This window comes from Corynebacterium ammoniagenes DSM 20306, from assembly GCF_001941425.1.
Lineage (GTDB): Bacteria > Actinomycetota > Actinomycetes > Mycobacteriales > Mycobacteriaceae > Corynebacterium > Corynebacterium ammoniagenes.
Window position 1 is genome coordinate 1,318,385 of record NZ_CP009244.1, and the last position, 922,746, is coordinate 2,241,130.

Annotated in this window: 815 protein-coding genes, 20 tRNA genes, 6 rRNA genes, 1 other RNA gene and 4 pseudogenes (1 of these 846 running past the window's edge); 337 read left to right on the forward strand and 509 right to left on the reverse strand. The window is 55.2% G+C overall.

Annotation, left to right across the window (positions count from 1 at the left end; all coding sequences use genetic code 11):
* Positions 1-115: 115 nt before the first annotated feature.
* The gene (locus CAMM_RS06045) at positions 116-1,531 is read right to left on the reverse strand and encodes an RNA polymerase sigma factor (RefSeq protein WP_003845565.1); all 1,416 of its coding nucleotides are present in this window, start codon (positions 1,529-1,531) and stop codon (positions 116-118) included.
* A 310-nt stretch (positions 1,532-1,841) separates the two neighbouring features.
* Positions 1,842-2,594 (reverse strand): polyphosphate--glucose phosphotransferase, encoded by a 753-nt coding sequence (gene ppgK / locus CAMM_RS06050; RefSeq protein WP_003845569.1) that lies wholly within the window; start codon positions 2,592-2,594, stop codon positions 1,842-1,844.
* A gap of 25 nt (positions 2,595-2,619) precedes the next feature.
* Here ppgK and CAMM_RS06055 point away from each other — a divergent pair, with 25 nt between their 5' ends.
* Together CAMM_RS06055 and CAMM_RS06060 are read left to right on the forward strand one after the other, a co-directional pair.
* Positions 2,620-3,477, forward strand: a complete 858-nt coding sequence (locus tag CAMM_RS06055) for an inositol monophosphatase family protein (protein ID WP_003845571.1) — start codon at positions 2,620-2,622, stop codon at positions 3,475-3,477.
* 254 nt (positions 3,478-3,731) lie between these two features.
* Positions 3,732-4,022 (forward strand): DUF4193 domain-containing protein, encoded by a 291-nt coding sequence (locus CAMM_RS06060; RefSeq protein ID WP_040354428.1) that lies wholly within the window; start codon positions 3,732-3,734, stop codon positions 4,020-4,022.
* Between the two features lie 66 nt (positions 4,023-4,088).
* Here CAMM_RS06060 and CAMM_RS06065 read toward each other — a convergent pair whose 3' ends face one another.
* Positions 4,089-4,655 carry a DUF3093 domain-containing protein gene (locus CAMM_RS06065; protein ID WP_075761583.1) on the reverse strand — a complete coding sequence of 189 codons (567 nt, stop codon included), beginning with the start codon at positions 4,653-4,655 and terminating at the stop codon, positions 4,089-4,091.
* Between the two features lie 194 nt (positions 4,656-4,849).
* On the opposite strand from CAMM_RS06065, the gene dut reads away from it, so the two are divergent.
* The 5 genes from dut (at position 4,850) to dxs (ending at position 10,968) form a co-directional block, all read left to right on the forward strand.
* Positions 4,850-5,332 carry a dUTP diphosphatase gene (dut, locus tag CAMM_RS06070; protein ID WP_040354482.1) on the forward strand — a complete coding sequence of 161 codons (483 nt, stop codon included), beginning with the start codon at positions 4,850-4,852 and terminating at the stop codon, positions 5,330-5,332.
* A 224-nt stretch (positions 5,333-5,556) separates the two neighbouring features.
* Positions 5,557-6,585: a DUF3710 domain-containing protein gene (locus tag CAMM_RS06075; protein WP_003845578.1), complete on the forward strand. Its 1,029-nt coding sequence runs from the start codon at positions 5,557-5,559 to the stop codon at positions 6,583-6,585.
* Positions 6,586-6,676: 91 nt separating this feature from the next.
* Entirely contained in the window at positions 6,677-7,513 is an 837-nt protein-coding gene (locus CAMM_RS06080; protein ID WP_003845580.1) for a DUF3159 domain-containing protein, read from the forward strand.
* Between the two features lie 12 nt (positions 7,514-7,525).
* Positions 7,526-8,842, forward strand: coding sequence for a class I SAM-dependent RNA methyltransferase (locus CAMM_RS06085; RefSeq protein WP_003845581.1), 1,317 nt, complete (start codon positions 7,526-7,528; stop codon positions 8,840-8,842).
* Between the two features lie 224 nt (positions 8,843-9,066).
* Entirely contained in the window at positions 9,067-10,968 is a 1,902-nt protein-coding gene (gene dxs, locus CAMM_RS06090) for a 1-deoxy-D-xylulose-5-phosphate synthase (RefSeq protein ID WP_003845583.1), read from the forward strand.
* Between the two features lie 70 nt (positions 10,969-11,038).
* Here the strand turns inward: dxs and CAMM_RS06095 are convergent, their stop codons facing one another.
* Complete coding sequence (locus CAMM_RS06095; protein WP_003845585.1) at positions 11,039-12,274, reverse strand: HRDC domain-containing protein; 1,236 nt, start codon at positions 12,272-12,274, stop codon at positions 11,039-11,041.
* A gap of 93 nt (positions 12,275-12,367) precedes the next feature.
* Positions 12,368-12,931 (reverse strand): DUF3000 domain-containing protein, encoded by a 564-nt coding sequence (locus tag CAMM_RS06100; RefSeq protein WP_147581116.1) that lies wholly within the window; start codon positions 12,929-12,931, stop codon positions 12,368-12,370.
* 235 nt (positions 12,932-13,166) lie between these two features.
* Here CAMM_RS06100 and hemQ point away from each other — a divergent pair, with 235 nt between their 5' ends.
* Entirely contained in the window at positions 13,167-13,868 is a 702-nt protein-coding gene (gene hemQ / locus CAMM_RS06105) for a hydrogen peroxide-dependent heme synthase (protein ID WP_003845588.1), read from the forward strand.
* A gap of 163 nt (positions 13,869-14,031) precedes the next feature.
* On the opposite strand, the gene msrB is transcribed toward hemQ, so the two are convergent.
* Genes msrB through CAMM_RS06120 form a run of 3 tightly spaced genes read right to left on the reverse strand, consistent with a single transcriptional unit; the run spans position 14,032 to position 16,578 of the window.
* Positions 14,032-14,487, reverse strand: coding sequence for a peptide-methionine (R)-S-oxide reductase MsrB (gene msrB / locus CAMM_RS06110; protein WP_003845590.1), 456 nt, complete (start codon positions 14,485-14,487; stop codon positions 14,032-14,034).
* Between the two features lie 10 nt (positions 14,488-14,497).
* Positions 14,498-15,811, reverse strand: a complete 1,314-nt coding sequence (locus tag CAMM_RS06115; RefSeq protein ID WP_232051045.1) for a glycosyltransferase family 87 protein — start codon at positions 15,809-15,811, stop codon at positions 14,498-14,500.
* A gap of 11 nt (positions 15,812-15,822) precedes the next feature.
* A complete protein-coding gene (locus CAMM_RS06120; RefSeq protein ID WP_003845593.1) occupies positions 15,823-16,578 on the reverse strand; it encodes a dihydrofolate reductase family protein in 756 nt (251 codons plus the stop codon).
* Between the two features lie 206 nt (positions 16,579-16,784).
* Here CAMM_RS06120 and CAMM_RS06125 point away from each other — a divergent pair.
* The 15 genes from CAMM_RS06125 (at position 16,785) to CAMM_RS06195 (ending at position 26,664) form a co-directional block, all read left to right on the forward strand.
* Positions 16,785-16,857: transfer RNA gene (locus tag CAMM_RS06125), tRNA-Gly, on the forward strand.
* A gap of 30 nt (positions 16,858-16,887) precedes the next feature.
* Positions 16,888-16,959, forward strand: a tRNA-Val gene (locus CAMM_RS06130).
* 52 nt (positions 16,960-17,011) lie between these two features.
* A tRNA-Gly gene (locus tag CAMM_RS06135) sits at positions 17,012-17,084 on the forward strand.
* Positions 17,085-17,132: 48 nt separating this feature from the next.
* A tRNA-Cys gene (locus tag CAMM_RS06140) sits at positions 17,133-17,203 on the forward strand.
* 32 nt (positions 17,204-17,235) lie between these two features.
* Positions 17,236-17,307: transfer RNA gene (locus CAMM_RS06145), tRNA-Val, on the forward strand.
* Between the two features lie 52 nt (positions 17,308-17,359).
* Positions 17,360-17,432: transfer RNA gene (locus tag CAMM_RS06150), tRNA-Gly, on the forward strand.
* 338 nt (positions 17,433-17,770) lie between these two features.
* The gene (locus tag CAMM_RS06155; protein WP_003845618.1) at positions 17,771-18,400 is read left to right on the forward strand and encodes a copper resistance CopC family protein; all 630 of its coding nucleotides are present in this window, start codon (positions 17,771-17,773) and stop codon (positions 18,398-18,400) included.
* 83 nt (positions 18,401-18,483) lie between these two features.
* Positions 18,484-19,134: a copper chaperone PCu(A)C gene (locus CAMM_RS06160; RefSeq protein WP_003845620.1), complete on the forward strand. Its 651-nt coding sequence runs from the start codon at positions 18,484-18,486 to the stop codon at positions 19,132-19,134.
* Positions 19,135-19,194: 60 nt separating this feature from the next.
* Complete coding sequence (locus CAMM_RS06165) at positions 19,195-20,547, forward strand: Dyp-type peroxidase (RefSeq protein WP_003845621.1); 1,353 nt, start codon at positions 19,195-19,197, stop codon at positions 20,545-20,547.
* A gap of 72 nt (positions 20,548-20,619) precedes the next feature.
* Positions 20,620-22,695, forward strand: a complete 2,076-nt coding sequence (gene thrS, locus CAMM_RS06170) for a threonine--tRNA ligase (protein ID WP_003845623.1) — start codon at positions 20,620-20,622, stop codon at positions 22,693-22,695.
* A gap of 112 nt (positions 22,696-22,807) precedes the next feature.
* On the forward strand, positions 22,808-23,419 hold the full coding sequence (locus CAMM_RS06175; RefSeq protein WP_003845625.1) for an HIT family protein: 612 nt from the start codon (positions 22,808-22,810) through the stop codon (positions 23,417-23,419).
* On the forward strand, positions 23,412-24,059 hold the full coding sequence (pgsA, locus tag CAMM_RS06180; RefSeq protein WP_003845627.1) for a phosphatidylinositol phosphate synthase: 648 nt from the start codon (positions 23,412-23,414) through the stop codon (positions 24,057-24,059). The genes CAMM_RS06175 and pgsA overlap by 8 nt, the downstream gene beginning before the upstream one ends.
* Positions 24,059-24,994: a phosphatidylinositol mannoside acyltransferase gene (locus CAMM_RS06185; protein ID WP_040354629.1), complete on the forward strand. Its 936-nt coding sequence runs from the start codon at positions 24,059-24,061 to the stop codon at positions 24,992-24,994. The genes pgsA and CAMM_RS06185 overlap by 1 nt, the downstream gene beginning before the upstream one ends.
* 9 nt (positions 24,995-25,003) lie before the next feature.
* The gene (locus tag CAMM_RS06190; RefSeq protein WP_040354511.1) at positions 25,004-26,164 is read left to right on the forward strand and encodes a glycosyltransferase family 4 protein; all 1,161 of its coding nucleotides are present in this window, start codon (positions 25,004-25,006) and stop codon (positions 26,162-26,164) included.
* 5 nt (positions 26,165-26,169) lie between these two features.
* Positions 26,170-26,664 (forward strand): hypothetical protein, encoded by a 495-nt coding sequence (locus tag CAMM_RS06195; protein ID WP_003845634.1) that lies wholly within the window; start codon positions 26,170-26,172, stop codon positions 26,662-26,664.
* A gap of 64 nt (positions 26,665-26,728) precedes the next feature.
* Here CAMM_RS06195 and CAMM_RS06200 read toward each other — a convergent pair whose 3' ends face one another.
* Both CAMM_RS06200 and CAMM_RS06205 read right to left on the reverse strand, forming a co-directional pair.
* Entirely contained in the window at positions 26,729-28,246 is a 1,518-nt protein-coding gene (locus tag CAMM_RS06200; protein WP_003845636.1) for a hypothetical protein, read from the reverse strand.
* Between the two features lie 69 nt (positions 28,247-28,315).
* A complete protein-coding gene (locus CAMM_RS06205; RefSeq protein WP_147581117.1) occupies positions 28,316-28,795 on the reverse strand; it encodes a DUF3817 domain-containing protein in 480 nt (159 codons plus the stop codon).
* Positions 28,796-28,924: 129 nt separating this feature from the next.
* On the opposite strand from CAMM_RS06205, the gene CAMM_RS06210 reads away from it, so the two are divergent.
* The 13 genes from CAMM_RS06210 (at position 28,925) to CAMM_RS06270 (ending at position 45,152) form a co-directional block, all read left to right on the forward strand.
* A complete protein-coding gene (locus tag CAMM_RS06210; RefSeq protein WP_171974889.1) occupies positions 28,925-29,767 on the forward strand; it encodes an acyl-CoA thioesterase in 843 nt (280 codons plus the stop codon).
* Between the two features lie 113 nt (positions 29,768-29,880).
* Positions 29,881-30,636 (forward strand): YebC/PmpR family DNA-binding transcriptional regulator, encoded by a 756-nt coding sequence (locus CAMM_RS06215; RefSeq protein ID WP_003845641.1) that lies wholly within the window; start codon positions 29,881-29,883, stop codon positions 30,634-30,636.
* Between the two features lie 178 nt (positions 30,637-30,814).
* On the forward strand, positions 30,815-31,381 hold the full coding sequence (gene ruvC / locus CAMM_RS06220; RefSeq protein WP_040354514.1) for a crossover junction endodeoxyribonuclease RuvC: 567 nt from the start codon (positions 30,815-30,817) through the stop codon (positions 31,379-31,381).
* A 124-nt stretch (positions 31,382-31,505) separates the two neighbouring features.
* Complete coding sequence (gene ruvA, locus CAMM_RS06225; RefSeq protein ID WP_003845644.1) at positions 31,506-32,141, forward strand: Holliday junction branch migration protein RuvA; 636 nt, start codon at positions 31,506-31,508, stop codon at positions 32,139-32,141.
* Between the two features lie 39 nt (positions 32,142-32,180).
* Positions 32,181-33,260: a Holliday junction branch migration DNA helicase RuvB gene (ruvB, locus tag CAMM_RS06230; RefSeq protein WP_003845645.1), complete on the forward strand. Its 1,080-nt coding sequence runs from the start codon at positions 32,181-32,183 to the stop codon at positions 33,258-33,260.
* Between the two features lie 101 nt (positions 33,261-33,361).
* Entirely contained in the window at positions 33,362-33,799 is a 438-nt protein-coding gene (yajC, locus tag CAMM_RS06235; RefSeq protein ID WP_003845647.1) for a preprotein translocase subunit YajC, read from the forward strand.
* 304 nt (positions 33,800-34,103) lie between these two features.
* The gene (gene secD / locus CAMM_RS06240; protein ID WP_040354515.1) at positions 34,104-36,089 is read left to right on the forward strand and encodes a protein translocase subunit SecD; all 1,986 of its coding nucleotides are present in this window, start codon (positions 34,104-34,106) and stop codon (positions 36,087-36,089) included.
* Between the two features lie 2 nt (positions 36,090-36,091).
* Positions 36,092-37,228, forward strand: a complete 1,137-nt coding sequence (gene secF / locus CAMM_RS06245; protein WP_003845651.1) for a protein translocase subunit SecF — start codon at positions 36,092-36,094, stop codon at positions 37,226-37,228.
* A 152-nt stretch (positions 37,229-37,380) separates the two neighbouring features.
* Positions 37,381-39,108, forward strand: coding sequence for an ABC transporter substrate-binding protein (locus CAMM_RS06250; protein WP_232051046.1), 1,728 nt, complete (start codon positions 37,381-37,383; stop codon positions 39,106-39,108).
* Positions 39,109-39,225: 117 nt separating this feature from the next.
* A complete protein-coding gene (locus CAMM_RS06255) occupies positions 39,226-39,774 on the forward strand; it encodes an adenine phosphoribosyltransferase (protein WP_003845654.1) in 549 nt (182 codons plus the stop codon).
* A 95-nt stretch (positions 39,775-39,869) separates the two neighbouring features.
* Positions 39,870-42,170 carry a RelA/SpoT family protein gene (locus CAMM_RS06260; RefSeq protein ID WP_040354519.1) on the forward strand — a complete coding sequence of 767 codons (2,301 nt, stop codon included), beginning with the start codon at positions 39,870-39,872 and terminating at the stop codon, positions 42,168-42,170.
* A gap of 171 nt (positions 42,171-42,341) precedes the next feature.
* Entirely contained in the window at positions 42,342-44,441 is a 2,100-nt protein-coding gene (locus CAMM_RS06265) for a bifunctional metallophosphatase/5'-nucleotidase (protein ID WP_003845658.1), read from the forward strand.
* 147 nt (positions 44,442-44,588) lie between these two features.
* The gene (locus CAMM_RS06270) at positions 44,589-45,152 is read left to right on the forward strand and encodes a DUF421 domain-containing protein (RefSeq protein ID WP_003845659.1); all 564 of its coding nucleotides are present in this window, start codon (positions 44,589-44,591) and stop codon (positions 45,150-45,152) included.
* A gap of 168 nt (positions 45,153-45,320) precedes the next feature.
* Here the strand turns inward: CAMM_RS06270 and CAMM_RS06275 are convergent, their stop codons facing one another.
* Together CAMM_RS06275 and CAMM_RS06280 are read right to left on the reverse strand one after the other, a co-directional pair.
* Positions 45,321-45,701, reverse strand: a complete 381-nt coding sequence (locus CAMM_RS06275) for a hypothetical protein (RefSeq protein WP_003845661.1) — start codon at positions 45,699-45,701, stop codon at positions 45,321-45,323.
* A gap of 260 nt (positions 45,702-45,961) precedes the next feature.
* Positions 45,962-46,813: a peptidylprolyl isomerase gene (locus CAMM_RS06280; RefSeq protein WP_003845662.1), complete on the reverse strand. Its 852-nt coding sequence runs from the start codon at positions 46,811-46,813 to the stop codon at positions 45,962-45,964.
* Positions 46,814-47,054: 241 nt separating this feature from the next.
* On the opposite strand from CAMM_RS06280, the gene tpx reads away from it, so the two are divergent.
* From tpx to hisS, 3 genes are all read left to right on the forward strand, one after another.
* On the forward strand, positions 47,055-47,549 hold the full coding sequence (tpx, locus tag CAMM_RS06285) for a thiol peroxidase (RefSeq protein ID WP_003845665.1): 495 nt from the start codon (positions 47,055-47,057) through the stop codon (positions 47,547-47,549).
* Between the two features lie 125 nt (positions 47,550-47,674).
* On the forward strand, positions 47,675-48,322 hold the full coding sequence (locus CAMM_RS06290; RefSeq protein ID WP_003845666.1) for an MBL fold metallo-hydrolase: 648 nt from the start codon (positions 47,675-47,677) through the stop codon (positions 48,320-48,322).
* A 5-nt stretch (positions 48,323-48,327) separates the two neighbouring features.
* The gene (gene hisS / locus CAMM_RS06295) at positions 48,328-49,611 is read left to right on the forward strand and encodes a histidine--tRNA ligase (protein WP_003845668.1); all 1,284 of its coding nucleotides are present in this window, start codon (positions 48,328-48,330) and stop codon (positions 49,609-49,611) included.
* Between the two features lie 85 nt (positions 49,612-49,696).
* On the opposite strand, the gene CAMM_RS06300 is transcribed toward hisS, so the two are convergent.
* From CAMM_RS06300 to ypfJ, 5 genes are all read right to left on the reverse strand, one after another.
* Positions 49,697-51,109, reverse strand: coding sequence for an L-serine ammonia-lyase (locus tag CAMM_RS06300; RefSeq protein WP_003845670.1), 1,413 nt, complete (start codon positions 51,107-51,109; stop codon positions 49,697-49,699).
* A 192-nt stretch (positions 51,110-51,301) separates the two neighbouring features.
* A complete protein-coding gene (locus CAMM_RS06305) occupies positions 51,302-51,958 on the reverse strand; it encodes a CE1759 family FMN reductase (RefSeq protein ID WP_003845672.1) in 657 nt (218 codons plus the stop codon).
* A 76-nt stretch (positions 51,959-52,034) separates the two neighbouring features.
* Entirely contained in the window at positions 52,035-53,156 is a 1,122-nt protein-coding gene (locus CAMM_RS06310) for a CE1758 family FMN-dependent luciferase-like monooxygenase (RefSeq protein WP_003845674.1), read from the reverse strand.
* A gap of 108 nt (positions 53,157-53,264) precedes the next feature.
* Positions 53,265-54,038, reverse strand: coding sequence for a CBS domain-containing protein (locus CAMM_RS06315; RefSeq protein WP_003845675.1), 774 nt, complete (start codon positions 54,036-54,038; stop codon positions 53,265-53,267).
* 83 nt (positions 54,039-54,121) lie between these two features.
* Positions 54,122-55,021: a KPN_02809 family neutral zinc metallopeptidase gene (gene ypfJ, locus CAMM_RS06320; RefSeq protein ID WP_075761527.1), complete on the reverse strand. Its 900-nt coding sequence runs from the start codon at positions 55,019-55,021 to the stop codon at positions 54,122-54,124.
* A gap of 264 nt (positions 55,022-55,285) precedes the next feature.
* Here ypfJ and aspS point away from each other — a divergent pair, with 264 nt between their 5' ends.
* The 16 genes from aspS (at position 55,286) to CAMM_RS06400 (ending at position 73,388) form a co-directional block, all read left to right on the forward strand.
* A complete protein-coding gene (aspS, locus tag CAMM_RS06325; protein WP_040354524.1) occupies positions 55,286-57,097 on the forward strand; it encodes an aspartate--tRNA ligase in 1,812 nt (603 codons plus the stop codon).
* Positions 57,098-57,225: 128 nt separating this feature from the next.
* Entirely contained in the window at positions 57,226-58,458 is a 1,233-nt protein-coding gene (locus CAMM_RS06330; protein WP_003845682.1) for a hypothetical protein, read from the forward strand.
* 69 nt (positions 58,459-58,527) lie between these two features.
* Positions 58,528-60,000 (forward strand): replication-associated recombination protein A, encoded by a 1,473-nt coding sequence (locus CAMM_RS06335; RefSeq protein ID WP_040354526.1) that lies wholly within the window; start codon positions 58,528-58,530, stop codon positions 59,998-60,000.
* A gap of 195 nt (positions 60,001-60,195) precedes the next feature.
* Positions 60,196-62,871, forward strand: a complete 2,676-nt coding sequence (alaS, locus tag CAMM_RS06340) for an alanine--tRNA ligase (protein WP_040354528.1) — start codon at positions 60,196-60,198, stop codon at positions 62,869-62,871.
* Between the two features lie 17 nt (positions 62,872-62,888).
* Entirely contained in the window at positions 62,889-63,416 is a 528-nt protein-coding gene (gene ruvX / locus CAMM_RS06345; protein WP_075761528.1) for a Holliday junction resolvase RuvX, read from the forward strand.
* Between the two features lie 238 nt (positions 63,417-63,654).
* Entirely contained in the window at positions 63,655-64,812 is a 1,158-nt protein-coding gene (gene mltG, locus CAMM_RS06350; RefSeq protein ID WP_003845689.1) for an endolytic transglycosylase MltG, read from the forward strand.
* A 35-nt stretch (positions 64,813-64,847) separates the two neighbouring features.
* Positions 64,848-65,708, forward strand: coding sequence for a shikimate dehydrogenase (locus CAMM_RS06355; protein WP_003845691.1), 861 nt, complete (start codon positions 64,848-64,850; stop codon positions 65,706-65,708).
* A gap of 66 nt (positions 65,709-65,774) precedes the next feature.
* Positions 65,775-66,227: a prepilin peptidase gene (locus CAMM_RS06360; RefSeq protein WP_003845693.1), complete on the forward strand. Its 453-nt coding sequence runs from the start codon at positions 65,775-65,777 to the stop codon at positions 66,225-66,227.
* Between the two features lie 59 nt (positions 66,228-66,286).
* Entirely contained in the window at positions 66,287-67,510 is a 1,224-nt protein-coding gene (aroC, locus tag CAMM_RS06365; RefSeq protein ID WP_003845695.1) for a chorismate synthase, read from the forward strand.
* A 2-nt stretch (positions 67,511-67,512) separates the two neighbouring features.
* Positions 67,513-68,064 (forward strand): shikimate kinase, encoded by a 552-nt coding sequence (locus tag CAMM_RS06370; RefSeq protein ID WP_050759797.1) that lies wholly within the window; start codon positions 67,513-67,515, stop codon positions 68,062-68,064.
* 60 nt (positions 68,065-68,124) lie between these two features.
* Positions 68,125-69,195 carry a 3-dehydroquinate synthase gene (gene aroB, locus CAMM_RS06375; protein WP_003845698.1) on the forward strand — a complete coding sequence of 357 codons (1,071 nt, stop codon included), beginning with the start codon at positions 68,125-68,127 and terminating at the stop codon, positions 69,193-69,195.
* A gap of 28 nt (positions 69,196-69,223) precedes the next feature.
* Positions 69,224-69,673 carry a type II 3-dehydroquinate dehydratase gene (aroQ, locus tag CAMM_RS06380; RefSeq protein ID WP_003845699.1) on the forward strand — a complete coding sequence of 150 codons (450 nt, stop codon included), beginning with the start codon at positions 69,224-69,226 and terminating at the stop codon, positions 69,671-69,673.
* Between the two features lie 137 nt (positions 69,674-69,810).
* Entirely contained in the window at positions 69,811-70,902 is a 1,092-nt protein-coding gene (locus CAMM_RS06385; protein ID WP_003845704.1) for an aminopeptidase P family protein, read from the forward strand.
* A 125-nt stretch (positions 70,903-71,027) separates the two neighbouring features.
* Positions 71,028-71,591: an elongation factor P gene (gene efp / locus CAMM_RS06390; protein ID WP_003845706.1), complete on the forward strand. Its 564-nt coding sequence runs from the start codon at positions 71,028-71,030 to the stop codon at positions 71,589-71,591.
* Between the two features lie 98 nt (positions 71,592-71,689).
* Positions 71,690-72,412 carry a transcription antitermination factor NusB gene (gene nusB / locus CAMM_RS06395; RefSeq protein ID WP_075761585.1) on the forward strand — a complete coding sequence of 241 codons (723 nt, stop codon included), beginning with the start codon at positions 71,690-71,692 and terminating at the stop codon, positions 72,410-72,412.
* Positions 72,413-72,533: 121 nt separating this feature from the next.
* Positions 72,534-73,388: a PPK2 family polyphosphate kinase gene (locus CAMM_RS06400; RefSeq protein ID WP_003845709.1), complete on the forward strand. Its 855-nt coding sequence runs from the start codon at positions 72,534-72,536 to the stop codon at positions 73,386-73,388.
* 83 nt (positions 73,389-73,471) lie between these two features.
* Here CAMM_RS06400 and CAMM_RS06405 read toward each other — a convergent pair whose 3' ends face one another.
* Genes CAMM_RS06405 through CAMM_RS06415 form a run of 3 tightly spaced genes read right to left on the reverse strand, consistent with a single transcriptional unit; the run spans position 73,472 to position 75,320 of the window.
* Positions 73,472-73,984 carry a hypothetical protein gene (locus CAMM_RS06405; protein ID WP_003845712.1) on the reverse strand — a complete coding sequence of 171 codons (513 nt, stop codon included), beginning with the start codon at positions 73,982-73,984 and terminating at the stop codon, positions 73,472-73,474.
* Positions 73,977-74,474: a YbjN domain-containing protein gene (locus CAMM_RS06410; RefSeq protein WP_040354535.1), complete on the reverse strand. Its 498-nt coding sequence runs from the start codon at positions 74,472-74,474 to the stop codon at positions 73,977-73,979. Before CAMM_RS06410 ends, CAMM_RS06405 begins: the two co-directional genes overlap by 8 nt.
* Positions 74,475-74,513: 39 nt before the next feature.
* Positions 74,514-75,320, reverse strand: coding sequence for a class I SAM-dependent methyltransferase (locus tag CAMM_RS06415; protein ID WP_003845715.1), 807 nt, complete (start codon positions 75,318-75,320; stop codon positions 74,514-74,516).
* 36 nt (positions 75,321-75,356) lie between these two features.
* Here CAMM_RS06415 and CAMM_RS06420 point away from each other — a divergent pair, with 36 nt between their 5' ends.
* The 3 genes from CAMM_RS06420 to CAMM_RS06430 all read left to right on the forward strand — a co-directional run bounded on the left by CAMM_RS06420 (position 75,357) and on the right by CAMM_RS06430 (position 79,681).
* The gene (locus CAMM_RS06420) at positions 75,357-76,793 is read left to right on the forward strand and encodes an ABC transporter transmembrane domain-containing protein (protein WP_040354540.1); all 1,437 of its coding nucleotides are present in this window, start codon (positions 75,357-75,359) and stop codon (positions 76,791-76,793) included.
* A 2-nt stretch (positions 76,794-76,795) separates the two neighbouring features.
* The gene (locus tag CAMM_RS06425; protein WP_003845720.1) at positions 76,796-78,544 is read left to right on the forward strand and encodes an ABC transporter ATP-binding protein; all 1,749 of its coding nucleotides are present in this window, start codon (positions 76,796-76,798) and stop codon (positions 78,542-78,544) included.
* A gap of 69 nt (positions 78,545-78,613) precedes the next feature.
* Positions 78,614-79,681: a CE1 family esterase gene (locus CAMM_RS06430; protein ID WP_003845722.1), complete on the forward strand. Its 1,068-nt coding sequence runs from the start codon at positions 78,614-78,616 to the stop codon at positions 79,679-79,681.
* A gap of 6 nt (positions 79,682-79,687) precedes the next feature.
* Here CAMM_RS06430 and CAMM_RS06435 read toward each other — a convergent pair whose 3' ends face one another.
* A complete protein-coding gene (locus tag CAMM_RS06435; RefSeq protein WP_040354542.1) occupies positions 79,688-80,899 on the reverse strand; it encodes a site-specific DNA-methyltransferase in 1,212 nt (403 codons plus the stop codon).
* Positions 80,896-82,146, reverse strand: a complete 1,251-nt coding sequence (locus CAMM_RS06440; RefSeq protein ID WP_050759799.1) for an SLC5/6 family protein — start codon at positions 82,144-82,146, stop codon at positions 80,896-80,898. Before CAMM_RS06440 ends, CAMM_RS06435 begins: the two co-directional genes overlap by 4 nt.
* A gap of 433 nt (positions 82,147-82,579) precedes the next feature.
* On the opposite strand from CAMM_RS06440, the gene CAMM_RS06445 reads away from it, so the two are divergent.
* Together CAMM_RS06445 and nrdF are read left to right on the forward strand one after the other, a co-directional pair.
* Complete coding sequence (locus CAMM_RS06445) at positions 82,580-82,774, forward strand: Rv0909 family putative TA system antitoxin (RefSeq protein WP_003845730.1); 195 nt, start codon at positions 82,580-82,582, stop codon at positions 82,772-82,774.
* Positions 82,775-83,189: 415 nt separating this feature from the next.
* The gene (gene nrdF / locus CAMM_RS06450) at positions 83,190-84,176 is read left to right on the forward strand and encodes a class 1b ribonucleoside-diphosphate reductase subunit beta (RefSeq protein WP_003845733.1); all 987 of its coding nucleotides are present in this window, start codon (positions 83,190-83,192) and stop codon (positions 84,174-84,176) included.
* A gap of 152 nt (positions 84,177-84,328) precedes the next feature.
* Here the strand turns inward: nrdF and CAMM_RS06455 are convergent.
* The 3 genes from CAMM_RS06455 to CAMM_RS06465 form a co-directional block, all read right to left on the reverse strand.
* Positions 84,329-84,402: transfer RNA gene (locus CAMM_RS06455), tRNA-Pro, on the reverse strand.
* A 71-nt stretch (positions 84,403-84,473) separates the two neighbouring features.
* Entirely contained in the window at positions 84,474-84,908 is a 435-nt protein-coding gene (locus CAMM_RS06460; protein WP_003845735.1) for a YchJ family protein, read from the reverse strand.
* 3 nt (positions 84,909-84,911) lie between these two features.
* Positions 84,912-86,063, reverse strand: coding sequence for a bifunctional alpha/beta hydrolase/OsmC family protein (locus CAMM_RS06465; RefSeq protein ID WP_003845737.1), 1,152 nt, complete (start codon positions 86,061-86,063; stop codon positions 84,912-84,914).
* A gap of 99 nt (positions 86,064-86,162) precedes the next feature.
* On the opposite strand from CAMM_RS06465, the gene secA2 reads away from it, so the two are divergent.
* The 5 genes from secA2 (at position 86,163) to CAMM_RS06490 (ending at position 91,604) form a co-directional block, all read left to right on the forward strand.
* Positions 86,163-88,454, forward strand: coding sequence for an accessory Sec system translocase SecA2 (secA2, locus tag CAMM_RS06470; RefSeq protein ID WP_003845739.1), 2,292 nt, complete (start codon positions 86,163-86,165; stop codon positions 88,452-88,454).
* 102 nt (positions 88,455-88,556) lie between these two features.
* Positions 88,557-88,991 (forward strand): oxoglutarate dehydrogenase inhibitor Odhl, encoded by a 435-nt coding sequence (gene odhI / locus CAMM_RS06475; RefSeq protein WP_003845740.1) that lies wholly within the window; start codon positions 88,557-88,559, stop codon positions 88,989-88,991.
* 196 nt (positions 88,992-89,187) lie between these two features.
* Entirely contained in the window at positions 89,188-89,925 is a 738-nt protein-coding gene (gene ftsR / locus CAMM_RS06480) for a transcriptional regulator FtsR (RefSeq protein WP_003845742.1), read from the forward strand.
* Positions 89,926-90,012: 87 nt separating this feature from the next.
* The gene (locus CAMM_RS06485) at positions 90,013-90,747 is read left to right on the forward strand and encodes a bifunctional nuclease family protein (protein ID WP_236163706.1); all 735 of its coding nucleotides are present in this window, start codon (positions 90,013-90,015) and stop codon (positions 90,745-90,747) included.
* A gap of 284 nt (positions 90,748-91,031) precedes the next feature.
* On the forward strand, positions 91,032-91,604 hold the full coding sequence (locus CAMM_RS06490; RefSeq protein WP_040354651.1) for a MerR family transcriptional regulator: 573 nt from the start codon (positions 91,032-91,034) through the stop codon (positions 91,602-91,604).
* A gap of 73 nt (positions 91,605-91,677) precedes the next feature.
* Here CAMM_RS06490 and CAMM_RS06495 read toward each other — a convergent pair whose 3' ends face one another.
* Both CAMM_RS06495 and CAMM_RS06500 read right to left on the reverse strand, forming a co-directional pair.
* A complete protein-coding gene (locus CAMM_RS06495; protein ID WP_075761529.1) occupies positions 91,678-95,058 on the reverse strand; it encodes a hypothetical protein in 3,381 nt (1,126 codons plus the stop codon).
* A 182-nt stretch (positions 95,059-95,240) separates the two neighbouring features.
* The gene (locus CAMM_RS06500) at positions 95,241-97,220 is read right to left on the reverse strand and encodes an FAD/NAD(P)-binding protein (RefSeq protein WP_003845747.1); all 1,980 of its coding nucleotides are present in this window, start codon (positions 97,218-97,220) and stop codon (positions 95,241-95,243) included.
* A gap of 170 nt (positions 97,221-97,390) precedes the next feature.
* Between CAMM_RS06500 and CAMM_RS06505 the strand changes: the two genes are divergently transcribed.
* From CAMM_RS06505 to CAMM_RS06525, 5 genes are read left to right on the forward strand one after another with little or no spacing between them, the layout of a single operon-like run.
* The gene (locus CAMM_RS06505) at positions 97,391-99,070 is read left to right on the forward strand and encodes a TIGR04028 family ABC transporter substrate-binding protein (protein ID WP_003845749.1); all 1,680 of its coding nucleotides are present in this window, start codon (positions 97,391-97,393) and stop codon (positions 99,068-99,070) included.
* Positions 99,071-100,009 carry an ABC transporter permease gene (locus CAMM_RS06510; protein WP_003845751.1) on the forward strand — a complete coding sequence of 313 codons (939 nt, stop codon included), beginning with the start codon at positions 99,071-99,073 and terminating at the stop codon, positions 100,007-100,009.
* Positions 100,010-100,885: an ABC transporter permease gene (locus CAMM_RS06515; protein ID WP_003845753.1), complete on the forward strand. Its 876-nt coding sequence runs from the start codon at positions 100,010-100,012 to the stop codon at positions 100,883-100,885. It abuts the gene before it with no gap.
* 4 nt (positions 100,886-100,889) lie between these two features.
* A complete protein-coding gene (locus CAMM_RS06520) occupies positions 100,890-102,503 on the forward strand; it encodes a dipeptide ABC transporter ATP-binding protein (RefSeq protein WP_003845755.1) in 1,614 nt (537 codons plus the stop codon).
* A gap of 12 nt (positions 102,504-102,515) precedes the next feature.
* Positions 102,516-103,775 (forward strand): alkylhydroperoxidase domain protein, encoded by a 1,260-nt coding sequence (locus CAMM_RS06525; RefSeq protein WP_003845757.1) that lies wholly within the window; start codon positions 102,516-102,518, stop codon positions 103,773-103,775.
* Positions 103,776-103,863: 88 nt separating this feature from the next.
* Here CAMM_RS06525 and CAMM_RS06530 read toward each other — a convergent pair whose 3' ends face one another.
* From CAMM_RS06530 to gndA, 5 genes are all read right to left on the reverse strand, one after another.
* Positions 103,864-105,519, reverse strand: coding sequence for an HNH endonuclease signature motif containing protein (locus tag CAMM_RS06530; protein WP_003845759.1), 1,656 nt, complete (start codon positions 105,517-105,519; stop codon positions 103,864-103,866).
* 250 nt (positions 105,520-105,769) lie between these two features.
* A complete protein-coding gene (locus CAMM_RS06535) occupies positions 105,770-106,639 on the reverse strand; it encodes a hypothetical protein (RefSeq protein WP_003845760.1) in 870 nt (289 codons plus the stop codon).
* Between the two features lie 20 nt (positions 106,640-106,659).
* Positions 106,660-107,535 carry a hypothetical protein gene (locus tag CAMM_RS06540; RefSeq protein ID WP_040354550.1) on the reverse strand — a complete coding sequence of 292 codons (876 nt, stop codon included), beginning with the start codon at positions 107,533-107,535 and terminating at the stop codon, positions 106,660-106,662.
* Positions 107,536-107,537: 2 nt separating this feature from the next.
* On the reverse strand, positions 107,538-108,890 hold the full coding sequence (locus CAMM_RS06545) for a DEAD/DEAH box helicase (RefSeq protein ID WP_003845764.1): 1,353 nt from the start codon (positions 108,888-108,890) through the stop codon (positions 107,538-107,540).
* 35 nt (positions 108,891-108,925) lie between these two features.
* A complete protein-coding gene (gndA, locus tag CAMM_RS06550) occupies positions 108,926-110,386 on the reverse strand; it encodes an NADP-dependent phosphogluconate dehydrogenase (protein WP_003845766.1) in 1,461 nt (486 codons plus the stop codon).
* Between the two features lie 81 nt (positions 110,387-110,467).
* On the opposite strand from gndA, the gene CAMM_RS06555 reads away from it, so the two are divergent.
* Positions 110,468-110,935: a PaaI family thioesterase gene (locus CAMM_RS06555; RefSeq protein WP_003845767.1), complete on the forward strand. Its 468-nt coding sequence runs from the start codon at positions 110,468-110,470 to the stop codon at positions 110,933-110,935.
* Between the two features lie 32 nt (positions 110,936-110,967).
* Here CAMM_RS06555 and corA read toward each other — a convergent pair whose 3' ends face one another.
* Positions 110,968-112,041, reverse strand: coding sequence for a magnesium/cobalt transporter CorA (gene corA / locus CAMM_RS06560; RefSeq protein WP_003845768.1), 1,074 nt, complete (start codon positions 112,039-112,041; stop codon positions 110,968-110,970).
* A gap of 134 nt (positions 112,042-112,175) precedes the next feature.
* Between corA and CAMM_RS06565 the strand changes: the two genes are divergently transcribed.
* A complete protein-coding gene (locus CAMM_RS06565; RefSeq protein WP_003845770.1) occupies positions 112,176-112,778 on the forward strand; it encodes a class I SAM-dependent methyltransferase in 603 nt (200 codons plus the stop codon).
* A 123-nt stretch (positions 112,779-112,901) separates the two neighbouring features.
* On the opposite strand, the gene CAMM_RS06570 is transcribed toward CAMM_RS06565, so the two are convergent.
* Positions 112,902-114,257 carry an NAD(P)/FAD-dependent oxidoreductase gene (locus tag CAMM_RS06570; protein WP_003845771.1) on the reverse strand — a complete coding sequence of 452 codons (1,356 nt, stop codon included), beginning with the start codon at positions 114,255-114,257 and terminating at the stop codon, positions 112,902-112,904.
* A gap of 237 nt (positions 114,258-114,494) precedes the next feature.
* Between CAMM_RS06570 and CAMM_RS06575 the strand changes: the two genes are divergently transcribed.
* Together CAMM_RS06575 and CAMM_RS06580 are read left to right on the forward strand one after the other, a co-directional pair.
* Entirely contained in the window at positions 114,495-115,787 is a 1,293-nt protein-coding gene (locus tag CAMM_RS06575; RefSeq protein WP_003845773.1) for a class I SAM-dependent methyltransferase, read from the forward strand.
* A 259-nt stretch (positions 115,788-116,046) separates the two neighbouring features.
* Positions 116,047-116,628 (forward strand): SRPBCC domain-containing protein, encoded by a 582-nt coding sequence (locus tag CAMM_RS06580; protein WP_003845774.1) that lies wholly within the window; start codon positions 116,047-116,049, stop codon positions 116,626-116,628.
* Between the two features lie 111 nt (positions 116,629-116,739).
* Here the strand turns inward: CAMM_RS06580 and CAMM_RS06585 are convergent, their stop codons facing one another.
* Positions 116,740-118,119 (reverse strand): MFS transporter, encoded by a 1,380-nt coding sequence (locus CAMM_RS06585; RefSeq protein ID WP_003845775.1) that lies wholly within the window; start codon positions 118,117-118,119, stop codon positions 116,740-116,742.
* Between the two features lie 998 nt (positions 118,120-119,117).
* Positions 119,118-119,828, reverse strand: a complete 711-nt coding sequence (locus tag CAMM_RS06595) for a YceI family protein (RefSeq protein ID WP_003845781.1) — start codon at positions 119,826-119,828, stop codon at positions 119,118-119,120.
* Between the two features lie 559 nt (positions 119,829-120,387).
* Between CAMM_RS06595 and CAMM_RS06605 the strand changes: the two genes are divergently transcribed.
* A complete protein-coding gene (locus tag CAMM_RS06605) occupies positions 120,388-120,774 on the forward strand; it encodes an RNA polymerase-binding protein RbpA (RefSeq protein WP_040354553.1) in 387 nt (128 codons plus the stop codon).
* 74 nt (positions 120,775-120,848) lie between these two features.
* On the opposite strand, the gene CAMM_RS06610 is transcribed toward CAMM_RS06605, so the two are convergent.
* The 4 genes from CAMM_RS06610 to CAMM_RS06625 all read right to left on the reverse strand — a co-directional run bounded on the left by CAMM_RS06610 (position 120,849) and on the right by CAMM_RS06625 (position 125,361).
* On the reverse strand, positions 120,849-122,024 hold the full coding sequence (locus CAMM_RS06610; RefSeq protein WP_003845787.1) for an ABC transporter ATP-binding protein: 1,176 nt from the start codon (positions 122,022-122,024) through the stop codon (positions 120,849-120,851).
* Positions 122,025-122,059: 35 nt separating this feature from the next.
* On the reverse strand, positions 122,060-122,956 hold the full coding sequence (locus tag CAMM_RS06615; RefSeq protein WP_003845788.1) for a polyprenol monophosphomannose synthase: 897 nt from the start codon (positions 122,954-122,956) through the stop codon (positions 122,060-122,062).
* An 80-nt stretch (positions 122,957-123,036) separates the two neighbouring features.
* On the reverse strand, positions 123,037-124,623 hold the full coding sequence (gene lnt, locus CAMM_RS06620; RefSeq protein ID WP_003845789.1) for an apolipoprotein N-acyltransferase: 1,587 nt from the start codon (positions 124,621-124,623) through the stop codon (positions 123,037-123,039).
* A 63-nt stretch (positions 124,624-124,686) separates the two neighbouring features.
* Complete coding sequence (locus CAMM_RS06625; RefSeq protein ID WP_040354555.1) at positions 124,687-125,361, reverse strand: FxsA family protein; 675 nt, start codon at positions 125,359-125,361, stop codon at positions 124,687-124,689.
* 83 nt (positions 125,362-125,444) lie between these two features.
* On the opposite strand from CAMM_RS06625, the gene CAMM_RS06630 reads away from it, so the two are divergent.
* On the forward strand, positions 125,445-126,227 hold the full coding sequence (locus CAMM_RS06630; RefSeq protein WP_003845792.1) for a cobalamin biosynthesis protein CobG: 783 nt from the start codon (positions 125,445-125,447) through the stop codon (positions 126,225-126,227).
* 4 nt (positions 126,228-126,231) lie between these two features.
* Here CAMM_RS06630 and CAMM_RS06635 read toward each other — a convergent pair whose 3' ends face one another.
* Positions 126,232-127,011: an SDR family oxidoreductase gene (locus CAMM_RS06635; RefSeq protein WP_003845794.1), complete on the reverse strand. Its 780-nt coding sequence runs from the start codon at positions 127,009-127,011 to the stop codon at positions 126,232-126,234.
* Positions 126,998-128,131, reverse strand: a complete 1,134-nt coding sequence (locus CAMM_RS06640) for a M24 family metallopeptidase (protein ID WP_003845795.1) — start codon at positions 128,129-128,131, stop codon at positions 126,998-127,000. Before CAMM_RS06640 ends, CAMM_RS06635 begins: the two co-directional genes overlap by 14 nt.
* Positions 128,132-128,278: 147 nt before the next feature.
* Between CAMM_RS06640 and CAMM_RS06645 the strand changes: the two genes are divergently transcribed.
* On the forward strand, positions 128,279-128,878 hold the full coding sequence (locus CAMM_RS06645; RefSeq protein ID WP_232051048.1) for a serine protease: 600 nt from the start codon (positions 128,279-128,281) through the stop codon (positions 128,876-128,878).
* On the opposite strand, the gene CAMM_RS06650 is transcribed toward CAMM_RS06645, so the two are convergent.
* The 10 genes from CAMM_RS06650 to CAMM_RS06695 form a co-directional block, all read right to left on the reverse strand.
* Positions 128,875-131,682, reverse strand: a complete 2,808-nt coding sequence (locus CAMM_RS06650; RefSeq protein WP_003845799.1) for a DEAD/DEAH box helicase — start codon at positions 131,680-131,682, stop codon at positions 128,875-128,877. The genes CAMM_RS06645 and CAMM_RS06650 overlap by 4 nt on opposite strands.
* 86 nt (positions 131,683-131,768) lie before the next feature.
* A complete protein-coding gene (tatC, locus tag CAMM_RS06655; protein ID WP_077715837.1) occupies positions 131,769-132,797 on the reverse strand; it encodes a twin-arginine translocase subunit TatC in 1,029 nt (342 codons plus the stop codon).
* A 256-nt stretch (positions 132,798-133,053) separates the two neighbouring features.
* Positions 133,054-133,548, reverse strand: a complete 495-nt coding sequence (tatA, locus tag CAMM_RS06660; RefSeq protein WP_003845803.1) for a Sec-independent protein translocase subunit TatA — start codon at positions 133,546-133,548, stop codon at positions 133,054-133,056.
* A gap of 55 nt (positions 133,549-133,603) precedes the next feature.
* Entirely contained in the window at positions 133,604-135,631 is a 2,028-nt protein-coding gene (locus CAMM_RS06665; protein WP_003845804.1) for a helix-turn-helix transcriptional regulator, read from the reverse strand.
* 44 nt (positions 135,632-135,675) lie between these two features.
* A complete protein-coding gene (pafA, locus tag CAMM_RS06670) occupies positions 135,676-137,115 on the reverse strand; it encodes a Pup--protein ligase (RefSeq protein WP_003845806.1) in 1,440 nt (479 codons plus the stop codon).
* Positions 137,116-137,121: 6 nt separating this feature from the next.
* A complete protein-coding gene (locus CAMM_RS06675) occupies positions 137,122-137,313 on the reverse strand; it encodes a ubiquitin-like protein Pup (protein WP_003845807.1) in 192 nt (63 codons plus the stop codon).
* Positions 137,314-137,358: 45 nt separating this feature from the next.
* Entirely contained in the window at positions 137,359-138,927 is a 1,569-nt protein-coding gene (gene dop / locus CAMM_RS06680; protein WP_003845808.1) for a depupylase/deamidase Dop, read from the reverse strand.
* A complete protein-coding gene (gene arc, locus CAMM_RS06685) occupies positions 138,912-140,513 on the reverse strand; it encodes a proteasome ATPase (RefSeq protein ID WP_003845809.1) in 1,602 nt (533 codons plus the stop codon). Before arc ends, dop begins: the two co-directional genes overlap by 16 nt.
* 91 nt (positions 140,514-140,604) lie before the next feature.
* Complete coding sequence (locus CAMM_RS06690) at positions 140,605-141,441, reverse strand: tRNA (adenine-N1)-methyltransferase (RefSeq protein WP_003845811.1); 837 nt, start codon at positions 141,439-141,441, stop codon at positions 140,605-140,607.
* Positions 141,442-141,507: 66 nt separating this feature from the next.
* The gene (locus CAMM_RS06695) at positions 141,508-142,758 is read right to left on the reverse strand and encodes a M18 family aminopeptidase (protein WP_003845813.1); all 1,251 of its coding nucleotides are present in this window, start codon (positions 142,756-142,758) and stop codon (positions 141,508-141,510) included.
* Positions 142,759-142,804: 46 nt separating this feature from the next.
* Between CAMM_RS06695 and CAMM_RS06700 the strand changes: the two genes are divergently transcribed.
* Positions 142,805-143,689 (forward strand): RecB family exonuclease, encoded by an 885-nt coding sequence (locus CAMM_RS06700; protein WP_077715803.1) that lies wholly within the window; start codon positions 142,805-142,807, stop codon positions 143,687-143,689.
* 97 nt (positions 143,690-143,786) lie between these two features.
* Here the strand turns inward: CAMM_RS06700 and CAMM_RS06705 are convergent, their stop codons facing one another.
* The 8 genes from CAMM_RS06705 to CAMM_RS06740 form a co-directional block, all read right to left on the reverse strand.
* Entirely contained in the window at positions 143,787-145,451 is a 1,665-nt protein-coding gene (locus tag CAMM_RS06705; protein ID WP_040354560.1) for a formate--tetrahydrofolate ligase, read from the reverse strand.
* Between the two features lie 119 nt (positions 145,452-145,570).
* Positions 145,571-147,184: an aspartate ammonia-lyase gene (gene aspA / locus CAMM_RS06710; RefSeq protein WP_003845822.1), complete on the reverse strand. Its 1,614-nt coding sequence runs from the start codon at positions 147,182-147,184 to the stop codon at positions 145,571-145,573.
* A gap of 163 nt (positions 147,185-147,347) precedes the next feature.
* Positions 147,348-148,193, reverse strand: coding sequence for an ATP phosphoribosyltransferase (hisG, locus tag CAMM_RS06715; RefSeq protein ID WP_003845824.1), 846 nt, complete (start codon positions 148,191-148,193; stop codon positions 147,348-147,350).
* 75 nt (positions 148,194-148,268) lie between these two features.
* Positions 148,269-148,532, reverse strand: coding sequence for a phosphoribosyl-ATP diphosphatase (locus CAMM_RS06720; protein ID WP_003845826.1), 264 nt, complete (start codon positions 148,530-148,532; stop codon positions 148,269-148,271).
* Between the two features lie 51 nt (positions 148,533-148,583).
* Positions 148,584-149,273 (reverse strand): HAD family hydrolase, encoded by a 690-nt coding sequence (locus tag CAMM_RS06725; RefSeq protein WP_147581051.1) that lies wholly within the window; start codon positions 149,271-149,273, stop codon positions 148,584-148,586.
* Between the two features lie 150 nt (positions 149,274-149,423).
* Positions 149,424-149,804, reverse strand: coding sequence for a hypothetical protein (locus CAMM_RS06730; RefSeq protein WP_003845828.1), 381 nt, complete (start codon positions 149,802-149,804; stop codon positions 149,424-149,426).
* A gap of 21 nt (positions 149,805-149,825) precedes the next feature.
* Entirely contained in the window at positions 149,826-151,088 is a 1,263-nt protein-coding gene (gene mshC / locus CAMM_RS06735; protein ID WP_003845829.1) for a cysteine--1-D-myo-inosityl 2-amino-2-deoxy-alpha-D-glucopyranoside ligase, read from the reverse strand.
* Positions 151,089-151,121: 33 nt separating this feature from the next.
* On the reverse strand, positions 151,122-151,949 hold the full coding sequence (locus tag CAMM_RS06740; protein ID WP_171974903.1) for an undecaprenyl-diphosphate phosphatase: 828 nt from the start codon (positions 151,947-151,949) through the stop codon (positions 151,122-151,124).
* Between the two features lie 108 nt (positions 151,950-152,057).
* Between CAMM_RS06740 and CAMM_RS06745 the strand changes: the two genes are divergently transcribed.
* Together CAMM_RS06745 and CAMM_RS06750 are read left to right on the forward strand one after the other, a co-directional pair.
* Positions 152,058-153,101 carry an NHL repeat-containing protein gene (locus CAMM_RS06745; RefSeq protein ID WP_040354565.1) on the forward strand — a complete coding sequence of 348 codons (1,044 nt, stop codon included), beginning with the start codon at positions 152,058-152,060 and terminating at the stop codon, positions 153,099-153,101.
* A gap of 95 nt (positions 153,102-153,196) precedes the next feature.
* Entirely contained in the window at positions 153,197-154,339 is a 1,143-nt protein-coding gene (locus tag CAMM_RS06750; RefSeq protein WP_003845832.1) for a quinone-dependent dihydroorotate dehydrogenase, read from the forward strand.
* Between the two features lie 75 nt (positions 154,340-154,414).
* Here the strand turns inward: CAMM_RS06750 and CAMM_RS06755 are convergent, their stop codons facing one another.
* Together CAMM_RS06755 and CAMM_RS06760 are read right to left on the reverse strand one after the other, a co-directional pair.
* On the reverse strand, positions 154,415-154,831 hold the full coding sequence (locus CAMM_RS06755) for a hypothetical protein (RefSeq protein ID WP_003845833.1): 417 nt from the start codon (positions 154,829-154,831) through the stop codon (positions 154,415-154,417).
* 24 nt (positions 154,832-154,855) lie between these two features.
* A complete protein-coding gene (locus CAMM_RS06760; protein ID WP_003845834.1) occupies positions 154,856-155,392 on the reverse strand; it encodes a YbhB/YbcL family Raf kinase inhibitor-like protein in 537 nt (178 codons plus the stop codon).
* Positions 155,393-155,695: 303 nt separating this feature from the next.
* On the opposite strand from CAMM_RS06760, the gene CAMM_RS06765 reads away from it, so the two are divergent.
* The 3 genes from CAMM_RS06765 to CAMM_RS06775 all read left to right on the forward strand — a co-directional run bounded on the left by CAMM_RS06765 (position 155,696) and on the right by CAMM_RS06775 (position 157,303).
* Positions 155,696-155,781: transfer RNA gene (locus tag CAMM_RS06765), tRNA-Leu, on the forward strand.
* Positions 155,782-155,957: 176 nt separating this feature from the next.
* A complete protein-coding gene (locus tag CAMM_RS06770) occupies positions 155,958-156,698 on the forward strand; it encodes a TVP38/TMEM64 family protein (protein ID WP_003845835.1) in 741 nt (246 codons plus the stop codon).
* 5 nt (positions 156,699-156,703) lie between these two features.
* Positions 156,704-157,303: a hypothetical protein gene (locus CAMM_RS06775; RefSeq protein WP_040354569.1), complete on the forward strand. Its 600-nt coding sequence runs from the start codon at positions 156,704-156,706 to the stop codon at positions 157,301-157,303.
* Between the two features lie 3 nt (positions 157,304-157,306).
* On the opposite strand, the gene CAMM_RS06780 is transcribed toward CAMM_RS06775, so the two are convergent.
* A complete protein-coding gene (locus tag CAMM_RS06780) occupies positions 157,307-158,158 on the reverse strand; it encodes a DUF3097 domain-containing protein (RefSeq protein ID WP_003845837.1) in 852 nt (283 codons plus the stop codon).
* A gap of 47 nt (positions 158,159-158,205) precedes the next feature.
* On the opposite strand from CAMM_RS06780, the gene CAMM_RS06785 reads away from it, so the two are divergent.
* Positions 158,206-159,006, forward strand: a complete 801-nt coding sequence (locus CAMM_RS06785; protein ID WP_003845838.1) for a hypothetical protein — start codon at positions 158,206-158,208, stop codon at positions 159,004-159,006.
* Here CAMM_RS06785 and CAMM_RS06790 read toward each other — a convergent pair.
* The 3 genes from CAMM_RS06790 to CAMM_RS06805 form a co-directional block, all read right to left on the reverse strand.
* Positions 159,003-160,097 (reverse strand): ferrochelatase, encoded by a 1,095-nt coding sequence (locus CAMM_RS06790; protein ID WP_003845839.1) that lies wholly within the window; start codon positions 160,095-160,097, stop codon positions 159,003-159,005. The genes CAMM_RS06785 and CAMM_RS06790 overlap by 4 nt on opposite strands.
* 79 nt (positions 160,098-160,176) lie before the next feature.
* Positions 160,177-161,997, reverse strand: a complete 1,821-nt coding sequence (locus CAMM_RS06795; RefSeq protein WP_040354572.1) for a DIP1281 family NlpC/P60 protein — start codon at positions 161,995-161,997, stop codon at positions 160,177-160,179.
* Positions 161,998-162,710: 713 nt separating this feature from the next.
* Positions 162,711-163,175, reverse strand: coding sequence for an Rv1476 family membrane protein (locus CAMM_RS06805; RefSeq protein ID WP_003845842.1), 465 nt, complete (start codon positions 163,173-163,175; stop codon positions 162,711-162,713).
* A gap of 305 nt (positions 163,176-163,480) precedes the next feature.
* On the opposite strand from CAMM_RS06805, the gene can reads away from it, so the two are divergent.
* Positions 163,481-166,297 (forward strand): aconitate hydratase, encoded by a 2,817-nt coding sequence (gene can, locus CAMM_RS06810; protein WP_211206299.1) that lies wholly within the window; start codon positions 163,481-163,483, stop codon positions 166,295-166,297.
* A 169-nt stretch (positions 166,298-166,466) separates the two neighbouring features.
* Positions 166,467-167,054: a TetR/AcrR family transcriptional regulator gene (locus tag CAMM_RS06815; RefSeq protein ID WP_003845845.1), complete on the forward strand. Its 588-nt coding sequence runs from the start codon at positions 166,467-166,469 to the stop codon at positions 167,052-167,054.
* A gap of 105 nt (positions 167,055-167,159) precedes the next feature.
* Here the strand turns inward: CAMM_RS06815 and CAMM_RS06820 are convergent, their stop codons facing one another.
* Entirely contained in the window at positions 167,160-167,837 is a 678-nt protein-coding gene (locus CAMM_RS06820) for an SDR family oxidoreductase (protein WP_040354579.1), read from the reverse strand.
* Between the two features lie 184 nt (positions 167,838-168,021).
* Between CAMM_RS06820 and CAMM_RS06825 the strand changes: the two genes are divergently transcribed.
* Both CAMM_RS06825 and CAMM_RS06830 read left to right on the forward strand, forming a co-directional pair.
* Positions 168,022-168,291: an ACT domain-containing protein gene (locus CAMM_RS06825; protein ID WP_040354580.1), complete on the forward strand. Its 270-nt coding sequence runs from the start codon at positions 168,022-168,024 to the stop codon at positions 168,289-168,291.
* A 17-nt stretch (positions 168,292-168,308) separates the two neighbouring features.
* The gene (locus CAMM_RS06830; protein WP_003845850.1) at positions 168,309-169,667 is read left to right on the forward strand and encodes a PFL family protein; all 1,359 of its coding nucleotides are present in this window, start codon (positions 168,309-168,311) and stop codon (positions 169,665-169,667) included.
* Positions 169,668-169,702: 35 nt separating this feature from the next.
* Here CAMM_RS06830 and CAMM_RS06835 read toward each other — a convergent pair whose 3' ends face one another.
* From CAMM_RS06835 to CAMM_RS06845, 3 genes are read right to left on the reverse strand one after another with little or no spacing between them, the layout of a single operon-like run.
* Positions 169,703-170,923, reverse strand: a complete 1,221-nt coding sequence (locus CAMM_RS06835; protein ID WP_003845851.1) for a glycerate kinase family protein — start codon at positions 170,921-170,923, stop codon at positions 169,703-169,705.
* Positions 170,924-170,962: 39 nt separating this feature from the next.
* The gene (locus CAMM_RS06840) at positions 170,963-172,456 is read right to left on the reverse strand and encodes an SLC13 family permease (RefSeq protein WP_232051050.1); all 1,494 of its coding nucleotides are present in this window, start codon (positions 172,454-172,456) and stop codon (positions 170,963-170,965) included.
* Complete coding sequence (locus CAMM_RS06845; protein ID WP_003845853.1) at positions 172,407-173,717, reverse strand: HAMP domain-containing protein; 1,311 nt, start codon at positions 173,715-173,717, stop codon at positions 172,407-172,409. The genes CAMM_RS06840 and CAMM_RS06845 overlap by 50 nt, the downstream gene beginning before the upstream one ends.
* A gap of 919 nt (positions 173,718-174,636) precedes the next feature.
* On the opposite strand from CAMM_RS06845, the gene CAMM_RS06855 reads away from it, so the two are divergent.
* The 8 genes from CAMM_RS06855 (at position 174,637) to CAMM_RS12875 (ending at position 182,322) form a co-directional block, all read left to right on the forward strand.
* Positions 174,637-175,209, forward strand: a complete 573-nt coding sequence (locus CAMM_RS06855) for a hypothetical protein (protein ID WP_040354583.1) — start codon at positions 174,637-174,639, stop codon at positions 175,207-175,209.
* Positions 175,210-176,064, forward strand: a complete 855-nt coding sequence (locus tag CAMM_RS06860) for a PrsW family intramembrane metalloprotease (RefSeq protein ID WP_003845859.1) — start codon at positions 175,210-175,212, stop codon at positions 176,062-176,064.
* A gap of 312 nt (positions 176,065-176,376) precedes the next feature.
* Positions 176,377-177,012 (forward strand): ABC transporter permease, encoded by a 636-nt coding sequence (locus CAMM_RS06865; protein WP_040354688.1) that lies wholly within the window; start codon positions 176,377-176,379, stop codon positions 177,010-177,012.
* A gap of 3 nt (positions 177,013-177,015) precedes the next feature.
* Positions 177,016-178,212, forward strand: coding sequence for an ABC transporter ATP-binding protein (locus CAMM_RS06870; protein ID WP_003845863.1), 1,197 nt, complete (start codon positions 177,016-177,018; stop codon positions 178,210-178,212).
* On the forward strand, positions 178,199-178,951 hold the full coding sequence (locus CAMM_RS06875) for an ABC transporter permease (RefSeq protein WP_003845865.1): 753 nt from the start codon (positions 178,199-178,201) through the stop codon (positions 178,949-178,951). Before CAMM_RS06870 ends, CAMM_RS06875 begins: the two co-directional genes overlap by 14 nt.
* Positions 178,948-179,904 (forward strand): glycine betaine ABC transporter substrate-binding protein, encoded by a 957-nt coding sequence (locus CAMM_RS06880; RefSeq protein ID WP_003845868.1) that lies wholly within the window; start codon positions 178,948-178,950, stop codon positions 179,902-179,904. The genes CAMM_RS06875 and CAMM_RS06880 overlap by 4 nt, the downstream gene beginning before the upstream one ends.
* 635 nt (positions 179,905-180,539) lie before the next feature.
* On the forward strand, positions 180,540-181,265 hold the full coding sequence (locus CAMM_RS06885; protein WP_040354584.1) for a hypothetical protein: 726 nt from the start codon (positions 180,540-180,542) through the stop codon (positions 181,263-181,265).
* Between the two features lie 766 nt (positions 181,266-182,031).
* Complete coding sequence (locus tag CAMM_RS12875) at positions 182,032-182,322, forward strand: hypothetical protein (RefSeq protein ID WP_147581052.1); 291 nt, start codon at positions 182,032-182,034, stop codon at positions 182,320-182,322.
* 29 nt (positions 182,323-182,351) lie between these two features.
* Here CAMM_RS12875 and CAMM_RS06895 read toward each other — a convergent pair whose 3' ends face one another.
* The 8 genes from CAMM_RS06895 to CAMM_RS06930 form a co-directional block, all read right to left on the reverse strand.
* A complete protein-coding gene (locus CAMM_RS06895; RefSeq protein ID WP_003845875.1) occupies positions 182,352-183,983 on the reverse strand; it encodes an ABC-F family ATP-binding cassette domain-containing protein in 1,632 nt (543 codons plus the stop codon).
* Between the two features lie 112 nt (positions 183,984-184,095).
* Positions 184,096-184,512 carry a metal-sulfur cluster assembly factor gene (locus CAMM_RS06900; RefSeq protein ID WP_003845877.1) on the reverse strand — a complete coding sequence of 139 codons (417 nt, stop codon included), beginning with the start codon at positions 184,510-184,512 and terminating at the stop codon, positions 184,096-184,098.
* Positions 184,513-184,962, reverse strand: a complete 450-nt coding sequence (sufU, locus tag CAMM_RS06905; protein WP_003845879.1) for a Fe-S cluster assembly sulfur transfer protein SufU — start codon at positions 184,960-184,962, stop codon at positions 184,513-184,515.
* Positions 184,962-186,212: a cysteine desulfurase gene (locus tag CAMM_RS06910; protein ID WP_003845880.1), complete on the reverse strand. Its 1,251-nt coding sequence runs from the start codon at positions 186,210-186,212 to the stop codon at positions 184,962-184,964. Before CAMM_RS06910 ends, sufU begins: the two co-directional genes overlap by 1 nt.
* Positions 186,213-186,220: 8 nt before the next feature.
* On the reverse strand, positions 186,221-186,976 hold the full coding sequence (gene sufC / locus CAMM_RS06915) for a Fe-S cluster assembly ATPase SufC (protein ID WP_003845881.1): 756 nt from the start codon (positions 186,974-186,976) through the stop codon (positions 186,221-186,223).
* 61 nt (positions 186,977-187,037) lie between these two features.
* The gene (gene sufD, locus CAMM_RS06920; protein WP_003845882.1) at positions 187,038-188,222 is read right to left on the reverse strand and encodes a Fe-S cluster assembly protein SufD; all 1,185 of its coding nucleotides are present in this window, start codon (positions 188,220-188,222) and stop codon (positions 187,038-187,040) included.
* A 5-nt stretch (positions 188,223-188,227) separates the two neighbouring features.
* Positions 188,228-189,673, reverse strand: a complete 1,446-nt coding sequence (gene sufB / locus CAMM_RS06925; protein WP_003845883.1) for a Fe-S cluster assembly protein SufB — start codon at positions 189,671-189,673, stop codon at positions 188,228-188,230.
* Entirely contained in the window at positions 189,670-190,386 is a 717-nt protein-coding gene (locus tag CAMM_RS06930) for a helix-turn-helix transcriptional regulator (protein WP_003845885.1), read from the reverse strand. The genes sufB and CAMM_RS06930 overlap by 4 nt, the downstream gene beginning before the upstream one ends.
* Before the next feature lie 229 nt (positions 190,387-190,615).
* Here CAMM_RS06930 and mptB point away from each other — a divergent pair, with 229 nt between their 5' ends.
* The 5 genes from mptB (at position 190,616) to CAMM_RS06955 (ending at position 196,220) form a co-directional block, all read left to right on the forward strand.
* Positions 190,616-192,343 (forward strand): polyprenol phosphomannose-dependent alpha 1,6 mannosyltransferase MptB, encoded by a 1,728-nt coding sequence (gene mptB, locus CAMM_RS06935; protein ID WP_003845887.1) that lies wholly within the window; start codon positions 190,616-190,618, stop codon positions 192,341-192,343.
* Between the two features lie 6 nt (positions 192,344-192,349).
* Positions 192,350-193,282: an ABC transporter ATP-binding protein gene (locus tag CAMM_RS06940; RefSeq protein WP_040354587.1), complete on the forward strand. Its 933-nt coding sequence runs from the start codon at positions 192,350-192,352 to the stop codon at positions 193,280-193,282.
* A 5-nt stretch (positions 193,283-193,287) separates the two neighbouring features.
* On the forward strand, positions 193,288-194,097 hold the full coding sequence (locus tag CAMM_RS06945) for an ABC transporter permease (protein ID WP_003845889.1): 810 nt from the start codon (positions 193,288-193,290) through the stop codon (positions 194,095-194,097).
* A 78-nt stretch (positions 194,098-194,175) separates the two neighbouring features.
* Positions 194,176-195,231 (forward strand): COX15/CtaA family protein, encoded by a 1,056-nt coding sequence (locus CAMM_RS06950; protein WP_003845890.1) that lies wholly within the window; start codon positions 194,176-194,178, stop codon positions 195,229-195,231.
* A gap of 20 nt (positions 195,232-195,251) precedes the next feature.
* On the forward strand, positions 195,252-196,220 hold the full coding sequence (locus CAMM_RS06955; protein ID WP_003845892.1) for a quinone oxidoreductase family protein: 969 nt from the start codon (positions 195,252-195,254) through the stop codon (positions 196,218-196,220).
* 160 nt (positions 196,221-196,380) lie between these two features.
* Here the strand turns inward: CAMM_RS06955 and CAMM_RS06960 are convergent, their stop codons facing one another.
* Positions 196,381-197,325: a heme o synthase gene (locus CAMM_RS06960; RefSeq protein ID WP_040354589.1), complete on the reverse strand. Its 945-nt coding sequence runs from the start codon at positions 197,323-197,325 to the stop codon at positions 196,381-196,383.
* Between the two features lie 468 nt (positions 197,326-197,793).
* On the opposite strand from CAMM_RS06960, the gene tkt reads away from it, so the two are divergent.
* The 5 genes from tkt to pgl all read left to right on the forward strand — a co-directional run bounded on the left by tkt (position 197,794) and on the right by pgl (position 204,465).
* Positions 197,794-199,872, forward strand: coding sequence for a transketolase (gene tkt / locus CAMM_RS06965; RefSeq protein WP_003845895.1), 2,079 nt, complete (start codon positions 197,794-197,796; stop codon positions 199,870-199,872).
* A 12-nt stretch (positions 199,873-199,884) separates the two neighbouring features.
* Positions 199,885-200,970, forward strand: a complete 1,086-nt coding sequence (gene tal / locus CAMM_RS06970; protein ID WP_003845897.1) for a transaldolase — start codon at positions 199,885-199,887, stop codon at positions 200,968-200,970.
* Positions 200,971-201,226: 256 nt separating this feature from the next.
* Positions 201,227-202,678 carry a glucose-6-phosphate dehydrogenase gene (zwf, locus tag CAMM_RS06975; RefSeq protein WP_003845899.1) on the forward strand — a complete coding sequence of 484 codons (1,452 nt, stop codon included), beginning with the start codon at positions 201,227-201,229 and terminating at the stop codon, positions 202,676-202,678.
* Between the two features lie 25 nt (positions 202,679-202,703).
* Entirely contained in the window at positions 202,704-203,624 is a 921-nt protein-coding gene (locus tag CAMM_RS06980) for a glucose-6-phosphate dehydrogenase assembly protein OpcA (RefSeq protein WP_040354603.1), read from the forward strand.
* 73 nt (positions 203,625-203,697) lie between these two features.
* Complete coding sequence (gene pgl, locus CAMM_RS06985; RefSeq protein WP_003845902.1) at positions 203,698-204,465, forward strand: 6-phosphogluconolactonase; 768 nt, start codon at positions 203,698-203,700, stop codon at positions 204,463-204,465.
* Positions 204,466-204,542: 77 nt separating this feature from the next.
* On the opposite strand, the gene secG is transcribed toward pgl, so the two are convergent.
* From secG to pyrR, 29 genes are all read right to left on the reverse strand, one after another.
* Positions 204,543-204,776, reverse strand: a complete 234-nt coding sequence (gene secG / locus CAMM_RS06990; RefSeq protein ID WP_003845904.1) for a preprotein translocase subunit SecG — start codon at positions 204,774-204,776, stop codon at positions 204,543-204,545.
* Positions 204,777-204,963: 187 nt separating this feature from the next.
* On the reverse strand, positions 204,964-205,746 hold the full coding sequence (tpiA, locus tag CAMM_RS06995; protein WP_003845908.1) for a triose-phosphate isomerase: 783 nt from the start codon (positions 205,744-205,746) through the stop codon (positions 204,964-204,966).
* Positions 205,747-205,788: 42 nt separating this feature from the next.
* Positions 205,789-207,006: a phosphoglycerate kinase gene (locus tag CAMM_RS07000; RefSeq protein WP_003845910.1), complete on the reverse strand. Its 1,218-nt coding sequence runs from the start codon at positions 207,004-207,006 to the stop codon at positions 205,789-205,791.
* A 139-nt stretch (positions 207,007-207,145) separates the two neighbouring features.
* Positions 207,146-208,153, reverse strand: a complete 1,008-nt coding sequence (gene gap / locus CAMM_RS07005) for a type I glyceraldehyde-3-phosphate dehydrogenase (RefSeq protein ID WP_003845912.1) — start codon at positions 208,151-208,153, stop codon at positions 207,146-207,148.
* 364 nt (positions 208,154-208,517) lie between these two features.
* Positions 208,518-209,504, reverse strand: a complete 987-nt coding sequence (whiA, locus tag CAMM_RS07010) for a DNA-binding protein WhiA (protein WP_003845913.1) — start codon at positions 209,502-209,504, stop codon at positions 208,518-208,520.
* 97 nt (positions 209,505-209,601) lie between these two features.
* A complete protein-coding gene (locus tag CAMM_RS07015; protein WP_003845914.1) occupies positions 209,602-210,564 on the reverse strand; it encodes a gluconeogenesis factor YvcK family protein in 963 nt (320 codons plus the stop codon).
* A gap of 202 nt (positions 210,565-210,766) precedes the next feature.
* Positions 210,767-211,648, reverse strand: coding sequence for an RNase adapter RapZ (gene rapZ, locus CAMM_RS07020; RefSeq protein WP_003845916.1), 882 nt, complete (start codon positions 211,646-211,648; stop codon positions 210,767-210,769).
* A gap of 91 nt (positions 211,649-211,739) precedes the next feature.
* Entirely contained in the window at positions 211,740-213,791 is a 2,052-nt protein-coding gene (gene uvrC / locus CAMM_RS07025) for an excinuclease ABC subunit UvrC (RefSeq protein WP_040354605.1), read from the reverse strand.
* A 58-nt stretch (positions 213,792-213,849) separates the two neighbouring features.
* Positions 213,850-214,404 (reverse strand): PH domain-containing protein, encoded by a 555-nt coding sequence (locus tag CAMM_RS07030; RefSeq protein WP_040354607.1) that lies wholly within the window; start codon positions 214,402-214,404, stop codon positions 213,850-213,852.
* A 15-nt stretch (positions 214,405-214,419) separates the two neighbouring features.
* Positions 214,420-214,911 (reverse strand): 6,7-dimethyl-8-ribityllumazine synthase, encoded by a 492-nt coding sequence (gene ribH, locus CAMM_RS07035; RefSeq protein WP_003845922.1) that lies wholly within the window; start codon positions 214,909-214,911, stop codon positions 214,420-214,422.
* Positions 214,912-214,923: 12 nt separating this feature from the next.
* The gene (locus tag CAMM_RS07040) at positions 214,924-216,195 is read right to left on the reverse strand and encodes a bifunctional 3,4-dihydroxy-2-butanone-4-phosphate synthase/GTP cyclohydrolase II (RefSeq protein WP_003845924.1); all 1,272 of its coding nucleotides are present in this window, start codon (positions 216,193-216,195) and stop codon (positions 214,924-214,926) included.
* Positions 216,196-216,206: 11 nt separating this feature from the next.
* On the reverse strand, positions 216,207-216,821 hold the full coding sequence (locus CAMM_RS07045) for a riboflavin synthase (RefSeq protein WP_003845926.1): 615 nt from the start codon (positions 216,819-216,821) through the stop codon (positions 216,207-216,209).
* Between the two features lie 86 nt (positions 216,822-216,907).
* Positions 216,908-217,975: a bifunctional diaminohydroxyphosphoribosylaminopyrimidine deaminase/5-amino-6-(5-phosphoribosylamino)uracil reductase RibD gene (gene ribD, locus CAMM_RS07050; protein ID WP_003845928.1), complete on the reverse strand. Its 1,068-nt coding sequence runs from the start codon at positions 217,973-217,975 to the stop codon at positions 216,908-216,910.
* A 58-nt stretch (positions 217,976-218,033) separates the two neighbouring features.
* Entirely contained in the window at positions 218,034-218,717 is a 684-nt protein-coding gene (gene rpe, locus CAMM_RS07055) for a ribulose-phosphate 3-epimerase (RefSeq protein ID WP_040354611.1), read from the reverse strand.
* Positions 218,718-218,727: 10 nt separating this feature from the next.
* On the reverse strand, positions 218,728-220,341 hold the full coding sequence (locus CAMM_RS07060) for an RsmB/NOP family class I SAM-dependent RNA methyltransferase (protein ID WP_040354613.1): 1,614 nt from the start codon (positions 220,339-220,341) through the stop codon (positions 218,728-218,730).
* Positions 220,338-221,312 (reverse strand): methionyl-tRNA formyltransferase, encoded by a 975-nt coding sequence (gene fmt, locus CAMM_RS07065; RefSeq protein ID WP_003845935.1) that lies wholly within the window; start codon positions 221,310-221,312, stop codon positions 220,338-220,340. Before fmt ends, CAMM_RS07060 begins: the two co-directional genes overlap by 4 nt.
* Positions 221,313-221,328: 16 nt before the next feature.
* Positions 221,329-221,838 (reverse strand): peptide deformylase, encoded by a 510-nt coding sequence (gene def, locus CAMM_RS07070; protein WP_003845937.1) that lies wholly within the window; start codon positions 221,836-221,838, stop codon positions 221,329-221,331.
* Positions 221,839-221,917: 79 nt separating this feature from the next.
* Entirely contained in the window at positions 221,918-223,975 is a 2,058-nt protein-coding gene (locus CAMM_RS07075; protein ID WP_003845938.1) for a primosomal protein N', read from the reverse strand.
* 15 nt (positions 223,976-223,990) lie between these two features.
* Complete coding sequence (metK, locus tag CAMM_RS07080; protein WP_003845940.1) at positions 223,991-225,214, reverse strand: methionine adenosyltransferase; 1,224 nt, start codon at positions 225,212-225,214, stop codon at positions 223,991-223,993.
* A 119-nt stretch (positions 225,215-225,333) separates the two neighbouring features.
* A complete protein-coding gene (coaBC, locus tag CAMM_RS07085; RefSeq protein WP_077715805.1) occupies positions 225,334-226,656 on the reverse strand; it encodes a bifunctional phosphopantothenoylcysteine decarboxylase/phosphopantothenate--cysteine ligase CoaBC in 1,323 nt (440 codons plus the stop codon).
* A 118-nt stretch (positions 226,657-226,774) separates the two neighbouring features.
* Positions 226,775-227,080 (reverse strand): DNA-directed RNA polymerase subunit omega, encoded by a 306-nt coding sequence (gene rpoZ, locus CAMM_RS07090; protein WP_003845944.1) that lies wholly within the window; start codon positions 227,078-227,080, stop codon positions 226,775-226,777.
* A 42-nt stretch (positions 227,081-227,122) separates the two neighbouring features.
* Entirely contained in the window at positions 227,123-227,692 is a 570-nt protein-coding gene (gmk, locus tag CAMM_RS07095) for a guanylate kinase (protein WP_040354615.1), read from the reverse strand.
* 6 nt (positions 227,693-227,698) lie between these two features.
* Positions 227,699-228,019: an integration host factor, actinobacterial type gene (mihF, locus tag CAMM_RS07100; protein WP_025387580.1), complete on the reverse strand. Its 321-nt coding sequence runs from the start codon at positions 228,017-228,019 to the stop codon at positions 227,699-227,701.
* A gap of 377 nt (positions 228,020-228,396) precedes the next feature.
* A complete protein-coding gene (gene pyrF / locus CAMM_RS07105; RefSeq protein ID WP_003845951.1) occupies positions 228,397-229,287 on the reverse strand; it encodes an orotidine-5'-phosphate decarboxylase in 891 nt (296 codons plus the stop codon).
* Positions 229,268-232,612 carry a carbamoyl-phosphate synthase large subunit gene (gene carB, locus CAMM_RS07110; RefSeq protein WP_003845953.1) on the reverse strand — a complete coding sequence of 1,115 codons (3,345 nt, stop codon included), beginning with the start codon at positions 232,610-232,612 and terminating at the stop codon, positions 229,268-229,270. Before carB ends, pyrF begins: the two co-directional genes overlap by 20 nt.
* A gap of 30 nt (positions 232,613-232,642) precedes the next feature.
* Positions 232,643-233,797, reverse strand: a complete 1,155-nt coding sequence (gene carA / locus CAMM_RS07115; RefSeq protein ID WP_003845955.1) for a glutamine-hydrolyzing carbamoyl-phosphate synthase small subunit — start codon at positions 233,795-233,797, stop codon at positions 232,643-232,645.
* A gap of 142 nt (positions 233,798-233,939) precedes the next feature.
* Positions 233,940-235,280, reverse strand: a complete 1,341-nt coding sequence (locus CAMM_RS07120; RefSeq protein WP_003845957.1) for a dihydroorotase — start codon at positions 235,278-235,280, stop codon at positions 233,940-233,942.
* A 33-nt stretch (positions 235,281-235,313) separates the two neighbouring features.
* A complete protein-coding gene (locus CAMM_RS07125) occupies positions 235,314-236,282 on the reverse strand; it encodes an aspartate carbamoyltransferase catalytic subunit (RefSeq protein WP_003845959.1) in 969 nt (322 codons plus the stop codon).
* Between the two features lie 9 nt (positions 236,283-236,291).
* Complete coding sequence (gene pyrR, locus CAMM_RS07130; RefSeq protein WP_003845961.1) at positions 236,292-236,924, reverse strand: bifunctional pyr operon transcriptional regulator/uracil phosphoribosyltransferase PyrR; 633 nt, start codon at positions 236,922-236,924, stop codon at positions 236,292-236,294.
* A gap of 298 nt (positions 236,925-237,222) precedes the next feature.
* Here pyrR and CAMM_RS07135 point away from each other — a divergent pair, with 298 nt between their 5' ends.
* Positions 237,223-238,620 carry a TIGR01777 family oxidoreductase gene (locus CAMM_RS07135; RefSeq protein WP_040354622.1) on the forward strand — a complete coding sequence of 466 codons (1,398 nt, stop codon included), beginning with the start codon at positions 237,223-237,225 and terminating at the stop codon, positions 238,618-238,620.
* A 112-nt stretch (positions 238,621-238,732) separates the two neighbouring features.
* Here CAMM_RS07135 and der read toward each other — a convergent pair whose 3' ends face one another.
* From der to CAMM_RS07245, 23 genes are all read right to left on the reverse strand, one after another.
* Positions 238,733-240,352, reverse strand: coding sequence for a ribosome biogenesis GTPase Der (der, locus tag CAMM_RS07140; RefSeq protein ID WP_003845964.1), 1,620 nt, complete (start codon positions 240,350-240,352; stop codon positions 238,733-238,735).
* Complete coding sequence (gene cmk / locus CAMM_RS07145) at positions 240,342-241,040, reverse strand: (d)CMP kinase (protein ID WP_003845966.1); 699 nt, start codon at positions 241,038-241,040, stop codon at positions 240,342-240,344. Before cmk ends, der begins: the two co-directional genes overlap by 11 nt.
* A complete protein-coding gene (locus tag CAMM_RS07150; RefSeq protein ID WP_003845968.1) occupies positions 241,041-241,967 on the reverse strand; it encodes a pseudouridine synthase in 927 nt (308 codons plus the stop codon).
* Positions 241,968-242,047: 80 nt separating this feature from the next.
* On the reverse strand, positions 242,048-242,626 hold the full coding sequence (gene scpB / locus CAMM_RS07155) for an SMC-Scp complex subunit ScpB (RefSeq protein ID WP_003845969.1): 579 nt from the start codon (positions 242,624-242,626) through the stop codon (positions 242,048-242,050).
* A gap of 10 nt (positions 242,627-242,636) precedes the next feature.
* Positions 242,637-243,458, reverse strand: coding sequence for a segregation and condensation protein A (locus CAMM_RS07160; RefSeq protein WP_003845971.1), 822 nt, complete (start codon positions 243,456-243,458; stop codon positions 242,637-242,639).
* A gap of 12 nt (positions 243,459-243,470) precedes the next feature.
* Positions 243,471-244,343 (reverse strand): ParA family protein, encoded by an 873-nt coding sequence (locus tag CAMM_RS07165; protein ID WP_003845973.1) that lies wholly within the window; start codon positions 244,341-244,343, stop codon positions 243,471-243,473.
* A gap of 171 nt (positions 244,344-244,514) precedes the next feature.
* Positions 244,515-245,765 (reverse strand): hypothetical protein, encoded by a 1,251-nt coding sequence (locus tag CAMM_RS07170; protein WP_149027158.1) that lies wholly within the window; start codon positions 245,763-245,765, stop codon positions 244,515-244,517.
* A 140-nt stretch (positions 245,766-245,905) separates the two neighbouring features.
* Positions 245,906-246,874 carry a site-specific tyrosine recombinase XerD gene (xerD, locus tag CAMM_RS07175; protein ID WP_003845976.1) on the reverse strand — a complete coding sequence of 323 codons (969 nt, stop codon included), beginning with the start codon at positions 246,872-246,874 and terminating at the stop codon, positions 245,906-245,908.
* On the reverse strand, positions 246,875-247,513 hold the full coding sequence (locus CAMM_RS07180; protein ID WP_003845979.1) for an NUDIX domain-containing protein: 639 nt from the start codon (positions 247,511-247,513) through the stop codon (positions 246,875-246,877).
* A 15-nt stretch (positions 247,514-247,528) separates the two neighbouring features.
* Positions 247,529-248,482: a copper transporter gene (locus CAMM_RS07185; RefSeq protein ID WP_003845980.1), complete on the reverse strand. Its 954-nt coding sequence runs from the start codon at positions 248,480-248,482 to the stop codon at positions 247,529-247,531.
* 3 nt (positions 248,483-248,485) lie between these two features.
* Positions 248,486-249,667 carry a putative cytokinetic ring protein SteA gene (gene steA, locus CAMM_RS07190; protein WP_040354624.1) on the reverse strand — a complete coding sequence of 394 codons (1,182 nt, stop codon included), beginning with the start codon at positions 249,665-249,667 and terminating at the stop codon, positions 248,486-248,488.
* 50 nt (positions 249,668-249,717) lie between these two features.
* Entirely contained in the window at positions 249,718-251,436 is a 1,719-nt protein-coding gene (gene recN / locus CAMM_RS07195) for a DNA repair protein RecN (RefSeq protein ID WP_003845984.1), read from the reverse strand.
* 114 nt (positions 251,437-251,550) lie between these two features.
* Positions 251,551-252,471 carry an NAD kinase gene (locus CAMM_RS07200; protein WP_003845987.1) on the reverse strand — a complete coding sequence of 307 codons (921 nt, stop codon included), beginning with the start codon at positions 252,469-252,471 and terminating at the stop codon, positions 251,551-251,553.
* Entirely contained in the window at positions 252,468-253,283 is an 816-nt protein-coding gene (locus CAMM_RS07205; RefSeq protein WP_003845988.1) for a TlyA family RNA methyltransferase, read from the reverse strand. Before CAMM_RS07205 ends, CAMM_RS07200 begins: the two co-directional genes overlap by 4 nt.
* Complete coding sequence (locus tag CAMM_RS12935; RefSeq protein WP_168938517.1) at positions 253,283-253,450, reverse strand: hypothetical protein; 168 nt, start codon at positions 253,448-253,450, stop codon at positions 253,283-253,285. The genes CAMM_RS07205 and CAMM_RS12935 overlap by 1 nt, the downstream gene beginning before the upstream one ends.
* Positions 253,450-254,433, reverse strand: coding sequence for an HAD-IIA family hydrolase (locus CAMM_RS07210; protein ID WP_003845991.1), 984 nt, complete (start codon positions 254,431-254,433; stop codon positions 253,450-253,452). Before CAMM_RS07210 ends, CAMM_RS12935 begins: the two co-directional genes overlap by 1 nt.
* Positions 254,434-254,440: 7 nt before the next feature.
* Complete coding sequence (locus CAMM_RS07215) at positions 254,441-255,724, reverse strand: hypothetical protein (RefSeq protein WP_075761531.1); 1,284 nt, start codon at positions 255,722-255,724, stop codon at positions 254,441-254,443.
* Between the two features lie 202 nt (positions 255,725-255,926).
* A 5S ribosomal RNA gene (gene rrf, locus CAMM_RS07220) occupies positions 255,927-256,045 on the reverse strand.
* Positions 256,046-256,200: 155 nt separating this feature from the next.
* Positions 256,201-259,279 (reverse strand): 23S ribosomal RNA (locus CAMM_RS07225).
* Positions 259,280-259,797: 518 nt separating this feature from the next.
* Positions 259,798-261,323: ribosomal RNA gene (locus CAMM_RS07230) — 16S ribosomal RNA — on the reverse strand.
* Together the 16S, 23S and 5S rRNA genes form the textbook arrangement of a ribosomal RNA operon.
* 667 nt (positions 261,324-261,990) lie before the next feature.
* Complete coding sequence (gene tyrS / locus CAMM_RS07235) at positions 261,991-263,256, reverse strand: tyrosine--tRNA ligase (protein ID WP_003848988.1); 1,266 nt, start codon at positions 263,254-263,256, stop codon at positions 261,991-261,993.
* A gap of 74 nt (positions 263,257-263,330) precedes the next feature.
* Entirely contained in the window at positions 263,331-263,510 is a 180-nt protein-coding gene (locus tag CAMM_RS07240; protein ID WP_003848986.1) for a Trm112 family protein, read from the reverse strand.
* A 124-nt stretch (positions 263,511-263,634) separates the two neighbouring features.
* On the reverse strand, positions 263,635-264,486 hold the full coding sequence (locus CAMM_RS07245; RefSeq protein ID WP_003848984.1) for an SDR family oxidoreductase: 852 nt from the start codon (positions 264,484-264,486) through the stop codon (positions 263,635-263,637).
* A 106-nt stretch (positions 264,487-264,592) separates the two neighbouring features.
* On the opposite strand from CAMM_RS07245, the gene CAMM_RS07250 reads away from it, so the two are divergent.
* Complete coding sequence (locus tag CAMM_RS07250) at positions 264,593-264,994, forward strand: winged helix-turn-helix transcriptional regulator (RefSeq protein WP_003848982.1); 402 nt, start codon at positions 264,593-264,595, stop codon at positions 264,992-264,994.
* Positions 264,995-265,056: 62 nt separating this feature from the next.
* Here CAMM_RS07250 and argH read toward each other — a convergent pair whose 3' ends face one another.
* The 17 genes from argH to uvrA all read right to left on the reverse strand — a co-directional run bounded on the left by argH (position 265,057) and on the right by uvrA (position 284,831).
* Positions 265,057-266,502, reverse strand: a complete 1,446-nt coding sequence (gene argH, locus CAMM_RS07255) for an argininosuccinate lyase (RefSeq protein ID WP_003848980.1) — start codon at positions 266,500-266,502, stop codon at positions 265,057-265,059.
* Between the two features lie 75 nt (positions 266,503-266,577).
* Entirely contained in the window at positions 266,578-267,801 is a 1,224-nt protein-coding gene (locus CAMM_RS07260; RefSeq protein WP_003848979.1) for an argininosuccinate synthase, read from the reverse strand.
* A 142-nt stretch (positions 267,802-267,943) separates the two neighbouring features.
* A complete protein-coding gene (locus tag CAMM_RS07265) occupies positions 267,944-268,438 on the reverse strand; it encodes an arginine repressor (protein WP_003848977.1) in 495 nt (164 codons plus the stop codon).
* A gap of 19 nt (positions 268,439-268,457) precedes the next feature.
* Positions 268,458-269,468: an ornithine carbamoyltransferase gene (argF, locus tag CAMM_RS07270; protein WP_003848975.1), complete on the reverse strand. Its 1,011-nt coding sequence runs from the start codon at positions 269,466-269,468 to the stop codon at positions 268,458-268,460.
* A gap of 12 nt (positions 269,469-269,480) precedes the next feature.
* A complete protein-coding gene (locus CAMM_RS07275) occupies positions 269,481-270,674 on the reverse strand; it encodes an acetylornithine transaminase (protein WP_268906650.1) in 1,194 nt (397 codons plus the stop codon).
* Complete coding sequence (argB, locus tag CAMM_RS07280; protein WP_003848972.1) at positions 270,671-271,612, reverse strand: acetylglutamate kinase; 942 nt, start codon at positions 271,610-271,612, stop codon at positions 270,671-270,673. The genes CAMM_RS07275 and argB overlap by 4 nt, the downstream gene beginning before the upstream one ends.
* 10 nt (positions 271,613-271,622) lie before the next feature.
* Positions 271,623-272,816, reverse strand: coding sequence for a bifunctional glutamate N-acetyltransferase/amino-acid acetyltransferase ArgJ (gene argJ / locus CAMM_RS07285; RefSeq protein ID WP_003848970.1), 1,194 nt, complete (start codon positions 272,814-272,816; stop codon positions 271,623-271,625).
* A gap of 28 nt (positions 272,817-272,844) precedes the next feature.
* A complete protein-coding gene (gene argC, locus CAMM_RS07290; RefSeq protein ID WP_003848968.1) occupies positions 272,845-273,888 on the reverse strand; it encodes an N-acetyl-gamma-glutamyl-phosphate reductase in 1,044 nt (347 codons plus the stop codon).
* A gap of 139 nt (positions 273,889-274,027) precedes the next feature.
* Positions 274,028-276,514, reverse strand: a complete 2,487-nt coding sequence (gene pheT / locus CAMM_RS07295) for a phenylalanine--tRNA ligase subunit beta (RefSeq protein ID WP_003848966.1) — start codon at positions 276,512-276,514, stop codon at positions 274,028-274,030.
* Positions 276,515-276,538: 24 nt separating this feature from the next.
* Positions 276,539-277,585: a phenylalanine--tRNA ligase subunit alpha gene (gene pheS, locus CAMM_RS07300; RefSeq protein WP_040356221.1), complete on the reverse strand. Its 1,047-nt coding sequence runs from the start codon at positions 277,583-277,585 to the stop codon at positions 276,539-276,541.
* Between the two features lie 138 nt (positions 277,586-277,723).
* On the reverse strand, positions 277,724-278,527 hold the full coding sequence (locus tag CAMM_RS07305; RefSeq protein WP_003848962.1) for a TrmH family RNA methyltransferase: 804 nt from the start codon (positions 278,525-278,527) through the stop codon (positions 277,724-277,726).
* A 132-nt stretch (positions 278,528-278,659) separates the two neighbouring features.
* Positions 278,660-279,148, reverse strand: a complete 489-nt coding sequence (locus CAMM_RS07310) for a TM2 domain-containing protein (protein WP_075761532.1) — start codon at positions 279,146-279,148, stop codon at positions 278,660-278,662.
* Positions 279,149-279,345: 197 nt separating this feature from the next.
* Positions 279,346-279,729 carry a 50S ribosomal protein L20 gene (rplT, locus tag CAMM_RS07315; RefSeq protein ID WP_003848956.1) on the reverse strand — a complete coding sequence of 128 codons (384 nt, stop codon included), beginning with the start codon at positions 279,727-279,729 and terminating at the stop codon, positions 279,346-279,348.
* Between the two features lie 55 nt (positions 279,730-279,784).
* Positions 279,785-279,979 carry a 50S ribosomal protein L35 gene (gene rpmI / locus CAMM_RS07320; protein WP_003848954.1) on the reverse strand — a complete coding sequence of 65 codons (195 nt, stop codon included), beginning with the start codon at positions 279,977-279,979 and terminating at the stop codon, positions 279,785-279,787.
* 84 nt (positions 279,980-280,063) lie between these two features.
* Complete coding sequence (infC, locus tag CAMM_RS07325) at positions 280,064-280,615, reverse strand: translation initiation factor IF-3 (protein ID WP_147581056.1); 552 nt, start codon at positions 280,613-280,615, stop codon at positions 280,064-280,066.
* Positions 280,616-280,885: 270 nt separating this feature from the next.
* A complete protein-coding gene (locus CAMM_RS07330) occupies positions 280,886-281,947 on the reverse strand; it encodes a hypothetical protein (protein WP_232051051.1) in 1,062 nt (353 codons plus the stop codon).
* Positions 281,948-281,987: 40 nt separating this feature from the next.
* Positions 281,988-284,831, reverse strand: coding sequence for an excinuclease ABC subunit UvrA (gene uvrA / locus CAMM_RS07335; RefSeq protein ID WP_003848948.1), 2,844 nt, complete (start codon positions 284,829-284,831; stop codon positions 281,988-281,990).
* 73 nt (positions 284,832-284,904) lie between these two features.
* Between uvrA and CAMM_RS07340 the strand changes: the two genes are divergently transcribed.
* The 3 genes from CAMM_RS07340 to CAMM_RS07350 all read left to right on the forward strand — a co-directional run bounded on the left by CAMM_RS07340 (position 284,905) and on the right by CAMM_RS07350 (position 288,980).
* Positions 284,905-285,507, forward strand: coding sequence for an MBL fold metallo-hydrolase (locus CAMM_RS07340; protein ID WP_003848946.1), 603 nt, complete (start codon positions 284,905-284,907; stop codon positions 285,505-285,507).
* A gap of 138 nt (positions 285,508-285,645) precedes the next feature.
* On the forward strand, positions 285,646-286,623 hold the full coding sequence (locus tag CAMM_RS07345; RefSeq protein ID WP_171974890.1) for a DoxX family protein: 978 nt from the start codon (positions 285,646-285,648) through the stop codon (positions 286,621-286,623).
* Positions 286,624-286,709: 86 nt separating this feature from the next.
* A complete protein-coding gene (locus CAMM_RS07350; RefSeq protein ID WP_040356094.1) occupies positions 286,710-288,980 on the forward strand; it encodes a HelD family protein in 2,271 nt (756 codons plus the stop codon).
* 2 nt (positions 288,981-288,982) lie between these two features.
* On the opposite strand, the gene CAMM_RS07355 is transcribed toward CAMM_RS07350, so the two are convergent.
* From CAMM_RS07355 to CAMM_RS07380, 6 genes are all read right to left on the reverse strand, one after another.
* Complete coding sequence (locus CAMM_RS07355; protein WP_003848941.1) at positions 288,983-289,816, reverse strand: MurR/RpiR family transcriptional regulator; 834 nt, start codon at positions 289,814-289,816, stop codon at positions 288,983-288,985.
* 21 nt (positions 289,817-289,837) lie between these two features.
* The gene (gene phnE, locus CAMM_RS07360; protein WP_003848940.1) at positions 289,838-290,587 is read right to left on the reverse strand and encodes a phosphonate ABC transporter, permease protein PhnE; all 750 of its coding nucleotides are present in this window, start codon (positions 290,585-290,587) and stop codon (positions 289,838-289,840) included.
* Positions 290,584-291,306: a phosphonate ABC transporter, permease protein PhnE gene (phnE, locus tag CAMM_RS07365; RefSeq protein WP_232051052.1), complete on the reverse strand. Its 723-nt coding sequence runs from the start codon at positions 291,304-291,306 to the stop codon at positions 290,584-290,586. Before phnE (CAMM_RS07365) ends, phnE (CAMM_RS07360) begins: the two co-directional genes overlap by 4 nt.
* Before the next feature lie 80 nt (positions 291,307-291,386).
* Positions 291,387-292,181, reverse strand: coding sequence for a phosphonate ABC transporter ATP-binding protein (phnC, locus tag CAMM_RS07370; RefSeq protein ID WP_003848938.1), 795 nt, complete (start codon positions 292,179-292,181; stop codon positions 291,387-291,389).
* Positions 292,178-293,149: a phosphate/phosphite/phosphonate ABC transporter substrate-binding protein gene (phnD, locus tag CAMM_RS07375; RefSeq protein ID WP_003848937.1), complete on the reverse strand. Its 972-nt coding sequence runs from the start codon at positions 293,147-293,149 to the stop codon at positions 292,178-292,180. The genes phnC and phnD overlap by 4 nt, the downstream gene beginning before the upstream one ends.
* A 6-nt stretch (positions 293,150-293,155) precedes the next feature.
* Complete coding sequence (locus CAMM_RS07380; RefSeq protein WP_003848935.1) at positions 293,156-293,806, reverse strand: HAD family hydrolase; 651 nt, start codon at positions 293,804-293,806, stop codon at positions 293,156-293,158.
* Positions 293,807-293,989: 183 nt separating this feature from the next.
* On the opposite strand from CAMM_RS07380, the gene CAMM_RS07385 reads away from it, so the two are divergent.
* Positions 293,990-295,018 (forward strand): App1 family protein, encoded by a 1,029-nt coding sequence (locus CAMM_RS07385; RefSeq protein WP_003848933.1) that lies wholly within the window; start codon positions 293,990-293,992, stop codon positions 295,016-295,018.
* Positions 295,019-295,065: 47 nt separating this feature from the next.
* Here CAMM_RS07385 and CAMM_RS07390 read toward each other — a convergent pair whose 3' ends face one another.
* From CAMM_RS07390 to rpsA, 7 genes are all read right to left on the reverse strand, one after another.
* Complete coding sequence (locus tag CAMM_RS07390) at positions 295,066-295,506, reverse strand: universal stress protein (RefSeq protein WP_003848931.1); 441 nt, start codon at positions 295,504-295,506, stop codon at positions 295,066-295,068.
* A gap of 53 nt (positions 295,507-295,559) precedes the next feature.
* Positions 295,560-296,009 (reverse strand): universal stress protein, encoded by a 450-nt coding sequence (locus tag CAMM_RS07395; protein WP_040356213.1) that lies wholly within the window; start codon positions 296,007-296,009, stop codon positions 295,560-295,562.
* 54 nt (positions 296,010-296,063) lie between these two features.
* The gene (uvrB, locus tag CAMM_RS07400; protein WP_003848927.1) at positions 296,064-298,151 is read right to left on the reverse strand and encodes an excinuclease ABC subunit UvrB; all 2,088 of its coding nucleotides are present in this window, start codon (positions 298,149-298,151) and stop codon (positions 296,064-296,066) included.
* An 18-nt stretch (positions 298,152-298,169) separates the two neighbouring features.
* Positions 298,170-298,769, reverse strand: a complete 600-nt coding sequence (gene coaE, locus CAMM_RS07405) for a dephospho-CoA kinase (protein ID WP_003848925.1) — start codon at positions 298,767-298,769, stop codon at positions 298,170-298,172.
* A complete protein-coding gene (locus CAMM_RS07410) occupies positions 298,766-299,587 on the reverse strand; it encodes a BglG family transcription antiterminator (RefSeq protein WP_003848923.1) in 822 nt (273 codons plus the stop codon). Before CAMM_RS07410 ends, coaE begins: the two co-directional genes overlap by 4 nt.
* Positions 299,588-299,598: 11 nt before the next feature.
* Positions 299,599-301,569 (reverse strand): glucose PTS transporter subunit IIA, encoded by a 1,971-nt coding sequence (locus tag CAMM_RS07415; RefSeq protein WP_003848921.1) that lies wholly within the window; start codon positions 301,567-301,569, stop codon positions 299,599-299,601.
* A gap of 262 nt (positions 301,570-301,831) precedes the next feature.
* Positions 301,832-303,301 carry a 30S ribosomal protein S1 gene (gene rpsA / locus CAMM_RS07420; RefSeq protein WP_003848920.1) on the reverse strand — a complete coding sequence of 490 codons (1,470 nt, stop codon included), beginning with the start codon at positions 303,299-303,301 and terminating at the stop codon, positions 301,832-301,834.
* Between the two features lie 205 nt (positions 303,302-303,506).
* On the opposite strand from rpsA, the gene CAMM_RS07425 reads away from it, so the two are divergent.
* Entirely contained in the window at positions 303,507-303,965 is a 459-nt protein-coding gene (locus tag CAMM_RS07425) for an RDD family protein (protein WP_003848918.1), read from the forward strand.
* A 73-nt stretch (positions 303,966-304,038) separates the two neighbouring features.
* The gene (locus CAMM_RS07430) at positions 304,039-305,187 is read left to right on the forward strand and encodes a hypothetical protein (RefSeq protein ID WP_003848916.1); all 1,149 of its coding nucleotides are present in this window, start codon (positions 304,039-304,041) and stop codon (positions 305,185-305,187) included.
* On the opposite strand, the gene polA is transcribed toward CAMM_RS07430, so the two are convergent.
* The gene (polA, locus tag CAMM_RS07435; protein WP_003848914.1) at positions 305,184-307,778 is read right to left on the reverse strand and encodes a DNA polymerase I; all 2,595 of its coding nucleotides are present in this window, start codon (positions 307,776-307,778) and stop codon (positions 305,184-305,186) included. The genes CAMM_RS07430 and polA overlap by 4 nt on opposite strands.
* A gap of 100 nt (positions 307,779-307,878) precedes the next feature.
* On the opposite strand from polA, the gene CAMM_RS07440 reads away from it, so the two are divergent.
* Positions 307,879-307,955: transfer RNA gene (locus CAMM_RS07440), tRNA-Leu, on the forward strand.
* A 47-nt stretch (positions 307,956-308,002) separates the two neighbouring features.
* On the opposite strand, the gene CAMM_RS07445 is transcribed toward CAMM_RS07440, so the two are convergent.
* The gene (locus tag CAMM_RS07445) at positions 308,003-309,205 is read right to left on the reverse strand and encodes an amidohydrolase (protein WP_003848912.1); all 1,203 of its coding nucleotides are present in this window, start codon (positions 309,203-309,205) and stop codon (positions 308,003-308,005) included.
* Positions 309,206-309,283: 78 nt separating this feature from the next.
* Between CAMM_RS07445 and CAMM_RS07450 the strand changes: the two genes are divergently transcribed.
* The 5 genes from CAMM_RS07450 to CAMM_RS07470 all read left to right on the forward strand — a co-directional run bounded on the left by CAMM_RS07450 (position 309,284) and on the right by CAMM_RS07470 (position 313,067).
* On the forward strand, positions 309,284-309,610 hold the full coding sequence (locus CAMM_RS07450) for a hypothetical protein (RefSeq protein ID WP_003848910.1): 327 nt from the start codon (positions 309,284-309,286) through the stop codon (positions 309,608-309,610).
* A gap of 76 nt (positions 309,611-309,686) precedes the next feature.
* The gene (locus tag CAMM_RS07455) at positions 309,687-310,526 is read left to right on the forward strand and encodes a DUF368 domain-containing protein (protein ID WP_003848908.1); all 840 of its coding nucleotides are present in this window, start codon (positions 309,687-309,689) and stop codon (positions 310,524-310,526) included.
* Positions 310,527-311,393 (forward strand): ABC transporter substrate-binding protein, encoded by an 867-nt coding sequence (locus tag CAMM_RS07460; protein WP_003848905.1) that lies wholly within the window; start codon positions 310,527-310,529, stop codon positions 311,391-311,393.
* Positions 311,390-312,307: an amino acid ABC transporter permease gene (locus CAMM_RS07465; RefSeq protein WP_003848904.1), complete on the forward strand. Its 918-nt coding sequence runs from the start codon at positions 311,390-311,392 to the stop codon at positions 312,305-312,307. Before CAMM_RS07460 ends, CAMM_RS07465 begins: the two co-directional genes overlap by 4 nt.
* Positions 312,300-313,067, forward strand: a complete 768-nt coding sequence (locus CAMM_RS07470) for an amino acid ABC transporter ATP-binding protein (protein WP_003848903.1) — start codon at positions 312,300-312,302, stop codon at positions 313,065-313,067. Before CAMM_RS07465 ends, CAMM_RS07470 begins: the two co-directional genes overlap by 8 nt.
* Here the strand turns inward: CAMM_RS07470 and CAMM_RS07475 are convergent.
* From CAMM_RS07475 to CAMM_RS07505, 7 genes are read right to left on the reverse strand one after another with little or no spacing between them, the layout of a single operon-like run.
* A complete protein-coding gene (locus CAMM_RS07475; protein WP_003848902.1) occupies positions 313,059-313,799 on the reverse strand; it encodes a sulfite exporter TauE/SafE family protein in 741 nt (246 codons plus the stop codon). The two genes, CAMM_RS07470 and CAMM_RS07475, sit on opposite strands and share 9 nt — an antisense overlap.
* Complete coding sequence (coaD, locus tag CAMM_RS07480; RefSeq protein WP_040356089.1) at positions 313,796-314,272, reverse strand: pantetheine-phosphate adenylyltransferase; 477 nt, start codon at positions 314,270-314,272, stop codon at positions 313,796-313,798. The genes CAMM_RS07475 and coaD overlap by 4 nt, the downstream gene beginning before the upstream one ends.
* The gene (gene rsmD, locus CAMM_RS07485; RefSeq protein WP_003848898.1) at positions 314,265-314,834 is read right to left on the reverse strand and encodes a 16S rRNA (guanine(966)-N(2))-methyltransferase RsmD; all 570 of its coding nucleotides are present in this window, start codon (positions 314,832-314,834) and stop codon (positions 314,265-314,267) included. Before rsmD ends, coaD begins: the two co-directional genes overlap by 8 nt.
* 26 nt (positions 314,835-314,860) lie before the next feature.
* On the reverse strand, positions 314,861-316,957 hold the full coding sequence (locus CAMM_RS07490; RefSeq protein ID WP_003848896.1) for an ATP-dependent DNA helicase RecG: 2,097 nt from the start codon (positions 316,955-316,957) through the stop codon (positions 314,861-314,863).
* A 6-nt stretch (positions 316,958-316,963) separates the two neighbouring features.
* Positions 316,964-318,286, reverse strand: coding sequence for a DAK2 domain-containing protein (locus CAMM_RS07495; protein ID WP_040356207.1), 1,323 nt, complete (start codon positions 318,284-318,286; stop codon positions 316,964-316,966).
* Between the two features lie 11 nt (positions 318,287-318,297).
* Complete coding sequence (locus tag CAMM_RS07500; protein WP_003848891.1) at positions 318,298-318,924, reverse strand: uracil-DNA glycosylase; 627 nt, start codon at positions 318,922-318,924, stop codon at positions 318,298-318,300.
* Complete coding sequence (locus CAMM_RS07505) at positions 318,924-319,895, reverse strand: thiamine-phosphate kinase (RefSeq protein ID WP_003848890.1); 972 nt, start codon at positions 319,893-319,895, stop codon at positions 318,924-318,926. The genes CAMM_RS07500 and CAMM_RS07505 overlap by 1 nt, the downstream gene beginning before the upstream one ends.
* Before the next feature lie 28 nt (positions 319,896-319,923).
* Between CAMM_RS07505 and CAMM_RS07510 the strand changes: the two genes are divergently transcribed.
* From CAMM_RS07510 to CAMM_RS07520, 3 genes are all read left to right on the forward strand, one after another.
* Entirely contained in the window at positions 319,924-320,829 is a 906-nt protein-coding gene (locus CAMM_RS07510) for a DUF3515 domain-containing protein (protein ID WP_003848888.1), read from the forward strand.
* A 176-nt stretch (positions 320,830-321,005) separates the two neighbouring features.
* Positions 321,006-321,599, forward strand: coding sequence for a TetR/AcrR family transcriptional regulator (locus tag CAMM_RS07515; RefSeq protein ID WP_003848886.1), 594 nt, complete (start codon positions 321,006-321,008; stop codon positions 321,597-321,599).
* Positions 321,599-322,564, forward strand: coding sequence for a DMT family transporter (locus tag CAMM_RS07520; protein WP_003848884.1), 966 nt, complete (start codon positions 321,599-321,601; stop codon positions 322,562-322,564). The genes CAMM_RS07515 and CAMM_RS07520 overlap by 1 nt, the downstream gene beginning before the upstream one ends.
* 24 nt (positions 322,565-322,588) lie before the next feature.
* Here CAMM_RS07520 and CAMM_RS07525 read toward each other — a convergent pair whose 3' ends face one another.
* Together CAMM_RS07525 and CAMM_RS07530 are read right to left on the reverse strand one after the other, a co-directional pair.
* Positions 322,589-323,671 carry a D-alanine--D-alanine ligase family protein gene (locus CAMM_RS07525; protein ID WP_373871629.1) on the reverse strand — a complete coding sequence of 361 codons (1,083 nt, stop codon included), beginning with the start codon at positions 323,669-323,671 and terminating at the stop codon, positions 322,589-322,591.
* Between the two features lie 12 nt (positions 323,672-323,683).
* Positions 323,684-324,685: an NAD(P)H-dependent glycerol-3-phosphate dehydrogenase gene (locus CAMM_RS07530; RefSeq protein ID WP_003848881.1), complete on the reverse strand. Its 1,002-nt coding sequence runs from the start codon at positions 324,683-324,685 to the stop codon at positions 323,684-323,686.
* Between the two features lie 152 nt (positions 324,686-324,837).
* Here CAMM_RS07530 and CAMM_RS07535 point away from each other — a divergent pair, with 152 nt between their 5' ends.
* Positions 324,838-325,812: an NUDIX hydrolase gene (locus tag CAMM_RS07535; protein WP_003848879.1), complete on the forward strand. Its 975-nt coding sequence runs from the start codon at positions 324,838-324,840 to the stop codon at positions 325,810-325,812.
* Here the strand turns inward: CAMM_RS07535 and CAMM_RS07540 are convergent, their stop codons facing one another.
* The 3 genes from CAMM_RS07540 to leuC all read right to left on the reverse strand — a co-directional run bounded on the left by CAMM_RS07540 (position 325,813) and on the right by leuC (position 328,963).
* Complete coding sequence (locus tag CAMM_RS07540) at positions 325,813-326,745, reverse strand: SLAC1 family transporter (protein ID WP_077715806.1); 933 nt, start codon at positions 326,743-326,745, stop codon at positions 325,813-325,815.
* A gap of 122 nt (positions 326,746-326,867) precedes the next feature.
* Positions 326,868-327,455, reverse strand: coding sequence for a 3-isopropylmalate dehydratase small subunit (gene leuD, locus CAMM_RS07545; RefSeq protein WP_003848874.1), 588 nt, complete (start codon positions 327,453-327,455; stop codon positions 326,868-326,870).
* Between the two features lie 59 nt (positions 327,456-327,514).
* The gene (leuC, locus tag CAMM_RS07550; RefSeq protein ID WP_003848871.1) at positions 327,515-328,963 is read right to left on the reverse strand and encodes a 3-isopropylmalate dehydratase large subunit; all 1,449 of its coding nucleotides are present in this window, start codon (positions 328,961-328,963) and stop codon (positions 327,515-327,517) included.
* Between the two features lie 49 nt (positions 328,964-329,012).
* Between leuC and CAMM_RS07555 the strand changes: the two genes are divergently transcribed.
* Positions 329,013-329,696, forward strand: coding sequence for an IclR family transcriptional regulator (locus CAMM_RS07555; protein WP_040356205.1), 684 nt, complete (start codon positions 329,013-329,015; stop codon positions 329,694-329,696).
* 87 nt (positions 329,697-329,783) lie between these two features.
* On the opposite strand, the gene CAMM_RS07560 is transcribed toward CAMM_RS07555, so the two are convergent.
* The gene (locus tag CAMM_RS07560) at positions 329,784-331,232 is read right to left on the reverse strand and encodes a GntP family permease (protein ID WP_003848867.1); all 1,449 of its coding nucleotides are present in this window, start codon (positions 331,230-331,232) and stop codon (positions 329,784-329,786) included.
* A gap of 357 nt (positions 331,233-331,589) precedes the next feature.
* Positions 331,590-332,168, reverse strand: a complete 579-nt coding sequence (locus CAMM_RS07565; RefSeq protein ID WP_003848866.1) for an HD domain-containing protein — start codon at positions 332,166-332,168, stop codon at positions 331,590-331,592.
* A 286-nt stretch (positions 332,169-332,454) separates the two neighbouring features.
* Between CAMM_RS07565 and CAMM_RS12780 the strand changes: the two genes are divergently transcribed.
* Complete coding sequence (locus CAMM_RS12780) at positions 332,455-333,111, forward strand: hypothetical protein (protein ID WP_050759887.1); 657 nt, start codon at positions 332,455-332,457, stop codon at positions 333,109-333,111.
* Positions 333,112-333,196: 85 nt separating this feature from the next.
* On the forward strand, positions 333,197-333,670 hold the full coding sequence (locus CAMM_RS07575) for a hypothetical protein (RefSeq protein WP_147581057.1): 474 nt from the start codon (positions 333,197-333,199) through the stop codon (positions 333,668-333,670).
* A 12-nt stretch (positions 333,671-333,682) separates the two neighbouring features.
* Here CAMM_RS07575 and CAMM_RS07580 read toward each other — a convergent pair whose 3' ends face one another.
* Together CAMM_RS07580 and CAMM_RS07585 are read right to left on the reverse strand one after the other, a co-directional pair.
* A complete protein-coding gene (locus tag CAMM_RS07580) occupies positions 333,683-334,840 on the reverse strand; it encodes a winged helix DNA-binding domain-containing protein (RefSeq protein ID WP_003848862.1) in 1,158 nt (385 codons plus the stop codon).
* A gap of 29 nt (positions 334,841-334,869) precedes the next feature.
* Positions 334,870-335,253 (reverse strand): cupin domain-containing protein, encoded by a 384-nt coding sequence (locus CAMM_RS07585; RefSeq protein WP_040356200.1) that lies wholly within the window; start codon positions 335,251-335,253, stop codon positions 334,870-334,872.
* A 133-nt stretch (positions 335,254-335,386) separates the two neighbouring features.
* Between CAMM_RS07585 and CAMM_RS07590 the strand changes: the two genes are divergently transcribed.
* Entirely contained in the window at positions 335,387-335,923 is a 537-nt protein-coding gene (locus CAMM_RS07590; protein WP_003848860.1) for an HdeD family acid-resistance protein, read from the forward strand.
* A 124-nt stretch (positions 335,924-336,047) separates the two neighbouring features.
* Here CAMM_RS07590 and CAMM_RS07595 read toward each other — a convergent pair whose 3' ends face one another.
* Positions 336,048-336,500: a hypothetical protein gene (locus tag CAMM_RS07595; protein WP_003848859.1), complete on the reverse strand. Its 453-nt coding sequence runs from the start codon at positions 336,498-336,500 to the stop codon at positions 336,048-336,050.
* 3 nt (positions 336,501-336,503) lie between these two features.
* Complete coding sequence (locus tag CAMM_RS07600) at positions 336,504-336,851, reverse strand: hypothetical protein (protein ID WP_147581058.1); 348 nt, start codon at positions 336,849-336,851, stop codon at positions 336,504-336,506.
* A gap of 268 nt (positions 336,852-337,119) precedes the next feature.
* Here CAMM_RS07600 and CAMM_RS07605 point away from each other — a divergent pair, with 268 nt between their 5' ends.
* Positions 337,120-338,034 (forward strand): cation diffusion facilitator family transporter, encoded by a 915-nt coding sequence (locus CAMM_RS07605; RefSeq protein WP_003848855.1) that lies wholly within the window; start codon positions 337,120-337,122, stop codon positions 338,032-338,034.
* On the opposite strand, the gene CAMM_RS07610 is transcribed toward CAMM_RS07605, so the two are convergent.
* The 12 genes from CAMM_RS07610 to CAMM_RS07665 form a co-directional block, all read right to left on the reverse strand.
* Entirely contained in the window at positions 338,031-338,339 is a 309-nt protein-coding gene (locus CAMM_RS07610; RefSeq protein ID WP_003848853.1) for an META domain-containing protein, read from the reverse strand. The two genes, CAMM_RS07605 and CAMM_RS07610, sit on opposite strands and share 4 nt — an antisense overlap.
* Positions 338,340-338,405: 66 nt before the next feature.
* Entirely contained in the window at positions 338,406-338,663 is a 258-nt protein-coding gene (locus tag CAMM_RS07615; protein ID WP_003848851.1) for a helix-turn-helix domain-containing protein, read from the reverse strand.
* Between the two features lie 9 nt (positions 338,664-338,672).
* Positions 338,673-340,166, reverse strand: a complete 1,494-nt coding sequence (locus CAMM_RS07620) for a hypothetical protein (RefSeq protein ID WP_147581059.1) — start codon at positions 340,164-340,166, stop codon at positions 338,673-338,675.
* 224 nt (positions 340,167-340,390) lie between these two features.
* Positions 340,391-340,463 (reverse strand) — tRNA-Glu (locus tag CAMM_RS07625).
* 632 nt (positions 340,464-341,095) lie between these two features.
* Entirely contained in the window at positions 341,096-341,872 is a 777-nt protein-coding gene (locus tag CAMM_RS07630) for a thioesterase family protein (protein WP_003848845.1), read from the reverse strand.
* A 58-nt stretch (positions 341,873-341,930) separates the two neighbouring features.
* Positions 341,931-343,163, reverse strand: coding sequence for a benzoate/H(+) symporter BenE family transporter (locus CAMM_RS07635; protein WP_075761535.1), 1,233 nt, complete (start codon positions 343,161-343,163; stop codon positions 341,931-341,933).
* A gap of 39 nt (positions 343,164-343,202) precedes the next feature.
* A complete protein-coding gene (locus CAMM_RS07640) occupies positions 343,203-343,832 on the reverse strand; it encodes a class I SAM-dependent DNA methyltransferase (protein WP_003848841.1) in 630 nt (209 codons plus the stop codon).
* A 162-nt stretch (positions 343,833-343,994) separates the two neighbouring features.
* Positions 343,995-344,834, reverse strand: coding sequence for a cutinase family protein (locus tag CAMM_RS07645; protein WP_003848839.1), 840 nt, complete (start codon positions 344,832-344,834; stop codon positions 343,995-343,997).
* A 129-nt stretch (positions 344,835-344,963) separates the two neighbouring features.
* Positions 344,964-348,065 (reverse strand): type I restriction endonuclease subunit R, encoded by a 3,102-nt coding sequence (locus CAMM_RS07650; protein WP_003848837.1) that lies wholly within the window; start codon positions 348,063-348,065, stop codon positions 344,964-344,966.
* Entirely contained in the window at positions 348,062-349,177 is a 1,116-nt protein-coding gene (locus CAMM_RS07655) for a restriction endonuclease subunit S (RefSeq protein WP_003848835.1), read from the reverse strand. The genes CAMM_RS07650 and CAMM_RS07655 overlap by 4 nt, the downstream gene beginning before the upstream one ends.
* Entirely contained in the window at positions 349,174-350,730 is a 1,557-nt protein-coding gene (locus CAMM_RS07660; protein WP_003848833.1) for a type I restriction-modification system subunit M, read from the reverse strand. Before CAMM_RS07660 ends, CAMM_RS07655 begins: the two co-directional genes overlap by 4 nt.
* A 420-nt stretch (positions 350,731-351,150) precedes the next feature.
* Positions 351,151-351,894 (reverse strand): GntR family transcriptional regulator, encoded by a 744-nt coding sequence (locus CAMM_RS07665; RefSeq protein ID WP_003848832.1) that lies wholly within the window; start codon positions 351,892-351,894, stop codon positions 351,151-351,153.
* Between the two features lie 123 nt (positions 351,895-352,017).
* Between CAMM_RS07665 and CAMM_RS07670 the strand changes: the two genes are divergently transcribed.
* From CAMM_RS07670 to CAMM_RS07685, 4 genes are read left to right on the forward strand one after another with little or no spacing between them, the layout of a single operon-like run.
* On the forward strand, positions 352,018-353,295 hold the full coding sequence (locus tag CAMM_RS07670; protein ID WP_003848830.1) for an MFS transporter: 1,278 nt from the start codon (positions 352,018-352,020) through the stop codon (positions 353,293-353,295).
* A 10-nt stretch (positions 353,296-353,305) separates the two neighbouring features.
* Positions 353,306-355,351, forward strand: a complete 2,046-nt coding sequence (locus tag CAMM_RS07675) for a hydantoinase/oxoprolinase family protein (protein ID WP_040356076.1) — start codon at positions 353,306-353,308, stop codon at positions 355,349-355,351.
* Between the two features lie 6 nt (positions 355,352-355,357).
* On the forward strand, positions 355,358-356,950 hold the full coding sequence (locus CAMM_RS07680) for a hydantoinase B/oxoprolinase family protein (RefSeq protein WP_003848826.1): 1,593 nt from the start codon (positions 355,358-355,360) through the stop codon (positions 356,948-356,950).
* A gap of 39 nt (positions 356,951-356,989) precedes the next feature.
* Positions 356,990-358,147, forward strand: a complete 1,158-nt coding sequence (locus tag CAMM_RS07685; protein ID WP_003848825.1) for a tyramine oxidase subunit B — start codon at positions 356,990-356,992, stop codon at positions 358,145-358,147.
* A gap of 228 nt (positions 358,148-358,375) precedes the next feature.
* On the opposite strand, the gene CAMM_RS07690 is transcribed toward CAMM_RS07685, so the two are convergent.
* The 3 genes from CAMM_RS07690 to CAMM_RS07700 are packed head-to-tail and all read right to left on the reverse strand — an operon-like array spanning position 358,376 to position 361,333.
* Positions 358,376-359,674 carry an SLC13 family permease gene (locus CAMM_RS07690; RefSeq protein WP_003848823.1) on the reverse strand — a complete coding sequence of 433 codons (1,299 nt, stop codon included), beginning with the start codon at positions 359,672-359,674 and terminating at the stop codon, positions 358,376-358,378.
* Positions 359,671-360,615: a 3-hydroxyacyl-CoA dehydrogenase gene (locus tag CAMM_RS07695; RefSeq protein WP_003848821.1), complete on the reverse strand. Its 945-nt coding sequence runs from the start codon at positions 360,613-360,615 to the stop codon at positions 359,671-359,673. The genes CAMM_RS07690 and CAMM_RS07695 overlap by 4 nt, the downstream gene beginning before the upstream one ends.
* Positions 360,608-361,333 (reverse strand): SDR family oxidoreductase, encoded by a 726-nt coding sequence (locus CAMM_RS07700; RefSeq protein ID WP_040356071.1) that lies wholly within the window; start codon positions 361,331-361,333, stop codon positions 360,608-360,610. Before CAMM_RS07700 ends, CAMM_RS07695 begins: the two co-directional genes overlap by 8 nt.
* 187 nt (positions 361,334-361,520) lie before the next feature.
* Between CAMM_RS07700 and CAMM_RS07705 the strand changes: the two genes are divergently transcribed.
* Positions 361,521-362,462: a LysR family transcriptional regulator gene (locus CAMM_RS07705; RefSeq protein ID WP_003848816.1), complete on the forward strand. Its 942-nt coding sequence runs from the start codon at positions 361,521-361,523 to the stop codon at positions 362,460-362,462.
* A gap of 60 nt (positions 362,463-362,522) precedes the next feature.
* On the opposite strand, the gene CAMM_RS13110 is transcribed toward CAMM_RS07705, so the two are convergent.
* Positions 362,523-363,260, reverse strand: coding sequence for a dihydrofolate reductase family protein (locus CAMM_RS13110; RefSeq protein ID WP_040356068.1), 738 nt, complete (start codon positions 363,258-363,260; stop codon positions 362,523-362,525).
* Between the two features lie 197 nt (positions 363,261-363,457).
* On the opposite strand from CAMM_RS13110, the gene CAMM_RS07715 reads away from it, so the two are divergent.
* Positions 363,458-365,944: an excinuclease ABC subunit UvrA gene (locus CAMM_RS07715; RefSeq protein WP_003848813.1), complete on the forward strand. Its 2,487-nt coding sequence runs from the start codon at positions 363,458-363,460 to the stop codon at positions 365,942-365,944.
* A 162-nt stretch (positions 365,945-366,106) separates the two neighbouring features.
* On the opposite strand, the gene aldA is transcribed toward CAMM_RS07715, so the two are convergent.
* From aldA to CAMM_RS07740, 5 genes are all read right to left on the reverse strand, one after another.
* Entirely contained in the window at positions 366,107-367,549 is a 1,443-nt protein-coding gene (gene aldA / locus CAMM_RS07720) for an aldehyde dehydrogenase (protein WP_040356064.1), read from the reverse strand.
* A 30-nt stretch (positions 367,550-367,579) separates the two neighbouring features.
* Positions 367,580-368,467 (reverse strand): 4-hydroxy-tetrahydrodipicolinate synthase, encoded by an 888-nt coding sequence (gene dapA, locus CAMM_RS07725; protein WP_003848808.1) that lies wholly within the window; start codon positions 368,465-368,467, stop codon positions 367,580-367,582.
* Positions 368,468-368,469: 2 nt separating this feature from the next.
* Positions 368,470-369,273 carry an amidohydrolase family protein gene (locus tag CAMM_RS07730; RefSeq protein ID WP_040356190.1) on the reverse strand — a complete coding sequence of 268 codons (804 nt, stop codon included), beginning with the start codon at positions 369,271-369,273 and terminating at the stop codon, positions 368,470-368,472.
* A 10-nt stretch (positions 369,274-369,283) separates the two neighbouring features.
* Complete coding sequence (locus CAMM_RS07735; RefSeq protein WP_003848804.1) at positions 369,284-370,078, reverse strand: SDR family oxidoreductase; 795 nt, start codon at positions 370,076-370,078, stop codon at positions 369,284-369,286.
* Positions 370,079-370,179: 101 nt separating this feature from the next.
* Positions 370,180-370,971 carry an IclR family transcriptional regulator gene (locus CAMM_RS07740; RefSeq protein WP_003848802.1) on the reverse strand — a complete coding sequence of 264 codons (792 nt, stop codon included), beginning with the start codon at positions 370,969-370,971 and terminating at the stop codon, positions 370,180-370,182.
* 209 nt (positions 370,972-371,180) lie between these two features.
* On the opposite strand from CAMM_RS07740, the gene CAMM_RS07745 reads away from it, so the two are divergent.
* From CAMM_RS07745 to CAMM_RS07760, 4 genes are all read left to right on the forward strand, one after another.
* Complete coding sequence (locus CAMM_RS07745; protein WP_040356057.1) at positions 371,181-372,464, forward strand: enolase C-terminal domain-like protein; 1,284 nt, start codon at positions 371,181-371,183, stop codon at positions 372,462-372,464.
* A 48-nt stretch (positions 372,465-372,512) separates the two neighbouring features.
* The gene (gene fucP / locus CAMM_RS07750; RefSeq protein ID WP_003848797.1) at positions 372,513-373,847 is read left to right on the forward strand and encodes an L-fucose:H+ symporter permease; all 1,335 of its coding nucleotides are present in this window, start codon (positions 372,513-372,515) and stop codon (positions 373,845-373,847) included.
* The gene (locus tag CAMM_RS07755; protein WP_003848794.1) at positions 373,840-374,262 is read left to right on the forward strand and encodes an RbsD/FucU family protein; all 423 of its coding nucleotides are present in this window, start codon (positions 373,840-373,842) and stop codon (positions 374,260-374,262) included. Before fucP ends, CAMM_RS07755 begins: the two co-directional genes overlap by 8 nt.
* Before the next feature lie 236 nt (positions 374,263-374,498).
* Positions 374,499-375,089, forward strand: a complete 591-nt coding sequence (locus CAMM_RS07760; protein ID WP_003848792.1) for a VanZ family protein — start codon at positions 374,499-374,501, stop codon at positions 375,087-375,089.
* A gap of 442 nt (positions 375,090-375,531) precedes the next feature.
* On the opposite strand, the gene CAMM_RS07765 is transcribed toward CAMM_RS07760, so the two are convergent.
* The 3 genes from CAMM_RS07765 to gltX all read right to left on the reverse strand — a co-directional run bounded on the left by CAMM_RS07765 (position 375,532) and on the right by gltX (position 377,376).
* Positions 375,532-375,604 (reverse strand) — tRNA-Glu (locus CAMM_RS07765).
* 41 nt (positions 375,605-375,645) lie between these two features.
* Positions 375,646-375,717: transfer RNA gene (locus CAMM_RS07770), tRNA-Gln, on the reverse strand.
* A gap of 162 nt (positions 375,718-375,879) precedes the next feature.
* Positions 375,880-377,376, reverse strand: a complete 1,497-nt coding sequence (gene gltX, locus CAMM_RS07775) for a glutamate--tRNA ligase (RefSeq protein WP_040356055.1) — start codon at positions 377,374-377,376, stop codon at positions 375,880-375,882.
* 160 nt (positions 377,377-377,536) lie between these two features.
* Here gltX and CAMM_RS07780 point away from each other — a divergent pair, with 160 nt between their 5' ends.
* From CAMM_RS07780 to CAMM_RS07790, 3 genes are all read left to right on the forward strand, one after another.
* Positions 377,537-378,646 carry an isochorismate synthase gene (locus CAMM_RS07780; protein WP_003848788.1) on the forward strand — a complete coding sequence of 370 codons (1,110 nt, stop codon included), beginning with the start codon at positions 377,537-377,539 and terminating at the stop codon, positions 378,644-378,646.
* Between the two features lie 262 nt (positions 378,647-378,908).
* Complete coding sequence (locus tag CAMM_RS07785) at positions 378,909-379,502, forward strand: TetR/AcrR family transcriptional regulator (RefSeq protein WP_040356052.1); 594 nt, start codon at positions 378,909-378,911, stop codon at positions 379,500-379,502.
* Positions 379,503-379,506: 4 nt separating this feature from the next.
* Positions 379,507-379,866 (forward strand): DoxX family protein, encoded by a 360-nt coding sequence (locus CAMM_RS07790; RefSeq protein ID WP_003848784.1) that lies wholly within the window; start codon positions 379,507-379,509, stop codon positions 379,864-379,866.
* Positions 379,867-379,958: 92 nt separating this feature from the next.
* Here CAMM_RS07790 and CAMM_RS07795 read toward each other — a convergent pair whose 3' ends face one another.
* The 5 genes from CAMM_RS07795 to CAMM_RS07815 all read right to left on the reverse strand — a co-directional run bounded on the left by CAMM_RS07795 (position 379,959) and on the right by CAMM_RS07815 (position 386,212).
* Entirely contained in the window at positions 379,959-380,771 is an 813-nt protein-coding gene (locus tag CAMM_RS07795; protein ID WP_003848782.1) for a fumarylacetoacetate hydrolase family protein, read from the reverse strand.
* A gap of 111 nt (positions 380,772-380,882) precedes the next feature.
* Positions 380,883-381,521: an exonuclease domain-containing protein gene (locus CAMM_RS07800; RefSeq protein WP_003848780.1), complete on the reverse strand. Its 639-nt coding sequence runs from the start codon at positions 381,519-381,521 to the stop codon at positions 380,883-380,885.
* An 18-nt stretch (positions 381,522-381,539) separates the two neighbouring features.
* Positions 381,540-383,396, reverse strand: coding sequence for a DUF294 nucleotidyltransferase-like domain-containing protein (locus CAMM_RS07805; protein WP_003848779.1), 1,857 nt, complete (start codon positions 383,394-383,396; stop codon positions 381,540-381,542).
* Positions 383,397-383,406: 10 nt separating this feature from the next.
* Positions 383,407-385,038: a cell wall-binding repeat-containing protein gene (locus tag CAMM_RS07810; protein ID WP_147581062.1), complete on the reverse strand. Its 1,632-nt coding sequence runs from the start codon at positions 385,036-385,038 to the stop codon at positions 383,407-383,409.
* Positions 385,039-385,195: 157 nt separating this feature from the next.
* Positions 385,196-386,212, reverse strand: a complete 1,017-nt coding sequence (locus CAMM_RS07815) for a 3-isopropylmalate dehydrogenase (protein ID WP_040356049.1) — start codon at positions 386,210-386,212, stop codon at positions 385,196-385,198.
* A gap of 148 nt (positions 386,213-386,360) precedes the next feature.
* Here CAMM_RS07815 and CAMM_RS07820 point away from each other — a divergent pair, with 148 nt between their 5' ends.
* Complete coding sequence (locus CAMM_RS07820; RefSeq protein WP_003848776.1) at positions 386,361-386,897, forward strand: hypothetical protein; 537 nt, start codon at positions 386,361-386,363, stop codon at positions 386,895-386,897.
* Positions 386,898-386,977: 80 nt separating this feature from the next.
* On the opposite strand, the gene serA is transcribed toward CAMM_RS07820, so the two are convergent.
* The 6 genes from serA to CAMM_RS07850 all read right to left on the reverse strand — a co-directional run bounded on the left by serA (position 386,978) and on the right by CAMM_RS07850 (position 395,419).
* Positions 386,978-388,564 (reverse strand): phosphoglycerate dehydrogenase, encoded by a 1,587-nt coding sequence (gene serA / locus CAMM_RS07825; RefSeq protein WP_003848774.1) that lies wholly within the window; start codon positions 388,562-388,564, stop codon positions 386,978-386,980.
* Positions 388,565-388,714: 150 nt separating this feature from the next.
* Positions 388,715-389,632 (reverse strand): hypothetical protein, encoded by a 918-nt coding sequence (locus CAMM_RS07830; protein ID WP_003848772.1) that lies wholly within the window; start codon positions 389,630-389,632, stop codon positions 388,715-388,717.
* A 172-nt stretch (positions 389,633-389,804) separates the two neighbouring features.
* Positions 389,805-391,589, reverse strand: coding sequence for a GmrSD restriction endonuclease domain-containing protein (locus tag CAMM_RS07835; RefSeq protein WP_003848769.1), 1,785 nt, complete (start codon positions 391,587-391,589; stop codon positions 389,805-389,807).
* A 172-nt stretch (positions 391,590-391,761) separates the two neighbouring features.
* Positions 391,762-392,778 carry a ketol-acid reductoisomerase gene (ilvC, locus tag CAMM_RS07840; RefSeq protein WP_003848767.1) on the reverse strand — a complete coding sequence of 339 codons (1,017 nt, stop codon included), beginning with the start codon at positions 392,776-392,778 and terminating at the stop codon, positions 391,762-391,764.
* A 251-nt stretch (positions 392,779-393,029) separates the two neighbouring features.
* Positions 393,030-393,551 (reverse strand): acetolactate synthase small subunit, encoded by a 522-nt coding sequence (gene ilvN, locus CAMM_RS07845; protein ID WP_003848765.1) that lies wholly within the window; start codon positions 393,549-393,551, stop codon positions 393,030-393,032.
* Positions 393,551-395,419, reverse strand: coding sequence for an acetolactate synthase large subunit (locus tag CAMM_RS07850; RefSeq protein WP_075761536.1), 1,869 nt, complete (start codon positions 395,417-395,419; stop codon positions 393,551-393,553). Before CAMM_RS07850 ends, ilvN begins: the two co-directional genes overlap by 1 nt.
* A 414-nt stretch (positions 395,420-395,833) precedes the next feature.
* On the opposite strand from CAMM_RS07850, the gene CAMM_RS07855 reads away from it, so the two are divergent.
* The 3 genes from CAMM_RS07855 to CAMM_RS07865 all read left to right on the forward strand — a co-directional run bounded on the left by CAMM_RS07855 (position 395,834) and on the right by CAMM_RS07865 (position 399,998).
* On the forward strand, positions 395,834-396,511 hold the full coding sequence (locus CAMM_RS07855) for a PH domain-containing protein (RefSeq protein WP_003848762.1): 678 nt from the start codon (positions 395,834-395,836) through the stop codon (positions 396,509-396,511).
* Between the two features lie 151 nt (positions 396,512-396,662).
* Positions 396,663-398,516 carry a dihydroxy-acid dehydratase gene (gene ilvD, locus CAMM_RS07860; protein ID WP_003848760.1) on the forward strand — a complete coding sequence of 618 codons (1,854 nt, stop codon included), beginning with the start codon at positions 396,663-396,665 and terminating at the stop codon, positions 398,514-398,516.
* Positions 398,517-398,627: 111 nt separating this feature from the next.
* On the forward strand, positions 398,628-399,998 hold the full coding sequence (locus CAMM_RS07865; RefSeq protein WP_075761537.1) for a glycosyltransferase family 87 protein: 1,371 nt from the start codon (positions 398,628-398,630) through the stop codon (positions 399,996-399,998).
* A gap of 113 nt (positions 399,999-400,111) precedes the next feature.
* On the opposite strand, the gene CAMM_RS07870 is transcribed toward CAMM_RS07865, so the two are convergent.
* The gene (locus tag CAMM_RS07870; protein WP_075761538.1) at positions 400,112-401,653 is read right to left on the reverse strand and encodes a DoxX family protein; all 1,542 of its coding nucleotides are present in this window, start codon (positions 401,651-401,653) and stop codon (positions 400,112-400,114) included.
* A gap of 175 nt (positions 401,654-401,828) precedes the next feature.
* On the opposite strand from CAMM_RS07870, the gene CAMM_RS07875 reads away from it, so the two are divergent.
* Entirely contained in the window at positions 401,829-402,917 is a 1,089-nt protein-coding gene (locus CAMM_RS07875; RefSeq protein ID WP_003848749.1) for a glutathione S-transferase C-terminal domain-containing protein, read from the forward strand.
* Positions 402,918-403,001: 84 nt separating this feature from the next.
* On the opposite strand, the gene CAMM_RS07880 is transcribed toward CAMM_RS07875, so the two are convergent.
* A complete protein-coding gene (locus CAMM_RS07880) occupies positions 403,002-403,883 on the reverse strand; it encodes an ArgP/LysG family DNA-binding transcriptional regulator (RefSeq protein WP_003848748.1) in 882 nt (293 codons plus the stop codon).
* 78 nt (positions 403,884-403,961) lie between these two features.
* On the opposite strand from CAMM_RS07880, the gene CAMM_RS07885 reads away from it, so the two are divergent.
* The gene (locus CAMM_RS07885; RefSeq protein WP_003848747.1) at positions 403,962-404,681 is read left to right on the forward strand and encodes a LysE/ArgO family amino acid transporter; all 720 of its coding nucleotides are present in this window, start codon (positions 403,962-403,964) and stop codon (positions 404,679-404,681) included.
* Here CAMM_RS07885 and CAMM_RS07890 read toward each other — a convergent pair.
* The 6 genes from CAMM_RS07890 to CAMM_RS07915 all read right to left on the reverse strand — a co-directional run bounded on the left by CAMM_RS07890 (position 404,678) and on the right by CAMM_RS07915 (position 413,398).
* Positions 404,678-406,057, reverse strand: a complete 1,380-nt coding sequence (locus tag CAMM_RS07890; protein ID WP_003848746.1) for a benzoate/H(+) symporter BenE family transporter — start codon at positions 406,055-406,057, stop codon at positions 404,678-404,680. The genes CAMM_RS07885 and CAMM_RS07890 overlap by 4 nt on opposite strands.
* Positions 406,058-406,409: 352 nt before the next feature.
* Positions 406,410-407,807 (reverse strand): YkvI family membrane protein, encoded by a 1,398-nt coding sequence (locus tag CAMM_RS07895; protein ID WP_003848744.1) that lies wholly within the window; start codon positions 407,805-407,807, stop codon positions 406,410-406,412.
* Between the two features lie 340 nt (positions 407,808-408,147).
* Positions 408,148-409,653, reverse strand: a complete 1,506-nt coding sequence (gene gatB / locus CAMM_RS07900) for an Asp-tRNA(Asn)/Glu-tRNA(Gln) amidotransferase subunit GatB (RefSeq protein ID WP_040356179.1) — start codon at positions 409,651-409,653, stop codon at positions 408,148-408,150.
* Between the two features lie 69 nt (positions 409,654-409,722).
* Positions 409,723-410,769, reverse strand: a complete 1,047-nt coding sequence (locus CAMM_RS07905; RefSeq protein WP_003848741.1) for a bile acid:sodium symporter family protein — start codon at positions 410,767-410,769, stop codon at positions 409,723-409,725.
* A gap of 151 nt (positions 410,770-410,920) precedes the next feature.
* Positions 410,921-411,952 (reverse strand): 6-phosphofructokinase, encoded by a 1,032-nt coding sequence (locus tag CAMM_RS07910; RefSeq protein WP_040356046.1) that lies wholly within the window; start codon positions 411,950-411,952, stop codon positions 410,921-410,923.
* A gap of 63 nt (positions 411,953-412,015) precedes the next feature.
* Positions 412,016-413,398: a DHA2 family efflux MFS transporter permease subunit gene (locus tag CAMM_RS07915; RefSeq protein WP_003848736.1), complete on the reverse strand. Its 1,383-nt coding sequence runs from the start codon at positions 413,396-413,398 to the stop codon at positions 412,016-412,018.
* 78 nt (positions 413,399-413,476) lie between these two features.
* Here CAMM_RS07915 and CAMM_RS07920 point away from each other — a divergent pair, with 78 nt between their 5' ends.
* Positions 413,477-413,800 carry a hypothetical protein gene (locus tag CAMM_RS07920; protein WP_003848734.1) on the forward strand — a complete coding sequence of 108 codons (324 nt, stop codon included), beginning with the start codon at positions 413,477-413,479 and terminating at the stop codon, positions 413,798-413,800.
* Between the two features lie 109 nt (positions 413,801-413,909).
* On the opposite strand, the gene CAMM_RS07925 is transcribed toward CAMM_RS07920, so the two are convergent.
* The 3 genes from CAMM_RS07925 to gatC form a co-directional block, all read right to left on the reverse strand.
* Positions 413,910-414,767, reverse strand: a complete 858-nt coding sequence (locus CAMM_RS07925; protein ID WP_003848732.1) for a siderophore-interacting protein — start codon at positions 414,765-414,767, stop codon at positions 413,910-413,912.
* Positions 414,768-414,973: 206 nt separating this feature from the next.
* Complete coding sequence (gatA, locus tag CAMM_RS07930; protein WP_003848731.1) at positions 414,974-416,458, reverse strand: Asp-tRNA(Asn)/Glu-tRNA(Gln) amidotransferase subunit GatA; 1,485 nt, start codon at positions 416,456-416,458, stop codon at positions 414,974-414,976.
* Positions 416,459-416,755 carry an Asp-tRNA(Asn)/Glu-tRNA(Gln) amidotransferase subunit GatC gene (gatC, locus tag CAMM_RS07935; RefSeq protein WP_003848729.1) on the reverse strand — a complete coding sequence of 99 codons (297 nt, stop codon included), beginning with the start codon at positions 416,753-416,755 and terminating at the stop codon, positions 416,459-416,461.
* A 198-nt stretch (positions 416,756-416,953) separates the two neighbouring features.
* On the opposite strand from gatC, the gene CAMM_RS07940 reads away from it, so the two are divergent.
* Complete coding sequence (locus CAMM_RS07940) at positions 416,954-417,619, forward strand: ACT domain-containing protein (RefSeq protein ID WP_003848727.1); 666 nt, start codon at positions 416,954-416,956, stop codon at positions 417,617-417,619.
* 202 nt (positions 417,620-417,821) lie between these two features.
* On the forward strand, positions 417,822-419,264 hold the full coding sequence (locus CAMM_RS07945; protein ID WP_415270372.1) for an MFS transporter: 1,443 nt from the start codon (positions 417,822-417,824) through the stop codon (positions 419,262-419,264).
* Between the two features lie 62 nt (positions 419,265-419,326).
* Here the strand turns inward: CAMM_RS07945 and ligA are convergent, their stop codons facing one another.
* Complete coding sequence (gene ligA / locus CAMM_RS07950; protein WP_003848723.1) at positions 419,327-421,429, reverse strand: NAD-dependent DNA ligase LigA; 2,103 nt, start codon at positions 421,427-421,429, stop codon at positions 419,327-419,329.
* Positions 421,430-421,516: 87 nt separating this feature from the next.
* Between ligA and CAMM_RS07955 the strand changes: the two genes are divergently transcribed.
* The 4 genes from CAMM_RS07955 to CAMM_RS07970 all read left to right on the forward strand — a co-directional run bounded on the left by CAMM_RS07955 (position 421,517) and on the right by CAMM_RS07970 (position 424,166).
* Positions 421,517-422,188, forward strand: coding sequence for a 3'-5' exonuclease (locus tag CAMM_RS07955; protein ID WP_003848721.1), 672 nt, complete (start codon positions 421,517-421,519; stop codon positions 422,186-422,188).
* 123 nt (positions 422,189-422,311) lie between these two features.
* On the forward strand, positions 422,312-422,854 hold the full coding sequence (locus CAMM_RS07960; protein ID WP_050759884.1) for an ArsR/SmtB family transcription factor: 543 nt from the start codon (positions 422,312-422,314) through the stop codon (positions 422,852-422,854).
* A 23-nt stretch (positions 422,855-422,877) separates the two neighbouring features.
* Complete coding sequence (locus tag CAMM_RS07965) at positions 422,878-423,867, forward strand: serine hydrolase domain-containing protein (protein ID WP_003848717.1); 990 nt, start codon at positions 422,878-422,880, stop codon at positions 423,865-423,867.
* Complete coding sequence (locus tag CAMM_RS07970; protein WP_003848715.1) at positions 423,867-424,166, forward strand: hypothetical protein; 300 nt, start codon at positions 423,867-423,869, stop codon at positions 424,164-424,166. The genes CAMM_RS07965 and CAMM_RS07970 overlap by 1 nt, the downstream gene beginning before the upstream one ends.
* Here the strand turns inward: CAMM_RS07970 and CAMM_RS07975 are convergent.
* Together CAMM_RS07975 and mnmA are read right to left on the reverse strand one after the other, a co-directional pair.
* Entirely contained in the window at positions 424,140-425,090 is a 951-nt protein-coding gene (locus tag CAMM_RS07975; protein WP_003848712.1) for a uroporphyrinogen decarboxylase/cobalamine-independent methonine synthase family protein, read from the reverse strand. The two genes, CAMM_RS07970 and CAMM_RS07975, sit on opposite strands and share 27 nt — an antisense overlap.
* A gap of 11 nt (positions 425,091-425,101) precedes the next feature.
* Positions 425,102-426,187, reverse strand: coding sequence for a tRNA 2-thiouridine(34) synthase MnmA (mnmA, locus tag CAMM_RS07980; RefSeq protein WP_003848710.1), 1,086 nt, complete (start codon positions 426,185-426,187; stop codon positions 425,102-425,104).
* Between the two features lie 27 nt (positions 426,188-426,214).
* On the opposite strand from mnmA, the gene CAMM_RS07985 reads away from it, so the two are divergent.
* A complete protein-coding gene (locus CAMM_RS07985; RefSeq protein WP_003848709.1) occupies positions 426,215-427,090 on the forward strand; it encodes a spermidine synthase in 876 nt (291 codons plus the stop codon).
* Here the strand turns inward: CAMM_RS07985 and CAMM_RS07990 are convergent.
* From CAMM_RS07990 to CAMM_RS08020, 7 genes are all read right to left on the reverse strand, one after another.
* On the reverse strand, positions 427,071-428,273 hold the full coding sequence (locus CAMM_RS07990; RefSeq protein WP_232051054.1) for a glycoside hydrolase family 25 protein: 1,203 nt from the start codon (positions 428,271-428,273) through the stop codon (positions 427,071-427,073). The two genes, CAMM_RS07985 and CAMM_RS07990, sit on opposite strands and share 20 nt — an antisense overlap.
* A gap of 243 nt (positions 428,274-428,516) precedes the next feature.
* Positions 428,517-429,644 (reverse strand): cysteine desulfurase family protein, encoded by a 1,128-nt coding sequence (locus tag CAMM_RS07995; protein WP_003848705.1) that lies wholly within the window; start codon positions 429,642-429,644, stop codon positions 428,517-428,519.
* Positions 429,644-430,585: an electron transfer flavoprotein subunit alpha/FixB family protein gene (locus CAMM_RS08000; RefSeq protein WP_040356042.1), complete on the reverse strand. Its 942-nt coding sequence runs from the start codon at positions 430,583-430,585 to the stop codon at positions 429,644-429,646. Before CAMM_RS08000 ends, CAMM_RS07995 begins: the two co-directional genes overlap by 1 nt.
* A gap of 13 nt (positions 430,586-430,598) precedes the next feature.
* Entirely contained in the window at positions 430,599-431,402 is an 804-nt protein-coding gene (locus CAMM_RS08005; RefSeq protein WP_075761539.1) for an electron transfer flavoprotein subunit beta/FixA family protein, read from the reverse strand.
* Between the two features lie 108 nt (positions 431,403-431,510).
* Positions 431,511-432,698: a THUMP-like domain-containing protein gene (locus CAMM_RS08010; protein WP_003848700.1), complete on the reverse strand. Its 1,188-nt coding sequence runs from the start codon at positions 432,696-432,698 to the stop codon at positions 431,511-431,513.
* On the reverse strand, positions 432,683-433,558 hold the full coding sequence (locus CAMM_RS08015; protein ID WP_003848698.1) for an NUDIX hydrolase: 876 nt from the start codon (positions 433,556-433,558) through the stop codon (positions 432,683-432,685). The genes CAMM_RS08010 and CAMM_RS08015 overlap by 16 nt, the downstream gene beginning before the upstream one ends.
* Before the next feature lie 145 nt (positions 433,559-433,703).
* Positions 433,704-434,573, reverse strand: coding sequence for an ABC transporter ATP-binding protein (locus tag CAMM_RS08020; RefSeq protein WP_003848697.1), 870 nt, complete (start codon positions 434,571-434,573; stop codon positions 433,704-433,706).
* A gap of 79 nt (positions 434,574-434,652) precedes the next feature.
* On the opposite strand from CAMM_RS08020, the gene CAMM_RS08025 reads away from it, so the two are divergent.
* Together CAMM_RS08025 and glgB are read left to right on the forward strand one after the other, a co-directional pair.
* Positions 434,653-436,665, forward strand: coding sequence for a maltotransferase domain-containing protein (locus tag CAMM_RS08025; protein ID WP_003848695.1), 2,013 nt, complete (start codon positions 434,653-434,655; stop codon positions 436,663-436,665).
* Positions 436,666-436,706: 41 nt separating this feature from the next.
* Positions 436,707-438,827, forward strand: coding sequence for a 1,4-alpha-glucan branching protein GlgB (glgB, locus tag CAMM_RS08030; RefSeq protein ID WP_003848693.1), 2,121 nt, complete (start codon positions 436,707-436,709; stop codon positions 438,825-438,827).
* An 81-nt stretch (positions 438,828-438,908) separates the two neighbouring features.
* Here glgB and CAMM_RS08035 read toward each other — a convergent pair whose 3' ends face one another.
* The 19 genes from CAMM_RS08035 to rho form a co-directional block, all read right to left on the reverse strand.
* Entirely contained in the window at positions 438,909-439,847 is a 939-nt protein-coding gene (locus CAMM_RS08035) for a tetratricopeptide repeat protein (RefSeq protein ID WP_003848691.1), read from the reverse strand.
* Between the two features lie 33 nt (positions 439,848-439,880).
* Positions 439,881-440,195: a thiamine-binding protein gene (locus CAMM_RS08040; RefSeq protein ID WP_003848689.1), complete on the reverse strand. Its 315-nt coding sequence runs from the start codon at positions 440,193-440,195 to the stop codon at positions 439,881-439,883.
* Positions 440,196-440,247: 52 nt separating this feature from the next.
* A complete protein-coding gene (locus CAMM_RS08045) occupies positions 440,248-440,586 on the reverse strand; it encodes a hypothetical protein (RefSeq protein WP_075761540.1) in 339 nt (112 codons plus the stop codon).
* A gap of 29 nt (positions 440,587-440,615) precedes the next feature.
* A complete protein-coding gene (gene nucS / locus CAMM_RS08050; RefSeq protein ID WP_040356038.1) occupies positions 440,616-441,308 on the reverse strand; it encodes an endonuclease NucS in 693 nt (230 codons plus the stop codon).
* A 92-nt stretch (positions 441,309-441,400) separates the two neighbouring features.
* A complete protein-coding gene (locus tag CAMM_RS08055) occupies positions 441,401-441,916 on the reverse strand; it encodes a DUF2550 domain-containing protein (protein ID WP_003848685.1) in 516 nt (171 codons plus the stop codon).
* A 379-nt stretch (positions 441,917-442,295) separates the two neighbouring features.
* Positions 442,296-442,667: a F0F1 ATP synthase subunit epsilon gene (locus CAMM_RS08060; protein WP_003848683.1), complete on the reverse strand. Its 372-nt coding sequence runs from the start codon at positions 442,665-442,667 to the stop codon at positions 442,296-442,298.
* 10 nt (positions 442,668-442,677) lie between these two features.
* On the reverse strand, positions 442,678-444,123 hold the full coding sequence (atpD, locus tag CAMM_RS08065) for a F0F1 ATP synthase subunit beta (RefSeq protein WP_003848682.1): 1,446 nt from the start codon (positions 444,121-444,123) through the stop codon (positions 442,678-442,680).
* Positions 444,124-444,126: 3 nt separating this feature from the next.
* Positions 444,127-445,110, reverse strand: a complete 984-nt coding sequence (locus CAMM_RS08070) for a F0F1 ATP synthase subunit gamma (protein WP_003848681.1) — start codon at positions 445,108-445,110, stop codon at positions 444,127-444,129.
* Positions 445,111-445,173: 63 nt separating this feature from the next.
* On the reverse strand, positions 445,174-446,814 hold the full coding sequence (gene atpA, locus CAMM_RS08075) for a F0F1 ATP synthase subunit alpha (protein ID WP_040356036.1): 1,641 nt from the start codon (positions 446,812-446,814) through the stop codon (positions 445,174-445,176).
* A 64-nt stretch (positions 446,815-446,878) separates the two neighbouring features.
* Positions 446,879-447,694 (reverse strand): F0F1 ATP synthase subunit delta, encoded by an 816-nt coding sequence (locus CAMM_RS08080; RefSeq protein WP_003848679.1) that lies wholly within the window; start codon positions 447,692-447,694, stop codon positions 446,879-446,881.
* 6 nt (positions 447,695-447,700) lie between these two features.
* Complete coding sequence (locus CAMM_RS08085) at positions 447,701-448,270, reverse strand: F0F1 ATP synthase subunit B (protein WP_003848678.1); 570 nt, start codon at positions 448,268-448,270, stop codon at positions 447,701-447,703.
* A 46-nt stretch (positions 448,271-448,316) separates the two neighbouring features.
* On the reverse strand, positions 448,317-448,556 hold the full coding sequence (locus CAMM_RS08090) for an ATP synthase F0 subunit C (RefSeq protein ID WP_003848677.1): 240 nt from the start codon (positions 448,554-448,556) through the stop codon (positions 448,317-448,319).
* A gap of 103 nt (positions 448,557-448,659) precedes the next feature.
* Positions 448,660-449,457, reverse strand: a complete 798-nt coding sequence (gene atpB / locus CAMM_RS08095) for a F0F1 ATP synthase subunit A (protein WP_003848676.1) — start codon at positions 449,455-449,457, stop codon at positions 448,660-448,662.
* 720 nt (positions 449,458-450,177) lie between these two features.
* Positions 450,178-450,618, reverse strand: coding sequence for a Cg1360 family ATP-synthase-associated protein (locus tag CAMM_RS08100; protein WP_040356032.1), 441 nt, complete (start codon positions 450,616-450,618; stop codon positions 450,178-450,180).
* Between the two features lie 97 nt (positions 450,619-450,715).
* The gene (locus CAMM_RS08105; protein ID WP_003848672.1) at positions 450,716-451,876 is read right to left on the reverse strand and encodes a glycosyltransferase family 4 protein; all 1,161 of its coding nucleotides are present in this window, start codon (positions 451,874-451,876) and stop codon (positions 450,716-450,718) included.
* A 3-nt stretch (positions 451,877-451,879) separates the two neighbouring features.
* Entirely contained in the window at positions 451,880-452,587 is a 708-nt protein-coding gene (locus CAMM_RS08110; RefSeq protein WP_003848670.1) for an L-threonylcarbamoyladenylate synthase, read from the reverse strand.
* Positions 452,588-452,682: 95 nt separating this feature from the next.
* Positions 452,683-453,555, reverse strand: coding sequence for a peptide chain release factor N(5)-glutamine methyltransferase (gene prmC, locus CAMM_RS08115; RefSeq protein WP_003848668.1), 873 nt, complete (start codon positions 453,553-453,555; stop codon positions 452,683-452,685).
* Between the two features lie 6 nt (positions 453,556-453,561).
* A complete protein-coding gene (prfA, locus tag CAMM_RS08120; RefSeq protein ID WP_003848665.1) occupies positions 453,562-454,638 on the reverse strand; it encodes a peptide chain release factor 1 in 1,077 nt (358 codons plus the stop codon).
* Positions 454,638-456,854 carry a transcription termination factor Rho gene (gene rho, locus CAMM_RS08125; RefSeq protein ID WP_040356027.1) on the reverse strand — a complete coding sequence of 739 codons (2,217 nt, stop codon included), beginning with the start codon at positions 456,852-456,854 and terminating at the stop codon, positions 454,638-454,640. Before rho ends, prfA begins: the two co-directional genes overlap by 1 nt.
* A gap of 315 nt (positions 456,855-457,169) precedes the next feature.
* Here rho and CAMM_RS08130 point away from each other — a divergent pair, with 315 nt between their 5' ends.
* Complete coding sequence (locus CAMM_RS08130; protein ID WP_003848659.1) at positions 457,170-458,963, forward strand: long-chain fatty-acid--CoA ligase; 1,794 nt, start codon at positions 457,170-457,172, stop codon at positions 458,961-458,963.
* A gap of 85 nt (positions 458,964-459,048) precedes the next feature.
* Here the strand turns inward: CAMM_RS08130 and CAMM_RS08135 are convergent, their stop codons facing one another.
* Positions 459,049-459,537 carry a molybdopterin-binding protein gene (locus CAMM_RS08135; protein WP_147581064.1) on the reverse strand — a complete coding sequence of 163 codons (489 nt, stop codon included), beginning with the start codon at positions 459,535-459,537 and terminating at the stop codon, positions 459,049-459,051.
* A gap of 242 nt (positions 459,538-459,779) precedes the next feature.
* Between CAMM_RS08135 and CAMM_RS08140 the strand changes: the two genes are divergently transcribed.
* The 10 genes from CAMM_RS08140 (at position 459,780) to mobA (ending at position 473,104) form a co-directional block, all read left to right on the forward strand.
* On the forward strand, positions 459,780-461,138 hold the full coding sequence (locus CAMM_RS08140) for an MFS transporter (RefSeq protein WP_003848652.1): 1,359 nt from the start codon (positions 459,780-459,782) through the stop codon (positions 461,136-461,138).
* 47 nt (positions 461,139-461,185) lie between these two features.
* Positions 461,186-464,959: a nitrate reductase subunit alpha gene (locus tag CAMM_RS08145; protein ID WP_003848650.1), complete on the forward strand. Its 3,774-nt coding sequence runs from the start codon at positions 461,186-461,188 to the stop codon at positions 464,957-464,959.
* A complete protein-coding gene (gene narH, locus CAMM_RS08150) occupies positions 464,959-466,578 on the forward strand; it encodes a nitrate reductase subunit beta (protein WP_003848648.1) in 1,620 nt (539 codons plus the stop codon). The genes CAMM_RS08145 and narH overlap by 1 nt, the downstream gene beginning before the upstream one ends.
* Before the next feature lie 5 nt (positions 466,579-466,583).
* Positions 466,584-467,477 carry a nitrate reductase molybdenum cofactor assembly chaperone gene (gene narJ / locus CAMM_RS08155; RefSeq protein WP_003848646.1) on the forward strand — a complete coding sequence of 298 codons (894 nt, stop codon included), beginning with the start codon at positions 466,584-466,586 and terminating at the stop codon, positions 467,475-467,477.
* 43 nt (positions 467,478-467,520) lie between these two features.
* Positions 467,521-468,336 (forward strand): respiratory nitrate reductase subunit gamma, encoded by an 816-nt coding sequence (narI, locus tag CAMM_RS08160; protein WP_003848645.1) that lies wholly within the window; start codon positions 467,521-467,523, stop codon positions 468,334-468,336.
* A gap of 225 nt (positions 468,337-468,561) precedes the next feature.
* Positions 468,562-469,323 (forward strand): helix-turn-helix domain-containing protein, encoded by a 762-nt coding sequence (locus tag CAMM_RS08165; RefSeq protein ID WP_003848644.1) that lies wholly within the window; start codon positions 468,562-468,564, stop codon positions 469,321-469,323.
* Between the two features lie 120 nt (positions 469,324-469,443).
* Positions 469,444-470,637 carry a GTP 3',8-cyclase MoaA gene (gene moaA, locus CAMM_RS08170; protein ID WP_003848643.1) on the forward strand — a complete coding sequence of 398 codons (1,194 nt, stop codon included), beginning with the start codon at positions 469,444-469,446 and terminating at the stop codon, positions 470,635-470,637.
* A 13-nt stretch (positions 470,638-470,650) separates the two neighbouring features.
* A complete protein-coding gene (locus CAMM_RS08175) occupies positions 470,651-471,910 on the forward strand; it encodes a molybdopterin molybdotransferase MoeA (protein WP_040356021.1) in 1,260 nt (419 codons plus the stop codon).
* Positions 471,911-471,956: 46 nt separating this feature from the next.
* Entirely contained in the window at positions 471,957-472,433 is a 477-nt protein-coding gene (gene moaC, locus CAMM_RS08180; protein WP_003848641.1) for a cyclic pyranopterin monophosphate synthase MoaC, read from the forward strand.
* 44 nt (positions 472,434-472,477) lie between these two features.
* Complete coding sequence (gene mobA, locus CAMM_RS08185; protein ID WP_003848640.1) at positions 472,478-473,104, forward strand: molybdenum cofactor guanylyltransferase; 627 nt, start codon at positions 472,478-472,480, stop codon at positions 473,102-473,104.
* Here mobA and CAMM_RS08190 read toward each other — a convergent pair.
* Complete coding sequence (locus CAMM_RS08190) at positions 473,101-475,983, reverse strand: FAD-binding and (Fe-S)-binding domain-containing protein (protein ID WP_003848639.1); 2,883 nt, start codon at positions 475,981-475,983, stop codon at positions 473,101-473,103. The genes mobA and CAMM_RS08190 overlap by 4 nt on opposite strands.
* Positions 475,984-476,223: 240 nt before the next feature.
* Between CAMM_RS08190 and modA the strand changes: the two genes are divergently transcribed.
* Both modA and CAMM_RS08200 read left to right on the forward strand, forming a co-directional pair.
* Positions 476,224-477,003, forward strand: coding sequence for a molybdate ABC transporter substrate-binding protein (gene modA / locus CAMM_RS08195; RefSeq protein ID WP_003848638.1), 780 nt, complete (start codon positions 476,224-476,226; stop codon positions 477,001-477,003).
* A gap of 20 nt (positions 477,004-477,023) precedes the next feature.
* Positions 477,024-478,967: an ATP-binding cassette domain-containing protein gene (locus tag CAMM_RS08200; protein WP_147581065.1), complete on the forward strand. Its 1,944-nt coding sequence runs from the start codon at positions 477,024-477,026 to the stop codon at positions 478,965-478,967.
* Between the two features lie 125 nt (positions 478,968-479,092).
* Here the strand turns inward: CAMM_RS08200 and thrB are convergent, their stop codons facing one another.
* The 4 genes from thrB to argS all read right to left on the reverse strand — a co-directional run bounded on the left by thrB (position 479,093) and on the right by argS (position 484,693).
* The gene (gene thrB / locus CAMM_RS08205) at positions 479,093-480,022 is read right to left on the reverse strand and encodes a homoserine kinase (protein ID WP_003848636.1); all 930 of its coding nucleotides are present in this window, start codon (positions 480,020-480,022) and stop codon (positions 479,093-479,095) included.
* A 30-nt stretch (positions 480,023-480,052) separates the two neighbouring features.
* Entirely contained in the window at positions 480,053-481,387 is a 1,335-nt protein-coding gene (locus CAMM_RS08210) for a homoserine dehydrogenase (protein ID WP_075761541.1), read from the reverse strand.
* 310 nt (positions 481,388-481,697) lie between these two features.
* Positions 481,698-483,035, reverse strand: coding sequence for a diaminopimelate decarboxylase (gene lysA, locus CAMM_RS08215; RefSeq protein ID WP_003848634.1), 1,338 nt, complete (start codon positions 483,033-483,035; stop codon positions 481,698-481,700).
* Between the two features lie 5 nt (positions 483,036-483,040).
* On the reverse strand, positions 483,041-484,693 hold the full coding sequence (gene argS / locus CAMM_RS08220; RefSeq protein WP_003848632.1) for an arginine--tRNA ligase: 1,653 nt from the start codon (positions 484,691-484,693) through the stop codon (positions 483,041-483,043).
* A 211-nt stretch (positions 484,694-484,904) separates the two neighbouring features.
* Between argS and CAMM_RS08225 the strand changes: the two genes are divergently transcribed.
* From CAMM_RS08225 to CAMM_RS08250, 6 genes are all read left to right on the forward strand, one after another.
* Positions 484,905-486,575 (forward strand): L-lactate permease, encoded by a 1,671-nt coding sequence (locus tag CAMM_RS08225; RefSeq protein WP_003848630.1) that lies wholly within the window; start codon positions 484,905-484,907, stop codon positions 486,573-486,575.
* Between the two features lie 231 nt (positions 486,576-486,806).
* Positions 486,807-487,592 carry a (Fe-S)-binding protein gene (locus CAMM_RS08230; RefSeq protein ID WP_040356018.1) on the forward strand — a complete coding sequence of 262 codons (786 nt, stop codon included), beginning with the start codon at positions 486,807-486,809 and terminating at the stop codon, positions 487,590-487,592.
* Entirely contained in the window at positions 487,592-489,124 is a 1,533-nt protein-coding gene (locus tag CAMM_RS08235; RefSeq protein WP_003848626.1) for a lactate utilization protein B, read from the forward strand. Before CAMM_RS08230 ends, CAMM_RS08235 begins: the two co-directional genes overlap by 1 nt.
* A 2-nt stretch (positions 489,125-489,126) precedes the next feature.
* Positions 489,127-489,756, forward strand: a complete 630-nt coding sequence (locus CAMM_RS08240) for a LutC/YkgG family protein (RefSeq protein WP_003848624.1) — start codon at positions 489,127-489,129, stop codon at positions 489,754-489,756.
* A 253-nt stretch (positions 489,757-490,009) separates the two neighbouring features.
* A complete protein-coding gene (locus tag CAMM_RS08245; protein WP_003848622.1) occupies positions 490,010-491,524 on the forward strand; it encodes an alpha/beta hydrolase in 1,515 nt (504 codons plus the stop codon).
* 81 nt (positions 491,525-491,605) lie between these two features.
* A tRNA-Arg gene (locus CAMM_RS08250) sits at positions 491,606-491,679 on the forward strand.
* 150 nt (positions 491,680-491,829) lie between these two features.
* Here CAMM_RS08250 and CAMM_RS12940 read toward each other — a convergent pair.
* The 8 genes from CAMM_RS12940 to CAMM_RS08285 all read right to left on the reverse strand — a co-directional run bounded on the left by CAMM_RS12940 (position 491,830) and on the right by CAMM_RS08285 (position 501,643).
* Entirely contained in the window at positions 491,830-491,997 is a 168-nt protein-coding gene (locus CAMM_RS12940; protein WP_003848620.1) for a hypothetical protein, read from the reverse strand.
* A gap of 118 nt (positions 491,998-492,115) precedes the next feature.
* Positions 492,116-492,430, reverse strand: coding sequence for a hypothetical protein (locus tag CAMM_RS08255; RefSeq protein ID WP_003848618.1), 315 nt, complete (start codon positions 492,428-492,430; stop codon positions 492,116-492,118).
* Positions 492,431-492,495: 65 nt separating this feature from the next.
* Positions 492,496-492,720 (reverse strand): PspC domain-containing protein, encoded by a 225-nt coding sequence (locus CAMM_RS08260; RefSeq protein ID WP_003848616.1) that lies wholly within the window; start codon positions 492,718-492,720, stop codon positions 492,496-492,498.
* Positions 492,721-492,888: 168 nt separating this feature from the next.
* Positions 492,889-493,365: a MarR family winged helix-turn-helix transcriptional regulator gene (locus tag CAMM_RS08265; RefSeq protein WP_003848614.1), complete on the reverse strand. Its 477-nt coding sequence runs from the start codon at positions 493,363-493,365 to the stop codon at positions 492,889-492,891.
* 178 nt (positions 493,366-493,543) lie between these two features.
* On the reverse strand, positions 493,544-496,213 hold the full coding sequence (locus tag CAMM_RS08270) for an AAA family ATPase (RefSeq protein WP_003848611.1): 2,670 nt from the start codon (positions 496,211-496,213) through the stop codon (positions 493,544-493,546).
* Between the two features lie 2 nt (positions 496,214-496,215).
* A complete protein-coding gene (locus CAMM_RS08275) occupies positions 496,216-497,379 on the reverse strand; it encodes a metallophosphoesterase family protein (RefSeq protein ID WP_003848610.1) in 1,164 nt (387 codons plus the stop codon).
* 46 nt (positions 497,380-497,425) lie between these two features.
* Positions 497,426-498,529 carry an SWIM zinc finger family protein gene (locus CAMM_RS08280; RefSeq protein ID WP_003848608.1) on the reverse strand — a complete coding sequence of 368 codons (1,104 nt, stop codon included), beginning with the start codon at positions 498,527-498,529 and terminating at the stop codon, positions 497,426-497,428.
* Positions 498,530-498,532: 3 nt separating this feature from the next.
* On the reverse strand, positions 498,533-501,643 hold the full coding sequence (locus CAMM_RS08285; RefSeq protein WP_003848605.1) for a DEAD/DEAH box helicase: 3,111 nt from the start codon (positions 501,641-501,643) through the stop codon (positions 498,533-498,535).
* A 433-nt stretch (positions 501,644-502,076) separates the two neighbouring features.
* On the opposite strand from CAMM_RS08285, the gene putP reads away from it, so the two are divergent.
* The 3 genes from putP (at position 502,077) to CAMM_RS08300 (ending at position 505,029) form a co-directional block, all read left to right on the forward strand.
* Positions 502,077-503,633, forward strand: a complete 1,557-nt coding sequence (gene putP / locus CAMM_RS08290) for a sodium/proline symporter PutP (RefSeq protein ID WP_003848600.1) — start codon at positions 502,077-502,079, stop codon at positions 503,631-503,633.
* Positions 503,634-503,743: 110 nt separating this feature from the next.
* Complete coding sequence (locus tag CAMM_RS08295) at positions 503,744-504,508, forward strand: HNH endonuclease family protein (RefSeq protein WP_003848598.1); 765 nt, start codon at positions 503,744-503,746, stop codon at positions 504,506-504,508.
* A 74-nt stretch (positions 504,509-504,582) separates the two neighbouring features.
* Positions 504,583-505,029, forward strand: coding sequence for a hypothetical protein (locus CAMM_RS08300; RefSeq protein WP_003848596.1), 447 nt, complete (start codon positions 504,583-504,585; stop codon positions 505,027-505,029).
* Positions 505,030-505,248: 219 nt separating this feature from the next.
* Here CAMM_RS08300 and CAMM_RS08305 read toward each other — a convergent pair whose 3' ends face one another.
* Positions 505,249-507,225, reverse strand: a complete 1,977-nt coding sequence (locus CAMM_RS08305; RefSeq protein WP_003848593.1) for a DEAD/DEAH box helicase — start codon at positions 507,223-507,225, stop codon at positions 505,249-505,251.
* A 404-nt stretch (positions 507,226-507,629) separates the two neighbouring features.
* On the opposite strand from CAMM_RS08305, the gene CAMM_RS08310 reads away from it, so the two are divergent.
* From CAMM_RS08310 to CAMM_RS08320, 3 genes are read left to right on the forward strand one after another with little or no spacing between them, the layout of a single operon-like run.
* Positions 507,630-508,106, forward strand: coding sequence for a hypothetical protein (locus tag CAMM_RS08310; protein ID WP_003848591.1), 477 nt, complete (start codon positions 507,630-507,632; stop codon positions 508,104-508,106).
* 45 nt (positions 508,107-508,151) lie between these two features.
* Positions 508,152-509,576, forward strand: a complete 1,425-nt coding sequence (locus CAMM_RS08315) for an ATP-binding protein (RefSeq protein ID WP_003848588.1) — start codon at positions 508,152-508,154, stop codon at positions 509,574-509,576.
* Positions 509,573-510,259, forward strand: coding sequence for a response regulator transcription factor (locus CAMM_RS08320; RefSeq protein WP_003848586.1), 687 nt, complete (start codon positions 509,573-509,575; stop codon positions 510,257-510,259). Before CAMM_RS08315 ends, CAMM_RS08320 begins: the two co-directional genes overlap by 4 nt.
* Here the strand turns inward: CAMM_RS08320 and CAMM_RS08325 are convergent.
* The 5 genes from CAMM_RS08325 to CAMM_RS08345 form a co-directional block, all read right to left on the reverse strand.
* Positions 510,256-511,476: an amidohydrolase family protein gene (locus CAMM_RS08325; protein ID WP_147581067.1), complete on the reverse strand. Its 1,221-nt coding sequence runs from the start codon at positions 511,474-511,476 to the stop codon at positions 510,256-510,258. The genes CAMM_RS08320 and CAMM_RS08325 overlap by 4 nt on opposite strands.
* Positions 511,477-511,548: 72 nt before the next feature.
* Positions 511,549-513,228, reverse strand: coding sequence for a urocanate hydratase (locus CAMM_RS08330; RefSeq protein ID WP_003848583.1), 1,680 nt, complete (start codon positions 513,226-513,228; stop codon positions 511,549-511,551).
* Between the two features lie 213 nt (positions 513,229-513,441).
* The gene (gene hutH / locus CAMM_RS08335) at positions 513,442-515,022 is read right to left on the reverse strand and encodes a histidine ammonia-lyase (RefSeq protein WP_003848581.1); all 1,581 of its coding nucleotides are present in this window, start codon (positions 515,020-515,022) and stop codon (positions 513,442-513,444) included.
* 142 nt (positions 515,023-515,164) lie between these two features.
* A complete protein-coding gene (locus CAMM_RS08340; RefSeq protein ID WP_040356014.1) occupies positions 515,165-515,830 on the reverse strand; it encodes a GntR family transcriptional regulator in 666 nt (221 codons plus the stop codon).
* Between the two features lie 10 nt (positions 515,831-515,840).
* Positions 515,841-516,635 carry an IclR family transcriptional regulator gene (locus CAMM_RS08345; RefSeq protein WP_050759883.1) on the reverse strand — a complete coding sequence of 265 codons (795 nt, stop codon included), beginning with the start codon at positions 516,633-516,635 and terminating at the stop codon, positions 515,841-515,843.
* A 52-nt stretch (positions 516,636-516,687) separates the two neighbouring features.
* On the opposite strand from CAMM_RS08345, the gene hutG reads away from it, so the two are divergent.
* Entirely contained in the window at positions 516,688-517,647 is a 960-nt protein-coding gene (gene hutG, locus CAMM_RS08350; protein ID WP_040356012.1) for a formimidoylglutamase, read from the forward strand.
* Between the two features lie 4 nt (positions 517,648-517,651).
* Here hutG and CAMM_RS08355 read toward each other — a convergent pair whose 3' ends face one another.
* Together CAMM_RS08355 and CAMM_RS08360 are read right to left on the reverse strand one after the other, a co-directional pair.
* Positions 517,652-519,013: a YjiH family protein gene (locus CAMM_RS08355; RefSeq protein WP_040356010.1), complete on the reverse strand. Its 1,362-nt coding sequence runs from the start codon at positions 519,011-519,013 to the stop codon at positions 517,652-517,654.
* Positions 519,014-519,229: 216 nt separating this feature from the next.
* On the reverse strand, positions 519,230-520,486 hold the full coding sequence (locus CAMM_RS08360; protein WP_003848572.1) for an MFS transporter: 1,257 nt from the start codon (positions 520,484-520,486) through the stop codon (positions 519,230-519,232).
* A gap of 133 nt (positions 520,487-520,619) precedes the next feature.
* Between CAMM_RS08360 and CAMM_RS08365 the strand changes: the two genes are divergently transcribed.
* Positions 520,620-521,171 carry a hypothetical protein gene (locus CAMM_RS08365; protein WP_075761593.1) on the forward strand — a complete coding sequence of 184 codons (552 nt, stop codon included), beginning with the start codon at positions 520,620-520,622 and terminating at the stop codon, positions 521,169-521,171.
* 73 nt (positions 521,172-521,244) lie between these two features.
* On the opposite strand, the gene CAMM_RS08370 is transcribed toward CAMM_RS08365, so the two are convergent.
* Complete coding sequence (locus tag CAMM_RS08370) at positions 521,245-522,204, reverse strand: hypothetical protein (RefSeq protein WP_003848570.1); 960 nt, start codon at positions 522,202-522,204, stop codon at positions 521,245-521,247.
* A gap of 139 nt (positions 522,205-522,343) precedes the next feature.
* Entirely contained in the window at positions 522,344-524,104 is a 1,761-nt protein-coding gene (locus tag CAMM_RS08375) for a carboxylesterase/lipase family protein (RefSeq protein ID WP_003848569.1), read from the reverse strand.
* 194 nt (positions 524,105-524,298) lie between these two features.
* On the opposite strand from CAMM_RS08375, the gene CAMM_RS08380 reads away from it, so the two are divergent.
* Both CAMM_RS08380 and CAMM_RS08385 read left to right on the forward strand, forming a co-directional pair.
* On the forward strand, positions 524,299-525,072 hold the full coding sequence (locus tag CAMM_RS08380; RefSeq protein WP_003848568.1) for a hypothetical protein: 774 nt from the start codon (positions 524,299-524,301) through the stop codon (positions 525,070-525,072).
* A 202-nt stretch (positions 525,073-525,274) separates the two neighbouring features.
* Positions 525,275-529,048: a multifunctional oxoglutarate decarboxylase/oxoglutarate dehydrogenase thiamine pyrophosphate-binding subunit/dihydrolipoyllysine-residue succinyltransferase subunit gene (locus CAMM_RS08385; protein ID WP_003848567.1), complete on the forward strand. Its 3,774-nt coding sequence runs from the start codon at positions 525,275-525,277 to the stop codon at positions 529,046-529,048.
* A 73-nt stretch (positions 529,049-529,121) separates the two neighbouring features.
* Here the strand turns inward: CAMM_RS08385 and CAMM_RS08390 are convergent, their stop codons facing one another.
* The 3 genes from CAMM_RS08390 to CAMM_RS08400 all read right to left on the reverse strand — a co-directional run bounded on the left by CAMM_RS08390 (position 529,122) and on the right by CAMM_RS08400 (position 532,438).
* The gene (locus CAMM_RS08390) at positions 529,122-530,465 is read right to left on the reverse strand and encodes a hypothetical protein (RefSeq protein WP_236163767.1); all 1,344 of its coding nucleotides are present in this window, start codon (positions 530,463-530,465) and stop codon (positions 529,122-529,124) included.
* Positions 530,466-530,871: 406 nt separating this feature from the next.
* Positions 530,872-531,543 carry a DUF3558 family protein gene (locus CAMM_RS08395; protein WP_003848565.1) on the reverse strand — a complete coding sequence of 224 codons (672 nt, stop codon included), beginning with the start codon at positions 531,541-531,543 and terminating at the stop codon, positions 530,872-530,874.
* Between the two features lie 211 nt (positions 531,544-531,754).
* Positions 531,755-532,438: a hypothetical protein gene (locus CAMM_RS08400; protein ID WP_147581068.1), complete on the reverse strand. Its 684-nt coding sequence runs from the start codon at positions 532,436-532,438 to the stop codon at positions 531,755-531,757.
* A gap of 65 nt (positions 532,439-532,503) precedes the next feature.
* On the opposite strand from CAMM_RS08400, the gene CAMM_RS08405 reads away from it, so the two are divergent.
* Positions 532,504-533,640 carry an Mrp/NBP35 family ATP-binding protein gene (locus tag CAMM_RS08405; protein ID WP_003848563.1) on the forward strand — a complete coding sequence of 379 codons (1,137 nt, stop codon included), beginning with the start codon at positions 532,504-532,506 and terminating at the stop codon, positions 533,638-533,640.
* A 9-nt stretch (positions 533,641-533,649) separates the two neighbouring features.
* On the opposite strand, the gene CAMM_RS08410 is transcribed toward CAMM_RS08405, so the two are convergent.
* The 3 genes from CAMM_RS08410 to sigE are packed head-to-tail and all read right to left on the reverse strand — an operon-like array spanning position 533,650 to position 535,281.
* On the reverse strand, positions 533,650-534,243 hold the full coding sequence (locus CAMM_RS08410; RefSeq protein ID WP_003848562.1) for a twin-arginine translocase TatA/TatE family subunit: 594 nt from the start codon (positions 534,241-534,243) through the stop codon (positions 533,650-533,652).
* Between the two features lie 9 nt (positions 534,244-534,252).
* The gene (locus CAMM_RS08415) at positions 534,253-534,687 is read right to left on the reverse strand and encodes an anti-sigma factor (RefSeq protein WP_003848561.1); all 435 of its coding nucleotides are present in this window, start codon (positions 534,685-534,687) and stop codon (positions 534,253-534,255) included.
* A gap of 6 nt (positions 534,688-534,693) precedes the next feature.
* Positions 534,694-535,281 carry an RNA polymerase sigma factor SigE gene (gene sigE, locus CAMM_RS08420; protein ID WP_003848560.1) on the reverse strand — a complete coding sequence of 196 codons (588 nt, stop codon included), beginning with the start codon at positions 535,279-535,281 and terminating at the stop codon, positions 534,694-534,696.
* A gap of 120 nt (positions 535,282-535,401) precedes the next feature.
* On the opposite strand from sigE, the gene CAMM_RS08425 reads away from it, so the two are divergent.
* Positions 535,402-536,043, forward strand: coding sequence for an O-methyltransferase (locus CAMM_RS08425; RefSeq protein ID WP_040356134.1), 642 nt, complete (start codon positions 535,402-535,404; stop codon positions 536,041-536,043).
* A gap of 629 nt (positions 536,044-536,672) precedes the next feature.
* On the opposite strand, the gene glgC is transcribed toward CAMM_RS08425, so the two are convergent.
* Entirely contained in the window at positions 536,673-537,890 is a 1,218-nt protein-coding gene (glgC, locus tag CAMM_RS08430; protein WP_003848557.1) for a glucose-1-phosphate adenylyltransferase, read from the reverse strand.
* Between the two features lie 110 nt (positions 537,891-538,000).
* Here glgC and glgA point away from each other — a divergent pair, with 110 nt between their 5' ends.
* Both glgA and CAMM_RS08440 read left to right on the forward strand, forming a co-directional pair.
* Positions 538,001-539,155, forward strand: a complete 1,155-nt coding sequence (gene glgA, locus CAMM_RS08435; RefSeq protein ID WP_003848555.1) for a glycogen synthase — start codon at positions 538,001-538,003, stop codon at positions 539,153-539,155.
* 42 nt (positions 539,156-539,197) lie between these two features.
* On the forward strand, positions 539,198-540,604 hold the full coding sequence (locus CAMM_RS08440; protein ID WP_040356131.1) for a GH32 C-terminal domain-containing protein: 1,407 nt from the start codon (positions 539,198-539,200) through the stop codon (positions 540,602-540,604).
* An 87-nt stretch (positions 540,605-540,691) separates the two neighbouring features.
* Here the strand turns inward: CAMM_RS08440 and CAMM_RS08445 are convergent, their stop codons facing one another.
* From CAMM_RS08445 to dapE, 7 genes are all read right to left on the reverse strand, one after another.
* A complete protein-coding gene (locus CAMM_RS08445; RefSeq protein ID WP_003848549.1) occupies positions 540,692-541,561 on the reverse strand; it encodes a methyltransferase domain-containing protein in 870 nt (289 codons plus the stop codon).
* 46 nt (positions 541,562-541,607) lie between these two features.
* Positions 541,608-541,775 (reverse strand): DUF3117 domain-containing protein, encoded by a 168-nt coding sequence (locus tag CAMM_RS08450; RefSeq protein ID WP_075761542.1) that lies wholly within the window; start codon positions 541,773-541,775, stop codon positions 541,608-541,610.
* Between the two features lie 205 nt (positions 541,776-541,980).
* Positions 541,981-542,313 (reverse strand): DivIVA domain-containing protein, encoded by a 333-nt coding sequence (locus tag CAMM_RS08455; RefSeq protein ID WP_003848543.1) that lies wholly within the window; start codon positions 542,311-542,313, stop codon positions 541,981-541,983.
* On the reverse strand, positions 542,310-543,086 hold the full coding sequence (locus CAMM_RS08460) for a glucosyl-3-phosphoglycerate synthase (protein WP_003848542.1): 777 nt from the start codon (positions 543,084-543,086) through the stop codon (positions 542,310-542,312). The genes CAMM_RS08455 and CAMM_RS08460 overlap by 4 nt, the downstream gene beginning before the upstream one ends.
* Positions 543,083-543,907 carry a dihydropteroate synthase gene (gene folP, locus CAMM_RS08465; protein WP_003848540.1) on the reverse strand — a complete coding sequence of 275 codons (825 nt, stop codon included), beginning with the start codon at positions 543,905-543,907 and terminating at the stop codon, positions 543,083-543,085. The genes CAMM_RS08460 and folP overlap by 4 nt, the downstream gene beginning before the upstream one ends.
* 25 nt (positions 543,908-543,932) lie before the next feature.
* On the reverse strand, positions 543,933-544,670 hold the full coding sequence (locus tag CAMM_RS08470) for an LOG family protein (protein WP_003848538.1): 738 nt from the start codon (positions 544,668-544,670) through the stop codon (positions 543,933-543,935).
* 115 nt (positions 544,671-544,785) lie between these two features.
* Entirely contained in the window at positions 544,786-545,919 is a 1,134-nt protein-coding gene (gene dapE, locus CAMM_RS08475; RefSeq protein ID WP_003848536.1) for a succinyl-diaminopimelate desuccinylase, read from the reverse strand.
* 96 nt (positions 545,920-546,015) lie between these two features.
* On the opposite strand from dapE, the gene CAMM_RS08480 reads away from it, so the two are divergent.
* Positions 546,016-547,344: an amino acid permease gene (locus CAMM_RS08480; RefSeq protein WP_050759881.1), complete on the forward strand. Its 1,329-nt coding sequence runs from the start codon at positions 546,016-546,018 to the stop codon at positions 547,342-547,344.
* A 58-nt stretch (positions 547,345-547,402) separates the two neighbouring features.
* Positions 547,403-548,374, forward strand: coding sequence for a 2,3,4,5-tetrahydropyridine-2,6-dicarboxylate N-succinyltransferase (dapD, locus tag CAMM_RS08485; protein ID WP_003848534.1), 972 nt, complete (start codon positions 547,403-547,405; stop codon positions 548,372-548,374).
* 348 nt (positions 548,375-548,722) lie between these two features.
* Here the strand turns inward: dapD and CAMM_RS08490 are convergent, their stop codons facing one another.
* The 7 genes from CAMM_RS08490 to typA all read right to left on the reverse strand — a co-directional run bounded on the left by CAMM_RS08490 (position 548,723) and on the right by typA (position 556,094).
* The gene (locus CAMM_RS08490) at positions 548,723-549,277 is read right to left on the reverse strand and encodes a GtrA family protein (protein WP_003848531.1); all 555 of its coding nucleotides are present in this window, start codon (positions 549,275-549,277) and stop codon (positions 548,723-548,725) included.
* Between the two features lie 160 nt (positions 549,278-549,437).
* Entirely contained in the window at positions 549,438-550,559 is a 1,122-nt protein-coding gene (gene dapC, locus CAMM_RS08495; RefSeq protein WP_003848529.1) for a succinyldiaminopimelate transaminase, read from the reverse strand.
* A 25-nt stretch (positions 550,560-550,584) separates the two neighbouring features.
* Positions 550,585-550,908, reverse strand: coding sequence for a ferredoxin (gene fdxA, locus CAMM_RS08500; protein WP_003848528.1), 324 nt, complete (start codon positions 550,906-550,908; stop codon positions 550,585-550,587).
* Between the two features lie 51 nt (positions 550,909-550,959).
* A complete protein-coding gene (locus tag CAMM_RS08505) occupies positions 550,960-551,352 on the reverse strand; it encodes a hypothetical protein (RefSeq protein ID WP_003848525.1) in 393 nt (130 codons plus the stop codon).
* Positions 551,342-552,319, reverse strand: a complete 978-nt coding sequence (locus CAMM_RS08510; protein ID WP_003848523.1) for a PIG-L family deacetylase — start codon at positions 552,317-552,319, stop codon at positions 551,342-551,344. The genes CAMM_RS08505 and CAMM_RS08510 overlap by 11 nt, the downstream gene beginning before the upstream one ends.
* A 61-nt stretch (positions 552,320-552,380) precedes the next feature.
* Complete coding sequence (locus CAMM_RS08515; protein WP_003848521.1) at positions 552,381-554,177, reverse strand: ABC transporter family substrate-binding protein; 1,797 nt, start codon at positions 554,175-554,177, stop codon at positions 552,381-552,383.
* A gap of 6 nt (positions 554,178-554,183) precedes the next feature.
* Positions 554,184-556,094 (reverse strand): translational GTPase TypA, encoded by a 1,911-nt coding sequence (typA, locus tag CAMM_RS08520; protein ID WP_003848519.1) that lies wholly within the window; start codon positions 556,092-556,094, stop codon positions 554,184-554,186.
* A gap of 393 nt (positions 556,095-556,487) precedes the next feature.
* Here typA and CAMM_RS08525 point away from each other — a divergent pair, with 393 nt between their 5' ends.
* From CAMM_RS08525 to CAMM_RS08535, 3 genes are all read left to right on the forward strand, one after another.
* Entirely contained in the window at positions 556,488-557,249 is a 762-nt protein-coding gene (locus CAMM_RS08525; protein WP_040356005.1) for an Rv1157c family protein, read from the forward strand.
* A 1-nt stretch (position 557,250) separates the two neighbouring features.
* Positions 557,251-557,787 carry a ribonuclease FAU-1 family protein gene (locus tag CAMM_RS08530; RefSeq protein ID WP_075761543.1) on the forward strand — a complete coding sequence of 179 codons (537 nt, stop codon included), beginning with the start codon at positions 557,251-557,253 and terminating at the stop codon, positions 557,785-557,787.
* A 112-nt stretch (positions 557,788-557,899) separates the two neighbouring features.
* On the forward strand, positions 557,900-558,841 hold the full coding sequence (locus CAMM_RS08535; protein WP_003848513.1) for a DUF808 domain-containing protein: 942 nt from the start codon (positions 557,900-557,902) through the stop codon (positions 558,839-558,841).
* On the opposite strand, the gene zupT is transcribed toward CAMM_RS08535, so the two are convergent.
* Positions 558,838-559,638: a zinc transporter ZupT gene (gene zupT, locus CAMM_RS08540; protein ID WP_040356113.1), complete on the reverse strand. Its 801-nt coding sequence runs from the start codon at positions 559,636-559,638 to the stop codon at positions 558,838-558,840. The two genes, CAMM_RS08535 and zupT, sit on opposite strands and share 4 nt — an antisense overlap.
* Positions 559,639-559,701: 63 nt before the next feature.
* Between zupT and CAMM_RS08545 the strand changes: the two genes are divergently transcribed.
* The gene (locus CAMM_RS08545) at positions 559,702-560,607 is read left to right on the forward strand and encodes a hypothetical protein (RefSeq protein ID WP_050759880.1); all 906 of its coding nucleotides are present in this window, start codon (positions 559,702-559,704) and stop codon (positions 560,605-560,607) included.
* On the opposite strand, the gene selB is transcribed toward CAMM_RS08545, so the two are convergent.
* The 3 genes from selB to CAMM_RS08560 form a co-directional block, all read right to left on the reverse strand.
* Positions 560,604-562,379, reverse strand: coding sequence for a selenocysteine-specific translation elongation factor (gene selB / locus CAMM_RS08550; protein WP_003848510.1), 1,776 nt, complete (start codon positions 562,377-562,379; stop codon positions 560,604-560,606). The genes CAMM_RS08545 and selB overlap by 4 nt on opposite strands.
* Positions 562,380-563,684 (reverse strand): L-seryl-tRNA(Sec) selenium transferase, encoded by a 1,305-nt coding sequence (gene selA / locus CAMM_RS08555; protein WP_003848508.1) that lies wholly within the window; start codon positions 563,682-563,684, stop codon positions 562,380-562,382.
* A gap of 19 nt (positions 563,685-563,703) precedes the next feature.
* Positions 563,704-563,798: transfer RNA gene (locus tag CAMM_RS08560), tRNA-Sec, on the reverse strand.
* A 28-nt stretch (positions 563,799-563,826) separates the two neighbouring features.
* Here CAMM_RS08560 and selD point away from each other — a divergent pair.
* The gene (selD, locus tag CAMM_RS08565) at positions 563,827-564,822 is read left to right on the forward strand and encodes a selenide, water dikinase SelD (RefSeq protein ID WP_003848506.1); all 996 of its coding nucleotides are present in this window, start codon (positions 563,827-563,829) and stop codon (positions 564,820-564,822) included.
* Between the two features lie 100 nt (positions 564,823-564,922).
* Here selD and nrfD read toward each other — a convergent pair whose 3' ends face one another.
* The 4 genes and pseudogenes from nrfD to CAMM_RS08590 all read right to left on the reverse strand — a co-directional run bounded on the left by nrfD (position 564,923) and on the right by CAMM_RS08590 (position 571,329).
* Entirely contained in the window at positions 564,923-566,029 is a 1,107-nt protein-coding gene (gene nrfD, locus CAMM_RS08570) for an NrfD/PsrC family molybdoenzyme membrane anchor subunit (RefSeq protein ID WP_003848504.1), read from the reverse strand.
* Positions 566,030-567,106, reverse strand: a complete 1,077-nt coding sequence (locus tag CAMM_RS08575; protein WP_003848503.1) for a 4Fe-4S dicluster domain-containing protein — start codon at positions 567,104-567,106, stop codon at positions 566,030-566,032.
* Positions 567,107-567,327: 221 nt separating this feature from the next.
* Positions 567,328-570,495: pseudogene (gene fdnG, locus CAMM_RS08580) on the reverse strand (formate dehydrogenase-N subunit alpha); the annotation flags it as partial.
* A gap of 138 nt (positions 570,496-570,633) precedes the next feature.
* Positions 570,634-571,329, reverse strand: coding sequence for a PIG-L deacetylase family protein (locus CAMM_RS08590; RefSeq protein ID WP_040356103.1), 696 nt, complete (start codon positions 571,327-571,329; stop codon positions 570,634-570,636).
* Positions 571,330-571,707: 378 nt separating this feature from the next.
* Between CAMM_RS08590 and CAMM_RS08595 the strand changes: the two genes are divergently transcribed.
* The 3 genes from CAMM_RS08595 (at position 571,708) to CAMM_RS08600 (ending at position 574,672) form a co-directional block, all read left to right on the forward strand.
* Positions 571,708-572,763: a hypothetical protein gene (locus CAMM_RS08595; protein WP_003848495.1), complete on the forward strand. Its 1,056-nt coding sequence runs from the start codon at positions 571,708-571,710 to the stop codon at positions 572,761-572,763.
* Between the two features lie 12 nt (positions 572,764-572,775).
* A complete protein-coding gene (locus CAMM_RS13115; protein WP_003848493.1) occupies positions 572,776-573,075 on the forward strand; it encodes a hypothetical protein in 300 nt (99 codons plus the stop codon).
* 226 nt (positions 573,076-573,301) lie between these two features.
* The gene (locus CAMM_RS08600) at positions 573,302-574,672 is read left to right on the forward strand and encodes a dicarboxylate/amino acid:cation symporter (protein ID WP_003848491.1); all 1,371 of its coding nucleotides are present in this window, start codon (positions 573,302-573,304) and stop codon (positions 574,670-574,672) included.
* A gap of 206 nt (positions 574,673-574,878) precedes the next feature.
* Here the strand turns inward: CAMM_RS08600 and CAMM_RS08605 are convergent, their stop codons facing one another.
* Positions 574,879-575,958, reverse strand: coding sequence for a PRC and DUF2382 domain-containing protein (locus CAMM_RS08605; RefSeq protein WP_003848488.1), 1,080 nt, complete (start codon positions 575,956-575,958; stop codon positions 574,879-574,881).
* Between the two features lie 280 nt (positions 575,959-576,238).
* On the opposite strand from CAMM_RS08605, the gene CAMM_RS08610 reads away from it, so the two are divergent.
* Both CAMM_RS08610 and CAMM_RS08615 read left to right on the forward strand, forming a co-directional pair.
* Positions 576,239-576,886, forward strand: coding sequence for a mismatch-specific DNA-glycosylase (locus CAMM_RS08610; protein WP_040356000.1), 648 nt, complete (start codon positions 576,239-576,241; stop codon positions 576,884-576,886).
* Entirely contained in the window at positions 576,883-577,872 is a 990-nt protein-coding gene (locus CAMM_RS08615) for an arsenic resistance protein (RefSeq protein ID WP_003848483.1), read from the forward strand. Before CAMM_RS08610 ends, CAMM_RS08615 begins: the two co-directional genes overlap by 4 nt.
* On the opposite strand, the gene CAMM_RS08620 is transcribed toward CAMM_RS08615, so the two are convergent.
* A complete protein-coding gene (locus tag CAMM_RS08620) occupies positions 577,823-579,751 on the reverse strand; it encodes an MFS transporter (RefSeq protein ID WP_232051056.1) in 1,929 nt (642 codons plus the stop codon). The two genes, CAMM_RS08615 and CAMM_RS08620, sit on opposite strands and share 50 nt — an antisense overlap.
* 337 nt (positions 579,752-580,088) lie before the next feature.
* A complete protein-coding gene (locus tag CAMM_RS08625) occupies positions 580,089-581,330 on the reverse strand; it encodes an MFS transporter (RefSeq protein WP_040355997.1) in 1,242 nt (413 codons plus the stop codon).
* A gap of 155 nt (positions 581,331-581,485) precedes the next feature.
* Here CAMM_RS08625 and CAMM_RS08630 point away from each other — a divergent pair, with 155 nt between their 5' ends.
* Positions 581,486-581,983, forward strand: coding sequence for a MarR family winged helix-turn-helix transcriptional regulator (locus CAMM_RS08630; protein WP_050759879.1), 498 nt, complete (start codon positions 581,486-581,488; stop codon positions 581,981-581,983).
* 75 nt (positions 581,984-582,058) lie between these two features.
* Positions 582,059-582,460 carry an OsmC family protein gene (locus tag CAMM_RS08635; RefSeq protein ID WP_003848473.1) on the forward strand — a complete coding sequence of 134 codons (402 nt, stop codon included), beginning with the start codon at positions 582,059-582,061 and terminating at the stop codon, positions 582,458-582,460.
* Between the two features lie 122 nt (positions 582,461-582,582).
* Here CAMM_RS08635 and dapA (CAMM_RS08640) read toward each other — a convergent pair whose 3' ends face one another.
* The 8 genes and pseudogenes from dapA (CAMM_RS08640) to CAMM_RS08675 all read right to left on the reverse strand — a co-directional run bounded on the left by dapA (CAMM_RS08640) (position 582,583) and on the right by CAMM_RS08675 (position 590,693).
* Positions 582,583-583,473 (reverse strand): 4-hydroxy-tetrahydrodipicolinate synthase, encoded by an 891-nt coding sequence (dapA, locus tag CAMM_RS08640; RefSeq protein ID WP_003848471.1) that lies wholly within the window; start codon positions 583,471-583,473, stop codon positions 582,583-582,585.
* 28 nt (positions 583,474-583,501) lie between these two features.
* Positions 583,502-584,908, reverse strand: a complete 1,407-nt coding sequence (locus tag CAMM_RS08645; RefSeq protein ID WP_003848470.1) for a flavin monoamine oxidase family protein — start codon at positions 584,906-584,908, stop codon at positions 583,502-583,504.
* A gap of 339 nt (positions 584,909-585,247) precedes the next feature.
* Entirely contained in the window at positions 585,248-585,916 is a 669-nt protein-coding gene (locus CAMM_RS08650; RefSeq protein WP_003848466.1) for a GntR family transcriptional regulator, read from the reverse strand.
* A gap of 74 nt (positions 585,917-585,990) precedes the next feature.
* Positions 585,991-587,564 (reverse strand): annotated as a pseudogene (locus tag CAMM_RS13230) (alanine/glycine:cation symporter family protein).
* Positions 587,565-587,853: 289 nt separating this feature from the next.
* Positions 587,854-588,345, reverse strand: a complete 492-nt coding sequence (locus tag CAMM_RS08660) for an SRPBCC family protein (RefSeq protein WP_075761545.1) — start codon at positions 588,343-588,345, stop codon at positions 587,854-587,856.
* A 113-nt stretch (positions 588,346-588,458) separates the two neighbouring features.
* The gene (locus CAMM_RS08665; protein WP_040354847.1) at positions 588,459-589,223 is read right to left on the reverse strand and encodes an isocitrate lyase/PEP mutase family protein; all 765 of its coding nucleotides are present in this window, start codon (positions 589,221-589,223) and stop codon (positions 588,459-588,461) included.
* Between the two features lie 103 nt (positions 589,224-589,326).
* A complete protein-coding gene (locus tag CAMM_RS08670) occupies positions 589,327-590,034 on the reverse strand; it encodes an SCO1664 family protein (protein WP_003846199.1) in 708 nt (235 codons plus the stop codon).
* 5 nt (positions 590,035-590,039) lie between these two features.
* A complete protein-coding gene (locus CAMM_RS08675; protein ID WP_003846200.1) occupies positions 590,040-590,693 on the reverse strand; it encodes a histidine phosphatase family protein in 654 nt (217 codons plus the stop codon).
* Positions 590,694-590,743: 50 nt separating this feature from the next.
* Here CAMM_RS08675 and CAMM_RS08680 point away from each other — a divergent pair, with 50 nt between their 5' ends.
* Positions 590,744-592,150: a sigma 54-interacting transcriptional regulator gene (locus tag CAMM_RS08680; protein WP_003846201.1), complete on the forward strand. Its 1,407-nt coding sequence runs from the start codon at positions 590,744-590,746 to the stop codon at positions 592,148-592,150.
* Between the two features lie 15 nt (positions 592,151-592,165).
* Entirely contained in the window at positions 592,166-594,139 is a 1,974-nt protein-coding gene (locus tag CAMM_RS08685) for a vWA domain-containing protein (protein ID WP_050759824.1), read from the forward strand.
* Here CAMM_RS08685 and CAMM_RS08690 read toward each other — a convergent pair.
* Positions 594,136-594,798, reverse strand: a complete 663-nt coding sequence (locus tag CAMM_RS08690; protein WP_232051058.1) for a MerR family transcriptional regulator — start codon at positions 594,796-594,798, stop codon at positions 594,136-594,138. The two genes, CAMM_RS08685 and CAMM_RS08690, sit on opposite strands and share 4 nt — an antisense overlap.
* 126 nt (positions 594,799-594,924) lie before the next feature.
* Here CAMM_RS08690 and CAMM_RS08695 point away from each other — a divergent pair, with 126 nt between their 5' ends.
* The 4 genes from CAMM_RS08695 to CAMM_RS08710 all read left to right on the forward strand — a co-directional run bounded on the left by CAMM_RS08695 (position 594,925) and on the right by CAMM_RS08710 (position 598,051).
* Complete coding sequence (locus CAMM_RS08695) at positions 594,925-595,365, forward strand: anthrone oxygenase family protein (RefSeq protein WP_003846205.1); 441 nt, start codon at positions 594,925-594,927, stop codon at positions 595,363-595,365.
* 220 nt (positions 595,366-595,585) lie between these two features.
* Complete coding sequence (locus tag CAMM_RS08700; RefSeq protein ID WP_003846206.1) at positions 595,586-595,951, forward strand: DMT family transporter; 366 nt, start codon at positions 595,586-595,588, stop codon at positions 595,949-595,951.
* Positions 595,948-596,265: a DMT family transporter gene (locus CAMM_RS08705; RefSeq protein WP_003846208.1), complete on the forward strand. Its 318-nt coding sequence runs from the start codon at positions 595,948-595,950 to the stop codon at positions 596,263-596,265. Before CAMM_RS08700 ends, CAMM_RS08705 begins: the two co-directional genes overlap by 4 nt.
* A 268-nt stretch (positions 596,266-596,533) precedes the next feature.
* Positions 596,534-598,051, forward strand: a complete 1,518-nt coding sequence (locus CAMM_RS08710; protein ID WP_003846210.1) for a SulP family inorganic anion transporter — start codon at positions 596,534-596,536, stop codon at positions 598,049-598,051.
* Here the strand turns inward: CAMM_RS08710 and CAMM_RS08715 are convergent, their stop codons facing one another.
* The 3 genes from CAMM_RS08715 to arsB are packed head-to-tail and all read right to left on the reverse strand — an operon-like array spanning position 598,052 to position 600,882.
* The gene (locus CAMM_RS08715; protein ID WP_147581069.1) at positions 598,052-599,308 is read right to left on the reverse strand and encodes an MFS transporter; all 1,257 of its coding nucleotides are present in this window, start codon (positions 599,306-599,308) and stop codon (positions 598,052-598,054) included.
* Positions 599,309-599,344: 36 nt separating this feature from the next.
* A complete protein-coding gene (locus CAMM_RS08720; RefSeq protein ID WP_003846214.1) occupies positions 599,345-599,761 on the reverse strand; it encodes an arsenate-mycothiol transferase ArsC in 417 nt (138 codons plus the stop codon).
* Positions 599,758-600,882: an ACR3 family arsenite efflux transporter gene (gene arsB, locus CAMM_RS08725; RefSeq protein ID WP_003846216.1), complete on the reverse strand. Its 1,125-nt coding sequence runs from the start codon at positions 600,880-600,882 to the stop codon at positions 599,758-599,760. Before arsB ends, CAMM_RS08720 begins: the two co-directional genes overlap by 4 nt.
* 85 nt (positions 600,883-600,967) lie before the next feature.
* Here arsB and CAMM_RS08730 point away from each other — a divergent pair, with 85 nt between their 5' ends.
* From CAMM_RS08730 to CAMM_RS08740, 3 genes are read left to right on the forward strand one after another with little or no spacing between them, the layout of a single operon-like run.
* Complete coding sequence (locus CAMM_RS08730; RefSeq protein WP_003846217.1) at positions 600,968-601,315, forward strand: ArsR/SmtB family transcription factor; 348 nt, start codon at positions 600,968-600,970, stop codon at positions 601,313-601,315.
* A 50-nt stretch (positions 601,316-601,365) separates the two neighbouring features.
* Positions 601,366-601,911 (forward strand): hypothetical protein, encoded by a 546-nt coding sequence (locus CAMM_RS08735; RefSeq protein ID WP_040354854.1) that lies wholly within the window; start codon positions 601,366-601,368, stop codon positions 601,909-601,911.
* A 27-nt stretch (positions 601,912-601,938) separates the two neighbouring features.
* A complete protein-coding gene (locus tag CAMM_RS08740; protein WP_040354856.1) occupies positions 601,939-602,697 on the forward strand; it encodes an amidohydrolase family protein in 759 nt (252 codons plus the stop codon).
* A 98-nt stretch (positions 602,698-602,795) separates the two neighbouring features.
* Here CAMM_RS08740 and CAMM_RS08745 read toward each other — a convergent pair whose 3' ends face one another.
* The 4 genes from CAMM_RS08745 to CAMM_RS13185 form a co-directional block, all read right to left on the reverse strand.
* Positions 602,796-603,341: a DUF488 domain-containing protein gene (locus tag CAMM_RS08745; protein ID WP_003846225.1), complete on the reverse strand. Its 546-nt coding sequence runs from the start codon at positions 603,339-603,341 to the stop codon at positions 602,796-602,798.
* Positions 603,338-603,565 carry a hypervirulence associated TUDOR domain-containing protein gene (locus tag CAMM_RS08750; protein ID WP_003846227.1) on the reverse strand — a complete coding sequence of 76 codons (228 nt, stop codon included), beginning with the start codon at positions 603,563-603,565 and terminating at the stop codon, positions 603,338-603,340. Before CAMM_RS08750 ends, CAMM_RS08745 begins: the two co-directional genes overlap by 4 nt.
* 28 nt (positions 603,566-603,593) lie before the next feature.
* Positions 603,594-604,100 (reverse strand): hemerythrin domain-containing protein, encoded by a 507-nt coding sequence (locus tag CAMM_RS08755; protein ID WP_003846228.1) that lies wholly within the window; start codon positions 604,098-604,100, stop codon positions 603,594-603,596.
* Positions 604,101-604,189: 89 nt separating this feature from the next.
* The gene (locus tag CAMM_RS13185) at positions 604,190-605,941 is read right to left on the reverse strand and encodes an FAD-dependent oxidoreductase (RefSeq protein WP_003846230.1); all 1,752 of its coding nucleotides are present in this window, start codon (positions 605,939-605,941) and stop codon (positions 604,190-604,192) included.
* Between the two features lie 49 nt (positions 605,942-605,990).
* Here CAMM_RS13185 and CAMM_RS08770 point away from each other — a divergent pair, with 49 nt between their 5' ends.
* A complete protein-coding gene (locus CAMM_RS08770; protein ID WP_003846232.1) occupies positions 605,991-606,569 on the forward strand; it encodes a helix-turn-helix domain-containing protein in 579 nt (192 codons plus the stop codon).
* A 6-nt stretch (positions 606,570-606,575) separates the two neighbouring features.
* Here the strand turns inward: CAMM_RS08770 and CAMM_RS08775 are convergent, their stop codons facing one another.
* The 12 genes from CAMM_RS08775 to ychF all read right to left on the reverse strand — a co-directional run bounded on the left by CAMM_RS08775 (position 606,576) and on the right by ychF (position 615,428).
* Positions 606,576-606,833 carry a toxin-antitoxin system YwqK family antitoxin gene (locus CAMM_RS08775; RefSeq protein ID WP_147581070.1) on the reverse strand — a complete coding sequence of 86 codons (258 nt, stop codon included), beginning with the start codon at positions 606,831-606,833 and terminating at the stop codon, positions 606,576-606,578.
* Positions 606,834-606,910: 77 nt separating this feature from the next.
* Positions 606,911-608,608 carry a SulP family inorganic anion transporter gene (locus CAMM_RS08780; protein WP_003846236.1) on the reverse strand — a complete coding sequence of 566 codons (1,698 nt, stop codon included), beginning with the start codon at positions 608,606-608,608 and terminating at the stop codon, positions 606,911-606,913.
* 167 nt (positions 608,609-608,775) lie between these two features.
* Positions 608,776-609,567, reverse strand: coding sequence for an NAD(P)H-dependent oxidoreductase (locus tag CAMM_RS08785; RefSeq protein ID WP_003846237.1), 792 nt, complete (start codon positions 609,565-609,567; stop codon positions 608,776-608,778).
* Between the two features lie 228 nt (positions 609,568-609,795).
* Positions 609,796-610,308 (reverse strand): 2'-5' RNA ligase family protein, encoded by a 513-nt coding sequence (locus CAMM_RS08790; protein WP_003846239.1) that lies wholly within the window; start codon positions 610,306-610,308, stop codon positions 609,796-609,798.
* 5 nt (positions 610,309-610,313) lie between these two features.
* Positions 610,314-610,685, reverse strand: a complete 372-nt coding sequence (locus CAMM_RS08795) for a carboxymuconolactone decarboxylase family protein (protein WP_003846241.1) — start codon at positions 610,683-610,685, stop codon at positions 610,314-610,316.
* A 109-nt stretch (positions 610,686-610,794) separates the two neighbouring features.
* On the reverse strand, positions 610,795-611,235 hold the full coding sequence (locus CAMM_RS08800) for a YtoQ family protein (protein WP_040354858.1): 441 nt from the start codon (positions 611,233-611,235) through the stop codon (positions 610,795-610,797).
* A gap of 82 nt (positions 611,236-611,317) precedes the next feature.
* Positions 611,318-612,166, reverse strand: coding sequence for an aspartate dehydrogenase domain-containing protein (locus CAMM_RS08805; protein WP_003846245.1), 849 nt, complete (start codon positions 612,164-612,166; stop codon positions 611,318-611,320).
* Positions 612,167-612,348: 182 nt separating this feature from the next.
* Positions 612,349-612,702, reverse strand: a complete 354-nt coding sequence (locus CAMM_RS08810; RefSeq protein WP_003846247.1) for a DUF1801 domain-containing protein — start codon at positions 612,700-612,702, stop codon at positions 612,349-612,351.
* A 250-nt stretch (positions 612,703-612,952) separates the two neighbouring features.
* Entirely contained in the window at positions 612,953-613,252 is a 300-nt protein-coding gene (locus CAMM_RS08815; protein ID WP_003846250.1) for a HigA family addiction module antitoxin, read from the reverse strand.
* A 554-nt stretch (positions 613,253-613,806) separates the two neighbouring features.
* Positions 613,807-614,142, reverse strand: a complete 336-nt coding sequence (locus tag CAMM_RS08825) for a HigA family addiction module antitoxin (RefSeq protein WP_003846254.1) — start codon at positions 614,140-614,142, stop codon at positions 613,807-613,809.
* A complete protein-coding gene (locus tag CAMM_RS13235; RefSeq protein ID WP_373871625.1) occupies positions 614,091-614,309 on the reverse strand; it encodes a type II toxin-antitoxin system RelE/ParE family toxin in 219 nt (72 codons plus the stop codon). Before CAMM_RS13235 ends, CAMM_RS08825 begins: the two co-directional genes overlap by 52 nt.
* Before the next feature lie 33 nt (positions 614,310-614,342).
* On the reverse strand, positions 614,343-615,428 hold the full coding sequence (gene ychF / locus CAMM_RS08835; RefSeq protein ID WP_040354941.1) for a redox-regulated ATPase YchF: 1,086 nt from the start codon (positions 615,426-615,428) through the stop codon (positions 614,343-614,345).
* A 211-nt stretch (positions 615,429-615,639) separates the two neighbouring features.
* Between ychF and CAMM_RS08840 the strand changes: the two genes are divergently transcribed.
* The 3 genes from CAMM_RS08840 to CAMM_RS08850 are packed head-to-tail and all read left to right on the forward strand — an operon-like array spanning position 615,640 to position 619,680.
* Entirely contained in the window at positions 615,640-617,100 is a 1,461-nt protein-coding gene (locus CAMM_RS08840; RefSeq protein WP_040354943.1) for an AI-2E family transporter, read from the forward strand.
* A 34-nt stretch (positions 617,101-617,134) separates the two neighbouring features.
* Positions 617,135-618,388, forward strand: coding sequence for a DNA recombination protein RmuC (locus tag CAMM_RS08845; protein ID WP_003846260.1), 1,254 nt, complete (start codon positions 617,135-617,137; stop codon positions 618,386-618,388).
* Between the two features lie 35 nt (positions 618,389-618,423).
* Positions 618,424-619,680: an MFS transporter gene (locus CAMM_RS08850; RefSeq protein ID WP_003846261.1), complete on the forward strand. Its 1,257-nt coding sequence runs from the start codon at positions 618,424-618,426 to the stop codon at positions 619,678-619,680.
* 108 nt (positions 619,681-619,788) lie between these two features.
* On the opposite strand, the gene CAMM_RS08855 is transcribed toward CAMM_RS08850, so the two are convergent.
* On the reverse strand, positions 619,789-620,769 hold the full coding sequence (locus CAMM_RS08855; RefSeq protein WP_003846263.1) for a 4-hydroxy-3-methylbut-2-enyl diphosphate reductase: 981 nt from the start codon (positions 620,767-620,769) through the stop codon (positions 619,789-619,791).
* An 84-nt stretch (positions 620,770-620,853) separates the two neighbouring features.
* Between CAMM_RS08855 and xseA the strand changes: the two genes are divergently transcribed.
* From xseA to CAMM_RS08870, 3 genes are read left to right on the forward strand one after another with little or no spacing between them, the layout of a single operon-like run.
* Positions 620,854-622,095 carry an exodeoxyribonuclease VII large subunit gene (gene xseA, locus CAMM_RS08860; RefSeq protein ID WP_003846265.1) on the forward strand — a complete coding sequence of 414 codons (1,242 nt, stop codon included), beginning with the start codon at positions 620,854-620,856 and terminating at the stop codon, positions 622,093-622,095.
* Positions 622,096-622,148: 53 nt separating this feature from the next.
* The gene (locus tag CAMM_RS08865; protein ID WP_003846267.1) at positions 622,149-622,475 is read left to right on the forward strand and encodes an exodeoxyribonuclease VII small subunit; all 327 of its coding nucleotides are present in this window, start codon (positions 622,149-622,151) and stop codon (positions 622,473-622,475) included.
* 18 nt (positions 622,476-622,493) lie between these two features.
* Entirely contained in the window at positions 622,494-622,880 is a 387-nt protein-coding gene (locus CAMM_RS08870; RefSeq protein ID WP_003846269.1) for a hypothetical protein, read from the forward strand.
* Here the strand turns inward: CAMM_RS08870 and CAMM_RS08875 are convergent, their stop codons facing one another.
* A complete protein-coding gene (locus tag CAMM_RS08875) occupies positions 622,881-623,495 on the reverse strand; it encodes a DUF4245 domain-containing protein (protein ID WP_003846272.1) in 615 nt (204 codons plus the stop codon).
* A 240-nt stretch (positions 623,496-623,735) separates the two neighbouring features.
* Here CAMM_RS08875 and glpX point away from each other — a divergent pair, with 240 nt between their 5' ends.
* From glpX to CAMM_RS08900, 5 genes are all read left to right on the forward strand, one after another.
* Positions 623,736-624,764: a class II fructose-bisphosphatase gene (gene glpX, locus CAMM_RS08880; RefSeq protein ID WP_003846273.1), complete on the forward strand. Its 1,029-nt coding sequence runs from the start codon at positions 623,736-623,738 to the stop codon at positions 624,762-624,764.
* A 167-nt stretch (positions 624,765-624,931) separates the two neighbouring features.
* A complete protein-coding gene (locus tag CAMM_RS08885; protein ID WP_040354861.1) occupies positions 624,932-626,332 on the forward strand; it encodes a class II fumarate hydratase in 1,401 nt (466 codons plus the stop codon).
* Positions 626,333-626,463: 131 nt separating this feature from the next.
* Positions 626,464-627,102, forward strand: coding sequence for a lipase (locus CAMM_RS08890; RefSeq protein WP_147581071.1), 639 nt, complete (start codon positions 626,464-626,466; stop codon positions 627,100-627,102).
* An 89-nt stretch (positions 627,103-627,191) separates the two neighbouring features.
* Complete coding sequence (locus CAMM_RS08895; RefSeq protein WP_003846279.1) at positions 627,192-627,851, forward strand: TetR/AcrR family transcriptional regulator; 660 nt, start codon at positions 627,192-627,194, stop codon at positions 627,849-627,851.
* On the forward strand, positions 627,845-629,494 hold the full coding sequence (locus CAMM_RS08900; protein WP_003846281.1) for an MDR family MFS transporter: 1,650 nt from the start codon (positions 627,845-627,847) through the stop codon (positions 629,492-629,494). The genes CAMM_RS08895 and CAMM_RS08900 overlap by 7 nt, the downstream gene beginning before the upstream one ends.
* Before the next feature lie 123 nt (positions 629,495-629,617).
* On the opposite strand, the gene CAMM_RS08905 is transcribed toward CAMM_RS08900, so the two are convergent.
* The 3 genes from CAMM_RS08905 to CAMM_RS08915 all read right to left on the reverse strand — a co-directional run bounded on the left by CAMM_RS08905 (position 629,618) and on the right by CAMM_RS08915 (position 632,654).
* On the reverse strand, positions 629,618-630,214 hold the full coding sequence (locus CAMM_RS08905; protein ID WP_003846282.1) for a GNAT family N-acetyltransferase: 597 nt from the start codon (positions 630,212-630,214) through the stop codon (positions 629,618-629,620).
* Between the two features lie 81 nt (positions 630,215-630,295).
* Positions 630,296-631,699 carry a PhoH family protein gene (locus CAMM_RS08910; RefSeq protein WP_003846284.1) on the reverse strand — a complete coding sequence of 468 codons (1,404 nt, stop codon included), beginning with the start codon at positions 631,697-631,699 and terminating at the stop codon, positions 630,296-630,298.
* 211 nt (positions 631,700-631,910) lie between these two features.
* On the reverse strand, positions 631,911-632,654 hold the full coding sequence (locus CAMM_RS08915) for a LysR family transcriptional regulator substrate-binding protein (protein ID WP_003846285.1): 744 nt from the start codon (positions 632,652-632,654) through the stop codon (positions 631,911-631,913).
* A gap of 20 nt (positions 632,655-632,674) precedes the next feature.
* Here CAMM_RS08915 and CAMM_RS08920 point away from each other — a divergent pair.
* A pseudogene (locus tag CAMM_RS08920) lies at positions 632,675-633,082 on the forward strand (DUF5997 family protein); the annotation flags it as partial.
* Positions 633,083-633,335: 253 nt separating this feature from the next.
* On the opposite strand, the gene glyA reads toward CAMM_RS08920, so the two are convergent.
* Positions 633,336-634,637 (reverse strand): serine hydroxymethyltransferase, encoded by a 1,302-nt coding sequence (gene glyA / locus CAMM_RS08925; protein ID WP_003846289.1) that lies wholly within the window; start codon positions 634,635-634,637, stop codon positions 633,336-633,338.
* 165 nt (positions 634,638-634,802) lie between these two features.
* Here glyA and coaA point away from each other — a divergent pair, with 165 nt between their 5' ends.
* A complete protein-coding gene (gene coaA / locus CAMM_RS08930) occupies positions 634,803-635,729 on the forward strand; it encodes a type I pantothenate kinase (protein ID WP_040354864.1) in 927 nt (308 codons plus the stop codon).
* Positions 635,730-635,799: 70 nt separating this feature from the next.
* On the opposite strand, the gene CAMM_RS08935 is transcribed toward coaA, so the two are convergent.
* The 4 genes from CAMM_RS08935 to mca form a co-directional block, all read right to left on the reverse strand.
* Positions 635,800-636,570 carry an isoprenyl transferase gene (locus tag CAMM_RS08935; protein ID WP_003846292.1) on the reverse strand — a complete coding sequence of 257 codons (771 nt, stop codon included), beginning with the start codon at positions 636,568-636,570 and terminating at the stop codon, positions 635,800-635,802.
* Between the two features lie 9 nt (positions 636,571-636,579).
* Positions 636,580-637,662 (reverse strand): 3-deoxy-7-phosphoheptulonate synthase, encoded by a 1,083-nt coding sequence (locus CAMM_RS08940; protein ID WP_040354866.1) that lies wholly within the window; start codon positions 637,660-637,662, stop codon positions 636,580-636,582.
* Between the two features lie 382 nt (positions 637,663-638,044).
* The gene (locus CAMM_RS08945; protein WP_003846295.1) at positions 638,045-638,374 is read right to left on the reverse strand and encodes a hypothetical protein; all 330 of its coding nucleotides are present in this window, start codon (positions 638,372-638,374) and stop codon (positions 638,045-638,047) included.
* Positions 638,374-639,315: a mycothiol conjugate amidase Mca gene (mca, locus tag CAMM_RS08950; protein ID WP_003846296.1), complete on the reverse strand. Its 942-nt coding sequence runs from the start codon at positions 639,313-639,315 to the stop codon at positions 638,374-638,376. The genes CAMM_RS08945 and mca overlap by 1 nt, the downstream gene beginning before the upstream one ends.
* 87 nt (positions 639,316-639,402) lie before the next feature.
* Here mca and CAMM_RS08955 point away from each other — a divergent pair, with 87 nt between their 5' ends.
* The 3 genes from CAMM_RS08955 to CAMM_RS08965 all read left to right on the forward strand — a co-directional run bounded on the left by CAMM_RS08955 (position 639,403) and on the right by CAMM_RS08965 (position 641,127).
* A complete protein-coding gene (locus CAMM_RS08955; protein ID WP_003846298.1) occupies positions 639,403-639,897 on the forward strand; it encodes a DUF4307 domain-containing protein in 495 nt (164 codons plus the stop codon).
* 200 nt (positions 639,898-640,097) lie between these two features.
* Positions 640,098-640,616 carry a transcription elongation factor GreA gene (gene greA, locus CAMM_RS08960; RefSeq protein WP_003846300.1) on the forward strand — a complete coding sequence of 173 codons (519 nt, stop codon included), beginning with the start codon at positions 640,098-640,100 and terminating at the stop codon, positions 640,614-640,616.
* A 46-nt stretch (positions 640,617-640,662) separates the two neighbouring features.
* Positions 640,663-641,127 carry a hypothetical protein gene (locus tag CAMM_RS08965; protein ID WP_003846302.1) on the forward strand — a complete coding sequence of 155 codons (465 nt, stop codon included), beginning with the start codon at positions 640,663-640,665 and terminating at the stop codon, positions 641,125-641,127.
* An 840-nt stretch (positions 641,128-641,967) separates the two neighbouring features.
* On the opposite strand, the gene CAMM_RS08970 is transcribed toward CAMM_RS08965, so the two are convergent.
* The 4 genes from CAMM_RS08970 to CAMM_RS08985 all read right to left on the reverse strand — a co-directional run bounded on the left by CAMM_RS08970 (position 641,968) and on the right by CAMM_RS08985 (position 644,736).
* Positions 641,968-642,777, reverse strand: coding sequence for a Bax inhibitor-1/YccA family protein (locus tag CAMM_RS08970; protein ID WP_040354869.1), 810 nt, complete (start codon positions 642,775-642,777; stop codon positions 641,968-641,970).
* A 264-nt stretch (positions 642,778-643,041) separates the two neighbouring features.
* Positions 643,042-643,114: transfer RNA gene (locus tag CAMM_RS08975), tRNA-Leu, on the reverse strand.
* A gap of 96 nt (positions 643,115-643,210) precedes the next feature.
* Complete coding sequence (locus tag CAMM_RS08980) at positions 643,211-644,173, reverse strand: Ppx/GppA phosphatase family protein (RefSeq protein ID WP_003846307.1); 963 nt, start codon at positions 644,171-644,173, stop codon at positions 643,211-643,213.
* A 17-nt stretch (positions 644,174-644,190) separates the two neighbouring features.
* Positions 644,191-644,736 (reverse strand): DUF501 domain-containing protein, encoded by a 546-nt coding sequence (locus CAMM_RS08985; RefSeq protein ID WP_003846308.1) that lies wholly within the window; start codon positions 644,734-644,736, stop codon positions 644,191-644,193.
* A 188-nt stretch (positions 644,737-644,924) separates the two neighbouring features.
* Between CAMM_RS08985 and CAMM_RS08990 the strand changes: the two genes are divergently transcribed.
* On the forward strand, positions 644,925-646,580 hold the full coding sequence (locus CAMM_RS08990; RefSeq protein WP_003846310.1) for an HNH endonuclease signature motif containing protein: 1,656 nt from the start codon (positions 644,925-644,927) through the stop codon (positions 646,578-646,580).
* Positions 646,581-646,689: 109 nt separating this feature from the next.
* Here the strand turns inward: CAMM_RS08990 and CAMM_RS08995 are convergent, their stop codons facing one another.
* The 3 genes from CAMM_RS08995 to CAMM_RS09005 all read right to left on the reverse strand — a co-directional run bounded on the left by CAMM_RS08995 (position 646,690) and on the right by CAMM_RS09005 (position 649,887).
* Positions 646,690-647,400 carry a septum formation initiator family protein gene (locus CAMM_RS08995; RefSeq protein ID WP_003846312.1) on the reverse strand — a complete coding sequence of 237 codons (711 nt, stop codon included), beginning with the start codon at positions 647,398-647,400 and terminating at the stop codon, positions 646,690-646,692.
* Between the two features lie 212 nt (positions 647,401-647,612).
* Positions 647,613-648,890 (reverse strand): phosphopyruvate hydratase, encoded by a 1,278-nt coding sequence (eno, locus tag CAMM_RS09000; protein WP_003846315.1) that lies wholly within the window; start codon positions 648,888-648,890, stop codon positions 647,613-647,615.
* A 181-nt stretch (positions 648,891-649,071) separates the two neighbouring features.
* Positions 649,072-649,887: a lytic transglycosylase domain-containing protein gene (locus tag CAMM_RS09005; RefSeq protein ID WP_075761546.1), complete on the reverse strand. Its 816-nt coding sequence runs from the start codon at positions 649,885-649,887 to the stop codon at positions 649,072-649,074.
* Between the two features lie 266 nt (positions 649,888-650,153).
* Here CAMM_RS09005 and CAMM_RS09010 point away from each other — a divergent pair, with 266 nt between their 5' ends.
* Positions 650,154-650,528, forward strand: a complete 375-nt coding sequence (locus tag CAMM_RS09010; protein WP_232051059.1) for a hypothetical protein — start codon at positions 650,154-650,156, stop codon at positions 650,526-650,528.
* Between the two features lie 11 nt (positions 650,529-650,539).
* Here the strand turns inward: CAMM_RS09010 and CAMM_RS09015 are convergent, their stop codons facing one another.
* The 4 genes from CAMM_RS09015 to CAMM_RS09035 form a co-directional block, all read right to left on the reverse strand.
* The gene (locus CAMM_RS09015) at positions 650,540-651,196 is read right to left on the reverse strand and encodes a MazG nucleotide pyrophosphohydrolase domain-containing protein (RefSeq protein WP_003846321.1); all 657 of its coding nucleotides are present in this window, start codon (positions 651,194-651,196) and stop codon (positions 650,540-650,542) included.
* 47 nt (positions 651,197-651,243) lie between these two features.
* Positions 651,244-654,915 (reverse strand): transcription-repair coupling factor, encoded by a 3,672-nt coding sequence (gene mfd, locus CAMM_RS09020; RefSeq protein ID WP_003846323.1) that lies wholly within the window; start codon positions 654,913-654,915, stop codon positions 651,244-651,246.
* Between the two features lie 29 nt (positions 654,916-654,944).
* Complete coding sequence (locus CAMM_RS09025; protein ID WP_050759829.1) at positions 654,945-655,592, reverse strand: TetR/AcrR family transcriptional regulator; 648 nt, start codon at positions 655,590-655,592, stop codon at positions 654,945-654,947.
* A gap of 260 nt (positions 655,593-655,852) precedes the next feature.
* Entirely contained in the window at positions 655,853-656,701 is an 849-nt protein-coding gene (locus tag CAMM_RS09035; RefSeq protein WP_003846327.1) for a trimeric intracellular cation channel family protein, read from the reverse strand.
* A gap of 152 nt (positions 656,702-656,853) precedes the next feature.
* Here CAMM_RS09035 and aztD point away from each other — a divergent pair, with 152 nt between their 5' ends.
* The 9 genes from aztD to CAMM_RS09080 all read left to right on the forward strand — a co-directional run bounded on the left by aztD (position 656,854) and on the right by CAMM_RS09080 (position 667,073).
* Positions 656,854-658,152 carry a zinc metallochaperone AztD gene (gene aztD / locus CAMM_RS09040; RefSeq protein WP_003846329.1) on the forward strand — a complete coding sequence of 433 codons (1,299 nt, stop codon included), beginning with the start codon at positions 656,854-656,856 and terminating at the stop codon, positions 658,150-658,152.
* Positions 658,153-658,182: 30 nt separating this feature from the next.
* Positions 658,183-659,463, forward strand: coding sequence for an MFS transporter (locus CAMM_RS09045; RefSeq protein ID WP_003846330.1), 1,281 nt, complete (start codon positions 658,183-658,185; stop codon positions 659,461-659,463).
* Between the two features lie 82 nt (positions 659,464-659,545).
* Positions 659,546-661,033 carry a bifunctional UDP-N-acetylglucosamine diphosphorylase/glucosamine-1-phosphate N-acetyltransferase GlmU gene (gene glmU, locus CAMM_RS09050; RefSeq protein WP_040354873.1) on the forward strand — a complete coding sequence of 496 codons (1,488 nt, stop codon included), beginning with the start codon at positions 659,546-659,548 and terminating at the stop codon, positions 661,031-661,033.
* A gap of 126 nt (positions 661,034-661,159) precedes the next feature.
* Positions 661,160-662,134, forward strand: coding sequence for a ribose-phosphate diphosphokinase (locus tag CAMM_RS09055; protein WP_003846333.1), 975 nt, complete (start codon positions 661,160-661,162; stop codon positions 662,132-662,134).
* Between the two features lie 27 nt (positions 662,135-662,161).
* The gene (locus tag CAMM_RS09060; protein WP_003846334.1) at positions 662,162-662,944 is read left to right on the forward strand and encodes a DNA alkylation repair protein; all 783 of its coding nucleotides are present in this window, start codon (positions 662,162-662,164) and stop codon (positions 662,942-662,944) included.
* Positions 662,945-663,257: 313 nt separating this feature from the next.
* Positions 663,258-664,607 carry a YkvI family membrane protein gene (locus CAMM_RS09065; protein WP_003846335.1) on the forward strand — a complete coding sequence of 450 codons (1,350 nt, stop codon included), beginning with the start codon at positions 663,258-663,260 and terminating at the stop codon, positions 664,605-664,607.
* A gap of 271 nt (positions 664,608-664,878) precedes the next feature.
* Positions 664,879-665,526: a 50S ribosomal protein L25/general stress protein Ctc gene (locus CAMM_RS09070; RefSeq protein ID WP_003846337.1), complete on the forward strand. Its 648-nt coding sequence runs from the start codon at positions 664,879-664,881 to the stop codon at positions 665,524-665,526.
* Positions 665,527-665,645: 119 nt separating this feature from the next.
* The gene (gene pth / locus CAMM_RS09075; RefSeq protein ID WP_003846339.1) at positions 665,646-666,179 is read left to right on the forward strand and encodes an aminoacyl-tRNA hydrolase; all 534 of its coding nucleotides are present in this window, start codon (positions 665,646-665,648) and stop codon (positions 666,177-666,179) included.
* A gap of 36 nt (positions 666,180-666,215) precedes the next feature.
* Entirely contained in the window at positions 666,216-667,073 is an 858-nt protein-coding gene (locus CAMM_RS09080; RefSeq protein ID WP_003846340.1) for a fumarylacetoacetate hydrolase family protein, read from the forward strand.
* Positions 667,074-667,099: 26 nt separating this feature from the next.
* Here CAMM_RS09080 and CAMM_RS09085 read toward each other — a convergent pair whose 3' ends face one another.
* The 4 genes from CAMM_RS09085 to CAMM_RS09100 all read right to left on the reverse strand — a co-directional run bounded on the left by CAMM_RS09085 (position 667,100) and on the right by CAMM_RS09100 (position 671,122).
* Positions 667,100-668,035: a hypothetical protein gene (locus CAMM_RS09085; RefSeq protein WP_003846341.1), complete on the reverse strand. Its 936-nt coding sequence runs from the start codon at positions 668,033-668,035 to the stop codon at positions 667,100-667,102.
* A complete protein-coding gene (locus CAMM_RS09090) occupies positions 668,016-668,450 on the reverse strand; it encodes a hypothetical protein (RefSeq protein WP_040354877.1) in 435 nt (144 codons plus the stop codon). Before CAMM_RS09090 ends, CAMM_RS09085 begins: the two co-directional genes overlap by 20 nt.
* 121 nt (positions 668,451-668,571) lie before the next feature.
* A complete protein-coding gene (locus tag CAMM_RS09095) occupies positions 668,572-670,023 on the reverse strand; it encodes a glyceraldehyde-3-phosphate dehydrogenase (protein WP_003846345.1) in 1,452 nt (483 codons plus the stop codon).
* 85 nt (positions 670,024-670,108) lie between these two features.
* Positions 670,109-671,122, reverse strand: a complete 1,014-nt coding sequence (locus tag CAMM_RS09100; RefSeq protein WP_003846347.1) for a nitronate monooxygenase — start codon at positions 671,120-671,122, stop codon at positions 670,109-670,111.
* Between the two features lie 83 nt (positions 671,123-671,205).
* Here CAMM_RS09100 and pth (CAMM_RS09105) point away from each other — a divergent pair, with 83 nt between their 5' ends.
* The 6 genes from pth (CAMM_RS09105) (at position 671,206) to CAMM_RS09125 (ending at position 676,435) form a co-directional block, all read left to right on the forward strand.
* Positions 671,206-671,868: an aminoacyl-tRNA hydrolase gene (gene pth, locus CAMM_RS09105; RefSeq protein WP_003846349.1), complete on the forward strand. Its 663-nt coding sequence runs from the start codon at positions 671,206-671,208 to the stop codon at positions 671,866-671,868.
* Positions 671,869-671,914: 46 nt separating this feature from the next.
* Positions 671,915-672,739: an SDR family NAD(P)-dependent oxidoreductase gene (locus CAMM_RS09110; protein WP_050759840.1), complete on the forward strand. Its 825-nt coding sequence runs from the start codon at positions 671,915-671,917 to the stop codon at positions 672,737-672,739.
* A gap of 6 nt (positions 672,740-672,745) precedes the next feature.
* Entirely contained in the window at positions 672,746-674,377 is a 1,632-nt protein-coding gene (locus CAMM_RS09115; protein ID WP_003846352.1) for a peptide chain release factor 3, read from the forward strand.
* Positions 674,378-674,657: 280 nt separating this feature from the next.
* Entirely contained in the window at positions 674,658-674,828 is a 171-nt protein-coding gene (locus CAMM_RS12955) for a hypothetical protein (protein ID WP_168938790.1), read from the forward strand.
* Between the two features lie 70 nt (positions 674,829-674,898).
* A complete protein-coding gene (locus tag CAMM_RS09120) occupies positions 674,899-675,423 on the forward strand; it encodes a GNAT family N-acetyltransferase (protein ID WP_003846356.1) in 525 nt (174 codons plus the stop codon).
* A gap of 25 nt (positions 675,424-675,448) precedes the next feature.
* Positions 675,449-676,435, forward strand: a complete 987-nt coding sequence (locus CAMM_RS09125; RefSeq protein ID WP_003846357.1) for an NADPH:quinone reductase — start codon at positions 675,449-675,451, stop codon at positions 676,433-676,435.
* Between the two features lie 31 nt (positions 676,436-676,466).
* Here the strand turns inward: CAMM_RS09125 and CAMM_RS09130 are convergent, their stop codons facing one another.
* Complete coding sequence (locus CAMM_RS09130) at positions 676,467-677,390, reverse strand: patatin-like phospholipase family protein (protein ID WP_050759831.1); 924 nt, start codon at positions 677,388-677,390, stop codon at positions 676,467-676,469.
* A 205-nt stretch (positions 677,391-677,595) separates the two neighbouring features.
* On the opposite strand from CAMM_RS09130, the gene CAMM_RS09135 reads away from it, so the two are divergent.
* Genes CAMM_RS09135 through CAMM_RS09145 form a run of 3 tightly spaced genes read left to right on the forward strand, consistent with a single transcriptional unit; the run spans position 677,596 to position 678,877 of the window.
* On the forward strand, positions 677,596-677,898 hold the full coding sequence (locus tag CAMM_RS09135; protein ID WP_232051060.1) for a hypothetical protein: 303 nt from the start codon (positions 677,596-677,598) through the stop codon (positions 677,896-677,898).
* A 15-nt stretch (positions 677,899-677,913) separates the two neighbouring features.
* Entirely contained in the window at positions 677,914-678,285 is a 372-nt protein-coding gene (locus CAMM_RS09140) for a hypothetical protein (protein ID WP_003846363.1), read from the forward strand.
* 22 nt (positions 678,286-678,307) lie between these two features.
* Positions 678,308-678,877 carry a gamma carbonic anhydrase family protein gene (locus CAMM_RS09145; RefSeq protein WP_003846366.1) on the forward strand — a complete coding sequence of 190 codons (570 nt, stop codon included), beginning with the start codon at positions 678,308-678,310 and terminating at the stop codon, positions 678,875-678,877.
* Here the strand turns inward: CAMM_RS09145 and CAMM_RS09150 are convergent, their stop codons facing one another.
* The gene (locus CAMM_RS09150; protein ID WP_040354971.1) at positions 678,878-679,534 is read right to left on the reverse strand and encodes a hypothetical protein; all 657 of its coding nucleotides are present in this window, start codon (positions 679,532-679,534) and stop codon (positions 678,878-678,880) included.
* 185 nt (positions 679,535-679,719) lie between these two features.
* Between CAMM_RS09150 and CAMM_RS09155 the strand changes: the two genes are divergently transcribed.
* The 5 genes from CAMM_RS09155 to CAMM_RS09175 all read left to right on the forward strand — a co-directional run bounded on the left by CAMM_RS09155 (position 679,720) and on the right by CAMM_RS09175 (position 686,626).
* Positions 679,720-682,164: an MMPL family transporter gene (locus CAMM_RS09155; RefSeq protein ID WP_232051061.1), complete on the forward strand. Its 2,445-nt coding sequence runs from the start codon at positions 679,720-679,722 to the stop codon at positions 682,162-682,164.
* Positions 682,165-682,221: 57 nt separating this feature from the next.
* A complete protein-coding gene (locus tag CAMM_RS09160) occupies positions 682,222-682,827 on the forward strand; it encodes a TetR/AcrR family transcriptional regulator (RefSeq protein WP_003846371.1) in 606 nt (201 codons plus the stop codon).
* A gap of 124 nt (positions 682,828-682,951) precedes the next feature.
* Positions 682,952-684,202 carry an NAD-dependent epimerase/dehydratase family protein gene (locus CAMM_RS09165; RefSeq protein WP_040354879.1) on the forward strand — a complete coding sequence of 417 codons (1,251 nt, stop codon included), beginning with the start codon at positions 682,952-682,954 and terminating at the stop codon, positions 684,200-684,202.
* Positions 684,203-684,207: 5 nt separating this feature from the next.
* On the forward strand, positions 684,208-685,332 hold the full coding sequence (locus tag CAMM_RS09170) for a glycosyltransferase family 4 protein (RefSeq protein ID WP_003846375.1): 1,125 nt from the start codon (positions 684,208-684,210) through the stop codon (positions 685,330-685,332).
* Between the two features lie 25 nt (positions 685,333-685,357).
* Complete coding sequence (locus CAMM_RS09175; protein WP_147581073.1) at positions 685,358-686,626, forward strand: DUF6882 domain-containing protein; 1,269 nt, start codon at positions 685,358-685,360, stop codon at positions 686,624-686,626.
* Here the strand turns inward: CAMM_RS09175 and CAMM_RS09180 are convergent.
* Positions 686,623-687,327 (reverse strand): DUF1648 domain-containing protein, encoded by a 705-nt coding sequence (locus CAMM_RS09180; RefSeq protein ID WP_147581074.1) that lies wholly within the window; start codon positions 687,325-687,327, stop codon positions 686,623-686,625. The two genes, CAMM_RS09175 and CAMM_RS09180, sit on opposite strands and share 4 nt — an antisense overlap.
* Before the next feature lie 59 nt (positions 687,328-687,386).
* Positions 687,387-688,433 (reverse strand): 3-hydroxyisobutyryl-CoA hydrolase, encoded by a 1,047-nt coding sequence (locus tag CAMM_RS09185; RefSeq protein ID WP_040354882.1) that lies wholly within the window; start codon positions 688,431-688,433, stop codon positions 687,387-687,389.
* A 36-nt stretch (positions 688,434-688,469) separates the two neighbouring features.
* Here CAMM_RS09185 and CAMM_RS09190 point away from each other — a divergent pair, with 36 nt between their 5' ends.
* Positions 688,470-689,306 carry a Cof-type HAD-IIB family hydrolase gene (locus tag CAMM_RS09190; RefSeq protein WP_003846382.1) on the forward strand — a complete coding sequence of 279 codons (837 nt, stop codon included), beginning with the start codon at positions 688,470-688,472 and terminating at the stop codon, positions 689,304-689,306.
* A 133-nt stretch (positions 689,307-689,439) separates the two neighbouring features.
* Here the strand turns inward: CAMM_RS09190 and CAMM_RS09195 are convergent, their stop codons facing one another.
* The 12 genes from CAMM_RS09195 to rsmI form a co-directional block, all read right to left on the reverse strand.
* Positions 689,440-689,763, reverse strand: coding sequence for a putative quinol monooxygenase (locus CAMM_RS09195; RefSeq protein WP_040354974.1), 324 nt, complete (start codon positions 689,761-689,763; stop codon positions 689,440-689,442).
* Between the two features lie 118 nt (positions 689,764-689,881).
* Positions 689,882-690,424: a hypothetical protein gene (locus CAMM_RS09200; RefSeq protein WP_040354977.1), complete on the reverse strand. Its 543-nt coding sequence runs from the start codon at positions 690,422-690,424 to the stop codon at positions 689,882-689,884.
* Positions 690,425-690,566: 142 nt separating this feature from the next.
* Positions 690,567-691,124: an SRPBCC domain-containing protein gene (locus CAMM_RS09205; RefSeq protein WP_003846387.1), complete on the reverse strand. Its 558-nt coding sequence runs from the start codon at positions 691,122-691,124 to the stop codon at positions 690,567-690,569.
* A gap of 70 nt (positions 691,125-691,194) precedes the next feature.
* On the reverse strand, positions 691,195-693,054 hold the full coding sequence (locus tag CAMM_RS09210) for an ABC-F family ATP-binding cassette domain-containing protein (RefSeq protein ID WP_003846390.1): 1,860 nt from the start codon (positions 693,052-693,054) through the stop codon (positions 691,195-691,197).
* 30 nt (positions 693,055-693,084) lie between these two features.
* On the reverse strand, positions 693,085-694,056 hold the full coding sequence (locus CAMM_RS09215; protein WP_040354981.1) for a 4-(cytidine 5'-diphospho)-2-C-methyl-D-erythritol kinase: 972 nt from the start codon (positions 694,054-694,056) through the stop codon (positions 693,085-693,087).
* A 43-nt stretch (positions 694,057-694,099) separates the two neighbouring features.
* Complete coding sequence (rsmA, locus tag CAMM_RS09220; RefSeq protein ID WP_003846393.1) at positions 694,100-694,942, reverse strand: 16S rRNA (adenine(1518)-N(6)/adenine(1519)-N(6))-dimethyltransferase RsmA; 843 nt, start codon at positions 694,940-694,942, stop codon at positions 694,100-694,102.
* A 33-nt stretch (positions 694,943-694,975) separates the two neighbouring features.
* Positions 694,976-696,142: a resuscitation-promoting factor gene (locus tag CAMM_RS09225; RefSeq protein WP_040354886.1), complete on the reverse strand. Its 1,167-nt coding sequence runs from the start codon at positions 696,140-696,142 to the stop codon at positions 694,976-694,978.
* A gap of 317 nt (positions 696,143-696,459) precedes the next feature.
* Complete coding sequence (locus CAMM_RS09230; RefSeq protein ID WP_040354890.1) at positions 696,460-697,290, reverse strand: TatD family hydrolase; 831 nt, start codon at positions 697,288-697,290, stop codon at positions 696,460-696,462.
* A gap of 79 nt (positions 697,291-697,369) precedes the next feature.
* Positions 697,370-698,614, reverse strand: coding sequence for an MFS transporter (locus tag CAMM_RS09235; protein WP_040354893.1), 1,245 nt, complete (start codon positions 698,612-698,614; stop codon positions 697,370-697,372).
* A gap of 273 nt (positions 698,615-698,887) precedes the next feature.
* A complete protein-coding gene (metG, locus tag CAMM_RS09240) occupies positions 698,888-700,732 on the reverse strand; it encodes a methionine--tRNA ligase (RefSeq protein ID WP_050759841.1) in 1,845 nt (614 codons plus the stop codon).
* Between the two features lie 65 nt (positions 700,733-700,797).
* Entirely contained in the window at positions 700,798-702,654 is a 1,857-nt protein-coding gene (locus CAMM_RS09245) for a BCCT family transporter (RefSeq protein WP_003846399.1), read from the reverse strand.
* 212 nt (positions 702,655-702,866) lie between these two features.
* Positions 702,867-703,706 (reverse strand): 16S rRNA (cytidine(1402)-2'-O)-methyltransferase, encoded by an 840-nt coding sequence (gene rsmI, locus CAMM_RS09250; protein ID WP_147581076.1) that lies wholly within the window; start codon positions 703,704-703,706, stop codon positions 702,867-702,869.
* 13 nt (positions 703,707-703,719) lie between these two features.
* Here rsmI and CAMM_RS09255 point away from each other — a divergent pair, with 13 nt between their 5' ends.
* Positions 703,720-705,279, forward strand: a complete 1,560-nt coding sequence (locus tag CAMM_RS09255; protein ID WP_171974907.1) for a dolichyl-phosphate-mannose--protein mannosyltransferase — start codon at positions 703,720-703,722, stop codon at positions 705,277-705,279.
* 121 nt (positions 705,280-705,400) lie between these two features.
* Here CAMM_RS09255 and CAMM_RS09260 read toward each other — a convergent pair whose 3' ends face one another.
* The 4 genes from CAMM_RS09260 to CAMM_RS09275 form a co-directional block, all read right to left on the reverse strand.
* Positions 705,401-706,159 carry an SDR family NAD(P)-dependent oxidoreductase gene (locus CAMM_RS09260; RefSeq protein ID WP_003846404.1) on the reverse strand — a complete coding sequence of 253 codons (759 nt, stop codon included), beginning with the start codon at positions 706,157-706,159 and terminating at the stop codon, positions 705,401-705,403.
* A gap of 24 nt (positions 706,160-706,183) precedes the next feature.
* The gene (locus CAMM_RS09265; RefSeq protein ID WP_003846406.1) at positions 706,184-706,966 is read right to left on the reverse strand and encodes an SDR family NAD(P)-dependent oxidoreductase; all 783 of its coding nucleotides are present in this window, start codon (positions 706,964-706,966) and stop codon (positions 706,184-706,186) included.
* A gap of 107 nt (positions 706,967-707,073) precedes the next feature.
* Complete coding sequence (locus CAMM_RS09270) at positions 707,074-708,414, reverse strand: MFS transporter (RefSeq protein ID WP_003846407.1); 1,341 nt, start codon at positions 708,412-708,414, stop codon at positions 707,074-707,076.
* Positions 708,415-708,773: 359 nt separating this feature from the next.
* Complete coding sequence (locus CAMM_RS09275; RefSeq protein WP_003846409.1) at positions 708,774-709,799, reverse strand: LacI family DNA-binding transcriptional regulator; 1,026 nt, start codon at positions 709,797-709,799, stop codon at positions 708,774-708,776.
* Between the two features lie 255 nt (positions 709,800-710,054).
* Between CAMM_RS09275 and CAMM_RS09280 the strand changes: the two genes are divergently transcribed.
* The 4 genes from CAMM_RS09280 (at position 710,055) to CAMM_RS09295 (ending at position 713,809) form a co-directional block, all read left to right on the forward strand.
* The gene (locus CAMM_RS09280; RefSeq protein ID WP_003846411.1) at positions 710,055-711,068 is read left to right on the forward strand and encodes an asparaginase; all 1,014 of its coding nucleotides are present in this window, start codon (positions 710,055-710,057) and stop codon (positions 711,066-711,068) included.
* A gap of 31 nt (positions 711,069-711,099) precedes the next feature.
* Positions 711,100-711,984 (forward strand): polysaccharide deacetylase family protein, encoded by an 885-nt coding sequence (locus tag CAMM_RS09285; protein WP_003846413.1) that lies wholly within the window; start codon positions 711,100-711,102, stop codon positions 711,982-711,984.
* Between the two features lie 49 nt (positions 711,985-712,033).
* A complete protein-coding gene (locus CAMM_RS09290) occupies positions 712,034-712,525 on the forward strand; it encodes a hypothetical protein (RefSeq protein WP_003846415.1) in 492 nt (163 codons plus the stop codon).
* 129 nt (positions 712,526-712,654) lie between these two features.
* Positions 712,655-713,809: an MFS transporter gene (locus CAMM_RS09295; protein WP_003846416.1), complete on the forward strand. Its 1,155-nt coding sequence runs from the start codon at positions 712,655-712,657 to the stop codon at positions 713,807-713,809.
* Between the two features lie 28 nt (positions 713,810-713,837).
* Here the strand turns inward: CAMM_RS09295 and CAMM_RS09300 are convergent, their stop codons facing one another.
* Positions 713,838-714,527, reverse strand: coding sequence for a zf-HC2 domain-containing protein (locus CAMM_RS09300; protein WP_040354900.1), 690 nt, complete (start codon positions 714,525-714,527; stop codon positions 713,838-713,840).
* Complete coding sequence (locus CAMM_RS09305) at positions 714,514-714,927, reverse strand: DoxX family protein (RefSeq protein WP_003846420.1); 414 nt, start codon at positions 714,925-714,927, stop codon at positions 714,514-714,516. The genes CAMM_RS09300 and CAMM_RS09305 overlap by 14 nt, the downstream gene beginning before the upstream one ends.
* 108 nt (positions 714,928-715,035) lie before the next feature.
* Between CAMM_RS09305 and CAMM_RS09310 the strand changes: the two genes are divergently transcribed.
* Positions 715,036-715,593, forward strand: coding sequence for a DNA-3-methyladenine glycosylase I (locus tag CAMM_RS09310; RefSeq protein ID WP_003846422.1), 558 nt, complete (start codon positions 715,036-715,038; stop codon positions 715,591-715,593).
* A 131-nt stretch (positions 715,594-715,724) separates the two neighbouring features.
* On the opposite strand, the gene sepX is transcribed toward CAMM_RS09310, so the two are convergent.
* The 4 genes and pseudogenes from sepX to CAMM_RS09330 all read right to left on the reverse strand — a co-directional run bounded on the left by sepX (position 715,725) and on the right by CAMM_RS09330 (position 720,422).
* Entirely contained in the window at positions 715,725-717,200 is a 1,476-nt protein-coding gene (gene sepX / locus CAMM_RS09315) for a divisome protein SepX/GlpR (protein WP_040354903.1), read from the reverse strand.
* Between the two features lie 305 nt (positions 717,201-717,505).
* Positions 717,506-718,213, reverse strand: a pseudogene (locus CAMM_RS09320) (GNAT family N-acetyltransferase); the annotation flags it as partial.
* A 16-nt stretch (positions 718,214-718,229) separates the two neighbouring features.
* Positions 718,230-719,495 carry a molybdotransferase-like divisome protein Glp gene (gene glp, locus CAMM_RS09325; protein ID WP_003846427.1) on the reverse strand — a complete coding sequence of 422 codons (1,266 nt, stop codon included), beginning with the start codon at positions 719,493-719,495 and terminating at the stop codon, positions 718,230-718,232.
* 3 nt (positions 719,496-719,498) lie between these two features.
* Entirely contained in the window at positions 719,499-720,422 is a 924-nt protein-coding gene (locus CAMM_RS09330; RefSeq protein ID WP_003846430.1) for a UTP--glucose-1-phosphate uridylyltransferase, read from the reverse strand.
* A gap of 56 nt (positions 720,423-720,478) precedes the next feature.
* Between CAMM_RS09330 and CAMM_RS09335 the strand changes: the two genes are divergently transcribed.
* The 3 genes from CAMM_RS09335 (at position 720,479) to mscL (ending at position 722,455) form a co-directional block, all read left to right on the forward strand.
* Positions 720,479-721,024, forward strand: a complete 546-nt coding sequence (locus CAMM_RS09335) for a 5-formyltetrahydrofolate cyclo-ligase (protein ID WP_003846431.1) — start codon at positions 720,479-720,481, stop codon at positions 721,022-721,024.
* A gap of 63 nt (positions 721,025-721,087) precedes the next feature.
* Positions 721,088-721,792 carry an SAF domain-containing protein gene (locus CAMM_RS09340; RefSeq protein ID WP_075761548.1) on the forward strand — a complete coding sequence of 235 codons (705 nt, stop codon included), beginning with the start codon at positions 721,088-721,090 and terminating at the stop codon, positions 721,790-721,792.
* Positions 721,793-721,972: 180 nt separating this feature from the next.
* Entirely contained in the window at positions 721,973-722,455 is a 483-nt protein-coding gene (gene mscL / locus CAMM_RS09345; protein ID WP_003846434.1) for a large-conductance mechanosensitive channel protein MscL, read from the forward strand.
* A gap of 102 nt (positions 722,456-722,557) precedes the next feature.
* On the opposite strand, the gene CAMM_RS09350 is transcribed toward mscL, so the two are convergent.
* The 5 genes from CAMM_RS09350 to CAMM_RS09370 form a co-directional block, all read right to left on the reverse strand.
* Positions 722,558-722,779: a hypothetical protein gene (locus tag CAMM_RS09350; protein WP_003846435.1), complete on the reverse strand. Its 222-nt coding sequence runs from the start codon at positions 722,777-722,779 to the stop codon at positions 722,558-722,560.
* 95 nt (positions 722,780-722,874) lie between these two features.
* Positions 722,875-723,462 carry a MogA/MoaB family molybdenum cofactor biosynthesis protein gene (locus CAMM_RS09355; RefSeq protein WP_003846436.1) on the reverse strand — a complete coding sequence of 196 codons (588 nt, stop codon included), beginning with the start codon at positions 723,460-723,462 and terminating at the stop codon, positions 722,875-722,877.
* Between the two features lie 55 nt (positions 723,463-723,517).
* Positions 723,518-724,942, reverse strand: a complete 1,425-nt coding sequence (locus CAMM_RS09360; protein ID WP_040354908.1) for a S1C family serine protease — start codon at positions 724,940-724,942, stop codon at positions 723,518-723,520.
* Positions 724,943-725,164: 222 nt separating this feature from the next.
* A complete protein-coding gene (gene rpmF, locus CAMM_RS09365; RefSeq protein WP_003846442.1) occupies positions 725,165-725,338 on the reverse strand; it encodes a 50S ribosomal protein L32 in 174 nt (57 codons plus the stop codon).
* 15 nt (positions 725,339-725,353) lie between these two features.
* The gene (locus CAMM_RS09370; protein ID WP_003846444.1) at positions 725,354-725,620 is read right to left on the reverse strand and encodes a type B 50S ribosomal protein L31; all 267 of its coding nucleotides are present in this window, start codon (positions 725,618-725,620) and stop codon (positions 725,354-725,356) included.
* Between the two features lie 492 nt (positions 725,621-726,112).
* On the opposite strand from CAMM_RS09370, the gene rpmB reads away from it, so the two are divergent.
* From rpmB to CAMM_RS09400, 6 genes are all read left to right on the forward strand, one after another.
* Complete coding sequence (rpmB, locus tag CAMM_RS09375; protein WP_003846448.1) at positions 726,113-726,349, forward strand: 50S ribosomal protein L28; 237 nt, start codon at positions 726,113-726,115, stop codon at positions 726,347-726,349.
* 2 nt (positions 726,350-726,351) lie between these two features.
* Entirely contained in the window at positions 726,352-726,516 is a 165-nt protein-coding gene (gene rpmG / locus CAMM_RS09380; RefSeq protein WP_003846451.1) for a 50S ribosomal protein L33, read from the forward strand.
* 3 nt (positions 726,517-726,519) lie between these two features.
* A complete protein-coding gene (rpsN, locus tag CAMM_RS09385; protein WP_003846453.1) occupies positions 726,520-726,825 on the forward strand; it encodes a 30S ribosomal protein S14 in 306 nt (101 codons plus the stop codon).
* 14 nt (positions 726,826-726,839) lie between these two features.
* Positions 726,840-727,088: a 30S ribosomal protein S18 gene (gene rpsR / locus CAMM_RS09390; RefSeq protein ID WP_003846456.1), complete on the forward strand. Its 249-nt coding sequence runs from the start codon at positions 726,840-726,842 to the stop codon at positions 727,086-727,088.
* Between the two features lie 198 nt (positions 727,089-727,286).
* The gene (locus CAMM_RS09395; protein ID WP_050759833.1) at positions 727,287-728,105 is read left to right on the forward strand and encodes a putative nucleotidyltransferase substrate binding domain-containing protein; all 819 of its coding nucleotides are present in this window, start codon (positions 727,287-727,289) and stop codon (positions 728,103-728,105) included.
* A 62-nt stretch (positions 728,106-728,167) separates the two neighbouring features.
* Positions 728,168-728,845: a TetR/AcrR family transcriptional regulator gene (locus CAMM_RS09400; RefSeq protein WP_003846458.1), complete on the forward strand. Its 678-nt coding sequence runs from the start codon at positions 728,168-728,170 to the stop codon at positions 728,843-728,845.
* Between the two features lie 6 nt (positions 728,846-728,851).
* Here the strand turns inward: CAMM_RS09400 and CAMM_RS09405 are convergent, their stop codons facing one another.
* Entirely contained in the window at positions 728,852-729,544 is a 693-nt protein-coding gene (locus CAMM_RS09405) for a GntR family transcriptional regulator (protein ID WP_003846459.1), read from the reverse strand.
* A gap of 125 nt (positions 729,545-729,669) precedes the next feature.
* Between CAMM_RS09405 and CAMM_RS09410 the strand changes: the two genes are divergently transcribed.
* Both CAMM_RS09410 and CAMM_RS09415 read left to right on the forward strand, forming a co-directional pair.
* Positions 729,670-730,938 (forward strand): MFS transporter, encoded by a 1,269-nt coding sequence (locus CAMM_RS09410; protein WP_050759842.1) that lies wholly within the window; start codon positions 729,670-729,672, stop codon positions 730,936-730,938.
* A gap of 46 nt (positions 730,939-730,984) precedes the next feature.
* Positions 730,985-732,262 carry an alpha-hydroxy acid oxidase gene (locus CAMM_RS09415; RefSeq protein ID WP_003846462.1) on the forward strand — a complete coding sequence of 426 codons (1,278 nt, stop codon included), beginning with the start codon at positions 730,985-730,987 and terminating at the stop codon, positions 732,260-732,262.
* A gap of 111 nt (positions 732,263-732,373) precedes the next feature.
* Here the strand turns inward: CAMM_RS09415 and purH are convergent, their stop codons facing one another.
* The 3 genes from purH to CAMM_RS09430 all read right to left on the reverse strand — a co-directional run bounded on the left by purH (position 732,374) and on the right by CAMM_RS09430 (position 736,265).
* The gene (gene purH / locus CAMM_RS09420) at positions 732,374-733,930 is read right to left on the reverse strand and encodes a bifunctional phosphoribosylaminoimidazolecarboxamide formyltransferase/IMP cyclohydrolase (RefSeq protein ID WP_003846463.1); all 1,557 of its coding nucleotides are present in this window, start codon (positions 733,928-733,930) and stop codon (positions 732,374-732,376) included.
* A 39-nt stretch (positions 733,931-733,969) separates the two neighbouring features.
* Positions 733,970-734,575 carry a phosphoribosylglycinamide formyltransferase gene (gene purN, locus CAMM_RS09425; protein ID WP_075761549.1) on the reverse strand — a complete coding sequence of 202 codons (606 nt, stop codon included), beginning with the start codon at positions 734,573-734,575 and terminating at the stop codon, positions 733,970-733,972.
* 88 nt (positions 734,576-734,663) lie between these two features.
* Positions 734,664-736,265, reverse strand: coding sequence for a cell division protein PerM (locus CAMM_RS09430; protein ID WP_147581078.1), 1,602 nt, complete (start codon positions 736,263-736,265; stop codon positions 734,664-734,666).
* A gap of 792 nt (positions 736,266-737,057) precedes the next feature.
* Between CAMM_RS09430 and CAMM_RS09435 the strand changes: the two genes are divergently transcribed.
* Both CAMM_RS09435 and CAMM_RS09440 read left to right on the forward strand, forming a co-directional pair.
* Positions 737,058-737,834, forward strand: a complete 777-nt coding sequence (locus tag CAMM_RS09435) for a M23 family metallopeptidase (RefSeq protein WP_003846472.1) — start codon at positions 737,058-737,060, stop codon at positions 737,832-737,834.
* 730 nt (positions 737,835-738,564) lie between these two features.
* Entirely contained in the window at positions 738,565-739,317 is a 753-nt protein-coding gene (locus CAMM_RS09440) for a M23 family metallopeptidase (protein WP_003846474.1), read from the forward strand.
* Positions 739,318-739,321: 4 nt separating this feature from the next.
* Here CAMM_RS09440 and pcrA read toward each other — a convergent pair whose 3' ends face one another.
* Entirely contained in the window at positions 739,322-742,036 is a 2,715-nt protein-coding gene (pcrA, locus tag CAMM_RS09445) for a DNA helicase PcrA (RefSeq protein WP_147581079.1), read from the reverse strand.
* Between the two features lie 177 nt (positions 742,037-742,213).
* Between pcrA and CAMM_RS09450 the strand changes: the two genes are divergently transcribed.
* The 5 genes from CAMM_RS09450 (at position 742,214) to CAMM_RS09470 (ending at position 748,269) form a co-directional block, all read left to right on the forward strand.
* The gene (locus CAMM_RS09450; RefSeq protein WP_050759844.1) at positions 742,214-742,537 is read left to right on the forward strand and encodes a chorismate mutase; all 324 of its coding nucleotides are present in this window, start codon (positions 742,214-742,216) and stop codon (positions 742,535-742,537) included.
* Between the two features lie 255 nt (positions 742,538-742,792).
* A complete protein-coding gene (locus CAMM_RS09455; protein ID WP_075761550.1) occupies positions 742,793-744,226 on the forward strand; it encodes a Na+/H+ antiporter family protein in 1,434 nt (477 codons plus the stop codon).
* 158 nt (positions 744,227-744,384) lie between these two features.
* The gene (gene pgi / locus CAMM_RS09460; protein ID WP_003846483.1) at positions 744,385-746,019 is read left to right on the forward strand and encodes a glucose-6-phosphate isomerase; all 1,635 of its coding nucleotides are present in this window, start codon (positions 744,385-744,387) and stop codon (positions 746,017-746,019) included.
* Positions 746,020-746,127: 108 nt separating this feature from the next.
* Positions 746,128-746,799: a DedA family protein gene (locus CAMM_RS09465; protein ID WP_003846485.1), complete on the forward strand. Its 672-nt coding sequence runs from the start codon at positions 746,128-746,130 to the stop codon at positions 746,797-746,799.
* A 9-nt stretch (positions 746,800-746,808) separates the two neighbouring features.
* The gene (locus tag CAMM_RS09470) at positions 746,809-748,269 is read left to right on the forward strand and encodes a phytoene desaturase family protein (protein WP_003846487.1); all 1,461 of its coding nucleotides are present in this window, start codon (positions 746,809-746,811) and stop codon (positions 748,267-748,269) included.
* A gap of 41 nt (positions 748,270-748,310) precedes the next feature.
* On the opposite strand, the gene CAMM_RS09475 is transcribed toward CAMM_RS09470, so the two are convergent.
* From CAMM_RS09475 to CAMM_RS09485, 3 genes are read right to left on the reverse strand one after another with little or no spacing between them, the layout of a single operon-like run.
* Entirely contained in the window at positions 748,311-748,724 is a 414-nt protein-coding gene (locus tag CAMM_RS09475; protein WP_003846489.1) for a YccF domain-containing protein, read from the reverse strand.
* A gap of 10 nt (positions 748,725-748,734) precedes the next feature.
* Entirely contained in the window at positions 748,735-749,610 is an 876-nt protein-coding gene (locus CAMM_RS09480) for a DNA-formamidopyrimidine glycosylase family protein (protein ID WP_003846491.1), read from the reverse strand.
* Positions 749,611-749,637: 27 nt separating this feature from the next.
* Positions 749,638-754,686: an Lhr family ATP-dependent helicase gene (locus CAMM_RS09485; RefSeq protein ID WP_003846493.1), complete on the reverse strand. Its 5,049-nt coding sequence runs from the start codon at positions 754,684-754,686 to the stop codon at positions 749,638-749,640.
* A 35-nt stretch (positions 754,687-754,721) separates the two neighbouring features.
* On the opposite strand from CAMM_RS09485, the gene CAMM_RS09490 reads away from it, so the two are divergent.
* Genes CAMM_RS09490 through CAMM_RS09505 form a run of 4 tightly spaced genes read left to right on the forward strand, consistent with a single transcriptional unit; the run spans position 754,722 to position 757,165 of the window.
* A complete protein-coding gene (locus CAMM_RS09490; protein WP_171974891.1) occupies positions 754,722-755,480 on the forward strand; it encodes a 3'(2'),5'-bisphosphate nucleotidase CysQ in 759 nt (252 codons plus the stop codon).
* A gap of 39 nt (positions 755,481-755,519) precedes the next feature.
* Complete coding sequence (locus tag CAMM_RS09495) at positions 755,520-756,332, forward strand: thymidylate synthase (RefSeq protein WP_003846497.1); 813 nt, start codon at positions 755,520-755,522, stop codon at positions 756,330-756,332.
* Positions 756,333-756,341: 9 nt separating this feature from the next.
* A complete protein-coding gene (locus CAMM_RS09500; protein ID WP_003846498.1) occupies positions 756,342-756,878 on the forward strand; it encodes a dihydrofolate reductase in 537 nt (178 codons plus the stop codon).
* 2 nt (positions 756,879-756,880) lie between these two features.
* A complete protein-coding gene (locus CAMM_RS09505; RefSeq protein ID WP_003846499.1) occupies positions 756,881-757,165 on the forward strand; it encodes a mycoredoxin in 285 nt (94 codons plus the stop codon).
* On the opposite strand, the gene CAMM_RS09510 is transcribed toward CAMM_RS09505, so the two are convergent.
* Entirely contained in the window at positions 757,162-757,458 is a 297-nt protein-coding gene (locus CAMM_RS09510; RefSeq protein ID WP_003846501.1) for a cg0963 family protein, read from the reverse strand. The genes CAMM_RS09505 and CAMM_RS09510 overlap by 4 nt on opposite strands.
* Before the next feature lie 174 nt (positions 757,459-757,632).
* Here CAMM_RS09510 and CAMM_RS09515 point away from each other — a divergent pair.
* A tRNA-Arg gene (locus CAMM_RS09515) sits at positions 757,633-757,705 on the forward strand.
* Positions 757,706-757,792: 87 nt separating this feature from the next.
* On the opposite strand, the gene CAMM_RS09520 is transcribed toward CAMM_RS09515, so the two are convergent.
* Together CAMM_RS09520 and CAMM_RS09525 are read right to left on the reverse strand one after the other, a co-directional pair.
* On the reverse strand, positions 757,793-758,293 hold the full coding sequence (locus CAMM_RS09520) for a nucleoside deaminase (RefSeq protein ID WP_040354918.1): 501 nt from the start codon (positions 758,291-758,293) through the stop codon (positions 757,793-757,795).
* Positions 758,294-758,517: 224 nt separating this feature from the next.
* Entirely contained in the window at positions 758,518-759,189 is a 672-nt protein-coding gene (locus tag CAMM_RS09525; protein ID WP_003846505.1) for a DsbA family oxidoreductase, read from the reverse strand.
* A gap of 46 nt (positions 759,190-759,235) precedes the next feature.
* On the opposite strand from CAMM_RS09525, the gene CAMM_RS12890 reads away from it, so the two are divergent.
* Together CAMM_RS12890 and CAMM_RS09535 are read left to right on the forward strand one after the other, a co-directional pair.
* Positions 759,236-759,484 carry a hypothetical protein gene (locus CAMM_RS12890; protein ID WP_155803955.1) on the forward strand — a complete coding sequence of 83 codons (249 nt, stop codon included), beginning with the start codon at positions 759,236-759,238 and terminating at the stop codon, positions 759,482-759,484.
* A 108-nt stretch (positions 759,485-759,592) separates the two neighbouring features.
* Positions 759,593-760,549, forward strand: a complete 957-nt coding sequence (locus CAMM_RS09535) for a DUF1906 domain-containing protein (protein ID WP_050759835.1) — start codon at positions 759,593-759,595, stop codon at positions 760,547-760,549.
* On the opposite strand, the gene CAMM_RS09540 is transcribed toward CAMM_RS09535, so the two are convergent.
* The 6 genes from CAMM_RS09540 to CAMM_RS09565 all read right to left on the reverse strand — a co-directional run bounded on the left by CAMM_RS09540 (position 760,546) and on the right by CAMM_RS09565 (position 767,122).
* On the reverse strand, positions 760,546-761,457 hold the full coding sequence (locus CAMM_RS09540; RefSeq protein ID WP_003846510.1) for a hypothetical protein: 912 nt from the start codon (positions 761,455-761,457) through the stop codon (positions 760,546-760,548). The two genes, CAMM_RS09535 and CAMM_RS09540, sit on opposite strands and share 4 nt — an antisense overlap.
* A gap of 116 nt (positions 761,458-761,573) precedes the next feature.
* Positions 761,574-763,223 (reverse strand): solute symporter family protein, encoded by a 1,650-nt coding sequence (locus CAMM_RS09545; RefSeq protein WP_003846512.1) that lies wholly within the window; start codon positions 763,221-763,223, stop codon positions 761,574-761,576.
* A gap of 5 nt (positions 763,224-763,228) precedes the next feature.
* Positions 763,229-763,573, reverse strand: a complete 345-nt coding sequence (locus CAMM_RS09550) for a DUF485 domain-containing protein (RefSeq protein ID WP_003846513.1) — start codon at positions 763,571-763,573, stop codon at positions 763,229-763,231.
* A 478-nt stretch (positions 763,574-764,051) separates the two neighbouring features.
* Entirely contained in the window at positions 764,052-764,921 is an 870-nt protein-coding gene (locus CAMM_RS09555; RefSeq protein ID WP_003846515.1) for an aldo/keto reductase, read from the reverse strand.
* Positions 764,922-765,075: 154 nt separating this feature from the next.
* Positions 765,076-765,435, reverse strand: coding sequence for an FKBP-type peptidyl-prolyl cis-trans isomerase (locus CAMM_RS09560; RefSeq protein WP_003846517.1), 360 nt, complete (start codon positions 765,433-765,435; stop codon positions 765,076-765,078).
* Positions 765,436-765,829: 394 nt separating this feature from the next.
* Positions 765,830-767,122, reverse strand: coding sequence for a citrate synthase (locus CAMM_RS09565; RefSeq protein WP_003846519.1), 1,293 nt, complete (start codon positions 767,120-767,122; stop codon positions 765,830-765,832).
* Between the two features lie 334 nt (positions 767,123-767,456).
* On the opposite strand from CAMM_RS09565, the gene serC reads away from it, so the two are divergent.
* The 3 genes from serC (at position 767,457) to CAMM_RS09580 (ending at position 771,005) form a co-directional block, all read left to right on the forward strand.
* Positions 767,457-768,599, forward strand: coding sequence for a phosphoserine transaminase (serC, locus tag CAMM_RS09570; RefSeq protein ID WP_003846520.1), 1,143 nt, complete (start codon positions 767,457-767,459; stop codon positions 768,597-768,599).
* A gap of 156 nt (positions 768,600-768,755) precedes the next feature.
* A complete protein-coding gene (gene sepH / locus CAMM_RS09575) occupies positions 768,756-770,033 on the forward strand; it encodes a septation protein SepH (protein WP_003846522.1) in 1,278 nt (425 codons plus the stop codon).
* Positions 770,034-770,117: 84 nt separating this feature from the next.
* Positions 770,118-771,005 (forward strand): DUF6928 family protein, encoded by an 888-nt coding sequence (locus tag CAMM_RS09580; protein WP_003846523.1) that lies wholly within the window; start codon positions 770,118-770,120, stop codon positions 771,003-771,005.
* 12 nt (positions 771,006-771,017) lie between these two features.
* Here the strand turns inward: CAMM_RS09580 and CAMM_RS09585 are convergent, their stop codons facing one another.
* From CAMM_RS09585 to CAMM_RS09595, 3 genes are all read right to left on the reverse strand, one after another.
* Positions 771,018-771,818, reverse strand: coding sequence for a TrmH family RNA methyltransferase (locus CAMM_RS09585; RefSeq protein ID WP_003846525.1), 801 nt, complete (start codon positions 771,816-771,818; stop codon positions 771,018-771,020).
* Between the two features lie 34 nt (positions 771,819-771,852).
* A complete protein-coding gene (locus CAMM_RS09590; protein ID WP_040354921.1) occupies positions 771,853-773,256 on the reverse strand; it encodes an NCS2 family permease in 1,404 nt (467 codons plus the stop codon).
* Between the two features lie 293 nt (positions 773,257-773,549).
* Positions 773,550-774,170 (reverse strand): DUF3027 domain-containing protein, encoded by a 621-nt coding sequence (locus CAMM_RS09595; RefSeq protein ID WP_003846527.1) that lies wholly within the window; start codon positions 774,168-774,170, stop codon positions 773,550-773,552.
* A gap of 135 nt (positions 774,171-774,305) precedes the next feature.
* Here CAMM_RS09595 and CAMM_RS09600 point away from each other — a divergent pair, with 135 nt between their 5' ends.
* Both CAMM_RS09600 and CAMM_RS09605 read left to right on the forward strand, forming a co-directional pair.
* Positions 774,306-775,157 (forward strand): glutaminyl-peptide cyclotransferase, encoded by an 852-nt coding sequence (locus tag CAMM_RS09600; RefSeq protein WP_003846528.1) that lies wholly within the window; start codon positions 774,306-774,308, stop codon positions 775,155-775,157.
* Between the two features lie 54 nt (positions 775,158-775,211).
* Positions 775,212-775,778: a DUF2771 domain-containing protein gene (locus CAMM_RS09605; RefSeq protein WP_003846529.1), complete on the forward strand. Its 567-nt coding sequence runs from the start codon at positions 775,212-775,214 to the stop codon at positions 775,776-775,778.
* A gap of 108 nt (positions 775,779-775,886) precedes the next feature.
* On the opposite strand, the gene CAMM_RS09610 is transcribed toward CAMM_RS09605, so the two are convergent.
* A complete protein-coding gene (locus CAMM_RS09610; protein WP_003846530.1) occupies positions 775,887-776,270 on the reverse strand; it encodes a cold-shock protein in 384 nt (127 codons plus the stop codon).
* A gap of 501 nt (positions 776,271-776,771) precedes the next feature.
* Between CAMM_RS09610 and CAMM_RS09615 the strand changes: the two genes are divergently transcribed.
* Positions 776,772-777,395, forward strand: a complete 624-nt coding sequence (locus CAMM_RS09615) for a resuscitation-promoting factor Rpf1 domain-containing protein (protein ID WP_003846537.1) — start codon at positions 776,772-776,774, stop codon at positions 777,393-777,395.
* Positions 777,396-777,581: 186 nt separating this feature from the next.
* Here CAMM_RS09615 and CAMM_RS09620 read toward each other — a convergent pair whose 3' ends face one another.
* A complete protein-coding gene (locus tag CAMM_RS09620; protein ID WP_003846539.1) occupies positions 777,582-777,767 on the reverse strand; it encodes a hypothetical protein in 186 nt (61 codons plus the stop codon).
* A gap of 65 nt (positions 777,768-777,832) precedes the next feature.
* Here CAMM_RS09620 and CAMM_RS09625 point away from each other — a divergent pair, with 65 nt between their 5' ends.
* From CAMM_RS09625 to CAMM_RS09640, 4 genes are read left to right on the forward strand one after another with little or no spacing between them, the layout of a single operon-like run.
* Positions 777,833-780,052, forward strand: a complete 2,220-nt coding sequence (locus tag CAMM_RS09625; protein ID WP_003846541.1) for a helicase-associated domain-containing protein — start codon at positions 777,833-777,835, stop codon at positions 780,050-780,052.
* Positions 780,053-780,096: 44 nt separating this feature from the next.
* Positions 780,097-781,728, forward strand: coding sequence for a DNA repair helicase XPB (locus CAMM_RS09630; RefSeq protein WP_003846543.1), 1,632 nt, complete (start codon positions 780,097-780,099; stop codon positions 781,726-781,728).
* Between the two features lie 57 nt (positions 781,729-781,785).
* Positions 781,786-782,427: a DUF3239 domain-containing protein gene (locus tag CAMM_RS09635; RefSeq protein WP_003846545.1), complete on the forward strand. Its 642-nt coding sequence runs from the start codon at positions 781,786-781,788 to the stop codon at positions 782,425-782,427.
* 5 nt (positions 782,428-782,432) lie between these two features.
* Positions 782,433-783,578, forward strand: a complete 1,146-nt coding sequence (locus CAMM_RS09640; protein ID WP_003846547.1) for a pyridoxal phosphate-dependent aminotransferase — start codon at positions 782,433-782,435, stop codon at positions 783,576-783,578.
* Between the two features lie 549 nt (positions 783,579-784,127).
* On the opposite strand, the gene rrf (CAMM_RS09645) is transcribed toward CAMM_RS09640, so the two are convergent.
* The 9 genes from rrf (CAMM_RS09645) to CAMM_RS09685 form a co-directional block, all read right to left on the reverse strand.
* A 5S ribosomal RNA gene (gene rrf, locus CAMM_RS09645) occupies positions 784,128-784,246 on the reverse strand.
* Between the two features lie 155 nt (positions 784,247-784,401).
* A 23S ribosomal RNA gene (locus CAMM_RS09650) occupies positions 784,402-787,480 on the reverse strand.
* 503 nt (positions 787,481-787,983) lie between these two features.
* Positions 787,984-789,509 (reverse strand): 16S ribosomal RNA (locus CAMM_RS09655).
* A gap of 731 nt (positions 789,510-790,240) precedes the next feature.
* The gene (locus CAMM_RS09660) at positions 790,241-790,996 is read right to left on the reverse strand and encodes an iron ABC transporter ATP-binding protein (protein WP_003847469.1); all 756 of its coding nucleotides are present in this window, start codon (positions 790,994-790,996) and stop codon (positions 790,241-790,243) included.
* Positions 790,993-792,006: an iron chelate uptake ABC transporter family permease subunit gene (locus CAMM_RS09665; protein ID WP_003847468.1), complete on the reverse strand. Its 1,014-nt coding sequence runs from the start codon at positions 792,004-792,006 to the stop codon at positions 790,993-790,995. Before CAMM_RS09665 ends, CAMM_RS09660 begins: the two co-directional genes overlap by 4 nt.
* A gap of 25 nt (positions 792,007-792,031) precedes the next feature.
* The gene (locus CAMM_RS09670; RefSeq protein ID WP_003847466.1) at positions 792,032-793,027 is read right to left on the reverse strand and encodes an ABC transporter permease; all 996 of its coding nucleotides are present in this window, start codon (positions 793,025-793,027) and stop codon (positions 792,032-792,034) included.
* Positions 793,028-793,195: 168 nt separating this feature from the next.
* The gene (locus CAMM_RS09675) at positions 793,196-794,227 is read right to left on the reverse strand and encodes a siderophore ABC transporter substrate-binding protein (protein ID WP_003847464.1); all 1,032 of its coding nucleotides are present in this window, start codon (positions 794,225-794,227) and stop codon (positions 793,196-793,198) included.
* A 295-nt stretch (positions 794,228-794,522) separates the two neighbouring features.
* Positions 794,523-795,899: a M20 family metallopeptidase gene (locus CAMM_RS09680; RefSeq protein ID WP_003847462.1), complete on the reverse strand. Its 1,377-nt coding sequence runs from the start codon at positions 795,897-795,899 to the stop codon at positions 794,523-794,525.
* Positions 795,900-795,901: 2 nt separating this feature from the next.
* Positions 795,902-797,617: an AbgT family transporter gene (locus tag CAMM_RS09685; RefSeq protein ID WP_003847460.1), complete on the reverse strand. Its 1,716-nt coding sequence runs from the start codon at positions 797,615-797,617 to the stop codon at positions 795,902-795,904.
* Between CAMM_RS09685 and CAMM_RS09690 the strand changes: the two genes are divergently transcribed.
* Entirely contained in the window at positions 797,616-797,798 is a 183-nt protein-coding gene (locus tag CAMM_RS09690; RefSeq protein WP_003847458.1) for a hypothetical protein, read from the forward strand. The two genes, CAMM_RS09685 and CAMM_RS09690, sit on opposite strands and share 2 nt — an antisense overlap.
* Positions 797,799-797,856: 58 nt before the next feature.
* On the opposite strand, the gene CAMM_RS09695 is transcribed toward CAMM_RS09690, so the two are convergent.
* From CAMM_RS09695 to prfB, 6 genes are all read right to left on the reverse strand, one after another.
* Complete coding sequence (locus tag CAMM_RS09695; protein ID WP_003847456.1) at positions 797,857-798,219, reverse strand: DUF488 domain-containing protein; 363 nt, start codon at positions 798,217-798,219, stop codon at positions 797,857-797,859.
* A gap of 144 nt (positions 798,220-798,363) precedes the next feature.
* Positions 798,364-798,744: a transfer-messenger RNA gene (ssrA, locus tag CAMM_RS09700) on the reverse strand.
* A 108-nt stretch (positions 798,745-798,852) separates the two neighbouring features.
* Entirely contained in the window at positions 798,853-799,362 is a 510-nt protein-coding gene (gene smpB, locus CAMM_RS09705) for an SsrA-binding protein SmpB (RefSeq protein WP_003847453.1), read from the reverse strand.
* A 95-nt stretch (positions 799,363-799,457) separates the two neighbouring features.
* Positions 799,458-800,360, reverse strand: a complete 903-nt coding sequence (gene ftsX, locus CAMM_RS09710) for a permease-like cell division protein FtsX (RefSeq protein WP_003847452.1) — start codon at positions 800,358-800,360, stop codon at positions 799,458-799,460.
* Positions 800,361-800,363: 3 nt separating this feature from the next.
* On the reverse strand, positions 800,364-801,053 hold the full coding sequence (gene ftsE, locus CAMM_RS09715; protein WP_040355427.1) for a cell division ATP-binding protein FtsE: 690 nt from the start codon (positions 801,051-801,053) through the stop codon (positions 800,364-800,366).
* A gap of 84 nt (positions 801,054-801,137) precedes the next feature.
* A complete protein-coding gene (gene prfB, locus CAMM_RS09720; protein WP_003847448.1) occupies positions 801,138-802,241 on the reverse strand; it encodes a peptide chain release factor 2 in 1,104 nt (367 codons plus the stop codon).
* Positions 802,242-802,311: 70 nt separating this feature from the next.
* Here prfB and CAMM_RS09725 point away from each other — a divergent pair, with 70 nt between their 5' ends.
* Both CAMM_RS09725 and hisN read left to right on the forward strand, forming a co-directional pair.
* Positions 802,312-803,145, forward strand: coding sequence for an inositol monophosphatase family protein (locus CAMM_RS09725; protein WP_040355425.1), 834 nt, complete (start codon positions 802,312-802,314; stop codon positions 803,143-803,145).
* Positions 803,138-803,920, forward strand: a complete 783-nt coding sequence (gene hisN / locus CAMM_RS09730; protein ID WP_003847444.1) for a histidinol-phosphatase — start codon at positions 803,138-803,140, stop codon at positions 803,918-803,920. The genes CAMM_RS09725 and hisN overlap by 8 nt, the downstream gene beginning before the upstream one ends.
* A gap of 93 nt (positions 803,921-804,013) precedes the next feature.
* On the opposite strand, the gene CAMM_RS13130 is transcribed toward hisN, so the two are convergent.
* The gene (locus CAMM_RS13130; RefSeq protein WP_040355423.1) at positions 804,014-805,234 is read right to left on the reverse strand and encodes a S1 family peptidase; all 1,221 of its coding nucleotides are present in this window, start codon (positions 805,232-805,234) and stop codon (positions 804,014-804,016) included.
* Between the two features lie 512 nt (positions 805,235-805,746).
* Here CAMM_RS13130 and CAMM_RS09745 point away from each other — a divergent pair.
* Positions 805,747-806,883, forward strand: a complete 1,137-nt coding sequence (locus CAMM_RS09745) for a YkvI family membrane protein (protein WP_040355421.1) — start codon at positions 805,747-805,749, stop codon at positions 806,881-806,883.
* Positions 806,884-806,943: 60 nt separating this feature from the next.
* Here the strand turns inward: CAMM_RS09745 and CAMM_RS09750 are convergent.
* From CAMM_RS09750 to CAMM_RS09760, 3 genes are all read right to left on the reverse strand, one after another.
* A tRNA-Met gene (locus CAMM_RS09750) sits at positions 806,944-807,020 on the reverse strand.
* A gap of 296 nt (positions 807,021-807,316) precedes the next feature.
* Positions 807,317-807,393 (reverse strand) — tRNA-Met (locus CAMM_RS09755).
* A 196-nt stretch (positions 807,394-807,589) separates the two neighbouring features.
* Positions 807,590-810,544, reverse strand: a complete 2,955-nt coding sequence (locus CAMM_RS09760) for a UPF0182 family protein (protein ID WP_003847434.1) — start codon at positions 810,542-810,544, stop codon at positions 807,590-807,592.
* 123 nt (positions 810,545-810,667) lie between these two features.
* Between CAMM_RS09760 and CAMM_RS09765 the strand changes: the two genes are divergently transcribed.
* Both CAMM_RS09765 and CAMM_RS09770 read left to right on the forward strand, forming a co-directional pair.
* Complete coding sequence (locus CAMM_RS09765) at positions 810,668-811,198, forward strand: PPA1309 family protein (protein ID WP_040355419.1); 531 nt, start codon at positions 810,668-810,670, stop codon at positions 811,196-811,198.
* A 58-nt stretch (positions 811,199-811,256) separates the two neighbouring features.
* Positions 811,257-811,916 (forward strand): hypothetical protein, encoded by a 660-nt coding sequence (locus CAMM_RS09770; protein ID WP_003847428.1) that lies wholly within the window; start codon positions 811,257-811,259, stop codon positions 811,914-811,916.
* A 22-nt stretch (positions 811,917-811,938) separates the two neighbouring features.
* Here the strand turns inward: CAMM_RS09770 and CAMM_RS09775 are convergent, their stop codons facing one another.
* Positions 811,939-813,006: a YlbL family protein gene (locus CAMM_RS09775; RefSeq protein ID WP_040355417.1), complete on the reverse strand. Its 1,068-nt coding sequence runs from the start codon at positions 813,004-813,006 to the stop codon at positions 811,939-811,941.
* A gap of 81 nt (positions 813,007-813,087) precedes the next feature.
* On the opposite strand from CAMM_RS09775, the gene CAMM_RS09780 reads away from it, so the two are divergent.
* Positions 813,088-814,536, forward strand: coding sequence for a zinc-dependent metalloprotease (locus CAMM_RS09780; protein ID WP_003847424.1), 1,449 nt, complete (start codon positions 813,088-813,090; stop codon positions 814,534-814,536).
* Positions 814,537-814,539: 3 nt separating this feature from the next.
* Here the strand turns inward: CAMM_RS09780 and CAMM_RS09785 are convergent, their stop codons facing one another.
* A complete protein-coding gene (locus CAMM_RS09785; RefSeq protein ID WP_040355415.1) occupies positions 814,540-815,061 on the reverse strand; it encodes a M48 family metallopeptidase in 522 nt (173 codons plus the stop codon).
* Between the two features lie 66 nt (positions 815,062-815,127).
* Here CAMM_RS09785 and CAMM_RS09790 point away from each other — a divergent pair, with 66 nt between their 5' ends.
* Complete coding sequence (locus CAMM_RS09790; RefSeq protein WP_003847420.1) at positions 815,128-815,994, forward strand: TOMM precursor leader peptide-binding protein; 867 nt, start codon at positions 815,128-815,130, stop codon at positions 815,992-815,994.
* Here CAMM_RS09790 and CAMM_RS09795 read toward each other — a convergent pair.
* Genes CAMM_RS09795 through CAMM_RS09830 form a run of 8 tightly spaced genes read right to left on the reverse strand, consistent with a single transcriptional unit; the run spans position 815,991 to position 828,363 of the window.
* The gene (locus CAMM_RS09795) at positions 815,991-818,069 is read right to left on the reverse strand and encodes an ATP-dependent DNA helicase UvrD2 (protein WP_003847418.1); all 2,079 of its coding nucleotides are present in this window, start codon (positions 818,067-818,069) and stop codon (positions 815,991-815,993) included. The two genes, CAMM_RS09790 and CAMM_RS09795, sit on opposite strands and share 4 nt — an antisense overlap.
* Entirely contained in the window at positions 818,066-818,794 is a 729-nt protein-coding gene (locus CAMM_RS09800) for an NAD(+) diphosphatase (RefSeq protein ID WP_003847416.1), read from the reverse strand. Before CAMM_RS09800 ends, CAMM_RS09795 begins: the two co-directional genes overlap by 4 nt.
* Positions 818,795-819,901, reverse strand: a complete 1,107-nt coding sequence (locus CAMM_RS09805) for a potassium channel family protein (protein ID WP_050759858.1) — start codon at positions 819,899-819,901, stop codon at positions 818,795-818,797.
* A 59-nt stretch (positions 819,902-819,960) separates the two neighbouring features.
* Positions 819,961-823,224: an ATP-dependent helicase gene (locus CAMM_RS09810; RefSeq protein WP_003847413.1), complete on the reverse strand. Its 3,264-nt coding sequence runs from the start codon at positions 823,222-823,224 to the stop codon at positions 819,961-819,963.
* Positions 823,211-826,384 (reverse strand): ATP-dependent DNA helicase, encoded by a 3,174-nt coding sequence (locus CAMM_RS09815; protein WP_003847412.1) that lies wholly within the window; start codon positions 826,382-826,384, stop codon positions 823,211-823,213. Before CAMM_RS09815 ends, CAMM_RS09810 begins: the two co-directional genes overlap by 14 nt.
* A complete protein-coding gene (locus tag CAMM_RS09820) occupies positions 826,381-827,148 on the reverse strand; it encodes a hypothetical protein (protein ID WP_003847411.1) in 768 nt (255 codons plus the stop codon). Before CAMM_RS09820 ends, CAMM_RS09815 begins: the two co-directional genes overlap by 4 nt.
* A gap of 21 nt (positions 827,149-827,169) precedes the next feature.
* On the reverse strand, positions 827,170-828,117 hold the full coding sequence (locus tag CAMM_RS09825) for a DUF3152 domain-containing protein (protein WP_003847409.1): 948 nt from the start codon (positions 828,115-828,117) through the stop codon (positions 827,170-827,172).
* Positions 828,118-828,138: 21 nt separating this feature from the next.
* Positions 828,139-828,363, reverse strand: a complete 225-nt coding sequence (locus CAMM_RS09830; protein ID WP_003847408.1) for a DUF3107 domain-containing protein — start codon at positions 828,361-828,363, stop codon at positions 828,139-828,141.
* Between the two features lie 103 nt (positions 828,364-828,466).
* Here CAMM_RS09830 and CAMM_RS09835 point away from each other — a divergent pair, with 103 nt between their 5' ends.
* On the forward strand, positions 828,467-829,690 hold the full coding sequence (locus CAMM_RS09835; protein WP_003847407.1) for a DEAD/DEAH box helicase: 1,224 nt from the start codon (positions 828,467-828,469) through the stop codon (positions 829,688-829,690).
* Positions 829,687-830,925 carry an Rv3212 family protein gene (locus CAMM_RS09840; protein ID WP_003847405.1) on the forward strand — a complete coding sequence of 413 codons (1,239 nt, stop codon included), beginning with the start codon at positions 829,687-829,689 and terminating at the stop codon, positions 830,923-830,925. The genes CAMM_RS09835 and CAMM_RS09840 overlap by 4 nt, the downstream gene beginning before the upstream one ends.
* Here the strand turns inward: CAMM_RS09840 and CAMM_RS09845 are convergent.
* Entirely contained in the window at positions 830,915-831,358 is a 444-nt protein-coding gene (locus tag CAMM_RS09845) for a hypothetical protein (protein WP_171974894.1), read from the reverse strand. The two genes, CAMM_RS09840 and CAMM_RS09845, sit on opposite strands and share 11 nt — an antisense overlap.
* Positions 831,359-831,829: 471 nt before the next feature.
* Here CAMM_RS09845 and CAMM_RS09850 point away from each other — a divergent pair, with 471 nt between their 5' ends.
* The 3 genes from CAMM_RS09850 (at position 831,830) to CAMM_RS09855 (ending at position 833,557) form a co-directional block, all read left to right on the forward strand.
* Positions 831,830-832,090, forward strand: coding sequence for a WhiB family transcriptional regulator (locus CAMM_RS09850; RefSeq protein ID WP_003847401.1), 261 nt, complete (start codon positions 831,830-831,832; stop codon positions 832,088-832,090).
* Positions 832,091-832,176: 86 nt separating this feature from the next.
* Entirely contained in the window at positions 832,177-832,251 is a 75-nt protein-coding gene (locus CAMM_RS13240) for a 50S ribosomal protein bL37 (RefSeq protein ID WP_095066802.1), read from the forward strand.
* 151 nt (positions 832,252-832,402) lie between these two features.
* Positions 832,403-833,557: a hypothetical protein gene (locus CAMM_RS09855; protein ID WP_003847400.1), complete on the forward strand. Its 1,155-nt coding sequence runs from the start codon at positions 832,403-832,405 to the stop codon at positions 833,555-833,557.
* Here the strand turns inward: CAMM_RS09855 and CAMM_RS09860 are convergent.
* Positions 833,554-833,826 (reverse strand): hypothetical protein, encoded by a 273-nt coding sequence (locus tag CAMM_RS09860; protein ID WP_003847397.1) that lies wholly within the window; start codon positions 833,824-833,826, stop codon positions 833,554-833,556. The genes CAMM_RS09855 and CAMM_RS09860 overlap by 4 nt on opposite strands.
* Positions 833,826-834,428 (reverse strand): sigma-70 family RNA polymerase sigma factor, encoded by a 603-nt coding sequence (locus tag CAMM_RS09865; protein WP_003847396.1) that lies wholly within the window; start codon positions 834,426-834,428, stop codon positions 833,826-833,828. The genes CAMM_RS09860 and CAMM_RS09865 overlap by 1 nt, the downstream gene beginning before the upstream one ends.
* Before the next feature lie 18 nt (positions 834,429-834,446).
* Here CAMM_RS09865 and ybaK point away from each other — a divergent pair, with 18 nt between their 5' ends.
* Positions 834,447-834,926, forward strand: a complete 480-nt coding sequence (ybaK, locus tag CAMM_RS09870; protein WP_003847395.1) for a Cys-tRNA(Pro) deacylase — start codon at positions 834,447-834,449, stop codon at positions 834,924-834,926.
* Here ybaK and CAMM_RS09875 read toward each other — a convergent pair.
* Entirely contained in the window at positions 834,895-835,545 is a 651-nt protein-coding gene (locus CAMM_RS09875; protein WP_003847393.1) for an SOS response-associated peptidase, read from the reverse strand. The two genes, ybaK and CAMM_RS09875, sit on opposite strands and share 32 nt — an antisense overlap.
* 9 nt (positions 835,546-835,554) lie before the next feature.
* Between CAMM_RS09875 and aroA the strand changes: the two genes are divergently transcribed.
* Positions 835,555-836,829: a 3-phosphoshikimate 1-carboxyvinyltransferase gene (gene aroA, locus CAMM_RS09880; protein ID WP_003847390.1), complete on the forward strand. Its 1,275-nt coding sequence runs from the start codon at positions 835,555-835,557 to the stop codon at positions 836,827-836,829.
* Positions 836,822-837,811 (forward strand): ribosome small subunit-dependent GTPase A, encoded by a 990-nt coding sequence (gene rsgA, locus CAMM_RS09885; protein WP_003847388.1) that lies wholly within the window; start codon positions 836,822-836,824, stop codon positions 837,809-837,811. The genes aroA and rsgA overlap by 8 nt, the downstream gene beginning before the upstream one ends.
* Here rsgA and CAMM_RS09890 read toward each other — a convergent pair.
* On the reverse strand, positions 837,808-838,314 hold the full coding sequence (locus CAMM_RS09890) for a DUF6912 family protein (protein ID WP_040355411.1): 507 nt from the start codon (positions 838,312-838,314) through the stop codon (positions 837,808-837,810). The genes rsgA and CAMM_RS09890 overlap by 4 nt on opposite strands.
* Before the next feature lies 1 nt (position 838,315).
* On the reverse strand, positions 838,316-838,726 hold the full coding sequence (locus tag CAMM_RS09895; protein WP_003847386.1) for an HAD family hydrolase: 411 nt from the start codon (positions 838,724-838,726) through the stop codon (positions 838,316-838,318).
* A 119-nt stretch (positions 838,727-838,845) separates the two neighbouring features.
* Here CAMM_RS09895 and CAMM_RS09900 point away from each other — a divergent pair, with 119 nt between their 5' ends.
* Positions 838,846-839,229 carry a hypothetical protein gene (locus tag CAMM_RS09900; RefSeq protein ID WP_075761553.1) on the forward strand — a complete coding sequence of 128 codons (384 nt, stop codon included), beginning with the start codon at positions 838,846-838,848 and terminating at the stop codon, positions 839,227-839,229.
* Here CAMM_RS09900 and secA read toward each other — a convergent pair.
* From secA to CAMM_RS09940, 8 genes are all read right to left on the reverse strand, one after another.
* A complete protein-coding gene (secA, locus tag CAMM_RS09905; RefSeq protein WP_003847382.1) occupies positions 839,226-841,772 on the reverse strand; it encodes a preprotein translocase subunit SecA in 2,547 nt (848 codons plus the stop codon). The genes CAMM_RS09900 and secA overlap by 4 nt on opposite strands.
* A gap of 152 nt (positions 841,773-841,924) precedes the next feature.
* Complete coding sequence (gene hpf, locus CAMM_RS09910; protein ID WP_003847381.1) at positions 841,925-842,578, reverse strand: ribosome hibernation-promoting factor, HPF/YfiA family; 654 nt, start codon at positions 842,576-842,578, stop codon at positions 841,925-841,927.
* A 139-nt stretch (positions 842,579-842,717) separates the two neighbouring features.
* Positions 842,718-843,245, reverse strand: coding sequence for a ComF family protein (locus CAMM_RS09915; protein WP_248620600.1), 528 nt, complete (start codon positions 843,243-843,245; stop codon positions 842,718-842,720).
* A 78-nt stretch (positions 843,246-843,323) separates the two neighbouring features.
* Positions 843,324-845,015: an MtrAB system accessory lipoprotein LpqB gene (gene lpqB / locus CAMM_RS09920; RefSeq protein WP_003847377.1), complete on the reverse strand. Its 1,692-nt coding sequence runs from the start codon at positions 845,013-845,015 to the stop codon at positions 843,324-843,326.
* A complete protein-coding gene (mtrB, locus tag CAMM_RS09925; RefSeq protein WP_003847375.1) occupies positions 845,012-846,559 on the reverse strand; it encodes an MtrAB system histidine kinase MtrB in 1,548 nt (515 codons plus the stop codon). Before mtrB ends, lpqB begins: the two co-directional genes overlap by 4 nt.
* Before the next feature lie 81 nt (positions 846,560-846,640).
* On the reverse strand, positions 846,641-847,339 hold the full coding sequence (gene mtrA, locus CAMM_RS09930) for an MtrAB system response regulator MtrA (protein ID WP_003847373.1): 699 nt from the start codon (positions 847,337-847,339) through the stop codon (positions 846,641-846,643).
* Positions 847,340-847,341: 2 nt separating this feature from the next.
* Complete coding sequence (locus tag CAMM_RS09935) at positions 847,342-847,956, reverse strand: dTMP kinase (protein ID WP_003847371.1); 615 nt, start codon at positions 847,954-847,956, stop codon at positions 847,342-847,344.
* Positions 847,956-848,309, reverse strand: a complete 354-nt coding sequence (locus tag CAMM_RS09940) for a DUF4259 domain-containing protein (protein ID WP_003847368.1) — start codon at positions 848,307-848,309, stop codon at positions 847,956-847,958. Before CAMM_RS09940 ends, CAMM_RS09935 begins: the two co-directional genes overlap by 1 nt.
* Positions 848,310-848,637: 328 nt before the next feature.
* On the opposite strand from CAMM_RS09940, the gene CAMM_RS09945 reads away from it, so the two are divergent.
* Entirely contained in the window at positions 848,638-849,372 is a 735-nt protein-coding gene (locus CAMM_RS09945) for a hypothetical protein (protein WP_003847366.1), read from the forward strand.
* Here CAMM_RS09945 and manA read toward each other — a convergent pair.
* Both manA and CAMM_RS09955 read right to left on the reverse strand, forming a co-directional pair.
* On the reverse strand, positions 849,356-850,576 hold the full coding sequence (gene manA, locus CAMM_RS09950) for a mannose-6-phosphate isomerase, class I (protein WP_003847364.1): 1,221 nt from the start codon (positions 850,574-850,576) through the stop codon (positions 849,356-849,358). The two genes, CAMM_RS09945 and manA, sit on opposite strands and share 17 nt — an antisense overlap.
* Positions 850,576-851,598 carry a hypothetical protein gene (locus tag CAMM_RS09955; protein WP_003847363.1) on the reverse strand — a complete coding sequence of 341 codons (1,023 nt, stop codon included), beginning with the start codon at positions 851,596-851,598 and terminating at the stop codon, positions 850,576-850,578. The genes manA and CAMM_RS09955 overlap by 1 nt, the downstream gene beginning before the upstream one ends.
* A 54-nt stretch (positions 851,599-851,652) precedes the next feature.
* Between CAMM_RS09955 and cobA the strand changes: the two genes are divergently transcribed.
* A complete protein-coding gene (gene cobA, locus CAMM_RS09960; RefSeq protein ID WP_075761554.1) occupies positions 851,653-852,408 on the forward strand; it encodes a uroporphyrinogen-III C-methyltransferase in 756 nt (251 codons plus the stop codon).
* Here cobA and CAMM_RS09965 read toward each other — a convergent pair.
* The 6 genes from CAMM_RS09965 to CAMM_RS09990 all read right to left on the reverse strand — a co-directional run bounded on the left by CAMM_RS09965 (position 852,405) and on the right by CAMM_RS09990 (position 858,187).
* A complete protein-coding gene (locus tag CAMM_RS09965; protein WP_003847360.1) occupies positions 852,405-853,355 on the reverse strand; it encodes a sulfite exporter TauE/SafE family protein in 951 nt (316 codons plus the stop codon). The two genes, cobA and CAMM_RS09965, sit on opposite strands and share 4 nt — an antisense overlap.
* Positions 853,356-853,364: 9 nt before the next feature.
* Complete coding sequence (locus CAMM_RS09970) at positions 853,365-854,135, reverse strand: sirohydrochlorin chelatase (protein ID WP_003847358.1); 771 nt, start codon at positions 854,133-854,135, stop codon at positions 853,365-853,367.
* Positions 854,132-854,371: a hypothetical protein gene (locus CAMM_RS09975; protein WP_075761555.1), complete on the reverse strand. Its 240-nt coding sequence runs from the start codon at positions 854,369-854,371 to the stop codon at positions 854,132-854,134. Before CAMM_RS09975 ends, CAMM_RS09970 begins: the two co-directional genes overlap by 4 nt.
* Positions 854,368-856,047, reverse strand: coding sequence for a nitrite/sulfite reductase (locus CAMM_RS09980; RefSeq protein WP_003847353.1), 1,680 nt, complete (start codon positions 856,045-856,047; stop codon positions 854,368-854,370). The genes CAMM_RS09975 and CAMM_RS09980 overlap by 4 nt, the downstream gene beginning before the upstream one ends.
* A gap of 230 nt (positions 856,048-856,277) precedes the next feature.
* Positions 856,278-857,645 (reverse strand): phosphomannomutase/phosphoglucomutase, encoded by a 1,368-nt coding sequence (locus CAMM_RS09985; RefSeq protein ID WP_003847352.1) that lies wholly within the window; start codon positions 857,643-857,645, stop codon positions 856,278-856,280.
* Positions 857,646-857,734: 89 nt separating this feature from the next.
* Positions 857,735-858,187, reverse strand: coding sequence for a DUF3499 domain-containing protein (locus tag CAMM_RS09990; protein ID WP_050759856.1), 453 nt, complete (start codon positions 858,185-858,187; stop codon positions 857,735-857,737).
* 161 nt (positions 858,188-858,348) lie between these two features.
* Here CAMM_RS09990 and CAMM_RS09995 point away from each other — a divergent pair, with 161 nt between their 5' ends.
* A complete protein-coding gene (locus CAMM_RS09995) occupies positions 858,349-858,819 on the forward strand; it encodes a metallopeptidase family protein (protein ID WP_040355463.1) in 471 nt (156 codons plus the stop codon).
* 119 nt (positions 858,820-858,938) lie between these two features.
* Here the strand turns inward: CAMM_RS09995 and CAMM_RS10000 are convergent, their stop codons facing one another.
* The 3 genes from CAMM_RS10000 to CAMM_RS10010 all read right to left on the reverse strand — a co-directional run bounded on the left by CAMM_RS10000 (position 858,939) and on the right by CAMM_RS10010 (position 861,678).
* The gene (locus CAMM_RS10000; protein WP_147581137.1) at positions 858,939-859,187 is read right to left on the reverse strand and encodes a WhiB family transcriptional regulator; all 249 of its coding nucleotides are present in this window, start codon (positions 859,185-859,187) and stop codon (positions 858,939-858,941) included.
* A gap of 440 nt (positions 859,188-859,627) precedes the next feature.
* The gene (gene manB, locus CAMM_RS10005) at positions 859,628-860,752 is read right to left on the reverse strand and encodes a mannose-1-phosphate guanylyltransferase (RefSeq protein WP_003847343.1); all 1,125 of its coding nucleotides are present in this window, start codon (positions 860,750-860,752) and stop codon (positions 859,628-859,630) included.
* Between the two features lie 89 nt (positions 860,753-860,841).
* Positions 860,842-861,678, reverse strand: a complete 837-nt coding sequence (locus tag CAMM_RS10010; RefSeq protein WP_276326356.1) for a glycosyltransferase — start codon at positions 861,676-861,678, stop codon at positions 860,842-860,844.
* A gap of 374 nt (positions 861,679-862,052) precedes the next feature.
* Between CAMM_RS10010 and CAMM_RS10015 the strand changes: the two genes are divergently transcribed.
* Together CAMM_RS10015 and CAMM_RS10020 are read left to right on the forward strand one after the other, a co-directional pair.
* Positions 862,053-863,705, forward strand: coding sequence for an LCP family protein (locus CAMM_RS10015; RefSeq protein ID WP_003847340.1), 1,653 nt, complete (start codon positions 862,053-862,055; stop codon positions 863,703-863,705).
* A gap of 85 nt (positions 863,706-863,790) precedes the next feature.
* Entirely contained in the window at positions 863,791-864,507 is a 717-nt protein-coding gene (locus CAMM_RS10020) for a TIGR03089 family protein (protein WP_003847338.1), read from the forward strand.
* A gap of 24 nt (positions 864,508-864,531) precedes the next feature.
* On the opposite strand, the gene CAMM_RS10025 is transcribed toward CAMM_RS10020, so the two are convergent.
* Positions 864,532-865,197, reverse strand: coding sequence for a DUF1801 domain-containing protein (locus CAMM_RS10025; protein ID WP_003847336.1), 666 nt, complete (start codon positions 865,195-865,197; stop codon positions 864,532-864,534).
* A gap of 129 nt (positions 865,198-865,326) precedes the next feature.
* Here CAMM_RS10025 and CAMM_RS10030 point away from each other — a divergent pair, with 129 nt between their 5' ends.
* A complete protein-coding gene (locus CAMM_RS10030; protein WP_003847335.1) occupies positions 865,327-866,064 on the forward strand; it encodes a sulfite exporter TauE/SafE family protein in 738 nt (245 codons plus the stop codon).
* Positions 866,065-866,165: 101 nt separating this feature from the next.
* Entirely contained in the window at positions 866,166-867,641 is a 1,476-nt protein-coding gene (locus CAMM_RS10035) for an NAD-dependent succinate-semialdehyde dehydrogenase (protein ID WP_003847334.1), read from the forward strand.
* Between the two features lie 89 nt (positions 867,642-867,730).
* On the opposite strand, the gene CAMM_RS10040 is transcribed toward CAMM_RS10035, so the two are convergent.
* On the reverse strand, positions 867,731-868,345 hold the full coding sequence (locus CAMM_RS10040) for a DedA family protein (protein WP_003847332.1): 615 nt from the start codon (positions 868,343-868,345) through the stop codon (positions 867,731-867,733).
* A gap of 453 nt (positions 868,346-868,798) precedes the next feature.
* On the opposite strand from CAMM_RS10040, the gene CAMM_RS10045 reads away from it, so the two are divergent.
* From CAMM_RS10045 to CAMM_RS10065, 6 genes are all read left to right on the forward strand, one after another.
* Positions 868,799-869,554 (forward strand): TetR/AcrR family transcriptional regulator C-terminal domain-containing protein, encoded by a 756-nt coding sequence (locus CAMM_RS10045; RefSeq protein WP_075761556.1) that lies wholly within the window; start codon positions 868,799-868,801, stop codon positions 869,552-869,554.
* A 58-nt stretch (positions 869,555-869,612) separates the two neighbouring features.
* Positions 869,613-870,233 (forward strand): VOC family protein, encoded by a 621-nt coding sequence (locus CAMM_RS10050; protein ID WP_003847327.1) that lies wholly within the window; start codon positions 869,613-869,615, stop codon positions 870,231-870,233.
* 9 nt (positions 870,234-870,242) lie between these two features.
* Positions 870,243-870,500 carry a VOC family protein gene (locus tag CAMM_RS13135; protein WP_003847325.1) on the forward strand — a complete coding sequence of 86 codons (258 nt, stop codon included), beginning with the start codon at positions 870,243-870,245 and terminating at the stop codon, positions 870,498-870,500.
* Positions 870,501-870,510: 10 nt separating this feature from the next.
* Positions 870,511-870,753, forward strand: coding sequence for a hypothetical protein (locus tag CAMM_RS10055; protein WP_003847322.1), 243 nt, complete (start codon positions 870,511-870,513; stop codon positions 870,751-870,753).
* Between the two features lie 31 nt (positions 870,754-870,784).
* Entirely contained in the window at positions 870,785-871,045 is a 261-nt protein-coding gene (locus CAMM_RS10060; RefSeq protein WP_003847321.1) for a glutaredoxin, read from the forward strand.
* Between the two features lie 123 nt (positions 871,046-871,168).
* Complete coding sequence (locus tag CAMM_RS10065) at positions 871,169-872,542, forward strand: NAD-dependent succinate-semialdehyde dehydrogenase (protein ID WP_040355406.1); 1,374 nt, start codon at positions 871,169-871,171, stop codon at positions 872,540-872,542.
* A gap of 15 nt (positions 872,543-872,557) precedes the next feature.
* Here CAMM_RS10065 and CAMM_RS10070 read toward each other — a convergent pair whose 3' ends face one another.
* Positions 872,558-873,769, reverse strand: coding sequence for a hypothetical protein (locus CAMM_RS10070; RefSeq protein ID WP_003847319.1), 1,212 nt, complete (start codon positions 873,767-873,769; stop codon positions 872,558-872,560).
* Between the two features lie 77 nt (positions 873,770-873,846).
* Between CAMM_RS10070 and CAMM_RS10075 the strand changes: the two genes are divergently transcribed.
* Positions 873,847-874,320: an S-ribosylhomocysteine lyase gene (locus tag CAMM_RS10075; protein WP_003847317.1), complete on the forward strand. Its 474-nt coding sequence runs from the start codon at positions 873,847-873,849 to the stop codon at positions 874,318-874,320.
* A 31-nt stretch (positions 874,321-874,351) separates the two neighbouring features.
* On the opposite strand, the gene CAMM_RS10080 is transcribed toward CAMM_RS10075, so the two are convergent.
* The 10 genes from CAMM_RS10080 to CAMM_RS10125 form a co-directional block, all read right to left on the reverse strand.
* Positions 874,352-875,263 (reverse strand): 2-dehydropantoate 2-reductase, encoded by a 912-nt coding sequence (locus CAMM_RS10080; protein WP_003847315.1) that lies wholly within the window; start codon positions 875,261-875,263, stop codon positions 874,352-874,354.
* 79 nt (positions 875,264-875,342) lie between these two features.
* Entirely contained in the window at positions 875,343-876,626 is a 1,284-nt protein-coding gene (locus tag CAMM_RS10085) for a glutamate-5-semialdehyde dehydrogenase (RefSeq protein ID WP_003847314.1), read from the reverse strand.
* Positions 876,627-876,735: 109 nt separating this feature from the next.
* On the reverse strand, positions 876,736-877,320 hold the full coding sequence (locus CAMM_RS10090) for a DUF1707 SHOCT-like domain-containing protein (RefSeq protein WP_003847312.1): 585 nt from the start codon (positions 877,318-877,320) through the stop codon (positions 876,736-876,738).
* Between the two features lie 138 nt (positions 877,321-877,458).
* Positions 877,459-878,385 (reverse strand): D-isomer specific 2-hydroxyacid dehydrogenase family protein, encoded by a 927-nt coding sequence (locus CAMM_RS10095; protein WP_003847311.1) that lies wholly within the window; start codon positions 878,383-878,385, stop codon positions 877,459-877,461.
* Positions 878,386-878,387: 2 nt separating this feature from the next.
* On the reverse strand, positions 878,388-879,323 hold the full coding sequence (locus tag CAMM_RS10100) for a D-isomer specific 2-hydroxyacid dehydrogenase family protein (protein ID WP_003847310.1): 936 nt from the start codon (positions 879,321-879,323) through the stop codon (positions 878,388-878,390).
* Positions 879,324-879,374: 51 nt separating this feature from the next.
* Entirely contained in the window at positions 879,375-880,532 is a 1,158-nt protein-coding gene (proB, locus tag CAMM_RS10105) for a glutamate 5-kinase (RefSeq protein ID WP_003847308.1), read from the reverse strand.
* Between the two features lie 9 nt (positions 880,533-880,541).
* Complete coding sequence (gene obgE / locus CAMM_RS10110) at positions 880,542-882,071, reverse strand: GTPase ObgE (protein WP_040355403.1); 1,530 nt, start codon at positions 882,069-882,071, stop codon at positions 880,542-880,544.
* 127 nt (positions 882,072-882,198) lie between these two features.
* Positions 882,199-882,477 (reverse strand): 50S ribosomal protein L27, encoded by a 279-nt coding sequence (gene rpmA / locus CAMM_RS10115; RefSeq protein ID WP_003847303.1) that lies wholly within the window; start codon positions 882,475-882,477, stop codon positions 882,199-882,201.
* Between the two features lie 36 nt (positions 882,478-882,513).
* Entirely contained in the window at positions 882,514-882,819 is a 306-nt protein-coding gene (gene rplU / locus CAMM_RS10120; protein WP_003847302.1) for a 50S ribosomal protein L21, read from the reverse strand.
* Positions 882,820-883,181: 362 nt separating this feature from the next.
* Entirely contained in the window at positions 883,182-887,306 is a 4,125-nt protein-coding gene (locus CAMM_RS10125) for a translation initiation factor IF-2 N-terminal domain-containing protein (RefSeq protein WP_003847300.1), read from the reverse strand.
* Positions 887,307-887,586: 280 nt separating this feature from the next.
* On the opposite strand from CAMM_RS10125, the gene CAMM_RS10130 reads away from it, so the two are divergent.
* Positions 887,587-888,417 (forward strand): hypothetical protein, encoded by an 831-nt coding sequence (locus tag CAMM_RS10130; RefSeq protein ID WP_003847298.1) that lies wholly within the window; start codon positions 887,587-887,589, stop codon positions 888,415-888,417.
* 130 nt (positions 888,418-888,547) lie between these two features.
* On the opposite strand, the gene ndk is transcribed toward CAMM_RS10130, so the two are convergent.
* Positions 888,548-888,958 carry a nucleoside-diphosphate kinase gene (ndk, locus tag CAMM_RS10135; RefSeq protein ID WP_003847296.1) on the reverse strand — a complete coding sequence of 137 codons (411 nt, stop codon included), beginning with the start codon at positions 888,956-888,958 and terminating at the stop codon, positions 888,548-888,550.
* 253 nt (positions 888,959-889,211) lie between these two features.
* On the opposite strand from ndk, the gene CAMM_RS10140 reads away from it, so the two are divergent.
* Positions 889,212-890,705, forward strand: coding sequence for a purple acid phosphatase family protein (locus tag CAMM_RS10140; RefSeq protein ID WP_003847295.1), 1,494 nt, complete (start codon positions 889,212-889,214; stop codon positions 890,703-890,705).
* Here the strand turns inward: CAMM_RS10140 and CAMM_RS10145 are convergent.
* The 5 genes from CAMM_RS10145 to CAMM_RS10165 form a co-directional block, all read right to left on the reverse strand.
* A complete protein-coding gene (locus CAMM_RS10145; protein WP_003847294.1) occupies positions 890,677-891,009 on the reverse strand; it encodes a hypothetical protein in 333 nt (110 codons plus the stop codon). The two genes, CAMM_RS10140 and CAMM_RS10145, sit on opposite strands and share 29 nt — an antisense overlap.
* 2 nt (positions 891,010-891,011) lie before the next feature.
* Positions 891,012-891,455 carry a DUF4233 domain-containing protein gene (locus CAMM_RS10150; RefSeq protein WP_003847293.1) on the reverse strand — a complete coding sequence of 148 codons (444 nt, stop codon included), beginning with the start codon at positions 891,453-891,455 and terminating at the stop codon, positions 891,012-891,014.
* A complete protein-coding gene (gene folC, locus CAMM_RS10155) occupies positions 891,452-893,020 on the reverse strand; it encodes a bifunctional tetrahydrofolate synthase/dihydrofolate synthase (protein ID WP_040355450.1) in 1,569 nt (522 codons plus the stop codon). The genes CAMM_RS10150 and folC overlap by 4 nt, the downstream gene beginning before the upstream one ends.
* Before the next feature lie 101 nt (positions 893,021-893,121).
* Positions 893,122-895,854: a valine--tRNA ligase gene (locus tag CAMM_RS10160; protein WP_197736775.1), complete on the reverse strand. Its 2,733-nt coding sequence runs from the start codon at positions 895,852-895,854 to the stop codon at positions 893,122-893,124.
* Between the two features lie 21 nt (positions 895,855-895,875).
* On the reverse strand, positions 895,876-896,877 hold the full coding sequence (locus CAMM_RS10165) for a malate dehydrogenase (RefSeq protein WP_003847289.1): 1,002 nt from the start codon (positions 896,875-896,877) through the stop codon (positions 895,876-895,878).
* A 392-nt stretch (positions 896,878-897,269) separates the two neighbouring features.
* On the opposite strand from CAMM_RS10165, the gene CAMM_RS10170 reads away from it, so the two are divergent.
* Positions 897,270-898,007 carry a TetR/AcrR family transcriptional regulator gene (locus tag CAMM_RS10170; protein ID WP_003847287.1) on the forward strand — a complete coding sequence of 246 codons (738 nt, stop codon included), beginning with the start codon at positions 897,270-897,272 and terminating at the stop codon, positions 898,005-898,007.
* Positions 898,008-898,085: 78 nt separating this feature from the next.
* Here CAMM_RS10170 and clpX read toward each other — a convergent pair whose 3' ends face one another.
* The 7 genes from clpX to CAMM_RS10205 all read right to left on the reverse strand — a co-directional run bounded on the left by clpX (position 898,086) and on the right by CAMM_RS10205 (position 905,354).
* The gene (gene clpX / locus CAMM_RS10175) at positions 898,086-899,390 is read right to left on the reverse strand and encodes an ATP-dependent Clp protease ATP-binding subunit ClpX (RefSeq protein ID WP_040355398.1); all 1,305 of its coding nucleotides are present in this window, start codon (positions 899,388-899,390) and stop codon (positions 898,086-898,088) included.
* A gap of 337 nt (positions 899,391-899,727) precedes the next feature.
* The gene (locus CAMM_RS10180) at positions 899,728-901,230 is read right to left on the reverse strand and encodes a peptide MFS transporter (RefSeq protein WP_077715841.1); all 1,503 of its coding nucleotides are present in this window, start codon (positions 901,228-901,230) and stop codon (positions 899,728-899,730) included.
* A gap of 478 nt (positions 901,231-901,708) precedes the next feature.
* Positions 901,709-902,332: an ATP-dependent Clp protease proteolytic subunit gene (locus tag CAMM_RS10185; RefSeq protein ID WP_003847281.1), complete on the reverse strand. Its 624-nt coding sequence runs from the start codon at positions 902,330-902,332 to the stop codon at positions 901,709-901,711.
* Positions 902,333-902,353: 21 nt separating this feature from the next.
* Positions 902,354-902,953 (reverse strand): ATP-dependent Clp protease proteolytic subunit, encoded by a 600-nt coding sequence (locus CAMM_RS10190; RefSeq protein ID WP_003847280.1) that lies wholly within the window; start codon positions 902,951-902,953, stop codon positions 902,354-902,356.
* Positions 902,954-903,261: 308 nt separating this feature from the next.
* Complete coding sequence (gene tig / locus CAMM_RS10195) at positions 903,262-904,656, reverse strand: trigger factor (RefSeq protein ID WP_003847278.1); 1,395 nt, start codon at positions 904,654-904,656, stop codon at positions 903,262-903,264.
* A gap of 144 nt (positions 904,657-904,800) precedes the next feature.
* Positions 904,801-904,874, reverse strand: a tRNA-Pro gene (locus tag CAMM_RS10200).
* Between the two features lie 405 nt (positions 904,875-905,279).
* Positions 905,280-905,354, reverse strand: a tRNA-Gly gene (locus CAMM_RS10205).
* Positions 905,355-905,616: 262 nt separating this feature from the next.
* Here CAMM_RS10205 and CAMM_RS10210 point away from each other — a divergent pair.
* Positions 905,617-906,438, forward strand: a complete 822-nt coding sequence (locus tag CAMM_RS10210; protein ID WP_003847277.1) for a hypothetical protein — start codon at positions 905,617-905,619, stop codon at positions 906,436-906,438.
* Positions 906,439-906,561: 123 nt separating this feature from the next.
* The gene (locus CAMM_RS10215; RefSeq protein WP_003847276.1) at positions 906,562-907,425 is read left to right on the forward strand and encodes an aldo/keto reductase; all 864 of its coding nucleotides are present in this window, start codon (positions 906,562-906,564) and stop codon (positions 907,423-907,425) included.
* Positions 907,426-907,516: 91 nt separating this feature from the next.
* On the opposite strand, the gene CAMM_RS10220 is transcribed toward CAMM_RS10215, so the two are convergent.
* On the reverse strand, positions 907,517-907,999 hold the full coding sequence (locus tag CAMM_RS10220; protein WP_040355444.1) for a ribose-5-phosphate isomerase: 483 nt from the start codon (positions 907,997-907,999) through the stop codon (positions 907,517-907,519).
* 94 nt (positions 908,000-908,093) lie between these two features.
* Positions 908,094-908,723, reverse strand: a complete 630-nt coding sequence (locus tag CAMM_RS10225) for a mycothiol-dependent nitroreductase Rv2466c family protein (protein ID WP_040355395.1) — start codon at positions 908,721-908,723, stop codon at positions 908,094-908,096.
* An 89-nt stretch (positions 908,724-908,812) separates the two neighbouring features.
* Between CAMM_RS10225 and pepN the strand changes: the two genes are divergently transcribed.
* Positions 908,813-911,365, forward strand: coding sequence for an aminopeptidase N (pepN, locus tag CAMM_RS10230; RefSeq protein ID WP_003847273.1), 2,553 nt, complete (start codon positions 908,813-908,815; stop codon positions 911,363-911,365).
* Positions 911,366-911,461: 96 nt separating this feature from the next.
* On the opposite strand, the gene CAMM_RS10235 is transcribed toward pepN, so the two are convergent.
* The 3 genes from CAMM_RS10235 to CAMM_RS10245 are packed head-to-tail and all read right to left on the reverse strand — an operon-like array spanning position 911,462 to position 913,780.
* The gene (locus CAMM_RS10235; protein WP_003847272.1) at positions 911,462-911,857 is read right to left on the reverse strand and encodes an SdpI family protein; all 396 of its coding nucleotides are present in this window, start codon (positions 911,855-911,857) and stop codon (positions 911,462-911,464) included.
* 18 nt (positions 911,858-911,875) lie between these two features.
* Positions 911,876-912,595 (reverse strand): SDR family oxidoreductase, encoded by a 720-nt coding sequence (locus CAMM_RS10240; protein WP_003847271.1) that lies wholly within the window; start codon positions 912,593-912,595, stop codon positions 911,876-911,878.
* A 21-nt stretch (positions 912,596-912,616) separates the two neighbouring features.
* Positions 912,617-913,780, reverse strand: coding sequence for a cystathionine gamma-synthase (locus CAMM_RS10245; protein WP_003847270.1), 1,164 nt, complete (start codon positions 913,778-913,780; stop codon positions 912,617-912,619).
* 328 nt (positions 913,781-914,108) lie between these two features.
* On the opposite strand from CAMM_RS10245, the gene CAMM_RS10250 reads away from it, so the two are divergent.
* Both CAMM_RS10250 and CAMM_RS10255 read left to right on the forward strand, forming a co-directional pair.
* The gene (locus CAMM_RS10250) at positions 914,109-915,161 is read left to right on the forward strand and encodes a mechanosensitive ion channel family protein (protein WP_003847267.1); all 1,053 of its coding nucleotides are present in this window, start codon (positions 914,109-914,111) and stop codon (positions 915,159-915,161) included.
* Positions 915,151-915,558, forward strand: coding sequence for a globin (locus tag CAMM_RS10255; protein WP_003847265.1), 408 nt, complete (start codon positions 915,151-915,153; stop codon positions 915,556-915,558). Before CAMM_RS10250 ends, CAMM_RS10255 begins: the two co-directional genes overlap by 11 nt.
* Positions 915,559-915,623: 65 nt before the next feature.
* Here CAMM_RS10255 and ald read toward each other — a convergent pair whose 3' ends face one another.
* The 6 genes from ald to CAMM_RS10285 form a co-directional block, all read right to left on the reverse strand.
* On the reverse strand, positions 915,624-916,709 hold the full coding sequence (ald, locus tag CAMM_RS10260; protein ID WP_040355393.1) for an alanine dehydrogenase: 1,086 nt from the start codon (positions 916,707-916,709) through the stop codon (positions 915,624-915,626).
* A 125-nt stretch (positions 916,710-916,834) separates the two neighbouring features.
* Positions 916,835-917,509 carry a DUF8185 domain-containing protein gene (locus CAMM_RS10265; RefSeq protein ID WP_003847263.1) on the reverse strand — a complete coding sequence of 225 codons (675 nt, stop codon included), beginning with the start codon at positions 917,507-917,509 and terminating at the stop codon, positions 916,835-916,837.
* 104 nt (positions 917,510-917,613) lie between these two features.
* Positions 917,614-918,096, reverse strand: a complete 483-nt coding sequence (locus tag CAMM_RS10270) for an acyl-CoA thioesterase (RefSeq protein ID WP_003847262.1) — start codon at positions 918,094-918,096, stop codon at positions 917,614-917,616.
* A gap of 196 nt (positions 918,097-918,292) precedes the next feature.
* On the reverse strand, positions 918,293-919,963 hold the full coding sequence (gene ettA / locus CAMM_RS10275; protein WP_003847261.1) for an energy-dependent translational throttle protein EttA: 1,671 nt from the start codon (positions 919,961-919,963) through the stop codon (positions 918,293-918,295).
* Between the two features lie 216 nt (positions 919,964-920,179).
* Positions 920,180-920,740, reverse strand: a complete 561-nt coding sequence (locus CAMM_RS10280) for a single-stranded DNA-binding protein (protein WP_003847260.1) — start codon at positions 920,738-920,740, stop codon at positions 920,180-920,182.
* Between the two features lie 270 nt (positions 920,741-921,010).
* Positions 921,011-922,746, reverse strand: partial view of a bifunctional copper resistance protein CopD/cytochrome c oxidase assembly protein gene (locus CAMM_RS10285; RefSeq protein WP_003847256.1) — the 3' portion only. It continues 331 nt past the right edge of the window; 1,736 of the gene's 2,067 nt are visible here — the last part of the coding sequence; the start codon falls outside the window, past its right edge — the gene reads right to left on this strand; its stop codon occupies positions 921,011-921,013.

A 922,746-nucleotide genomic window follows, 5' to 3' on the forward strand; every position in this document is an offset into this window, starting at 1 on the left:
CACTTATGTTTTCACCCTCCACACACTCGGTGCCATAGAACGCCACAACGATAAAACGGCACAAGGGGCAGCTTCCGTGAAAGTGGAAGCCGCCCCTTGAAAGCGAGACTGTTCATTAGTCCAGGTAGTCGCGCAGAACCTGGGAGCGTGATGGGTGACGCAGCTTAGACATCGTCTTCGACTCAATCTGACGGATACGCTCACGGGTAACACCGTAGACTTGACCGATTTCGTCTAAAGTCCGTGGCATGCCATCGGTCAGACCAAAGCGCAGACGAACTACGCCAGCCTCGCGCTCTGACAGGGTAGTCAATACATCCTGGAGTTGATCCTGCAACAAGGTGAACGAGACGGCATCGACAGCAATAACTGCCTCAGAGTCTTCGATGAAGTCACCGAGCTGCGAGTCGCCTTCATCACCAATGGTCTGGTCCAAGGAAATGGGCTCACGAGCATACTGCTGGATCTCCAGCACCTTTTCCTCGGTGATGTCCATTTCCTTTGCCAACTCCTGTGGGGTTGGCTCGCGGCCCAAATCCTGAAGAAGCTCGCGCTGGATGCGGCCTAGCTTATTGATGACCTCAACCATGTGGACCGGAATACGAATAGTACGAGCCTGGTCCGCCATAGCGCGAGTAATAGCCTGACGGATCCACCACGTAGCGTAAGTCGAGAACTTGTAGCCCTTGGTGTAGTCAAACTTTTCTACCGCGCGGATAAGACCCAAGTTGCCTTCCTGGATCAGATCCAAAAAGGCCATGCCACGGCCGGTGTAGCGCTTTGCCAGGGAAACAACCAGACGCAGGTTAGCTTCTAGCAGGTGGTTTTTAGCCTTGCGGCCATCGCGCGCAATCCACCGCAGGTCACGCTTTTGCGCCGGCGACAGCTTCGCAGCTGCATCACCTTCTGCGGTCAAACGCTCCATTTCGTCCATGCGGTGTTGGGCATACAGGCCGGCTTCAATACGCTCTGCTAAAGAAACCTCTTGCTCGGCGTTAAGAAGCGCGACCTTACCGATTTGCTTGAGGTAGGCGCGAACGGAGTCAGCGGAAGCAGTAAGCTGCGCATCCTTGCGAGCTTGACGCAGGGTGGCAGACTCATCTTCGTCCCAGACGCTGGCACCAGCGTCTTCTTCTTCCTCTTCGTCTTCTTCCTCGATGTCCTCATCGGGTTCAACGAATTCTTCGTCGTCCGCTACCGCTGGATCGAAGTCAGCCTCCGGCTGCTCTTCATCCTCGTTAGCGTTAACATCCTGCTCTTCTAATGCTTCCTCATCGCTGGAGTCCGAGGAAGCCTGAGCAGGAGAGGTCGCCTTCTTTGCTGCCGACTTCCGGACAGTCTTTTTGGCGGTCTTTTTCGCTGCCGTCTTCTTAGCGGTCTTCTTCGCTGTCTTTTTGGCCGTTTTCTTCGCCGTCTTCTTAGCGGTTTTCTTGGCCGTTTTCTTCGCGGTCTTCTTGGCAGGGGTCTTTACCGCAGGATCTTCCTCTGCGCCCTCGCCGAAAGCCTGGTCTGAAGATTCAGTGGCTGCCACGTACGCCCTTTCGCCTAGACATGATTTGTTTGAAACTTAACACGCATCAGTTGTAAAACCTGGATATACACCCTCAAAGTGCGGCGAGTCAGTAAAAGGCCAGCATTGACGCTTTCATTTCCTTCGTCGGAAGAGGGGCTGCAGCATGAACTGCGCATCCACCACGTGCATAGTTGCTCAATATTGAACGGTCGACCTCCCAGTATAGATGATTATCCATCGCCACTGCTAGAACGGGTCGGCATTGGCTCTATTATAGAGAGCTTTTATTATTTTTGTGTTTAACACTCACAGGTAAATTTCAGCTGAATTAAGGAGCAATGTCTTTGGTGACAGCCATTGCGGCTCCAATGATTCCTGCCTTATTGCGCAGATGAGCAGGGATAACTTCAGTCTGAACCGTAAGATACGGCCCCCACTTGTCAAAGCGACGTGAGATTCCGCCGCCAATGATAAACAAGTCGGGGTTAAATAAGGCCTCATACTCATGAAGAGCGCGGTCGACGCGCTGTGCCCATTTTCTAAACGATAACCCGAAGTCGTCTTTTGCTGCCGATGAGGCTTGGTGTTCTGCTTCGTCACCATCGACTATCAAGTGCCCAAGTTCTGTATTGGGCCACAACTTGCCGTCCATGAGGAATGCGGAGCCGATCCCCGTGCCGAGCGTGAGGAAGATGACCTGTCCATTCTTTGCCTTGGCTTCTCCAAAAGCTACTTCAGCAAGGCCCGCAGCATCTGCGTCATTGAGAATGGAGATATGCCGCTCGCGCCCGAGGTGACGATGGAACAACTCATATGCGTCCGTGCCAATCCACGACTTGTCGATATTGGCCGCAGACAGCACCATTTGTCCCTTTACGATAGAGGGCACGGTGATGCCGATCGGGCCGTCCCATTTCGCTTTCTGGACTATTTCTAACACGGTTGCTGCAACCGCTTCTGGGGTGGCTGGCTTAGGGGTAGAGATTTTGATGCGCTCACCAACGAATTCGCCGGTGTCTAAATCAACGATGGCGCCTTTAATTCCTGAGCCGCCCACGTCAATGCCGAAGGAAGTGTTCATGCGCACGATCTTATAGAAGTGCACAATGGTTGGTATGACTGAATTCGATGTGCGTGAATTTCGTGACTACGCCGCTGATCTGGCACAGCAGGCAGCGTCTTTAATTTCGACCAAAAGGTCCGAGATTACGGCCACGGGTGATATCCGTGCTCACAGCCAGACGAAGACTTCCGCGGTAGACCCCGTGACTGAGGTCGATACCGCAGCTGAAGAGTTCGTGGTGGGAAGTATCCGTCGGGACCGGCCAGACGATGGAATCATCGGGGAAGAAGGCGCCAATGTAGCCTCCTCGTCCGGTGTTTCCTGGGTGATTGACCCGATTGATGGCACCGTGAACTTTATGTACGGGTTGGGGGAGTACGCAGTTTCCTTGGCGGCCATGGTTGATGGCCAGTACGTCGCCGGAGCGGTCATCAATGTTGTAAAAGGCACGTTGTATTCCGCAGCTGTCGGCCATGGAGCTACCGTGACATTTCCGGACGGTACCAGCACAACTTTGCGCTGCCGGGAAGAAACTGATCCAGGGCTGTCCCTCGTAGCCACCGGCTTTGGCTATACCGAGACGCGTCGCGCAGGCCAAGCCAAGATTTTGCAGGAGCTGCTGCCGCAAGTGCGCGATATTCGCCGCATGGGCTCAGCAGCACTTGATTTGTGCCGTGTTGCCGAAGGCACGGTGGATGCCTACTACGAGCATGGCGTCAAGATTTGGGACGTTGCCGCCGGAGTGGTGATCGCGCGTGAAGCTGGTGCGCACGTGTATGTGCCTAAGCAGTGGGAGACCGGTACGGATCGCGGTTCACTAGTCTGGGCTGCTTCGGCTGAGCTGGCACCGGCTTTTGAGCGGCTTTTGGCGTCGGCGGGCGCGGCTGAAGTTATCGACTAAAACTGCCTCGTTTGCACTGTGCATTCTTTGGGCAAATCGGGGGTCTGTACAGCCGGAGTAGGGGTAAAATCACAACCCCGTTCGCTATCAGAGAATGTGCAGGTAGTAGCCTTAAAATTGCGGAAGATATACGCTATGGGGGTAAAAAATTCTCATTCTATTGAGGACGAGAATGACAGATGGACAAATGTGCCTTAGTATGCGCGATCGACGAAACGTAAACCGTATGTAAAACCCTATTTAAGGACATATCTATGGCAACCGATTACGACGCACCCCGTCGCCGAGTCGAAGACGAGCTGGAGACCGATTCCCTCGAAGGTCTTAAGGCTGCTGAAAACGAAAACAACGGTATGGACGATGACGGCGAAATTGTTGAGCCGTTTGAACCGCCAACAGTGGATCTCACTGGTGAAGAGCTTAACGTCACCGTAGTTCCACGCCAGGAGAACGAATTTACTTGTTCTTCGTGCTTTATCGTGCAGCCAAAGCGACGCCTTTCCCATGAGGAAGACGGCCAGCCGATCTGTCTCGATTGCGCTTAACCCCAATACGCAAGTGACGGCACCTTCATTGCGAAGATGCCGTCACTTTTTAATGTTCTGCTCGCACTAGGAGTCTAAGTCTTTAATGGCTTGGTCTGCTTGCTCAGGCACAAATGCGCGGAGAAGAGCTTCTGGGTCTTTCGAGCTGACCAACCAGTAAGGCGTGGGATCTTCTGGGTCGTCGAGCACCAACATCACCAATTCATCGACCCACTGGTGGGTCACAAGAAATGCAGCAGGGTCTAGCTGTGGCCCTAAAGCACTGCGTCGCGCCGACTTCGGTACCGCCAAGCTGCGCGCGACTACATCGCTTGGCAACTGGGCACCTTTGACCAGTAACCAGCGCGTGTTATCCGGATCCTTTTCAACGCGGATGATGGTTTTCGACATGGACACCAAAGCCCATGCGATCAGCGCGAAGACAATAAGAAAGGTGATGACCGGCAAAATGCCCTGCCGGTTTAGCCCCACCGTTGCAGCAGTCAATCCGGCCACAAAGGCAGCTCCTAGCCACCAGTACCACGGAACCCATTGTCGTTCCCGGTACAAAACCTCGGCAGGTGCGGCAGTACCACCACCCGCGTTGCCATTAGCGGGGGTGCTGTTTGGAGTGGAATTAGCAGATGAAGTCACAAAATATAAGTGTACTTGTTCCATGTTTTTTCGCGAACTACCTTGACTTAGACCACACACCGAAGCGCGTGTCGTCTTTGGTGGCATCAACGCAGCGAGATGAGAAGATGCCTCACTCGTGCTTTAAGTGCTCCTTGAGCATTCCTTGCGTGGTTGAGGGCGGTATGGTGTGGGACGTGAATGCGAATAAGAATATGACTGACAATCTCAATGGCACGTCGGCTGCTGCGGAACTTGCTCCGCTAGCCGATGTAGCTATCAAGCGTCTGGATAAAGAGCTGCCGCTGCCACATCGTGCTCATCGCGGTGACGCCGGTGCGGACCTCTACGCTGCCGAAGCGGTCACGCTGCAACCGGGCGAGCGTGCTTTGGTGGGAACAGGCATCGCCATTGCTTTACCTTTGGGCACCGTCGGGCTTATTCACCCTCGTTCTGGGCTTGCCGCCAAGCATGGCTTAAGCGTGGTTAACACCCCAGGAACCGTCGATGCTGACTATCGCGGCGAGATTAAGGTGTGCTTGATCAATCATGATCAGCATGAAGCAATTGAGATTACGCGCGGAATGCGTATTGCGCAGCTGGTGATCCAACGCGTAGAGCTCGTTGATTTTGTCGAGGTAGAAGAACTCGATGACACCACGCGTGGAGCTGGTGGATACGGCTCTACCGGCGTTTAAGCCTGCGCCAGAGAGATTTAATCCACTCCTCGACGTGAGAAAAAGTGCATGATTTTATCGTCGTGTGCCTGAAGAATTCTCCAGCTTCGTTAGGCTGGTAAGAAATACTTTCAATTCCGTAGCCCACCAGGCCCAGGGTTGTCTCCAGCGTCTGGTCCGAGCGGAAGTAATAAAAATGATGAAAATCAGACCGATATTTTCGTCTGAAGGGATGATGACACACCATGGCACTTTGGCCTTTTGGTAAGAAAAAGAAGAAAGATAACGCGGATGAAGCAACATCCGCTGAAATCCCAACGCCGCCCGAGGCGAGTGATGCTACCGAACCGGCACAGCCAGCCGAGTCGGACAATGAGCAGACCTTAGGCGTTGATACGCCAGCTCCAGCAGATACTCCTGGTGATGCAGCAGCCGCTTCGGGGCTGAACGTTACCGTGAACCCACATGATGCCATCAATGGCGATACCGGCCCATTTGATGGTGACTCAGTGGATATTGAAACTTTTGATTTCTCCGAGTTTTCCACCGGCATCTTGGACTTGAAATCAATGAAGATTCCACTGCCTAAGCGCTCTCAGGTGCAGGTAGAAATGGGTCCGCAAGGGCCAAAGATGTTGCATATCATCACGGAATTTGGGCGGATTACCCCAGTGGCCTTTGCCGCCCCTCGCTCCAGCGGCCAGTGGGAATCATCCGTTGGCGAATTGGTAGAAAATATCCATCGAGATGGCATGCAAACCGACCTGGAGGAAGGGCCGTGGGGAACTGAGATCGTCGCGCAGAATGCCAATGGCATGATCCGCATTATCGGAATCGAAGGCCCACGGTGGCTACTGCGGCTAACTCTAGCTGCACCCACAGGCAAGGAAGAGGGGTTGACCGAGCTTGCACGTGAAGTCGCCTCCCGGGTATTTGTCTACCGCGGCGACGAACCAATTTTGGCTGGCAACTCACTTCCGGTCACTATGCCACCGCAGCTGGTCAAGCAGGTGCAAGACGAGATGGAGCGTCGTAAAAACGAACAGAGCCAGACCCAGGCGAATCCGCAGCAAAACACTAACGCTGCGAATAAGGCTGCTCAGGAAGCGGCCGCCCGGCAGCTGTTTCAGATGCTTGGTGGAAATTCCGCAGCTCAAGCTGCAGCCAAGAACTCAGAGAATCATCCGGAAAATGACCCCGATGATGCCGATCAGCGGCCCGAATCGGATGACTCCTCGGAAAATGATTCCGATGGAGGCTCTACCTCCAAGTAGAGTAGAGCTATCGCAAGCGCCCAAGCACCAATACCCGTGCGTGCTGTGGGCGCTTATTTCTCAGTACGATGTCAAAGGCAATATTTAAACGGTGAATGACCTGAATGACCCAATTGGAAAAGACAGCGCAGGCTCGGCCGCTGCGCATCCTAGTGGTGCGCAAGACTCAGCACAGTCCAAGGTAAAAGCGGAACGAAAGCCCATTGAAGAGCAGACATTGCTCGAGCAGATGGGCGGGTGGCAGGGCCTGGTCTCAACCACGTTGCCAATTGTGGTGTTAGTGCCCGTCAACAGTAAGTGGGGGCTCGGTCCGGCGCTTATTGCTGCATTGGCGGTGGCGCTGGTCATCTTAGTGTGGCGCGTGGTGCGTAAAGAAACCATTCAGCCAGCTATCTCGGGCTTTCTGGGCGTAGCGTTTTGTGCCGCCATTGCGTGGTTTACCGGCGATGCCAAAGGATATTTCCTCTACGGAATCTGGGCATCATTAGTCTTTGCCGTGGTCGCTCTGGCATCAGTGCTATTCAAGTGGCCTGCTGTTGGTGTGATCTGGAAGGGCATCAACGGCGAAGACATGATGTGGCAGCGAGTTACCCCTGCTCGTCGCGCGTATGCAATCGCAACGCTGGGCTGGGTCGTTATTTTTGTGGCCCGCTTTATCGTGCAAAACAATCTCTATAATTCTTCCGATACCACCACGCTGGGTATCGTGCGCATCCTGATGGGCTGGCCTTTAACCGGAGTCGTGACAGCCTTGACAGTGTGGATGGTTCGGCGCGCAAATAAGGCAATCGAGGTCGCCGTCGAGCGCGGGGACATTGTCCCGAAAGCAGAAAAACCAACCGGCGACTCTGAGGCCTCGGATGCCAATTCCCAAGAATCTGCAGATCACGCTGCTGAAACCATCAATGACGGTGACCAAAACCAATAGGAAGGAGTGCCCATGAGCACACCAGAAAAATCACAGCGGACAGAACAAGAGGGGGCGATTAAAGTCGGAGATACTTTTGCGCTGACCGTTGACCGCATGGCGCACGGCGGGGAAGGCATTGGCAATGCACCCGATGGCCGCATTGTCTTCGTCCAAGGCGGGTTCCCCGGAGACGAGGTCGAGGTCCGCGTGACCAAAGCTAAGAAGTCTTTTGCGCACGCTGAGCTTGTAACGGTGCTGCAGGCAGGTCCGCACCGAGTAGCATCGTCATGCCCTGCCGCGGAATTGGGCGCCGGCTGCTGTGATTTTGCCGAGCTCAATCCCGCGTCAGAAGTAGGGATCAAGCTGGACATTTTGGTTGACCAGCTGCATCGTGTAGCAAAAGCAACCGACATTCCGGATATCGAGACGATCAACCTTAACCCACAACGCGGATGGCGCACCCGTGTGCGTTTGGGAGTAGATGAGCAAGGCCGTGCAGGCGCGCGCAAGCGCAACTCCAATGACATTGTGCACGAGGTAGCGTGTTCGCAACTAGTGCCAGGGCTTGTCGATGGCCTGGTGGGCGCAGATGCTCGCCGTTTTACCCCGAACTCGGAAGTCATCGCGGTTATCGATAGCAAAGGTGACCGCCACGTGGTGGAATCTTCCAAAGCACCTCGCGGACGCCGCGTGGAAAAGGTCACCACGGTCATCGAAGGATCTGGTGACGTTGTAGAACAAGCAGACGGCCATGAGTTTAGCTTTCCAGCGACGGCATTTTGGCAAGCACATATCGCGGCACCGGAAACTTACGCGGAAGTGATTCGGGAGTACCTCAAAGACTGCCCACACACCGTCGGACGTGAGCCTTTGGGCTGGGATTTATATGGCGGCGTAGGCGTCTTCGTTCCCGCTATTGCCCGCAGCCTCGGCTCGCCGCAGAAGCCTGCGCGCGTGATTTCCGTGGACTATTCACCGGCCGCAACCGCGCTAAATCAATCAGATCTTGAACAATATGAGCTCGATGTCGTCTCCGACCGTGTGGAAAAGGTTGCCGCGCAGCTACCTGGCCCAACCGCAGTGGTCTTGGATCCGCCGCGCACGGGTGCTGGCTTGGACGTCGTTTCAACCGTGGCGTCAGTAGCCCCACAGCGCGTGGTGCACGTGGGTTGTGACCCAGCGACGTTTGCGCGCGATATCAACTATTGGAATGAGCACGGATTTCAGGTTCAGCGCTTGTCTTTGGTCAACGCTTTCCCCGGAACCCACCATTTTGAGGTTATTGCGCTACTAGAACCTGGAATCGCGGAAGAAATGTTAGAAGTTTCAGAATCCGAAGACGTCTAATTCGGCTTTTCTTCACGCGTTGAAAGGATTGTTCGCAAGCTCAAGTATCCTGCGGGTAGGCATTCACGCTTTGCGTACTTTGCGGGGTACGGTAGATCCTAAAATATCGCGCTCGATGTCACCCTGAAACGCTGTCTCAACTCCGCCGCAGGAGCGCGAGCAACGTGAAAGTTTCACAACAAATTGTCATGCCCCGTCGTTAGCAAAGGGATTCTAAACACTCCATGGGAATTCTTAATAAGGTGTCCTCACCGCAAGACCTGAAAAACCTGTCCGATGACAAAGTAGAGGAGTTGGCTGCCGAGATTCGCCAATTCCTCATTGATAAGGTTTCAATCACTGGCGGACACCTGGGCCCAAATCTCGGTGTGGTGGAACTGACCATCGCGTTGCATCGAGTCTTTGATTCTCCGCGCGATCCCATTGTCTTCGACACCTCGCATCAGTCGTATGTGCACAAGATTTTGACGGGTCGCGCAGAGCAGTTTGATTCCTTGCGGCAAAAAGACGGCTTGTCGGGCTACACCGACCGTGGTGAATCAGAACATGACTGGACTGAGTCTTCCCATGCTTCGGCCGCAGTTTCCGTTGTGGACGGGCTCAGCAAAGCGTTTAGTATCAAGGGCGAAGCAGGGCGTAATGCAGTCGCGGTCGTTGGCGACGGTGCGCTGACCGGCGGCATGTGCTGGGAAGCTTTAAACAATATTTCTGCTGATAACGAGCGCAATGCCGTTATCGTGGTCAATGACAATGGACGCAGCTACTCACCAACCATCGGTGGTCTATCCGCAAACCTCAGCCGTATCCGTGCCCAGCACGGCTATGACGAGTTGATGGAGCACGGCAAGAAGACCTTGAAGTCTTTGGGCTGGGTTGGTCACCGTACATTCGATGCATTGCGTGCGGTAAAAGAAGGCGTGAAGTCGTCGATCTTACCGACGGAAATGTTCCCTGAACTCGGAATGAAATACATCGGCCCCGTCAATGGCCACGATTTGGAAGCTTTGGATCACGCACTCAGTTATGCGCGTGATTATGACGGGCCAATCATTGTCCATGTGGTCACTGAGAAGGGGCACGGCTTCGCCCCAGCCGTTAATGAGCCACAGGATCAGATGCACTCTACCGGCGCGATTGACCCAGTAACGGGCGTGCCCAAGGGCAAGAGCCAGCCTGGATGGACCGCAGTATTTTCGGAAGAACTCATTGCTGCTGCGGAACAGCGCGACGATATTGTGGCTATCACTGCTGCGATGGCTGGGCCTACAGGCCTTGTTCCATTCGCACAAAAGTTCCCAGATCGATTCTTCGATGTTGGAATTGCAGAACAGCATGCAATGGCTTCTGCGTCGGGGCTTGCTCTCGGCGGAATGCACCCTGTCGTGGCTATCTATTCGACGTTCTTAAACCGTGCCTTCGATCAGCTCCTCATGGATATTGCACTGCTGAAGCAGCCAGTAACTATCGTCTTGGATCGCGCAGGGGTCACAGGGTCTGATGGTCCAAGCCACAACGGCGTGTGGGACATGTCCTTAACGACGATCATTCCCGGCATCCACGTTGCCGCCCCACGCGACGGGCAGCGCCTGCGTGAGCTTTTCCAAGAATCCTTGGACATTAAATCCGGCCCCTCGGTTGTCCGCTTTCCAAAGGGTAACCTGCTCGAGGATATGGACGCGGTAGCAAGCACCGACGATGGTGTCGATATCCTATTTGAGTCTGAGCAAGAGCGCTTTGCTGATGACACCACCAAGAAGGTTTTGATTATCTCCGTCGGTGCGATGTCGGCACGCTCTTTGGGTGCTGCGGAAATTCTCGAAGAGCAGGGGATGGCTGTGACCGTCGTTGACCCGAGGTGGCTGTGCCCAGTGGCACCGTCATTAGTGGAGATGGCCGATGAACACGAAATCGTCGTTGTTGCTGAAGACGGCATGATGCGTGCTGGCGTTGGCTCGCTTTTCGATGAAGCCTTCTCCGCCGCGGAAGTTGATACTCCGCTGCGTCGCGTTGCTTTCCCCAGCATTTTCCCTAAGCACGGCTCTCGGGGTGAAGTGCTCGAAGAGGTAGGAATGGACGCCGACGGTATTGCCGCCGCAGTAACCGAGTGGGTCGACAACCTGCACTAAGCTGCAAAAATTACGACGGGCACCCGGCCACTACGGTACGGGTGCCCGTTTGGATTTGAGAGGCGTTGGGCTAGAGAAGTTCTAGTTCTAATACCGGTATAAGCTGCTCAATCTGCCAATTACGCAGCCCTTCATCGTGTAAGAAATCTGCAAGCTCGGAGGTTGTGGAAACTGTTTGAGCGCGGCCTCCAAAGTACGGATTCTTAACATCGCCTCGAACAGCCCACACAGCATTACGCAAGACCGTAACGCTTACGATGGAATCAGCCACTACAGCAATGTCGTCAGCTAATTCATCGCGGCGCTCCCGGAGAATATTCGCAAGCTCTAAAAGGTCGGCGTAATTGTTTTTCAAGAACTGCTTATTCGGAAATTCCGGATGCGGATCCGGCAGCGCAGGCCAACCTTGAGGGTCGGAATCCGCAGCACTACGAATAATATGGGCCCACGCGTTGAGCTCATCGGAGGACCGTTTCCGCAACTGCGGAATGCGGCGAAGCTGATTGACAGACCGCGGAATGCGTTTGGCCAGTTCTACCAATGTGGTATTAGAAAGAATCTGTCCAGGGGCAATATCAGAATCTAAGGCTTCCTTTTCACGTTCTTGCCAGAGCGCTTTGGCGACCGCCAAACTCTGCGGCTCATAAATTCCACGCAGGCTTCGGGATTCATACCAGTGCCGGGGAGCAGGGGCTGAAATATTGGCAAACTGTTTGACGATTACCGCGAATTCTTCCTGTGCCCACTCTGTTTTATCTTCTTGCTCAAGTTCATAGGCCATCTCGTCTGCAAGCTCCAAGAGAGTATCCACGTCTAAGGCAGCGTAGATGAGCTGAGCCTTTGATAGGGGAAAGCGGGACCAATCGGTGGCCCCGTAGCCTTTATCGAGTTCAATGCCTAGAAACTCTTCCGTGACGGAAGCGAGGTTAGGGTTTTGAATTCCTAAAAGCCGTCCCGCTACTTCCGTGTCAAACAAGGAGCCGGGGTAAAGACCTAGCCAGGCCAGGCTCGTTAAGTCCGTGACTGCGGCGTGAACAACCCACTTTTCGCCATTGACAACGGGGGCTAACACCTCGCGCACATCATCGCGAATGCCCTCGGGTGCAACGAGAAAAATCGGAGTATCAGCTCGGCGGAGCTGGATGAGAAAGGCTCGGTCATCGTAGCGAAAAGACGACGCACGTTCAGTGTCGATAGCGATGGGACCCGAGCCTTGAGCGAGGATGCGTGCGGCATCCTCAACTCCGGCGCGCGTGGATACTACGGTGGGAATTCCACCTTCAGGAACACGGCGCGGAGAAGTCATAGGATAAAAGAGTAGTCGACTGATGAGATAAACCTGTGTATATCGCGTGCCTGTTGTGCAAGTACTTTGCTTCCTTGGCATGCGTACACAGATTTAGCGGGACAGCTCAGTCACACCTTCCGGAGGAAGCCCGGCAACGTTGGCCAAAACTCGCGCAAAGGCCTCAACATGCTTGGTTAAATCAATGCCAGACGCGGTCCATGATGCACGCATCTCCATTTGATGTGCACGCGGTGGTCCGCCGATTTCGCCGAAGCGAACTGACGCTGTTGCAGTCACGGTTCCGCCGAGGTTGGTGTGGGTAGCGCCGAGCTCTTCTAACGACTCCGTTAGCCATTCCCACGCCACATCGGGAAGCAGCGGGTCGCCTGCTACATCGGAATCCATGTCGGCCTGAATATAGGCGACAAGGCGCATGGCGCCTTCCCAGGCTTCTTCAGCTCCGGGATCGTGGAGAAGAATCAGGCGGCCGAAAGCATCACCATCGGTTTCAACAGGGATGATGTCGTCAGCGCTATGATCGCCAACCTCAAGGCCAACCGCGTGGCTAAAGGGTGCTAGCTTTTGCGGCGGGCGAATGGTGCCCAAGGTGATCTCTGAACGAAGCTGCGCTGCGTGCATTGATTCAACAGCTTGAGAAAATGCAGGTGGTGTCATGTTTTCTGAATCTCCAGCGGTGTTGTGCGCTCCATTTGTATCGCCGGAAATCGGCGTAGGGGCGCCAGTTGCGTGCTGGGTAGGTGCGTCGGAAATGCTCACGAGTCTCAACCTATAGTTTAAAGTTCGCCATTGCATTTAGGCGCGCCGTGTCACATTTGGTGCAATTCGTCATCATCCAACTTATGATGGATATCGTAGTTATTTGGATTGATGAAAGGTTGGGCCAAAGCAAATGGCAAAGCTCGATTACAAGGCGCTGAACGAGAAGCAGCAGTACTCACAACACGCGGTCTTTAAGGTGCCAGCGGGCGCTTTGGGTACGGAGCGCGCAGAGATCATCGCTGAGGCTCAGCAGTTCTTCCAGAATGTCGAAGAAGCGGGTGTCGTAACCATTCGCGGCATCTACGATCTCACCGCCATGCGCGATAGTGCTGACTTTATGATCTGGTGGCACGCAGAGGAATTTTCAGATATTCAAAAAGTATTCGCGGACTTCCGACGTCTCACCGTGCTTGGCCAGGTCTCTGAAGTCACGTGGATTGGCAATTCCTTGCACCGTCCAGCAGAGTTCAACAAATCTCACTTGCCGTCATTCGTCATGGGCGAAGAACCAGAAGAGTGGATCGCTGTTTATCCATTTGTGCGTTCCTATGACTGGTACCTACTGGAAGACGAAAAGCGTCGCAAGATTTTGATGGAGCACGGTATGGCCGCACGTGACTATCCAGATGTTCGCGCGAACACCGTTCCCGCCTTCGCGCTCGGCGACTATGAGTGGGTCTTGGCTTTTGAGGCTCCGACTCTCGACCGAATCGTGGACCTGATGTACGTCATGCGCTACACGGATGCTCGTCTGTATGTTCGCGATGAGATTCCATTCCACACCGGCCGTCGAGTCAAGGACGTTTCCGAACTGATTGAAATTCTGCCCTAGGGTGAAAACTTTCACTCGTGAGACAAGCGAGGGTATAAGTACATAAATGCATAAGTGCCAAGTGGTGGCACACAAAAGCGGTGGCGCGAGCAAATGAATATTGCTCGCGCCACCGCTTTGCTATGAAGTTTTCTAAACTAACGCCGTAGCTTAGCTATGCGGGTTACTTGTCTGAATCTGCGCCTTCGAAGTTCATCGAAATAGAGTTGATGCAGTAGCGCAGATCGGTTGGGGTGTCGTAGCCTTCGCCAGCAAAGACGTGGCCTAGGTGGGAATTGCAATTGGCGCATAGAACCTCGGTGCGAACCATGCCTAAGGAGCGGTCCTCGCGCTCAATAATGTTGTCGCCTGCGAGCGGGGAGAAGAAAGAAGGCCAGCCGCAGTCGGAGGCAAACTTCTCAGTGGAGCGGAAGAGCTCAGCATTGCAGGCGCGGCAGCGGTATACGCCCTCCGCGGTGGTATTGGTGTATTCACCGATATGGGGACGCTCGGTGCCCGCTTGGCGCAGAACCTGGTATTCCTCAGGGCTGAGGCGCTGACGCCATTCGTCTTCGGTGAGCTTGCTAAAATCGACGGCTGTTTCGGCAGCAGTTGTTGCGTTTACAAATTTATCGGACATGTCTTCTAGTCTACGCCGGATTTTTTACTTGTAAACGCCACCATCCCAGGGCTGTTGCTGCTGTGACCACAATGAGCAGTACCCAGCCAAGGGTGCCGATGTAAGTGCCCATCCACCTGCCGAAATCCGGCCACAGGGTAGATGTCCAGCTATTCGGGATAAGGAATAGAGTTGCTGCCAACCATGCGGGCCACGAATGGAATACGCTGCGTGGGAGAAATACGGTGAAGATCATGGGAAATAGCCACATGGAGTAGTACTGCTGGCCTAAAGAAGACAAGGTGAAGACTCCGACCATGAGCAGGCCACTAGTGGTCAAAGCCCACAACATGACATCGGTTGTACGCCACCGAAGCAGCACGATGGTGCCGATTGCTACTGCTGCTGCAACCAATAACCACACTGGCCAGTACAAGGCGTCAGAAATATCGAAATAGGCTTGCCATCCAGCAAGCGAAGAGTTTGCATAATCACGAGGCTCACCAAGGTATGGCATCAGCTTCGTGAAGTAGTCTTGCGCGCCCGGGATGATCTGCCAAGCAACCACGTTTAGTGCCACCGGGATCGCAATTCCTGTGACGGTGGTGCGCCAGTCCAGTCGTACTACGGAAAGAAATAGCAGGGGTGCAAACTGAGGTTTAATCACGATCGCAAGCCCAATCGCAATGCCAGCGACAAAGCGCTGGGTTTTCGAAGTCCGCGATAGTGGATGTATCTGATTCGCAGCAGGGGCGAAATCGAATGACCTCACAAAGGCGTAGAGAAATACTGCGAGAAGTAGCAATAAAACGCCATTGATATTCGAGAAAGTCAACGTATTAATGACACTCTCAGTGGAAAAAGCCACGGCGATAGATGCCGGCAGAACTGGGCCGCGCAATGATTGACCCACGAGGTGAGTCAATAGCGCCAACGCGGCAACGATAGCGAGGCTATTGACAGTGATAAACAGGTATCGCGCTACCTCAAAGTCATCTATCGCAGCCATCGGCATAAGTAATAACGTTGCCCCGGGGTTATAGAGATACAGCGGGTCAACGTGGTTATAGGCCTGGTCATAGACTGGAAGTCCAGTAAAGGCTCGCGAAAGCGCGTTATACACCGTCGAGAAATCATCTGTCGCTGTTCCATTAAAAGCGGTGACGACAGTACGGTGCAGCGCGAGCACGATCGCCAAAGGCCACGCCGCTGCAGTCAGAACCTTTGCGATCTTTGGTCCGTTTGAAAAACCATCCCGTGGGCTCGCATGGCTCTGGGGCCTCGGGCTGAGGGGTGCGGAGGCGGAGCCTAGAGACTCCAATCGGTTCTGAAATGCAGCTGTCACATCGGACGATATTACGTGGTCGGCACGACTGCGTACCGAAGAAACACCGTCGAGTCGGTATCTACCGCGACCTTTTCTAAGGTGAAGTCGATGGTGCCTTCTGAAGAGCCGCCAATGGCAGAGATAGCTTTGTCGGAGACCAGGGTCCTTTCGACATTGCCCGTTAGCTTCGGGTCAAGCGTCAAATACATCTGGTCAACGGCATGATCGGCAATGAAAAGACCGAAGAGCCCTGGGCCGCCCTCGCACACGATCTTATTGAGGCCCTTGGCACTTAACGCTTGCACAATCTCATTAGCGCTTCCAGTGCCACTATTAATAAATTCCACACCGGCCTGTTTCAACGCTTCGCGCTTTTCAGCGTATTCCGGGGAATTCATCGACTTATCGTTAGCGATGACAAAAGGAGGGGTGATTGCTTCTGTCACAAACTTTGATTGTGGATCCACGTTGAAGGAGTTGGTCACCACAGCGATAGGGGCGGGCGTTGGACGTTCCTTGGTGGGTTGAGCCCCGCCGTAGTCTTCTATCGAGACAGTGCCGCTGCCGACGACGATGACATCGGCGCGTTCGCGAAGACCGAGGAACAATGCGGTGTCGGCATCGTTGCCCATGGCTTGGCTATTGCCGAAGAGCGTTGCCGAGCCAGATAGTGTCGAGACCTCGACAAAGCGAACGTGAGGCTTGTCGGATGATGGGTCGGGTCCGATGATGTCACTTGCGTCAGGGGAGGTGTCGGGCAGCGGGGTAAAAGATTGGTCAGTCATGACACCAATTTAGCCCTGTGCGGCGGGAGAGTAAATTACATCGGCGTAATTAGCATCTGAAATTCCTACTATTGAACTGGTGCGAAAGCTGGAGTGAGCGGGGGATTTGGAAACTACGGCCGCAAAGGATAAAGTTTCATATCGCAACACAGCACGAGTGTTTTTAACTAATCTTCTTCAGAATAGTTCTCGTGGTGAGAAGCAGTGCGGATGTAGCGCAGTTGGTAGCGCATCACCTTGCCAAGGTGAGGGTCGCGAGTTCGAGTCTCGTCATCCGCTCAAAGTTTCATTACGATGAGACTTGGTTTAGCGCGATTAGCTCAGCGGTAGAGCACTACCTCGACACGGTAGGGGTCACTGGTTCAATCCCAGTATCGCGCACACGGATATCCACTTCGGTGGTAAATCCTAGAAACCGGGCCTGGTTTCGTTTGCGGATGTAGCGCAGTTGGTAGCGCATCACCTTGCCAAGGTGAGGGTCGCGAGTTCGAGTCTCGTCATCCGCTCTGGTTCTTTTACGGTTTGCCGTCAAAGTTCCTGAGGCGGTTCGCCACGGTGGAATGGCCGAGTGGTGAGGCAACGGTCTGCAAAACCGTGCACACGGGTTCGATTCCCGTTTCCACCTCAATTTGTGCTGTCTGTAGAGACAGGTACAAGGCGCGATTAGCTCAGCGGTAGAGCACTACCTCGACACGGTAGGGGTCACTGGTTCAATCCCAGTATCGCGCACACGGATATCCACTTCGGTGGTAAATCCTAGAAACCGGGCCTGGTTTCGTTTGCGGATGTAGCGCAGTTGGTAGCGCATCACCTTGCCAAGGTGAGGGTCGCGAGTTCGAGTCTCGTCATCCGCTCAACCCAAGGTGGGTCACTCGGAGTTTAGAGTGACCCACTTTCTGTATGCCCAGATCTCACGGCCATCTCAAAGCTGAGAAATGACGGCGCCGTCGAGCTTCGTCTTGTGTTTGATGTCACCTTTGATAGCGTGGCAACTCCCGTCCGTTCAATAAAAGTAATGGTTATCAATAGCATCCGTCTTTCGGATGAACTTGTTGCGACTTTTACGAAGTGACGCCATGGAACTAATGTGAGCATCGATGCGACTAAATCCTTAGTACATCTATTGTACGTCGAACTTTGTCTATCACATGGGCTCACCACAGGAATTGTTCCTGGGGCCAAGGAGTGAAAAATGATTCAATCACCAATCCGCCTGAAAAGGACGCTTACCGCCGGTGCAGTCGTTGTAGGTCTTGGCGCATCGTCTGCCTTTTTGGCACCACTTGCTTCGGCACATGACTCTGCGATTGGCGGCAGCATCACCGAAGGCGATGTATTGGATGAATTCCCTGAAGAAATCATGATTGAATTCTCGGCAATCCCACGCAATGGATTTAATAACTTCGCTGTCACGGATCAGGACACTGGCGAGGTTCTCTTTTCTGAGGAACCTGAAATCAATGAACGCGAACTGACTATTACCACCCCGGAAGGCCAGGACCCGGGCGATGGTGATTACATGCTGGGTTTCCAGATCACCTCGTCTGACGGTCACGCTACCCGCGGTGGCATTTCATTTAGCGTTGATTCCGGTGAAGGTGCCGGCGCTGCAGAAGACGGCCAAAGTGAAGAATCTACCGAAGCATCCGGCGCGGCCGGTGCAGATAATTCCGATGATTCTTCTACGTCGACCGCCGCAGAAGAAGCCAGCGAAGGTCTGAGCACCCCATTGAAGTGGACTCTTGCTGGAGTAGGCGTTCTTGCCGTGATTGCCGTCGCTGCCGTGATGCTGGTCAAGCGTCGCGGCTATGACGCCGAGTAAGGCCGAATAAGTCTGCCTACGCAGAGATAGTTTCATTTTTACTATTACCCCGTCAGTTCGCTGGCGGAGAAAGTCTGATTTTCATGCTTAAGCACTCCCGTATTCTCGTTTCTGTAGTCGCTGCGTCCGCGCTGGCGTTGGCAGGCTGCTCCAATTCCGAGCAGGAGTCCACCCAAGGCGACACTGCTGCTGAAACCGCAGCGAACACGCCAGCGGAATCGGATGACAATGACGCGGCCACGGAAGACGCTGAAGACTCTGAGGACGCAGCGGATGATGTACTGGAGTTTGAAGATGGTGTGGTCCGTGCGATGGCTGAGGATGCTGATATGACCGCCATCTTTGGCACCTTGGTCAATGAATCTTCCGAAGATATTGAAATCACGGGCTTTAGCTCCAGCGTTGATGCTGGCGTCAATGAGATTCATGAGACCGTTGATGGCCAAATGCAGGAGATGGAAGATCCTCTCATCATTCCTGCCGGCGAGTCTGTCACTCTAGAGCCGGGCGGCGCACACTTTATGCTCATGGAAGTTAAAGAACCAGTGATGGCAGGCGACGAAGTCACCGTGACGGTTGAGCTAGCCGATGGCTCCACGGAAGACTTTGATGATGTCCCAGTACGCAATATTGGCGCCGGTGATGAAAACTACGGCGACCTCGGCCATGACGACCACGGCGATCATGGTGATCACGACGATCACGACGGTCACGGTGACCAGGACGAGAGTTAAGTTTCGCTGCGGTGCCTTTCAAAGGCACCGCATTCACGGGTGAAGTAGGAGAAAAATTTCATGGTTGAGCTCGACCGACGAACACTGTTAGTTCGCGGTGGACTGGCCAGCGGTCTCGCAGCTACCGGCGCGATTATCGCTGGATGTAGCAATTCAGAGGTAACAAATAACGCTGCAGCTGGTGCTGGTGTTGATGCTGGTGCGGGAGAGGGAGCATCGACAAGCACTGCGAATGCCGACCCTGCCGATACTGCTTTGCGCGATGCCATGGTGTCTTTCGACGGCGACCACCAAGCCGGAATTACTGCTACTTCCCACGCAGTATTGAACTTGCTGGGGTTCAACCTCAAAGACTTTGTTGGCAAAAAAGAATTCGCTAATTTGATGCGGCTGTGGACGGCCGATGCGCGCGCTTTGTGCACGGCCGAAACCCCCGCTGGTTCCTTAGAACCGGAAATGGCTGATACCCCAGCTAACCTCACCATTACTTGCGGGCTCGGCGAGCGGGTCTTTGATGTCATCGGTGCATCCGAACTGCGACCGGATTGGCTTCGGGATGTGGAAGCTTTCGACCGCGATAAGCTTTCCGATGAGTGGGCCCAGACCGATATCGTCTTGCAAATCTGCTGCGATGACCCAGTGACCGCAGGTCATGCCATGCGCCATATGATTCGCGCGGGGCAAGACTACGCGGAAGTCGCGTGGTTGCAGCAAGGCTATGGCCATGCCTACGGGGCCGGTGCGAAGGGCGCCACCATGCGCAATCAGTTTGGGCAGCTCGATGGCACCGTCAATCCCCGCACTGCAGGAGAGATGGACGAGCAGGTCTGGATTGATGAGGGGCCCGAGTGGGCCCGCGGTGGAACATCCATGGTGGTGCGCCGCATTCGCATGAATCTGGATACCTGGGAAAAACTAGACCGCAATTCGCGCGAGAATTCCATTGGTCGCACACTCGATAACGGGGCACCGTTGACGGGTGAAGAGGAATTTGATGAGCCGGATTTCGATGCCGTGGATAAATACGGGCTTCCGACCATTGACCGCAATTCGCATATCGCTCGGGCACAAGCTCCCGAGGGTGAACCAGAAGAACACATGCTTCGCCGCGCATTCAATTATGACCTGCAGCCGGACTATGCGCCGATTTCAGAAACCGGCTTTGTTGCTGACGATGAAGAAATCTCCGGCACGGATGTCCAGCTGTCCAATTCCGGACTGATTTTCATCTGCTTCCAAAAGGATATGACCAAGGTTTTTGAACCCATGCAGCGGCGGATGGATGAAGTGGATTTACTCAATGAGTGGATCACTCACATTGGCTCTGCCGTGTATTTTGTCCCGCCGGGAGTGAAATCAGGCGCCACCACGGGGACCTTTTGGGCGGAAACCCTACTGGACGCGGTAGGATAGCGAGGTTAGATCTTGTACATCAGGGTGGCGGCCAGGTAAGCCGTTTTTCCCACTAGCGCAAAAGGAGCGCACATGTCAGAAGCAATCGCCGCCATTTCGGTCAATTACGAGCCGTTTTCCTGCCCCGCAGGAACAGCAGTGGGCGCAGCAATGAGGGAACTGGGCTTGCCCAATAAAGGCCCAGAGGCGGTTGTGGTGGTTCGTGATACTGAGGGCACACTCAAAGACCTCGCGCACGTTCCTACCGAAGACAGCGTATTTACTCCAGTTGCCGCATGTGAAGAAGATGGCCGCGCCGTTATCCGCCACTCGTGCGCGCATGTTTTGGCACAGGCAGTGCAGGCAGAATTTCCTGGCACCAAGCTAGGCATTGGCCCTGCAATTGAAAACGGCTTCTACTACGATTTCCAAACTGAGGAGCCGTTTACGCCTGAGGACCTCAAGGTCATCGAAAAGCGCATGAAGAAGATCATCAAAACCGGTCAGCGGTTTGAGCGCGGTGTGTTTGCCTCGAATGAAGAGGCCGCTGAGGCGCTGCGCGATGAGCCTTTCAAGCTGGAACTGGTGGAAGATAAGGGCAACGTTGACCCGAACTCTGATGAAGCCACCGAGGTGGGCTCTGGTGAGCTGACCTATTACGATAACGTCAACCCACGTAGCAATGAGGTGGAGTGGTCAGACCTATGCCGCGGTCCACACATTCCCACCACCAAGTACATTCCAGCGTTTACGCTGACCCGTTCTTCCGCTGCGTACTGGCGCGGCGATCAAAACAACGCTGGCCTGCAGCGCATCTACGGCACCGCCTGGGAATCCAAGGAATCCCTTGAGGCGTACCAGATGATGATGGAAGAGGCCGAAAAGCGCGACCACCGTCGTCTAGGTGCTGAGCTTGACCTGTTTAGCTTCCCCGATGACCTAGGCTCCGGCCTGCCGGTATTCCACCCCAACGGTGGCATCGTGCGCACGGAGATGGAGGAGCACTCGCGTCGTCGTCACATCGAAGCTGGCTACTCCTTTGTCAACACCCCGCACATCACCAAACAAGACCTCTTTGAGCGCTCAGGTCACCTGGGCTTTTACAAAGACGGCATGTTCCCGCCGATGCACGTCGATGCCGAGTATGACGCTGAGGGCAACGAGACCAAGCCAGGGCAGGATTACTACCTCAAGCCCATGAACTGCCCGATGCACAACCTCATCTTTGACACCCGTGGTCGTTCCTACCGCGAGCTACCACTGCGTCTATTTGAGTTCGGGAATGTCTACCGCTATGAAAAATCTGGCGTTATCCATGGCCTGACCCGTGCACGTGGCTTTACCCAGGATGATGCGCACATCTACTGCACCGAAGATCAGCTCGAAGAAGAACTCACCTCAGTTCTAGACTTCATTATTTCCTTGCTGCAGGACTACGGCCTGGATGATTTCTACCTAGAGCTGTCCACCCGCGATCCCAATAAGTCCGTGGGTTCGGAAGAAATCTGGGAGCGCTCGACCGCGATCTTGGCGCGCGTGGCAGAAAAATCTGGCCTGGAGCTCGTGCCTGACCCAGAAGGCGCTGCGTTCTACGGCCCGAAGATTTCCGTGCAGGCTCGCGATGCCATTGGTCGTACCTGGCAGATGTCCACTGTGCAGCTGGACTTCAACATGCCGGAGCGCTTTAACCTGGAATACACCGCATCCGATGGCTCAAAGAAGCAGCCAATCATGATTCACCGCGCGCTGTTTGGTTCCATCGAGCGCTTCTTCGGCGTCCTGCTGGAGCACTACGCCGGTGCATTCCCAGCATGGCTGGCACCGCACCAGGTCGTGGGCATTCCAGTCTCCGAAGACAACGTTGGCCACTTGGAGCAGGTGATTGCGAAGCTGTGTAAAAAGGGTATCCGCGCGGATGTTGATACCTCTGATGACCGCATGCAGAAAAAGATTCGCAATCACACCACCGGCAAGGTGCCGTTCATGCTGCTCGCCGGAGCCCGTGACGCGGAAGCAAATGCGGTGTCATTCCGCTTCCTCGATGGATCCCAAGCCAATGGCATCGACGTGGATGAAGCAGTTGAGCTGATTGCCAACTGGGTTGCCCAGCGCAATAACGCCCAGCCCAACCAGGAAAATATTGAGGCCTACCGCAGCCAGAACGCCTAGGCAGCGTGCTTTGCTGGTTTAAGCTGTGCCTTAATCCAGCAGGCTCGTGCCTGACCCCACCCAGAGTTACTCACCGCTGTTGTCGGTGAACAGAAAGGACACCTCCTCCGTCATGGCCAATTCCTCCGCACCACGTGAGCACGAAGGACACGAGGGCTCCGATGTATATGTGGACTCGGGGGTGGGGGAGCCAGACCGTTTAGAACGGATTTGGGCGCCATTTCGCATGGCGTACATCAATAAACGCACGAAAGATCCGTTTGTTGAAGCACCGAAAAAAGACGATGAAGAGGCATTAATCATCGCCCGCGGGGAGTATGTCTACGCCCTTTTGAACCTCTTTCCCTATAACGCGGGCCACCTCATGGTGGTGCCGTACCGCAAGGAATCCAATTTCGAAGATCTCACCGACGACGAGACTGCTGAGCTGATGGCCTTTGTGAAAAAGTCCATTCGCGTGCTCAAAAAAGTATCTCGGCCCGAAGGAATCAACGTCGGATTTAATCTCGGCAAGGCTTCAGGCGGGTCTGTGGGAGACCATCTTCACATGCATGTCGTGCCGCGCTGGTCTGGGGACAGCAATTTTATGACTATTCTTGATGGCACGAAGGTCTTGCCGCAGCTATTAAAAGATACGCGGCAAGTCCTTGCCGATGGCTGGCAAGAAATTGAGTTGGAGGATCAGCGGATGGAGACGTCAAGAATGGAGAACCCCCGTGCTTAGCGTCCATGGGCGCAAGCCCGCGGCAGTGTTTGTTGAACCTGTCGCCCGCACCTTCCTGAAAATAGGTCTCACGCCCAATGCAGTCACGCTTATTGGCACCTTTGTCACCATCGCGATTACCGTGACGCTGATTCCGAGTGGGCATCTTTTTGCCGCAGCGGTCTTTTCCGGTATCTTTGCCGCTTTTGACATGGTCGACGGCACCATGGCGCGTTTAAGCGGCGGCGCAACGAAGTTCGGCGCGACGCTGGATGCCAGCTGCGACCGGATTACCGATGGCGCGCTGTTCGCTGCCATTATTTGGTACCTGATTTACCAGGACCATGCACACCCCGCCACCATCTTTGCGGCCCTTGTCGTACTCGTGACCTCCCAGGTCATCTCGTACGTCAAGGCGCGTGGCGAAGCCTCCGGCTTTTCCATGATCGGCGGGCTTATCGAACGCCCTGAGCGTTTGATCCTCGGTCTCGTTGGCATTGGTCTGGAAGGACTTGGCATTCCGTATATCCTCCCCATCAGCCTGTGGCTATTGGCGGTTGGTTCTTGCTACACCGTATACCAACGCTTAATGCAGGCTTATAAGCAAGACAAAGAGGCAACAAGCACCGCTAAAGGTGCGCAGCCAGCATCAGGGGGATGATGGTGAAAAAGGAAGATCTTTCCGCCGCAGGCTATTTCGCCGGCTGGTCCGTAGTCAAGCATTTACCCTTGCCTATTGCGAGATGGCTATTTACCAAGGTCGCAGACAAGGTCTCTGACAACGGCAAAGGTATGGAGCAGCTGCGCCGCAATCTCATGCGTGTGGTGGGGCCAGAAAATGTCACGCGAAAGCTAGTGCGTGATTCCATGCGCTCATATATGCGCTATTGGATGGAAGCTTTCCGTCTGCAAAGCATGCAGAAAGATCCAGGTTTGCACAGCCAACTACTTGCAGGTTTAGAGGGCAAGGAGCTTCTCGATGCCTCCTTGGCCTCACCACACGGCACTATCCTGGCGCTAACGCATAGCGGCAACTGGGATATGGCCGGGGTGTTTTTGGTAGGTTATGACGGTCCTTTTACCACGGTTGCGGAACGGGTAAAACCGGAAAGCCTTTTTGAAGCATTCGTGGACTATCGCGAATCTTTAGGCTTTCGAGTCATCGCCTTGACCGGTGGGGACCAACCTCCCTATGAACAACTGAAAAAGGCCTTGGAAGCTGGGGAAGTGGTGTGTCTGCTCAGTGAACGAGACCTCACCCGCAGTGGCGTGGAAGTCGATTTCTTTGGCGAGCCCTGTTCGATGGCCGCGGGCCCAGCACTTTTAGCCCAAGAAACCGGCGCTAACCTCCACGCTGTGCACTGCTTTTTTACCGATGAGGACGAAGGCGTACAGCCTGGGTGGAAAATGACGGTCTCAGAGCCGCTTGCGGTGACAGACACGCAAGGCACCACGCAGCGCATCGCGCAACAGTTTGAGAAATTTCTGCGGCGCCGTCCGCAAGATTGGCACATGCTGCAGCCGCAGTGGACTGCTGACATTGAGGCACGTCGACAACGCCGCGCTGCTCGCAAGTCCAAGCAGCAGAAAGAATAGGGGCGAGGTATGCGTATTGGTTTAGTCTGCCCGTATTCTTTTGATGAACCGGGGGGCGTTCAAGCCCACATGCTTGATTTAGCAACCGTGTTTATTGAACAAGGGCACTTCGTGCAGGTCCTTGGCCCGGCGTCAAAAGACACTGATGTCCCAGATTTCGTTGTCAAAGGCGGCGGCGCTATCCCGATTACCTACAATGGCTCGGTCGCGCGCTTAGCCATTGGCCCGCACGTGACCCGACATGTGAAAAAGTTTATTCGCGATGGCAACTTCGATGTCTTGCACATCCACGAGCCCAATTCACCGAGCTACTCCATGCGCGCCCTAAGCCTGGTCGAAGGCCCGATCGTGGCAACGTATCACGCCTCGGCAGCCAGTTCACGCGTGCTGCAAATTTTTCGCCCCGTGCTCAATCCCATGCTGGAAAAGATTCGCGGTGGCATCGCCGTCTCGGAAATGGCCCGCCGCTGGCAGGTAGAACAGCTCGGTGGAGATCCCATTCTCATTCCCAATGGCGTGGACACCTCGGTGTATGCGGCAGCGCGCCAGCACCATGTCAGTGCCAGCGCGGAGCTAACCGCGCCAGATGTTGACGGAGGCACCGTAGACACTGAGGGCCACGACCAAGAGAACAACCGTTTAGAGATTGTATTCCTGGGCCGCCTGGATGAGTCGCGCAAGGGACTGGACGTTCTCCTCGATGCGCTTGAGCATATTCATCGCCCCATCCGGGTGACGATTATGGGTGGCGGCCACGCGCGCTCGCGCCCTGGTGTGGATTTTGTTGGACGCGTATCTGATCTAGACAAGGCCACCATCTTGGGGCGCGCGGATATCTATGTTGCGCCGAACCGGGGTGGTGAGTCTTTCGGCATCGTGCTGGTGGAAGCCATGGCTGCGGGATGTGCCGTGATTGCCAGTGACTTGGAAGCCTTCGCCGCAGTCTGTGACGCCGATTCTGAGCAACCCGCTGGGTTGCTGTTTAAAAATGGCGACTCCCGGGACTTAGCTGCAAAAATCACGCACCTGATCGATAATGAACACGAACGCAAACAACTTATTGCGGCTGGTGTCGAACGAGCGCAGCAATACGATTGGGACCACGTGGCCGCTGCGGTGATGCAGGTGTACGAAACCGTCCAAGACGGCACCAAAGTTCGGATCGGTTAATTGCTATGACTACTTTTTTGCTCGTTCTCGGCGCGGTCATCATCACCATTGCTGCGCTGTGGGCGGTTTTTACAGCACAGCGGCTGAATACTTTGCATATTCGCACTGACGCTGCTTTGGCGCAATTACAAGCGATGTTAGACCGTCGCGCGGCGGTCATTGGCGCATTGATCCCGTCCCTGGCGCCAATTACTACGAAGACAGAAGCCGTTCCGCTTCGGCACGGGAAACTAGGGGAGCGCTCGCAATTAGAACGCGAGCTCAATGTCCAAGTGCAGCAAGCTGTAGCCTCCGATGAGAGCCTTGTGCACACGATTTCTTCTAATGCTCAGTTAGTCGATGCCGAAACTCGCGTGCAATTGGCGCACCGCTTTTACAATGAAGCGGTGGCTGATACCCGAGCCCTGCGATTGCGCCCAGCCGTGCGTCTATTTCGCCTCGGCGGTACCGCACCGCTTCCTGATTTCTTCGAGTACTCTTTTCAACTCGATTACTCATAACACTGTCCAGCAGATTGCTGCCCTGCATAACTCCGCCCAGCAGATTGCTGCCCGGGATAGCGATTTACTGCGGCGAGCTCTGCGAAGATTCGGCTGATATAGCTTGCGGCGAGGCCTTGGGCCTGGAAGCAGTGTCTGGGTGTGCCGAAGCGTCGCGAGCAGATGCTTCGCTAGTCGATGCCGTGTCCGTGTCTGGCGTACTCGGCGTTGCCGTGCTCGGGTTTGCCGCGCTTGGCGACGCCACGCTGGCAGGTACAGCGTCTTCAGTATCAGCACCTGGGGTCGGTGCTAGTGGGGTCGACGCTGGCGAGGATTCAGCTGACGGGTCGTGCTTGCTCATTTTCCAATCGCACCAGGTTTCCAACGCGAGCCAGATAAGCGCGAGCACCGCCATGACCACGATGAGAATATTGCGCAGCCCGAGTGCTGCAACCGGAGCATATTCAACTCCGACGTCTTGCCAAATAAAGTTGTAGTTGGCCGGATAGACAAAAGAACCCAAGCCCGCGCAGACCAACGTTAGCAGCGCTAGCAGCGCCAAGAGCACGCGTATTACGATGCGGGTTTTAGGCGTTCCCGCCATCTTCGGCTGACGGATGGCAACCGCAAGCAGCGGGCCGAACCACACGATGTACTGCGGGGAAAATACCTTATTGGTGGCAATGAGCAATAAGACCATCACAGCAAAAAATGCAATGGTGCTGCGTGGGTGCCACGTGCCCACGAAAAAGCGCCATAATGCCCACAGCAGGGCAAATGCGATAGTCGCAATCATGGCGCAGATGGACCACGTAATCGCCTGATCCACACCTGGCCCGGAGATTTCAAAACTCTTGGAGCTGGCGTATCCCATCTCCCAACGCTCAGGTTCAAAAAACGCTTGATAGATAAAAGGCGTCGCGGGGATGGATTCAATCTGCAAGCCGCGGTTTTCTTGATACGTCAACGGACTGATCAAGCGATCCCAGCCGCGGGTGAATACCGTGACGGCACATAGGGCAATCAGCGCGCCGAAAAAGCTTAATAAGCGCAGCCACGTCTTACCCTTGGTTAAACGTCCAACGAGTCCCGCGGCTAAAACTCCCGGCCACAGCTTCATGGTGGTGGCAAAGGCAAGCAGGGCGGCGGCAATATTAGGCCAGCGTACGATGCAGGCGGCCGCTGCTGCCACGGCAAGAGCTGGGAAGATGTCCAGGCGCATATAAAACACTTGCCCGGTTAATGTGCCAAAAAATACCCACAACCAGCCGGCGTAATATACCCGCGAATTGTTTTGATGTCCGCGAAGAACAAAGGCGAGGAAAAGTGCATCGAAAAGCATGCACATCAACACAAACGCGATATAGAAAGCGTCTATTCTATTGCCGATTAAAAAGGTCAGTACCTCAACCGGCCACGTGCCGGCATGCGGATACTCCGTCATCATCGTGGGGTCATCGCCGAATTCCCCGTAGAAGTAGTAGGCGACATCGCCGCGCGGAGAATAGTCATTCAAAATGATGAGCCCGAGGAGGATCCGGGCGATCACCCAAGCTGTCCACACCGCCGGAACGGTAGCGACAAGTCGCTTTAAAATTGGCATGCGTCCATGGCCTTTATGTGATTGAGAAAACAACGGGGAAGAGGAAAGGGTTCAACAATCCAGCGTAGGTTAGCTGGTCTGTCCTTCAATAGCTGATTCCACATCCACAGGTGGGCCAAGCATCAATAGCACGCTAAAGACGATGACAACGAGGATGAACACGATAAGAATGGAACGAACAGGGTGGCGTACCACCTGCGCCAAAATCACGTCGAAGAAACCTTGTGGCTTTTCATCGCGGTTGGTGTAGCGCCAACCACCTTCCAATAGTCCCTTGCGGTCAGCCCAGATAGCAAAGGGCAACGCGGCCCACGGAATAACGGAAACAACAAGACCCAGAATGCCGATGCCAAAGGGCCAGCGGTTGTTAATCCAGACCAAGACGGTGATGAACATAAAGCATAGGAAGCCAAAACCGTGGATTCCGCCGGCGATGGGAACGACGGCTTCGGTAACTCCTGAGTACTTAAGGATCATTCCCACAATGAGGAAGGTCCAGGTAAACATTTCCAGATAAGCGACTACTCTATGCAGCTTCTTCGGCATCATATCCAACATGGTAACCAATGAATGTGCATATTGATGCACTGGACAGGCTGCCAGGGGTTTAGGATTGCTCACATATGATTGCTGGATTCATCTACCGTGGATCATTTCAGGAAACCTAAGGAGTATTAAGTGTCTGCTAGCGCCTCTCAGTCAGTTCACGACGTAGTGGAGATGAAACCCCTCGGCGAGGACATGTACCAGGGGCCGGCTATCCCTACTGCGTTTACCCGCACTTTTGGCGGCCAGGTGGTGGCCCAGGGGCTGCGTGCGGCGCAGCTGACCGTGGATGGGAAAAATACACACTCGCTGCACTGCTATTTTCTCGAAGGTGGCGTGGCTGCCCAGCCGATTGATTTCCGGGTTGAGCGCGTTCGCGATGGTCGCTCTTTCGCGGCACGGCGCGTGGAAGGGTACCAAAACGGCAAACGCATGATGATTATGACGGCGAGCTTCCACCATGACCAAGATCGTGGGCCTGAGCACGCCACACAGATGCCACAGGTGCCCGGTCCCGAAGAATCCATTGATCACTTGGAAATCCGTCCCCAGGCAGCGAAGAAGCGCGCGTTAGATTGGATGGACTGGGATATCCGAGCGGTACCGGAAGACAAGCTGAGCCACGAGCAGATCCACCCGGCCGGGCAGGGGACTCATCAGTATCTCTGGTTTAAAAACACCAGCGACATGGACTCTGACCAAGCAGTGCACCAGGCGGCGCTGGCATATCTTTCGGATATGACCTTGCTCTACACCGCTTTGTTGGATCACCCGGCCCAAGAGTTGCAAGTAGCGAGCTTGGATCACGCCATGTGGTTTCTACGCCCCGTACGTGTCGATGAGTGGCTCTTGGTGGATCAATACTCCCCATCAGCCGGAGGTGGCGTGGGCTTGACCAAGGGAAATGTGTTTAACCAAGCTGGGGAATTAGTAGCCGTGCTATCTCAGGAAGGCCTGCTTCGCGCCAAGCACTAGCTGCACGAGAGATAAACCCATCACTCGTTTTTCCGTGGGGCACAATACTGAGAACACAAGAAGAACGTATAGTTGATACAGAGCTAAAATTTCACGTACGAAAGGTAACTTGAATGGCAGGCCACTCAAAGTGGGCAACTACGAAGCATAAAAAAGCAGCGAATGACGCTAAGCGCGGCAAGGAATTCGCAAAGTTAGTCAAAAATATCGAAGTTGCAGCGCGAACCGGTGGCGGTGACCCGGCAGCCAACCCAACCTTGGACGACATGATCAAAAAGGCCAAGAAGGCCTCCGTCCCCAACGACAACATCGAGCGCGCGCGCAAGCGTGGCTCCGGTGAAGAAGCCGGTGGTGCTGACTGGGAAAACATCATGTACGAAGGCTATGGCCCGAACGGTGTCGCCATGCTGATCGAGTGTCTGACAGATAACCGCAACCGCGCGGCAACTGAAGTCCGCACCGCGATGTCCCGCAACGGTGGCAACCTTGGCGAATCTGGCTCGGTGTCATACATGTTTACCCGCACCGGCGTTGTTGTGGTGCACAAGGGCGAACTGGACGTCGATGACGTAATGATGGCGGTCTTAGAGGCAGGCGCCGAAGACGTTAATGATTTGGGTGAGGTCTTTGAGATCACGTGCCAGCCAACCGACATTGGCCCAGTCAAAGAAGCCCTCGCTGCAGCAGACATTGAAGTCGAGGACTCTGATCAGGACTTCCGCGCTTCCGTCGAGGTTCCCCTTGGTGTGGAAGAAGCGAAGAAGGTCATGCGCTTGATTGATGCTTTGGAAGATTCTGATGACGTTCAAAACGTCTACACCAACATGGATCTCTCTGATGATGTCATCGCTGCTTTGGATGAAGACTAGCTAAAACAAACCTCATCTCGGTGCACCTACGTCCCACGTCATGGGCATAGGTGCACTTCTTTGTTTGCTGGGTATGGTAGAACATATGTGTGAGGAAATGGTGTGCGCGAAGGAAACTGGCATACCTTCTCTAAAATCAGCACCAAAAAGATCGCGGCGGTAAAGGACGGTACGGCAATTGAACCTTGAGGGTTTGCGTGTCATGGGCATCGACCCGGGATTGACCCGCTGTGGTTTGTCTGTTGTGCAAGCAGGTCGAGGTCGCGCCGTCATCCCGATCTCAGTGGGAGTTGCTCGGACCCCGCCAGAAGAAGATCTAGCAAAGCGCCTGCTGCGACTTTCTACTGCGGTCGAGGAGTGGATGGATGACTACAAGCCAGATGTGGTCGCCATTGAAAGACTTTTTGAACGCGGCAATGTCTCAACCGTGCTGCACACTGCACACGGCGTTGGCGTGTTGATGTTGGCGGCCGCCAAGCGGGATATTCCGGTGTATATGTACACCCCGTCTGAAGTGAAAAAGGCGATCTCCGGCAATGGCCGGGCAGATAAAAAGCAGATGACCGTGATGATTACACGCATTCTCGGATTAACGGAGGCTCCCAAACCAGCCGATGCCGCCGATGCTTTAGCGCTGGCAGTATGTCACTGTTGGCGCGCCCCAGTTATTCAGCGTGCAGAAATTGCCCAACAGCAGTTGAAGAAATTGGACGAAGAACGCCGTAAACAAGCGTTAAAGAAATAGTTGGAAATCACCTCGCTGTAGCTATTTCTAAACCACAGCGAAACCACCAACCTTTGAATAAGGCAGTAAAATACAACCCGAGTCTTCGGGGTGGAATAGATAATGAAACGGAGCTAGAAATCACGTGATTGCATCATTGAGCGGCGAGGTTTTATCCATCGCATTGGATCACGCTGTCATTGAATGCGGCGGAGTCGGCTACCAATTCTTAGCCACACCGAAAACTTTGGCAACCTTGATCCGTGGGGACCATGCCCGGGTCATGACATCGATGACCGTCAAGGAAGATGCCAGGACTTTGTATGGCTTTACCAACGATGAAGATCGCGCGATGTTTCATCAGCTACAGGCAGTGTCTGGGCTTGGACCCAAACTTGCCATCGCTTGTTTATCAGTTCTTGATGCTCGTGAAATTGCCGTGGCGATTAGCAACGGAGATGCCAAGAAACTGCAGACCATTCCGGGTGTTGGCAAGCGGATGTCAGAGCGTATGGCGCTGGAGTTAAAAGATAAGGTCAACAACTTTATTGGCACACCGGATGCAAGTGATAGTGAAACCACCGCCACGCAGACGGGGCTGCCGGTTGGCAGCGGCGCGATTGTCGATACCGTCGTCGAAGCCCTAGTTGGATTGGGCTTTACTGAAAAGGCCGCGCGTCCGGTAGTAGAAAGCCACGTGGCAGAATCGAAAACTCCAGAGAAATTGGAAACTGCCACCGTGCTGCGCGCCTCGCTGTCCGCTTTAAGCGGTAGTAAATAAGGGCGAGGAAAAGAAAAACAGGGAAAGTAAGGACACCACATGTCGGATGTAGAACGCACTGAGTTCCAGCTTCCGGACGACGCTGCGCGCCCGATGCCATTGCAACGCAATGAAAATGTTGAGGCAGAAGTCCAAAACGGTGAGCATGATGTTGAACGCTCACTACGCCCGAAAGGTTTGGACGAATTCATCGGCCAGCCCAAGGTGAAAGAGCAGCTTTCCCTGGTTCTTACCGGTGCGAAAAATCGTGGGGTAACCCCAGACCACGTCCTGCTATCGGGCCCACCAGGTTTGGGTAAAACCACCATGGCCATGATTATTGCCCAGGAAATGGGCACGAGTTTGCGCATGACCTCCGGCCCAGCACTCGAGCGTGCCGGCGATCTGGCAGCGATGTTGTCGAATCTGATGGAAGGCGACATTCTTTTCATCGACGAAATTCACCGCATCGCGCGTCCGGCAGAAGAAATGCTGTACATGGCGATGGAAGATTTCCGTATCGACGTCATCGTGGGTAAAGGCCCTGGCGCAACCTCCATTCCTTTGGAGATTCCGCCCTTTACCCTAGTGGGTGCAACCACCCGTGCCGGCATGCTGACTGGTCCGCTACGTGACCGTTTCGGCTTTACTGCTCAGATGGAGTACTACAACAACGACGACTTGGAGCACGTGGTCACACGCGCGGCCCGGATCCTGGGCGTGGAGATTGATAATGACGCGGCCGTCGAGATTGGCTCACGCTCACGTGGCACCCCGCGTATTGCCAACCGGCTTTTGCGCCGTGTGCGTGACTTTGCTGAAGTAAATGGTGATGGGCATGTGGATATGGCAGCAGCGCGCGGTGCATTGGAAGTCTTTGACGTTGACCATATGGGCCTAGACCGCCTTGACCGTGCGGTGCTGACCGCACTGATTAAAGGCCATGGTGGTGGGCCGGTAGGCGTTAATACTCTTGCGATTGCCGTGGGTGAAGAACCTTCGACTGTCGAGGAAGTGTGTGAGCCGTATTTGGTTCGTGCGGGAATGATTGCACGCTCTGCTAGGGGACGTGTGGCCACTCGTTCGGCTTGGGAGCATTTGGGTATGACTCCGCCTGACACGGCCGCCGGGCTTTTCTGACGTAGAGTCCGACCCAGATAATCAGACTGGATGTTCGCGTGTAGAGAACAAGCCTGCGCGGGACAGAGACTTTGGCAAAGTTCTGGCAGGATGGAAATATTATGGAATTAATCTTTCTTGCAGTAATCCTTGTCCTTTTCCTTCTCCCTAGTATCCTGATCGGACGCAAGCAGCGCCAGCGTCAACGCCAGGTCGTTGAGTTTCAGCAAAGCCTGGTTCCAGGCCAGCGTGTAGTAACCGCCGGTGGCATTGTCGGGACTGTGGTCTCCACCAATAACAATGCTGTGGAGCTAGAAGTAGCGCCGAATGTCATTATGACTTTTGAACGCATGGGTATCCTTCGCAGCGCAGATGCACTGGAAACCGCCGGAGGAACCGGGGGAGCAGCTGTCGATAATCAGCAGCCAGCCGGTGAATCTATCCCTAACTCTCAGTCTTTTGATGATCGCGGAACCCATCCTGAAAATTATCCGCAGAATCCAGAATCTGGTCATTCCGATGATGGCGACTATGGCACGTTCCCAGAATCGAAGAACTAGCAGATAATAAGCATATAAACGCACCCGCGTGCCGTTCCTGTTTGGAATGCCGCGGGTGCATTTGTGATCCATCAACGACATTCCTTGCAGAAGTCCCTTGGTTGCTTACCTGCGGGGATTTGTGGTTAGGGCGTAGCGCTTCTCACATGCTCCTCAAAATGCCAAGGTCGGGTGCGGCATTGCCAGAATAATGACGTACGATGATGGTTTGTATTTGGTCATCATGACGCGCAGGAATATTTGCTGCACGCGCAAGGGCCACAAAGCTAGATAGTCAATAAAGTCAATCAGTGGGAGATTAGCCTTGTCCGCTCCTCATCGCGGCGCGATCAGTAACAAAAGTCGCACCTGGCCGAAACGCGCATTGGCGCTTTTCGGCCTCATAGTGATCGCTCTCTACGCATTAGTGCTTTTTACTGGTGATCGTTCGCTAAGCCCCAAGCTTGGCATCGATCTTCAAGGTGGTACGCGCGTAACGCTGGTACCTCAAGGTGAAGAGCCCACCCAGGATCAGCTGTCACAAGCGCGCAATATCTTGGAACAGCGTGTTAACGGCATGGGCGTCTCCGGCGCCGAGGTTGTCACCAACGGCAACACCCTGGTGATTACCGTGCCGGGTGAAGACACCACGCAGGCGCAAGCTGTAGGTGCGACTTCTCAGCTGCTGTTTCGCCCCGTAGCTGAGCAGCCAATGCCAGACCCAGCAGCGCTGGGAGAGACCATCGAAGACATGGCTAATCGATGGGTCGAATATGACGTGCTGTCTGTGGAGAGTGCGAATGAAACCCTCAAGCAAGTTGATGATGCCGTAAGCCCAACCACAGAAGATGAAGGTGCGGATGCAGACGATGCTGACTCTGATGCACCGACGGTGACCGCCGAGCCGATGCCAGAACCGGAGAACTCTCTGGAAGCTGCTGAACGCCGCGATGAGATGACTGAGATGTTGTTGAAAGACCGTCAGTCAGAAGACCCGACTGTTCAGGCCGCGGCACTGTCATTGATGCAGTGTGATGCAGAGACTGACCCGCTGGCAGGTGCAGATGATCCTGCCTTGCCGTTTGTCACCTGTGACTACGCCAACCAAGCTCCGTACCTCTTGCACCCAGCACCGTTGCTCAATGGCGTCGAGGATCCAGCAGGGCCACGGTTGACCGGTAATGAAATTGATACCGACTCGCCAATTAATGGCGGTCTTAACCCCCAGAGCGGTCAGATGGAGATTAGCTTCTCCTTCCAGACCGGTGATGGTCCTTCCGGTTCGGACACGTGGGCGAAGTTGACCGAAGAGTACTTGCAGCAGCAGATTGCCATTACCTTGGACTCCGAAGTAATTTCCGCACCCGTTATTGAAGGTGTTACGCCATACGGTTCCGCGACATCTATCACGGGACAATTTACGCAGGAAGAAGCCCAAAGCCTGGCTAATAACCTGCGCTACGGTGCGTTGCCACTGTCCTTTACCGGCGAAGACGGAGAATCCGGTGGTACCACCGAAATCGTGCCACCATCCTTGGGCAAGACCGCTCTTGAAGCCGGCCTTATCGCCGGTGTAGTCGGCCTGATTTTGGTCGCTGCGTACTCCATCTACTACTTCCGTGCACTGGCCGGGGTTTCCCTGATTACCCTCGTAGGCGCAGCCATTTTGACCTACGGCTCCATCGTCTTGTTGGGTCGTTGGATTGGCTACTCCCTGGACTTGTCAGGTATTGCCGGTTTGGTCATTGGTATTGGCGCCACAGCAGACTCGTTCGTTGTTTACTTCGAACGAATTAAGGACGAATTGCTGGATGGCAGAACCTTCAGATCCGCGGCAACCAAGGCCTGGGAGCGAGCTCGCTCCACCATTATTACTGGTAACGCCGTTACCTTAATTGGTGCCATTGTGGTCTACATGCTGGCTGTCGGTGAAGTTAAGGGCTTTGCCTTCACCCTTGGTCTGACCACCGTATTCGACATTATTGTCTCCTTCCTCATCATGGCTCCATTGATGCAGTTGGCTGCGCGCCGACCAGCATTTGCCAAGCCATCGATGAACGGCTTGGGCGGCATCTTTGCACTGGCCGAAGAACGCCGCGAGCAAGGCTTCTTCTCGTCGGCGCATAAACGCCCAAGCACCGAGGAAGCCGCTGATGATGCTACTGAAGACGAAGAACCAGTAAATAAACTTCGAAGCGTTGTAGGACCTGCATCCACGAATGCGGGGGCGTCTGAGGCATCCGATATACCCGAAAGCGGGGATTCGAACTCCGCCAAGCCCTCGGATCAGGACTCCCAGGAGGAGAAATAATCATGGCTGCAAAGAAAACTAAGATTTCCCGCATGGATCGCCTCTATCTCGATGAGGGCGGATTTGATTTCATCAGCCGGTCCAAGACGTGGTACTCCATCACCGTTGGTCTATTAGTAGTAGCGATTGCCGCTATCGCTATCCGCGGGTTTACTCTCTCGCTTGATTTTGAGGGCGGAACTAAAGTCAGCCTGCCTGCAGCTGATCTCAATGAGCAGGCCGTTTCGGAAGTCTTCCAGGAATCAACGGGCGTGGAGCCAGAACAAGTCCAAATTGTTGGCAGCGGTGACTCTGCGACTTTGGAAGTTAACTCAGAGCGCTTGTCAGAAGAACAAGCTGATGCTGCTCGTCTAGCTATTTATGAAGAGTTTGAGCCGGTAAACCCATCAGGTGAGGCCACTCCTGATGCCGTGGGCGTGTCCACTGTCTCTGAATCGTGGGGCTCGACCATTACCCAGCGCATGGTCATCGCGATGATCGTCTTTCTCGTCATCGCGACCGCATATGTTGCATTCCGTTTGCAGCGGACCATGGCACTCGCAGCAATTATTGCGTTGATTGCGGACGGCATCATCATCGCCGGCATCTATGCGCTGTTTGGCATGGAAGTCTCGCCCGCAGTAATTATTGGTCTGCTCACGGTATTGACCTTCTCCATCTATGACTCCGTGATTGTCTTTGACAAGGTCAACGAGAATACGGAGGGGATTACGGGGCAAAGAAGCCGAACGTATGCCGAGCAAACAAACTTGGCGATTAATCAGACAGTGATGCGTTCAATTTCGACCTCTGTTATTTCGGCGCTGCCAATTATTGCGCTGTTTGTAGTCGCTGTCTGGATGATGGGCATTGGTACACTACGTGACCTTGCATTGATTCAGCTCATCGGTGTCATCGAAGGTATCTTCTCCTCGATCTTCTTGGCGTCACCACTGGTGGTGACCTTGGCTAATCGCAGCAAGAAGATTAAAGCGCACAATAAAGAGGTCGCGGAATACCGCGCAAACGCGCAATATAGCGATGAGGATGCAGATGCGACCGGCTCCAAGCGACAGGTGGTTTCACCGACCACGCCAGCAAGCAACTTGGAAGGAACTCAAATTTCCAATACTGGTTCTTCCTGGCGTCCAAGACGCTAGAGCCAAGCTATAGCTTGCTCACGAATTACGTACAGCACCGCTTTCCGGCGGTGCTGTTGGCTTTATAGCTGCTGTATTAGCCGAGATCATTTTCATTGGTTATTGCAGGGCTGCAGTAGTAAAATTCCTGCTTTGTGAAGGAGACATGTGCCATGACTAAAAAAGCGGTATCGGCGCTAGATTCATCGGCTACACCACCGCACCGCCCGCGTGCGTGGCGCAGCCGGGCTGGTGTAGCAATCCTGGCTGCATCAACAATGCTTTTAACAGCATGTTCCTCCGGCGAGGAGCAACCAGGCGATCAGGAGCTCGGGCCTGCGGAAAAGAAGGCCTCGGAGTATCCGGGATACCTTGCTAACTCCGAGCTGACTACCGCTAACGCTGGAACCGCGTTCGGTACCGCATCCGTGGCATCACAATTGTCAGCGCGCTTATACCCCGGGGCATTCGTCTCTGGTCCCACGGGCCAATTCGTTCCCAATTCAGATTTGGTGACCACCGAAGAGTGGATGGAGGGGGACCAGCGCAATGTTTTGTACACGATTGCTGAAGACGCCAACTACTCCGATGGCACGCCGGTAACGTGTGATGATTTCTTGCTGTCGTTTACAGCGGGGCAGATGCAGGAATTATTTGGCTCGAATATGCCCATGATGGACCAGGTCGAATCCGTTGCGTGTGCGCCTGAGAATAAGAAGTTCTTAGTAAAGTTTCAGCCGGGCCAAGGCGGACAGTGGCGGTCCATGTTTGGCCCGGGAACTGTTATGCCAGCGCACAAGATTGCTGAGCGTGCAGAAATCAGCAGGGAAGAATTGGTCAACGCCTTATATTCCCAGGATCCCAGCCAACTTGGGCGCATCGCCGAAATCTGGCGCTTCGCTTTTGGTCTAGAGCATTTCACGCCAGAAATGCATGTCTCGTACGGGCCTTTCGCCATCGACAGCGTGGGCGAGCAGGGAGAGGTTCTGCTCAAGCGCAATGAGAACTATTACGGGGACCCAGCTGCGCTGGAAAACCTGGTGGTATGGCCAATTGACGCGGATGTAGCAGAAGTAACGCAGCAAGATAACTTGTTGGTTGCTGACGCAGCAGTGTCTAAGCCCAAGTGGTTTGATAGTGAAACCATGTCAGATGACTTCGAAATTGAAGACGTCGTTGGCGATCTGACAGACTCACTTATCTTTTCTGACTCGGGAGTCTTTGAACAGCAGTGGGCACGCCAAGCATTTGCGGCCTGCATCGACCAAAATGAGATTGCAAAGGTCAGCTCCGATGCTTCTGGAGTCGATGTCCCGCCGGTATATACCCACGCCGTCAACCACAATGACCCCATGGCGCGAACCTTGTCTTCTGTGACGGAAGAGCACAAAAAGACAGACCTAGAAAAGGCCGGCCAGCTGTCGGGAATGACCATTCGCATTGGCTATCTCGGCGAAGATGAGCGCCTACAAGCCATGGTTGATTCCATTCGCCAGCAGTGTGAGCCCGCAGGTATCACCGTGGAGGAAGTATCCGGTGGCAATGTCTCTGCTGCATTCCTTGAGATGGACCCAGAAACCTGGCTTCCCAGCATTGATGCCTTCTTAGGGCCTATCGATGCGCGCACGCAGTACGGAGTCAACTCCGCGAGCTTGGCGCGCGTTGATGAACTCCGCGATGAAGAACGCCACCTCTGGGAGGACCTGCCAGGGCTTCCTCTATCCGCAGAGCCACACACCTTCTTTATCTCTCCGCGTTTAGCTAATGCGGTGCCATACACTGGCAGCACAGGCATTGGCTGGAACATGGACCGCTGGTATGTCCAAGATGTTCCAGAGTCTGAACAACCATCGGGAGATGATTCAGAGGGGGAGAGCTCTGAAAGTTCTTCGGCCAGTTGATAGTCTGCTTGTGCAGCATTAAGTCTCTTAAAAGCAATCCAGGAGGCTTCATGCTTTTATTTTGCGCAGACACCCCGCGTTTCCCCTCTCAGAGATTAGGTCCTAAGGTTTAACACCGTGAACTCAAAGTATTCCAATGCCATCGAAGCCATCCAGGATAAAATCCGCTACGTTCAAGACTTCCCGGAAAAGGGTGTGCTCTTTGAAGACCTCACTCCGGTCTTAGCGGATGCGGATGCATTTTCCACCGTTATTGATGGCCTCGCAGATGCATGTGAAAAGCTCGGCGCTGACCTAATCGCCGGGTTGGATGCACGCGGGTTCCTTTTGGGCTCGGCTGCTGCCTACAAATTGGGCACCGGAGTGCTTGCTGTGCGCAAGGCTGGCAAGCTGCCGCCACCAGTTCTGCACCAGGAGTATTCGCTGGAGTACGGATCAGCAGCGTTGGAGATCCCCGCAGACGGGGCAGTCATTAAGGGCACCAAGATTGCGCTTGTCGATGACGTCTTGGCCACCGGCGGAACCCTTGCCGGGGCACGCCAGCTCTTGGAAACTGCTGGTGCCGAGGTCGTAGGTGCCGTCGTGGTCTTGGAAGTTGATGGCCTGGGCGGCCGCGAGAAGTTCGGCGACCTTCCAATTAGTGTGCTGAATGCCACAGCAGATTAAGACGCGCTAAACTAGATTCATTAGGATTCGGTATAGGGCCTGATGTTTGCATCGAAGCATCGCCAGCCGAAGAAGTAGTGAGTGAAAGGGCGCACATGACGAACAACAAGTCGACGAAACGCCCAGCCGGAAGTGGCGTTCGCAGTATGTCAGCCCGCCTTGCGCGCTCGCTGACAGGGGGTCGCGTCAAGGTAAATCCGGTCTTGGATCCGTTGCTGTCTATCCACCGGCAGTTTCATCCTCGCGCTGATGTTGAGTTGCTCAACAATGCCTATTCGACAGCGGAGACTTTACACGAAGGAGTCTTCCGCAAGTCCGGTGAGCCGTACATCACCCACCCGCTGGCAGTAGCTACCATTACGGCCGAAATCGGTATGGACACCACCACCGTGGTCGCAGCATTGCTGCACGATACGGTCGAAGATACCGATTACTCGCTGGATGATTTAACTGCGGATTTTGGTCCAGAGGTCGCCCGCTTGGTCGACGGGGTGACCAAGCTGGACAAGGTCGCGCTTGGCGCGGCTGCGGAAGCAGAGACAATCCGCAAGATGATTGTCGCGATGGCTCATGACCCGCGTGTATTGGTCATCAAGGTTGCCGACCGGTTGCACAATATGCGCACCATGCGCTTCCTTCCGCCCGAGAAGCAGGCAAAGAAGGCTCGTCAGACTCTCGACGTCATTGCACCCTTGGCACACCGCTTGGGCATGGCAAACGTCAAATGGGAGCTGGAAGACCTTGCTTTTGCCATCTTGTACCCGAAAAAGTACGACGAAATTGTGCGCATGGTCGCAGACCGAGCGCCCTCGCGTGATCGGGCTCTAGCGGAGATCAAGGAGCAAGTAAGCTCCGCGCTAAAAGACAATGGCATTGACGCCGAAGTTATGGGCCGGCCAAAGCACTATTGGTCTATTTATCAAAAGATGATCGTGCGTGGCCGGGACTTTGCAGAAATCTTTGACCTCGTCGGTATTCGTATCCTGGTCGACGATGTCAATAATTGCTACGCCGCCATCGGTGTCGTCCACTCTCTGTTCCAGGCGCTACCTGGCCGGTTCAAGGACTATATTTCCGCTCCACGGTTTGGTGTGTATCAGTCTTTGCACACCACGGTGATTGCTGGCGAATCCACTCTGGAAGTGCAAGTACGTACGCACGAGATGCACTACAACGCCGAATTCGGCGTGGCTGCTCACTGGCGCTACAAGGAAATGAAGGGCAAAAACTCCGGCAATAGCGAAGAGATCGATCAGATGGCGTGGATGCGCCAGCTGCTGGACTGGCAAAAAGAAGCTGCGGATCCCAATGAGTTTTTGGACTCGCTGCGCTATGGCCTGACCTCCCAGCAGATCTTTGCATTCACGCCCAAAGGTGATGTCGTCACGCTGCCTGCCGGTTCAACTCCCGTGGATTTCGCGTATGCAGTCCATACTGAGGTTGGCCACCGCTGTATCGGCGCGAAGGTCAACGGCAAGCTGGTGGCTTTGGAATCGGAGCTGAAATCCGGTGACAAGGTAGAAATCTTTACCTCCAAAGATGCCAACGCCGGCCCATCCCGCGACTGGCAGGAATTTTTGGTCTCGCCACGCGCTAAGGCCAAGGTGCGCCAGTGGTTTGCCAAGGAACGCCGTGAAGAGCACTTGGAAGCTGGCCGTGATGCGCTAGCGTCCGAGGTACAGCGCGGTGGTTTGCCCATGCACCGCCTATTTACTGCAACGTCAATGAAGCAGGTGGCGGAACAGCTGCATTTCGACGATGTCGATTCTCTGTACACCGCGATTGGTGCAGGGCATGTCTCTGCTCAGCATGTTGCTAACCAGCTCATGGCGCTGTTTGGAGACCAAGAAGACGCTGTCGATGCATTGGCGTCTCGCACTCCGTTGTCGGAGCTGGAAAGCTCGCGTGCGAAGCAAAGGCAACAAACTGCGGATTCCAGCAGCGGCACCGGCATTTTGGTCGAAGGTAGCCCAGACATCCTGGCTAAGCTCGCGAAGTGTTGTCAGCCCGTCCCCGGAGACGAGATTTTCGGCTTTGTCACTCGTGGCGGTGGCGTGTCGGTGCACCGAGCCGATTGCACCAATGCGGAAAAGCTCAAGAGCGAGCCGGAACGCATGATGCAGGTCGAATGGGAGCAGGGCAAGTCTTCCTCGGGTGCCTTTGCTGCGACCCTGCAACTAGAAGCGCTGGATCGTCAAGGCCTGCTCTTTGAGGTTACGAAGGTGTTTACCGAGGCGAAGCTGAACGTGTTATCGATGAGTTCGGTCAGGGGAGAAGACCATATTGCGACCTTGCAATTTACCTTCTCCGTATCGGATACGAAGCAGCTCGGTTCGCTGATGACGACGCTGCGTAACACTGAAGGCGTCTTTGATGTCTACCGCGTCACCGCCTAAAAAGGGGTAGTAATACCCCCGCGGGGTGGCAGGTAGATGACGACTCGGTGAACTGTTTCAATCTGTGAGGTAAAAGCACAGGTGGGGCTGAAAAGTTGGGCTGCCGAGTTGTTTTAAAGGCGATATAAAGACTCCTGTAAGTAAACTCTTATTATTCTCACAGGAGAACTCGTGTCTAAGTTCCGTCGTTTCGGCCGTCTACTCGCCGCAACCACCGTTTCCGCCACCCTTGTAGTTGGCGCCCCAGTGGCCTTGGCTCAAGAAGGTAATGTTGTTGATTTCTCGGTCACCAATATCACTGACTTCCATGGTCACCTTTCCGCTCAAGAACTGCAGGATAATCCTGCTGATTCCGAAATGGGTGCAGCCAAGCTGAAGGCACTGATTGACTACGTCAATCAAGACCAGGAATACGTCATGACCACCTCCGGCGATAACGTAGGCGGCAGTGCATTCGTCTCCGCTATTGCAGACGACGCGCCAACCTTGGACATCCTCAACATGCTTGGTGTGCAGGCCTCGGCTGCCGGTAACCATGAATTTGATAAGGGTTACCAGGATCTGACCGGTCGCATTGCGGAAGCGTCAGATTATCCAATCCTGGGCGCCAATGTGACCCTGAATGGTCGGCCTTTATTGGATGCCTCTGAGGTCGTTGAAGTGGACGGCGTCAAAGTTGGTTTTGTCGGCACGGTAACAACCTTGACCAAAGATAAGGTTTCTCCCTCTGCGGTTGAAGGCGTGGAGTTCTCCGATCCAGTTGAGGCTACTAACCGTGAAGCAGACCGATTGACCGAATCTGGTGAAGCCGATGTTGTTGTCGCGCTGATGCACGAAGACGCTGAGCAATACGCTGCTGGTTTTAACGAGAACGTGGATATCCTCTTTGGCGGCGATTCCCACCAGCGCAGCAGCGGGGAAGTGCCACGTGAAGGAGCGCTACCGCTGTATTGGGCGCAGGGACATGAGTACGGCAAGGTCTTGCAGGATGCGGACATCTCCTTTAACAAGGACACGGGCGAAATCGAGTCGATTGATATCACTCAGTATGACCGCAGCATGCCCGAGGTCGAAGCACTGGAACCAGATGCTGAAGTAGCAGCGCGAGTAGCTGCTGCGGAAGCAACCGCGGAAGAGCTCGGTGCTGAGGTCGTTGGGCACATGGACCGAGCGACCTACCGTGGCCAAGACGAAGGCGCGGGCTCTGGTTCTAACCGTGGCGTTGAATCTACGTTGAACTCTCTGATCGCGGATGCCAACCGCGCTTCGGTGGAAAAGCAGGTAGGCGCCACGATTGACTTAGGCATCATGAATGCTGGTGGCGTCCGTGCAGACCTTCCTGCAGGCGACGTTACTTTCCAAGACGTGTTGACCGTTCAGCCCTTCGGTAACTCCATTGCCTATGGCACGCTAGCGGGCCAGGACATCTTGGATGCTCTGGAAGCACAGTGGCAGCCTGGCAATTCTCGTCCACGCTTGGCCCTCGGATTGTCGGCAGGCTTTGAGTATGCCTATGACCCAACGGCTGAACAGGGCCAGCGCGTTCTTTCTGCCACTCTGGATGGGGAAGAAATCGATCCGGCTGGAGAGTACACCGTGGCAACGTCCACCTTCCTCTTCGACGGTGGCGACAGCTTCCAGTCCCTAGCGAATGTCCAAAACCTCACTGATGTGGGCTACATGGACTACTCGGTGCTCAATGATTACATTGCGGATGGAGCTGAGGTTCAGGAAGGCCAGTCCGATATTGGTATCACGACCGAGGGAACGCTGGCTGCAGGCGAGGACGTGACGTTTAACCTCACCTCGCTGAACTACACCATGGCAGAAGATCCACAGGCGACTACTGCAACCGTCAAGGTGGGAGACATTGAGGAAACCGCTGCGATCGACACTGCTTGGAATGCCGACGAAGATGGCCAGAAAAATGAGTTTGGTCGCGCCACAGTCGAATTGACCCTGCCCGACAATGTTTCGGAAAATGATCTTGTCACTGTTTCCACCGACGCTGGCACTGAGGTCACCGTGCCACTGAGCGCATTGGACGGCGAAGGCGCCCCGGTAGGTGACGGTAATACCGGAACGTCCTCCGGCACCTCCCAGGGCTCGTCTGCTGCGGCTGGCATCGCTGGAGTATTAGCAGCAATCGCTGGTATCGCGGCGTTTGTTGGCCTAAGCGGACAGTTTGATCAGTTTGTTCCTGCGAATTTGCAGCGTGCCCTCGATGATCTGCGTCGTCAGATTGATCAGCTCAACCCCATCAAATTCTAAAATCACGATATGACAAAGACGGCGCGTAGCTAATCAAAGTACGCGCTGTTTACGGGCGGGTGGATCTTCCTTACCAGGGGAGAACCACCCGCCTTAGGTCTGTGTCCAGCTGGTAGGGTAGATAGCGTGAGTTGGACAGATGCGATTATGGACCAGGCCCGACAACAGCTTTATATCGACCCAGCCCGCATTCCCATCGTCATTCTCGCGGCTGTAGCGATTTACCTAGTCTTCTTAATGCTAGTAAAGATCTTCGGCTCGCGCGTCCTTGCATCGATGTCAGCGTCTGATGCCGTCGTCATCATCATGTTCGGCGCTGTGGCCGGTCGCGTACTGATAGGACATCCGCCGACGCTTGCAACGGGCATCATCGGTCTTGCTACCTTGATGGCGCTGCAAGCATTCTTCGGCCTTCTCCGCGAAAAGATTGGGATCGGCCATATCATTGACCGCGATCCGATCTTGTTGATGTTTGACGGAACCATTGTCAGCAACGGTCTGCGAAAGTCTCACTTTTCCTACGATGATGTCCGAACTTCGATCCGCAATGCCGGCCTCGGAAGCTTCACACAAGTACAAGCAATGATCCTCGAGCCCTCCGGCGATGTCTCTATTATCCGTGTCGGTACGAAACTCGACCCGGAGATCTTGCAAGATGTACGCGGAGCTCAAGAACTTCTACAAGCACCCAAGCAGGAACCGCACCCTTAGACCCTGCGCCGCTAATGTGCGGAATCTTTTACCTTTGTGAGGTTGGAATTCGCGTTCTCCGCTGGCTGGGACAGGGACAATGGCCAAGTGATTTTCATGTTGCGGGCCCTTAAAAACGAGAAAAGCTGCCATGGGCAATGCCCGGGCAGCTTTATCAGTACCTAAAGATTATTTAAGGTACTTACCAGCGAAGGAGAATACTGCTCCCAATGCGCCGACGATAGCGGTGAAGACGGAGATCCATGCGGTAATCTCGCCGGCATCCAAGCCTTCGGAGGAACTCTTCTCTTCTTCCTTGTTTTCGCCTTCGCCGTCGTTGCCTTCAGGGTTTTCGGCGTCGGTTGCGTCTTCGCCGTCCTTGTTCTCTTCAGGGTCGGCCTTCTTCTCGTCTTTAGACGAGTTGCCGAATGAGCTGCCCTGGAAGAGGTCGCCAACGCTGGAGGTTGAATTCTTTGGTGCTTCTTCAGCGGATGCGACGGAGGTGCCTGCGAAGGCTACTGCTACTGCGGTGGCGCCGGCAACAAGTGCCTTGCGGGGGAAAAGCTTCATGATGAAATCCTTCAGAGGGGTGAAAGTTCGATAGACGTCCTGATAATATCCCGGCGTTCAGGCTTCTGCAACAAAACTCAAAGGTTTTATCAAGAGTGTGATTTGCCACATAAACGCGTGGGGCGCATGTGAAAGTTGACTGGTAGTGGAACTAATTGGTGAAGAATGAAACTACTGAGGGGGTGAATGAAAAATCTCCGTTGGGGGAGTCCAACGGAGATCTTCAGAGAAGCTATTGTGACGGTGTGTGGCTCTAAGCCTTAGACAACGGTCGCGGATTCAATGCGAACTTCTTCGGCAGGAGCGCCGTCGGCGCCGCCGCCTTCAACGCCCTTTTCAGCAATGGCATCGAGAGTTTCCAAGCCTTCATCGGTGATGTTGCCGAAGTAGGTGTAATCAGGAGCCAGGGTGGAATCAGCGTAGTTCAAGAAGAACTGCGAACCGTTGGTATCAGCGCCGGCATTGGCCATGGCGATAGAACCGCGTGGGTAGATGGTTTGAACAGCGGTGTCGTCCATCTCATCGGTGGGGTACTCGTTGGCGAACTGGAAGCCAGGTCCGCCGGAGCCAGAACCGGTTGGGTCACCACACTGCAGCACAGCAAGGCCGCCGGTGGTCATACGGTGACAGATGGTGTCGTTGTAGTAGCCCTGATCAACCAAATCAGTAATGGCGTTGACCGTACAAGGTGCCAGCGAGCGGTCTAATTCCATAGGGATTTCGCCCTGGTTGGTCGCCAAGTTCACGGTAACCGTGCCTTCATTGGAGATATCGTCACCGTTAGGTACGGTGGCATCCTTAGCTGCTTCGCCGGATTCGTTGTACTCACACTGCACGGTAGGCTCCAGTGGTGTTTCACGCTGGCCAGCAAGAGTGATTGCTTCCTGCTCTTCAGGCGGAGTATCCGTCTCCGTGGCGTCTTCAGCGACAACGTCTTCCTCGCCGCTTTGGGTGGCGAAGTAGGTGATGCCACCGCCGATGATCAAAATGGCGAAGACAGAGGCAATAACAACGCCAAACGGGCGCGCCTTTTCTTTGCGGTCGCGAGCTTTAATCTCACGCTCGAGATGGGTGAGGGCTTCTTCGCCACGCTTTTTATTACTACTAGTCACCGGGTGGTCCTTAGCTAGTGGTTGAACAGGTGCAACTGACGCAGAAATTCCTCACTCCATCGACGGGAAAGTGCCATGATGTGCAAGATAATCTGCGCCAAGTATCTCGCACTGATTCTAGCGTGAACCCACCTGGCTAGTTGAAACACCCCGGGGCATGGCGGGAAGTCACCGTGACTATTTGTGGGGAGAGAAAAATAGTTGATGGCGAGGAAGTAAAAACGCCAGTATCGTTTGTGGCATGGCTAATGTAACTTTTCAATCCAATCCAGCACAGACCGCAGGCGACCTTCCAGCAAAGGGCGAAGCGCTTCCAGACTTCACCGTGGTAGGCACCGACCTGTCCGATATCACCCCAGCAGACTACGCAGGCAAGCGCCTGGTACTTTCCCTGTTCCCATCGATTGATACCGGTGTGTGCCAGGCACAGACCCGTGCTTTCAATGAGAAGGCAAACTCCTTGGACAACACCGTTGTTCTTTGCATCTCCAAGGACCTTCCTTTCGCTCTGGAGCGTTTCTGCGCCGCAGAAGGCCTAGACAATGTGGTTGCAGGCTCCGCCTTCCGTTCTTCCTTCGGTGAAGACTTCGGCGCCACCTTGCAGGATTCTCCACTGGCTGGCCTTTTGGCCCGTGGCGTTGTGGTCACCGATGAAGACCACAAGGTCGTCTACGCAAAGTTCGTGGATGAGGTCACCGAAGAGCCAAACTACGATGAGGCATTGGCTGCGCTTTAAGCAACAGCCAACACCAGGCCCATAGCTTCGGCTTTTACTCCGGTTACTCGCTTCGTGCGGGGAGCCGGAGTTTTTCATTTCGCTTTATTTTCTGCTCTGCGCAGGCACAAGATAGGGTAGAGAACATGCAAATTCTCGGTTTTGGGGCAGGTCCATATAAGACGAATACCTATATCGTCGAGCACGATAGCCGTGCGTTTGTTGTCGATCCCGGAATGCACACGATGAATCAGGTCATCGAGCTAAGTCAAGAACATGGCTTTGATATTGAGGCCATCGTGTTATCGCACGGGCACCTAGACCACACCCGGGAGGCCGGGGATTTAGCCAAGCGGTTGAACATTCCCGTTTATATTCATCCCGAGGATGAGTTTATGTTGGACGATGGCACGGGAGCAACGCCGCAGACGCTATTGCTTTTCGATGCCACGTCGATGACCCCCATTGACGATATTCGCCATCTGCACCAAGGTGAGACGCTGAAGCTCCTCGGATTCGAATTCGATGTGCACCATTGCCCGGGACATTCTCCCGGCAGCGTGGTGATCGTCGCCGAGGATTTCGCGTTGACTGGAGACGTCCTGTTTAAAGGCTCCATCGGGCGCACCGACCTGCAGCACTCTGACCCGCAGGCCATGCAAGAGTCCTTGGGTCGGTTGCTAGAAATCTTGGAAGATAAGTTGACGCTGCTGCCCGGTCATGGTCCAACGACGACGATGCGCGCGGAAAGAAAGACCAATGGGTTTCTTCTCAACCTGGGCGATGTAATCTAGAAGCCGTGAGTGATAAGAAGCAGTTTCAAGCCCTCAAGGCACCCAAGGGCGTGCCTGATTACGTTCCGCCGCAGTCCGCGACTTTTGACGCCGTGCGCTCCACTCTTGTGGGACAAGCGTATTTAGCGGGTTATTCACATATTGAACTGCCGGTGTTTGAAGACACCACGCTTTTTGCACGCGGTGTCGGGGAATCCACCGATGTGGTGTCCAAGGAAATGTATACCTTCGCTGACCGTGGCGAGCGTAGCGTGACCTTGCGTCCTGAAGGCACCGCGGGCGTGATGCGCGCTGTTATCCAGCACAACTTGGATCGTGGACAGCTGCCAGTCAAGCTTGCTTATTACGGCCCCTTTTTCCGCTATGAACGTCCGCAGGCAGGCCGCTACCGTCAGCTGCAGCAGGTGGGCGTCGAAGCCATCGGCGTGGATGATCCTGCCTTAGACGCAGAAGTCGTTGCTTTGGCAGACCGCGGGTACCGTGCCTTGGGACTGAGCGAATTCCGCCTCGAGATGACCTCGTTGGGCTGCGGCAACTGCCGTCCGGCCTACCGCGAAAAGCTCCAGGAATTCCTCTTCTCCTTGGACCTGGACGAGGAAACTCGCCACCGCGCGGAAATTAATCCGCTGCGCGTTTTGGATGATAAACGCCCAGAGATGCAAGAAGCGACCGCCGATGCTCCACTCATGCTGGATTATCTGTGTGAAGACTGCCGCGAGCACTTTGAAACCGTGAAGTCTTTGCTCAATGACATGCAAGTGCCGTTTGAGATCAATCCTCGTATGGTGCGTGGCTTGGACTATTACACCAAGACCACCTTCGAGTTTGTTCACGACGGCCTGGGCGCCCAGTCGGGCATTGGCGGCGGTGGCCGCTACGACGGGCTCATGGCGCAGCTAGGCGGTCAGGACCTGTCTGGCATCGGCTTCGGTCTCGGTGTGGACCGCGCCGTGCTGGCCCTGGAAGCAGAGGGCAAGTCCATTCCCGTCGTCGAGGAGCGCGCAGCAGTATATGGCGTTGCCTTGGGCGGCGAAGCTAAAAAGAAAATGGTTTCCATCGTCAACGACCTGCGTCTGGCGGGCATTAGCACCGATATGTCCTATGGCGACCGTGGCTTAAAAGGCGCGATGAAGGGCGCCGACCGTGCGGGTGCGCGTTTCGCTTTGGTCCTTGGTGACCAGGAGTTAGAAAACGGCACCGTGGCACTGAAGGACTTGGTTGCCCATGAGCAAGAAGATATTGCGCTAGACAATATCGTGGAGACCTTGGCCAAAAAGCTTCAGGCCTAGCTCTGAATAAGCTAAGCGCCGTGCTGGTTCAAAATGACAGGCACGGCGCTTTTTGCTGTCATAAGCGTGTGAGCTCAGCCCACGCTTAGCACTCCACGTGGGAGACAGAGATTCCTAAGGTCTTTGCCAAACCACCAAGGGAGGTTTCTTTGTACTTGGTGTGCATATCGCGGCCGGTTTCGGCCATGGTCTGCACGGCATTATCTAAGGTGACGTGGTGTGTGCCTTCACCCATGCGTGCCAAGCGCGCGGAATTAATAGACTTCACAGCACCGATCGCATTGCGCTCGATACACGGAATTTGCACCAATCCACCGACGGGATCGCAGGTCAGGCCTAAGTTATGCTCCAGGGCGATTTCCGCCGCGTTTTCAATCTGGGCAGGCGTTGAACCCAAAATTTCTGCCAAACCGGCAGCCGCCATGGAAGAAGCAGAGCCGACCTCGCCTTGGCAGCCGACTTCCGCGCCGGAAATAGACGCATTTTGTTTGATGATCATGCCGACGGCACCAGCGGTGAGCAGGAAGCGACATGCAGTTTCGCGCGTGAAATCGGGCAGGAAATCGCGCGCGTAGTGTAATACCGCGGGGATAATGCCGCAAGCACCATTGGTCGGAGCGGTGACCACGCGGCCGCCGGCAGCATTTTGCTCATTGACAGCAAGGGCATAAAGGTTGACCCATTCCATCGCAGAAAACCCGGATGCCGGATCATCGCGGTGATCGAGTAATTGGGCATAGAGCTGTGGCGCACGGCGGCTAACCTGCAGGCCGCCAGGCAGAATTCCTTTCGCAGAGATGCCATCGGTCACGCACTCGCGCATAACATCCCACACCAGATCTAAGTGTGCGTTAACTTTCGCAATACCGCCGTCGTCGCGGTGGATGAAGTCTTCATTCGCGGCGACAATCTCCCAGATGGTCTTATCGTGTTCGTGACACAAGGCCAAGAGCTGATCACCAGTGGTGAAATCATAGGGCATGGCATCATCGTTATTTTGTGCTGCGGCCATGCCAGCGGGGACCTCTTGAGTTTCTTGCAGCTGCGCATCTAACTCGGCACGGGAGAGCACGAAACCGCCACCGACGGAAAAGTACTCCATATTGCTGGCAAGTTCATTACCGTCTTTATCCCAGGCACTAAAGATCAGGCAATTGGGGTGTTCGGGAACGGGCTTGTTATTAAACGCAATTGAGTAATTCATACTGCCCGCGGGACCAGAGATCGAGCCTTCGCGGGCAATCAGACTGCCAGCGCGGGGTTCGGCATCGACGGGAACAGTCAGCGGCGTCCAGCCGGCTAGTCCTAAAATGACGGCGCGGTCAGTGGAGTGGCCTTTACCCGTAGCGGATAAGGAACCGCGCAGCTCGGTGTGCACGGTGGCTGGTATGTGGGGCAAAGACTCCACAAAGGTCTTGGCCGCACGCATGGGGCCGACGGTATGTGAAGACGATGGCCCGACGCCGATGGAGAAGATGTCAATGACGCTAATAGTCATCTCAAGACTTCCTTCCTTGTGCAATAGAAGATGAAGCAGGAAAGTAAAACAGCGCAAAACTAAAAAATGCGCACGTATCTATGTGACAGTCTAACGCCCATGGCAAGAATTAATTCGCCATTGGCACTAGATAAATATTCACATCAACGTGCGCATGCTGAGTCAGCGTATTAACGCTGCTCAGCGTCGTGTTTACTTTAGTAAGTCAGACATCGGGACGAAATCATCAGTATCAATTCCCACCCCAGACTTGCGTTTTCTGCCAGTGCTGTGGGAGAAGTCCTTGGCAAGACCTTCGACATGGTCGGGGTTAGCAACGATGAAATTCGCTAATTCCTCAGCGGCGCGAGTAATACGCTGTTCGATGCGTGTGCCTTCGGGAGTGCCAAAGTCCTCGGTCGCCTGGAATACGCCGGTGGGCATCACCATCGCGTGCAAGAACGTCATCAAAGGTCGCAACGCAAAGTCCAGCACCATGCTGTGGCGTGCGGAACCTGCGGTTGCCGCGATGATAGTCGGCATGTCATTGATGCTTTCGACATCCAGGGAGTCGAAGAACATCTTAAACAGCCCGGAATAGCTGCCTTGGAAAATCGGGGTCACCACGATGAGGCCGTCGGCTGCAGAAAGCGTCTTTCTGGCATCGTCAAGCAATGGCGTCTCCGCAGCCATGTTAACTAGTGATGCTGCCAATTCTTCGGCGTAATCACGAGCTTCAATATAGTGAACTTCAATGGCCTCACCGCGCGAGGTAACGGCGCTATCCACGGCCGCGGCAATCTTTTCGCCCAACTGGCGAGTCGATGACGGGGTGGACAAGCCTGCGGTGACAACCGCCAACGAACGCATTATCTATTCAACTCTTTTCATTCAAATAAAGCTGTAGGTCTATCCAGCCTACCCGGTAGAGATAGGCACGATTGTCCTAGGATTCCTCTGCTACCTTGCCCGGTGCGACCTGGAAGTGCGGGTTCTCGCGGTTGGCCTTCAGCGATGCGTGTGACGGTGGGTTGGACGGCACGTGCTCAGGGCGACGTTCTTCCATGCGACGACGCAGCTCCGGAACGATCTGGGTGCCCAGGATTTCGATCTGGTTGAGCACAACTTCCAGTGGCAGACCGGCGTGATCCATGAGGAAGAGCTGGCGCTGGTAATCGCCGACCCAGTCGGCAAATTGCATGGTGCGGTCAATGACCTGCTCCACGGTGCCGACGGTCAGTGGAGTTAGCTCGGTAAATTCTTCCAAGCTGGGGCCGTGTCCGTAGACCGGTGCGACATCGAAGTAAGGGCGGAACTGCTTCTTTGCTTCTTCTTCGGTGTCGGCGACGAAGATTTGCCCGCCGAGGCCGACGATGGCTTGGTCCGCGCGGCCGTGGCCATAGGCTTCGAAGCGGCGACGGTACATGCCGACCATTTGCGCGACGTGTTCTTTATTCCAGAAGATATTGTTGTGGAAGTAGCCATCGCCATAAAATGCTGCTTGCTCTGCAATCTGTGGCGAGCGGATGGAACCATGCCAGACAAATGGTGGGACATCATCGAGTGGGAACGGCGTAGAGGTATATCCCTGCAGCGGGGTGCGGAATTTACCTTCCCAAGAAATGTTCTTCTCGCGCCATAAACGGCGCAGCAAGTGGTAATTTTCAATCGACAAAGGGATACCTTCGCGGATGTCCTTGCCAAACCATGGGTACACCGGACCGGTGTTGCCGCGGCCCATCATCAAATCCACGCGCCCGCCGGATAGGTGCTGCAAGAAGGCGAAGTCTTCGGCGATCTTCAGTGGGTCATTGGTGGTAATCAACGTAGTCGATGTCGACAGGATGAGATTTTCTGTCTGCGCTGCGATATAACCCAAGTGCGTGGTGGGCGAGGAGGGCACAAACGGTGGATTGTGGTGCTCGCCCGTGGCAAAGACGTCCAGCCCTACTTCCTCGGCCTTAAGCGCGATCTGGGTCATGGAATTAATGCGCTCGTGCTCGGTCGGGGTCTTGCCGGTTAGCGGGTCTTGGGTGACATCGCCAATGGTCATGATTCCAAATTGCATTTTCAGAGTCCTAACTTTGGGTGCGCGGAGGAGTTTAACTTCAAGCTTTAAGTGTTTACGAAGTGTAGCTTAACATATCTATGACATGTCAACAAGAAGTGGCGGAATCTATTCCATACTTAAAGAATCAATTAAAACCGCGAGGTCAGATGAGGTGATGATCCGTAATGGGCGTTGGTTGCGATTGCCTGTCTCCGTGACGATGGCCGCGTAGGGGAGCCGGCCATTCTTATCGGGACTAATCAAGGCATCGACTGCTTCTTGCGCTGTAGTTTCGCGCGCTAGAAATACCGCCTCATCGACTTTGTCCACCATGGCTAAAACATCACCGATGGTGCGCGCATCTAGCGTGTTATTATCCGCCAGATCACGAGCCACCCACCGGGAGATGGTGTTGGTGGTCAATAGCTGGACAAATTTATTGTCCTCATAGACGGGGATCTGCGCATAACCTTGCTTGCGGATTACGTGCAAGGCCTCGGAAATGGCTGAAGATGGAGTCAGACTCACGACGTCAGTGGGCTGAAGGATGCTGAGTGCAATGGGTGGGTCCATTAATATCCCGCGCAACATTTCAATATCTTCCACGACCACCGGATGCGGCTCGGCTATCGGCTCGCCATCGTGGTAGCGGCCGTGGGAGATGGCGTTGCGAAGATTTCCATAATCTTTGAGCACTTCGCCCTGCCGGCGTGAGAGCAGGTGCTTGTCCACGGCGCGGTCGACCATCCACCAAAAAGAATCAGAGCGCTTGGCATCGAGCGTAATACGCAAATGCGTTTCAATATCATTAAATGCGGCCAAGAAGGGGATAGCCCGGCTTTGATAGTCCGCGGCATTAGTCCGGGACGGGAGTTCTTGCTCTTGTGAAGAAGGCGTCATGGACTTGAGGTTACCGATATTTCCTCGTGCTGCGCCGGCGTCGAACTACTGGTGAGGTGGACTTATGTAGCTGTTTTGACGCTTTAGGAGTTGTAAACCCCGCGCTCGAGGAAGTCGCATGATGCCATGGAACCTTCGTTATAGCCGGTCAGGAAAGCATCCTGGCGTTGCTGGGAGCTGCCGTGAGTAAAAGTATCGGGACGAATCTCCCCGCCGGAGCGTTGCTGGATATTGTCATCGCCCACCGCGCGGGCAGTATCTACTGCTGTGGCTACTTGCTCCGGGGTGATTGGCTCCAATAGTGCATCCTCGCCCTTATCAGCGTGCGATGCCCAAATTCCGGCGTAGCAGTCTGCCTGCAACTCAATTTTGACAGCGTTGGAATCTGCACCGGGGTCGTTATAATTCGACAACCCTAGGGTGCCTTCAAGCTGCTGCACGTGATGGCCAAATTCGTGGGCAACGATATACATCTGTGCCAATGGCGCATCGGAGCCGCCTAATTGCTCGAGCTGTTCAAAGAACGAGACATCAAAATAGGCAGTTTGATCGCCGGGGCAATAAAACGGGCCGGTGGCTGAGGATGCCGCACCGCAGCCAGTCTGGGTGGCATCGCGGAAAATATTGCGACCCGGTTCCGTGTAGTCAATGCCAGCCTGCTGGGGAAGTACCTCGGCCCACACGTTATCGACGGAAATGCCGGTGTAATCAACGCGGCAATCGGCATAAGTATTGCCATCTTCCAAGGTTTGGCAGTGTGCCAAGGCGTCGGTGCTTTCCTCGCCGCCTTCGATCGCCGGCTGTGACTGGTCTTGTCCGCCGAAAACGTCATCGATTTGCGACGGGCTACCGCCCAAGAGAAGGAAAAGACCGACCAACAACACTGAACCAAGACCACCGCCGGCAGCGATCATGCCCCCGCGGCCTCCGCGACCGGACGAAGCGCGTCTGCCCTGCGGAACGGAACCCTTTTTGAATGTCATGAGCTGATCATGCCACAGCAAAGGACGAGAAATATGGTGACGCAAGAAGATTTTTCAAAGCTGTGACAAAGAAATTGCGGCCTGGTTGCTCGAACACAGGCTCGTGGGCGAGCGTCGAAGAAGATTGACCCCCTTCGGCGCTGGGGACAACGAAGGCGAGTAGACTTGGGCCGTTCATGTCTTCTTCGAGCTTGTCGCGCGCGCTGTCTACGCAAGGCGATGCTCGGGGAAGTGGTTGCATATCTGAAAGGAATGAACACTAACGTGTTGCGTACACACCTAGCGGGCGAACTCCGCAAAGAGCTCACCGGCGAAACCGTCACCTTAACCGGTTGGGTTTCCCGACGTCGTGACCACGGCGGCGTTATCTTTATTGACCTGCGCGACCGTTCCGGTCTCGCCCAGGCAGTATTCCGCGAATCTGAGGTAGCAGAGCAAGCTCACGAGCTGCGCTCAGAATTCGTCGTGAGGGTAACTGGCGTTGTGGAAGCTCGTCCAGAAGGTTCTGAAAACCCGAATCTGGCATCTGGCGAGATCGAACTCAATGTCACCGAGCTTGAGGTGTTGAATAAGTCAGCAGCACTGCCATTCCAGATTGATGACCCATCGACCTCTGGCGAGGTGGGTGAAGAAGCACGACTGCGCTACCGCTACCTCGACCTGCGTCGCAAGGCACAAGGCGATGCATTGCGCCTGCGTTCTGCAGCGAACCGTGCTGCCCGCCGCGTGCTCGATAACCACGAGTTCACCGAGATTGAAACCCCAACGCTCACCCGCTCGACCCCAGAAGGTGCGCGTGACTTCCTCGTGCCAGCACGGCTTAAGCCAGGTTCCTGGTACGCGTTGCCACAGTCGCCACAGCTGTTTAAGCAGCTGCTCATGGTCGCCGGCATGGAGCGTTACTATCAGCTAGCGCGTTGCTACCGCGACGAAGACTTCCGCGCGGACCGCCAGCCAGAATTTACCCAGCTGGATGTCGAGATGTCCTTCGTGGACCAAGAAGACGTCATTGCCTTGGGCGAAGAGATCATCGCTGAGCTGTGGAAGCTCATTGGCTATGAAATCACCACGCCAATTCCACGGATGACCTACGCCGATGCCATGAAGTACTACGGCAGTGATAAGCCGGACCTGCGCTTTGACATCAAGCTTGTAGAGTGCACCGACTTCTTCAAGGACACCACCTTCCGCGTATTCCAAAATGAATATGTCGGCGCTGTTGTGATGGAAGGTGGCGCGTCCCAGCCACGTCGCCAATTCGATGCTTGGCAAGAATGGGCAAAGCAGCGCGGTGCAAAGGGCCTTGCTTATATCACCGTTGCAGAAGACGGCACCCTCGGCGGCCCAGTGGCGAAAAACATCACTGACGCTGAGCGCGAAGGAATTGCAGAGCACGTCGGCGCAAAACCTGGCGATGCCATCTTCTTCGCCGCAGGTGATACCAAGTCGTCCCGCGCGCTGCTGGGTGCAGCACGTGGTGAGATCGCACGCAAGAATGACCTCATTAAAGAAGGCGACTGGGCATTTACCTGGGTTGTCGATGCGCCAATGTTTGAACCAGCAGCAGAAGCAACCGCATCTGGTGATGTCGCACTGGGCAACTCCTCCTGGACTGCCGTGCACCACGCGTTTACTTCTCCGAAGCCTGAGTGGTTGGACTCGTTTGATGACAACCCAGGTGAAGCAACCGCATATGCCTATGACATCGTGTGCAACGGTAACGAAATCGGTGGCGGTTCCATCCGTATCCACAACGCTGAGGTGCAAAAGCGCGTATTCAACGTCATGGGTATCGGCGAGGAAGAAGCACAAGAGAAGTTCGGCTTCTTGCTGGATGCATTCCAGTACGGCGCACCACCACACGGTGGCATCGCCTTTGGCTGGGACCGCATTGTCTCCCTGCTCGGCGGCTTTGACTCCATCCGCGATGTCATTGCCTTCCCGAAGTCGGGCGGCGGTGTCGACCCACTGACGGACGCGCCAGCTCCAATTCCTGCACAGCAGCGTAAGGAAACTGGTGTTGACTTCAAGCCTGAAAAGGCTAAGTCCAAGGAAGAAGACAAGGCGAAGGCCTAAACAAACCCTCTCCCGGGCACCGGTTTCTACCCGGTTGCCCGGGCGCTGAATTTAGCAGTCGAAAACACTATTTTCCACCACAAAGCTATTACAGTGGTAGTAGTGGTTTCACACCCAAGGAGAAGACCGTGAATCTGGAACAACAACAAGTCGTCGACATTGCTCAGGACTTGCTGTCGCGGCGATTTGGCGGTCAACAAAAACTCTCCGAAATTGAGCGGCTTTCTGGTTCCGGTCACGCGATTGTCTTACGCGCTCGCGTAGCGTCCTCGCCATTTCTGCAGCAGCGCACGGTGGTGCTCAAGCACAACCCGCCAACCGGGCACGCCATTGATGATGTGGCCTTTATTAGTGAAGTCGTGGCATATCAATTCACCACGTCACTGTCGGAGGACACTCGGCCCGGACCAGTGCTGCTAGCGCATGATATTGATCAGCGTATTTTGGTCCTGACAGACTTGGGCGATTCCAATACTTTGTCGGATACTTTGATCAAGGCTGATGATGAAGAACGCATGCAGGTAATTCGCGCCCTGGGCACCGAATTAGGGCAGATGCATGCCGATACGGCAGGACGTGAGCCGGACTTTGAAGCATTAGCTAACCGGGTAATCCGCAACCAACCGGATATTGTCAATCACCAATTGCGTGCAGAAGCGCTGCACAACTCCATCTACTTGGGCTTGGAAGTCCTAGAGCGCGCAGGGCTTACCCCACCCGAGGAAGTCACGCAGTATGCCAATGCTTCGGCCGCGACATTGCTCAGTGGGAATGAACGGGCGTTTACACCCTTTGACCTGTCCCCAGATAACATCATTGTCTCGCAGAAGATTTCCTTTCTTGATTATGAATGGGCGGGCTTCCGCAACGTCGGTTTTGACGTCGCTTGCGTGATTGCTGGATTCCCACAATTTCTCTTCGCACGTCCCATTTCAGATGACGAGGCCGATGTCTTTGTGCACGCATGGGCGCGCGAGGTCGTGGAAACCTGGCCACGTTTCGGTGAAAGTGAAGAGCTTAACCGCTTGATTGTCCGTTCACTGATCGGCTGGGCGTTATCGAGCGTTGCTACGATGTACACCGGTGGAATCGAAGAACTCGCAGCTTTTTCTTCCGAGAACCGGGAAATCGATGACCGGATCGCCAACTCTTTGTTGCGTCCGAGCAGCGACACTCCGTTTAGCGAAGATGAGCTGTTGATTCGCCGCGATCTCTTTGAGACTTTTGAATCTCTGCATCGCTTTGCAGCTCGGCGCGGACGCGGTACGTATGCTGAGGAATATCAGATCATCGGAGATTTCAGCCAGCAAGTGGCAGAACGACTTCAGGAAATTTATCCCGGAAATTATCACCAGATCTAATCGTTGGGCTCTCGTGCTGGCCGAAGCGCTTAGATTGTTGGATTCTCGTCTTAAGGTTAGTAGGTAGACATGGCCCAGGACTCGCTATTTCCCACGAGCTCTTCTATCGGCTCGGAGGGCGAATCTGCATCTGGCATCACTGGTCGCGGTGGATCGATGTTTGCATCCCACAGTGGCTCGCCGCTGGCAGCACGCATGCGCCCGCAACAATTGGACGAAGTGTTGGGACAAGACCATTTGCTTGCTCCCGGAAAGCCCTTGCGCCGATTGGTGGAAGGCTCCGGTGAAGCCTCCGTTATTTTGTATGGCCCGCCCGGTACGGGCAAGACCACCATCGCGTCGTTGATTGCCTCAGCAATGGGGCAGAACTTCGTGGGCCTATCAGCGCTGGATTCTGGTGTGAAACAAGTCCGTGAAGTCATCACGCATGCCCGCCAAGAAGCTATCCGGGGTGTGCGCACGGTGCTTTTTATTGATGAGGTCCACAGGTTTTCTAAAACCCAGCAGGACGCTTTGCTGGCTGCTGTTGAAAACCGCACCGTCTTGTTGGTAGCGGCGACGACGGAGAACCCGTCCTTTTCGGTGGTGGCACCACTATTGTCGCGTTCTTTGTTGTTGCAGCTTAATTCTTTGGAACCGGAACACATCAGTGAACTCATTGATCGCGCCATCGAGTCCCCACGAGGATTAGATGGGCGCATCACGATCGCTGATGATGCAAAGAAGCAGCTGACGATGCTCGCTGGTGGTGATGCCCGCCGGGTGCTGACTTACTTGGAAGCTGCCGCGGAAACGGCCGAAGATGCTGCAAGCGAAGATACCGCCACCGACTCCGAGGCGGAGGACCACACTGGCGCGGAGACAGAGCAGCCAGAGGCTGCGAAGCCGGTGTTGACCTCGGAAATCTTGAATGCCAGCGTCAATCGTGCGGTGGTGCGCTATGACCGCGACGGCGATCAGCATTATGACGTGGTCTCAGCGTTTATTAAATCTATTCGCGGATCGGATGTAGACGCGGCGTTGCACTATCTAGCCCGCATGGTCGAAGCAGGGGAGGACCCTCGCTTTATCGCGCGGCGGCTGATCGTGCATGCGTCAGAAGATATTGGCATGGCGGATCCCACGGCCTTGCCCACCGCAGTTGCAGCCGCACAGGCGGCGCAGTTGATCGGGCTGCCGGAAGCGCGCATTCCGCTTGCCCAGGCAGTGATTCATTTGGCCACAGCACCGAAATCCAATTCAGTCATGCAAGCAATCGCTGCCGCACAAGAAGATATTGCTCGCGGGAAAATTGGGCATGTCCCACCGCACTTGCGCGATGGGCACTATGAGGGCGCGCAGCGCTTGGGAAGTGCCGTGGGCTATCAATTCCCGCATGATGATCCACGCGGTGTGGTCGGGCAGCAGTACTTGCCAGAAGAGCTTGTCGATGCCCAGTATTACCACCCCACGAATCACGGCGCGGAAAAACGTATTCAGGAATACCTGCCGCGTCTGCGCAATATTGTGCGCGATGATAAAAACGCTGGTCGGGGCAAATAAGATTTTCTCGTCTGAAAATCCTGCCCCGTATTCCGAACTAGCGCACAAGGCGGGTAAAGTCTTGTGTGTTAAGTCCGCGCTGTATAGAGACTGATAGAGTGCGGGCGAAAGATTTAGTTCAGTAGTAGTTGTTTTATCGCTGCCAATTGATACAGCAGATAGATGCAACCGATAGATATCAAAGGACACTGCACAGTGAAGACTCATGAGATTCGCGAACGGTTTACCCAACACTTCGTCAATAGTGGACATGAAGCGGTACCGAGCGCCTCATTGATTCTGGATGATCCGAACCTGCTGTTCGTCAATGCTGGCATGGTTCCTTTCAAGCCTTATTTCTTAGGTCAGCAAAACCCGCCTTATCCCAATGGTTTGGCAACCTCTATCCAAAAGTGCGTGCGCACCTTGGATATTGAAGAAGTAGGCATCACCACTCGCCACAACACCTTCTTCCAGATGGCGGGCAACTTCTCCTTTGGCCAGTACTTTAAAGAAGGCGCCATTAAAAACGCCTGGGCACTGCTGACCAATTCCGTTGACGACGGTGGCTTTGGCCTAGAGCCAGACCGCCTGTGGGTCACCGTCTACCTCGATGACGACGAGGCAGCTGATATTTGGCACGACAAGGTCGGTGTACCCAAAGAGCGCATCCAACGCATGGGCATGGAAGACAACTACTGGTCCATGGGCGTTCCAGGGCCTTGTGGACCGTGTTCAGAGATCTACTACGATCGCGGCCCAGAATATGGTGTCGAAGGCGGCCCAGAAGCGGATGATAACCGCTACATGGAAATCTGGAACCTCGTCTTTATGCAAAATATCCGCGGCGAAGGCGACGGCAAGGGCAATTTCGAGATCCTTGGTGAACTGCCCAAGAAAAACATTGATACCGGTATGGGCGTCGAGCGCGTGGCCTGTATCTTGCAAAATGTCGACAACGTCTATGAGACCGACCTTCTGGCACCGGTAATCGCCGAGGCAGAAAAGGTCACCGGCGCGAGCTACGAAGACCCAAAGGCAGAGCGCATCAACGATGTGCGCTTCCGCGTGATTGCAGACCACTCTCGCACCGCCATGATGCTGATTTTGGATGGTGTTACTCCATCCAATGAGGGCCGTGGCTATATCCTGCGCCGTTTGGTTCGCCGCATTATCCGTTCCGCACGTCTGCTGGGAGCACAGGCAGAGGTCTTGGAGCGTTTCATGAACACCATCATGGACACCATGGAGCTGTCGTACCCAGAGATCGCGCAAAACCGCGAGCGCATCTTGCGCGTTGCTCTCAATGAAGAGAAGTCTTTCTTAAAGACCTTGGAGTCGGGTACCCACCGCTTCGATGAGGTCGCTGCTGCAGCGAAGTCACAGGGCAAGACCGTGGTTAAAGGTGATGAGGCTTTCGAGCTGCATGACACCTACGGTTTCCCGATTGACCTGACGTTGGAGATGGCTGCCGAAGCCGGACTCGACGTTGACATGGATTCCTTCGATGCTGCGATGGCGCAACAGCGCGAGCGCGCTAAGGCGGATAACCGCGCGAAAAAGCACGGCCATGCTGATGAGACTTTGTACCGCGAGTGGGTAGATAACCAACCCACCATCTTTACCGGCTATGAAGAACTGGCTTCTGATGCCAAGGTCATCGGCCTAGTTCGCGATGGTGAAAAGGTCACCTCTGCGGGTGAAGGCGAGCAGATTGAAGTCATCTTGGACCACAGCCCGCTGTATGCGGAATCCGGTGGACAGATGGCTGACCGCGGTCGCATCTTTACTGGCGGTACCGTCTTGGACGTCAATGACGTGCAAAAAATCGGTAAGAAGCTGTGGGTGCACAAGGCAACCGTGGCATCCGGTGGTCTGGATTTGGGCTCGGCAGTAACCGCTGAGGTCGATCAACAATGGCGCCACGGTGCGACCCAGGCGCACACCGCAACGCACCTAATTCACGCTGCGCTGCGCCAGGTTCTTGGCCCAACGGCTGTGCAGGCTGGTTCGTTGAACCGTCCGGGCTACTTGCGCTTTGACTTCAACTACACCGAGCAGCTCAGCGCGGATCAGTTGGATGAGATTGCTCTTATCGCCAACCAGGCAGTCGACTCCGACTTGGCTGTCAACACCATTGAAACCTCACTCGAGGAAGCCAAGGCCATGGGCGCAATGGCTTTGTTCGGTGAAAACTACGGCAACAATGTCCGCGTAGTGGAAATCGGTGGACCATTTTCCATCGAGCTGTGCGGTGGTACCCACGTTGCACATTCTTCCCAGATTGGTCCCGTATCCGTGCTGGGTGAATCCTCGGTGGGCTCAGGCGCGCGTCGTATTGAGGCCTACTCCGGCATGGATGCGTTTAAGTACTACTCCAAGGAAGCAGCGCTTGTCGATGCCGTGTCGAAGGACCTCAAGGTTCCTTCCGATGACCTGCCGGGCCGTATCGCAGCGCTGACCGACAAGCTCAAGCAGGCCGAAAAAGAAATTGCCAAGCTGCACCAAGCTCAGCTGCAGGCCAAGTCGGCGGAGTTTGTCGCTCAGGCCCAAGACATCAATGGCTTTAAGGTGCTGACCTTGGATCTGCCACAGGGTGTTGCTGCCGGTGACCTGCGCACGCTCGCCACTGACTTGCGCAACCGCATGCAAAACGAGGATGCGATCATCGTTCTCGCAGCAGCTAGTGGTGACAAGTTGCCATTTATCGCAGCTGCGACGAAGTCCGCTGTGGCACGCGGTGTGAAGTCCGGGGACATCGTCAAGCTCTTTGGCGAATATGTCGATGGCCGCGGTGGCGGCAAGCCGGATATGGCTCAAGGCGCTGGCAATAATCCTGGCGGTGTGGAACAGGGCTTTGCAGCTGTTCGTGACTTCGCCGACAAGCTATAACGAAAGCCAATAGACCGATGGCGAAAGTTTCACCAGATTCCCCAGGCGTAGATGATCCCGGCTCCGGCCGGCGTCTTGGCTTAGACGTCGGTACGGTCCGCATCGGCGTCGCTGTCTCGGACAGGGATGCGCGCTTGGCGATGCCCGTGGAAACCGTGCCCCGGGAAACTGGACTGAAAGACTCCGACAAGGCGGACATCGATAAGCTGCTGGCGATTATCTCGGAGTACGCCATCGTGGAAATTGTGGTGGGATTACCCCGCGATTTGCAGGGCAACGGCTCGGCGAGCGTGAAGCACGCCAAAGAGATTGCTTTTCGTCTCAAACGCCGTTTGAATAAGCCTTTTGCGACCGATCCCACCCCGCCACACCCGGTGCCGGTGGTGCGTATGGGCGATGAGCGACTTACTACCGTCGCAGCGACCACGGCGCTACGTGCGTCGGGGGTAAGCGAAAAGAAGGGCCGCGCGGTAATTGACCAGGCTGCAGCGGTAGAAATCCTGCAATCCTGGCTCGATGGGCGAGTAGTCGCCTTGAAAGATTAAGGTGGATAAGTCACTACGCCGTTTCCCAGCGTTATCTCAGAATTGACGCTAGGATATCTCAAAAAGGTAACGATTTATCGGTATGCCTGCTCGCTTAACGAACATTGAGCGACTACTGTGGTGGCGTTAATACTTGTAGATGGCAACATTGTGAACCACCGTCAGGCATTTACAATGCAAACGACCCCAAGGAGCCGTAACCTTCGTGAGCCACAAAGATCCTCGACTGGCCAAATCCATGAAGCCAGTTCATGTCAAGCGCCGCCAACGCGGACTTGCGGTACTGATCTCTTCTTTCGTGTTGATCATCGGAGCCGTGGTCTACATTGCCATCCGCGTGATAAGCGGTAGTGGTGGCGAATCAGACGGTAACGACTACCAAGGTGACGGCAATGGCACCGTGGAGCTCGTGCAGATTCCTGAGGGCTCGTCGATCTCACAGCTGGGCCCGGAGCTGGAACAGCGCGATATCGTTAAATCAGATGGCGCCTTCCAGGCTGCCGCAGCTAGCAATATGGATGCCGGCAATATTCAGCCCGGCTTTTACCGCCTGCAGGGCCAGATGAGCGCCAGCTCAGCTGTGGAGGCACTGCTGAACGAAGAAAATCGCGTGGACATGCTGGAAGTTCAGGGCGGTTCGACGCTGATGGATATCAACGTCCTGGGCGGCGATACCCGCTACGGTATCTACTCCTTGATTGAGGCGGTGACCTGTAATGATGGTCAGTGCGTGAAGAAGGAAGAGCTCGAAAACACCGCTGCCACGGTTGACCCTGCGCAGTTGGGTGCTCCCGAGTGGGCTTTGGACGATATTCGTGCTCGTGGCGATGACCCAAAGCGTATCGAAGGTCTGATTGCTCCGGGACAATACGTTTTGGATCCGCATATGAACGCGGAAGAAATCCTCACCGACCTGATTACTCGTTCCACCGAGCGTTACAACGAGACCGGTATTGAAGACCGTGCCCGCGCTATCGGCATTACCCCGTATGAGCTTTTGACCTCTGCCTCTTTGGTTGAGCGCGAAGCACCAGCCGGTGAATTCGATAAGGTAGCGCGCGTGATTTTGAACCGCTTGGATGAGCCCATGCGCTTGGAATTCGACTCCACGGTTAACTACGGCCTCGAAGATGTTGAGTTGGCGACCACCGATGAAGACCGCGAAAAGGTCACGCCGTGGAATACCTACGCGATGGATGGACTGCCTGAAACCCCAATTGCATCGCCTTCCGAGGAAGCCATCACCGCGATGGAAAACCCAGCGGAAGGCGAGTGGCTCTTCTTTGTCACCATCGATGATCAAGGCACCACGGTCTTTACCAATACCTTCGAAGAGCACCTCGAGCAGGTAGATCGCGCCATCGATTCTGGCATTCTAGATACACAACGCCCATAGTTTTATTTCCGGTTTACAAGGAGCTTTGAGGTTTTATGCCACGCGCAGCGGTCTTGGGTCAGCCCATTGCCCATTCCATGTCCCCAATTCTGCACACCGCAGGGTATAAGGCTCTAGGGCTGGACGATTGGTCCTATTCGCGCATTGAAACCGATGCGCAGACGCTGCCCGACATCGTGGGCGAAGTCGACGATGACTACCGTGGCTTTTCGGTCACCATGCCAGGAAAGTTTGCGGCGCTGAACATGGCGACCGAGGTGACAGACCGTGCGCGGCTGATGGGCTCCGCTAATACGTTAGTGCGCATCGACGGCGGCTGGCGCGCGGATAATACTGATACCGAAGGTGTTGAAGGAGCGCTGACGGAATTGCTCGGCCGAGCAGATGGCATGCGCCTGCTGGATTCTTTCAAGCCTGCACCGCGTGCCTTGCTTATCGGCTCGGGCGGAACGGCACGGCCGGCCTTGTGGGCCTTGGCCCAGCGCGGTATTAAGCACATTGATTTGCTCAACCGCACCGACCGTCGCGAAGAGCTCACGCACTTGATGGACGAGCTCGACCTGGAGATTTCCCCGGTCACCTATGATGACAATATTGCAAGTATCGCGCAGCGTGCAGAAGTAATTGTCTCTACCGTGCCCTCACCGGCTTTGGAAGGGCACCACAAAGCGCTGGCGTACGCGCCGATTCTGGATGTCATCTACGATCCGTGGCCAACGCCGCTGACCGTGCATGCTGCCGCCGATGGCTACCCGACGGTGGGTGGGCACCGCATGCTGGCCTATCAATCATTTAGCCAATTTGAGCAGTTCACGGGCCATAAAGCTCCCCGCGAGGCCATGTTTGATGCCTTGCATCACTACATGCGCGATAGAAACGTCAATAGACTGTACTAGTAACAAGCTCGGGTACACGCCTCGTACCGTAGGAGCACTGGGCAACATACTTGGGGGAGTGTGTCTGTGACTAGCTGGTTCTCGTCGTTTCTTTTACTCATTGCGCTTGTGTGGGCGCTTGTACTGTGTGTTTATGATATCCGGCAGCGACGGTTGCCGGATTTTCTCACGCTACCGGTCGGGGGCCTGGCCCTTGCGTGGATTTTATCGACCCTGCAGTGGGTGGGGCTCTGGGGGCTTATCTGGCCGGTGCTGTATCTCGTGCTCGCGGTGATAAGTCACGGCCACGGCATGGGCGGCGGCGATATCAAGTTGGCGGTGCCCTTGGGCATCGTTATTGCCGTTTACGCGGGCGTCGTTGCCGTGATGGTCGCAATAGCCTTAACCGCTGTTGTGGCCGTGGTGTGGGGCATGGGTCTGCGATGGAAGGGGCATCGACAAGCACTGCGATTTTCTGACCCACCGAACGGTCCGGCCATGCTTTTAGCCACCGCGGTGGTGATTTTTACACCACTGTAGGGGGAGTGCTGAATCAAACCTGGAGGCAAATGGTTCATTGCGGCTGCCCCCGTGTGATAATGGTTGGCATGCTTCGTTGGACTACTGCAGGAGAATCCCACGGCCAGGCGCTCATTGCGATGCTTGAGCATATGCCGGCTGGTGTACCCGTTGACCGTGATGAAATTTCATTCCAGCTCGCTCGTCGTCGCCTCGGCTATGGCCGCGGTGCGCGCATGAAGTTTGAGGCGGATGAATTGACGCTGCTGACAGGCATCCGTCATGGCTATACCCTGGGCAGCCCGATTGCCATCATGATTGGCAATACCGAATGGCCAAAATGGACCACCATCATGTCCCCAGAAAAGTTGGACATGGATGATCCCGAGGTCGCTAAAGCCATGGATTCCGGACGCGGTGCACCGTTGACCCGTCCACGTCCCGGCCACGCGGACTTTGCGGGCATGATCAAATACGGACATTCCGAAGCGCGCCCTATTTTGGAACGTTCCTCGGCGCGTGAAACCGCTGCACGCGTTGCTGCCGCCACCGTCGCGCGCAGCTTCTTGCGCGAGTGCCTGGGCGTCGAAGTGCTCTCGCATGTGATCTCCATTGGCCGCTCGGAGCCTTATGAAGGCCCAGCGCCGACCTTTGATGCATTAGATGCCATCGATGAATCCCCGGTGCGCGCATTCGACCAGGCCGCAGGCGAGTCGATGGTCACCGAGATTGAAAAGGCCAAAAAGCAAGGCGATACCCTCGGTGGCATCGTAGAAGTAGTTGTAGATGGCCTGCCGATTGGCTTGGGCTCACACATCTCCGGCGATGACCGCCTCGATGCCCAGTTGGCTGCTGCGTTAATGAGTATCCAAGCGATCAAGGGCGTAGAAATCGGCGATGGCTTTGAAGAAGCACGTCGTCCAGGTTCCGAAGCTCATGATGAAATGGTGCGCACCGATGATGGCGTGGACCGCTTGAGCAACCGCGCCGGCGGGCTCGAAGGTGGCATGACCAATGGCCAGCAGCTGCGCGTGCGCGCGGCCATGAAGCCTATTTCCACGGTGCCACGTGCGCTGAAGACCGTGGATATGGCAAGCGGTAAAGCTGCAACCGGCATCCACCAGCGCTCTGATGTCTGCGCTGTCCCCGCTGCCGGCGTGGTTGCCGAGTCCATGGTGGCTTTGGTGCTTGCGCGTGCCGTGCTGGATAAATTTGGCGGCGACAGCCTTGCTGAGACCAAGCGCAATATTGCTGCTTACCAGGAATACGTCGCAGAACGTTTGGCTTTCGACCAGGACAATTGATCATGACTCTTACCAATATTCCACCGCAGCCAACTGCTGAAACGCGCCCGCGCGTTGTGTTGGTCGGTCCTCCCGGTGCTGGCAAATCCACCATCGGCCGGCGCTTATCGCGTGCTTTAAATGTGGGTCTCGTCGATTCTGACGAGCTCATCGAAGAAGCTGAAGGCACCTCCTGCGGTGAAGTGTTTGCCGGTTTAGGCGAGCCGAAATTCCGAGAGATTGAGGCCGAGCACGTCGCCGAGGCGCTGCAATCTGACGGCGTGGTTTCGCTCGGCGGCGGCGCAATTTTAACGGAATCAACCCGGCAACTCTTGGTCAACCACGTGGTGGTGCTCGTTGATGTCTCCGCAGAAGAAGGCGCACGCCGAACCGCCCGCGAATCCACCCGCCCGGTGCTCGCAGCTGATGACCCTGCTGAACACTACCGCCAGTTGTTGGAAGAGCGTCAGCCTTTATACCGGGAGGTGGCGAATTTCCGCGCGCGCACCGATGACCGCACGCCACAGCAAGTAGTCGGCGATATCCTCGGGTTCCTCGAGACCGTGTGCTCCTAAGAGGCTTACACCTACCCGCCACAATGGATTACCCAGTTTGAAAGAAAGGCTTTGCCCACCATGACCACAATCGCAGTGAACGGACCTTCGCCCTACGAGGTGGTCATTGACCACGACCTCAACGCGGGCATCGCTAAGCATGCGAAAGCAACCGGTGCTGACAAGGTGATGGTGGTCCATCAACCCGCCATTGCTGAACCAGCCGCTGAGCTTGCCGAGCAATTGCGCGCGGAAGGTCTGTACGTCGTGGTGGAAGAAGTACCTGATGCCGAGGCCGGCAAGCAGGTGGAAACCCCGATTAGGCTATGGGACCGGTTGGGGGAAGAAAATTTCTCCCGCACGGATGCCATCGTCGGCCTCGGCGGCGGAGCCGTAACAGATATGGCAGGTTTTGTGGCTGCTACCTGGATGCGCGGCATTAAAGTCATCCAGGTGCCCACGACCTTGCTGGCGATGGTTGATGCCGCAGTCGGCGGCAAGACCGGTATTAATACCTCGGCTGGTAAAAACCTCGTGGGCGCATTCCACGAGCCATCGGCCGTCTTTATCGATTTGCAGCGACTGCGCACGCTGCCGGCGCAGGAGATTGTTGCCGGCTCTGCCGAAATTATTAAGACTGGTTTCATCCTCGACCCAGTTATCATCGAGCGCTATGAACAAGACCCCGCGGCGTGTATCGACCCGGAGGGATTCCTGCCTGAACTTATTGCGCGCTCTGTCGCGGTCAAAGCCAAGGTCGTGGGCGAAGACCTCAAGGAAGCCGGCCTGCGCGAAACTCTAAACTATGGCCACACCTTCGGCCACGCGGTGGAGCTACGCGAGAACTACCGGTGGCGCCATGGCAACGCGGTTGCGGTGGGCATGATGTTCATCGCACAGCTTTCTTACGCACAGGGGCTTATCGATGCCGACGTGGTCGCTTTGCATGAGCGAATCCTGCGCAATATTGGCTTGCCCACCACCTATGAGCCAGGACATTTTGACGAGCTTTACCAGGCTATGACGCGCGATAAGAAAAACCGTCACGGCAACCTGCGCTTTGTGGCGTTAACCGGTGTGGGAAACACCACCCGTTTAGAGGGGCCCAGCGTGGAGAATCTGCGTGCGGCCTATGATGTGATCTCGAGCTAAAAAATTCACCCAAGAAAGCGGAAATAGTATGAAGATTGTTGTAGTCAACGGCCCAAACTTGAACCGACTGGGAAAGCGTCAGCCGGAAATCTATGGCTCGACCACCTTGGCCGATATTGAACAGCTCGTGCGCAAGCATGCGGATAACGCCGGTGTGGAATTAGATTTTGTGCAGTCCAACCACGAAGGTGTGTTGCTGGATACCGTGCATGCCGCCGCCGATGAGGGCGCAGCGGTAATTATCAACCCCGGTGCCTTTACTCATACCTCAGTGGCCTTGCGTGATGCCCTAGCGGAGATTGCCGATGGCAAGGGCTTTGTCGAGGTCCATATCTCCAATGTGCACGCGCGTGAAGAATTCCGCCAGCACTCCTACCTCTCCGATAAAGCAGTCGGTGTTATCGCAGGTCTGGGAGTCTACGGCTATGTGGCTGCGCTGGGATATTTCACCCAGGATTTTGCACCGAAAAAGGCCTAGGCGGCTAAGCTACACAGTAGTGGACAGCAGACCCCGCAGGTGGGTCATTGGTACTGGTCTGGTGTGCAGACCAGGTGGATCATGGCCGGTGTATAACGGCACGGCGATGACATGAGAGAAAAGGAAGAATAGCAATTATGGGCTTGGCAGATACTCGCTTTAGTGACCGGCGCCGCGCGCTGGCGGCAACGTTGGCAGCGCAGCGTATCGATGCAATTTTAGTTACTGACCTGACTCACATGCGCTACCTGACGGGCTTTTCTGGTTCCAATGGCGCGCTGCTGTTGCGCAAGGATCTCTCTGCGGTAGTGACCACCGATGGTCGGTACACCACTCAAATCGCTGAAGAAGTACCTGATATCGAAGCCATGATTCAGCGCAGGGTAGGCCCAAACCTTTTGGAAACACTGGAAGGACCACAGCGCGTCGGCTTTGAAGCTGCGTATGTCTCTGTTGCAGAGTTTAAGAAATTTGAGGAAGCCTGCCCAGCCGATGTCACGCTCGTGCCAGTGACCGGAGTGATTGAAAAGCAGCGCGAGAAGAAGGACTACTTCGAGCTGGAGCAGCTCGAAAGCATTGCGCTGCTGGCCAATAATGCCCTAGAAGATCTGCTGGACGCAGGGGAGTTGGCCATCGGTCGCACCGAGCGGCAGGTCGCAGCGGATCTGGAATACCGCATGCGCAAAGCCGGTGCAGAGCGCGTGAGCTTTGACACCATCGTGGCATCCGGGCCGAATTCCGCCAAGCCGCACCACGGCGCCGAAGACCGCGTGATTGAACAAGGTGATCTCATCACCATTGACTTTGGTGCGCATTTGCGCGGCTTCAACTCCGATATGACGCGTACTTTTGTCGCCGGTGAAGTTACTGATTTTGCCAAAGAAATCTACGATATTGTGCTCGAGGCGCAATTAGCTGGCGTGGCGGCAGCGACCCCGGGCACTGCGTTGTACGACGTCGACCGGGCATGCCGTCAGATCATTGAAGATGCCGGCTATGGTGAATACTTTGTCCACTCCACCGGTCATGGCATTGGCCTGCATGTCCACGAAGGCCCTTCAGCTGCGGTAACCGGCAAGGGACATCTGGAAGAAAATATGACGCTGACTATTGAGCCTGGTATTTACGTTCCAGGTAAAGGTGGCGTGCGCATTGAAGACACCTTGATTATTACCTCGGGCGTGCCGAAGATTATTACCCCGTCCTCGAAGGAGCTGCGCATTATCTAGCAAAAGCCTAGACTGCGCACATAGAACCTTATTTAGCCGCAAGACTTAGTCCAGTAACGTGTGCACACGCGGCTGTAGTAGGATAATAGACCGTACTTTTACACGAACCATCACAGGAGATTCTCGTGGCAGATACCAGCGACTTCAAGAATGGGCTTGTTTTAAAAATTGATAACAAGCTTCAGCAGATTATTGAGTTTCAGCACGTTAAGCCGGGCAAGGGCCCAGCTTTTGTGCGCAGCAAGCTCAAAGATGTTGTTACCGGCAAGGTAACCGATAAGACTTGGAGTGCAGGCACCAAGGTTGAAACCGCTACGGTTGACCGTCGCGATATGACGTACCTGTACAACGACGGCACCAGCTACGTTGTCATGGATGACACCAACTACGAGCAGGTCGAGCTGCCGGAAGAAAAGTTCGGCGACTCCGCGAAGTTCCTCCAGGAAAACATGCGCGTGCAGGTTTCCTTCTATGAGGGCGACGCTCTTTTTGCTGAGCTTCCTATCTCTGTTGAGCTCAAGATTGAGCACACGGAGCCAGGTCTGCAAGGCGACCGCTCATCGGGCGGCACCAAGCCAGCAACCTTGGAAACCGGCGCGGAGATCCATGTTCCACTGTTTATTGAAATTGGCAACGTAGTCCGCATTGATACCCGCACGGGCGAGTACCAGTCTCGTGTGAGCAACTAATCGTGACTGAAGAACACTCCAATAACGCGCCGGAAACGCCGGAAACACCTGAAGCACGGGCTGAAGCATCGGCTGAATCCACAGCCACTTCTCAGCGTGTGCCCAAGCTGCGCCGTCATGGTGCACGGTACCGGGCACGCCGCCGGGCGGCCGACATCATGTACGAAGCGGAAAACCGCGACATGGACCCGGTGGCTATCGTGGAAGACCGCATTAAGCTGGCGCGCGAAGATGAACACGGCGTGGCTCCTATCGCCGAATACACCAAGGTGCTCGTCACCGGGGTAGCAGAAGAGCTGGACACCATCGATAGCACCATCGAGCGCTATTTGGCCGAAGATTGGGAGCTGTACCGAATCCCCGCCGTTGACCGCGCCATTATGCGCGTGGCGGTGTGGGAATTGCTGTACAACTCCGAGGAAATCGATTTGGCAACCGCAGTGTCTGAAGGCGTGGAGCTCGCTAGCGAATACTCCACCGATGCCGCAGCGCCGTATATCAACGCTGTACTTGATGACGTCGCGCATTCCCGTTCCGAGGACAACCCCATGAACGTGGAAGCAGAAGCTGAGGAGCTGGCGGAAGCCGATGAGCCAGCTGACGCAGATGAGCTCGATCCCATCGACTCAGGTTTCGAGGAGACGCCGGAGGAACCGGAGGAACCGGCAGTTTCAGAGGAGCCACGAGAAGCTGATTCCGAGAACTCAGTTGCTCCTGAAGGCTCCGAGGAGCCGGGGGAGTCCGAGGTTCCCGAGACCCCTGAAACTCCTGAGACACCTGGAACGCCACAGGCTGGCACTGAGAGTAACTCTCAGCAGTAGTCTTGAGCCCTTGAGCTTGTTGAGCCCGTTGAGACGCGTGCTTTAGTTGAAGCCGCCTCGCCCGTCCACCCTGAGTGGAATTTGGGCGAGGCGGTGTTGTTTTCTGAGTAGGGTAGGAAAGATGAGCAAATTCAAAGTCAAAGATGCCCTGAAACTTCGCGTGGACAAACCCTTTGATTTCACCGACTATGATCCGGCTTCAACACCTGGGTTTACTGGCGATAAGAAAGATCTGAAAAAGCAGGCCAAGCGCTTTGATGATGAACTAAGCGAGCTTCAAGAACTGCTCTTTGCCAATGGGCGTGCACTCGGTCCTGATGCTCCAGCCATCCTGGTCATCTTGCAAGGCATGGATACCTCCGGCAAGGGCGGGGCGGTAAAATCCGTCTTCTCCGTCTTTGACCCGCAAGGTACGACCACGGTGGGGTTTGGAAAACCCACTGAAGAAGAACTCGAGCATGACTTCTTATGGCGCATCCGCAACCACGATCCGCGCCCGGGGCAAATTGTGGCCTTTGACCGCTCGCATTATGAAGACGTTGTTACCCAACGCGTGCACGGCTGGGTGGATGAGAAAGAAATTAACCGCCGCTTTGATGCGATTCGTACCTATGAGAAAGAGCTCGCCGACCGTGGGGTGCGCATCGTCAAGGCATTTTTGCATATTTCCAAAGACTTCCAGGTAGAAAATCTCTTGGAGCGCGTCGACGACCCGAAGAAGTACTGGAAATATGATGAATCTGATGTCACCGAACGTGGCTTTTGGCAGGATTACTCCCGAGCCTATGCTGACGCCATTAACCGCACGGACGAAGATCATGCGCCGTGGTACATTCTGCCTTCTGATAATAAGAAATATGCGCGCATGGCATTGAAGTTTCTGATCCTCGAGGCGTTGCGGGAGATGGACCTATCGTGGCCCGAGGCAGACTTTGATCCCGAGGTTGAGCGCCAGCGCATCCTGGCTTCGAAATAGCAGCGAAGACACCGTCGCAGACACAGCCGAAGACAACGAAGCGCCCACTCCCGAGCAGGAAGTGGGCGCTTAGTGATGGCGGCTTAGTTTGCGCCAGTTTCGTCTTGTGCGGATTCAGATCCGAGCTTGGCCATCTCTTCAGCGGCAGTGACAAGCGCGTCCTGGGCAGCCAGCACGCCGTCCACGGCGACCTTGAGGGACTGCGCCAGCTGGTCATCGTTAAGCCCAGCGAGGTGAGTAAATTCGCGTTCGGTGCGAACAATGAGTTGGTCTTCGTGTTCGGTAATTACCGCACGCGCACCGAAAGAGACGGTGTTGATCTGACCGGCGGCCAAAAACAGACCAGCATCAGCATTGGCAAAGGACGCATCAGTGCCCACGTCAGCGCGAACAATGATGACCGACGGCAACACGGCAAACATAATGTTTAGACCGTTGAGGTTTGCCATCGCCACGGCATCAGCGCCCTTGGCCTTTTCCAAGGTGATGTCGAATTGCGTCATTGCGTTGATGACGCGGTCAATATCTACGCCGGGAAGGGCATTGTCCAGGGAAGATTCGGTGCTTGCGTTATCAGCGTTATTGGCATTAGTCATGGTTGTGGTCGCTCTCCCAAGTCACAAGGTCAGGGTGCTTTTGTTCGATCCATTCGAAAGAACCCAAGATGGCATCGATGGTGGTCATGATGAAGGCATCGAGTTGGTTACGCGAGGCTCCCGCACCAACATGCAGCTCACGGAATGCAGAGACCGCGAGCTCTTCTGCGCTGCTGTCGAAAAAGCGCAGCGTTGGAGCGAAATTGTCCTGATTCCACTGGTTAGTCAGCATGAGAACCTGGGGGCCCTGCGTGGTTGGAAAAGCACCGCGCCACAAAGAGTCAATGACTAAGGTGTTGTCACGGATTTGCATAGCGATGGCTGCATTGGAAAACCCGGTGCGCAGAATAGACCCGGTTTCTCCATCCGGGGTTTCTACGTCTTCCATGCGGTAGACCAACTGCTTGTCGTCAAAGATTTCCGCCACTCGTGCCAAAGTGACATCTTCGACTGGTGTATCCGGAACAATGGTAGGTTCTTCGGAGCTCACTTCATCAGTCCTTAGATAAGATTGGTTAATGTTTTCGTCCTACCCAGCATAACGGCTTAAAACAAATGCGTCCGTTCGGTAGGGTATTTCTACCTTCATCCCAGGTTGAAAGCCCATGTGCTCATACAGGTACCAATTAAGGTTGCCGGTCATGCGCTCGCGAGTGGTGTCATTGGCGCGCAACCAATACGAACGAGAATGCATCAGCGTGTGCAATTGCTCCACGTGCAGAGTTTGGCTCCAATAGTCGTGGTACTCCTCCGCGAGGTGAAACGGAGCGTGGACTTCTGGTTTGAAATCAGGACGTTGGATATCGCCGGAGTGCATGATGCGGGTAAGACGCAGCACCCAGGGATCCGCGTGCACGTCGATGGTATTCCACACCAACACGGCTTTGCCGCCAGGGGCTAAAACGCGGTCTAGTTCTTCACATGCAGCTTTGGCGTCCATCCAGTGCCACGCTTGGGCGCAAAAGGCAGCATCGACGGAAGCATTGGCCAAAGCTAGTTCTTCGCCGGTTCCGCGCCAGCATGGAATGCCACGAGCTTTTAAAACGCGCACCATATCGGGGGAGGGATCGCAGGCTACTACTACGGAGTGCGGCAGACTTAGGGTAAGCTTACCTGTTCCGGCGCCGATGTCGACGGCCACCAAGCCGGGCGCGAGCTGCCCGATAAATTCAGGATAGGACGGGCGAATTTCATCGTAAAGCTCTGCGCCGTGATGAAAAGCCTGCGCCGCGGCCGCCTTGTGTTGCGCGGTGGCAAATTTCGGCCCCTGTTTGCGTGAGGGAGGCCGATAGCTGGGGTAATGCTCTGGGCTAGGCTGGGGTGGTTGTTGTGTCATAGAGTTTTCGAATGTCAAAGTGGGTGAGGTGAGGTCGTGGCAGCGCTTCCACAGGCAAGTGATCCGCGGTGGTTAATTAAAACATTATTCTCCCGCAAGGAACGCACCATCCCTGCTGCAATTTTAATGTCCATTACTTTTATCTGTAATGGTCTATCGCCAGTAATCGTTGGGCAAGCCATCGACCGGGCAATCGCTACTGGCAGCTTATCCACATTGTGGCTGTGGGTTGTCATCCTGCTGTCTACATTTTGCATTAACGCCGCAGCCGGCTGGTTTGCTCGCTCACTATTTCAGCGAGCCGCCTTAGAAATCGGACACGAGCTGCGCATGACGGTCACTGACCGCATTTCGCACCCCAAAGGTATGGCTGGAAAGCCACGCACGGCAGGAGAGCTGCTGTCGATTGCCTCGGCAGATACCCAACGCGTCTCGGATGCCGTGATGATGACGGTGTTTCCAGTTGCAGAGATTGTGTCAATTATCTACGTTGCCGTCATGGTCTCCAGCGTTAATCTCGCTCTGGGCTTGGGAGTGCTCCTAGGTGGGCCGATCGTGGTGATGATTTCGTTGAAATCCGCCACCCCGCTGCGCAAGCGCTCGGCGAAGCGACAAAGTGCTTTGGCGGCAGCATCAGCGACCGCGACTGATGTGGTGCAAGGACTGCGCATCTTAAAAGGTCTGGGTGCGGTGGATACGGTCCGGTCGCGCTATCACGCGGTGTCGGATAATGCTTATCAGAAGACGGTGGACGCCAATGGCGCCCAGGCACGTCTGAATGCCATTACGGAAACAGCGGGTGCCTTCTACGTCATCATCGTCGGCATTAGCTCGGGGTTGATGGCGCTCAATGGCCTAATGTCGGTAGGTGAGCTCATCACCGTGGTCGGGCTGACGCAGTTCATCATCACTCCGATGACGATGTTGGGCAAAAATATCGCATCGCGCTGGGCCACTGCGCAGGCTTCCGGTCGCCGCATCCAGGAGCTTTTGCTTAGCGATGCCTCCTTCACGACCACCCAACCCACCCTTCCCGCGTTGCGGCCGGGGATAACGGTGGTGACGCAGTCACCACCGGAAGAACTCGTTAATCTGCCGCGAGAAAGATATATCGTGGCACCGCATGATTCTCATATGTTTGAAGGAACCGTGCTTGAAAATGTCCATCCGGATCGCGAGCGCGCCTTGTGGGCACTCGATGTTGCCTCCGCGGAAGATATCCCCGGTGGCCCGGACCGCCAAGTTGGGGAAAACGGTGGGCACTTATCCGGTGGGCAGCGCCAGCGCGTCGCTCTAGCGCGCGCGATTGCTGCCGATGCCGACGTGCTCATTCTTCAAGATCCCACCACCGCGGTGGACTCGGTAACAGAGCAAACCATCGCTGAGCGCGTGGCTGCAGCACGTGCTGATAAACCCACCATCGTCTATAGCAATGCACCAGCATGGCAAGCCGTCGAAGTGGAGGCGAAGTAGCAATGAGTATGCGTTTTCCTACCGCCACGTGGCCGGAAACCCGCAAGGTTTTAGCGCGGCATCTACGTCAGGTTCCCCAAGCGCGACAGCAGTTCTTCTTCGCCATTGTCCTATTAGCCATCGGCGCTGTGGCCAATATTTGGATCCCGATTCAATTAGGACGCATCGTCGATGTTGTCATTGACTCCACCGATGCCAGCGTGGCGCGCATTAGCGTCGAGCTGATTATTGCAGCATTGATCGCCGCATCGTTTTCGGCGTGGGGCTTTTTCGTTCTCTCGCGGCTGACCGAACGAGTCATCGCCAACTTGCGCGAAGACATGGTCGGTACCGCACTGGGACTGCCTGTACACCGCGTCGAAGATGCCGGCACAGGTGATTTGGTGTCTCGTTCTACCGATGATGTCGCAGAACTATCGAAGGCAGTGACCGAAACCGTGCCTATTTTGGCTAACTCCGGTTTCGCCATCGTGACCACGGCACTAGCCCTGGTGACACTGGACTGGCAGTTCCTCTTGGTCATCGTGGCAGCGACTCCGATTTATATCATCGCCGCGCGCAGGTATCTCCGCGTAGCTCCCGGCCGTTATGCAGCCGAGCGTGCATCGATGGCCGATCGTGCCCGTCGCGTCTTGGAAGCTATTCGCGGGCGCGGCACGGTGCGCGCATTTGGCATGGAAGAGTCCATGCACAATCGCATTCACGCGGCATCGTGGGATGTCGTCGAGCACGGCTATTCTGCACGTCGCACCATGTTTGTGCTGCAATTGTGGATGACCTCCGTCGAGTTTGTCATGCTGACAGCCGGACTAATCGTTGGATTTATCACCGTGCAATCAGGAGCCATGACCGTTGGTGCGGTAACTGGTGCCATGCTCATGCTCATTCGCCTTCGTGGTCCATTGATGGGGCTGATGCGCGTGCTCGATACCATCCAATCTGGCTACGCATCGCTCGCGCGCATTGTTGGCGTGGTCATCAACCCACCGCAACCCACCACACCGGCGGGCGCCCCACCAAAAGAAGGACACGTGGAGGTTAACAACGTTTCCTTTTCCTATGGTCAAGGCTGGGCGGTAGAAAATGTATCGCTGACTATTGAGCCGGGTGAAACCGTAGCGATGGTCGGGGCATCGGGTGCCGGCAAGACCACCGTCGCAGCCCTTCTCGCAGGCCTGCGCGTGCCGGATTCGGGCAGCGTGACCATCGATGGGGTAGAAGTCACCACCTTGTCAGATGCAGAAAGAGTTGCTCGCTTAGCGATGATTTCCCAAGACGTCCATGTATTCTCCGGAACCTTGCGCGAGGATTTGAGCCTGGCTAAAGCTAATGCGACCGATGCGGAAATGATTGACGTGCTCCACCGAGTGCATGCCGAATGGTTTGACCACCTCGCCGATGGTCTTGATACCGTCGTGGGCGCGCAAGGCGTGCAATTGGAACCGGTCGCTGCGCAACAACTCGCGCTCGCCCGCATGCTTTTGCTCGATCCACGCGTGGTGGTCATGGATGAGGCCACCGCCGAGGCTGGCTCCCAAGGCGCACAGGCGCTGCAAGATGCCGCGGAAGAACTCACGAGAGACCGAGCCGCACTCGTGGTGGCGCACCGCTTGGATCAAGCCTCACGCGCGGAAGAGATCTTGGTCATGGATAACGGACGCGTTGTCGAGCGCGGAACTCATGAGCAATTGTTAAAATCGGACGGGCGTTACCAGCAGCTGTGGACAGCATGGATGCGCGGGCGGGAATAGAATTGCGCTAACATCGTTGAAGGATGCGCGTGACCATTAATTGCCCATGAACAATAGCGAGGAGCACAGGTGCACACAATCAACCGTATCGGGCGTGCTGTAACCAAAAAGATCACAACTCTCCTCACTGCGGTTGTCGTGGGCACAGGGCTGGCGTCCTGCGCAGAATTTCCTTCGCGTGGAGAGACGTCCTCTTTGTCGGAGGAAGGCTCGGCGAATATGGACAGCCACCCGACCACCGAAGCAGATACCAAAGACTTAGGACTTCCCACCTCAGCGCCCTTGGTCGGGCCCGAGCCCGGGAAGTCATCGATTATTAATCTTGCCTCCGGCCGGAAGTTTATTTTGCACATGCCCGCCAGCTATCAGCCGGGCAAAAAGTGGCCGGTCGTGCTCGCGTTTCACGGCTGGAAGGAAACAGCCGGCATGATGGAAGGCTATACCGAAATGGATGCCGCGGAGGCCATCATGGTCTACCCCTATGGGAAAGATGGGGCGTGGGCACCGGCCCCGTATGCCAAGACCACTGGAACAGAAGATATCCAGTTTGCGCGCGACATAGTGGATTCTTTGCGTGCGACCTACGCCGTCGATGATGACCGGATTTTCGCCACCGGCATGTCCAACGGTGGCGGCTTCGCAGCTTATCTCGGCTGCCAGATGCCCGATGTATTTACCTCCGTGGCGACGGTCTCGGCAGCGTACTACAAACCGATCCACGAGTCGTGCAAGGACGAGCCCGTGGGCCGTTTAGATATGCATGGCACCCTGGATCCTGTTGTTGGCTATTACGGCGGTACGCGACACAAGGAACCTTACGAGTCAGTTCCCGACGTAGTCACCTTGGATGCCAAACGCAACCGTTGTGAAGGTGAGCTAACTACGGAACGTCTGGCCAATAATGCGCTGTTGATTCAGTGGGAGCTGTGTGAAGATCCTGTTCAGCACATCCGCATTGGCGGCGGCCGCCACGTGTGGCCAGGTGGTACCTACGATAATGCCAGCGAAGTGGGCAAAGGTTTTGCCACCGATAAAGTTCTCGACTTTTTCGCCATTCCGGGACGCCCAGCGGATATGGAAGAAGCTCATACGGTAGAAACCGGAACCCTGGATGAAAACGAGTTCAGCCAAAAATAGCTGAGCTTACTTGTCTAACTCGCCAGCTGGAACGTCAACTCGCTGTGCATCTAGACCCGCAGCCTGAATGCGCGCCCAGCAAATATCCGCAATTGTTGTATAACCCGCCTGAAAGGCCGCGCTGCGAGGCGCGGTGGGCTCCGGCAACTGGATTAATTGCACGGTGCGGGTGCCGCCATCGGCAGCATTGAGCTCTGCCACGGCTTGCGCGGTTGTGCCTGAGCCCGCAAAGAAATCCAACACCCGAGCATTGTCCGGCCCACCAATGCCCACGAGGTACTTAATTAATTGCACGGGCTTGGGAAAATCAAAGATACCCGGGATCCCCAGGGCTGCCTCGGCATCGCGACGGCCTGAACGCGTGACCCCAAAGCGTGCTCCGTCGAGAATGCTGCGCGGGCGAGCACCTTGTTTCTGATAATTTTTCGTATACACAAAGCCGCGGCGAAAAACGAGGTCATCATAATTTTCCGCGACCTTGTCCCGGCTCCACCGCCAGCGCGCCACCTGGGATTGCCCGGCAGGTTGGTGCGGCCAGTACTCCTTGCCCTGCTCATCATGGATAGCGAAGTCGAGCGACGGCAAATAGCCCAAGGTCTTGGAATCAAGCCGCACCAGAGAATAAGCCCCATGGTCATCGCGGAAGTTGTACTTGGTTGTGGTATACCCTTGCGGGTCGATATTAAAGCCCGGGGACTCGGCGGAGCGGGCATACGCTACGACATATTCATGCTCAGCGACGGCAAAACGCGAATCGTTCTTACCGGTACCGCCCTTTTTCCAAATGAACTGATTGGCAAAATTAGATTGCCCGAAAAGTTCATCGGTCAGCATTCGAAGCTGAGCTACCTCATCTTCGCCAATGGAGATAAAAATATGCCCGGTGGGCGCCAATAATTCCCACGCCAATTGCAACCGGGGCGCCATCATCGACAGCCACTGCGCATGCCACTGCCCGTGGTCGGTGGACTTATGTTCACGGCGATTGCGGTAGTTGTCCCGGTACAGGAAATCCCGGCCAGTGTTATAGGGCGGGTCGATGTAGATGACATCCACGCTTGCTGGGGTTATCTCACGCAGGGACTTCAGCACATCCAAGTTATCCCCGGCATAGAGCGCATTGCCCACGACTGGAGATACCTGTGCGCGGCTAGGAGAAGACGCTTGGTCTAAGGCTTCTTGTTTGCCAGGCCACTGAAGTCCAAAGCTAGATGTCACAAAAATAGTCCTACGATTGCTGCGGAAATGGTGGCAATACCGGTGACCACGACGAAAATGGTGGTCCAGCGGTTGCGGAAACGCGCAAGCGCAGGGATTTTATACATCGCGTACATCGGCATAATGTACAAAATCATAGCAATAAATGGCCCGCCGATGGACTCGATCAGGGACAAAATCGACGGGTTAGCAATCGCGGCGAGCCAGGCAGTTAAAAAGATGAAAGCATTGACGACCATGGTGATGGTTGCCGCCGACATCTTCGACGTTACGCCGGGAGCAAGCTTTTTGACGATGAAGCGCGCACCTTCCGCGGCACCCAACGCATGGCCAAAATAGGAGGACACGATGGCCAAGATAGCCACGATGGGAGAAAGCAAGGCCATCACCGGCACGCCGGTGGTATTGGCGATATAGGACATGACGGGGATGTTTTGCTCACGCGCCTCGGCCAGCCCGTCGCCGCCGATTGCTAAGGCACAAGACCAGACAAAGAACATGGTAAAGACCGTGAGCAAGACAGCGGTGATGCCTAAAACCTTGGAGGCATTCTTTTCGGCATCCCGTCCCCACGTGCGCTGCATGGCGAGCGAGAATTGGGAAATGGCCGGCGAGTGGTTGAAGGAAAAGACCAGCACCGGCAAGATCATGACCACTGCCCACAGCCCGGACGAGGTGCCTTCGGCCATGTAGAAGCTTTCAAAATCCCACTGTGGCACCAGGTAGAAAGATACGGCCGCGAGGAAGAGGATAAGCGGGTAGACGATGATTTGGGTGACAATGAGCATCAGTCGCTGCCCAAATGCGAATACCAGCGTCATGCCACCAACCAGCAGCAGGGACAGTAGCCAGCGGGGGATTTCCGGCCCGCCGAGCTGATTGACGATGAAACTATCGACGGTGTTGGTGATCGAGACACCGTAGATGAGCACAATTGGATAGATCGCGAAGAAATACAACACTGAGATAACCGTGCCGGCGCGCTCCCCAAAGTAGTTGGTGACAACCCCGGTGATATCAGCGCCCGCTGTCGGAGAAGCCGACATCATCCGTGACAGCGCTCGGTGCGACAAGAAAGTCATGGGACCGATGAGGGCAGTGGCTATCAACAGTGGCCAAAAGCCGAACCCGCCGGCGTTAATGGGCAAAAAGAGGATGCCGGCGCCCACGGCGGTGCCAAAGAGGGATATCACCCAGTTGGTATTGACGGCATTCGGATGGTGCTGCTGGTTCACGGATTGCGTCATGAGGCTGGGGTGCTCCTTGAAGTTTTCTTTCACGTAGGGCTCAAAATCCAGCAGCCCTGACAACGTTTCGACCACAGCCGACGCGAGATGCGCCGACCACAGTGAAGATCAGTCATGTTTCAGGAATAAATTCCTATTGAAATAAATTCGTAATAACCGGCCACTGAACGTGATTATTTGACCCTATCACCGCGATGGGTGGATCTAGGGCATCGATCCATTGCAATCGTGGTTTTATGGGGGTAAATCGAGGCACGATAATCCATTCGCGACGTGTGTCACAAAAGTGTTAATACTGTGCCATTTAGGCAATTATGCGGAAGTTTTGGGCGAATTTTCATGGCGAGATTCCGCAGCTCTGTTTATCGTGGGGAATTGTACGAGGCGCTAATGATTGGGCGCACAACGAAGTTTGAATTAAGGAGAATTTTTCATGGGTATTTTTGATAAGGCAAAGGACAAGGCATCCGAGGCTGCACAGGACGGCAAGCTCGACGAGCACTTGGACAAGGCAGAAGGCGTCGCTAAGGACAAGGTTGGCGAAGAGCACGCCGACAAGGTCGACACCGCGCGCGATAAGCTTGACGATGCCCTGGGCTCCAACCAGGAAGACAACGACCAGCGCTAAACGTTAAAAGTGAAACGCTTAGCGTTTCACGCAGTTTCAGGGCTGCACCTACGTTCCCACTGTGGAACCGGGTGCAGTCCTTTTTCGTGGGTGGCCTATGGCCCCACGTGCACGATCAGGCAGGTTGGAAGGAAGGGTATCTGGCAAGGTAGTATTCGCTCTAGAGTCCAGTTTTTGACGTGCTCCTTTCTGAAGAATTGCCACGCGCGCAAGCCTCCCAGTTCCACTCCTTCGTGGCGGGAGAAACACAGTTCCACCACACCATGAGCGATACCGAGGGTGTGCGATTGGTTGCGGTAGCTTGCGACCCGATGAGCGAGACAAGAAGGGGGCCAGTACAGTCAAAGAACTAGATAATGGGGGATGCCCCGGGCTAGCAATGGCCGCTTTTCGAGACCTACTTAAGGAGTAGATTGTGTTAATTAACACTCCTGTCAACGCTATTAATAATGATGCCCCTTTGGAAGGTATTAACTGGAACGACATCGGCGATTCCATCGATAACGATATTTGGGATCGTCTCACCACTAACTTCTGGCTCCCAGAAAAGATCCCGGTGTCTAATGATGTCCAGTCCTGGCGCAACATGACGGCGCAGGAACAAGATGCGACGTTGAAGGTATTTACTGGCCTTACGGTTCTAGACACCCTGCAGGGCACGGTTGGTGCGGTCTCGCTTATCCCGCACGCTGTTACTCCGCAAGAAGAAGCGGTGTACACCAATATCGCATTCATGGAGTCCGTCCATGCCAAGTCGTACTCGAATATTTTCATGACTTTAGCGAGCACTCCGGAAATTGATGAAGCGTTCCGGTGGGCGCGTGAAAACGAACATATGCAGTACAAGGCGCGCAAGATCTTGTCCGAGTACGCTTCCGGCGAGCCGGAGAAGATGTTTGTCGCATCAGTGATGCTGGAATCCTTCTTGTTCTACTCCGGCTTCTACCTGCCGCTACGCATGGCCTCGACCGGCAAGATCACCAACGCTGCAGATATTATTCGCCTGATTATTCGCGATGAAGCAATTCATGGTTACTACATCGGGTACAAGTACCAGAATTATTTGAAGAACGATAAGGCACGGCACGCGGCTAACCAGGACGAGATCGTCGACCTGCTGCTGGACTTGTACGACAACGAGTCGCACTTTACTGAAGCTGTCTATGACCAGATTGGCTGGACCGAAGACGTCAAGGCGTTCTTGCGCTACAACGCCAATAAGGCGATGAATAACCTTGGATACGAGGCGATCTTCCCGCAAGAAGAGTGCAAGTTTAATGCCGGCGTAATGACCTCCCTGGATCCTTCAGCTAATGAGAACCACGACTTCTTCTCCGGCTCCGGTTCTTCTTATGTCATTGGTAAGGCAGAAGAGACCACCGACGACGACTGGGACTTCTAAACCAAGGCCCCGCAGTACAATGCTGCGGGGCCTTTCTGCGTCTTTGATGACACCCGTCTGCGACGAGACCCGTCTGCGACGACATCACGTGGTGAAACGACAAACACTCCGTTCGACCGGCAATATTGCGGTTAAACGGAGTGTTTCAATTGTCGGACTAACAGGATTTGAACCTGCGACCCCTACACCCCCAGTGTAGTGCGCTACCAAGCTGCGCCATAGTCCGCCATCGGCTGCTGACAGCCAATGAGAATAGGTTACATCATTGACATTTCGAAGCGAAAACGGGGGTTAGAATTAGTTCACATCACCGGTGGAGTAGACCCATTCGCGCTGGTGGCCATCGCGAAGCTGCATGCGTCGGAAGGTGGAGCGCTCACGCTGGGAGCCTGTGGCAGCGCCTTTATAAAAGGCTTCAAATTCCACCACGCCAGTGTCATCGAGTGGGCCACCGGCGACGGTGTCAATGATATCCAGGCGGTAGAAGCGAATGCCCGTGTCAGTGGCAAAGGACTCGGCGAGGTTGAGCGATCCGGGGCGGGTATCGGGATCCCAGGTGCGCAGCAAATAGGCCTCATCGCCGGTGACAAAGGCGCTAAAGCGCGAGCGCATCAGTGTCTCGGCAGTCGGGGCAGGGGCGCCGTCGTGGTATTTCTGACAGCACTGACCAAACGTTAAGCCGGTGCCACATGGGCAGCGAACATCACTGGGCAGGGGATTGAGAATATCCATGGCTTAAAACACATCCACGATATGGGCAGAGGAGATCAGGGAGACGATTTCGGCGTTTTTTCCGGCAGCCAGCAGCGTGGATTTTTCGCCGGCGTTTAAAGAGCCCTCTAGCTCGATGCGGCGTTCAAAGGTGGCTTCGTGGATGTGGGTGACGGTGACGTTGACATCGTCAAGCGACATGCCCTTGGCTGCAGCCTTAACGGCCTGTGCCGTGCCGGAAGCCAAAGCCGACATCAACAACCCTTCGGCGGTGTGGCCGCGGCCGCGCCCACCGTCTGCTTTGGCGCGGTCGGTGGAAATCGACAAGTTATTATTGCGCACCACCACGCCATACCTGGTGCCGGTGGCAAGATGCGATACCGCTGCATCGGGGCCGACGTCCTGTGGGACTTGGTCAGGCACGATGTATTGTTCGGCCCACGCGCCGATGAAATCCGCGGCTCGCTGCGCGGCACCTTGGCGGGTCAAAAGGTGGTCTGCTTTATCTAATGCAACCAAGGACTTGGGGTAGCGGGTTACGCGGAAGATGGTTTGAGCATTGTCGATACCCACGGTCTGATCGATGGGGGAATGCACCAGCAACAACGGCTTGCGCATGCCGCGCAGGTACACCTCGGGGTTGGTCTCGGCGAGATCTTCTAAAAAGTGCCGGGAGATGGTCAAACGTCGGCCGCCGAGGACGACCTCGACGGAGCCGTGCTTGTCCACGTCACTGATTTTATCGGCGTAGTGCAAAACGGAGTGAGCGGGATCGAAAGGCGCGCCGATGGTGGCCACAGCCTTGATGGAATCGATGGTTCCTGCCGCCGCCAATGCCGCCGCGCCGCCAAGGGAATGGCCGACAAGGAGCTGCGGGGCGTTATATTCTGTGCTCAACCACGTTGCGGCGGCGCGGATGTCGGCAACATTTTCGCTAAAAGAAGTATCGGCGAACTCACCTTCGGATTGGCCTAAGCCCGGAAAATCAAAGCGCAAGCAGGCAATTCCAAAGTCGGTGAGCTGTTTGCTCACCCGCGCGGCACCCGGGGTATGTCTGTGCCCGGCGAAGCAGTGCGCAAAAAGTGCGTACGCTTTCGGCGGGGAGTCAGGAAAGTCAATGGTGCCGGCAATGTTGAGACCGGTCGAAGACGGAAACGTGACATTCACGGAGTGCATGACTCATACAATAACGGGCTTGGTGTTCCAGGGGTTAGCTTGGCCTACTACAGTCAATAGAAATCACAGGAACCGCTAGAGGGAGATGGAATAACACTCATGGCAGCATTTGATTGGTTCTGGAAGGCAATGGGCTCATCGTCCGAGCGCAACAATAAAAAATCCAAATCGCTCGTGACAGATTCCGAGCGGTTGATCACGGAATTAAACACGTTGGATGATGCGCAGCTGGCCGACCGCGCCCGGGAGTGTGCGTCGGGGGGAGAGTTAAAAGACAAATCCACCTTCCTGGCGTGTTTGGCCGTGGCCGCCGAGCGGAAATTGGGGCTGTCGCCGTATCACGTGCAGTCCCAGGCGGTGCTGCGCCTGTTAGAAGGTGACGTTATCCAAATGGCCACCGGCGAGGGCAAGACCTTGGTCGGTGCCATGGCCGCAACCGGTTTTGCGCTCACCGGCAAGCGCGTGCATGTGGTCACCGTGAATAACTACTTGGCCAGCCGCGATGCCGAATGGATGCGGCCGTTGGTAGAAACCTTTGGGCTGACCGTGGCTAGCGTGACGGAAAAGCTGACGGCGCAGGAACGTCGACAAGCATATGGCAGCGATATCATCTACGCTCCGGTCAACGAACTGGGCTTTGATGTCCTGCGCGATAACCAAATCACCTCGCGTGAGCAGACCGTGCAAATCCCAGCGGATGTCGCGTTGGTGGATGAGGCTGACTCAGTGCTTGTCGATGAAGCCCTAGTGCCTTTAGTCCTCGCCGGGTCCCGGAAGGGGGAGGCGCCGACGGGACAGATTACTGATGTGGTCTCGCGCCTGCGGGAAGATATTGACTATGGCATTGGCCAAGATGGCCGCACCGTGTCTTTGACGGATGAAGGCGCGCACCGCGTGGAGCGCGAGTTGGGTATTGATTCGCTGTATTCGGAAGAAAATATCGGCAGCGTGCTGGTCAAAGTCAACCTCGCGCTGCATGCCAAAGCGCTGCTGATTCGCGATATTCACTACATCATCAACGACGGTGAGCTTCAGCTCATTGACGCCGCGAAGGGCCGGGTTGCAGATTTGCAGCGCTGGCCAGATGGGCTGCAAACCGCAGTCGAGGCCAAGGAAGGGCTGGAAGTATCCGACGGCGGGCGCATCTTAGACACCATTACTTTGCAAGAGCTAATGCGGCGCTATCCCATCGTGTGCGGCATGACCGGCACCGCGGTAGAGGCCACCGATCAGCTGCGACAATTCTACGACCTGCATGTCTCTGTCATCGACCGCAATAAGCCTTTGCGGCGCCTGGATGAACAAGACCGCGTGTATGCGACGCGGGCGGAGAAAAACCGCGCCATCGTCCAAGAAATCCAAACCCTGCATGCCACTGGCCAGCCGGTGTTGGTGGGCACACATGATGTGGCCGAATCAGAAGACCTCGCCGCAGCTTTAGAAGAGCTCGGCATTACCGTCAACGTGCTCAATGCGAAAAACGATGAGGAAGAAGCGCGCATTATCGCCGAAGCTGGCGATGAAAATCGCGTGACCGTGTCCACCCAAATGGCTGGTCGCGGCACCGATATTAAATTGGGTGGTGCCGATGGTGCCGACCGCGAGGCCGTGGTCGAGCGCGGCGGGCTGGCGGTACTGGGCACCTCGCGGCACCGCACCGCACGTTTGGATAACCAATTGCGCGGGCGCTCAGGCCGCCAGGGGGATCCTGGCTTATCGCTATTTTTCGTCTCGCTCGAAGATGACGTGGTTGTCCACGGCGGAGAAGATAGCTCCTTGGTGGTCCAGCCCGGTCCCGATGGCCGATTGGAGGCCAAGCGCGTCTATGACTTCATTAGCCATTGCCAGCGCGTCAGCGAAGGCCAGTTGCTCGAGATTCACGCGCAGACTTGGAAATATAATCAGCTCTTGGCGGATCAGAGAATAATCATCGACAAGCGCCGTGCGAACCTGCTGGATACCGAGCAAGCCTGGCAGGAACTAGCCCAGCGGGCGCCGCAGCGTGCCGCAGAGCTTGACGATGTCCCCGCCGATGCCAGAGTCGCCGCCGCGCGCGAAATCATGCTCTTTCATCTCGACCTGGCGTGGGCGGACCACCTCGAATTGATGGACGATGTTCGCGAATCCATTCACCTGCGCGCGATTGCTCGGGAGGCCCCCATTGACGAATACCACCGTATTGCCGTTCGGGAGTTCAAGGAGCTAGCGCAGCGGGCTGTCGATGACGCCGTGGAGACTTTCCTCACTGTAAAAATTGATGAATCCGGTGCTCACATGGATGATTCGGGACTAGCGCGACCCTCGGCGACGTGGACGTATATGGTCTCAGATAACCCGCTGGCTGGGTCTGGCAACTCTGTCATCGGGGGGATTGGTAATCTCTTTAGATAAGCAAATTCCCATGCGACTGCCCGCAGGATGTGAGAAAGTCGCTATTATGAAATTAGTCAAGCAATATAGTCAACATTGCCCAACCCAACGGAGGTAAACATCATGGCCGAGAACAATGGCACTCCAGAACCCCAGGTTGAAACCACCTCGGTTTTCCGTGCAGACCTGCTCAAAGAAATGGAGAACTCCGCTGCTTCGAGCGCTGATGCCTCCACCGCGGGCGCAGATAACTTGCCTGAAGGACAAGCCCTCCTCGTGGTCAAGCGTGGACCTAACGCTGGTGCGCGGTTCTTGCTCGACCAGCCCACGACCACCGCTGGTCGCCACCCCGAGGCAGATATCTTCCTCGATGACGTCACCGTTTCGCGCCGTCACGCGGAATTCCGCGTTGATGGCGACAAGTTCGAGGTCGTCGATGTGGGATCTCTCAACGGCACTTATGTCAACCGCGAGCCACGCAACTCCCAGGAGTTGGAAGTGGGAGATGAGATTCAGATCGGTAAGTTCCGACTAGTCTTCATCGCTAACAAGAAGTAGAATTTAGAAGTTCTTGAACAAAACAGTCTCTTAATGTGAGAGACTGTTTATTAGTAAATGACATATCTGTGGTTTACCCGCGGTTGGCTTAAAGTTATTTTCATGAGCTAAGGCCGCAGGGGGAGCCAAGCGAGAGCTATAAAATCTGTTAGGCGGAGTCATCCGCCGGGGGATTTTTGGAGAGAACAACAACATCGTGAGCGCAGCGAAGCAACAGGCAGCGGCAGTAAATTCCGCACCGAAGACACCGAAGAAAAAGACCATGTCCATCGGCGTGGTTTTGGAGAACCTGCAGCAGCAGTTTCCTGATGTCACCGTGTCGAAGATTCGCTTCTTGGAATCTGAGAAGCTGATTACGCCGTCACGTACTGCTTCGGGGTACCGCCGGTTCACGGAAGAAGATGTGGAGCGCTTGCGCTACATCTTGACCCAGCAGCGTGATAATTACACGCCGTTGAAGGTCATTCGTGAACAGCTCGACGCCATGGATTCTGGCCAGGTCACCGCGATTGTCGGTGCGGGGCAGACCTCCACGTTGGTATCCGCGGATAAATTCCGCGCACCCGTTATTACCCGGTTGACTGGAGAAGATGTCGCCGAGCAGGCGGGAAGCACGGAAAAGACCGTGATGGCTTTGATCAAGATCGGGTTGATCAGCCCGGATACTTCTGGTTTCTTTACTGCCGACGATGTCACGGTGGTCTCGGCTGCTGAAGCGCTGAAGGCTTTCGGTTTTGATGAGCGCCGGCTGAAGTCGTTGCGTAATAATGCCCGCCGTCAGGCGGATTTGATCGCGCAGGTTGCAACTCCGGTGGCAACTTCGAAGTCAGATACTGCGCGCCAGCAGGCAGAAGAGATGTCCTCGCAGATGGCTGCGCTGGTGGTTTCGTTGCACGCGACTTTGGTCAAGACCGACCTGCGTAACGAGTTTTAAATAGCGCATAATTTTTAAAGCACCACCCTGATTGTTCTGCACTTATTAGGTGAAGACATTAGGGTGGTTTCATACTTTAAGATAAGGGTGGACGAGAAAGAGATGACCATGAATGCGGTGGAGTTAGAATTTTTGGGCGTGCACATGATGGAGCCTGAGGATTTTTTGTGTGCCCTCATGGCCCATCCGGCGTCCCACAAAGTGGTGCCGGTGTGGATGTCTCTGGCCGACGGCGCGCGGTTGAGCTCTCGGGCCGATGGTTATAGCCCCGCGCGTCCGGATACCCATGACCTCCTGGTCGATCTTGTCGAAGATCAAGGCGGGGTCATCAGCATCGTGATCAATAACGTGCATGAGGGCGCCTTCTTCGTAGAAATTACCACCGGGGCCGAAAAGACTCTCGATGCGCGCTTGTCGGATGCCTTAGTTCTATCCCTGCACTTTAATGTTCCCATCACGATGGATGAAGAAATCTTAAGCAAGGTCGGCGTCTTTGTTACCGAAGATGACCTGGATCAGTACTTCGATATCGACTATGCGGACACATCCTTCATTCCGGGCCAGACCTCGCGGCCGTCGCCCGAGGAGAGCGATTCCACCTCGGCCTCCGGCGACGCGCAGGCCGATGCAGACTTTAGCCAGCTGATGCAATCGATGGGGCTGACCGAAGATGAGCTGCGCTTGGACGACGAGGACGAAGACGGCGAAGGCGGGGATGACTCGAGCGACGGAAGCGACTCCGGTGACGTGAGTGGTTCGAGTGATTCCAGTGACTCAAGGGACTCCAAAGAGTCCGATGATGATGGTGAAAACCCGCAATAACCACGGGGTTTGTAACTCACGGGGGTGATGGTGGGGGTGTTAAGGAAGAAAATTCTGCTGAAAGAATGACACGCGTGTGACTAATGATGGAACTCGGATCTCCACGGGTTAAAGTTAAAGTAGAGATTGAGACTTTGCAGCAGCTGCGAGGTCGCCGGGGTTGACGTATGTCAATCCATGGCAAATAATGAACCTATGGCTTTAGAGCTAAACATCATTGGAGTAATTACGTGTCTAAGAACGGCAAGAACGAAGAAGTCCTCATCACCGGCGATAACACCCACATCGAAAAGGCTGCCCAAGAGGTAACCAAAGAAGCCACTGAGCCTTATCAGGAATCTCTTTTTGATGTCGGCCCAGACGAGCAGGTTGGCTACCGCGTACCCATCGCATGCCAGGTCGCTGGTATTACCTACCGCCAGCTGGACTACTGGGCGCGCACCAATCTGGTGAATCCGTCCATCCGCACTGCGCGCGGTTCCGGTTCGCAGCGTCTGTACTCGTTCCGTGACGTACTGGTTCTTAAGATCGTTAAGCGCCTGCTGGATACCGGCATTTCCTTGCAGAATATCCGCCTTGCGGTCGATTCCCTGCGCGACTTGGGTGTTAATGACATCGCGGAGCTTACGCTGGTCTCCGATGGCACCACGGTGTATGAGTGCCGCTCTAACGATGAGGTTATTGACTTGCTCGCCGGTGGCCAGGGCGTATTCGGCATTGCCATCCCAGGCATCATGAAGGAACTGTCCGGTACTATTTCTTCCTTCCCATCCGAGCGCATCGACTTTACCGAGGGCGAAGCCACCGTCGTGGGCATCGACGAGCTGGCGCAGCGTCGCGAGCGCAAGACGTCTTAACGTTTCGAAATTACTCCAAGAAAAATCCGCTGACTTCCCAAGTTGGGAGCCAGCGGATTTTTTATGTCTCTACCTAAATGATGCCGTGGGCGCGCACCAGTTGGCGGGCTTCTTCCATCACCAAGTAATAAGTGGTCATGGTGGGAGCCAGTTGCGCGATATCGGCCCACGCCTTCAAGTGCTCAGACTTGATAGGGGTGAAGAACTTCGCGATGCCTTTTTGTTCCGCGGCAGCCGCGCGTGAGACATGCGCGGCAGCGACAGAGATATATGGACCCCACGCCCACCAGTTCTTTTGGCGCTGGCCATAGGTCGCACCAAATTTGCGCAGCAGCACCAGGTGGCGGCGGATATCATCGCCAATAATATTGGCCTCTTGCTCGAAGAGTTCTTGGCGCAGTTCGACAAAACCCTCGATGTCTTCGAATTTGCGGCGGCGGCGCAACAGCTCAAACCATCCGTGGCGTAGAGCTTTGGCATCGACAATGCCGCGATCACCGGCGATGTCGTTGAGGGCTTCCACGGCATCGGATAGCGCATTCGCCTGAGCAGCGCTGACGACTTCCTTCATGATCTGCTGGGTATCGCGCAGCGGGGACAGCACCAACGACGTCGGCTCAGCGGTCTTCGGTGGCAGGTCGGCCGGCACGGCGCCGGTCAGCAGACCAGTGAGATAGTCTCCGCCCGCGTGGTCAATAAAGTCCATGGCGTCGCGGGCGGCATCGCCGGTGAGGTTGGCATCGATAAGCTCATTGAGCAGCTCCAGCGCATAGACCCAGGCGGTAGCCCGAAAATCGACCATGCGCTCGCCATTGGAATGGAAGTCGAAATTAACCAGGCCGTGATACACCGTCAGCGCGGGCTGGTCGCCAACGCGCACATTGGAGCGTCCCAGCGCCTCCAGCATGTGCCGAGGGTCAGAGTTCACAGTGCGGCGCACCGCAGCGCGCAGGGGACTTAGCAGCGGGTCGTCGACGTTGCGCAGGGCGTACAGGTGGCGCCACAGCGCCGATTGCAGTTGCTTGTCGATGCGCTCTTTCTGATTACTCTTCGACAACTGCCACGACAACTGCGCGCCATCAGCGGTGTCAAAGTGGCCTTCCTGGTTGACCACGATGGCCGAGAAGGTCGGGCGCTTGGGAGCCTTGGGGATAAAGCCGGCATAAGATTCCACGACGTCGAGAACCAACGGGCCGGCGTCTTGGAGTTCTTCGGGCACAGGGCAGCTAAGCCCGGCGTCAAACTCCACGCTCCAGGGCTCAATATCGGGCCGGGTGGCAGGCCATAGGAATCCGGCGAGGTCCTTATCGCTGGAATAGCCTGAAAGCCGCAGGCGTTCCCCGACGATATTGGCGGTGATTTCTGGCACTGCCTCGGTAAAGCGTGCCGTGGTGGCAATGATGACATCCGGGGTGGCGTGCGCGGCGTAGGCCTTTTCAAATTCTAATTCGGATTCATAGGCCTTGGTCTTGCCGGCGGAATCGAGCTCATCCCAGGTGGCCGCGGCGTTGTGTGGGTGCCACGCAAGGGTTGCCAGGATCGAGGCGTGCGCTGATTTAAAGGCGGAGCGGATGGCGGCGTTGGTGGTGCTAAAGATCGCGCCGCCGCGCTTGCGCTTGAGCTGGATGACTTTGACTTTGCGGGAGATCTCATGGGTCAGCAGCAGGGAAGCGGTGCCGCCGATGCCGCCGGGGAAGTTGACGCGGAACTCGCCGTTCTTGGATAAAGAATCCAAGGTGATGGTATTGGGGAAGTAATCCCAATCCGGTTGCTCGCCGCGCTGGTCGACCGAGTAGGCCAAGGCCTTGGGCACCACGACGACATCCAGGTGGTAGTCGGCGGGGTTGGAGATAACGAAGGACTGGGAGCGCTCATCGCGGTCGATGGGCTGGGCGCGATCGAAGGGGAGCTCGATGTATTTTTCCGAGGTATTGCGCGGCGCGAAATAGGCCTTGGTATAGGCGTTGGCGTCACCGGTTTGGTCGGGGTGGCGGAAGTTTGCGCCCGAGTCGCCGGTATAGGACACACGCAGGTTAAAACCCTCGGCCATGTTGTAGGTGCGGCGCTCGACAAGCTCGCCGTCGCGCAGCACGTCGATTTCGTAGTGGCCGATCCAGGTATCTTCAAAGACGTCATCGAATAGCAGGAAGGGCTCGCCCCCGTACTGGTCGAGCTCGATTTTCTCTTCGACGAGCTCGCGCTCGGGAAGCTCGCCAGCTTCATAGGCTTCGGCGGTGGTGTCGAGGTAGTAGAGCTCGACGGTCCATTCGGCGCTGTCGTGCACGGGAAGCTGCAGCTTGGGCGAGACGGTGTAGATGGGGTTGCCATCAACGCCTTCAGCATCGCTGATGCGCCCGGCCGCGTCATACCAGCGCGGGGCATAGAGGTTGCCGATGTGCACCTGCTTGGCGGTGTGCGCCTTCGAGGTGGAATTGGCGGCGCCGTAGCTTAAGAGCAGCACGCTGGTGATATCGAGGTTGCGGAATTCAAACAGGGACCACTCCGGCCAGGAGCTGAACTTCAGCTCATCGGCGGGCACGGCGGTGCGGGTGGGAAACGCGTCAGCTTCCTCGACGCGTGCTTCGGGTGCTTCGGCTCCTTCGGCTTCCTGCGGTTCTTCTACCGGCGCGGCTGCCGCCTCCTCGGCGTCTTCCACGGCATCGGCGGGCAGCTTAAATTTCGTGCCGGTCGGCGCGAGGAAAAGCGCAGTTGACGAGGTAATCCGGTTCTGATCCTCGGCGCGGGTGAGGTCGGGATGAAACAGCACCGAGGGGAAGGTGGGATCCACCACGGGAAGGCGGTGGCGTTCGCCGGTGGCAGAGTTTGTCACCGTGATGCGCGCGGTGGGCTGCACGATGCTTACGCGCTGCGGTTGCGGGCGGCCTTCGTCGTCGAGGGCGGCGGGGATGCGAAAGCTGTCGAAGCCGGCATCGATAAGCCACTCGATGCGCTCATCATCGCTGGGCATAATGGCAGGCAGGATGAGGTAGAGCTTGCCGGTGTCAGGCTCCAGCTGCAGGCGCGGGGCATCGGGCAGCACAGGAGACACGCCATCCAGGGTGACTTCCGCGGGGGTAAGCTCCGCGACGGCATTGATGGCGTCCTTGTTGCGCGTGCCCAACTGATCCGCAAGGACAGCTTTCAGGGTCGTTTTATTCCGCGAGTGCGCCGCGCCGTTAAAGCGCGCCACTGCCGATACAGCGGGATAGGTTGCCAAGGTATCGGCGACAGATTCTTGAGCGGCAAGCGCAGCGGTTAGTCCGCGGCCTAATTCCGTGGAGCACCAGTCCAGCTGAGCCTGGGTGAGGTCTAGGGACTCACAGGCAGCAAGGGCTTGATCGGCCGTCGCCAAGCGCTGTGCCGTATCCGGATAGCGCTGTGCGGCCTGGATGAAGTCTGCAGCAGCAGGAGCAGTAGGAGCAGGGAACGAAACTGAATTCTGTGAAGTAGTCAAAAACCTAAAATCCTGAAGTTAAACGCGTGGATAGTGCTCTAATCTGCGGACCGGATGTGCGCATACTTATGGTAGCTGGGCATGCGCACAGGGGCATTAGGTCATGGTTGCGGCAGATTCGATTGAGAGTTTAACTATTTTGCCATACTTCGCGGCCAAAGCAGATATATGCAGTTCGCAGCTTAAATTTTCACACCCGCGGTTAGCAGTAAGCTGCGCGCGACCTTATCGGTTTCTTGCAGCATGAGCGGATTCGTTCCCGGCATGGGAGAGATAGTGGTGTCTGGCCACTGGGAATAGGTCGGAATGCCGGCCACGTGCAGGCGGGGATCCAAAGATCCATCGCCGTGGATGGTGCGGCGAGTGGCGTCATCGGTGGCGGGGGAGCCGGTGGGGTTTCCACCGTCCAAAAATGGCGTGAGGCGCTCGGCAATAGACTTTGCCAAGCTATCGCCGGGGCGACGAACATCGGGCTTGTGCATCCAGGCATCAATTAGCACGGGGGAGTGCACAGCACGCGAGCCAGAGGTCATGATGAACTCCTGCTGCGAGCTCTGCGGCGGGGTGCCAATGGTCACGGCGGTGCGGTCGCCGACGAAGGTGACGAGGCCGGCGTCGACCAAGGCGAGCAGTTGGCGGGTACGAAACAGCGGTGGGCCAGAGCCAGCCATTTGGCCCAAGGTCATAAATTCCTTGTACGCGCCGGTGCGGGTCTCCCAGATGAAGCGTCCATTCGAGCCCAGGATGGAGGCCGGTTTCCGGGCGGCTGAGATGGCCCACAACCCGGCCTTTAGCGGCGAATTGCGGGCGGCAACGGCCTCGCGGATATCGCGCTCCAGGCGGCTAGCGATGCGCGTGGTCAGCTCACGGGTGGTGAATTCTGCCACGCCCACGCCCTTTTTGGACAACGGTGCAATCCAATCATTGAGCTGGAAAGGTTCGGTTGTCTTTTCTGCCAGCGACGCGGTGAGCGCCGCCGGCATGGAGCTTGCATCATTGCTGGCAGAGGGAATGGGGGTGGCGTCGATGATTCGTAAGATCTCGTCTAAGTCCACGTTAAGGCTGTCTGGGCGCACGCGCGCCAGGGTGGTGTAGTACTCCGAGTAGGAATCGCGCACAATGGCAGGCCAGACGATATTGGCGAAATCGATGGACTGCTCAGCCGCATCTTGGTGCTGCGCGATCACTTCTTGCAGGCGGGCAAGGTTGGCCTTGGGCGGGAGCGAGTGATATTCCGATTTCGGCAGGTAAGGATAGCCGCGGCCGGAGCCGACATACAGGTGCGGTTCGCGGCCAGAGGAAACGTAGCGCAGCCCGGCGCGCGCGGAGTCGTCGTCGATGAATTCGCCGCCGCGGTCGATGGTCAGCAGCGCCATGACATCGAAAAAGCCCATGCCCAGTCCACGGACGAGCACGTCGGCTTTATCGGGAACAACGGTCAGGTCTTGCTCGACGGGGTTGCCGGGTTTTACCCAGGTCAAATTCGAGTTGTGGAAGATTTCTTCTTCCGCATTGGCCGCCGGCTCGGTCCACCCAGAAGCCAGCACGGTGGCGTGTGCTGTGACTTCCTCGCCGGTCGATAGCCTAATAACATCTGCTTCGTGGCCTTGGTCGATGTGCTCGGCGCGGGCTTGGTGGTTGATAACTTCGGTGCCCGCGGACAGTTGCGCTAGGGCAACACGCAACACCCAGCGCAGGTAGGCGCCGTATAAGGCGCGGGAGGGGTTGGATTCGGGCACGGTGGCGGCAATTTCTTCCGCAAAGTCCTCGGCGATGGAAGGGTGCGGCGGGAAGGCATCGAAAAGCTCTTGCTTTGGCTTGTTGATGCCCTCGCGCTCCCCACGCAGCAGCTGAATCCACTCGTATTGAATCGGCCCTTCGAGCACGGGCGCGCCGACGGTGGCACCGGGTTCGGTAAACAGGGTGACCGCACCGGCGAGGGTATTCATGCACAGGGTATGCGTCTGGTCGGTTTCCCAAATGCGGCCGGCGCCGTGCTGGGCATCATCGATGAGGTGGATGGTCAGCGCAGGGGTGTGGCCGGCTTGGTGCAGGTAAGAAGCGATGCGCTCGATAATGGAGATTCCGCGGGGTCCTGCACCCACTATGGCAATCGAGGGGTGTGTTGCGAAGGTATTGCCGCTAGTGGGGGTGGAAGGCATGGAAATATTCGCTCGGCTTTCTTTGGTTTTGGGTGGTGAGGTGCTAATTTGAGAATCTATAGACAGTGTAGTCTACCCAAAAAAGACAATCCAGTTCGGTATCTGTTAAGTTTTCTACATCGAATAATAACAACCCATTCAAATCAGCTATAAGAAAGTGACGCGGATTAGTGAAACGCATACATCGCCCCGGGAATGCACGTGTCCTGGGCGCCTTTGCGGTACTGCTGGCTACCAGTTTGGTGGCCGCATGCACCACAAACGCAGAAAGCGAAGAAGGTGACGTTACGGATACGGCCGGCATTGAGGCCAATGAAATTACCTACCTCGAGCCTCAGTTTTTCCGTACCTTGTACCCACCGGCGGCGGGCTTTTATCCCAATGGCGCAGTAGTCAATCAGATTACGGACCGTTTGTTGTACCAAGACCCGGAGACCTTGGAGCTTTCTCCGTGGATTGCTACCGACCTGCCGGAGATTAACGCCGACGCAACGGAATTTACCTTCGATATCCGCACCGATGTCACCTATTCCGATGGCACGCCGCTAACAGCGGAAAACGTGGTGCGCAATATCGACCTGTACGGCCAAGGCGATGATGAGCGTCTGCTGAATGTCTCCGAGCAGATTTCCAACTACGAGCGCGGCGAAGTCGTGGATGAAGACACCGTGAAATTCTATTTCTCGGAACCTTCCCCGGGCTTTGAGCAAGCAGTATCATCCTTCAATGCTGGCTTGCTGGCTGATTCGACGCTGGAATTAGACAATGAGGGCTTTGGCCCCGGCAACGCCGAGGCGATTATTGGCTCTGGCCCCTTCGTCATCGATGGCGAAAAGCTGGGCACGGACCTGCACCTGTCGGCGCGGGAAGACTACGACTGGGCACCGCCGGCGCACGAGCACCAAGGCCGGGCGCGCCTAGATGGCATTAACTATGTGCTGGCGGCGGAAGAATCCATGCGCACGGGTGCGATTACCTCCGACCAGGTGCAAATTGTGCGGCAGGTATCCGCGCCGCAGGAATCTCACCTGAACGATGCCGGCATCAACGTCGTCTCTCATGGCACCAATGGCATGAATAACCAGCTGGCGTTTCGCTTTAACGCTTGGCCCTTTGATGACAAAGCCGTGCGTGAGGCCGTGATCCATGGTGTGGACCGCGAGCAGATTATTCACGTGCTCTTTTCCGAGTCTTACCCGCTGGCCACCTCCACGATGGCCGAAAATGCGCTGGGCTATAAGGACCAGGGCGATGCCTATGAATTCGATCCAGAGCGCGCAGCACAGCTTCTCGATGACGCCGGGTGGGAGCTCGGCAGCGATGGCGTGCGGGTTAAAGATGGCAAACGCTTGAGCATTACCGCCAAGCTCGCGATGCCGCAGCCCCGCTCGCGCGAGGTGATCACCATGATTCAGGAGCAGCTGAGCAATATCGGCATTGAGCTGCACCTCAACTCCGGTGACCAGGCGACCCAGGATGCGGATTCCAAAGACCCCAATAAAATCCAGGTGGATCACACCATGGTCGGTCGCGCCGATTATGACGTGATTAAGTCCCACTATTCAGTTGATAACCGCGATTCCTTCATCAACCAAGACGACAACGGCAATGTCTTGGACCAGCACTTGGAAGACCTCTTGAGCAACGTGGTCTCTACCGCAGGCGATGAGGGACGTGCGGAGGCTGCTGCAGCAGTGCAGGACTATGTCACCGAGCAGGCCTATGCCTTGCCCCTATTTGAAGAGCCAGTGGTCTATGCGGTCCAGCCGTATCTCAAGGGCTTTGCCCCGGAGGCCATTGGGCGGCCCAGTTTCTATGGTGCGTGGATCGACCACGAGGAGGCACAGTAAATGACTACCGGAGCATTAGCTCGTCGCATCGGGCAATCCGTCCTGGTGCTATTTATCACGTTCACCGTGGCGTTCTTCTTACTTTCCGCGCTGCCATCCGATGGCGTCATGGCGCGCTACGGCGCACCGGCGCTGGGACTTTCCCAAGCAGAAATCGATGGCATTCGCGAGGAGATGGGCATCGATAAGCCCATTCTGGTGCAATTTTTGACCACCCTGGGCGGATTTGTGACCGGCAACTTTGGTACCTCCGTGCAATCGGGCACCGCGGTATCGACGATGGTGGCCGAAAACCTGCCTTATACCTTGGCCCTGGCAACCACCTCGGTGGGCCTGGCCATTATCCTCGCGCTGATTGTCGCGTACCTGGCGACCGTGCCGGGGCTGGGCTTTATCGGAACCTTCTTCCGTAGCCTGCCTTCGCTGCTGGTTTCTTTGCCCGGCTTTTGGCTGGCGATCCTGCTGCTGCAGTTTTTCTCCTTCCGGCTAGGTTGGGTCTCGGCGATTAACCCCGGCCCAATTGAAGGTCTTATCCTGCCGACGCTGACCTTGGTGGTGCCCATGGCGGCCCCGCTGATTCAGGTGCTGATTCGCTCCATCGACGAGGTCAACCAGCTGTCGTTTGTGCAGGTGGTGCGCGCCAAGGGTGCCTCGGAAGCATGGATTTTCTGGCGCAATGTGCTGCGCAATGCCATTTTGCCGGCGCTGACCATGGTGGGCTTGCTCTTTGGCGAGCTCGTAGGCGGCGCCGTGGTGACCGAAACCGTCTTTGGCCGCGCGGGCCTGGGCAATATGACCGTGCAGGCGGTGTCCAACCGTGACACTCCCGTGCTGCTGGCCGTGGTCGTTATCGCTGCCACCGCGTATATCATCATCAACCTCATCGTGGACCTGCTGTATCCAGTCCTTGACGTGCGCTTGCGCAGGAAGGCTCAGTAAATGACTAATCAGACGTCTTCACCCAAGCACGAACAATCCCGGCTGAACTCGACAGCAAAGCGCCCCAAAGCGCACAAGGGACACAACCCGTGGACAACTCCCGGCTCGATCATCGCGATCATCATCCTTGTCATCGCCTTTGCCTGGGCGCTTTTCCCCAGCCTGTTTACCAACTCTGACCCGTATGCCGGTACCGACGTCGCGCTGCAGGCACCCAGCGGCGCGCACTGGATGGGCACCGATGCCGTCGGCCGCGATGTCTACACCCGCATTATCTACGGTGCGCAGCAATCCTTATTCGGCGCACTAATCGCCGTGGCCGTGGGTCTGGTGCTGGGCACCTTGCTCGGCCTTATCGCCGGCACCCGCGGCGGATGGGTTGACTCCGTCATCATGCGGCTCGTGGATGTCCTGCTGTCCATCCCCGGCATCTTGCTGTCGCTGTCGATCATCATCATCCTCGGATTCGGATCGACCAATGCCGCGTTTGCGGTGGGTATGACTTCGGTGGCTACCTTCGCGCGCTTGGCGCGTTCGCAGGTGATGTCGGTGGCCAAGTCCGACTTTATTGAGGCCGCCTACGGATCCGGCGCCTCGAGCGTGCAGGTGCTGTTTAAGCACATCCTGCCCAACTCGCTCACCCCGGTGATTGCCCTGGCTACCTTGCAATTCGGCAGCGCCATCTTGCAGCTGGCCATCCTTGGATTTTTGGGCTACGGCGCACCGCCACCAATCCCCGAGTGGGGCCTGATCATTGCCGATGGCCGCGACTTCGTTGCCACCGCCGGGTGGGTTGTAACCTTCCCAGGTTTGGCGATTATCGCCGTGGTCATGTCCGCCAACCACCTCTCCCACAACATCCACACGGAGGCCTAAGAGCATGTCAACCCCATTGCTACACATTGACAACCTGGCCGTGAGCTACCAAACCCGCAAGGGCGATATCCCCGCCGTGTCCGGGGTGAGCCTGGAAGTCCTACCCGGCGAGATCACGGCTATCGTGGGTGAGTCCGGCTCCGGCAAATCCACCACCGCCATGGCAGCCATTGGGCTCTTGCCGCGCAACGCCAGCGTGGATACGGGCGTGATGCATTCTAAGAGCCGCGATATTACTAACCTGTCTAATAGTCAGTGGCGCCAGCTGCGCGGGCAGCAGATTGCGCTGATCCCGCAGGATCCGAATAACTCTCTCAATCCGGTCAAAACCATCGGCGCCTCGGTTGAGGAGGCCATGGTCATCCACCGGCAGGGCACCGCCGAAGATCGCAAGCGACGCGCCATTGAGCTGCTGGGCACCGTCGGTATTGACGATCCCGAGCGTCGCTATCACCAGTACCCGCACGAATTATCCGGCGGTATGAAACAGCGCGTGCTCATTGCCGCCGCGTTGTCGTTGGAGCCGGACCTGATCATCGCCGATGAGCCCACCTCCGCGCTGGATGTCACCGTGCAGAAAGTTATTTTGGACCTGCTGGATCGGATGCGCGCGGACTTAGGCCTGGGCATTTTATTTATTACCCACGACCTGGCGGTGGCCGGTGACCGCGCCGATCGCATCGTGGTCATGGAAAAAGGCCAGGTGCGTGAGGCGGGACTAGCGGCGAATGTGCTCACGGACCCGCAGCACGACTATTCAAAGCGCTTGCTTGCCGATGCCCCCTCGCTCGCCACCCCAGAGATCCGCCGCCAGGCACCAGCAGATACCACCAATGAACCATTGGTCAAGGTATCTGGCCTGACAAAAACCTATGGCGATTTCACCGCAGTGGAAGATATTTCCTTTGAGGTGCGCCCGGGAACGACCCATGCGCTGGTCGGGGAGTCAGGCTCCGGCAAGACCACGACGGGGCGAATGGTTTCGCTGTTTGAAACCCCAACGGAGGGTTCCATCACCGTCGGTGGGGTAGATATCCTGGCGACCAAGGCTTCGGAACGCAAGCAGCTGCGCAGCAATATTCAGCTGGTGTATCAAAATCCGTATTCCTCCCTTGACCCGCGCATGCGTATTGGCGATATCATCGCCGAGCCGTATCGAAACTTCACCGGCGCTTCCAAGTCGAAGGCGCAGGCCCGCGCACAGGAGTTTTTGGAGCTGGTGTCTTTAGATGCAGATATGTATTCGCGCCGGCCACGGGAGCTTTCGGGAGGCCAGCGCCAGCGCGTTGCGATTGCCCGGGCGCTTATCGTCGAACCGGAACTCGTGATTTTGGATGAGGCTGTCTCCGCTTTGGATGTCACGGTGCAAGCCCAGATCATCCGCCTGCTGGATCAGCTGCAGAAGGATTTGAGCTTGACCTATATCTTCATCTCGCACGATCTTGCGGTGGTACGCCAGATCTCCGATACCGTCAGCGTGCTGCGCCGCGGCGAACAGGTAGAGCACGGCGTGACCGAAGAGGTCTTCCGCAATCCGCAGTCCGAGTTCACCCGCGAGCTCATCGGCGCTATCCCGGGGCACCGCTACCGCGCTGGTGACCTAAACTTGGGGCTATAGAAAGAGGAGATCATGACCGATATTATTAACCAACTCGCTGGCATCGATGATGCCGAGATCATCGCCCTGCGCGAGCGTCGCCCGGATGCCGTAGCTAATGCACAAATCAGCTTTGAAGCTTTATTGGAGCCGCAGGATCCAGGCACGTTTAGCTACGCGGAGCGCTATGCCGTCGCGGCATTTGTCGCCGGGGTGGCACAGTCCGGGCGCGCTGCTACCTTCTACCTCGACTTGCTTGCCGATGAGGCCGAGGACGACCTCGTTGCCGCCCTCCAGCAAGCCATTACCGCCGGCACCACCACGGGCCCATTCCACGGCGGCGAGTTCACCGTGTTTGACCCGCAGTCCGCGTTGGGGCAACGCTTGGCCGCCGGGCTGGATTTCGCGCACCTGCTGACCTTCCACCCCAAGGACGCCAGCCCCGCATCCATTGGCCACTTGGATGCGGCCGGCTGGTCCGCCGATGACATCGTATCGTTGAGCCAATTGATTGCTTTCCTGGCTTTCCAGCAGCGCGTGGCGCACGGCATTCAGGTGCTGGCTGGGACAGGAGCGCAAGCAACGGCCTCCGCTTCAGCAGGCTCTGCTTCTACAGGCAGTGTGGCATCGCAAAGCACTGGCTCAGCGATTGCTACCACCGTCGCCGATCCCGGCTGGGCACCGACGGACAACACCTTGCTTCCCGACGTGGTCAAGCCGACCAAGTTTGTCAACCACGCCCTGGGCTGGGAACCCTGGGTGCCTTCCATGGCCAAAGAGGATCTCACCGACGTCCACATCGACGCGCTCATTAAGCCCGAGCGCAAGGACATGCCCTATTTCCGCCTGCTGGCGCGTGACCCCGCAGCACTCAAGGCGCGCACGTTGACCGACCTGGACATTTTCTACAATACCGAGGGCGGTCTCGGGCGCGCGGAGCGCGAGCTCGCCGCAACCGTGGCCTCCCGCTTCAACGGCTGCGAATACTGCGCCTCGGTGCACCAGGCCCGCGCGAAGGAAGAAGGCGGCGATGCCGACGCCATCCACCGCTTACTCGATGAGGGCATTGACGCCGACCTGGGCACCCAGGACTGGTCCGCCATCCGCGACGCCGCCGTGGCACTAACCGCGACTCCCTCCGCTTTTACCGAAAAGCATGTTGCGGCACTGCGGGAGGTCGGCTTGGATGATTTGAGCATCATTGATGTCATCAACTCCTCGGCCTTTTTCAACTGGGCCAACCGGCTGATGCTTACCTTGGGTGAGCCCAACGTGCCCGAGCGCTTTCGCTAATCAGTAGCTAACCAAGCACCCACATAAAGCAACCACGAAGAAGATCCCCGAAACTGCACACGCTGGGGATCTTCTTCGTGGTTTGGTTTTAGGCGGGAGAATTCACGTCATCATGTCGAGGACTATCAGTGGGAGAGGATCCTGGCCCCGGCGGATCCTGCGTCTTTAATTTGTGGTGGGCCGATTGCTGCGCTGCAGTGGAATCATTAAACCGCAGACCATCGCTATATGGATACTGGGTACCCGCGCGGCCGGTTTCGGAACATCGCGCAGCATGCGCCATATTATGCCTGAAATCTCGGGCATCATTATTGTCGCCGTGGTGCCTGCGACATCGCAGCGTCAGATTGTGTAAATCCGTCACACCTTGATAGCTCCACGCCACAATATGGTGGACATCGCAGTTCGTTGCCGGAACCTCACAGCCATCGTGCGAGCACACCATTTCGGCAGCTACCAGCGCTATCTTTTGCGCTAAATTAGCATTTCGGCGGCTACGTCCTAACGCCAGCGGCTGGAAATTAGTGTCATCCATGATACACAAGTAGTCACTTCCGGCCGCGCCGAGCCTGACGAGGTCCAGCGGGGTGAGGAAGATGCCTGTATCGGTCGGCAGCAGGGTGTCAGGGGAGAGGTTCTCCAACTCCTGACGCGTTGCAGAGACCACGATGGTACCCAAACCGGAGTCAGGGTGACGGGTGGACATGAAATTCGAGCACAGCTGCGTGAGCTGGTCACCGCGGCGCTGTGCCAGGCTACGAGTATCCTCATAACCCGTTTCCTCCTTGTCGAAGCCCGGACGCGCGGCAGGAGACATTGCCTTCATGAAGATTGCCGCCGAGGCAGGGTCGAGCTTGCCGCGGAAAGAAACCATGCCCTCGGCATCGGGTTGAGAGATATGCAATTCCCGCTTTTTCAGCAGTGCGGTGTTATCCCGCTCGCCATTGGGCATCACCGCTTTGGCATTGGCGTGCCGGATGGCTTTGCGCAGCCAGGTCTTCAGCTGCGACTTGGATAGCTCGCGCGCCTTGTCTATTGCCTGGGAACGCAATTCGTGCCTTCCGGGCTGTGCATAGCGATCGAGCTGGCGCAGCTCAAAGTCGATCATGCGCAGCACATCGGCAGGAATGGAACCGCTTCCGAGCTTGTCACGGTTTCGTGCCTTGGCTTCATTTTCGCGCTCTGCGCGCTCATCGGCCTCACGCTGACGAGCCTCTTGTTCCTCGCGCTCCCTACGGCGTTGACGCTCGCGCTCTTCCTCCGCGCGCTTTTTCTTCTCGGCCTCGGCTTGCGCGTTTGCCTGCACGTCGTCTTCCGCGGAACTGTCCACCGGCTCCTCTTCCGGTTCTGGTTCCGGCTCCGGGGTAGGAGGTGGGCCCGGATCAGGCTTTACATCTTCACCGAAAATAGTTTCAGCATTGCGGAGTCGAACCATGGCCTCGCCATAGGACAGCTTCATGCGCTTGATGAAGTACTCGGTGGCATGCGAGGACGAGACCATGCGTCCGGCATCGTCGCGCTCGGCAAGGTGTGCGAAGGCGGCATCGATAAAAGTCTTTTTGCCGAAAGATTCCTCGAGATCTTCCATCAGGAGGTAAATGTCGTGAAATTTCAAGGTATCCACGGAATGCATGGCGGCCTGCAGATTGGTCAGATCCGTGGTGATATGTGCGATAGAATCTCGAATAATTCCATGCGCAATCTGACGGTCCTGCCGCCGTGATTCCGGATGATATCCCTTCATGACATTAACCCCCTTTCGCTGTTCACCGCCGTTTCCGGCTCACCATTCATTCGATGCTGTCTTGCCACAAATCATAACCCACCTCCCGGACTTTGTCGCGCCTATTTTCGAAAACAAATAGCCCGCGAATATTACTTCAACCTTGAAATATGCTCTTGCGAACTGGCGAAAGAAGCGATTAGAAGGCATAAAAATAAGGGCCTAATCTCGCAAGATTAAAGCCCTTATTTAGCCCGCTAACGGGGGTAATTTATGCTCCGGCAGCAGCCTTCAAAGCATCAGCGACAGCACCGGCATCCGTCCCGTCGACTGTGGTGAACTCGGTTGCCACATTTTCGATAGCAGCATCTGGCTCGCCTGGGCCTACGTGAACCACGGACAGCTCCACGTTATCGCCCGCAGCCTGCTTAAAGGCCTCAGTAAAGGCAGCATCATCCATATTGGTGACTGTGCCGGTCGTGACCACCAAGACGCGCACAGGGCCATTAATATCAGCGGCGCGGTCAGCTGCGGTATCGGCCGCTGCGATAATCGCTGGGCGCGACTGTGGCTCGCCGCCCGTGCCAAATGCCTTGATGGTGTCGGCGGCTTCGTCACCGTTGCCAAAGCCCAGGTTGTCGCGGTATCCCACGGTCACGCCGGGGTTTAGGGGAGAGGAGTAGTTCCATAGGGCAACAGCTTTGCCATCGGCGCCCAGAGCGTGCGCGGTGTTGGCCAACGCACCGGTAACCTGGTCAAATTGTCCAGCAAGGCCGGCAGAAGTATCCAGCAAGATGAGGGTATCGGCGGAAGCAGCAGCGGGAGCGGGTGCCTTCTCCGAAGGAGTCGCAGGCTCCGAGCTCGCAGCTTCCTTGTCCTCAGATTCAGCAGCCTCGGAAGTCTCCGACGTTGCAGACTCTGCAGAAGGCGCAACCGACTCCGACTCCTCAGCTACCTCGTCAGTTTCCGCGGGCGCCTGTGCGCTGGTTTCGGAGTCTGCAGCGTTATTGACGTCGTCGTTGTCGTCACCGCCTAGGAGGAAAAATAGCAGCGCGATGACGGCCACGATGACAGCGATGGCCACAGCGATGACCCAGCCAGCGGGCTTGTAGTTCTCTTGTCCATTTGAGTGCCGAGCCATTCTGCAGTGCCTTTCATTTCCTACGCCACAGTATTACCGGGCTTTAGATTAGCGCGTTTAGCGTCCTCAATCAGTGCGACAAGCCGACTGCGCATTGGCTTTGCGCGATCGGCAAGATTTCGTTGACGGCGCACATATTCAGCCTTGCCCTCAAGCGTTTCGATGGCCACCACCGAAAATCCAAGCTCGCGGCAATCATAGGGCGAGGCTTCCATGTCCAAAATCCGTGCATCGACAGCCAGCTCGAGGGTGTCCAAGAAAAGCTCGCCTGGCACCAATGGTCCCATCTTCCACGCCCATTTGTACAGGTCCATGGTCGCGTGCACGCAGCCGGCTTGCTCCACGTTCACCTGGTCTGTGCGCTCCAAAACCGTCAGGTTTAAAGACCGCGCAGGGGGAGTGAAAAATCGGAAGGCATCGTAGTGGGTGCATCGGATGCGGTGGGTTTCTACCACCTCATCGGTGCCTTCCTGCCCCAGCCGTAACGGCAAGTCGTGGCGGGTTTCGGTGGATTGATACAGCATCGCCCACTCATGCAGCCCAAAGCATTCAAAGCGGGAAGGATTAGCTTCAGAATTTACTAACAGCCGATGGATATGGTCCATGGCATCGCCGCGTCGAGACCAAAATGCTGCAAGATCTAGCCCAACAGCACCGTCAGCGGTCACATAATCGCGCCAGGTCGCATGGGGTGCGTCGGAGGCATCGGCAAGCAGCGTGCCCACGCCGGGGTGCCATTGGCGCAGGTGCTTAGGGCGCACCGGGTAGTAGTTGAATAAAAAGTCAAAAACCGGGTGCTTTTCATGCCGGTATCGGTAGGTTGCCAGCAGCTCATCCGCGCGGTGCTCATGCGCAGCCATGCGCGTTTGCCATTCGGAACGGGGGAGAACAGACATATTTACCGTGAGCGGCGCCGTGAGTTGGAGTTGCGGGAGGGCTTATTGCTTGACGATGCACCCCTGCCCCGTTGGCCACTGCGCGCAGAGGTAGACCGCGACTTGCCACGAGGTTGCTTTGACTGCGGCTTCGCGGCTGATTGTTGTTGCTGTCCGGGCTCCGGAAGCGCCACGCCGGTGGGCGACTGGGCGCCCGTGATGGTGGCTAAGGTGCGATTATGCGCGGGGCTGGAGTCGGTGGAGATATCAATCGTTTCTGCATCCACGCCGGCCTTGTCAATCAGCTTGGCCACTTCATCGCGTTGTTCATTCATCACTAAGGTGACTACGCTGCCTGCTTCGCCGGCACGGGCGGTGCGCCCAGCGCGGTGCAGATAGGCTTTGTGCTCGGCTGGTGGGTCAACGTGGACGACCAAGGAGACATCGTGGACATCGATGCCGCGGGCGGCGATATCGGTAGCAACCAGCACGGATACGCTGCCATCGGCAAAACCTTGCAGGGTAGTGGAACGAGTATTTTGGCCCTTATCACCGTGCAGCCCCATGGCGGGGATGCCCGCGCGGCGCAGTTTCTTCGCCTGGCGGTCCACACCGTGTTTGGTGCGCATGAACATGATGGTCTTGCCCTCGCGGGCAGCAATGCGAAGCACGACCTTATTGCGGTCTTCGCGCTCACCGACGAAGAATACGTAGTGCTTCATGGTGTCCACGGAGGCCTGTACCGGCGCTGTGGAGTGGGTGACGGGATCGTGCATGAAGCGGGAGACTAACTTGTTAACATCGCCGTCCAAGGTGGCCGAAAACAGCAGTCGCTGGGCGTTGTCTGGGGTCAGGGCCAGAAGTTTTTTGACCTGGGGCAAAAAGCCCATGTCAGCCATTTGGTCGGCTTCGTCGAGGGCGGTCAAGGTGGCATCGGAAAGCGAAAGCTTCTTCTGGTTGACCAAGTCCTGCGCGCGACCTGGAGTGGCTACCAAGATGTCTACGGGGCGGGCGAGCTGACGGATGTGGTTGTTGATGTTGACGCCACCGACCACGGACAACACCCGCAGGCCCATGGCGTTAGCGGGCTCATCCAAGCGCTGCTGAATCTGAATGGCCAATTCGCGGGTTGGCGCAAGCACCAAACCACGCGGGCGACCAGGCTTGGAGGCACCGGAACCGGCGAGGCGGGCGATCATCGGCAAGCCAAACGTAAACGTCTTGCCGGAACCTGTGGGGCCGCGGCCAAGGATGTCCTTTCCGGCCAGAGCGTCAGGAATCGCCGCTTCCTGGATAGGAAACGGCGAGGTGATGCCCTGCTGTGCGAGGACGGAAACAATGGGCCGGGGCAAGCCGAGATCGGCAAAAGTAGTCATTGCCTTCTACTTTAGCCGCCGAACTAAGCCAGAAGTTAATCCATCTTGGTAATCGAACGGTCCGCCGACCACTCGATGTGATAGGTGCCTTCTTTATCCACGCGCTTAAAGGTGTGCGCGCCGAAGAAGTCACGCTGGCCTTGTACCAATGCTGCTGGCAGACGTGATGCACGCAGGGAATCGTAGTAGGAGAGCGAGGAGGCAAAGACCGGTGCTGGCAAGCCTAGTTGCGTTGCGGCGATAACAACGCGGCGCCACGGATCGATGAGATCGGCAAGCTCATGCTTGAAGTAAGGATCCAAAATCAGCGCTGGCAGCTGCGGATTGGTGTCGTATGCTTCGCGGATGCGGTCGAGGAACTTCGCGCGGATGATGCAACCGCCACGCCAGATGGTGGCCAGATCGCGCGGATCCACGTTCCAGTTGTGCTCATCGGAGCCGGCCTTGATGAGGTCAAAGCCTTGTGAATACGCAATCAATTTGGAGGCATACAGCGCGCGGCGGACATCTTCGATGAACTCCTCGCGGCTGATACCCAAGGCCTCAAAATCAACCGCGGTGCCGGCTGGCAGGTCGCCCTCTTGGGCAGCGGAGCGCTGATCGGCGGAAGAGGACAGGGCACGTGCAAAGACAGCTTCGGCGATAGCGGTAATCGGGATGCCAAAGTCCAAGCCGCTAATGGCGGTCCAACGGCCGGTGCCTTTTTGACCGGCGGCGTCGAGGATGACATCGACAAGCGGCTTGCCAGTGTCTGGATCCGTGGTGCCTAGTACTTCTGCGGTGATTTCAATGAGGTAGGAATCCAAGTCGCCGGAATTCCACTCCTGGAAGACTGCGGCAATTTCTGCTGGCTCCATGCCCGCGCCGTAGCGCAGCAACTGGTAAGCCTCGCCGATAACCTGCATGTCAGCGTACTCAATGCCATTGTGAACCATCTTGACAAAGTGCCCCGCGCCATCAGGTCCAATGTGGGTCACACATGGAACCCCGTCGACGACAGCCGCGATGGATTCGAGGATCGGGCCCAAGGTCTTCCAGGACTCCGCTGGACCACCTGGCATGATCGACGGGCCATTCAACGCACCTTCTTCACCACCGGAAATGCCAGCGCCGACGAAGTGACGGTTGCGCTGTGCCATCTCCTTTTCGCGGCGGATGGTGTCCGTGTACAGCGCATTGCCGCCGTCGATGATGATGTCACCATCATCCATCGCGTCTGCCAGCTGCTCGATAACGGCATCGGTCGCAGCGCCCGCTTGAACCATGATGATGGCCTTGCGGGGGCGCTCTAAGGACGCAACGAAATCCTCGATGGATTCAGAAGGAATGAAGTTTCCTTCCTCGCCATGATCCTGGATCAGCGCGCGGGTGCGCTCCGGGCTGCGGTTGTAGACGGCGACGGTGTTGCCATTGCGGGCGAAATTACGGGCTAAGTTGCTGCCCATAACAGCCAAGCCAACAACACCAATGTGGGCTTGATCAGTAGATTCACTCATGCCCGGTATTTTACGCACACTCTTGCACGCGGTGCCGCTTAGTGGCTGCCAAAGCCTCCGCGGTGCCTATGATTAAGGGTTATGAACTCCTCCCACAACGCGGATAAAACCCGCGACAAGCTCGCAGAACTGCTCAAACTGGCGCATGAACGGCCGCTGGACACCGAGGAGCTTGCGCTGCTTAATGAAAATGCCGTCGGCTTCGATGCGACCTTGGGTCTGCGTTATACCCACATCGCCCGCGGGGAGGTACGCGCTGAGGTGACTGTGAACCCGGCGCTGTTACAACCCTGGGGCTTGGTTAACGGCGGGGTATTTAGTTCCATTGCGGAATCTGTCGGCTCTTTGGCCGGGGTCGTCCAGGCTGGTGAGGTAGTCGTCGGTGTCAACAACAACACCGACTTTCTCAAATCCGTTAAGGCGGGCGTCATCGAAGCGCGTGCCACACCCATCCACACGGGGCGGCGTAGTCAAGTGTGGAATGTTGAATTGCGCCACGACGGCCAGCTCGTTGCGCTGTCCAAGCTGCGGACGATGACGCTGGGGTAGCAGATAGATAGTCAGCTATCTATCTATTTATGCTAAAGCCAGTTATTTTTGCGGAACCACCAGAAGATCACGCCCACGGTGATGATCATAAACGCGATGGAAAAATAGTAGCCATATTCGGTGTGCAGCTCGGGCATATTATCGAAGTTCATGCCATAAATACCCGCGATGAGCGTGGGGACCGCGGCCATACCAACGACCGCGGAAATAGTACGCATGTCGGTATTTTGTTGCATGGATACTTTGGCCACGGAGACATCGAGAAGCGAGGACAGGCGTTCATCGAAGCTTTGGATGTGGTCTTTGACCACAGATTGGTGGTCATTGACATCGCGCAGGTAGGAGCGGATTTGCTTGTCGATGAGATCCTTGTGGTTTTCTACCAACGCCTTCAACGCCGCGGACAGCGGCTCGATGGCGTGCTTCATCTCTAAAATCTCGCGTTTATACAGGTAGATGCGGTTGACATCGAAGCGAACGCCGGGTTCAAAGACTTCCTCTTCAATGTCATCAACCTCAACCGCCAATAGCGCGGAAATCTCGGAGTAACGGTCAACCAGCATGTCCAGGATCTTCCAGACCATCGCCACGGGGCCAATTTCCACCAGGGCTTGCTCATCGGCGACTGTATAGGCCAAATTGGGCAACTTGGCTTTGTGGCAGACGGTGATGATGAAGTTTTTGCCCATGATCATCTGCACCTCACCGGTGGAAATGACGTCGCGGCGGTCTTTGACCTCGTCCGAGTCGCGGTAGTTGACAGAGCGTGCGACGACAAAGAGCTGGTCATCGTAACGCTCAAGCTTGGGACGCTGATGCGCGACAACGGCATCTTCGACGATGAGCTCGTGGATGCCAAATTGCTCTGCGATGCGCGTCATGTGGTGCTCCACGGGTTCCACCAAACCTACCCAGACAAACCCGCGGCCATATTCGGCGACGGTCTCTAGCGCTGAGTGGGGAGTAAATTCACCGGGCAAGGCTTCGCCATCGACGAAGACTCGGCAGTGTTCGATAGCGCGTTCCACCGGCACATTCACCTTGGACTGTGAGGGAGGCTCCACCTTCGGCTTGCGTGGCCTAAACGGCGACGGTACAGCGGGCATATCAGCCTCCTTATCCCAGGATTGAATGTGAACGTGGCACAAGCGGCCACAAAGCGCCAGGCACGGTGTCCTGATGGCGCTGGTATTAACGCTAAGGAATCATACCCGCAAGAGGAACACCTATACTCATTGTCATGGCTACTTGGAAAGAAATCACAGACGCAGACCCCTCACACTCACACAACTACGCTCGCCGCTGGAAAGTCATGGAAGCCGAAGGCAAAGATATCTACGGCGAGGCCCGCACCGCGGATGCCATGCTGGAGCGTGGTTCGAAGGTGCTGGACGCCGGCTGTGGCACCGGTCGAATTGGGGGCTATTTGGCGCGTCAGGGCCATGACGTGATGGGCATGGACATTGACCCCATCTTGATTGATTACGCGCAGGAGGAGCATCCTGATGTGCGTTGGGAGGTCGGCGATCTCTCCAATGATGAGATTCCGGATTCCGGTTTTGACCTAGCAATCTCCGCCGGCAATGTCATGGGCTTTTTAGCACCCGAAGGCCGCGAGGGCGCCCTGCGTAATATCTTTGAGGCCCTAGAACCAGGCGGGCGCTTCCTCGTCGGGTTTGGCGAAGGCCGCGGCTGGAGCTTTGACGAATTTTTGAACGATGTAGAAAAGGTCGGTTTCCACATCGACTTCAAGTTCTCCTCGTGGGACTTGAATACTTTCAGCGCCAACTCCACCTTCCTCGTTGCCGTGCTTTCACGGCCCGGAAGTTCCCTGTTGGGATAAAACCTCTGGCTAAGACCTCTGGGGTAAGTCCCGCCGAGACAACCCTGAAATAGACACAGCGAAGCGCCCGTAACCGCTAAGGAAAGTGGTTACGGGCGCTTCGCTTGGTGAAGTAGTGAAGTCTTATTTCACTTCTTGCTTTTTGGAGTTATCAATGATGTTGCGGGCATAAGCCTGCTGCTTGGTAATCTCCACGTTGCCGCGCGAGCGGGTGAAGAAGTTCTCTACCCAGTTGATGAGAGAGACCAAACGGTTGCGGAAGCCCTTGACGTAGGTGATGTGCAGGCCCAACCACGCCAACCAGCCGATGAAGCCGGTCATTTCGGTCTTGCCCATCTTGACCACGGCGTAGCCGCGGGAAATGATGGCCATGGTGCCCTTGTCGAAGTAGTCGAAAGCTTCGTTTTCATTGACGGTCGATTCTTCATCAACCTTGGCGCCAATCAACTTCGCGGCGTGAGCGCCACCCTGCATGGCAACCTGTGCCAAGCCTGGCAGACGCTTCAGGCCCATGAGGTCGCCGATGGCGTAGACGTTGGAGTATTCGCCAACAGTCAGGTCGTCGTTGGTGGACACGCGGCCAGCACGGTCGACCTCGACGCCCGCCTGCTCACCGATGAGACGTGCCAGTGGGGAAGCAGCCACACCAGCGGACCAGATCTTGGTTGCACCGGTGAGGGTGTGCTCCGAGTCGTCCTTGGTGTTTTTGTAGGTGACAGATTCTTCCGTGACATTCGAAACCATGGCGTTGAGGCGGACATCAACACCGAGCTTTTCCAGGGCACGCTGGGACTTGCGGCCCAAACGCTTGCCAAATGGAGGCAGAACCTGAGGTGCACCATCCAAGAGGTAGATCTTCGCGGTCGAAGTGGAGTAGTTGGAGTACACATCGGTCAGGGTGCGGTTTGCCAGCTCTGCGATTTGGCCGGTCAGCTCCACACCGGTCGGACCAGCACCAACGATGATGAAGGTCAAAAGACGCTCGCGCTCTTTTGGATCATCAGTCATCTCAGCCTTTTCGAATGCTCCAATGATGCGTGAGCGAAGCTCCAAAGCATCGTCCAAAGACTTCATGCCAGGTGCGAACTCTGCGAAGTGGTCATTGCCGAAGTAGGACTGGCCAGAGCCAGCAGCAAGGATTAGGGAGTCGTACTCAAAGACGCGAGTGAACTCATCATTGACTGCAGTCACGGTCTGAGCCTTGAGGTCAATATCAGTTACTTCGGCGTTGACGAAGTTGGCATTGTCCTGGTTACGCAAAAGCTGACGCACAGACGGCGCAATTTCGCCAGCAGAAATCATGCCGGTGGCCACCTGGTACAGCATCGGCTGGAACAAGTGGTGGTTTTTCATGTCAATCAAGGTGACATCAACGTTGTCACCCTTGAGCTTTTGTGCGGCAGCAAGCCCGCCCATGCCCGCACCGACGATCACGACGTGGTGGCGGCCACCGGTTGGACGAAATGGAGCATCAGTCATTGCGAAGGAGCACCCTTCCTATAGAAATAATAAGTAATTTTTCGACGTAAATAGTCTAGATCCGAAAAGGCTGAAAGACTAGTTGTTAATCCCTGTGGCTCACCACTTATGCGGCCAGCCTGATATTAAACCCAGCGATTAATCACTAATATCGGACGTTGAATTAAACGATAGTTCGTTGTCGAGGATTCCGCTGGGGGTATCCCTAATGTTTCCTCAGGGATTAGAAAGGCAGAAATGGCCGCAAACCAACATTTGTCTAGCATTGACGCTGAGCAATGGCCCGGAATTGCCACCTGTCCCAGCGGAATTCTAACCGCAGCCCGCGCACGCCGCGCAGAAGCAGAGTTTGCTAGGGCATGCTCGAGTGCTGGGCTTTCATTGGAAGGCGAGCCGGATCTCGTTGTGCATCACGACGCCTTATTCGCGCGGATTGCACACAGCGGATGGCTAGGGGTCGCAGAGTCCTACATGGCAGGAGAGTGGTCTACGCCAGATTCTTCGACTTTGGTTAAAGTGCTCACTCGGCTCCTGGAAGTTGGTTACAACCCGGCCACGAAGCCTGTTCCTATTTCTGAATCTTTCGGCGGCGAACTTCCCGGAGATCTAGTCAGTTTGTATTCCGGTGATGGGCTGAGCCATCACGGCGGACTATTTACCTCCGGGGTGCCGACTACGGTCCGCGAGTCATGGGAGTCTTTTACCCGTGGACCGGGCGCGAAAAAGCCACACTTTGTTGATGTCACCACCGTGCACGAACCTGATGACACCGTGGACCGTGAAGATTTAGGAGATGCGCAGCGTCGCTGGGCTAATGAGCTGTGTGACCTTACCAAAACCGGAGTGGGCACGCACATGCTGGTCTATCCGGCCTCGGGTGCCCAGGTAGGAGTGCAGGCCGCAGCGCGGCGAGCCACGGTAGATATTGCCTCAGCTGACGATGCCCACTTGAAATACCTGCATGAGCAATTGGTCTTAGAAGGCGTCGAAGACTCCGTGGCGTGCATTCCGCTGCAAAAAGGAATTCCGAACCGCACGGAATTGCGCAGTAGGTATGAGGCGATTGTAAGCATCGAAAAGCTCGAAGCTTTAAGCCCCAAACAACGCCAAGCTTTTATCGAAGCTCTCGGCAGGCTGCTCGTTGGAACCGGGCGTGTGGTGCTGCAATCGATGGTGGCTACGGAGACGATGACAAAGGCGGGGCGCAACGCTATGCAACCGCTGCGCGCTTATATTTGGCCAGGAATGGAGCTGCCTTCTGTCGAAGACGTCCATAAGCTCGTTGAACGGCATTCCGGGCTGCGCGTAGTAGAGCACCTGCACCTGGGAACGCACTATAAAGCGTCACTGCAATACGAGCGTTCTTTCTTTGATGGCCGACTCCGGGAGGCTGCAGCGGCTGGCTTTGACCAGGTATTTCGCCGTTTGTGGTCTTATCAATTCGCCTTGCGTGAGGCCCTGCTGGCCTTAGGCATGATTGATTCCGTAGCGTTTGCCGCCACCCATCGTCACCGCGGTGGAAAGCGCTAGAATTGGGATCAAAACCGCTGGTGAGAATAACTTTTGCCCCCTCCAATCGGGGGTGAAGTACATTTTCGTTACCACCTTCTGAAAAAGGAGGGCTATTGTTGTGAGTTGCTTAAAAGCAAACGTTCTTTTTAAGGGTCTATTAACTGCTAATGGGCCCTTTCTTGGTCCTTGATTGTCTTGCGGTCAAGTCCATAAAAGATATTCGAGTTTCTATCTCATCAATACCAAAATGCAGTATCTACTTAAGGAGACTGTTTAAGTGTCTGAAAAGCGTGCTTCGCAGCGCAAGGGCGGCGGAACTTCCGTAGCTCTCGCGGATGCAAGGGATGCACTCGATGTCGAGAACTTCGAGCCAACCGGTGATATCGAAGAGACTGACAACGGACGTCAGATCGTTATTTCGCGCGAGCTGCCACAAGCTCCGCAAGTTGTGTGGGGTTACTTGGCTGATGCCGCGCGCATCTCGCGCTGGTTTGGCCACTGCCACACCATGGATAACCCATCGCACATGACCATGGTTTCTGAGGATATTGAATCCAGCTATGATGTGACCATCGCTGAGTCCATGCCACCTCACTACCTGCACTTGGATGTCAATGACCACCAAGGACATGACCTCAAGCTGCGTTTTTACCTGGCTGAGGAAAATGGTCAGACCTATCTGGAGTTCCACCACAGCGTTGAGGGCGTTGAAGACCAGCTCGGGCTTATCGCCCCGAAGTGGGAGCTGATTTTAGACCGCCTTGAGATTGCGCTGGACGGCGGCAATATCAATGATGTGCGCCTGGCTAATTACTCCTCACAAATCGAGCACTACAGTGGCGCGGCTACGCTGCGCTAGCAATTGAGGGTATAATTACATAAATACATAATCCCACCCAGACCAACGAATCACTAGGTCTGGGTGGGATTTTTATTGTTGTGGTGGGGTAGCGGGACTAACCCGCAAGCTTTAGACCTCGTTGAGGTCGTGCTTCGACAATTCCTTCATGGACAAGACGGCAATCAACGAAATCGCGGACACGATGGCCAGGTAGATGCCCACTGCGTGGACGCCAACTTCTGCAACCAACCAGGTGGCAATAAACGGCGCGATGGCCGCACCCAAAATGGAGGAGACGTTGTAAGAGATACCGGAGCCGGTGTAGCGAACGTTAGTAGGGAACAGCTCTGGCAAGACCGCGGACATCGGGCCAAAGATCAGACCCATCAAGAACATGCCGATGGTCAAAAAGAGCAGCACGGAACCTTCGGTTGCCGAATCAATGGGTAAGAATTGGGTAAACGTAAAGCCAAAGACGATGATCAGCGCAGAGACCGTTGCCAAGATTGGCTTACGTCCGACTTTGTCCGCCAAGATGGACGACACTGGAATGCCGACGATGAAAGCGAAGATAGAGATCAACTGGATTTCCAGGAAGTCGGTGTAGGCGATGCCCAGTCCCAGGCCCTGGGATGGATCACCGATACCGAAGGACAGGATCCAGGTGGTAACCAGGTAGAACAGGGTATAGCAACCGACCATGACGAAGGTGCCGATAAACATTGGCTTGGCGGCGACCTTAAAGACCTCGGTTACTGGTGCCTTGACCTTCTTGCCCTGATCTACCGCATTTTGGAAAACCGGGGTTTCTTCCAGCTTCAAACGGACGTACAGACCGATGAGGACCATCACCGCGGACGCAAGGAATGGAATGCGCCAGCCCCATTCCATAAATGGGCCGGTGGTATCACCACGGGTATAGCCCAGTGCCGAAACCAGGATGAGGAACAAGCCATTGGCCAGGAAGAAACCGAAAGGCGCACCGAACTGCGGCCACATTGCCGCGGACGCGCGCTTGCCTTCTTCCGCAGTCTCAGAAGCCAGCAGTGCCGCGCCCGACCATTCGCCGCCTAAGCCCAAGCCCTGGCAAAAGCGCATGAGCGCCAATAGCGCCGGCGCAATGATGCCTGCCGTGGCATACGTAGGCAACAGGCCGATGATGAACGTGGCAATGCCCATGGTCAGCAAAGCACCCACCAGGGTCGCCTTGCGCCCGATGCGGTCGCCGAAGTGGCCAAAGATCACCGATCCCAGCGGCCGAGCCACGAACGCCAAACCAAAGGTCGCAAACGACTGCAGCAATGCTACCGTCGGGTTCTCAGTGGCAGGGAAGAAGAGTAGCGGGAAGACAGCTACAGCCGCAGTGGCGTAGATATAGAAGTCATAAAACTCAATGGTGGTGCCGATGGTTGATGCAAAAGCCACGCGACGGCGGTCTTTGGCAGTCAGTTTCGGCGCTACCGAGCCAGCAGCTGGCGTGTTGCCGTCTTGGAACACTGAAGTAGTCATACTACGGCACTTTCTAATAGATATTTCCGATGATGGGACATGCGCGCTATAAAGGCACGCTGAGCGCATGCTCTAATATTTCGTCATAAAGATAACTTTCTCACCACGTGACAATCATATTCCACTTAGTGAGACTTTTAGGTTAACGCGTTTCAGTTCATAAATCAACGCTGTATACAGACCCATCGGATCTATTGCGGACTATTACCGCCATATGGCGCCATATCATCATGTAGATGCATCGAACCAACGGCAAACGGTGCGAAAGCTTCACGAGTCTACAATGGGGGATAATCCTCCAACCGACATTCCATAAGGTGAAACGACTAGGGCTTCCATAGGGCTGGCGATAATCTACGACCTAGTTCAGGCAACCTAAGCCGAGCGACCAGACGTTACGGTCGCAATAGGCCGGGTGATCAGGCAAGGCATGAGGAGGGTTCACGATCCTAGATTGATGGATATGACAGATATGGCGGGCTGGGTGGATTAAGGTCATGGCGCAAAGCTTTAAGGGGAGCACCATCCAAATGTAAAATGACATAATGTACATTATCGGACAAAAGGGGCATTGAATATCATCTATCTCGAACGCTGCTTATGTGCTGTACGATTCGATGTTCGGCACCTGCCTGCCATTTACCGCCATTGCAATGTGCGCGCTTAGCCTTCCGCCTGGACTCACATTCACGTCGTGTGACGCTGCAGCTCTTTGTTCGTCTTGTTGCGCGAACTCTGCCATGAACTCTATCGGCAGTTCGACTGGATCGTCTATCGTTGACACTCACGGACTTCCTGCGGAATTCATTTAAGCTCTGTGCTGCCGATGTTCTATCGGTGTCCGATTAATGCATGCGAGGCCGTTTCGGCGCGCCTTCAAACCGCTACCGTAGCTGCTGTGCCGAATATGGCGAAACAGCTCTATGTACGTATAAACCCCTAATAACGTCACTGTGACGTTATTAGGGGTGATTACTCGCTTTTGGCTAACGTGCGATCTAGTCTTCGTTTTTGATCATCGTGAGCCGAATATCGACGGTACCTTCTTCAGCAATCTTGGCGGCGATCATATCGGGCGTGATGACGTTGAAGTCCAGGCGGTTAATGGGAATGTTCCCGCCGAGCAAGATAGTCTCGCCATCGCGCGCAGCTTGGAATGTTTCAGTGACGGACTTGGTCTCACCCTTGATGGTCAAGTCGCCAGTCAGCTCGACATCGCCTAAGCTGCCGTCTTCGGGCAGGCTGCTGATATCAACTGGCTCAGTAAGCTCAAAGGTTGCTTCAGGATATTGAGCGGTCTCAAAGAGCTTGGTCTTCATGTTCTGATCACGAACCTGCTTGTCAGTCGTGAGCTCGTCCATGTCGACCGTGATATGTGCTGAGTTCACCGTGCCATCTGAGATTTCTGCTTGTCCGGAAACATTATTGGTTGAACCTGAGGTCACAGTTTCCTCCGCAGGAAGAATCTCCGCAAAGGTAAAACCAACTGAGGTGTAGTTAGATGGGTTCCCTTTGACAACTTCCCAGTTACCATCCAGGTCAGTTGACGCAGGTTCGGTCTTGTCAGCGTTGATGGGTTCGGTAGTAACACCCGGACCGGTAAAAATTGAATACAACATCGGTGCGAACGCTACAAGCGTAAGACCCACGATGATCACAATGAAAATTGGGACCATGATCTTGCGGTTGTAGAAAATCTTTTTCAACATTAGGTTTCTATCTCAACTCTTCCACTCGGCGGGCGATGCCTACCAATTCTTCGACCAATGACCGTATCTCAGATGCCGGTGCTTCTTCCTGCACGGCGGTGGCTATATCTTCGGCGGAACAACGAAGTTCGAATAACCCGTCATGCAAATTAACCGCACGCTCAGGCGATAGTATCAAGGCTTTGTCGTTGTCCGAAAAACTGCGAAGCGCCACGCGTTTTTCATAAGCCCGTTGCTTACATGTCGGACTGCAATACTTCTTTGGCCTGCCTCTACCCTGGTTTATGATGGATTTACCACACCTCAGGCAGGACGCTTCCTCGCTTTTACCACCGGACGTATGTATCACTGTCACTACCTTAGTACATGTTTGCGGAAACTCGTAGGCCACGCAGCGTTGGCGTCTGGTGTCTAATCCACAGGGATCTTTGAGTCTTTGGCGGGGCCGGGAACAAATTGGGCCGTTTGTTCGTTATACTTATAGCTCTGTTAATGAGAAGGTCATGTGGGTGTTCTTGCCCGCACTCTCCTATCCCTAGATGTAAAGGATGATGTCGCAATGGCAGATCGCGTACTCCGTGGCAGCCGTATGGGCGCTGTAAGCTACGAAACCGACCGCGACCACGATCTCGCACCCCGCCAGATGGTCAAGTACCGCACGGCAGCGGGTGAGATCTACGAAGTTCCTTTCGCACATGATGCAGAAGTACCTGAGGAATGGCTGTGCAAGAACGGCCAGTGGGGCACCTTGGTAGAAGGCGAAGGCGTTGAGTCCAAGCCTGTTAAGCCACCACGTACCCACTGGGATATGTTGCGTGAGCGTCGCTCCATCGAGGAGCTTGATGAACTGCTCGAGCAGCGCATTGACGCACTTCGTAAGCGTCGTCGTTCCGCAGCGCGCATGCTGAAGGAACAGCAGGAAGAACAAGCTAAAAACGCTAAGTAGATTTTAGTCCTGCATTAATTAAAGGGTGGGCTTAACGGAGAAACCCGTTAAGCCCACCCTTTTTCTATGGTCAATTAGTTGAGACGCTCACCATTGGACGATGAGAAAAGGTGCAGCCCGCCGGCCGCAACTGCCGCGTAAATGGTCTCTCCTACTTCCACATGCTCTTGAGCGCTGATACGCATGACGATTTCCGCCGCATTGTTGGTGGCAACAGAAACGACGCTTGCAGCAGGGCTTGCAGGATTGCTTGTCGATGCCGCGCTGCCCTCAGCCATGTGGCCGTACAAGTAGGTGTCGCTGCCGAGTTCTTCAGTGAAGTCCACGGTAAATGCGATGACCCCGTGGCTATCCGCCGGCAGCTGATCCCGATTGGAGATGGGCTCAAAGCCCTCGGGGCGAATTCCGACTACTATTGTCGATTCCCCTGACGCTTGCAGCGCGGCCCGCGTGTGGTCTGGCAATTGAATATGTGCCGTGCCATTGCTGGCGGTGCCCTGGGAGTCTACGGTAAACGTCGATAGATTCATCGCAGGTGATCCGATGAAAGAGGCTACGAAGGTGTTGCGCGGGGCATCGTAAAGCTCTCGCGGCGTGCCAACCTGTTGCAACTTTCCATCCTTGAGCACGGCGATGCGATCACCCATGGTCAAGGCTTCAGTCTGGTCATGGGTGACATACACGGTGGTCACACCGAGTTTGCGCTGCAGGGCAGCGATCTGCGTGCGGGTTTGCACGCGAAGTTTCGCATCTAGGTTGGACAAAGGCTCGTCCATCAAAAAGACCTGCGGGCTACGTACGATCGCACGTCCCATCGCTACGCGCTGGCGCTGGCCACCTGACAGCGCTTTCGGCTTACGGTCCAAAAACTCCGTCAGCCCCAGTGTCTCTGCTGCCTCTTCGACGCGCTCATTGATTTCTGCTTTGGTCTTGCCCGCCATCTTGAGCGCAAAGCCCATATTGTCGCGCACGGACATGTGCGGGTACAAGGCATAGTTTTGGAACACCATGGCAATATCACGGTCACGTGGCTCGGTATTGGTCACGTCTTTGCCACCAATAGAAATAGAGCCCTCCGAGACCTGCTCTAGCCCGGCGAGCATCCGCAATGTCGTGGACTTACCGCAACCAGATGGGCCCACCAAGACTAAAAATTCGCCATCGACGATGTCTAGGTCGAATTTGTCTACGGAAGGTTTATCCGCCCCGGGATAAATGCAGGTGGCGTTCTCAAAAACTACGTAAGCCATGACGTTCCTAATCAGAGATAGAGGTTGCTAAAATCCTAGCGCTTTGCGTCCGAGATCTTTTCTTGAACCGTGAATTTCGCGACCTTCCACAGCTCCTCTGTTAAGTTGCCAACATAGGTTGCGGCATTGCCGATCTTGGAAGGAACCTTGGTGACGCCGGTGTCCTCCACCAAGCGGGCAACCACGGGAGTGATATCTTCCACGGCATCTTTTGCTTGCTCGCTGCGGTGTTCAACGCCCCACTTGGTGACTTCAAAAAGCGAGTCCTTCACAAAGGAACCGTCCAACTTGGACTCACCGTATTCACGCTCCGTGAAGGTGATTGGTACCTCGCGGACATCAAAGCCGTCTTTGACCGCGCGGAATGCGAGATCGACCTGGAAGATATAACCGGCATCTGAGAGCTCATCAAAATCGATGGACTCGAGTAGCTCGCGGCGAAATGCGCGGTAGCCAGCGGTCATGTCAGACAAACCAGCGCCCAAAGCCATGGAGATGTAGATATTGCCCAGGCGAGAGAGGTACTCGCGCGAAGCTGGCCAATTCACGGTCTCCCCACCAGGTATGTAGCGCGAGCCAATGACGAGGTCAGCGCCATCTGCAATCTCTTCTAAGAGCAAGTGCAGCTGTTCTGGAGCATGGGAGCCATCCGCATCCATTTCGCACAGGACTTGGTACTCGCGCTCCAGGCCCCACTTAAAGCCCGCAATATAGGCGCCGAGCAGACCGTCTTTGCTCTGGCGGTGGATGACGTGGATGTGGTCATCCTTGCTCGCGTATTCATCTGCCAACTCACCAGTGCCGTCCGGAGAAGAATCATCCACGATCAAAATGTGTACCCCAGGCGTTGCTTCACGCACGCGTTTTGTAATCAACGGCAGGTTTTCAATTTCATTAAAAGTGGGGATGATCACCAAGGTGGTGTCAGACATGACGGTCTGTGGAGAAGTCACGGGCGTTGGTACTCCTTATTCGACGAAAGAATGGGCGTGGCCTAAAAAGATCTTAACCACTACAGTCTAGAAGCTTCGGCAGACTTGGCCGACATTGCATGGCGCGGCTGACGCTTTACCCACCAAGCATACCCTGCCCCGGCCACGCCGAAGAGGGTTAGGACGAGTTGAATCCACCAGCCGAAGCGCACAGCAAAAGTGACGGAGTCACGCAGTGGAAGCTCTTCTACGAGGTACCCTGGTTCGAATATCTCAGTGCTCTGCGAGACCGTGCCGTCAGGCTGCACGATGGCGGAGACGCCTGAGGTCGCTGGAACCACCATCGCGCGGTCTGTTTCAATCGCGCGCATTCGGCTCATCGCTAGCTGCTGATAGGTCATGTCAGAAAAGCCGAAAGTCGCATTATTGGTTGGGCTGGTGAGAATCTGCGCGCCGTTATCAATGGACGTTCTAAAGGCGTTGTCGAAGCTAACCTCGTAGCAGGTGGCCACACCCACCACCGTGTTTGCCATGTTCACGACACCGGGGCCTTCACCGGGTTTGAAATCACCCGCGAGTTCCACGTAGTCCGAAACGTGGATCAAAATATCGCGCAATGGCATGGTCTCGCCAAAGGGCTGCAGGTACTTCTTGTGGTGGTAATCCCCTGGCTCACCATTTTCGTCAAAGACCTGCATGGTGTTGCGCTCGCCGACCTCATCGACTGTTAATGTGCCCACCAAAATCGGCACGCCCACGGAGTCGACAGCCTCCTGAATCAAAGCGCGCGCTTGACGGTCACGAAAAGGATTGACGTCGGAGGAATTTTCGGGCCACAAGACAATATCGACGTCTTCACCCGATGCTGCCAGCTCATTGGTGACATCGACATGGTTTTCTAATACCGCGCGACGCTGCGCATTAAAATCCAGCCCTAAACGCGGCACGTTGCCCTGGATCGCAGCCACATCAAGCGTCTCCGTGGTGTGCTGAGGCTTGTTCACTCCTAGGTGAGCAAGATAGGTCAGCCCGAAGGGAATTAGTGCCGCAATGAGCGCTACCCCACGTATTCCACGATCCGGAAAAAGCGAAGCATGAGCGCTTCGAGGCGTATCGACCCGTGTGGTAGCGATTGGCGCCGTACCGAATAGAACAGCTGCGATGCTAGTACCCACGGTTGCCGCAGCGACCGTGACCAATGCTGGTCCACCCCACGCAGCAAGCCACGCCAGTGGGCCGTCGACTTGTCCCCAGCCCAAGCGAACCCAGGAAAATCCGCCAAATGGTGCGGACGAACGTAGTAGTTCCACCGCGAGGTAGAAGCTAGGAAAGAGGAGAAAACCAAAGCGCAGGCGCGCGATAAAGACCCCGAATACGCCTAAGAGCAGTGCATACAAGCTTAAGAATAAGCCCAGCGCGATATAGGGCATCGCTCCGACGAGCTCCCCGATCCACGGCAAAAGCAGCAGGTAAGAAACCAGCGCATGCACAAATGCGACCAGCGCACCGGACTTAGCGCTAAGAAAGCTGCCACGCCATGGCATGAAAGAAATATACAGCCCGGTGATCCCCAAGATCCCGAGGAACCAGTAGCCGTGCGGTTCAAAGGAGAAATAAACGCCGGCGCCGCTAATGCCAGCGAGCAATAGGCGAAGCAAAAGTAACACTACTAATTACTATCACTTTCTAACCGTCCAGCTCGCACCGAAGCTCGGAACGAACTTCCACACCTACTTGTCGCCGCGTGAAGAACCATCGGAGCCAGAGTCATCAGACCCTTGCGAACCATTGGAAGATCGAAAATCTTCCGGGGAGATGGACTCGGTCCAACTACGGATTTCTTCTTCATCAATGACTTCATGGTTATCCGGCTGCGAACCCGTTGATTGCGCGGAGGGATGGGATCCAGTAGCGCGTGAGGCACCAAAGCCGCCAGCTGGGCCACCAGGATTGCCAAAATTTCCAAAGCTGCCGTAGCTATCGTGCTGACCAGCCATCGGAGAGGCATCATAAAAACGCACGCCGAGATTTTCTACAGACTTAAAGAGCTTGGCGGATAGCAGAGTGCGCAACAGCGCGCGGGTCGGCGGCAAGATGAGAAAGACGCCAATAATGGTGGTGATAAAGCCGGGAAGAGACAAGAGCACGCCGCCGGCCAAGGTCAATCCGACATTGCCGGCAGTACGCCCAGGCGTGGCATCTTCCATGATGACTGAGCCATCCTCAGTACGTTTGGTTTTACCGCGCATAATGCGGCGTACTTCCAAGCTGGCGATGGTCATTCCGAAAAGCATGGTCGCAAGCAGCACCAATAAGGTCCAGCCCACACCAATGAGTTGTGACACCCCGACGAAGGCAAGGCCTTCTAGGACGATATATACGAATAAGACAAGCATGAACGGCATAATAGAGCCCATCCTACAAGCTATGGTTGGCGTTGACGTGTACGCATGCTGTGTATTGGCCACCAGGTAGTAGAATCTGGCGCATGCCACGACCAATTATTTCCACCCACTCCGATTCCACCGCGCTTCGTCTTTTCCCCGCAGGTGGGATTACTAGCTCGCAGGATTGGCTCGAATTGGCTGAGACCGCTCGCGCTTTCGCTGATGCCAACGTGTATCTGACAGCGCACAGCACGGTGGAATTGCGCAATATTACCCAGCTCGACCAGGCCGTTGAGCGTTTAAGCGCCACCTCCTTGCACACATCGTCGTGCCGGGTGGTCGCTTCCCCACTCAATGCACGTGCCCGTCAACTTGCGCACTCCATCGGCACCGCGGTGCCGGATTCTGCGGCGGAAAATCTCGTCGTCGGCGTCGATGCCGGGGATGGAACCATCGAAAGCCAAGGCCTCGACGTCTGTGTTTATTTGGCCGAAAGCTCCTCCGAGGTGCGGGTGAGCACAGCGGAGCAAGAACTGAGCACCACCATCACTGAGGCTCCGCAAGCGGTAGCTCAGCTTCTTCACAAGCTTGGCTCCAACAACGACGCAGAGCTTTTCGATGCCACCTTGCCCACCACCGAACTGCCCATTGGCTGGTTAGCCGAGCATATGCCCGAAGGGCGGGTGGAACTTGGCGTAGGCCTTTACCAAGGCGTCATGCACGCGGATATCGCAGAACTCGTAGGCCGCATGGAAGTCCCCGTTACGATTACGCCCTGGAAAGGTCTTATCTTTCATGACCTCGCGGAAGCCGACGCTGAGGTAGTCGTGCGCGTGCTGGCACCGCGAGGTTTAATCTTCGATGTGAACTCGCCGTTTCTCTAAGGATTTACCGCGGCATCTTTCGCCAAATTGGCCGCGGCACCAGCCGCATGACAAATGCGAGCAGCGCTAGCTGAGCTGGGATCCACAAAGTTTTGCTTCGTGGTTTTGCACCATCTTGCTTGTGTATCTCCTTGACGATGGCCCCGGCAACAATCTCCGGGGTCACGGACATGGGCGCGGGCTTCATCCCTTCGGTCATGGAACCAATCACAAACCCGGGACGTGCCGTAATCAGAGCTAGATCCTTTGCGCGATCGAGTTCAAATTTATCGGCTAGTCCCTGGCAGAACGCATCCAAGCCGGCTTTCGTGGAGCCGTAGACGTAGTTAGCGCGCCGAGCCCGCCACCCCGCGATGGAAGAAAAGGCAATGATATATCCGGACGCCATGGCATCGGAAAGCACTGTGAGCATGGAGACCTGGGCCAGATAATCCACCGTGGCGATCTCCACCGCGTGGGCTTCCTCTTCTTCTGCCCGCTCTTGCTCTCCTAAGATGCCAAAGGCAACCACCGCGCACGAGATTTCTCCCGCCAGCTGGCGTGCGTGATTGACCACCTCACGGTGAGAATCAATAGCCGCGGCATCAAAATCGATCTGGTGTACCTTTGTCGCGCCTAAAGCTTCAAGCTTGTGCGAGAGATTATCCATGCCATGTGTGCCGCGTGCAGCGAGCACTACCTCTCGCCCTGGGCACAGCTTGCGCGCAAGCTCACCGCCGATATCGCTGCGCCCGCCCAGAATAAGAAGAGCTCCCTGCCCTGTGGCAGACCTAGCGGAGCTCACGTGGCACCTGGTTCAAAGACTCAATGCCCTCTGCGGTGGTGGTGACGATATCTTCGATACGCATTCCCCACTTGCCTGGAATATAAATTCCCGGTTCGATGGAAAACGCCATATTTTCCTGGATGACCAAGTCATTGCCCGCGATGATAAATGGCTCTTCATGCCCGCTTAAACCAATGCCGTGGCCAAGGCGGTGAGTGAAGTATTCACCGTACCCGGCCTGGGTAATTGGGGTGCGTGACGATGCATCAATTTCTTCCGCTGTGCGCCCGGGCTTTGCAAAGTCCAATGATGCCTGCTGTGCATCCTTGAGTACCTGATAAGCCTTAAGGAAATCCTCGGGAGCTTGGGAGATGTCTCCGCCGGCGACATAGGTGCGGGTGCAGTCGGAGTGGTAACCGCTTGCCAAAGTGCCGCCGATATCGACGACTACGGGATCGCCTGCATTGATGACGCGATCGGAGAAACTGTGGTGTGGATTAGCGCCATTTTCCATTGAGCCCACGATGACAAAGTCCACGCTCACGTGCTCTTGGAGGATCAAGTCAGTTAGCTCATCTGCCACTTCTTTTTCGGTGCGACCTGGTTGAAGCAGTGCCGGTACCTGTTCGTGTACGCGATCGATGGCTTGCGCTGCCTTACGCAGCTCATCAATCTCTGCCGGGTCCTTGGAGGAAAATAGCTCCGCCAGCGCAGTGTTCGCCAGCACCCATTGTGCGGAGAGCAGGTTCTGCAACTGGAATAGGTGATCTGCTGTTAGCGCTGCGGTTGCCGCTACCTTCGCAGAATCACGGCCAATGACATCAGCTACTTGGGCGTAGACATCATCGCCATCATTCCATCCATGCACCTCGATGTTGAGTTCCGGTACCGGAGACAGATTCAGGTCCAAAATATCGGTACCTGGTGCAAAAAGCTGCGGCTTTCCTTCCGCAGGGATGATGAGCGCGGTCAAACGCTCATGCGAGGACAGCATGGAACCGGTGAGATAAAAGAAGTCTTCACCGGTAGCGACCACGACCGCGTCAATTCCATCGGCCTTCGTGATCTCCTGGGCGCGCTGCAAGCGCTGTTCATAAATTTCAGGTGCAAACGTCGTCAATAAACTCATACTTGCCATGATAACCCCGTATATCGCGGCACCTCTGCCCCGCCCAGTTTGTCTATGGTGGGCGGGGTGAACCTACAAACCTGGCTTAACGGATCTGCAGCTAACCTTCTCGAACAACCAGTCCGGATCTCCAATGGGGGCAGATACTGCTCAGGCATGCTCATTGCTCCTGATTTAGAAGCCACAACGGAAGATATTTCCACGCCGCTGGTTTTAACCTGCGCGCATTTTTTCCGCACAGCTCCGCTTGGTGCGTTTAACGTGCGCGGCCACAAGCTACGTCAACGCCTTGCGGCCGTGCGCGTCATCGATGGCACGGACATTGCAATTGCGCTCCTGCAAGGCTCAGCGTCCCAGCGCCAGCTGCTCGGCGTGGGAAACCAGTTCTTTTATCCGGGGAAGAAAACTGCCACTTTTGGCTTTGGCGGAAACTCCACCCACGCTGTAGTCAAAGCAGGCACGGTCATCACACCGAGCCCGATTTCTTTCTCACGCGGCGGACACACCCGTGTGCGCCCAGCGGCAATTCAATTCAATACGCCCAAGGCCATCAAAGGTGACTCCGGCGGCGCCGTTTTATCCATGCGGGCACACGATTCACTGCCGACCATCAACGCCGTGCAATCGCTCATCCTGGACCCATTCGGCTTCAATCTTGGACTCGCTACCGTTGCCCAGCTTCGTCCACATAAAAAGGCCCTGCAACAAGCAGCGCAGAGCCTTTTAGCTATAAATCAAGACACCAAGCAGGACTAGGCGCCGATAGCGACCACGCCGCGCTGGATGGCATCCACCGCGCGCCGGGCATTGGCCCGAACGTCATCGGTATATGCCGTCTTGGCTACCTGCTGGAGCAAGTCGATGGCTTGACGGCATTGACGAACAAAATCGCCAGGGGTGAGCTCGGCACCAGATTCTGCAGCCGCCGACATGCAGTATCCCAATGGTGCCCCAGCGGCCCATTGGTGCAACGCCAATGCGAATCCAGCATCAGGTTGCCGTGTTAGAGGCAGCCTGTGGAGCTGTTCATCAGTGATCAATTCCGCGTGAATCCGTAACGTTGCATTCATCGCATCCGCCATGCGATCTGTCGCGGCGTCTGGAGACCCAGCGGTTTCCTTGCGGTTTTCAAAAGAGCACATGGATACCACGCCAGCAAGCTCCGCCGGGTCGAGGTCATCCCAGATTCTGCGTTTGAGGCACTGGGCTACCAACAGGTCACAGTCGTTGTGAATCAGGGCTAAGCGTTCACCCTCATCGGTAATGACCGGGGTGCGGTCCTCCCCCAAGCCTTCAAACTCCACGTAGTCCATCTGCGCGAGTAGATCCACAATCCGCTCAAAGGTCTTGCCCAGGGTATCCGTGGCGCGTTCGACCGTAGTGGTGAGCTTTTTCAGCTCCCGCTCGCGACGTGCAAGCTTTTGCGCCAACCCTGCTAATTGCTCCCGATCGGTTGCTGGCCACTCATGGACTGGGTGCAAGCGAATGGCATCGCGCAAGATCCCAATCTGTGGATTCGGCCGCGACCGCGGTTTAGCCTTCATGCGCTTTGGACGGTCAAAGTGCTGACGACGGAATTGATCCTGGACAAATTTCGCGTTGCGGCGCGGATTCTTTTGCACCGAACGTGGCAACTTCATGCGCCCAGTTACGATCGGCGGATTTTGAATACCGCTGGCATCAATCCGGCCCGACCATCCGGTCTCGGTGGTTACCCACGGACGCGGATCAGCAGTCTGATTAGCAGGCGTTGCTACTACCGCGAGAGTTGGACGCTTTTTACCTGCCAAGGCAATAACGTCACCGACTTGCAGGCGGGACAATACCTTCGCCACTTCTTTGGACCGCTCGTGACTCTTCGATTCCTTAGAGCGACGCTCTTCATCAGTAAGCTCTCGGCGCAAGTCAATATAGTCCAGCAACATGTCCGTGGCGTCGTCATCGTCTGGCACTGGTGGTGCCAGCATGCGCAACAGCTCATCTAACTGTGAGCGTAGATCTTGAACACGATGTTCCGCCCGCTCGATTTGGCGTGATTCCTCCACGACTGAATCGTCGGCCTGGAACTGTGCGAAAGACTTTTCCAACAGGCGCAACGAATCCTGATAGCCCAACATGCCCAAGAGGTTGATAGCCATGTTGTAGCCAGGCTGAAATGTGGAGATCAACGGGTAAGTACGAGTCGATGCAAGGCCCGCCACTTGGCGTGGGTCCATGGCCGGTGCCCACATCACGACTGCGTTACCGAGGGTGTCAATGCCACGCCGACCAGCGCGACCGGTTAGCTGCGTGTACTGCCCCGGGGTGAGATCAACGTGCGCTTCGCCATTGAACTTAATCAACTTTTCTAACACGACGGTACGGGCCGGCATGTTGATTCCAAGCGCGAGGGTTTCTGTCGCAAAAACTGCGCGCACCAACCCCTTCACGAAGAGGTCCTCGACGATATGCCGGAATGCCGGCAGCATCCCTGCGTGGTGAGCTGCAAAACCACGAGACAGAGCCTGTCGCCACTGGCGGAAATTCAATACCTGGAGGTCTTCTTCAGGGATGCCTTCCACACCAGCATCGACGATGTCCTTAATCTCTTCGGCTTCCTCTTCAGAGGTCAACGTCATGCGTGACCGCAGGCACTGATACAGCGCGCCTTCACATCCAGCACGAGAGAAAATAAAAGTAATTGCTGGGAGCATATTCTGCCCCTGCAGCACTTTGAGGACATCAGGGCGACCTAGTGGACGGTAGCGATCCTGTGGACGTTGCGCTCCTGAACGGCCTCCGTGGTTATCTCGCGGCTCACGGCTATGGTGGCGGGCACGCGCTCTAAAGCCCTTTCCGGACTTATAATCTTCGCGCCCCTCATCGCTGGAACCTGCCTCAAGGCGTGCGATCTTGCGTTCCAGTTCGGAATTTACTTGCCCGCCAGAAGCCGGTTCAAACAAGGGAAAGAGCTTTCGGCCCAGCATCATCCACTGATCCAAAGGCACGGGGCGATGCTCAGTCACCACGATTTTGGTATCGCCGCGAACTGTTGACAGCCAGTCACCGAATTCCTCTGAGTTGGACACGGTGGCGGATAACCCAATGATGGACACCGATTCATCAAGATTGAGGATTACTTCTTCCCACACCGCACCGCGTGAAGCATCTGCGAGGAAGTGGATTTCATCCATCACGACGTGGCTCAGCCGGTGCAGCGCCGGGGAGTCTGCATAAATCATGTTGCGCAGCACCTCAGTGGTCATTACCACGATCTCTGCGCCACCATTAATAGAGACATCGCCGGTTAATAGACCAACGGCTTCATCGCCGTGCTCGGCGACTAAGTCATGATATTTCTGGTTGCTGAGTGCTTTAATTGGCGTTGTATAAAAGCACTTCGTGCCCTGCGATAACGCGAGGGATACCGCAAATTCACCGACGATTGTTTTACCTGCACCAGTAGGTGCACAAACAAGGACGCCGTGGCCATCTGCCACGGCTTCGCAGCCCGCAATCTGGAAATCATCCAGCGGATGCGACAATTTTGATCGGAATTCCTCAAAATGCGGGTGATTCATAAGTGCCCACACTACCTGCTACCAGCAGTTAGTGCGAATGGGCCAACGTGATTTTCAGTCAGAAAAAGTTGATGTCTTTCGGAAGCCTAAAGCACGTCATCAAAAGGATTAGGGTTGTTCCGCTGACCCGGGGATTGATTGTTTCCATTACCCGCGTTGCCAGAATTTCCTGCAGGTCTGGTCGGTGGATTAAACCCTGCGAAGTTCTGCTGCGGATGTTGTTGGTAATTGTCGTAAATAGGCTCGGCTGGCGTAACCGGCTGGGCTGGAGCGATACCGCCTTCAGCTCCGATTGGTCCAGATGGCGCAATCGGTCCTGATGATTCTTCATCATCTAAATCCATCCACTCTGGGCGTTCGACCCCACGTCGCTTGTCGTTGATCCGGCAAAACTGGAAAGCCAGCTCTACCAATATGGTGATCGCAGCCGACAGAATCATCATTGACATTGGGTCGCCGCCAGGCGTCATGAACGCCGCGAAAATCATGATCCCGACGATGATCATGCGGCGCTTGTCCGCGACATGGTGGTACTGCAAAATACCGACGATATTGAGCATGACCAGAATCAACGGCACTTCGAAACTGACTCCAAAGATCACCAAAAGCGCCAGCATGAAGTTGTAGTATTCATTACCCGTCAGCGCAGTGATCTGGAATTCATCACCCATGCTAATGAGGAATTCCAAACCGAAGGCCACGATGTAGTACGCCAAGACGGCGCCAGCAACGAACAACGTCACCGCGAGGGTCACGAAGGCGATGGTGCCGCGCTTTTCATTCTTGTGCAGGCCTGGGGTGATAAAGCCCCAGATTTGGTAGAGCCACACTGGTGAGGAGAGAACGACCCCGGCCAGAGCGCCGACCTTGAGTCGCAGGATAAACATCTCAAATGGTTGGGTCGCCAAAAGTCGACATTCGCCACTCGGAGTAAACGATGCGCGCTGCTCTGCCGGCAATGAACAGTACGGCCCGCGCAAAATCTCTCCCAAGGGCGCTAATCCGAAAGGAGACGACTGGTACCAGATAAAGCCAAGTACAGTACCCACAGCGAGTGCGAGCAAAGAGACGACGATGCGTCGGCGTAACTCTTTAAGGTGCTCAACGAGGGTCATTTCCCCGGTTTTATTCGCCCTTTTAGCACGTCGCTTTGCTTGCGATTGCTGGAGTCGCTGGATCACTCCACGATTGCCGGCCTTCGCAGGCACGGGATTCCCAGAAGCGGCAGAATTTATGCCTGAGTTCTGCGGTGGCATGCCGTTGGCCATAATCTACTTATCCCCTACCCAAACTTAAACAGCCTCAAAGTAAGCCTCACGACAAAAACGACCGTGAGGCAAGAGGCGTTTCAGAAACCTTATTCGACAGCTTTTACTGCTGCTGTTGAGGAGGGTAGTTGTATCCCTGCTGTGGTTGCTGAGGGTTGCTCCAGTTTTGCTGCTGTGGGTTCGGTTGCTGATCCCAGTTCTGTGGCTGCTGTGGTTGCTGAGGGTTCGGTTGCTGTCCCCAGTTCTGCTGGTCCCACCCCTGCTGTGGTTGCTGCGGCTGCTGTGGGTTGGGCTGCTGTTGCCAAGCCTGCTGAGGCTGCTGTGGCTGTTGAGGTTGAGCCTGATTTTGAGGGTTCTGGCGTGGCTGCATAGTTGGAGACTGCCAGAACTCATCGTTGTCGTCGCCTTGGTTGAGCGCAGCCTGTGGCTTGTTTTCACCGCGTGACTGAGACTCATTGGTCATCTCGGTTACTTCAGACTTGAAGATGCGCATGGAACGGCCGACCGAACGTGCCAAGTCTGGCAGCTTTCGGGCTCCGAACAGCAATACGATCACTACGATGATGAGGATGATTTCTACGGCACCTAGACCAGGCATGAACTAACTCCAGAGATCGGGCGGGTGGTTGAATTTTCAGGCACTCGCAACCTTATTACTTACTATCGCTTTGAGTATAACGAGCCAAAGCCAATTTCGCGTTTTCCACAATGGTGCGCGCGATGTTTTCTGGGCCACTAACGCGGAGCCGGTCAGCATTGCTTAAAGCAAAGCGGACAAACCACGAATCCCTGCCAATTGGCATAGAACCCTCAATCCAGCCATTACGCGCAGTTTCTGCCAAAACAATGTCATGATATTCGGCCAACCAGCTGGCATCTTCATGCAGAAGTAACGTCGCCTTTTCACTAGAACCAAAGCCAAATGGGTCTGTGGGATCGATCTCAGTGACCGCTGATTTGGGGGTGGCATCGATTTTCAGTACTTCAACGTCTCGCATCCGGTCCAAACGGAAAGTTCTTTGAGCATCCCGTGCTTCATCCCAAGCATTGAGGTAAAGCTCCGAATCAGCAAGGAAGACCCGAACGGGATCTACCGTTCTTGAGGTCGATTCGTTTGAGCCCGGCGACCAATACTCAAAGCGGACCTTTCTATTCTCGTCGATCGCAGTGGCTAGCGATGCCTGGATCTTTGATTCTTCGGGTGGTGTTGTTGCCAAAGAATCATAAATACCTTCAGTCTTGGTATCCATAATCCCGCGAATCTTAGAGGCGGCGGACTGTACGGCTTGGGGATCAATAAGACCTGGCATTGACTCAAGCGATTCCAATGCCAACAACAACGCACTTGCCTCCGTGGGAGTCAAGCGTAGAGGCTTATCCATTCCCTGGCTGTCGATGATGTTCACCTTGCGAAAATCCCACGACAAATCGATGAGATCTTCGGTGTTTTGGGTTGCACCGGAGACAAAAAGCGTGTTGAGCGCAGCCGTTAGCTCTTCATAGGTCATGTCTAAATCAGCAGCCGCTTCCATCATGGATTTATCCGGATGACGCCGAAAATATGGCAAGACATTAGTCAAACGCACGAGACGGTGAATGCGCGGGCCTAAAGCGGAAGTTTTCGGCGAGGTTGCTTCGCTCTCTTTGTCGTGGCGCCACTTTGTGGGGGTAGCATTCAAATCGACAAGATTGTCATCGAGTGCAGTGCGTGCGAGTTCAACGATGTCATGACGGATGTCGGCAGGACTTAAGACCTCTGCCGAATCGGCATAAGACAATGCCGTCCGCACCAGCCAATCTGAAGAGACGTTGCTCAGCACATAAGTGCCATCGCCCTTACCCTCGGCTTGCTCAATAAGTTCGTAGGCTTTATCGTCCTCCACCTGCAGAACCGCTGAGGTTTGGCTTCGCTGTAAAGCATCATTGACCAGAGTCTGCAATGACTCCTGAACTGGTGGATGCGTTGCTTTTTCCTCACGCGCTTTTACCTCCGATACACGGAGGATACGAAATACGCGTGGGGCGTCTTTGTGGACGTCGTAACCGACTAGGTACATGCGGTTGTGGTGGATGACCACTCCCCAAGGGTCCATGACTCGTCGCTCGGCTGCGACCCCTGGTTGACGTTTGTAATCAAAGGACATCCGCAGGCCATTGCGAATGATCGTGTTGATATCGCGGATGATGACCGGCTGCACCAACGTCATATCGGATACAGCGGCAAGCACTGGGCTTGGTTTATGCGCGCTGGTCGCTCCAGATGCTGCGAGCTTAGTCAGACCAGATTGCGAAAAAGCGCCCAGGCCGCCGGTATTCCCGAATCCCGCGGCGACGCTTAAGGCCATCGCCTCTTCTGGGGTGAACTGAATATCCGGCAGTGCATATTGTTCGGTGTGCAGTTGATAGTGAGTCAGCCCCGAAGAATCACGCGAATGCGAAATCGGAATGCCAGCATGCCGCAATGCCTGGACATCCCGACGCAGCGCCTTATCAAATGCCTCGTCAGACTTATCCTTATAGTCCTGAACGCTTCGACGAATCCACTCAGCCGTGCGTGTTGGATTACCACCGCTGGTAGCAGCACCTAAAAGAGCTAAATATAAGCTGATGTGCCGTCCCAGTGCGACGTATTCTTGTCCGGCTGAGCCATCCATTGGCTTATCCGCTGAGCCAATTCCCATTCGGTGTGACCTTTCCGCTGAGGTTATAGCAGTCCCACTAACTATTAATCGCGCTTATGTTCCACGATGTAGTCTATCAACCCAGCTAGGCGTTCATCCTCGGAAATGAATGGATCAGAAAATTCCACCACCTGTGGCTCCGGGCGATTAACCTTGAGCCGCGTCCAATCGACGGTGAAATCCGCACCATACTTGCGAGATTCCACGAGGAATTCACCGCGCAACTTCGCGCGGGTCGTTTGCGGCGGAACCGAGACAGCTGCCTCGATTGCGCTGTCTTCTGTCCAGCGGGAAATCAACCCCTTGCGCATAAGCACGTCATACAGGCCGCGACCAGGCCGGATGTCATGGAAAGCCAAGTCAATCTGAGCCAGCTTGGGATGTGACCAATCGCTTCCGAGACGCGCACGGTATTTCTCAAGCAACTCTTTTTTAATGACCCAATCGATTTCCGTGCTGACCTGAGAAAAATCCTGAGTGCGAATGGCTTCTAAGGTGCGCTTCCATAAATCCACGACCTTAGCCAGTTCAGCTGTTGGGGTGCCTTCATCCGGCCGGTGCTCTAACCACGCCTCTGCACGTTGGCACAGCACAGTCTGTATTTCTAATGCGGTCATGACTGACTGGGACGTGGTGGCATCGACAAGCTGTACTTGCGTCTGCCCCGTGGGGTCTAGGGAAATATCGCGAATATGCGCAATCGGATCCTCTACTTCCAAGGAAGGAAGATCGAACTCCGCTTCAATCATTTCCAGCATGAGCACGGTGGCGCCGACTTTCAACGCAAACGTCGGTTCGGCCATATTCGAGTCCCCGACGATGACATGCATGCGCCGGAAACGAGAAGAATCCCCGTGAGGTTCATCGCGGGTATTGATAATGGGGCGCGAACGCGTCGTAGCCGACGAAACCCCTTCCCACACCTGGTCAGCGCGCTGCGAGAGCACAAAGCGCGCTGGAGTTGTCGCCTTTTCCGGGCTGATCATGCCCGCGCCGCAGATCAGCTGACGGGTAATCATAAACGGCATCAACTTCCGGGATATTTCCCGCAAGACCATGTGCCGAGAGATCAAGTAATTTTCGTGGCAACCATAGGAATTGCCCTGACTATCCACATTGTTTTTAAACAAGATGAGAGACTTGGCCAACCCCATGTCGCGCAGCGTCTTTTCGGCCTTTACCGCTAAGTCGTTGACGATGGCATCCCCGGCCCGTTCATAGTTCAGCAACTGGGTAAGGCGATCGCACTCCCCCGTTGCAATTTCGGGATGAGAGCCTACATCCAAATACAGACGAGAAGCATTATCCGTAAAGATATTGGTGGCTTGATGCTTTTCGACGACGGGACGGAACAGCTCCCGCGCTACTTCATCGGGTGTGAGCTGGCGCTGATGGGGCTCGGCTAAAGCCGTGATGCCATATTCGGTTTCTATGCCCATGATACGGCGGGCATAGACCGGGGATTTTTGTCTCTGGAAATTCATGAGCCCTTACTGACCGCCCTTTTGGACGTACGAGCTCACATACTCCTCTGCATTGGACTCGAGCAAGCCATCAATCTCATCCAATAAATCATCCGTGCCCGTGGTATTAATTTGTACTTGGCCAGCAGCCTGTACGTCATCGTCATCCGAATTATCTCCGGAGCCGGAACCTTGAACCTGTGATTGTTTATTAGACATTATTTCTCCTTAATACGTGCTCATTGAAGTGCTTAATTTGAGCCCCTAATGTCGTACTCTAATCGGTTTAATTGTCCGCTGTATAGCAATTCCCTGCTCTTCCAGCTGCTTTACCAGCTCGGAGACCGAGGAAGAAGAATCAATCAACTCTCCTACCTCGTCCTGGTTGAAGCGGTCTACATCGTCAAAGCGAATGTGTGCCAGGGAGGAGGTGGTATCAGCACCATCTTTGTTTTGATGTTCCTGCACCGACATCATTTGCCAGTTCGTGGCTAGAACGTCCTTGCCGAACTTCTCCGTTACGCGGCCGCGGAAATAGGCGCGAGAATCTGACGGCGGAGCAGTCTTTGCCGCGTCGATGACTTCCTTGTCAACCAAGGTTCGCATCTGGCCCTTGCGTACTAAGGCGTGGTAGAGCGACTTGGCAGGGTCAATATCGGTGTACTGCAAGTCGATCAAAGCCAGCTTGGGATCATCTAACCCGACACCGCGATCAATAAAGCCCTTGATGAGGCGATATTTGGCGACCCAGTCCAGCAAGTGGGCGGCGGACATGGGGTCATCGGCAAGCAAGCTAGTTACTTCATCCCATGCCTCAAGGACCTTTTCGTCAACGTCGGTGTCAGCGTGTACGCGCTCGCGATAGATCGCTAAAATCTCCAGCGCGGTCAGCTCACGGCCATCGTGAAGCTGCAGCTTATGGCGTAGCGTGAGATCCCTGCTGACTTTCTTGATTTCTGCAACGGGGTCCGCGAGTCGGAGATCGCTAAAATCTACACCCTTTTCAATCGCGTCAAGCACCATCGATGTCATGCCGAGCTTTAACAGGTTCGAGGTCTGCGACATATTGGCATCGCCCACAATCACGTGCAGGCGGCCCCACTTTTCCGCATTCGCATGCGGCTCATCGCGGGTGTTGATAATGCCGCGATTCAACGTGGTTTCCAGGGTGATTTCCTGCTCCATGTAATCCGCGCGCTGCGAAATCTGAAAGCCTGGTTCCGAGCTATCCTGCTCTAAGCCCACGCGGCCAGCACCGGTGACCACGATGCGGGAGACGAAGAAAGGAATCAGCGTCTGGGCTAGAACCTCAAAATCAGTCTCGCGCGAATACTGATAGTTTTCATGCGAGCCATATGATGCGCCTTTGCCGTCGACGTTGTTTTTATAGAACTTCAATGGCGGGCAGGGCTCATTATTGGCGAGCACTGACCTATTTTCCTTGGTCAGCGCAGCAACTGCGGCACCGGCATCGAGCAAAACCCCATCGCCAGCAGCGTCATAGACCATGGCATCCCACGCATTGGAGCACTCCGGTGAAGAGTATTCCGGGTGCGCATGATCCACATAAAAGCGCGCGCCCGCTGGAGTAATCACGTTTGCCACGCCAATGGCATTGGGATCCACAACCGGCACGGTGCTGTAGCGCTTTAAGTCAAAGCCGCGCATATCCCGCAAGGGATGTTCCTCGGCAAAGTCCCAGCGCGACCTAGCCGTTGTAAACATCGCACCGTAGGCGACCACCGCGTGGGTGGAGGTAATAATCGGCGAAAGCTCCGGCCAGTCCGGGGTGGAAATACCGTACTCGGTTTCGGTGCCTAGGAAACGTGCCATGTAGAACTCCTAAAACCTAAAAACTCAATCTGCACAATTTGCTGACCTTGGCCTAAAGTGCCGCCGGAACCACCATCGATGGTCTTGACCCACTCATCGGCATTTGTCGTGGTGGGCAGGTGCTCACTTTCCGCCTGCTCGGCAGCGATAGCCAGCGAAAGGTGCGAGCGGTCAATGCCCTGCGGCGAGTCTGGATTTTGCAACGAGTCTTTGATCGCAAGCTTCTTCGCCCGCGACATGATGTTGGCAATCATGGCACCCGAGACAAAGTCCCGGTAATGCAAGACGCGGTCGGACCCATCGGCAAAATGGACGCGGACAAACGGCCGGTCCCCGAAGAGTTCTTCGGTAGCAAACTCAATGAGTTCCTCACGCTCGCCTTGGTGCGGAATATCTTCTGGGAAGTGCGAGTCAAAGATATCTTTCGCGCCCTGCTTGTTCGGGCGATTAACGCGCACCTTAATGTCCAAGCGGCCAGGACGCATGATGGCCGGATCGATCAGCTCATCACGGTTGGTTGCGCCGATGATGATGACGTTGTCGAGCTTTTCCACGCCGTCGAGCTCAGTGAGCAACTGCGGCACCACGGTAGTTTCCATATCGGAAGAGACACCAGAACCGCGGGTGCGGAAGATTGATTCCATCTCATCGAAGAAGATGATGACCGGACGGTTGGGCGAGATCGCCGCCAACTCACGCGCGCGTTCAAAAATTAGCCGAATGCGGCGCTCGGTTTCACCCACATATTTATTTAATAGCTCTGGGCCTTTGACATTGAGGAAATAAGAAGAACTCTCCTCCCCCATTTGTTGCGCCAAAGAATTAGCTACAGCCTTAGCAATCAGCGTCTTACCGCAGCCAGGAGGTCCATAGAGCAAGACACCCTTGGGTGGGCTCAGCGCATAATCGCGGTAGAGCTCAGGGTGTAGGAAAGGCAGTTCCACAGAGTCGCGAATCTGCGAGATCTGTGCGTCCAATCCGCCGATGTCCTCAAATGAGACATCGGGGATTTCTTCCAGCTGCAGCTGGGAGACTTCCGTTTTATGAACGTGTTCTAAGATGATGCCGGCTCGGTTATCCACCAACACCGTATCGCCCGAGCGCACCGAGTCGCGCAAATGCTCAGCGATGATAGCGATTGATTCCTCATTATTTCCACCGAGAATCACCGCGCGATCCGAACCGATTCTTTCGGTAATCGTGGCCAGTTGGCCGTCGCGGGAAAAGCCACAGCCTTCCACCACGATGGCGCCTTCACCCAAGCGCACTAATTGTCCGACAACTAAAGAGCCCGGTTCCACTTGCGGGGAAATCTTTAAACGCATGGGTCGGTTATTGGTATAAACCTCCGCGTCGCGCCGCGAGTCATGCGGGCGGCCGGAATAGCCCAAGAAGATGCCGTAGGTAGAGGCGGGTTCGGCTAATTCGTTGACATCCGCTGCCATTTGTTGGAGCTTATTGCGGGAATCTTGCAACAACGAGGCAAGTGAAGAATTGCGTTCACTAAGCTTACGCACCTGAACGCGCAATTCACTCGCGTTGTGGGCGTCCACATTCTTTGCTTGGTCTCGGTTGGATTGTGACATGAGTCCACCTTAGCGCTTCAAGTAACGCCCGCGTCCAACACCACCCTAATTAAGATTAGGCGACGCTTAGCTAAAAGCTAGCAAGCTTCGCTTAACGACGAGCGCGTCGCTTCACAGCTGGAGGTGTTACTCCATCGGCCAGACGGCGGGTCCAGATCAAAAATGCCGTGTGGGCGTTCATGCGGTGCTCGGGACGGGTGGCCAGTCCCTCGACCTTCCAGTCGCGGACCAAAGACTCCCAAGCGCGTGGTTCGGTAAAGCACTCCAACTCGCGCAGGCCTTCCATGACCTTCATCAGCTGCGGGACCGTGGCCACATAGGTCATAAATACCCCGCCCGGGATGAGCAGGTCGCGTACGGTTTCCAAATGCTCCCACGGCTCGAGCATGTCCAAGATGATGCGGTCGACGGGGCCGCCGAGGTCTTCCTGGGTCACATCGCCTAGATCACCTAGTCGCGGTGACCACCACTCGGGCTTGCTGCCAAAGTATTCTTCGACGTTATTTTCTGCGAATTCTAGGTGGTCCTCGCGGATTTCATAGGAAAAGACGTGTCCCTCTGGCCCTACGGCACGCAGCAAAGTCATGGACAACGCACCGGAGCCGGCACCGGCCTCAAGCACCCGCGCGCCCATGAAAATATCGCCTTCCACCAGAATCTGCGCGGAGTCTTTGGGGTAAATAACCGCTGCACCACGTGGCATCGATAGCACGTGGTCGACCATGAGGTGGCGGAAAAGTAGGAAATCCGATCCCAGCGTGGAGGTGACCACGGAACCTTCGTCCATGCCAACAATCTGCGAGTGCTCGATGATGCCACGGTGCGAGTGGAACTTCACGCCTTCTTCCAGAACCAAGGTGTAGTGACGCCGCTTGGCATCGGTAAGCTGCACGCGGTCACCGTACTGAAATGGACCGGAATAAGGCATCTGGGATCTCCTCTTCAACCGCAAAGGTTGGGTAGCTAATTAATATAAACGCTCGATCAGTAACTTTTAACCCACCAAGTATGCCTCAAGCGCATCGATCATCCATAGTTGGTCCTGCACGCCCACCAACTCACGGGCCGAGTGCATGGATAACAGTGGGACGCCGACATCCACGGTGTCAATACCCAGTCGGGTGGCTGTAATCGGACCAATGGTGCTGCCGCACGGCACCGCGTTATTTCCTACAAAGCGTTGCACCGGGACATTAGCGCGCTCACAGGCAGATTCCCACAGGTGGATCGAGGCGGCATCGGAGGCATAGCGCTGGTTTGCGTTGATCTTGGTCACCGGCCCCTTACCAATCAGTGGATGGTGGGTGGGGTCATGCTTGCCCACATAATTCGGGTGCACGCTGTGCGCGGCATCGGCAGAGACGCATGAAGAACGCGCGTAGATCTGACGGCGCTCTTCTTGATTCTTTCCAAGCGCGCCAGCCGTGCGCGTCAGAACGTCTTCCAAAATGGGGCCGGCTGCGCCATAACGTGATGAGGATCCGACTTCTTCGTGATCGAATGCAGACAGAACCAAAACATCGTTGCCAGAGTAATTTTCTACCGCGGCAAGCATGGCCTTAAGGCTTGCCCAGACAGAAGACAGGTTATCCATGCGGCCAGCGGCAACAAACTTGTGTCCGGCGCCAAAGACTTCCCCGCGCTGGGCATCGACGGTGACCAAGTTATACGAGGAGATCTCCGCGGCATCAACATTGAGGTTCTCCGCTAGTACTTGCGCGAAGGAGACCTCATCTTCTTCCAGCGCCACAATAGGTTGGACGTGGACCTGACGGTCTGGGTCGAAGTTCTTCTCGCGGTAGAGGTGGATAGCCAAATTCGGAATGCGCACCAACGCACCGGTATCGACCAACCGCCGGGTGCCATCTTTCAAGACCACTTGGCCGGCGAGTTTGAGCTCCCGGTCGAACCAGGTGTGCAGGATTGGTCCGCCATAGACCTCTACTGCCAGCTGCGACCATCCAACGTTGTGAAAATCGGGGTTGGGCTTGACCATAAAGCCCGGGGAGTCGGTATGAGAACCGATGATTTTGAATCCACCAGTAAAGTTCTCCGGCACAAACCACGCCATCACTGCCCCACCGCGCACCATGACATGCCCACCAGGTGTGGCCGGCCATTGCTGCGTTTCATCCACGCGGTCAAAGCCAGCTTCTTCCAAACGGGAAGCTACGTTTTCAGCCGCGTGATATGAACTGGGTGATTGCTCGATGAAGTCAATAAAATCCGCAATGCTATTTTCCATACCCTCCACTGTGCCATTTCTTGTGCCGCGTTAAGCTTGAGACACCATGAACTCTCCCCATCCTTTTACTTCTAGCTCGACTCCTGCCTCGGAAGAGGCAGGCCAGGATGCATCGTCTAGCATCAAGCGCCGGCCACTTGCGTTGTCTCCCTCGCGCGCCAGTGACTACAAGCAGTGCCCGTTGTTGTACCGCTTGCGTGCCATTGATCGGTTGCCAGAGCCCAAGACCATCGCGCAGGTTAAAGGCACTTTGGTCCACGCGGCATTAGAAAAGACGCATGAACTACCGCGCGCTGAACGGACCTATCCGCGCGCGGTAAAATTTCTCAAGCCCGAGTGGGAAAAAATGTGCGCCGATGATGCAGAACTTGTGGAGCTGGTACCACATGATCAGACCTTAGACTTCCTGATCGAAGCTCGCGATCTGGTCAAAGGGTATTTCCAGATGGAAAATCCGCAAGGTTTTGATGCCAAGGCCGTGGAAATGTATGTGGATACGGTCTTGCCCAACCAGGTTCCTGTCCGTGGTTTTATTGACCGCGTTGATGAAGCACCCACGGGCGAAGTGCGGGTAGTCGACTATAAAACGGGTAAGAAACCCCGGCCACAATACGCACACGACGCGCAGTTCCAGATGCGCTTTTATGCCCTAGTATATTGGCGCATTCACGGCGTTATCCCCGCTCAACTGCGCCTGATGTACTTGAAGGTCTTTGATTCCATGTTTTTGATGCCCTCGCGCGAAGAGCTGGAATACTTTGAGCGCGACTTGGGCACCTTATGGGCCAAGATTGAAGGCGATGGCAAAGAGGGCATTTTCCGCCCGAAAAAGTCCAAGCTGTGCGGCTGGTGCTCATTCCAGGAGCTGTGCCCAGCATTCGGTGGCACTCCCCCAGAATATCCCGGCTGGCCAGGCTCGACGGCAGATTAGCTTGTCGATGCAGACACCCCGCCGATCCACACAATGAATTCTCGGCGGGATGTGCGCTCGGCGCGGTGCTCGCTACAGCTGCGTGGAAACTAGCGAATTAGAAAAGCCCCGTTATTTGCCCCGCGTCGTTGACATCGATGGTGTTGGCGGCGGGTGTCTTGGGCAGACCCGGCATGGTCATCACATCGCCGGTGAGTACTACGTTAAAACCAGCACCGGTACGCGGGATGATTTCCCGAATATGCAAGGTGTGGCCTTCAGGAGCACCGAGCTCACTGGGATCATCGGAGAAGGAATACTGCGTCTTCGAAATCACCACGGGCATGGTGTCCCAACCATTGTCTTTAAGGTACTGCAGGTCTTTCAGGGCCTTCTTGGAGTACTGGACATCGCTTGCACGGTAGATTTCCTGCGCAATGGTCTCGATGGACGCCTCTACGCCCTCGGCAGGATCGTAGAGCTGGGTTGAGGTGCCATCCAGGTGGTCTAGAAGAGTTTGTGCGAGCTTTTCTGCTCCCGCACCGCCTTGGGTAAACACGTCCGCTTCTTCATAGGCCACATCGAAATCTGCCGCCCATTGGCGCATAAAGTCGCGCTCTGCTTCTGTATCTGAATGGAAGAGGTTCACGGCAACGACGGGCTTGATGCCGAATTTGCGGATATTTTCCACGTGCCGCTCGAGATTTTTAATACCTGCAGCCAGGGCATCGAGGTTTTCTTCTTGCAGGTCCTCGCGGGCTACCCCGCCGTTATATTTCTGCGAACGAATGGTGGCAACCACCACCGCGCCATCAACGTTGAGGTCGCCGAAACGAGCTTTGATGTCCAGGAACTTTTCGCCGCCCAGATCAGAGCCAAAGCCGGCTTCAGTTAGCGCAATCTCACCTAGGTTCATCGCTGCTTGGGTAGCCAGCAAGGTATTGCATCCGTGCGCAATATTGGCAAAAGGTCCACCGTGGACAAAGGCGGGCGCTCCCCCGAGGGTTTGCACCAGGTTTGGAAGCAGCGCATCGCGCATGATCGCGGTCAAGGCACCCGCGGCTTCCAGATCATCAGCGGTTACCGGCTTGTCATCGAAAGTGTAGCCAATGGTAATGGCACCTAAGCGTGCTTTGAGGTCCGCTAAATCGGTGGCCAGACCCAAAATAGCCATGATTTCTGAGGCCGCCGTAATAGTAAATCCGGTCTCTGTGGCTGCACCATTGACGGCACCGCCCAGGCCAGTGACGATATTGCGCAGCGCGCGGTCATTGACATCCATGCACCGCTGCCAGGTGACTTTATTCGCGTTGATATTTAGCGCATTACCCTGGTGGATGTGGTTATCAATCAACGCTGCCAAGGTATTAGTCGCTGCGGCAATTGCGTGGAAGTCACCGGTAAAGTGCAAATTGATATCTTCCATGGGCACGATTTGAGCAAAGCCGCCGCCGGCTGCTCCTCCCTTGAGTCCCATGACAGGTCCTTGGGACGGCTCGCGGATAGCCACGATTGACTTCTTGCCCATGCGGTTGAGCGCATCGGTTAAGCCAATGAGAACCGTCGACTTGCCCTCACCCGCCGGGGTTGGTGAAACGCCTGTTACCAACACCAACTTTCCGGGCTTGTCTGGTGCTGGCAGTTTGGTGACATCAACTTTGGCTTTGGTGGTGCCATAAGGAATCAGTGCCTCGGCCGGAATTCCTGCGGTAGCAGCAATATCGGCAATAGGCTGAAGCTGGTGAGCTTGTGCAATTTCTACGTCACTGAGGTGCTTGGTCATATCTTCCATCGTACGCAGGAGAGACGGATTATCCGGCGTTAAAGATGAGATCTATCTCAACTTCGCAAACGGCAAAAGGCCCTCCACAATGGGAGGGCCTAGATAAACTACGTGACGTTTTATTCGTCCAGGTAGAGCTTGCCGCGGAACTCTGGGTGCATCAGGTTTTGAACGGAGAGCACCTTATCCAGGGTTTCTTCATCCATGAGTCCCTTGTCCAAGACAAGATCGCGAACGCCGCGTCCGGTCTCCAGGGATTCCTTCGCAATGAGGTCGCCGTTGTGGTGGCCAATGAATGGGTTGAGGTAGGTGACAATACCAATGGAATTGACGACGTACTCGCGGCAGACATCGGGGTTTGCGGTAATGCCCTCGATGCACTTTTCGCGCAAGGTATCAACAGCATTGCCCATGATACGGATGGACTGGAACAGAGCTTCGCCAATGACAGGTTCCATAACGTTGAGCTGCAGCTGACCCGCCTCGGCCGCCATGGAGACGGTTTGGTCATTGCCAAAGACCTTGAAGCACACCTGGTTAACAACCTCTGGGATAACCGGGTTGACCTTACCGGGCATAATCGAAGAACCAGCCTGGCGTGGTGGCAAGTTAATCTCACCAAGACCAGCGCGTGGGCCAGAAGACAGAAGACGCAAGTCATTGCACATCTTCGATAGCTTCATCGCGGTGCGCTTAATCGTAGAATGCAGCATGACATACGCGCCGCAGTCAGAGGTTGCTTCAATAAGATCTCGCGCGGTCTTCATTTCCAGATCGGTGACTTCGCTAAGTGCGGCAACGACTTGGTGGCGGTAGCCAGCGGGAGTGTTCACGCCGGTACCAACTGCGGTAGCGCCGAGGTTGACCTCCAGCAGCATATTCTGCGCCATGCGCAACACTGCTTGCTCTTCTTGCAGGTTATGGGCGAAAGCCTTGAATTCATCGCCCAGGGTAATAGGGACAGCATCCTGCAACTGGGTACGGCCCATCTTCAAAATGTCCTGGAATTCATTACCCTTGTCGGACAGTGCATCCTGCAATTTATCGATGCGCTCCATCAGGTTATTGATGGAAAAGTACAAGCCCAGGCGGAAACCGGTTGGGTAGGCATCATTCGTTGACTGCGACATGTTGACGTCATCGTTGGGGTTGATGATGTCGTAGCTGCCCTTCTTCTCCCCCAAGTACTCCAACGCGAGGTTAGCGATGACCTCATTGGTGTTCATATTGGTAGAAGTACCCGCGCCACCCTGGAAAACGTCGAGCGGGAACTGGTCCATGCAGCGGCCTTCTTCCAAAATCTGGTCACATGCCCAGACGATGGCTTCTGCCTTTTTCTTCGGCAAAGTGTGCAGTCGACGGTTCGCCATGGCCGTAGCCTTTTTCACCATCACCATGCCGCGAATGAATTCCGGAATGGAGTTGACGGTGACATACGAGATCTGGAAGTTATCCAGCGCGCGCATGGTGTGAACGCCGTAGTAGGCATCCTCAGGGACCTCCAACTTGCCCAGCAGATCTTCTTCGGTGCGGGTCTTGATATTGGAGGTTTTCACGGCCTTACGAGTTTCAACTGCTGGGCCCTTCAATCCGGATGAGTTGGGGATCGCCTGAGCGGGGATCTCCTGCGTTTCAGCAGATTTATCAGTCGACTTGGAAGACTTCTCCTGCGCTGACTTATTCTGCGTCGACTTATCCTGCGTGGACTCGTCCTTCTTGGAGGTTTTGGCCATGTTTGTTTCGCTCCTTGTTCGGATACGTGCGTGGCGGCGCAGCATAAAGCCACGGTGATGTTCTCACCGCGCTTTAACTAGCGGCACCCAGCTAAACTGAAGTGTGCAGCCACAATCGTAACCGCGTTCACATGGCGTACGAATAGAATTGGTTTTTATACCCCTAAATGCGGGCAATGCGTAGTTCAGAAGCCAAAATTGCTTCTGCGCCCAATTTGGATAAATCGTCCATGAGCTGGTTCGCTTGCTTCTTCGGCACCATCGCGCGCGCGGCGACCCAGTTCTTCCGCGCCAGCGGCGAAACAGTCGGTCCGGTCAGCCCCGGCGTAATGCTGGTGGCCGCATCCAAGTTGTCCTCGTGGATGTTGTAATCAATCATCAAGTAATTGTGGGCGTTCAAAATGCCTCGGATGCGTGAGAGGACAACCTGCTCCTCATCGGTAGCCTCAGCGTCCACGCGCTTAATCACTACGGCCTCGGAGTCAATGAGTGGCTCACCAAAGGGCTCGAGGCCTTGTTGACGCAGGGTATTTCCCGTCGAGACCACATCGGCGATCGCATCCGCAACGCCCAATTTGATGGAGATCTCTACCGCGCCATCCAGTCGGATTACTTCCGCCTCGAGGCCGCGCTCTGCCAAGTGATCGCGCACGACATTGGGGTATGAGGTGGCAATTCGCTTGCCGTGTAGGTCCTCAACGGTCCATTCTTGCCCGCGTGGCGCCGCATAACGGAAAGTCGACGAACCAAAGCCCAAGGGAAGAAGTTCTTGCACCTTCACGCGGGAATCAGCAGCCAGATCTCGGCCGGTAATGCCAAGGTCAAGCAGTCCCTTGGCTACGTAGATGGCAATGTCTTTGGGGCGGAGGAAGAAAAACTCCACGCCATTGGCTTCATCAACAATATTGAGAGCCTTGCTCATGCCGCGAGATTTATAACCAGCCTCGCTGAGAATCTTCACAGCCGTCTCGGACAAGGAACCTTTGTTGGGTACAGCGATTTTAATCATGGAAGCGCCCTTCGATTTTCTCAGTCGCACATTCGCGATGAACGCCTTCTTGGCAAGTGCGAATGCGGTGGGGATTTACAGATATTTGTAGATGTCTTCAAGCGTGATGCCACGATGGTGCATCATCACCTGGGTCCAGTAAATCAGCTGTGACATTTCTTCAGCCAGCTCCTCGTCGGACTGGTATTCCGACGCAATCCACACTTCACCGGCTTCTTCGATGATCTTTTTGCCAATAAAATGGGCGCCCTTGTCTAATGCTTCCACCGTGCCCGAGCCCTCAGGCCTCTCGGCGGCTTTCTGTGCCAATTCATTAAACAAAGTCTCAAAGTTCTTCACGGTTACCTATTGTTCCATAGGTAGCGGATTTCGCGCGGCATCGCCCGCCTTTTACCCCGAAATGCGGGCAAACCAGTCATAGACGTCGGCAGCTTTCGCCCCATTCAAGTGCTTATCGCCTCGCAGCTTGTCGATGCCCACAGCACCTTCTGGAATCTCCACCTGGTCATGTTCCGGCAAACCAATGACGTGGCATCCTGCGGCTAATGCAGCGCGCATTCCAGTGGTGGAATCTTCGAAGACCAAAGCATCTGCTGGGTCGACTCCCACCCGACGTGCGGCTTCCAGGTACATATCGGGGGCAGGCTTGCCTTCGGCAACCTCATCGCCGCAAATGGTATCGACGAAGAAATGGCGCCCCACTGTGTCAATGGCAGAATCGGCTACGTGACGAACTGTATTGGTCGTCACCAGCATCGGTATGCCATCGCCTTTAAGCTGGGTGAGCAGATTTTGGATCCCGGGAAAGACTTCTAGACGCTCGGCAAAAAGCTCCCGCGTCTTATTAAAGGTCAGCGCTCGATACTTCGGATAGTCCTCCTCGCGAAGTTCAACTCCAGCTGCGGCAGCGCATACTCGCAAAGTGTTTTCAAAAGTAGAGCCCACCGTGAGTTGGCGTTGTTCTGGGGTTAAGCGCTTTCCCAGTAGTTCGGAGAGGAAATAGGTAGCTTCCTCCCACAGTGGTTCTGAGTCGGTTAAGGTGCCGTCCATATCCCAGAATATGGCGAGAGGTTTCTTCATGAATGTGGTGTAGATGCTTTTCTCGTTAGTAGTCGTTATTAAAAATATGGCGGCATAGGACATGCCTAAGCCCTCGCGACGCGGCACAGCGCGGTGTACTTGCCATGCAGTGACGCGAGGAAGGGTTGAGCTTAGAAGACCGCGCTCTGGCTAGTCTAGCTCGGGCAATTCATTGAGGGCCTCGTCATCAGCGCCGGTATCTGCAGCTGCTTGAGCGATGAGCTCGTTGAGCTCCTGCTTTTCCTCTGGCTCGATGATGGCATCGTGATTTTTACGGTTGAACGCTTCCAGCTCCTCAAAGAACGGTGTCACAGCGCTTTTTAGCTGTGCACCGGTTGGATCATCTGGAATGTCGTCAAACGATGCGAAAAGACGCTCGAGAATCGTGCGGAGTGCAGGAAGAGCCTTCGGGTCAAAAGGCTGATCCCAAAATTCCTTTTCATCTTCGTTGAGGTAGTCACCCGTCGCGAATGACTCCAGGTTGCTCATAAACTCGTCGATCTGTGGCTGATATGTGGCGCGAATGCTCATGAGAAATATTGTCCCCTATAACTAGGAAATGCGCACGCCCAATAGCCCATCGACGGCAGTCGCTACTACCCCAGCTGCCTCCGCAGTCGTTGGTTTCTTCGCCCATTCATCGATGACGTTGAGGGCGCCAACGGTATCCAAGTCATTAGCCAAATACTCACGAAGAGCTTGGACGGTCTCCTCGGCTGCCTGTTGCGCAGCTGCCGCATCGATACTTGCATCTGCATCGTCAGTCTCGGCGACGGCCGTACGCCAAGTATTGAGGCGCTCGACGGCGGTGCTAAGAACCTCATCGGACCAGTCGCGATCACCGCGGTAGTGGTGTGCGTACAGACCTAGGCGGATCGCGGAAGCTTCTGCACCTTGCTCTACTAGCTTGTGCACGAAGACCAAGTTGCCCAATGATTTCGACATCTTGGTGCCATCGAGGCCAATCATGCCTGCATGAACATAAAACTCCGCCATGCGGTCAACGCCCAAGCCTGCTTCTGCATGCGCTGCGGAATACTCATGGTGGGGGTATTTCAGATCCGAGCCGCCGCCCTGGATCAAAAATGAAGATCCCAAGCGGTTAGTCGCAATCGCTGAACACTCGACGTGCCAGCCAGGGCGCCCAGCGCCAAATGGTGATTCCCACGATGGCTCCCCTTCGCGCGCTGCACGCCACAGGAGTGCATCGAGTGGATCCTTTTTGCCCTCGCGGTCTGGATCGCCGCCGCGCTCAGCAAAGAACTTCTCCATGGTTTCGCGGTCATAGTTGGATTCATATCCGAACTGTGAGGTTGCGTCCACAGATGCATAAACATCGGGGTACTTGGCATCATCAACCGCATAAGCCGCGCCGTTGTCGAGAAGCTTCTGGGTTAAATCGATGACTTCATCAATGGACTCGATCGCGCCAATATAATCCTGCGGTGGATACACCCCGAGTTGTTCCATATCCGAACGGAACAGATCAACCTGACTTTCGCCAAGTTCACGCCAGTCCACACCATCGCGTTCTGCGCGTTCGAAAAGCGGATCATCTACGTCAGTAATGTTTTGCACGTAGTGAACCTTGTGGCCTTGGTCTTGCAACATGCGGTAGATGACGTCGAAAGTAACGTATGTAGCCGCGTGTCCGAGGTGGGTTGAATCATAGGGGGTAATGCCGCAGACATACATTGTCGCGGTATCGCCTTCGACGCGAACCGGCTTAATTTTTTCATCCGCAGAGTCATATAACTTAAGCGACGCTGCGGAGCCTGGAACGGACGGTACGGAGGGAATTGGCCAAGATTTCATGCCTGCTATCGTACCTAGCCTTTGCCCTAATGCTTAAAAGGGCTGCAGTACTCCGATGCCCAGCAAGACCATGACCAAGATGCCCACTGGAATGCGGTACGCCGCGAACCACTCGAAGGAGTGGTTGGATACGAACTTCAGCAGCCAAGCAATGGAGGCATAACCAACGACGAATGCAATGGCGGTGCCGATAAGCAACTGCATTCCCGAAGCGGCCTGGCCAGCGGCAGGATCAAAGGCATCGGGAAGCGAGAAAATTCCGGATGCCAGCACAGCTGGAATTGCCAACAAGAAGGAGAAGCGAGTCGCTACTTCACGATCTAGGCCCAAGAAAAGACCACCGGAGATTGTTCCGCCGGAGCGGGATACGCCTGGGATCAGGGCCAAGCACTGACACAGGCCCATGACGATCGCATCTTTCATCGTCAGATCTTCAAATCCTCGCTCCTTTTTGCCTACGCGTTCTGCGACGATAAATACCAAGGAGAACAAAATAAGCATCGCGGCGGTAATCCACAGATTGCGAAGAGCATCGCGGATGAGGTCTTTGCCTAACAGACCAAGCACACCGATTGGAATGGAGCCAACGATGACAAACCAGCCCATTTTCCAGTCTTGCCCGCGGGAGTCTTTATCTACCCAGCCTTTGAACCAGCCGGTCAGGATTTGCCAGATCATCTTGGCGAAAAAGACGACGACGGCCAGCTCGGTGCCGAGCTGGATCACTGCAGTAAACGACGCACCTGCATCCTGACCCCAAAACAATTCGGAGACGATTCGCAGGTGGCCGGACGAGCTCACCGGCAGAAACTCGGTCAGTCCTTGGACAATAGACAGGACGACAACCTGGATCCAGGACATGTCCGTCATCTCGGTCGTAGCTTGGGCAAGAGTCAGATTTTCCACGCCGGTAATCCTACCCAACTCACGGTTCTTTCCTGGTAATGCCGGGTGATAGACTAGACCATCGTGTATTCTTCCTCTGGTGCGAAAAAGTTCTTAGTCGGCATGGTCGCTGCATCTTCGCTGGTCATCTCAGCTTGCAGCTATAATCCAAATGAAGGCAATGATACTGAGGTGCAAGGCGATGCCACTCCAGCTCCATCGCCCGAGGCCGACAATCCCGCTGGTGAGGTCAAAGAACACGCCGAAATAAGTGATATCGCTCATGTTGGCGACACGCTTGCTGTTCTCTCCGACGATTCAATTACTTTTGGCTCTGCTGATTCCCTCGGAGATCCACTGAATGTTTCTGCTGAATGCGGCGGCTTGACCACCTCTGTCGATCATTTCTTCATTGGATGCGGTGACAAGGTGTACAAGATTGATCCGGACAACCCAGGTGATCCACGAGTTATCCCAGTCGACGTGGACTTCCCTGTCACGGCTGCGACCGAACTGTCGTCGGGAGAATTATTCTTAGCCTCGAACGAAGTTGCCGATATCGTCATTTATAAAGACGGCGAGGTCATTGATGAGTTCGCGACAGAAGAACCTGCTGATCAGCTTTTTGCTGTCCCCAACCAAGACGAAGTTGATAACGTAGTTCGCACCAATCGCAAAGAGACCACTATCCAAAACTTGGACTGGGAAAACTCCCGTGAAGGTGGACGGCTGCGCGCGGGTCTTGGCCTTGGCCAAGCAACCGTGGGAGAAGATGGCACGATCTTAGTTTCTGACACCGTCGGCGGCCGGCTTATGGTTTATACCTCCGAAGACGTTGTGCGCCAGCACCAGTTCGGGCCAGTTAACGGTTCGCCGTGGGGCGTGTCCTGGGATGAGGAACGCCAGATCGCGTGGGTTACCACCACTGATAATAACTTGGTGCACGGCTTTGATATCTCCACCGGTGTGCCTGAGCTAGTCACTTCACTGTCTACTGTTGCTGATGCCCAGCACGTTGAGGCACTGGACAACGGTGACTTGGTTCTCGGTTCTGCTTCCGGTGATGGCTTGCAAATCTTTTCCGCTGCTGAAGTCGATGAAGCCGTGGACAACCCAGAAGAGTCCTAGACTCTAGATACAGCTCTAAGATAACGATAATTTACTGAAAAGGCTCCGATAAATGTTCGGAGCCTTTATTTCCACCGCGGGAGGACTACACGACGATGAACTTTGTTAATACACTCGGGAAAAGTGCGGGCCGAGTGGGCAACGCTGCTCGCCGAACCGCCTATGAGCTCGCCCTCAAAGCTATGTTCACCATTGATCCAGAGCGGATTCACATCATCGCTAACAAGGCTATGTCGACGTTAAACAAGGTCCCGCCGGCTTATAAAGCGTTGAACGCATTACTGCCCGTTAAAGACTCAGTCCTTGAACAAGAAGTCTTTGGTCTAACTTTCCCACGCCCTTTGGGCCTGGCTGCGGGCTTTGATAAAAATGCCGCTGCGGCGGATGCGTGGTCTGCCGTTGGTTTTGGGTACGCGGAACTTGGCACCGTGACGGCAAAGGACCAGCCGGGCAATCCACAACCGCGGCTATTTCGTCTGCCTGAAGATAAAGCAATCTTAAACCGCATGGGCTTTAATAATGCCGGTGCTGCGGAAGCTGCCCGTAATCTGCGGAAACGTAAGACTGACAACGTCATCGGCATCAATATTGGCAAGACCAAAGTCACGCCGGCTGAAGAAGCAGTCGCTGATTATCGTCGTTCCGCATCGTTACTGGGAGACCTAGCTAATTTCTTGGTGGTCAACGTCTCCTCCCCTAATACTCCGGGGCTGCGCGACTTGCAGGCCGTTGAATCGCTGCGTCCTATTCTTTCTGCCGTTCAAGAATCTACTTCTGTACCAGTATTGGTGAAGATTGCTCCTGATCTCTCCGACGAAGACGTCGATGCCGTAGCTGATCTGGCCGTCGAGCTCGGGCTCGCTGGAATCGTTGCAACCAACACGACCATTTCACGCGATGGGCTTAATTCCGATGACCAATTCGTGCGCGAATTAGGCGCGGGTGGCATATCTGGCGCGCCAGTTGCAGCGCGTTCACTCGAGGTACTCAAGCGTTTGTATGCACGAGTTGGCGATAAGTTGGTCATTATCTCCGTCGGCGGAATCAACACCCCACAACAAGCGTGGGAGCGCATTACTAGCGGCGCCACTCTCCTTCAGGGCTACACCGGTTTAATTTATGGTGGGCCAGACTGGGTCCGCGATATCCACCGTGGGCTTGCGCGGCAGATCCATGCCCATAGTTTGAGCAATATCTCGGAAGCTATTGGCTCAGGACTTTCCTGGAAGCATGCTTAAAACAGAAAAATAGCTGGGGCTGCCACACAAATCTGTGTGGCAGCCCCAGCTATAGGTTTTCTACAGCCTTCTTCTTTAAGCCTTGGGCATGACAGAACGGCGCAAAATCAGCGCACACAGGAGCGCTGCGCCTCCGTAGAGCACCAAGAAGGACTGGTGCTGGACGAGATAAACATCTTGCGGCAAAAAGCGGCTACCAAAAATAAGTAGCACGGCCACGGCCAGCGCTACTACCTGGGCAACACTGGCTTTTTGATCCTTGCGCACCGTAGCAAAGCCACCCACTAACAGTGCCGCAATAACGATAGCGACACGGATTGGTGTCCACTCAAAAGGTGCTCCCCATCCGTCGGTAAAGACTGCGACTAGTGCCAGCAGAAATAGTACTGCTGCCAGCGCCATAAACGCGCCGCCTACCCGAACTTGAATCGGAATGCTCACGCCCGCGGACTTATCCGTGCGCTGAGAAGACTGTGGGGAATTGTTTGCCATAGATAGTTAGACTAACTGGTCGCCTTACTTTTGTTCGTACCAACCCCACAAGATGGAGCGACCAAGGGTGTGGAAGTAGATATTGAAGCCCAAAACTGTTGGTGAGGCGTCAGGATCGATATCGAGGGTCTCCACGTCAAGAGCGTGTACCGCGTAGAGATAACGGTGTGGCGCGTGGCCAGCTGGTGGCTGAGGGCCATAGTATTCACGCTGCCCGCCGTCGTGCTTCAAGGAGATGACCCCATCGATTCCAAGATCAGCCTTCGAGCCAGCGCCCTGTGGAAGTTCAGTGACATCCGCCGGGATATTAAATGCCGCCCAGTGCCAGAAACCCGCACCAGTGGGCGCATCAGGGTCAAGCAGAGTGACTGCTAAAGACTTCGTGCCTTCTGGAAGGTTTGACCATTCCAGGTGAGGTGAGACGTTGGAAGGAGCGCGAAACTTCTCTTCAATCTCATCACCATCAACGAAGTCATTCGACGCCAGCGCGAATGATGGAGGGTTACCTAGTGGTTCATAAGGATCTGGACCGGGAAAACGTGGTTCGTTGTAATTAGCCATACGTCCATTTGTACCGGACATCACAGAAATTTTCTGTGACTTTTTGGATCTCTCCCATCATGGCATTAAACAGGCATTCGCTCACCGACTACTAAATATGTCCTCCGTCCATTTTCGGAAGATTCGTCATGGAGTATCCGGAGTCGATACCCTCAAGTCACAACGATGTATTTTAAACGTGCACTCAACGACTAGCTCGACTGAAGTTTAGTATCTTGAGCTGGCGATTTGTATGGCGAGCTGATTAACCGCTACAGTTAGTCCGTGCCTAACGGAGCCCTGTGCTTTGTTAAATATCACCCAGCCCGGGTGGCGGAATGGCAGACGCGCTAGCTTGAGGTGCTAGTGTCCTATTAACGGACGTGGGGGTTCAAGTCCCCCTCCGGGCACAAAATTTTCATCAGTCTTAGCCCACACTTTGTCGGCTAAGACTTTTTGTATATCCAGCTCTTATTCACTTAGCCGCAGCCCACGAGCTCTCGGATTTTCCTCTGCATTGCAGAGTCCATCTTGAGATGAATGCCGGCTGGAGTTGCCGCAATGCGCGCGGGTACTATGACTGCTCGTGTCTTCCCTTGCTTCTTGGCTTCAAAGCTTCGCAGAGTTTCTCATTGGCCTCTGCAAAGACGCCGTGGCATCCATTGGCCAATGGAGCTGGGCGCGGCGGATCGCGGTCGTTGCCGCAATTATCACAATCCTGGTCGTCATCTTCTTCATGGACTTGCCGGACATTGAGCAATTGCGCGCTTGGGCACACGGCGCCGGCGCATGGTTCATCGTGGTGTTTTGGATTGGCTATGTAGTCCTTACGCTATTTCCTCTCCCCCGGACCTTCTGGACGGTTGCGGCAGGCGTTCTCTTTGGCCCAGGGCTGGGACTGGCCATCGCGTTGACAGCGTTGACCGTATCCGCCATTATTGCGCTTTTAGTTGTGCGTGGTCTTTTAGGAGATTGGATGCGCCCACGGCTTAAACACCCCGCGGTCGCGGGCATTAACGCACACTTAGAGCGTCGTGGATGGTTGGCTATCGCTTCTTTACGCTTGGTGGCAGGAGTCCCCTTTTCAATACTTAATTACGCCGCTGCCTTGACGGCCATTCCCGTTGGACAGTTCGCAATCGCAACCTTAGTCGGCTCCATCCCCACCACTGTTATTGGCGTATTCTTTGGCGACTTATTAACCGGAGAGATGAACTTCGGCATCCTTGTCGCAATGATCGGTTGCGCAGTGTTGGGAATTGGTGGATTAATCCTCGACTCGCGGCTGCCCGTTGCACCAAGTAGTCAAGGCAACACCGTAGACTAGAAAGCATGTTGGCTGTCCATGCACGTTACCGAGGCCGCGCTACACGGCGCGCAGAATTAGTTGAACGCTCCGCCGCAGCTCTATCCACTTTGGATGGAGTGGGCGAGTTTGAATTTCTTGGTGTGGAGGATATCTGCGCTGAGGTCGACACAGCCACCGCGGTGTGTGAGGTTGCCATGGCATTGCTTGCCGATGGCTCTTGGGCCATCTCCATCGGCGTTTCCGGCAACGATGCCAAAAACACTGCAACGAGCGGATTGAAAGCATCTGCGCGCCCTGGGCAGGTCTATGCGAGCATTGAGCCGACCGTTTCTAGTGGGGTCGGTGTAAAAGCTGCGAAAGACAAAGCGAAGAAGGACTCCGCTAATATTGTCGCGGCATTTTCTTTGTTGAGCTTTGTCTTAGGCAAGCGCACTTCGGAAGGACGTGAAGCAACGTCCTTGGTGCGCTCTGGGCTTAACCAAAACGAGGCTGCGGAGGAATTGGGCATCTCCAAGCAAGCGATGTCGCAGAGGCTGCAGGCAGCTGGCTGGGCGGCCGAGGGAGCTGGTTGGCAGCTTGCGGTTAACCTCATCGCTGCCGCCAACCCAGATTCGGATATCTAGCTTTTACAGCAAATCGTATTTAGATAGTTCCGGGGTGGTAACGAAGTCCACCAAGCGCTCCACTGCCCCGATCAAGGTTGAGTCAAGGTCGCGGAAGCTGTTAACGGAGTTATACACCCGACGCCAGCCTTCTTTCGGGTCAGACCAGCCCAAGCGCTGGCACACCCCGGTCTTCCAATCTTCGCCATACGGAACTTCGGGCCAGGCTTTAATACCTACCGCTTGCGGCTTAACCGCGGCCCAGATATCGATGAAGGGGTGGCCGGTAACCAAGACGTGTTCCCCCACCGTTTCAGTCATGCGAGTTTCTTTGGATCCTTTAACTAGGTGGTCAGCAAGGACACCAACGCGGCGGCCGGGTCCTGGCTGAAATTCCCTCAGCCGGTCTTCCAGATTGTCTAAGCCTTCGAGATACTCGACGACTACGCCCTCAACCCTTAAGTCATGGCCCCAGACGCGTTCGACGATGGCAGCATCATGAATACCTTCTACCCAAATGCGGGAAGGTGCAGCTACCTTTGCTTCGACGTTTTCTACCCGTCGTGAGCCAGAATTGGACTTTCGCTGAGTTTGCTTCGGTGCGACATAGCGCTCCAACGACACCCGGTTGCCTTCATACAAAAAGCCGCCTTTGATCAGATTAAAGACGCGCTCGGTGCCATATCGGTCTTCCAAGCGGATGACATCGCCATAGACGGTTTTATCTACTCCCTTGACCGCGCCAACAAAATCATCGCCGAATACCTCCACCACAATCCCAGGTTTCGCCGGAATGACTGGGTAGACAACGGGTTTGTTTCGGGCATGGCCGCCGAGGATATCGCCTGCATATGGATCGCGGGAAGAAAAACTCATGCTGGCTATTTTATCGTCTCGGCCAAGGTCAACTAGACTGGCTCGCCATGGACATGCGCGAACAGGTGTGGTCACCGCTTCAAAATACGGCAATTTGGATGGGAGCTTGGCTCTATGGCCATGAGCCCGCCGATGACGCCTTGGCCGCTTTGAGCCAACTTGGCGGCACTCAACGTCTAGTCTCTACGCCTGACGATGTTTCGACTACGCGGCCATTTATCGACGCTTTATCTCTCATCCGGGAATCTACAGCCGGCGCAGATCCCGCCGATGGTCCTACCTTGCGTTTGATTCTTTCTGGCCCCGGTGATCCGCCAGCGCTGCTTGTTAATTCTCCAGCGACCATTGCGGCCACCCGAAACGGTCAAGGAGCGTTAGTTGTACGCGCCGATACTTCCGGTACCGGTGAAGAACGCCATTTGATTTTGGTTCCTGAGCAAACAGAGCGCGGAACGGATTGGACAATCTTTGAGGAAACACAAAGGCTGCCGTCCCCAGCGTGGTTGAGCCCAGGTGACGCAGATGCCTTATTGTCTCAAGCCACTGACGAGTCCGCAGCCTTGATTGAAGCGATGGGTTATAAATCGGATAAAGTCCCCAATCCGCGTTTAACGGTGGGGACCTTAGCTGATTTCTATGACACGCCGGGGCTGCCATTGAGCACTCCGGGCCGCTCGGCAAAACTCTTTGCGCGTGCAGATCGCGTCGCTGCCATTATTGAAACAGTTACGGATCGCGTCGATGATCACAGTTTGGATCCACAGCTTTTTCGCCTGTGGCGTCATGTGCGCGCCGCGCGCATAGCCGGCGTCGACTATGCGCTGATGGACTTCGCACGAGGAGCTTAGACGGAAGACTTCGCTTTCTTCAGTGACCAGATGTCACAGCATCCAGCAGCGCAGGGGTTACCGTTTTTCGTATTGCCTTGAACCGTGACATCACCCAGAATTTCCGGGGTGCGACCAGCTGTGTGTTCTTCCACGAGGTCGACAATCATAGCGGCAAAGGAATCTTCTGGCCCAACGGTATAAGCGCGAGATACCTGGACGCCTAGTTCTGTCGCTGCCTCAACAAGTTCGGTATCAAGGTCCCAAATAACTTCCATGTGGTCAGAAATAAAACCAATGGGGCACACAACGACTGCTTTCACACCGTCTTCAGCGTGAATTGCTTCGGTGTGGTCAACAATATCGGGCTCGAGCCACGGAGTGCGTGGGTCTCCGGAGCGAGATTGCCACACAACGTCGTATTCCTCGATCCCTGCGGCCTCGGCAACGAGTCGGGAGGCTTCTGCCACCTGACGGGAGTAAAGGTGTGGATTATCTTTGCCGCCGCCAACTTCATCGTGTGCGGTAGGTACAGAGTGAGCGGTAAACAAGATGCGCATATTATCGCGCTTATCGGCATCGACAGCAGCGATAGCCTCAGTCAAAGCTTTGGCGTTTTCTTCGATGAACGCTGGATGGGAGAAAAAGTGGCGCAACTTGAGCATGTCGATGCCAGGCAGACCTTTTTCTTCGAGGTGCTGCTCAACATGCACAATGTCCTCGTTGTATTGACGGCACGCGGAGTATCCGCCCCAAGCGGAGGTCGCAAATACTAAAGCGGAACGAATTCCGTCCTCGACCATTTGCTCAGCGGTATCTTTTGCCAGCGGGTGCCAGTTGCGGTTGCCGAAGTAGACGGGCATGTCGATGCCACGAGACTTCAGCTCTTTTTCGACATGGTCGATGATCTCGAGGTTTAGTTCATTGAGGGGGCTTTTGCCGTTGAAGTGGAAATAGTGCTCTCCTACTTCAACGAGTCGTTCGCGCGGGATGCCACGTCCACGGGTGACGTTCTCAAGGAATGGAACGACCTCCTCATTCTTTTCCGGGCCACCGAAAGAAAGAACGAGGAGGGCATCATAATCACGGGGGTTTGGGGATGATTCGGTCATAGCCGTAAATCATACCAACTAAAGTTGGAGTTTTAGAACCACCGTGAGGTTGGGTCGGACACAGCTTTGCTGTATCTAATTAGATCAAGCGAACTGCGTACTCGGACATTCCGGACCAACGCACTGGGCTCTTGGTAACGGTCTGGCCCGACTGTGGAGCTTCGAGCATCATTCCATCGCCGAGGTAAATGGCGACGTGGTGGTTGCCATTAGGGCCATAGAAGATGAGGTCGCCGCGTTCCATCTCTTGCGGACTAATGCGCTCGCCTTGGTTGTACTGATAGCCGGTAAAGTGCGGCAGGCTCAAGCCCACGCCGGCAAAGGCGTAGATCATCAGGCCCGAGCAGTCGAAGCCAACCTTGTTGTAATCACCGAAGGAGTCAGCCACGCCGCCATCACGAATGCCCTTGGTGGGGCCATTGGCATCGCCGCCACCCCAAGCATAAGGAACGCCAATCTGTGACTCTGCTCGGGCAATAACGGCTTCGATCTTCTCGCTGCGTGAGGCATCGCCAAGCTCAGCGGACGCTGCGTCTTCTACCGTGCTGGAGGTTGGAAGTTCTTCCAGCACGCCACCGAGCTCTGAGGAAAGGTCATCTTGGGGAGCAGGTCCCTGCTGAGGGAAAAGAGCACTACTACCGGCCGCCACGGCATCAGTAGTAGCCTGATCTGGCGCAGCGGAGCTCGCAGCACCATTAGCTTCCAGGGAGTGGGCTGGCTGGGAAGCCGCGACGATTGCTGCTGCGGCACCTACTGCAAGACCTGCTAGCTGCGCGGCCTGCTCGCCGTCGATGCTGCTTCCCTGGTTACCGGACGGAGAAGGCACCGAGCTGGACTGGTCGCTGCTGGTTTCTGGGGCTTGAGCCTGTGGCTCTACTTCCCCAGCAGCAGCTGCGTTGGCGGAGTAATTCTGCACGGCAGACGATGACGTCGGCTCCTGGGAGCTCGTCTCGGAGGTCTCTGTCTCAGAAGGTTCAGAAGCCGCGGCATCGCTGCTTGTCGATGTTTCAGTGGCTGCTTCTGATTCTTCCGTTGTTTCCTGCGTGGTTTTAGCCTCCGCAGATGGAGATTGAGAAGCCGCAGACTCTGACGGGTTAACGTCTTCCGAGCCAGATGTGCCGGAGGTGCCGGGAGTCTCAGACGAGGAAGGTTCTTCGCCGCGAGCACTAGAGAGCGCTGCCTGAGCTTCTTTTTGTAGAGCGAGCATTTGATCATGCTCGCTGGAGATTTCGCTGACGCGTTGTTGGTTTTCTTCCAACGCGGCGCGAGCCTCATCCTCAGCTGATTCAGCATTGGCTTCACGCTCTACGGCCAATTGCTCAGCCTTGCGCAGTTGCGATTCTTTATTGGACTTCTCGGTACGCACGCGCTCAAGCTCGGTAACGGTACCCTGTTGCTTTTCCGCTTGGGACCGCAGGTAGCTCTGGCGGGTCAACATGTCCTCACGAGCATCTCCGCCCGCAGCACTTGTGACAGACTCGGAGGTGTTGGCACGGCGGTAGGCCGACCGGGAGATCTCATCTAGTTTTTCTTGAGCTCCTTCAACCTCGACCTGGGCATCGTCCAGCTCACTGCGCGCGGTGACAGTTCCGCGCCGTGCTTGTTCGGAAAGGTTTCGGGCATCCTGGAGATCTACCAACGCTTGGTTGGCGCGCTCGCGGAATTCCCCGAGCTCACCTTCCAACCGGGCAATTTCTTCTTGGATGTCAGCAATGGCGCCAGCCAGCGAAGAGACCGAAACGTTGCCGTCCAAAACATCCTGGATCTTTGCCATTGCGGATGTGTCTTCTTGGGCGATGGCGGGGGTCGTTGTGGAAATCAATGAAACGCTGAGCGTACACGCGACAGCAGCTATAGCTGCGCGCATACGATGCGTGCGTTTTGACGAAGTGGTGGCCACGAATTAACTCCTCACACCACTGCCGGAAGCCAAAGCTTCGCCGCCCTAGCCACCTCGACGAGGTCACCAGGGTCTAACGAAGCTGAAGGAGTTCAAGCATAGAAATGCCCGAGAGCCCTTATCTCAGCCGCTCCGAACACACGCTTATCTGCACACGCGCTCTTCGCGCCTCAATAAAGACCCTTACTCCCAACAACTGGCAGTGGGTGCTCAGTAAAAAGCGAATAGAAAAGATCGTCTCCGCGAATCAATTGCTACTGATTATGTGCCCCAGAAGAAACCAAATACCCGACCAATAATGCTTCAGCTCTTGGCGTGCTTCCCCACATGCCCGTGCTGTCTTCATGCATCACTGTCAATATTCAAGTCTCAAACCGTGACTTTTTATCACTAGAATCAACTCGTGAGTCGATGTTTGAACCATACGACACACACCCAACCCTTCGCACCTACTTTCACAAGAAACACATCCGTCAAGCAAGGCAACATGACTTAACAGAAGTACATAACCAGCACTTCTGTAATCATTTCGTGACAATTGTAATCTTGGTCACATTTTGGAAAACTACGGGGTTTGGAGGCAATTTTCACGATTTATCCATGCTATTGGCAGGCGAAACGAGGGGTTCGCAAAGTTGTCGGCGCCAGGACGTGACGAGCTCAAAACTATAAAGACACTGCAGTAGCAGCGAAATGCCGAATATGTAAAGTACTTAGACTTTACTTCCGGTAGCTGTTTTAAACGCAAGAATGCCGCAGCCGGCAATCAGGATGCAGATTGCGGCGACGATAAGTGGCCATGGAAGACCAAAGGGATCTACCCCGGTATAGAATTGGTCAAGGAGTGCTACTTGATTCATCCCTTGCGGAATATCGCCCTGCACCGATTCGAGAGTTGCACGTGGGTAGGTATCACTGACTGCCGAAACGTTACGAACGGTCTGCACGATAACGGTGTCCAGCCCGGTTGCGTCCTGAAGTTCTTGAGCAATGTCGCGAGCATCGGCTAAGCGCTGTGGGTAGACATCAACCACGGCGATGCCGTGGGAGTCTTGGAGTGCGGCCTCGATCGGGGCCTGGACATCTGCGTCGTGCGCGAGTTCGGGGTTGGAAAAAGCGACCCCATCTTCACTTAGCTGCGCAGAGAGGTCGGCTACGTCAATTCCCTCCGGGACCATGGAACCTACCCCTTTTGTCGTGTAGTCCGTGTGTTGATATTTCTAGCTACCCCTCTGGTTATATCCAAGTGGGGCCTGCGGAGCTGCGTCGACGCGCCGAGGAATGCTAAAGTCTGGAAACAGTACGAGCGTTCTGTTACAATGAGGGGCGTTCGACTCGATACCTCACTATGATGGGTGGCTGAACCATTTGGTTAGCCTCATTGACGTTTGGCTTAGAACCCCATGACTCAAGCGGTTTGAAGGCAGCGAGTGGTGAGGAAAACCGAATGTTTAGTTCAAAACAACAAGGAATGGAGCTCCCTGTGACTGAAAGCTTGAACTCCTTTGACAGCAAGAAGACTCTTGATGTCAAGGGCAAGGAATACACTTACTACGATATTACTGCCGTAAAGGGCCTCGAGAAGCTTCCATACTCTCTCAAGGTATTGGCAGAAAACCTGCTTCGTACGGAAGATGGCAAGAACGTAACCGAAGAGCACATCAACGCTCTTGCAAACTGGGATCCAGAAGCTGAGCCGGAGACTGAAATTCAGTTCACCCCAGCTCGTGTTCTGATGCAGGACTTCACTGGTGTTCCATGTGTCGTCGACTTGGCAACCATGCGCGAGGCTGTTTCTGCTCTGGGTGGTACCCCAGACCAGGTCAACCCGCTGAACCCAGCTGAGATGGTTATTGACCACTCCGTTATTACTGAAGCATTCGGCTCGACCGAAGCGCTTGAGAAGAACGTTGAAATTGAGTACCAGCGCAACGAAGAGCGCTACCAGTTCCTGCGTTGGGGCGCAGAGAACTTCTCCAACTTCAAGGTTGTTCCTCCAGGAACCGGTATTGTTCACCAGGTAAACATTGAGTACCTCGCTCGCGTAGTCTTCGACAACGACGGCTTGGCTTACCCAGATACCTGTATTGGTACCGACTCCCACACCACCATGGAAAACGGCCTGGGCATTCTGGGCTGGGGCGTTGGCGGCATCGAGGCTGAGGCTGCAATGCTCGGTCAGCCAGTTTCCATGCTGATTCCAAAGGTTGTTGGCTTCAAGCTCACCGGCGATATTCCAGCTGGCGTTACCGCAACCGACGTGGTCTTGACCATTACCCAGATGCTGCGTGAGCACGGCGTAGTCCAGAAGTTCGTAGAGTTCTACGGCAATGGCGTTAAGTCCATCCCACTGGCTAACCGCGCAACCATCGGCAACATGTCCCCTGAGTTCGGTTCTACCGCGGCAATGTTCCCAATTGACGAGGAAACCATTAAGTACCTCGAGCTGACCGGTCGCCCACAGGAGCAGATCGATCGCGTTGAGGCTTACGCCAAGGCTCAGACCATGTGGCTGGAGCAGGACGCTGAAGAGGCTAAGTACTCCGAGTACCTCGAGCTTGACCTCAACACCGTTGTTCCTTCCATTGCTGGTCCTAAGCGTCCACAGGACCGCATCTTGCAGTCTGAGGCCAAGGAGCAGTTCCGTAAGGACTTGGGCAACTACACCACCGACGAAGTCATGGTGGATGAGACCTCTCACGAGGCAAAGCGCATGACCTCCGAGTCTGGTCTTGTTGAAAACGGCGACGATATCTCCGGCGGTCTCAACTACTCCCGCGCAGGTAAGGGCGAGTCCGCTGCGCAGGGCGCCAATGGACGTCAGTCCAACCCAGTTATCGTTGAGTCTCCAAATGGCGGCGAATACACGCTGGACCACGGCATGGTTGCAATTGCATCCATCACCTCCTGTACCAACACCTCTAACCCATCGGTCATGATTGGTGCTGGTCTGATTGCTCGTAAGGCAGCAGAGCTCGGTCTTGAGTCCAAGCCATGGGTAAAGACCATTTGTGCTCCTGGTTCCCAGGTTGTTGACGGTTACTTCCGTCGCGCAGACCTGTGGAAGGACCTTGAGGCAATGGGCTTCTATCTCTCTGGCTTCGGTTGCACCACCTGTATTGGTAACACCGGCCCACTGCCAGATGAGATCTCTGACGCCATCAACGAAAACGACTTGGCAGCAACCGCAGTTCTGTCCGGTAACCGTAACTTCGAAGGCCGCATCTCCCCTGACGTGAAGATGAACTACTTGGCTTCGCCAATCATGGTTATCGCTTACGCTATCGCGGGCACCATGGACTTCGACTTCGAAAACGATGCTCTGGGTCAGGACAAGGACGGCAACGATGTCTTCTTGAAGGACATCTGGCCATCCACCGAAGAGATTGAAGCAACCATCCAGGAAGCTATCTCTCGCGAAATGTACGAAGCTGACTACGCTGACGTCTTCAAGGGCGACGATGCATGGCGCAACTTGGATGTTCCAGAAGGCGAGACCTTCAAGTGGGATGAAGATTCCACCTACATCCGCAAGGCACCATACTTCGACAACATGGGCGAAGAGCCTGAGCCAGTTGAAGACATCAAGGGCGCTCGCGTTCTGGTCAAGTTGGGCGACTCGGTCACCACTGACCACATCTCCCCTGCTTCCGCCATTAAGCCAGGCACCCCAGCTGCTAAGTACTTGGATGAGCACGGCGTTGAGCGCGTGGACTACAACTCCTTGGGTTCCCGTCGTGGTAACCACGAGGTCATGGTTCGCGGTACCTTTGCTAACATCCGTTTGGCTAACCAGCTCGTCGATGTCACCGGTGGCTACACCCTTGACTTCACCCAGGATGATGCACCACAGGCGTTCATCTACGATGCGTCTGTTAACTACCAGGAAGCTGGCATCCCGCTGGTAGTCCTCGGTGGTAAGGAGTACGGCTCCGGTTCGTCCCGTGACTGGGCTGCTAAGGGCACCAACCTGCTTGGTGTTAAGGCAGTTATCGTTGAGTCCTTCGAGCGTATTCACCGCTCCAACCTCATCGGTATGGGCGTTGTTCCACTGCAGTTCCCTGAGGGCGAGTCCCACGAGTCTTTGGGCCTCGACGGCCACGAGACCTTCGACATCGAGGGCCTTGAGGACATGAACAACGGCGATGTTCCAAAGACCGTTAAGGTCACCGCAACCAAGGATTCGGGCGACAAGGTTGAGTTTGACGCAACCGTTCGTATCGATACCCCAGGTGAGGCTGACTACTTCCGCCACGGCGGTATTCTGCAGTACGTTCTGCGTCAGATGGTCAAGTCCTAAGCTAGACGCTGACTAATGCAGTCACACATCGTTGAGCATTCACGCTTAGCGATGGCTGAAGGCTAAAGCGGGGCCACGATTACAGTTCGTGGCCCCGCTTCCTTTTTCCCTTTAGATTTTCCATCTTTTTCTCTATTTCCCATTAACTTCAAAGGAGCAGGCGAAGCTTATGCCAATCATTAGCGATGAAGAGCTCCACCGTCGTCGTCATGACATCTTGGTGGGTGCACGCAAGTGTTTTGCGGAGCATGGCTATGAAGGCGCAACTGTTCGCCTGCTCGAGGAGGCCACGGGGAAATCCCGCGGCGCAATCTTCCACCACTTCGGTGATAAAGAATCCTTGTTTCTAGCGCTGGCTAAAGAAGACACCCTGCGCCAGGCTGAAGTCGTTGCCAACAATGGTCTGGTTGAGGTGATGCGCGAGATGCTGCGCCACCCAGAACGCCATGATTGGTTGGCCACGCGCCTCGAAGTCGCATCCCTTGTGCGCACCGACCCATCGTTTCGCACGCGCTGGAAAGACCAGCAGTCCATCCTGGATGAGGCGATGCGCGATCGCCTCCGCTCTAAAGCCGAGCAAGGCCGCGTGCGCGGTGATATCTCCGTTGGAACGCTGATGGTCTATCTACAGACCTTCATGGACGGTTTCATCTCTCGGCTTGTCCAAGGCGATACTGATGACTTAGAGGCCGTGTTGGATATCGTCGAGCACTCCATTCGGACTGCTACGTCATCTGAGATAAACACGGACATTTAATCCAGTCAGAGTCCTTAACACAGCACAAGGCCGGGCGCATCCATAAACAGGACGCGCCCGGCCTTTTCATAATTTGATTCAGCCAGAATTATCTAGCTTCAGACTTTAGGACTCCCAGATGCTCGATACTGGCTTGTCACCGGTGTAGAACTCTAGTGGCGCATGTGGTGGCACCTTATCCTCGTTAACGATCTCGGCGATGACATCAGCAACCAAGTCGCGTGGGGTTTCCACGTCACTATCGCGGGTGCTACCGGGGTCGGAAACGGTAATGCCAGTAGCAGAATCATCCGTCAATACTCCGGGGCCCAAGATAACGCTGCTGAGCTTGGATGCATTGATGTGGTTGTCGGCTTGTTTCTTGGATTCCACATAGGAATACCAGGAGCCGCCATCATCTTCTACTTCGTTTTCAGTCGCGCCCATGTAAGAAATCATAACGAGACGTGGTGCTCTATCACCCAAAGATTCCATACCGTCGACCAAAGCAACGGCACCGTCACGGTCAACTGCAAAAGTTAGATCCGCGCCGCCGCGACCACCATTGCCGGCACCCCAGACGACGACATCAGAGCCATCGACAAGCTTTGCCCAATCTTCTGGGCTTTGCTCGGTAATGTCTGCAATAACTGGGGTTGCCCCGAGCTTTTCTAGCTCTGGCTTGTAGTCGGGGTTGCGGACAAGAGAGTGCACCTCATGTCCCTTTTCAATGAGCTTCGGAGTGGTCAACAGGCCAATCTTGCCGTGACCACCGATGTACAAAACTTTCTTGCTATCAGTCATATCCCCCACCATAACCGCGTTTAGGATCTATTCCCACTGTTTCTAAAATGGCTCGCAAAGTGGCGGTAGGAAACTCAGCGGCGAACGTCACACAAATGCTGAGCAAAGTAAGTTCACCCACCTTATAAGCGCAGCTGCCGAGCCTGTTAACGCCTGTGAATCATCCCTAGCTAGGATGTTATTTATGATTGCCATCATGACTGTTACCGGTGCCGACCGCACTGGAATTATTGCCCAAGTAACCACCGCCCTCGCCGAGCTCAATGTCAACATCGTCGATGTCTCCCAGACCTTGATGTCGGGATATTTCACCATGATCTTGCGCGTGGAGATTCTCGATTCCGAGGTTTCCATCCAAAAGATTCAGGATCATATGAAGCCGGTTGAGGAAAAGACGCAGCAGGTCATCCGCATTCAATCGGAAGATCTGTTTACTGCGATGAACGAAATTTAAAGGGAGCCGCATAAACAATGGCATTTGAAACACACGGCATCCTCGACACCATCGAGATGATTGAGAAGTACCGTCTCGATATTCGTACGGTGACCATGGGCATTTCCCTGCTGGGTTGCACGCGCACCACCATGGAAGAGACCTGCCAAGCAATCTACGACCGCGTCACCACCCAGGCTGAGCACCTGGTGGAGGTATGCGAGGGCATCGAAGCTGAGCTGGGCATTCCGATTGTTAATAAGCGCATCTCCGTGACCCCCATCTCCTTGGTGGTTGCCGGAGTTGACGGGGATCCAGTCGATGCCGCGAAGGCTTTGGATAAGGCTGCGAAAAAGGTTGGTGTCAACTTCGTCGGCGGCTATTCCGCGCTGGTAGAAAAGGGCGCGACGACAGCGGAAAAGAAGCTTATTAGCTCCATTCCGGAAGCATTGGCAACAACCGATGTGGTCTGTTCTTCGGTCAATATTGCCTCGTCCCGCGCTGGTATCAACATGAATGCCGCGGCCAAGATGGGCGAGGTTATTAAAGAATCCGCGGAACTGACCAAGGATAACTCCGCCATTGCGTGCGCCAAGTTGGTTGTCTTTGCCAACTCCGTGGGCGATAACCCATTTATGGCAGGTGCTTTCCACGGCATTGAAGAGCCAGACTGCGTCGTCTCCGTCGGTGTCTCTGGCCCCGGCGTTGTAGACCGCGCGTTGGGCAACCTCACCGGTGCAACGTTGGATCAGGTTGCAGAAGAGATTAAGAAGGCAGCCTTTAAGATCACCCGCGCTGGTCAATTGGTGGGCAACATGGCCGCTGAGCGCTTGGGAGTTCCCTTCGGCATCGTGGACTTGTCTTTGGCTCCGACCGCCGAGTTGGGTGACTCCGTTGCACACATCTTGGAGCACATGGGCTTGGATCAAGTCGGTACCCACGGCACCACCGCTGCTTTGGCATTGCTTAACGATGCCGTCAAGAAGGGCGGCATGATGGCATGCTCCCGCGTTGGTGGCCTATCTGGTTCCTTTATCCCTGTCTCCGAAGATAAGGGCATGATCGATGCCGTTCGCTCCGGCTCCATCACCCTGGACAAGTTAGAAGCCATGACGGCCATTTGTTCCGTCGGCTTTGACATGGTGGCGCTACCCGGTGATACCTCGGCTTCTACCATCGCCGGCATGATTGCTGATGAAGCAGCCATCGGTGTGATGAACCACAAGACGACCGCTGTCCGCGTCATCCCGGTTCCGGGCAAGACCGTGGGTGATGAGGTCAACTTTGGCGGGCTACTCGGCTACGCGCCGATTATTCCAGTCAATACAGTCGGCAACTCCGAATTCATCTCTCGCGGTGGATTCATCCCAGCACCGGTGCACGGGTTTAGGAATTAAGAACCAGCCGTGGCGTGGATGAAGAGCACGTGCGTCTAAGCCGTCATCGCACCATATCGTGTCCGCAACTTGCTTTCTTGTCTCCCCGCTACGGTGCAGCCCAATTGCAACAGGCGCATTGCACGCTCAGAGGCATCAACCAGCAAGTCGCGGCCATCGCGAACTGCATCTTCTAGATCCATCGGGATAGTCATGATTGACTGCACTGCGCCAATTCCAACATCATGAACGGTTGGTGCGCCTTCGCCCAAAGATCCAGCAAGCCCCATCAGTGGCACGCCAGTCTTTTGGCAACGGCGCGCAATTTCCGCCGGGACCTTGCCGCGCGGGGTTTGGAAATCAATCGCACCTTCCGCAGTTATCACCAGGTCTGCTACGCAGATCAGCTCATCCAGGTTGCGCTCCGCTGGAAGCTGTTCCAGCAAAACATTGAAACGTTCACCGGCCACGGCCCCTAAAGCCATCAACCCTGCGCCGAGTCCACCAGAAGCACCTGAGCCAGGGCCTTTGTGAAGGTCGGCTACGGATTTGAAGGTATCAGCAAGCAAATCTGCCCAGCCGCTCAAGCCTTCTGCTAACTCTTTGACCTGTGCCTTGCTCGCGCCCTTCTGTGGGCCGAAGACACGGGCAACACCGCGCTTGCCGGTTAGAACATTGTGCCGGTTGCAGGCCATGGTGATAGAGACATCGCGCAGCCGTGGATTCATCTCGGAGGTATCAAGACTCTTGGCGTGAACCAGATTCGAGCCGCCACGTTTGACCTTTTCACCATTTTTATCCAGCGCATTGACACCGAGAGCTTCCAGTGCGCCCGCGCCGCCATCGGATGTGCCGGAATCACCACAGCCGACGACAATCTTTGTGCAGCCATGTGCAATCATGATGTTGATCAGCTCACCCACACCATAAGTGGTGGTGGCACCGGGGTTACGCATATCCCTGGGCACCAAGGTCAAACCCGCGCAGGATGCCATTTCCATGACACCGACGCCAGATTCCGGAAACTCAACCCACGTGGCTTGGACTTTCTGGCCCACTGGTCCAGTTACAGTTTCTGTATGCGACACCGCACCGTGGCGCTGCGCGAGAATCTCCACCGTGCCCTCGCCGCCATCTGGGACGGGGAAAGTGTCCACGCGTGAGCCTGGTAGTACACGGCGAATGCCGGCGGCAATCGCGTCAGCGACTTCAATCGCCGACAGGGATTCTTTGAATCCAGAAGGTGCGACGAGGATACGTTCAGGTGCGTACAACATAAGAGTTACTCCTTGAAAGAAATGAGATTCGGCTGAGATTTACAGGTAGAGGTTGAGGCCGAGTGCCGGCCATATGAGCCAGGCGAATAACGCCATGACAATGAGATGGATGGGAAAGAGAACCGCTGCCACACGCATGAGTTCGCGGTTAGAAAATGGCGCGGGCTCGTGGCCAGAAAAGATCGCCAGTGGCTTCGCCGAGGAAGGCAAGGTGTGACAAAAGCCCGCTGCCACCGTGGAGATAAACGCCACCGCCACGGGATTGGCGCCAATCGCGGGTGCCGTGGCCACCACCAGTGGAATCAGAACCGCTGAGCGTGCCGAGCGTGACTGGATGACGAGATGTGCTGCGGAAGAAACAATGATGACCAAAGCTACGAACATGGTCGGGTGTGCTGACCCCAGGATTGCAGTGGCTAGAACATCTGCCGCGCCCGACGACAGCAGTGCCCCGCTCATAGCGATGGTTGCTGCCATAAACAACAGCAAGTTCCACGGAACCTGGCGGATCGTGTCTTTGAAGTCCACGGTGCCCATTTGTGGCGAGCAAATCAGCAACGCCGCCAAAACTGCGACCAAAGCTGGGTCAATGCCGTGTAAGGATTCGCTAAACCACAGCGCCACTGCCGCGCCAAGGATGGCAATCGTTCGCTGCTGCCCAGAAGACAGTGGCCCGGTAACGCCGTCACCAAAGTCGGTTGTGGTGAGGCGTACTTTCTCGGCGCGCTGCGCTGCGGTGGAAAACATTCGCAACACCACTTCCGCGGAGACATGCGCCATGACTATTGCATAAGGCAAGCCCAGCACTATCCAGCGGGTAAATGAGATTTCCGGCAAGTCATTGGTGCCTAGAATCTGTACCGTAATCAGGTGTGCGCCGGCACCAATGAGCGATGCTGCCGCAGTGAACAACACAACGGTTGGCAACACCAACGCCAGTACTTTCACCAGCCATTGTTGCGGTGTCGGCAGCACGCCACGCAACGCAACGAGCACCGGCAGGATAAGCGCTGCACGCCCACTGGTGGCGGGCACCGCAAAGGCGGTGGCTGTCACAGCAAATGCCAGCAGGTGCACCAATCCATGGGGAGTACTAACCCGGCGTGTTAGGTAGGCGGTTGCACGCAATGCCAGACCCGACTGTGTTACCGCGGCGGAAAGAATGAATGCGCCGATGAGGAGCCACGTGGTGTCATCGCCAAGCGCTGCGAAGAACTCTTCTGAGCTCATCACATTAGCCAATACCAAAGCACTAGCTGCGGCCAGTGCAACGAAAGTATCATTCAAAGTGCCAAATACCCACAGCCATATCGCGGCGGTAAATACCGTCAGCGTCGCCTGTGCCTCGGGGCTTAAGGTGCTCGTCAGTATCCACACACCAGCGACTACAACTATTCCGGCGACCGTCTTCCATGAGCCCAGCTGTGGCCGGGCGAACTGGCGGCCGACCTTCGGTAAAAGCCGCGGCGGGGGTGGGCTACTGCTAATTGCGGTCTGATTCCGTGCTATCTGATTTGTTGCTGCTGTAGTCATGCTGATCACCTCCCGCCGGAAGTTCAAGGACCACCGTGGTGCCGCTTGCAGCATCGGCAGTAACGAGCGCGCGCCCGCCATGGGCATCCGCCACAGTGCGCACCACGGCTGCATAGGTGGAGCGCACCGGCCAGGCGATCATCGCCGCGGCCTGCTCATCATCGGCGACAAAATCGACTGCCGTAATCCACAACCGGCAAGTATCACCATGGACGTGAGCACCAGCGTAAAGCTTCTGTTTGCTATGCGGCGATAACATTCCGGCGATGGCACGAAAGGCATCTGCAATCGCGATGCGATTCACCTGTGCCGTTCCGGATGCCTCGATAGCCTGTGCATCAAAATCACGCGCAATCACCCCAAGGTCAGCGGATTCAGTAGCAATACCGCGGGTACCCGGAGCAAGACGCGACAATGCCATCAAAGATTCACACGTCGCGCGTAGTTTCTCCGGGTGGTTAATCCCCTCGCGAATCTCGCGTGCCGCCGCGTCTGTGATCGACTGGTTTATGCCGCGAACCTCATATTCGCGTACCCAGGCATCGTTATAAGCCCTGGCCAGCTCTGTGATCTCATCTGTGCCATCAAAGCCCAGCCGTGTGGCTGCGTCCCTGCGGCTGTCTTCGGCCGCCTGGTGTGAGACCTTCCGGATGGGTGCGAGCAGCCGTCCGGTAATCAGCCACGCTAGAAACGCCGCCAAAACCAGGACACCAGCAGCGACCAAAATGACAACCCTCATAAGTTCAGCGATCTCGCGGTAGTCGGAGTCCGTAAACCGCGCAACCATCAGCTTGACCTCTTGTGAACCTTCACCGCCATCAACGGTGACGGTCCCCCAATGAATCGGATCACCATCATCGGGTATATAAAGTCCCGCCGGCATGGGTGATTCGATGGCATGTTGAATAAGCGGATCCCCCTCTGCCAAGCTTCGACCAGTAGGACCTGGTAGACCAACGAGTCTGCCATCAACGAGTCCCACCAATGCCTCATCGCGGGTTGGAATCTGACGGGATAAAAACACCTTTAACAACCGCGTATTTGAAGCAAAAGGTTGTGATGTCTCTGGATCCACGCCGTTTTGTGCCAGGGAGCGAAACTCTTCTAGCTCCTGGACAACATCTTCGTTGGCTTTTTCTGGCACAGCGTTCAACAGCACCGTGCGCGTGGTCAGCACAATAGCCAACAGCGAAACAGCAACCAAGCCCAACAACCAGAACAACAGCCGTGAACGCGAGGAATGACGCGCCATATCAGGCATTGCAGCCTCCCTCCATGTAAGTAAATCAGGATTCCGATTTGGAATACTGATTACCGTATAAACGAAGGATGAAACTGCCATGAGGCGTTTATTAAACAATCTTCATATTCAATTATGATTGTCGTAACCGCACGTCACACGCTATGGCGCAGAGCGTTTAGCGGTGCGCTTGCCATCAAGAACCACCATCTCACCGTTTAAAATCGGGAGTTATCACCAGCTAGAATTACTGCAAGATTTCCACTATTTGATGGCGCACCAACCCGCCCGGACTGCCGTGGGGTCTTGCATGCCGTCAAGATATTTGTCTCTCAGTTCGGTAGCTTTCCAACCCGGCGCTATGGCATTTGTCATTCCATAACCTCCCTTTGATACGGAATACACTGCATACTCGGAGTTTGCACCGGGACCTTGAGAATGACCGTCATCATGAGAACCCACTTCTTTGGAGTAATCTCCGTGATGCTCAAACTTCGCGATTCGGGTCAACACCATCTCGTCCCAGCTGAAATGCATCGAAGAAGTTCTGCTGGAACTGTCGCGCCTCAGTGCACTACCGCCGCGAAAGCAATCCTCGCGCCAACAATATGTTGAACGCTAATAGACATCGCCCTAGCGTCAGATCCCTCAACCTACCTACTTTTCGGGGGTTAGTTCATTATGCTTCAACCCCTTTTTTCCTGCTCAACACAGATATGGAAAATTTAAACGCTGACCTGAGATCATTTCAGCAGAAATTTTTCTGCTCAGGATGGGCTAATTCCCGCACAGGAGTAGCGTTGCCGGCGGGCAAATAGGAAATAGCATGAGCTTGGATAGGTAATACTTCTTACCCAACTAAGTTCGCGCCCGCTTGCAAACGTTATGCACTGGGCAGACTTCCCCGAGGTCTGCCCTTCATATTGGGAAAGAACTAGTTATGTCACAAAACGAAACACCTTCCATGGAGAGAAAGGTTGACGGGATCCCGCTGGCGATCGTGGGCATCATTATGCTGGCTGTTCCGGTGGTGATTAATGCTGCACTACCCGACCGTGAGTCCGACAGAGCGCCAGTAGAAGTAGGCAACCTCACGATTGAGGATGAGGGAGGCAACGCATTGAAATGCCCCATGGACGGAACGGACGGAAGTCGCTATCCGCTCTGGCGTTGCGACGGTACCGTGATCGCTGGACGCATCGATCCTGAACCCAACGACATCGGTCTTGCCACCCAGCGCATCGCGCGGTGGGAAGAAATGTCGAAGACTCTTACAGATGAGCAACCGGAACAACTTTCGAAAGACATGGTTCGGCTCGACACCATCGAATCATCGACTCTGGCAATCCGTAACCCTGAGTCTGCCGACAGTAGCGGAGGAGAGAGTGATGAAAGCGACACCAGCGCTGAGGATGAAACGGACAAGTGGGTCTTCCTCAACTTTAGGCAAGGTGACTTCATCTCAATGGCCGACCGCGTTCAAGCTCAATTCTTAGAAGGCGGTGACGAGTAAATGCGCACTGAACTCTACAACCGAGTGGTCTTAGCCGTCCTTGCGCTAGGCGCGCTAGTAAGTACCGTCATCACGGTCAACAGTCACATGGCGATCAGTACGGCTATTATTTTCCTGGGCATCGTATTTCCCCTGGCTCTCTTGGGAATCGCCGTACTCTTTTTCCGTACCCATCCAGGACGGCCGCAGCAACGGTGGTGGCTCATTAGTGCTTTCGTAATCGGCATGCTGTGCTTCGGGCCAGCAGTTGAGCTCAACTCCACCATGTCAGAGATGGTCCAAAAGCTTGACATTGAGCCGGATTCCATCTTGGATTCTGTGCTGTATTCGCCAATGCCTGAAGAAACCATTAAGGGCATCGCTATCGCGTTGTTGGTTGCTGGTTTCATACGCGTGCACCACCCAGTGTCTGTCGGTATCGTTGGCGCTGTAGTCGGGTTTGGATTCGCTGGCATTGAGAGCGCACTATTTATCAACGATTCAGCTCTCCGCAACCTAAATTCAGACCTGGAAGGTGGCGGCGTCCTTGCCGTACTGCGACTCATTACCGGGCTTTTTGGTCACTCTTTGTATTCCGGCCTAGTTGGCTTCGGCATTGGGCTTTACTTCTACGCCCGTCACCTTGGCCTCCCCGCCCGGATCATCAGCCTCATCGGCATGTGGCTGCTAAGCGTCGTGCTCCACACCTTGTCCAATATCGGAACCACACTCCCCGATGGATACTTCTGGCTCGGCCCGATACTTTCATTTTTGTTGCCAACAATTCTTGGCATCATCGTTTATCGCCGTTCGGGAAAGATCGCGCGAACCACACGCACTGAGCCGGAGTCGGAGTCTGCACCGATCGCCGTTTAGTTCGGATACCAGGTGTTAGCACCAGACCTCAGTACTAATTGCCCGCCCGTGATTTTATGGAATCGCGGGCGGGCTCTAAACCTTGGTAATACACTGTGGATTTGTCGGTATTAGCCCCAAGATTTCTATATTTATGCTGGATACGCCCTTACCCCCATATTGCGGAATTTCGTTCATTCCGTAGATACTTCGCTGGGAAATTAGTAACGTTATCTTATTCAATCCATTCAAAATATTAAGTGAACGTTTTGAAGGTTCGATAAACCAGAACCGAATCAATCGCTTTCTACCGTATATGGGCAGGTGAATATTTTGGGCGAGTTTATTATTGATCGCTGGCAAGACATCACCTTTCGGGCGTACCAACATACTTCCTTGGTATTGCAGTCGGTGTTACTCGCGCTTGTCATTGCATTGGTCATCGCAGTCTTGGTCTCTTCGCACCATCGTGCGACCGCGATCGCTAACTCCCTTTCCTCCATTGGCCTGACGCTGCCATCCTTGGCACTGCTCGGCCTCGCCATTCCACTATTTGGAATCGGCACCATTCCTTCTGTTGTTCTCGTGGTGTTTTACGCGGTACTTCCGATTTTGCGCAACGCGATCGTGGGGCTGCAAAACATTGATACCGCCATCATTGAATCGGCGCGCGGTCAGGGCATGAGCCCCGCCGCGGTGCTTTTCCGAGTCAGGTTGCCGCTGGCATGGCCAGTGATTATGACCGGTGTTCGTGTCTCCACGCAGATGTCAATGGGTGTCGCAGCCATCGCTGCTTATGCCTTGGGACCTGGACTGGGTTCTTACATCTTCTCTGGTCTGAGCCAAATTGGCGGTGCGAATGCCTTGAATTATGCGTTTGTCGGCACCATCGGCATCGTCATTATCGCACTTGTCGTAGATGCACTTTTGGCACTTCTGCAAAAACTCACTACTTCAAAGGGGCTTTAAAACATGTCTGAAACTTCCAACGCAAATAACACTGCGGGCGCGAGCATTGAGTTTAAAAATATTACGAAGAGGTACCGCGGCCAAGACACCCCGGCTGTCGATAATCTATCTCTCGAAATTCCCGCCGGTGAGCTCGTAGCCTTCGTCGGACCTTCAGGCTGTGGCAAGACCACGTCTTTGAAGATGATTAACCGCTTGGTGGAGCCCACCAGCGGGCAAATTCTTATCAACGGCGACGATGCCATCAAACGCAATCCCACCGAATTGCGCCGCCAAATTGGGTACGTCATTCAAGGTGGCGGACTTCTCCCCCACATCTCCGTAGCGGATAATATCGCTTTGGTTCCCTCGCTTTTGAAATGGCCCAAGGCAAAAATCTCGAAGCGCACGGATGAGCTTTTGGAAATGGTAGGTCTTGACCCTTCCATCTACCGGGATCGCTTCCCCCGTGAGCTTTCTGGTGGTCAGCAGCAGCGTGTTGGTGTTGCGCGTGGTCTCGCAGCTGACCCACCAGTCGTGCTCATGGATGAGCCTTTCGGTGCAGTAGACCCGATTACTCGTGCGCGTCTGCAGGACGAACTGGTCAATATCCAGTCTGAGCTTGGCAAGACCATCGTCGTAGTCACCCACGACATCGATGAGGCCATCAAGCTTGGCCACCGCATTTTGATCTTGGAGCCAGGCGCCGAGATTGCGCAATACGACACCCCGGAACAAATCTTGGCTGCACCTGCCTCGCCTTTCGTGGAAGATTTTATCGGTTCTGGTTCCGCATTAAAGCAGCTGAATTTGCGCCGCGTGGATGAATTTCCCCTCGCTGAACCACTGGTGGCACGCATTGGAGATAACGCTGCCGACGTCGTGCGTCGTGCTCGCGAGGCGAAGGAAAAATCCGTGGTGGTCTTGGACAACCAGGATCGCCCACGCGAGTGGGTGCAGTTGCGCCAGCTAGAGCGCTTGGACACTATCCCAGAGCCAAATATTGAATTGTCATCGACAGTCGAAGCTCGCTCCACTGTCAGCGACGCGATGTCTGCCATGCTGGCATCCTCCCACGGCGGCGCGATGGTTACTCGTCGTGGCAAATACATTGGCGTATTGAGCTATGACTCAGTCAACGACTACATCCGTAGTCTCAACGAGGCCGCCGCGCGTGATGAAGAGGACAGTGAGGAGGTCGGTTCCAGTGGACAAGTTTAAAACGCTTAAAGGCGAAAACCGACTCCTCGTTATCGGCATCCCAATCTTGGTGATCGTCGCCGTCGTCGGCTGGGGTATCTGGCGCGCAACCGCCACACTCGATGATATTGAAGCACGCACCTTGGATCCTTCCTCCGTGCTGAGCCTGACGTGGGAACACCTCGTTATTGTGGTCATCTCCGCAGTTATCGTCTTGGTAACGGCTATCCCGTTGGGCATTGTTCTAACCCGCCCGGCGACTGCTTTCTTAAGCCCCATCGTGACCGCCATTGCCAATATTGGTCAGGCAGCACCGGTTATTGGTGTCATCGTCTTGCTAGCAATCTGGTTGGGTTTTGGTGCCCCAGTAGCCATCGCGGCGCTGTGGTTTTACGCCTTCCTACCAGTACTAGCCAACGTTGTAGCAGGCCTGCGGGGCGTGGATAAGGATCTGGTGGAAGCCGCCCGTGGTCTATCGCTATCCCCCATGCAGGTGCTTTTTAAAGTAGAGCTGCCCTTGGCATTGCCGGTAATCATGAACGGCGTGCGCACCGCGCTAGTGCTGCTGGTCGGTGCCGGTGCCTTCGCTACCTTTATCGATGCTGGTGGCCTCGGTGGGCTGATTACCGCCGGCATTAACCTGTACCGCAACCCAATTCTGATTTCTGGTGCCGTCCTGATTGCCGCTTTGGCTTTGGCCATTGAGTGGGTCGGACGTGTTCTTGAAATTGGACTAACGCCGAAGGGGATGCTGAAGTGAAAAAAGTAATCGCAACACTAACTGCAGCGAGCACCTTATTTCTCGCCAGCTGTGGCTTAGGAACAGCCGGAGGTCTCATCCGCACTGGTGAACTCAAAGGCGATATTGCCGATATTAATTTGGAAGGTGCTGCCATTGGCGTAGGTTCCAAGAACTTCACCGAGCAGATTCTTTTGGGCAAAATTGCCGCAATCCTTTTGGAATCAGCTGGCGCCAATGCCAAGGACTTAACTAACGTTCCTGGCTCCACATCTGCACGGCAGGCGATGGTCTCTGGTGATTTGGACGTCATGTTTGAATACACCGGCACCGCCTGGATTACCTACATGGGCAATACCGACCCGATTCCGGATGAGCAAGAGCAGTACGAAGCCGTCCGCGAAGCCGATGAAGAAAACGGCATCGAGTGGTTGCCTCCGTATCCAATGAATAACACCTACGCACTCGCGGTGAACCAGGATACGAACGCCGAGTATGAGCTGGAGACCCTGCACGATATTGAAAAGATTCCGCCGGAAGACCGCACTGTGTGTACCGATGCTGAGTTCCGTGCGCGTAATGACGGTCTTTTCCCCATGCTAGAAGCCTATGATTTGCCGGCACCATCAAATAGCCAAATCATGGAAATGGACGTCGGCGCCGTCTATGCCGCCTTAGCCAACGGCGACTGCACCCTCGGCGTCGTATTCGCCACCGACGGCCGTATCCCGGGCCTGAACTTGAAAGTTCTGGAAGATCCCGAAGCTTTCTTCCCCAAGTACAACGCCGCGTTGACCGTACGTTCTGAGGTGATAGAAGAGTATCCCGAGATTGAGGAGCTCTTCGCTCCCCTACAAGATCTCTTGACCAACGAGAAGATGCAGGAACTCAACGCCCGCGTCGATATTGATGGCCAAGACTATGCGGACGTCGCCTACGATTTCCTCGTTGAGGAGGGTCTCCTCGAAGACTAAACACGCTACTATCTAAGCGAATCAATAGGTTCAGCCCCGAATGAACGGGCTGAACCTATTGCGATGTTGGACAAGGGCAGCTCCACGCTTTCCATGTACTCAGAGTTTAGACTTGTTGACCTGTGGTGTTTCTGTTTACCCTGCTCAACGGCTTCCTCTATTTTCTCCAATGTCGATATTGCCGGGGCTTTTGAAGCTTTTAGGGAATTTCTGAGGAATTTTATGCCCCTGCGCACCCGCAGATGTCCGACCAATCTGACATAAATGTTGGGACAGTGCGAGAATTCGACTACGACGTTCCGCACGCAGCAGACTCATCAAACAAGGAGGACCTAAAGCGGCATGGCAGCCGGACCGAGACACCATCACCCTGCGTCTTGGCATGACACAGACACGGCCACCCAGTGCAGCCTTGTCCACAAGTAGGGCACGCGCGCTACGGCAACCCACAGGGCATTATGGCCCGATGGAAATACGTGCTGATAGGTCCGCTGCACGCCTATCGATCTCCTCTGTCGAATACACCCTAACCGAAACCAAGTAAGGACCACACCCTGCGCGCCTGGCCTCCGAACTTGGCGCAACAGCCAAAGTCCTTAAACTTGGCTATCCCTACACGAAAGCAAAATCGCATCATGAAACGCATATTCCCTATCGTTGCGGCCGCACTCCTGCTCACGGCATGCGGCGCACCAGACTCCGAGCCTGCTCCTAAAATCTCGACCAGCACGACCGCATCTGCGACCTCTACCAGCTCCACTACAAGCACGAGCGCCGCACCAACAACCAGCGCAGAACCAACCCCGACAGTCGAACCCGCAGCAACCACCGGCGACTACTACCCGGGCGACCCACGTCTAACCCCCATAAACGCCACCTCGGACACCGTAGGAACGTTCCTCGCCCAAGACGTAGCCGACCCCTCCGGAAAATACTACGTGTTCTGCAACGGCGGCACCCTCACCAAAGCCGAAGGCTCGCCCGTCGAATCCGGCACCTGCTCCGAGCTAGTCACATGGGATGAAGTCAGCAAAATAGCAGCGCAATTCTCCGACGCCCTCCTGGTCGAGATGGAGAAAGCTTTCGCTGATGTCGAAGCCGAGATAAATACCAAGATGGAAGAAGAGGGCTACACCACTCCAAACAGTCCGTATCCGGATGCCTCCGAGGATGCTGTGTTTAACTCCTGCTGGGAGGACGGCTATGCACAGTTCACCGATGGTAGCGTACGCCCTTACTCTGACTGTGAGCTCGGGCCAGTCGAGCAAACCCCGTCCCCATGGGTGCAAGGACAAATCGACTGGCACAACTGTTTAGACGCAGGTAATACCGAAGAGTATTGCCGCGCCACCCTCAACTAAAAGCATTCAGTTCGGAGCGAGAACTATCGAACTAGAAAAATGAATAAAGGCGCCCTCAGCCTGGCCGGCAAGTACGAAGGATGAGGGCCTAGGATCCAACTAGAACTAATGATCAGACAGGACTACCTACCACAGGAGAAGGTCAACAAGTCAGGCAAAATCTCGTGGGTCTCCAGTTGGCGACACCCCGCAGGAACCCCCGCTCAAAAAGGTTGACCACCCGCCGCAACGCCAAAGCCCGCGAAGACGCCCAACAACAAGCAATCCGCAAAGGCAACTACGAGAAGGTAGACTCCGCTCCGATAACGACACCAACCGAGAACTAAGCCCCAGCGCCAAGATCCCCGCCCGGGCACTCACCCATGCCGATGTTGATTATTAACACGCACAACTGCCTAACGGGCGCTCCTGGAAATCCAAAGAGGATGCTGGCATCGCGGAGTCTTCTGCCCGCAAGTACGTCGTCAGGCTCTCATCGACAATAGACTACGTAATCGAGTCAGATATCGTGACTCGTAATGTAGTAAAAATGCCCCGGACCATTGGCAAGGCTGCGGCGGTGCGCCCTCCGAGCTTCCAACCGCAAGCCAATTTTCTGGTGTTATTAAACTGCTCGAAGACGGCGGCCCGGTCTACTCGATGCATATTCGCAATAAAGGTGGGTGGCAAGAAGGGGTGCACTGCCGGGTCAAAGCCCCCTATTGCGGACAAGCGACGCCAAGCGGTTGGCACAGGGTCGCGAATACCTGAGGTGTACGGGCTGGCTATGGGGAATGTTGGTTTTCTGCGCCGCGCGGTTCATGTGAAGAAGCAGATTGATGTCAATGGTAAAAATCGTGTTCCGTTGAAGACTGGCTCTTCGAAACATTCGGTGCCGGTGGCTGGTGTGCAGGCGGCATTGGGACATTCTCCTGCGTCTACGACGTTGGGGACGTATACACATTTGTGGCCGGATTCAGATGAGGTGGCGCGTGCTGCTATTTCCGGTGCGGTTGCGGGATTGGATCAGCATGGGGATTTTTGGGGGATTCTGCACAGGCCGAGTTTGGATTGTTAGAGTACGGCCTGGGGGTTTACTGATTACCCCTAGGCCAGCTCCACGATCTCCATATATTCGTCCGACCAGAGGTCTTCGTCGCCATCAGGCATGATGATAACGCGTTCTGGTTCGAGTGCTTTGACGGCACCGGGGTCGTGAGTAACCAAGACAACGGCACCGGTGTAGGTCTTGAGCGCATCTAGGACTTGCTCGCGGGACTGCGGGTCTAGGTTGTTGGTGGGCTCATCGAGAAGCAGCACATTCGCGCGCGAAGAAACCAAGGATGCTAGGGACAAGCGGGTCTTTTCACCACCGGATAAGGTTCCGGCGGGCTGTTCCAGCTTGTCACCGGAGAACATGAAGGCACCGAGCAAACCACGCAGGTCTTGCTGACCGGCATCTGGGCAGGCTTCGATGGTATTTTCCCACACGGTTTTATCCGGGTTGATGTTGTCGTGCTCCTGCGCGAAGTAGCCAATGCGCAAACCATGTCCAGAGACAATTCCGCCTTCGCCATCGGTGCGTTCAACTCCGGCCAACAGCTTGAGCAAGGTGGTCTTACCCGCACCGTTTGTGCCCAACACGACCACGCGAGAGCCCTTATCGATGGCAAGATCTACGCCGGCGAATACTTCCAGCGAGCCGTACATCTTGGTCAGGCCCTTAGCGAACATCGGTGTCTTGCCACAGGGCGCCGGCTCAGGGAACTTGATGTGGGCAACCTTGTCGGAGACGCGGACTTCATCAAGCTGATTCATCATCCGGTCAGCGCGCGCCAGCATCTGCTTGGCGGCCGCAGCCTTCGTAGCCTTCGCACCCAACTTAGCGGCCTGCTTGTGCAATGCTGAGGCCTTCTTTTCCGCATTGGCGCGCTCACGGCGACGGCGTGCCTCATCGGTGGCACGGGCATCAAGGTACTTCTTATAGCCCATATTGTAGACATCGGCTTCGGCGCGAACAGCGTCGAGGAACCACACCTTATTGCACACGGCATCCAGCAGTTCCACGTCGTGCGAAATCACGACGAGGCCGCCTTCGTGGTTGGATAAAAATCCGCGCAACCAGGTAATGGAATCCGCGTCCAAGTGGTTCGTGGGCTCATCGAGAAGCAATGTGGTCTCAGATTTGCCAGAACCAGAAGTTGCTGCGAATAGAATTTGCGCCAATTCCACGCGTCGGCGCTGACCGCCTGAGAGCGTTCCGAGCTTTTGATCCAGCACGCGAACTGGAAGACCCAGGTTGTCACAGATCTGGGCACACTCGGCATCAGCTTCGTAGCCACCGAGTGTTTGGTAGCGCTCTTCCAAGCGAGAGTATTTCATAATCGCTTTATCGCGCTTATTTTCATTGGACTCAGTTTCCATGACGTGCTGTGCCTTCGCCATAGAACGCTTGATTTCATCCAAGCCTCGAGCAGATAGCACGCGCTCACGCGCGGTCTGTTCAATATTGCCCTCGCGCGAGTCCTGCGGCAGGTAACCGATTGGACCTGAAGACGTGACTTTGCCGCCGTAGGGCTCGGTCTCCCCCGCTAGAATGCGCATGGACGTAGTCTTGCCCGCGCCGTTGCGGCCAATCAGGCCAATGCGGTCGCCAGGTTGCACACGTAGTTGCTGACCTGGTGCCTCAAGTAGCGTTCGGGCGCCTACGCGCACTTCTAAATCTTGGGTAACAATCACATCGATCCATTGTAACGGTGATTTGCGCAGTTCCTAATCCAGTACCTGATCGAAAAAATATTCGCCCCAGCGCAAGACTTGATGCGCTGGGGCGAATATTAAAAAGCGGTGATTAGACCGAGAAACCTAGAGCCTGGAGCTGCTCGCGGCCTTCTTCGGTAATCATGTTTGGACCCCATGGTGGCATCCAAACCCAGTTGAGATCAACGGCCTCAGCCTGCTTGTTGCCAATGATGGCGTCTTCGATCTGCTCCGCGATGACATCAGTCAGCGGGCACGCTGGAGAGGTCAAGGTCATGTTGATAACAACAGTGTTCTTGCCCTCGAGCTCTTCGAACCACATGTCATAGACCAAGCCAAGGTCAACAACATTGATGCCCAGCTCTGGGTCAATAACGTCGCGCATGTACTCTGCGACGTCGTAGATCTTGGCGATCTGCTCTTCAGTCTGCTCGGGACGCTCGCGCGCACCGTCGAAGGAAGAGTTTTGGTTCTGGTAAGGATCGGGAGTTGGATTTGCGTTAGTCATTTATGACTCCAATTCGTCGAGTGCGTCTACCGACGCAGCTTGGAAGGCTTTCCAGCCTAGTAGTGCACATTTTACGCGAGCCGGATATTGAGAAACACCGGAAAAAGCTACGCCATCACCGATGATGTCTTCGTCGCCTTCTTCCTTGCCACGAGAAGTAATCATCTTTTCAAACTCTGCGAGTTTGAAGTTGGCTTCTTCTAAAGACTTACCAATGATTTCCTCGGCCATGACGGAAGTCGAAGCCTGCGAAATCGAGCAACCAACCGCATCGTAGGATACGTCCTTAACGGTCTTCCCGTCATCGGATAGCTGAACGCGAAGCGTCAGCTCGTCGCCGCACGATGGGTTAACGTGGTGAACTTCCGCCTGAAACGGTTCGCGTAGACCCTTGTGCTGAGGGTTTTTGTAGTGATCCAAGATGACCTCTTGGTACATCGAGTCAAGCATTAGTTCACCCCAAAGAATTTCTTCGCCGCAACGATAGCGTCAGCCAAGGCATCGATTTCGTCGCGAGTGTTGTACAGATAAAAGCTGGCACGAGCCGTGGACTGCACGCCCATGGTCCGGTGCACCGGCCAAGCACAGTGGTGACCCACGCGGATGCACACACCGTGATCATCTAGAACCTGGCCCAAGTCATGCGGGTGAATTCCCTCGACCTGGAAGGAGATGGCTGCGCCACGGTTTTCTGGCGATGTTGGGCCGACGATACGAAGGCCTTCGATCGCAGAAAGCTTCTCCAAGCCATAGGCAGTGAGATCCTGCTCATGAGCGTGGATATTCTCCATGCCAATTTCTGACAAAAATTTCACCGCTGCACCAAGGCCAACGACCTGGCTGGTCATCTGGGTGCCTGCTTCAAAGCGCTGTGGCGGTGCCGCAAACGTCGTCTTTTCCATGGTGACCACTTCGATCATCGAACCACCGGTAAGAAACGGCGGAAGATTATCCAAGTGTTCAGCCTTGCCGTACAGCACGCCGACACCAGAAGGACCACACATCTTGTGACCAGAGAACGCTGCAAAATCAACGTCGAGCTCATGGAAGTCCACCGGCATGTGCGGCACAGACTGGCAAGCGTCTAAGACGGTCAGTGCTCCGACGGCCTTGGCACGGCGAACCATCTCAGCGACATCGACTACTGCACCGGTCACATTGGACTGGTGAGTAAAAGCGACAACCTTGACGGAGTCATCGAGCTCGAGTGAATCAAGATCAACACCGCCGTCTTCGGTGGCTTTGTACCACTTCAAAGTGGCACCCGTACGCTCAGCTAGTTCTTGCCACGGCACCAAGTTAGCGTGGTGCTCCAATTCCGTGATGACAATGGTGTCATCAGCGGTGACTTGGAGGTCACCGGCACGTGAATCACCCAGGACGAAGGCGACTTCATTGAGGGCTTCGGTTGCGTTTTTAGTAAACGCAATTTCGTGCCCATCAGCGCCAACGAACTCGGCGATTGCATCACGTGCTTCTTCGTAGGCGTCAGTTGCTTCTTCTGCCAGTTGGTAGGCACCACGGTGAACGGGCGCGAACGTATTTAGCACGAAGTTTTCTTCGGCCTTCCACACCGGCAGCGGGCGCTGGGATGTAGCGCCCGAGTCGAGATAGACCAAAGGTTTATCGCCTCGAACCGTTCTGCTGAGCACAGGGAACTGGCTGCGGATAGATTCAATATCAATTGCTGGTGTGGACATTATCTTCTTTACTGGAACTGCTCGTAACCGGTCTTCTCAAGATCGCGTGCAAGCTCTGCGCCGCCGGTCTTGATGATTTGGCCGTCAGAGAAAACGTGTACGTAGTCAGGGACAATGTAGTTGAGGATGCGCTGGTAGTGGGTAATCATGATGATGCCACCGTTGGTTTCCTCCTGGTAGGAGTTGATTCCATCGGAAACAATGCGCAGCGCGTCAACGTCAAGACCGGAGTCGGTCTCGTCCATGACAGCGAACTTTGGCTTGATGAGGTCAAGCTGCATTACCTCGTGACGCTTCTTCTCGCCGCCGGAGAAACCTTCGTTAACGGAGCGGGAGATGAAGGACTTGTCAATGTGCAGACGCTCACGAGCTTCCTTAAGCTCGTTGTTCCACTCACGCAGCTTCGGTGCTTCGCCGCGAACAGCGGTAACAGCTGAACGCATGAACTGGCTCATCTTCACGCCAGCAACCTCAGTTGGGTACTGCATTGCGAGGAAAAGACCTGCGCGAGCGCGCTCATCAACCTCGAGGTCGAGGATGTTTTCGCCGTCGAGCAATACTTCGCCCTCGGTGACCTCGTAGCGAGGGTGGCCAGCGATAACGTAGGACAAGGTGGACTTGCCGGAGCCGTTAGGGCCCATGATTGCATGGGTCTCACCGGAGTTAACGGTCAGGTTAACGCCCTTGAGAATTGCTTTTGGCTCTGAGCCTTCCTCGCTCGGAAGGACCTGGGCATGGAGGTTCTTAATTTCTAGAGTAGACAATCTAGTGCTCTTTCTGTCTGATTAGGCTGATTCTTGCGATGTATACGTGCGGTGCGTGTAGTTACGCGTTGATCTTTTCCAGTTCATCCGAAACACGGCGCTCGAGCTCTTCGCTCAAGGACTTAACTGGGATGCGGTGAATAACTTCATTGAAGAAACCGCGAATGATCAGACGACGTGCCTCATCAGCGGGGATACCGCGGGACATGAGGTAGAACAGCTCTAGGTCGTCAAAGCGGCCAACGGTCGCAGCGTGACCAGCACCTGCAATTTCACCGGTCTCGATTTCCAGGTTAGGAATCGAGTCAGCGCGTGCGCCATCCGACAAAATGAGGTTGTTGTTGGTCTCGTAGGTATCAGTGCCTGGTGCATTAGAACGAATCAGAACGTCACCAACCCAGCAGGTACGAGCTTCGTTTTCCTTGGTGCCCTGCAACGCGCCCTTGTATAGAACATTGGAGCGGCAGTTTGGAACCGAGTGGTCCACGAGCATGCGGTTTTCGAAGTACTGACCAGCATCTGCGAAGTAGACACCCAGCAGCTCTGCGTCGCCGCCCGGAGCGGAGTACTTCACGCGTGGGAACAGACGTACAACCTCGCCACCGAAGATGGCGGAGTTGTGGCGAAGCACTGAGTCACGTCCCATCAGGATGGACTGGTTGGACAGGTGAACCGTGTCGTTGTTCCAGTCCGCGTCGACGATGACGGTGACGTGTGCACCGTCGCCGATGATGAAGCCAAGGTTGTCGGCGTGAGTGCCGGAACCTTCGTACTTCACAACCAGGGTGATCTCAGCGTGGTGGCCAACATCAAAGGTGGTAGCACCGAAGGACACATTGTCCTCGCCGGCACCCGAGATGGTGACATGCACGGGCTCATCCGAGCGGGTTTCTGGATCAATGGTGATCAGAGTTGCTTCGGGCATAGAAGTCCATGCCTGAGCTGCAACGCGATCGGATGGTGCACCAGCTGCGCGCAAGCGCTCGTTACTGCCATCAACAGTCTCAACGGTGACGCCCTCTGGGGCGGTCACATTGATGTCTTGTGGAACAACCTTGAGGTTGTCCGCGAAGGAACCATTGTGGAGACCGCGAATCTTACGCAGCGAAACAAAGCGCCACTCTTCATCACGGCCGCCTGGAACCTCGAATGCCTCAACGTCGAAGGACGTAGGCAGGTCACCCTTGGTCTGGTAGCCGGAGCCTTCGACTACGGCTGCACCAGAAAATTCGTTAGAATTCAGCATCTTGTTTAGCCTACAGATCCTTCCATTTGCAGTTCGATCAGACGGTTGAGCTCAAGTGCGTACTCCATTGGGAGTTCCTTCGCAATCGGCTCGACGAAGCCACGGACAATCATCGCCATCGCTTCTTCTTCCTGGATGCCGCGAGACATCAGGTAGAACAATTGCTCCTCGGAGACCTGCGAAACGGTTGCTTCGTGGCCCAAGGTGACGTAGTCGTTGCGGATATCGTTGTACGGATATGTATCCGAACGCGAGATGCTATCGACCAACAGCGCGTCACACTCAACGTTGGAGTACGAGTGGTGCGCGTTCGGGTGCACCTCAATCAGGCCACGGTAGGCAGCACGGCCACCACCGCGGGCAACAGACTTCGAAACAATGTTGGAGGAGGTGTGTGGAGCCAGGTGCTTCATCTTGGCACCGGTGTCCTGGAACTGGCCTTCGCCAGCGAATGCTACGGACAGTACTTCGCCCTTAGCGTGAGGACCCATCATCCAAACAGCTGGGTACTTCATGGTGACCTTGGAGCCGATGTTGCCATCGACCCATTCCATGGTGCCGCCCTCTTCTACCTTGGTGCGCTTGGTGACCAAGTTGTAGACGTTGTTGGACCAGTTCTGAATGGTGGTGTAGCGGCAGCGGCCGCCCTTCTTCACAATGATCTCAACTACTGCGGAGTGCAGGGAGTCAGACTTGTAAATAGGTGCGGTACAGCCCTCTACGTAGTGCACGTAAGCGTCCTCATCAACGATGATCAGGGTGCGCTCAAACTGACCCATGTTTTCCGTGTTAATACGGAAGTAGGCCTGCAGAGGAATGTCGACGTGGACTCCTGGTGGAACGTAGATGAAAGAGCCACCGGACCAGACAGCGGAGTTCAGCGCGGAGAATTTGTTGTCACCAGCAGGGATGACGGTACCGAAGTACTCCTTGAACAGCTCTGGGTGCTCCTTGAGTGCGGTATCGGTATCAAGGAAGATAACGCCCTGCTCTTCAAGGTCCTCACGAATCTGGTGGTAGACAACCTCAGACTCGTACTGAGCGGCTACACCTGCAACCAGACGCTGCTTCTCAGCCTCAGGAATACCCAACTTGTCGTAGGTTTCCTTGATGTCATCTGGGAGATCCTCCCAGGTCTGAGCCTGCTTTTCGGTGGACTTGACGTAGTACTTAATGTTGTCGAAGTCGATGCCGGAAAGATCTGCACCCCACTTTGGCATTGGCTTCTTGTCGAACATGCGCAATGCCTTGAGACGCTGTTCCAGCATCCACTCGGACTCGTTCTTCTGGGCAGAAATGTCGCGGACTACGTCCTCGTTAATGCCACGGCGTGCTGCTGCACCCGCTGCGTCAGAGTCGTGCCAGCCGAATTCGTACGCACCAATTGACTCAATGATCTCGTCATCGGTCATCTTCTTTTCAGTACCTGGCGCCGGTTGTGCCTGGGTCATGCCCTGCTCCTTTCGTCTGAATTATTAGTAATTGGTGTCAAGGGGATATTCGTTGTACAGATTCCGTGACCATCTGCAATAGAGGCCAAGGGCTGTACGTGAGTGCCTAACAGGGCGGAAAAGACTTCCTGTTCCGCCTCACACAATTCTGGGTGCTGCTCGGCCACTCTCGCTACTGGGCAGTGGTGCTGACAAACCTGCACCCCGTGCCCAGCTTCGTGAATAGTGGCTGCATACCCATTATCGTCCAGTGCAGCTGCAAGTTTACGTGCTGTGTCCACGACCGATTCATTCTCCCCCACTAGGGGTTCAATATCGGCGAGGAGCCGTTCCATGCGCAGAATGGCGAATTTCTTGACAGCCTCAGAGCCACCGACTTCACGCAGCGTGTCGAGTGCTTCTGAAGCAAGTTCGTCATAGGTGTGGCCGAACTGGGATCGACCTTTGTCCGTGAGGCGAAAGTGCTTAGCCGGTCTACCCCGTCCCGCGGACTGCCCATTTTTGGGCTGCGGGCGGCGATTGACTACTTCGGTCAAGCCATCTTCCACCAGGATGTCTAAATGCCGACGAACGCCGGCAGCTGAAAGACCAAGCTGTGTGCCCAAATTGGACGCTGTGATCGGACCTTCTTTGAGCAACAAAAGCATGACTTGGCGGCGCGTATCGCCTTCAGTTGACCGAGTCTCGGTCTGTAACTGCGTTTCTGCAGCCATTGCGCCCACCTCCTTTTGCTCTCTCTTTAGACAACACTAGTGTTCCCTAATTCATTCCCAATTGCTACCGACGCAGGTCAACGGCGTGTCGATATTACGGAATTCTGTTTCCTTAATAGCCCGTCTCCCAGCACCTTCCCAGAAAAATAGGCCTTTTGGACGCCTGAAAGAATGTCTTAAACACCGTGGCTGCACACCCCCGACAAGGTGGGCATTAAAGTAATAAGCCATGAGGATAAGACTGGGTCGCCTCGGCGGCATGTGGAAAGGGATCCGCGAGGAGATGCCTCGCTTCGGCACCGCCGGGTCTCGTTCCGCACAATTGCACGGAGATGACCACGCGAAGTTTGATGTCAGCGAGTCCTCTACCGATACCCCGTCGCAGACGCAGCCACAGACTCAGTCTGATACCCACAAGCTTTTTATCTTGCGATGGCTTGGCACCCTTGGTTCACTACTTATCGGTCTCGGGGGCCTCGGTGCAGGCGCCTTGCCCGTGGTCGGCAATCCCTTTGGCGAATTGCCTTTCGGACAACTCATGGGGCGCATGTTGGTCTCTTCCAGCGCGATGGTTTTTATCGGCGTTGGTTTGCTCGTCATCGCCTGGTTGCTGCTCGCCCCCATGGCGGGCACACCTCTGTTCCCACGCCGCCAAGCCGTGCAGCACACATTGTCACGGTCTCAAGTGTGGGTGACATTTTTCAGCTGGACCGTGCCGATTATTGCCACCGCCCCGCTATTTACTCAGGATATTTATTCCTATATCGCCAATGGCTCGATCGTGGTCCAGGGCATGGACCCTTATGCCGCAGGCCCGGTGCAGCTACTCGGCGCGGATGATGACCTTGCGCGCTCAGTGCCATTCATCTGGGCTAATTCCCCATCGCCATATGGTCCGGTTGCCCTAGGCATTGCCGCATTATTTAGCCTCATCACCAATGACTCCATCGTGGCCGCGGTGATTTTGCACCGACTGGCTTCCATCCTCGGCGTTATTGCCGCCGGGTGGGCCATCGCGAAGCTTGCGCAACGCTGCCGGGTGCAGCCCGCATCAGCGCTGTGGCTAGGCATATTGAATCCGCTGACTATCTTGCACCTGATCGGCGGCATACATAATGAATCCATCATGCTCGGCTTTGCTTTGGTGGGCATGGAGGTTGCGCTACGGGGCATCGATAAGCTGCATGCCAGCTTTCGCTTGTCGATGTCCACGGCGTGGCCAGCCTGGCTGCTGATCTTCGGCGGTAGTGTGCTCATCTCTGCCGCGGGCATGGTCAAGGTCACCGGCTTTATTGGCTTGGGTTTTGTCGGCATGGCCCTGGCACGACTGTTTACCCAACGCTTGCAGTGGAAACACTGGCTGGCCATTTCCACCGCGGCCGGAACCTTTGTCGCCGTGCTGGCCTTTACCATCGCGGCGTTTACAGTTCTTTCCGGCATTGGGCTCGGATGGATTACCGGTCAGGGTGGTGCGGCCACGATTCGCTCCTGGCTATCGATCTCCACAGATATTGGCGTGACCTCCGGATTCATAGGAATGATGTTGGGGCTAGGTGATCACACCGAAGCTATCTTGACCGTCACCCGCGCCGTCGGAGTATTGGCGGCCGCAGCTTTTATGGTGCGCATGATCTTTGCTACCTACCGCGGGGTCATGCACCCAGTAGGCGGGCTCGGCGTATCCACCTTGGTCCTGGTTATCCTGTTTCCAGTGGTGCACCCCTGGTATATCCTGTGGGCTATTTTCCCGCTGGCCGCGTGGGCCAATCGCCTCTTTTTCCGCTACGCGGTCATGATCTACTCGGCCGTGATGAGCTTTGTCGTACTGCCGCGCGGATTGGGGTTACCACCGGGAACCATTCTGCAGATTTACCTCTCTGCCGCAGTGGGCTTAGCGGTCTTGGTCACCATCGGGTGGGTCGCGTTACGGCTTTTTAGGCGTCGTGTCCTAAACTAGACAACCGTGAGTACAACTTTTGATGGACATCCGGTTTTGCGCCTTGACAACGTGGTCAAAGACTACGGAGACAAGCGCGCAGTTAACGGTTTGAGCTTTCATGTTCACCAAGGTGAGTTGCTGTGTCTGCTAGGCGCTAATGGCGCGGGCAAGACCACCACCATCGAAATGTGCGAGGGGTTTATCACCCCAACTTCCGGGGAGATCTCCGTGCTCGGTTTCAACCCCGCCACCCATCCTGATGCCGTGCGCGAGCGCGTCGGCATCATGCTGCAAGGCGGCGGTGGCTACAACGGCATCAAGGTACGCGAGATGTTGCAGCTAGCTGCCCGCTATAGTGCCAATCCACACGATCCGGATTGGCTCATTGATATCTTGGGCCTTGGCGGGGTCGCGAAAAACACCTACCGGCGCCTTTCCGGTGGCCAACAACAGCGCTTAGCATTAGCGCTCGCCATTATCGGTCGTCCTAATCTGGTCTTTCTCGATGAGCCCACAGCTGGGCTCGATACCCAATCGCGCATTGCGGTCTGGGAATTAATTCGCGCGTTAAAGCGCGATGGTGTGGCCGTCGTGCTAACCACCCACCTGATGGATGAGGCTGAAGCACTAGCCGACAATGTTTTGATCGTCGATCACGGCAGCCAGGTGGCCATGGGCACCCCAGATGAGCTGACGAAGATTGCGTCTTCAGCGCTCATCTCGATCGTGTGCAATCACGAAGTGGATGAAGAAGCATTTCACCGCGCCGTCGGCGTAGAGATCTCCGCTATTCGGCCATTGCACTATCGCATCACGATGGAGCCCACCCCAGAAGCAATTGCCACGATCACGAAAGAGCTAGCACGTCAAGAGGTGCTTATTACCCAGCTTGAGACATCGCACCGCAATTTAGAAGATGTCTTCTTGGATATCACCGGCCGTCATTTAAGGAGCTAAGAGTCATGACTGATGCCTCTCAATCAGATGCCGTGATGCACGGCCAAGTTCTGCCATCGTTTGCCCCAGGCACGTTTACCCCAGATGCCAAGGCGTCGAGCATCTCCACGATGATCACCGCGCAAGGTGCGATGGAAGCCAAGCTCATGCTGCGCCACGGCGAGCAGCAATTGCTGAGCATCATCATTCCTTTGGGTTTGCTCATTGCTTTCCGGGTCTTTCCGATAACCGATAGCTTCGGCGGCATCGACGCCGCTATTCCGATGGTGTTTGCGGTCGCGGCTACCTCCGCCGGGTTTACCGGCCAAGCTATTGCGGTCGCCTTCGACCGCCGCTACGGCGCACTCAAGCGCAGCGGTGCTTCCGGCGTTCCCGCCTGGGCCATTATTGCCGGCAAGATTATCGCCGTCTTCGCGATGGTCTGTCTGCAGGTCATTGTCCTAGGCACCGCGTCATTTCTCCTAGGGTTCCGCGCCCCAGTTTCCGGAATCTTGCTGGCCTTTGTGGTGTTACTGCTCGGAGTCGCGGCTTTTACTGCGCTTGGACTCACCTTAGGCGGCAGCCTCAGCGCGGAAATCGTGCTTGCGCTGTCGAACCTGATTTGGTTTATCCTCTTAGCCATCGTCGGCTGGACGCTGTACTCGCAAGGGCTCATCGACGTGGGCTGGTTGAATCTCATCCCGTCCGTCGCCCTAGCCAGCGGACTAGTCGAAGCGTTGGCCGGATCATTTCCCACCATTCCATTCCTTGCCTTGATCCTCTGGGCGATCGTCGCGTCGTTTGCAGCAAGCAAATGGTTCCGTTTTGAGGGCTAAATGTGAACTTACTCTTTTAACCGCTAATTTTTTAGGCCACCCCCATTATCAAAGGTAACGTAAGTATTCGTGAGCGCCATGACTGATTCTTCCCCTACTGCAACCCAGACACCTCGGACCGGCAAACCCGGCCCCTTCAACCGCATACGAAGCTTCTTCCGCGAGGCGGCACCGTCCATCAAACAGCAAAGAATCATCGCTTTGATCTTGCTGATCTGCCAGGGCGGCATCACCGTTTCCGGCTCGATTGTGCGTGTCACTGGCTCCGGCCTCGGCTGTGAGACCTGGCCTAATTGCCACGCTGGCTCGTTGGTTCCTGTCCCCGGGGCCGCGCCCTGGATTCACCAGGTCATTGAGTTTGGCAACCGTCTGCTGACCTTCGTGGTCGCTGCCGCTGCCATTGCCGCAATCGTTGCTATGCATATGGCTAAGCGTCGCTTTGAGCTCAAACTCTATGCTTGGCTGTCTATCGCTGGCATTGCCGTGCAGGCTGTCCTCGGCGCCATCTCCGTCTTTATGGATCTGCACTGGTGGGCGGTTGCCATCCACTTCATTCCATCGATGATCTTGGTCTGGATTGCCGCCATGTTGTACTCACGCATTAAAGAAGCCGACGATGGCACGCGCACGCCAGAGCTTTCCGATGCCATTCGCTACCTCGCCATCGCTGCCGTAGTAGGACTTAGCGTCGTGCTGATGACCGGCACCATGGTCACCGGGTCTGGTGTACACGCTGGCGATGCGGGCGTTGGTATGGAAGGCCGTTTGGATATCGATACCAAGCTCATGGCCTATATCCACGCCGGATGCATGTACGTCTACGTTCTCTTTACCGTCATCGTGCAGGTACTGCTATACCGCAAGAATGCTTCCGATGCCGCGAAGAAGGCCGGCTGGGTCCTCATCGCCTGCATTATTATTCAGTGGGCAATCGGTGTCTTCCAGTTCTACATGGGCGTGCCACGCTGGACCATTCCATTCCATATCGGAATGTCCTCAGTAGTCACGGCTTACACTGCCCTGCTTTATGCACACGGAATTGTTCGCGCTGGCGGAACCTCCGGCCTTGAAACAGGTTCACCAGCTGGCGATGTCAAGCGGGAAAAGCGACAGAAAGCCCTCGCAGCGCGCTAAAAACAGTTAGCCTGGAATACATGTATGCAATCCAGGTAGCAAAACATGGTGGACCCGAAGTTTTGGAGTACACCGAAGTGCCCTCCCCAACTCCTTCCGAGGAGCAGGTATTGGTCGACGTCATTACTGCTGGCGTCAATTACATCGATACCTATTACCGGGAGGGCATTTATAATGCCCAAACGCCTTTTATCATTGGACTTGAGGGTGTCGGCCGCGTGGCGCATGACCCGAAGGGCGAAATCGCCGAGGGCACCATGGTTGCTTGGAATGACGCTTTCGGATCTTATGCGGAGCAGGTCTGCGTCGATCGCAACCGCATGGTGGCCGTGCCTGATGACATTGACTTGAACGTCGCTGGCACGATGTTGCTACAAGGTATTACCGCGCACTACCTCATTCACGGTGTCGCCGAACTGGATGAAAATAGCTCATGCTTGATTACGGCCGGTGCCGGTGGTGTGGGACTGCTGGCGACCCAGATGGCGAAGGCGGCAGGCGCCACCGTGTATACCGTGGTCTCTTCCGATGAAAAAGAAACACTGTCCTATGAAGCAGGTGCGGACCAAGTATTTCGCTACTCCGGTGGACTAGCGGAAAAGGTTCGCCGTTTTAACGGCGGCCGAGGCGTCGACGTTGTCTATGACGGCGTGGGCAAAGACACGTTCCAAGAGTCACTGGAAGTCGTACGCCCGCGCGGCACCGTCTGCCTCTTTGGTGCGGCCTCTGGGCCCGTGGACCCCATCGACCCACAGGTGCTCAACAAGCACGGTTCTATCTTCTTAACGCGTCCTTCTATTGGTGCCTACACCGCGACGGATGCAGAATTTCAGATGCGTGCTTCTACCGTGGTGCAAATGGTCAACGAAGGAAAGCTCACCTTCCGGGTACACGATGTCTATGACCTACAAGATGCCCGCCAGGCCCACGAAGACCTACAAAACCGCAAGACCACCGGCTCAGTAGTACTCCGCGTGCAAAAGGGCTAATTCCAAGGGCTATGCCCGAGGGCCACGGTCTTAGCAAGAGCTCCCTGCGGCAGCGAACTCAGCAAGGATCGCAAACGGCGGCGTCCAGACGAGGATTACTCCTCGCGGACGCCGCCGTTTATGTATTTATGTACTTATACCCTCGCGGTGGGTTTATGTTTTAGAAGAGCACGGTAGACCAGCCGAGCATGCGGCCGATGGGCTCCCAACCAACGATAGCGTCAATGGTCAGGCCAATAAAGAGCACCGAGAGGTAGTTATTCGAGTAGATGAACAAGCGCATTGGCTTTACCTTCGCGCCCTTCTTCACGCCGTCATGCAGACGAATGGCCATCCACAGGAATCCGATACCGGAAGCAATCGCGGCAATGAGATAGATCCAAGACGCGGCAGGAAGCAGCAACAAGGTCACGACAACGGTGGCAATGGTGTACCACACGATCTGACGAGTTACCTCGGATTCCTTAGCTACCACTGGCAGCATTGGCACGCCTGCACGGCGGTAGTCTTCCTTGTACTTCATGGCCAGCGCCCAAGTGTGAGGAGGAGTCCAGAAGAAGATGATGAGGAAGAGAACAACGGCCTGCCACCAGCGGTCTGGTTGACCGTCCATAGCGTTATCGCGGATAACTGCCCAGCCCACCAGAGCCGGCATGCAGCCTGCGAGACCGCCCCACACGATTCCCTGTTCGTTTTTCATCTTCAGCCACTTGGTGTAGACGAAGACGTAGAAGAAGTTGGTTAGCAGAACGAAGAATGCTGCCAACCAGGAATTGGCTACGACTCCGAGCCAAAATACTGACAGCGCCAGCATGATGAACGCGAAAATCGCGGCATTCTTGCGGCTAATTTTTCCACGAACCAAGGGACGCGCGCGGGTGCGCTGCATTTTTTGATCAAGCTCATATTCGACCACGTTATTAAACGTGTGCGCTGCCGCAGCACCCATCCAACCACCGAAAATGGTGGAAATGATGAGCCAGATGTTATCGGCAGCGGCTTCAACGCCGCGTTGCGCCTGCAACATCGCAGGGATGGCGGCTACAAGGAGGAGCTCGATGATCCTAGGTTTTGTCAAAGCAATATAGGCCTTGATGGTGTCCAAGGAATTTTCCTCCAACTATTAATTGTCTGTGCACAGTGCAGTACCTGATGCGCCGTACGTCGTGCGGCGCAATGTTATCTGCATTCAGGCGCCTATTGAAATCAAAAATTAACGGCACAAATGTGCCGATTACGCTTGACTAGTCGAGCAGGGAATCAAACTAGTTCCCTGAGGTATCTAATTCGTCAGCAACGTCACAATGGATTGCCCTACCGTTGCGCCCACTAACTTAATTTCCACTTATTTGTGCGAATTACGGTGCAATTCGGCGCTGATTATAAGTAGGTTAAGCAGCAGGTAACCATCACAGCCTACAACTTTTTGCTGAAAGGACGAAATAGCAACACGTAGTGGATCCTTCCGCACCTAGGTATAAGTAGACTTGTACGCGTCAGTATTAATCCCGAATAGATTGGTGAGGCAACTTAAACCGTGTCTTCTTCGAACCTCTCCCCCGAATTGCAGGCGATGACAGAGCGTCGCTACCCCGATGACTGGTCAGAGCTTGATACTCGCGCGATTGATACCGTGCGCGTGTTGGCAGCAGACGCGGTTCAAAACTGCGGTTCCGGCCACCCGGGTACCGCCATGTCGTTGGCACCGCTGGCTTACACCCTGTACCAGCGCGTGCTCAATCATGATCCGAAGGATATCAACTGGGCTGGTCGTGACCGCTTTGTTCTCTCTGTCGGTCACTCTTCATTGACTCAGTACATCCAGCTGTACTTGGGTGGATTCGGCTTGGAGATGAAAGACCTTGAGGCGCTGCGCACCTGGGGTTCCTTAACTCCTGGCCACCCTGAGGTCGGTCACACTGACGGTGTTGAGATCACCACCGGTCCTTTGGGCCAGGGTCTGGCATCGTCGGTCGGCATGGCTATGGCTGCGCGTAAAGAACGCGGCCTTTTTGACGCTGATACTCCAGCTGGCGAATCACCTTTCGACCACTACGTCTACGTCATCGCATCCGATGGTGATTTGCAAGAGGGCGTGACCGCCGAAGCTTCCTCGCTGGCCGGTACCCAGCAGCTGAGCAACCTCATTGTCTTTTGGGATGACAACCGCATCTCCATCGAAGATGACACCAACATTGCTTTCACCGAAGATGTCAACGCCCGCTACGAGGCGTATGGGTGGCACGTGCAGACCGTCGAATCCGGTGAAGATGTTGTCGCCATTCTCGACGCAATCGAGAACGCGAAGGCAGAGACCACTCGCCCATCCTTTATTCGCGTGAAGACCGTTATTGGGTACCCAGCGCCCAATAAGATGAATACCGGTGGCGCTCACGGTGCCGCACTTGGTGATGATGAAGTAGCAGCCACCAAGGAAATCCTTGGTTTCGACCCAGCTGTTAATTTCCACATTGACGACGACGTCATCAACCACACCCGCAAGCTTGCCGATCGCGCAGCAGAGAAGAAGTCTGCGTGGCAGGAAAAGTTTGATCAGTGGGCAGAGGCTTACCCAGAAAATAAGGCTCTGTTTGACCGCATGGCTGCGCGCGAGCTGCCTGCAGGTTTCGCAGACGACCTCCCTTCGTGGGATGCAGATGAAAAGGGTCTTGCTACCCGTAAGGCATCGGAAGCAGCAATTCAGGCTCTTGCTGCCAAGCTGCCAGAAATGTGGGGCGGGTCAGCGGACCTGGCTGGTTCCAATAACACGGTGATCAAGGGCGCTGCATCCTTTGGCCCCGAAGCTATTACCACCGATATGTGGTCAGCTGATCCACACGCTGGTCGTAACCTGCACTTCGGTATCCGCGAGCACGCCATGGCCGCGATCATGAACGGTATTGCTCTGCACGGACACACCCGCGTGTACGGCGGCACCTTCCTGATCTTCTCCGAGTACCAGTTCCCTGCTGTTCGTCTCGGCGCATTGATGTCGACCGACACTTACTTTGTTTGGACGCATGACTCCATCGGTCTTGGTGAAGATGGTCCGACCCACCAGCCGGTTGAGGTGCTCTCCGCGCTTCGCGCAGTTCCTAACCTCTCAGTTATCCGCCCAGCGGATGCCAATGAGACGGTGCAGGCATGGGCGGCAGCCATGGAATACAAGGCTGCTCCGAAGGGACTGTCGTTGACTCGTCAAAATGTCCCAGTACTTGAAGGCACCAAGGAAAAGGCTGCAGAAGGCGTTCGTCGTGGCGGCTACACCTTGGTGGAAGCGTCCAAGGACACCCCAGACCTCATCCTTATTGCTACTGGTTCCGAGGTTCACTTGGCCGTGGGTGCGGCGAAGGAACTGGAAGCCGCTGGCACCGCAACGCGAGTAGTGTCGATGCCATGTCAGGAATGGTTCGAAGAGCAGCCAAAGGAGTACCGCGAAGAGGTTCTTCCATCCGACGTTCTGGCACGCGTGTCCGTCGAAGCCGGCGTTGCCCAGTCATGGCACAAATACCTCGGTTTTGCAGGTCGCGCAGTCTCCATTGAGCACTTCGGTGCCTCCGCGCCTGCTGAAGAGCTCTTCGAGCGCTTTGGATTCACCGTCGAAAAGGTCGTCGAGGCAGCTCGCGAATCACTGGCTGCCGCAAAGAATTAGGAGTATAAACACATGACTACCATTGATGATCTAGCAAAGATCGGCACCTCCACGTGGCTCGATGATCTCTCTCGTGATCGCCTCGAGTCCGGCAATCTTCAAGAACTATTGAAGACCAAGTCGATTGTGGGTGTGACCACCAACCCCGCAATTTTTGCTGCCGCCATGACTCAGGGCAATGCCTATGACGACGACATTGCAAAGCTCAAGGCAGAACGCGCCAAGGCTGACGAAGCTGTCTACTCCTTGGCTATCGATGACGTGCGCAACGCGTGCGATGTCTTTAAGGAAGTCTACGAGCAGTCCGGCGGCAAAGACGGCCGCGTTTCCATCGAAGTGGATCCTCGTATTTCCGACGATGGCGAAGCAACCATTGCGCAGGCACGCGAACTGTGGAACCGCGTCGACCGCGACAACGTCATGATTAAGATTCCAGCTACCGATGGCTCGCTCGGCGCCATCACCGAAGCCTTGGCGGATGGAATTTCCGTCAACGTCACGCTGATCTTCTCCCTGGAACGCTACAAGCAGGTCATTGAGGCTTTCAAGACTGGTATCCGCCGCGCGGAAGCAAACGACTTGGATATCTCCAAAATCCACTCCGTTGCATCCTTCTTCGTCTCGCGCGTCGACGTCGAAATCGACAAGCGTTTGGAAAAGATCGGTACCGATGAAGCATTGGCGCTGCGGGGCAAAGCTGGCATCGCCAATGCTCAGCAGGCTTATGCGTTGTACCAGTCGGAGTTGGAAAACGCTTCCGACTTGCCGGAAGGCACCAACCTGCAGCGTCCGCTGTGGGCATCGACAGGCGTAAAGAACCCGGACTACGCTCCGACCTTGTATGTCTCGGAGTTGGCCGGTCCTAACACCGTCAACACAATGCCGGAAAAGACTATCGACGCCACCTTGGATTCTGACTCCTTGCACGGTGATACCCTCAGCGACTCCGCAGAGGAATCTGCCAAGGTCTTAGAAGATATCAAGGCTGTTGGCGTTGATTTGGATGATGTCTTCGTCCTGCTCGAGCGCGAAGGCGACGAAAAGTTCGTCTCTGCGTGGACTGAGCTTTTGGAAGCACTAACCCCACGTCTGGTCTAAAACCTCAATTAAATCGACTGCCCCACCGTGGCTGTGCACATTTTGCACCATGAAGCCTGGTGGGGTTTGTTATCTCTCAAACTGTGAAGCGGGAGAGCCCATGGCTAGCGTTTGTCGATCCCGGCGAACTAGTAGACTCAGGGGCGTTGAATTTCGCTGAAAGGATTGCTTGCTTGTGACTAGCCCTAGCGACTGGGTTAACCCCCTGCGTGATGATAAAGATAAACGCCTCCCGCGCATTGCCGGACCAGCTGGAATGGTCATCTTTGGTGTAACCGGAGACTTGGCCCGAAAAAAGCTGCTGCCGGCTATCTACGACTTGGCCAATCGTGGTCTTTTGCCCGCTGGGTTTACCCTTGTTGGCTACGGTCGCAGAGACTGGGATAAGGACGCTTTTTGCGACTATGTCAAAGGCGCGGTTCAAGCTGGCGCACGTACACCGTTTAGAGAAAACGTGTGGACGCATCTCGCGCAAGGCTTTGAATTCGTCTCTGGCGATTTCGACGATAAAGGTTTCGATGCCCTGTCCGGGTGTCTTCACGAGCTAGATTCCTCTCGCGGCACGGGCGGCAACTGGGCTTATTACCTTTCGGTTCCGCCGGACTACTTCTCCGATATTTGCCACCAGATTGAACGCGTCGGTATGGCAACCCCGTCGGATGATTCATGGCGTCGAGTGATCATCGAAAAGCCTTTTGGCCACGACCAGCAATCAGCGCGTGAGCTCAACGAAATTGTCAACGCCGTCTTTCCCGAAGACGCCGTATTTCGTATCGACCACTACCTGGGCAAAGAGACCGTGCAAAACATCATGGCGTTGCGTTTTGCCAACCAGATCTATGAACCCATGTGGAATGCGCACTACATCGACCACGTACAAATCACCATGGCCGAAGACATTGGCCTAGGCGGGCGCGCGGGCTACTACGACGGTATTGGTGCAGCGCGCGATGTTATCCAAAACCACCTGATTCAGCTGCTCGCATTGGTGGCCATGGAAGAGCCAAGCTCCTTTAGCCCCTCAGCACTGCAGGCGGAGAAAATTAAGGTTCTGCAAGCCACCACCCCTGTCTACCCGTTGGCAAAGACCACCGCACGTGGACAGTACGCAGCAGGTTGGCAAGGATCGCAGTACGTCAAGGGCCTGCGTGAGGAAGAAGGATTCGATCCGGAATCGACCACCGAGACCTATGCTGCCTGCACGCTCGAAGTAAACTCCCGCCGCTGGGCAGGCGTGCCGTTTTACTTGCGCACTGGTAAGCGTTTGGGACGTCGAGTCACCGAGATTGCCCTGGTCTTTAAGCCCGCTCCGCATCAGCCTTTCGATGGCGGTCAAACCTCGGCGCTGGGCGCTAACGCTGTAGTGATTCGCGTGCAGCCGGATGAGGGCGTGACCTTGCGTTTTGGTTCGAAAGTTCCAGGCTCCACCATGGAAGTGCGCGATGTCAATATGGACTTCTCTTACGCCCAGGCTTTTACTGAAGAGTCACCGGAAGCGTATGAGCGTCTGATTCTCGACGCGCTCTTGGATGAGTCCTCACTATTTCCCACCAACGAAGAAGTTGAGCTCTCCTGGGCCATTTTGGACCCGATTTTGGAGTACTGGGAAAGCAATGGCCAACCTGAAAGCTATGCTGCAGGCACCTGGGGCCCGGAGTCGGCGAATGCCATGCTCTCCCGCCGCGGTCGTACCTGGCGTCGTCCTTAGAAACAATGTGTGAAGGATTCAACCTGTGATCACCCCAATGCCAAATACCACCACGAGCAAGATCTCTCGTGGGCTTGTGGAAGCACAAGAGCACTACACCTTGACCACCTCACGCGTTTTAACGTTGATCGTCGTTGTCAATGCCGACGATGAGGTCGATGCCGTCTTAGATTCCATCCGCGATGCCTCCCACGAGCACCCGTCCCGCGTACTGGTGGTCATCAGAGGCAACCGCCTAGCAGAGCCACTGCTCAACGCGGAACTGCGCGTTGGCGGCGAAGCTGGCGCATCGGAAATCGTCGTCATGCACCTTTTTGGTGCCCTAGCGGACAATGCCGAATCTGTTGTTACTCCCCTGCTGTTGCCTGATACGCCGATCGTGGTGTGGTGGGCAACAGCAGCTCCGCCGCGTCCGTCCCAAACTCCTATTGGCGCTTTGGGCCAGCGACGCATCACCCATGCAGCGGAGAAGGAAGACCTGCGTACCCTGTCTGCTGGCTACGCTCCTGGCGATACGGACATGGCATGGGGTGAGATCACCCAGTGGCGCGGCATCGTGGCCTCGTCTTTGGACCGCCTGCCGCATGAACCGGTACAGCGCGTGGAAATCTCTGGCCCCGCCGACAGCTTGGCCGTTGACCTTGCTGCAGCGTGGCTGCTGGACCGTTTGGCTGTGCCCGTTAAACGCATTGTCTCCGACGACAACGATGATTCTTCGGAGAAGTTTACGATTCACAGCGTGCATTTCTTCCGTGAGACCTCCGACATCATGATCGAAGCAACGGAAGAAGGCTCGGTGCGCGTCAATGTTCCAGGTTCCCCCGAGTCCATGGTCGCGCTGAATACTCGCTCCCGCGCAGAGATTCTATCGGAAGAACTCCGGCACTTGGATGCTGATAAGGCCTACGCACATACATTGCGTGGACTACAGCAAGTAGACTACTAGTAGTATTTAATAGCTTAGTTTCTGCACCCTTATCCCGAGCGTGCAGACGTGTGAAAGGACCCCAACTTTAGTCATGGTGACTATTAATCGCGTTGCTGACTTGGAAGAGCTCATATCTTCTGCGGCATTGAAGTTCATTGACGTTGTGGCGCAAGCCCAGGCGCTTAATGGAGGTGTCCATGGCGATGGTATTGCACGTGTTGTTCTCACCGGCGGCGGCGCTGGCATCGGACTGCTCAAAGAGTTGCGCCGACTAGACGACGCTGCCAACAACCAAGGCGAAGACTTCCCTGCCCTGCGCATTGATTGGGATCGCATCCACATCTTCTTTGGCGATGAACGCAATGTGCCTGTCAGCGACCCTGATTCCAACGAGGGCCAGGCACGGGAGGCACTGCTCAATCACGTCGGTATTCCAACCCGTCACATCCACGGCTATGATTTGGGCGCAATTTCAATGAGCTCGGCTGCGCAAGCCTATGAAGAAGAGCTGCGCGAATTCGCACCGCAGGGATTCGACCTGCACCTGCTCGGCATGGGCGGCGAAGGCCACATCAACTCCTTGTTCCCTCATACCGAAGCGGTGCGCGAACAAGAAGACATTGTGGTTGCTGTTCACGATAGCCCGAAGCCACCAGCCGAGCGTCTGACGCTGACGCTGCCCGCGATTGCTCGGTCCAAGCGAGTGTGGCTGCTTGTCGCTGGTGAAGAAAAGGCCGAGGCCGCAGCGCATGTTGTTGCAGGAGCTGACGCCGAAGACTGGCCAGCCGCCGGTGCACGCGGCTTGGAAGAAACCGTCTTGTTCTTAGCTGACAATGCCGCTGGCGCGTTAAACGACTAGCACCAGCAACAACAAGTCCCGCTCAGTAAATTAATACTGAGCGGGACTTTCTGTATGCTGTTATACCCTGCAGGGCGTTAAGCGTAAGCCTGAATGAGGTTTAAGCCAATGATGCAGGCGAGCCAGATGATGACCATAACCACGGTGTAGCGGTCCAGGTTCTTTTCCACCACCGTGGAGCCCGACAGGTTCGATTGAACACCGCCACCAAAAAGGCTAGACAGGCCGCCGCCCTTGCCCTTGTGCAGCAAGACGAACACAGTCATCAAAATTGCGGAGATGACCAGTACGATTTGCAGAGTCAAAATCATGAATTAGCTACCTTGCGTGTTGATAATTAAAAATCTTTGTCTCATGCTGCGCTCGTGCGCCAGTGCACGAAGCGAGGATATGCGGGAAGTATCAGCCCATGAGAACTTCGCTTCCCGCAATATTACACCATCACGGCGTCATGGCCATTAGCACGTGCGCATACACATCAAGCTCGGCCGATGTCAGCTACTGATTGGCGGTCGCTGCGGTAGCAGCCAACTTCGCGAATTCCTCACCGCTTAAGGAAGCACCGCCGACTAGCCCACCGTCGACATCAGGCTTGGAGACAATCTCCGCGATAGTATCAGTCTTCACAGAACCGCCGTAGAGAATACGGATGCCCGCTGCGACGTCTTCGCCCGCTAGCTCTTTAACCAAGCCGCGAATGGCCGCACAGACTTCCTGGGCATCATCTGCTGAAGCTACCTTGCCGGTGCCAATAGCCCACACTGGCTCATAGGCAATAACGGTCTTCGCCAATGCATTGGCATCCAGACCAGCCAAAGACTTACGGGTTTGGTCAACTACGTACTCAACATGCGTGCCGGCCTCGCGAATATCCAGCGGCTCACCCACACATACGATAGGAGAAATGCCATTGGCCAAAGCTGCCGCAGTCTTCTTCGCTACGAGCTCATCAGATTCATTGTGGTATTCGCGGCGCTCAGAGTGGCCTACAACGACGTAGGAGCAGCCAAGTGCTGCGAGCATCGCGCCAGATACTTCACCGGTGTATGCGCCAGATTCGTGCTCCGAAATATCTTGAGCACCGTAGGTGATCTTCAGCTTGTCGCCTTCCACAAGCGTCTGTGCCGTACGAATATTGGTAAAAGGAACCAGGAAGGAGACATCTACTTTTTCGTAGTATTCCTTGGGCAGAGTAAAGGAGAACTTTTGCAGCTCTCCGATAGCCTGCTTGTGGTTGAGGTTCATCTTCCAGTTGCCAGCAATCAGTGGGGTGCGCGCCATTTAGACACACTTCCTTTCAAACGAGGATAAATTAATCACGAATTAGGATTCGAGGACTTCAACGCCAGGTAGCGTCTTGCCTTCCAAAAATTCCAAGGAAGCGCCACCACCGGTGGAAATGTGGCTAAAGCCTTCCTCGTCAAGACCTAAGGTGCGCACAGACGCAGCCGAGTCGCCGCCGCCCACGACGGTGAAAGAACCGTTGTTGGCGGTAGCGGAGATGATGGCTTGGGCGACGCCCGCGGTGCCCTTGGAGAAGGCTTCCATTTCAAATACGCCCATGGGGCCATTCCAGAACACGGTCTTGGAGTCAGCGAGAACCTTCGCGAATTCCTCGACAGACTTTGGTCCGATATCCAAAGACATCCAGCCTTCTGGAATGCCGTTGAGCTCCACGACCTTGTTGTCCGCATCCGCAGCAAACTCCGACGCCGCGATGAGATCTACGGGCAGTACCAGCTTGTCGCCGAAACGCTCCAACAAGGACTTGCAGTTGTTGATCTGGTCTTCTTGCAGCAGGGACTTTTGCACGTTGTAGCCCTGCGCCGCCAACATCGTGTAGCACATGCCGCCGCCGATGATGACCTTGTCTGCCTTATCAGCCAACGCTTCAATCACACCCAGCTTGTCGGAGACCTTAGCGCCACCGAGAACAACTACGTATGGGTGTGCAGGTTCCGTTGCAACAGTGGAGAGCACGTCGAGCTCAGATTGCACCAGTTTGCCGGCATACGCAGGAAGAAACTTAGCTACATCGTAGACCGATGCCTGCGCGCGGTGAACAACACCGAAGCCATCGGAGATAAACGCACCGTCATCGGCAGCCAAGTCAGCGAGTTCTTGTGCGAATGCAGCGCGCTCAGCTTCATCTTTCGAGGTTTCCCGTGCATCGAAGCGGACATTTTCAATGAGCATGACATCGCCTTCGCTCAGGCCATTGGCGCGCTCATGGGCATCTTCACCGGTGACATCGCCAGCCAGCGCGACGTATTGGTCCAAGGCTTCACTCAAAGCCTCTGCGACTGGGGCTAGGGAATATTTCTCATTGAATTCGCCTTGAGGGCGGCCCAAGTGAGCGCTGAGGATGACTTTCGCTCCCCCGTCGACCAAAGCCTGGATGGTGGGCAGGGAGGCATTGATACGCCCTGGGTCGGTGATATTTCCGTCGTCATCGAGCGGAACATTAAAATCAGAGCGCACCAGCACGTGGCGTCCATCTACGCCCTCGGCTAGCAAATCATCCAGCGACTTAAATGCCATGTCAACTCCTTGTATCTGTGCACTTTTGGCACGCACGAAATAGATAGTGTGAAAGCTTTACCTAAAACAATACCGACCCAGCCAACAAAGGCGGGTCGGTATGGCTCATTTCATTACTTTAGATGCTTCGCCAGCGGATTTAGAGCGCGGCAGCAACCTGAGCGGTGGTGCGCACGAGCTGGGAGGTGTAGCCCCACTCGTTGTCGTACCAGCCCAAAACCTTGACCATGTTGCCGCCGGTGACCTTGGTCATACCAGCGTCAAAGATGCAGCCATGGGAATCAGAGATGATGTCGGTGGAAACAATTGGGTCCTCGGTGTACGCAAGGGTATCGCCCAATTCGCCAGCGGCAGCCTCTTTCATTGCCGCATTGATTTCTTCGACCGTAACATCGCGAGAGGCAGTAAATGTCAGGTCGGTTGCGGAGCCGGTGATGGTAGGCACGCGCATTGCGTAGCCATCCAACTTGCCATCAAGTTCTGGCAGCACCAGTGCTACAGCCTTAGCTGCACCAGTAGAGGTTGGCACCATATTCACCGCTGCCGCACGCGCACGACGCAAGTCCTTGTGAGGCGCATCCTGCAGGCGCTGGTCACCGGTGTAGGCGTGGATGGTGGTCATCAGGCCCTTTTCGATGCCGAACTTCTCGTGCAAAACCTTGGCCATAGGTGCCAGGCAGTTGGTGGTGCAGGATGCCGCAGAGATGATGTTGTGGTTGGCAGGATCGTAGGTGTCAGAGTTGACGCCGTAGACAAAGGTCGCGTCCACATTCTTGCCTGGAGCGGAGATAATAACCTTCTTTGCACCGGCTTCGATGTGTGCCTTCGCTGCTTCACCATCGGTAAAACGACCGGTGGATTCAACGACGATATCTACGTCATTGTCAGCCCACTTGAGGTTTTTCGGATCCGGCTCTTCGTATACAGCGATACGCTTTCCGTTTACGATAATCGCAGTGTCGTCATACTCGATTTCACCATCGAAGCGACCCAGCACGGAGTCGTACTTCAGGAGGTTTGCCAAAGTGGCGTTGTCAGTTAAGTCGTTTAATGCCACGACTTCCAAGTCAGTGTTGCCCTGTGCGATTGCGCGGAACAAATTGCGGCCGATGCGGCCAAATCCATTAATACCAATGCGGGTAGTCACGGTAGTTGTCTCCTAAAAAGTTGGGAAAGCGGAGTACGACAAAAGCAATTGCCTAGGAGAATTCGTCTTAGACGTAAATTCTATGATGTTTTTCTCCGACACTGCCGATAGTACCGAGGTTGCATACACTGCGCAGATTTATAAAAGCAAACCCACACATTCCTCGGATATTCCAACATTAACAAACTTTTTCGGCGGGAGAAATCGACAAAATGGGCTACGGTTTGCCAAGGTCAGCCCATATGTGTCCGAATATGCCCGATTAGACATATTTGCGGACGTGATTTATGTCTCAATATCTGGCGTGGGGAGCTTTAAGGCACGCAATAGGGCCTTCATGCCCGAAATTCTGGTCTATTTCGCGCTACTCGTCAGCGTCGTAGGACAGTTCATTGACCGCTTCATTGGTATCTGGAATGCCGAGTTCCTGCGCGCGGCGATCGGCCATCGACAAGAGGCGACGAATACGCCCGGCAACTGCATCCTTAGTCATCTGTGGCTCCGCGAGACGTCCCAGCTCCTCGAGCGATGCTTGTCGATGCTGCACCCGTAGTGTGCCAGCATCAGCCAAGTGCTCAGGTACTTCATCGCCCAGGATCTCCATCGCACGTTCAACGCGTGCCGCAGCCGTCACCGCGGCACGAGCACTGCGGCGCAAGTTGGCATCATCGAAATTGACCAAACGGTTCTCCGATGCGCGTGCTTCGCGACGACGACGCTTATCCTCCCACGTCAACCGGGTAACCTGTGCGCCCATGCGGGTGAGCAATGCACCAATGGCATCACCATCGCGGATCACCACGCGGTCTGCACCGCGCGTCTCTTTCGTCTTCGCGGCAATGCCTAAGCGCCGCGCACAACCAACCAGCGCCAGGGCTGCTTCTTGGCAGGGGCAGACAACCTCAAGGGAGGAAGAACGCCCTGGCTCTGTCAAAGTACCTGCGGCCAAGAACGCACCGCGCCAAGCGGCTTCATTATCCGCCACCGAGCCGGAGACTACCTGCGGTGGCAATCCCACGACTGGGTGCCCCGAGCGAGTCACCAGGCCTAATCGTCGCGTTAGTTCCTTTGCCCCTGCGCCAATGCGCAGCTGAATGCGCGATTTTTTGGTGGAACCTGGAGGGCCAACAACGTGGCTGGAGACTTTAATGTCATAAAGATCCCCAATGGCAGTGGTTAGTCGATCAGCAATGGCTTGGTCTTCGAGTTCAATCTCATAGGCAAGCTGGCCATTGGCGTTGTGGAGCTGACCTGCAAAGCGAAGAATGGCTGCCACCTCGGCAGCGCGGGCGCTTGGACGGGTAATCGTCGTCGCCGTAAGTTCCTTCTTGACGTCATCGGTCAATGCCACTGTAGAAATCTCCCTGCCTTCTTTAATACTCGTCCGAGTCAATTATCTAACGATAGCGCACACCATGGGGTACTCCATCTCAGGTCCCTAGCGGGACTTAGCGTGCGGCTACCCATTCGCCATGCACGGAGTCAATCACACGTGCCAGTTTAGCTGGGTCGTGGCGGTTGAGCTCCACCCCGTCATTGGTAACCATACAGACGTCTTCAAAAACCACTTCCGCGCCCAACTGGGCGGCTGCACGTTGCACGTGGGTGCGATCGCTTCCAGCCAGCAGCATATGTTGGTCAATGATGACCCGGTCCACGCGTAGGTTCGGCGCATGCTGAGCCAAAACGTGCAGGTGCCGCTCCACGGAAAAACCACTGGTCTCCCCTGGTTCTGCAGAGAGATTCAAAACTAGTAGACGTAGGGCATCCGACCGGGTAATGGCGTCCACGATTTGCGGCACTAAGACATGTGGCAGGACGGACGAAAACCAAGAGCCTGGACCCAACGTGATGATATCGGCCTCGTTGATAGCCTGCAGCACGCGTGGGTTAGCCTGCGGGGCATCAGGCAATAGATGCACGCGGCGTACCTGGCCTGGGGTGGTCGCCACTGCCACCTGTCCCCTGACTGGACGCATCACCCGGGGGTCATCGTCAAGCCCTGCGACTTCTGCTTCAATGCTCAGCGGCTGATTAACCATGGGAAGAACGCGCCCACTCGATCCCGTGACCTCGGCGACTTTATCCAGCGCGGCCTGCATATCCCCCATGACTTCCGTCAGCCCTGCAATCAGCAAATTGCCGACCGCGTGGCCAGCCAATGCCCCAGTGCCACCGAAGCGATGCTGCAAAGTCGTAGCCCACAAGTCACCGTTATTATCTCTCGAGCTCAATGCTGCAAGAGCCATCCGAAGATCGCCAGGCGGGATAATATCTAGCTCGCGACGCAAACGCCCTGAAGAGCCACCATCATCAGCGACCGTAACAATCGCCGAAATTGATGCCGGGTCACACTGACGAGCAGCTAGAAGCGTCTGGTAAAGGCCATGGCCGCCACCGAGACAAGCCATGTTGGGGGCAGAAGTACTCACTTGACTCCTTGAATTGTTAAATCTTCCCAATTCATCACAGCATGAAAAATTGTGGGAAATAGTGTGGACAAGCGACCGATTAGCAAACGATACCTCACGTCGAACTGTTCCTCAGTGTGCCCGTTTCGCACAAGGCACAGGGAACTCAGGTCGATTATATGCTTGCTACATGCGCATTGAACTAATCTCGGCGAATATCGCGGTGTAAGACATTCACGTCTAAGTCCGTGCGCTCGCGGAGTCTGCGCACAATCTCTTCAGCGACCGCGACGGAGCGGTGATGACCGCCCGTACATCCCACGCCAACGGTAATAAAGTTCTTGCCTTCGTGGCGGTAGCCATCCAACATCGATTGCAACATCACCAAGAAGTTTTCAATAAACGGCTCCGCAGCGTCCTGGTGCAAGACATATTCCGATACCGGCTCGTCTGTCCCGCGGAAACCACGCAGTTCCGGCACCCAATATGGGTTGGGAAGAAAGCGCACATCCACGATCAAATCAGCATCCCGCGGGGAGCCATGTTTGAAACCAAAGGATTGTACGGTCACATGCTGCTGGTTGCCGCTCATAGAACCAAAGGAAGCTTCGATAGCGCGGCGCAGGTCATGAACCGATAGCGATGTCGTGTCAATAATGACGTCTGCAGCATCACGTGCCGAAGCCATGGCATCGCGTTCCCGAGTAATGCCCATCTTTAACGTGTCGCCCTGCTGCAGCGGATGAGTACGCCGCACGGAATCAAATCGACGGATTAAAACATCATCACGAGCATCCAGAAACAAGATATTGGGCTTGACTCCAATTTCTTCTAGAGCCGAGACGGTCTCTTCGATGGAGCCCGGAAAGACCCGAGATCGCGTGTCCGTAACCACTGCCATCGGCTGAACTGGAGGGTCATTTTCTTGCCCAGCTTTAAACACCTCAGCGATGAGATACGGAGGCAGGTTTTGGGATACGTAATAGCCTTTGTCTTCTAAAACCTTGGATGCCGAGCTGAGACCGGCACCTGACATTCCAGTCAACAAAATCGGTGGCATCTGTGTGGTTGTCATGTCCGCCATTCTAACGTGAAATAATTATCGCGGCAGCGTATGCCAGTAAAGTTGCGATGTTGATCTCAATAACTTAACTGTTGGACATGTTCCTCACAGATCACGCGCGCAAATGCTCAAAGATTGTCGCTGCCATCTTCGGGCCAATTCCTTTAACTTCTGCGATCTGCTCTTCGCTGGCTTCTTTCAGCTTCTTTACAGAGCCAAAGTGCTTGACCAGATCCATGCGCCGTGTTGGCCCCAGCCCAGGGATGGAATCCAGCACTGATGACCGCATGCGCTTGGAGCGTTGCTGGCGGTGATAGTTGATGGCAAAGCGGTGCGCCTCATCACGGATCTGTTGCAGCAGGTACAGTGCCTGTGAATTACGCGGCAAGATAACCGGCTCGTCATCGCCAGGAACCCAGATTTCCTCCAAGCGTTTTGCCAACCCAACTAGGGTCACGTCCACGATGCCGAGTTCATCAAAGACCTTTTGTGCAGCGGCAACCTGTGGTGCTCCGCCGTCAACGATGAAAAGCTGCGGCGGGTACGCAAACTTTCGCGCGGCATCGGTTGCTTCCTCGATGACATTTTCATCAGCAAAGTTCGATGCCTCTGCCTCTTCATCTGGGTTGGCCAATTTGTCTTCGTGGTGGCGCTTAAATCGACGCCTAGTGATTTCCGCAATAGAGCCAACGTCATCAGAGCGGCCATCTCCCGCAGCTTCTTTAATGCGGTAGCGACGGTAATCGGATTTACGCGGCAGGCCATCTTCAAATACAACAAGTGAAGCCACGACATCGGTGCCTTGGATATGCGAAATATCCGTGCACTCAATGCGCAGCGGCGCAGTTTCCATGCCAAGTGCTTCTTGAATATCTTGCAGCGCTGCAGAGCGCGCCGTGAGATCTCCGACGCGCTTGAGCTTGTGCTGGCGCAAGGCATCCTTGGCGTTTTTCTCTACCGTTTGCATTAGCGAGCGCTTATCACCACGCTGTGGCACACGCAGGTCTACCTGCGCGCCACGGAGGTCTTCTAGCAGCTTGACTACTTCCTCAGCTTCTTCCGGCATGGTGTGAACCAGTATCTCTCGCGGAACCACCTGAACTCGCCGTGGCGTTGCGCGTGATTCTTGGTCTACTCCCCTGCGCTGAAGTGCTGCGTCTTCCTCTGCTTCAAGTTTCTCGCGTTCGACGGCATCCCCATAGAACTGGATGAGGAAGTTTTGCATCAACAAAGGAAGAGCAGGGTCTTCTTCGCCCTCTTCGAGCTTTTCCAGGGTTGCTTGATCGCCAATTCTTTCCACGACCCAGCCCCGCTGCCCACGAACACGTCCATCACGGACGTGGAAGATTTGCACGGCAGCTTCCAGCTCATCAGTGTGGAAAGCGATTAAGTCTGCGTCTGTGCCATCGCTAAAGACGACTGCCTGTTGTTCCATGATCTTATTGATGGCATCGAGGTCATCGCGCAGCCGTGCCGCGCGTTCAAACTCTAAAGCTTCCGATGCTTCCTGCATCTGCGCGGTCAGCTGCCGAACTACGGGGCCGGTATTGCCGTTCATGAAAGACACTAGGCGATTGACGGTCTCGCGGTGTTCGTCTTCGCTGACGCGGCCGATGCACGGTGCATTGCATTTACCGATATACCCTAAAAGACATGGACGTCCCAGCTTTTCATGGCGATTGTAAACGCCTTTGGAACACGTGCGCATCGGAAAAACGCGCGTAAGTAGGTCTAAGGTTTCCCGGACCGCCCAAGCGTGGGAATACGGGCCAAAATAGCGCACTCCCTTGCGCCGCGGCCCGCGGTAGAAGAACGCACGCGGGACCTGCTCGCCGACGGAGACAGCCAGCATGGGATAGGTCTTATCGTCGCGATATTTGACGTTAAATCGTGGATCAAACTTCTTAATCCACGTGTACTCCAGCGCTAAGGCTTCAACTTCGCTGGCAACTACCGTCCACTCCACGTTGGCTGCGGTTTGCACCATTTGGCGCGTGCGCGGGTGCAACTGAGTGATGTCCTGAAAATAATTGGACAGCCGTGAACGAAGGTTTTTGGCCTTGCCGACATAGACAACACGACGGTTTTCATCGCGGAACTTATATACGCCTGGATCTGTCGGGATAGTTCCAGGAGCAGGCCGATAAGTGCTTGGATCAGCCACGGTAGCTAACTTCCCTTCTTTGCTAAGCTCAGCTGCCCCATTGCGCTAGTGAGCTGGATTAATCCAGCGGCATGTATTTCGCTTCCAACTCACGGAACTCGCGGGTTGCAGCAATCGCTGCTTCTTTATCACCAGACTGAATGGCCCAGACTGGAACATATTCAAAATTAGGAAGCTCGATACGCGCCATTCGGGAGCCTTCTGGAAACGCCAAACCGTAGATTACTGCCCATGGGTAAAAGCGTGTGCCGATGATATTGCGGATCTCAACACCGTCAGCATTAGCGCGAAGGCGAGGTCGGTTGAATACCAGCCACGCAATAATCGACAAGATGACGCCAATCCCAGGGAAGGCGAATTTATCGATCAGGGTGATATACGCACCGGTGAACTCAACATCCAACATCACGCCCATAAATACGTGTACTGGAATCAAAATGGCGATACACAGCCAGGAAACTTTGCGAAGAAATGGCGAGGTAATGGTCAACTCCCATGGCTTTGTGGAAGTCATCGCAAAGGGATCCGCCGTGGTGTACGCAAGGATTTCTTCGTCACTTAGCGTCTTCTTCGGTTGGTAGTCGCCTGGGGCACCAGCCGTTGAGTCAGTCATGGAATTAGTCATCTCCTACAGTCCGCGCTCGGATGCGCGGTCTTTAATCTTACGCAGTTGCAGCACAGTATCTAAAGCCGCTGCCATAGCCTCCACGCCCTTATCTTCTGCAGCGCCTGGTGCACCCGAACGATCTACTGCCTGATCGTGGGTATTTACCGTCAAAATACCATTAGCGATGGGTTTAGCAGAATCTAACGCGATCCGCGTGAGACCTTGAGTGACGGAATCGCACACATAATCAAAGTGTGGCGTTCCCCCTCGAATAACGCAGCCAAGCGCTACGACCGCGTCATAGTGACGCGCAGCTTCTTGTACTGCCACAGGAATTTCTAAAGCGCCGACGACTCGGAAGCCATCCACGGTAGCGCCGCTGCGTTCTGCCTCAGCGAGGGCACGCTCATGGAGGCGATCGCAGATATCTGCGTTCCAGGTTGCCGTGATAACTGCAACGGAGATACCGGAGGCATCGACCGCGGCTAGTTCTGGTAGTCCTTCTTTGCTCATGTCCTTGCTTTCTTATTCGCCCGCGTGTCCTGCATCCCACCGAGCTACTTGCGGCAGAACATGGTTCATGCGGTCGCGCTTCGTGCGCAGGTAATCGATGTTATCGGCGTTCGGCTCAACTTCGAGCGGAGTATGTGCGGAGGCTTCGACTCCGAATCCGCGCAGACCATTGCCCTTATGGGGATTATTAGTCAACAGGTTGGCAGATTCAATGCCTAGATCACGCAGGATTTGGCCAGCAACCGAGTATTCGCGTGCGTCTTCCGGAAGCCCCTGCTCCAAATTGGCATCAACAGTATCGAGACCATTGTCTTGCAGGCGGTAGGCCTCCAGCTTGGAGAGCAACCCGATGCCACGGCCTTCATGCCCGCGCAGGTAAATGATGATGCCCTCCCCCGCTTCTTGTACCTTGCGCATGGACTCGTGGAGCTGCTGTCCACAATCGCAGCGGCGGGAATGGAAAACGTCACCAGTTAAACACTCGGAATGCACGCGGACTAAGACGTCCTTTGCACCAGCGAGATCTTCTGGTTGACCAACGATAAGTGCCACGTGCTCCTGGCCATCAATCTCATGCTTGTAGCCAAGTGCAGTGAACGGACCAAAGTCCGTCGGCAGCCGGGTTTCCACGAGGCGGCGCACTTGAGTCTCATTGTGGCGGCGCCACTCAATGAGCTGCTCGATGGAGATCATCTTCAAATCGTGCTTATCCGAAAAACGTCGCAGCTCTTCCGAGCGCGCCATCGTGGTCGGGTCTTCTTCAGAGACGATCTCACACAGCACACCGGCTGGACGCAGTCCCGCCAGACGCGCTAAGTCAATAGCTGCTTCGGTGTGTCCGTCGCGTTCTAGAACACCGTTAGGGCGCGCCGCCAAGGGAACGACGTGTCCAGGACGCGTAAAGTCTTCTACCTTTGACATTGGATCTGCCAAACGCAGCATGGTTTCTGCGCGGCTGGAGGCAGAAATTCCGGTGGTGCCAGTAGCAGCGTCCACCGTCACGGTATATGCAGTGCCGCGCACGTCTTCATTCTTACCCATCATGGGTGGCAAGTTCAGACGCGTGCAGTCTTCCGGTAACAATGGCACGCAAATATAGCCCGAAGAATAGCGCACCATAAACGCTACGAGCTCCGGAGTCGCGAGCTCCGCGGCGAAAATGAGGTCGCCCTCATTCTCACGGTTCTCGTTGTCAACAACAACTACTGCCTTGCCGGCGGCGATATCCGCAATTGCGTCTTCGATAGAGTCCAGACGAACTGCGCTATTAACAGGTGCGTTCATAGCTCTCCAGCTTAGTCTCTACCCTCTTGAACTTTGCCTTCGGGGCGGACCATCTTTTCTACATACTTCGCCAGCACATCAACTTCGAGATTTACCAGGTCTCCGACACTCAAATCTCCGAGGATGGTCTCTTGCAGTGTCACCGGAATCAGGGAGACCTCAAACCAGTCACTGCCTAATGCTGAGATAGTCAATGACGTACCACTGATTGCGATGGATCCTTTTCCTACCACGTAGCGGTCTAGGTCCTGCGGTAGTTCAAAACGCAGTACTTCCCAGTGCTCGGAAGGTGTGCGCGAGATCAGCTTCGAGGTACCGTCCACATGACCCTGGACGATGTGCCCACCCAAGCGAGTGGTCGGCAATAAGGCACGCTCCAAGTTCACGGCGCTGTCTTGGTCTAATTGGCCAAGCGCGGAGCGGTTTAATGATTCTTGCATGATGTCAGCGACAAAGACAGAGCCTTCCAACTCAGCGACTGTCAAGCACACGCCGTTGACAGAAATTGAGTCGCCAAGTGTTGCATCGGACGTGACCACGGGCGCTTCAATGCTCATGCGGATGGAATCACCGAGCTCTTCCAAGCGGACAATCTTGCCCTTTTCTTCAACTAGCCCAGTAAACAATCCATTCTCCTTTTAGTTGTGGTTTCTTCCAGCAGCCCCTGGACGCTTTCTCCATGGGCTGCTTTTCCGCAGGCTGCTGGATACAGCTACGGTTTATGAGGCGATGCGTTACGTGGTACTCGCACGTAATTGATGAGCAGGTCATCGCCGAGAGCGACAACCTGCCCGCGGGAAAACCGCGCAGCGCCCTTTAACGTATTAGTCAACGGATGAGCCAGGACGGAAATTCCCTCACCCAGTAACAGCGGGGCTTGATAGACCTGAACCCAGTCGACTAAACCGGCGTTCATAAACCCGGAAGCTAAGCCCGCGCCACCTTCCACCAAGACATCGCGCGCGCCGCTGGCGTAGAGCTCTTGCAGTGCTTCGTCGATCTTGGCGTATTGCTCGAATCCCAAACGGTTGAGATTGGAGGCATTCTCGCCAACATCAGCGAGGCGACGCCGGCCGATGACAACTCGCCGCGGTTGGTGTTCGCGTTGCGAGCCATCGGGAAAACGTGCCGTCAACGACGGGTTATCGGTCAACGCTGTGCCAGTACCGATAATGATGGCATCGCGGTGTGCGCGGTCTTCGTGAACGTATTGCCGCGCCATCTCCCCAGTAATCCACTGGCTGGTGCCATCAGCAGCCGCAGTAAAGCCATCGATGGTTTGCGCAAATTTTAACGTCACGTGCGGCCGACCTAATTGGACCGACTTGAGCCATGGAATTAGCGCATCGGGCATGCCTTCGGGGGCGGAAAGCTGCGTGACATTAACACCCGCTTCACGCAGTGCCTCTGCGCCGCCGCCGGCCTCAGGGTTGGGATCACTGTGCAGGTAATAAACCTCTTGGATCCCCGCCTCAATGAGTGCTTGCGTGCACGGACCAGTGCGCCCGGTGTGCCGACACGGCTCGAGTGTCACCACTGCGGTGGCGCCATCGGTGCGTCCGACTGCCTCGGCCAGTGCTTGTACTTCCGCGTGTGCGCCACCGGCTGGCTGAGTCGCGCCGGTGCCTACTATCTCGCCGGCGGTAGAGACCATGACTGCTCCCACTGGCGGGTTGGGGCTGGTCGTGCCGCGAACCTCCCAGCCCGCAGACATCGCCGTGCGCAAGGCCTTATCGATGATGGCGGATGGGGCCGAATTGGCCTCTGAGTTTATTTCCATAAGTGCTTCACTCTTGCTCTAATACGCGGCGGCTGAACGGTGGTTCGATTGCTTAACGCTAGTTAAGCGTTGCCAATTGGCGGAGGTTATCTACTTCTGCAGCACGATCGTCTTTTTTGAAAATTGCCGAGCCTGCCACAAATGCATCACAGCCTGCTTCGGCGCTTTGGCGAATGGTGTCTGCGGAAATGCCACCGTCGATTTCGATGAGCATCGGCAACTGCTGCTCATCGATAGCTGCGCGCAGAGCGCGGACCTTATCTAACATCTCCGGCATAAACTTCTGCCCGCCGAAGCCGGGCTCCACGCTCATGACCAGAACTAAGTCGAAGTGAGAGAGCTTGTCCAACCACGGTTCAATCGGAGTATTGGGCTTGATAGAAAATCCCGCGCGAACACCTAAGCCACGAATTTTCGCGGCCAAGTCTAGTGCGGCCTGCTCATCTTCAACGGCTTCGACGTGGAAGATAATGCAGTCTGCTCCCGCCTTCGCGTAGGTTTCTACCCACTTTTCAGGCTCCTCAATCATCAAATGAACGTCCAAGACTTGTTCCGTGATGCCATCCACGGCGGCCGTGATATCCGGGCCAAAGGACAGGTTCGGAACAAAGTGGCCATCCATAATATCCACGTGGATCCAGTCGGCATTCGACACGGTTGCTACTTCTTCTCCCAAGCGCGTGAAATCGGCAGCGAGGATAGAAGGTGAGATAATTGGAGCACTAAAAGAGCTGGAAGTCATGCCCACCATCTTAAGGGTTTTTACGAAGGACAGCGAAGAACATCGCGTCCGTGCCGTGGCGGTGCGGCCACATTTGCACGGACTTGTGCTCGCCCACATCACCCATATCAGGAATCAAGTCATGAGCGTTGTCTTCAACAACGTCTAATTCCGCTAAGGCACGGTCGACGATGTTGCGGGTCTCACGCAGATCCGGCGAACAGGTGGAGTAGACGATAACTCCGCCAGGGCGCAGCAAAGACACCGCCGATTTCAGCAGCTCGAATTGCAGCGTGGACAGCTCCGCGATATCGGACTCAGATTTGCGCCACCGAGCCTCGGGGCGACGGCGCAAAGCACCCAGACCAGAGCACGGGGCATCGACAAGAATGCGATCGTAGCCCGGTTCCAAGCCGGGATTACGACCATCAGCCACATGGACATCTACCGGCAGATCGCCAACAGTCTTTTTCACCAACTGGGCGCGGTGCTCGGATACTTCTACGGCATCGACGACAGCGCCATCCATGCGGGCAAGAGAGCCCATCAGTGCGGCCTTGCCGCCGGGACCAGCACATAAATCAAGCCATCGGCCTTGATCTTCACCTTCAAGTGGTGCTTCGACCACTGCGCGTGCAATCAGCTGCGAGCCTTCGTCTTGTACTGCGGCCAGACCTTGCTGCACCGGTTCTAAGTCGCCCGGGTCACCGGAGTCCATGTACACGGCGTAGGGAGAATACTTGCCCTCGTCCGAGCCGGTCATCAAGGCTAATTCTTCTGCGGTAATCTCCCCGGGCCGCGCAACCAAGTGCACCACGGGGCGCTGCGAATCGCCTTCGAGGGCATCGGCAAGCTCTTCTTGGCACACAACTTGGGCGAAGGAGCGAGCAATCCACACTGGGTGTGCGTGGCGGAAAGCCAAAGCTTCGATCTCGCCCGCCGGGGTTAGTTTGTCCAATAAGGTTTCAGGGTTGGCACGCGTAATCGAGCGCATAATGCCGTTGACAAAACCCTTGGCTTTTTCGTGCCCAGCAGCTTGAACCAAGCGCACGGTGGTATCAACTGCCGCGTGCGGTTCCACGCGGGTATACATCAGCTGATAAGTGCCGACGCGCAAGGCATCGAGTACTTCAATAGCCAAGGTATCGAGTCCACGCGAGGAGTGCTCACCGATGATGGCATCCAACACGCCCTCAGCACGCAGCGTGCCATAAGCCAGTTCGGTCGCAAACGCAGCGTCACGGCCTTCGAGCTGGTTCGCGCGCAAGGACTTGGGCAAGATTAAGTTGGCAAAAGCATCATCGGAGTGCACCCGCAATAAAGTTTCATAGACTACGGCGCGTGGTACATCGACTCCGACTTTTTGAGCGTTGCGCACGATATCGCCCGGGCCTTGCGCCCGATTGCGGTCGTGCCGCTCGTATTGGCGTCGTGGCGCGGCACCATCGCTATGGCGTGAGCTTGCTCGTGAGCCTGCTCGTGAATCGGAGCGTCCGTGATTGCCGCCTCGATTGCCACCTCGGCTGGAGCCACCTCGGTTCGCGCTGTCAGCCTGGTTCTCGCGGGGTGAGTGCTTCCCACCTTGTGGCGTGCGCGCCTTGGAGGAGTCGCCTGACTTGGACCGTGACCGGAATCCACCACTCATGAAAAGTACTCCTCGTTATCGTGTTCTGATTTATTGGCGTTGATGCCCCGACCCCAATCGGCCGCATTCATCATCTTTTTGCCTACCGGTTGCAGCTCATCAATGCGCACGGGGTTGGATGCCGTGCCGATGTAGACGGCCTTTTTCGTAATGTGCAGCTGACCTGGTTCCAGGTGGGGCAGCTCGCCCAGGGCTTCCGCCGCAGCGTGCAGTGGGCTTACCTTGCCGATTTTGACGCGGTCGTCGCCATGCATGGTCCACGCACCGGGGAAGGGAGAATGCGCACGGATGTGGCGGTCGATGGCAAAATCTGGCTGCGTCCAGCTAATGCGGGCGTCTTCAGTGGTAATTTTTGGCGCATAGGTTGGCTCACCGTGTTGTGGCTGCGGCACTATCTCGCCGGATTCCAGCCCATCCATGGTGGCTTGCAATAAGTGCGCGCCGGAACGCGATAAACGCTCCAACAGGGATCCGGCGGTATCGACCGTTTGAATAGTTTCGGTCATCGTGCCCAAGATGGGGCCGGTGTCTAAGCCTTCTTCGATGCGGAAGGTCGTGGCTCCCGTAATATCATCGCCGGCATTAATGGCCGCTTGAACAGGTGCAGCACCGCGCCAGGCAGGAAGCAAAGAAAAGTGCAGGTTCACCCAGCCATGTGCTGCGATATCTAATAAGTCTTTGGGTACCAGGTTGCCATATGCCACCACTGGAATGGCATCGGGTGCCAGCTCCCGCAGGCGAGCGCGAATCGCGTCTCCATCCTCAGTATCGGCCTTCAGCGTGGTTGGGGTCAGCACCTCGATGCCGTGGGCCAGCGCTACTTCTTTGACGGGACTGGGCACCATCTTGCGCCCACGCCCCTTCCGGGCATCAGGACGGGTAATCACTGCGACGACGTCGTGGTCAGAAGCAATTAGCGCCTCTAGTGCGGGAACGGCTGGTTCTGGGGTGCCAGCAAATACTAACTTCATCTCCGAAAATCGCTTTCTATTGATTAAACCAGTCGGAATTGCGGATCTGAGCCATTGCTTGCTTGCGGTCATCCGTTTCTAAACGCTGTAAAAACAGCACGCCATCCAGGTGGTCGGTTTCATGCTGCACGCACCGCGCCATCAGTCCCGAAACTACCATGCTGACGGGGTTGCCATGAACGTCCTGGCCGGAGACAGACACAGTTTCAAAACGCTCTGTTGGCATGGAGATATCCGGAATGGACAAGCATCCTTCATTGCCCACCTGCGTCTTATCGCCAACAGCCTCCCACACCGGATTGATGATGGCACCGCGCATGCCGGTCTCCACGCTGGAGCAGTCATAGACAAAGATGCGCTTGAGCAGACCAATTTGGTTAGCCGCAAGGCCTACTCCCCCGGCATCATCCATGGTCTCGAGCATGTCTTCGGCGAGCTTTTCTAAAGATTCATCAAATTCGGTGATTTCACCGGCACGGGTGGTCAAGACAGGGTCGCCGTACAGGCGGATGGCTTTTACGGTCAAAGTTCTTCGCACTTTCTCACAATCGATATCGCGTCAGGTTCAACACTAGTGAATTTCAACGTACGCGAGCATTTTACGGTTAACCAATATTGATCGGATCAACTTGGATGCGCAGAGGCAGGTCATCTTTGCGCGCACTGCGGTTGGAATTAGCTGCGCGCAGTGCCTTGCCCAGCTCCGAGCGCGGCCCCAGTGGGGTGCGGATGAGCAGTCGCTGAGGTGGGCCAAAGCGCTTGGTGTCATATTCCCCCGGCAAAGATAGGTGATCCGGCAACGGGACAGGGCCGAGGATCTCTGCGTGTTCAGGAAGTTTGGCAACGGATAAGAAATCATCCAATGCCGCATCAGCGCCATCGATAGCAGCCATGTGCACCGCAGGTGGAAAGCGCACCTCGCGTCGGGCTGTCAGTTCCATCTGCGCAAAGCCGACGACATCCCAGCCTAAAAAGGCATCAATGACAGGCACGCCTGGGTTCGCGGCAATCACGACGGCACCGCCGTGGGCAGCGGGGGCCACCATCGTTGCAGCCGCCAGCCATTTCGCCATGGCATCTTCGCCAGCGCGCAGGTCTTGCCGGTTTAATAAAGCTCCCGCACCCAGCAATAAGGCAGCACCAAAGGCAGGGGTTGTATCCGCTTCATCGCTTGTCGATGCCCCCATGCTCCGCGTCACGCGCGGCTCGGCGCCCGGGGTTGCCACCACCAGCGCTGGGGCATGCGGGATCTCATCGATGACCTTATTGCCGCCGGAGACAATGATCCGGGTATTGGGAAAGACGCGGCCGAGTTCTTCTGCGGTGCGCTCCGATCCCATCACCACTGCGCGCAAACGATTCGAGCCGCACTCGGTGCACTTGAAACGGGTTTCGAGTTTGCCGCACCATGCACAACTGGGTGTGGCTGCTTGTTCATGAGCGTGTGGCAGGGACAGCGGGCCGTTGCAATGACGACACCGGGCGCGGGTAAAGCACTGTGCGCAGGCCAAGGTAGGCACGTAGCCTTTGCGCGGTGATTGCACCAGCACGGGCGCACCGCGGTCCAAGGAGCTTTTGACAGCTTGATAGGCCCGGCCATCAAAAGATGTCGTGCCGGAGGCGAGGCTGCGGGAGAAGTTGAGCCCATACGGTCCCACCGCGATCATGGCAGGCATGCGCGTGCGCAGGGTGGATTCAGCGGCGACTAAGTCATGCGCCCACCCGGAGCTGACCAACAATTGCGTCTCCGCGGTACGTGAGTGGCCGACGATCAGCATCGACGCGCCTTCTTTGACGCTGCGCGTGGTGAGCACTTCCCTGCTGTGGACATAGGGCGCGCTGCGCTCGACCAAGTTGTCATCGCCGTCGTTGAAGATGACCATCAGCCCCAAGTCGTTGACGGGTGCAAACGCGGCTGATTTCGTGCCGATCACAATGCGTGATTGCCCCACTAAGACGGACAGGTACCGTCGATAGCGCGCCTGCGGGCCTTGGGAGACATTGAGCACGGTGACTTGTTTCGCCGAGACGTAGTGGCGAAATGCTGCCTCGACCACATCCACATCGGATTGATCCGGCACGACTACTAAGACTCCGCGCCCGCCGAGGGCGACCTTGGTTCCTAACGCAGCAATGGCTGCGGCCCAATCATCGCCCGGGGCTACCTGCCAGGCGGCACGGGCGGTATGGCCATCGAGGACGAAATCTACGAAGGATTCACCGAATTGGTACGCCGACCAGGAAGAAAGATCCGGTTCTGATATCTCGCCTAGTTCCTCAAACGGAGTCTGCAGATCTGCCTCTTCGGCTTTGGCGTGCCGCGGCGGGATGGCAAAACGAATGATATCGGAACGGTTTCCGCCGTAGCGATCCGCAAGGGCATCAACCAGGCTCGCAAGTTGCGGCGGGTAGACCTGAAAAGGTGAGATGACCCGGTCAATGAAAGCTAATTTGCCGTCGAAATCGGACTCGCTGAGCCGTTGCAGCAACAGGGCATCGACAAGCCTGCCGTTGAACCTGATGCGAACCCGCACCCCTGGCTGTGCGGCCTCGGAGTCATCTTCTGTGATCAGGTAATCAAAGGGGCGATCTAGATGGGACACCCCCAATAAAGGCAACACCCGCACAACCGGTTTCACGGAGGCGGGTGTCTTCTTAGGCATAAGTGCCCATTCTACTTAAAGCCCAACTGCTTCACGAAGTGCATCCACGCGCTCGAGCGATTCCCATGGAAGTTCCAGGTCAGTGCGGCCAAAGTGACCATAGGCCGCCGTTTGACGGTAGATCGGGCGCAGCAGATCCAAATCCTTGATAATCGCTGCGGGGCGCAGGTCAAAGACCTTAGACACGCCCGCCTGGATAGCTGCGTCATCCAAACCATTTTTCGCCGTGCCGAAGGTTTCTACATACAGACCTACGGGCTTAGCGCGGCCAATGGCGTAAGCGACCTGGACTTCAGCGCGGTCAGCTAGCCCTGCTGCCACAATGGTCTTTGCCACCCAGCGCATGGCATAAGCTGCCGAACGGTCCACCTTGGATGGATCCTTGCCGGAAAACGCACCGCCACCGTGGCGAGCCATGCCGCCATAGGTATCCACGATGATCTTGCGGCCGGTCAGGCCGGCATCACCCATGGGACCGCCGAGGATAAATGAGCCCGAAGGGTTAACTAATAACGTGGTGTTCTCGTTGTAGTACTGCTCAAGACCTGCGTCTTTAATAACCCATTCCACCACGTGCTCGCGCAGCTGTGCCGCTAGCCAGTTCTGGGTAATTTCTGGATCATGCTGGGTGGAGATGACCACGGTGTCCAGCTCTACTGGAGTATCGCCATCGTAGGCGAAGGTAACCTGCGTCTTGCCGTCTGGGCGAAGGTGCGGAACGATATCGTTTTTGCGCACTTCGGTCAGGCGACGCGACAAGCGGTGTGCCACTGCAATCGGCAGCGGCATGTATTCCTCGGTCTCATTGGTGGCGTAGCCAAACATTAAGCCTTGGTCACCAGCGCCGGCGACGTCATGTTCTTCAAATTCACCGCCCGAGCGCGCTTCCGTGGAGGTGGTAACGCCATCGCCAATTTCTTGTGACTGCTCACCAATGGAGACGCTAACACCACAGGTATTGCCATCGAATCCAACATCGGAGGAGGTAAAACCAATCTCGGTTAGCGTATTGCGCACCAGCGTCGGGATTTCTACATAGCTGGACGTGCTCACTTCGCCCACCACGTGCACCTGGCCGGTGGTCACCAAAGTTTCTACCGCAACGCGGGCGTTAGGGTCTTTGGCGATAAGGGCATCCAAAACAGTATCGGAGATCGCGTCACAGATCTTATCTGGATGGCCTTCGGTTACGGATTCACTGGTAAATAGGCGCTTTGAAGCCTCAGTAGTTGAAGTCACTGGTTCCTTCTTGCGTTGAGATTGTCGGTGTCAATGGAGAAAAAATCTATAAAACGGCACCGGAAAATAGAGGTTAATTGCGTCTACCAATCGTAGACTAAGTGGTCTATAGCGGCAACCTATCCCCGATTATTATGCCGAATTTCATTCACCACTTGAAGAATCTGCGCGGCCACTACTTGCTTGCTTCCTCGCTTTACGGTGCGCGGTGCAAGCTCCTTAGTTAGTATCCAGCCCTCGTTATCAGTGTGGCCAAAGACCTTGCCGTCAGAGACATCATTGGCCATTAAAACATCACAGCCTTTTCGTTCGAACTTCGCCTGCGCCAAGTCCAACGGGGTCTTGTTTTCATCCCCGGTCTCTGCCGCAAAGCCCACGATGGTGGTCTCTGCCGGAATCTCCCCTGCTTCGCGCGCGGCGACTAAGCCCTTTAAAATGTCTGGGTTTTCGGTCATGTGCAAGGTCGACAGCGCATCATCATTAGTGCCCTTTTTCATCTTCGATGTCGCCACCGACGCAGGCCGGTAGTCAGACACGGCAGCAGCCATGATGACGATATCGGCATCGCGTGCGTGCTTTTCCATCTCGGTTTGAAGATCTTGGGTCGAGACAATGTTGATGACCTCTGCACCCGATGGCGTATGGAGCTCATCGGTATTGCCAGCCACGAGTGTGACCCGTGCTCCCCGCTGGGCGGCAATTTCTGCCAACGCATAGCCTTGCCGGCCGGATGACCGGTTGCCAATAAAGCGCACGGGATCTAAATCTTCTTGGGTACCGCCGGCGGAAATAACGACTTTGAGCCCGGACCAATCATAAGGAATTTCCACATTCGAAAGACGGGTGCGCACAACCTCTGCGATCTGCTCAGCTTCCGGCAGGCGGCCCGGGCCGGTGTCCTTTCCGGTCAGGCGCCCGTGGGCAGGTTCGATGACGGTAATGCCACGGCGGCGCAAGGTAGCCACATTGTCTTGGGTCGCTGCGTTAAACCACATCTCAGTGTGCATAGCCGGGGCCACGATGACCGGACAGGTTGCCACCAACACCGTGGCGGTCAGCAGGTCATCCGCACGGCCCGCGGCGATGCGCGCAATGACATCGGCGGTAGCCGGGGCAATCACTACAGCATCAGCGTGCTGTCCGACGTTGACGTGTTGTACTTCGTCCACGGCATCAAAGACGGTCGTGGAGACCGGATTGCCTGAAAGAGCTTCAAAGGTGGCAGCACCCACGAAGTTTAAAGCCGCTTCAGTGGGAACCACCCGCACGTCATCACCGTGCTCCTTAAAATTACGCACCAAGTGCGCTGCTTTATACGCTGCGATACCACCGGCAACGCCAACCACGATATTGCGAGGAGCTTCGTGAGGCGCTTCGCTGGGCGTGTGCTGAGGTGCAGTTGAGCTGGTGGAATTGTGTGCTGGGGTTGTGTTCTCACTCATAGTCAGCCATCCTACCGGGAATGCACAAACCCCTGCCCACCAGCACCCGAGACCACATTGTTCAATGGATCAGGGTCTGATGAAACAGGGGTTGTAAAGAAAGCCAACCTTTAAAAGACTAAGAGTCGATGCCTTCTTCGTGCTCAAGCAAGCCTGCCTCGATCTCGCGCAATGCGATAGACAGTGGCTTCTCGCCTGGTTCTGGGGTTACCAGTGGGCCGACGAACTCGAAGACGCCTTCGTCCTGCTCTTGGTAGTAGCTATTGATCTGACGCGCGCGCTTGGCAGCGAAGATCACGAGTGCATACTTCGACGAAACCGTCTCCAACAGCTCATCAATCGGCGGAGAGGTAATACCAATCGGCGTATCGAATACTGGTTCTGGCTTGGTCTCAGAATTGGCAGGGGTGGTCACGTTGGTCACATGCACCTTTTCTAAAAGTTGCTGATAGATGTTTGATTATTCCTATCCTTGCAGGATAGCAGTGATGGCCGCAACTGCGTCATCCAGGTTGTCGTTGACAATCACGCGGTCGAACTCAGATTGGCAAGCCAACTCTTCGCGAGCGGTATCAAGTCGGCGCTCAATCACATCTTGAGGTTCGGTGCCACGACCGGTGAGACGGTCTACCAAGATCTCCCACGACGGTGGAGCTAAGAAAACCAATTCTGCCTCAGGCAGTGCCTTCTTGACGTTGCGTGCGCCAGCCAGATCCACTTCAACCAACACCGGGCGTGAAGCCTCAAGGGCTTCATTCACGGGTTCAGCTGGTGTTCCGGAGCGCTGTAAGCCGCCGTGGATATCTGCCCATTCGAGCATTTCACCGGCATCGATGCGACGCTGGAATTCTTCCGGACTAACGAAAAAGTAGTCCACCCCGTCCTGTTCGCCTGGGCGCGGGGCGCGTGTCGTCATGGATACACTGAAGTAGAGCTTGTCTACTTCATGACGCAAGCGCGAGACCACCGTGGATTTACCTACAGCGGAAGGCCCTGCCAGCACGACAAGGCGTCCGCGGTGATTTGCGCTACTCATCGACGTTTACTCGGAAAAGCCGAAACGCTCCAGAAGGGCACGGCGCTGACGGTCGCCCAAGCCGCGCAGACGACGGGTCTGAGCGATCTCGAGGTCTTCCATGATCTCACGAGCTTTGACCTTGCCAACCTTTGGAAGGGCTTCGAGGAGAGCAGATACCTTGGTCTTGCCGATGATCTCATCGGTTTCTGCCTTCTCGAGGACGTCCTTCAAGGTGGTGTCTCCGCGCTTGAGGGATGCCTTCAACTCTGCACGAGCCTTGCGAGCCTCTGCGGCCTTGGCGAGAGCTTGCTTGCGTTGCTCATCAGTCAGTTTTGGAAGGGCCACGGGTTTCCTCCGATTCATTGGTTGATTAATTGATCCAGTACAAATTACCGGAACTCGAAAGCCTAACTAAGATTTCCTCGTTCTGCTTCGACTTCTGGCAATCCTAGCACCGCAACGTTATCAAGGTAGATAACGCAACAGATTAGAACGTCTATTTTAGCACGTCACCGCACTACGCAGTTCAAACTACCAGCTCATGTACCTGCGTGTAAATTTAGACACGGAAAGTGCCCAAAATAGGCATTGCGCTGGCATTCCTTGGAAAAATATGGAGAATTTTAGGCGATTGGCCTTAAAATTTCCTAACGAGTTCTTCCCAAGAACCTGCCAGCGCAAAATCGTCAGTAAATACCTTCCTGACGCCTATTTAAAGCGTGTTAAACCAAGCCTCCATCGAAGAATTCACGCGCGGTTTCTTGCACAGCTGCGCGCAAGTCAGCGACTTCTGGGCCCACGTTTAAAATCGCGCGAGAAACATTCGGAAACGCCAACTGTGGCGCGGCCTGCGTGATGTTCGCAACGTCGTCTGCCGTAGCTCCTTGTGCGCCCACACCGGGTAGAAGCACAGGGCCATTGAGCTGGGATAGATCAGGCGGAGTTTGCAAGGTCGCGCCTACTACTACCCCAATATCACCCGGCACCGGCTCTGCACCGGATTCCTGACCACCGGCGGTGTCAGCACCAAATTCGCTATTAAACGCAGCGCAGGTATCCACCACGTGCTGGGCAACAGTCTGCTCCCCATCGCTGAAATTCTGCAACAGAACTGCTTCTGGGTTCGACGTGGCGGCAAGGACAAATACCCCACGTCCCGTCTGAGCAGCAAGCTCAAAGACCGGCTGTAGCGCTGCGACACCCAGGTACGGCGACACCGTGACGGCATCAGCACGCAGCGGTGAGCTGTCCGAAAGCCAGGCATCCGCATAGCCGGCCATCGTGGAGCCAATATCACCGCGTTTAGCATCAGCCACGGTTAGACAACCTGCCTCGCGTAGGTACTCCAAGGTGTCTTCTAACACCGCGATACCTTGCGAGCCAAAGCGCTCATAGAAGGCAACCTGGGGTTTGACTAGTGCGGCAGTCTCCGCGAATGCTTCCACGCAGGTCTCGCTAAAGCGTCGCAAGCCTTCGACGGAGTCTTCCAAGCCCCACTGCTGCAGCAGATACGGGTGTGGGTCAATCCCCACGCACAATCTCCCGCGCACCTGCCCAGCAGCGACTAAGCGCTCGCCAAAGCCTAATGGTTGGTTACTTGTCTGTTGGACCATGCTGAAGCTCCTGGAGTGCACGAACCTTGAAATCACCCTTGCGTAGCGCTTCCAGCGCCTGAACGCCTGCGGTCACACCTTGCACGGTGGTGATTTGTGGGACATCAACCTCAAGTGCCGCACTACGGATTTCGTAGCCATCAAAGCGCGCACCGGAGGTGGAATCCGGCGTATTGATAACCAGGTCAATCTCGCGGTCCAAAATCAGGTCCACGACAGAGCGACCTTCGGCACCGTTGCGAATCTCCGAGGACTTCTTCACGGTCTCACACGCAATGCCATTGCGGCGCAAGATAGAAGCCGTGCCGGTGGTGGCGAAGATCTTGTATCCCATATCGGCCAAGCGCTGGATGGGGAAGGTCAGGTTGCGCTTGTCGCGGTTGGAGACCGAGACAAAGATGGAACCTTCCTTTGGCATCTTCATAAAGCCGGCAATCAGCGCCTTGTAGTAGGCAGCGCCGAAGTTATCGGCTAGGCCCATGACCTCACCGGTGGACTTCATCTCTGGGCTGAGCACGGTATCCAGCATGGAGCCGTCGGCACTGCGGAAGCGGTTAAACGGCAAGACTGCTTCTTTGACCGCAATTGGGTGCTCAAGTGGCAAGGAACCGCCATCGTAGGTCGATGGCAGCATGCCTTCGGCCTTGAGCTCCATGATGGTAGAGCCAAGCATGATGCGCGACGCAGCCTTCGCCAGCTGCACGCCGGTGGCCTTAGATACGAAAGGCACGGTGCGTGAGGCGCGAGGGTTAGCTTCAATGACGTAGAGCTGATTGTCCTTAAGGCCGTACTGCACGTTCATCAAGCCCTTAACGCCAATGCCTTCGGCCAAAGCCTTGGTGGCATAGCGGACTTTTTCAATATCCTCTGGGCCCAAGGTCATCGGTGGCAAGGAGCAGGAGGAGTCACCGGAGTGAATGCCGGCTTCCTCAATGTGTTCCATTACCCCGCCGAGGTAGACATCGGTGCCGTCGCACAGGGCATCGACGTCAATTTCAATCGCACCATCGAGGAAGCGGTCGACCAGGACCGGGTGTTCATCGTTAAGCTCTGTTGCGCGCTCGATGTAGGACTCCAAGGAGGCCTCGTCGTAGACAATTTCCATGCCACGGCCGCCCAGGACATAAGAAGGACGCACGAGAACTGGGTAGCCAATCTCATTGGCAACACCGCGGGCTTCTTCATAAGAGTGTGCCGTGCCAAATTCTGGAGCCGGCAATGCAGCCTTAGCCAGCACCTTGCCGAATTCACCGCGGTCTTCAGCCGAGTTAATTGCCTCAGGGCTGGTACCAACAACCGGAACTCCGGCATCAGCCAAGCGCTGTGCCAAGCCCAATGGAGTCTGGCCGCCGAGCTGGACGATGACACCGGCAACGGTGCCCGATTCCGACTCTGCGCTGTAGATTTCCATGACGTCTTCAAACGTCAGCGGCTCAAAGTACAGACGATCCGCGGTGTCGTAGTCAGTGGAGACGGTCTCTGGGTTGCAGTTGACCATGACGGTTTCATAGCCCTGCTCGGATAGCTCCAGCGCTGCGTGTACACAGGAGTAGTCAAACTCGATGCCTTGACCAATGCGGTTGGGGCCAGAGCCCAAGATGATGACCTTTTCGCGCTCGGTCTGTGGCTCCACCTCGGACTCCGCATTCGGGTCGAGCTCATATGCTGAGTAGTGATACGGGGTCTGCGCCTCAAACTCACCAGCACAGGTATCCACGGTCTTGTAGACCGGACGAATACCCAGTGACCAACGCAGGGCACGCACGCCATCTTCACCAGCGAACTCGGTGCGCAGTGCAGCAATCTGCTTATCGGACAGGCCCATGTACTTGGCCTCGCGCAGAAGATCGGCATCTAGGACTGGAGCTTCCAGCAGCTTCGTGCGGAAGTCCACCAGTGCTTGGAGCTCAGCCAGGAACCACGGGTCAATCTGAGAAGCTTCAAAGACCTGCTCAATAGAACCACCCAGGCGCAGCGCAAGCTCAACATCATAAAGGCGGCCTTCGGTTGGACGACGCAGGTCATCCAAGACGGCGTTGAGGTCCGTGGCGCGTTCTTCCGCGAAGAATTCATCCGGCTTGGTCCAGAAACCCTCTTGCTTAGTCTCCAATGAGCGCATGACCTTGTTTAGGCCGGCGATGTAGTTGCGACCAATACCCATGGCTTCGCCCACGGACTTCATGGTGGTGGTCAAGGTGTCATCAGCGCCGACAAACTTTTCAAAAGCAAAGCGCGGGGCCTTGACGATGACATAGTCCAAGGTCGGCTCAAAAGCCGCTGGTGTCACACCCGTGATGTCATTGGTGACTTCATCCAAGGTGTAGCCAATGGCCAGTTTCGCAGCAAGCTTGGCGATGGGAAAGCCTGTCGCCTTGGAAGCCAGCGCCGACGAACGGGACACACGTGGGTTCATCTCAATGACGATGATGCGGCCGTTATCAGGGTGCACAGCGAACTGAATGTTGCAGCCGCCGGTATCCACGCCGACTTCACGGATAATGTCGATGCCCAAATCGCGCATCGTCTGGTATTCGCGGTCGGTAAGCGTCAGCGCTGGTGCCACAGTCACGGAGTCACCGGTGTGCACGCCCAGGGCATCGACATTTTCGATGGACGCGATAACAACCACGTTGTCATCGCCATCGCGCATGAGCTCAAGCTCGTATTCTTTCCAACCCAATATGGATTCTTCAATCAAGACATTGGCCTCAGGTGAAGCAGCCAAGCCGCCGCCTGCGATGCGCTCTAAGTCCTCATTGGTATACGCCAGTCCAGAGCCCAAGCCGCCCATGGTAAAGGAAGGGCGCACAACAACAGGCAGGCCGAGTTCGGCAACCGTGGCGTGGACCTCATCCATGTTGTGGCACACGGCAGAGCGTGCGGATTCGCCGCCGATGGATTCGACGATGTCTTTGAATTTCTGACGGTCCTCGCCACGTTCGATGGCGTCGATGTCCGCGCCGATGAGCTCGATACCGTGCTTTTCCAAAATGCCTGCGCGGTCCAACTGAATGGCGGCATTAAGCGCGGTCTGACCACCCAGGGTTGCTAGAACAGCGTCGATGGGGTGTCCTTCGGCACGTTCTTTGACCAAGATTTCTTCGATGAATTCTGGCTCAATGGGCTCGACGTAGGTGTGGTCGGCGAACTCCGGGTCGGTCATAATCGTTGCCGGGTTGGAGTTGATCAGCGTGACGCGCAGCCCTTCTTCTTTAAGGACACGGCAGGCTTGGGTGCCCGAGTAGTCGAACTCACAGGCCTGGCCGATGACAATCGGGCCGGAGCCGATGACCAGGACGTGATTAATATCGTTGCGCTTTGGCATGGTTTTCTCTCTTACCTTTCCTGGTCTGAGTTACTTATTGCTTGGGGAGTAGTCGGACATCAGGGTGATGAACTGGTCAAACAGTGGGTTCGCATCGTGCGGGCCCGCAGCGGACTCCGGGTGGTACTGCACGGAGTAAGCCAGTCCATTCGACAAAGCAACACCTTCGACGGTGCCGTCATTCAAGCAGGTGTGGGTAACCTGCGCTGGACCGAAGTCGGTCTCAAATTCTTCGCCTGGGTTATCGGTGGGCATAGCCAGTGCGAAGCCGTGGTTTTGAGAGGTGATATCAATCTTGCCGCTGATGTGGTTTTTCACCGGCACGTTGATGCCGCGGTGGCCGAATTTCATCTTGAAGGTATCCAGTCCGAGTGCGCGTCCCAACAGCTGGTTGCCGAAGCAGATGCCGAAAAATGGCACCTGTGCTGAGAGCACATCGCGAATAACCGCCACTGCATCGTCAGCGGTTGCTGGGTCACCAGGACCATTGGAGACAAAGACACCGTCCGGCTTGTACTGCTGGATATCCGCAAAGGGGGTGTTAGCGGGCACCACGATGGTTTCAATGCCACGCTTGGCAAAATGGCGTGGGGTCGACATCTTAATGCCCATGTCATAGGCCACGACGGTGTACTTCTTCTCCCCTTCTACAGGGATCGTGTAGACCTCTTTAGTGGACACTTGCGTAGATAGCTCGGCGCCAGCCATTGATTCCTGGGAAGCTACTTCTTCTACCAGCTCTTCTACTGGCCGCTTCGCTGCATCACCGGAGAAAATCCCAGCGGCAATCGAGCCTTCATTGCGCAGGTGGCGTACCAGCGAGCGGGTATCCACGCCCTGAATGCCGATGATTCCCTGCGCCAGCATTTCCTCTTCCAGACTGCGTTCCGCGCGCCAGTTAGATACGCGGTGTGAGAGGTTGCGGATAACGAGCCCTGCGACCCAGATATTGCCGCCGTTGGACTCATTGTCTTCATCATTCCAGCCGGTATTGCCAATTTGTGGCGCGGTGGTGACCACGATCTGGCGATGGTAGGAAGGATCCGTCATGGTTTCTTGGTAGCCGGTCATCGCGGTGGTAAATACCGCTTCACCCAAGGTGGTACCGATTGCGCCGAATCCCAAGCCGCGGAAGCTGCGGCCGTCGGCGAGCACCAGGATGGCAGGTTGTGAAGTGTTCGTCACAGGAGTGTGCCTTTCAAATGGAGTGGAAATAATTCACTACTTTGCATTATATTACTACGTCAGCTCTTGCGTCTATACAGCGCCTAGGCGAAACGCCCCGAATTAAAATATTCGAGCGTCTGCATAAATTGAGAGTTGCTATTTAATTTTCTTGGGCATCAAGTTCATAGGTGACATGGCCACGCAAGATGGTGTGCGTAACCCGGGCGCCAAACTCAATTCCTTCATAAGGGTTGTTTTCACTCTTGGACGCAAGCTGCGTCTTATCTGACACCCAGGCTGCTTCGGGGTCTACCAGCGTGAGGTTCGCTGGTTCCCCAACCGCAATTGGACGTCCATGGTCCGGCAAGCGGGTAATTTCCGCCGGGCGCTCACTCATCACGCGCGCAATAAAGCGCCAGTCCGCAAGGCCTGGCTCCACAAAGAGCTTGACGATGACCGCGAGCGAGCTTTCTAGGCCCAACATGCCCGGCTTCGCGTGGTCGAATTCCACGCACTTATCTTCCGAACCGTGTGGCGCGTGGTCGGTGGCGACAACATCGATGACCCCATCGAGCAGCGCCTGACGCAACGCCAAGGTGTCGTGTTCTTCGCGCAACGGTGGGTTCACGCGGTAAACCCCGTCGTAGGTGCGCAGCTTGTCATCGGTCAGCAGCAAGTGGTGCGGGGTTACTTCGGCGCTCAGTGGGATGTCCTGGGACTTCGCCCACTTCAGCAGCTCCACGGTACCGGTGGTGGAAGCATGGCAAATGTGCACGCGGTTGCCATAATCGCGGGCAAGCAGTGCATCACGAGCGACGATGGATTCTTCTGCCACCCGTGGCCAGCCGCGAAGACCCAGCTGCGCTGCGGTGGCACCTTCATGGGCAACTGCGCCTTCGGTCAAGCGTGGTTCTTCAGCATGCTGTGCAATAAGCACATCCAAGCCCTTGGCATATTCCAACGCGCGGCGCATCAGCTGTGGGTCAGCAACGCACTTGCCATCATCTGAGAACATGCGCACTTTGGCATCGGAGCGCGCCATCATGCCAAATTCTGTGAGGTCTTTGCCTTCGAGACTTTTAGTAATCGACCCTACTGGGTGAACATCGCATATCCCCAAGCCCTGGGCTTTGGCCCATACAGACTCGGCGATGACGGGCTGGTCCATCACGGGTGAGGTATTAGCCATGGTAAAGACCGCGGTAAACCCGCCTTTGGCCGCAGCCTTCGAGCCGGTCTCAATCGTTTCCGTATCTTCACGGCCAGGTTCGCGCAGGTGCACGTGCATATCAACCAAGCCGGGAAGCAGCACCTGCCCGGCACCGTCAATGGTGCGGTCAGCGCCACCATCGGTACCGGCGTCGGCGCCAATGGCAGAAATCTTGCCGTCTTCAATAACAACGTTGACGGGCTTACCTTCACCGTAAGGGCGAACATTGGTCAGCACGGTGGTTTCGGCCGCGGCGGGTGCTTGACGGCCGGTGTCTGGATAATGAGTCACAGGTTTATCTCCTCTTGATTTCTCGATACCGGCTTAAGCGCCTACCGCGGTGTGGTCCGCAGATCCGCTGCTCGCAATCAGCGTAAACAGCACCGCCATGCGCAGATGCACACCGTTGTTGACCTGCTGCAAGATCGCGGTCTGGGCATCATCGGCAACGGCGTAGTTAATTTCCATGCCGCGCAGCATAGGCCCGGGGTGCATGATGATGGCATCTTTTTTCATCATGGCAGCACGCTGCTTGGACAAACCAAACAAAGTGGCATATTCACGATGCGACGGGAAAAATCCGCCATTCATGCGTTCTTGCTGCACGCGCAACATCATCACGACATCGGCATCGGAAACTTCCGAATCCAGGTCGACAGAGGTTTTCACCGGCCAACCTTCCACCCCGAAAGGCAACAGCGTCGGCGGAGCGACCAAGGTGACTTCCGCACCGAGGGCAGATAATAGGTCAACATTGGAGCGAACCACACGAGAGTGCAAGCAGTCGCCAACAATTTTGACCTTGAGCCCGGAAAAATCACCAGTGGAAATGCCCAGGCGCTGCCGCATGGTCATCGCGTCCAATAATGCTTGGGTGGGGTGCTGGTGAGAACCGTCGCCGGCGTTAATGACCGATGGGCCCTCTCCCCCAGGCGCAACCCACTGCGCTACCTGCTGGGCAGCACCGGATGAAGGGTGGCGAATGATAATCGAATCTGCCCCCAAGGCAGACAAGGTCATCGCGGTATCGCGCAATGATTCGCCTTTTTTCACCGAGGAGGATGAGGCTGACAGGTTGATAACATCAGCCGACATCCACTTGCCCGCAGTTTCAAAAGAAGCGCGGGTACGCGTGGAGTTTTCATAAAAAAGGGTATAGATGGTGCGACCGCGCAAGGTAGGAAGCTTTTTTACTTCCCGACCGTCGAGCGCTTCGCGGAACTTGTCTGCTTCATCGAGCAATCCGAGGATTTCATCTTTGTCCAGGTCGGAAATGCTTAACAGATGTTTCACTTTGTCTCCTTATTGCGTGGAAGTGATGCCGCGGGTCAAGACCACCGCGTCGCGGCCGTCAATATCGCTAATAAGGACATCAATATCTTCATCCCGTGAGGTCGGTACGTTCTTGCCCACATAGTCAGCACGAATAGGAACCTGGCGGTGGCCACGGTCTACTAAGACTGCTAATTGGATAGATTGCGGGCGACCGATATCGCTCAGCGCATCAAGTGCGGCGCGAATGGTGCGACCGGAAAATAGAACATCATCGACCAAAATGACGATTGACTGATCAATGCCGCCAGCTGGGATGGACGTTGGTTGCAGGGCGCGATGCGGTTTATTACGCAAATCATCGCGATACAACGTGATATCTAAAGATCCGCAAGGGACCTCCACACCGGAAAATTCTTCAATTTTCTGTGCTAAACGGTGTGCTAGGGGCGCTCCGCCTGAAGGGATGCCCAATAGAATTACTCGCGCAGCATCTGGTGAATCCAGTGCTGTCTTTTCAATAATCTGGTGCGCGATGCGGGCCGTTGTACGTTCAACGTCGTCGGCAGAAAGCAATTCCGTTTCAATCACACTCGTCGCTGGGACGTGTGCTTCTTCCGGGTCAGCTTCGTGCCCGCCGTTGGGTACAGTGGTTCCACTCATCGTGACCTCCTTCCCCGCCTCACAGTGCGGTCCTTAAAGGATGTGTTCACTAGAAATATGGTGACCGTAGTTTTTACAGCTGCATAAACCCTAGCACCGCGCCCATAATTGCGCAGCATTTTAATTCCAGTCATTCCCCCTATGTGGAGCTACCAACTTCGTTGTCGTGCGGTTTTCCACAGTCGTTCGGCACACATGCGAAGTTGCACACAACCTTGGCAAGTTATCAGGGCTAAACTATGGGCAAGTATTAGGCGCCGCCCGTCTGATGAACGAACCACCAAGGAGCGTTTCCTGCATGAGTTTTTCTGCTTCACACGTAGTTCCAGCACCCCGGGAACAGGTGTGGGAATGGCATTCGCGGGAAGGCTCACTGTCCCGGTTGACCCCGCCATTTGTGCCCATGACTCCCCTGCAGCAGGCAAAAAGGCTTTCCGATGGCACCACGGTGCTTGGTTTTCCCGCCGGATTACGGTGGACCGCGCGCCATGACCTCTCGCGCTTTCGCAATGGCTACGCCTTCTCGGATGTCTGCACCAACGCGCCCATGCGCGTACTCGCTAATTGGCGCCACGACCATCTTTTTGAAGATCACCCCGATGGCACTCAGGTCACCGATGTGGTCGATACCCGCGTGCCCAAAGCTGTGCTCGATTCCATGTTTGCCTACCGCCAGCAGCAGCTGATTGAAGATACCGCGTTAATCAACCGCCTCAAAGATCTTGGCCACGTGGAAGGCTTAGCGGATGGCACCTCCATTTACGGTGCACAGCGCCGATTAACCATTGCCATGACCGGCTCGCGCGGCGCAGTCGGGCGTGCTTTAAGCGCCCAACTATCTCTGGCAGGCCATGAGGTAATCCAGTTAGTGCGCGGCAAAGTAAAACCCGGTCAGCGCCTGTGGAACCCGGTAGCTCCCGCTGAGGATCTCCTCGACGGCGTTGATGTCCTCGTCCACTTAGCCGGTGAGCCGATCTTTGGCCGCTTTAATGAGTCGCATAAAAACGATATTCGTAACTCGCGCGTGGAGCCGACCCGCAAGCTTGCAGAATTAGTCGCTGCCTCCAAGACGGTGACCACCATGGTCTCTGCGTCTGCGATTGGCTACTACGGCAATGATCGCGGTGAGGAGATTCTGGTTGAAGACTCTGATCCCGGCGATGGATTCTTAGCCGATGTCTGCGTGGAGTGGGAAAAAGCCACCGCACCTGCCTCCGATGCTGGCAAGCGCGTGGTCACGGTGCGCACCGGCGTCGTGCTGTCCGGCAATTCCGGTGTGCTGCCTCTGTTTAAAGCGCTGTTTTCCACGGGCCTCGGTGGTTTCTTCGGCGATGGCGAGTTCTGGCTTTCCTGGATCGCTGCTGATGACCTGACCGATATTTATACCCACGCGATTTTGGATGATGCCTATAGCGGGCCCATCAATGCTGTCAGCCCTCACCCAGTGTTAAACCGTGGTCTTGCACAAGCCATCGGAACCGAAATGAAACGTCCCTCGGTCATGCCCATTCCAACATTTGGCCCCGCCCTGCTCTTGGGCAAAGAAGGCGCTCGCGAATTGGCGTTAGCGGACCAGCAAGTCCAACCGGAGGTCCTAGCGAATCACGAGCACCACTTTCGTTATCCCACTATCGACACGGCACTAGCGCATGAGCTTGGCCGCGAGCATCTTTGGACTCCGGAAGAACCGGCTTAACGGCACAAGCTATGCACAAGGCGAAGGGGCTATGAAAACCTCTCAGGTTTTCACAGCCCCTTCGCTATTTATCCGACACGAAATTTAGTCTGGAAGAAGTCTTGCTTGCCGACTAGTGCTTTTGCGAGCGACGTTCGCGGACACGCACTGCAATGCGCACCGGAGTACCGTGGAAGCCAAAGTTCTCGCGGAATTTCCGCTCGAGGTAACGGCGGTAGCCGGCATCCAAAAAGCCAGTGGTAAATAGCACGATGGTCGGTGGCTGCGTACCAGCCTGCGTTGCAAAGAGCACACGTGGCAGACGGTTGTTTTTCATCGGTGGTGGGTTCGCAGCAATCGCATCGCGCATCCAGTTATTCAACTGGCCGGTGGTCACACGCTTATCCCAGCCTTCCAGCGCTTCAATCATCGCCGGTTCCAGACGCTGCAAGGAGCGTCCGGTCTCCGCAGAGATATTGATGCGGGTTACCCACGGCAGGTGCGCTAGTTGCTGATCGATTTCACGATCCAGATAGTAGCGACGATCCTCATCCATCAGATCCCACTTGTTGAATGCGATAACTAGGGCCTTACCGGCCTCCAGAACCATGTTCAACACGCGCTGGTCTTGCTCCGAGATTTCCTGGGAAGCATCAATCAGCATCACGCAGACTTCTGCGGCATCGATAACGCCGCGAGTACGCAAAGATGCATAGTACTCATGTCCCTGCGCATTTTTGACCTTTTTGCGCAAGCCGGCGGTATCAACAAAGCGCCACAGCTGCTTGTCTAATTGCACCAAGGAGTCGACAGGATCCACTGTCGTACCCGAGACATTGTCAACCACCGAGCGTTCCTGGCCGGTGATCTTATTAAGCAGCGAGGACTTGCCCACATTGGGCTTGCCCACCAAAGCCACACGACGAGGTCCTGCCGTGATGGACGAATGACGTGGCTGTTCTGGGAAGAGCTTGAGCACTTCATCCAGCACGTCGGCACCGCCGCGGCCGTGTTGCGCAGATACTGGCCACGGATCGCCAAGGCCTAAGGCATAGAACTCTGCCATGTCGGCGTACATGCTATCGGAGTCGAACTTATTGGCCACCAAAATGACGGGGACATCAGAACGCTGCAATTTGCGTGCCATGACCGAGTCCGTCTCGGTAATACCCACCTTGGTATCGACGACGAAAACGATGACGTCAGCAGTTTCCATGGCCACTTCTGCCTGACGGGCAATAGCACCATGGATACCCTTCGCGTTCGGATCCCAACCGCCGGTGTCTTGGACGAAAAAGCGTTGCCCATTCCAGTCACCGATATATGAGATGCGGTCACGTGTAACACCTGGATGGTCTTCCACCACGGCTTCACGGCGACCTAAAAAGCGGTTGACCAACGAGGACTTGCCCACGTTAGGACGGCCAACGATAGCGACCGTGCACAGGTCTTCTGCGGTGTGCGCAGGGCCTGCGATACCGAAGGCGCGTTCAACTTCCGCCCATTCTTCTTCGGTAAAGTCTTGTCCGGCCACGCCGGTTTCTAAGATCTCTTCATCGATGAAGTGTGCTTCGCCGTATTCGGAGTCATCAAACTCGAAATCGAACTCTTCTTCGTTGAAGTCATCGGCAGCCCAGCCTCCGTGTGGTGCTTCGACTAGCTCCTCATCTAACTTGCCCGCCGGGTAGTGAAACTCGGTGTCTTGTTCGTGATCTGGCTGTTCGTTGTGCTGCTCGAAATTTTTATCGCTCATCGGCAGACTCCTTGACAATAGTAATGAGGGCGTTGAGCACTTCTTGCGGGCTCATTGTAGAAGTATCCACCACAACAGCGTCGTCTGCTGGGCGCAAAGGTGAGGTCGCACGTGATGAATCTGCTTCATCACGACGGACGACATCGGCTAAGACCGTATCGAAATCTGCCGCGATGCCTGCGGCAATGTTTTGGTCATAGCGGCGTTGGGCGCGCACTTCAGCGGAGGCGGTCATGTAGGCCTTCGCCGGGGCATCGACAAGCACGACGGTGCCAATATCGCGGCCTTCGACAATCGCGCGGTGTGAGCTTTGAGCGAGCTTGCGCTGCAAGTTCACTAGGTTCGTGCGTACCTCGGCAATCGCCGAGACTGCGGAGACGTTGCGCGTGACCTCGTCCTCACGGATTTCTTTGGATACATCTTCACCGTTGAATAAAACCTCGGTGGAATCTGGATCGTTCGATACTTCGAGTGGAAGATCCACGGTAGCAGCGATAACTGCTTGCGTATCGTGTGGGTCAATTCCCTGGCGTAATACGGCCAAGGTAGCCACGCGATACATCGCACCGGTATCGATGTACTTGGCATCAAGATGCTTAGCCAGAGCGCGACAGGTCGTCGACTTTCCGGTACCGGATGGTCCATCAACGGCGAGGATGAGGCCATTTTCAGGCATATTTGAAATCATTTACATCCCCACTGCCTTGTACAAGCTCGTCAGCTCAGCAGAGTTCAGCGCACGAATGCCGCCTGGTTTCATATCGCCGAGTTGGACAGTGTGGATCTTGGTACGCACCAGGCGCTGTACAGGGTAGCCAGCAGCTTTGAGCATGCGGCGAACGATGTGCTTGCGTCCTTCGTGCAGCTCCAAACGGATCAACGACATGCCTTGGTTTTTGTCCACGATCTGGACGAAGTCGGCATTGGCCATGCCATCGTCAAGCTCAATGCCGTCTTTGAGCGTGCGAACCAAGCTCTTGTCTGCTTCGCCGAGCACGGTGGCCAGATAGGTCTTGGACACTTCATACTTCGGGTGCATCAAACGGTTGGCCAATTCACCATCATTGGTTAAAATCAGCAAACCTTCGGTATCCGCATCCAACCGGCCGACGTGGAAAAGACGCTGGCCCGAGGCGGTTTTCTCCGCCACCATATCGCCCACGCAGGGACGACCCATGTCATCTTGCATGGTTGACTGCACGCCGCGCGGCTTGTTGAGGATGAAGTATTCGTGGTCTTCGTTGACGTTGACGCGCACGCCATCGACGCGAATGACATCGGCATTGGGGTTGACGCGCACGCCTTGGCGCTTGATGATCTTCCCGTTGACTTCGACGCGACCGGCATCGATGAGCACTTCCGCGTGACGACGCGAGGCCACGCCTGCCTTCGCGAGGACTTTTTGCAGGCGTTCGCCTTCGGTGTTGGGATTTTGAGTAGACTTTTCGTCTTCGTAGAGCCAATCTGCGCCCAAATCACTAGCTACGGATTGGGCTGAGGCCTTCTTATTACGCTTAACGTTTTGACGACGCGCCGGTTTTGCATTCGACAGCAGAATTTCGCTGTCACGTTTTTTCTTTTCCGGTGTGCCGTCTCGGCGAGCGGGTGGGGTCACGGTGTCGTGTCCTTTTCTCTTAAATTGTATAAATTACGCTGAGTAGATCCTACTCCTGCACTAAAGCATAGAGCAAACCCTTAGAATTCTTCATCAATCATATCCACATCCGGCAATAATGGCGCCAAATCTGGCAGTCGCTCCAACGAGTCAATACCGAGCAATTCCAGCAACAACGCCGTAGTTTCATAGCGAATTCCGGGGCCTTCAAAATCTTCGCCATCTACCTCGCGGATTAGCCCGCGCAAGGTCAACGTGCGCATCACGCCGTCAACATTTACCCCGCGCACGGCTGCGACCTGTGCACGAGTACACGGCTGCCGGTAGGCAACAACAGCTAGCGTTTCTAGGGCCGCGCGCGAAAGCTTGGTTTGAGTGCCATCGAGCAAGAATTGCTCGACCGCATCCGCATTATCGCGGCGGGTGAAATACCGCCATCCATCGTCGGAGTGGCGAAGCTCGATGCCAGACCCCCGCATGTCCAGCTCAGTTTGGATTTCTTTAAGGACTTCTTCGACTTCCGCCACGTCGACGTCGACCGCACGCGCAATACTTGCAGCGTGCGCGGGAGTATCAATCACCAATAAAATGGATTCTATTTGTGAGCGCAGGGAGCTAATAAACGGCATGTCATTAGCTGAGATCTCCGATGGATTCATTGTCTACTCCTTAGTCCCAGTTCGCTGCTGCCACTACAGCTGGATCAACATCCAGGCCTGTCCATGACACATTGAGCTGTCCCAGCGGTTCTTCCTGCTCGGTTTCTACCGCCTTAGCCTTGTATAACTCCAACAATGCGAGAAAGCGTCCCACCACCTGCATCGATAGCGTGCAATCACGGGTTAGTGCATTAAAGCTTAACCACTGCTCCGCACCGAGTAATTTCAGCACATCCATGATCTTGCCGGCCTGCTCCGGCACGGAGACCGCAACCTGGTGAATATGGCCAATACCGACTTCTTCCGGCGGCTTGGGCCGAAAGACGCTCGCGGCAAGTTCTGCGAAAGTTGCTGGAGTGTGCCCGAGTTTCACCGGAGGCAACAGCGAGGCGAATTGCTCTTCCATGCCGACTGCGCGTGGATAAGCTCTACGGGCATCGCGCTGCCATTGGGCAAATTGATCAGCGACCTGTTTGTATGCCCGGTACTGCAAAAGCCGCGCGAAGAGGAGATCGCGAGATTCAAGTAGCTCGAGGTCATCGATATCATCGACTTCCCCACGGGGTAGCAAGCGCGCAGCTTTTAGATCTAAAAGGGTCGCTGCGACGACGAGAAATTCCGTGATTTCATCAAGGCCAGAGGTGTGATCAAGGCTGCGGGTATAAGCCACAAACTCATCTGTAACTTCAGATAAAGCAATATCAGTAACATCGAGCTTTTTGCTGTGAATAAGTTGTAGCAGCAGGTCAAAAGGGCCTTCGAAATTGGCCAGTGCGATGCGAAAGCCGGGAATTTCCGGCTGTACTGCTTCTTCTATTTTTTGATCGGCCATCTACGCCCGCATCTAGGCCTTGGTGCGCTCAATTACTTCAGCCGCCAAATCCTGATACTGCTTGGCTGCCTGGGAAGACGGCGCCCACGTCGTGATGGGTTCACCGGCGACTGAGGTTTCGGGGAAACGCACCGTGCGGGTAATCACGGTGTCAAAGACCTTATCGTCAAAATACTCCACTACCCGCGACATGACTTCGCGGGCATGCTTGGTGCGGCGGTCAAACATGGTGACCAAAATACCGATGACTTCCAAGTCAAAGTTGATGCGTTCCGCGACTTTCTCCACGGTATCGGTCAACAGCGCCAAGCCGCGCAGGGAGAAGAACTCACATTCCATGGGGATGATCACACCATGTGAACACGCCAGTGCATTGACCGTAAGCAAGCCGAGGGAAGGCTGGCAGTCAATGATGATGAAGTCATAATCTTTCATCACCGGGCGCAAAGCGCGAGCTAGAGTGTGCTCACGGCCGACTTCATTGACCATCTGAATCTCTGCAGCCGACAGGTCAATATTGGCCGGAACCAAGTCAAGGCCTGATACCTCAGTGTGCACAATCGCCGAGTGAATAGAGGTCTGACTATCAAGCATCACATCGTAGATCGTGTCTTCGATGTCATTGTGATTTAAACCAAGTCCTGCGGATAATGCACCCTGCGGGTCAAGGTCGACCAGCAGGACTTTGCGTCCGTACTCAGCCAAGCATGCGCCCATGTTGATGGTGGAGGTGGTTTTACCCACACCACCTTTTTGGTTACACATGGAAATAATGGTCGCGGGACCATGCTTATCCAGCTCAGGCGGCTGTGGGATAGTGCGCAGCGGCCGGCCAGTTAGTCCTAGCTCCGGCTTTTCTGCGTCAAAGAGTCCCTCGTTGCTCACGTTTTACTCCCTACTTCCCTACCAACACTCAACCTGTAAAGCTATCTAAAGTTACACGGCTGTCATTTAACACTGAGATTAAGCTTACTCGTTAATCCTACAAGGCACATCGCCGCCTAGCAGCAACGCTTATGAGCGCGCCGTGTCCAGCAACAATGCCCTCAAACTGCGTTATACGTGGGAGTTAGAACGACGCTTGATAATTTTGCGGATTACGAATCCAACGATGATAAGCAAAATGAGGACACCGAGGATTACAACACCGGTCACCAAAAGGTTGCTTCCATTCTCCGCGCTTTCACCAGACGTAGCTGTAGCATCCTCGGAATCACTACCTGCTGCTTGGAAGTTGGGGTCTTTCAGGCTGACAATCACTTCCACCCCAGAGCCATCCTTGCGGACAAGCTGCATATAAAACGGGTTATCTGGTGCCTGTCCCTCCGGATAGGTCAGCGTCAAGGTTCGCGCCGCTGCATCAATATCGCGCTCGACGTCCTCGATGATATTTCCATCGGCATCAACATAACGCAGCGTAAATTGCTCCTGGTCTAAGTTTCCAAACCGTTGGTAGAAATCCAGCGCTTGGCGCAGTCCGAGCTGCGCGGTGATGGTGTTTCCATCGATTGTTGATTCCAAATCAATGCGCTCTGCTGTGGACTCATCGAGTTCTTCAGCGGCTTGGCGTTCCGGCTTGTCCCCGGGAACAACAGGAAGCGAAGAATTATCGGTGCGGGTGTTATCCGAAGAACCGGAATTAGCAGTGCCAGCATTGCCCTCACCGCCACGTCCTGCTTGCCCGTTTTCCGCGCCCCCTGCACCACCGTTGCCGGCATCATCGCCACCAGTTCCACCGGATCCGTCTCCAGCAGCCCCGCCTCCGGCGGCTCCGCTTCCGGCGGCTCCACCGCCCGTGTCACCACCGGTGGCACCACTTCCGCCAGCACCAGAGCCTTCTCCCCCGCCAGAATTAGATGGGGAATTCGACTGGCCTTCGGCCACTAAAGTAATCGTCGCTGATTGTCCCTGGGCAGAGACAGGTACCGAAATCTGACCGCCCTCAGGTGGTGCGGTAATGGTCACGGAATTACCCGCCGAGGACACGGACCAGCCATCACCGGAGTAGCCGGCATCGACCGCAATAGGCACGTTGACGGTGGTGGTCTGGCCCGCAGGCACGGAAATCGGGGCAGAAATAGCAGCGCGTGCATCTTCAACAGAAATGCCAGCTGGCAATGCTTGCGCTGACGGTGCAGCTGCAACGGCGCCAGCACCGAGACCCAGACCAATCACGCATGCTGCGGCTATCGATGCCGCTGTGCGCTGATAGCCAGCAGGGGCTATAAACTTCGACGGCAACCACGCCGGCGAGGAAGAAGTAGTGGTGGATACGGCCTGGGTGGAGCGCTTGTGGGAGACGTTCACGACAATAGTCGTCCTTTCAAGAGGGCGGTGCTATGACTTTTCTGGTTGAGCGCAGGGCTGCTGAAAATGAAAAAGTGCACATCATATTGTGCACGGGTACGTGAATTACCGTACTGCAAAAGCTTCCGCCTTAGCTACATCTATGCACGCGGGTGCGCAACACGCCACACTTCCCGCAGGGAATCAGCAGTGACGTGCGTATAAATCTGCGTGGTTGTCACGGAGGAATGACCAAGGAGTTCCTGTACGGTACGCACGTCTGCCCCGCCTTGGAGCAGGTGCGTGGCAAACGAGTGCCGCAGGGTGTGCGGCGATACCTTCTTATCTAATCCTGCGCGCTGCACCGCTTGTTGGATAACTGCCCACGCACTTTGCCGCGATAATGGTTTGCCCAGGGTATTGAGAAATAGCGCATGAGACTTACCGCGGCTCAGTTGTGGGCGAGCCCGCACGAGATATTCTTCGATGGCTGTGCGCGCATGGGATCCCAAGGGCACCAGCCGCTGCTTAGAGCCCTTACCCGTCACCGTTAAAATCTCTGGACTATCGGCGACGTCATCAACGGCCAGGTCCAAAAGTTCCGAAACGCGAGCACCCGTGCCATAGAGCATTTCCAACAAGGCTTTATCGCGAATATCGACCGCGGTAGCCACCTCACCAGCAGGAACCGAATCAATAAGACGAGTGACTTCATCGATGCTCAACGAGTCGGGCAAATGTTTCCCCGGACTCGGGGGCGCTACCTCTGCGGCCACGTCGACATCGATAAGCCCCTCCGACAGCGCGAATTTATGCAGGCCGCGCGCGACAATCAAAGCACGGCTTGTCGATGCACTCGATAGCGGCTTTTGCCCGTCCCACCCGCGGCGCAGATCCGCAACATAAGACTCAACGTGGTGCGAAGAAACCTCACTTAATGTAGAGATATTCGCGGTGGTGAGCCAGGAAACGTAGCGTTTGAGATCGCGACGATAGTTGCTCACCGTATTCTTCGACGCACCCTTTTCGACCGCTAGGTGGTCCAACCAGCCCTGGGCTACTGAGACTAACTCTGGCGCAGGCTCAGCATGGTCAATCTTCGACTTTGACGCCTTAGCTTCTGCGGGCATCTACGACTTCTTCAGATCTGGGCCTTGACGCCGACGTGCAATCGACTGCGGGCGCAGGTCAAATGGCTCAGATACATCACGTGCCGTGCCGTTGCCGCTCAGTACCTGCTGAGCAGCCAGAATCCCGGCGACAGCGATGGAGTTATTTATATCTCCCGCCAAGACTTTCTGGACGGCCTCATCCAAGCCCACCCAGGAAAACTCCATGTCAGCTTCTTCATCGCCAAAAGCTGCAGGGCGCTCAACTTCGGTCAGATCTTGGGCCAAGTAGACGCGGGCAGCTTCTTCACAAAACCCCGGCGAGGTCACGATATCCGTCAGCACCGACCAGGACGCAGCCTCCAAGCCCGCTTCTTCGACTAGCTCTCGCTTCGCGCCAGCAATCTCGGATTCGTCCTTGACGTCCAGGAGGCCTGCGGGAAGCTCCCATAAACGCCGCTTGACGCTGTGACGGTACTGATTGACCATGGCGATTTTCCGATCAGAATTAACCGCCACCACCGCAACAGCACCGAGATGCTCGACTACTTCGCGAAATGCCACCTGGTCATCGGGCATCGATAGCTCGTCTTTGCGAACCGAAATGATGGGGGCATCGAGAAGCAGCTCGGAGGAGAGCACGCGAAAATCATGAGCCATAAAAGATAAATCTCCTTAAGGTAGTGGTGGTGCTGCGGTATCCGCTGCTTCGCTCGCACCATAGGCACCCGAGCCGCCTTCCAGCTGCTCTACGACTGCCAAGACCACAGCCAGCTGGGAGAAGTCACGGTTGATGGAGTCCACGGTAGAAATCGCCTCGGCGTCATCTTCGTCTGCGGCTTCTTGACGCAGCGTATCGATGACCCCGCCTTCTCCGACGGCCTGCAAATTACCGGCAAGCACGCTGTAGCTTCCGGCCTCATTTAAGGAGTTAGCAAAGGCCACCAAGTTATCGTGATAGTACTCGCCGCCGCCCTTACCCATGACCACGACTACAGCCTGTGCTGGCAAAATCGTGCCATCTTCGTAGTCAAGGAAGCCTGCTTCGCGCAATGCTTGAAGCAATGCGCCACGGTCTTCTGGTGATGCCAAAGGCTCGGTCGTATCTGGGTTGCGCAACAATGCTGCAGCCAAGGCCTGGCCGGTGTGCCTGCCGGCAGACAGATCCTGTTCATCTAATTCTGCACCTGCGGGCAATACATTGGCCACAATCGACTTCAGTTTGTCTGCGCCATCTGGATGCAAGAATTCATTAGTCAGGGTGATAGTCCCAGAATCTATTGCTCCCGCGGCATTGAGCTTGTCGCGAACCCCTGCGACATCATTCTCGGAAGCATCGCCAGCTGCGATGATGGCAACGTCGCGATCGGTGAGTGAATCCCGGATGGCATCGGCCGATAGTTCGTTAACTAAGGTGTCTGCAGAATCCGATTGGGCCTGAATCTCTTTGTTTTCTTGCAGCAAGGAACGGTGCTCTTCGCGCAGCGCCTCACTATTAGAAGATCCAACAGCTGCGGTTCCATCCATATTCGGCGCAATGACCAAGGTGCCAGCCGCAACGCCCAGCGCGACGCCGAACCCAAGACCTGCAACGACGAGGGCAGTTTTTGATGATTTAGCAAAGGCCACTGTCTAAAACCACCCTTGAACCGTCGTCGCGATGTTATTCCACGTATCAATGAGATTATCGGTGAAAGTACCATCCCCACCCATGCCGATGATGAGCACGATGGCGGCGAGAGCGACCAAAATTCCCAAAATCGCCCACAGCCACGTTGAAGAACTTCCAGACTTAACCGTGTACAGGTTAATGATGGCGGAGGAATCTACGAGTCGATTTCCAGCTTTCAGGCGAGTCAGCATCGCGGCCGGAGTTGCATTAGGCTCGGCGGCAAAAATATCATCCAAGTCCAAGGAATCACCGACCTGCACGATCATCTCAGCGCCGTGATAGTCAGCTAAAAGCAAGGCCAAATCAGTGGCGCTATCCGTTGCTGCCGGGAAAGTCATGGCACCAATGCCAAGATCTTGGATGCGCTCCAGCCCTTCCGCGGTTCCATCCGGATCCGCCGGCAGGATAACCCGAGCCCCACTGCGTAGAGTATCCGTGTCGATATCTTCCGGGTTGCCCACAATCAGATCGGGTGTGTACCCCAGCGCAACCAGGGAATCCGCGCCGGCATCGACACCGACGATGACGGGTTCATATTCGCGAATGAAGTTACGCAGACCCTTGATTTGCGTGCGGTGGTCTTCACTGGGTGAAACGACTACAACCTTGCGGCCTTTCATCTCAGCGCCGGATTCTGGGATCCCCAAGCCATCGATAAGCAATGGCCCCTCAGAGTGAATAAATTCAATGGAGTTGCCGAAGTAGGCCTCCATCCGGTCCACGAGATTGCGACGCGCATCAGCAAAGTCCTTCTCCGCCTTGGCGCGCTCGACCTGCGTGCCATGAGCTAAGAGGTTATCACCGGCAAAGATTTCACCCTGTTCGGTAATTCGCGCTTTCTTCCCGTCACGAAAGCCGGCGATGAAATCTTCACCCACGTTCTCCAGCAAAAGCACCTGGGCGTCCAGCAACATGTGCGGGCCATAATTCGGGATCGCGCCGGTAGAAAACTCGGCAACATTCACCACGGCAGCCGGCTCGACGTCGATGAGTGCCTGGGCTTCTTGGCGGGAAATATTCGCAGCATTAATCACAGCGATATCGCCGCTGCGGAATTTTTTCATACCGTTGCCTCCTGGCGTGCAGTCGCGCAGTGCGCCATGCAAACCAGGCAATTCTTGAGTTCGGGAAAACAGGCTCATGCCGGATATTGTTCCTTGTGCCAGCTAAAAAGTGTGGAAGGCGCGCGGTATTAGCGCCTGAAACCTTCAACTTCAGCTTGAGCCTTCGACAGCAACTCGGCGGCATGCGCACGCCCGGTGGCGGTGTCATCTAATCCGGCGAGCATACGCGCGAGCTCCTCGACTCTTTCCTCATTGCTCAAGGTCATCACGCCCGAGGTAACCGACTTATCGGTCACATCTTTGGCCACGTGCAAATGGGTATCCGCATAGGCGGCTACTTGCGGCAGGTGGGTAACCACCAGCACCTGGTTTGCTTGCGCTAAGCGTGCCAAACGGCGTCCAATCTCCACCGCGGCGCGGCCACCTACTCCGGCATCAACCTCATCAAAGACCAAAGTCGTACCGGCAGATCCGGCCGACAGGATGACTTCCAAGGCCAGCATCACACGTGAAAGCTCACCGCCGGATGCTGCAACAGATAGCGGCTTGGGATTAGCTGCATCGTTGGCCGCCAGCAGCAGTTCCACTTCATCAGCGCCGGTGCGCGAGTATTTCGCTTGCCGAACATCTACTTCCAGCCGGGCCTTAGGCATGGCCAGGCCATGAATTTCCTCAGTAACAGCCTTGGCCAGCTTCTTTGCGGCCTTGGTGCGCGCGGCGGTGAGCTTTTCCGCTTTCGCCACCATCTCAGTTTGCGCCTGAGCTACTTCCGCTTGCAGCTTTTCGATGGCTTCGGTGGACGTGTCCATCGATAGCAGCTTGGCTTCGGCTTCTTTCTTCCACGCTAATACCCCGTCAATATCCCCAGCGTATTTGCGGGTTAGCCCGCGAAGTTCTTGCTGGCGTTGCAAACTTTTTTCCAAAAGATCGGGGTCGGCAGGCAGCTCTGAAAGGAACTGGCCCAGCTCGCCTGCTATGCCAGCCAATTGAGAGGTTAAGTCCCCCAGCTGGGAGCTTAGCTCTCCTAATTGCTGGTCCTCGACCCCCACCACGGCCGCGTGGGCTTCACCCAATAACGTCGACGCCGGCTTTGATTCGCCAAAATCGCCTTCTTCGCCATCGATAGCTAGCAATGCTCGTTGTGCCGCTTCGCGCAGTCCATCAACGTCTTGCAGACGCTTGATCAAAGTAATAAGTTCTTCATCTTCACCCGGTTGCGGGTTCAACTCGGAGATTTCATTAACCGCGAACTGTAAACGGTCAACCTCTTGCGCCATTTCCCGACGTGATTCGGTTCGACGTTTCAGGTCTTTGGCCATTGCGCGCCAGCGAAGAAAGCTGTCCCGATACTTCTCTACCAACGGCCCAATATCACCGGATGAGCGATCCAAGGCTGCTAGTTGCTGGTCCGGAGCCAACAGGCGCAGCTGATCATTTTGGCCATGCACGGTCAGCAACGACCGTGAAAATTCATTCAACGTCGCCGCAGGTACCGTGCGTCCACCGAGATGTGCTTTGGACCGACCCGTTGACATGACCGTGCGGGAGGCGACATATTCGCCGTTTTCATCGGCTTCGCCCCCTGCGGTATCCACGATATCGGCGACGGATTGTGCATCTTCCGCAGTGAGTTCATCAGTGATGAACGTGCCTTCTACAACTGCTCGCTTTGCGCCTGCGCGAACCCGCGACGCATCGGCGCGGCCACCTGCCAGCAGGCGAAGCCCTGTGACCACCATGGTCTTACCGGCGCCGGTTTCACCTGTGAGGACAGTCAAGCCAGAGGAGAGTTCAGCTGAAGCTGAGGAGATCACGCCAAGATCAGAAATGGTGATATCTGCTAACACGGCGAGAATCCTCCTAGACTTTTAGAACACATTAACGAAAATCTACCACAGCTTCGTTAACCAACCCGACCCATAGTACGGCGCTATGCCAATGCTGACTACCCGCGCACAGACTTAGCGCTGCGGGCCGCGCCAGCCTTGGATCGGTAAGTGCAACTTGGTGACCAGGCGGTCTGTAAATGGTTCTTCGTCTAAACGCACCCACCGCACCGGGGTAGTACCCCGGGTGACTTCAATACGAGATCCCGGGGGCATATTAACTTCCCGGAAACCGTCCAAAATTACTATTGCCGGGGACGTCCGCGAGGCTGATTCCACCGCCACTGAAGAGTCCGGGGACACAACCAAAGGTTTGGTAAATAGTGCATGGGCATTATTGGGCACGACTAAAATGGCATCTAGTTCAGGCCACAACACTGGGCCTCCGGCGGAGAAAGCATAGGCGGTCGAACCGGTCGGCGTCGAGACCAAGACGCCATCACAGCCAAAGGCCATGACTGGGCGCTGATCCACTTCCAAAATTGCATCGAGAACACCGGAACGGTCGAGGTTTTCCACACTGGCTTCATTCAAAGCCCAGTCTTCACCGATGATTCTGCCGTTTTCATCAAAGACCGTGCAATCTATCGTCATGCGGTCCTCAACGCGGTAGCTGCGGTCAATGACCCGCTGAATTGAGCTTTCCAGTGAAGCGCGCTCACCTTCCGCCAAAAAGCCGACGTGGCCCAGGTTAATTCCCAAAACCGGGGCGCCGACCTTGCGGGCAAGATCTGCTGCGCGCAAGAAGGTGCCGTCGCCGCCTAATACCAAGACAAGTTCGCAACCTTCCGCCGCCTTAAAATCATGCTCCATATACGGAAAGGTCGACAAAATCGACGGCGGCTCAATGGGCTCACGCGCAACCACGCGCAGTTCGATGCCAGCTTCGACTAATAACTCCGCAGCGCGCTCAGCATCACGAATATTGCTGGCACGGCCGGTGTGCGGCACGAGAAGAATTCTGCGCGGAGAAGCACTCTGTGCTGACTCACTCACTGAGGACCATCCTTTACTGCAGTTTCAATCATCGACATAAGCTCTGGCTGCGATGGGTGCGTGGCACCGCCATCATTAATAAGCTTTAAGAAATATTCTACGTTGCCACTTGGCCCTGGCAGCGGCGAGGCAACCACGCCGTGGCAGCTAAGCCCCAAGCTCTGAGCAAAAGACGCCACCTCGTGGGTAACTTCCACGCGCAACTGCGGCGAGCGCACCACCCCGGATGTCCCCACTCGTTCTTTACCAACTTCAAATTGCGGCTTAACCATCGGAAGCATAACCGCACCTGGTGCCATCACCTGCGCCATCGCCGGAAGGGTTAATTTCAATGAGATAAACGATAGGTCTCCGACCATGACATCGCACGGCCCGTCCGTCTGCTCTAAAGTCAGGTAGCGAATATTTGTTCGGTCAAGCACTTTGACTCGATCATCATTTTGCAAACGCCACAGCAATTGCCCATATCCGACATCAACGGCATACACATTCGATGCACCAGCTCGCAGGCAGACATCTGTAAAGCCGCCTGTCGATGCCCCCGCATCGAGAACCTTCTTATCTTTTAAGTCCACATCGAAGGCCTCGAGAGCACCGAGTAGTTTATGAGCTCCTCGCGACGCCCAATTGGCGTCGTCTCCGCCTTCAATGCGGATGGAGACTTCTGGCTCCACTACAGACGCAGGTTTCTGAGCCTTGAAACCACCGACAAATACGCGACCATCTTTGATTAGCTCCACCGCGTGCTCACGCGAGCGCGCAATTTTGCGACGCACTAATTCTGCGTCAAGCCGTCGTCGTTGTGGTGGCATTAGTTCTCCTGTAGTGCTGCACGCAGCAGCTCATGTGCCTGATTAAGTTGCTCTGCTTCTGCTGCGAGATCCTCTGCTGGTTCAGCCAAGATTTCTTCGATGGACTGGTTCAGCTCTTCTGGTGTGACGCCGAGGCTACGAGGGTCCCTGGGAATGGGGTTGCTCATTAACGCCATCCCCGGATTACTGACTCAGCTTTTTCGGAAACTGGTTGGATATAGCGCGGAGGTTGAGGCATAGACCACGCGACTTCCAAGACCGTACGCAGTGCTTGAACTGAAGTAGCATTCGGATTGCCGTTGTCTACTAGAACATCCTTGCCATCGACGCGCGCGGTAAATCCGCCTTGGGCACCTGGCCTTACTTCATTTGCTCCGCGTGCCATTTCAGCCAGCGATTCCCCGATGAAATTAGGTCGGTGCTCGGTGTCTGCTTCAATAAGTTCCATTTCATGCGATACGCCCGTCAACACATGGAAAGTATTCATAGCGGCGGCATTACCACCTGCGATGTCCGTGTTGAGACGGTCACCCACCACGAGCGGGCGCTGCGAACCAATCAGGTGGGCTGCTTGGACGAACATAGCTGGCTCGGGCTTACCCGCAGAAACCGGTTCAATACCGGTGGCAGATTGAACAGCAGCTACCAAAGAACCGTTACCGACGGCCAAACCACGCTCGGTGGGCAGCGAAGAGTCCAGATTAGAGGCGATATAAACGGCACCTTGGCGAAGCGCTAAAGCTCCTTCGGTCAGTTGTGCCCAACCGACCTCGGGGTCAAAGCCCTGCAAAACAGCGGCCGGTTGGTCATCTGCCGAAGACACCACCGTGTACCCGGCATTACGCACCAAATCGCGGAAAGAATCAGCACCGATCACGAGAACCTTCGCCCCGGGTTCAATGTGCTCACCGGCAAGCGTTACCGCTGCTTGAGCTGAAGTAAGCACATCGCTCGCATTGGCTTTAAGGCCAATGGCGGCAAGCTTTTCAGCTACGTTCTCCGGCGCACGTGACGCATTATTGGTCACGTAAATGCTGGGCAAGCCGCAACTATTAATGAAGTCAACTGCTCCCTCAATGGCGCGTCCGCCTTCCCAGACGGTTCCATCCAAATCGAGAAGCAAAGCATCATGCTGTTCAATCAGGCTCATGGTGGTCTTAGAACTCCTTCAGACGCTCCTGGGCGTCGGTCCACTGATCTTCGTCCAAGCGTGCGGTGTGCTCAAACCATTCCTTAGCTTCGTCCTTACGACCTGCTTCAGACAAAGCATGCGCATAGGCGTAGCTTAAGCGCATCGCAGGAATGCCCTTCGCTTCCATAGAAGGGTTTGCACGTTGCAAGGTAACCACGGCAGCATCATTCTGTCCGAGGTCCTGACGTGCACCAGCCACCACGATAGCCAATTCGATGGCTGTTTCAGCGTCTACTTGTCGAGCCTCATCGCTACGACCAAGTTCGATTGCCTTTTCCGGACGACCCAACCCGCGCTCACAGTCGGCCATAACAGCTATCATGCCTGGACCACCGGAGATTCGGCGAGCAGCACGCAGTTCCGCGAGCGCCTCTTTCCATTCTCCGGCGTGGTAGGCAGCAATGCCATTGACCTCACGAGCAACAGCAACACGGCCAGCACGGTCCTTAGCAGCACGTGCGTGGCGCAGGGCTAGCTGAGGATCATCTTCCATCCATTCAGCAGCCATGATCATATGCTTCGCAGTGTCCTCTGCATTGTCTTTGGAAAGAACACGCAGGTCCTGCAGAATCATTGGATCCAAGTCATTAACGTCAATGTCACCAGGCAGGTCTGGGTCTGCCAGGCGTCGGTTAATACGCTCCTCGCGGAATCCGGAGCGCTGCGGAGCTAAGTTACGGCTATCGCGTTCTTGCTCTGACCTACCGCCTCGGTTCTCCCGACGCGGACCGCGACCCTCGTTACGACGATCGTCGTTCCGGCGATCGTCACGACCAGGACGGCCACCACCCCGATTATTACGGTCGTTACGATCCTCGTACCGACCACGGCCACGCCGGTTACGGTCACCGCCACGGTCGTCGCGTCGATCATCACGCCGGTCATCCCGACGGTATTCTCCACGTGGCTTCCAATCTCCACGGTCCGAGCGCTCGCCGCTCGTGAAATCACGACGGTCTCCACGGTCCCGTCGGTCATCGCGACGGTTACGGTCGTTACGCCAATCTCCACGTGATTCGCCCTGTCGGTCATCACGACGCCCACCACGGTGATTCTCTCCGCGTGGTTTCCACTCTCCACGACCCTGACGGTCCTGGCGATCGTTATTCCATTCGCGACGACCGCCGCGATTTGAACCTCGACGATCATCACGATCGGAACCACGGCCATCTCGGCGGTTAGAACCGTGCGAGTCGGAGCGACGGCCCCGCGAGTCTTCCCGGCGGCCTTCGTTATTACGCTCAGACATTCACATTCTCTTTCATTGCTATTGCTGCCAGACTATCTTTAGTTATTCTACTCGGGAACCTACTGAAAACAGATTCCTGTTCCCTAAAGGCACCTAGATTGTTTCGGCAATCACTTATGGTGGGTAAAACGCAGAAAAAGGGCTAGAACCAAACGTGGTCCTAGCCCTTTCTCACGCACTATTAAATTGTTTTATGTTTAATTGTCGGCGGTAACTTACTCTCCCACACCCTCCCGGGTGCAGTACCATCAGCGCGGGCAGGCTTAGCTTCCGGGTTCGGAATGGGTAACCGGGCGTTTCCCTGCCGCTATTTCCACCGACAAACATGCGGAACACCAATACCTGGTGCTACGGGTGTTATGTCAGATACTGCATAGTGGACGCGTTACACACACATACGTGGGTGTCTTATTTTGTTACTGTGCGGAACAAGTATTTTCTCGTTACATGGCGTTAACCAAACCAAATAGTGTTTGGTGTGTTAGTTTGTCGGTGCATTAGTACCAGTAGCCTTAACATCTCACAATGCTTACAGGTCTGGCCTATCAACCCTATAGTCTGTAGGGAACCTCAACAGAAACCTCATCTCAAAACAGGCTTCCCGCTTAGATGCTTTCAGCGGTTATCCCTTCCGTACGTAGCCAACCAGCCCTGCTCCTGGCGGAACAACTGGCACACCAGAGGTACGTCCGTCCCGGTCCTCTCGTACTAGGGACAGCCTTCTTCAAGTTTCAACGCGCGCGGCGGATAGAGACCGAACTGTCTCACGACGTTCTGAACCCAGCTCGCGTGCCGCTTTAATGGGCGAACAGCCCAACCCTTGGGACCTACTCCAGCCCCAGGATGCGACGAGCCGACATCGAGGTGCCAAACCATCCCGTCGATATGGACTCTTGGGGAAGATCAGCCTGTTATCCCCGGGGTACCTTTTATCCGTTGAGCGACACCACATCCACAAGTAGGTGCCGGATCACTAGTCCCGACTTTCGTCCCTGCTCGACTAGTCAGTCTCACAGTCAAGCTCCCTTGTGCACTTACACTCACCACCTGATTGCCAACCAGGCTGAGGGAACCTTTGGGCGCCTCCGTTACATTTTAGGAGGCAACCGCCCCAGTTAAACTACCCACCAGGCACTGTCCCCAACCCAGATCATGGGCCAAGGTTCAGGTATCCAATCCGATCAGAGTGGTATTTCAACAACGACTCCACCACAACTAGCGTTGCAGCTTCACAGTCTCCCACCTATCCTACACAAACCGAACCGAACACCAATACCAAGCTATAGTGAAGGTCCCGGGGTCTTTTCGTCCTGCCGCGCGTAACGAGCATCTTTACTCGTAGTGCAATTTCACCGGGCCTGTGGTTGAGACAGCAGAGAAGTCGTTACGCCATTCGTGCAGGTCGGAACTTACCCGACAAGGAATTTCGCTACCTTAGGATGGTTATAGTTACCACCGCCGTTTACTGGGGCTTAAATTCTCAGCTTCGAACACCAAAAGTGTCCTAACCGGTCCTCTTAACCTTCCAGCACCGGGCAGGCGTCAGTCCATATACCTCAACTTCACGTCTTCGCATGGACCTGTGTTTTTGATAAACAGTCGCTTCCCTCTATTCTCTGCGACCCACCACAGCTCAGCCAGTAAATGACATCACCGTAGTGGGTCCCCCTTCTTCCGAAGTTACGGGGGCAATTTGCCGAATTCCTTAACCACAGTTATCCCGAACGCCTTAGTATTTTCAACCTGACTACCTGTGTCGGTTTAGGGTACGGGCCATATACACACATCGCTAGAGGCTTTTCTCGACAGTACAGGATCACCAACTTCACCAATAAAGGCTCCGCATCACGCCTTAACCATATGAGTGACGGATTTACCTATCACTCGGCTTACACGCTTACACCAACAATCCAATAAGTGGCATGGCTACCTCCCTGTGTCACCCCATCGCTTGGACCACATTTCAGGCCCCACGCACGCACACAACACTCTTGCCCGAAGGCGCAAGTACCATGCTTGTGGGTGGTTAGTATCAATGCTTTACCACGGGCGCGCATATACGGGTACCAGAATATCAACTGGTTATCCATCGACTACGCCTGTCGGCCTCGCCTTAGGTCCCGACTCACCCTGGGAAGACGAACTTGACCCAGGAACCCTTAGTCATCCGGCGGGACAGATTCTCACTGTCCAATTCGTTACTCATGCCTGCATTCTCACTCGCACACAGTCCACGACTCCTTACAGTACCGCTTCATACCATGCACGACGCTCCCCTACCCAATACATAAAAATATATTGCCGCGGCTTCGGCGGTGTGCTTGAGCCCCACTACATTGTCGGCGCAAAACCACTCGACCAGTGAGCTATTACGCACTCTTTCAAGGATGGCTGCTTCTAAGCCAACCTCCTGGCTGTCTTCGCGATCTTACATCTTTTTCCACTTAGCACACCCTTAGGGGCCTTAACCGGCGATCTGGGCTGTTTCCCTCTCGACTATGAAGCTTATCCCCCACAGTCTCACTGCCGTAGAACACAATTGATGGCATTCGGAGTTTGGCTGATGTTGCTAAGATGATAGTCCCGCTCAACCAACCAGTAGCTCTACCTCCACCAAGCTACTACGACGCTGCACCTAAATGCATTTCGGGGAGAACCAGCTATCACGGAGTTTGATTGGCCTTTCACCCCTACCCACAACTCATCCCCGCAGTTTTCAACCTACGTGGGTTCGCGCCTCCACGACGTCTTACCATCGCTTCACACTGGCCATGGGTAGATCACCCCGCTTCGGGTCCAGGACATGCCACTACCACCCTCGTTAGGATTCGGTTTCCCTACGGCTACCCCACACGGGTTAACCTCGCGACATGCCGCTGACTCGCAGGCTCATTCTTCAAAAGGCACGCCATCACCCACACAACAAGGGGCTCTGACGGATTGTAGACACATGGTTTCAGGAACTATTTCACTCCCCTCCCGGGGTACTTTTCACCATTCCCTCACGGTACTCATACACTATCGGTCACACTGAGTATTTAGGCTTACCGGGTGGTCCCGGCAGATTCACAGCAGATTCCACGAGCCCGCTGCTACTCGGGCACCACAACACACACACCATGTTATCTTCACCTACAGGGCTCTCACCTTCTACGGCCGGGCATTCCAACCCACTTCACCTAACAACACAATGCGCGCTCTGTCCTGGTAGAAACAGAAAATCATGGCCCCACAACACCGCATGCACAACCTCTACCAAGTATCACATACACACGGTTTAGCCTCATCCACGTTCGCTCGCCGCTACTAGCAGAATCATTATTTATTTTCTCCTCCTGCAGGTACTAAGATGTTTCACTTCCCCACGTATAACCCCCACACTGACTATGAATTCATCAGCAGGTACCTACCCATAACGGCAGGCGGGTTTCCCCATTCGGACATCCTCGGATCAACGCTCAATTGACAACTCCCCGAGGCTTAACGCAGCCTTACACGTCCTTCATCGGCCCAGCATACCAAGGCATCCACCATGCGCCCTTAAATAACAAACACACACCCCACAACCAACACACAATCAGCTGTGGGGGTGAACAACCATAACTAAAAAATACTGAACCACACACCAACCAAAGTTGGTATGTGACGTTCTCACAGAAAAAATAAGAAAAATTACACACACCACACAAACACACAATCCAAAGACCATACATTCATGTGGTGGATGCTCGCGTCCACTATACAGTTCTCACACAACACCCCACACCACCAACCACACACCCACTTTGCAAACAAAGCGTTTAGTGCGTGTTTCGTGATGCAAGCACCAGGACCAACCCACATAACGTGAATTGCTGTCCCAGACACCCAACAGTGCACCAATGTCTAAACCCAGATTTAATCTTGCCTGTGTTTATGTGTCTCAAGAATTTGTGTTAGCAGCCTCTATAACTGCCGGTGTGTTTCCACTCCGATTCAAACTCGGTGGCATGACCACACTCGGGTCATCAACCACCACCACCCGCGCTATACAACTGCACAGCTGCGTGATGTTAATAAATAATGCTCCTTAGAAAGGAGGTGATCCAGCCGCACCTTCCGGTACGGCTACCTTGTTACGACTTCGTCCCAATCGCCGATCCCACCTTCGACAGCTCCCTAACAAGTTTAGGCCACTGGCTTCGGGTGTTACCAACTTTCATGACGTGACGGGCGGTGTGTACAAGGCCCGGGAACGTATTCACCGCAGCATTGCTGATCTGCGATTACTAGCGACTCCGACTTCATGGGGTCGAGTTGCAGACCCCAATCCGAACTAAGGCCGACTTTCAGGGATTCGCTCCACCTCACGATGTCGCTGCCCATTGTATCGACCATTGTAGCATGTGTGAAGCCCTGGACATAAGGGGCATGATGATTTGACGTCATCCCCACCTTCCTCCGAGTTAACCCCGGCAGTTTCTCATGAGTCCCCACCATCACGTGCTGGCAACATAAGACAAGGGTTGCGCTCGTTGCGGGACTTAACCCAACATCTCACGACACGAGCTGACGACAACCATGCACCACCTGTATACAGACCACAAGGGACGAACTATCTCTAGCCCAATCCTGTATATGTCAAGCCCAGGTAAGGTTCTTCGCGTTGCATCGAATTAATCCACATGCTCCGCCGCTTGTGCGGGCCCCCGTCAATTCCTTTGAGTTTTAGCCTTGCGGCCGTACTCCCCAGGCGGGGCGCTTAATGCGTTAGCTACGGCACAGAAGACGTGGAAGCCCCCTACACCTAGCGCCCACCGTTTACGGCATGGACTACCAGGGTATCTAATCCTGTTCGCTACCCATGCTTTCGCTCCTCAGCGTCAGTTACTGCCCAGAGACCTGCCTTCGCCATCGGTGTTCCTCCTGATATCTGCGCATTTCACCGCTACACCAGGAATTCCAGTCTCCCCTACAGCACTCAAGTTATGCCCGTATCGCCTGCACGCCCGAAGTTAAGCCCCGGGATTTCACAGACGACGCGACAAACCACCTACGAGCTCTTTACGCCCAGTAATTCCGGACAACGCTTGCACCCTACGTATTACCGCGGCTGCTGGCACGTAGTTAGCCGGTGCTTCTTATCTACCTACCGTCACCACCAAAGGTGGCTTCGTCGATAGCGAAAGGAGTTTACAACCCGAAGGCCGTCATCCCCCACGCGGCGTCGCTGCATCAGGCTTGCGCCCATTGTGCAATATTCCCCACTGCTGCCTCCCGTAGGAGTCTGGGCCGTATCTCAGTCCCAATGTGTCCGTACACCCTCTCAGGCCGGATACCCGTCGCCGCCTTGGTAGGCCATTACCCCACCAACAAGCTGATAGGCCGCAGACTCATCCCACACCGCAAAAGCTTTCCACCACAACATCCAAGAAGTGGTCCTATATGGTATTAGACCCAGTTTCCCAAGCTTATCCCATAGTGCAGGGCAGATCACCCACGTGTTACTCACCCGTTCGCCACTCGAGTACCTGTACAAGTACAGGCCTTTCCGTTCGACTTGCATGTGTTAAGCACGCCGCCAGCGTTCATCCTGAGCCAGGATCAAACTCTCCACAAAAAAGGCTGTGAAAAGCCCAAAACCTAACCAAAAAAGACAAACAACACACAAAACATCTCTACTAAGTGTGAAGCTGACCAAAAATTACTACATAAAGAAATCAACAAACCCAACCAACCAAAGTTAGCCAGGTAAGGTAAAAGTGTTTTAACTGCATCAGCAGACAACAATTACATTCAATATGCACCGTTACAGTATTTAACTATTTTCAATGCCACCCATAACGACAAGTGACATCCGGTACACACCAACAACCAAACAAACAAAAGTTCATTCAGCCCAACATAATTCTCATCCACACAACACAGACAAAAATAAAAAATCTAGTACATTGGCACACTATTGAGTTCTCAGACAACAACCACACAAGATGAATTCGGCTTCCTTAGAAGCTGTTTTCGCTCTCGGCTGGAGTTTCTACCTTAGACAAACTGTTTAACGTTTGTCAACCAGGTGTTAACTTTTGTGCCGCACGCTCTCTCGCGGCGACTTCGATAAAGTTACACGGGACCCAGATCTTTGACAAATCGCCAGGTAAATCATGGTTTTAAGGATCCGGGCAAAACGAAACCCCGCGAGCTTTCATTTAAAGACTGCGCTAATGCAAGGTTAATTGCTCAAAGCGCGGACTTCCGATGGAAGCTAGCGGGGTAAACCTATGACCTATCTAGGCCTTGGTGCGATGAATGCCGGCGAAGTTCTTCTTGCCGCGGCGCATCACAAGCCATGCACCGTGGAGGAAGTCATCTTCGGCCGGGGTCCAATCATCAGACTCGATGCGCTGGTTATTGACGTACGCGCCGCCTTCTTTAATCGTGCGGCGGGCTGCACCCTTGGAATCAGCGAGGCCAGAAGCAACGAGCAGGTCAACGATTCCGAAAGAGTCGTCATCGCCAAGCTCTGCCACGTTGGTCTCCGACAATGCGCCTTCTAGGGTCTTTTCATCCAGATCGCTAAGTTCAGCGCGACCGAAAAGTGCCTGCGCGGCAAGCTCTACTGCCTGGGTTGCCTCGTTGCCGTGTACCAAGTTGGTCATCTCTTGCGCGAGACGGCGCTGGGCGGCACGCTTGAAAGGCTCTTCTTCGACGGCCTTGGCGTACTCGGCGATTTCTTCCTGGTTCAAGAAGGTAAACCAACGCAGGTAGTCGATGACCACGGAGTCACCAGCGTTGAGGAAGTACTGGTACCAGGAGTATGCCGAGGTCTTTTCCGGATCCAGCCACAATTTGCCGCCACCGGTGGACTTGCCAAACTTTTGCCCCTGCGCGTCGGTAACCAGTGGACAGGTCAGCGCGTGCGCTTTGACGCCATCAACACGACGGTTGAGATCCACACCGGAGACGATATTGCCCCACTGATCGCCGCCACCAACCTGCAAGACGCAGTCGTACTTGCGCTGCAGCTGCACAAAGTCATTGGCCTGCAGGAGCATGTAGGAAAATTCCGTGTAGGAGATGCCGTCGGTTTCCAAACGGCGCTTGACGGTATCGCGGTCCAGCATGGTGTTCAACGAGAAGTTCTTGCCAACATCACGCAAGAAATCAATGACGGACATGTTCATCGTCCAGTCGGCGTTGTTGACCATGATGGCTGGGTTGTCGCCATCGAAGTCCACGAATTGGCGAAGCTGCTTTTTAATCGCCTCGAGGTTGTTATCGATCTCGTCTTGGCTGAGCATGGAGCGCTCCCCCACATCACGTGGGTCGCCGATAAAGCCAGTTGCGCCACCCGCCAGTGCAAGTGGCTTGTGCCCAGCTTCTTGGAAGCGACGCAACATAATCATCGGCACCAGGTGTCCGGCGTGCAAAGAGTCGCCGGTGGGGTCGAAGCCAACGTAGAGAGCAATAGGCTGCTCACAAGCTTCACGCAGGGCGTCGATATCAGTGGACTGGTTAATAAGCCCGCGCCATTGCAGTTCATCGATAATGTTCATGGTTTCCTCGTTTAGATTCTAGAAGGGGTGCTGGGTAAAAATTTTGGCCGCTGAAAATTCAGCTGCGCAGGAGCTTACTGAGCCTTCGGCCATGGCTTGGCGTCATCCACCAACATGACCGGAATTCCATCTTCAATAGGATAGGCAATCCCCAAGCGCTCATTGACTAGGACTTGTTCATCTTCCAGATAGCTCAATGGCCCCTTGTCCTGCGGGCACACAAGGATTTCTACTAGCGCGGGATCTAAACTCATGGTTTCTTATCGTACCTTCTTATGGTCTTTTCTCTGCTCATGACCCCAGAAACAACTCACCGCGCGCCTTTCTCCATTTTTGGACGAAAAGACGCGCGGTAAAAGTAGTAGGTAAAGCTACAGACTATGCCTGCTGGAAAGTGTCAACCACTGACGAAGAAGGACGTCCGATGAGATCTTGCAGGTCCGTGCTTTCGGAGTACAGTGCACCTTGCTCAATGACTGGGTCAGCAGAAGCTAGACCAGCGGCGAAATCGGCTGGAACGCCCGCGCTGCGCAGGAACTCCTCATATTCCGCTGGGGTTTGGTTCACGTATTCCACATCCTTGCCCAGCACTTGACCAATCTGCGCCGCAATATCCGGATAGGCCAGGGCTGGCGCGCCGGCGAGCTCGTAGACCTTTCCGGCATGTCCGTCGGTGGTAGCGACAACAGCGGCCGCCTCAGCAAAGTCCGCACGCGCGGCGCCAGAAACCTTAGCTTCACCAGCAGCAGAAAAGAACTTACCCAGGGACTTACCTGTCTCCAGGCCGGAGACATAGTTTTCCCAGTACCAACCGTTGCGCAGCAGCACGTGCTCGATGCCGCTATCAGCCAGCAGCCTTTCCGTCGCCACGTGTTCAGGAGCCAAAAACAGTTCTGAGGAGTCCAGGTTCAACAAGCTGGTGTATGCAATCTGGGCAACACCAGCAGATTTCGCCGCATTGACGATATTAGTGTGCTGATCAATACGCTTGCCCACCTCGCTAGCGGAGACAAAGACTAGGCGGTCCACGCCGTCAAACGCTTTCGCCAACGCTGATTCATCTTCATAGGCAGCAACGGCGATATTAATCCCCTGCTTCGCTAGGTCTTGTGCCTTTTCTTCATTGCGAACAACGGCAACGATATCGGATGGGGCAACATCGCGAGCGAGCAGCTTGTCGATGATTAGTCCGCCCAGATGACCCGTTGCACCGGTAACAGCAATACGCATGTAAGAACTCCTTGGTAAGTAATTGTTTTACTTACGCAAACCTAGCACTAACAAATAGTTAGTGCAATACTTTTATTAGTAGCACTCACGGTCTAAGGTAGAAAACATGTCCACCTCCCAAGAAAAGTCGCAGAATCTTCCGGCTGCCGATGTCTTTTCCGCCCTGTGCTCATCCCGGGGCGCGCTTCAACACCTCACGGGCCGTTGGGGATCGTTGACCATGGTGGCGCTGTTAGAAAGCAGTACTCCCCTACGCTTTGCGGAGCTTCGTCGAAAAATAGAAGGCATTAGTGACCGGATGATGTCGCAGACTTTGGGCCAGTTAGAGCGCGACGGCATGGTCAAACGCGAGGTCCGCAGCTCCATTCCCCCGCACGTGGACTACTCGCTTACTCCGCTGGGAATCAAGGTTGCCCGACCACTGCAGACATTGACCGACATCATTGAGTCACAGTTGGATGAGGTCATCGCGTCGCAAGAGCTTTACGATGCCAACCTGGAGAAATAAATAGAAAAATGCTCTTATCCCACATTCAGGGATAAGAGCATTTTTACTATCGAGCGAAGTTCTTAGTTCTTAGCTTCTGCTCGCACTGGCGTATTTGCCCACGCGCGGAAATCGTCGTTGAGCTTATTGACGGTCTCGCGCTGTTCAGTAACGCGCGTGCCAGCGGTACCGCCCTTGGTGGAACGAGATGCCACCGCACCATCGATAGTGAGCACGTCGCGCACGGCTGGCTTGAGGCGACTGTCCACGTTCTGGAGTTCTTCATCGGTGAGGTCTACAAGATCCACACCACGAGATTCCGCCAAGCGAACGCATTCGCCGGATGCCTCGTGAGCCTCGCGGAAAGGAACGCCTTCGCGCACCATCCACTCTGCCAAGTCAGTAGCCAGCGTAAAGCCCTGCGGGGCAAGCTCGCGCATGCGCTCGGTGTGGAATTCCAAGGTAGAGACCAGACCCGTCATAGCCGGTAGCAGCAAGTTGAGCTGCGCGACCGAATCCACGATGGGTTCTTTATCTTCTTGCAGGTCACGGTTATAGGCCAAAGGTTGTGCCTTTAACGTTGCGAGCAAGCCGGCAAGGTTGCCAATGAGGCGTCCGGTTTTACCGCGGGTCAGCTCGGCAACATCCGGGTTTTTCTTCTGCGGCATGATGGACGAACCTGTCGACCAGGCATCACTGAGGGTGACGTAGCCGAATTCCGGAGTACACCAGTAGATGATTTCTTCGGCAAAGCGCGACATATCCACGGCGATTTGCGCCAAGACGAATGCCGTCTCGGAGGCGAAATCACGCGAAGCCGTGGCATCGAGGGAGTTTTCTGCTGCGGCATCAAAGCCCAGCTCATCGGCGATGGCCTCTGGGTTGAGCTGCAAGGAAGAACCTGCCAGCGCACCAGAGCCATATGGAGAAATAGCCAAACGCTTGTCCAGGTCCTTGAGGCGATCGATATCGCGCAGCAAGGGCTGGGCATGAGCGAGCAGCGAATGTGCCAGCAAGATCGGCTGTGCCGCTTGCGAGTGCGTCTTGCCCGGCATGATGGCATCGGGATGCTTTTCAGCCTGGCCGGAGATAGCTTCGACGAGGTCGCTGACCTGCAGCGCAATATCGCGGATGGCATCGCGCACCCACATGCGAAATAGCGTGGCCACCTGGTCATTGCGGGAACGACCAGCGCGCAGGCGCCCGCCTACTTCCGGTCCGACGATGTCAATTAGCCCACGTTCCATTGCGCCGTGGACATCTTCATCGCTGGCTGCGGGGCCAAATTCACCCGAAGCCACCCTGGCGCCGAGCTCGTCGAGGCCATCGAGCATGGTCTGCAGGTCGGCATCGGAAAGCAATCCGGCGCTGTGCAATACCTTGGCGTGCGCTTTCGATGCCAGCACGTCATAAGGAGCCAGCACCCAATCGAAGTGCGTGGATACTGACAACGCAGCCATGGCCTCTGACGGTCCGCCAGAAAAGCGTCCGCCCCACAGTGCGCCTTCATTCGTCTTATGTGGCTGCATATTGGCTAACTATCCTCCGTTATTTTTGGACTATACGCGCGCAATTTTCCGCGTATATTCGCGTACTTTCGCGTTTTACTGGCCGTTCTCGCTGGTTGGGAAACCGCCATCACGGTCACGCTGGTTGGAGATCTGGGTGGAAAGACCATGCAGCTGCACGAAGCCCTTGGCCGCGGTTTGGTCGAAAGCATCACCAGTGTCGTAGGTGGCCAAGGAGAAGTCATACAGCGACTGTGGCGAACGACGGCCGTTGACGATGATCTGACCAGCCTGCAGCACCAAGCGGATATCGCCAGTGACATGCTCCTGGGACTCGGCGATGAAAGCGTCCAAAGAACGCTTCAATGGCGAGTACCACAAGCCGTCGTAGACCTCTTCGGACCAACGAGCATCCGTCAAACGCTTGTAGCGTGCGAGTTCGCGCTCCATGGTGACATCTTCGAGCGCTTCGTGTGCACGAATCAACGTGATTGCACCAGGTGCTTCATAGATCTCACGGGACTTAATTCCTACGAGGCGGTCCTCGACCATGTCCAAGCGGCCAATACCCTGAGCGCCTGCACGACGGTTGAGCTCTTCGATAGCTTCAAGCACGCTTACCGGCTTGCCGTCGATAGCAACGGGCTTGCCCTTGTCGAAGGAGATGACGACCTCATCGGGAGCATTGCCCAACGCTGGATCCTCGGTGTAGGAGTAAACGTCCTTTGTCGGTGGGTTCCACAGGTCTTCGAGGTAGCCGGTTTCTACCGCGCGGCCCCAGACGTTTTGGTCAATAGAAAACGGTGAGGACGCCGACTGCTCAATCGGCAAGTCGATTTCTTCCGCAAACGCAATGGCCTTATCGCGGGTCCAGGCGTAGTCACGTGCCGGCGCGATGATATCCAAGGATGGATCCAGTGCGCGGAAGGAGACCTCAAAACGTACCTGGTCATTGCCCTTACCGGTGCAACCGTGGGAGACGTGGGTGCCGCCGAATTCCTGTGCAGCCTGAACCAGGTGCTTGGTAATGAGCGGGCGAGAGATTGCAGAGACCAGTGGGTACTGCTTCATGTACATGCCGTTGGCCTGGATGGTCGGCAGGCAGTACTCGTCCGCGAATTCATCCTTGGCATCGATGACGATAGATTCCACGGCGCCGCAGTCCAGTGCACGCTGGCGCACAGATTCCATATCCTCGCCGCCCTGACCTAGGTCCAGGGAGACTGCGACAACGTCACCTCCGGTCATTTTTGCCAGGTAAGGGATGGCAACCGAGGTATCAAGGCCGCCGGAGTAAGCAAGCACAACGCGTGCGTTCATAGTTTCTATCTCCTCTGTCTTAACGTTTTACTCATTCATGATACGGCTATTTCCACAGCTGTACGTCACGAGGGCTTCTATTGGAAAATATACATGAAGTTACATAATATACAAACTCGTCGTGCATAATCTGAAGCCGTGTTTATTCAATCTCACCTCGACGCGAGCCAGCGAGGCGTTCGGCCAGCTCTGCCCCGGTAATTGATTCGCGAGCCAGCACAAAAATCGTATCGTCGCCGGCAATACAACCCACCACATCTTCCAAGCCCACCCGGTCAATGAAGCTGGCAAGATACTGCGCAGCACCAGCTGGGGTGCGCAGCATGGCGATATTGCCGGAGCTATCCACAGAGACCACCAGTTCATCAATCATCCGGCGCAGCTTCTCGCGTGGACCATTGACTTGGTCAACGAACTGATCCATTTCCCCACCGACGGAATAAAAGGACCGCCCGCCATCACGCTTGACCTTCTTGGCACCAAGCACATCTAAGTCCCGCGACAAGGTCGCTTGGGTGATATCGATGCCTTCATCAAGCAGCAAATCAGAAAGCTGCACCTGGCTGGTCACGCGGGTTTTTCCTAAAATTTCCAAGATTTTCGCTTGGCGGGCATTGCGAGTCTTAGGCATGGTCATAGTATTTACCTTAAACCCTTTATGCCTTGTCCGAGGCAGCCTCAGCTGCCTTATTCAACAGCCACACCATCAAAGCCTTCTGCGCGTGCAGGCGGTTTTCTGCTTCGTCGAATACGCGTGACTGCGCACCGTCGATAACTTCCGCGGTGACTTCGTTGCCGCGGTAGGCCGGCAAGCAGTGCAAGAAGATCGCGTTCTCATCAGCCTTCGCCATCAGATCCTGGTTGACCTGGTACGGCATAAAGGGCGTGCGACGGTCTTTGCCGTCGTCTTCTTGGCCCATAGATACCCAGGTATCAGTGATGATGATGTCTGTCCCATCAACCACGCTCGTATCATCGGTGATTGTAATGGTGGCACCGGTGTGTTCGGCGCGGTCGCGCGCACGGTCGACAAAGTGCTGCTCCGGCTGGAAATCATCAGGCGCGCAGATGGCAATATCTACGCCGGCGGTAGCAAAGCCGATGAGGTAAGAATTGGCCATATTATTAGCACCATCGCCCAAGTAGACAGCCTTTTTGCCCGCTAGCTTGTCGATGCCCCCAAATTCCTCCGCGCAGGTGAGCAAATCCGCCAAAATCTGGCAGGGGTGCAAATCATCCGTGAGCGAATTGATAATCGGTACGGTCGACGTCTCTGCCATATCAATAAGGTTTTGGTGTGCGAAGGTACGCCAGATGATCATTTCGGTAAACCGTGACAACACCGCCGCGGTATCTTGCAAGCTTTCGCCTTTGCCCAACTGGGAGCTTTGATCCGTGGACATGATGGCATGTCCCCCGATCGCCGCGATACCGGCCTCAAAAGAAAACCGGGTACGTGTGGACGTCTTCGAAAACAACAACGCCACAGACTTGGGCCCTTCCAGCGGGCGGTACTTAAAAGGTTCTTTCTTCAGCTCGAGTGCCAGCGCTAGAACTTCCTGCTGTTCTTGCGGGGTGAGGTCATCGTCAGCTAAGAAATGCCGGATGCCGCCGAGGCCTACTTCTAGCTTGTGAGGAATGGTTTCTTCGCGGGTGGTTGTACTCATGTGCAAGTTTCCTTAATTGTCGGTCTTAGTGACAGTGGCAAAGACGGTGGTGATTTTCTCAATCGCCACATCGATATCTTCTTCGGTGATAACCAGTGGTGGAGCAATACGCACAACATCGGCGCTTGGTGCGTTGACAATGAGCCCATTGTTTAAGCCCTCAGCAACTGCTTCCTTAGCAACGGGCTGGTTGAGCACAACGCCAAGGAGCAGGCCCTGACCGCGCACATGATCCACCAACGACAGCTTGTTGAGCTCCGCGGCGAACTTCTCACCCTTGGAGCGCACACCAGCGATAAATTCATCATCGATGACATCTAGCACCGCATTGGCTGCGGCGCATGAGACCGGGTTGCCGCCAAAGGTGGTGCCGTGGCTGCCAGGTTCAAAAAGCTCTGCTGCCTTGCCGGTACCAATGCACGCACCGATGGGAAGACCTGCACCCAGGCCTTTGGCCATGGTGATGACATCCGGGGTAATTCCAGCCTTTTCAAAGGCAAAGAACGTTCCGGTACGCCCCACCCCGGTTTGGACTTCATCCACCACCATTAAAATCCCGTACTCATCGCACAGTGCGCGGATGTCTTGGAGGAACTCTTGCGTGGCTGGGATAACGCCGGTTTCACCCTGGATGGGCTCGAGGAAAATAGCCGCAGTGTCCGTGGGATTAACTTCTACAAGCTTGCGCAGGTAGTCAATATCGCCATAGGGATAAAACTCCACGCCCCCAGGCAGCGGGGCAAAGATATCGCGTTTGGAAGGCTGGCCTGTCAGCGCTAAGGAGCCCATGGTGCGGCCATGGAAACCATGATCGGCTGCGAGTATCCGGCGGCGCCCAGTCAAGCGTGCCAGCTTGAACGCAGCCTCATTTGCCTCCGCACCGGAGTTGGAAAAGATAACACGTGCGGAGTCATCGCCGACTTTTTCTTGTAAACGCTGCGCCAGTTTCACCGCGGGAGGTGATGCAAAAAGGTTGCTCACGTGGCTCAGCGTCGATACTTGTTCATTGACGGCCTTCACCACGGCTGGATGGTTGGTGCCCAAAGAATTCACGGCAATCCCGGCCAAAAGGTCCAGGTACTCGGTGCCGTGTTCATCGACCAAGTAGGCCCCGTGCCCGGAGACGATTCCCAGCGGCGGGGTGCCATAGTTATTCATCATGGCTGATTGCCAGGAACTCGTTAGTGATGTTTGCGTGGTGCTCACTGTGAATCGTCCTTCCTAAATACGGTGCCTTCGGGGTAGCGGGAACGCTCAAAATTATCGGGCAAGACCATGGTGCCAATTCCACCCATGGTCAACAGCTCCAACAAGACGGAGTGCGCTAAGCGGCCATCGATAACATGGGATGCTGCTACCCCACCTTTGACGGCGTTGAGGGCAGATTCCATCTTCGGGATCATACCGGCATCTAATTGCGGCAACATCGCTTCAAGCTGCGTTGCTTCAATCTTGGACACCAAAGATTCCTTGTTTGGCCAATCGGTGTAGAGACCTTCCACATTGGTCAACATGACCAAGCGTTCAGCACCTAAGGCTTGAGCCAAAGCACCGGCCGCCGAGTCGGCGTTAATGTTATAGACCTCGCCATCGGTGCCAGGGGCAATGCCGGAGACCACCGGAATGCGGCCAGCTTCGATAATATCCATCACGGCGGAAGGGTTGACGTCAGTAATATCGCCGACTAGGCCAATATCAGTCAGTTCGCCATTGACGTTGACCATGCGCTTGGTGGCAGTAAATAACCCGGCGTCTTCACCGGAGGTGCCCACGGCATATGGGCCATGGGAATTGATGAGGTTGACTAGGTCGCGGCCAACTTGCCCAAAGAGCACCATGCGCACGACATCCATGATCTCGGGGCTGGTTACCCGAAAACCACCTTTAAATTCGCCTTCGATGCCAATTTTGCCCAGCATTTCATTAATCTGCGGTCCGCCGCCGTGCACGACAACGGGCTTCGCACCGACGGTGCGCAAAAAGACCATGTCGGCGGCAAAGGCGCGCTTGAGGTCTTCATCAACCATGGCGTTTCCGCCATATTTCACCACCACAATTTTGTTGCGGTAGTGCTGCAGCCACGGCAGCGCCTCAGCGAGCACAGCAGCGCGCACCGAGTCTGTCATTCCGGCAATCATGTCCATCCCCTTTTATCTAAGAGCTATACGCCGAGTTAATTTCCACGTACTCATGTGAGAGATCCGTGGTGCGAACAAATGCTGCGCCATTACCGCCGGTGCCTAAGTCCACGAGCACATCAATGTCGGCACCAGACAGGTCAACATCACGAGCCCCGGGAGCGCCAGTGGATTCCACGCACACCGGTTGGTCATTGAAAAAGACGGAGATATTGTCCGGGTCCATGTCGGCATCAGCCATACCGACAGCGGCCAGCACACGGCCCCAGTTCGGATCAGAGCCAAACATGGCGCACTTAAACAGGTTGTCACGACCTAAAGTACGCGCGGCATTCAGGGCTTGCTCATCAGAGCCGGTGCCTTTGACGGTGATTTTCACGCGCTTGGTCACGCCCTCGGCATCGGCTTGGAGCTGATCAGCCAGATCCGCGCAGGCCTTCAAGATGGCTTCATCAAGCTCGTCCTGTGAAGGTTCAATGCCCGAGGCACCATTGGCTAAGACGATGATGGTGTCATTAGTCGAGGTAGAGCCATCAACATCCAAAGTATTAAAGGTGACATCGCAGGCCTTGCGCAAGGCTTCATCCAAGGCGGCAGGGCTTGCTTGAGCATCAGTAGTAATGCATACCAACATGGTGGCCAACGATGGCGCCATCATGCCCACGCCTTTGCCCATGCCACCGACAGACCAGCCTTGCCCGTGCACAGCGGTTTGCTTAGCAACGGTATCGGTCGTCATGATCGCTCGCGCAGCACCGGCGCCGTGGTCAAGGTCAGATCCTAGGTCTTTCGCTAGCTTGTCGATGCCCCCATGCACCTGCTCCATCGGCATCAACTCCCCGATAAGCCCCGTGGAGCACACAGCGATCTCGGTCGCATCGAGACCGAGCGCAAGAGCGGTATCTTCCGCCATCTTTTGCGCATCGGTCATTCCTTGAGCACCATTGCAGGCATTAGCATTGCCGGCGTTAAAGACCACTGCCTTGATTTGGTTGGGCTCACCGTTTTCCAGGGCAGCCTGGGTAATTTTTACCGGTGCTGCGACAACGCGGTTGCGGGTAAACACCGCTGCCGCGTCAAAGTTGGGGCCTTGGTTGACGACCAGGGCCATATCAGGATTGCCCGAGGGCTTAATGCCAGCGATGGTCGATGCCGCAAGAAAGCCCTGCGGAACAGTCACACCTACTGGCTGGGATTCGGACGTTGTCATGGCTTGTATCCTTCTTTCCGTGCGAGTTTTATGGTGCGACTGCGGCCTGTGGCAGGCCAGCGGTTTCGTCCAGACCTAAGGCTAGGTTCATGCACTGTACGGCAGCGCCGCCGGTGCCCTTGGTCAGGTTGTCTAAGGCGGAGGTGATCACGAGCTTGTGTGCTCGAACGTCCACGTGGGCTTGAATCTGGCACATATTAGATCCCACCACGTGCTGGGTTTGTGGCTGCTGTCCTTCTGGCAGCACCTGGCAAAATGGCTCGTCGGCGTAAAAGTTTTGGAAGACTTTGGTGACCTGTTCTTGCGTCACGCCATCTTTCAGCGGTGCCGTAATCGTGGCGAGGATACCCCGAGGCATCGGTGCCAACACCGGCGTGAAGCTGACGTTGACGGTGGATTCTGCAAACGGGCTGAGGTTTTGTACCACTTCTGGGGTGTGGCGGTGGGTACCACCTGGTGAATAGGCTTTCACGCTGCCCATGGTCTCAGCTCCCAGCATGGGTACGGCGGCCTTCTTGCCGGCACCAGATACACCGGTGACTGCCACAACAGACAAATCGGGCTCAATTAGTTTGCCATGCAGTGCTGGCAGGGCGCCTAGCGTCATGGTGGTTGGGAAGCAACCAGGTACCGCTACCCTTTTCGCGCCTTGGAGTTCTTCGCGGTTGCCGGGTAGCTCGGGAATGCCATAGGGCCAGCTTCCGGCATGTTCGGAGCCATAGAAGTTTTCCCAGTCCTTGGAATCTTTCAAACGGAAATCCGCGGCGCAGTCAATAACGACGACATCCTCGCCCAGTGCCTTAGCGATGGGACCCGAATGCCCATGTGGCAGTCCAAGGAAGACCACGTCATGGCCGGCTAGATTATCCACGGTGGTATCCACGATGGTGCGGCCTGCCAGTTGTGGCAGGTGCGGCAGCAGCTCTGCTACTGATTGCCCGGCGTTGGAGTGGCCGGTGAGTGCGCCAATTTCTAAGTCGCCAGAGGCATATGCCGGGTGGTTAAGAAGGAGGCGAAGTATCTCGCCACCGGCGTAACCCGTGGCGCCTGCGATTGCAACTTTGTATGTCATGTACAACACACTAGTAAATTATGCAGTCTCCCGCAAACTATTCATGCAAGTTTTTGAAGAATTCTTCGGATCAGAAAGACCGCGCCTCTACCTCTCAATGTAGTAGAAACGCGGTCTGTCATGTCGCGAATGAAAAATCTTAAGCGCGCATCTCCGCACCCAAACGCTGTTTTGCTAGCTCAGCGGCTGCCAAGCGGTGGGTATTTGCTTCCTCATCGGTCAACGTGCGGTCGGCTGCGCGGAAAAGCATCTTAAACGCCAACGACTTCTTGGCTTCACCGAGCTGTTCGCCACGGAAAACATCGAAAAGCTCGACGCTTTCCAACAGCTCTCCTGCGCCTTCCTCCAAGGTTTGACGCACGGTCTCCGCCGGCAGGTCTTCATCCACTACAACGGCAATATCTTGGTGCAGCGTGGGGAACGAAGAAAGTACCGGGGCGGGCAAGTTCGCGGTAAATGGCAACGCCGTTACATCAAGCTCCATGGCACAGGTCCGTGCTGGCAGCCCCATGGCTTTGACGATTTGCGGGTGCAGCTCGCCAGCGTAGCCAACCACGTCCCCATCGACCTTGATGGCGGCGCAACGGCCTGGGTGCCACGGCTTGGCCTCGGCCTTTTCTACCTCTATCTCAACACCGGCGGCGCGTGCGACCTGACGTGCTGATTCGATGGCATCCGCGTAGGTATATGCGCGACCTTCGCCCCATGGGCCTTCGAACTCCAGGTTGCCTGCGCCCACGGTTGCTACGTGCAAGGGCTGCGACGGCAAGGTGTTGAGTAGTTGCTCAATTTCTTCATCGGAAGGACGCTTGGAGACATCCGGCATAGGCGTGGAATCCGCGCGCTTGAACGCTACCTGTTGTACTCCGAAAAGGGATACATCATTGCGACCGCGGGCCACGTTGCGCGCGACTGCTTCGAGCATATTCGGCAACAAGGTGCTCGAAAGCACGGCCTTATCGGCTTCCAGTGGGTTTTGTACGGATACCACATTGCGGCGTTCGTCATCGGCGTCGAGTTCCCAGGTATTGAAGATCTCAGCGTTGATAAAAGGACTCGGGATAACTTCCGCATACCCCGCGTACGCCAGAGAGTGACCAATGGCGCGGCGGCGCTTTTGCGCGGGGCTCAAGCCACGGCTGCCAATGGTAGGAATTGGCAAAATGGAAGGAATGGCATCCAGGCCTTCCAAGCGCAAGACTTCTTCGACGAGATCGACGTCTTCTTCGATATCGGTGCGCCAGGATGGAATGGTGACATCGAGTGCCTTCCCATTGTCAAAGCCAGCTACCGAGCAGCCGACTTCTTCCAGACGTGCGGTGATGGTCTCCTGCGAATATTCCACGCCGGCATACTGCGATGGCTTGATGGTATCCATCGCCACGACCTGTGGGTCTGGAACCTCGCCGACCAGGGTGCGGGCATCTTCTACGTGGCCGCCGCCGTATTCCACGAGCAGCTCACAGGCCAGGTCCAACGAGTACTCAACAATTGCTGGGTCGACTCCCCGCTCGAAACGACGGGATGCTTCCGAACTGAGCTTGTGGCGACGTGAGGAACGTGCCACGGTGATGGGATCCCAGGTTGCTGCCTCAAAATAGACATCGGTGGTGTCATCGGAGATCTCCGAGGTGGTACCACCCATCACGCCAGCTAGCGACTGGATGCCTGTGTCATCGCAGATGACTACGTCGTCGGCAAAAAGCTCGCGCTTGACGTGGTCGAGGGTTTCAAATTTCTCCCCCGCCTGAGCATTGCGCACGACGAGGTTGCCGGCAACCTTGTTGGCATCGAAAGCATGCATCGGCTGACCCAAGTACAACATCACGTAGTTGGTCACATCAGTGGCAAGGTTAACGGGGCGCTGGCCGGACAGCATCAAAATACGCTGCATCCAAAATGGGGACTGCGCTTGCGGGTCAATGCCGGTTACTTTGCGCAGGCCAAAGCGGATCGCTTTGGTTTCCTCGCGCAAGTCAATATCAATCAAGCTGCCGGAAGGATGGGAAGCCTCGCCGACGGGATCGACGAAGGCTAGGTTAAACGCGGAGGCAATCTCGCGTCCTAGCCCACGCATCGACAGTGCATAACCGCGGTCTGGGGTGACATTAACGTCAAAGACTGTATCCGCGCCGCCGAGTAGCGGTAGCGCGTCTTCGCCAATGTGCTGGGCAAAAGATTCATCCAAGGTGATGATGCCCTCGGATTTTGCGGTAAGTCCCAGCTCCGCAGCCGAGCAGATCATGCCATTGGAGATGTGGTCATAAGTCTCGCGGGCTGCAATTTTGAAGCCACCGGGAAGCACTGCACCAGGCAGTGAGACTGGTACTAAGGAGCCTTCTTCGAAGTTTCGGGCACCACAAATAATTCCCTGCAGCTCGCCTGTGCCATTCGCGTCGCCAACGTTAACTTGGCAGTAGCGAATCGGCTTTTTGAACTGAGTGAGTTCTTCAATTTCTTCTACGCGGCCAATAACGACTGGACCGGTAATCTCCGGCAGTGGTTCATAACCTTCGGTTTCGAAGCCGACGCTGACGAATCCGGCATCAAGTTGTTCGCTGGAGACGGTCCAGCCAGGGTTGTGCTCACCGAGGACGCCTTGCAGCCAGTTTTGTGAAATAAGCATAGTTGTATTCCTTCCTCGGAGGTTTTAAGCCTGGACGCCGAATGGCAGGGTGAAACGGACATCGCCTTCGACCATGTCGCGCATATCGGACAGGCCATTACGGAATTGCAGGGTGCGTTCAATACCCATGCCAAAAGCAAAGCCTTGGTACTCTTCTGGGTCAATGCCCACCGAGCGCAAGACATTCGGGTTGACCATGCCGCAGCCGCCCCACTCGATCCAGCCGGCGCCGCCCTTCTTATTCGGGAACCAGACGTCTACTTCCGCGGAAGGTTCCGTAAATGGGAAGTAGTTTGTGCGCATACGCGTTTTGGTTTCAGGTCCGAAAAGCTGACGCGCAAGGTGGTCCAAGGTTCCCAGCAGGTTGGCCATCGTCAGATTCTTATCGATGGCTAAGCCCTCAATCTGGTGGAAGACCGGGGTGTGCGTAGCGTCGAGCTCATCGGTACGGAAAACCCGGCCCGGGCACACGATGTACACCGGAACATCGCGATCTAACAAGGTGCGAACCTGTACCGGCGAGGTGTGAGTGCGCAGGATCTGCTTGGAGCCTTCCTCACCGACATAAAAGGTATCCTGCAGGGTACGAGCTGGGTGGTCAGGCTTGAAGTTCAAGGCATCGAAGTTGAAGTATTCCGCTTCCACCTCAGGGCCTTCGGCAACTTCCCAGCCCATGCCGATGAAAATATCGGCAATGCGCTCATTCAGCGCGGTAATCGGGTGCAATGCACCAGTCTGGTGGCGGGTGGTCGGAACAGTAACGTCCACGGACTCAGCAGCCAGCTGTTCTTCGCGTGCCTTTTCCTCTAGCACCTGGAGAACACCAGCGAAGTGCTTTTCTGCCTTGCCACGAGCCATGTTGACCAGTCGACCGGCGTCTTTGCGGTCTTGCTTAGGCAGTGAGCCCAGCGATTGACGTGCCTGGGATATAAAGCTCTTGTCCCCCAAATGCCCACGACGAGCTTCTTGGAGCTCATCAAGGGTGCTTGCTGCATCAAAGGCTGCGATGGCCTCATTGGCCGCAGCTTCTAATGTTGCCTCGTTAATTTCTATCTCTGGGGTAGCAGACACGTGCCCTTCAACCTCTTTAACTTGGATGAAAACTTCATAAAGATAACGCACCCATCCTACAACCCCTATGCCGCAACTACACAGCTAGCCCCGCCCAAGTCACCGCAACACGGCGAGGCCATCTCAGCGCTTGAGAAATTACTTATTCTGGGCTTTCGCTGACTCATAAAGACAGATGCTCGCAGCAGTTGCGAGGTTCAATGACTCCGCGCGCCCGCGCAGCGGAATGCTGACGCGAATATCCGCCGCGTCCAGCAGCTCTTGGCTAAGGCCATGTGCTTCGTTGCCAAACAGCCACGCGGTCGGCTTGGTCAGGTCGACTTCATCCAAGGTGGCATCGCCCTGCGGTGCGGTCGCTAGAATCTGCAGGTTCGATGCGCGTAATTTTCCCAGCACATCTTTGATGTTGGTATCGCGCGCGGTAGGAATATGGAACAAACTGCCTGCCGATGCCCGCGAGACCTTCGAGCCCAAAGGATCCACAGTTTCGCCGGCAAAGATAACGCCATCTGCTCCCATGGCATCTGAAGTACGAATCAAGGTGCCGGCATTTCCTGGCTCTGAGGTCTCAACTGGAACGGAAAGCAGCTTGGGCTTGCCATTGAGGATTTTCCCTGCGGACCACAAAACCGGTGTGCACAGTGCAAAAATTCCCATGGTCGTCTGTGTGTCAGACAAGGACTTCGCTGCCCTATCAGTAATCGGATGAACGTAAACATCCATGTAACCGGCAGCGGTGACAATATCTGCAAACTTATCGGCAGCACGCTCGGTGACAAACACGTCGGTGGCTGCGCCGGTGGAGACCGCGGCATCGACCGAGTTGTCGCCCTCGACGATGAAAGCATTGGCCTTCTTGCGCGCTGAGGAGCGGTGCAGTTTCGCCGCGTTAACAATGCGCGGGGTGCGTTCAGTAAATGCTTGATCAAAATCCAATGCCATGGTGTTTAATCTACCAAGCGTCACAAGCACCGTGAGACATCCGCAGTACTAACGCCGTGTTGGCTGACCTAGAGAACTAAAAATGCTCACCTTTCACAAACGAAAGGTGAGCAAAATACTGAATGGCTGGGATTAAGTCAGTGGAACGCCGTTGGAATCTACGCCGTATTCACCGCTGCGGAGCAAGACCCGGACGAAGTCCACAAAAGCCCAGATCGCGACGGCACCCAAAAGGATGAAGCCAACGAGGAAGATTGCGGTCAACCAACCAATCACTGTCATCGACAGCTGAGCAATGGCGCGATTGCGGTAGCCCAGGTAGAAGTTGTGCGCGCCAAAGTGTCCCAGGAAAAACGCCAGTAAAGCAGTGCCAACCCACGATTTCGGGTTCGCCGGTACCATGCCATAGGCAGGATATGGCGCTGCTCCCGGCACCTGCCCGTAAGGGGCGGGAGCTCCTGCTTGCGGCTGCTGCTGGAAAGGATCAAAAGCTGGCTGCTGCGGCTGTGGGTTCTTCAGCGACTCTTGGTACTGCGCATATGACTGCGCCGCTGGCTCCTGGGGTTCAGGTGCCCAGGAATCATCGCGGGAGTGATCAAAATGGTTATAGGGGTTGCTCATCCGCATAGCCTTTCATTGGGGCTTAAATAATTGCATGGTTGCAGCATTTTCGTGCCTCTATCTTAGAAGCGCCGTTTGCATGTTGCCACAGGGGGAAGGGAATTTTTATCTAGCTATTAAGAAAGCCCAAGCTCGATTTCACGATAGTGGTGAAATGGCTTGGGCTTTAAAGCAGCCGTATCAAAAAGGGCTATGGCTTAGGCAGCCTTAGGAGCGTTAACGTCCTCTGGCAGTGCAGCCTTGGCAGCCTCGCACAATGCGGAGAATGCCTCGAAGTCGTTGACTGCAAGCTCAGCAAGGATCTTGCGGTCTACTTCGATCTCAGCCAGGCGCAGGCCGTGGATGAGACGGTTGTAGGTGATGTCATTCATGCGAGCTGCTGCGTTAATACGCTGGATCCACAGCTTGCGGAACTCCGACTTACGCGCGCGACGGTCGCGGTAAGCGTAGGTCATTGAGTGCAACCACTGTTCCTTAGCCTTACGGTAGAGGCGGGAACGCTGGCCGCGGTAGCCCTTGGCGGTCTTTAAAATCGCGCGACGCTTCTTCTTGGCGTTGACTGAGCGCTTTACTCGTGCCACGGTGTTACTTCCTTAACTATCTTTGACGAACTATGTGTGGGTGATTAGGCGCTAATTACGCGCGGCCAAGCAGGCGCTTAATGCGCTTAACGTCGGCTGGAGCAACTGCTTCGGTGCCCTTCAGACGACGGGTACGCTTGGAGGTCTTGCCTTCCAGCAGGTGGCGACGGCCAGCCTGCTCGCGGCGCAGCTTGCCGGAACCAGTCACCTTGATACGCTTTGCGGTGCCCTTGTGGGTCTTCTGCTTCATGAGATTCCTAAATCCTTGACGAGTCGATAACGCGATGCAGCACACCAAAAGGTGCGCAGTACAACGCCGAACTGAACTTTCGGGCTACTTCTTACCCTTGCGGTTTGGACCAAAGACCATGGTCATATTGCGACCATCCTGCTTTGGGCGCGACTCCACGATGCCGGATTCTGCAACATCCTCAGCCAGACGCTCCAGCAGGCGGTAACCAAGTTCCGGACGTGATTGCTCACGGCCACGGAACATGATGGTGACCTTTACCTTGGAACCCTTTTCCAGGAAGCGAACAACGTTTGCCTTTTTGGTCTCATAATCGTGATCATCGATCTTAGGACGGAACTTTTGTTCCTTGACGACAGTCTGTTGCTGGTTCTTACGAGATTCGCGGGCCTTTTGAGCCTGCTCGTATTTGAATTTGCCGTAGTCCATAATCTTGGCTACAGGCGGCTTAGCGTTAGGGGCAACCTCGACCAGGTCTAGATCTGCCTCAAAAGCGAGTTTTCGTGCATCATCAGTGCGGACGATGCCTACTTGTTCGCCTCCGGGACCGACCAAACGTACTTCTGGTACTCGGATGCGCTCATTAATGCGAGCTTCAGAGCTGATTGTGTGTCTCCTAAGTGAGAAGGGATAGATTGTTCGCCTACCACGTCACAAACGAAAATCCCGTCTGCCTGATATCTTCTATCAGTGCAGCCGGGAGCTCTCAAAAGTTGCTGAACATAAAGACACCATTAATGATGCCTTATACTCAGTTACCTTTTTACCCGTATCCTGCACACGATTAATGTGCGGAATGAGGTGGGAGAAACTCCGCTTGCGACCCGATACTCCTGAAATTGGCGCTACGGGCGGTAGTGGCTATAACCCTAACATCAGCTCATCGGAATACCAAATCATTGAATTCTAGCCGTCTTCGCGTGCTTCGGACGGTTCCTCAGACGGATCTTCGGTTTCTTCATTCGGCGAACTCTCCGATGAATTCTCCTTTGAGTCCTCCGGTGTTGTCTCGGATGTGGATGTTCCCACGCAGTCATCAACCGCAGTGAGCTCCCCCGTCTCCACTGCGTGAGCGATGAGCGCTTCGAGGCGGCTGGCGACCTCATCGAGCGCTGCGGCAGAGACATCCTCGACGGCGTCATAGTCTGTATCATCTAAAAACTCTGAGTCATCGTCCCAGGTATTCCACGAGGCAGAGATAGCGATGCCGAGATTTCCATCATCAACGGGCATAACGCCGATCTGCCGGGAGGTGTACTCCCCGTCTTCGTCATCAAGGCCCCACCCGCCTTTGGAATGAACATCTTCCAAGCCAGCCAGGCCCCATTTTTGCCAATCGACGATGTCGCGCATGGCGTCATAGACATAATCAGCCTCGGGAACACATCCCAACCGTGAAGCAAAGCGCGCTTGGTCTTTGACCTTCCATGTGGACATCCCGAAGGCATCGTTCATCTCGACCTCTGAACCAAAGTCTTTGAGCAGGGTCTCGATACTCTCCTGCGCGTTTCCTTCGGTCCACTCGACTTTGTTCCACAGCGCACGGGCCGCGTCATTATCGGATTCTTTAATGGCGGCATCGACAAGTTCTTCATCAGCGCCATCGCGCAATGCCGCAATGGCGATGGGAACCTTGATGGTTGACCAGGCAGGTTCACTGCCATCATCGCCGGCTAAAAAATCCTTCTTATCATCGACGATGGCCAAAGAAATGGTCGCGCCGAATTCTTCTCCGACATCAGTCGCGATGTGTTCCATCGCCGCTTCGAGGTCTTCTTCCTCCATCACCGCGATATCATCCGCGTGGACCGAGTCGGAGGCGACCGACGAGGTGGTGGCCGTCGGCGCACCGGGTGTACCCGATACGGAACAGCCGCTGAGCACCAGCAGCGATCCCGCAAGCGTCGCGGAAAGCGCAGCTTTCCACGACGAAGCCGCGCGAGGCGGCGAAAATTGAATTGAAGTCACGTCATCAAACATTATCCCAGGAAACTACCTCGGCATACTGCTACCCCTCAAGTACAGGTTTGAGGAACCGTCCGGTGTACGAGCCTTCAACAGCTGCAACATCTTCCGGTGTGCCTTCTGCCACGACGGTGCCACCACCGGCACCACCTTCGGGCCCCATGTCCACAATCCAGTCGGCAGCCTTGATGACGTCCAGGTTGTGCTCAATGATGATCACGGAGTTACCTTTATCCACCAGCCCCTGGATAACCAGCATTAGCTTGCGAATATCTTCAAAGTGCAAACCGGTCGTGGGCTCATCCAAAATATAAATGGTGCGGCCATTGGTGCGCTTTTGCAGCTCCGAAGCAAGCTTCACGCGCTGTGCCTCACCACCGGACAACGTGGTAGCTGCTTGGCCTAGGCGCACGTAGCCCAAGCCGACATCGACAAGAGTGGCGAGGTAGCGGTGAATGGAGGTAATAGGTTCGAAAAATTCCGAGGCTTCCGAGATCGGCATGTCCAGTACTTCGGCGATATTTTTGCCCTTGTACAGCACTTCCAAGGTCTCACGGTTATAGCGCGCGCCATCACAGACTTCACACGGGACATAAACGTCCGGCAAGAAGTTCATCTCAATCTTCAGGGTGCCGTCACCCTGGCAGGCCTCACAGCGCCCGCCTTTAACGTTAAAGCTAAAGCGTCCCGCCTTATAACCGCGCACCTTCGCCTCTTGAGTTTCGGCAAAAAGGTTACGGATTTTATCGAACACACCGGTATAGGTTGCCGGGTTGGACCGTGGCGTACGCCCGATCGGTGACTGGTCAACTTGGACTAATTTATCCAGGTGCTCAACACCTTCGACGCGCACCGCACGCCCTGGTACCTGGCGGGCCCGGTTGAGCTTATTAGCTAAGGTCTTCGCCAAAATTTGGTTAACGACCGTGGACTTGCCGGACCCGGACACACCGGTGACACACACCAAGACACCGAGTGGGATTTCCACGTCGATATCTTTGAGGTTGTTTTCGTGCGCGCCGACGACCTTGAGTGTGCGCTCGGAGTCAATCTCGCGGCGGGTATCTGGAACCCCCAGCTTCTTCGCACCGGAGAGGTACTGACCGGTTAAAGAGTCCTTGGCTTTTAAGATGCCCTTCGGCTCGCCTTGATAGACCACTTCCCCGCCGTATTCACCTGCGCGTGGGCCGATATCAATAAGCCAATCAGATTCCCGGATGGTGTCCTCATCGTGTTCAACGACGATGAGGGTATTGCCAATATCACGCAGACGCTTCAGCGTTTCAATCAAGCGGTGGTTATCGCGCTGGTGCAGGCCAATCGAGGGTTCATCCAGCACATATAAGACACCGGCCAGGCCGGAACCGATCTGCGTGGCTAAGCGAATACGTTGGGCTTCACCACCGGACAAGGTGGAAGCGCCGCGGTCCAAGCTGAGGTAGTTCAAACCGACGTCGAGCAAAAAGCGCAGGCGTGCTTGAATTTCTTTTAGCACCGCACCGGCAATGATTTCTTCGCGGTGGCCCAAGATCAACGAGTTCAAGAACTTCGAGGAATCCTCAATCGACAGACCAGTCAGCCCAGCAATCGAGAGCTCCTCGAAGCCTTCCGCGGCTAGACGCACAGCCAGGATTTCTGGGCGCAGGCGCGAGCCCTGACAGGTCGGGCAGGGCACCAAGCGGGTGTACTGCAACAGCCGGTCTTTCGCCCAGTCTGAGTCAGTCTGCTCTAATTTGCGCTCTAAAAATCCGATGGCACCTTCAAAAGGAGCAGTCCAATTGCGCTGGCGGCCATAACGGTTCTTGTAACGGACGTTGACTTCCTGGTCCGAGCCATAAATCAGGGCATCACGCTGCTCATCGCTCAGCGAGCTTAACGGCGCCTCCGGATCGAAATCTAGCGCCTTGCCTAGACCTTCCACCAGCTTGACGAAGTACTTGGAGTTCGGCGAGGACGTCCACGGCTGAATGGCATTATTCGCAGGAGCGTCTTTATCTGGAATCAGAAGATCCAGATCTACTTCCGTTTTGGTACCAATGCCATCACACGCTGGGCATGCACCAAACGGCGCGTTGAAAGAAAACGCACGTGGCTCATATTCCTCAATCGTCAATGGGTGACCATTAGGGCACGAGGCCTTTTCGGAATAGGTGTGGGTGAGCTCTTCATTGTCGACGTAATCGATGGTCACCAAACCATCGGCAAGCCGCAGCGCCGTTTCCACTGAATCCGTCAGACGCTGCTTTGCCGACGCCTTAACCTGCAGGCGGTCCACCACGACGCTGATGTCGTGCTTAATCTGCTTTTTCAACGCCGGTGGGTCATTGAGCTGAATCAGCTCCCCATCGACAGTGGCACGCACGAAGCCTTGGCTGGCTAGATCTTCGAACAGATCCACAAACTCACCCTTGCGCTTGCGCACAATCGGAGCCAGCACCTGGAATTTCAGTTTTTCTTCTTGAGTTAAGACATCGTCGACAATTTGCTGCGGGGTTTGCCGCTCAATGATGGCATCACACTTCGGGCAATGCGGTGTACCTGCGCGCGAGAAGAGCAAACGCAGGTAGTCATAGATTTCGGTAATGGTGCCCACGGTGGAACGCGGGTTGTGGTTCGTAGATTTCTGATCGATGGATACCGCCGGGGACAAACCATCAATAAAGTCCACGTCAGGTTTATCCATCTGGCCTAAAAACATCCGGGCATACGAGCTCAAAGACTCTACGTACCGGCGTTGCCCCTCGGCAAAGATGGTATCGAAAGCCAGCGAAGACTTACCCGAACCGGACAGGCCGGTAAATACGACCATTTTGTCGCGCGGGACATCAATGTCCACACCTTTGAGGTTGTGCTCACGGGCACCGCGGACTACTAAACGATCAGCCACTTGTTGGTTTTTCTCTTCCTGTGATGACTTCTATGTTCTACTCTTCATCGAACATACCCGTAAGGTGGGCAATATGACGAACGAAATTACTTTGCATCACATCTCCGTTTCCGAGATGGATAATAATTGCTATCTGCTCGCAGCCAATGGCGAAGGCTTGCTTATCGATGCCGCCGATAACGCCCCAGCCATCATGGAGATGGCCGAAAAAGCCAATGTAAAAATCACGAAGGTTCTTACCACCCACCGCCACTGGGACCACGTGCGTGCCCTGCCGGAGATTCTAAAAGAAACTGATGCCACGCATTACGCCGCATTCCTCGAATCTCCTGCCCTGCCCTCTGCCGTGGATGTGGAATTGCAACACGATGACACCATCTCTTTTGGCGGAATTGACCACGATGTCATCATCTTGCGCGGGCACACTCCTGGTGGTGCGGCGCTAGCGGTCAACCTTGATGGCGTCCCGCAGCTTTTTGTCGGAGACTCCCTGTTTCCTGGTGGCGTAGGCAAGACCACTTCGGAAGGTGACTTTGTGCGCCTCTATAAAGATGTCACCGAGCGCCTATTCGATATCTACCCGGATGAAGCTGTGGTCTGGCCCGGACACGGCAAACCCACCACGCTAGGCGATGAACGCCCGCAGCTGGGTAGCTGGTGGGACCGCCGGTGGTAACCACCGTTGGTAACAGCCCCAGGTAATGGGATAACAATTTCGCGGCAAACATAGAAATCGCGGCACCCGGTGGCTGAAAATGCGTACACTGGTGGATTAGAAAAGTTTGCGAACTTTATTTAAGGAGCTAAATAAAACATGCTACGTAAAATTGCCCGTCCAATGCTCGCGTCCTTCTTTGTGTGGGACGGCGTGGACACGTTGCGCAACACTGAAGCGCACGTCGAAGAGACCGAAAATATGCTGGAGCGACTGCGCAAGGTACTGCCTCGCGACTACGCGAGCTTCGTACCTAATGACCCGGAGCTGGTCTCCCGCGCCATTGCAGGCACCCGCGTCGGTGCAGGTTCCCTGTTGGCACTGGGCAAAGCACCACGCACCTCCGCTGCAGTCCTAGCCGGCACCACCCTGCCAGCATTGGTCGGCGCGAATGCTTTCTGGTCTGCGGACTCCCAGAAGGAAAAGAACGAAGGCCGCAATGCCCTAGTTACCAACACCGCACTGTTGGGCGCACTCTTTATCACTGCCCAGGATCTGGAAGGCAAGCCTTCACTGTCGTGGCGTGCCAAGAAGGCTGGCGAGCGCACCAGCAAGAAGGTGCAGGCAGCCCTGCCTACCAAGTCTGAGACCCAGCACCTGACTGATAAGGCATCCGACTGGTTCGAGGACACCACCGATCGCGTGACCTCTTACGTTGATGATCACAAGGATGACTGGCAGGACACCGGCAAGGACTTGCTCCACACCGCTAAGTCCTACGTTGATGACGCTCGTTCTTACGTCGATGACAACAAGGACGATTGGCAGGAAGCTGGCAAGGGTCTAATCGCCAATGTGCGCGATACCGCTAAGGACTACGGCCAGACTGCTCGTGGCTTTGTCAACGACAACGCGGGTGACTGGCTATCCGCTGCCGAAGACAACGTGAAGATCGCACGCAAGGCTGTCGTCAAGAATGCGTCCAAGGCACAGAAGAAGGCTGACAAGGCTGTCAAGAAGGCCGATAAGGCCAGCGGTGGCTCCTTGAAGAAGTGGAACAAGAAGGCTGACAAGTTCCAAAAGGACGCCGACAAGAAGATTGCTAAGGCAATCAAGAAGGTTGGCAAGAACATCTAGTTCTTTTCGCATTACCCCCAACGGCTCAGCTTTTTGTATGCTGGGCCGTTGTTCTATTTTTACTCCATCACCATCCAAGGAAGTTGATGCCCTCCGTGACCTCGCCGTCAACACCTAATCCCTCTTCCCCACACCACCCTGCAAAGCAGCAGGCAATTGCTGCGGAGCAGACCTATGTGGACATGCTCTTTGACCGTTTGGATAAAGAAGTTGAAGAAGCCAACCAGCGCCTCAACGAAGTCCAAGCGGACGTGGATCCTGCCAACCCCGACTCGGATGCCCTAGTTCGTCGCGAAACTGAATACCACCTGCTGCAAGGCAAACTCGACCGGCTCAACTTGGCGCAGCTCGGCCTCGTCTTCGGCCGTATCGATGTGGATGCTCCCGGGGATAACCCCACAGAGGAAGGCCTCGACCGCCGCTATATCGGCCGCATGGGCTTAGACGCCCGCGAAGATAACTATCGCACCTTGCTGCTGGACTGGCGCGCGCCGATGGCTCGCCCATTTTATCTCGCGACCACCGCGCAACCTGAAGATGTCGCAATGCGTCGGCATATTCGCACCCAGGGCCGCACCGTCACCGATATCACTGATGAGGTTCTCAACCGCGAGCGCACCAGCGCGTTTGTGGAAGAAGACGACACCACCATCACCAGTGAGACAGCGCTGCACCAAGCCATGGACCGGGCACGTACCTCCCACATGAATTCCATCGTGGAGACCATCCAGCGCGAACAGGATGAAATCATCCGCGATGAACGCCGCGGGGTCATGGTCGTCGACGGCGGCCCAGGCACGGGCAAGACGGCGGTAGCGCTGCATCGTATAGCGTATTTGCTCTACAACCACCGCGAACGGCTGGCCTCGACCGGTGTTCTTATCCTTGGACCCAATTCCACCTTCTTGGACTATATTTCGCGCGTCTTGCCCGAACTCGGTGAAACCGGCGTGGTGTTATCGACTATTTCAGAGTTGTTTCCCGGCGTTAGCCCGAGCCTGCAAGATTCGTTGCTAACCCGTGAGATCAAAGGCTCGGCCGCCATGGTCGATATTCTTCGAGCCGCCGTGCAGGCCTACCAAGTAGTCCCCGATGAGGCTGTGACCATCAAGGTTGAGCAGCTTTATCTCACTGCAACGCCAGCGATGGTCAAGGCAGCGCGCACCCGCGCGCGTCGTTCCCGCAAGCCCCACAACGATGCCCGCGGGGCGTTTATGGAGCACTTCGTGCAGTCCTTGGCCGAGCAAATGGCCGAGAAGATTGGCGCGGATCCGCTGGGCGGGCACAACCTGCTCTCTCGTGCGGATATCGATCAACTCTTTGATGACTTATCGGACACGCAGTCAGTGCAAGAGCTTATCGATGCATTTTGGCCGACCTTAAGCCCCCAGCAAGTATTAGCCGAGCTACTCGGCTCAGAAGATGCTATTGCCCACGCCGCCTACGACTACGACGAGGAAACTCGCCACGCCCTGTATCGCCCCACGCAGTTGGACACCACGGAAGCCTGGTCCGCTGCCGATGTCGCGCTACTCGATGAGCTAGCGGTACTTATCGGCATGCCGGATGTAGAAGCGCAGGAAGAAGCAGAACGCGCGGCGTGGAAAGAGCAAGTGGCAGATGCCGAGGATGCCCTCGATATCTTGTCCTCATCAATGTCCACCGATAACGACGATGACATGTTTGAGGCAGAGATTTTGTCTGCGCACGACGTCATTGACGCCGAGGCACTCGCCCGTCGTCAGCAAACTGTCGATCACCGCTCCACGGCTGAGCGTGCACGCGCGGACTATACGTGGGCTTATGGACACGTGGTCATCGATGAAGCCCAGGAACTTACGCCCATGGAATGGCGCATGGTCTTTCGCCGCACGCCGTCACGCTGGATGACGGTTGTGGGCGATACCGGTCAGACCAGTTCGCCCGCCGGTGTTGACGCGTGGGATGAGACCTTAAGCGACTTTGTTGGCGACCGCTTCCGCGTGCATCAGCTCACGGTTAATTACCGAACCCCACAACCTATTGCGGACTTGGCTTATAAGGTGCGCACTAGTGTCGATGAATTCGCGCAGCCGACCGAATCCATTCGCGATGGCGAACCGGTGCGTTTCTTGGATGAAGCTCCCGAGCCATTGCAGGCCGGGGTCTTTACCGATGAGCACGGTCGCCTCAATGCCATCATCGATATCAGCAACGTCGAAGAGGTCAAGGGCTTGGAGTTTGACCATGTCACCGTGCTTCATCCAATGGATATCATCGAACGCAGCCCGCTGGGTATCAATGACTTATACGTCGCTCTTACCCGTGCAACGCAGACGCTGACCATCATTGGCCAATGGCCGGAGGAATTCCGCTAGGTCTATTCCTGCAGCCCTTCACCAACAATGGCCAAGGGGTCGGTCTTTGGTGGTGTCGCCGGTGTGACTCTGGCCGCGAGCTGTTCGCAGACAAAAAGTAGTTCTACTCGAGAGGCATGCAGAATTTCCTCTCGGAAAGAACTAAATGCCTTCGGAATGATCAGAGTGTGACATGCCAGCTCAGTCAACGGTGTGCGCGCAAATGAGGTTAATCCAACAACCTCAGCTCCAGCGTCGCGTGCCAATGTCACCGCACGCAGCGTCGGGGTATTTACTCCGGAGCCGGAAATAGCAACGCACACGCTGTCACTTGTTAATCCTGCTGCAGCCAATTTCTCAGTGGTGGCGTCGGAGTACATCATCGCGGGGACGCCGACGCTCACGAGCCGAGCGACCAACGTCGTCCCTAAAGGTGCGGATAATCCATGGGCACTGACGAGAACCTGACGCGCTGTGCCAAGTCGCTTCGCAATCCGATTCAGTTCGTCTTCGTCGATGACGATGGATTCTAGGTTGGCTGCCACTGCTTGTGCTGCCGCAGCAATCCCCTCCTTCGGGCTCTGCACCTGTGGGGTCTCGCGTGCAAGCGCTACCCGAAATTGCGGAAAGCCCTCAAAACCTAGCGCCTGCGCAGTTCGCACCACAGTTGCTCTGCCCACGCCGACTTTTTCACTGACTTCTTGGGCAGTCATATCCACGACCGACTCGAGATTATCCATCACAAACTGCGCAACCTTGCGCTGGTTCGGCTTTAATATCTTCGCGCAGGACGCAAGCCGCGCTGACACCGACAGGTCTGTGAAATCCAGCTCTGGGGAAGAAGAATTCCGTGCCATAGGAAAATGCACCTTTCTGGTTTAAGCCTGCTGCATTATTGACCGGCGTAGGCGTCCGGAAATGGCATCGATGATCATCGTAATGCCCACCATCACGATAAGGAGCATGCCTACGACTTCCCATTGACGATAATTGGTGTAGTTGGCCAGCATGCTACCGATGCCACCGGCGCCCACGATGCCTAAGACCGCGGAGGTGCGGATGGAAATTTCAAACCGATACAACGCAAACGATAAAAGTGCGGGCACACAGGCAGGCCACAATCCCCAACGAACGACGGTGGCGGTAGTGCCACCGACCGCGCGGATAGCTTCTGGAGCGCCTGTTCTAGCTGACTCCACCGTTTCATAAGTCCACTTAGCCTGCTGTCCGATGCCGGAAATCCCCAGTGCCAATGCACCGGTAAAAGGCGTTAGACCAGTAACCGTCAGCAAAATGATCGCGATGACCACTTCTGGAAACGCTCGGATTACGGCGAAGAATACTTTGAGCGTGTTGCGCAGCCACAGCGGTCCCACGCCGAAAGCGGCCAAGAAACCAAGCGGAATCGACACAACAACGCAGATCAGTGAACCGATCCAGGCCATGGCGATGGAGCGCCACATTTCAGCCAGGGCACGCGGCAACTTCTCCCAGTCTGGTGATGCAAACATCAACTGCAGGTAATGGCCTACTTTTCCTGGTACCTCGGGAAGTTCCCGCCAGTCGATACCGAGCCCAAATAACGCGATGAGAAAGATGAAGGCGAGAATAAGTTTCTTTAAGCTCATTGCAATCGCCGCCTGAGATAGTTAGACAGCACTTCGATGGCTAGCACCACTACTAAAATCTCCAGGATAATGACGGAGACATCGCTATAGGCATAAAACGAACGGCGTTCATCCAAAAGCCTGCCGATGCCACCTGCCCCGACAATTCCCAAGATTGCCGAGATACGCACGTTTAATTCCAAGGTGTATAGCCACTGGTTCATAAACAACGGCAACACCTGAGGCAGGGTCATATCCCGATTAATCTGAAATTGCGTTCCGCCCGCGGCCCGGCCTGCTTCCATGTAGCGATGGTCGGTTGAGTCAATGGATTCCGACACGAGCTTGACCACAATGCCGAGGTTAAACAAAACCAACGTCATAACACCGGGTAAGGCACCAACACCGACCATGGCGACCAAGACAGTGGCATACACCAAATCCGGCACCGCACGAATGACGTTGATAATCCCGCGTACTAATGCTCGACCAACGGCGTTAGGATTGCTGGCACTAGCTGCCCATAGCGTAAGCGGCAGGGAGATAAGTGCGGATATGACCGCGCCAACAAACGCCATCTGCAAAGCTTCAAGCATCGGACCGAGGGTTCGAGGAATAAACTCCACGTTGGGTTGGAGCATCTGCAGCAACTTGTCGTAGCCATTACGCCAGTTGCGCCACAACGCGCCTAAGTCGATCTCCACACCGCCCAGCCCAGGGGCTGCAGAAGCGATGGTCATGAGCACAACACCGACAACAGCTATCGCCGGCTTCGTCCACCTAGACTGAAAGCCTCTCTTTTTCTGTTCCGCCTGCAACGTCATAGCACGCCCTGATCGGCTACATCATCGGCTTCGATTGGTCGATCATAAATGGCCTCAAAGTCGGCTTGCGTTGCTGAAGCAGTAGGTCCGTCGAAGACAATCTCGCCCTCGCGCATACCGATGATGCGGTCGGTATATTTTTGCACCATATCTAACTGGTGCAAATTAACGACAACGGTAATCCCCTGCTCACGGTTAATCTTTTGAATATCGCGCATCACCGAATGCGCGGTGGGTGGATCTAGCGAGGCAATAGGTTCGTCAGCGAGCAGAATCTTCGGCTGTTGCGTTAAGGCTCGCGCGATGGCGACGCGCTGCTTTTGGCCGCCCGATAGCGCACCCGCTCGTGCCCCTGCCTTTTCCAAGAGATTCACCGCCGATAAAGCATCGTGGGCTAGCTGTTTATCCGCGGCAGTATGCAGCCCTAGCACCGCACGCCATACTGGGACGTGGGCAAAGCGTCCGACGAGGACATTGTCCATAACATCTACCTGCTCAGCCAGGTTAAAGCTTTGAAAAATCATTCCGATGTCACCGCGGGCACGCCGAAGGGGCCTGCCCTTCAGCTGGTCAATTCGGTGAGGTCCGACTGTGACTTGTCCACTGCTGACAGGGTTAAGACCATTGATGGTTCGAATCAGCGTTGATTTACCAGCACCCGAAGGCCCAATGACACACACCATCTCCCCTGGTTGAACCTCGATACTGACATCAGATATCGCTCGTACTTGGCCGGGATAAGTTACGCCCACATCGTGAAGCGAAATTGGCCAACTATCTTGTTCAATCACTTGGCAAAGTGCTCCAGAATCTCGCCGTACCGGGTGATGTCTTCTTCTTGAGTATCTGCAGTCCAGTCCGACAGCCCCACCAGGTTGTACATAACATCCGCGGCCTCATCCGATGACTCCGCGTAGTTGTCCATGGCCTGGATTAGCTTGTCGCGAAGCTCCGGGTCCATGTCTGCGCTCGCTGCGACTCCGCCATTCGGAATCGGCTCGGTATAGGCAAATGCCACGACATCTTCAGCGATCGCTGGGTTTTCCTCCAGTACGGAAGAGCGCGCATCCCAGAACCCGAATGACACCTCGGCATCGCCGTTGGCGACAGCGAGCACTGCGTTATTATTGCCCTCCACCGGGATCTGGTTGAGGTCATCGACGTTGATGCCTTCCTCTTCCATCGCCACAACCGGGTATTGGTATCCAGCCGGCGAGGTGGAGCTTTGCAATGCCACAGGGATATCGGATGTAATCTTCGATAGGTTTTCAAGACCTGCTGGACCTTCACCCATCGCGGTGGACTCTAGCTCGATACCATTGCAGTAGGCCATGTCGGTCCCGGCTGCCGCGTAGGTTGCCACCGTTGGCTCGTCCTCGCAGTACTTGTCAGGGTCGTTGGTATATGCAACCGATGAGTACGTGGTTGCCCCGAAGCGAACATCTCGCAGAATGAGCTCAGCGTTGTGCTGTTCCATTGCGTTGTAAAGTGATCCTGCATCGGAGATGATGACGTCTGCTTGTCCAGCACCGAGTGCCTCGACAGTTGCGGCATAGTCACTGGCGACAACGCCTTCGACTTCCACGCCAAGTTCTTGTGACAGGTACTCGGTCAAAGGATCCAGAGCCTCAGCTAAGTTCTCGCCCTCCGTAGAGGGGACCAAAGAGATGGTCAGTGTGTCATCTTCTGCTGAGCTACAAGCCACAAGCCCTGCGGAAAGGGCGAAAATGCCAAGAATGGCGCCAACGTGCTTCTTCATGATTATCTACTTTCCTTGGTGTGCCCATGCGATGATGTCTGCTGCGGCATCATCGAGCGTGTGGTGTGGGGTTACTAAAAGGGTTTGAGCACCTAGCTCTGCGGCAGGGTCGAGGTCATTTTCGGCAATATCCCCGATGGCAAGAATCCGACGAGCGCCCAGGCCTTCAATCACCTGGGTCATCCCCGCCGGTTTTCGGGAATTAAACGACAGTTGATCGAAGTACTGCCTGATATTCCAGGTAGTAAGCAAAGCTTCAATACCGTCGTCTGGTGCATTGGTAGCTAATACCACCCATGCGTGCTCAGAAATTGCGTGCAATAGCTTCGGCAACTTGCGGGGCATATGCACTGGTGCTTTATCCGTGCCAAGCAGGCGCCGGCTCGCGATATATGCCTGTGACAGCGCTTCAGGCGTGATCCCTTGTGCCGTGGCGAGTTCAGCAACAGCGTGATAGCCATCCCGGTAGTCGCTCGTGAGATCATCGAGCTCTGCCAATGCCATCTCGACCTGCTCAGCGAACGCGGCCGAATTTGCCAACCTCTCTGCCGGAATAGCGTCGGCATAGGCCCGGACAGGTCCGTGGCCCAGCGCTACGGTTCCGTCAAAATCGAAGATGACAGCAGCCTGCTGCCGCAAATCCTGTCGCAATATCATAAAACTCCCTCATGCCAGGCAAGATGCTCCGGTTGTTGTTCGTACATGACGTCCACCCTTATGAACGTCACGTTCAGACTATGGGGCGGTTGTGAACGGTTCGTTCAAATGGAATGAACTCTGGGGAAACTCTCTTCAAAATCAACGATTCGAGAAGCCGGAATTCCAGTAAGATTGGACACCATGGCCGTAAGCGACATCGTCCGCAAAGTAGAAACCACCTTCAACAAGGCATCGGTAAAGTATGTGACAAAGCGGGGCTGGGTGCCTGCGGTCAGTGGATACACCGGGTATGGATCGCGGGAAAGTATTCGCATCTTCGGTCGTGTGCTCGCCGTGGAACCCGATAGTCCTGCAGCCGTTAACCCAGGGGCGCATCCCGATGATCTCGGCGAACAGCGCGGGTGGCGGCAATTTATCACCGTGCAATTGGGAGACTTCCCGTTTACGGTGCGCATCGGTGACAAGGAAGTGCACGCACATACTGATGACAATGGCTATATCGATATCGCCATTGATAACCCTGGACTAGAGCCAGGCTGGCACACAGCAACGATTTCCATCGCGGGCGCACCAGATGCCGACGCCGAGGTCATGATCGTCGATTCCTCCCAGGAAGTCGGGATCATCAGCGATATCGATGACACCATCTTGGTCACGTGGCTGCCCCGCGCGCTGGTAGCGGCGTGGAACTCCTGGATTAAGCGCACCAATACGCGCATGCCTGTCGATGGCATGGCGGAATTCTTCCAGCGCCTGCGCACCTCGTATCCAAAGGCACCGGTGTTTTATCTGTCCACCGGAGCGTGGAATACCTACCGCACGCTAAATAAGTTCACCCGCCAGCATGGCTTCCCGCGCGGGCCGATGCTGCTGACAGACTGGGGCCCAACAGAGACCGGATTATTCCGCAGCGGCATGGAACATAAAAAGGTGCAGCTGCGCAATCTCATTATCGACTATCCGCATATGACGTGGATTTTGGTCGGCGATGACGGTCAGCATGACCCGCTAATCTTTTCCGAAGTGGTCAAAGAACACCCCACGCAGATCAAAATGGTCGCGGTGCGCACGCTGACCCCGCGCGAGCACGTACTGTCGCACGGTACGGTGGCTCCCCTAGCGGAAGTCGCCAACAACGCCCGCGCAACGGTTCCCTTTATTCACGGCCCCAATGGCCATGAGCTCATCCGCGAATTAGACCAGCTATAAAAAATGCCGCCCGCAGATAATCTGGGGCGGCATCAATATATCTCGCGTTAGTTCACCGTGTGAACAATCATGACATCGCAATCTGACTGACGGGCAACGTCAGCGGGCACCGAGCCCAATAGACGACCGGTCAAAGAATTGATGCCGCGGTTACCAACCACCAGCAAATCCGCGTCATTGTCATTGACAATCGCCATTAGTGCCTGCACCGGGGTGCCCGCGCGCACCGCGGTTTCGATGTTTTTCACGCCGAACTTTTCCGCATGAGCCTTTCCGGAGGCAAGGTTTTCTGCAGCAACCTCATCACCCAAGATCGTCACGGATTCTTGGCGCAGCGTCTTGGATGCTTCTTCTTTATTTTCGTAATAAGCGCAGCCAATGACCAGACGGGCATCAAATGCTGCCGCGATCCGCGCTGCGCGCTCTACTGCCAGAAGGGACGACTTGGAGCCGTCGGTGCCTACAACGATGGTGTCATATTCGCTCATATTGGACCTTTCGCACGCGTTAATAAGTAGTTTCAGTCTAACAATAGAATTGTCTAATTGCGCTCAGACGTGGTGTTTACCACGACAACGTCCGCGTGTGCTTTACGCGTAAGTTCGGTGGCAACAGAGCCAAAAACGCGTCCGCGCACCGAGTTCATGCCGCGGTTGCCGACGACGAACATATCCACGTCATAGTCTTTTTCCACTTCCAACATGGCCTTGACTGGATCGCCAGATTTACCAACGACTTCAATGCTGGTCGCGCCTTCATTTTGGGCAATGCCCGCGGCATTATCCAAGTAATTTTGGGCATCACCACGGTCGATGACCGGAACGCTTTCAGAATCCGGCGCCCCGAGCATCGCGCCCGGTTGGTTGTAGAAGGCGGAGATAATAATCAGCTTGGCATCATAGACGCGCGCCATGCTGGCAGCTGCGCGTACCGCGCGCAGCGATGTTGGGGAGCCATCAGTACCCACCGCGATGGTGTTGTAGTTGAGCATGTCCATTCACTTTCTTTAAGAGGATGAATTTTACCTATATCAATTATTATGACATTAAATTCCGGCGTCTTTGAGCCCTCGGCGCTCTTTCTTTAGATCAGCAATCTCGTCGCGCAGACGCCCGGCCAACTCGAACTTCAATTCGCGGGCGGCGGCGGCCATTTGCTGCGATAGGTCATCGATAAGCGACTGCACTTCATCCGCTGCCATGGTCGAGACATCCGGCTTGTCCACGATGGAGGCAGGATCGGATTCGCCGTCGCCTTCGTTTTCGTAGACTTGATCCAAAATATCCGCAATCTTTTTGCGCAATGGCTGCGGATCCAGCCCCATTTCTTCGTTATAGGCAATCTGCTTGGCGCGGCGCCGCTCAGTCTCATCAATCGCGCGCTCCATAGACTCGGTGACCTTATCGGCATACATGATCACCTCACCGGAGACGTTACGAGCGGCACGACCAATGGTCTGAATCAACGAGGTCGTTGACCGCAAGAAGCCTTCCTTATCGGCATCGAGGATGGCCACCAGTGAGACTTCCGGCAAGTCCAAGCCCTCACGCAGCAGGTTAATGCCCACCAGCACGTCATATTCGCCCAAGCGCAATTGACGCAGCAATTCGATACGCTGCAAAGTATCAATATCCGAGTGCAAATAGCGCACGCGAATACCGTGTTCCAACAGATAATCCGTCAGATCCTCGGCCATGCGCTTGGTCAAGGTGGTTACCAGGACGCGCTCATTTTTCTTGGTGCGCTCGCGGACCTCATCAATGAGATCATCAATCTGGCCCTTGGTGGGCTTAACGGTGACCTTCGGGTCCACCAGGCCGGTGGGACGAATGACCTGTTCGACATATTCACCGCCAGCGGCCGCAACTTCATAATTGCCAGGGGTTGCCGATAGGTACACGGTCTGCCCCACGCGCTGTTCGAACTCATCAAAAGTCAGTGGACGGTTATCCACCGCAGAGGGCAAACGGAAACCGAATTCGACGAGGTTGCGCTTGCGCGACATATCGCCTTCGAACATGCCGCCAATCTGCGGCACGGTCACGTGCGACTCGTCGATGATCGTCAAAAAATCCTCAGGGAAATAATCCATCAAGGTCGCAGGTGCGGTACCGGGCCCGCGACCATCCATGTGCCGTGAGTAGTTCTCGATACCTGAGCAAAAACCGACTTGCTCAATCATTTCCAGGTCATATTCCGTGCGCATGCGCAGGCGTTGAGCCTCGAGCAATTTGCCGCGGTTTTCTAAATCCGCCAAACGCTCGGCCAACTCTTCCTTGATGGCTTGCACGGCCTTTTCCATCCGCTCCGGACCGGCAACATAGTGCGTGGCCGGGAAAATGCGCAGCTCATCGACCTGCTCCAGGGTATCGCCGGTCACGGGGTGGATGTAGTACAGCGCATCAATATCATCACCAAAAAACTCAATGCGCACGGCACGTTCCTCATAGGCTGGGATAATATCGACGATATCGCCATTCACGCGGAAGGTACCGCGAGTAAAACCCACGTCGTTGCGCTCATATTGGATATCCACCAGCAGGCGCAGCAGCTGGTCGCGCTCAACTTCATCGTCGATATGCAACAGCACCGAGCGGTCCAAATAGCTTTGCGGCGTACCCAGACCGTAGATACAGGAAACGGAGCTAACCACCACAACATCGCGGCGTGAGAGCAACGCCGAGGTCGCCGAGTGGCGCAGACGTTCCACGTCCTCATTGATCGAAGAATCTTTTTCGATATACGTATCAGTCTGCGCGATATACGCCTCTGGCTGGTAGTAATCGTAGTACGACACGAAATACTCCACGGCGTTATTCGGCAGCAGCTGCTTGAGCTCATTGGCAAGCTGCGCCGCCAGAGTCTTATTCGGCGCCATCACTAGCGTCGGACGCTGTTGCTTTTCGATGAGCCACGCCGCCGTCGCCGACTTACCCGTACCGGTAGCACCCATCAGCACCACATCACGTTCGCCCTCATTGAGGCGATGGTCTAATTCCGCAATCGCGGTGGGCTGATCACCAGCAGGTTCATATTCAGAAATAACCTCGAACTTGCCGCCAGTGCGCTCAATCTCGCCCACTGGACGATGCTCAGACTGCGAATATATCGGGTGTTCTCCTGCAAAAGCCATACTGGCTATCCTACGCGGCTAGAGCAACCATGGTGCATCAGAGATCAGCTGATCCACCTGTGGTTTGAGGTTCTCCTCCGCAGCATTGTTATCGATAACCGAATCCGCCGATGCCAAGCGCAAACCATCCGGGATTTGCGAATTCATCCGACGGCGCGCGTCTTCTTCATCCAGCCCCCGGCCTTCGACCAACCGGCGCACCCGTTCATCTGGGGCAACATCGACAACGATCACCCAATCCATGGCGCGGTCGAGGCCGTTGTCGACCAACAGCGGCATGTCGTAGATGACCGCTTCGACATCTTGCGCCCGATATTCATCGAAAAGCTCTTGCGTACGCTGTTGAATCTTTGGATGGGTAATCGCATTGAGCTGCTCGGTGTGTTCTTTATCCACGAAAGCCCGCTGCGCTAACAACTGACGGTCCAATTCCCCGGAAGGTTGGATAATGTCCGCGCCAAAAACATCGGCAAGCTCTTGCAATGCCGGCTGCCCGGGCTCGACGACTTCGCGTGCGACCTTGTCGGCATCGACCAGCGGAAAGCCTTCGTCTACAAAAAGCTGTGCCACCGTGGTCTTTCCACTGCCGATACCGCCTGTTAAACCGATGATTTTCATTGCTTTCCTTCAAGTCGTGCTACGTGCAGCGCCAAGTATGACACCTCATCTTCTGTGACGGGTTCATCCATGCGCATCTCGATAATATTTGCCAAGACCTTCGCGCACTCGCTGGCGCGAGGATACGCTTCCACGATAGCGCGCCCGATAGCGGAATGTTCCGCAAAAAGCTGATTGTTTTGCTGCATCCGCACAAAGAGGTACCGCAAATGGGTGATAAAACGTGCGACGGTGACTTCGTTGGTATCGAGTTCCTTGCCGAAAAATTCCCCGATGATCGCGATTAACTGCTGGATAAGCCCAGTCATGCGGTAGGTCTGCGACAAATCTCCCGACGCGAAGCCGGCGTTGACAAGATGTAGTGCTACCGCGATGGCTTCTGATTCTGGCAGCTGGGTGTCTATCTCAGTGTTGATCACTTCGAGCAGGCGCACACTGCGCTGATAATCCTCAGGATAGAGTTGTTCAACTTCAGCGCGCAGCGGATATTCCACGATATGTCCGTCGCGAGTTCTTTGCACCGCGGCTTGGAAGTGATCCGCCAAGGCAACCACGAGCGTTAATTCGGCATCCACCTGGATGGTGTTGAGCGCGACGACGACCTTGTCGATGTAGTCGGGGCTTAAAGCCGCCAACATGATCGCCAAGTGGTCGGGGTCGCGGCCCAGCGATGGGGTAAATACCTGCGCGATGCGGCCGGGATCTATCTCATCGCCGTGGTGGGCTTGGAATCCCACCCCGCGTCCAGTGACAATAACTTCGTCCTCCCCGCGGCGAGCGAGGACGACGTTGTTATTAAATACTCGAAGGATCTGCATCGATAACTAGGTTAGCGCTTAATGTTCACGACTGGTTCACCAGCCTTGACAGGACCTTCCGCATCACCGGAAACCTCCGTCATGGCCTTGGTGTTGGTCACCGTCATAACAACGGTGTTGTCGTATTCGGCTTCCTTAATCTTGTCCAGATCAACTTCTGCCAGTGGGCTGCCGACGCTGACTTTATCGCCCTTGGCAACCAATGGCTGGAATCCTTCGCCTTTCATCCGCACGGTATTAATGCCGATGTGGACGAGTACCTCTACCCCATCGTCGGTCTTGATGCCGAAGGCATGTCCGGTTTTGGTCACGGTGGCGATGGTGCCGGCGACGGGGCTGACGATGTCGCCGTTGACCGGCACGATGCCGATGCCGTTTCCAAGGGTTCCGCCGGCGAAGACCTTGTCGTCCACGTCGGTGAGTTTGACGGCCATGCCATCGACTGGCGATGCCAACTCGGTGGTCTCTGAGGTGGTTTCCGTATCTTCTGCGGGGACCAGACCGGCTGCGGCTGCGCGCTCGCGGGAGTTCTGCTTTTCTTCTTCGGTGCGGTAGTCGGTGAAGTAGATCAGCGCGAAAGCGACTGCGAAGGCCACGACAACGGCGATGGCGTAGGTCAGCATCGGTGAGAAGACCGGGATGGTCAGCAAGGAGGTAAAGACGAAGGCGGAAGTGGTCACGCCGCCGGAGGCGGTGCCCAAGATGGCGATGGTCAGACCACCGGCGAAACAACCGACCAGCATGCGCGGGTAGATGCGCTTAAAGCGCAGGTGAATACCGTAGAGCGACGGTTCGGAAATACCACCGAACAGACCAGCAGCGAGAGCAGAACCAGAGGTCTGGCGCATTTCTGGGTCCTTTTCGCGCATGGAGATGGCCAAGACACCTGCTGTGGCACCGAAACATGCGAAGTTCCAGGCGCCCATGGGGCCTTGAATAAAGTCATAACCGAGAGCTTCAATGTTGACCAGCATCAGTGCGTTCAGTGGCCAGTGCAGACCAAGTGGCACCAGGAATGGGTACAGCATTGGGATCAAGATGGCGAAGACGAAAGGCGCGTTGCCGTTCATCCAAGCCAGGCCGACACCGATGGTCGAGCCGAGCCACACACCGAATGGACCAATGAGGATGGCGGTAACTGGGATGGTGATCAGCAGGGTCAAAAATGGCACGAAGACCATGTGCACTGCGGATGGAATGATCTTTTGGAAACCCTTGTACACTCCGGCTGCTACCAGCGCCATAATCAAAGGTACGAAGACGTTGCCGCCGTAGTCTGGCAGGGCGACGTTGATGCCCAGCAGGTTGATCGAGCAGGTTTCTGCTTCCAAGGTGGCGTCGACAACACACTGCGCTGCGGGGTCGTCTTTAAGCCCCATGAACTCTGGGGTAAACAGCGCCAGCATCACTGCCGCGGGAACCCAGGGGTCAATGCGTAGTTTATTGCCGGCGTTATAGGCAACCATTACTGGCAGGAAGTAGAAGACGGAGCGCCACATGGCGTCGATGAAAAACCAGATGCCGGCTTTGTCATCCGCACGAGTGTCAACCACGCCGAAGGCTTCCATGACAGCCGTGAACGCAATGATCAGCGAGGCGCCGAGCAGCACGCCCAGAATCGGGCGGAATGAGTCCGAGAGGTACTCAAAGGCCGTATCGAGCCACGGCATCTTGCCCTGGGCTTTAGCGCGGTTGGCAGCTTTGACATCGGCGTCGGTCTTGCGCACGCCGGGTAGCTGCATCATTTCGTCATAGACGCTGGCGACATCGCCGCCGATGACCACTTGGTAGTTGCGCCCGCCCTGCGGGACCGCACCTAAGACCTTGGGGATGGCGTCGAGTTTGTCTTTGTCTGCCTTGGATGCATCGTTAAGCTCAAAGCGCAGGCGCGTCGCGCAGTGCGTAAACGATGAAATATTATCCGCACCGCCGATGCCTTCGAGAATTTCTTCGGCTGCGGTGCGCATCTCAGTCTGGGACATGAGATGTACCTTCTTTCATTTTCCGGTAAAACACGAAAAGACCCGGGCAACAATTCCATGCGAAAAGTTGCCCAGGTCTTGCCTCCATTACGAGTAACAACCCTGAGGGTGTTGTGTGTTACATTCTAGGCAGAATGTGGAAATAAAAGCAACTACTATTCAACCTTTAAGTTCTTCCAAGCTCGTACCCAGCAGCGCATAAAAAAAGAACGCGCCCCGATTTTTCGGTGACGCGTTCTTAGTAGCTATCTAGCTGAGAGAATTAGTTCTCGCCGCCAGCCAGCTTCTCGCGAAGAGCAGCGAGCTGCTCATCAGATGCGAGGGAACCTGCAGACTCTGCCGGTGCCTCGGATGCCGGAGCTGCATCGTTGGACTCGGAAGAGTAGTTAGCGGAAGCTGCCTCGGTCTCAGCTGCTTCTGCAGCAGCCGCACGGTGGCGCTCGATCTGAGCGGTGTGCAGCTGGAAGCGACGCTCGGACTCAGCGTAGCGTGCCTCCCAAGCCTGACGCTGCTCGTCGAAGCCTTCCTTCCACTCATTGGTCTCAGAGTCGAAGCCTTCTGGGAACACGTAGTTGCCCTGCTCATCGTAGGAGTCAGCCATGCCGTACTTGGATGGGTCGAACTCTTCGGTGTAGTCCTCGTCTGCCTGCTTAACGGACAGGGAGATGCGGCGACGCTCAAGGTCGATGTCGATGACCTTGACCATGACCTCTTCACCGACGTTGACAACCTGGTCTGGGACCTCAACGTGGCGCTGAGCCAACTCGGAGATGTGAACCAGGCCTTCGATGCCCTCTTCGACGCGAACGAACGCACCGAATGGGACGAGCTTGGTGACCTTGCCTGGCACGATCTGGCCCACAGCGTGGGTGCGTGCGAATACGCGCCATGGATCTTCCTGAGTTGCCTTCAGGGAGAGGGATACGCGCTCGCGGTCCAGATCGACGTCGAGAACCTCTACGGTGACCTCGTCGCCTACGGTGACAACCTCGGATGGGTGGTCAATGTGCTTCCAGGACAGCTCGGAAACGTGAACCAGGCCGTCTACGCCGCCCAAGTCGACGAATGCGCCGAAGTTGACGATGGAAGAGACAACGCCCTTGCGGACCTGGCCCTTCTGCAGCTGGTGCAGGAACTCGGAACGAACCTCGGACTGGGTCTGCTCCAGGAATGCACGGCGGGACAGAACAACGTTGTTACGCTGCTTGTCGAGCTCGATGATCTTAGCTTCCAGCTCCTGGCCGATGTATGGCTCCAGGTCACGGACGCGACGCATTTCGACGAGTGATGCTGGCAGGAAGCCACGCAGGCCGATATCCAGGATGAGGCCGCCCTTGACAACCTCGATAACGGTACCGGTAACTGGCTCTTCCTTCGCCTGCAGCTCTTCGATGGCGCCCCACGCGCGCTCGTACTGCGCACGCTTCTTGGAAAGGATCAGACGACCTTCTTTGTCTTCCTTGGTCAAAACCAAAGCGTCGATCTGATCGCCGACCTCGACTACCTCATCTGGGTCGACGTCGTGCTTGATGGACAGCTCGCGTGACGGAATGACGCCTTCGGTCTTGTATCCGATGTCGAGCAATACCTCGTCGTGGTCAACCTTAACCACGGTGCCTTCGACGATGTCACCATCATTGAAGTACTTGATGGTGGCGTCGACAGCTGCGAGGAAGTCCTCAGCGGTACCGATATCGTTAATCGCTACCTGAGGGGTGTTAGAAGTGGGCATATTTAAGTGTGCTCCGAATTGTTTAGGAGATCGAAAATGGACAGAAACGTATCTCTTGAACTCGTAGTATCAATCTCACCTCGCCAGCGCAGTCAACCCTCCTATACTGATTGAAACCGCTCGCGGGCATAGACACGCCTCAACAACACTACATCCTCAAAGCAAGCTGTGCAATCTTTAACACGAGCCGGGTATCGTAATTTTTATGCGTTATCGCCTATCTGTTCTTGTTCGCCGCGCAATCGGCTTCTGGATTGACGGTTTTGCCGTCGGTGCCGTCATTTTGATCGCCCAGTGGCTGATTAATTTAGCTGCCGATGCCCCACTGACCGGCGAAGCTGCGAGCATCTATCAGATTTGGGCTTTCTCCCTCGTCTTTTTCTTCTACCGCGTCATTGTCGAAGGCCGGTGGAATACCTCGCTCGGCAAATGGTCTTTAGGCCTCGACATCATTTCTATTACCCCGGGCTATAGGTCAGCCGCGATTCGCAATAGTTGGGTTCTGATTACTCTCCTAGCGGCTTTTGGTGTTCCCTACGTGGAGCCAATCATCTTCCTCGTCTTCGGCATCAGCATGCTGGGCCTAGCACAACATCCCTTCGATGTCTTGGCCAAGACCATGGTGGAGCGCCCAGTTGTGGATAACTCCACGCGCGCTCGGTAAGTTATCCACAGATTTCGGGGCGGCTCAAACGCGCTCTTGTCAGGCTGATTACTGGCTTCCTATCGTGGGAATCATGACGTTGAGCAATGCATATAGCGCCTACCTGGCAGCCAAAAACAGTGGCTGGGACCTGGTAGCAAGCTTTCATGCCCGGGTGGGATCTACGCACCCGGAAATCGTTGCTCGCGAAGACAACCTCAGCCTCGATGAAGTCAGGCTTTTATTGCGGGTGCACAACCGCATCAAGCCAGGGCACCTGGTGGCATCCAAGCTCAAGCTATCCCTCGATCACCTCAAACTGGTATCGACTGCCATGAGCAAAGTTGATAAAAAGCTGAATAATCCAGTCAAAATCCTTGACCGCATGCTGCACGCTTGCGCCAATGCCACCGTGACGGATGCCGCAATCCACATCAAAACTATCCTCGCCGAATGCACTAAGCCGGAGAAAGCGCGCCGCGTCAACCGCCTGACCTTCGCACGCGAGCCCAACGAGCACGGCATGATTCGCGTTCAAGGCTTGATTAAAGAACACCAAGCGCGCGATATCCAGCAACAGGCACAAAGCTTTATCGCCAGCGCGAAGAAAAAGAACCCGCGTTTGCAATATGACCAACTCTTCGCCAACTGGATGCTCAGAAAACTCTTCTCCTCCAACCCCGAGGGCGAGCAGAAATATCAGCCCATGGTCATCATCTCCGGCGATCCGAACGTTGATTACGCCCGCGGGCACATCAATACTTTATCCGGCGGAACCATTCCCATCGATGAAGCAGTAAACCTCGCATTGGCTGATACCGGCTATGTCGCGCACACCAGCATGAAAGATGGTCGCGCGCAGCTTAATTTCATCCAGCCCATTATCCGCACACGCTTTTCCACCGGCGAACACCGCCTCGGAGTCATGCTAGAGACCTTGACGTGCACGCGGTGCGGGCGCGCAGCCGTGACCTGCCAGGCGCACCACATCGATGCCTATGCTTATGTGCGCAAAGATGAACACAACTGGGATGACTTAGCGAATGCGTGCGCCCCGCACAACGCTGCGAACGATGACAATCCCAATGCGCCGCCGAAAAATGGCCGGATTGTCCGCGATTGGCTCGGGTGGCCAGGCTATCAACCCAAACCAAACGATCCCATCCACTACAATCCGCGGCCTATCTTTTACGAAGGATGGCGCGGCACCGCCCACGATATGGCAAATAACCAGCGGGCCTAGTGCGCGGCAGCATCCCAGTTATCGCCGGTGCCGGCAGAGACTTCCAGTGGCACCCGCAAGCTTATCGATGCATCCATCTCCCTTTCCACGATCTCCTGCACCTTATTAAGCTCGCCAGGAGCTACTTCGACGACCAATTCATCGTGTACCTGCAACAGCACGCGCGATTTAAAGCCTTCGAGGGCTTGGTCGACGCGGATCATTGCGACCTTGATGATATCGGCGGCGGTGCCCTGGATGGGAGCGTTGAGTGCAGCGCGCTCGGCGTTTTCGCGTGCTAGGCGGTTATCGGAGATCAGCTCCGGCAGATAGCGACGACGACCAAAGACCGTTGCGGTATAGCCATCCTTGCGCGCTTGCTCGACGACATCCGCGAGGTATTTCTTTACCCCGCCAAAGCGGTCGAAGTACGCATCCATCGTTTTCTTCGCCTCGCCGGCAGGAATCGACAGCTGCTGCGATAGCCCGAATGCCGATAGGCCGTAGACCAAACCATACGACATGGCCTTGACTCGGCGGCGCAGCTCAGATGTCACCTTGTCGACGGGCACATCGAAGACGCGCGAGCCGACATAGTTGTGTAAGTCCTCGCCTTCCTTATATGCCTCAATCAAACCCGGGTCCTGCGACAGGTGCGCCATTACGCGCATTTCAATCTGCGAATAGTCCGCAGTCAACAAGGTTTCATAGCCTTCGCCCACGATAAACGCCGAGCGGATAGTCCGGCCTGATTCCGTGCGCACCGGGATATTTTGCAGGTTCGGCTCCGTCGACGACAAGCGCCCCGTCGAAGCCACCGTCTGATTGAATGTCGTGTGGATACGCCCATCCGGCTGCACCGTTTTAATCAAGCCTTCCAGAGTGGTCTTCAGCTTTTGATACTCGCGGTGCGCTAACAGGTGATCCAAAAACGGGTGCGGATGATTAATCGCCAGCTGCTCAATTTCTTTCGCCGCCGTAGAATACCCTGTCTTCGTCTTCTTCGTCTTCGGCAAATCCAACGTCTCAAACAAGACAGTTTGCAGCTGCTTCGGAGAATTCAGATTAAGTGTGTCATCGCCGGCCAGCTCGCGCGCCGCCTTTTCTTCCGCGGCCACGTGGTTGGCAAAGACTTCCTGCTGCGACTCCAGTGTGTCCACATTGACGGCAATACCGGTTGCTTCCATCTTCGCCAAAATAGAGACCAGAGGAATTTCCAGCTCGGCATAAAGCTGGTAGGAATCAATCTCCTGCAAAGCCTTCGTTAACTCCACGGTCAGCTCCATGATGGCGACGGCGGAGTCGATGCCGCCGGTGTCATCGAGAAGCGAAAGCTGCTCGCTGGAAGCCTCGAGTGTCTTGCGCAAGTGGCGCTGGTAGACATCGGGAAGTTCGTAAGTGCGTTGTCCAGGTCGCAAGAGATAGGCCGCGAGCGCGGTGTCGTGCGCGATGCCGTTTAAGGTAATGCCGCGGCCTTGAAGCATGTGATAGGCCGCCTTGGCCTCATGCAAGAATTTCTCCGCATCAGATTCCAGCCAGGCAGCCAGCGCTTTATCATCTTCTGCCGATAAGTCGGCGAGTTCGGCGTGGATGGCGTCAAAGGTGTCATCGACAAGCGAAATGCTCGTGGCGTCACCTTGTCCAGGTCGGCCGTCGCCGGTGATAAAGACAGCAACACCGGTCTTGTCTTTCAGCCACTGCTTCAAGCTTTGCGATGTCACGCTGACCTTGACCGCATCTTCTGTCTCCGGCTCCGCGCCCTCGATATTAGGAAACGCATCCACCACGCGCTCGCGAAGGTTGACGCCGAACTCGAGTTCATCGAAAAGCTGCGCGATCGTCGCCGTCTCCGCCGACTTAAAGGCCAAGTCCTGCGGGCCGACTTCTAAGTCCATGTCCGTAATCATTTGCGTCAAGGTGCGGTTTAAACGCACCTGCTCAATGCGCTCGCGCAGGTTATTGCCCACGACACCCTTGATGTCTTCGGCGTGATTTAACAGATTGTCTAGGTCCTCATACTGCAAAATCCACTTTAAAGCCGTCTTCTCCCCGACTTTGGGAACGCCCGGCAGATTGTCCGAGGTATCCCCGCGCAGCGCCGCATAATCCGGATACTGCTGCGGTGTCAGGCCATATTTTTCCTCCACTGCTTCCGGGGTAAACCGGTGCAGCTTGGACACACCCTGCATGGGATATAACACCGTGGTGGAGTCGTTGACCAGCTGCAAATAGTCCCTATCGCCGGTAACAATCAGCGTGTCGAATTCATCCATCTGCGTTGCCTGGGTGGCCAAGGTGGCCAAAATATCATCGGCCTCGAAGTTCTCCCGCGACAAGGTGGTAATGCCCATTTTGTCTAGAACATCGCGAATAATCGTTACCTGGCCCTTGAATTCCTCCGGGGCAGATTCCCGCTGCGCTTTATACTCCGGGAACATCTCCGTGCGGAACGTCTTGCGCCCCACGTCGAAGGCAACGGCGATGGAGTCGGGCTTTTCCTCGCCCACTAAAGCAGCCATCATGGACATAAATCCATAAACAGCATTGGTGTGTTGCCCGCCGGAGGTAGAAAACTTATCTACCGGCAGAGCGTAGAACGCGCGAAATGCCATGGAATGGCCGTCAATGAGAAGTAGCTTTGAAGTCACGTCTACCAGTGTAGACGGCGTGATTTTATTTTTGCGAACCACTTACGCTACTATCTTCTTGTACGCCCTTGTAGCCCAATTGGCAGAGGCAACGGATTCAAAACCCGTCCAGTGTGAGTTCGAGTCTCACCAGGGGCACCATAATAAAACCCTCGCAGGAGAGCTTTTCTGCGAGGGTATTGTCGTGTCTAGGACGCGACGTAAGCACCGATTGCAGCCACGGCGGCGCGAACACCGGTGGCCAGGGTGGGCTCTTCTACGGGCAAGAAGCGTGGCGAATGGTTTTTCGCTGGGTTGTCATCATCGGCCGCGGCTCCGCCGAAGAACCAGAACATGCTGGGCACATCAATCGAATCAGCCAGGTGGCCAAAATCTTCCGAGCCCATCAAAGGTGGGGTTTCAATGACTTTGTCCTCGCCGAGTTCCGCGCGCAGGGCTGTGGCGACGCGTGCGCCTTCCTCGGCGTGGTTTTTCAGCTGCGGGAAGGTATAAATTTCCTCGATATCAGGCTGCGGCGCACCCGAGGCTTCAGCTTCGGCGTTGACAATGCGGGTGATCGCATTTAAGACCTGCTCTCGCACATCCGGTGTCAAGGTGCGAATATTCAGCTTGAGCTCCGCGCGGTCCGGGATGATATTTTCCTTCAGGCCCGCATTAAACGTCCCCACGGTCACCACCGCAGAATCCAACGGCGCAATTTCGCGGCCCACAATAGTTTGCAGGCGGGTGACAATATGCGCACCTAAGACAATCGGGTCAATGGAATCCTGCGGCTGGGATCCGTGCGATTGTTCCCCATGCAACGTGATTTTCAGCGAATCGGCCGCGGCCATGGCGGCATTCAAGGTGTAGTGCAAGGTGCCCGATTCAAAAGGAAACACGTGCTGGCCCAAGACAATGTCCGGTTTCGGCGCCTTGTCCCACAGCCCATCGGCGACCATGGCGCGGGAGCCTTCGGCGGTTTCTTCCGCCGGTTGGAAAATCCACACGATGGTCCCCGCCCACGCGTCACGCTGCTCGTGAATCAGGCGCGCGGCGGTCAACGCGGCGGTGACGTGGCTATCGTGTCCACAGCCATGCATTACCGGCACGGTGGCACCATCTAATTCGCCAGTGCTTGTCGATGCATATTCCACGCCCGTCTTCTCCTCAATCGGCAAAGCATCGGTGTCCGCGCGAAAAGCGACCGTAGGACCGTCACCGTTGCGCTCGATGGCGACTACGCCGGTGCCGCCGCATCGAAAGTGTTCGATGCCAATATCATCGAGTTCTTTTTCGATAAATTCCTGCGTCTTGTACTCCTGCATGGATAGCTCGGGGTTTTGGTGCAGGTGCCGGTAGGTGGCAATCATTTTTTCATGTGCTGAGGTGCTCAAATCGGTATTAATCATAAACCCCAAAGTACTCGTGGTTTTGCCGCTTGAGTATCGTATGGACAGATTCCAACCACTTTTTCAGGAGAAATTCATATGCGCACCAAGCTTGCCGCTGTCATCACCGCTACCGCTGTGACCTTGACACCAGTAACCGTGGCCAACGCCCAGGAGCTATCGTCTCAGGTGGAGACGTCCTCAGAAAATCTCTCGTCCTCATTTACTGGCTCCTCTTCAGGCTCGTCGACCGGCTCGTCGGTCCCAGTTCCCCAGCGCACGGAGAGCACGGTGCTCAATATCATCCGCGATGTGCTCGTTTCCGTCGGCGTGTGGGCAGGCCTGGGTTCTTTTTACGGCAGCGTGATTGCGCCACACATTCCGCACTTTAATATTTATGACGTGCTGCCTTTCCTTCGCGGATAGCCCGCGTGGGGATTAAATTTTATGCGCATACACGTGTACCGTGAAACGTTGTTCTATACACGTTAAGGGGTTAACTTTGCAGCACATTTTCAATCTAATTCGCGGCGCGTTAATCGGTTCAGCCGAACTCGTGCCGGGAATCTCCGGCGGTACCGTGGCGCTGATCGTCGGCATTTATGAACGAGCCCTGGCCAGCGCGGATAAGATCATCAAGGGCAAGTTTAAAGAAGTCGATTGGCTCTTAATTTTATTCGTCGGCGTCGGCATGGTCGCCGCCGTCTTTGGCATGTCGAGTGTCCTGTCTGCCTTCGTCGACAATAACTTCTCCATCTCCCATGCATTATTCATGGGCATGGTCGCAGTATCGATTATCGTGCCACTTTCGATGATGAGCGCTGAGGAACGCCGCAAGCCCATCTACTGGCTCTACGGCCTGATTTCCGCCGTGGTCATCTTCGTGGTCACCGGCTTTACCGCCGATGCTGTCGAGGACCCTAGCCTGATTGTTATCTTCTTCGCCGCCGCCGTCGCGGTCTGCGCGCTGATTATGCCGGGTGTTTCCGGCTCGCTCATCTTGTTAATGCTCGGGCTTTACCAGCCAGTTATCGCCGCGGTCTCGGAGCGCAACCTGACTATCATCGTCGTGTTTATCGCCGGTGCTATCTGCGGTCTCATCGTTTTTGTCCGCGTTCTCAACTGGCTGCTAGACAATCGCCGTGGCGGCACGCTCGCAGTCATGTCTGGTTTCATGCTCGGCTCCCTGCGCGCGCTGTGGCCGTGGGGCGAGAAGCAGGATGCCGGTTCGCTGGCTATCATCGTGATGTTTATCCTCGGCGCGGCCATCGTGGGCGGTTTTATTTATGCGGATACACGCATCGCTAAGAAAAAGACCGCAGAAATGCAGGCGGCCCACTAAATGAAATACAAGGTACTCGCAGCGCTGGCCTCGGTGACGGTACTATCCGGCTGCGTCACCAACTCCGAGCCCGCACTTCCCGACGGCTGGGAAGAGATAACCCCCGAGCGTGTCGATGCCATCGCCGCCATGGTCGACGACGAAGACGGCGTGCTCACCGCCGGTACTAATCCCCCATTCGCACCGTTTGAGTTCAAAGACGATGCCGGCAATATCGTCGGCGTCGAAATGGACCTCGCGCGAGCGATGGCCAGCGTCATGGGATTGGATTTTCAGCCCGTCGAGCAAGACTTCGCCATGATTTTGCCGTCAATTCAAGGCGGACAACTAGACATTGGCGTTTCCGGGTTTACAGATACGGAAGAACGTCGCCAGAACTTCGACTTCGTCAACTACCTGTACGCGGGTATTCAATGGGCCCAGCCGACATCGACAAGCAAAGATGTCGACCCCGAAAATGCCTGTGGGCTTACTGTTGCCGTGCAGCGCACTACCGTGTCTGAAACCGACGATGTGCGCCCCAAAGCCGCAGAGTGCGACGGCGACCTGGAAATCTTAAGCTATGACACCTCCGATAATGCTGCCATCGCAGCCTTAACCGGCCGCGCGGATGCGCTGTCGGCGGACTCCCCCGTCACTGCCTATGCCGTCAACCGCTCCGACGGCCAGCTGGAAATGGTCGGCGAGATGTTTGATGCTGCCCCTTATGGCATGGCTGTGGCCAAAGATTCCGACTACGGTCCCGCGATGGCTGCTGCCCTACAACACCTGATTGATACCGGAGATTATGCCCGCATTCTTGCCCAATGGGGTATTGAAGACGGACTCATCGACACGGCAATGATTAATGAAAGGCCCCAATCATGAGTACCCCTGAGAGGATCCAAGCAAAACCCCTGCGCCACCCCTGGCGCTGGACCTTCGCCGTCATCATCTTGCTACTCGCCGCATGGTTTATCATCGGCGCAGCCCGCAACGAGGCCTACGGCTGGGATACCTACTTCGCCTATCTTCTAGACACCCGGATTGCCATTGCGTCCTTGCACACCTTGGCTATTACCTTGCTGGCGATGATCATCGGCGTGGTCGGCGGCGCCATCCTGGCTGTGCTGCGCATGTCGCCGAACCCCGTGCTGCGCTCAGTGTCCTGGATTTTCCTCTGGGTCTTTCGTGGCACGCCCATCTACGTCCAGCTGGTGTTTTGGGGCCTGCTCGGAGCACTCTATCAATCCATTAACTTAGGCTTTGCCGAAATCTCTTTGGAAGGCGTGCTCTCCTCGGCCTTCTTCTTGTCCGTGGTTGGTCTGGGCCTGAATGAAGCCGCCTATATGGCGGAGATTGTGCGCTCCGGTATTTCTTCGGTGCCGGAGGGCCAGAAGGAAGCATCGAAAGCATTGGGCATGGGCTGGTGGATGACCATGCGCCGCACCGTCATGCCGCAGGCGATGCGCATTATTATCCCGCCAACGGGCAATGAATTCATCTCACTGCTCAAGACTTCGTCCCTGGTGGTCGCTATTCCCTACACCCACGAAATCTTCGGCCGCGCCACCGATATCTCCGCAGCGCTGTTTGAGCCCATCCCGCTGCTGATGGTCGCTGCCACCTGGTACCTGGTTATTACCTCCATTTTCATGGTCGGCCAGCACTACCTGGAAAAGTACTATGAAAAGGGAGCTACCCGCGAGCTCACCGGCCGCCAACTCGCTGCCTTAGCTGATGCCGAAGGTACTATTCCCCGCAACGTATCTGTGATCCCGGAGGTCAACCGCAATGAATAAACCCATGGTCGAGGCCATCGATGTCTACAAGTCTTTTGGCCAGCTCGAAGTACTCAAGGGCATCAATGTCACGGTTGAGCCCGGCGAGGTCATGTGTCTCATCGGTCCCTCGGGCTCCGGTAAATCGACGTTTTTGCGGTGCGTGAACCACTTGGAAAAGATCACTGCGGGCAGGCTGTATGTCGATGGCGATTTCGTGGGCTATCGCGAGCGCGACGGCGTGCTTTATGAAATCTCGGAAAAAGATGCCTCGCTGCAGCGCCAGCACATCGGCATGGTCTTTCAGTCCTTTAACCTTTTCAGCCACCGCACGGCGTTAGAAAATATCATGGAAGCGCCAGTCCACATCAAAGGCATCAAGCCGGACGTGGCCAAAAAGAGGGCCATGGAACTACTGGACCAGGTGGGCTTGGCGCACAAGGCCACGGCGTATCCAGTCCAGCTTTCTGGTGGGCAGCAACAGCGCGTGGCTATCGCGCGTGCGGTGGCCATGGACCCGAAGCTTATGCTTTTCGATGAACCCACCTCCGCGCTTGACCCCGAACTCGTTGGCGAAGTTCTGCGCGTGATGAAAGACTTAGCCTCCGGTGGTATGACCATGATTGTGGTGACCCACGAGATGGGCTTTGCGCGTGAAGTCGCGGACAAGGTCGTGTTTATGGCCGACGGTGCTGTGGTGGAAATGGGCACTCCTGAGCAGGTGCTGGACAATCCACAGCAGCCACGCACAAAGGAGTTTTTGTCGTCGCTTTTAAAGTGATGTCACACCGCGGATAATGGCTGCGGTTGCTCCGGCGGCGGCGATGAACAGCGAAAGCTTTCTCGCCGCCGCTTTGTCGATCTTGCCGGCGATTAGACCGCCGATGCTAATGCCGACCAGCATGCCGGCGACACCGGCTGGCCAGACCAGCCAATCGATGGTGGTCAGCGAGGCGGCACCGACGAGGGCTTTGACGATAAATGACAGCGCCCCGGCAATCATAAAAAGCGGCTGCATGGTCGCCGCGTATTGGGCTTGCGGCCATTTGGCGGCGGTGAAATACACGGTAAAGACAGGACCCGCGACACCGGCGAGGGTATTGGCGAAGCCGCCGAGTACGCCGGCTGTCAGCGCCGGGGTGCGCCCGGTGACAGACGGAAAGAGATTTTTGCCGAAGGTGGCTACGGCAAGGGCGATCAGCAGCAGCGCGCCGACGATAATGAGCAGCGGTGCGGTCTCGGTGGCGGCGATAAGAAATGCTGCGGGAACCGAGCCGATGACTAGCACGGAGCCAATCAGCCAGACGTATCTCCACTGCACGTTACGCCGCACGGTGACTGTGGTCGCTGCGGCGTTGGCGCAGGCGAGGATGTTGAGCACCATGATGCCTTCCACCGGTCCCAATAAAATGGAAATGACCGGCCCGGTAATGAGACCCACGCCCATTCCGGAGACTCGCTGCATGCAGGAGCCCACAGCGATAGCGAGGAAGACACCAAGCGCGATAATCATGCGCGGTATTTCTCCAGCACAGCTTGACCGACTGGTTCGGGGAAGAACCCGGAGATATCGCCGCCGTATTTGGCGACCTCCTTGCATAGGGACGAGGAGATATAGCCGTATTTTTCATCGGTCAACAGCAGCACGGTATCAATGCCGGACAGGCGCTTGTTCATCTGCGCCATGGGCAGCTCATATTCGTAGTCGAGCGAGGAGCGCAGGCCTTTGACGATGGCGTCGATGTTGTTCTCGGTGGTGTAGTCAACGAGCAGTCCCGCCCAGGTATCGACGTGGATATTGGGCTGATCGATGACCTGGTTGATCAGGTCCACACGCTCGTCGATGCTAAATAGCCCGGTTTGTTTATTGGGATTGCCGGTCACCAGGATGGTGACTTCATCGAAAAGCGCTGCGGAGCGGTTGAAGATATCGAGGTGTCCCAAGGTCATGGGGTCAAAAGAGCCTGGGCAAACTGCTTTAGTCATGTACTTCCCTTTCAAAAATGGCCATGTCCATGCGCGCGATTCCGTAGGTGCGCTTTTTTAGTTTTTGCCCCGTCGGGTCGTACTCCGCCGGCCAGGCCGGCTCAGGGCTGTCGATGTGGCGTTCGATGACCACGATGGCATCATCGGCCAACACGGGCGTGATGGCGACGAGAAGCTCGTCGACGTCGGCGAAATCATAAGGCGGATCGGCTAGCACCATGTCGAAGTGTTCGCGCGGGGCCTGCGCCAAATACGTGCTGGCTTGCAGCTGATGGATGTGCACCTTGGGGTGGCCGACCACGCCGGCGTTATGGGTGATGTTTTTGATCGCCTGGGCGCTATTGTCTACCAGGTGTACTTCCGCGGCACCGCGGCTGGCAGCCTCGAGGCCTAGGGCGCCGGAGCCGGCGAACAGGTCGAGAACGCGGGAGCCTTCAAATCCCCAGCGCACGGCGAGCGAAGAAAAAAGCCCTTCGCGGGCGCGGTCGGAGGTCGGGCGCGTGCCTTCCTCCGGCACGATAATGGTGCGACCACGAGCTTGGCCGGCAATGATTCTGGTCATGGCATCTAGCCTAACTCATGGCATGGTCAGGATTTGTCTAAGTATTCTTGTTCTTCCTCGCGGATGCCGACGGTGAGGTGAAAGGCGAGCTCGGGGTTGTCATCGACAAGCTGATAGGCGTCTTCATAGGCGCGTTCGATAATGAGCAAATCCTCGGATAAATCAAGCAATTGCAGCGTGCGCTGGCGCCCGGATTGGCGTGTGCCTAAAACGTCACCTTCGCGGCGGTATTCCATATCGAGCTCGGTGAGTTCAAAACCGCTCGAGGTCGCGGCAATTTTGGCAATGCGCTCGAAGCTTTCCGAATTCGGGGCGGCGAGCGTGTGAAATAGACACAGCGAGGCATTACCGCCACGGCCGACGCGCCCGCGCAGCTGGTGGAGCTGGCTGACGCCAAAGTTCTCCGATTCGCGAATGAGCATCACCGTGGCATTGGCGACGTCCACGCCGACTTCGATCACGGTGGTGGATACAAGCACATCGATATCCCCGCGGGCAAAGGCCGCCATGCGCTCATCTTTATCATCCATGCGCCCATGCAAAACCATAATCCGCAGGCCGGCCAAAGGCCCGTCCTGGAGTTCTTCGGCTAGTTCTAAGACCCCGCCTTCGCCCTCGATGCGGGGGCAAACGATATAAGCCTGGTGCCCGGCGGCAACTTCCTCGCGAATGCGCTCAAAAGCACGCGTGACCCACGTGGGCTTGGCTTCTGGAACCACGGAGGATTGAATCGGCTTGCGCCCGCCGGGTAATTCGTGCAGGGAGGATACTTCCAAATCACCGAAGACCGTCATGGCAATAGTGCGCGGAATAGGCGTTGCCGTCATCACCAGCACGTGCGGGAAAGTACCCTCGGGGGCTTTCATCCGCAAAGAATCGCGCTGTTCTACGCCGAAGCGGTGTTGCTCATCAACAACGACCATGCCAAGGGAGAAAAACTCCACGGTCTCTTGGATAATCGCGTGCGTGCCGACCACAATATCGGCTTGGCCGGAGACGATATCCAATAAGGCCTGGCGCTTTTCGGCGACTTTCATCGAGCCCGATAGCACCGTCAGGCGGATATCGTCCGGCAGCATCGCCGAAATAGAGCGCGCATGCTGGTGCGCAAGCACTTCCGTGGGCGCCAGCAAGGCTGCTTGATGCCCGGCATCGACAGCAGAGAGCATGGCGGCTACCGCGACTAATGTTTTACCGGAGCCAACTTCACCTTGCAGCAGCCGGGACATGGGCTCGGCCTTGGATAAATCCCGGTCGATATCTTTCAATACGCGCTGTTGTCCGCCGGTGAGCTCAAAAGGCAGTTTGGCGAGCATCTCCGCGCGGTAGCCATCGGGAGCCGGTGGCAATGCAAACGCACGCCAGTGGCGGGTATCGCGCCGGCGCAAGGCCATGACCAGACCAATGCCTAAAGCCTCGTTGTATTTCAAGCGGTCGATAGCACGCTGCGGGCCTTCCGGTCTAGGTTCGTGGATTTGGCGCAGCGCCATATCGAAGGTCAGATCGGAGATATCGAGCGGATCTTCAATTGGCGGCAGGGTTTTTAACACGTGGTGGATCGCGGCCATGATCGTCCACGTCTTCAGCGTCGAGGACGCCGGATACACCGGCAGCCACTCGCGATCACGCAGCAGCTCTTCCACGTCCACAAATTGCGCAATCGCTTTCAACGTTCCGCCCCAGCGCTTGGACACGGCGGATTCCCCGCGCGGTGCATCCAGAATCAAAAATTCCGGGTGCTGCAATTGCGCAGTGTTGTGGAAAAACTTCAGCTTGCCCGAAAAGAGCACGCGAATGCCCGGATATAACACGCGCTCTTGCCACACACCGTTGAAAAACACGGCGGTATAGGCATCATCGACGGTCACGTTGAGCACAAACCCATTGCGAATGGGACGCTTGGCAATATGGGTCACCGTGCCCGAGACGGTGATAAACGAGCCTTCCGGGGCTTGTCTTTCGGCAAAGGCCCGGAAGTTTTTGCCCTGGCGGATATAATCGCGCGGAAAGTGGTTGAGCAGCAGTTGCCCGCAGGTGGAATAGCCAAAGCTTTTGGTCAGCGCCTTGGCCACTTTGCCCGGCAGAACCTCAGATAGCGGCCGGTCATCCTTCCACCCCAACATGGCCGCTTATTCTACCCCGATTTCGGTGCGCATACCTGCCACCTGCACCACGATCACTTCCACGCCCAGCTGCCGGGTCAGTTGCTCGGTATCGAGCGTCAGCGAAGTCAAGATGGTCAATTGCTCATCACCGTCGCGCACTAAGTCATGACAGCAGGCCAAAATCGCGCCAACAGTTTCATCACTGGGTTTATCCACCCGCATCGCGCGCGCTACTTCGACCATGGCCGTCACCGCACCTGGGCCTGGGGCATAGACGGAAATCGCCGCGATTGCTTCCACGTTACTCGACACCGGCACGACCTCGGCACCACCGAGTTCAATTCCGCGCGGGGTGCCCACAAAAATATCGTCATCACCCAGAGCCATACCCGGGGTATAAATCGTGGCACCAATGGAGCGAAACAGCTTCGCTAACTCCCCGTCACGGGTGGAGACAATAACCCGCGGGGTGTCATCGACAAGCTTTTCTGGCACTTGTGCCTTCGCCGGCAATACCTCCAAGCGCAGGCTCGTAACCTCACCTAGCCCAAAAGCTTTCTCGATCACTTCGCCGGCGTGCGAGGTATGAATATGGACATTGGCTTCTGCTTCGGTCGCGCGCGCAATGACCACGCTATCGCCCAGTGGGCTAATCGCCGCATCTAGCTTGTCGATGTCCCCGTGGTAGTAAAAGACCACTTCCAATTCAACGACACTTTCGGGAATGGCAATTCCTTCGCGCGGTTCAGCCTCAGTAACTTCTGCCAGCAGGCACTCGAGCAAAATCACCAGGCCCGCTCCCCCGGCATCAACCACGCCGGCCTCGCGCAACACGGCCAATTGTGACGGCGTATTGGCCAACGCCTTCGCTGCTTCATCGCAGGTCGCGGTGAGTACTTCCACCAGCACGTCGGAATGCTGCGCGGATTTTTCTGCCGCCACGGCCGCGGCTTTCAGCACGGAGACCACGGTGCCTTCGACGGGCTCGGAAATGGCACGATCAACTAAATCCACCGCTAGGGTGAGTGCGTTGACCAACGTCTGGGCATCGATAAGTGAATCCGCCGTGGAATCTGCTACCGCGCGCAAGACCTGCGATAACACCATGCCGGAGTTGCCACGTGCCCCGCGCACGGAGCCAATGGCCAGTGCCTGGGCGACATCGCCGCCCTTATCGGCCTCAGCCAAGGCTGCTTCCATGGTGTGCGCCATATTCGAGCCGGTATCTGCGTCCGGAACTGGAAAGACGTTGAGCTGGTTGAGCTCGGCGCGGCGCAGGGAAAGCTCTGCCACCGATCGCTTCGCCCACGCGTGCAGCGTGGGGGCGTCAATGTGGTTTATAGCCATGATGGCTAAGTCTACAATTGCCACCGGACAGGTGCTGATCCGGCCTGAACCAACGCCTCATTCGCCCGGGAAAAGGGCCGGGATCCGAAAAAGCCCCGGCGCGCGGATAGCGGTGAGGGGTGCGGGGAGGCAATGATGGTTGCCTCGGGGATAAAGCGTGCGGCAGATTGTGCGTCTTTGCCCCATAAGATAGCCACCAGGTCTGGGCGATTAAGCGCGCGGATGGCTGCCTCGGTCACTGCTTCCCAGCCCATGCGCCGATGTGAACCGGCGTTTCCTGCTTCTACTGTCAGCACGCGGTTTAAAAGCATGACTCCTTGCTCAAACCAGGATGTGAGATCACCATCGGCGCGACCCGTATCCGACAAGACAATACCCAGGTCGGATTCGAGCTCTTTATAAATGTTGACCAATGAGCGCGGCGGGCGCACCCCGGGTTGGGTGGAAAAGGACAAGCCCATTGCATGCCCTGGGGTGGGATATGGGTCTTGGCCCAGTATTAATACTTTGACGTCCGAGGGTGCGAGGTCAAAGGCACGCATGACATCATCGCGCGGCGGGAGGGTATCCGGGCCGTAGATATCCGTACTGATGTGATTAAGAGGTTCTTGGATAATCGGTTGCCAGTCAGGGTGCATTAGGCCTCCTCCGGGAATGATTCCCATCCAGAGATGTAGCGCGCAGGCGCACCATCAACGGTCACCAGGTCCCCACCATTGCCGCGGGTGACTTCACCGATCAGACGAAAGCCGGACGGTGCATCTTTCATAGTGGTGCCTAACAGCGTGTGGTCTTCCCCGCCAGCCAAGACCCAATCCCACGGGTCATGGTCTAATAATTCGCCTGCGCGTACTAAGAGCTCATCGGGGGCGACCGCGTCGGCGAAGATATTAATGCGTACCGATGAGCGCCGCGCGATGGTGTGCAAGTCGTGCACGAGCCCATCGGAGTTATCCGTCATGGCGGTAGCACCTGTAGCCCGGGCAATGACCCCACGGCCAGGATCGAGCATGGGCGCACAGTGAAAGTCCACCAACGGTTGCAGCTCGGCATCAGGTATATCGCGCCCGAAGCGCTCCAGCAACGCCCAGCCAGCCGCCGACCACCCAATTTTGCCATGGGCTACGACCTTTTGCCCGGCGCGCGCGGCACTCAAGGCCAAAGGTTGGCGATCTCCGCCCAGTGCCCCAATGGCGGTAACGGAAACCGTAATCTTTTCCGCCTGGGTGACATCGCCGCCAACTAACTCCGTGTTGTACTCGCCGGTGCGCTGGGCAATACCCTCGGCGATTTCCCGTACCACGGATACGGGAGTGTCCAAAGGTGCACCCAGCGCCATCAAAGCACCGATGGGACGTGCGCCCATGGCTTCAATGTCAGCGTAGTTTTGGGTAATAGCTTTCATGCCCACTTGGTACGGCGTGGACCAATCGCGGCAAAAGTGTCGTCCTTCAACCAGCATGTCTGTGGTGGCCACGGTGCGCGAGTTCGGCGCTAGTGGCAACAGCACTGCGGCGTCGTCGCCATTTAAGGAGCTGGGGGCGGCGGCGATGATTTCTTGGATGACGCCGTGTTCGCCCACATCGCGGAGGGTCGGAGTGTTTTTCACAGATTGCCTTTCAGTAACATGTGGCTCTATGACTACCCAATTTAATCGCCCGGCTATTTACATTTCACTTGGGCTGTCCATAGTGCTGGTAATTGGCGTGCTTTTTGGCACTAAATACTACTTTGAAAACGTGGCACGACAGCCTGTGTCCGTCAGTGCGGTTGATTCCCCCGAGGCGTCCACGCCGTTGTGTGAGGAATTGGTGGCTAATCTGCCTGAGCGGTTTATGGGTGAAAAGCGTTCAGAGCTCGTTGAGCCCGCACCCGACGGTGTGGCCGCCTGGGCTGATATCTCCTCCATGGCAACCGTGCTGCGCTGCGGGGTGGATATGCCCTTGCAGTACACCGAATACTCCCAACCGGTAGACATTGATGGCTCCAACTGGTTGGAAGTTCGCGATATGACCGAGGGTTCTTCCTTGACCACGTGGTACAACACCGACTTCTCCCCGGCGGTAGCAGTGACCACCCATACCGATAAGCAGCCAGAGGGACTGTCAGATGCATTAGAGGTACTCGATGCCACGGAACAAGAGCCACGCCCAGCGCCGTTGTCACAGTTAAACTCAGCAGATAATGCCGAGGCGTGCACTTCGCTTGACGATGCCCTGCCCGATACCCTCGGCGAAGACTACCAACGCATGGACGTCTCGGAAGAGCACACTGCCGCCTGGAGCGCTGCTGGCCGCGAACCCGTAGTCATCCGCTGTGGTGTGGAGCCCCCAGCAGGCTATGAAGCCGGCGAGCAGCTACAGCAAATCAATGACATTCCCTGGTTCCAAGACACCACCCTGGGCGAAGGAACCACCGCCGGTACCTGGTATGCCCTAGGCCGTGAAACCGACATCGCTGTCAGTGCCCCACAAGATATTGCCAATACCGCACTGGTCGAACTAGGCGATGTGATTGTCGCTAATACCAAGGAGCAGGACTAGTCACCTGCTAGACCCGCCACACAGCGCTTTAAGCATCAGAGCACGCGTGATCGAATGATCCGCGTGCTCTTTGCATATTTGCCACTTGTCTCTTGTGCCCATTTTCAAAGTAGGTAGACTGGGCTACTTACCAGCTCAGCAACCTCCTAGCTGAGCTACCGACTCGGAGGGACGCTATGACAACCGCACGGGATAAACTCTTGCACGCAGCAGGCAACCGCTTTTATCACCACGGCATCAACGCCACGGGTATTGACGCCATCACGACAGAAGCAGGTGTGGCGAAAAAGAGCCTGTACAACAACTTCGCGTCCAAAGCCGCGCTAGTCGATGCCTATATCGACCACCGCCACCAGGAATGGTTGAGCCTCTACCGCGCCCGAGAGGAGCAAGCCACAAGCCCGGCAGAGAAAGTACTCGCCGTCTTTGATGCTTATATCGCCCACGCCATGGATAGCTATGACGACGGTTTCCGTGGCTGTGGGCTGCTCAATGCCGCCGCCGAATTTCCCGCCGGCACGCCTGCGCGCCAAGCGGTCAACGAACACAAACAAGAAGTCGAAGCTATCCTCGCGAAGCACCTCACCGAACACCTAGCTGAGCATCCCACTGAGCAGCCATCACAGCTGTCTACCGTTAACCAGGTACAGCAACTGGCTGAGCACTTAAGCTTTCTCCTCGAAGGCGCCGTCGCGCGCGCCGGGCTCGAAGGCACACCACAGCGTTTACACAATGCCCGCCTTATCGCCGCACGGATGCTTGCCGAGTAATGAATAGTCAAGGAACACTACTGGGTATCCTCGCCGTTCTCGGTGCTGCCGCACTGTGGGGTACCACGGGGACTGCCGCCACCTTTGCTCCAGATGTTGGGCCTTTAGCCATGGGCGCTGCCGCGCTCGGCATTGGCGGGATATTGCAAGCGCTCATTGCCCTCCCCGCGCTGTACCGGGCGCGTACAGAACTACGCGCACACCTCCCAGTCGTCTTCGCTGGTGCTGTGGGAGTATTTATCTATCCCCTCGCCTTTTATAGCTCCATGCACCTAGCTGGTGTGGCCGTAGGAACCGTGGTCTCCCTGGGCTCCGCGCCGATTGCCTCGGAGGTCTTAGAGCGCGTCAGTGAAAAACGACACCTCAGCCGCCGCTGGATGTTAGCCGCGGCACTGGGCATTACCGGTGCCACCACTTTGTGCCTGTCGACCATGCACAACGCTCCCAGCCAAGTAGCACCCACCATCGCAGGAATCGCTTTAGGTCTTGTCGCCGGTACGACCTACGCGCTGTATTCCTGGAGCGCACATCAGCTCATTGGTCGCACCATCGGGCGCGCTGCCGGCATGGGCGCTATCTTCGGACTCGGCGGGCTCGCTCTTATACCCGTGCTCCTTGCCACCGGCGCACCGCTTTTATCCAGTACCCAGTCATTTACCGTCGGCGCCTATATGGCATTAATTCCGATGTTCTTAGGCTATTTGCTCTTTGGCTATGGGCTGACGCGTGTGAACGCCAGTAGTGCGACCACGCTGACGCTTGCCGAGCCTGCCATCGCGGCCATCCTGGCCGTGGTCATTGTCGGCGAGCGCCTGGACCCCCTCGGCTGGGTAGGAATCGCTGCTATCGGCGCCGCACTCCTCGTGCTCTCACTCGGTCCTGCTACCGGAGAGTCCAACCGACAGTCCACGCGCCGCCCGCGTACTACCAACGCAAAAAGCTCACTGCAGCAACAACCACAGTGAGCTAAAGATGCCGATGTTTAAGCCCTAGACGTCCTGGTTCGCTTTGGCCAAAGCGGTGGCAATCAGAGTATCGAGCAGTTCTGGGTAGCTCACGCCCGATGCCAAAAATACCTGCGGGTACATCGAGATCGGCGTAAAGCCGGGCAAGGTGTTGATCTCATTGATCATTGGACCCTGCTCGGTGACAAAGAAGTCCACACGCGATAGGCCTTCGCAATTCAACGCCTGGAAAGTCTCGACCGCGAGGTCCTGCAGAGCCTTAGTGGTAGCTTCATCAAACGGCGCAGGGATGGTGGCGGTCACGGTGTTATCTAAGTACTTGGTATCAAAGCCATAGAAGCCTTCATCGGAATCCTCGGTGCCATTGAGCTTGGCCGGTACCGAAGCAACCAGCTCACCCGTGGGGTATTCCAGCACGCCGACTTCAACTTCGGCACCGACTAGCTCGGCTTCGACAATGACCTTGTCATCAAATGCGGCAGCCTCGGCAATTGCAGCCGGTAGCTCGTCCCAGGTATTGACTTTGGAGACACCAATCGACGAGCCACCACGAGCAGGTTTGACGAAGACAGGCAGACCCAAGTGGTCTTTTTCTGCATCGGTTAGCTCTGTGCGGCCGCGCAGGATAACGTCACGGGTAACCGGCAAACCTTCGGCCACCATGAGTTTGCGCATGAATTCTTTATCCATGCATACCGCAGACGACATCACGCCGGTACCGACATAAGGAATGCCGGCCATCTCAAACACGCCCTGGACGGTGCCATCTTCGCCGTTGACGCCGTGCAGCGCGGGAAAGACCACGTCAATATCGGCGTGCAGGGTGCCACGGGTGACATTATGAATTTGCCCATCACCGCGCGGATTCAACGAGACGGTGAGCTCATCGGCTTCTTCGACCTCCGGCAGCTTGCCATCTTTAATTTCTAAGCCCTCGGTGACACCAATGGTCCAGGTGCCCTCTTTGGTAATCGCAATGGGGATAATCTCATAGCGCTCCGGGTCCAAATGGCTCATGATTGCACCTGCGGTCACACAGGAGACGGAGTGTTCAGTACTTTTGCCACCATAGATGACAGCTACGCGCGTCTTTGAAGTCATGAGGATTAAGTCTAGCTACTAAACTTCCGACTTCTTGCTACGACCCATCAGAGCAATCACCATGTCTTCGGCCGTCAAGTCTTTATGGCACACGCCAAAAACTGCTTGTGTGAGAGGCATATCCACCCCGGAATCCATGGCCAGGCGATAAATCGAGGCCGAAGAAATCACGCCCTCGGCTACTTGCCCATTCGTTGCAGCCGCGGCTTCTTCTAAGCTGCCGCCTTGGCCCAGGCGAAAACCAAAGGTGCGGTTGCGCGATAATTCCGAGGTACAGGTCGCCACCAAGTCGCCTAAGCCGGCAAGACCGGCAAAGGTTCGAGAATCTGCGCCCAAGGCTTCACCGAGTCGGGTAATTTCTGCCAGCCCGCGGGTAATCAGTGTTGCCATGGTGTTGGTTCCCATGCCCATGCCGGTGGCCACACCACAGGCGAGAGCGATGACGTTTTTACACGCGCCGCCGATTTCACACCCAACCACATCAGTATTGGTATACGGGCGCAAATACGGCGCAGAGACTGCCTGCTGGACCGCAATGGCGCGCTGTTCATCCGGACAGGCAATGACGGTGGCGGCCGCTTGTTCTTCGGCAATCTCGCGCGCCAGGTTGGGGCCCGACAACACGGCGATACGATCCGCGGAGGCGCCGGTGCATTCGGCGATAACCTCGCTCATACGTTTCAAGGTCTCTGACTCGATGCCTTTGGAGATGGACACCAAGGTGGCATCGTTAGGCAAATGCTCATTCCAGCGCGCTAAATTATCGCGCATGGTTTGCGAAGGCACCGCAAAGACCACGATATCTGCCCCTTCTAAGGCAGCTTGGATATCCGTGGTGGCAGTAATAGTTGCAGGCAGCACGATATCGGGCAGGTAGTCCGCGTTGATGTGCGTGGTGGTGATGGCCTTTGCCAATTCCGCACGACGAACCCACAGGCGAACCTCACTGCCAGCGTCTGCAAACACTTTGGCCAGCGTGGTTCCCCAGGATCCCGCGCCCATCACTGCAACTTGTGCCATTCATCAACCTTTCTAACAACCTGTCTTTCGCATCCCATCATAAAACATGCCTGGCCATCACCCGGACTCTTCGCCCGGCAGGGTCTACGATATGAAGGAGCACACCACCCCCGAAGGAGCAGAAAGTGGCCTCAACACCCAAGGTTAAAGACATGCATGAAACTGATAAAGACATCCAATCGGAATCTTTCATATCTGGCCGCTTACAGCATGTTCCCAAAGACCCCAAGGCAGAATTCAAGCGCACCACCCTGGCAGCAGGTGCCGTGTTATGGCGCGGCGACCCGCAAGCACCTGAGGTGGCGTTAATTCACCGCCCCCACTACGACGATTGGTCCTTGCCCAAAGGAAAAGTTGACCCCGGGGAGTCCTTGCCCGCCACCGTGGCGCGTGAGTTGTGGGAAGAAACCGGCTACCAGGTCAAGCTGGGCAAACTCGTCGGCAAAGTCACCTACCCGGTGCAAGGGCGCACCAAGGTGGTTTACTACTGGCTGGCGCAGGTGTTATCCGGTGAATTTATCGCCAATGAAGAAGCCGATGAACTGGTGTGGATGCCCATTGCCGATGCCCGCGAGCGCGTGACGTACAAGCTCGATGAAGACGTGTTGGATAAGGCCTTAAAGCGCTTGCAGTTAATGCCAGAGACCTTGGTGTTATATGTCCGCCACGCCCGCGCGCATGATCGTAAGACATGGAGCGGGGATGATAATTTGCGCCCATTGGATAAAAAGGGTCGTCGACAAGCGGAAATGCTTGTCTCTGAGCTTGCTCCCTACCACCCCACTGCGATCTATTCCGCCGTGCCCGATCGGTGTTTGCAAACCGCTGCGCCGTTGGCAGATGAGCTCAATCTTTCCATCCACGTTGACGCGTTGCTTGGCGATGATGCCTGGGTAGACCAACCCACCAAAGCCCGCCTGGCATTTGAGTCCATTGTCGCCCGCGGTGGCACCCCCGTGATTGTCTCGCAGGGACTGACTATCCCGTCCATCATTGACTCTTATGCCCCGAAGTTTATGGATACCGATGACTTGAAGGTCAAAAAGTCCTCTGTGTGGGTCTTAAGCTTTCTACATGGCGAGCTGACCGGCGCGGACTATTTAGCCTCCCCGCTGCCGGTGCGATAGCTAGTCTTGGCTGGTTTCGGCTTCGTGGTTCAAACGCCACGAAGCCCAGCGGATAACGCACAATAGCCAGTTCAAAATTAAAAGGCCCAGGGCTGCTTGGCTAATGATGTCAAAGGCATGGTTGCCGGTACTGACCGCCACAAAGTGCGTGCCTAGGCTCATGGTGCCCACCGGGAAGGTTGATCCCCACCAGGCGGGGTTATAGGCTGCCCATCTGCGTACCGTGCGGTATTCGTGATAGAGCGCATAAAGACTTGCCGCCGCACCTAATGGCAACATGATCGAGGCGTAGAGCAGGCCAAAATCTTGGGAGAATAACAGCTGCGCCGCGGCGGTGGATTGCCCGACCACGCCCACGGGAATCCAGGTGGTATTGCCGACGATCGCTGGGATATTCGCGCGCCCGCGCATCAGCGCCAGGTAGACGTAGAGGAATACCGGCACCCCGATAATCCACACGAAGATAAAGCCAATGCGCCCGAGGGTTATAAATCCCAGCTGCGCGGCGCTGGTGGCTGCGACCATGGGAACCACCAGCGCAAGGCCCCATTGGAAGTTCGGTGAGCCAGCAAATTTCCGCCACTGATTGATAGCCAGCACAAAGCCTGCCAGCCCTGCGGTGAGATAGGTAATGAGCTGGTAGACGCTGTCACCGGTAATCGTGGTCCACGCCGTGCCTAAAGAGATAACGCCCATGGCAAACATGCCCCACGGCCCCATGTGCTCCGGCAACAGCCGCGGGGTGCGATAGCGCAGGGTGCCGTAGCAGGTGACCACAAAGATGCCGGTGGCGAGCACCGCGAAGGCAATCGCTGGATAGTTGGCGCCGTGAATGGACAATAACGCGGCAATGATTGAGGTGCCCATTAATGAGCCAGTCCACGCGGGACCGGCTGGTGGGATCAATGTTTGCTGGATATGCACCCCTGTCATCGTAGTACCTGCTTAAAGCAAAGCCCCAGGTAACCCGCTGGAAGCGGACCGCTGGAAGATGACTGCTGGAAGCAGACCACCAAAAGCAGATTTCCTGGGGCAGTCTCAGGCTCTATTAAAACCTATTTGGCCACTGCGGGCTTAAACGCCGGGCGCTGTGCTTCAAAAGAGGTAATGGCCTCTTCATCGCGCAAGGTCAACCCGATATCATCTAAGCCTTCCATCAAGCGCCAGCGCGTGTAGTCATCAATATCAAAGCTGTAGACATTGCCGCCGACGGTGACGGTGCGTGCTTCCAAGTCCACGGTGACTTCGACATCACCGGATTCAAGCTGCTTCCAAATCAGCTCAATGTCTTCTTGCTCCATCAACCCGGTCAACATGCCCGCCTTGCCGGAGTTGCCCCGGAAGATATCGGCGAAACGGGAAGAAAATACTGCCTTGAACCCGTAGTCGCCTAATGCCCAAACCGCGTGCTCACGCGAGGAACCGGTACCGAAGTCGGCGCCAGCAAAAAGCACGGTGCCCTTGTTGAATGGCTCCTGGTTCAGCACAAAGTTTTCATCTTTGCGCCAGTTGGAAAACAGGCCATCTTGAAAGCCTGAGCGCTTGACGGACTTGAGATAGACCGCGGGGATGATCTGGTCGGTATCGACATTGGAATAGCGCAGGGGAACGCCAATGCCGGTGTGCGTGGTGAACTTTTCCATGTGTTTAAAATTCCTTTGCTTATCGTCTTCGTCTGATCAGTATGGCTTTCGACGAAGCCTTAAGACGCCTGCTCCGCAGGCTCACGAGGGTCCAGATCAGCAGGTGATGCCAAATGGCCAGTGACCGCAGTAGCTGCTGCGACCAATGGGGAGACCAAGTGAGTGCGTCCACCAGGGCCTTGGCGGCCTTCGAAGTTACGGTTCGAGGTAGATGCCGAGCGCTCCCCTGGTTTGAGCTGGTCCGGGTTCATGCCCAAGCACATGGAACAACCCGCGGTGCGCCACTCAGCACCGAACTTGAGGAAGATCTTATCCAGGCCTTCATTTTCCGCCTGCTTTTTCACAACCTCGGAGGATGGCACCACGATCATGCGGGTGTCAGGATCAATCGTGCGACCTTCCACGACCTCAGCTGCCACGCGCAGGTCCTCGATGCGCGCATTGGTGCATGAGCCCAAAAAGACAGTATCGATGGAAATATCGCGCAGCGGGGTACCCGGAGTTAAGTCCATGTACTCCAACGCCTTAGCGATAGCGGATTTTTCATTATCATCACCCGCCGCCTCTGGATCCGGCACGACAGAACCCAAGGGCAGACCTTGACCTGGGTTGGTACCCCAGGTAACAAATGGGGTCAGCTCATCGGCGTCAATTTCCACGACGGTGTCAAACTCCGCGCCCTCATCGGTCGGCAGCGTCTTCCAGTACTCCACCGCCGCATCCCAGTCCTCACCCTTCGGTGCGAACTCACGGCCCTTGACATATTCGTAGGTCGTCTCATCCGGTGCGACCATGCCCGCGCGTGCGCCTGCCTCAATAGACATATTGCAAATGGTCATGCGCGCTTCCATCGACATCTTGCGAATCGCTTCACCACGGTATTCGATGATGTGGCCCTGGCCGCCACCGGTACCAATCTTGGCAATAATGGCCAAAATCAAGTCCTTGGCGGAAACACCTTCTGCTAATTCACCCTTGACCTCAATAGCCATGGTCTTAAAAGGCTTCAGCGACAGCGTCTGCGTTGCCATCACGTGTTCCACCTCTGAGGTACCAATGCCCATCGCGATGGAACCGAAAGCACCGTGGGTGGAGGTATGCGAGTCACCACAGACAATGGTCATCCCCGGCTGAGTAATGCCCAGCTGCGGGCCGACGGTGTGGACAATGCCCTGCTGGGCATCACCCATCGGGTGCAGGCGCACACCAAATTCCTCACAGTTATCGCGCAGCGTGGATACCTGGGTACGGGAAGTCTTATCGAGGATTTCCAGCAGGTTACCGGTTTTAATTCCCAGGGTTGGTACGTTGTGATCTTCGGTTGCCAAATGCAGCTCGGGGTGACGCATCTTGCGACCTGCCAAACGCAGTCCGTCGAAAGCCTGCGGGCTGGTAACCTCGTGCAACAGCTGGAAATCGATATAAATCAGATCTGGCGCACCGCCTTCACCTTTGGTTACTACGTGGTCGCGCCACACCTTCTCTGCCAGCGTCAGTTTCTCGGACATTCCATCACTCCACTTGAAATCTCACTAATTGGGACGTATGTTTCAATATATGGGAGATTATAGCGCAGTTTCTGGCATTAAGGTACTCGATCGCGCAGTTGCGATTATGATGGCCGCCGCCAATAAACCATCAACGCTCAATGATTTGTGCGAAACCACCGGCCTGCCACGAGCCACCGCACACCGTCTGGCCACGGCTTTAGAAGCCCACCGACTGGTTGCACGCACCCCCGAAGGCAAGTGGACTATCGGCTCCGCCTTCCCCGGCAACCGCAATGACTTACTATCCAGCGCCAAGCCGATTATGGACCAATTGATGGAAGATACCGGCGAATCCATTCAATTATACCAGTGGACGGAGACTGCACGAACCTGTGTTGCCACCGCGGAGCCTGCCCAAGGACTACACAACGTGGTACCAGTGGGCAGCCAACTACCGCTGACCTCCGGTTCCGCCGCGCGCGTTATCGCCGCCTTCGCCGAAATCACTATTGAGGGCGCCACCTTTAGCCAAGCTGATGTCGATGCCGCCAAAGAAGCCGGCTATTCCGAATCCGTCGAAGAACGCGAAGCCGGCCTTGCTTCCGTCTCCGCCCCTATCCTCGATGCCAACGGCCAACTCGTCGCCGTGTTATCCATCTCCGGCTCTGTCGACCGCTACAAGCCCTCTCCCGCAGAAAAGTTTGGCGCACAGCTTCTCGATGCCGCCAGCCAGCTCAGCGCAGCGCTCTAAAACATTCGCTTCAACTTCATAAAAATAACCTCAGCCCAGTCCCCTTCAAGGGACCGCGTGCTGAGGTTATTTTATTGCCGGAGGCGCTTAGACAGGCATCACCATCGCCAAGATGATGACCACCGGTAGAGATACCAGCGAAGAAATCGCCGTCGATACCGTCATAGTCTTCAGTGCGCCCTTGGTGGTCAATCCCAACAAGGACTTAAACATCCAGAAGAAGTTACTGTTGACCTGCAATGCAAACATCGCACCGGAGGCAATCGCCAGACCCATGACAATCGGGTTGACAGCCACCACGCCCAACACCGGCGCGATAATACCGGCGGCGGCAATGGCAGCCACAGAAACCGAGCCAATCGCCAGGTGCAACAAGGCCGCGACAAACCACGCCAGGACGACGATAGCTACAGTTGGCATATTCTCATTGGCGGTAAAGAGGTTTTCCAAGACCGAATCCAGTCCCGAGGCACCGATGACCGCACCGAGTGAGCCACCCACACCGGTAATCAGCAAAATCTCACCCGTGGTACCAAAACCTGATTGCATGGTCTCACTTGTAGCCTCATTACCCGTGGTCATGCGGGTGAGGATATAAGCACCCAATAGGCCGATAAACAAGGCAATATTGGCGTCACCAAGGAAAGCAATAATAGAATTCGAGAATTCAAAAAGGTCTGCGAAAGCACCCAAAGCAATCAGTACCAACGGCACCAAGATGGGCAGGAACAACACCACCAGTGGAAGCTGGTCTGCCTTCGAGCCCTCATCGTCAGAACCGGGCCCGGAAGCTCCTGCGGATCCACCTGCAGAACCGGTAGAGCCGGTAGAACCAGTCCCCGCCGATCCACTACTAGCCTCGGCTGCGACGGCACGCGCTTCGGCAAATTCTTCTTGCGCCGCAGCATTTTCATCACTGTCCGGCTTCCAGTAATTGGTGCGCAGTACCAGGCGCATAATAAATGTCGTCACCAGCGCCGTTGCAGGGCCTAGAACCAGGCCAAAGAACAGCCACTTTCCTAAGGAAATTCCCATCAGCCCGGTGACCGATAGCGCCGCAAGGCCTGGAATGACGAAGACATAACCGGAGAAAATTCCCGTGCCCAAAGCAGAGGCCATTAAAGGCAATCCGTGTTTGCCGATGCTTGGCGCTGCCGACCGTGCCACGGGTGCGGCTAGCACTACCTGGACATCGACATAAATAGACGGCATCACCAGTGATAACAGCGCCGCCATCGAATACGGCAATCGTTCCGCGCCAACAGTATTGACTAGCAAGCGCACAAGTCTGGTAAATGCCCCTGTTGATTGCATCAGGGCTCCGATGAGCACGCCAAAGCCGATCAACAGACCGACTTCAATCATGATTTCACCAAAGCCGGTGGTGATGGCTTCGATGGTTCCGCCTAAGCCCACGCCTGTTGCAATGCCTAAGTACAGCGAACCTAGAACAAGGCTGATAACTGGGTCGACTTTGAAGCGAATAATGAGCAGTACGACCGCAACGATCGCGATAAGTGTATGCACGGCGACCACAGGTGGCCTCCCTTTCGATTCCTGGACTTATTTTCAGGGAGAGCACTCAGACATGGCACCTTTATTTCCCAATCAAGGGATTCTAATTTAAGTGTGAACTGCACGATAAATTTGCACCTGCGTGAGCGCCAGCGCCACAGGCCAGATTGCCGGCCTCATTCACTTCTTAATGCATTAAGACAAGGTTAATGCGACATTCACAGCTGAATAAATTCACAATGAATTTAATTACCCCGAAAAAGCCACACCATGTCCGCCAGTCGCACGCATCCCCACTAATCATCGGTACAAAAACACAGGGTCCAACCCTGCACCACAGAACCTTAGTCACGCAGGACCACAGCCCCGCAGAAGTTCTTAGGCATCCCCGATAGCATCAAAGCGGGCTAATAAATCGCGGTAGTCATCCAATACTGGCAGGTCTTCTACCTCGAGCTCACGCAAGCGGCGCTGCACTGTTTCATAGACTGCCCAGTACCACCAGCGCTGCGATTCTTTGCCGGAGTTAAACCGCTGCCACAGCGCATCGCCCACCTCGTCATAGTCGGTGAGGATGGAGCTTAAGTTATGGACCTTGTCGCAGGCAGCGATGATTAACGCTGCCGCTGGGGCATCGTCAAGCTGTGCTACATAAGCATCTGCACGCTCTCGCCAGGAAGATAGCCCATCATCTTTGGTCACGTACTTCACCAACTGGACAACTTCGGGTCCAAACTCTTCTTCCATGGCGACTGCGGAATAGCGCCCGGAGGCATCTTCTAAGATGTCGTGAAATAGCGCGGCGATCTGGGTGTCTTCATCCACCCCGGGTTGTTGGCTCACCAGGTGCATGACTGCATATACGTGGGAGATATACGGAATATCGGTGCCTTTACGCAACTGTCCATCATGTGCCCAGGCAGCTTTATTAATGGCACGAAGAAGTCTATTGCTCATAACAATTTAGTCTACCGCCTCCAAATTTCATGTGAAGACCATTACACTCGAGGGCCAACGAAGGTCGTTGGTGACAAAACGGGCATCGTGTACTTGCATGCTTGCTGGCAAACAACAGCAGACACCGTAAGCATCAAGCGGGCGGAAAGTAGCGATGGCACAACATAGGGGACGTTTCAAGCGCACTGCACTCAACCCGACGAAGCCTTCGTGACGCCCCGCAAACTACACACCAGCAAAGTTATCCATCGCGCTCATCTGTGTGAGCAAGAGGAAGGACTTCATCATGAAACGCACGTGTGCACTGGCTGCTACTTCCGCAGCATTTGTCCTAGTCGCCTGCGGTGCCCCGACCGAGGACGAGGCCGCAGCCACTTCCGAGAACCCGCAAGAGACCACCACGATCACCCAAGCTGCCAGCTCCGAGGCCTCAGCTAAGCCCTCGACCAGCGCCACCGCAACCAATACCTCAGCAACGTCCGCAGCAGAATCAGAAACCGCGGCAGCATCACAGGCCACCACTACAGCGGCTGCATCCGAGGGTGCTTCGGCTTCCGCGGAGCCAGGGAGCTCTGAGGCTCCAAGCCAAGCCCCGGATGATTTCGAGGCAGCTATGGCTGAGCAAATGCGCATCAATGGCAATATCGGCGATCCCTTCGTCATTGATGGCCAAGAAACCACACTGTGCGTCCACGGCGATGGCTTTGGGCTCAACGTCGTTACTGCCGGCGGAAATACCACCTGTGAGTTCGCGCGCGATGTCATGAATTCGGCTACCGCTGGCCTCAATCCCACCGGTGACAACGTCCGCGATCGGATGCCTACGACTGTACGTGCCGCAAGTCCTGTCACCAGTCAGACCTATGACATGAACTGTTCGGTAGATGAGCGCAATTTGATCACGTGTACCGGCGGGGATAATGCCACCGTGTACATGTACTAGCGTCACACAGTCGTTGTAGAAATGCCGCCGCGCCGTGACCGCAATGCAGCCTAGTTGGCAGGGATGTCACCTAATGTTATTGGGTATGAACACAAAAATGCGAAAGTCTTCCCGGATTCTTCTCGCAGGCGCCGTCGCTGCGGGGCTGAGTGTTCCTGCGCTGAGCGCAGCAAGCGCTGCCGAGGACGCAACTCATGATCCCGCGGCAACCAAGGCGCTGTATTCCCAGCTATATGACCAGCTGCAGGACGGCACGGTCAACCGCGGTGATGCGCTACAGCTGGGCGACCGCGAGGCCACCTTGTGCATGATGGGCAATGGCTACGGAGTGCATGGTTTGGCAGTAGGCCCCAACACCAGTTGCGAGTTCGGCAGTGAGGTGTTTGCACAGCTTATCGATGCCCACTCGCCCTCCGACAACATCCGCGACCTCACCCCAGCAACCGTCAACGCCCACAGCCCCGTCACCGAACAGGACTATGACATGGAGTGCGTTACCGGACAGGATGACCTCATCACCTGCTCCGGCGGCGTGGGCGCCGAGGTCTACCTCTTCTAGCTGGCTTCGGCGCTAAGCCGTCGCGAACGGGTAGGCATTAAACCGTGCCTGCACCCGCTTTTCGCGCGTGGCGCTAAAAGGCTTGAATTCTTCGATGACAAGTTTTCGCTTCGCCGCCGGTCCTTGACGCTTCCAAAAGCCAATGACTTCCCCACCGGCGATCACTGCCTGGCGAAAGACGCCATTATTGCCGGGAACCAAATCCGCATGGTGTGCCTCGGGCACGATGTACATGCGGTCTTGATAGCCCAAGATGATTTCATCAAATGCCGCAAGCAACCGCGGCTTATTCGCCGCCTTGTCATACTCAGCGATGACCGGCAGCGCATCCTCGCGCACCCAGAGCTCTTCCCCCGGTACTGCAGCAGCGCTGCCCGGCGCGCCAGAGACCTCGTTCCAGGACACATATTCCTCGGCGATTTCGGCAAATGCTTGCCGCAATTTGCCCAGCGGAAGTTTGGACCACCAGGCAGCATCGCGAAGCGTTGCGGGTCCATGGCTATCCAGGTAGCGCCGCAGTAGCTCTACTGTGGCCGCATGTTTATCGCCGTTGAATTTGCCCTCGAGATCACTTCCGTGTGGTAACCACTGTTTGGCAATCATGACGCGGTTTTCCATCCGTGCGGATTCACCGACGATGGGACCATAGGCCACGGTGCCATTATGTAGCAGCGCTTTGAGCAGATGATAGCCGCACCCTGGCCCCATGGGGATGCCGTCTTGTTCAAAACAGGCAAACAACTCGGTGCGGGTAGTGCCATCATCGACGGCAATATCGTGCAGTACCTGCGCTGCCTGATCGATATGAGCATCGTCCAGCCCTAACCGCGGACGATTGGTCTGCGCGGAACGCGCCGGCCCGCCGGAGCACAACTCAGTAATCCACGCCAAGTCTTCTGCCGCGGTGACAAAAACCGTGCCACGCATCGGGTAACCGCGTACCAGCAAACCTTGCTCAAAAGCTTGGCGCACGGCATCGACAGCTGTGGCAGTACCCAGGCGATACGCCAGCGCGGCGATAGCCCCTGGGAAGTCTTGCCCCTGGCTCGCGCCGAAGTACGCCGCAATCTCCTGGGCATGGGCAGGACTACCGGTATCCGCGGCGATCTGTAACGGCGCTGCGACACCTTGGTTGATCAGTCGTGCTCGTGCCAGGGGTTTATTAACCATGACGGCTATTTTAGAGCAACCAGCATCTCCTAGTCGCGGACTGGCGGGCGACCAATCTGCAAGCCGCGCTTGCGAGTGTGCACGCTAAAATATCGCAGTCCTTGATCGCCTGCGACAAAGCGGCGCACCGAAAGCTTGGGCAACCACACCATTGAGCCTTGCTGCAAGGCAATGGTCTCCCCTTCAGTTTCCAACTCGCCTGCCCCCTCGAGAACCACGATGACCACATCAAGTTCTGGACCTTCGTGCCGGCCGATTTCCTCGCCCGGAGCAATAGCAATGATATTGCAGTCCAATCCGCGGGTATGTGGCTCTAATTTCCAAATCGAACCGGAAGCATCGCTCGGTGCAGCGAGTACCTCGGCGACATCGCCGACTAGTTGTGGAAGCTGCTTGTCAGTGGGGTTAGTCATATCCTCCAGCATAATCAGTGTGCCGCAGTCTGTGCCTGCAACGCCGGGCAGCCAATATTCACACGCGTGATTAGAGTGGATCGGTGGTGCACAAAGGTGCACCCACTATTTCTTATAAAGGAAATATTCACCAATGCTTGATTTTGTTAAACGCTCCGGGACCATGATTATCATCTCGGGCGTCATCTCTATTATTTTTGGCCTCCTGGCCACATTTTCGCCCATCTCGACCATCTTCGCGCTCGTTGTGCTGTGGGGTATCTACGCCATAGCCGATGGCGTCATGGCACTTGTCACCGCCTTCCAACCATCCGGGCAACGCGCCAAAGGTTGGCTTATCGCACTGGGCATAATCGGCATCCTCGCCGGACTATTCGTCATCTTCCAGCCTTTCGCCAGCACCGTCGCCTTCGTCTGGATCCTGGCTATCTGGTTGGTTCTACGCGGTATTGTTTCACTGATCTCCGCCTTTGGCCCTGTTACCAAGGGCTCACGCTGGTTAATCGGTATTACCGGCGCACTCTTTGTCATCGCCGGCATCGTCTTCCTCTTTAACCCCGGCTCCGCGGCTCTTGGCTTTACCGTATTCCTCGGTATTTTCGCCTTGGCCTGGGGTATTTTCCAAGTCGTCTTCGGCATCCGCGTACACAAGGAAGCCAAGCAGGGATAATCATCACCGCATGCTAAAGGCCAGTCGAATGATATCGACTGGCCATTTTCTTTTGGCGCGGACAGCACGCTGACGCCATAGTTCAGGGACCACGAGCTAGCCAGTACCCAGCACGGCGGAGCTACTACTGCGACAGTTCTTCTTCTACCTGACGGCGAAGCTCCTCTGCCTGAGAGACTGACGCCAGCCGTTGTTCGGTCGCAGGAGCCTTTTCCACCAACAAGCGCATGGATTGGATTTGTCGCTGCCTATGATCTCCCCAGCCAGGATTGTCCTGCAGGATTTTCTCTAGGCCTGTACCGATGCCCTTTTTCAACACCGCATCCGCCAATCGAAATTCCAACGCACGCAAATCCTGTGCGCAGTCAGCAGCCAGCAGCTCTACTTCTTCCGCTGTGCGCTTGGCTTCTCGCGACAAGGCGACGCCCTTCCACCCTGTATACATCATGACTACCGCACCCAGGACGGAAAATATTCCGACTAGAGCGCCCACAATCCACAAACCAATGGCCAGTGCCCATACTGCGAGAGCGATGATTAAAAGAACACCAAATACAAGTGCGCATCCTCGTGCCATGATTTAGCCCTCCCCCATCGATGAGAGCCAGTCACCGGCAATGCCCATGATAAATAGCCCCAGCACGACTCCCAGTATCGCGAGAACTACTGCACCCACGGTCATGGCAAGAGCTATCCCCACACTATTTCCCTGAGTATGGCGAAAACCAACCACGGCATCAGTCAGCTGCTGTTGATACTCCTTTAGATCTTCTGCATTAGAGATCGCATGGCGCTGCGCCCGTAACCACTGAGCATCCACCAACCGAAACGACGGCTGCTGTTCTTTCACGTCCACACTTTTTGCGGTATCCGCAGCGCGTTCCGGCGTGCCCTCGCCAGCTGCGGAAGAATTATCACTACTTGTCATGTCTTCAAACATTAGCCCAGGTGACAGAAGTCGGCGGACTTTCATTCGAACACCTTGAATCAATAGCTAGTGAGCCCCAGCAGTATTGCTGTACACTCGACTGCTCGAAGGGGAGTAGTTCACACCCATACTTTTATGGCGATGAGTGGTCGACATACTGGCGTTAAGCCCGGCCACCAGCTCACGTATATGAGCGAACGAGACCTTCTGCCCGTATTCCTCGTGTCGGGTAGAACTCCCCGGCACCCGTTTTGCACAAGGTCTCATCATGATTACCCATGCAAAAGAGCAGAAGATCATCGAACGCTTCTTGCTCTTATCCATCGCTGCCGCCATTGCCACCATCGCGTTAAAAGGTGCCGCGGCCTATCTCACCGGTTCCGTCGGCTTTTTATCCGACGCCCTGGAATCCGTCGTCAACCTTGTTGCCGCCATCGTCGCGCTCATTGCCACTCGCATTGCTGCCAAGCCTGCCGATGCCAACCACAACTTCGGCCACGGCAAATCCGAATACGTCTCTGCGCTTGTCGAAGGCGCCATGATTTTCGTCGCCGCCGGCATGATCATCTACACCGCGGTCGAACGCCTTTTCAATCCCGCTCCCCTGGACGAAGTCGGCATTGGCCTCGGCCTATCCCTCCTGGCCACGCTACTCAACCTCGGCGTCGGGCTTGCTCTTGTTAAAGCCGGCAAAAAGTACCGTTCCGCAGCACTCAACGCCGATGGGCACCATTTGCTTACCGATGTCTACACCACCATCGGAGTCATCCTCGGCATTGCCGCCGTCGCGCTCACCGGTTGGGTATGGCTGGACCCGGTCATTGCACTTCTCGTTGGCATCAACATTTTGTGGACTGGCTACTCCCTGCTCAAATCCTCATTAAGCAACCTGATCAGCGAAGCCCTACCCTCCGAAGACGTCGATATCCTCACGCAAGTATTCGCCGAGTTTGAATCCCAGCACAACGTCACCATTGATGAGCCTAAAACCGTCGCGTCTGGTCGCAACCGCCTCATTTACTGCATCATGACCGTCCCCGGCGACTGGTCCGTCGACTACGCACACCAGCTTGCCGATGACCTCGAAGCCGCCATCCTTAAAGCGCTACCCAATTCGCAGTCGATGATTCATACCGAGCCCCGCAGACTGAGCAACGATTTACAGCATCGAATCCCCAATTAGCTTCTGCAGGCCAACGTGCCAATAGAGCTTCCCCCGCGATCAAAGACATACATTGTCTTCCCGCGCACCTCTGCGGATGCCGCCTGGCTGAGCCAGGTATCCACACCTTCGCAGTACATCATCGTCGACGCCATCTGAGTAAAACGCACCACGCCACCGTCCAACCGCCACCGCCCAGCCAACCGATTGCAGCCGTCAGTGCCGGCGACAGTTCCGCTGAACGCATCATCAGCGGCGAGCACAAGGTTCGGTTGGCCGGGTTTTTCGCTTCCCCAGAAACCTTCAAAAGCGTCCAGGCTATTCATGCAGTCAACCTTATGCAACAGGAACGCTCCCCCGCAGATGCGAAGGAGCGAAAAGTTTGACGGTAGTTAAGCACTGACCGCGTTCTCAGAGGTCTGCGTTACTTCGGCATGGATACCCAACTTGGCACCGATGTTTATCAGCGCATCGAGACTGAACTGGCGGATCTTCGCGTTCAGCAGCTCAGCCACACGAGACCGAGTAAGCCCTAGGTGGGACGCAGCGCTTGATTGATCCCAACCCCGACTTTCGATGTCCTTGCAGATTGCACGGATGCACTTCGCTCGCACCTTATTCAACGTCAAACCTTGGGGTCTGAGCTGCATAAAACCATGCTACGTAGGTTCACCTTCCGAGGCACCACTAGATCCGGTTTCCATTGCTCTTTTGTCTAGTTTTATCTCGGCTCTGGCAGTAGAGCGCAGAGTCCTAAAAATCGATTTCAGTGCATGAATCTCATCTAAGGTTACGAAGTCTAGGCGCTTTTTAGATTCAGGCACCGTTACCTCAAGTTCTGCGAAATAGAAATACCCAAGGTCGTCTTCTTCCACGCTGGCAGGTGTCACTTTCGCTGCTACTTCGTGTTTGCTTCGTGCCAAACTGCACTTTTCGCGTTGCAGCTCAAACCGCACAACCGACGTGGACTCGCTATCACGGCGGCTTCTAATCCTTCTCCCCCAGATGGACAGATACGCAATAACGTAAGAGAACAAAACTGCTACAAGAATGTAGATTTTCCACGCTATTGCCATGTCAGAAATTAGAAAAGTTATGACCATTACGCCTTGAAAGAACAGTGCAAGGACTAGTTGTACAAGGCCTACTCCCCGCATTCCCAAGTCACCTGCGATAGTGGCCATCGCGTTGATAGCGATCGCTCCAATCAGCGAGGAATAAAGCGAGAGTACGACAATGACGCCACTAGCTTTGCTGGCTACAAGCAAGGGGATCCACGCTGCAAGGTTTATCAGCGCATAAAGACCTAACAAACCCGCATGTACCAATCTCAATTTATTGCGGATGTGATTCGTTTTCAGCGCGCCTTTTGATACCTCACCGCTTGGATTGCGCCATTGGAACTCGTTGTTTTCCATAAATTGCATGACGCGCTGGAGCAAAATTCCACTTCTGACTCTGGAGAGACGTTTTATCTCCCGAGAGTTTTCGAGCCTTCTCCGCTTCAGTCCATCTTGGACAAGCGCTTCCCCACCTTCGGTAAGTTGTAGCGTGCTAAAGACACTGCCCAAAACAACCGCTAGGGCAACGACAGAGAGCAAGTAAACAAATGTTTCGACTGACAAAGACGCCATAACCGCCCGCCACAGGAACGGATAAGAATGGTAGATATCGATTGCTTCTTGGACACTTGTCTCCGGGTTTCTGCCTAATTCGCCGGCAATACTATCGACGGCCCTGGCCCCTTTGAATTCCGAAAAGAGTGAGACGGAGATCTGCGATAGCAGACCGAAAACCAAGATGCTTGAACCAATTCCCTGCAGCCACGAAAGCAATATTGCCTTTCGATGATCATCGATGTTGATATTTTGGGCGTTGGTAATCAGGTAATAGTAAGCAGTAATAATTAGCGGGAGAATGGTCAGCAGCAGCCCTAAGTCGATGGGGTTGCTCTCAGGAGCCCGCAAAAAGCTTGGGGACTCGCCAAGGAATTCGAGCGACAAGTTAGCAAGAATTTCCATGCTCATCACGGCATAAACTCCCATGATGAGAGCACCTAGCGCCATCAAAGCCACAACGGGAATTACCCAGGTTGTGGAAATATTTCTCCGCGCGAAGCTGAAAAATCCGATAGGAATCTCAACTTTGTGCACTCGCGGATCTTCGGCCTTCTCCCCCAAGTCTTTCCCCTCATCTACTCGACAAAACGAATCTCAGTTTCGTTATGAGCATCACGATAGCTCACATATAACCTTGATGAGACCGAATCTTAAGTAACGATTGGCGGTACGGGCTGGAGACAGCTGGTATTGGGCCTGGAGGCTTGCAAAAAATAAAAATAGCCAGCCGATGAAAATCACCAACTGACTATCTCTTGTACCCCGTACGGGATTTGAACCCGTGTTACCGCCGTGAGAGGGCGGCGTCCTAGGCCGCTAGACGAACGGGGCCTGTGCCTTTCGGACTTGATAAGAGTAAACTACCGGTAGTCAGCTTCACAAATTGGCTGGCTACCGGTAGTTTTTAAAGACCTATACAATTGGAAATCCCGAATCATTTGTCTCAACTTGCGGTGTACTACTCTGCGGTCGAGGTGCGGATCGAATCAGTGGTTATTCCGCTTCTTATCTGTGGATAATTATGGACCGGTTAGAACTGTGCTTGTTGAGGATGATTCGGGAGGACGCTATTCGCGTTGTGCATCCTTAGTAGCTCCTCTACTTCGACAATTGTTGGTGGCTAGAAGTTCTGGATTATGGCTATGCCGCTTCTAATTTTTAAGGATGCTCACCGTTACTGCGTCGAGAGTTATGATGTGAATTTTCTTGCATCTAATCTCCTTTGCTGTCGGTAACTTGTTCTACTTGCAGCATAACCCGCACCAATTTTCGGTGGAAGAGCTTTGTTTAAAATCCAGGTGGTCTTAACCCCGGTTATAAAAGTGACTCCCGTCTCACCATGGTCGATGCTTCACCGGTAAGGGGTAGCCCAAGACCAGTGAGAATATTTCCCCCGAAATTACGCCAAGCTGCACAAACGCTAGAGACTGTACAGTACAAACACAGCAGCTGCCAACCGTAAGTTACTTTCGTGGGCGCACCGTCAAGACTTGAGAGCACGTGCCAATGGGTCCGGTCTCGTCGTGCAAGATCGAATGAGTAAGGCCAACACCAGAGCCACCGAAACTTACACTGGTATCGGTGCCAACCCATTTTCCTTCGGGCATGCGGAAAAGGTGTGCGGTGAGATCAAGGTTGGGAAAGACGACTTCCTGAGGATTTTCACGCACTGCTACCCCATTGGCCATATCCAAAATACTCATATAGGAAGCAAGGTTGGAAACAGTCTCTCCGTCAAGCAGCAGAACGTCGGTCTGCCACCACGCAATGCCACGGCCGGGTTCTTTCATTTCCTGATAGCCGGCAATGGAGTTAACAAAGCCGCCACCCCAACCAATTCCTAAACCAGGTCGGAGTTCTCCCGTTGGCTCTGGCATATCTTCAAACGCGGTGCCTTCAATGGCTGCTGTGTCTTCTTGAATCAAAAACCAGGTACGCATCCGCGCTGCTGGACGACCGTTTTGAACACAAATCGCCTCCACGAGTTCAATAGTGCGCCCGGGTCGGACAACCTCGATGTCAATATGAAATGGGTCGAAGCTAATCGTTCCGAGAATTTCCACTGAAATCCGCCCCGGAACCATGTTGTTCGCAGCATCGCGTTGCGAGTGGTCCAGCTCGGTTAAATGAGTCATCAACCCGACCATCGGTGCAATATGTTGCTCCTTAGGATTCCAGGCACCCCCAGCATGTTCCGTTGCCGTGAATTCATTGTCTCCGGTCCGCTGGAAATAGGCCATGCGATGCTCACACCTTAAAAACTTTTGATTAGGTAACAACCTGCAAATACTAACGTATTTACTGGTGGTCCGCGTGCTCTTGGGCGATCTTGTCTTCTTCTTTTTGCTTGCGCGCCAAGATGATGCCACGAACAATAAGCCCACCAGCAATAGACCAGATAGCGGCACCGATACCGAAGATGGTCAGCCCAGAGGCAGCAATAATGAAGGTAACTGCCGCAGGCATACGGGAATGTTCAGCAGGGTTTTTCCATGCGCCGGCGACTGAGCCACTAAAGGTACCCACCAAGGCAAGGCCAGCCAAGGTACTAAAGACCTCTGATGGTGCGGCAGAAATGACCAAGACGACGACACTACACAGCAAGCCCAAAACCAGATATGTGCTGCCACTCCACATCGCACTTCGCCAACGACGCAGGTGCTTTACTCCAGATTCAGAACCTGCTGATAATGCTGCGGAAATAGCAGCCAGGTTAATAGTTAGTCCACCAAAGAGTGCGGCGACTGAGCTCATAAAGCCGGTAGAGACCATAGCGCGCTTCCACGGCAGCTTGTAGTCATAAGCCTTCAAGATTGCAAGTCCCGGCAGGTTCTGCGAGGCCATCGTGACCAGGTAGAGCGGCAGCGCAATGTTAACGATGGAGGCTGCATCAATCGCTGGAACGACGAATTCTAGGTGCGGAAGCAGGATGACGTCATCGACAGCTTCGGTATTAAAGTTAAAGGCAATTACTACTAGTGATGCCACGAATGCCGCTGGGATAGCCCAACGTGGTGCTTTCCAAAGTGCGATGAGCCACACAGCGATGACTGGGCCAGCAAGCCACGGATTCGATGCCAGGTTAAGAAATGGCTCGGTACAGTAGGCAAGCAAGAATCCTGCCAGCATGGCTTGGGCAATTTCCCCGGGGATCTTGGCGACCAAATCTGCCAAGGGGCGCACCAACCCTGTGGCGATAAGCAATACACCGGTAATAAGGAATGCGCCCATCGCGTGCGAAAATAATTCGCTATCGCCTTCACCGGCAGCAAATGCACCGGCAATCAGTGCCGCGCCCGGGGTTGACCACGCAATGGTAATGGGTGCCTTAGTGGTGTAAGCCAAAAAGAAGGTGGTTAATCCGATGCCGAAACACACTGCGAGGAGTCCACTTGAAATCTGTCCGTCGGTGGCACCGAGGTTTTGCATCATCGCGATGACAATGACAAATGAGCTTAAAAAGCCCACCAAACCTGTGGTAATACCGGCTATGGCAGACAGAGTTCCTTGTGAAGCGCCCGGCCTAGGCAATCGAATTCCTTCCCAAACTGTTGTATATCCCTATATACCTTAGTGGTTTTCGCTGGTTATAGCATTTGCGAGGAAAAGTGAGAAGCTTCCATCCTCTCGTTCAATCTCGCCAGCGTCATGAAATTCGACCTGAGCAAAGCCTGCCTCAAGCAAGGATTTCTCAAACTTTTCGCGCTTGAATCCATCATGTCCGTCGTAGTGTTCAATATGCGCGTGGAACTTGCCACCAGCATCATCGAGCTCAATAATGCACGCTGCTCCCCTAGGCTCAAGAATGCTGGCGAAAGTTTTCAGTAGTGCAGGAACATCCGCAACATGGTGCAAAACAAGTGAAGCCACAACGAGGTCATATTTCTGATCCGGCAGCTTTCCCTGGACAAGGTCAGAATCCGACAGCGTCGCCTCTGGAAGGACACCAGCTTCAATCTTTTGGGCAATCACATCGCGCATGCCCTCGGAATTATCCGCCAAGGTTAAGGCTCCAACATGCGGCGATAAAAATTGCGACACGAGGCCAGTTCCGGCACCGAACTCAAAAACTTCTGCCTCACCGTTCGGTGCCACTGTGTCCAAAATCAGTTGGGCAGTGTGCTGTGCCCGCTCAATCTTTTTCGGGTCTTTATCCCATTCAGCTGCACGGTCATCAAAGAAATGGCTATGGTCAATCATTACCGCAGTTTAGCAAGATATGTACCATCAGTTCCCGAAAATAATTGGGTAAACCATCTTGGCTACACATCATATGAGTAAAGCCCTACGAAGTGTTCAAAAGCTTTCGCAGCTTGTCGATGGATCCTTTTCCTCTCAATCCACATGACGCAGTGACTCGTTCTAGCCCGCGGTATTAAGCAAACCCGCTACGGCGTCAATAACCTGAATGTCCTGCGCAGTAGGCTCATTGAGGAAATACGATGCATGCCGCTCCGCCTTGTTAGATAACGCATCGTTGGCTGCCTCCAAGGAGAAATCGCAAACGAAGTCCCCACTGAGGCAGTAATCCACGCGCTTGTCCTCTGGAAGCGCTGCTCTTTCCATGACCTGAGAATATTTATGCAATGGATTGCCGATGGTGATTGCACCTTCTAAGCGGCCGGTATCTGCCAGGTACTTTTCCACGCTCGTTGTCACCAACGCCCCTTGGGAATAACCGGCTACTACATAGCGCGGGCTGCATCCTGTCGTGGCCTCGTAATCCTCCACCACTGTCGGCGCATTGTTTACTCCGGCGCGCAAACTATCGATTGCTCCAAAAGTTACCGAGTGCAGCAATTCGCCGAGCGGATACTGCTGAACAATGCCTACCGCCCGCTGAACCATTTCAATGGGACCGATGTTTTCGCCCTCTTCAGCCAACGGCGGCAAATCCATGTTGGCAGGGTACGCGTCCTCCTCCAGGGCAAGTACGTAGACGCTATCCATGGTTCCTGGATGGCGCTGCTCTACTTGGTGAAACAGGGCAGTGAAGTTGGGCCCCTCATAACCATTAGACGGCTCGGCGTTCTCAGAATAGCGCTGAGGGCCAAAGTATTCGCCGTTCTCCTCGTTTTGGTCAGAACCGCGCGCGGCGAGCACCACGGTATTCGGGCAGGTCTCATCAAAAGATGCCGCGTGGGCTGTCACCGGCGCCAGCCCAGCAAGTACGAAGCCAGCGATAACGCCAAATACTCTCATTCGACGAAATATTCTCATACCTTAAAGCTACGACACTAAGCCAGTTCTCGCACCGGATTCGAAGTCATCGTCGCTCGGCCTCCTCGTCGGCATTACCCTCACCGTCACGAAGTCAATCGGACCAAGTTCTTAGGCCGCCTCGTCTTCTGAATAAAGACCGACGAAGCGGTCAAAGAATCTTTGCAGCTTTTCGATGACCTTCTTCCGCTTTTCCCCATTACGCCCCGCGGCGGAAAACCTGGATACTGGTTTCATAATCCCGGTTACTTCAATGCCATTCGTTGCGACAGCGCCGTCACGAAATGCCCGCTCGACGAAGTTGGTAGCTTCTTCGGGACGAAGGTTTTCTTCCTTGATAATGTTTTGAAGTTCCACGTCCTTCTTACCAACAATGAACTTCCGCCATTCTTCCTCAATCTCACCACTAGTAGAAATAGAGTCGACGAAAGCCTCGACGAGGTCGCGCTTGTTACGCAAGCTTGGGCTGGAATCAACGGCACGGGTAATCTGTGCACGGATTTCTTTATCTTCACCGTCACCGCTCGCCTCACGGTATTTTTCAACCAACATGAGGATGTAGTCAACGTTAATCTCAGCTTGTTTGATCAGCTCGATCTCAAATACCACATCATCGTTGATGGTTTCCTTATCTGCAACCCTATCGTCTTTGAACTCTGCATAATACTGGAGGTAGATGCTGCGGTAGTCCTGGTCTTGGCGCTCGCTAAGGATTTCATTACCAGCGAACTCATCGAATGAAGTCAGAATATTTAGCAGGCGCAAAATGGAGCCATAAAGCGCAATGAACTCCTTCTTTCGGGCTTCACCGATAATCTGCGTATTGACCGGGAATTCTTCCAGCAGCTCACTGACTTTTTCGGCGTATTCGTTGTAGTACTCGTGGTACGGCTTGAGCAGCACAATGCCGCGTGCTTCCTTATTACCGAAAAGCGCTAGGGCATCATTGGTTTGCTCTTCCAGATTGCGGAAGCTAACGATGTTTCCGTAAGTCTTCACCGAGTTCAGAATGCGATTGGTGCGCGAATATGCCTGAATCAACCCGTGCGATTTCAGGTTCTTATCCACCCACAGGGTATTGAGAGTGGTCGCGTCGAACCCGGTTAGGAACATGTTGACTACAATGACCATGTCAATCTCGCGGTTCTTCAGCCGAAGAGATAAATCCTTGTAGTAATTCTGGAAGCTATCAGCAGAGGTGCTATAGCTCGTCCCGAACATCTGGTTGTAATCACGGATGGCCGATTCTAGAAAATCTCGAGAAGGGCCGTCCAAACCACCGGTATCAAATCCTTCGTCATCGAGGTAATCCTCTGATTCGGCTTCATTTGCCGCATAGGAATAGATAAGACCAATCTTCAAACGCTGATCAGGAACCAAGTCCCTTTGCTGCTGCGCAAACGCAAGATAGTAGCGCTTTGCAGCTTCAATCGATGCGGTTGCAAAAATGGAGTTGAAACCCTTAACCCGTAGTGCTGCTTTCTCTTCAACAACACGGTTTCTTCCCCCAGCTACCGCAGAGACATTGGAGACCACCGAATGACTGTAGGTGCTGGTTCGCCGCGTCTTCTGCGCAAAGTGATCGAGCGTATACTTCACGATCGCATTAATACGCTGCGGTGCTAGCAGAGCCTTTTCGGTGTCAATGGCAGAGACATCTTTATCGTCTACTTCTCCCACCCGCACCGTGTTGACATAGTCAATGCGGAAGGGAAGCACATTCTTATCGGTAATCGCATCAACAATGGTATAAGTATGAAGCTTCTCGCCGAATGCCTGCTCGGTCGTGCGCAGTTGCGGGTTGCCGCCTGCTGTGGAGTTCTCCGCGAAAATAGGCGTGCCGGTAAAGCCGAAGAGGTTGTACTTCTTGAACGCCTTGGTAATCGCTTGGTGCATATCTCCGAACTGCGAGCGATGACACTCGTCAAAAATGATGACAATGTGCCCCTCATAGATCGAGTGGCCCTTATTCCCTGCGATAAACGTGGAGAGCTTTTGGATCGTAGTGATAATTATCCGGGCATTGGAATCTTCCAGCTGTCTCTTCAATACTGCAGTAGAAGTGTTGGAGTTAGCCGCGCCTTTCTCGAAGCGGTCATACTCACGCATCGTCTGATAGTCGAGGTCCTTACGGTCCACAACGAAAAGAACCTTGTCTACACTCTGCATCTTAGAGGCCAATTGCGCGGCCTTAAATGACGTCAACGTCTTGCCTGAACCGGTAGTGTGCCATACATAGCCACCGGCTTGGATGGTTCCCAAGCGTTTATAATTATCCGCAACTTCAATGCGCTGCAGAATACGCTCGGTTGCCACGATTTGGTACGGACGCATCACCATCAACGTCTTATCTACGGTGAGCACGCAGTACTTCGTCAGAATGTTCAGCAAAGAATGCTTAGCGAAGAAGGTCCTAGCAAATGAACGGAGATCCTGAATCGGCTTATTCTGGGCATCTGCCCACCAAGACGTGAACTCAAAGCTATTCGAAGTCTTCTTGCCCCGATTCTTCCCGTCAGTCTCTTTGATGTGAAGCTGTCGGGTGGTATTGGAGTAGTACTTCGTCAGAGTGCCATTGCTGATAACAAAGAGCTGAACGTATTCGAACAGTCCAGATCCGGACCAGAAACTATCGCGTTGGTAGCGATTAATTTGGTTGAATGCTTCACGAATATCTACCCCACGACGCTTGAGCTCGACATGCACCATCGGCAATCCATTGACCAAAATGGTCACGTCATACCGCGTAGCGTGCTTCGTTCCGCCTTCGCCCTCACCGGTCTCATACTGATTGATAACTTGCAGCCGATTGTTGTGGATATTCGTCTTATCCAACAACATCACATTCTTGGTAGACCCATCATCGCGCCGCAACAGCTGAATATGGTCTTCATGGATACGCACAGCTTTTTCGACAATGCCATCGTTGTTGCCAGCAATTCGCTCCATGAAAAACTGCTTCCACTCAGCATTAGAAAATTCAATCTTATTAAGAATCTCCAACTGCGAGCGAAGGTTTTCTTCCAGCTGACTTTGCGACGTGATAGGCAAGTAGTCATAGGCTTGCGACTCCAACAAGCGAATGAGCTCTTGTTCCAACTGGGATTCCGACTGATAGCTCGCCTCAGCGTTAGCATCGGCTTCGTACTCAGCAACAACCGTACTTTCGCTGCCAACTGCGATTGGATCATACTTACGTAGTGGCTCGGTCATACAGACAGTTCCTTAAAAGTCAGTAGCTTATCCCGATAGTACTCATACTGCTTGCGACGAGCTGCGATTTCAGAGAAAAGGACGGAATTCAAATCGTTGATTAAGGAACCAAACTTGTCAAGGATCGCAGCAGTCTCCCTTTGTATTTGGAGATCAGGAAGAGGAAACGGAACTCTCTTCAGGCGGGCAACGGAAAGCCCCGGCTGTGCGGACTTCGTCGCATATTTATTCAAGTCCAAGAAACCAAGCATGTGGTATGCCCATCTAGCATTGACTGTCTGGTGTGGAGTAGCGACGATAGCGTGTTCGGTTGCATAAAAATACCCTTCTGCCCAGTTAACGTTTCCACAAAGTGCGCCCTGCCTCCCAATTAAAGGAAACTGCCCGTTATGACTATGGGATTCAACAAAGCCTCGAATCCCGTTGCCACCAAAGCAAGGGATATGACGATCCGACGTTACACGGCTGGAAATTGCATCACTTTTAATAGATTTTCCGGCCTTCAATGCGAAGGATTCGCCCAAAGTCGTCCATCTCCAATCTTCCCCGGAAGAAAGTAGCATCGTACGGTAATATTCGTATTGGGTTCTCCGCGCCTCCAGCTCGGACTCCAGCACAGCTTTGTGCTCCGACTCCAGATGAGCAAAATCGTCGAGGATTTCGACGATGACATGCTGGATCTCGAGAGGAGGCACAGGAATTCGGAGTTTCCCGACATCCTTCGCATATACGTGAGGGACTCCACCACCGCTTTTTAAGCTATGCAGTATTTCCTGCTGAAAAGTTAACCAATAATAGCAGTATCGAGGGATTAGGAAGCGTTTTTCGGGCTTAACTGAGAATGCATCTGATACGAAAATCGGCCCTTCCCACCAACTGACATACCCAGCGTAAGCTCCAGAGCCTGCAATTACGATCGTCTCTCCCTCGCGGTTGGACTCCCCATGAAAATATGCTGCCGTACGTCCACCGGCTACTACTGGAATGTCTCCCTCAGTTACTTGCTTTTTCGTGATCGAGGTTCCACGCTTGAGTTTTGCAACTGTGTTAAGGGGTGCAAAATTAACTCCCTCCGGACAAAGCGCCTCAATTAACTGGTTGGCATTGCTCACTTCGATGCCTCCATATCAGCCACAATTCCATCGATAACTGTTCGAAGTTCTGCTTGGCGTGCAACAAGCTGCTTTATCTCCGCATTGAGCTCCGTGATATCGACTGTTTCACGTTTGTCTTCCGCTTTGACGTACGAAGAAACCGTTAGGTTGTAGTCATTGTCCGAAATTTCTTCATTTGGGACGAGTTCTGCGAAGTGGTCAACATCCTCTCGATCGATAAAGGCGTCCAATATGGTTGCCTGGTTCTCCTCAGCTAGTTTGTTCTTATTCCCACTGCGAACAAACTGCTCAGATGCGTCGATGAAGAGCACAGAGTTATCCTTCTTTGATTTCTTCAAGACCATAATGCAGGTACCGATGGTTGTTCCAAAGAAGAGATCTGGAGGCAGCTGGATGATTGCATCAATATAGTTATTATCGATCAGGTACTTACGGATCTTCTTTTCGGCTCCCGCGCGGTATAAAACGCCAGGGAACGAAACAATTGCGGCTGTACCGTTTACTGCCAGCCACGACAATATGTGCATCGCAAAAGCTAAGTCGGCCTTAGACTTTGGAGCTAAAACCCCTGCCGGGGAATAGCGCGGGTCGTTAATCAGCACTGGGTTCGCATCGCCCTCCCACTTAATGGAATAGGGAGGGTTGGAGACGATCGCTTCAAATGGTTCATCGTCCCAGTGTTTTGGATCGGTCAGCGTATCGCCAAGTGCAATATTGAAGTCTGCGTAGTTGACGTTGTGCAGAAACATATTAATTCGAGCCAAGTTATACGTGGTCAGGTTAATCTCCTGGCCGAAATAACCGTTACGAACGCCGCCTTTGCCGAGCACTTTCTCGAATTTCAGAAGCAGCGAGCCGGAGCCAACCGCTGGGTCGTAAACCTTATTGACCGATGTCTTCCCCACAACTGTAATTCGCGTCAGAAGTTCGGAGACTTCCTGCGGCGTGTAGTATTCGCCCCCAGATTTTCCGGCGGAGGAAGCGTACATGCCCATCAGATATTCATAAGCGTCACCGAAAACATCAATTGTGTTGTCCGACCAGTCGCCTAAAGGGAGATCGCCAATTGCTTCCAAGAGTTTTACGAGCGTAGCGTTTCGCTTCGCAACAGAGTTTCCGAGGCGGGTGCTGTTGACATCGAGGTCATCGAAAAGCCCCTTGAGGTCATCTTCACTGTCAGTGCCGACCGCAGAGCCTTCAATATTTTTAAATACGGCCTCAAGTTTCTCATTGAGATTCTCATCCGTCTTCGCTCTAGCACGGACATTCACGAACAGTTCAGAGGGCAGAATGAAAAAGCCTTTATCGGAGACGGTCCACTCGCGTCCGAACTCAGCGTCTTCATCGTTAAGCTCGGCGTAATTGAATTCCGTCTCGCCTGCCTCATGTTCCAGGCGGTTTAGGTACTCAGTGAGGTTCTCTGAAATGAAGCGATAGAAAAGCAGGCCTAACACATAGCTTTTAAAGTCCCAGCCGTCAACGCTACCGCGTAAATCGTTTGCGATTCGCCAAATCGTTTTATGCAGTTCGGCACGCTGTGCTTCTTTCACTGTGAAAATCTCTTTCTACTTGCTTCTGGGCTGAGGTGGACCCGCCTGGAAAAGACCTCGACGGTGTTTTATCTCAGAATCGGCCTCTACATGACACATTAGCTTGTCCAACGAACAGCCCCTCAATTCTTTCGCACAAACCGGTCGAAACGTTCGAATAAATATTAGGCGATTGTCTCACGTTTTCTGATTAGAACATGGGATTTACAAGTATTGGCCTTCCCTACCAAATTCGAACGCACAAGGTATAACCCCACGAAAGGGTCCATTTCCAATGCCAACTTCTGGGATGGGACGACCGATTCATCAGCACAATCATCGGCAATTCGAGCCGTTACAAACCATGGCACCACGTCCCGCCCAATCAATAACGTAGCTGTTCGTCGTTCAACACCACACAATCACGTACTCGACATCCCCCTAAAGGCGTCCATGTCCAAACTCAGGAATATCAGAGAAATTCAACCCCTCAACAGCATTCATCTCCAGAAATTGCCGGATGCGGGACTGGAAGAGCTCAACGTGTCTAACGGCTACCCTTTCAGCAGTAGCTACGTCGCGGGAGCGAAGAGCTTTCAAGTAATCCCAGTGGTCTTCATGGACATTCTCGTAATGAGTGAGCAGGCTTGGGTCTTGGCCATCTCCGCCAATTCCGCCGGCACCGCCAAAGCTAAGGAAGGCAAGGCGTTGAAGGTGGGTGTAGACCCGCTCCGCCATCGACAGTAAATAGTCGTTGCGGGTTAATCGTGTCTCAAGGATATGAAGTTTCGAATTCGTGTCTGCGACTGCATGTGGATCGCGGGATTGCTCGGCTTCATCGACTGCGCGTACTGCTGCCTCTAGTTCATCGAAGTCGTCGTCGGTTGCACGAGCGACAAGCAGGTGGGTAACTGCGCGTACCAGGATGTGTTGGGCCTCGATCAGCTCCCGGAACCGGTGCAGATTCATGTCGGCGACAACATACCCACCGCGGGAAACGATGGTGACTAGTCCCTCGGCGGATAGCTGATGGAAAGCCTCCCTAACAGGGGTGCGGCTCACGCCGAGCTCTTCAGCGATCCGGTTTTCATCGAGACGCTGCGATGGTGCCAGTTCTAACGTCAGGATCCGCTGTCGTAGCTGTTCATAAGCCCGCTCGCGGGCATTTCGGGTGCGCGTACTCATAGGTTTTCTTTCTACCAGTTGGTGGGTTGTCTTAGTAACCCCTTCACAAATCTTCCATTCAGTGCAATCATGTATACCACTCGTATACATACTCTAAATCACTCACGGATTGGTAATTGAGATATGACACACGAACATCAAGCTGTTCCATCGAAGCCACCCGTTGATGACAGCCACGTAGAAAAGTATCGCCGTCGAGCCATTGCCGCCTCCGGTATTGGTTGGGGCTTGGACGGATTCACCTGGACTATGTACGGCTTTGCCCTTACCGCTGCTATGCCGGTACTGGGTATGAGCGAAGGGGCATCCGGCTGGGTCACAGCGATTAGTATCGTTGCGTCCGCAGCAGGCGGTGTTATCTTCGGCAACCTCGCCGACCGCTTTGGACGCATTAATATGCTCACGGTCGTCATCCTTGGCTACAGTATTTTCACTGCTTTAACCGCGACATCGCAGCACACATTTGATTTCCTTCTGTGGCGCACACTCGAAGGACTCTTCTTTGGTGGTGAGTGGGCTGTCGGCGCCGCGCTAGTTGCTGAATACGCACGGCCGGAAAAACGCGGACGTTCTCTTGCGATTGTGCAAAGCTGCTACGCCATTGGCTGGGCAGTTTCTACCACCGCGTATCTAACGCTTTATTCCATATTCCCACCAGAAGTTGCCTGGCGCTATCTCTTCCTCGTGGGGATTATTCCAGCGCTCGCCGCATTCGTCATTCGACGCACCACGAAGGACGCAACGGAGATCAGCGGCCAAAGCAAACCCGACGAAGGTAAATCGGAAGGAAAGTTCGCTCGCCTTTTCAAAGCGGATCTTCGCGCACGCACTCTTTCCGCCACTCTGCTGGGTGTCGGTGTTCAAGGCATCTACTACTCGGTCTTCATCTTCTTGCCTACGTATCTGCAAGAAGATCGCGGTTTGAGCATCGTCGGCACTGCAACCTACACCTGGGTTGCGATTGTCGGTTCATTCATCGGCTATGTGGCATCTGGGTTCTTGCTTGATGCCATTGGCCGCCGCCCCACCTTCCTCTTTTTCTTCTTAGGCTCAGCTGCCAGTGTCTCGCTGTTTGTCCTCACCCCCGCTGCCCAACCGGAGCTCGGAATCTTGATTATCTTGCTGCTCGGATTCTTCGCTTCCGGGCAAGCAGGCGGTACCGGTGCATATCTCGCGGAGCTCTTCCCTACAGAGGTTCGCGCGACGGGACAAGCTATTTCCTACAACTTCGGACGCGGCTTAGCGGCCTTTGGTCCGCTCACCGTCGGTATTGCCGCAGCGTCGATTGGTTGGGGCTACTCCATCATGATCATCGCGATTGCCGGAGCCATCCTCGGCATCATCGCCTTGTCGCTGCTGCCAGAGACCAAGAACTCACAGCTAGTTAGTGCGATCGATTAGGAGATTCACCGTGAACAATTCTGACAACACTAAGAATCCAACGGGGCTGCAGGTTGCCGTTGATACAGGCGGCACCTTCACCGACATCGGGCTGCGCCGTGATGATGGCACCTTATCGGTATGGAAAGTGCCCTCTACTCCATCTGCTCCTGATGAAGCAGTTATGACCGGTATCAACGGAGTATTAGAGCAAGAAGAAGGTGACAAAGGCAATGCCGAAGACATCACCCGGTTGGTACATGGCACCACGGTTGCGACCAATACCATTCTCACCCGCGAAGGAGCCCGCGTAGGGCTATTAACCACCAAGGGATTCCGCGATGTTTTGGCAATCGCCCACCAGGCGCGCCCGTTAATCTACGATGACAAAGCCCACCGCGTGGATCCACTTATCGGTGATGAATTCATCACCGAGATTGCCGAACGCATCGACGCCGACGGGGAGATTGTAAAGTCGCTCGAAGACGACGAACTCGAAGAAGTTGCGGAGCAGATTCGTGCACAAAAGCTTGATGCTGTGGTGGTCTCCTTCCTCAATGCTTATGCCAATAGCGAGCATGAGGTTCGTGCTGCCAAGCGCTTAGAAGAATTAGACGTTGCTCCGATTGTCTCCGCTGCCACCAGCATCACCGCGGAAATGCGTGAGTATGACCGCACTTCCACCGCCGCAATCAATGCTTATGTTCGCCCTATTGTCTCCGGGTATATGGGCCGTCTGGAAAATAACATTGAAAAGCTCGGCATCCCCTCACCTTTATGGGTCATGCAATCAAATGGTGGTTTGCTCAACCCCAAGATGGCTAGTACTCACAGTGCACGCACAGTTCTGTCCGGTCTTGCCGGTGGTGTCGTTGGCGCAGCCAACTGGGCACGCCACCTAGACCTGGATAAAGTAGTCAGCTTCGATATCGGCGGCACCAGCACCGATATTGCACTGATTCGCGAGGGTGAACCAGATGAAACTACTGCGGGTGAGATTGACTCCATGCCGCTTCGGCTTCCCAGCGTCGATGTTCACACCATCGGTGCCGGCGGTGGGTCCATTGCGTGGAAAGACTCTGGTGGCAGCCTGCGGGTGGGTCCACATAGTGCAGGGGCCGAGCCAGGCCCCATTGCTTATCAACGCGGCGGTACAGAACTTACCGTCACTGATGCACATGTCGTACTCGGTCGCCTGGGTACTAATTTGCTCGGCGGCAGGTTCAAGTTGGATTATGACTCCGCCTATAAACGCATGCAGGAATTCGGCGAGGGCCTCGGCTTAAGCGCGGAGGAATGCGCCGAGGGCATAATCAAGGTCATCGCTGCGACCATGGCACGCGGTGTGCGCAAGGTCAGTGTGGAACGCGGTATTGACGTTCGTTCCTGCCACCTGATGTCTTTCGGCGGCGCCGGACCACTTCATGGTGCGGATCTTGTCCACGAGCTGGGTATGCAGACCGCTGTCATTCCGCCTCTGCCCGGCATCGCTTCCGCCGTGGGCATGTTGGATGCACCTATTCGGCACGACTTTGCCGAACCAGTCCAAGCGGACTACTCCTCCGGTCTGGAGCAACTGGAATCCTCCTATGACCGTCTCAATAAAGAGGCGCAAGAGGAAATGAGCACGGAAGACTTCGACAGCGAGCGGCTTGTCGATGCCCGCTATGTCGGCCAAAGCTATGAGCTGACAATTCCCTATCTTTCCGACTGGGACGAACAACGCACAGCATTCGATGAAGCACACGAAGAACGCTACGGCTTCCAGGACCCGGATGCCGAGATGGAAATCGTGGTCGCCCGGATTGTCGCCACGATTGGCCTGCCCATTCCACCCCAGCAAGAAATCGCAGGTGGTGATGATTCTTCGCTCTCACCCAAAGAGCACCGGCCGGCCTACATCGATGGGGAGTGGACGGACACCCCGATTTATGACCGAGACGATCTTCCCGCAGGCACGGAGTTGCAGGGCCCGGCCATCCTCGATCAGTTCGACACCACGACCTATATCCGCCCGGACCAGACTTGTCGTTGCGACGAGTTTGGATTTTTGCACCTGTCCAAGATTGGAAAGTAAAAGCACATGTCTTCTGCATCTACTGATCTCAATGCCATTGAATTGGAGATTGCGCGCAACCGCCTCACGTCCATTTCGGAAGAAGTGGGTATGGCGCTGATTCGTACCTCCTACTCCCCTAATATCAAAGACCGCCGCGACTGTTCCGCCGGTATTTACGGTCCAGACGGCCGTTTAATCTCTCAAGCCGAGCATATTCCTTTGCACCTGGGACTCATGCCCACGATGATCGCGAATGTGATTGCTGAGTACGGCGTGGAGAACTTAAACCCCGGCGATGTCCTAATGACGAATAATCCTTATGTCGGAGGCTCCCACCTTCCAGATATGTGCGTGATTACCCCGATATTTGTTGACGACGAGGTGGTGGCCTTGATCGCCACGATGGCTCACCACGTCGATATCGGCGGAATGACGCCAGGTTCGATGGATGCCGCAGCGACAGAAATCTTCCAAGAAGGCATCCGCGTCCCGCCCATCAAGTTGTTCTCAGGCGGTGAGATCCAACGCGAAACCCTCGCATTTCTGCTGATGAATATTCGCACCGCGGATAAGACCCGCGGAGACCTCATGGCGCAGGTGGCAGCCAACCGTCTAGGAGAGCGCCGCGTTCTTGAACTGATTGAGGAATGGGGAACCCAAGAATTCACCAGCTCCTGTGACGCGCTCGTTGCATACGGTGAGCGTCGCACGCGCGCAGCGATAAGCAGTCTTCCCAATGGAACGGGCACATTCACGGACTACCTCGAGCACAACGGTGTCGAACAAGTAGATATCCCTATTACCGCCACTGTGACGGTAAGCGGTGAGGAAATCACCATCGACCTGACAGAAGCCGCCGATCAGGTTAAAGGTGCTGTGAACTGCTCCTATGCGGTGGCACAAGCGTGCGCAGCCTACGTCGTTAAGATGTTGGCAGATCCCACACTGCCGTCCAACGCTGGACTCACCGCCCCCATCGACGTGCGTACTCGCCCGGGCAGCCTGGTCCACGCGGAGTTCCCTGCGCCGGTAGCGCACGGCAATACTCAAACCTCACAGCGCATCGTCGATACGATCCTCGGTGCATTTGAGGAATTTACCGAACACCTCGTGCCAGCGGCATCGAGCGGCAGCATGAGCATCGTGACCATCGGTGGCGTCGACACGCGAACCGGCGACTACTACTCGTATGTAGAAACCTACGGCGGTGGCCAAGGCGCAGCGTTCGATATGAATGGCGCTTCAGCCACCCATACCCACATGACTAATACACGCAACACACCGTGTGAGGTCATCGAACGCGAATACCCACTGCGCGTCGAAGCCTATGAAATCTCTCGGGGTACCGGCGGCAAAGGAAAGACCTCCGGTGGCGACGGAATTTTGCGTCACCTCACGCTGACCCACGGCAGTGCAACCGTTGTTGCCGGAACCTCCCGCGTGACCACCAAACCGTGGGGCTTGCAGGGCGGTGAACCGGGAAGTAACGCGCAGATTCAAAAGCACACCGACGAGGAGACAACCGCATTGCCAGCCATGAGCAAATTCGATGTGGAGGCCGGCCACGGCGTATCCATCCAAACCGCAGGAGGTGGAGGCTATGGAAGCCCGCACTAAGGCACACATGATTGCCTACACGTTCACTTAACAACCCTCATGAGAAAGGTACAACCCTTGTCCGATCAAACAATCAACTTCCGCTACCTCAGCGAACCCGACATGATTGACGCTGGTGTCACCGACATGAAACGCTGCGTCGACGTTATGGAAGAAACCCTCGTGCTCCTTCGCCAGGGAGACTTCCGCATGGCAGGACCAACCGCCATGTCTCATGGCGCGATGATCGACTTCCCCAAAGAACCACAATTTGAAAACATGCCCGCTGACGGCCCTGATCGCCGATTCATGGCCATGCCCGCCTACCTCGGCGGTCGCTTCGGCACTACCGGCGTGAAATGGTACGGCTCCAACCTCACCAACCGCGAGAAAGACTTGCCTCGCTCGATTCACCTGTTCAATCTCAACGACACCGACACGGGCGCTCCCCTCGCAGTTATGTCAGGTAACCTGCTGTCGGCCTATCGCACGGGCGCAATCCCCGGTGTTGCCGTCAAGCACCTGGCACGGGAAGACTCCCGGGTATTAGGAATCGTCGGACCAGGTGTCATCGGACGCGCGGTTACCGAAGCCACCTTAGTTCTGCGCCCGGGAATCAACCGCATCGTGGTCAAAGGCGTCGACGAGGCCGACGTTCAACGCTACGCGGACTACATCCAGCCACGTTTTCCGCAGATTAAAACCATTGAGGCAGCTGACTCCATCGAGGAAGTAGCCCGGGAATCGGACATCATGACCGTAACAGTCACTACGGATGCCTCCGGCTCAGAAGCTTTTCCTTATATCAACCACGACTGGCTCAAGCCCGGCGCGCTCCTGCTCCATCCGGCTGCAGTGCGCTACAACGATGAGTTCTTTACCTCCGGCGATGCCCGCATGGTCGTCGATTCCTGGCGCCTTTATGACGCATGGGCTGATGAATACGCCAATCAGGCCTATGAGAACCTCGGCATTGTTGGCACACACTGGCATGACCTTCTAACAGACGGCAAGCTCCAAGCCGACCAGATCGAAGAAATAGCCGATATCGCCACCGGTACCATTCCTGCCCGCCAGAATGACGACGAGATCATCTTGTACTCGGCCGGCGGCATGCCCGTCGAAGATGTTGCGTGGGCAACCGATATCTACCGCACCGCAGTGGAAAAGAATATTGGTACCCCGCTGAATTTGTGGGAGACTCCTGCGTTGTCGTAGGACATACGGTCCGCGACCGTATGTGGGTCGCGATTAAGTGAATCGCCTGTGGACGAAAAGGCTATCAGCCTCCGCTCGCAGGCGATTCCGCTGTTCCTGGGTAGCCGGATAATTCCTCATCTTCTTTACAAACTGCCACTGAACCAAAATTCACTCCACTACGGCTGTTCCATAATTTCGCCATAGTGGAGTGAGACAGAAGTGAGCCAGTTATGCGACTAGCAGTACCTATAGTTGTGGGAATCCAAAGACCAAAGGAGTTATCACTGCGATCATGATAGTCAGCACTATTGTGATCGGAGCACCAAGCTTCAAATAGTCACGGAACCCGTATCCTGCTACCAGGGTTTGAGACATCGCAGTACCGCCGATCGGAGTGGCAATTGAGGCATTAGAAGCAATTGCGATGGCTAGTACAAAGACGAATGGGTGGTAGCCAACGCCTACTGCAATGCTGACGAAGATTGGCACCATCATCGCGGCGACTGCCGTATTAGACATAATGTTTGTCAATACCACCGTGACGACCACTGCAATTGCTAACAGGACCGCGGGGCTCTCGCCGACGATGGCTACAGACCATTCGCCTACGAGTTTGCCTGCACCACTGTCGTTCATGCCGGCAGCAATGCCCTGAGCGAACGCAATCAATAGCACCGTGTTCCAGTCAAGCTGGGCCATAGCCGTTTTGAAGTCGATACACCCAGTCGCGAGAACAATCGCCGCGCCAATCAGTGCAGTAATTTCAATGGGAAGCAGGCCAAACATGAAGCTAATGACACAAAATACAAGCGTCAATGTTGCAACCCAAGTTTTCCACGTTACTTTGACGTCTAAAGAGCCTTCTGCGTCGTCTGCTCCGACTGTGGAATGGTCCTCAAACTTGAAGAATTTCCGTTCCATGTTGTAGCCGATAGTCATCATGTAAAGAATCAGCACGAGCAACATCGGGATTGCGATTGGGGCAAAGTCAAACATCCCCAGCTCGCCGTAGCCTGACTCAGACATGATGCCACTAGCAACTGGTTGAGAGGTCGAGCCGACGAGCGTAATCGTTCCGCCGACCGACGCCGCCATTCCAAGTGGCATCAAGAGATTTTTGTTCGTCAGATGACCGGAAGCAGTGGCGACCATACCGCCTACCAAGGGGATAAAAGTTGCCATTAAGGCGGTATTAGAAAGAAATGCTGAAGCAATACCTGCAACCAGCATCAAGACGCCAAGTAATGCCCGCTCGTTCCTGGCAACGCGAGACTTCAATATCTTTTTGCCGAGGATGGTAATAGCACCGGTCTCAAACAGCGCATAGCCTACAATCAGCATGCCGAAGACCAGCAAGGTTACTGGCGTTGCAAACCCTGAGTAGACCTGCTTGAAGTCCATTGCACCGACGAGTGCCAGAACAATCGATGAGATCAGCGCTGTCAAAGCGATTGGGATTCTATCCAGAAGAAAAATGACCAGCGTTGCAATAATGATTAGCAGGGTTACGTGCTCAATGCCGATCCCGCTTAGTAAATCTGTCATGCTTGTTCACCTCCATTGTGATTTTTTACTGCCAGGTTCTTCAGTAGCTGTTCATCGCGCCACTGAACACGTTGCTCCCACTGGTCAATTGGGAGAATTTCTCTCCGTTGTTGTTCAACTTTTTGTACGAGGTCAGGAGTCCAGGGGTCGTGCTGTCCACGTTCTGCACCCTGACGTTCATAGGTTGGGCCAAGTTTTTCGGCATGGGACCGGATGCCTCCACGAGTATTCAAGTCCGCTACTTCAAAGGGGCCCATGAAAAACCATCGCTTTCCAAGGCCTTCTCGTACGACCATGTCGATGTCATCTACGTCGGCAATGCCATCGCGGACTAACGCATATGCTTCGCGGAGCATGGCGCCTTGAAGCCGATTGAATAAGAATCCCTCGATTTCCTTCTTCAACTGGACCGGCTTCATTCCCACGGAACGATAAAAGTTGGACGCAGCACGCACAATCTCAGCGTCAGTACTTGGTGATGGGACAATTTCGATGACAGGCAGTAGATGAGGTGGGTTTCCTGGATGAGCAACGATGGTCTGCTGCTCAACTTTTAATCCGTTCGCACTTTCTGAGGCAGGAATCGCAGAAGACGAACTTGCGATTACGGTGTCGGAGGACACCAAGTCTGACAGCTGTTGGAAAATTGCGCGCTTCAGTTCTACTTTCTCCGGCACGCATTCTTGAACAAGCCCTGCACCTGAAACAGCTTCTTCCAGTGACTGACTTAGAGAAATCTTCTCTAAAACATCCTGTGCATCAACCCCACTGACAGGTTCCATTGCAGTTGCTTTAGCTAGGAGCTCAGTCTCAATTGCAGCTCTGCGTTCTGTATCCGGTTCAAAGATGCGTACGGCTTGTGCACCACCCGCAAAGATGATGGCGAATGAGACTCCAATTGAGCCTCCTCCGATGATGGCAACTTCGTTTATCTTAGACATCGGAAAGCCCCACTGTGATTCCACCGCAGACGTATGCAGTCTGCCCAGTTACAAATCCCGTTCGCTCGTCTAAGAAGTAGGACACAGCATGAGCGACGTCCTCTGGCTTGCCCATCTTCTTCAGCGGCACCGATTCAATGATCCTTTGTGTCTCCGGTGAATCGGAAGGGTTCGCATTCAGGAATAGATCCGTTGCGATCGGCCCAGGGGCAACGGCATTTGAGGTAATACCGTGGGCACCTAATTCCAAAGCCCAGGTGCGCGTCATTCCAAGCATGCCTGCTTTTGTTGCGGAATAGGCAGTCCGCTTCAACTTGCCCAGCGCAGCCCTCGAACTAATAGATACAATGCGTCCAAAGTTCTGGTCAATCATCCCAGGTGTCAAAGCTTGCGCGCATTGGAATGCGGACCGCAGATTTAGGGACACGGCTGACTCAAAAGACTCCAAGGTTTGGTGCTCGAGCGAATCTGGGAACACCGCACCCACGTTGTTGACGAGTCGCGTTATTGGCCCATCAGCGAGAACCGTATTCAGCGTATCAGCGGTCGCGGCGGAGTCTGAAAGATCGCAATGGATTGCTCCATCACCCTCACGATCCAAAATGATTACGTCGTAGCCGTCTTCGTGGCAGCGCTGCGCAATAGCTGCTCCAATTCCATGCGTTCCACCGGTGATTAGCACGCGTTCTTTTGGCGACGTCTCGTTTGTTACCGACAATCTCTTTCCCTTCTTCGGAAGCAATCACACAACTGCCTTTCACTGCGAGCAATTGTGAGTTGACCAATTTGCAGAACATGAACTCATTCACCTTGGCCAATAAAAAGAGACGCTACGCACACTAATTAGAATGATCCAATATACTAATCACATGTAGCATTAACTTTCTTTATAACGAGTGGTGGAGATGGATACGAGACTGTACGAAGCTTTTGTGGTTCTTTCTGAGGAACGTCATTTTTCCCATGCAGCTGACATACTGGGCGTGTCTCAACCCATAGTTAGTCAACGGATTAAGAAGCTCGAAGCTGAGCTGGGAATTTCGCTCATTATTCGCACCGCGCGGCCAGTGGCTCTCACACGTGGTGGAGAATCCGTACTGCCATTTGCCAAGCAATTGTTAGAGGCGCAGTATCACTCAAAACGCGTGTCAAAGTTTGATCCTGACTCTCCCATTGGCACAGTGCGAATCGGATACGCAGGCGCATCCGTTAATCATCTTTTGCCGAAAATGGTTGGCGCGACCAGGCGGATCGCCCCAGGGATCGACTTAAAGCTTCACCCAATGGTCTACGCCGGCAGGACTCAAGGACTGGTCCTCAACGGTGAGTTTGACCTTGCATTTTCTCGCCTGCCGCTGACTCACCCCGAGCTTACGGAAAGAATCGTAGAGTACGAACGCGTAATCGTTGCGGTCCCAGAATCACATCCGCTGGCCGCACACGACGAAGTAGACATCTCAGATTTAAAGGATGAACCCTGGATCCTATTTCCTGCCCAACGAGGATCTGCTTTACGGGATACCGGCATCCGGCTCGCGCAAAGCTATGGTTTTACTCCTCGCATTGCTCAGGAGGGTCCCGATTCCTACGCCATCTTGAGCATGGTCGCTGCTGGCCTCGGTGTCACCATTACTCTAAGTTCAGTGGCTCATATTCAAGTATCAGGAGTTAAGTTCATTGAGCTTTCCGGTGAACCACGGTACTTGGTAGCAACATTGGTGAATTGGCCGAATCCTTCACCGGCAGCTCAAATTGTCTTGGACGCTTTTGAAAAACATTGGCCGACCCCGGAGCAACCAGACGGAAGAATTCTCGCATTCGATCCCAAGACCAGCCCGTTCCGATAGAAGAGCACCAATCAAGGCAGCTCTACAAGGTGCGGAGCTGACACGAGGAAAAGTATGACGCTATTCGGTAATCTCCCCGACCACGTCATAGCGCAACCACACGCTGCCGTCTTCGAGGGCTTCGACGTTTTTCAGCGCGAACTCGTAGGGTGCGGGTGTTGTGAAGTCGTCGTTGGCTTCAAATAATGAGTGGGTGTGACGCTCGCCGTCGGCGGTGGGCATAAGAACTAGGCTTAGTTCATCGCAGAGGCCTTGGCGTAGCATCGACCAGTTCAACGTTCCGCCGCCACCGAGGATGATTTCTTCGGTGTGAAAGACTTCGCCAATCTTGCGTACGGCTTCGGCCATATCGAGCTCGCTATCCCCAGCGATGATGTAAGAAACGCCCACGGAGCGCAGGTGGGCTTTGAAAGCATCGCTGACGTAATTGGGGATGAGTTCTACGATGTGTGCCTCGACATCGAAGTAGTTAAAGCTACTGCGGTCCCATTTCAAGGAGCCTTTCCGGTCGACGGCGAAATAGTGCATGGTGGCATCGGGATCCGCGATGAAATCTCCCGCTGGCACGGGTTCGGTGGGCTCAGGAAGTACGACATCGGATACGTCGCCGAGGAATGCCCGACTGGTACCGGTGCCACTAATCCAGCTGCGGTGTTGGGAATAGTAGCGGTCTTTACCCAACATCAGATCAAAATACAGCTTCTGCGAGCGCATGCCGATATCAGTGGGGTTGGCAATGCCGTCAATCTTGCCATTGAGCAAGGTGTGCATGTGGCAAATAATTTTGGGACGTGACATGACAGTTTCTCCTCATCGTCGGGTGCGATGCCGCCCAGTGTAGTAATGGCTAGAGACTTAGTGCGGGGCGCGGATATGGGGTGCAGGGTGCACCGACAAGCGAATGCATAGTGCTCAGCGAACACTCTTACTTCAGGCCTACAGTGGTAAAAGAGTCCTTTCCTTTTATTGACCGCTGACTAGAAAGTTGATGCGACATGAGCAACCAGGCACCGGATCACATTCGCGTTCGTGGTGCGAAAGTACACAACCTGCGCGAAGTGGACGTGGATATTCCGCTGAACTCTTTGGTGGGTATCGCAGGGGTGTCGGGCTCGGGAAAGTCCTCGTTGGCCCTCGGTGTGCTGTATGCCGAAGGCTCCCGGCGCTATATTGAGGCGCTGTCGACCTATACCCGCCGGCGGATGTCGCAATCCCCGCGTGCGCAGGTGGATTCGGTAGAACATGTCCCGGCGGCGCTCGCGCTGCGGCAACGGCCTGCGGTACCGGGGATTCGCTCGACGTTTGGTACCTCGACAGAGTTGCTCAACGTGTTGCGGCTGATGTTTTCGCGTCTATCGTCGCATACCTGCCCCAATGGCCACCGCGTGGAACCGACTATTAGCGTCGCGGCGGAAACGCCTTTTTATTGTCCGACCTGCGGTGAGCAGGTCCACCCGCCGGGAGCAGAAGAGCTGTCGTTTAACTCCTCAGGTGCGTGTCCAACGTGTGAGGGCACGGGCACGGTGCGCAGTGTTGATGACGCAGCGCTTATCCCGGATCCGTCGAAGACCATTGATGAGGGGGCGATTGTGCCCTGGCAAATGTTTGGTTTTAATGTCCAGCCCGATATTGTTCGCGAATTTGGCGTGCGCACGGATGTGCCGTGGAACAAGCTGCGCGAGGACGAAAAGCAGATTGTGCTCGATGGGCCGGAGGAGAAAAAGCACATTACGGTCTCTACCAAAAAGGGCGTGCATGAGCTGGATTTCACCTTTCGCAATGCGCGTTTAACGGTGACAGAAGAGCTCAAGCGCGCCGATACGGAGAAGCGTTTGGCCAAAGTCAGCCGCTTTCTCCACGAAGGTACCTGCTCTGAGTGCCACGGCACGCGGTTAAGCCCGAGGGCGCGCACCCCGGTCATTGGCGAGCATAACCTGGCGGATATCACCGCGATGACCTTGGATGATGCCCTCGCATGGTCGCAGTCGGTACCGGAGCACCTGCCGGCGGACATGCAGCGCATGGCAACAGGGTTAGCCACTACTTTTGCGGAGATGGCTCGGCGTCTTATTGAACTGGGTCTGGGTTATCTCTCGCTCGATAGGGCCGGTTCCACCTTGTCCACCGGTGAGCGCCAGCGCGTTCAGCTTGCCCGCGCCGTGCGCAACCGCACCACCGGCGTGTTATATGTCCTGGATGAGCCTTCCATTGGCTTGCACCCAGTCAACGTTGAAGGCTTGTTGGGTGTCATGCGCGATTTGCTTGACGATGGCAACTCCGTCATCTTCGTCGACCACGACGTCCAAGTACTACGCGCGGCTGATTGGCTCATTGAAATCGGCCCCGGTTCTGGCAAAGAAGGCGGCACGGTCATTGCGGAAAATATTCCTGAGAAACTCGCCGATTCGAAAAAGTCCCTGTTGGCGGGCTTTCTCACGGGTGAGAAGGAAGCGATCGTGAGGGACATCGTCAAGCCTGATGACGTCTTTGCCTTGGGCGCGATCTCTCTGCGCACCGACACTATCCATACCGTGGCTGCGCTGAGCGTTGATATCCCCCTTGGGCGTCTGACCGCTATTACTGGTGTATCTGGTTCAGGCAAAAGCACCTTGTTGATGGAAACCCTGGTACCAGCGCTACATGCGCAAAGTACTGCCGATGCGGCGATGCCTTCGCATGTGCGCGAGCTCCACGCGCCTGATGACGTCAAAGTCCAAGTTGTCGATGCCACCCCCATTGGCCACAACGTCCGCTCCACCGTGGCCACCTATTCGGGAGTAATGGATCAGCTGCGCAAGAACTACGCGGCGACCGATACCGCGCGTGCCGATGGTCTCAGCGCCTCTGATTTCTCCTATAACACCGGCTCCTTGGCCTGCCCGCGCTGTGAAGGGACTGGTGAAATCACCCTCGATGTGCAATTTCTCCCCGATCTCGACATCGTCTGCCCCGATTGCGACGGCAGCCGCTACGCACCTGAGGCCGCAAAGTATCTGCGCGGGGATATCTCCTTACCCGCGCTGTTGCAATGCACGGTGCGCGAGGCCATGGAGCACACCGACGACCTACCCAGCGTTCACCGCAAGCTGACCAAACTAGAAGAACTGGGCCTGGGCTATCTCACCCTCGGTGAGGCCACCCCTGCCCTTTCCGGCGGTGAAGCACAACGCCTCAAACTGGTCAGCCAAATGAACCGCGATCAAACAGGCACCGTCTTCGTCCTCGACGAACCCAGCGTGGGTCTGCACCCTCTCGATGTTCAAACACTTCTCGGCGTACTCGACAAGCTCACGGCCAAAGGCGCCACCGTCATCGTGATCGAACACGACCTGGACCTTATCGTCAACGCCGACCACGTCATCGACCTTGGCCTGCGCGAGGACAACACCGGCAGCGAGATTATCGCCACGGGCTCCCCTGCCGACATCGCCAACAATGCCAACTCGCTGACTGGAAAGTATTTGGCTCACAAGCTCGAGTAGCTAACCTGCGCATAGATATTCAAAGATCCGAGGGCGCTTATCCGCACTCCGCTGCGCAATTGAGAAGCCCTTAGACTGTAAAAATTCACGAACATAAGAAATGGGCCTGGCTCAAGTAAAGTACTCAAACCAAGCCCATTGTCCACATCAGCTCTTACACGATTACAGCTGCGACTGAATATAGACAGTGTGTGTTTCTACAAACTCCATCAAACCGTGCTTGCCATCGGCACCACCAATTCCTGATTGCCGACGCCCAGCATGGAACCCCTGCATTGCTTCGAAATTCTCACGGTTGATATAGGTTTCGCCGTACAGCAGTTCACGGGAAGCCTTCATCGCCTTGTTCAGGTTTTCAGTGTAGACGGATGAAGTTAAACCATATTTCGAGCTATTCGCAATGTCGATAGCTTCATCAAGATCTTTAACTTTGACCACAGGTATGACTGGACCGAAGATTTCATTCCGCGCGATATCGGACTCCGGATCTACCCCCGTCAGGATTGCGGGTGCATAGAAGTTTCCTGACTCGAGCTCAGCCGGGACTTCGATCTCAGTGACCAACGTAGCTCCTTCGTCTACTGCCTTCTGCACCATACCCGAGACCTTCTCGACAGCCGCCCTATTAATCAGTGGTCCCATATCGATATCTTCATCTTTGAGTGGGTCACCGAATCGCGTGGTTTCAAATTTGGTTTTCAGTTTCTCTACGAACTCATCGTGGACTGATTCTTGGACCAAGACGACTTCGGCGCAGTTGCACACCTGGCCGGTATTGATGACCCGTGAGTTCCAAGTTGCATCGACAGCTAGATCCAAATCAGCATCATCTAACACAATAGCTGGTGCTTTACCGCCGAGTTCAAGATTTACTCGCGTCAAATTGGCTGCTGCGTCGGCCATGATTTGCTTGCCGGCTTTAACCGAACCCGTCATTGTGACCATATTGACCTCTGGGTTTGAGGTCAGCTTCTGGCCCGCTGTCGCACCTCGACCGCCGATCATATTGAACACGCCATTGGGCAATCCAATGCGATCAACAAGTTCAGCAAACTCAAAGGCAATAATTGGAGTCTCTTCGCTGGGCTTGATCACGATCGTATTTCCTGTAACGGCGGCAGGGGCAAACTTTCGTGCAACAAGGAAGAGTGGGAAATTCCATGGCAAAATTCCTGCTACGACACCCATCGGTTGATAGGTAAGAAAGATTTGTTCACCGGGACGATCTGAAGGGATGACTTCGCCTTCAACACGTCGCGCAAACCCTGCCATGAAATCAATATAGTCAGCGGTAAAATTCACCTCGGTAGTAGCGAGCGCCTTGGTCTTTCCCTGCTCAGTGATCAAAATGTCGCGAAATTTTTCAACATTCTCCCGCAGCAGCGTCGCCAAATCCGTGAGATAGCCTGCACGCTCAATAGCTGGCAATTTAGCCCAAGCAGGCTGTGCAGTACGCGCCGCCTGAACCGCTGATTCAACCGTATTTTCGTCTGAGTCAGGAGTCTGTCCTAATACCTCACCGGTAGATGGATTCAGTACTTCAATGAAGTTACCTGCAGGCACAAATTGCCCGTTAATATAGTTTGAATATTCTTTTTGAGACATGGTTTCCTTACTTTCCATAAACGATAGTTTTTACTTGCGTCCGAACTTTTCGACGATTTTCTCGACCGACTCTTGCTCCTCGTCCGTCAGTTCTATAAACGGCTCTCGGGTGGCAGTGTTCAAATCTGATAAATAGCGACTCTTAACGGCAGTCTTAATGGTGTGAATGAACTGATCCCCTATGGCGTAAATTTGCATCAGCTCCGAGACATCGCTTGCCAATCGTTTCGCCGTGTTGATTTCGCCGGACTCAATGGTTCTGTGCATCTCTGCGAAAAGATCAGGGAAAACATTCGTTAAGCCGGAAATAATTCCAACTCCACCCGCGATTCGGTTGGGAAAATAGTACTCATCAAAGCCGGAGAATACTGCGAATGAGTCATCAGTAGCTGCAATCACACCTCGGGTGTGAGAGATGTTGTCAACGGTGTCTTTGATTCCCACAATATTGGAATGAGCCTTGGAAAGTTTTCCGACTAATTCCGGAGACAGGTCACTTCCAGTGCGGTCCGGAAAGTTGTACAAGATCAATGGAAGATCTACAGCTTCTGCTAGCTTGCCGAAATATTGTTCCGCCGCCGCTTCACTAGGACCGAAATAGTAAGGGCTGACTACAACTGCACCATCTGCACCTGAGTCTTGAGTATGCTTTGTTAAGTTGATTGTGTCGTTGAGTCTTGTGTTGCCAGTTCCAACGAGAACTTTGGCTCGACCAGCGATCTCTTTGACAGCAAAGTCAATTATGTCTCGTTTTTCTTGCTCGTCGAAAGCATAGAACTCACCAATACTTCCTAGTATCAGGATGCCGTCTATACCATTTTCGATTAAAAAATTAAGATGCTGAGACCAGACTTCAAAGTCTACTTTGCCCTCATTTGTAATCGGGGTGATTGAAGGGCAATAAATTCCTTTAAACACTTTTATCCTTTCAATTTATATACGCGCTGTGCGTTGTGAGAGAAAACGTCGGCATCGTCACCGAAGAAGCTTCTGAGTAGCTCTAAGTTTTCTTGGACGCTGGAGTTGAGTTTCACCACAGGCCAATTAGATGCGTATAACAACTTCTCACGTGAGAACGTGCTTTCCAGCAAACCAAGAACCTTTTGGCTGAATTGAGGTTGATCAGCGGGGAGGCCTGATATTTTGCAATACACATTCGGCAACGCCGCCAAGCTTTCAATCGCTTGGATGTATTGGTCATCAAGTCGAGATACATTGCCACAGTGATTCAAAACGACGACTGTTTTGGGGACCGTCGCGCAAGCTTGGAAGAGATCTGACAGTTCTTCCTCACGAATGACCGCTTCGAACACAGTGTTTTGGTCAGCCAGGGCTTCAAGGCCCTGCAAAAAGCTGTCTTGAAGGCATCGTCCACGCGGAATGTCCGAGTTGTGCAAGACCTCACGCACCCCAACGAAATCGCTAGCGACCGAAATCGTTTCGGTTAGTCGTTTATGGGTTACGGAGCCGATTAATGCCGGTACCTGCTCCATTAACGTGAGGATCTTATGGTCCTCAACTGACGAATCAGTTGTATCGGCTTCAATGTGGATGAGCCCTTCCAGAGCTACGTCTGGTACTTTTCGGTACTCGTCAATCAGCTCTTCGATGCTGAAGCTTCGCCTTAGCAGGGCTACATCGTCAGAAGCATTAAGCCAATCCAATGTTTGTTCCTGCAGGTCCCAAACATGGAAATGGGAGTCGATTATCTTCAATGGAGACACTAGTTGCACCTCACTCTATGGTCAGAGCCCTATCTAAGTGAACATATCCGCCGTCGACGAACACGAATTGACCGGTCGTATGGGAGGACCTGCTCGAGAGTAGGAAGGCAGCCGTGTCTCCGATTTCCTCGACAGTCGTCATCCTCTGACCAAGGGGAATATTCTGCGTGATTGACTGCAAACGCGCCTCTTGTTCATTCTCATCACCAAAGGATTGAATCCACTTTTGGTAGAGCGGCGTCCAGGCCTCTGCAACAACGATTGCATTTACACGAACTTCATCAGCAGCTAGTGCGGCAGCCCATTCGCGCGTAAGACCCAAAACAGCACCCTTGGCAGCAGCATATGCAGAAGTCTTACCCTGACCAGTCAATGCAGTTTTTGAGCCAATGTTGAGTACTGCGCCCTGCGATTCCTTAAGGAATCCAACGGAAGCATGAACCAGCTCGTAGTAGTGAGTCAAATTTCCGTGAATTGACTGTTCGAACTCTTGCCAAGTCGTAGTTTCCAGATCTCGGTTATCGTTTGTGCCCGCATTATTAACGATTCCGTTGATTCGTCCATATTTCTGGTGCACGTTATTAACAATGGGGGCGATTTTGTCCGTGTCATTGAGATCAATGCTGATCACTTCATATGTCGCGCCCAAATTATCGAGCTCAGTGCGGTAATCGTCTGGCAGATCATTTCGATCCAGAATTACCGGAATAGCACCCTCACCTGCTAGTGAAAGAACAATTCCCTTGCCAATCCCTTTAATTCCGCCGGTAACGAGAAATACCTGGTCCTTTAACCGTAAATCCATAAGCAGCCTCCTGTTCTACTGAATGAAACTCTGTTCCATATCTTTGATAGTAACGCAGACCACAACACATGCAACTCATTTCAAGAAGTTTGTTAGATAACTCACGTCAGCTTTCGGCGCGACCACTCCGCACGAGCCATCTTCGGCGAGCCTAAATCCTCCGAGATCGCAGATGCGATGTCAGTAATCACGGGAGCAAACTCACGCACCTCTTCGATTGAATTCTCCAGAGCCAAAGAAGTCATTGAGATTGCATGGGAAATGTTTCCGGAATGGTCAAATATGGGCGCCCCAATACAACGAATGCCCGGAACATTCTCTTCATCGTCGACGCTATACCCATCGAGCCGCACCTGCGCTAAGGTTTCTCGCAACTTTGTTGAATCAATGATCGTGTTGGGAGTCTTCGGGGCCAACTCTGCAATGGAGAAATAGTCCGCCAGCGCTTCCGAATCAAATCCGGAAAGCAAACATTTACCTATCGCAGTGGAATGCAAAAACATACGCTGACCAACTCCCGAGGGAATGCTATACGGGGTACTACCGCTTTGCTTCGTAATATAAATGGCTTCAAACTGGTTCAAAGCGCCGACATGAGCGGTGTACCCCATCTTTGCCGACAAGACCTTCAAGTGCGGAGCTGCAATCTTAGAAATATCGATATTCCTAAATGCTTCACCCGCCAATTGCAGCGAAGCCGGGCCCGCAAAGTATTCACCAGATTCAGAAACAGCGACGAATCCAAATTCGAGCAGCGACTTCAAAATTCGATGCACCGTGGCTTTCGCAAAGCCAGTCGCACTAACAATTTCGGTAAACCGCTCATATTTAATCGCTGCCTGCAACACGATAAGCGTCTTATCTGATGCCGCATACTGACGTCTCTCACTCATAACATCTCCATTCGCTCGATTTCACTGACATATTGCCATATCCATTACAGAGACCATTAATGCAAATGTAATCCGAAAAACTCCTTGCGGCCGAACGTGATTCACGATACATTCTCTATCGAGAGCAAAAGAAACTCAGTTCCGAGTGGCGGAACACATGCAGGCTTTGCTTGAAGATTCGCCGTTCAAAATCAAACGAAAGGAATTAAATGAGCAAGATTTCGAAGATCTCAACGTTCGATCTACGCTTCCCCACTTCATCCACACTTTCTGGTTCTGATGCTATGAATCCAGATCCTGACTATTCTTCTGCCTATCTCGAGGTGGAAACGGACGCAGATGACGGAATCAAAGGAGTTGGTTTCGTATTCACGATCGGACGCGGTAACGACGTAGTGATTAAGGCAATCGAGTCTTTATCAGAACGATTCATCGGTATGTCCATTGAGCCTCTTTTGGATGACATGAAAACCGCGTGGGACATGTTGGTACACGATTCGCAGCTGCGTTGGCTCGGACCTGAAAAAGGAGTGGAACATATGGCAATCGGAGCCATGCTCTCCGCACTCTGGGATATCAAGGCAAAGCGCGCTGGAGTTCCTTTGTGGCAGTTGCTTGCCGAAATGGAACCTGAAGAATTAGTTGCGACTCTGGACTTCCGCTATCTCACTGATGTTCTCACCCCTGAAGAAGCTGTTGAGATTCTGCGTCGCGGACAGGAAGGCAAAGCCGAACGTATGCAGCACCTCTTGGATAATGGATATCCAGGATATTCCACGGCTGCAGGATGGCTCGGTTATAGCGATGAAAAGATGGTTTCACTCGCTGCGTCGGAATCAACTGAAAAAGGGTTCGACCTGATTAAGTTGAAGGTCGGGCAAAATCTGGAGGATGATCTTCGCCGCTTGAGGCTGGCTCGCGAAGCAATCGGCAGCAACGTCCGGTTGGCAGTTGATGCCAACCAGGTATGGGATGTGGATGTCGCTATCGACTGGATACAACAGTTCAAGGACTTTGAACTTGAATGGGTGGAAGAACCTACGAGCCCAGACGACGTTCTAGGTCATGCGCGTATTGCACAGGCTGTACACCCGATCCCGATCGCAACCGGCGAGCAAATGCAGAGCCGTATCCTGTATAAGCAATATCTTCAAGCAAATGCATTTGAAGTCATGCAAGTGGATGCGACACGAGTTGCGGGACCTCAAGAGCTAATAATCGAGTACCTCCTAGCTCACAAATTCGGGAAGAGAGTTTGCCCGCATGCCGGTGGTGTTGGACTGTGCGAGGCTGTGCAGCATTTCGCAATGTTCGACTACATAGCAATTTCGGGTAGGACCGAAGGTCGCTATATCGAATATGTCGATAATCAGCACGAACATTTCGTCACACCCGTCGAAATCAAAAATGGCAACTATATGCCACCTCTCGCGCCTGGCAATAGCTGCGAGATGACTCTCGAAACCGCAGAAAAGTACCTTTACGCCCCATAGTCCCTGCCCGAGCTCTCAAGATTCTTCAGATGAAATCTAAGGAAAATAATGACTTCAATCAGCAAACCCAGCCCAAATGAAGCGGCTGAGGAAGACAAAAAGTCAAAGGGTAGTTTCGTCTACCCGGGTCTTCTACTACCTTTCGGGCTAATCGTAGCCTGTTTTGCGGCGTGGGGTATTTCGACAGACCTAACCGCTCCAATGGTTAACGTGTTCAGTTCTGTTTTCGACATGAGTGCGTTCCAATCTGCTCTGGTTCAGTTTGCCTATTATGGCGCATACTTCCTACTGGCGATTCCTGCGGCAATGCTCAATACCCGCTTTGGTTTCAAAGGTGGCGTAGTCATCGGCATGTCCTTGGCAGCCATTGGTGCGTTCCTCTTCTTCCCGGCCGCTGAAATCATGACATATGGAACCTTCTTACTTGCACTTTTCGTACTCGCAGGTGGTTTGTCAATTGTTGAAACCTCCGCTAACCCATTCGTTATGTCGTTGGGGCCAGAGAAAAACGCGACTCGCCGTTTGAATTTCGCCCAGGCGTTTAATCCCATCGGTTCAAACTTGGGTGTCTTAATGGCAACCCTGCTTGTCGCACCTCATATCGGTAATGCGGCAGAACGTGCATCACTGCCTGAGGCGGAAGCTCTCGCACAAACGTCGTCCGAACTGGAACGGGTGATGGTGCCCTATATTATTTTGGGTGTTCTCTATGCAGTCCTAGCCATCTCCATCTTCTTCGTGAAAATCCCTAAGAATAAGCGGATGGAACAAACAGATTCAAATACTGTCACTAAAGGCGTGTTCCGTCGCCTGTGGAACAATGGCAACTACCGCTTTGGTGTTATTGCTCAATTCTTTAACATCGCTGCACAAACCTGTATTTGGACATTCATTCCATTCTACGTCCAACACACTCTCGGAGCTTCCCATGAAGCTGCGGACTGGTGGCTGCAGCTCTCCCTTATCTTCTTCCTTGTCATGCGCTTTGTCATGGTCTGGCTAATGGGAAAGTTCGACAGCAAGAAGCTGCTCGTCGTTATGTGCGTACTGGGAACAGTTTTCACGATTATCGGTATTGTGTCTGGAAATGTCATTGGCGCTGTTGCCATTGCTGCTCTTTCCGGTTGCATTTCGCTCTTGTTCCCCACTATCTACGGCGTAGCGCTCAGCGGAGTTGGTGCTGACACCAAATTTGCGTCATCTGGCCTGGTCATGGCAATTGTCGGCGGCGCTATCGCTCCGATGCTTCAAGGTGCACTGACGGACGCAACTAATCCTCAGATTGGTTTCTCCTTCGTTGTCATTTGCTTCCTAGTAATCGGTGCATTTGGTATCTATTCCATCAAAAACGGTATCCATACACATGAGGACGCCAATGCTTAACAACATCTCTCCACTGATTTCACCTAATCTCCTCAAAGTCCTTGCAGATATGGGGCATGGGGACGAAATTACGATCGCGGATGCTCACTACCCTGTGCAAGGCTCTGCAGAAACGGTAATCCGATTGGACGGCGTTAAGATTCCGAAGCTCTTGGATGGAATTTTGCAGCTTCTCCCGCTTGACGATTATCACGACTGGCAATACGCACTAATGCAGACTGTTGGTGACGACGAAGACCCCGTAATTTGGGAAACATACCGGGAGATACTCGACAACCACGGGAACCATGTTCCACATACTTTCGAGCGATTCGAATTTTATGAATATGCTAGAAAGTCGTGCGCAACTGTGATTACCGGTGAAACTGCGCAGTACGGCAACATCATTTTACGCAAAGGAATTGTTACGGAATAATACTTGTAACTCCGTCGGTCTATCGAAACCGATTTGAAAACCTCAGAGAGGGATTAAAGCGGGCTTCCTAATCACCGCTTTAATCCCTCTTTTGCGCTCAGAGGCGCTATTGAAATAGAGGTATCCTGCGACAAGCTTCACTTATTTCCATTCGTGATTCCTATTTAGGTTGTTTCCGGTAAATAAGGCAGTCTTGTTAGTGCTCACGGCACCCATAACTAGCTTAAGATATTTCCATGAATTCCCGTGCCCGAAAACCGGTAGCCCGTATCCCAGTCTTCATTGCACTCGTGGCCTACTGCGGCATAATTATCTCGTTGACGATGCTCAAGGCTTTCTTCATGATCGGGCTTTTATGGCAGCCAGAAAACCAACGAGTTCGAGGACTGTCGTTTGTTCCGCTCAATGACTTGTGGGAATCTGCAAGCCTATTTACCCAGATCTTCGGCTACGGTGGCAATTTCGCGTTCTTTGTCCCCTTCGGGGTGCTGGCATACCTCCTGGTCGGTCGCATCGGCGCAACCACACTGATAGGTGCAGGGTTTTCTTTACTCATCGAGGTTTCCCAGTACATTTTCCAGCTGGGCTTCAGCGATATTGATGATCTGCTTTTTAACACGCTAGGCACCGCTGCTGGTGCTTTCATTGCGTCGCTATTTGGCTCACGGGCGCAATGGGTCTGGGTAACGCTGACTGCGGTGCTCACGGTGGTATTTATTGTCTTGGTTATCTTAGGACCAAGCTTGGGCGATCCTGACCGCGTAGCCGAGGTCAATGCGTCCGGAATTCCTTATGAAAATGGCTTCTCGGGACGTAGCGGAGCGTAGCGTAGCGCACCAGAGACAAAGACTATTCGTGCCTGCCTGCAGATACCGGGCTCTTCCTAAAACGACGCAAGAAGCTTTGTGTATCGACGACAGTTCCTGGCTCTGGATTTGAGCAGTGAAGCATATTGGCGTGAATGGGGCGAGCTCCCGCGCTACCTGCAGACGCTCCCCTGCCCTCACTACTAATCGAGGGGCATCGTGACAACCACATCACTTTTCACCGGATTGCACTATGCCAAACGGAAGAATCATCCATTAGGATCCAAAGAATCTCTAAGCAACGGGCCTTTGATTATGCAGAAGCAGACGAGTCAACCTCGACTACGCCGCATGGCTAAAAGAGCTGGGCTGAGCCATATCGTCGCCTTCACCGATGTCAATCCGGAGGCCGTGAGTGCAAGATTCCCTCCAACCAGACTTCGGTTGGAGGGAATCTTATTTGTACCCCGTACGGGATTTGAACCCGTGTTACCGCCGTGAGAGGGCGGCGTCCTAGGCCGCTAGACGAACGGGGCATTAGGACGTGACTGCGCTAATTTCTTAGCAGTAATCACTGCTGGCCTACCAGGACTCGAACCTAGAACGACGGTACCAGAAACCGCTGTGTTGCCAATTACACCATAGGCCATCATTGCGTACAGACTCGGCGTTCACCGCTCTGTGCAACGGTTTATTACTATATCCACTTCGCCAGACTTAGCCAAATCCCCAGCACAACGCGGTTTTCATTGTTGTAATTCGCAGCGTACTGAGGATTTCATCAAGCCCTATTGGTTAGTGCGGGCGAAAGTTACTCGGCGGGCTGCTCAGCAACCTGGAAAGGCGTCACAGCACGCGCGGCATTCAGACGTGCCAAGGTGGATTCCTTGCCAAGTAGGTCCATGGACTCAAACAAAGGTGGGGAGATAGCAGCGCCGGATACGGCAACACGTAGTGCGCCGTAGGCCTTGCGTGGTTTGAGCTCTAGGTCCTCGATGAGTGCCTTAGTCAGGGCAGCTTCGATATTCGGGGTATTCCACTCCTTAATAGCTTCTAGGGCGGTAATACCGGCCTCTAGTGGCTCAACCGCGTCTTCTTTGAGGTTCTTCTTCGCGGACTTTTCATCCTGGGTCAGCTCTTCGTCGGGGGTGACGAGGAACTTGAGGAGATCGTAGGCATCGGAAAGCACCTTGATGCGTGTTTGTACCAAGTCTGCTGCGATAGCGAACTTCTCACCGTCGTAATCGACTGGGAAATCTGTGTACTCGGTCAGGTAGTTGCGCAGGCGGAAGGCGAACTCTTCTGGGTCGAGCAAACGGATGTGGTCGGCGTTGATAGCTTCCAGCTTCTTCTGGTCAAAGCGTGCAGGGTTACCCAGCACGTCCTTGATGTCGAAGTTGGCGACCAGGTCATCGATGGAGAAGATATCTTCATCAGCAGACAGCGACCAGCCCAACAGTGAGAGGTAGTTGAGCATGCCCTCCGGGATGATGCCGTTATCGCGGTGGTTGAACAGGTTGGACTGTGGGTCGCGCTTGGACAGCTTCTTATTGCCCTCCCCCATAACAAATGGCAGGTGCGCAAATTCTGGGGTGAAGTCGGTAATGCCAATCTGCTTGAGCGCTTCGTACATCGCTAGCTGACGTGGGGTGGACGACAGCAAGTCTTCACCGCGCAGGACGTGGGTGATTTGCATCAGCGCGTCATCGACGGGGTTGACCAAGGTGTACAGCGGTGCGCCGTTGGAGCGTGCCACGACGTAGTCTGGCTGCGTTTCTGCTTTGAAGGTCATCTCACCGCGGACCAAGTCATTCCAGGACCAATCCTGCTGTGGCATGCGCAAGCGCCAGACTGGCTTGCGGCCTTCTGCCTCGAATGCGGCAACCTGCTCATCGGTGAGCTCGCGGTCGTAGTTGTCATAGCCCAGCTTCGGATCGCGTCCTGCTGCCTTATGTCGTTCTTCTACTTCTTCTGCGGTGGAATACGCCGGGTAGACCAACCCAGCTTCTTTAAGCTTGGCCAAGACGTCCGCGTAGATGTCCATGCGCTGCGATTGACGGTACGGCTCGTGTGGGCCGCCGGCGTCTACACCTTCATCCCAGCCCAGACCCAACCAGGTCAAGGAATCCAGGATGGCCTGATAAGACTCTTCCGAGTCACGAGCGGCATCAGTATCTTCAATACGGAAAATCAGCTTTCCGCCAGTGTGTCGTGCATAAGCCCAATTGAAAAGAGCAGTTCGCACCATACCAACGTGCGGAGTACCAGTGGGCGACGGGCAAAAGCGTACGCGTACTTCTTGAGTCATACCGACAATGTTAGACCACCTGGACTGCCTGCCTCCACAATGGGGAATAGCTTTTAAACCCAGCTTTCCTTTCCCGGTTGCGATGTGATTGCCCCGATGGCCCGCTATTTAATGGACGTAATTTTATTAGTTAATAACCCACGAAGTATTGTGGTTGGATATGTGTGCCCAACGCCCTATAACCGCGCCTGATTTCCTGTTGTCCCGTGCAACAGGTTCTGTGCGTACCCAGGGTTCGGTCAACACCTACACCGATGTCGATAAAGCCATCGATGATATTGAGGCACAGCGCGTAGAAATGGTGGTCGGCGCACTCCCTTTTGACCTGGATAAACCAGCCGCACTAACCGTGCCCAAAACAATTGTGCGCGAGCCTGCTGCATTGGAACCACCTGCATATTTCCGCATGCAGAACCTCAGCTCCGAGGTCTCTGGTGTAGATCCCGATCCACATGAGCACCTGCGTCGGGTGGAAGCTGCCGTAGGCACCATTAACGCTTCGCGTTTGGAAAAGGTTGTCCTGGCCCGCGCCGTGGATATCGAATTCAATGGCCCAGTCGACCCGTTGCTGGTCGCAGCGCGCCTGATCGATCTGTCGAATCACCGCGATGGCTTTGCTGCCGATCTCACCCCCGCGGGCTATGACGGTGCGATGCTCGTTGGCGCATCCCCAGAAGTCCTGGTGAAAAAGAAGGGCAATGTCGTCAGCGCTTATCCCCTAGCCGGCTCCGCCGCGCGCAGTGCGGATCCGGAAGAAGACCGTCTCGCTGGCGAGCGTTTGCTGGCATCAGATAAAGACTTGCGCGAGCACGCCTTTGTCGTCGACCACCTGGCCGAAATCCTCGCGCCGATGTGCGATACCTTCTACGCGCCTAATACTCCGCAATTGGTGAAAACCAATGAGATGTGGCACTTAGGCACACCTATTTCCGGCACCTTAAAAAAGCCCACCACTGCCCTAGAGCTTGCTGTTCGCTGCCACCCCACACCTGCCATCTGCGGCACCCCAACTGCTGCCGCAAAGTCTCTGATTTGCACCGCTGAAACCGACCGCGGTTTCTACTCCGGTGCCGTCGGCTGGTGCGACGCCTCTGGCGATGGTGAGTACATGGTTGCCATCCGCTGCGCAGAAGTCGCCGGAGACGGCCTGACTGCCCGCGCCTGGGCCGGCGGCGGCATCGTCGAGGACTCCGACCCCGAAGAAGAACTGGCAGAGACCACGGCGAAGCTGCAGACAATTGTGCGCGCCATGGGCATTCAGAATCTTTAAGCCAGTAATCCAATAAAATTGAGAAGCCCAAAGTTGCCTTAGGTTCTCCCGCGAACCAGGCCAAGTCCGAGCCCAGGTTCTCAAGTTCGCTCGTTCCCCAACGAGCAATGTCCGCGCCTTCAATACCGAATGATGATTCGGTCTCATTGGGCAATATTCGTTGGAACCAATAATCACTCCTATTGTCCCACTCATCTGCGCGTGTTACATTAAACATGTTCACTGAACGCGTTTAATTAATACTTCCACAAGGATGTGGCTAATGATCACCAATCGCGCCAAACTCAAACAGCAGACGCAAACACGCGTTATCGACGCAGCAACAACTCTTTTTCACGAGCTCGGGTTTGCGTCCACCACTATCCGCGATATCGCAGAGAAGGCCGGTGTGAGCGCAGGAACCGTCATCGGAGTCGGCGATAAGAATGCGTTACTGGTCAAAGTCTTTGATGATCTCATCGCCCAGGTACACACTGAGCGCGAGCAAATCTCCGTTGCCAGTGACAACACCGCGGACTCGTGTGTCTCGCGACTCGAGCGACTAGTGGAGCCGTTTATCAGTATCTTCACCACTAATCTCTCACTGTCACGATCCTATGCCGCAATTTTGGTTATGGGAACGCATCCCTCAGCCCTGTTTACAGAACTAGCAGGCCAACTAATAGGTGAATTTAGTACAGCAATTACCGCCGGCAACTGCACAGACCGCAAAAATGCCGAAGCTCAATCACGAGCCCTATATTCAGCATACGTCGGCGCCTTATTTACCTGGTCTGCGTCCGGCTTTACTGATGAGAATCAGCTGCGCACTTCCGTCCACAACGTTTTCACAGCCATCTGCACTTGCAGGGAGTAAAATAATGTCTCTTATTCCAGAACCATGGTGGCCGGTAGCACTGTTAGCTATTGTTCTTACCGGCGATATCGCAATGTCCATCCTTCCCATGAAGTTCATCCGAGATTGTCTTGAAGGAGTCAATTTCCCACGCGAGTGGTGGTGGACATTGCTCGTTATCAAGTCCTTGACTGTTGTTGGCTTAGTTGCCGGCATCTGGATTCCCGGAATCGCACTGGCTGCGACGATTGGTGTCATCGTCTACTTTACATGTGCGTCCTATGCTCACATTCGTGAACGTTTTACTGGCCAGGAATTTTGGCTCAACTGCCTGGGCATGCTCGCATTGTCCATTATTGTCCTAGGGCTATCCTTTATCTTCTAGCGGTCAGGCTCCCCCAACCAAGAAAAGCCCCTGGCCATGACCGCCACTACGATGTGGGGTGCTAGCCAGGGGTGCGAAATGCAGGTTAGAGACTAAGCATTCTCAATTGGGTTGGCCAGGATGCCGACCTTGGGGATTTCAATCTCAATGCGGTCGCCGTTGTACATCGGCGCGGTGCCTGCTGGGGAGCCGGTGGTGATGACATCGCCAGGCAAAAGCGTCATGGACTGGGAGATTTCGGCGAGGATGCCACCCATTTTGACGATCATCTGATTGGTGTTGGAATCTTGCTTCTGCTCGCGCTGGCCCTCGTGGGTCAGGTAAGCGTTGATCGGGTGATCATCAAGATCCAAAGCGTCCAGGTCGGTCTGAATCCACGGGCCGAGTGGGCAGAAAGAGTCAATGCCCTTGGCACGTGCCCACTGGCCGTCCTGGAATTGCAGGTCACGGGAAGAGACGTCATTGCAGATGGTAAAGCCTAAGACGTGGTCTTTCCAGTTGTTCGGGTCAATGTTTTTAGACACCTTGGAAATGACAACGGCCAGCTCACCTTCGAATTCCACGCGGGTGGCAAACTCAGGAATCTTAATGGGTGCCTCGGGACCGATCACTGCGGTCGAGGGCTTGATAAAGATGGTGGGTGGCAGGTGCTCTGCTGATTCTTTGAAGACTTCCGCGACGTGGTCGGCGTAGTTGCGGCCCAGTGCCACAACCTTGGTCGGCAATGAGGGCGCCAGAAGGCGTACCTCGTTGAGCTTCCACTCACGCCCGGTGGGTTCCGGGGTGGTGTATGGAGTGCCAGCGATTTCTTTGGCTACGAGCTTATCGCTTCGTGGGTCGTCGCTGTCGCCTTCAATGATGGCAAAGCAGATTCCGTCGGGGTGTGCAATTCGTCCTAAACGCATATTATCAATGCTACTAAATCACTTCTTTGCATACTTGCAAAGGATAAGGCTAACAAGTTTACAGCCCGGTTAATCGTGCTAAATCCATAAGCTTGTTAAGTTAGAGGACAATTAGATTTGCAGGTTTTTCTGCATATCCTTCAGCTTGGTCGGCGGGCGGTGCGCGGCCATCGCCAGATATAACTCCGCACATGCAATGGCATCGGTCAGCGCATTGTGGCTGGGATAATTGGGCAATCCATATCGCGCACGCACACGGCTTAGCCGCAGGTCTTCCCCGCGCGGATAGGTGCTCATGCGTTCCATGTGGCGGCGTTCGAGCGCGAAGGTATCGACTACCTCCAGGTGTGGCTCTTTGCCCCAGAGCTTTTTGCAGGCATGCGAATAAAAAGAGGTTTCAATGGGGGCGAAGTGCGCGAGCATCGCCTTGCCGCGCAAGTCCGCAGTGAGCTTATCGATGCCCTCTTCCAGTTCCATCCCCTTTTCCAAATCGCTATCGCGCAGGTGATGAATGGTCGCTGACTCCCCCACATCCACGCCTTTAATCAGTACGTACTGCGCGCCACTTAGTTGCACGCGGTTGTTTTTAATCGGCACCCAGCCAATGGAGACAATCTGGTGTTGTTTGGGTTTTAACCCCGTGGTTTCCATATCTACGGCAAGAAATTCCACGTCCTCGATGGGCGTATTGGGATCCGGGGAGTCCAATTCCAGGGTGCGGCGGGAGGAGAAGAAATCAAAAAGTGCCATGACTACACAGTCCCTTTCCTAGATATTGCGGACTGGGTACTTAGTCGCCAACGCATTTTGCATATTTTTAATAATGGAAAAGGCATCCCGAAGGTTTTCGCGTTCCATGCCGGACAGTTGCTTTGGGTCGATGTGATAATTCGGTTGTTGACCGGAGCGGATTTGGGATGCCTGGTATTTCAGGGTGATAGAGCGCAGATAGTCAAAGGCATCGAGTAAGTCTTCACTGCCTGCGCGACTGACTGTCTTGCCAGCAGATTGGCGCAGGCGCTCACGCGTTTCGACGATACTGTGCCCGGCAGAGAGCGCATAGAGCCGTGCCATTTGCACGATCGCTGCCGTGCCGCCCTTTTTCACATCCAAGGTGTTGGCGTATTCCCCGGAGCGTTCCACGACTAAGCCTTTGAAGAAGGTCAAGGGTGGCTCGCGCCGCGCGGCTAACGATGCTAGGTGCGCATGCATGCGCCGCGCATTCGTGCCCTGGCTGACAGCGGATTGATGCACTGCCTGGCCAAGTTCTTGGCTGCCGGCGATAACGCGGAAGTCGAAGAAGATTTGGGCATTGAGCAAGGCATCTGGCTCCGGAGCGCCAATCCAATTGGCAAAGGTATGCTCCCATTCCGATACCGTCATGCGCCATTGCGGATTCATGGCCATCATCTCACCCGGACACAACACTTGTCCTGCTCTATCTAGGCCCAAGCACACAAATTCGGTAAGTTTTTGGAAGTAGTCGTTGTGTTGGTCGTGGATAAAGTCATCGGAAAGCACCAGCGCATTATCTTGGTCCGAGGCTAAGACCATCTCGCGGCGACCTTGAGAACCGACGGCGACGAAGGCGAAATCCACCGGGGGCTTGCCGTATTTTTCAATGCCGAGGGTAAAAAGCCTCCGGGCCACGGCATCGGCGGCAATGGTGATCATGCCTGCAGTTTCTTCCGGCGCTGCCCCACTTTCAATCAACTGGGCGACCACCTTGGTGGTGCGGGTGAAGGCATCGGCGAGCTCATCCACGGAGTTTTTCCGCGACAAATCAGCAGTGAGAAAGACCGGGTCATTGTGCAGCAGCCGGGCGATGTCATTTTGCGTGACAATGCCGGTCACTGTGCCTTCGTCGACGACTGGCAGGTGGTGGATTTTGCGCTCTGACATGAGCATGAGGGCTTCCATGGCCAAAGACTCAGAGCTCAGCGTCAATAGCTTCGTGGTCATGACATCAGAGACCGGGCAGGTGGTTTCAATGCCTTCGGCCACCACACGCCCGCGCAAATCGCGGTCGGTGATAATGCCTAGCAGGGTGTCACGATCAAGCACCAGCAGCGAGGAAACATTGTATTCTTCCATGCGCTGTGCGGCCTCGCGGATGCTTAAGTCTGGCGGGCACGAGCGCGGCTTAGCAATTTTCACGTCGTGGATGTGCGTGCTTAATACATTGGTATTCGCGCCAGCATTGGTGATCTCCTCTGCGGCCGCACGAATGCGGCGAGATTGCGAGGAGTAAAAGCGCGCGATATCTGGGTTGCGCTTGGACAGCTTAGTAAAGGCCGCGCGCGGCATTTCATAGACCAAGCTATCTTCGACAGCCTCCATGCGATACCGCGAAGAATTTGTACCCAGCAAGGTGGAATAGCCAAACGTCAGCCCCGGATCGCGGCGGTCGAGCAGCACATTGTCTGGGCCTAGAATATCGATGGCGCCGGAGCGAATGATTCTTAAAAAGTCATTGGACTCTTCGTAGTCTAAAATAATTTCCCCGCGCCGGATATAGCGCACGGTCAATGTCGGCGCTAATTCCACAAGCTCTTCTTCCGGCAAATGCCGGAAGGGCTCGATGGACGCGAGGAAACTGTGAACCTCTTCTAATTCGACGCTCATGCGCCTTAGGTTACTGGTAAGACACGAACCATGGGCGCGGATCGACCTCATAAGTTTGGGTGGGGTCGAACATAGGGGTGTCTTCATCGATGAAGTTCTTCCACGCCATGAAGTAATCTGGGCTTAGACCCTGACGCATGGCATTCCAGGTATCGAACTTCTGACCGGCATCACCGTGTCCATCCGCGTGCAGGATGAAGGAGAGCTCGGGGTAATCGGTGCGGATTTGGTCGCGATCGCGCAGCATCTGCTGCTGGAACTGGTGCAGAATCAGACCCTTTTGTGGCAGGTCATTATCTTGAACCAACTGCGCCAGCCACTCAGATACCTCATTGACCTCTTCTGCTTCCACGTGACCGACATTGGTCATCGGTACCTCATCCGGGCCAATCTTCCACTCTGGGTCCAGCGCTAGGCCTACGTTGGGTTGTTTGAGCAGGTCTTCATACATCTTGGCCTGGTCAATCAAACGCGCACGGCCGGGCTGCAGGTCCAAGAAGGCATAGCCGCCGGCTTCGGTGATTGCATCAACATAAGGAACCAATTCCTCTGGCTGGGATTCGTTGCTGTAATCGCCATCATCGCCAGGGGCATCGGAGGCCACCGTCGCGATGATTTCAAAGGCTGGCATCACTGGCCAATCAGTTAAGTCTTTGTACTGATCGGCATAGTTCTGTGCCAGGACGGCTGCTTCTTCCGGTGATTGCTCACCCATAACCCCCAAGGCTGGGCCGGACGGATGACCGTAGAGTGCCACCATGCGTCGGCCCGGGAAGACTAGTCCGCCACCGCCGGGCAGTTCGCCGTTGGCCGCGAGTTTCACCTGGGCATCAAATTCTTCTTGGTTGCCGAAGCCTTCGCCCAGCGCAACCGCGTTGCCATCGGCAATGGCTGCCATCGATTCGGACGTAGCACGTGGGTCAGCAGCGGCGAGAACCTGCACTGGTGCACCGGCCGCGCGCGCCGATGCCACCTGCGCCACATTCGTCTGCGCTGAAACCAGCACCTGCGGTGCGGCGTCATTGCCGTCATTCGGGCTTTCAAGCCCCACCAACTCTTCTAAGGAGCTTGGCGCTGGCGCAGCCTGCTCCCCTTCTGCTGGCTTGTCCGGTTGGCTAATTTTTGCATCGGTTTCTGCTAGCGCTGGATCCTCGTTGAGATCCACACCAAACTGAATGATTTCTTCCGGTGCTAATTCAGCAATCTGCGCCTTGGCTTCGTCACCTGCTGCGCCCTTGCCCACGATGAGCATCGGTGCGCCGTCTTCAATGGCGGCTTCTGCTGCCGCGTATTGGTCAGCTTCGGCAGGACCAGCCACAATCAGCTGCGTGCTGCTGGGGTCATTCTTCCCGGCATCTGCTGGGAAGAAGTACTGCGCGGCGTTGTTGCCTGAGGCGTCAGCATCGGAAAGCAACTTAGGCGAATCAACGGCAAAGCTCGGTGCATTCGAGCTATTCTGCGATGCCGAATTTTGCGAATCGCCTGAGTTCTCTTCGGAGCTAAAGACGCTGCAAGAAGCAACCATCAAGGCAGCGGCCACGGTGGCCACCACCGCGCGGCCACGACGACGTAACTGTCGATGTCCAGCGGGAGGCTTCGGGCGGTGGATAAGGTGCGATTGGGAATCGTATTGTTTATTCATCAGTGGCCAATAGTAGTGCCGTTGCGCGTATTTGACGGTAACGGCGATGGGTACGGGGTTAAATTTCGCATAACAAAACTCCCCCTTCGGGATATTTAGAAGAAATACGCCCGAGGAGGAGCTAAATAAGCTGCGAGTAAGTAGAGCTCGTCAGCGATTAAGCCAGTGCGGCGGCGATGCGGTCGCCGACTTCGACGGTCTTGACTTGCTCATCACCGCGGGCGCTGACGTCCTCGGCCACAGCCTTTTCGATGCGCTGCGCGTTGTCCTCATCGCCGAGGTGGCGCAAAAGCAACGCGGTGGACAAGATGGCTGCGGTCGGATCAGCAATGCCTTGGCCTGCGATATCTGGTGCGGAACCGTGAACTGGTTCAAACATCGAAGGGTTGGTCTTGGTGGAGTCGATATTGCCCGACGCTGCCAGGCCAATACCGCCAGCAACAGCACCTGCAAGGTCGGTCAGGATATCGCCGAAGAGGTTATCGGTGACAATAACGTCGTAGCGCTCCGGATCGGTGACCATGTAAATAGTGGCGGCGTCGATGTGGTTGTAGTCGACCTCGACCTCAGGGAATTCCTTGGCGACATCTTCTACGGTGCGCTGCCACAAGTCACCAGCGTTGACCAGCACGTTGGTCTTGTGCACCAAGGTCAGCTTTTTGCGACGGCCCTGGGCACGGTTGAAAGCATCGCGTACCACGCGCTCGACGCCGTAGCGGGTGTTTTGAGAGACCTCAGAGGCCACCTCGTGCTCAGTACCTTGACGCAAAGTACCGCCATTGCCCGCATACAGGCCTTCGGTACCTTCGCGAACCACGACGAAGTCAATCTCGCCGGGATTAGCCAAAGGAGAAACCGCGGTTGGGTACAGCTTGGACGGGCGCAGGTTCACGTGGTGGTCCAGTGCAAAGCGCAGCTTGAGCAGCAAACCGCGCTCCAAGATTCCTGGAGGAACCTTGCCTGGCGCACCCACGGCACCGAGCAAGATGGCGTCGTGCTCGCGTAGCGAAGCTAGGTCTTCATCGGTGAGCAGTTCACCGTTGTTGAGATAACGCGTTGCGCCGAGATCGAAATCGGTGGTTTCAATATCATCGCGCACAGCGCGCAAGACCTTGACTGCTTCCGCTGTGACCTCTGGGCCGATGCCATCTCCGCCAATAACCGCGAGTTTCATTGTGTGATACGCCTTTCTCATAGGGTGGATAAATTTAGCTTAGTTCACTGGGCCTCAGGTTGCTAGCACCACCCGCACTTCCGTGCGCGCCACCGGGTAAAGCGGTCTAAAATTGGGGAAACTTTTCCGCGGCAGAAAGCAGGACCCGATGCACGAGGTACCTTTCCACACCGACACCTTCTTCTCGATGCTCTTTAGCTTGGCTCTCGTGCCGAGCCTGATCATCCTGGGGCTGGTCATGGTGCTGAGTTTGTTTTCGCACAAGATTCGCAGCAAACAGCCCTTCCCTGTCACTGGTGCCCTACTTGCGCTTCTCGCGGGTTTTCTCCCCGCAGCTTTGTGGTTGACGTGGAATAGCACCACCAGCATTACCCACTACTTCCACCAGGGCGCACCAACGCAATTTCCAAAGTGGCAGGTCTACGGCTGCGGGATATCGGTGGTCATACTCAGCGCGCTGATATTTATTCGATACGTCCGGCGCCGAAATGCACTGACGGTTACTTCAGTATTTACTGCCGCAGGTTTTACGGTCGCTTTCGCACACGCCGCGTCTTTTGGCGTGCTTACCCAGCAAGCCGTGGGAGTCGCGCTCTCGTATATCGGCATCTTGCTGTTGGTTTTATTAACTAACGGCGCATGCCTGGGAATACTAGCCTTAGCCAGGCACAGGCCAACGCCATAGAACGAAAGAAACGCCAGACATCGTTAAGCGATGCTGGCGTTTTTTGGCAGTACCTTTTACAGGGACTTCTACGCGGCTAATTAGGCGTCGAAGTTCACCTGCAGGGAAGATGCTCCCAGCTTGTCTTGAATGTCAGCGATGAGCTCATCGTTGACCTCGCGCTCGACGCGGAGGATAAGGACTGCGGCATCGTCCTGCTTGCCCTGGGTCAATGCTGCGGCCTTGATATTGATGCCAGCATTGCCCAAGACGGAGCCGACGATACCCAAAGCGCCAGGGCGGTCGCTGTAGGAGAAGAACAGGTTGCGGCCAGTAGCGCGCATGTCCACGCCGCGGCCATCGATGCGCACAATCTTTTCTACGCCATCGATACCGGTCAACGCGCCTTCAAGAACCGAGGTCTCGCCTTCGGCGGAAATGGTCTTGACGCGCACCGTGGAATTGTGACCCTTGGCCTCATCCTTGGTGGAGACCTTGACGGTCACGCCGCGGGATTCAGCAATCGACATGGCGTTGACGAAGGTGACAGCTTCGCTGGTGACACCAGAGAAGAGACCACGAACTGCGGATAGGCCGAGAACTTCAACGTCTTCGGTGGATAGCTGGCCACACGCGGTGACCTCGATGGCTACTGGTGCAGCACCGAGCAGCTTGCCGGAAGCCAGGCCCAGCTTGCGCGCCAGGTCCAACCAGCCGGCAACTTCTTCGCCCACGCGGCCACCGGAGACGTTGACGGCATCTGGGACGAACTCGCCAGCAAGTGCCTTGAGGACGGATTCGGCAACATCGGTGCCAGCGCGGTCTTGAGCTTCGACGGTAGAAGCACCCAAGTGTGGGGTGACAACAACCTCGGGCAGTTCAAAGAGCGGAGAATCGGTGCATGGTTCGGTCGCGTAGACGTCGAAACCTGCGCCGCGGTGGTGTCCGGCCTTGATGGAGTCGGCCAACGCCTGTTCATCGACAAGCCCGCCGCGCGCGGCGTTGATGATGATCTGGCCCTTCTTGGCCTTAGCCAGAAGCTCAGAGGAGAACATGCCGGCGGTCTCTGGGGTCTTCGGCAGGTGAATGGTGACAAAGTCGGAGCGGCTCATTAGCTCTTCGAGCTCCACCAGCTCTACGCCCAGCGAGGCTGCGCGCGCTGGGTTGGCGTAAGGGTCATAGGCGACGATGTTGGTTTCAAACGCTGCTAGGCGCTGTGCAAAGAGCTGGCCGATGTGGCCGAAGCCGACGATACCGACGGTCTTGCCGTAGATTTCTACGCCCTTGAATGAAGAGCGCTTCCACTCGCCCTCGCGCAAGGTGGCATCTGCCTGTGGGATCTGACGTGCCGTCGACAGCAGCAAGGAAATAGCGTGCTCACACGCGGAGTGAATATTCGAGGTCGGCGCGTTAACAACCATGACACCACGGGTGGTGGCGGCAGGAACATCAACGTTGTCCAGGCCTACGCCTGCGCGGCCGACAATCTTGAGGTTGCTCGCTGCTTCTAGGACCTCTTCGTCCACGGTGGTAGCAGATCGCACGAGAAGGGCGTCTGCCTCTCCGACTACACCCAGCAGTTCATCGCGGTTTGGTCCATCAACCCAGCGGACCTCAACGCCGTCTCCCAACGCTTCGACGGTGGATGGGGCAAGTTTGTCGGCAATTAAAACGACCGGCTTCGACATGTTCTTCGATCCTTATGGAAATTGGAGTGATCAGTGGCTCGTGATCAGTGGCGGTTCATCAATTCAAGTCACCGAAGTGACCGTCCAGCGGGAATTGGGCGGCGCGCCGATGACCCTAGAGCAGTCTAAGACAACTATCCCAGGCTTTCTCTATGACTCAGCTGACGTCGGAGAATTCCAACCGTGTCTAATCCTATCGGTTAACAGGTTGGTATCCCCAAACTGGGGGCCGAGTGCCACCAAAGGTCCATCGTCAAGCCCTGAGACCAAAGCCATCTGGGCTTTGGAATCGCGTGGGTCCCCGGTGGGCATAATCCATACGTCCCCACCCCATGCCTTGGCATTAGCTATCGATGCCACCGAGGAGCCTGGCGTTCCAATAATGACCGGTGACATGCCCGAATCCCGGCGAGATTGCGCGGGAATCGGCTCCACGTCCCACTCTTCTTTGCGGTATAGCGGCTCCCAGGATGCCTTGAGCTCCGTGAAATCACTGGATTCAAGATCAGCGATCGCTTGGGGTATATCGTGCGGTGTACCTACTACTTGGCTGGTGAATTGAAATGCCGTCATCTCCCCCAAGGCTTGGGTGGTCCCTGGGTCATACAGGATCTCCAAGGCCCCGCTCGTGGAGGCGAACGGTAGGTTTCCCACCAATAAAATCCGGTTGACACCCAGCTTTTCTATTTGGGCCACCACCTCGCTGCGGATGGAGTCATCATAGGTAATCATGGGAACGCGTTGCGCCACAGCTATCGATGCCGCCCGCAGCTGCGTGGAGTCCGTATTTTCCGCGATAATCAGCGAATTAGAACCCGAGGGTTCAAAAAATAGCTCAATGGACTCCATCCCCCATGGATCCGGGAGCACGTGGACTTGTCCGCGGAATTCCTCCCGCACCAAGCGGTTACGGTTTTCCGTCGCCGCTTGGTCCAAGTTGATATTGGCTTCTTCCAGCTGGAAAAGCCCCGGGGTGACAACAGGTTCAGCCTGGCGGAAACAAGAAGCTAAGCCGAGCGTCATGCTCACAGCAAGTAGTACCGCGCCCACCTTCTTTACTGCTGCCATGCGCACCTTTCCCTTTGTCTTCCGTACCCCTGTTATGCCTTATCGTCTCACGCCTAATGTCCGGCATAGAAATGCTGTTGCGGGGCTATGAGACGAAGAACTCGGCTTCAAGATACTACAGCGACGAACCAGCAACCTAGCGCGCTGCTCAGGGGCTATGTATGCGGGGTATCTATGATGCGGCGGGTGAGGAATTGCGAATAACGGCTTTGCCCATGGCGTGTTCAATCAGCTCGCAGAAGCGCTCGCGGCGGTCATGGATGAAAGCGTCAAAGTCTGACTGATGCAGGAATTCCGGGTCCAGCTCGTGGGAAGCTAAGACCTGATCGAATTCGGCGTCTTCCATAATCGATTTAGACTGCACGCGCGACAGATAGCGCGCTGGTGATTGTCCGTCCATAACGACTTCGGTGCGCTTGCCCATGGGTGAATGGTTGAGCACAGATTGCGCAAGGTCAGTATCGACACCGAATTTTTGGCACCAGTGGTCAGGGAAAATTTGGTGGAAGCCCGTGCCCATCTCAAAGAAGGAGGTGCGGTCAAAGGTGCGCGCGGTGCGCCAATCACGAGCACCGCGGGCCATCAGCAAGGCATAGAGCGCGTGATAGATGCCGCTTGATTCATCGGCAGTATTGAGCCGAGATTCTTCAAACTGCGCTTCGCGTACGGATTTTGGTTCTTCCTCGCGAGTGCCCAACACCCACGCCGAGACCTCTTCGACATCGCGCGCTGCGCGCAGCTTGACGGCCTCGGAGCCATAGAGTTCGCCAAAGACACCCGACCAGAACCAGCGGTTGAGCTTATCCCAAGCTTGCGCACTGGACAGGCACCCTGGGATGGGCGCTAGGCGCGCCAAAATGACCGCGAGTGGAATAATTTGTGCGGTATACGGGACCTGTTCCAGGCTGAAAATGCAGCGCTGGCGCAAAAACTCCGCGACTTCTTGGAAAGTAATCTGCAGCTTATCTGCGGCAGTGACATATTCGTCCAAGGTCAGCGTCAAGATATCTTCGCGCTGGCCGCCGACGTGGCCGGAATCTGCGGTGGAATATAAGGAGACCGCGGAGAGAAATTGGGTGCGGCCAATGCCATCTAAAGCGGGGTATTTACGCAGTGCCTTTTCGCGCTTGGCCCAGTCATCGGCCAAGCGAAAGTTCTCATCTTCCGAGGCAAACACCGCGGTTACCAAATCAAAGACATCCATGTCTTTACCCGACCTATTAGCGTGGGCGAAGATGGTGCCCACGCCGGCGCTGGCGGTTTCACGCGACAGGCGAATCATGGGAACGTCATAACCTGCTAATGGAAAGAGCACGCGGTTATGAAATTCCGCCAGTTCCTCATAGTTCAGGCGCTGTTTTCCATCCTCGGCATCTGCTTCACCGATATGTGCGGCCATGGACAGGATAATGCGGGTGCCTTCTTCGGACAGCAAGAGGGACACCGGTACGCAGCCGCTTTCGAGGTAAGCCTCTTCCCCATCCAGTGCGAAATCCAAGCTTGGACCAAAGTGTGAGCACACGTGGTTATCATCGTCGACAGCAAAGACTGCTTCATCGGGCAAGAGGTCTTCGGAGACTGCGCGGCGAACATCGAGGAAGTAGCGACGCATGACTACTTCCTCACGGAAGTTAGTCGTGCGGATATTGCCGGAGCCACGCAGGCAGTGATACAAGGTGGTAAGGCGCTGCTCGCCATCGAGAAGCAGCATGCCCGGCTCGTTTTCGGTGACTGGTGCACCGGCCAAGGGACGCGGTTTAAAGCGCATCTTTTCATCGCGGGTATCGAGCACCGTTAAGGCGCCCAGTGGATATCCGCGCAGCACGGTCACTAAAAGGGAACGAATATGGTCTTCGTCCCAGGCATAATCTTGCTGGAAGTCCGGTACTTGGATGTCCCCGCGGTCAATGCGTTTGAACAGATCGACGAGGTCATAGCTTGGCGTAATAAAACCCATGACCTTTAGCCTATACGTCCCGCTGGGCGTTCGCGGGCAAAGCTAAGGTAGCGAAATAAATAAAGCGGCTATCCCCCCAGCGCACGTTCTTACGTGGAGGATAGCCGCTTCTTCAACGCTTCAGTGGCGCCGCAAAAAAGGGCGCTACCGAATGCTATTGAAGTGTGATGGCTTACGCGGTTTCGGCGCGAGCGTCAACCTTGACCCAGCTCATCATATCGCGCAGCTTCTTACCGGTCTGCTCGATTGGGTGATCGTTGTAGGAAGCTCGCAGGTCTTCCAGTTCCTTGTTGCCGCCTTCAACGTTGGCCAGCAGACGCTTGGTGAAGGTGCCGTCCTGGATATCCGACAGGATGTCCTTCATGCGCTCCTTGGTGCCAGCGTCGATAACGCGTGGGCCGGAGATGTAGCCACCGAACTCAGCGGTGTCAGAGACCGAGTAGTTCATGTTGCCAATGCCACCCTCGAACATGAGGTCAACAATCAGCTTGAGCTCGTGCAGAACCTCGAAGTAGGCCATTTCTGGCTCGTAGCCAGCTTCGGTCAGAACCTCGAAACCAGTCTTAACCAGTTCCTCGGTTCCGCCACACAGAACTGCCTGCTCGCCGAAGAGGTCGGTAACAGTCTCTGCCTCGAAGGTGGTTGGGATAACGCCTGCGCGTGCGCCACCGATTGCTGCTGCGTAGGACAGCATCAAGTCGTGGCCTTCGTTCTTTGGGTCCTGATCAATAGCAATCAAGCAAGGAACGCCTTTGCCGTCAACAAACTGACGGCGAACCAAGTGGCCAGGGCCCTTTGGTGCAACCATGCCAACGGTGATGTTGTCTTCTGGCTTGATCAGGTCAAAGTGGATGTTGAGACCGTGGCCGAAGACCAGTGCATTGCCGTCTTCCAGGTTTGGCTCAATGTGCTCGGTGAAGATGGCTGCCTGGGAGGTATCCGGTGCCAGGATGGTGACAACGTCTGCCCACTTGGTTGCTTCTGCAACAGACTTTACTTCAAAGCCAGCTTCTTCTGCCTTAGCTGCGGACTTGGAACCGTCACGCAGGCCGATGACTACCTCAACGCCGGAGTCGCGCAGGTTCTGAGAGTGCGCGTGGCCCTGGGAGCCGTAGCCAATAACAGCGACCTTGCGGCCTTGGATGATCGACAGATCAGCATCGTCGTCGTAAAAAGTCTCAATTGCCATGAGAGATAACCCTTTCGTTGGGACGTTCAGTATCAGTGTGGGTGCACTTCACCCCACTGTATCACACAGCGGGATAGAGTGTTCACATTATGAGATAGTTTCAGAGTCTATGTGGAATTTTTGAGGAGGCTTCCCTTGTGGGGACTCCCCCCCACTCTCCGGCGCGAGCCTTGTGGGCAGCGCCGGAGGTGCCTGAGGCGAAGCCACCTCAGGCGAGGGTAGGCGATTCCGAGCTTTTCGGAACCGAGTGTTTAGAACTTGGTTGGCGCCATGGCCTTAGGTCCGCGGCTCAGCGCCACGTGACCGGACTGAATCAATTCGCGAATACCGAATGGTTCGAGAACATCGAGCAGCGCGCGCAGTTTTCCTGGCGAACCCGTAGCTTCCACAATGACGGATTCTTGAGCCACGTCCACAACGCGGGCACGGAAGATGTTCACGGCGTCCACAACCTGCGGACGGTTGGTATTATCAGCGGCGACTTTGACCAGCATCAGACCGCGAGCAACAGAAGATTCTTCATCTAGCTCGACGACTTTAATGACAGGCACAATCTTGTTGAGCTGCTTGGTCACCTGCTCAATAACGATCTCGCTGGCGTCGACCACGATGGTAAAGCGGTTGATGCCGCGGGTTTCCGTGCGAGCCGAGACAATGGATACGAGGTTGTATCCGCGGCGGGTGAACATGCCGGCGACGCGGGAGGTAATACCTTCGACGTCTTCGACCAAGACGGACAAAGTATGGCGGGTGACTTCGTGCGGAGCGGGCATTAGTCTTCGGTCTCCTCTACGGTTTCGTGAATTGTCGCCGGTTCTTCAGCAGCTGATTCATTTTCATCAAACAGTGGGCGCAGACCAACGGCGTACTGAATTTCTTCATTTGAGGCACCGCCGGAAATCATGGGCCACACCTGGGCGTCTTCGCCGACGATGAAATCAATAACCACTGGGCGGTCGTTGATTTCTCGTGCGCGCTGAATCGCTGGCAAAATCTCTTCTTCGGTGGTGACGCGAATGGATTCACAGCCCATGGCTTCCGAAAGCTTGACGAAGTCCGGGACGTACGCGGATTCTTCACGCAACTTCGTATTAGAGTAGTTGCGCTCATAAAACAGCGTCTGCCACTGACGGACCATGCCTAAGTTGCCGTTATTAATAACAGCCACCTTGATGGGGAAACCTTCCAGCGCTGCAGTAGTCAGCTCCTGGTTGGTCATCTGGAAACAGCCATCGCCATCGATTGCCCAGACTTCCTTATCTGGCAGCCCTGCTTTGGCACCGAGCGCCGCTGGCACCGCGTAGCCCATGGTGCCCGCGCCACCGGAGTTGATCCAGGAGCGTGGGTTTTCAAAGTCAATAAACTGCGCGGCCCACATTTGGTGCTGGCCCACACCAGCAACGTAGATGGCATCTGGGCCAATCTCGCGCGAGAGGTGCTCCAAAATCAGCTGCGGGTTGAGCTTGCCGTCTTCGGTTGGCTCCCAGCCACGTGGGAAACGGTCTTGCAGATCGTTGAGGTAGCCGGTCCACTCTTCAATCTCCGGCTTCGGATACTTCGTGGAGTTTTGGTACGTCTTGGTCAGCGCCAAGAGCACCTCACGAGCATCGCCAACAATCGGAATGGCAACTTCGCGGATCTTGCCAATTTCGGCTGGGTCCACGTCAGCATGGATAACCTGCGCGTGTGGCGCGAAGGTATCAACATCACCGGTCACGCGGTCATCGAAACGCGCACCGATGGCGACCAGCAAGTCCGCGCGCTGCATTGCCGCTACGGCCGGAACCGTACCGTGCATACCCGGCATGCCCATGTGCTGCGGGTGTGAATCCGGGAAGGATCCCAGCGCCATCAATGTGGTGACAACGGGAATGCCGGTGAACTCAGCAAACTCCAACAGCTCGCGGGAGGCATCTGCCTTGACCACGCCGCCGCCGACATAAAGAACTGGACGCGCGGCCTCAGAAATCATCTTCACCGCCGCCGAAATTTGGCGGTTGTGCGGATTGGTCGTTGGCTTATAACCCGGCATGTAGAACTTGACCGGGAAGGAATACTCCATCGTGGCGTTTTGAATATCCTTCGGGATATCCACCAGGACAGGTCCGGGACGGCCGGTTGATGCCAGGTGGAATGCCGAAGCAATAGCCTCAGGGATCTTATTAGGATCGGTAACAATGAAGTTGTGCTTGGTAATTGGCATGGTCACACCGCGGATATCTGCTTCCTGGAAAGCATCAGTACCCAAAAGGCTGGAACCGACCTGGCCAGTAATGGCCACGATAGGCACCGAGTCCAAGTTGGCATCTGCAATCGGCGTCACCAGGTTGGTGGCACCAGGGCCGGACGTGGCAATACACACGCCCACCTTGCCGGTTGCCACTGCGTAGCCTTCAGCCGCATGCCCTGCGCCCTGTTCGTGCCGGGTGAGCACGTGGCGAAGGGTTTCGGAACGGTTTAGCGCATCATACAAAGGCAGCACGGCGCCGCCAGGGATGCCGAAGACTAGGTCAGTGCCTAGATCTTCAAGGGTGCGGACAATAGCTTGAGCACCTGTCATTCGCTCCGGGCCTTTTGGTCCTGGCTTTGCGCCAGTAGAAGAGGCCACCGAAGCCGGAGAGGGCGTTGTGGAAGCTGCCACGGTGGAAATGCTCCTTAGGTCATGTACTTCATGAATTGATTATTCAATTAAACACTTTCTTCACCTGGCCCCGTGCGGATAAACGGGAGGCGAGCAAGTACAGATCATCAATCAGCTAAGGGTGGGCCGACCTTTAAATGAACAATGCCCCCGACTCAACTCGGGTGGGAGTTGGCGAGGGCACTTGCTTTTCAACGACTTCAACGGCCGCTACGGCAAGTGCCGTGCTGCTACTACCACCTGAAGTCGAATAATGATCATGAACTACATCATACACACTGATTTCTCTCAGTCCAGTTAACACCCCCACTGTGTGAGAAATCTATCCCATCAAGCGGAATCACGCTGCACTTTCGTGTTGCGGCCGCGTCGATAATTAACCCCTAGGAATAAAACTAATTAGCATTGGTACCCATGACCGATCCCGTGCCTGCTGATAATTCTGCCGACAACGCTGAGAACACCTCTTCCGCCAATCCTGCCGCGACCGATGCCGCTACCACCATTGCGGCACCCAGCGGCAAGACCCAAGACTTCGTGCCGGAGCGCACCCACGTATTTGCCATCGCCATTATGGCCATGGTGTGCGTGATTATGGCCGGCTGGAGTCCGCTACTTTTGGGATGGACAGTATTAATCCCACTGCTGTGGATTTACTGGGTTCTACGCTCCAAGACCACCGTGGGCGATAACGGCATTGCCATTCGCTACGCCTTTCGCGGCGGGCAAAACATCTCCTGGGACGATTTCGAAGGCATTGGCTTCCAGCGCTCCAAAGCATTCGCGAGCACCAAGTCTGGCGCCAAGCACGTACTGCCCGGGGTTACTTTCAACTCGTTGCCAGAGCTTTTCGACGCCTCCCGCGGCCGCATCCCCGACGCCTTGAGTGAAGGTAAGGCCGCAGCCGATGAAAAGGTTGTTATTGTCCACCGCGACGGCCAGCAAATCCTCATGGATAAGGAAGAGTTCGCGCAATACCAAGCTGCCCAAAAAGCACAAGATGTCTCACAGAATGGAAACAACAATCCACCCCATGAGACACCCCCGTCCACGGAGCGGACTAAAAATCGCCGCAACGACGGAGTAGAGTAAAGAATCTACCGATGCTGCGGCAAGCACACCCCCTTTCACCCAGCATCCATTAACGGCCCAAGGCAGTGATGGGAATCATTTCCTCTCACTAAGCGTTGATCACGCTATACCGCCTTATAATCCCCATCTTTGATTTTTAGGATCTTTTTACATGTTTCCTCTGCGCTCTAAAGTAACCACCGTTGGCCGTCAAGCTGCTGGTGCTCGCGCGCTCTGGCGCGCCACCGGCACCAAGGAAAATGACTTTGGCAAGCCCATTGTCGCGATCGCCAACTCGTATACCCAGTTCGTTCCCGGCCACGTCCACCTGAAAAATGTCGGTGACATCGTTGCCGACGCTATTCGCGAAGCTGGCGGCGTACCGAAGGAATTCAACACCATTGCCGTCGATGACGGCATCGCCATGGGCCACAGCGGCATGCTCTACTCCCTGCCTTCCCGTGAGATCATTACCGACTCCGTGGAGTACATGGTCAATGCCCACACCGCTGATGCGCTGGTGTGTATCTCCAACTGTGACAAGATCACCCCGGGCATGCTCAACGCAGCTCTGCGCTTGAACATCCCTACCATCTTCGTCTCTGGCGGCCCGATGGAAGCGGGCAAGGCAGTCGTTGTCGACGGCGTTGCTAAGGCTCCAACGGACCTGATCACGGCCATCACTGCATCGGCTAGCGATGAAGTCGATGATGAAGGCCTGCGCGCAGTTGAAGAATCTGCATGTCCTACCTGTGGTTCCTGCTCGGGTATGTTTACCGCAAACTCCATGAACTGCTTGACCGAAGCACTCGGCCTGGCGCTGCCTGGCAACGGCACCACCTTGGCTACCCACGCTTTCCGTCGTCGTTTGTTTGAGCAGGCTGGTGCCACCGTCGTGGACCTGTGCCGCCGCTACTACGGTGAAGAAGACGAGTCGGTTCTGCCTCGCAATATCGCCAACAAGGATGCTTTCTACAACGCCATGGCACTGGATATGGCCATGGGCGGATCCACCAACACCATCTTGCACACCCTGGCGGCAGCACAAGAAGGCGCTGTTGATTTCACCCTGCAAGATATCGAGGAAGTCTCCGACGCTGTTCCTTGCTTGTCCAAGGTTGCACCCAACGGTGTCTGGCACATTGAAGATGTCCACCGCGCCGGTGGTATCCCCGCCATCTTGGGCGAGCTGCGCCGCTCTGGCCATTTGAAGATGAATGTCCACACCGCGCTGTACAAAGACGCAAACGACTGGTTGGACGACTGGGATATCCGCGGCGGCAAGGAACTGGAAGAAGCCCGCAACTTGTACCTGGCAGCCCCAGGTGGCGTGCGCACCACCGAGCCATTTTCCACCGAAAACGTCTGGGAGTCCTTGGACACCGACCAAGAAAATGGCTGCATCCACTCCGCGGAGTTCTCCTACTCCGACCAAGGTGGTCTGGTTGTCCTGCGCGGCAACTTGGCACCTAATGGCGCCATCATCAAGGCTGCCGGCGTGGAAGAAGAACTGTGGCACTTCCAAGGACCGGCCCGCGTGGTCGAGTCCCAGGAAGAAGCAGTCTCCATCATCTTGAAGCGCGAAGTCCAGCCGGGCGATGTCATCGTCATCCGCTACGAGGGCCCTGCTGGTGGCCCTGGCATGCAAGAGATGCTGCACCCAACGTCCTTCTTGAAGGGCTCCGGCCTGGGCAAGGCATGTGCCTTGATCACTGATGGCCGTTTCTCCGGTGGTACTTCTGGGCTGTCTATCGGCCACATCTCGCCGGAGGCTGCACACGGCGGTGTTATCGGCTTGGTCGAAAACGGCGACCCCATCACCATCGACGTGCGCAAGCGTGAGCTGAGCCTGGATATCGATGAAGATGAACTAGAGCGTCGTCGCGCAGAGCAAGAACGTCGCGAAAAGCCATGGACTCCGGTCAACCGTGACCGTCCAGTCACCAAGGCCTTGCGCGCATACGCCAACATGGCAACCTCCGCTGATATGGGCGCGGTTCGTATCGTGGATGGCCACTTGGCTTAACAGCCCCACGGGGTTGCAGGAGTTCTCTAAGCGAGGACTTCACCACATTTAGTTCTAGGCGGTGGGTCAGTATTTACCGAAGTACTGACCCACCGCCTAATATTGTGCCCTGTGACTACTTCGCCGAATACAGATTCCACACCACCTGCCGCGGGTGATACTCCCCGAGCGGCTAGCGCCACACCCTTCTTCTCGCCGGCAATCGCGGGCATCATCGGGGTGGTGGGCGTAATCATCGCCACGGTAACCACGGCGATTCAGGTGATGTTGACGGACTTTCCCATCGACATGATCATCTACCGCGAAGGCGTTAAAGCCTTCATGGCAGGCGATGAAGTCTATTCCGTGCCCATGATGGCCGGCGATATCGCGCTGCCCTTTCTCTACCCGCCCTTTGGCGCGCTGGTGATGGTGCCGCTGGCCGGTGATTGGTTTAGCGACGCCATGGCCGGAGACATCATGATCATCTTGTCCAACCTGCTCATTGGACTCATCCTTCTCATGCTCGCCTTTGCGCTAAACCGGCAGCGTGCCACTCGCTTTGCAAGCAGCGATGTCATCGCCGTAACGGCACTGATCTGGGGCATCGTTTTAATCTTTGAGCCCGTGCGCTTAAATAATGGCTTCGCGCAGATCAACATCATCCTCATGGTGCTGGTGGCACTCGATCTCATCCCGCGCAAACGCTGGAAGTGGCTGCCTCAAGGTTGGTTGATTGGCGTGGCTGCGGCCATCAAGATCACTCCCCTGGCCATGCTGCTGTATTTCCTGCTGCGCAAAGAAATCAAACCGATTATCACCGCTGGTATCTCCGCTATCGTCGCCACCGGTATCGCCGCGGCTGTGCGCTGGGATGTGGCCTGGGAATACTTCACCGTTAATCTGCTGTCTATGGGCACCGGCGGTGAATTCGGAGTACAGACCGCGTATCAATCCAATAGCTCCATCAAGGGCTTTTTAGAGCGTCTCTACGACTCCGAAGATGCCATGAACGCTGCGGGCACGATTACCAATATTATCTGGCTGTGCCTGGCAATTATCACCGTCGTTCTGGGCGGCTGGCTCATGCTGGCGCTCATGCGCCGGGGATTAGACATCGAAGCGTGGATGATCAACGCTCTGATCATGTTGCTGATTTCTCCAGTGAGCTGGTCGCACCACTGGATTTGGCTCGCGATTGTAATTCCTGTCTTGCTCTACCGCGCCCTGACCTGGCGCAAGCTTTCCTGGGTCTCTGGCATCATGCTCTCCATTTTGGGCCTGTGGGCACTACTAGTCTTGACCATCCCACCGAAGTGGTACTGGGGCGATGGCATCAACGTCTGGGAGCAAGAACTGGTCTTTAAATTCGTCATGAGCGACTTTGTCTGGTTCGCGATTGCCACGATGGTCATCACCGCTATCATGCTGCGCTTTGTGCCTCCGACGGCGCCAGCACAGCACGATGAGGCCTTGGCTGCACCCATGGAGCCGCAGCGATAGGCATCGACAAGCTAGCGGCGATAACTTCGATCGCCATGTGATACATAAAAGCGCGCCCCGCGAATTCCTTTTCTCAGGTTTCGCGGGGCGCGCTTTGTGCTAGTGCGTCAAGATTAGTTCAGCGGATTAATTCCTGCACCGAACCACCAGACGGCGACCAGTGCGGCAGCGCCGAGGATAAAGAAGATCCACGACGATGCCAGCGGACGACGTGCAGGGCTCGACAGTGCCTTAACGCCGAGTGCCGAGTCCACGGAGATAAAGCCTGGGCCGGTAAATTGCACGCCCACGTTCACGACGAACAAGACAAGTGCCAGCCACAGCGCTTCTGGCCATGCGAAGATGTCTAAACCGGTACCGGATGCGGCCAGCTCATGAATAGCCATAAAGCCGGTGGCTACCATCGCGGCCATCGCGGCCAAGGGGGTAAGAAGTCCCAGGACCAAGAAGACACCTGCTACCAGCTGCAAGACTGGCAGGCCGGTGGCCAAGAGATTGGACATCGCGTAATTGGCGTACTCGCCTTCCAGACCGGAAATTCCAGCGGATGCACCGATGCTAAAGAGGGTGCGTACACCTTCGATAATGAGGTATCCACCTAAGGCGATTCGAATAAACAGCAAACCGAAGTCAATGGTGCCGCGCTTGCCGTATTGACGGCGCAGAGCCTTTTCTTCCTCGTACTGCGCTGCAGCAGCCGAGTCTGCGTCCAGTGACATGGCAGTCTCATCGGAGTACTGCGACGGGGAATCAAAATGCTGCGTCGAAGCCATGCCTGCTGCCCCTGCTCCAGCCGCACCGGCTCCTGCTGCGCCGGCCCCGGCTGCACCGTAGTTCGTCGCATCGCCAGCAGGCGACGCGGCCGGCTGTACGGTCGTGGGCTCATAGCCGTAGTCTGCAGCCGGGGTTACCGTCGTGGGTTCTTCTTCGAAGGAGGCGTTGCGGGATGCAAAATCTCGGTCATCATAAGAATTGTTCTGTGAACCAGTCGTAGGGCCCATGTTCATCGTCTCCCTAGGTTGGGACTCAACAGGTGACTGCGGAGCCTGAGTGTTATTCGGCGTAATTTCTTGCGGCTGAGCACGTCCCGGTCGATCAAACACGCTCGAACGCTGCGACTCCTCTACTGCTTCTGCTTGCGCTGGCTTGGCTTGCGCTGGCTTGGCTTGCGTTGACGCGGATTGCGCACCTGCGGCCGCAGGTGCCGCCGCTGCCGCTTGCCCCTGCTGCTTCGCCTTAGACGCCGGCGCAGATGGCTGTGCGGACACCGGATCGACGCTTTCTACAATGCGTGCGCCACCGGCCCGCTGGCTACCAGCCTTGTTGGCAGTACTTGCTTTAATATCGGCGTCTTTCGGACGCTCAAAGGAAGTAGTCGGCTCATCAGACGGGCTGGTGCCCGCCTTAGCTGCTGCCCCAGAGACAGCGCCGCCGGCTGCCCCAGCAGTCGTGGCAGACGAAGCCCCAGTAGAAGGCTTCGAGCCTGCTGAGTCGGAGCTAGCGGACGCTGGGCTAGCTGAGGCTGGACTCGCAGAAGCTTGGCTTCCAGATACTGAAGTGGAGTCGTTAGTCGGTTTATAGGCAGGAACACCCAACTCGTCATCAAAATCTGATGCCTTATCAGGTTGATCATTGGACGGTTTATTCGTGCTCATAGTCTAAACAGTAGGCGAAACAAAGCCTTCTCACAGCCAGCAGAGTCGGCGCGCCCCGGCATTTTACCCGCGCGTTGTCAAACCTTTATACCCTTGCGATGAAACCATCTAGACCTTCCGACGGATTTGAGCTAATATTGTTGACACGTCAACACAATGGGATTGAAGGAGTGCCATGACTAACGAGAACACACAAGAAGACATCCAAGAAGCGCGCAATGCCTCACCAGACGGTGAGTTTATTCGCGATACCAACTACATCGAAGACCGCATCCTGCCGGGCATCACGGAGCCAACGGAGCAGGAAGACGGCACTTTCCACTGGCCACAGGAAGCTGGTCGCTACCGCTTGGCCGTAGCCCGCGCTTGTCCTTGGGCACACCGCACGGTAATTACGCGCCGCTTGATGGGCCTGGAAGATACCGTGTCTTTGGCACTGGCCGGACCAACGCACGATGCACGGTCCTGGACCTTTGATTTAGACGAAGGCGAAGTCGACCCCGTATTGCAGATCCCGCGGTTGCAAGATGCTTATTTCAAGCGCTTTCCGGATTACCCCCGGGGGATTACGGTCCCGGCAATCGTCGAGGAATCGACCGGGCGCGTAGTCACCAATGACTACCCCTCCATCGTGCGTGATTTCATCACCAACTGGAAAGACTTCCAGCGCGAAGGCGCACCGAACCTCTACCCCGAAGAGCACGCGGAGGAGATGGAAGAGCTTAATTACTACATCTTCAAAGCCATCAACAATGGTGTTTACCGCAGTGGTTTTGCAGGCTCACAGGAAGCATATGAGTCTGCGTATGACTTTTTGTGGGAAGCATTGGATTGGGTAGAAGATCGCTTAGGCAAGCAGCGGTATATGGTCGGCGATCACATCACCGAGACCGATATTCGCCTGTTTGTTACCCTCATCCGCTTTGATCCAGTCTACTACAGCCACTTCAAGTGCTCCCGCCACAAGCTGGCGGAGATGCCCAATATCTGCGGATACCTCCAGGAACTTTTCCAAATCCCCGGCTTTGGTGACACCACTGATTTCACCGAAATCAAGCAGCACTACTTTATGGTGCACACCGAAATTAACCCGACCAAGATTGTGCCAGTCGGCCCAGACATGTCCTGGCTGATGGAAGAACACGATCGCGATCGCTTCGGTGGCCAGCCATTCGCCGAGGGCACCACCATGCCAGGTCCTTTGCCCAAGGGTGAAGAGGTTAAAAACCCGGAAGATTTCCAGCAGCCTTTATTTGAGCGCTAAAGCTCCACATCCTCTTAGGCAAGACAGCAGCGCGGCACGCTTTACAGTGTGTGCCGCGCTTTGCTTGTCGATGCCCCCTTATTCCTATTTCCGCTGCGGCAACGCAGTACGCGCGGCGCTGATAACGCTGCTCGTAAGCTTTTCCAGCACTTCTGACTCCAGTCGCCAGCGCTGCCAATACAGATCGACTTCAATATCATCGCCGTCGAGTGCTACTAGATCGCCGGAGTCGAGGTATTGCTGGACTTGAATTTCTGCCAGCACTCCCCAGCCCAAGCCAATGCGCACGGCTTCTAAATAAGCCTCAGACGTTGGAATCTGCGATACCCTACCGCGGATAACGTGCAGTTCTACCTGCCGATCGCGCATGGCTTGATCCAAGATCGCATCTTGCGGGCCATAGATAACTAGCGGCATTTGACGCCAGGCCAGACCGAGCTCGGTAGTAAACCGGCTTTTAATATCCGGGGTACTCACCGCGACATATCGCATGGTGCCTAAATATTCCGAGACACAACCCGATACCGGCGCTGACTCATGCGTAATAGCACCGAGTACGTCACCGCGGCGCAGCATCGACAAGGTGCGGGTTTCATCTTCGACGCGCAGGCGCAAGGCCGCGTCACCGTATTGCGCCATTTCTGCCATCACTGCTTTAAACCAGGTTGCCAGCGTGTCATTATTAACCGCAACCGATAGCGGCACCCGCTGCAAACGCTGCCCTAAGCGCGCATCTGTTTCTGCTTGCACCAGCGCCATGCGCCTGGCTGACTGCACCAAAATCTCCCCGGCGTCTGTCGCGGTGACCGGATTGGCGCGCCGCAATAGCACTCTGCCCGTGGCGGCTTCCAAGGATTTAATACGTTGGCTGACCGCCGATGGGGTGATTCCCAACACCGTTGCCGCGTATTCAAAGCTGCCTTCATCCACGATGGCCAGCAGGGTTTCCAAATGCACAGGGTTCATGAAGCTATTCTAACCTAAGGTGAGTTTCTATCATTGGACTTCATCTAACAGTCGTTGCATAGTAAGGCTATGTCAACGATGTCTCTCCTTATCTCCGGTTTCGCGCTGGGTATCTCGCTGATTGTAGCAATTGGCCCACAAAATGCTCTGCTGATTAAGCAGGGCATTAAACGCGACCACATTTGGGTAGTCATCGCTATTTGCGCAGTCTCCGATATGTTGCTTATCGCCGGCGGTACCGCGGGCGTGGGCTATTTGGTAGAAACCTTCCCTACCGCGTTGGTCGTACTGAAATATCTCGGCGCTGCCTACTTGGCCTATTTCACGTTCTTGTGTTTCCGCGATGGCTTCCGCGACAAGGTAGAGACCCTATCCCCCACCGATGCCGAGCCGAATCACACCGAGCAGATCGACTCCTTCGATGGCGGCACCTCTGGAGGAACGGGCAGCGGCGCCGCGGTTGACACCCGCAAGCCCGCGACCGCGCTGCGCCGGCAGATGCGCAAGTCCACTTGGTTAAAGCCAGCACTGGCCACACTCGCCATCTGTTGGCTCAACCCTGCCGCATACGTCGACGTGCTGGTTATGCTCGGCGGTATTGCCAATCAATATGGTCCCGACGGACGTTGGGTCTTTGCCGCCGGTGCTATTACCGCCAGCATGGTGTGGTTTCCCACCATCGGGCTTTCTGCCGCGAAGTTCTCCCATATTCTTTCGCGTCCCGCAGTCTGGCGCGGCATCAACATCGGCATTGGCTGCATCATGACGCTGCTGACAATCAAGCTGCTGCTGAGCTAACTCCTGGTGCGCTGGTGTACCCCAGCGTCTAGTTCTTCTCGTGCTTCCAGCAACGCTGCATCCTGCAGGTCTGCGTCAGGACGCCCTGCATCGACTAGCTCTGCTTCTCGACGGTCTGACTCATCGTCGGTGGTTTCTTCCACCACGACGGGTTCTGGTTTCGGATCCATCAACCACGCAACGAGGCAGCCAAAGACGATGCCCCAAAATGGTGCAGTAATGCCTAACAACGAAATCTCGGAGACCGTCACTAAAAAGCACACCAGTGCACCCATGGAAAAGGCGCCGGAAAATCCTGCGACAAAGGCATTCTTCAGTGGCGCGAGCATCGCGATTCCGGCCAGCGCTGCGATAAACGCTGCTGGCATGGCCAACATGAATCCGACGAATACTGGCGAGAAAAGCCCCACGCAGATAGCGCCAATAGCGGTGACCATGGCTGCGACATAATGACGGTCTTTGTTGGGACCGGCGACGATCAACGCGTTGGTCGGCCCAGTCAGGCAGCTAGAGATATTGCCTATCAGCGCCATGGGCAACGAAACCAGGCCACTGACTGCGGCTGCTAAGTTGACCCCTGGCTTGTGACCGGCGGCTTGGAGCACGGCGATTCCCTGGCCGTTTTGCACGATCACCACGGTGATGGTCAACGGGATAACTAGCTCCACCATCGCGGAGAAAGAAAATTCAGGCGCGGTAAATACTGGCGAGGCGATAATGCCATCGGCAAGAATTCCGCCACCGAGTTGTCCTGAAGCAATTGCGATGACCGTACCGACAACCGCCGCTATCGCGACCGGCGGAGCTACCGCTGCCAAACGCGGGGTGGCACTCAAAGCGACAAAAATTAAAACCATCGGGATAGCAATGAGCGGAGAGCCAGTCGCTGCGGTAATGAGGTCAAGACCAAAGCGCAGGAAGATTCCTGCCACCATGGCCATCACAATGGTCGGTGGCAACAGCTCCATGATTTTGCCAATGAGCCCTGTCCAACCGAGCAAAAAGACCAACAGTCCGGTAGCAAGGTACGCGCCGATGACTTCCCCGAAGGTCAAGTGCATGAGCGCATCACCTGCGAGCACCGTGCCGGGGATAGTCCAAAAATACGCTTGCGGGCTGCGATAGAGATAGGTCAGCAGCAGCGTTAAAATGCCGTTGCCCAAAAAGGCACCAAAGATCCATGACGAGGTTTGTTCGGGGCTGAGGTTGCCCGCTGCAGCGGCCGCGAGAATGACCGCAATCGGCCCGGAGGCGGAAAAGATCAGCGCGACGAGACCATCGCCAAGCTCCTGCGGGCCAAAGTCGCGGACGATTTCGCGGAGGGTGGGACGTGTCAGATGCGGTTTTTCCACCGCGAGCAAAGGTGATGCGCCCATGGGTTAAGACTCCTAATCTTAAAAATGTCATCGCAACGTTAAATCCGTTGCTGCACATTGCCAGGAAGAATTATTACCTAGCTTTCTCACGTGCGTAATTGTGCTCCCAATCACGACATTTTGCACGCGCATACCCCTACTCCTGGACACTCGAAATGGCAGTCATAGGCCATTTTCAACATCGCCGCAGCACACCCAACCAGGGACATATGTTCACCTGACGCACACCTATACCCCCGGTGAACAGCAAATATAAAGCCCCGTCGCCCAGCGTCGACCCATGATGGAAATCATGGATCGCACCTAGCGAAGGGGCAATATAAGCTCGGCGGTTTCGCGCTGTACTGCTTAACTAGTTCGCAGTGTCAGTAGTTTTCTTCGCGGGTTTCCTCACTGCGTCATCGGCAGCAGCATCTGTTTGCTGCACTGGCTCTTCGACGCCATCGCAGCCGATGTAGTACTTCACATCGGTAGCGTCGTCGTCGACCGCATCCGGAGTAAATTCCACTTCTTCGTCGGAGTCGAGTTCTTCGGTGACTTCCGCGACCAAGTCTTCAAAGAGCACCTCGTGATGAAGGTTAGATTCCTTCAGCTCGCGGCCGATGGTGCCATCGTGCTTCTCATCGTATGTCTCGTCTGGGTGCAGCTTCAGGCGCAGCAGCGACTTGATGCGCTCGCGGCGGGTAGATTCATCACGAATCTTCGACAGGCCGCGGAACCAAGCAAAGACGAGGACGACAATCATGAACATGCCCAGGTAACCCAAGATTGGGTAGACGTAGTTCATCAGAGTCTTGAAGCCGAGGAAGGACATGGCGTAACCCGCCAGGGTGCCTGCGGCAAAGATTGGGTAGGTGCGCTTTTCGCGACCTGCGGATAGGCGCTTGCCCAGGGCGTAGAACATACCGATGGCAGTATTGAAGATCATCAAGAAGATGACGATTGCCATCAAGACGCCAGCGGTATCGCCCATCTCATTGACCAAGACAAGCATTGGAACATCGGAATCGCCAATCTTGTCTGCGCCCATCAATAGCACGAAGCCAGCGAGTCCGAGCAGTACCGAGTAGACAAAGCCGCCGATGATGCCTCCCCAACCTGCTTCGCGCGGGCTGATGTGGTCACCACCAATAACCAAGGACATGGATACTGCCAAGATAAGTGCTAGGCCGTTGTAGTTAAAGGCCGACAGGAGCCAGTGACCAATGGGGGTTTCAGTCTGCGCCGCAACATCGATGACTGCCGCCGGGTCGTCTGGCATATTCATCAGGGTGTAAATGAGCACGGCGATAACCGCGATAATGATCGTTGGGGTCAGCATGCCGATGACATTGGAGACCTTGTCCACATCAAGTAGTCCGGTCAACAGGACCAAGACCATCATTGCTGTGGAGCCGACCCAGGTTGGCAGACCAAATTGCTGGGCCAGGTTAGAACCCGCGCCAGCCAGCATGACAAAGCCGACGGCGAACAAGGTAAAGATGACGGCAACATCGAGCATCTTCGACACAATCGGGTGCGAGACTTTCCTAAAAACCGCGTTGTGTTCCGAGGCGTGGAAATAAGACCCAAGTTGCAAAAACACGGTTCCCGCTAGCGTCATGACGATGCCAGCGACGATAATTCCCCAGACGCCATTGAGCCCAAATGCGGTGAAGTACTGAACCACCTCTTGACCGGTGGCAAAGCCTGCACCCACCAATAGGCCAATGAATGCGAGGGCAATTCCTATTATGTTTCGGTAAGACACAATTTCCTTGGATTAGCGGACATTACGGGGCTAAATAGTTTCGTTGAAAACTTATCTATTTAGCGAACAGTAATTCAGGCTAACCGCTGACCTGCACCTATGCTAATTTTTCCGGCTGATTTTAATAGATAAAACAGGTGGAAAACATGCACTTACCTGCGTTTATATAGTTTTGATTACCATGAGACATCTCACAGGCTGACTTATCATGTGAATCAATCAATCTTATGGGGAGTTTCAAAGCGAAACTCCTTCTAGAAAGCGTGAAACCCGCAGGCCAACCCTCTGTTACGCACAGGGGTCGGTCTGCGGGTAATCAGCAAAAATGCTGCGTTGCTTATTAGCTAAGCTTCTTAGCAATCAACTTGTTAACCTGCCCTGGGTCTGCCTTACCCTGGGTGGCCTTCATGACGGCACCAACGATAGCGCCGGTGACCTTCTTATTGCCCGCGCGGTATTTTTCCACGATGTCTGGGTTTGCTGCCAAGGCGTCATCGACAGCCTTTTCAATCGCCGCATCATCACGTACGACCTCTAGGCCGCGAGCCTTAACAACCTCATCGACGTCACCTTCGCCCGCGAGCACGCCGTCAACTGCCTGACGTGCCAGCTTGGTGGTCAGCTTGCCTTCCTTGACCAAGGCGATAACGCGTGCGACCTGTGCTGGAGTAATTTCCAACGCTGGCAGATCGACGCCTTCTTCATTTGCCTTTGCCGACAGGTAGGATACCCACCAGGAGCGTGCTTCATCAGCGGTTGCGCCCTCTTCAGTGGTGGCAATGATCAGGTCGAGCGCGCCAGCGTTGACGAGGTCGCGCATTTCGGCGTCCTTCAGCCCCCACTCTTCTTGGATGCGAGCACGGCGAATCCACGGCATCTCTGGCAGGGTCTGACGGATTTCTTCAACCCACTCGCGCGGTGCAAGAACCGGTGGCAAATCTGGGTCATTGAAGTAGCGGTAGTCGTCCGCGGATTCCTTTGGACGCCCCTTGGAGGTAGAACCGTCGGTTTCCTGGTAATGGCGGGTTTCTTGGTCGATCGATCCGCCACCGTCAAGCACCTGTGCCTGACGCATCATCTCAAAGCGCACTGCCTGCTCTACTGAGCGCAACGAGTTAATGTTTTTAGTCTCGGTGCGGGTACCAAATTCCGTGGTGCCCACGGGGCGCAGGGACAGGTTGGAGTCCACGCGCATGGAACCTTGGTCCATACGGGCATCGGAAACGCCCAGTGCTGCTACAAGGTCACGCAATGCGGTGACATATGCGCGTGCGATCTCCGGCGCACGCTCGCCGGCGCCTTCAATGGGCTTAGTGACAATCTCAATCAACGGGATACCCGCGCGGTTGCAATCTACTAATGAGGCGGTCGCACCGTGGATGCGGCCCGAGGTACCGCCCAAGTGGGTGAGCTTGCCGGTGTCTTCTTCCATGTGTGCGCGCTCGATTTCCACGCGCCACTCGGTGCCGTCTTCCAGCACTACGTCGAGGTAACCGTCATACGCGATAGGCTCGTCGTACTGGGAAATCTGGTAGTTCTTGGGCTGGTCTGGGTAGAAGTAGTTCTTGCGGGCGAAGCGCGATGACTCGGCAATGGAGCAATTAAGCGCCAAGCCGATCTTGATGGCCCACTCCACGCCTTTGGCGTTGACCACTGGCAGCGCACCCGGCAGACCCAAAGACACTGGGTCTACGTTGGAGTTTGCTGGGGCGTTAAAGTTGGTGGCCGAGGTGGAAAACATCTTGGTTTCCGTGCCTAATTCGACGTGGACTTCCAAGCCCATAACCGGGTCATATTTTTCAAGGACTTCATCAAAGTCCATCAGGTCATACATCGCAGCAGTCATGGAAGCCATCTTAATACCTCAGCCTCTCCCCGTCAGACACCACCTCACAAGTGGATACCTTCGAAGCAACTACTGGGCAGCAACTGCCTCTTCTGCCTTCTTGGCGCGACCGTCTACATAACGGCACACTGCGGCGACCACGGCACCGGAAAGGTTGTGCCAGACGGAAAATACTGCACCTGGCAGCGCGGAAAGCGGGCTGAAGTAGGTTGTGGCCAAGGTGGTGGCCATGCCGGAGTTTTGCATGCCGACCTCAATGGCCATGGTGCGGCTTACTGGCTCAGATTGGCGAGTGACCTTGCCAGTGAGATATCCCAGCAGGTAGCCCAAGCCGTTGTGAATGATTACGGCGATAAGCACGATACCACCGGCAGTGACGATGTTATCGCGGTTGCCACCGACGACGATGCACACAATTGCCGAGATAGCGAAGACGGAAATCCATGGCAACAGTGGCGTGATGGCTTCTACGACCTTCGGGACCAACAAACGCACAACCAAGCCCGCGACAACTGGAATCAGCACTACCTTAACGATGTCCCAGGCCATAGCCCCTGCATCCAGTGGCATGTACTGTCCGGCCAACCACAGGATCAACATTGGGGTGAAAATTGGCGCCAGCAGCGTCGATACCGAGGTCATGGTGACAGACAAGGCGACATCGCCACGCGCGAGATAGCTGACCACGTTGGAAGAAGTGCCGCCCGGCGCGCAACCGACCAGGATGACACCGGCGGCAATCTCTGCGGGCAGCTGCAGGATCCATACGGTGAGCACCGCAATAAGCGGCATGATGACAAATTGTGCCACCACGCCAATGAGCACTGGCAGTGGTCGCTTTGCCACCAACGCAAAGTCAATGGGGCGCAACGTTAAGCCCATGCCGAACATGATGATGCCCAGCAGTGGCGTGACCTGCCCGGCAAAGCCCGATGCCGTATCCGGGAAAAAGAAGCCCAACAAGCCACCAATAATGACAAGCACCGGAAATCCGAGCGCAGCAATGAATGCAGCACGGTCTTCGCGCGCCGTGACCTTCTTCTCAGCGTCAGTAGGAGATGTAGATGTACCAGCCGCGGGCGAACTGCCCGCTTTCGAATTTAGGGAATCATTCATAACCCCACTGTAGTCCACTGCTTGGGAATCTCATTCCACTGCATGGACGTTTTAGTAAAGGTGCTTCATTTTCCGGGCTTCCTAGTGCACATCGCAGCTACAACTCGATTGCTAGGTGTGCACTGCCCCAGTACTAGCTAGACAAGTGCGGCTATCCAAACAGCGCTTGGGCATTTTCATAGCGGTGCTTTGGCACGGTCTTAAGCTCATCCACGGCATCGGCAAGGTCAACGAGCTTGATATCTTCACCGCGTAAGGCCACGCATTTATTAGATAGACCCTCGTGTGCAGCGCGCGCAGCGGAGACTCCGTAGCGCGTTGCCAGTACGCGGTCATACGCAGTGGGTGTGCCGCCGCGCTGGATGTGTCCTAACACGGTAGTGCGCACGTCGTAGCCGGTGCGGGATTTGATTTCATCGCCGATAACTTGGCCGATGTCATTGAAGGTGGTGTGGCCAAATTCGTCTTCTTCGCCTTCGCCAAAGTCCATGGTGCCTTCTTTGGGTAGAGCTCCTTCGGCAACACAGATAATGCCGTACTTCTCCCCCATCTGGAATCGGCGTTCCATGGCTTTGCAGATATCAGCAACATCGAAGGGAACCTCGGGGATAACGGTGTAATGTGCGCCGCCGGCCATACCCGCGTGCAAGGCAATCCAGCCCACGTGGCGGCCCATGACTTCCACAATCAAAATACGGTTATGGGACTCCGCGGTCGTGTGCAAGCGGTCAATCGCGTCGGTGGCCACCGAAACTGCGGTATCAAAGCCAAAGGTGTAGTCCGTGGCGTTGACGTCATTGTCAATGGTTTTGGGAACACCAATAACAGGGACGCCATTATCGGCCAACCACTTGGCACCCTTCAAGGTGCCTTCACCGCCAATGGCAATAAGGGCATCAACACCCGCGTCATCCAGGTTGGACTTGATGGTATCGAGGCCTGCTTTAAATTTATCGGGGTGCAGGCGGCCCGTGCCTAAGATGGTGCCGCCGCGCAGCAAGATGCGGTCAATGGTGGCATCGTCATAGAGGTCGCGGCGGCGGTCTTCCATCAAGCCCACCCAACCGTCTTCATAGCCGACAACGGTATCGCCAAATTCATTGGACGCGGTGCGCACGATAGCTCGAATAACTGCATTTAGGCCGGGGCAGTCGCCGCCGGAAGTCAGGGTGGCAAGTCGCATATCCACTACCCTAGTTTGCAACGCAGAAAAGTGCTTGAAGCCCACGTCAAGCAGGTTGAGTGTCTAGCTGGTTTTGCCCAGGGTGTTTTCAAAAAATGCCACGGCAATCAAACCAGCGACCATCACCGCTGCCGGTAGCAATACCGCGAGCGCCATGCCGTGGTTGAGTCCGAAGCTCACCGCACCTACTTGCATGGCAGCGCCCACGGCCGCCGCGCCGACCACCGCGCCGGTTTGCCGGGTGGTGTTATAGACCCCAGAGGCAGCACCCATGTATTTAAGCTCCACGGTGCGCATGGCCGTCACGGAGTTGGGAGCCCACACAAAGGCATTGCCAATACCCAACAGCGTCGATGCCCCAATAAACCACAACAGGTTGGCATCGGTGTACATAATCCCGGCAATCCACACCAAAGACGCCACCACCGAGCCAAAACCAATAACTGACAGCACCCGCGGGTTGATGCGGTCGGCCAAAGGTCCCACGATGGGCGAGCCTAGCCCCGCCGCTACCGCCATGGGAACCATCATTAACCCGGCGGTGGCGGAATCTAATCCGCGGCCAGTTTGAAACCACATCATAATCGGCAGCATCTGCGAAGACACGGCAAAGCCCATGGTGGAAATAGAAAACGCGCCTAGAGAATAATTTCGGTTTCTAAATAGCGCCAGAGGTACCAACGGTTCTGTGCTGCGTTTCGTAGCCGTTGCCTGCAGGCGCACAAACCACACCAGCAGCGCAATGCCAGCAAACAGCATCGCAATGGTCCACAGTGGCCAGCCCAGACCCGGGCCTTGTTGGATGGCAACCACCGCAGCGGTCATACCGACCAAAGAGACCACGACGCTGAGCTTGTCGATGCTCCGTGCATACGTCGGCAGCTTCGGCACCCACAGGGCAGACAGGATCAGTGCTGCAATCCCCAAAGGCAGGTGTAGGAAAAACACCCCGCGCCATCCAAAGATGCTGATGATAAAACCACCCACGACCGGCCCGACCAGCGAGGCAATGGAGCCTACCGCGCCCCACACGCCAAGAGCGGGTCCGCGGGCATCGGCGGGGAAAATTCGGTTAATAACGGCCATGGTCTGCGGGGTCAAAATAGCAGCGCCTAAGCCTTGCGCGGCACGTGCTACTAATAACACGGTCATATTCGTTGCCAACGATGCCGCAAGTGCCGCCAGAACAAAGACCGTAATGCCCAATTGGAACATGCGCGCCTGGCCGAAGCGGTCTCCCAACCGCCCGGTAAACAGCAGCGGTACCACCATGCACAGCAGGTAGATGGAGGTTACCCACACGACTTGATCAAATTCCGTATCAAAGTGCGCCATGATTTCTGGCGTCGCGATGGCCACGATGGTCTGATCCATTAAAACCATGAAAAACCCGAGGCACAGCGCAGCGAGTGCGCGCCATGCTTGGGGTTTCGTGATCTCTGGCATTGAGGTTATTTGACCGTTAGACACACAGGTATCCTAACTGGCATCTGCGCCTTTCGGGGAAACAGCTATCATATAAGAATGGCTGCAATTGATATTAAGAATCCGAAAAAAGTAAGCACCGCAACCGTGGTCAGTGCAGGCCTCTTGGGAGGTTATATCACCGCTCGTGAGTCCGGAATTCGCCCACTGGGCGGTGTCGTGCTGGCTGCTGCAGGCGGCTGGGCAGTACGCTCCTGGTTGTCAAAGACCAATATTGCCACCACCGTCGGGCTGACTGCTTTGTACGTGGGCGGCTTTGGCGCTTCCCACCCGCTGGCGAAAAAGATTGGCTCCTGGCCATCCGTTCTCGCTGTTACTGGTGCAACGGCAGGTGCGGCGTACCTGCTCTCTGATAGCAAGTAAGCACTAGCCCACAATCGCCAAAGCTCGCATCCCCACTAGGAATTGAACCTAGAAGGAATGCGAGCTTTGTGCTGTGCTCACTGAGCCTTATCTCACTCAGCTTAAGAGGTTAAGCGTTAAGCTTTTCTTCTTCAGCTTCAATCTCAGCATTGAATTCTTGCTTGGATGCTTGCCACTGGTCTTCGGTCATACCGATGCGCCAGTAGCCGGAGATAGATACATCCTCACGTGGGATCTCAGATTCAACAAAGAGGAAACGACGCATTTCTTTAATCATTTCCGCAACGCCATGCACAAACCAGCTGGTTTTCTTCCCCTCTGGCACTCCAGCGCTGCGTACGACGCGGGAAAGCTCTGTGCCATGAGTTGCCCCGTTGCGCACTACCCACTGCAGGTCAACACCGTCGCGAGACGGTAGTTCAAACTTGCGGTCTTCGGACTCGATCTCAATATAGGCCGTGGCTGTTGTATCTTCGGGAAGAGCTGCCAGTGCAGCGCCAATAGCTGGTGCCGCGGCCTCATCGCCAGCAAAGACATAGTGGTCATAGCCTTGTTCTGGTGCCCACTTGCCGCCGGGACCGAAAAAGCCGATCTTATCTCCCACTTGTGCATCACGGCTCCATGGTCCAGCCAAGCCAGAGTCTCCGTGGGTGACAAAGTCCGCATCGAAGTCACCAGTCTCCGAATTCAAGTTGAAGATGGTGTAGGTACGGGTAATGGGTTGTTTATCCCGTGGCTGTTCTTCACGGATCTGCTGCGCATCAAATGGCCAAGAGTAATCCGCATGTTCGGGGACAAAAAGCAGCTTGATGTAGTGGTCGGTAAATTCTAGTTCCTTGCCGACAAAGCTAGGAGAGTTCAAGCTGAGACGAAGCAAGTCCGGGGAGAGCTCGCGGCGCCCGGTGACCGTTGCCTCATGAGCCTTGCGCGCCTTCTTTGGTGCCGCGCCTGGGTTTTGTTCAGCCATATCAATCACTGTCCCTTAACTTCTAAAGATGTACTTTGCATGAGCGAATATCTTCTTCGCCATACACTTAGGTAAGGCTAACACAATATACCGCTATAGGGTAAGGGGCTCTCCCCCAAGTGAAAGAAAGCCCGCTGGTTAGAAGTATTTTCTAACCAGCGGGCTCAGTCATCCTACGGGGCCACTATGGGGTTGCTATGGCGTGACTACTTTGCGCGACCTGCTTCGTACGCAGCGCCGACTTTGTACAAACGGTCATCTTCAAATGCAGGTGCCATAATCTGCAAACCAGTGGGCAGTCCAGAATCAGATGCCATGCCGGAAGGAACTGACATGCCACATAGGCCAGCCAGGTTCAACGGCAGGGTGCACAAGTCAAAGTTGTACATCTCCATTGGGTCTTCGGTCTTCTCGCCCAACTTAAACGCCGTGGTCGGCGTAGTTGGAGAAACCAAGACGTCAACCTTCTCGAAGGCACGAGAAAAGTCTTCAGAAATCAGGGTACGAACACGCTGGGCCTGCAGGTAGTAGGCGTCGTAGTAGCCCACTGACAAAGCGTAGGTACCCAGCATGATGCGGCGCTTGACCTCAGGGCCAAAGCCTTCCGCACGAGTTAAGCTCATGACTTCATCAGCAGAATGGGAACCGTCATCCCCAACGCGGCTGCCGTAGCGCATGCCATCAAAGCGCGCCAGGTTAGACGAGACTTCACACGGCATAATCAGGTAGTACGCTGCCAGCGCATCATCAAAGTGCGGGCAATCTACTTCGACGGTTTCAGCGCCTTGTGCGACCAACTGGTCAACGGCTGCGCGATACGCTTCCATCACGCCTGGCTGCCAGCCATCACGCTCAAATTGCTTAATCAAACCGACCTTAACGCCAGTGAGATCTCCCTTAGCGCCTTCACGTGCTGCTGCGACGACGGGAGCAACAGGGCGGTTGACCGAGGTTGCATCGAATTCGTCAAGGCCGGCGATCACTTCGTGCAATAACGCTGCATCCAGCACGGTACGTGCGGTGGGACCTGCCTGGTCCAACGACGATGCTGCGGCGATAAGGCCGTAGCGCGACACCGTGCCATAGGTGGGCTTTACACCGACGGTGTTGGTCAACGCTGCCGGCTGGCGAATGGAGCCGCCGGTATCGGTGCCGATACCCAATGGTGCCTGGCCCGATGCCAATGCTGCCGAGGTACCACCACCAGAGCCACCTGGGGTGCGCTCGAGATCGTGTGGGTTGTGCACGGGACCAAAAGCGGAGTTCTCATTTGAAGAACCCATCGCGAACTCATCCAAGTTGGTCTTACCCAAAATTGGAATGCCGGCCTCGCGCAGCTTGGTGGTCACCGTGGCATCGTAAGGCGAAACCCAGCCTTCCAACATCTTTGATGCTGCGGTAGTGGGGGCATCGGTAGTCGTGAGCAAATCCTTCAACGCCAGTGGCACGCCAGCCAATGCTGAAGCTGGCTTTTCCCCAGCATCCAGTGCGGCATCGACAGCATCAGCGGTCGCCAAGGCTTCTTCTGCGCCTACGTGAAGGAAAGAGTTCAACGCGTCATTGGTCTCTGCGATGCGATCGAGGTGCGCTTGGACGACCTCGCGGGAAGTAACCTCACGGGAGTGGATCTTTTCTGCCAACTCCGCGGCAGTAAGGGAGGTAAGACCCTCAGAAGGAACTACATACGACATTTATTCGCCTCCCAAGATCTGAGGTACTACAAAACGATCATCTTCGACTGCGGGCGCCTGATCGAGAGCCTGCTCGGCGTTGAGGGTGCGCACGATGACATCCTCACGCATAGAAGTGGTGATGGAATGCGGGTGGCTCATAGGCTCTACCCCTTCGGTATCGACCTTGCCGACTGCTGACACAGAATCCACGATCTCGTCGATTTGGCTGGCAAACTGGTCAAGTTCTTCTTCGCTCAAAGCCAAACGCGACAGCTTGGCTAGATGGCTGATTTGTTCCCGCGAAATCTCAGACACGCGTTATCCATCCTTTTCCACAACGTTAATTAATTTCCTGCTCTCCCATGCTACTGCACAGCCACTTTCTAGATAACTATCCCCCGCACCCTTGTTTAAAGCAGGCACTTACTGCAAAAGACAAGGTGCAAGTTGTAGCATGGGACACAATAGTTCTGCCTTACTTTTATGTTTTTACAGAAAGCCCTCCAATAACCAATGTCCTTTTTAATCCGTGTCCAACTCCCTGATACCCCCGGTAGCCTTGGTGAATTAGCCGAAGCTATCGGCGTTGTCGATGGCAATATTAAATCCGTCGATATCGTCGATACAGCCCCGGATGGAACGGTCACCGACGATATCGTGGTGGAGTTGCCGACGGGCACTTTAGCTGACGCTCTCATTACTGCCGCCGGCACCGTCAAAGGCGCCGAAGTTGATTCCATTCGTCCGTTTTCGGGACGAGTCGATCGGCGCGGTCAGATTAGCCTTTTAGCCGCTATCGCGAAAAGGACCCATGACGTCCCAGCCGCCATGGAGCAACTGGTCCAGGCGATACCGCAAGCATTGACGTCCAGCTGGGCTATCGTCGCAGATACCTCAGGGCCTATCACGCGCGTTGCAGGTTCTTCAGCAGCGCCCGAAGATGACGGCACGGTCCCCGCCGATTTAGCAGTCGATACCGCACGCCACCTCAACCCCGACAGCGAGGAATGGATTCCGGCATCGTGGGCACTTTTAGATTCCTCTCTTGCTGCAACACCCATCGGGTCTACCGGATTGGTCTTAATCGTCGGCCGCGTCGGCGGACCAGACTTTTTAGCCTCAGAGGTTGAACACCTGGGAAACTTGGGCAGCATTTTAGGCGCCTTTTTAAACAAGTAGATACCCCACCATTCCTGCGACCATGATTGCAACCGTGATACTGCATTCATCGCAGCGTGCTCACCAGGGAATATTTCATCGTGGTGCGTTGTTGGGTGAATATGGCGTGAAAGCTTAAAGCCACGGCGACTGCTAGTGCAGCGGCTGTGGCTTAAGCTGTGTCACTGCCTAGTATTAACCTCGCTCAACAGGAATGGATGCAGTGCGTTCTCGATTAACCTCGTCTAGATCTACTTCCCCACAATCTGCAGAAATTTCGCCTAAACAAGCATGGCGCGGATTAGCCGCACTATGTACCGGGTTATTTATCACCCTGATGGATCAGACCTTGGTGGCGGTAGCTCTACCCGGTATCCGTGAAGATTTAGATGCCAGCATCAACCAAGCGGTCTGGGTTTCAGCCGTCTATCTGTTGACCTTTGCGGTCCCCTTGCTCATTGCGGGCCGTTTGGGAGACCACTTTGGACAGCGCAATGTCTACCTCGTTGGCATTAGCATTTTTACTTTAGGCGCAATCGCCTGCAGCCTTGCTCCCACGATTGAGATCCTTATTGCTTTGCGTGCGGTGCAAGGACTTGGCGCGTCGTTGGCCAACCCTCAGCCGCTGAGCGTGATTAACCGAATTTTCCCTCGTCACCGCCGCGGTGCTGCCATGGGTATTTGGAGTGCCGTTGCCGGCTCTGCCGGGCTATTTGGCCCGGTCATTGGCGGTCTTGTCGTGGGCACTGTTGGTTGGCGCTGGACCTTCGCGCTCTACCTACCTCTGGGACTTATCTGCATTGCACTGGTTGCCCTGTGGGTTCCGAAACTCCCGACTATGGCCGGCCGCATTGATTTCCTCAGTGCTCTCGTCTCGCTCATCGCTGTCTTAGCTGTCGTATTCTCCGTCCAACAAGGCCCAGATCTCGGCTGGCCACTGTGGCTGTGGGGCTTGCTCATCGTGGGCGTAGTTGCAGCAATAGTATTTATTCGCCTGCAAAAATCTGCTGCCCGACGTGGCACCGAAGCTTTAGTTCCCCTCGAGCTGTTCCAATACCGCAATTTCTCCTTAGGCGTTTTCGCCGTCACGATGCTGGGCTTTACCGTGTACTCGGTCAATCTGCCCATCATGTTGTATTTGCAAGAAGGAGCCGGCTTGACGTCTCAGATCGCTGGTCTCTTGTTGGTGCCGATGGCAGTTATTTCCATGTTCATCGCACCCGTGATTGGACGCGTCACCGATAACGTCGCCCCAGGTCGGGTGTCCATACTCGGGTTTTCATCACTGATCGTGTCCATGGCGCTGTTTGGAATCTTCATGTTCCTTGAAGTATCCCCCGCCTGGATGCTGATACCCATTGTTCTCCTTGGCGCTGCCAACGGGCTCTGCTGGTCACCCAACTCCACCATCTCCATGCGTGACTTACCACCGCATCTAGTTGGCGCTGCCTCTGGTGTCTACAACACCTCGCGCCAGGTCGGCGCCGTGTTGGGTGCAGCCAGCCTCGGTGCCGTCATGCAAATTGTGGGCAGGTACGCGGACTTTAATATCGCTATGGGCAGCGCGCTTCTATTCCCAGTTATCTTCCTAGTATTGGGACTCATTGCGGTGTCTAATTTCCAAGCTGATCCCCGCATCACCAGCACATCGGACCCGCAAAATTAAAACGTGGCTGGCATTTGTTCCTACCAGCCACGTTAGCAGTCTTCTCGTATTAGCCCAATCGCTTACTCCTCGGTGGCAGCGTCCTCTGCTCCTGCTTCTGATTCGGCGGGACCAGAGCCAGTAGCCAGCAGGGTTTCAAATCCGTTTTCGTTGAGGATTGTCACGCCAAGATCGCGAGCCTTAGTTTCTTTCGAACCAGCGTTTTCACCAGCAACGACAAAGTCGGTCTTTTTCGACACTGAACCTGAAGCCTTGCCACCGCGGGAGATAATCGCTTCCTTTGCGCTATCCCGAGAGAAGTTCTCCAAGGTGCCGGTGACCACGATGGTCAGACCCTCTAGGGTCTGCTCCGGTTTATCGGAAGCATCGATAGCCATGGTTACCCCAGCTGCGGCCCACTTGTCGACGATGGTGCGGTGCCAATCGATCTCAAACCAGTCTTTGAAGCTTTCGGCAATGACTAGCCCTACCCCATCGGTTTCCGCGATATCTTCCACATCAGCCGAGCGAGCGGCATCCAATGAGCCGTACCGCGAAGCAATCGCCCGAGCGGCTGTGGGGCCGACATGGCGAATGGATAAAGCCACGAGCACACGCCAGAGGTCTGTGTGACGCGCGGTTTCGAGATTGCTCAATAGCTTCTTGCCAGAGGCATTCACGTTGCCAGCCTTGGTGGTATAGACCTCCGACTTCTTCAAAAGCTCCTCGGTCAGGTCAAAGAGATCTGACTCGTCTTCGAGCACGCCGCGCTCAATGAGGTCGATAGCACCTTTTTCACCCAGCGCCTCAATATCGAAGGCGCCACGGCCCGCCAGGTATTCCAGGCGCGCCGATAGCTGTGCCGGACAGGTTCGGGTATTCGGGCAACGCCAGTCAGCATCGCCTTCTTTTTGAGGCGCTAGCTTCGTGCCGCAGGATGGGCAGTTTTCGGGAAAGACCCACTCGGTTTCTGTTCCGTCGCGCTTTTCTTCCACTGGGCCCAAAACCTCAGGGATGATCTCCCCCGCCTTGCGGATAATCACGGTATCCCCGATTAAAACGCCCTTGCGCTTGACCTCAGATTGGTTGTGCAGCGTTGCCATCGACACGGTGGAGCCCGAAACAAAGACGGGATCCATCACGGCATATGGGGTCACCCGTCCGGTACGGCCCACGCCGACTTCAATATTGCGCAGCTTGGTGGTTACTTCCTCCGGAGGGTACTTGTACGCAATTGCCCAACGAGGTGCGCGAGAGGTTGCTCCCAGACTGCGCTGGGAACCAAGGTCATCGACTTTGATGACCACACCATCCATCTCAAATTCGGCATCGTGGCGATGATCTGCCCAGTACTTGACCTTGTCCTGGACTTCCTTCGATGTCGTGACCCGCTCCGTATAAGGAGAAACCGGAAGGCCCCACGCCGCAATGGCAGCGTAGGCATCGTGCTGGCTCGTGGGAGTAAAGCCTTCACGAGCACCGAGACCATGTGCTACCAGACGCAGACGACGCTTTTTCACATCATCTGGGTTTTTCATCCTCAAGCCACCAGCAGCCGAATTTCGCGGATTCGCGAAAGCTTGCTTGCCTTCCGATGCCCGTTCTTCATTCAGTGCTTCAAAATCTTCCGGGCGCATATAAATTTCGCCACGGATTTCTACCAGCGCTGGGACCGGATATTCCTCAGAGCCTTGAAGTTCATGCGGAATAGATTCAATCACCCTCGCATTGGCCGTAATATCCTCGCCGACTCGGCCATCACCGCGCGTAGCGGCGGTAGCAAGCTTGCCGTCGCGATAGACCAAGTCAATGGACGCGCCATCAATTTTCAGCTCCGCCAAATATGCTTCCGCGGGCGTTCGGTCCAACCAATCCTGCAATTCATCAGCATTGAATACATTATCCAAGCTCATCAAACGCTCGAGGTGTTCGATATCGGCAAACGCGGAATCAGCAGCCGGTGCAGAACCCACCTCCTGGGTGGGAGAATCTGGAACTACCAGCTGCGGATGCGCAGACTCCAGCGCGACTAGCTCCTGGAAAAGAGCATCAAAATCAGCGTCAGGAATTGCTGGTTGCTCGTTGTAGTAGAGCTCGCGATGACGTCGCACTTCTTGGGCAAGTTCTGCCCAACGCTTTTGTGCTTCTTCCGGGTTTAGCTGGTCAAATGATTCAGTAGCAGTCACGGTTTCTAATTCTAGTTGGGATTGAATGTTCGTGGCCCTATCCCCCAGCCATAGGCTTTGTCCGAAGGTGCCTATAAAGTGTTGGGCATGAACTTCGATGCCTCCAAGATGCTCTCCTTCGACCTGGAAACCACATCCGTAAATACCCGCGAAGCAAGAATTGTTACCTCTGCTGTCCTGCGCATCGCCGGCCCTGACGTCGTCAAAAAGGAAACCCTCGCTGACCCCGGCGTAGAAATCCCCGAAGCCGCGGCCAAGATTCACGGCATCACGACTGAGCAAGCGCGCGCGGAAGGACGCCCGCATGACGAGGTTTTGCAAGAGACGGTCAACGCCATTAAAGCTGCGTGGGATGAGGGCTTTACGTTGATTGTGTACAACGCCCCTTATGACTTATCCGTGCTGCGCAACCTCACCGGCGACTTCACCGTCACGGGACCTGTATTCGATCCTTATTTGATTGACCGCGTCAAAGATCGTTATCGCAAGGGCAAGCGCACGTTGGGAGATCTCTGCAAAGAGTATCGCGTTGAGTTGGGCAACGCCCACGAAGCTACCGCGGATGCTCTCGCCGCCGCTCGCATTGCGTGGAAACAAGTCAACCAGCGTTGGCCAGAGCTTAAAGAGATGGACTCTGATGAACTCATGGAGTTTCAGGCGGTCAACTTCTACGAACTGGCCGTGGATCAAAAGAAATACTTCGAAGGCATCGGACGCGACGTTTCTGATTTCAACATGTCCTGGCCGCTGCAGGGCTAATTGACTGAATAACCGGCCCTTTTCTAGCCCCTACTCAGTTCAAGCCGTTTTAAAATATTTGTAAATTTGCACACTATTTCCAAAATGCTTGAACTTATTCCATAAATGATGGACGATGGGTTTATGTCATCGACCCCAGATCCTCAACGCGACACGAACTCCTCAGGCCAACAGGTAGGCACCGAAGAGCGCTTGGCTGCTGTGGAAGCACGTGTCGAGGCGCTTGAGAACGCCGCTTCAGAACCTTCTGAGGCAAACGGGTTTTGGGTTGTGGACACTCTTCATAAACAACGTGACCAACTGCCCGAAGGTTCAGTTATTTTTGGTGGCGATCTCGACGCTGCTGGTGGACACTACAGCTACCAATGGCAACGCCCTACCGAAGTATTAACTGATGCTAATCAGTGGGCAGACAGCTTTGAGCGTCTGACTGCTCTGGCGCATCCAGTACGCGGAGCAATTCTTCGCCGTCTCCTGCAATCTTCGGCGCAAGTCTCGGATCTCATTGCAGAAGAACTAGTCACGTCCACATCGACGGCATATCACCATCTCAATGCACTCTCCCAGGCTGGGTGGATTAAAAAATCTGGTTCCGGTACTTACGAGATTGCGCCAACGCGGGTCATCCCGCTTTTGACCATCATTTCAGCTAGTGAGGACCACTAGCTAGGAGCAAAGAGGTGAAGGCCATGAAAAGATCAGTTCTTTTCGGCACCCTGACAGCCATCGTCGTACTCATCGGACTCATTGTCGTCGGCCCCCAGCGTATCGCATTAGCTGATGACAGCACGGGTGATGAGGAATTAGCACAAAAGCTTCGTGACAATTCGAGTAGAGCGCAGAACCAGATCACCGCATTTACGCTACAAGACGGCGAGGTAACCTTTGCGGGCATCGGCGCCGATGAAAACACGGAAGTTGAGATCGGTTCAGTCACGAAAACTTTCACTACCGAGCTGCTGCGTCAGCAGGTGGAATCTGGAGATATAGACCTAGAAACCACAGTCGATGACATTATTGAGGTTGAAGGCAGTGAGGTCTCTGATGTCACCATGCTGGAGCTGGCTAACCATACCTCGGGCCTACCGCGCCTCGACAAAGACAACCTGGGGTTGGTCCGCACCATATTCACCGAAAATCCATACGCCGGGATTTCTCAAGACGATGTCTTCGATGCCGCTCGCAACGCCAGCCTGAGTGGCCGCGGTGAACGGTCCTACTCCAACTTCGGTGCGGCGCTGCTTGGTCAGTTGTTGGCGGTCAACGCCGATTCTGAATATGCCGAATTAGTGCAAGAAAACATCTTGGATCCGGCGGGTATGGATGCAACGTATGTGGGAAGCGAATCCTCCATTGCTGAGGATGCTCCTCGCGGTTTGGCAGCCAATGGTCGCGAGACAGACGCTTGGGGCATGGACGGCTACGCCCCTGCTGGTGCAATCCGCTCAACTGCTACGGATATGTCCAAGTACGCCAAGTTCCTACTCGACAATAGTGAGTTTGAGTTTGGCTGGTTCCCGGAAAATTCCGGTGGGTATTGGCACAACGGTGGCACCGGTGGCTACTCCACCATGCTGATTATTGATCCCAACGCTAAAGAGGCTTTCTACGCCAACGGCAATACCCCGCAAGGCGTGGAGGATCTCACCCGCGCGCTTCGCATGAAAGGTGAGCAATAATGTTGTTCGAAATAATCATCTACGCCGTACTAGCGATTATCGCCGGTGACAATATCTACCAAATCTGGAAGCTCACCCGATCTGGCAAGTCCGACCAGTTCAAGCCCGGAAAAACTCTGGGCTATTTAATATTCACGCTTGTCATCGTCATTATCGTCGGCCTGAGCGCACCGTGGGGAACGCAAATTTCCATTGTCATGTGGTGGATCATTGCTGCAACGACTGCGGCGTATGCAGGTGTTGCGATCTGGCGGATCCTCCGAAACAGAGAATTAGAGGTCTCCGGCATCGCGTTCTAGGATGTCGGCCACTTCAGCAATGAAGCGGTAGGCAGCAGCCATATCCTTCAGGCTCTCCCCTGACGTGGCGGAGACGATATCGATATCCGTGGTCAGTCGCAGGCGCGAGTGTCCGATCCGATCCCACGCTTTCGCGAGATTGATGGAGACTTGTCGCGGATCTTTTATAGCGCCGCTTTCGGCAAATGGGTTCACTGCGAAGGCAAGGCGATAGCCTTCTTCGATGTGCTCGCCGATGCCATCTTGATCGGTGCCAAGTAATGCAGCATCAATAATCGTGGTCTTTACAGCACGTGCAGCTTCCCAGTTCGGTTGTTGACCAGTGAAGTTGAGCAGGTCCGCACTGAACTGTTCAATACCATCGGCGCCGACCTCAGACGGGACTGGGCGCACCGGGTCGAAGGAAGTTGTACCGCGCAAACCAGCCAGGACATCGGCATAGAGCGGTTCATCCAATTGCACGATGACATTAGAACCAAATCGCTTTTTCACATCCTCGACATGCTCATCAATACCAGCATGCAAGGCCGCGGTGAGATCACGCAAAGCCCCGGGGTCAGTAATCGCACGGTGGCCATTGGCTAATTCCAAGGAAGCAGCGAGCGACCACGGCCCCACGACTTGGATTTTCAGTGTGTCTACACCATCGCTCCAAAGTTCCTCGAGAATATCGAGGTCGCGTTCCATGCGATCCCACATGGCGCGCGTGGCTAGCTGCGGGCGGTTGGTCAAGCGCCAACCACGCGGTCCACGGTCAACGGTGACTGCTTCAAGCAGTCCAGCTGTGCGGCCAATAAGGTCTGAACCCAAGCCTCGAGCGGGTAGTTGTGGCAAATGCCGGCTATCGCCGGTCTCCCCGGCAATAATGTCGGCAGCCAAAGCGATATCAGTACCGGGGACCGGCCCCAATCCATAAGCGGTCATCGATGTGTGTCTTAGGCAGTCTCAATAATAGTGCCGGAGCCAATGACGATATCGCCTAATTCATCTGGCGATGGGAAATACAGCACGGCAGCTTGACCGGGTGCAACACCGGAAAGTGGCTCGTTCAAAGTCAGAATCATCGCATCGGCATCGCGGTCGACTTCGGCGTGGCAGGATACGACGGAGCCGTGCGCGCGTACCTGCACGTCACAGTCGAATTCGCCATCCATGGCTGGGTGCAGATACTTGAGTCGATCGGCGCTGATGCGAGTGACCTTCAGAGCCTCTCGGGAGCCCACGGTTACCGTGCCGGTTTGTGCATCAATGCCGGTGACATAGCGTGGACGGCCATCGGCAGCTGGGGCCTTGATGTCCAGGCCCTTGCGCTGGCCGATAGTGTAGTTCCAAGCGCCGTCGTGCTCGCGCAGTTCCGTGCCATCTTGGTCGACAATCATGCCAGGGCGCATGCCAATGCGGGCACCCAAAAAGGCTTGGGTGTTGCCATCAGGGATAAAGCAGATGTCATAAGAATCTGGCTTGGAGGCGGTGGAAAATCCGTGGCGCTTAGCTTCTTCGCGAATCTGTGGCTTCGGAGTATCCCCAATTGGGAAGTAGCAGTAGGACAGCTCTTCGGCGGTAATTACGCCAAGAACATAAGACTGGTCCTTGTTCTCGTCCAGGGAGCGACGCATGTAGCCATCTTTGTCCAAGGTGGCGTAGTGGCCGGTGGCCACGGCATCGAAGCCCAGCGCCATGCCCTTGCGCAAAAGTGCAGCGAACTTAATCTTCTCGTTGCAGCGCAGACAAGGGTTAGGGGTTTCACCACGGGCGTAGGAATCAACGAAGTCCGTGATAACGGCCTCTTTGAATTCCTCGGAGAAGTCCCAGACATAAAATGGGATGCCTAATTTATCGCAGATGCGGCGTGCATCCGCGGAGTCCTCAAGGGAGCAGCAGCCGCGGGCTTTTTCTCGGGTCTGTTGGGCATCTTTGTGCAGGGCAAGGTGGACACCGACCACCTCGTGTCCTGCTTCAACCGCACGGGCGGCAGCTACGGATGAGTCGACGCCTCCGGACATGGCAACCAAAACTCGCATGTTATGGGAGTGTACTCTCTATAAGCTATGGGTAAAAAGCGCAGCAAACGAGGTCACAGTTCTTCTGCCTCCCGCGGCGGGGCACATACCTCACCAATTGGTACTTATGAGATTTCTACCGGCACCGCAGAGATTGCCGCCGATCCTTTTCGCGATGGCTCTTTTATCCTGAATATCAATGGAGTGCCCAGCTCACACATTGTGCCGGGCGAGCCCCGCGAGCTGGAATTTGAATACATGCGTTGGATTGCCGCGGCCGTCGAAGCTTTCGCGCCCGGCCACCGGCTGACCCACTTGGGCGGCGGGGCTTGTACTCTGGCGTGCTATTTCGCGGACCTATGGCCAGATTCGAAGAATACCGTGGTGGAATTTGATGCCAAGCTCGGTGAATTGGTACGTCAGAAGTTCGATATCCCGCGCGCACCCAAGGTGAAAATCCGCGCGGGCGAAGCACGGACGGAAACCGAAAAGTTTCTACCGGCATCTCGTGATGTCATCATTCGCGATGTCTTTTCCGGGGCTGAAACCCCAACGGATCTCACCACGGTGGAGTTTTTCCAAGCTGCGCACCGCTCGCTGGTTCCAGGCGGGTTATATGTCGCCAACTGTGGTGATCACTCAAATCTGCGCGGTGCTAAGGCAGAAATTGCCGGGCTCCAAGAAGTCTTTGCCCACGTCGGCGTCATTGCCGATCCGCCGATGCTCAAAGGTCGCCGCTACGGCAATATTATTCTCATCGCCTCTGATACTGAATTGCCCGCAGCACACCAAGAGATTGCCTCTCGCCTACTAGGCGGTGCCGTGCCCGCGCACTACAAGGGCCCGGCCTGGACCAACAAATTTGCCGCCGGTGGCCAGGCTCGCCATGATCCTCCGAGTGAGGCTACTGCGCCGTCTCAGTAAGTGCGCCGACCGCTTGTTGGTACTCAGGGTTTTCTGCTGCCTCAGCCGCCGCTGCCCCAGCTTCCGCTAAGCCAGCATCCGCTACACCGGCATCCGCTGCCCCAGCTTCTCCGGCTACGTGCTCGGCGTTATCGAGCAGCATGACCAAATCACCTAGGGTGTAGTTGCCATTGGCCATTTCTTCGAGCTGTTCGACCGGCAGGTTATTCTGCTCAATCAAGTCCGTTACCACGGCTGGCAGGCCGTCGAGGTTGGCTTGCTCGGCGGCATCGACAAGCGCTGGCGCTGCAATCAGCCCGGCTGCCAGCGCTAGGATAGCTCCCACCACTACCGTGGCATCGGCGCCGAGATCCACGCCTTCTTCTACAGTCAAGCCTTCCAGCTTGCCGCCAGAGGCTTCCAACTGGCCGGCAGAGAACATATTCAACTGGTTTTCATCACCATTGAATACGTTGAGGTCCACATTGCCGGCGATACCAGCGACACGACCGGAGTCAGAGCGCTGCCACATATCGACCTTGTCCCAGCCACCCACCGGTTGCGGTGCCGTGGGTTGATAAGCGGCAAGCCACAGTGGGTAGTTCGCAAATTCCGTGGAATTGGCCATCTGCTCAATCCAGAAATAGCGGTAGGTGTACAGCATTGGTGTACGCCCGGTTAATGATTCCAGCTCATTCATAAACTCATGAGTCCAACCAGCAAGCTGCTCAGGGCTTTGACCTTCAGCAACTTCTAGGTCCAGTACCGGCGGCAAGGTGTGATTGCCCACCTGGTTGTACTGTGCGGCATAGTGCTGGGCCTGCGCACGCGGGTCTTCCCCTGGGCGTGCGTAGTGGTAGGTACCTACTTGCAGCCCATTGGCGCCTGCCTGCGCTGCATCCTCAGCGAGGTGGTCGTTAGTCCACGACGCACCTTCGGAGGCTTTGATGACGGCGAAAGACTGGCCGTCAGTGCGCACCTGGTCCCAGGCAATGGCTTGACCATCAGGGTGTTGCCAGCGGGAGACGTCCACGCCCGAGGCCAGCCCCGGCACCGTTGATGCGGGCGCTGGTGCGATGTCACCAGGGACCTCCACAGGAAGATCAGCAGGTAGTCCAGGAATTGCCGTGGCAGGAAGAACCAACAAGGTTCCAGCCACGGCGGCGGTAGCGGTCACGGCAGTAAGCAAGCGGAGTTTACGCATGACCACGAGCATAACTTATTTCACTCCAGTCACAGCAGTTTCGTGCGTACCATTTCCATCATTTCACTGATAATTCATCTTCACGTCGCCTTCTACGCCGGTCATGCGGTCACCACAGAGTGAATAAAACATGAAAAAATCTTCAGCACTCGGCGAGTTGCATCTGGATAAGCTGCACCTCGATGCGTTTCGCTACAGTGCTGAAGATTGTCAGGAGGTCTAAGTCCTCGAGCTAGCGTTGGATTAAACCGAGCGGGCCAAACTAACGACTTCGGGAAGTACAGCAAGCAGCTGCTTCACATCGTCTTCCGTAGTCAGCCGGCCTAGGGTAAACCGCAAGGAGCCGCGGCCTTGCTCGTCGGCGACCCCCATGGCTTCTAAGACATGCGACATGCGGTTCACACCAGCGTGGCACGCCGAACCAGTCGCAGCTTCGATGCCACGCTGGTCCAATAACATGATGAGGCTATCGCCATCGGTGCCGGGGAAAGATACGTGCAGGTGGGTATCTAAGGATGGCTCGACGGTGTTGACGATGACATCGTCGATGGAGGCTACGATGCCTTCGCGCAGCGTGTTGCGCAGGTGCAGAATCTGCGCGGATTCTTGCTCAAGCTGCGCAAGGGATTCCTGCAATGCGGCAGCAAGCCCGGATGCGCCGGCCACGTCATTGGTGCCCGGGCGAATGCCGCGTTCTTGCCCGCCGCCAAACATTAATGGCCGCGGCGCCGGAGTGCGCTTGGCTAAAAGCAAACCAATACCGCGCGGACCACCGAATTTATGGGCACTTGCCGCCAAGGTCGCAGCGCCTAGTTCATGGAAATTAATCGGCAATTTGCCTACGACCTGCACGGCATCCACGTGCACGGGCGTGCCAACTGCGGCCGCACGCTTGACGATGTCTTCTACCGGCTGAATAGCCCCTGTTTCATTATTGGCCCACATCGAGGTTGCCACGGCTGCTGGGGTATCTAACGCAGTGAGATCTTCAATGTGGCCGTCGCGGCCGACGGGTAATAGGTCCACGGTGGCGCCGTGGTCTGCTTCTAATCGCGCCACGGTATCGCGCACGGCGGAGTGCTCGATGGGAGTCGAGATGATTCTGCCCGCGCCCGGTTGTTCGGCGGAGGCATGAAATAATCCCTGGACAGCAATATTGTCAGCTTCGGTGCCGGAGGCAGTAAAGACAACTTCGATGGGTTCGCAGCCTAATAGCTCCGCGACGGTCTCGCGCGCATCATCTAATACCGACCGTGCCTTGCGCCCGGAGGCATATTGGGCACCGGCGTTGAGCTGGCCGGACGCTGCTACCCATGCGTCAATCGCGGATTGGCGCATGGGTTGGGTTGCTGCGTAATCGAAATACGACATTAGGCGCGCTTCTTCAATTCCTCAATCAGTGCTGGCACAAATTCGTGCAGGTCAGTGACCACTCCCAGATCAGCAATCTGGAAGAAAGGTTCATCTTGATCCTGGTTGACCACCACGATGGTACCGGAGGTCTGCATGCCCGAGGTGTGCTGGATAGCACCGGAGATGCCCAAACCAATGTAGAGATCCGGAGAGACGGTCACGCCGGTTTGACCAATCTGCAAGGCAGGATCGTACCAGCCTTCATCCACTACGTCACGGGTGGCACCAACGGCGGCTGACAAGGCATCGGCTAGTGGTTCTACTACCCCAGCAAAGTCATCGCCGACGCCGCGGCCACCGGCCACGACCGTCTTGGCGGTGCCGAGTTCCGGACGGGCGGACTTTTCTGCGGCGGTAAAGCCCACGACCTGCACGTCGCGCTCAGTAGCAGCGGGCAGCGGCATGGGCGCGATCTGTGCTTGTGCTGGCGCTTCCGAAGGCTCAATAGCACCAGGCTGCACGGTGTAGATCGGGCAATTGCCATGTGCCTGAGCGGTGACCTCGGTGGAGCCGCCGAAAATGGACAAGGTCGCGGAGCGATCCGCGGCAATCGCGGAGACATTCGCGAGCACGCCGGAGGCTAAGCGCGCGCCCAGGCGGCCAGCGATTTCATTGCCGGTACGGTCTGCAGCAATGATAATCGGCGCCGGGTTAGCCTGCCCCAGTGCGTGCAGCGCATCGACCTCGGGGGTAATCAAGCGCGCATCATAATCAGCGGCGGTGGCATTGACTACTTGAACAGCGCCATATTGCGCCAGCTGCGGTGCAAGCTCTTCGGCGTGGCCACCGACGACCACTGCGGAGACCGCGCCGAGCGGGCGTGCTGCGGTAATAAGTTCTGCGGTAACAGGGTTGAGTTGGCCGGCATCGTGCTCGACCAAAACATAGACGTGAGACACGTTAATTCTCCTACTAAATTAAGTTCTTCGATGCCAGGAAGTCAGCGACCTGCGCTGCCATTTCTTCTGGGCTGCCGGAATCAATAACCGCACCTGCGGTACGCGCGGGCTTTTCCGCAGACGCCGTCACCGCAGTCGTCGATGCCGCAAGGCCAACGTTGCCGGGCTCGACTCCGATATCAGCAATCGACCAGACGGTGACGTCATGCTTTTTCGCAGCCATCAGGCTCTTGAAGTTTGGAAAGCGCGGCTGGTCGGCCTTATCGGTGATCGACACAATCGCCGGCAGTGCGGCGGACAGCTCCCAGTGCCCCGCGGCGTCCTCACGAGTACCGGTGACCTTGTCACCGGCCAAGGTGGCAGCAAAGACATTGGTCAACGCCGGTGCCTGGCGATATTCCGCCAGCATGCCCGCAAGAAGGCTGGTTTCACCATCGGTAGAGGTATTGCCCAAGACCACCAGGTCCACGCTGCCGTGCTTCGCAGCAATTGCGTTCAGCGCGTTATGGATCACCCAGGTGGTTGCCAGTGCATCAGAACCTGCCAGGGCATCATCTTGAACGTGCACTGCATCATCCGCGCCCATGGCCAAAGCCTTCCGCAACGCCTCATCAGCACCTGCTGGCCCAACGGTGAGTGCCACCACCTGGAAACCAGGGTTGGCGTCTTTCATGCGCAGGGCTTGCTCAACTGAGTATTCGTTGATCTCATCCAACATATTGTCAACCGCTTCGCGGTTTAACGTGTGGTCGGAGTCTAAGGACTTGGTCGACCACGTATCTGGAACGTGCTTGACCAGTGCCACGATGGTGGGCATTCGGCATTCACCTTTTCTTTAGCTCATGGAAATGTTGCGAAATTCATTCAACCGCCCATAGTAGTAGGCATACCTACTTTAGAACTAGTCTGCGCTCTTCCGCAGTGTCTAAGCCCACTGCCGCGCGTGACAAATTAACGCCACCCCGCGGGTGCCAATGCGGGTAATAATCACCGCAAATTCTGCACTGCCGCGCAATTTTAGCTTCTTCCGCAGCAGGTCCGGGTCTATGTCGACCCCGCGGACTAAAATTTCCACGCGGCCACAATCAAGCGCACTTAACGCGGATTTTAATTTCTTGATCGGCACTTCTTCGATGAATCGAAACCCCGAGCGCCCCGCGGGAATCTGCGGTCCGGTCAGATACGCGATGCGATCATCAAGCTGCCACAAGCCTTCGCGTGCGGCATAGTCTTTGACCAACCCGGCGCGCACCACAGCGCCATCGGGGTCAATGATAAATTCGCCGATCTCGCCGGCTTGGGGAAGGTCTGCTCGGTCGCCGGCGTATTCTTCAATCACGTCAGCAGCGCTTTCGCTTGTCGATGCCAAAAGCACCGCCCTTCGGGCCGTTGCCAACTGCGGGCTATATAAACACGCTTCTTTCACCCCGCCGTCTAAGGACGTAACCGTTACTCCCCCATCCCACTCGGAGAAATCCAAACCCGGTGCGCATTTGATCATCAGCGCCTTCTCGCGGTGTGTATCCACTAGGTCCGGCAAAGGTGGCAGCAAGTCCTGCGGGGAGCTAATGCGCCGTCCCCCAGCCCGGCGCGCCGGGTCCGCGAGGATCACCTGCGCGGTAGTCGTCTCCGACAGCGCATCGGCTTGAAAGAAGTGGCCGGCAGTAACGTTGTGGCGGGCCATCGACAAGCGAATGCGATCGATATCGCTTCCCACATAGTTAATGCCTGCGCCCGTTAATGCTGCGCCTTCAAACCCGACCGAACACGTCACATCATGCACCGAGGAAATGCCCAGGCGTGCCAGTTCTGCCGCGCGAAAGCGTGCGACTGGGTCTGGGGTGGCTTGTTGGATGGAATCGGTATCCACCAACCAGGAAGCGCTCGGATTGTGCTCGCTGTACTCCGCGCGTGGGAATTTATGCGTCCTTAACCCTGCTCGCCGCGCGGTGACAAGCTCTGCGACCGCACGTGCATACTCACCGAATTCTTTGTGCAACACGGACATATCCGCCACGGTGGATTTTTTGCTCAGCTCTAGCTCATCGGTGCTATGCGCAATAGCTTCCTGGTTTGCGGCCAGAAAGTGTACTTCTTCTATCGAGAACGCCATGAGATCCGATCAATGGGAGTGGTGGTAAAAAAGTCATGGTAGCGCGGGTCGTCTTTGGGGTCTCCAATGACCGGGCGGGTATCGGACAACGACGCGGCGTCGATGACCTCAGCCACGGAGTCATACTGTGCCAAACGCTGCAGCTGCGCCCAGGTGGGAATGACCAAACGCACCAGGCCAACTTTCCACCCTTCGAGCAATAAGCTCGGCGGAAACCAATTGGCATCATCAGCTTCCCCGGTCTCCCCGTCGGGCTGCTGGCCTTGGGGCAATAACGCAACAAAGAAGAAGGTATCGAACCAGTTTTTCGCGCCCGATGAGCCAACCCAGCGCGCCCACGGGATGAGCAAGTCTGAGTTGACCTTCATGGAATTTTCGGCCAAAAAGTCGGTGAATGATACCTCGTGGGTTTCTAAAAGTGCACGTTGTTCGTGAAAGGGTGAGGCGTCTTTGACGGGGCCGTTGTCATCGACGACCAAAAGCGTTCCCGCTTCTTCAAAAAGCTCGCGCGCGGCGGCAAAGACCAAGGCGTGCGCTTTGTATTTGGTCACGCCCATGCGCCGGGCCATGGACACGACTGAGCGCCCTGCCCAGAATTCACCGGAGTCCCACGAGCGCGGTGGGAAATCACGGCTATCGACCCCGCCGCCGGGAAAGACCACGTGGCCGGGGTAGTTGACCATGGTGGATACGCGTTCTTGGACCCAGACTTCGAGCCCGTTTTTGCCGTCGCGAATGAGCAGGACGGTCGCTGCCATCCTGCCGCCGTTAAAACCTGTGGTATCGGCGTGATCAATCGCGTCAATCTGAGCTGGGTCAAAATCTTGAGCTCTACTCAGATTCTTCTCTGTATCACCCATGTGCCTTATATGGTACGTCTTTCACACGCCTGACTCAGACCATTTTCTGGTCCCTACCCCCAACAATGTGGCTATGTGGCATATTCGCCCGCCGTAGGAGTCCAAGCTACTTGCGAAGGCTACTTGCGGACGCTATTTGCGATCGCTACTTGCGGTGGCTGGTGCGCGCGGAACGGTTTCGGCGCGCGAAATAGCGATCCCCAATGCGGTCAACTTGAATGGGCTGGTGGAAGGCCTTGGAGAGATTGTCCGATGTCATCACGGAGTTGATCAACCCCTTGGCCACGATATTGCCTTCATCCAAGATCATCGCGTGAGTAAAGCCATAAGGAATCTCTTCCACGTGGTGGGTAATCATCACGATTGCCGGTGCATCCGGATCCAGTGCCAGATCACCTAAGTAACCGACTAAGTCTTCGCGCCCGCCTAAGTCCATGCCCGCGGTGGGCTCATCCAAAATCAATAGCTCTGGGTCCGACATCAATGATCGCGCCAAGATAACGCGCTTGCGCTCACCTTCGGATAACGTGCCCCACGTGCGCTTGGCCAAGTGGTGGGCACCGACCTGGTCTAGGATTTCCTCGACGCGTGCAAAGTCCATGGAATCGTACTGCTCGCGCCAACGCCCTAAGACGGCATAGCCGGCGGAGATGACTAAGTCTTCCACGACCTCATTGTCTGGAATCCGGTGCTGCACCGCCGCCGAGGACATACCAATGGCCGCGCGCAAGTCGCGCATATCGGTTTTACCAATGCGCTCCCCCATCAAAAAGGCCGTACCGCGCGAGGGGAATTCCTCCGCGGCTGCCATGCGAACCAAAGAGGTCTTGCCGGCGCCATTGGGGCCGATAACTACCCACCGCTCATCTAATTCCACTTGCCAGTCCACCGGACCGACAAGCGTATTGCCGCCACGGCGAAGTTCTACACCGCGGAAATCGATGAGCAAGTCATCGTGGGTTTCGATCTCTTCCGATAAGGACGTCACGGGAGTATGGGCTGAGGAGTTAGGCATAGGTTCATTCACACCCTCTATTGTGGACTAATTTCTCGTTGGCCGGTGAAACTGACACAGCTCGACTAACCTAACAATCATGACTCAGCGCCTTGGGATAGATGATGTTCGGCCACGCATTGATAATGGAAATTTGCCGGTCAAAGCAGTTGTCGGTGAAGTAATACCAGTGACCGCCCTAGTGTGGCGCGAAGGCCACGAGGCCATCGCCGCGACTTTAAATGTGTGGTCGGATCGCAGCCCGGAGACCATTGCCACCTCCACGATGACGGTGGATCGCTTCATCCAGGATCGGGTGCACGGCATTTTCACCCCTGGGACCGAAGGCACTTGGTACTACCGCGTTGATGCCTGGTCAGATCCCATTGCCACCTGGCGTGATGCCGTCGAAAAGAAAATGGCTGCTGGCCAAGACGCCGCCGAATTAGCCAATGACCTAGCCCATGGCTCCAATCTTTATGCCCGCGCCGGGCTTAGCCTCGCAGGTGCTTCCAGCCGCACACTGCTAAAAGCTGGCGTCAACCTTGATGACCACACCAAGGACCTTGAACAACGCGTGGAACTGGCTTTATCTGCACAGGTTCAGGAGATTCTTGCCCATCATCCTTTTCGCGAGCTGGTCACGCAAGGTCCTACCCAGGAGGTCTTAGTAGAGCGTCCGCAGGCGTTGTTTAACTCCTGGTATGAACTTTTCCCGCGTTCCACCGGTGGCCGCGATGAAGACGGCAATCCAATCCATGGCACCTTTCACACCACCGCTCAAGCACTGGAGCGCGTGGCGGCAATGGGTTTTGACACCGTGTACTTTCCGCCAATCCATCCCATTGGTGAAATCCACCGCAAGGGCAAAAACAATACGTTAAGCCCTGAGCCGGGTGATGTGGGCTCCCCGTGGGCAATTCAAGACCACATGAAAACCCACCCGGAGCTGGGCACCCTGGAAGACTTCGAAAAGCTAGTGGTTCGCGCGCACGAGTTGGGCTTGGAAGTAGCCCTAGATCTTGCCTTGCAGGCCTCCCCCGATCACCCGTGGGCAACAACGCATCCGGAATTTTTCACAGTCCTTGCCGATGGCACTATCGCCTATGCTGAAAACCCTCCCAAGAAGTATCAGGATATCTACCCGCTGAACTTCGATAATGCGCCGGATTTGGTCTATGAAGAAATCTACCGAGTAGTTATGCACTGGGTTGAAGCTGGTGTTTCCACCTTCCGCGTGGATAATCCACACACCAAGCCCACGAATTTCTGGTCCTGGTTGATTACCAAGGTGCACGCCAGCCACCCGGGCGTGATTTTCTTAGCAGAAGCGTTTACCCGCCAGGCGCGGCTCTATGGTTTGGCCAAGCACGGTTTCTCCCAGTCGTATACGTATTTCACGTGGAAGACCACCAAGGAAGAATTGACCGAATTTGCCACCGAGCACGCGTTGCAGGCCGATTTTTGCCGTCCGAACCTCTTCGTCAATACCCCCGATATTTTGCACGAAGCCCTGCAAACCGGCGGGCGCGCGATGTTTGCTATTCGCGCGGTGCTGGCCTCGACCTTATCGCCGCTGTGGGGTGTGTATTCGGGCTATGAGCTTTATGAACACGTGCCCGTGAAACCCGGCAGCGAAGAGTACATGGATTCGGAAAAATACGAGCTGCGGCCACGTGATTTCCAGGCGGCCGTAAATTCGGGAGACTCTTTAGAAAGTTTCATTCGCCTGCTCAATATGATTCGCCGCGATAACCCCGCTTTGCAGCAGCTGCGCAATCTTCACTTCCATGAGGCAGATAATGCCCAGGTGATGGCGTATTCCAAAGTCGATACCACCACGGGCAACGTCGTAATTGTAGTCATCAACCTGGATCCACGCAATGCCCAAGAAGCAACCGTGACCATTGACTATGACGCGGTGGGGCTCGCCCCGGGGCAAACTTATCTCGTCCAGGACCAAGTCTCCGGTAATTCCTATGAATGGTCAGAGCGCAACTATGTACGCCTAGAACCTCTGCGCGATGTCGCACATATCTTTGTCTTGCCGACTGTGCCGACGGAGCATCGAGAAGCACTCGCGTATCGCCACGTGAGTGATTACCGCCCTTAATTCCACCCCTACACCCAACTTTTACGAGGTAGCGTAAAGCCATGAGCATTCCTGCAGATGATCTGCATCTTTTAAACCAGTGCCGTCACTTTAACCCCCACGGGTTTTACGGCTGGCATGACGGAACCGTGCACACCCGCCGCCCCGGTGCGGAACGCGTGGAGCTAGTGACCTCCACCGACGTGCTGCCCATGCGCAACCTCGGCGATGATATCTTCTTCGCCGAATTAGACGAGGACCAAGACTACCGGCTGCGCATTACCTACCCGGCGCAACCACCGCGCGATATTGCCGATGGCTACCTCTTTTTGCCCACCCTGGGCTCTTTGGACTTGCACCTGATTTCCGAAGGCCGCCACGAACGCCTGTGGGAAGTACTCGGCGCCAACCTCAAGACCTACCCTTCTGAGCTCGGCGAGATTACCGGCACTGCTTTTGCCGTGTGGGCCCCGAACGCCGAAGGTGTCTCCGTGGTGGGAGATTTCTGTGGGTGGAATGCCGCGCAATACCCCATGCGCTCTTTGGGCTCGACTGGCATTTGGGAAGTATTTATCCCCGGTGTCGGCGCAGGTGAACGTTATAAATTCGCGATTCACACCAAAGACGGCCACCGCATTGATAAAGCCGACCCGATGGCGCGCAAGACGCTTGCCCCACCAGAGACGGCATCGGTTATTGAAACCTCGGATTATCAGTGGACGGACGGCGAATGGATTAATTCCCGCACGACCGATTTAGATGTGCCCATGAGCGTCTATGAAGTCCACGTTGGTTCGTGGAAACAGGGCTCGAACTATGCCACGTTGCAAGAAGAGCTTATCCCCTACTTGTTAGAACATGGCTTTACCCATGTGGAGCTCATGCCCGTTGCCGAGCACCCCTTCGGTGGGTCCTGGGGATATCAGGTCTCCAGTTATTACGCACCCAGTGCCCGCTGGGGTAACCCGGATGACCTGCGCTCGCTTATCGATGCCCTGCATAATGCCGGCATCGGCGTCATCGTCGACTGGGTACCCGCGCACTTTCCCAAAGATTCCTTCTCCTTGGGCAAATTCGATGGTCAAGCCTGCTACGAGCACCCCGACCCGCGCCGGGGCGAGCAACAAGACTGGGGCACGTACGTCTTTGATTTTGGCCGCAATGAAGTGCGCAACTTCCTCGTGGCCAACGCGTTGTATTGGGCAGAGGAATTCCACATCGATGGCCTACGCGTCGATGCCGTAGCCTCCATGCTGTATTTGGACTACTCGCGCGATGACTGGATTCCGAATGTCCACGGCGGGCGTGAAAACCTCGAAGCCGTGCACTTTTTGCAAGAAGCCAATGCCACCTTGCACCGCCACCACCCCGGTGTGCTTACTATCGCGGAAGAGTCCACCTCCTGGCCTGGGGTGACCGATTCCACCGAAAATGGTGGTCTGGGCTTTAACCTGAAGTGGAATATGGGCTGGATGAATGACACCCTCGAATACTTTGGCTACGACCCCATCCACCGCAGCTACCACCACAATGAGCTGACCTTTTCCATGGTCTACGCCTACTCGGAGCGCTACATGCTGCCCTTTAGCCATGATGAAGTAGTCCACGGCAAGGGCACCTTGTGGACTCGGATGCCCGGTGATGACTGGAATAAGGCCGCGGGTGTGCGCGCGCTATTTGGCTATATGTTTAGCCACCCCGGCAAAAAGCTCATGTTCATGGGCTGCGAATTCGGCCAGACCACCGAATGGTCGGAGGCACACTCCGTGGATTGGTCCAACTTGGAAGGTTGGGGCCATGAATACCACCACGGCATCAAGCGCCTAGTTCGCGACCTCAACCACACCTATCAACAGCACCCCGCGCTGTGGTCACAAGACTTTAGCCAAGATGGTTTCCAGTGGGTCAAAGCCGACGATGCCAATAACTCCATCCTCGGCTACGTCCGCTATGGCACCGATGGCTCCGTCATCCTCGCGGTCTGTAACTTTGCCGGTACCTCGCAGCCAGACTATGGCATGTGGGTGCCTGAAGATGGCACCTGGGAGCTTATTTTCAACACCGACGATAAAGCCTACGAAGGCGCCGGCAATGACCTTGCTCAGCAGATAACCTCGGCTGATAATTCGACGAACCTGCACATTCCGGCTCAGTCCGTACAGTGGTACAAGCTCCAGCGCTAGCTTTCTCGCTCGCGAGACGCCTGCACGAAATAAGCGCTTGCCTAGGGACTGGGCTAGGCAAGCGCTTATTACAGGTTTTTATTAGTACAACGAGCTGGCAAGCTTCGTGCGGGCGGCGAGAACGCGCGGATCGGTGGCATCGAAAAGCGCAAAAAGCTCCAGCAGCCTATCGCGCACCTTGTCCTTTTCTCCCGACACGTTGCCGGCAATCAACGCAATGAGGCGGTCGAAGCCGGCCTCGGGATTACCAGCGACAATCTCTGCATCGGCGGCATTAAATTGCGCGTCGATGTTTTCTGGCTCCTGCTGCGCCGCAGCGATCGGATCCGTGGTGCGATTTGCCGGATCGAGGCGCTTGAGCAGCTGCGTGGTATTGCGTGCCTGCCGGATTTCAGCATTGTCTGGCTCATCGGCGAGAATCGAGTCATACACCGCCATCGCGCCATCGAAGTCGCTTTGATTAAGCTTTGACTCGGCTTCGGCCAACCGTGGGTCTTCTGCGACCTCCTGGGACTCTGCTTCCTGCGGCATATCTTGCGCGTCTAGGCCTTTGAGCTTGGGACCGATTTGATCGACTAAAGCATCCACCCACTGTTGCAAGGCTTCTTTTGGCTGCGCGCCTTCAAAATTCGTCAACGGTTGCCCAGCACCGATGGCCACTACCGTAGGCAACTGCTGTACCCCGAAGACCTGAGCAATCTGTGGGAAAGTATCCGCATCAATATAGCCGACGATGAACTTTAGGCCGCCGGCCTCAGCAAGTTCTTTGAAGTCGGCTTTGAGCTGCTCCGATGCTGGTGAACGCGGGGTGCCGATAATTGCGATGACAGGAATCTGCGTGGAGCGGCGTACAACCTCATTTTCAAAGTTGCCATCCGTGACGTCGAAAAAGGGCGCGATGCCACCAGTTTGTCCGGCGGAATTCGACTGATTCTTCGCTGCTTCGCGGGCTTCTGCCTGGGCTTTAACTTGGCTTAAATCCAAAGCACCACCGACGAAACCTGACTGCGGATTGGTCATTAAAGTACTACTCCTTGAAAATCTTCGGGCGAACTATTGTGCAGCGTCTGGGCCTAAGTGGCGATCAATCGCGTCCACCTTGCCCCGAATGCGGTCAGTGTAGCCCGGGCGAATATCTGCCTTAATCACTAAAGAAACCCGTGGGGATACAGCTTCCACCACTTCCGTGGCCTTTTTGATAACGCCAAAGACCTCATCCCATTCACCTTCAACAAGGGTGAACATGGCATTGGTTTCATGCGGCAAGCCAGATTCACGCACTACGCGCACAGCTTCAGCCACAGCCTCGGACATCTCGGCATCAGGAGAATTGGTAATAGTAGGAGCTACAGAAAACGCAACAATCATGCCCACTACTCTACCGCGCCTCAGTCTTTCTGTGCCGCACGAGTGTTTGTGCCTAACGCCGATCCCAACAGCGAGTGTGCCAGTGTCGGCGCTCCTCTACCCGCCCGCCGCCTTCTTGCGGCCACGCAACAATATGCGCCATCCCGGAAAAGATAGGCCCATTGCAGCCCGGACAGATGTAGTTTTTCTTCGCGCCAGCAGCGCCCACCCGGCGCAGGATATATGGGCGGCCGAAATCCCAGGAGGGTCCCTCTACGGTTTCCGCGCCGAGGAACGCAGCGGCATCACGGGGTAAGGCTCGCGGTTGATACGAGCCTGCCCGTCCCCTTTTGGACCCGTGACCGCGCTGTGGTTGCCGCGAGCTCTGCGTCCGACGCTTCTTTCGACCCATGAAAATCTACAATCCGGCTACCAGGTGGCTTAAAACAATCGTAGTTCGTTGGATTCGATACCGCGTAATTCTTGGTAATCCAAGATGACGCAGCGAATACCGCGATCTTCTGCCAAAGTGCGCGCCTGCGGCTTAATCTCTTGGGCTGCAAATACACCTGTAACCGGTGCGAGAAGGTCATCGCGGTTTAAGAGCTCTAGATAACGGGTGAGCTGTTCCACGCCGTCGATATCGCCACGACGCTTGATTTCTACCGCCACATATCCCTTTGCGGCATCTTGGGCCATGATGTCTACTGGGCCAATGGCTGTGGGGTACTCACGGCGTACCAAGGTATAGCCTTTGCCCAAGGTGGTGATGTGCTCTGCCAGTAGTTCCTGCAAGTGCGCTTCTACGCCGTCTTTGACCAAACCTGGGTCTTCGCCGAGTTCCACCTCGATGTCTTGGTGGATTTCTTCGATAGTAATCCGCAGCTGGTCGCCTTTTTTATTTTCTACCAGCCACAAATACTCGCCGGTGTGCTCGCCGTCGATATCTTTGATTTCAGACTCTTCTAGGGTGCACGGTGGAGTCATCCAGTTCAAAGGCTTGTAGGCCCTATCATCCGCGTGCACGGAGACGGAACCGTCCGCTTTTAACAACAGCAGGCGATCGGCCATGGGAAGGTGGGCATCCAAACGGCCAACATAATCGACAGAGCAACGGGCGATGACTAAACGCATGCCCACTACATTAAGCGTTTGACGCTGCGAACGAAAACTAAGGTCCCAGTTTAAGAAGACCGGACCTTATTGGGTCCGGTCTTCTCTCGTGACTACTTGCCGTTGTAGCTCGTCCACGTAGTCGGGTCATAGGGCATATTGCTTCCGCGGGGGCGCTCTGCCCTATCGCGCAGACGGCGGAAATCAATCTTCTCCCGGCGCTGTGAGGGAGATGCCTCCACCCAGGCTCCAAAGGCCATGAGAGCGTGCTGCGTGCATGCTAGTTCGTATTCACGGCCGGCGGAGATAAAGCGGATGAGCTCATAGTCATCAGAAATAAAAGCAGCCTCGCCATCAGTTGCGGGACGTGAATCCAACAACTCGATGTCGAGGCGGCTAAAAGAATGGTCAGCCATAGGTGATACGGAGCGGAGCTTGAAAAAATCCACTTCGTCGCCCTTGTAGCGCAGTACGCCATGACGCCAACCGTGGTACCCCCTGGCCGGGAGCTTGCGCATCAAGACCGAAGCACCGCGAGAGCGCAGAGTGAAAAAGCGCATTGCCGCAAAGAAAACACACAAAATGGCAATAATGGCCAGAATCCAAAGGATTACCGAAACCACGCTCATCAGTCCCGCTCTTCCCTTCTCAGTTACAACCGCTGATGGTAAAAGCAAGATCTGACGTGCAATGTCGAAGCTGCTATAACCAATCTGCTCAGAAGCGGTTCAATCATTTTTAAGTTGTTGAATAGTCTACAGAGTGCCTGCACAGAGTCACAATAAATCGTTTGGTTGACTACTTCCACCCGCCCCAACATGGGTGTTCGTGCATCAAAGTCAATGGGCCTGCGCACCGTCTGCCCCCAGCGGCAGGAGTAAAACCACAAAAAAATACCCGCAGCATGTTAATACTGCGGGTATTTCATGAGAGAGGAAGGGCGGACATTGCTGCCCTTAATCTCCGAGTACTCGGTATGCGAGCTCTACCTAAGACGGGTCTTTGGTATTAGCTTTCGCGAGAACGAGTCAAGGCGCGAAGCGCTGCCTGTCCACGAGAAGCAACCAGTTCATCGGAGGACTGTGCGTCTTCCTGTGCCTGAGATTCATTAACCTCATCGGCCCAGACTGCCCAGTCAGCAAGAACGGTGATCTTCTCGAGGGAAACGGAGAGGAAGCCACCCTGGACGGCAGCGACCTTACGGTCGCCGTCGACTGGGCGGAAGGTTACGACGCCATTTTCAGCCAGCTGGCCAAGCAATGGTTCGTGACCCGGAAGCACGCCGATCTCACCCTCGGTGGTCTCTGCGGAAATGATAGTGGCCTTTCCAGACCACAACATGCGCTCAACAGAAACCAGTTCCACGGTGATGTCAGCCATGTGCCTCTCCCTACTTCTCAGTCAGCTTCTTGTACGCTTCTTCGACGTCGTCCAAGCCACCCAAGCCGTTGAAGGCCTGCTCTGGGTAGTGGTCGAATTCGCCATTGCAGATGCGCTCAAAAGCGTCGATGGTATCGGACAACGAGACGTAAGAGCCTGGCAAGCCGGTGAACTTCTCTGCGACGAAGAAGTTCTGGCCCAAGAAACGCTCGAGGCGACGTGCGCGCTGAACGGTGATCTTGTCCTCTTCAGACAGCTCGTCCATACCCAGAATCGCGATAATATCCTGCAGTTCCTTGTTCTTCTGCAAAATGTTGATCACGCGCTGTGCAACAGCATAGTGTCGCTCACCAACGATGCTTGGCTCGAGAATACGAGACGTCGAGGTCAGTGGGTTCACAGCTGGGTAGATACCCTTGGAAGCAATTGCACGGTCAAGCTCGGTGGTTGCATCCAAGTGAGCGAATGTCGTCGCTGGAGCTGGGTCGGTGTAGTCATCGGCAGGGACGTAAACGGCCTGCAGAGACGTAATCGACTTACCCTTGGTCGAGGTAATGCGCTCCTGGAGAACACCCATCTCATCAGCCAGGGTTGGCTGGTAGCCAACGGCGGAAGGCATGCGGCCCAGCAGGGTCGATACCTCAGAGCCAGCCTGGGTGAAACGGAAGATGTTGTCAATAAACAGCAGCACGTCCTGGCCCTGAACATCGCGGAAGTACTCCGCCATGGTCAGACCGGACAGAGCCACACGCATACGAACTCCTGGTGGTTCGTCCATCTGGCCGAACACGAGGGCGGTGTCCTGCAGTACGCCCATTTCTTCCATTTCCAGGAACAAGTCGGTGCCCTCACGGGTACGCTCGCCGACGCCGGCGAACACGGAGGTACCAGAGAACTCGCGTGCGATACGAGTAATCATTTCCTGAATGAGAACGGTCTTACCAACACCCGCACCACCGAAGAGGCCAATCTTACCGCCCTTAACGTAAGGGGTCAGCAGGTCGATGACCTTAATACCGGTTTCGAGGATTTCAGTCTTGCCCTCGAGCTGGTCGAATGCTGGTGGTTCGCGGTGGATACCCCACTGCTCACCATCGCGACCCAAGCCTGGCTCGTCCAAGCAGTCGCCCAATGCGTTAAAGACGTGGCCCTTAACAACATCGCCGACTGGAACGGAGATTGGCTTTTGGGTATCGGTTACAGCGGCGCCACGGACGAGGCCATCGGTAGGTGCCATGGATACGGCACGAACGAGGTTATCGCCGAGGTGCTGTGCAACCTCAAGAGTAATGGTGCGTGCAACTGCCTCGAGTTCAATCTCAACGGTCAGTGCATTGTACAGTTCCGGTAGTCCGCCGCGCGGGAACTCCACGTCGACGACCGGACCGATGACACGCACCACACGGCCGGCTACTGCCGAGTCCTGTGTGTTCTGCTCATGCAGAGCTGTAGTCATAATCTAGTCACTTTCTGCGCTTTCGGCGAGCGCGCCAGCGCCACCGACGATTTCTGTGATTTCCTGGGTAATCTGCGCCTGACGAGCCTGGTTGGCAACACGAGACAAGTCCGTGACCAAATCATTGGCGTTGTCAGTAGCAGCCTTCATTGCAGTTCGACGAGCTGCGGACTCAGAAGCCGAAGCTTCCAAGAACATCGAGAAAAGGACGCGTGATACGTACTGAGGCAACAGAGCCGATAGCAAAGTATCTGGATCCGGTTCGAAGTCGTAGTCTGCAGAGATAGCATCTTTGTCTGGAGTATTTTCCAGTGCAGACTCGCCCAGGTGAAGTTCCTCTTCTTTGATTACCGGTTCAATCGGCAACAACTGGTGCGCACGTGGAGTTTGAACCAGCATGGATTCAAACTCGGTGTAGACGACGTGTACTTGGTCGAAACCCTTAACAGTCTGGTCTTCCGTGTTCACGCCCTCACGGGCTGGAGTTGTACCTTCCGAGCCGGCAATGAAGCCGTCAACTAAGTGGTGACGAACGTCGTGGGTAGCTTCCCAGGATGGGTCCTGAGAAAAGCCAGTCCAGCTGCCGACAACTTCCTTTTCACGGAAGTTGTAGTAGCCGACGCCTTTACCACCAGTTACATAGCGAACAACGTCGAAGCCTTGACCCCGAAGGAGTCCTTCGAGCTCGGCAGCCTTCTTAAAGACGTTGTTGTTGTAACCACCACACATACCGCGGTCAGAAGTGACCACGAGTACGGCAGCAACCTTGCTGTCTTCACGATAGCGCAGCATTGGGTGATCCAATGTACTAACCGATGCCAAACGATTCATCATATTCGACATCTCGTTGGCATAGGGCTGCGACGCCTCTACCTTGGCTTGCGCCTTGGTAATACGCGAAGTTGCAATTAGCTCCTGCGCCTTGGTGATCTTCTTAGTCGAGTTCACGGACCGGATTCGGTCGCGTAATTCGCGAAGATTTGCCATGTTGTTTCGCTCCTCCCTTCTATATTTCTATTTCAGTCAATCTGAGTAAGGACCAATGAGTCTTTACTTAGTCGACTTACGGGAGACGGTGACTTCGGTCTTCTTAACTTCGTCTTCATCCAAAGGATCAACTGGAGCTTCAGTGCCCAAGTTGTGGCCTTCGGTGGTGCGGAAGGTAGGAGTGAAGTCTTCGGCAGCAGCCAACAATGCTTCCTTGGACTCATCGGTGAATGCCTTGCCGCCAGCGATCTGCTCGTAGACCTCAGGGGTGTTCTGCTGCAGGTACTCCTGCACGTCCACCTCGAAGCGACGGACATCTTCGACGGGAACGACGTCGAAGACGCCTTCCTCGGCCAAGAAGATGGAAACCATCTGGTATTCCACTGGCTGAGGAGAAGACTCAGACTGCTTCAGCAGCTCAACCAGACGCTCGCCGCGCTCAAGCTGTGCCTTGGACACTGGGTCCAAGTCAGAAGCGAAGGCAGCGAAGCCCTGGAGGTCACGGTAAGAAGCGAGGTCAAGACGCAGGTTACCTGCAACCTTCTTCATACCCTTGGTCTGCGCAGCGCCACCAACACGAGAAACCGAAACACCGACGTTAATTGCCGGACGGACGCCCTGGTTGAACAGGTCGGACTCCAGGAAGACCTGGCCGTCGGTAATGGAAATAACGTTGGTTGGAATGAACGCCGAAACGTCATTCGCCTTGGTTTCAATAATTGGCAGTGCGGTCAAGGAACCAGCGCCCAAGTCGTCGGACAGCTTTGCAGCACGCTCCAACAGACGGGAGTGCAGGTAGAAGACGTCACCTGGGTAAGCTTCGCGTCCCGGTGGACGACGCAGCAGCAGGGAAATCGCACGGTAAGCCTCAGCCTGCTTGGTCAAGTCATCGTAGATGACCAGAACGTGGTTGCCCTGGTACATCCAGTGCTGACCAAGGGCAGCGCCGGAGAATGGAGCCAACCACTTAAAGCCAGCGGAGTCAGACGCAGGAGCAGCCACGATCGTGGTGTAGTCCAAAGCACCCTGCTCTTCGAGGGTCTTGCGGACACCAGCGATAGTGGAGCCCTTCTGACCAATAGCGACGTAGATACAGCGAACTTGCTTGTCCTTGTCGCCGGACTCCCAGTTAGCCTTCTGGTTCAAGATGGTGTCGATGCAGACTGCGGTTTTACCAGTCTTACGGTCACCAATGATCAGCTGACGCTGGCCACGGCCGATAGGCGTCATGGCGTCGATAGCCTTGATACCAGTCTGCAGTGGTTCTTCAACTGGCTGACGCTGCAGCACGGAAGGTGCCTGCAGCTCGAGGACGCGGTCCTCTTCGCCAGCAATTGGGCCGAGGCCGTCAATAGGCTGACCCAATGGGTTAATAACGCGGCCGAGGAATTCCTCGCCCACTGGAATGGAGAGAACCTCTCCAGTTCGCTTTACTTGGTCGCCTTCTTTAAGGGACTCGTAGTTACCTAGAACAACAACGCCAATGGAGTTGGTTTCAAGGTTCTGTGCGACGCCGATTACGCCGCCTGGGAACTCGAGCAGCTCATTCGCCATAACTGAAGGCAAGCCAGAAACCTGTGCAATACCATCAGCTGCCGAAATGACCACGCCGACCTCCTCACGGGAGGCCTCCGCGGAGTAGCTCGAGGTGTAGTTCGCTATCGCGCTACGGATCTCATCGGAGGAGATCGTCAGCTCCGCCATGTTCTTCCTACTCTCGGTAGATTCGTCCAGCACTTACTTAAATCAATTCTGTCGTTGTAGTCAACTACTTCAAAGCGGTACGCAGGCGCTCAATCTTGCCTGCGGTAGAACCGTCAATGACTTCGTCACCTACGCGGATTGTCATACCACCGAGGAGGCTGGTGTCAACCTCAGAGTGGATGGACATCGCACGACCATAAATCTTGCCCAGCTTCTCGGCGAGTACTGCCTGCTGGCCTTCGTTGAGTTCACCCGCGCTAACAACGTGTGCAACGGAACGCCCTTGCAGCTCTGCTGCCTGGGTTGCCAAATGCGCTACGTCATCGATTGGGTTGTGCTCTGGGCGGTCAATTACCTGCAGCGCGAGCGCCTCGGTGAATTTGGTGACCTTTCCGTAGAGCACATCTGCCAGCAACTTGCGCTTACGCGCAGGTTCCGCAGCTCGGTCAGAAAGCAGCTGGGTTAGTTCGCCTTCGCGGTCCAGGATCCGGGACAAGCGGAAGAGTTCATCTTCAACCTGACCTAGTTGTCCTTCACTTTCCGCACCGCGCATCAAAGCACGACGTGAAAGTGCAACCAGACCGGAAACCATCTCGCGAGCGCTCGACCACTTCGAGGATGCAACTTGTTCCAGAACCTGCAGAGTTGCAGCTGAAACCTTTGCGCCGAAGAGATCATCAACGAGCTTCTTGCGGGAGTCGGTGGAGGCAGACTCATCAATGATTGCCCCACGAAGTTCGCGGTCTTCACCCAAAACCTGGGCGACCTCGAACAGTTCCATGCCGGTCAAAGTGGACACTGCGACACCAGCTTGAGCTGCCAGATTAGAATCCAGCGACTCAAGAGCGGATGCCAGCGATTCGCGGCTAGCTGCCTTCATAGTTGCCTACTTTCCGGCCGATGCCACAGAGTCGAGCTCGGACAGGAAGTTATCAATGGTCGATGACTGCTTAGTGGACTCAGAGAGTTCACCACCGAGCAGTTTCTCAGCCAAGTTGATGGAGTTCTGTCCGATTTCGGAACGCAGTTCGGAAACGACCTGAGCACGGGAAGCTTCGAGCTGCTTTTCGCCGCCGGCGACAATACGCTGTGCTTCTTCCTCTGCCTGGGTCTTTGCCTCTGCTTCAATCTGCTTGCCGCGCTCACGCGCCTGCTCACGGATCTCAGCTGCCTCTGCGCGAGCATCGGCAAGCTGTGCGTTGTACTTCTCAAGAGCAGCCTTTGCTTCGGCCTGCTGGGCCTCAGCGCGCTTAATGCCGCCCTCAATCCGGTCTTCACGTTCTTGCAATAGTTCCTGGAACTTCGGAATGACGAACATTGCGAAGACAATAAGGATGATTACGAACGGGATCAGAGACCAGACGATGTCATATGTCTTGGGAAGCAGAATAGAGTTGCCACCTTCCATCGGAAGGGACTCTCCTTCCGCTGCAAGATAGTAAAAGACGTTGTTCATAAGTCTCCAGTCTTAAAAACGGTGGTTTGGTTTTAAACGCGCGCTTTTAGAACAGGAAGCCTGCAACCAGGCCAATAAGAGCAAGTGCCTCAACGAAGGCGATACCCAAGAACATGGTGGTACGTAGCTGGCCAGCCATCTCAGGCTGACGTGCCATACCCTCTACGGTCTTGCCGACCAGGATACCAATACCCAAGCCAGGGCCAATGGTAGCGATGCCGTAGCCGATGGACTGCAAGCCATCGAAGGAGGTCTCGGTTGCCTGAGCCAAGATGATGTCGTTCATGAAAGTCGTTCCCTTTCGAAAATTCTCCGCTAATCGTTCTTTCTAGCGAAGTTGGTGTTGGTTTGAAATTGGGGGTTATTACAAGGCCGTGTTGTTCGCGCCTTTAGTGCGAATCTGCATGAAGTGACAACTCGATGTACACCGCCGTCAGCAGAGCAAAGATATATGCCTGCAGGAAGATGATGATAATCTCGTAGACCGTAAACAGAACCGCTGCGAGCAAGGTCACACCAGACATCGCAGTCCAGCCGTTGAGCTGCCAGAAGAAGAAGTTCGTGGCAGAGTACAGCAGAACCAAAATGATGTGGCCGGCAAGGAAGTTAGCCATAAGACGAATTGCCAGAGTGACGGGACGCAAGATGAAGGTCGAGAAAATCTCAATTGGCACAACCAGCAAGTGCAAAGCCGGCGGAAGGTTAGGAATAACCACCGAGGACTTGATGTACTTGCCGAAGCCGTAACGCTTGGTGCCCGCGTAAATCATTGCGATATACGCAGCAGCCGCCAAGACAATTGGCATACCAATACGAGCGTTCGCGGAGATATTCAGTGCCGGAATAATCGTGGAGACGTTCCAGAAGAGGGTACCGAAGAAAATAGTCGCCAACAGCGGTAAGAAGCGACGACCCTCCTTCTTACCCAGGATGTCTTCAGCAATGTGAATTCGGACGAAATCTAGCGCGTATTCTGCGACGTTCTGTAGTCCCTTAGGAACCAACTTCGGGTTCCTAAATGCTGCAATAAATAAAAGCACCAAGATGACCGTCATAAGAAGACGTACCAACATGATGCGATCAAGTGCGAACCATCCGCCCAACACATCGTCAAACAGGATGTCGCCGTAATATTGCCCCGGGAAAAATTCTGGGTCCAGTTCGGGCGCGTGGAAGCTACCCTTCATGGCCAATGTTGTAACGCTCAGCGTTCTCTCCCGTGTTCGGGCCGTACGATTGTCGTGGTCGTACGGTGCGATGGACGTCTCAAACTCTCTGTCACAACTACGGACTCCGTCGCACATCAGCGAAGTTGTAACAGGGAATCACCGTAAATGGGATACGGCATAAATTTTCGCAGGACACGAATCTTACTAATGCCGCTTCCGCGGTAACCCGCAGGAAATAATATCAGCTCATCACGGGTTATTTCGATCCGCAGGTCAAGGAAACCCCGACCCCCAACCTAACCCCGCCTTCAAATAACAAAATCAGCGCCATCGTCGCAGCCCAGGGGTAGTTTACAGGCGTTAGTAAGGTTCATCACAGTTAATTTCGGGGTTGGTCTTTTACAACCAATCACCCCCACCCAATACCCCCACTAACGCGCGTAAAAATCATCCACCATTCGTAGCTTTACGTGCATGTAATGGGCGTTTCCGGCGCTGGGTCACCACCGAAGACTTTAATGTTTTATATCACATTCATTCGCTCCCTGTCGGAATTTCCAACCTTTGCGAATGTCGCTTTGCCTGATCCTCTGCACCCCCGCAACCCCTACCCCACGCAAAACATCATTGGCACCTGCTTTCAACCCGACGGGCACGCCCCTAAAGATGCGAGATCACTACAGGGAGCACACCAAGCTGTGGCGTGCTCCCTGGTCTTTTCCTCAGGACTGCTGGGACTTAGGAAATATAGGTCACCCGTGAGGTGATAATGCCCCACACCTCGGTGCCAAGGACTGTAATCATGGCTAAAACGATGGTGATGAACATGGCCATCGTGTCATAAAATTCCATGTCCTTGATGATCATAAGCACGATAATCAAGAGCACAACCTTGAGCAGCCAGCCACCAAGCACCACTGCCATCGTGGTCGATGGAGAAGACTTCGACGTCACCAGGACTAATGCCGCAGTAATGAGCACGAAGCCGCCGCCAATGGCAGCACCAACGACTACTCCCCAGATGCCGGGCAAGCCGCGCACGCCGCCCCAAATGGCCAGGGACGCTACAGTAATGATTGCTAGCGCAATGGTTCCAAAACGCAGCGCCCGCTGCAACGGCACTCGTGGATCATCAAAGCTACTAGTGCCGCCGCTATCGTCATTTAAAGATTCACTCACGGTGGCACACTCTACTACAGCAGGTAGAAAACCTAGAACCCATTACCGTGCTGGATACAAAGTGGTCTCGCAACGCTTAACGATGTCGACTAGTTCGTTACTCGTGGTTGTGTGGAGGATGGGACTGCGCACCTATTTTGCCGCGACGCAGCGGAACCAAGGTCACGCCAAACGCTGTAAGCAAGGCAACAATCGTGGCTGCTGTCGCCACCAAGGGCGGGACAATTGAAAAGCTCACGGCGCCGAAAGCTACCGCTGACACCCACAAGTACAGCACCAATACGGTGCGACGATGTGTATGCCCTAAGGACAGCAACCGGTGGTGTATGTGCGCCTTATCGGCCGCGAACGGTGACTTTCCCTGTGAGACTCGTCGTATCACTGCCCAGACTAAGTCTAAGACAGGGACGAAGACCGCAGCGGTCACCACGATAAAGGGGCTCACTAGCGCCACCATATCGGCGGTGCCATATAGCGACTGCGTAATTTTGCCCGACGCCGAGGTGGACGCTGCTGCCAAGAGCAATCCGATCAGCATGGCGCCGGAGTCGCCCATAAATATTCGCGAGGGCTCAAAATTGTGCGGCAAAAAGCCAATACACATGCCCACCAAGCCAGCCGAGATGATAGCGGGCGGATAGGCAGATACTGCCCCGCCTTGGTCATAGAGCACCGTGAGAGAAAAGATTAAAATCGCTCCGCCTGCGATGAGTCCAAGCCCCGCAGCCAGGCCGTCGAGGCCGTCAACGAAGTTAATCGCATTGATTAACAGCACGGTCACGAATGTTGTCAAGATCGAGGACTGGACCTGGTCGAGCAACACGGTGGTTCCGCCATCGATCGGCACAAAGAGCAATGTCCATGACAGCCCTAAGATGCTGAGCAGCGCCGCGGAGACAATCTGCCCGGCAAGCTTCACCAACGCTGAAAGCTCATAGAGATCGTCGATGACACCGACGATCATGATGGCGAGCGCACTCCACATTACTGCGGAAATTTCTGGGGTCACGGGCATAAAGCCACGCGTAAGGGCGGGCAGCTGCTGCGCGAGAAAGATCGCCGCCATAAAGCCGGTAAACATCGCTATGCCGCCCATTTGCGGCGTGGGCTGCGAGTGGCTATCGCGCAAACGAATCTCTGCTACCTTGCCGGTGCGCACAAGGACAGAGCGAACAATCCCCGTCGCCAGGGAAGTAATGGCCGCGGCAACGAGGATTACTAGCCCAAGCTCTCGTAGCGGTACCCCAGAACCAGTCATGAATTACTGCACTCCAGGCTGGTTTCCGTTCGGCTGCTGCAGATTTTGGCCTGGGCGGGTACGCAGACGCTGCGCATCTACGCCGATGACCTCGCTAATACGTTCTGCGGACAAAGCCCCTTCGCGCAAGAGGTAGGGCCAGGGGCCCGAGAGATCAATAATGGTCGATGGTTCACCAATGGGCGCCTCGCCACCGTCCAAGTAAACTGCGACGGCTTTTCCGAGCTGCTGCTTGGCAGCAATAGCCGTGGTCGCTGGCGCATGGCCGGAGATATTCGCCGAAGAAACCGCCATCGGCCCAACTTCACGCAGCAACTCAATAGCAATCGGATGCAGCGGCATACGCAGCATCACAGTGCCGCGCGTATCCCCCAGATTCCACGGCAATGACGGCGCTTGAGGAACGACAATCGAGAGCCCACCTGGCCAAAATGCTTCCGTGAGAAGCTTCATCTGGTCGGTGAAAGACTGCACTAAACCTTTCGCCGTATCCCAGGAACCGATAAGTACCGGCACTGGCATATCGGGCCCGCGATGCTTGGCTGCCAGCAGGCTGGCGACGGCATCATTATCAAAAGCATCACAGCCAAGTCCGTACACCGTGTCCGTTGGGGTCACGATGAGTCGGCCGGACTTCGCGGCCTTCGTCGCTAGCGCAATGCCTTCAGCTCGCTGCTGCTCATCCGAGCAATCGTAAATCTTTCCTTGCATGTGCTGCTCCCCACTAAATGGTGTTGCTTGATGTGTTGATGGCGAAAGGCATATTTAGGTCTTTCATAGTACTACTCGCAGCCGACCTTTCTTGCTTAGCTTCCGCTTGGAGCCTCTGCGAGTACAAACCGCGCAGTACCACCCAAGTCTTTCAAGGGTGAGACGTTGACTAAACCCGCGTCACGTGCTGTTTCTTGGACCGCAACCGATGTGGTGTCATCGTGCTCAATCCCCACACGTGCACCTGGGCGAAGCAATGCCACGATATTAGGCATCATTGCGTGGATAACATCCATGCCGTCATCGCCTGAAAACACGGCGTCGTGCGGATCGAAATAGACCTCCGGAGCCAAGTTGGGCTCTTCCGGAACATACGGCGGATTAGTCACCACAAGGTCAACTTGTCCCACAACTGCGGAAAGCTTATCTAAAAGCTCTGGGCTGGTGACATCAGCTTGAACAATCTCCACGGAAGTTCCGGCGAGATTGCGGTGGGTAAAAGTCAGGGAGGCATCGGAAAGCTCTACTGCAATAATGCGCGCATCCGGGCGATAGTACGAGATATAGGCAGCTAATGCCCCGCTGCCCGTGCACAGATCCACAACCACGGGAGGCGTTTCTTGGTGCCGCGGATGGTTTTTCTGCAAGTAGTTTACCGCCCAGTCAGCAAGGCTCTCTGTTTCTGGGCGCGGGATAAAGACCCCGGGGCCAACTTCTAAATCGAGCGGGCCAAAAGCTGCGGTTCCCATGATGTGCTGCAAGGGCTCGCGCTCGACGCGCCGTGAGATAAGGCCGTCGAATTGCTCGATGTCAGTCGCTTGCGCGCCCAAGGGAATATCCATGTGGCCAACCCCCAGCACGTGTGCCAAGAGCATGCGGGCATCCCAGTCCGCTGAATCTATCCCTGCAGCGCGAAGGCGCTCCGCAGCAATGCGAAGCGCCTCGGCGAATGTAGCCTGATGGCTCATGTGGAACTAGCCTTCTGATTCCATGCGCTCTGCGCGCTCTTGCGCCTGCAAAGCGTCGATCAAGCTGCCCATATCGCCGTCGAGAACAGAGTCCAAGTTATTAGCCTTGTAGCCAATGCGGTGGTCCGTAATACGGTTTTCCGGCCAGTTATAGGTGCGAATACGCTCCGAACGGTCCATGGTGCGCACCTGGGATGCGCGCTGCTCGCCGGCCTCAGCCTCGCGTGCTTCCCGTTCCATCTGCTCTAAGCGCGCCTGCAAAACCTGCATGGCGCGCGCCTTGTTTTGGATCTGTGAACGCTCACGCTGACAGGTAACAACCAAGCCCGTGGGCAAGTGCGTCAAACGCACCGCGGAGTCGGTGGTGTTAACACCCTGGCCGCCTTTACCGGAGGAACGGTAGACGTCAACGCGGAGATCTTTTTCATCGATGTGTACTTCTGCGACCTCATCTGGTTCTGGGTAGACCAGCACACCAGCGGCTGAGGTTTGAATACGTCCCTGGGACTCGGTGACCGGCACGCGCTGTACGCGGTGTACGCCGCCTTCGAATTTGAAGACCGACCAAGCACCATCACGCGACGGAGTCTTGGACTTAAACGTAATCGTCATGTCCTTCACACCGCCGAGATCGGATTCGTTAATACCGATAACTTCCCAGCTAAACCCGCTCTTATCAGCATAACGTTCATACATGCGCGCGAGATCAGCTGCGAAGAGGGCTGCTTCCTCGCCACCAGCACCCGCCTTGATTTCCATGATGATGTCTTCTGAATCATGCTCATCACGCGGTGCAAGCAAGTCAGCGAGCTGCTCTTCGAGCTCGAGAACAACACCTTCTAGGCGCTCGGCTTCATCCTGGAAGTCATGGTCTTCATACGCCATCTCTTTGGCATCAGAAAGATCTTCTTTTGCCTGCGTCAGCTGGGTATGCACGACGATGATCGGACGCAACTCTGCATAGCGCTTCGAGAGCTTGCGGAATTGATTTTGATCAGAGGCGACCTCTGGGTCCGCCATCTGCATCTCAATACCTTGGTATTCAGAGACAATGTCATCTACTAGTGAAACTTCATTGGCCATTAGGAGTAGTCCTCTTCGTCAAGGCTTGCCGTCATAGGCGCCGAGTTCGCAATACCCATGAGGAATTCGCCGTTGGACTTGGTTTTCTTCAGCTGCTTGATCAGCAGGTCGATAGCCTGGTGGGAATCCAAACCAGACAGGATGCGACGCAGCTTGGTCATGATGCGCAGTTCTTCTGGGACCAGCAGCAGTTCATCCTTACGTGTGCCCGAAGGGCTGACATCGACTGCTGGGAAGACGCGGCGCTCCGAGATGGAACGATCCAGCTTCAACTCGGCGTTGCCGGTGCCCTTGAACTCTTCGAAGATGACGTTGTCACCAGTAGAGCCAGTTTCCACCATGGCGGTTGCGATGATGGTCAACGAACCACCATTTTCAATGTTGCGGGCTGCGCCCAAGAAACGCTTCGGTGGGTACAGCGCGTTGGAGTCCACACCACCGGACAAAATACGTCCGGATGCTGGTGAAGAGTTGTTGTATGCGCGGCCCAAACGGGTAATAGAGTCCAGCAAGACGACAACGTCCTTGTCCTGCTCAACCAGACGCTTCGCGCGCTCAATCGCAAGCTCTGCCACAGCGGTGTGCTCTGACGGTGGGCGATCGAAAGTCGAAGCAATCACTTCACCCTTGACCGAGCGCTGCATATCCGTGACTTCTTCCGGACGCTCATCAACCAAGACAACCATCAAGTAGCACTCTGGGTTATTGGTTGCGATGGCGTTGGCAATATTTTGCAAGATGGTGGTCTTACCCGCCTTTGGCGGAGATACAATCAATGCACGCTGACCTTTACCAATAGGCATAATCAGGTCGATGACGCGTGTGGTCAACACATTCGGCGTCGTTTCCAAACGCAAACGCTGGTTGGGGTACAACGGGGTTAGCTTAGAGAAATCTGGGCGGTTTTTCGCCTGCTCTGGCTCCAGACCGTTGATGCTATCGACGCGCACCAGCTGGTTGTACTTGCGACGGTTGCGGCCATTGCCATGAGAATGCGTTGCACCACCGACCTTGACCTGACCGGTTACAGCATCACCAGAGCGCAAGCCCAAGCGACGAACAAGGTTGTTGTTAACAAAGACATCGCTGCCCATTGCGCGGTAGCCCGTGGTGCGCAGGAATGCGACGTTGTGGTCTACAACTTCTAAAATGCCGCCGACTGCCTGCAGTTCATCGCCCTCGCGAATCTGCATGTCGTTGTTCGAGTGACCACCTTCGTTGCCACCGCGGCTGCGACGGTTACGGCGACCACGGCGGCCCCGACGACCGTTGTCATCATCTTGGTTATTGTTGCGGCCCCCGCGATTATCACGGTTATCGCCACCACGGTTATCGCCACCGCGATTGTCGCCGCGGTGGTCACCACGATTGTCGTTATTCCGGGAGTCATTGTTGCCGGAGTGGTCATCGTCGCCACCACGGCCTTCTCCCCGATTATCACCGCGGTTGTCGTTGCGGTCATTACGGTCATTGCGATCATTACGGTCGTTGCGGCGGTTGTTGTTACGGCCGCCGCGCTGACGGTTATTGCGGTGATCGCCCTGGTTGGACTGCGATCCCTCGTTATCGCCATCATGATCGCGGGAATTTCGGCGATCTTTGTTCTGGTCATTGCCAGAATCCTGCTGGTTATCCGAAGAGTCTTGACCCGAGGAATCCTGGGCATCGTCTTGGCCAGAGTCGCTGCGACGGGCGCGGTAGCGACGTGCGCGGCGAGCCTGGGAGCGAGATTCATAACGATGATCGTCATTGTCATCGCCGTCGTTGTGCGAAGAGCTATCGGCCTTAGCAGCACTGTCATTAGCGCTCGAAGCAGCGGCAGATTCCGCATTGTCCTTCGAAGCGCTGTGTCCCTGGTCGTCCTGCGCGGATTCTTCGGCGCGGGCGGAGCTGGTGGAACGAACTACCCGACGTGGACGTCGAGCACCAGATTTGGGCTTGTCCTCGGCATTGGCGCTGTCTGCTGCAGGGGATGTTTCCGCAGCAGCGTCATCTTTCTTCGCAGCCTGTGGCGCTGCAGCAGCGGCCTTGGCAGGCTCTTTTTTGGCAGAAGTTGCCGTCTTCCCCGGCACTTGGCCGGTCACAATTGCGGTAATCAGGTCGCCTTTGCGCAAACCTGACACTCCACGCAAACCCTTCTGTGCTGCGATTGTGCGCAGCTCAGTTAGCTTCAGGGAGGCCAAATCCTTTGCGGAGTTGATGTCCGTATCGCTCACGGATGTCCTTTCATAGCCTGCGACAGTATGTGTACAGCTTCGCTGAACTGCGCCATTTTCAAGCAGGCCGTTTCGGTACTTTAAGCTATTTATATTCTCGCCCGAAATAATAATCTTGCGGCGAAAGTTTCTTTATTCCCCATATGAGACCCTAAAAGTGACATTGCATGCCAGGAGTCATTCATCAGGTATGTGACTGTTTTCTACGCTTCATCTGCGCTGGTAGATGTGTTGCAAACTCGACAAAATAGCGAGCAATCAATCAGTCAGCCATTAGTATAACGCATCACCACCAGCACCGCTAAAGTGGGACACATGCTTTCGACCATGATGGATATCCCCCTCTCAATTACGCGGATATTAAACTACGGCTCCACCGTCCACGCCAACACCAAAGTCACCACTTGGCATGGCGGACAGGCCAGCGAAGGATCGAGTGCGAATCCAGCTGAAGAAACCACCTTTTCTGAAATTGCCGCACGTGCCGCTGCTTTTGCCCACGCGCTTCACGATGACCTGGGAATTACCGGCGATGAACGAGTGGGCACCTTGCTGTGGAATTGCGCCGAGCATCTAGAAGTCATGTTTGCGACAAGCTGTAAAGGCGCGGTCTTCACCCCGCTGAATAAGCAACTGATGAATGACCAGATTCGCCACATCGTCAATCATGCAGAAATCGAGGTAGTCGTCGCCGACCCACGCTTGGCAGAACAGCTGGGCAAAGTGCTTGCCGATGCCGATACCGTGCGCGCCGTGGTCTTTACCGGCACACAAAACCCGCGTCAATTTAGCCAGTACTTCGGACGCAATGTGGAAGTTTATTCCTATGAGTCACTTCTCGACGGCAAGTCCTCGGTTTATAACTGGCCGGTGTTAGATGAAAATACCGCCGCGGCGCTGTGCTATTCCACTGGCACCACCGGCGCGCCCAAAGGCGTGGTGTATTCGCACCGGTCTATCTACTTAGAAGCGATGCTGCTACGCACGACGGACAGCCTTGCTATTACCCACGGCGAGTCCTTTTTGTGTTGCATCCCGATCTATCACGTGCTGTCCTGGGGCGTACCATTTGCTGCATGGATGACGGGCACCCCGTTAATCCTGCCGGATTCTGACGTCTCTGCCCCAACCTTGGCCAAGATCATCGCCACCACTCACCCACGTGTGGCCCACGGCGTGCCAACGTTGTGGATTCAGTTGATGGTGCACTACCTCAACAATCCGCCCGAGCGCATGTCGCTGGTAGAAATCTTCGCTGGCGGTTCCCCGGTACCGGAGCAATTGATCCGGGTGTGGGAAGAGCAATACGGCGTCGACGTCGTCCACGTTTGGGGCATGGTGGAAGTCTCCACTGTGGGCACCGTTGCCCGTCCACCACAAGGTGCATCCGGTGATGCGCGCTGGGCTTACCGAGTCTCTCAAGGCCGATTCCCCGCCTCCTTGGAATACCGCGTGGTCAATGATGGCCAAGTCGTTGCCACTACCGACCGCAACGCAGGTGAGATCCAAGTCCGCGGCAACCTAGTAACCGAGAGCTACTACGACTCCCCTTCCGGGCACGATAATGGGCTAGCTGCCGAATTTCGAGGCAAGCCCACCGATATTGCCGACAATAAGTTCACTGCTGATGGCTGGCTGCGCACCGGCGATGTGGGCTACGTCAATGAAGATGGCTTCCTCAATGTCTCCGACCGTGCGCGCGATGTGATTCGCTCCGGCGGTGAGTGGATTTATTCAGTCCAGCTCGAAAACCTCATCATGAACAACGAAGACGTAGTGGAAGCAGCTGTTATCGGCTATCCAGATAAAAAATGGGTGGAACGTCCATTGGCAATTACGGTTTTGCGCCCCGAGGTTTCGCCCACGATTGAAACCGCAGAACGCCTTCGCGAGGGTTTGCGCAAGGAACTGCCCAATTGGATGCTGCCTGAATATTGGACCTTCGTAAAAGCGCTAGATAAAACTTCCGTCGGCAAATTCGATAAAAAGGATATGCGCTCTCATCTTGCCGAAGGTGAATACAACATCATCCAGCTCGAGGGCCCCGGATCGAGCAACCCCGAAGATCCGAAAGCCATCAGAGACGTAGAAGAAAACCATGAGGCTTAGCGCTAATTTCTAGAGCCTTACCAACTATGGAGCGCTTTCCGCGTTGCCCAAGATTTTTCTTCCGGGCCCGGAAAGAGCTTTATTTTTAGCACTCGCGGACAATGTCATCGACAAGCGGCAAAACCACGCCCAAAGTATCCCCCACCGCACCGCGGGAGCCAGCTGAGTTAATAACCAACGTGGTGGGATGTCCATATTGACTGACACCGATAACCCCACGGCACAACCCTGCTTTCGGCGAGGATTCCAACCCTTTGAGAAGCACCTGGGTTTCCAACCCGTGAAGACGGGCAGCTATATGTCGCGCGGTAACCTCCGGGACCACATTGCCGCGCCGTGTCCCGGTCCCACCCAACGTGATGATGATGTCATCACCAGATTGCAGGCGAGCCTCCAGCGCGATCGTAAATGCGGCCTCATCCTCTCGAACAATTTCGCGATACACCACTTGAATCTGCGCGGCCTCTAGTAGTTTCACAGCCTTATCTGCCGCATGGTCCGGCTTGATTCCATTCGCAATCCGGTCCGAAACGACGATCAGTGATGCTTTGAGGGGTGGGGTTGTGGGGTGCATTTTCATCCTTTTCCCAACTTTTTCACATGGCGTGAGCAAACTAACAGTTAACAGTACGAAAGTACTGTTATTGCACTGCGCAAACGCTAGCTGCATGAACACTTTCCGCAGGTGAATTAGGCAATATTAGTGTTGTTTAATTAAACGGGTTTTATCGTTTTAAACCAATAAATATTGAGCATAGCAAGCTAATCTAGTCCTTAGGTACCCACAAGTTCACCTTTCTTTTCAAGTGAGGATGCATGTCTACACTCAATCCCCCCGGTACTCAGTTCGATAGCTCCGGAAGAGTTCTTCAAGGTTGGGATCCAGAAGATCCAGCCAAGTGGGACAAATCCATTGCCTGGCGCACGCTGGTTATTACGACCGCCACCATGGCCGTCGGATTTAGTGCGTGGTACCTGGTTTCCGCTATTGCACCCTTGTTGAATCAAATTGGTTTTGATTTAACTGATGGCCAGCTTTATGCACTAACTGCAATCTCTGGCCTTTCCGCTGGTTTGTTCCGCATGGTCTTTATGTTTCTGCCACCCATCGTCGGAACGCGAAAACTAGTTGCTGTTTCAGCTCTTCTATTCCTCTTGCCGATGCTCGGATGGTTTTCCGTAGTACAGCGGCCAGATAACACCCCATTTTGGGAATTGCTTGCGATTTCCTTCGCCTCGGGCTTCGGGGGCGGCGTATTCGCCGGTTTCATGCCGTCCACCGGCTACTTCTTCCCCAAGCGCCTGCAGGGCACCGCATTGGGATTGCAGGCTGGTATTGGCAACTTCGGTATTTCCTTCATTCAGCTCGTTGCACCATGGCTGATGGGCTTTACCCTGTTTGGCGTTGGTTTTATCGCCCCGCAGCGTCTGCCAGATGGTTCCAATGTCTTCGTCCACAACCCGGCCATCTTCATGGTTCCGTGGGCAGTCATTTGTGCTGTCCTCGCGTGGATTTATCTCAAAGATGTTCCAGTTAAGGCCAACTTCCGCCAACAGATGTCTATCTTCGGCAACCCCAATACCTGGGTGATGACGTTGGTATATCTGATGACCTTTGGCGCGTTTGCTGGATTCGCCGCGCAATTTGCGCTCATCATCAACCAAATTTATGGCGCAGGGTCATCGTTCGCAGAGACGATGAGCATCGATAGCCTGCCGCGTGGTGCTGCGTATGCCTTCCTAGGCCCACTCATCGGTGCTGCTGTCCGCGCAGCGTGGGGCCCTCTATGTGACAAATTTGGCGGCGCCATCTGGACGTTTATCGGTGGTCTCGGTATGACCATCTTTACTGCGGTTGCGGCGTTGTTCCTCAACCCCACCGACCCACAGCAATTCTGGTGGTTCCTCGGCGCAATGCTGATGATGTTCTTCTTCACAGGTTTGGGCAATGCCGGCACCTTCAAGCAAATGCCCATGATTTTCCCGAAGCATCAAGCAGGCGGCGTCATCGGCTGGACCTCTGCTATCGCGGCCTTTGGCCCCTTCATCGTCGGTATTTTGCTCTCGCTGATGCCCATCCAGGCATTCTTCTGGGGTTGCGTGGTCTTCTTCGCCATCTGCACCGTGCTGACCTGGATCTTCTACGCCCGACCGAAAGCACCGTACCCCGGATAAGCACGTCGCTTCGCTTTCCACTCCCCTTCGAACAAAGGATATTTTCCATGACCAAGGCAACCACAGGAACTTCCCGCAGGTCCAAGAATTCGCTCTTTGAGATGGGCTCTCATCTGCGTAAAGGCACCTCAGGCTCCGATGGCCAGCAGCTCTTCTTGCAGGGCGGACGCCAGGCGGATGTCTTCTACCGCAACCGCTGGGCTTTCGACAAGATGGTTCGTTCGACCCACGGCGTCAACTGCACTGGCTCCTGCTCATGGAAGGTCTACGTTAAAGACGGCGTCATCACCTGGGAATCCCAGGCCGTCGACTATCCCACCAACGGCAATGATATGCCCGAATATGAGCCACGCGGCTGCCCCCGCGGTGCTTCATTTTCCTGGTACACCTATTCCCCCACTCGCATCCGCTACCCCTATGCCCGCGGCGTACTAGTTGATATGTACCGCGAGGCCAAAGAACGCCTCGGCGACCCAGTCTTGGCGTGGCGCGAGATCCAGCAAGATCCAGAAAAGCGCCAGGCGTATATCAGCCAGCGCGGCAAGGGTGGTCTCATTCGTATCAATTACGAAGAGGCCATTGAAATGGCGTCTGCCGCGCACGTGTACACCATTCGTGAATACGGCCCGGACCGCATTAACGGCTTCACCGTTATTCCCGCAATGTCGCAAGTCTCGTACGGCGCAGGCACCCGCTTTTTGGAAATGATTGGCGGCGTCGCCCTCTCCTTCTACGACTGGTACGCCGATCTCCCACCAGCATCTCCACAGACATTTGGTGATCAAACCGACGTCCCCGAATCCGGCGACTGGTACAACTCCTCGTATCTGATGATGTGGGGATCAAATATTCCCGTCACTCGTACTCCCGATGCGCACTTTATGGTCGAAGCACGCTACCGCGGCACCAAGGTCGTCGTTGTTTCCCCAGACTTCGCCGACAACACCGTGCATGCCGATGAATGGGCACGCATCAACCCCGGCACGGACGCAGCGCTTGCCTTTGCCATGGGCCACGTCATCTTGAAGACGTTCCACGTCGACCGCCAGGAACCCTACTTCCTGAACTACATGCGTAAATTCACCGACGCTGCCTTCCTCGTGGCATTGGAGGAAAATACCGACGTCGTACACAACGGGAACGGGCAAGGTGCTTCCTACACACCTGGAAAATTCCTCACCTGCAGCCAATTAGAAGGCGATGAATACGCGGAATTGCGTCAGTCAGCTAATTCCACCCACCGCACGTTGATGATGGAAACCGACGGCAAGATTGTTGACCCAGGCGGCACCGTTGCTGACCGCTGGGATGAATCTACCTCCCGCTGGAATCTTTCCCTAGACGGTGTCGATCCCGTCATGTCCATCGCGGAGACCGATAGCTTCGGGACTGCTGAGGTTCTGTTCCCGCGCTTTGACCTGGATGCCAACCCGGAAGAGGTCGGCTCGGGTCGTCCCGTCGGCGCCGGCGTCGTACACCGCGGTGTCCCTTACCGTGAGATCAACGGCGTCAAGTACACCACCGTGTATGACATCATGCTCGCGCACTATGGCGTCAATCGCCCAGAGCTCAACCTTCCTGGCAGCTGGCCAGAAGACTTCCACGATGCCACTGAAGTGGGCACCCCGGCGTGGCAGGAAACCCTCACGGGTGTCCCAGCCAACGCCGCCATTCGTATCGGCAGCGAATTTGCGCAAAACGCCGCAGATTCCGAAGGCCGCTCACAAATCATCATGGGCGCGGGCGTGAACCACTACTTCCACGCGGATACTATCTACCGCACTTTCCTGGCGCTGACTTCGATGTGTGGCACCCAGGGCGTCAACGGCGGCGGCTGGGCTCACTACGTCGGCCAAGAAAAGCTGCGTCCGATGAATGGCTGGCAGCAGTGGGCGATGGCCACAGACTGGCAGCGCCCGCCACGTCACATGGTGACCACCGCTTTTTACTACTTCGGCACCGAGCAGTGGCGCTATGACAATACCGTGGCTTCTCACTTGGGCTCCCCACTGCAGCAGCGCGGATCCATTGGCTCCAAGATGGTCTCCGACACCATGGCTGAGTCCATGCGTCGTGGCTGGATGCCGGCGTATCCACAGTTCAACCGCAACTCGCTATTGCTTGCCGATGAAGCCGATGCCGCCGGAATGGACGTCAAAGACTACATTCCGCAGCAATTAGAGTCCGGTGAATTGGGCTTTGCCTACGACGACCCCTCGGCGGAAGAAAACTGGCCACGCATTCTGCTGAACTGGCGCACCAACCTCATGGGATCGTCCGCTAAGGGCACCGAATTCTTCTTGCGTCACTTGCTCGGCGTGGACTCGGATGCCACAGCAGAGGAATTGCCGGAAGAACAGCGCCCGAAGTCCATCAAATGGCGCGAGGGCGCTCCAGAAGGAAAGCTCGACTTGATGCTGACCACGGACTTCCGCAATACGTCGACGACCTTGGTCTCCGACATCGTCTTGCCGGCAGCCACCTGGTACGAAAAGCACGACATGTCATCGACAGACATGCACCCGTACCTGCACTCATTCAACGCTGCTATCAACCCGCCGTGGGAAGCACGCACTGACTATGAAGTCTTCCGTGACCTCTCCGCCGCGCTCTCCGCGATGTCCGTGCGCTGGCTGGGCACCCAGCGTGATGTGATTACCCAGCCAAGCCACCACGACAGCCCCGATGAACTAGGCATGCCCAACGGCATCGTTCCTGATGTCGAAGAGATGGGCTACATCCCTGGTGTCACCATGCCGAAGCTTGCCGTGGTCGAACGTGACTACACCAAGATTTATGAAAAGTGGTCGCACTTAGGCCCGCTTACGGCCAAGGCAGGCACGGCGGTGCACGGTACTAAATTCGATGTCAGCAAGCAGGTCCAGGAGTTGGAGCTGATTTGTGGCACCAAGGAAACCTCCATGGGTGAGCTCGTTGACTTGAGCACGGACACCAAGGTCATCGATGCCATCTTGCACCTATCGGGAGTCTCCAATGGTGAAGTCTCTGCCAATGGCTTTGAATACCTGTCTTCGCGCACGGGCAAGGACTTAAGCCCTCTGGCCGCGTCCGATAAGGAAGTGCGTATCTCGTGGGACACCATCAAGGAACGCCCCACGCAGGTCATCACATCGCCTGAGTGGTCTGCTGACAAGCGCAATAACCGCCGGTACACGGCCTTTTCCATCAACGTCGAATTCGATAAGCCGTGGCATACCCTCACCGGTCGCATGCACTACTACATCGATCACGACTGGTTTATGGACTACGGCGAATCCCTACCCATCTTCCGCCCACCGCTGGACCATTTGCACTTGCACGGGGAATTTAACCCAGGTGAGACCTTAAATAACAACGGCGAAGTAGAAATTTCGCTGCGTTATCTCACCACCCACAACAAGTGGTCAATTCACTCGCAATACTTCGACAACTTGCACGTGCTGTCGATTTCACGTGGTGGCCAGGTGGTGTGGATGTCGAATAAGGACGCCGACAAGATTGGCGTTGCCGATAACGAGTGGGTGGAGGTTTATAACCGCAACGGCGTGGTCAGTGCACGTGCCATTGTCTCCCACCGCATCCCTGAGGGAACGATGATCATGAACCACGCCCAGGAACGCACGGTGGGTACTCCGCTTAATGAGCACACGGGTCGCCGCGGCGGAACGCACAACTCGCTGACCCGCATTCTCATCAAACCTGTTCACATTGCTGGCGGCTATGGCCAGCTGACCTATCACTTCAATTACATCGGTCCAACCGGAAATAACCGCGATGAAGTCACTCGAGTTCGTCGCCGCTCCCAGGAGGTGCAGTACTAATGAAGGTAATGGCCCAAATTGCCATGATCATGAATCTGGACAAGTGCATTGGTTGCCACACTTGTTCTGTCACTTGTAAGCAGGCATGGACAAACCGCGAAGGCACCGAGTACATCTGGTTCAACAACGTGGAAACCCGTCCCGGCGTCGGCTATCCGCGCACTTGGGAAGACCAGGAAAAATGGCAGGGTGGCTGGAGTTTGACCGGCAGCGGCAAGCTTAAGCCCAAAGCTGGCGGCCGCTTGAAAAAGCTCATGACGCTTTTTCACAACCCGAACCTGCCCACCATCCATGATTATTACGAGCCGTGGACTTATCAGTATGAAGATTTGATGGGTGCCAAAGCTGGGCAAAAGACGCAGCCCACGGCAAAGCCGGTCTCACAGATCGATGGCCGCGAAATCAACAAGATTGAATGGTCATCGAACTGGGATGACAACCTCGGCGGCTCCACCGCCACGATGGATAGCGACCCGGTGCTCAATAAGATGAATATCGCGGTGCAAAAGCAGATTGAAGATTCCTTCATGTTCTACCTGCCGCGCATTTGTGAGCACTGCATCAACCCAACGTGTGTCTCATCATGTCCTTCAGGTGCAATGTACAAGCGCGCCGAGGATGGCATCGTCTTGGTAGACCAAGATCAGTGCCGTGGCTGGCGCATGTGTGTATCCGGCTGTCCTTATAAGAAGGTCTACTTCAACCACAAGACCGGCAAGGCTGAAAAATGTACGCTGTGCTACCCACGCCTCGAGGTTGGCCAGCCCACCGTTTGTTCGGAAACCTGCGTGGGCCGTCTGCGCTACTTGGGCGTTATCTTCTACGACGCCGACCGCGTTTCGGAAGCTGCATCCACTCCAAATGAGCAAGACCTATTCGAAGCACAGAAGTCCATCTTGCTGGACCCTAATGATCCCGAGGTCATCGAAGGTGCAAAGCGCGAAGGCATCCCACACTCCTGGATTGATGCAGCGCAGCAGTCTCCTATCTGGGACTTGATTTTCAAGTATGAAATCGCGCTGCCACTTCACCCGGAATACCGCACCCTGCCAATGGTTTGGTACGTCCCACCACTGTCTCCAGTTGTTGATGAAATCAGCAACGCGGGCTTTGACGGTGAAGACCACAAGATTCTCTTTTCCACGCTGGCGAATATGCGCATTCCACTGGAATACCTCGCTGGGCTCTTCACCGCTGGCGATACCGTCCCGGTGGAAAAGTCCCTGCGCCGCCTAGTGGCCATGCGTTCGTATATGCGCGATATCAACTTGGGCAATGAGCCCCAGGAAGAAATCGCAGAAGCAGTTGGCATGACCGGCAAGCAGATCCAAGAGATGTACCGCCTGCTGGCCATTGCGAAATATGACGATCGCTACGTCATTCCCACCGCATCACCAGAGACCCCACGCGGAATTTCGGACCTCGACCCCTTCGGGGATACCGACCCCACCCGCGCCATGGATCAAGCTTTCGCAGACCTTGGCATGGGTGCACCGGAGGCTTGTTCAAGTCACGGCGGCGGAGAATCCGGCAAGGTTTCCTTGCTGTCGTGGACTGGTGACCGCCCCGATAGCATGTTCCCGCCCCGGCGCGAAGATAGCTCGGATGAAGGCAGGTAGGCGCCATGGGTATTTTCGATAAGCTGAAATCACTGCCGAAACCTGGCAAATTCTCACCTTCGTCCGCACCGCACAGTCACTCTCTTCCGCTCGACCATGACACCTTGGCGGGATACGGTACTCCGGCTGGCATGGGTGCTTCAGGAGGTGCCAAGGATGTCGAACGAACCAGCCGGGCCACCTTAAGTGCCCGCGTCGGCGCGAAAGATCCGCGTCGCACGCACACTGGTCGTATCCCCATGGAGTTGATTTCTCCCGTACCCGTCACGGAGTATCAACGCCGCACCACCGCTATGGCGACGTCGTTGTTGCTGCAATATCCGGATGAGGGATTCCACGACACGGTGGCTGCTGTGCATGAGCAGATCGAGGATTTGCCCGAGGAGATCGCCCTAGATTTCCGCGAGTTCTTTCAGTGGGCAGAAGCCGCCAGTGTCCGAGATGTCGAAGAGCATTACGTAGAAACCTTTGACCAGCGCCGGCGCTGCTCGCTTTTTCTGTCCTACTACGCAGTCGGAGATACACGTCAACGTGGCATGGCTATCTTGGCTTTCGGCCAGCAGCTGCGCGCTCTGGGCTTTGACTTCAACGAAAACCAGGAGCTGCCAGATCACCTCTGCGTGGTCTTGGAAGCACTGGGGCTATCTGAGGGTTCAGCGCACGAGCAAGCCGTGGAATTCGTCGCCAGCTATCGCGACGGCTTAGAAGTTCTGCGCACCGCACTTGAGCACACGGGATCGCCCTATGTCTCGTTAATCATTGCGCTGTGCAGGTCCTTGCCGCAGGTCGATGCCGATACCACTCAGAAATACATGGACCTTATCCGTACCGGTCCACCTGCTGAAGTTGTGGGCATTGCTGATCTGCCTTTCCCTACTGTCCAACCCGACGACCTTTAAGTTCTGTCCTCGTATTCATTTCCTCTAGTGAAGGACTTTCACCATGGAATACTTTGAAAATTTCCTCTGGGGCGCATTCCCGTGGCTGGCGATAGTGGCTTTCTTCGTCGGTATCTTCTGGCGTTGGCGCTTTGACCAGTTCGGATGGACCACGCACTCGTCGCAGATTTATGAATCGAAGCTGCTGCGTTTGTCCTCCCCGCTGTTTCACTGGGGTATGGTCTTTGTCATCATCGGCCACTTGATGGGCCTGGCCATTCCCAAGTCGTGGACCAGTGCGGTGGGTATCTCCGACGCCGGCTACCACCTCATCGCTACCTACCCGGGTGCGATGGCCGCCATCGCGACGGTGCTCGGCCTTATTGGTCTAATCTATCGCCGCGTTGTCAACCGCTCGGTGTTTCTGGCGACCTCACGCTCCGATAAAGTCATGTACATTTTCCTGGGGGCAGCCATCCTATCTGGCACCATTGCCACCATGGCCTTGCAGCTTTTCGATGTCTTGGGCACCCATGGCTACGACTATCGCGAATCCATTTCGCCGTGGCTGCGCAACCTGTTGATTTTCAACATCCAGCCGGAGTTGATGACCGATGTGCCGTGGCCATTTAAGGTGCACGTGCTCGCAGGATTCACGCTGATTGCGGTGTGGCCGTTTACCCGCCTGGTCCACGCATTCTCGGCACCGGTTGGCTATGTCACCCGTCCGTACGTGGTCTATCGCTCCCGCGATTCCCGCACCACCGATATGCGGTCCCACGTTGCATGGGAACCAGTGCGTTCTCCGCATTCACAGCTTGACCGCGACAAAGATCGTAAAAAGCGCGCCGACCACGTGCGCCCGCCACGTTCTGGTTAACGCTTGCTAGCTAGTCGCTGCCTACCGGCCCGTGCTGTTACATCAGTGCGGGCCGGTTTTCTTTTGCCTGCCAGTTAGTTAATTCAACTCACTTCTCTGTAGAATCTGTTCATTCACATCGAACCAGCTCATTGCCCGCCCTTTTCCCAGGCCAAGAGCACCTCGGTAGTTTAGCGATGAAGACTCCACTATCATGGGGATACTTCAGGAAGGACGTTGATTCAGATGACTAGCGGTACTGGTGATCGCGCCTCGCAGGTTCCCCGCTCTAGCTCTGAACTTTTTACAGAGTCTTTAGGGCTTTCACCGAAGCAACGCAATGTTTTAGATGTGCTGCATGAATTCCCCCAAGGCGCCAAGATCTCCGAGCTGGCCGAGTCTTTGGACTCCCACGTCAACACCGTGCGCAGCCACCTGGATGAGCTGATCGCCAAAGACGCCGTCCAGGTCATGCCAGCACCAGCCCGCGGGCGCGGCCGACCATCGTATGTCTTCCATGTACGTTCCCCCAAGACCGAGACGGTCGCAGAAGAATACGTCTCTCTGATTGGCGTCTTGACTAATATGCTGGTCGATCAAGATTCTTTGGATGAAAAATCCTATGCCCGCGCGCTTGAAATCGGACGCCAATGGGCCCAAACCATGAACGATAAAGTTCCGGCAGAACAGGCAGCTGAAAACGAAGACCCTTCGGCACTAGCACTGGAATCTCTGTTCTCTCGCCTACGCGATCTTGGCTTTGATCCTGCGCCGCCGGCAGGAGACATTGAGTCCGCGGAAGGAACGGATTTAGAACTCCACGCCTGTCCGCTTACCGTTCGCGGCAGCCGCCCCCACCCATTTATCTGTGCGGTACACGAGGGCTATTTGGACTACCAGGCAGAAGGACACGTTGAACCGCATCTGCGTCTCAACCTTCAGCCACTGTCACGTCCTGGGGTGTGTTCCATCAAGGTGCGCACGCACCCCGATGCACCCACGAATTAAGACCTGACAGCTGCAGAAACTCCCATGGCCGAGTGGTATTCATCCCACTGCAACAAGTGATGGTGATTAAGCCTGTGAGCACTGGGATTTTTAGGGTTGAAGGCCTAGAATAGACCTTAAATGACTACTCAGTTTTCTTCCCTGACCAACCAGCAGGGGCAAGCACCTGAGGACAATTCTGTGTCTCTTGGCCTTCCCCAGTTGGGACTTAAACACGACTCCAGCTCCACCCCCTACCTGCCGGAGGATTTACCGGAGGCCAACGCTGACGGCTCCCGGAGCTTAAAGGATAAATTCGGCCGCGTTGCGCGCGATCTCCGCGTATCTTTAACTGACCGCTGCAACCTGCGCTGCACGTATTGTATGCCAGCAGAAGGTTTGGAGTGGATGCCCACGGAGCACACGCTTGACGATGACGAGGTGGTCCGCCTCATCACCCTCGCCGTTACCCAGCTCGGCATCCGCCAGATTCGTTTTACCGGCGGTGAGCCGCTGTTGCGTAAATCCTTGGAATACATCATCGCGGAGACTAAAAAGCTGCGCACCGATGAAGGACGTGCTCCTTCCATTGCGCTGACTACCAATGGTTTAGGCCTGGAACACCGCGCGAAGAGACTTCATGAGGCGGGCCTAGACCGCGTCAATATTTCCTTAGACACCATTGATAAGCAGCGCTATGCACAACTAACCCGGCGCGACCGGCTCGGTGGGGTGATGAAGGCTATCGATGCTGCCATTGAGGTCGGCCTTAATCCCGTCAAGATCAATGCCGTGGTCATGCCGGGTGTCAATGAAGACGACATTGTTCCACTAGCAAAGTTCGCGTTGCGCAAAGGCGCGCAGCTGCGCTTTATTGAACAGATGCCGCTGGGTCCGCGCGAGAAATGGAAGCGCTCGGATATGGTCACCGCCGACGATATTTTAAGCCGGCTGGACGCGCAGCTGAGCTTAACTCCTGCGGAAGAACCTCGGGGTTCTGCGCCGGCGCAATTGTGGAATGCAGAATACGTCGACGAGGAATACTCCAGTGAGAATCCCGCAACTTACCGCGGCAGTATCGGCGTGATTGCTTCTGTTACCCGACCTTTCTGCGGCGACTGTGATCGCACGCGTTTGACCACTGATGGTGCCGTGCGTAATTGTCTGTTCGGCAATTCTGAGACGTCCCTGCGTGATTTGATGCGCGCGGGCGCTAGTGATGAAGAGTTACTAGCTGCCTGGGCTGGCGAGATGTGGCGGAAAAAGCCGGGGCACGGGATGGATGATGAGGGCTTTTTGCAGCCAGATCGCCCAATGTCCGCTATCGGTGGTTAAGGTCAATTTGGACATGCGCGCCATCGCAGAACATCAAGCCGCAGTGCTATCTCACGCTGAGGTGCTTCCTACAGAAACCATCGCCGTGGATGTTGAAGCACTCTCTCGCACTCTCGCCGCGGATCAGCTGGCCATCAACGCGATTCCGCCATTTGATAATTCAGCGATGGATGGCTTTATTATCCACCGCGCTGATCTCGATTCCGGCGGCAATGCTCAACTGCGGGTTGACGGTGAGGTCGCAGCAGGTGATGCTGCGCAAATACCACCGCTCGGCGCAGCAGTCCGCATCATGACCGGCGCGCCGGTGGATACTACCGACGAAGATTTAGTCATTGTGCCCGTCGAGTACACCGATATTGAGCCCGGCCCCCAGCCGCTTCCCCGCCAGGTGCGAATCGACGGCTTTGACTCCAGAAAACTACATATTCGTCGCAAGGGCGAATCGTTGCAGGTTGGTCAACAGTGCGCGCATGCGGGTCAAGATATCGATGTCGGGATGCTATCAACGCTGATTTCCGCAGGTATTGGCCAAGTCGAGGTCTATGCCCTTCCGCGGGTCGCCGTGGTATCCACCGGCAATGAATTGCGTCAGACTGGTGAAAGCTTGGACGAGGGAAAAATCCCTGATTCCAATAGCCCGATGATTGCTGGTTTAGTGCGCGCCTGTGGGATAGACCAGGTCACTATTGCGCACTGCGATGATAGCCCTGAACATCTGCGCAAGCTTTTTACGGATTTGTCTGCGAATCATGATGTCATTATCACCACCGGCGGGGTCGCTGTCGGCGTATACGACGTGGTGCGCGATGTGCTGAACACGCACGCAAGCCCGTCATGGTTTGGCCGGGTTCAGCACAAGCCAGGCTCGCACCAAGGACTTTCTTTGTGGGCACATGATGACCACCGGCAGGTGCCGGTGGTGTCATTGCCGGGAAATCCCGTCGCAGCTTTTGTGTCCTTTCACCTGTACGTACACCCGCTGCTGAATAAGCTTCGCGGCAAGCAGACGTTAGACCGACCGACGAAGATTTCAGCCCAGGTGGTGGGAGAACCTCCCAGCGCCCGTGACCGAGACGTGCTGGTGCCCGCGATTGTGGATTTCACACAACTCCCAACTATGGTCACGCCATTTCATGGCCGCCATGTCGGCTCGCACATGATTAGTTCCTTGGTGGGGGTCAATGCCATGCTGCATCTACGCGCCGGAGAAGCAGCGCTGGCAGAAGGCGCTATGGTGGAAGTGCTCTTGCTGCCTTCTGTGACCAGATAATCTTGGTATATCTGCACGTTACTAACTAGAAAGTAGAATATTCTCGATGAAATTCACGCATCTGGATAATGCTGGCGACGCGTACATGGTTGACGTTACGGAGAAGGCTCCCACGATTCGCGCGGCGACCGCACAAGGTGAAGTCGCGTGCTCCCCCGAGATTATCCAAGCACTGCGTGAAGGCACCGTTCCCAAAGGTGATGTGTTGGCGGTCGCGCGCATCGCGGGTATCGCTGCGGCCAAGAAGGTGCCGGAGTTGTTGCCGCTGGCGCACACCATTGGCGTCCATGGTGCCAAGGTGGAGGTGGAGCTTGCCGATGACCACGTCTTCATCGAGGCCACTGTGCGCACTGCCGATCGCACCGGGGTGGAGATGGAAGCGCTCACTGCGGTTAATGTTGCGGCATTGGCCATTATTGACATGGTCAAAGGTGTTGACCGCAGCGCTTATATTCGCCGCTGTGGCATCACCGCGAAATCCGGGGGCCGCTCCGGGGATTGGTCGCGGGAGCTTCCACAATAAATAGCTCGGTAGAAACTACGAACTCAATATAAGGACTGATATACATGGCACGCGCTGCAGGCCGTGATGTAGCCACGATTGTTGTCGCAGGTGGTCAGGGCACACGCATGGGCGGAGTCGATAAAGCAAGCGTAACGGTTCATGGAGTACGGCTAGTGGATCGCCTAATCGCACAGCTGCCGGTGAGCACCAAGTACGTGGTGGTCTCACCGCATGATTTAGGGCTTCCCGCTACCTGCGAGCAGCCCCCTTTCGGCGGGCCCGTCGCAGGAATTCATGCAGGTTATCACTACCTGATGGAAAATTTTCCACACTTGGACTACATCGCCATTTTGCCTGTCGATGCCCCCGATTCCCCGCAGATTCTCCCGCGGCTGTATGAAGCTTTGCGCGAGGCACCCGGCGCGAATCTCGCGCTGATTCGCAGCCAGGATGGCAGCTTGCAAAACCTCTGCGCGCTGTGGCGTGCTAAAGCGCTGGCACAGGCCTTAGACGCGCTGGGCAATCCGCGCAATCAATCGGTGCGGCGGCTTTTAGCGCATGCCGGTCGCATTATCGAAGTAGAAGGCACCGGCGAAGAACGCGACTATGACACGCGCCAAGAAGCCGCGGAATACGCCTCGTCTGCGGCCGTGCAGTTTCAGCGCGCTAAGCTTCCGCGGCCGCTTTAAGAACTGGGGTGGCGCTGGGTAGCAAGCTCCAAGAGCTCTAACACGTGGCGGTACGGCCGGCCCGTGGCGCGCGTCATGCCCAGCTCACAGGTGCGGTTGGAGGATACGTGGAAGTCAGCATCAATTCCTGCTACCTCTGCTGCTTCTCGCGCGGTAGCACTGTCGGTTAGCTCCGGATGCAGCATGCCCCGGTCGCCCGCATAACCGCAACAGCCCCAGCTATATGGGATGGCAACGTCTTTCGCCGCGAGGTTTGCTACCTGCTCTATCGCGGGCAAAAGTCCCAAATGCTCCGATGAGCACGTGGGGTGAATGGTCACAGACTCAACCGGCGCGGTCACGGTCAATTTCTCGGCGAGGTGCTCGGCGGTAAAGGAAATCGAATCGGTCACGGTGATTCCCGTGTCTTTGACCATGGCGATAAAACCCTCGGTGCAACTAGACGCATCGACGATGACGGGAAGTTCGCCGCCGCGGGTGGCATCGTCAAGCACTGCGCGGACCCTATCTTCCATGACCTGGTGGCCTTCCGCCATGCCTTTCGATGTCCAAGGCGTACCACAGCACAACGAGTCAATGGCTTCAGGGATTTCTACCGCTACCCCGGCGCGCTGCAACAGCCGCAGGAAAGCTTCGGTGACACCAATGCCGCCTTTTTGCGGACCGAACATGGCATTAACACAGGCTGGAACGTACACAGCTTGGACCTCGGCGGTGCTATCGCCGACGATGCGGCCAAGCTTAGAACGGCGCACCCCGCCGGTGGGAAGCTCCGGCTGATACTGCGGCATGGTCTCCGTGCCCACTAGCGCACGGCCAATATCGCTGACGGTCTTTGCGAGACCTGTCGGCAACCGGTAGGCACCACTGAGCGCAATCGAGGCTCCGCGATTGACCGTGGACCAACCAGAAGCTGCGCCTTTCCAGACCTTTTGCTCGAGCTTCTTGGAATCCTCGCGGCGTAATTGCTTGATGAACTTGCCGGTGTCGATGTCCACGGGGCAGGCGCGCACGCACAGGGAATCAACGGCGCAGGTCTGCTTGCCCATGTATTCGTAGTCTTTATCCAGCTCGGCTACCGTCGCTGTGTCACCTTCCTGCTCCGCTTTCGCGCGAGCGCGGCGAACGACAATGCGCTGGCGCGGTGTGAGCGTGAGGTCTTTCGAAGGACAGACTGGTTCGCAGTAACCGCACTCCACGCACGGATCAATTTCGGCTTCCACCGTGGGATTGAGCTTGACGTTGCTGATGTGTGCGGTCGGGTCTTCATCCAAGATGACCCCCGGGTTGAGGATGCCGCGCGGATCAATCGCCTTTTTCAGCTCCTGCATCACCTCATAGAGCTCATCGCCATATTGACGGCGCACGAAGGGCGCCATGGCGCGGCCGGTGCCGTGTTCAGCTTTGAGGTTGCCTTCAGCATCGAGGACAAGATCAACCATGTCATCGGTAAATTTGTTGTAGCGCGAGAGGTTCTTCTCTCCCTCGAAGCGGTCAGTGAGCAAGAAGTGAATATTGCCGTCTTTGGCGTGGCCAAAAATCACCGCGTCATCGTAGCCATTGGCGTTAAACAAATCTTGCAGCCCGGCGCAGGTAGCCGCGAGGCGTTCAACAGGAACCGCCACGTCTTCCAGCAATGCCGTGGTGCCGGAAGGACGTGCTTTGGCCACTTTCGCGTACAGCCCCTTGCGAAACTGCCAGGCGCTATTGCGGTCGGCCGCGGCAGTAGAAAATGCCGAGGGCTGGAATAGTTCTAAGTCATCGAGTAATTTCTGCCCAATATTCTCGCGCTCACGGAGCTCTTCTTCGCTTTGGGCGTGATACTCAATTAACAGCGCGGCCTGCTGGTCCACCTCAAAACCCTGGATGGACTGCGGTGCATCGGCAAAGCTTTGTCCTACTTTAATCGACGCTGCATCCATGAGCTCCAAGGTGGCAGCACCCGTGCTCACTAGTTCCGGTAGCGCGGAGGTTGCGCTGTGCAGTTGCGAAAACACCGCCACGGTGGTGGTTGCCAGCTTCGCCACGGGAATGGTGTCAAAGGTTGCTTCCGCAACAAAGGCGAGCGTGCCTTCGGAGCCCACCACGAGGTGTTCCAGAATCTTCGCGGGGCCTTCAAAATCCAAGAAGGAGTTCAAGCCATAGCCCATGGTGTTTTTAATGGCGAAGTGCCGCTGAATAATCTCCACCGACGTGGGATTTTCTTTCACCCGGCGTTGCAGCTGCAGCAGCTTGTCCGCCAGCTGCGGTTCCAGGGCATACAGCTTGTCATCGGCATCGGGCGCACCGGTGTCAATGATGGTGCCCGAGGGCAAGACCAAGGTCAGCCCGCGCAGTGTTTGATAGGTATTAAATTCCGTACCGCAGGCCATGCCGGAAGAATTATTGTTGACCACACCACCGATGGTCGCGGCTGATTCGCTGGCGGGGTCCGGACCTAACTTGCGGCCATACAGCGCCAAGCGTGCATTGACCTGCGCTACGGTCAGTCCCGGTTCAACGCGGACAACGCGGCCTTGCTCTTCCACGGCCATGTTGCGAAAGCCGCGGCGGACATCGACAAGCAAGCCATCGCCCGATGCCTGTCCGGACAAAGATGTTCCACCAGAACGCAAGGTCACGGGCAGGTTGTGCTGCTTGGCAACGCGAAAGGCATGCGCTACCTCATACACGTCGGAGGCTACAATCACGGCCTTGGGGACGTGGTAATAATGCGAGGCATCACTGGCGTAGGCAACACGGTCAATCAATCGTGAGCGCACATCAGCGCTGTCGATTTCCTCACGCAGGCTAGCTAGGGCGTGCTCGGAAATAACGCTGTGATCGTTGTTGAGTAAAGAAGTGGAAGACGTGGAAGAAGTGGAAGACGCAGTAGTCATGGGGTCCTTCTAGGATTTTTGTTCTCCGGCGACCACTAGGAATTGGTGTGCTTTTACACAGGCTTTTGTCCTAATAGTCGAATATGACCGATCTTAACGTGACCGCGCTTACTGTGTCCTGCATTCTGGGCACTGAAGGGTGACTTTAAAGGCTTCATCGCTGATTCGGTAGGGGAAATTGATGATAATCTGAGCATGGTTCTAAACACGACTTTTCCCGTTTATTATTGGAGATGAAAAATGAAGGCTCGCGTTCTATCTGGATTGGCCATCTTGTCGTTGGCGACTGCTTTGACGGCCTGCTCAGATTCTTCTGAGTCCGATGCGAGCGCTGATGGAAATTCAGCAGAACGCACCGAGCTTAATGTTCTGGCCGCGTCGTCGACGCGAGTCTTCAACGACGAGCTTAAGGACAAGGCCGCAGAGTTTGAGCCTCCCGCAATCCTTCTTATCAACAACGCAGGCTCGTCGACTCTCGTGCAGCAGCTTGTCGATGGCGCTCCGGGCGACGTGTTAATCACCGCCGATGAAAAGAATATGACTGATGCGCAAGATGCCGGCGTGGTCGAAGATCCCGTGCAGCTTGCATCGAATGTCATGGTCATGGTCGTTCCTTCCGGTAACCCCGGCGGCATTGAGTCGGTCGAAGACATCAGCGATGACAACACCTTTGTTCTTTGCGACCCGCAGGTTCCGTGCGGCACGGTGTCCGAATCGATCATAAAATCCAAGGATTTAGACGTCACCGCTGATTCGCTGGAGCACCAAGTTGCTGACGTACTCGGCAAGGTAACCTCCGGCGAAGCAGACGCCGGTTGGGTCTACGCGACTGATGCGGCGGCCGCCGGCGATACCGTCGAAGTCATTGATATCGACGGGGCGGAAGAATTTACCAATGGCATTTTCGGCGCCGTAGTATCTGATTCCGAAAATGCGGATTCCGCGCAGCAGCTGCTTGATCTTCTCGCCGATGATTTTGATGACATCTGGCGCGACTACGGCTTTACTCCAGAAGACTAATTACCTAGATTCTCACCACGATGACCTCTTCTCCCGCTCACGCCTCTAGCACCTCTGCCCCGTCGATGTCTGCGCAACTGCATGCGGTACGGCAGAAAGTACCCGTGCTATTTGTCGCGATTGGGATTGTGGCCATCGCCTATATTGGTCTTCCTGTCATCGCGCTGGCCCTGCGCGTGCCATGGGCTGAATTTGCCACTATTGCTACCGACCCCAGCACGGTAGAACTGCTGAAGACGACATTGGCCGCGGCCGCGTGGTCCACGGTCATCGCCACGGTTTTAGGCACCGCGCTGGCCCTGTGGCTGTCCCAATTACGCCGTGGAGCATCGGCCGTGCGACTGTTGGTCTATCTCCCACTGGCCATGCCGCCGGTGGTCTCCGGCCTAGCTCTCACCGCCCTGATTGGCCGTCGCGGACTCTTTGCCCCAGTCCTGGATTTTCTGGGCTGGGGATTTGCCTTTGCCTTCCCCGGGGTCGTGGCAGCGCACGTCTTTGTCACGCTACCTTTCGTGGTCGTGGCCGTCGATTCCGCTCTTCGCCAAATCGATTCTGAAATCACTGCCTCGGCACGCGGTGTCGGAATTGGGCAGTGGACGATTCTCGGACGCATTACATTGCCGACTATCGCCCCAGCTATTGTGACCGGCCTGGGATTAGCTTTTGCGCGCTCACTCGGGGAATTCGGCACGACCATTACGTTTGCGGGCTCGATGCCCGGGGTGACCCGTACCCTGCCTTTAGGTATTTACCTCGAGCGCGAAGTCAGCGCGGACAATGCCTATGCACTATCGGCCATCCTCATCGGAATTGCGGTCTTAAGCCTCATCGTGGCTGGAATACCCATGTTTTTCGGCCGCAAGCCTGCCCAGCGCGCACATATTCTCGACGAGATGGACATCGAAGCGCTGCGACAGTTGACCAAGCCTTCCGGGATAAGTCCAGAAATAACTGTAACCTCCAATGGCACAACGACTCATTTTCCCGCTGGCGAGACCACCGCCATCGTGGGTATGAATGGCTGCGGTAAAACCACGTTGGTCAGCTTGATTGCTGGGCGACTAACGTCGGCTAATTTCCAGCTTCACGACGATGTCGATATCGTCTTGCAAACCCAAAACCCCGCGTTACCCAAAATCTCTACGGTGCATCAGGCCATCACCATGGTGACAAAGAGTTCAGCACAAACGGATGCTCTCTTGGACGCGGCGGGCCTTGCGCCGTTGCGTAATATCCGCGTCTCCACTCTCTCCGGTGGCCAGGCCGCCCAAGTAGCCCTGGTGCGCGCACTTGCTGCCAAGCCCACGGCGCTAATTTTGGATGAACCACTCGCGGCCATCGATGTGGCATCGGCTGCGCGGTGGCGGCGTTTCTTACACGCCACTTCAACGGATCGCACCACCTTGATGATTACGCATAATGCCCTCGATATTGCTGGGCTTTCGCATAATATTGCCGTGCTGGAAGGCGGCCGCGTTGTCGCTTTTGGAGACACCACAGAAATCCTCAGCGTTCCACCGACGGCATTCGTCGCAGACCTAGCGGGACTTAACCGTCTACAAGGGACCATCCAATCGATCGATGACGAGGGCCATGCCATCATCGATTCCCACAACCAAGACATCCACGGAGTCTTAGAGTTCTCCCCCACGCTCTCCACGAATAACGTAGCTCCTACTGGCTTAGGTACCGCTGGGCAGGCAGCCACGGCGGTGTTTTCTCCTTATGATGTTCAGCTGCACTTAGACCCGCTGCGCGCAGGCTCTGGAGTCACCACTATTCGAGGCACCATCCATTCAGTCACCGCCGATTCGCTCTCGCAGCTGCGGGTTAGTGTCCGGGTTGGTGATGAACTGATTACCGTGCCCGTACCAGCAGGCCCCGCGCTCGATGCCGCGATCAACTCACTCGAGGAAGTTGCGTGCACTATCGATGCAACCAAGGTTCGCGTATACCAGCACTAATCTCTGGGTGCCAGCTGCGTATTGGTAGCAGATACAGAAAAGCTCCACGTGCGTCCCCTGCTTGATGGGGAACGGATGTGGAACTTAATTATCGGGCAGATGAGTCTATCTGCCCGGCGAAGTCTTTAGGCTTGTGTGACTTCGACGGTAACTGGACCGGCAATCTCGAGGTCGATAACACGAAGGCCTTGTGCACGGGCATCGTCGAGGATTTCCTCATCGATAGGCTCGGTGTGCAAAACCATCGCGGTCGGACCAGCACCGGAAAGATAAGCTGCGTAGCCACGGTTGCGCAGGCGGTTGACCCACTCTGCCGTCACCGGCAAAACATCCGAGCGGTATGGCTGGTGCAAACGGTCACGCGTGCCCTCCCAGAGCAGATCTGGGTAGCTTTGCAGGGCAGCAACTTGTACTGCGGTGCGCGAGACGTTGAATGCTGCATCAGCGTGAGTCACGTGAGATGGCAGCACGCGGCGCACAGCCTGCGTCGATGCGTGGAAATCGGGCACGAGTGCAGTCGCGCGAATATCTTCGTGCACCTTAATTTGCGCAGCCTTGTACTGCGGCTGGGAGCGACCATCGACAGGGATAGTCGTCCACGACACCACAGCTTGGCCAAGCACCGATGCCGCAGCATTATCTGGGTGTCCTTCAAAAGCGGACGATAGCTGCACTACTTGCTCAGTATCCAGTGGAAATCCTGCCAACGCATTCGCGGCGACGACGCCAGCAACTGCTGCGGATGCCGAAGAGCCCAGACCACGTGACTGCGGAATATTATTGGTGGAGACAACGCGCAATCCAGGCGCGTCGACATTCGCCGCATTCAAGCCGGAGCGAATGGCTTTTACTACTAGGTGCGAGCCATCGCGCGGCAGATCGTCTTCGCCCTCGCCGAAGATTTCTACTTCTAAGCCCGACGGGGTAATTTCCACTTCGACGGTGTCATAAATAGACACTGCCATGCCCAAGGTGTCATAGCCTGGGCCCAGGTTCGCCGAGGAACCTGGAACCGAGACAATAACTTTGGTGCCAACTTCTAATTCAGTACTCATAATTGCACTATCTTAGCGGTGCCTAGTGCACTAGCTATCAAGACGGAGGACAGAGTTAACTTCCTTGACCACATCCAGCTGGGTCAAGGTCTCGACAATCTTGCGCAAGGCAGATTCACGAGCAGTGTGCGTGACCACAATCAGACGTGCGCCTTCCTCGGAGCCTTCCTGGCGAACGGTGCGCAAAGAAACACCCTGCGAAGCGAACTCAGAAGAAATAGCGGCGAGAACACCGGTGCGCTCATCTACCTGCATATCGATGTGGTAGCAGGTCAGAGCCTCGCCGGCGTCAGCGATAGGCAAGTTTGCGTAGGTATTATCCTCCGGTGCACGGCCGCCGTAAACAATGTTGCGGCTGGCACCAACGATATCGCCCACTACTGCCGATGCGGTTGGGTATCCGCCCGCACCATTTCCGTAGAACATCAAGGAACCCGCAGCCTCTGCTTCAACAAAGATCGCATTATAAGACTCAGAGACAGTAGCCAATGGGTGTTCCTTCGGGACCAAAGTGGGGTGTACGCGCGCATTAACAGCTTCCGTGCCGTCCTCGCGAGTTAAGCGCTCACAAATAGCTAGAAGTTTGATGGTGTAGCCAGCTTGATTGGCTGCTGCAATATCTTCAGACGTGACATTGGAGATGCCCTCGCAGTACACATCCTCGAAATTCACGCGGGTGTAGAAACCAAGCGATGCCATAATTGCCGCCTTGGAGGCTGCATCGTGGCCTTCAACATCGGCGGTTGGGTCAGCTTCTGCATAACCCAGGCGAGTAGCTTCTGCCAGCGCGTCGTCGTAAGTTGCACCGGTCGACTCCATCGCATCCAGAATGAAGTTGGTGGTGCCATTAACGATGCCCGAAATACGCTGGATGTGATCGCCAGCCAAGGAACGGCGCAACATACCCACGACAGGGATAGCGGCCGCAACGGCAGCCTCGTAGTAGAGATCCACACCCGCGGCATCGGCTGCTTCTGCTAGACCATCTGCGTGTGCGGCAACAAGTGCCTTATTTGCAGTGACAACAGACTTGCCAGCATTGAGAGCGTCGAGGACCAGCTCGCGTGGGTAATCGATGCCACCGATAACTTCCACAACCAAGTCCACGTCATCACGTGCAATCAGTGCGCGCGCGTCATCGGTAATAAGTTCTGCCGGAACACCTGGACGGTCTTTTTTCAGATCTGATACTGCGATACCGCGTACCTCAACTGGGCCGCCAATTCGCTGCGTGTAATCATTCGCATGCTCAGTCAGCAGACGAAATACCTCGGCGCCAACTGTGCCAAAGCCCAAAAGCGCAACGCCTACTGGCTGCCCTTCACCCTTGCCTGTGCGGTTGAGATCCTGGACGGTCGAAGACATGCGTACTCCCCAAAATTACGTGTAGTGAGATTTTAATTTCATTCCTTGGCCATCATACAGAACAAGCGGTCTATTTCAGCCCTCGGGTGTGAATAAAGCCGCATGTAGACACAAGAATTTTTCACGGAAAATCGCGGTACCAGTAGCAATAGCTTTCCGAACTCCTGCCAACCTCGCCCAATGTAGAGAATATAAGTCGTGCTAAAGCTACTTAAGGAGTGCTAATGACAGGCTTTCTGGGTGAAAAGATGAATAAAATACGCCGCAGCATGGAAGATGCTGCGGCGTATACAAAGAGTAAGGAAAGAATCTACTCCACTTCTAGCGAGAGTAAGTCCTCCAAAGTCTCACGCCGCAACATGGGCTTAATCGCGCCAGCACGCACGGCAACGACAGCTGGACGCAGCGCTGCGTTGTAACGGGAGCCCATGGCATAGCTATAGGCGCCCGTGGCTGGCGTAGCCAAGAAATCCCCTGCCTTAACATCATTGGGCAGGTCAATATTGTCAATGAGGATATCGCCGGATTCGCAGTGCGATCCCACCACACGCGATGGAATCTCTTCGCCATCGGTGTAGCGATTGATGATCCGCGCGTCATATTCCGCACCGTAAAGTGCCGGACGGATGTTATCACTCATGCCGCCATCGACAGCCACATAGCGGCGCTGCGGGGTTGCCGAATCACCAGTCGTAACGTCTTTGATAACTCCTACTTCATAGACCGTTACCGCTGCTGCGCCGACGAGAGCGCGGCCTGGTTCCACCAGTACAACTGGCGGTTCGATGCCGAGTTCATCGGCAGTATTAGCGACCGCCGTCAAAAGGTCCTGAGAGACCGCCTTGATATCGAGCGCGGATTCATGCGCGGTATAAGGAATGCCGTATCCCCCACCCAAGTCGATTTCTTTCAGGGTGTATCCGAGTTCATCGTGGATCTGGCTGTACAAGCCCATGATGCGCTCGGCAGCCAACTTGAAGCCCTCGGCATCAAATACCTGCGAGCCCACATGGCAATGCAGTCCCACCAAGGTGAGATTCTCAGCCCGCAAGCACGCTTTGACCGCTTCAAAGGCTTCGCCGGTGGCCAGGGAGATACCGAATTTCTGATCCTCATGGCTCGTCGCAATAAACTCATGCGTATGCGCGTCCACACCAGGTGTCACGCGAATCAGAACAGGTTGCACATGCTGTGCTTTCGCCGCGATCAGGTCAAGCAATTCGAGCTCTTGTGCGGAGTCAATAACTACGTGGCCGACCTTGGCATCGACACAGGCCTGCAAAAATTTCGCAGACTTGTTGTTGCCGTGAACCGTCATGCGCTCGGCTGGGAAATCCGCCGCCAGCGCAATCTGCAGCTCACCTAGAGAAGCAACGTCGAGCGCCAAGCCTTCTTCGTTGACCCATCGCGCAATGCGCTTGGATAAAAATGCCTTGGAGGCATAGTGCACGCGCTCGGGGCCACCAAAGGCCTCAGCTAAATCGCGGCAGCGGGACCGGAAATCGTCTTCGTCGAAGACCATGACTGGGGTGCCAAATTCTTCTGCGATCTCTGACAGCGGCACGCCGGCGATGGTTACTTCCCCATCTTCCTGGCGCTGCGCATTACGAGGCCACACCTGAGCTGGTAGTTCATTAAAATCAGCCATATATTTTACATCTTCTCCGGAGCTGAGACACCAACCATGCCCAGGGCATTGGCCAGAACCTGACGGGTTGCTTGTGCCAGCGCAAGACGTGCGCCGTGGATAGGTTCTGCCTCATCGCCTGCCTTAGGCAGGATCTGGCACTGGTCATAGAACTTGTGGAAGACAGAGGCCAGATCTTCGGCATAACGCGCCACCCGGTGTGGCTCACGCAGTTGTGCTGATTCCGCCACGACTGCTGGGAATTCGCCCAAGGTACGGATGAGGTCGCCTTCGCGTTCATGAGTGAGCAGGGACAAGTCAGCGGCGTCGGAGGTTACGCCCGCTTCTTCTGCTTTACGCTGAATAGAGCACAAACGTGCGTGACCATACTGCACGTAGTACACGGGGTTTTCTGAGGACTGAGCAGCCCACAGGCCTAGGTCGATATCGATGGACTGATCAACGGAGGAACGCACCAGCGAGTAACGAGCAGCGTCAACGCCAATCGCTTCGACAAGGTCATTCATGGTGATGACGGTGCCGGCACGCTTGGACATCTTCACGGCTACGCCATCACGCAAGAGATTAACCATTTGCCCGATGAGAACCTCAACAGCATCTGCGTCATAGCCCAAGGCTGCAGCAGCGGCCTTGAGACGTGGAACATAACCGTGGTGGTCAGCACCAAGCATGTAGATATTGAGGTTGTGGCCGCGGTCAAACTTGTCCGCCACATAGGCAATGTCGCCGGCAATATATGCCGCATTGCCGTCAGATTTAATGACCACGCGATCTTTGGAGTCACCGTAGTCGGTGGACTTGAGCCACCAAGCGCCCTCGGTTTCATACATCTGGCCCGAAGTCTTCAGTTGATCCAAGGCCTTATCTACGGCACCTGATTCAAACAGTGAGTTTTCATGGAAGTAAACATCAAAGTCCACGCCGAACTCATGAAGATCCTGTTTGATTTGCTCAAACATCATCTCCACACCCAAGGAACGGAAGTTCTCTTGAACTTCTGCTGGCGTTCCTTCTAAAGCATCGTCCTTCTGCCTCAGGACTTCCGCAGCAATATCGTGAATGTATTGCCCGCCGTAACCATCTTCTGGGGTTGGTTCATTCTTGGCTGCTGCCACCAGCGAGCGCGCGAAGCGGTCAATCTGGCCACCGTGATCATTGAAGTAGTACTCACGAGTTACTGTCGCGCCCGCGGCTTCAAAGATGCGGCCCAAGGAGTCACCGACAGCCGCCCAACGCGTACCACCTAGGTGAATCGGGCCAGTTGGGTTGGCAGAGACAAACTCAAGGTTGACTTTAAGATCGGCCATGGCCTCACCATTGCCGTAGTTGGCACCCGCTGCAGCGATCTGGGAAACAATTTCACCTTGTGCTGCAGCGGCGAGACGAATATTCAAAAAGCCCGGACCGGCAATTTCTGCCACGTCAATGGCATCTGATTTCGCCAAGGCCTCAGCCAACCACTCAGCTAATTGGCGGGGATTTACTCCAGCTTTCTTCGCTACCTGCAATGCAACATTGGTGGCATAGTCACCGTGCTCAGGGTTGCGCGGACGCTCAACCGTAACTGCTTCAGGCAATACGGAAGTATCAAGGTCATGGCTTTCAAAGACCTGCAAGGCAGATTCTTTGAGCAAGAGGGATAAATCAGCTGGAGTCATAGCACAGTAGTTTAACGCACCGCTGGTGAAACCATGGAAGTGAGTTCCCAGAACGCGATCCGAAGTACTGATCAGGAGGTTTTCTCGCACTCAAGACAATTTCTCGCACCACGGACAGCCAAATTGAAACATCTACCCACCGAAGGCGATAAAGTGAAGAGGATCACGTGTGATTGCTGGCCATATAATCTCCTAACCTAAGGAAACCTCCATGGAGAGATTTGCAATAGATACTGCTGCCATTGGCGGCAGCCTAGGTTTAACCGCCTTAGTATCGACCATTCCCCTATTAACGTTCTTTGTCATGCTGCTCGGCGTCAAAGCCCGCGCTCATACATCCGGCGCTGTCGCACTTATTGCTTCGATTATTGTTGCGCTCGTCGGCATGGGCATGCCTATTGATCTGGCTCTGTCTTCCGCAGGTCGCGGCGCACTCTTTGGCCTGCTGCCCATTGTGTTCGTCATCGTGATGGCCATTTGGTTTTATGAAATCACCGTGGCTTCGGGCCGATTTGAAGACTTGCGGCGCACCTTCGACATCCTCGGCGAAGGCGATATTCGCATCCAAACCATTTTGATCGCCTTTTGTTTCGGCGGTCTTTTGGAAGCTCTCGCCGGATTCGGTGCTCCAGTGGCTATTACCGCAACGATGATCCTGGCCTTGGGCGTCCCGCCGCTGCGTGCCGCGACCGTCGTGCTTATTGCCAACACCGCTCCGGTAGCTTTCGGTGCAGTCGCTATTCCGATTACCACCGCGGGTGAAGTCGGTGGACGTACCTTGGAACAGACCGAAAATATCGCGGCCATCGTTGGCCACCAAGCCCCATTTTTGGCGTTCATTGTTCCTTTCATTATCTTGTTCATCCTCGATGGATACCGCGGTGTGAAGGAAGCAGCGCCCGCTGCCTTTGTCATTGGTTTGTCTTTCGCCCTGGCACAGTGGGCTGCCTCGAACTTCTTCGCGTACCAACTCACCGACGTCGTTGCTTGTATCGTCTCGCTCGGCGCCGCCTTCGCATTCTTGCGTGTGTGGAACCCCAAGGGTGTTCCGGAATTGCGTGAGCGCATGAATGTTGGACCACACGATACTGATATTGATTTGCCTGGCGGCCGCATCTGGATGGCATTGATGCCTTATGCCGTCGTGACGATCATCTTTGGTCTAGCCAACCTCGGCTCCTGGTTGCCAGACCTATTGTCCAAGGCCACCCTCACCTTCGACTGGCCATTGCTCACCGGCACGTTGGCCGATACTGACGGCGAAGAAATCTCCACCGCGTATTCGATTGCGGTCATCAGCAACCCTGGTTCCTTGCTCCTTATTGCAGGCATTATCGTGGCCATCATTTATGGCCTGTTCAACGACAATGGCAAATACCCACTTAATGCTGGGCAGGTCTGGAAGGCCTTTACGGACACCGCTTACCGCATGCGCTGGGCGGCATTGACCATTATTTTGGTTCTGGCTTTGGCTTATGTGATGAACTACTCCGGCCAAACGGTTGCCATGGGTGAATATCTCGCAGCACTGGGCGGTATCTTCGCAATTCTGGCCCCACTGTTGGGCTGGATTGGTACCGCAGTAACAGGCTCGGATACCTCCGCTAACGCACTGTTTAGTAAGTTGCAGGTCACCGCCGCTAATAACATCGGCATCAACCCCGACCTGTTGCTGGCAGCCAACACTGTCGGTGGTGTTACGGGCAAGATGATTTCGCCACAGTCCCTTGCCATTGCGGCTACCGCGGTAGAGATGGAAGGCGAAGAATCCAAGATTTTCAAGGCCGTTGTGGGCTACTCCCTCTTTTTCCTTGTCTTGCTGTGCATCCTCGTCTTCCTGCAATCGAACGTATTGAGCTTTATGGCTCCGGTTGTCGGATAATTTCCACACATTACACACGATGTAACTCGCTCAGGTTTCGGAATTCTGCAACACTAATATTGCGAAATAACCGCAGGCCAGGGGCGAGTTACTTTTATTTTAAATACACGCATTCTCCACCCGTAGGGGGTACGCTGTGAGATACCAATCCTTCGAATTCAACTCGTTTTATCGCACGTACGCGGGAACCCCATGCCGCGCGCACGAGTGAGGGACATAAGGAGCAGTACATTGCGAATCGCACTTTTTTCCACGTGCATCGGAGACTCATTGTTTCCAGACGCACACAAGGCAACCGCCGTCATCTTGGCCCGTTTAGGCCATGAGGTGGTATTCCCCGAAGCACAGACCTGTTGCGGGCAGATGCACATTAATACCGGCTATCAAAAAGAATCCTTGGGCATGATTCGCACTTACAATGATGCCTTCGCAGATCCTTCAATTGATTATGTCGTCGCTGCCTCTGGCTCGTGCGTCGGCGCCGTTCGAGAACACCACGTCCGCCTGGCAGATCGCTTCGGCTCTTCCTCCGATGTCGATGGCTCGAAGCAGTCAGCAAAAAAGACTCTGGATCTTCCCGAGTTCCTCGTGGATGTCGCAGGGGTGACCGATGTTGGAGCATTCTTCCCACACAAGGTCACTTACCACCCGTCATGCCACGGCCTGCGCTTTTTGAAGCTCGCTGATCGTCCCATGCAACTTCTGCAGGCAGTCGAAGGCATCGAATTAGTCGAACTTCCGAACAAGGAAGAATGCTGCGGATTCGGCGGCACTTTCGCCATCAAAAACGCTGAGACTTCGCAGGCAATGGTCACTGACAAAGTTCGCCACATCAAAGACACCGGGGCTGAATACGTCACCGGCGGTGACTCCTCCTGCCTGATGAATATCGGCGGCTCACTGTCGCGCCAGCAAACCGGCGTTCGCTCAATCCACATGGCAGAAATTCTCGCGTCCACCAAAGAACACCCATGGACGCCAACGACAGCCATCTATTCCAGGGAGAAGATGCTCTAATGGCGACCTTTCTAGATACCACCCCACCACGCGCCCCGGAAGGCTACGGCAACCTACGCGGTGACCGCAGCTTCGTACCTGCAGCGCGCGATGGCCTTAACAACGCCACCCAGCGCCGTAACCTGCTGCATGCCACGACAACTATTCGCGATAAGCGCCAAGGCGCCGTGGATGAAATCGATGACTGGGAAGACCTTCGCGAGGCTGGCTCCGCCATTAAGGAAGACGTCGCTGCACGCCTACCTGAACTGCTGGAGCAGTTTGAAAAGGCTGTGACCGAACGCGGCGGCGTCGTGCACTGGGCACGTGATGCCAAAGAGGCTAACGCAATCATCACTGATCTCATTCGCGAAACCGGCGAAACTGAGGTCGTCAAGGTGAAATCCATGGCTACCCAGGAAACCGCCTTGAATGAACACCTCGAAGAGGCGGGCATTCATGCGCAAGAAACCGACTTGGCAGAGCTTATCGTGCAGCTTGGCGATGATAAGCCGTCGCACATTCTGGTGCCGGCCATTCACCGCAACCGCGCCGAAATTCGCGACATCTTTGTCAATAAGATGCCCAATACGGACGAGTCGCTATCGGCCAACCCACCAGAACTTGCCGAAGCATCCCGGCTGTTTTTGCGCGAGAAGTTCATGAAGGCCAAGGTGGCTATCTCTGGCGCGAACTTTGGCGTTGCCGAAAATGGCAATATTTCCGTCGTGGAATCCGAAGGCAATGGCCGCATGTGCTTGACGATGCCCGAGACGCTGATCACGCTGATGGGCATCGAAAAGCTGCTGCCCACCTTCCAAGACCTCGAGGTCTTCTTGCAGCTGCTGCCTCGGTCCTCCACCGCTGAGCGTATGAACCCTTATACCTCGCTGTGGTCAGGAGTAACAGAAGGCGACGGTCCGCAAAACTTCCACATTGTCTTGCTGGACAACGGACGCACTGCGGCGCTGTCGAGTGAAATTGGCTCACAGGCACTCAAGTGCATTCGCTGCTCTGCTTGTCTGAACGTGTGCCCAGTCTATGAACGCGCTGGTGGCCACGCCTACGGCTCGGTGTACCCCGGCCCCATTGGTATTTCGCTTACCCCGCAGTTGACCGGCATGAAAGACCACAATGATCCATCGGCAAGCTTGCCTTATGCCTGCTCACTGTGTGGCCGTTGTGATGAAGTCTGCCCGGTGAAAATCCCGCTGTCCGATGTCATCTTGGAAAACCGCTACCAAAAGGTCACCAACGCGACCCCACCAGTGGAATCCAAGCTCTTTAAAGTTGTCGAGCAAGCGTGGAAGCACCCCTTCCTGTGGAACCAAATCACGCGCATGGTCTTTGCCGGTCGTGTGCTCGGTGGCTTCAACGGCGTGATTGAATCACTGCCATTGTTTATGAGCGGCTGGTCGGAAGTGCGCAATACTGCAGTTCCACCAAAGAAGTCTTTCCGTCAGTGGTTTGAATCCGACGACGCCCAGGCACTGCTCGATGCCGCGCGCGCCGAGGGTATTCAGCCTAATAACCTCTCCAAGGAGGACAAGTAACCATGGCTTCTGCAAAGACAGAAATCCTCGCTCGCATTAGGACTGCGCAGAAGTCGGCGAAGTTGCCCTCTTTTGTCAACGCTCCTCGCAACTACGTCGTCAGCGGTACGACGAATCCAGAAGAGCTGCGCGAAATTCTCATCGACAGGCTAGAAGACTACAAGGCCGAGGTGCATGTCTGCGATGAGGACAACCTTGCCGCGACCATTGGCGACATCTTGGCTGAGCGTTCGTGCGAAACCATTCGGTATGCACCCGGGCTAGATACCCAGCTTTTTGCTCACTTTAAAGGCGAAGCAGCAGCTGATAGCACCGATGTTGACCCGCGCGAGCTCGATGCTGTCGATGCCGTGGTCACCGAGTCCACGGTCTCGTGTGCGCAAACTGGAACGATCGTGTTGGAATCAGGTGAAACCAATGGCCGCCGCGCCCTGACCTTGGTTCCGGATCGTCACATTTGCATCGTGCGCAGCCCGCAGATTGTTTACGGCGTACCTGAGATGGTTTCGCGGATTAACCCTGAGCGTCCCGCCACGTTGGTCTCGGGTCCTTCGGCGACCTCCGATATTGAGCTCTCTCGAGTCGAAGGGGTGCACGGTCCACGTGATCTGATCGTGGTCATCGTCAAGTAACCCGCGCTTTCGTGGCTTCTTGGCCGCAGTAAACACCAGGTGCTGTGTGGAATTTTTCGAAGCATTCCACACAGCACTTTTTGTTACGCAAAATTCATGTTCATATCCTGAGTAATTCCCTTCAGGGTAATCAGGTAACTGCTAAGGTTCTCAACGGGAACTTATAACTTTTTAGCTCATATTGAACGTGTTGAGGAGACATTACGTGAAAACCCCACGTCTAGTCATCGCTGCCGCCACGGCATTGGCTGCGATGCTAGCGCCACCGATTGCAGCTCAAGCCCAAGAAACCTCGCCGTCGATCACCTGGGAAGAATGCCCGGCCCAGGTTACCGTCGATGGCGCAGAGTGCGGCCGTGTTGAGGCGCCGACCTATTACTCGAACCCTTCTGCTGGAAATATCAGCGTCGGATTCGTGCGAGTTAAAGCCTTAGACCAATCCGCCAAGCGCGGCGTCTTGTTTGGCAATCCCGGTGGCCCAGGCGGAGACGCTTATGGCTATGCCGCCAGCGAGGGATTTGCCTGGCCAGAAGAAATCCGCCAAGAGTGGGACTTTGTTGGTGTACAACCTCGTGGCTTGCCTGGCTCGACTCCTGTTGACTGCACCGCGATGGGTGGCAGCCCTATCGATGCCATGGTCAACATGGGCTCGTTTATTCGCAATTCCTGTGAACAGGCCACCCCGGGCTATACCAACTCTTTGACCACTGAAAATACGGCCCGTGACTGGGAAATGGTGCGTCAGGCTCTTGGGGAAGAAAAGCTGTCCGTGATGGGGCTTAGCTATGGCACTTTCTTGGGCTCGACCTATGCGACGCTGTACCCCGAGCACACCGACCGCGTAGTCCTCGATTCCGCGATGAAGCCATCGGCTGCGTGGAATGGCATTCTCGCTTCCCAGGAAGCTGGCTATAACAATGCTCTCAATGACTTCTTTACCTGGATGGCCGATAATAACGCCACCTACAAGATGGGCGATACTCCGCTGAAGGTCTACGAGCGCTGGTCAGGCGTAGTAGCCCACGAAGCAGGGGCTCGACCAACGGCCTTGCCACCGGGAGCAGAAATCGGCGATCTGCCACCAGGGCTAGAATTTGCCGGCCAACCTGGTGCTGATGTCATGACCGCTACCGGTCCCCTGCGCGTACAGGCAGAAAACCTGCGCGATTCAGCTCTTAATCCAGGCGCTAACCAGGTCTACTCGGTCACCTTAAACCTCACGCGAGGCTTGGTGCCTTTGGCTGCCGAATGGGACGCACTAGCCAAGCACATCAATGGCACGGAGCGCCTCGACGAAGCCCAGGAGGAAGCATCCCAGGATGAGCTGCAACAGCAGCAGGCGCAACTCTTGCAGGGTCAGGCTTTCCAGAACCTGGTTATCTGTAATGAAAACACCGTGCCTGCTGATTACGCGGCACTGCCTACCTATGTGTGGAGCAACTACGTCGTTGGCGATATCTTCGCTGCCCCACCGGCAATGTTTGCCTCAGGTGCTGCCTGCAATGGCCGCGGTCCAATTACGAAGAACCCGACGCTCAATGGCGCCGGACTTGAGGTCCAGCCACTGCAAATCAATGCCACCGGCGACCCTCAAACTCCGTACCGCTACCACGGTGAGATGGCGCAGCAGATGAACTCTCACGTCGTCACCGTACATGGTCCTGGCCACGGCCATGTCGCCGCTGGCAACGAGGTTGTCGACGACATCGTCGTTGATTATCTGCGCACAGGACACGCCACTGCTACCGATGCACCAGGCCTGCACTAGTTGATGTGGGTCGGTTTCCTTAGCAGGAAGCTCATAGGTTAGAATTACACCGTTGCTTGAAACTTCAGGCAACGGTGTTTTGTCTCCGTAGCTCAGCGGATTAGAGCATCGGTTTCCGGTACCGAAGGTCGCAGGTTCGATCCCTGTCGGGGACACAAAATTTTTAACAGCTAACTACCTTATTTATTGCAGGTAGTTAGCTGTTTTTCATTTGCTGGGCACAAGCTAGCCGTCAAGTATGGCTGGAAATGCAAAATCCCAGTGCCAATAAGCACTGGGATGTTTTTACGTGGTTAGCGGTAATTTTACCAAGAAGTCTCTAGCCACCACATACCGTAGAGCATGGCGAAAAGCACAACAGCCATCGCAATAGCTGCTGGGATCCATGCGAGGACCTCACGGAAAATACCGTTCTCGGCATCACGATTCTTTGCTTCTTCTACATCAGTCTCGTGACGTGTTAATTCAGCCATTTTAAATCCTCCGACTCACCTGAGCGCTACTTATCTTGAACCATCATAACAGGAAAGTTACAAATACTAACCTTTCGCGAAAGGAAGGTTCCCCCCTTTCACGTGTAGGTCAAACGACTTAGTCGGACTCAAGCAGACGTGCCGAACCATCATCGGATTCCAATGCATCGACAAGCGCATCGCGATCGGCGAACATGGCTTCAAGATTGTCTTCCTCGCCGATGATCCACAGCCCAGTTGTTTCATCAAACGTTAGCGCTGCTTCTGGATGAGACTCGAGGATAGATTCCATTGCGGCCTCTTGTTCCTCGGTTGGCTCGGCCGATTCAAACTGTGCAGGATCTCCAATTATCTTGGACTCCTCCGGAAAAGCAGTAATCGAGTATTTTTCATATTGCTTTTCCGGGCGCTCAAATAGCTCTTGGCTCATCATGCCATTGATTCTACCTTGCTCAGTAAAAACGCCGTCACACCACAGATTGTGACCGGTGAGAGCGTTTAGTTACCAGCGGGGATAACGACCCACAAGACCAAGTACAAAAGAAGCTGTGGGCCAGGCAGGAAAAAAGACAACAGGAAGAGGACGCGGACAAGGGTGTCATCGATGTTGTAAGTCTCCGCGACGCCGCCGAGGACACCACCGACGTACTTATTCGTGGTCGAGCGCTGCAGGCGTCGACGCTGAATTGGTTGTTCGGAATATTGGCCGTATTGGTTAGACATGGGAACTGACTTCTCCTAATGGGGCTAGTGCTCACTAGCACTGTGTGTTTTTCTCTACACCCATCATTAAACGCGTCCGCCACGGTCAATACATCAGGGAACTACCCTGAGTTTTCACTGATGTTTTCTGACATCTACCCCGAAGTCCCGGAGTATTTTCCGGTGCGATTAATACTCGCCGTAACCGGGAACGTTGTCCACATCTAAAATCCCTTGCAAAAAGCGCTGCAAAGACGGAATATCCTCGGGCTTTAGGTGGTCGAAGACCAACCGACGCACAGATTCAACGTGGTCTGGTGCAGACGCTGCGAGGCGACGAGAACCCTCTTCAGTCAATTGCACCATGACCCCGCGAGCATCGCCGACACTTTTGCACTTCGTCAATAATCCGCGACGTTCCATGCGCGTGACCTGGTGGGACGTGCGGGAGCGGTCCCACTCCAAGAAATTGCACAATTCACGCAGACGCATTTGCTGTTCTTCTGCATCTGACAAGGTCGCTAATACCGCAAATTCCGGCATGGAAAGCTCTCCGCCTGCTTGCAGAGTATTTTCCATACCTCGGTCGAGCTTTCGAGTCGCGGCAAGAATTAACTGCCAAAGCTCTTGCTCATCGTCGTTTAACCACCGAGGCTGTTCAATCATAGGAATTAACTTACCCTAAACTAATCGAAAGGTTGATAGATATGATTATTTGGGGTGACAAACTAGTTGATTGACGCCCCGCCCTCAACCTCATTCGCAAAAAGGTACGACTCCGCATCAAAATGCGGATCGAGATTTAGGAAAACTATTGACAGAGAAATTCTTCAACAGTCTTACTTTATCCTATGGGTGCAGAAGCCTTAAGTTGGTCGATGTCTAATAAGGTACTGTCCGGCACGCGGTCATAGCGTGAAGGTTCACAGGTGAATACGATGACCTGCGAATCTTTTCCTACTTCCGCAAATAAAGTGGCCATCAAACGGATGCGCTGTGCATCTGTACTGCCCAGTGCATCATCAACCATAACGGGTGCCCCTTGTTCCCCACCTTGTGATAGCAGCTGCGCAATCGCGAAACGGGTTAAGATCGCCATTTGTTCTTTCGCGCCACCGGACAGATCTTCTAATCCAACCGTTACCCCGTCTAGGGTACGTTTTTCCACGACCAGATCATCATTGAGGTGGAACTGCACGTTGCCGTTGAACACACGCCCAGCTAACTGGCCCAACTGCTGGGCAAAAGGAGCTGCATAGCGCTCGCGAGCCTCACGTTGATGACGCAGAAGAACCTCCCGCAGGTGCCTGACCGCCGCAGCTCGGTGTTCAATCGACTCCAAGATATTTCGCGCAAGTTCTTCTGCGGCTTCTGCCTTTTCTACGCGTTCGGCAACTCCCGTCTGCATCTGAATATGACCGGTGAGAGTGTTCTGCTGGTTTTCGGAATCTCGCAATTGTTTCTGCAAGTTGACCAGCTGTGCTTGTGCACCAGCAGCCAAGCTTTGCGCCAATTCGGGATTGGCAGCATCAAGTTCCTCGCGTGCTTTTTGTACTGCCTTCTTGCATTCCTGGACTTTGGCTTCAGCTTTTTGGAATTGACCTTCTAGCTCAGCATCAGAGATCTTTTCATTGGCATTTTCTATGTCAGCTGCCAGCCGTTCTTTGAGCTTCAGTGCTTGCTCAGCCTCGGATTCAATTCTGATCAAAGCAGTATGTGCTGGCCGCTCCTCCCACGGTTTTAACTTGGCTTGAGCATTAGACAGGTCATTGTTGGCGCTTTCTTCCGCCTCTTCTGCCGCTGAGATGTCTGCCCTAGCTTTGTCGATGGCATCCTCATCAGACGCATTTTCCGTTGTGACTTCCGGAGATTCGCCCAAGGCTGCCACGCGGACGCGCAACTGCTCGAGGTCCTCACCGTCGAGGATTCGGTCCAGCTGAATTTCTAGTTGCTGGCGCTGCGCGACGAGCTCTTTATACGTGTCTCGCTTTTCACGGACTTCGTTCGTATTTTTACAGCCAAGCTTTTCCAGCTCGGTTTCATAAAGCTCGGTGAGCTTTTCAATCTCCCGATCAAGGTCTTGCGCCGAATTCGCCCCGGTGCCTGGTTCATAGCGCGCGGTCACGTCACCGATTTTCAGGGTTAAACCCGCTGTGAGTTCTACACTCGAATCAGCGCTTGTCACTTCAACATCTTGCCCGTTAACGGTGATGCTCTGCGGGTTGTCGGCACTAAATACTAACTTCGCTACCGCTGCGTCGCGCAGTCGCCGGTTGAGTTCAAGGTCTTGTTCACGCTTTTCAACCCGCTGTACATCCGAATCCGAAATGGCAGGGCCAAATTTTTCCAGTGTGGTACGAATTTCTGTTAATTGCTTAGCGTAGTCTTCCACCGAGGCGGATTTGGTACGCAGTTCCTGCGCTTTAACTTGGTCTTGAAGTTGCTCTAACTGAGAACGAGAATTCTTAGCACGCTTCCGCGCTTCATCCACTCGAGTCCGAGCAGCATCGACCGCGTCATTGAGCTTCTTGATTTCCTCTTTCTCCGCGTCGTCTTTCTCTTTCGCGGATGCGACTGCGGCATTAATGTCCTCCGCATTTTTGTTCGCGGTTTGTAGCTCTTCACGTAGCTTTCGGCGTTCCTTCAGCTGGGATTGGGCAAGCTCAAGATCGGTCTGCGCAACCTTTTCATCCTTCTCCCGCGCATCAACCGCAGCTTGCAAGCCATCAATGTTTTTCAGTTGCTGCTCGTATTCAGTAACTTCATCTTTGGCTTCCGGCAACTTTGCTTCCGCGTCACGTTGCTGTTCTTGCGCTTGCTCAAAGCGCTCCACATAGTCGGCCAAGGCAGCAAGTGCTTGTCTAGAGTCCGCTAATTCATTCGCCGTTTCGGTGTAGTCTTGACGCGCGGTCTTGAGCTCTTTAGCTTCTGCGCCAGTGCGCAGGGAAAAATAGCGTTCATAATCGCTATCTACCTGTTTCATCAACTCAGTCGTCGCCTCGGCATCATCGCCCTGTGCAGACTCTTCACCAGTTTGATTACTTAAAACCCCAGCGACACTGGATATACCCGCAGCCTTAATACCTTCATGCAGGTCATCTTGATCCAAGAACATGGCGGCGAAAAGGTTACGGTCAAGATAACGGTCCAAAATCTCATCGAGCTTAGATTCTGCTTCTTCTCCCGTATAGGTGTCATGCCCAGGGGATAAAACCTCCAACAGCGCGGAGCTTTGCCGCAACCAGCGCTTTGCAAGCTTTAAACGGTACGGCCCAACGCTAAATTCCATTGCAACTTCTGGGCTGACATCGGCATTAACTGGTTGCAGAGCTCGGACTTCAGCTCTTTTACTCTTGAATTTATGCTTGATTAAGGTATCGATAGCCTGCAGGATTGTGGTCTTGCCAGCTTCATTGCGACCGTGAATAACGGTCACGCCAGTATCAGGGATTTCCTCGACGTTGAGATGTTTAATCCCGCGGAAGTTTTTGAGCTCGATGGAGTGAATTCGCATGATTAAGACGCATCCTTTCGAGTCAAACGAAACAACAAGTTTGCTGCATCACGGGAGATGGAATCAGGATCAGCATGAATATCTTCCATAAGTTCTTGCAGTGCGCTGGCTGCAAAGCCGGTGAGATTCAAGTTCGCCAGCTCATCTTCTTCTGGGGCAAGATGCAAATCCATGACGCGCTGCCGTGGTTTCAACGAAGCAAAGACGGGCTCGAGTTTCTCAATCTCAGAATCCAACATGGTTTGTGCGGCCAAGTTAATGGTGCCGCGCAACCCATATTTAATGACCGTGCGGTGTTTATCCGGATAATCTAGAAGCTGCTGGATAAAGCGCTTTACATCCTCATCGCTGTTGATATCCATCTCGATCGATTCGAAGACCCATTGCCCAATGGCTTCTTTGTCCACGGTGACTGATGTTTGCGTGGCAGAAGTCTTCTCAATGGTGACAACTAAAGCGTTGCCCGAGTCAGATTCGCCACCACCGGCTGGAAGGTGTTTAAAATCCGTGGGCTCTGGAGAGCCTGAAAACCACACACAACCGGTACTGCCTAGTTCCATAGTGGAGTGTGTATCTCCGAGCGCAAGATAATCGATGACACCGCCTCGAATCTTGTCCTCAACATTATTGAGATCGATGGAATCTAATTTCTCTGCGTCACCCCACCCATGCACCTGGCCATGGCCAACGGCCACACGAATGGTATCGGTAGCTTCTAATGGCTCGAGCATGTCAGCAACGAGATCATACGTAGCGGTTCGAGCTTTAAAAGGCGCACCGACGATTTCTACCCCGTCACGCAATTTATAAGGCTCAGTATCTGAAATCACGCGTACATCCGGAGCAGTTTCCTGATTCACTGCGGTATAAAAGACCGAGTCGGCAACAAGCGGATCATGGTTGCCCGGAAGCAGAAATACTGGAACGGGTAGCTTTTCTAATGCTTCACGCGCACGTCCGGTGACCTGGCTACTTAAAGAATTTCGTTCAAAGACATCCCCCGCAACGATGATAAATTCAGCTCCTCTGCGTTCGGCGAGCTCCCCCAGGCGCTTAATGGAATCCAAGCGGGCATCGTCAAAGCGCGCTTGCGCCTCCCCCGTGAGAAACCAGCGTTGCATTCCCAACTGGAAATCTGAAGTATGAATAAACGTCGTTGTAGTCATGTCACCGTTCTAGCATGCAGCTCGGACAAAGCGATGAACTGCAGTTTTAAGTACTTCTATCAGTCATGAAGTGGTAAAGATCTTCGATATCACTCACGGCACGCAATAGGTCCACGTTGGTGTGAGACACCGCGCGCATCGCCTTGCGCAATAGTTCCGGATCCGAATCATCAATTGCCGGTGCAACCTTGGGCTCCGGCATGTCAGGTACTTCCCGGCCATTCCAAAAGAGATCGTTGTTGATTGATCGGGCTTTGGCGGAGGCAGAACTTGCTGTGTTTGTGGCAGAATCCCGGTTCTTGTCGGTATCAGCTGGGCTGGTACCAGGCATCTGTGCGCTATCTTCCTCGGCGGCTTCCGCCGTCGATTCTTGCGCAATGCTTTGTGCTGACTCCATCACCATGGTGTTTAGCGCATGGATATTGAGCCCGCGCAGCGTGAACAAATCTAGTGGGTCAGCATCGATACGCGCGGCAAGTCGATCGGCAACAGCCACAATGTGCTTGCACACGTGCCCGTAATCAGGGCAGTCACAGTCGAGGCGGACATCGTCAGCTGTGGGAGCAAGCAAAATATCCAGTACTTCCGGGTCCACATCGCCGCGCATTGCACGACGAATGGAGTTGGCGCTACGCGCCAACATCCCGGTGACCTTTTCAATATCACTTTTATCGCGGTATGGAAGTTGGATAAGCACAGAGAAGGGCTGGTTTTGTGAGCCGGCCACTTGTCCGTGAATAGCGCCAACGCGCAAATCCAAATCGACAACATGTCCTGCCCGGGCATATTTACGCCCGCGAGACAGCCGTCCGGAATCAGTCGTGGTGGTCACGAATTTCATAATCCGCTCGGCGGCAGGATTGAAAATACTATCGCGCGGTTTGTCAGAAGTAATCCGCTTCGACCACCGCGGCTGCTGCCGGTTATGGTGCTCTACTGCTGATTGCTCAATGGAATCCCGCAGGTTTTCTAGTGGGGCTTGGGCCGGTTGGGCATCGTCACGCAGCGTTTCCTCGGCCGAGGTAACCTTGCGGCGTTTGCCAAAGTTGACGTAGGTGACATTGTCTTCGTCACCGCGTCCCGGCACGCCTTGTGCACGATCGCGCTTGTCGTTGTTTTTGTCATTATCAGGAGTATCTCGAGGTGACATTATCTAGCTCTCCCTCTCTCGATAACTCATCAGCTGAGCCAATTGCTCTGGATCCAGTTCGGTGATCCAACCTTCGCCTTCGCCCACCACGGCTCCGGCCAGCTGTGTCTTACCATCCAAAATATCTTGAATGGACTCTTCTAGCGTACCGGCCGTAATCATCTTATACACCTGTACGTTCTTGCTTTGGCCAATGCGGAATGCGCGGTCCGTTGCTTGGTTTTCCACAGCCGGGTTCCACCAGCGGTCCATGTGCACCACGATATTGGCAGCAGTCAGGTTTAAGCCAGTACCGCCCGCTTTCAGCGACAAGATCATCGCTGGTGGGCCATCGGCTGCCTGAAAATCGGTGACCATGTCATCGCGGCGGTTCTTAGTCACGCCACCATGAAGGAACGGAATCTTCGCGCCGAGTTGAGCAGATAGGTAAGGCTGCAAAATATCGCCAAAAGCCTTGTACTGGGTAAAGATCAGCACTCGCTCATCGTGGGTGACCGCGGAATCGAGGATTTCCATCAGTTTTTCTACCTTGCCCGAGCGGTGCTTTCCCTTGGACGTGACCGGTGAACCATCGCCCAGATAGTGAGCGGGATGGTTACAGATCTGCTTAATGCGCGTAAGCGAAGACAGCACCAGTCCACGCAGGGCCATGCCTTTCGGCGCTGTTTCCATGCGCAACTGGATGTCATCGACAAGCGCTTTGTACAACGCTGCCTGTTCGGAAGTCATGGTGACCGTCAAAATCTCTTCGGTCTTTTCGGGCAGGTCATCAATGATGGCTGAGTCTGTCTTCAACCGGCGCAAAATAAACGGTCCGGTGAGCTGACGCAGACGCTCGGCCACATCTTCGTCTTGGTATTTTTCAATAGCGGATGCAAAGTGATTGCGGAAAAACGACGCTGAGCCCAGCACCCCGGGGTTGCAGAAATCCAGAATGGAACGCATCTCGGATAGGCGGTTTTCCACCGGCGTACCCGTCAAGGCGATGCGGTGTCGTGACGGCAGGCTACGCACAGCCTTCGATGAGCGTGTCGATGAATTCTTAATCGCCTGGGCCTCATCGAGCACCACGCGATCCCACTCCACCATGCCCATGACTTTAAAATCGCGGCTGATGGTGCCATAGCTGGTCACGACGAGGGCGTATTTTTCCGCTTCTGTAATAAGGTCCTTATCGGTGAGGCGGTTAGCGCCGTGGTGGACCATGACCTTAAGATCTGGCACAAATTTATGCGCTTCACGCGCCCAGTTGCCGACCACAGAAGTCGGTGCAACAACCAATGTCGGGCCGTGAGCCTCACCGCGGTCTTTTTCCACAGCGAGCAAGGCAAGCAGCTGAAGAGTTTTGCCCAGGCCCATGTCATCGGCAAGCACTGCGCCGACGTTATTAGACGACATCCAATACAACCAGTCCACACCACGGCGCTGGTACTCACGCAACTCTGCATGGACAGAATCTGGAATCTCTACCCTCGCAGGCGCCGGGGTTTCCATGCCTCCCAACATCGAGGCATGCCACTGGGAGCCAGTAAATTCAATGGGCTCTTTGGCCATAGCTTCCAAGGCCAATTCACGCAGCTCGGACATCGTCGCCACGCCGAAGTCCGTATCGTCTTCTTCGAGTTGGCTATTGAATTCTTCTAACTTGCGCTCAACCTCGGCAACTTTGTCCTGCCAGCCTGGTTCTTCCAATAGGCGCATGCGTTCCGCTTCGCGTGCTAGCGCATCCAATTCCTTGCGCAAATGCGCCTTGGAATTCGACGCTAACTGCTCCATGTACTCGGTAATCTTGCCCAGTGCCGAGCGATCGGCCATCACCCACTCGCCTCGCAAGCGAATCAGACCGGTTTTGGAACTGACCAGTTGCTGCATTTCTTCCTCGGTCAGCTCCATATCGCCGACCGAAAGCTTCCAGTCATATTCGACCAGCTGGTCCATGCCGAGCTTCTTTTGCAGCGGTGAATCCCCGCTCAGTTCCTTGGTGACCAACTTGGCAGATGCCGCCATCTGCGTCCATGCCTTGGGCAGCATGACGGTATATCCAGCGCCTTTGAGTGCCGTGGCATCAGTGCTGACGAATTCCACTAACGCCGTGGTATCCAGGTAGACATCCCAGTCCCCCGCGCCTTCGTCAAAATAGGCTGGCGTGCGGGAGTTGTTCGGGTCCAGACGCGGACTGATGCTAATCGCGCGGCGACGTGATTCTTTCAGCTTTTCCATGCTGCTGCGATCGATGCGCCCTTCTTTAATCGGACGCGGTGAATCAGCCCCGGAGCGCACGCAAACTCGCACTGGCCATAGCGCACTGTCTTCTGATTTCGGCGCTGATGGTGAATCATCAATTTCTGATTCAGTCTCAAAGGGTTCTTCGACAATGAACACCATGCCGAGATCAACGGCGTTAATCGAGTCTTTCCACTCGTTGAGCCCACGCAAAAGCTGTGCCCGGCCGCGAGCAATCGGCGTTGTTTGCAACAAGGACTTTGCGAACTCATGCCAGGGATACGGCCGCGGTTGCTGCATGAGATCCGCCAGCTGGGTATACACAATCCAGTGGGTTAGGTCATCGGCTAAATCCTCAGACAAGGAACGATTATTAATCGTCAAAATTCCAGGCGCAGCAGCGATCATCTCCGCCAACCATCCGCGCTCACCCAAGCCATTGGCCAGCTGCCACATTGGATACCACTCGCCGGCCTGGTAGCTCAGACGAATGGTGACGCGTCCGGCGCGGGCAAAGCGAGTCAGTCCGCGATAAGCGCGAATAATCCACAAAAGGTCAGGAGCGATGGCCGCGCGTTGTTCAGCGGGGACGGTTGCGCGCTGGCCTTCATCATCAAGATATGCCAATTGCGATAACGCAAGCACGGCATCGGCAGGGCCAAATCGTGCCATGGGAGCCATCAGCTCTACATTTTTACCTTTCGGAGTGCGTAAGTACACACGTGATCGAGTCCGAAAGGACTTCTTCTCCAGCAGCTTGTCGATGCTCGCGGGAAAAGTTCCTTCCGGCACTGCCTGAGGGGTCACAATTTTGTGCCCTTCTACCTGTTCAATCCATAAACTCAAGCCCGAAACGGGCAGCCAGAGTCCATGAATAAGGTAAGAAGCCATAACCGCCAGTATAGAGCAGGATGGCTAATCGCTCAGCCTTGGATTCTTGATGGGTTAACCTGCTGCGCCATTCTCGCCTGCCAACACGGCTTTAGCTGTAATGCCGCTGGACATTAGGTGGGGTAATTCACTGTCGATATTTTTTGTGGAATATTTGTGATAATCCCCGTTCACAGGCAATCGTTACACTTCTGTTATAACCCCAGTAAGTCCCATCGTTATATGATTACTTAACTGAAATTCAGCTGTGTATAGCCAATCGCAAAGTTGGGTAGACCACTTTCCCTCGTTAAAGTTGCCCTGTTCCGCAAAGCGCTGCCTGCCACCCAAGCAGGCGACGTAGCGCTGCTTGGTTGTTCATGACCAGCGGATTTAATTCAATTACATCAATTATGACTTAACCCAATATTTCTATAGGTCTAAGGAGACCATTATGGATCAATCAACGTGGTACGTGATTGCCATTGTGATATACCTCGGCGTCATGCTGGCGATCGGCTATTGGAGCTATCGCCGCACGACCGAGTATGACGATTATGTCCTCGGTGGCCGCGACCTACACCCGTTCGTCGCAGCGTTATCAGCCGGTGCTTCTGATATGTCCGGTTGGTTGCTCATGGGCCTACCCGGTGCGCTCTTCCTGACCGGCATGTCCGAGCTGTGGATTGCCATCGGTCTGCTGCTCGGCGCCTGGGCAAACTGGAAGTGGGTCGCTCCCCGCTTGCGCTCTTACTCTGAGGTTGCCGGTAACTCGATTACGGTTCCATCGTTTTTCGAAAACCGTCTGCGCGATAAATCCCGTACGCTGCGAATTTTGGCAGCGCTCATCATTATCTTCTTCTTCACCTTCTATGTCTCTTCCGGCATGGTTGCTGGTGGACGCTACTTCGAGTCCACCTTCGAAGGCGACTACATGACGGGCTTAATCATCGTCTCTGTCGTCACCGTTATCTACACCTTTATCGGTGGCTTCCTTGCAGTGTCCTACACCGACGTGGTGCAGGGCTTGATGATGTTCGCGGCACTGTTGATCGTTCCGATCATGGCGCTGATTGCATTGGATAACCCTGCGGAGATCTTCTCCTTCGCTTCTGAAAATCCGTACGGCACCGCCGGTATTGAAAACCCTGAGTACTTCAATATGGTCGCGGGCGTCTCCGCTACCGTGATCATCGGTAACTTGGCTTGGTTCTTCGGCTACTTTGGTCAGCCGCACATCATCGTTCGCTTCATGGCGATGCGTAAGCCTTCCGATGCTAAGGCTGGCCGTTTCTACGGCATCTCCTGGATGTTCTTGTCCATTACGGGTGCTGTCTTTGTTGCCATCGTCGGTACGGTCTTCTTCTCTCAGAATGATTATGCGATTACCGACCAAGACTCCTACGAGACTATCTTCTTGGACATGGCTCAGGTGCTTTTCCACCCACTGATTGCTGGTTTGGTTCTCACCGCTGTTCTGGCAGCAATTATGTCGACCATGTCTTCGCAGCTGCTGATCGTCTCCTCCTCACTCATTGAGGACCTGTGGAAGATGATTACCAAGAAGAACTTGCCGGAAAAGACTCTGATCAATCTCTCCCGTGGTGCGGTGTTGGTCATCGCGTTACTCGCCGCTGTACTGGCCATTAACCCATCTGATTCCATTTTGGGTCTGGTCGGCTTTGCCTGGGCCGGCTTCGGTTCCGCATTCGGCCCACTGGTCCTACTCTCGCTGTACTGGAAGCGTCTCAACGCGACCGGCGCTATCGCGGGTATGGTCACCGGTGCCGTAGTGTCCATGGCCTGGGGCATGATTCCTGCAACCTCGGACATCATCTACGAGATGGTTCCAGGATTCTTCTCCCACCTGATTGTCACTATCGTTGTCTCCTTGATGACCAAGGCCCCATCCGCAGAAGTCCAGGAAGAATTCGACCGCGCCGCCAAGCTGGCAAGTATTGCAGCTCAGGACGAGGACGTCGACTTCGAAGAAGCAGCAGAAAAGCTTTAATATCTAACACACTCCCGCTTTACAGAAGCCTCCCACGCGCACCATCAGTGTGCGGGGAGGCTTCTTTCCTGTCTAGGAACTTCTGCTTCGAGCACAAGGTCTAAGACGATATGGAAGAAACCTGGCCATATCACGTCACCGTATTTACTTCGCCTGAAAGCCGTGCTCGGCGCATCACCACATCGCAGACTCCTCATACCTTTGAGGATGCTGCGGAGCTAGCTCGCAAGGCACGACTCGTCGCGCGGATCCGGACAGTCTTTATAATTTTGCTGTGTCTTGCCACTGCTGCCTATGGGCTGATGTTGGTACTCCCCCGCTTGAATCCTTATTCCCAGCAAGGTTTGCCGCGTCTGTCCGCATCACTTCACGAGATTGAAACCATTCCTATGCGGCAGAAGATTATCGGGTACGAACGCACCGCTTTTGGCGCCAGCTGGGACAATTCTCCCGGAACAAGCTGTGATACCCGCGATGTCGTCATGGCTGGTCAAACCCCCTCTGCCCCAAACTGCGATGCACAAGGCTCGGAGCTTTTCGATCCCTACAGCCAAGAATTAATATCCACTGATGCCATCGAGGTGGACCATATTTTCCCTTTATCCGCCGCATGGGACCACGGTGCATATCAGTGGGATGATGCCACGCGCCAACAATTCGCTAATGACCCGCTTAATCTGGTGGCGACTTCACGAGAATTGAATCAATCGAAATCAGACAGTCTGCCCGAAGAATGGCTCCCGCCGCACCCGCGCGCGACGTGTTGGTACTCCGAGCGGGTTGCTGCAGTGGCAGCTGCCTACCGCTTATCGCTGTCAGAAAATTCGGTTCAAGTCATGAAAAAGCAGTGCCAGTTCGGCAATCTATTACGCTGATGACTAGGCTGTTTAATTGAACGCGGCCAAAATGGGCGGCGTACAAAACATAGAAAGGCAGCGAAGTTCTCCCCATGACTTCACTACTTATCGCACTCCACGTCTTGGCTGCGGTCCTGCTGATGGGCCCAGTAATGATTACTGTGTCCACCTATCAGGGCCAAATGATGAAGGCAAAAGATGGTGACGCCAAGGCACTTGGTGCAGCCACCACCTTGCACCGTTTGACCTCACAGTACGGTCCTCTATCGGTAATCGTACCGATTCTTGGTCTGGCACTGTTCTTGACCAATATGAGCGTCTTTGGCACTCAGGGCCGTTTCCACGTTTCCATCCTGTTGTCCGTCATCGCTTGGGTCATCCTCGTCGCGTTGATTATCCCGCGTCAAAAGAAGAGCCTTGCTGCTCTCGAAAGCGGCGATAGCTCGGTCGATTTTGCAGATCACAAGAAGAAGCTGTCCATGTTTGGCGGAATCTTCAACTTGCTGTGGGTCGTCACCGCTATTTTGATGTTCCTCTAACACAGTCATCCGCTAATTAGCTCCCCCAGCATCATGTGCTGCGAGGAGCTTTTCTGATCCCGTACTCCTACCCTACGGCGCCTTACATATAGGGGCGTTTAGCGTCGGTTGGATTCAAGTTGAAAGGATTCTCAAGGTCTTGGAGATACAACAAAGCCTCCAACCTGGTTACACAAGTTGGAGGCTTTGGGGTTTAGCTCAAGTAGCTACAAGCGAGACTTAGTCGCGCCAGCGTCCACGGCCACCACGGTCGCGGTCGCCACGACCACTGCGGTCACGGTCGCCACCGCGGAAGTCACGGCCTCCACGGCCACCGCGTCCACCACGATCTTCGGAATAGCGTGGTGGTCGACCAGTATCCTTCTTGATATTGATCAACTGACCGGAGATGCGGGTATCGCGCAAGCGATCCAAGACGGAAGGATCCATCGTCTTCGGCAGGTCCACCAAAGTGTGTCCGACAGCAATAGTGATGCGGCCGAAGTCCTTTGCAGACAATCCACCCTCATTGGCGATTGCGCCAACAATGGCACCTGGGCGGACATTTTGACGCTTACCAACGTCCAAGCGGTAAGTATCAAAGTCACCATCGTTGCGGCGCTCATGGCGTCCACCACGATCATCACGGTCACGACGGCCACGGTCACGTCCGCGTCCACCACGATCATCACGCTCGAAGCGGTCGCGCTCACGACGGTCACGCTTAGGAGCCGGCATGTCCTTGACTAGGAAGTCAGAGCCACCCTGCAGCTTGACAGCCAACGCTGCTGCGATGTCGTCCATCGCAACGTTGTTGTTCTCAGAGTACTTACGTACCAAGCCACGGAAGAGTTCCATTTGGCCGTCGCCGAGAACCTCGGTGATCTGAGAAGCGAAGTTTTCCTTGCGCTTTGCGTTGACTTCGTCAACGGTAGGCAGTTCCATCTCTTCCAAACGCGCATTGGTAACGCGTTCGATAGAGCGCAGCATGCGGCGCTCGCGAGGAGTAACGAACAAGATTGCTTCGCCGGTACGTCCAGCACGACCGGTACGGCCGATGCGGTGGACATACGACTCGGTGTCGTTTGGAATGTCGAAGTTAACCACGTGAGTGATGCGGTCGACGTCCAAACCACGAGCTGCCACGTCAGTAGCAACCAAGATGTCTAAGCGGCCATCTTTGAGCTGGTCAACAGTGCGCTCACGCTGGTTCTGCGCGATGTCGCCGTTGATGGCGGCAGCGTTATAACCTGCATCGCGCAGCTTTTCTGCAACTTCTTCGGTCTCATGCTTGGTGCGGCAGAACACGATCATTGCGTCGTAATCTGTTACTTCCAAGATGCGAGTAAAGGCATCCAGCTTTGCACGGTGTGCGGTCAACAAGAAGCGCTGCTTAATGTTGTCATTCGTGCGCTGCTCAGACTTGACGGTCACCTCTGCAGGTGAGTTCAAGTACTTCTTGGACAGGCGACGAATACTGTTTGGCATGGTTGCCGAGAACAGTGCGACCTGCTTTTCTTCCGGAGTGTCAGCGAGGATTCGCTCAACATCTTCCTGGAAGCCCATGTTCAACATTTCATCTGCTTCGTCGAGTACCAGGAAACGCAGCTGGGAAATATCCAGAGAACCCTTTTCCAAGTGGTCAATCACACGACCGGGAGTACCCACGATGATTTGTGCGCCACGGCGCAGACCAGACAGCTGAATGCCATAGGCCTGCCCACCATAAATTGGCAGCACTTCAATGCGTCCCAAGTGATCTGCAAATGACTGGAAAGAATCTGCGACCTGCAGCGCGAGCTCACGAGTTGGAGCCAGCACCAATGCCTGCGGATGGCGGGCATTGACATCAATCTGCGACAAGACTGGCAGCGCGAAAGCTGCGGTCTTACCGGTACCAGTTTGTGCGAGGCCGACAACGTCGCGGCCTTCCATCAAAATTGGGATGGTTTGGGCTTGAATTGGGGAAGGGGTTGTGTAACCAACCTTGGCTACGGCATCCTGAACTTTGTCTGGAAGGCCTAAATTGCCGAACCCCTGGGGATTATCGTTGGCTGAGTTCTTATCCTCAGCGCCGGTGTCCTCAGAAGTATCCGCAGCCCCGGTGACCTGTGCAGTAGCTACTGCGTCACCTTGCGTTTTATCCTGAGATTCCGACTGGTTAAAGTTATCTTCCGGCTCCATTTCGCCGCCGGTGGCGTTATCGGTAATGCTCATTTCTCGCCCAACATTACGCTAGGTGCGAGGGAATTACTATTAATAAAGACAGAAAATAGGCAATGGTGTCGGTAAACACACCACTACGCTTTCGCCCGCTCCCTCACCTTAGCCAAGCCTCTTTTACAAAGTCTGGCTCTTAAAAGCGCATTTCATTGCATGTAAAACAACATGAAGAAGTTCTAATAATCAACTCATCGCTATTTCACCATGGTCTTTCATACTTAGAAGTGTTCCACCAACACACGGTATTGAAAAGGAGTCTTTAGCTGGTTATTTCCGGAAAGTATCCATTCTCATTTTGCGAATACACACATCCACCAGCGCTATTTCTTGTAGCGGCACCCTAAGTAGTTCAAACATGCTACTTTTTGAGCCAGAACTTTTGAAAGAAGGTTTTTACCATGTCCGAGGCTCCACGCACCCCGAACACCTCCGCTTTTCAGCCGGAAGACGAAACCAAAACGTCCCGTGTTAGGCGCTTTGCTCCCCTAGCAGGCGTTGTTGCCCTGATGGGCACCATCGTTATTGCCGGCACCGCATTGGCAAACACCCGCACGGCGCCGGAAATCGATCCTTCGGCTGTGACAGTTGAAGCATCAGTCAGCGCCGAGGAATCCTCAGAGCACCCAACTTCAACCTCAGCTAGCACTGCGCCCCGTGCAGAGCACGATGATGATCGCCTGGACGATGACCAGGATGATCGCAATGAACAATCACCTGCCTACATCACTCCGCAGGTTCCACTGACCTACCAAGATTGGGACGATGACGATGATGACTGGGACGACGATTGGGATGACGATGACTGGGATGATGACAACGATGACGATGATGACTGGGACGATGATTGGGACGACGGCGATGATGATGACGACTAAGTCGGCGTAGGCGCTGGCATCAATTACTGACAAGTCTGACCCCGTATGAATAGGTTCTTTGTTTCCCTGCGATTTTCCATCCTGGCGTGGATTATCGTGGTCGTCTTCGCGGCGCTGGCATCGATGATTTACTTCACCGATTCCATGCGTCGCGCTGACGTGCACGATCTTGCTAATGAGGCAGTGGAGAAAACAGCGGTTGAGGTAGAGGCCCACTCGCGCCTGCCCGGTGGGCATTCCTCAAGCGCCGAACTTATTGAGACCTACCTCAGCCACGAAGTTCCAGAGGCCAATGAGGTGTTGGTCGGGGTCATCGACGATCGCCTAGTGTTTCAGCAACTCGACTCTCTGACGCGTCCCGATGTAGATGCCCGGGCGTTTAGTCCAATGGTTCGCTCCATTATTGCTAATGAACCGGCATCAGGAATTACGGACGGCGTGCATTGGGGCAAAATTACCGTGCCGTCCGCAGAGGGCTTAGACTACGTGGTGGTTTTGGTATCCACCGAGCAAGTCTATGCAGATTTGAACCGGCAGACCCTTATTTTTGCCGGCTTGGGCCTGATTAGCTTAGGCATGGCCGCCGCCATTGCGTGGGTTATCTCCTCCCGTATTATTGCCCCAGTGCGCCAAGTCGCCCAAGTCGCAGAACGCATCTCACAATCGAATCTGACCACGCGCGTACCAGTGCATGGCGATGATGAAGTCGCGCAGCTCGCGCGCACCTTCAACCACATGATGGACCGCATTGATGAGGCGTATCGTGCCCAGCGGCAATTTATTGATGATGCCGGGCATGAATTGCGCACCCCCATCACGATTGTGCGCGGCAACTTGGAGCTGCTGGATACTGCCACTCCGGCTGAGCGTGAGCGGTCCCTCGAGTTGTGTATATCTGAACTCGACCGCATGACGCGCATGGTCAATGACTTGTTGACATTGGCGATCGCCGAATCAGCAGATTCAGACTTTCTTAATATTGAGCAGGTGGACTTATCGCAGCTGACCATCGATATTGATGACAAGGCGCATGTATTAACCAACGGCCGCTCAGAAGTCGTCGGAATCGGCGAAGGGCAGATCTTGTGTGACCCCGCGCGTATTACCGAGGCAGTGCTGGAGTTCGTACGCAACGCCGCCAAGTACAGCCCAGCGGATTCCCCCATCCACATTGCTAGCAACCTGGACAATGGCACCGCGCGTTTTACCGTCACAGACTTTGGCGCTGGTATTGAACCAGCTCAGCAAGAAACACTTTTCCAGCGCTTTCACCGCGGCTCGTTAGATAATAAGGAAAAGCCGGCACGCACCAGCAGTAAGGGCGCAGGACTGGGGCTTTCTATTGTGCAAGCCATTGCGCAGGCACATGGCGGGCGCGCCTTTGTTAATTCGCCGGATATGAACACGCAGTCGCCGCAGGGCGCTACCTTTGGTATTGAAATCCCGATCGAAAGCACGATGGCACCATGAGCCGCATTTTAATTGTTGAAGACGACCAAGATATCGCCAGCTTTATCAAGCGCGGACTGGAAGCCGAAAGCTATGCCTGCGATATCGCTGACAATGGCGCCCTGGCCTTGGGCTTGGCGCAGTCGAATACGTATCAGCTGATCGTGCTGGATTTGTCGCTCCCGCTTCTCGATGGCACCGATGTACTCACCAAACTGCGCGATGCCGGTGTAGACGTCCCTATCATCGTGCTCACCGCGCGAACTGCGCTCAAGGATCGGATCCGTGTCTTGGAAGGCGGCGCGAATGACTATATGCCCAAGCCTTTCCAGTTTGCTGAATTGCTTGCCCGGGTGCGGCTGCGCCTGCAGGCTTCGGCAACAACAGCAGAAGCTGAATCGCCGGCAGCGGCGAAAGAATACGGCACCCTACACCACGGTGAGCTCACCTTGGACATGCGCCAACACCGCGTGAAAGTCGACGGCAAGTGGAAAGACCTCTCCCGGCGCGAGCTCGGCCTTTTAGAGACTTTCATGCGGCATCCACGCATGGTCTTATCCCGCGCGCAACTCCTCAGTCACGTCTGGGGACTGGATTTCGATCCAGGGTCGAATGTGGTGGATGTCTACATCGCAACGCTGCGCAAAAAGATTGGTGCGCAGCGGCTCGAAACCATTCGCGGTGCCGGCTACCGCTTGCTCTAGCCGAAGACCTTCTCCCCTGCCCGCCAGGTCTGATAGGTCATGGGCATGCCGGGACGGTAGGCCAAATTGATGGCGTTTTCAGCATCTAGAATGTGTAGGTCACACGCAGCCCCGACAATCAGCTGGCCTTTCGCCGGGCGACCCTGCGCATCAAGCCCACTGGTGGCACCATCGCTGGTAGCGCCCTCGCTTGTGACCGCGTGACGGCGCAGCGCTTTCGCACCACCCAAGGTCGCGGCCTCAATTGCTTCATCCAAGCTCATGTACTGCTGCAACACCGCGGTGGTGACGCAATAGTTCATCGACGAGGTAAAGCTAGTGCCCGGATTCAGGTTAGAGGCAATCGCCACGGTCGCCCCGGCATCGATAAGCCGGCGTGCTTCCACCAATGGCTGCCTCGTCGATAGGTCACAGGCAGGCAACATGGTGGCCACGGTGTCCGAGGACGCGAGTGCCTGGACATCCTCGTCGGTGAGGTAGTTGACGTGGTCCACGGATGCGGCGCCTAAGGCTACTGCAAGCTGGACCCCGGGGCCATCGCCAAGCTGATTGCCATGCACGCGCAAGCCCAGCCCGGCTTTCTTCCCGGCCTCTAAGACCCGGCGCGATTGCTCTTCGTTGAACGCGCCGCGCTCACAAAACACATCAATCCACGACACGTGTGGGCTGACTTGCTCCAGCATGGGGCCTACTACTTCGCTGACGTATTCTTCGGCATCTGCTCCTGGTGGTACCAGGTGGGCGCCCAAAAAGGTCACGTCATCAGCGTGGCGTGCGGCAACCTGGGCTGCTTCCAGCTCAGACTCGGTGTTGAGCCCATATCCGGTCTTTGTTTCAAAAGTCGTAGTACCGCCAGCATGGCCTGCGGAAATACGCTCCACTAGGAGTTGTTCCAAGCGCTGCGCACCGGCCGAGCGGGTCGCTTCCATCGTTACGGCAATGCCACCAGCGGCGTAATCAGAACCAGCCATGCGTGCTTCGAATTCTTCGGCGCGGTTGCCGTCAAAAATCATGTGCGTGTGCGAATCCACCCAGCCGGGCAGCACGGCGCGGTTGCCGCAGTCGATGGTTTCGGCCGCCGCGTAGTCAGCGGGCACGAAGCTGGGGTGGCCCACCCACTGGATCACACCATCGTCTTCGACCAAAGCAGCGTTTTGGAGGGTTCCGGCGTCGGACACGGTGCGAAGTTCAGAGATATTGGTAAATAGCTTCATGATGTTGTCCTCATTTCATAAGCCAAGCAGCCTTAGTAGATAAGGGTATCTATCTAAGGCTGCACAGGTGAGCGTTTAGTCTTCGCGCGAATGAAACTGCATGGGAATGCGCACGCCGCGCTCATCAGCGACTTCTTTGGCGCGGTTATAGCCAGCATCCACGTGGCGGATAACACCCATGCCGGGGTCATTGGTCAACACTGCGCGCAGCTTCGCGGCAGCTAAGTCCGTGCCATCGGCAACGGAGACTTGCCCGGCGTGGATGGAACGGCCCATGCCCACGCCACCGCCGTGGTGGATGGATACCCAAGTCGCACCAGAAGACACCGCGGTCATGGCATTGAGCAGTGGCCAGTCCGCAACGGCGTCAGTGCCATCAAGCATGGCTTCGGTTTCACGATAGGGCGAGGCCACGGAACCGGAATCTAGGTGGTCACGGCCAATAGCAATCGGGGCGGAAATCTGGCCTTCGCGCACCAGGTCATTAAAGAGCAGGCCAGCCTTGTGGCGCTCGTCGTAGCCCAACCAGCAAATACGTGCTGGCAGACCTTCAAATTCCACATACTCTTCTGCCGCATCGAGCCACTTATGCAGATGCTCATTATCTGGGAAGAGTTCTTTTAAGGCCGCGTCGGTGACTTTGATATCTTCCGGGTCGCCAGAGAGCGCTGCCCAGCGGAAAGGCCCAAGTCCTTCACAAAACAGGGGGCGGATGTAGGCGGGCACAAATCCGGGGAATTCAAAAGCACGGGTATAGCCAGCGTGGCGGGCTTCATCGCGGATGGAATTTCCGTAGTCAAAGACCTCTGCCCCAGCATCCTGGAATTCCACCATGGCTTGGACCTGCGCCGCCATGGATTCGCGTGCCTTTTTGGTAAAGGTTTCCGGATCCGCCTTGGCTTCGGCGTGCCAATCCTCGACGCTGATTTCCGTCGGCAAGTAGCTCAGCGGATCGTGCGCGGAGGTTTGGTCGGTGACAATATCCACGGTAAATTCCCCCGCTTGATGGCGGCGGAGAATTTCCGGGAATACCTCAGCGGCATTGCCCACCAAGCCGACCGACAGGGCACGCTTTTCTTCCTTGGCTTCCAGGACCAAACGCAGCGCCTCATCAATATCCGTGGTGACTTCATCCAGGTAGCGCTTGGACTGACGGCGCTTGAGCCGTGATTCTTCCACATCCACGATAAGCACGGCACCACCATTGAGCGTCACAGCCAAAGGTTGCGCACCACCCATGCCGCCGCAGCCACCAGTCAAGGTGAAAGTACCAGCCAGGGTGTCATTAAAACGCTTGCGGGCAATCGCGCCGAAGGTTTCATAGGTGCCTTGCAAGATGCCTTGGGTCGCAATATAAATCCACGATCCCGCGGTCATCTGCCCGTACATCATCAAGCCCTCGTCTTCGAGCTTGCGAAAGTGCTCCCAATTCGCCCAGTCGCCGACCAAGTTGGAATTGGCAAGCAGCACGCGAGGTGCCCATTCATTGGTCTTCCACACGCCAACTGGTTTGCCAGATTGCACCAGCAAGGTTTCATCGGCTTCGAGGTCTTTCAGCGTGTCGACAATCGCGTCAAAAGATTCCCAGTTGCGGGCAGCTTTGCCGGTGCCGCCATAGACCACAAGGTCTTCGGGGCGTTCGGCAACTTCCGGGTCGAGGTTGTTCATCAGCATGCGCAAGGGCGCTTCGGTTTGCCAGCTTTTAGCATTGAGTTCGGTGCCGCGGGGCGCGCGGACAACGCGTGATTCAGACATGGTGTGTCCTTTCCATCGATGGGCTCGTTCTCACGCGGTGGGGCCGGATTCCCGGGGCTGTCCCCCTCCTTCTGCGTTTACCTTTAATCTAAATGCTTCCCCTCGTGTGCACTAGGACACAACAAGCACAGGTGTCCGAGATGCCAGACTCCGCAGCGCATTTGCTTATTGATGCTCCCCCTCCAGCAAGCACAAGCCGCCTTTTTACCGGGGTTAGTCCAGCGTGCCGATGCTCTTTTCCACCGCCGCAACCAACGCCCCTGATTGAACAAGCTGGACTGCTTCTTCAATATCTGGCGCCAAGAACTGATCCGGGCCAGGCGCTTGCACCTTCTCGCGCACAGCATTGACTACTGCCGCCGTTCCCGGTGCTGCCAGCTCCGCTACCGATCCCGTCTCCAATGCGGTGACTCGCTGGCTAATTGCTCGCGCGGCGGTTAAGACTTCGATGGCTAAGACGCGTTGCATCCCATCGATGGCCTTGCGCAGCTTGCGGCCAGCAGCCCAGCCCATGGATACATGGTCTTCTTGCATCGCCGACGACGGAATGGAATCCGCCGACGCCGGCGCCGCCAAGCGCTTGAGCTCGGAGACAATGCCAGCCTGGGTGTACTGCGCAATCATATGACCGGAATCCACGCCCGGGTCATCGGCGAGAAAAGCATTGAGACCACGGTTCCGCGCGACATCCAAAAAGCGGTCGGTGCGCCGTTCTGACATGGAGGCCACATCCGCGGTGACAACCGCCAAAAAGTCGAGGACATAGGCCACGGGTGCGCCATGAAAATTGCCATTGGAGGTCACGCGGCCATCTAGGGCCACGACGGGATTATCAATCGCCGAGGCCAATTCGCGTCCTGCCACCAGCGCTGCGTGATCCACAGTATCGCGGAAACCACCGGCGACCTGCGGCGCACAGCGTACGGAATAGGCATCTTGAACTTGTGTCTTTTGAAAATTGTCGAAGGCCGCATCCAAAATCTTCGAACCTTCAGCAACGGTGCGAATATTGCGCGCCGATGCCGCCTGGCCCGGGTGCGGGCGCAGCTGCTGCAAGTCATCGGCAAAGACCGCGAGTGTTCCCAATAGCCCTTCCACGGTCATCGCCGTGGCAATATCAGCCACCTTTGCTACTTCCCGCAGATCAGCAATGGCCAAACACAGCATGCCCAGCATGCCGTCGGTGCCATTGATAAGCGCCAAGCCTTCTTTTTCTTTCAACGCCAGCGGCTCAATCCCGGCCGCGGCCAGTGCTTCGCTGGCATCGACGATCTTTCCGCCATCCACACGCACCGGACCTTCACCCAACAACGCCAGCGCACAATGCGCCAGTGGCGCTAAATCACCAGAGCAGCCCAAGGAGCCGTACTCGTGCACAATTGGGTGGATTTTCGCATTCAGTGCCGCGGCATACGTCTGGGCAACAACTGGGCGCACGCCGGTGCGTCCGGTACACAGCGTGGACAAACGCAGCAGCATAAGCGCGCGAATGACTTCTGTTTCTACCTCTGGCCCCGAGCCAGCGGCGTGGGAGCGCACCAGCGATAATTGCAGCTGTGCACGCTTTTCCTCCGGAATGTGCCGGCGTGCCAGCGCACCAAATCCGGTGGAAATTCCATATACCGGCGTCGGATCTTGGGCAAGCTCGTCAATGCGCTCGCGTGTTGCAGCGATCGCTTCTAAGGATTCAGGAGCAATCTCTACCTGCGCGCCATACCGGGCAACAGCAACAACCTCTTCGATAGAAAGCGCACCGATTCCAACGGTAACGGTCTGCGGATATATACGCGACATGCAGGCTCCTTATACTCTTCTAGGACACAGCGAGCTTTGACGAATGTAAAGCCCAATTGCGATTTAACCTACAGAATACAAGAGCTATGGCACACACAATAGGTGTCGAAGAAGTCTCAGATACCAGCCTGTGCCAACCCGACTATTGCAGATTGGCGCGAATACCGTGCTCCGCCCGATCTAACGAGGCGTGCAGCGCCGATAATGTCCCTTCGCTATCACGGGCGGTGGCTGCTGCGACGAACGTCGCGGCTTCATCGTAAAGCACTGCGACATTGTCTTTAGCGAAGATATCTTTTACTCCCAGCAGCTTGTAGTAGCGCGAGCGCGCCCACAAGGTGCGGATAAAAGCCACGAGTGTTTGGTTGCCGGCGCGATTGAACACGCAGCTCAACATAGCTTCTTCCGCATCTAAAAACCCAGCGGAATTTTCCGCCTGCAACATCTCGCGAATCTGGCCTAACTGCCTATCAAGCTCAGCGATGTCCTGGTCCTCAATGTTTTTCACACCCAAGGTCACAGCCTGCGACTCGAGCAACCTGCGCACCGAATAAATCTCCAAGAGCTCTTCCAAAGAAAAAGTCTTGACCACCGCTCCCCGATAGGGCAGGTTTTCTACTAAACCCAGCTCTTCTAAACGGTTTAAGGCTTCGCGCACCGGCATCATGGACGTGCCCAGAGAATCCGCCAACTCCCGAACTTGCAGGCGGCGGCCCGCATCCAACTCGCCGTGCATGATGGCGGTATAGAGAGCATCAAAGGCACGATCACTCACGCGCGTTTGCCCACCGAGCTTTTCCAAAGACATACCCGCTACCTTATCCTGCATCGCCAGCGACGACACTGGTGCCAGTGTCGTCGACAGTAGTGGTGGTTCCATACATCCGCGCGGAGATGGACTGCGCCGCTTTCATCAGCACACCCAGCGCGCCATCGACGGAATTTTGAGCATCTTCTAAATCCGCGCGGTAAGTTACCGCGAGCGACGCCGCGGGCCGCTGCAGATGATCCAGTATTGCCACCGCTACGGAGCGCTGACCACGTGATACTTCTTCAACCTCCTCAGCCCAACCGCGGCGCTGAAATAGCTCGAGATTCTCGCGAATCTCCCGCCACGATTTCTTAAGACCACTGTTTGTTAAGGCAGCTTTAGCCTCGGCCACCGGCAACTGTGCCAGCATGATGCGCCCCGAAGCCGTGTGCGCAGCGGATAGGCGCACTCCTACTTCAGTAATCAAACTCACGGCTTGCGCGGAACGGACCTCACTGAGATATAAAATTTCTGCACCGGACAGCCGCGCCAAGTGTCCAGAACCCTGTACTAGCGCTGCCGCTTCGCGCAGCGGCTTTTGCGCCATCCGCACTAGCGGCTGCTGGGTGGTATACGCCGAAGCCATCGAGTACGCAGCCAAACCCAAACCGTAGGTCTGGTTTTCAGGCAGGTGGACGACGAATCCGGATGTTTCTAGCTCGGCGAGCAGGTGATAGGTCGTTGACCGGGGCAAGTCCAATTCGGTACGGATGCGTGCTGCAGAAATTGGCACATCAATATGTGATAGCAATGCCAAAATGCGCAGGGTATTGCGCGCCGCTGGTACTTGAGTTTTGCTCACTATTTCACCTTAGGACAAAAATTGATGGGTTTACTGGTTTATCATCGATGTCATGAACACCGAACACGGACCGCTTTATACACCAGCTGAACCTTGGTCAGGCCGTGATGATGGCCCAGGACCAGAGCACGCTCGATGGCATAGCGTCATTACTCCTCTCGAGGATGAATCGCCTGCCGGCATTGTGGTGTTAGGTTTTGCCTCCGATGAAGGAGTTGAGCGCAACGGTGGCCGCCAAGGTTCGGCGGCGGGGCCCGCGGCTTTGCGCCAAGCGCTCGGGGGTTTAGCTGTTCATGAGCCACTTGCTCTATACGATGCCGGCACGGTAACCACCCAGGGCGACGATCTTGAAGGCGGACACGATGAATTATCCGCACGCGTGCAGGCTTTGGTCGAGGTCGGGCACCTAACCATTATTCTCGGCGGCGGACACGAAACCGCTTTCGGTTCTCACCGCGGGCTTTTCGCAGCTGCAGGACCTGCGCAGATCATCAACCTCGATGCCCACTTCGACCTACGCAGCGAATCCCGCGCCACCTCGGGCACGCCATTTTTGCAAATCTCCGAGTTGGTTGGCCAGCAAAATTTTGATTATTCCGTACTCGGTATTTCCCAGCCCAATAACACCACGGTACTTTTTGATACCGCACGTGAGCTCGGAGTTACCATCCATCTCGATGAGCAGCTGGCACAGCTCAGCATCAATGAGGCAACACAACTTGCCACCCAGCTGGTCGAAGAGTCTGCTCACGACCACCTGCATCTGTCCATTGACATGGACGTCTTACCAGGCGACCAAGCACCCGGGGTATCTGCCCCGGCATCGCTGGGTGTGAGCTTTGATCGCATTCGCGCTATCGCTGTTGCTCTCGCCGCGACCGGCAAATTGGCTCTAGTCGATATTGTAGAAATCAATCCGCGCTTTGATCTCGACAACCGCACGGCCAAGTTGGGCGCGCGGTTGATCAATGACATTGCTGTGGCGCACGCGCAAGCACGTGGCCACAACTAGTTCATCACAAGATGAGGTGAGCAATTGGCGTGGCAATAACAATGGTTAATACCACGCGCTCAAACCAGATCAAGACCATGTGCGGGATTGATACTGGGATTCTGGTGGCCATGATGCACGGCACCAATGCGGAAAAGAAGATAATCGCGGAGACAGAAACTACGCCAATGACGAACTTCAACACCATGTCATCGCTGCCGGCCACTGCGGTGGCTGGCAAGAACATTTCAGCAATGCCAAGTGCCGCTGCCTCACTGGCAAGCTGCGGATCGGGCAGGCGGACAAGCCAGGCGAATGGATAAAATAAATAACCAATCCATTCAAAAATCGGGGTAAACCGCTGCAGCAGCAAGCCGATAAGTCCCACCGACATAATGGAAGGCACAATCGCACCAGCTAGACGCAGGCCATCCCGGAGGTTAATCCAAATAGAAGTTGCCAGACTTGGTGCTTCCGCTAGGGTGGTTAAACCTTCGCGCACTGCTGCTTTCAGGCGGTTGCTCTTTACTTCTACTTCGGGCGAGGGCGTTGAGCCTTCAAAATACTCATCTGGAATGGTGCGCAACGGAGGAATAAGCACTGTGATCGCCGTGACCGCGAATGTGACTACCAGCGTGATGAAAAAGAAGGTGGTCCACATGTGCATCAAATCCAAGGATTTGGCCACAATGACCATAAACGCTGCAGAAACGGTAGAAAATCCAGTTGCCACGATTGCTGCTTCGCGCCCGGTATATCCGCCTTGCTGATAAACGCGGTCGGTAATCAAAATGCCTAAGGAATACGAACCAACAAATGATGCCACGGCATCAATGGCGCTACGGCCCGGTGTTTTAAACAGCGGGCGCATAATCGGCTGCATGAACACGCCGACAAATTCCAGCAAGCCATAGCCGATAAGCAGGCCGAGGAATGCGCCGCCGATGGGAACAATTAGACCAACCGGAATGGCGATGGAATCCCAAAGGAAGGGAACCAAGTCCTCATCCCCTAATACCCATGGCAATCGGCCAATAATATGCAAGAACGACACGATAAGACCCACGAAGTTTAAGACGGCGAAAACTCCATGAACCCAACCGCGTTGCCACGACTTGGTGGCGATGCCTCGGTAGGTGCCAAAGGCTGCCAAGGCGAGAACCAACCACGGCACAATACTCGGGAATGTATCTCGCAAGAAGGTGACCATGTGGTCGAGAGGAATGGAGTTCTTTCCCTGGTAGGTCATGGGAAAGAAGAAGACGAATGCGCCGATGGCGCTATAGACCACCAGACGCCACTTGCCTTTGACATTGGGAAGAGCGTCATCGCGATTTTCAGGCGGGCTATTTTTGCTTGAGTTCACGACGGATTCGGGCGTCGTCATGACTGGCTCCTGACTTTGGGCTAGGTATTTACCCATTGCCACTAGGCATGCGCAAAAAGGCATGCATTCAAGTGGCAATAAAATAAATAGTGCTACGAGTTAAATACATGCCCGCGCGACAGCCTGACGCGAGTTAGCATCATAGTAAGTGCTTCGCGCCACAAAGTCACGACAAAAGATGTGTGGATTACACCCACTACCCCCGTCGAGGTGAGTTTAAGCCTTCGGCAAGCGACGAAGAATGGGCTTCGGGTTTTCTAGCGACTCACGCGCAAAGATCCAGGCGATGACACCAACTAGTGAGAGAACACCGCAGACCCCGAAGGCAATCTTGAATCCATAGAGATCCGCCAACATGCCAACGATGATCGGACCGCCGATCGACCCTAAGTCCATAGCCATCTGAAAGGCTGATAAAACTTGGCCGCCGGAGCGTTCATTGCCGATAACATCAGCAATCACGGCCTGCTGGGATGGGTTTGCAAAGCCACCTGCGGCACCTGCCAGCGCAGAAAGAATAATCAGAATTAGTGGCGAGTCGGCAAAACCAAAGACGCCCACAAAGACTGCAGTGCCAGTCAGCCCGCCGATAATCAGTGGACGTCGGCCAATAGTATCCGCGAGGCGTCCTGAGACTTGCAGGACCACTGCAGTGCCGAAGGCGTACGCAGCCAAAGCAAAACCTGCAATCGCGGAACCATTATTAAAAACAGCCGCTGCGAACAGTGGAACCACAGATACACGCACGCCCATATTCGCCCAGCCGTGGGCGAAATTGGAAGTCAACGCAGCACGAAATGCCGTGTCACCCCAGGCTTCACGCAGCTTCATTGGAGGCTTGACAGAGGAATCTTTCTCCGTGCCCTCTTTAACGCGTGGCATCATAATCCACACCACCAAGGCAGCCAGCGCAACGCCCACGCCGTAGATCAAAAATGGCCAGCGGAAGCCTAGGAAAGACAATGCCGCGCCCACAATCGGCCCCACGATATTGCCGATCAAAAATGCGGTGCCATAAATTGCGGAACATTTACCGCGAATTGATGGTGGCGCAATCTTTACAATCAGCCCCATCGCAGAGACTGTAAACATCGCCGAGCCGAAGCCTGCCAAAGCGCGCAGCAAGATGATGTGCCAATATTCAATCGCTCCGGCGACTAGCCCCGTGGTCACCGCAACGACCAAAAGGCCGGTGATGTACACAGCGCGGGTGCCAATCTTGTCCACCAAGACTCCGGCCCCAGGCGCCATAATCAAACGGCTGACTGAGAAAATCGAAACTACCAAGCCGGCCGCAGCCATAGAAACGTCAAAGGAGACGATAAATTGCGGCAGCAGCGGAGCGATTAATCCATAGCCCAAGGCGATAATGAACGCCGCAACTACGAGTACCCAGATTTCCCGCGGAACTTTTGCCTGTTCCAACTTCGGTAAATGTTCGAGATCCGGGGAGGTAGATTCAGTATTTTTCATATCTCAAATAACCCTAGCCCTCTTCAACAAAAAATTCTTTTAGCACAATACCCACCACACAGTTCGAACACCCGTTCTACATTTTCGATAATGTTTAGAACGGATGTCCGAAAAGGGTTCTACAGTGTTGAACATGAAAAACCACAAGAATATTCCTGCATCCAACCGACTACACTCCCTCACGCAATCACGTAGCAGACTCCCAGCCACCCAGGTCCACGGTATCGATACCGCTAGTGCGACAGCGGAGGTCATGCTCGCCCACTCCTTAACCGTCGATGCCCTGCAATCAATCATGCGCCACCCCCGCTCGCTCAACCGAGATATAGCCAATTGGCGGCCACCGATAAAGCAGCTTCCCGGAATCGGCGGCCAAGGAGATCTCACCGCGAGCCTCTCGCGCTTTCGCGTCGGCCCGCGTGCTGTCTCCCGAATCCGTGGTTATGGTGAGCGCCGCAAGCCGGTCTATCTCATCCGGTTACGCATTACAGACCCGGCAGGCCTTCCCGTGCGGCGCGAGATTGCAGAGGGCTGGGTTCGCGCACTAGTACCACCGCACGCTGCCTCGTCGGTTCATGAAATCCCTTCTGGCCAATCCGCAACCTTTGTATGGATGGTTGACTCCGACTACCAGCCACTTCGCTCACCGAGTTCGATGTTTGCTGGTCTCGATCAGGCTGCTTAAATCGTCTCGGACACAACAATGCCCGTGCTAGTACTGACAAACTACTAGCACGGGCATCAAAGGTTAGACAGAATTAGTCTTCTTCGTCGTCCTCGTCATCTTCTGCATCGAGGCTCTCACGTGAGCCCGAGAGCTCGTGGATTTCGAGGTCGTCGTCTTCATCATCGTCTTCGTCGTCCTCATCGTTGTACTCCGCGAATTCACTTTCGAGCTCTTCGTCGAGAGTGTCTTCACCGTAGATGTCGTACACATCCGGTTCATCAAACTCATCGGAGTCGAAAGGCACCAATTGTGACTCCCAGTCCAAGGCGCGCTCAGCGACTAGGCCCAGGACATCAAAGAGGCGGTCGAAGTCAATGTAGGTGCCCAGCTCTAGGGTCTCTGCTGGGATTTCGATGATGGGCTCTGCACCATTGGCGATCGAAGACTCCAACAGCGCCTGATATTCATCATCGCTGAGGGGCTCTTCGGAATCGACGCCCTGTTCTGCATCGACATCCCATAGCTCCTGAATCGTCGCATCATCGTAATCGTCGATTTCGGAAGTATCGTCGCCCTCATCGAATTCATCTTCGGTGTAGGCAAAGGACAAGAACCGCACGATCGCAGAAGGTACTCCGTCTACGGTTTCTACCAATACCCGCAGCTCGGAATCATTAGCGACTTCCGCGACAACCAAGTTCGGGTTGAACTCATCTTGGATAAATTCCAGTTCCGCAATGCGCTCATCAGTACCTTCGAGCAAATCACGCAAAACGGTAACTACCTGGTCTGTAGCGATGTGGCGGGCCACTGACTCTACTGCATCTTCAACGGAAAAAGCCACTGACACCAGCACTGCTTCAAAGTCTTCATCATCTTCATCGACATCAGCTGCTGCAATGTAGACATTCGCCGCCGGAAGCAATTGATCGATCTCAACGAATTGAATCTCTAAGTCCGAGGTAATCGGCACAAACATAATGTCGTCATTGACGCGAGACTCAATCCCCTCGGCATCCAAGGCCGCTGCAATGTTCTCGAAAAAGCTCATATCTGGCAATCCGTCCTTGTTGATAATAAAGCGTGGGCCATGCGACAACGGTTATGAAAGCCGTTGCCGCACAAGCCTACATTCAACCCACAATCTTAGGCAGCCAATCACGTTAGTTTCTTCAATCTTTCCCTGTTTGTCATGGCCCGAAACCTTCCAATAAGAACTCAATTTCAGCCAAAATATCGGGACGCCCCAGCCCCCATTCCAGCATGTTGTAGTCATTCCAGGCCTGGCGGCGTTTACGGCGCGGGTCATAATCCACATGGTGCGGGACATCAAAAGTCATTGTTGCGCGATGCGCTGGGGCGTTATCTGCCATGTCGAACTTGGCTTGCGAAGCGGAAGTAATGTACTCCGGCCAATCATCGCCCGGCCGGCCGAAATGGATAAAGTTGGCCCAATGCTTTTGCATCAACGCCGTCAGCGATTCCATGTCTTCTGAGCTGCCCAACCGCAGCAACAAGGACGCCCGCGAAGCGCTCATATCGCCGAAAACATTGGAAAGCTCCATCGAGTGCATGGCACCCAGCCCCAACGCCTTTAAAGCTTTCGATGCATACGTAAACCGGTACATCCACGTGGAATTTTTCAGGACATGCGATTGCGCAACTCGGACAGAAGGTGCCCAAAAGAGTGCATCGGCAAGCAATTCTGCAAAGTCTGAGCGATCCGTGCCACCGTCATAGGCGTCGACTACTTTCGGCGCGTTCTCTTCGTCGTAAGAAGCCAGGAACCGGATAGCAGCGCGCTGCCGGATATGTTCCCGTTGAAAGACGAACTTAGAAAAGCTCGCTTCATCACTGTTGGTACCTATCAACAGCGGAACGTCCATTTGCTTACCGCGCGCGAAGACCTCCAGCGGGTGATCGGGGATTAAATCACCATCCACGGTCGGCGCATAGGAAGAATTCAGGTGTAGAAGCTCGCCATTTCGCCACATCATCGACTGCCCGGCGCGCACAATGTCATCACCTTTAGCCTCACGCAATGCGTCAACCGTTGACCCGCGCGGCAGCGCCATGCGTTTGACCAGTTCTCGTGCCCACCACGTCGACTGCGTCCGCGAGTGAATCATGCCAATGGGTGAAGACTGCGCGATGGCGCGATGAAAAAGCCCTTCTGCCGCGGGGCTGGTCATCAACGTCAATACGGCAGCGCCACCGGCGGACTCCCCCATTGCCGTGACACTATCGGGGTCGCCACCGAAGGCAGCGATGTTTTCCTGAACCCACTGCAACGCCAAGAGCTGATCCATGACTGCCGGGTTGGCCACGCAGTCATCGGAAAGCGAACGCAAATCCAGATACCCCAATGCGCCCAGGCGAAAGTTGATGGACACGTAGACCACATTCATCGCTTCTGTCAGTTGAAAGCCGCGCAGCATGAGCATGTGCGACGAGCCCACGATAAAAGATCCGCCATGGAAATACACCACGACGGGTAGTTTTTCATCGGTATTGGGTCGCACCACATCTAAATGCAGGCAGTCTTCACTGCCGATGATGCGGTCTTGCCACGAGTAGGTCGGTTGTGGGGCTACTGGCCCAAATTCATTGCAGTAGCGAATGCCTTCCCACGGCTCAGCGGGACGTGGCGCGCGGAAGCGATGTTGGCCTGAAGTATCGGCGCCAAAGGGAATTCCGCGCCAGGAGCGCACCAGCTTTCCTTCGGTTTCTTCCATGCGTCCATGTACCCAACCCGACGCCGTCTTGATGGTGAGTTTTTCGCCCTGAGCCTGCTCCGCCGCTGCCGCGATGGCTTCATGCGCGCGGCGGTGTGCAGCTTCTGCCTCGGCTTTCGCGGCGCTGACGGAAATCTCACATTCGACCTGGTCGAAGGAATAATCTCCCGGTGATTGTGGTTGGCCACTGGTTGAATTCTCATCACTACTACTCATGCCGACTGCCCCCTCATTCGGCTACGCAACGAATAAGAACTCATATTCATAACAATAACCCCCTTCTGGGAATTGTGCCGCTACTTCATGCGGTTGAACACAATGCGAGCACCTGCAATCAAGCTTACTCGCGCTGTATTCTCGTGTTATCGCAGTAATTAAGTGCCTCTATTAAATAGAACAGGACATTAGTGATGAAACTTCCACAAATTCTTAATCGGAAAAAGTCCCATGAAGCTCACGATGAAGATGAAATCTTCGAAGGTGAAATCGTCGATGAGCCTGTAAGTCCTGAGGCTCAGGAATTGCTTAATAATGACGACAAATTTGGTTCCATGATTATGTCCGGGTTGCAAAAGGCCGTTGCTGTGCAGTCCTCGACGGTGGCCAAGTATGTCGATTCTGTGCGCAAGCGCAACCCCGATGCTTCTGCCGAGGAAATTCAGGAAATCCTCGATAAGCACTTCATGCGGGTAGTTCAAGGAACCGGCGCGGGCGCTGGAGCTGCCTCCGCTATCCCAGGAGTTGGCCTTGTAACCGGCGCTGCTGCCATTGGTGCAGAATCGCTCGTCTTTATTGAAGCAGCCGCATGGTACTTTTTAGCCTCTGCACATAACCAAGGCGTGGATCTTTCCACGAAGGAACGGCGCATGGCCGTGGTCTTGATTATCCTTAATGGCTCCCAAGGCTCCGCGTTGGTAGATACTTTCGTCCAAGATGTTGGCAAGGGCAAGGGTTTGCCGACCGCAAGTGCGCTCACCCGTTTTTCCACACCATCGCTGACGGGGCTCAACGGACGGTTGCTGAATATGTTCATTAAGAACATGAGCAAGCGCGTGCGTTGGATGTGGGTATCAAAGTTGGTTCCATTCGGAATTGGCGCCGCTTTGGGGGCAATCGCCAACCGCAAGCTGGGCAACCAAATGGTCAAGCACACTCATACCCAGATTCCAGCATTGGTGAACTAAGCCTCGACTACCCCTCAATTTTGGTGAGTTTATGCAGGTGGCTACAGAGATCCACCACCATAATGGCGGGCGCTTGTGGTCGAAACAGCTTTCCGCCGTATCATAAGGGGCGAGCTGTCAACAGAGTATTGGCCGCGTATAGTGGCTAAGCACTGAATGCACAACTAAAGTCGACAAAAGACCCATACTTAAACTCAAGGAAATGAGGCGAGCACCTGCCGTGAGCAACTCGAGCATCTATGGCCCCAATGCGTGGCTGATTGACGAACAGTTCCAGCAGTATTCCAAGGATCCCAACTCCGTAGACAAGGAGTGGCGAGAGTTCTTTGAGAAGAACGGTGCCCCAAAGAAGCAGGCTGAAGCGGCACAGTCCGCACCAAAGGCCAGCGCTAAAAAGGACGCCCCACAGCAGTCGAAGGCGAAAGCTACGGAAGGCGAGCCTACTGCAACTAAGCAAGCAGCACGCAAGACCGTAGTCGATGCTAGCGCTGAAGAAGCTAAGACCATTCAAAAGGCTCCAAGCCCAGTTGGTCCGGCTCCTAAGAAGAGCCCTGAATCTCCTCTAGACCGTATTGAGCCTTACCCAGAATTTTCTGAAAAGCCTCTTAAGGGCATGTTCCGCGCTATTGCGAAGAACATGGACCAGTCGCTAGAGATCCCAACCGCAACCACCGTGCGCGATATGCCGGTGAAGTTGATGTGGGAAAACCGCGCGATGATCAACGACCACCTCAAGCGCACCCGCGGTGGCAAGATCTCCTTTACCCACATTCTTGGCTGGGCCATTGTTAAGGCTGTTCAGATCCATCCAGATATGAACATCCGTTACGAAGTTCAGGACGGCAAGCCAACCGCCGTCCAACCAGAACACATCAACTTAGGTCTTGCAATTGACTTGCCGCAAAAGGATGGGTCCCGCGCGCTTGTCGTTGCAGCTATTAAAGACTGTGAAAACAAGTCCTTTACTGAGTTCGTTGATTCCTACGAAGACATTGTCACCCGTTCCCGCAAGAACAAGTTGACGATGGATGACTTCTCTGGCGTTTCCATTAACTTGACCAACCCAGGTGGTATTGGTACCCGTCACTCCATTGCTCGTTTGACTAAGGGTTCCGGCTCCATCATTGGTGTTGGTTCCATGGATTACCCAGCGGAGTTCGCTGGCGCTTCCACCGACCGCTTGGCAGACCTCGGCGTCGGCCGTCTGGTTACCTTGACCTCCACCTATGACCACCGCGTCATCCAGGGTGCAGAGTCCGGTGAGTTCCTGCGTACCATTTCCCAGCTCATTGTTGATCACAAGTTCTGGGATGAAATCTTCCAGGAAATGGGTATTCCTTACCAGCCTTTCCGCTGGGCACAGGATGTTCCAAACAAGGGCATCGACAAGAACACCCGTGTCATGTCCCTCATCGAGTCCTACCGCTCCCGCGGTCACTTGATTGCCGATGTCAACCCACTGGGCTGGGCACAACCGGGACTTCCTATTCCAGATCACCGCGACCTGGATATGGAAACCCATGGCCTGACCATCTGGGATCTGGACCGCACCTTCAACGTTGGTGGATTTGGTGGCAAGGAGTCCATGCAGCTGCGTGAGGTACTCTCTCGCCTGCGCTCTGCCTACACCCTCAAGGTTGGTACCGAATACGCGCATATCCTCGATCGCGATGAGCGCGAGTGGCTGCGTGACCGCCTCGAAGCTGGCATGCCTAAGCCGACCAACGCTGAGCAGAAGTACATCCTGCAGAAGGTCAACGCTGCAGAAGCTTTCGAAAACTTCCTGCAGACCAAGTACGTCGGCCAAAAGCGCTTCTCCCTTGAGGGCGCTGAAGCACTGATTCCTTTGATGGACTCCGTCATTGACACCGCTGCGGGTCAGGGCCTCGATGAAGTTGTCATCGGTATGCCTCACCGTGGCCGTCTGAATGTCTTGTTCAACATCGTTGGCAAGCCACTGGCACAGCTGTTTGCTGAGTTCGACGGTAACTTCAAGGGTGGCCAGGCTGGTGGCTCCGGTGACGTGAAGTACCACTTGGGTGCCTCCGGCGAGCACTTGCAGATGTTCGGCGACGGCGAAATCAAGGTCACCTTGACCGCTAACCCATCCCACCTGGAAGCAGTAGACCCGGTCTTGGTTGGTATGGCTCGCGCAAAGCAGGACATCCTGGACAAGGGCCACGACGGCTACTCCGTTGTTCCTTTGATGCTGCACGGCGATGCTTCTTTCGCTGGTCTAGGCGTTATCCAGGAGACCATCAACTTGTCCCAGCTGCGTGGCTACACCACCGGCGGTACCGTACACATTGTGGTCAACAACCAGATTGGTTTCACCACCACTCCTGATTCTTCCCGCTCGACCTACTACTCCACCGACTTGGCTAAGGGCTTTGATTGCCCGGTCTTCCACGTCAACGGTGATGACCCAGAAGCAGTTGTTTGGGTAGGCCAGTTGGCGACCGAGTACCGTCGTCGCTTCGGCAAGGACGTCTTCATTGACCTGCTGTGCTACCGCCTGCGCGGTCACAATGAGGCTGACGATCCTTCCATGACCCAGCCAGTTCTCTACGACAAGATCAACGATCACCGCGGTGTTCGCGAGTCCTACACCGAAGACCTCATCGGCCGTGGCGACCTGTCCTCTGAGGACGCAGAAGCTGCTGCACGAGACTTCCACGACCAGATGGAATCCGTCTTCGCAGAAGTTAAGGAAGCAGAGAAGAAGGGCCCACAGGAGCAGGAAGGCATTACCACTTCTCAGGCTCTGACCCGTGGACTTGATACCTCGATTACTGCCGATGAGATGCGTGCCCTCGGCCAGTCCTACCTGGATACCCCAGAAGGATTCGAATACCACAAGCGCGTGGGCAAGGTTGCCCAAGAGCGTGCCAAGGCTTCCATCGAAGGTGGCATTGACTGGGGCTGGGGCGAGCTCATCGCTTTCGGTTCTTTGGCTAATGAAGGCAAGCTTGTTCGTCTCGCCGGTGAGGATTCCCGTCGTGGTACCTTCACCCAGCGTCACGCAATTGCTTTCGATCCAAACAGCGGTGAAGAATTCAACCCACTCAACCAGCTCGCTACCGAGCGCGGCAACGGCGGTAAGTTCCTGCCTTATAACTCCGCGCTGACCGAGTTTGCTGGCATGGGCTTCGAATACGGCTACTCCCTGGGTAACCAGGACGCAGTCGTAGTTTGGGAAGCACAGTTCGGTGACTTCGCTAACGGTGCTCAGACCATCATCGATGAGTACGTATCCTCCGGTGAAGCAAAGTGGGGCCAGACCTCTTCTCTGATCCTTCTTCTGCCACACGGTTACGAAGGCCAGGGTCCTGACCACTCTTCCGCTCGTATCGAGCGCTTCCTGCAGCTGTGTGCTGAGGGGTCCATGACTGTTGCACAGCCAACGACCCCAGCTAACCACTTCCACTTGCTGCGCCGTCAGGCTCTGGGTGAGATGAAGCGTCCACTGGTTGTCTTCTCTCCAAAGTCGATGCTGCGTAACAAGGCTGCTTACTCCTCCATCGAAGAGTTCACCGACGTTAACTCCTTTACCTCCGTCATCAACGATCCAAACTTGGTGGACCGTGACGGTAATGTCATCGGCGATGCAGAGAAGGTCAAGACCATCATGCTAGTCTCCGGCAAGATCTACTACGACTTGGAAAAGAAGCGCGCTGCCGATGGCCGCGACGACATCGCCATTGTTCGTATCGAGATGCTGCACCCAATTCCGTTCAACCGTCTGCGTGATGCATTCGAGTCCTACCCGAATGCCACCCAGGTCCGCTTCGTTCAGGATGAGCCAGCTAACCAGGGTCCATGGCCGTTCTACAACGAGCACCTGCGCGATCTGATTCCAGATATGCCAGAAATGGTTCGCGTATCCCGCCGCTCGCAGTCCTCGACTGCAACCGGTATTGCAAAGGTTCACCAGCTTGAGCAGAAGAACCTACTCGACGAGGCCTTCGACATCTAGTCCCAGCCTTTAAGAGCAATTAAGTGGCTCACTCCATATCCTGGAGTGAGCCACTTTTTGTATCTCGCTACATCTACTGCCGGGCCCAATCGCCGATGGGGCCTGGCAACGCTGCCGGCGGATCGCCCACTAGATCCCGTCGGTTCTTGTCCGCCTCCACGCGCGACATAACCGCCTTAATCATGGTGGATTTCTTCTTCTTTTCCTGGTTTCGACCAGCCGCACCAGGCGCCATCATCGCACCAGGTCCGCGTCCATGCTGGCTTTGTGAAGCTGTACCGTTCGCTCCTGCACCAGCAGCATGCGTTCCCGAACCAGTACCTGCCGCTGCGCCCGCACGACCACCGCTATCACCGCCTGTGTTTAAGAGCCGTGATCCTGCTTCTCCACCAGCAACACTGACTCCCCGACCTCCCGAGATACCACTAGCGCCTCGTAGACCACCTAGCCCTGCGCCAGCGCCAATGCCTGCACCTCGTAGTCCCGCTGCAGGCAAACCTGCAGCCGCACTACCTAGACCAGCAGCACCACCGAAAGTTCCCAAGCTACCCACCCCGCCAGAGGTCCCCACAGCAGTTCCGAAGCCACTATTATTCGGTGCTGCAGTGGCAAGCCCACCATGCCCCAGCGATGGACTATTCCCCGCATTCAAGGTCCCCAGCCCAGGGCTATTAAATCCGGCGGTCTGGGTGGTTGCATCCATCAACGGTGTCATGCCGCCATCTATGAAGTTCTGGAGCTTCCCTCCTCCATAAAGCGCCTCATTGCGTTCACTGACTGCGTGACGAACTTGTTCCACCAAGCCTTGGTCGATGTTTTCTAATGCGACCAGTTCACCATCAGCAACGCCAAAAGAACCGGGACCAATTTCACCACCTGCTAGCGCCTGTTGAATCTCCTGCGGCCACACAACCTCATCGGTGTTGTAGCGCATTCCAGTTCCCGCAATAGCTCCCAAGCCAACGTCGATGTTGTCTCCCCCGCCGGAAGCAGCCGGAGCTTCAGCCAAACTTTGCTGGTTGGGCAACGAACTAGTGACCATCTCCTGCAACTTCGCTTGCCACTTAGCCAACATTGCCGCTTCCATTGCCTTTTGTGCAATGGGATCTGGGATTGCTTTCACGGCTTGCAGATCAGCTGGAATTTCCACGTACCCAAATGGCGCTTGTGAGACCAAATTAAAGGCTCGCTGATTCATCACCGAAGCATTTGCCGCAAATTGTTCACCGGTCGTAGCCAACTCCCGAATCTTGTTAGCCGCACTACGCGTGAATTCACTATCATTTTCACTGTCGATCGTAGAAGCGGCATTGTTTAATTGGTCCACCACTTGCCGAATATTTGAGGCCATCGTATTCCAGTCCACCGCAGCTTGAGCAAGCTCGCCGAACTTTGTGGCATTAAAATTGTTGGCCAATTGGAGCAACGAGGCACCTGGAAACACCACTGGTGGCACGAACGTAAGAGGCACACTTTGGTTACTCGGTTGCGCTGGCAAACCCGCACCTATCGAGCCGACTGCACCGCCGGTATCCGCGAGGTCAAGCCCTCTTGAATTTGAATCTTCTTGCGCTGACAGAGCATCAATCTCAGCAGCCAGCAGCTCACTCGCCCAGCCCACTTGATTTGAGTAAGTCCGGAGCATCTCCTGGGCTGACGCCGGATCTTGTTTGATAGCTCTTCCGTGAATTGCTCCCGCCTCATTTAACCCTGCAATCGCCGAAAACTGTAAACCTAAGTTACTAGTTACGCTTACACCCGTGGTTTCGATTTCTCTTTGAGCAAAGGTCAGTTGACTCAGAGCCCCGTTAAGGGAGTCAATATTAATCCTCATTTTTTCCATCCAGGTCTAATACGGTTAGAAGCTTATTCTGCGCCATTTCGCATGGATCGAGTGCTAATTCCTGATCCATACCTTTAAAAGACTGGAAAGCTATAGCCAAGGTTCCACGGTGCGTTTCAATCGCCGCTTGGCATTCGGTATCAGGGAGATACTCGGAGCGGTGCAGCAGTATTGGGGCGCCTTGGGCTGTCTCCGTCCAACTAATTTCGCCGGAAATACCGTTGTAGTCAATAAAGCTGTGGCGACTTCCTTGAAGTTTGAACACTGCATCGCCATATTCATTTGGTGCAGTAAAGCTACACACTCCATCAACTTCACCTAAGCCCTCCAACATCTCTTTGTCGTAAAGACCAGCTTCTTCGAGGAAGTCGTCAGGCATCTCAAGGCAGGGCTTGTATTGGATAAAGTCGGGATCGCGACGGTCAAAGCTCCCTAGTGGTGGAAAGACAGATTCTGCCTCGCGTGAGCTGTCTTCGGCAGTGGTATCGGCGTCGTCGGTTGATTTGTCTGAAGGTGGCTGTGGTGATGCGGTTTCCACCGGTGTGGACGCATCCGCAGTTTCCGTGGCGCCGATATTGGCAGAGCAAGCAGATTGAACGGCTGCGGCGGCTACAAGAAGACTGGCGACAAACAGCTTTTTGCCTGGCTTCATAGCAACTCACCGCCTACAAAGACGGCATGAATGTTGTTAGGTCTGATGATGGACAAAGAGCAAGACACAGGTGTAGTGCCATAACAGTGCATATAGTTCCCCCGAACTCCCAGTTGTGCTTTTAGCATGCATGACTGGGCAGGGTTTGTCCATGGATAAGGGCACTGCAGTGGGCCCCACAGAGTGTGGGCTTAAGTTACTAGCTGGCTAACTAGTTGGATTCTTTATTTGAATCGGAATCAGCATCATCGGACACGGCATCGCCGGTATCAAGATTGCCGCCACCGGCAACAGAGGTCAGCAGCCACTGTTCAACTACTTCGTCAACAGGGGCGTCCTGGGATGCATCGACAAGCTCTTGCAAATCAGTATTGGTGATGTACTTCGTCACGCTATTGACCTCATAACGATCATTGCGGTCGAGCAAAGTCTTCTTATAGATAGGAACGATATTGAGCGGAATATCGACCTCATCGAAATCCTCGCACCAGGTTGCGCCAGATGGGTCATTAGTCGTCCAGTCGGTGGGCAAAGACCCCATCATTTCTTCATGGGTCACCGCATTGTTATCGCGGCCGTCGAAGTCTTCCTCAGCTTCGAATGCTTCCTCGAGCTCTTGGGCGCGCTGCGGATCATTTTCCCACAGGATCTGGCCGGTACAGCCAATGCGAAAGTTCCCCTCGCCCGTCGGCACAATCTCCGCATCGCGCTTTTGCAATTCCAACGAGCCGCGGTAGATTTCCGCCAGCACACGCTCTTCAGGGTTATTTGATTCTACTTCGATCTGCACAGGCTCAGTTTGCAGGCCTTTAGTCTCCGGGGAAACTTCCGCAAAACTGCAGGCAGAAAGTACTGCCGTCGATAAAATCAAACACACGCCACCAAACTTCTTCACTCGTAGCAGCCTAGCAGCCACGGCCTTTCGACATTGTGCGCGACGGGACTAGACTGGGATTTGCTATGACTACCGCATTAACCGAATCCGCTGTCCGCAGCGCGCTCTCCCGCGTAGAGGATCCTGAAATTGGCAAGCCAATTACAGAACTCAACATGGTCAACACCGTCGAAGTAGATGGCCAAGACGTTTCCGTTGAGATTTTGTTGACGATTGCTGGCTGTCCAATGAAAGACACCATTAATACCAACGTCCGCGCCGCCATCGAAGATATCGAAGGCGTAGGAAACGTTAACGTCACTCTTGGCTCCATGACCGATGAGCAGCGTTTAGAACTCAAAAAGCAGCTGCGCGGCAGCGCGCAGGATCCGGAGATTCCATTCTCCAAGCCGGATTCCACCACCCGCGTCTTCGCTGTTGCCTCCGGCAAGGGCGGCGTGGGCAAGTCCTCCATGACCGTGAACTTAGCCGCAGCGCTGCAAGCACAAGGCTTTAAGGTAGGCGTGGTCGATGCTGATATTTACGGCCACTCCGTACCCGGTCAGCTCGGCAGCACCGCCGGCCCAACCGTGTTAGATGATGAAATGCTGCTGCCACCTATCGCGCACGGCATCAAGCACATTTCCATCGGTCAGTTCGTCCAGGGCAACGCGCCTATTGTCTGGCGTGGACCAATGCTGCACCGCGCACTCCAGCAGTTCTTAACGGACGTGTTCTGGGGCGATTTGGACTTCTTGCTTTTGGATCTGCCTCCGGGAACCGGCGATGTTGCCCTGTCTGTTGCGCAGCTGATCCCTAATGCTGAGCTATTGGTTGTCACCACCCCACAGGCAGCGGCAGCCGAGGTTGCAGAGCGCGCGGGCTCGATCTCCCAGCAGACCAGCCAGCGCGTGGCTGGTGTTATTGAAAATATGTCTGCGATGGTCATGCCTGATGGCTCTACCGTGGACGTCTTTGGCTCCGGTGGCGGCCAGGTTGTGGCAGATCGCCTGACCACGTTGCTGGGCTACGAGGTCGAGCAATTAGGACAGGTCCCATTGGAGCCAGCACTGCGTGTCGATAGCGATGCCGGCACCCCCACGGTTCTTGCGAACCCTGAGTCCCCGGCGTCCAAGGCTATTACGGACGTCGCTCACAAGATTTCCAAGCGTCGGACTTCCCTCGCTGGAAAGCCATTAGGACTGGGAGTGACCCAGCACTAAATATTTGGGCTATGTAATATCCGCCCACGAAAATCCGCCGCCAGCATATCCCTGACTATTGTTATTCGGGTTCTGCGGCGGATTATTTTGTGCCTGCTGTGGATAGCCCTGCTGCTGACCGTACTGTTGCGGTGCCTGCGGAGGCTGCACATGCGGTAGCTGAGCAGGCCCAGCGTGATTCTGCGGAGCATGGTGCTGCGGAGTATGAGCATGCGGGGGCTGCTGGTTCGGCTGCGGCGCGATGGGTGGCTGCGCGGTGTTGCTCGGTGGCTGCGGGGTGGGCTCTTCTAAAAGCTTTTTCGGGTTGAAGTCATCCCACGCGGAATCATCACCATCAAAAAGTGCTTTCGTTATTGCGGCGCGTGGACCTAGACGGCCCCACTCTGCTGCTTGGGACAAAGGCTCGCGGATGGCGTCGAACTCTTGGCCGAGCCCCTCGAAATCGCCGTTTAGTTCCTTCTTAGCGTTATTGATCGCCTTTCGCGCAGCAAAGATTGCTGCCCGCACATCTTGAATTACATTGGGCAGGCGCTCAGGACCGATGATAATGAGCGCCAGCAACCCGATGAAAAATATCTCAACCCAGCCAATTGACGAAAACACGGATTTAGCTTACTCGTTTCCTCGTTGGTTGTGCTTGATAGCCCTGACAACCATTTCTAGCTTGTCAAAAAAGTCCTGCCTCGTTGCAGGTTGATGTTCGTCCTCCGGCGTATGAGCCTGACATGACTCTTGGTTGCCAATGCTGGCCAATTTACGCAGGAGATCCCGCGGAGCCCGCACCTGAGATTCGGTATTGCAATGACGAACCCACTCGGAGGTCCCGCGTTGGATATAGATCTCCTCGCGGCATTCGTGACAATGCACTAAGTGAACGCGAGCGCGGTGTTTGGCTTTCGAGTCCATCTCATCATCAACAAAAGCCACCACTGCCTCCGGGCCTAGGTGCCCGGTGGTATCAGCCCGTCGCGCTTTCGATTTTCCACGCGCGCGCATCTTCTGCCGGGTTTCCGCAGAAAGCTCCGCAATGTGTGCAAACTGAGACATACTGACTTACCTCGTGCGCAGCAGTACTCGAGCTTCATCATTAGTGGCGGCAGCCTTTTCCAAAGAGCTCTTCAGCTGTGAACGCCCGCGGTGAATACGGGAGCGAACGGTGCCCATTTTCACGCCAAGCGTTTCTGCAATTTCATCATAGGTCATGCCCACTACATCACAGAGAACAACGGCGACGCGGAAATCAGGCGACAGCTCATCCAATGCTGCCTGCAACGCTGGGTCCAAGTTCGCAACATCGTATGACTGCTCAGGAGTCATATCCGTGCCAGGAACACGTTCATAGTCTTCCGGCAAGGCTTCCATGCGAATCTTGGCGCGGTGGCGCACCATATCCAAAAACAGGTTGGTGGTAATGCGGTGCAGCCAACCTTCAAAGGTTCCGGCTTGGTATTTATTTAAAGAACGAAAGACTCGCATGAAAGTCTCTTGCGTGAGATCTTCTGCGTCATGCTGATTACCAGACAAACGGTACGCTAGACGATAAACATTATCTGCATGTTCTTCGACTAATTCACCCCAGGTCGGCATGGTCGCTTCGCCCGCATCAAATGCGGCGGTACCTGAAAGATCCTGTGATGTCATAGCTACTATTGTGCTATATCCAACTAGCAAACACCAGCTACTGACCTGATAATTACCTGATAAGCATCACCTGCGGTGTTTCTACGCGCCGACGTGCAGATTTTCCCTAAACTAGAGGGCGTGACTGTACAAGCTTATGATGCCCTTCGAAATTACATTGACTCCACTAGCTACGAGTCAGACGCTTTAGCTAGTGCACGCGCACATGCTGAAGAGTTCAGTCTTCGCACCCCAGACCCATCCATGGGGCAGCTACTGACCACTTTGGCTGCGTCCGCGGAAGGCGACAAGGTGCAGACCATCGCCATCACCCCTGCATCGTCAGTGGTTGGCTTGTACCTATTTGACGGACTATCCAACAGCGGAATCGTCACCTGCATCGACCCGGAGGTTGAGCACCAGTCTCACGCCAAGAGCACCTTCCGGGATGCAGGGTATTCCCCAAGCCGCGTCCGTTTCCTCCCGTCGCGTCCGCTTGATGTGATGAGCCGTCTGGCCACCAACGCTTATCACGTCATCTACGCCGATGTTCCGACGTTGGATCTTCCAGCACTGGTCAAGGCAGCCTGGCCACTAATTGCCTCACGCGGAACTTTGGTGTTGCCAGATGCGCTTCTCGATGCCACCATCGCAGACACTTCCCGCACCGACCGCGTAACGGTCGCAGCCCGCGAGGCCGATGAATACGTGCGCTCGCTTGACGATGCCCATGTCACCCGCTTGCCGCTGGGCTCTGGCCTTATCCTCGTCACCAAGCGTTAAACGTTCACATATTTAACGCATTAGCACTAAATGGTGAGGGGCGCTCGATGATTACCGAGCGCCCCTCACCATTTACGTAGCCCTTCTTCACCACGATGCTAGCTGCGCCCCCCATGCAGCTAGCCCCCTTCATCGTGAAAGAGCCCCGGCCCCTCTAAGCTTTCGCCCAATAGCCGGTGAATATGTAGTTATCCCAGGTCACCCTTATTCTTTCCCGGGTAATGCTGGCCCCAGCTTCTGCGGCCTCCCGATCAGCAGAAACGTGCGACCGTGATATTTACTTGTAATTCACCGGCATCGAGCGTTACCTGCTGGCACACCATTGAAGTGCCTGAGGCCTTATACCCGCGCGGTGCCTTATTAGATTTACACAGGTTCACAGCCTTAGCAATAGATAGCAAAATCTCAAACTTAGGATAGTCTGAGAATGATCCAGACATTTAACCCGGGCGACAACTATGAACTGCGGAAATAGGCCTATTCTTAATCTTATTTTTACCTGTCCACTTACTGAATGTTAATTGAGTAAACCATTACGGTCGCAATGTTTTGAGCAGTTATGCGGCAAAGCGAAAGCTCCTCACCCGGGCGGCCGGTGAGGAGCTCGAAGATGAGACGAAGACTACTTGCTAGACCACCGCGTTTTTCCCGACCACAACTACCCCAGAGTCGGAAATCTTAAAACGTTGTTCATCGCGTTCACGGTCCACGCCGACGATGGCCCCATCGCTAATCACAGCATTCTTATCAATGATTGCCCTTCGGACCACTGCCCCCTTGCCCACGCGCACGCCCGGCAGCAGGACTGAGCCTTCCACCGTTGCACCATCGGCAACATGCACATCCGAGGACAAAATTGAATTACGCACCGTGCCGCCGGAGACAATGCAGCCCGGGGCGACCATCGAAGATTGCGCGATACCGTTTTGTACAAATTTCGCCGGCGGGAAGTTCTGCGTTTCCGTGGAGTGGATGGGCCAGTCGCGGTTGTACAAATTGAAAATAGGGTGAACCGAAATCAGGTCCATGTGCGCTTCATAATAAGAATCAATGGTTCCCACATCGCGCCAGTATCCACGGTCCCTATCCGTAGCCCCCGGAACTTCATTAGCCATAAAGTCATAGACATGGGCCTGGCCCTTATCCACGAAATACGGGATGATATCTCCACCCATGTCATGGTCCGAGGTGTCATCGGCTTCGTCGGCCAACAGCGCATCGATAAGCGCCTGCGTGCTAAACACATAGTTACCCATGGACGCATAGGTCATCGTCGGGTCATCGGGAGTCGACGGTGGATTCGCAGGCTTTTCGATGAACTCCGTAATCGTGCCCGTCCCATCAGATTGGATGCAACCAAAAGCCGTCGCTTCTTCGCGCGGTACGCGAATCCCCGCGACTGAGCAGTCCATTCCCGTCGCGATGTGTTCTTGCACCATCTGATAAGGGTCCATGCGGTAGACATGGTCCGCGCCGAAGACAATGACATAGTCTGGCTTTTCATCATTGATGAGGTTCAACGACTGCACGATGGCATCAGCAGAGCCGTTATACCAACGCTTGCCGCGGCGCTGCTGAGCAGGAACTGATGCGATGTATTGCGGTGTTGGCCCGGACAAACTCCACGCCTGGGAGATATGACGGTCAAGAGAATGCGATTTATATTGCGTTAACACCGCAATCTTTAAAAATCCCGCATTGACCAAATTCGACAATACAAAATCAATTAAGCGGTAGGAGCCGCCAAAGGGAACGGCAGGCTTGGCGCGGTCTTCCGTCAGCGGGAACAACCGCTTCCCCTCGCCACCCGCGAGGACAATTGCTAAGACATTAGGCTGGCTTCTCACAACTCTCAGCGTATAAGCTCTCAGTCACTTTCGCAGGGAAACGTACTTTTCTCATCCACCCCCGCTCAATTACCAAGCGGGCAGGTAGGCCAGCCGCTAATGTGGCAAATATGAAAGCCGGCATCTTTTCTAAAGAGTACCCACCAGAGGTCTACGGAGGCGCGGGAGTACACGTTGCAGAGCTGACACGATTTATGCGAGAGCTTATCGATGTCGATGTTCACTGCATGGGTGCTCCCCGTGATGAACCAGGAGTCTATGCTCATGGCATCGACCCTGCGCTTGCCGAGGCCAACGCAGCTTTGCAAACTTTGTCCACTGGGCTGCGCATGGCTCATGCTGCCAGCAGCACCGATGTCGCGCATTCTCACACCTGGTACTCGGGTTTGGGTGGTCATCTCGCCGCGCGGCTATATGACATCCCCCATGTCGTTACGGCACACTCTTTGGAGCCGCATCGCCCTTGGAAACGCGACCAGCTCGGTGGCGGGTATGAAGTATCTTCCTGGTCAGAGAAAAATTCCATGGAATACGCCGACGCAGTCATCGCGGTGTCTTCCGGCATGAAGGAATCCATCTTGGATGCCTACCCCCGCATAGACGCTGAGAAAGTACACGTGGTGCTCAATGGCATCGATACCGAGCAATGGCAACCACGCGACCAAGGCTTGCTGGACACACTCGGCGTAGACCGCAACCGCCCCATCGCCGCTTTCGTCGGTCGTATTACCCGCCAGAAGGGCGTCCCACACCTTCTCAAAGCCGCGTCACACTTTGATCCTTCGATTCAGCTTATTTTGTGTGCGGGCGCTCCCGATACCCCGGAAATTGCACAGCAGACCCAAGAGTTGGTCGCCGCGCTGCGCGAAGAGCGCGACGGCATCTTCTGGGTGGAAGAGATGTTGCCCAAAGACCAGGTGCAAGAGGTCTACACCGCCGCCGATGTCTTTGTCTGCCCCTCCATTTACGAGCCGCTAGGCATAGTCAATCTTGAGGCTATGGCCTGTGAGACCGCAGTGGTGGCCTCCGATGTCGGCGGGCTCCCTGAGGTTGTTCGCGATGGCGAGACTGGCACGCTTGTGCACTATGACGAAGCCGATGAAGCAACGTTTGAAGCCGACCTCGCCGAAGCTGTCAATGCCCTAGCTCTCGATGCTGCCAAGTCCAAAGCGTATGGCTTGGCTGGTCGCGCACGCGCTGTGGAGTCGTTTTCATGGTCCACGATTGCCGCACAAACGGTAGATATCTACCGGTCATTGGTGTAGGCATCAGGCACCAGCTCCGGAATTTGTGTACAAATGGGTGGCATGACTGTTCATCGCCCAGAGCTACACTTCGCACCAGAATCCGGAATTGTTGAAGCACCCGCGGGTGCCTTACTCGACGGCAACACGTGGCACCTATTTTTCCAGTACCGCGCAGACCCGAAGTCCCCATCCCGATGGGGACACACGTTTTCGGAAGAAGCACCGTTTGACTGGCTAGAGTGCGATGACCCGTTAGCACCCGAAGGTGATGAGACGGGATTGCGTGCAGGCTCAGTCACCGCCGCCGGCGGCGATGTCCACCTGTATTTCACCTCAGTTAAGCCCGACTCCACCAGCGTGGAGGTGGCCCGCTACGACCTGTTTGATGACGTCTGTGAAATCTCCGATGATCCCAAGGCACTAGATACCCGCGTAACGCGTATCGGCACCGCAGCCTCCGACCAAGACGGATACCGACGCTTCCGCTCCCCTGTCGTCGTCGCTGACTGGGTTGATCCCGAGGCACGCGGCGAGGGCCACGACGGCTGGTTAATGCTGACGGTGGCAGGAGACGCTAAGTCCCCACAGTTAATGATTTTCCGCAGCACCGACGCCACAACCTGGACGCTGTCCGGCCCCCTGGAGTTCGACGGCAACCCAGGAGAAGAACTCCAACCAGGCCAGGTCGTGGTCTCCCCACGCATTATCCGCTTGCGCGATGAAGTAGATGAGAAAATCTACGACGTCTTAATGGTCACGATCGAAAGAAATGGCGCGGAGCACGCCGGTTATGTTGTCGGCCGCTTAAACGGCACAACCTTCAATGTCACGATGCCTTTCCAGCGCCTAGACTACGGCCACGATTTCACGCGCCCACGCATTACTAATTACACCCCGGGCAGTGAGGATGAGTCCACGCGTTATGACGAAGGTGTGCTCTTTGGATTATTAAACGGCATTGGACGTCTAGATGACCCGACAACGCATAAGTCTTGGGCTGAAGGACAGTGGGCCAATGTTATTTCCTTGCCGCGCGTGATCACGCTGCAAGGTGGCACCATTTTCCAAACCCCTCCCCGCGGCCTGCCGGAGGCTATCAATAACGCTTCACGGGCAAGTTCTTGGACCGGGCTTTTGGAAGTGCCGGAGTCTTCCAGCGTAACTCTTTCTCTGCTCGACTCCGCAGGCGATGTGGCAGCGACGATCTGTCACCGCGGCTCTACCCTCGAGCTCACCCGCCATGGTGCGGAAGGCAGCGATGAGGACACAGCTACCGCACCACTGGCTGAGGGGGATTCGGATTCTCTGACCGTTATCGTTGATGGTTCCACCGTGGAGGTCTTCGCCGATGGTGGCCAGGTCGCGATGGCCTCACGAGTGTACTTCGACGGCGGATTTTCTTCTGTAACTGCCTCTTCCGGGGGCGATGCCGAAATCCTGCGTGATTGGTACATCAACCACAACTAGCGGCTAGTAAAAGTCGAAGCGGCTGGATACGCTAAGAGCTTCCACAGGATTAATTCTTGTGGAAGCTCTTTCGTTTGTCAGAAAGTCTTAGACGGCGCGAAGACGATCCAACCGCGCATGAGCGGTGACCGACATCGTTTGTGGCAACGCCGCCATGCGCTCGGCAAGTTCTTCTGCGGAAATATGACGTGCCGAGGGGCTCATCGCTACCTGAGCGGCAATTGATTCCTTGTCCAATTGGATTGGGAACGCGAGGTTGACTGGGTCGGCAGCTTGCTCCAAGTGGCCTTCGGCTTGGGCGTACATGCGATCCACCTTGCCTTCTTCCACGCCTAAAATGCCCAGTGGCTCACGCAGTTCATCAAGGTGTCCTGCTTGTGGTGTCAGCACGATAACTTCTCCGCCTGGGGCAAGCACGCGCTGAAACTCAGCCGGGTTTCGTGGGGCAAAGACCACGGAGATCGCGTTGATCGATTCATCGCGAATCGGAAGGCCTTCCCAGACGTCAGCGATAACAGCGCCCACGCGGGAGTGGCATTTTGCGAGATGGCGCGCGGCGTGCGGAGAAATATCGAGGCCCACAGCACGCGCTCCTTCAATGGAGTCGAGGGTGTGTGACAGGTAGTAACCCGTTCCAGCACCGACTTCCAAAAGAGCTGGCTCTGGTACTTCATCTTGGCTAATGGCATTATCTAGCGCATTTTGTACCGCGCCAGTTACTGCTTCCACAAAGGGGGCAAAGTGCCCTTTAGAAAGATAAGTTTCGCGGGCGGTGACCATGTCGGCATCGTCACCTTTATGTTTTAGTCCGGCACCAGAGACGAGGGTGACATACCCTTGCTTGGCGACATCGTAGGAGTGGCCGGATTCGGATACCAATCGCGAAAAATCATCCGCGCCGGACAGCGCGGTACCATCGGCAGGATCCGCCAAAACATCAATAATGTGCGAAAGCATAAAACTAGATTAGATCATCGCGCCGCCAATGCCATATTGCGGTGTCCTATTGCGCCACCTCAGTGAGAAGATCACCGAGTTCCGCGGCTTCTTCCTTAGTTAGCTCGACGACGATTCGTCCTCCGCCATCTGAGGGGATGCGCATAACGATTTTGCGCGATTCGATTACAGCTTCCATTGGACCACCAGTCGTGCGAGGTTTCATTGCTGCCATGTGAATTCTGCTCCCTTTAAACAATTAAAAATCCACTGCTTCTTCACGCCTGCCATCAAGGGGATTGTGCTTACGCCTTGGGCTTGGCTGTGAGGAAAAACTCAGTGCTTCTCCCCCATTATAATCTTTTTTGCGCCTAAGCACCCGAGCAATTGCGATAGAAATCACTGTTTTCGCTGGTACGCGCGTTATAAAGGCGCGGGTTTTACTCAGCTTCAGCAGCGGTTTCCGCATTTGAGCTACGTTTCGACGCCTCAAGCTCAGCTTTTGCCTGCTGCAGTTCCAGCGCAAGAACATCTAAAAGATCATCGACTTGTGCAGGGGAATAACCGCGTTTCACGGTATTAAATCCCACCTTGCTGAACTCGCCATTGAGAGCAAACGATCGGTTGCCCTGCAGCGTGGCTTGCTTCTCCGCTTCCGGCAGGTCTGGCATGACGACCCCATTGCCGAGAAAGTGCGACAAGATCCAGGTGGCGATGATCGCAAATAGCGCAATGAGTGCCACCACGATGATGACGGCAAGAACCACGCTCATGACAGGGCCTCCTGGGATCCTAGTTGTTCCAGTGCTGGGCGTTGACTTATCGCACTCGATTCTAGGCGCGGGTCGGCGTCATATAATTTGGCGCGATCGACAATGGTCTCTGCGACCACCTTTGCCATCGGCGCTAGTTGATGTAGCGGGCGATTGCGGTGTACTCGCGGGGGCAGGTGTACCTGCGCGATGGAATCAGCGCCGAAGAAGTGAGCCATGTCAATCATTAGCCCGGCCTCTACGCCATAGCCATCGACGAAAGGTAGCTGGCGTGCGATGGAACGGCGAATGGCGTATTCACCACCGAGTGGCTGGTAAATATGCGAAAGCTGCGGAAAGAACATGCTCAACAATGGTTTGGCAGTAAGCTCCGTGACGCGCCCGCCGCCATTGGGTTCCGCCCCGAAAGTGCGGCGATAGACCGGTTTGACCAAGTGCACCGACGCATCTTTGCACGGCTCGGCCAACGCGGAAACGAGCCCAGGAGCGGCCGATTCCAAGTCCGCGTCCACAAAGACCACGATGTCACCTTGTGCCGCGTGTACACCCCGCCACAGCGATTCCCCTTTACCGGGTCGTACAGGAATATCCGGCAGAACCTCACGCCAATTTATAACGCGTGCGCCGGCAGCGGTTGCCTCCGCGGCGGTGGAGTCGGTGGAATCAGCATCAATGACTAAGACTTCCAGCGGGTTATCTGCCAGGCAAGCACGGATTACATGCGCGATGGTTGCTTCTTCATTAAGCGCTGGGATGACTACTGAAACCCTCATGCCAGCCCCCTGGTGGTTGCCAGCGGTGCGGTAATTCCTTGGATAGCCGCGGTCATTCGGATGGCATCGATGGTTTCTTTGACCTCATGCACGCGAAATGCGGCAACACCTTTCGATGCTGCCCAACTGGTGGCAGCAATGGTTCCGGCAACGCGTTCGCCGACCTCGCGGCCGAGCGTCTCGCCGACAAAGTCCTTATTAGACAGCGCCATCAATACTGGCCAGCCTGTAGCTACTACTTCATCAATACGGCGCAGCAGTTCTAAACCGTGGAAGGTATTTTTCCCGAAATCGTGAGTGGGGTCGATAAAAGTAAGCTCCGGTGGGCACCCTAAATCGACAGCGCGTTGCGCCAAGGTGGTGGTTTCTGCAATCACATCAGCAACCACATCATCGAAATGCACGCGGTGCGGGCGGGTGCGCGGCTTAACTCCCCCGGTGTGTGAGCAGACATAGCCCACCCCGTGGGCACCGGCGACTTCAATAAGTTCCGGGTCCCACCCAGCCCAGGTGTCATTGATCAGGGTTGCTCCGGCCGCGATGGCCTTCTCAGCAACCGATGCCCGCCAGGTATCCACGCTGAGGATGACCTCTGGGTGGCGCGCGGAAATTTCAGCGATCAGCGGCACGACGCGGTCCACTTCGGCGTCGGCATCGACCGCCTCACCGGGGCCGGCTTTCACGCCACCGATATCGACGATGCTCGCGCCCTGCGCTACAACTTCATCGCAGCGCTCAATAGCACGTTGAATTCCCCACGTAGCACCTTTGTCATAGAAGGAATCTGGTGTGCGATTAACAATCGCCATCACCTGCGCCATGGGAAAATCAGGTCGCGAAGCAGAACTAGGTGTCCTGGTTGAGTCGTCGGACTCGCTCATCGGTCATCTCCTTGTGCGCAGCAACGATGTGCTCCACGGCTTCGTCCACCGAATCAGTCAGCAAGAAAAGGTCCATATCTTGCGGATTGATATAGCCATCCGCCACCAAGGTATTTGCCATCCAATCCACCAGACCGGACCAGTATTCAGTACCGATCAGTACGATTGGGTAGTTAGTGACCTTGCCGGTTTGCACCATGCAGAGCATTTCAAAAAGCTCATCCATCGTACCCATGCCACCAGGCAGACAGACAAAAGCCTGCGAGTACTTCAAAAACATGGTCTTGCGCGCGAAGAAATAACGGAAGTTAATTCCTAGGTCGACATATTTGTTCAGTCCCTGTTCAAAGGGCAATTCAATGCCTAGGCCGACTGACAGACCGCCAGCTTCATAAGCTCCGCGGTTAGCTGCTTCCATAATGCCAGGGCCACCACCGGTAACCACGGCATAGTCTTGGTCCACCAGCTTTGCGGCCAAATCCACTGCTTGGCCGTATTCCGGTGCGTTTTCTTTGGTGCGAGCCGAGCCATAGACGGTCACGGCCTTGGGAAGATCACTAAGGGCATCAAAGCCTGCGACGAATTCGCCTTGAATGCGCAGTACGCGCCATGGATCCGCGTGCTTCCAGTCATGATCGGCACCGGATTCTAATAACCGCTGGTCATAAGTAGAACCCTGAGTGCGATCGGTGCGCAATAACATCGGTCCACGCAGCATTCGGTCTGAGTCCGCACTTTCTGTCGTCCGCGGTACGCGCGGTTTTTTATCGCGATCTTTACGCAAGGGAGCCATATTTTCTTCCTCCTAAAATAGTGTTTTATGTAGTCAGGTACGTCTTGAGAGCTTGAGACACCGAAGTTATCTCATGGATGGGACATTGCTCATCGCGCTTGTGGGCAAAGCCTGGGTCACCGGGACCAAAATTAACGGCGGGTGTTCCCATCTCGGAAAAGCGCGCAACATCTGTCCAGCCATACTTGGCGCGAACTTTGCCGCCGACGGCATCGATAAGTGCTGCGGCAGACGGCTGACCCAATCCAGGCAGTGCTGCCCCTGCGACATCATCAACTTCATAGCTAATGCCGGGTTCAGACAATGCGACACCACGCGGCAATAGTTGGGATTCATCCAAACCTAGGACGTCGAGGAGATGCGCCATTGCCTCATCGGAGCTGCGATCCGGGGCAAAGCGGAAGTTCACAAACATCCATGCCTGATCCGGCAGGGTATTTGTGGCCACGCCCGCCTCTAAGTGCACAATGTTGAGGCCTTCGCGGTAGGTGCAGCCATCGATGGTGATATCGCGCGGGCTGTACTGCGCAATCTTGTCCATCACCGGAACCAAAGTGTGTGCGGCATTAGATCCCAGCCACGCGCGCGCCGAGTGCGCACGGGTGCCATGCGCGGTAACACGCAAGCGGATGGTTCCCTGGCACCCTGCTTCAATCATCGCTCCCGAAGGCTCGCCCAACAGCGCTAGATCACCGTGGAGCCATTCCGGGTTATCGCGCTGCAAGTGACCTAAACCGTTAAATTCCGTGGAGACTTCTTCGCCTTCATAGGCAATCAAGGTTAAATCATGGCGCAGTTCCTCAGAACCGGCTAGCTGCGCAAAAGCGTTGAGATACACCGCGAGCCCAGATTTCATATCGACCGTTCCGCAACCAAACATCACGTCGCCGTCCATGCGGTGCGGCACGTTATCGGCAATCGGAACCGTATCCACATGGCCCGCTAAGACAATGCGGGATCCCAGCCCACGGTTCGTGCGTGCACACACGGTATTGCCAAAGCGCGCGAGCTCGACGCCTGCGGAGTGCACCAATGGCTTTAACGCCTGCTCAATGGCATTGGCAATATCTTCCTCATGGTGGGAAGGGCTGGGGATATCCACCAACGCCTTTGTCAGCTCGATGGGATCTTGGTTCAAATCTAGGTGGGAAATAGTCACAATCCGCCATCGTAGCGTGAAACCCGCTGGTGATCAGAGCAGATGAGGCGTGTAACATTTCTAACGGTCAATACCAGGATGAAAGAAAAGTGGGCGATGAGTAATTCAGAGTCGAATAAGCTAAAAACCAGACACTTAACGATGATGGGGCTTGGCTCAGCCATCGGCGCCGGATTATTCCTCGGCGTCGGCGTGGGCATTCAGATTGCCGGCACCTCCATCTTGATTGCCTACCTGGTCGCCGGTGTCTTGGTCACCTTGATCATGTACATGCTCGGTGAGATGGCATCTGCTCGCCCTTCTCTGGGATCTTTTTCTACCTATGCCGGTCAAGCCTTTGGTAACTGGGCTCGGTTTACCATGGGCTGGTTGTACTGGTTCATGCTGATCATGGTCATGGGAGCAGAAATTACCGGTGCCGCCGCGATTTTGGGTGGTTGGTTCGGAGTCGAGCCCTGGATTCCCGCCTTAGTCGCCGTGGTCTTTTTCGCGCTCGTGAATTTCGGCGCCGTGCGCGGCTTCGGTGAATTCGAGTTCTGGTTCGCCATCATCAAAGTCGCGGTCATCGTCGCCTTCTTGGTGCTAGGCGCCTGGCTAATCTTCGGCCCCGCCGAGACCCAAACCACCAGCTTCGTGGAAAACTTCGCGCCTAATGGCGTACCAGGTTTGGCCGCTGGCCTGCTGGCCGTTGCCTTCGCCTTCGGTGGCATTGAGCTTGTCACTATCGCTGCGGCAGAATCTGAAAACCCTGCCCACAACGTGGCCACGGCAGTGCGCGCGATCATCGTGCGCATCATCATCTTCTACTTGGGCTCGGTCGCCGTTATTACCTTGCTGCTGCCATTTTCCAATATTAAAGATGCGGATGTTGCAGCCCAGTCGCCGTTTACTGAGGTGCTGCGCGTTGCCGAGATTCCTTATGCCGCAACGTTTATGGAGCTTGTAATCGTGGTTGCGCTGCTCTCCGCATTCAACGCGCAGATTTACGCCACTTCCCGCCTGGTCTTCGATATGGCTCGCGATAACAACGCACCTGGACTGTTTAAATACACCTCCAAGTCAGGCTCCCCGTTGTACGCAGTGATCTTGTCCATGATCTTCGCGTTTGCCTCCGTGGGACTGCAGTACTGGAATCCGCCGGGACTTTTGGCCTTCTTGTTCAACGCCGTGGGCGGCTGTCTCTTGGTTATTTGGTTCTTCATCGTCACCTCCTACATCAAGCTCAAGCCCACCCTTGCCGCAACCGAAATTCGCGTGCCAGGTTTCCCATGGATCCCCTACGCGGTGTTGGTTGGCTTGGTTCTCATCGTCATGCTGATGCTCTTCGATCCTTCAGCGCGAGCCCAGCTGGTTGCCGTTGCGGTTATCGCCGGTGGACTGACGATTGTGTCACTGTTGATGCCTAATTCTCGCGCAAAAGTCTAGGGTTACCTATACTTTCAAAGGTATCTATCCCCTAATTCTTCTAAGGCTTGAATATTCAATGACTTCTGCATCTGCCCGCGGTTTGGCAACGATCACCCACGACGGAACAGTATTGGATGTTTGGTTCCCTGCAGTATCACTAGACACTGCTGTTTCTGCTGCTGGCACCGAACGCTTGGAAGAAGTTCCACAGCAGTTCGCTGACTTGGTTGGTCCGGATGAAGAGCGCGGTGTAGCACGAGTCGCAGTCGAGACATCCATCGCCGACCTGGACGCTGCGCCCGTTGATGCTTACGACGCATACCTGCGTTTGCACCTGCTCTCCCACCGTGCGGTAAAGCCACATGGCTTGAACATGGACGGTATCTTTGGCAAGTTGGCGAACGTAGTGTGGACCAACTACGGCCCTTGCGCTGTTGCTGATTTCCAGATGGTGCGCAGCCGTCTGGCCTCACGTGGCCCAGTCACCGTCTACTCCGTGGACAAGTTCCCACGCATGGTTGACTACGTGGTTCCTACCGGTGTGCGCATTGGTGATGCGGACCGCGTCCGCCTCGGCGCTCACTTGGCTGAAGGCACCACCGTGATGCACGAAGGCTTCGTCAACTTCAACGCTGGCACGCTTGGTGCGTCCATGGTCGAAGGCCGTATCTCCGCTGGCGTTGTCGTCGGCGATGGCTCTGATGTTGGCGGCGGCGCTTCCATCATGGGCACCTTGTCCGGTGGCGGTAAGGAAACCATCTCCATCGGTGAGCGTTGCTTGCTTGGCGCTAACTCGGGCATCGGCATCTCCTTGGGCAACGACTGCGTGGTAGAAGCTGGCCTGTACGTCACCGCTGGCTCCAAGGTGGCTGTCTTTGGCCGCGTTGCAGAAGTCGCAGGCGTCTCCGAAGGCACCTCCGTTAAAGCTGGCACCCTGTCCGGTGCGTCCGGCATGCTGCTTCGCCGCAACTCGGTCACCGGCTCCATCGAAGCTACCGAATGGAAGGCTGAAGCAGTCGCTCTCAACGAGGATCTGCACAAGAACTAAGCCCTGATTCGCACGCAATCCAACGAACGCGTGTTGTAGCGCCCTACTGAGTACATCCTCGGTAGGGCGCTTTTCGTTGCCCCGCCATCACATTTCACCCAAGCCGCGTCAAACGAGCCCTGGCTGCCTCAGTCCCGCCTGCCCTCAGCACAAGACCCACGCTGACACTCAGCACAGCTACAGCGGCTATTACAAGCGGCAACAAGCTGTACCTGCGCCACGTGCCCGATGTGTGCCCAATGGCGGGGCGTGCAAGCGATGGACGGGGTGGCAGCAATACAAAGCGCGCTGGGAGACGATTATCTTCGTCGGCCAGCGCGCGGTATTACTTAACGTGCGGTGTGGGCATTAGCTCGGCGTGGTATCGCTCACGATAATTGGCGTGGCTGGGCGGGAGCGGAATGTCCACAGCTTATTGATGATGAAGTTAATGGGCATGGAGACGATGATCGAAATCGCAGAGGCCCAATAGAACTTGGTGCGGAACCCGGTGGAGTCATCGAAGATCTCCGGGGAAAGCGCAATCGGTGAGTTCACATTCATCAATAACGTGGCCACAACCTGGCTGACCAAAAAGGCGCCAATTCCGGTGAGCAAGAAGGGAAAGAAACCACGCAGCCAGGAAATCCGCTGGGCTTCTTTAAAAGTCCACATGCGGTTGAGTTGATAATTCCACGTATTGGCGACCAGGAAAGCAATGGCCATAAAGACGTGGTACCAGCGAATATTGAACTGGGTGCCAAAAAGGTTCAGGAAGACGTCGTGCTCGGTAATATCAGCTGACCACGTGGCAATCTTCTTTGACAGGTAGACCACGAGCAAATTGATCACGGTGCCAGATCCGCCCACGAGTCCGAAGCGGATGAATTGCCCCATGTTTGTTATGAAACGAGCTACCGTCATGCTCTTGAGTAACCCTTCTGTGTGGACAATTCTTCTAAACTACATACGACTTAGCGGTTAACATAAGTTAACCGCAGAAAGTCATTAAAGTTTAGCGCACTTATAACGCGCTCACAGTCTCTACACGGCGGCAAATAACTGTGAGCTCTCCCCTAGTTGGCTAACCAGCGTTACGCTGGCCGGCGGCGGCAAGGCGCGCACAGGCGGCATCGACACGCTCATCCGTGCCGTTGAGCCCGACGCGAATAAACTTCTTGCCCACCTCGCCGTAGAAATCACCCGGGGCAACGAGAATGCCTAGCTCAGCTAACCAGGCAACATCCTCGCGGCAGTCATTGCCACTGGTTGCCCACAAATACATGCCGGCTTCGGAATGCTCAATGCGAAATCCAGCTTCGCTCAACGCACGCATCAATTTCGCGCGGCGAAGCGCATAGCGCTGGACTTGCAAAGCTTCCGTTTCATCATCGCTCAGCGCTGCGGCCATCGCAGCCTGGATCGGTCCTGGAACCATCAAGCCAGCGTGCTTGCGCACTTCCAAAAGTTCAGCGATAAGGTCGGCATCGCCCGCGAAAAAGCCGGAGCGATACGATGCCATATTCGCCGACTTCGACAGCGAGTGCATGGCAATTAGACCAGTCATATCACCATCGGTTACGCGCGGATCCAAAATCGATACCGCCGGGTGGTCATCATCCCACGCCAGCGCCATGTAGCACTCGTCAGAAGCCACGATGGCGTCGTGCTCGCGCGCCCACGCGACAATCGCGCGAAGCTCCTCCACGCCTAAAACTGCCCCAGTGGGGTTGGACGGAGAGTTGATAAATACCAGGGCAGCATTGCCGAAATCTTCCGGCTTATCGGCACGAATGATATCCGCACCGGCAATTTTCGCACCGACTTCATAGGTCGGGTACGCAACAGAAGGAATAACCACGCTCTCCCCGCGCAGCCCCAGCAAGGTTGGCAACCAGGCGATGGCCTCTTTGGTACCAACCACGGGCAAGACTGCACGTTCGCTAAGCCCCGTAATCCCGTAGCGTCGCTCCAGCGCACTCGAGATGGCCTCGCGCAGCTGCGGGGTACCCGCAGTTTGCGGATAGCCCGATAACCCAGCTGCGGAAGACAGCGCTAATTGCACTGACGGAGAAACCTCATCTACTGGGGTGCCCACAGACAGGTCCACGATTCCCTCTGGGTGTCTATTGGCCTTCGCTTTGGCCTCGGCCAGAGAATTCCATGGGAAATCTGGTAGAACGCTGCCCAGCGGGGTACGTGCCATGGTTATTAATCTCCTTGTTGAAAAACTAATCCTGGTTTTGCGGCGGCAACGCAGCAATCATCGGCACGTCAAAGTCTTGCGGGCCAAGACCTGCGGCACCACCTGGGGAGCCGAGATCATCAAAGAACGCAGCGTTGGCGTCGTTGTATTCCAGCCACTCGTCTGGAACATCATCTTCATAGAAGATAGCCTCTACTGGGCAAGCTGGTTCACATGCGCCACAGTCCACACACTCATCAGGGTGGATGTAGAGCATACGCTTGCCTTCATAGATGCAATCTACTGGGCATTCTTCAACACAACTCCGGTCGAGGACATCGACGCAGGGTTGAGCAATGGTATAAGTCATGGGGTATTTTATCTCCTGAAATCCGGCACTATCCAGACAATTATCAGTATGTCACTTCGACACTACTAATGGCCAAACACCACCTATTATCCCGGCAAAAAGCAAGGCGACGGTGCGAATATTACTTCCCAGCCATTGATCGCCAGTTGTTGAGCCAATGACAAGAAAAGCAAAAAATCCGACCACCCACACGGCCAACGGGATGGCAGCGATAAGTGGGTTCGGACTCCACAGGCGCGCGGTTTTGGTCAATACTTTATTAAACCACCAACCAATCAGAATGGTTAATGGAAAAGCGATGCGCATCCCGCTGGGCATAGTGATATACGCGCCAAGGTAGACCACTTCCAATACCAGCGATAGCGCCGCGCCCACACTGAGCCAAATAAGGCCGCCGATAGCTTCTGCGCGGGAGAATTCAAACGGCACAAAGCTACTGCTCATTAAAAAGTACCTTCCAGGCCTCACCGGTTTCCGGGCTGTGCTCAGCCACGTGCGCACCAGTATTATCAGCAGCCACGTCGGCAGGCAGCGGGTTATTCTCGCCGTTGCTGCGTTGCAAATACTCCGCGCGAATGACCGGCATGACCAAGTTATTAGACAAGGCATAGGCCACCGGAGCCACAGCAGGGTCAGCACACACCGCCCAGCGCGGTTCCGGGTTCGTTTCAGTGGTTACGCCATTGCCCACCCACACCTGGGTCGGGTGGGCAGAAATACCAGCGACCTTGGCATCATAGGCAGCATCAGACAGCGAGACCTTAAGGTCATAGGCAGCATTGGTGAAATTCAGCAGGTAATCATTATCCGGCTTCTCCCAGCCTTTGGCAGGAGTAATCGATTCCAAAGCACCAAAGATGGCTTCGCGCTGATAAATCGTCCACCAAATATTATCTATCCCCGCAGCTTTACACGCGCGCTCGGTAGCTTGATGCACCGCGATGTGGTCGGGGTGGCCGTAGCCACCGTCTGGACCATAGGTAATCACCGCATGAGGCTGAAAGCTCGCAAGGTGCTTTTCGATGCCCCGTGCCGCCTCGTCTACGTTATTGACCAAAGCACGAGGATTCTCGTGCGCGGGAGAACCTGCCATTCCTGAATCACGGAAATGACCTGGTGCGACTAGGTGCTCGCTGCGCGCGCCAATAGCACGTGCGGCATCTTGGAGCTCGCGCACACGGAACCCGCCCAACAGGTCCTGTCCCGCTAAGGCTTGGTAGCGCTGGCCGATTACTTCGCCTTCTTCGCCCAAAGTTGCGGTCACTAATAAAACATCAGCACCCTGCAGACTAAGCTCAGCGATAATGCCCCCGGTAAACAGCACCTCATCATCAGGGTGGGCATGCACGACTAACACGCGCTTTCCCGCCAGCGTGGTGCTCGTCGTATTGTGCAAATTCCGCTGATTCATTTTTCAACCTCTCCCATTGCTACTGCGCTAGACCCCCATTATGCGTCTTTAAATAGTGCTTTTAAAGATCGCTTTCCATCTCATCAAGTTCAGCTAGAGACCCGCCGCCACGATTGGTATCAAAAGCGCGGATACGAGTTTCATCGATAAGCGGCAAATACAACGCTTGCTCGCTGTTGATATGACGAATAAGACCCAGGCCTTCTTGCGCGCTTAACTCTCCCGATAAGATGCTGTCAGCCCAGGCTTCGTACTCGTCCCCGCACGCCAAAGAAAGGTTACCTGACCACATCTTTTGTGCTGTATCAGTGTTTTCTTCCGGCGCCTCGGTCGCTTCGGTATGAGAGGTCTCGGTGCTAGATTCCTCAGTACTCGACTCCGCAGTGGCGCTCTCCGACGCAGCGGAGCTTTCGGTGGTTTCTGCTTCAGAAGCTTCGTCTGTCTGACAGGTGAAAAAGCTCGCCATATTCGCCGCGGTCAGCGAGGTATCAACCCCTGAGATCACCGCGTCCACTTCGCCTTCGGGCAAAGACTCGCCCACGATGGTGGTCATGCGGTTTTCCACCACGCTGGCTTCAATGCCTTGATTGCGCAGCATATCCACCATGGTCATCGCAGCAATTCCTGCAGCAGGTTCCGTCGGGTCTACCCCAATGCGCAGTGGTGATTGTTCACTGACAGCCCTGAGCGCCGCAATGTCTTGCTCAGTCGCCGAACCCATTAATGGATTGCCGCCATACGGTACGCGAAGATCCACGGAGCGTTCTGTGGCCAAGCGCGCAAGTTGTTCGGAATCAATCAAAGACATCATCGTCCGGCGCAATTGTGGAGTGGTTAAAGCTTCCGATTGCGTCGAGAGGTTCAACCGCAGCTGGCGTGTGGGGTGCACTGTTTCCGTGCTGATATCGCCCACCAAGCTGAGCTGTTCTTCCAGTGTTTGCGTCGGCGCAATATCGACAAAGCGCACTTGATCGGAGCGCAATAGATTAGCGGCCTGCGAGGTCGAGCGAATCGCGCGCAGCTGCACGACATCAATCTTGGCGGGATCATTGCCCCAGAAACGATCATTGCGGTTGAGCGTAATGAGCCCACGTGCTTGGTCGATACTGGCCACGCTGAACTTGCCTGCGGAGGCCGGGATATCGGATTCCAACACCCGGTCGAATTGCCCGGATTCTAAGAGATGCGACGGCAGCAGGTGGGTAAAAAGCTGGTGCCAATCTTCCACGCGGGTGGACAGATCCACGGTGACAATGCTGCCGCCGGCCGAGGTGGTGATCTTTGAGATAGCGCGATAAGGAGCGACGTCTCGCACTCCTGGCGTGGAGACCATTTCTTTCCACAAATAGTCAAAATCGGCACCGGTAATCGGGGTGCCATCAGACCACTGCGCACCCTCTTTGATGGAATAACGCAAGCGCTGGGCGGTGCCCGACGGAGCGTCTACTTCCACTGCCGAGTGCAACATATCAGTATCGAGGAAGTTGCCATTGAAGGCCGAGGGGAACACGAGGTTCGCTATCGAATCGACCAGCTCCGAGCCATCAGCAACGAGGTGCGGGTTAAAGCCCAGCTGGAAAGGAGCAATACCCACTGAAATCGCAGAGCGCTCAGTGCCGTCTTCTACTTCCCCGCTGGCAGGATCTTCGCCCTCAGGAGCATCGCCGTCTTGGGCGTCCTCGCCTTGACCACTGGCCTCGCCATCGCCGCTGGACTTTTCGTCCGCGGGGGCGTCGACCTGGTCTTCGGGTTCATCAAGAGTCGGAGCAGGGCCCGGATTAGCCATGCAGCTAGCCAGCAACGCCGCGGTGAGAACCACGGACGTGCCGGTAAATCGTTTTAACCCTGCCCGACGCATGACTGACTACTTGTTAAGCTGCTTCGCCTTCGATGCCGCACGACGGCGATCAGCAGAGGACAAGTGCAACTTGCGCACGCGCAGAACATTTGGTCCTACCTCGACGCATTCATCATTACCACAGAATTCCAGGGCCTCTTCCAAGGACAGGTTGCGAGCCTTCGACAAGGTCACGGTCGCATCTGCGGAAGCTGCACGCATATTGGTCAGCTTCTTTTCCTTGGTGATGTTGATGTCCATGTCTTCATCGCGGTTATTGGCACCAACGACCATGCCTTCGTATGCTTCTACGCCAGGCTCGACGAAGAAGTCACCACGATCCGACAGCTGCATCAGTGCATAAGCGGTGATCTGACCGGAACGGTCAGCAACCAAAGAACCGGTAGGACGAGCCTTGATTTCACCAGCCCACACGTCCAGGCCATCGGCCAAGGAGTTAGAAATGCCGGAACCACGGGTTTCAGTCATGAAAGTGGTGCGGAAACCGATCAAGCCACGCGCTGGAATACGGAAGGTCATGCGTACCCAGTTGCCTTCGCGCACGTCCATGGCCTGCATCTGGCCCTTGCGGTTTGCCATCAGCTGAGTAATAGCACCCTGGTATTCGCTCGGAACATCGATGGTTACCATTTCATAAGGCTCATGAACCTTGCCATCAATAACTTGAGTAACAACCTGTGGCTTACCCACGGTCAGCTCAAAGCCTTCACGACGCATGGACTCAATCAGAACAGACAAAGCCATCTCGCCACGGCCTTGAACTTCCCATGCGTCAGGGCGCTCAGTAGGCAGAACGCGCAGGGACACGTTACCGATCAATTCCTGATCCAAACGAGCCTTGACCACACGTGCGGTCAACTTGTCGCCGCCGCCTTGGCCAGCCAATGGTGAGGTATTAACACCAATGGTCATGGAAATAGCAGGCTCATCGACCTTGATGCGTGGCAATGGAACTGGGTGCTCGGTATCGGCGATGGTATCGCCAATCATGATGTCGGAAATACCAGAGATAGCAACAATATCGCCGGCGATAGCCTCTTCGGTGGGCTGGCGTTCGAAACCGACGGTGCGCAGCAACTCTGCTACCTTGACGTTTTTGACGTGCTGTTCACCTTCGTCATCGTAGTGAATCCACGCAACCTGCTGGCCCTTCTTGATGGAGCCAGACTTGATGCGCAGCAACGCGATACGACCCAGGAAGTCCGAGGAGTCCAGGTTGGCAACGTGCGCCTGCAGTGGTGCATCGACCTCTGCCGATGGTTCTGGCAGAACGTTGTAGATGACATCGAAAAGCGGCTGCAAAGAGTCACCTTCGGGGACATTTGCATTGCCCGGGTTCTCCGTCGACGCAACACCCGCGCGGCCAGAGGTGTACAGCACTGGCAGGTCCAGCAGCTCTTCAGCAGCAGCCGCAGCGTCTTCGTCTTCGAGGCCTGCAGCAATTTCCAGCAGCAGGTCTTGTGCGTCAGAGACGACTTCTTCAATACGTGCATCGGGGCGGTCGGTCTTGTTAACCGCGATGATCACGGGAAGCTTGGCTTCCAGTGCCTTGGTCAGCACGAAGCGGGTCTGCGGAAGGGGGCCTTCCGAGGCATCGACAAGCAGCACGACGCCATCAACCATGGACAAGCCGCGCTCGACCTCGCCGCCGAAATCGGCGTGGCCCGGGGTGTCAATAACATTGATGATCAGATCGGCGCCATCTTTACCCTGGCCCTTGCGGTGAATCGCAGTGTTTTTGGCCAAAATGGTAATGCCGCGCTCGCGCTCCTGGTCATTGGAGTCCATGACGCGGTCCGAGTGGTCGCCGTGTTCACCGAATGCGCCGGATTGCTCCAGCATGCCGTTGACGAGGGTGGTTTTGCCGTGGTCAACGTGGGCGACGATGGCTACATTACGGAACTCAGTGGTGGTCACTAAAGGAATCTCCTCACAGAAAAAATAAAAGCTAGCGTCTAAACAGTACTCGCAGTTGCCTATCGATGCACTATTGACGCTCCCCTATGTGACCCATATCCTGCCAAATTGCTGCCAAGATCGACACCTTCACCCCCAGTGGGCCCTAGGCTTCTATTCTTCTGCCACCCCAATGAACCTGCTCCTGGCTGCGGCGGCACGAGCTGCACATTTGGAGTTAAAGCACGTGAGCGGCAGTATGTAACGAATCGGTCTCGATGAGCGAATCAGTAAATAACAATCAACTCAAGGGTTGACTGTGTGCCAAAAGTGAATAGTGTTACAGAAGGTACTTAAGTTACTGATGTTAGTAACGAAACCACAATCACTTCACTACCCCAAGGATGTATCCCTGTGCGCAAGAACCGTCGTTTGGCCTACGCTGCAGCTCTAGCAGCTGCCCTACTCGGTATTGCTACCCCCGCGATCGCACAATCAGGTGCTGGCACACAAGCCGGCGCTGGCGCGCAAGCTGGCGGCAATGCACCCATCAGTGCGGAAACCGCCCGAGGGGTATCCCAAGTAGCTGCCATGAGCAATGTCGCCAACCCACTTGATGAACTTGGCCGCCCTACCCCGGCAACCCAAGCTCAAGTTCGAGATTTTGCTAACCAGCCCTGGGTACCCCGCGATATGCGCAATGCCATTTTGTCAGCGCTCGCCTTTTATTCCGGTCAAGGCGCAGGCGACAGCGGCGTTCCCCTAGTGGAAGGCGGGCCACATTTTGAACAGTTCTACTGGCCTACCGTCTCCGGTAAGTGCATCGGCGGCCAAGGCGATTCTGTAGGTTCTGCGATTGCAGTACCTGGTCCCACAGAAATCCCCGCCCCCGGCGCAAAAGATGGAGAGACTGCCTTTTTGTTCACCGCCCTCGGCACCAGCCCAGCAGCTGAGCACCAAGGCGGGATGAACGTGCAGTGGGTCAATCTCGACACCATGCGCACAGGGATTACCCCGCTGAGCAATCACGGGATCAATCCGGATGGGCCGGCTACATTATCCGGCACGGCATCCACGGGTAAGGGAACCATCGTCGCGATGGTCTCCGGCACGGTAAATACACAAGAACAACCCTGCAACTTTGTGCCCACCGCGGCCATCTACGAGGTGAAATAGTGTGAGCGTGGATCTACATCCCGTGAAGAAGGAAACGTTTAATACCACTGAGCACGTCAACGTCGATCCCAAAGGTTACCTGCGGGAAGTCGATACGTTTCAGGTCACGGACTTTGGGCTTTATATGGCACGCGGTGCTAATCACCCGCGCTTTGGATATTTAGAATCCTGGCTTTTACCGCAACTGAGCCTGCGGGCGAATATCTTCCACTTCCGCGAAGGTATTGATGAACGCCAGGATTTCTATATTGATATCGCCAACATTGACTGCCAAGGCGATGTCTGGACTACCCGGGACCTTTATGTCGACCTGATTTCTAATACCGGTGAACCCATCGATGTCCACGATATTGATGAGCTCTCAGCTGCAACCTCCGCGGGGTTAATCTCCGCGGAGGAAGCCGAGAAGGCCATTGACTCCACGCTCGTTGCGGTGGAAGGAATTACCCGCTACGGCGATGATGCGATGAAATGGCTCAAGGCTCTCGGTATGGAATTGACCTGGGCCGAGGAAGTCGAACTAACGCCCGTGGGCTAGTCGCTCACTAATTTCCGGCACTGTTACCCGGTGCGTGTCCCCTGCGCGCGCTAGACTTTTTCCAAGACTAAAGCCAGAGCTAAACTCTGGACCTTATTTTTGGAGGTACCCCATGGCGGGTGGATTACTTGCCCTGTTAGACGATGTCGCGCTGATCGCGCGCTCCGCTGCGTCTTCTGTTGATGACGTGGCGGCGCTCGCTGGTAAAACCTCCGTGAAAGCCGCGGGCGTGGTTATTGATGATGCAGCAGTAACCCCACAATATGTCCAAGGCGTGGACCCCAAACGTGAATTGCCCATGATTTGGCGCATCACCAAAGGTTCCTTAGTCAATAAGCTCGTCATCATCTTGCCCATCGCGCTACTGCTGTCGTGGTTGGCACCGTGGGCGCTGGGTCCCATATTGATGTGCGGTGGCGCCTATTTGTGTTACGAAGGCGCACACAAAATCTTCCACAAGCTCTTGTCCTCGAAAGAACATGATGAGCAGCCCTCGGTGGATCGCGGCAAAGATGCAGAAGATCGCTTGGTCAAATCCGCCATCACCACCGACCTGATTTTGTCCGCTGAGATTATGGTCATCTCGCTCAATTCCTTAATCGATCAGACCTTTTGGTTAAGACTCGGTGCGCTCATCGCCGTGGCGCTGCTAATTACGATCACCGTCTATGGCGCGGTCGGCCTACTAGTCAAGATGGACGATATCGGACTATCGATGCTCCGACGCCGCGACGGCAAATCCGCGGTGGGCAAAGCATTAGTCCAGGGCATGCCGCATGTTCTCAACATCATTGGTGTGTTGGGCACGGCTGCCATGTTGTGGGTCGGTGGCCATATTATTATCTCCGGTCTGGCGGATTTCGATATCACTGAGCCGGCTGACATTATCCACGGCCTGACCGCGGCGGTACCCGCAGGTTTTCTTACCTGGATAGTCGACACCATCGCCTCGATGATCTTTGGTTTCCTTATCGGCACCATCATCGTCGGTATCATCGCGGCGGTGGACAAGCTCACCCCAGATCGCGCTGAGGACCGGGAGCCTTCGGCTTAAAGAAACAGCAACAACGACACTGCCATGATTGCCATTCCGGCAATGAGGCCATAAATAGCGTGGTGGTGCTTTCCGGTTTCTACTGCTGCTGGCAGAAGCTCATCCAAGCTGATGTAGACCATGATGCCGGCGATCATCGCAAAGCAAATGCCCATCGTGGCCGGTCCCATAAACGGCATGAGAACGAGGAAACCGACCAACGCGCCGAGTGGTTCTGCCAAACCGGAGGCTGTAGCCCACCAAAAGGCTTTGGGGCGGGACATCGTGGCTGCGCGCAGCGGCACTGCCACCGCAATACCCTCAGGGATATTGTGAATCGCAATCGCGACGGCCACGGGAATAGCAATGGTCATATCTTCCAAGCCGGCCAGGAATGTGGCAAAGCCTTCTGGAAAGTTGTGGATGGCTAAGGCACCAGCGGTAAATACCCCGGTTTTCATCAACCGGTTTTTACGCTCTGCCTGCGCGACCGTGCCTGGCTCATGCGGGTTGATGGATTCGGGTACGAGCCGGTCGATGATGCCGATGATGGCAATGCCGGCGAAAAACGCCCCGACGGCAGCCCAATGCCCCGCTTGTGTGGAACCGAAGGCCTCGACTAATTCATTGGTGCCTTCGGGAAGGATTTCCATAAAAGAGACATAGAGCATGACGCCTGCGGACAGCCCCAGGGAGGCGGCTAAGAACCCCGGCCCGGGATTGCGCCTGCCTACTGCGATGGCGCCACCGATAGCAGTGGATAAACCCGCCAGGATGGTCAGGCCAAAGGCGAACAAAATGGTGGAAACCTCGTACATAGGCGTCATAATATCGGTCGCGCTGTTGACGCGCTTCACTACCTCTGGCCTAATATCGATCTCATGCCAGATTATCCCTTGCCCGCACACCACCTTGGGGTCGAACACCTCGCGGTGTTGGACTTTGTGTGCCTCTCTACAACGCTGTCGATACCAGCGCAGACGCAGGTGCCGGTAACGTTGGAGGCGGATAATCGCACCGGTGGATGGCGCATTCGCAGCCTCTTCGGCACACTCGGGTGGCTATCTGCTGAAGAAACAGCAGAATTTCCAGATCTGGAACTGCTTCGCGCCGCTGGCATGACGGCATCAACAACGGCGGAAGTCGATTTGGATGACGTCGCGGTCAACCTCGGGTTGGCACCGTGGCATATCGCGCACAACAACCAGCCAGAAGGCACCGTGCTATTGGCAGGTGGGGTTCCAGCGGCGGTGGATACCTCGATGACATCTGATGTCCAGCAGTCCCAGATTGAAGCGATGGGCACTGCTAGTGTCTTCGTGGAATTTCACCACATCGGCGACGATATCGTCATCACGGTCGATGATTCTGTCTTCGGTCTGCTCGGGCCAGCAGCAGACTATGAGCTACTCGCACAGCTTTTGGCGCAAGCGCCCATTGCGGCGCGTGCCTATATTGCCTCTGGCATGGTGGCAGTAGATTTACCGGCGGATCCCCAACAGCTTTTTGCCCCGAATGTCCCGCCACTTTCGTTTGGCATCAATACCCCGCTTATTCCTTCGCCCCTTGCTCTGGGCGGCGAAGCTGCCGATGAGCTGTTGAATTTCGATCCCGAAGAGTTTGTCGATCCACCACATGCGACCAAACCGGAATCAGCACGCTTTTTCGTCCGGCCTGACTTTGATAACCAGCCCGCGACCGAAGCGTTCCAGGCACTGTTTCACAAAGACCCTGCTACTGACGCAGACGATGCAGACGAAGCTGGCGATGACGGGAAAGAAACCTAAGCCACAACCCGCGTGCTATCGCTGGGGCGCTTTGTAAGGCCGTGTGCGTCCATATATTCCAACAGCGGCACGGCAACACGACGGGTAGTTGCTAGCGCCTTGCGTGCTTCTGACAGGGTAAATTCGCCCGGCAATTGCGCCAGGATTTTAGCTGCTTGCTTTGGCGCGCTGGGAAGCAGCACAATGCCATCGATGCGCAACAGGCGCCCGGCGCGCTCTGCTGCGGCCAGCTCACTAGTGCCAAGGCCTAGTCTTTGCAACGTATGTGCATCGGGAGCTACAAAAGGCTCTTGCGCGAGCTGTGCCTCCAGCTTGGCTACCGCTATTTCTGCCGGACCAAGATCCCGCGGCGCGGCCCCAGGGTCATGGATCATGGCACCCTTTCGGGTCAAACGTGCACCCGCAACGGCAATGGCCAACAGGCTGTCATCTGGTAAAGCAAGCGTCGATAACGCAGTAGCCAATGGCAGACCTTCAGCCAAAGGGTTCTTCGACATGTACGCATCAAAGATTTCTCGTAATTGCGCGGTCCACTGCGCAATAGCTTGAGCATTGACCCACCAGGAGCGAAACTCGATTACAGATGACGGCTTGGTGGCCACGTCGAATCCCGCTGCAGCCAAGGTGTCTTTCGGCACCGCGCTTTTACGGGCGAGATACGACGATGCGTCGCGGGGATTAAGGTTTTGTAATTCTTCCGCGCGTTGCGCTGGTGCCCCACGACGCCGTACCCAAGGCGGATCCATATCAATAACTTCAACGCCAGAAAGAGTATCCAGTCCCGAGCCGCGCAGCGCCAAACGGTCGCTGATCCGCAGCGGCAGGGTGGCCTGCAAGGTTAATCGAGCGTGTTCTGCCCCTAAAGGCCGCACATGCACTGGGACAGTGGCCGTGCCCACGTGGATATTCAGTTCTTTCGGAACGGTATCCAGTGCAGGGCCGGTCCGCCGCCGCACATCGATGACTTCGGGCTGCCACCAACTGCTCACTGCAGATGTCAGAACATCCCCACGAGAGATGGCATCAGCATCCACACCGCGCAGGTTAATAGCTAAACGCATAACGGGCTCAGCATGTTCAACGGCATTGTTTTCGCTATGCAGCCCGCGCACGCTGACTTCATGCACGCCGCTGGCGCTAAGCAGACGTAAGCTATCCCCGACTTTGAGCTGACCCGCAGCCCAAGTCCCGGTTACTACCGTTCCGGCACCTTTGACGGAAAACGCCCTGTCAATCCACATTCGCACGGGTTGTTGCGCAGCTGCTGCCAGTTCATCGTTATCAGGAAGTAAGTTCTCAATCGCGCGGCGCAGCCTGTCCATGCCGTCGCCTGTTCGCGCGGACACAGCATGGATTTCTGCATCCACCAGCGATGTCCCGGCAAGTTTGTCACGCACTGTGGCTTCGGTAATGCGCTGGCCATTGTCCATGCGGGTGAGCACAATGATTCCCCGGCTAATGCCTAGGGCATCAATGGCTTCGAGGTGTTCAGAGGTCTGTTCCTGCCAGCCCTCATCGGCGGCAATAACCAACAAGACCGCAGGTACCGGTCCAAGACCTGCCAAAGTATTAGTGATAAACCGTTCATGACCGGGCACATCCACGAAAGCCACATTGGCGCCGGATTCTAAAGTCGTCCACGCGAACCCGAGGTCAATGGTGAGACCGCGCCGCTTTTCTTCCTGCCAGCGGTCCGGGTCCATGGTCGTTAACGCATTGACCAGAGTAGATTTGCCGTGATCCACATGGCCGGCCGTTGCAATCACATACATTTATTTTTCCTTTTGTTGTGCTGCACGAATCGCGGCAATTACGGTGGCATCATCTTCTGTGGGGATACACCGCAAATCAATCAGGCACTGCCCTTGATGTACCCGGGGCAAAACGGCAGGTTGGCCAGTGCGCAAATGCGGCGCAAGAGACTCTTCAACGGCCACGGCATAACCTTGCAAAGGATATTCCGGAGCACCTCCCCCGCCCACGCGTCCTTGGTGGTTGATAACGGCGCCGCCCACAGCCTGCGCTACTTTTTCAGTGCGTGCTAAATAGGCTGTCGGTTCCAGGTGCAAAGCAGTTTGAACAGCATTGCTCGGGGTATTGACGCTTGCTTCCAGTGCGTTTAATCGCAGCTTATCGATGCGCACTGCCCGCGCCAACGGATGCTTTTTTACCTTGGCAATTGCTTCTTTTGTGCCCAATAAGATCCCGGCTTGCGGCCCGCCCAGTAACTTATCACCGGACGCAATGACAATATCTGCCCCTGCTGCCAGTTGTGCTTGTAAGTCGGGCTCCTCTGGAAGGGTGTGATCAGACTGCAGAAGTCCAGAGCCAAGATCCACAATGAGCGAAATCCCCTTCTGATCCGCCAACTGGCGAAGCGGCCCAATGCCTACCGACGAGGTAAAACCATCAATCCGAAAATTCGACGGATGCACTTTCAAGATGGCACCAGTTTTCTCCGTGATGGCGTTGTCATAATCTGCCAGGTGCGTGCGATTAGTCGCACCAATTTCCCGCAGCCGCACCGAGGTTGATTCAATGAGTTCAGGCAAGCGAAAGCCTGCCCCAATTTCAATCAGCTCGCCGCGCGAGATAATGACTTCTTGCTCTGGTGCGAGCGCCGCCGTCGCCAGCAGCAAAGCCGCTGCCCCGTTGTTGACTACCAGTGCATCTTCGGCACCTGGGCATGCAGCTAATAAGGCTTCAATCGCTGCCCGGCCACGGTTTTTCGAACGCAATCCAGTATCAAGATCTAGCTCAACATCTGTGTAGCCAGCAGCAGCAACCAAGGCATCAATTGCTGCCGGCGGCAAAGGGGCGCGTCCAACATTGGTATGGACGATAACACCAGTCGCATTCAACACGGGTCGCAGTGAGAACGGGGTGGTATCTTGCAGCGCTGTTTCTACCTCGGTCATAACGGACTGCGGTGCAATCTCCCCGGAGCGAGCTGCGCTAAGAATCTGGTTGATGCGCGCGCGGATCACGTGCTCTGCAAGATAGCTGCGGGCATTTTCTACTGCCGGCGACGATAAAATTTCATCAGCGCGAGGAATCAGGCGCCGCGGGTCAGTCATCAAAACTCCTTTGTGCACGTGGCGGAGACGGACAGGAATCGAACCTGCCAGACCAAGCTACTTGGCCTCACCGGTTTTGAAGACCGGGGCGCCCACCAGGACACGTACGCCTCCACTGATTAAAGGTAGTAGGTTGGGGATTATGACACCAAAACTTACCTCTTTCGCGGCTGGCGGCGGTTGCGCATGCAAGATTCCCGCAGGTCAGCTTGAATCCGCACTTTCTGGTCTCTCGGGCAACGACGACCCAAATGTCATTGTCGGTTTAGAAGATGGCGATGATGCCTCCGCCATTCGCATCAATGGTGATACGGCTGTCATTTCCACGGCGGACTTTTTCACGCCGATGTTAGATGACCCCTACGACTGGGGACGGGTAGCCGCTGCGAATGCCATCTCCGATGTATACGCAATGGGTGGCACTCCAATTACCGCGATTAACCTCGTAGGCTGGCCGGTCGATCTTCTCGGCCTCGACGTCCTGCGTGAGGTCCTACGCGGTGGCATGGACGTGTGCAATGAAGCAGGAATTTCTGTCACTGGTGGACACTCCATCACCGCTCCAGAACCAATTTATGGCATGTCCGTCACCGGTACCGCTGACCCCGCCAAGCTCATGCGCAATGACACCGCAGAGCCAGGTCTGCCATTGACCCTGACCAAGGGGATCGGCGTCGGAATCTTTAACAATAAGCACAAGGCCACCGGTGAAGTCTCGGCGGAAGCCGTGGAATCAATGACCACTCTCAACCGCGACGCTTCCCAGGCCGCTGTGGCAGCCGGGCACAAAGCAGCCACCGACATCACAGGCTTTGGCTTGCTCGGTCACCTCTACAAGATGTGCCGCGCGTCGAATATCAACGCCGAGATCAACTTCGCGGATGTCCCAGAAATCTCCGGCGCGAAAGAAGCACTGTATGAAGGCTTTGTTCCCGGTGGCTCCCGACGCAACCTCGATTGGGTACGTGAGCATCTGAATGTGGAAAATTCTTCCTTGACTGAAGAAGACTTAGTCTTTCTCGCTGATGCTCAAACCTCAGGTGGTCTGTTGGTAGTCGGCGAGGTTCCGGGATACCCAGTCATTGGCCGCACGGTGGCCCGACCTGATAATTCCGGTGCCTACATCACGATCAAGTAATCCACGCACCGTCGCGCAGAGCTCATCAAAGCAAGCCAGCGCCCGCCCCACTGTCTAAGAGTTTGGGCGGGCGCTGGTGTCTTATCCTTCTTACGCGAGACTAACCGGTGGTAATAATCGTGTGGTCTTGTCCAGATTCCCGAAGCCGTGCTTCTGCACGTCGCTTTTGCGGGCCAATGGTCGCCTCCGGATCCTTCGCAGACTCAAGCCCGCCTTCTAAGACACCCAACCGCGTGCATAAGGATGCGGCGGCAAGAGATGCTCCAGAAATAATCGATAAGGCACGTGATTTAGTCACTGATGCCAGCGCGGTTCCCACGCCACCTGCGATAGCGAGATACTCCGACGCCTTCATGAGCTTGCCGGGTTTACCTTGCTGAAGGTGCTTGACGTGTTCTGGCTCCATATTGTCTTCCATGGTGCGCACCATGGCGAGATCTCCTACAACCCCCGCCATGGCTAAAGCACGCGCGGGAGCAGCATTCTCAACCGGAGTCGTGATCATCGCTGTACCACCAGCAGCCAACGATGCCGACGCTACGAAAACATAGGGCAAATGTTTTTGTGCACCGTTCCACGTCGGGTTAGACGTATCCGATAACAGCACCGCCGTATATCCAGCCAACGGCCCACCTAAGACAGCAGAAACAATACCCGCTGGGCCAGCTGCCGTATGCAAAATACGGTGAACCACATTCGGCAACGGCACAACATCTTTAGCCAGCTCAGCCACTTCCGCAGCAGCCGGAACCGCAGCGGAGACAGAGAACCCACCCAGCAGCCATGAGCCTAAGCTCATCGGGGATGAAACCTTGAACACGCGGAACATGTTATAAAAGCGCTCTGGACGGCCTAAGTCCAAAACGAGGAAACCAGCACCAGCCGCCGCTGCAGCAAAGGAAGTCACCCGGGTTGCACGCATCAAGGGCTTGTTCTTCGTTGCTTGGGCTCCTGCGGCGAGCAACGCAGACCCGCCTCCAATGCCTCCGAGCCAGAAGTACGCACCAATAGGCCACTCCCATGGCGGAGCTTTAACTACCGGTTGGCCATAGTAGCTGGAGAACTCAAAGTCCATGGCCATGCGCTCTTCGCGCGAACCATCCTGAGCTCCTGCACCCCGCTTCTTCCGTGGGCCTTTACCCTTTTTCTTTCCGCCACGATAACGACGTTCCGATCCCGGTGGGCGATATTCGTCAAACTCGGCCATTTACTTCTTCCCTCCTTTGCCCATGACAAATGCAGCCGCCACGGCAACACCCATCGTTCCAACTGCCTTAGCTAAGGTCTTTGCCATCGCTGGCAAGTCGGCGGTCGGCACGCGAGGATCTGGTGGAAGACCGTAGACCTCAGGCGAATCCAGCAAGAGGAAGATGGATCCGGTTCCGCCCACGCCATCTTCATCATTGGCACCGTATAGACGCGCCTCGGTCTGGCCTTGGGCATGAAGCTCAGCCACGCGCTTTTGCGCTGCAGCGAGCATGGATTCATAAGTACCGAACTGGATAGAGTCAGTAGGACAAGCCTTGGAACACGCTGGTTCCTCCCCCATCTTCAAACGGTCGTAGCACATGGTGCATTTTTGAGCCACGCCAAGATTCTTAATCGGCATGGTTTCGCCTGGAACGTGGTCAGGCCCTTGAGGACGCAGCTGTTGGAGCTTCTTAAACACGTTAATACCAGCATGATCCGGTACTTCTTGTGCTTCCACGTGATTGGCTTTCAAGGAGACACCGCCGTCCTCGCGGCGTTCAATAACACCAAATGGACAACCAGCTACGCACGTACCGCAGCCATTGCACACATCATCTTGGACCACGACGGTGCCGAACTCAGTGCGGAACAACGCACCCGTTGGGCACACATCCAAACATCCGGCATTGGTGCAGTGCTTGCACACATCGGACGACATCAGCCACCGGAAAGTATCCGTGTCTGGCGGAGTGGTGTCTACCGCCGCGGGAGTGTCTTCCTCCTTACCGATTTTGGGCATGCCCAGCGAGACCAGCTTGGCGCCTTCCTCACGGGCTTTGGTAATACGCTCATTATCTTGCTCAATAAACGCCACGTGCCGCCACGTGTTTGCGCCCAGGGACCCAGTGTTGTCATAGGAATTACCCGTCAGGTTATAGCCCTCAACAGGGTTGCGGTTCCATTCCTTACAGGCAACCTCACAGGCTTTACAGCCGATGCACACTGAGGTGTCAGTAAAAAAGGCCATGCGTTGATATTTGTCGTAGCCGTGCCCATGCGAACTTTCAGTCAGCTGGTTTGTCGACGCCGTCATTATTCTTCGCCTCCTTCAGCTTCATCTGACTCAGAGTCGGGAACATCCCCGGTCGCTGAGCCATTGTGTGCAGAACCATCATTGGCACCTTCTTGCCCACCCTGGGGAGCCGTTTCTCCATCAAGGTTTCTGCGTAGTTCAGTTTCCTGATCAGGTTTGAAAGCCACACCAGGTGCCTGTTCCGAATTCACTACCGTCTCGCCATCCTGCTTATCGGTATCGATAAGTTCGTTGCCGGAATCCAGCGTCAGACCTGCGCGCTTTTGGTATTCCTTCACCAACGCCACGCGAGCCTTGCCGCGTGGACGACGTCCCGCCTTAATCTCGCAGGCGCCCACCTTGGAGTTTTGGATAAATACATTGGGCTCCAAGGTCAAACCAAGCAGGTCATTCGCGCCGTCACCAGTGACCGGTGACGAGCTGGACTGACCGTAGTGGAATGGCAGACCGATCTGGTGGAAATCTTCCCCATTGATCGTCATAGGTTCCATACGTTCGGTGACCAAGGCACGTGCTTCAATTACACCACGTGGCGAAATGATCGTTGCCCAGCCGCCATTTTCCAGTCCTCGCTTTTCAGCGAGCACAGGGTCAACCTCAACGAACAGGTCGGGCTGCAGTTCCGCAAGGTACGGCAAACGACGACTCATCGAACCCGAGGTGTACATCTCCGTCAACCGGTACGTAGAAAACACCACTGGATACACATCAGAGCCCGGCTCCCCAGCCATTGGCCGAGACAGGTTATCGGGACGTTTGATGGTCATACGCGTCGGTGATTGCTGCTGGCTATACAAAATATTGCGCGCCGGCGACTCATGTGGCTCGTAGTGCGTCGGCAATGGGCCATCAGAAAGTCCTTTGGGTGCAAACAACCAGCCTCGGCCATCCGCCTGCATGATAAACGCATCGGTGCCATCAAGAGCATCAGGCCCCGTAGCATCAATCGGCGCACGATGAGACGGGTCAAGAGTGGCCGGGAAGTCCGGCACGTCATCACCTGTCCAGCGGCCCGCTTCTGCATCCCACCAGATGTACTTTTTACGTTCCGACCACGGCGTTCCATCGGGAGCTGCCGAAGCACGGTTGTACAAGATACGACGGTTGGAAGGCCACGCCCAGCCCCACTCGAGTGCAACCTCATTTTGGGAGGAGCCAGATACCTTGCGAGCCGCCTGGTTTACGTTGTCCTTGAAGACACCGGTGTAAATCCAGCAACCACCTGAGGTACTGCCATCAGTTGCCATCTCGGTATAGCTAGGCAGCAATTGACCCTTCTTCGGGCCATCCAAGTAGTAGCCATTGATTTCACGCAGCACGTCTTCTGGATCCGGCTCACCGTGACCGACTTCCTCATAATCCCAATCGATAGCCAACATTGGCGCATCCATCGGATCAGTTGAGCCAGCCAGCTTTTCACGGATACGCTTGCCCAGCTGGTAGAAGAACCAGAGATCAGACCTGGAATCTCCTGGCGGATTGGTCGCCTGGAAACGCCACTGCAGCATGCGCTGTGTCTGCGTAAAGGTACCAGCCTTTTCTACGTGCGTTGCCGCAGGCAAAAGGAAGACCTCTGTACCAATTTCTTCAGTCTTGAGCTCTCCAGTCTTAATCTCTGGCGAGTCGTACCAAAACGAAGCCGTCTCGGTTTCTTGGAAGTCGCGGACAACCAACCACTTGAGGGAAGCCAGGCCGCGACGCTGCATACCACCATTGGACTGCGCGACGGCAGGGTTTTGGCCGAAGACCAAGAAGCCTTCGACGATGCCATCGAGCATGCCCATCAATGTCTCATATGTTGAGTGCGCACCGTTGATGCGCGGCATGTAGTTCCAGCCCCAGTCGTTTTCCTTAGTGGCGTTATCGCCCCAGTAGGACTTCATCAAAGAAACCGCGTAATTCTCACGCAAGCCCCAGAAGCCCTTCTGGTCTGCCTTGGCGGTGGCATCCAAGAAGTCATTCCAGGTGGTGTGATCCGCATGTGGCATCGGTAGATAACCCGGCAGATTGTTAAATAGCGTCGGGATATCGGTCGAGCCCTGAATAGAGGCGTGACCGCGCAAAGCCATGATGCCTGAACCTGGACGACCCACATTGCCCATCAGCAGCTGCAAAATGGCAGCGGTGCGAATGAACTGTGCACCCAGGGTGTGCTGGGTAAAGCCCAGAGCATAGGCAAAAACCGTAGTCCGCTCAGGGTTGGAGTTCTGCGCAATCGATTCGGCTAGATAATGGAAATCCTCCTGTGAAATGCCACAGGTTTCTTCCACAATTTCCGGGGTGTACCGCGAGTAGTGGCGCTTAAGAATCTGAAAGACCGTATTCGAGTCTTGCAAAGTTTCATCGCGTTCCACATTCCACGAGGAACCCTCCGGCTTTTCTACGTACTGCCAGGAATCGGTGACATACTTTCCGGTCTCTGGGTTGTAACCAGAAAATAGGCCGTCCAAGTCTTCCGTATCGAGGAAGTCCGGCGAAATGATCGACGAAGCATTGGTGTAATTGACCACGTAGTCGTGGAAGTACAAATCATTGTCGATCATGTACTTAATCAATGCACCCAGCAGAACTACGTCAGTGCCACCGCGAATAGCGATGTGACGGTTCGCAAATGCGGAAGTACGTGTGTAGCGAGGATCGACGTGAATAACACGAGCACCACGCTTTTTGGCTTCAGCTACCCACTGGAAACCCACGGGGTGGCATTCGGCCATATTTGAACCCTGAATGAGAATGCAATCAGCATTCGCCATATCCTGCAGTGGTTGGGTTGCGCCACCGCGGCCAAACGAGGATCCCAAACTGGGAACCGTGGCGGAGTGTCATATACGAGCTTGGTTTTCGACCTGCACCGCGCCAGCTGCCGTAAACAGCTTTTTAATGATGTAGTTTTCCTCGTTATCCAAGGTTGCGCCGCCCAGGCCAGCCACACCCATGGTGCGGTTGAGGACGCGGCCTTCATCATCTTGGTCTTGCCACTGATTGCGGCGAGACTCGATAAAACGATCCGCGATCATATCCATCGCGGTTTCGATATCGATGTCTTCCCACTCAGTAGCGTAGGGAGCGCGGTATTTGAGCTTGGTCAAACGCGTCGCGGAGTTTACGAGCTGCTCCGACGCTGCACCCTTGGGGCACAGGCGACCACGAGAAACAGGTGAATCTGGGTCACCTTCAATATGAACGACACGGTCGTCTTTAACATAAACGCGCTGTGAGCAACCCACAGCGCAATAAGGACAGACCGATTGGACGACCTTGTCGGCCTCGACAGTGCGTCCGTGCAGCTCACGTGATTTGGATGACTGGGTCGATTTGTCCCTGCCAAACAAGTCGCCGCGCTGCATCTGGCGCACAACTGGCCAATTGAGCGGACTTAACTTCGACATGACACTAAAGTTACCTGATGAAAGTACTTTTGACACCCTATTTGGCACCAGCCGCCCAAATCGTGTGCCCCTATTTCCAGGCGAAATCTCTTGACATTTCGCTCCGCTACGAACAGCGACGCTGAATGTGTAGAGGTGTTACATATTGACAACTCGCAGGCTCAGATACTGCTCGTCACCTTCATGGGTAATCATCGCAGGAATGAAATCCGCTGGCTTGGGGTGATCCGGTAGCGCTTCTAGGTAGACCTTGTGATGTTCAAGGGAGCGCACTCCGGCTTGGACATCAGCGTCAGTAACTGGCAAGCGGTGACTTGGTTCTGAACTACCGGAAATCAGCAAACGCTGAGCCTTCCACGGTTCTTCGGTGAGATCACGGTGAGTCCACGGATTATCCGCATCCCGAATGGCATCAATTGTCACTTCGCCAGTCACACGGTGATCGATATGGTTAATCCCCCACGCAGCCCAAAACTCGAAGTTAATAACCGCTACGGTATCTGGCTTAAATTCGCGAATTTCTTTGGCAATAGCCTTGCGCACATCCAGGCCGTATTCCATTTCGCCATCCGGAAAGTCCAAGATGGTCAGGTGCTCGACACCAACCTCATCACAAGCTGCGCGCTGCTCTTTTTCTCGCAAGGCCTTTGTCTTCTCTGGCTCCATGTCGCGAATGCCGGCTTCACCCGCAGTCAGAAGTAAATATCCAACTTCTTTGCCTGCCGCAGTGAAGTTGTTAACCGCCACGGAAAGGCCGTATTCGGCATCATCCGGGTGGGCAACCACGACTAAGACGCGTTCAACTTCTTCTGCATTCAGTACTTCAAGTTCCATACTTTTCCATACTGCCAAAGAATCGCAGGTGCCGCTGTCCAGCAGATCTACCACTGCACCGAAGTTGGGCACAAGCACACCACAGGTGTGTAAAAGGCACTTTCGTACACACCTGAATTAGGCAAAAATTCGGCACGTCGTACCAGCACACCCGGTCAAGCAATGCGCGCAAATCGCTTTGAGAAAATCTTGCTCACCTGGCAATTCGAAAGCAGCTAACTTTTCTGTCAACACCTTCCACGTATTTCGGTACGCAAATATTTATATTCAAAATAGTTTTTGCCGCGTCCTTCGGGAAATAGCATTTTTTATGTCGAGACCACACCACATCTGTGGCGCTGACATTCTTGTTTTCTCACTCAACCAGAAAGTAAAAACATGCGTCTTGCTCACCGCTTAGCTGGACTTGTTGCCGCCGGCGTCGTCGCTGGCATCACTGCTACTGGAGCTACCACCCTTGCGCCAGTAGCTGTCGCTGCAACCCACACCGAGTCTTACCCTGAGACTCCGGCGCTCAATCCCACGTTGCCAATCATTCACACCAGCCATAAATCTGACCACCAGAAATCGAATGTGCTCAACCCGCGCCCGATTTGTAACCCGTGGGAAGATCACCGCACGGTGGTCTACAAGGTAACCGATAAGTTCTTGCCGGTGGGAACCATCTCCACCACCAACCAAACCGAACACGACATCCCACTGACCCAGGATCTGTCCAAGTCCCAGACCATCACTTTGAGCGTGGAGGGCGACCGAACCTCCACCACATCGATGAATGGCGGACTGTCCAAAGACGGCGGTTCTGTAGGTATCTCTCACAGCATCGCCCAGAAGATCGGTGGCTCCGCGTCCTATTCTTTGACCTGGGATGCTGGTCAGACTATCGGACCTTATGATGTGCCACCAAACCACACCGGTGAAGCAACCTATGGCTTCCGCGTATTGAACATGACCGGCACTCAGCAGTATTGCAAGCCCAACGGCACGTGGTCTACCCCGACGTTCTGGTCTGCACTGCAACCGATGAAAAATGAAGTGCGGGTCAAACTTTATGACAATATTGCAGACTCCTGGGCACCCAACGACAATGCACAAGGTACTACTCCTGTCGTAGAGCAAGAAGACAAAGATCTTGAGGCGGACGCGGAAATCAACTCGGAAAACGAGGTTCCTGCGGCCGAGGACGCTGTCTCGACCGCCGAAGGAAACCGCGAGGTTGCGGAAGATAAAGAGGTCGAAAAGTCTCTCGAAGAGGGAAAGACCGAAGACCATAAGCTCGACCTCAAGCCGTATTTCACCGTCTCCGGTGCCAAAGTCTCTGGCGCTGCCGGAACCGTTGCGCTTCGCGTCGAAAATGTCGGTTCTGAACGCTACTACGGCGAATTTCCGGCCATCCAATACCGCGTCGATGTCAAAACGGATCGTGGACCTTAAGGTGTCGATCGTTTGATCACCCCACGCTCGTCCAAAGGCGCGCATATTCGCGACTTAGGTTTTGATGAAAAGACCTCCACTCGCTCCTTTGAAGTAACGCTGTCTAATCCGATCAACGCGGGTGATAAAGCACGCGTGGCCAACCTGGACTTTGGCGATGGACTCACCAAAGAAGGTCGCCTTCACAACTACATCGAGGTCACCCAAACTTCTCGCCTTAAAGGTGATACTTCCGAGTACAACGACCAAAAGGTAGATTCCCGTCAAGCGACTGTGACCGACACCGGTAAGAGCTTCAACGGCACCTTCTAGCCGTCATTTCAAGACCTGGGAATAACCTTCGATTTCAACAGGTTATTACTACTGCTGCCACCGCGATCATCGCGGTGGCTTTTTCATTGCCGCCGCCAGATTGTTCTGCTGAACACAGCGCCTTGTATTCCGATGAATTTAAAGTTAAAGTGAATCGGTCAAATAAACCAGTCTGTCTAGTACTTTCAAACTGGACGGTCTATAAATATTTAGAAAGGTACTGAGCATGTCTGATACGGCAACCCGCTCGGGACAAACTAAAAACAAACGCTTCGGGCTACCCCAGTGGGCCACAGGCTTTGGCGCGCAGGTTATTGCCGGCCTCATTATCGGGTTGATTTTAGGCTTTATCGCCTCGGGCATGAACTTGCAGTGGCTGTCCGACTTGCTCAGTGGAGTGGGCAATGCCTACGTGCAGCTGCTGCGCGTTATGGTTCCGCCGCTGATCTTCGCAGCTGTTGTCACTTCCGTAGCTAACCTCCGCAAGGTCGCGAACGCTGCGGCTTTGGCAGTATCTACCTTGGTGTGGTTCGCCATTACCGCCTTCTTCTCCGTGTTGGTCGGTATCTTCGTCGCACTCGTGATGCGCCCCGGCGTGAACTCCACCGTGGACCCCGCATCAGCCGCCGATCCTTCGAAGGTTGGTTCGTGGACCGCATTTATCCAATCCATCGTGCCGGAGAATTTCATCGGCCTGTCTGCATCGACAAGCGATGATGGCGTTTCGCTGTCTTTTGCTGCCTTGCAGTTGCTCGTTATTTCCCTGGCCATCGGCATTGCTGCCGTGAAAGCCGGCGAAGCCGCAGACCCATTCTTGCGCTTTACCGAATCTTTCCTCAAGGTCATCCAGGTCATCTTGTGGTGGATCATTCGCCTAGCCCCCATCGGCACCGCGGCGCTAATCGGTAAGGCCGTATCGACTTACGGCTGGGACGCCCTTGGTTCCTTAGGCAAATTTGTCCTTGCCATTTATGTCGGCCTCGCGCTCGTGCTCGGCGTCGTCTACCCAGCGGTATTGAAGTTCAACGGAATTAACACCATCGAATTTTACAAGCGCGTCTGGCCGGTGTTCTCCCTCGGTTTTGTCACCCGCTCGTCAATGGGGGTTATGCCCGTTACCCAGCGCGTTACGGAACGCTCCATGGGCGTTCCTAGTGAGTATGCATCCTTTGCTATCCCGCTGGGTGCTACCACCAAGATGGACGGCTGCGCCTCGGTCTACCCTGCGATCGCCGCTATTTTCGTCGCGCAATTCTACGATATTGACCTGACTCTAACGCACTACCTGCTCATCATCTTTGTCTCCGTCATTGGCTCCGCCGCAACCGCTGGCACCACCGGCGCAACGGTCATGCTGACCTTGACCTTGTCTACCCTGGGTCTGCCGCTCGCCGGCGTGGGTCTGCTGCTGGCTGTGGAACCCATCATCGATATGGGCCGCACCGCAGTCAACGTCACCGGTCAGTCTCTTGCTGCCACCATCGTGGCCAAGCGCTCCAATATCTTGGACCAAGGCACCTGGGATGCCGCTGGTAAAGGAATCGAAGCCGCTGTCGCACCTGCGCAGGAAGACTCCAAAGTCAACGTCAATTCCTAAGTAAGTACGTAGACTGCACGTCTCCTCGTGGCTCGCGCCCTGCCTATCCGGTGGGTGCGAGCCACTTTTTGATGCCACGTATTGCTGAGGAACGTGGCAATCCCCCGCTTTTAGTGCCCAGATGCATAGCGCATGCAAAAGTGCCCCATAAATCATGGGGCACTTTGCGCAAGGCTAAGAAGTACGTGTACTTCCGCACTTAACGTCTACTTCTTATCGTTAAAGCCTTCGACACCATCGGCTTCAATTTGCTCCTTGCGAACGTCTTCAGTGACGCGCTCGGTATCAGAGACCTTTTCAGTGCTGAGGTTAACCTTTTCTACCGGAACGGTTTCTTTATCAACCACTGGGCGCTCTTCGTGCAAGGTCACCGAAGCTTCGCCCGTGGTGCCGTCCTCGCTCTCAAGGCCACCAGACTTAGCTTGTGCCTCTGCATCCTCTGCCGAGATGGGCTGACGCTCCACGCGCACTTCTTCACGAGAGACAGGAACTTCCACCGTCTCTGTATCCGTGACGACGTATTTGCGCAGGCGCGCCTCACCAGTTTGAACACGCTCCGTGCCCACGTTGAGGTGTTCCTCATTGCGGACAAGAGTGTTGTCATTATTGGTATTGGTCGTTCCCGCACCACCAGTTGCTCCGGCCGTTCGAGCATCGTCTGCCGCCGTGGTTCGAGCATCATCTGCAGTGGTATCAGCGTGACGAGCCTCAGTTACCTGGGACTCGCGGCGGACATCGCGGTCGTCGCGGATATCACGGTCATCGCGAGCCCCTGCGGTGCCCGCACCGGCTGCGCCTGCGCCCGCAACTCCTGCTCCGGCAACGCCAGCTCCGGCGGCGCCTGCGCCAGCAGCTGCACGATTGTCCGTGGCATCACGAGTACCGGCATCGGTGGTGGCGTCAGGGGTGCGAGCCTGATCGTTGTCGCGTGCTTGCTGGTCTGGGCGTTCACCACCAGTGTAGCCCTCGACGTGCGAGGCATCGGAGATGCCGTAGTGTTCATAAATTTCGGTTTGTTCCTCTGGAGTCAGAGGCTTATCTGCGTCAAATTCGGGGGCGTCTTTAATCTTGTCCTTGGAGAAAGCCAGGTTCAGATTGTTACCTTCGACGGAGTGTCCACGCAGCGGAACCATCGAATTGCCCATGCCAAATAGTCCGTGATTAACATCAACGAAGGTTGGCTGTCCGGAGTCATCATCAACGAAGACTTCGTTAACGTCTCCAACCTTGTCGCCGTTGTTGTCATATGCAGTTGCAGTGAGTAGGTCTTTTACATTCTTTGACATTCTTAGAGTGTCCTTTCCTCAAACGAGGTGAAGCTTTTCTTCCTTAAGACGTCGCGCTCCCCATCGACCCTGCTAGGGCATTAATTCCTATCTCTTGGAGCGTTAATCACTAGGCTAAGTAAAATTTTTACGCTATGCCGCGAGAGCACCACCGAAAACCACCATTAGCCCATCAGGCTTGCTGGTCAAAACAATAACAACAAATTGATAAAGAAACATTCATTCGCCGCAAAAATGAATTTGTTTGTTGCCCATGCCGTATCGGGGCACAATGGATTTTATGAAGTTTGCTCCACGCCGCCCCTCCCCGATGAACGGTATCAAGCCGAGCAAGAAAGACTTGGCCCCTTTTCGTCTCGCACCGGTTGATGACATTCTTCCCGCCGAGGATGAAACCACGCCATTGCGGATGCTCATCGTCGGGGTCAACCCCAGCCCGTGGACCGCAGCGGTCAATGCACCCTTTGCGCATCCGGCCAATAGGTTTTGGCCGTCGCTATATAAAAGCGGCATTATTAGCCAGCTTGTCGATGCCTCCGCTGGCCTTCCCGACTCCGTCTTAGAAGAATTTGCTGCCAAGCGTATTGGCTTGACCAATTTTATCTCTGGAATGGCCACGGCCCGCGCCGATGAACTGACCAAAGAGCAATTGCGCATCGGTGCCCAGCGCATTGTTGAACTGGCCAATGCCTTGCACCCGGAATCCGTGGCGGTGGCAGGCATTACTGCCTATCGCGATGCTTTTGGACTGCGCAAAGCAAAGCTCGGGTGGCAAAACCCAGCCGAGGTTAAACTCCCCGAGGGCTGGCCTGTCGATGTTCAGCTGTGGGTAGTTCCGCAACCCAGCGGGATTAATGCGCATGAAAATATCGAATCACTCGGACAAAAATGGGCAGCCGTGTGGCAGGCTACCGAGCCAACAGCATGATTGCGTGGCTAGAAAAACATCAAATTTGGATGTATCTGGCGGCGCTTTTTGCCGGCGGTGTAATAGGAATTCTGCTCCCCGGAGTCTCTACGCCATTAGAGCAGGCCATTAACCCCGTGCTGGGGCTATTGCTCTATGCCACGTTTTTGATGGTTCCTTTGGGCCGAATTGGCCAAGGATTCAAAGATTTCCACTTCCTCGGCGTGCTGGGTGCACTTAATTTCCTCGTGGTGCCCATCGTTGTTTTCTCACTCACTCGGTTTATTGCCAGCGACCAGGTTCTCCTGGTCGGAGTAGTCTTTGTGCTGCTGGCGCCATGTATTGACTACGTCATTGTCTTTACGCATTTTGCCGGAGGAGCAAGCGATCGGCTGCTTTCTGCCACTCCCTTGCTCATGCTCGGGCAAATGGTCTTACTACCGTTTTATCTCTGGCTTTTTATTGGCGCTGACTTTGTCCGCACCGTGGACTTTGGACCTTTTGCTCAAGCCTTCGTAATGTTGATTATTCTCCCCTTGCTCGCTGCGGCGCTCACGCAATTCGCAGCCGCACGAACGCAGTGGGGAAAGAAGCTGGAGGAAGGTGTTTCTGCGGCGATGGTGCCGTTGATGATGGCTACTTTGGCCATCATCGTGGCTTCGCAGATTTCGGGAGTTTCACACCAGGTGGGCTCATTATTTAAGCTTGTGCCGCTATATGTGGCTTTCGCAGCCATCATGGCGGTCCTCGGTGCGTTAATCTCACGCGCGGCCAAGCTCAATACATCGGCCCGGCGCGCGGTGACCTTTAGCGCAGTGACCAGAAATTCATTGGTCATCTTACCTTTGGTACTGGCACTACCAGCACAATTTGCCCTAGCGCCATTGGTTGTCGTCACTCAGACCTTGGTAGAGCTGTGCGTGATGATCCTGATGATCTGGGCAGTGCCGCGGATCATTAAACCGGCAGCTGTGCCTCATGTTCAGCTTCCAAATAACTCGCAATAGCCAGGCGGTTAATCGCAGAGCGGCTGACGATACCCACCATAGCGCCGGCGGGGTTTAAGACTGGCACTTTCTTCAGGCTGGCATCGGAAAGCGCTGCAACGGCATCCGCTACCGACGCTGTTGACGGCAGGGATATGACCTGCTTGGTGGCAAGGCTCATGACATTGAGGCTTCCGAGTTCTTGCATTGCTTCTTCCAAGTCCTGCTTTTCGCCCACAGCGAAGGAGTAGAAGTTCACGGAGCTGGGGTGTGCCGCGGAAAGGTAGCGCAGAATATCACCGTCGGAGATAAAACCAACCAGTTGATTGTTGTGATCCACAATGGGCGCTCCGGAAATACCCAAAGAAGTAAACCTATACAGTGCTTCCAACACAGTGCTATCTGCATTGATGCTGTAGACCTCAGACTTCATCACTTCTGCGACCGCACCTGGAACCACGTCCTGTGAAGCAGATGCTTGCGGCTGTTGTGGCTTAGGTGCAGAATATGCGCGAATGGCGATGATAAGGCCAATCACGGAGGTAACAATAACCAAGGTAACGGCGGCACGGAAACCGACAATGAGGGAATCAACTTCTGCGGTGCCGGCGTTCATCTGTGATTGGCTGACCATGCCGTAGATGCCTGCGGCCAAGGAAGTGCCCACGCCGCCCGCAATTTGGAAGCTGGTGGAAATGACCGTCACGCCGTGTGGGCTGGACTTTTCATCCAGGTGTGACAGGGCGAAGGTTTGTGAAGGTCCAATAACAAAGGCCGTGGCCAATACCGCAGGTACATACAGTGCGCCGAAGATAACCAGCGAGGTCTGCCCCGCTGCTACCCCGACAAGACCGACGAAGACTGCCATTATGGCAAAGCCCAGTGGGATGGACCAGCGTCCACCGAAGCGGTCAAACCAGCGACCGGCGATGGGACCAAGTACAACGGTTAACAAGATGCCGGGCGCCAGGGTCAACGACGCACTCAGTGGCGCGGTGCCGCGCGCGGCCTGCAAGAACAAAGGAATGATGACGTTCATGGCAAAGACAAACAACAAGCCCAGCATGGTCATGATGACCCCGCGGTTAAACGCTGCGGTCTTAAAGGGCGTGAGGTCAATCAATGGGTTCTCAATGCGGTTTTGACGCGAAATAAACGCCCACATAAACAACAAGCCGACGATGATAGCTCCACCGGAGAGAAGGATATTGCCGCCGAAAGCGGCTGATACGCCGTAGAGGATACCCACCAGTGCGATGGCAACGAACAAGAAAGAGACAATATCGAGTACTGGGCGGCCTAGTTCAACCACGGTGTAGAGCACAATAGCGCCAGCCATCAACACGATAAGAACTAGTGCTGCAAAGACCCACATGAGCGTTCGCCATGGTGCAATGGTCAGCAAGGCGCCGGATAAGACAATGGCCAGTGATGGTCCAAGCGTGGTCATCGCGGCCATGATGCCCATGTTCATGCCCAGCTTTTGTCGCGGGGATACCGCCAAGGTGATGTTCATTCCGATGGGGGTTAATAACCCGGTTCCGATTGCTTGGAGCAAGAGGCCGATGAGCAAGGTGGAAAAGTTCGGCGCTAGGGCACCGATGACAGAACCGACAATCATAATGGCGGTGACGGCAATAAATAGCGACCGCGTGGGAAAACGGCGATAGAGCACGTTTGCTACGGGAACAAATACTGCGGCGACCAGCAGGTAGCCGGTGGTGAGCCACTGCACGGTATTAACATCAACACCCAGATCGGACATGATGGGTGCGAAAGCAACGTTGAGAAATGTTTCATTAAAAGTTGCGAGAAATGCTGCGGCTGCGGCAATAGTGATCATCCAGCCAGGGGATGATTTCGGTTTCGGCGGGGTGTGGGCATGGGTAGATGAATCCATGTATTCTCCTGACAATCAGCGTTGGTGGTGCTCGAGCGTGCCGTGTCAGAAGTCCTGGTGCCGGGGACTTCGCGTGTCGTTTCGTCGAAGATTCTGGCCTTGTTCAAGCCAAGCAATTAAGCTAGCAGAAAATTTTTGTTCTCATAAGCCAGACCGCATTTTGCCAGTTCATGCGATTATCAATAGTTAATTATTTGACCATTGCGCAAGCAAGAAAAGCATAAAAGAAGCTGCACACTGATATCTCAGTGCGCAGCCTTAATAAAGAAAACTATCGGAGAACCTCCGGGGCCCTGGCTCCCCCCCCCCCCTGGGAAGCTAGGGGTAAAGCTAATGGTTAATTAGCTAGCCCCATGGTTTCAATGTTTTTAACAACCCCGTGCTTGGCACGTTCCGTACGAGCGTGGGTGCACAGGTAGTAGATTCCGGCGATAACGCCAACGACGGCAAGTACGCCGTACATGGGGCCAAAGCCGATGGCCGATGCCACAGCGCCCAAAATGACTGGACCGAATCCGAAGCCCAAGTCGACGAACAGGAATAGCGTGGAAAACGCGGTGCCGAATTCGCTCTTATCCACCACGCCTACAGAGACAGCTTGCACGGCAGGCATCAAGGTGCCGTAGCCAAGACCAGCCAATACGCCTGCTACGACCACGTGCCAGTTGGCAGTTGATAAAGCCAAGACGACAAAGGATGCAATGAAGAATAAGAGGCCAAAGTAGATCACGACGTTGTCACCGCGACGGTCTTGCAACTTACCGAGGTAAGAACGCATCACAAACATCGAGATGGCATACGCGATAAAGAACAGACCTGCACCGGTGACCACGTCACGCTGCTCGGCGAAAGCATTGATATGTGCGATGACTCCGGAGTACGCAAAGGCCACAAAGAGCATAAACAGCCCAATGGGCAAGACCTTAGGGTTGATGATCGACTTGAAGCTGAACTTCACGGGTGCAGCTGGTTCCCCGCTCTCATCCACATCTGGTTCGGCATCAGAAGTGCGCACGAACATGATGAGTGAAGCGATCAAGGAGACAATGGAAATGCCCAAGACGATGACAAAGAGCATCTGGTAATCAAAGGCGCCAAGCACAAACAGTGCTAGGGCTGGACCGATTGCCGCGGAGACAGTGGTGCCCAGCGCCAAGTAGCCGGTGCCCTCAGAGCGGCGCTCGGAAGGAATGAGCTCCTGGACCATCGCCATAATGGCGGTGACGGAGAATGCATACGCAATGCCGTGGAAGAACCGGTCTGCATAGAGCAGGCCAAGCGAATCAATAGGGATGTACAGCGCACAAGCAATAGTTGTGGCGATAACGGAAATCAGAACAATCTTGCGTCGACCGAAGCGGTCAATAATATAACCCGAGATCAAACGGGAGACGACAGCACCGATAACAATCGAACTCGCGGCGAAGCCGGCTTCGGTTTCCGAGGCGCTGAATTCTTTGACGGCATAAAGCGCCATCGTGGTAATGAGGAAATAAAACACCAAAAACTGCAGGAAGTTGGCGATCCACCCCATCACGAATGTCGGTGTAAAGAGTTTGACCTCTTCAGTTGTTTGCACAGTTCTCCTTACTTTAATTGTTTTGCATCATGCAAAATGCATGCTTAATAAAGGTATACCGGTTTATTGCATCATGCAACTGTGCTGCTAGTATGGAGACTTAAACTACTGTGCTTGATATCAATGCAACTAAACACAAGGAGTGCGCGTATACCATGACAGCGGGTTCACATGATTCCGCCGCAGAAAGTGCGGATCAGGGCCAGGTGATTTTGGATTCCATCGCCTATGAGGTCGTTTTAATTACCCGCTATGCGGTACAAAACCTTCCTGCCATCAAACGCGAAACCATCATGGATCGCAGCGCGCTCATCCTCCTTGCACGCTTGCATAGCCAAGGGCCGATGACCGTTAACGAGCTGGCTGAAGCTTTCGGGCTTAATGTCTCCACCGTGCATCGACAGCTCAAGGCGGCTATTGCCAACGATCTCATCGAAACCATCAATGCCCCCGAAAACCCGGCAAAGCTCCATCGCCCCACCGCTGCCGGCGTGGACGCGCTGGAACATGAATTAGCTGCACGACGTGATGATCTGAAAAAGATTTATGCCGACTGGAGCGAGGAAGAAATTAAAACCTTCGCGCGGCTAATACGCAAGCACAACTCGAGCCTCGAGGCGTATCTAGAAATGCCGTGGCCGCGGCCAGAGTAGAACAAAGCGCACCATTGCCCGGTTAAATTCCCAGCTCACGGCCTAAAAAGTCAGAAATTCTGTTAGCCTGGGGCTATGGCTATGAAAGCAACTCGCACCAATCTCAATGAATACACTGTCACCAACCAGGACGGCACCTCGCTGAAGGTCTCCCCGCACGGTACTCCGGGCGCATTTTCCCCCGGTGAACTTTTGCAGGCAGCTCTTTTAGGCTGCGCAACGTTATCGGCGGATCTGCAGCTGGCGCACATGCTCGGGAAAGACTTCGAGGCAGAAGCTTCCGTGAAATCAACGGAGGAAGACAACCACATCTCGGATATGTTGTTTGAATTCCTCATTCAAACCGAAGGCCGGGATGAACAAGAGCGAGAGAAGATCGTCAAGGCAGCAGCGAAAAAGATTGACCAGCTTTGCATCGTCAAGCGCTCGCTTAACAAGGGCATTAATACCGAAACCGATATCACTGCTGAGCCTTAACGCTCACTTCTTACGGTAGTCCAGGTCATTTTCCGGATATCAGTTTTAGAAATACAAGAAGGCCTCTACCCCACCGGGTTTCTGCATTTTCCGGTGCGGTAGAGGCCTAGAGTTTGCCACTATTAGGCGTTGAGGTTCTTCAATTCCTGCTCGATGCGAGCTGCTGCTTCATCTGACACATCGGCCATCGGTGCGCGTGGGGATCCAATAGGGAAACCTTGGATTTCGAGTCCCTTTTTCACCGCCGCGATAAAAGGCTCGGAAATCATGGCATCAATTGCTGGGTATACCTTGTTCCAGGCAGTGAGTCCTTCGCTGAGCTTGCCGTCCTGAATGAGTTTGACCACTGCGACGATCTCGGCGGGAATCACATTGGCTGCACCTGCCATTACTCCGGCAGCACCTTCGACCAAAGCGCTGTAGATGTAGCTATCCCAACCAATGATGGTGTCCAAGGCATCGGAGTGGTGATGAATAAGCTGCAGGGCCTGTTCCCAATTCGCCGAAGAGTCCTTGATGTAGTGGATATTGTCGAACTCACGCGCCAGGCTTCCGGCGGTATCGGCATCCAAATTCACACCCGTCGCGCCTGGGATGTTGTAGAGCATCACGGGTAGTTCGACTGCATCAGCAACGGTGCGAATGTAAGTGGTGGTCTCGTCCAAGCTCAGTGGTTCGTAGTACGGGGTGACCAGCATGAGAACATCTGCCCCGGAGTCCTGCGCCTTCTTGGATAAGCGAATGGCTTCACGCGTGGTGGTTGCACCAGTTTGTGCGATAACGGGTACGCGGCCTGCGGTGTGCGAGGCAACGGTGTCTACCAATTGGATGCGCTCTTCGCTGCTTAACGATGCAAATTCGCCCGTCGAACCACCTGCAACAACACCATTGACGCCATTATCAATGGAGCGGTCAACCACTTTTTGCAGCAGGTCAACGTCGATATCTTCATTGTCTGCAAATGGGGTGGACAAGGCGGTGAGTACGCCACGAAGTTCTACTTTTTTCGTCATTTCTTTTCTACTCCTTGAAAGTTGGTTTTTAGGCTGCGGAACTGCCAGCTGAGGCTACGGTTGCTGTCGCCAGTGTGGGGTACGAGGGTTGGTGCTCGCGCGCCAACAGGCTGGCTGCACGTTGAGCGGCAGTAAACGCCGAGGTAATGGCAGTTTCGGTGTACAAAGAACCGAGGTAGTCTCCGGCCAAAAAGACGCGCTCTTCAGGTTTCATCAAAGTCTCTTGCAACTTCGCACGGCCGGGGAAGCAGTACGGGGCGCCCAACTCCCAGCGCTGGATGTGGGCTTCCTCGATGATATTTTCAAAGCCGGGCAGTACTTCCGAGAGATCTTTGACGTAGGTGTCCGTGATTTCTGCATCGGCTAGCGGCAACAATTTATTCGCCAACGTTGCTGGCGAGAAGCACATGATGCTGCCACCCTTTTGTCGGTGGGTTTCCGAACCACGAACAATATTGCCCATATTCAGCATGACCGCCATGGAACGTTTCGGGGCAGCAATGCCGTACGCAGAGTCCCATACCTGCGGCGTTGTCTCGTTGGTCAAAAACGCGCCGGCCACGTAAGAGCCGTACTGGACCTTGCCCAGCGCTTCGCGCAGTTCGGGGCGCAGATCGACGCCAATTTTGTGGCTGACCGTTGCCGGTGTGGCCATAATCGCAGTGCGCGCGGTTTCTTCTCGCTCGATGCCGTCTTGGATATAGCGCACGGTGACATGGTCTTTGTGCTGGGTGACTTCCTGAACCTGAGCATTGGTGGAGATCCGATCGCGCAACGCGGCGGCGATGGTCTCCGTCAGAGTCGATGGTCCACCCAAAATGGACTTGGATAGTCCCTGGCCGATATTCCACACGAGGCTGAAGTAGCCAATGCCAGCGCCCGCAGAAATTTCATCTGGGTCTCCAGCTGAGCGCGTAACCGTCGGGGTAAACAACGCTTCTGCTTCCGGGCCAATATTGCCTAGGTAGTCAGCAAAGCTGCGGTCATTTTCAAAGTCGTAAATGCGCTGCTGGCGCTGTTCGCCGGTCTCACCAGGTCGCTGACGCACGACTGCCGCGTAGCGGAAAACGTCCTTGCTGACCTTCATTCCGGCGGTGATCATCGCCGCACGGTCACTAGTTTTCATGGGGATGCGGAACGGGTAGGTCTGCAGTGGACCTTTGAGCAACAGCTTGCCGTTCATATGCGTGCCAGCTAGCGTTCCGGGCACATCCACTGCTCCGGTGCCGGTTTCTATCAGCAGCGTATCGGTAGAAGTTCCGGGGCCGCCAAAGACGTGACCACCCCAATTGAGGAAATACTGTCCGCGCTGCTCGGAGCGGATTCGGCCACCGATACGTTCTGACGATTCCAAAACCACGGTATCCCAATGGCGCAGACGCCAAGCCGCAGATAGACCCGCTAATCCTCCGCCAATAATAATTGCATCCTTCATGGGATAGCTCCTTACTCTTCGTTTGCCGAAAAGTTCGTGGAATTGTTCACTCGGTGCGACTTATTCCACGAGCTTGAATTAGTCGACAGCAATTCTTTGTGAGGAACGTCCACTTTCAATGAGTGCCATCACTGGATTGTTTTTCTGCCTTGTAGGACACAATAATCTGTGATCACAAATCACACAAGCGGTTTGGTTAATAATCTTTCTCAGAATTGACGCCACATGTATTTACGCAGGCAGCAGCACTGACAGTCGTCCATCAGAACCTCATGAGGCAATCAAAAATCCCGACACCTCAATGGTATCGGGGGTTAAGCAGAGAAAATCGAAGGCTGTTTACTTCTCCAAAGCGATGGTAATTCTCTGCGTCGCCGATTCAATCGAGGCTTCAGTAACCTTCGCGGCGGCCTCGGAATCGCCGTTTTCCACTGCCTCAATTAACGCAGGCTGGTACTCCAAAAGCTTGGCAATAATGTCCGCGGACAAATCGCCGCGCGCACCCATGATCTTGAAGATTCGGCACCGATCCCACAGCGAGCGGATTTGTTCCATGAGCACCACATTGCCAGAGGCGGAATACACGATAGTGAGCATTTCCTCATCGAGGTTGAGGTATTCAATCACGTCATTGTGCTCAATCGCCTCACGCAATTGCGTGTATAACTCGTGCAATTTCGCGATATCTTCGGGCTGGACATGCGCTGCGCCCAAGCGCGCGGCTTCAATTTCCAAAAGACCCCGCACGGCATAGATCTGCAGCAGCTCAGAACGCGAAAGCTCTTTGACGATCGCGCCTCGGTAAGGCTGGGTTTCTACCAGGCCTACCTCTTCCAAACGTTTGATTGCTTCGCGCACCGGCATCACGCTAATGCCTAAGTCGGCGGCCAAATCACGAATCTGCAGCCGCCGTCCTGCCTCGTACTCCCCTGTCACAATCGCCGTATGCAAAGCATCGTAGGCTTGATCGCCAACTCGGGCAGTAGCTTGAAGTTTCGAAAGAGGCATGGTGCCACTATAGCGAACACCATGCACACGTCATACTTTTAGCTCCCCTGCGGGATTAAGTTCGATTCTATACATCACTCGCGGGCGAAGATTTTTTCATCGCCTGATTTTTCACTGACTTGCTTATCATGGGCCTGCTTTTCCTCCGCAGCTTCGGCCTTTTTGGCTTGACGCTCGGCAAAGACGGTCTCCCACCACTCCGCACCTTCAATGCCCAAGGCCTTGGGGTCAAAGGTTGGATCCAGCCCGGCCTTGCGTTGACGGTCGTGGTCGTTGACAATCTTGCGAACCTTTGGCGTCAGCAGAAGCACCGCGGCCATATTCAGCCAGGCCAACAGGCCATAGCCAATATCACCCGCGGCCCACATGGCATCGGCGGTGATGACACAACCGATGAAAGAAATTGCGAGGGCACCAACCTTGACGACGTTTTCCAAGAAGATGCTGCGCTTTTCGCCCAGGAGGAAAATCAGATTGGTCGTCGCCACGTAGAAGAAGAACACCTGGGAGGTAAAGGCAAAGAGCAAGATAGCAATGGCTACTGCCACGCTGCCCCATCCCGGAAGCGAAGAGTCGATGGCATGTTGTACAAAATTGGGTCCCGCGATAGCGCCTGGCACATGGTCCACCATCATGTTTCCGGCAGCGTCTTTAACGTGGTAGCTATCTGTTAGCACCACCATGATGCCGGTCGCCATACAAATCAGCAGCAGGTCGATGTAGATGGAAAATGCCTGGATTACACCCTGCTTACCAGGGTGGGAGGCATCTGCTGCTGCCGCGGCGAACGTTCCCTCACCAAAGCCAGTAGCGGAGGCAAAGACCGCACGACGCACACCCCACGCCACGGCGTAGCCGACGATGCCGCCAAAGACCTGGTCCGAACCCATGCCGGGGGAAACGATAAGTGAGATGGCAGCCGGGAGCTTTTCGATGTTCAACACGATGGCAATAACGCCGTGAGCAGGTAGCCCAAAGCCATGAAAGGAACGATGGTCTGCGCTACTTGCACCACGCGTTTGGCGCCACCAATGACGACAACACCCAGCAGGCCAGTGATAACCAAGCCGGTTACCCAAGGCTCAATGCCAAAAGCTTGCTCAGCTGACGATGCAATATTGTTCGACTGCACGCCAGGAAATACAAAGCCGTAGCCAATAAGTGCTGTTAGTGCGACGATAAATGCCAGCCACGGGGCTTTGAGCCCGTACTTGATGTAGTACGGCATGCCGCCGCGGTCTTCGCCGTGCACGCGCCGCTTATACAGCTGCGCTAATACCGCCTCGGCATAGGCGCAGGTCGAGCCGAGTAGGCCGGTGATCGCCATCCACATGATGGCACCTGGCCCACCCATGGCAATCGCGGTGGCCACACCGGCAATACTGCCTACGCCAACGCGTGAAGACAGGGTAAGAGCCAAGGTTTGAAATGATGACAGACCGCCATCGCCTGATTCGCTATCTTTGAGCTGACGAATCATGTCAGGCAGGCGGCGAAATTGCACCGCTTTGGTTATAAAAGTGAAGAAAATTCCGACTGCTAAAGCAAAATACGCCAGCGGATTCCAAATCCAGTCGCTGACCGTAGTCAAAAGGCTCATGAGCACTTCCATCCGGTTAGTGACACCCATCACGGAGGATGAGCTCATGCTATACAACTCTCAGGACTTGTCAAGGAAAAGTCACAAAATTTATCCAAAAAGCGCAAATATCCCGAATATTTATACAAACCCTTGTGTCCGGGCGCACAATGATATATATTTGTGATCACACATCACATATCGTGCGGGATTTCCGCAGTGCTGGTGATGTAATCCAAGTGTCCCCACTCATCTGACACCCACGCGAGGACATCTACCCCACGTTGAAAACTTCTCGCGCGGTGCAGAAAACTTTGTTCCTGCACCGCGCGACTGACAAAAAGGAAGCTATTAACTTCTAACTTTCATTATCGCGAACGTCTACTCCACGTTCGGCGAAAGCTTTAAAATCTCCCATGTGCATGCGTTGCTGCTTGCGAAATGACCTCTTCATTACTGGAGCAAGCACGCGCATAACCAGTGAATCGAAGCGGTATTCATTATCGCTTTCCCACAACGTGCGATCCGGTTCCAGCTCAATGAAGCGTTCTTTGGCCATGCTCCACATGCCCTCTGCTTCAAGCTCCCGGTCGTAATAGACGGTTTGCGTTGGCTGCAGATCCTCTAAATCTTGTGGTTCTTGCCGCACGACGGTTTCTGTCGCGGTCATCTCTTGACCGTTGGTATCAAAGACAACCCTAGAGGTAGTACCCACCTCACCGTGTTTGCCATTCGTGGGAGTGTGCGAGACCAACCCACGAAGCCACTTCGGGATGACATCGATATCGGAAATTAATGCGACCACTTCTTGACGCGGCAAGTTAATTTCAATTGCTTCGGTGTACTTCATCGCCTACCTTTCACTACCCCACTTAATACGTCATGCCCTGTTGACGGTGTCCTTTTCTAACCGCCAACAGGGCATGTCTGGATCTAAATATATTAAAGCTCTAAGTAGTTATTTTAGATCCACTTCTTAAATTGCTCCGCAGAGGTAGCACCCAGCCACTTCTGCCATAGTGGACCGAAGGTGATGCGCCGAACGCCCAAATCCTTCAACGCGGTGAGATCGCCTGCGCCATGACCATCTACCGGGTGCGCGGTGACGTTGACCGGCACAGTCACGGTATCAACCAGGGTTTGCACTTGTTCCGCAGTGGTCAAGGCAACTGGATAGACCGAGCGTGCGCCAGCTTGTTGCATCAGTTGAATACGCTTGGCTGCCTCGGCCAGCGGATCCTCGAAAACATCGGTGCCCAGACGCACAGCGTCAGTGCGCCCGTTGATGACAAAGTTAATTTCAGCATCATCAGCGGCTTGGCGTGCCGCCGCGATATAGTCGGCGTGCTCTTGTGCTTCACGGACGCGGTTGCCTTCGGTGTGCACAACATCTTCAATATTGGCGCCAACAGCACCGGCCTCAATGAGGCGGTTGATAAGCGTTGCAGGATCGAGTCCATAGCCGGATTCCACGTCCACGGAGACGGGAATGCCAACCTGCTTCGTAATCTTGGATACCACATCGAGGTATTCGGAAAAGTCCATGTTTTCACCATCGGAGCTACCGATAGCGTCAGCCACGGGGTGGCTGCCGATCGTCAGTGCCTCGAATCCTGCTTCTTCTACCACTGCTGCGGACCAAGTGTCCCAAGCGGTGGGCAGAACTAAAGTCTTGCCGGTTTCATGTGCATGTGCGAGCTTCGCGGCGAGTTGTTGAACGTCAGTCATGTCGTGCTCCTTAGGGTCCCAGCCCTGCGCAGATACGTAGGGCTTCACAATGTGCTGCGTCTAATCGCCACTGTACATAAATCCACGCTTTGACCTCTGTCTGTTAGACCAATGGCCACGGAAATTGCCGGTGCGATTGTGGCCGCGGAAGAAACGGCAGCCGGATGATCCGCGAGGCGCGTCGTTGTAGCGCTTCGATTTCCATGGGATGTAACAGCTCCCATAACTCCGCGGGGACATCGCTAAGCAAAGGCTCTACTGCATCAAGTAACTGCTCGGGAATTAAGTGACCACCGAATTCCCACATCACGGTGCGCAATTTCGGCTCCACGGAAAAGCACAGGCCGTGGTCAATGCCCCAGATATGATCGTCTTCTAAAAGTACGTGCCCGGACTTTCGGTCTGTATTATTGCAGAGCAAATCAAAGACCACCATGCGAATGAACTGCTCATGTAAATCTTCCCGGCTATCTACCAGCGGAAAGTAGTGCTCGCCGTTGTTGTGAATAAACCACTGCACCGAGCCAATCCCCGCCGGGCCATCTTCAATAATCACGGTGGGCGGAACGATATGCCAGCCTAAGTATTCACTGAGCACGAAAGCCGCGCGTTCTCTTTTATATAGCCCGGGCGGAAAATCCCACAGCGGTTGCTCGCCTGCTTCTGGTTTGTACACAGCCCAGGCGTAATCATCATCTAATTCGAAATCCACGACGAAACCGATATTGCTTGATTCCACGAGCTGCTGAACAATACCCATCTCGCCAGCGTTGAGGATTTCCAATTCACGGTCAAAAGGCGGAGTGATCACAGCTGTTATTCTTTCGCCTCTTCCGGCTGACGCAGATAGGACAAAGAACCCGTGCGCGAATTCGTCAACAGCATGCGCGTGTGTTCTTTTCCAAACTCCACGGCGGAGACCGATGCAGTATCAATATGAATCTTTTGAAAAGAATCCAACGGGGTACCCACGAAATGAGCCACGGCGGCCTTGATAGTATCCGCGTGGCTAAACGCCGCGATCACTTCACCGGGGTGGCGCTGGGCAATGTCGGTAACGGCTTCGACCATGCGCTCTTGCATCTCGACAAAGCTTTCACCATCTGGAAAGCGAAAAGTCGATGGGGAATTTTGCACTTCTTTCCACGCGGGAAGTTTATTGAGCTCGGTGAGCTTCTCCCCTGTCCACTGGCCAAAGTCGCACTCAATCAGGCCGTCGTCGATAAGCAATTCCTGCTCCTGCGCTGCCACCGTGGGGGCAGCGGTTTCCTGCGCGCGTTCCATCGGTGAGGAATACACCGCCTGTAAATCCAAACCCTCTAACCGCGAGGAAACATCACGGGCTTGTTCGTGCCCGCGCGGCGCCAGATGCAATCCCGGCGCACGGCCCGGTAAGACTTGCCCGGTGGTGGGAGTCTGCCCGTGGCGAATGAGTAAGACAATCGTGGATGACTCTGCAGCCTTCTTCATGCCCAGCAGCCTACCCCGGGAGAATTTTTTAACACCGCGAATCAAAATTTATGACTAGGGTGAGGGGTGTGAGTCTTCCACCTAATCTTTCCACGGTCGGTGAGCTGAAGGCCGCCGGCTACCAACACCGTTCTCTACGTGCCGAAATCCGGGAGAACCTCTTAACAAAGCTTCGCAATGGCGAAGACCCTTGGCCCGGATTACATGGTTTAGAAAACACCGTCATCCCGCAGGTTGAGCGCGCGCTAATTGCTGGCCATGACATCGTGCTTTTGGGCGAGCGTGGCCAAGGCAAGACCCGCTTGCTGCGTTCAATGACAGCATTGCTGGATGAATGGATTCCCATCGTCGCCGGTTCTGAACTGCGCGAAGATCCATTTGCCCCCATCACGGATGCCACCCGCGAGCGCTTAGAGCGCGAAGGCGATGAACTTGCTATCACCTGGGTACCGCGCGATGACCGCTATGCCGAAAAACTCGCGACACCCGATACATCGGTCGCTGACTTAATTGGTGATATTGACCCTATGCGCGTAGCGGAAGGCCGCCGCTTAGGAGATCCGGAAACCATCCACTATGGCCTGATTCCTCGGTCCAACCGCGGCATCGTCGCCATTAATGAGCTGCCGGACTTAGCCGAGCGCATCCAAGTATCCATGCTCAATGTCATGGAAGAAAAAGACGTCCAGATTCGCGGCTACATGCTGCGCCTTCCGCTGGACGTGCTGGTTGTGGCCTCAGCCAACCCTGAGGATTACACCAACCGCGGGCGCATTATTACCCCGCTCAAAGACCGCTTTGGTGCGGAAATTCGCACCCACTATCCGCTGGCGCTGGACGATGAAATCGCGGTGATCCGCCAAGAAGCCAACCTCGTGGCTGAAGTGCCAGATATCCTGCTGGAAATCCTGGCTCGCTACACGCGTTCCTTGCGCGAATCCTCCGCAGTCAACCAGCGTTCCGGTGTCTCCGCGCGCTTTGCCATTGCGGGTGCTGAAACCATCGCCGCCGCAGCGCTGCACCGCGCTAGCATTCGCGGCGAAAAAGATGCCGTGGCACGACTGGTGGATGTCGAATCTGCTGTTGAGGTACTCGGCGGCAAGATTGAATTCGAATCCGGCGAAGAAGGCCGCGAGTGGGACATTTTGGAATACACCTTGCGCACATCGACGGCGGAAGCGCTGCACGCAACCTTGCGCACGCTCGATTTCAATCCTCTTATCGCTGCCTTGGACGGAAGCATCACGGTGTCTACCGGCGCTAATGTCTCTGCGAAAGAATTCCTGGATGGCCTGCCTGATTTGGGCGAGACCACTTTATATGACGATATCGCCAAAGCCTTTGACGCTACTTCTGAAGGCTCACGCGCTAATGCGATTGAGCTGGCTTTAGAAGGGCTTTTCTTGTCACGAAAAATTGCCAAGGACTCCGGCGAAGGCGAATCCATTTACGGTTAGGAGCACACCTTAGCCATGACCCATCCCATTGGCCCCCGCGATCGTTACGGTCGCTCCGGTCGCCGCACGCGCTATAGCCGGTACGCCGGCGGCCCAGATCCGCTCGCACCACCGGTGGACCTTACTGATGCGCTCAACGATATCGCGGAAGATATCATGGCCGGCTACTCTCCTGAGCAGGCATTGCGCGAGTACTTGCGCCGCGGTTCGCGCGGGCAAGACGGGTTTGATGAGTTGGCGTGGCAGGCCGCGCAGCGCCGCAGGGAAATCTTGGAACGCAGCAACCTTGGCGGCACGTTGCAGGAGGTCAAAGCATTGCTTGACGATGCCCTCTTGCAAGAACGTGCCCAGCTCGCCCGAGATATCGATATGGATGATACCGATCGGGCGTTTCGCGAGCTGCAACTGGAAAACCTGCCGGAATCAACACCGGCCGCTGTCTCCGAACTAAATAATTATGACTGGCAGTCCACGGATGCCCGCGAGAAATTCGAGCACATCCGGGATCTTTTAGGCCGCGAAATGCTGGACCAACAATTCTCCGGCATGAAACAAGCCCTCGAAGGAGCGACCGAAGAAGATAAGCAAGCCATTACGGAAATGATCCGTGACCTCAATGAGCTGCTGAGCAAACACCGTGAGGGCACCGATACTCCAGCTGATTTCGCAGACTTTATGGCCAAGCACGGGGAGCACTTTCCAGAAAACCCGCGCGATATCAATGAGCTCATTGATATCTTGGCCCAGCGTTCTGCCGCTGCACAGCGCATGCTCAATTCCATGTCTGAAGAACAGCGCAATGAGCTAATGCAACTATCGGCGCAAGCATTCGGCTCACCAGAGCTGCAAGGGTTGCTGGGAGATCTTGCGGGCAATCTCCAAGGGCTGCGCCCCGAGCTGGATTGGTCCGGATCGGAAGAATTCAGCGGTGACGAAGGCATGGGTCTGGGTGATGGCACAGGTGCTATGCAAGACCTGGCTGAACTCGACCGTCTTGCGGAACAACTCCGCCATGACCATACCGATTTAGACCTTGATGCCTTGCGCCGGCAGCTTGGTGATGATGCCGCGGTGTCAGCTGAGCTACTGGACAAGATCGACCGCGCGATGCGCAATAGCGGGCTATTGCGCCGGTCCGCGGACGGAACGTTGAAGCTTAGCCCCCAAGCAATGCGGCGATTAGGGAAAAGCTTGCTGGAAGATGCCGCAACGCAGCTTTCGCCTCGTTCTGGGTCACGGGATTCGCGTCTGAGTGGTGTGAGCATTGAACAAACCGGATCATCTCGTCCCTATGAGTTTGGTGATACTCAACCGTGGGATGTCACCCGCACGATCACCAATGCCATTCAAAGAACCGCTGGAACCGATGAGCCGCTGAAACTGACCGCGAATGATATTGAGGTCGTCGAAACCGAACAGCGCACCCAAAATGCAGTCGCGCTCTTAGTCGATACCAGCTACTCCATGGCGGCGGAAGGCCGCTGGGTACCAATGAAGCAGACTGCCTTGGCGCTGCATCATTTGATCAGCACGCGCTTTCGCGGGGATGAGTTAGCGATTATCACCTTTGGCCGCAATGCCATGAGCACCGATATTGATGAGCTCACCGCGCTTCCACCCGTGCAAGAACAGGGTACTAACTTGCACCATGGGCTCTTGCTGGCGGAGCGGTTCTTTGCACGTCATCCCTCGATGCAGCCCACGCTGCTCATCGTGACCGATGGTGAACCCACGGCCTATCTTCAACCAGATGGGCACGCCTGGTTCAACTGGCCCACGGATCAATACACCATGTTCTCCACGGTCACACAGCTGGATAAAGTGACCAAGCGCGGAACCCGCACGACCTTCTTCCGTCTCGGACACGATCCGGGGCTAGAACACTTCCTCAACCAGCTGGCCGATCGCGTCGATGGGCGTGTGGTTGCCCCAGACTTGGATGGCTTGGGGGCTGCGGTCGTCGATGAGTATTTGAACTACCGCTTTTAAGCCTCATCCCTTCCGCCGAAGGTCTTTCCCGCGTGGTGTTGTTGGGCCAGCAGGATGAGGGCATCGAAAAGCGGCCCGCGCAATGTTGTGCCCAACGCCATGCGGCGTACGACATCGGGACCCGATGTTGCTCCCGACAGCGTCGAAATATCAGTCTCGCCGACCTTATCGGCTGCCTCCACATAGTCGGCGAGGTGATTGACCGGAGCACTGAGGTTTTCTTTGCCAATCTCGACGAGAGCTTGCGAGGCCATGCGGTAGGCGCCGGATTGTTTATATACCCGCCAGCCGCGCTTTTCTATCTCGGTATCCAATAGCTCTTGGGCCGCGCTCAGCCCATCTTCGGAGTCTGTGTCCTCGGCAATTTCTCCGACCAAAGCTTCTTGCGTGCGTCCCATGGCCTCTTGGACGTTGCCACCACCATCGACAATATTTAGCACTTCGCGGATAGTTGCCAAAGGTAGTTTCGCCACCTTGGATAAACTGCGCACAATACGAATGCGCTCTACGTGTTCATTGCCGTACAAAGCCTGGTTAGCGCTGATAGCTGTGCCCGGCGCGAGGAGGCCTTCACGCAGGTAATACTTAATTGTGGGGACACTGACTCCTGTTTTCTCGGAAAGCTCAGCCATGCGAATGCCCTCGTGGTTGTGTGCCATCTGCCCCATACTCCCCTGCCCTTGCCGGCATAGTTCACTTTTAGACTTTTACTGGACTACTGTAATACACCGTAAAAGATAGATATCTTCACTATCTGTCATTTCTCACAGGAAAGGGGTCAGCACATGAGCTGGCTTGCCGCTGTAACAGTGCTTATTACGGGATTTTTCGGATCTGCGGAATTTGCCTCCACCGCTTTTGTCCACCCCATCATTCGCAAGCTCGACCCCGACACCCAATTGCTATTTGAAAAGGGACTGCTCACCACCTTCGGGAAAGTCATGCCCTTTGGCATGACGCTGGGCGTTATCCTCACCATCGCCTTGGCAGTAGACCACACCAACTACTTCACCATTTCTGCGGCAATCGCCTTAGTAGTTGCGCTGATCGTGACCATTTTCGGCAACGTTCCCATCAACAAAGCAACAGGCGACATCACCGAAACCTCCGCGTCCAAGAAATTTCTTGCCATGCGCCGCACGTGGGACCGGTACCAACTTATTCGCGGCAGCCTCCAAGTTTTAGGTTTTGTCCTCATAGTTATCGGCGTGACGTTGTCGGTCTGACTGAATAATTCGGATGCGCCGCAGGCTAACGCTATAATTGATGACTCTGTTGATTAACGCGTGAACCGATGCGTTCCGCGATAGCCTACGAACAATACTGGGATCAACAGGCTCAACAAGGCTTCTACATCAAGATATTTCTCCCCCGGCGGATCTGAGATTTTCTTAGACTTCGCACTGGGATTACTCAATGGTTCAAGTTCTGTAAGGGAGGACAATATTGCCCAATCAAGCAAAGCAATGGGTATATCTCGCCGGTGCGATTTTATGTGAGGTTAGTGGCTCACTATCGCTGAAGGCGTCGTTGAATAACTCATTATTTTATATCCCCGTAGTTATCGGTTTTCTCGCAGCTTTTACCTTTTTGGCTGCGGTCTTGCGCGCGGGGATGCCCTTAGGTGTTGCCTATGGAATATGGGGTGCCAGTGGCGTCGCACTCACCGCAGTTATGTCCAACGTACTTTTTAATGAGCCGCTAAACGGGATCATGCTCCTGGGCATCATGATCATTATCGCCGGCGTGCTCTGCGTCGAACTAGGTTCACAAGCTGCGAAAGCGAAACTGGAAGAAAAGGTGGTTGCGTGAGCTGGTTATATCTCACCGGAGCCATCCTATTTGAAACCTTCGGTACTGTCTCTTTGCGCCTGACCATAAATAAAAAGGTCTGGTACATCGGAGTGGCTATCGGCTATCTTGTGGCATTTACCATGCTCAGCTTAACGCTGAGCTCCGGAATGGGCCTTGGGGTGGCGTATGGCATCTGGGCGGCCGCGGGAGTGGCACTCGCTGCTATTATCAGCCGCTTCCTTTTCAAAGAACCCCTGACACTTTTTATGTGCTTCGGCATCATGCTGATTATCGCTGGTGTTTTATGCGTTGAAATTGGTGCTTCCCAGTAGCCCTCGGGATAGCACGCAATTGCGCCCCAGCCAGTTCGCCATAAGCCTATGACTCCATTACAGTAAGTCTGCGTATCTGCCTGCAGTATCTGCCTGCACAAAGGCAGCATGAGCGGCAAGAAGCTACTCCCTTATTTTCTTAGCCGCTTCACGTGTCTGCACAATCGCGCAGTCACGCAGCCGCCGGCGCGGCACATAGCGCCTACTTATTTGAGTTCGTATCCATTTCTGCAGGAATTCTGCGTTACTTTTGGAGTGTTCTACTTTCATGACCACTGTCACTTCCCCTACACATGACAAAGATCGGTACCGGCCTGAGCCCTCGGTGCTCACAGCGTTAAAGACCCCGAAAATTCTGATTCGGGAAATTCTCGCTGGCCTGGTGGTGGCGCTCGCTTTGATTCCGGAAGCGATTTCTTTTTCCATCATCGCCGGTGTGGATCCAAAGGTAGGCCTGTTTTCTTCTTTCATCATGGCGATGACCATCGCTGTGGTTGGCGGCCGCCCTGCCATGATTTCTGCCGCAACCGGTGCCGTCGCACTCGTGGTGGCACCAGTAGTCCGTGAATATGGCCTAGACTACCTCATTGCCACCGTCTTGTTGGCCGGCCTGCTGCAGATCGTCTTGGCGGTGTTGGGCGTCGCTAAGCTCATGCGCTTTATCCCGCGCAGCGTCATGGTGGGCTTTGTGAACTCGCTGGCCATTTTAATTTTTATGGCTCAATTGCCTGAGCTTTTCGATGTCCCGTTCGCCGTTTACCCACTCTTTGTTCTCGGCCTGCTCATCCTGATTTTCTTCCCGAAGCTGACCAAGGCCGTACCCGCCCCGCTGGTATCGATCGTGGTGATTACTGCTATTGCGGCAGTCTTTGCCATTAATGCCCCGACGGTTGGCGATAAGGGAGAATTGCCGCGCAGCCTGCCCACGCTATTTATCCCGGATGTGCCGTGGAATATGGATACGCTGTCCATCATCGCGCCCTATGCCCTGGCGATGGCGCTGGTAGGACTCATGGAATCGTTGATGACCGCAAAGCTTGTCGATGAAGTCACCGACACCCACTCCAATAAGACGAGGGAGAGCTGGGGCCAGGGAATCGCCAATATTGCCTCTGGGCTATTCGGTGGCATGGGTGGCTGCGCGATGATTGGTCAGACCATGATTAACGTCAAGGTCTCGGGTGCGCGCACGCGCATTTCCACCTTCTTGGCGGGTACATTCTTGCTCATCCTCATCGTGGTCTTAGGCGATCTAGTAGCCATTATTCCGATGGCAGCCTTGGTAGCCATCATGGTCATGGTCTCCGTCGGCACCTTTGATTGGCACTCTATTAAGCCATCCACGCTCAAGCGCATGCCGAAGAGCGAGACCGCCATCATGCTCATTACCGTCGCTGTGGTCGTAGCAACGTCCAACCTGGCTATCGGTGTTGTCGTGGGTGTCTTTGCTGCCAGCGTGATGTTTGTGCGCCGAGTAGCGCACCTTATTGATGTACGCCGCGAGGTAAAGGACCAAGACGGCGAGAAGGTTGCCTACTACACCGTCGAAGGCCAACTGCTTTTTGCCTCCAGCAATGACCTGACCACACTTTTTGAATACACCGCCGACCCGGATCGCATCATTATTGATCTCAGCAAATCCCATATTTGGGATGCCTCGACGGTGGCTGCGCTGGATACGATTCAGACCAAATACCGCGAGCACGACAAGCGCGTGGAGTTTGTGGGCATGAATGAATTCACCACGGCTTTCCACTCACGGCTGACCGGCGAGCTGGGAAGCTAGCTATTTACTGCTGGCAGCGACCGTGGTGGTCTTGCGGATGGTGGGGTCTTTGAGGCCCAACAGAGCGATGCAGGCTACCGCGGGCAAGGCAATCAGTGGCAGTAGTGCATATTCCAAGCCAACCCGATCTGCTAATGCACCAATTAGTGGCGTTGCAATACCGCCCACGGAGACTGCCAGGCCCAACGTCACACCACTAGCAGTGCTCATATGCTGCGGCAAATAGTCTTGGCCGAGGGTTACTTGCAAGGAAAAAGGCACATAGAGCGTGAGCGCCACGAGGATAATAAATACCCACGCAATAGGACCAGGGATAAGAAACATGCCGGCCAACAAAGGAATCGACAGCAAGTACGACCACCGCAAAATTGCGGTACGCTGCCAGCGCCGCGCCAAATATCCGCCCACGGCCGTGCCAAATGCGCCCATGATGTAGAAGATAAACAACGAGGCATTGGCCAGATCTTCTTGTACCCCGCGGTATTCGTGCATAAACAGCACGATGAAGGTTCCGATGCCGACAAAGACAATCGAACGGCAAATAATCGCAATCGACATGCGTCCAAAAGACACCCAATCATCGCGACGGTCTTCGTTGACACCGCCCTTTTTCACCGGCGCGGCAGCGCCGTATTTGTTAAGGACTAGCACTGCCGCAGTACCGGTGAGCGCGGGAATAATGAGCAGCGGTGTCGCTTGCAGGCCAAAGATGCCAACGGTAATCGCTACAACCAGTGGTCCGAGCGCAAAGCCAAAGTTTCCGCCCAACGAGTACCACGACATCAGCACGTGGTCGCCGCCGCTAACTTCGCGCGCTCGACTGGCACTGGCCGGGTGGAAGGCTGCCACACCAATACCGGCCGCGGAAGCAAGTGCTGCCACCACCCAGTAGGAATCCACCAGCCCAATTACTGCGATGCCGACACCTGAAAGCAGGACGCTAACGGGAATGAGCCAGCGCATCCGCCACCTGTCCCCCATGATACCCAGCACCGGCTGGATAATGGAGGACACTAAGGAGAAGGTCAGCATGATACCCGCTGCGCCGGAGTAGCTATACCCGCCCTGCAGCACCAGAAATGGCATCAGCGCCGCAATGGCGCCTTGTGTGAAATCCACGGTGGTGTGCCCGTAGGCAATAAGCAGCGTTCCTCGCCGGGCCGTTTTTTCTTCCGGCGACCGAGGGCTTGCTCCCCTGCCACGGCGGGATTGAGAGCTACTTGTTTGTTGCACCTGCTTCGACACTTCCACACTCATGGCTTCTATCATGCTCTACTGCGCCGGTGATCGCACCTAAATACCCAGCTCGTTGAGCAATGCCCGCACCCGGATATTGATGTCCTCTCGAATAAGTCGCATGCGTTCCATTCCTTCAATGCCCCGGACAGAAGGCTCATCGGTGCTCCACCGCTCAAGGGTGCCGCGGGCATCGGCAGGTAACTCGAGCTGTGCCGCATCACCAATAATAATGGTGCGGTCCACTCCAGTCAGCAGCTGCGGGTCTACACTTGTCGGCTTCCCATCGGACATATCCGCGCCGACTTCTGCGATAGAAGCCACCGATTGTGGGTTAAGTTTCGTCCCGGGATTAGTGCCCGCAGAATAGATCTCGACCCTATCTCCTCCTTGCTGTTTCGCGAGCGCGGCCGCCATCTGGGACTTGCCACCGTTGCCTACGCACACGAATAAAACCTTTGGGATGGTACTCATGATGACACTTTCTCCTTGTGAGATGTGGTGGGCACCGTGGGATCTGCGGGAAAGAGCTTCGGGCCTAACCACAGCATGACGTAGACAAGACCAACCAGCACTGGAACCTCGATGAGTGGACCAATCGTGCCGGCTAATGCTTGGCCGGAGGTCACCCCGAAGGTGGCGATGGAAACCGCGATAGCGAGCTCGAAATTATTACCTGCGGCGGTGAAAGATACTGACGCCGACTGGGCATAATTCATGCCCGTTGCGCGAGTGGTGAACAAAGAAATAAAGAACATCCCGATGAAGTAAATAAACAACGGCACGGCCAATCGAACCACGGCTAAGGGCTGCTGCACGATCTGATTTCCTTGCAGGGCGAAAAGCAGGACGATGGTGTACAGCAGGCCAATCAAGGAAAGCGGGGAGATTGTTGGTAGGAATTTATTTTCATACCACTGTTGCCCCTTTGCCTTTTCGCCAATGATGCGTGAAAGCAATCCCGCGAGCAAAGGAATGCCTAAAAATACCAACACGGAACTCACGATTGTCCAGAACGAGAATTCTGCTGAGGTGGTTTCCAAGCCCAGCCAGGATGGAAGTAGCTGCAGATAAAACCAGCCGAGCACGCCAAACATCAGCACTTGGAAGACCGAGTTAATAGCTACCAGCACCGCGGTGGCCTCACGGTCAGCGCAGGATAGATCGGACCAGACTAAGACCATCGCGATACAGCGCGCTAAGCCTACGATGATGAGTCCCGTGCGAAGCTCCGGCTGGTCTGGAAGGAAGATCCACGCGAGCGCAAACATGACTGCTGGCCCCACAATCCAATTCAGCAACAGCGACACCGTCATCAGACGCTTGTCAGCTGCAATCTCCCGGGTCTTGTCATATCGAACTTTTGCCAGTGGCGGGTACATCATCACTAGCAGCCCCACCGCAATCGGAATGGAAATTCCGCCGATTTCCATCGACCCAAGGAACTCTCCCAACCCAGGGATCGAGCGGCCAAATGCTAAACCGCAAGCCATGGCAAGAAGAATCCACACGCCCAAAAATCTGTCGAGAAACGACATCCGCCCGGGTTGTGAGGTGTCTGCTTTCACGGCAGTAAGTTGCTGGGACTCAGTCATTAATCAGGCACACTTTCTTATATCGACACCTATCAATATGATAGAGTACGTTTCGCATTGATGGCCGTCAATATATGCTGAAGCCATGACTGTTCCACAGATGCTGCCGCTTACCAACCTGTCCGAGTGCTGCTCATTAGGTTCCGGTCCGCTCTCCCCGGATGAGTCGATACGCTATGCCTCGCTATTTAAAGTCCTCGCTGAACCAGCCCGATTGCAGATCCTTTCGCAATTAGCGACCAAAGGCTGCGGCCCAGCGACCGTAAACGACATCACCGAAAGCGTCGGGCTTAGTCAACCTACGGTGTCGCATCACCTGCGCAAACTTACTGAGGCAGGACTTCTCGAGCGCTCACAACAAGGCCGAACGGTCATCCATTCCATCCGTCCGGAGCTCTTCGCAGAGCTGCGAACGGTGTTGCAAATGGACTAATTTTTCACGAATCTGCGCTAACCTGCCCCTAGCTGGTTAGGATGGACCGCATGGTCAAGCCCACCAATACTGCCGCCATTGCGCAGGCCACCGGACGCGCATGGGATAAATGGTTTTCCCAGTTAGAAGACACCGGTGCACGAACGATGAACCATACCGAAATTGCGCAGAAGGCATTGAATCTCATGCCAGATGCCACGGATAACAAAGAGTGGTGGGCGCAGGGAGTGGCGGTGGCTTTCGAGCAGCAGGCTGGGTTGCGGCAGCCCGGTCAATCCAGCGACGGCGATTTTAAGTTCTCTGTCTCTAAGACTTTCGCAGGCGACAAAGACACTGCCCTGCAGGCGTGGCTTGATGAAATCGGTGACCGCAGGGAGTTCAACGGCGTAGAAATCGAAGGTTCGGCTTCTACTTCTTCGACTAACAAGTGGCGCTACTGGCGCATCAAGCTTGTCGATGGCACCCGGGTCAGCGTAACCATCGGCGATAAACCGCAGGGTAAATCTTCCCTCGCTGTGGAACATTCCAAGCTCGATTCCGCTGAGGCTATCGAGTATTGGCGACCCTTGTGGAAAGAACTGTTAGCCCGGCTTTAGAAAATCACTCCGCCGAAAGAGTATAGCGTGCCCCAACCTGTCTTCGACTCGCACCTGCACATCATTGACCCGCATTTTCCGCTGGTAGAAAATAATGGCTATGTCCCGGATCCTTTTGCGGTGTCCGACTATCAGCACCGGGTTAAAGGACTTCATATCTTCGGCGGCGCAGTCGTTGCGGGCTCTTTTCAGGGATTCCATCAGGAATATCTCATGAGCGCTTTAAAGCAATTAGGCCCCGGATTCGTGGGCGTGGCACAGATTCCGAATGACACCACTGACCAGCGCATTGTGCAGCTTCACGATGCCGGCGTACGCGCCCTTCGTTTCAACATCGCCCGGGGCGGCGCAGCTGCACTTGCCGATTTAGAAACCTTAGCCCGGCGCGTCTACGACCTTGTCGGTTGGCATGCGGAGCTCTACATCGACGCGCGCACTATTGATGACGATCTCATCTATCGCATAGCCCGTCTTCCCGCAGCAAGCATCGATCATCTCGGTATGCACGAAGACGGTCTCAACACTCTCCTACGCCTGGTTGAAAAGGGGGTCAAAGTGAAAGCCACGGGCTTTGGTCGAGTCGACCTCGACCCGGCCCGCACCATGCGCGCCATCCTAGATGTCGACCCCACCGCACTAATGGTCGGCACCGATCTGCCTTCAACGCGCGCCCGCCGGCCCTTCCAGAATGAAGATTTCGACCTCATCGCCGAAACCGTCAGGCCTGAAGAGCTACCAGCCGTGTTCTGGGATAACGCAGCCGACTTCTATCTGAGACAACGCTGAAACTAACTACGCCTCTCGCCACATCATCACTCGAGCATTACTTCCCTGCTGCGGATGATGAAAGAAGCGAGTAGCGCGAAGGTTTAGCTACCCGAGGTTTACTCCGCGGGGTAAGTTACTTGCCCGTCGTCATCGACAGTGGGCGTTGCACCCCATTGCCCTAGCTCGTATTTCTTGGGCTTTTGACCGGCAATAAGATGCTCAACGCTCCAGCCCTGCGCAGTGAGGGTATTCGAGATCAAAAGGCGGTGACACCGCCACGGCATTGGTTCGCCGCACATGATCGCAACGCGATGAGAAGTTGCAAGTTCTTTTAGCTCAGCGATGCCTTCGTGGTATTCCTCAGTCAAGGTGTAGTCGGCATAATTTTTGAAGCTGTCGTTATTCCAGCCAGCATTAATCTCCGGTGGCACGTCTTGCTTACGCCTGCGGCCACCGAGCTTGGGGAATAGTTGATAGCCAATGCCGTTATCTGGCAACCACTTTTTCATCTCATCGGAACCAAACTGGGGATTGCGGCGGGATCCGGGATGAGCGCGGACATCGACAAGCATGTCGATATCGTGATCATCCAAGGGCTCCAAAAACACTGGAATGGGACAAGTCCAGTGGCCAATGGTCCAGATCTGGGGTTTCTGGCTCATTTCCCGGAGCCTTTAGAAATCTTGGTCAGCGCGTCGCCCTTGTGCATGGCTACATGATCGGTTTTATCGCTCTTGATTTCATACTGTGGATCTTCCGGGCTGCACCGGCGCATATGGCCTTTGTATTCGGTATCAGAGGTGTGCTTTTTAACGATGGTTCCGGAGACTTCACCGGCTTCAGAATTCCAGCGAACATGGTCTCCCACAGAAAATGTTTTACTCATGGCTTTACTCCTTAAACCTGGTTATTTTCTACCGTAGCGCTTCACAGACCCAGCCCGCGGGCATTTCACCGCCCTCAAGAAGATCGCGAACCTTCTCTTGCTCAGATTCGCTCAGATCCGCATCCATGTGTGGATAGATGACCGGTTCTTCTTTCATATTGTGTCGATCCAGCAAGGTAAGAATCTCCGTGCAAGCTTGCTCCACCCCGCTGTGGTCACTGGAAGGACTGCGCAGTGTTTCCTCCAGAGCATCCATGCGTTGCCACAACTCACCGTGCTCTTTACGCATGACCATCATTGGCATCATCAACGCACCTTTGGGCAGGTGTGGAAATACGATTTCTTCTTCCAAATAGATGTGACGACGCAGAGCCTGGAGCGCAGTAACTAAAGGTTGGGCACGCTGTACCGGATCATCTGTGCTTTTATCGGCGAGGTACTGCTCAATTCCGGCATCAATATCGTGATGTTCCGCGGTAAAAGCCTGGGCTAGCGAGCCCTCAGCCGCAGAATCGGTGTGTAAGTCAGCGCTCATGTCAGCTCCTCGTAGGTGCGCCGCTGCGCGATCCGAGTCTTAGCTGCAGCAGCAGAAGTGGAATAGATCCCCATCCTAACACCGAGCGATTACTCTTTCCGTCGTGAAAGAACCGCCTTGTTGAGATCTGCTACTGCCAAATCACCATGAACTGCCGCGCCGGTGGTAACTCCTGACGCTGCGGAAGCAACGACCATGGCCATCGCCTGGGCCGCATTGCCTATTGCCCACACTCCAGGCACGGGAGTCATCCCTTGCGGATTGGTAGGGATCTGTTGACCGAAGGGTGTTTCCTCGGCCTGTCCGCCCACAGCTTCATACAGTTCAGTTCGAGCATTGAACCGTGGAGCAACGGCGACCGCATCGGCATCGAAAAGCTCTGTGCTCTCCAACTGCACCGAGCGGACTTGTGTCCCTTCCATAACGAGCTTGCGCACCCGTCCATGCACGAGCCGCACGTTGAGGGCGTCGAGTTGCTCGACAACCTCATCCGATGGTTGCGGAGCATCGTGTAAAAATACCGTGACATCATCGCTGAGCTGGCGAAAAAGAATGACTTGGTGGATAGCTAATTCGCCGCAGGCTAAAACCGCGATCTTCTGATCGCGTACTTCCCAACCGTGGCAGAACGGACAGTGCAACACCGTGTCTCCCCAGCCTTCTTGGACGCCAGGAATATCTGGCAGCTCATCAATCAAACCCGTCGCGAGAACGATGCGACGCGCGTGTACCTGTTGCTTCGTACCCGCGATAGTCAGCTGGAAGGCGTCTGGTTCACCACTAATGCCCGATACTTTCCCCTTGATGAACTGCACGCCATAGGATGCGGCTTCCTCACGCCCTGTGGCTAAGAGTTTATGCGGAGAAATTCCCTCGTTACCCAAGACATTATGCGCAGCGTGAGCCGGTGCATTGCGTGGATGCCCATCGTCAATCACCACGACTTCGCGTCGGGAACGGCCCAGCGTCACCGCTGCCGCAAGGCCCGCTGCCCCGCCACCGATGACTGCCACGTCGACCTCGAGTTTCTCAGCTTGTTCCTTTTCTGGTTCGGAATGCGGGCGCTGGGCAATCAAGATTCTGCGCCCGGAACGAAACTCCAGGTGCGCAGTTTCCTCGTTCGCACCTGCCGGCGCATTCCAATCATCGTTTTTCTCACCTGCGGCCTGCAGCTGTTTGGCTACATATTGTGCACCGTCAGCTGTCTCTGGTGACGCAACAAAATCTTGTACTTGCTGCTCGATAACGTCAAAGCCTGCGTAGTCAAGCAGCGAGCTCCAGTCAACCTGGTGGTGGATCGCCGGCGCAGAAGCCTGGTGTCTAACCTCATGAGCCTGCTCACCTGCGGGGACAAAGAAAGATTCGCCGGTCATTTCAATCACGACCAATATCCCACCGGGCCGAAGTGCGTCGAAGGCACTTTTTAATGCTGCCGCAGGATTGTTGATGTGATGCAAGGTTAATGATGCCCACATCAGATCAACCCCGGTGGGCAGATTTTCTTGAAGCTCGTCATTGAGATCCGCCTGGTGCAGCCGGACTCGTTCCCTGACGCCCGCCTGCGTAGCTGCAACGGACACCGTGTCGAGTAACTCCGAAGAGATATCCACGGCGTGGACATCTGCATGTGGAAACCGCTGCGCTAAGGCTATTACGTTATCTCCGGTGCCAGAGCCCAGCTCAACGATGCGTGAAGGTGTGCTATCGAGCGCGGACGCAGCAAGATCTATCGCCGTCGTCGTAACTGGGGAGCTCAGGCGAGCTTCTAATTCTAAGAACTCAGCAAAGCCGGAAGGAAGCTGCTCCCATGGCTCATGATTGTGGTGATGTTGATGTGTCATGTTGTCGAGAATAAAACATTCCTCCCTTAAAGCGCATACACTTTTGCATATGACGCAAAAAGACACCGAGCTCATTGTCCGGCAGCGTATCCGCGGACTACGTTTGGCTCGCAATTGGAGCCTCGATACCCTGGCACGACGTTGCGAAATATCGACGTCGACGTTGAGCAGGATTGAAACCGGACGCCAGCGAATCTCACTTGATCTACTGGTCACCATTGCGCAAGCACTCGGGACATCCCTTGATCAACTTGTTGAACCAGAAGGCAATGACGATGTAGTTATCCGGCCTGAGCCAGAATCGCTCGGCGGAGTCACCTTCTGGCTACTCTCACGGGAACGGGATCGCCGTGGTGTCACCATCGGAAAAATGCGTATTACGGAAGACCGCGACGAACTTGAGCCTGCAGTCCACCCAGGTTCAGAATGGTTCACGGTGCTGAGCGGTGTCATTCGTCTTACGCTAGGAACCAGAACCATCATGGTTACCCCGGGACAAGCCGTAGAGTTTTCCACGATGACCCCACATCTATTAGAAGCACACTTAGGGCCTGCGGAAATTCTCACCATCTTTGATCATGAGGGGGAAAAAGCCCACCTGCACCCGCGCAATAACAAACAGGATTAACTGTGTCTACGCCCCAGTGGACTTCCCACCACGGTTGGTGACTTTATAAACCTCGCCTTGTTGGTCATATGTGATCCACTCTCCAACCGGCTCGCCAGCCTCAAAATGACCGGAGCGTTTTAAGGTGCCGTCGAGTCGGTACCACTCCCAATATCCTGAGGGCTCACCGTCTACCACTTTTCCTTTGGACCACCGCGTTTTCCCGTTCGCGTGGTATTTGATGGTGTATCCATCAATGATTTCGGTCTTTTTCTCCACAGCCATTATTTGTACTTTCACGTTCGTTTTTTCAACAGTGCACAACCAGCACCGCATCCTAGCCTTTCGACTGTACTGGCTAGCTATTTGTCGAGGATAAAATCCGGTATTCCTTCAGGGATCCTATTACACTGCTGCTGAAATTCACGGGCATAGGCCCGCACCGCTGTCGGCAGTGTGGCAAACACATACTCCTCCCCCATGGCTTCGATAAAGCCAGTGGGAGCAAGACTTCGTTGCAGGTTTTGTTTCACCCTCGCCATCGCAAACCTAATTCCGCGATTCTTTAGCTCTGCGCGCAGGTCATCGAGAGCATCAACTGCGGTGAGATCCATTTCGGTATTGGCTTCGGCATTGAGCAAGAACCACCGGATAGGCTGCGGAGATACATCGATAGCTTGCATCGCACGCGCCGAAAAATCATCGGCATTAGCGAAAAATATCGGTGAGTCATAGCGAAAGACCACTAGGCCTTCGACCGGTTGGGAATCTGGATAATCATCAAGGCTATGCATGCCCGCTACTCCTGGGGCATAGCCCAAGACATCAGCGTAGGGGCTGGTAATGCGGCGAATGAGATCCAAAATCGACAAAGCGATAGCGACCCCAATGCCCACCAGCACACCGAAAATCGTGACCGATAGTGCTGTAACCGCCGTAATGAAAAGCTCACTGGTACGAAAACGTGCAATGCGTTTGAGCTCGGCCACGTCAATCAGCTGCGTGGCTGCATAGGTCACTAATGCTCCAAGGGCAGCTTCCGGGAATGATTCCAAAATCGGTCCGGCAAAGAGCAAAACCATAATCACAATGGCGATGACCACCAAAGAGTGCACTTGGGTTTTCGCCCCCACCGTATTTCCTAACACGGTACGCGAACCACTGGTAGAGACAGGAAAACCCTGGAAAAAGCCATTGGCGAAATTGGCAGTACCTAAAGCCAGAAGCTCTTGATTGGCATCGATGGGATCGTCTTTGCTGGACGCAAAGGCCCGGGCAGTTAAGATATTGTCGGAAAATCCCACGATCGCAATACCCACCGCATAAGGTAATAATGCCCAGATATCGAGATCACTCAGGTCCGGGAGCCGGGGCGCGGGTAAACCGCGCGGTACTTCACCGATGACCACGAGGCCGAAGCGATCCAAATGGAATACGGCCACTGCCCCGGCGGCCAATAAAAGCACCAAGAGTGGAGCGGGAAATTTCGGTGCCACCCAATGCGCAACATACAACAGCACCAGCACGACTACGGCCATCAGCAGCGTAGGGATATGCGCCTCAGTAACCTGCTGGAAAAATGACACAAGTTCCTGCCAGGCCTGCTCACCCTCGGTATCAATCTTGGTCATTTCAGACAGCTGGCTGATAATCATCAGCACCGCGATTCCAATGAGATACCCAACCAGTACTGGTCGCGACAATAATCTGGTGAGAAACCCTAGGCGCGCGATATAGCCCACCAGACACACTAGCCCGACAGCAATCGACATGATTGCTGCAACTTCAGCTATTTGTTCCGGCCCACCTGCAGCACCGACTAGCGCGCTAATCCCCGCAGCAGACATCAATACCGTGGTGGATTCCGGGCCAATCGACATCTTCCGAGAGGTGCCCAGGAAAAAATAGACAGCCATCGGCGCGAGGACCGCCCACAGACCGACGACGGCTGGCAGCCCAACGATGCTGGCAAAAGCCATCACCTGCGGAACCAGATAAGCAGCCACGGTAATGCCCGCGATGACATCGCCTTTGAGCCAGCCACGTTGGTAATCGCGCATCACCACCACGCCCGGCAACAACCGCTGCCATAACGGGCGCTGAGGACGTAGCTTGCGAGGTGACATATCTTAAAGGTACTCGGATTAGGGTCGCAAAATAGTCAATTCGCAGGATTTCAGGTTCGAGCACAGCGCTTTTCGATGCTCGCTTGTCGATGCTCCCTCGTCTATCTCAAATACGTCTGCTCATCTGAAATCGGCGGGACTTCTGTATTTTCAAAGTCATGCCATTGAAAACCACTTTTCGGCTCGACGTCAGGAAGCAGCCGTTGATTGGCGCCATAATCTTCCCGCGGATGCATAAATAGTGGCTGGGTCGAATCAAGAGTCGACAGCCGCTCGGCATACGCCTGAAGAATTTCTTGGCGTTGCTCGCCTGAAAGATTGCGCGGGGCGAATGCGACAAACGACGGCAAAGGCTCAAAGCCCATGTAGTGGAAAACACCATTGGTGACAGGCCACAGCAGGTTTTGGATATGGCCTTCGATGCCATCTTCCGCGTACGTCGACGCCGCCGTACCCGTAGTGCAGCTAACCATCGCTTTTCTGCCAAGGAATACTCCCTTGGCGTGTTTGCGCCCGCCACCATAAGCGAAGCCGCGCGCCATCACTCGCTCCACCCAGGCTTTGAGAATTGCTGGAATAGAAAACCACCATATGGGGAACTGGAAGATCATCAAGTCACACCACATGACTTTTTCTTGCTCAGCAACGATGTCCGCGGAAAATTCACCTTGCGCGAATTGGTATTCCTGCTCCAGGTCAATTGTCAACGAGTCACTGGTATCCAGCGGCGCGGTAAAATCTGCAGCCGAAGGCACAGAATCAAACCCCATTGCATAAAGATCACTGACCTGGACGTCGTGGCCGTCGGCGGTCAAGGTTTGAACTGCTTGATCCTTCATCGCAGCATTAAAAGAATCTTTGCCAGGGTGGGCGTGAACAATTAGTACCTTCATGGCTTTTCCTCCAGCTCCCCTCGTCTAATCTTTGGCCTTATATAACGCCTAGTCTAGGAGGTTCTCAGCGATTCTTTTGCCGTTTGTTTACTGGCTCTTGCTCATCTAACTTGATGTCAACGCGAACCCATTGTGTTTTCTCGCAAATAGGATTTCCAGTAATCCTTTGAGGAACACGTTATTAAAGAATCTAGACCCCTGCCTTGTGTCCGAATCTAAGGTATTGACTTAGCTGCCCTCTTCTCCTGCAAGGACAGTTAGTTCCTGGATCCGTGGTTTCCATAATGCGGCCCGCTCAGCGGTAAGTTCCTTCAAATGCGGCGAGGTTAATTCATCCAGCGCCCTGATATAGTCCGGCACTATTTCCCGCGGGAGGCGTAACCCCACGGTCAGATGTGGAATCCACCGCTTGCCGCGGCCATCTGGGTTGATACTGCTAATCTCGCGGGCCGCAGCTTCAACTTCCTCATCGGTTTCAAGCAACCAGGCCACGGTTTGTTTGCGCTTGGTGCCAAATACGACCGTTCCTACCCGACGAAACTGAGCAGGAATAACCGCAGGAAGTAACTTCGCAGCACGCGCTGTTACTTGCTCCGCCATCTGCGGTGAGAAGGTCACCGTGATGTGCGGTGTCTGATTTTGGACGGGAAATCCGCGTTCGGCCAATTGCGCAAATAGCGCACGGACCTGCTGCTCTTCCTTTTCCGGAAGATGCAGCAGGATATTATCGGGTGAGGCCATGCGCCTTAGCCTTCAAAAGCTGCCTTCATGCAACGCATGGCGGCCAGGGTCTTTGGCACGCCAATATAAGGCATCAAGTGAACGAAGCACTCGGCCACTTCTTCCTTGCTCATGCCTGCGATATCAACAGCGGTCTTGATGTGGCCGGTCAGCTGCGGTTCTACCCCACCCATGGCCGCGAGTGCCGCCATGTTCAGCATCTGACGGTCACGCAATTCAATTCCTTCGCGCTGGTAAGTACCACCGAAGACTGCCTCTACAACCCAATCCGACGAGCCCGGCGCGAACTCATCCAACTGCTTCTTCCACGCCGCAGCGCCTTCTGGCGACTGGGTATCTTCGACAAACTTATTGCCCTTGTCCTTGCTCAGTTCCACGAAACTCTCCTATTTCTTTTCAGTTTCAAAAGTTCTGCTCAGCGCGCCATCGTAGCAGGAAATGCGCACGTCAGCGCCGAGTTGCCAGCGAAGCATCGTCAAGCGAAAGCTAAGCCTTTAATACATACCGCAAGGTTTCGACGACCTGCTCCGTCGTCTTGCACCACCCTTGCGCCTCGGCGTCGACCTCTTTGAGCGGGTGCACGAGATCTTCATCGTGCAAAGTGACATAGGGCTTGCCCAACGCCGCGCAATAGCCGGCGTCGAATGCCGCATTCCACTGCTTGTACTGCTCACCAAAGCGCACGACCACAAAATCTGCCTTTTCAATCAAGGTGCGGGTGCGGATGGCATTGATCTTGGCCGATTGGTGGTCGCGCCAGAAAGAATCACTATTTTCACCAAGATGGTCACCCGCCGCGTCACTAGCTGGGTGATCTGTAACCGGCGCGGTGCAGGTTACGTCCAGGCCTGCCGCTTCTGCACCGCGCTGGATCTCTTCACGCCAATCCGTGTGGATCTCACCCGACAGATAAACATTGAAACTCATGGTCAGACTCCTTAGAACCATTCAATAAGACTTCTTGTATCTGCCACGAGCCTAACCGAAAAATGGCGAAAGGGCTGGGGTTTTACTTCTTATCCGATTTTGGTGACGACGTTTGGAGTGCGTGCCTTAACGTGTGGGCTACCGACAAAGCAGTGATAGCTGAGGTTCTCGGATTCACCGGACTGGGTACCGATTCGCTGCCCAGGGTAAAAGCCCCAGCGGAACCAGTGACCTCGATGTCATGTCGGGTGTCCTTTAAGTTTGGCGCCGCGACGAGTTCTACAAAGACGCGCTCAAGCGATCGCTGCAGCAGCTCATCATCGCTGGCTCCCCTGCCTCGCGTTGCCCAGGCTAGAGCGACGGATACGTTGACGTTGCCGGGGAATTTCTTAATTGCATCGCTGGGTCGACCGCTAAAGAGAACAAAAGGCTCCGTCGCTTCTTCTAATTCAGCGCGTTCCTCATCATTCATCCAGTCTTGGACTAGGGCCTTCGCGTCCTTGCTGGTGCGAATCTTGACGGTGTCCACGGCATTCGACTCAGCTAAGGCAGCCCACAAATCGAACCCGCCGATCGCACCAGATGTGACGTGCACCTTGCCTGGGCCTGATAATAAAGCCCGGCGCGAATCAGGGTCAGCCAATGCGCCTACTGATGTCAGCACCAAGTCTTTGCCGCGTGAAACAACTGCCGATCCGAACTCCTGCGCCGCGGGAACACCGGCGCATTCCACGACAATGTCATGACTATCGATGAGATTCGTGAGGTTGTCATCATGGAGTGAAACACCGAGTGCTCCCCGTGCCAGATGCGGGGATATATCTCGAACGAACGCACTGACTTCAAATTCACCTGGGTCAAAAAGTGACACTAACTGGCGACCAATTGCACCAAAACCTAGCAACAATACTCGAGGAATCGAGGCAGACATGGCAACCCTCCAAAGGCTCACAGTTGATACGTGAGCCCAGTCTATCTACTTGGTCTTCACGCAGCTGCCGAGCCATCGACGCGAATCACAGCTAGGATAATTCGACAATGCAGAACTATGTCTCTACCGCGTGAGAGTTACCGGCCCCGAGGCACTGACGGCTCCCGCAGTTGGGGCTTAGATTAAGAAATAGCCCTTCGGATGATTTCCGCGATGCGCTTCTCGGTGGCTTCGTCAATGGAATCGAAGAACCACGCAGCAGGCATTAACATTCCATCGTTTCCACCAGCCGGGACAAGCTCAACTTTTTCAGTGAACGCTAGATTAACTCGCTCATCATTACGCAGAGTAATCAGTGCGGGTGTGCTCGCGGATAACGCATACGCTGGCATCCCGTACCAGATTCTGGGTTTTAGCTCCGGTGCAGCATCCATGATGACTTCGTGGGTGCGCTGCACAAGAGAGCGTTCCGGTTCCGCCATCGAGTCGATCTTTTTCAATACTGCAGCGAGGTTCTTCTCATCTTTCGATGCCATGCCATGTCCTTTCCATAGCTGATGCTATGCATCGTGCGGTTGAAGTTGGCGCGATAATGCGCCACACCCCATCCAGACATGTCCCGAGAAATTCGGTCCTCTCCGCGATGATTCAGGCTTCGGCGCCTGGAAGTGCGTAAAGCAGCATGTGCTGCTAAAAATCAGAATACTGACACAACGACGGCGTCGCAATAGGCTAATCGATGGGTCAGATCCCGCAGTCCGCAAATTTCAAGCGTGCGCACACAACCTATGGCGTCTGCAGCGGTTCGATCGACGCTATCTGCTCCGCCGCACGTTCTTGCGCTTCTTCAAGTTCATAATGCGACTGGAGATTAAGCCAAAACTGCGGTTCTACTCCAAAGTACTTTCCCAGGCGCAATGCTGTGTCTGCAGTTATACCGCGTTTGCCGTGGACGATCTCATTTATGCGGCGCGGAGGAACGCCAATCGATACAGCCAACTTGTTTTGGGTGATTTCAAAGCCGTTAATGAAGTCCTCCAGGACGACCTCACCCGGATGAATTGGAGCGTATAGCTTTTCAGTCATGGTATCCCCAGTGGTAATCAACTATTTCCACATTTTCAGGACCGCATTCTGTCCCACGAACGTTAATACTAGCTAAACGCTTCTACACATTGCACTTGAACTCCACCGAGTTCCGGCACGTAGGACCGTCATCGCGTACGGCTGGAGCACCGGTATGCTCCGAGTGTCCCGTGACTGCACCGATCGGATCCGAGTCCATGCCCACTGTCCAAATTCCTACCGCTGGAGCCCGAGTGCCATCACAGCTTGCTGCACCGATTTCAGATGCCGTTTGAACTCGTAACCCACGAACCCTGGATGCTCGATGGCCCCTGCACTGACCTCGCGCCCGCGGACGAACGGTGGACAAGGAGCGAACTGGACTCCCGGAGGTGCTAGATCCAGAAGCCGTGCTGTCACTCGGTAGGAGGCCAGAGCCTCAACGTGCAGGCCCGGTCCGTCGGTGATCACGACGTCCGCCGTCGTGATTGCCTCGCGCAGCCCTCCTGCCAAGGCATCCCCGGACCCCGGAGCTCCGCACGGACAGCAGATGTCTCATCCGGCTCTCGAATCGCTCACGCGACTTCGAGAGGCGTGATCGCAGCGACCTTGTCACGCAGCACACGACGCTCGATCCGCAGCTCGTAGTTCGACTGCAGGTTCATCCAGAACTCCTCGGACGTGCCGAAGTAGCGCGCCAGACGGATCGCAGTGTCCGCCGTGATCCCTCTCTTGCCGTGAACGATCTCGTTGATGCGCCGCGGCGGCACCCCGATGGACACGGCGAGCTTGTTCTGCGTGATCCCGAAGCCGTCGATGAAGTCCTCCATCAGGATCTCCCCCGGGTGAATCGGTTCGATCAGATCGGTCTCAGTGGTAGTCGACGAGTTCGACAACTTCTGCACCTCCATCTCTCCAGACGGTTGCCTGGCGGGATCCTGAGGTCCTCGACATCCTTCGCCGCATGAATCAGCTCGAGCTTCCGCAAGGTCGCCCGCTGCACTGTCCTGTCAACGCGCTTGACGTACTGCTCATGCCAGATGCGCTCGGTGTCCTTACTGCCGAACGATCTGATCACGAGAACAGTATATAACGGACACCGTCATTAACGCTAGACGTTAAACTTGAACTCCACCACGTCGCCATCGGCCATGATGTATTCCTTGCCTTCTTGGCGGACCTTGCCGGCGGAGCGGGCTTCAGCCATGGAGCCGGCGGCGTCGAGGTCTTCAAAGGACACGATTTCGGCCTTGATGAAGCCCTTTTCAAAGTCTGTGTGAATAACACCGGCAGCTTGAGGCGCGGTGGAGCCTTGCTTAATCGTCCACGCGCGGGATTCCTTTGGCCCTGCGGTCAGGTAGGTCTGCAGGCCGAGGGTCTTGAAACCAGCCGTGGCTAAGGTCTGCAAGCCAGGTTCAGTCTGACCTACTGATTCCAGAAGTTCCAAGGCCTCATCGGCATCGAGCTCAAGCAGCTCGGTTTCAGTTTGAGCGTCGAGGAAGACTGCATCGGCAGGCGCAACGAGTGCACGCAATTCATCCTTTTTCGCCTCATCCGTCAAAATTTCTTCATCCGAGTTGAAGACATAAAGGAAAGGCTTCGCGGTCATCAGGTGAAGATCGCGCACGAGTGCTAAATCAATCTCGCCAGACTTGGCCGCAGCAAACAACGTGCGGTCGTCTTCCAAGACAGCCTGCGCCTTCTTGGTTTCTTCCACCTGCTCGACTAAGTCCTTGTTTTTCTTCGCATCCTTTTCCAGACGAGGCAAGGCCTTTTCAATCGTCTGCAAGTCCGCCAAGATCAGCTCCGTATTAATAACGGAGATATCTGCGGTTGGGTTGACCGCGCCATCAACGTGGATGACATTGTCATCGGAGAAGGCGCGCACAACCTGACAGATGGCATCGGCTTCGCGGATATTAGAAAGGAAGGCATTGCCCATGCCTTCGCCTTCCGATGCACCCTTGACGATACCGGCGATATCGACGAAAGATACCGTCGCCGGCAAGATGCGCTCCGAGCCGAAAATCTCAGCCAGACGGCCCAAGCGGGGATCGGGAAGTTCCACCAATCCGACGTTTGGCTCAATAGTTGCGAAGGGGTAATTCGCGGCCAAAATATCCGAACGGGTCAGGGCATTAAACAAAGTGGACTTGCCAACGTTGGGCAAACCGACAATTCCAAGTGTAAGACTCACGCGGATCATCCTAACGCACACCAATGCGGGTGTGGCAGAATGGGCGGCTTGTAGCCTAAATAGTCGGCTTTTAGTGCAATATAGAACCGTGAGTTCAAATGATTCTCAAACACCAGAGCAGGGCGGTGGTGAACACTCCATGAGCCAAAACCGAAGCGATGATCACCAAGATCATCACCCAGAGGCAGAGCAGACTGCCCTGGCTCAAGAAATGACCGCGCAAGAGCTGGAGAAGTTACAGCTCAGCGGCAAGTTTGACCATTCCACTGATGTGGAGCGCCTCGAAGCGATCTCACCTCATCCTCCGGGAGACCAGGTCGACCGGACGGTGGTAGCCGGTGGGATGATTAAGTCTGCATCGCTGTGGGCTATTCGCTTAGTTGTCATTGGTTTCTTTTTATATCTCCTCGGGGAAATCATCGGCAGCTTCTGGCAAGGAATTTTGCCGGTGGTGCTCTCGCTTATCGTCTGCACGGTGCTCTCCCCCATCGCGTCAAAGCTGCGCCAGTTTAAGTTCCCCTCGGCGCTTGCCTCGATCATCAGTATTTTGCTGTTTGTCATCATCGTCGGCGGAATCTTTTCCTTCGTGGCGCCAGACTTTGCCCGCCAATCACAGTCGCTTTACCTACAGGCGGTCGAAGGCATCCAGCGGCTTCAGCTATGGGCACAAGGTCCTCCACTAAATCTCAATGCCGCAGATATTGGAAGCTATGTCGATGAGGTCGCCAACTGGATTCAGCAACAGGCAGGCTCGATTGCCGGCTCGTTTATTTCCGGTGTCGGCACCGCTACGAACGTCGTGATCACCTTGGTCGTCATGACCGTGATGACCTTCTTCTTCCTCAAAGACGGACATAAATTCTTACCCTGGATTCGCCAGGCCACCAGCCGTCGCGCTGGCTGGCACCTGACGGAGGCCTTGACCCGCGGCTGGAATACCTTGGGCGGCTACATTCGTGCCCAAGCACTGGTGTCTTTGATTGACGCAGTCGTTATTGGTGCTGGTCTCTATGCAGTCGGCGTACCGCTGGCCATGGCTTTGGCCATCATTACCTTTATGGCAGGATTTATCCCGCTCATCGGTGCCATCGTTGCCGGCGCGCTGTCCGTATTGATTGCGCTCGTATCGCTTGGATTTACCGAAGCACTGATCGTTTTAGGCTTGGTCTTGCTTGTCCAGCAGCTCGAAGGCAATGTGCTTTCGCCATGGCTGCAGTCCAAGGCCATGAACTTGCACCCAGTTATTGTGCTGGTATCGGTCACCGTTGGTGGTGCACTCTTTAACCTCATCGGCGCGTTCCTCGCGGTTCCTGCCGCAGCTATGATTGCGGTCTTCTACCGTTATATCCAGGACATGTTGCAGCTGCAGTCTGGTGAGAAGAAGGCCAGTGATATCGAATTTGCCACCATCGCGGGTTATCTCGCGGGTCGTTACAACGAGGCCCAAGGGGCACATCGTCGCAAGCTTCTCGCGGAGCTGCCGGATAACGTGCAGGCACCGGCCGTGCCGACGGCTTTATCCGATGTCCAAAACGATGGCATTGGGGATGCTCTCGAGCAGCTTGTCGATGTCGACGCGGACCCTAATCCCGACGTCAAACAGCCGAAGGGAAAGATTGCCCAAGCGCGCGACTTTTTCGAACACATCCTCGATCCAAAGGACCGTGGTTAAAAGCTCTGTCTGATACGTGTGAGACAGTAAGGACATGAGTTCTGCACTGCCAATCACGCTGTTATTAGTCGGTCTTTTCATCGGCCTACTGCTGGGCGCAGCCCTCGGTTGGTTTGTACATAGCTCTCGCACTTCCGCGTACAATTCGCGCCAAGGTGCGGGAGCTGAGTCTTTGGAGCAGTCCAGCAGCACAGATCAGGCCGAGCTGGCGTTGTCGGTTAATAAATCGGTTAATCAGTCAGTGGCGCAAACCATTGTTCCACTGGAGCGCGCCATGGAACGGCTCGGCTCCCAGCTGCAAGAGCTTGAATCAGAGCGGGTTAATGCTTTTGCGCAGCTATCCAGCCAGGTGCATTCGATGTCGCGGACCTCCACTCGCTTATCCGATCGCACGGATCAGTTGGTCACCGCGCTGCGTTCTCCAAATGTTCGCGGTCGCTGGGGCGAAATTCAGCTCGAGCGTGTGGTGGAGCTGGGTGGAATGGTCAAGCACGTCGATTTTGAATCGCAAGTCACCGCCTATCTGGGTAATAAAGCCGTCAGGCCTGACCTCGTTGTTAATCTATCCGCGGATCGCCACATCGTGGTGGATGCGAAGGTGCCCTTTTCTGCATATTTGGATGCGCTGGAAACGTCCGATCCGGAAGAGCATGCGGCATATCTTCGTCGACACGCGCATATGGTGCGCACGCACGTGCAGCAGCTGTCCCACAAGGACTACATTGAGGCATTTTCGCCGACGCCAGAATTTGTTGTGCTCTTTACTCCAGCGGATCCTTTCTTGGATGCGGCCTTAGGCGTAGACCCAGAGCTTTTAGAGTTCGCATTTGAGCGCAACGTGGTCATCGCCACGCCAACCACTCTCTTCGCCCTATTACGCACCGTCGCTTTGGGCTGGCGCCATGAAGATATTTCCGATAAGGCCCGGGAAGTGCAGCGCTTGGGCAGTGAGCTGTATTCGCGTCTTAACACGGTGGGCGATCATTACAACCGAGTCGGTCGCAGCTTGGAAAAAGCGGTCGAAGCCTTCAACTCCACGCTGTCGTCAATGGATTCACGCGTGATGGTCACGGCCCGTCGTCTATCGGAGATGGACATCCCCACGCGCACGGATAAACGCCCTACCAATCTTTCACCGGTCACTGCTGCCCCAGCCAAGGCAACACCACGTACGACGCCTGATTCTGAGAGGGAAGAACCTTCGGTAGATGACACGCAACCTCGGCATGCGGCAGGCGATTCTGATGGTGGAAGTGATCTCTTCGGTAATTATTGGTCCGGCAGTTAAGGTTTTGGCGAAATGACAAGGTAGACTCTCTCATCGTGTCCCATGTCAATACCCAATCACACCCAGTAAGTAGCCGCGCCGAAAAAGGCTTTGGCGCGTTGCCCGTGTGGACGAGTATTGCTGTCATTGTGGCTGCCCTTGCAACTGGTCTGATTATTTCGACCATCACTGCAAGCGTGAGTTGGCCTTTTTTGATCTGCTTTATCCTCGGTGCAGTGGCAGCTAGCGCAATGGTGCATGTTCGCGGCTTATTTTTAACTGTCGCGTCCATCCCTCTGCTTTTTAGCATCGCCATTTTTATTACGTCATGGTTGGTCTCGCGCGCCACAGCTGCCGATGGCTCGCCGCTCTTTTCCACCACCATCCTGGTGACCTCGGCGTATCCGCTGCTCGAAGTCTTCCCGCAACTGGCCATAACGGTGATTATTTGCGTCATTATCGCCGTGTTCCGCTTGTACCGCGCTAAGCAAAAAGCCACGAGTATTAGCTCCAAGGAATTGGTCAATCGTCGGAGCATGGCAGAGTCGAATCGCCGCAATAGCGAAACCACCTCGCGTGCACGTAAGACCACGGAGCGTCTATCTGTTGCTGAGTTAGTAGAGCGCAGCAAAAATAACGCTCGCGCGCCACGGCCTGTGGCTCGTCGCGGTTCAGCAACCTCCACCTCCGGTGAAGCTGCAGCCGGCAACGCAGGTGCCGCCCGAGCTACCGGTGCAGCAGGTGCCACGGGTGCTCGCCCGTCCGCTCGCCGGGGGTCTGCAAGCTCTTCTTCGCGTGCTTCCTCTTCCCGGAGGTCGTCTTCTCGTCGCGGCACCGCCGGCGAGGTTCGCCGCGTGCGCGCCACCGATGAGTCACGCCGTGGAAGCCAGCGCCGCGACTACCGCCATGGAGATATTTCCAGCCGCAGCAGCAACTCTTCGCGTGCCGCACGTCGCGTTAATGAAGCACAGCAGAACCAAGAACGCGCACGCCGCACTCAGTCCTTTGAAACCCGGCCCGCCACGGATAACGCAGTCAATGCCGCTGGTTTAGATCGTAATTCTCGCTTGCGTCCCGACCCGCGCCGTCGCGCTGGCGACGTACGCAAGACAGTGAAACGCTCCCAAGCAGCCAATGAATCGCAGCAGCCACGCCCGCAGGCAAAGATGCGCCCTGTGGACAAAGCTACTCAGCCACCGCAGGCGCCAAAGGTGCAGACGCCGAAGGCGCAGCCGCAGCCTCCTCGTCCTGATGCCACTGACGGTCGCAAGCGCGCACCGCGGGCCTTGGATGAAGACCTTTATGGCAACTAGCCTCTAGCTCAAAACGCAAGCAGCCCCACTTCCCAAACTCTAGCTTCGGGAGGTGGGGCTGCTTGCTGTCTGCTGACTATGAGCGCTTGTCTGCGCTACAGCTGGTGCTTAGGCACGAGCCTCAGCATTGCGAGGTGCATTGCGTGGTGGGCGCAGATCACGCGGGAGGGAGAACTGAATCGTCTCCGTCGTGGTGGTTACCTGCTCCACGTTGTTGTAGCCTCGCTCATCGAGGAATTCCAGGACCTCGCGTACCAGAAGCTCTGGAACGGAAGCACCACAGGTGACGCCGACGGTTTCAACGCCATCGAGCCACTCTTCTTGGATCTCTGATGCGTAGTCAACTAGGTAGGAAGTCTTCGAGCCGGCATCTAGAGCTACCTCAACCAGGCGCACCGAGTTCGAAGAGTTGGTAGAACCAACGACAATCATCAGGTCGCACTTCGGCGCAATAGCCTTGACCGATTCTTGACGGTTCTGCGTTGCGTAGCAGATGTCATCTGATGGTGGGTTTTCCAAATGTGGGAAACGCTTACGCAACAGGTTGACGATCTCAATGGTCTCATCCACCGACAAGGTCGTCTGGGACAACCAGACCAGCTTTTCATTCTGCAACCACCCGGGAAGCTTTTCTACGCCTTCCACGCCATCGACGAGGTGGGTGACCTCTGGTGCGTGACCAGCGGTGCCTTCTACCTCTTCATGGCCTTCGTGGCCAACCAAAAGGATGTGGTAGCCATCGCGGTCGAAGCGCACTGCTTCACGGTGAACTTTGGTCACCAATGGACACGTTGCATCCAGGGTCAGCTGCTTGCGGCCTTCTGCTTCTTGGCGCACAGCGGGCGAAATGCCGTGTGCGGAAAATACGAGGTGCGCACCTTCTGGTGCCTCGGAGGCTTCTTCGACGAAAATGACTCCACACTTAGCCAGAGACTCAACAACGTACTTGTTGTGAACAATTTGCTTACGCACATAAATTGGTGCGCCGTATTTGTCCAATGCCTTTTCAACTGTCTCAACTGCACGATCCACACCGGCACAATAGCCGCGGGGTGCCGCCAGGAGAACATTCTTTCCTGCCTCAGTCATGCCCCTAGACTATCTCAGCTGCAGCTAAAACAATAGACTGGGTGCCATGCACGACAGTTCGCACAAGAATCGGGGAGGTCACACATGGCACAAACCGTAAATTCCCCAGCGGCACCATGGCCGGTCGGGAAGGTAAATGACCAGGTCAAGGGATGGATCGAGAAGCTCGGATTTTTATGGGTCGAAGGCCAATTGACCCAAATCAACATCAAATCGACGTGGAAATTGTCCTATCTGACGCTGCGCGATATCGAGCAGCAAAAATCTGTTCAGTTGACATGTCCTACAGATTTGGTTCGCAATTTGCCGACCCCACTCAAAGACGGCGACCGCGTGGTGGTCTACGGCAAACCAGCATTTTATGCCGGCCGCGGTTCTTTCAGCCTGTGGACCACAGACATTCGCCACGTCGGCATTGGTGAGCTACTCGCGCGCATCGAGGCACTGCGCAAGCAGCTCACGGCTGAAGGGTTAACGGACCCCGCACGCAAAAAGCCGCTGCCTTTTCTTCCCAAAAAGGTGGGCCTCATTACCGGCCGTGGTTCAGCCGCGGAGCGCGATGTCCTCGCGGTGTCGCAGGATCGCTGGCCAGCAGTGCAGTTTCGGGTGATTAATACAGCGGTACAAGGCACAGGCACCGTCGCACAGGTCGTTGATGCTTTGCAGCTTCTCGATGCCGACCCAGAGATCGATGTCATCATCATTGCCCGAGGCGGCGGCTCGGTTGAAGATCTCCTCCCCTTTTCTGAGGAGGCATTGCAACGCGCGGTCGCGGCAGCGCACACTCCAGTGGTCTCTGCCATTGGGCATGAACCAGATAATCCGGTGTTGGACAATGTGGCGGATGTTCGCGCTGCTACGCCTACCGATGCTGCCAAGCGGGTTGTTCCCGATGTTGCGTTGGAATACGACCGGATCGCTGAGTCACGCCAGCGTATGGCCGCAGCACTACGCGGGTGGGTCGAACGTGAGCGCCGTGGCTTAGAGCAGCTGCGTTCGCGTCCGGTGCTCGCAGATCCGATGCGCGCCATTACCTTGCAGCGTGAGGAAGTTGCACGACTGCAGCAATTGATGCGCCGTGACATCCAGGTACACCTAGAGCGTGAAACCTCACGGGTCTCAGCGCTGCGTTCGCAGGTCAGTGCTTTGGGCCCGGCAGCAACGTTGGCTCGGGGTTATTCTGTCGTCCAGGTCCTGCCGCGCGATGGATCAGATGCTGAGGTAGTCACCAGCTACCAGCAGGCTCCCCCCGGATCACAGATTCGTGTGCGAGTGGGCGATGGTTCCCTCTCCGGCGCGGTACTGGGTTCCGAACCAGCGAACTAACTTCCCCTTATTACCTTCCACAATTTATCGACGAAATCTAGGAAAGAAGATCTATGGCTACTGATTCTTATGGCACCGGGACTCCAGGTGAAGACGCCTTCCCAGCGATTGATACTTTAACTTATGAGCAGGCGCGCGATGAGCTCATCGAAACTGTCAAGATCCTCGAGCTTGGGCAAATGAGCCTCGATGAATCTTTAAAGTATTGGGAGCGCGGCGAGGCGCTAGCCAAAGCGTGCGAGAGCCACCTTGATGGCGCGTCCAAACGCGTCGAAGAGGCGCTCAACGCTCGCACCACTGAAGAGGATTCTGACTCCACGCAGGAATCTTCTGACCCAAGCAATGCTGACCGCAGCACTGCTGACAACTACGACTACTAGCAAGAACGGAGCTTTGACATGCAAATTTACGCCTACCCGGGTGACCGCCTCGACTTTATCTCTAAGACTTCCTCGGCCGGCGCATTAGAATTTGGCGACCCGGTGGGCTTAGTTGAGGAATTTTTTGGCCCCGCGCACACCAAAACTCCCTTGGAGAATGAGGCGGGTTACCAAGAGCTGACCTATTACAACGGTTCTTTGAGCTTTGAGTTTAGCGTCGGCAAGCTCTACTCCATCACCGTCCAGCCCGGATTGTCGAAGGAGAAGATTGAAATCTTCGTCGACCGCGAGCGTGTGTCAGGACCTGCTAGCGAGGCCGCACAAGACCGCACCAAGCAAGTCGGTGTGGAAGCAACCTATGGCGAGGTGCTGGAAAAGATCCACTTCACCGCGCGCAATAATTAATTAGTTGGTGGCGCTAGCGTCGCTGGTACCAGCATCAGCGGCGCCTACGTCAACTGGCTCCACGGCCAAAAAGCCGCGGACAAGTTCCGTGAATTCTTCGTCGGTAGCGGTACCGGTGAGCAGTACTCGCTCATCTTCTAGGTCAAATGCCCAGACATCGCGCACATTATTTTCCGGGCTTGAGGCGACGGTGACTTCTTGTCCATCGACAGTAATGGCCTCGGTGTTCTCGCGGAAGTGCTCATCGAAGTTAGCGAGGGCATCGTCAAGCGGAACTTGCGTCTGCCAGGAAGACAAGTAGCTTTCTTCCGGCGTTACCCAGCCGACAACCGAAGAAGGCTCCTGGTCCAGGGAAGCACGGCGCGCGGAATTGGCGACCCAGTCCTCAGGTACGTCAGGAATGCGGATGGCTGCGCCTTGTGCTGCGCGCGCTTCCAGATCCAAGAAAGCTTCACCGTCTACTTGGCGAACGGCCGAGAGATCGGATGTTTCAGGGTTGATGGTGCACAAGCCTGTGGCACCAACAACAGCTAGCATTCCGATGACAATCACGCCGAGGGACAAAATCATGTCTCGGCCATTTTCGAAAATCTTTGGTTTTTCTTCGCCCGCCATGCGCTTTAGTATCGCATGGCTTTTAAGAAATAGGTAAACCGCCCGACGCGGCGAATTGGGCCGAGGTTTGGTGCGCCGAGCGCGCTTGTGGCGCAGTTGTCCCTCTTTCGGGGGACTATTCGGGAATGTTTGCGCTCCGAAACATGGAATAATGAAGGGGCAAGTGGGCATACTTGATAGGCACGTGCCGAATGGGCACACGCTGAAACATATAAAACAATGAGGAAGGCCTTCTAACCGATGACAAAAACTGCTGGAGATCGTGAACTTCCAGACCGCAACCTAGCCATGGAGCTGGTACGCGTTACCGAAGCTGCAGCACTGGCTTCAGGTCGTTGGGTCGGCCGCGGCAAGAAGAACGAAGGTGACGGCGCAGCAGTTGATGCTATGCGTACGCTCATCAATTCCGTATCCATGGATGGCGTAGTTGTTATCGGCGAAGGCGAAAAAGACGAAGCCCCGATGCTATTCAATGGTGAACAGGTCGGTACTGGCGAAGGCGCTGCGATGGATATTGCAGTCGACCCCGTCGACGGCACCCGCCTGATGGCCGAAGGCCGCCCCAACGCGGTATCTGTTATCGCTGCTGCTGAGCGTGGCACCATGTATGACCCTTCGGCCGTGTTCTACATGAACAAGCTGGTTGTTGGCCCTGAATCTGCCGGCAAAGTAGACATCAATAAGCCTGTCGCTTTCAACATCAACGCAGTGGCCGAAGCCAAAGGTATTCGCCCGCAAGAAGTAACCGTGGTCGTTCTTGACCGCCCACGCCACGATGATCTGATCGCGGAAATCCGTGAAGCTGGCGCCAAGGTACGTCTCATCATGGACGGCGACGTTGCTGGTGCCATCGCTGCTGCTCAGGATTCCAACTCCATCGACTTGCTGATGGGCATCGGCGGCACTCCAGAAGGAATTGTTACCGCGTGTGCACTGAAGTGCATGGGTGGTGAGATTCAGGGCAAGCTGTGGCCACAAGATGAAGAAGAAGCAGAACGCGCTCGCGCGGCTGGACACGACCTCGACCGCGTACTGTTTACCAACGACTTGGTCACCTCCGATAACTGCTACTTCGCAGCTACTGGCGTGACCAATGGCGACATGCTGCGTGGTGTTTCCTACCGCGCCAACTCCGCTACCACCCGGTCGATGGTGATGCGCTCGAAGTCCGGCACCGTGCGCTACATCGAGTCCATTCATCAGCTGTCCAAGCTGCAAGAGTACTCCGTAATTGACTATTCGGATCCCAAGTCGAATCCCGTGCAGTAGGACTTGGCTAGGCTGGTTGTGAAGCCGCGGGCCCCACATGAAGGCGCGCGTGCGGAAAATTAGTCATACTAGAAGGCGTACAGCCTGACCCAGTAGCGCGATACATGCCTGCTGGGCACTCGTTCCAGTTAAATAGATTTATATTCTCTACAAAGAAGGTGGATTTCATGACTGAATATCGCATTGAGCATGACACGATGGGTGAAGTAAAGGTTCCAAAGGGTGCCCTGTGGAGCGCGCAGACCCAGCGTGCGGTCGAAAACTTCCCAATCTCCGGTCGCGGACTCGAATCTGCACAGATTCGCGCAATGGGTCTGCTGAAGGCAGCTTGTGCGCAGGTCAACAAGGATTCTGGCGCACTCGACGCGGAAATCGCCGATGCAATCATCGCTGCAGGTCAAGAAATTGCCAGCGGCAAGTACGACGATGAATTCCCAATCGACGTCTTCCAGACCGGTTCGGGCACGTCTTCCAACATGAACACCAACGAGGTCATCGCATCCCTCGCCAAGCAAAATGGCGTTGACCTGCACCCTAATGACCACGTGAACATGGGCCAGTCCTCTAACGATACTTTCCCAACTGCAACCCACGTTGCTGCTACTGAAGCTGCAGTTACTGATCTGATCCCAGGCCTGAAGGTTCTGCACGAGTCCTTGCTCAAGAAGGCTCATGAGTGGAAAGAAGTTGTAAAGTCCGGCCGCACCCACTTGATGGATGCTGTTCCAGTAACCCTGGGCCAGGAGTTCTCCGGCTACGCTCGCCAGATTGAACTTGGCATTGAGCGCGTTGAAGCAACCCTGCCTCGCCTGGGCGAGCTGGCAATCGGTGGCACCGCTGCTGGTACTGGTCTTAACACCTCCGCCGACTTCGGCGCCAAGGTCACCGAAGAGCTCAAGAAGCTCACCGGCATCGAGGAACTATCTGAGGCTAAGAACCACTTCGAGGCTCAGGCAAACCGCGACGCATTGGTCGAGTTCTCCGGCGCAATGCGCGTCGTCGCTGTTTCCCTGTACAAGATCGCCAACGATATCCGTCTGATGGGCTCTGGCCCACTGACTGGTTTCGCTGAAGTTCACCTTCCAGATCTGCAGCCAGGTTCTTCCATCATGCCTGGCAAGGTCAACCCTGTTCTGTGTGAGACCGCAACTCAGGTTTCCGCACAGGTTATCGGCAACGATGCTGCGATTTCCTTCGGTGGTACCCAGGGCCAGTTCGAGCTCAACGTCTTCATCCCGATGATGGCACGCAACGTTCTCGAATCTTCCCGTCTGTTGGCTAATACCTCTCGCGTCTTCGCTGAGCGCCTGGTCGACGGCATTGAGCCAAACGCTGAGCGTATGAAGAACTTCGCTGAGTCTTCCCCATCCATCGTGACCCCACTGAACTCTGCAATCGGCTACGAGAATGCAGCAAAGGTGGCTAAGCACGCACTGGCTGAAGGCATCACCATTCGCGAAGCTGTTATCAACCTCGGCTTCGTCGACGGTGACAAGCTGACCGAGGAAGAGCTGGATAAGCGTCTCGACGTGTTGGCAATGGCTAACACCGACCGCGACAACTTCTAAGCTTTAGCTCTTCGCTTTTAAAATTCTCCTAAGCGCACCGCCCATTAGTTTGGGCGGTGCGCTTTTGTTTATAAGACCTGCTTCAAGGCTGCAGCGTGGCGCGGTGAGGGTAGATGGTTAAGATATCTGCCATGCCAGAAAACACGCCGGACAAGCAGCATGCTCCCCTATCCAATGCACAAAGAATCCACGAAGCTGAGCAAAGTACGCAGAATTCTTTCGCGCAATACAAAGGCTCCGCCAAAACCGAAACGTGGATGTGGATTGTGGGAATCTTAGTGGTCATTATTGTGGTGGCTGCTGCAGTGTTTGCGGGTGTGCGCTACCTGGCAGAGCCGGAAGAACAACCCATCCTCGATAAGCAACTGGTCGAGGTCGATGAATCAGCGCCGGTAGAAACTTTGGATGGCGGGTTAGTTGGCACCTTCGCCGGGGAGTTCAATGCCGGCCCAGACAATTCATGGCAAGGGGCAATTTCCTTCGCTGGAGCGACTGCAATCTTGGCCTATCCCCACTCGGGTTGCCAGGCGCTCTTACAACTAACTCCGCCGGAGCAGGCCGATGCTTCTGCTGACGATGGCTCCGTTTATACCTATGACACCCAGGCTTTGAACCGAAAGTGCGTCTCGGACGGGTATTGGGAATTTGAGGAAGACTCCGGTGCGGTATCTGCACAATACTTCGAGGTCAATAATGACGGCGAGACTGAGCTCAAGGCAGCTGCGCAATTAACGCGAAATCTGGATGAGCTTGTGGCGAGCGCACGATAGTGACTTAAACAATAAAGTATTTTGAGTTCTTATAAATTCACACAGTTTGCACTTGGTGCAAACTTGCACCATGTGTAATATTGCATAGCGTGCAAGTAGATAAAGATGTTGATGACGGCTTCCTCCCCGACAGCGATCTGGGGCTCCGGGAGCAAAAACGCTTGGAAACTAATCGTCGCATCGAAGACGCTGCTACTCGGCTAGTTGATGAATCAAGCTTTGATGAAGTAACAATTGAACAAATTTGTGAGGCCGCTGGGATTTCTCGGCGCACCTTTTTTAACTATTTCAGCGCCAAAGAAAGCGCTGTTATCGGCTCCTCGTCTGAACCGCTTACTACGGAACAGCGTGAAGCTTTTTTGAATGCCGAAGGCTCAAATATTCTGCACATTTTGGTGGAGAATATTGAGCGTCATTTCAATACGGAGAGCCAAGACCCGGTGATCCAAGAACGTCGCCAAAGGATCTTTGCCCAACCCGATGTTGCGGTTCGTGCCTTGGCGTTTCGTAAAGAGCGTTCGCGAGAAACCATGGAGTTACTCACGGAACGGCTCACCGCTAACCCGGAGGAACAGCTCAACCCAGAGCTGGCTCCCCAGACAGAGGCAATGTTGCTCAGTGGCTTTATCCGCGAAGCAACATGGCTAGCAATGTCACGGCCTGACCGTGATTGCGAATTACCGATGATCGATCGGATTTATCGATCAATGGAATTGATTAAGGAATATACGAAAGGACTGGAATGGTAGCGAACAACCCCACATCAAGCACCGGCAGCCAGGCCAGTGCTTTAAGCGCTGAAGAACTTCCCGTGGTCAACGCAGAAGTTGCCACCCCTTCAGCTGCTGATCCCAACCACGGCAAGAAGACCGCGGATAACGTCGGGATTATTTTTGCCGCCCTGATGCTCACCATGCTGATGAGTTCACTGGGCCAAATGATCTTCAGCTCCGCCCTGCCCACCATCGTCGGTGAGCTCGGCGGCGTAGATCAGATGAGCTGGGTTATCTCAGCCTTCATGGTGACTATGACCATTGCTATGCCCTTGGCGGGCCAGCTGGGCGACCGCATGGGTCGCAAATGGGTCTACATCGCTGGTATCGCAATCTTTGTTATCGGTTCGACCGTTGGCGGTTTTGCCAACGGCATGGGCATTTTGATTGCCGGTCGTGCCATCCAGGGCTTTGGCGCCGGCATTATGATGATTTCTTCCCAGTCCATTGTGGCTGAGGTTGTCTCCGCACGTGAGCGTGGCAAATTCATGGGAATCATGGGCGGCGTCTTCGGACTCTCGTCCGTCTTAGGTCCAGTTCTTGGCGGTTGGTTTACTGATGGCCCAGGCTGGCGCTGGGGTCTATGGGTCAATATTCCACTAGGCCTTCTCGCCATTGTCGTTTGTATTTTCGTGTTGAAACTGCGCGTCGGTGAGCACGGTTTCAAGGGCTTTGACTGGATGGGCTTTGCCACCATTGCTATTTCCACCAGCTCGCTCATTCTGATGACCACGTGGGGCGGCAGCGAATACGAGTGGACTTCCCCAACCATCTTGGGCTTGGGTGCCATTGTCATCGTTGGTGTGCTGCTGACTATCTTTATCGAATCCCGCGCATCCCAGCCGCTGATTCCAGTGCGTCTTTTCAAGAACCGCAACATGGTTCTGACTACCCTCGCAGGCACCGTCTTGGGCTTGGCAATGATGGGTGTTCTAGGTTACATGCCAACCTACCTGCAGATGGTGCACACTTTGACACCTACTGAAGCTGGTTTGATGATGATCCCAATGATGGTCGGCATGATTGGTGTATCCACCGGCGTCGGTTTCATCATCGCGCGCACTGGCCACTACAAGCTCTACCCCATCGTCGGCTTGGCTATCACGGCGCTGACATTATGGTGGATGTCCCAGATGACTGCGGATACCACGCTCACTGCACTGGGCGTTCGCTTCTTCTGCTTCGGCGTGGGCTTGGGCTTTGTCATGCAGGTTCTGGTGCTCATCGTTCAAAACTCCTTCCCAATTTCCCAGGTTGGTACCGCTACCGCAGCCAACAACTTCTTCCGTCAGATCGGTTCCGCTTTGGGTGCTTCCATCGTCGGCTCGATGTTCATCCACAATATGCAGGGTGAAATGTCCGAACGTCTACCCAAGGCCCTGGCTTCTCTGGGCGAGGATGGCGCTCAATATGCTGAGCAATTCGCTGGTGCGGATGCTGCAAACTCGCTGACGCCTCATGTTGTGGCAGGTCTACCGGATGCTCTCCGGGACGCCATCTTGAACTCCTACAATGACGGCTTAACTCCAGTCATTGCCATGATGGTTCCATTGGCCATTGCCGCAATGTTGCTGCTCATCCCACTGCGTCAAGAGCGTCTGAAAGAAACGATCGAGTAAATCGAGTTAAGTAAGACCCTTTCGTAGAGTGAACACGAAATCGCTCTGCAAGAAATCCTGAAATCTTTCAGGCTCTTGCAGAGCGTTTGGTGGTTTTAGCTACGTTGGTGGTTTCCTTCTTACTTATGCTTTCAGTGGTCGTTGTGCTTTGATGCGCTCAGAGGCGGTGTGTTCAAACTCTTCTTCCGCGGTGACCTTTTCAGGCTTCGGAAGCAGCTTTTGGTAGACCACGGTATCGCGCCATTCGCCAGCACGTGGGCCGTAGGTCATCTTCGCCAGGTGCTTGTAGGTGCCTACTTCTTCAAAGCCGCGGGATACGTGCAGCTTCACGGAGCCTTCGTTTTCCGGGAAGATCCAAGAATGGATCGCCCACATCCCCAGCTCTTGGCAGGCATCGATGAACCTATCCAATAGTCCGCTGGCCACACCGCGGCCTTGGGCATTGGAATCAATATAAATGGAGTCTTCTAGTACGCCGGCAAGGACAGGACGCTGGGAGATTGGGGCTCCAGAGACCCAACCAATAACTTTAGAATCATCATAAAGTTCCACCGCCACGAATACGGTGTCCATATTTTTGCCGTCGACGAACTCTTCTAGGGTCATGGCACGGTGTTCATAAGAAGCATTTCCCGTGACAAGTCCCTGCAGGTAGATATCTTCAATCTGAGGGTAATCCTCCGCGCGGAACGGGCGGATTGCGAAGTTCGACTTTGTCATGCTCCCATTATCCGGACGAGTCCTCAAAGTTGCCATGTGCGGCCTGACTTTTCGCTCAATTTCACAAGAGCCATTCCCCCGCTAGTTGTCACTTTCTAGCAAGTTTGTGACCAATTCGGCAATCGCGGAGCGTTCCGAACGCTGCAGGGTGATGTGTGAGAATAAGCTGTTGTCTTTCAGCTTTTCGATGACCGCCTGGACCCCATCGTGCCTGCCCACCCGCAGGTTATCGCGTTGAGCAACATCATGAGTAAGAACCACGCGGGACCCACAACCGAGACGAGACAGCACGGTTAACAACACATTGCGCTCCAACGACTGCGCTTCATCGACGATGACGAAGCTGTCATGCAAAGAACGGCCGCGAATGTGCGTCAACGGCAGGACTTCTAGCAGACCACGGTCGTGGATTTCATCGATGACATTGTCGGAGACTAATCCTTCGAGGGTGTCATAGACCGCCTGCGCCCACGGATTCATCTTCTCGGATTCCGAGCCCGGCAGGTACCCCAGCGACTGCCCACCGACGGCATACATGGGGCGAAAGACCACAATCTTGCGGTGCTCTTGACGCTCAAGGACTGCTTCGAGCCCCGCGCACAAGGCAAGGGCGGACTTACCGGTTCCAGCACGGCCACCAATGGAGACAATCCCCACGGAAGGATCCGCGAGCACATCAAGTGCAATGCGCTGTTCGGCAGAACGGCCCTGCAGACCAAAGGCATTAATATCACCGCGGATGAGCTTGATTGCTCCATCGGCCATTACCCGGCCCAAGGCGGATTGCTGGTTCGCTTGTAGCGTAACTCCGCAGTGCACCGGAAGGTCCTCCACGCGCATGCCTTTATCGGTGACTGCTTCATCGATAATGACTTCCCCATCGCTGAATAGGTCATTGATAATCTCTGGGGAAACATGCACATTGGCCATTCCGGTATACCCGGTGAGCACCACGTCTTGGGCATGGTATTCATCCGCTTCTAATCCCACCGCACCAGCTTTGACGCGCAGCGGAACATCCTTGGTCACCAGCACGGTTTCGCGGCCTTCATGCGCGAGGTTTAGCGCACACGCCAAGATGCGGTGGTCTCCCTCACTCCCCCGAAACGCCATCGGCAGCAGTGATTGATCCTGGTGGTTGAGTTCCACATGCAGCATTCCACCCTGTTCATTCGCCGGCACCGGCTGATCCAGATAGCCGTGCTGAGAGCGCAAGCCTTCTAAATGACGAAGAGCTTGGCGGGCGAACCAGCCAAGCTCCGGGTGATGACGTTTTGCTTCCAACTCCGAAATAACAACAACGGGTAAGACCACGTCGTGTTCTGCGAACTTCTTTAGCGCCCACGGGTCGGAGAGCAAAACGGACGTATCCAGGACGTAAGTTTTGGTCTTCGTGCGCGGCTGAAAGTGCGCGACAGACTCAGAAGTATTCGTGTCTGGGGTGAAATTGTGCGGTGAACAGGTTTTAACGTTTGAATCAAACATGCCTGCAGGGTTCTCCCTTTTCGCTTGGCGGTGTCAGTGAACTGAGCTAACGCTCTCAGAGCTACTGCTCTTTGACCTCCGCTCACAGAACCTAAGTTCTCAAAATCTTGTTCAAGGTTCCTGAGCTTCTCCGGTTAGTGCCCACCCTAAGCAAGAGAGATTAAAATTACACGGTTGAAAGATGAACATTGTGTAAACCGCCTAGGCCTGCCTAGCCGCGACGTCCCCTGCGTGGACTAGAGCCACGGCCCAGGCTTCCTTTTCTGCCGGAATTTTTCTGTGTTCTCCCCTGGGCACGCCCTTGTGCTCTCCCTTGGGCGTCATTTCGCCGTGCCTGTTTGGCTTTGGTTTTCTCACTCGCAGACTTTTTCGGCGCTTCGTGCCGTGAGGAATTTTGCGTCCGGCCTTTGGCTATGCCGACGAAGTCTTGAATGGCTTCGGAATCTTTCTCTTTCGGCCACACCAGCGCGATATCGGTGCTGGGCACGGATGGGTCTTTGAGTTCCAGTGGCACCACTTGCTTCTTGGACAGCACCTTCAGTAGCGGGCGCGGGGCAATAACAATGCCGACATTAGCGGCGACTACCTGTAGTCCGGCGCGGATCTCGTCAATATTGAGTGAGGCATCGTCAGCTATACGGTAATTCAGGTGCTCATCAGCAATATCACGCGGGTCCACGGCTTCACCGAGCTCAGCAAATACAGAGTCTTTCGGCACCGCTACCCCGCGCGATTCAGTATATAAACGCACGATATGGGTGTCGTCTTCGCTTATTCGCTTATCGATGCCCCCATGCGGCAACCTGGCCAACGCCACATCCGCGTCACCGGCGAGAAGAACGGCGATGGCATCATCAGCATCAATCGTCTCCAGTCCGCCGTGGTCGGTGGCGCGGCGGTAGCGCTCGAACCATTTTCCTGGTTCGGTGCCGGTGGCAAAGGTCAATCGCAACATGGAAGCTAGCTTAATCGGGGATGTTTCCCGCGGTCGAACTTGGTGCTACCGTAGAAAACGTGAACGACAAGAATTTGCAACCATCTGGTACCGCTATGCGCGCGCAGACCGCCGCGAAAAAGCTCGGCATCTATCTGCCAGCTGCCCCACAAGAGTTCCAAGATCGGGCGATTACGCACGCGGAACTCCGCGATTTGCACACGAACCCACCGGAGTGGCTCTCAGAGCTACGTCGCACCGGTCCCTATCCCCGTCCAGTTGTTGCCCAAAAGCTGGGCATTTCTGTCACCGCTTTGAAAAAGAATGACATGGACAAACCGCTAGATGCGGCTGAGATTAAAGAGCTGTTGGAAAACCAGCCGGACTGGCTGCGCGCGGCACGCACCACGCACGCCGAGTCCCGTCCAGAAGGAACTTCCGCAGACGACGCCTCTGCAGAGGACGCCGCTACTGAGGGCGCTGCTGAGAGCAACGCCCCTGAGGCAACGACTAGCGCTGAGCTGGATGATGAAGACTTCGTAGAGTCAGTAGAGAAGTCTTTGGCGGAAAGTGAAGCTGCCGTGGAAGAGTCAGCTGAGCCAGAAGAAAAATAGTCTGCGTCTTTTCTGATCGCAAAAGGCAGCCGGTGGGATTTCCCAGCGGCTGCCTTTTAAATTGTGTCGATACTAGCTCAGCGACACCTTAGACCAGCTTCCAGTCTTCCAATCCCTCATAGAGTGGGAATTGCTCAGCCAGCTTGTCCACGCGGGCGCGAAGGCCTTGGGTATCGGCATTCTTGCCATCGACAAGCGCGGTAGCGATGATGTCTGCTACCTCGGTGAATGCTGCTGCGTCCAGGCCGCGAGTAGCCAGTGCCGCGGTACCAATGCGCAGACCGGAGGTCACCATTGGTGGACGAGGATCATTAGGAACCGCATTGCGGTTGACGGTGATACCAACCTCGTGCAGGAGGTCTTCGGCCTGCTGGCCATCCATCTCCGAGTTGCGCAGGTCAACCAAAACCAGGTGCACGTCGGTGCCGCCGGTGAGTACGTCAACGCCTGCGGCCTTAGCTGCGGACGAGGTCAAGCGCTCAGCCAAGATCTGTGCGCCTTCGACGGTGCGAGCCTGACGCTCACGGAAATCTTCCGACGCGGCAATCTTCATCGCAATCGCCTTCGCTGCCACCACGTGCATCAAAGGACCACCCTGCTGGCCTGGGAAGACCGCAGAGTTGAGTTTCTTGGCGTAGTCCTGCTTGGCCAAGATCATGCCGGAGCGTGGGCCACCGAGGGTCTTGTGCACGGTGGTGGAGACTACATCAGAGTGTGGCACTGGGTTCGGATACAGATCCGCTGCAACCAGACCAGCGAAGTGAGCCATATCGGTCCACAAGTAAGCGCCAACTTCATCGGCGATGGAACGGAATGCTTCAAAATCCAGGGTGCGCGGATATGCCGACCAACCCGCGATGATCACCTGTGGCTTTTCAGCGATTGCCTGCTCGCGCAGACGGTCCATATCCAGACGGCTAGTCTTTTCATCCACCGTATAAGCAGCTACTTCGTACAGCTTGCCGGAGAAGTTCAGCTTCATGCCGTGGGTCAGGTGTCCACCATGATCCAACGAAAGACCCAGAATCTTATCGCCGGGGTTGATAAGTGATGCCAACACCGCAGCGTTTGCCTGTGCACCCGAGTGGGGCTGAACATTGGCAAAGTCCGCGCCGAAGAGAGACTTTGCGCGGTCACGTGCCAAGTCTTCGATGATGTCAACATGCTCACAACCACCGTAGTAACGACGGCCAGGGTATCCCTCAGCGTACTTGTTGGTAAGTACCGAGCCTTGTGCCTGCAAAACTGCGCGAGGTACAAAGTTCTCCGAAGCAATCATTTCCAGGGTGTCGCGCTGACGTGCGATTTCACCGTTGATGGCTGCATAAACCTCAGGGTCTAGATCGCGCATTTCCTGATAACGCGCATCGGAAGAATTCTGAGTAGTCATATGACTATATATTCCCTTCGTCGAAGTGGGGATGAAGCAATACACCACACATGATAGCCAAGGGCACCCCGGATCAGAGAACTTTCCCCTATTAAAATTTTCCGGCGGCAGCCTCAGATGTGGGTTAATTTCCTCGTAACCTTGCATAGTGACACAATGGAGGCCATGGCGCGGAACTCCGATTTAAGCCCCTACCTTGATTTCGACCGTGACACCTGGCGTGGACTTCGCAACTCCATGCCGCAGGTTCTGACGGAAGCCGAAGTTAAGAAGCTCGCGGGCATTGGTGAAAACATCAACCTCGAAGAGGTCGCAGATGTCTACCTTCCGCTTTCCCGTCTTATCCACATGCAGGTTGCCGCGCGACAGGCGTTGACCCAAGCCACCGAGCAGTTCTTAGGTAACCCGCCGAGTCACGTGCCTTTTGTCATCGGCGTGGCGGGTTCTGTTGCCGTGGGCAAATCCACCACTGCACGTTTGCTTCAAGTCCTTTTGGAACGCTGGGATACCCACCCCAAAGTCGATCTCGTGACAACGGATGGCTTTCTCTACCCCACTCGCATTTTGCAAGAACGCGGGCTGATGTCGCGCAAGGGCTTTCCCGAATCTTATGACCGCCGTTCGCTGATGCGCTTTGTCACGGATGTTAAATCCGGCAAGGAAGTAGTCCGCGCACCGCTGTACTCGCACGTGTCCTATGACATCGTTCCAAATGAATACCAGACGGTTAATCAGCCCGATATCTTGATTCTGGAAGGGCTCAATGTTTTGCAGACCGGCCCTACCCTGATGATTTCGGATCTTTTTGATTTCTCGGTCTACGTGGATGCGCGCGTAGAGACCATCGAAAAGTGGTACATCAACCGCTTCCTCGACCTGCGCCACACTGCCTTCCGTGAACCCGGAGCGCACTTCGCGGCCTATGCCGATATGAATGACGAGCAGGCTTTTAACCAGGCTCGTGAAATTTGGCAGTCGATTAACCTGCCCAACCTCGTCGAAAATATTTTGCCCACGCGCGTGCGGGCATCGCTGGTGTTGCGCAAAGGCGCAGACCACACCGTGGAAAAAGTCCGGATGCGCAAGCTCTAGGCTGGGGTTTCCCGAGCTGAGGCTTCCCGCCTTGGGCTTCCTGCCCGAAGGCTTCCAGCCTGTGGCGCGTCTATTTTCCGAAGCGGCGGGAGCGCTGGGAGAAATCGCGCAGGGCGCGGAGGAAATCAATCTTGCGGAATGCCGGCCAGTAGGTGTCGGTAAACCAGATTTCAGAATACGCGGCTTGCCACAGCAGGAAGCCGGATAGTCGCTGTTCGCCGGAGGTGCGGATGACGAGATCCGGGTCCGGCAGCCCCTTGGTATACAGGTGCTTCGAAATGGAATCCACGGTGATGCTCTCCACCAATTCCTCTGGCGTTGCCCCCGCTTCGACTTCTTTTTTCAGCATGGCCTTCACGGCGTCCGCAATCTCTTGACGGCCGCCGTAACCAACCGCGATATTGACGATGACCCCGTCATTGTCCCGGGTATCGTCCGCTGCCGAACACATCGCGTTTGTAACCTCATCCGGCAATAGGTCCAGGTGTCCGACCAGGCGCACCTGGCAGTTCAGGTCGCCATGGCTGAGGTGGTCCACGACCTCGGTGATGATATCGAATAAGAGGCTGACCTCATTTTTCGAACGCTTGAGGTTTTCTGTCGACAGCAGATAGATGGTGACTACTTCCACCTCGGTATCGGCACACCACGAGACCATCTCGCTAATCTTTTTTGCACCTTGGCGGTGGCCGTGGCTGATATCTTCAAACCCCGCTTCCCTAGCCCAGCGGCGATTGCCGTCAGCCATGACTGCAACGTGCTTGGGCTGCGGCTTGCCTTTGAGCTCGGAGATAAGACGGGCTTCATAGGCTGGGTAGAGTAACGCGGGTAGAAGTCTCACACCAGCATTCTATCGTGTTGCGCGGCGAGTACGAACCGCAGCTGCCAACTCCGCCAATAGATCCACGGTGTCGCTGATATCCATGCAGGCATCGGTGATGGATTGGCCATAGGTTAACCCCTCAATTCCCTTCTCATCTAAGGATTGCGCACCGCCTTCGAGGAAGGATTCCATCATGATGCCCGCAATATGCTCATTGCCTTCAGCAATTTGCTTAGCGATGCCCCGGGTTACCTCTACCTGGCGCACATGATCTTTTCCAGAGTTGGCATGGGAGGCATCAATCATCATGCGGGAGTCATCGCCTAGCTTGTCGACGACCTGCGCTACCGATTCAGCATCCCAGTTCGGACCGTGGGAGCCACCACGCAAAATAATGTGGCAGTGCTGGTTGCCCGCGGTTTCTACGACGGAAGGCTGGCCATCGTCAGAGGTTCCAAAGAAGAAGTGCGGCGATGCTGCTGCCGATGCCGCGTGAATAGCCACGTCCACGTTGCCATCAGTGCCATTTTTGAAGCCAATCGGCATGGACATCCCCGACGCCAGCTGACGATGCACCTGGGATTCGGTGGTACGAGCGCCGATAGCGCCCCAAGCGACTGCATCAGCGTAGTACTGAGGTGAGTTCGGCTCTAAGAACTCGCACGCGGCTGGCAGGTCTAGGTTCACAATATCGGTGAGCACCTTGCGCGCGGTGCGCAGGCCGGAAGGAATATCGAAGGACTGATCCAAGTGTGGGTCATTGATAAGTCCCTTCCAGCCCACGGTGGTGCGAGGCTTTTCAAAGTACACGCGCATAACCACCTTGAGGTCCTCCTCCAGCGCGTGGGCCAGCGGAGACAAGCGGTTTGCGTAATCCAGCGCGGCGACGGGATCGTGAATCGAGCAGGGCCCCACGACCACTACGAGGCGGTCGTCTTCACCAGCGAAGATATCGGCAATTTCCTGACGATCCTGCTCTACCTTCGCGGCTTGTTTCTCACTTAAAGGTGATTCCGCCTGCAACTCGGCCGGACTGGGCAATTCGTGGAAAGCCCTCACGCGACGATTAGAGGTAGACGCTGGTGCGTTCAGTGATACTGGGTGCGACATGAGATTGAACTTCCTTCTTTGTTTCTGTGTGACTGGCGTGGTGCCGGTCTGCCTGCGAGGAAGTTCGTGTTGTGCTGCAACATGTCAACCCCGAGGCAAACAAAAAAGCAGCTCCTCATCTGAGGGCTGCTCGGCTCCGGGGTGAAAGTGCGTTAGCGTTCGTTAGTGTCTTGCGCTTCTACTGTGATTTAGCAAGACATCAACAAGACGCCGGAAGGGCCCGGAGCCTTGTCATAATAAAATCGGTTAACGAACATGAGGAGAACTCTAACACACTTTCTTTTCTCTCGCGCTACTTCGCTCTAAGGGCGGGTGATTTAAGTGGCGCGAAGCTGGCATCGACAAGCGAATGCGGTGCCCGGCGAGGCCGCACCCAGCGCTGCTAGAACTTGGACTTTTTGCGGTAGTCGTACAGGCCGGCGTCTTTCATCGCCTGATCCAATGTTTCTTGATCGAAAGGATCGATGCCGTGTTCCTCGGCGAAGAGGGTACGCCTGCGAAAGCGCGAGTAGCGGCGATGGAAGAACCATCCCGCCATCAGCACCGCAATGGCCAAAAGAACTAGAACCAACATGCCAATTGGCGATGACTTACCAAACTCCGGGCCCACCGGACCGTCCTGGCTGCGCTGGGCAAGATAAAGCACATCAGTGGAAAGATTGTGCATTGCCACTGTCACATTGCTGGTTATAGCACTGGATAAAACGCTCATTAGTTATTCGCCTCTCCCAGCGATTCATCAATCCCCGGTATGCCTGCCAGCATATCGTTTTCGGGCAAGCTCGTGGAAACTCGAGTTTGCGCCAATTCAAATTCTTCCGTTGGCCACAAACGCGCCTGCGTCGCCACCGAGGTTGCCAAGAACGCTCCCGCTGGGTCAATTTGAGTCGCGTGTGCGCGCAGCGCATCCTCCCGGTTTTGGAAGTAATCCGCGCATTCAATCTGCGTGGTCACGCGCGACATAATATCGCCAAAGGATGTATCCCAGCGAGCCATCATGGGCTCATACGGGCTGGTCTTGCCCTGTTCTACCAAGTCATTGTGGAAAAGCTCCATGCGTTGGAAGACGAATCCGTGGGAATAGTACAGCTTGAGCGGCTCCCACGCTTCTCCGAGCTCGGGCTTGTAGCTGCTATCCCCAGCCTTTTCCCACGCGATCATGCTTGCGCGGTACACCATGAGGTGATCTGGGTGCGGGTAACCACCGTTTTCATCATAAGTAATAATCACGTGTGGCTTAAACTCGCGGATGACGCGAATGAAGTCATCTGCGACATCTTCATCGGGCATTTGTGCAAAGCAATCTTCTGGCACAAACTGACGCACTACATCGGCGTCTTTTGCGCGGTTTTGCTTGGCCAATTCTTGCGGTAAACCAGAGTCGATATAGCCCAGCCACTTGTGCTGAACTCCCAAAGCGCGAGCAGCTTCCGCCATTTCTTCGTGGCGAATGCTGGTCATATTTTCTTTGACGCCTGGTTTATCCATCGCCGGATTGATGATGTCGCCACGTTCGCCACCGGTGCAGGTGAGAACCAGCACCTCATGGCCTTCGGCCGCATATTTTGCTGTGGTCGCCGCACCCTTGGACGATTCATCATCCGGATGTGCGTGAATGGCTAAAATGCGCCCGGTATTCAAAGCGTTCATCATTTCCTTATATTCACTCGACGAATTAACTATCTGCCTATCTTAGGGCATGATTCGGCATTTGCTGAAAGCACGCTAGACTAGCTCATTATGAGCACTGCTGGACGTCAGCCCAATCGAAATACCCAGGTACCACAACGCACGCGGGGCGCAACTTATTCCGAACGCGTTGATCACGGACGCACCCGCACCGGCGATCTGACCAGCAAAGCTGTCGCGGCTATTTTCGTGGCGATTATCGTCGTCGGCCTGTTCTTTGGTTTTAAGTATCTCGAAGGCCGGGACAACGTCAATGCTCAGATCAGCTATGTCTCCCATGAGGAAATTGATGAAGACACCTTGGGAGTCTGGGTTGATGTCATGCGCAACCGCCCCGATGAGGCTGCGTACTGCATTGTTCAGGCTTTTGATTACTCGAAGGCTGAGGTCGGTCGTCGCGAATTCGCATTAGCACCTGACGGACGTGAAAGCGTGCGGGCGTTCGTAGAGATTCCAACCACCGCTAACGCGGTTGCTGGCGATGCCTATGGCTGCTCCAGCACCATCCCTCCGTACCTGGATACTGAGCACACCATTTACGAGTAGGTAAGGTCAGGATATGCCCGCGGTTGTGCTAGAATTCGTGCCCAGTAATATCCTTGAGTTGGCAGTTCGGCCCTAATTACTATTTTGGGGCCGGCTATTTCTATGCCAAGGTGATGCGGCAAGCTTTTCTCATGCATTCCACGTACCAAGGTCTATAAACTCTAGGTATAAAACAAGCTAATACAAGGAAGGTCGAAAGTATGGCAGAACAGAAGCAATACATCACTCCAGAGACAAAGGCGAAGCTTGAGGCTGAGCTGCAGATGCTCATTGACCGCCGCCCTGAGGTTGCAGCGGAAATTAACGAACGCCGCGAAGAGGGCGACCTCAAGGAGAACGCCGGCTACGACGCCGCGCGTGAGATGCAGGACCAGGAAGAAGCCCGCATCAAGCAGATCTCTGAAGTTCTAGCGAATGCCACCACCGAGCGTGAGGGCATCCAGGACGGCGTTGCTGCCATCGGTTCTGTAGTGCACGTGTACTACAACGGCGACGAAGAAGATAAGGAAACCTTCCTCATCGGTACCCGCGCCGCAGCATCCGACAACAAGGACTTGGAGACCTACTCCGAGCAGTCTCCGCTTGGCGCAGCTATTTTGGGCGCGCAGGAAGGTGAGACCCGCGAGTACACCGCACCTAACGGTAAGGCTCTGTCGGTCACCATCATCTCCGCGAATCCTTATGACTCCGCGAAGGCCGCGACTCCACGCAGCTCCTAATTACTGCTTACTGCTAGCTTCATCCCTAACTTGTAGAAAGATTGCCATGAAGAAGTTTTCCCGTATCTCTGCCCTGGGTGTTACCGCTGCCGTTGCTTTTGCAATTGCTGCCTGCACCCCTCCAGGTGAGGTTGACTCCGATGTGAAGATCGACAATGCCTCCACCTACGAAAACCAGACCTCTACCGCAGGTTCCAGCTCTGAGTCGACTTCCGCAAACCCATCGGCAGAGCCATCAGCTACCGACGAGGCAGCTGCAGGCCAGCAGGCCCAGTTCATCGATTGCATTGCGGCACCAGTCACCGAGCCAACCGAGATTAGCTTGGACTGCACCAATAACACCGATATCGTCACCGATATCGATTGGGAATCCTGGACCGCTGAAGAAGCAGAGGGCACCGGCGTTCGCGGCGAGGACGAAGTAACCGTTGTCTTGTCCCAGCCAACTCAGACCCAAACCGGCCTTGCTTTCACGCAGATTGAGGTTGACGGAGAAGTTGTAGCTCCTTAATCTCTTCCCCTTGCGCTTTACTAGCGCCTTTCCGCGTCATCTCCTAGCAGATGATGGACAATGGAAAGGCGCTTTTTGCTTGTGTGGGCGATGAAGTCAATACGGCAAGCGAGCCTAAACCGGCGTCGAAGCATGCGCTTCTACCCTTTGGTCTGCCGTCCAAAGGGCGTGCCGGACGTAGTTCTTGCGCCCACCCCCTAAGCGCACCCTGAAATTGTGCCTGAGTCTCCTCTCCTCGAAACACCTTCCCTGGGAAGGTTTGAGAAGGAGGGATCGTGGCGTTCAGAGTAATTTCGCTTCCGCCTGACACAAGGAACTGCCGGTACCCTTGTGTCTGCGCGAAATTTCGAACCGTCGCTCGCTCAACCGCATTGACTTATGCCAGGCAACGTATGCTTCCTGGGTGAAGCTCCCCCAAGCATCCACGGCAGGTCTGTCCACGCTTTCGGCAAGTACTTAACTGCCAAAAGTATGGAACGCGCATTTGTCGCCCACTTTCAAGAATGCACTAAAAGTGTTGATTTGTCTGCCAATGTATCGATATATCCGCTGCGCAGATAACAGTTCTTTATAAAGGAAAAATTTGGCGACAATACGAATTCGCACCCGGGCATTTTACCAGCGGATATAAGAACAATCTATTTAAGACATTCGTCGAATAGAAGTATCGAATCCACCTATTGTTTCACCCCGAATACACCCCCGACACGTAGGGATTGCGCGGCGCTGTGGGATCACTTGCGGTAAAAACTTCAAAGCCCGCAGGCAACTTTACTAAGTCCCGCGGGCAGTGCGCTGAGCGCTGCAATTTAGCAGCGCTGGCTATGAAGAGGTTAAGTTCTAGCGTTGCTGGAAGTAGCTGAGCAAGCGCAGAATCTCGGTGTAGAGCCAGACCAGCGTGACAGCGAGGCCGAGGGCAACACCCCATGCGTAGTTAGAAGGTACGCCCTGGCGAATCATCTTGTCTGCTGCGTCAAAGTCAGTCATAAATGACAGAGCAGCAAGTCCGATGCACACGATGGAGAAGATAATAGCGATCATGCCGCCATCACGCAGTGGGCTGTTGCCGGTGAAGATGGCCAGCAGGAAGTTACCCAGAGCCAAGAAAGCAACGCCGAAGATGGCGCCGGTGACAATCTTGTTAAAGCGTGGGGTTACCTTGACTGCCCCGGTCTTGTACACAACGAGCATGCCCAAAAATACGCCGATGGTGCCCAAGATGGCTTGACCAATGAGTGCGCCAGCATTTGCGTCGCCTACGAGGAAGCCTGATAGGAGCAGGGAGAAACCGCCAACGAATAGGCCTTCCAGCGCCGCGTAGATAAGCGTGACGGGCGCGGAGCCCCACTTCTTAGCGAAGGTAGCGACCAAGACAGTAATAAAGCCACCGATGCCGCCCACGACGGTCAGGATAATAGCGATGGTGGGATCAATATAGGCCGCGATACCGAAGTTCACGACAGCAAAGGCAATAATGACAGCCAGGGTGATGCCGGTTTTAGTAACGACATCGTCGACAGTCATTGGCCGGGTAGCTTTGGCTGCCCCGCCTGAATATTCAGCGTTATAAGGCTGTCCATAGCCATAATCCGTCTGTTGACGCGAACTGTTGTTAGACAGCGAGTTCATTACCGGGTTGCTAGAGCGCAAGGGAATCCCGATCCTTTCTAGGAATTAACTTCTTCTTTATTCATTAGGTTCAACGAATAGTTCATCGAGGAAGTTCCCATCGCACGAATTTTTCTCATAAATCTGCGAAGTGGGTTTCTGCACTAGAAAGCGGTGGTGCAGGGGTCGGGGCATCGACAAGCGATGGTGCTAAAACCGCACCTATAGAAAATGACGCCGATGTGGATTTTTTGTCATTTCACCGGCGTCATTTAATTTGAAATCCAACATTTCTGCTGGCCGTTGTGCCCCCAGTCGGACTCGAACCGACACTGAATTGATTTTAAGTCAACTGCCTCTGCCATTGGGCTATGGGGGCTTGTGCAATCAAGCGCGCAGAGCACGCGCTAAAAGCACTGTCTTAGTCTATAAAATGGTCTTCCAAAAAGAAAACTTAGGGTAGCTTAGTGACATTTTAGGAGTATAGATCTGCGACGATTCCCGCGGTCATGCCATCTAAAATGTCTTTTTCGCTGATGTAGAACGAACGCGCGGAACTGTTGCGTTCAATCATCTGCATGATGCCTTCAACCACGACCGAACCGCCGCCGATAACGTCAGCGCGACCGGGGTGAATCACCGGGTTGAGGGCGCGCGCTTCCGAGGATTCGGCGATGAGCTGCTTAGTCAGGACACGCAGGGCATCGAAACGCAGCTCGGAGCCGTGGATGAGCTCGGCGTCGTAGCGCTCTAGCCCCTGCGCCAGGGCTGACAGAGTGGTAAATGTACCGGCGCAGCCAACGAACGTGGTGGCTTCGTTGATGGGGACGATTTTCTCCACCTCTGCCGTGCGCTCTGCGACGTAATCTCCAGCGATTTCGACCTCGGTTTCCGTTGGGGGATCCGATGGCATCATGCGCTCGGTCACGCGCACGCAGCCCATACGAGCTGAGTGGGAGCCGGTAATCTCGCCTTCGGCGGTGCCTACGATGAATTCGGTAGAGCCGCCACCGAGATCGATAACACAGTAGGGGCTGCGGTCTTTGGGCAGGTCTCGCACTGCACCCTGGAAGGAAAGCAAGGCCTCTTCTTCCCCGGAGATCACTTCGGCGCGCGCACCGGACTGGACTTCACCTAAAAGCTCCGCGGTCATGTCGAAAAACTCTTCCGCATTGCTCACGTCACGGGTCGCCGAGGTGGCGACCATGCGTACGCGTTCCACGCCCTCAAATTTCATCTGCTGCACATACTTGGCCAAGGCCACGCGAGTGCGCTCAAGGGCCTCTGGCTGGAATTCGCCATGGGCATCAACGCCCTGTCCCAGCCGCACGATTTCCATGGTGCGGTACACGTCTCGAACGACCCCGCCGGGGCGGACATCCGAGATGAGAAGGCGGATCGAATTGGTGCCACAATCAATGGCTGCTACACGAGTCATGTTAAAGGCTCCCCACCCTAGGCATTTGAAAAGTCAAACTGGTCTAGGTCTATCCCTAGCTCCTCAGTCGTTGGCCAATCCTGCGGGATAGCTGACCCGCGAAGCTTACCATGATCCGCAGCTAGGGCGACTGCTTCCGTGCCGAAACGGAAGTGCTCAGGCCCTTCTGCCAGACCATAGGCGATGAGAACGTGCAGGCACTTCACACGGTCTGGCATACCGCCGCCGGAGAAGTCCGTGCCTAAATCTTCCATCGCATTGCGTTCTTTAAGAAAGTGCTCGTGCGCCTTGCGGTAATCCTCTTGTAGATCCTCGTCTTCCGACAGGCGTGCCTCCATCCACTTCATGATGTGGGCCACCTCCAGGCGCGATGCCTCCGCGGTCAAGCGCGGGTCGGTGAGGTAGTACAACGTTGGAAAAGGTGTTCCATCCGGTAGCCGCGGAGCAGTCTTGATTACTGCAGGCTGGCCATCTGGCGTGCGGTACGCGATATCGACTACGCCCCGGGGTTTGCGACCCAACTGTTCGGCAACAGTGGATAGATCTGCATCAGATACTGTCATGCCGTCATTATTCCATGAGGTCGTACAAGGCACTAACTATGTAGCTGTAGCGGTGGGAATTTTGCTATCTGTAGGCCGCTTTAAATGTTCGAATAACAGTTCGATAACGAGTGTTGCGGCGTCTGGGAATTGGACTAATATTGGTGCCAGAACATTAGAACAAAGTGGCCCGGAAAGGAGGGCTGGCCATGAATGATAACGATATTTCATCGAACATAAAGAACGCAGTAGAGCTTGTCATTGCGGGTATTGATGAATTGTGCGAGTCTGTGGAAAATATTGATTCCATACCGTTTCACCGCGTTCATACCAATTTTGAACGTCTTGAAGAATCACTTCACCGGAAGACACTTTTAGATGCTGCATTCGCATTCATGGCCGAACGAGACGACGCTGGGCGCCTCGTTGGCTCCTCCCGTGCCGCTGACTACCTCACTAATTGTCTGGGGTTGACCCGCGCGGAAGCCGCAATGCGCCTTTCAGCGGGCAGAAGTCTTTACGGAAAGGTCGTCCCCGAGCCAGTTCCTGAGCCAGAGCCCTGTGAGCAAGAGCCAATCCCCGAACCTGACAGTGAACTCAGTGAAGAGGAGCAGGCCAAGCAACGGCAGCAAGCGGAAGAAGAAGCACGCCGTAAGAAGGAAGAGGCTGAGGAAGCTGCCCGACGCGAACACGAAGAAGCACAGCGCGAAGCTGAACGACGGGCAGAGCGGGAGCGTAAAGCTCAAGAGGAACGTCGTCGCAAGATGGCTGAAGAAGCTGCCAGTGTGGAAATAGCCAAGATCATTGAACAAGAGCTGCGTAACTTGAATAAGCATGCCGAGCCTGGGCCCCAGGAACTTCGAGCTCAAGCCATGGATGAAGCCAAGAAACGCTCTCCTGAAGACTTGCGTAAATGGCTGCGCAAGCGAGTTACCAAGGCTAATGCCGCTGGGAGGATGCCCAATGGCAAGAAGGATCCCTTTGCAGCTACCCGTAAGCGCAACTTCTGGATGAGTGAACCAGATGAGGATGGTTCAGTGCGAGTATCTATTCGTACGGACTCCCTCGGCGCCGCACTATTGGCGAAGGTGCTCCTTCCAGCACAGCGCCCCGGCAGCCCAGTGCTACCTCCCGAGGATGACAACCGTACCTTTGGGCAGCGTCGCCATGACCAATTGATGGAAGTATGCTCCCAATACGTTGAGGGCAAGGATCCGAAGTCTGGTTTGGGTTCTATCTTGCTGTCGACAACCTTGGATGACCTCAACGACCTTTCCCCTGACTCGACTTTTATCACCGATACCGGCCATGAACTGAGTATCTGGGATGTAGTTCGACTCTCAGAGGGAACAAACGACTACCTCGCAGTACTCGACCCCGAGGATTTCCAACCGCTAGCTCTCGGAAGAACCAAGAGAACTGCATCATTTGCACAAAAGCTGGCATTATTTGCTGCGGAGCTGTGTTGTACTGCACCGGGTTGCAATAGACCGATGGCAGAAACCGATGATCATCACTTGGTGGCTTGGCAGCACGGCGGTGCAACGGATACCCGAAACCTAACACTGCTGTGCCGCAGGCATCACGTGGATAATAATGACCACCATGATTTCCGAAACGGAATGGGGCACTCGGAACGAGATCCCTATTCGGGGCGAGTCGGAAAGAAAATGCCCGGTAAAGAGGGGGTCATTTTCAACGAGTCGACGATGGCGGAGGAATCAGCGGCAGCACACTACAGGCGAAAAGCTGAGCGGCGATCCGCGCGCGCAAAAGATGCAGGTCCGCCCATACCAGACAACGAGATGGGTGGCGCATTATTTAATATCTCCGATGAGACAGGTCCGGTACCGCGGGCTTCCTAGCTAATGATGAGCTATTGAAGGATTTTTCGAGTTTCCCGAGCTGTAGCTACGGGGAAGGTGTGTATTCGCCTTCCCCATTTTGCTGTTGAATGTGGGAAGCAGGCGTGCACTACTGCCCGGAAGGGACTTCACCTGGCGGCATTTCGCCGACTGGGTCTGGTGCGTCCTCATTGTCTTCGACAACGTTGCCGACCGGTTCATCGCCCTGAGGCGCGCCGTCTTCGGCTGGGCTGCCGTCTGTTGGGCTTTCGCCTTCTGGGGCATCGCCGGCTGGAGCGTCGTTAGTGTTTTCGGGGTCATCGACGCCGAGGACGGGAGATTCTGGGTCGGGCTTTGTGGCAATGGAATCCCAGAGGACTTCGTACCAATCGCGGCTTTCTTCCTCAGCGTGCTCGTCGGTGGTGACGCTGTCTCCGGACGTGATTTCGGGGTCTAGAATACGAAACGCTACTTCGCCCTCTCCGACGACGCCGAGACGCCGGCGGGCTTCCTGCTCGATGTAGGCATCGCTTTCATATTTTTCAATCTCGGAAAGCAGGTGCTCTTTTTCATCTTGCTTAGCGATAATGGATTCGTTGAGGCGAACAATTTCGGTGCGGCCCTGGTAATAGTTGCGCAAGGGTACGGCAATGACAGCCAAGATGAGCAGGGCGACTAGGACCAAAACACCGAAACCAACCAGGTCGAGGCGGTTGTGGGAACGGCCGGAACCAGCGACGGCGGGTTTGGTTTTGCGGGTGGCTTTACGGTCGGCAGCGCGGGAAGCCACGGGAACGGTCGTCCGGGACTTCTTGGGTTTGTGCTGTTTCTCGCTAGCCATAGGATCCTTATCCTAGCGTCGCGCAGTCGCGAACTCACGTGGCACGCGTGACTGAAGTGAAATACTCATGAAATTGCCAGGCGAAAGCGCTAGGTTCACCCCGCGGGACTGGGGCTTTGGGCTCTCCGGGGCTAGGGCTTTGCAAAAGACAAACCCCAGGGTGCGCAAGCGCGAAGCTCACAGCCCCTGGGGGATGACAGTGCTAGAAGCGTTTACTTCTGAAAGCGTGGGAAGGCGGAGCGGCCGGCGTAGACTGCTGCATCGTCAAGCTCTTGCTCAATGCGAATCAGCTGGTTGTACTTAGCAACGCGCTCGGAGCGAGCGGGTGCACCGGTCTTGATCTGGCCGCAGCCCAATGCGACCGCAAGGTCAGCAATGGTGGTGTCCTCAGTTTCACCGGAACGGTGGGACATCATGGTGCGGAAGCCGTTGCGGTGCGCGAGGTCGACGGCGTCGAAGGTTTCGGACAGGGTACCAATCTGGTTGACCTTGACCAGCAACGCGTTGGCTGCCTTTTCGTCGATGCCGCGCTGCAGGCGGGTTGGGTTGGTGGCAAAGAGGTCGTCGCCGACGATTTGCACCTTCTCGCCCACTGCTGCGATCAGAGTGGAGTAGCCAGCCCAGTCGTCCTCATCCAATGGGTCCTCGATGGAGACGATTGGGTACTGCTCGATGAGTTCAGCGTAGACCTTGGTCATTTCCTCAGCGGTGTGCTCGCCGCCCTCAAAGTGGTACTTGCCATCCTTGTAGAACTCCGAGGAAGCAACGTCGAGCGCCAAAGCGATGTCTTCGCCGAGCTTGTAGCCGGACTTTTCTACTGCTTCAACGATAAGGTCAAGTGCTGCCTTGGTGGAATCAACGGATGGTGCGAAGCCGCCCTCGTCGCCCAGGCCAGTCGAAAGGCCCTTGTCCTTAATGACAGCCTTGAGGGAGTGGTAAACTTCCGCGCCCACCTGCAGTGCTTCGGAGAAGGTCTCCGCGCCGATCGGAGCGATCATGAATTCCTGCACGTCCACGCCCGAATCCGCGTGCGCGCCGCCATTGAGAATATTCATCATAGGAACTGGCAGGATGTGTGCATTCGGGCCGCCGATGTAGCGGTACAAAGGCAGGCCAGCGGACTGGGCAGCTGCCTTAGCCGCAGCAATGGATACGCCCAAGATCGCGTTGGCCCCCAGGCGGGACTTGTTTTCCGTGCCATCGAGGGCAATCATCGCCTGGTCGATAAGGCGCTGGTCGTCTGCCTCGAAGCCGACGAGTTCATCAGCGATCTCTTCGTTGACGTTTTCCACTGCCTTGAGCACGCCCTTGCCCTGGTAGCGGTCGCCGCCGTCGCGCAGCTCGTGTGCCTCATGCACACCGGTGGAGGCGCCCGAAGGCACACCTGCGGTGCCGTGCGCACCGTCGTCCAAAAAGACTTCTGCTTCTACGGTCGGGTTACCGCGGGAGTCCATGATCTCTCGTGCAAATACGTGCAAAATATCGGCCATATCCGAATTCACTCCTAGTTCCACTAGCTCTTATTATGCGGTGCTCAACGTCACGCACGCTACAGCCTACCGGGTTAGGTGGCAGACCTCCTCGCAATTCTTCCAGAAGCGTGCATAAAACAGCAGATTCGGGGAGACTTCGGGGCTAATTCACATTGCCTAACTATAAATGCGCTGGCTATTACGAGCTGGCGGGTTGGCCGATGGCATAGGAGTTTGCGGCACGGGCCACGCGGGAGACATAGTCCTGCGAATAATTATAGGAATAGATTGCGTCGAGCCAGTCCTGCCCTGTTCCCAAGTCGCGGCCGTGGGAGCACAGCAGGTGGGCTGAGGCCAGTGCGGCGTCATCGATCTGCTGCGGGTTCGGGTAATCATCGCCATCGGCATCACGGCCATGGCGCGCCCAGGATTCGGGAATGAACTGCATCGGCCCCACTGCGCGGTCGAATTCGGTGTCATTATCAAACTCACCACCGTCGGTATCGGGGATTTTGGCTGTGTTATTGGTGCCATCCAGCGGGATACCAATGATGGGTGGATCGGCAAAGCCGTTTTCATCCAATTTTGACGGCTTGAAAAAGTTGCCACTATAAGTGCCGTGCCGGGTTTCTACCCAGCCGATACCCGCCAGGGTATTCCACCGCAAATTGCACTCGGGCCAGGATTGCTTGGCGATGAGCTCTGCGTTGCCATACGCCCGCAGCGCCTGCGGGTCAATGGCGGTTTGTTCGGCAAGATCCTCAGACCAATACGTCAAACGGTCGGCGGTGCGCCCCGGGGCATTGACATCAATCGCGGCCACCTCGGCTGGCGCCGCCGGGGGTACTTCTTCCGGCACCGGCTGCAGGGTGCGCGAGGGGCTGGCCCCGCGCTCGCCGAAACCGTTAAATATTGCTGTTCCAATCAAGATTATTAAGGCGCCAACGAGGATCACTGCGAGCACGGCCGCGCAGCCGCACCCTCTCACCAGGGGTCGTCGAATCTTGTCAGTCACCCCGGGGATTCTACATAGTTCCGAAACCTTGCCATAATGCCCCACCGGCCACGAGTGCACACCACAGGCAACACCCAGGCTACGATTATGTCATTTATATAAACTTCAGCCACTTTGATAGACAGGTGTCACAGCGTGGGTTAAGCTTTGAACGATATTTGTGGCAGCCCGCCACAGCCTTCCACCGGTAGCACAGGGGTAGAAAAATGAAAATCCGTCGAATTCTTGCATCATCCGCTTTGGCAGGCGTCCTAGGAATCACTGCCATGACCGGCGCTTCAGCACTGTCGCTGGGTGACCTCGCCTCCGCAGACAAGCTCGGCACCGAGCTGATCAATAACGCCTCCTGCTCCGATGTTCGCGGGGCGTTGGATGCCTTGAATGCCGCTAACGGCGGTCGCATCTACAACAAGGAAACCACCCGCAATGAGCTGGTGCAGAACTTGCGTCAGGTCACCGGCAACACGGGCAACCCCACGGACTTGACCACTTTGGCAATTACTAAATACACCGGGCAGGTCGCGGATCGCGCGCTGGACTGCAAGATCGTCAAGCCGAACCCAGCACTTCCCTTCGGATCCAGCGAAGTAAATACCCTGCTCAATGACTTTGGCCCGCAGATTTTTGAGCTCTCGAGCTAAAAGCTCAGGAGCTAGCTAGAACTAGCGTTATTTCGCGCCTGCTGCTCGGCCTTCTTGCCCTCCTGCCACAGGCGGTCCTGGGTTTCCATGTCCACGACGAACACGGTGCCATCAAAAAGGTAAGGAGCGCGCGAGCGCAGCTTGTCGATGAATGCCTGGGCCACATCCGCGATACCAAAAGCGCCGCGGCGCGTGGCGATTTCGGCGTGAAATAGAACTTGCAGGAAAACATCGGCAAGCTCTGCCTTGACTGTCTCGTCGTCGCTGGTCTTGACGGCCTCGGCGAACTCCGCTGCTTCCTCTTGGAGGTATGGCAGCAAAGACTCATGCGTATGGGAGCGCTCCCACTCCCCTAATGCGTAGGCGCGCTCCATGACGCGCTGCGCCTGGTAGACGGGGTCCTCACGGGTGGCGACGGTGTATACCTGCGCGCCGTTTTCAATCCGCTCGCGCACCTCCGGCTGGTTGTCATCAAAGGCGACATAGATTTCGCTGGTGCTGTTGGCGATGCTGTTGGCGTAGCCTGGGGCATCGTCAAGCAAAGCGTTGAAATTCCACCGCACCTTGACGGGAATCTCCGGGCTGAAGGTGACCGACCCTGACAGCTTGCCCACCCATTCCATGGGAATCAGGGTTGGCCAACGTTCATCGAGCAATACTACGGTCATGGATTCGCATTCTATATCGTTATCTTGTTGAACAACTGAGCAACAAACTAGTTGCTGACGGAAATAATATTCTTTCCGCCCTTGGCCCCGGGCTTGGTGGTCACCGATGTCGGTGGCTTAGCTCCGGTGACATCCACCTGCGAGAGATCGAACATTTCGCTGAGGAAATCTGCCATCCACTGCAATAGTTCGACATCCCGCAGCTTCGGCGAGGTCACGTTGCGGCCAGCCTTCGGGAATGGCAATTGGATGGCCTTCGCGGCCGCGCGGTAATTCGAACCTGGGAACAGGCGCTTGAGGCGAACTTGCTTGGAATCTGGCAGATCCACCGGGTGGACCTTGATGCGGGTTCCCTGCACCGTGATATCCGTAACGCCTGCGGCACGGGCCTGATGGCGCAGCCGTGAGACGGCGAGCAAGCGTGCGACCTCTTCCGGGACTGGGCCGTAGCGGTCTTCCATCTCCTCCACCGCCAGGCGCAGGTCCTTTTCGTCCTGGCTGGCAGCGAGCTTGCGGTAGACCTCCAAGCGCAGGCGCTCAGAGTTGATGTAGGTCTCCGGGATGTGGGCATCCACGGGCAGGTCGATGCGGATTTCCTTCGGCCCATTATCGGTGGCCTTGGGCACCTCCCCGCGCGCGAGTGCCTTGAAGGCATCCACAGCTTCCGAGACCAGCCGGACATAAAGGTCAAAGCCCACCCCGGCGATGTGGCCAGATTGCTGCGCGCCCAGCACGTTACCGGCACCGCGCATTTCCAGGTCCTTCATCGCCACGTCCATGCCCGCGCCCAAGTCATTGTTTTGGGCGATGGTGGCCAGGCGGTCATAGCTGGTTTCGGTCAGCGTCGCGCCCTTCGGGTACAGGAAGTAAGCGTAGCCGCGCTCGCGTGAGCGGCCGACCCTGCCGCGCAGCTGGTGCAGCTGGCTCAATCCCATGTGGTGCGCGTTTTCCACGATCAGGGTGTTGGCATTGGAGATATCCAGGCCAGTTTCCACGATGGTGGTACAGACCAACACGTCATATTCGCGGTCCCAGAATCCCTGCACGGTCTTTTCCAGCAGCTCCTCATTCATCTGCCCGTGCGCAACCACCACGCGCGCTTCGGGAACGAGGTCGCGGATTTCACGGGCCTTCTTTTCGATGTCCGCGACCTTGTTGTGGATAAAGAAGGTTTGGCCATCGCGCAGCAGCTCGCGGCGAATTGCGGCGGCGACCTGCTTGTCTTCGTAGGCGCCGACATAAGTCAGCACCGGGTGGCGGTCTTCCGGCGGGGTGAGGATGGTGGACATTTCGCGAATGCCCGCCATCGACATCTCCAGCGTGCGCGGAATAGGCGTCGCGGACATGGTCAACACATCCACCGAAGCCTTCAGCGCCTTAATATGTTCCTTGTGCTCCACGCCGAAGCGCTGCTCCTCATCGACGATGATGAGCCCCAAGCTCTTCCAGTGCACGCCGGTTTGCAGCAGGCGGTGCGTGCCGATGACCACGTCGATTTCACCGGTGGCCAGCTGCTTGATGATCTCCTTGGACTCCTTGGTGGATGTAAAGCGCGAGAGCACGCGAATTTCCAGGGGGAATCCGCCCATGCGCTCCACGAAAGTGTCATAGTGCTGCTGCGCGAGCAGCGTGGTCGGAACCAAGACTGCGACCTGCTTGCCATCCTGCACTGCCTTGAAAGCGGCGCGCACGGCGACTTCGGTTTTGCCGTAGCCCACATCGCCCACGATGACGCGGTCCATGGGCACTTGGGATTCCATGTCTTCTTTAACCGCGTCGATAGCCATCATCTGGTCTTCTGTTTCGACGTAGGGGAAGTTGTCTTCCATCTCCATCTGCCACGGCGTATCTGGCGGGAATTGGTGCCCGGGCGCTGCCTGGCGCTTGGCGTAGAGCTCCACCAACTCGCCGGCGATTTCGCGCACGGCAGCGCGGGCCTTCTTCTTGGTATTTTTCCAGTCGGAGCCACCCATTTTGGACAGGTGCGGGGATTCACCGCCGGTGTATTTGGACAGCATGTCCAAAGAGTCCATGGGCACCCAGAGCTGGTCGGCGGGTTGCCCACGCTTCGAGGGAGCGTATTCGAGCACGATATATTCGCGGCGCGATGATTCCTCGCCAGTTTGAATGGTGCGCTCGGCCATCTTCAAGAATTTGCCGATGCCGTGGGTTTCGTGAACGACGAAATCGCCCTGCTTTAGCGCCAGCGGATCAACGCGGTTGCGGCGCTTGGCGGGACGCCGCTTTGCGCCTGCGATATCGCCCACGCGGTTACCGGTCAGGTCAGTTTCTGTGACCACGACCAGGGGCAGTGCATCGGCGTCGGTGTGCTTGCGCACCTGGGGAAAGACCAAGCCGGCGTGGCTTAGTGCCTGATACAGCGTGACTTCGCCTGGCGATGGTTGCCATCCCGGAGTAGCGACCTTGGTGGGGATTCCCTTTTCAGCAAAGCGATCCACCATGCGCTTGATGGCACCTTGGGCCGGCGCGATAAACGCTGCGCGTCCGCCCGCTTGGGTGTGCGCGAGCAGCTGCGCCATCATGGCATCAATTTCTTTGATATCACCGCGCGGGGTCGGGCCCGGTTCAAAATCGAGCGGCAGGGTATCTGCTTCATCGGCCATGAACATGCCCGTCGGCGCGAAGGTCCATTGCGGCAGGCCGGCCTTTTCGCAGGACTTTTCTAAAGATTCATAGGAGCGGTAGCTGGATGCTTCCGTGTCCAGGCCCTTGGTCGCCAACGGGCCATCAGCGCCCATGGCTGCGGCCTCCCAGCCGGCGGCCATGAATTCTGCATCCGTGGATTCCAGATCGGCAATGCGCGTGCGGATTTTCTCCGGCGCAACGAGCACGACGTGGGTACCTTCGGGCATAAAGTCCGTCAGCGGCACCATTTTCGCATCAGAGAGCACGGGCAAGAGTGCTTCCATGCCTTCCGATGCCATGCGCTGGCTGACCTTGCTCAGCAATTCCACCAGTGCGGCATTGCCGGGGTGCTTGACCGCGAGGGTCTCTGCGCGCTGGGCGATGGCTTCGGTAATCGGAAGCTCGCGAGCGGGGAAGATTTCCACCGAGCCGACCTCGATTTCCGGAATGGTGCGCTGGTCAGCGATGGAAAATTGGCGAATATCGGTGACTTCATCGCCCCAGAATTCCACGCGGACCGGGTAGTCCAGGGTGGTTGGGAAAATATCGATGATGCCACCGCGCACGGCAAACTCGCCGCGCTTGGCCACCATGTCCACACGCGTATAGGCGCGGAATTCTAAATCCCGGACGACTTCTTCCAGCTCATATTCGCCCTCCTCGCGCAGGCTAATGGGCGCGCGGCCAACAACGCTTTCCAGCAGCGGCTGCGCATAACCGCGCGCCGCGGTCACCACCACATCAAGGCGGCCTTGTTCGAGCTGGTGCAAGATTTGCGCGCGCTTGCCGACGATATCGGCGCCCGGGCTCAATCGCTCATGCGGTAGTGTCTCCCATGCGGGGAAGAATCCCACCCTCTGCCCCATCATCGCCGTGAGCTCTGCAGTGAGATCTTCTGCTTCGCGCCCAGTTGCGGTCACCACGAGTACCGGCGCATGGTGCGCGAGGGTACCGATTGCCCAGGGGCGGGCTTGATCGATGCCCGTGATGTGCAGCTGCGGCTCGCCAACGTTATTAACGAGGCCTTTGAGCTTGGGATCCGAGGCGGCTACCTTGAGCAGTCCGGCGAGCATAGGTGGGGTTGGGGACATTTGAATTTCTTCTACACTTCCGTTTGATCGTGGTCTGTTTTTGCATCGTTAAGCTGCTGCGCACCGAGCTTCGGGCTAGTTTCCAAGTCCGAGAGACCATTCCAGCATAAGTTGACCACGTGAGCTGCCACGACTTCCTTGGCGGGCTGGCGTTCATCCAACCACCACTGCGCGGTCATAGATACCATGCCCACGAGCGCCTGAGCATAAAGTATCGCAAGCTCTTCATCAAAGCCACGGTGTTTAAAGGCCGTGCCCAAAATATGCGAAACCTGGCTCACGGCAGTATTGAGCAGAGTGGAAAATGCGCGCTCCTGTTTGGAGCTGGGATCGCGCACCAAGATCATAAACCCATCGGTTTCTTCTTCGACGTAGGTCAACAGCGCTAAGGCGGCCTGCTCAATGCGCTGTCGCCAACTTCCCGTGGCAATTGATTCGGTGATTCGACGCTCCAAATCCTGCATTTCACGGTCCACCACGACCGCGTAAAGCCCTTCTTTGCCACCAAAGTGTTCGTACACCACGGGCTTAGACACGCTGGCGCGCGCGGCAATATCTTCCACGCTGCTTCCATCAAATCCTTGCTCCGCGAATGCAGAACGGCCAATGGAAATCAGCTGCTCACGGCGCTGCTTGCCAGTCATTCTTTGTCTTGCCATGGCTACAGCTTAGCGAACAATGCCTATAGCTCCCTTCCCTGCCCTAGCGCGGGGTCGGGGGAGCGTTAAGCAGGGCAATTTAGTTCCTTGCCGGCAATCAGGTACGATACTTTTCGTACATGAGCGCAAGCCCATGATTCCCCATGGTGTAATCGGCAACACTACGGTTTTTGGTACCGTCATTCTAGGTTCGAGTCCTGGTGGGGAAGCAAAATTAAGACTATGCAGCCACCATTTTCGGTAGGCTGCATTTTCTTTTCCTAGGAATCCTCATCCCCGGCGTCATCTTTACCGGCCTTCGGCGCGTGACGGCGCCCGGTCTTGCCCGGCGGCATATCCCCTGGCTTGGGGTGGCGCATGGCTTTGGCGCTGCGCTGGTCGTGCTTGGCATCGGAGTCTTCACTGCCGCGCTTAAAGCCCAGCTTTTCTGCCTTCTTCACCGCGGCGGCCATCTGCGCGGCGGTGTAATTAATCGGTGCATAGTCCAGCCCGCGCGGGAGCACCCATTCGAACCAATACGCCATTACCGCCAAGCTGGTGCCAAAAAGCGGCGCGATAATCATGCCGAGCCCGGTATGGCCTGTTTCCGCGAAAATGACCATCACCCCAGAGGCAATAATCGCCGGGGTGGCATACAACGGGTTACCGCCAAAGACGGACGGAATTTGCCCGGAGGCAACATCGCGCACCATGCCGCCGCCCACTGCGGTGAGCACGCCCATGAAGATGCACGCTATCCACGGCATGTCATAGGCCAATGCTTTAACGCAGCCCGTCACCGACCATGCGCCGAGAATGATGGCATCGCCATGGACTTTAAAAATTTCCCACGCCTTGCCTTTGAGATCCGTCAGCGCAGCGACAAGCGCGCCCGCGCAGGCGAGGATGAGGTAAAGCGGGTCAGAAATTGCCGCTGCGGGGCCGTCACTAATGAGCATGTCGCGAATCATGCCGCCGGCGGTGGCAGAAAAGAGCGCCAAGAAAATGAAGCCAATGATGTCGAAATTGCGCCGCCTCGCGATGGTTCCGCCGATGATGCCGTTGAGCACCACACCGATGAGATCCAGGCCGCGATAGAGCGCATCAATCGTTGGGTCCACTGTTTCCATACCCAGTCACATTACCCACCCCCGCGCCGCGTGGGCTTTTACGGCGAATAGGGGTAATTACATCACACACTATTGGAAACAGTTTTCAATATCTAAAAATCCCGCTATCTTCTTATTGCAAACGTTTTTCAACTACTTAGAAAGGGTTCTGTGTGAACACCCGTAGAACTGCCCTTGCGCCTGCCATCTTGACCGCGAGCATCACCATCGCCGGCATCACGCTTGCCGCGTGCTCGCAAACAGCCGCTGCGCCAGAAACCACCACCGCCGCTAGTACTGCGGACAACGCGGACGCTAACGCGGATGCCAATCCGGAACAGGACTCCCCCGCCGAGGTATCCGGTCCGGAAGCTCGCCTGGTCGCCACCTATGACGGCGGCATCACGGTGCTCAATGCCGAGACACTGGAGGAAATCGCGGATATCCCGCTGAATGGCTTTAATCGGCTCAACCCCCTAGGCGATGGTCGCACCGTAGCTGTGAGCACTCCGGAAGGCTTTCAAGTCTTGGATGTCGCGGCGTGGACCGAACCACACGGCGACCACACCCACTCCTACACCGCGCAGCCGCGGCTGACCGATGACATCTATAAAGGCGACAAGCCTGGCCACGTGGTCAATCACGCTGGACGCACCCTGCTCTTTAGCGACGGCGATGGCACCATTCAGGAGCTCGATAACGACAAGCTCACCGATGCGGCCCAGGATGGAAAGTTTGCCCAACCCGACTCGGTTGTGGAGCTATCCCCGCACCACGGAGTTGCTGTCGCGCTGAGCGATGGCGGGATGGTGCACACCGAAGGCACAGAAGATTCCCGATCCAGCCTTGTCGCCGTGGATGCCGACGGCCAGGAGACCGCGCGCATCAATGACTGCCCCGGCGTTCACGGGGAGGCAGCGGCTGCCGATGAAACCCTGACCTTTGGCTGCGAGGACGGAGTGGTCATTTACAAAGATGGTGAATTCAAGAAGGTGGCTGCTGCCGATGAGTACGGACGCATGGGCAACCAGGCAGGGTCCGAGCAGTCCCCGATTGTCCTGGCCGATTACAAAGTAGACCCGGATGCGGAACTCGAACGCCCAACGCAGATTGCGCTCATCAATACCCACCAAGACAGCATTCAGCTGGTGGATCTGGGTACCTCCTATTCTTTCCGCTCGCTTGCGCGCGGGCCCGAAGGTGAAGCCCTGGTCTTAGGCACCGATGGGCAACTGCGCAGCATTGACCCCACCACCGGTGAGATTCTCTATTCCGTGCAGGTCACCGAAAAGTGGGAAGAGCCTGAGCAGTGGCAAAGCCCACGTCCGAGTATCTTTGCCCAAGGCGATAAGGCCTTTATTACAGAGCCCGGCGCGCAGAAGCTCCACGTCGTCGATATTGCTAGCGGCGAGGTCATGGAATCCAAGACAATCGGTAAGAGCCTGAATGAACTGACGGGAATTACCGGCTAGCTATCCACGGGCTAGCTAAACTAAGTGCTTATGTCCTCTTCTCAACCCCGCACGTCCCTACCCCATGAATCACATAACGCCGGCCGCTTTATCATCGCCAATGGCGTGCAAAATGTGGGTGACCAGCTAGTCGCAGCCAAGACGGTGCTGCCCTGGCTTTTTCAATTCGCGGGAGTCCCGGCAGCGCTGACCGGTTTGCTCGTGCCCATTCGCGAGTCCGGCTCCATGCTGCCGCAAGCAGCGCTGACACCGTGGGTGCTCAATGCTCCATCGCGGAAGAAGCTCTGGATTGTTGGCGGGATTATTCAGGCTCTTGCCGCATTCGGCATTGCGTTGGCCGCATTGCTTATCGATGCCCTGCCGCTGGGCATCACCGTCTTAGTCCTCCTCGGTGTTCTATCGGTCGGCCGCGCGCTGTGTTCTATCACCGGCAAGGACGTGCAAGGCAGCACCATTTCCAAAGGCAAGCGCGGAGTTATTACGGGCCGGGCTACCACGGTAGGTGGCATCGCCACGCTCGTCGTCAGCGGGCTATTGGCATTTGTCGATGATGTGGATCTCGCAGCCATCGTCACGCTGCTTTTAATCGGTGCCGCCTCGTGGGTCGTGGCTTCGCTGGTCTTTACCGGCATTATCGAACCCCACGACGCGCATCAGGATGCACAAGAGGAAGATTCAGAGTCGGATTCCGAGCAACAGGGGCACTGGTGGACCGATACCTGGCAGTTATTTACTCAAGATAGGAAATTTCGCGACTTCGTCATCGTGCGCTCGCTCATGCTGGTCTCGGCGCTATCCACCTCTTTTATCGTTGCGCTGTCGCATGCTGTGGGCAATGATTCCTTAAGCGGCCTGGCTGGCTTCGTGCTGGCCTCCGGTCTTGCGGCATTGATGGGTGGTGTGGTTTCCGGCCGCATGTCTGATATTTCCTCGCGCAAGGTCATGTCCGTCGGCGCCGCGATTGCCTCGGTGCTGCTGATTTTGATTGTGCTTGCCGCCCGGTTCCTGCCCCAGGACTGGAGCTTTTATCTTTTGCCCGTGGGCTTTTTCGCCATCAACTTAGTTCACACCGGCATTCGGGTTGCCCGCAAAACCTATGTGGTGGATATGGCCGAAGGTGACCAGCGCACCCGCTATGTGGCCTCCGCCAATACCCTCATGGGCGTGATATTGCTGCTGGTCGGTGCCGTATCCGCGGGCATTGCAATCTTCGGCAATGAAGCTGCCCTGCTATTTCTCGCAGGCATCGGTTTAGTGGGAACCTGGCGCGCCGGGAAGCTGCCGGAGGTATCGCAGAGCAAGCAAGATTAGGTGTTTCTGACGCACCGGACTTAGCGCAGCGTTATGATTGGCGTGGATACAACCAAGCCTGACGTACAGGAGTATAAACCTAGTGCTAACTCAACCCTCCAGCGCAGTTGTCGTTCTTGCAGCTGGCGCCGGTACTCGCATGAAATCTGCTCGGCAGAAAACCCTGCATGAAATTGGCGGCAGATCTTTGCTCAGCCACGCTTTACATGCCGCAGCCGGACTCAACCCGGAACATATCGTGGCGGTTGTCGGCCACCAGCGCGACCAGGTCAGCCCCGCGGTTGATGTTGTCGCAGCGGAGCTAGGCCGCGACATCGTGCAGGCGGTGCAGGTAGAGCAAAAAGGCACCGGTCATGCGGTCGGCTGTGGCTTGGCACCGATTCCGAATTTTGAAGGCACCGTTATTGTTACCAATGGTGATGTGCCATTGTTGCGTCCGGAGACCATCGATAAGCTGCGCGAAACCCACGTTGACCACGGCAATGCGGTGACTGTCTTGAGCATCGAATTAGATGACCCCACCGGTTATGGCCGCATTGTGCGCAATGATGCTGATGAGGTCACCGCTATCGTCGAGCACAAAGATGCAAACGACGAGCAGCGCACGATTTCTGAGGTCAACTCCGGCGTTTTTGCGTTTGACGCTAGTATTTTGCGCAACGCGCTGAGCAAGCTGGATTCCAATAACTCCCAGGGTGAGCTGTATATCACCGATGTGGTGGAAATCGCGCGCGAAGCAGGCCACCGCGTGGGTGCTTTTATTGCTGCCGATGCCGGCGAGTTGGAAGGTGTCAATGACCGCGTGCAATTAGCTGCGGCCGGCCGTGAGCTCAACCGCCGCTTGGTGAACCAAGCCATGCTCAATGGTGCCAATGTTATTGACCCGCTCACCACCTGGATTGGTGTGGATGTCACCATTGGCCGCGATGTCACCATTCACCCCGGCACTCAGCTGTGGGGAGCTACCCGCGTGGATGATGATGCCGTGATTGGCCCTGATACCACCCTGACTGACATGCAGGTCGGGCGCGGGGCAAGTGTGATTCGCACCCACGGCGAAAAATCGGTCATTGGCCCCAACGCCAAGGTCGGACCGTTTACCTTCATCCGTCCCGATACCGAGTTGGGTGAGGACGGCAAGCTGGGCGGATTCGTGGAAGCTAAAAACGCCAAGATTGGTCGCGGTTCCAAGGTTCCGCACCTGACTTACATTGGTGATGCCACCGTCGGTGAGGAATCCAATATTGGTGCCTCCTCCGTGTTTGTAAATTATGACGGAGTAAATAAGCACCACACCACCATCGGCAGCCACGTGCGCACCGGTTCCGACACCATGTTCATCGCCCCGGTCAACGTCGGCGACGGCGCGTATTCGGGCGCGGGCACCATCATTAAAGATGACGTTCCTCCAGGAGCGCTGGCGGTCTCTGGCGGTAAGCAGCGCAATATTGAAGGGTGGGTGCAAAAGAAGCGCCCCGGCACCCCGGCTGCGGAGGCAGCTGACGCGGCTTCGGATGGGGACACAGCTTCCCCAAAGGCCGACGATGATTCTGTAAATAGCGACGATTAGTCTAGATTCAATGGGGTTATCATCATGTTGAACGGTAAATGTCCGTTGAGACTTTTACCGGTGATGTTCTTCCTTGATTAAAGAAGCGTCAAGCATTCCACACTCAATGAAAGGTCGAAGACCGCTATGACCGGCAAGATTTCTGATAGCCGCAAGAATATGATGCTGTTTTCCGGACGCGCCCACCCAGATTTGGGAGAGGCCGTTGCCAAGGAACTGGGCACCGATTTGGTTCCCACTACCGCGCGCGACTTTGCTAATGGCGAAATCTTCATTCGCTTCGAAGAGTCCGTGCGCGGTGCTGACTGCTTCGTGTTGCAGTCGCACACGCAGCCTTTGAATAAGTGGCTCATGGAGCAGCTCATCATGATTGATGCGCTCAAGCGCGGCTCTGCCAAGCGCATCACGGCCATCTTGCCGTTTTACCCATATGCTCGCCAGGATAAAAAGCACCTCGGCCGTGAGCCCATCTCCGCCCGCCTGGTTGCTGACTTGTTGGCTGCTGCGGGCGCGGACCGCATTGTTTCGGTCGACCTGCACACCGACCAGATCCAGGGCTTTTTCGATGGCCCGGTAGATCACATGCACGCCATGCCGATTTTGACGGAGTACATCCAGTCCAAGTACTCCATTGACAACATCGTCGTGGTCTCCCCCGACGCCGGTCGCGTCAAGGTGGCAGAAAAGTGGGCGCATGAGCTTGGCGATGCCCCGCTGGCCTTCGTACACAAGACCCGTTCCAACACCGAGGCCAATAAGACGGTCTCCAACCGCGTGGTCGGCGATATTGAGGGCAAGGACTGTATCTTGCTCGATGACATGATTGATACCGGCGGAACCATCGCTGGTGCTGTTCGCGTCCTGCGCGAGGCCGGTGCCCGCTCCGTTGTTATCGCGTGTACCCACGGTGTCTTCTCCGACCCTGCGCGTCAGCGTTTGTCCGAGTGCGGGGCGGAGGAAGTCATCACCACCGATACCCTGCCGCAGTCGACCGAAGGATGGAATAACCTCACCGTGCTGTCCATCGCTCCGCTGCTAGCACGCACCATCCACGAGATCTTTGAAAATGGTTCTGTAACCACCCTTTTCGAATCTGCTTAAGCTCTCGCGCACGCTACCCTGGGATTCATGACTGATGAGTCCCAGGGTAGCTTTTTTGATCCGCAACGCGGCAGCGACAGCGCCGACGGCAGCGATGGCCAGGCCCTTGCACGCGGCGTGGTGGCGGCATTGAAAGAGCACGCTGATGCCGAGCAGGCCGTGGCGATGTCTGCCTATATGCGCGAGCGCTTTGAGTTTTTCGGCATTTCCGCTGCCCCGCGACGGGCGGCGGTCAAGCATATTTTGTCCGGGATGCACCTTAATTGGGATTTCGTCCACGCTCTATGGGCCTATCCGCAGCGCGAGTGCCACTACGTGGCCGTCGATCACTTGCGCCGGCAGAAGCTCACCATCGCCGATCTGGAGGATTTGCAGCAACTGGTGGAGTCGCAATCGTGGTGGGATACCGTAGACCACTTGGCAAAATGCGCCGGCACGGCGCTTATCCCCGGCAGCCGCGGGCGAGGCGCGGAGCCAAATTCGCTAGCCGATGCCGCCGCGGCTCGCGCGCTCATGCTCGAATGGGCTGTCAGTGAAAATATGTGGACCCGCCGCACCGCCATCTTGTGCCAATTAAGTTTCGGGGAGAAAACAGATACGGAACTGCTGCGCGAGGTCCTCGAAAGCAACCTGGGCGCAGAGGCGAGATTTTCTTCCGAGTTTTTCATTACCAAAGCCATCGGTTGGGCGTTGCGCGATTACTCCCGCGACAATCCGCAATGGGTACATGATTTTGTGAATGCGCACGCCCCCGAAAGTGATTTAGCGCTAGCCAAATTGTCGCGCAAAGAGGCATTGAAGCACTTGTAACCGTTTTGTAATATTTGAGACGATCCCACTGGTTATCGCGCGTTCCAATTGAGGAATAGGGATTATTTCGAGAAATTGCGCCGATTAATTGGAAATTCCATTTGATTTTAGATCACAAATGCCGTTTATAATTGAAAAGTTGAATTCATGCAGCGTATGGCTTTAAAGCTTCAGATTATGCTCACACGTGAATTCTTTTTTACTTTCGTTGAGCCTGAACCTGCAGCCTTTTTCACTTAGCCTCCGCGCATGATTCTTTAATCGTATTCGCAGTATTTCGAATCGAACTTAAAATCATTATTGGAGTTTAAACATGAAAAAAGCGGTCATTTTGGGTATGGCCTATTTCAGTTGCACCGTCGGAGCTGGCTTTGCCTCCGGCCAGGAAATGCTGCAATATTATGCCGCTTTCGGTGGCTGGGGAATCATCGGCGCGGTTATCGCACTGGTTTTGATGCCACTGATTGCGCTGATTGCCATGCAGTACGGCAGCTACTTCCAAGCAACGTCACATGATCGCGTGTTTACTTCTGTGACTTCCAAGGTCATGGCGCGCTTCATTGACTACACCATTACCTTTACGCAGTTTTGTATTTCCTTTGTCATGCTCGCTGGTGCGGGCGCGAACCTGAACCAGCAATTTGGCACCCCTCTGTGGTTCGGCTCCGCACTGATGGCAGTAGCCGTAATTATCTGTGGCTTTTTCAACGTGGAAAAGGTCACCAATATCTTGGGCTCGATCACGCCATTTATCGTGGTCTTGCTGGTCATTATCTCCATCCACTCTTACCTGAACCCACCAGCGGATATCGGGGCAGCCTTCCAGTTCGCGCAGGATAATGTGTCCACCACGCTGCCAAATTGGTGGGTCTCAACCTTTAACTACGTAGGTATTGCCATGATGGGTGGCATTTCCATGGGCATTATCATGGGCGGCGACATGCTGGATTTGAAGACCGCCGGCCGTGGTGGCATGCTCGGCGGACTACTCTTTGGCATCTTGCTGGTCATGATGGTTATCGCAGTCTTGTTCAACTCCGAAACCGTCTATGACTCCGCCCTGCCGACCCTGAGTCTGATTACCGCGATCAGCCAACCGCTAGGCACCTTCGCAGCGCTTGTCATCTACGTGATGATCTTCTCTACCGCACTCGGCAACTTCTACTCCTTGAGCCGTCGTGTGGTTGCGAAGAAACCACAGCACTTCCTCAAAGTACTAGTCCTGCTCGTCATCATTGGTTTCGCACTGTCCTTCCTCGACTTTGCCACCTTGGTCGGCTGGGTCTTCCCAGTCACCGGTTACTTGGCTCTGGTGATGATTGTGGTGCTGATTTGGACCTGGCTCTCACGTGGTCGTTCCGAAATGACCGTCGAGATGAAGCGTCGCGATAAGATCCGCAACCTTGCTCTGCGCATGATTGACCCGAAGCAGAAGTTCACCACGGCGCATCGCCGCCAGCTCTCGGAAGAAATCATGGGTTCTAACCTCGCTGGCAAACACTTGGAAAAGGTCGCGATCTCCGAAGCCGTGGAAGAGCTCTCTGCTGATGCCGATTCTGGCTTTGACCCGGATGAGTTCACGCCTCCGAAATCTGTGATCTCCCACAGCTCTAAACCCGTGGGCAAAGACGCCCCGGAGACTAAAGCATCGGATGAAAAGTAGCGTGCTTTGATAGCTTGAGCTTTCCCAATGTAATTTGTGGGTAAGGTTATGCAGCTGGTAAGTTTAAGGCCGTCTCGGCGAGGGCCGTGAACTACCAGCTGCTTTTTGTATGCCGATGGTTCATAGCCGTTATCGACGCGATGAGTATGCACACGCCTGCGATGACTCGACCAAGACGAGATTCATTGGCAGGCTTTTCTTTTCGCAAGAACCTCGCCTCACCACTGAATTGACTTGAATAGATACTTTCAACATTTTCTGAGGAGAAAACATGGCACAGCGCCCAATCATTAAGGCACAAGCCCGCACCGAATTCGGCAAGGGCGCCGCACGTCGCCTGCGTCGCGCAGGCCAGGTTCCTGGTGTTATCTACGGTTCCAACACCGAGCCAATCCACTTCGCAGCCGATATCTTGGAGCTGCACTCTTTGATCCGTAACTACGGCGCTAACGCTGTTTTGGAGCTCGAGATCGACGGCGACCAGCACCTGACCATGGTTAAGGCTATCGACCAAAACGTCTTGACCCTGGACATGGACCACCTTGACCTGCTGTCGATTAAGCGCGGCGAGAAGGTTGAAGTTGAGGTTCCATTGACCCTCGTTGGCGAGCCTGCCCCAGGTCTGATGTTCATCTCCGACACCGACGTTCTGTTGGTTGAGTCTGACGTACTGAACATTCCAGAAGAGATCGAAGTTTCCATCGAAGGCCTGGAAGACGGCACCGTTGTTACCGCTGGCGAGGTTAACCTGCCAGAGGGCACCACCCTGATTGCTGACCCAGAGTCCCCAATCGTTTCCATCTCCGAGCCACAGGTTGACGAGGAGATCGAGGAAGCTGCTGAGGCTGCTGAAGAAGGCGGCGCTGAAGCTGGCGCTGAGTCCGTAGAAGAAGCTGGCGAGGAAAAGTCTGAGGACTAATCCTTTCGGGCTTTCAGCCCAGCTTGATTGAGCTCCAACTCAATCAAGCGATACATAAGCGCCCGCTGCAGGAGACCATCACGGTCTTTACAGCGGGCGCTGTGCTTTAATGGACAATCATGAGCAGCGAAGCATTATTGGTGGTGGGGCTAGGAAACCCCGGCCCGAAATACGAACGTACTCGGCACAATATTGGCTTTGACGCAGCCGAAGAACTGGCCAAGAGTCACGGCGGAAACTTTTCCGCACACAAGCGCACCAACGCCGATGTTGCTGAGATTAATATCCGCGGCCGGAAGGTCATCGTGGCGAAACCGCGAACCTTTATGAATGTCTCTGGCGGCGCGGTCAAGGCTTTGGCGAATTATTTCAAGATCTCCCCCGCCAACATCGTGGTCATCCACGATGAATTGGACATGGATTTCGGCGAGGTCCGCCTGCGTCGTGGCGGCGGCGACCACGGCCACAATGGCTTGCGCGATACCACCAAGGCTTTAGGCACAAAAGAGTACTACCGTTTATCCTGTGGAATTGGACGCCCACCGGGACGCATGGCGCCAGCAGCGTTTGTTCTCAAGCCCTTCGCGCGCAAGGAGCTCGAAGAGCTGCCGATTATCTGCGCTGATGCCGCGGACCTGATTGAACAGATGTAGGTCTTTGGGGCCTGCGAACTACTACAGTGGTGCAGTATGAAACTCGCGACTGTTAATACCGCTTTTGGAACCACCGCCGTGCGCATCGAGGGAAAACCTACCTCGTTGTCACATTCCACCATGCTCACGGGCATTGAACTGGATTTCGATGATGTCGGAGCCTTATTGCGCAGCGGCGATTGGGCCAAAGCGGCAGAGCTGTCAGGTGAGCCCATGGTCTTTGCCACCGAGGACTTAGCACCAGTTGTCCCCCACCCGGAGAAAATTATCTGCGTGGGGTTGAACTACGCCAAACACATCCGCGAGATGAACCGGGACTATCCGGAGCACCCCACCTTATTTATCAAATTCGCTGATGCCCTTACCGGGCCCTATGACGATATTTATATCCCCGAATACGGCACTAAGAAGCTGGATTATGAAGGGGAGCTGGCGGTGGTTATCGGAAAGCGTGCGCACCGCGTGACACAAAAGGACGCGCTGGACCATGTTGCGGGCTATGCCATCATGAATGATTACACCCTGCGCGATATCCAGCGTCAGACCACGCAATTTCATGCGGGCAAGTCTTTTTATCGCACCGCTGGATTTGGCCCGTGGTTGACCACCTCTGATGAGTGGTCACCGGGCAATCACGCCCGGGTACGCACGACGTTAGATGGTGTGGTCAAACAAGACGATGACACCGATGACCTGATCTTTTCCGTCGCGCAGCTGATTGAGTTTTGCTCGTCGCTCTACCCTCTCAACCCGGGCGATGTCATTGTCACCGGCACCCCGGAGGGCGTGGGTTTTGCGCGCGATGAGTTCATCCAAGATGGCCAAACCGTACGCATTGAAATCGACGGCTTGGGCCATATTGAAAACACCACGCACTTTGGCGATTCCCACTAGGCGGCACTAGCTGGTGCTAAATACGCCTACTCTTCTTCGCGCACATCTTCTGCCGCCTGCTTTTCACGCTGCCGGACTGCATCATTCCCGGCTGCGGCAGAAGCTCGCACTGGTGCCTTCGCGGGATGTTTTTCTTGCCATGCGCGCTTGGTTGCTTCGGACTTTTTATAGTTGCGCAGCGCCAACAGGCCCACCACGATGCCGATGGCAATGGGTACCCAGATTTTGCTGTAGTCCAGCATTAACACGACCCAGCCGGGAAGCTCCGGCAGGTTGATATCAATATTGAAGCTGGGAGTAGGCAGGTCAATCTGCGGCAAGCTCGGTGTGGGCAGATGGATTTGCGGCAGCGCGGGCAGCGAGGGAAGCGAGATGTCGAAGTCAGGCAAGAAAGACAGCAACCACTTCACAAACCGTGAGACAAAAGGCGCCAGGATAATCACGGCAATGGCCCAGCCGCCTTTGCCCAGCCCGGCTAGGATGGGATAACCCACGCGCTTGAGCGTGCTGGATTCCATCGCCTCACGGCGCTTGGCACCGCGGCTGCCCGCCGGCGGATCGAATAAGACAATTTCGCTGCCCTGCCGGAATTCGACTTCCAGCACGTCATTGAAAATATTTGACGTGACTTTCAGGTGCGGCTTCGACCGATCCAGCCCGGCATCTTCTACCGTCAGCTTGTCTTCTTTCACCGAATCTTGCAGCAGATACCGCGCGCTGTTGATGGTGCTCAGGCGGTGGAGAACCTTGCCGTTGAGCAGAATCCGCGCCCGAATGGCGGGATTGCTAAAAAGCGCCGAGAAACGCTCCTTCATCCCGGACTCTGCCGTCACCGGGATGATCTCCTCATTCTCTTTGGGCTGTTCAGGCCAGGTGGGGTCAAGCTCTAGGAAGTCTGAATCGTAGCCGGCCTGGAGTTCAATTAGGCCCAGCTCAGGGTGATTAAGCGCCCACTTCTCCATGCTTGACCTCCTTAACCTCATCGGTGATGCGCTCAGCGGTGGGCTCAGCAGTGGCTTCCTCAGATTCTTCGTCATCGAGGTCCAACTTGCCGGCGCCGGTTAACAAGGTGCCAAGGCCAGCCAGGAGCGCGAAGCCCAGGGCGTAGAGGAAAAGTCCGTCTTGGAAATACAAGGCGCGTGCGACCATGAAGCTCACACCCGCTGCGACGGGGAACCACCAGGTGGGTTTGTGGATGGCACCGAACCACAACCCGCCGCCAAGGGTCAGCACAAAGAAAATACCCAGTGCTGTCCAACCCGCGGAGGCATCGGGGACAAAGGTGGCAATGAGATAGGGCGAGACCAGCATTCCCACGATGCAGATAATGAGCGGGAATGCGGCAAACTTGGATTCTTCAGGTGCAGTCTCATTCACAGCACGGAAGTTTACCTGCCTAAGCATCACTGATGCAGTACCTCCCAGCGTGGGAATGGACACACAAAGGCCCCAGCCGAGACTCAGTCGACTGGGGCCTTTCGAGTAAAGCTAAATCAGCTTACAGCGCCGATGGTGCCAAGCGCTCCGGAAGTACCTGCGGGCGTGCGCCAGCGATATCTTCCACAATGCGAATGACCTGGTTGGAGTAGCCATACTCATTGTCGTACCAAACATAGAGCACCAGGTGCTTGCCGGAGGCAATGGTAGCGAGCCCATCGACCACGCCGGCGTGGGTGGAGCCGACAAAGTCGCTGGAGACAACCTCAGGAGAGGCGATGTAGGAGATCTGCTGGCGCAGGTTGGAGTGCAAGGAGACATCGCGCAAGAAGTTGTTAACCTCTTCCACGTCCACGTCCTGGCTCAGCTCCAAGTTCAGCACAGCCATGGATACATTCGGGGTGGGAACGCGAATCGCGTTGCCGGTGAGCTTGCCTTCGAATTCTGGCAGTGCCTTGGAGACAGCCTTCGCAGCACCGGTCTCGGTGAGCACCATGTTCAACCCGGCAGCGCGGCCACGGCGATCACCCTTATGGTAGTTGTCAATGAGGTTTTGGTCATTGGTAAACGAGTGCGCGGTTTCCACGTGGCCGTGCACTACGCCGTAGCGGTCATTGATGACCTTGAGCACAGGAGTAATGCCATTGGTAGTACAGGATGCCGCGGACAGGATGGAATCCTCCGCGGACATGTCCTGGTGGTTGATGCCGTAGACAATGTTTTTCACATCGCCCTTACCTGGTGCGGTCAGCAGTACGTTGGCAATGCCCTTGGATTTCAGGTGCTGGCCCAGTCCCTCGCGGTCGCGCCACACGCCGGTGTTATCCACCAGCACGGCGTTGTTGATGCCGTAAGAAGTGTAGTCAATATCAGCAGGGTCATTGGCGTAGATCATTTGGATCTTGGTGCCATTAGCCCAGAGGACTTCGTTTTCTTCATCCACTTCGATGGTGCCGTTGAATGCGCCGTGGACGGAATCGCGGCGCAGCAAGGAAGCACGCTTGTGAATGTCCTCATCACCCTTCTTGCGCACGACGATAGCGCGCAGACGGACACCACCATAGGCAGCCTCGCGGGCAATAAGAATGCGTGCGAGCAGGCGGCCGATGCGGCCAAAGCCGTAGAGCACAACATCACGGGATTCGTTCTCCGTGGCGGTGCCAACTACTTCCTGCAGCTCCTCTTCCAGGTAGGCGCGCAGGTCATCGGTCTCCGCAGCGCGGAAGCCTTCCGCCAAGCGGCCCATATCAATCGAGGCGGTGCCAAGGTTCATATTCACCAGCTCGCGCAGAATCGGCAGGGTTTCAGCCGTGCCGAGGTCGCGGTTGATCAGGCGGCGGGCGTAGCGGTGGGACTTAATGATGTCGATATCGGTGACACCAACGAGCAGTCGACCAAAAATGGAGGTCACCACATTGTTTTTGCGGTGCAACTGGTAGATGAGGGGAATCATCTCCTGAGCGTGGCGAACGCGCTCATTCCAGTTCTCAAATTCGGGGGCGAACTCAGTCACGAAATCATTCCTTTGCGGATTGGGAGCACATGCTGTGCAGTCATTTAAACGTCGTGGGGGTACCAATCACAAATATTATCAACAACTATTTTTGCTTTTCCCAAAGGCGACGCAAAACACTGGCCACAGTACCCCCGAATATGCGCTGCGCCTCAATTCCAACGAGGCAATAGGCAACATCTTCATCGCCCGCAGCCCGGCGCGCAGCAAAGATTTGGTTCAAGTACGGATAAATCGCCGGGCTATTGGAGTGGGCTTCGGTATAGGTTGTTTTTAGCCCACGGGCATAGCGGCCAGAAAACGCCCGGGTGCTTGTCGACGCCTCCCCCTGCCCACTTACCTGCTCAATCCGTTGCCGGTTGAGCTCGCTCGTGCCTGCTTCCTCCGTCAGCAATAGTGCCGACCCGCAGGAAACAGCCTTGACCCCAGGCAGTTCGAGTACCGCGTGGACGTCGTCGGCACTGCGCAGCCCGCCCGCGGCAATCAGCGGAAGGTCGGTAAGGGCCGCGATGGCATCGATAAGCTCTGGCAACGGCCTTTTATCTGGCTCGGCCGTAGGATTCCATACCCCGCGGTGTCCGCCGGCCTCTGGTCCTTGCACGCACAGGGCATCCACGCCCGCGGCAATAGCGGCGCGCGCTTCGTGCTCGGTGGTCACGGTTGTCCATGCTTCTATCCCGGCGGCGTGCAATTGTTTGACTTCGGAGGTGGTAAACGTGCCAAACATCGACCACACCACCGAAGGGCTCTTGGCTCCAGGTTGCTTCGCAGCGTCCAATGCCAGCTGGAGCTTCTCATCCCAGCCATTGCTGAAATTCACCGGCTTGAGCTCCACACCTTCGGCCGCGGCCAGTTCTTGCGCGATGTCCACCGCGTGGCTATCGAGCTCGGGTTGTTTGGCAAAAAGGTTGATGCCGAAGGTGTCCAGGTGGACATCGCCAAGCTGTGCCTGCGCACCCTCGGTCGATATCGTGCCCCACGCCAACGTGCCCATGCTGCCTGCTGCCGCTGCGGCGTTGACGACCTCGGCGGTGGTGGGACCACCAGCCATCGGCGCGGGAAGGATTGGTATTTCGAGGTTGTGCAGGATGTGGCTCATGCTTGCCCAGCCTACCGCGCTTTGTTGCTCTTCACGCTGGTTATATGCATTGACTTTGAGGTGGATATGCCAGACTGGACGGTGTGAATGTTCTCAACCGTTTTTTCGACCTGTTCCGCTCGCGCTCCGGCTCGTGTACGCAGTCTGCGCGCGATACCAGCGTTGAGCTTCCTGCCACCGCTGACTGGCTGGTGGTCGGTTTAGGCAATCCGGGCGCGAAATATGCTGCTACCCGCCACAATGTCGGCTACATGGCTATTGATGACCTGCTCGCGGAAACCGGTGACCTTGTACAACCTGTCCACGGGCACAAGTTGTTGGCTGCCACGGTGGAGATCGCCGGGCACACCGTTGTCCTGGCTCGCCCAACTACTTTTATGAACCTGTCGGGCGAAGCCATCGGCCCTGTTGCTGAAAAGCTGGGGATTTCTGCGGACCGTATTATCGCTGTGCACGATGAATTGGACCTGCCTGAAAATAAGATCCGGTTGAAGCTCGGCGGCAATGAAAATGGGCACAATGGCTTGAAGTCATTAACGCAGCACCTAGGCACCCGCGATTATCTGCGCGTGCGCATCGGCATTGCGCGCCCGCCGAAAGGTTCGTCGATCCCCGATTATGTGCTAGCTCCCGTTAACGCAGGTCCGGGCTTTGATCAGTCAATTGCCCTGGCGGCTTCAGGTGTGAAGGAGATTATCTCCTCGGGGCTAAACAAGGCGCAGAATACGATTCACAGTAAAGCTTAAGCGGACTGCCACTGCGCATGTGGCCGCGCTCTTTATCCTCAACATCATGTCTAAAACCTATGTCATAACTGGCGCCTCCGATGGGGTCGGCGCCGCGGCTGCTCGACTACTGCACGCCAGCCGCCCCGAAGACCGCGTGGTCATCGTCGGCCGCAGCCCGGAAAAGACCCGTACCGTCGCCCGTGAGTTGGGCACGCAATATTTCACCGCTAACTTCGCGGAATTAGACCAGGTCAAAGACTTGGCCGGCAAGTTGGCGGATTTGGGCCCCATCGACGGTTTGGCTAATAACGCCGGCGGGCTTTTCGATACCGCAGTGCGCACCATCGATGGCTTCGAGCGCACCTGGCAGGTCAACGTCGTGGCACCCTTTCTGCTGACCGGTTTGCTGCGCGAGCAACTTCGCGGCCCTGATGCCGTGGTGGTTAATACCTCGTCTATTGCAGCGAATTTCTTTTCTCGCTTTCGGGCAGAGGACCCCAATACTTTTGAGAAATTTTCTCCCTTGCGCGCCTATGGCAATGCGAAATTGGGCGATGTGTTCTTAACCCGCTACCTGCATGCGCACCAGATCAACTCTGTAGCTTTTCACCCCGGCGTATTGTCGACGAATTTTTCTAAGTCCTCGACGTCTCTGATGGGCAAGTTTTATAATTTCCGCCCCGCAGCCGCGCGTATGGGCACCCCGGCGCAAGGTGGGGAACGCCTCGTGCATTTTCTGACCGGCGTTCGCGGCGTGCACTATCAATCCGGCGAGTTTTACCTCAAGCCTTACCAGCTCTCACGTTCCCGCCGGCGCGAGCATGACGGTGAGCTGGCACACGAGGTCTTTGACCAGTTAGGGCGAGAGCTGGGTATATCACTAGACTAAATAGACATGAGTATTGCTGCTGAGGCTGCGCGCCGCCGTACGTTTGCCGTCATTGCCCACCCGGACGCTGGTAAGTCCACCTTGACTGAGGCATTGGCGCTGCATGCGCACGTTATTAATGAGGCTGGCGCGGTCCACGGCAAGGCGGGACGTAAGTCCACCGTCTCCGACTGGATGGAGATGGAAAAGGACCGCGGTATTTCCGTGGCCTCCTCCGCGCTGCAATTCGAGTACGCCCCGGAAGGACATGTCGGCGAGCCGTACATGATTAACCTCGTGGATACCCCAGGTCACGCGGACTTCTCAGAAGATACCTACCGCGTTCTTACCGCGGTCGATGCCGCAGTGATGCTTATCGATGCCGCCAAGGGCCTCGAGCCGCAGACCCTCAAGCTTTTCCGCGTGTGTAAAGCCCGCGGTTTGCCGATCGTCACGGTCATTAATAAGTGGGACCGTGTCGGCCGAGAGCCTTTGGAACTAGTTGATGAAATCGTCAATGAGATTGAACTGCAGCCCACCCCGCTGTACTGGCCTGTGGGCATGGCCGGTGATTTCCGCGGCTTAGCGCACATCAATGATGATGGTGAAGCTGATAATTACATCCACTTCATCCGCACCGCCGGTGGCTCCACCATCGCCCCCGAGGAGCACTTCTCCCCGTCCGAGGCCGCAGCACAAGAAGAAGAGCTGTGGGATACCGCCGTGGAAGAAGCAGAATTGCTGGCACTTGATGGTGCCGTCCACGACCAGGAACTTTTTGAGCAGTGCGTGACCTCCCCGCTGATTTTTGCCTCCGCCATGTTGAACTTCGGCGTGCACCAGATTCTGGACACCTTGTGCGCGATTGCACCAGCTCCGCGCCCACGCAAGTCATCCGATAAAGCCATTGAGTCATCGGCCACCGCAATTGATGAAGTCCGCGAAGTCACCGATCCTTTCTCCGGCGTGGTCTTTAAGGTGCAAGCCGGCATGGACCGCAAGCACCGCGATAACCTCGCATTTATGCGTGTGGTCTCGGGTGAATTCGAGCGCGGCATGCAGGTCAACCACGCACAAAGTGGCCGAACATTTTCTACCAAGTACGCGCTGACTGTCTTTGGCCGCACCCGTGACACCGTCGATGTTGCCTACCCCGGCGATATTGTGGGTCTGGTCAACGCCGGCTCCCTGGCACCAGGTGACACGATTTACGCCGGCAAGAAGGTGCAATTTGCACCGATGCCGCAGTTCGCGCCGGAGGTCTTCCGCATTCTGCGCGCGAAGTCGCTGGGCAAGTACAAGGCTTTCCGCAAGGGCTTGGAACAACTGTCTGCCGAGGGCGTGGTGCAGATTCTGCGCAACGACTTGCGCGGCGACGCCAGCCCCGTCATGGCCGCTGTGGGCCCGATGCAGTTCGAGGTCATGCAAGCGCGCATGGAACTGGAATACAACGTGGAAACCGTGACCGAACCGATTCCATATTCGGTCGCGCGCCGCACCGATGCCGAATCCGCCCCAGAGCTGGGACGCCAGCGTGGAGTGGAGATTTTCACCCGCGACGATGGTGAGCTCATCGCCTTGTTTGGCGATAAGTGGAAGCTGGCGTTTATTGAAAAAGAACGCCCCGAGCTGACCATAGAAACACTCGTCGCAGATTAAACACGTACCGGTATAGCAGCCCAGCACATTTTTGCTCGGGCTGCTTTTCTTGTGCGCAAAACCTGCCGAAAATTTCATCGCAATCCTGAACATGAAGAAACTTTAATGCTGTCCTGAGCTGCGACGATGGCTGTAACCGCGAGTAATGCTCTCCCGGTTGGATGCCGGGCATCCTATAGTTCGATTTGTAGCCAAAAGCGCTAGCTACACCATTGGATCCACAGCCCATGCGTTCACCATAAACATGGCGAACGTGTCCTACTTCCACAGGAGAGCTTCCATGAACATTCAAGCAATTATCGCGTCGATTCTCGCCGCGGTCACCAGCTTCGCCGGCGGCGTTGTGCCGACCTCATCCATTCCCGATGTCCCCTTCGTCTCTGACTGGGATGATGACTGGGACGATCTTTGGGACAACGACGATGACGATGATGACGACTGGGACGACTAAAACCTTTTAAACCTCAGCCGCACCTGCCCAAGCAGGTGCGGCTGAGGCATGTGCTATTACACTGGCGGCTATGGAAAATTCTGCCCTCATTGACGCTGTCGAAGCAAACCGTACGGGCGATGTCCGCGAACTCATCGAAGAGTATTTATCGTGGATGAAGTCCACCCACCCCGATCCATCCAAGATCCAAACCGTGCTGGATTCTCAAGGTGTTGCGGCCGAATTGGATAATCTCCCGGCACGCTACGAGCGCATCTGGTTAGCCACCGTGAATGACGAAGCTGCCGGTTGCGTGATGTACAAGCGGCTCAGCGCTACCACCGCAGAAATCAAACGCTTATACGTTCGCCCCTCCGGCCGCGGACATGGTTTTGGTCGTCGCCTGGTGGAAATGTCCATCGAGGCCATCACAGCTGCCGGATATAGCGAGGTCGTTCTAGATTCTGATCCCGAATTGGGCACTGCGATCGCGATGTACGAGCGCATGGGTTTTGAGTACGTCGACGCTTATAACGATAATCCGGCCGACGATGCCGTGTACATGCGCCTGTCGCTGCCGAATAAGACAGCATCCTCGACTTCGAGCTCACATTAACCGTAACCCGCGAAGTGTGGTTGAAATGCCTACTCCACAGCAGATGCTAGCTGCCTATATCGAAGCTCCCGGCGGGGTTGAAAATATTAAGGTCGGGTACCTGCCGGTTCCTCAGCCCCAGGGGAGAGAAGTCCTCGTGCGAATGGAAGCCAGTGAGGTCAACCATGTCGACCTTTTCGTGCGCTCCGGGGCTTTTCCTACCGCAATGAGCTTTCCGTTTATTATCGGCCGTGATCTCGTCGGCAGCGTGGTCGCGGTTGGATCTGCGGTGGAGGAATTTAGCGTCGGTGACCGCGTGTGGTCCAATAGCTTGGGTCACGATGGGCGCCAAGGTTCTTTTGCCGAATATGTCATTGCACCGGTCGACCGGGCTTACCCGCTGCCCGATGGCATCGATCCAGCGACGGTAGCGCCAGTGCTGCATGCGGCTGGCACGGCGCACATCGGTCTGGTTCGTGAGGCACACTTGCAGCCAGGTGAAACCGTGGTTGTCCCATCCGCCAGCGGTGCGGTGGGCGCCGCTATCGTGCAACTTGCCGCCGCGATGGGCGCCTATGTTATCGCTGGCGCGTCCACCGGTGATGAGCACTGGGTGAGAAAGTGTGGCGCCGATGTGGTCATCGACAAGCATGGTGACTTCTTTGCACAAGTCAAGAACTATGCTCCCCGCGGCGTTGATGTCATGTGGGACCCCAACGGCGGTGACGACTATGAGCACATGGTTCCGCTGCTTGCTCGTGGCGCGCGAGTCATTGTCATGGCCGGGATGCAATCATCGCCACGCGTGCCCATTGGCCAGTTATATACCCGCGATGCCAGCGTGCGCGGGTTTGCCATCAGCAATGCCCCGGACGCCGACCTAGCTGCGGCGGCGACCACTATCAATCACCTGCTGGCCACCGACCGGTTGAAAGCCCGAGTCGGGGCGACTTTTCACCTAGCGGAGGCGGCCGAAGCCCACCGCGTGCTTGAAGCAGGAGAAGTGCACGGCCGGCTCCTTATCCTGCCCTAGTTCGCGAGGCGTTCCTGCGGGCATAGAGCTATTAGCCCAAGAGGAATTCTTTCCACGCTGGCCACTCCGAGTACATTTGCCGCTTGCCGGCCTCATAGTTGGAGCGCAGCTTCATGACATTGCGCTCCGTGGAGGTCACCTGCATGTCCTCGGGGAAAAAGAGCTGCGCTTGGCCTTGCTTTTCTAATTCCAGCAGGCGCTGTTTGGACTGGTTATAGCGGGCAGGGCGAACAATCATCGACTCTGCAATCTGCGGGTATTTCCGAAAGAAGCGGCGCAGACCAGCCTTGCGCTTAACCTCGGGGCGGACAAAACCGCGCGGCTTGGTGCCGACGAAAAGGAACTTCTTAAACCCAGCCTTTTCAGCTTCATCGATGACAATCCCGCCGGATTCGCCCATCGCGCCGTCGACATAGGGCACGCCACTGATATACCGCATGGGCATAATCAAAGGCAGTGTAGAGGAAGCGCGCACACGCATAAATAAGTCTTCCTCGCGCTCAAAATCCTCACGCGTCCACACCACGGTCTCCCCTGTTAACGCGTTGACCGCGGAGAGATTGCATTGCGCGGGGTTATTGGAAAAGGTGTCAAAGTCGAAGGGCAGGTCTTGGTCCGCCGCGCGTTCATAGATGTACTCGGCGTTGAAATACCCGGTACCGCGCAGCATAGAGCCCAGGCCACCAAAGCTTGGGCTGTTGGCAAAGTCCACGAAGCTTTGCACCGCGCGGAAACTATCCAGGGATAAAAAGTTGACCGTGTGCGAGGCTCCCGCGGATACCCCTCCGACCCAGCCAAATTCCACGCCCTGATCAATCAGCGTTTTCACGCACGCTGAGGTGTAGGAGTTACGCATCCCGCCGCCTTCAAAAATAAGCGCCGTATCAGAGGCACTGATTCCTGGAGATGCTATGTCATTATCAGGGTAAGAAGAAGGATTCGGCTGGGAAGTCATACTGGCCAATCTTACCCATCGCGGAAAGCGGCGGCTTGAGCTGAAGTGAGATGAATTTATATCCCCTGACTAGCCAGCACAGGAGATCGGTGTTAGACATAGGTATATGCCACATCACATAATTTCATCTACTCTTTCCTCCTCTAGCGATCTTGTACCCGATATCACTGCGTTATTGTCGGCTTCTAATTTCACCATCGTTGATGTGTCGACTGGAAAAGCTATTCGCTCTGGTTTTGCGTTCGTGACTGATCCCGACCCGGTGTACCGTGCCGCAGAAACAACGGAACGGGAAGTGGCTATCGCCCTCGACGTGCTACGCCACGAGCAAGCAAGCCACTTGGCAGTATGTCCTCGACTGGATGGGGCCTTTGATTTCCTCGCCGTGGCGCTGACCGATCGCCGCGAAGAAGCGATCGAAGCGACCTTATCCACCGGCTTTTCTTCCTATTTCAACGCCACAACTCGGCGCACCACGACTGTTCGCCATAATTTTGCCGACGAGTAACTATCCTTAGCCAGCATGGGTATTAAAGATCTGTGGGATAAAATCACGGGCAATACTGGCCCGAAGCTCGCCAAGGCATCCGGCGAGATTGCCCAGCACAAGGTGGAGCACCTCGATGTCTTCACGGCAGAGGCCATGGTTATCGTAGAAATTGCTGCCGCGGATGTGGACACGGTGCTGGCTATTGCGCGCTCCACATCGCCCGGCGCGCTAGTGTCTGACTCCACCACGGTGATCTTTGTTCCCACCCAGCGCGAGGTACTTCCGGTTAAAGATCCGAAAAAGGGCTGGATTTTGCCCCTAGACTCGGAAGTAGCAAACAAGCTTTCAGCCACCCCGGGTGATTATGAGATTAACCCCCAGATCGCCTTTGTTGTCACCTCGTAATCACGAATAAAGGAGCTCCCCGATGTCCCCGATGCCCACGAAGTCCCCATTGATTTTGCCATTTGAGGGAAAGACTCCCCGGATTCATAAAAGCGCGTGGATTGCCCCGACTGCCACGATTATTGGGGATGTTGAGATCGGCCCGGATGCCTCGGTGTTTTATGGCGTTGTCCTGCGCGGGGATACCAACAAGATCACTATCGGCGCGCGCAGCAATATCCAGGACAATTCCGTCTTTCACTGCGATGATGATGCGCCGGCCACGCTCGAAGATGATGTCACCATCGGGCACATGGCGCTGGTGCATGGCGCCTACGTGGAAGCCGGATCGCTTATCGGCATGCACGCGGCCTTGTTATCGCACTCCCGCATTGGCACTGGTTCCCTGATCGCAGGCGGTGCGTTGGTGCTGGAGGGCCAGGAGATCCCCGCGCGCAGCTTGGCCGCCGGGGTTCCGGCGAAGGTACGCCGCGAGCTCAGCGCCGAAGAATCCGCGGCCTTTATTCCGCACGCCGCGAAGTATGTGCACTACTCCAAAAACCAACCGTCCAGCGAACAAGCACTGAGCTTGGATGATGTGCGCTTTGAGTAATTAAAGATTAAGCACGCCCATCACAATCAGGATAAGGCCGACCAGGTAGCCGCCGATTTTGGATACTTGGTGTTTATTTTCTCGTGCGCGGGCAAATAGCTGCCCTGCCGCTGATTGCGGTTTTGTGCGCACATAACCGATAAATGCCGCCACGATAATCGGCAGGGACAGCGCCAGGGTGGCGTAGATGATCAGGCCGCCGTAGCGCACCCAGGCGTTAAAGCCCCCGGCCACCAGGTGCAATAGCCCGGCAAAGAAGGGACCGGAGGTCACAGACTGGGCAGCACCGAGGATAAAACCGGTGACAAAGGTCAAAAGCGTTGGTGTTTGCAAAGGCTGAAGAATCTTATCCACCAGCGCGTTCGATTCGCCGGGACGCGAGCGCCACGCCATGACGATGCCGGCTAGGCCCAAGATAATTAGCAAAATACCCAGCAAGGGTGAATCTAAGAAGGCATTGACGTATTGCCTCAGGCTGTCGAAGATAAACATCGACAAGATTGCTAAGACCAAGACCCCGAACCAGTCGCCGGCGATCAGCAGTGGGGTGATCTTTTTGTATTTTCCGCGCGGCAGCATAACGCCCAGCGCAACAACCACGCCGATCAATAAGGCGTTGACGGAATCCAGCAAAGCGAAGCTGACGGCGTGAAGCATGCTGGTTAGTCTACCGGTGCTGGGGGCATCGATAAGCACCTGCTCCACCGCCTTCTAAATGGAGAGCATCATCACAACAACGCGTCGAAGTGCGATCTTGCCAAATAATTGCATGCCAAATGCAAACTTGCATACACTGTGCAACGATTGTTTATGTTCTTCCACTAATGAGAGAAAGCTGGACTATGTCGAAGTTTTTATATCGACTCGGGCGCTGGTCATACTCCAAGGTATGGCCGTTTATCGCGTTCTGGATCATTTTGCTAATAGCCATGGCGGGGCTGGCCGCGCAGTTCGCCAAACCTGCCAACCCTTCCTTTGCCATGCCGCCGATGGACTCCACCACCACCCAGGAAGAAATAGCAGAGCGCTTTGGGGATGATTCTGACTACATGTCTGATCCATCCGGCACCATCGTCATCGAAGCGCCAGAAGGCACCACGCTGACCGACCCTGAGGTCATGGCGGATGTGGATTCTTTTGTTGAAGACCTCAAGGCCACGGGTGTTTTGGCGGACCAAGATGCCATCGTCAACCCGGTGATGGCCTCGATGGGCATGCAGCAGCAAATGGGTCAGCAAATGGCCGCCCAGGGCATGCCACAAGAGCAAATCGATGCCAATATCCAAGCGCTCTCCCCACTATCGGAAGATGAGCGCACGGGCACCATCAGCGTTTCCTTCGACGCCGAGGGCGTTACTGATATTGCACCCGAAGACCGTGAAGCCATCACGGACGTCGTCAATGATTTCGATGGCACGGACTTCACCGCGAAATACTCCGGCAACGCTTTCTCCACCATGAGTGAAGGCCTAGATATGTCCGCCGAGATCATTGGTTTGATCGTCGCCGGCATCGTCTTGCTTATTACCTTCGGCTCCATGGTCGCAGCCGGTATGCCGCTGGTCTCTGCCGTTATCGGCGTGGGAGTTGGCCTGCTCGGTGTCCAGCTGTCCACGGTCTTTACCGACTCCGTGGCGGAGATGACTCCGATGCTGGCCTCTATGATTGGCCTGGCCGTCGGCATTGACTACGCCTTGTTTATTGTTGCGCGTTTCCGCAACCAGCTCATTACCAGCTCCGGGCTCAATGACCTCTCCCCGAAGGAATTCGCAGCGGAGTTAAAGAAGATGGACAAGCAAACCCGCGCGCACGCCATGGGCATGGCCACGGGCACCGCTGGTTCCTCCGTGGTCTTCGCTGGCATTACCGTGGTTATCGCGCTCGCTGCGCTGACCATCATTGGTATTCCATTCCTATCCACCATGGCGATTGCGGCCGCAGCCACGGTTGCCATCGCAGTGCTGGTGGCATTGACCTTCATCCCAGGCCTTCTCGGTCTTTTGGGCACCAAGATCTTTGCCGGCCGCGTGCCAGGACCGAAGGTTCCAGACCCAGAAGATGAAAAGCCCACCGTGGGCCTCAAGTGGGTGCGCCAGATTCGCAAGCACCCCATTGTTTCGCTGGTTGCAGGCATCCTCATTTTAGGCATCGCAGCCATCCCGGCCGCGCAGATGCGCTTAGCGATGCCCACCGACGGCATGTCCGCGCAAGGTACGCCACAGCGCGAATCCTACGACATGATTGATGAAGCATTCGGCCCTGGCCGCAACGCGCCAATGATTGCTTTCGTGGATGTAGCCGATGTTGCTGAGCAAGAACGCATGCCCGCCATCCAGGACATCCTCACCGATTTCCAGAACACCGATGGCGTGGTTAACGCCCAGGTGGTCGCAACCACGGATAACTTCGACGCCGCCCAGGTCATGATTACCCCGACCACGGGCGCTACCGATGAGCAGACCACGCAGACCCTTGAGGCGCTGCGCTCCCACCAGGCAGAATTTACTGATGAAACCGGTGGTGTCTATGGCATTACTGGCATCACCCCGATCTTCGATGACATCTCTGAGCGTCTCAATGACGTGCTCGTTCCGTATATCGCTATCGTCTTGGTGCTCGCCTTTATCGTCTTGCTCTTGGTCTTCCGCTCCATTTGGGTTCCACTGATTGCTGCCGGCGGCTTCGCACTGTCCATGGCCGCGGCCTTCGGTGTGACCGTCGGTATCTTCCAAGAAGGCATGTTCGGCATCATCTCCGATACCCAGCCGCTGTTGTCCTTCCTGCCGATTATGCTCATCGGCCTCACCTTCGGTCTGGCCATGGACTACCAAGTCTTCCTGGTCACCCGCATGCGCGAAGGCTATGTCCACGGCAAGACCGCCGGCAACGCAACGTCGAATGGCTTCAAGCACGGTGCCCGCGTGGTCACCGCCGCGGCACTGATTATGATTTCCGTGTTCGCAGCTTTCATGCTTATCGATGAACCCTTCATCCGCATCATGGGCTTTGCCTTGGCAGTCGGCGTGGCCTTCGATGCCTTCATCGTGCGCATGCTGATTATCCCGGCAACCATGTTCTTGCTGGGTGACAAGGCTTGGTGGCTGCCCAAGTGGCTGGATAAGATCCTGCCGAATATGGATATTGAAGGTACTGCTTTGACCGAACAAGAAGCAGTCTTGAAAGAAACCGAAGTTGTCAACGGCCACGAGGGCCACGGCCATGATGGCCACGGCCACGACGGCCAGGGCGGATCAGAAAACGCGGATTCCGCGTCCGCAAAGGTTTAGTATTTAATGACAAGGACGTGGCCTGTGAAATTAGGGCCACAGGGAGGACGTTAAGGCATGGCTAGTTTAAGGGAGTTAAAAAAGCTCGCTACTCGTCGTGCCATTTCCGAAGCCGCGGCGCGCATCCTCTTGCGCGAAGGGCTGGAAGGATTGACCATCTCCTTGGTGGCCGAAGAGTCCGAGGTCTCCGTACGAACCTTCCACAACTACTTCCCTAGCATCGACGAAGCCTTATTTCATTTTTGCTTGGATACCATCGAGGAATTTCTTCCCGTCGTAGCGGCTTACCCCGCCGGAATGACCATGACAGAAGTCTTTGAAGACATCGCCGTGAAGGGCTTGACGGATGAGGACAGTGAATTCGGTTCCATCGCTACGCTTTTTCAAATCCAAGAGCACATGAGTGCGCGCAGCCGGTTTATTCCACACCACGAGGAAATCCACGCGGTGTTGCACAAATTCTTGGGCGCTTTCATCCAGCTCTACCCAGAATTGAAAGAGGCAGAAATCGCCCTGTATTTGCAAGTCGGTGCCGCCACCATCGTGTGGACTGCGGATGAGCTCAACCGATTAAAGGTGGACTCCCCCCAACAGGTTGCACGCCGGGAAGACAAAGAAGCGTTCATACGGCGGGCATTCACTACGTTGAGGGCTATTAAATAGCTACACCCGCGCGACATTTACCCCCGACTCCACAGGAAAACTGTAGGAGTCGGGGGTATTGTCGTTCAAAGGGCACTTTCTAGACAGTGCTGAATCTTATTCGCGAATTTAGATGGAGTTCAAAGTGAAAGTTGCGATTCTCGGTGGCGACGGCTTTTGTGGCTGGCCTGCCTCGTTATATCTGTCCGACAAAGGACACGATGTCATCATCATCGATAATCTTTCACGACGCGCGATTGATGAAGAACTCGGCGCCGATTCTCTGACCCCAATTACTGATATTCAAACCCGTATCTCTGCCTGGCAAGAAGTCTCAGGCGAGACCATTGGCTTTGAAAATATCGACGTGGCTCAGGACTACGACGGCCTGCTGAATTTCATCAATACCGAGCGCCCAGATGCGATCGTGCACTTCGCGGAACAACGCGCAGCGCCATATTCGATGAAAAACTCGCGCAACAAGCGCTACACCGTTGACAACAACATCAACGCCACCCACAACCTGCTGGCGGCAATTGTAGAATCCGGCCAAGACATCCACGTGGCCCACCTTGGCACCATGGGTGTCTATGGCTACGGCACCGCGGGCATGAAGATCCCCGAGGGCTACTTGGACATCCAGGTCAACTTGCCTGAAGGCGGCCACGTTGATCAGTCGATCCTCTACCCGTCGAACCCCGGCTCGATTTATCATATGACCAAAGTGTTGGATCAGCATCTGTTCGCCTACTACGCGAAAAACGACGAACTGCGCATTACTGATCTGCACCAGGGCATCATTTGGGGCACCCACACGGAGCAGACCATCAAGGATGAGCGTCTGATCAACCGCTTCGACTACGACGGCGACTACGGCACAGTACTCAACCGTTTCCTCATCCAGGCCGGCGTTGGTTACCCAATGACCGTACACGGCACCGGCGGACAAACGCGCGCTTTTATTCACATCCGTGACATGGTTCGTTGCATTGAGCTGGCCTTGGAAAACCCACCAGCAAAGGGCGATCGCGTCAAGATCATCAACCAGATGACCGAGACCCACCGCGTGCGCGACTTGGCAGAGCTCATCGCGGAGATTTCCGATGCTGAGGTTGCTTATGTGCCTAACCCACGTAAGGAATCTGCCGAAAACGATCTGCATGTTCACAATGAAACCTTCCTGAAGCTGGGTCTCAAGCCCACCACCTTGTCCGAAGGGCTCTTGCAGGAAGTTGAAGAAGTCGCGCGCAAGTACTCCGACCGGGTAGATCGTTCCAAGATCCCAGCGCAGTCCCTGTGGACTTCTGCGCAGCAGGCAGGCGTTCCAGAGCAGGAAGCTGTGGAACAAGAAGCTGTGGCTGCGGACGCAGAATCAGGACTATCTGAAAGCGCATAGTCCGAGTGCGTATTGCAATAGTCACGGAAGTTTTCCTGCCCAAAATCGACGGGGTTGTCACCCGGCTTATCAGAAGCTTGGACCAACTAGCGGCCATGGGCCACGAGGTGGAGATCTTCGCACCGGGTAATCCCCCGGCATCGTATGCCGGGTTTAAGGTCCACCGGTTGCCATCGCTGTCGTTTTGGGTGTACCCGGAGATCAAGTTTGCGGTTCCGCCGATCAAATTCTGGAAGCAGATCCGGGAGTTTGATCCGGACGTTATCCACGCGGTCAACCCCATTTGGTCAGCGGCATTGGGTGTATTCGCTGCCAAGCGCGATGCCTACCCGTTGGTGTGCAGCTATCACACCAACGTGCCGGATTATGTCGATGCCTTAGGCATTGGCTGGACGCGCGGGATGGCCACTGGTGCTATTCGCTGGTTACACAACCAGGCGCAGGTTAATTTGTGCACCTCGGATCCGATGATTGAAAAAGCCGGCAACATGGGTATTGAGCGATTGACCTTGTGGCCCAAAGCGGTTGATACCGTGGGCTATCACCCCTCGAAGGCCACCCCGGAAGCACGGAGTCTGCTGACGAGTAATCATCCGGACTCCCCGCTGGTGACCTATATTGGCCGCATCTCCAAGGAAAAAGACTTGGAGAGACTAAATAATGTCATGGGGTTGGTGCGCAAGCAGGTCCCCGGTGCCCGCTTGGGAATTGTCGGCGGCGGTCCGTACCTGCAGGCTCTGCAAGATAGCTTCGATCCGAGCTTTACCACCTTCACCGGCTATTTATCTGGTGAAGAACTGGCCGCAGCTTTTGCCAGCGGAGACGTGTTCGTCTTCCCTTCCGCGACGGAAACCCTCGGCCTTGTAGCACTCGAGTCTTTTGCCTCCGGTGTTCCGGTGGTGGGCACTAATGCCGGCGGGATTCCTTTTGTCATCGATGATGACAAGACCGGCTACCTGATTGCCGAAGATGGCGCGGACGAGGATTGGGCACGTGTAATTGTTGGCCTATTGCAGGACCACGACCGTCGCGCGCAAATGGGTGCTGCTGCGCGTGAGGAAGCGGAGAAGTACTCGTGGCGTGAATCCACAGAAGCTTTAGTTCAAGCCTATGAAAAGGCCATTGGCTAAGCCTTCAGCAGTTAAACTCATAGCCATGAATCCGACGCCACCGCTGACGCTGACTGATCTCGCCTCCGACGGCCTTTTCCTCGCCACGGCGCACGATATGTGTTGGAAGCAACTCAAAGAGGTCCAAGGCATTGAGCTCAACTTCTCCTCTGCGCCTGCTGAAAGCGGCAACGATTTGCCCGTTGACGTGCGCGTGTATACCGCCCAGGGCACGGTGGATTTTAAAGGCCGGCGCATCGCTGTACTCAGTGACACGACCTGGCGGTGGGCCACCGCCAGGAAGCGCGACCCGGCGATTTCCCAGTTACACGGTGAACAGCCGCTATCAGAATTACTCCTGGCAGCCGCACGCACTCTCGAAGGTGGCAACCCCATCCTGATTGGTGACCAAGCTAATGGTGACAAAGCTGCTATCGCCATTGACCTGGCTCAGGCGCAGTCCTCTACTGGTAGTTGGTCTGCGCCATCGCCGGATGCGATTTCGGTGGGCAAGGTCCTTATTGAAGGTATTGGCGATCCATTCATCGAAGAATTGGATGAAATCCGCGCAGTTGTCTCCTTTGCTCAGCACCGCGGGCTTCACGTCGAAGAAGGAAATCAAGGGCTGCGTCTAACAAGCGCGAATCCCGCCGACACCACCGAGATCACCGATATCACCGTGGAATTTCTTGATGAGCACATCTCAGCTTTAACCGCCGGGATCACCCCTGGCGCGAACTGGCGCTTGGAAGATATCAGTGCCGATGGCTTTTATGCCGCGATTGAACACGCGATGTTTTTCTCCGCGCATTATCCTCAGGCAGCGCGGGAGAATGTCTTGGTTAATTTGGAAACTGGGCATGTCTTGCTCGATGAAAAATCTGGGCTCGAAGCCGCCGCTGTCATCCTTGCCACCGTTTGCGATGGTGTATTCACGTGGGCGTGGGCTGATAGTGAATTAACGCGGCTTCCATCTCAGGGGCCGGTGAATGCGGTGCGGCAGTTTGGCATCGATAAGCTTGTGCCCTCTTTAGTACGCCGCCGCATGCCTGCTGCTATGGCCCGGGAGTTGGGCTTGGCGCAGGTTGCGATGCCCATTTTAAATAAGTGGAATGTTGTCACCACAAAGCTGAATGAAAATACCACGGCCATCGTGCTGATCGATTCGCCGAAACTGCGACTGCCGGCGCTGACGCCGCACGTGGAAAAAGCGGTGCTGGATAATCAACCGCCCGCGCACATCAACCGTGACCGAGCTATCCAGGCTTATCACGCCATGCGCGGGAACAAGCCGGCTGGCATACCGAGTACTTAGAGCCCGAGGATAACCAGCGCTGCGACCAAGATGATGGGCACTCCTATCAGCGCGCCCATCGCGACCCAGGAACCGGGATGCGCCATGTTGAAGGTGCTGTTTAATTCGCGATGAACCATCATATTGGGGTCATCGGGGTTGTAATAAAATATCCCCCACTTCATGTGCTTACTGGTTTTCGGATCTGGGTAATGCTCATCGAGCCATTTTTGGATATGTACTACATTCCACATCAGGCCAATGACGACGATGATGATAACGGCAATCAGCAGCGCAAACGAAGAATAGACCTGCGTGATCGAGAGATACATATCGAAGACGATCACCGCGTTGAGCAGAAACATCCACATGCCCAGCGGTTTGAGCATGCTATTCGACATCGCCCGCGCGCGGGCAATCTCCCAGTCTTCACCGCGTTGATGCTTGGCAGTTTGGTGTATTAACGCGAAAGAGCCAGCGACCACGATCGCTAAAATGCCGGAGAGTAACCCAAACATTAAAATCATGTTGCCCCAGGTCTTCTCCGAAAAGGAATCCGCTTCCCCACGGGCGTTCCAATGGGTGGGAAACGGATCCGGGATGCCATCCCAGGCCACATAGATGGCGAAAAGGCCGAGTGCACCGGTCGCTACAATCACCCACGCCCACACCCACGGTGGGCGCTGAAGTTCCGGCATGTGAGTGTCACGGGGTCGAGTCATGCTGTGAGCTTAGCAATTCCCGGTATCCGGTACTTCAAAGGCTTATTCTGCCGCCAGGGTTAAAGCTCAAGTGCTTTGTGGATGCCTGCGAGATCCACCGATGCTGTATCCGCGGGGCTAAAGGCCGCGTCTTTGGTCTTTTCAATCAAGACTGCGCGCACTCCTTCCACAAAATCCTCGCGGGAGCGGATATAACGTCCCAAGGATTCTTCACGCTTTAATGCTTCGACGATGTCGTCTTCTTTTGCATGGGATTCAAATAGCTCATTGGAAGCCACCACTGAGGTCGGGCATGCGGCAGCGAGATAGCCCGCGGTGCTCTGCGCGAAATCCTTGTCCGCAGATTTTAGGGCCTCTTGAATCTCTGGCCACGTTGCGTGGTTAAAGGTGGACTCGATGTGCTCAATAATATCTGCCAAAGGCGCTGGTTCCTCCGGTACATAGGAGTGCTTGTCTAATGCGGCATCCACGCCATCGGCGATGATTGCCTCAAGAATTTCGTCTGCGTCTTTGACAACGTGGGTCGCCAAACCTGACCACAGCATATCCGCGGCGTACATGCGGTAACCAGTAATAGCCCAGTATTTCGCTAATGCTTCCGATGCCTGCCCGCGGGTGCCCACCATGCGCTGGGCAGTGTGCGCCACGCCCACGTCAGTGAAATAACCAATGGCCATCTCCGGCATGGACGCAAAGGCGTTTTCGGTAACCACGCGGTGGGAGCCGTGCAAAGAAATGCCAAGCCCGCCGCCCATGACCACGCCGTTGATGATGGCTACTACAGGCTTGGTGCACTGAGCGAGCTCGCCGTTGACGGTGTATTCACTGCGAAAGAAATCATCCACGAGCTCCGCGTTGCCGTTGAGGATATTGTCGCGGGCGTAGCGTACGTCACCACCGGCGCAAAAGGCTTTTGGGTTGGTGGAGTAAATCACGATCTGATCGATCGCGTCATCATTTTCCCACGTCCGGACGGCTTGCCCGATGATTTCAATCATCTCTGGGTCCAGGGAGTTTAATGCCTTGGGACGGTTTAATACCAGAAGTCCGGTACGCTGGCGAACTGACGTAAGTACAGGTGCGGTTGATTCAACAGTTTCAGTCATGTACCCCAGTTTTGCACAAGTATCGAGGTTTTTCTCATGATTTTTCCGCGGCTAATCGCCCTTGACATGGATGGCACGTTATTGGATGGCGAGAGCCAAATCCCGGAAGAATTCTGGCCGGTACTCGAGCGCGCACATGAACTCGGAGTGACCATTGCCCCGGCATCGGGGCGCCAGCTTGCGACCTTGCAAAATCAATTCGGCGAGGGTTTGTCCTTCATTGCTGAAAATGGCACGGCGATTGCCCACGAGGGCGAAATCATCCACACTTCCGTTTTGCCCAGTGCCGCAGTCTTTCGCATCCTTGATGCGCTAGAGGCCGTGACCGTGGACTATGACGTGGTCTTGTGCACCCCCACCGTTGGCTATGTCTCGGAAAACGCGAATCCAGATACCTTCACTCAGCTAGAAAAGTACTACTACTCGCGGCAAACGGTTGCCGATCTGCACCAGGTGGTTGAAGAATCCGACATCATCAAGGTCGCTATATACTGTGCCGCCGGTTCGGAAGAGCATATTGCCCCGGTGATTTTTAAGGCTATCCCCGACCACAACGTGGCTATCTCCGGGCAAGCATGGGTAGATGTCATGCCCGCTGGTGCGAATAAGGGCACAGCCTTGCACCACATGGCGGATACTTTGGGTATTGATATCGCCGAAACCGCGGCCTTTGGTGACTACCTCAATGATTATGAGCTCTTGCAGGAAGCCGGCACAGCGGTAGCCATGGACAATGCCCACCCGCAGCTTAAAGACGTCGCGGATGTCATTGCCCCATCCAATCTTGACCACGGGGTTATTACCGTTTTGACCGAATGGTTCGACAAGATGGAAGCTTCACAACAAACCCCCGCTAATCAGCGCAGGAACTAGGCCCATCACCTAGACCCAGGAATTAAGTCCACAGCAAAGCCCGCTTCTACAGCAACTCCCCTGCGCATTGGCAGGACGGTGTAGAAGCGGGCTTTGTGCTTGCTCGCTGTTAGGTATTAGCAGCTATGCCGAATTAGTCGACCTTGAATTCGGCCATCTTGTCCCACTCGGTCTTGCCGTCAATCTTGAAGTTGATAATATCCGGGGTTTCTACCAAGTACTGTGGGAATTCTTCGCAGGAGCGCTTGAAGTGATCGCTTTGAACGTGGGTGACGTCTTCGCCATCCTTGTATGCTTCGACCAGAAGGAAACGCTGGGAATCTTCTGGATCGCGGTACCACTTGAACTCTAGGCAACCGGGCTCTGCGTTGCAGGCTTCGGTGTACCAATTGATCTCATCGAGGAAAGTGTCAGCGTATTCGGGCTTGACATGAAATTTAACGTTAATGAAAATCATGGCCTCCATCCTACCCAAAATTTCGCGTGCCTCCCCAGCGTGCAAATGGGAAATAAAAATACCGGCTCCCCGCACCATCTTTAAGGTGTGAAAGCCGGCATCTGGTAGCTGCACGCTTTTAGTTCAAGAAGAATTCCGCGATGTAGACGTACTTGCCATCGGTGGCGGTGGCAACGCCAAAGCCGGTGGGCTCATTGTGTGGGTTGCCTTCACGGTCCAACCAGTTGATGCGATCGCGTGCTTGCTGTTCCGTCAGCTTCAAAATCGCGCCGGTGCCTTTATCCGCATTAGCAGTGCCGTGGCCCACGCCGTCCTCGAAGGAGACTTTGCCGGCGGCAGCTTCATCCGCCCACTGCTGCGCGGTGGACTGGGCAGTGTTGTCCTTGGTGTGGCCAGCTTCTTCCAAGTGCTGCACGGTCTCATAACGCAAGGTTTCCGCAGCACCAGCAAGGGTCGGCAGATCAATTCCATACTTATGAGCCGCGTCCTTTACATCCTGCGGCAGGCTGGAAATGAACTGCGCTGCAGCAATATTAATCTGGGTTTGCGCCTGGGAAGATAGCTCTTCAGCTGGGTTTTCCTGTGCGTTAGCAGCGGCGGTGCCACCAAGGGTCAAAGCGCCAGCGAGCGCGATTGCAGTAAGACGTCGAGAAATGCTCATGGCAACCACCATGCCACACAAGCCCCAATCAGTGCCTAGTCAGAATTGCCCATTTTCGGCAACTTTATCGCATTGTAATAAAATTGCCAGCTTCGTCTCAGAGTCAGCGACGCATGGGTCAGCATCACAAAGCAGTCATATCTTAGTCGGCGAACAAGGTGGCTTGGTAGTGCTCATTAAGCTCTTTCCAGCCATAATCCATGGCGCGCTCACCAACCACGCGCTCGCGGTCAACCCCATCTTCTTCCGCGGCAAGGCGGCCAAAGCAGACCTGCCAGCCGGCCACCATCATTGAGATAAATTCAGGATCTCCCACGCTTTGGCGCAGTTGCAAGACGGAGCCCTGCTCAGACGAGCCCCGCTCAATTGGGGTGATTTCCCAGGCGAGCACTTCCGTATCCCACCGGTGGGTGACAGCGCGCGGTGCAGCAACGGATAAGACCTCGGCGTCGACGGGAGCATCGTCAGGGTTTTCCCGACTGGTCGCAGGGCCCACGGAATCCAGGACACGGTTGGGCACAATCGGTGACCAGTGCGCTAGCAGTTCAGGTTGTGTCAGCAACTGCCAGAGTTTCTCCGGGGTGTGCACAAATTCCCGTCGCATGACCACCACGTCATTGCCATCGTCGCGCTCTAATGCAACGTCAATGGGCGCTAGGATATGTTCGGCAATTACTTCATCGCGTGGGGTATCGGCCATCACAGCATGCCTTTCTCATTGGGGCTAGTGGGCGAAGAAAGCACTAGTCTACGCCCCGCAGACGGGCAGGCTAGGACTCCAAGGCCTCGCCGAGCTCCATCCACTCCATTTCCAATTCTTCGCGTTCGGCTTCTGCTGCTTTGAGCTCGCCGTCGAGCCGCGTCAATGCCTCGGTATCAACCTGTTCGGCAGCGGCGGCCATATCCGCGTTGATGCGCGCAATCTGCGGGTCCAGCTTGGAAATTTTGCGCTCGACCGCATTCATCTTCTTGGTAATCTCGCGCTGTTCTTGATTGCTCAGACTCGTTCGTGGTGCGCTGGCAGCAGCATCCGGCGTGGAGGTGGCAGAGGTTGCAGCAGTGCTTGTCGATGCCCCCTCGCTCTGCCCCACCCCACCCAGATTCAAGGTGCCGGTGGGATTGGCAGCTTCCTGCTCCGCGCGAATCGCGAGGTATTCTTCGATTCCACCTGGCAGGTTGGTCAGCTTGCCGTCCCCGAATAAGGCATACGTGTCATCGGCGATGCGCTCAATTAAGTACCGGTCGTGGGAGATGACCACCAAGGTGCCGGGCCACGAATCCAGCAGGGATTCAAGTTCCTGCAGGGTATCGATATCGAGGTCGTTGGTGGGCTCATCGAGGAGCAAGACATTGGGCTCGGCCATCAGCACGCGCGTAAGTTGCAAACGGCGACGCTCGCCACCGGACAGATCGCCGATGGGGGTGCGCTGACGCTTCGGGCTAAACCCGAGCCTTTCGGCCAGCTGCGAGGCCGACATTTCCTTCTTACCCATGTGCACATAGGTGGCGACATCTTCGATGGCATCGAGCAAACGGCGGTTGGGATCCAGGTCATCGAGTTCCTGGCGCAGCCATCCTAGGCGTACGGTTTGTCCTTCAATGCGGCGGCCCTCTGCCAGCGGGTTTTCGCCCGCTAAGGTGCGCAGCAAAGTAGTTTTACCTGAACCATTCACGCCGACCAGGCCAATGCGCTGGCCGGGTGCCAGGCGCCAGGTGAGGTGCTCGACCAAGGTGCGGTTATCAGGGGTGGTGATGGTGGCATCTTCTAATTCCACCACCACGCGTCCTTGACGCTGCTTGGAAAAGGCCATCAGTTCCACGCTGTCACGTGGTGCAGGAACATCGGAGATGAGAGCTTCGGCAGCTTCAATGCGGTAGCGCGGTTTGGAGGTACGCGCCGGTGCCCCGCGGCGCAGCCAGGCTAATTCCTTGCGCGCAAGGTTTTGGCGGCGTTGCTCCATGGCATCTGCTTGACGGGCACGCTCTGCCCGTGCAAAGGTCCAGTCGTTATAGCCGCCCTCGTAGGAATCAACCTGACCGTCGTGTACTTCCCACGTCAGCGTGGCGATGGTATCCAAGAACCAGCGATCGTGTGTGACCACGATGACGGCTACCTTGCGCGCCAGAAGGTGGCTGGCCAGCCACTGCACGCCTTCCACGTCTAGGTGGTTGGTGGGCTCGTCGAGAACCACGAGGTCAACATCTTGCACAAGGGCTGCGGCCAGGTTGACTCGGCGGCGCTCGCCACCGGAGAGTCGGCCTACCACGGTATCGAGCCCCAGTTCCACGATGCCGAGTCCGCCGAGTACGTCGCGGACTTTGGCGTTGGAGGCCCACTCATAGGTTTCTAAACCGAGTGGTTTAATCACGGCGTCGGCAATAGTGATGGATTCATCCAGGTCAAAGCGCTGGGTGACCACGGCCATGCGCAGCCCAGAATTATGGGACACACGCCCCGAGTCCGGCTCTTCGATGCCGGTAAGTACTTCCAGCAGAGTGGTTTTACCGCCGCCGTTAACGCCGACGATGCCAATGCGGTCGCCGGTTTGAACGCCCAGGGAGACCTGGTCCAGCAGGGTTTTGAGGCCGAAAGATTTGGTTACTGTTTCTAAATTGATGAGGTTTGCCATAGTTGATCACCAATTCTAGCCCCACGGGGGCTAGAAGATACGAACGCCGGGCGCAGGTGAGCTGGCAACATAGCCGCGGGTTTTAGGAATTTCTAAAGTCACTTGCGTGCGCACTTCCCGGGCGTGCTCTGCATCCTCGCATAAAAAGGCGATTGTCGGACCCGAGCCAGAGACAATGCCTGTCAAAGCACCGGCATCGATGCCGACCTCGATCGTCTTGCGCAAATCTGGGCGCAAGGACAATGCGACAGGTTGTAAGTCATTTTTCAGGCTCTTCGCCAACCGGTGCACATCGCCGGAGACTAAAGCTTGGGCTGTGTCCGTGACATCCAAAGACGACGTGAGGACAGAGCTTTCGCTTGTCGATGCCTCCCGCATCTCATCGAGTTTGCCAAAGACATCGGGCGTGGACAGTCCTTGGTGTGATGCAATCAAACACCAGTGATAATTGCCGCGGGTGAGCATGGGTGAGAGCACTTCTCCCCTGCCTTTACCCAAGGCGGTGCCGCCCATCATCATAAATGGCACATCGGATCCCAGGTCGGCGGCAATCTCCTGCAAGATTTCTTCGCTGGCAATTTCCAACTCGAAGTAGGTGGCGTAGAGCTTGTGCGCAAGCATCAGCGCTGCTGCGGCATCGGCGCTGCCGCCTGCCATTCCACCAGCAGCCGGGATTTGTTTATGGATTTCGACATCCAGGCGTGGATAGCTCAGCGGGATATGCACGGCGAGACGGTCCAGGGCTTTCCACACCAAGTTGCGTTCATCGGTGGGCACCCCAGCGGCGGTGGGACCAGTAATTTTTAATGGTCCGCCAACCGGTGTCTCACCGCGGCTGGCGATATCATCGCGAATGCGCAGGGTGATGACATCCGAGATATCCACGGCTTGAAAAATCGTGGACAGCTCATGAAAACCATCCTCGCGCGCGGGGCCGACGCCTAAGTGGAGATTAACCTTGGCGTGCGCGCGGGCTTTCCATTCGCGCTGCAAATTAGGCATATTTTGCGGCAGCCGATAAATCGGATCACCGGTGTCGTGAGGATCATACATTGCTCTCACCTACTGCAGCGAGCCTTAAGAAATCATCAATGCTGATCTTTTCCCCGCGCAAGGTCGGCTCAATGCCTGCTTCTCGCAGGGCTTGTTCGGCCGCAGCGCCGGAGCCATAAAACCCGGAAAGAGCGGCGCGTAAGGTTTTGCGGCGTTGGGCGAAGGCGGCATCGATAAGCGGCCAGAGCTTTTTCGGACGCTCACGCGGCGGATACAAGTCAATGCGCACAAGCCCTGATTCGATATTCGGGGCGGGCCAAAAGACATGCTTGCCGATGTTGCCGGCCTTGCGCACGTTGCCATAAAAGGAGGCTTTGACGCTGGGCACGCCGTAGATTTTGGAGCCTGGGTCAGCAGCGAGGCGATCGGCGACTTCCAGCTGCACCATCACGAGAACGCGCTGCAGCGAGGGGTACAACTCCAAGATATGCAGTAGCACGGGCACCGCGACGTTATAAGGAAGATTCGCGACCAATGCGGTCGGAGTGCCCAGTTCTTCCCCGTCGATGCGTAGCGCGTCTTTGTGCAGCAACGTGAGTTTGTCCACGTGCTCGGGTGCGCGCCACTGCACGGTAGCCGGTAGCTCGCCCGCCAGGCGCGGATCGATTTCGACCGCGGTGACGTGCGCGGCTTCATCCAACAGCCCCAGGGTTAAAGAACCGAGGCCAGGGCCTACCTCCACCACGTGGTCATCGTCAGTTAAATCTGCGGCGGCGACGATGCGGCGGATGGTGTTGGGGTCATGCAGGAAATTCTGACCCCACTTTTTCGTGGGGCTGACATCTAGCTTTTCTGCCAGATTTCGAATTTCGACGGGCCCTAATAACTTTGACATGCCCTCTAATTTATCGCAGATGTGGCAAAGCTATTAGCGCAGACCCATCGAGGAGGTACATGCTGGCCATGCGCCCCAGCCCTGAGCTGCCTGAACCTTCTCCGCTACGGCAATTTGCTGCTCGCGGGATGCTTGGTAAGCCTCTGGTGCGTACTCGCCGCCACCGTAGGCTTGCCACGTTTGGGCGTTGAACTGTAGACCACCGGAGTAGCCATTTCCGGTGTTGATGTGCCAGTCACCTGTTGCCTCGCACTGTGCGAGTTCATCCCACACGGATCCGCCCGCAACGGCTGGTGCAGCAGCACCAGAAGGCTTAGCGGCCTCTTCCTTCGTGCCGCGCGCGATGGTGGCAGGCTTTGGCTCGGTCAGGACGGTTTCTTTAATGACGTCCTTGGACTCTTCTTGCCCATTGACCGTGACCTTTTTGATGGTGCGCTGGCGCTCGCCAGACATGCCTTCTTCGACCACGCGCTCTTCGCCCTTGGCCAAGTTTTCATCATCGACGTAGTTCGGCTCGGCATCGAAATCTTCGGTGACGTCGAATTCTTCCGTCTCGACGCGGTCGATGACGATCTTGGTTCCCGCAGTGAGCTTTTCATCTACCCCTGGGGAGACACGGTCGTCGGCATCGACTTTAATACCGCGCTCTTGCAATACATCGCCGACGGTCTTGGCTGCGATGCTGGTGTAGGTGACCTTGCCACCGTCTTTGATGGAGACGATCTTTGGACTCACGACCTCCAATTCCATCCCATCCGTAATCTTTTCGTCTGCATCAGCTTCCTGGTTACCAGCCAAAACGGCTGCGCCAGGCAAAACACCATCCATGGTGCCGAGCAGATCTTCCACCGTCAACGCGGTGGAATTCATGGTTTTTACTTCACCATCTACAGTAACAGCCACTGGTTTTGCGGTGCGAACGGTGATCGATTCCCCATTATCTAGGGATTCGCTGGGCGCTGGGTAGATGAGGTCATCGCCTTCATAATCAATTCCCGCTGCCTGCAGTGCACCTTCAATATCGGAAGAGAAAGTCGCCAATTCGATGCGCTCACCGTTGACGTCCACGGTGACATCTTTTTGTGTGTTGACCGCAACGACACCGCCGACAGCCAGTGTGCCCAACATGCCGCCTGTTGCCAGGCGCAGTGGAAGCGAACGCGTGTTATTGATTCGCTTGATGTGGTGCGTGGTAGACATGAAACCTTCTAAAACTTATGTGGGAGTGCAATTTTTTATCTTCCCGAAGGTTGGTCAGTGACACCGCAGTGCACTGACGCTTCAGAGGCAAGACTTGGAAAGTCAATTGCAACCTTCAGGACAACAATCAGTAACAATACGATAACACTGCGTGACTTTCTAAATCATTGCGACAGGCCGCACAACTCGTCAAACAACGTTAACTCCCGCCACATTGGACACGCCTTACCAGCTGGGACACCAGATGTGGATTTTCTCACACTTGCCCCAGCCATCTTCGCAGGTCAGCGTTTTGGCACAGAAAGTGCACGGTCCTACTAGTTTTTCGGCGTGAGCACGCGGTCAAAGTTTGCACGTACTTGTTCAACCAGTTCTTCTACCGACTGATTTCGGGCTTCCGCGACGCAGCGGTAGGTATGTCCAATCAGAGATGGCTCATTGCGCGAGCCCCGAAATGGCTCCGGGGTCATATAAGGAGCATCAGTTTCAATCAGGATCTGCTCCGCGGGCACTAGCGCGGCCGCCTGGCGCAATTCATCGTTGCGCTTAAAAGTCACATTGCCAGCAAAAGACAGGATATATCCGCGCTCGATGGCTTCTTTCGCCACATCTAGCGGTGAGGAAAAACAGTGCAGCATAGTATCTGGAGCCTGCGCGCTGTCATCGAGTACGCGCATCAAATCCGCATCGGCTTCGCGGTTGTGGATCATTACAGTCTTATTGACCTCAGCTGCGAGCTCGGCGTGCCATCGTAAAGCTTCTTCTTGCACGTCCAAGGTCGCAGTGTCTTCTGGGGCGTGCTTAATCCAATAGGTATCAAGCCCGGTCTCCCCTACTGCCACGCAGCGCGGATCTGCGGCCATGGTGGTCAATCGTGCCTTGGCGTCATCGTCAAGCGTGTGCGCTTTGGTGGGGTGAATGGCACATGCTGCGAAGATGCGATCGTGTACTTGTGCGGCCCGCAAGGCCAATTCTGCTTCGTCCACGCCGTCGCCGACGGTGCACACGCGTTCCACGCCAGCTGCCACGGCGCGCTCTAGCAGCGCGGAAATCTCATCGTTGCAGGAGGTGAGGTGGGTGTGGGCATCAATCATTCCGGTGATGCCTTCGGCAGGAACTGGAGTAGGACGTGGCTTTTTCTTCGACATGACACCTAGTATAAAAGCCACCCCAGTGGGGTGGCTGAGCCGGGGAGCCCCGGGGAGCACGGCGAGGCGGGGTTAGCGCTTAATGTTGTTGAGCAAGCTCATCATCGATGTAGATATTACGCGCGGCCCGAATACCAAAGATGATAAGGCCCAGGCTCATTACGGATACGAGAATAAGCGCCGCATCCCAGCTGCCGGTGGCCGAGTACAAAAAGCCCATCAGCAACGGCGTAATACCGGCGATGATATAACCGCCGGGCTGCACAAAGCCGGACAAGCGTGCGGTGACAATCGGCGAGCGTGTACGTGCGGTCAACAGCGATAGGACAAACGGGAAGCACATTCCGCCGATGCCCAACAGTGAGCTCCAGAAAATCGGCGCGGCTGTCGGTGCGTAGCTCACGCCGAGCCAGCCAATCAGCGACACTGCGCCCAAAATGACGGGGATAGGAACCGTATTTTCCACACGTGAGAGCAGCCACGGCATAAGAACACCGCCGATGACGTTAAAGCCACCCAGCACAGCGAGGCCAATGCTGGCGGTATTTTCTGCTACTCCGGCATCCATCAAAATTGCTGGCAGCCAACCCATCTGCGCATAGGCCATGGAGGACTGGATTCCGAAAAAGAGCAACATCGCCAGCGCGGTTGGTGATTTCATCAGCGCACCTTGCAGCGCGGGATTCGCCATTGCCGCTTGCGGCTGCTCGGTTATATCTTCATCCGGTACTACCCCAGTCGAAGGAATATCCCGCTTTGTCCTCGACAAAACGATAAGCCAGACCAAGACCTGGAAAATAACGGGTACTGCCCATACGCCAAGCGACCATCGCCAAGCGCCTGAGCCCTCAAAAAATAATGCGGACAGCGGACCGATCGCACCCGAGGCACCAAGCACGGCGGTATAGATCATCATCAGCCGTACTTGTTTCAGCCCTTGGCTATGTTCTTTAATCCACGCCGGCAACAAGATATTGGCTACCGCAATACCCGAGATGAGCAAGACGGTAAGGATAAGAAACGGCAGATAGTTATTAACTAGGGGCCGGATAGAAATACCGATCAGGAGTGCAATACCACCTGTGACCAATGTCGGCGATAATCCCAAGCGCCGCGCGATGGGTACGGCTAGCCACCCCATGATGGCGAAACAAAATCCCGGCAGCGAGGTCAAAAATCCTGCGGTGGAGCTGCTGACTTCAAAAGATTCTGCAACCTGGCTAATAACTGGCGCTAGAGATGCGATACCTGCGCGCAAGTTCACCGCTACCAATGCAACCGCTAGAATCGCTAGCCCAAATCCCACCCGGGTCTTTCTAGCCACGCAATCCACCCACCTTCTCATAAAACTAATCTTCTTCACACACAGGCATTGCGCTGCGGAGTATCCAAAAATAAAAAGCGCACGAGGCACAATAAAAAATAAAAAAAGTTGCACCATAAAAATAGTGCTCTCATATACGCTACGCCACCTGTTCTATAACTGTCATACCAGTAAGCTCGGCGGAAGGCTGTACACAAATGTGGAGCGGGCCAGGCAGTGTGATTCTGCTTGGCCCGCTCCACATTTTTAAGCTAAATAGAAAACCTTCTTGGATTAGTCCTCTGGCTGAGGAATAACCGGTGCCCACTCAGGACCGGTAACTCCCAGTTCAGGATCCAGCTTCGCGATAAGTGGCTTCGGCTTTTCCAACTTGGTTCCTGGCACGACATCAACGCGCGCCCAGGTGGCCTGCTGCGAGTCGTAGTCGCCGGTGATGATGGGGTAAGAACGGCCTTCTTCAGGCAAGTTATTGCCCATCAGATCCACCGGTGCATCATCTTGTACTTCTTGGATTTGCGGCGTCGCGGCCCACACGCCGGTGCGACCGAGGGTCTCATGCACCTTTTGCGCGGTGTGTGGCAAAAATGGGGTGAGCATGACGTTGCAGTCAGAGACGACCTGCAGCGCGGTCCACAGCACCGTGGCAAGGCGCTCACGTTGTGTCTCATCCTTGGCCAGCTTCCACGGCTCCTGGTCGGCGATATAAGCGTTGGTCTCACCAACCACATGCATGGCGGCGGTAATGGCTGCCTTAAACTTCGAGGCTTCCAAGTACTCTGCCGCAGTCGCCAAAGTTTCTTCGGCCAAGGACAAAATCTTGGTGTCTGCTTCGGTCAGCGTTGCTGGAACGGGTACTTCGCCAAAGTTCTTATTCGCCATGGAGACAGTGCGGTTGACCAGGTTGCCCCAGCCATTGGCAAGCTCGTTATTAATGCGGCGAACAAACTCGTCCCAAGTGAAGTCGGTATCAGTGTTTTCTGGTCCAGCTACCGCAATGAAATAGCGCAGTGCATCCGGGCCGAACTCCTTGAGGAAGTCCTTGACGTAGATAACAACGCCCTTGGACGAGGAGAACTTGGAGCCGGACATGGTCAGGAACTCAGAGGAAACAATTTCCGTCGGCAAGTTGAGCTCACCGTATTTGTGCAGCTCGCCTCCCTTTGCGCCCTTGCCGGCGTAGCCCAGCAGTTCTGCTGGCCAAATCTGGGAGTGGAAGGTGATGTTGTCCTTGCCCATGAAGTAGTAGTGGCGAACCTCTGGGTCTTGCCAGAAATCCTTCCACGCGTCTGGGTTGCCGCTGCGGTAGGCCCACTCGATGGACGAAGAAAGGTAGCCAATAACCGCGTCGAACCAGACGTAGAGCTTCTTAGCGTCATTGTTTTCCCAACCCTCGATTGGAATGGGGATGCCCCAGTCAATATCGCGCGTCATCGCGCGTGGGCGCATGTCCTTGATGAGGTTGAGGGAGAACTTCAACGTATTAGGACGCCAGTCCTCACGAGTCTTCAGCCACTCCGTCAGCACATCTGCCAGTGCTGGCAGATCGAGCAGGAAGTGCTCGGTCTCCACGAATTCGGGAGTTTCACCATTGATCTTGGATACGGGATTGATTAGGTCAATGGGATCAAGCTGGTTGCCGCAGTTATCGCACTGATCACCGCGTGCGCCATCGGCGTGACAAATCGGGCATTCGCCTTCGATGTAGCGGTCCGGCAAGGTACGACCAGTAGATGGCGAGATAGCGCCCTGCATGGTCTCTTTAATCATGTACCCGTTGTCGTAGAGCCCGGTAAATAGCTCCTGGGCCACTGCGTAGTGGTTGCGGGTGGTGGTGCGGGTAAACATGTCGTAGGACAAGCCTAAGCCGGCGAGGTCTTCAACAATCTGGCGGTTGTAGCGGTCTGCGAGCTCGCGAACGCTGATACCTTCTTTGTCGGCCTGAACCAGCAACGGCGTGCCGTGCTCATCAGTGCCGGAGACCATGAGTACGTTGCGTCCGCGCATTCGCTGAAAGCGTGCGAACACGTCGGAGGGAACGCCAAACCCCGCCACGTGTCCGATGTGGCGGGGTCCATTGGCATACGGCCAGGCAACGTTAACTACTAAAGACTCAGTCATGCGCTCTACTTTATCCAAGTAGTCAACGTCTGTGAATTTCACCCCAGAATTTCAGGGGCAATCAGCTACTTGTTGTTCTTAGCCTTTGGGCTGACTTTGGCGCCAGCCTTTGCGAAGCGCTCCGAACGGCGACGCTTCTGCTCTTGCTTTGCTTGTACTTCGCGGTGAATACGGCGCTCACGGGCCAGCTTACGCTGGAATGCTTGAGCTTCGCGGTATTCAACGTAGATAACGTCATTTCGCAGGTCCTTCACAATCGCGAACATCAAGAAGATGAGCACGATCAAGAACGGTGATGCAGCAACAATGGTCACGTTCTGCAGGTTATTCAGTGCGTCTTCACCGGTCAGCAGCAGCACCAGGCCAACGGCTGCGGTGAGAACACCCCAGATGGCAGACAGCCACGGAGTAGCGTCCGAGCGGCCGTTTTGGGACATGGAGCCCATTACTGTCGATGCCGAGTCGGCAGAGGTAATGAAGAAGGTAGCCAGCAGGATCATACCGATTACTGCGGCAACCGAACCACCAGGGAAGGACTGCAGCAGGTTAAACAGCTCTGCCTCAGTGGACTCACCGGAAATGGACTGACCGTTTTGCTCCAAGTGGATTGCGGTGCCGCCGAAAATTGCGAACCAGATGGTGGAAACACCAGCAGGAACCAGCATGACGCCAAGGCAGAATTCGCGAACGCTGCGGCCGCGAGAAATACGTGCCAAGAACATCCCCACGAATGGGGACCAAGAAATCCACCATGCCCAGTAGAAGATGGTCCAGCCCGACAGCCACTCACCAGCGGTGCCGTCAGCGGACTCAGCGGTGCGACCAATCATTTCAGTGAAGTTAGCTAGGTAGTTACCAACGGAACCTGGAACCAAGTTCAAGATGGTCACGGAAGGACCAACAATGAACACGAAGATTGCCAGCAGAGCTGCCATGACCATGTTGGCGTTAGAGAGGTACTGAATGCCCTTGCCCACGCCAGAAAGTGCGGACAGTATAAACGCCAGGGTCAGAACCAGAACGATACCTAGGACAACGCTGTTGGATGGGTTGTCCACTATGCCGGAAGCCTGCAAACCAGCTTGGATCTGCAGTGCACCCAAGCCCAGGGAACAAGCGGTACCGAAGACGGTGGCGAAAATAGCCAGGATGTCAATCAGCTTGCCAAGTGGACCGGCAGCGCCTTTCTCACCGATGAGCGGGATGAAGGCGGAAGACAGCAGCTGCTTACGGCCGATACGGAACGTGGAGTAAGCAATAGCCAAACCGATAATCGCGTAGATTGCCCATGGGTGGAGGGTCCAGTGGAACATGGCCGTTGCCATGGCGGTTCCCACTTCATTGGGCTCATGGCCTGGTACGCCGTCGCGGTAGAAAGCGAGTGGCTCAGATGCACCGTAGAACATCAAACCAATGCCCATGCCGGCGGCGAACATCATGGCAATCCACGATACCGTTGAGAATTCTGGCTCTTCGTTGATCGCGCCCAGTTTGATGGAGCCAAACTTAGATGCGGCAATAGCAATAACGAAGACGACAAAGACTGCGGTGAACAGGATGAATGCCCAGCCGAAGTTGTTAACAACAAAATTCAGGGCTTTACCTGAAAAGTCTCCAAAGCTGTCTGGAAGCGCGACGCCCCATACTACGATTGCGGCAACGAGGACGCCGGCGATACCGGTGATCGTCCAGTCTATCTTGGCGTCTTTTTGATCTGCAGCGAGTTCGATCTCTTCTTCTACAGGGTGGGCAGAAGGATTGAAGTCAGTGTCCAGCATGGACGCCAGCTGACCAGTTGCAGATTCATTCGTTTCGTAGGTGTCGTTCTCAGCCACCTGCCGGGTGACTGCTCCATCAACATTTTCAGCCTGGCTGTTGCCAGGCTGCCTTTCTTGTGAAAAATCAGGATCTCCATTAGTCATAGCTAATAGAATGCTGGACAAAGATAGGTACTAGCAAGCTAAGAAAAGGGCGTTTACGGGGATAAATCCATGAAGCTGCCAGGTGAGAAAATACATCACAACTGTTAACTTCATGCGCAATGCGGTTATCCCGCAGAGGATTTTTATTATCCTCTCAGAAAGTAACGTTTTAATAACATTATTTCAGTTGTGCGTTGCATAACAGGTATTTCTTATGAATCGCGAAGTGCTGCTTGATATAACTCGCGATTTGATACTCCAGTGCCCTCCGTGAGGAATTTGCAGGCGTCTTTCAAACGCATCCCGGAACTGACTAACTTTTCCACCTCGGGAAGCAAAGACTCGACCGAAACCGTCTGCGCAGATCCCCCATCAAGGACCACGGTGATTTCCCCGCGGGCATTGTCCACCGCCCACTCGGCAAGCTCTCCCAAGGTGCCGCGACGGATTTCTTCAAACTTCTTGGTCAACTCTCGGCAGACAACGGCGTGACGTTCGGCACCGAGGACATCGACGGCTTGCGCCAAGGTCTCCGCTAGTCGATGCGGCGATTCAAAAAACACCACCGCGCGTGATTCCGAACGCAGGCTTTCCAACCACTTTTGCCGCTGCCCGCTTTTGCGTGGCACGAAACCATCGAAGATAAAGCGGCCAACGGATAACCCGGACAAAGCCAGCGCGGTCGTGACCGCTGAAGCACCTGGGAAACAGGTTACTGGCACGCCGGCCTGCGCTGCTGCCACCACGATGGAATGCCCCGGATCGGAGACCAAAGGCATCCCCGCATCGGAGACGACTAAGACTGTGCCGGTGCGTGCGGCATCGATAAGCTGCTGCGAACGCTGCGCTTCATTGTGGTCGAAGTTAGAGACAACCTGACCCCGAATTTCAATATCCAAGGCGCGGGCGAGATTGCGCACCCGGCGGGTATCTTCAGCAGCGATGACATCAGCGCCGGCAAGCCCCTGCTTTAACCTCTCTGTCGCGTCGTCCATATTGCCCAATGGGGTTGCTGCGAGAACTACTCCGCGCGGAAGGTCTTGAGGGTTCATACATTCCATTATGATGACTCAAGTGCCTACACTTCAATCCCGCTCCGGAAACCGCGGCGCCCGAAACCCCCGGTTTGCGCCGCCAGCGCCACCGCCTGTCTATTTGTGGCACCGCACAGATCTCATCTCCACCCTGGTGATTGCCGCCTTAGCTTTTGTCACCCGCTTTGTGGGGCTCACTGTTCCTACCGCCTCCGGCACCCCAATCTTTGATGAAAAGCATTATGTGCCGCAGGCCTGGGATATAGCCAAGGCCGGAATTGAACTCAACCCCGGATACGGACTGGTGGTCCATCCCCCACTGGCGAAAGAAATCATCTCTTGGGGCGAGATGCTCTTTGGCTATACGCCCTTGGGCTGGCGGGTCATGTCCGCATTATTCGGCGTGGGCACCGTGGTGATGATCATGTCGCTGGCACGACGGCTGTCTGCGTCCTGGCAGGTGGCAAGCTTTGCAGGCATCATCGCCGTCTTCGACGGCGTACTGCTGGTGACATCCAAATTCGGCATGCTGGATATCTTCCTCACCTTCTTCATCGTGGTAGCGGCCTGGGCACTGGTTCGCGACCACCAACAAGTCCACAACCGGCTGCATAACGCGTGGAAAGCCGGCACCCTCGGCGATTCGGTGTTTGGCCCACGCATGGGATTTCGCTGGTGGCGTTTTGCCGCCGGCGTCGCGCTTGGCTTGGCCCTAGGCGTGAAGTGGTCTGGGCTGTATTACATCGCGTTTTTCGGCCTAGCCTCAGTATTTGCTGACTTGTGGCTGCGCCGCCGCTTTAGCATCAAGCGCTACATCACTGGCACGCTGCTGCGCGATGTGCCCGCGGCCCTCGCCTCCATTGTTGCCTTACCCGTGGCTTTATACCTGTGGTCGTGGCGCAACTGGTTTGCCTCGGAGACCTCCGTCTACCGCCACGCGGTGGCCGATGGCACCGTCTCCGCGGATTCTTCCTTTAATATTCTTCCCGATACCTTGGCGAGCTTTTTCTACTACCACGCCTCGGTGCTGGAATTTCACGCCTCGCTAACTACCTCGGGCGGGCATTCTCACCCCTGGGATTCCAAACCAGTGGAGTGGCTGGTGGCTGGTCGACCCATCCTGTATTTTTCCAATACTGATCTGGAATGTCTCAACGGCGCTACCTGCCGGCAGATGATCTACCTGTTCGGCACCCCTATTATCTGGTGGTTGCTTATCCCTGTTTTGCTGTGGTCGCTGTGGTGCGTGCTGCTGCGCAAAGACCGCCGCTTTTTGCCACCGCTGATTGGTTTTGCCGCCGGATTTTTACCCTGGCTCGCAGCCTATGACCGCCAGATGTATTTCTTCTACGCCGCCCCGCTGATCCCCTTTGTCATCGTGGCGCTAGCGCTTACCTTGGGCCAGTTAGCCGGGCGCGGCAGACAAGTCCGCTGGCTCATCCCGGCGCGCGCCCCCTGGGGCACGATTGCCGCCTATGGCTATCTTGGCGCGGTCATCGCCATGTTTGTGTACTTCTCCCCCATCCTCTACGGCTATACCATTCCCGAGTCGTGGTATAACTCGCTGATGTGGCTGCCGAACTGGCGCTAAAGACAACGTTGCGCTGACAATAAGATATTCAAGATATTCGAAAAAACACTGGTGCCGCTCCGATATTGGAAGCGGCACCAGTGCTTTGGTGTACTGCAGCACAAGCATGCCAAGTAAGGGGTTAAGGCATCACATCGCCGGAGTTCGGCCCCAGGGTCTGACCGGTGTAGATATCGCCACCGGGGGATGAGGCCAAGAGCAGCGCAGTAGGTGCTACTTCTTCGACCCTGCCAAAGCGTCCCAGTGGAAGTTCCTGTTGCTTATCGTCGCGCCATTGTTGAGTAATGGCACCAAAAAGTGGTGTTTCAATGGGGCCTGGCGCAATCGCATTAACCAAAATATTGTGCTCGGCCAGCTCCAGTGCCATGGATTTGGTCATGCCAATAACACCGGCCTTGGCGGCAACATAGTGCGCCAAGCTGACGGCACCCTTGATAGCTGTTTGAGACGCGATGTTGATAATGCGCCCGCCGCCTCTTTTGACCATGTACGGCGCAGCGTAGCGGCCGGATAAAAAGACGCCCTTGAGGTCAATGCCGATGGTCCGGTCAAAGGTCTCTTCGGTCATCTCCAGGAAATCTTGCTGGTCCAAAATACCAGCGGCGGTCACCAAGATGTCGATGCCGCCAAATTCACCAGCTACCTCATCCATCACCTTTTCAGTCGCAGCGGCATCAGTGACATCGAGTGCCCAGGCTTTCGCCGTGCCGCCTTGCTTGACGATGTCCTCGGCGACCTGCGTTGCATCCTCCTGGTTGAGGTCAACGACGGCGACGTGGGCTTGATGTTCGCCATAGAGCTTGGCGATGGCTGCCCCGATTCCACTGGCAGCGCCGGTAACAACTGCTACTTTTCCTTCGAGTTGCGGTCCGAAAGTCATACTTTTCTCCTTCGTTTAGTGTGGTTAGCTTGGCCAGCGCACGGTCTGGCCACCATCGACGATCAACTGCTGGCCGGTGACAAAGGACGAGTCATCAGAGGTCAGGAAACGGATAGCGCGTGCGCATTCTTCCGTGGTGCCCACACGCCCCCATGGGATGTAGCTGCTGGCTGCTTCCAAGCCCTCTTTGCCGAGTGAGTTTTGTCCGTCCAACGACTGTGGGCTTTCGATCAGCCCAGGGATGATGGTGTTGACGCGGATCTGGCGAGGAGCAAGCTCCACCGCAAGGGAGCGGCATAGGCCCTGCAGGCCGGATTTTGCTGCGGCGTAGTGAAGGTGTTCGCCCCAGCCATAGTGTCCACCAGCAATTGAGGAGGCCGCCACCATGGCTCCGCCGTTGTTCATGCGCGCGGCAGCCGAGCGGAACAAACGCAAAACACCGACCAAGTCGATATCGAGCATGTCGTTGAAACGCTCATCCGTCATCTCTTCCAGTGATGCCTTGCGCAAGATTCCGGCCATGGCCACTGCAATATCAAGGCGTCCGAATTCATCGATAGCTACCTGAGCGAAGTTATCGACTTCTTCAGCCGAAGAAACATCACAGGCCACCGCGATGCAGCGACGTCCTTCTGCTTCGACTGCTTTGACCACTTCTTGTGGATCATGTCCATCCGATTCAATATAGGAAATCACGCTGTCGCATCCGGCCTTGGCATACAGTACTGCCAAAGAAGCACCGATACCGCTGCTGCCGCCGGAGATTAAAGCGACTTTTCCTTCGAGTCCATCGTCACGAGTTAACAAATTATTGTCCTTCCACTTGAGTGAGGGGATGTTGTCTTTGCGCTTAAGCTGGCTGTTTTCCAGCCTAGCGCCACAAATTTTCGCCTGCTTGAACCATCGAGGGTGTACTATTCCGCGCTGGTGTCTACCGCAACTTTGCGGGTTCCCAGCATCATCAACGCGGCGAGCAGCAATGGGACTGAGCCGGCCACCACTGCCGCCGCGGTCATGGAAAGCCCTGTTCCCAGCAAGACGGAGATTAGGCCTGAGCCTAAAATGGCGCCGGCTGGTGCCATCACGTGAGCCAGGTTGGCACCCACGCCACGAACGTGTGCTGGGTAGGATTCACCCATGTAAAACAGCATGGCGGCAAACGGTCCGTTCAAAAAGAACAGGCTGGCTGAGTACATGGCAATCACGTAGGCGGAAGTCTCCGGCCCCAGCAGCAGACCAAGTGACGCTAGGCCACCGAGCAACCAGCCACCAAAGACAGCCGGGCGGCGACCGATGCGGTCACCCAACCAACCATGGAAAAGATAGCCAATAAACGCCGCCACATTACCGAGGATCAAAACCGTCAAGGAGTCGGTGAACTCGTAGTTTTTGGCCTCGACCAAGACCGTGGTACCAAGAACTGAGAAGACCTGGATAGCCATCCAGCTAAAAAGCCATGCCAAGCACAAAGAAATTGTGTGCCGGCGCAGCTCCGGAGTAAATACTCCCTTAAAGCCCACGGACTTGGCCCCGGGCATTTCAATGTCTTGTTCCAAAGCCAGGGCGCGCGCCCCTTCAAGGTTGCCGCTGTCGATGCGGCGTTGGACTTCTTTCATCGCTAAGAATGTTGGCGATTCTGGCAAACGCGTAGCCAGTACAAGAACGATGATTGAGACCGCCGCAGCGAGAACAAAGCTCCAGCGCCAGCCAATGGTTGGCAACAGCAACGCTGTCATCGCCGCGCCAAAGAGTGCGCCGACTGGCCAGCCGCTTTGTACCAGGCTGAACATAAAGCCACGGGATTTGGTCTTGCGGTAAATCTCGTTCAAATAGACCGAGTTCACCACTTCTTCTGATACCGCAAAGCCAGAAAAGGACCGGATGATAATCATCGATAGTGCACCAATTGCTGCACCGGTTAGCCCCGAGCTGATAGCGCCGCCGATGACCAAGAGAATTAGAGCTCTCTTGCGTCCCATGCGGTCAATAATTGTGCCCACTGCCAGACAGACGATGAGCACGCCCACCATGGCCCAGGTGTTCACAGCTGTGGCTTGGGCGGTAGACCAACCAAAGTCCTCGGCAATTACCGGAAGTAACGTGCCAAATAGCGTGTAGTCATAGACCGATGCCACCCACGCGAGAAAGCATACGAAAGACACGTAGTAGACGGTCTTTTTAGAAATCTCACGATTCCACGGCTCGGCATCATTTGCCGACGAGCTCGGGTTTACGGGATGAGAAACTTGAGTCATTACATTGCCCTTCCTGGGAGGTGTAACGCACGGGATAATTTTTTAAGTCAGAGCTGCACACGATTTAGTACGCGGACCCAGAGCTTGGGTTTGGCCATTGGGTGTAATCCCTAGAAACCGAGTGCGTAGCACCAGGTCAGCACGGTTTACCAAGTGCCACTATCGTGATCTTAACTTCGCACAATGATTCACACAATCGTTTGTGCAACTCCTTGAGCAAGGAAGTTACACCAGCCACGCACGAAACGTCTAGTGATGGGCGCAACAAGAATTTTCCCCAGCGGGACTACCGCCCCTGTAGATTCGGCAGGGATTTCCCCATCAAGCAGCGCGATCTCTGAGACCGGCCGCGAAAGCAGCTACCCCCTCCCGAGGGTGCTAGCTCGAGCAGCTAAGCGCGGAACCAAGCGCACGGAGGCGGGATCTTGGCCTTCAAGGCGACGCCATAACAATTCAAAGCCCTGAATCCCCATCTCATGCATGGGTGACCGAATGGTAGTCAACGGCATGGTGAGTTCTGCCGCTAACGGGGTGTCGTTATAGCCCACCACTGCGACATCATCGGGCACGTCAAAACCACGTTCGCGCAGTACACCCATAGCTGCGATGGCCGCAAAGTCATTTGGCGCAAAAATGGAATCAGGACGGATGCCGCGGTCCAAAATATCTTCCATCGCTGTGCGCCCGCCCGCCGCATCAAAGGGGCCGTCAACAATATGGCTATCTGGAATATCGATGCCAGCCTCACGAAAAACGGAGCGAAAGCCTTTTGATCGGTCACGGAATGTGGAGGCAAAAAGCTGCCCGCCCACGATACACGGTTGCGTCCGACCCAGACTCAACAAGTGCCCAGCAGCTAACTCCCCACCAAGAACATCGTCCGTGGTCGCGGAGAGATATTTCGTTCCCGCGTGACGGTTCACCAGCACAAACGGCACCCCGCGGCGCTCCAATTCATCGAGGTACGTTTCCTGAAAATGGGCATCGCCGATAATCAGGCCATCTACCCGGCGGTCAATCAGAGACTCGGCGCGCTTGCGGTGCAGATCCGGCAAATCGAGAGAGTTCGCAACCGAGGCATAATAGCCGCGCTTACTGGCGGCTTCCTCAATTCCCTCAAAGACGGTGGCCAGGACAAAGTCCTGCAATCGCGGCACTATAACGCCGACGAATTCGGAGCGGTTAGTACGCAAGCTTGCCGCGTGAGGGTTTCGCTTATACCCACTTGAGATTGCAACATCCCGGATTCGTTCCACAACCGACGGCGAAGCCCACCGACTTGCTTCATGAGAAGGTGCGTTAATTACGCGAGAGACCGTGGACACGTCGACGCCAACCTCGTCGGCGATCATGCGGAGGGTAACCCGGCGCGGCTTCGCGTTCATATCGACAGGTGCCTTTCACTTTATTTGATCCGGTGGACGTTTCTATCCGACCCTTTATTGTGCCCTTCCGCGGGCAAAACCACCCCCACGAAGGGTAAATCTCTTGTTCTTTTGCTGCGAGTTTCCCTTAGAGTAACTGAAATCCCTTGACACAAACGATTGTGTGAATGAAGATGGCTTTTACCGCGTGAGCCACTGCACAGATGCAGATCCTCGGTGAGCGCGGTCGCGACGAGAAGGAGAGCAACTTCCACAATGGCACGCATTACCGTTCTTGCAACCGGTGGGACCATCGCATCCACCAGGAGCTCCTCACCGGGAGCTACTGCCACAGAGTCCATCGATGATTTGCTCCAAAGCATCGATAGTGGCTCTCATGAGGTTGTGGGAAAAGATGTGCTGACCACAGGTTCATATCTTCTCAACCATCAGGATCTGCGCGTTATCGCTGAAGCCGTGGCGGAAGCGGTGCGCGATGATTCCACCGATGGCGTGGTATTAACGCATGGCACCGATACTTTGGAAGAAACTGCGTACCTTCTTGACTTGGTGCATGCTAGCGAGAAGCCAGTGATCGTCACTGGTGCGCAACGTACTCCAGATAGCGTCGGACAAGATGGTGCATTGAACTTGCAAGACGCCATCGCCATTGCTGGTTCCACGGAGTCTCAAGGCCGCGGGGTGCTGATTTCTTTCGCGGGCGAGATTCATCCTGCTCGCGGGACGACAAAGCAGCACACCACTAATCCCTCTCCTTTTGCTGGTGCAGGTCCTATTGGTTATGTCGCAGATGTTCCCGCGGCAAGCAGTGCCGATGATGCCGAGTCAATCTCTTCCACCAAGCATGTCCATTTCCATGCTTTTCCACAGCGGTCGAAGCCGCTATCTCTTCCAGATGAACGCTTCGATACCGTGCGCGTGGATGTTGTCGCTTCCTATCCCGGAAGTGACGCGACCGCAGCACAAGCGTGCGTGGATGCCGGTGCTAGGGCCATCATCCTTTTGGGAACTGGTGCGGGCAATGGCAACCACGCGTGGCTGACGTGGACTCAGCAGGCAGTGGAGTCAGGAACCACCGTGGCGTTGTCCACTCGGGTTCCGGCGGGCTCTGTACTTCCGTTGTATGGAAATGGTGGAGCATCGGATCTTCTCGACGCTGGTGCGCTTTCCCTCGGGGATCTTCCCTGGTCGCAAGCCAGAATTTTGCTGGCGTTGTTGTTATCGACACAGCACAGCATTCCGGCTGATGGATTAGCTGAACACATTTAATTCTCTTCATTCTTTGAAAGGTTTAAACATCATGAGCAAGAAAATTACTATCGCGTTCGGCATCGATGTCGACGCAGTCGGCGGTTGGTTGGGCTCCTACGGCGGCGAAGACTCCCCTGGCGATATCTCCCGCGGCATCTTCGCCGGCGAAGTCGGTGTGCCCCGCTTGGTCAATCTGATGAAAAAGTATGACCTGCCCGCCACCTTCTTCTGGCCTGGTCACTCCATTGAATCTTTCCCCGAGCAGTTTGACCTCACCGTCAAAGAAGGCTTCGAAATCGGAGTCCACGGCTACTCACACGAGAACCCACTCGCGATGACCCGCGAGCAAGAAGCCGACATCCTGGATTACTGCATCGACCTGATTACCAAGCGCACCGGTGCTCGCCCCACCGGCTACGTTGCCCCGTGGTGGGAGTTCTCCCACGTCACCAATGAGCTGCTCATTGAACGCGGAATTAAGTATGACCACTCGCTGATGCACCGCGACCATGAGCCCTACTATGTTCGCGTCGGTGATTCGTGGACCAAGATTGACTACGACAAGCCAGCATCCGAGTGGATGAAGCCTTTGGTGCGCGGCGAGGAAACCGACTTGGTGGAGATTCCGGCCAGCTGGTACCTCGATGATCTTCCACCAATGATGTTCATCAAGTCCTCGCCGAACAGCCACGGCTTTGTCAGCCCTCGTGATATTGAAGATCTTTGGCGCGACCAGTTCGATTGGGTCTACCGCGAGTACGATAACGCGATCTTCCCCATCACCTTGCACCCCGATGTCTCGGGCCGCCCGCAGGTACAGCTCATGCTGGAGCGTCTCATCGAGCACTTCCAGTCTCACGACGGCGTCGAGTTCGCGACCTTCGATCAGATCGCTGATGAGTTCATCGCTGCGAACCCTCGCGAGAAGAAGTAGGGCGCATAAGCGCTGCTAGTATCTCGAAGTCGTCAAGGAGGTTTGTGTCATGTGTGGTGCTTGCGGGATAAAGCCCGACTGGGCTGGCCCAGTCGTTGCTGGCCCCCTTCGCCGGCGCGATATCGCACGGTGTCTTAATAAATTGGTCACCTCGGTCAAAGTGGTGGATATGCCACGTGGGTGGATGGTGACAAGACCCACCGGCGCAAGCACCCCGACGCAAACCTTCGACGAACTTATCCAAGCTCTTATCCCCCGCGCACGTCATAATTCCTGGGAGCAATTAGAACAATCAGTTCTAGATATCCCCGCCCCGCTGCGGGTCGACGACAACCAGGAACCCTGGCCGGTCAGCGATATCAACGACGCGCATGCGACAGAGGTGCTCACTGCGGTAAAACACTTGCCCGCACATATGAAGCTTGCCGCCTTTGCTCTCGGCGCCCATACCTGTGACTTCGAAGGCACGGTCAGTGCCACATTCGGTGAGAACCAGCATCTGCAGGCACACCCCGGCCATCTGCGCCATCACACTTCCTAAACGTGTGCTTTCACGTCGGACAGGGAGGCATCGACAAGCGATGCTTAACGCTGTGGATTCTTCTACGGTGGGGCTAGAAAGAATTCAAAGCTCGGTAAAGACCACTGCTGCGCATTAAGGTTGCACTCCATGAGCATTCGTCAATCGACGCGCGCGTTTATCGGGGTCGCGCTCCTCTTATTTACAGCCGGGTGGGCAGCTAATCACTTCGCCTCCGCTTTGGTTCTCATTCGTGACCAGCAAGGTGTCTCTAGCCTGATGGTCAATGCAGCCTTTGGTATCTATGCCTTAGGAATGCTGCCCTGTTTGCTCCTGGGTGGCGTATTTTCCGACCGCTTCGGTCCCCGCCCAATTGTCCTTGCCGGCGGAGTTATCTCTGCCTTAGGCAATCTGCTGATGCTGTTTAATCATGACGGTGCTTGGCTGCTGGTAGGACGCTTTGTCGTCGGCATTGGCGTTGGTCTCGTTGTGAGCGCCGGTACGGCCTGGGCGGGGCGTTTGCGCGGCGGCGGTGGTGTTACCCTCGCCGGTATTATTTTGACGCTGGGTTTTGCTATCGGGCCGATTGTTGCCAGTTTGATTGGTGCAGCTACGCCCAACCTCCCGCTGATCTTTGCTGTCAGCGTAGTGCTCTCCGTCATTGCTGTGGTGATGGGAATGTTACTGGGCGATGCCCCGCGCATTCCCATTGAAGGTGAATCCGCAAGCACGCCCCGTCAAACACGCAGCCTTAATAAGGCACTCGCGGTCTCTTTGCCCATGGCAATTTGGGTCTTTAGCTGTATTACTACCGCCGTGATCATTTTGGCGGCCCGCTCAGCATCTCATCTCGATAGCCCCATCCTGCTACCAGCAATTTCTGCTGCCCTAGCTTTTGGCGCGGGGTTGCTCATGCAGTATCTAGCTCGCACATTCTCCTGGGGACGTCTCTCCGGTACCGTCGGTGCGTTGGCTGCCACCTTGGGCTATGGCTTGGCCGCATACGGCGGCGAGGACTTAACCGTGCTAATTTTCATCATCGCTGCACTGCTTTTGGGCACGGCCTACGGTTTATGCCTGCGCGAGGGGCTATTGGGGATTAACACCTACACGCCGATGAAACAGCATGGCACCGCGATTGGTATTTACTACGTCTTTACCTATTTTGGCTTCGCGTTTCCATTTATATTCGACCTGGTAACCCCGCACGTCGGCGCCCGCGCACCACTGATTGTCATTGCACTACTAGCGCTGTGCTCCGCGGTTGTTCGCGCAGTACAAATCCGACGCGGTTATTTGGTCTAAGCACTGCTGCGCATTAACAGCGCAGCAGTTAATAAGGATCGGCGGATAGGTTCTTCCACATATGCCGCAGGAAATAACCGCGATCGGCAAGCCACGTCCACACCAGGACAACCAGGGCAGCGCCCAAGCCGCACAAGGTATAGACCTGACTGCTGCTCAACGTGCTTAAGGCAATATCGCGCATGGCGAATCCAGCGAGGAAGAAAAAGGCCGTGCCCACGACTGGTAAAAGACCCGCAACGTGATGGGGCCGCCACGCGCTAAATATCATTCCCGCTGCCAGGCCTAAACGCAGCGCCGCAGATTCAATGAGGTGTTCTGCTTCAACCGGGTTGGAATCCGGGTTCAACATCGCGCCACCTTCTGCGACACCAGTAAATGGGCCGGAGGCAACAATCAAGGTAATGGCCCAGATGACAAAGACGATGGCAAGAACCACTAGTGCGACCCGGGCCCCGGCTAGGCTAGCCAACCGGCCACCGGATACCCGGCGCCATTCCGGCTCAACTTGGGCCAGGATATCTTCGGCCAATTCCTGCGAGGGTTCTAAGGGGGTGTGCGGAGTTAGCGAAAACGACAGCTTGGCGGCGCGTTCTTGAAAGGCCTTGCACTTGTCGCAGTGCGCGATGTGGGTGTCAATGACATCATCTTCTAAGTCATAGTCCTCACCATCCATGCGCGCGGATAGTGCTTCTTGGACCTGGTCATGATTCAACACGGCTTAACACCCCATCCAAACTTGCTCGACCAGATCCAAATACCACAACCATCAATAATGCCACGCATAGCACCGCGGCGTATTCGACCCCGCCTTCTTCCACGAAAAACCCATTGCTGACATGCACAAAGTAAATTGACAGTGCGCTTAACAATGCGAGCATACCCGCAGCAAACGTTGCCAGCAGACCGATCACAAGCAAAGCGCCGGCGGCCATCTCACCGATAGCGACCACCCATCCAAAAATCTGCGGCTGGGGAATTCCCCAGGCAGAAAATTGCCCAATGGTGTCATCCATGCCGGGGAAGAATAGTTTGTCTATCCCGTGAGCGATAAACACCAAACCGAGTACCACGCGGAAAATCAGCAGCGTAGCATCGCGGACAAATGGTGAGTTCATGCTTCTCAGATTACCTGGTTACTCAGTGTGTACCGAATGCGCGCGGTGTGAGATTTTCGCAACTAAGGCGTTGGGAACGGTCAAAGAAAATTAGCAGTCTAAAACACCATGACTTCTTTTGATGATGATTCTTATCCTGATTGGGCACAGACTTCTTCCCTGGCGCGTGAATATTACGATCATGAATGGGGACGTGAGTTATATGAAGAACGCGAGCTGTATGAACTCATTGCCTTGCTGGGCTTTCAAACCGGGCTGAATTGGTCCATGGTGTTGAAAAAGCGCGAGCGCCTGCGCGAGAGGTTTCACAATTTCGATCCGGATGCTGTCGCAGCTTTTACTGACGATGACATCGATGACCTCATCGCAGACAAGACCCTGATTCGCAATAGGCGCAAGATTACGGCCGCTATCCACAACGCACGCGCTACCGTAGGTCTTCGCGAACACGGTGGGCTCTCAGCGATGGTGTGGGCACATGATCCACAGTCTTATTACCCAAGTGCAACCGTTACCGAGCTCATTGACTCCAATCCAGAGGTAACCGAACTAGCCACAGAACTTAAAGCTCATGGATTCAGACTGATTGGACCACAGCTTATCGCAGCACTCATGCAAGCCATCGGCATGGTGCCGGCCGTGCAGCGCCAATCCAATGCCGCCTAATCCGGCGTTGTACTAGGACGGTCGCATTCGCTTGACGATGGAAAAATACATAGTGATATGACAAAGCGCGTGTGTCACAGAACTTGAAGACTCTGTGTTCACACGCGCTTGTTTACTATCCGGGTTGCAGATTAGCCGACGCGGCGAATGGCGAGATCATCGCGGCGCTGGCGACGCGGAGCTGGCCGCTCCGGTGCGTCGTCGGCTTCTTCATACATTTCTGGGAGGTGATCCCAGTCCGGGCTATTATCATCAATTTCCACAATCACAGCGCCAGGGCGACGCAGTGAGCGTGGGATGGCGAGTTCCTCGTCTTGTGCCGAACGCACACCCAACCGTGCACGACGCAGTTGCGCAATACGGCGGGCACGTAGTTGCTGCTCCTGGCGCACCTGCGTGCGCAGGGCCACGAGGTACGCGATGGTCAATCCACCGGCGATAGCGGCAGTCCACCACAGCCAGCCACCGAAGATGATGCCCAGTGCCACAGTCAAAACGACGACCAGTGCAAGTCCTAATAAGGTGCGCTGACGGCGCTGGTAGCGGGTGGCCTTGTTGGCGGCATCGGCTTCTGGATCCCAACCACCACGGCCAACGCGAGACTGTGCAAATTCCAACTCTTCATCGGACAGTTCCGTGTCGGAATCCGCATCAATTGCAGCTGGCTCGAATTCCTCGTCATATTCAGCAACTTCAGTCGAGGTTTCAGCTGCATCCGCATCAGCAGCGCTGGTATCAGCAGCGCTGACATCTGCAGCGTCAGCATCAGCTGTGCTGACTTCTTCCGATTCTTCAGCAAGTGCTGGGTCAACGGCACCCGGGTACATCAGATCGACGGGAGAAACATAGGTTTCATCGAGCTCGTAAGCATTATCTGCAAGCTCATAGGCTGCAGGAGCCGTAAAGACCTGGCTTTCAGAAGCGGATACGCCAGCGGTGTCGTCATCGTCAGATTTCTTGCTGCGTGGCTCGTCCTCCAGGAGAATATCGTCGTCTTCGTCGAGGGCATTGAGGTCTTCATCGCTCAGTTCTGTGGTAACTGGGTGCGCAGCTGCCTGCTGCTTGTCTGCCGGTGCGTCGGTTGCTTCATCCACGTCAACAAACTCAGCATCTACCACTTGGTCATCATCCAAAGACGAGTCTTTGTCGGAAGTATTGGCATCGGCGGCTTCGACCTCGTAGACCACTTCCCCGTCGATGGTTTCTGCAGATTCAGCATCCTGCTCTTCAGCATTGACGGTGTCATATTCAGACTTGATACGAGCAGCAGCGCTCGCCACGGTCTGCTTTTCCGCTTGATCAGCGGTCTCGGTCTCTGGTGCATTCGCTGCGGTGGCATCTGTAGTAATGGAGTCAGCATCGGTCTCATTATCTGTGCTGTCAGCGTTTTCCTGAGCTTTCTTGCGGGCTTTGATGCGCGCAGTTTTAGCTGACAGTCGTGGACCGCGATTAGGTTCTAGTTCGCCGGAGTCGCCTTCAAATAGCACTCGGGTGTCATCAAAGGCCTCACCGGTGCGGCTCATGGGCCTTTGGCCACGCAGTAATACCGGTGCCAATACCAGTAGCCACACCACGATGATGAGTACAATCGCTAATCCTGGAGACACGAGCCTGGGCCACCTTCCGATCTGGGGATGCTGAATAGACAGTAAATCTCATTTTAGATTACGTCTGAACACCGCGAGTCTTTTCCTGCCACGCCGCACGTGTACTGCTCTTACGTCAATTGCCAGGAGATTTTCAGTGGTTATAACGTCTGAGCGGTCCACATCATACGTCCAGCGCCGGGTTATCGCGGACGCCTGCTCCGATTGCCCCGGTGGCTCCCGGTGTTCCCGTTACTCCCGTTGCCTCTGCCGTTCCGGTCGCTCCGGTCGCTCCGATCCCTCCGGTTGGTTCGGGCAAGGTAGCCCAAGACTCGTCCGGAGGAGCACAAGCGATCAATCGCGGTGGTGGAATACTCTTCACGCGTGAGTGCTACAAAGTGGTGATCGCGCCAAGCGCCGTTGATATGTAAATTGCGGCGTAAATATCCTTCTTCACGAAAGCCAGAGGCCATCAAAACTTTGCCCGAGGCAGGGTTATCCGGCAGGTAGGTTGCGGTAATACGGTGCAAGCCGATGCGGCGAAAAGCATGATCCACGCCCAGTCCGCAAGCGGCCGTGGCAACACCGGCGCCGGTGTATTTGGAATAGACCCAGTAGCCAATCCAGCAGTCACTAATTCCACCGTGCTGAATATTGCCCAGCGTTAATTGGCCGGCGAATTTCCCATTGACCTCGATGACCAAAGGCACTAACAACCCGCTGCGCGCGCTGGTTCCGAGGTAGTGAAAATGGCTGCGCCAACTTGCTTCCGAATGTGCTTCTTTCCACGTGCCGATGGCAGTCGGTTCGACTGGGCGAAGGTATTTTTCATCGGCGATGCGTTGTGTCCGCCACGCACCTTTATCGGTGGCCACAAGTGGGCGCAAGCGCACGCGCAATCCTTGGGGAAAGCGTTCGTTATCCGGCAGCAACACCGTGGAGGTTACTTCCGGCCATCCGGGGTGATAGGGATGCCGGTACGACGAGTCAGCAGGGCTTAGGCGCTGTAAGCGCCAGCCAAAAGGATTAAACACTTCAGGTATGCCCTGCTTAGCTGCGCTGCGATAAGAAGATGACGTCCACGACATCCCCAGGTCGAATTGAGGTGACGTCTTCAGGCACGCGAATCATGGCATTGGCTTCCGCCAGCCCAGCCAAAAGGTGGGCCGGCGCTCCGGTGGAGCCGGAAAGCCCTTCGACCAAGTAATCGGAGGTCTCCGCATCACGCATCAGTCGAGCCCGGATAAAACCCCGACGTCCTGGCCGTGATTCCACATGGTTAAGAGCGCGCGCACGCACGACGCGGCGATTCGCCACGCGCTTGCCCAAGCTCAAACGAATCAACGGGCGTACGAAAGTTTCAAAAACCACTAGCGAGGATACGGGGTTGGAGGGAAGCAAAAATGTCGGCGTGCGGTTTTCACCGAGCAGGCCAAAGCCCTGGACAGAACCTGGGTGCATGGCCACACGCGATGTGTCCACATCACCTAATTGATCAAGTACCTCGCGAATGACCTCAGAGCCAGCACCACCCACAGCACCGGAGATAACCAGTACTTCCGAGCGAGAAAGGTGCGTTTCGATGGTTTCTTTAATCCGTCGTGGTTCACCCTGGGCAATACCAACGCGTTGGACATCAGCACCGGCTTCTTTTGCCGCCGCTGCCAGAGAATAAGAGTTAACGTCAAAGACTTGACCTAGACCGGGTTCACGGTCGACATCGACAAGCTCTCGGCCAAAGGAAATCACGGTCACGCGTGGGCGTGGATAGACCAAGACTTTGGAGCGACCAACAGCTGCCAACAGTCCAATCTGCGCTGGACCCAGCACGGTCCCAGAAGACACAGCGACATCGCCGGGCTGAATGTCATCGCCGACGCGACGAACAAAATCTCCAGAGCGCACGGGACGGTGCGCCGTGACGCGCTTGCGTCCACGGTCCGTCCATTCTAAGGGCAACACAGCATCGGCCAGCGTCGGCAATGGCGCGCCGGTATATACGCGCACTGCCTGCCGTGGCTGCAGCCGAAGCGGCTGGCGTGACCCGGCAGGCACCTCCCCGACTACTGGAAGGGAGCGTTCAACTTCGACGCCTTCTTCCACGGGTTGTGCGCCAATAGCCTTTTCGCCTCCGACGTCGACGGCACGCACGGCGTAGCCATCGATGACTGCCTGCGGAAAGCCTGGCAGTGGCTGATTAGCCTGAACTTCCTCGGCGCACATAAGCCCCAAGGCATGAGCAATCGCCGTACGGACCGGTTCCGGCTTGACGGCCGCATCCATTACCAATGCCAGCTGTTGCTCCACAGATCGCATAATTTACAGGCCCTTCTCTGCCTCATAATTAGCAATAATCTTCTTCAACTGCGTATACAACGCAGGACCATATACTTCCGAACGCAGACCAAAGTCCACATTCGCCGGGATATACCCACCCGGATTACCCAAATCATGACGCGTGCCCTTGTGCACGACAACATGCACCGGCTCGCCTTCTTGAATGAGCAACTCAATCGCATCCGTTAGCTGCAACTCGCCACCCTTGCCCGGGGTAATACGACGCAGCGCATTAAAAATCTTACGATCTAACACGTACCGGCCCGTGGCCACAAAATTCGATGGCGCATCTTCCGGATCCGGCTTTTCCACCATGCCGATAACCTTGTGCACACCATCATCCTCGGTGGGCTCAACATCAAAGACACCATAATTAAACGTCTGCTCGCGTGGAACCTCGACTGCTAACAGCACCGAACCGCCGAGCTTATTGCGCACCGCGACCATCTGTTCCATCGCGGTCATCGGCAACACAATGTCATCCGGCAACATCACACCGAAAAACTCTTCATCATCGGTCAAAGCAGACTCCGCCAAACCCACCGCGTGGCCCAAGCCCAACGGCTTGTCTTGCTCAACAGCAATCGGATTCAACAACGAATGCGCGCGCTTGACCTTGTCAGACTGCGATTGCTTACCGCGAGCTTCCAAGGTTTCCACCAAATCCGGGAAAGCCTCAAAATGCCGCATGACCTCTTGCTTATTAGGGGCAGTAATAATGGCCAGCCTATCGGCGCCCACTGCAGCAGCTTCCTCAGCAATAAGCTCAATACCAGGGGTATCTACCACCGGCAGCAGCTCTTTCGGCACAGTCTTCGTCGCCGGCAAAAACCTAGTTCCCATTCCAGCAGCAGGAACAACAACGGTTTTAACCCACGGTGAAGCTTCGTCGCGATCATTAACCATAAGGAATAGCTTACATTCCGGCGCCGAGCATTCCGTGTTGGCACTACCCTGTGTTTATGGTTGCTTTGACTAAACAAGATATCCGACGCGCCCACACCGCTGCCCGGAAACAGCTTGACCCGGATGAAAAACAAGCCAAAGATGCAGCAATCACCCAAGCTGTTGCGGCGCAGGCACAAGGCTTGAAAGTCTCTGCGTATTTCCCGCTTGCCTCCGAACCGGGCGGGCCCGACTTTATTGAAGCCCTGCATGCGGTGGCTGCCGAGGTCTGGCTCCCCCACTCTGGAAAAAGTGGCATCTTGACGTGGTCCTTATATACCGGCCCAGATTCAATGCAGCCCGGCGCGCTGGGCATTCCGGAACCGACCGGTGTGCAGCACGATAGTTCCATTTTGGCTGAGTTGGATGTGCTGTTTGTTCCCGCCTTAGCCATCGATGGTTCAGGGATGCGTTTGGGCAAAGGCGCTGGCTATTATGACCGGGCGCTGGGTTCTTTGGCTTCTCGTCCCCGGGTTATTGCTGTGGTGTATGCCGTAGAAGTCATCGATTTCGTTCCGCATGATGAACTCGATCAACCGGTGGATTCCGTCATTACGGATTAGTACTTCACCTGCCCTGAGGATTACCGGGAACGTTTCGGCGGCGTCACGCAGTCATATAACAGTATGGCTTCCGCATCGAAATCTTCGCTTTCGCAGATGTTGACGACCCCAGGCTATGCGCGTTCGCAGTTTATTCGTCATGTCATCGGAGTCATCTTGGTGTTCGCCGCTGTAGTAGTCGCGCTGAGCGGGTTGCGGGAGAATCCGGAAATTCTTGTCTTTGCCCGTGATGTCGATGCCGGGCAAGAACTCACTGCGGCAGATACGCACCTGGTTCGCGTGCCACACGATGTCATTCCGGACGAAGGGGCTTTGCACGATCCTGATGAGGTAGTAGGCCGAATAATAACCGCGCCCGCTGTAGCGGGAGAGTTTGTCACTGAGCTGCGTTTATTGGGCGATGAGCTCACCTCGCAATTGGTTCCTGGTGGGCATATGGTTCCGCTGAAATTGGCAGAGCCCGATCTCATCTCGCTGTTGCATCACGGCGACACCGTTAACGTGGTCTCTTCGCAAGAAGATGAACTCAGCCCAGGGTTATTTTCCCCGCTCACCATCGCCGAGGGCGCCCGGGTGATAGCCACCTCCGCCGATATTTCTGCCGGTGCGCATGCCTCTTCAAATGCGAGCGTTGGATCCCCTGCAACCATTTTGCTTGCCTTGCCCGCTGACCAAGCGCAGCTGGTTGCCAGCGCGTCATTGTCGCAACCGTTGACCGTTGTTATTACTGGAGAACGGGCCGAACTTCAGTCAACTCACCACGAATAAGCCGATATAACAGCGCTAGTGGGCGTAGATTATCGGTTAGCACTGAGCTTTAGTGTTTAGAATCACTTTATGGGCAGTCGCATAGATTCTTCAAGCAAATGTGGTTACAGTCCTAACGGCTTAGTTGCTACGCAGCTGTCAATCTAAGACATTCTCATCTGAATCTGAAAAGGAAAAATCATGCTCAAGGGCTTTAAAGATTTCATCATGCGCGGCAATGTTATCGATTTGGCAGTTGGTGTCATCATCGGTGGCGCATTTACCGCCATTGTTACCGCACTGACTGATTCCCTCATTCAGCCAATCATTAACTCTTTTGGCTCCGCCGACATGGCAGGACTGGGTTTCCAAATCACGGAAAATGAAAATACTTTCATTGACTTCGGCGTAGTCATCACTGCTGTCATTAACTTCCTGATTATCGCGGGTGTTGTCTACTTCATCATCGTTGCGCCTATTAACAAGCTCAATGAGATCAACAACCGTCGTCTTGGCGTGCAAGAAGAAGCACCAGCGCCAACCTCTGAAGAACTGCTCGCGGAAATTCGCGACCTCATGGCAGCTGAAGCCAATGGCCCTACCGGTGCACATGGCATCGACCGCTCCACCGATCGTTCCACCGGAGGCGACACCGACCGTCCTACCGGCGACGACATCAAGTAAGGCTTTCTCCTTACGCATAAACCTAAGCGGGTGCTCAGCTTCATCAAGATTGCTGAGCACCCGCTTGTGCTATTTAGTTATCTCACCTGTGATCGTGGCGTATTAACCCCCGTGATGTGGTGGGCGCTGTTCTTCCCAGAACTGCTTATCGTCGCGATCCGGTGCCCCAGCATCTGCTTGTTCCTCATCAATTTCCACGTGACGGGTGTCATCAGCGGATTCCTCATTGTCGGGAAAAGCTGAGACAAAGTCTGGGCGATCGGCAGTGCGGTCATAATCAGGCGCTGTCGACTGCTTAAAAACCCGACGACGTTTACGTGGCACAGTGCTCTCCTTTGGGTATGTCTTTCTTAGGCACAAGTATAAAGGTGCCGGCTCCAGCTGCCCCGCTGGATTCCGGCACCTGATTTTTCTAAAACTTAGACGGAGTATTCCTGCAGCTGGTCTACTAAGTGGTGCACCAGCGGTGTAACCGTAGCCATGCCATCACGCACCGCGGCGCGAGATGACGCAAGGTTAATCACCACGGTGGACCCTGACACACCAGCGATACCACGGGAGGTGCAGGCATCAACTGCGCCACACGCCTGACCGGACGAGCGGACGGCTTGCGCAACACCGGGAACGATTTGGTCTAAGACATCACGCGTTGCCTCAGGTACCTTATCGCGTGGTCCCACACCGACGCCGCCAACAGTAAGAACTAAATCCACGCCGCCGACAACCGCGGTCTCAATGGCTTGGCGGATCTTCGACTTTTTCAAGCGCACCGTAATAGCACCATCAACGGTAAAGCCCGCTTCTTGCAATAACTCGGTGCACAGCTTGGAATTTTCTTCCGCTAGTTCATCCGGATGATCGGTCGCAAGGACCACCAGAGCACGTCGATAAGGCTGAGGAGCATCCTGCTGTTCTGCTGCCAGCAAATACGCGTCGTCTGGTTCATCCATTTCCAGGAGGGTCTTCGGGTGGACTAGCCCGGGCGCCGGGCTCGAGTCAGTTGTCATAGTGCTTCCGCTTCTACTAGATATGTCTTTCGGACGTGTCTGGCTGGTTATTAAACTACTCTTCCGGCAAGGTAACCTCTACCTCTCGCGAAGAATCGTCATCTTCGCGGGTAACCTCGAGGGTAATTACAGAACCAAACTCTTGGCCGCGAATAGACGCAATCAAAGAGTCCGCGTCTTCAATCGGGCGTTCATTGACCCGAGTAATAATGTCGCCTTCGGCAAGTCCTGCTTCGGCCGCTGGACTGCCTGGTTCCACGGAGACCACGTGCGCACCATCGGTAATATCACGCCCGTCGACCTGCACTCCCAGCATGGGGTGGACAACTTTGCCGTTATCAATGAGTTGCTGCGCCATACGCTGTGCAAAGTTAGACGGAATAGCAAAGCCCAAGCCAATGGATCCGGCTTCTCCACCGGTGCCCGCGGACAACGACGCAATCATCGAGTTCATGCCCACCAAGTTGCCGCTCATATCCACCAGCGGGCCACCGGAGTTGCCGGGGTTAACAGCAGCGTCGGTTTGAATAGCATCAATCAATGACGACTGTCCGCCACCCTGCGACGCACGGACCGTGCGGTCAACTGCCGAGACAATGCCGGAAGTTACCGTTGCATTTAGCCCCAGGGGTGAACCAACGGCTACGACCTCTTGGCCTACTTGCAGGGAGTCAGAGTTGCCGAATTCCAAAAATGGCAAGTCCTGAACGTCTTTAATCTTGATGACGGCCACGTCAGTATTGACATCTGAGGCGACAAATTCTGCGTCGTGCTTGCTGCCGTCATTCATGGTCACTTGCATTATGCCGCCTTGTTCCGCCGCGGAGACCACGTGGTGGTTGGTCAGAACATAGCCATCTGGCGAAATAATTGAGCCGGAGCCTTCCGAGGCCGAGCTGGAGGACACTACCTGAATAGAGACCACAGCGGGCAAGACCTTGGCAGCAACCGCTTCGGTGGTGCCGGCTTCGGCCTCTTGCCCCGTGCTATTGGTGTTGTTGACCGGTTGGCTATTTAAAATCTCACTGACCGAGGTGCCATTGTTGCTCGAGCTATTGCTGCTGACGATGTAACCGGTTAGCCCGCCGGCGCCAATACCAGCAACCAGCATCATGGCCAAAGCGGTTCCAAGACCAACGGTGCGCTTGCTTTTCGATGTCCGCGTGGCGCCTTCTTCGCCACCTACCGGCGGGACCGCTGCATCGGATTGACCTACTGGCTGTTGTCCATATTGCTGTCCATAGCCGCCAGCTGGATATACCTGTGGGTCATAGCCGGCGTTGCTCGCAGCAGCACCCGAGGCTCCATAGGAAGCCCCATAGGGACCACCCGGATTGGACTGCGCAGAGCCGTGTGGCTGTTGCGGAATCTCTTGCGTGTGCTCTGGTGGCTGATCATCACGGGGCTGGCCACCGCGAGGTTGGTTCCAGCCGCGTGAGTAGCTTTGCGACGAATCGGAGTGTTCATCTTTGGAATTCATGGTAGGTATTCTCCCTCACGAATCTTATGTAGGACTGGAATAATTCTGCTAGTCCGGAAGTGGGTTCCTGAACGTTTGCTGTAGAGGTTTATTCCTCGATCCTATCGTGTTGCCCGGACAGTGTTAACGCCAGGCAAAACAAAAGACACCTCGTAACCAAGTCAGTTACGAGGTGTCTTTCTAAAAACTATCAGCCACACGCTGAAAGCAGTGCGTTATTTCTTAGAACTGCTCTACATCTACGAGGCCGAGCTTTGCAGCCTTGACCAGACGACGTGGGATACGAACCGTTTGACCGTCGATAGTTACTTCCTGCAGGGCGACGTTGTCAGCCTTCCACTGGGAGCGACGGTGGTGGGTATTGGAACGGGACTTCTTAAACTTAGGAGTTGCCATTGTTTTCTTTCCTCCTTATGACTTCTTCTTGCGGCGAGCCATTGCGCCGAAGCGCTGGTTGAAGCGCTCAACACGGCCAGCGGTATCCATAACGCGCTGTGCACCAGTCCAGAATGGGTGGGACTCAGCGGTCACGTCAACAACGATCAGTGGGTACTCATTGCCATCTTCCCACTGAACAGTGCGGGAGGAGGTGGCGGTGGACTTGGTCAGGAACTGGCTACCAGTACCAGCATCCTGAAAGACCACCGGGTGGTAATCCGGGTGGATTTCTTTCTTCATAATACGATTCCCTCAGGGTTGAAACTTCAGGTCGGTTCTTCACTCCTACAGCGGGCGAAGATCGTGCCTGAGTTGGGTATCTTACAAACTGACAAGAAGGTCACTAACACAGCAACATTCGCAAGTGCGAAAGCGCGCGGTGATCAACTCGGACAATCATACAGATTCCAGGTATAAAACCTAAATCGTAACCTAGGGATCAATGAGTATCCTCTCCAGGTGGACATGTAAGAAGGGGTGGATAAACCATCGACAAGCATGCGATACCCAAGACTCCCAGGCGATTAGGTAAATGTAGTCGTAGGCTGTAAAGTTGTCCCTTGCTGTTGTCACTTTGTACGTAATACGCCCCGTCTACCGGTATTCGGCAGCTAGCCTGATCGCTCTTTACCTCACCTCACTTTCAAAGAGCATTGCGAAGAACGCTTAAGTCATTCTCGCGGAAGGCCAGCGCCAAAGCCATGATGTGGGCGGCTAGGAGAAAGAGAACCCATGTCGGCTATTTGCCAGGTAACGGGCCGCGAGCCGAGCTTCGGCAAGCAGGTCTCGCACTCGCACCGCCGCACCTCGCGTCGTTGGAACCCCAACGTGCAGCGTCGTCGGTACTACTTGCCCTCTGAGGGCCGTACCATCACCTTGAATGTTTCCACCAAGGGCATCAAGATCATCGATCGTGACGGAATTGAATCCGTTGTAGCGAAGATCCGAGCACGTGGGGAGAAGATTTAAGCATGGCACGTAATGACATCCGTCCAATCATCAAGCTCAAGTCCACTGCGGGTACCGGTTACACCTACGTCACCCGTAAGAACAAGCGCAACAACCCAGATCGCATCACTTTGATGAAGTTCGATCCGGTTGTCCGCAAGCACGTCGAATTCCGCGAGGAGCGATAATTTATGGCTAAGAAGTCAAAGATCGCCAAGAACGAGCAGCGCAAGGAAATCGTCGCCCGCTACGCGGAGCGTCGCGCTGAGCTCAAGGCAATTATTAAGAACCCGAACACCTCTGACGAGGATCGCCTGGACGCACAGTTCGAGCTGAACCGTCAGCCACGTGACGCATCTGCTGCACGTGTGCGTAACCGCGACGCCCATGATGGACGTCCACGCGGCTACCTCCGTAAGTTCGGCCTGTCCCGTGTCCGTATGCGTGGCATGGCTCACCGTGGTGAGCTGCCAGGCGTCCGCAAGTCCAGCTGGTAAGGGGTGTTGCAACAATGAAGCGCAATAACCAGAAGAAGTTCCGGATGGAGCAGACCCGCCGTCCGAAGAAGAACCCATTGAAGGCTGAAGGCATCGAAAAGGTGGACTACAAGGACACCAAGACCCTTCGTCTCTTCATCTCTGACCGCGGTAAGATTCGTTCCCGCCGCGTCACCGGTCTGACCCCGCAGCAGCAGCGTCAGGTTGCTACCGCGGTAAAGAACGCTCGCGAAATGGCTCTCCTGCCGTTCACCACCCGCTAATTAGTAGCCGGGTTTCAACAGCGCACTTTTGCCGTTGGCATAAAGTGTGAACGGTAAAAGTATAAATTGGCCCCTGGTCTCTTCCACCATGTAACTGGTGAAAGAGACCAGGGGCCTTTTGTTTCCCCTATGATTGGGCACCGGGTACGCTAAAGTAGGAAAACTTCTCCCCACCGCTTTAATGCAGGAAGGACGGCCATGCTGCACTCATCGTTGCGGGAACTTGCCTTACAGGCCAATCGGTGTGAGTCCACCGCCGCTGCCCGCGGGATTTTATCTGAAGCTCAAGATCTTTTGCGCAATGCCCTTCGCCACCGAGAAAGCGAGACGGAACTGACTGCGTGGTTCTCACGCCTAGTTAGTGATGTTGTTCGCTCCCCTGCTATTGCCAGCCCGGTTCGTCTTACAGGAGCAGTTAGCCGCGGGGATGCTATTCCTTCCATGCCGATTACATGGCTCGGCGAGGATGAGCAGCTGCTTGAGATTTTGGAATCAGTGGGCCTGCAGGGTCGCCAGGCCGAGGAAGAATTTCTGGCGTGGCGGGTGGATGCCGGATACCCAGTGGGCATCGGTGGAGAGCAACAGCTTCTCGATGAAGCCTTAAGCCTGCGCCCACCAGCGCTCAAGGTCGTCAATGGCTTGCCTGACCCTGACAGCGAAGTCGATATCGAGTCTTATCTACTTGCTCCCATTGCAGGCATTGCCCGGTGGGCTGCACCCTCTCCGCGACCAACGCTGGACAGATTAGAGATTGCCATCGAAAGGCAGTTGCTCAGCCCGTCGGAGTCACAGTCTTTGGCCGCGGCTTGGGAGACTGCGGTGAGCATCGCGATGCGCCGCTGGCTGGCTAACATGGATGGCCACAGCACCACGTTAGACAATCTTCCCTCACTTGACCGCACGGCCTATGGTGCTGCATGCCGCCTCGTTGCACAGACCTTTGCAGCAATCTCCGCGCGCTACTCGCAAGAAGCACCGGCTTCGCAGGAAATATCTAGCGCGCAAAATCTAAATTAGCCTCAAGCAGGGCTTTAATGTCGTATATTTGAATGTGCTTTATATAAGGAGGAATTGGTTTTATGGCTGGTGCGGTTGGACGCCCTCGCAAAAATAGCCCTCGCCGACGCGGTAGCACCGCGCGCGAGGAAATCTTGGATGCTTCCTCGGAGTTATTTACCACCCAGGGCTTTGCCAATACCTCCACGCATCAGATCGCGGAAGCTGTTGGCATCCGACAGGCATCGCTGTATTACCATTTCCCCTCGAAGACGGAAATCTTTCTCACGCTGCTAAAGTCCACCATCGAACCTTCCATTGAGTTGGCTGATGAATTAGCGAGCTCCAAGTCTTCACCAGAGTTGCGCCTGTGGGCCTTGGTTGCGGCCGAAGCACGTCTTTTGCTTACCAGCGGCTGGAATGTTGGCCGCCTTTACCAATTGCCTGTTGCCAACTCCGCTGATTTTGATGATTTTCATGATCAGCGCGCGCAGCTACAGAAAACTTTCAGTGATACTGCGGCCGAAATCGTAGGACCTGAGGATCCGCGCACTGATCTGCCTTTCCACCTCGCGCTCTCCGCCATGGAGATGCGGGAGAATAACGGTACCCCTCCGTTTCAACATTCGGATTCAGAGCTTCCGTCGACCGCAGTCGTGCTTGCCGATGCCGCGTTGCGCGTGCTCCAAGCCGATTTCCCAGATGACCGTGAGCAGGCAACGCTAGACATGATTGCTGCCAAAGAAGCGAAGAAAGACTAGCAGGGCCTACTGCCAGAGGGCAGAACCGCGTTCCAAGCGCTGCGTGGTAACTGAACGAATGGTGCGCAAGTGCTTCTTCGTCGCTTCGAGCGCTGCCTCCGCGTCTCCCCTAGAGATGGCATCCATGATTGCTTCATGCTCAGCAAGTTCATCATCGTTGTGCATATGCGCTTGTAATTCGGGGATTACATAATGCGCCCGCGCCGTTTCATCAAAGCAGCGCAGTAGTTGCGCACTGATTCGACTATTCCGAGAGGCCACCGCTATTGCACCGTGGAATTCACGGGCATAGTGCATCGCCTTGACTGGATCGGTTTCCGATGCCTCGCGCTGCAGATCCACTAGTGCCTTCATCCGTGCGACAGCCTCACCATCCGCCAAACGCGCTGCCTCACTCGCGGCATGCGGTTCAAGCAGCATGCGCACATCCGTGACTTCACGGAGATCCTGACTCGTCATGGGTCGTACCAAATAACCCTTCTTCGGCAAGACAGTAATAAGCCCTTCCGCAGCAAGCAGGTGCAGTGCCTCGCGCACTGGGGTTTTAGAGATTCCAAATCTCTCTGCGACTCGAAGCTCCGCCAACACTTCTCCCGGTGCCACCTCGCCCGTAACAATCAAGTTGCGCAGCTCTTCTACTAATCGGGGGCCAATCGGACCGGATTTCGGCGCCTGTGAGGATGAATCTTGTTCATGCATATTGTGAATTCTATAACACGATGGTAGAAATATCTTTCATGGACACTAACCAGATACCAGGAGCGGGTTCACGAAGTGACTCGCCGATTGATACCTCTACCAAAGCGTCCTCGAAGCCGGTGAAGATGAGCGTCGGCTCACGGCGTGCTCTTATCGCCGCGGTATCCGGCACCCTCATCGAGTGGTATGACTACGCCCTTTACGGCGCTGCCTCAGGCTTGGTCATCGCTCCCTTGTTCTTCGCTGATGTCGGCGCGGGCGCTACCCTGGCAGCGTTCGCGACATTCGCGGTCGGCTTTATCGCACGTCCACTCGGCGGCGTCCTCGTCGGCCACCTCGGTGACCGCTATGGCCGTCGACCGGCAATGCTTCTGACTATCATTGTTATGGGTCTTGCCACCGTTGGTATTGGACTGTTGCCAACTGCTGCGGCCATCGGCACGCTAGCACCCATCTTGCTGGTGCTGCTTCGACTGCTTCAGGGAATGGGCGCTGGCGCTGAGCTATCTGGCGCTATGACGATTGTCGCCGAGTTCGCGCCGCCGCAGCGCCGTGGCCTTCTCACCTCTTTGGTGCTCGCCACCCCGCCCGCGGGTATTGCTTTGGCAACGGTTGCATTCCTCATTGCGTCTTCTGCTGGTGATGAAGCACTGCTGGCGTGGGCATGGCGCGGACCTTTCTTGGTTTCTGTAGTTCTCTTTGCCGTCGCGATCTTTATTCGCCGCAAGCTCGAAGAAACTCCTGAGTACCTGGAAGCACAAAGCAAGGCTGCAGAGCGCGGCGAGAAGCAAAAGACTCCAATCGTTTTGCTGCTCCGCCATCATCAGCGCCCGCTAATCGTGGGCTTCCTTGCAATGACGGGCCACAACGCCATCAACTACGGTTTGGCTGTCTTCGCTATTTCGCTCATGACATCCCCCGAAGTGGGCTTGGGTCGCGCCGCAGCGCTCACTGCAGTGACCATTGGTTCGCTGGTCGGTGTATTCACTACGCCAATCGGTGGTTGGGCTGCTGACCGCTTCGGAGCTGGTAAAACAGTGGCTTTCGGTTCTGTCATGGGTGCTATTTTGGCCTATCCCATCCTCATGGGACTGGCATCAGGCAATGCCTGGACAGGTGGCCTAGCTGTTGCAGCGGGCTACGCTTTTGTCATCGCCTTTACCTCAGGCGGACAAGGCTCGTTCCTCGCTGGACTTTTCCCACCGCGCGAACGCTTTAGTGGGATTGCCCTGGCGCGTGAGCTCAATGGCGCGATCGTTGCCGGTTTCACTCCACTGATTTTGACCTGGCTTCTTGGACTCCAAGGAACCTTATTGCTGCCCGCGCTGTACCTCTCTGCGTGCTGCATTCTTTCTATCTTTGCGTACGCAATCGCACCGCGAAAGATTCATTAAACACTCAAGCTCCTGCTGACAGAAAACCGAAGGGATATTCCTACTCATGGCACGCCTTAAGCACCAATTACCTCAAATCAAAGAAATTCTTCCGCTGATGAAGTTCAAAGCTCCCACCCTCGATCGCCGCGCCGCACGCCTGGCAGCAGTGGGCAACGTGTGGGATATTCGCAAAATTGCGAAACGTCGCACCCCTACCCCAGCGTTTGATTACGTCGACGGCGCAGCGCAGAGCGAAACGACTCTTAACCGCAGCCGGAAGCTCTTCAATGAGATTGAACTGATCCCTAAGATTCTGCATTCCACGCCAGAGGTAGACCTGTCCACCACGATTGCTGGTGGCCCCTCCTCCCTACCATTCGGTATTGCCCCAACTGGGTTTACCCGATTCATGCATTCCGAGGGCGAGGATGCCGGCGCTGCGTCTGCTGCCAAGGCGGGTATTCCATTCTCACTATCAACCATGGGTACCCGCTCCATCGAGGAAGTAGCTCAAGCATCTGAAAAATCCAAGAACTCCAAAGACGGTAGTGGACGCCGCTGGTTCCAGCTCTACTTGTGGAAAGACCGTGAGGCATCAAGGGATTTGCTGGAGCGCGCACAAAATGAGGGTTTCGATACCTTGCTGGTCACCGTGGATACGCCAGTCGCTGGACAGCGCCTGCGTGATGTCCGCAACGGCATGACTATTCCCCCACAGCTCACGGCAAAGACCGTACTGGACGCGTCTTACCGTCCGGAGTGGTGGTTTAATTTCCTGACCACAGATCCGCTGACCTTCGCGTCTTTGACCAATACCGCTTCTGATCTTCCAACGCTGATCAACGCTATGTTTGACCCGTCGCTTTCCATTGAGGACTTAGAGTGGATTCGCTCAATTTGGCCAGGCCGGTTGCTTGTTAAAGGAATTCTGACTGCAGAAGATACGCGCCGCGCATTAGATGCTGGCGCTGATGGCCTGATTGTGTCCAACCACGGTGGCCGCCAATTGGACCGCAGCCCGGTTTCTATCCAGGCGCTGACCGAGGTGCGCAAGGAAGCCGGTCCCGGTGTAGAAATCATTTTGGACTCGGGCGTGATGTCTGGCTCCGATATCGTCGCGGCTCTTGGCTTGGGCGCTGACTTCGTGCTTATCGGCCGCGCTTACCTCTATGGCCTGATGGCCGGTGGTGAAGAAGGCGTGGACAAGGTGATTGACCTGCTCGCTGAAGAGGTCCGTAATGCGATGTTGCTCATGGGCACCCGCACCATTGAGGATTTGAAGAATTCCGGCCAGGTTATCGCGCCATGGCTCAAGAACGACAACGAGAATATCGACGCCTAAAACTACCGAGGGCCTGTCCATCACGCACAATGCTTGCGATCGGACAGGCCCTCAGTTCTCTATTTGCTTTCTACGCACCAAGTCTTTCCCGGAACGAAGTGGGGAAAAGATTTAGTGCGCGAAGTGGCGGGTGCCAGTGAAGTACATGGTGATACCGGCTGCTTCAGCAGCAGCAATAACTTCTTCATCGCGGATGGAGCCGCCGGGCTGGACAACGGCGGAAACGCCGGCATCGATAAGCACCTGCAAGCCATCGGCGAATGGGAAGAACGCATCCGATGCTGCGACGGAACCGCGAGCACGCTCTGCGGAATCAGCCAAAGTATTCGCGCGGTCAACAGCCAACTTCGCCGAATCAACGCGGTTGACCTGGCCCATACCCACGCCAACGGTTGCACCTTCATGCGCCAACAAGATGGCGTTGGACTTTACCGAGCGTACTGCGCGCCAAGCGAATTCCAGCTCCGCGAGTTTTTCCTCGGATGCAGCTTCGCCGGCAGCCAAAGTCCAAGTCGAAGCCTTATCGCCCTCAGCCTGGTAAACGTCTGCTTCCTGCAGCAGACGGCCACCAGAGATTTCTTTGACCTCTACTGCTGGTACTTCATGCTCAGCAACAAGGATGCGAATATTCTTCTTGCCCTGCAAAATCTCGACGGCACCATCTTCGTAGGACGGTGCGATGATGACCTCGGTGAAGATGTCAGCAACCTGGGTTGCCATTTCCTTGGTGACTTCGCGGTTGACCGCAATAACGCCACCGAAAGCGGACATTGGGTCACAGGCGTGTGCCGCTGCGTGTGCTGCTGCGATGGACTCATCAGAAACAGCGATACCGCAAGGGTTAGCGTGCTTAATAATTGCTACACATGGACGTTCATGATCCCAAGCAGCGCGCCATGCGGCATCCGCGTCCTGGTAGTTGTTGTAGCTCATTTCCTTACCGTGCAGCTGCTTCGCATTTGCCACACCGGTATTGCCCTCGCGAACGACAGAAGCCTTCTGGTGAGGGTTCTCTCCGTAGCGCAGAGCCTCCCCTTCTAGGTCAGTTGCTGCGGAAACAGAGGAGACATCGGCAAGCTGCTCTGCGAACCAACCAGATACTGCAACGTCATAGTCTGCCGTGTGCTTAAAGGCAGTCGCAGCCAGCTGACGACGCTGCGCCAGATCAAATCCACCCTGCGCAACTGCCTCGGCGATGTCACCATAGCGCGCAGGATCCACAACGACTGCAACTGAAGGGTGGTTCTTTGCTGCCGCACGGACCATGGAAGGACCGCCGATATCAATTTGCTCTACGCAACCATCAAAGTCTGCGCCAGAAGCAACAGTTTCACGGAATGGGTAAAGGTTTACGACGACCAGTTGGAAGGGCTCAACCTCGAGTTCTTCCAACTGATTGAGGTGATCTGGCTTGCGAGTATCAGCCAAAATACCTGCGTGCACGCGAGGGTGCAAAGTCTTCACGCGGCCCTCGAGGCACTCTGGGAATCCCGTGAGGGCTTCAACTGGAGTGACATTAATGCCAAGATCAGCAATCTTGGCGGCCGTGGAACCTGTGGACACAATCTCTACGCCTGCGCTATCAAGCGTGCGAGCGAGCTCTTCGAGCCCAGTCTTGTCATACACGCTAATTAGTGCGCGTTTGATCTGCTTGCGGTCATCACTCATGGATGAAAGCCTTGCCTTCCTGACTGTGGGAAATCTGGTTTAAATCTCAATAATAAGCTGCTGGTCTTGAACATGCGCTGCGCGTAAGACCTGCACGATAAGCTCACGTTCAACGCTCTTGATGCGCTCATGCAAGCTTGCCTCATCATCTTCTGGCTCAATCGTGATTGCCCGTTGCGCGATGATGCGGCCGGTATCAACTCCTGCGTCCACGAAGTGGACCGTAGAGCCGGTGACTTTCACGCCATAAGCCAACGCATCCCGGACACCGTGCGCGCCCGGAAAGGACGGCAAAAGTGCGGGATGCGTATTGATAGTGCGGCCTTCAAAGCTAGCCAGAAATTCAGCACCAAGGATTTTCATAAATCCGGCGGACACCACGATATCGGCGGCGCCAACTGCTTCGACGAGGTCTTTATTCCACTGCGCTCGGTCTGCGCCTAAAGGCACAACTTCTGCTGGGATGCCTGCATCTTGGGCTCGCTCAATCCCCGGGCAAGGCTTATCTGCGACCACCTTGATAACCCGATAAGAATTGTCTTGGTTGTCGATGATATTTTGCAGCAGAGATCCAGTTCCAGAAACAAGCACCACTACTTCTAGCGGGGCTGTTGCTTTCAATGCTTGCGAAGGCGATTCAGTCACGTGTTAAAGACTAGTCTGTAGCCCTAACTAGGTCGAAACCATGCGGCCGTTTATTCCCCCGAGTGTGGGATTAAAGAAAACGCCTGGATTAATCATCAGAATTTTTCTGCGACTTCCCGATCTCTTCCCCATTCTCTTCCTTATTATCTTGGGGTTGCTGCTCTACAGGGTCCACCGAATCAGTTTGAACATCCGCTGCGTCAATGACCTCTACTTCAGGCTCTTCGGATTCTTCGAGTTCCGTCGCTTCTTCATTGATATCAATGGATTCATCTGCGTATTCCGACTCCGCGCCTACCTGATCTAGATTCTCCGAGGACTGACCATCCTCGGCATCAATGGTCGTTCGGTCTTCGTCGGGCACGTCAGTTTCTTCTGGTTCGGCTTCGGCAGATTCTTCCTCCACGCTGGTTAAATCCTGAGGTTCAGAATCTTCGGTGGTGCCTTGCTCCTCAGCCGCATCATCGGGGTTCTCTTCCAACTCGCCGTCAATGTAGTCTTCGTTCGCCGAGGAACCTAATTCTGCTTCTTCACTGGTCTCATGCTCCTGACCATCTTCACCTTCTGGAGCATCTTGAGAGGAAACAGATGCAGACGAAGATTCCTCAACAGCAGATTCATCTGGTTCATTGTCTCGGCGCTCTTTGAGCATGATTCCGGTAGCTACAGCCAGGTTGATGCCGCAGCCCCATACAACTGCCAATCCCGCAGCGATGAATAGCATTGGCCCGACCGATTCATAATAACCAAGCTCACCGGTGATGAAATAACCAAAGAGAAGGACGAGCACTCCCATCGCTACGCCCACAACAAGTGACTGCACAAAGCTAGGACGCTGGCGAAGCGCAACAAATGCAAAAGCTACAGCCGTTAGAAGGAGTAGTCCGATTGCCCATGAGGATGCCGAACCAGGGACAGCCCCCAGCAGCGGCAGCGGTGGAAGTGGAACCAAGTGAACGCTGAAAAGACTGACGCTGGCATCACCAATGTGAAACTCAGCCCCCAATAGAATCCCAGCCACGCCAATAAGCAGGTTCGGAAGATAGAGAACGGACAAACCGATCAGTGCGAAGAGTGCGAATCCCGTCAATTGCGGAAAACCATCCAAAATAGCCGCTTGGTTTTTCCAGTTAACGATCAGCGCGACGAGCAGGACGAAAGCCGACGCTGCAAAAAGTGCTAACAGTGCGAGCACTGCATGAACCACGCCATCCACTACGACGCGTGGAACCTTGTAGCGACGCGCTAAAGCACGCCACAAACGTGGCCCCATGCCAATCGCGAACGCCGTTAGATGTAGAGCTACCGCACGGATAATCGCCTGCGCAAGTGGAGGCGGTGAAACCTCATAAACCTGCGAAGCGTCCCACAGCATGAACCAAGCGACGAATATTAAGACAATCGGTATTACTACAACGCAGGCTAAAAGCGCGAGTAGATCATTCACGCTGACTTTATCCTTGACAGCGCGATGAACATTAGCCGCTACTAGCCATCCCAAAATCAGCGCCGGAAGAAAAGGTAGAGCTGAGACGACGATATCCGAAGTCACTACTGGCGCTAGATTCGTCACCATCCAAGACTGCGCAATTGCTGTAGGCAACCACGCCATTGGCGAACTCGTTAGCAATACCGTTGCCAGCGCGATAGCAACGAGCGAAAAGAAGGCGACAAGATTTGGAACGGCCACGACAAAAAACATCCGCCGTAGACGTGAACGCCACGTCACCGGGCCATTGGAACGACGCTCTTTGGCGCCATTCCCTACCGTCTTCGCAACACGTGCAGCAGACGGCGAACTGCTCCGAGCTCTTCCACGGCTGCGCGTTGAATTACGCGGGCCTGAACTCGACCGAGATTGGGGGCTAGTGTTTTTGCTCATCGGATATACACCTTGCCACGATTTCTCCCCTTTTTAGCGTTGGCACCCCGACTCTCAGCTAAGTTCCAGGCTAGCTCTAGCGCTCAGCCACCACACGCTCTTCAGTTTCGATCAGCGAAGATACCCTCAAGTTTTGCAGCAGGTTCAAAGTACGCCTATATATAAGGAATAAGATTAAGTTTTTAGGCTCAGTTCTCATCGCTATTTTCAGTTCACGTCACGCTATAAACACGGTCTTTAGAATCTCATTTTTGGCGACATTGATTCCAAAATTTTCCGCCTCAGAAAGCCTAAAACCGCGAAAGAGTCGGTAATCACAATTAATTTTGCAAAGAATTTTTCTCGCCGAATCTCAATTCGATAAACGCGTGAACTGGACTAACGGACATTGTTCTAAAATGAACCGAGTAGAAAATGAAGCCAGGTTCAATCAAAGGCCAAAAAGAGCTTGCCCGAGTACCTTTGAGACGCTATTGTTACCTCTCGTTGGTAACAGTAAGGTCACAATCCGATAAAGAGCAAGGGTTCAACGTGACACCCTCTCGCATCCGAGAGATGCACACGCTCCAGGAGTGAAACATCAAAGGGAAGAAAGTATTCATGCAAAGCATTTCTCAGCGCTCTGGCGTTGGACGTCACCGCAAGGTGAACATCGCACAGACAGCTAAGGGACGCATTGCTTTAGTAACCGTTGCTGCAGGCGCGGTTTCTACTGCTGGCGTTGGCGGAGCAGCTGCAGCCCAGGTACAAAATACTCCTGTGGACTCGGTTAAAACTCAGACCACTGATTTCAAGCAAGTAAGCAAGACTTCCCCGCTTGACCAGGTATCTGGGGACATCCAGTCCCAGATTGATGGCGCAGTCGCCACCACCCCGCAGATCCTGACCGTTGCAGAAACCAAGCCGGTTCAAAACCTCTCCGAACAGCTCAACACTGCAATCCAGGCATCCCAGGCTCGCGCAGCAGCAGACGAAGCAGCCCGCGCCCCATCCGTCGTCCGCCCCGCGGAAGGCACATTCACCTCAGGATTTGAACCTCGCTGGGGCTCATTCCACAAGGGCATCGACATTGCCAATGCGAATGGCACCCCAATCTTGGCAGCCATGGACGGTATCGTCATCGACTCCGGTCCTGCATCTGGATTCGGCAACTGGATCCGCATCAAGCACGAAGACGGAACCATCACGGTTTACGGACACATGGAAACTCTTGATGTTTCCGTTGGCGAGACTGTTCACGCTGGCCAAAAGATTGCAGGCATGGGCAACCTTGGCTTCTCCACCGGATCCCACTTGCACTTCGAGGTCTACCCAGACGGCAACACCGCAGTTGACCCAGTACCATGGCTCGAAGAGCGCGGCGTATCGGTATCTTAATTCCTTAAACTCTATAAACTTCCGAGACCGGGTGCCTACTAGCATTTGCTGCCAGTAGGCACCCGGTCTCGTTTTATCCGATAGATAGCCACCTTCCGGCCAGTGGCCCCCGGACAGTTAAAGCAAGGCCCTACAGCGCCCCACTTACCGCCCACTGCCCTACTAAGCGCAGAATTACCCATTCCTGTACCCAAGGCTGGCCAGGGCCCTAGGCGACCGATTCGCGGCATATGCGAGCAGACCTACCGATGACGCACGATTAATGCACTTTTAATGTCCACACCATACGTCCAAATAGGCTCAGCTTTAGACATTCGAAAGAGGCAATTACCTAAAATGCCAAACGCAGCAACTTACCCTGCAATGGCAGAAACCGTATTTTAGGCACGCCGGGGATTACCTAGCACCCCCTCAAATCCCACCCCCGTCCGACACCCCCAGAGATTGAACCGCTAGTTTACATTCGCCACTTTAATCACATTAGTCACATACGTAACATGCTGGGACGTTCGATGATTTATCGAAAATAGACTGCCATGATCGCTCGAATCCTCATTGCGCGGTCACCCAACTACCGATAGCTTTAACAACGTTGCTACAACACAATCACAGCTATGTAACGACACTCTTTCTTGGTTTTCTAGACCAAGCTGAGCCAGTTTTATTGCGCTGCTGATTACTGTGGCTAAACCAAACACTGATGTACAGCGTTTAGCAAAGGATCGAATCTATGAAGCGCATTCCACGCGCAGCCAAAACTGCACTGGCAATAGTTGCTGCCTCAGGCATCGGCCTTGCCACGGTCTCGGCTGCCACTGCAGACACCTCGGCGCTCAGCGTCAGTCTCGCGGAAGGTTCTTCCGAAGCGCAAGTAAACCATGTTGATAATCCCGAGCTAATCAACGCAGCAATTGGGTTATTTAGCAGTTTGGACGGCATTGTTAACAACGGTGCAGTCCCCACAATCGAGCGCACCGACTACGGTGTCTCCATTGTCTTAGACCCAAGCACGATTCCTGGGCTAGCAGAGCAGTTCGCTCCTTCCCAGCCCTCTCAACTGTCTCCACAGCGCGGCAGCACTCCTGATGGACGCACAGTCGTCTTCCCAACCTCAGGAAAGCTGTCGTCAACCTATGGTTCACGTTGGGGAACAACTCACAACGGCATCGATATCGCCAACCCCATTGGCACTCCGATCTACGCGGTCATGGACGGTGAAGTTATCTCATCCGGGCCAGCGCAGGGCTACGGCAACTGGATCCGCATCAAGCACGATGACGGCTCTATCTCCGTCTACGGACACATGCAGGCTTCATCCTTGCTCGTCGGTGTTGGCGAGCGTGTGACCGCAGGACAGCAGATTGCCTCTATCGGTAGCGAAGGTCAATCTACTGGACCGCACCTACACTTCGAGATTTGGCCGGACGGCGCGAACGCCACCGACCCGAAGCCATGGTTTGCAGGTAACGGAATCTACTTCTAGTTTCCTAGAGTTTTTCCATAGGCAGGCCGCCCACGAGCATGAGCCTGACCTTGCCTGCGGAACCAAAGTCGATGGTTACAGTCGATCGCAGACCTGAACCATCGGCAGCGATGACTGTGCCCAGGCCATATTTGGCGTGGTTGACGCGGTCGCCTACAACTAAATCCAAATTCTTGTTCTTGGACATCGAGCTTTCCGAAGCCTTAGAAGAGCGAGTTCGCTGCGAAGGGGATGTCGCGGCGGAGCGTGAACTACGGCCCCAGCCGGACCAGCTCGAGTCATAAGAACGACCATAAGAATAGGAATCATCGTAGTCCCACGCTGAGCCCATTGAGCTTTGCGGTTCTTCGCGGCGCCAGTCGATGAGATCCTCCGGGATCTCGCCGAGGAAGCGGCTGGCCGGATTCGTCATGGGATTACCCCACGATGAACGAAGAATCGCACGAGTGAGGTAAAGCTCTTCACGGGCACGAGTAATTCCTACATACGCCAAGCGGCGTTCCTCACTGAGCTCCTTCGGGTCACCGAGGGAGCGCATGTGTGGGAACTGTCCCTCCTCCCAACCGGTGAGGAATACAACCGGGAATTCCAAGCCTTTCGCAGTGTGCAAAGTCATCAGGGTGACCACGCCGGATTCATTTTCAGGAATCTGATCTGCATCAGCAACCAAAGAAACCTTCTCCAAGAAGGCCTGCAGTGAACCCGGTGCAGCCTCTCCCTCACTAAGTTCAGGGGCAACCTCAATATCTGAATCAGATCCGTCAAAAGCCAATTGGTTCGCTGCTTCGGAAGAAAATTCACGTGCCACCGAAACCAATTCGTTGAGGTTGTCTAAACGCGCTCCATCTTGTGGGTCATTAGATGCTTCCAATTCCGCTTTATAGCCGGTGGCATCCAAAATAGCGCTGACTAATTCACCCAAGTCTGGCTGTTTAGTGACATCATTTATCATCGCGGGAATCTGCTCCCGGATTCCAGACATCATGTCGTTGAATTTGGTCACCGCATTTACAGCACGGGTCCCCAACCCTGGGACTTCTCCCTGTTCGGCAAAATAGAGTGCCTTACCAAAGCTGATATTGAGGTTATCGGCATGCGTGGCAATCTGCGCCTGAGCCTTATCGCCGATGGCACGCTTAGGCACGTTAATAATCCGGCGCAGACTTACTGAATCATCTGGGTTATCCATGATCCGCAGATATGCGATGATGTCACGAATTTCGCGGCGCTCGTAAAACCTGGTTCCGCCAACGACCTTGTACGGAATGCCTGAGCGCACAAAGATATCTTCCAAAGCACGCGAAGCGTTATTGGTGCGGTACATGATCGCGAGATCGGAATAGTTGCGTCCCTTATCCGCCAAAGCGTCGATTTCTGAGGCAATAAAGCGCGCTTCATCGTGCTCGTTATCAGCTACATAGCCAATGACCTTTTCGCCTTCGCCGTGGTCCGTCCAGAGGTTTTTCTTGCGACGGTTTTCATTTTGTGCGATCACCGCGTTGGCGGCACTCAAAATGGTTTGGGTGGAGCGGTAGTTTTGCTCCAGCAAAATCGTCCGTGCACCTGGGTAGTCACGCTCGAAGTCCTCAATATTGCGGATGGTCGCGCCACGGAATGCATAAATCGACTGGTCCGAGTCACCCACCACGCACAGCTCCGGGCCGTTTTCTCGGTCGTCGCCGACTAAGGCTGCGACCAAGGAATACTGGGCGTGGTTTGTATCCTGATACTCGTCAATGAGCACGTGTTTGAATCGGCGACGGTAGAACTCAACGACCTGCGGGTGTTGCACGAAGATGCGCACTACTTCCCCAATGAGGTCATCAAAATCTACTGCATTGGCCGCGCGGAGACGACGCTGATATTCCGCAAATACCCGCGCGACGGTGAGTTCGAAGGGATTTTTCGTCTTCTCAGCTTCTGCCAAGGCCGTATCCGGCGAGGTCAGCTCATTTTTGTGATTCGAGATCTGGTTGGCCAGCACGCGCGAGGTGAACTTTTTAATATCCAGCTGCATGTCTTTAGCGATCATCGTCAGCAAACGGCGGGAATCATCGCCGTCATAAATGGTGAAGTTCGTATTCAAACCGGGGACTAATTGGGCTTGCTGGCGCAGAATCCGCACGCAGATTGAGTGGAATGTGGCCACCCACATCCGCTCTGCCACGGGTCCTACTAATTGCCCCACGCGCTCTTTCATTTCCGCGGCGGCCTTATTGGTAAAGGTAATAGCCAAGATTTCCCACGGCGCTACTCCCCTGGTGCCCATGAGATAAGCAATGCGGCGAGTTAGCACCGCAGTTTTACCCGAACCTGCACCGGCAATAATCAACAAGGGCGAACCAGTGTGCTGAACTGCTTCGACCTGTTGTGGGTTGAGACCTTCAACCAACTTATCTTCGTTCACGTTGAGCTGTGGCCGGTTTCGGTAGGAGCTTTCCTGATTGGCCCGCGCCTGAAATGGCGAGGGTGCCGATTGCCCACGGCCTGCCGCAAACGGATTGGAGGACGATTCATGCGAAGGCGCGAAGGGGTTTCGCTGCTGCGGTGTAGTCGTCTGACCCATCCAAGAATCCCGAAACAGGTCAAACGCATCTTCGGGTGGCAGATCTGCTTCTTCTGGTGGGGCAAACTCTGGCTCAGGCTCTAAAGGTGGAAAAGGAAGCTGGTCAAAGTTGTGTGACTGGTGTTCGTCTTGGTTATTTGATTCGCTGCGCATAATACCCTCCAACCTACCCGGTGCCTCGGACACCGCTTGCCACAACCACTTATGCCCTTTAAGCACGGGTCAGTGATTTCGGTTTCCCCTACTTAGTGGCAGAATGATGTAGTTATGGACAACTCTTCTGAATCTGGCCGCACTGATGCTAGCAATAAGCAGTCCCAGGACGAACTCATGGGAGAAGACTTGCAGTTAGGCGATGGCGGAAATAACGCGGATATCCGCATGCCCTCGGGCACCGATGATCCATTATCTGATGCCGAGATTCAGAAGTATCGCGAAGAGATCAACCGCATGGATCGCACCATTCTAGATGCCATCAAGCGCCGGACTAAAGTCTCTCAAGCTATTGGCAAGACCCGCATGGGCTCCGGCGGCACGCGCTTGGTGCACACCCGTGAGATCTCTATCCTCAATCAGTTCCGGGATGAATTAGGCGAAGAAGGTCCAGCAATCGCCTCTGCTCTGCTGCGCATGGGCCGCGGCAAGCTCGGCTAATACTGAAAGCTTCCGGGCTTTATTGTCATCGCCAAGCTCTGCTGCACCAGCCATCACAGTTCGGCACGAGCCATCACAGTTCGGCACGAGCCGTCACAAAGTGCATCGACCAGCACGGAAGCTCTTTTGCCGTCCCAGAAAGCGTGTGGCTCACGGTCTTGTGAGATATTGCTCCGCTGAGCTGGGACGAGAATCACTTTTGTACAGCCAATTATAATTTTTTATAAAAGGTTGCTGCTAATACCCTGTTTAAGTATGAATGCTGTCTTAATTGCTGTCGTGGTCATGCTTGTGCTGGCCCTAGTGCGCGTGCATGTCGTCGTCGCAATGTTTTTGGGTGGCCTCGTCGGAGGTCTGCTCGCAGGCCTCGGGCTGGATGGCACCATGCTCGCATTTCAAGAAGGTTTAGGTGGCGGCGCCAAGATTGCGCTGAGCTACGCCCTACTCGGCGCATTTGCCATGGGAGTGGCATCCACTGGCTTGCCACAAATCCTGGCCAACCTGTTGCTTGCCCGCGTCAACGCTAATAAAGCACCGAGCAACCAGCCAGCAACCGTCGGCGCCGGAGGCTCCGGAGGCTCCGGTGACTCTGATGAACCAGAAGACCCCATCATCCATACAGCCAACCAAAAGGCCGTGACCACCACCAAGTACCTCATCATCATTGGCTTGCTGGCGATGGCGATCATGAGCCAGAACGTCATCCCCGTCCACATTGCATTCATCCCGCTGATTGTTCCGCCACTTTTGACGGTATTTAATAAGCTAGGCATCGACCGCCGTCTGATTGCTTCTGTATTGACGTTCGGCTTGGTCACCACCTACATGTTCGTTCCGGTGGGCTTTGGTTCCATCTTCTTGAACGACATCTTGCTGTTTAATATTAATGAAGCCGGTTTGGACACCTCCGGCATCAATATCATGCAGGTCATGGCCATTCCCGCTGTGGGGATGCTCGCTGGTCTGCTCATCGCGGTTTTCATCAGCTACCGCAAGCCCCGTGTCTACGAAGACCGTCCGCTGGCAGAAGAGCCTACTGGCCAAAATATTTCTACCTACAAGGTGTGGGTAGCACTAATCGCCATCGTTGCCACCTTCGCCGTGCAGGTCATTATGCAAGCACTCGATTTTGAAGCCGATGGCCTTCTGGTTGGTGCCTTGGTGGGCCTTGCTATCTTGCTGCTTACCGGTGCCGTGGAATGGAACAAGGCCGATGATGTCTTTTCCTCCGGCATGCGCATGATGGCACTGATTGGTTTCATCATGATCACCGCGCAGGGCTTTGCCGCAGTCATGACCGAAACCGGTGAGGTCGAATCGCTTGTCGAAGGCGTGTCCTCTGTCTTCGGCGAAAACCAAGCCGCGGCAGCCGCAGCGATGTTAATCGTAGGTCTTGTGGTCACCATGGGCATTGGCTCGTCTTTTTCCACGCTGCCGATTATCACCGTCATTTTCGTCCCTTTGTGCCTATCGCTTGGCTTTTCGACGATGGCTACTGTTGCCATCATCGGCACCGCAGGTGCTTTGGGTGATGCCGGCTCCCCGGCTTCGGACTCGACGTTGGGCTCGACAGCTGGCCTTAACGCGGATGGCCAGCACGACCACATCCATGACTCGGTTATTCCAACGTTTATTCACTACAACATTCCGCTGCTGATCGCCGGCTGGATTGCCGCCATGGTTTTGTAATTCAAACACGCGCCACAACGTCGCTTTAAAAGTTATTTCCGGCTTCTTCACATATTTTGTGGAGAAGCCGTTGCTATTTTCCGCCTCAAAGCAATATTTTGGCTAATTTAGAGGTAGCTCAATTTACTACTTCAGCGCTGGTCATTGAAAGGTCAATCATGGATATCACGCAACAGCCTGCATGGGCACAGCTTCAGCAGCTTTTTACGGCGAAGAAGGACACGACGCTACGACAGCTTTTTGCTGACGATGCCAACCGCGCCGAAGCTTTGACCTTCGACGCAGCAGGACTGCACGTCGACCTTTCGAAAAACCTCATCGATGCCGAGGTACTATCCGCGCTAGTAGAACTCGCCCAGCAAGCAGGAGTAGAACAACGCCGTGCGGATATGTTTGCCGGCAAGCACATCAACACCACCGAAGACCGAGCGGTTTTGCACACGGCGTTGCGCATCCCGGTCGAAGATGACTTGGTAGTCGATGACCAGGACGTGGCCGCTGATGTCCACGAAGTACTCGGCCGCATGCGCGATTTTGCTACTGCTCTACGCTCCGGCAAGTGGCTGGGTCATACCGGCCACACCATTAAAAAGGTCGTCAATATTGGCATCGGAGGCTCCGACCTGGGCCCCGCCATGGCCGCACAAGCTCTACGCAGCTATGAAGTAGCAGGTATTTCCGCGGAGTTTGTCTCCAATGTGGATCCAGCAGACCTTGCTCAGACCTTAGACGGACTAGATGCCGGCTCCACGCTGTTCATCATTGCCTCCAAGACCTTCACCACACAGGAAACCCTGGCTAATGCCCATGCCGCACGCCGTTGGCTTCTCGAGCAATTCGACGGGGATGAATCCGCGATTGCCAAACACTTCGTCGCGGTATCGACCAACGCGGAAGAAGTTGCGGCATTCGGCATTGATACCTCCAATATGTTTGGTTTTTGGAACTGGGTAGGTGGACGCTACTCCGTCGATTCCGCCATTGGTTTGTCATTGATATGCACCATAGGCCCTTTGGACTTCATGCGCTTTCTCGAAGGCTTCCATGCCATGGATGAGCACTTCCGCACCGCGTCATTGGAGTCCAATATTCCTGTGCTCATGGCGCTGCTGAGCGTGTGGTACACCAACTTCTACGGTGCCCAGTCACACGCGGTACTTCCCTACTCTGAAGACCTCGGCCGCTTCCCTGCCTATCTGCAGCAGCTGACGATGGAATCTAATGGCAAGTCCGTCCGCCACGATGGCTCCGCAGTGACCACCACAACCAGTCCGATCTACTGGGGTGAGCCGGGCACTAATGGCCAACACGCCTTCTTCCAGCTCCTACACCAAGGCACGCACCTAGTCCCAGCTGATTTCATTGGCTTTGCGCGTCCGAAGGAAGACTTCCCCACAGCCGATGGCACTGGGTCAATGCATGACTTATTGCTGGGCAATTTCTTCGCGCAGACCAAGGTCTTAGCTTTTGGCAAGACCGCGGAGGAAATTGCCGCAGAAGGCGTAGACCCAGAGCTCGTCGCGCACAAGGTCATGCCCGGCAACCGCCCGACCACCACCATCTTGGCGCAGGAGCTTACGCCAGCTGTGCTTGGCAGCCTGATTGCACTCTATGAGCACATCGTGTTTGTCGAAGGTGCGATCTGGGATGTCAACTCCTTTGATCAGTGGGGTGTGGAGCTTGGCAAACAACAGGCAAATGACCTGGCACCAGCGGTATCAGGTCAACAAGAGGCCAATACTGGTGACTCTTCTACTGACACGCTCATTCAGTGGTTCCGCTCGCACCGATAATTGCCAGCGTTCGTGCAGATAACATACAGTTTCTCTTCACGGCCAGTTCATATTCTTTGGGCACACTTGAGCATTTGAAATGAAACCTACAAGGAGTGGACGGCTACCGTGCAGGCAATAATTGACTGGATCATCCAGCTGATGGAAATCCTCGGCGCCCCGGGCGTCGGCATCGCTATTTTGCTGGAAAACCTCTTCCCTCCGATCCCGTCCGAGGTGGTTCTGCCGCTAGCCGGATTTACCATCTCCCAGGGCAGTCTGAGCTTTTGGCCCACGTTTATTTGGGCCACTGCTGGTTCCGTTATCGGCGGCTGGATACTTTACGGTATTGGCGCGTGGATCGGTGCCGAACGCCTGCGCAAGATCGCAGACTGGATGTGGCTGGTAGAGGCCAGTGACGTGGATAAGTCCTTGCACTGGTTTGATAAATTCGGCCCTGCCTCGGTCTTTTTTGGCCGCTTCCTCCCCGGTATCCGCTCCTTGATTTCCATCCCCGCGGGTATTGACCGCATGAATCCTGTGAAGTTCACGGTATGGACAGGTGTCGGCTCGGCAGGCTGGAATGCCTTGCTCATCGTGCTGGGTATGTGGCTTGGTGAGTCCTATACCGTGGTCGCAGACTATGTCGATCAGTATTCCACCGTGGTTTATCTGCTCATCATCGTGGCCATCGTCGTGGTCTTGGTATTGCTCATTCGCCGCAGCCGCAAGCGTAAAGCTAACGGGAATGCCCCATCCGCGGAAGAATCAACGGATCAGTTGCCTTCCCGCAAATCCTAGACTTTTTCTATGCCCGGAACTTTTCAGAAACCTGCTGCCGAAAACGGTCATCGCAAGCAGCGGGCTGTCATCGTTGGTGGTGGCCACAACGGACTTACCGCAGCAATTGTGCTCGCGCGAGCAGGGTGGGAAGTAGAGGTTTTTGAAAAATCCGGCACTGCCGGTGGCGCGGCAACCTCAGGCGCGGTCTTCGGCTCCGGCGCGATCGTAGATTACGGTGCCGCCGCGCATCCTTTTGGAGTCGCAAGCCCAATTTTCCACGAGCTGGATTTAGCTCAGTACGGCTTGCAGTGGGCGCATTCGACCTATCCACTGGCCCGCCCATTTGATGCTGCTCCCGCCGCCGTGTTGCATCGCTCCCTGAAGGAAACAGCCGAAGAGCTAGGCCGTGATGGAGCTGCTTGGCGTAGGTTGCATGGGCATATCGTGGACAATATTGATGACCATCTCGCCAACTTCCTAGGCCCCATTCTGCGCTTTCCTGCGCATCCTTTGCGCATGGCACATTTCGGTATTCCCGGCTTAGCTTCAGCGAGTACGCTATCCAAGGTTCTTTTTCGCGACGAGCGTGCACGCGCATTGCTAAGCGGAAGCGCAGTACATGCAATCGTGCCGCCAAGCCAGCCGTTGACGGCCGCCTTTGGGACGTTATTTTCTGCGCTCGGAATGAGCCGCGGGTGGCCAGTTGCAGTCGGTGGCACCCAAGCTATTACTGACGCGCTGGTTACCGCAGCACGCGCGCATGGCGTACGCATTCATCTCAATTCTGAAGTCACAGATCTCCGACAGCTACCGGCCTACGATGCGCTTGTTCTCAATCTCACCCCAAGACAGATACTGCAGCTTCCTGGCGCAGACATCACTCCGCGCTCCCGCGCGCGTTTTAAGAATTGGCGCTATGGCACTGGAGTATTCAAAGTCGATTATCTGCTCACTGAAGCAGTGCCATGGTCAGATCCACGGGTGGGGCAAGCAACGACGGTGCACGTAGGCGGCAGCGTCGCAGAAATCGACCATGCAGAAAAGCTTGCCCATAAAGGCGTGCTGGCAAAGAAGCCTTTCGTGATGGTCTGCCAGCAGCAAGTAGCGGATCCCACCCGTGCTGAGTCGGGACATATTTTGTGGACGTATGCCCATGTGCCGCACGGCTACCAGGAGCAATACCCCGGTGAGGTGGCCGGGCTTATCGAGGCGCAAATCGAGCGCTTCGCCCCAGGGTTTAAAGACATCATCGTGGACAAGCAGTCCACCAGCCCCAGGCAATTAGAAGCATGGAATCCCAATATTATTGGCGGAGATATTGCCGGCGGCACCATGGCAGGCCTTCGGGTGTTATTACGGCCCGGGCTGACGGTACACCCTTATCGCCTCGGCGCAGGTACTTTCATGGCCTCTGGGGCAACCCCGCCAGGAGCAGGCGTGCATGGTATGGCCGGGGCGAACGCCGCCTACGATATTTTGTCCCTTTAGAGCTTGGCCCTTTAGAGCTTGGTCCGCTGGAGCTTGGTCCGCTAGAGCTTCACCATGGGTTCGTAGCCAAAGGGAATGCGGTCGCTGGGGACAATCGAGCGGCCAAATGGAAAGCAGGTCACCGGAATCATTTTGACGTTCGCAATGGCCAAAGGAATACCAATAATGGTGATTGCTTGCCCTGCTGCGGTAATAATGTGGCCAATCGCAAGCCACAGGCCCGCGACCAAGAACCAAATGAGGTTGCCGATAGCGCTAAACCCACCGGTACCGCGGGTGGGTTGGACAACACTGCGGCCAAAGGGCCACAGCGCGTAGCTTGCCATGCGGAAACTAGCCACACCTGCCGGAATGGTCACGATGAGCACACAGGCAATGATGCCTGCTAAGAAGTAGCCCAGCGCGAGGGCAAAGCCGCCGAAGATAAACCAGATGATGTTCAGAATCGTTTTCATAAAACCCAAACTAGTCGACAATGCCGACATTGACATCAGGGTTTGCACCCAATCTCGTATCTAGACGAGGTTGGCAGTGTGGGCAGACCCAAATAATGCGCTCGAGTTCACCGTCTTCTCCCCCGGCATCGGGCCCGCCGAGACGATCGGTGTAGATGGTGGTGGTGCACCTGCGGCAGCGCTGGTTATTTCTGCCGAAGACATAGGTGGTCTCCCCGGCGCGCCGGACGCCCGTGGTCACGCGCACTGGGGAATCTTTATTGGCCCACATGATTTTTCGCGAAATATCCACCACGCTTTCCACCCTGGTCACGCCGATGGATTCAACGGAGTCACGTGGGTCGATGCCTGCGATAAAACACGCTTCCGCGCGGTATTCATTTCCGATGCCTGCCACATTGTGCTGGTCTAACAGTGCCGCACCGATGGAGCGGTGAGGACGAGAAAGTATGCGTTGGAGAGCTTCGTCGCGGCCGTACTCTTCCCACTGTTCGTCGAGGATATCGGGGCCTAAATCAGCAATGCGGTCATAGTAATTGGCAATGGGATAGACCTCGACGTGTCCTAAGCTATGGCCGACGAGCTCGATATCGCGGGGAGTATTGGCCAGGTTCAGCACGGCGCGGGCGGTAAATCCGGGTTTGCGCCATTTATCCCCGGCGTAGTGGATGGACCATTGCCCTTCCATCTTGAGGTGGGTGTGCAAAATCTGCTCGCCAAATTGCATGAATAAATGCTTGCCGTACGGCCAGACGTTTTCGCAGTAATCACCAGTAAACGTCGATGTGGCATAGCGCGGTACGCGAATGGAGGTCCGCGTGACCTGGCGCCCAACCATAAACTGCAGCTTATTCGATAACTGCAGTACTGAATCTCCCTCTGGCATAAGCGCCTATCCTACTCGTACGTACTGCTAACGCCTATTGCGACCACGCGGTGGCAAAGGGCCTCGCCGCGGGCGCATGGGCCCCGAACGGTTAGTCTCACCTTCGGGCGGATCATCAAAGCTTAGCTCTTCAAGGGCTTCATGAATGCTGCGACCGCGGCGAGATCCCGTTCGTTCTTCGTGTACAGGCGAGGAAGCCGCGGTGTCACCTGGATCACTGCCTGGTTCATTGCGCGTCTGGGTAGGCGTCCGTGGCGCGGCAGCAGTGGTAGCAATCCGAATGCCGCGGGGATTAATGCCAGCGCCGAAGCTACGTAGTTGCTTGGCCACGTCTGAGTCGAAGATGGAGGCACCATTGGCTTTTTCAATGACCAACGGGCTGAGCCTGCCTGCAGAAATTAGCGCGAGCAGTGCGCGGTAGATACTTGCCAATGTTTGCTCGTGGTCAATGCCTTCGGGCAAGTACTCAAAAAATGTCGTCAGTGTCTTCCCACCGCGGGTCAGATGCGCGACGCAAAGGCCATCGATAAGCACCACCAGTGCACCGGCCGCGCGCGATGGACCTTGGGCAGGCCAAGGCAAAGCTGCACCGTACGGGTTGGCGGGATCGCAGGCGGCGAGCACCACGGTATCGGGTGTGGTGGTCCCTGAAGGCCATCCTGTGACATCGGGTGCATCGCTCATTCCGCGCAGTCGGTCGATGACTGCGGGCGTGGAAAACTGCGCTGCACCTAGTCCTTCAATGACGTAGCCGCGCAGGGCTTTGCCGGATTCTTCAAAGCCAGACAGCACCTTATACGCCAAGGCAAACCCGCCCAAGACGTCTTCGGAGACCACGGAGCCGCGCGTGACCACGCCGTAGCGATCAAGCCACGCTTCGCCTTGTGCCGCAGAACGCGCGGTGGCATCTGGGGAGGCAGCGATAGTCAATGCCCACCGGCCGGTCATATCAGGTGGCGTGGGGTTAGCGCGTTGGGTTTGGGCAAAGGAGGTACGTCCCATGCGCAGGCGTGAGCGTTGCGGGCGACGCTTTTGCCGGTGTGCGGTGCGGCCTGAGCCGTGCGCAGATAAGCGCGTGCGAATTGGGGCAAAGGAATCCGGGCTGACTAAGCCCATCTCAACTAGGCCCCACAGTGCTTCACGCACCTGTTCGGTCGACGGTGCGTCGGTGCCAGCGCCCACACCAACGTCGAGGCCACGTTGGTCCGAGGTGGATATATCGCTGGTGCCGCCAGTGGCTTCCCTGCTGATATCACGGTAGATATCGGCAAAGAGGAATCCGCCGCCGCGCGATAACAGCGCCACGATGGATTCTTGCAGCCCTGTCAACCCGGAGATTTCCTCATCTCTGACCGGTACGAGCCCGGCGGCATAATCCGCGGGCAGCAGCATCACCCAGGGATCGGAGGAGCCGGCTTTGCCCGCGCCCACGATGAGGACTTCGCCGTTCGAGGTCAGCTCATCGAGCATGACGGGCGAATAATCCCCGACACGCGAGGGCAGCACCATTGACTCCCACGCGGAGGCCGGCAGGCGCACCCCGGCGAGTTGTTCTAAGACGGCATAAACCCCATCCGCGCCACGCAACGTAGGACGACGCAGTGCGCCCGTGGCGCCTTCGATGACGGGAGCGACGCTATTCCACTCTGGTAGGAAGCGGCCAAATGTGGCGGGTGATACTGGTTCGGTCTGTGCGCGTGCGCGTGCCAACGACCGCGAACGAATAACTCGCAAGACTTCATTCGCGCAGTACTCCACGTCATCAACGCCTTGGCGATAGTGGCCTTCGATGACCGAATCCATCCCCGCGATGGTGGAATGCGCGATGGAGATGGACAGCGAAAAAGCATCAGCTAGCTCACGCAGTACAAACGGGCCGCGACTGCGTGCCCAGCGTGATACTAACTGCTCTAAAGCATCAGTTATCGGCTCCACCTGCGCGGGAATACCAGGTGGCACCGGAATGCCGAGCCCATCGCGCAGCAACGCTGCATCTTGTGACTGCGCCAGGTGAACGCGCCCGCCGATGCGCACTTCCATAATCCGGTGGGATAGTTGCTGGTGAAGGGTTTGCAGTGGAACATCGGTGTGCTCCGCCAACTCGTCCACGGGCACCGGACCAATCATGCGCAACATGTCCGCGACCTGCTCGCTCGTGCGCGGCCGGCGGGACGGATCGGTGCGCTGTAGCTGCGCGTGTACCTCGGCGATAATCTCTGGTTCTAGCAGCTCACGCAGTTCGACCGTGCCCAATAGTTTCGCCAACAGCGCCGGATCCAACGCGAGGGCTGCCGCACGCTTTTCTGCTAGCGGGCTATCGCCTTCATACATGAAAGCACCGGTGTAGTTAAACAGCAGCGAGGAGGCAAAAGGTGAAGGCTGCTCGGTAGTAACCTCGGCGATCCGTACCTTGCGGTGCGCAAGATCGCGTGTGACGTCCACCAAGCTCGGCACGTCGTAGACGTCTTGCAAACACTCACGCACGGTTTCCAAGATGATGGGAAAGGACGGATATTTGCGCGCGACATCTAAGAGCTGTTCGGCACGTTGACGCTGCTGCCACAGCGGTGAACGAGCGCCCGGGTTACGCCGCGGCAAAAGCAAGGCGCGCGCCGCGCACTCGCGAAAGCGCGAGGCAAAAAGTGCGGAGCCGCCGACTTGTTCTGTCACAATGTCTTCGATCTCGTCCGGGTCGAAGGCAAACAGCGAGGCATCTGGCTCCGCTTCGCCTTCAGGCAAGCGCAGCACGATGCCATCATCGCCAGCCACGGCCTGGGCATCCATGCCGGTACGCTCAGCAACGCGTGCCCCTACCGCCAGCGCCCACGGGGCATTGACCCCGCGGCCAAACGGTGAGTGCAGCACAATACGCCAGTCGCCGAGTTCATCTTTAAATCGTTCCATCACCAACGTGGAATCATCAGGAATCGACCCAGTTGCCTCCCACTGCTCATGCAAGAAAGCACGCAGGTTGTCTTTGGCCCACTCGTCCGTGTGAGTAATTAAATCTGGATTGGAATGCGCTTCCCGGCGAAATGCGCCAATCGCCTGGCCTAATTCATAAGGCCGTCCCGCCGCATCACCCGACCAAAACGGCAAACGGCCGGTGTGCCCGGGCGCCGGGGTCACAATCACCTGGTCACGGGTAATATCTTCAATCCGCCAGGACGACGCCCCGAGGGTAAACACATCACCCACGCGGGATTCGTACACCATCTCCTCATCGAGCTCACCCACGCGCCGCGGGGCACCTTCCCCACCGGCGATGAACACACCAAACATGCCACGGTCCGGAATCGTGCCCGCATTGGTCACCGCCACGCGTTGCGCGCCGGGCCGAGGTGTCATCACCCCCGTGACGCGGTCATAGACCACCCGCGGGCGCAGTTCCGCAAAATCAGTGGAGGGATAAACGCCGGAGACCAGGTCGATCACGGAATCAAAAACCTCACGCGCCAGGTCGCGATACGGCCAGGCACGCACCACGGTGTCATACCAATCATCAGCCGTTAAGCCTTCCGGGGCAGCAGCCACGGCAGCCACCGTATGCTGCGCTAGGACATCCAGGGGGTTGGTGGGAATATGCAGCTTTTCGATGCCCCCTTCCACCATCTTCTGCACCACCACGGTGGTCTGCAATAAATCAGAGCGGTGCTTGGGATAAAACGAGCCATGACTCGTTGCACCGACGACGTGCCCGGCGCGCCCGATGCGCTGCAGGCCCGAGGCCACAGCCGGTGGGGCTTCTACTTGGATCACGAGCTCCACCGCGCCCATATCAATGCCCAATTCCAAAGAGCTGGTGGACACCACTGCGCGCAGCGCGCCTTCTTTGAGCATCGTTTCGGTCATCGCGCGCTCGTCTTTCGACACCGACCCGTGGTGCGCCCTGGCAATAACCGCTGGGGCTTTGCCGGCCACATCGGTTTGTTTCATCAATTGCGAGGGGTCGCGTCGTTTTTCTGGCGATAGTGATTCGGGGTCATGAATACTTGCCCAGATCTCATTGAGCCGGGAGGTCAGCCGCTCGGCGGTGCGCCGAGAGTTGACGAAGATCAACGTGGAGCGGTGTTGCATGACCTCGTCATAGACGGCTTGTTCAATAAACGGCCAAATCGACTTTGCCACGGGCAGAGCGGAATCGGCGGACACCGAAGCATCGTCAAGCAACTGCTCCGTCAGTGGTTCATTGGTGATAATTCCCAATGGGTCATCGACTGTTAATTCGCCAATGGTCGACCCTGCTTCCGGGGTGGGAAGATCTGACATGTCTTCGACCGGCACGTGGATATCAAGTTGCCACTTTTTCTCTGCTGGCGGCGCAATAATCTCTACTGGGCGACCTCCGCCAAGAAAGTTAGCAACGGTATCCAAAGGCCGCACCGTGGCCGAGAGCCCAATGCGTTGAAACTCCCCTGCCACCTGTGCCAAACGTTCCATGGTCAAGGCCATGTGCACCCCGCGTTTGGAACCGGCGATGGCGTGGATTTCATCGATGATCACGGTATCGACCGAGGCTAAAATGCCCGCGGCCTTCGACGTCAGCATCAAATATGCCGACTCCGGGGTGGTAATTAACACATCTGGTGGCTTGCGCAGCTGCCGGTTGCGCTCTGATTGTGGGGTATCCCCAGACCGGATACCGATGGAAATGTCTGGTTCATCCACCCCTAAACGCTGCGCTACCCGCGCGATGCCTGCCAGTGGGACGCGTAGGTTGCGCTCGATATCGACGCCTAGTGCTTTCAGCGGGGAGATATACAACACCTTGACCCCGCCCTCGCTTACGCGGCGTTCACTTCCGCGCGAGTCGCTTACGCGGCCTGTCGACCCTGCCGCGTTATCGCCATCGCGAAGCGGTAGAGCGATTTGGCCTTCGCGTTCCATGAGATTATTCAAGGACCATAAAAAGGCAGCGAGGGTCTTACCTGAACCAGTCGGGGCAACAAGCAAGGCATGATTGGCCTGGGAAATAGCATCCCAGGCTTGGGTTTGCACATCCGTTGGTTCGGCGAATACATCCTCGAACCACCCAGCAACGGCTGGTTTGAATCGAGACAAGATGTTATTGGCCATGCCTTACTTTAACGCGATGGGTAATGTTAGGGAATATGACAGTCCAGCTCTCAGATGCCCGCCTGACCAACATGATCGCCGAAGGGTGTGGCGAGATCCTCAAAGGTGTTCGCAAAGGTGGCCTTTTGCGCGGCCGCGCGCTCGGGGACGCGGGTGATGAACTGGCGCAATCCTGGATCTCCCGGGTCTTGGAACAACACCGCCCCGATGATGCATTCTTGTCCGAAGAAGCCGTGGATGACCTGGACCGCCTAGGCAAAAAGCGCGTGTGGATTGTGGATCCACTCGATGGCACCAAGGAGTTTGCCACCGGCCGTCAGGACTGGGCGGTGCACATCGCGCTGGTTATCGATGGCACCCCCAAGCACGCCGCCGTTGGCTTGCCGGACTTGGGCGTGACTTTCAAGTCTTCGGATGTGCGCGCGGTCAGCGGCCCGCTGTCCAAGAAATTCGTGGTCTCGCGCAACCGCCCGCCAAAAGTGGCCGAATACATCACTGAGCAGATGGGTTACGAGGCAGTCGGCATTGGCTCCGCGGGGGCGAAGGCCATGCACGTCCTGCTCGGCGACTATGACGGCTATATCCACGCCGGTGGCCAATATGAATGGGATCAAGCAGCACCGGTCGGTGTGGCACTAGCCTCCGGGCTGCACTGTTCGCGTCTCGATGGCAGTCCCATGACCTTTAATAATGAAGATACCTATATCCCGGACTTGGTCATCTGCCGCCCAGAGCTGGCCGATGAAATCTTGGAGCACGCAGCGCAGTTTACGGCGAGTAATCCCTCTAGCTAGGACTATGCGAAGGCCCGGCTATCCCCTAAACTGGGCGGCATGACTAACGCTGCTTCCATCCCCACTCCCTATGAAGAACTGCTGAAAAAGGTTCTAGAAACCGGCGCGGAAAAATCTGACCGCACCGGTACTGGCACCCGTTCTCTTTTTGGGCATCAACTGCGTTATGACTTAAATGAATCATTCCCGCTGCTGACCACCAAGAAGGTGTACTTCCACGGTGTTATCGGCGAGCTGCTGTGGTTTTTGCGCGGCGAGTCCAACGTGTCGTGGCTGCAGGAAAATAAGATCCGCATCTGGAATGAATGGGCCGATGCCAACGGCGAATTAGGCCCTGTCTACGGCGTGCAGTGGCGCTCCTGGCCTACTCCTGATGGCCAGCACATAGACCAGATTGAAACGGTCATGGACCAGCTGAAAAATAACCCCGACTCCCGCCGTATCTTGGTCTCCGCGTGGAATGTCTCGGAGTTGGACAAGATGGCGCTGATGCCATGTCACTTGCTTTTCCAGCTCTATGTTGCCGAAGGCAAGCTGTCGATGCAGGTATACCAGCGCTCTGCTGACATGTTCTTGGGAGTTCCATTCAACATTGCCTCCTACGCCGCATTGACCCATATGTTTGCGCAACAGGCCGGCTTAGAGGTTGGTGAGCTCATCTGGACTGGCGGTGATGTGCACATCTACAACAACCACATTGAGCAAGTCAAAGAGCAGCTTGCGCGCACTCCGCGCGCGTATCCACAGCTGAAGCTGAACAAGGCGAAGAGCATCTTTGACTACAACTTCGACGACTTCGAATTAGAAGGCTACGACCCACACCCCACCATTAAGGCTCCAGTCTCCGTCTAGGATAAAGACATGAGCTTTCTTGGTGCGATTTGGGCGCAGTCCCTAGATGGAATCATCGGCGACGGTAAGCAGATGCCGTGGCACGTGCCAGAAGATCTGGCTCATTTTAAAGAAGTAACGATGGGCAGCCCCGTGATCATGGGGCGCAATACATGGGAATCGCTGCCGAAGAAATTCCGTCCTCTTCCAGGCCGGGAGAACTTCGTGCTCTCTTCTCGTCAGCCCGGTGACTGGTCTGACGGCGCCACGGTGCTTAGCCACCTTCCGGAATTAACCGAAGGCTGGATCATGGGCGGCGGTCGACTCTATGCCTCCACCTTGGAGCAAATGGACATCCTCGAGGTCACCCTCATGGACGTAAACGTCGCGGACGCTTATGGCGCTGACGCCGTATATGCCCCGGATATCCCCGAGGCCTTTAGCCAAACGGCAGATTCGGGTTGGCTGACCTCCACCAAGGGGCATCTGACCATCCCGGATCAGCCGGCCAGCGAGCTGCCCATCAAATATCGATTTATTAGTTATGAACGAAAGGACGCTGCCTAATAATGGCTGTTGCAACTCCAGAAACTACCGAGCACGTTACTGTCTTCTTCGCTGACTGGTGCCCATTTTGCGCCCGTTTGCGCGCAGATTTAGATCAGTCTGAGACCCCTTATGCGGCCATCGATGTCGATAATGGCGCCGAAGGCAATGATGAGCTCAACGAGTGGATCAAGTCCGTCAACGACGGCAACCGCATTGTGCCCACCGTGTTGTACTCCGATGGCACTCATGCCACCAACCCACCGGCGGATGACGTGCGCGCCAAGCTAGAAGAGCTCAGCGCCTAATTATCGTCTTCCCCGAATAGCTCCAACATGTCTTTCGGGGATAACGTGGTGTTTAGCCCAGCTAATTCCTTGGAATAGATGGTTTTCAGGTATGCCTCTAATGCGTCTTTCAGCTGCTGGGCATCAAATTTATTCAGCAGCAAAAGGCGTTTGGGGTCACCTCCGCGCACTAGCTTGTCGATGGCTAAAGTTTCCACCCCATCCTGCGACGACATAGTGTGCACGACAATCTCACGACGCTGCACGTCGATAAAGTGTGGGTCCGGGGTGCCTGCGGCGCCTTGTTGTGTCATACCCTCAAACTAGCGCACTCGGATTAGGGATACGTCATATTCTCCCGCAAATTTTCCCTGTCATCGACTGGACCATCCCAGTTTTAGCAAGCGGTTGTCACTCAGGTAATCTAGAGACGTTCACAACCGACCTTCGCAGAATCTTCGGGTTCGCGGTTTGTTGTGAACGGCCCTGCCTTAGTAGCTCAGTGGATAGAGCACGGCTCTCCTAAAGCCGGTGTCGCAGGTTCGACTCCTGTCTAGGGCACTTTGTGATCAGTCGAGACATAGTTGACACTATGAGTCGAGACATGGTTGACAAACTAGCGGTTACTATTTGTAAAAATGGTGACTGCTATTTTTCTTGCCTGATCTGGCGCGACCGTGCATGGAGTTCGCGCACCTCACCACTTAATTCCGGGTCGGGTCCTGCAACTGGCACGCCTGGCGCAACTGCATTGATTGGCAATGATGCGACGGGGCCGTCCGGGATTCCTAATTCACGGTGCCATTGAAGCAATTGTTGGCTGCTCGATGCATAAACAATTCGACCGAGCCCGACCCAAGCATGAGCTGCTGCGCACATTGGACAGTGCTCGCCCGAGGTATACGCCGTTGCGACAGCACGCTCCTCAGGACTTAAATTAGCTGCTGCCCAGCGTGCAATCGCAAACTCAGGGTGCTGGGTATTATCACCGGAAGCTACCCGGTTTCGATCCTCAAAAAGCACGTCGCCGTCAGCACTGACGAGGATGGAGCCAAAGGGCTCATCGCCAGCTTCAAGCGCCTCGTGCGCTAGCTCTACACAACGTCGTAAAAATGCGCGTTCATCTGCTGCGATAGAATTCTCAGTCATGCAATCAATCCAATCCTCGGAATCGGTTCCACACCGCTTACTGTAGCCCATCTCGTGTGGACCATTCCCGGAGATACCGCCCTGCGGACGCTGCGCGTTAACCAACCCAGCTGGTTTCTTCTTGGTAGATAGACCAAGAGGCACGCAAACGGGAAAGTGTAACCAATGACAAACGCCCCCGTTGTTCAACGGGAGCGCCTGCTTATTTGCTTGTGGGGTTAGGACTAGCTATTTGCTTCGCCCCACACGGTCTCCAGCACTTGCTGGAAGACTTGCTGTGGCTGTGCCCCTGACACTGCGTACTTGTTGTTAAATACGAAAAATGGGACGCCTTGAACACCAATCTGTGAAGCTTGATTGATATCGGCCTGCACAGCGTGGTCGAGCTCTTCGTTGTCCATTTTCGCCAATGCTTCGTCACGGTCAAGGCCCACTTCAGCAGCAAGGTCTGCCAGAACTTCACGGTCTTCCACGTTTTTACCGTCGGTGAAATATGCCTTGAAAAGGTTTTGCATCAGCTCATGCTGAACACCTTGTTGCTCCGCGAAGTGAGAAAGTCGGTGTGCACGACGTGAATTCACAGTCAGTGCTTGGTCAAAGTTGTAGTCCAACCCAACTTCCGCGCCGCGCTGCGCAACACCGTCATTCATCTGCTTGAACTGCGCCACCGGCATACCTTTTTGCTTGGCCACGGCTTCTGCTGACGGCAAGGGAGAATTCTCAGGATAATCGGGCATCAGCTGGTAGCTGTGGTAGGTAATCTTCACATCATCACGATGGGAGAATTCTTCTAGGGCTAGCTCTAGATGCCTATCGCCCATCCAGCAAAATGGGCACATGACGTCCGACCAGACGTCTACAGTAATTGGGCTGTTGCCTTGTTGTTCATCGCTCATGAGCAATTTCCTTCCACATCACATACACCAACGTTGTCTTCACCAAATGGCTGTAGAAACGCAAAAGGTTGAGGCTGTGCAGGCTGCGCAGCAGCAGTTCCCGAAGCCTCGTTGGATGCAACGTCGTCTTGTTTTATCGATTGTTGATTTCCACTATCGCTTTGAGGATTCATATTTTCCACCTTTTGAATATCGCTTCAATAAGGTTCAACGACAAAAATGCACTTTCTGTTCCCAAAGTAGCGAAATGATTGTTGTATCAACAACCTGCAGCGATTCCACGGCATACCAGTGATTACTGAGTTGTTTCCCTTTCCCATTCATGGTTCATAGGGTAAGTTTTGTAACGGAAGTTTCCGAAGTTATGCCAGTGCATTACTGGTGTCTGGTTAGGAGTTTATTCGTGTCAGGAAATGAAGCATCGAAAGGCGCTGGGCAATACTCGCGCCGCAATGTTATTAAAGCCGGTGCCTTCGCTGCCGCGGCTGGCATTCTTGCCATCGGAGTGGGCACGGTGACTGCATCGCGAGCATCTGCACTAGGGCCTGTGCTGGGCACGGTCGTTGATTACTCCGCAGGGGTTCCGGGCGCTTCTGCACTGAAGGCAGCAGGACACATTGGTGCCGTCCGCTACGTTTCCCAAAAGCGCCCCGGCGCAGAATGGATGGCCGGTAAACCTGTGACCCGGCAAGAAACTGAAGCTATGTCCGCGCAAGGACTAGCGACCGCTTCCGTCTACCAGTTTGGCCGCGCCGACACCGCCGACTGGAAAAAGGGAGCTGCTGGCGCTGCCATTCACGCACCGCAGGCTATTGCCATCCACCACGCTGCTGGTGGCCCAACTGGGCGCCCAATCTATGTCGCCATTGACGACAACCCCACGCGCCAACAGTACGACGCCCAGATTAAGCCTTACCTCCTGGCATTCCAGACCGCCTTACGTGCTGCCGGCTACAGCACTGGTGTGTACGGCAATTACAACGTCATCGAATGGGCAAGCAATGACGGCATTGGCTCGTTTTACTGGATGCACGATTGGGGTTCAGGCGGAAAGATCCATCCGCGCACGACCATCCACCAGCTGCCACAAAGCAAGCAGCGCACCATCGATGGCGTCGTAGTAGATATCAATAACGTCTACGCACAAGACTGGGGCCAGTGGAAGCCTGGCCAGACTGGTGGCACTCCATCTCAGGGTAACTCCGGCAATACTTCCCCACAGCAAGCTACAGCTGACTTGCTCAATGGCCTAAGCTCCGCGGTACCAGGCGTGGACACATCTGGTTCCTCAGTAACTCCTGAACAAATTGACCAAGCCGGCAAACTGGCTCAACAATTAGGCGGGATGATTAACCGTTAATCGGTAATGATTCTTTGCTGTGAGGCACTGCCGCTCCTTGATTTTTGAGATTCCGAGAACCAGGTGGCGGCATCTCTCAGTTTTTCTTCCGATAATTGTGTACGCACGAGCTTGGTCAGATCTTCGGCGGAGCCTGAAACCGAAGCGGCGACGATGAAGTTGTCACCAAAGGAAACTGAGGAGTGGATCTGACGGTTATTGGACCAGCCCCACTTGGTGCCAACAACACCGTCTAAGACTGCGGTACCGAAGTCCTGCTCGTAGCCATCGGCAGCCACCTCATCAGGCTGTGACATCGCAACGAGGACTGGATGCAACACATCTTCGTTCCTAAGGGCATCAATAAACTTCGCCACGTCGTACGTCGATGTCACGGAATGCCCCCAATACTCCCCTGATTCAGTGGTGTAGAGGCCATACTTTTCCGCCACGGCATCGATGGATTCCGGATAGCTTTCAAATAAATCGTTCGCGATGCCGTCATCCGAGGTCGAAATCATCTGCAGCGCTTGATACTTTTCTTCCTCTGTCCCTTCATCTATTACATAATCTGCAATATAAAGCTTGGACAGACTGAGCGCGGGACGGGCGAATCTTTCATTCACTGTTCCCAAATGCATGCCGTTATCTAAACGAATGTACGTTAGCTGAGTTTTCGATTCATCGATAACAATCTCATCGGGGCTAATAACAGCATCACCAAGGCTTTCCAGTTCAGAATCTCCAATAGAGTTCTCTTCCATCCTAGAGATGCTGTTGGCATTGTTTGCACCTTTGCCGTCGCCTGCGCCCGGAGCCGTTGCGCGGGCGACAATCCATGTTCCAATCATGCACACGATGATGACGAGCACAACCGCCACTATTTCGAGCCGGCCGCCTTTAGCCCGGGGACCATCTATTTTTGACACAGCTTAGATAATACAAAGACACCCTATGCATTTTGCATAGGGTGTCTTTGATCGCTGTTTAGCTCAGTGTTCTACAAGTTTCTAGATATTCCTACACTGAGTTGAACGCAGATGGTTTAGTGATCGACCGGAGCCTCAACACCAACACCAGTCAGAGAACGAACTTCCATCTCAGCAGCCAGAGCTTCGAGGTTATCCGGCTTACCAACCATGGTGCCAATGTAACCACACAGGAAGCCCAGTGGAATGGAGACCAGACCTGGCGAGCTCAGTGGGAAGAAGGACCAGTCAGCGTTAGCGAACATGGACGTGTCGGAACCGGAGACTGCTGGGGAGAAGAAAATCAGTACCAGACAGGAAACCAGACCGCCGTAAATGGACCAGACAGCACCGGTGGTGTTGAACTTGCGCCAGTACAGGGAGTACAGAATGGTTGGCAAGTTTGCAGATGCTGCAATTGCGAATGCCAGGGATACCAAGAACGCAACGTTCTGAGTCATCGCTAGGATGCCAAGGATAATCGAGGCGATACCGAGGATGACCACGGTGATGTGGGAAACGCGGACTTGCTCTTCTTCCGAAGCCTGACCATCACGCAGCACTGCGTCGTAGATGTCGTGTGCAATGGAGGCAGATGCAGTAATAGCCAGACCGGACACCACTGCCAGAACAGTAGCGAAAGCGACTGCAGAAATAATCGCCATAAAGACGGTGCCGCCAACTTCGAGAGCCAGCAGCGGTGCCGCTGCGTTTGCGCCACCTGGAGCATCCAGAATGCGGTCCGGACCAACCAGTGCTGCTGCACCGTAGCCCAGTACCAAGGTGACCAGGTAGAAAGCACCGATGATGCAGATTGCCCAAGTAACGGAGCGACGAGCCTCTGTTGCGGTCGGAACCGTGTAGAAACGCATCAGAACGTGAGGCAGACCAGCGGTACCCAGAACCAGGGACAGACCAAGGGAAATGAAGTCAATCTTGGTAGCGGTGGTTGCACCGTACTGCAGACCTGGCTCCATAATTTCGTGAGCGTCGTAGCCACGATCAACTACTGCCTGAGAATCAGCGTGTGTTTGCACGGCTAGATCAAACAGGGTGGAAAATCCACCCTTGATCGCAACGAAGACCAAGATCGCCATGATGAAGACACCTACAACCAGCAGAACTGCCTTAATCATCTGCACGTAGGTGGTGCCCTTCATGCCGCCGATAAGAACGTAGATGATCATGATGACGCCGACGACACCGACGACTACGGCCTGCCAGTGGAACTCGTGGATATCCAGAAGAACGGAAACCAGGGAGCCAGCGCCTGCCATCTGGGCAATCAGATAGAACAGGGAAACGAACATGGTAGCCAAAGCAGCAGCCACGCGGACTGGCTTCTGGCGCAGACGGAAGGACAAAACGTCCGCCATCGTAAAGCGGCCAACGTTACGCAGTGGCTCAGCAACGAGCATCAGCGCAACCAACCAAGCTACGAAGAAGCCCACCGAGTAAAGGAAGCCATCGTAGCCGTTCAGCGCCACCGCACCGACGATGCCCAGGAAGGACGCTGCGGAGAGGTAGTCACCGGAAATTGCTAGACCGTTTTGGCGGCCGGTAAAGGTGCCGCCACCGGTGTAGAAGTCAGATGCCTCAGAAGTGGACTTACCTGCGCGCAGGACCAGCCACAAGGTAACAATAAGGAAGACCAGGAAGATCGAGATATTAAGAATCGGATTTCCGGTCGAAAATTCAGCCTCTTGGGCAAGAATAATAGGGTTCACTTTTCTTAACCCTCCATTTCTTCACGGATTGCAGCCGCTTGAGGCTCAATATTTTTATTGGCGTACTGGATGTACAACCAGGTAATAAGGAATGTGGTAACAAACTGCAAGAGGCCAAAAACTAGGCCTATGTTGAAACCACCACCGATTTCAATTGCCATAAAGTCGTGCGCAAAAACTGCGGTAACCACGTAAAGCAAATACCAGGCCATAAATGCCACGGTCATCGGAAAAGCAAACTTACGGTATGTACTCCGCAGCTTTTGGAACTGCGGGCTCTTTTGCATAGCGATGAACTCATCTGCCGATGGCTCACGACGCTTGCTCGGAGAGGCTGTAGCACCAGACATTGGTTTCTCCTTGAACTTTCACTAGTCTTATCCAGTTTTTAACTAGATAGGATTTTTCTAATAGACGGATTCATGCCATTCCCCAGTGCCAGGGATCACATTCCGGCCTATTAAGTAAGGTACCGAACAAGACTTGTTAGGGTGAAGAATTAATTAACCAATTCACCCTTAACAAAAAATTACACCCCCGAAAATTCCGCTGACCTGCACTTGTTATGACTAGCAAATCACCCCCGAAATTGATGATTCGTCACTTTGCTAAGTTTGCGAAGCCGCCTTTTGCAGTGAAACTGGCCACAAAATGAAGCATTTTCGATGGATTTTTAGGGTGGACGCCATGAAATTGCCATATTTCTCTCATGGATTTGATAGGAGGAAATGGCCTAAAATCGCGCCGGCTCCAAAACGCAAAAATTCCCCTGCATCCTAAAAGGAGATCAGGGGAATACTTGCGCAGCGTTAGCACATAGCTACATGCTTATCCTTCGTCGCCGGGCCACGTGCGTGGGTCGTTTCCTGCACGACCGTTAGGGTCATTGAGCGAATCCATAACTTCCATCTGAGCACGCGAAAGCTCGAAATCCTTAGCTTCTATATTTTCTACAAGACGCTCACGACGCGCAGACTTCGGAATGATGACGATGTCTTTTTGCATCAGGTATCGCAGTGCCACTTGTCCCTCAGAGCGCTCCAGCTGAGCTGCGATAGCCTTAATATCTGGGTTGTTGAGGATCTTGCCGCGAGCTAGCGGGGACCACGCCTGGGTAATGATTCCGTGCTTTTTATGAAAGTCCGTAAGCTCTGGCTGACGGAACGTAGGGTTGAGCTCCACCTGGTTCACTGTTGGCACAATGCCAGTTTCCTCGATGAGGTTTTCTAGAACTTCCTCGTAGAAATTCGCGACACCCACGCTGGCGATCTGACCCATTCCCTGCAACCGGGCAATTTCCTCAAAGGTTTCGACGTACAGTCCACCCTGCGGCCATGGCCAGTGCACCATGTACAGATCGAGGTAATCGAATCCGAGTTTATCCAACGAGGTTTGAAAAGCTTCGCGCACCTTGTCCCGGCCATGGTGGTCGTGCCAGACCTTGCTGGTGACAAAAAGCTCATCGCGGGTGACGTCGCCGGCAGCCATGGCGTCATTAAGAGCTTTGCCGAGGGCTTCCTCGTTCTTATACAACGTGGCGGTATCAAAGTGACGGTAGCCAAGTTCGATGGCCTCACGGACTACTTTGATGCATTCGTCATCACGAAGCTTGTAAGTGCCCAAGCCAATCTGTGGAATCTCCCGCTCATCATTGAGCGTCAACGTCGGAACAGGGATCTTATTGGTTTCAGAAGTCATGGTTCTTATTGTGCCTTGAAATAGTCCGCTTGTGTGCGACTAAGCCCGAATTGCACATGACTCACTCCCCTATTAGGGCTCTCAGATATGAAAAATCCCCGCTCCGTACAACTTAAAGGAGTGGGGACGCTATGAGCTCAAGATGTAGCCAAGACTAATTAGCGTTAATAAGGTCGATAACAAAGACCAGGGTGCGACCGGACAGGGGGTGTCCGCCACCTGCAGGGCCATAGGCCAACTCTGGTGGAATGGTCAGCTGACGACGACCGCCAACGCGCATTCCTGGGATGCCTTCTTGCCAGCCAGAGATAAGGCCGGTCAATGGGAACTCAATGGACTGTCCACGATCCCAAGATGAGTCAAACTCCTGGTTGGATTCGTACTCAACGCCAACGTAGTGAACTTCAACTACTGCGCCGGCCTGTGCTTCAGCACCGTCGCCAACGACAATATCTTCAATCACCAATTCGGTTGGTGCTGGCTCAGTTGAAGCTTCAATGATTGGCTTATCCATAAAGTAAACATCTCCTTGACGTCGTGTCTAAATGCGCCTGTTTTGACGTATTCGGGCTTTCCGAACTTAGACAGTCAATAACTGCCTCCATTGAAACAAGCCGATGCCCGAGGGGCACGCTTAATATCTGAGAAGCCTGCGACTCTTCAGCACAGCCGTTCCTAGCTTGAGGGCGAGAATTCAAGTGCTAACTACTGAAAGTTTCAATGGATTCAATTATTGGCATAACACTCGCCTCGAAATTGAAAAAGTCGAATCAAGCTTCCCCAATTATAAACGAGGAAGTTGATTCGACTTAATTATCGAGGATAAATGCCAGATTAGTAATGCAAACGTTATGAAACTTTGCACACTCTTCCAACAGCTTTATCGTCGTAAGCTTGCACTTTCGCTCTTAGCGCTCAGCGCGTGGAACGAAGGTGCGAGGAGCCTCACCGGTGTAAATCTGGCGAGGACGGTTAATCTTGGTGTTCAGTGCCAGCTGCTCACGGTACTGAGCGATCCAGCCTGGGAGACGACCGATTGCGAACAATGCGGTGAAGAACTCGGTTGGGAAGCCCATTGCGCGGTAGATCAGACCGGTGTAGAAGTCTACGTTCGGGTAGAGCTTGCGGGATACGAAGTAATCATCCGCCAGAGCAATCTCTTCCAGCTTCATCGCCAAGTCCAGCAATTCATCGCCACCGAGGTGCTCGAGTACCTCGTGTGCGGTCTCCTTGACGATGGCTGCGCGTGGGTCGTAGTTCTTGTACACGCGGTGGCCGAAGCCCATCAGGCGAACGCCCTTTTCCTTGTTCTTCACGCGGTTCATGAACTCGGTTGCGTCACCGTCGTGGTTGTTCTTGATGTCTTCCAACATCTCTAGAACAGCGGAGTTAGCGCCACCATGCAAAGGACCGGACAAGGCGTTGATGCCGCCGGCAATGGAGACGAACATGTTGGCCTGTGCGGAACCAATCATACGAACGGTAGATGCGGAGCAGTTCTGCTCGTGGTCAGCATGCAGGATAAACAGCTTGTCCAAAGCCTTAGAAACCACAGGGTCCACCTCGTATGGCTCGGTTGGGTAACCGAACATCATGCGCAGGAAGTTCTCACGTGCATTGAGAGAGTTATCTGGGTACATGTATGGCTTGCCCTGGGACGCACGGAATGCGTACGCAGCCAACATTGGAACCTTCGCCAGCAGACGAACAGTTGCCTTATCTAGCTGTTCCTCATCCAATGGGTCGAGCTGATCCTGATAATAAGTCGACAGGATGTTCACGGAGGAAGCCAGCACCGCCATTGGGTGCGCGTCACGTGGGAAGATGTTGAACTGAGCCTTGAAGTCCTCGTCCAACAGGGTGTGGCGACGGATATCATTGCTGAACTTGTTGAGCTGCTCTTCGGTTGGAAGCTCGCCCTTGATCAGCAGGTAGGAAACCTCGTTGAAAGTAGCATTCTGCGCTAGATCCGCGATGTCGTAGCCGCGGTGACGTAGGATGCCCTCTTCACCATTGATGAAAGTAATCTTGGACTCGGTAGAGCCGGTAGCGGTGTAACCAGGGTCAAAGGTCACCAAACCAGTTTCGTTGCGGAGCTTGGAGATATCAAAACCATTGTCGCCCTCGGTCGAGTTGACCATGTCCATCTCGTACTCGCCGCCTGGGTAGAGCAGCTTGACCTTGTTATCGTCGGATGCCACGTAGGTGTCCTTTCACTTTGTTGTTAAGTGCTGCGCCGTTTCCTAACACTAGGTGCGCCATAACACTTGAACTGCGTTTCACTAGTATTTCTGTACCCACTCTAGCAAGATCTGTGAATTTTCCGATGCTAGCAGAACGATTGTTCTGTTAGCCTGCGGCGTTCATACTTCCCCTAACCCCATTTGTGGTAGAGGATACGTCACGCATTAGACACAACTTTCGCCAGTTTTGATACATTTGGCCAAAGTTGCGCACTGCTTCACGCTTGCTACATCACATGATTTACACCACTTTCGGTGTCACATATTATTCATAGAGTCGTATACTCCGGACATGACTAACCCGGATTTCAAGCTTTCCCCTGATCTCATCCCCTCCGATGGCCGCTTCGGCTGTGGCCCATCCAAGGTCCGCCAAGCCCAGATTGACGCTGTGGTCAACGGCGCGCAGGACGTTATCGGCACCTCTCACCGCCAAGCTGCGGTCAAAAACGTGGTTGGCGAAGTTCGCGATGGACTGTCCGAGCTCTTTTCCCTGCCGGAAGGCTATGAAATCGTTCTCTCCCTAGGTGGTGCAACTGCCTTTTGGGACGCTGCGACCTTTGGTCTCATTAACAAGAAGTCTGCACACTTAAGCTTCGGCGAGTTCTCGTCCAAGTTTGCCAAGGCGTCCAAGCAAGCACCATGGCTCGAAGAGCCAGAGATCGTCGAAGGCCCTGCCGGCACTGCCCCATCACCAGCAGACTTGGCGAATACTGACGCCGATGTCGTGGCGTGGGCACATAATGAAACCTCGACCGGCGCGATGGTTCCCATCACCCGCCCCGAAGGTCTGGACGCAGACCAGCTCGTTGTCGTTGACGCAACGTCCGGCGCGGGTGGTCTACCGGTAGATATCTCCCAGGTAGATGCCTACTACTTCTCCCCACAGAAATCCTTCGCTTCCGATGGTGGCCTGTGGTTAGCAGCGATGTCGCCTGCAGCCATCGAGCGCATTGCTTCGGTCAAAGACTCCGGTCGTTTCATTCCGGCGTTTTTGGATCTGCAAACCGCGGTAGACAATTCGCGCAAGAACCAGACCTACAACACCCCAGCAGTCGCAACCTTGCTCATGCTCGCAGACCAGGTCAAGTGGATGAACAATAACGGTGGGCTCGACGGCATGGTCAAGCGCACCACCCAATCTTCGTCCACGCTGTACAAGTGGGCTGAAGCACGTGAAGAAACCACGCCGTACGTTGCTGATGAAGCATCCCGCTCCCTAGTCGTGGGCACGATTGACTTCGATGAGTCCATCGACGCCGCCATCATTGCCAAGGTCTTGCGTCAAAATGGCATCTTGGATGTGGAGCCGTACCGCAAGCTCGGCCGCAACCAACTGCGCATCGGCATGTTCCCAGCCATCGAGCCAACGGATATTGAAATCCTTACCCGTGCTATTGATTCCATTGTGGAAGCCGGAGTTGCGAATAAGTAGTCTTATCGCTGATAACTAGTGGGTCTATTTGGATCCAAGCCCCGAAATGCGCCGTCGCTGCCAAGCTTCGGCGCATTCCTGCGTTAAGGTGGTGGTTATCTGCTTCACAGTGGATGTGTTTTGATGTCCCCGCAAGCTTAAAGGAGCGCGAAGACCATGCGTGAGTTGTTTATCAACTACAGCGACTCCACGAAGACCTCCTTGGTTTTTGAGACCGAGGAAGGCGACGAATTCTTCGTCGCTGTCACTGAGGAAATGCGATCCATCGTGGATGGCACCTCAGATTCTGGATCGCATAATGGACTGTCCTCAGTTTCTCACTTGACCCCAGCTGTTGTTAACGACGACCCCGATGGTGATGAATCCGAGGCTCCTATCTCCGTTGCTTCCGAGGACGCCACCCAGGACAAGAACCTGAATGATGCCGCAGAGGATTCTGCGGATACAGCCGCTGATGCAAGTGAGCACACCGAACAGACCACTGCGTCGGACCCGTCTGAGCTGTCCAATAGTGTGGAGTCGGCAGCCAAGCCGCAGCCTGCTCACCCACAAAATCAATTCCAGCGCGGCCCGCGCAGGGCCAACACGGCTTCGACTGAGCAGGGCTCGCGTCCGTATTCGGACTCGATGACCATGCGTCCGGCTGAAATTCAGGCACGCGTGCGCGCAGGGGCATCGGCAGCCGAGCTAGCGGAAGAAATGGGCATTGCTGAATCCCGCGTGGAGCCTTTTGCCTACCCAGTGATGTTAGAGCGCAACAACATTGCCGAACTAGCAAAGCAAGCACATCCAGTACGTGAAGATGGCCCAGCAAAGTTAACGTTGTGGGAGATTCTCGCGACCTCCTTTGCTGCTCGGGGGCATTCGCTTTCCGATGCCGATTGGACCGCCTACCGTGAACAGTCCCAGCCCTGGGTCATCAAGGTCAGCTGGAAGGCCGGCCTTTCTGAAAATGAAGCTTTGTGGTCGTTTAAGCAATCTATGTCTTCTCCTTCCACGGTGGAAGCTCGCAACTCAGTCGCAGCGGATCTCACAGACCCAGATTTTGTGCAGCCTGTGCGCACCTTGACTTCTATCGGCCGTGGTTCTCGTTATGACGAGGCCATCGATGGGCCGGTCAGCGAAGACGGTCGCCCGCGCTTAGCGCCTGTCGATGAGGACTACGACGAAGATGCGCAAGGTGTGTACGACCAGGAATCTGATGCTTCCGGCAGCGATGCATCGCGTGCCGATGACTCCCTGTCGACCGATATGACTCAGTCGACAACCGGGCCTGCTGCGGACGACAAGGATGAGAGCGCAGAATCTGATGAATTTCTGCAGCACCCCGATCCGGAAAAGAAGCCGACGAAGCGTCGTCGTAAAGCCGTCACCCCGCACTGGGAAGATGTCCTGCTTGGGGTACGCGCTAATACCAAGCGTCCGCGGAACTAGGCCGAAGGTCTAGCGCAGCGCATCGGATAGACCCACGATTGTTGACCTGGATGTTGAGATTGACCTGGTGTTAAGGAGAAAACGGTGACTTTAGACCGCGCTGTGTTGACCATTTGGTACGTCAATAGTGACAATCCTGCCGCTATTCTCGAGACCGAACCGAAAGCAGACCGCGGCTATGGCCGTAAGTTTCTCGCGCAGCTCAATCCCCTTTTTCCGGTCACCCCCATCGGGCAATTTCCGCTCAACCGCTCAGCTCAGGCCGATGACCATGAATTCTATATCGGCGGCTACCCCGGCATCACGGTAGTACAAACTGTTATTCATGCCGACGACGACAAGCCACTACGGCTTAGCGAGCTAGACTCACGGCTTCGAAACGCAGTGCCCAGCGCAGATGTTTATGCGTGTGCTTTTAATGAGAAAGAAGGCTGGGCCGGGTTTGCCCACTGGCACGAGGGCGAAGAGAAAAGAGTCTTTAGCGGCACGCGCTATGAGCTCATGGAAGACTCCGGTTTGCCGCTGCCTTTTGAAAATCCCTACTGGGCCGGCGAGATGGCTGAACAGCTCGGCGGTATCGCGCTGCCTTTTGAACCGCGAGATCTCATGGAAGAGGCGCAGCGTCACTGGATGGGCGTCAGCATCGATAGCGAAGGCCCCGATCTGCAGGTAGTCGGCTACGCCGTCGATGGCCGCCCCGAGCCCAAGGTTGATACTGCTGCGCCGGTGAAGTCAGTTCAACAGATGACCTCGGATGCCGCATTTAAGCTCGGCATGGGGCCGTCTAACGCGGATTATGATGACTACGAATCGCCAGATGAAGAACCCACCACGGCCACGAGTGAGACTTTCCAGCACGCGGTAGAAACCACCACGGATTTTGCGCGCAAAGCAGCCCGGCGCGCTGGTAGCTTTCTCCGCGACACCACGGACAAAGCCCGCGACTATATCGCGAAAAGGCGCGACAACTAGCCTGCTTCTGCCCTAGCCCTGGTACAGCGAACGCTGGCGTTCATAAAAGGCAATGGCTGCCGCAGTAGCCACGTTGAAAGAATCTGTTCCTTCTGCCATGGGAATCCGGGCTCGGACATGTGTTGCGCGCATGGCGTGCTCGGTTAGTCCCGGTCCTTCTGCCCCGACCATCAGTGCTACTTTGTCATGACCGGCCAGTGCCTCGGCGAGATGCACAGCCTCGTTGTCTGGGGTTAGCGACACCAAGTGGAAACCCGCATCTGCCAGCAAGTCTAAGTTGCGCTGCCACGTGGTAAATCCGCCGTCGAATCGCGCAAAAGGCAAGCGTAGGACATGTCCCATCGATACGCGCACGCTGCGGCGGTACAAGGGGTCTGCGGCACCAGCGCCAAGCAACACCGCATCAACGTCCATGCCCGCGGCATTGCGGAATAAGGACCCAATGTTTTCATGGTCGCCGACACCTTCTAGCACTACGACCGTCTTCGCATCGCTAATAGCCTCGGAGACTTCCAAGGGCGCTACCCTATCGGCGGCAGCAACCAGTCCGCGGTGCATATCAAAGCCTACGACCTCAGCTAGGGTTGCGCGGTCTACTTCGTACATCGGACAACCTGGCTCGCCGTAGGTTTCTACGTAGTGTTTCAGCGCATTAGCAAAGCCGACGATGCATCGCACGGGGAAACGGGAGGAGACCAGCCGAGAGACGACGAGGTGGCCTTCGGCAATGACTAAACCCTCGCCGGATTTATCGGACTTGTTTAAGTCACGGATATCATCCAGACGAGGGTCGTGTGGGTCTGCAATCAACATGCCAACTATTTTATGGCACGTATTGATTCAAGTACTAGCCAACCAAGCTAAGCAGTGGCTCCATGGAGAAAAATACCAGGAACAGCACTGCGACGAGCCAAATGATCCAGTGCACCTGCTTGGCCTTGCCAGCAAAAGCCATCATGATGGCGTAGGCAATAAAGCCGATACCGATGCCGTTGGCAATCGAGTAGGTAAAGGGCATGACGACAATGGTCAAGAAGGCTGGGATGGCAATTTCCATCTTGTTCCACTCGATGGAGGTCAACTGCCCTGCCATCATGACGCCGACGATAACCAGCACCGGTGATGCTGCTTCAATCGGAACCACTTCATACAGTGGAGTCAAAAACATTGCGGCCAAGAACAAAACGCCGGTGGTGATATTGGCCAGACCGGTCTTGGCGCCGTCGCCCACGCCCGCGGAGGAGTCTGCGAAGACGGTGTTGGACGAGACGGAGCCGACGCCACCTGCAACCGCACCGAAGCCTTCGAGAACCAAGGCCTTTTTCATATCAGGCAACACGCCATCTTTATCGGCCAAGCCACTGGCTTTACCCAAAGCGGTAAAGGTGCCCATGGCATCGAAGAAGTTCGCCAGCAAGAGTGCAAAGACCAGCAAGGTCGTTGCGACAATGCCGATATTTGCCACAGCGCCGAAGAGATCGACCTGGCCGACGATGGACAGATCCGGCATACCACCGAGTGAATCTGGGATAGCTGGTGTTGCCATGCCCCAGTCTTCGGAACCGGTAAATGCCTGGACGATCAAAGCGATGATCGTGGTGGAGATAATGCCAATGAATAGTCCGCCGCGAACGTTGCGAACAACGAGGCCGCCACAGATGATCAAGCCAATGACGAAGATGAATGCCGGCCATGCCGCGATGGAGCCACCTTGACCCAGGCTCACAGGCACAGTGGTCATGGCGGCATCAGGAACGCGAGTGACAAACCCACCGTCGACAAAGCCAATCATGGCGATAAATAGGCCAATGCCAACGCCAATCGCGGCCTTTAAGGACGAGGGAATGGCTTCAAAGACGGCACTACGAAAGCCGGAGGCCGCGAGGATGACAATGATGATGCCTTCGATGACCACCAGCCCCATGGCCTGCGGCCAGGTTAGCCCTTCGCCAGCGACGAGCGTGACGGCGAGGAAGGAGTTAATGCCTAAGCCGGTGGCAAATGCAAAGGGATAGTTGGAAAACCAACCGAAGAAGATGGTGACTACGCCGGCAACGAGCGCAGTTGCTGCCGCGACCTGAGGAACGCCCAGGGTGTTTCCGGCGGAGTCTTCCACCGTGCCGATAATCAGCGGGTTCAGCAGGATGATATATGCCATGGCGAAGAACGACACTGTTCCCGCGCGGACTTCAGTTCCAATGCTGGAACCACGTTCTGAAATCTTAAAATATCGGTCAAGTACGTCGTTCACGTATGGCCCCTTATTCATTTTATAAACAGCGCGCGCACCAATGTCGATGGAATGAGGGTAAAGGCTCGACATTTCATGGTGTGTGCGGCTGCGCGATTAGCTCGGCGTGCATACTCAATTGTTTGGCAAGAGCAAAGAGCAACAGTAGTGCTGGATGGACACCTGCTATTTTGTCCCTCTCAGCGCAATTTTTGCAATTTTCCAGACTCTTTCCAGCCGCAACTATGCCCGAAGCGACTTCTAGCAGCGCCGGTAAGGTGCACCACAATCATAGTTCCCGCTCGGTTCGGGCGTTAGAAAAATGGGCCCTCATCATCGAAAGGCTCTTGTGTTGGTTGCGCCTCCGTATCAATGACGCGGGTCCGAGAGTGCGCACCGCAGCCATAGCGTGAGTGCACGATGCGGCCATCGGCAGAAAATTCATTGGCGCAGGCGCCAAAACCGCGCTCAAACGGAAGGAAAAAGGCACAGGTATTACATTGTAACGGCGCTTTTTCTGCCATCGCAGAGTTGGGACCGAAGTCCCCCTTGCGCCACCTGGTCAGCGCCTCATTGAGGCCGAATTCTGATAGTTCATCGCCATCTAGTCGTGGATCATTGGGCTCCGGTGGCATCAGGTCGCCAGGGCCTAAGTCTCCGGGCTGGATGCGATCCGACCACGGAACCCATTCGGGAGCCTGTAGCGCTTGGTCTGCAGGAACTAGGGCGAGCTCACTAACGGTCACGGTGGTCTCCCCCGGCGGGCAGGCTACGACAGCATGCCATTCCCACCCGGAGTAACCAGGAACATCTGCTGCGAATCGGTGGGTTGCTGAATCTGCACCTGTGACCGCAATGCCGATGTGCTCGCCTACTTCTCCTTCACCGAATTCTTCGAGCGCCCAGCGCGCTGTTTCCACCGCCTGGCGCGACATCAGTGGTGATTTTTGTTGTTTGCCTCTGGAACGTCCTGCGCTACGCGTCGATCGTCTACGTGGTGGACGCGACTCAGAGCTTTCACTATAAGAAGACACGTTCACATTATGGATCATTTACTGCACAATAGACACATGCCCTCCCACGTCGCGCCCGTATTTGCTGTAATTTTGACCCTTCCGTTGGTTTTGGCAGGTTGTTCAACCCAGGATCCTGCTCCCCGTACTGATGAGGAGACTTCGGGGGATGCAGGGGCATCGACAAGCTCTGTTGAGCGCTACGAGGCCCAGGTCTTTGAGCGCTTGCCTTTCGATGCTTCCTTGTTCACTCAAGGCTTAGAGGTCACCGATCAAGGCGAGGTATTGGTGGGCACCGGGCAATACGGCGAATCTGGGATTTTCACTTTGCCCGCAGGAAGTGATTCCGCACGGCAGCACGTGAGCAATGACAACGACGTGTTTGGCGAAGGACTGACCCAATTCGACAGCGCGCAAGGGCCTGTGATTTGGCAACTGTCCTGGGATTCTGGGAAGGCCTTTAAATATGATGCAGAGACCTATGAGTTACTCGATACCGCGTCTTATCCCGGGGAAGGCTGGGGTTTATGCAGCATGGACGATTCTAAGACGCTCATAATGTCAGATGGCACCGATACACTGCGGCACCTTGATGGCGAAGACTTTGAAGAACAGCAACGTGTAGAAGTGACCCTCGACGGCGAAGCCGTGGACAATATTAATGAACTGGAATGCGTCGGCGATGAAGTATTTGCCAATGTGTGGTTTAGCACGGCTATTTTGCGCATCGATCCGGCATCCGGCGAGGTAACTGGCACGATTGATGCCTCGGGCATTGAAAATAATGCGGAGACCGATCCCGATAATGTCCTCAACGGCATCGCTCATATCCCGGATACGGAGGAGTTTTATCTCACCGGCAAACGTTGGCCAGATATGTACCGAGTGAGCTTTAACCCTATTTCCTAACCGGTGTGGTGGCCGGCTTCGGGTTTGGTGGGCGCTGCTATAGAATGACAAGTCATGGCTACTCGCAAGCAGGCAAGAAAACAAACGCTCATTCAAGTCCTAGCGCTTTTGATCGCTGTTGTCGTTATCGTCGTTGCGGTAGTGCTCTTTCAGTCCTGGGCCAATAGCCGCCCCGGCGCCCATCCCAATGACATTCGCATCACCGCTACCGTCGGGGATGAATCTATGGAAGTGGCACCCTATCTAGTCTGTGTTCCCGGCACCGAGTGCCCCGAAGGTGAAGTTCCCAACATGTATGTTGGTGAAGATGACACCTTAAAGCTAGACATCCCGGATGATATTAGCCGCTACCAGTGGCAAGTACTCAGCATCTACGATAACCCTGCTGCCAATGATGAAACCCGCCACGGCGCCGGCGAAGTCGAGACCGTAGAAATCCCAGGATCCGTAGATCCGATTGAGGCTTCGGAGAGCGACGAACGCCCCAAGTTGATTGTCGTCGAGGTCTCTGCTGTTTTGGTTGGCGCCGATGAAAACGGTGAAGAACAACCGTATTCCTCCGTGTGGTCGCTATCGACGATGAGTGATGAAGAAATGGCAGAACAAGAAGCCCAGGAGTAGCCTATGCGCGTCTTCTGCGCTGAACGCCTGTAAAACGGCAATCGCCCTACAGTTTCTAAACTGTAGGGCGATACCTATATATATAGAGGAACACTGCACCGTGTTGGATTAGCTATCAAGATCCTTGGCAATGGCGCGCAGGATTTCAGCCACCTGGCGGCCAGTCTTGCGCTCAGGGTAGCGACCTTGCGCCAACACCGGCTGCACCTGCGTCTCCAATAAGGTCATGACGTCCGAGAGCATGCTTGCCAGCTCATCTGGCTTACGCGCAGGTTTTACGCTGCGTCGAGGCGTCTCAAGGATTTTTACACGAAGGGCTTGTGGGCCACGACGTCCAGCGGCAAAGTCGAACTCAATTCGCTGGCCTTGGACCAACTCCTCGACGCCCTCAGGAAGCACGTTGCGACCGACGTAGACATCTTCATCTCCAGGGTTGGAGACGAAGCCAAAACCCTTTTCAGCGTCAAACCACTTAACTTTGCCGATTGGCATAGGGCTCACCACTTTCGATTTATATTAGGGAAGTACATATTTTACCGTGAAATGCAGGAATTACCCAAGCGGCAACTCCTGCCATAGTCATGATTTCTGCCGCCGATTTCACACTCCATGACGAAGCGCGTACTGAAGCCAAAATTCTTCTAAATCCGGCGCAAAAAGCGACGTGACAAGATTATGTGGTCCATCTCATAGTCAATTCTTGGCAATTCGCTGGCCGCCACTGAACTGCAGCAATCACCCTATTTTCAACGTTTCCTGTGTGGAAAAAATTCCAAAAGGTCACGAAACGATAGATTAACGTGACTGATTCGTTATAAACCGTTACAGTGTTCGGCAGGCGCTTTGAAGACTGCTGCCGCAGGGACTCCCGCATTCGAGTCCGACCCTGCATTTGGCGCAGCAGTCACGAATAAGTGCAAGAGACTTTTAAACGATTGAACATCATCGATTCTAACCGGACCACAATCTTGCGGGTAAGAGAGGAATACTGAAATGGGAAGCCACTCCGCTAAGACCAACTCCGTTGGCACGAAGTTCGCAGCAACCACCATCGCTTTCGGTGCAGCTGCTGCACTGATGGCACCAACCGCAGCCGCTGCTCCGGATTCTGACTGGGACCGCCTCGCACAGTGCGAGTCCGGCGGCGACTGGAACATCAACACCGGCAATGGCTACCACGGTGGTCTGCAGTTCTCTGCAGGCACCTGGCAGGCACACGGCGGTGGCGAATTCGCACCGACCGCAGACCAGGCATCTCGCGAACAGCAGATCGTCGTCGCAGAGCGCACCCTTGCTTCACAGGGCTGGGGCGCATGGCCAGCTTGCTCCTCACAGCTCGGCTTGAACTCCGCACCTACCGACCGCAGCGCGCCAGCACCGCAGCCTTCCGCTCCGGCAGATGCTCCAGCGGTAGTTCAGCAGTCGGTGCAGAACTCCTCTTCCAACGAGGTAGCTTCCGATCAGGTGTACAAGCTCGTTGTTGACACCCTCAACAGCTACGGCGTGCAGGTTCCATCTGTAGTCACCGATGCCTACAACGCTAACCGCGGCGACTTCAACGCTTTCTACAGCGCTAACCGCGGCACCATCGACCCAATCTTGGCACAGGTTCAGTAATTTACTTGACCTAACGCGTAAAGATTCAAGGAGCTTGTCACCTTTCGGTGGCAGGCTCCTTTTTCATAGCTTGTGCTTTCGTCACTTGTGATGTGAAGACACAAATCAGCCCCATCATTTTCCGCCGAGGCGGGACGTGATGGGGCTGGTGTTCGCTGAAGCCTTCGCTTTTACGCGAAGATAGCTTTAGCGGTTAATGCGGGTATAAGGGTGAACGTAGTTCAGCTTCTCCTGTGGCAACGGCAGCACGGTGTCATCGCCCCATGGGCTTGGTGGGCCGGTAAATGGTGCGACAATCTCGGTAACGGCATGATCACGTTCACTAACCGGCCAGTTCGGGGAAACGTGGCCCTTCTTCTCTACATTCGACATACCTCTTATTGTGCCAAACCCGGAGCGAAAAAGTAACTCAACGGTAGCTAAACTCGGAAGTTATTATGTCTGCTGCGCAAAAATCCTCCCCGCAACGTCGCGACCAGGTCAAGGAATTTAAGAACTGGCTGGCCACGCTGTCTAAATCAGACCTCGACGCGGTCTTATCGCATCGCCGCGATACTGCCATCCCAATACCCCCGGATATTAACGCTCTAGCCACGCGCATGCTGCTGCCGGGCTCCATAGCCTTGGCGTTGTCACGGTGCACCGCCGCAGAGCTCGCCATTATCGAGGCGCTATCTCGCACAGGGGCAGAACTACAACCAGTCACTGTCGCCGACATCGCCCCACTGCTGCCTTTTGCACCAGAGCCAGCACTTGAGAGCTTACGCAGCAAAGCCCTAATTTTTAACGCAGGCACACCAGATAGCTACAGCTTGCTCCCACGGGTGATGCAAGCCCTACCCACTGATCTGTCGTTATTAGAACAACCCGAATTCAGCGCGGACGAAGTACGTGGGCTCAGCGCTGAGAAACGGCAGGTACTGGCCACTATCGCGCGGGCTGGTGGATCGATGGTCACGATCGGAGCGCACTCCAAGCTCGCTGCCTCGCAAGACCTCAAAGATCTAATAGCCCAGGGCATCGTCACCGCCGACGGTGAGCACACCATTGCCCTGCCGCGCACCACGCGGCAGGCGATGCAAGGGCTAAAACCCACGGTTATTCCCTTGCAAGCCCCAGTAGAGCTGCGCACCTTTGTCGGCGACGACGCTGACCAAAATCGCCGCGATAGCGCAGCGGAGGAAGAAACCAAGGCCGATCAATCGGGCACCGCTGCGGGACTGGACGTGGTCTATACCATGGACCGGGTCATCGATTCACTCGCGCGCAAACCACAAGCGTTGTTGAAAAATAAGGCTTTAGGCATTCGCCAAGTTACGCAGATTGCGCAAGACGTCAATAAAGATGACAAAGAAACCAAGGCTCTTTTAGCGTTGGGATTTGCCGCGCGGCTTTTGGGCCGGGGAGAACCTGAAGGTTTAGAAGGTAACTTCCTGGCTCCGACCATGCAGGCTATGCAGTGGTTGGATTCGCCATTGGACGAGCGCTGGAAAGTACTCCTCGAGGGCTGGGAGCGCATGGATTCGGCGTATTGGAATTCCCAGCGTGGCATCGATCCGGAAGTCGATAACCCACGTCTGCCAGAACTACGCGCGTTGGTGGTGCACACTTTCACCGCAGCGAGCACGGAGCTTTCCGATGATTCCTTCTGGTCGCTCTTTGCCTTCTTGCACCCGCTGGCCACGATGCACAGCAAAAAGGACACGATTGCTCACCTGCTCCAGGAAGTTCGCTGGATAGGCGTGGTCTCTCGCGGGCGAGCAACCGCCGTGGTGCGCGAGTCTTTTAAGGCCACCAGCAGTTTATGCCCCGAGCCGATTGAACAGTTTATTATCCAAGCCGATCACACGGCGATGGCCCCAGGCCCACTCACTCCAGAGGTACAACGCATCTTGTCATCGTTTGCCACGCTGGAATCACCTGGTTTAGCAAGCGTGTATCGCTTTGACCACGAGTCTTTGCGCCGGGGTCTGGACTCCTCGCTCACCGCCGCGGAGATGATGGATTTTCTCCGCAGTCACACTTGGGGCGAGGTGCCCGAAGGCATCATTGTGCTTATCGATGACGTCGCGCGCAGCCACGGCACGCTTCGCTCATCGGCAGTACGCTGCTATGTCCGCAGCGATGACACCGCGTTGCTGTCCCAAGCAGTAGCCGCTGTTCCAGAACTGCGCTCAATCGCGCCCACGGTCGCTGTCTCTAATGTGCCGCTATCGCAAATCCTCGAAGAGCTGCGCAACCAAGGCTTTAGTCCCGCAGCCGAAGACGAATCTGGCATCTCCATTGACGTGCGCCCTGAACCGGCGGTGGTGCCTGCTGCCAAGCCCGCGAAAAAGCAGAGTCGGTCCCTGGCGCAAGACGAGCACGTCGAGCGCGCAGTCGCGCACCTCGTCTCCACCATGCATGGCCACCACGACGTACCGGAAGAGACAACAGAGCAGCAAACTGCTGCCTCAGCGGAGGATTTCACCGCTGTCTTGCGCGCGGCGGCGCGCGGCAGCCACCCGGTAAAAATCACCTACGCTAATAAACACGGTGAGCCGACGACCGTGGGCGCTACTCCCCTGCGCATCGATGGCGGGCAAGTGGATGCTTTGGTGGGAACGAATACGGTGCGTTTCCCGCTACATCGCATTTCTGCCGTGGTGCTGGACTAAGCCGAAACTAGGAAGAAGTCGATACCTCACCTAAACTGGGAGGAATGAATGGTCCGCTGATTGTGCAGTCTGATAAGACGGTGTTGCTCGAAGTCGATCACCCACAGGCACACGAGGCACGCGCCGCGCTCGCTCCCTTTGCGGAGCTAGAGCGCGCGCCTGAACATATCCACACCTATCGCATTACTCCCCTGGCGCTATGGAACGCCAAGGCCGCTGGCCACGACGCTGAGCAAGCCGTGCACGTTCTAGATTCTTATTCGCGTTTTCCCGTACCGCAGGCGTTGTTAGTCGATATCGCCGAAACCATGTCCCGGTACGGCCGCGTGCACATTTCGAAATCACCAGTTCATGGCCTGATTTTGGAATCTGCAGAACACGCCATCATCGAAGAGCTAGTCCGGCATAAGAAAATTGGTGGCATGCTCGGAGCGCGTATCGATGACCTAACGATATCGGTCCCGCCGTCCGAGCGCGGCCGGCTTAAACAAGAGCTGCTCAAAGTCGGCTGGCCCGCAGAAGACCTCGCGGGTTATGTCGATGGCGAAGCCCATCCCATTGCCCTTAACCAATCGGATTGGCACCTGCGCGATTATCAGGAATATGCCACCGAATCTTTCTGGGAGGGCGGCTCCGGCGTCGTCGTCTTGCCTTGTGGTGCCGGCAAAACCATCGTCGGTGCGGCGGCGATGGCCAAGGCACAAGCCACCACTCTCATCCTGGTCACCAACACCGTCGCTGGGCGGCAGTGGCGTGATGAGCTGCTGCGGCGCACCACCTTGACGGAAAATGAGATTGGCGAATACTCCGGGGAGAAAAAGGAAATCAAGCCGGTAACCATCGCCACCTATCAAGTGGTCACGCGCAAGACCAAAGGTGAATATCGCGCGCTCGAGCTATTTGATTCCCGCGATTGGGGTCTCGTCATCTACGACGAAGTACATCTTCTCCCCGCCCCTGTCTTTCGGATGACCTCCGATCTGCAATCACGGCGTCGTTTGGGCTTAACGGCTACTCTCGTGCGCGAGGATGGCCGCGAAGGCGATGTCTTTTCGCTCATCGGCCCCAAGCGTTATGACGCCCCGTGGAAAGAATTAGAAATGTCCGGCTACATTGCCACCGCGGACTGCGTGGAAGTACGCGTAGATATGAATCCGGAAGAGCGCATGGTCTACGCCACCGCGGAAAACCGCGATCGCTACCGTATTTCTGCCACGGCCGACGCGAAGTTTGAGGCGGTGCGGGAGATCATCGACAAGCATGCGCAACAGCAAATGCTCATCATCGGTGGCTATGTCGAGCAACTCGAAGATATTGCCGCGCGCCTTGATGCCCCACTGATTCATGGCAGGACCTCGAATGCGGAGCGCGAGAAGCTTTTCGATGCCTTCCGCAACGGTGAGATCCAAGTCCTCGTGGTGTCCAAGGTGGCGAATTTCTCCATCGACCTGCCGGAGGCTGCGGTCGCTATTCAGCTCTCGGGTACTTTTGGCTCGCGCCAGGAAGAAGCCCAACGCCTCGGCCGGCTGCTGCGTCCAAAGGCTGATGGCGGCGAAGCGACGTTTTACACTTTGGTCACTCGCGATAGTATTGATGCCACTTATGCTTTGCATCGCCAGCGCTTTTTGGCTGAGCAAGGCTATGCCTATCGCTTGTTGGACGCGAGCGACCTTTAAGCCCACCTGCTGCCCTACCCAACCCGATCCGCCGGGATAAATAAGAATTGAGACTCAATGAAGATTTTTAAGTTTGAGGTCGACGAAGATTTCGCGAAGAAGCACAATGAGCTGCTGCGGGATTCGGGGCGCTTGCGCCTCTCCGGCCTCATCATGGGTCTGCTATTAATTATCGCGGGTATTGCGACCTATATGTTTATTGATGCAGACTGGCGTATTACCGTCGGCATCGGACTGGGTCTTTTTGGCATTATGTGTGCGATCGTCGGCGTACTCGCCGCACGCAAGGTGGGCACGGCGCAGGATCTCTACGACCGCTACCCTCTGGCTCCGGCAACCATTGTCGAAGTCAATGAGCGCGATATGGTGCTCATGGCCTTGGTCAATACCAATGTTGACCCCAAGCTGCCTCCCCGGTGGGCTGCGACCCTGCGCACCGTCAGCAGCATTCCTGGCATTACGACGCGCACGGTGGGCACCAAGGTCCCAGTCGCTGCTGTATCCGGGCAGATCAATTCCAATGAGCGCGACCACTGGCAGCAGATCTCTCCCATGCCAATTGCCTGGGGAACGCCCGACCAAGAAGTCGTGACCATTGCGCGGAAATCCATTCCGCAAGAAGAATGGCAAATTCTGGAACGCGCTCGCAAGCGTTTAACCGATGTGAAAGCAACGAAGTACGACCTCTTGGTACTCTAAAATGCATGACAGTACGCAGGTTGCAGCCCTTTGGTGAGACTATTTTTGCCACCATGTCCGCTGCGGCGGTCAAGCACAACGCCATCAACCTAGGACAGGGATTTCCTGATACCGATGGTCCGCCGCGGATGTTGGAAATAGCCCGCCGCGAAATCGCACGAGGAAATAACCAGTATGCTCCGGGCAAAGGCATGGATATCCTGCGCTCCGCTGTTGCCGACTATCGCGGCGTGGGCATCGATGAGGTTCTCATTACCGTTGGTGCCACTGAAGCCATCTCCGCTACCGTGTTAGGCCACGTGGAGCCTGGCTCTGAGGTCATTGTCTTCGACCCCTTCTATGACGCCTACGCCGCCGCTATAGCTCTTGCAGGCGCGAAGCGGGTATCTGTGCCGCTTCGGCAAGTAGACCAGACGTGGGATTTAGATACTGCGGCATTTGAAGCGGCTATTACCGCTGATACCTCCATGGTCATAATCAATTCCCCGCACAACCCCACCGGGTCTGTATTCTCCCGGGCCGCACTGGACGAGTTCGCGCGCATTTGCGTCAAGCACGATCTGACGGTTCTATCGGATGAGGTCTACGAACACCTCATCTTCGACGATAATGAACACACCCGCATTGCGGAGCTGCCGGGTATGAAAGCGCGCACCATCACCAGCTCTTCTGCTGCGAAGTCCTTCAATGCGACAGGTTGGAAGACCGGCTGGGCCATTGCCGAGCCAGAGTTACTGGATGGTGTCATCAAAGCCAAACAGTTCATGACCTACGTCGGCCCCACGCCTTTTCAACCAGCAGTCGCGCATGCCTTAAACAATGAAAAGGCATGGCTCAACCGAATGGTAGATAGCCTCGCAACGGGAAAAGACATCTTGGCCCAGGGATTAAAGAACGCCGGACTCAAAGTCTTTGATACCGCAGGAACCTACTTCATCGTGGCCGATGTCAGCCCTCTCGGCTTTTCTGACGGCACCGACTACTGCCTAGGTCTCCCAGAGCTTCAAGGAGTAGCTGCCATTCCCCTCGCTGGCTTCAGTGACTATAAAGACACCTGGAAGCCGCTTGTTCGCTTCGCCTTCTGCAAACGCCACGACGTACTACGCGAGGCCTCCGAACGACTGGCACAGACTCCCCTATTCAGGCTTTAAAGCCGGAACCATGAACGCGTGGGCCTACTCCAACTGCTTCGGCAGTACTGCTGGGCCCACGCTGCGTCATTTTTAGATACCAATTAGAGCTAGGTCCTTATATAGAGCGGCGGCCTTTACGCAAGCACATGTAAGACTCTTCAAATCCTGACTCCATACCTAACGTCTGCACGACACAACGGCCTAGACTACCAACACGAAATCAATCTCGACCATGCTCTGGCGTCTAGGTGCAACGTCTTGTGTCATCAACCTATAGCTCGCAGGAGCAGCTCTTGAAGCTCAGGAAACGACTCGATGTCTGTGGCAGCAAGTACTCAGAACGACGAGACTAACAGCACGACCAGATCGACTGAAGTCTCAAGATCTTCCAACCGGTAATCCTCGAACCACCTAAAGAAGAAGGTCATCACCTACAAGAAGATTGTCTCCTACTATCCTAATGTCCGTGCAACACATAAGGGGTAAAACGTGGAAAAGACCCGAGATGAGCACTGTGGCCTATCTCGGGTCTGTCCATTATCTATATGTAGTTGTTGTTTGTTTTAATGTCGGCGGTAACTTACTCTCCCACACCCTCCCGGGTGCAGTACCATCAGCGCGGGCAGGCTTAGCTTCCGGGTTCGGAATGGGTAACCGGGCGTTTCCCTGCCGCTATTTCCACCGACAAACATGCGGAACACCAATACCTGGTGCTACGGGTGTTATGTCAGATACTGCATAGTGGACGCGTTACACACACATACGTGGGTGTCTTATTTTGTTACTGTGCGGAACAAGTATTTTCTCGTTACATGGCGTTAACCAAACCACAACGTGTTTGGTGTGTTAGTTTGTCGGTGCATTAGTACCAGTAGCCTTAACATCTCACAATGCTTACAGGTCTGGCCTATCAACCCTATAGTCTGTAGGGAACCTCAACAGAAACCTCATCTCAAAACAGGCTTCCCGCTTAGATGCTTTCAGCGGTTATCCCTTCCGTACGTAGCCAACCAGCCCTGCTCCTGGCGGAACAACTGGCACACCAGAGGTACGTCCGTCCCGGTCCTCTCGTACTAGGGACAGCCTTCTTCAAGTTTCAACGCGCGCGGCGGATAGAGACCGAACTGTCTCACGACGTTCTGAACCCAGCTCGCGTGCCGCTTTAATGGGCGAACAGCCCAACCCTTGGGACCTACTCCAGCCCCAGGATGCGACGAGCCGACATCGAGGTGCCAAACCATCCCGTCGATATGGACTCTTGGGGAAGATCAGCCTGTTATCCCCGGGGTACCTTTTATCCGTTGAGCGACACCACATCCACAAGTAGGTGCCGGATCACTAGTCCCGACTTTCGTCCCTGCTCGACTAGTCAGTCTCACAGTCAAGCTCCCTTGTGCACTTACACTCACCACCTGATTGCCAACCAGGCTGAGGGAACCTTTGGGCGCCTCCGTTACATTTTAGGAGGCAACCGCCCCAGTTAAACTACCCACCAGGCACTGTCCCCAACCCAGATCATGGGCCAAGGTTCAGGTATCCAATCCGATCAGAGTGGTATTTCAACAACGACTCCACCACAACTAGCGTTGCAGCTTCACAGTCTCCCACCTATCCTACACAAACCGAACCGAACACCAATACCAAGCTATAGTGAAGGTCCCGGGGTCTTTTCGTCCTGCCGCGCGTAACGAGCATCTTTACTCGTAGTGCAATTTCACCGGGCCTGTGGTTGAGACAGCAGAGAAGTCGTTACGCCATTCGTGCAGGTCGGAACTTACCCGACAAGGAATTTCGCTACCTTAGGATGGTTATAGTTACCACCGCCGTTTACTGGGGCTTAAATTCTCAGCTTCGAACACCAAAAGTGTCCTAACCGGTCCTCTTAACCTTCCAGCACCGGGCAGGCGTCAGTCCATATACCTCAACTTCACGTCTTCGCATGGACCTGTGTTTTTGATAAACAGTCGCTTCCCTCTATTCTCTGCGACCCACCACAGCTCAGCCAGTAAATGACATCACCGTAGTGGGTCCCCCTTCTTCCGAAGTTACGGGGGCAATTTGCCGAATTCCTTAACCACAGTTATCCCGAACGCCTTAGTATTTTCAACCTGACTACCTGTGTCGGTTTAGGGTACGGGCCATATACACACATCGCTAGAGGCTTTTCTCGACAGTACAGGATCACCAACTTCACCAATAAAGGCTCCGCATCACGCCTTAACCATATGAGCAACGGATTTACCTATCACTCGGCTTACACGCTTACACCAACAATCCAATAAGTGGCATGGCTACCTCCCTGTGTCACCCCATCGCTTGGACCACATTTCAGGCCCCACGCACGCACACAACACTCTTGCCCGAAGGCGCAAGTACCATGCTTGTGGGTGGTTAGTATCAATGCTTTACCACGGGCGCGCATATACGGGTACCAGAATATCAACTGGTTATCCATCGACTACGCCTGTCGGCCTCGCCTTAGGTCCCGACTCACCCTGGGAAGACGAACTTGACCCAGGAACCCTTAGTCATCCGGCGGGACAGATTCTCACTGTCCAATTCGTTACTCATGCCTGCATTCTCACTCGCACACAGTCCACGACTCCTTACAGTACCGCTTCATACCATGCACGACGCTCCCCTACCCAATACATAAAAATATATTGCCGCGGCTTCGGCGGTGTGCTTGAGCCCCACTACATTGTCGGCGCAAAACCACTCGACCAGTGAGCTATTACGCACTCTTTCAAGGATGGCTGCTTCTAAGCCAACCTCCTGGCTGTCTTCGCGATCTTACATCCTTTTCCACTTAGCACACCCTTAGGGGCCTTAACCGGCGATCTGGGCTGTTTCCCTCTCGACTATGAAGCTTATCCCCCACAGTCTCACTGCCGTAGAACACAATTGATGGCATTCGGAGTTTGGCTGATGTTGCTAAGATGATAGTCCCGCTCAACCAACCAGTAGCTCTACCTCCACCAAGCTACTACGACGCTGCACCTAAATGCATTTCGGGGAGAACCAGCTATCACGGAGTTTGATTGGCCTTTCACCCCTACCCACAACTCATCCCCGCAGTTTTCAACCTACGTGGGTTCGCGCCTCCACGACGTCTTACCATCGCTTCACACTGGCCATGGGTAGATCACCCCGCTTCGGGTCCAGGACATGCCACTACCACCCTCGTTAGGATTCGGTTTCCCTACGGCTACCCCACACGGGTTAACCTCGCGACATGCCGCTGACTCGCAGGCTCATTCTTCAAAAGGCACGCCATCACCCACACAACAAGGGGCTCTGACGGATTGTAGACACATGGTTTCAGGAACTATTTCACTCCCCTCCCGGGGTACTTTTCACCATTCCCTCACGGTACTCATACACTATCGGTCACACTGAGTATTTAGGCTTACCGGGTGGTCCCGGCAGATTCACAGCAGATTCCACGAGCCCGCTGCTACTCGGGCACCACAACACACACACCATGCTATCTTCACCTACAGGGCTCTCACCTTCTACGGCCGGGCATTCCAACCCACTTCACCTAACAACACAATGCGCGCTCTGTCCTGGTAGAAACAGAAAATCATGGCCCCACAACACCGCATGCACAACCTCTACCAAGTATCACATACACACGGTTTAGCCTCATCCACGTTCGCTCGCCGCTACTAGCAGAATCATTATTTATTTTCTCCTCCTGCAGGTACTAAGATGTTTCACTTCCCCACGTATAACCCCCACACTGACTATGAATTCATCAGCAGGTACCTACCCATAACGGCAGGCGGGTTTCCCCATTCGGACATCCTCGGATCAACGCTCAATTGACAACTCCCCGAGGCTTAACGCAGCCTTACACGTCCTTCATCGGCCCAGCATACCAAGGCATCCACCATGCGCCCTTAAATAACAAACACACACCCCACACACCACAAAGTGCATGGGGGTGAACAACCATAACTAAAAAATACTAAACACACACCAACCAAAGTTGGTATGCGACGTTCTCACAGAAAAAATAAGAAAAATTACACACACCACACAAACACTTCAAAAGCACTCGTGTGGTGGATGCTCGCGTCCACTATACAGTTCTCACACAACACCCCACACCACCAACCACACACCCACTCAGCAAAGAGTCTTTAGTATGTGTTTCGTGATGCAAGCACCAGGACCAACCCACATAAAGTGGATTGCTGTCCCAGACACCCAACAGTGCACCAATGCAATATCCAGATTTAAATATTGTCCATGACTATGTGTTTCAAGAATTTGTGTTAGCAGCCCATCATGGCTGCCGGTGTGTTTCCACTCCGATTCAAACTCGGTGGCATGACCACACTCGGGCCATCAACCACCAACACCCGCGCCACACAACCGTGTGACAGCAAAGATGTTTAATTTAAAAGCTCCTTAGAAAGGAGGTGATCCAGCCGCACCTTCCGGTACGGCTACCTTGTTACGACTTCGTCCCAATCGCCGATCCCACCTTCGACAGCTCCCTAACAAGTTTAGGCCACTGGCTTCGGGTGTTACCAACTTTCATGACGTGACGGGCGGTGTGTACAAGGCCCGGGAACGTATTCACCGCAGCATTGCTGATCTGCGATTACTAGCGACTCCGACTTCATGGGGTCGAGTTGCAGACCCCAATCCGAACTAAGGCCGACTTTCAGGGATTCGCTTCACCTCACGATGTCGCTGCCCATTGTATCGACCATTGTAGCATGTGTGAAGCCCTGGACATAAGGGGCATGATGATTTGACGTCATCCCCACCTTCCTCCGAGTTAACCCCGGCAGTTTCTCATGAGTCCCCACCATCACGTGCTGGCAACATAAGACAAGGGTTGCGCTCGTTGCGGGACTTAACCCAACATCTCACGACACGAGCTGACGACAACCATGCACCACCTGTATACAGACCACAAGGGACGAACTATCTCTAGCCCAATCCTGTATATGTCAAGCCCAGGTAAGGTTCTTCGCGTTGCATCGAATTAATCCACATGCTCCGCCGCTTGTGCGGGCCCCCGTCAATTCCTTTGAGTTTTAGCCTTGCGGCCGTACTCCCCAGGCGGGGCGCTTAATGCGTTAGCTACGGCACAGAAGACGTGGAAGCCCCCTACACCTAGCGCCCACCGTTTACGGCATGGACTACCAGGGTATCTAATCCTGTTCGCTACCCATGCTTTCGCTCCTCAGCGTCAGTTACTGCCCAGAGACCTGCCTTCGCCATCGGTGTTCCTCCTGATATCTGCGCATTTCACCGCTACACCAGGAATTCCAGTCTCCCCTACAGCACTCAAGTTATGCCCGTATCGCCTGCACGCCCGAAGTTAAGCCCCGGGATTTCACAGACGACGCGACAAACCACCTACGAGCTCTTTACGCCCAGTAATTCCGGACAACGCTTGCACCCTACGTATTACCGCGGCTGCTGGCACGTAGTTAGCCGGTGCTTCTTATCTACCTACCGTCACCACCCAAGGTGGCTTCGTCGATAGCGAAAGGAGTTTACAACCCGAAGGCCGTCATCCCCCACGCGGCGTCGCTGCATCAGGCTTGCGCCCATTGTGCAATATTCCCCACTGCTGCCTCCCGTAGGAGTCTGGGCCGTATCTCAGTCCCAATGTGTCCGTACACCCTCTCAGGCCGGATACCCGTCGCCGCCTTGGTAGGCCATTACCCCACCAACAAGCTGATAGGCCGCAGGCTCATCCCACACCGCAAAAGCTTTCCACCACAACATCCAAGAAGTGGTCCTATATGGTATTAGACCCAGTTTCCCAAGCTTATCCCATAGTGCAGGGCAGATCACCCACGTGTTACTCACCCGTTCGCCACTCGAGTACCTGTACAAGTACAGGCCTTTCCGTTCGACTTGCATGTGTTAAGCACGCCGCCAGCGTTCATCCTGAGCCAGGATCAAACTCTCCACAAAAAGGCTGTGAAAAGCCCAAAACCTAACCAAAAAAGACAAACAACACACAAAACATCACTGCAATGTGTGAAGCTGACCAAAAATTACTACATAAAGAAATCAACAAACCCAACCAACCAAAGTTAGCTAGGTAAGGTAAAAGTGTTTTAACTGCATCAGCAGACAACAATTACATCAAAATCAATATGCACCGTTCAACAAATTTTCATGTTTACAATACCGCCGTTACAAACGATAAGCGGCATCCGGTACACACCAACAACCAAACAAACCAAAAAGCCTATTCAGTCCAACATAATTCCCATCCACACAACACAGACAAAAATATAAAATCTAGTACATTGGCACACTATTGAGTTCTCAGACAACAATCGCACACTCGATTGGAGCTTTTTATCTTTAGCCCCGCTCTTAAGCGGCTTTATTGAACTTACGCTATCGATTCGACCGTGTCAAATCCTTGCTTTGAAGTTCTTCGTTGAGTCGCTTTGCGTTTACCTTGCGGCAACCTCTCGGCGACATCCATAAAGGTAGTTGATCTTCGATGAGGAAGGCAAATCGCCATCTTCACCTCCCCTATTTCCGCAGGATATCTCTAGTTTCTGCCCCTCGTTCAACAATCGCGTGGTTTGTGTTGTCGTGAAAAGACACAACGCCCGCTACCGAAGTTGGTAGCGGGCGTTGATGTGAATCAAAGTCGAGTAGGTTTCTGGATACTCGCCATTTGCTAGTTAGTGATAGCAAGCAAGTAGTCCACCGGGACCATCAATGACTTGGATTCGCGTATTAAAGATTGGCGACAGGATTTCTTCTCGCATGATTTCATCTGGGGTACCGAATGCGACGATTTGTCCATCTTTCACGGCGCAGATGTACTCGGCATAGCGCGCTGCGTAGTTGATGTCGTGCAATACAACAATGATGGTGCGGCCGAGCTGCTCGGCAGCTTCTTTCAAGTGCCGCATCATTTCCACCGAGTGTGCGATGTCCAGATTGTTTAGTGGCTCATCAAGAAGTACATAGTCTGTTTCCTGGCATAGCACCATGGCGACGTAGGCACGTTGGCGTTGACCGCCCGAGAGTTGATCCAAGTAGCGGTCTTCCAAAGGCCCCAAGTGAAGGAAGTCAATGTACTTGGTAATAATCTCTTCGTCTTCATCGGTCAGGCGGCCCTTGGAATAGGGAAAGCGACCGAAGCCCACGAGCTGACGGACGGTCAGCTTGGTAATGAAGTGGTTTTCCTGGCGGAGAACGGAGATGATCTTTGCCAAGTCTTTGGACTTGGAGGTCGCAATATCCATTTCGGCGACCTTGATCTCGCCGGCATCCATGCCGAGCAAGCGGCCGACCATCGTCAGCAGCGTCGACTTGCCGGCACCATTGGGGCCGATCAGCGCGGTGATACCGCCAGCTGGGATTTCAAGGTTGACGGGACCAATTTCAGTTTCTGATGAATACGCCTTTGTGACGTCAGTCAGAGTAATCACAGTCGTCCCTTTCTTAAGATGACGTACAGGAACACAGAACCGCCTACTAACTCAATAATGATAGTCACTACGCCCTGTGCATAAAACACGTGCCGCATGATGAAGTATGCGCCGGTGAGCACCGTAAAGCCAGTTACCGCGGCCATCGGGAAGAGATAGCGGTGGTCATAAGTATCAGAAAATTGATAAGCCAAGGTGGCAACGAGGAAGCCCAGGAAGGTCATCGGACCGACAAGCGCGGTCGTTGTTGCCATTAAAATGGAGACCAAAACCAAGGTGTATATCGCATTGACCTTGTGGTTAACACCCAAGCTGATCGAGGCATCCCGCCCGAGCGCCAGCACATTGAGGCGGCGCGAGTTTAGATACATCAACACCGTGGCACCGATGATGAGCGGAATGGCGATGGGATAGTACTCAGTATCGGCATTGGTAACCGAACCGAAAAGCCGAGCGGTTAAGACATCGAATTCACTGGGGGTCAGCAGACGCTGCATAAACGTCGAGATGGAGCCTAGTCCGCCACCGATGACGATGCCGACGAGCAACATGGCGTGCATGTTTTTGGCATTTCCGGTGAGCAGCCAGGAGTACAGCAGCAGCGAGAGAAAGACCATGAGGACGAGCTGCACGACGAACATCTCTACGGTGCGGGCATTGTTCAGACCTACCGCGCCGAAAAAGAAGATGGTGGCGGTGTGAATTACTCGATAGAGCGATTCAAAGCCCATGATTGACGGCGTCAAAATTCGGTTATTGGTCACCGTTTGAAATGCCACGGTGGCCACGGCTTGGCAGACTGCCACCAAGGCCATGGCGATTACCCCATCGAGGCGACGATTGGCGATGAGCCAAAAGCCGCGGGTGCCAAATTCCATCGGGTTTTCATAGGCCAAAAGACCGAAGGAAAATAGCGCCGCCAAAATGGACATGGCGATAATCATGATCCAGTATTTGCGGGCCGCTGTCGCCGACTGGAAAGCGCCGACGTGGCGCGAATCTTTTTTCATTGGGCCTGCCACTGCAGCGCGTTCTTTATTTGCCACGAGTCGACCTCACAATCAAACCAACGAAGACGATGGCTCCGACGATTCCCAAAATAACCGACACTGGCATTTCAAATGGTGAAATAATCACGCGGCCCAGCAGGTCACAGACGGTGACGATGGCGATGCCGAGTAGCAAGACCCACGGCAGGTTGGAGCGCAGGTCGTCACCGCGGAACATGCTGACGATATTGGGAACAATCAAGCCCAAAAATGGCAGGGAGCCAACGACCACGGTGACCACACCAGTGGCGATGGACACCAATGCGGTTCCCAGCAGTAAGACCTGGTTGTAGTTCAAACCAATATTGGTGGCGATATCCTCGCCCAAGCCTGCGGCAGTGAGCTTATCCGCGAAGAAAAAGACGGCGATTACGACAACGAGGACAACCCACAGAACTTCGTATTGGCCTTTGTACACAGAGGTAAACGAACCCATGAACCAGATGCCAAGCTGTTGCAGCGAATCGGTGGCCAAAGCAAAGAAAGAGGATACTGAGCCAATGACTGCGCCGAGCATGATGCCGACGATGGGCACGACCATGGACGAGCGCAGTGTTACTCGGCGTAGGAAGAGGAAGAAGATCATGGTGCCGATGAAGGAAAAAATCACGGCAACAATCATCTTGACCAGTACTGATGACTGCGGGAACAAGATCAAACACATCAGCAACCCGAGCCCGGCCCACTCGGTGGTACCGGTGGTTGTCGGTTCGACGAAGCGGTTTTGCGTCAGCAGCTGCATAACTAGGCCACAAATGGCCATGGCTGCGCCAGCGAGAACCAGTGCAATAGTGCGCGGAACGCGGGTGATCCCGAACATTTCCCATCCGAAGTCATCGGAAAGAATGCTGTATTCGCCCACGGACAACGACGCAATCAATAAGATAGCGACGCCAAGCGTGGCTAGAGAAAGCTTCCAGTTCCATAACTTGCCGCGGGATCGGCGCTGAGGTGTCGCCAACTCAGAACCCGCTCCCGGCATATGCGCCGTAGGCGTCGAGTTCGAGGGATTGTCCATAATCACTTATTCTTTCAAACCGAAAACCGGTTGAGGCCTTAGGGTCTCATTCCCCAAGGTCAACCGGCATTCATCGTCAAGCACTGTGCACCCTAGCTTTTATCAAAGCGCAAGGTGTGCACCCTGGCTAAATTAATTCTGTGCCTCAAATGCGTCGGCGATGAGGTTGAGAATCTCGGTGTAGGTCACGATGTTCTCATTGGTGTAGGTATCCGTAGGAGCCAGGATGATGTTGTCCTCTTCCACTGCCGTGACGTTTTGCAGCGCGGCGCTTTCGGAGATCAAATCAGATGCTGGTGAGTAGTCCGGTTCATCGGAAGAAACGGCTGCGTCACGGTCGAGGACCATGAGGTAATCCGGGTTGGATTCCGCGATAGCCTCAACGGAGATGTCATCACCTTCGTGGTTGGAGGAACCTTCTGGAACCTCCAGGGATGGTGTAAAGCCAATCAAATCAAACAGTGGGCCCCAGGTACGGCCAACCGATGGCGCGATGTAGTTGATTTCGCCGCCGGAGGTGTTGACCGCCATGACGGTCTTTTCTGGATCGTAGGCTTCCTTCGCGCGCTCCAGAGCGGCGTTGAAGTCATCGATGTGCTGCTGAGCTTCTTCTTCGTGGCCGAAGATCTTGCCCAGGTTTTCAGTCAAGCGGATAAGTTCCGCATCCAGTGGCTCACCATCGCGCGGGGTGAAGTCAACCAAGGTAGCATCGGGAGCAAGCTCTTCGATGTCTTCACCGTGCTGGGAGAAACGCTGACCATTCCACACTAAGTCCGGCTCTGCCGCGACAATATTTTCCAGGTTGGGCTCACGGTGGGAACCAAGATCGAATTCGATGGTTTCTTCGTTGTAGGTATCCGACAAGGAATCTGGAATCAACGTAATGGGTGCCGCAGCCAATTCCACATCCCATTCCGCCAGAAGCTCAAAAGCGCGGTTATCAGTAACCGCTGGCTTTTCTACTGGCATGGACACGGTTTTTTCACCGAAGTTGTCTTCAACAACTAGTTCGCCTTCGCCGGCCGCGGCCTCATCGGTCGAGCCTTCAGATGCAGCAGTATCAGCTGCAGTTGAGTCTGCGGAGTCAGTCTCCGAGTTGGAGCACGATGCCAATACCAGCGATGCCGCAGCAACAGAAGCCACAAGGGCGTGACGAATCTTCATGGTTGTAGGTAAGCCTTTCTCAAGTTTTTTAAGTTTCTTCCAGGCTTTATGGGAATTGCTAGAAAAGAGTTAGCTTCCCCTAAGCTCTGACAAGGCTAACCTAACTGAGGTTAGGGTAAGTTACAAGACCCCAATTCTCCTACGGGGGTATCCACGCCGTAAAAAAATGACCACCCCGACCTTCGCCAAACTGCAGGAAATGCGGCCCCACCTGCATAGTATTCAAATTTACGCAGACTATGAGCCGCACACTCTTTAGGTGGGTCTGTGATACACAACTCACCGTAGCACACCGCTACGACTGCAGTTTTTCTACTTCCACAACCCCACCCGCTGCCGCAAATTCCTCGCGCGCGGACTGCAATAACGTCGGATCGCCGAGCAGATCCAAAGTCACTTGCGCTAAACCAGCAGCCGAATCATAAGCGGCGCGTTGTGCCTGCGGTGTTTGTGCCCAGTGCGCGAAGTCTTCCGTATGCAAAGCCACATCACTGGGAGACACTTTCACCATGGGGTGAATCCCGGGCACGCGCTGGGAGACGTTTCCGAAGTCAGTCGATGCCGCAAGTGTCTCCGGCACGATTCCTTCTGGCAGCGCGACCCGACCGCGCAGGCTTTGCGCGTGCGCCCACCGGGCGGACATCGCCTGGTTATTGCGCACCGGCAGTGACATCGGGTGCGGATCCCACTCGATCTCATACCCGCATCCAGCCATCAGCGCTGCACCTTGGACAATGTCATTAACGCGTGCGGAAATATCCATGAGAGCATCCACGCCCAAAGAACGCACGTATAACTCCATCGTGGCCTCAGCTGGAATAACGGAAGGACGGTGCCCACCTTCCGTGATAATCGCATGCAAGCGATCACTCGGTGGCATTTGCTGCCGGAATAGGCCCAGACCTTGGTAGGCCAACGAGGCTGCATCGAGAGCATTTTTGCCCATAAATGGCTGCGAGCTGGCATGGGCTGCAATCCCGTGGAATTTCACCGTTGCCGAACGCCGTCCTACCCAAGCATGTGATGCGATGTCATAACCAAATCCATGAATCATCACCGCGGCATCAATGCCTTCTAAGCTGCCGCCGCGGATCATATATTCCTTGCCCGTGTGGCCTTCCTCTGCGGGAGTGCCCTGCAAAACTATTCGGCCTTCCAGCCCTTTCGCCGCGGGCGATGCCAATACTTTCGCCGCCGCAAGGAAAGCCCCCACGCCTGCTGCGGCGATGACGTTGTGACCACAGGCATGACCAATGTCCGGCAAGGCATCATATTCCGCCATGATGACGATGCTGGGATGCACGGCTGCATCAAAGCCCGGGGATTGCACAGCAGCCTCGAAGGCAGTGCCAACACCGTAGGGCCCTAGGTCGACGGCGTGCCCATGCTTGTCGATGATCCCTGCCAAGACTTTTTGCGAACGCACCTCTTCAAAAGCCAACTCTGGGTGGGCGTGTAGATCCTCGACGATAAAATCCAGGTCTGACTGTAGCTTGGCCACTTCCCCATCGACCGCCGCCCAGACCGCGGACTGCTGCGGATAGGCATCCAGCTGCAGGTCACTGCCGCCTTGTGCATCTGCTTCTGCTGCCACCCGCGATTTAATAAGAGCCGAGGTTGCGTCCAAAAAGGAAGTCGAGGGCGTTTGCGGTTGTGAGTGCTCAGAATTCATGTTTAACCACCGATAAAGATGTCGTTGCCTGGTCCCAGTGGTAGATCCACGAAGTACCACACGCCCAAAAGCACTGCCCACGCTACCCAGAATGGAATCACAAACGGGATAAGGCGTGCCATCATCGTGCCAATACCGGCGCGAGGTTCATAGCGTTGCAGCAAGCCCAGCATCACGATGAGGTATGGGTTAAGTGGAGTAATAATCTGCGTTGCGGAGTCGCCGACGCGGAAAGCTGCCTGGATAAAGGCTGGTTCGTAACCGAGCAAAGCAAACATCGGCACGAAGACTGCTGCCATCAGCGTCCACATGGACGAACCGGAAATAATAAGCAGGTTCAACAAAGAGGCAAGGACACAGAACGCCAAAATTGCTGGGAAGCCGGTTAGGCCAATTTGTTCCAGGAAGGCCGCGCCCTTGACCGCGGTATAGGTACCGATGCCGGTCCACGAGAATAGGGCAACGAATTGACCCAGGATGAAGGCGAGGACCAAAAAGCTCATCATGGAGGCCAAAGACTGGCCCATCATGTCCACGACATCCTTCATGCCACGGATGGTCTTGACAACCCAGCCGTAGACCAAGCCCATCACAATGAAGTAGATGAAAATGATGAAGACAATGGAGCTCAGCAGCGGCGATTCTGGCAGGTAGCCACCGGACTCATTGCGCCACGGGGAACCAGGAACCATAACCGCCGCCACGATGACTACGGTCAAAATCGCAGTAGCAATAAGCGACCAGATAAGACCCCGGGATTCTTCCCCGGAAAGTTCTGCGGAAAGTTCATTGCCCTCCGCGTCGCGGTCGCCGCGCTCTTTCGCTTCTTCCGGGTCAATGTCTTCGGCAGTCGGAACGTCTTGACCCCACATGCGTGGTTCCAAAATCTTGTCAATGATGTAGCCGGCAATCAGGCCCAGCACGATGGACGATGCGATGTTAAAGAAGTAGTTGGATACGGCGGTGACTTCTTGGAAATCAAAGTCCGGCAAAGTCTCCATGACCGCGGTGGAAATACCGGCGAATAGTGCATCCAGCGAAGTTGGTACCAACGCTGTGGAATAACCGGCACCGACGGCGGCGAAACCACCCAGCAAACCTGCCACTGGGTGACGGTCTGCTGCCTTAAAGACCATGGCTGCCAACGGTGGGATGACCACGAATGCTGCGTCGCCCATGACCGAACCGGTCACGCCGATAACACCGACGGCATAGGGCAAAATGGCAGGCCGCGCGGAACCGAAAAGTTTGCGAATTAGCGCAGACAACATGCCCGAACGCTCAGCAATACCGACACCCAACAAAATGGGCAAGACGGTAACAAGCGGCGGGAAACCGATGTAGTTTTCTCCCATGGTCGTGGTTAGCCACGTCAGGCCTTCACCGGTAAACAGCCCATGGATCTCTTGTACCTCGTCACTGCCAGGTACTTGGAAGGAGATATTCTGCCACGCAAAGATCGTGGATAATACACCTGTAATCAGGAAGAGCCCGAGGAAGATAGTAAAAGGTTCCGGCAGCTTATTGCCGACATACTCAATGCCGCTCAAAAACTTATCAAGCCACTTCGCACCCGTAGACGTGTTATCGGATGCATCCGAGTCTGCGTTCTTCGACTCGCCTTTGGTATCTAATGCGGAGCTAGGCTCCGCCACTCCCCCAGTGTGTGCTGCGTTGCCTGGATCGTCATGGAGTTCATGTTCATTGTCTTTGGCCATGGCGCTCTCCTTCAAGCCGGTTGCGTCCGTCACTTTTCGTGACAACGTACCTCGCCAAAGTAATGAGGCTTATGACACATCTCAAGCGATTTATGAGCTGCGGTATCAAATTGTTATCAACGCAATGCTGTCAATTGCCCGCAATATCGCCAATATCAGCACAAATGCAGCGCTTAGCTAAGAAAGTAAATTCAAACGTGCACACCGGAGTGCCTAATTAAATTCACCGAAGAAACCAGCTATTTGGATTCCAGCCACTCTTTGAGAACCACCGCATGGTTGATTTCGTGGTCTTTGGCCGCATACATCAAAGACACATCCCCGTCTTCGACCATCTCCACCAGCTCGGCCAAGTCTTCATTGCCGCTGGAATCAGATTCTGTCAGCTCTGACTTATACCGTTTGGAAAATTCTTTGAATTTATCCTCGTCATGGTCAAACCACTTGCGCAGGTCAGGCGACGGCGCCACATCTTTGAGCCAATGCCCCGGCAGATCTTCCTTTTTCACCCCGCGTGGCCACATCCTATCCACCAATACCTTCTTGCCCGGAGCTGTTTCCTTGCCCGAGGTGTAATCATGGACTTTTACGGTTTTAATCATTTTCGTATGTCTCCTTCCCATATTTTCCCATACCGCTCCTCATTTCTTGAGGAACTATCTATCTTCCACCCTAGATCTTTGTCAGCGTCAGGTGGTGAGAAAAAGAGAAAACCCCAGCTCAAACGATGTTGAGCTGGGGCTATGGAGTGGAGTTGCCGGGACTTGAACCCGGGTCCTCCGTCATCTCGCCAGGGCTTCTCCGTGCGCAGTTCGCGCGGGATCTCTACTCGGCTCTCCGGCTCGGACGAACACGCTCCGGATGATGAGCCCAGTCGCCAGTAGAAGTCCCGTCTGGCCCTGTCGACCCAACCAGACGGCAAGTTCCTTAGTCGATGCCAGGTTCTAGGTCAGGAACGAAACCTAGGCTGACAGACACGCATCGCTGAAATTAGGCAGCGAGTGCGTAGTCACGCTGAGAGTTTTTCTCTGCGTTTATTGGTTGCTACGACGCTTAACGGTGGTCTCTAGCCTTCACCGGCACGCTTCCCCTGGCTCAATGAGCGAAGTCGAAACCAAATCAACCCCATTGATGTAGGCGGGATGTGCATCTTCCTACATTCTTAACAACACTACAACAGCGCGATTAATTCCCACAAGCGACGAACAAGCTTTTGGCTTTCGTCGGCTCAGAGGTTAGGCATTGATGCCTTTGATGCGACGGCCCAACTCCCGGGTAATCTCCCGGTCTTGGTCACGGCGCTTGATGTCTTCGCGCTTGTCGTAGTCTTGCTTACCTTGTGCAAGACCTAGCTCTAGCTTTGCATATCCGTTACGGAGATAAACCTTCAGCGGAATCAGCGTTTTATTGCCATCACGGACTTGGCCCATGATCCGGTCGATTTCACGACGGTGGAGCAATAGTTTCCGGGTGCGCTTGGGTGAATGGTTAGTCCACGAACCCATGGAGTATTCCGGAATGTGCAGATTGCGCAGGAAGACTTCGCCGTTATCTACGGTTGCGAAAGCATCCGTTAAAGAGATCTTGCCTTCACGTAGTGATTTAATCTCCGTGCCCAGCAAGACAATGCCACACTCGAATTCCTCGAGAATTTTATAATCATGGCGGGCACGACGGTTGGTCGCTAACGTTTGTGTACCGTCAGCGCCCACCGCATTCTTTTTCTTTTTGCCCTTTTTAGCCATAGCATTAAACCCTACCTGCAGGCAGGCCCCCTATTCAAGAAAGAAACGGACATGCCTTACGCATGTCCGTTTACTCTTAGTGCCGCAGGGGATAATTACTTGCGCACGTAAACGCGCAAAGTAATCGCCGCGGTCACCGCGGCGGCAAGGATTGCCGCGATACCCACTAACGGCCACGAGACCCAGATATCTGCGGTTTGAATAGGTGCTAGCAGTTGGGATTGGTACAAAGACGCCAAGGCAGAATCGATAATGGTGGATTTCGCTGCAAAGACGCCCAGGCCCGCAAGAATCACGCCGATGACGGACGCAAGGACCGCTTCGAGGACGAATGGCGCTTGGGTAATCCAGCGAGAAGCACCGACCATGCGCATAATGCCGATTTCCGTAGAGCGGTTAAAGGCAGCAATCTGCACCATGTTGGCGATCAGGAAGATGGCGGCGATTGCCTGCACAAAGGCTAAGAGAAAGGTCGCATTGCGAATGGAATTGAGGTTATCCGTGGCAGAGCGCACTTCTTCGACCTGGTCGACGATGGTGTCGACCTGCGGCAGGTCACGAACCGCATCGATAGGCTCTGTGTCCGTGGGGTTTACCAACCGCACGTGCAATGCCGCCGGCAGCGCATCCGGAGAGGTCTCTTCCACTAATACCGGGTCTGTGTCTTGAAAGACTTCCACAAAGCGCTGGTAGGACTCTTCCCGGGAGCGGTAGGTGACAGATTCCACGCCATCGTCGGCTTCGAGAATCTCGCGGACTTCGCGGCAACCGTCGCTGGAGCAATCATTATCCGAGGTGGAGATCTCCTCATCCAGCTGGATCATCACCTCCACGCGCTCTAAGTAGATGTCTTGGGTCTCACGCGCCATATTGGACACCAGCACGCCGGCGACAACCAAAGCCACGGAAATCGCGGTGGTAATCACCAAGGCGATGGTCATGGTCAGGTTGCGGCCCAGACCTTTGAACGCTTCACGGAGGACAAATTTGATCTGCATTATTTAGTTCGCCTCTCCGTATTCTGCGTTGTATTCATCGCGCACCAAGCTGCCGTTGCTCAGCTCAATAACGCGTTGACGGGCATCGTTGACCGCGCGGGCATTGTGCGTGGACATCACCACGGTCGTGCCGTGGCGGTTGATTTGATTCAGTAGGGTAAAAATCTCATCGGCCGTACCGGGGTCCAAGTTGCCGGTGGGCTCATCGGCTAATAAAAGCTTCGGGCGGTTGACAAAAGCGCGTGCCACAGCAACGCGCTGCTGCTCACCGCCGGAGAGCTCAGCAGGCATGCGGTGTGCTTTCGAGCCCAAGCCCACCATTTCCAACACCTCAGGCACTTGCTTTTCGATGCGGCTTTTCTTCCGCCCGATTACCTCCAACGCAAAAGCGACATTGGAATAGACATCCAACTTCGGAAGGAGCCGAAAGTCTTGGAAAACGTATCCGATGGACTGGCGAAGGCGGTTAATTTCGGTGCCTTTGAGTTCATTGACGTGGAACTTGTCAAAGTAGATATCGCCCTCAGTCAGGTTGGTCTCACGCACCATAAGCTGCAAGAAGGTGGATTTACCTGAGCCTGATGGGCCGATGAGAAAGACGAATTCGCCATCTTCGATGGTAAAAGAAACATCATTTAACGCCGGCCTAGTGGAGGTGTTATACACCTTGGTTACATTCTCAAACGCGATCACAGCTGCCACACTAGCAACATACGCCGCATTCTGAAACCAAAATCCGGCAACTAACAGCCGAAACTTATCGGACTCTCAGCATTTCTAACTCTGCGCGGTCTGCTCCGCCATCCGCCAGCGAATTCCCGCTTCCAAGAAATCATCGATGTCGCCGCCCAGCACCTTGGATGGATCGCCGACTTCGTGGTTCGTGCGCAGGTCTTTGACCATCTGGTACGGGTGCAAGACATAGGAGCGCATCTGATTACCCCAGGAAGCATTGCCACCGGCGCCAAGCGCGTCCATCTCCGCGCGTTCTTCTTGGCGCTTGCGTTCTAGAAGTTTCGCCTGCAGCACGCGCATGGCTGATGCCTTGTTCTGAATCTGCGATTTCTCATTTTGGCATGTCACCATAATCCCGGTGGGAACGTGAGTCAAGCGCACTGCCGAGTCCGTGGTGTTAACGGACTGCCCACCAGGGCCGGAGGAGCGGTAGACATCCACGCGTACCTCCGAGTCGGGAATCTCAATGGAGTCGGTTTGTTCCACCACGGGCAGAACTTCTACCTCGGCAAAAGAGGTCTGGCGGCGGTTTTGATTGTCAAAAGGTGACAAGCGCACCAAGCGGTGAGCGCCTTGTTCTACGGAGAGCGTGCCGTACATATATTCACCATGTACGACGAAGGTGGCCGATTTAATACCGGCTTCTTCGGCATAGGAAATGTCATAGACATCTACCTTGTGCCCATGCTTCTCCGCCCAGCGGGTGTACATGCGCATGAGCATCTCTGCCCAGTCGGCGGCATCCACACCACCGGCACCAGAGCGGATATTGATGACGGCTTCGCGCTGGTCATAATCGCCAGAGAGCATGGTGGTGACTTCGAGGGTTTCTACGGCGTCACGCACAGCGTCGAGCTCGTCATCGGCAAGCGATGCATCGCCTTCTTCCTCTGCCAGCTCATACATCACCGGCAGATCTTCCAATCGGCCGCGCAATGCAGAAAGCTTACGCAGCTTGGCTTGGGTAGAAGACAGCTCCGAGGTGACCTTTTGGGCATGGTCTGGGTCATCCCACAACGAAGGATCACCGGCCTGAGCTTCCAGCTCACGCACCCTTTCTTCCATGGCACGCGGATCCATGACCTTTTCAATCGTGGTCAAGGTGGCAGAAAGATGATCAATCGCTGCAGAAATATCCGGTTGCATGGCACTAGAGTCTACCGCCAACGGGCATTTCGATTCGCAATCACCTGATAAAGCGACAACAATAGCGGGCATGACTGAATCAGCTCAGCCCACTTTTGAAGAGATGCTCGCAGCTATCACCAAGACGTTTATCGTTGCCCACGTGGACGACACCGACGCACACCTAGCCCAAGCTTTGGTGTACAACGCGGGACGTTTAGCCTGGCGCATGCGCGAACAGGGAATTTCTACCGAGCAAAAGACCAGCGTGTCCGATGTCGTTACCGAAGCCGACCGCGCGGCCGAGACATTCGTTGCCGGAGTGCTCGAGGCCATCCGTGGCGATGACGGCATCATCGGTGAAGAAGGCACACAGCGCGAGTCGAAATCAGGCCGCACCTGGGTCATTGATCCGGTAGATGGCACCTATAATTTCTCCAATGGTTCTGATTACTGGTGCTCAGCCCTGGCACTGACTGATGAGCAGGGCACTGTTATGGGCGCGGTCCACCGTCCCACCATGGGCTATACCTGGTTTGGCGGCCGGGACTTCCCCACTTCGTTGGATGGCAAAGAAGTCGCACAGCTTGACGATGCCCCTGCATCGCAATTGTGCCTAGCCACCTACTTGCATCCACGGTTTATGGCCGATGCTCAGCTTCGCGATGCCTGGTTGTCGGTTGCGGAAAACTTTGCTTCCGTGCGTATGCTCGGCGCAGGTTCTGTGGATCTGTCCACTGTTGCTGATGGGTCCATGGGGGCATGGATGCAGCACTCTGTTCCAGACTGGGATTGGTTGCCTGGCCAGGCATTAGTCCACGCTGCCGGGGGTGCAACTTCCAAAGTAGAAGCAGGTGGAGTTGAATGGTGTATCGCTGGAAACCAGCAAGTAGTTTCTGAAATGGAGAACTTCCTTCGTGGGTAAGTACAAAGAAGACCTAGCGTTAGCACTCGAGCTGGCCGGTCACGCTGATGTTGTCACAATGCATCGCTTTGAGGCCACTGATCTTTCGGTGAAATCAAAGCCTGATATGACCCCAGTTTCTGATGCCGACCTAGCGTGTGAGAAGAAATTGCGCGCGGAACTAAAAAAGGCCCGTCCAAAGGATGAAGTCTTAGGCGAAGAATTCGGTGGCGAACCGGTCACCTCTGGCCGCCAGTGGGTTATTGACCCAATTGATGGCACCAAGAACTACGTGCGCGGCGTCCCGGTGTGGGCGACGCTGATTTCGCTTTTGGAAGATGGCGAGCCCGTCGTCTCCGTCGTCTCGGCCCCGGCACTGCGTCGGCGCTGGTATGCATCGAAAGGCGCCGGTGCATTCCGTGTCTGGTGCGGTGAGCCAAAGCAGCTGAAAGTCTCCCAGGTCTCCAAGCTTGCCGATGCCTCCGTGGCCTTTTCCTCCCTCGAAGGCTGGACTGAGCGCGACCTGCTCAATAACTTCATCGATTTGAGCCAATCCACCTGGCGTTTGCGCGGCTACGGCGATTTCTGGAACTACTGCCTTGTCGCTGAAGGCGCAGTCGATATCGGCGCCGAACCAGAAGTGTCCTTGTGGGATCTGGCTGCCCCTTCGCTGCTGGTGACCGAAGCTGGCGGCAAATTCACCAACCTAGAAGGCGTCGACGGCCCAGCCGGCGGCTCAGCAGTAGCCACCAATGGCCTCTTGCACTCAAAGGTCTTGGACAAGCTCAGCAAATAACGTAACCGCGTGGCTGATATTGGCCACGCACAGATAAAGGTCCTTGAAGCAATTGCTTCAAGGACCTTATTCGTGTCAGAAAGGTTTTTAAGGCTAGGCCAGCTTAAAGCCTGCGCCTACTCCCCCACGACGATTCATATCTGCGATTACCGCATCAGAATTCGAAACCACGGTGGGAACATGGAGTGCACCTTGCAACGGCGTAATGCAGGATACGCCTATGTTGCCTGGGCGGATGCCGCCGGAGATGGCGCCTACAATCTGGCCATTGCGAAATACTGGCGCACCGGAATCACCGACGGTGGCACAGACCTGATTGAGTTGGATCTTATCGTCCTTCATCAAGGTCATACCGCAGGTAGTGCCCGTAGCTACGCCGCGCTTGCACACGACATCACCGGGCTGCACATCGCTGCCAACACCATGCGCGGTCACACCGTTATAGGAATTGGTGACTTCTGCATCAGAGCCAAATTCAATCACGGAGTAGTCCAACGCAGCATTCTTTGACACCACGGTGCCGGTGGGGCCAACCTGCCAAGAATCAGCAGACGCTACCGAATCGCCGACTTCAGCGCAGTGTCCCGCGGTCACGCCGACCTTGCGGCTTTCGGCATCGGTGCCAGCCATCGTCAGCGTGCACATGGTCTGATCATTGATGTAGATCGGAGTGCCTGGGCCATACAGTGATTTGCCCTGCGTCATCGCCCGGTTGGATTCTTCGGGCACGCGTGGTGCATCAAAGAAGGACCCTGGCGCGCGGTGTAAGACGAAGTCATCGAAAGGCTTGCCGGCAGCAACCTTGGAAAACATGTCATTGCGCCACACGTAGTTCGGATCCACCTGCACTGGCTTGAACTCCGGCTGGGTCAATTCCTGCAGACCAATCGGGTTCGGATTAGTCAGCGCCTCCGCCTGGTCATACAAGTCCGTGGCAAACTCTTGCGTTGCCTCAACCTCCGGAAGCACCGGAAGCTCTGGCACCTCCGGAACTGCCGGCGCAGCCGGCGCGACCGGTGCCGCTGGCGCCGACGGCACTGCCGGGGCCTCAGGTACCTCGGGCACCTGCGGTACTACCTGGTTGAGCGCATCATCGACCGCATCGGTGACCTGTGCGTCCACCTCAGGGGTATCCACGCCGACAGATGACAACTCCCCACGAACATGATCTACAAACCCCGCCGAGTCAACGACCGGATTCGGTAGTTCAGCAGCTCCGGCATCCGCCGCTCCGGCAGCTGGGGCTCCAATAAAAAAGGCACCTGCAAAGGCCGAGCCCACTAAGACTCTTTTTAGGTGCGGCATACAGCGCATAAGCTTATTGCCTCATTTCCACATCTCACGCAATTAATTCCTCGTGCGGCATCACACCACACTGGCATCCCCTATCTTGTCACGCGCACAGAAGCCGCGTCCCCTGGAAATCTCAAGCGTTACATTGCCGTAATACTTCGCTGAAAATCCCACCTGCAGTTTTCGCCATCACTGCCTTAAATACACAGGTCACCACGCTGCATTTGAAATAAGTCACACCACCCGAAGGCACCTTTTACTACCCCCGATTAGAACAATTCCCCACAGCGAACCCAAAGAAACGGGCTTTTCCAGCCTCCAGCGCCACTCGCGACAATCACCCCGCTGCCACTAGCGCTTACGACATATGTCAAAGAAATATTCAACACTTTGCCAATGACTTTCTTGACGTGATGCACAACCATTAAAGGCATGAATTTAATTCAGTTCACATTTGGCGCGGATTGAGGATACTCGCCGCCACGTGAATTGCCGTTTCATTATTCATCACCCAATCTTCGGAGGAATCTTGCATGCCCAGTAGCACTACGTCGACTCTCAGCAGGACTACGCCCCCACTGTCATCTACCTCGCCTGCTCCCGGCCACAAGCTAAAAAGCATTCTTCTTTTCACCGGTGCGCAATGTTCATTTTTCATTGGCGCGGGTATCGCGACAGGCCAGGAAAGCCTGCAGTATTTCACCGCGCACGGGTGGTGGGGCATGGCGGCAATCGTCATCGTGCTGCTGCTCTTTTCCTGGCTGCTGAGCTCGTTGACCGAGTGGGGTCGAAACCACCGCAACGACACCAGCGACCCTTTTACTGACATCTGCGGCAAGACACTCGGCACGGTCTTTCGTTTCTGCGTCCCCGTTTTCGTGTTCATGATCGCGGTGACGATGTTCGCCGGGGCTGGAGCTTTGCTTGGCGATGTCTTCGACCTTCCCATTTGGGTTGGCGCCACCGGTATGGCAGTCGTCGTAGCCATAACTTTGATGTTTGGTTTCCACAACCTAGTTGAGATCATCGGCCGCATTGGACCACTGATCGTGGTCATCATCGGCGTGGTTGCACTGTGGGTGCTCATTGAGAACTTCCCTGCGCTAGCTGATGCCACCGAAAACCTCGCCAAGTACCCACCAGCCAAGGCCAGCGAGAATTGGTTCATTGGCACCATTTTGTACAGCACCGCCATCTTGATCATCGCCGTGCCATTTCTGACCAGCCTTGGCCGGGAAGACACCTCGCTGTCCTCCACGGTGCGCCCGGGCGTCTTAACGGGAGTTATCTACGCCTTCGTCATGGGAACCTGCGCCTTGGCACTGCTGGCAACACTGCCTTTGGTCTATGACCACGACACCCCGTTGGTCACACTTGGCATCAATATCGCACCCTGGCTGGGCTACATATTCTCCGCCATCATTCTCTTGGGCATTTACTCCACCGCTGCACCAATGCTGTGGACAGTCGCGGACCAATTCCCCATCAAGTCCCGCCGTACCTACACCATCGTGTGCCTGGCGCTGACCGTCGTCGCCCTCATCGGTGGACTCAAGCTGCCTTTTGCGGAGCTCGTCGGCTTCGTCTATCCCTCGATTGGCTACTTCGGCCTCGTATTCTTTGGGATGCTCGCCTACCGCCAAATCTCCCTGCGTCTTCGCAGCAACTAAAAAGAAGAAAGAAAAGACTGTCCCCCTTTCCCGAAGGAAAAGGGGGACAGTCTTTGAAATTGGTAGCGGGGGCAGGATTCGAACCTACGACCTCTGGGTTATGAGCCCAGCGAGCTACCGAGCTGCTCCACCCCGCGCCGATTGTCATCAACAATGCATGTCAATGGCACGGCACTAACCATATCAACAACAGCACCACAGACAAAATCCCGGGCAACGAACTTTCCCAATCAGCCTTTCGATCGGGACCCGTTGCCTTATGAAAGCAAAAATGGAGCCTGGTTCCCATGCCACTGACTCATGGGCCAGAGAGCAAACACGGTATGTAAAACGGAGTGCGATTGGGGCCCTTCTTCTGGGAGCCCAGCACTCGCAGATGATCGAAAAAGTAACCGCATCCGGTCAAAATGACTGAATGCGGTTACTTTGCAATTGGTAGCGGGGGCAGGATTCGAACCTACGACCTCTGGGTTATGAGCCCAGCGAGCTACCGAGCTGCTCCACCCCGCGACGATGAACCTAAAGTTCACTTGTGCTTTGCTTGAAGTTCAAGCGTTGGCGACTTGTTTAACTATACACATCAGCCTGCAAAGACCCAAATCACGCTATAAAAGCACTAGTGCGGGCCGCCCTTGAAGGGTGACCCGCACTTGGTGTGGCGGTTACATGAGACTACTGGTTGTAGCTCATGTAGCTGCTTGCAGGATTACTCTGCTGAGTTCTGCATGTCCTGGAACTGCTGAACAGCCTCGTCCAGTTCATCCAGTGCACGGCCGTACTCCGCGTGGGAGCCATCGCGTGCCTCTTCCAATCCAGTCAATGCTTCGTTGATGGCAGTCATTGCTGCATCAGCATTTTCTGGCAACGGTGCAGATGGCGTATCTTCCTGTGCTGGTGCTTCATCCTCGGAGGAATCATCAGCGCCGGCGTCGCCGCCATCATCAACGACCTCGATGTCCTGAGCCGCATCAGAGTCAATGCCTACCTGCTCCAGTGCAGCATCAACGGTTGGTGCATAACCGACACGACCCTTGTAGGACACAAGTACACGCAGCAGCTTCGGGAAGGCCGAGGCCTGATCCTTACGCTGTGAGTAAATCGGCTCCAAGTACAAAATCTCGCCGCCACCTACTGGCAGAGCCAGCAAGTTACCGTTATGCAGGTCGTTAGAACCGCGCCACAGCGTCATGTCTCGTGCAACCTGGTCCGAAGACATCATCGCGTCCTGCGCCTGCTTTGGACCCTGGGTTTGGGTATTCGTTGGCAGCACGCGAACGGTGATATCGCCATAGCTTTCTGGATCCGAGGATGCAGTCATGTGAGCAGACAAGAACTCACGCGAGAGACCACGGAAGGAAGAAATCAGCTGGAAGGTTGGCTCTCCAGTTTCTGGATCGGCAGCTACCACGTAGTACGGAGGCTGGTCCAGGTTTTCCTGGTCGGTGCCGGTTGGGTCTGCGGGGACAGACCAGAAGGCGTCGTTGTTAAAGAACACGTTTGGATCATCAACGTGGTAGCGCGCCAAGATGGAACGCTGCACCTTGAACATATCCTGCGGGTAGCGGAAGTGAGAACGCAGCTCATCGGAGATTTCCGACTCAGGCTTTACAACACCTGGGAAGACACCCTCCCAAGCCTTCAGCACTGGATCTTCCGGATCGAACTCGTAGACTTCCACCGTGCCGTCGTAGGCATCAACAGTTGCCTTGACGGAGTTGCGGATGTAGCCCACTTCGTCCGAGATGAGACGCTGCTGGGTACCTTGCGCATTCAAGGCATCGGCCGTAGCTTCCGTAAGGTTTTCGCTCTGTGCATACGGGAAGCTATCTAAGGTGGTGTAGCCATCTACGATCCACTTGATTCGACCGTCGACCACAGCTGGGTAGGTCTCAGAATCGGTGGTCAACCATGGAGCTACCTTTTCTACACGCTCGCGAGGGTCGCGATCGTAGAGAATGCGGGATTCCGAACCGACGCGGTCTGACAACAGCAGGTTCATTTCCTGGTAGCGCAGTGCATAAGCAACGCGGTCAAACATATTGCCAATGTCCACGCCACCCTTACCGTCATAGGTAAAGGTGGAGTTGTCGGTATCAAACTCCACTGGACCGTTGCCGGTATCGCCGACGATGGCGTAGTCCGCACTATCCTCAGCCGAAGCGGTTACTGGCCCGTAGTAGATACGAGGCTGCTCCACGTTGATTCCCAATTCGGATTCAGCATCGAGGGTTTCGCCTTCACCTTCAGCTTCTTCGCCGGCCTTGGTCTGCAAGTCGGAGACGTTAAAGACTGGGAAACCACCGCGAGTAGAGCCTGCATCTTGTGCAACCTCATCAACGCGGTTTGCCTGGGCTGCAACGAAGCCATTGCCGTGGGTATATACAGTGTGGCGGTTAATCCAGTTCTGCTGGTTTTCACGCAGAGCGTTCGGGTCAACCTCACGGGCGGCAACTACGAAGTCACGCAGTTCGCCGTCGACGATGTAGCGGTCCATCGACAAGGTGTCAGCAAAGCCATAGAAGTTACGCAGCTGCTGCATCTGGGTAAAGGTTGGAGACAAAATGTCTGGATCCAGAAGACGCAGGTTGGAAATCGTCGCTTCATCAGCTGCGACCTTCTCATCGGAGACGTCCTCGGCACCCCAATTGTCCACGTAGGTGACTTCTTCGTCGGTAAGGCCATAGGCGTAGCGGGTCGCTTCAATATTTCGTGAAATCGACTCCGCTTCCTTGGCTTGACGGTTTGGTTGGACAGAGAAACGCTCCATCAAGATTGGCCAAGCACCACCAATAACAATGCCGGATACCAACATCAGTACGACAGCTAGTGCGGGGATGCGCAGATCCTTCAGCACGATTGCCGCGAAGAACGCCACGGCAACAAAGACGCCGATGACCATCAAAATGATCTTTGCTGGCAGTTGCGCGTTCAAGTCGGTGTACGAGGCACCAGAGAACATGTCATTGGAGTTGTACAGCAACTCGTAGCGATCCAGCCAGTAGTCACCGACTTTCAGCAGCATCCAGATACCTGCGGTGACAGCCAACTGCACGCGCGCAGGCTTAGACAAAGAGCCCTTGACGCCGGCGGCTTGGTTGCCAATGCGGATTCCGCCCAAGACGTAGTGACCGACCAACGCAATAATCAACGCAACGATTGTCAGCATAGACAAGGACGAGACAATCATCTGCAGTACGGGAAGATCGAAGGCATAAAAGCCGTAGTCAAGGCCGAACTGGGGATCGGTTTCACCGAAATCCGTGCCGTTGATAAACAGCAACACGGTGCGCCAGGAGCCTTGCATCATAAAGCCCGTGATCAAGCCGATAATGACAGGCAAGACCTTCAGGAAGGTGCCGACAGATTTTTCAATGGCTTGGCGGTACTGATAGACCGGCGAGTTCAAATCTCCCAGGTCCATGTTATCTGGTCGACCACGCCATACGAAAAAGCCGGCGAGCCAGACAATGAGACCAGCGATTACCGCGGTCACGATGAAAAGTACTACTCGTGCAATGATTGCGGTGTTGAAAACCCCGCGGTAGTCAATTGCGCCAAACCACTTCCAGTCCGTATACACTCCAACGAACAATGGTCCGATGAAAAGTATTGCTGCGATGATACCGAGCACCCACGCCAATATGCGCGGCGGTCGTTTCATAGGGGCGGAGGGTTGGGCTGTATGTGAAACCAACGCCAGCTCCAATCAAATCGTATGCCAAAATTGTCTATTAGTTGGCCAATTTTACGGCCAGTACCATCTAGCTAACGAATGAGGTTGCTTATGAGTTCCCCAGGTTTTAATCAACAAGCATTAAACAAAGCGATGATGGAAGCCGTGGACTTCGTTCACGCGGAAGGTTGGGAGGCTCCCCCAACGCTTTTTGCCTTGGTTCCTACGGAATTGGTCGTCGACCAAATCGAGTTGGATGACTCCTCTGCCCCGCTGACCTTGGTTGTTCAGGACAATCTTCCAGACAATATTCTCCCTGGCTCAGAAGAGCTTGCCGAATATGTCTCTCGGATTGCGTGGCCACGTCAGGTCGAAGGTGCGGTCCTCGCACAAGAAATTGTGTTCAAAGATACTGCTGCGCCTGATGCCGAGCCACGTCCTGCCAGACTTTTTTCAGGCTGTTTGCGCGAAGAAGGCTTGGAATTGACTGTATTGCAGATTCGCCCAACGGAAGAAGAACTCGCTGAGGCGGGACCGTTTGCTGAAGATGATATTCAACTTCGCGGCGGCCCAGACGTCGCACCGGGTGTCGTCGCGGCATTACGCTATGGGTTGGAACAAGACCCAGATGAGTTGCTGTAGCCCATTCGTCTAGACTGTAAAAAGCAAAATTAACGCATTATATGAGGAGCAGGTTCCTGTGCTTAAATCCCGCAAGCCGCGCATCATTCAACTCACCGGCGCCGTCTTTTTGGCAGCCACTCTTGTTGCATGCGGCACTTCTGAAGAACCTGCTCCAGCTCCCGCTCCGGAGACCACGGAAGCTTCCCCATCGTCTGAGGTAGAAAGCTCGTCTGAAGAAACTTCTACTGAACAATCCTCCTCAGAAACGGAAACCAGCACCGAAAGTAAGTCCGCTGATCCATCCGAATCGGAGTCGGAAGAGCCGACGGAGACGACATCGACAAGCGCAAGTGGCTTTAGCGATGACATCGATGCTGCTTATGAAATCTTCAGCTCAATTGCACCACGCGAGCTCTTTGAAAAGTTTGACTCCTGTGACTCGGTGGGCGCGGATAATAACTACAACTGCTCCGGCCCTGAGGTCGGGCAGCTGCAATTTTCGGCTTCGTCGAACCGCGCAACACAAACCACGCAGGTGCTCACTGAGCTTCGCAGCTCCACGGTCTTAGAAGATAGCGGCGACCGCGTGGTTGGTTGGTCAACCTTGGGCAGCACCGCGGTGCTTACCGTTGTGGACAACAAAGACGGACTTGTCGTTCAGCAAATGCTGTCTACCGATCAAGAAGATCCGGAAGACCGCCTCATTGAGCTAGGCCTGTACGACCCCAAGAAATAGGCTTTGACGCCAGCCTGTGCTCCTACGGGGCGCAGGTGTTTACTTCCTTGCCATGGGCAAAATCGTCCATCGCTTGAACTGCGTCGTCGAGGTTGTTCACCGACGCGATGACCATATCGCCGGCATCGCGGCTGGTTGCTGCTTCACAATTGGCTGCTGGTGCTAAAAATAGCTCCGCGCCGGCTTCCTCAGCGGCATCAATTTTGTGTTCAATTCCGCCGATGGGTCCTACTGTGCCATCTTCGGCAATAGTGCCAGTACCGGCCACAAAATGACCGCCGGTGATATCTTCTTCGGTCAGCTTGTCGATGACAGCCAAAGAGAACATCATGCCGGCTGAAGGCCCGCCCACATCCTGCAGGTTATAGGTGACGTTCATGCCATCGCGTGGTGCCGAGGTCATGGTCACCCCGAGCAATGGAATCTTGGAGTCTTCCGGATGCTCACCCAAAGTCACGGTTTCCTCGCGCTTTTTGCCGTCGTTTTCTAAGGTCAACGTGACGGCATCGCCAGGCGATTTGGCGCGAATGATTTCTTGAACTTCTGCTGGTTCTGCCACGTCCTGGCCATCGACAGCTAAGACCACATCTTGTGGCTTGACCACGTCGACGGCAGCCGATTCTTCCATCACCCCAGCAACGACAACGTGGACTGGGATATCGAGGTAATCCATCGCCGTGACCGTAGCTGCTGCCTCCGACTGGACGAAGGCTTGCTCGTTGGCCTGCTGCATTTCCTCGGAGGACGTACCGGTCGGAATGACGGTTTCCAACGGGACGATGGTGTCATTAGTCGTTAGCCACCGGCCGATGGCCTGCGACAGTGACATATTGGTACGCACGGCCACCGTGGTCATATTCAACTGTCCCGAGGTGTCATAAGTCTCGGCACCCGAAATTTCTACGACGTCTTTTCCTTCAACATTGGACAAGGTATCCACGGTTGGTCCCGGCCCCTGGGCCGCATACGGCACGGTTAGAGAAATATCTGTGCCCGGAATATGGTCAATGCTCATTAACCCACCTAGGGCTACGATAGGCACTGCGCCCAAGGCCAAGGTGGTTAATCGACGGTTCGACGGTGTACTCACGCCAAAATACCCTACCCTTGTTCGCTGTCAGCGTAGCTATCACCATGGAGATATCGGACTCATACTGGGTACATTGGGAGTATGAGTAATGGATTCGGATTTTCATTCAACAGTGATGACGACGACGAAAACAATCGCAACAACCCATTTGGTTTTAACTTCGGCGGAACAGGTGGCGGCGGCTTAGGCGATATGCTTAATCAGTTCGGCGCGATGTTATCTGGCATGGGCAGCTCCATGAACTCCCCAGAGGGTTCAGGCCCCGTTAATTATGACATGGCCGAGCGCATCGCGCGCCAGCAATTAGGTTCGGAAAAGGCTATTAGCGCAGACGATACCCGCGCGGTCGAAGAGTCCGTGCGTTTAGCTGACCTGTGGCTGGATGAGCACACCACGCTGCCTACTGCTTCTGCTTCTACCGAAGCGTGGAATGCCCAGACCTGGCTGGAAAAGACCATGCCCATGTGGAAGCGCATGGTCTCCCCTGTCGCCCAGCACATGGCAGATGCGCAATTAGAGTCCATGCCCGAAGAGGCCCGTGAAATGATGGGCCCGATTGCCAATATGATGACGCAGATGTCTGGCATGAATTTTGGCATGCAGCTCGGTCACGCCTTAGGTGATTTAGCACGCCAGGCGCTCACCGGCTCTGATTTTGGGCTTCCCGTTGCACCAACCGGCGTTAATGCAATTTTGCCGCACAATATTCAGTCCATCGCCCGCGACTTGAAGGTGCCGAGCCAAGAGATCTTGGTTTATATCGCAGCGCGCGAAGCCGCACGCCAGCGTCTGTTTAAGCACGTGCCTTGGTTGGTTGAGCGCTTGGTATCTTCCGTCGAGGAATACGCCATTGGCCTGGAAATTGACACCTCACACTTAGAAGAGGCCACCCGCGAGCTCAACTTGGAATCTGGGGATCCACAGGCCATTCAGGATGCCATCGGCAAGCTGCAAGGCATGGACCTTAGCCCACGGATTTCCTCCCGCAATGCTGCGGCAGTCTCCCGCTTGGAAACCCTGCTGGCTCTGGTTGAAGGCTGGGTTGAATACGTGGTCAACGAAGCGCTGAGCACGCGCATTCCATCCACCCCTGCGATGGCACGCGCATGGCAAAACCGTCGTGACTCCGGCGGATCTGCAGAAAAGGCTTTCGCCAAGGTTGTCGGCATTGAATTTGGCGCCCCGAAGGTCGAAGCCGCCACCGAGCTGTGGCGCCGCTCGACTGTTGCTGTTGGCATCGATAAGCGTGACCACGTATGGGATCACCCAGACCTGCTGCCGTCCGCGGAGCACCTGGATAACCCAGCTGCCTTTATCGACGGCCTGCTCGATGACAACCCATCGGATGACTTTGATGCAGAGTTTGCCAAGCTGGAGGAAATGCTCCGCAATGGTGATTCCGGCGCAAGCGAAGATGCCGAGCTGGATAAGTCAGACAAGGACTCACAAAAAGAGACCGACGAATCTGACAACACTGAGAAGAAAGACGATGATTCAGGCGAGTCTGACTCCGATTCTGACGATAAGTAACAGTTAGTCTGCTTCTTCTGCATGACCAAAGCGCGCGAAGGCTTCCAAATAGCCTTTTGCGCGCTCTGCTTTTGGTGCCCTATCTGCCCACTGCCAAAATTCCTTCGGGTGACCGGGGATAAAGGTGTGGGTGAGCTCGTGAATGATGACCGAATCCAGCACATAGTCGGGTACCTTTTGCAGCCGGTCGGAGATACGAATATCTCCTGTGGCTAGGGACGTACTCCCCCAGCGAGTATTTTGATTGCTCACCCACCGAATTGATCCCAGCTTCGCCCGGTTTTCCAAGTACTTGGCGTTGAGTTGGTGAGCACGGGTGGCCAGTTGCTCATCGGAGGTGTGCTGGGTAGTGGTGCGTTTTGCTACCCGGGAGAGCATATCCGCGACAGCGTCGGCTTCTTCGCCTTTGCTCATCCAACCAGGAATTCTGACCTCTAAAACTCCGCCGTTCAGGCGCGCTGCCACGGTCCGCTTGCGTTTGGCAGAGCGGATAACTTTGACAGGCATTTCAGAGCTACTCGACATAAGAGCCAATATTATCCTGCGCTTTATTCTGCTTCGTGGCAGACTGAGCTTAAACGGGGGTAAGACATGGTTGATGTAGATATTAGCGAGCGCACACACTTTATTTTAAGCCCAGATATTGGCATTTTCTTACGCGATAGCACGCATATTCAATTCGGGTTGGATTCCACTCGCGCAGGAATTATTGAGTCACCGAATGCCGCTTTGCTTGTCGATGTTTTGCGCACCGCACAGCACGACCAGCCGCGCACGCAGTTTCAGTGGGAACGCACCTTTGCCGCAGCTGGCATGACGATGTTGGCGGCTCGCAGTCTCTTGCATGATTTAGTGGAATACCGAATCATGCGCGCACTGCACACCAGCCCGCGCATAGTGGTCTTGGGTGATTCCCCATTAGCGGCCAGCATTCGCCAAATGTGCTTTGCCCGCGGGCTGGGAGTGCGCTCCCCTCTGGATTGGGAATCTCTCCAGGTGTATTTATCCACCATGGAACCAGGCACGGTTGTACTTGCCATTGACCAATTGCACCAGGCCCCGGAAATAGCGGCCGCGCTGCATGCCCTGCCGGACGCGTGCTCGTGGATGCCGATTTCGATTGTCGATGCCCGCGGCTTCATCGGCCCGTTGCGCATCAAAGGCTCGGGGCCATGCCCGTTATGTTTTGAGCTGCATCGCGCGGCTTTTGATCCGCGCTGGGCCGTCATTACCCGCCAGTTGGCAACAACCACCATCGCTCCTGATGAACAAGTGCTCGCCGCAGTGACCGCACAGGCGGCTGTCATTATTGATTGGTTGGCGGGCCGGCCGCTTCCACCCGGCGCGCCCCATCGGCGGTTTTATGCCGGGGAGCTTTTTGATATTGATATCTACGGCAAGTCCCAACACCAACTGGTCGGCCCGCACCAGCAGTGCCCAGCGTGTTTTAATGCCTAGCTGCGCACACCGCGAATGACTTCAAGGACTTCATCACCATACTGCTCAATTTTGCGTGGGCCGACCCCGGAGATAGATAGCAGGCTATTTTTATCAGTCGGCAGGGCTTCCGAGATAGACAGCAGGGTTGCGTCAGTAAAGACTACGTAGGCGGGTTTGCCAATATCCTTCGATACCCGTGCCCGCCACTGGCGCAAGGCGGTAAAGACTTCCTCATCGGCCAAAGATTCGCAGGTCTCATGCCGGCCAAGTACTTTATCTGCCGGCGCATTGAGGTATCCATTGCACACCCGGCAGCGCTTCGGGCGCGAGACCCGGGAGCTATGCGCCGAGGAGTCCCCCAGTTCCGGAACCACGCCGTCCAAAAAGCGCGTGCGTTGACGCGATGCGCGAGAACCAGTAGTTTTCGCTAGCGCCCAGGAACACAGCAGGTGGATGCGAGCACGGGTGATGCCGACATAAAACAGGCGGCGTTCTTCTTCAATGGCTTCATCATCACCGCGGTCATCTTGGGCCTTAATCGCTTGATTAATCGGCAGCAGCTTTTCTGTCAGCCCTACCAAAAAGACCGCGTCCCATTCCAAGCCTTTCGCGGCGTGCAAGGTGGATAGCGTCACGCCTTCCATGGTGGGAGTCTGCTTATTGCTCGCGCGGCGCTGCAAGTCCACAATCACCCCGGGCAGGTCAATGCCTGGGTGGTCTCGCACGATAGTGGAGATCAGATCCACTAAGGCGCTCAAGGACTGCCAGCGCTCGCGTGCCTGTGCGCCCTCGGGTTCGGTAGCAGATAGCCCGATGTCCACGAACGCGGCCTTCGCAATCGCTACCGGGTCGTTCGGCAGATCGGTGCGGCGCGCAGCGCGGTGTAGCGAGCGGGTTGCCTCGAGGATTTCTTGTCGATGAAAAAAGCCATCCCCGCCGCGGACCTGATAGACAATGCCGGCATCTGCCAAAGCTTCTTCAAAGACTGCGGACTGGAAGTTCGTACGGTATAAAATCGCGATTTCACTCGCAGCGACACCTTGGTTGAGCAGGGTGAGGATTTCTCCGGCGACTTCCTTAGCTTCAATTTCTTCGGATTCATAGGCATGGAACTTCGGCACCGGGCCTGGCTCACGCATACCCTCCAAGCTCAAGCGCGTGCCAGCGGCGCGTCCCACTGCTTTATCAATCACCGTATTGGCAAGGTCTGTCACCTGCGGTGTCGAACGATAGTCTCGCTGCAGTTTGACCACGGTGGCGTTGTCATAGGTCTTAGAAAAATCCAGGAGGAAATCCGGCGATGCCCCAGTAAAGGAATAAATGGTCTGGTTGGCATCGCCCACCACGGTGAGATCATCGCGCTCGCCCAGCCACGCGTTGAGCACGCGTTGTTGCAAAGGGGTGACGTCCTGGTACTCATCAACGACAAAGGTGCGGTATTGCTGACGAAATTCTTCTGCTACCGCAGGGGCATTTTCTAGTGCTCCAGCCACGTGGATAAGCAGGTCATCAAAGTCCAACAACATGCCATCGGGCTGGGACTTAAATTCCTCATAGCGCTGATAGACCTTGGCCACTTTTAGTGGGTCTTTCGGCGCAATGCGGTCGTGTGCTTTGAGTGCTTCGACATAGCCATCAGCAGAAATCAACGAGGCCTTCGCCCACTCGATTTCACTTAAAATATCGCGCACGGTTTCCTTCGATGGATCCATGCCGACATTGCGGACCGCGCGAGAGACAATCGGGAATTTATTATCCACCAATCGCCACGGTAAATCCCCAGCTACCTGCGGCCAGAAATACCGCAACTGACGCAGCGCCGCTGCGTGGAAAGTACGGGCTTGCACGCCCGTCACCCCCATCGAAAGCAGGCGGTCGCGCATCTCCCCTGCTGCCTTGGAAGTAAAGGTTACGGCGAGCACGCGCTGCGGGGAGACAAAACCTTGATCGACCATGTGCGCGATCCGGTAGGTAATGGTGCGGGTTTTACCCGTTCCAGCACCCGCCAAAATACACACTGGGCCGCGCGGGGCGGTTGCAGCAACGCGCTGGTCATCGTCCAACGCCTCCAAATCTAACTCGAAGGAACTCACTGCGAATACCACTCCTTTAATAACTTATGCGCAATCGAACCACTGCCGGGGAGATTCACATCTTCTAACTCAGTCTTTCCCACCCACCGCACTTCAATCAATTCGCCATCACGCGGGCCAGGAAGTATCAAAGATTCATACGTGGCCACAGCACTAAACCCCACCATCAAAGAACCAGACAGCACCCAGGGCTGCGAGGCAACGTACGTGACGTCCACAACGTCAAAGCCTGTCTCTTCTTTAACCTCGCGTGCGGCGGCTTGCTCGAGGGATTCACCAATATCGACGTATCCTGCAATCAGTGAGAAAAAGTCCGGCCGCTTTTTATCCCGTCCCATTAAAATCGCGTCTTTTTCGGGATGATGCACGCGTGAGATCACAGCTGGGTCGACTCGTGGAAATAGCATGCCCCGGCGCTCTTCCGGCAAGCCCACCACGCCTGTGCCGGGAAACTCTAAACGCTGGCCGGTTACGGCATCAAAGCGGTTGAGATAGCGATATTTCATCATCCCAATCGCGCGGGTAATCAGCCGGTCATCTAAGAAATTCCGGGCGGAGGCTAATGTGCCCAAGCTCCGCGCCTGCTCTTCTGAAATTGCGCAAGCCCACAACTCCGGGTGTTTGTTGACCCGCACGGTCATGCTGTCGGCTGGAGCGTCTAGCAAGATGGGTTGGCCGGTGCTATCAACCGGCACCAGCCCTGTTTCCGTCACCGGAACAAACATCTATTCATCATCCATAATCTCAGCGGGATCTTCGGTGGTGTGCTTGATGTATAGCAAGCGATCACCGGGTTTAATGGCTGAGGCTCCGGCTGTATCCACGCGGATCAATTCCCCATTGCGCAGCACGGCCAGCACAATATCGACCAAGTGGCGTGGGTTTGAGCCCACCTCATATTCCCGTACAGCGCGTTCTGCAACGGAGAACCCCTCATTCGGTGACAGCAAGTCTTCCATCATCTCCACCACCGTCGGGGTTACGGTGGCAAGTCCCAGCAAGCGTCCTGCAGTTTCTGCCGAAGTCACCACGGAATCTGCTCCCGATTGCAAAAGCAAATGGCGGTTCGCGGACTCACGCACGGACGCCACAATCTTGGCCGACGGGGCCAGCTCACGCACGGCCAAGGTACACAGCACCGCGGTGTCATCCATGGACGGTGTGACCACGACGGCTTGCGCATGCGCCACGCCCGCAATCTTTAACACGTCCGCTTTGGTGCCGGAGCCAGAGACAGTGACCAGGCCATGGTGTTCCGCGTTGGCAAGCGCCGCGCGGTCTTGGTCAATGACCACGATTTGAGAAGGTGAGATGCCATCGGCAAGCAATGCGGCAACGGAGCCGGCACCCTTGGTGCCATAGCCGATAACAACGGTGTGGTTACGCAAAGTTTTTCTCCAACGTGTGATTTGGAATGTACGGCGTGCTTGATCTGTCAGCACCGACAAGGTCGCACCGACCAATAACACCAGGAAGGCCAGGCGCGCTGGGGTGATGACCAGCAAGTTAACCAGTCGCGCTTCTTGGGTCACCGGCACGATATCGCCGTAGCCCACCGTGGTTAAGGAAACGGCGGCATAATACGCCGCGTCAATGACCGTGAGGTCTTCGCTATAACCTTTGCGGTCGATAAAAACCACGGCCGTGACAAAGACTAAAAGCCCGAAAGCCCACATCAAGCGCATGGCTAATTTTCGCCACGGGCTCGCCATTAAATTGCGCGGCACCGTGATGACATCAATAAGCGCATGATCAGGCTGTGAGGACAGCTCTACTGCTGGCCGAAACGAGTCTACGATACGGTTTTTCATCCGTCTCACGCGTGCTGCCATTGCCTTACAACGCCTTCCTTTCTGCGTTCTAGAGGCCGTTAAGACTGATAAGCATATACCTACTTTGTAGTCACCGTAGACAATAGTCGCGCAAGTTCCTCCCCGTCGGGCAGATTACGAGGTTCAAAGGTGAAATTATCCGAAACATAGTGAAACCCCGCCCGAATGGGTTGGCCATCGGCGATAATTCTGCGCCAGCCTTCCCGGTAGATGGCCAACTGCAGCGCCGCATGTTCCATATCGCGGCCTTGTGGCGGCCGGCCGGTTTTCCAGTCCACCACAAACCAGGAACCATCTGGCTCCTTGAATACGGCATCCATGCGGCCGTTGAGAATCTGTCCACCAGAGTTGAACCGAAACGGTGTTTCCACCGCATACGGGCTGCGGTTGGCCCATTCGGATTCTAGGAATTTCTCCTTGAGCGCTTCCACATCAGCCACGGGCACTTCGCCGGTTCCTGGCAGCTCATCTTCTTCCAGCAAGGCCTCCATGCCAAAGCGTTCTTCCAACCACGAGTGGAAGGCCGTACCGCGCTTGGCATAAGAGTTGGGTTTAAAGGGCACGGGACGGCGGCGACGGCGGGCAAACTCATCCGGGTCAGTGGCCAAATTGACCACGTCGGAGGCAGTGAGCTCACTGGGCATCGGCACTTCTAACACCGGTGTTGTCAGCGCGCGGTGTTCTTCAATCAAGGCCGTGGCATCGCTTTCCCACAGGCCAAACTCCTCACCCGATTGCGCCTCGGGCAAATCCGCGCGAGCAGCTTCCACGAGTTTTGCACCACGCACCGCCGCGGGCGTGGGCTCGAGGAAAGGAAATACTCCCGATTCCAGGCCTTGGCCAGTCGCATCTTCCGGTTCTTCGTCGGGCACGGTCCACTCCACCACCAGGTCGGGGAATTTTTCGGCCAACATCTCCAGGTAGAGATAAGGTCCCTTCTTCGAACCATGTCCGGGCTTAAAGCTATTGGTGCCACCACCGGTTACCGTCAAGGACTTTTCCGTGCGCGTCATAGCCACATAAAACAAACGCGCGGATTCTTCGGCATTATCTGCCTTGTATTGCTGTTCCAAAGCCTTGGCCGCTTTGCCGTAATCGGTACGCGTGATGGGTTTAGGCTCACCATTTTTGTCATACTGTGGCTCAGGTTCAATCACGTCATCTTCATCAGGTACTTGCTCCACCTTGGTAATAAAGCTATTGGCTTTCGCGCCATAGGTCGTGGAATCAGCATGCAGGACGCAGACATGCTCCCATTCCAGACCCTTTGATTTGTGCACGGTCAACACCAAGACGCGGTCATCAACCGCTGGGACTTCTCCCGGGTCCAGGCCATTTTCATGCTCGCGCGCAAGGTCCAGGTAGTCCAGCAGCCCGCCCACGGTATCGCCTTGGTAGCTGGCAACAATATCGGCAAATTTATCCAAGTGGGTGGCACCACCGACGCTATCACGCGCCAGGACCTCGGTGCGCAGGTTGAAGGTAGTTTCAATATCCGCAAACAAGTCACTTAAGGATTTGCCCAAAGAATAACCACGCAGGTGGCGCAGCTTCGATGCAAGCTTTTCGATGCGCTCTCGCCCCTCATCGGTATACCGCTCCGCCTCGCCCATATCGGCCACCGCGTCGGCTAAGCCCAGTATTTGCTCGGGGCGCTTGGTCGTTGCATTGTCTACCTGTTGCTGCAGCTGTGCGCGCAGGTGGTCTAGCGGGTCATCACCTGGTGAATACACGATGCGCTCTTCCGCAGCACCGGTCATATTTTCCACGCGCTTATGCAAGGCGTTGATATCGGTCATGCCCAGCCCGCACAGTGGTCCAGCGAGGATGCGCAAGGCCGCGGCTGAGTCTTGGGGCCGCACCAACATGGTGGCAATAGCGACCATGTCTTGGATTTCGGGCTCCCACAGCAATCCGCCGAGCCCGACAATTTCATAGGGCACGCCATGGGCTTGTAAGTGTCGGCCGATTTCTGCCGCGTGCCGGTTGGTACGCACCAAAATAGCTGCGCTCAGACTTTTCTTTGTCGCACGTCCTGTGTCATCAATCTCGACTTGTTGGGATTGCTCGTAGATTTTCTTCATGTGCAACGCGACGAATTCGCGTTCTTGTTCCTGGGTTTCAAAATAGCCCAGCTGCACATCTCCCTCATCGGCGCCGGGCCGGGCACTGAGCCTGTCCACAGGCCGTGGATGTGCTCCGGCGAAGATATCGTCAGCGACGACATTGGCTAGCTCCAGCACGCGGGAGGGATTGCGCCAGGACACGGTCAATTGGTCCTGTGGCGCCGGGGTGTCATCTTCGAGTGGGAAGTCCCGGATAAACGCGTTGAGGTTTTCTGTCGTAGCTCCACGCCAGCCATAAATAGCCTGCATCGGATCACCGACGGCCGTGACGGACAACTCCGGATGCGGCGTACCGCCAAAAAGACTACGCAACAACACCCGCTGTGAGTGCGAGGTGTCCTGGTATTCATCCAGCATGACCACGCGGTAGCGCTGGCGCTGAATCGCTCCGATGCCCGGCTGTGCAGAGGCCACACGCGCTGCGAAAGTCATTTGCTCCCCGAAGCTGACCACACCAAGTTCGTGCTGTTGACGCTGCAGTTCTTCAACGAGCTCCAAATACTCCACGCGGATTTTTTGCACGTCCAAAATCTTTTGCAGATCTTTGGAAAATTCCGGCCCGCTTTTTCGTGCCTTCGGCAATTCCGTGGCATCGCTAAGCATGATGCGCGCGTGTTCTCGAATATCGTCCTGGCTCATGAGCACATTGCCCATATTGTCCGCCAACTTCAGCACGTTTTGCGCCACCGTGGCCACCGATGTCGTCGTGGTCATTTCGCCGGAATGGTTGCTGACAATCTCGTGCGCGATGGCAAAGCGCTCAGCATCAGTAATCAACCGCGCGCTGGGTTCTACCGGTAAGTACAGGCCATATTCACTGACCAATTCTCCGGCATATGCGTCATATGTCATCACCTTCGGTGCAATAGATTCCAACGCCTGCGCGACGTCGCTGCCGGGTGCGAACAGGCCGGTATCGCGCAACTGGATCAGCGAGTTTCGGATTCTTTGTTCCAGCTGCTGGGCGGCTTTGCGGGTAAAGGTTAGTCCCAGTACTTGCTCGGGGCGAACATAACCATTGGCCACCAACGACACCACACGCGAGGCCATGGTCTCTGTTTTGCCCGCGCCGGCGCCGGCGGTGACCAGCTTCGGTCCCAGGCCACCTTCAATAACCGTGGCTTGTTCTGCGGTGGGCGCGAATTTCTTTCCCACCGCCGCAGCGATATCTGCGGGAGAAAATTTAGGAGTTGACATCCGTGGTCACCTTTCCTTGCGCCTGCACCGGGCAAATTGAAATCAATGGGCAGCGTTCACACTCAGAACTAATCGTGGCAGTCACCCGCGGTCCTGCTAATTCATCCAATAATGGCGGCAATTTCTCCGCAAACTCCGCCAGTTCTGCATCTTCTTTTCGGGCTTGTTCCGCAGTAGCAATCTTGACGGTATCGGTTCCAGGAAAGACCAAGGTGGCGCCATCGCGTACTTCCCCGTCTTCACCGGAAACAACTTGGGTGCCCTGCTCATCCTGGCGCAAAGCACCGTGAGCTAAGACCAGCTGATACGCCAGCAATTGCGGATGCTGCGAGGTTTCCTCATCGGAGGGTTTATACGAACCCGTCTTCAAGTCAATCACGCGCAAGCCACCCTCTTCAGTGTCCGCGCCTTCTTCGGCACGAGCGCGTTCTAAGCGGTCGATATAGCCGCTGACCCGTACTCCGGGCTGGGTTTCGACGCTGACGCGCACCTCGACATCGACAAGCTCTAATGCGTCGCGAGTTTCTTGAATCCACTGGTAGGTTCGCTGCAACAGCCCTTCAAAATCCGCGCGCTCTTGCGGGCGCTTCCACGTCGGCGAGGTCTGAATCTGCTCGAATGCAGCCACAGTTTCCCGGCGCGCTAGCTCTTCGTCCGCCCCGCGGCCAATGGCTTCCATATATGCGTGCGCCAAATTACCGCGGACCATGTGGTACTTGTCGCTGTTATTATCCGCGGCATCACTCAACATCGCATTCAGCGGACATTTCAACAATGCCTCAATGCGCGACGGGCTCAGGCGCGGGTTGGTAGTAAGAACGCGTTCCTCGGCGACTGTTTGCGTAGCCCACCACTGCGAGGGATCCGCGCCAGGGACGCCTTCTTCTGCCAAACGCGCCAGCTGGCGGGCAGCTTGGGCGCGCGCACTTTCCGTAGCCTCGGGATCGCCGACGACCGTGCGCATCTGTGCGATAAACGCGGAAACAGACAACACGGAGACCTGCAAAGGGTCGATTTCTTTATCAACTTCATGTGCTTCAGGCGTTGCTGGTGGTTCCAAGCCCATCTCACGTGCTAGAAGCTGCTTGCGGAAGGCTTCTTGCCGCTCGAGTCGCTGCAATAGCTCAGGCAGGTTGCGGTGATGGCCCGGCCGGTTTGCAAATTCATCGATAAAGCGTGATGGCTCCGCGACCTCATCACCGTCCGGGTTATCCACTGCTACCAACAACATGCGCGCGGTATGACGCGTGGTCGCTACATGGAAAAGGCGGCGTTCTTCGTGCAGGCGGTCGGAGATACTGTTAACCGGAATGCTGGGGTCAATGCCGCGATCTACTAAGTCAATAAGTTCTTCCTGCGCGAAGATAGTGCCCGTCTCCCCGAGTGCTGGCCACTGGCTTTCTTGGGCACCTACTACTGCCACAGAATCGAACTCACGGCCCACCGCACCGTGCGCGGTTAAGATGCTCACGGCATCCGGCACAGCCGTGCGCCGATCGCGAACGCCAGTGGGCAGGACTTGTTCGGTGATGTGGTCGATAAAGGCTGCAAGATCGGCGCCGGGGCGACGTTCGGAGTAGTCACCGGCGGCATCGAAAAGCGCCATCATGGCGTCCAGGTCCCGATCTGCTTGAGACCCCGTGGCGCCACCGCGCAGGGAAGAATTACGCAAGCGATTAGCCAGGTCAGTCTTGGCCCAAATGGCCCAGAGGACTTCCTCCGGCGAGCCGTACTTCTGCAGTACTTCACGCCCGGCAGACAAAATGCCGATGATGCGCTCTAAGGTGCTCTTTTCATATTTATTTAATACCTCGAGCAAAGAGTCCTCAATGACTTCGTGCTCAAGGATGTCCCGGAGCATATCCATGCCGCGTGCCTCAGGGTTCCAGCGGCGCAGCGCGCGAATCAACCGGCGCAAGCCGACGGGGTCTGCGCCACCAATCGGACCGGTAAGAAGTTCTTCGAGCTCCTTATTCGGCAGAGGGTTTTCCAACGCGCGCACAGCCAACAAAGTGGCAGCGACGAGGCGCTGTTCCGACAGCACCACGTCGGTGGGGTTGATGTGCACCGGTACGCCGGCCGCGAGCAGGGTGCGGCGCACAGGGCCTAAATCACCGGACGAGCGAACGATGCAGGCGATGTCTTTCCAGGCCACCCCATCATCGAGGTGGCGTCGGCGAATAAAGTCCGCCAGCACATCACGCTGCGTGCGCTCGGAATCAACGATGCTCACGCATGCTGGTTCCGGGGTGCGCAGTGGTGCAGGCAATTCGATGCGGTGCTGCGCGGGGAAGGTATCCAGAAAATCCGTTGTTGCACCACGGAAGGCGAAGACCGCTTGGTTGGGATCGCCGCCGATGACCACAAGTTTGGCAGTGTCCGCTAGACGGCGAATTAATTCACCAGAAGTCGGATCAAGCAATTGTGCTTCATCGACGATAATCGTCTCCCACTGATGCGATTGCGTCAGATGTTCGCGCAATAACACTTGGGTAACCAGCTCAGCAGCGGAATAAGAATGCATGCCCGATAGCGCCATGACTTGCTCATATTCGCGCAGGAAGTGCCCAGCGGCAGTCCACATGGGTTGGGAGTATTGCTTGCCTAATGCAATCAGAGAGTCCGGCGTTTGCTGCCTTTCGATGGCGCGCAGCAAAAAGTCACGCAGCTGGCGGGCAAACCCCACATAGCCCAGCGCGGGGCGAATATCAGCGGGCCACTGCCCTGCGTTATTGTCCACGTGTCCTTGGAGTAATTCGCGAATCACGGCGTCTTGCTCAGCGCCGGTGATCAGACGAATTTCTTCGTCACTATCAAGGCGCAACAGCGCAAAAGCCAGCGAGTGCACGGAGCGGACAATCGCGGATTCCGAGACAAATTCTTGGCCATTGGCCACGGCTAATCGTGTTGTAATATCCTCGCGCAAGCGTGCGCCGGATTCCTTGGATGATGAGACGACCAAGATGCTGTCGGGGTCTTGGCCTTGCTCAATGTGGTGCAGGACCGTATCGGCTAAAAAGCTGGTGAGACCCGAACCGGCGGGCCCGGTGACCACATAAGAGCCCGCGTCAGGAAAAGGAATATCCCAGGTACGCGGGGTGACATCATCATCACGCGGGATTAGCCGCGTGGCAAGATCCGTAGGGTGCTCAAGACTCATGCCTCCATTGTCGCATTGACACGGGACAACAGATACTCCTCAACCCTTTCAATGTGCGAACGGGTGTACGACTTGGATTCTGGGTGCAGATTATTAACGTGGCGTCGATAAGCAACCGCGCGCAAAAGCAGCTGGTCGATGCTCGGAACGTGAGCAAAACGGTCACAGATGCCATCGTCACAGGCGCCAGCGATCAGACCATCGACAATGACCAACGCCGCTGAATAGCCCTTGGGTCGTGGTGCGGCGGTGGGGATGGCATCGACTATGGTCGGCGGCTTCGAGCCCGAGTAAATCGTGGTGCCCAGCAAATCGGCATGGCCAATGACGGTCGGGCGGTTTTCTGGAAGTGCGTGATAGCCCTCGCCGGTTTCTTCCCAAGCAATGGCTTCGGCGCGAGTAAAGACATCCTCGCGCTGCGGCAGGGACTCGTCATGGTCGAGCATGACTTCATCCCAGCGCAAGGCCAGCGCCGCGGTTTCATCGACACGCCTGCTCAGCTCACCGGGCATATGATGGTTAGCTTTCCACCCGCCCACGACAAAGCGGCCATCAGTAGAGCGCATCGGCCGCACCACGCGTGCCCCGGGGATCTCTAACTTCAAGCGCAGCTTCGCTGACCATGCTGCGATGTCTGTGGCGCGGGCGAAAACGACATCGGCCATGCGCCAACCGTAATCCCACGCCGATGACATTTTTTCGGGCTGGCTGATGCTGGCATTAAAGGCGCTTAAGACCTGTTCAGAAGGCTGTGGGGATGCCATGTGTGGCACAGGATTTCCTCCCTAGCGTGCTTGTGGATAAGGCCACGGGTTGGCATTGCAGGTGACATCGTCATCTGGGTACACCTCATCCGGGGACATCTCATGAAGTTTAGCGTTATTCAAAGACAAGGTTTGCTGCATCATCACTGGTGCAAGTTCCTTATCCCCGCCGCAGGCCTGGTGGTCGGCATAGCCAATGGCATGGCCGAATTCGTGATTAATCAAATACTGGCGGTAGTTGCCCAGATCGCCTTCAAAAGGAATGGCACCGCGAACCCAGCGTGCTTCATTCAGCAACACGGTGGATTCCCCCGTGATGCGGGTATGGCACGAGGTTTCCATTTCTAGCTCTGCGCCACACAACTCCGCGGCGGTCGAAAGCGAGGTGAGCTGAATGCGGGTATCTGGATCGGCGTCCGCGGGCACGTGCACGAATTTATAGCGTTCATCATCCGTCCAGCCACGGGGGTCTGCCAAGGTGGCATCAACCATGGTGGCAAAAGCGGTATCGCCGCCATACGGGGTGGTATCAATGCCGTTTTCAATTTCCACGGAATAACGGACAACAATCTCTTTGCCTTCACCGACGTCTTGGCCAGGTGTGCCAACGGGGCGGAATGTGCCATCGCCGCCATCGGAATAAGCTCCCCCGGCTGGAAGGGCATCGGTCACGGCAGCTACTGCGGCGCTGACTTCTGCTGGGTCAGGGCCCGTTTGTTCGCCCTCTTCGCCCGCTGCGTGCGGTCGCGAGGTTTGTACCGGGGCGTTGTCTTGCGGTTGCTGCGAGTTCGCTGCTGGTTTGGCGACCACGATATCTACTAAGACCCAGATGGTAAGCACCGCCAAAATGGGGATGGCGACAACGCGCCACCACCCAAATTCCTCGGCGAAATGCACTACCTTTTTGACAAAAGGGTTGGCTTCTAGACGCTTGGGTGCGTGGTCAGAACTAGGCCTAGAAGAATTCATGTGCCTTAGGTTACCGGCCTTTTATACTCCGGCGAAACCAACCTGGTGTTGGCTAGAGCTTCCCAGCTCTACGTACACGACGCGGTCCGTGCGTACGATGAATTTCTTGCCCTTTTCATCCTCGATTTCCAGCTGCGTATTATTCGCCAAAGCATCATTAACTTGCTTCAGGTAGGCGTCTTGTTCACCCGCGACGCGAATGACGAGCTCACGAGAGGTATCGGCAAAACCAAACTTAATATCCATGAAATATTCTCCTAACTTTTTCACTTACTAGCCCCACTATAACCCCGACGGTTAGTATCTAGGTGTGTCAGTAAACAACACGACTTCGCCGACCTTCGCGGCCATGGGTGTTGCAGCAGAGATCTGCGACGCACTCGCGGCCCGCGGCATTACGCATACTTTTGCCATCCAAGAACTTACTTTGCCGATTGCGCTCAACGGCACCGATCTCATCGGGCAAGCACGCACCGGCATGGGTAAAACCTACGGGTTCGGAGTGCCGTTATTAGACCGGGTTTTTGATGCCGCCGATGTCCCTGAGCTGGACGGATCCCCGCGCGCACTGGTGGTGGTTCCAACTCGTGAACTCGCCGTGCAAGTAGCCAATGATTTGTCTATCGCCGCGGCGCAGATCCCGGTCCGTATCGCCACGATTTTAGGCGGTCGCGATTTTGAGGCGCAGCAGGAAGCTTTGCGCGCCGGAGTCGATGTTGTCGTGGGCACCCCAGGGCGCATACTTGATCTCTATCAGCGCAAAAATCTCCGCCTCGACAAGGTCTCTGTCTTAGTTTTGGATGAGGCCGACGAGATGTTGGACTTAGGATTTTTGCCCGATGTGGAAAAGATTTTGGCGGCTTTGAAGGACTCCCCGCATCAAACGATGTTGTTTTCTGCAACCATGCCGGGCGCCATTGTGCGCCTTGCCCGAACTTTTATGAATCGTCCGGTTCATATTCGCGCTGATGCGGAATCCTCTGCCCCCACGCATGCATCGACCCAGCAAATCATTTTCCAGGCACACCGCATGGACAAACTGCCAGTGCTATCACGTATTTTGCAGGTTCCAGAGCGTGGGCGCACCCTAGTCTTTACCCGCACCAAGCGCACCGCGGCACAAGTCGCACAAGACTTAGCTGACCTGGGGTTCACCGTCGGTGCCGTGCACGGCGATTTAAACCAACAAGCGCGCGAACAAGCCCTGGCCGGTTTCCGCGATGGAACAGTGCCCATCCTGGTAGCAACAGATGTTGCCTCCCGCGGTATTGACGTTGAAGACGTCACCCACGTGATTAATTATCAGGTCCCGGATGATGCCATGACCTATGTTCACCGCATCGGCCGCACCGGTCGCGCGGGCCATTCCGGAACGGCCATTACATTGGTTGGCTACGATGAGCTGTTGAAATGGCAGGGCATTAACTCCGAATTAGGCCTTGAGCAGCCCGAACCACCGCAGTGGTTTAGTACCTCGCCGGAATTCATCGACAAGCTAGGCGTCCCAGCTGATGCTGAAGATTCCGTGGGGCCAAAGCGCAAGGTTGCGGGAAGCGGTGGGCGCCGCCGATGAACGCCCCGATCCTGCGCCGCACCAAATCTGATTGGCTTGCGGTTGGTGTCATCACGGCTATTGCCGCCGTCGCGGTGGGAATAAGCGTTACCACCTCTGATATTTCGCATGCGTCCTTGCAGCAGGCCAATCCCCCAGGTGCTGAGCATCAAGCGGAGTTTTTGGACGCTGCGCCGGAGAGTGTGACCGAAGCTTTTCGGGGCCCCAATGCCGGGGTTCCGGGGGTGTATAAACCTGTGGTGAGCCAGGGTTTAGTCATTAGCAATGATGACCATGCCGTAACCGCGACTAATCCGGATGGCTCCACCGCGTGGACATATAGCCGTGACAACGTGGAGATTTGTTCCCTGGCAACCGCTTGGGACCGCGTGGTTGTATCCTTCCGCAACGGTCGGGGCTGCGGTGATGTTGTCTCCATTGAAGCTGCTACCGGTGAATATGCTGATACCCGCAGCGCGAATAATTCCGACAAGGTACTTGCCCTATCGTCCAATGACCGCGTGGGCACCGTGTCTTCCGAACGCGTGGAATTATGGCGCTCTGACCTGGTGCGCACCGTGGAATACGGCGATGTCGAAGCCAAGCAAGAACCTGACCTGCAACCGCATGAAGACTGTACGATCAATTCGGCGCTAACGCGCACTGAGTTGCTGGTTGTTTCTGAATCCTGCCCTTCGGCAGAAGATATGGACTTCCTGCGATTTCAGAGCACCACGCCGGAAGATTCCCGTGAGCCCGAAGTTGCCCAGGACGTCCCCATCGACGGTGACGGAATTCGGCTCGTTGCCGTCGGCCAATCGGCTGCCGCAGTTTATGTGCCGGGGGAACGCCCGACCCTTATCTCCTATGACGACAAGGGCAATGAAACCTCGCGCACTGATGTCGCGCCTTCGCGGGCTATCCGTGACTCCGCGTCGCCTTTCGCACCGGCCACAGCAGATTTGCCGCACCACATGACGTGGTTTGATGGTGAGCGCCTGTATTTGTTTACCCCCACAGCGTTGCGCGTTGCCCACGTGTTTGAGCAAGCCATTGGCACCGGAGTATCTGCAGGTGACAGGGCGTTAGTACCCACCCGTGAGGGCATTGATGTCATCAACTGGACCACCGGTGACGTCGAACGCCAGATCCCCGTAGATCGCCAAGGCTATGACGGCGAGGTGTATCTCGCAGTGGCCGATGGCAATATCATCGAAGCCCGCGAGGGAGAATTAGTCGCGCTCGCTAGTAATTAAGCGCGAACCACTCGCCGGAGCTTTTCACGACGAAAATCAGAAAGAGCGTCAATACGGCCGAGGCCAGGGTGACGATTCCTAGCAGGATGGAGCCACCGGACATCATCTGAAAAGAGCTCGCGGCCAAAATAAACTGCACCAAGACAATTGCGCCGCGGCCCCAGCGCTTTCCGCGCAGCATTGCCCAGGATGACGCAATGACGAAGCCAAAGATGATGAAGATAAAGATGGCCGTGCCTGTACCGACATGCGATGCAGTGCTTGTCGATGTCACCATCGAGTCATTTTCCGCGCCCATCAAATCGCGCACCATCAAAAATAGGCCAAAGCCGATGGCCACTATGGACTGCAGCGTGGCAAGAATCGCCGCGTAGCGGATGGACGGCGGAGGCGTTGGTCCGGGTTTCACTTGTTTTACATTCTTTTGGCTCACGCGGCACATCATACTTTGGAAGCATGCGCGGTGGTTAACCAACAGGCACACCTTCCCCACCTGCGATTTGACGTGCGGTGCGGTAGCGCACTCAAGCACGGAAAGAAGAAGTTGCTGGTTATCACGAAAGGCGACGCAGTAAGTCAAGCCTAAATCGCTTAATATTCTTAAGTCACCAGCAGCGATAACCGTTAAGTTGATCACAATTTGACCTTTAGCCCTAGCCAACGGTAGGGAAACGTGCGATTATTTCGAAGTAGCAAAAACAACGAACTGTTTAATCAGTTCTTAACTCCGAGAAAGCTTGGGGTTAACGCTAAGTAAACAATCCGGCGCAGCGACGCGAACGGGCCATGAGCCTGATTCCCACTGACTCGCCACTACTTGGCACACACCACGTACACATCTTTTGCGTTGCTTTACGCGACGCTTGAAATCGCTGTCTTTTAAAACTTGTTAGGAGAATAAACCATGGATTGGCGCCACGAAGCAGTATGCCGAGATGAAGACCCAGAACTGTTCTTCCCTGTAGGAAATTCCGGCCCTGCACTTACCCAGATCGCAAAAGCAAAGCTTGTTTGCAACCGTTGCCCTGTTGCAACCCAGTGCCTGAAGTGGGCCCTGGAATCCGGCCAGGACGCTGGCGTATGGGGCGGACTGTCCGAGGAAGAGCGTCGCGCACTCAAGCGTCGTCGCAATCGCGGCCGCGGTCGCACCCGCGTTTCCGCCTAAGGCTAACGCACCCCGATTTACGCTCCGGCGTTCTTTGCCGCTAAAGTTAACAGAAGTTCATTTACCTTCAATAAAAGGAGTACGCGATGAGCAAGCGTGGTCGTAAGCGTAAGGATCGCCGTAAGAAGTCCGCTAACCGCGGCAAGCGTCCTAACTCATAAGACAAGCACCAAAGGCCCCGTCATTAATTTGATGGGGTCTTTTGGCTTTTGTGGATAACTTCGCCACTTCGGTGACGCGTCAGCGTAGTTATCCACAGGGCGGAAAGCATTTGCTTGTCGATGCTCCCCTGCCACCCCTATCGTGGCAACCATGAACAACACAGATGCCTACTCGCGCTACCTCGCCGCAACCGCCAGCGGCTGGGAGCTGCTTGAGGCATTTGCCGCGCGCCATGGTTCTCTATCCGCGGCAACCATTGCGCACCACGATGGCATTAGCCAAGCACAAGCTAAGCGCTTCCAACTCACCTTCGCCCGCATCAAGCCCTGCCGCGCGCTTGCAGCACAACTAAGCCACAGCCTGGATGTTCTCCATCTCATTTCCGGCACCATTATTAAGGTCAATCCACGACACAATGACCTGCGCGCCTTCTTAGACAAGATGCTGCGCGCCTGCCACCTCAAATCCGTCGCCGACGCCGAGCATATTCTCCGCGAAATCCTCGCCACGGCCAAGAAACCGACTCGCCCCGCTCGAGTTAACCGCATCAATTTCGCGCATAAACCGGATGACAATAATATGGTGCGATTCCTGGGCAAGCTGCGCGCCGAAGACGCTCGCCGGATTCAAGAGAAGTTTCAGGCTGCGATTCGCGCAGCGCTGCGTGAAAATGAATCACTCACCGGTGATGTGGCCATGGCTAATCTCATGGTCAATGCCATTCTTCGCGGTGAAACCACCAATGCCAGCGCTCCCGAGCATGAGTACTCACCGGCGGTAGTCATGTCTGTAGATCCCAATGTGGATTTGGAGCGCGGGGTTATCAACACCGCATCGGGAGCATCGATCCCCTTAGAAGATGCCATCAACTACCATCTTCGCAACACCGGCTGGGTCCTCGGTGTGTCGCAGACCGGCTCTAAAGCGAAGCTAGAATTTATAGCGCCGATTATTAATACGCGCTTTTCCACCGGCACGCACCGCCTCGGCGTGATGCTAGAAACACTCATGTGTGCTCGTTGCGATACCCCGGCTATCTTTTGCCACGCTCACCACATCGAAGCATGGGCTCACAGCCGCCGACCACGTGACTGGGAAGATTTAACAAACCTCTGCCCCGTGGATAATTCACTCAATGATGACAATCCCAACGCCCCACCGCGCAATGGGCGCGTGGAGCGCGACGAAAGAGGCTGGCCCGGCTGGAAATACTCCCCCGATGGACGTTTCCATTACAACCCCAACCCAGTCTTTCGACACGGATGGCGTGGAACCATCGCCGATATTCTGGCGAACCAGGCTTAGCCCTGCCAGCGCACCTCAGTTTGCGACATGTGAATTTGGTAACTGATCTTCTCACGCAACGCCTCTGGCGCATGCGTGGATTCGTCGCACCCTTTTACTATTTGCCGAACTGCCTCTTCGGAGCCCAAGCGCGAGGAACAACACGAGCACTCCGAAATTCGCGCACGGATTTCTTCTGCTCGTTGTTCAGAGGTGCAATTATCTAGAAGTTCGCAGCATAGCCGCTCGATTTCTTCGGAGCTACACCGCATGTGATCTTCTTGCGACATTAGTTGTCCTCCATATCCGGGTGTCCTAATCCAATTCCTTGTTCACGGGCTACATCCTTCAACGCCTTTCGCAGTAATTTTCTTCCCCTATGAAGCCGACTCATGACGGTTCCTAAGGGAGTATCCATAATTTCCGCGATTTCCTTATACGCCAAACCGACCACATCCGCGTAATAGACCACCATCCGGTAGTCCTCGGGGAGATCATTCATGGCATCGGACACCGTTTGATTCGGCATGGACTTCAACGCCGCTACTTCAGCGGACTCCAAACCAGTCGAATCATGCCCAGAGGTCGTATACAGCTGAAAGTCAGTCAGATCATCCGCTGAGGACTCCGTCGGGCTACGCTTCGCCTTGCGATAGGAGTTGATGTAGGTATTGGTCATAATCCGGTACAACCAAGCCTTGAGATTCGTGCCTTGTTTAAAGGAATCAAAAGCATTAAACGCTTTGAGGTAAGTTTCCTGAACCAGGTCTTCCGCATCTTGCGGGTTCCGCGTCATGCGCAGGGCGCCACCGTAGAGCTGATCAAGCAGTGGGAGCGCTTGTTCCTCAAAAGAATCAGCCACTGGCGTCCTCCTTGTTATATTGGCAGCCATCTTCACTATTCTAACCTCATGGCCCAAACTCCAGCGCTACAGGTAGTGGCAGCATCCGGTATTGCCCACACCATCCATACTTTTGACTCCGGCTCCCGCAATTTTGGACAATCCGCCGCGCACTCCCTCGGCGGCGATCCAGGGAGAATCTTTAAAACCCTGGTCATCGAATTGTCCACCGGAAAGCTAGCCGTGTGCGTTCTCCCCGTCACCGACAAGCTCAACCTCAAGCTGGCAGCAAAAGCCTTCGGCGTGCCCAAAGCAGCCATGGCAGATACGGCCGCCGCACAACGCGCCACCGGTTACGTGACAGGTGGAATTAGCCCCGTAGGGCAGAAAAAGAAGTTGGCAACAGCCATTGATTCCACAGCCCAACAGCATGCAAGCATTTTCGTCTCCGCCGGTCGCCGCGGCCTCGAGTTAGAGCTTGCACCAGAAGACCTCGCTTCGCTTTGCGATGCCCCCTTTACCCAATTAACTCTGGATAATCATTCCTAACATTGCCCACTGCTTTATCTACTTCTCGGACTTCAAACATCTCCCGAAGTTCTTTCGGCGTGGGTTGTAGCAAGGATTCATCCATATCGCCCTCCAGCCACGGCCGCATTTCCTCTTCTGTGAGAAATCGTGGCAGGCGATGATGCAGCCAATCCATGGGTTCTAATGCCTCGGTTGTAACCATCGTCCCGGACAATCGGTCGAGGCCGGTTGCCCACAACCCTGCAACCCACATGAGCTTGCCATCAGGACGTGAGACAAAGTGCGGAACTTTCTCATGCCACTCGTAGTAGCCATCCATCGGAATCACACACCGGCCGCCACCGTTTTTGCCCTGGTAGGCATCACGAAACGACGGTTTTGACGCGACAGTTTCACCACGCGCGTTAAACAGCGGCGGGCCATCCAAGTCTTTCTTCCAGTGCGGCAGAAGTCCCCAACGGCCGGGGTCCACTTGCGCCAGTGATTCTTGCACTCGCACTATCGGCACCATCATGGTCGGCGCGATATTATATCGCGGTCCGGGTACCCCATCGGGTGCGTGTACTTCCTCGACTCCGGGCAGCTCACCGACATGCTCGAGGAGCTCTGATGTGAATAAAACAAATCGTCCGCACATGCCCCTATTATGGACGATATGACAAATTCGTGGACTGCACCCGTGGCCCAAGGCCCTATTCAATGGACCCAACAGATTCCTGGTTCCAAGTCGATCACTAATCGAGCCTTTATTTTGGCTGCGCTTGCGGACTCCCCCTCGCTCCTGCGCAATCCTTTGACCTCACGCGATACCGAACTGATGGCGAATGCCCTTCGCGCAGTCGGAATTGGTATCGAAGCAGACGGTACTGATGTTCGAATCACCCCCGCTGAGATCACCGGCGGCTCCATTGATTGCGGCCTCGCTGGCACGGTCATGCGTTTTCTCCCACCGCTGGCCGCGCTTGCATCCGGCCCAGTAGAAATCGATGGCGATGAGCAAGCACGCGTGCGCCCCATGTCCACGATGTCGCAATCCCTGCGAGATCTCGGCGTAGACGTCTCCAGCGACACCTTGCCCATGACCGTGACCTCCACTGGCGTTCCAGCCGGCGGAGAGCTCACCATTGATGCTTCTGGCTCCTCCCAGTTCGTCTCCGGGCTCCTGCTCTCAGCACCTCGCTACGAACAAGGCATCACTGTCCGCCACAAGGGTGGAACCTTGCCGTCGATGCCGCACATCGACATGACCGTCGCCATGCTGCGCCAGGCAGGAATTACCGTCGACGAAGGCGAGAACTGGTGGAAGGTCCACCCCGGAACCATCCAAGGTGGGACGTGGAATATCGAGCCAGATCTTTCCAACGCCACACCATTCCTCGCCGCAGCACTAGTTACCGGCGGCGTACTAACCGTCAATGACTGGCCAGCCACGACCACTCAGCCAGGTGACGCTTTCCGCCACATCATCCAAGAAATGGGCGCAACTGCCGAGCAGACTCCGGAATACCTGCGCGCTATCGGCAATCCGAACGGTCGCCTCCAAGGAATCGAGCTCGACATGTCGCAGATCGGTGAACTCACCCCGACCGTCGCGGCATTGGCAGCACTGGCAGATACTCCCTCGCGTCTGACGGGCATCGCGCACTTGCGTGGGCATGAAACCGACCGCTTGAAGGCTCTGGCTGCGGAAATCAATAATCTTGGCGGTAACGTCACCGAATTAGATGATGGTCTCGAAATCAGCCCCGCTCCCCTGCACGGTGGTACCTGGAAGTCCTACGCGGACCACCGCATGGCAACCGCTGGTGCAATCATCGGCCTGCGCGTCGAGGGCGTCGAAATCGACGATATTGAGACCACTGCAAAGACCTTGCCTGGCTTTGCCCGCATGTGGGAGAAGATGCTAAACCCTAATGGCTAGACGATATGACGAATCCGATGTCCGTGTCCGCCCTGGCAAAGGCTCCCGTCCACGCACCAAAGACAGGCCTACGCACGATGACGCCAAATTCGGCATGGTCATCACCAAAGACCGCGGTAGGTGGGGCGTTGCGCTTGACGATGGCCCCACGATCGTCGCCATGCGTGCCCGCGAGATGGGCCGGACCCCGGTAGAAGTCGGAGACCGGGTCGGAGTCGTCGGCGATACGTCCGGGAAAAAGGATACGTTGGCGCGGATCGTCAAGTTAGAAGAACGCACCTCTGTGCTTCGCCGTACCGCGGATGACACGGATCCTTATGAGCGCATCGTGGTGGCTAATGCCGACCAGATGCTCATTGTCACCGCGGTGGCAGATCCCCCACCGCGAGAAGGCTTTGTCGAACGCGCCCTCATCGCGGCTTTTGTGGGCGATGTTCACCCGATTTTATGCCTGACCAAAACGGATTTGGCTGATGCCGCTCCTTTTGCGGAGGCATTCGCGGATCTCAACGTCACTGTGGTCGAAGCCGGCGTCGACGATGACCTAGACGCCGTATCCCAGCTGATTTCTGGCCACATCACCGCGCTGATTGGCCATTCCGGCGTAGGCAAATCCACCCTGGTCAACCGCCTGGTTCCCGATGCTTTTCGCGAGACCGGTGAGGTCTCCGCCGTGGGCAAAGGCCGTCATACTTCCACCCAATCGGTGGCGCTGCGCTTGCCAGGCGATGATGGCTGGATTATCGATACCCCAGGCATCCGCTCTTTCGGCCTCGCGCATGTTGATGCCGATACGGTTCTCGGCGTCTTTTCCGATCTGGATGCCATCGTCGAAGACTGCCCTCGCGGCTGCACGCACGCTGGCCCACCGGCTGATCCGGAATGTGCCTTGGACAAAATAGAAGAGGGCACCTCCACCGCTCGCAGACGCGATGCGGTCAGGGCCCTCTTAGCTGCCTTGCGCAGTAACGACGAGTATTAGAGCAACTCGACAAGGAATGGCAGTTCGCTGATGTCGTAGTACGCCATGAAGTTATCGAGGGCGTCACCAACAGCGAGCTCCGCGTCCTCGTCGCCAAGGTCCGCGGTGTCAATGACCTCGATGGCCTTGGCCGTGGCTGCTTCAGATTCTTCCACGTCCACGTGGACACAGACGACATCGTCCAGTGCTACTCGGGCTGGCTCGAGCTTGACCACCGGGTCGCCCATATCGGGCATCGGCGTGAGTTGTGAGTCATCGATATCAGCGGAAATGACCACGCGGCGTTTCGGGAAATGCTGTTCATCACCGATGGCGAGCAGGCGCAGCGAGGCCATGGAGGCTTCGAGAAAAGCCGAGTAGGCGATCTCTTCTTCATCGCCTTCAGTATAAAATTCCTTCAATGCCTGGGTCGAGGCAAAGCCCCAGCCGGAGCGTGCGAAAATCTCGCTGTTTTCGTTCAGCTCCACCAGCATGGTGAAAGTTGCGGGTAGATATACGCGCACTTTAGAACTCACCTTCCAGGTCAAAGACTGCCTGGATTTCCACGCTCGTGCGGTCAAATACGGTGTACAACATGCCGACCATGCCGTTTTCTACCGCAGCGCGCACGTTGAGGATATTGTCGTCGACCATCACGCAGTCGCTCAGTGGTAGCTCCAAGGCATCAGCGGCAGCCTGGAACGCAGCGCGGTCAGGCTTTTCGGCGCCAACCTCACCGGAGAGAATTACTGCATCGACGATGCCCTTGTATTCCCATTCGCGGATTGGTTCCGCAGCAGGACCGCCTGGGTCATTGGACAAAATCGCGGTGTCAACGCCGTTCGCTTTTGCGGCCGAGAGCAGGGTTTGCCAACGCTTTACATCTTCGTCCGGTCCGTCTAGGACGCCGACGTAGTCAACGATCAGTCCTCGCATGTGAGTGGTTCCTCCAAATGATAAGTAAATTTAACTCGAGACTAGCGCAATCTCATGTAATAATGCTTGCTAAGCCCACAATGTACCGCCTGGGACCTTCCAATGAAAGGTCCCACCACGTGTATCAACCGATCCCCGGATGCGCTCATTTGATGCGCTTTATCCCGGATGACCCAGTTGTGTATTCCGCGCCCTCCAATGACATGGATGAACAACAGAAGTTATTAACCAGCAAACTCGTCAGCATTGCGCTTGAAGTCGCCTCAGGCTTACGACCCTTGGCGCATTTAACGCCCAAGTATTTCGATCCTTCGATCTTTACGCATCTCAGCTCGTGGTCTCGAACGCACGGGTCGAAAAATGCGCGAATGTCGATGAAGTCTTTGCATGGGCGCAAAGATGGCGAGTATTTCGGCACCGCCATCTTTGGCGAAAAGCAGATTGCTTTTACCGGAAGGCTATCTAAAAAGCAGGATAAACTGCGTGCCTTCCGGTTGCTTTAGGCTTGCTTCTGCTCTTGTTCTTGCTCTTGGGCGGTCATCTGCTTGCGCAACATAAATAGCTGTCGCACCGTTTCTTCCTTGATGCCCTCGTTCATGGCGTTGAACATATCGCCGCCTTCCTTTTGGTATTCCACCAAAGGATCACGCTGAGCCATCGCACGCAGGCCGATGCCCTCCTTAAGATAGTCCATCTCATACAGGTGCTCGCGCCACTTATTGTCAATGACCGGCAAGATGATCATTCGCTCGGTATCGCGCATTTGCTTCTCGCCACCGATGGCAGAAATACGCTCTTCCAAATCGTCGTATTGCGCCAAAGCGTCACTGACCAATGCATCAGTGAGCTGTTCTGCGGTGAGCTCGCCTGGGGCGCCATACTCGGAGCCATCGACAAGCTCTTGCGCATCCAAGTTCGGACCATACAAGACATCAAGCGCATTCCACAGCTGCTCTAGGTCCCAATCCTCCACGTAGCCAGTAGCCGTAGCGGCAGCGACGTAATCAGTCACGGTATCGATAATCATGGACCGGATATTGTCCTTGATATCGGAGGCTTCCAAAATCTCGTGGCGGGTTGCGTAGACAACCTTGCGCTGCTCGTTGAGCACCTCATCGTATTTGAGGACGTTTTTACGCATCTCGAAGTTTTGGTTTTCCACCTGCGCCTGCGCGCCCTTGACCGAGTTGGAGACCATCTTCGAGTCAATCGGCACATCATCTGGAACATTGAGTCGGTTCATCATGTTTTCCATGGACTGACCGACGAAACGCACCATGAGCTCATCGCGCATGGATAGGTAGAAACGGGACTCGCCGGGGTCGCCCTGGCGTCCGGAACGACCGCGCAGCTGGTTATCGATACGGCGAGATTCGTGGCGCTCAGTACCCAGGACATAAAGCCCACCGGCCTCGCGTACTTCATCACCCAGGCGCTGGGAACGCTCGCGCTCATCTTGGATTTCGGCGTCCCACGCCTCTTGGTACTTTTCTTCATCATCGAAGGGATCGAGTCCGCGTTCGCGCAGCTTCATATCCAAGATGACCTCGGGGTTGCCACCGAGCACGATATCGGTACCACGACCAGCCATGTTGGTAGCAACGGTGACATTGCCTGGGCGGCCGGCGCGGGCGACGATATTGCCTTCTTCTTCGTGCTGTTTAGCGTTGAGCACCGAGTGCTTGACTCCGCGCTTGGTTAGCAGCTCAGAGAGGTATTCTGAGCGCTCCACGGAGGTGGTACCAACTAGCACGGGCTGACCATTGTCGACGTGCTCTGCGATGTCATCGACGACCGCCGCGAACTTGGCTTCCTGCGTCTTGTAAATGCGGTCTGAATGATCTTCGCGCTGGTTGGGGCGGTTGGTTGGGATGGTCACCACGTCAAGGCCGTAGATGGAGTTCAATTCTGCGGCCTCGGTCTCAGCGGTACCAGTCATGCCCGAGATTTTTTCGTAGAGACGGAAGAAATTCTGCAAAGTAACCGTCGCGAGCGTCTGGTTCTCATTTTTAATTTCCACCCCCTCTTTGGCTTCAATCGCCTGGTGCATGCCTTCGTTATAACGACGCCCAGCTAGGACACGGCCGGTAAAGCCATCGACGATTAAGACTTCGCCATCGCGGACGATGTAGTCCTTATCGCGGGTAAAAAGTTCCTTCGCCTTCAGCGCATTGTTCAGGTAGCTGACCAGCTGAGAGTGCTCGGGGGCATACAGGTTATCGATGCCTAGTTGGTCTTCGACGTATTCCACGCCTTCTTCTAAGACACCGACGGTGCGCTTTTTGATGTCAACCTCGTAGTGGATGCCAGCGCGCATACGTGGTGCGAGGGTGGCAAAGACACCATAGAACTGGGAAGAGCCATCAACGGGGCCGGAAATAATCAGTGGGGTACGCGCCTCGTCGATCAAAATCGAGTCAACCTCATCGACGATGCAGTAATGGTGGCCACGCTGCACGCAGTCTTTCAAGGTGCGAACCATGTTATCGCGCAGATAATCAAAGCCCAGCTCGTTGTTGGTGCCATAAGTAATATCGCAGTCGTAGGCTTCCTTGCGCTCAGCCGGACGCATTTCGTTCAAGATCACGCCGACGGATACCCCGAGCCAGCGGTGGACACGGCCCATCATCTCGGCGTCACGGCGAGCCAGGTAATCATTGACGGTCACGATGTGAACGCCCTTGCCTTCCAATGCATTAAGGTAAGCCGGCAGCAGCGAGGTCAGGGTTTTACCTTCACCCGTGCGCATCTCCGCAACGTTGCCAAAGTGCAAGGCTGCACCACCCATAATCTGCACCTTGTAGTGCTTTTGGTTCATCACGCGCCAAGCAGCTTCGCGCACGGTGGCAAAAGCCTCAAGAAGGATGTCGTTGAGCCCTTCTCCATCGGCGATGCGCTTTTTAAACTCATCGGTCTTCGCTTTGAGCTCTTCATCGGAAAGCGCTGAGAATTCGTCTTCGAGAGCAATGACTTGGTCAGCCATTTTGTCGAGCCGCTTGACGGTACGGCCTTCACCCGCACGCAGCAGCTTGGAAAGTCCAAACACTTGTAATTTATTCCTTTACTTCCACGACATTGTTGACTAGCTCCCCGCTATTGTACGCAAGGAATCGCGTAGTATCGCCTTAGCTCCCCAGTAAAACGAAGTAAGCCCAGCCGCATTTGTCAATTAATGCGACTGGGCAAACTAGCGTGTGCTTATGATTCTGGGTCTTCAGTTAAAGAAATCAGACCATAGTCAAATGCGTGACGACGGTAGACCACGGAAGGACGCTGAGTTTCTTCATTGATAAAGAGGTAGAAATCATGGCCTACCAACTCCATCTCACTCAGAGCTGCGTCCACGCTCATCGGCGTAGCGGCGTGTTCTTTGGAGCGAACAATCTGTCCTGGGCGCTGGTCCTCAATGCTTTCCGCATAAGGGTCGACCATGCGGTCTTCGCGCTGTTGCTCGCGCGCTGCTTCTGCATCCGCAACGATTTCTGCAGCCAATTCTCCGGTGCCCTTGCGTGCACGGTGGCCGGATTTGGTGGCTTCGCGACGAACTTTAACCTTTCGCAGCGAACGTTCCATCTTTGCCACGGCGGTTTCCAGCGAGGCGTAGAAAGAATCTTCCTTAGCTTCAGCGCGGGCGATGTGGCCCTTGCCAGTTGCGGTGATCTGAATGCGCTCTGCCTGCGCGTCACGGCGAGGGTTGGGCTCATGCTGCAGCTCTACGTGGAAGAAGGTCAGCGTGGGATCAAGGCGTTCAATCTTTGCGAGTTTTGCTTTGACCCGGTCGGAGAAGTGCTCTGGCACCTCAACATTGCGTCCGGTAATGGTGACCTGTGCTGCTGTGGTGGTGTCGGTCATGACTTGCCTCCCTGTGATCGCGGGGCCAAACCTTGGGCCCCTGGGGCCGGATGTACTCACAAGCAGTAGATGTGACGTAGATATTAACAACTACTGTGTGTGACAATCCCTATTCTACCAGTGGTCATAACCAATGTCCTTAAACATCGGCAAAAACTAATCCTCCGGCGACATTTGCCCCCGCCCCGCGCAAGACTTCGACCGTGGCAGCAAGCGTGGAACCAGTGGTCATAACATCATCGATGACCATTAATGGCTCATTAGACACAGGAGCAAATAATTCGACGGCCCGGCGCATATTATCCCGGCGCGCTTCCGCAGACAGGGTGGATTGGTCAGCGGCCCCTTTGAAAATGCGCACGCAATGGCACACCTCGAAGTTTGTTGCCTGGCATACATGAAGCACCGGGTCGCCGCCGCGCAGCGCAGCGGACTTAGCCCGTGTCGGCGCTGGCACGAGCTGCACCTGTGCAGGAATATCGCCGCGCGCGATGAGATACGACAACCCGGCTTGGATAACCGCCCCCACATAGGGCCGGACGGCCCGGTTGTTGTATTCCTTCATCGCGATGATGATGTTGCGGCGTATCTCGGAGTAGGGGCCGAGGGAAAAGACGGGGACATCGATAAGCGATCTGCGATAGATCTGAGTGGGAACCTCCCGCAAAGCTTCCTGGCACCGCCGGCACAACACCGACCCGGGATGGCGGCACCCAGCGCATGCTCGCGGGAGGAGAAGTTCCATTTAATTGGCCACGATCGGCGCAGAGCGCATCCCCTGCATGCCAGGTACTTCGCGCCAATACGTAGATTCCGTTTCTACGGGAAGCTGCAACATGGCGTGGTAATCGGTGATGTACAGCGTGGATGGCGACGCGGCGATGGATACCACCGGAATGGTGATATTGCCCGAAGGCAAGGTAGATACTGACGAGCCGTCTTGCTCCACGCGCCAGACAGGGGTTTCTTGCGTGGAAGTGCCAACCACCAAGGAGCCATCGGCCTGCCAATCCAAGCTCAACGCTGTGCCACCGAGCTCATTCGCGGGGTTATAGATATTGGTCAGGCGGAAGTCCCCCGAGCGCTCTCGCTCGACGACGCCGATGTAGACCTCGCCGCCGATAATCATCGCGGCTTGGGCGCCGGAATTAGACAAGCGAATGACAGAGATTTCGCCGCTGATGGAATCTAATTCTGAGGTGTCCACGCGGGTGGTGGTCACTTCCCCGGTTTGAGGTGAACGCACAATGCGCAGGACTTCGTCACCGTTGACGACCGACCAAGCTGCTTGGCCGGCGTTTTCGAAGGTGGGACGCGAGATGGTCTCCGCACTTAAGCCTTCTTCGAGCTCGCCATCGATATCGCCGAAAATAAACTGGGATTCTTCGTTGTCGCGGCGCACGGCGGCGATGACCCCGTTGGCTGTGATATCGGCGGATTCAATATTGCCGGCTTCGCCCAATGGCCCAGAGACCGGCTCGGCGGCGTTGCCGGAGACCTGCATGATATTGCCCTCGTGGAGCGCATACAGCGGTGCGACTGAATTCGAGGCCACGCGGGGGTTGTATTCGGCGAAGTCATCGGTGGTCATGGTTTCAAGGTTTTCCACCAAGGGTGCCCCGTCGGCGGTTACTGTGTACGGCTCTTGGATTCCTGCGTGCGAGAGTGTCCAGACCAACTCGGCAGCAAAGCGCAGGCGGTCATCGGGGGACATATTTTGCATGCCGGCGAAGGTATATTCGCCATCCTCGATGCCGAGGAAAGCAGCATCATCGGGCACCACGGAAGTCGTGGCTGGGGCAAGGCGTGACGATGGTCCCTCGAGCAGCAAGGTAATCAGCTGCGCGTCGAGGGAGTTTTGGCTGCCGAAGAGCCAGCGCCGGTCGGTGACCAACACGCTTCCGGTTTGGCGGTAGAAGTAGACAGGCAAGGGCTGGAAATGATTACGCAGTTCAGTGCGTTCAAAGACCACACCATCGGGCAGGTCTGTAATGCGCCATTCGCCGTCGACTTGTTCCATGCGGATGGTGGTTTCATAGCCGGAGTTTTCGGGTACATAACTGCCTCCGGAGGCCAGAGAGCCAATGACGCTACCGCGAACGGTAAATGCACGCTGGTCACCCGAGGAGGTGTTTTGCGAGGTGAGCTCAATGACATCTACAATGCGCCGGGATTCTTCTGGGTTCCAGCTCTCCGCAGCTTCCGGCGTTAGAAAGGAACGAGCTGCTCGGTAGTCCGAGGATGGGATGGCCGCGGCCGCGTAGAATTCGCGAATCAACAAGTCAGCTTCTTGCCCCGGGGTGGGCCCGACTGCGGGGTCGACTTCCGGCTGCGGAGAAAAAGAGCGCAGCACTTGCGGGTCGGAGGCGCTCGGCAAGGTCGAGCATCCGGAGAGCACTAGCGCGGAAACGGATAAGGCAGCGATGAGCTTTTTCATGACTGGGGCTCCTCGCTTTCTTCGTCAATGACCTCGGGCGCGTGCGGAACCACCAAGGGCAGGGGTTCATCACCAAAGGGTGCTCCGGGCTCGCGCGGGATAATCAACCGGAAGCGCGAACCGACGCCAGGGATGCCGGTGGCGTCGAGGGTGCCGCCGTGCAACACCGCGTCCTCGCGCGCGATGGCAAGGCCCAAACCGGTACCGCCGGAATGGCGCTTACGGGAGGCATCGGCACGCCAGAAGCGGTTGAAAACCAGTTCCTCTTGGCCTTCTTTCAGCCCCACACCAGAGTCCGTGACGGCCACGGCAATAGCGGTTTCGGTATGCCCGATATCGATGGTGACAGGGTTGCCTTCTGAGTGGTCGATGGCATTAGCCAGCAGGTTGCGCAGGACGCGTTCGATCCGGCGTGAGTCCGCCTGCACGTTGACTGGGGTATCAGGCACGTTGGCGATGATCTCCACGTCGAGTTCTTTGGCCAAGTGCTCAGTTTGTTGCATGGCCGATTCAATGCAGGAGCGAATATCCATGTTGGATGATTGCAGGTCCGCAACACCGGCGTCGTGGCGGGAGATCTCCAATAGATCGGCGAGCAACTCTTCAAATCGGTCGAGTTCGCGAATCATCAATTGGCTGGCGCGGCGAGTGTGCGGTTCCAAATTATCGGCATCATCGGCGATAAGGTCAGCGGCCATGCGCACCGTCGTCAGCGGTGTACGCAGCTCGTGCGAGACATCGGAGGTAAATTGTCGCTGTAGATCACCGTATTCTTCCAGCTGCGTAATCTGCTTGGACAATTTATCGGCCATGTCATTGAACGAGGCCGCCAGGCGTCCCATTTCATCTTCCCCGTCAACTACCATGCGCTCGCGCAAATGCCCGGCAGCAAGGCGTTGGGCAATGCGCGAGGCAGAGCGGATGGGTGTGATGACCTGCTGAATAGCCAGCCACGCGATGCCCACGAGCAAGACAACGACCACCACGCCCGCAGCAGAGAGCAAACCGCGCATCAATGCCATGGTGGATTCTTCATTTTCCATGGACATCACCAGATATAGCTGCAGGTCTGGGATATCTGCCATGGTGGGGGTTCCCACGACCAAGGCGCGGTAGTTAGAGCCGCCGGGCTGGTCGATGGTCGTAAACTGGTAGACCACCTGGTCATTGGCCACCGATGCACGCAAGGAGTCGGGAATGCGGTATCCCTCCGGCGACGTGGTGATTTCGCCGCTGGAGTTTTCCACCACGATGACAGGTTCATACGTCGCGTGCGACTCCCCGCCCTCCGCGGTCAGTTGCGTTAAGGACGCCCGGGCGGAGTTAATGCGCACTTGGACGGAGTTCGCCGAACCAGTGGCATTAATTTGCTGCTCGACGGCAATACGCGCGCGTTCAATTTCTTGATCACCAATGCTGATCTTCTGATCCACCAGCCGCTGAGTCAGCACGGAGACAAGCGCATACGCCAAGATGATCATGACCACGGCGGAAGCGACCAAGATCATGCCAATGACGCGTACCTGCAACGAGGTACGCCACATCTCACTTATGACGTCGCGTAAATGGCGCAACCGGGACTTAATAACTCACTGCCTCCATCAAGAAAGTAAACAACTGTGAAGCTAGTCGTTTTTGCCAGTCTTGTAGCCAACACCGCGCACCGTTAATACAATCTGCGGGTCTTCCGGGTCGTGTTCAATCTTGGCGCGCAAACGCTGCACGTGGACATTGACCAAACGAGTATCGGAAGCGTGGCGGTATCCCCACACTTTTTCCAACAACTCCTCGCGGGTATGGACCTGCCCAGGCTTGCGCGCCATTTCCACTAAGAGATCAAACTCCAAAGGAGTCAACGACAACTCTTCGTCTTCCCCGCCATCGGCTGGGCGGCGAATAACGGTGTGCTCGGAAACATCGACAAGCAAATCGCCCACTTCGATGATCTCCGACGACGTCGTCTCCGTCCGGCGCAACCGCGCGCGCACGCGAGCGACCAGCTCCTTGGGTTTAAAAGGCTTAGTGACGTAGTCATCTGCACCAGATTCCAACCCCAACACCACATCAACGGTGTCAGTCTTGGCGGTGAGCATGACAATCGGCACATTGGAATCGCGGCGAATGGCACGGCAAATATCCACGCCGTTCATTCCCGGCAGCATCAAGTCCAGCAAAATAAGATCCGGATTGTGCTGTTCAAAGGCCGGCACAGCATCATTGCCGTCGGTGATGGGGATTGGCTGTAATCCTTCGGATTCCAGGACAATTGTCAACATCTCCGAAATGGCAGGATCGTCATCTACCACCAGGATTTTTGGCGCCACGTTTACTCCCCTACAAGGTCTAGAACTTTGTCGATGATAATACCCTTATCAACAGCGGCAATCCACTGGCCTGCCCAATTGGCCTCGGCGAGTCGCGCATAAGCGGCAGCAGTTGCCGCCTGAAGACCACCATCTTTTTCATACTGATCTTTCTCGCGGCTTGCATCCTGTGCCTCCCGCGACGATGCGCGCTGTGCGGCTATCCCGACCTCGGTGGCGAGATAGATCTGCAAGTCCGGCTTCGGCAAGCCCAGCCGCCCGAACTCGAGGTCAAAAACCCAGTCCATTACGGCATCATCGCCCAACCGCGCGGCAGAATAAGCGGCGTTGGAAGCTACGTAGCGGTCCAAAATGAGCAGATTAGAGCTTGTCGATGCTTCCTCTAACTGCTGCTTGGCACCATGGCGGTCGAGGGCGAATAACGTCGCCATGGCGTAGGCCGACGAGGTTAAATCTCCCATTCGCCCGTAGAGCGCTTCTTGGGCGAGCTGCGCGTGAATAGAATCCTCGTACCGGGGAAAGGCTAAGACCTCGACGGGAATATTCAATTCCTTCCGCAACTGCGATACGAGTGTGTTTTTCCCGGCGCCGTCGATGCCTTCAATCGCTATAATCATTAAGCGAGCGCTTCGAGGAAAGGCTCGAGGTCATAGTCTTCTTCGACGTCTTCGAGAAGCTCCGTTGCCTTTTCATTAAGCGCTTCCGAAGAGTACCCGACCAGATCACGGATATAGGGGTAGTTGGACACTACATCGCCGGCAGTAAACGGAGCTCCCGCCCAAATTGCGGCGATGGTGGCTGCTGCCAGAGCATTTTGCTCTTCTTCTTCGGTGGCCTGATTGTCCCCAGTGGCCAGCATGATCGCGTCGTGAATTGCTTCAATGATGTCGTCTTCGTCCAAGGCGATCAGATCATCGAGAAACTCAACATTGTCATCACTGGTGAAAATATGCTCATCCCAGGTGCTCATGGGCTTTGCTCCTTTTAATTTTCCTATTGCTTCACTACGCTTTACTTGCCGTGACAGTTTTGCACAATCGACACTAGCCAACTTGGTAGCTGAAGCCTAGTAGAACCTGCCGGACAACTGCCTAGTTAATAACAACCATGCATCAAGCCCCACATGTTCCCGCGCGTGAGGTTGAACACAACGGGCGAATATTTTCGTAAAGAAATTACATAACCGCAGATTAAACAATATTTTTCCAGGCGGGAAAAAGATTGTCGGAAAGTATTCCCCTCACTGGACTCGCGTGGTAGTGTCGTTACTAATTTGTTACCAACCAGAAAGGGCGCCTGTGAATTCGGATGTTCGGCGCGTCACCATATTTTTCACGGTAGGACTGTTAGTAGCGGCCGCCGTGGGATTTGGCGTGTGGCGAATGAGCACCCCGGTTTCGGTCAACGCCGATCCGACGAAGACGACGCAGTCTAGTTCGACCACCACTTCGCCGACATCTCGAGAGAACACGGAAACCGAAGAACCGGACTCGAATGAGAATGAGCGCCCGCAGCAGGAGTCTGCTCCTGCGCAGGCTGCTGCCCCGAACTACGCCAATGACCCGTTCTTGGCGCCGAATTCTGTGGTTAACCCCGAACGTGAGACTCCGGATCCGACAAATGTGTACCGTCCGGAGCCGATCTTTGGGGATGAGTATGGCAATTACGCGCAAAGCCCCGCGTCAGAATATAACCAGCCTTCGCCTGAGTACGAAGCTGAGCCCGCGCCGACGGAAGACGAAAACACTCAGCCTGTCGAGCCCGCGCCGACGTCACAGACACCAGAAGACTCAGCGGAGAGCTCGCCACAGCCCACCAGTCCTGAAGAAGACGGTGAAGAGACCGTGACCACGCGCCCCTCGGATCCTAACGTCGAGCCTTCTGAGCCAAACGAGCCGAATGAGTCCGCGCAGCCGGTAGAGCCAACTGAACCATCTGAGTCAGAAGCTTCAGGTGAGCCAGTTCCGAGCCAGTCGCCGATGCCTACGCAGAATGCGCAAACACCGGGAAGCTCTGCTACACCCTGGCGATAAAGGCTTGAGCTTTATCCTTCGTGCTCAAGGTGATGTCGCCGTCATCGGCGGGGACCCAGGCGGCATCGGAAGGCGAAAGCTCTAAGCACGTGCCATCTTGAGCGGTCAGCTGCAAGCTACCCTCGGTACACAAAATGATGGCTGGCCCATCACTTTCGGTAGTTACTTCTTGTCCCGCCTTCAAATCGCAGCGGGTCAGCGCATATTCATTGACCGGCACCGGATAGTTCATTACCTGCGCGGAATCCGACAGGCTGATTTGTTCTACGCGTGGGTCTGCGATGGTATTAAACGATAAAACCTTGACCAATTCCGGCACGTCGACGTGCTTCGGAGTCAAACCACCGCGCAAGACATTGTCGGAGTTGGCCATGATCTCAACGCCCAGGCCGCGCACATAGGCATGCAGCTGGCCCGCGTCGAGGTAAATGGCCTCCCCTGGGCTTAATTGCACGTGGTTGAGCAACAGCGCGCCAAGCACGCCAACATCACCGGGATAAAGCTCATCGAGATCGATGAGGGTCTCCAACACTGGGCGCATCCACGAGTCTGAGTGCAAAGTTTCTAACAGCTGCTTGGAGCACTCCATCAGCGCGGCGATGAGCTCACGACGGGTGGTCGCCGGGATGGTAATCCAAGTCGTAAACAGCGCGCGCAAGCTATCAGATTCTTCGTCTTGCGTCAGCCGGCCATCGGCAATATGCATGTGCGCGTAGCGGTTGAGCTCTTCGCAGTCCAAGGCATCAAAAAGCTCGCGGGTATGAACGAGCGGGCGAAATCCTGCCATGGCATAAAAGTCTGTCAGCGCCACGATAAGTTCCGGTTTGTGGTTATCGTCTTTATAGCTGCGCTGCGGCGCATCCATCGCGACGCCCTGAGAGTTTTCCCGCGCAAACCCTTGCAGCGCCTGCTCCTTGGAAGGGTGCGCCTGCAAGGACAACGGCTCATCGGCCGAGAGGATCTTCAGCAAAAAGGGCAGCTTATTATCAAATTCCGCTGCCACGTTCTCCCCCAGTGCCGCTTGCGGGTCGGCGGCGATGATCGCATTGAGCGGTTCATCTTCTACCGTTGCGGGCCCACCAGGGTGCGCGCCGTACCACAATTCCGCGATGGGATAGTTGGAGGCGGCTTTGCCCTGCAAGTGCGGAATGAGTGTCTTAGAACCCCACGAATAGGTTCGGGTGGCACTGTTGAGCAGCTGCATTAATCTTCCTTCGAAACATCGTAAGCGGTCGCGGCAAATGCGCGGACGAGCAATCGGACGGCGCAAACCAAATCACTGGTATCAGCATCGGTGCATGCCATGGCGAGCGAGTGGGGTAAGGCTGAATCTGCTTGCCCCCACACAATTATTTTTAAGGGTACTAGATTCTTTTCCCCATCCAGGAACGGGTCGTAAAAAATGTCATCTTTTGGTGCGGATTCTTGGTTGCGTTCCAGCACCATGGGAACAAGTTCCGGTTCAAGAAATTCCCCGGATAGCCCGCGGGTGCTCCAGATGGTGGCCGCACAGCGTGCTACCGCCAGCCCGACGTTAACGCCGGCGGGGAGATCCGCGGGCTGCTCCAGGCGGGAACCGGTGTGTACGACTCGGGCGTCGGCGGTGAAATCTCGCAAGGCTCGCCCCGGGTTTACCGTGGCATCGCGTTCCGGGGACAGTTGTTGTAGTTCCTCATCGGCGGCATCGGCAAGCTCATGCAAGCGCTCGGCGACGATGACCTCAGCATCAGTAATCGACCACAAAATGGCTAAAAGCCCGGTGATATACCGACTCGGCGAAGCGCCATCGGCAGTCGGTGGGATTGGAAAAGACAATGTCTCTTCCGGCGCATCCTCATCCAATGGGCCGCGCCCAGGCCCAATCAGCGCGGTGGTAGCACCCCGGCGCGCGGCAGTAATCAACGCCAACGACGCCCAATCTGCATCACTGCGTTCACCGACAACAACGACAGCATCCAAAGGGCCCACATAGTGCGGAAGTTTGTCCGTTATGAATATGGGCCATGGCAGCGGCGATATTAATTCAACAACCATCTCGGCGCTTGCGCGCGCGACTTGGTCGGTGGGCAAGATAACGATGGAGCGAAACTCCGCCCCGCGTAAATCGCTAAGGTGCTGGATATGCGCGGCAATGGCGCGTATCTGTGCGCCCTCATGGGCAACATCGAAAAAGCGCACGGTTTCTGGGTCATATTGTGAGCCAGAAAAATAGCCTTCATCACTCATGCGCTCAAGCCTAGTAAATGCGGAACCGTCGTGGTGGCGCGGTAATCTATCCACATGAGTCTTTCAGCAAATTCTTCGCATTTACCCCGCCCAGTGACCTTGATTGGCGGCGGCCCAGGCGCCTGGGATTTAATCACTGTGCGCGGCATGCATGCCTTGCAGGACGCTGATGTGATTCTCACGGATCATCTGGGTCCGGCGCCAGAATTGGACAAGCTCTGCGATGTGGACAATAAAGAAATTATTGACGTGTCCAAGCTGCCTTATAAAAAATCGGTGTCGCAAGAACGCATTAATGAGTTGCTGATTTCCCACGCGCGCGCGGGAAAGACTGTTGCGCGCCTCAAGGGTGGAGATCCTTTTGTTTTCGGCCGCGGTTTTGAAGAAGTTCAAGCTTTGGCCGAAGCAGGCATTGCCACGGAAATCATCCCAGGCGTGACCTCCGCAGTGTCCGTGCCAGCTAGCGCTGGTATCCCCGTTACCCAGCGCGGAATCGTGCACGCCTTTACGGTGGTCTCCGGGCACTTGCCACCCGGCCATGAAAAAAGCTTGGTTGATTGGACAGCCCTAGCGCAGTCGGGCGCGACCTTGAGCATCATTATGGGCGTGCGCAATGCCGGCGCTATCGCCGATGCCCTTCTCGCAGGAGGCCTGGCCGGCACCACCCCGGCGGCAATTATTGAAAACGGCACCTTAGAAGAAGAGCGCGTTATCAACACCACGCTGGCCCAGCTAGGGCAAAAGACTGCCGAGGCCAATATTGTGCCTCCAGCAGTCTTCGTAATTGGTGATGTCGCGGGCTTGAGCTAGCCGGTAGTTGCCCCTTCGTGGGTGCGCACAGCTGGCGCATCCGCAGCGGCTGCTTCTTCGGCTGCGAGAGCTTCCGCGCGCTGGGCGCGAGCTTTCCTATGCCCGCGAATGGTCGCGCCAATTCCCAGCGCAACAATCGCGACGTGGATAATCACGACCCACGGCGTCGACGGTGCAAATCCCAATCCCTCATAGACATTGGAGATATTCAGCGCCGCAATCGCTGTACCCACGAACCCGCCGAGCATGATGGGGTTCAATCGTGAGACCATCCACGCAGCCAGTGGTGCGGCAATCGAACCGCCAATGAGCATGGCGACAATCGCACCGAGATGCGCGACGATGTCCTCCCACAAGCCAAACGCAAAGCCGATGATTGCGCCCAAGGTGACAAGAAATTCGGCAGCGGAGACCGTACCCACAATGCGTCGAGGCTTATCCCGGCCGGCCGCCATTAGCGTGGAGGTCGTCACCGGGCCCCATCCCCCGCCGCCGGTGGCATCGACCATGCCGCCGACAGAGCCCAGGGCGACTAGAAAGGGCGTGGCGTGCGGGCGGTTGGCAATTGTGCGTTTGATATTCCCGCGGCTAAAGCGCCAAATCAGGTTAATCGCAATCAGCACCAACAGCGCGGAGGTCACCGGTTGGGCGGCTTCGAGGGAAAGATTTGATAATAAGGTCGCACCAATAAATGCGGCGATGGCTCCGGGAATGGCGAGGGAAAAGACAATTTTCCAATCCACATTGCCAAAGCGCCAGTGGCTAAACCCGGACACTAATGTAGTGCCAAGCTCGGCGGCGTGAACCACCGCAGACGCTTGCGCGGGCCCCAGACCGGCGAGGAAAATGAGGAGAGTGGTGGAGGTAACACCGAAGCCCATGCCAATTCCGCCGTCGACTAGTTGCGCAGCAAAGCCTGCTAAAGCAATAAAAATGAGCGTGGGCATGTCTTCATCCTAAGTATATTGGGGCACGCGCGCTGATCTTTCAGCCAGGGTGCGTTGAATTTGAATAAGGCGGGGAGCTAAAACGTCCGCTAAATGCGAACCTAAGGGGACGGAACTGGTGATGTAGGAGCCCGTGGTGTGCATAATCTCTGGCAACGCGGCATTCGCGGCATCAAGCAGCAGACCATCGGTGACAAACAGCGGCAAGAGGTGGATGCGCGGGTGCGCACTAGCTTGCAGCTGCAGGCCTTTGGTCCCCCACAGATAACCCGCGCGGCCAGCGCCGGGGGTGGCAAATAAAGTGCTGGTTTGAAAGCCGGTGGCATCGGCCAGTCGCACGGCTAGGCGTACCACTGACTCATTGGCCGCCACATTCGACGAACCCACGGCGTACACAATCACGTGGGGGTTATCCCCTTGCGCGATATCTTTGTTCAGCCGCCGGGCTAGCTGCTGCAGAATGTCACCTCCCGTACCTAAGCCCGGGGCGGGATGTAGCTCCACACCACTGGCGTGTTCGGCTTGTGCCAGCACATCCGGCACGTCGTAGCGCATGTGAAACCCATTGGTAAATAGCAACGGCAGCAACGTGGCCCGGTCAAAGCCGTGCTCGCGGAGGTGCAGGGTGGCATCGACAAGCGAAGGCGTATCAAATTCCAGGTGCGCGGATTGCCCGTATGCCCCGGTTAAATCTGAAGTGCGGGCAACAAGCTTATCGATGCCCCCTGCCGCCTTCGGATGCCTAGAACCATGGGAGAGCGCGATAAATGCGTGATTCATAGTTCATGGCCTTTCCTTTTCAAGGAATTGGCAAGAGCCTCGTGCGAGGACCGTGCTTGCTGCGGCTGCACCGGCGGGTCATTTTGGCCGTGAAATTGAACGGAGAAGACCCGCAGGCAGTCTTGGCATGCCCACGCGAACTCTGTTTCTTCATCCGGAAACAGCAGCTCACTGGCGCAATACGGGCAGTGCAGCGGATGGTTTCGGTTCGGATTGGGTTCGCGGCGAAATCTCATGACAGATCCTCATCCTCGGCACGCAACGCCCAGTCGCGGAATTGCTCGCCGGGGTGGCGCTGGTTTTTGAAGTTCGTGAGCACTCGCGTGACATATTCGGTGACTTCGGTGCCCTTGACCTTGTGCCCGCGCAGTTTGCGGCCAAAATCAGGGTCAAGCCCCATGGCGCCACCTAAGTGCACCTGGAAACCTTCGATGCGGTTGCCGTCTTCATCAGTTAGCGTTTGGCCCTTGAAACCAATATCGGCAACTTGGGTGCGCGCGCAGGAGTTCGGGCAGCCGTTGAGCGTAATCGAAATCGGCACGTCCAAATCCCCGATGACTTCTTCCAAATCATCGACGAGTTCAATCGCGCGGGACTTGGTGGTGGTGTGCGCAAGCTTGCAAAATTCCAGGCCGGTGCAGCTCATAACCCCGCGGCGAAACTCCGAAGGCTTGGGGTAAAGGCCGGTTTCTTCCAATGCCTTGGACAAAGGCTCGATGTCTTCTTCACGCACATCCAAAAAGAGCAGTTCTTTCATCGGGGTGGTGCGCACGCGCTCGATGCCAAAGGATTCTGCGACCTCGGCGATAGCAACCAGCTGCTCACCCGTGGTGTGCCCAACTGTGGGTTTTACGCCCACGTAGAAGTTGCCATCTTGCTGCTTGTGCACGCCGACGTGGTCACGGTTGCCCATGTGCGGGACGGTAGGAATGCCATCTTGCAGCGGTGATTCTAAGTATTCGTCTTCGAGTACCTGACGGAATTTTTGAATTCCCCACTGCGCGACGAGGAATTTGAGACGGGCGCGGTTGCGCAGGCGGCGGAAACCGTAGTCGCGGAAGATAGAGACCACGCCGTGCCAGACCTCTGGGACTCGCTCCAGTGGGACGAAGGCGCCGATAGATTGCGCCAGCATCGGGTTGGTGGATAGCCCGCCGCCGACGAAGCAATCAAAGCCAGGGCCATATTCTGGGTGGTTAGTGCCGACAAAGGACACGTCCTGGATCTCATGCGTCACGTCCTGGCGGGCGTTGCCGGAAATAGCCGTCTTAAACTTGCGCGGCAGGTTTTGTACGTCCTCGCGGTGAAGATACTCATTGACGATGGTCTCTATCGCCGGGGTGGCGTCAATAATTTCATCTTCTGCAACGCCTGCGACCGGCGAGCCCAAAATCACGCGTGGGACGTCGCCGCAACCCATCATGGTGGACAGTCCTACCGCTTCCAAGCGCTCCCAGATTTCGGGCATATCCTCGATGCGAATCCAGTGCAACTGGATGTTTTGACGGTCGGTGAAGTCTGCGGTCGAGCGCGCAAATTCCTTGGAGATTTCTCCGACGACGCGGAACTGCTCAGGTGTGGCACGTCCGCCATCGAAGCGGATGCGCAGCATGAAATATTCATCTTGCAGTTCCGAGTTCGGGACTTGTCCCGTAAGCTCGCCACCAAGGTTTTGCTTACGCTGGGTATAAATCCCCAACCACTTAAAGCGTGGGGCTAAATCCTCCGGTGGGATAGAGGCGAAGCCTTGCTTGGAGTAAATATCAATAACGCGCTGTTTCGCGGAAAAGCCAGGATCTTCCTGCTTGATGCGCTCATCGTTATTGAGCGGTTCCATTCCGTCAATCTTCCACTGCCCTTCCGGTTTGGGAGTGCGGCGTGGACGTGGCTTTTTATTTGTCGCAATGGTCATGTGGTTCCTAACGTGGGAGGTAAATCGTTTAGAACAAACCTATCCACACCACTTAGTTCATACAATATAGACTGATTGGTCTATATTTTTATTCAGGTTTTCCAACGCCGCAAGCAGCACGGATGCGCAAACCGCGAACCGAATATAAAGATGCATAAAACCACGAAACTCGCCGGCACCAACGAGCGTGCACGGCGAGTTTTATTGTGAGTTAGCGTTAGCCAAATACCTTAAGCGCGGATGATTCCCAGCACTTTATTGACGATGTCATCGACTTCGTTTTGGGTCTTAGCCTCGACATTTAGGCGAAGCAGGGGTTCGGTATTGGACGCGCGGACGTTGAACCAGGCATCGGTTCCTGCCAGCTGCACGGTCACGCCATCAAGACGGTCTACAGACTCAATCTCGTCGGCCATCTCATCCAAGATTGCCTGCTGGCTGGCTGCCTGATCCGACACGGTGGAGTTAATTTCACCGGAGGCAAAGTAACGGGAATACTGCGCCATGAGCTCCGAAAGAGACTGATCGGTCTGTCCGAGGGCGGCCAAGACGTGCAGCGCTGCGAGCATACCGGAGTCAGCATTCCAGAATTCCTGGAAGTAGTAGTGCGCGGAGTGCTCGCCGCCGAAGACAGCCGAATGCTCTGCCATCTGGGACTTGATGAAGGAGTGGCCCACGCGCGTGCGCACTGGGGTGCCACCGTGCTCGGTGACCAATTCCGGCACAGTCTTGGAGGTAATCAGGTTGTGGATGATGGTGGAGCCGGGGAATTTGTCCAAGTAGCGCTCGGCAACCAAGGCACAAATAGCCGATGGGGAGACGGGATCGCCCTTTTCATCAACCACGAAGCAACGGTCCGCGTCACCATCGAAAGCTAGGCCGATATCGGCGCCTTGCTCAACGACGAATTTTTGCAGATCCACCAGGTTCTTCGGATCGAGTGGGTTGGCTTCGTGGTTGGGGAAGGTGCCGTCGAGCTCGAAGTACAGCGGACGGACATCGAAAGGCAAGGCGTCAAAGACCGCTGGCACGGTGTGCCCACCCATGCCATTGGCGGCATCCACGGCGACAACCAGTGGGCGGGAGGACTTCAAATCCACCAGCTCGTTGAGGAATGTGGCGTAATCACCCAAGATGTCGCGGTGCGAAATGGAACCGGGCTGGACATCGGCAGGCGCAATGCCTTCGACCATCTTGTCTTTAATCTCTGCCAGACCCGTTGCCTCACCCACCGGTGTTGCGCCCTTGCGGCACAATTTGATGCCGTTGTACTGGGCTGGATTGTGGGATGCGGTAAACATTGCGCCGGCGCAGTTGAAGGTGCCGGCTGCAAAATACAGCTGGTCTGTGGCGCACAGGCCCAGCTGAATGACGTCCAACCCTTGGGAGGTCACGCCTTCGGCAAACGCATCAGCCAACGCGGGCGAGGAAGGACGCATGTCGTGGCCAATGGCAACGGTGGTCTCCCCCTCCCCGCGAAGCAAGGAAGCAAAAGCGGCTCCTACATCGCGAACGAAGGCTTCATCAATGTCTTGGCCTACGACGCCGCGGACGTCATAGGCTTTAATCACGGCATCCAGTGCTTCACGGTTACGCATAACCCGCAAGTTTAGCCCTAATGAGAATCAAGTTCTCTACAGGGCGAGATATTTATATGATGTGTTGCCCACATCATAAGCACGCAGCGTTAAGATTCCGGGTCAACATCGGGCACGACAGAAAGGTGCGCGCGGCGGCGTTGATGCGCATCGGCCACGCGGCGCGTGCGAAATACCGGGTGATTGGAGCGCTGTGGATCAGCGCCATCAAAGTTCGCCTTGTAATCAATCGGGTCTTGGCCGCCGCCGCTGGTCGTGTCATCGACAAGCCCTGTGGTCACCCGACCTGCTTCGCGCACGGCTTCCGCCAAGGCTAAAAGCTCGTCATCATCATAAAGCTCGATGTGATCGACCCGCAGTAGCTCCCAACCTTGGGGCGCGGTAATTTTATCGGCGTGATCAGAACACAGATCCCACGAATGCGGGTCTTGCTCTTCTACCAAGGGGCCGACAACTGCGGTCTGCTCGCTGTAGGCATAGGTCAACGTCGCTACGGCCGGACGGCCGCAGCCAGGGCGGGAACAACGACGAAACTCACTCACGAGGCTTAAGTCTAAACCCTAACTTGAGATTTCGATAGTCTCCCAGCACATCGCCCCCTTCATCAGCGCGCCTACCAGCAATTTTTGGTGCGGGTTTTACCTGCCAACTTGACGTGCGTGGCGCGGCAAGGAAATTCCTGGACAAGTCTTAGAATATGGGCATGAGTACTGCGCGCAATCACATCCGCCCCGCCCGCGACCGCCATGGCCGCGGACTGCGTGGCCCACTTTTGCCGCAGCAAACCCCGCGTTTTCGCACGCGCGGGCAGCGCTTTGACATGGAGGTGCTCGAGGCCTACTCCCCCATTCACAATGCCTACCTGGAAGAACTACGCGGCCTGGACATCGCCGTGGATACCGTGCCGCGGATGCGCCTGCGCGCGGATATGACCATCTTGCCCGATGACATCGTGGCTGACGGCCCGGTGCCACTCGGCCGCATCGTGCCAGCCGGTGTCGACGCTGGCGGAAGGCCCACCCGTGCCCGGCTGGTCATTTTCCGCAAACCTATTGAATCACGCTGCGCCAGCCGCCAAGAACGCGAGGAGCTGCTCAGCGCGGTCCTAACTGCGCTGGTCTCTAATTACCTCAATATTGACCCCGAAGTCATTGATCCCCGATTTAACTGGTAGAAAAAACAACAACCCCACCACAAGGTGAGGTCATGTTGTTTGGAAAAATATATCCCCGACTGCGCTTATTTCAACACCGGTGAAAACCCAGCATCAATTCCACGCCCCCTGGGGAATCATTAGCCAATTTGGCGCTTAAGGCGGCGGCGCTCACGGTCTGAGAGCCCACCCCAAATACCAAATCTCTCATCATGCTCGAGTGCATATTCCAAGCACTCATCGCGGACGGCACAAGCCTGGCAAATGCGCTTCGCCTCACGAGTCGAGCCACCCTTTTCAGGGAAGAACGCCTCCGGGTCAGTTTGCGCACACAAGGCTTGGTCTTGCCACTCCTGCTCGACGGCACCAAAGAGTTCATCGAGCGTCATCTCTGCAGCAGCACCGCCACGGAGAATGGCGTTATTGTTTGGTTTGTCCACGCCGATTCCTTCCTCCGTAGTTGGGTTAAATAATGGATTGTCCTCACGCCACGCACTGGCCGTGCGGCGTAAATAACACTGTTGTGATTACACACCGAAACACTAAATACCGTCAACCTGATTTGAAGGAATATTTCTCCCGGACAACAAAACCGCACGTCACTAACCTCAATAGTCACACTAGTAACAGGAGTTCATACCCGGGGCTACTTCACGGGGGTACTACATGTAGTGGGGGTTGTGAAAGATGTTAACTATTTTCAGGAAACTACGGCGTGTCGCGCCACTTTCCCTGTTTTCTGGGATCCAGCTGTGAAACCAGGACGTTACAGTCAGGAAAAATAAAAGAAGGACAGTGCCCGTATTCGGCACGTGTCCTTCCAGAAAAACTAGGCGTCGGAGCTAAAACGCACTCCGGCATCTGGGATATCGACCCCAGGGAAAATGCGCATGCCGTTGAGCAGCTCGCACCGTGCGCCAATGGAGGCGCCTTCGCCAATCACACAATCTTCGATGTGCGCATTAGCGCCAATGCGAGCGCCGGAGGCAATGATGGAATTGGAAATAGTAGCGCCCGGTTCAATGGTCACGCCATCAAAGACCACGGTCCCGTCAAGGCGGCTGCCCGCGCCAATCTCACACCCGCGCCCTACTGAGGTACCAGAGAGCAACAAGACGCCTGCTGCCACACCTGCGGAGGGATCAACCAAGGCCTCGCCAGTCTTGCCTTCCACAAGCGGGGAATGCGCAATGCCGCGGACGAGATCAGAAGAGCCGCGGACGAAATCATCGGGCCGGCCCATATCGCGCCAGTAGGAGTTATCCACGTGTCCAAAAACGTTATAGCCAGCTTCCAGCACACCAGGGAAAGTTTCGCGCTCTACGGAGACCACGCGGTTTTCCGGAATGGTAGCAATGAGATCTTTTTTAAAGATATAGCAGCCGGCATTAATTTGATTGGTTGGAGGATCTTCGGTCTTTTCCAAAAACTCCAACACGCGGCCATCTTCATCAGTGGGCACGCAACCGAAAGCCCGTGGATCGCTCACGTTGAGCAAATGCATGGTCAAGTCCGCATCTTTGCTGTGATGCGTATCGAGGATTTCACCTAAGTCCATGCCGGATAAAACGTCGCCGTTAAATACCATCACGGTGTCATGCTGCAAGTGGTCATAAACGTTGCGGATGCCACCACCGGTGCCCAACGCAGTTTCTTCCACGACGTATTCAATATCCAGGCCCATCTCCGAGCCATCACCGAAGTATTCTTCAAAGACTTCAGCCTTAAAAGACGTCGACATCACGACGTGCTTGATGCCTGCGGCCTTAATGCGCGCCAAAAGATGCTGCAAGAAAGGATGATTCGCCGTCGGCAACATCGGCTTTGGAGTGCCAATGGTCAACGGGCGCAGCCGCGTGCCGCGTCCCCCGACGAGGATCACCGCGTCTACTGCCCTTTCGGCAGCAGCGCCCGGGTTGTCATCGCTTGGTGCGCTGGGAAGGCTATTCGCCATGGAGGCAACCTTTCAGTTTTTGAGATAGATTGTGAATAAATTGTATGCGGTGCCGGGATAATTTCCGGTCTACGGCGCGGGCCTGTCTGTTAAGAACTCAGCAGGATTGACCGAATACCCAGGCCGCTTTTTACGGCCCACCGCAAAGGCGCTTGCCACGGCCGTGGATAGCGGTCCGCGATGAAACGATAAGCCGAGTCATGATGAGCACGCAGCATCTTTTTCGAATGCACCGCAGTCGAATGCCCTTGGGCATGGGTAATACTGGCACTCGGGCACAAGACATTAATATAGCCCGCGCGCGTTAAGCGGTCGCCTAAATCAATATCTTCGAGGTACATAAAATAGCGCTCATCGAAGCCGCCGATGGCCTCAAAAGCGTCCCAGCGCACCAGGATGCACGAGCCAGATAGCCACCCAGCTTCGCGCTCAGTATTCATATCCTCATCATCACGATAGGCTTTGGACCAGGGATTATTTGGCCAGATATCAGCAAATATTGCATGGCCGATGCCGTTGATAATGCTCGGCACCGCCCGCGCAGAGGGATAGATGGACCCATCGGGTTCCACGATAAGTGGGCCAATAGCACCAGCGTTGCCCCATCGCCGTGCACACGCTAGAAGCTTATCGATGCTCTCTGGCGCAAATTCCACATCCGGGTTCGACAGCAGCAAGAATTCTGAATCAATCTCACCCAGCTCGCGTGCTTTGAGCAACGCAGTTGCCCCGGCGTTCATGCCGCCGCCATAGCCGAGGTTTCCACCGGTATCTAAAAACTCCACCCAGTCTGTATCTGCAGCGCTGCGTTCGGGAACGCCATCCGTCGAGCCATTATCGGCGAGGACCACGCGAGCCCCCTGCGCCACCGCATCAGGGATGGAGTTTAAAAAACGGCTGAGGTAGTCACCTGGTGAATAAGTCACCGTGACTATCCCGAGCGGAGCTCGACCGAGCGGAGCGCGTCCACGCTGAGCGTGTCCACGCGGAGCGAGTTGCCCGGGTTCGGTTGGCACAGAAAAAGAAGTTGAGTCGTTCACGATGGCACTTAGCGTACCCAAGCAAGCAACTAACCTTGGCAATTGACACTGTGGGCATCACAACTTTGTGACGGGTGCCTCTCAGAGCTGACCGCAGCAAAGCTTAGCTGCATCGATAAGCATCTGGCGGCGCTGCTTTCTCTACGCTCACGTGGCTTGCCCGGCATGCGGGACGCTAATTATGCGGGATTCATGGTTCTATGCCATAGAATGATGTTTCTTAAACCCTGCCCGCTTGAATAATGGGAAGCGAAATATAAGTGAGCTCTGAAAATTTCCGGAAGGCGCGCGATATCCAACCCGCGCCAACTAGCGCTCCGGTGACGACTCAGACAGGTTCCACTGCAATTAAAACTCTAATTGCGATTCTGTCTGTCATCGTGCTGTTGGTTTCAGGCGTTGGTTATTTGACCGTCGGACGTCTTGGTGGCGGCATGTCCTCTGCTTCCAACTTGAACTTGGGCGGTGACGGAAACGGTGGCCAGGGCTCTCGAAATAATGTCGATGGCGCTGTCGATATTCTGCTCGTGGGCTCAGACTCGCGTACCGATGCACAAGGCAACAGACTCTCCGAAGAGGAGTTGGGCGACCTTCACGCCGGTGTTGATGACGGCGAAGAAAACACCGATACCTTGATGGTGATCCGCGTGCCCGATGATGGCTCTCGTGCCACCGCGGTTTCTATCCCGCGTGATACTTATGTGCACGACGATGAGCACGGCAATATGAAGATCAATGGTGTCTATGCCGCGCATAAGACTGCCAAGATCGATGAGCTGATGGCAGAGAATGAAGCCGCTGCCGACGGCGAAGATGCTGAATCTAAGCAATTGTCCGAAAAGGAAATTGAGCAGGCTGGCGTTGATGCTGGCCGCGGCGCTTTGCTTGATACCATCCACGGGCTAACTGATATTCAAATTGACCACTACGCGGAAGTCGGTCTTTTGGGCTTTGTGCTGTTAACCGACGCCGTCGATGGTGTGGATGTTTGTCTCAATGCTCCTGTAGATGATCCCATGTCGGGTGCGAAGTTCCCTGCGGGCGAGCAAACCCTTGATGGCGCCGAAGCCCTGTCTTTCGTGCGTCAACGCTATGGCTTACCGCGCAACGACTTAGACCGCATCGTGCGGCAGCAGGCATACATGGCTTCTTTGGTGAACAAGGTGCTGTCCACCGGCACGCTGACCTCCCCCAGCAAATTGAGCAAGATCTCGGAAGCCGTGGAGCGCTCGGTCATTATTGATGAAGACTGGGATGTCATGGGCTTTGCCACCCAGATGGCGAACTTGGCTGGCGGCAACGTCACCTTCAACACCATCCCGGTCACCTCTGTGGATGGCACCGGTGACTACGGCGAATCCATCGTCACCGTCGATCCCAAGCAGGTACACCAGTTCTTCGAAGACCTCGCTGTCTCTGAGACCTCGTCAGAGGCTCCGGCACCCGAAGAAAAGCCAGAAGAATCTCAAGACTCTGGTGACGAGCCAGTAGCTGATGATATCTCCTTGCATGTGCTCAACGCCGGCTCGGTTTCCGGCATGGCAAGTGGCCTGGCCGCTTGGTTGGAAAACACCGGCTACACCATCGAAGAAACCTCTAATGCCATGCCAGGTGTCTACGCCGAGTCCCAAATTGTTGCCGCAAATCCTTCCGATCCCCGGGCGATTGCGCTCTCTGAGCAGCTCGGTGGCCTGCCCATTACCGCGAACGAAGGCCTCGATGCTTCTTCGTTGGTAGTTGTTACCGCCGATGATTACTCCGGCCCAATTGATGAGTCGGCTACAGAGCCTGAGACCTCACAAAGTGAGCCTGACCCAGAAAACACCGTGGGCACCCCAGGCGGTGACTTTGGCGCTGCGGAAGTCAGCCCGGAGATTGACGCGGGCGGCGACGGCCCCCGCTGCGTGAACTAAGTTTCCGCCCGTACCCACCCCGCTGTGCTGCCCGTTTGAAATTTTTCACGGAGCGCCAGCGGGGTTTTGCCTACGATGGGCAGGTATGGACATGCTTAATCATTTGCTCACTGCTGACCCTGCCGCTCCCCGATTGACGGTATATAACGAATCGACCGGCGCCCGCATGGATTTCTCTGCACAAACGCTAGAGAACTGGGTGGCAAAGATTGCCAACCTGCTGGAAGAAGAGCTGGAATTAGACACCGACTCTGCCCTTCTCATCGACCTGCCTGTCACCTGGCAAGCCGCAGTTGTGGCCCTCGGTTCACTGGCTGCCGGTGTCCAATTCGATTTCGTGAACTCCTCGGAACCTCGCGAGGCAGACGATAGCAGTCCACAAATTGTCGCCGATGCTGTATTTACCTCCCCCGATAAATTTGAGCTCTACAGCGTTGGCAATGTCGCCGCTGCCTCGGATGGCTCTGCACCCGATGTTGCTTTAGTCACCGACGATCCCTTTGGACGAGGCGTAGCAGAATCCGGCGGCGAGCTACCTGCTGGTGCAATTGACTTCGGACCCACCGTGCGCTTTTACGGCGACGATTACTTTGGTTCCACCACGCCGTTGCCCGAACTGTACCCAGACGCTGGCTCTGCCTCTCGTCTGTTGTCGACAGGCTGGCACGATAAGGAATCGTTTACCGTCAGCGTGCTACACCCCCTGGCCGCTGGCGGCTCCGCCGTTGTCGTCGCTGGTCTAACCACCGCTGAGCGTCTGCAGCAAATTGCTGCGAATGAAAACACCACCGCGCAGCTTTAACCCCCCAGCTTTAGCTTCTAGTGCCTAACAGCTTTGTGGCCCTGCCTCCCAGGTCTCAGAAATAAGCTGTTCGAGCACTGCTAGATCAATATCTTCCGGCTTATTGACATACACACACGATGCCCCCGTTGTGTGTTTGCCTAACTTGTCGCGCAATTGCTCCCACCGCGGGCTTTCTTGAATTCCATAAAGCGAAAGCTTGGCCTTGCGCGGCGAAAAGCCCACGCGAAAGGTATCTCCTTCGCGCCCGGTGGCGTATTTATAGTGCGCCTGTCCATATCCAATCATCGACGGTCCCCACAGCCGTGGGGTATCACCCGTGGCACGATGAAAAATATCAAGCAGAATTTCTGCGTGCTTTATGCGGCGACCTTCTAAGGTGGATAAATATTCATCTAAGTCAGCATCACTGCCGGCATGGGTCTTAATATCTGCATCTTGTACGCCGGTATGGCCAATGGACCATTCATTCTTCCGCGGCTGCGGTGCCGGGATCTTTCCGGACATGCTCAAGCCGCGCTCTACAAGTGCTGCCTGCAAGCGTTCTAACCCACGCTTTCCCACGCCATGAAGTGCCAAAACGGATTGATAGTCCGCGCCATGCAGCGACTCTAAATCTGGATAGCCATTGTCAGCTAGTGCGCGGCGTGCTGGATTTCCAACACCCGGAACATCCACGAAATCAGTCATGTCCCCGAGTGTAAACAATGCGCCGGCCGCGTATGTCTAAATCCTTCGATTACCACCAATTGCGCTATGCAATCGCAATGCGCGTACGCTATATTGCGGCTCAATCTACGCCGGAGAAAGGTAGCTTCGATGGACACCCTCATTTCCAATGACGCACTCATGTATATCTTCCTCGGGCTCATTATCTTTATCGGTTCCACCGTCCAGGGCGTCATCGGATTCGGACTCGGCACTATCTCCACCCCCATCATGGCTCTGTTGAAACCAGACCTGGTTCCAGTCGTCGTGCTGTGCCTAGCTTTTATCATCGCCTGTTCCACCCTGCACCGCGCGTGGGCGGAAACCGACTGGAAGATGGTGCTTTATTCCAACTTTGCGCGTTTACCCGGAACCTTCCTCGCAGTATGGGCTCTGGCGGTGCTCACGACGAACTCCCTGCAGCTTTTTATTGGCTGCGCCGTCATTTTCACCATGATCTTGAGCTCTTTAGGGTGGACGCCCAAAGTCAATGCCCCAAATACTTTGATCGCCGGTGGCTTATCGGGCTTTCTCGGCACCTCCACCTCCATCGGTGGCCCTCCCATGGCGCTGTTGATGAAGACGTTCAATCCCGCGAAGGCTCGCGGCACTCTCGCGGCCACCTTTGTCTTCGGCAGTATTGTCTCCATGGTGACACTAGCTATTGGCGGGCAGATTACGACCTACCAACTGAAATACGCAGTGATTTATTTACCGCTAGCCATCTTGGGGCTGGTGGCTGCCAACTACTTCAATCGTTTTGTTGATCGCCGCCTTCTCAACCGAACCGTCATCATTGTCTCCATCGGGGCGTCGCTCGTGCTCATTATTCAATCCCTATTGGGGTAGCGGGTGTACAAATGGCTAAGGATAACCAATTCTTTTGTCCCACAAATCTGCAATTGGGACTAGTGTGGATCAGGTCAAGAAACAAAATGAAGGAGATTTAAATGACTGCCAACATTTCAGAGGTTGTGTCCAAAGTCCCTACCGGCCTATTAATCAATGGCGAGTGGGTTGATGCGAAAGACGGTGCAACCTTTGATGTGGAAAACCCTGCAACCGGTGAGGTAATCGCAACCCTCGCTTCTGCAGGTGAGGATGACGCAATGGCCGCTTTGGACGCTGCGTGTGCTGTACAAGATGAGTGGGCTGCAACCTCCCCACGTGAGCGCTCCGACATCCTGCGTCGTGCCTTCGATCTAGTTCAGGAACGCTCCGAAACCTTTGCAACCTTAATGACCCTGGAAATGGGCAAGCCTTTGGCTGAATCCCGCGGCGAAGTTACCTACGGTGGCGAGTTCCTACGCTGGTTCTCCGAGGAAGCAGTCCGTGACTACGGTCGTTCCTTCCCTGCCCCAGAGGGCACTCTAAACATGATTACCCGCCGCAAGCCAGTCGGTCCTTGCTTGCTGATTACCCCGTGGAACTTCCCGCTGGCTATGGCTACCCGCAAGGTCGCGCCAGCTATTGCTGCGGGCTGCACCATGGTTCTTAAGGCCGCCAAGCTCACCCCATTGACCTCGCAGTACTTCGCCCAGACCATGCTGGATGCTGGCTTGCCAGCAGGTGTCCTCAACGTTGTCTGCGGTAACTCAGCATCAGCTATCTCCGGACCAGTCATGGCTGACCCACGTCTTCGCAAGGTGTCCTTTACCGGTTCAACCCCAGTGGGCAAGACCTTGCTCAAGGCTGCAGCCGACAATGTGCTGCGCACTTCCATGGAGTTGGGCGGCAACGCACCATTTATCGTCTTCGAAGACGCCGATATTGACCAGGCTGTCGAAGGTGCCATGGGCGCAAAGATGCGCAACATCGGTGAAGCCTGCACCGCAGCAAACCGCTTCATCGTCCACGAATCAGTTGCTGATGAATTCGCTCAGAAGTTCGCCGACAAGATTGGCGCACTCAAGCTCGGCAATGGTCTCGAGGAAAGCGTTACCTGTGGCCCATTGGTAGAGAAGAAGGCTCAGGATTCCATCGCTTCTTTCGTGGACGACGCAGTCGAGCACGGCGCCAAGGTGCTTGTCGGTGGCGAACGCCTGGACGGCAATGGCTACTTCTACAAGCCAACCGTACTAACTAACGTCTCCCCTGACTCCCGCGTAGCTCAGGAAGAGATCTTCGGCCCAGTTGCTCCTATCCTCACCTTCTCCAGTGAAGATGAAGCACTGAAGATTGCCAACGACACCGAATTCGGTCTGGCATCCTATGTCTACACCGAAGACATGGACCGCATGTTCCGCGTTGCTGATGGCCTCGAGTTCGGCCTCATGGGTGCAAACGCTGGTGTTATTTCCAACGCTGCTGCCCCATTCGGTGGCGTTAAGCAATCCGGCATGGGCCGCGAGGGCGGCGCCGAGGGCATCGAGGAGTACACCTCCGTGCAGTACATCGGCATTCGCAATCCATACCCTTCTAACTAAGAGTTAGAAAACTAAAAAGTCCGCTGCTCTCCTCAAGACGAGGGGCAGCGGACTTTGTCGTATTTATAGGAAAGTAAAAGATACGGTACCTAGTGTCGCGACTCTGCGTGCTTATCTTGTGCGGTCACACCAGCTTCAGCGTCAGCTGGGGCAGCTTCGGTGGTGTCTACTGTGGTGCTGGCTTTATTCTTCGCTGCCGAATGCTTGCGCACTTCCTTCGTGATGAACACGATGGCTACAATCACAGCGGCAAAGAGCACGACTAGGACGAGCGCTGGTACAAGGCCATCGCCGGTAAACAGCGCCAAAATGGCACTCCATCCGGCTAATCCGACGCCACTGTAGATAGTCGCCCAGGCCATAGCGCCGGGGATCTGCGCCAAGCTAAATTTCCACCACTGGATCCGCACCAGGCCCGCGCCTGCCAGCACGGCAGTTTGCAGGCCGACGGTCAGATAGCTCAAAGGAACGGCAACGACACCAACCTTGTGCACTAATGTGCGGCCGGTCTTGGTTTTATCGCTATTGAGCCACGCCTTAATTTTGCTCCATGCACTTTCAGATTCTGAGTCTGAACCGACATGCGTTGCTGCACTAGATGCTCCACGGCCAATCCAATAGGTTCCCTGCCCGCGCAGCGTTCCGAGGATATACATGAATATCCATGCTCCCCAGAATGGGAAGTTCGACAGCATTTCATCCATAAAAGCATTCGCTCCAAACGGTTATCACGTGGATACAATCCAAGTTCATTTAGCCTTAGCTTACCTAACTGAAGTCTCAGAACCAGAATTCCCGCGAAAAATCACTTACCCAGCGAAAACCACTCCCGCTGCCGGCATGACAATTCTCCAAAAGGAACCAAAGTGTACCCCCGCGGGGTTTGTTGAATAAATATCGAGAATCGCAGCAGGCGGAAACAAATTATTAAAAGCTTTAACCTTAATGTCTCAGAAACTAGTGGTAAGCGAAATCAGGTGCGGGACAATCGATACAACAGCGCCAGTATTTGGTGACATCAACGCAATCTAAAATGAAATTTAAACCACACCCGACTACCCCCGACAAATTCTTAAAGTTGCTGCATGTGCCCATGATTGATATTTAATCTGTTCAAGGTGCTGACGTGAAGCGTTCAAGTTTGTATCCTTAATCCCGTGTCTGGAGCAACTAGTGAACCCATCAATACCTACGAGTCTGCTGCCCCGGTTTCGCGAACTGTGAATACAGCTCCGACCGGCGAGCGCAATAGTCAATTCCGGCGACCCCGCGGTCACCGTGCGGGGTTGAACATTGAAAAGATTGTCGCCGCAGCGCGCTCTTTGCCGCAGAACCAACTGAGCATGCAGGCCGTGGCGAACACCCTCGGCGTGGATCGCAAAGCGCTCAATCACTACGTCCACGATCGGGAAAATCTCCTATCGATCGTTGCTGCCGTGGAATTTGGTGAAGCCTTCGACGAGCTTAGCGTCCCCGAAGATGCCGATTGGCGCACGATTGCCACGGCCTTTGCCCATAGCAATGCCAATGGCATGCTCGCCGCAGGGCTACTCTCTGATTACCTGCGCACCGGCTCTAACAATGCTGCGCCGTTTTTGCGCGCATCGGAAATGCTCCTGCGTTCGTTGACCGATGCCGGATTGGACCTCGATACCGCCATTCGCAGCGTCGCCGTCATTAACAACACGTGTTCTGCATATACCCGCGATGTTGTCATTGCTCAGAACTCTGTTGCAGCTTTGCGCCACGAACTTCTCACCGAAGCCTTGGATGATGAAAACAAGGACATCTTCCCTCTGCTCCATGAAGTCGCAGAGCGTCCAGTGATCACCACCGAAAGAGCACAATTAGATTTCGCCATTTCGATTGTCCTAGATGGCATTGAAACTCTGATCAACAAACGCACGGCGTAGCACAAGCGGCTTTAAAAAACTGTGGGATAGGGCATGGCGCAGGCGTACGCTGGGGATCATGCAGAAAATCGTGCCACACCTTTGGTTTGATAAAAACATTGCAGAAGCCGCCAACTTTTACGCCTCCACCCTTCCTAATACCCAGGTAGTCAACCGGTTTAACAACCCAGACACCGGCGAAGATGTCACCGCCGAGATCGATATTGATGGCTACCGCATCGCGCTGATCAACGGTGGCCCCTATGCCACTCCAACCCCAGCGATCAGCTTCTTTCTAAATTTTGACCCCGCTACAAGCGACGACGCCGAAAGCGACCTCCGCCGGGTCTGGGAAGCACTTTCCCACGACGGGTCCGTACTGATGAACTTGGGAGAATATCCTTTTAGCTCCCTGTATGGCTGGGTTGCTGACCGCTTTGGATTCAACTGGCAGCTCATGCTCACCAGTGCCGACCAGGACCCGCGGCCCTTTGTCGTCCCCAGCTTGATGTATTGCGGGCCAGCCCAAGGCAAAGCGACCGAAGCTGTCGATGGCTATATAAGGCTTTTCGATGACTCCGCGTTGGGAATCCGCGTCACATATGACGCGATGGGCGCAGCGGCAGATAAAAATTCACCCGAATCCGTCCCGCAGCCATCTGATGTCGCTTATTCTGATTTCCAACTAGCTGGTCAATGATTTTCTGCGATGGATTCTGGCGTTGCGCAGCCATTTACCTTCACCCCTGGAGTCTCTTTGATGGTGCTCGTGAAAGACCAGGACGAACTTGATCGGTACTGGGATGCTCTTACTTCCGACCCCGATAAAGAACAATGCGGCTGGCTGGAAGATAAATACGGCATAAGCTGGCAGATAGCTCCTGAAAATCTTTCGGAGCTTCTCGCCCGCCCGCAGGGCTTTGACAATATGTTGAAAATGAAAAAGCTCATTATTGACGATTTCTAAGGAGGTGACCATGAAGTTTTATGGCTCTACGGAATGCTCACGTTGCCGCGCCGCGATCGAAGAACTCGATGAGGCCGGCACGGAGTACGAATTCATCGAAGTCATCGGCTCCAAAGCAAACCTGAAAGAATTTTTGCAGCTGCGTGATTCGAGCTCGCTTTTCGATGTCCCCCGCCAGGAAGGCCGCATTGGCATTCCCGCTTTTGTCACCGAGAGCGGCGACATCACGCTGTCCGTCGCTGATGTGAAATAACCCCAAAGAAGAAAAGGAAGAGGAAAAGATTATGGCTTTAAAGTTTTACGGCACCATGATGTGCCCCGATTGCGTTGATGCACACAAGGTTCTAGAAGATTCTCAGACTCCCTATGAATTTGTGGACATCACCGGCTCTGTTCCAGCACTCAAAGAATTCACCCGCCTGCGCGATACCAACGCGGCCTTCGATGATGCAAAGACCAAAGGCTATCTAGGAATTCCGGCATTTGTGACCGATGAGGATCCGTCCTCGGTCACCTTAGATGTCCAAAAGGTTGTGCAAAAGTAGCGCATTTGGCGCTGCCGCCTCACCCATTTGCACTGTTTATCCCCCATTTCATGGCCGTAGGTCACATTCTTACCTACAGTGGGATCTAGTTCCCAGAAACCTAGTAAAAAAGTGAGGATGACAATGCAACAGTATCGCACGCAAAATCCAGTCAATGATGAAATCGTAGCAACCTACGATTTTGCCACTGACGCAGATATTAATACCGCCCTGGATGACTCCGCCCAGGCTTTTAAGACCTGGTCCAAGAAGTCTTTCGAGGAGCGCGCTGAGGTTGTACACCGCGTGGCTGACCTCATGCTGGAGCGCCGCGTAGAACTGGCGCAGATTGCCGCTCAAGAAATGGGCAAGCGCATGGGCGAAGCTGTCGGCGAGGTCAAGTACTGCGCTTCTATCTTGAAGTACTACGCCGACAACGGTGCAGACTTCGCTGCCGATCAGGAAATTCCAACCAACTCCCCCGGCAAGGCCGTCATTCGCCGCCTGCCTCTAGGCACCCTGCTGGGTGTTATGCCTTGGAATTTCCCGTTCTACCAGGTAGCACGCTTTATCGCACCGAACCTGATGTTGGGTAATACGATTTTGCTCAAGCACGCCGAAATTTGCGCGGGTTCTGCTTCCGCAATTCAAACCCTGCTCAACGACGCCGGGGTGCCCAAGGGCGTTTATATCAACCTCTTTGCCACTCACGACCAGGTAGCAGAAATCATCGCTGATAACCGCGTGCACGGTGTTTCCCTGACTGGTTCCGAGCGCGCCGGTGAAATCATCGCTGCGAACGCCGGCAAGAATTTGAAGAAGACCGTGCTGGAGCTAGGCGGCAATGACCCCTACATCATCCTTGATACCGATAATGTCGCAGAAGCTGCATCGCAGGCATGGTGGACTCGTATGTCCAATACCGGCCAGTCGTGCACCTCTAATAAGCGTTTGATTGTCCACGAGGACATCTACGATGAGTTCGTCGAAGAGCTGGTGAAGTTGGCACAACAGATGACTCCCGGCACTCCCGATGACCGCGATGCCGCAAAGTACTGCCCACTGTCGTCCCGGGATGCCGCGGAGCGTTTGGCTAAGCAGATTGAAAAGGCCTCGTCGAATGGCGCGACCGTGCGCGCCGGCGGTGTAATTGCCGATGTAGGTGCTTACTACTCGCCGACCGTGTTGACCGATATCCCTATGGATTCTGAGTCCTTCCACGAGGAATTCTTCGGCCCCGTTGCGTCCGTCTACAAGTTCTCCACCGATGACGAAGCCATTGCCATTGCCAATGACTCTCTCTTCGGTCTCGGTGGCTCGGTATTTTCTACCGACACAGAGCGTGCACAAAAGGTCGCAGCGGAGATTGAAACCGGCATGATGGCGGTTAATGCTCCAGGCACCGCAGGTGCCGAAATGCCCTTCGGCGGTATCCAGCGCTCCGGTTATGGCCGCGAGCTCGGACCACTGGGCATGGATGAATTCGTCAACAAGCAGTTGTTCTACGTCGCCGACTAGTACTGACTGCGCGGCCTAGTACTGTCCCAGCGGCAGGGCTTGGCCCACGACCATGCCATCGCGCTTATCAAAGATCTGTTCGCAGATGGCAAAAAGGTCGATGACCTCGCCATCAGGAAGCGCGATACCAGGGTGCAGCCAGCTATCGTCCGGGTGCTGCACCCACGCCGCATCCGGTACCTGCTGGCGATAAAACTCCCCGAAGAGACGCACATACGCGGTCGGCAGATAGAAATTCTGCGGCTGAGAAAATGCCGCGTAATCAGCAAAAGTATCGAGAAGCTGACATTCCAGCGCCATCGCGTGGGCAAAATCCAAGTGCTCCACGTCGACATCGAAGACCACATCGTACGCAAGAAAATCCCGCAGGCACTGCGCGCTGTGCTCTACCCACCCGGAGATATCATCCGTTGGCCAATTCAAATCAATAGGTTGCACGCGCTGTCCACTCGGTGCACGCGCGGGCATGGGTTGGCGGCGCCACCCGGCGCGACTGGGCACGATTGTTCCAGGACGCGGGGCAGGCGGAATCTGAAAATCCGTCGGATCCTCATCAGCCCCCACCAAATACCACAGCTTCAATCGGTCCATCGGGGCGGCATCGAGTAGCTGCAAGTAGGCATCACCAATGGTGGTGTCATAATAAGCATCGATAAGCTGCGCTGTGTGCTCAAACGCCGCGCGCGCTTCGCGCCCATTGGCTGCCAACACCATCATCAGCGTCTTCCAGTGCACAGTGCTTAACCAGTAGCCATCGACAAGCTCTAGCGACAGCTCCTGTAAACCTTGAATTGACCATGCCAAGAGATCAATTTGTTCTTCAAAGATCTTGAGTCTGCCCAGCAAAAAGTGCTCGGTTGCCCGAGAAATTTCCTGAGCGTTTCGCACCCCAATGGTGGTCGGGATGATATCGCTTAAATCAAAAGGCCGCTGCGCCCACAGCTGTCCCCACATGCGGCCATCAACATTCAACATCCCAGTGAAAGCCTCGGGCGGCAGTAAATGCTGCACCTGACTGATATCAACCAGCAGGCGAAAAATCGGCGTGAAGTGCGCTGTTTCAGACTCATCATGAAATACCGCAGAACCCAGCGGTGCTTCCACAGCGAGATACGCATTGGCCATGCCGGCGACGGGTTTTACCCACATCGTCTCTAGCAGCGTAAATTCTTGGGCTTGCAAGGATTGAGCCAGTGCTGATGCAAGCTCACGTTCCAACCTCGACATATCTCACATCCTAGTGCGCATTAGCTGCGACTTCTGGCTGTCACACAAACCGGAAGAAAACTACTACCCTGGGAGATATGACTGATAACCAGAAGAAAATGAACGTAGAATCTTTCAATCTTGACCACCGTGCGGTCGCTGCGCCTTTTGTCCGTATTGCGGACCGTAAGGATTTACCAGGCGGCGACGTACTGGTGAAGTACGATGTGCGTTTCAAGCAGCCCAATGTTGAGCACTTGGAAATGCCTACTGTGCATTCTTTGGAGCACATGCTGGCAGAGCATCTGCGCAACCACACTGATGCGCTCATTGACTTTTCCCCGATGGGCTGCCAGACCGGCTTTTATGCCCTCATGCTCGGTGTCGAGACCGATGAATTCCTCGAGATCTTGGAAAAGGGCCTCAACGACGTCGTCAACGCCACCGAGGTTCCAGCCGCGAACGAAGTTCAGTGTGGCTGGGGCGACTCCCACTCCCTAGAGGGCGCTCAGGAAGCAGCTCGTGAGCTGCTGTCCAAGCGCGATGAGTGGAGCCAGGTCATGGCTGCTTAAGCTTTTAAAGCTTTCACAAGCTCCGAGTGCGTTATTGTTCGCCTCGGAGCTTGTTGCTTTTCGCAGACAAGGTATCCCACACCAATTGATGCAGCGGCGCTTGACCGTCGTGACTATTAGCAAAGCGCACGATACCTCCGACCTGAGAATCCAACTCACTATCCAACCCGTCGAGGATATCCCGCTGCATGGAGGCGGTGCCGTCTTCTGACTGTGCATCCGTAAACGACATCACGGTATCAACCGCATCATCTTTCACCGCAATACCCGCGGTGCGCGCCACCTGTGCCGCCTCAGTCATCAACGCCCGCAAGCTGTCACGATAGGTGGTCCGCAAGATACCAATGGGCTCTTCTACTACCGCGCCCAGCGCACCAAAGGTAGTCACCAGCATGGCCTTCATCCACACATCACTGAGAATATCCGGATAAATCTTCGCCTTAATCGGCGTCTCGGCTAATACTTCATAAAATTCCTGCACCAGCGATTCTGTTGCTGGCTCCAAAGCCCCGAAAGTCAGCGATAGCCCACCGCCCATAAAGTGGGACGTAGCCGGTCCTTCGCGGTGGATGAATGCACGAACGACGGCAGGGATTACCTTATCGGCACCATATTTTTCTTGCGCCAACATGGGGTATTCCACGGAATTTTCCGTGGTCATAAAGACCGCGCCCGCAGGCAACTTCTCCGGCAGATCAGGATCTCCCACAATCTTGATGGCCGAGATGACCAAATCTGCGGAGTCCACTTCCTCCAGGCTGCCCACGGTGCTGATGTTGGTGACCTTTTCCGTACCTTCAGGACTAATCAGCGTCAGGCCTTCGCTGTCGATGACCTTACGAGTTGCAGGACGCACGACGTAGGTAACGTCATGTCCTGCCTTAGCCAGTTGGCCGCCATAGTAACCACCAATGGCACCTGCACCAATGAACACGATCTTCATGTACTTTTCATCTCTTTCTGCGTCATGATGGCGCGATTAAAGCACCGAGCAAAACTCGGTGCTTTATTAACTACAGCAATTATGGACGGGTCTGGCCAGTGCCCTGCAAAATCCACTTGGTGGAAGTTAGCTCCGGCAAGGCCATTGGCCCGCGGGCGTGCAGCTTCTGCGTGGAAATACCAATCTCCGCGCCCATGCCGTAGACCTCACCGTCAGTAAAGGCAGTAGAAGCATTGAGCATAACTGCAGCGGCATCCACCTCATTGGCAAAGTGCAACAACACATCAGCATCTTGTGCAGCGATGCCTTCGGTGTGCCCCGTGGTGTAGTTCTTGATGTGCTCGATGGCGCCGTTGACTCCATCGACCGCCGTGATGCGGATATCGAAGGTCAAGTGCTCTTCATTCCACTGCTCTGCCTCGTGCACATTTTCCGCACCGAGTGCTTCAAGCTCGTCGAGGTGACCGTGCACGGTAACCCCTGCATCTTGGAAGGCTTTGACGACGCGCAGCTGAGTTTCTTTATCCAATGCCTTATCCAACAGCACCGTTTCGGTTGCATTGCACACCGAGCAACGACGAGTCTTGCCATTCAGAGCCATCTCGATGCCCTTGTCAATATCAGCGGAAGCATCAATGTAGAAGTGGCAGTTACCGGTGCCGGTTTCAATGGTTGGCACCGTTGCGCCAGTAACCACAGCGTTGATCAGTCCAGCGCCACCGCGTGGAATGACCAAATCAACCAGTCCACGCGCAGTAATCAGATCTTGGACCGAATCATGCGTATCGCACGGCAGCAGCTGCACTGCCTCACGAGGAACGTTAAATTGCGCCAGCGTATCCTGCAGGATTTCTACCAGCTGCGCATTGGAATTACGTGCCGACTTGGAACCACGCAGCAAGGCCACGTTGCCAGACTTCAAAGCCAAGCCAAAAGCGTCGACGGTGACATTAGGGCGTGCTTCATAGACCATGCCCATGACACCCAAAGGCACGCGCACTTGCTTCATCTCGATGCCGTTGTCCATGCGGCGACCACGCAGGACCTCACCTACCGGGTCTGCCAAACCGGCAACCTGACGCAGACCGCCGGCGATACCTTCAATGCGCTCTGCACTTAAAGCCAAGCGGTCCAGCAGGGATTCATCCATACCGCGGTCGCGACCGGCCTGCAGGTCAGTCTCATTAGCGGCGAGGACTTTCTCCGTCTGGGCGACCAGGTTTTCTGCTGCAGCCAGCAAGATTTCATTTTTCTGCGGGGCAGTCAGGCGGGCAACTGCAGGAGTTACCTCCTTGGCCTTGGCTGCCTTATCGAGTACTTCCGCACGTTCTTGATCACGAGTAAGAGTTTGTTGATCAGTCATGGTGCCAAGTCTACGTAATTTGCCCACCTCTTGGGCAGAAATCTCACCTAGTAGTCACAATAGTGATCCATCCGGGTGGGTAGCTAAGTCGCCAAATGCCGCGCAAAGATTATTGCTCTAGCTCACGACGACGATCCGCCGCCTGGCGCAGACGCTTAGCGCGGTCTGATTGCTCTTTTTCCGCAATCTCATTGAAGATTTCTTCTTCATCATCGTCGAGCTTATAAAGGGAGCGCACCGCAATGGAACCCACGACCGCAATCGGCGGGAAAATCCAGAAATACGACCAATTAACGGCAAACATAAAGACGAAGAACAACACCATCGCGACAGTCCAAATGACCGTATCTAGCCTTTGAACCTTCTTGCCGCGGGAGAGCAGCTCTTCTAGTTCTCGATCCGAGGATTGGGCTGCTGGCGTATGCGGTGAGGGCTGCGCCTGCGCATTAGGATCCAGATTGGGCGACGGCGCCAATGAGTTACCCGATGGCAAATCTTGCAACAACGCATCTAGATCACCACGGGTCCGCGCAATAGCTGCGTGCCCAGTGCGTTCATCAAACTCATGGACATCAATATAGCCATCAGCAAAGTGCGCGGAGAGCAATTCCAGTACATGACCACGCTCTTTATCACCTACGCGAACGTCAGCGTGCTCCGAGTACGGATTAGAATCTGGCTGTGGCGTCGACATAAACACCAGTCTAACAGCGTTGATAGGCACAAGGTAGAGCCATTAATTTGTGCAGCTTCTTCACCCACCTGGTGCCTACTGGCTCAAACCTAAAATCCGAGGGTTGCTTCAAGGAAGTCTTCCCTCGGATTGAACCGATTAATACCCCAGCGTCGGATCTACTTCGGTAGGCAGGGGCTCGCCAGCCTCGAAGGCTTTGGCTACTTCGACGGTGTGTGCGCCGATGCGCTTGCGTACGGAGTAGGGCGGGTTAGCAAGGTGTGGAGTAATCACGCAGTTGACCTCATCCCACAGTGGGTGTCCATCGGGCAAAGGTTCAGGGTCGGTGACATCGAGGCCGGCACCGGCGATGACGCCGTTTTTAAGGGCTTCGGTAAGAGCATCGGTATCCACCAGCGGGCCGCGGCCGACGTTAACCACCACGGCGTGCTTCGGCATCTTCTCCAGGGCATCCGCGTTGACCATGTGGTGGGTCTCCGGGGTTAACGGCGCGAGCATCACGAAGTAGTCGGCGGCCGGCCACACTTGGTCAATCTGGTCAAAGGTAAAGACTTCGTCAGCACCGTCAACGGGTTTGCCGGAGCGGTTGACCGCGATAATCTTCGGGCCAAAGCCTTGCAGCATGTGGATGAGCTTTTTACCGATCCCGCCCGCGCCGACAATCGCAACGGTCTTGTCTTCAAAAAGAAAAGTGGTGTTTGCTTCCGCCTCATCGCGCACATCCCAGCTTTTCGCAAAGGCGACGCGCTTGTGCGCGTGCAATTGTGCAAGCAATAGACCAATGGTGGACTCGGCCACCGTGGAATCATACACACCTGCGGCATTGGACCAGCGCACGCCGTATTTCTTCGAAGTATCAGCGATGAGATCTAAGATGCCATCCACGCCGGCAAAAGGAACCTGGATAAATTTGACGGACTCAGGCAGATCTTCCGGGAGGTCAGGCTGCTTGCCGCTAAAGAAAACAAAGTCGGGATTTTCCGATAGCTCAACCTGGATGTGGCCGGCGGCGTCGAGGGCTTCGGCTGATTCTTTCCAGGTGCTGGGAATCATGGCGTACTTCATGGTTAATAACCTGCTTTCGGATCAACTTGAGTAGGCAGTGGTTTGCCCTTCTCCCATGCTGCAGCATTCTCGTTAAAAATTCTGCCCATATGCAGATCTGCCACGTGCGGGCCCGCCCCCATATGCGGGGTAATCGTACAATTTTTCAAACCCCACAACGGATGGTCATCGGGAAGCGGCTCGGGCTCTACTACTTCCAACCCCGCACCGGCAATCTCCCCCGTGCGCAATGCGGCAACCAGATCATCAGTATTGACCAACTGGCCACGGCCAACATTGACCAAAATGGCGGTGTTTTTCATCGCTCGGAACTTTTCCGCATCCACCATGCCTTCGGTTTCCTCAGTCAGCGGCATGATCAGGACGATGAAATCGGCATCCGACCACACGGAGGTGGCATCGACAAGCGAATGCGTTTCATCCGCCCCTGCTACTGCCCTGCCGGAACGATTAACCGCGGTAATGTGCACCCCAAACGGCTTGAGCATGGAAATAAGCTCCTGCCCAATGCCACCTGCGCCGAAAATGGCGACGCGCTTGGGTTCGTGCCCACGTGGGGTATACAGCCACGCCTGGGACAGATCAATCTCATCGCGCCCATCCCACGTGGCCTCCAGCGCAATCCGCTTGTGGTGGTGGGACTGCGATAACAGCAAGGCGAGCGCCGACTCAGCAACCGGTTGGGCAAACGCACCCGCGGCATTGCACCACGGGATGCTGTCTTCAGTAAGAATCCCGGCATTAATGAACTGATTAACACCGGAGAAATTATGCTGGACAAACTCAATATTCGCGGGCAGGTCCGGGAAATTCTCAGCGCTGACCGCAGTGTTGATATACACCTGGGCCATATCTAAAGAATCCACTTGTTCGTGCCCAGCGGCATCAATATCGGCCTTCATCTGCGGCCAGTCATCGGAGTCGAGAAAATACTTCATGCATTTACACTACGTGACTGACCTGGCAGCGAGGGCTAATTTAAATCATCATTAAACCCGGGAGACAAAGTTGGACAGGTAGTCCGCGTGCACCACGGGACGCTGCAGATGCTCCGGCAAATCAGTAGTTTGCTTGCCCATCATCTGGCGCAGGTCGGTGGAATCCACGCTGACTTCGCCGCGGCCGATGATCTCACCATTAGGGCCGACGATTTCTACAATCTCGCCCGAGGTAAATTCGCCATCCACAGACGTAATACCGACGGAAAGCAGCGAGTGGCGTTCCTCAGTCACCGCTTTCATCGCGCCGGCATCAATGCGTAGCACGCCACCAGTATCCGCAGAGTACAAGGCCCAGAACTTCCAGGCGCTCAGCTTGCGCTCAGGACGGGTGTGGAAGACCGTGCCCACGCGCGTCTCCCCCAGCGCATGGTCAATTCTTTCCGCGGAAGTTAGCAGCACAGGAATGCCTGCGCGGGTAGCCAGCCGGGCAGCTTGCACTTTGGAGGCCATGCCGCCGGTGCCTACCTTGCCGCCATCGCCAGCCTCGACCGGTTTGAGATCTTTCCCAGTGCGAATTTCAGAAATGAAGGTGGCATCGGGCTCGGCCGGGTTTTTATCGTACAAACCATCCACGTCAGATAGCAGGTACAGCGCCTCTGCCTCGGTCAGCTGCGCAACCAAAGCGGATAGACGGTCATTATCGCCAAAGCGCATCTCGGAGGTAGCAACGGTGTCATTTTCATTGACGATGGGAACTACGCCCCAGTGCAATAGCTTATCGATGGTTCGCTTAGCATTGCGGGTTCGATCACGTTGGCCAGCGTCAGAGGCGGTAAGCAGGACTTGGCCGACGGTGCGGCCATGGCGGGCAAAAGACCTGGACCATTCGTTGGCCAAGTGAATCTGGCCAACGGAGGCGGTTGCCTGCTTGGCAGCCAAGCCACGCGGGCGTTCTTTCAAACCCAGCGGGCGCATACCAGCGGCAACCGTGCCGGAAGACACGATAATGACGTCAGTGTTTTCCATGCGCTTAACTACGGCATCAACGATGCGGTCAATCTTGTCACTCGCGACCGAAAAATCTTCTTCGGTCAGCGAGGAGGAACCAATCTTTACCACGATTCGGTTCGCAGAATTGATCTGTGCTCGCAGGGTAGCTTCTGGCAACAGGTCTGACGGGGACTCGGAAGTTGTCGAAGAACTCATGCCATAATCTTAGCCCTGCCAACGATCCTTATTCGCAGATTCTCGGGTAATTTCTTCATCTTGACCGAAATCAAATTCGTCAATAAGGCCACGACGTGCTTGGGAGGCGCGCTTACGCTCCGCAGCAGACGGACGTGATGTTCCCAACAATCGCGCATCTTGGCCACGGCCGGCCAATGTTGGGTCGCCTCCGGTCATCGGTTCCCACTCGAAAGTGATGTAGCCGATGGTCACCGGACAGCCTTCCACAGCCCCCTGCTTGCGCAGTGCGTCTTCCACGCCGGCCTTCGCCAAACGGTCGGAGAGATAGCCCACGGCCTCGTCGTTTTCAAAGTCAGTCTGGGTAATCCACCGCTCGATCTTCTCGCCTTCGACGATGAATCCGCCCTCAACCTCAGGATCTGGCTTGACGGTGAAGTCGGCGAAACGACCAGTATTCTTCTTCCCCACTGCCTTGGGGCGGATGATGGTGTGTTCCGTATCCATCTTCACCCGTGGCTGGGACTTGCGGTGTTTAGTCACCATCTCCAACAGTTTGTACTTCAAAGGCTCCAAGCCCTTGCGCGCAACCGCGGAGATGATAAAGACGGGCCATCCGAATTGTTCTTCGAGGTCTTCTTTAACGAATTCCGCTAGCTCTTCCGCTTCGGGCACATCCGCCTTATTCAAGATGATGATGCGCTGACGATCGCGAAGATCTCCCAAGCCGGTATCAGCATCAAGCGCGGATTGGTAGCTGGCCAATTCCTTTTCCAGCGCTTCAATATCCGACTGCGGATCGCGCCCTGGCTCAATCGATGCAGTATCGACTACGTGAGCCAGCACCGCGGTGCGCTCAATGTGGCGCAGAAAATCAAGGCCTAAGCCCTTGCCGTCAGCAGCACCTGGAATCAAGCCTGGCACATCAGCGATGGTAAAGGACGAGTCTCCCATATCGACCACGCCGAGGTTCGGCTGCAACGTGGTAAAGGGATAATCACCGATTTTGGGCTTGGCCGCAGACAACACCGAGATCAATGACGATTTACCAGCTGAGGGGAAACCAACTAAGCCCACATCAGCCATGGATTTAAGCTCCAGCACCAGGTCATGCTGCTGTCCTGGCTCGCCCTGCAGGGCAAAGCCTGGGGCCTTACGCTGCGCGGAGGCAAGGGCGGCATTGCCCAGACCACCAAAACCACCTTCGGCTGCAATAAAGCGCGTGCCTGGGACGGTGAGATCGGCGAGCAACTCGCCCTTGCTGTTGTGCACCACGGTGCCAGCGGGCACGTGCATAATCAAGTCCTCACCACGGGCACCATTGCGGTGGTCACCAGCGCCATTGGCTCCGCGGTTGGCCTTGATATGCGGGCGGTAGTGGAAGTCCATCAGGGTGTGAATCTGCGGGGATACTTCAAAGACGATATCGCCTCCGTGCCCGCCGTTACCGCCATCGGGGCCACCGAGCGGCTTGAACTTTTCACGGTGTACGGACACACAGCCGTGCCCGCCGTCGCCGGCTTGCAGGTGTAGTACAACGCGGTCAATAAATCGTGCCAACTCGATAACTCCTCGAGAAAAAATTTGGTTGTGGCTTGCCAGTTTACCTAAAAGCAAGCATCAAAAGAAAAGAGCCTGACCCCGTCAGGGAGCCAGACTCTTTAGTCGCGCTGGAATGCGCTTGCACTTATGCAGTTGCTTCTGCAACCTGCTCGGTGGCTGGAACGATGTTCACGGTGCGGCGGTTGCGCTTGATAGCGAACTCAACTGCACCTGCTTCGAGAGCGAACAAGGTGTCGTCGCCGCCGCGTCCAACGTTCTCACCTGGGTGGAACTTGGTGCCGCGCTGACGAACGATGATCTCGCCGGCCTTAACCTGCTGACCACCGAAACGCTTGACGCCAAGACGCTTAGCCTCAGAGTCGCGACCGTTGGAAGTGCTGGAAGCACCCTTCTTCGTTGCCATGTGGTTTCCCTCCTTCTAAAGGTGTTCGGTGGCTAGTTACTTAATGCCGGTAATTTTGACTACAGTCAGCGGCTGGCGATGGCCCATGCGCTTTTTGTAGCCAGTCTTGTTCTTGTACTTCATGATGTCAATCTTTGGGCCACGTGCGTGCTCAACGATTTCAGCCGCAACTTCAACCTTGGACAGGTCATCAGCCTTGGACTTAACATCTGCGCCATCAACGAGCAGAACCGGGGTAAGAGCTACGGACGAACCCGGCTCACCCTCGATCTTCTCGATCTTGACGAGGTCACCTTCGGCAACCTTGTACTGCTTTCCGCCGGTCTTGACGATCGCGTACATAGAGGGTTACCCCTTATCTAAACTCGGCTCAAGAACCTGCCTGGGCGTTAGCTAATAAGACAAGTCCCTGAATGGACAATTACTTCAAACAGTGCCTAGGCGGTGCACCATCCCAACAGGACGGCAAAATCTTCGCCTAAACAGCAACTGTCAAAGAGTACCCCGAGAGAGGCCTAAAATACAAACCGCGTCATCGACACGGCCTCGATCCACTTTGACTGTTGCGCAGCCAATACTCACAATGAGTACATCTTGCCTAAAAGTAAGAGTACCGCCCGCTTCCGCAGATCCGAAAATCGTGGCCGGCTGCACTCTCATACAACCGGCCACGTAAAGCCCAGCGGGCTAGAAAACGGCCCTACTTAGTTATTACCGCGGCGCGAGACCCGACGGCGCGTACGCCCACCGGAATTCTTAGCGCCAGAGTTCGAACCGCCTTGTGCACTGCGCTGTTGCGAACTGCGCTGCTTCCCATTGCGTGACTGCGCCTTTGATCCCTGCGCATTCGCCGACTGCGAAGACTGAGCGTTATTGCTGCGCTTAGCAGGTTTACCGCCGGTCGCGGAAGCTTGAGAAGCCTGTGGGCTCCGCTGTCCATCTTCACGCACTGCCACGCGACGGACTGCTCGCTTACGACCGCGGCGCACCGTGGTTACTTCCACGCCACTATCGGTTCGCTTGCGCTGCACCTCTACACCAGAACCATCATCCGGACGCGACTGCGCGGAAACAGTGTTTTCCTTAGGCGCCGAATTATGACCAGCGTTGCGAGGCTGGGAGGTACGACGCACAGCACGGCGACGTCCACGGGTTACCGCTTGTACTTGAGCACGCTTTTGCTCCCCACGCGAGGACCCAGGCTTCTGTTCAGACTCATGCTGGGCCTTCTCCGATGCGGACTCAGCCTGCGCCGCAGACTGTTGTTGCGCTACCACCGGCTTGCGATTGCGCGCGCGAACGCGACGACGCTTGGTGTCCTTGTGAATTTCCATGCCACCGTCAGCCGCAGAGCCACCTTGTGAAGCATCGCTCTGCGATGTATCACGCTGCGTTGTACCGCGGTCTTCCGAGGATGCGAAGTCTTCGCGGCGTGGTGGATAGTCACTTCGGGAATTTCCACGAGTCTTGCGTTTGCGGCGTGGCGACTGTTCGTATTCCTTCAGCGCTTGCTCATAGCTTCGCCCACCAGTGTCCGCGTCAGCCGAATCTTCGGACACGTAGGTGGAGAACTCGCCAACATCGTCAAGCGATTCTGCACGATCGGATGCTGCATAAGCAATGGATTCGATATCAGTAACCGAATTATCCGACTTCGTGTCCCGCTGAGCCTCCTCTTCAACCTGTGAAGAGTCCACAACAATGCCGGCAATCAAATCTTCCAAGCTCGAGTCATCGCTGCGCTTGTCAGAACGACGCGCATCATGGCGACTCGAGTCGTGGCGCCTCGAGTCCTGCGAGCGACGCTGTGACGAGCTACGGCGCGCCTTGCGACGCCCACCAGACTCCGTCGGAGTCTGCTTGTCCTCATCAGATGCTTGCTCATCATGCGCTTCTTCGGACTCATCTTTGTGCGCATGCTTGTCCTGACGAGTGTGGTCACGGTGCTTCTTCGCGCTACGACGCTTGTCATCGCGAGCATCGTGGCGGTGGTCATGTGCCTCGCTCGGGTCTTCTTCGACCGGATCTTCATGCAGGATAAGCCCGCGACCCTGACATACTTCACATTCCGTGGAGAAAATCTCTAGCAGACCAGAGCCCAAGCGCTTACGCGTCATCTGCACCAAGCCCAGCGACGTTACCTCTGATACCTGGTGGCGGGTGCGGTCACGGCCCAGGGCTTCTTTCAATCGGCGCAGCACCAGCTCTTGGTTTTCTGGCAACACCATGTCGATGAAGTCAACAACAATCATGCCGCCGAGATCCCGCAGGCGCATTTGACGCACGATTTCCTCGGCCGCTTCCAAGTTATTCTTGGTCACGGTTTCTTCCAGGTTGCCGCCAGTGCCGGTGAATTTGCCGGTATTTACGTCAACCACGGTCATCGCTTCGGTGCGGTCAATGACCAAAGTGCCGCCCGACGGCAGCCAGACCTTGCGCGATAGTGCCTTGTGCAGCTGCTCGTCAATGCGGTAGGTCTCAAAGGCATCGATGCCGCCATTGTCCGCGCGGTTATAACGAGATACCCGGTCGGCCAATTCTGGTGCCAACCTATTGACGTAGGAGCTGACGACTTCATAAGGGCGCTTACCGTCGACGACGAGACGGTCAAAGTCCTCATTGAACAAGTCACGGACAACCTTGACCAGCATCTGCGGTTCTTCGTACAGTGCGACCGGCTCAGTGCCCTTGGAAGCCTTTTCTTTCTCAGCAGCTTCCTTGATCTCATTCCATGTGTCATGCAAACGGTTGACATCGGCAGCAATGGCTTCTTCCGCCACATTTTCTGCCGCCGTGCGAATAATCGCACCGCCTTGTTCTGGAACAACCTTTTCCAAAATCTCCCGCAAGCGCTTACGTTCCGGCGCGGGAAGTTTGCGGGAAATACCAGCATTGCGACCACCCGGTACATAGACCAAGAAACGACCAGGAAGTGATACTTGAGTCGTCAAACGTGGGCCTTTATGCCCGACTGGATCCTTGGCGACCTGCACCAGCACTTGGTCGCCGGATTTCATGGCTTGTTCGATCTTGCGTGCACGACCGCCCAAACCAGCTTGGCGCCAGTTAACTTCGCCGGCATACAGCACACCATTGCGGCCGGTTCCGATATCGATGAAAGCAGCCTCCATCGACGGCAAAACATTTTGCACGCGTCCTAAGTAGATATTGCCAATGATGGAGGTATTGGTCTCATCAGTAACGAAGTGCTCAACCAGCATGCCATCTTCGAGCACGCCTACCTGGGTGATGTTGCCGTGTCCATCGTGGCGCTCGCGCTCGCGAACGACCATCGTGCGCTCAACGGCCTCCCGGCGCGCTAAGAACTCCGCCTGGGTGACAACATGGCGGCTTTCGCGATCCTTGGTGCGCATTTCCGCACGGCGACGACGCTGCGATTCAATGCGGGTGGAGCCTTTAATACCACGAGGCTCGTCGATGATTTCGACCGCGTTTTTCTTCTCCTGCTCTGCCTGAGCAGGTGCTTCTTTGCCCCGCCCACGGGATGTGCCTCGGCGACCGCGACGACGACGCGACGAGGACTCCTGCGACTCATCATCATGGTCATCATGTGATTCCTCAGAGTCTTCACCCTCGCCCGAAGTAGCTGGTGCCTGCGCTGCCTTTACCGGCTTCGGTGGCATAAAGATCGGCGCATATGCTGCCAAAACATCGTCGTCCTCGACCTTTGGCTTCTCCGGTGGAGTCAGCAAAGATTCCACGAAGGAGTCATCAATATCAATGTCGTGTGAATCGGAATCCTCGTGTTGCTTTTCTGCCAACGCTTCTAACGCGGCAGCAGCTAGCTCAGATTCGACCTTGCCTTCAATCTGCTGGATTTCATTTTCCACGTTCTTTTGCACGCGGTAACGCAGCTTATCGCTGCCATCATCGCCATTGGAACCTTCATCATCGGTGGCATCGGTGGCATCGGTGGCATCGGTGGCATCAGCCTGTGGTTGTGCGGGTACCTCAGAAGCCGTTGCTTCTGGCACTCCCCCAGTGCGCTTGACCACGCGGCGAGTACGGCTGCGCTTGCGCGTTGGGGTCTGAAGAGCTTCCTCCTGAGAAGTTTCCTCGTGCGAGCTTGGCTCTGCAGTATCGGGAGTGTCGGGAGTATCGACAGAGTTTGCTGGCTCTGCCTGTTCCGATTGAGCAACCGCTTCATCTACTTCTGCGCCAACCTCTGCTGCAGCAGGCTCCGACTTAGCGCCCGCAGCCTCCTCATCTTCTGCACGCGGCGTAGATTTCTTGGAGGCTGCGCGAGTAGTTTTGCGCACGGCGCGCTTGCGCGTCTTTTTTGCCGGGGTTTCTTCGGCTGCAGGAGTTACAGGAGCTTCAGAGCTAGACTGTTCCCCTTCCGCTGGCTGCTTGTCGGCCGCGGCATCGTCTGCCTTGGACTGCTTCTGCTCTTGAGCAGGCTCTACATCCGCAGTCGCTGCGGCCTTGGCGGCACGTTTCGACGTCGACTTTTTACTTGCCTTCGCGGCCTTCTTAGCAGGCTTTTTAGCCGTCTTTTTTACAGCGGTCTTCGGCGCTTCGGCTGCTTCTGTTGGCGCGGAGTCTTCCACGTCAGCCACGGGAGCTGGATTAGACGCCTGCAGGGAGCCAAAAAGGCGCTTAATTTCCTCGGCGGTCAGAGCCGACTGCGCCTTTTTGGATATTCCTTGTGTTTGTAGCTGCGCGATTAGCAGCTTGGAGGAAATCCCCAGCTGCTTAGCCAGGGTGTAGACGCGAACCCTTTCCCCCAGCTGCTTTCTATCAATTTGTCCAGCTAAAGCTGCCGCGCCCGCTAGTTGTTCATTTAATTGTTCGTCTGCTGTAGCCATAGGCCACGCTCCTGTCGTAGGTCGTTAAAAGGCGCTTCCTCGGGCGCAGGCGTGTGTCTTCGCTAGCAATCGCCACTAAACACCTTCCGTTTAGTTCTCAACCACCGGCTATTGCTGGGTCAACGCTGCCGCCACACAAGGTGTAGCTGCCTAATCAAAATGAAAATCTCGAAGTCTCTATTAAATTATGGTGTCCATTGTTCCACATCTGGCAAGTATGCGAGTTTGCCATGCATTAAATGGGCTGCACTATTAGCAACTGCCCGCTAAACTGTCCCCTATGAAATATGTCTCCGGCCGGGAATATGGCGATGAAGTAGCACACCGTCACGAGGGAGAACTTGCTCCTACTGCCCCGGTCAACAAACATATTCAGCACTATCGCGCAGTGAATGAAACCAGCTTGCGCCACGCGTTATGGGTTGGCATGCCGGTGGGACTGGCACTGGGGCTTGCTCAAACGGGAACACTTAGCTTTGCGCTTTTAGCCATTCCGCTAGTGCTTGTCGCTGTCATTGCCGGTGTCCAGATTTTCCGCCACCGCCCGAAGTTGATCCAGGCAGAAATCACCGAATTCAAGAGCGGCGATTTCACAGCGTGGCAGATGTGGGCACCTTTCTTGCCAGCTCTAGGCTGGATTGTGGTTATTCCGCTCGACGCCCTGGGCATATCCGGATTGCAGACACCGCCTTTGCTCACCGGGCTATTCAGTGGGCTCCTGCTCGGCACGGGATTATCTTTTGGTTGGTTCGGTGCTCTTAGCCGGACATTTCGCATTGGCAAACGCCGCATTCGCAAGATTACGGAAAATCAAAGCCTCGATGGAGTCACGCAGTCGCGCATGGAGGCCGTGGAATCACACGGGGATATCTTGGGCGCACTCATTGCAGTAGGCGCCGTCGATGGCAACAAAATCCCCATCAAGACGCTCTGCATGCTTTTGAAAGTAGATCAAGAAAATATGGAGGCAGTTCGCTCACGCGTTGAAGATCTTCAGGCTGATGGAATCGTGAAAATCTCTGGCCAAGGTCTCTACCGAGATTCGAAGATGTGGGAGGTTACGGTCACGCCCGATGGAATCCATAATCTGGCACAAATTGGCCAGCGCTAAATCACTAAGACGCTGAGACACTGAGACGTTGAGTCACGGAACCACTCAGCACTGGCAAAAGAAAATACGTCCAAACACCGATTAGTGCTTGGACGTATTACGCGAAAGAGTCAGACTCTTTGCAAGAGCTTTACTTGTTTGGGAACCAGATGCCGATTTCGCGCTCAGCGGATTCAGGTGAGTCGGAGCCGTGGACGACGTTTTCGCCAACAGTCAACGCAAAGTCACCACGGATGGTGCCTGGGGTTGCCTTGGAGACTGGGTCGGTGCCGCCAGCCAACTGACGCCATGCGTCAATTGCGCGCTCGCCTTCGACGATGCCAGCAATCAGTGGTGCAGAAGTGATGAATTCTACGAGTTCACCGAAGAATGGCTTATCGGAGTGCTCTTCGTAGTGCTTCTCAGCGGTCTCGCGGTCTGCGGTGCGCAGGTCCAACTCGACGAGCTTGAGGCCCTTGCGCTCGATGCGTGCGATGATGTCACCGACATGGCCGTTTGCAACGCCGTCTGGCTTAATAAGGATGAGTGTACGTTCAGTCATGCTAGTTATCGTAGACGAGCGAGTTCACGGTTGCAGTTTTGGGGGAATGAAAATCCCACCTGCTACACCACGCACAGGTTCACAAGGGTCATGCTTCAGGCACTACCCCGGCTTTTCTCGCGCTGCGAGGTTTACAAAGCTGCGTTAGGGTAACACTGCCGTAAGACCTCATAAGGCCTATATCTTCGGAAACCACGCTGGATACCACGGCATTTAAATACTTAGCTCATCTAAATAAGGATATTGCTGCGCCATGACTTTCCGCTCGCCTGGCCCACGCAGGGCTCAGAACTCATACCGCGCTACCCTCGCCACCGTTATCACCGCCAGTCTCAGTGCCGGCCTTCTCAGTGCGCCGGCTACAGCCACTGCGCAGACTATGTCATCATCTGCTGCGCAGACCGATGCCGTCGATAGCATCATCTTGGGCGTGGGCGCTACAGAAAGTGAAGTCATGCTGACATGGATGAGCTCGCTGGCCATTCGCGACGAATACGCGGTCATCGCGCCCACCGCTGAGATGAATGGCGAAGAATTCCCCGAGTCTGCACAAATAATCCCGGCGCAGCAGGAACTAACTCGCGTTGCGCGTTATGCCAACGATGTAAAAATTACCGGTTTGGATCCAGCCACCGACTACACCTACAAAGTCGGATCAGATTCCCATGGGTGGAGCACCAATAGCACCTTTACAACTGGGCATACCGGTGATGAGTGGAATTTCTTGTTCTACGGCGATCCCCAGCTGGGCTCTGGTGAGCTGGATGCGGACACCGCAGGATGGCACAACACCGTGGCTCGCTCCACCGCGCAGTTTCCGGATTCCTCATTCTTGCTTTCCGCCGGCGACCAGGTGGATTCCGTCTTACAAAAAGAACATCGTGCGTTTAAATCTGCACCGCAGCTGCGCTCGTATCCCGTAGCGGTCAACAACGGCAACCATGACGTTTTAGATTTCCAGCTCTACCGGCAAAATTACTCATGGCCTAATGTTGCTAATGAACACACTGAACGCAATTACTTCTTCGAGCACAACAACGCCCTAGTAATTTCACTGGACGGAAACCAGTCGCTGCCCTCGCACATCGACAAGCATGCCGCGTATGTCAAAGACGTAGTGGCTAAGCACGGTGGTGATAAAGATTGGATCATAACTACTTTTCACCAGCCGCCCTTTTCGCAGGCCTATCACATGGACGATCTCGGGGCGCAGAAATTCCGGGAGTCGCTTACCCCGGCGCTGTCGGAGGCCGGCGTGGATGTTGTGCTCAACGGCCACGACCACATCTATACGCGCACGCATTTGATGAAGGGTAATGCGCCCGTAGTACCTGCAGGACTTCCCGCTCAGGGCGATATCCTCTACCCCGAAGACGACGAAGTGTTGTACCTTACCGGCAATTCCTCATCGGGTTCCAAGTTCTACCCTTTCTGGAAGAACGGCACCGAATACGACAATCTCACCGTAGAAGAATCACGCGAACAAGACTTAATGCAGGATTGGACCGCGATGTGGAACCAGGATTACACCCCGAACTATTCCAATATCCAGCTCAGTGACCAGGAATTAACCGTCACGACCTACAACGCGGAGGACGGCACAGTGGTTGATGAGGTCACGTTATCGAAGCAAGAAGACCCCACCGGGCCGCATGAAACGCCAGCAGATTCGCTTGACGATGCCCCCTCGTCCCTCAGCTCCACCTCGAGTGCTTTGGCTACCGGAGGTTTTGGAAGTTCTGGATAAAGCTTTCTGCTTCCGCGTAAGAGACATACTTAAACCACAACTGGATTTGGTTGACCGCGGTGCCAAATTGGCCTTCAGCCAGCAGGGTTTTAATCTTCTTCGCCTGGTCATCTGATAGATCAGCCCGCGTTAGCTCGCGGCCGCGACCTGGCTGCAGGGTTTGATTTGTCCGCAGCGCTAAGACCAAAAAGATTGCTGCTACGGCAAGGCACGCCAGAGCCACGAAGGTAGGCATGTCCCCAAGATTCGCCAGCAGCGCTGCGAGGCACAACAGCGCAGCGAATCCAGAGTAGACATAGCGCATGGCTATTTCTTAGCCTCTAGGTGTTGGGTGGTCAGATACCCGCGCTTCATGCGTTCGACGATGATCGAGCGCAGATACAGCCCAAAGCCCCAGACAGCGATGTACAAAATCATAATCGCCGTAATCGACCAGTGCACCAGGATGCCACCGATAGCGCCGACAAATTGCGCAACCATGATGGTAGAAATAGCCCATGGCTTACGCGTGAAGCCCAACATGACCAGGTGAAATAGGCCCAAGATGGTGATGAACAACCAGTTGAAGGTGGTCCAGTAGGAACCGCCGTCAATCTTTAACACCACGAGCAGGCCGAGGAAGATGGACATGGCTTCGAGCACCAGAGTTGCCGAGACCATGCCGTTGAATCCCTTGAGAGGATCCTTGGCGGGCGCATGCCCCATGCCAAGAGGGCTGAGATCTTCCGGAGAATTCTGATTGTTTGTCATGCCGGTTCCTTTCCAAACATCGCGCGAGCTTCGCCAGCGGTGACTACAGATCCGGTTATGACGATACCTGAGCCCGATTGAATCTCCGCATCCTCAGCCAATTCCACAGCCTGCGCGTATGCCGCTGGGAGATCGTCTGCGACATAGACTCGTTCCTCACCAAAGACATCGCGGGCAGTTTCTGCGAGCTCATAAGCATCAAGGGCACGCGGTGAAGTGTTTTGGGTAATGACAACCTCGGACAGGAAAGGCTCTAGAGCCTGCAAGATTCCCAGTTCGTCTTTATCGCCGAGCACGCCAACCACACCGATAAGCCGTGCGAAATCAAAGTCACGGTCGAGTGCTTTGCCCAAGGCAATGGCCCCGTGCGGGTTGTGCGCGGCATCAATGAAGGTCGTCGGTGAGGTGCGGACGCGCTCGAGGCGCCCGGGGCTAATGGTCTGTGCAAAGCTATTGCGCACATTCGCAATATCCAACGGGTGTCCCGAGGATGCACCGAAGAATGCCTCCACAGCAGCGAGTGCCACGGCGGCATTTCGTGCCTGGTGCTCACCATGCAAAGGGATGAAGATATCTTCATACATGCCGCCCAAGCCCTGGATATTGACCTGCTGGCCGCCAACTGCAATGCGTGATTCCACGGCGGCGAATTCGCTGCCCGCGCGAGCTACACCGGCATCGACGTCGACGGTGCGCTGCAGCACGACTTCCATCGCTTCTTCGTCTTGTTCCGCAATAATGGCGATATTTTCTTGTGGTTCCGCAAAATCATCAGATTCCGGGCGCGCCTTGATAATGCCAGCCTTTTCGCCAGCAATCTCGGTCAAAGTCTCACCCAGATAATCCGTGTGGTCGAGGCCAATCGGCATGATAACGGCAATATCTGCGTTGACCACATTGGTGGCATCCCACGTACCGCCCATGCCTACTTCCACCACGGCTACGTCGATGGGAGCATCGGCAAAAGCCGCGTAGGAAATACCGACGAGGACTTCAAACTTGCTCATCGCAGGTCCGCCCTCAGCTTCGGAAGCCTTGTCCACCATCTCGACATAGGGCTTGATTTCTTCCCAGATCCGCACGTAATCGCGTGGGTGGATGGGCTTGCCATCAATTCCGATGCGTTCGGTCACGCGCTGCAGATGCGGGCTTGTCACCAGCCCGACGCGGCGGTGGAAGCCCCGCAGCAGCGAATCAATCATGCGCGCAGTCGAAGATTTTCCATTGGTACCCGCAACTTGGATGACATCAAAGGTTCGCTCCGGATTGCCCAACAGGTCCATGAGCATTTCGATGCGATCCAGCGATGGTTCCAACTTAGTTTCCGGCCAGCGCAGATTCAGCTCTGCTTCCACCGCGGCTAAAGCCGCAAGTTCTGCTTCGCTGACTTCTTCTGGTGCGACGTCGGAATACTCGTCCTCATCACCGAAACTAAGGTTGAGTTTTAAACCTGACTCGGTGATTTCGACGGGGCTATCTTCGGTTCCCTCGGCGAGAGCATCGACGATTTCATACTCTTCACCGGTTGACTCCGCGCCGGATTGCTCGATTAAATCGTCGAGCATGTCCTTCGCCGCTTGCTGGCGCTTATCGACGCTATCGGCTTCGCCATTCTGGCTGTCACGGTTCTGGCCGTTACGGTCGTCGTCTTCACCTGAGTTAGTCACTACTTCAAGGCCTCCAAACGGGTGTTAATGCGCTCTACTTCTTCCTGCGCCACGGTTTGACGATCGCGGATTTTCGCCACGACATGCTCCGGTGCCTTGGACAGGAACGCTTCATTGCCGAGCTTCGAGCTGGTTTGATCCAGCTCCTTTAATGCCTTGGACAAGTCCTTTTCCAAGCGTTTGCGTTCAGCATCAACGTCGATGGCATCGGAGGTATCCAAGGAAATCTCCACGGTGCCCTGGGAGAGACGGACCTCGACGGTTGCAGAGGCGGTGAAGTCTTCTTCGGGCGCGGTGATATTGGCCAGGTTTCGTACCAAGCCTTCTTGGTTTTGCAGATCTACTGCTGGGAAGTCCAAACGGCCCGGAACCTTCTGGGAAGGCTTGACGCCTTGGTCCGCGCGGAAACGACGCAACTCGGTAATGAGCTTTTCTGCATCTTCCATACGACGCAGCGCGACCTCATCGGTCGTTGCGCCACCGTTGGTATCAGCAGCGGTTGGCCACGGCGCAATCATGATGGATTCTTCCTGCTGGCCATTGGTCAATGCCTGCCACAGCACTTCGGTGACAAAAGGCATGGTTGGGTGCAGCAGACGCAAGACAACATCGAGTACTCGGCCCAGTACGACCTGGGTATTGCGTCCAGTCGCCGATACGCCGTCGCGTGGAATCTGGGTCTTGGCAATTTCTACGTACCAGTCACACAGCTCATCCCACGCAAAGTGATACAGCAGCTCATTGGCGCGGCTGAACTGATAGTCGTCCAAGTAGGCATCGACGCGCACGCGCACGTCTTCGGCGCGGTCGAGGATCCACCGGTCGGCATCGGTAAGCTCATCGCGATTGGGCAGAACATCGATGCCTGCACCGTTCATCAACGCGAACTTGGTGGCGTTGAATAACTTGGTGGCAAAGTTACGTGCCGATGCCGCAGCGTCGCTGCCCAGCGGCAAGTCAGTGCCGGGGTTAGCGCCACGCGCCAAGGTAAAGCGCAAAGCATCCGCACCATAGTCACGAACCCAATCCATCGGGTCAATGCCGTTGCCCAAAGACTTCGACATCTTGCGCCCGTGCTCATCGCGGACCAGACCGTGCAAGTAGAGATCACGGAATGGAACCTGTGGGCGACCGTCGTCCCCGGTGCCCAACAGCTCTGGGGTTTCGGTGGAAGCAAAGGTACCGAACATCATCATGCGAGCTACCCAGAAGAAGATGATGTCATAGCCGGTGACCAGCACGTTTGTTGGGTAGAACTTCTCCAAATCTGGAGTCTTTTCTGGCCAACCCAAGGTAGAAAATGGCCACAGCGCCGAGGAGAACCAGGTATCCAGCACGTCTGGATCCTGCTCATAGCCTTCTGGAGCCGTCTCATCAGGACCAAGACAGATGATGTCGCGGTTGCCATCCGCGTCTTCTGGTCCATACCAAATCGGGATACGGTGTCCCCACCACAGCTGACGGGAAATAGTCCAGTCATGCATGTTATCGACCCACTCAAAGAAGCGGGCTTCCTGAGCCTCTGGGTGAATCTTCGTATCACCAGCGCGCACCGCAGCGGCTGACATCTTCGCCAGCTTTTCTACTGCCACGAACCACTGCAGTGACAACCGCGGCTCAATCGCCTCACCGGAGCGCTCCGAGTGCCCGACCGAGTGCACATACGGGCGCACCTCTTTGACGATTCGACCTTGCTCGGCCAATGCCTCGCGTACCTTTACACGGGCTTCTTCGCGCGACATGCCATCAAATTGGGTGCCGGTATAAGCAATATGACCCGTGGTGTCCATGATCGAGGGCATATCCAGATCATGACGGTTGCCCATGGCGTAGTCATTAGGATCATGCGCCGGGGTAATTTTCACCGCGCCTGAGCCGAATTCAGGATCCACATAATCATCAGCGACGACCTTGAGTTTTAGATCATCACGGAAGGGGTGGTCAAACTCGTGGCCGATAAGATCCGCGTAGCGCTCATCGTCTGGGTGCACGGCAATCGCCACGTCACCGAGCATGGTTTCCACACGCGTGGTGGCCACGATCATGTGCGGCTCATCATCATTTAAGGAGCCATAGCGCAGGGAAACTAATTCGCCTTCGACGTCTTTGTAGACAACCTCGATATCAGAGACCGCAGTCTCCAGAACCGGTGACCAGTTAACCAAGCGGTTGGCCTGGTAGATCATCCCGGCATCGAAAAGCTGCTTAAAGATGGTTTGAACGGCGCGCGAGAGGCCATCGTCAAGCGTAAAGCGTTCGCGAGACCAATCGACAGAATCTCCGATCGCCTTCATCTGGGACGTGATGGTTTTGCCGTACTCATCCTTCCACTCCCAGACCTTGTTGATGAACTCTTCGCGTTCATAATCCCAGCGCGACTTGCCTTCGGTCTCCTTCAGGCGCGCTTCGACCTTGGTCTGCGTGGCAATGCCCGCGTGGTCATAGCCTGGCAGCCACAACGCGGAGTAGCCCTGCATGCGCTTGCGGCGGATAATCGAGTCCATAAGAGTGTGGTCCAGCGCATGGCCCATGTGCAATTGCCCCGTCACATTAGGTGGCGGCAAGACAATGGAAAAAGGCTCCTTGTCAGGATCTTCATCCGGCTTAAAGTAGCCCTTTTCAACCCAGCCTTCATACAGTGCTGACTCTACTGCCTGGGGTTCCCAGGACTTAGGAAGAGCGTCTGCGCGATTGGTACCAATAATCTTATTTTCCTCAGTCACACGGACGATTCTACACTGCAGGGACTTCTATTACTTCAGCAGGTCAGCCACCATGTCACGCTCTGCTTTCAGCTCCTCCACCGATGCTTGAATGCGGGCTTGTTGGGCATCTGTTACCTCTAAGTCAGCCACAATCTCCCAGTCCCCGGCTACTGCGCGCGTGGGGAAACCAACAAAGAGCCCTTCCGCGATGCCATAGGAACCATCGGAATAAACACCAGCTGTCCGCCAGTGCGCTGGGTCTTCGACCCCGTGGACCCAATCCCGCATGTGGTCAATGGCTGCTGCGGCTGCCGATGCCGCCGAGGAACTACCTCGCACTTCGATAATTTCTGCACCGCGGCGGGCAACCGTGGGGATGAGATAATCTTCGACCCACTGCGTATCCACCAGCTCCGTGACCTTCTTATCGCCTGCTGTGGCGTAGCTGATATCTGGAAACTGCGAGGCCGAGTGATTGCCCCACACCGCGATGCGCGCGAAATCAGCCACGGGTAGGTGCAACTTGGACGAAAGCTGGGATACGGTGCGATTATGGTCCAGCCGCATCAGCGCGGTAAATCGCTGTGGGTCCAAATCCGGTGCGTTGGACGATGCGATGAGCACATTGGTGTTGGCAGGGTTTCCCACCACGACGACGCGCACATCACGCCGGGCGACCTCATTTAAAGCTGCCCCTTGCTCGGAAAAGATGGCGGCATTAGCCATGAGCAGATCCGAGCGTTCCATGCCTTTGCTGCGTGGTTGCGCACCCACGAGAAAAGCCGCGGAGACATCCTCAAAGGCCTCGCGCGGATCTGTGGTGACCTTAATATCGGCGAGCAAAGGAAAAGCTGAATCCAACAATTCCATTTCCACCCCACGCGCTGCCTGCTGGGCTGCCTCAATTTCTAGCAGGTGAAGCGAAATTGGCTGTTGCGGACCGTAGACCTCCCCCGCAGCAAGACGCCACAACAAAGAATAAGCAATATTTCCGGCCGCACCGGTAACAGCAACTTTGACTGGATCGAGTAGTTTTTCAGGCTTGGGCATAGTACTAGACCTTTCTGACAAACCTTCTCACGCAGGGCTGCTCCGTACTGACGCCGAGTCCAGCTGTGGTGCGCACCGCCGAGTGACTATGTGCCGGCCAGTCTAGTTGAGTTTTCTACGACGTGTCCCACCCCCAAAACCACACACAAAGCTCACTTTTGGCTACACCATTACCCCCATTTTTCCTGGGATTTTGCCCCATACGAAGGCAAATGCTGGTTAAAGGCAACACGAAAGACTCATTTGCGGCACGATAGAGGAAAGTACGTATGATTGAAAGTTCCAAAATTTTAGCCTGACTTTAGCCCGTACCTACTGTTTGGGCACACCATCACATTTTTAATCTGGATTATGTGTATGAGTAAAACTACACGCAGGGAGAAGTGCACACGATGACCACCAATGACCACGTTGAAGCTTCGGCCAATGTGACTGTTGAAGAAGTCATTGCGGTTGCCATCACGGAATTTGCACACGATGGCTTCGAGCGCACCAAAATTGAAGACATCTCCCGCAAATCCGGAATGTCTAAGCGCATGATCCATTATCACTTTGGCGATAAAAAGGGCCTTTATTTGCAGAGCCTCATCACCGCGCTGGATAAATTGCAGCCCCCAAGTGAACAGATGGTCATTGATTCTGCCGTGCCCGTGGAAGGCATGCGTAAATTAGTCGATTGCCTTTTTGATTTGTCCATGAATAATCAGGATTCGCTGCGCATGCTGGTCGAAGAAAATACCCACCCTGTCTTGGATACCGCGGAGCTGACAGAAATAGCTGATGTCTCCAGCGTGATGTTGCACCTCAACCGTCTGCTGATGCTGGGGCAAGACTCCGGTGCGTTCCGCCCTGGAATCTCCGCTAATGATCTCTACCTGCTGATTACATCCATGACCTTGCTGCCCGTGGCAACGCATGGCAGCACGCAAAACCTCTTCGGCGTTGATCTATATTCGGACGAGAATATTCGCGGCCTCCACCGCCTGGTGGTGGATATGGTGCTTGCCTTCTTGACCTCCAACATTCCCGATAGCGGGCATCAAAGCTACCTCGAAGAAGACGCCTCTGAGTCCAAGACGGATTCCCCCGCCAGCATTTACGACGACGGCGACGACGAAATATTCTCTTAATCCTGCCCTAGACAAACAAAGAGCCCAGTTCATTCATTGTGAACTGGGCTCTTTATTTAATTAACGGTGCGGTACGAGTTAAGAAGCCTTTTCCTCTGAATCTGAGTAAATAAACTCAGGCTCTGCCTCACCGCGTACAGCTTCTGCGGTCAAACGGACCGTGTCGATATCATCACGATCCGGCAAGTCATACATGACCGGCACCAGCAGTTCTTCCAGGATGGCGCGCAAACCACGCGCACCGGTCTTACGTTCCAACGCCAAGTCCGCGATTTCGTTCAAAGCACCCGGTTCGATATCCAAGTGTGCCCCGTCCATTTCAAACAGGCGCTGGTACTGCTTGACCAAGGAGTTCTTGGGCTCCGTTAAGACCTTGACCAAAGAGTCCTGGTCAAGATTTTCCACAGTCGCTACTACGGGCAGACGACCGATGAACTCTGGGATCAGACCAAACTTCACCAAGTCTTCTGGGCGGACCTTTTCAAACATATCCACGCGTTCGCGCTCTTCTTGGGTGTCGAGCTTAGAGCCAAAGCCCACGCCCTTTTTGCCCACGCGCTCTGCAATGACCTTTTCTAGGCCAGCGAAAGCACCAGCGACAATGAACAAGATATTCGAAGTATCTAGCTGGATGAACTCTTGGTTCGGATGCTTACGCCCACCTTGTGGCGGGATGGAGGCAACGGTGCCTTCCAAGATCTTCAACAATGCCTGCTGTACACCTTCACCGGAAACATCACGCGTTATCGATGGATTATCCGACTTGCGTGAAATCTTATCTACCTCATCGACATAGATAATGCCGCGGCTTGCTCGGTCCACATCAAAGTCCGCTGCCTGCAGCAATTTGAGCAGGATGTTTTCCACGTCCTCGCCGACGTAACCCGCCTCAGTCAAAGACGTGGCGTCAGCGATAGCGAAAGGAACGTCCAACATGCGCGCGAGAGTTTGCGCAAGGTAGGTCTTACCGGAACCAGTAGGTCCAAGCATCAAGATATTGGACTTGGAAATCTCAACTTCTTCATCAGCCTTAGCAGATTTCCGGCTGCTCGACGCTGCAGCAGCCTGAGACTCTTCAGCCTTGATGCGCTTGTAGTGGTTGTACACCGCTACCGACAACACACGCTTGGCCGCATCTTGGCCAATAACGTACTTGTCGAGGAAGGACGAAATTTCCGACGGGCGTGGAAGCTTCTTTTCTTCGCTTTCAGCGGCAGCAGCCTGAGCTGCACCAAGTTCTTCTTCAATGATTTCATTGCAGAGCTCAATGCACTCATCACAAATGTACACACCGCCACCGGCGATCAGCTTCTTAACTTGCTTCTGGCTCTTGCCACAGAAGGAACACTTAAGCAGGTCAGCGCTTTCTTGCATACGTGCCATGAAGATCTTTCTACTTGAAGAATTTGGAGCTCGAAGTCTACTGATGGTTGCTGTAATTTGCTACCATCATCGATGATGCGACGTCGACTTCTCCCCGCCGCACCTTATTTATTCCACCTTAGTAAATGGAGTCCATTCCATACCAACGCGACATCCATCGTAGTCATTCCATCGCCAGCTAGCGCCAACCATCCGATACCTCCACGCTGCACCAACGGGAAGAAAGAACGAGCCCTTCGGAAAACACACAACGACCAGTTACCCAAGATTTAAATCAGGTAACTGGTCGCTGCTGGTATAAACCGGACGAACTAATCAGGTGTGCCGGCAGTTAGCTTTAACGGAAGGTCGCGAACTGCTTGACTACCCATTTGCTGATAACGAGCAAAATGATGCCCAGGATGACGGAAACAACACCGAGGGTAATAAAGAAGGAGTTTTCCGCCGCGGCATCAGATGGGTCGTAGAAGGACGCCAAAGAACCTGCCAACGACGTACCGATGGACACTGCCATCATCCACACCGCCATCATGCGGGAAGGGAAAGCTTCTGGCGCCACCTTGGTTGCCAAGGAGTTGCCCACTGGAGAAAGCATCAGCTCACCCATGGTGAATAGGAACAAGATCCACACAATTGCAATCATCGGAGTGGAGTTTGCCGCACCGCCGGAAAATGGCAGGAAGAAGAACAGGGATACGCCAATGATGACATTAGCGACACCGAATTTAACCGGTGTTGACCACTGACGCTTTCCTAGCTTGGTCCACACTGCGGCAAAGACACCAGAGAAAACGATGATGAAAATTGGGTTAATGGACTGCACCAGTGACGGTGGAATTCCCCAACCGAAGAAGTTGCGGTCCAGGCGCATATCCGAATAGATAGTCAAGACCGTGAACTGCTGCTGGAAGATAGCAAAGAACAGCACACCGGAAACGAACATGGGGATAAAGCCAATGAGGCGCTTGCGCTCTTGCGGCGTTGTCAGTTCAGAGCGATACATCTGTACCCACAAGATGATTGCTGCTACCAAGGCAACCACAGTGACAATATTGGCCAACCAATCCATCTTGACGGTGCCAGTAGCCAAAAGCACTACGGAGACCGCAACAATGACGACAATGGCAATGATCGCAGTGGATAGCTGGCTTTTCGTTGCCGGGTTCGGCACATCGTGGCCAGCATCTTTAATCGTGTGCTTGCGCATCAACGTGTACTGGATAAGACCAGCAGCCATACCTACGGCCGCGATACCAAAGCCCCAGTGGAAGCCCTTCCAGCCCCACATAGCGGTGGTAAGAATCGGTCCAATCAGCGCACCGATGTTAATGCCCATATAGAAGATGGAGAAACCACCATCACGGCGTGGATCAGCCTTGGAGTACAAAGAGCCGAGCACAACCTGCGCGGTAGTTTTCACGCCACCGGAACCAATGGCAATCAAAACAAGACCGATGCCCAGACCAGGAATTCCAGGAATTACTGCCAGAGCAATGTGGCCCAACATGACCATTACGGCCGAGTAGAACAAGGTGCGTTCTGAGCCAAACAGTTTATCGGCAGCGATTGAGGCCAACAGGCACGCCATGTAGACCAAACCACCATAAGCACCAACAATTGATGCTGCGGTCGCTTGCGGAATGCCCAGACCGCCGTCGGTGACGGAGTAGTACATGTACAGCAAGACGATGGCTTGCATGCCGTAGAAGCTAAAGCGCTCCCACATTTCAACGCCGAAGAGGTTAGCTAGACCCCAAGGATGGCCGAAGAATTGTCTCTCCTCCGGCTCTTTTGCGCGGTTCTGATCATCCGCGCCAGCTTGTGTTTGAGTAGAAGACATGTAGTTAATTGGAACACAACACAAAGCCGTGAACAAAATCATCAACTCGATCTTTCCCCAGCTCAAAGCTGTTTGTTCACAGGAATATTATTGCGTCTCAAAGCTTGGATTCACCGAAATTATCCCCGATTAAGCAAACCTACTTCAAATGAAGATCGGGCATTTTGTGCTTGTGACTGCAGTAAACGCAATATTGTTCACGAGTAATTTTCTTCGTCCCCACCGTGCGAGTGACTCAAACTAGCCTCTCCACCCCCGACAATTAAGCACCCAACAAAGTGGTGTTTGTAGTGAAGTAAAGAACAAAGAGACTTTCGGGTCTACTTTCTCACTAGTTGGGATTTTACATGCTTTTCGTCCGGCTCTCCCGCGAAGGCGACGGCCATGTCGGTAAAACGACCAATGGGGATGGTTTATATAAACCATCCCCATCTATCAATGCCATAATGCTGTGCAATCAAACGCACGCACTGAGCAATTAGGCGTTGAGCTTGCGGTAATCAAAGACCTGGTCGATGATGCCGTATTCGACGGCTTCTTCGGCGGTCAGAATCTTGTCGCGGTCAGTATCAATACGAACCTGCTCAGCAGTACGGCCGGTGTGCTCAGCCAGAGTATTTTCCATCAGGCGACGCATGCGCTCAATCTCTGCTGCCTGAATCTCCAAGTCGGAAACCTGGCCCTGGGTGCCCTGGGTTGCTGGCTGGTGAATCAAGACGCGAGAGTTCGGAAGCGCTGCGCGCTTGCCGGGAGCACCTGCTGCAAGAAGGACAGCGGCAGCGGATGCAGCCTGTCCCAAGCACACAGTCTGTACATCAGGACGCACGTAGCGCATGGTGTCATAGATGGCCATCAACGCGGTGAACGAGCCACCTGGTGAGTTGATGTACATCGTGATGTCGCGGTCTGGGTCCATGCCCTCGAGGACGAGCAGCTGCGCCATGATGTCATTGGCGGAGGTGTCATCGACCTGAGTGCCGAGGAAGATAATTCGCTCTTCGAAGAGCTTCGAGTATGGGTTTGTTTCTTTCGTTCCCTGCGCGGACTGCTCAATAAATGACGGCAGTACGTAGCGGGATGAAGGCATCTTGAAGTTAGACATAATGAGTTTCTCCTTTATCCCTTAGTTGCTAATTGGTCCGGATGCAGCATCAATGACATGGTCGACGATGCCGTATTCCTTCGCCTGATCTGCAGTAAACCAGCGGTCACGGTCAGAGTCCTTGGTAATCTGCTCAAAGGTCTGTCCGGTGTGTTCTGCAATAAGTTCTGCCATCTCGCGCTTCGTCGCAGCAAACTGCTCCGCCTGAATTGCAATATCTGATGCAGTACCGCCAACACCAGCGGATGGCTGGTGCATCATGATGCGTGCGTGTGGCAGTGCAAAGCGCTTGCCTTTGGTGCCGCCAGAAAGCAGGAACTGGCCCATCGATGCCGCAAGGCCCATGCCGTAGGTGCGGATATCACAAGGCGAGTACTTCATGGTGTCGTAGATCGCCATGCCTGCGGTGACGGAACCGCCTGGGGAGTTAATGTAGAGCGAAATATCGCGAGTTGGATCCTCTGCGGAAAGTAGCAGGATCTGCGCGCACAGCTTGTTCGCAATCTCATCATCGACCTGGGTGCCCAAGAAGATGATGCGCTCACTAAGCAAGCGCTCGTAAACGCTGTCTCCCAGGTTCATACCTGCGCTCGGGGAGGTCATCTGAGGCTTGTCAGACATGGTTAATACTCCTTGTCAGTTCTAAATTTTATTCTTGGCATCAAAGAAACACTTCTTCAATGTCAATGGCACCTACCCTACTTAAACTTGGATTGTCCATGCGACAAAAATAGGGCTTGTTCGCTGATAGCGTTACCGCTCCTCGGAAAATAGCGCACGGAAGTTCAACAGGTCACACCACTGCCGATGCCGCCATGTCGCCAGTTGACCGACACGGTTTCACATTAGGTACTGCTTACAGATCGAAAAAGGACCTAGCACTCAAGCTAGGTCCTTCATCTCAATCAACTGCACATAATGCGCGCGATTTATGCCTCGTCGGTGGAGGTCTCTTCTGCCTTGGACTCATCCGCAGCGGTGTCTGCAGTGGAGTCGTTAGCGTCTTCTTCACCGAAGTACTGCTCAACGTCGACGGCGTTGCCTTCATCGTCCTTCGCTTCAACGCGGCAGATAGCAGCTGCAAGTGCCTTGCCACGACGAACGTCGGAGAACAGGTTGCCGATCTGACCGTTGGAGGAAATCTGCTGGATGAACTGGTTCGGGTCCATGCCGTAGGACTGAGCGGTGAACAGAATGTGGTCGCTCAGCTCCTGCTGGGATACCTCTGGCTCTTCAACATCAGCCAAGGTGTCCAGGAACAGCTGGGTGCGAACGGACTCTTCTGCAGACTCGCGAGATTCCTTATCGAATTCTTCACGGGTGGTGCCCTGTGCCTCGAGCAGGCGGGTCAGCGCAGCGTCGTCGTGTGCCATCTCGCCCAAGATCTGGTGCAGCTGAGCGTGAACCTGCTCATCGACAACCGACTGTGGAAGCTCGAAGGAAACCTCTGCCAAAGCAGCCTTGAGCACTTCGTCGCGAACAGCAACAGCCTGGTCGTTCTTCTTGGACTCTTCCAAGCCAGTCTTGGTGTTTTCGCGCAGCTCCTCGATGGTGTCGAACTCAGACGCCATCTGTGCAAATTCATCGTCGAGCTCAGGAAGCTTGCGCTCCTTGGTCTGCTGGACGTGAACCTTGATGGTGGCTTCCTTGTCCTTGTGCTCACCGGATTCGATGGTGGCGGAGAACTCGTTGTCCTCTTCGCTCTTCATGCCGCGCAGAGCGGTATCAAGGCCCTTGATCAAGTCATCATCGCCAACACGGTAGGACAAGCCCTCGGTGGAAACCTCAGAAACCTTTTCGCCATCAACTTCAGCGTCGATGTCGATGATTGCGAAGTCACCGGTCTTCAGCTTGCGCTTGGTGTCCTTGAGCTCACCAAAACGCTCCGCGAGTTCGTTGAGTTCGTTCTCAACGTCTTCATCCGAAACAGCCAAAGCTGGAACAGTAACGGAAATCTTAGAGAAGTCAGGGATTTCAATCTCTGGGCGAACATCAACCTCAGCGGTGAATTCAACGAAGTCGTTGTCTTCAACCTTAGGAATATCGATGTTTGGCTGGCCGATGACCTTGAGGTCATTTTCGTTCACTGCCTGCTCGTAGCGGGAAGGCAGCATGTCATTGACGACCTGCTCCAGCATTGCGCCGCGGCCGAAGCGCGCATCAATCAACTGGCGGGGAGCTTTACCCTTACGGAAACCCGGAATTTGTACCTGCTGCGCAATCGCAGAGTAAGCCTGGTCGATTTCCTTGTCGAGCTCAGCGAACGGAACGTTGACGGTGAGCTTGACGCGGGTGTCGCTCAGCTTGTCCACGGTAGTCTTCACGAGTATTTCTCCTGATTAGTAGTCTGCATTTACTAACTGCTGCAGTGTTTAGAAATTGTCAACTGCTTAATTTACCAAACGCCTTTTACAAACAGTAAAGGGGTCTGGGAAATCCTTTTGAAAAGGTTTCCCAGACCCCATACGTCGGGGCGACAGGATTTGAACCTGCGACCCCCTGCTCCCAAAGCAGGTGCGCTACCAAACTGCGCCACGCCCCGTATGTAGCCACCGGAGTTTGCCTCCGTGCTGCGTACGTTTGATAACTCTAGCCTAGGAAGTTTTAAAGCTACAAATCCGCCCCAGAAAAGACCACTCATTTTCCGATAAGAGCAGGTCAGCCGGTACCACGATTTCTTGCCGCGAACTTGGGAGCATCAACTTCTAACTGTATTCACCAGGAAATGCTCAGCAAATCAATACGTATGGCGTCGCCTGCTTGTCGATGGCTAGCCACTCACCGCTCTCTACTTGACCCTCATCACCAGCCGCCGTTATTCAAGATGATCCAGACACCATTTTTGGCATACAGGACTAAATCTGGGACTAGGCGAAGCTAAAGGGATTGAAGTAGGGATAGAAAAATACCGGCTCAACCATTCTTACTGGTTAAAGCCGGTGTTTACTGGAGGGAATGACGGGAATCGAACCCGCGTCTTCAGCTTGGAAGGCTGAGGTATTAGCCACTATACGACATTCCCATAACGCATCATTTTGATGTGCGTTAGATATCTTAACTGACGTAGTTATCTCATTCCAAAATGACCCCCACTTATTCCTTATTTGTCCCGGAAATCTCCTCACCAATCTCCGGTACTCCGGTTGCTGTGTCCCAGGCATCTGGATTGTTTGTACACCCGTGGCGCGGGCGAATGCTTTCTTTGTGCGCTGTGGAACTTTAAGCTGGTAGCAGACGTTGATCTAGACAGACAATAAAACAATTGTGGGAAGTGAACGCCAACTATGGAATTTCTATTAATTCTCGCTGTCCTCGGCGGCGGTGCCTGGTACATGTCTTCGAAGAATTCTAAAAAGAATGCCGAAGAACGGGAGCGCCGCGAATTCGCCGATGCGCACGCCGATGCGCAGCGTTGGACCGAGCGCCTTGGCGGCCAGGTGATGCAAATTTCTGGCACCGATAAAGCATCAACCCAGGCAATGGCTGATGCCTCCGAGCGCTTTACCGCCGCGAACTCCGCGCTGGCGCAGGCGACCTCCTCGAAGCAAGCAAAGCTTGCGCGAGAATCAGCGCTGGAGGGCATGCACTATGTAGCCGCTGCTCGAGAGATCATGGGTATGAATGCGGGCCCGGATCTTCCTCCCCTGGAGGGCCAACGCTCCGCTGGCAAGGTTACTGAAACGCGCACCGTGGAAGCAGAAGATGGTCAGACCATTACGGCTTCTCCTTATGCCTCGGAAGACACTCCGAATTACTACCCAGGCGGCACGGTTGCTGGACGTCCCGTTCCCGCCGGTTGGTACTCCCGCCCCTGGTGGGCAGATGCCATGGCCACTGGCGTGTGGATGATGGGCTATTCCATGATGTTCAACGCCATGTTTATGGGCATGGCTGGCGTGGGCTACTCCGGTGAAGCTGCGGCCGCTGGCGAAGTCGGTGATGCCGGTGGAGACATGGGCGACGGCGGCGATATGGGCGACGCTGGTGGAGATATGGGTGATGGCGGCGACATGGGTGACGGCGGTGGCCTGTTCGGAGGCGACGGTGGCGGCCTCTTCGGTGGCGAAGACGGCGGAGGCATCTTCGACTTCGGCTTTGACTTCTAGTAGTTAGAAATCGCCTCAATCCACCGCAGCGCTTTAGGGGTCAGTCCTAGTTCTACTCACAGACCGTGAGTCAGTCGGGACTGGCCCCTTTCTCATGCACAATTTCCGCGTATTCTCGATGTCATGAGCCAACAACACACAACTTCTGAATTTGATCCGTCGATCGTCCCGACCGTCACCCTCAATGACGGCAATACTATTCCGCAGCTCGGTTATGGTGTGTTCAAAATCGAGCCGGAAGAAACCGAGGAGATGGTCGCGGAGGCATTGAAGGTGGGCTACCGCCATATCGACACTGCCGCTGCCTATGGCAATGAGGAAGGCGTTGGGGCGGCCATCGCTAAGTCTGGCATTCCCCGGGAAGAGCTGTTTATTACCACCAAGCTGTGGAATGACCGCCATGAAGACGCCGAAGCAGCCCTGCAGGAATCCTTGGACAAACTAGGTCTGGACTACGTGGACCTGTACCTCATCCACTGGCCATCGACGCGAACCGGCAACTTCAAGGCCGCGTGGAAGTCCTTGGAAAATGCCCAAGAACAAGGCCTGGCTAAATCCATTGGTGTCGCGAACTTCACCGTGCAGAATCTGGAAGACCTATCGATGGTTTCCAAGGTCAGCCCCGCGGTCAATCAAATTGAGCTCCACCCCTACTTCGCGCGCTGGAAAGAAGTAGACGCTGGCCGCGTCCACGGCATCAAGGTGGAATCATGGGGTCCGCTGGGCCAAAACAAGACTGACCTGTTGGAAAACGAAGACATCGTGGCCGCTGCAGAAGCACATGGCAAAACCCCAGCGCAGGTTGTTTTGCGATGGCACCTACAAAATAATGTCATCGTCTTTCCTAAGACCGTGACTCCGGAGCGGATGCGCGAGAACTTCGATATTTTCGATTTCGAGCTTGACGATGACCAGATGCTGGCCATCAATAGCTTGGATGAGGGCGAGGACGGCCGCGTCGGTAATGATCCAGATGAGTTCAGCTAGAGCTTAAAACATCGAAAAGCATGTGCCCACGTTATTTCTTCTTTGAGGAAGAAACGACGCGGGCATAATTTATGTGGTTATTAGTTAAAGTTTAAGCCTCTGGTACTTCAGGCACCTCAGGTGCAATCTGGGTGCGCTCATATTCGGCCAAGATATCAATGCGGCGCTGGTGACGCTCTGCCTGTGACCATTCCTGGTCTAAGAAAGCATCCACGATAGCCAGTGCTTCTTCTGCCGAGTGCATGCGGCCACCAATGCCAATGAGCTGGGCATTGTTGTGCTCACGCGCCAGGCGTGCGGTCTCCGGTGACCATGCCAGGGCACAGCGTGCGCCCTTGACCTTATTAGCGGCGATCTGCTCGCCGTTGCCGGAGCCACCGAGGACGATACCCAATGACCCTGGGTCATTAACGGTGCACAGTGCGGCTTCAATACAAAAAGCTGGGTAGTCATCCTCAGCGTCATAAACATGTGCGCCACAGTCAATGACATCGTGGCCTTGGCTGGTCAGGTGTTCTTTAATAAGATTTTTGGTCTCGAACCCTGCATGGTCTGCTCCTAAGTAAACGCGCATGCCATCCATACTAACAATGGTTGGCATGCGCGTTGGTTCATGCAACAAAAATGCTGTGGGATCCCGCGTCAAGTGTTACGAGCTTCCCCTAGTTTTACTTGTTTTTGTTGCTGACCTGAGGGTTTTCGGTGCGGGAACGCTTGATCTCGAAGAAGTATGGGTACTGCGCCAAGCGGAATGCCGCATCGAAGATCTCGCCGGCTTCTTCACCGGTCGGAATGCGGGTAATGACTGGGCCAAAGAACGCAGTATCGCCTAGCTTCAGCACTGGGGTTCCTACCTCATCGCCCACGGAGTTGATGCCTTCATTGTGGAAAGCGCGCAGCTGCTCATCGACTTCTTCGGTATTGGCAACATCAGCGTAGGACGCATTCAAGCCGGTTTCTGCCAATGCTTCCTTAATCAGCTCATCATAAGCGCCAAAGTCGTGCTTGCCGCCTTGTTCTTCACCGTGCAGCTTGTTGCCAAGCGTGGTGTAAAGATCATCAACCTTGGCTGGTTCTTCGGTAGCTACCTTGGCAAAAACACGTGCTGGTCCCCACGCGGCTTTCATCATGTTGGCATAATCTTCGGGCAGGTCACGGCCGTCGTTGAGGACCGCAAGTGACATTGGTACGAATTCCACCTCAATATCGCGAACCTTTTCTACTTCCTTAATCCAGCGGGAAGTAGCCCACGCGAACGGGCATGTAACATCGAACCAAAATTTCACAGACTGAGACACTTATTAAACTCCTATGCATAAGATGAATATGTCGCCTTGTACAACAACCGAGCATATCCACAAATTCCAACCAAGGAGCATTACCGTATATGACCTCAGTAAACCTCACCCGCGATGAAGCATCGCACCGCTCTGACCTAATCGACGTCGCTCATTATGACGTGCAATTAGACCTGCGTGATGAGCAATATTTCACGTCGGTGACCACCGTAAACTTTCACGCCAAGCAACCAGGTTCTACGTTTATTGACCTGCGCGCGGATGAAATCATCGACGCCCGCCTCAACGGCATCCCCTTGCCATTGGATGCATACAACCCCACCTACGGCATCGCGTTGTCGGGGTTGGAACATGCCGAATACGAGCTCAAAGTCCACGCCAAGATCGCCTACTCGCGCACAGGCGAAGGCTTGCACCGCTTCGTTGATCCAGTAGACGACCAGGTGTATTTGTACACCCAGTTTGAAACAGCGGATGCCAAGCGCGTCTTTGCCTGCTTCGACCAGCCGGATATGAAGGCAACCTACTCGTTGACTTTCCACGCCCCGCAGGACTGGAAAATCATCACCAACTCCCCTGTCACCCGCGAGGGCAACACCTGGCGGGCAACCGTGGATACCCCGCTGTCGACATACCTCATCGCCCTGTGCGCTGGCCCCTACTACGAGGTCACCGATACCTGGCGCGGTGAATTGGTGGAGCATCCCGAAGGCCAGCCTGCAGCTCAGCTCGAAGTTCCTTTGGGCCTGTACTGCCGCGCATCGTTAGCAGAGCATCTCGATGCCGAGCGGTTGTTTACGGAAACCAAGCAAGGTTTTGATTTTTACCACGCCAATTTCGGCTTCGCGTATCCCTTTGGCAAGTATGACCAGATCTTCGTGCCCGAATTTAACGCCGGCGCGATGGAAAACGCTGGTTGCGTCACCATCCGTGATGAGTACGTCTTTTCCTCCCAGGCCACGCACTACATGTACGAGCGCCGCGCTGACACCATCTTGCACGAGCTCGCACACATGTGGTTCGGCGACTTGGTGACCATGCAGTGGTGGGATGACCTGTGGTTGAACGAGTCTTTTGCTACCTGGTCGGCTGCTATCTGCCAGGCAGAAAATACGGAATATGACACCGCGTGGGTCACCTTCGCCAACGTGGAAAAATCCTGGGCATACCAGCAGGATCAGCTGCCCACCACGCACCCGATTTCCACGGATGCCTCGGATATTGAAACCGTGGAGCAAAACTTTGACGGCATCACCTATGCCAAGGGCGCTTCGGTGCTCAAGCAGCTACAAGCTTATGTGGGTCGCGAGAACTTCTTCGCTGGCGTGCGCCGCCACTTCACCACCCACGCCTGGGGCAATGCCACCTTTGACGATCTCTTAGGACACTTGGAAGAAGCCTCGGGACGTGACTTGTCCTTCTGGGCCACGGAATGGTTAAAGACCACTGGGGTAAACACCTTGGCGGCCAAGACCGAGCAAGAAGGTGGCACCTACACCTCCTTCGCGGTGGTGCAGTCCGGTGATACCTTGCGCACCCACCGCGTTGCCGTGGGCTTGTACCGCACCGAGGGTGAGAAAGTCACTCGTTACAAGCGGGTTGAGGTGGATATCTCCGGTGAGCACACCGAGATTCCTGAGCTGGTAGGACAAGACGTCGCAGAGCTAGTTTTGCTTAACGATGATGACCTGACCTACACCCTGCTGGAATTTGACCCCTCCACCGTAGATTTCGTGGTCAACAACATTGATAAGATTTCCGACCCCATGGCGCGCACACTGTGCTGGTCCACCGCATGGGAGATGACGCGGGCTGGCACCATGCGCGCACGTGATTTCGCACAGCTGGTTGCCCGCGGTCTTCATGCAGAAACCGAGATGGGTGTCTTAGAGCGCATCACCAACCAGGCCATTACCGCCGTTGCGCGCTATGCCGACCCACAGTGGGCAGAGGATCACGGCTTCGCATTGCTTGCCGATGCCTTCTTGACCGAAGCAGCCGCCGCCGATGCCAACGGTGCTGATAACCGCGCGATTGTGTTCAAGCAGGCTCTTACCCGCATTGAGCTCAATGACGCTGCCCGCGATTACCTGGTTGACTTGCGCACTACTTCCGACGATAAGGCTTTGCGCTGGAAGGCTCTTGCTGCCTTGATTGCTAATGGCGCCATTGGTGCAGGAGAAGCAGGCGATTTCGATGAGGTCAAGAAGCTCGTGGCCGAAGAACTCGAAGCAGATAACACTGCATCGGGCTACCAGGCTTCCCTGCGGGCACTGGCGGCATTTAATTCTGATGAGAATAAACGCTCGGTCTGGGATGACATCATGTCGCTCTCCCTGTCCAACCTTGAGCTGCGCCATAAGCTCGAAGGTCTGACCATGGTGGGATCCGATAAGCACTTAGGCTTTGCGGTGGACGAATACTTCGCTAATGCCGAAAAGGTCTGGGATGCCGGTTCCACCGAGATTGCTCTGGGCACCGTCCAGGGACTGTACCCCGCCTGGAACGTGTCACAGGAGACCATCGACGCCACCGATAAATTCTTAGACAACCAGCTTCCTGCTGGCTTGCGTCGCGTTATCACCGAAGAGCGCGACCGCTTGGCACGCACCTTGCGCAACCGCGCTATCGACGCGCAATAGCTTTCAGCACTGCCTGACCAGCTCGAAGCCCCGAACCTCTTTCCTCGTGGAAGGTTCGGGGCTTAATGCTTGGGCGAAGTGTTTCGCACTTCGTCATCACGCCCCTGCAGAGTCCGCAGAGTCGGCAGGGTCAGCGGCGTGCTGCTGGCGGCGATGAATTCTTTGCGCAGACTCAACCACGCGGCCTTTTGCCGCCATGTACAACAAAGCAACCCACGTTATCGCGCACACAGTGACCATGAGGCTGATGGTCATATCTCTGCTGGGAATCAGCAGCAGGATTGCGCCTGCAATCTCAGCGCCTAAGCCGCCGACCATCACCACAAGACCACCAGCCGCGTGGCTTTCTTTCCACACGGCGGTGGATATTTGTGTTTCTTCGGTCCGAAAACCCCACGACGATCCAAGCTGCAGACGCCGCGTGCGCATTTGCCACCCGTTGTAGATAAACAACAGGCCGATGATAAACAGCGCAAAGGGAGGGATAATCACAACAATGCTTTCTGCGAATTATGCGCGATCGGCAAGCTCAATGCGCGGGCGCACCTGGACTTCGGTCAACTGCGTTGTCGGACCAGCATCCACCACCGCGCGAATAGCGCGTGCGACTTCTGCTGGCGCAATGACGTGGTCCGCATTGTAGTTATCGTTGAGTCCTTGCAGCATCGCGGTATCCGTTGGGCCCGGTGCGACGGTGCTGACACGAATATCCTGTTCAGATTTCCGTAAACCGTCCGCGAGCGCATACAGCGCGTGCTTGGTGGCCGCATAGACAACATTGCCGCCAAAGCCGCCGCGACCCGCGCCGGAGTTGATAAAGATGGCGGTGCCCTCAGCCTTGCGCAAACCTGGAAGTAGTACTCGGGTCAGCTCTGCTGGCACGTAGACGTTGAGCTCCATGTGCGCGCGCCAATCCTCGACTCGCGCTGAATCCACGGAAAGTGCATTCGCAATCGCCGCGGCGTGCACGAGCACATCCACGCGCTCTAAGGCGGGCAGGACGGAATCTAGAGCATCGAGCTCACTGGCTAGGTCGACGGCCACGGTGGTGACTGCGTCCCCGTGGGCAGCTGCTAATTCATCGAGCTTTGCTTGGTCTCGGCCCAGGGCATACACGTGGTGATCTGCCGCGAGGTTAGCAACAATTTCGACGCCCATGCCACCGGTAGCACCGGTAACCACGGCAACTTTTTCATCGGTTGGTATATCAGAAGTGCGTTGTTCAGTCATGCCTTCTACCCTAGCGGCGCGTTAGTCCAACGCGTCGAGTGCTTGCTCGAAATCGGCCAAGAGATCTTCGACTTCTTCGATGCCAATGGAAATGCGCACCAGATCTGCTGGCGGCACCAGCTCGGAGCCTTCTGCCGACACGTGCGTCATCTTCTCTGGGTGCTCAATCAAAGATTCCACACCACCGAGTGATTCAGCCAAACACACCAAGCGGGTATTCAGACATGCTTGACGAGCATGGTCTTCCTTGTGGAAACGCACCGACATCATGCCACCAAAGCCACGCATTTGCTTCGCGGCAATGTCATGACCGGGATGATCCGGCAAACCTGGGTAAAGCACTTCCTTGACCTCTGGGCGAGATTGCAGGTACTCGGCAATCTGCTGCGCGTTGCTGCAGTGGCGATCCATGCGTACCGCCAAGGTCTTGATACCGCGGGCGGTGAGGTAGGCATCGAAAGGCGAAGACACAGCACCGACGCAGCCTTGGAAGTACAGGAGGCGCTCATCTACTTCGGCATCATTGGTCACCACAGCACCGCCGAGGACATCGGAGTGTCCGCCGAGGTACTTCGTGGTGGAGTGCAAGACATAATCTGCACCCAAGGCCAATGGGTTTTGCAGGTACGGGGTCGCGAAGGTGTTATCGACAACGACCTGCGCGTGCTGCTTAATGGCCACAACACCTGCGATATCGGTAATCGTCAGCGCCGGGTTGGTGGGGGTCTCTAACCAAATCAGCTTGGTATTCGGACGGATTGCCGCCGCAACCGCATCCAAATCGGAGGTATCCACGATGGACAGCTCCACTCCCCACTCGCCGTAATCATTATTAAGCAAACGGTAGGTGCCGCCGTAGGCATCATTGCCCAGGATCACGTGGTCGCCAGGACGCACCAAGATGCGGATGAGAGCATCGGTAGCTGCCATGCCAGATGCAAAGACGCGTGCGTATTGGGCATCCTCTAAAGCAGCCAGGGTGTGCTCTAATGAGCGCACCGTTGGATTAGCCACGCGGCCATACTCAAAACCGCCGCGGAGGTCTGCGAGACCGTTTTGTTCAAAGGTGGTCGAGGCATAGATTGGAACGTTGATGGAGCCCATGTGTTCATCTGGTTCCCAACCTGCGTGGATAGCGCGGGAATTGAACCCACTTGCAAGCTCGCGCTTGGATTTTCCAGACATTTACACAATCCTCCAGCAATCTTATTGTGAATTTTAAAATGGGCTTTGCCATTCCGAACAGTGCCCACTATAGACCAAGCTGTTCACTTTCTATGACTATCGCGCGAATATTATTCACACCACACGGTGCCGTTGAATTTTAATTACTCACAGCGCGTTCGAATTCCCGCTGGGCAGGGCGGATTCGGCCTGCGCACACAGGAAAGTATAAGGCTAGGTTATTAGCATCGGTCAGTACGAAACATTAAAAATAGCGACCGACTAGTTGTCGACGTTTATCCATGACAAAGCGCCAACTTGGCCGGTTTAACCCTGAAAGCGAAAGGTTGTGATCATTCTGAATAAATTTTCCTCACTTGCAGATATAACGACGCTCGCCGCGGCCCCTACTACTCCCGGTGATGCCGTGAAGGATGTCTCCAGCTGGTGGTCGGATCCAAACACCAGAGAGTGGCTCATTAATCGCCCCATTGCCATCGGCATCATTATTGTTGTTGCCTTAATTTTGCAGTGGATCTTGCGACGCGTGATCAATAAGTTGGCTCAATCTTCTATTGAAAAGAAGGGATCGCGCTCAAATCCCATTAGTAAAATAGGGATACCCGGCGCGAATAATAAAAAACAAAAAGCGAAGCAGGAAAAGCAACTTCAATCCATCGATAAGTCGCGGGAGAATCGACGCGTTTCGCGCATTAAGACGCTCGCTAATGTGGCTCGTTCCGCCTCCGCGATTGTGGTGTGGGCCTGGGCAGTACTCGCAATCTTGGACCAAGTTGGAGTCAACATTGCTCCTTTGATTGCTTCCGCTGGTGTTTTGGGTGTCGCACTTGGTTTTGGTGCACAGTCCTTGGTCAAGGATTTTCTTTCTGGCATTTTCATGCTCTTGGAAGACCAATACGGCATTGGTGACACGATTGATTTAGGCGATGGCGTCTTTGGCGACGTCGAAGAAATTACCCTGCGCATTACGACGGTCCGGGATATGGATGGTGCCCTGTGGTACATCCGCAACGGCGAGATTCTCCAGGTCGCTAACCACTCCGATGAATTCTCGGTAGCACGTATCCAGGTTCCTGTGGGCTTGTCCAATGACACAGAAAAGGCCTATGAGGTCATTGAAAATAGTGTGCGCGCAGCTGCTAAGACCCCTGAGGTTTCTGGCTTGATTCTAGATGAACCAGTGGTCAACGGCGTCACAGATTTCCAACCGGACTACCTGTCCTTCCGTGCCTCCGTAAAGACTCTTCCGGGTTCACAATGGCAAGTCCAGCGCATCTTGCAAGGTCGCGTGCTTAACTCAATGCATGATGCCGGCATTGTTACCCCTTACCCGTATGGTATTGGTATCACTGCCCCACAGATGACGAAGGATGAGGAATAGTCCCGTGACGAGCCCCAGCAGCGTTTATGAGGCGATTGGCGGCATGCCGACATTTCGCAACATTGTCTCCGGCTTCTACGCCCAAGTGCCGAAAGATGACATTCTTGGTCCGATGTACCCGGACGATGACATGGCCGGGGCTGAGGATCGCCTCGCGTGGTTCCTCTCCCAGTACTGGGGCGGACCACCGCTGTTTAATGAAAACCGTGGCTCACCACGGATGCGGATGCGCCATATGAATTTCCCGATTGATATGGCCGCGCATGATCGCTGGTTGGAGTTGATGAGCAACTCTTTAGACCAAATTGATGAAGAAACCCTTCCGCAGGCATATCGCCAAATGATTTGGCAGCATATGCAGCGAATGGCTGGGATGCTCATTAATAAAGCTCCCTAAAAGAATTCGCTAGCTAGCAAGAAGCAGGAGCCGGACTTTCCCGTCTCCTGCTTTTTACTTTCTTACTAGAGGTTTAGAGCCTGGCGCACTGGCTCCGAGTGCAGCTCACCGTCGCGGGTCATCAGCCCATTTCGCAAACCAGGGATGCGCTCAAACGCCTCGTCGACACCCTTGGCAGCAATCTCGCGCACATAGCGCAGCGTCGCGGTCGTCAGCGCGCGCGTGGAGGTATTTGCCACCGCACCGGGCATATTGGCAACGCAATAAAACACCTTGCCGTGAAGGTTAAACGTTGGGTCATCGTGTGAGGTCTTTTGTGAATTTTCAAAACAGCCGCCTTGGTCAATGGCGACATCCACCAGCACGGCACCAGGCTTCATATCTTTGACCATGTCCTCGGTGACCAGTTTCGGCGCTGCTGCACCGGGGATGAGCACCGCACCAATGACGAGGTCTGCCTCGAGAAGCTCTTCAGCAATGGTGACCGGGTCAGAGATCTGGGTCCGGACCCGGCCCTGGTACTGCTCATCGATGTGTTGCAGCACCTGCGGGTCCAAGTCCAATACCGTGACCTCAGCGTGCAAGCCAGCAGCCATCGCCACGGCAGACGCACCTACTTGGCCACCACCAATAACAACCACGCGAGCTGGCTTGGTTCCGGGCACACCTGGCAGGAGCACACCGCGGCCGCCTTCGGTGGACTTGAGATGATACGAGCCCTCAATGACTGCTAGTCGCCCTGCAACCTGAGACATAGGGGTCAACAACGGCAAGCCGCCATTTTTATCCGTCACGGTCTCATATGCGAGCGCGGTACAACCGGAATCCATCAATGCCTGGGTCAGCGATTTAGATGCAGCCAAGTGCAGATAGGTAAACAGCACCAAGTCCTTGTGCAGGTACTTGTATTCTTCTTCCAGCGGTTCTTTGATCTTAAGAATCAAATCTGCTGATTCCCACGCCTCTTGCGCGGAATCGACAACATTGGCACCGGCTTGCTGGTATTCCTCATCATAGAAGTTCGCGCCGGCTCCTGCGCCGGCCTGAAAAAAGACTTCGTGTCCGTCCTGAACCAATGAGCTGACTGACGCAGGGGTGGCGGCCACGCGGCTTTCTCGGTTCATAATTTCTGCGGGAATACCAATGCGCATGTCGTGCCTTTCTACGAGTAGGAGCTTGTTTTCTATCAAGCTATCGGTACAAGCCTACTCGGAAGCACTCCAATTCGAAGCTTTTTTACAAAGCAGTCACCCTAATCGTTGCTTTCTAGCACGAATTAAAACAGCGACAGGCGGTTGGAATGATAAACCGAGCCAAAGGGGGCATCGAGGCGTACCCATCGCCCAAGGCCAGCAATGCGCAAATGACGCGGTACGTCCATGGGCGCAGCGAAGTTCGGGATAAAACCTAAGTTGGTGCAGGCAAAGATCATCCGCATGGGGATTTCAACGCTCGTCTCACCTGATTCAGCGGTAATTACCGTTTGGTTCATCAGCCCTTGCGGTGGGCCCATGGGACCGGAGAACTGGCGGGTGAGCTTTTGTCCTTCATCGGCGAGATGACGCGCCACATCGACAGGCAAATTATCAATGAGCTTAAACCCAGTCGCTGGAGGCAATGCGCCGGGCCAGGACGGATCACGAGGACGTCCAAGGTTAAGTTCCACCGGCGCTTCCGCAGTAGCCGATGCAAAGTCAGTGGCATTAAGCGCTGCCAACATGGTGTCTGCTCCCACCACTGCCCCATCGCGGCTGACAGTTCCCTGCAGTCGGCGCGCTGCCACCACTTCAAAAGGTGTGGTGGCAAAAACATCGACTACCGGTGGTTGCCCATCCGATCCATCGGATAATTGCCGCAAACGCACCATGGCCGAGGCATCAATGCCCGTCACGCGAGCGAGAAAAGAAACCATTCCCGCGCCGCCGCCGTACAGCATCAATATTTCATCCATGGTGCGTCTCCTAAAGTCCAATTGTGGGTAAGTAAATGAGCTACTGCGGGCGGTGCCCGAGCACGCTACTTCCCTTCCGACTCTAGCCCGCTGAGGGAATGTAGTTAGTCGTCGTAACCGATTTCACCCAAGCCCACGTCGGAGCCAGCAGCAGCGTGCTCGGCTTCATCATCGTGGGTTCGCCCGATATTGAGCAAAATATCGCGTTCTTGTTCAGTCAAAGAGCGCGGAATTTGGGTTTCAAGGTCAATGGCAACCTGGACGCATTCCACTACACATGCGGTGCGACCATGCTTATCTTTGATTTCTTGGCGCGTCACGAAAGAGGTGTTGCCCACTTCAACAACTTGTGATTCCACAAGTAGCTGCGCGTTGCCTTCCGGTTCAATCGGCTTGCGGAAGTCCACATCGAGGTGGCGGACAAAGGCAGCAAAATCAATATCTTGTGAATAGAAATTATCTTCTGCAAAAGCCAGGCGCGCTTCCTGGGCAATTTCCACATAGTTGGCATTCATAATGTGGCCATAGCGGTCAAAATCAGACCAGCGAACCGGAATGTAGTACGTGTGGATGGAATCTGAAGCCATAAGGCGGCAATACTCCTTGGTTTATTTCCCAGTTGAACCAGCGCAGGAATACCCCACAACTGGCGCTAACCTGGTCAAATCATAAAATTAATAGGTCATATTAAACAAGAGGCGATAGCACACGGTCTTCGTGCACTATCGCGTCCAGTCTATCGAGGTTATGCGTGGTGGAGAATTATTTCCCCACCACACCACATTAACGAGTCAGCTTGCGGTGGGTCACACGGGAAGGACGAGCGGCTTCTTCACCGAGGCGCTCAATCTTGTTCTTCTCGTAGTCGCCGAAGTTGCCCTCGAACCAGTACCACTGGCCTTCTTCGATGTTGCCTTCCCACGCAAGAATGTGGGTACAGGTGCGGTCTAGGAACCAGCGGTCGTGAGAAATGACCACGGCACAGCCAGGGAACTTCTCTAGCGCATTTTCCAATGAACCCAGGGTTTCTACGTCCAAGTCGTTAGTAGGCTCATCGAGGAGGATCAGGTTGCCGCCCTCTTTCAGCGTCAGCGCCAAGTTCAAACGGTTGCGCTCACCACCGGAGAGTACCTTCGATGGCTTTTGCTGGTCTGGTCCCTTGAAGCCGAAAGCAGACAGGTAAGCGCGCGATGGCATCTCATTTTGGCCGACGTGAATGTAGTCCAGGCCTTCCGAGACAACTTCCCACACCGTTGCTTCGGGATCGATGTTCGCACGGTTCTGGTCCACATACGACAGCTTGACGGTGTCGCCAACCTCCACGGTGCCGGAATCTGGATCTTCCAAGCCCACGATGGTCTTAAACAAGGTGGTCTTACCTACACCGTTCGGGCCAATAACGCCGACGATGCCGTTACGCGGCAAGGTAAAGGACAAATCCTTAATCAGGACACGGTCATCGAAGCCCTTGGTCAGGTTCTTGGCTTCAACAACCTTGTTACCCAAGCGTGGCGGAGTAGGAATCTGGATTTCTTCAAAGTCCAGCTTCTTGTACTGCTCAGCCTCAGCCGCCATTTCTTCGTAGCGTTCCAGACGAGCCTTGTTCTTTGCCTGACGTGCCTTCGCACCAGAGCGAACCCATGCGAGTTCATCCTTCAGGCGCTTGCGCAGCTTGGCGTCCTTCTTGCCAGCAACCTCGAGGCGCTCAGCCTTCTTCTCCAGGTAGGTGGAGTAGTTGCCCTCGTATGGGTACAGCTTGCCGCGGTCAACCTCACAGATCCAGCCAGCGACGTGGTCGAGGAAGTAACGGTCGTGTGTGACGGCCAAGACAGCGCCAGGGTAGTTTTCCAGGTGCTTTTCCAACCACTGCACGGACTCAGCATCCAAGTGGTTAGTAGGCTCATCGAGCAGCAGCAGGTCTGGCTCGCTCAGCAGCAACTTGGCCAAGGCCACGCGGCGACGCTCACCACCGGAAAGCTGGGTTACCGGGGCATCGGAAGGCGGGCAGCGCAATGCTTCCATTGCCTGCTCAATCTTGGAGTCAACTTCCCATGCATCGGCTGCGTCGAGTTCTTCCTGCAGCTTGCCCATTTCGTCCATGAGCTCATCGGTGTAGTTGGTGGCCATTTCTTCGGCGATGGCTTCAAAGCGCTGCTTCTTTTCGAAGATCTCACCGAGACCTTCTTCAACGTTTTCGCGCACCGTCTTTTCTTCATTCAGCGGTGGTTCCTGCTGCAAGATGCCAACGGTGGCACCGGGATCCAAGAAGGCTTCGCCATTGGAAGGCTGGTCAAGACCAGCCATAATCTTCAGAATTGAAGACTTACCCGCGCCGTTGGGACCTACAACACCAATCTTTGCGCCTGGGTAGAAAGCCATGGTGACATTGTCCAAAATGACCTTGTCGCCGATGGCTTTACGCACGTTTTTCATCGTATAGATGAACTCGCCCATGTCACTCCCTAAAATTTCGAGTTTTTATCACCCCAAAGCGTACCCGACAGATCAAATAAATGAACGCCTGCCACCGGTGTTATCCAGTAGCAAGCGCAGAATTCGGTCGGTTATTTATCGAGTGGGCAATAAATTAAATGCGAGCTAGCACCCCAACAAACCACTGCCCATCACCAATGATGGTGGTCACGGCAATAATTCGGGATAATTTAGCCTTTAAAAATTGGCCACCATGTCTTCTTCTTTGACTGCCTCGTCTTCGCGCGCATTATCAGCAGATTCAGCAGGCACAACCTCGACATCGGTTTCATCAATGACATCATCATTGTCCACGGTGTAGTCCTTATTAATGTGCAAAGCTTCACTACCGGCGTTGAGCACGATGCCTTCTGGGGTATGCATGGCATCCATGCGTTGAGAGGCCAAGATATGGCGGTTCATATCGATACCAACTTGCAGGCCACGCAAGTAAGTACGCTCGCGCTGCTTTTGGGTCTCATTATCCGTCCAAGTATCAGTGCACAACGAGCCGAGTGCGATAACGGGCATGCCCTTCTTCAAAGACTTAGAGGCATTAATGGCCAGCTGGCCCCAGATTTCAATATTCATATACACGGTATCGCTATCGCGCCATTCCAATTCGCCATTGGCATTGGTAAAGCGGCTGCGGCGGGAAGAAGCAATGCGCAAGCGGGTATTGACTTTATCGCCACTGAATTTCGTTACAAAAGGATCATCGGTCAGGTTGCCAGTAATAGTAATGGTGTATTGAGACATGAGAATGCATCTTTCTGGTGAGGTTTTCATTCGAGCGGATGCTCTTAAAACTCATCATTCAGGTGCCACAACTCATTGAAAAGACCAGAGACAAAAACCTGTGGACAACTTTGATGACTCGTCACGCAAAGTGTCAAGTTATCCACAGCTAAGTAGATGCCACCGTTAAAAACGAACAGACCGCCACTAGCCATCGATAAGCTAGCAGCGGTCTGCGTCCAGCGGCCTGCGTCCAGCGGTCTGCGTCCAGCGGTCTGCGACCCTAATGCCTTATTGCTGGCGGAAATGTCCCTGGTTTCCGTCTCGGTTAAGCTCGGCCAACATCTTGTTGTACTCGTCCATATCAATATCGCCTTCGACCTCTGCCTTGGCATCGTAGAACCGCGACTCGGAGCGGTCTTCGCGCAGCCAGTCCAAGGCGAGTTTGCCAAAGACAATAGCCAGCGGGAACTGCCCAAAGCCCCACGCGATACCGCCGCCAACTTTTTGATCATCCAAGAAATCATGCGGCCATGGGATTTCCAGTGACTGGTAATAAGCCAAGCCCATAATCTCTGTCAGCTGCATGAGATAAACACCCATAAACAGGTGAATCGGCATGGAAGCAAACAAGATGCCGAGGCGAATAATGGTCGAAGCACGCTTAGGCAGCGGGTCCGGTCCCACTACTTCCCAGAAGTAGATATAGCCGGAAATCAAGAACGTGAAGTTCATCAGCACGTGCCCGGCGTGCTCCGAGATTGCCAGCTGGTACAGGTCGTTGGACAAATACAGCACCCAGAAGAAGAACAAGAACTGCAAGACGTTGACGATGGGATGGGTGATAAACGCCAAGGTCTTCGACTTCGTCAGCGCCACCACCCAGTCATGGATAGTGGGCTTGCCGGGACGACCAGGTTCAAATGCTTCCAGGATCAACGTCAGCGGGGCACCTAGGACCAGCAGGAGTGGAAAGACCATGGATAAGACCATGTGTCCTAACATGTGCATGGAATAGGTCGCCGGGATGTACATGCCCAGGCCAGTGGACATATAGACGGTAAGCCCCAATGAGCCCAACATCCACCAGGTTGTGCGTGCCTTCGACCAAGACAGGCCACGCTTGCGCAAATTCCACAGCGCGTAGGCATACAGCGTGGCCAGGACAAGACCAATGGTGCCGAACATGATGTCAAAGCGGAATTGCGTGAGCATATTGCTCATTTCCGGGGCTTCTTGGAGTTCAAAGCCCATGACAATCTGCATGGAGTTCAGGTTCGGATCCCGCGGTGGTGGCGGCGGGGTGCGCCCCATTGTGATGGCCACACCGGCAGTTGCTGCCATCACGGCCACTTCCACGATTGAGACACGCAGAAAGAGGCGTGGCTTTTTCTTCAGCTGCGGCATGGTGATTTGTCGGTGGACAAAACCAATGAAAATCAGCACCAAGGTCAGCGCGGTTTTGGTGACGATAATCAGCCCGTAGCGGGTGGTAAACCAGTCCGAAAATTCAATGCGAATTGCGGCATTGATCAAACCAGAAATGACCATCGCACCGGCCGCCACCAGCGCGAGGGTGGAATAGCGGCGCACGGCCGTAGACATGTCCGGCCCCAGGCGTCGTCCGTGGGCAATCAGACCTAAAAGCCCGCCAATCCACAGGGCCATAAACAACAGGTGCCATAAGAAAGTGTTGGTGCCGTAGTCGTGGTCGCCGCCGGAGGCGGAGTGACCTTCCATGCCCAGCGGCACAATCATCAACACGGCCAGCACAAAGAGCACCGGTTGCATGGACCATTTGTTATTCACCAACGCCAGCACGCCCACGACAATGGCAATACCGGTAGTGATCAGCCAGACCTGCGCCGTGGCTACTTGCTCCAGCGCCATCGACATCATTTGTACATTGAGTACTTGGCCAATCGGGGTGCCGGAGACATCCGACATGACCAAAGGGGCTTCCAAAAGGCCAATGATGGCAACACCAAAGGCGGCAACAGCGCCGGTTCGCTTAGCGATGAACCCGT

What these genes read in the sequence shown, in the direction of transcription:
- CAMM_RS08260 (WP_003848616.1), bottom strand. Translation starts at nt 492,720, where the DNA reads ATGTCTAACCAATACGGCCAATATTCCGAACAACCAATTCAGCGTCGA.
- clpX (WP_040355398.1), bottom strand. Translation starts at nt 899,390, where the DNA reads ATGGCACGTATGCAAGAAAGCGCTGACCTGCTTAAGTGTTCCTTCTGT.
- CAMM_RS09085 (WP_003846341.1), bottom strand. Translation starts at nt 668,035, where the DNA reads ATGGAGAAGTGGGCGCTTAATCACCCTGAGCTGGGCCTAATTGAACTC.
- prfA (WP_003848665.1), bottom strand. Translation starts at nt 454,638, where the DNA reads ATGGCCAATGAAGTTTCACTAGTAGATGACATTGTCTCTGAATACCAA.
- CAMM_RS07135 (WP_040354622.1), top strand. Translation starts at nt 237,223, where the DNA reads ATGAGTTTTTCTGCTTCACACGTAGTTCCAGCACCCCGGGAACAGGTG.
- ilvN (WP_003848765.1), bottom strand. Translation starts at nt 393,551, where the DNA reads ATGCCCGCTCCGCACGAAGTCACCCGCCATACTTTGTCCGTCTTGGTC.
- CAMM_RS06570 (WP_003845771.1), bottom strand. Translation starts at nt 114,257, where the DNA reads ATGACTGATGCTCCATTTCGTCCAACCGGTGGCCGCCACCACGTCGTG.
- CAMM_RS06530 (WP_003845759.1), bottom strand. Translation starts at nt 105,519, where the DNA reads ATGAAGGGATATCATCCGGAATCACGGCGGCAGGACCGTCAGATTGCG.
- CAMM_RS08600 (WP_003848491.1), top strand. Translation starts at nt 573,302, where the DNA reads ATGTCTGATACGGCAACCCGCTCGGGACAAACTAAAAACAAACGCTTC.
- CAMM_RS08200 (WP_147581065.1), top strand. Translation starts at nt 477,024, where the DNA reads ATGACCTCTTCTCCCGCTCACGCCTCTAGCACCTCTGCCCCGTCGATG.
- CAMM_RS07015 (WP_003845914.1), bottom strand. Translation starts at nt 210,564, where the DNA reads ATGGCTTGTCTCGGTGGCGGCCATGGCCTTTACCAGACGCTTCTAGCT.
- CAMM_RS08615 (WP_003848483.1), top strand. Translation starts at nt 576,883, where the DNA reads ATGATTGCGTGGCTAGAAAAACATCAAATTTGGATGTATCTGGCGGCG.
- CAMM_RS07490 (WP_003848896.1), bottom strand. Translation starts at nt 316,957, where the DNA reads ATGTTGGGGTGGAAGGATGACCGGCCGCTATCTGAGGTTCTGCCGGGC.
- CAMM_RS08645 (WP_003848470.1), bottom strand. Translation starts at nt 584,908, where the DNA reads ATGAAGGATGCAATTATTATTGGCGGAGGATTAGCGGGTCTATCTGCG.
- CAMM_RS08165 (WP_003848644.1), top strand. Translation starts at nt 468,562, where the DNA reads ATGACTAGCGGTACTGGTGATCGCGCCTCGCAGGTTCCCCGCTCTAGC.
- CAMM_RS09815 (WP_003847412.1), bottom strand. Translation starts at nt 826,384, where the DNA reads ATGAGTCTTGAGCACCCTACGGATCTTGCCACGCGGCTAATCCCGCGT.
- CAMM_RS08745 (WP_003846225.1), bottom strand. Translation starts at nt 603,341, where the DNA reads ATGAGCCAGAAACCCCAGATCTGGACCATTGGCCACTGGACTTGTCCC.
- CAMM_RS07830 (WP_003848772.1), bottom strand. Translation starts at nt 389,632, where the DNA reads ATGGCAGCAGTAAAGAAGGTGGGCGCGGTACTACTTGCTGTGAGCATG.
- CAMM_RS08785 (WP_003846237.1), bottom strand. Translation starts at nt 609,567, where the DNA reads ATGAAGGTACTAATTGTTCACGCCCACCCTGGCAAAGATTCTTTTAAT.
- argJ (WP_003848970.1), bottom strand. Translation starts at nt 272,816, where the DNA reads ATGACAACGTCCGAATCCCAGCCAGTAGGTGTGACTGTTCCGCAGGGC.
- CAMM_RS08690 (WP_232051058.1), bottom strand. Translation starts at nt 594,798, where the DNA reads ATGGCACACAACCACGAGGGCATTCGCATGGCTGAGCTTTCCGAGAAA.
- CAMM_RS09180 (WP_147581074.1), bottom strand. Translation starts at nt 687,327, where the DNA reads ATGACTCGACCCCGTGACACTCACATGCCGGAACTTCAGCGCCCACCG.
- CAMM_RS06400 (WP_003845709.1), top strand. Translation starts at nt 72,534, where the DNA reads ATGAGCAAATTCAAAGTCAAAGATGCCCTGAAACTTCGCGTGGACAAA.
- CAMM_RS06885 (WP_040354584.1), top strand. Translation starts at nt 180,540, where the DNA reads ATGAAACGCATATTCCCTATCGTTGCGGCCGCACTCCTGCTCACGGCA.
- CAMM_RS06440 (WP_050759799.1), bottom strand. Translation starts at nt 82,146, where the DNA reads ATGACGCAATCCGTGAACCAGCAGCACCATCCGAATGCCGTCAATACC.
- CAMM_RS08890 (WP_147581071.1), top strand. Translation starts at nt 626,464, where the DNA reads ATGCCAGAAAACACGCCGGACAAGCAGCATGCTCCCCTATCCAATGCA.
- CAMM_RS09970 (WP_003847358.1), bottom strand. Translation starts at nt 854,135, where the DNA reads ATGAATCACGCATTTATCGCGCTCTCCCATGGTTCTAGGCATCCGAAG.
- CAMM_RS07535 (WP_003848879.1), top strand. Translation starts at nt 324,838, where the DNA reads ATGCATGAAACTGATAAAGACATCCAATCGGAATCTTTCATATCTGGC.
- CAMM_RS09685 (WP_003847460.1), bottom strand. Translation starts at nt 797,617, where the DNA reads ATGGCCAAAGACAATGAACATGAACTCCATGACGATCCAGGCAACGCA.
- CAMM_RS06605 (WP_040354553.1), top strand. Translation starts at nt 120,388, where the DNA reads ATGGCAGATCGCGTACTCCGTGGCAGCCGTATGGGCGCTGTAAGCTAC.
- coaBC (WP_077715805.1), bottom strand. Translation starts at nt 226,656, where the DNA reads ATGAGTGAGAACACAACCCCAGCACACAATTCCACCAGCTCAACTGCA.
- CAMM_RS08590 (WP_040356103.1), bottom strand. Translation starts at nt 571,329, where the DNA reads ATGGAACTTGAAGTACTGAATGCAGAAGAAGTTGAACGCGTCTTAGTC.
- CAMM_RS08310 (WP_003848591.1), top strand. Translation starts at nt 507,630, where the DNA reads ATGTCCGAGGCTCCACGCACCCCGAACACCTCCGCTTTTCAGCCGGAA.
- CAMM_RS08315 (WP_003848588.1), top strand. Translation starts at nt 508,152, where the DNA reads ATGAATAGGTTCTTTGTTTCCCTGCGATTTTCCATCCTGGCGTGGATT.
- glyA (WP_003846289.1), bottom strand. Translation starts at nt 634,637, where the DNA reads ATGACTACTCAGAATTCTTCCGATGCGCGTTATCAGGAAATGCGCGAT.
- rapZ (WP_003845916.1), bottom strand. Translation starts at nt 211,648, where the DNA reads ATGGCGGACATGACAACCACACAGATGCCACCGATTTTGTTGACTGGA.
- CAMM_RS06545 (WP_003845764.1), bottom strand. Translation starts at nt 108,890, where the DNA reads ATGACTACTTTTGCCGATCTCGGCTTGCCCCGGCCCATTGTTTCCGTC.
- CAMM_RS10065 (WP_040355406.1), top strand. Translation starts at nt 871,169, where the DNA reads ATGCAACAGTATCGCACGCAAAATCCAGTCAATGATGAAATCGTAGCA.
- CAMM_RS10150 (WP_003847293.1), bottom strand. Translation starts at nt 891,455, where the DNA reads ATGACAAACAATCAGAATTCTCCGGAAGATCTCAGCCCTCTTGGCATG.
- CAMM_RS08370 (WP_003848570.1), bottom strand. Translation starts at nt 522,204, where the DNA reads ATGAGCTTTTTCGAGAACATTGCAGCGGCCTTGGATGCCGAGGGGATT.
- CAMM_RS08955 (WP_003846298.1), top strand. Translation starts at nt 639,403, where the DNA reads ATGAGCACTGCTGGACGTCAGCCCAATCGAAATACCCAGGTACCACAA.
- CAMM_RS09620 (WP_003846539.1), bottom strand. Translation starts at nt 777,767, where the DNA reads ATGTCGAATGTAGAGAAGAAGGGCCACGTTTCCCCGAACTGGCCGGTT.
- CAMM_RS08720 (WP_003846214.1), bottom strand. Translation starts at nt 599,761, where the DNA reads ATGAGTACCATCCCAAAGGTTTTATTCGTGTGCGTAGGCAACGGTGGC.
- der (WP_003845964.1), bottom strand. Translation starts at nt 240,352, where the DNA reads ATGAGCGATAAAAATTTCGAGCAGCACAACGAACAGCCAGATCACGAA.
- CAMM_RS09370 (WP_003846444.1), bottom strand. Translation starts at nt 725,620, where the DNA reads ATGAAGAAAGAAATCCACCCGGATTACCACCCGGTGGTCTTTCAGGAT.
- CAMM_RS08405 (WP_003848563.1), top strand. Translation starts at nt 532,504, where the DNA reads ATGACTACCGCATTAACCGAATCCGCTGTCCGCAGCGCGCTCTCCCGC.
- CAMM_RS08245 (WP_003848622.1), top strand. Translation starts at nt 490,010, where the DNA reads ATGCTAGCGCCACCGATTGCAGCTCAAGCCCAAGAAACCTCGCCGTCG.
- CAMM_RS06445 (WP_003845730.1), top strand. Translation starts at nt 82,580, where the DNA reads ATGGGTATTTTTGATAAGGCAAAGGACAAGGCATCCGAGGCTGCACAG.
- CAMM_RS07915 (WP_003848736.1), bottom strand. Translation starts at nt 413,398, where the DNA reads ATGCCAGAGATCACGAAACCCCAAGCATGGCGCGCACTCGCTGCGCTG.
- CAMM_RS08270 (WP_003848611.1), bottom strand. Translation starts at nt 496,213, where the DNA reads ATGCGAATTCACTCCATCGAGCTCAAAAACTTCCGCGGGATTAAACAT.
- CAMM_RS07395 (WP_040356213.1), bottom strand. Translation starts at nt 296,009, where the DNA reads ATGCTCAACTACAACACCATCGCGGTGGGTACTGATGGCTCCCCAACA.
- CAMM_RS07520 (WP_003848884.1), top strand. Translation starts at nt 321,599, where the DNA reads ATGAATAGTCAAGGAACACTACTGGGTATCCTCGCCGTTCTCGGTGCT.
- CAMM_RS10130 (WP_003847298.1), top strand. Translation starts at nt 887,587, where the DNA reads ATGAAATATGTCTCCGGCCGGGAATATGGCGATGAAGTAGCACACCGT.
- CAMM_RS07040 (WP_003845924.1), bottom strand. Translation starts at nt 216,195, where the DNA reads ATGAACGCACCTGTTAATAGCGCAGTTCGTCTGGACTCTATCGAAGAC.
- mtrB (WP_003847375.1), bottom strand. Translation starts at nt 846,559, where the DNA reads ATGTGGCGTACCTCGTTGCAGGTACGCGTCATTGGCATGATCTTGGTC.
- CAMM_RS09145 (WP_003846366.1), top strand. Translation starts at nt 678,308, where the DNA reads ATGTCCCCGATGCCCACGAAGTCCCCATTGATTTTGCCATTTGAGGGA.
- CAMM_RS08045 (WP_075761540.1), bottom strand. Translation starts at nt 440,586, where the DNA reads ATGGGTCGAAAGAAGCGTCGGACGCAGAGCTCGCGGCAACCACAGCGC.
- pyrR (WP_003845961.1), bottom strand. Translation starts at nt 236,924, where the DNA reads ATGAGTGGAACCACTGTACCCAACGGCGGGCACGAAGCTGACCCGGAA.
- secF (WP_003845651.1), top strand. Translation starts at nt 36,092, where the DNA reads ATGGCTGCAAAGAAAACTAAGATTTCCCGCATGGATCGCCTCTATCTC.
- CAMM_RS09865 (WP_003847396.1), bottom strand. Translation starts at nt 834,428, where the DNA reads ATGGCTGCCAATATAACAAGGAGGACGCCAGTGGCTGATTCTTTTGAG.
- CAMM_RS12780 (WP_050759887.1), top strand. Translation starts at nt 332,455, where the DNA reads ATGAAACGCACGTGTGCACTGGCTGCTACTTCCGCAGCATTTGTCCTA.
- CAMM_RS06665 (WP_003845804.1), bottom strand. Translation starts at nt 135,631, where the DNA reads ATGGGAATTGGCTCAGCGGATAAGCCAATGGATGGCTCAGCCGGACAA.
- thrB (WP_003848636.1), bottom strand. Translation starts at nt 480,022, where the DNA reads ATGAGTACTGAATTAGAAGTTGGCACCAAAGTTATTGTCTCGGTTCCA.
- CAMM_RS08130 (WP_003848659.1), top strand. Translation starts at nt 457,170, where the DNA reads ATGCTTTCGACCATGATGGATATCCCCCTCTCAATTACGCGGATATTA.
- CAMM_RS06075 (WP_003845578.1), top strand. Translation starts at nt 5,557, where the DNA reads ATGGCACTTTGGCCTTTTGGTAAGAAAAAGAAGAAAGATAACGCGGAT.
- CAMM_RS09825 (WP_003847409.1), bottom strand. Translation starts at nt 828,117, where the DNA reads ATGAATTCTTCTAGGCCTAGTTCTGACCACGCACCCAAGCGTCTAGAA.
- CAMM_RS09200 (WP_040354977.1), bottom strand. Translation starts at nt 690,424, where the DNA reads ATGAGCATTTCTCGACGTCTTACTGCAATCGCGCTCGCTGGCGCTTTG.
- CAMM_RS09230 (WP_040354890.1), bottom strand. Translation starts at nt 697,290, where the DNA reads ATGTCGAAGAAAAAGCCACGTCCTACTCCAGTTCCTGCCGAAGGCATC.
- CAMM_RS06335 (WP_040354526.1), top strand. Translation starts at nt 58,528, where the DNA reads ATGGCCCAGGACTCGCTATTTCCCACGAGCTCTTCTATCGGCTCGGAG.
- CAMM_RS09335 (WP_003846431.1), top strand. Translation starts at nt 720,479, where the DNA reads ATGGTTGCTTTGACTAAACAAGATATCCGACGCGCCCACACCGCTGCC.
- CAMM_RS07555 (WP_040356205.1), top strand. Translation starts at nt 329,013, where the DNA reads ATGGGAGATTATAGCGCAGTTTCTGGCATTAAGGTACTCGATCGCGCA.
- pgi (WP_003846483.1), top strand. Translation starts at nt 744,385, where the DNA reads ATGGATATCACGCAACAGCCTGCATGGGCACAGCTTCAGCAGCTTTTT.
- CAMM_RS07495 (WP_040356207.1), bottom strand. Translation starts at nt 318,286, where the DNA reads ATGGCTATAAACCACATTGACGCCCCCACGCTGCACGCGTGGGCGAAG.
- CAMM_RS06275 (WP_003845661.1), bottom strand. Translation starts at nt 45,701, where the DNA reads ATGAAGCTTTTCCCCCGCAAGGCACTTGTTGCCGGCGCCACCGCAGTA.
- CAMM_RS06595 (WP_003845781.1), bottom strand. Translation starts at nt 119,828, where the DNA reads ATGTTGAAAAAGATTTTCTACAACCGCAAGATCATGGTCCCAATTTTC.
- CAMM_RS08905 (WP_003846282.1), bottom strand. Translation starts at nt 630,214, where the DNA reads ATGACAAAGTCGAACTTCGCAATCCGCCCGTTCCGCGCGGAGGATTAC.
- argC (WP_003848968.1), bottom strand. Translation starts at nt 273,888, where the DNA reads ATGACATACAAAGTTGCAATCGCAGGCGCCACGGGTTACGCCGGTGGC.
- CAMM_RS07450 (WP_003848910.1), top strand. Translation starts at nt 309,284, where the DNA reads ATGCGCACCAAGCTTGCCGCTGTCATCACCGCTACCGCTGTGACCTTG.
- CAMM_RS07665 (WP_003848832.1), bottom strand. Translation starts at nt 351,894, where the DNA reads ATGAGTACGCGCACCCGAAATGCCCGCGAGCGGGCTTATGAACAGCTA.
- CAMM_RS07310 (WP_075761532.1), bottom strand. Translation starts at nt 279,148, where the DNA reads ATGAGCAACCCCTATAACCATTTTGATCACTCCCGCGATGATTCCTGG.
- CAMM_RS07820 (WP_003848776.1), top strand. Translation starts at nt 386,361, where the DNA reads ATGCACGAGGTACCTTTCCACACCGACACCTTCTTCTCGATGCTCTTT.
- CAMM_RS06820 (WP_040354579.1), bottom strand. Translation starts at nt 167,837, where the DNA reads ATGACTGATAGCAAGAAAGTTTTGTACATCGGTGGTCACGGCAAGATT.
- CAMM_RS09360 (WP_040354908.1), bottom strand. Translation starts at nt 724,942, where the DNA reads ATGAATTCCAAAGATGAACACTCCGATTCGTCGCAAAGCTACTCACGC.
- CAMM_RS12875 (WP_147581052.1), top strand. Translation starts at nt 182,032, where the DNA reads ATGGGGAATGTTGGTTTTCTGCGCCGCGCGGTTCATGTGAAGAAGCAG.
- CAMM_RS07245 (WP_003848984.1), bottom strand. Translation starts at nt 264,486, where the DNA reads ATGCGTATTGCTGTTACCGGTGCAACGGGTCATCTGGGCGGACTAATC.
- CAMM_RS07650 (WP_003848837.1), bottom strand. Translation starts at nt 348,065, where the DNA reads ATGACCGAGCCACTACGTAAGTATGATCCAATCGCAGTTGGCAGCGAA.
- argH (WP_003848980.1), bottom strand. Translation starts at nt 266,502, where the DNA reads ATGCAGCCACATAAGACGAATGAAGGCGCACTGTGGGGCGGACGCTTT.
- CAMM_RS09790 (WP_003847420.1), top strand. Translation starts at nt 815,128, where the DNA reads ATGGTTGATGTAGATATTAGCGAGCGCACACACTTTATTTTAAGCCCA.
- CAMM_RS09690 (WP_003847458.1), top strand. Translation starts at nt 797,616, where the DNA reads ATGGCGCTCTCCTTCAAGCCGGTTGCGTCCGTCACTTTTCGTGACAAC.
- CAMM_RS08285 (WP_003848605.1), bottom strand. Translation starts at nt 501,643, where the DNA reads ATGGCTTCTTACCTTATTCATGGACTCTGGCTGCCCGTTTCGGGCTTG.
- CAMM_RS08455 (WP_003848543.1), bottom strand. Translation starts at nt 542,313, where the DNA reads ATGAGCGTGGTTCTTGCCGTCATCATCGTGGTGGCACTCATTGCGCTA.
- moaA (WP_003848643.1), top strand. Translation starts at nt 469,444, where the DNA reads ATGACTACTCAGTTTTCTTCCCTGACCAACCAGCAGGGGCAAGCACCT.
- CAMM_RS07630 (WP_003848845.1), bottom strand. Translation starts at nt 341,872, where the DNA reads ATGGCCTATTTCCAGCGGACCGGAGACAATGAATTCACGGCAACGGAA.
- CAMM_RS09060 (WP_003846334.1), top strand. Translation starts at nt 662,162, where the DNA reads ATGACTGATGAGTCCCAGGGTAGCTTTTTTGATCCGCAACGCGGCAGC.
- CAMM_RS09155 (WP_232051061.1), top strand. Translation starts at nt 679,720, where the DNA reads ATGTCGAAGTTTTTATATCGACTCGGGCGCTGGTCATACTCCAAGGTA.
- ilvC (WP_003848767.1), bottom strand. Translation starts at nt 392,778, where the DNA reads ATGGCAATTGAGACTTTTTACGACGACGATGCTGATCTGTCGATCATC.
- CAMM_RS08365 (WP_075761593.1), top strand. Translation starts at nt 520,620, where the DNA reads ATGAAAAACCACAAGAATATTCCTGCATCCAACCGACTACACTCCCTC.
- CAMM_RS08265 (WP_003848614.1), bottom strand. Translation starts at nt 493,365, where the DNA reads ATGATTGAACAGCCTCGGTGGTTAAACGACGATGAGCAAGAGCTTTGG.
- CAMM_RS06055 (WP_003845571.1), top strand. Translation starts at nt 2,620, where the DNA reads ATGGTTGGTATGACTGAATTCGATGTGCGTGAATTTCGTGACTACGCC.
- CAMM_RS12955 (WP_168938790.1), top strand. Translation starts at nt 674,658, where the DNA reads ATGAACATTCAAGCAATTATCGCGTCGATTCTCGCCGCGGTCACCAGC.
- pyrF (WP_003845951.1), bottom strand. Translation starts at nt 229,287, where the DNA reads ATGGTCCAACAGACAAGTAACCAACCATTAGGCTTTGGCGAGCGCTTA.
- secA2 (WP_003845739.1), top strand. Translation starts at nt 86,163, where the DNA reads ATGGCAGCATTTGATTGGTTCTGGAAGGCAATGGGCTCATCGTCCGAG.
- CAMM_RS09985 (WP_003847352.1), bottom strand. Translation starts at nt 857,645, where the DNA reads ATGCGTAACCGTGAAGCACTGGATGCCGTGATTAAAGCCTATGACGTC.
- CAMM_RS07600 (WP_147581058.1), bottom strand. Translation starts at nt 336,851, where the DNA reads ATGACAAGTAGTGATAATTCTTCCGCAGCTGGCGAGGGCACGCCGGAA.
- CAMM_RS06610 (WP_003845787.1), bottom strand. Translation starts at nt 122,024, where the DNA reads ATGGCTTACGTAGTTTTTGAGAACGCCACCTGCATTTATCCCGGGGCG.
- serA (WP_003848774.1), bottom strand. Translation starts at nt 388,564, where the DNA reads ATGTCGAAGCCGGTCGTTTTAATTGCCGACAAACTTGCCCCATCCACC.
- CAMM_RS12935 (WP_168938517.1), bottom strand. Translation starts at nt 253,450, where the DNA reads ATGAGCAACCCCATTCCCAGGGACCCTCGTAGCCTCGGCGTCACACCA.
- coaD (WP_040356089.1), bottom strand. Translation starts at nt 314,272, where the DNA reads ATGACTAAAGCAGTTTGCCCAGGCTCTTTTGACCCCATGACCTTGGGA.
- CAMM_RS10210 (WP_003847277.1), top strand. Translation starts at nt 905,617, where the DNA reads ATGGAATTTCTATTAATTCTCGCTGTCCTCGGCGGCGGTGCCTGGTAC.
- mca (WP_003846296.1), bottom strand. Translation starts at nt 639,315, where the DNA reads ATGATGAACGCTTTGAATACCGGGCGCATTTTAGCCATTCACGCACAT.
- CAMM_RS07920 (WP_003848734.1), top strand. Translation starts at nt 413,477, where the DNA reads ATGGCTGCAATTGATATTAAGAATCCGAAAAAAGTAAGCACCGCAACC.
- phnD (WP_003848937.1), bottom strand. Translation starts at nt 293,149, where the DNA reads ATGAAGAAGCACGTTGGCGCCATTCTTGGCATTTTCGCCCTTTCCGCA.
- CAMM_RS06405 (WP_003845712.1), bottom strand. Translation starts at nt 73,984, where the DNA reads ATGACTAATGCCAATAACGCTGATAACGCAAGCACCGAATCTTCCCTG.
- CAMM_RS08300 (WP_003848596.1), top strand. Translation starts at nt 504,583, where the DNA reads ATGACTTCACTACTTATCGCACTCCACGTCTTGGCTGCGGTCCTGCTG.
- CAMM_RS10165 (WP_003847289.1), bottom strand. Translation starts at nt 896,877, where the DNA reads ATGCCCAAGCCTGAAAAACTACTCGATCCAGTCAAAGTTGCTGTTACC.
- hisG (WP_003845824.1), bottom strand. Translation starts at nt 148,193, where the DNA reads ATGATTAAAATCGCTGTACCCAACAAAGGTTCCTTGTCCGAGACGGCT.
- CAMM_RS06305 (WP_003845672.1), bottom strand. Translation starts at nt 51,958, where the DNA reads ATGCGTTCGTTGGCGGTTGTCACCGCAGGCTTGTCCACCCCGTCATCG.
- CAMM_RS08990 (WP_003846310.1), top strand. Translation starts at nt 644,925, where the DNA reads ATGAATGATAACGATATTTCATCGAACATAAAGAACGCAGTAGAGCTT.
- CAMM_RS07965 (WP_003848717.1), top strand. Translation starts at nt 422,878, where the DNA reads ATGAAAAGATCAGTTCTTTTCGGCACCCTGACAGCCATCGTCGTACTC.
- CAMM_RS09495 (WP_003846497.1), top strand. Translation starts at nt 755,520, where the DNA reads ATGACTAACGCTGCTTCCATCCCCACTCCCTATGAAGAACTGCTGAAA.
- CAMM_RS07905 (WP_003848741.1), bottom strand. Translation starts at nt 410,769, where the DNA reads ATGAATGATTCCCTAAATTCGAAAGCGGGCAGTTCGCCCGCGGCTGGT.
- ribH (WP_003845922.1), bottom strand. Translation starts at nt 214,911, where the DNA reads ATGAGCAAAGAAGGACTACCAGAACTAGCCGCGGTCGATGCCTCCGGT.
- CAMM_RS09470 (WP_003846487.1), top strand. Translation starts at nt 746,809, where the DNA reads ATGCCCGGAACTTTTCAGAAACCTGCTGCCGAAAACGGTCATCGCAAG.
- CAMM_RS07690 (WP_003848823.1), bottom strand. Translation starts at nt 359,674, where the DNA reads ATGACAGATTTACTAAGCGGGATCGGCATTGAGCACGTAACCCTGCTA.
- CAMM_RS09595 (WP_003846527.1), bottom strand. Translation starts at nt 774,170, where the DNA reads ATGTCGCGCCAGGCGGTGGAAACAGCGCGCTGGGCGCTCGAAGAATTC.
- CAMM_RS09035 (WP_003846327.1), bottom strand. Translation starts at nt 656,701, where the DNA reads ATGGAAACAGTGGACCCAACGATTGATGCGCTCTATCGCGGCCTGGAT.
- CAMM_RS07460 (WP_003848905.1), top strand. Translation starts at nt 310,527, where the DNA reads ATGAAATACAAGGTACTCGCAGCGCTGGCCTCGGTGACGGTACTATCC.
- CAMM_RS08710 (WP_003846210.1), top strand. Translation starts at nt 596,534, where the DNA reads ATGACCACTGTCACTTCCCCTACACATGACAAAGATCGGTACCGGCCT.
- CAMM_RS06315 (WP_003845675.1), bottom strand. Translation starts at nt 54,038, where the DNA reads ATGACGCCTTCTTCACAAGAGCAAGAACTCCCGTCCCGGACTAATGCC.
- rpsN (WP_003846453.1), top strand. Translation starts at nt 726,520, where the DNA reads ATGGCTAAGAAGTCAAAGATCGCCAAGAACGAGCAGCGCAAGGAAATC.
- CAMM_RS08755 (WP_003846228.1), bottom strand. Translation starts at nt 604,100, where the DNA reads ATGAGCGCTGACTTACACACCGATTCTGCGGCTGAGGGCTCGCTAGCC.
- argS (WP_003848632.1), bottom strand. Translation starts at nt 484,693, where the DNA reads ATGACTCCAGCTGATTTATCCCTCTTGCTCAAAGAATCTGCCTTGCAG.
- selB (WP_003848510.1), bottom strand. Translation starts at nt 562,379, where the DNA reads ATGTATGTGATTGCAACGGCCGGCCATGTGGATCACGGCAAATCTACT.
- ndk (WP_003847296.1), bottom strand. Translation starts at nt 888,958, where the DNA reads ATGACTGAACGTACACTCATCCTTATTAAGCCAGACGGCGTTGCAAAC.
- CAMM_RS09830 (WP_003847408.1), bottom strand. Translation starts at nt 828,363, where the DNA reads ATGGATATTAAGTTTGGTTTTGCCGATACCTCTCGTGAGCTCGTCATT.
- CAMM_RS09070 (WP_003846337.1), top strand. Translation starts at nt 664,879, where the DNA reads ATGGCACAGCGCCCAATCATTAAGGCACAAGCCCGCACCGAATTCGGC.
- CAMM_RS07445 (WP_003848912.1), bottom strand. Translation starts at nt 309,205, where the DNA reads ATGATTAATACCGATTTGAGCACCTCAGCACATGAAAAAATGATTGCC.
- modA (WP_003848638.1), top strand. Translation starts at nt 476,224, where the DNA reads ATGAAGGCTCGCGTTCTATCTGGATTGGCCATCTTGTCGTTGGCGACT.
- glp (WP_003846427.1), bottom strand. Translation starts at nt 719,495, where the DNA reads ATGCGATCTGTGGAGCAACAGCTGGCATTGGTAATGGATGCGGCCGTC.
- rsmD (WP_003848898.1), bottom strand. Translation starts at nt 314,834, where the DNA reads ATGACCAGAATCATTGCCGGCCAAGCTCGTGGTCGCACCATTATCGTG.
- rpsA (WP_003848920.1), bottom strand. Translation starts at nt 303,301, where the DNA reads ATGCCCACTTCTAACACCCCTCAGGTAGCGATTAACGATATCGGTACC.
- rplU (WP_003847302.1), bottom strand. Translation starts at nt 882,819, where the DNA reads ATGTACGCGATCGTCAAGACCGGCGGAAAGCAGTACAAGGTTGCCGAA.
- CAMM_RS09805 (WP_050759858.1), bottom strand. Translation starts at nt 819,901, where the DNA reads ATGGCAGCACGCGTGAGACGGATGAAAAACCGTATCGTAGACTCGTTT.
- CAMM_RS06860 (WP_003845859.1), top strand. Translation starts at nt 175,210, where the DNA reads ATGCGCACTGAACTCTACAACCGAGTGGTCTTAGCCGTCCTTGCGCTA.
- polA (WP_003848914.1), bottom strand. Translation starts at nt 307,778, where the DNA reads ATGGCATTTCGCGCGTTCTACGCTCTGCCGGTAGATAAGTTTTCTACC.
- CAMM_RS06805 (WP_003845842.1), bottom strand. Translation starts at nt 163,175, where the DNA reads ATGGTCCCGGAGGGAATTGACGTAGCCGACCTCTCTGCGCAGCTAAGT.
- CAMM_RS07585 (WP_040356200.1), bottom strand. Translation starts at nt 335,253, where the DNA reads ATGACTAACCCCACTGACAAGCAGCTTCCACAACTAGTCGGCGATGTC.
- CAMM_RS07695 (WP_003848821.1), bottom strand. Translation starts at nt 360,615, where the DNA reads ATGTCTAAGATAAACGAAGTTGCCATCATCGGAGGAGGCTCAATTGGA.
- CAMM_RS06160 (WP_003845620.1), top strand. Translation starts at nt 18,484, where the DNA reads ATGCTTAAGCACTCCCGTATTCTCGTTTCTGTAGTCGCTGCGTCCGCG.
- hutH (WP_003848581.1), bottom strand. Translation starts at nt 515,022, where the DNA reads ATGTCGCGTATATATCCGCAGACCGTTACCGTTGGAATCGGTGCGCTT.
- CAMM_RS09585 (WP_003846525.1), bottom strand. Translation starts at nt 771,818, where the DNA reads ATGTTGATTGCAGACCCACACGACCCTCGTCTGGATGATATCCGTGAC.
- CAMM_RS08515 (WP_003848521.1), bottom strand. Translation starts at nt 554,177, where the DNA reads ATGCGTCGGGCAGGGTTAAAACGATTTACCGGCACGTCCGTGGTTCTC.
- CAMM_RS07000 (WP_003845910.1), bottom strand. Translation starts at nt 207,006, where the DNA reads ATGGCATTTAAGTCGCTGGATGATTTGCTAGCCGAGGGCGTAGATGGA.
- CAMM_RS07745 (WP_040356057.1), top strand. Translation starts at nt 371,181, where the DNA reads ATGAGCAAGATTTCGAAGATCTCAACGTTCGATCTACGCTTCCCCACT.
- CAMM_RS09640 (WP_003846547.1), top strand. Translation starts at nt 782,433, where the DNA reads ATGACAGTACGCAGGTTGCAGCCCTTTGGTGAGACTATTTTTGCCACC.
- CAMM_RS06465 (WP_003845737.1), bottom strand. Translation starts at nt 86,063, where the DNA reads ATGCACTCCGTGAATGTCACGTTTCCGTCTTCGACCGGTCTCAACATT.
- CAMM_RS07940 (WP_003848727.1), top strand. Translation starts at nt 416,954, where the DNA reads ATGTCCTTTTTAATCCGTGTCCAACTCCCTGATACCCCCGGTAGCCTT.
- CAMM_RS08070 (WP_003848681.1), bottom strand. Translation starts at nt 445,110, where the DNA reads ATGGCAAATCTTCGCGAATTACGCGACCGAATCCGGTCCGTGAACTCG.
- ftsX (WP_003847452.1), bottom strand. Translation starts at nt 800,360, where the DNA reads ATGCAGATCAAATTTGTCCTCCGTGAAGCGTTCAAAGGTCTGGGCCGC.
- CAMM_RS09935 (WP_003847371.1), bottom strand. Translation starts at nt 847,956, where the DNA reads ATGATTATAGCGATTGAAGGCATCGACGGCGCCGGGAAAAACACACTC.
- CAMM_RS07500 (WP_003848891.1), bottom strand. Translation starts at nt 318,924, where the DNA reads ATGCACCCTGACTGGCAACCGATTATCCAAGAACCTCTTAATCACATC.
- CAMM_RS09450 (WP_050759844.1), top strand. Translation starts at nt 742,214, where the DNA reads ATGGGAGAAGACTTGCAGTTAGGCGATGGCGGAAATAACGCGGATATC.
- CAMM_RS08055 (WP_003848685.1), bottom strand. Translation starts at nt 441,916, where the DNA reads ATGAGCGTGGTTTCGGTAATCCTTTGGATTCTGGCCATTATTGCCATT.
- CAMM_RS08845 (WP_003846260.1), top strand. Translation starts at nt 617,135, where the DNA reads ATGAGTTCTGCACTGCCAATCACGCTGTTATTAGTCGGTCTTTTCATC.
- CAMM_RS06630 (WP_003845792.1), top strand. Translation starts at nt 125,445, where the DNA reads ATGCCACGACCAATTATTTCCACCCACTCCGATTCCACCGCGCTTCGT.
- ribD (WP_003845928.1), bottom strand. Translation starts at nt 217,975, where the DNA reads ATGGAAATAAACTCAGAGGCCAATTCGGCCCCATCCGCCATCATCGAT.
- CAMM_RS09305 (WP_003846420.1), bottom strand. Translation starts at nt 714,927, where the DNA reads ATGAACTCACCATTTGTCCGCGATGCTACGCTGCTGATTTTCCGCGTG.
- CAMM_RS09875 (WP_003847393.1), bottom strand. Translation starts at nt 835,545, where the DNA reads ATGTGCGGACGATTTGTTTTATTCACATCAGAGCTCCTCGAGCATGTC.
- sigE (WP_003848560.1), bottom strand. Translation starts at nt 535,281, where the DNA reads ATGACATCACAGGATCTTTCAGGTACCGCCGCATTTGATGCGGGCGAA.
- CAMM_RS08275 (WP_003848610.1), bottom strand. Translation starts at nt 497,379, where the DNA reads ATGACTACAACGACGTTTATTCATACTTCAGATTTCCAGTTGGGAATG.
- CAMM_RS10125 (WP_003847300.1), bottom strand. Translation starts at nt 887,306, where the DNA reads ATGGCTACAGCAGACGAACAATTAAATGAACAACTAGCGGGCGCGGCA.
- CAMM_RS09810 (WP_003847413.1), bottom strand. Translation starts at nt 823,224, where the DNA reads ATGTCAACTCCTAAATTTTCTCCCGCAGATATCGCTGCGGCGGTGGGA.
- CAMM_RS08885 (WP_040354861.1), top strand. Translation starts at nt 624,932, where the DNA reads ATGACTGAATATCGCATTGAGCATGACACGATGGGTGAAGTAAAGGTT.
- CAMM_RS08010 (WP_003848700.1), bottom strand. Translation starts at nt 432,698, where the DNA reads ATGGCGTTCTCGATAGAAGAAGTACACTTTCTGGCCGCAAACCAGGAA.
- CAMM_RS08695 (WP_003846205.1), top strand. Translation starts at nt 594,925, where the DNA reads ATGAGCTGGCTTGCCGCTGTAACAGTGCTTATTACGGGATTTTTCGGA.
- CAMM_RS09500 (WP_003846498.1), top strand. Translation starts at nt 756,342, where the DNA reads ATGAGCTTTCTTGGTGCGATTTGGGCGCAGTCCCTAGATGGAATCATC.
- CAMM_RS07345 (WP_171974890.1), top strand. Translation starts at nt 285,646, where the DNA reads ATGCTACGTAAAATTGCCCGTCCAATGCTCGCGTCCTTCTTTGTGTGG.
- CAMM_RS08735 (WP_040354854.1), top strand. Translation starts at nt 601,366, where the DNA reads ATGGTCAAGCCCACCAATACTGCCGCCATTGCGCAGGCCACCGGACGC.
- CAMM_RS08995 (WP_003846312.1), bottom strand. Translation starts at nt 647,400, where the DNA reads ATGGCTAGCGAGAAACAGCACAAACCCAAGAAGTCCCGGACGACCGTT.
- CAMM_RS08650 (WP_003848466.1), bottom strand. Translation starts at nt 585,916, where the DNA reads ATGCCTCTTTCGAAACTTCAAGCTACTGCCCGAGTTGGCGATCAAGCC.
- CAMM_RS08680 (WP_003846201.1), top strand. Translation starts at nt 590,744, where the DNA reads ATGACTAGGGTGAGGGGTGTGAGTCTTCCACCTAATCTTTCCACGGTC.
- phnE (WP_003848940.1), bottom strand. Translation starts at nt 290,587, where the DNA reads ATGAGCTTAAAGAAACTTATTCTCGCCTTCATCTTTCTCATCGCGTTA.
- CAMM_RS07430 (WP_003848916.1), top strand. Translation starts at nt 304,039, where the DNA reads ATGACGTTGAGCAATGCATATAGCGCCTACCTGGCAGCCAAAAACAGT.
- CAMM_RS06175 (WP_003845625.1), top strand. Translation starts at nt 22,808, where the DNA reads ATGGCCAATTCCTCCGCACCACGTGAGCACGAAGGACACGAGGGCTCC.
- CAMM_RS08235 (WP_003848626.1), top strand. Translation starts at nt 487,592, where the DNA reads ATGGCGACCTTTCTAGATACCACCCCACCACGCGCCCCGGAAGGCTAC.
- cobA (WP_075761554.1), top strand. Translation starts at nt 851,653, where the DNA reads ATGAGTCTTTCAGCAAATTCTTCGCATTTACCCCGCCCAGTGACCTTG.
- CAMM_RS08090 (WP_003848677.1), bottom strand. Translation starts at nt 448,556, where the DNA reads ATGAACGACATCATCTTGGCTCAGGCAACCGAGACCTCCTTCGATGGC.
- CAMM_RS06355 (WP_003845691.1), top strand. Translation starts at nt 64,848, where the DNA reads ATGCCACGCGCAGCGGTCTTGGGTCAGCCCATTGCCCATTCCATGTCC.
- CAMM_RS06705 (WP_040354560.1), bottom strand. Translation starts at nt 145,451, where the DNA reads ATGACCAAGCACCTCAGTGACGTAGAAATTGCACAAGCTCACCAGCTT.
- zwf (WP_003845899.1), top strand. Translation starts at nt 201,227, where the DNA reads ATGGTCATCTTTGGTGTAACCGGAGACTTGGCCCGAAAAAAGCTGCTG.
- CAMM_RS09150 (WP_040354971.1), bottom strand. Translation starts at nt 679,534, where the DNA reads ATGCTTCACGCCGTCAGCTTCGCTTTGCTGGATTCCGTCAACGCCTTA.
- CAMM_RS08675 (WP_003846200.1), bottom strand. Translation starts at nt 590,693, where the DNA reads ATGAAGAAGGCTGCAGAGTCATCCACGATTGTCTTACTCATTCGCCAC.
- CAMM_RS10170 (WP_003847287.1), top strand. Translation starts at nt 897,270, where the DNA reads ATGACCACCAATGACCACGTTGAAGCTTCGGCCAATGTGACTGTTGAA.
- CAMM_RS08385 (WP_003848567.1), top strand. Translation starts at nt 525,275, where the DNA reads ATGAGGCGAGCACCTGCCGTGAGCAACTCGAGCATCTATGGCCCCAAT.
- aroC (WP_003845695.1), top strand. Translation starts at nt 66,287, where the DNA reads ATGGTTGGCATGCTTCGTTGGACTACTGCAGGAGAATCCCACGGCCAG.
- CAMM_RS09190 (WP_003846382.1), top strand. Translation starts at nt 688,470, where the DNA reads ATGATTTTTCCGCGGCTAATCGCCCTTGACATGGATGGCACGTTATTG.
- folP (WP_003848540.1), bottom strand. Translation starts at nt 543,907, where the DNA reads ATGGCGCAGGTGATGGCGATTGTTAATCGCACACCAGATTCCTTCTAT.
- CAMM_RS07305 (WP_003848962.1), bottom strand. Translation starts at nt 278,527, where the DNA reads ATGGCATTGGATTTTGATCAAGCATTTACTGAACGCACCCCGCGCATT.
- gatB (WP_040356179.1), bottom strand. Translation starts at nt 409,653, where the DNA reads ATGACTGCTGCGATGTATGACCTGATGGACTTTGATGAAGTCCTTGAA.
- CAMM_RS06780 (WP_003845837.1), bottom strand. Translation starts at nt 158,158, where the DNA reads ATGAGTTTTTCTTCCCGCGATCCATATGCAGGCGATATCCTCGGCGGC.
- aroA (WP_003847390.1), top strand. Translation starts at nt 835,555, where the DNA reads ATGGACGATATGACAAATTCGTGGACTGCACCCGTGGCCCAAGGCCCT.
- CAMM_RS08940 (WP_040354866.1), bottom strand. Translation starts at nt 637,662, where the DNA reads ATGTCGCACCCAGTATCACTGAACGCACCAGCGTCTACCTCTAATCGT.
- selD (WP_003848506.1), top strand. Translation starts at nt 563,827, where the DNA reads ATGACACCAAAACTTACCTCTTTCGCGGCTGGCGGCGGTTGCGCATGC.
- fdxA (WP_003848528.1), bottom strand. Translation starts at nt 550,908, where the DNA reads ATGACTTATACCATTGCTCAACCCTGCGTCGATGTCCTCGACCGGAGT.
- CAMM_RS09850 (WP_003847401.1), top strand. Translation starts at nt 831,830, where the DNA reads ATGGATTGGCGCCACGAAGCAGTATGCCGAGATGAAGACCCAGAACTG.
- CAMM_RS07385 (WP_003848933.1), top strand. Translation starts at nt 293,990, where the DNA reads ATGGCCGTAAGCGACATCGTCCGCAAAGTAGAAACCACCTTCAACAAG.
- CAMM_RS06310 (WP_003845674.1), bottom strand. Translation starts at nt 53,156, where the DNA reads ATGCAATTTGGAATCATGACCATTGGCGATGTCACCCAAGACCCGCTA.
- CAMM_RS06815 (WP_003845845.1), top strand. Translation starts at nt 166,467, where the DNA reads ATGCCAATCATTAGCGATGAAGAGCTCCACCGTCGTCGTCATGACATC.
- uvrB (WP_003848927.1), bottom strand. Translation starts at nt 298,151, where the DNA reads ATGGCTTTTGCAGGAGAACACCCGATATATTCGCAGTCTGAGCATCGT.
- CAMM_RS09670 (WP_003847466.1), bottom strand. Translation starts at nt 793,027, where the DNA reads ATGCCGGGAGCGGGTTCTGAGTTGGCGACACCTCAGCGCCGATCCCGC.
- CAMM_RS06790 (WP_003845839.1), bottom strand. Translation starts at nt 160,097, where the DNA reads ATGACCGAATCATCCCCAAACCCCCGTGATTATGATGCCCTCCTCGTT.
- aroQ (WP_003845699.1), top strand. Translation starts at nt 69,224, where the DNA reads ATGAAGATTGTTGTAGTCAACGGCCCAAACTTGAACCGACTGGGAAAG.
- CAMM_RS07805 (WP_003848779.1), bottom strand. Translation starts at nt 383,396, where the DNA reads ATGAGCGTCGAATTAGAAGAGGTTCACAGTTTCCTCGCGTCCATCGAG.
- CAMM_RS08915 (WP_003846285.1), bottom strand. Translation starts at nt 632,654, where the DNA reads ATGTTGCGATTGACCTTTGCCACCGGCACCGAACCAGGAAAATGGTTC.
- CAMM_RS09355 (WP_003846436.1), bottom strand. Translation starts at nt 723,462, where the DNA reads ATGACAACTGACTCGAGCCCGGCGCCCGGGCTAGTCCACCCGAAGACC.
- CAMM_RS07250 (WP_003848982.1), top strand. Translation starts at nt 264,593, where the DNA reads ATGTCCACCTCCCAAGAAAAGTCGCAGAATCTTCCGGCTGCCGATGTC.
- rpmB (WP_003846448.1), top strand. Translation starts at nt 726,113, where the DNA reads ATGTCGGCTATTTGCCAGGTAACGGGCCGCGAGCCGAGCTTCGGCAAG.
- CAMM_RS09680 (WP_003847462.1), bottom strand. Translation starts at nt 795,899, where the DNA reads ATGAATTCTGAGCACTCACAACCGCAAACGCCCTCGACTTCCTTTTTG.
- CAMM_RS09785 (WP_040355415.1), bottom strand. Translation starts at nt 815,061, where the DNA reads ATGTCGAGTAGCTCTGAAATGCCTGTCAAAGTTATCCGCTCTGCCAAA.
- CAMM_RS06945 (WP_003845889.1), top strand. Translation starts at nt 193,288, where the DNA reads ATGACTGATGCCTCTCAATCAGATGCCGTGATGCACGGCCAAGTTCTG.
- CAMM_RS08085 (WP_003848678.1), bottom strand. Translation starts at nt 448,270, where the DNA reads ATGAACAACGTCTTTTACTATCTTGCAGCGGAAGGAGAGTCCCTTCCG.
- CAMM_RS07060 (WP_040354613.1), bottom strand. Translation starts at nt 220,341, where the DNA reads ATGAGTGGTGGATTCCGGTCACGGTCCAAGTCAGGCGACTCCTCCAAG.
- pafA (WP_003845806.1), bottom strand. Translation starts at nt 137,115, where the DNA reads ATGAATTTCCAGAGACAAAAATCCCCGGTCTATGCCCGCCGTATCATG.
- CAMM_RS07605 (WP_003848855.1), top strand. Translation starts at nt 337,120, where the DNA reads ATGATTACCCATGCAAAAGAGCAGAAGATCATCGAACGCTTCTTGCTC.
- CAMM_RS06370 (WP_050759797.1), top strand. Translation starts at nt 67,513, where the DNA reads ATGACTCTTACCAATATTCCACCGCAGCCAACTGCTGAAACGCGCCCG.
- argB (WP_003848972.1), bottom strand. Translation starts at nt 271,612, where the DNA reads ATGGACATGATTGCCGGAATGACAGACTCGGTGCGCGCTGCTGTGCTC.
- CAMM_RS07795 (WP_003848782.1), bottom strand. Translation starts at nt 380,771, where the DNA reads ATGCGTTTAGGACGAATTGCACACCCCGACGGAATCTGCTTTGCCATC.
- CAMM_RS08780 (WP_003846236.1), bottom strand. Translation starts at nt 608,608, where the DNA reads ATGCGCGATTACCAACGTGGCTGGCTCAAAGGCGATGTCATCGCGGGC.
- CAMM_RS10240 (WP_003847271.1), bottom strand. Translation starts at nt 912,595, where the DNA reads ATGACTGAACAACGCACTTCTGATATACCAACCGATGAAAAAGTTGCC.
- CAMM_RS07610 (WP_003848853.1), bottom strand. Translation starts at nt 338,339, where the DNA reads ATGAATAGCCTGGACGCTTTTGAAGGTTTCTGGGGAAGCGAAAAACCC.
- CAMM_RS07240 (WP_003848986.1), bottom strand. Translation starts at nt 263,510, where the DNA reads ATGAGTTTAGATCCCGCGCTAGTAGAAATCCTTGTGTGCCCGCAGGAC.
- CAMM_RS06155 (WP_003845618.1), top strand. Translation starts at nt 17,771, where the DNA reads ATGATTCAATCACCAATCCGCCTGAAAAGGACGCTTACCGCCGGTGCA.
- CAMM_RS09110 (WP_050759840.1), top strand. Translation starts at nt 671,915, where the DNA reads ATGTCTAAAACCTATGTCATAACTGGCGCCTCCGATGGGGTCGGCGCC.
- CAMM_RS09295 (WP_003846416.1), top strand. Translation starts at nt 712,655, where the DNA reads ATGAGCATTCGTCAATCGACGCGCGCGTTTATCGGGGTCGCGCTCCTC.
- CAMM_RS07260 (WP_003848979.1), bottom strand. Translation starts at nt 267,801, where the DNA reads ATGAACGCACGCGTTGTGCTTGCTTACTCCGGCGGCCTTGATACCTCG.
- CAMM_RS10245 (WP_003847270.1), bottom strand. Translation starts at nt 913,780, where the DNA reads ATGTCTGGAAAATCCAAGCGCGAGCTTGCAAGTGGGTTCAATTCCCGC.
- hpf (WP_003847381.1), bottom strand. Translation starts at nt 842,578, where the DNA reads ATGACCGACACCACCACAGCAGCACAGGTCACCATTACCGGACGCAAT.
- CAMM_RS07470 (WP_003848903.1), top strand. Translation starts at nt 312,300, where the DNA reads ATGAATAAACCCATGGTCGAGGCCATCGATGTCTACAAGTCTTTTGGC.
- CAMM_RS06695 (WP_003845813.1), bottom strand. Translation starts at nt 142,758, where the DNA reads ATGGAAAATAGCATTGCGGATTTTATTGACTTCATCGAGCAATCACCC.
- CAMM_RS06510 (WP_003845751.1), top strand. Translation starts at nt 99,071, where the DNA reads ATGACTACCGGAGCATTAGCTCGTCGCATCGGGCAATCCGTCCTGGTG.
- CAMM_RS09695 (WP_003847456.1), bottom strand. Translation starts at nt 798,219, where the DNA reads ATGATTAAAACCGTAAAAGTCCATGATTACACCTCGGGCAAGGAAACA.
- CAMM_RS08440 (WP_040356131.1), top strand. Translation starts at nt 539,198, where the DNA reads ATGACTGTTCATCGCCCAGAGCTACACTTCGCACCAGAATCCGGAATT.
- CAMM_RS06385 (WP_003845704.1), top strand. Translation starts at nt 69,811, where the DNA reads ATGGGCTTGGCAGATACTCGCTTTAGTGACCGGCGCCGCGCGCTGGCG.
- CAMM_RS06690 (WP_003845811.1), bottom strand. Translation starts at nt 141,441, where the DNA reads ATGCCTTATTCCGGTCCATTTCAGTACGGTGACCGCGTGCAGCTTACC.
- tatA (WP_003845803.1), bottom strand. Translation starts at nt 133,548, where the DNA reads ATGCCTGGTCTAGGTGCCGTAGAAATCATCCTCATCATCGTAGTGATC.
- CAMM_RS06535 (WP_003845760.1), bottom strand. Translation starts at nt 106,639, where the DNA reads ATGGCTCGGCACTCAAATGGACAAGAGAACTACAAGCCCGCTGGCTGG.
- CAMM_RS07810 (WP_147581062.1), bottom strand. Translation starts at nt 385,038, where the DNA reads ATGAATAAACAATACGATTCCCAATCGCACCTTATCCACCGCCCGAAG.
- CAMM_RS10090 (WP_003847312.1), bottom strand. Translation starts at nt 877,320, where the DNA reads ATGTCGACGCCACAGCCAGATTCTAATCCGTACTCGGAGCACGCTGAC.
- CAMM_RS09480 (WP_003846491.1), bottom strand. Translation starts at nt 749,610, where the DNA reads ATGCCAGAGGGAGATTCAGTACTGCAGTTATCGAATAAGCTGCAGTTT.
- CAMM_RS08355 (WP_040356010.1), bottom strand. Translation starts at nt 519,013, where the DNA reads ATGACGACGCCCGAATCCGTCGTGAACTCAAGCAAAAATAGCCCGCCT.
- CAMM_RS08635 (WP_003848473.1), top strand. Translation starts at nt 582,059, where the DNA reads ATGGCTATGAAAGCAACTCGCACCAATCTCAATGAATACACTGTCACC.
- CAMM_RS08910 (WP_003846284.1), bottom strand. Translation starts at nt 631,699, where the DNA reads ATGTTTGATTCAAACGTTAAAACCTGTTCACCGCACAATTTCACCCCA.
- CAMM_RS08770 (WP_003846232.1), top strand. Translation starts at nt 605,991, where the DNA reads ATGACGCAAAAAGACACCGAGCTCATTGTCCGGCAGCGTATCCGCGGA.
- CAMM_RS08660 (WP_075761545.1), bottom strand. Translation starts at nt 588,345, where the DNA reads ATGAAGTACACCGAAGCAATTGAAATTAACTTGCCGCGTCAAGAAGTG.
- secG (WP_003845904.1), bottom strand. Translation starts at nt 204,776, where the DNA reads ATGATTTTGACTCTGCAAATCGTACTGGTCATCTCCGCAATTTTGATG.
- CAMM_RS09455 (WP_075761550.1), top strand. Translation starts at nt 742,793, where the DNA reads ATGAATGCTGTCTTAATTGCTGTCGTGGTCATGCTTGTGCTGGCCCTA.
- CAMM_RS08855 (WP_003846263.1), bottom strand. Translation starts at nt 620,769, where the DNA reads ATGACTGAGGCAGGAAAGAATGTTCTCCTGGCGGCACCCCGCGGCTAT.
- CAMM_RS08020 (WP_003848697.1), bottom strand. Translation starts at nt 434,573, where the DNA reads ATGCCTAACTCCTCAGCCCATACTCCCGTGACGTCCTTATCGGAAGAG.
- CAMM_RS06540 (WP_040354550.1), bottom strand. Translation starts at nt 107,535, where the DNA reads ATGTCTGTTCTCCCCCGTTCCGAATGGCAAACGCGCATGGCTGCGCAT.
- CAMM_RS08750 (WP_003846227.1), bottom strand. Translation starts at nt 603,565, where the DNA reads ATGAGTAAAACATTTTCTGTGGGAGACCATGTTCGCTGGAATTCTGAA.
- CAMM_RS10095 (WP_003847311.1), bottom strand. Translation starts at nt 878,385, where the DNA reads ATGAAGTACGCCATGATTCCCAGCACCTGGAAAGAATCAGCCGAAGCC.
- rpe (WP_040354611.1), bottom strand. Translation starts at nt 218,717, where the DNA reads ATGACTTCCAGCTCTTTTAGTGCTCCAATTATCTCACCTTCTATCCTC.
- CAMM_RS08865 (WP_003846267.1), top strand. Translation starts at nt 622,149, where the DNA reads ATGGCTACTGATTCTTATGGCACCGGGACTCCAGGTGAAGACGCCTTC.
- mscL (WP_003846434.1), top strand. Translation starts at nt 721,973, where the DNA reads ATGCTCAAGGGCTTTAAAGATTTCATCATGCGCGGCAATGTTATCGAT.
- steA (WP_040354624.1), bottom strand. Translation starts at nt 249,667, where the DNA reads ATGAGCCTGTTTTCCCGAACTCAAGAATTGCCTGGTTTGCATGGCGCA.
- CAMM_RS09895 (WP_003847386.1), bottom strand. Translation starts at nt 838,726, where the DNA reads ATGCGAGGACTGATCGTTGACTACGTCGGCGTCCTAGACGGACCGGAC.
- CAMM_RS09010 (WP_232051059.1), top strand. Translation starts at nt 650,154, where the DNA reads ATGACCGGCGCTTCAGCACTGTCGCTGGGTGACCTCGCCTCCGCAGAC.
- CAMM_RS08375 (WP_003848569.1), bottom strand. Translation starts at nt 524,104, where the DNA reads ATGAGTAGTAGTGATGAGAATTCAACCAGTGGCCAACCACAATCACCG.
- CAMM_RS08105 (WP_003848672.1), bottom strand. Translation starts at nt 451,876, where the DNA reads ATGACTGGTTCTGGGGTACCGCTACGAGAGCTTGGGCTAGTAATCCTC.
- CAMM_RS08225 (WP_003848630.1), top strand. Translation starts at nt 484,905, where the DNA reads ATGGAGAGATTTGCAATAGATACTGCTGCCATTGGCGGCAGCCTAGGT.
- CAMM_RS09995 (WP_040355463.1), top strand. Translation starts at nt 858,349, where the DNA reads ATGAGTACTGCGCGCAATCACATCCGCCCCGCCCGCGACCGCCATGGC.
- CAMM_RS07540 (WP_077715806.1), bottom strand. Translation starts at nt 326,745, where the DNA reads ATGACAGGGGTGCATATCCAGCAAACATTGATCCCACCAGCCGGTCCC.
- CAMM_RS08900 (WP_003846281.1), top strand. Translation starts at nt 627,845, where the DNA reads ATGGTAGCGAACAACCCCACATCAAGCACCGGCAGCCAGGCCAGTGCT.
- CAMM_RS08535 (WP_003848513.1), top strand. Translation starts at nt 557,900, where the DNA reads ATGGCGGGTGGATTACTTGCCCTGTTAGACGATGTCGCGCTGATCGCG.
- CAMM_RS09625 (WP_003846541.1), top strand. Translation starts at nt 777,833, where the DNA reads ATGTCTGCTGCGCAAAAATCCTCCCCGCAACGTCGCGACCAGGTCAAG.
- CAMM_RS10270 (WP_003847262.1), bottom strand. Translation starts at nt 918,096, where the DNA reads ATGGCTTCAGATTCCATCCACACGTACTACATTCCGGTTCGCTGGTCT.
- CAMM_RS09820 (WP_003847411.1), bottom strand. Translation starts at nt 827,148, where the DNA reads ATGGCATCCCCACAGCCTTCTGAACAGGTCTTAAGCGCCTTTAATGCC.
- CAMM_RS09080 (WP_003846340.1), top strand. Translation starts at nt 666,216, where the DNA reads ATGAAACTCGCGACTGTTAATACCGCTTTTGGAACCACCGCCGTGCGC.
- CAMM_RS07815 (WP_040356049.1), bottom strand. Translation starts at nt 386,212, where the DNA reads ATGAAACTCGCGGTTATTGGCGGAGATGGCATCGGCCCAGAGGTCACA.
- CAMM_RS09550 (WP_003846513.1), bottom strand. Translation starts at nt 763,573, where the DNA reads ATGTCTGGTGCTACAGCCTCTCCGAGCAAGCGTCGTGAGCCATCGGCA.
- CAMM_RS08470 (WP_003848538.1), bottom strand. Translation starts at nt 544,670, where the DNA reads ATGTTATTGCGCACCGATCGCACTCAGGGTTCTACTTATGACCAGCGG.
- aldA (WP_040356064.1), bottom strand. Translation starts at nt 367,549, where the DNA reads ATGTCTCAAAAAGAATATTCAAACTATATTAACGGGCAATTTGTGCCT.
- CAMM_RS07410 (WP_003848923.1), bottom strand. Translation starts at nt 299,587, where the DNA reads ATGCAGATCCTTCGAGTATTTAATAACAACGTCGTCCTCGCTCGCCGC.
- CAMM_RS06625 (WP_040354555.1), bottom strand. Translation starts at nt 125,361, where the DNA reads ATGCCGTTCATGCTTGTCTTATTCGTATATATCGTCCTAGAAGGCCTT.
- CAMM_RS07355 (WP_003848941.1), bottom strand. Translation starts at nt 289,816, where the DNA reads ATGGCACGGAATTCTTCTTCCCCAGAGCTGGATTTCACAGACCTGTCG.
- CAMM_RS09485 (WP_003846493.1), bottom strand. Translation starts at nt 754,686, where the DNA reads ATGGCCAATAACATCTTGTCTCGATTCAAACCAGCCGTTGCTGGGTGG.
- CAMM_RS06930 (WP_003845885.1), bottom strand. Translation starts at nt 190,386, where the DNA reads ATGGCTGCAGAAACGCAGTTACAGACCGAGACTCGGTCAACTGAAGGC.
- xseA (WP_003846265.1), top strand. Translation starts at nt 620,854, where the DNA reads ATGGCACAAACCGTAAATTCCCCAGCGGCACCATGGCCGGTCGGGAAG.
- ald (WP_040355393.1), bottom strand. Translation starts at nt 916,709, where the DNA reads ATGCGCATTGGTATTCCCGCAGAAATTATGAACCGAGAAAGCCGCGTG.
- CAMM_RS06645 (WP_232051048.1), top strand. Translation starts at nt 128,279, where the DNA reads ATGCTCATTGCTCCTGATTTAGAAGCCACAACGGAAGATATTTCCACG.
- CAMM_RS06060 (WP_040354428.1), top strand. Translation starts at nt 3,732, where the DNA reads ATGGCAACCGATTACGACGCACCCCGTCGCCGAGTCGAAGACGAGCTG.
- CAMM_RS07910 (WP_040356046.1), bottom strand. Translation starts at nt 411,952, where the DNA reads ATGCGACTTGCCACCCTGACTTCCGGCGGCGACTGCCCCGGCCTAAAT.
- CAMM_RS09260 (WP_003846404.1), bottom strand. Translation starts at nt 706,159, where the DNA reads ATGACTTTCGGACCGCAACTCGAAGGAAAAGTAGCAGTTGTTACCGGC.
- CAMM_RS12890 (WP_155803955.1), top strand. Translation starts at nt 759,236, where the DNA reads ATGGCTGTAGAAACGCAAAAGGTTGAGGCTGTGCAGGCTGCGCAGCAG.
- ybaK (WP_003847395.1), top strand. Translation starts at nt 834,447, where the DNA reads ATGGCCCAAACTCCAGCGCTACAGGTAGTGGCAGCATCCGGTATTGCC.
- tpx (WP_003845665.1), top strand. Translation starts at nt 47,055, where the DNA reads ATGGCTAATGTAACTTTTCAATCCAATCCAGCACAGACCGCAGGCGAC.
- dop (WP_003845808.1), bottom strand. Translation starts at nt 138,927, where the DNA reads ATGGCACGTTTCCTAGGCACCGAAACCGAGTACGGTATTTCCACCCCG.
- CAMM_RS09605 (WP_003846529.1), top strand. Translation starts at nt 775,212, where the DNA reads ATGGCTACTCGCAAGCAGGCAAGAAAACAAACGCTCATTCAAGTCCTA.
- thrS (WP_003845623.1), top strand. Translation starts at nt 20,620, where the DNA reads ATGTCAGAAGCAATCGCCGCCATTTCGGTCAATTACGAGCCGTTTTCC.
- CAMM_RS07510 (WP_003848888.1), top strand. Translation starts at nt 319,924, where the DNA reads ATGACTACCCAATTTAATCGCCCGGCTATTTACATTTCACTTGGGCTG.
- CAMM_RS08415 (WP_003848561.1), bottom strand. Translation starts at nt 534,687, where the DNA reads ATGTCTCAGTTTGCACACATTGCGGAGCTTTCTGCGGAAACCCGGCAG.
- CAMM_RS09600 (WP_003846528.1), top strand. Translation starts at nt 774,306, where the DNA reads ATGCCCTCCCACGTCGCGCCCGTATTTGCTGTAATTTTGACCCTTCCG.
- CAMM_RS09140 (WP_003846363.1), top strand. Translation starts at nt 677,914, where the DNA reads ATGGGTATTAAAGATCTGTGGGATAAAATCACGGGCAATACTGGCCCG.
- CAMM_RS08945 (WP_003846295.1), bottom strand. Translation starts at nt 638,374, where the DNA reads ATGAGCGTTTTATCCAGTGCTATAACCAGCAATGTGACAGTGGCAATG.
- CAMM_RS06565 (WP_003845770.1), top strand. Translation starts at nt 112,176, where the DNA reads ATGGCTACTTGGAAAGAAATCACAGACGCAGACCCCTCACACTCACAC.
- CAMM_RS06460 (WP_003845735.1), bottom strand. Translation starts at nt 84,908, where the DNA reads ATGGATATTCTCAATCCCCTGCCCAGTGATGTTCGCTGCCCATGTGGC.
- CAMM_RS08840 (WP_040354943.1), top strand. Translation starts at nt 615,640, where the DNA reads ATGACCGCGCAAGAGCTGGAGAAGTTACAGCTCAGCGGCAAGTTTGAC.
- CAMM_RS10075 (WP_003847317.1), top strand. Translation starts at nt 873,847, where the DNA reads ATGACTGATAACCAGAAGAAAATGAACGTAGAATCTTTCAATCTTGAC.
- CAMM_RS06730 (WP_003845828.1), bottom strand. Translation starts at nt 149,804, where the DNA reads ATGAGCATTCGCGCCACATATCAGCCACAGATCGACGAGTTTATGAGC.
- CAMM_RS09855 (WP_003847400.1), top strand. Translation starts at nt 832,403, where the DNA reads ATGAACAACACAGATGCCTACTCGCGCTACCTCGCCGCAACCGCCAGC.
- CAMM_RS08505 (WP_003848525.1), bottom strand. Translation starts at nt 551,352, where the DNA reads ATGAGCAGTAGCTTTGTGCCGTTTGAATTCTCCCGCGCAGAAGCTATC.
- CAMM_RS06120 (WP_003845593.1), bottom strand. Translation starts at nt 16,578, where the DNA reads ATGACTGACCAATCTTTTACCCCGCTGCCCGACACCTCCCCTGACGCA.
- CAMM_RS07835 (WP_003848769.1), bottom strand. Translation starts at nt 391,589, where the DNA reads ATGGGTTTTATTACGCCAAGCTATGACCTCGTCGATCTGTTCAAACGC.
- CAMM_RS08035 (WP_003848691.1), bottom strand. Translation starts at nt 439,847, where the DNA reads ATGACCAATCCGCAGTCAGGTTTCGTCGGTGGTGCTTTGGATTTAAGC.
- CAMM_RS09630 (WP_003846543.1), top strand. Translation starts at nt 780,097, where the DNA reads ATGAATGGTCCGCTGATTGTGCAGTCTGATAAGACGGTGTTGCTCGAA.
- gmk (WP_040354615.1), bottom strand. Translation starts at nt 227,692, where the DNA reads ATGAGTAGCGCAAATCACCGCGGACGCCTTGTCGTGCTGGCAGGGCCT.
- CAMM_RS08985 (WP_003846308.1), bottom strand. Translation starts at nt 644,736, where the DNA reads ATGACAGTATCTGATGCAGATCTATCCACTGTTGCCGAACAGTTGGGT.
- CAMM_RS06950 (WP_003845890.1), top strand. Translation starts at nt 194,176, where the DNA reads ATGACTGATTCTTCCCCTACTGCAACCCAGACACCTCGGACCGGCAAA.
- CAMM_RS07340 (WP_003848946.1), top strand. Translation starts at nt 284,905, where the DNA reads ATGACGAACGAAATTACTTTGCATCACATCTCCGTTTCCGAGATGGAT.
- CAMM_RS09045 (WP_003846330.1), top strand. Translation starts at nt 658,183, where the DNA reads ATGTCCTCTTCTCAACCCCGCACGTCCCTACCCCATGAATCACATAAC.
- gndA (WP_003845766.1), bottom strand. Translation starts at nt 110,386, where the DNA reads ATGAGTGAATCTACTGATCAAGCCCACATTGGTGTTGTTGGCTTGGCT.
- CAMM_RS07180 (WP_003845979.1), bottom strand. Translation starts at nt 247,513, where the DNA reads ATGGCTCATGATTTTCGCGTGCTCTCCTCCGAGCTGCTTCTCGATGCC.
- CAMM_RS08190 (WP_003848639.1), bottom strand. Translation starts at nt 475,983, where the DNA reads ATGACTACTGCGTCTTCCACTTCTTCCACGTCTTCCACTTCTTTACTC.
- CAMM_RS07975 (WP_003848712.1), bottom strand. Translation starts at nt 425,090, where the DNA reads ATGACCGCTTATGGATTGGGGCCGGTCCCCGGTACTGATATCGCTTTG.
- CAMM_RS09115 (WP_003846352.1), top strand. Translation starts at nt 672,746, where the DNA reads ATGAGTATTGCTGCTGAGGCTGCGCGCCGCCGTACGTTTGCCGTCATT.
- CAMM_RS09310 (WP_003846422.1), top strand. Translation starts at nt 715,036, where the DNA reads ATGACTTCTTTTGATGATGATTCTTATCCTGATTGGGCACAGACTTCT.
- CAMM_RS07990 (WP_232051054.1), bottom strand. Translation starts at nt 428,273, where the DNA reads ATGCGTAAACTCCGCTTGCTTACTGCCGTGACCGCTACCGCCGCCGTG.
- CAMM_RS06785 (WP_003845838.1), top strand. Translation starts at nt 158,206, where the DNA reads ATGGACATGCGCGAACAGGTGTGGTCACCGCTTCAAAATACGGCAATT.
- CAMM_RS06525 (WP_003845757.1), top strand. Translation starts at nt 102,516, where the DNA reads ATGACCGATATTATTAACCAACTCGCTGGCATCGATGATGCCGAGATC.
- CAMM_RS10000 (WP_147581137.1), bottom strand. Translation starts at nt 859,187, where the DNA reads ATGACGCTCGATGAACTCTTTGGTGCCGTCGAGCAGGAGTGGCAAGAC.
- CAMM_RS09125 (WP_003846357.1), top strand. Translation starts at nt 675,449, where the DNA reads ATGCCTACTCCACAGCAGATGCTAGCTGCCTATATCGAAGCTCCCGGC.
- CAMM_RS07380 (WP_003848935.1), bottom strand. Translation starts at nt 293,806, where the DNA reads ATGATATTGCGACAGGATTTGCGGCAGCAGGCTGCTGTCATCTTCGAT.
- ettA (WP_003847261.1), bottom strand. Translation starts at nt 919,963, where the DNA reads ATGGGCGAGTTCATCTATACGATGAAAAACGTGCGTAAAGCCATCGGC.
- CAMM_RS09965 (WP_003847360.1), bottom strand. Translation starts at nt 853,355, where the DNA reads ATGCCCACGCTCATTTTTATTGCTTTAGCAGGCTTTGCTGCGCAACTA.
- CAMM_RS08110 (WP_003848670.1), bottom strand. Translation starts at nt 452,587, where the DNA reads ATGCAAGGAAAGATTTACGATTGCTCGGATGAGCAGCAGCGAGCTGAA.
- CAMM_RS09025 (WP_050759829.1), bottom strand. Translation starts at nt 655,592, where the DNA reads ATGGCAAGACAAAGAATGACTGGCAAGCAGCGCCGTGAGCAGCTGATT.
- dxs (WP_003845583.1), top strand. Translation starts at nt 9,067, where the DNA reads ATGGGAATTCTTAATAAGGTGTCCTCACCGCAAGACCTGAAAAACCTG.
- rsgA (WP_003847388.1), top strand. Translation starts at nt 836,822, where the DNA reads ATGGCTAGACGATATGACGAATCCGATGTCCGTGTCCGCCCTGGCAAA.
- CAMM_RS06700 (WP_077715803.1), top strand. Translation starts at nt 142,805, where the DNA reads ATGAACTCTCCCCATCCTTTTACTTCTAGCTCGACTCCTGCCTCGGAA.
- CAMM_RS07515 (WP_003848886.1), top strand. Translation starts at nt 321,006, where the DNA reads ATGACAACCGCACGGGATAAACTCTTGCACGCAGCAGGCAACCGCTTT.
- CAMM_RS09510 (WP_003846501.1), bottom strand. Translation starts at nt 757,458, where the DNA reads ATGACACAACAAGGCGCCGCAGGCACCCCGGACCCACACTTTATCGAC.
- CAMM_RS08040 (WP_003848689.1), bottom strand. Translation starts at nt 440,195, where the DNA reads ATGATTGTTGCGTTTTCTGTAGCTCCTACTATTACCAATTCTCCTGAT.
- CAMM_RS07715 (WP_003848813.1), top strand. Translation starts at nt 363,458, where the DNA reads ATGAGCAACCAGGCACCGGATCACATTCGCGTTCGTGGTGCGAAAGTA.
- CAMM_RS09245 (WP_003846399.1), bottom strand. Translation starts at nt 702,654, where the DNA reads ATGACTAATGGAGATCCTGATTTTTCACAAGAAAGGCAGCCTGGCAAC.
- CAMM_RS09275 (WP_003846409.1), bottom strand. Translation starts at nt 709,799, where the DNA reads ATGAACGCGAAGCCGCGCCGGGTTACCCTCCGCATGATCGCCGACGAG.
- leuC (WP_003848871.1), bottom strand. Translation starts at nt 328,963, where the DNA reads ATGTCCGAGAAACTGACGCTGGCAGAGAAGGTGTGGCGCGACCACGTA.
- CAMM_RS09195 (WP_040354974.1), bottom strand. Translation starts at nt 689,763, where the DNA reads ATGATTTTCATTAACGTTAAATTTCATGTCAAGCCCGAATACGCTGAC.
- CAMM_RS10145 (WP_003847294.1), bottom strand. Translation starts at nt 891,009, where the DNA reads ATGCGCTATGTCTACTCTGGATTCGCTGCGCTGTTGTGCCTCGCAGCG.
- CAMM_RS10050 (WP_003847327.1), top strand. Translation starts at nt 869,613, where the DNA reads ATGCAGAAAATCGTGCCACACCTTTGGTTTGATAAAAACATTGCAGAA.
- CAMM_RS10255 (WP_003847265.1), top strand. Translation starts at nt 915,151, where the DNA reads ATGAGGAATAGTCCCGTGACGAGCCCCAGCAGCGTTTATGAGGCGATT.
- CAMM_RS09520 (WP_040354918.1), bottom strand. Translation starts at nt 758,293, where the DNA reads ATGACTGAGAATTCTATCGCAGCAGATGAACGCGCATTTTTACGACGT.
- mltG (WP_003845689.1), top strand. Translation starts at nt 63,655, where the DNA reads ATGAAGCCAGTTCATGTCAAGCGCCGCCAACGCGGACTTGCGGTACTG.
- leuD (WP_003848874.1), bottom strand. Translation starts at nt 327,455, where the DNA reads ATGGAAAAGTTCACCACGCACACCGGCATTGGCGTTCCCCTGCGCTAT.
- CAMM_RS09725 (WP_040355425.1), top strand. Translation starts at nt 802,312, where the DNA reads ATGACTGAATCAGCTCAGCCCACTTTTGAAGAGATGCTCGCAGCTATC.
- CAMM_RS09780 (WP_003847424.1), top strand. Translation starts at nt 813,088, where the DNA reads ATGAGTAATGGATTCGGATTTTCATTCAACAGTGATGACGACGACGAA.
- CAMM_RS07955 (WP_003848721.1), top strand. Translation starts at nt 421,517, where the DNA reads ATGAACTTCGATGCCTCCAAGATGCTCTCCTTCGACCTGGAAACCACA.
- CAMM_RS06260 (WP_040354519.1), top strand. Translation starts at nt 39,870, where the DNA reads ATGACGAACAACAAGTCGACGAAACGCCCAGCCGGAAGTGGCGTTCGC.
- arsB (WP_003846216.1), bottom strand. Translation starts at nt 600,882, where the DNA reads ATGACTGAGTCCCAGCAACTTACTGCCGTGAAAGCAGACACCTCACAA.
- carB (WP_003845953.1), bottom strand. Translation starts at nt 232,612, where the DNA reads ATGCCAAAGCGCAACGATATTAATCACGTCCTGGTCATCGGCTCCGGC.
- CAMM_RS07960 (WP_050759884.1), top strand. Translation starts at nt 422,312, where the DNA reads ATGTCATCGACCCCAGATCCTCAACGCGACACGAACTCCTCAGGCCAA.
- CAMM_RS09835 (WP_003847407.1), top strand. Translation starts at nt 828,467, where the DNA reads ATGGGTGTTGCAGCAGAGATCTGCGACGCACTCGCGGCCCGCGGCATT.
- CAMM_RS08605 (WP_003848488.1), bottom strand. Translation starts at nt 575,958, where the DNA reads ATGTCAAAGAATGTAAAAGACCTACTCACTGCAACTGCATATGACAAC.
- pcrA (WP_147581079.1), bottom strand. Translation starts at nt 742,036, where the DNA reads ATGCGCAGCGAATCAAATAACCAAGACGAACACCAGTCACACAACTTT.
- CAMM_RS10025 (WP_003847336.1), bottom strand. Translation starts at nt 865,197, where the DNA reads ATGACTGATTTCGTGGATGTTCCGGGTGTTGGAAATCCAGCACGCCGC.
- sufD (WP_003845882.1), bottom strand. Translation starts at nt 188,222, where the DNA reads ATGCTGAATTCTAACGAATTTTCTGGTGCAGCCGTAGTCGAAGGCTCC.
- CAMM_RS09765 (WP_040355419.1), top strand. Translation starts at nt 810,668, where the DNA reads ATGAGTTCCCCAGGTTTTAATCAACAAGCATTAAACAAAGCGATGATG.
- CAMM_RS09975 (WP_075761555.1), bottom strand. Translation starts at nt 854,371, where the DNA reads ATGAGATTTCGCCGCGAACCCAATCCGAACCGAAACCATCCGCTGCAC.
- CAMM_RS08025 (WP_003848695.1), top strand. Translation starts at nt 434,653, where the DNA reads ATGACTCAGCGCCTTGGGATAGATGATGTTCGGCCACGCATTGATAAT.
- CAMM_RS07680 (WP_003848826.1), top strand. Translation starts at nt 355,358, where the DNA reads ATGTCTTCTGCATCTACTGATCTCAATGCCATTGAATTGGAGATTGCG.
- CAMM_RS09615 (WP_003846537.1), top strand. Translation starts at nt 776,772, where the DNA reads ATGGGAAGCCACTCCGCTAAGACCAACTCCGTTGGCACGAAGTTCGCA.
- CAMM_RS09675 (WP_003847464.1), bottom strand. Translation starts at nt 794,227, where the DNA reads ATGAAGATTCGTCACGCCCTTGTGGCTTCTGTTGCTGCGGCATCGCTG.
- narJ (WP_003848646.1), top strand. Translation starts at nt 466,584, where the DNA reads ATGGGTATTTTCGATAAGCTGAAATCACTGCCGAAACCTGGCAAATTC.
- rpsR (WP_003846456.1), top strand. Translation starts at nt 726,840, where the DNA reads ATGAAGCGCAATAACCAGAAGAAGTTCCGGATGGAGCAGACCCGCCGT.
- CAMM_RS10180 (WP_077715841.1), bottom strand. Translation starts at nt 901,230, where the DNA reads ATGTCTTCTACTCAAACACAAGCTGGCGCGGATGATCAGAACCGCGCA.
- yajC (WP_003845647.1), top strand. Translation starts at nt 33,362, where the DNA reads ATGGAATTAATCTTTCTTGCAGTAATCCTTGTCCTTTTCCTTCTCCCT.
- glgB (WP_003848693.1), top strand. Translation starts at nt 436,707, where the DNA reads ATGAGCATTCCTGCAGATGATCTGCATCTTTTAAACCAGTGCCGTCAC.
- mshC (WP_003845829.1), bottom strand. Translation starts at nt 151,088, where the DNA reads ATGAAATCTTGGCCAATTCCCTCCGTACCGTCCGTTCCAGGCTCCGCA.
- CAMM_RS09215 (WP_040354981.1), bottom strand. Translation starts at nt 694,056, where the DNA reads ATGCCTAATTTGCAGCGCGAATGGAAAGCCCGCGCGCACGCCAAGGTT.
- fucP (WP_003848797.1), top strand. Translation starts at nt 372,513, where the DNA reads ATGACTTCAATCAGCAAACCCAGCCCAAATGAAGCGGCTGAGGAAGAC.
- pepN (WP_003847273.1), top strand. Translation starts at nt 908,813, where the DNA reads ATGACCTCAGTAAACCTCACCCGCGATGAAGCATCGCACCGCTCTGAC.
- CAMM_RS06200 (WP_003845636.1), bottom strand. Translation starts at nt 28,246, where the DNA reads ATGCCAATTTTAAAGCGACTTGTCGCTACCGTTCCGGCGGTGTGGACA.
- CAMM_RS10140 (WP_003847295.1), top strand. Translation starts at nt 889,212, where the DNA reads ATGACTTTCCGCTCGCCTGGCCCACGCAGGGCTCAGAACTCATACCGC.
- CAMM_RS07760 (WP_003848792.1), top strand. Translation starts at nt 374,499, where the DNA reads ATGAATTCCCGTGCCCGAAAACCGGTAGCCCGTATCCCAGTCTTCATT.
- CAMM_RS06755 (WP_003845833.1), bottom strand. Translation starts at nt 154,831, where the DNA reads ATGGCAAACAATTCCCCACAGTCTTCTCAGCGCACGGATAAGTCCGCG.
- CAMM_RS10030 (WP_003847335.1), top strand. Translation starts at nt 865,327, where the DNA reads ATGGACACCCTCATTTCCAATGACGCACTCATGTATATCTTCCTCGGG.
- CAMM_RS08800 (WP_040354858.1), bottom strand. Translation starts at nt 611,235, where the DNA reads ATGAGTTTCAATGTTTATCTGTCGGGTGAGATCCACACGGATTGGCGT.
- CAMM_RS06165 (WP_003845621.1), top strand. Translation starts at nt 19,195, where the DNA reads ATGGTTGAGCTCGACCGACGAACACTGTTAGTTCGCGGTGGACTGGCC.
- tatC (WP_077715837.1), bottom strand. Translation starts at nt 132,797, where the DNA reads ATGACCCTCGTTGAGCACCTTAAAGAGTTACGCCGACGCATCGTCGTC.
- CAMM_RS09635 (WP_003846545.1), top strand. Translation starts at nt 781,786, where the DNA reads ATGAAGATTTTTAAGTTTGAGGTCGACGAAGATTTCGCGAAGAAGCAC.
- hemQ (WP_003845588.1), top strand. Translation starts at nt 13,167, where the DNA reads ATGGCAAAGCTCGATTACAAGGCGCTGAACGAGAAGCAGCAGTACTCA.
- CAMM_RS08280 (WP_003848608.1), bottom strand. Translation starts at nt 498,529, where the DNA reads ATGTCACCTCGAGATACTCCTGATAATGACAAAAACAACGACAAGCGC.
- CAMM_RS09285 (WP_003846413.1), top strand. Translation starts at nt 711,100, where the DNA reads ATGAGCAAGAAAATTACTATCGCGTTCGGCATCGATGTCGACGCAGTC.
- rsmI (WP_147581076.1), bottom strand. Translation starts at nt 703,706, where the DNA reads ATGAACCCTCAAGACCTTCCGCGCGGAGTAGTTCTCGCAGCAACCCCA.
- CAMM_RS08380 (WP_003848568.1), top strand. Translation starts at nt 524,299, where the DNA reads ATGAAACTTCCACAAATTCTTAATCGGAAAAAGTCCCATGAAGCTCAC.
- xerD (WP_003845976.1), bottom strand. Translation starts at nt 246,874, where the DNA reads ATGCCCGCAGAAGCTAAGGCGTCAAAGTCGAAGATTGACCATGCTGAG.
- atpA (WP_040356036.1), bottom strand. Translation starts at nt 446,814, where the DNA reads ATGGCGGAGCTGACGATCTCCTCCGATGAGATCCGTAGCGCGATAGCG.
- CAMM_RS09340 (WP_075761548.1), top strand. Translation starts at nt 721,088, where the DNA reads ATGGCTTCCGCATCGAAATCTTCGCTTTCGCAGATGTTGACGACCCCA.
- putP (WP_003848600.1), top strand. Translation starts at nt 502,077, where the DNA reads ATGGATCAATCAACGTGGTACGTGATTGCCATTGTGATATACCTCGGC.
- CAMM_RS09185 (WP_040354882.1), bottom strand. Translation starts at nt 688,433, where the DNA reads ATGACTGAAACTGTTGAATCAACCGCACCTGTACTTACGTCAGTTCGC.
- folC (WP_040355450.1), bottom strand. Translation starts at nt 893,020, where the DNA reads ATGCTCGACGATTTAATCGAGCAATCCGGCGCGGAGTCAACCGGTGAA.
- narH (WP_003848648.1), top strand. Translation starts at nt 464,959, where the DNA reads ATGAAGGTAATGGCCCAAATTGCCATGATCATGAATCTGGACAAGTGC.
- CAMM_RS07415 (WP_003848921.1), bottom strand. Translation starts at nt 301,569, where the DNA reads ATGTCCCAGACTGAGATGCGCACCGCAGCCGAAGAAATTCTCGAAGGC.
- CAMM_RS09120 (WP_003846356.1), top strand. Translation starts at nt 674,899, where the DNA reads ATGGAAAATTCTGCCCTCATTGACGCTGTCGAAGCAAACCGTACGGGC.
- CAMM_RS10020 (WP_003847338.1), top strand. Translation starts at nt 863,791, where the DNA reads ATGGACATGCTTAATCATTTGCTCACTGCTGACCCTGCCGCTCCCCGA.
- CAMM_RS09270 (WP_003846407.1), bottom strand. Translation starts at nt 708,414, where the DNA reads ATGACTCAAGTTTCTCATCCCGTAAACCCGAGCTCGTCGGCAAATGAT.
- CAMM_RS08545 (WP_050759880.1), top strand. Translation starts at nt 559,702, where the DNA reads ATGCCAGATTATCCCTTGCCCGCACACCACCTTGGGGTCGAACACCTC.
- CAMM_RS08330 (WP_003848583.1), bottom strand. Translation starts at nt 513,228, where the DNA reads ATGTCTGAATCACGCGTTGTCCGCGCGCCCCGCGGCACCGAACTCAAT.
- CAMM_RS07885 (WP_003848747.1), top strand. Translation starts at nt 403,962, where the DNA reads ATGTCTCTCCTTATCTCCGGTTTCGCGCTGGGTATCTCGCTGATTGTA.
- dut (WP_040354482.1), top strand. Translation starts at nt 4,850, where the DNA reads ATGACTGACAATCTCAATGGCACGTCGGCTGCTGCGGAACTTGCTCCG.
- CAMM_RS10185 (WP_003847281.1), bottom strand. Translation starts at nt 902,332, where the DNA reads ATGTCTAACTTCAAGATGCCTTCATCCCGCTACGTACTGCCGTCATTT.
- CAMM_RS07985 (WP_003848709.1), top strand. Translation starts at nt 426,215, where the DNA reads ATGGGTAAAAAGCGCAGCAAACGAGGTCACAGTTCTTCTGCCTCCCGC.
- CAMM_RS07530 (WP_003848881.1), bottom strand. Translation starts at nt 324,685, where the DNA reads ATGGCACAAGTTGCAGTGATGGGCGCGGGATCCTGGGGAACCACGCTG.
- CAMM_RS08395 (WP_003848565.1), bottom strand. Translation starts at nt 531,543, where the DNA reads ATGAAGCCAGGCAAAAAGCTGTTTGTCGCCAGTCTTCTTGTAGCCGCC.
- CAMM_RS10215 (WP_003847276.1), top strand. Translation starts at nt 906,562, where the DNA reads ATGAGCCAACAACACACAACTTCTGAATTTGATCCGTCGATCGTCCCG.
- ppgK (WP_003845569.1), bottom strand. Translation starts at nt 2,594, where the DNA reads ATGAACACTTCCTTCGGCATTGACGTGGGCGGCTCAGGAATTAAAGGC.
- CAMM_RS09065 (WP_003846335.1), top strand. Translation starts at nt 663,258, where the DNA reads ATGAAAAAAGCGGTCATTTTGGGTATGGCCTATTTCAGTTGCACCGTC.
- CAMM_RS08175 (WP_040356021.1), top strand. Translation starts at nt 470,651, where the DNA reads ATGCGCGCCATCGCAGAACATCAAGCCGCAGTGCTATCTCACGCTGAG.
- CAMM_RS06835 (WP_003845851.1), bottom strand. Translation starts at nt 170,923, where the DNA reads ATGTTGTACGCACCTGAACGTATCCTCGTCGCACCTTCTGGATTCAAA.
- CAMM_RS08815 (WP_003846250.1), bottom strand. Translation starts at nt 613,252, where the DNA reads ATGACTGAAAAGCTATACGCTCCAATTCATCCGGGTGAGGTCGTCCTG.
- selA (WP_003848508.1), bottom strand. Translation starts at nt 563,684, where the DNA reads ATGACTGACCCGCGGCGCCTGATTCCTCGCGCTGATGAAATTTTATCG.
- CAMM_RS09610 (WP_003846530.1), bottom strand. Translation starts at nt 776,270, where the DNA reads ATGCCAATCGGCAAAGTTAAGTGGTTTGACGCTGAAAAGGGTTTTGGC.
- CAMM_RS10085 (WP_003847314.1), bottom strand. Translation starts at nt 876,626, where the DNA reads ATGACTGATCAACAAACTCTTACTCGTGATCAAGAACGTGCGGAAGTA.
- CAMM_RS09290 (WP_003846415.1), top strand. Translation starts at nt 712,034, where the DNA reads ATGTGTGGTGCTTGCGGGATAAAGCCCGACTGGGCTGGCCCAGTCGTT.
- moaC (WP_003848641.1), top strand. Translation starts at nt 471,957, where the DNA reads ATGAAATTCACGCATCTGGATAATGCTGGCGACGCGTACATGGTTGAC.
- CAMM_RS06300 (WP_003845670.1), bottom strand. Translation starts at nt 51,109, where the DNA reads ATGACTATTAGCGTCATTGACATCTTCTCCATCGGCGTCGGGCCATCG.
- msrB (WP_003845590.1), bottom strand. Translation starts at nt 14,487, where the DNA reads ATGTCCGATAAATTTGTAAACGCAACAACTGCTGCCGAAACAGCCGTC.
- sepH (WP_003846522.1), top strand. Translation starts at nt 768,756, where the DNA reads ATGCGTGAGTTGTTTATCAACTACAGCGACTCCACGAAGACCTCCTTG.
- CAMM_RS09440 (WP_003846474.1), top strand. Translation starts at nt 738,565, where the DNA reads ATGAAGCGCATTCCACGCGCAGCCAAAACTGCACTGGCAATAGTTGCT.
- ruvB (WP_003845645.1), top strand. Translation starts at nt 32,181, where the DNA reads ATGTCGGATGTAGAACGCACTGAGTTCCAGCTTCCGGACGACGCTGCG.
- CAMM_RS09490 (WP_171974891.1), top strand. Translation starts at nt 754,722, where the DNA reads ATGACAGTCCAGCTCTCAGATGCCCGCCTGACCAACATGATCGCCGAA.
- CAMM_RS07780 (WP_003848788.1), top strand. Translation starts at nt 377,537, where the DNA reads ATGTGTGCCCAACGCCCTATAACCGCGCCTGATTTCCTGTTGTCCCGT.
- aspA (WP_003845822.1), bottom strand. Translation starts at nt 147,184, where the DNA reads ATGGCCAAAACCTCCAAGAAGGACGAGTCCACGCAGGATAAGTCGACG.
- atpB (WP_003848676.1), bottom strand. Translation starts at nt 449,457, where the DNA reads ATGAAGGGTAGCTTCCACGCGCCCGAACTGGACCCAGAATTTTTCCCG.
- CAMM_RS07755 (WP_003848794.1), top strand. Translation starts at nt 373,840, where the DNA reads ATGCTTAACAACATCTCTCCACTGATTTCACCTAATCTCCTCAAAGTC.
- mnmA (WP_003848710.1), bottom strand. Translation starts at nt 426,187, where the DNA reads ATGCGAGTTTTGGTTGCCATGTCCGGAGGCGTCGACTCATCCGTAGCT.
- CAMM_RS09840 (WP_003847405.1), top strand. Translation starts at nt 829,687, where the DNA reads ATGAACGCCCCGATCCTGCGCCGCACCAAATCTGATTGGCTTGCGGTT.
- CAMM_RS08305 (WP_003848593.1), bottom strand. Translation starts at nt 507,225, where the DNA reads ATGAGCATTACCGATAACGCCACCGGCGGCGAAATGGAGCCGGAAGAT.
- rpmA (WP_003847303.1), bottom strand. Translation starts at nt 882,477, where the DNA reads ATGGCAACGAAGAAGGGTGCTTCCAGCACTTCCAACGGTCGCGACTCT.
- CAMM_RS09560 (WP_003846517.1), bottom strand. Translation starts at nt 765,435, where the DNA reads ATGGATAAGCCAATCATTGAAGCTTCAACTGAGCCAGCACCAACCGAA.
- CAMM_RS09760 (WP_003847434.1), bottom strand. Translation starts at nt 810,544, where the DNA reads ATGAAACGACCGCCGCGCATATTGGCGTGGGTGCTCGGTATCATCGCA.
- CAMM_RS07575 (WP_147581057.1), top strand. Translation starts at nt 333,197, where the DNA reads ATGAACACAAAAATGCGAAAGTCTTCCCGGATTCTTCTCGCAGGCGCC.
- CAMM_RS06845 (WP_003845853.1), bottom strand. Translation starts at nt 173,717, where the DNA reads ATGCCTGATATGGCGCGTCATTCCTCGCGTTCACGGCTGTTGTTCTGG.
- CAMM_RS06910 (WP_003845880.1), bottom strand. Translation starts at nt 186,212, where the DNA reads ATGTCCACACCAGCAATTGATATTGAATCTATCCGCAGCCAGTTCCCT.
- CAMM_RS06675 (WP_003845807.1), bottom strand. Translation starts at nt 137,313, where the DNA reads ATGTCTAATAAACAATCACAGGTTCAAGGTTCCGGCTCCGGAGATAAT.
- CAMM_RS07590 (WP_003848860.1), top strand. Translation starts at nt 335,387, where the DNA reads ATGCTTGATTTTGTTAAACGCTCCGGGACCATGATTATCATCTCGGGC.
- CAMM_RS07740 (WP_003848802.1), bottom strand. Translation starts at nt 370,971, where the DNA reads ATGAGTGAGAGACGTCAGTATGCGGCATCAGATAAGACGCTTATCGTG.
- CAMM_RS07595 (WP_003848859.1), bottom strand. Translation starts at nt 336,500, where the DNA reads ATGGCACGAGGATGCGCACTTGTATTTGGTGTTCTTTTAATCATCGCT.
- CAMM_RS07265 (WP_003848977.1), bottom strand. Translation starts at nt 268,438, where the DNA reads ATGACCATGCCTAAGACTCGCAATGCCCGCCAAGCGAAAATCTTGGAA.
- eno (WP_003846315.1), bottom strand. Translation starts at nt 648,890, where the DNA reads ATGGCCGATATTTTGCACGTATTTGCACGAGAGATCATGGACTCCCGC.
- CAMM_RS09225 (WP_040354886.1), bottom strand. Translation starts at nt 696,142, where the DNA reads ATGTCTACCACGCACCACATCAAGCGAATCAATAACACGCGTTCGCTT.
- CAMM_RS06415 (WP_003845715.1), bottom strand. Translation starts at nt 75,320, where the DNA reads ATGACACAACAACCACCCCAGCCTAGCCCAGAGCATTACCCCAGCTAT.
- greA (WP_003846300.1), top strand. Translation starts at nt 640,098, where the DNA reads ATGGCAGAACAGAAGCAATACATCACTCCAGAGACAAAGGCGAAGCTT.
- zupT (WP_040356113.1), bottom strand. Translation starts at nt 559,638, where the DNA reads ATGTACGAGGTTTCCACCATTTTGTTCGCCTTTGGCCTGACCATCCTG.
- CAMM_RS06190 (WP_040354511.1), top strand. Translation starts at nt 25,004, where the DNA reads ATGCGTATTGGTTTAGTCTGCCCGTATTCTTTTGATGAACCGGGGGGC.
- ilvD (WP_003848760.1), top strand. Translation starts at nt 396,663, where the DNA reads ATGTTTCCTCTGCGCTCTAAAGTAACCACCGTTGGCCGTCAAGCTGCT.
- CAMM_RS10055 (WP_003847322.1), top strand. Translation starts at nt 870,511, where the DNA reads ATGAAGTTTTATGGCTCTACGGAATGCTCACGTTGCCGCGCCGCGATC.
- CAMM_RS08005 (WP_075761539.1), bottom strand. Translation starts at nt 431,402, where the DNA reads ATGCCCACCATCGTGGCACTGGTCAAGCACGTTCCAGATACGTGGTCG.
- CAMM_RS07075 (WP_003845938.1), bottom strand. Translation starts at nt 223,975, where the DNA reads ATGCCTAAGAAGACACCCGCCTCCGTGAAACCGGTTGTGCGGGTGTTG.
- CAMM_RS13110 (WP_040356068.1), bottom strand. Translation starts at nt 363,260, where the DNA reads ATGTCACGTCCCAAAATTATTTGCCACATGCACACCTTGCTCAATGGC.
- CAMM_RS09405 (WP_003846459.1), bottom strand. Translation starts at nt 729,544, where the DNA reads ATGCATGAACAAGATTCATCCTCACAGGCGCCGAAATCCGGTCCGATT.
- corA (WP_003845768.1), bottom strand. Translation starts at nt 112,041, where the DNA reads ATGCCCGCTGTACCGTCGCCGTTTAGGCCACGCAAGCCGAAGGTGGAG.
- pgl (WP_003845902.1), top strand. Translation starts at nt 203,698, where the DNA reads ATGGTGACTATTAATCGCGTTGCTGACTTGGAAGAGCTCATATCTTCT.
- CAMM_RS07890 (WP_003848746.1), bottom strand. Translation starts at nt 406,057, where the DNA reads ATGGGCGCATCACCTTTGCTCGCGGTGGAAAAACCGCATCTGACACGT.
- dapA (WP_003848471.1), bottom strand. Translation starts at nt 583,473, where the DNA reads ATGACGAAAAAAGTAGAACTTCGTGGCGTACTCACCGCCTTGTCCACC.
- CAMM_RS08015 (WP_003848698.1), bottom strand. Translation starts at nt 433,558, where the DNA reads ATGGGTGATACAGAGAAGAATCTGAGTAGAGCTCAAGATTTTGACCCA.
- CAMM_RS08685 (WP_050759824.1), top strand. Translation starts at nt 592,166, where the DNA reads ATGACCCATCCCATTGGCCCCCGCGATCGTTACGGTCGCTCCGGTCGC.
- coaA (WP_040354864.1), top strand. Translation starts at nt 634,803, where the DNA reads ATGGCGCGGAACTCCGATTTAAGCCCCTACCTTGATTTCGACCGTGAC.
- odhI (WP_003845740.1), top strand. Translation starts at nt 88,557, where the DNA reads ATGGCCGAGAACAATGGCACTCCAGAACCCCAGGTTGAAACCACCTCG.
- CAMM_RS09160 (WP_003846371.1), top strand. Translation starts at nt 682,222, where the DNA reads ATGGCTAGTTTAAGGGAGTTAAAAAAGCTCGCTACTCGTCGTGCCATT.
- CAMM_RS08775 (WP_147581070.1), bottom strand. Translation starts at nt 606,833, where the DNA reads ATGGCTGTGGAGAAAAAGACCGAAATCATTGATGGATACACCATCAAA.
- metG (WP_050759841.1), bottom strand. Translation starts at nt 700,732, where the DNA reads ATGACTGAGTCTTTAGTAGTTAACGTTGCCTGGCCGTATGCCAATGGA.
- CAMM_RS06640 (WP_003845795.1), bottom strand. Translation starts at nt 128,131, where the DNA reads ATGGCAAGTATGAGTTTATTGACGACGTTTGCACCTGAAATTTATGAA.
- CAMM_RS08610 (WP_040356000.1), top strand. Translation starts at nt 576,239, where the DNA reads ATGAAGTTTGCTCCACGCCGCCCCTCCCCGATGAACGGTATCAAGCCG.
- CAMM_RS09415 (WP_003846462.1), top strand. Translation starts at nt 730,985, where the DNA reads ATGGCACGCCTTAAGCACCAATTACCTCAAATCAAAGAAATTCTTCCG.
- CAMM_RS07970 (WP_003848715.1), top strand. Translation starts at nt 423,867, where the DNA reads ATGTTGTTCGAAATAATCATCTACGCCGTACTAGCGATTATCGCCGGT.
- CAMM_RS09015 (WP_003846321.1), bottom strand. Translation starts at nt 651,196, where the DNA reads ATGACCGTAGTATTGCTCGATGAACGTTGGCCAACCCTGATTCCCATG.
- proB (WP_003847308.1), bottom strand. Translation starts at nt 880,532, where the DNA reads ATGAGTTCTTCGACAACTTCCGAGTCCCCGTCAGACCTGTTGCCAGAA.
- CAMM_RS08445 (WP_003848549.1), bottom strand. Translation starts at nt 541,561, where the DNA reads ATGCTTTCGCACATTATTGATGTTTTGGCGGATCCTGCCGATGGTACC.
- cmk (WP_003845966.1), bottom strand. Translation starts at nt 241,040, where the DNA reads ATGATTTCAAATATGCCTGAAAATGGCCTCATCCTCGCCGTTGATGGA.
- CAMM_RS08730 (WP_003846217.1), top strand. Translation starts at nt 600,968, where the DNA reads ATGACTGTTCCACAGATGCTGCCGCTTACCAACCTGTCCGAGTGCTGC.
- ypfJ (WP_075761527.1), bottom strand. Translation starts at nt 55,021, where the DNA reads ATGACATTCAAAAAGGGTTCCGTTCCGCAGGGCAGACGCGCTTCGTCC.
- CAMM_RS06500 (WP_003845747.1), bottom strand. Translation starts at nt 97,220, where the DNA reads ATGCCTTCCACCCCCACTAGCGGCAATACCTTCGCAACACACCCCTCG.
- CAMM_RS08805 (WP_003846245.1), bottom strand. Translation starts at nt 612,166, where the DNA reads ATGTCTGCCTCGATTCCTCGAGTATTGTTGCTAGGTTTTGGTGCAATT.
- CAMM_RS08575 (WP_003848503.1), bottom strand. Translation starts at nt 567,106, where the DNA reads ATGACGGCGTCGACAAACCAGCTGACTGAAAGTTCGCATGGGCACGGC.
- nucS (WP_040356038.1), bottom strand. Translation starts at nt 441,308, where the DNA reads ATGCGTTTAGTCATCGCCCGTTGCTCTGTCGATTATGTTGGCCGTTTG.
- CAMM_RS08360 (WP_003848572.1), bottom strand. Translation starts at nt 520,486, where the DNA reads ATGAAAAATACTGAATCTACCTCCCCGGATCTCGAACATTTACCGAAG.
- CAMM_RS07685 (WP_003848825.1), top strand. Translation starts at nt 356,990, where the DNA reads ATGAGAAAGGTACAACCCTTGTCCGATCAAACAATCAACTTCCGCTAC.
- dapD (WP_003848534.1), top strand. Translation starts at nt 547,403, where the DNA reads ATGACTTCTGCATCTGCCCGCGGTTTGGCAACGATCACCCACGACGGA.
- CAMM_RS06270 (WP_003845659.1), top strand. Translation starts at nt 44,589, where the DNA reads ATGGACCAGGCCCGACAACAGCTTTATATCGACCCAGCCCGCATTCCC.
- CAMM_RS09205 (WP_003846387.1), bottom strand. Translation starts at nt 691,124, where the DNA reads ATGGCCGATACCCCACGCGATGAAGTAATTGCCGAACATATCCTAGCG.
- purH (WP_003846463.1), bottom strand. Translation starts at nt 733,930, where the DNA reads ATGAGTGATGACCGCAAGCAGATCAAACGCGCACTAATTAGCGTGTAT.
- narI (WP_003848645.1), top strand. Translation starts at nt 467,521, where the DNA reads ATGGAATACTTTGAAAATTTCCTCTGGGGCGCATTCCCGTGGCTGGCG.
- CAMM_RS07565 (WP_003848866.1), bottom strand. Translation starts at nt 332,168, where the DNA reads ATGAGCAATAGACTTCTTCGTGCCATTAATAAAGCTGCCTGGGCACAT.
- CAMM_RS07785 (WP_040356052.1), top strand. Translation starts at nt 378,909, where the DNA reads ATGATCACCAATCGCGCCAAACTCAAACAGCAGACGCAAACACGCGTT.
- serC (WP_003846520.1), top strand. Translation starts at nt 767,457, where the DNA reads ATGACTAACCCGGATTTCAAGCTTTCCCCTGATCTCATCCCCTCCGAT.
- CAMM_RS09100 (WP_003846347.1), bottom strand. Translation starts at nt 671,122, where the DNA reads ATGAGCCACATCCTGCACAACCTCGAAATACCAATCCTTCCCGCGCCG.
- mptB (WP_003845887.1), top strand. Translation starts at nt 190,616, where the DNA reads ATGAGGATAAGACTGGGTCGCCTCGGCGGCATGTGGAAAGGGATCCGC.
- arc (WP_003845809.1), bottom strand. Translation starts at nt 140,513, where the DNA reads ATGTCACAATCCAACCGAGACCAAGCAAAGAATGTGGACGCCCACAAC.
- glpX (WP_003846273.1), top strand. Translation starts at nt 623,736, where the DNA reads ATGACAAAAACTGCTGGAGATCGTGAACTTCCAGACCGCAACCTAGCC.
- smpB (WP_003847453.1), bottom strand. Translation starts at nt 799,362, where the DNA reads ATGGCTAAAAAGGGCAAAAAGAAAAAGAATGCGGTGGGCGCTGACGGT.
- mfd (WP_003846323.1), bottom strand. Translation starts at nt 654,915, where the DNA reads ATGCTCGCCGGACTGCTCAAGGTAGCCGCCTCGGATCCCAAGCTCAAA.
- CAMM_RS08490 (WP_003848531.1), bottom strand. Translation starts at nt 549,277, where the DNA reads ATGACGGTAGCTCGTTTCATAACAAACATGGGGCAATTCATCCGCTTC.
- coaE (WP_003848925.1), bottom strand. Translation starts at nt 298,769, where the DNA reads ATGAAAATCATCGGTTTAACAGGCGGTATCGGCAGTGGAAAGACCACG.
- rsmA (WP_003846393.1), bottom strand. Translation starts at nt 694,942, where the DNA reads ATGTCAAAGTTATTAGGGCCCGTCGAAATTCGAAATCTGGCAGAAAAG.
- aroB (WP_003845698.1), top strand. Translation starts at nt 68,125, where the DNA reads ATGACCACAATCGCAGTGAACGGACCTTCGCCCTACGAGGTGGTCATT.
- CAMM_RS07855 (WP_003848762.1), top strand. Translation starts at nt 395,834, where the DNA reads ATGACCGATCCCGTGCCTGCTGATAATTCTGCCGACAACGCTGAGAAC.
- CAMM_RS09665 (WP_003847468.1), bottom strand. Translation starts at nt 792,006, where the DNA reads ATGAAAAAAGATTCGCGCCACGTCGGCGCTTTCCAGTCGGCGACAGCG.
- CAMM_RS08340 (WP_040356014.1), bottom strand. Translation starts at nt 515,830, where the DNA reads ATGTCTTTGGAAAAGCTCGGTGGGCAAACGCGCGTGAGTGATCGTGCC.
- CAMM_RS09400 (WP_003846458.1), top strand. Translation starts at nt 728,168, where the DNA reads ATGGCTGGTGCGGTTGGACGCCCTCGCAAAAATAGCCCTCGCCGACGC.
- CAMM_RS08255 (WP_003848618.1), bottom strand. Translation starts at nt 492,430, where the DNA reads ATGATGAGCCAAGAGCTATTTGAGCGCCCGGAAAAGCAATATGAAAAA.
- hutG (WP_040356012.1), top strand. Translation starts at nt 516,688, where the DNA reads ATGAACACCGAACACGGACCGCTTTATACACCAGCTGAACCTTGGTCA.
- CAMM_RS07870 (WP_075761538.1), bottom strand. Translation starts at nt 401,653, where the DNA reads ATGAGCACGAATAAACCGTCCAATGATCAACCTGATAAGGCATCAGAT.
- pheT (WP_003848966.1), bottom strand. Translation starts at nt 276,514, where the DNA reads ATGCTTATTTCACAAAACTGGCTGCAAGGCGTCCTCGGTGAGCACAAC.
- CAMM_RS09210 (WP_003846390.1), bottom strand. Translation starts at nt 693,054, where the DNA reads ATGGCAAACCTCATCAATTTAGAAACAGTAACCAAATCTTTCGGCCTC.
- CAMM_RS08140 (WP_003848652.1), top strand. Translation starts at nt 459,780, where the DNA reads ATGTCTACACTCAATCCCCCCGGTACTCAGTTCGATAGCTCCGGAAGA.
- CAMM_RS10035 (WP_003847334.1), top strand. Translation starts at nt 866,166, where the DNA reads ATGACTGCCAACATTTCAGAGGTTGTGTCCAAAGTCCCTACCGGCCTA.
- scpB (WP_003845969.1), bottom strand. Translation starts at nt 242,626, where the DNA reads ATGAATCCATCGGAGATCTCAGCTAATGACATGCCGTTTATTAGCTCC.
- CAMM_RS08630 (WP_050759879.1), top strand. Translation starts at nt 581,486, where the DNA reads ATGACAGCGGGTTCACATGATTCCGCCGCAGAAAGTGCGGATCAGGGC.
- prmC (WP_003848668.1), bottom strand. Translation starts at nt 453,555, where the DNA reads ATGAGCCATCAGGCTACATTCGCCGAGGCGCTTCGCATTGCTGCGGAG.
- CAMM_RS10100 (WP_003847310.1), bottom strand. Translation starts at nt 879,323, where the DNA reads ATGAAGTATTTTCTCGACTCCGATGACTGGCCGCAGATGAAGGCCGAT.
- CAMM_RS07880 (WP_003848748.1), bottom strand. Translation starts at nt 403,883, where the DNA reads ATGAACCCTGTGCATTTGGAAACCCTGCTGGCCATCGTGGATGAAGGC.
- CAMM_RS08980 (WP_003846307.1), bottom strand. Translation starts at nt 644,173, where the DNA reads ATGACTCGTGTAGCAGCCATTGATTGTGGCACCAATTCGATCCGCCTT.
- CAMM_RS07580 (WP_003848862.1), bottom strand. Translation starts at nt 334,840, where the DNA reads ATGGTTAATAAACCCCTGGCACGAGCACGACTGATCAACCAAGGTGTC.
- tyrS (WP_003848988.1), bottom strand. Translation starts at nt 263,256, where the DNA reads ATGAACATTATCGATGAACTGCAATGGCGCGGGCTTATTAACCAGTCC.
- CAMM_RS08460 (WP_003848542.1), bottom strand. Translation starts at nt 543,086, where the DNA reads ATGAGGGTTTCAGTAGTCATCCCAGCGCTTAATGAAGAAGCAACCATC.
- CAMM_RS10060 (WP_003847321.1), top strand. Translation starts at nt 870,785, where the DNA reads ATGGCTTTAAAGTTTTACGGCACCATGATGTGCCCCGATTGCGTTGAT.
- CAMM_RS06830 (WP_003845850.1), top strand. Translation starts at nt 168,309, where the DNA reads ATGGCATTTGAAACACACGGCATCCTCGACACCATCGAGATGATTGAG.
- CAMM_RS08060 (WP_003848683.1), bottom strand. Translation starts at nt 442,667, where the DNA reads ATGGCTGACATCACCGTGGAACTGGTTTCTGTTGAGCGCATGTTGTGG.
- CAMM_RS06575 (WP_003845773.1), top strand. Translation starts at nt 114,495, where the DNA reads ATGGCCGCAAACCAACATTTGTCTAGCATTGACGCTGAGCAATGGCCC.
- CAMM_RS10040 (WP_003847332.1), bottom strand. Translation starts at nt 868,345, where the DNA reads ATGGATGAAATGCTGTCGAACTTCCCATTCTGGGGAGCATGGATATTC.
- CAMM_RS09980 (WP_003847353.1), bottom strand. Translation starts at nt 856,047, where the DNA reads ATGACCATTGCGACAAATAAAAAGCCACGTCCACGCCGCACTCCCAAA.
- gltX (WP_040356055.1), bottom strand. Translation starts at nt 377,376, where the DNA reads ATGACTCAAGAAGTACGCGTACGCTTTTGCCCGTCGCCCACTGGTACT.
- CAMM_RS07640 (WP_003848841.1), bottom strand. Translation starts at nt 343,832, where the DNA reads ATGATTGACCATAGCCATTTCTTTGATGACCGTGCAGCTGAATGGGAT.
- CAMM_RS07425 (WP_003848918.1), top strand. Translation starts at nt 303,507, where the DNA reads ATGCGTTATCGCCTATCTGTTCTTGTTCGCCGCGCAATCGGCTTCTGG.
- CAMM_RS08870 (WP_003846269.1), top strand. Translation starts at nt 622,494, where the DNA reads ATGCAAATTTACGCCTACCCGGGTGACCGCCTCGACTTTATCTCTAAG.
- CAMM_RS07875 (WP_003848749.1), top strand. Translation starts at nt 401,829, where the DNA reads ATGACTAACGAGAACACACAAGAAGACATCCAAGAAGCGCGCAATGCC.
- glgA (WP_003848555.1), top strand. Translation starts at nt 538,001, where the DNA reads ATGAAAGCCGGCATCTTTTCTAAAGAGTACCCACCAGAGGTCTACGGA.
- CAMM_RS06870 (WP_003845863.1), top strand. Translation starts at nt 177,016, where the DNA reads ATGTCTGAAACTTCCAACGCAAATAACACTGCGGGCGCGAGCATTGAG.
- CAMM_RS13185 (WP_003846230.1), bottom strand. Translation starts at nt 605,941, where the DNA reads ATGACACATCAACATCACCACAATCATGAGCCATGGGAGCAGCTTCCT.
- CAMM_RS06250 (WP_232051046.1), top strand. Translation starts at nt 37,381, where the DNA reads ATGACTAAAAAAGCGGTATCGGCGCTAGATTCATCGGCTACACCACCG.
- CAMM_RS08825 (WP_003846254.1), bottom strand. Translation starts at nt 614,142, where the DNA reads ATGGAGGTGCAGAAGTTGTCGAACTCGTCGACTACCACTGAGACCGAT.
- CAMM_RS06290 (WP_003845666.1), top strand. Translation starts at nt 47,675, where the DNA reads ATGCAAATTCTCGGTTTTGGGGCAGGTCCATATAAGACGAATACCTAT.
- CAMM_RS06100 (WP_147581116.1), bottom strand. Translation starts at nt 12,931, where the DNA reads ATGACACCACCTGCATTTTCTCAAGCTGTTGAATCAATGCACGCAGCG.
- CAMM_RS06515 (WP_003845753.1), top strand. Translation starts at nt 100,010, where the DNA reads ATGACTAATCAGACGTCTTCACCCAAGCACGAACAATCCCGGCTGAAC.
- pth (WP_003846339.1), top strand. Translation starts at nt 665,646, where the DNA reads ATGAGCAGCGAAGCATTATTGGTGGTGGGGCTAGGAAACCCCGGCCCG.
- lpqB (WP_003847377.1), bottom strand. Translation starts at nt 845,015, where the DNA reads ATGAAAAAGCTCATCGCTGCCTTATCCGTTTCCGCGCTAGTGCTCTCC.
- CAMM_RS09745 (WP_040355421.1), top strand. Translation starts at nt 805,747, where the DNA reads ATGCCCAGTAGCACTACGTCGACTCTCAGCAGGACTACGCCCCCACTG.
- CAMM_RS09410 (WP_050759842.1), top strand. Translation starts at nt 729,670, where the DNA reads ATGAGCGTCGGCTCACGGCGTGCTCTTATCGCCGCGGTATCCGGCACC.
- CAMM_RS07215 (WP_075761531.1), bottom strand. Translation starts at nt 255,724, where the DNA reads ATGTCTGAGCGTAATAACGAAGGCCGCCGGGAAGACTCGCGGGGCCGT.
- CAMM_RS13135 (WP_003847325.1), top strand. Translation starts at nt 870,243, where the DNA reads ATGGATTCTGGCGTTGCGCAGCCATTTACCTTCACCCCTGGAGTCTCT.
- CAMM_RS06750 (WP_003845832.1), top strand. Translation starts at nt 153,197, where the DNA reads ATGAACTTTGTTAATACACTCGGGAAAAGTGCGGGCCGAGTGGGCAAC.
- CAMM_RS09955 (WP_003847363.1), bottom strand. Translation starts at nt 851,598, where the DNA reads ATGAGTGATGAAGGCTATTTTTCTGGCTCACAATATGACCCAGAAACC.
- CAMM_RS07205 (WP_003845988.1), bottom strand. Translation starts at nt 253,283, where the DNA reads ATGCCACCACAACGACGACGGCTTGACGCAGAATTAGTGCGTCGCAAA.
- CAMM_RS07210 (WP_003845991.1), bottom strand. Translation starts at nt 254,433, where the DNA reads ATGAGCCTGATTGAACAGCATGATGCTTTGCTTCTCGATTTGGATGGA.
- CAMM_RS06085 (WP_003845581.1), top strand. Translation starts at nt 7,526, where the DNA reads ATGAGCACACCAGAAAAATCACAGCGGACAGAACAAGAGGGGGCGATT.
- CAMM_RS06955 (WP_003845892.1), top strand. Translation starts at nt 195,252, where the DNA reads ATGTATGCAATCCAGGTAGCAAAACATGGTGGACCCGAAGTTTTGGAG.
- CAMM_RS08295 (WP_003848598.1), top strand. Translation starts at nt 503,744, where the DNA reads ATGGAAGAAACCTGGCCATATCACGTCACCGTATTTACTTCGCCTGAA.
- CAMM_RS07475 (WP_003848902.1), bottom strand. Translation starts at nt 313,799, where the DNA reads ATGATTATCGCGCTTGGTGTCTTCCTCGCTATCGCTGTGGGCTCCTGC.
- tpiA (WP_003845908.1), bottom strand. Translation starts at nt 205,746, where the DNA reads ATGGCGCGCACCCCACTGATTGCTGGCAACTGGAAGATGAACCTCAAC.
- CAMM_RS09940 (WP_003847368.1), bottom strand. Translation starts at nt 848,309, where the DNA reads ATGAGCACCTGGGATGAGCATATTTTCACCAGTGATGACAATGTTGAG.
- CAMM_RS08965 (WP_003846302.1), top strand. Translation starts at nt 640,663, where the DNA reads ATGAAGAAGTTTTCCCGTATCTCTGCCCTGGGTGTTACCGCTGCCGTT.
- CAMM_RS06095 (WP_003845585.1), bottom strand. Translation starts at nt 12,274, where the DNA reads ATGACTTCTCCGCGCCGTGTTCCTGAAGGTGGAATTCCCACCGTAGTA.
- CAMM_RS06825 (WP_040354580.1), top strand. Translation starts at nt 168,022, where the DNA reads ATGATTGCCATCATGACTGTTACCGGTGCCGACCGCACTGGAATTATT.
- rpmI (WP_003848954.1), bottom strand. Translation starts at nt 279,979, where the DNA reads ATGAAGCAGAAGACCCACAAGGGCACCGCAAAGCGTATCAAGGTGACT.
- nrfD (WP_003848504.1), bottom strand. Translation starts at nt 566,029, where the DNA reads ATGGCCGAGTTTGACGAATATCGCCCACCGGGATCGGAACGTCGTTAT.
- sufB (WP_003845883.1), bottom strand. Translation starts at nt 189,673, where the DNA reads ATGACCCAGGCACAACCGGCGCCAGGTACTGAAAAGAAGATGACCGAT.
- manA (WP_003847364.1), bottom strand. Translation starts at nt 850,576, where the DNA reads ATGCAGCTGCTCAACAGTGCCACCCGAACCTATTCGTGGGGTTCTAAG.
- CAMM_RS06775 (WP_040354569.1), top strand. Translation starts at nt 156,704, where the DNA reads ATGTTGGCTGTCCATGCACGTTACCGAGGCCGCGCTACACGGCGCGCA.
- CAMM_RS10265 (WP_003847263.1), bottom strand. Translation starts at nt 917,509, where the DNA reads ATGGATGAAATATTGATGCTGTACGGCGGCGGCGCGGGAATGGTTTCT.
- CAMM_RS08135 (WP_147581064.1), bottom strand. Translation starts at nt 459,537, where the DNA reads ATGCACCCCACAACCCCACCCCTCAAAGCATCACTGATCGTCGTTTCG.
- CAMM_RS06520 (WP_003845755.1), top strand. Translation starts at nt 100,890, where the DNA reads ATGTCAACCCCATTGCTACACATTGACAACCTGGCCGTGAGCTACCAA.
- CAMM_RS10070 (WP_003847319.1), bottom strand. Translation starts at nt 873,769, where the DNA reads ATGTCGAGGTTGGAACGTGAGCTTGCATCAGCACTGGCTCAATCCTTG.
- CAMM_RS10220 (WP_040355444.1), bottom strand. Translation starts at nt 907,999, where the DNA reads ATGCGCGTTTACTTAGGAGCAGACCATGCAGGGTTCGAGACCAAAAAT.
- CAMM_RS08620 (WP_232051056.1), bottom strand. Translation starts at nt 579,751, where the DNA reads ATGGATTCATCTACCCATGCCCACACCCCGCCGAAACCGAAATCATCC.
- CAMM_RS07790 (WP_003848784.1), top strand. Translation starts at nt 379,507, where the DNA reads ATGTCTCTTATTCCAGAACCATGGTGGCCGGTAGCACTGTTAGCTATT.
- CAMM_RS08480 (WP_050759881.1), top strand. Translation starts at nt 546,016, where the DNA reads ATGAGTAATTCAGAGTCGAATAAGCTAAAAACCAGACACTTAACGATG.
- CAMM_RS10280 (WP_003847260.1), bottom strand. Translation starts at nt 920,740, where the DNA reads ATGTCTCAATACACCATTACTATTACTGGCAACCTGACCGATGATCCT.
- CAMM_RS07160 (WP_003845971.1), bottom strand. Translation starts at nt 243,458, where the DNA reads ATGGCCGATCAAAAAATAGAAGAAGCAGTACAGCCGGAAATTCCCGGC.
- CAMM_RS08595 (WP_003848495.1), top strand. Translation starts at nt 571,708, where the DNA reads ATGCGTCTTGCTCACCGCTTAGCTGGACTTGTTGCCGCCGGCGTCGTC.
- CAMM_RS09555 (WP_003846515.1), bottom strand. Translation starts at nt 764,921, where the DNA reads ATGACTTCTGAAACCAATAAGATCCCTGTTCCGACGTTGACGCTCAAT.
- tkt (WP_003845895.1), top strand. Translation starts at nt 197,794, where the DNA reads ATGACAGAGCGTCGCTACCCCGATGACTGGTCAGAGCTTGATACTCGC.
- CAMM_RS06215 (WP_003845641.1), top strand. Translation starts at nt 29,881, where the DNA reads ATGGCAGGCCACTCAAAGTGGGCAACTACGAAGCATAAAAAAGCAGCG.
- CAMM_RS07705 (WP_003848816.1), top strand. Translation starts at nt 361,521, where the DNA reads ATGGATACGAGACTGTACGAAGCTTTTGTGGTTCTTTCTGAGGAACGT.
- CAMM_RS08080 (WP_003848679.1), bottom strand. Translation starts at nt 447,694, where the DNA reads ATGAAGGCAGCTAGCCGCGAATCGCTGGCATCCGCTCTTGAGTCGCTG.
- CAMM_RS07465 (WP_003848904.1), top strand. Translation starts at nt 311,390, where the DNA reads ATGAGTACCCCTGAGAGGATCCAAGCAAAACCCCTGCGCCACCCCTGG.
- CAMM_RS06760 (WP_003845834.1), bottom strand. Translation starts at nt 155,392, where the DNA reads ATGGCTAATTACAACGAACCACGTTTTCCCGGTCCAGATCCTTATGAA.
- CAMM_RS06900 (WP_003845877.1), bottom strand. Translation starts at nt 184,512, where the DNA reads ATGACTAACGCAAATCCAACTCCCGATCCTTACCAGAACCAAAACTCT.
- CAMM_RS06585 (WP_003845775.1), bottom strand. Translation starts at nt 118,119, where the DNA reads ATGACTACTTCAGTGTTCCAAGACGGCAACACGCCAGCTGCTGGCTCG.
- CAMM_RS09435 (WP_003846472.1), top strand. Translation starts at nt 737,058, where the DNA reads ATGCAAAGCATTTCTCAGCGCTCTGGCGTTGGACGTCACCGCAAGGTG.
- CAMM_RS09130 (WP_050759831.1), bottom strand. Translation starts at nt 677,390, where the DNA reads ATGACTTCCCAGCCGAATCCTTCTTCTTACCCTGATAATGACATAGCA.
- CAMM_RS09175 (WP_147581073.1), top strand. Translation starts at nt 685,358, where the DNA reads ATGAATCCGACGCCACCGCTGACGCTGACTGATCTCGCCTCCGACGGC.
- CAMM_RS06615 (WP_003845788.1), bottom strand. Translation starts at nt 122,956, where the DNA reads ATGTCTGACACCACCTTGGTGATCATCCCCACTTTTAATGAAATTGAA.
- rpmG (WP_003846451.1), top strand. Translation starts at nt 726,352, where the DNA reads ATGGCACGTAATGACATCCGTCCAATCATCAAGCTCAAGTCCACTGCG.
- fmt (WP_003845935.1), bottom strand. Translation starts at nt 221,312, where the DNA reads ATGAAGTTAGTATTTGCTGGCACCCCAGAACCAGCCGTTCCCGCACTA.
- CAMM_RS09330 (WP_003846430.1), bottom strand. Translation starts at nt 720,422, where the DNA reads ATGGTTAATGATCGCGACGAAGCTTCACCGTGGGTTAAAACCGTTGTT.
- CAMM_RS07670 (WP_003848830.1), top strand. Translation starts at nt 352,018, where the DNA reads ATGACACACGAACATCAAGCTGTTCCATCGAAGCCACCCGTTGATGAC.
- CAMM_RS10080 (WP_003847315.1), bottom strand. Translation starts at nt 875,263, where the DNA reads ATGAAGATCGTGTTCATTGGTGCAGGTGCCATTGGTGGTTACTATGGC.
- CAMM_RS06425 (WP_003845720.1), top strand. Translation starts at nt 76,796, where the DNA reads ATGAGTATGCGTTTTCCTACCGCCACGTGGCCGGAAACCCGCAAGGTT.
- CAMM_RS09280 (WP_003846411.1), top strand. Translation starts at nt 710,055, where the DNA reads ATGGCACGCATTACCGTTCTTGCAACCGGTGGGACCATCGCATCCACC.
- CAMM_RS08145 (WP_003848650.1), top strand. Translation starts at nt 461,186, where the DNA reads ATGACCAAGGCAACCACAGGAACTTCCCGCAGGTCCAAGAATTCGCTC.
- CAMM_RS08450 (WP_075761542.1), bottom strand. Translation starts at nt 541,775, where the DNA reads ATGGCAGCAATGAAACCTCGCACGACTGGTGGTCCAATGGAAGCTGTA.
- CAMM_RS09055 (WP_003846333.1), top strand. Translation starts at nt 661,160, where the DNA reads ATGACCGGCAAGATTTCTGATAGCCGCAAGAATATGATGCTGTTTTCC.
- CAMM_RS13130 (WP_040355423.1), bottom strand. Translation starts at nt 805,234, where the DNA reads ATGCGCTGTATGCCGCACCTAAAAAGAGTCTTAGTGGGCTCGGCCTTT.
- CAMM_RS09255 (WP_171974907.1), top strand. Translation starts at nt 703,720, where the DNA reads ATGACTCAAGTGCCTACACTTCAATCCCGCTCCGGAAACCGCGGCGCC.
- atpD (WP_003848682.1), bottom strand. Translation starts at nt 444,123, where the DNA reads ATGACTACAGCTCTGCATGAGCAGAACACACAGGACTCGGCAGTAGCC.
- CAMM_RS06855 (WP_040354583.1), top strand. Translation starts at nt 174,637, where the DNA reads ATGTCACAAAACGAAACACCTTCCATGGAGAGAAAGGTTGACGGGATC.
- CAMM_RS07995 (WP_003848705.1), bottom strand. Translation starts at nt 429,644, where the DNA reads ATGTCGTATTTCGATTACGCAGCAACCCAACCCATGCGCCAATCCGCG.
- argF (WP_003848975.1), bottom strand. Translation starts at nt 269,468, where the DNA reads ATGAGTACAACCACCCGCGAAGAAACCATTCCTCACAAGCTAGAAGTA.
- CAMM_RS08810 (WP_003846247.1), bottom strand. Translation starts at nt 612,702, where the DNA reads ATGGCATCGAAAGATGAGAAGAACCTCGCTGCAGTATTGAAAAAGATC.
- CAMM_RS07615 (WP_003848851.1), bottom strand. Translation starts at nt 338,663, where the DNA reads ATGCAGCTCAGACCCCAAGGTTTGACGTTGAATAAGGTGCGAGCGAAG.
- mobA (WP_003848640.1), top strand. Translation starts at nt 472,478, where the DNA reads ATGGCACGCGCTGCAGGCCGTGATGTAGCCACGATTGTTGTCGCAGGT.
- CAMM_RS08715 (WP_147581069.1), bottom strand. Translation starts at nt 599,308, where the DNA reads ATGAGTGTGGAAGTGTCGAAGCAGGTGCAACAAACAAGTAGCTCTCAA.
- CAMM_RS06650 (WP_003845799.1), bottom strand. Translation starts at nt 131,682, where the DNA reads ATGAATCACCCGCATTTTGAGGAATTCCGATCAAAATTGTCGCATCCG.
- CAMM_RS12940 (WP_003848620.1), bottom strand. Translation starts at nt 491,997, where the DNA reads ATGGCTGAATTAACACGTCACGAGACTGATGTAGAAGAAGCAAAGAAT.
- prfB (WP_003847448.1), bottom strand. Translation starts at nt 802,241, where the DNA reads ATGCAACCGGATATTTCTGCAGCGATTGATCATCTTTCTGCCACCTTG.
- CAMM_RS07735 (WP_003848804.1), bottom strand. Translation starts at nt 370,078, where the DNA reads ATGGATTTACGGTTAAAGGACCAGGTATTTCTCGTTACCGGCGGAATT.
- CAMM_RS08240 (WP_003848624.1), top strand. Translation starts at nt 489,127, where the DNA reads ATGGCTTCTGCAAAGACAGAAATCCTCGCTCGCATTAGGACTGCGCAG.
- CAMM_RS06185 (WP_040354629.1), top strand. Translation starts at nt 24,059, where the DNA reads ATGGTGAAAAAGGAAGATCTTTCCGCCGCAGGCTATTTCGCCGGCTGG.
- CAMM_RS06740 (WP_171974903.1), bottom strand. Translation starts at nt 151,949, where the DNA reads ATGTCCTGGATCCAGGTTGTCGTCCTGTCTATTGTCCAAGGACTGACC.
- ruvX (WP_075761528.1), top strand. Translation starts at nt 62,889, where the DNA reads ATGGCGAAAGTTTCACCAGATTCCCCAGGCGTAGATGATCCCGGCTCC.
- CAMM_RS07350 (WP_040356094.1), top strand. Translation starts at nt 286,710, where the DNA reads ATGCCCTCCGTGACCTCGCCGTCAACACCTAATCCCTCTTCCCCACAC.
- CAMM_RS08875 (WP_003846272.1), bottom strand. Translation starts at nt 623,495, where the DNA reads ATGGCGGGCGAAGAAAAACCAAAGATTTTCGAAAATGGCCGAGACATG.
- CAMM_RS06840 (WP_232051050.1), bottom strand. Translation starts at nt 172,456, where the DNA reads ATGACTACAGCAGCAACAAATCAGATAGCACGGAATCAGACCGCAATT.
- dapC (WP_003848529.1), bottom strand. Translation starts at nt 550,559, where the DNA reads ATGGCACGTACCCCGCTGGGCAGCGTTCTACCAGATTTCCCATGGAAT.
- tal (WP_003845897.1), top strand. Translation starts at nt 199,885, where the DNA reads ATGACTACCATTGATGATCTAGCAAAGATCGGCACCTCCACGTGGCTC.
- CAMM_RS07925 (WP_003848732.1), bottom strand. Translation starts at nt 414,767, where the DNA reads ATGGCTGAACAAAACCCAGGCGCGGCACCAAAGAAGGCGCGCAAGGCT.
- CAMM_RS08320 (WP_003848586.1), top strand. Translation starts at nt 509,573, where the DNA reads ATGAGCCGCATTTTAATTGTTGAAGACGACCAAGATATCGCCAGCTTT.
- gatA (WP_003848731.1), bottom strand. Translation starts at nt 416,458, where the DNA reads ATGTCGTATGTAGTTCCTTCTGAGGGTCTTACCTCCCTTACTGCCGCG.
- CAMM_RS09525 (WP_003846505.1), bottom strand. Translation starts at nt 759,189, where the DNA reads ATGAGCGATGAACAACAAGGCAACAGCCCAATTACTGTAGACGTCTGG.
- manB (WP_003847343.1), bottom strand. Translation starts at nt 860,752, where the DNA reads ATGGCGAATAGCCTTCCCAGCGCACCAAGCGATGACAACCCGGGCGCT.
- CAMM_RS07030 (WP_040354607.1), bottom strand. Translation starts at nt 214,404, where the DNA reads ATGACTGACTCAACGGCTGGTGCCCCAGGCGACTACCAACCGAAGAAG.
- CAMM_RS06205 (WP_147581117.1), bottom strand. Translation starts at nt 28,795, where the DNA reads ATGATGCCGAAGAAGCTGCATAGAGTAGTCGCTTATCTGGAAATGTTT.
- CAMM_RS09800 (WP_003847416.1), bottom strand. Translation starts at nt 818,794, where the DNA reads ATGTTTGTTCCGGTGACGGAAACAGGGCTGGTGCCGGTTGATAGCACC.
- sufU (WP_003845879.1), bottom strand. Translation starts at nt 184,962, where the DNA reads ATGCTTGACTCGATGTACCAAGAGGTCATCTTGGATCACTACAAAAAC.
- CAMM_RS06725 (WP_147581051.1), bottom strand. Translation starts at nt 149,273, where the DNA reads ATGAAGAAACCTCTCGCCATATTCTGGGATATGGACGGCACCTTAACC.
- phnE (WP_232051052.1), bottom strand. Translation starts at nt 291,306, where the DNA reads ATGACCATCGCTTCTGCAGCCCCTGGGCTGGGCGGTGTGGAGATCGAC.
- CAMM_RS09860 (WP_003847397.1), bottom strand. Translation starts at nt 833,826, where the DNA reads ATGTCGCAAGAAGATCACATGCGGTGTAGCTCCGAAGAAATCGAGCGG.
- lysA (WP_003848634.1), bottom strand. Translation starts at nt 483,035, where the DNA reads ATGGCTGATTTTAATGAACTACCAGCTCAGGTGTGGCCTCGTAATGCG.
- CAMM_RS07645 (WP_003848839.1), bottom strand. Translation starts at nt 344,834, where the DNA reads ATGAGAGTATTTGGCGTTATCGCTGGCTTCGTACTTGCTGGGCTGGCG.
- CAMM_RS06195 (WP_003845634.1), top strand. Translation starts at nt 26,170, where the DNA reads ATGACTACTTTTTTGCTCGTTCTCGGCGCGGTCATCATCACCATTGCT.
- CAMM_RS09395 (WP_050759833.1), top strand. Translation starts at nt 727,287, where the DNA reads ATGCTGCACTCATCGTTGCGGGAACTTGCCTTACAGGCCAATCGGTGT.
- CAMM_RS06555 (WP_003845767.1), top strand. Translation starts at nt 110,468, where the DNA reads ATGAACTCCTCCCACAACGCGGATAAAACCCGCGACAAGCTCGCAGAA.
- CAMM_RS09505 (WP_003846499.1), top strand. Translation starts at nt 756,881, where the DNA reads ATGGCTGTTGCAACTCCAGAAACTACCGAGCACGTTACTGTCTTCTTC.
- CAMM_RS08510 (WP_003848523.1), bottom strand. Translation starts at nt 552,319, where the DNA reads ATGAATCAGCGGAATTTGCACAATACGACGAGCACCACGCTGGCGGGA.
- CAMM_RS08790 (WP_003846239.1), bottom strand. Translation starts at nt 610,308, where the DNA reads ATGGCCTCACCCGATAATATCCTGCTGCATCTTCCGGAAAAGGAAGAG.
- rpmF (WP_003846442.1), bottom strand. Translation starts at nt 725,338, where the DNA reads ATGGCAACTCCTAAGTTTAAGAAGTCCCGTTCCAATACCCACCACCGT.
- CAMM_RS08665 (WP_040354847.1), bottom strand. Translation starts at nt 589,223, where the DNA reads ATGACTGACGTTCAACAACTCGCCGCGAAGCTCGCACATGCACATGAA.
- CAMM_RS07800 (WP_003848780.1), bottom strand. Translation starts at nt 381,521, where the DNA reads ATGGCACTTTTTGATTTCTTCTCCTCCCGCCGCACCCTGGAATTGGAC.
- CAMM_RS10190 (WP_003847280.1), bottom strand. Translation starts at nt 902,953, where the DNA reads ATGTCTGACAAGCCTCAGATGACCTCCCCGAGCGCAGGTATGAACCTG.
- CAMM_RS09475 (WP_003846489.1), bottom strand. Translation starts at nt 748,724, where the DNA reads ATGAAAACGATTCTGAACATCATCTGGTTTATCTTCGGCGGCTTTGCC.
- CAMM_RS07390 (WP_003848931.1), bottom strand. Translation starts at nt 295,506, where the DNA reads ATGAGCGAATATGACACCATCGTTGTAGGCACCGACGGCTCCAAGTCG.
- CAMM_RS08210 (WP_075761541.1), bottom strand. Translation starts at nt 481,387, where the DNA reads ATGTCTTCGACCGTCCAGGATCTCAACCGCACAGGCAAGGGTGAAGGG.